Raw genomic sequence first — 922746 nt, forward strand, 5'->3', positions numbered from 1 at the left:
CTTTGAATATCTTCAATTAACTGAATCACTGACAGAAATATTATCTTTCGGCATAGCTTTTTCATTAGTCACATTCTTGCATGTCGTGGTGGGTGAACTTGCACCTAAAACAGTTGCCATACAAAAAGCCGAAACAGTCACACTCCTTTTTGCAGGTCCGATCATCCTTTTCTATAAAGTGATGTTTCCTTTTATTTGGCTGCTGAATGGGGCAGCCAGAGTATTTGTAGGATTATTCGGGATCAAACAGGCCTCTGAACATGAATTGGCTCATTCAGAGGAAGAACTCAGAATCCTGTTATCCGAAAGTTATGAAAGCGGTGAAATCAATAAATCAGAACTTAAGTATGTGAATAATATATTTGAGTTTGATGAACGGATCGCTAGGGAAATCATGGTCCCCCGGACAGAAATGGTGACTATTTCAAGGGATGCGACATTCGAAGATATCAAGGGCGTTATATCGTCTGAGCATTACACACGTTACCCTGTCGTGGAGGATGGAGATAAAGACAATGTTCATGGGTTTATCAACGTGAAAGAGTTTTTAACCGCTAAAATGGTAAAGGGCACAGAAGATGAGAATATAGAACCATACATCATTCCGATCATACGGGTAATTGATTCCATTCCCATTCATGATCTTCTCGTGAAAATGCAGAAGGAACGTGTCCATATCGCGCTGCTGCTGGATGAATATGGGGGGACATCGGGGTTAGTGACTGTAGAAGATATTATTGAAGAAATAGTAGGTGAAATCAGGGATGAGTTTGATGAAGACGAAATGCCGGAAGTACAGAAACTGGGTGAGAATCATTACATCATTGACGCTAAACTGCTTCTTCACGAAGTGAACAATCTGCTTGAAACCAACATCATTCATGACAGCATCGACACCATCGGGGGATGGTATCTCGAGGAATGCATGAATCAACAAAACAAGGAAATCAAAACGGATAATGGTTTTTTATTTACAGTACATCAGGGTGACGGACATCATATTCATTATCTTGATGTAAAGAAATTAAATTGAACGGCAAAAAAAGCAAAAAGGCATGATGGTTTCAAGCCTTTTTGCTTTTATAGGTTATTTTATATGTTGGTTATATGACAGTATCAGATGGTTTTATCTACGATCATTTCATAATGAGGTGAGTTCATATCTTTCATGAATGTCTGCAATTCCTCTTTTGTCTTCTCATCAAGACCTTTGTAAATAAGGAAGGCCTTCGTCTTTTCAGAAGTAATCATCTTTCTGTAAAGTTTAGAAATTTTTTTACTCCTGTGGGTGTCCATTCAATCCATCCACTCCTTGATAAATGATTAAGATTATTATAATCATTATAAGCTTGTTTTTTCAAGATATTACACTTAGATGTTATAAAATTATAATATTCATGAAAAGTGGGGATGGGGGAGTGAAGGGCTGCTTGCTGCTTCTTATTGTTGAATATTTTTTATGGATCTATATCCTCTTTTTTATCTATGATCAGCATACCGTCTTTATTGATTGCTCCATAAAATACATCTTCTAATTTATGGATTCCCTTATTGTTTAATTGACGCTGCACCCATTCTTCAGTAAGGTTTAGTTTTTTTAGATTTGAAGTCACCAGTTTTCCATCACTGATGACTTCCTTTCCGATAGGAGAAGCTGCGGGACTTTCGGAAGAGAGGTTGAGATCTGATTTTGTGATCTCTTTTTGAGAGTCCATTTTTAAGACAGACAATTCCCCATTCGTTTCAAAGATTGCATAATTCACATCCTCTAGTGAAAAAACCTCTTTCTCCCTCAGCAATGCCATCAATGAATCCACATTAAGCCGTACAGCTTTTAGTTGATTTTCCATGATGTTTCCTTTTTTTATAAGGATTCTTGGTTCTCCATCAAGGAGGGTTCTTGCTTTCTTTGAATGAATATCGATGTAACCGAGCGTTACCGTAATGATGCTCCATCCAAGTAATGCAAGAAGACCGTTTCGAATACTGAGCGAGGGGTTGAACACTAAATTAGCTCCGATGCTTCCGATTGTGATACCAGAGATAAAGTCAAAAAATGTCATGTGGCTGAGTAATTTTCTGCTCATCCATCTTGTCAGTAATAGCAGGGTCATGAAGGATACTAAAAGCCTTATGGCCAACTCCCATACACTCATCCTAAAATGCGCCTCTTTTCCATCATTTTCTATACCTTTTCCAAAACAGGCTTTTTTTATGACATTTGTTGAGAGCTTTAAGTGAATAGGCATGCCTGAATAATTTATGAATGTTAACCACAAATAAATAAAAAGGAGTGTTCATGTGTAAGGTTAAACTCTGAACTATACCACAATTTTACAGCGAATGACAGACTGTTATTTGTTTCCATTGAGGAGTACATTTAAGAAAATATCTGCTAAACAAGGGGCAGTGGCGACCATTAACTATTCTGGAAAGGGATTGGCTGCATATAGACTATTGTCTATGAAATGAAACGTATGCTTTGCGATTGACGCTACTATATTAATTATTTATCAGATTAAGAGGGGATCATATTATGCAGTTTAAGGCAAAAAGAAACTTGATCATTTTGTTCGCTGCTGTGTCGTTCGTTCTTTTTACGACTTCAATTTCAGCCACTTCCTGGGCTTATCCCTTCGTCGTTTGGGATGGCAATAGATATGAAGTATTGGAAGAGTATGTGGAAGAGATCGAAACTGAAATCGGTGAAGTAACAAGTTATTCTGATATGCAGACTCTTCCGGGAAATTTCTCAAATGAATATGTAGAAGGGACCAAATATTTCTCGATTAAAGGTGTTCCAACTGATGAAGCCATTGCTGTGCAGGCAGGACCGCAATACAAAAAAGCAGTCAGAATCGGGGAATATAAGACAGGAATTCCCCATATGGAACAAAATAATATGCTTAAAATAGTGGTTTTATCTGCAGTTGCCGGGTTAGCAATATTGATATTTCTTCGGAGAAAAAGAGTGCATTAATTCACACTGATTTACCGCTCTCTTCATACTAGGATTAACCTTCATTAATAAAGGATGATGTTTATTGAAAAGTGAAAGCTCAAACACGTTGAGTTATCTTATAATTCTAACAACTATAAGGGTAAATATGGTAACATTATTGGGAGCTGCAGACGCAGCTAAAGTGAAAAAAAACGGGGAATCAGATGAAAAGAAAATATGGTAATCACGCGACTTGGAAAAGGATCATAAAAAAAGAGTATGCTCAGACTTACATTGATTCAACCAGCTTCAAAGGACATGTTACCTTGCTGCATATACTAGATGTGGCTGAGCCTCTGATTGTTAGATACCGAGGAAAGGAAATCTGTTTAGCAGATAAAGGATATTTTTGGCTTCAGCACTTTCCTGTGAATGAAAACTTCTCCCTTACAACTGTATTCAACCCACATGGTGATATTGTTCAATGGTATATTGATATCTGCTTTGAAATCGGAATAGACAATGAGGTGCCTTGGATGGACGATTTGTATCTGGATATCGTAAAACTTCCAGAAGGGGAAGTCATCCATCTAGATGAGGACGAGTTGGATGAAGCATTCGCAATCGGTGACATTACAATTGAACAATATACATTAGCTTGGAAGGTGTTTTCTGAGATAAATCGTTTAATAGAAGACGGTACATTCTGTTTATTTGCTTTATCAAGCGAGCATAAACATTCATTACAGCAGAAGTTGAAACCGATCTAGATCATTCAGGTGTGTATGCCGTACAAATCTTCTGTCCTCATAAAGATCCTTTAGGAGGTCGTTCCCATGGCAGATTTCAAGTTCCAGTAAGGGAGGTGTGAAATGGTGAGCTTTTGGACTTGGTTCTTGATATGCATCCCACTAGTCGCAGGAATTGCTGCAGCCAACTCAGGAAAGAAAAATAAAGACCGGACCTGAAGACACGAGGAAATTGTAGATGGGGAAGCGAATGTCACTCATACTGTCTGGAGTGTGGTAAGTGGTTTTCTGATTTTCATGGACTGGTCGAATCATACGGATAAAATGTACAGTTATGACAAGGGGGGAATTGTCTCCCAGACTTGAGGTTCTATCATTTGAAGCAAAGGTGCCAGTATTGCTCCCTTACGTTGTAATTGATAACCATTGCTTAAAATTAAACGAAACGGATCGGAAGTGAGCCCTAAAAACATGAACAGAATCTATCAGCAGCTGAACCGAAGAGAGTCACAAGAGATGCAGCATGTATATAACTATGTAAATAAGGTGAAGAATCAAATCTCAGCATCTGCAAGTTCAGTATACATCATTGAGCGCGGGGAAGTGATCGGGGAATGGTATGAAGGTACAGATCCTTCTTCATTTAGAAAAGTAGATGAAAAGACACGATTTAACGTCTTTTCCGTACGTAAAAGTTACATAGGACTTGCCATAGCGATGCTGCTTCATGAAGGAAAAATCGCAAGTCTGGATGATCTGGTTTCAACCTATTTGGGTGAAAATGACCTATACAATGGGATAACGATACGCCATCTTGTCACCCATACTCACGGGTTGAATGACGATCAAACAGAAATTGCGAAGTCATATCCTGCGGGGACGGTTTGGGATTACAACGGTGCAGGTTTATCATTATTGTATAAAATCATCTTGAAGGTATCCGGGACAACGGTAAATGATATCCTCACAAAGAGTGTGTTCAAGCCTCTTCAATTTACTGAAACCGGATGGGAAACAAAACCAGGCCCACATCTCACGGCAGATGTGAATGAAAGAAATGAACCGAATATACGGCTTGAAGATCACACCGGTTTCGAACGGAATCTTTTCGTCAGTGCCAGAGAGCTTGCTCATTGGGGATACCTTCATTTAAATAAAGGGCGAATCGGCACTGAACAATTTCTCCCCGAAATTCTATTTGAAATGACAACTGAGGTACAGACACCCACACAACTAAAGAATACTCCGCAAAATGGATTCTTTTGGTTCCGGAATGAGAATGGATATGCGAAAAGTGAGTTGGGAGAAGAGCTGCCAGAAGGATCGTATCAAATTCTCGGTGCTTCAGGCTGTACCTGCCTGGTCATTCCAACATTTGATGTTGTCGCTGTGCGGATGTATAACAAAAGAGGAAACCCTCCAGGTTATGACTACCTCAGAGATATCAAAGATTTTGGGAATTTAGTGCATTCTACTTTAGCCAATAGACTTGAGGGACAATTGATATAGGAAACGGGAAACAATTACTGCTGAAAATAGAAAGTGGGAAACCCTCAGATTACTGAAGGCAAACAACTTACTAGAGAGCGATTCCCATTTTACTTAACAGTAAGAAAACTCCGATCCTATATCATTGTCCCAATTAGACAAAGTGAGGGAGATATCATGAAGATTCCTGAACATTTGCTCTCAACAGAGCGATTGAGATTACGAGAAATGAAGGAAACCGATTGGGAAGAGGTTCACGATTACGCATCGTTGGAAGTTGTCTGTCAATATCAGCCCTGGGGTCCGAATTCGGCGGAAGAAACGAAGTCGTTCATCAGGGACGTAGTGATTGATACAGCAAAAGACCCGAGAACCCGCTACTTGTTTGCAATTGTAATGAATGATGATAACCGTCTGATTGGTGCTGCAGAATTCAATATTCATGATTTTCAACATAATAATGGTGAAATTGGCTATATTGTGCATCCGGACCTATGGGGGAAAGGCATTGCGTCCGAAGCGGCTAAATTAATGATTGAAATAGGATTCAAACACTTTCAAATGCATCGGATACAAGCAACCTGTGATCCTGCTAATATCGCATCTTCCAGAGTGCTGGAGAAGATCGGAATGAAAAAAGAAGGGGTTCTTCGTGAAAACCTCTTGATTAAAAGCGGCTGGCGCGATTCTGCCGTATATAGTGTTCTGGAGAATGAATATAATGACCGAATGCCGACAAGGAGTACATAAAATGTCTAATGCTGTACTGCCAAAAGTGAGATTGAGAGACTTAAAGATGGAAGATGCAGGTGACCGGTATCAGTGGTGCCTGGATCCTGAAGTTACCAAGCACTTGAACATGCCGGATACCTATCCCCCTTTTACACGAGATGAAACTTCGGAGTGGATTGGCATGTGCATCAACCGATCAAACGGGTATGAACAGAAAGCCATTCTTACAGAAGAAGGCGTCCATATCGGCTGGATTGACTTAAAGAATATCGACAGAATCAATAAGCATGCAGAGCTTGGTATCGCGATAGGTAATAAAGCTTATTGGGGAAGGGGTTACGGACAAGCTGCCATGTATGAGATGCTGAAGTTCGGTTTTAATGAGCTCGGAATGAATAAAATATGGTTGCGTGTTGAAACGGATAACGAAAAGGCAATCAAGTCCTATAAACGACTTGGCTATGTTGATGAAGGAATATTGCGACAGGATCGATTCAGGAATGGCGGATATGTTGATCGTATCAGGATGAGCATACTTAAGAATGAGTTTTTCAATTAACGCTGCAGCCTAAATATTTTTCTTGGAGGAATGATGATTATACATTACAAGTATCATATTCTTTCTTTTGCACTGATGCTTTGCTGCCTGATATCCATGGCACTGGCTGGTCATTTTGCGGCGCCTGACGAAATGGACCGCTGGACATCCCTGTCCATCATAAGTTTATTAGGTGCCATTTTGTTTTCTATGATCACTATTGTCTTACTGATCATTATTTTAATCGTAAAGATACGGAATAGAGCTTCTCCCCTATAATGAAACAACCTCTCCGTACATAAGCTTTTTAAAAGGGGGGAGCATGATTGTGAAACCCGGGAGGAATAAAAGGAATCAGTTCAAAATACAGCATGAATACAGACAGAAATTAAGGAGTAAGGAAAAATATAAATCGTCATCCAAAGATATCATCATTGTTGCGGTCATCTTATTTGCGTTTATCATTGCTAAATGGATATTTTCATTAAATTGATGCAGTTCAAGTTGAGGATTACAACTTGAACTATTTTTTATTAGTTAAAAAATACAATAAATGGAACTTTTTGAAAGTATGTTCGTATATAGAGTAAATACTTTGAAAAGGGGATGTGTATCATAAGGCGATTATATATCATGTTACTAATTATACTTATTTCCAGTTTGATCAGCTGTTCAAAAACTACTACTCTGGAAGATATCGAAGAGGGGAAAATTCCTTCACAATCCACTACAGAATTTACCCATAACGGGCAGACTTTTTACATCATTCCTCTATTTGAAGAAGTATTGAACTATACAAGTACGGCAAAAGGGGATGCTTCCTTGAACACAAAAGATTTGTACTATGAAGATGTGCTAAAGCCTTTCCAAGAAAAATTGGACAACATGAATAAAGATGCAGGCACCTATTATTTTGATTATTTTTTTCCGACGAAGGAAGTGGAAAAGCTCGAAAAAAACACTGTTGAGCTTCTGGGGAATCAGCAGCTCATCAATGAATCTATCAAAGCTTCACTGATTAAATCCACTGAACACCTTTCAGGAAGTGACAAGGTGATCTTTTTGCTTCCCAGCAATCCTGAGTTAACCGTTGTTCCAGAAAAGATGGAAGGGATATCAGGTGTAACATTTAGTGAAGAAGTTATTTTACTTCAAATTCATCCTTCCTTTACAGAAAATGCCCTGAAGTACACAGCTGCCCACGAATATCATCACGCCATAAACATGGAAATGAATGGGATGAAGATGGAAACACTAATAGGTATGACCCTCAATGAAGGAAAGGCGGATTCATTTGCCAGGATTGTCTATCCTGACTATCGGGCAAAATGGACAGAGCCATTACCCCAGGGCTCGGAGGAGACTGTACTCGCTGAGTTGCATAAGAATCTGGACTCATATGATCTATCGATCTATTATGAGTTCTTTGGGGGAAAGCCTTCAAAAGGGCTGCCGATGTGGTCTAATTACAGGATTGGGTTCAGCATCTTACAAAGTTATCTTCATGCACATCCAGAAACTTCGGTTGAGGAATGGACAATGCTTGAGCCTGAGGACATCCTTCATGGAAGTGAGTATAGACAGTTATTAACCGAATAGAAATATAAACGAAGAGCATTGAATCCCTGGTGGATTCAATGCTCTTCGTTTATTGCCACTCTCTGAAAATTAGATCAGATGATACGGGTTTCCGATCGATTTCCCTCGACCATACTGATAATTGTCCTGCATGATGTACTTCGTGAGTGATGATATGGAGGAGAACCTTTTTATATGGGAGTTTATAAACGGTGCCTTTTCTCGAGGTAATCGTTAACAATTTATCTGTTCGTTCATGCTCAAGGGAAGTCAAAAATTGCTCTGTGTACTTTTTCGTTTCATTCGAAAAAACGATGACCTCTTCAAGAGTTGTGGACTCACTAAAATCTTTCTTTGAAAGAGGTGAACCCTCCATTTGACTGATCCAAATCCGTTCGCAATTAATCATATGGAGCAAGTTATGCAAGATGCTGCCCATCCCGCCGACTCTATCTTTCATTAATTCTTGATCCGGAACGTGCTTGCACCATTCAAACCACTCATCCCTGACTTGCCAATTGTATGAAAATAGATTGATCATATACATGGTTCTCCATTTCTATTATTAATGTTAGAAGGAAATTGAAATCCTTTATTTTCCATATATTATATACTATACTAATCTTACAATAAATCAATATCATACTCAAAATAGGAGGTGTCCTGAATGCTATACGTAGTCAGGCATGGGCAGACGGATCAAAACAAAGAAGGCAGGCTGCAGGGAAGGAACGGATTGCCTTTAAATGAAGAAGGATGCAAGCAAGCGGAGAGTTTAAGAGAGCAATTCAAAGAGATCACATTCGACTATGTGTTTTCTTCTCCGCAGGATAGAGCCATACAGACTGCGAAATTGATAACGGGTATGCAACCAATCATAGATCCGCGGTTGGATGTATTCGATTTAGGGGAAGCTGACGGATTAAGGAAGCATGAAGTCCAGCTGAATGGGATTCTTCCAGACAGAGATGTATATAGGGGAATGGAAGATATCCAAGATTATATCGATAGGGTATTCAGATTTGTCAGTGAGCTGGAACAGGAGTATGGCGAAAAAGAAGTGAATATCTTGTTATCCGGGCACAGATGCACAACAGGCGGTATCGGGGCTTATTTTGAAGGTATACCCGAAGATCAGAATATCTTGAGATTTTCCTCAAACAACGGTGATTACAAGAAATATGAGTTTGCAGGAAAACGCAGTGGAGAGAAATAAGAAAAGACGGTTGATACCGTCTTTTTATACATTATGAATGTTTCTATCTATTTCATGCAGCTCTTCAGACTGCATAAGTGATCTGATGAGGTGATAAATCCCTGGAACGAAGATGCAGCAGCCTATGATTAACAAGATGTGCCTTATCTCCAGTATGGTGACCGAAGCGAATAGGATTCCAAGTGGCATGGTTATACGAAGGAAAAGCAATCGAACAGAGCTTAATTGCGAGAGTCGATCACGAGGTGCGTACTGCTGGAAAATGGCCGCACTTTGAACGTTGAAAAATGGGAACATGATACCGCCGAACAACTCACAGAGCCAAGCCAGGTAAACGGAATCTACCAAATAGAGAAGTGAGAATGATAAACCTCCTCCTATCAATCCTATATACATAAGAACAGATGTACATTGTAATTTCCTTAGTAAAAGGGTGCCAATCGCATATCCGACTGGGAAGGAACCTGCGAAGATGGCATATTCCCAGTGTTGGCCGTTAAGTTCGCTTCTAATAAAAGGTACACTTAAGACCATCGCTGCCCCCACGGCGAATTGAACGAGGGAGGAAAGGAACGTCAACCGCACAAGAACCGGTATATTGAAGAAACTCTTGTATCCTTCTTTCAATTCCGACCACCAAAATTTCCTTGTCCATATTGTCCCCTTCATTTGATGGGGCACCTTGATTCGTGCCAGTGAAAAATAACTCAATAAAAATAAAAAGGAAGAAAATACATAGATAAAATGGATAGGTATGACCAGTAGGAATAAAGAAGTGACCCCCGGTGCAAGAAAGCTCATTATTCGCAGTGTCCCATCCAATAAACCGTTGGCATTTACCAGCTCTTCTTTCTTACACAGCTCAGGAATGATTGAAAAAGAAAGGGTTGCATATATCGGCTGCAGCAAACCGAGCATGCATTGAAGGGTGATAAGACCGATGATTGCCGCTTTATCATTACCGATTGTATATCCTAATAAAGGCAACAGATAGGCGATCGACCTTGCCAACTGCATGTTCTTTAACAACTTCTCTTTTACGACATGGTTCAAGAACGGTGCGCTAACACTTTGTAAAATCAGTGACGGGGTGAAATAGATAAGCCAAAGGGCACCCATCCATTCCTTTGAGCCGGTGATTTCATACAACAACAACCCGTTAATGATCCCTCCGGCAGCGCCTGCGAACTCCGAAATGATTTCCCCGACCCATAATGCTTTGAAGCCTCTGGAATATGCTTTCATGATCTTCTTCCCAGAAATTGATCAAGTTTACTCGTTAATGAATGTATCTGCGATTCATTTGCAGAATATATACCCTTTTCCGTCTTGACGAATTTTGCAGCTTTTAAAAGGGATAGCTGGTGATGGACGGTCGTCTTGGATAGGTTGAATCGGCCGCTAATTTCCTGGAGGGATAGAGGACCTCTCACAAGTTCGTATAGTAATTTCAAGCGGGTCTCGTCTCCAAGCGCTTTATGTCCATTAATCAGATCCTGTCCGGGTACCCCCGGTTCGAACAAGTATTCTTCTTTAATTGGGTAAAAGAAGAGTTTCGTTTCAGAGGAGCGTTGTTCCAATACCCATGGCCTGTAGGAAACATGGGGGATCAACTTGATTGTCCAAATGGACGGCTCTGGCACATAGTATATTCCTTCGGTAATGCGTTCTATTTCTTCGATCGGACTTGTTTCATCCAATGATGCGTGCAGATTTGATTCGTACTTTAAGGCTTTAAGCCATTTGTCCCATTCTTCTTTTTGACTGATCCAGTCGAACCATTCCTGCATTGTACTAACCAAACATTCACGCACTTCCTCCAAGTTACATGTAGAAAGGTTTTGTATATAACCAAATAGAAAGTCATGGTCTTTAAACTGGGCACTATACGTACGAAGAAGTTCAATATTTTGCATGTTGCCGGAAAGGGATTTTCTCATGTCTTCACATTCCCTATTCTTATAAGGCAGAACAGATTCATAAAATTGCTCTGAGGTCAATTGATTCATAGAATTCGAAAAATCTCGAATCGTTTGTGAAGTAAAGCGATTCTGGAGCATAAGCAAGGCGTACCATAGGTTGGTTTCTTCTATTCTGCTCAAATGAGCTTTCAGAACAGAAGGCATCGACTGACTGTCTTTATTCCATTGCTCGTTAAAATCAAATGTATGTCGCAGCTGGGAATGTGTATATGCCGCTATGCCTAAAATGACTTCCCAAACAAGCGACGATTCCACTTTAAGCGAAACTGCTTCTGTGGATTGGGGAGAATAATACTTCATGTTATTCCTCCTTTTGGAATTGATCTTTGAACTTAGGTTATACCAACGCGGCCATAAATTCAATATATTTCGAATATCAAATTCGAATAAGTTTATTTTGAAAATATATCCAAAACAAAAGGGATTCCACTGTTGCTTGAAGAAATCGTTACTGAAGTAAAAGGAGGAAATGAAATGAATGAGAAACTAATCAGAGTGGGAACAACTTATATCCCGGTAAGTGATGTAGAGCGTGCCGCAGGGTGGTATGCGGCAAACCTGGATGCTGTAGTGAATTATAAAGACGAGGAGAAAGCTATACTTAATCTGGCCAATCATAGCCTGTTCCTCGTGAAGGCAAAAGAAGGACAAACGGCGAATTTTCTAGATCATAATGAAGACCTGAGGTTTTCGATGACGTTTGAAGTGGATGGTCTGGAAGCATTGCATTCCCTTCAAAAAGAATTTACTGATAAAGGAATGATTGTTGGAGATATTGAAGACAGGGGACATGCGGGCCGAAACTTTGTCTTCACCGATCCCGATGGTAATAAGTTTGATGTATGGAGCGAGTTGAGTCCGGCTTATAAAGAGATGACGATCAGGGAATAGGTTAGTACAAAGAGATGGACCAATTAACAGGTCCTTTTTTAGCTGCGTTATTTTCAAAGGAAAAAGGTTGAAAAGCCAGCAGCAGAAGAGCTTGGCTTTCAGCCACAGGGTTGTAGATTGGTAATGGAAAATGGGAATAAATGAAATAAGCAAAAGAGAGCGATTACGATGGCCAGTAATCGCTTTTAATTTTTTTCTTAAATGAGATAACTGAAATTGACTGATTAAACACCGAAAGGAAATTTATGTTAATATAAGTTTATAATATTTAAAATCTTTCATCATTCAGTTGAAGTTGGGATGGTCCTGCTCAATAAATGGAATCTATATATAAATGGCTAATGAATTTCCAGCGGAGGTAATGGGATGAAACGTGAAATTGATGATTATTATGAGAAGATGAAGAATGGAAATTCAAAACAGCAAGCAGCATACGAAGCCATTCAAACGTTGAATGTGCTGAATGAATTACACCGATTTCATCCGCTTGTCTGCGGGACGATTCCAATTGGAATCGATATAGCCACTTCTGACCTGGACATTATTATGGAAGTGGAAGATTTCCATCTCTTCGAAAAAGAGCTGCACCGTTTATATAAAGGGAAAGAACATTTCAGGATGAAGCGGAAGGTCATCAAGGGATCTCAGATCGTCAAAGCAAATTTTACGTTTCTTGACTTTGAATTTGAGTTATTTGGCCAGTCACATCCCGTTACAGAACAAAACGCATTTCTACATATGGTGATTGAAGGCGCCGTTTTGGAGAGCAGACCTGAACTGAGGAAAAAGGTCATTGACCTTAAAATGGCAGGAAGTAAAACAGAAGAGGCATTTTGTGAACTTCTGGATATCAGCGGAGATCCCTTTGAGGGATTAATCCGATATGGAATAGAGGAAGGAATCATATAAATAGAAGATTCAGGGGGGAAATAAAATGGAAATGCCTACACATATTGTGGCAGTCGGAGGAATTGTCGAAGACAAGAAAGGAAATATTCTGCTGGTAAAAACGGTTCATAGAGGATGGGAAATTCCTGGTGGACAAGTAGAAGCAGGAGAAAACCTGACCGATGCGTTAATGAGAGAGATAAAAGAAGAGAGTGGAGTCGATGTAGCCGTTTCTCAAATGATAGGAGTTTACTCCAACACCGGAAAGTATATTTGGCATGATGGTGAGACAGAAGTTCCTACCAAGGTGATGTTTGACTTTATTTGTGAATACACAGGCGGGGAGCTTGGAGTATCTGATGAAACGACCGATAGCAGGTGGGTGGAAAAAGACAAGGTTTTGGAATTTGTTGAATCCCCTGCAATTCGTACCCGTTATCAAGCCTTTTTGGATTTCAAAGGAAAGATCAATTATATGGAATATGTGACTAAGCCTTTTTTTGAATTGAAGGTGAAAAGGTCTGTGTAAAGTGATTCTATTATCGCGAAGAAGGATACCTAAATCAAGAGGCAGATATATGTGACAGAGATGCGGTACTTATCTACATTGAGATATGAATGACTGTCATATCATAGAGTTTACAAGATAGTCCATCGATTACAATACGGAAGTGATAACATGATAATCAGAGAAGTACATACAGAAGATGCAGAGAAATTAATAAACTTAATCAAGGAAGTTGAAAGCCACTCAGAATTCATGCTCATGGATCCTGGTGAACGCCTCACTTCCATAGAACAGCAAAGAATGATGATAGAACGAATTCAAACACGGAATAATGGTGTGATTTTGTCTGCAGAGAAAGATGGCAGATTAATAGGTTACATGATGGTGATTCGCGGGTCCGTAAATAGGACAAGGCATTCAGCCTATCTTGTCATCGGTATCTTGAAGCAATTCAGGGGGCAGGGTGTGGGAACTGCACTATTCCAAAAGGTGGAGGAATGGGCACGGAGCTGTGGAATCTCACGGCTGGAATTGACAGCGGTCACCCGAAACACTCCAGGTATAGCACTCTACCAAAAGTGCGGATTTGAAATGGAAGGTACTAAGCGTAATTCACTGATCATCAATGGAGAATTCCATGATGAATACTATATGTCCAAAATGCTTTAAGCAGCTGAATACCCGTCCGTCGAAGCTTTACTGTGGTGAAGGGTACGGGGCGCAGGCGCAGGGAGAGGAATTGTCATGAGCAAAGCAGGGATTTCGAAGGTGGATATTACACCACCTTTAGGGATTGATTTTATCGGATATCACAGACCATATGGTATCCAAAATATTGATGAGAAGATTTATGCGACTGCACTTGTATTTGAGAATGGAGGAAGCAAGGCTGTACTTGTCAGCGTTGATAATATAGGGATGCTGGTCGAAGACACGAACTGCATCCGGCAACGGATAGCAACCGCGTTAAACGTTACCGTAGAACAGGTCATGGTGGTTTTTTCACATACACATTCCGGTCCTGCAACGGCAAGTGATCATGAACGTGTAAGGTCCTATAAAGAAGGGTTAATCGAAAAAGCAGTGCGTGCAGCATTAGATGCCAATGAAGAGATGCATCCAACGACGATTGGCTGGAATGTGACCAACGGCAACATAGGGGTCAACCGAAGAGAAAAGACATCCGGGGGAAAGGTAAAAATGGGAACGAATCCGGAAGGAGCAGTGGACGATCGAATTGGAATTCTTTCTTTAAATCATCCTTATTCAGGCGCATATCAGGCCATCATCGTTTTTTGTACGGCCCACCCGAATGTCCTGATGGCAGACAGTCATCGTCTGTCCGCTGATTATCCGGGACGCAGCAGGGAAATTCTTGAAAAAGAGTTTGGAGGCCATGCCATCATTGTCCAAGGTGCAGCCGGAAACATAAATGCACGCTTTAGAGGGTCCGACGAGGCAGTGGAAAAAATGGCAGATGAGTTGAGCAAACATGTTATTAAAATGGTGAACGACATCAACTACCAACCCATTTTCAATTTAAAAATGAAGTCAATCAATCATACAATGGAGTTGAAACCGATACCTGAAGCCATATTGCCAATGGCTGATCGTGCGGCGGCAGAGTGGGGAGTCAATACTGATAAATGGACAACTTCAATGCTCCAAATGAAACGGGAGGGCATAGAACGATTAACCATTCCTTTAGAGATCCATTCCTTGCAGATTAATGAGGGCTCGTTCACGGGAATTCCGATGGAACCGTTTTCCGAATCTTCGATACGGATCAAAAATCATTTTAAGAACGAACTTATCTTTTTTGGGGGATATACGAATGGTTACCTGGGATATCTGCCGATCAAGGCAGCCTATCCTTATGGCGGCTACGAAGTAGAACTGAACCCTGTCGTTTATGGACCACTCACATCACTTTGGATGCCTCCAGAGGAATCGACAGCAGAGATTGTGGTTGATAAAGTGATTAAGCTGCATGAAGGCAAAAGGAGAATGATCCATGATTGATTTCAGTTGGGTAGGGAGTCAGAAAAACTATGTTGACGAAATTCATGTGAACCCCCTCGATCAAGAGTTGGTGCTCGGTTTATTCGGGGGGAATTCATCAGCGGGACAAAGGAAAAACGAAGATGGATGCCTTGTGTGGTGCTCACCTGGAGAATGGGAGTTTGCCGTCATCCTGGATGGTCATGACTCGGCAGAAAGTGTCGAGCTTGTGTTCGAAACAATCGTAAATAATAAAGAATTTGTTCAAGGTATTATAAATAAACACATTCCGGAATCATTTACAGGGTTACAGGATTTTTTAGTAGGTACGTTCAAGAGTGACAGTTTTAGAGAGAAATCAAGGGAAATACAAGGAGAAACTGCCTGTTTATTTGTACTCAGAAAAGAAAATTATTTATGGTGGCTTTCAATTGGGGACTGTATTCTACATATATTTCATCCCGAAATGTCGGCGCTGGGAGAATTTCAACAAAATCACAGAAGTTTTTATGAATGGGTTGGCAATAACAGTACATTCAATAAGCAGGTTCCAAGTTACAGCACAGGGATCAAAGAATTAAGATCAGGGGAGAATCACATATTTTTGACTACAGATGGGCTGACAGAATGTTCGAATGTACAATATGACAACCCCCTAAACATCCTGGAAGTGTTCAGTGAAGGTTCAGTAGAAGAAGGAGTGCATAAACTCTTACACCAAATCAAGAAGAATCAAGTCAGGGACAGTACGACGATCGTTACCTGGAAGGTCATGAATAATCAGTCTGCCACTATGCCCAGTGACCAAAAATAAATCCAGGGAGATCATGTTTTTTCATCCGTACAGCATTTCCTGATAGTCATTCTTCCTTCTCGTTCAAAAGATGATATTCCAATAACAATAATGGGTGATTGACAATGAATCAAGAATTAATAAGTGAAATTGAAGCTGAAATAGGAAAAATAACAGAAATCCAGTTGATGCCGGAACAAGGCTGTACGTCTAGGGTGCACCGCTTAGATACAACGGAAAATTCATACATAGTCAAAAGCTCCTTCAAGGATAAATACAGAAGCTGGTTAAATTCAGAAGCAAAAGTTCTGAAAGATCATCGATACAAAAAGGCACTTGTCCCCATATATCATGCATTCATCGAGGAAGAGGAGGCAAGTCATTTAATCATGTCTTATGTCGATGGAATTTCCCTCACAACTGCACTGAAACAGGCGGGTTCTCTTTCCGAAAAGAAAAAACTGATCAGAAGTTTTGGAGAGTTCCTAAATCAATTTCATGAAAGTGAAGCGGTTACGTCTGAAACCGGCTCTGATTGGCTTGATAATCAATTGACCATTGCAAGATCATATGTCGAAAGCGGGCAGGCAGAAGGGGATTTGAAGCTGTTAGAAGAGATTATTTCCACTAAACCCCACCCTGTTCAGCAAACCATGATACATGGAGACTGCACAACCGATAATGTGCTTGTGGTGAATGGAAAAGTAGAATTATTCATAGATGTTGCCGGAATGACTATTGGTGATCCACGCTATGATGAAGCATTGGCTATACGTAAATTCATTGGAAAGCATGGTTTCTTGGAAGCTTTCTATCAGGGATACACGAGGTCTCGCATTTCAAAATCAGAATATGAATATTTTGAAGAAGGACTTTATATGTTTTTCTAATATTCGATAGGTGAGGAGGGCTATGGCCACACCAGCAACTTTCCATTTTCCAAGAATCAGTCTTACTATGAAACAATAAAGCTTGTGAGGAATATAAAAATGGACAATTTAAAACGAAAATCTCTCGAAATGGCACAGCTATATAAACAAAATCCAAAGGTGGAATCGGTCCTTTTAGCTGGTTCGGTATCCAGGAACTGGCATGATGAACATTCGGATATTGAATTTCATATTTTTTGGGTCGAACCGCCAAACGATGAAGACCGCCTCGATCCAATACATAAAGTGAATGGATCGATACTTTCTTTTCACCCTTACGAAGAGGAAGAATGGTCGGAAGCCTATCATACCGATGACGGTATTAAGCTTGAAATCAGCAGCTTTCTGACTGCAACAGTCGAGCGCGTGATTAACGAGGTGATCTATAACTTTACAACGGATTACGATAAACAATGCATAGCTGCTTCGGTTTATTATGGGCAGCCACTGTTTGGTGAAGAAAAAATCAATCAATTGAAAAATACTCTTCGTTCATACCCAGAAGAATTATCGAAGGCGATGATCCTGGAAAACCTTCAATTTGGGAACAGGTGGGACAACCGTCAGGCTTTGTTAAACAGAAAGGATTGGCTCATGCTGTATAGTGTCATTTGTGATGTACAGAGAAACATTCTTGGTGTGTTATTCGGTCTCAACCAGATGTTTGTTCATCATCCTTCTTTCAAATGGATGCACCATAGTGTTGCCCTTATGAATGTGAAACCCAAAAAACTGGATGACAGAATGGCAGATGTTCTATATGGGAAGCCAGAGAAGAGTGTTAGGGAATTGACTTTTTTGATTGAGGAAACAATAGCGCTTGTGGAGGAGCGGTACCCTGATTTGATCAGCAGTGAGCAGAAAAGAAAATTAGCATTTTTCAAGTAAAAAGGGGCCTTAACATTGGGTTATTGAAAGAGGGAATCGTCTTGAAAAGAAAATTAATTGCAGCAGGCATCATCACATGCAGCTTCATAACAACAGCAACAATTGCAAATACCATGGCGTTTCATAACGCAAAGAATGCGTGTATACACAATGATAAAACCCCTTCAGCCAAAAAGGATTTTTTGTCATTTAATTGGTCAGTAAGCTGTCGATGACAAATCTGGAATAAATCCTAGCAGCATTTAAAGATTTTCTGATTGATATCCAGTCAAATTAAAATGGATACTTATTATCGTTTGCTCAAGTATGATTAATTAAAGAATCGATGGTTGGTAAAAGACGTCGCAACCGTTCGGCACATATGTTCATATTGGCTTCATTCATTGCAGTGCATAACTATTTATACAACCAACAGCCAGTTAACCTGCTGAACTGAAAAATCGACAACAACTGAGTGTGTTTTTGAAGGTTTTTATCCCCTCCAGAGCGAATATGAAAAGTAAACTAATTATTCAAAGGGGAGTTTTTCTATGAATACCACGTTTGAAAACAAAGAAGAAATTTCTGCATTTATTGTGGCAAACAGGAAAAATTTTCAGGAAAAATTACTATCAGAAGCACTCAATGTCGGCAGTAAAATCAACGATATATTGGAGAAAGGAAATATAGATCTCCTAAAGAACGCTGAAAAAATGGTATTATATGTTGCTGAGGGACATGAAAAGGAACTGGTGGAGTTTGCTAAAGTGGAAGGAGTCGCTTGGGCGGAGCACTCTCTTACTCTTTCATTCAAATTAGAGTGGGTTCAGGCAATAAGGCGAACATTATGGCATTTTCTTTATAAATATGACAAGATGCAGAGATCAGAAATCAACCTGGAACGATTTTATGACCTGGAGAAAAGAATAAACGATAACCTAGACCATTTTCTTAATAATTTCTTCATCAGTTATTCCGATTATAAGGACCAGCAGTTGTTATCACAAAGAAAGCTGGTTGAACATCTGTCGGTGCCTATCATACCGGTCAGTTCTTCGATCGCAGTACTCCCTCTTATTGGAAAGATCGATTCGTATCGAATACAAACCATTGAAGAGAAGATATTAATGAACATCGCTGAGTTAAAGATTCAGACTTTGATTATTGATATGTCCGGTGTAGCTGATATGGAGATTGACGTCATTGTTCAGTTGCAAAGGATATTGGGCGGCATAAACATGATGGGATGTGAAGCGGTCCTATCCGGATTGCGTGTGGATTTGGTCCGGAACATCATTCAATCAGGCGTCAACTTTAAACAGGATGCATTAACAAAGGGAACATTGCAGCAGACGTTAAAGGAATATTTGGTACTGGAGCCAGGAAAATAAACTCCTGAACAAACCAATATTAGAATAATATTATTATGTAAACCTTTGAATGCGACTATATTTTTTTAGTGGAATTTTTGTAAAACACATAAATAGCAAGGGGACAAAAGGATGAGAGAGATCACATTTGAGGATATTTACACAATTGGAGACGTAATTTTTGAAAATGACATGTATCGACATGTTCACTATCCCGAGATGCTCATCCGATATGACAGTAATTTCCTAGAATTCAAGAGGATGCCGTCCGTGGATCAATTTACGTCAGCTGCGAAGTATTTAAGAGAATTTCATCATGATAGAGGACAGAAACATATAAAATTTTATTTTCCTCCAAATATGCAAATCCCAGGCGACCTAAATACTTATTTAAAGGACGAAGGTTTTAGTTTAGGATTTATGGAACTCTATTCCATCGATCCTTGCGAATTCCGAAAGAAAATGAATCTTGAAGAAGTAAATGTAAAGGAAGTTGAAGGTCAAGACTTTGAAAAATTCATTTCTCTGCAATATGATCAGGACCTTGAATATGGTAAAGAATTCGCTGATCAAAAAGTCGAGCTTCAAAAGAGACAATTCAAAGATCCATCAATTGTCCAGCTTCTTGCTTATTTCAAAGGAGAACCTGCAGGTGCTGCAGATGTCATCAGTAAGGGGGACACTGCAGAAATAGATGGATTCTTTGTACTCGAAAGGTTTCAAAGGCGAGGAATCGGTAGTTGTATACAACAATATGTGATGGAACGTTTCCATGACAAAACCATCATACTGGTAGCTGACGGAGAAGATACTCCTCGTGAAATGTACTTGAAGCAAAATTATCAATACTTAGGATTCCAATATCAGGCTCAAAAAGTGTTTGGAGAGTAATAACATTTTTGTGCAATGCTGATCATGGAACTTTCACATACCTTTTCATTAATCCAATCATAAAAATATTACCTCCCGAACATACTAAACATATGTTCGGGAGGTGTAATCGATGGAAAAAAAAGATTTTGAACAAGTCTATGAACAGTATAAGCAGGCAGGTGCCCATCACCTTCGGCAGGAATCTTCACTTACCGCTGATACTGGTGCGGAAAAAATCGTTGCCATTCGTAAAAATGAGGATGATGATATTATCGCATTTAAAACAGAAAGTGGACGTGAACTTGATTACCTGACAGCGCTCGATGAAGCAAAAAGTGGTAAGCTTGCCCATGTCGATGTCTTTCACCGATATGGAAGGGACATCATCCGAAGTGAACCTGATGGGATTGAAGAAAACAACCTAAATAATCTGCCTCATTTTTAGGTGCGTGAAAAGAAGTCTAAACGTAGATCGTTTAGACTTCTTTTCTTTTTGAGATCTGAAAAAAACATTCAAAGATATAGGAAGGTAGATGATAGTGCCACTTAACCTGTATTCCGGAGAATATGTATCTCCAGAATTCGATTGTGATGATCAATTCCTCAAAACGGTAATGAACCCGTCAAGTATATCGTGGCTGATAGTAAAACCTTTCCTCTTATAAAATTCCAGGGCTTTGCTGTTTCCGTTTGATACAAAAATAAAGATATCCTCAATTTCATCAAATTGTTTTAGCCAATCCATCGACATCATAAACAATTTAGAGCCGATTCCATATTCTCTGTAACCTTCTTTGATATAAAACTGAGAAAGACATCCTACATACGGTTTGCTCACAGATGACAAATCAAAAAAAGTGGCAAAATCATTTGAATATGTTTCCTTGGGTGAAATATTGGAATATACGTATCCAATTATTTGATCTCCGTCTTTAACCACTACCGTAAAATTATGTAAAGCTTTTTCAATGGATGGAATCAATCGTGTTTCAAAATTCATTTCATCAAAGAGTTCTGGTCGAACTGAGGCAACGGATTGCTGGAACTTCATCAATTCATTGCAGCTTTGACGGAGACAATCTATTTTGTCTTCAGGCAGGACCTCAAAGGTAAAGTTCACGTTACTCGCACCTTTCTAATAATAGGATGTATAAATTAATAGTAAACGATAATATTTGAAAGAGGAAATTCTTTTTAATAAATGCCAGTCTTCATACTGGGTGAGTGAGATTCAGTGGCTGACTTGATTACTGACATTAGAGTTCGAATCACCATTGCAAGGGGGAAACAATCAACACTTTAAAGGAAATCTGACACAGGTACAAAGGGTGATAAAGTTTTGATCGATTAGAAATGTATTGAAAGTGTGACGAATTTTCTTTATATTAAGTAAATGATGTTTTTACCAGTTGTTGGAGGTGCTTCTTGTGAATGAAATAAAACAGCTATGTGAAACCTTTAGAAACAATTTGTTAATTGAAGAAACAAGGATACATCCTGGCAGAGTCATAACATTACTTAGAATCAAGTCCAGGCTAACTCAAGAAAGATTGGCTTTAAAAGCGGGAGTTTGTACGCAAACCATTAAAAGGTTAGAAAGCGGAAGAGATAAGGTTTCAGAAATAACTTGCTATAAGATTTTTGAAGCTTTAGGCGTGGACGTAAAGGCATTGACAAGAGTATTGGATAATAAATGAAATGGGTGTTACATATGTCCAGGTTTACTTGTGAAAGCCTGCTCACTGAATGAGGTGAGAGTTGATTGAAGAGGGTACAGTGGTTTGACAATAGTAGTTGTCCAGCTATAATAGCAGTTTCATATCAAATAGACTACAGCCCCAGGTACCTTTAGAAAATCTTGGCACTGGTATTCTGTGACATTACTTTACCTAAGGGGATACTATATGTTGAATTTACAAATAAGAAGACCAGAAGCAGATGATATCGATGAATTACATTGTTTTTTCAGGACCGTGATTACTGATACGTTCAAAAAAGAAGGGATTAGCGGTCAGGTTTACGATCTGGAAGAGGAAATCAAAACAAAACAATGTTATTTGGAAAATGATTTCAAAAGCGGCGGGGTAGATCGATTTTTCTTGATTGCCTTAGAGGCAGGCAATATCATAGGAACCATCGAGCATGGACCGGCCAGCCCCTTGATCATTAAATGTACGAACAAAAGATTTCAACATTTATACGAGGTGGGCACCGTATTTGTCCACCCTGCTTACCAAAGAAAAGGGATCGGAAACCGCTTGCTGCAGGAAATGTATTTGACACTTCACAATCATGAAGTAGAGGAATTTTGTCTGGATAGCGGGTACCGTCGTTCTCAAACAATCTGGAGAAAGAAATTTGGTGAACCTGATTATTTTATGAAGGACTATTGGGGAAAAGAACTTCATCATATGATTTGGAGACTGAACATACCATATTTACTTAGGAGATAAAAGCCGCAGTCAAGATAACATCCCTTGCCTATACAGCACTTCTTTATAAGGCCCGTCTCTCGCTTAACTAAAGCGTAATCGAACCTAGGGACGGGCCTTTGAATGAGGGAAGGAAAATTTGGAACGTTATGGTATAATTAATGTGAATTAGTTCACAAACAAACTCCGAACTCAAGGGAAGGAGAGAAATCCATGGTAAAGAAAATCGTCTTAGCAGGAGGCACCGGTTTCGTCGGTCAGTATTTAGAAGAACAATTCAGTAGTTTGGGCTATGAAGTGATGATCATATCACGGAATAATCCCAACATTACATGGGATAACACCAAAGAATTGATACGAGCTCTTGAAGGTTCAGACCTCCTGATCAATCTTGCCGGTAAATCAGTTAATTGTAGATACAATGAAAAGAACAAAAATGAAATCCTACTATCTAGGACAGAAACCACTGAAATTCTGGGTTCTGCAATAAAAGAATGTGTAAACCCTCCACGGCTATGGATCAATTCAAGTACAGCTACGATTTATAGGCACTCTGAAGATAGACCGATGACCGAAGAAGGTGGGGAAATAGGTACAGGTTTCTCTGTGGAAGTTGCGAAAGAGTGGGAACGCTCGTTTTTTTCGTTCGACCTCCCCTTTACAAGACAGGCAGCGCTGCGAATCGCAATCGTGCTTGGCAGCAACGGAGGAGTCTTGACCCCGTACAGAAACTTAGTGAAGTTTGGACTTGGCGGCGTTCAAGGAGATGGCACACAAATGTTCAGCTGGATTCATATCGAAGATTTGTACAAAATGATTCTCTTTATAAAAGAGCGTGAAGACCTTTCAGGTGTTTTCAATTGTTCTTCCCCTTATCCAATCACCAACCGTGAGTTAATGGATGCGCTTAGAAATGAAATGAATAAAAAAGCAGGTCTTCCTGCTCCCAAATGGATGCTTGAAATTGGCGCAATATTCATTCGCACAGAAACTGAATTGATCTTGAAGAGTAGATGGGTACTTCCTGAGAGATTGATAAATGAAGGATTCAATTTTACATATCCGACAATTGGAAAAGCATTGAAGGAGATTCTTTAAAACCATCATGGAGGAATTCATATGATTCGATACTACATCCAAAAAGGAAATCAGGAGGTGCATATTACTGAATGGGGTAACCGGGGGTTGCCTGTCATCGTATGTATTCACGGCCTTGGAAGCACGGGTTTAAGCTTTATTGAAGTTGCCGATGACCTGCAAAGTGATTTCAATCTCTTTGCGATCGATTTACCAGGTCATGGGCGAACGCAGCCATTCCAAAGTAAAGAAGACTATGAATCCCCAACCTTAGCAGAATGGATGAGAGAGACCCTTAATCAATTGGAAATTGGGCAACATTATATCCTCTCTCATTCATGGGGCAGTGCTCTGGCACTGTTCTATCAATCTGCTTTCGCGGATGTCGTAAAGGGGAATATTCTGATTGATGGAGGCTATTATCTGAAAAGGCTTAGACATGAAACGATGGAAGAAGAGGCGAATTACTATGAAAAAGATTTTGAAGAGTATATCTTCGATGATTGGGAAAGCTTCGCTGGCCCTGAAAAACAAAATGTGCAAAGATGGTCCCCGCTATTGGATGCCGCCATTAAAGATTTAGGCAAAGAAGAAAATAACAAAGTGCGCTGGCATGCGACAGGTAATACAGCAAGACAAGTAATAGAAGCATTGCATAAGATTGAAACAGAAGAAATATATGAAAAGTTGCCATCTGACATCCTCATTCTTCGATCAACCCTGCCAGTAAGCTGGAATGGATACAGAAGTAAATGTGCTATGATATTCAAAGAAATGACCGGCGGTACAGTAAAAGAAATCCCTCAAACTTCACACATGCTGCACTGGGACAAGCCTGAGTTGATAGTGGGTGAAGTTAGGAAGCTATGGTTGTCACAATCTTAAAATCCATTGAGGCGGGTAGATGAGAAATTTTATTAAACATTTGACTGGATTGATGATCCTGCTCTTTTCCACCCTGGCAGCTTGGGATGAAGGCAGGTGCATATTCAACGAAATATATGTAAGCAAAAGCCTTTAATTAAATGATTTACATGGAGAAGGAGGAGTCATCGGATGTTTACATCGGGAATTGTCCCCCCATGGTTCTATATAATGGTATTGATCGTATGTATATTGTTTGTTGGAATCGGTTATTGGGTGACGAGAAGTGAGAAAGGGTTGCAGACCGGCGGTGATGGAAAGCTTGCAAGCAGGGCGATCTATTATGAAAATCGGTTTAGGTCATCGGCCAAACCTGCAGAAATCATTGATGTAAAAACAAACTATGTCGGTTATGTAAAACGTAACTTTAATAGCATTTTCCATCAGTTGCGGGCGTTCTTATCGCCTCGCAAAAATATCCGTTTAACGGCTGAAAATGGTGATGGGAAGTTGAAAATCCAATTACAAAACGTGAATGATCACACGAAATTCCTTTTTAGCAGCTGGGAAGCAGAGGTTACTACCAGCGGAATTGCTGAAAGGTTCACGATTGAAAGCAAGTCGGAAAAGAAGTCAAACATAAACCTGTCGTTTACTTATAAAGGTGAAATGATCGACGTTTTTAATAACGTTAAAGAAAGTGAGATAAAGGTCCAAAAAAATGGGGTGGACATTGCCAGAATCAGCTATCAAAGAAAACTACCGCCCCGAAAGGTTTTCATTGACTCTAAAGAAGGGGAGCTGCCGCTTCTTTTATTGGCTTGTATGTTTGAGATTGTAAAATACTATGACTAAAGAACAAGGGAGAGCGGGCTCATCCTTGCATTGCAATGGATTCCCGATGGTTCTTCTTCTGCCATGAAACTCTCCTCCAGAATTGGCAGCAGTGCTGTCCTGGAAAAAGATATCACCAAAGAAAGGGAGTCCCGTAATATTGGGACTCCCTTTCGATTCTATTAATCCTGCAAAGCTTTCATCGCAATATGAAGACTTGAATAGATGGGGATATTTGAAATGTTAATTCCCAAGTTAATCATCGTTTGGGCAATCTCTGGTCTGATTCCGGTTAAAGTGGCACTGATGCCTGAAAGGCCAAGAGCATCAATGACTTTAAAGATTCGATCAGCCACCATTGTATCAATGATAGGAACCCCTGATAAGTCTAAAATGATATGGTCCAGTTCCATTTGTGCACCTTTTACCAAGGCTTTATCCATTAACTCATGGGCACGTTTTGTATCAATATCGCCGACTAAAGGAAGGATCCCGATGGTCTCAGTGACTTTGATGACAGGTACAGACAGTTCCAATGCAACTGATTCTGCTGCATGGATCGTTGAATAATACTTTTTACTGTAAGAAACGCTCAGCCAGTGAACGGCACGGTCGACAACGGAATTAAATTGCGAAATCACATAGTAAAACTCTGAATATGAAAGCTGCTGCTTTTCCGCTTCGTCCCTGATGATTTTTCCTATTTGATCGCGGTAATTTCTAATCTCATCAATTGCAATATCGAGTGGAAGCTCTACGTCTATTAATAAATTGACTGCCTTTTCTCCCCATTTTTTTAAATGTTCATATGAGGTTTCAAGATCGTCCGTGATAGATTGAGCATATATATCAATCAGGTTATGACGCCATTCTTTTAAATCTTTACTGATTTTGTTCGAGTAATTATCTCGATTATCTACAGCCCGTTGTTCTGCCATTTTCTCTTTTAAGCTGAGAATGGCATAGGCAATATCCTTGGTTTTCGTATTTTCCATATTTATAGACAACAATCATTCCTCCTGCCGGCTTTTAAAAATATAGTAACATAAAATGAATATTTCGTCTTTTGCAGGGAATTGAAAATTTCTAAAAATAGGGAGTTGAAATAAATATGCGTCCATTTTTTGGTGCTGTTACATTTAATCTTCATTCCACTTCACTAATAAACTTTCCATAATCCCGTGATACACTGTGCTTGTTTCGTCCCTGAGACCATAGCTGACATTACACGCATCATTCATCCAATTCACTTCGATGGAATCCACTGTTGCATCACGTTTCAAGCCGGCAATTTCAATCATTACATGGTCATTCAGTTCATATCGGGTTTCAAATGACAGGGTATCTCTTTTTATATCAGAAGAGGACAAACAGTCTTCCACATTTATATACTTCTTAATTCCACCATCAATATCATAGGTGATCGAGGATGAATCCTGATATATTCGAAAACAGATCTTTTTTACCAAACCAGCTTTCAATCGACCCCGCTTTTGAGGGTCTCCAAATAGATCGCTATGGCCAATCAGGTTTTCCAAGGGTATGACTTCAATGGTACCGAACATAAAGCGCACCTCCAGGTATTAATTGTCTAATTAATACCTATTAAAAATATTCTATCGATAGACCATTGTCTTTGAAATGATAGATTTTTATAAAAATATACAATAATCTAAAAAATGTGTTGCGAACATCCGTTCTGTGCTTTATGATTAGTATGTATTGGGTGATGGATAAATTGAGTTCATACTCGATTAACAATGGGTGTGGAATTCATTATTGATCACTTTAATGATTCTATTTGGGAGATGATTATGATGACAGTACAAGTTTTTCCTTATTTAGTGATGGATGGAAACGCGCGGGAAGCAATCAATTATTATAAAGAATCCCTGGATGCAGAGGTTCTTTATACACAGACATTTGGTGAAAGTCCGGAAAGCCCAGACTTTCCTCTCCCCGAAGAAGCAAAAGACCGAATCATGCATGCTACGATTAAAATTGGTGAATCTGAACTGATGTTCAGTGATACATTCCCAGGACAGCCACACTCTGCAGGCAGCCAAGTAACACTTTGTATCACAACGAGCAATCCAGAAAGGTCGCAGAAACTATTTGATGGATTGAAGCAAGACGGGGAAGTTACGATGCCGCTGCAGAAAACATTCTTCAGCCCGCTGTACGGTTGCGTCGTAGACAAATTTGGCGTGACATTCCAAATTTATACCGGCGAAGAAAAGTAAATTACTTCAGGTGTTATGTAATTTGTCACCCATACAATCTTCAACCTAACTTAGAACCATACATAACTGCTAAATGAGCCATTCTCCTTTTCAACAGGGGGCTGGCTCTTTGTTGTTTCCGGGATTTCGTCTCCTACCGTATAATTTAGACCAGGATCCACACTCATATGATACAATCAACCTATCCAATACTCGGCAGATTTAGCAAGAAGGAGCGAAACATGAATTTTAAGCTGAATTCCAAGATCATTCTCGATATGTGCGGGTCTGTCTCCTTCAAGAGGGGAGAGGCTTACGCCCGAACGAACAAAGTAAGCATTAGGGAGCATAGTGAAAACCACTGTAAAGCTGTGGTACACGGTGCCGAAGAGTTTGAGGTGCTCATCGAAAAAGACGTTAAAGATGATTTGCAAACTGATTGTTCCTGCCCGAAACTTGCTTCCTATGACCTTGCTTGTCAGCACGTCGCTGCAGTATTAATCGTCGTTCAGCAAACACAGCAGACAGCTAGACGTGATCTGACTGAAGGTTTTTTCACATTGTTCAATCAACATGAAAATCATTCAATAGGGGAAAAACAGCATTTTGAAACGAGGGAAACTGTATATCCCGATTTTACATGTCTACCCGTCCCTATTGGAGATGGGCAGCACCTATTCGGTATTGCGATCCGAATCAATAACCATCCAATAAGGGATATAAGGGAATTTTTACAAACGGTGAAAGAAGGAAGGCCTTACAAGGTTGCTGAACACTTCACTTTTACATTGAAGACACATTGTTTCGCAAAGAAAACAGAAGCTGTTGTGAAAAAATTGATCACCGTACTTCTTGATGAACGAACCTATATTGAGGAAGTGACATGGGATATACAGACACAAAGAGAGACACTGATCCTGCCACCTTCCTCTTGGGAAGCCATTCTTCCTCTACTAGTACATATACCAGGCGTTAATGTGGCGCTAAACGATAAATTGTTTTGCATTATCCAGCGATCACGAAAAGCATTGCCTCTGAAATTTGATTTTGACGGATCAGAGGGAGGCAAATATACATTGCGTATAGCGGGACTATCAGAAATGATTCTGTTAACCCCTTATCATTCCGTCCTGCACCAAGGGAAAGTATTCGAACTTAGTGAGACGGACTCCCGCAGACTTGCAGAATTACAAGCCATGCTTGATGCATCCAAAACAAATGAAATAGCCATTCCAAAAGAGAAAATCAGCTTTTTCCTGGAAAAAGTGGCTCCTCATCTAAAGAAGCTTGGGGAGGTAAAGATATCAAAAACGTTATCTGACCAATTTATGAAATCTCCCTTGGCTGCAAAACTTTACTTAGATCGGGTTAATAATAAGCTGCTTGCAGGACTTGAGTTTCAATATGACCATATCGTCATAAACCCATTGGAGGAGAACGATATTCCAACAGGATCTTTAGTAATCCGGGATGTGGATCAAGAAGAACTAATCCTCTCCCACATGGAAGACAGTTCCTTCGCCAAGACTGAAGGCGGCTATCTTCTTCATAATGAAGAATTGGAATTCGATTTCCTATATTATCAATTGCCCAAGCTCCAAAAAATCGTTAAAGTCTATGCTACGACAGCTGTAAGAAATAGAATCTACCGAGAAAACGCAAAACCGCAAATCAGAGTGAAGGTGAAAAGAGAGAGGACCAACTGGCTTGAATTCAAATTCGATATGGATGGTATCCCGGAAAGGGACATATATGAACTGCTTTCAGCTCTTGAAGAAAAAAGAAAATATTATAGATTGCGGAATGGTGCCTTGATGTCTTTGGAGACAAAGGAAGCCCAGGAAATCCAGCGCTTCCTGCAGAGAGCGGAGGTCAACCCAGCCTCTCTAGCAAAAGGACTCGATCTTCCTATGAATCAATGTCTGGAACTTCTTGATCATGTCGATGGCAGCGAAGGGTTTAAAATTGAACATTCATTCAGGGAGTACCTGGACACCCTTCACAACCCTGGCAGCCCCCAATTCAAGGTTCCTGGCAATCTTGCCTATATCCTAAGAGATTACCAAAAGAAAGGCTTTCAATGGATGAAGACCCTTGCTCACTATGGTTTCGGAGGTATCCTTGCAGATGACATGGGCCTAGGAAAAACCATTCAGAGCATCACCTTTATTCAGTCGATTTTGGATGAAATCAGAAGGGAGAAAGCCCCGGCACTTATTGTATGTCCTTCTTCACTGACATATAACTGGAAGAGTGAATGTGCGAAATTCGCACCGGACATTGAAACAGTAGTGATCGACGGAAATAAATCGAAAAGAGCAAGTCTTCAAAGTGGGAATTTGAACGTTGATGCGGTCATCACGTCATATCCAATCCTCCGAAGGGATATCCATTGGTTTGAAAAACAGAACTTTTCTGCTGTGTTTTACGACGAAGCACAGGCATTCAAAAATCCTGTGACCCAAACGGCTCGTGCAGTCAAAAGAATCCAGGCCGGTAACCGATTCGCACTTACTGGAACACCAGTCGAGAATTCAATTGAAGAATTGTGGTCGATCTATCATGTGATCTTCCCTCAGTTATTCCTTGGGCTGAAGGATTACAGTCAGCTCACCCGTAAAACGATTGCGCGCAGGATCCAGCCTTTCATGCTGAGAAGGATGAAAGAAGATGTGCTTGATGAACTTCCAGGAAAAATCGAAACAAGGGTAACAGTTGAACTGCTTCCCGATCAAAAGAAGCTCTATGCTGCATACCTTGCTAAGCTGCGTCATGACACATTGAAGCACCTGGACAAAGATACACTGCGAAAAAACAAAATTAAAATCCTGGCAGGTATCACAAGGTTGAGGCAATTATGCTGCCATCCTTCACTCTTTGTAGGCGATTATAAAGGGGGCTCCGCCAAAATGGAGCATTTATTGAACATTCTTGAAGAATCCAGTCAGTCTGGCAGGAGGGTCCTGATTTTCTCACAATTCACTGGAATGCTTCAACTGATTGGAAGGGAGCTTGCACATAAAAACACATCGTTCTTTTACCTTGATGGAGAAACGCCTTCAGAAGAGAGGCTGAATATGTGTAATCGATACAATGGAGGGGAGCGGGATATATTTCTTATTTCACTAAAGGCTGGGGGAACAGGGCTAAATCTTCATAGTGCAGATACGGTCATCCTATATGACACGTGGTGGAATCCGGCAGTGGAAGAGCAGGCTGCTGACCGTGCTCATCGTATGGGGCAGGAAAATGAGGTACACGTAATCAAATTGGTCGCCAAGGGGACGATTGAGGAGAAAATAAATGAACTACAAGAGAAAAAGAGAAACTTGATTGAAGAAATCATGGATCCAGCTGAACGAAACGGAACGATGCTCAGTGAAAGAGATATCAAAGAGATATTAATGATCTAAATATGTAAATTATATCATGGTAAAGCAGTTGAAATTAGAAGGATCTGGTTGTTGAGTGCAATGCAAGACTCTTCCGGGCGAAGATTTGAATAAATATCAACAACGATGTTTACTATCGATTCTAATAAATAAAAGCAAAAGATTTCAGGAAAATCTTAATAATCATGGTAAAATAATTTTATATTATCCTGTAAAGGAAGGTACTCAATGTCTATGGTAGTTGAAGAGAAAAATATAACAAGATTAAACCTCGATGGTAAAGAATACATACTGATCGGTACAGCTCACGTCTCAAAAAAGAGTGCAGAGCAAGTTAAGGAAGTTATTGAAAGAGAACAGCCTGATTCAGTATGTGTAGAACTTGATGAACAAAGATACCAATCAATCATGCAAGGTGACAAATGGAAAGAAACGGACATATTCAAAGTGATCAAGGACCGGAAAGCAACTTTCTTATTAATGAACTTGGCGATTTCTTCTTTTCAAAGACGAATGGCGAAGCAGCTTGGCATTCAAGCTGGTCAAGAAATGATCCAAGGAATTGAGTCTGCAAAGGAAACCGGGGCCGAACTAGTCCTGGCTGACCGAAATATCCAAGTGACGTTCTCCCGTATTTGGAGCAATGTAGGGTTTACCGGAAAAGCTAAATTACTTATGCAGATCATTTACAGCATTTTCAGTAATGACAGTATTTCAGAAGAAGAGCTTGAGAATCTGAAATCCAAGGATATGCTTGAAGGGATGCTTAACGAATTCACGGAAACGTTCCCTCGTTTGAAAAAACCATTGATCGATGAACGTGACCAATACCTTTCTCAAAAGATTAAAGAAGCTCCTGGTAAGAAAATTGTCGCTGTTTTGGGAGCTGCCCATGTGCCTGGCATCAAAGAGGAGATCAATAGAGAACATAATCTGGACAAATTAAATGAACGACCACCGAAATCCAAGCTTCCCAAAATCATCGGGTGGGGGATCCCTATTTTCATACTGGCGATCATAGCCTACACGTTCATCTCGAATCCTGATGCAGGGATGCAGCAGTCGATCAGCTGGATATTATGGAATGGAGGATTTTCTGCTCTTGGCGTAGTAATAGGGTTGGGACATCCTTTAGCTATATTGACCGCCTTTGTAGCAGCACCGATTACGTCGCTTAATCCATTGCTGGCAGCCGGCTGGTTTGCAGGTGCAGTCCAGGCGTACTTTAAGCGCCCGAATGTAGCAGATTTTGACCGTTTATCCGAAGATGTGTTGAGTGTAAAAGGATTTTGGTCTAATAAAGTGACTCGAATATTATTAATCGTTGTATTAGCTAACCTGGGCAGTTCCCTCGGAACATTTATAGGTGGAGCAGATGTCATACGATTATTCTTCGAAAACCTATAATATGTTTTTTTAGGTAAGCTGTTTTCAAGACTTGGAGGCAGCTTATTTTTTTGTACTTAACGAAATATTTCGAGGAATTTGTAAATTTACTCACACTGCCTCTACAATGGTTTCTAGTCTAATGATAAACTAGGTGAAATAACAAAAATGGAGGAAGAAAATGCCTGTATATAATAAGTTAGTTCGTGATAAGATCCCAGAAATCATTGAAGCAAATGGGGCGGCACCTAACGTAAGAATCCTCGAGGAAGATGAATATATAATGTACTTAAAAGAAAAATGCAGCGAAGAACTTAATGAATATTTTAATGCTGAGACAAATTCAGAAGCGGTTGAGGAGCTTGCAGATCTCCTTGAAATCATGCACGCATTGGCTGCTCAGCATGGCTCTTCCATTGAGGAAGTCGAACACGTTCGACAGATAAAGGCTGAAAAACGAGGACGATTTCAAGAAAAAATCTTTCTTATGGAAGTGGTGGAAAGAGAGTAGTTATTCAGGTGAGGGTTAAACAGTAGAGGAAATACTTCGTTTATATGGAGGGATATGAAATGTTCATACCATTAACAACAAACAGGCTTCAACTAAGACTTTTCACAAAGTCGGACGCCCCGGATATCCAGAAACTCGCAAGCAATCAAGAGGTAGCGGGGATTATCGGCTTGCCACAACCGTATTTATTAGAGCACGCCGTTAAATGGATCGATATCCAGCCTGCTCTACTAGAAAATGGCACTGAATATCCATTAGCAATAGTCCAGAAAGATTCGGATGAACTTGTTGGCACCATTACTTTACGTGTTGATAAAAAAAATCAGAAAGGTGAACTCGGCTACTGGATAGGGAGACCTTTTTGGGGGATGGGATTTGCCACAGAAGCCGTGAAAAGAATGATGAGTTTTGGAATAGAAGATCTTGGGCTTAATAAAATTTGGGCTTCTGCCATGTCAAAGAATACCGCTTCGATTTCTGTTCTTCAAAAAGCCGGTTTGAGGAGAGAAGGCGTGCTGAAAGAGGATCGGATGTTGTCTGGTAATTTTGAAGATATTGATATATTTGGAATCGTGAAGAAAGACTATGAAAAACATTAAATGGATTGTGAAAACCTGAAGTTTTATTTCTGTCTGAGCTCTTATTTTGTTGATAGCTGCTGAATTGAGCTAAATTATAATATGTGAGGACATTTTAACAGTAGGTATTATTAGTATCGATTGTCAATTTTAAGGAAGTCATACAGTAATTCTTGATTCAAATTATTTTTGCACTTTTTTACTTATCATTATTAACTTTTCCCCCTTTAGTGTTTTTATTCAGTACTGAATCTGAGTCCATGTGTTACTCGTAAGATAAACTTTCCACTAATAAAGTTTATCCTTCAAGAAATAATAGGAGAGTAGCTGTAAATTAAAAGGGGGATAACGAATGAATAATTTTCGTTGGTTAACATCACTTATTAACTATAGAAATATGATGCAATGGACAGGTTTTATGAGAAAAAGGCGTAATAACAGGGGGACATTGCTATGGTCACTCTTGGGGACAGCGTTGATGGCAGCTGTATATGCAATGACTAGAGGAAGACTGTCTGCGTGGACGTTTGAACCATTACAAAACTTGGCAAGTAATATCCAAAATAAGTTCCAGCAGACAAACCAGCCTTATGCTACTGGTCTTACAGAATTTGCGGATGAATTATTACCTCAAGATACTTCAAAATTAAATTTCTCAACAAACTCAACAAATAGTCATGATCAAACGTCACCTGAATTAAAGAGCGACCAGACACTTGGTGAGTAATCACTTTATTAGTACCAAAAGGGGAGATATTCGATCTCCCTTCTTTTATTATCTTTCATGAAATACCCTCGCTTAATCCTGAATATAAATGCTCTACTCCTTTATAGACTGACCTACAATATTCATATGTATTCTCATTTAAGATGTAAATTTCATGATATTAGTCAACAATCCTTAATAAGGGAGGGAGTCCCGGAGCAGAGCTTTCGGCTCATTCGAAGACTTCTCCCGTCATTTGTGACATGAAACGGTTGTAAAATTTCTTATATTCAAAACCGAATGCGATCCGGTGCTTCTTTGCATTATTCTCAAACTCAATATAGGGCCGGATGTCAGTTATGCTTTGACCTTGATTTATACGGTCTTCAGTAGTCACAATGAATACCGGGAGCTCTCTGAAGGTGAACATATCTTCGAATAAAGGTGCCATAAGGGTTATTGCATCATGCACCGGACTTCCCTGTATGTCAGGATTCCGATCTTTGTAGAAAGCATAGTAGTAATCGAGGAGGGGCTTTAATAGCTCTGTTTGTCCTTTGGAGTCGATATAGTCCACCATTTCAGGCGTCACAATGGCATAATCTGTGACATTCAGAGGAATGATCGTTAATTTATCCGCATAGTTCATCACCAGTCTTGCCGCAACCGGGTCTGAATAAAAGTTCGCTTCTGAGACCGCTGTTACATTTCCCGGAACCCAAAATGCCCCGCCCATCACATAAATTTCCTTAACTGTACCCATAAGGTCAGGGTAGAGAATATACATGGTTGCGAGTGAAGTCAACCTTCCGATACTGACAATGGTCAGATCTCCATCATATTGTTCAATGATATTCACTATTTCAAAAAAGTTCTCCGTTGTGCTCCCCAATTTTTCTGGAATGATCGGTCCTAATCCATACTCACCATGTATCTCAGGGTAAAATGTCGGTTCCTTTGCTGTCATCGGTATTTCCGCTCCGCCTATAATTGGAAATCGCTTTTCTTCCGGAACGTATGTCATCAATAAGTAATTCGCTGTCTGGATTGCACGCTCTCTTGGCACATTCCCATAATCAGCGACCACTCCAACAATTTCGATGTCGTCACTTAGGTATGCATAGATTAATGCAACGATGTCATCGATTCCAACATCTGCGAATAGCAGGACCTTCTTTTTCACAAGAATACACCTCTCCAGTTTTCCACATTATATGGGAATTGATCATTGTCCTGTGTCAATATTGCCGGATAGATTCAAGCATAATCTTGCTTGGAAATTTTTTATCATCACTATTGAACTTTACGTTAACGTAAATGATAAAATAGAACTATCAAAATATTCTTGAAACAGGATGATCTTTAATGAACTATACGATTAGTCAACTCGCTGAAGAGTTCGGCGTTACAACACGTACAATACGGTATTATGAAGAACTGGATCTTCTCGAGCCTACACGGACCAGTTCAGGAAGAAGAATCTACACCAAAAGGGATTTGACGAAACTGAAGCTGATTCTCCGCGGAAAACGATTTGGGTTTTCCCTGGATGAAATCAAAGAAATGGTGCTTTTATTCGATCAGGACCGCACAGGGAAAAAACAGTTGGAGCGTACGATCGAGTATGGAAATAAACGAATCGGGGAGGTGAGTGCATTCATTGATGAGCTGGTGGAGATGAAAAAGGAGCTTGTAAACCTTCGTGATGAGTTTCAGGAAAAATTGAATCGAATAGGAGAGAAGTAAATGAATCTATCCAATCTGCTTTCCCGTAACGCTCGAAAATATCCTCTACACCAGGCAATCGTGTCTGAGACGGAAAAAATAAATTATCATGAGCTGAATGAGCTCGTGAACCGCTTTGCCTCCAGTTTAAAAGAAAGAGGACTTACATCAGGTGATAAGGTCGTTCTTTTCATGCCGAATACAAAAGAATTCATTATTAGTTACTTTGCCGTTCTTAGGCTCGGCGGGATTATTGTTCCTGTGAATGCCAAGCTTACAAAAAATGAAGTGGAATACATACTTCATCACAGCGATGCAAAAGCACTTCTTGTACATGAGTGGCTGTTCGATACGGTGAAGGAAATAAATACGGAGTCATTGATTACTGTTAAAACAGGCTCTGATAATGGAGAGTGGCGCTCATTTGAATATATGGTGAATGAAGGTTCTGATGAAGAAATTCACTGTCCATTAAGTGAAGATGATGATGCCACGATCCTCTATACATCTGGTACGACCGGACAGCCCAAGGGTGTGTTGTTTACGTATCGAAGTATTCTGTCTGTCGCAGTGATGATGTGTGTCGAATTCAACATGAAACCAGAAAGCCGAATCTTGCATATGATGCCACTCAGCCATTCAGCCCCTTTGCACTTATTCCTTGCAGCAGGTACGTATGTCGGCTGCACACATGTCGTAACCCCTGTTTTCACTCCTGAGAGTCTCTTGAAAATGGTAGACAAAGAGAAGATAACCCATTTCTTCGGAGCGCCAGTTGCATATTTATTTACAGCGAAAATACCAAACATTGATTCTTACAATCTCACTAGTATGGAGCATTGGGTATACGGTGGAGCACCTTTGTCATCCAAAGAAATTACGTTTATCAAAGAAAAATTAGTCACGGATAAACTGAGTTGTGTTTATGGGCTGACTGAAGCCGGTCCAAGCGGAACACTGCTCCTTCCAAAGGAGCATGATGAAAAATCAGGAAGTATCGGCAGGAGGGGAGCCCTGGGAACAGAAATTAAGATTGTGGATGAAAAAGGTGCTGAAGTGAAAGCCGGAGAAGTTGGAGAAATCCTCCTTTATGGTGAAGGGAATATGAAAGAATACTATAAAGACCCCGAAAAGACACAGGAATCTTTCATAGACGGCTGGCTGAGGACCGGTGACATGGCAAGGCGTGATGATGAAGGATATTTCTGGGTCGTGGATAGAAAAAAAGACATGATTATTTCCGGTGGCGTGAACATTTACCCGAAAGAAATCGAAGAAGCGCTGCTTGCTCACCCTGATATTTCAGAAGTTGCCGTAGTAGGTGTTCCTCATCAAGAATGGGGGGAAACAGTGAAGGCGTATGTTGTTTCTTCGTTAGATAATAGCAGCTTAATTGATGAATGTAAGTCGTTCTTAGAAGGGAATCTGGCAAGTTTTAAAATTCCGAAGCTGTATGAAGGTATCGACGTACTGCCCCGTAATGCTACAGGCAAAATTTTAAAGCAAGTGCTGCGTGAAGAAGGGAGTGAGGTGACATCATGAAGAAGATCGAGAACTTTTATCTTGAGGATCCTCACCTGCAGCAGCTTATGCGCCATTATCTTAAAGATGATTTCTATAAATGGGCTGAGGGAGAACTAACCGAATTTGGAGAAATGTGTGCAGGGGCAATTGATGAACGTGCTGTTCATACAGACCGTGAAGGGCAGCCGCGGTTGATTAAATATAACCGCTTTGGTGAAGAAGTTTCAGAAATTTGGGTGAATGAAGGATATAAGAAAACAGTTGAGGAGACATACAATAAAGGGATTGTCGGCTATATCCACAAAGAGATACCTGAACTTGGATCCAAAGGGAATTATCTATATTCCTATGCACAGGGATATCTATTGTCACAGACCGAGCCTGGATTTTACTGCCCAGTTACGTTAACGATGGCAACGGCCATGCTGCTCGATAAATATGGATCTGACGACGTAAAAGAAACGTTCATGAAGCATGTGCTGTCTACAGGAGAAGTAGAATTATACGAAGGAGCGACATTTCTGACCGAGAGGCAAGGTGGCTCTGATGTAGGGGCTAATGCTGTGCGAGCTGTTGAAAATGGTATGGATTATGAACTCTATGGAGAGAAATATTTTGCCTCCAATTCCGGTATGTGTGGTGTCGCCATGGTACTGGCAAGGATCGACGGGGCTCGAGGAGGAACAAAAGGACTCAGTTTGTTCGCTGTACCTTGGAGAGAAAAGGACGGCAGCTTGAATGGCATCCATGTACGGCGATTGAAGGATAAGCTTGGTGTCCGTGCGGTGCCTTCTGCTGAAATTGAATTTGATGGAGCTAAGGCATATCTAGTGGGTGAACCAAACAAAGGCATTTATTATATGATGGAAGCTTTGAACCTTTCGCGTATCTGCAATGCGATTGCGTCGATCGGTATCATGCGCAGAGCCTATATGGAAGCAAGAAACTATGCATTTTACCGTGAAGCTTTTGGAGAAAAGCTTACGCATTATCCCATGATCAAGGAGAGCCTTGTTCAGCTTGCTGCTAAACAAGAGGTTGAAACGAGTGCAGTATTCAGATTGGTGGAAATGTTTGACCTGGTCTCGAATGATGGAATTCCGACAACAGAAGATGATGCGGCGCACACTCGGCTTCTCATCGCCATATTGAAAAAGGAGAGTGCAGAACAGGCCATTCATTTTTCACATGAAGCCATTGAAATGCATGGGGGCAACGGGTATATCGAAGATTTCGTACTGCCCCGTCTGCTGAGGGATGCACAAGTGCTGACCGTCTGGGAAGGGACTGCGAACATATTGGGGCTGGAAGTGCTTCGCCTCATAAAGAAACACCGGGTACATGAATTGTTCCTCAAGGAAATGAAGAATGAGCTTTCTGGACTTCCTGAAAAGCTGAGTAAGTTAGGCTCAACCGTTCTTGAAGGGGTGACTGTATTGGAAAGCGTCTTGGATCAAGTGGCAAACGCTGATGATGACACCCAGACGTATCATAGTAAGCGTATCGCCGAACTGATGGCAAGGATTTATGAAAGTGTCGTTGCGCTGAGTGATGCAGCATTATTTGGAGGCGAACGCAGGCGAATGATTGCTGAGGTGTTCATTGAGAACGCTTGGAAAAAGAACGAGTGGCTGGATACAGAAATGAGATCACTTCAATATTTTGATGAAATCGTTGGATTAAACGTGAAAGTTTAAAAAGCGAGAAATCCCCAGGCAGTGGATGCCCGGGGATTCTTTTATTTTTCACAGCAGCATGGACAATCACATTCTTTTTTTGTTTGGCATTTACATCGCTTGCACGTACAGCTTTTCTTAATCATCGGGTCACCTCCAGTGCCGAGCTTCTTAGTAACAAGGGTAACCAACATTGGTGTTTTCATACTTCGACCGTATGGGAATGAAATACTCAATTTGTTTTTAACGGCATGTTTTCTTTCTCTACTGGACATATTATTCCCAACTCAACCGAAAGGAGATGCTCATCCATGAAAGAGGATAAACAAAAGAGAGATGTACCGCTAAAGGAAAAAGGCGACATGCAAACCATTGAAAATATTTCGAACAGCGAAAACGTTCAGCCCGAACCACAACCCCAGCCAAAAGATTATGATGAAATCGAATACTGAACCGGTTATCATTAACATACAAACACAAGCCCGTCCCTCAACACTTTAAAGTGATGAGGGACGGGCTTTGAAAAAGGGGGATGCCGGATGGGTCATGTGATGATCAGGCAGGAGGTAATGAATGATTTCAAGGCTATTAAAGATGTGAATGATCTTGCATTCAAGAAGGAAGATGAATCGATACTTATTGAGAAAATCAGAGAAAGTGAGGCGTATATTCCGGAGCTTTCACTTGTTGGATTTACAGATCGAGGATTTTTGGCAGGGCATATTCTATTCAGCAAAATACATATTGAGAATGATGCAGGGGAGATGATACCCTCCATCGCTTTGGCGCCAGTTGCCGTCCACCCGGAATATCAAGGAGAGGGGATTGGTACTTCCTTGATACAGGAAGGAATAGCTCGTGCAAGGAACCTGGGATATACTTCAGTGATCGTGTTAGGACATCCCACTTACTATCCTCGATTTGGCTTTAAACGGGCTAGTGAGTTTTCCATAAAGGCTCCATTTGACATAGGGGATGAATTCTTTATGGCGATGGAATTAGAAAAAAGCGGACTTAAGGGAATCACAGGTACTGTTCGTTATTCTGAGCCTTTCGGAATCTAATGAATAAGATGGACTAATGAGGTTCCTCTTTTGCCGGTACACTAGAGAATCATTTAAAGAAAGATGCACTATGACATCTAATAAATGCATTAACAAAGCTCAGAGCAATCTCTGAGCCTTTCTGTTTTTTATGGCATTCCTTCGTAATCCATTACTAATCTATACAAACCTGTACATCAGGATATCATCCCAATATTCATTTTCGTTTATCTTAAATTCGTTTATTTTACGTCCTTCTTCCACAAAACCCATTTTTTCATACAAGGCAATAGCCCTCGTATTGGTGGAAAATACCCCTAAACTAACCTTTTCAATATCGGAATGCTGCTCTGCCCAACTAATTAATTTTTTTAATAATAATTGTCCAATCCCGATATTTCTGTATTCTTTGTTAATCATCATGGCGGCTGTACCGGTGTGTGACATTCGCATCCTGTTTTGGGACAGGAAAACGATCCATCCAACCACTTTCCCGTTTAATTCTGCGACATACATCGTTTCTCTATCGTGATCTATCAGGGATTGAATCCATTCACGGTGTTGTTTTTCAGTTTTATTGAACTCTTCTGATACAGTGATTAAATAATCACTTTCCTCAACCACATCTTTTTGCAATGTTAAAACTGCTGGTGCATCTTCAATTTGAGCGACTCGGATCGTTACTTTACACCCATTTGGCAGTGACATGAAATCACCTCACATTTAATATCTTGTTACTGATGATTTCCACATTCAATTAGAAAATCCTCTATTCATTAAAAGGATAATTTACAGGGAACTGAATCTTCATAGTGCAGATTGTTGAATTTCTGTCAGTTTTTTTGACTCATATGTTTATTAAACATGCTATGATGTCCCTATGCTTATTAATAAAATAAACGGAGGAAAACATATGAGTACCAAAAATGCATCACCAATGAAATATATAGTCATTATGACTCTATTAATTGCCGTCCTATTAGCAGCGATTGTCATGCTGAATAATAAAGCAAAGCCAAAGGATGAAGCTCTTGAGTCTCATCCATCAACGGAAAATCAGCCGACTATAGGTGAAGAGGATGCACCAGTATCCATTGTTGAGTTCGGGGACTTCAAGTGTCCTGCATGTAAAGCTTGGGGGGAACAGATCTATCCGAAGGTAAAGGGTGAATTTATCGATACGGGCAAAGCGAACTTAACCTATGTAAATGTGTTATTTCATGGAGAAGAGTCGATCCTCGCGGCACAAGCTGCAGAATCAGTATTCAAACATGATCCCGATTCTTATTGGGAGTTCCAGAAGGAATTATATAAAGAACAGCCTGAAGGCGGTAACCATGAGGCTGCGTGGGTGACGGTGGACAAGCTAGTAGAAGTTGCCGAAAAGACCACAGACGTGGATATTGAACAATTGAAAAAGGATGTCGAAGGAGAAGCTGCCAAAGATCAGCTTAACATTGATACGAATCTGGTAGAAAAATTTAGTGTCGAGCAAACACCGACAATCATCATAAACGGCACAAAATTGGAAGATCCGTATGATTATGAAAGAATCAGATCAATCATCGAAGAAGGTCAGAAGTAAATGGTCGGGGAAAAGATTGATAAAACCCAACTTTTTATGTATGCTGCTTGGCTAGTTTCAATCACCGCCACGCTGGGAAGTTTATATTTTAGCGAAGTGAAAGGGTTTATACCGTGTGAGCTATGCTGGTATCAGCGTATTTTCATGTATCCGTTAACTCTGATACTCGGTTTGGCGACTTTTCATAATGACACAGGTTTAAAGAGGATTGTCCTTCCGATGTCCATATTTGGAGGTATCATATCGGTTCTTCACTATTTGGAGCAGAAAGTGCCCGGATTCGGGGGAATCAAGCCATGTGCAAGCGGGGTTCCATGTAATGCAGAATATATCAATTGGTTAGGCTTTATCACGATTCCATTTCTTGCACTGACCGCTTTTACTTTTATCACTATATTTACTTTCCTTTGGAAAAAATCCGAACAATAAAGAAAAGCTGAAGTTTTCATTAACTTCAGCTTTTCTTTATCTTGGCGCCCATAAAATTACGGACACACCTATCATACATATAGCAGCACCAATAAAATCATACAAATCAGGTGTATTTTTATCGACCCACCAACCCCAAAGAATGGCAAGGACGATAAACACTCCACCGTAAGCTGCATACACTCTTCCGAAGGTCGGGAAGTTCTGAAGCGTCGGTATGATACCGTAAAGCACCAGGATCAAACTGCCAATTACCCCATACCATGGCGAGGCATTTTCTCTCAGCCATAGCCAGACGAGATATCCGCCGCCAATTTCCGCCAGCCCTGCGATGATGAATAGAAATATGGCTGACACCATCTTGATCACGTCCTTTCAAACAAGAGAGTGGATTGTTACAAGTATATCAAAGGTGCACGCCAGAACATATTTTGTTTTTTTATTTATATATTTGACAGCTGCACGTACTTTTTTTATCATTAAAATATAATACATGAACACATTGTCATATACTAAAATAGAATAGGAGTGACACTATGGGTAAAAATAATAATGAAGATAAACTAGTCGAGATTAAAAGCGAAGAGCCAGTCACCAATCAGGAAAACTGCGTTGAGATAGATGAAGAAACGCTATTTATCGTCACACAAACGTTCAAAGCGTTGTCTGAACCAACCAGGGTGAAAATACTGCACTTATTAGCCCAAAAAGAACATTCGGTCAATGAAATCGCAGAAAGACTTTCACTCCTTCAAACGACGGTTTCACATCAATTACGTTTCTTGAAGAATCTGCGATTGGTCAAATACAGACGTGAAGGGACGACGCTTTACTATTCAGCTGATGATGATCATGTGATGAACATGCTTCAGCAAACGATGCATCATGCGAGACATCACTAAATTTCACGGGGGAATTTACATGAATGAATACAAACTCCAGGGCCTCACATGCGGTAATTGCGCCAGGGAAATGGAGGAGAGGATCAATCAACTAGAGAACGGAGAGGGATCAAGAATTCTCTATAACAGCAGTAAGCTGGTATTAAGCGATGGAGTTGATATGAGGGATGTTGAAAAAATTCTTTCATCGGACGGAGCGGCAATAATGAAAGAAAATCCTCACGATCATTCTGATCACGCTCATGACCATTCTCATACCAGCAGTGATAATATGAAAATTCTAATCGGATTGTCTGCAATTATATTCTTCTCTGCTATTTATGTAGACACCCAATTGAATAACATCGTACCTGTTATCATGTACCTTACAGCCGCAGCCACAAGTGGTTATCCTACTTTTATCAAGGGTGCGAAAAATCTGCTCAAGCTGAAATTCAATATTGATACATTGATGACTATTGCTTTAATAGGCGCATTTTCAATTGGTGAATGGAAAGAAGGAACACTCGTCGCAATCCTATTTGGTATCAACGAGCTTCTTGAAGGTTTAGGAATGGAAAAAGCAAGAAAGTCTATGGAAGAGCTTCTCAAAGTGGCCCCGAAAGAAGCGGTCCTGATTGAAAACGGACAAGAAAGGGTAGTACCGATCAGTTCCTTGAATGTTGGCGATCTGGTACTGGTGAAATCCGGTCAGAAGATTCCATCAGACGGAATTGTAGCTTCCGGAAGAAGTTCTGTAAACGAATCAGCCATTACCGGAGAGGCGATGCCAGTTGAAAAAGAAGCAGATGAAAAGGTTTTTGGTGGAAGTATTAACAACGAAGGGGTACTTAAAGTAAGGATCACGAAAGAATATAAAGATTCATCCCTGGCAAAAATCCTCCATTTGGTCGAGGAAGCACAGGAAACGAAAACACCGACCGAGCAATTTATTAATCGTTTTGCCAAATACTATACACCCATCATTATGGTGATATCCGCTCTCGTTATGATCATACCCCCTCTATTAGTAAATGGAGAATGGGGATTCTGGTTTTACCAAGGGCTGGCAGTTCTCATTGTAGGCTGTCCTTGTGCTTTGATCCTATCCTCTCCGATTGCAATTGTTTCGGGAATTGCACGGAATGCTAAGAATGGAATCCTTGTCAAAGGCGGGGTATTTCTTGAACAGCTAGGAAAACTCGATACAATCGCATTTGATAAAACAGGAACATTGACGAAAGGCCATCCATACGTAGAGAAAATGGTTGTCTTTGATGAAGAAAACTTTTTCCACGTGGCAGGTTCAATTGAAAAATCTTCATCTCATCCAATAGCAAAAGCAGTGATGGATAAAGTGAACGATCAACCTATTGCTCTTTCTGAACCAGAAGAAATCAACACCATTTCAGGTCAAGGAGTATCTGCCGTCCTTGACGGAAAATCATATAAGGTGGGTAATGAAAAAAGTATTGCCTTCCCATTACCTTCCGAAGTATCAAATAACATCGATGCCTTGAAAAGTGAAGGATATACACTTGTGATTGTGTCGAGTGAAGAAAAAGTTTTAGGTCTGTTTGGCATCACAGATGAAATCAGGGAAGAGAGTAAAGATATCATAGGTGAACTTTACTCAGCCGGAATCAGAAGTGCCGTGATGCTTACAGGAGATCACAATAAAACGGCTGAAAAAGTTGCAAAACAAGTCGGATTGACGAATTACTATGCAGGTCTTTTACCAGATGAAAAGGTGGCAAAAGTGAAGGAACTTACTGCGAGCGGAAAGGTCGCCATGGTTGGTGACGGTATAAACGATGCACCTGCATTGGCAACTGCAGATCTGGGCATTGCCATGGGTAAAGGGACAGACAGCGCAATTGAAACGGCTGATATTGTCTTGATGCAGGATCATCTGGGCAAACTTCCTTCAGCCATTAAGATATCAAAAAGAGTGAATAAAATAATCAAATTGAATATCTCTCTTGCGCTTGGTCTGAAATTGATTGCCTTATTATTGACAATCCCGGGCTTGCTTACACTCTGGATTGCCATTTTGTCTGATATGGGGGCAACTATAGTGGTTACATTAATCAGCTTGACTGTGATGTTGGGGGAGAAGAAGCAAATCACTCCGACAAGTTAGCATGATCTTCACATGATGTTCAAACGTTTCCCTGAAAAATACATGGGGAAAGAGTTACAATAGTAATATTGATTCTAAGGAGGCTGATTGATATTCTTAATCTATTTCTGGGATACGTCATTTTATCCATACCTGCATTACTTGTAGTACTATTTTTCAAGCGTAAATCCAAAAAAGAACTAGAGAACTTAAACGAAAATGAGTATAGCTCAAAATAATGAATAAAAAAGCTCATGGCTGCCATGAGCTTTTTTCATGGTTATTTATCTTATAATGAGAATTCAGTGGCACCATTTCATTTAAAAAGGACTTTCATGTTATTTCTAGAATGTATATTATTGGAATCTTTATTTAGGGGGAGAAAAAATGGACTATGAAATCGTTGAATTGCCTGCATACCGCGCCATAGGATTGAAATGGGAGGGAGCATACACAGAAATCCCTGCTTTGAGAGAACTGATTCAAGAAATGAATGCACGTGCAGGGGAGCTGGAACACGCAGTTAATACAGATATACAATTAGGATTGTCCTATCATTTGCGTCCTGACGGATTCGTTCACTATTCTGTATACGAAGTAGGCGCAAAGCAGCAGATTCCGGATGGGATGAGAGAAATTGTTGTTAAACCTATGACCTATTTTAGAATCCACCATCATAAAGGAGGAGACATCGGTCATACTTATGCAAAGATTTATCAGTGGATGAAAGAAAATGGGGAATATACCCCTCTTTTCGAAAGCGAAGCAGTGTATTATGATGACTTGCCGATTAAACATGAACGATATCCTGATGACCGCGATCTAAATGACCCGCATTTTGATATTTATATTCCGATCAAGAAGAAATAGGGTGCAGGAGGAAAGACTCTGTATTGTAGACACTCTCTTCCTACCGCCGGGAGTTCCTTTTTCGAATGGTCACTGGTTTTTAAATTGTGAAAAGTATTAAAATCTATATTGGAGTTAATGAATTAAAAAATGAACCCATCCGAAGTGGATGGGTTCATTTTTTAAATTATCTGCCACAGTTACATTTCTTACCGTGATGTTCGCGATGTTTATGACAATTACAATGATGATGCTTCATGCATCCGCAGCCGCCATGATGGTGTTCTTTCTTGCACCCGCACTTGTTGTGATCCTTTTTGCATCCACATTTATTCGATTCGTGATGATGGTTGTCTCGTCTGTGGCAATTGCAAGAATGAGAATCGTTGATTTTAAAACACTTTTGTTCAACAGCTTCATCTCTTCTGGAGTCACGACAGTCATCATGGTCATGGTGTGAGCAGTGTATAAACATCAAATTATCCCAGAAATTGCAGCGGTCGTGTCTTCTCCTTCTCTTGCAGCCATGAAAATATGGAAACCACATATTACTTCCCCCTAACTCCGCTTATTTGCCTGAGGTAATACCTCGACTTACTACATTCTATGTACCTTTGTCCAATTGGTATGGACGAGCGCCCGGAATTACGGGAGATTTTTACACTTGATGGGTGTATCTGTCTGATTGAAGAGTATTAAGTGGGAGCTCCATTCGACTATTGATAATAAGGGATGAAATGATATAATTCTATACTTGGATAAGGTATAGGAGATTAATAATGTAAGTTTTAAAGAAAACAATTTTACTGATGGAAGGGTAGGAATGGAATTGAATAGAAGATTGCTAGGCATTAGTGTCATTCTGTTTATGGCTATTGCCTTTATCTCCCTTTTCGCAAAAGGTGAATGGGCTGAAAATGATTCTAAAGCAGTTGTAAAAGTAGAGGAGAAGGAGCTCAGTCAGTATCCAGGTTTAAACCTGGAAACGAAGACCAAAGAGGGAGACCTTTTTACATCTTCAATTTCCACACCGATAACGAAAAGCGATTCACTTAATGACCAAATCAATGCTTGGATTCAGAATCAGCAGGATGAGTTTATGAAAGATGTAAAAAAAAATGAAGCAATTATCAAGAAGGGCAAACGTGCACATTTAAACATAACTATTGATACAGCTAAGGTCAACGATCACATATACAGTTTCACCTTGGAGTCTTATCAATATACAGGTGGAGCAAATGGTAAGTCCGAGGTTCAGCCGTTTACGATCAACTTGGAAACCGAAAAGGTTCTTACTTTACAGCAGGTGGTAAAAGACAACACTGAGAAGAAGATTGCTTCTCTTGCTAAAAAAGAAATAGTGGCAGATAACAACTTGATCATGTATGTTTTTGAAGATATCTTGGATGAAGCATTAAAAGATACCAGAAAATGGAAATGGTCACTGAATCAAGAAGGATTCACTCTCCATTTTGATGAGTATGAGATTGCTGCAGGAGCAGCTGGCCAAGTGAACATCGAAATACCTATTGATAAAATGGCACCCTATCTGAATGAAGAAATCCTGGATGGGTTAAAAGAAAAAACGGCAGATGAACTGCCCGAAGAAGTCACTCCTGATATCGTTGAACTCGATCCGGATAAAAAGGTAGTAGCCTTAACATTCGACGATGGACCGCATCCAAAGGTAACACCTGAAATACTCTCCACTTTGGATAAATTCGATGCTAAAGCAACATTTTTCATGCTCGGGAATCAAGCAGAATATTATCCCTCTGTAGCAAAGGAAGTGGCACAGCAGGGCCATGAAATAGGTAATCATACGACGAGCCATATGGAACTAACCAATCTCCAAAAAGAAGAAATAAAGAAAGAGATCGATACTTCAAATCAACTGATCAAAAGGGCCACAGGTCAAAGCCCGTCAGTGTTCCGTCCCCCGTATGGAGCTTATAATGACGATGTAAAAGAATACATAAAGGAAATCAACACGCCTCTGGTTCTATGGTCTGTTGATTCACTTGACTGGCAGTCACGAGATGCAAATGAGGTCAACAAAAAGGTAAAAGAAGAAATCGTATCAGGCTCAATCATCTTATTACATGATATTCACCCTTCAACAGCCGAGGCGCTGCCTGAACTGCTCGAAAGTTTGGAAAGGGAAGGATACCAATTCATAACAGTCTCACAGCTTCTTTCACTTCAGGGGAAACAAGGGGTAGGACCTCATTATGGGAAAATAAAATAAATGAACGAAAAGACGCATTTCATATAAAAATGCGTCTTTTTGTATGTAATGGGAGTTATTTTGTGACTTTAATAAAAATTTCTTACTGCTAGATAGATTAATGATAGAATGATAATTGGTTACAGATTCCAATACATACTGTTCCTCATAACATCAAAAGTAGCTCTAGGGAATAATTAGAAAGGGGAGAACGCTCAGTGACAGAATGGACTCTCACTTCAGCATTTATGCTGTTAATACTTTTCATTGGCTATAGAATTGAAAAGAATATTAAAAAAAAGCAGCCTTCAACAGAAAAGAAGTCATTGCATCCTATACAAAAAGCGTGCGAAGGAATGATGCTGGCTCTTATGGGGACAGGTGCAGTTTACATTGGTTTTATTAATGAAGATATTATAAGTTCTGAACTATACTTTCTTAGCGCAGCTGTTATATTCTTAAGCATCAGTGCATGGATGGAATGGGGGTTTGACCAAAACAAGAAGGTTCCAATTATTACACTTCTTCAGTTAGGTACTTCACTGGCCATACTCATTACCGTCTGCTTTATTCAAATGGTTGTTTGATATCGACTATAATGGAGACTTGAATTCAATTAGATAAAGAAATATCACAATTAAAGGCTAAGAGTCTTGATTGACACGCAGCCTTTAAATTTAAAGAACTATTTCCTTATAATTAAAGTATACCACACAAAATATGGAAAAATCAGACTATTTATTTATTACTTTCTCCCTTACAATCAAGATGAATGATGGAGGAGGTAATAAGATGATACAAGGGTTTGCAGATTTAAAACGGACAACTGAATATTTTTCAAGACATGATGATATTCCTGCCAGGAAAATACCCTGGTTCATGGTGTCTCCGATCGCATTAGGCACTCATCTTGGAGAGATGACAGAAGCTGATTCGTCCCTTTATAGACATTCTCTATCCTATGCATTAAATCATGGAATCAATTTCATTGATACAGCCCTCAACTATAGGGGGATGAGATCTGAACGAGATATCGGAAGAGTATTGACGGAAATGATTAATGGATCGCGCCTGAAAAGGGAAGAAGTAATTATTTCCACTAAAGCAGGTCTCATCCCTGGAGACATTGATGCAAAACTGGTTCCTGCTGATTATTTGAAAGAAGTTCTTTTACACAATGATATCATTACTGAGAGTGACTTAAATATTGTAGGACATATGAAACATGTCTTGGAACCTGGCTATTACAGGTTTGCAATGAATGAAAGCAGAAAACATTTAAATCTCAATACCATCGATATTTATTACATTCATAATCCCGAAGTTTCAATGAAAGTGCTGGGGCCTCATTCATTTTATGAAAAATTAATCCATCTTTTTGCGTGTCTTGAAGAAGCGGTGAATCAAGGGATGATTCGGTTCTATGGCTTGGCCACCTGGGGTGCCTTTCTCGTCACCCCGGATAATCCATCCTATATTTCATTGGAGAAGTGTATCAGAATTGCTGAAAGAGCAGGAGGCAAAGATCATCATTTCAAATTCATCCAATTTCCATTTAACGAAAATAAAAGAGAAGCGGCCAGATGCAAGAATCAAATGGTGTCAGGAATTCATTTGACCACTTTGGAAGCTGCTGATGAACTGGGTATTCATGCAACGACAAGTGCTCCATTCGATTTAGGTAACTTGATCAATCAGAGGGAGGCATCCGTTTTATTAAATGAAGTGATAGAAACCGAAGGCATTCTATCTACAATGGCCGGAATGAAACATGTAGAGAATGTAATAGCCAATTTGGATTCGATTACAATGTACAGGGAAGAAGTGAAAAATGTAGATCGGTACTTTTAATCCCAACCAAGGATCAGTGATAACCAAATTCACTTTGAAATTCATCATGAGAAGAGCATACAAGAATAAATATCACATACATTGGTCTCATAGACTAACATTATCCAAGGATCACTATAAGGGGGCATTTAATGAAACAATATTTATTCTTGGTGATGTTTATAGCTGTTACTTTAGCCGGATGCGGCAGTAATGAACAACTCAAATTTAATGGGGAAAGTAAACATTGGACCGGAGAATATAAAACGAACATCGTAGGCGGGGATATGGAGGATGGGGAATATACATTCAGGTTTAAAGATGGAAAGGGAAAGGAAGAAATTCAGTTCGACAGTCTTGAAATTATCATTAATGAAGACCAATCAAACACCAAAGTTCGTGATTATAGTGGGTCACCCGTAATAACCGTTTCAAACTCTTGCTCGGGTTGCTCAGTTACTGAAAGAGAAGAACTCATTGAAGTCACCATCAGATGGGACGGAACGAATGAAGAGACATTCGAATTAATGGGAATTCAGTAAATAGTTTTGCAAAAAGCCCTGTTTCCAGGGCTTCTTTTCATCTTACTGAATTACTTTTTCTATTTTTTTAGTTTCCACTCCTCATATAACATTCCATACACCACATGATCCACATAATGATCATACAGCCATTCAGCTTGTCTGATGGTACCCTCTTCTACAAAGCCCAGCCTCTCGGGAATGCTTCTGCTTTTCTTGTTCTCTTTGGCTGCCCTTATATCGACTTTATTTAATTTATGATACTCGAAAGCGTAATCAGTCAAAGCCTTTGCTACTCTTGTCATGATTCCTCTTCCTTGATAGTCCTGATGGAGCCAATATCCGATATAGGCTGTTTTATTTGACCAATTGATTGAGTTATACCCGGCTGTGCCGACCATTTTCCCTTTATAAAGGATGACGGTGTTCATGCTTTTATTTTCAGCGTAGCTCCGCATGCAGCCTTGGATGAATTCCTTTGTATCATCTACTTTATTTGTGAAATCCAACCAGCCCAACCACTCTTTTAAATGGTCTCTTGATGTATCGACTAATTGAAACATCTCTTCGGAATCTTTCAAGTCCACCAATTTTAATGACAATTCTTCATCAATCTTATGTAAAAACATATTCTACACCCCCATAATGTTGTATTGTATAATATTACTATATAAATAGAAAAAATTCACAATTAATATTAAAAAACGATTTACTTATAGCCAATAGAAATCTGAGTGGTGAATATATTAATGTACAAAAGAGGGAATAAGATGCGCATCTATGAATTGAGTGAACGGAAAGATTTATTTGAAAAGGCAGTCAATGCTTTTTGGAAACAGTGGGGAAATGAGGAAAGCTACAATTTTTATAAGGATTGTATGATGCGGTCGTGTGAAACGGAAGAAGAAATACCGAGGTTTTATATCGCGGTAGAAAATGAGGAAATCATAGGAACTTTTGCTATCTTGCGCAATGATATTAATAGCCGGCAGGACCTGACTCCCTGGCTTGCTTGTTTATATGTAGACCCTGCATCCCGCGGCAAGAAGATTGGATCACAGTTTTTGCAGTATGCTTTGGATGAGTCTGCACGAAAAGGCTATAAAAAACTTTATCTTTCCACTGATATTGACGGTTACTATGAAAAATATCATTGGATTCATACAACCGAGGCTGTCGGATTAAGTGGAAGTTCAATAAAAGTATATGAGAAATCAACAATGCGTTGATATGCAAGATTAGCGAATATATTTTGGAGGTTAAATTATGCCAAACATACATTGGGGAGAAATAAAAGATTTAAACGATTTAATACATATTGATAACGTAACGATTGGCAGTGATCAGAGGCGTAAGGAGATTGAAGAAGCGATCAATCATAATCAATGTTTAGTTTGCAGAATAGAGGGGGAGGCAGCCGGCTTTCTTTTATTCAACAGACATTTCTTCAGTCATGCGTTTATATCTTTGGTCATAGTCCATCCTCATCATAGAAGAAATGGAGTGGCGCGTGCACTTCTCTCAGAGTTTGCTGTTAAAATGAATGGGGAAAAGATTTTCTCTTCTACGAATCAGTCAAACGATATCATGCATCACCTTTTTCATACTCTTGGCTTTGAGAAGAGCGGGTTAATTGACAATCTGGATGAAGGCGACCCTGAAATCATTTATGTTAAAAAAGGATAAGGCAGGAACGAATCATGATAAAACGGGTTGAGATTGAAAAGGAAGCGGTCGCAAACGAATAGCAAAGAACTTATGTAATTAGGAGGAATAACAATGGATAGTATCATTTTTGATTTGGACGGGACGTTATGGGACTCTAGGGAAACGGTCTTAAAGGCATGGAATGGGGTCATTCGTAGACACGATAAAGTGAAGAATGAACTAACATCGCAGCAGTTGAAGGAAACGATGGGCCTGCAAATGGATGAAATCGGTAGAAAGCTGTTTCCACAACTTAATGATGAGGAAAGGGAAGCGTTCTTGAGTGCTTGTTCTGAAGTTGAAACCCAACATCTCAGTGAAAAAGGAGGAATCCTCTATAACCGGGTGGAGGAAGTACTGATATCCCTGGCGAAAAAGTACAGGCTCTTTATCGTGAGTAACTGCCAGCACGGATATATTGAAGCTTTTTACGAGTATCATAGATTGGAAAAGCACTTCATTGATTATGAAAATCCAGGGAGAACCGGCCTATCTAAAGGGGAAAACATTAAACTGATCATCGAACGAAATAACTTAAAGCAGCCCGTTTACGTTGGAGATACAGAAGGAGATCAAAAAGCAGCACAGTCTGCAGGTATTCCCTTCGTCTATGCAAGGTATGGATTCGGTGAAGCAAAGGTTTACGATTACTCAGTCGATTCATTCGAGGAATTGATGGAGATATTTTAGGAAAGAAGAGTGAGCTTCGTATATAGTTAACTGGTGCCAAGGTGAATTGATGCATATATAGGAGGGGAATAATGTGATCATCATGATAAACGGTGCGTTTGGTTCCGGTAAAACAACCGTTGCAAACGAACTTTTAAGCAAAATCAATGACAGCATGATCTTCGACCCGGAAATAGTCGGCTATATGATTAGAGAGATTCTGCCTGAAGAAATCAAAAAGAAAGAATCACAGAGTGGTGATTTTCAAAACTATGAACTTTGGAGAGTTCTAACAGTGGAAACTGCCAAAAAACTGAAAGAAAGATATGGGAAGCATTTAATCGTCCCTATGACTCTAAGGGTTCCTGAATATTTCACTTATATTTTCAACGGATTAAAAGATATAGATGAAGAAACTCATCACTTTTGTTTACAGGCAAGCAGAGAAACCATTTTTGACCGACTCCGTACCAGAGGGGAAGAAGAAGGTAACTGGTGTTTCCAGCAGGCCGATAAATGCCTAAAAGCTTTTGAGACATATGATTTTAGTGAGTATATTGAGACAGAGAATGTGGAATTGGATGCTGTAGTTAGAGACATTATGAACAAGTTGACGAGTTCAGGATTGGATGTTGTTAAGTAATTGCAAGAAAACGCCCAAAGTGGGCGTTTTCTCTACTAATCTAGGAAACAACCGTTATCCAATCCTCATCCAGGCTTTCTACTCCTTTATCAAAGGTCAATTTGGTTTTAAAAAGATAACGTACACCCTTTTCATCTGCTTTAAGCGTATCGGGTATTCGATAGACAAAATTAAGCTTATTTGTTTCATCAGGCTGAAGTTCTTCCGATTTCAGAATCGTTGTGGAGTCAATGGTACTCTCTCTGGAATATTTATCTACCATGACTAGATCACAGTCGATCCGCCTCAACTTCTGCTTCACAACCCCTCCTTCCAGAAAGAAATACCCATTAAGCAGCTCACCGGGATGAAAGGCTGTTTTCGGCAGTACCAAATCAATCTTTGCAGATCCTACTCCAAACATGGAAACGTACTTCCTTAGTAACATTCATGCATTCTCCTTCTCTAGTTTAGTATGTTTTCTGTCTAATTTCTCTTCGATTCTTTCCAGTTCTTCTTTGTCACGCATAATTTGCTCTTTATTATTCTGAATTAATTGCTGTAAGTTTTTTTTGATCAACATTTTCGCATCCTTTCAAATGTAAAGCTGGATATACAAAAAGACCTTTACCGGTTTGGTAAAGGCCTTTTTTTGCATATATCAACCTTCACCAGCTGGTAAAGGTCTCGCTAACAACATCGTTGTCAATAAAGCCGAGAGTCGTTGACTCCGTAATGACGACTTTATTGTAAAAGCTACTCCCCTTTAGGAGAATATGAATTTATGGGTTTATCATAATGGATATTATAACTGCTGTCAATTGAAAACTGCTTTGTGCACGTTTTGTCGAGAGAAAAAGGTCAGCATCCTCTTGCATGTAAAAAATTCCATATGTTAAACTGTAATTACACGGTAAAATAAATTTTACGGAGTGAAGAATATTTTCAGGGGGGACCCATTATGAAATCAATGTATATTATCAAAGAATATGATCAGCTGAAAGCCTTGAGTGATCCTTTTCGCATCAAATTGATGATGCGACTTGTAGAAAAACCTTATACAGGCCAGCAGCTTTCTGAGTTATTTGAAATGTCCAGGGCGCGAGTTCATTATCATCTGAAGGAATTAGAAAAGCTCGGATTGATTGAAATTGTCAAGACCGAAGAAAAGAATGGTATTGTACAGAAGTTTTTCCAATCTGTTTCAAGTGGATTTTATCCCGATGCAAGCCTGCTTCCGCATAAAGAAGAAATAAGTGAAACGAAGAGATTGATGATGTACGGTATGCTTGAACGGACGATGAGCCGGATACTTGAGGCTCCAAGTGCAGCTTTTGAGGATGCTGGAGATAAGGATCCCTCGGACTGGAATATATTAGCTTCTTCATTTGAAACATCGAGCTCAGAAGAAAATTTCAAATGGTTCATTAAGAGATATTTTGAACTTGTCGGGGAATTTCAAAAAAGAGCTAAAGAAGAGAAAGATGCAGATCAAAACATCTATTACATGACAGGAATGGGATTCGAGGTAGAAGAATCAACATTTGCAGATCGTGTGATGAATAATAAAGAAAAAGACCGATGATCGTCTTTTTTTGCCACAACAGTAAAATATTTTTTACTGATTAAAAGTGTTTTTTTGGAACGACGGTAAAATAATTTTTACAGAGTAAACTATTCATACAACCAAAGGGAGTGGAAATGATGAAAGAACTACTCAGCAATCGAAATTTTGCATCTTTGTTCTTTGGAAGATTGGTTACGAATATGGGGGACAGCATTTATTATGTTGCAGCAATGTGGCTTGTATATGAACTTGGAGGCAATGCATTTTATACTGGTTTGGCAGGATTCTTGACTCTCTTACCGGGTACTCTTCAATTCCTGATCGGACCGCTCGTCGATCGCTGGCAGATCAAGAGGGTATTGATTTGGACTCAGCTGCTGCAGGGAATGCTTGTATTAATGATACCCTTTGCTCATTATATTGGATTCCTTTCTGTTTTGTTCATTCTTATCATCATGCCGGTAATTTCTGCGTTAAATCAATTTGCATATCCAGGTCAGGCAGCTCTGCTTCCGCAAATCGTCCGTAAAGATCAACTGGTGAAAAGTAATTCATTATTCTCTTTCGCATTTCAGGGTGTCGATTTGGCATTCAATGCTCTTGCAGGTATTCTTCTGACGGTTGTCGGAGCCATCACACTTTATATGATTGATGCCGTTACATTTATTGCCGCAAGCATCTTGTTCAGCTTGATCCATCTCTCTAAGAAAGAAAGAGTTAATGAAAAACAGAGGGTAAAAGAAGCTGTCCTGCAGTATAAGAACGATTTAGCTGAAGGCTTCTCAATCGTTTTCAAATCACATTTAGCCAAATTTCTGCTCGGTTCCATCGTAGCAAACTTTGCCATCGGATCTGTTTATGCCATATTACCTGCCTTTGCAGATGAAAGAGGAGGCTCTGAGCTTTACGGACTATACTTGGCGGCGATTTCTGGCGGAGCCCTGATCGGGGCGTTATGTGCATCCTTGTTTGGTCGCTTTGCAATCGGAAAACTTACAATACTGTTGTTTTTGTTCGGGGGATGCATGTGGCTGGTTTCGGGTATCGTTCCGCACAATGGTGTCAGCATACTGTTATTTGGACTATCATGGATTCCGATTGGCGCCACCAATGTCATATTTGGGGCAGCCATCCAGTCGATGATACCTTCCCAGCTGCTCGGCAGGATATTCTCGGTGACGGCTTCTTTAGGTGCAATGGCAATGCCAATCGGTTCTCTCCTTGGCGGCTATTTTGCAAATCAGTTTGGCCCTGGCATTGTATATCTTTCAAGCGCCGGAGGTATTTTGTTTATCGCCTTTGTGTGGGTTTTCAATACAACGCTAAGATCCCTTCCGCAATCGTCCAGTCTCAAGCCAGAAGAAATGGGGCTTCCATCCGACTCATTTATAGTATCTAATGAAGGAATTTCGTAAAGACTGGTCGAATGTATGATTATAATGAAATAGTAGAGGGGTGGCAGTTTGTACGAATTAAAAACAAAGCAAAATGAAAACAGTGTGATTGAATTTATTGAAAATGTCGATAGTGAGAAAAAAAGGGACGACGCCTACAGACTTTTGGATATCTTCACCGAAGAAACCGGCGAACAAGCTAAAATGTGGGGCCCGAGCATCATTGGGTTTGGCTCTTATCACTACAAGTATAAAACAGGCCATGAAGGCGATTCTTTTCTTGCTGGATTTTCGCCCCGTAAAGCTAAAATAAGCCTTTATTTTGCTCCGGGAGATAAAGAACGGGAAGAGCTCCTGAAGAAATTCGGAAAACACACTTCAGGAAAAGCATGTGTGTACATTAATAAAGTGGACGATATAGAGGAAGATGTATTAAGGGAATTGATACAGGCATCGATTACATTTTTAAAGAGAACCTATCCGGATGGTGTTGAGGGGTCCAATGAATAAGATGGTAAATAGAGTATGAAAATCAATCTACTGATTTTGTGCTCTTTTTTTAAACCTGCATAATGGGAATATATGTTATTCTTCATGGTTAACGAACAATTGCAGAGGATGCGGTGAGGATGAACCAAATTTGGAATAAAATCATCTACAAGGTATGGGCACCAATGTATGATGTTTTTTTTAACAGAGGGGCTTTTTTAGAATCAAGGAAACAGGTGTTTAAGGATGTAAATCTGACTGGGAAGAAAGTTCTGTTTGCCGGTGTCGGCACAGGTGCCGACCTCGAACTTATCGATCATAGAGACGTGGCCATCACAGCCATCGATTACTCACCTGACATGCTTGAAAAGGCACGAAATAAATTCACGCATCCCAACATTGAATTTATTGAAATGGATGCACAACGTATGGGTTTCCAGGACGATAGCTTCGACATTGTCTTCGCAAGCCTTATACTTTCCGTAGTTCCTGACGCAAATCAATGTCTGAAGGAGATGGAAAGAGTCCTGAAGCCGGATGGGGAACTTGTCATATTTGATAAATTTGCAGGTGAAAAAAAACTTTCTCAGAAACTCGTTCGTCCCATCGTGAAAATGTTGGGTACAGACATTGGTCTTGTATTTGAAGACATTCACAGACCTTACAAGGAAACGTTGATCATGAAAGAAGATATAGGGTTGATGATGAATGGAATGTACAGGAAGATTGTGCTGAAAAAGGCGTGAAGATGTGAACAGATCCTATGGTTTTAGCGAACTTATTATTTCAAACTTTTCCCCACTCCTTTTCAACTATAAAATCCCAGAAAGCCATAAAAAGACTGCTGACCATTCAGCAGTCTTTTTATGCCTATCGTGATACCTCTTTAAACGATATCTGTTTCATTTCATCCGTATTGGGATCAAACCTGATGTCGATCAGGACCCCGAATTCCTTATCTTTTCCTTTTAACCAAAGTTTAAATTTTTCCGTGCTGTAACCTGCACTATCTTCACGCCCAATATGGAGGTAATCAATAATCTGAGCATCAGGATAGCGTTCTTTCGTTCTTTGCATGGCAATCTTTCCCCATTTTGCATATGAAGGCACTGTCACTCCAATACTATCAAGATTTCTGGCCATGCTGACAGGGTGCTGTATTCCGTTTGTGATCAGTTGAATAAGGAACAAACACAGGATCATTTTTTTCATTTGTATGTATCCTTCCCATTTTTTTATTATTATCTTTTGTCTAATTTCTTTTTCTATTCAGAGTGACGGTTTTCTGAATCTTAAGCATTTACTCTTTCTTATCTGTGCTACTATTGAGTAAAGGCAGAAGCAAGATTTTATTGTCTGCACAAGAATTTTTAATAGTGAAGGCGGGGGACTGATGTCGACAATACACGTGAATTGGGGAGAGTCAATCGTTAAATTAACCTGGGTGAAAAGCAGTTTTCCTCCAGATGAGAAGCTGATAACAAGTGCGCATGGTTTTTGCTTTCATAAAAAAGAACTTATGCTTGTTCGTCTTGAACATAGGGGATGGGACTTCCCAGGAGGACATGTGGAAGCAGACGAAACTCCTATAGAGACATTTAGCCGTGAAGCGCTGGAAGAAGGGTGTGTCGAAGGAGCTTCCGTATTACTTGGTTACATCATTGTAGATCATACCCAAAATCCTAATTGGAATGAAACTAGCAAGTATCCGAAAATAGGCTTTCAAGCCTTCTATAAAATGGAAATAGAACATCTGCATCGTTTTGAAAAGAGGTACGAATCACTGGAAAGGGTTTTTATAAACCCATCCAATATAGAGAACTATTATGACGAATGGAATCCATTGTATGAAGAAATTTTACATACTGCATTAAAAGACGAATGTCTGAAATGAAGGATGGGGGATCAAATGAATAACATCCGGAAGAAGAAGGTGGCTGTCTGCTGGAGCAGCGGCAAGGACAGCTGCCTTGCACTATATAGGCTCCTGCAAGAAAACAAAGATGTCGTTTGCCTCGTATCGATGATATCAAAGAAAGACGAACGAAACCATGCACATGGAATCAAATTGAAAATCCTCGAATCCCAGTCAGAAGCATTGGGCATACCATTAGTCCTTGTTGATTCTGCCGGTGATTATGAAGAGTCGCTTGTGGCCGCACTGAGAAAGCTCAAAGAGGAACTTGGTATCGACGAGGCAGCATTTGGGAGTTTATATGCAGAAGAAGACAGAAAATGGAATGAACAAGTATCATATAAAGCAGGCGTTGAACCTATATTCCCAACATGGATTCCACCCGAAGAATCACACGTCCTGCTGAAAGAATTTCTGTCACTGGAATTTACAGCAGTTATTTGCCGTGCTTCTGAAGTACACTTTGACTGCACTTGGCCAGGCCGTAAATTGGACTGGGAATTCTATGAAGAAATTCAGCAGAAAAACATTTGTGTAATGGGTGAATATGGCGAGTACCATACATTTGTTGTAGACGGTCCGATTTTCAAGAAGAGAATGCAGCTGACACAAGCAGGAGTTGTGTTGAATTCAGGATTATGGTCATTGGATATTCAAGACTGTCAACTGACCAAAAAATTGCAAGAAAAATAGAAAACGTTTTGACTATAGCTTCTTTTGAATCATTTTCTTCAGCGAAATCGTACATAAGTCGTCAGGAGAATGAAGTAGAGGCAGACAGCAAAGACGAAAAGCGCTCGGATCCGGGCGCTTTTTTATGTCTGGATATTTTCGCATAGGCAGGTGTTCTATTGAAAAATCATACAGATACTTGTTTTTTCAATTATATCGCAAGTGTCACTTATAAGATGTTCATTTGCAGTTGAACACACTTGTTGAAGTTTATGCGTTGACATATGACACCGTGTCATCTATAGTGGTGAAGACTAGAATATGACACAGTGTCACAATGGGAGGATGAAGGTCAGTATGCCTAAGCCGACGTTTTATAATTTAAATGAAGAGAAAAGGCGGATTTTGGTCGAAGCTGCTAAAAAAGAATTCTCTCGCGTCTCCCTTTATGAAGCCTCGATTTCGAATATATTGAAATCAGCAGGAATTCCCAGAGGAAGCTTTTATCAGTATTTTGACGATAAAGAGGATGCGTTTTTCTTTTTGCTAAATGAACATGCTCAGGAAAGACATGAACAATTCTTAATGAATTTAAAGAGGTACGAAGGGGATATCTTTTTGTCAGTTACAGAAATCTTCCACCATACCTTAAAGCGTTCACACACAGAAGGAAAGAACAATTTCATTAAGAATGTCCTTCTGAATATGAACTATAAAATTGAAAAGGCATTTTCTAAGTTTCTAAGTAAAGAAGAATTAAGTAAAAGATATGATGAAGTATATCATCTTGTAGATTGGAAGAGTCTGAATATCTCGAGCGAAAATGAGTTGTATCATGTCTTGCAAATACTGTCGGCAGTCACATTCCACAACTTGGTACACAGTATTTCAAACGAATTGAGTTTCGAGGACGCAGTTTCAAAGTACAAGTTTGAGATTGAGCTGCTTAAAACAGGACTATCTAAGAAATGTTAAGGATATAGAAAGAAGGGAGAACATGAATCCGCATTCAAATGATGCAGCAAAGTCAACCGAAACCTTCAATAAATTTCCGTTATTATTCGTATTACTTTCCGGAGCTTTTGCTGCTATTTTAAATCAGACACTGCTTGCCACAGCACTTCCTCATATTATGGAAGATTTAAATCTTGAAGCAAGTACGGCACAGTGGTTAACATCCATCTTTATGCTGGTGAACGGAGTCATGATTCCGATTACCGCATTCCTGATTGGCCGTTTCACAACCCGTTCATTATTTCTGACAGCACTGGGTTTATTTGCAACTGGTACATTAATATGTGCAGTCGCCCCGAATTTTGGCATTTTGATGGCGGGGCGCATCGTACAGGCATCCGGAGCGGGTATCATCATGCCACTTATGCAGACGATTTTATTTCTAATCTACCCAGTTGAAAAACGGGGAAGTGCAATGGGGATGTTCGGACTGGTTATCTCCTTTGCACCAGCCATCGGGCCTACTCTGTCAGGTTGGCTTGTCGATCAGTTCCCTTGGAGAAGCTTGTTCTATATCATCTTGCCGATTGTCATCATAGATCTCATCGTTGCATATTTCATCCTGATCAATGTTACGAAGCAGACGTTTCCGAAATTGGATATCCTATCAATTATATTATCCTCTATTGGTTTCGGTGGGCTGCTGTACGGTTTCAGTACAGCAGGAAGCACTGGATGGGGAAGTACACAAGTGGTAGTTGCAATGATTGCAGGTTCCATTTCGTTAACGCTTTTCATTTTAAGGCAGTTTAAATTGGAACAGCCTATTCTTGAATTCCGCGTATTCAAAATAAAATTGTTTACGATCACAACGGCTCTCGGAATGCTCGTCTTTATTGCGATGATTGGGGGAGCGACTGTTCTTCCTATTCTGATGCAGAATATGCTTGGTTTTACAGCTTTTGAGTCCGGACTTATGCTCCTGCCCGGTGCACTTATCATGGGCTTCATGAATCCGATCACTGGTCGGATCTTTGATAGGTTCGGTGCTAAATGGCTTGCTGTCACCGGGTTGCTCCTAATCTCGGTCACAACCTTCATGTTTACGAATCTCACACCTGAGACAACCTTCTTGTATCTGACTATCGTCAATGCGGTTAGGATGCTGGGTGTCGCAATGGTGATGATGCCGGTAACCACAGCGGGTCTCAACCAGCTTCCGAATTCCCTGATCCCGCATGGTACAGCTATGAACAATACGATGCGGCAGGTATCCGGAGCTGTGGGAACTGCCTTGCTCGTGACGGTCATGACCACCGCTGCACAACCGGATAGAGGAGTGGAGGGCCTCGTTCATGGGGTCAACGTTTCCTTCCTGGTCGCAGCCATTTCGGCATTGATTGGACTGTTCCTTGCCTTTTTCGTGAAAGATAAGAAACATAAGAGAGTGAAGAGTACGGCTTAGTGGTATGCCAGTTTCTTTCAAATAAGAAACTGGCTTTTTTTATGACGAAATTTCTTCAAACCGACTCCACAAAAAAACCTCGTCATGAGTGACGAGGTTTTCCTGTTTTTATTCACTTTCAGCATCAACATCAGCTGCTACAGCTTTTTTAATGAATAATGAAATGATAAATGCTGCCAGCGCCAGCGCTAACGCGAACCAATAAGCATGATGAACTCCATATGTCATTGCATCATTCATTACGTCCTGAGTAACAGTTCCTGTATGATTATTAATATAACTCTCCCGACTTTGAGTCATTATGCTTACAAACACCGATACCCCCAAAGCCCCTGAAACGGGTTGCAGGGTATTCGAGATGGCTGTTCCATGAGGGTAAAGGTTCTTGGGAAGCTCATTCAAAGCATTTGTTTGGGCAGGCATCATGATTGCCGATATGGATAACATCAACAGCACGTAAACAATGATGAAAAGCCAAATCGGGGTATCCTGGCTGATATTACTGTAGAATAAAATGACACCAGTCAGGACGATCGTACCCGGTATTATCAATTTTCTCGGCCCGTATTTATCAAATAAAGAACCCATCACAGGAGACATCAACCCATTTAGAAGTGCACCGGGTAATAAGAGCAGCCCTGCAACCTTGGCTGAATAGCCCAGCGGTCCCTGTAAATACATTGGCATAACAATTTCAGAAGCAAACATCGCCATAATCACGATGATGAATAGAACCACCCCTCGGGCATAGCTTTTATATTTGAACACCCGTACGTCAAGCAGAGGTTCCTCCAATTTCAACTGCCTTAAAACGAACCAGACTAGGCTGACTGCACTGACTGTAATGATTGTTAGAATTTTAACAGACGTGAACCCTTCACCTGCTTCACCAGCAGAACTAAATCCATACACGATTCCTGCAATACCGATTGAGGAAAGGACGATAGACAAGACATCCACACCAGGACGAGTCACTTCCCCAACATTTTGCAGATACTTCCATGCAAATAGAATTGAAAATAATGAGAAAGGGATGACCGTTATGAATAACCATCTCCAGCCGAGTGTATCAACAATGACTCCTGACAACGTCGGTCCGATGGCTGGAGCAAACATGATCACAAGTCCGAATGTACCCATGATTTTCCCGCGGACTTCCGGCTTATAAATAAGTAATAGGGCATTCATAATCACCGGGATCAACAACCCAGTTCCAACAGCTTGAATCATCCGTCCAGCTAAAAGCATTGGGAAATTCATTGCACATGCAGCGATGGTTGTACCAAATAAGAAGATGGTCATAACTCCGATAAACATCTGTCTAGTCGTAAACCATTGAATCAATAATGCTGATATCGGCATCAATACACCCATTACAAGCATGAAGCCTGTCGCCAGCCACTGAACGGTGGGGGCTTTCACACCAAACACTTCCATTAGTTCAGTCAAGGCAATATTTAGTAATGTTTCATTCAGAATGGCAAAAAAAGCGCCAATCATAAAGGTGATCAGTATCGCTTTTGAATTGATTTTTGATTCCATTTTACTCCTCCGCTTTAGTTAATACTATGACTATAGAATAAACTACCATAAAAGTTGATACGACTGTATTAAAAGAATAAATTTTATGTTATTCAATAAAAGATAAAAGCATCCCCTTGACATCTGAGGATGCTTATCACTTCGTAGGTTCTTTCTCTTCCAACAGTTCTATAATTCGATCAAGCTTTTGGTTCAAGTCATAGGATGCTTTTGATTGAACTTTGGTATTTATTAGTATCCTGCGTATAAAAAGAGTAAATGAAATTACCCCGGTCAAAACAAGGCAGAATATAATCAATTGAAATAATATATCCCCGATATTGAGAGCCACAATGATCCTCCCCAAATGAATAATTTGAAACGACTACCTAATAGTCTATAGGAATAAATGGTAAACTACAATTATGAAATGTATAGTGTCTCAGAGAAAGGGAGGATTGTTACATGCCTGATTCAACCAAACATACATATGATCAATTGGCAAAAACCTATCAACATGACATTGATCATGCAAGTCCTTACAATGCTTATTACGAGCGCCCTGCCATGCTTGCAGAGCTCCCGGAAAATTTCAAAGGAAAACACATTCTGGATGCAGGATGTGCAGCTGGCTGGTACACCGAGTATTTTACCCGGCAAGGAGCACATGTCACAGGCATTGACCTGAGTCCTGAAATGATCAAAGCAGCCAAAGAGAGGGTAGGCGACCGTGCGAATATTTTATGCCATGACCTGCAGATCCCTTTGCCTTTTGAAGACGATTCATTTGATTTGATCATCAGTTCCCTCACACTTCACTACTTTGAAAGTTGGGAAGTTACCTTTAGTGAATTTCACCGTGTATTAAAACCTGGCGGTACTTTCTTATTTTCCATCCACCATCCGTTCATGGACTTTACACGAAACGATCGTGACAATTATTTTAAAACAGAAACCATCACAGAAACATGGAAAAAGCCACATATCACAATAGATGTCACTTTTTACAGGAAACCTCTGGAGCGAATTATGAATGATACCATTCAACATTTTACTCTTGAAAGATTTGTTGAGCCGAAACCTTCTGAAATGATGAAATCCATTAAAGAAAAATCTTATCATTACCTCATGACGAACCCACATTTTTTAATCATAAAAGCTCAGTCTAAAAAGCCTTAAAATTAGAAGGCTTTTTTTCTTGTGAATCATTTCCATCCTCTGACACAAGCAAATCTCTTGAACATTTTCAATGTATGTCTTACAATAATCTCGAATTAATAATATATGTGTTTGAGATAATTTTCAATACTAACAGATATATTACTAAAACAATTAGAAAGAAAGGAAGGTCATACAAAATGACAAAGGTATTGTACATCACAGCTCATCCCCACGATGACACTCAATCATTCAGCATGGCTGCTGGAAAAGCGTTTATTGACAAATATAAAGAATTAAACCCAACACATGAGGTTGTGGGGGTAGATTTATATAAGGAAGACATTCCTCATATCGACGCAGATGTGTTCAGTGGATGGGGGAAGCTGCAGACAGGTAAAGGGTTTGATCAATTATCAGAAAGTGAAAAAGCGAAAGTAGGCAGATTATCTGAGCTTGTGGATCAATTTGTCGACGCTGATAAATACGTATTCGTTACCCCATTCTGGAATTTCTCATTCCCTCCTGTTATGAAAGCCTATATTGATTCCGTATCAGTGGCAGGGAAAACATTCAAGTACACAGACCACGGACCGATTGGTTTGCTTACCGACAAGAAAGCCCTTCACATTCAGGCACGCGGGGGTATTTATTCAGAAGGACCTGCAGCTCAAATGGAAATGGGACACCGTTATCTGGACGTCATGATGCAATTTTACGGAGTGCCTTCATTTGAAGGGTTATTCATTGAAGGACATGCGGCCATGCCGGAAAAAGCACTGGAAATTAAAGAAGACGGAATTGCCCGTGCGAAGGACCTTGCACATACATTTTAATACCAAGAGCCAGCCAAATTGCTGGCTCTTTTTTAATGAATCGATACATAAACTGTCATTTTATAGTAAAATAATTTTGAAAAGTGCAAAATCAATTTTTAATCATAAAGGAGCCAAACACATGACTGAAAAGAACTGGGAAGAAGTTGATCATTATTTTACTAGCAAATTGCATAAAGAAGATGATGTGCTGGAGGCAGCAATGAAAGCAAACGAAGAAGCAGATCTGCCTGCCATAGATGTAGCCCCCAATCAAGGAAAGCTTCTCCATCTGCTGGCAAAGATGAAAGGCGCTAAAAGTATCCTGGAAATCGGAACTCTTGGAGGCTACAGCAGCATATGGATGGCAAGAGCTCTCCCTGAAGAAGGGTCACTTATTACCTTGGAATATAGCGAAAAGCATGCAGAAGTAGCCCGTGAAAATCTTAAACGGGCAGGGGTTGATAAAAAAGTGAAGGTACTCACAGGCGCTGCACTGGATACGCTTCCTTCTTTAAAAGATCATAAATTCGACTTTATCTTCATCGATGCTGATAAAAAGAATAATCCGCATTACATCAAATGGGCCATCGAGCTTTCCAACCCGGGTGCCGTAATCATTACGGATAACGTGGTTCGTGGAGGCAGGATAACGGACGCTGCTAGTGATGACGAAAATATTAAAGGGATACGGGAATTTGTAGATATACTTTCAGAAAACGAACGCATCGATTCCACGGCCATTCAAACAGTGGGAACGAAGGGCTATGACGGATTTGTGATCGGTATAGTGAAGAATTGATCTGCAAATTTCCAAATTATGAATGGTGAAAATATATAAATGGTCATGCAAATTGAATTTTGCGGTTAGACTCCTGCTTCTGTTTTACTTTATTCACTCAACTAAGGGGCAGAATTCTTGTAAACTCCGCCCAGACATGTCATCATTAATCCATACCAAATTTATCGGATAAGGAGATGAGGAGCATGAAAGTAGCAGTAGTAGGTGCAAATGGTCAAATCGGAAAGCATCTAATCGATCTATTACATGATAGCAAGGACTTCACTCCAAGAGCGATTGTCAGAAACGAAGAACAACTCCGCTCATTTCAAAATGAAGGCATTCAATCTTCATTAGTCGATCTAGAAGGTACAGTGGAGGAAATCGCAAACGGGTTGGATGGAACGGATGCGGTTGTATTCACCGCCGGTTCAGGCGGTCATACAGGATCAGACAAGACGCTGCTTGTCGATTTGGACGGCGCTGTAAAAACAATGGAAGCCGCAAAGCAGGCTGGTATCGATCGATTCATCATGGTTAGTGCACTTCAAGCACATAATCGTGAGAATTGGAATCTATCATTAAAACCCTATTATGCTGCAAAGCATTTTGCAGATAAGGAACTGGAACGAAGCGGCTTGAATTATACGATTATCCGTCCTGGAGGCTTGTTGAATGAAACTGGTACCGGGAAAGTTTTTGCTGCCGAAAATTTATCAAGGGGATCCATACCTCGAGAGGATGTAGCAAAAGCAATCTACTCTTCTTTAACAGAAGAGCATACGGTTAACCGAGGGTTCGACCTGATTTCAGGTAACGATCCGATTGAAGAAGCAATCAAAAGAATTTAGTACATGCTTTTTACTAGAAAATGAGTATATGAAAAAAAGGACAAATCACTATTTTCTGTGACTTGTCCTTTTTGATATCCTCCCATTGTTTTCGAATTATCTTTTGATGAACATCTGTGTCCAATAATGACCGTACGATCCACCTTTAACATATCCAACGCCAATTTCAGTGTAAGTCGGGGAAAGGATGTTTTTTCTGTGGCCTTCGCTGTTCATCCATGCTTCAACCACTTCGGGTGGCGTTTTTTGTCCGGCTGCAATGTTTTCGCCTGCAGCCTGATAAGAAATGCCGAAGTCTTTCATCATTTGGAATGGAGACCCGTAAGTCGGGGATGTATGACTGAAATAGTTCTTGTCGATCATATCCTGTGACTTATAACGGGCGACTCTTGATAATTCCCAGTTTTCTTTAAGTGGTGCCAAGCCAGCTTTTGCACGTTCTGCATTCACTAATTTCACCACTTCGTATGTATAGCTCTGGGCTGTTTGATCCCCGCCCGGAATGGAGATGCTTTGTCCAGGATAAATGAGATTAGGGTTATTCAATTGCGGATTCGCACCAATCAGTTCGGATACTCCCACCTGATGCTTCACAGCAATCTTCCACATTGTGTCCCCATATTTTACAGTGTATGTACCTGCAGCAGAGACTTCCGAATCTTTCCCAAAACCAGTGACTAAAGTGACAGACAACATTAGAATAAAGATTAATTTAATAGTTTTCATAATTCTATTGAAATATAATTTTGAAAACGTTTAAACAGGTAGTTGTTACCATGACTTGAGAACCGTATATGTATCAACACCTAGTAATATTTACTAGAAAATGAGTTGCATAATAAAGGAATAATCATCCAAATTTTAGTGGTTTTTGGTATACTAGGCATAGAAATGATTGGAGGGGGAAGAAATAAATGAATGATAGATTATTTGAACGTTACATGCAAGATATTGAAGAACATTTTTCAGGATGGGATTTTTCCTATATAACAGACACTGGCCGTATGAGTAACGGGTTGCTCGGATGGTCATATGGAAGTATCGTGATTCCTTACATACGCAAGTCAAAAGCGATGTTGGATATGGGCACTGGAGGCGGAGAGCTACTGTCAAAGTTTCAGCCGCTTCCCCCCATGACATGTGCAACAGAAGGCTATGCCCCTAATTTCCCTATAGCTAAAAAACGGCTGGAGCCTTTGGGAGTCACAGTAAAAGAAGTCAAAGAAGACAATCTTCTACTCTTTGAGGACGGAACTTTTGACCTCATTATCAATAAGCATGAGGAGTATTTACCAAGTGAAGTGAAGAGAGTTATGTCGTCAGACGGCATATTTATCACACAGCAGGTAGGAGGGAATGACTGTATTGAAATCAACCACGCCTTGGGTGCCCCTGTAAATGGTGAATTCCTTCACTGGAACCTGGAGTATGCTCGTAATGAACTGATACAGGAAGGATTCGACGTCGTTGAATGGATGGAAGAGGAGCCTAATCAGCGTTTTTATGATATCGGCGCGCTTGTTTACTATCTTAAAGCGATTCCTTGGCAAGTGCCGGATTTTACAATTGGCCGATATATAGACAAACTGTACACAATTCACGAAACGATTCAGTCAAAAGGGTTTTTTGAAGTGAAAACGAACAGGTTTTTCTTGAAGGCGAAATTAAATAGATAGTAGATAGTGGAGTTATGAGGAGGGAGTGGAGGGAACATAACTTGTTCCCTCCACATAAATCAATGAGGTTCATAAATTGAAATCGTGTCGATATCTTCTAGCCATACCTTTGCTTGTTTACCATCAGGCTCGGAAATCCAAACATCACGGTTTTCAGAGGTGATTGAGCTGCCTCTGTACCATATTAGCTTTTGGTATGAAGTCAAGAATTTTGGGTTGTAGTCCCCAAACCCGGCTGGGGGACGGGTAATGGCCATTCCTTTATCAGATTGCAGTTTTATCAAATATAGAGACGGGAGAGGGTGTTCTTTGAAGTCATTTGACCATTCCTTCTCTTTAACCCTCGAAGATACGATCGTTCTTTGATCAATCCAGGTAAAATCAAGTTCTGCATACGAATCAGGGGTCAACGATGCCGCTGCTGGAAAGTCTTTTGCTTTGAGTTCTTTATTGGTGAAACCATAAACGATTCGACCGCTGCCTGCGATATAAGCGAGTATGTCATTATTCGGAGCCCATTTTGGTTCGCCAACTCCTAAGATGACTTCGTCCAGTGTAATGAATGTTTTACCATCGGCGGAAATGGCACTTAGCATATTGCTGTCCATCGCAAGCGAAGCAGTTGGTGATACTACAAAGGATATCCATTTTTGACTCGGTGAGTATCTGAAATGCGAAGCGCCTATTGCCATCACTTTGTTTTCTCCATGTCCAACTTCCTTTGGAATGGTAAACAGGGATCTGATATTTTTTGTTTCCGAAAGGTTATCCAAGGGATACGATAATTTCTTGATGTAGATGATCGGGTTTGTCCAGCCATCAGGAAGGAAATAAGCTCGTGATGATAATATAAATCCACTGCCATCCGGAATCCAGGAGTATCCATCCACACCTCCTGAGATATTATAAAAGTGATGAAGGTCAGAAATATTCAAAATATCACGGTGGAGAAAAGATATTTCATGTTTATTTGGAGCCCATGAAGGTGAATAACCGTCATAAAAAATTTTCTTTCTCGCACCTGATGAAAGATTGTACACCCATAGTTCATTTTGTAGACCATGTTCAAATTCTGAAGGGGCTTCTTCCTGATAAAGTATCCACTTTCCATCATGGGACCATTGTGGAGATTCGGTCACTTTTCCAGATGTCGTAATCTGCTGTTCTTTCCCGTCAACTAAAATCCAAAGGTTATGTCCCCTGAGGAATGCAGCCTTCATTTGTAATTCAGCTTTTACTACATCCTTTGGGAAACATGTGAAAGCTAATAGTAATATTAGAATGAATCGAGTCAATTTGATCACCGCCTTACGATTAGCTTGCTCAATAACTTCTATTTTAGGTATTGAGATGTTTCTGACGGATTTTGAACCTGATCAGGATATTATTAAGGAGAAATTGAAATGCAGCTCGAAAAGTATGATGCCTTATTGTTTGATCTCGATGATACATTATTCAATCACACAAATTGTTATAAAAAAGCAGTTAAAGATATATTGAAATCTCATAACTCCCTGAATCACCTTGATGAAGAAGTATTTTTCAGCACTTTTTCAAAAAACAATCAGGAACTATTGAGAGAGTATCAATCTAATAAACTGCCTTTTCAGGAATTCAACCTGAAAAGATTAGGGATGACTCTCAAACAATTTTCTGTAAATTTAAGCAATGAAGAAACAGAAAAAATTAATGAAGGTTATCATGTGAACTATTTAAAAAATATTGTTCCAAACCCTCAAATACAAAAGCTTTTCAGACGTTTGAAAGACACTTTCAAGATGGGGGTCGTGACGAATGGTACCAGCTATAATGCATATAAAAAAATAAACCGCCTCGGATTGAGTGGTTTTTTCAGCGAAGAGCATATCATTGTTTCAGAAGAAATAGGGTACAGCAAGCCCCAGCGCGAAATCTTCCTGCATGTGCTTGACCATTTCACAATAAAGCCTGAAAAATCTCTTTTCATAGGAGACAATTACTATACAGATATGTGTGGCGCAAGTTCCGTTGGCATGGATACATTATGGATAAACCATTTAGGAATGGATCCGCCTTCGGATTTCACCCCAGTGTATATTCTTAAGAACGTTCTTGATTTGGAGGATTACTTACACATCTAATAAACCGCAGCAGGATGTTCAAATCCATGCTGCGGCTTGATCAATTTACTCATTTTTTATTTTTTCGTGAAACTCATTCAGTTTGTTATTCGTATCATCTGCCAGGGTCTTTAGATTAGCGGAGTCAGGTGTTTCTTTTTTTGATTCTTCAATTAAAGGATAGAGGCTTTCCTCAATGTTTTTATAATCTTCCGGGTATTTCTCTTCTATTTCCTTTTCAATTTCGTCCCATTTTTCTTCTATCATCATGCCTTGTTCATTTAATTTCGTTGCATCATCAGCCCCACTCTTCAGTGTAATGGCTAAATCTTCAACAGAACTTATTGTCTTCTCTATACCACTTGAGAGATTTTGATTTTCTTCAACATTCGAAGATTCTTTCTCCTTTTTTCCATCACCAGCTGCCGGCTGGGAATCTTCAGCAGGGGTGACCTCCTTCACTTCTTCTGCATTATCACTTGCGCCGCATCCACCCAGTAACATGCCGCCAATTAGTACAAACGTGAAAAGTGTTATTTTTTTCACTGCAGGGACCTCCTTTGTTGTTTACTCCCAGTTTTCCCATTAAGAGAAATACCAAACGAGGAAGATAGGCTCAAAATCGATAAGCGATAAATTTTAACCATTCCGCTTACAAGTAAGCTAATATAGTTATATCTGGATAAATCTGAGAGGGAGTATATATATGAGTAGCAAAAGGATGGAACCGCTTAAAGCAGCAAAATTGTTCACTGAAGAAAACTTTTCAGGGAGCGCAACCGTCTTATTAGGGGGAAGTGTTGTAAGAGGAGAAGCAACGGACACTTCCGACCTGGATATTGTCGTAATTGATGAAAAAGTAAAAACGGCGTACCGCGAGTCTCTGATCGCTTACGACTGGCCGATTGAGGTATTCGTCCATAATGAAGAGACGTTGATTGAATACTTTAAGAGCGATTGCGAGAGAGGCAGACCATCCCTTCCAAGAATGGTCGCTGAAGGAATCATCATCAAAGATCATGGTTCAGGCAGCGAGTTTAAGGAAACAGCCGAGACCTTTTTGAAAGAAGGACCTCCGGACTGGAATTCTTCAACCATCCGTATGAAACGATACTTCCTAACCGATCTGCTTGATGATTTTGTCGGAAGTAAAAAGCGCGGGGAGACTATTTTTATTGCGGGCAGCCTTGCTGAAGCCTTGCATGAATTTGTATTAAGGACTAACCGAAGATGGGTGGGGTCTTCCAAATGGATTGTGCGTGCCCTGAGCGAATACGACCGTGTGTTTACCGAAAGATTCGTAAACAGCTTTGAGTACTTTTATAAAACAGGTGATAAGCAGCGGGTCATATCACTGGTTGATTCAGTACTGAAGCCTCATGGGGGCAGGCTGTTCGACGGATTTTCAATTGGAAAGGAACTTGATGCGAATGAGGAAAAATAACCGGAATGTGGGGTGAATACCGTGACCACACTATTTGTCCTTTTGGGGTGCATTTTCAGTGTGCTTGCTGTAGGATATTTTGAATAGGAACGTTTGGAGTTTGTGAAACTATATGGTGTTGAATAAGTACATAGAAAGAAACCACTGCTAATGCTGAGGTTTCTTTTTTATTTGACCGAACGTTTTGTAATATAGTTGAAACATTTGTAACAAAACGGGATGAATCAACAGAAAACGCTTCCCTTGTATGCTCTCACGATTCATCGTGGGAGCATTTAACTTTATTGTGTAGGTACCTACGAAAACTAATGTTTCACTCACACAAGTGAAAGCAGGATACCTTCTCGGTTGCGAAAACACTAGGATTAGGATTAAGCTGAACACGTATTTTAACGATATTGTAAAATCGTGGTAACCAACGTATGACGCTGTGCAGGTAAAATTGAATTATACCAGGAAGGGGGATGTTTAATGAAAGAAACGATTCATAATGAAGATGAATTATTTGAAATGCTTGACTCATATCTCAGAAAACCTGACGATTTTTGGACAGAGTTTTACCTTGATCGAGAAAAGAAAATACCATTTTTCAAAAACGTACCTGATGAAAATTTAGTATCTTATCTAAGTAAAGGACATTTGAGTTCGGGCAGAGTATTGGAATTAGGCTGTGGTCCCGGAAGAAATGCCATTTATCTTGCCAAAAGTGGATGGGAGGTGGATGCGGTCGATATTTCGGTGACCTCTCTTCAATGGGCAGAAGAACGTGCTGAAAAAAACGGCGTTTCGATTCATTTTATACATAACAATATTTTCAGCTTAGACGTTGAAGAAGGCGGGTATGACTTTGTTTATGATTCGGGTTGTTTCCACCATATAGCTCCTCACCGCAGATTGAGCTATCTTAAATTGATAAATAAAGCACTGAAGCCTGGAGGTCACTTTGCACTCACAGCTTTTAGAAGGGGCGGTAACTTGGGTGGTGCAGACATTTCTGACTGGGAGGTGTACCAAACAGGCTCCCTTCAAGGCGGACTGGGTTACAACAAGACTCAATTAGAAAGAATCTTTTCGGATTATGAACCAATTGAAATCAGAACAATGAGGGATCAGGACGACTCCGCACAGGAGTTTGGAAGTTCCGGATTGATTGCAGCATTTTTCAGGAAAAAATAGGAACAAAAAAACGTTCAGGTGACTGAACGTTTTTTCTATAAAACTTGTATTTTAAACTTCTAAGCTATAATACGAAAATCATCATGGTCAACTCTGTTAATGCCATCATCAAAGACGAGACGAGTGACGAGCTTATAAGAGATTGATTCACTGCTTGGCGGATATGAGTCCGCTAATCTGCATGAAAAACTGATTTTTTTAAGTTCATTGGCCCTCATGGTGGAGGAACTTAAAATGGTATTGTGATGAAGGACAGAGGATCGGTCACTGTTGTGGTCATACTGCAGCAGTTCCGTTTCAATCCGTTTCAGCTTCTGCTCGATCCTACCTCCAATAATTTCGTATTCGCCTTGGATGACTTCACCAGGACGGTAATCTTTTTTGTTTAAAACCAAATCAATTTTAGTCGATCCGATACCGAATCTGCACATCAGTTTACTAAACATAAAAGCAATTCAACCTCTCAATCATCTAGTTACCAATTCTGCATGGAGAGTTTTGGTTTCAATTTTAATAAGATTGATTCAAATTCAAACCTTATTGTAAGAGAAAGAACCCGTACTGTCCAGCCCCCTTTGTCGACAAATTTTGCGGACCGCGACTAATCGTATTTAACTTCTATTTATCTTAGACAGGGTACTATGCTTAATCTTAATTTCATACAAACCACCTACTGTTTACTTATCCTTACATCTATTTTAATAACAACCAATAATGGTAAAACAAGGTAGAAATGAACGGGGATTTTCGGTACAATGATGGCAGAGATTTATACCATTACAGACTAGGGGAGTTTTATCATTGAAGGGGAAAAAACAGAATAAAAAAAAGAAAAATACACTGCCATTCAGAATGAACATCTTGTTTTTTGCTGTATTCATTTTATTCACTCTGCTGATTTTGAGACTCGGAATCGTACAAATTGTACACGGGAATGATTACCTGAAAGAAGTTCAGCGCACTGAAAATGTCAAAGCAAATAACGGCAGTCCTCCGAGGGGGAAAATTTATGACCGATACCGCAACGTCATTGTCGATAATGTCCCGTTGAATGCAATTACCTACACGAGGACACAATCGACCAAACCGGACGAGATGTTGAAGGTTGCCAGGAAGCTCGCTCAGCTGATCAAGATGGACCCTAAAAAAGTGACTGACCGTGACAGGCAGGATTTCTGGCTGCTCACTCATCCTGACGAAGCAGAAAAACTCGTTTCAAAGGATGAGATTAAGAGATTGGAAGATAACGAAGACCTATCCAAGGATGATGTTAATAAAAAGGTCTATCAAATGCAGCTGGATCGAATTACCGAAGAAAACATCCAATCCTTTAACAAAGATGAGCTCGAAGTACTTGCGATATTCAGGGAATTCAATACTGGCTACGCATTATCTCCTCAAATCGTAAAAAATGAGGGTGTCTCCACAGAAGAGATGGCAAGGGTAAATGAACATTTGGCCAAAATGCCCGGAGTGAATGTCACGACCGACTGGAAGCGACGGTATGTCGGGGATGATACACTTCGTTCGATCCTCGGGAAAGTTTCTTCTTCCAAAGAAGGCCTTCCCAGTGAACTAGTAAACTCTTATACAGCCAAAGGATACGCCTTGAACGACAGGGTGGGAACGAGCTATGTAGAAGCTCAATATGAAGATGTATTAAAAGGACAGAAAGAAGAGATTGAGTACATCACGAAAAAGGGTAGTGTCCTTGAAGAACAGCTCCTGAAAGAGGGGCATAGCGGGAAAGATGTCGTGCTCACAATTGATATGAAATTGCAGAAGGAAGTTGAGAAGATCGTTGAGGAGGAATTAGGGAAGCAGGCTGCGAAATATTGGGAATCACCTTTTCTGGACCGCGCATTTGTCGTGATGATGGATCCCCATACAGGTGAACTCATGTCGATGGTCGGAAAGAAATATGGCGAGAATGCAGATGGTCAAACCGAGATGCAAGACTATGCGTTGGGAACGTTCACATCAGCTTATGAAGCAGGTTCTGCGGTGAAAGGTGCAACGGTATTGACTGGTTATATGACGGGTAAATTAAATATCGGAGAAGTTATGTATGACGCACCAATGTATTTAGCTAAAGAGAAAAAGAGCTCTTGGTTTAATGCTTCGCAAGGAAGTAAGTATTTATCGGACATTCAAGCTCTTGAAATTTCTTCCAATGTTTACATGTTTAAAACCGCACTCAAAATTGGAAATGGATCTACCTCACATCATCAGGAGTTTGTTGATATTGATATTAAAGCATTTGACATAATGAGAAACCATTTCAGTCAATTTGGGTTAGGAGTCAATACGGGTATTGATTTACCGGGTGAAACTTATGGTCTTAAAGGTCCCGAAAAAAAGCCAGGTCTTCTTCTGGATTTCGCAATCGGACAATATGATTTGTATACCCCAATGCAACTAGCTCAGTATGTGTCAGCTATTGCCAATGGTGGCTATCGCATAGAACCGCACATCATGAAAGAAATACGCGAGCCGAATCACGAGAAAAGCAAGATTGGGCCAATTGTGTGGGAGAATAAACCAAAGGTATTAAATATTTTAAATGTTACAGAAAGAGAGATACAGCAGGTACAAGATGGTTTTTATCAAGTAGCACATGGCACCAGAGGTACAGCTCGTGTGCAATTTAGCAATGCCCCCTATAATGCAGCGGCTAAATCAGGAACTGCCGAATCAATTCACAATGGAAAAGACACATATAATACAACATTAATTGGATATGCACCTTTTGATAATCCAGAAATAGCCTATTCAGTCGTTGTTCCATGGTCTCATCAAGACAAAGATCCCGGTGTCAATAAAACAATCGCGAAACGGATCATGGACAAATATTTCGAATTAAAAAAAGAAGCAGAAAAACAAGGGTTGTTAGATACGTCCATTGAAGGTGAAGTTCGTACGATGGATGAAGCTGATGATCAAGAGGTAGAAGAAACAGAATAATGACAAAAAGCGCAGCCATCAGGCAGCGCTTTTTTTATTGATTGTGACTTTCATAGAGCGATATCCCTCTCCAATTTCACATCTTGTGTTTGTGGTAGGCTTACACTCATTACCGCTGCTGCAATCAGGACGATGATGGAGATCACAAACGAAATCATATAACCGCCTGTCCAGTCAAACAGAAGGCCTGGCAGGAAAGATCCCAGTGCTGCCCCCATTTGATGGCTCAAAAAGAGCCAGCCGATCACCACTCCTACAGACAAATTCTGAAAGTATTCAGATGCCAATTTCACTGTGGGAGCAACAGTTGCAAAATCAACTATTCCAAAGGAAATGGCAAACAAGATGAGAAGATGTGACTTTCCTACAATAAATCCGAATAAGGTCATGTTTTGCAATAGCAGAATCAATATAACAATTGTGATAGCCCTCATCCCATAAAGGAACGCAAGCATCTTTTTACAGCTCCATCGATCTGCCAAAAATCCTGAACAAATGGTCCCCATGATATTAAATCCAGCTAATAAACTGACAGCTGCCCCAGTAACGCCTGGAGTGAAGCCGCAATATTGTGCAAAAGGGATTAAATGCGTGTCAATCAATCCACTGGTCGTTATCCCGCATACAAAGAAAGGCAGCAGAAGAAACATAAACGCCTTGCTGCGCATTAATTGAAAGATTGAAAGGGGCGATGCTGAGGAGTGTTTAGCAACAGAGGCAGCTGCATCAGACTCTTTCATTTCACCTCCCAGTGCCGCCATTCCTTTTTCTTCGGGAGATGATCGAATGAACAAATAAATAATAGGGAAGATAATAAGTGTCAGGAAAGACCCGATAAGAAGAACCGTGTGTTTCCAACCAAATGCTTCTATTAAGAATAGTGATAAAGGAACCAGAAGTAATTGCCCTGCTGCAGTACCTGCCGACATCAGCCCTAGAGCAAACCCTCGTTTATGGCTGAACCAATTGGCAACAGCAATTGAACCTGCGACGTTTGATGCCCCGCCGAAACCGACTGATGCGAGGACTCCATAAATGATAACCAGCTCCCAAAGGCTGTTTGCAAAGAAACTTAAAACCGTCGTTACCCCAATGATGAGGATACTAATCGAAAGAACGTTGCGAACACCATATTGATCAACCAGCTTTCCCACGTATGGCTGGGATAGACCAAAAACTGCATAGCTGATGAAAGCAATAAATGAAATCATACCGCGATTTGTTTCAAACTCATTCTCCCATGGATTCATGAACGCCCCGAAAGAAAGCCGGACTCCCTGAGCGGAAAGAAGGGAAATAAATGACAGGAATAATACAATCCATGCATAGTGAATAGGACGTTTCATTTGAACACCTGCTTTACCAAAAATGTTGTATTTCTATTACTATATCAGATAAAGAATGGACTGAAACAAAAACTTACTGAATGTAAGGATGTGATTCATACCCGAAATTAATTGAAAGTTGAAACTTTTCTATCCACTCTTCGTATATACTATAGAGAACGTCGAATTCAGAAAGATTCATTGTATGAAGGAGGGGATACCATGCTATGGTTCATCATTGGAATGGCCATTTTTTTCGGAGTCATTAGCTCACTGTTGAAACGAAGAAGCTCAGCCTTTCAAGACCCCACTGCACATGAACGTCAAATACAAGAAGAAGAAAGAGTCAAAGCGAGCAGCTGGTTTGGCGGCGGTCAATGATAGGGGGGATGCATGAGTGATTTTTCATGCATCTTTTTTTAATGACGGATTGTTCTGTAAAGCTGTCTCTTGTTCTAAATTGCTGTCCCATTCATTTTATATATTCTTTTAAATTGAATTGATCATATTGGATACTATCCCCTTTTCTAAAAAAAGTGTATACTTACTGAGAGGATTTTTTCTCAGCCAAAAGTTCATGAGCAACGGTTTTTTCTGTTTGAACCTTCAAACAGTAGATATAGATAAACATCTTTAGGAGAGTGACGTTTTTTTGGACGATATACCACTGTATTCATTGATTTCATTGGGAGTTTTAATTCTGCTTTCTGCCTTTTTCTCTTCGGCGGAGACAGCTTATTCGAGTGTGAATAAGATCAGATTGAAGAACTTTGAAGGTGACGGGGTAAAAGGAAGCAAAAAAGCTGTATATATAACTGATAACTTTGATAACGCCCTTTCTACCATACTCATCGGAAATAACATCGTTAATATTGCTGCAGCAAGTATATCAGCCAACATTGCAGCTAAACTGGTCGGAGGTAATACTGGACTGGTCATCAGTACATTTGTCATGACCATTGTCATCCTTATTTTCGGCGAAATCCTGCCTAAATCGTTGGCAAAAGAAAATGCAGAAGCCTGGTCATTGACGATATCCGGAGTTCTTTATTTATTGATCAAGCTCCTTACACCGATTAACTATCTATTCCTTAAGTTAAAGGAACTTGTCTCAAGACTGTTTTCTAAAAATGATTCCATGCCTTCTGTTACTGAAGAAGAATTAAAGGCAATGCTCGATATAAGTGAAGAAGAAGGTGTAATCGATAAAGAAGAGAGAGAGTTAATTTATCGCTCAATGGATTTCGATGATATTATTGCATCAGAGGTATTAACCCCTCGAATCGATGTGAAAGCGGTAGAAGTGAATCAATCAATAGATGAAATCAAGGAAATGTTTTTTGAGGAAAGGTTCTCGCGTATCCCTGTTTACGAGGATCATATCGATAACATTATCGGTATCCTCTCAGAGAAAGAGTTCTTCACTCATCTATTAAAGTTCGGTGAAGTCAATATCCGCCAATTGATCAGGGAACCGATGTATGTTTTCGAATCAGCTAAGATTTCTTCATTGCTGACAAAATTACAAAAAGATAAAGTTCATATGGCGATCGTGGTCGATGAATTCGGAGGGACCACGGGACTTATTACGCTAGAGGATATCCTGGAAGAAATAGTCGGGGAAATCTGGGATGAACAGGATGAGAAGATTCATTCCATGACAAAGGTTAATGAAAAATTATATAAATTCGATTCGCAATACCAGCTCGATGATTTTACAGAACTTTTGAATGTCCCTGAGCCCGAAAGCTCCTATCATACACTTGGTGGATGGGTAGTGGAGAGCTTTGAAGATATTCCTTCTGAAGGTGAAAGCTTCGAATATGAACACTTGAAGATCACCGTGGACGAAGTGGATAATCGGAGAGTCAGGACGATTAAAGTAGACGTTTTGGATCATGCTTCTGAAGACGTTTTACAATCATAGATATTCTAAAAGCAACATAAACCTCTTTTGATTGAGGTAAGATAACCGATAAAGATAACAGGCATTCGACTGCCTGTTATTTTTTTGAATTTAAGAAGTAAGGAGATATACATATATGATTCAACACGAAACGAAAGAATATTTGCTTCAAGAGCTCGATGTCGTTGCAAAGTGGGAGAAAGATCAGAAAGGGATGTGGTTCTGGGAGAAAATTGGCAGAGTGCCGTTTATGATTCTAGATCGCATAACACCGAAAGTGGTTCATAAAAAAGTAGGACAGGCCCTCGATGAAATCGGTAGCTATATTCAAAAAGGTGGAAGTTATCTCACAAGCGAAAAAGAAGTATTGAAAAGAGTAAAAAAACATACGGGTAATGAAGAGGTTGGAATCGAATCAATAAAAGAGCTTCCTTTGCCAGTTATGGATGACATTAGTGAAGCGATTGTAGCCTCAAGGAAGAAAGTTGCCATGACACAAGGTGCCACCACAGGCATAGGGGGATTTCTTACGTTAAGTATCGATATTCCGTTTATTTTAGGTATCTCCCTTAAAACCCTGCAGGAAATTGCCCTAAGTTATGGATATGATCCGAACGAGCAGAGTGAGAGGGTATTCATCATTAAATGTCTTCAATTCGTTTCTTCCGATATTGTCGGGAAACAGGCCATCCTTCAGGAATTAACGGATTTTAATAAACCCTCTCCTGACAAAAGAGACCAGACGATTTCCCAGCTTCAGGGCTGGAGGGAGGTCATGGTCAGTTTCCGTGATAATTTCGGATGGAAAAAATTATTTCAAATGATCCCGATTGCAGGGATTCTATTCGGCTCAATGATTAACAAATCCATGATGCATGACATAGGGGAAGCAGGGCGTATGCTATATAGGAAACGGAGAATTCTCGAAAAGCTAGAGAGCAGTGACAACTAACATTGAAAGAGAGGGACGGGCCTTTTGTATACTAGGCCCGTCCCTCTCCGCTTGGATGTGTTACATGTTATTCTTCTGCCTGGTCGTCTTTGTTAAACCACAGAGGATCGTCATTGTCGACTTCCCCATTGTAATTGATGAGAAGTTCTTCCCCAGCTTTTATGTCTTTATAAGCATAAAAATCAAAAGTATGATTATCAAAATTTATCTCATAAATCGTGTTAGGGGTGTACGAGTGGTTGAACAGCATACCATAACCCAATAGCAAAGCTGTATGATTGATTCCATACTCAAATACATAGTCTGCTAAGAATGTTTTTTCAATATGTTCGTGTTCTTCATTCGGGTAAGGAATGACCGGAGCTTCATGTACAAGCTCACCTTTTGAGATATCCCTTTTGGCAAAAACGCCTCTATTTAAGTCTCCTTCACTCAGAGAGGATAGCTTCACTTCAATCATTTTTTCACCTTCTTCATAAAATACTGACCTAGTAAGCTTGGCATTAATCAGTAAAGAAAGCAACTCTTTTTATCTGAAATGGTGAAATCATCATGAGATTCACACAGATTCATCGACTCATGTTCAAGAAATGACGATGGGGGAATTCAGGCCTTTAAAATAATTTCCCGAAAAACTCACCGATATTTCGTGCGCTTCTGACGAACCAATTTGCTTTTTCAACAGATGATGCTGCGTATACAACAACCTTTGTTTCCTGATCTAGTTCGTCTAAGATGTACTCATCTTTTTTATTATTTAATAGAACGAGTTCACCAATCTTTTCGCCTTTTTCAATTGGAGCCTGTAGTTCTCCGTTTTCGTTTAGCTTTCCCTCATCTACATTAAAACTCACGTTTGCATGATCCATTTCTTCTTTCGGCATTCGAACCTTAAGCGGCTTATCAACCGTCAGCTTTACTTTAAATTCTTTCCCGTCTTTTACGGGGAGTGTCTTTTCCTTTACGGCATCATCCAAGTTGAACTGAGCTGTTTGGACTCCATTGAATCCATAATCCAGAAGCTTTCTCGTTTGAATGAATCGCTCTGCACTGCTCGGCTGTCCGTACTGATCTTTTGCATCCAGGATGACACTGATGTATCTTACACCATCACGTTCAGCAGTACCTGTAAATGTGGAGCCCGCAAAAGGGGTCGTCCCTGTTTTGAGGCCGTCAGCCCCTTTATAATAGTAGCTCCGGTCTTTCAGCATCGCATTCGTATTCTTCATCAAATACTCTTCATCAGTACCTTTCCTAAAGTACTTATAGTTGGCACCAGATGTTTCCAGGACTTCAGGATAATCTTTGATTAAATGGTAGGCAAGTGTAGCCATGTCTTCTGCAGAAACCATGTTTTCATCATTCACATCTGTTCCTTCAGGATGCATGCCCAGCATATCGTAGTTGCTCAATCCGCTCGAATTCACGAACTGATAGTTTTCCATGCCAAGATCTTCGGCCTTAACATTCATGAGCTTTACGAATTCACCTTCACTGCCGGCAACCACTTCTGACAGGGCTATGGCCGCACCGTTTCCCGACTTGATGACCATCGCCTCGTATAATTCTTTTACGGTATACGCTTCCCCGGAACGAAGCGGTACATTGCTCAATCCTGGTGCATTTGCCAGTTGATATACTTTATCACTGACTGTATAGGTGTCAGTCCATTTAATTTTTCCTTTATCTATTGCTTCAAGGACAAGATATTCGGTCATCATTTTTGTCATCGAAGCAATCCCCAGCAGTTGATCTTCATTATATTTGTCTACGATTTTTCCCGTATCTGCGTTCACTAAGATTGCAGCATCAGCGTTAACCTTTGTCTTTGAAGCTGCAAATGCTGTATCTCCCATGGATGATAACCCCATGAACGAAATAATTGCTACGGATAGACTTTGTTTAAATCTGACTTTTTTCAAACCAGTACCTCCAAGTGAAATCTTACAACTAAATTATTTTAACATAGAAACATGAAAACGGAGATACGATTCCCCAAGTCATACAATTGTAAAAAAATATTGCCAATTAATAGTAAAATGTTACCATTAGTTTGTAGAGGTAACTGTAAGAAAGCAGGGGGTAGAGGGATCATGTCAAAAAATATTACTATTATGGCTGTAGAAATCTTATTGATTACAGCGGGCATCGTTTTTGTCAGTGCGACTTCAGCACTTTTTGAGAGTCAGACACTTTCGCCGATGTCCTACTTCAAACAAGTCGGAGAAGTGATTTCAGATTTACTTTCACCTGCGGACCTTGTATATATTAATCCGATATCAGATATTGAGAGACGTTTATTTCCCATCCTGCTGCTGGCTTTTTGGAGCAGTGCGCGCATTTTTTTTCTTTCATTCATTCTTGCATTGGTTTCCTCTATCATCTTGTTAATCTTTTATTTTTCATTCGGTAAAATTTTCAAAAGAACCATAAAGCTCATTTCGTTTTTCTTTGGTTCGTTACCAGATATCTTTATTATCGTGCTTACTCAATTGACCATCGTCTGGTTCTTTAAGAAAACCGGTATCCTCCTTATCGACCTAGCTTCAGTCGGGGAGAACCAGGTCATTCTTCTGCCTGCTATAACGTTAAGTGTTCTCCCTGCTTTTTTCTTTTTTAGTAATATGATTCAATTCCTTCGGGAAGAGGAGGGGAAACCGTATGTGGAACTGGCGAGGAGCAAGGGACTTTCCCGCTTCATCATTTTGTTTATCCATATGATGAGAAATGTCCTCATCAGTCTGACCTATCACGGAAAGCAGATTGCATGGATGATGATATCGAATCTATTGATTTTGGAAAATCTTTTTAATGTATTTGGTGTCACCTCTTTCTTATTTACCTACAATACTCCTTCTATATTTGCAATGGCTTCCATCCTTTTGTTTCTTCCTTTATACCTGCTGTTGAAAATCTTACAGCTTGTCATACAACGGAAGACAGGGAAGGAGATGAGTCTATGAGAACAAGAAGATTCTATTGGGCAGGCATTATCATTTTTTCCAGTTTGATACTGGTTTTGATGATTTCAAGCTTGATTTACAACCTGGGACCTGAAAAAGTTATTCCACAAACCATCATTGATTATGATGAAAACGGGAAAATCAGTGGAGGTGCACCATTTCCTCCTTCACTGCAAATTCCTTTTGGAACAGACCGGGAAGGATTTCATATCGGGTATAAACTTCTTGAAGGTGCCGGGGTCACACTGGGGTCAGCCATCCTGATCTCTCTAATAAGTTTTTCACTTGCATTTGGTATAGGGGTAATTGGTGGTTTTACCAAATTGAGAATTAAAGCTGTTTCCCATAAATTTTTTACGTCATTTTATTTTATCCCTCAGTCCATCATCGCATATAACATTCTGTATCCGGTTCTATGGGAACCAGTCCAAGGCTTTACTACAACGCTTCCTGAAAGAATCATCATCGAGATACTGGTGCTGGCTATCATTGTTACCCCAACCACAGCCATTCTCATATCAAACGAAACGGAACAAATTCTTGGTGAAGAATTCATCACTTCTGCGAGAGTCCTTGGCGGAAGTCCATTATTAATTTTTCACAAGCATTTGATCCCTCACTTGAAAATAAGGCTGTTCGTGATTTACCCGAAGGTCGTCATTCAAATTCTGCTCGTCATTGCTCATCTGGGCTTCTTTACCCTGTATTTTGGAGGAACCGATGTATGTTATGAGCCTTTCTGCGATCCACCTAAACCAATCATTCAGGAATGGTCCGGTTTAATGGGGACGAGTTATCAAGAACTGGGACTCTCATGGTGGATATTCATGGGACCGATGATATGCTTTGCAATCACGATTCTATTACTTAATGGTATCACCAAATGCATCGAGGGATTGATGGAAACCGATGATTATAGAGAAAGGAAAACTCCACACAAAGGAGAGCGAAGTGAGAGTTTGGAACATTCATTAAAGCCTGAGCAATTTTATTTCTTGAATAAAAACGGGCATAACAATGAACGGCTATGATAGAAAAAGTGGAAACCAATTTGTTAAATCCTAAAAACGACATGGGGGAAAGTACAAATGATCATGTATCCAGTTTTAAATAAACATGCGAAAATAGGCGTCACGGCTCCATCTTCAGGGGTTCCTTCAAACCTTCACCACATACTGGAAGAATCCGCGAAACGGCTTACAGACAGAGGTTACACTGTAGTATTCGGTGATACAGCCTGGACACAGGAAAAGGTACGGTCAGCGAGTGCAGAATTAAGAGCAGCAGAATTTATGAAGATGATGAATGATGATTGGATAGATATTATCATACCTCCATGGGGAGGTGAGTTATTATTGGAAATTCTTCCGTTCATAGATTTTGAAAAAATGAATGGTAAATGGGTATTAGGATATTCGGATACAAGTTCCCTATTATTCTCAATTACTCTCAACACAGGCATCGCCACTGCTCATGGTACGAACTTCATCGATCTCAGGGGGGAACATTGGGATGATACGACAGCGATGTGGGAGAAAGTATTGTCAACAAAGCAGGGGGAATCCATAACCCAAACATCTTCAGTGAAATTCCAGGAAACATGGGATCATGAGCACCCGTCTCCCTGTGTGTTTCATTTGAATGAACTTACAGAATGGAAGACCTTAGGAACCAAGGAAGTAAAGCTCCATGGCCGATTGCTCGGAGGATGTATAGATATTATCCAGCACCTTATAGGAACACCCTACGGAGATGTACATGCCTACCAGAATAAATACTTAGGCAGCGAACCGATACTATGGTATTTTGAAAACTGCGAGTTAACTACGACCGGACTTCGTCGATCACTGCTTCAAATGAAACTTGCAGGCTGGTTCGACAACTGTTCAGGAATCATGTTTGGCAGAAGTGCTGCAAACTTCCCTGTCAATGGGTATACCCCCGAAGAAGTCTATGGGGATTTATCTGAAGAAGTTGGAGTGCCGGTTATCTTTGATATTGATTGCGGGCATCAGCCCCCGCAGATGACATTCATCAACGGTGCATATGCTGAAGTAGAAGTTGCTGAAGGCAGGAGAATCTTAAAGCAACTCTTTAAATAGAAAAATCCATTTATTGAAAGAAGTAATATGGAGTACCTTCGCACTTACAACATACAAATAACCAAAAAGCGGAAAGTATGTGTGCAAAACTGCGCCTTATACCTAATTCGAAAAAAACGCCCGATTAGAGCGTTTTTTTCTTTATTTACTCAGTATCAATCAACAGGACAAAGATTTATATCCTCTTTCGTTGATCATCCACATTAAGAGTCCCCAGATAAGTCCACCGATTAAAGACAATAGTATGATCAACATATAGTTGTTTCTGATGACCATTGAAAGAATGAAACTGAATGATACGCCAATGATGAGCATTCCGTACCCTGCCGAATAATACCATCTGCCTCTTTCCCTGATTTTCCGCCAACGTTTCCAATAATAGCTTTCAGCCTTTCTACTATTGATAAAATAAAGACATGCATTCAAAAAGAAAATGATACTGATTACCAAATACCTGATAGACTCTGGATCAAGAGTGAACACAATGAAATTGATTATGGCTGTAAAGGAAAATAAGTAAAAGATGAACCTGTTTTGTTTTATTTTTTTCAATGTTAGCCCCCCAGACCCTGGTATTATATCAACATATCGATGATCCTGCCAGCTAATTCCAATTCCATGAAGGAATCTTTACGCTTTTGCTAGAATAGTAGGAGAGTGAAACAATGAATGGAGGTGTTTGGATGAAGACAGAATCGATGATACGCGGGAAAGGAATACATATTGAAACATATGGAGATAAGGAACTGCCGGCACTGCTATATTTGCATAGGGGGCCGGGTGAAAGCTGTTATGATTTTTCATTTCATCAGAGCTCACGCTTAAAGGAGCACTTTTACTTAATCGCTATCGACCAGCGCGGGGTTTGTCGTTCAGAAGCGATTTCCGAAGGCGAGCCATTTGGTTTTCAAGATTTAATAGAAGATTGTGAAGCAATCAGGAATGAATTGGGTATAGAAAAATGGTCGGTGCTTGGACATTCTTTTGGAGGGTTCCTTGCCCTTGCATACGTCCTTCAATATCCCCAGCACATTAATAAAGTGTTATTTGAATGTCCAACCTTTGATTTTACACTTACCTCAAAAGGACTTTTGAGGAAGACAGCGCGATTATTTAATCAATACAATCAACCAGAACTGAAAGAAAGAGCAGAAACTCTATTAACAAAAGAATTAACACCAAAAGATTTCACTGAAATCTATATGAAGCTAAGCGATGAACTGGGGGAAAAGAGGATGGAGATATATACTCACAACTTTGATAACCCCACTGATTATTACACGGCATACTCCGCTGAAGAGTGGGACAGATTCTATGATCGTTCAGAATATCACTACACCCTTCTCCGTAAAGAAGGGATCATTTTCACAAACGTATTGGACAAGATCAAACAAGTAAAAAACCCAATGCTGCTGATGACCGGTGAACATGACCCTGTGACCTGCAGTGAACATATTAAGATATTCACTCAGGACGCCGAAGAGGGTGAAGTATTCCACTTCTCCAGCAGCGGGCATACCCCGCATTATGAAGAAGCAGACCTTTTCGAGAAAGTGGTCTGTGAGTATGCAGGTGCAAGGAATAGTTGATGCATCAAGCCAGGAAAATTCACATCATCGGTTCGGTGGCAAGCGGTAAATCCACGCTCGCAAGAAAGCTTTCCCGGAATTTGAACATTCCTTACTATGAGTTGGATAATATCATGTGGGAGCGGGGAGCGGATGGGGACCGCAGGAGGCCGGAAGAAGAGAGATCTGAAATGGTCCATTCGATTGTCAGGACAGATTCCTGGATTGTTGAGGGCGTCCATCATCAGGGGTGGATGGTTGAAAGTCTTGTCCAGTCAGAGCTCATCATCTTTCTTGATACCCCTAAACGTACTCGTACAATCCGGATTATCAAGAGGTTCATCGAAGAAAAGTCAGGTCTTAAAAAAGGAAACTACAAACAAACATTTTCAATGCTGATGAAGATGTTTCAATGGAATCACCGGTTTGAAAATGAAGATAAAATAAACATACGCCGTCTTCTCGAACCTTATCACAATAAAGTGAAGGTATTGAGGAACTAACTAGCTGAAAAGCGGTTCAAAAGGAGAAGAAAAAAGTGAAAAGAATCGGTAAGAACATATATATAAGACACTACACGCTCAATGATGCAGAGGCCATGCTTTCATTCGAGCTGCAAAACAGAGATTTTTTTAAAGATTTCACACCATTGATGAACGATGATTTTTACACTCTTCAATATCAGGAAGAGCGGGTGGGAAGGACAAATAAGAGGATGGAGAATGATGAGTATTATGCTTTTGGGATATTCCTCACTGAAACAAATGAATTAATCGGCAATCTGTCCCTATCTGACGTGATAAGAGGACCGCTTCAATGCTGCTATGTCGGCTATTCACTTTCACAAAAGCAAAATGGGAAAGGGTATGCAACCGAGGCTGTACAACTCGCTGTAGATTACGCTTTTCAGGAATTAAAGCTTCACAGAGTGGAAGCAGGAGTCATGCTTCATAATATCGCCTCTATGAGGGTATTGGAGAAATCCGGCTTCCATAAAGAAGGGATTTTTATTAAAAACGTCAAAATCAATGGAAAATGGGAGGATCATCAGCATTTTGCCATAGTCAATCCAGAAGATTAATTTTCATAATAAAAAGGACGAAGAATGTTCATCAATCTTCGTCCTCTTTTAGGGAAAGGAATAAATTCCACCTATAGATGTGTCCACCTCCAGAGCAAAGCCATCAAGGTTCTTGCGCTTTTCTTTCATCTATAAAAATAGGACCATATATTCCTCGTCTAAATATTCTCCTTTGTATTTGAGTGCTCTTTTTTCCAAACCAAAGGAAGTAAACCCCATTGAAGTATATAATTTTTTAGCAGAATCGTTTGTCGTTACGACTGTCAGGTTTAATTGTTCAAGTGCTTCCAGCTCCCTGGCTTTACTGATCGCTTTTACCATCAGTCCCCTGGCAATCCCGCTTCCCCTTAGATTTGGGGTTACATACATACCGAATATGGAAGCCTTATGCTTCATTTTTTCAGCTGTCTCAGGTACTAAGACCAACATTCCGACCAGATTACCGTTAACAAAGGCACCATATGTATAATTTTCTCTTTGAGCGAGTCTCGCTGCTGTATGTTCAACTGGATTCTTTCTTGAAATAGTCTCTTCATAACTTGCACCGAATGCCTCCGGGTTTGTTTGAAGTGCTTCCAGCCTTAATCGGAGATAGGCATCAGCATGTGATCTGTCTAAACGCAGTACTTCCATTATTTACTACCCTTCTTTCCACAAAGTGTTATGATAGTAGAAACACATAAGTTTCTGAATGACTATATATTCGATTAAAACTTATAAAATCCTTTAAATACCGAGGAGGGGGTAAAGTGAGCAATCATAAATGTCTTGGCTGCCGGCTTGCCAATAAAGAAGAAATGGTCTATCTGATTTATGAAAATACTCATCTGAGCTGCATCTTGGACCATGATCCATACAATACTGGGCACGTCATGATATTGCCAAAAGAGCACTTTGAAGAAGGTGTGGATTTCAACGAAGAAATGAATGTTTCTGTTATGAAAGCCATCCAGCTTATATCAAAAACCATACAAGCACTCTATAAGCCGGATGGGATCACGATTTGCCAGAATGGCGGGATTTTTAGCGATCTGGCACATTATCATATGCATGTTGTACCTAGATACAAAGGGCAGGATTTTGCTGACTTTTATAAAGAGGAAGAATCAATCGATGAACCGGATGAGGCTTTTGAAATCACAACTGAAAAGATGAAGTCGTATATCGAGAGTCTAGTAGAAAAGGAGTAAAGTGATGACTATACATAACGAGTTTCAACAAAAACTGGATCAATATGCTGAACTTGCAGTCAAGGTCGGTGTTAATGTTCAACAGGGGCAGGATTTATGGGTGGCTGCACCATTAGGTACGGAAGAACTGGTAAGGAAAATTGTGAGACATGCTTATTTAGCCGGTGCGAAAAGCGTGCACGTACAGTGGGAGGATGAAGAAATCATCCGGACCCATTATGAGCTTGCCCCGGATGAAACATTCCAGGAATATCCCATCTGGCTTTCCGATGCTCATGAATGGGTAGTGGACCGGAAAGGGGCATTTCTTCAGGTTGAATCACATGATCCCGACTTATTGAAGGGGATTGATCCAGAACGGATCCAAGATTTTGAAAAAGCGAAAGGGCTGGCACTCGATCGCTTCTTTGAGGCAATTGACAATGATTCAATCAGCTGGTCCATTATCGCGATGCCTTCATATAAGTGGGCTGCCAAAGTATTTCCCCGGCTGGAGAAGGAAGAACAGATGAATGCCCTGTGGGACCGCATTTTCACAGCTGTCCGAATCGGCTGTGAAGACCCTGTGACAGAATGGCGAAGACATATGGATACTTTGACCAGGAAAGCCGAAGAACTTAATAAGATGAATTTAAAGGAACTTCATTATAAAGCTGATGGGACAGACCTTACCATTGAACTGCATGAAGACCATCTTTGGCTGACAGGGGCAAGTAAAACACCGCGTGGAACAGACTTTATTGCAAATATGCCTACAGAAGAGGTTTATACGGTTCCAGTCAGAACAGGAGTGAACGGTACAGTAAAGAGCACAAAGCCTCTTGCATATAACGGGAATGTAATTGAGGAATTCACCCTGACTTTTGAAAAAGGCAAAATTGTTCAGATGGATGCAAGTAAAGGGTTGGATATTTTAGAAAAGCTGATTGAAACGGATGAAGGAGCCTCTTATTTAGGGGAAGTTGCACTGGTACCGCATCAATCACCGATTTCAGATACAGGTATCCTCTTCTTCAATACATTGTTTGATGAAAACGCCTCTAACCATTTAGCAATTGGCTCTGCCTATCCTACATGTATGAAGGATGGGAATATTCTTTCAGATGAAGAAAAGGAAGAGAAGGGCTTGAATGAAAGTATTGTCCATGAAGACTTCATGATCGGTTCTTCCAATATGGACATTGATGGGATTCTTCGGGACAGCAGCAAAGTCCCGATCTTCAGAAATGGCAATTGGGCGTTTTAAATTTTACTGCACAAAAGAAAGAGAACAGCGTGCGGGGCACACTGTTCTCTCTCATTTTATGTGATGGAAAGGAGCTTAAGGATGATTTATGAGATGACAATTCAGGTACGTGTGTCAAATATGAGAGAAGGACAATCATGGTATGAAACGCTATTGAGCAGAGAACCCGACTTTGTTCCGCATGATGGATTTGCAGAGTGGGAATTGCTCCCGGGATGCTGGCTTCAGGTAGCAGAGGGCGAACCAGCTTCCGGAAGTGGACCTATCCGCTTAGGTGTAGCGGACTTGGAAGCAGAAAAAAAACGGGTGATGCAATTGTTGAGTGTAGAAGACTTTACCATTCATTCAAGAAAAGAGGTTCCGGTTAAGTGGGCGACTTTTGAGGATCCTTGGGGGAACGGTATCGGACTTTTCCAATACATGGACCAACAAGAAATCCAGAACCGAATCGTAACGATATTAGGGAGGCATATCCGATGAATAAACACACTCTATCAAAACGATTTAAAACCTTCGCTGAAATGGAATGCCATCAATCCAGCCCGCTCTATGAATATCTTGCCCACAAGATTGCAGCTGATGATGAGCTTCTGGAAATTTGCACATACTGCCGGGATGGTCAGCCTGTTCCGAACTTGTTATTCGGTGGAGTGCATTTCCTCTTAATGAATCATTCATCTCATCCTTTATCAAACTACTATCCCAGCTTGGTGCAAGAGCCCTTACCCATCACAGAATCCTTTCCACACTTTAAAGACTTTTGCCTGCAGAATAAACAACAACTGATTCACATATTGCAAACCAAACTGGTCCAAACCAACGAAGTAAGAAGATGCGCATATCTGTATCCTGCATTTTGCAATATGTTTGAAAGAACACAGAAACCTCTGGCGTTGATTGAAATAGGGACGAGTGCAGGCTTGCAGCTGGCTTGGGACCGATATCAGTACCAATACGATATAAACGAGGAACGATACGGGTGTCCTTCATCGAAATTGTTGATTGCTTCTGAAATTAAAGGAGATAACTATCCTAATCTTCATGCCGCTCCGCCTCCGGTATCATCCAGGACCGGATATGACCTACATATCAACACTGAACACGACCATCAATGGCTGTTAGCCCTGATTTGGCCAGAACACACTGAAAGGAGGACTTTATTCACTTCAGCGGCTGGGATCATAAATGACGTCGATATCGAATTCATTGAAGGAGATGGAATAGAACGCTTCCCTTATAAAACCCAGGAGATATCTGATGAACATACCATATGCATATTTCATACCCATGTAGCCAACCAGATACCCGAACCTTCCAAAAGAGAGCTTCAAGCGAAGATAAGAGAAATTGGAAGAGCCCGAGATATCTTTCATCTTTACAATAATATGTGGGACAGACAGCTTCACCTGGATTGTTTTATTAACGGGAAAGAAGAGTGTCATGTCATCGGGGACACAGATGGACACGGCAAATGGTTTCAATGGAATTTGTCATAAGAAAATTCTTCCACTTACTCTCGTAATATGATAAACTATTGCAAATTTATTTTAAAGGAGAGTGTGGGATGGGTGAAAATGTGAGGTTGGTAAAGCCGTCTCCGGAATATAAAGAAGAATATTTAGATTTTCACAAAGAATGGAAGTCTTCTGGTGAAGATATGATCCCATGGGTTATCAAAAAAGACCCCTCTGATTTTAACGAAATGATTCAATCACTGCTCGATGCAGAAAAAGGTAAAAACCTGCCACAAGGCTGGGTCCCTGATACCACCTTTTGGTTAGTCGAAGAAAATAATCGAGTGCTGGGGGTGGTTAACATCCGTCACAGCCTGACAGAGAATCTGATGAATTCCGGAGGCCATGTCGGATATGGAATCAGGCCTTCAGAAAGGAAAAAAGGATATGCAACAAAGCTGCTTTCACTTTCATTGGAGAAGACAAAGGAACTTGGAATCGACGCAACATTGGTCGTTTGTGATAAATGGAATGAAGCCTCCAAACGGACCATCCTTAACAACGGAGGGATATCCGACAAAGACTTTATAGAAGAAGACGGAAACGTGATCCTTCGATTTTGGATCAAGTCGGATGGATAAGGTGATAAAAAATGATGTTGGCAGGCAGTTTGTAGAATTCATTCCTTTGAAGGAAGCTGATATAAACCTATATCAGCCAATTGCAGGTTCATTTGCCATCGTGCAGAAAGGCAGCGACTACCTATTGTGCTATAACACTTATAGGAACCAATGGGAGCTGCCTGCAGGCAAAAGGGAAGACGGTGAAACATTTGAACAATGCGCTTTGAGAGAGTTGCATGAAGAAACAGGACAGAACTTGGACTTCATGGAGTTCAAAGGATTGATGAAAGTGCTAACCGTTGCAGGTAAACATCAATACAACCCGGTTTTTCACCGGAAAGTGGAAGAAATTCAGCCGTTCATAAGAAATGATGAAACCAGTGACATCATGCTATGGAATAAGGGAATCGAAATACAAGAATTTGATGAAGTAGATCTTTATTTATTGAATCATTACTCGTTTTCATAAACAGTGAACGCCGAAACTCATATCGGCAGTTTTTTTGAGTCTAATCTCAAAAGAGAAAGCAAACACATCCAGTATTCATTGACACGGTCCCACCCAGGAAATAATATGAATATAAATGACATATATTCAGGAATAAACGTGAACAAAGGAGGACATGCATGTTTTCTGAAGAAAGAAGAGAAAAGATATTAGAAAAAGTTGAAAAAATCGGGAGAGTATTAGCCAAAGACCTTGCAGAAGAATACAACGTCTCAATTGATTCCATTCGCAGGGATTTATCTATCATGGAAGAAGAGAGTTTGCTGAAGAGGACGCATGGCGGAGCAATCCCAAATCCGAAAGCGCGGAATAGGCCACAGCCTCCATCAGTCCGATACGGAGAGGGGAATGAGGCGCAGGCGGCGATTGCAAAAGCAGCTGCAACTTATATAAAGGCAGACGAAACCGTTTTTATCGGTGGGTCCTCCATCCATTTTAAGATGCTGACATACATACCCAAAAACATTGCATTCACGGTTGTTACCAATTCAGTGGAAATCGCTTATCATCTTAGGAATTATGCAAATGTTGAAACCTATCTTGTTGGCGGAATAATGAAAGCTTCGGGTAACATCACGGATGGCCTGGCCAATGAATTTGCTAAACAATTCACTGTGGACGTAAATTTTGCGACTGCTGGGGGATTATCCGCGAAGGGGTTGAGTACGGCGACACCTGAAGTAGCAATCTTCCATAACACGATCTTTACCAATTCAAGAAAAAACATCGTGTTGATGGAGAATGATAAAATAGGTTTGAACTTGTTTGCTGGGCTGAATGTACCATTTTCAATGTTGAACCTCGTCATTACGGATGATGGAGCAAGTCAAGATAAAATCGACATGCTCCATTCTCACGGTGTGAAAACAATAATGGCGGAAGAAGAAGAACAATAGGGTTTGATTTTAAATCGCTCCGCGGAACGGTTTATCTTAAGCCAAAAACATCGGACAGGTGTTGGTTTGAGTGGATTTTCCAGCTGCAATGACCGGGGATTGATCCGTTTGATGTGCAATAGAGACGATTAGATTACCCTTTTAGACATAAAGAGAGCCTGCTAAAATAGTACGGTTTTACAAGACAGAGTAGAGATATGATCTTCTTTAAAGATTTATGATCCTGGCACCAGGTTACTGTGCTATAATGACCTTTTATAAAGATCAACCTTATTAACCAACGATCAAGAAGGTGAATTGATGAGCTTCGAAGGACAAAAAATACTTCCTGCAATTCGTTCGATGAAGGATTTTGATAAAATGCTTGAGACGTCGTTTGAATACGGCGTGTTTCTGGATCTTCATGTTGGCATGCTGAAAAGTGTGTTTCAATATGCAAAGCAGCACAATCGTAAGATGTTCCTTCACATCGATCTTATTCATGGGCTATCCAATGATGAATATGGAACGGAATATGTCTGCCAGGAAATCAAACCATACGGTATCATTTCCACGAAAGGGAATGTAATCAAAAAGGCTCGGCAAAAAGGTGTATATGCTACGCAAAGAATGTTCGTGATCGACTCCAGTGCGATGAAACGCAGCATCGAATTGATTCATAAAACCGAGCCTGATTATATTGAAGTGCTTCCCGGCGTTGTACCTAAGATCATATCTGAAATCCGCGATAAGACAGGCAAGCCTATATTTGCAGGCGGACTCATTGAAACAATCGAGGAAGTGGAAGCGGCAATCGAAGCCGGTGCCACCGCCATAACAACATCAGACCGGGCACTATGGAAACATTTTGACAAAAAATGAACCTGTAACCAATCTGATTGACTTAATACAAAATAACTGTTGACAACGGTTTCATTGCATATTAGTATATAAACCAAGTTAATACATTGTGTAGAGAGACAAAGAGACTTACGTGATTCATGCCTTAAAGGGGGCCTGGTTTCGTATGTCTCTTTTTATTTTTGGATTTTTCAGCAATGACTGTTTCCTCATCAGGGAAACAGGATATATACAGTAATAGCACAATATGCTATACCCATTTATGAAAACGGTCTCTTTACAGGAATCCAAATTGAAATGAGGGAATAGACATGACAGCATTTTTGGGAGAAGTGATTGGAACAGCCTTGCTCATTATCTTTGGAGCAGGAGTATGTGCAAACGTAAATTTAAAAAAATCTTTCGCCTATAACTCCGGATGGATGGTCATCACATTCGGCTGGGGATTGGGAGTTGCGATGAGTGTGTATGCTGTTGGCCAATTCAGTGGTGCGCATATTAACCCTGCAGTGACACTCGGGCTGGCTTTCAACGGTGACTTTCCATGGAGCCAGGTACCGCAGTATATTCTCGCACAGATGCTTGGTGCGATCATCGGGGCCATTATTACGTACTTGCATTTCTTACCTCACTGGCACGCGACAAAGGATCCAGGGGTGAAGCTTGGTGTATTTGCCACAGGGCCGGCCATTCCGCATGTATTCTCGAATTTATTGAGTGAAATCATCGGAACTTTTGTGTTAGTGGTAGGATTATTGTCAATCGGGGCGAATTCTTTTACAGATGGATTAAATCCATTTATTGTAGGGTTTTTAATCATCGCAATCGGGATCTCGCTCGGCGGTACGACTGGTTATGCAATCAACCCTGCACGTGATCTCGGGCCGCGCATCGCACATTTTTTGCTGCCAATACCAGGTAAGGGACCTTCCAATTGGGGGTATTCGTGGATACCGGTGTTAGGTCCGGTATTAGGCGGATCTTTCGGTGGCTTATTCTATAAAGCGGTATTCACCGGAAATGTCACGACAAGCTTCTGGGTTGTCCTTGTCATAACATTATCCGTTCTCGGAGCAGCTTACTTAAGCGACAGGAAATTGACACTTTCACAAAAAGTAGAAAAATTATCAACTGAAAACTAAGTTCACGGGAGGAATCAAAATGGGAAAATTCATTTTATCTTTAGACCAGGGTACGACAAGTTCGAGAGCCATTTTATTTAATAAAGAAGGTGAAATCGTTCATACCAGCCAAAAAGAATTTACACAGCACTTTCCGAAACCGGGTTGGGTGGAACATAACGCAAATGAAATCTGGGGTTCCATTTTGTCCGTCATTGCAACCGTTTTATCGGAGTCCAATGTGAAACCGGAGCAAATAGAAGGGATTGGCATAACGAATCAGCGTGAAACGACGGTTGTATGGGATAAAGAAACCGGCACCCCTATCTATAACGCAATCGTTTGGCAGTCCAGACAGACAGCAGGCATTTGTGAAGAGCTAAAGTCACAGGGACATAATGATACCTTCCGTGACAAAACGGGGTTATTGATTGATGCTTACTTCTCAGGGACGAAAGTGAAGTGGATTCTTGACAATGTTGAAGGAGCAAGGGAAAAAGCGGAGAACGGCCAGCTTCTGTTTGGCACGATCGATACATGGCTGATTTGGAAAATGTCCGGCGGGAAGGCACATGTAACCGATTACTCAAATGCTTCAAGAACGCTGATGTATAACATTCACGATTTAAAGTGGGACAGCGAACTTCTTGATATTCTAGGGGTTCCGGAGTCAATGCTCCCTGAGGTACGCCCTTCTTCAGAAGTATATGCAAAAACCATTCCTCATCATTTCTTCGGCCAGGAGATTCCGATAGCGGGTGCAGCAGGCGATCAGCAGGCCGCTCTATTCGGACAAGCCTGTTTTGAAAAAGGCATGGGCAAGAATACGTACGGTACAGGGTGTTTCATGCTCATGAATACAGGCGATAAAGCAGTGAAATCCGAGAATGGATTATTGACTACCCTTGCGTGGGGAATAGACGGTAAAGTGGAGTATGCATTGGAAGGGAGTATCTTTGTAGCCGGATCCGCCATTCAATGGCTGCGAGACGGGCTTCGTATGCTGAAGGATGCCAAAGATAGTCAGAGGTATGCTGAGAAGGTTGAATCCACTGATGGTGTTTATGTAGTGCCTGCGTTTGTCGGCCTTGGCACCCCATATTGGGACAGCGATGTTCGGGGAGCTGTCTTTGGATTGACCCGGGGGACATCGAAAGAACATTTCGTGCGTGCCACGTTGGAATCCCTTGCCTATCAGACGAAAGATGTGTTGACAGCTATGGAAGCAGATTCTGGCATTGCCCTGAAAAAACTCCGTGTCGATGGTGGAGCGGTACAGAATGACTTCCTGATGCAATTCCAGAGTGATATATTGAATGTTCCGGTTGAAAGACCCGTTATTAACGAAACCACTGCTTTGGGCGCTGCTTATCTTGCAGGACTTGCAGTAGGATACTGGAAAGACCGTCAAGAAATTTCTAAACAATGGAAGAAAGATACGGACTTCGAACCGAAAATGTCGGAAGAGAGCCGGGAAGAATTGTATGGTGGCTGGAAAAAAGCCGTTAACGCCGCAATGGCTTTTAAATAAAATTTATTTATGATATACTGATAACAAGTTAATAAATCGGTAAGAGACCCAGAGAGACCAAACTGCATTATGGACCCGCAAATCCATAATGTTAGTTTTGGTCTCTTTTTTTATGGATATACACTTACTAGAACATCATTTAATAAACTGAAGTTTTTAATCTTTACTACTATACAAATTGTGGACTTTTAGGAGGATGTACAATATGACGTTTTCAAGTACAGCAAGACAAGAAATCAAAGATCAATTAGGCTCCCAGAGCTATGACCTCATTGTCATTGGAGGCGGTATAACGGGTGCAGGAATCGCACTTGATGCTTCCAAGCGCGGTATGAAAGTAGCACTGGTAGAGATGCAGGACTTTGCTGCAGGCACATCCAGCCGGTCAACGAAACTCGTTCATGGAGGGTTGAGATATTTAAAGCAATTTGAAGTGAAGATGGTGGCTGAAGTAGGGAAAGAGCGAGAAATTGTATATGAAAACGGTCCGCATGTGACCACTCCCGAATGGATGCTGCTTCCCCTACATAAGGGAGGTACATTCGGGAAATTCAGTACATCGATCGGCTTGAAAGTATATGATTATCTGGCCGGGGTCAAGAAAAGAGAAAGGAGATCCATGCTTTCTGCAGCAGAGACCCTCTCAAAGGAGCCGCTTGTGAAAAAAGATGGTTTAAGAGGCGGAGGTTACTATGTAGAGTACCGTACAGACGATGCCCGTCTTACGATCGAAGTGATGAAAGAAGCGATTGCTCATGGAGCGACCGCTATCAATTACACTAAATCCCAACGTTTCCTCTATGAGAATAAAAAAGCAGTCGGGATAGAAGCGGAAGATCTGATTGACGGAGACACCATTCAAATACGAGGTTCGAAAATCGTCAATGCCGCCGGTCCGTGGGTTGATGAAGTGCGCGGGAAGGATTACAGCACGAACAATAAGGAGCTCCGCCTCACAAAGGGAGTGCATATTGTTATCGACCAAAGTAAATTCCCTCTGCAGCAAGCTGTATATTTCGACACGCCTGACGGCCGCATGGTCTTTGCAATTCCCAGGGACGGAAAAGCTTACGTGGGGACGACAGATACTTTTTATGATAAAAACAAAGCAACACCGCAAATGACAACAGAGGATCGAGATTACATTCTGGATGCCATTCATTATATGTTTCCTGAAGTAACTGTAACAAAAGATGATGTGGAATCAAGCTGGGCTGGAATCCGTCCACTCATTTTTGAAAAAGGAAAGGATCCTTCTGAAATCTCCCGTAAAGATGAAATATGGGAAGGTGAGAGCGGACTCATCACCATTGCCGGAGGAAAATTGACAGGCTACCGCAAAATGGCAGAGACGGTTGTCGATCTTGTATCAACACGATTAAAAGAAGATACGAAGCAGAAATTCCCTTCTTCCACAACCAAGAACATGCCTATTTCCGGCGGTCATGTAGGAGGCTCTAAACAATTACAGGCATTCATCGATCAAAAATCCAAAGAAGCCGTTCAATATGGGCTGACAGAAGACGAAGGACAGAAGCTTGCACGTATGTATGGTTCAAACGTCGATCAATTGTTCAAGCTCGCCCATGCTTACAGCGGTTCATCCGAAGAGCGCATGGTGCCTGTTACTCTATACGCCCAGCTTATCTATGCTGTTCAGGAAGAAATGGCCGCAACGCCGGTTGACTTTTTCATCCGCAGAACAGGAGCAATGTTCTTTGACCGTGAATGGGTAGAGAAGTGGCATGAACCAGCAATAGACATCATGGCTAAACTATTGAACTGGAAAGCAGAACAAAAAGTAGAATATACTTTAGAATTGAAAAAAGAACTGAAAAATGCTGTTGTTCCAGTAGATCAGCAGTAGAAATGATAAATCAGCAGGGGACTCACCCTGCTGATTTTTTTACCGTATTTCCATATAACCCTCTGCACAATTGTGTAAATTTGATATAATTGGAAAACAAGGGAAAAATGGGGGGGATCTCATGAACATCTATCAGACAAAGGATTTTGAAAAAATCGCTGTATTAAATGAGGCTGTTCAAAAAGTGCATGCTGAAGCTTATCCCGAATATTTTAAAGAATATCGATATGAAGAGATAAAAGAATTCTTTGAAGAAATCATTTCGAAGCCTCATCATACCTTCTTCATACTTGAAGATGAAGGGAATACCATCGGATATGCGTGGATAGAAATAAAGCATTACCCCGAGAATCCGTTTAAGAAAGAGTACAAGTCATTACTGGTTCATCAATTAAGTATCGAAGCACATGTTCGGGGAAAAGGCTACGGCACATTCTTCATGAAGGAACTCTTTCGTTTCGCAGCAGATCATCATTTATCTAGAGTCGAACTCGATTATTGGCATAACAATAATATGGCCAGGAGTTTTTATGAAAAGCAGGGATTTACGGTCTTCAGGGAATATGTTTATAAAGAGGTTGATTGATGGGGAATGAAATGAAGAAGTCAAACATTCCCAAGGCTCTGTTGATTGTAATCGTATGCACCGTCATAAGTACTCTTCTTATTCATTTCATTGAAAAACGAGAACTCCTTACTCAAAAAGAGAAGATCGAATCACATTTTGAAGATTTCAAGGAAGATGGTCAATATAAGGCCACCGTTGTTCAAAAAAGAAAGCTCGGGGATCAATATGTTCTCTTATATACGTCTGATAATCAGAACGATGAAATGGGAGTAGCTTTCTATACAAAAACAGATTTCTTCCCCCTCTATGAACTGGTTAGGGATGAAGAAGCAAATCATGGTTTACTAGGTTCTAGCTTTCTGAATAACGAACAATTCATCGTATTCGGTAACGTGAGGGACAGCGGGGCAGATTACTTTCAGTACCGCAATGATATAGACTTCGAGAAAGTTAGTCTGGGGAATGATCCCTATTTTATTCAAGTTGAATCCTACAACGGACAGCTCAGCGTACCATTAATCATTTTTTATAATCATAAAGGCGAGGAGCTGGCCACTGCTCCTGCAAAATAGGGAATTTTTACGTTATGCTTGAAATTATATAAATATATGAATTCGTGCGTAAACCCCCTCACACTTTTGTCCATTTAAGCAGAGAAGCGATAAGAGCTAAATAAAGCATTTGAAAGTTGGGGGATAAATCCGTACACTTAGAAGTGAAATTGACACCATATCCTCGACTTTGACGGCTTCAATGGGATGAAGCCGTCTTTTTTCTATGTATATTTTCCATATTGCTATACTATTATTAGATAACTTGACCAAGGGGGATGAATGGTGGATAGGAAAATTGCAATCGTGACGGGTGCTAATAGCGGGTTTGGATTACTGTCTTCAATTGAACTTGCAAGTCGGGAATTTCATGTTCTTGCAACGATGCGTGATGTAAAGAAGGCAGAAGAATTAAATAAATTGGCAAGATTACGTGGAGTGGATTCTTACATAACAATATTGTCTCTGGATGTGACTTCAGAAGAATCGATTGAATCTTTTAAAGGAACTCTCACCGACCAGTATACTTCAGTCGATCTTCTATTGAACAACGCTGGTTATGCATTTGGAGGCTTTGCGGAAGAGGTGAGCATCGCAGAGTATAGGGAACAATTTGAAACAAATGTATTCGGTGTGATGGCTGTTACTCAAATGGTGCTGCCTTTTATGAGAAAACAGGGAAAAGGGAAAATCATCAATATGAGCAGCATCAGCGGCCGTTTCGGTTTTCCGGGTTTAAGTCCATATGTTTCTTCCAAACATGCACTTGAAGGATACAGTGAGAGTCTGCGGCTGGAACTTAAACCGTTTGGCATTGAGGTTTTTTTAATCGAACCCGGTTCCTATCAAACAAACATCTGGACTTCAGGAAAGAAGGTTGCCTCCGGATCTCTTGAAAAAGAGTCACCCTATTATACTTATATGCAAAAAATAGAATCAGAAATTGAAAAGGGCCAGGATCGGTTAGGGAACCCCGCTGATATAGCGGCTCTTGTTGGTGATATTGCTTCGGGTAAAATAACCACATTCAGAGTCCCTGCCGGCAGGGGTACCCGACTTACTATCCTGTTAAAGGGCATTCTCCCCTGGAAAACATTAGAAAAATTGATACTGAAAAAACTTTTCCATTAATCTTGCCTGAAACGCAGTCTATACTGCGTTTTTTTTGCAGTCAACCAGAACATCATCAGAATTAGGACTCTTGTAAAAATAATTCTAGAGTTTTTTATGGCGGCTCTCCACTATGGAGTATGATTGTATTGAAAAGAAAAAGTCCAAATTTATGTATTTTTAGGTAGGTTGGGACAAAAAACAAAAGGGTAAACGCAGCATAGGTAAGTACAGTGGAGAATTATTCTACCGTGCACTCATATTTAATTATCTGAATAATAGGACTTCATCACGAAAGAAGGAGAAGTTTGTAAAAAAGCAGAAGTACATAATAGCAATCTATACACTCAGTAAAAGTATTGAAAGGAGGAGGTCAAATGAATTGGAAAGGAGCGTCCGCTCTCTGCATTCAAAATGAGCGTTTACTCATGGTTTACCAAGGGAAAAAGAATGAAGAGAAACGCTGGTCTGTTCCTTCAGGAGGGTTAGAACCGAATGAATCCATCCAAGAATGCTGCAAGAGAGAAGTATGGGAAGAAACCGGATACAAAGTAGAAGTAGGAAAGCATGTTTATACAAAATGGGGTTCTGAAGGAGAAATTTCCACAGAAATTCTATACTTTGAAACGACTATCATTGGCGGGGATGCAACAATTCAAGATCCGGATGGATTAATCCATGGGATTGAATGGGTTCCAATTGAAGAATTAAGAAACCTTCCGCTGGCATTTCCCGAAGATATCAGTATAATGGAATCTTATATGAAAGACAGACTCACGATACATAATGCAGAGTGATATGTTCTAAAACTTTCAATATAATTGTAAAATACGACTTAGTGAAGGAGAGGGAAAGAATGGTTAAAAGAACAGGAGAAGTTGTGATGGGAATCATCGGTATTGTATTATCCGCATTGTTCTCCATCATCGGAATTGCAACGAATATGAGCATGGGTGATCCAGCTATCATGGATGAAATGGAGAATATGATGGAAAGTGACCCCGCTATGACACCTCAGGACACATCATTTATCCTTGGTATAGCAGAAACAATGGGATGGTACTTGATTGTCATCGGAATCATCGCATCCATTTTCGGATTGATTGCCGTTCTTACAATCGTTAAAAATAGAAGGCCGATTCTTTCTGGGATTATGTTCATACTTGCTGCTTTGATCATCGGGATTGGTACCATCGGATTCGGATTTATCCCTGGTCTGTTATTCTTAATAGCAGGAATCATGGCATTTGTCCGAAAGCCTAAGCCGAGTGAAACTGCATATTAACCAGTGAAAAAGACAAAAAGCTTAGAGATCATATCTCTAAGCTTTTTCCATAAATAGAAAGACTGTTTCTTCTCTCGGGAGTTTCTCTGTTTTATATGCTTTATAGCCAAGGTTTTTATAAAAAGTTATATTCCTCTGGCTTTTACTCCCTGTAAATAACTCAAAACGAAATCCTTTATATTTTCTTTCAATCGCATTCATCAATTCTTTCCCGTAGCCATTTCCTTGAAAATCAGGATGCACCATTAATTTCATGATATGACATGTACCACTTGATTGTTTCGCACGTACAGACCCTATGATCCTCTCATTCAAAACCAATTTTAGAATATGATTATCCAAGAAAGCCTTTTCCACGTCTTCAATGGTTTGGAGGAGGGGCTCGATCTCATAATTACCATCAATTTCTGCTTCACTCACATACGCCAACTTCTGTATTTCAAGTATTTCAGGTGCGTCTTCAATCGACGCCTCCATAATGATCTTTTTTATCATATTTATCCTCCACTCTAAATACATTATCACTAACATATTCTTGTCATTGGAGAAAAATCCCTCTTATATTAATACCTTGATTTTAATTGGCTTCTATACTATCTTAAAAGTAGAGCATAACTAATAACAAAGAGACACCGGTTGCAGCCGATGTCTCTTGCCACACAGCAACTGCAAGGAAAGCAGTGGCCCAATAGAGAAAGGAAATAACTCTGCCCTTCAAAAGTTTAGGCGCTTAACGAGGGTGGGGTTATTTCTTATTGTCATTCGAAATAACAATGGCAATGATGGAGACGATCAAAGAGCTGAATGTAATCATTAGCGTCAAAGCCTCATACGTTGTCACTATAGGCACCACCTCCTTTAGCCAGGAAGTGGCCACTCCCACCCTACATCCTACTGTGTATTCAAATTATATCATATAAAGCTTCCACTCTTTATAGGCAGGAGGTAGGAAAAGTACCACCCTTTCAAATAAACAGCAGGGTGTATTTTTGTGTCCAGATCAGCTTCGAGCGCCACTATTTCACGAGAAGACAAAAATATGTTAGCATGAATATGCTCATTTAAAACGATTACATATAAACATGAGAGTATCAAGGAGGAACCAAGAATGAAACAGCGATTAGAAACCTTAAAGCAATGGATGAAAGAAGAGAACATCGATGCAGCATTTATCAATTCAACAGAAAATGTATTTTATTTGACAAATTTCCACACAGATCCTCATGAACGGTTGATGGGGCTATTTGTATTCCCCGATGCAGATCCATTTGTGGTCGTTCCAGGAATGGAAGCGCGACAAGTTAAGGACGCAGGATGGCAAAATGAAGTAATTGGTTATTGGGACCATGAGAATCCATGGGATTTTATACAACAAGCAATTAAAGAGCGTGGAGTGGATGGAAATAAAGTTGCGTTTGAAAAAGAGGTCTTAACATACGGACGCAGTGAAGCGTTCCTATCCATCTTCCACAATCCTGAGGTAATAAATGTAGAAGACAAATTAAACGACATGCGCGTTGTCAAAGATGAGAAGGAGATTGAAATCATGCGCCGTGCTGCTGAAATGGCAGATTTCGGAGTTGAAGTAGGAGTCAATGCACTTCAGGAAGGTATCACCGAAATGGAAGTCTTGGCGAAGATTGAATACGAGCTGAAGAAAAAAGGAATCAGGGAAATGTCCTTTTCTACAATGGTATTATTCGGTGAGAAGTCTGGGGATCCTCACGGCAACCCCGGTGATAGAAAGCTAAAAGCAGGAGACTTTGTCCTATTCGATCTCGGAGTGGTCCTTGAAGGATACACATCGGATATCACACGGACATTTGCTTACAAATCAGTTTCTGATAAGCAAAGAGAAATCTACGAGACTGTTCTTAAAGCAGAGCTTGCATCACTTGAAGCAAGCAAGCCTGGAAACCGGGTAGGAGACCTTGACCAAATCGCCCGTGATATCATCACTGAAGCAGGGTACGGAGATCACTTCCCTCACAGGATCGGTCATGGACTCGGAATCAATGTCCATGAATTCCCATCGATGAGCCACTTAAATGACGGTATTCTTAAGGTGGGGATGACATATACAATCGAGCCGGGAATTTATGTTCCTGAAATCGGAGGAGTCAGAATAGAAGATGATGTGCTCATCACAGAAAATGGGTATGAAACGTTAACAAAATTCCCAAAAGAGCTTCAGATTATCGAATAATGCGTGGAGAGCTGATGAAGAATCAGCTCTCCTTTTATATAATGGCATCAGCAGCCTAATTAAGTAAATAAGTTGAAATGAAACCTTTATGTTGCTCGTTACGTATACATTAGTATCAAGAAATGAAAAGGAGAGAACACATGAAAAAAATCATCCTGTTACTGTCATCAATATTGCTTCTTACCGGCTGCGGGTTGTTAGAAGAAGCGAATAACAGCTTAACCTACGTAGAAGAAATGACGGATTATTTAAATGAAGCGGAACAGTTTGCAAATGATTTTCCAACTTTAGTAGAAGAGGCGTCTGCAGATCAGTCAGCCATTCCTAAACTTCAAGACCGCTTGAATGAGATGAAAACAGAAATAGAAGAAATAAATAACCTGACCCCTCCATCTCTTGCAGAGGATCTTCACACAAAAGTGGAGGAGTATAACAATAAAGCACTTCAGGGAATAGAACAAGCTCAGACTCAAATCGATAAAGGTGAAGTTCAATTGAGCGAGCTTCAGGATTTGGAGATTGTGCAAACCTTTAATCAACTGCAGGAAATCAAAGGGAACCTTGAAAACTTAGGTCAATAATAAGTAGTGAAGTGTTACAGATAAGGAATTGACATTCTATACTGTGACACTTCTTTTTTTATATAGGAAATGGTAAAGGCTGACGAACGATCTTTTTCTTCTTTATTAGAACAAGGGTTCGGAAAAACGTGATATAATGTAGAAATAATATAATGGATAGGAGACATTCGATGAAAGTTGTGATAGCCGAAAAACCTGATCAAGGGGCAACTTTGGCCAAACCGTTTCCTCATCGGAAAAAACAAGGATACATAGAGGTTCAGCCGAATGACATTTTTCCAAAAGGGGCTTATATTACTTGGGCGGTCGGCCATCTCTTCGGACTTCAAGCACCTGAAAAGTATGATAGCAAATGGAAGAAATGGACGTTTGAAGACCTGCCGATCATACCGGTTCGTTTTCAGTATGAGCTGTCAAGAGCTAAAGCGAAGCAGTTTACAGTCATAAAGCAGCTGCTTCATAACAAAGATGTAACTGAAATCATTCATGCTGGGGATGCCGGGCGGGAAGGAGAATTGATTATCCGAAACATCGTATCTATGGCCCGTGTGCAAAAACCGATGAAAAGGCTTTGGATATCATCCCTGACAGAAAAAGCGATCGTCAATGGGTTCAGAGCCTTAAAGGAAGAAGGAGAGCTGCGCAACCTTTACTATGAAGCATATTCACGAGCCTGTGCAGACTGGCTGGTGGGAATGAATGCTTCCAGGGCCTATAGTATTTTGCTGAAGAAGCAGGGTATGTCGGATGTTTTTTCGGCAGGGAGGGTTCAAACTCCAACGCTTGCACTGATTGTCAAGCGGGATGAAGAAATTGAAAGATTCAAGAGTGAGCCTTTCTGGGAAGTGAAAGCTGATTTCCAATTTGGAGATCACACGTATGAAGGGACCTGGCAAAAAGACGGGGAAAGCCGTATTCAGAGTGAAGAACTTGCGAGGAAAATCGCTTCCTTCTGTGAAAATAAACGTGCATGCATTGAAGATGTGAAAACGGAAAGAAAAGAGTTCTCACCTCCTATGCTGTTTAATCTCTCTTCCTTGCAGGCAACAATCAACAAGATGTTTAAATTCTCTCCAAAGAAAACACTGGATGTACTCCAAAAGCTTTACCAGAAAGGAATTGTCTCTTATCCCCGTTCGGATTCCCAATACGTGACCAAAGGGGAAGCCGAAACATTCCCGGATATCCTAAATAAATTAAAGGAGTACGATCCCTATAATCAATGGATACCAGTTCCTCATGGAAGCTTGATGAATAATAAGCGTTATGTAAACGATGCGAAAGTATCAGACCACTATGCCATTATCCCTACGGAACAGGTTACAGATCCGTCCTCCCTTTCTTCGGACGAGAAAAAAATATATGATGTCATCATTAAGCGTTTCATTGCTGCACATCATGAAAAAGCCATCATTAATTATACAACCATTACAACCCTGGTGGATGACCGTGCCGAATTTGTATCAAAAGGCAAACAGGTTCTTCAGGATGGTTGGAGAAAGATCATTGTCGAAAACGAAAAAGAAAATGAACCTCTGCTTCCCCCTGTTAATGCGAAAGATCAAGGCAAGGTAAAAAAAGTGAATATCAAGGAAGGAAAGACCCAGCCTCCTAAAAGATATACTGAAGGGCAGCTGATTACCTTGATGAAAACAGCGGGAAAATATATGGATAATGATGAACTCGAGAAAGTCCTTAAGCAAACGGAAGGATTGGGTACCGAAGCGACACGGGCAGGAATCATTACGATGCTTAAAGACCGTCAGTACATAGATATTCAGAAAAACATCGTCTATCCGACCGATAAAGCAAAAGTGCTTATACGCGCCATCGGTAACAACGTATTGGCATCAGCTGAAATGACAGCCAAATGGGAGCAGCGCCTCCAACAGATTGGAAAAGGAAAAGCATCCGCACCTGAGTTCATGGAACAAGTAAAGAAATTGAGTCATTCACTCGTACAGAATGCCTTGCATGAAGCTGATTCGTGGAATTTCCGCGATCTTGATACAGGTTCTATTCAACGGACAACAGGAAAGAAAGGAAAACGTGGGGGTAAAGCCAGCCTTGGAAAATGCTTGAAATGCGGTGATAAAGTCATCGATAAGGGCAAATTTTATGGCTGCGCGAGTTATCAAAAAACGAAATGCAGCTTTACGATATCAAAAACCATCCTTTCAAAAAAAATAACAGCAACCGTTATAAAAAAAGTTTTGAAAGAAGGAAAATCCGATCGAATCGACGGTTTTAAAAAAGGGGACAAGCAGTTTTCAGCTTATCTTGGATGGGACCCCCAACAAAAGAAAATCCAGTTTTTATTTGATGTACAATAATCTTTAACTGAATAAAAAGGTGCTTTCACATTTTTAGCCCGTCTTTTTATTTTTTAAGTCAGTTTCCGTATTAGAATAAGAGTCATGATTCAATTTAATCGAAAACAGCGATACCATTAATGGCATCGCTGTTTTCTTTATGTCATTCATCTTCTATGGACCTAAACACATATTTGGACGTTTAAATATCCCCAAAATGGATAAAACAACTATGTACAGAAAAGAAATAAGCTAATGGAGGGTATACATTGAAAAAAGTATTAATGGTATTAACAAATGCAAGTAAAATCGATGATGAGCATGAGACAGGGCTATGGTTATCAGAGTTTGCAGAACCATACTCCGAATTTAAAAATCAAGGATTCGAAGTCGATGTAGCAAGCCTCCAAGGAGGAAGAATACCTCTTGACCCCAATAGTTTGGATGATGAAAATGTGGAAACATGGAAGGGGATTACGAAAGAACTCGATCAAACATTGGTGCTCTCCCAACTTAATGTGAACGAGTACAGCGGGATCTTCCTGCCGGGCGGGCATGGAACGATGTTCGATCTGCCTGAGAGCCCTGACCTGCAGCAGGCACTTGCACATTTTGCTGAAAATAATAAAGCCATTGGGGCAGTTTGCCATGGACCAGCAGGCTTTGTTGGTACAAAATTAACGAACGGCAAATGGCTTGTGGATGGAATAAGCATGACAGGATTCACTAACGAAGAAGAACAGCAGACAGGATTGGATTCATTAATGCCGTTTTTGTTAGAAACAAAACTGCGTGAGCAAGGAGCCCAATTTGAGAAGGCAGAAGCGTGGAGCGACCATGTCATTACAGACGGTAAATTTGTAACCGGTCAAAATCCGCAATCCAGTCAGTCTACAGCAGAGGCGTTTGTGAAAGTATTATAATACTCGCTTCACCCCGTGGAGTTGAGAATCAAGAAACAGTCCATATTCTTCGAGTGTTAAGGAACAAGAAAATTAGACCCGGAACATTAAATAAGATGATCTCTGTCTTGTGCAGGGGTCATCTTATTTATATTCCAATGATACATATACAGCATGCGTTTATAAGGAATTCAATGAGAATTCATGGTATCATCTCTTTCTGCACCCATATGTTAAAATCATTTCACAACGATCTTTTGAAGGGAGAAAGTCTATGCTTCAAGTAATTATACAGATATTGATACTATGTACTTTTTATGAAGCTGGCAAATGGATTGCTGACTTCTTTCATTTACCGATACCTGGAAGCATCATCGGAATGCTTCTATTGTTTACACTATTGATCTCAGGGATCATAAAAGAAAAGGTATTATTAGAAGGGGCAAACTTTTTTTTGAAATACTTTTCATTTTACTTCCTGCCATTATCCGTGAGCGCGATTGCTCTTGGACCTTATTTGCATCAATACGGCTGGAATCTCGTCCTGATTCTTGTCATTAGTGTTATCGCCGGGTTTGCTTCCGTCACCCTAGGGGTTCAGGGAATTGTTCAAATAAAGGAGAAGAAGCCTAATGATGAATCTCATTAATATGCTGGCAGCAACAGGCATAACGGTCATTTTCTTTATACTTTCAATCAAGATTCATCGTCTCTGGTCAAGTCCGTTGACAATACCCATCTTCTTAAGTTCAACAGCACTTATTCTCACATTATATATACTTGATATCCCATATGAAACATATGCTGACGGCACTGCAGTGATTACTTATTTACTCGGTCCGGCCACCGTGGCGCTTGCGTATCCCTTATATCAATTCAGGAAGCTTATCACGAGGCATTGGCAGCCTATCTTAACGGGTATCATAACAGGAAGCGGAGTCTCCATGGTATTGTCTTATTTTCTCGCCGGACTTTTGGGATTACCTGAAGAAATCAAGAGGTCCTTCCTGGTAAAGACCATCACTACCCCGGTAGCTGTGGATATAGGAAAACTGATAGATGGGAAGGTAGAATTGATACCGGCCGTCGTCATTATAACAGGGGTGATGGGGGCTATGTTCATGCCGTATCTCATTAGAGTGCTGAACCTCTCTCACCCGATTGCAAAAGGACTTCCTTTCGGCGTCATCTCACATGGTATTGGAACCGCTCAGGCTTTTAAAGAAGGAGATCTGGAAGGAGCTATAAGCGGAGCTGCTATGGCGTTAACAGCTTTAATCATGTCATTGATCATTCCGATTGTGTTTCTGTTTGTTTGATTGAGTGCTTTAAGGGAGAAAATAGATGATGAGGCAGGGAAATTCCGACTGCTACCTCCCTCAGTAAAAGGAGCACTAATGTTGAAAAGAGTACTTATGAAGATAAAAAAAGGAATATGGATCGTTCCGGCGGCTTATAGTATTGTCTCCCTGGGTCTTGCTATCCTGACTATTTCACTTGATACCTATTGGATCCACAGAATCGAACCGTTCATACCGACTGTCATGCTTACAAGTATCGACCTTGCCCAGACTGTCCTGAGCGCCATCGCATCATCCTTGTTGACGATGACGACATTTACATTCTCTACTGTAATGATTGTTCTGACAACGTATTCCTCACAGTTTTCGCCAAGAACACTCCAGAATTTTGTGAAGGATAAAACAACAATGAGAGGATTGGGCATATTTCTGGGAGGCTTCATTTATTCCATTATTTCTTTGTTATTCATGAGGCAGAGTCTTGAAGAACATCTCGTTTCGTCCGCTTTTATCGGTGTTCTTTACGCCATTGTCTGTCTTTCATTTTTTGCTTATTTCATTCACCACATCGCCACCTCCATCCAGATAAGCAGACTGATACAACGCTTGGAAGAGGAGGCGTTGAAAGTCATCACATATTACAAAAAAATCCAAAATGAACATAGTGTCCGCCCATATATAGATATAACTGATGAATATGGTGTAACTTCAGAAATCCCTGCAGCGAAATCAGGCTTTATTCAATATGTGGACTTCTCAGAGATGATAAACAGAGCAAGGGAAGAACGGGTCCTTATTGAATTCATGAAAGAAGTCGGTGACTTTGTGAAAGAAGGAGAGACAATTTGCGAGGTTCATGGTGCAAAAGATGCACTTCCTCATTTCAACCCATATATATACATAGGAAGGGAACGAATGGGTGAATATGATTTAGCTTATTCCCTGCAGAAAATAGTAGAAATTGCGTTGAGGGCAGTATCTCCGGGCATCAATGATCCTAATACAGCCAGGGATGCCATCAAATATATCGGGTTGATCCTGAGCGACATACATGGAATCGAAGATGGCATTTTACACATGAAAGATAATGATGGCAGCACAAGAGTGCTTATACATCTTTTTTCTTTCAACAAAATTCTTTATCAAACGTTTTATCAGATTTCTCATTACAGCAAGGAAGATATTTCAGTCATCTTATCAATCATGGATGCACTGATCATGATTTACAAGGCCGTTGATATCGAACGAAAACATATCGTTTATGATTTTCACAAGTACCTGATTCACGGCATGGAAAAAGAAGAAATGCAGGAATGGGATCTTTATTATCTAAATGAAAAAATCGATCAGCTAAAACCTTTGGATTCCCAAGAATAAATTGGAGACAGAGGTGATGGAAATGAAGGAATACTCCATAGGCATTTTTCAATTGACTCTTTAGATTTCAAATTGTTTTTAACTGTTGATGAAACGGCATTGGGGAATAATGGATGACGACTGATGAACAGAACTGTTCAACACAGCTTTTTCTTTAAAAAATCACTTGGTTTCGGTATAGTAAGGGAAGACGAAATTCATAAAGAGAAGGAAGATTGTATGATAGTAAAAACTGATGAAGAATTGCAAGCGTTAAAAGAAATAGGTCGCATCGTCGCACTGATCCGGGACGAGTTGAAGTCTCTAACAAAACCTGGAATAACGACAAAAGAGCTCGATGAAATTGCAGGAAAAATGTTTGCAGAGAACGGAGCAATTTCAGGACCCAAAGGTGAATATGACTTTCCGGGCTTCACTTGTATCAGCGTGAACGAAGAAGTTGCCCATGGAATACCTGGAGAAAGAGTCATTCAAGAGGGAGACCTTGTGAATATAGATGTGTCAGGCTCGAAAGACGGATATTATGCAGATACCGGTATTTCGTTCGTGGTTGGCGAGGGCGATCCGACACTGACAGATTTGTGTGAAGCAGCCCTGAAATCATTCGAAGCAGGCCTCCGGAAAGCAAAAGCAGGTTCAAAGTTGAACGGGATTGGAAAAGCCGTTCACAATGAAGCAAAGAAAAATGGCTATACCGTTATTAAAAATCTGACCGGGCACGGTGTAGGTAAATCACTTCACGAAAAACCTGACCATATCCTGAATTATTTCGATCCATGGGATAACGGGCTTCTGAAAGAAGGCATGGTCATCGCATTTGAACCTTTCATCTCGAGAAGAGCCCAAAATGTCATTGAAAAAGGCGACGGCTGGACATACATCACACCTGACAAAAGCCTCGTAGCACAAATCGAACACACCATTATCATCACAAAAGACGAACCTATTATCTTAACTCAGTAAAACAGTAAGGGACGGACCTTAAATAAGGCCCGTCCCACTTTTTTAGTTAAACGATCTTTGTTTTCCCGCATTCCTGGCACTTACGATAGAATTTCCCATCCAGCACATGGGATTTAAAGACGTTATTCCCGCATTCGCATCTACCGGCATGTACATCTGGTTCGTCTTTATAAAGTACGATTGTCTCTTCTTGATTCTCCACAGTTAAACCTCCCACGCTAATTCACGTATCTATTTAAGTATAATTTGAATTCGATAAGTTGTTAAGAGAAAAATAGATTTCCCAAAGAAGACCATTCTTCCTCTATTTTTAACCTCTATAACCATTTTTATCTAGAAAATATGGTTTTTTATTCCTCTAAATGAAAGACTATACAAGAAAACGCTTAATATTACAGATATGAAATAATTCTGACGCATGTTTATAATTTTGTTGTTATTGTATTGAGATTTTACTATGTTAGTATTTTCCCTGTTAGCAAAAATAAATAGTGCTAGCTACATAAGGAGGAATTTTTCTATGAAACTAAAAAAATCGATTATTTCTGTGGCTGCTTTCACTACTCTAGCAGTTGCTGGTGGTGCTAGCGCTTCAGCACAAGAAATCGAAGTCAAAAAGGGAGATACGCTTTGGGGATTGGCGAAGGAATATGGAACGACTGTAGATCAACTTAAAACATGGAACAACTTGGGTTCAGATCTTATTTTCCCTGACCAGGAACTAAAAGTATCATCTAAAGAATATTATACAGTTAAAAAAGGTGACACACTTTGGGGTATTTCATCGAGCTATGGCATTTCAGTAGACAGCCTGCAAGGATGGAATGCACTGGAAAGCGACCTTATCGTACCTGGACAAGAATTGTTAATTAACCTGGATGATAAACAAGCTTCAACTCCTGTAAATACTTCTGAGCAAGAAGAGGCTGCTCCCGCACCTCAGGAAGAAGCAACACCAGAAGTAGCTCCAGAAGCTGAAGAGCCGGCAGCAGAACCAGCAGAAGCTGCACCTCAAGAGGAACAAGATGGCGTTGTTAAAGAGCTTACTGTTGAAGCTACAGCATATACAGCGGAATGTGAAGGCTGCTCAGGAATCACTGCGACAGGCGTAAATCTTAAAGAAAACCCTGATGCAAAAGTAATTGCAGTTGATCCGGAAGTAATCCCACTGGGATCTAAAGTATATGTAGAAGGGTATGGATATGCTACTGCCGAAGATACTGGCGGTGCAATCACAGGAAACCGAATCGATGTATTCATCCCATCAAAAGATCAAGCGACTGATTGGGGAAGAAAAACAGTAAACGTAAAAGTTCTTGAAACTAAATAATTTTAAATAGATCGCCCCATTGGGAAATTAATCTCAATGGGGTTTTTTATATGTTCAGTTACGGTCTTATCTAAAAGAAATATTCCAATCAATAATAGTTGACTTCCTGAATTGTCATCTCCTTCATGCGAAAGCAGTTCTTGGAACTTATGGAATTAATAATGAGTAAAGAGTTCCAATATTCCTAACTGTTACAGCCATGTCATCTAATTGTTATGTGTTTATAAACGGATTGATAAATGACTGATGCATGTCTATGTTACTATTTCTTTTGTTGGTTTTTATCAAAAACCACAAAAGGAGGAATTTAACAATATGAAAAAAGTATTATTTACCATTTTTTCCTTCACAGTCTTCCTTTCAACCGGACTGGCTTCTGCATCTGCAGAATCTGACGATAACACAGAAAAAGCACTTAAGGATTATCATAATATAGAAAAAGGCGACATCCTTTGGGAGATTGCAAATCGTTATCATATTTCCATTGAAGAAGCCGTTACCCGCCAGGAACTGCTTGAAAAAGGTATTACTGTGAATGGAGAAGAACCTCAAGATGAAGCTGTGAAGACAGCATCTACAGAAAAAGATGATGCTAAGGGAAACAATGATCATGTTGTAAAAGAAATAGATGTAACTGCTACAGCTTATACAGCTTACTGCGAAGGCTGTATTGGAATTACTAAAACGGGTGTCGACTTAATTGCCAATCCCGATGCGAGAGTCATTGCTGTAGACCCTGATGTCATTCCTTTGGGATCAAAAGTTTATATTGAAGGTTACGGTTATGCACGCGCAGAAGACACAGGAGGCGCAATTAAAGGGAATCGTATCGACATTTACATGGAACATGAAAAAGATGCGCTTCAATACGGAGTTCGAGACGTAAAAGTGAAAATAATCGAAGAGTAAGTAAAAAAGTCCCCTCAGATTGAGGGGACTTTTTTTCATTTCGACCGAGACTTAGAGAAAAGTTTGTAAAAGCCCATTTCATTTTTAGTGAAAATTAATGGAATGAAAACGCTCTATTGGCAAACACTAGTCAAAATTAAAGGTTTTCGCTTGCATTTACATCATTATTTTTGCTAGGGTTATGAATGTTGGTTTCAAGGGCGTAAAAGAGGGAATAAGGAAATGGGCCTATTTCTAAATTTTCTTCCCTCGCAAAAATATCTAACAAATCCAAGAAGAAAATAGAAAGGAGATATTTATGAAACGTATTTCAAATGTTTTCTGGATTACAGTTGCACTTGTAGCAGCAGCTGTAGCATATGGAGTTATTGCTCCAAAATCTTTCGAAACTGTGACTTCTAATATGCAGGCGTTCATTACGTCTACATTCGGATGGTATTATCTCATTTTAGTAACCGTAATCGTCATTTTTTGTGTCTTCCTGATCTTCAGCCCAATGGGAACGATCAGATTAGGAAAACCTGATGAAAAGCCTGAGTATACGAAAGGTACATGGTTCGCTATGTTATTCAGCGCAGGTATGGGGATCGGACTTGTTTTCTGGGGAGCCGCAGAGCCGCTATCCCACTTTATGACCCCGCCCCTCGCAGAAGGAGGGACCAATCAAGCAAACAAAGAAGCGATGCGCTATACATTCTTCCACTGGGGGGTTCATGCCTGGGGAATTTATGCAATCGTTGCTTTGGCCCTTGCTTACTTTAAGTTCCGTAAAGATGAACCAGGGTTGATTTCCGCAACGCTCAGACCCATTTTCGGTGACAAGGTAAACGGGCCGTTAGGAACCGTCATTGATGTCCTTGCTGTTTTTGCAACCGTAGTCGGCGTCGCTACGACCCTTGGATTCGGGGCGGCTCAAATCAACGGCGGGCTGTCATATCTATTAGGCATCCCGAACAATTTCACAGTACAGTTCATCATTATTGCTGTCGTTACTGTGCTGTTCATGATCTCTGCTTGGTCCGGATTGAGTAAGGGGATCAAGTACTTATCCAATACAAATATGGTATTGGCAATTGGATTATTCATATTGGTGTTCTTTATCGGCCCAACGTTATTGATCCTGAATATGTTCACGGATACAATCGGAGCATATATCCAGAATATCGCTGCTATGAGTTTCAGGATTGCACCATTGAACGAAGAACATCGCTCATGGATTAATGGATGGACTATCTTCTATTGGGCATGGTGGATTTCCTGGTCTCCGTTCGTCGGTATCTTTATCGCCCGTGTTTCCCGGGGCAGAACGATTCGCGAATTCCTGATAGGAGTATTGCTGCTTCCCGCACTAGTCAGCTTCCTTTGGTTTGCTGCTTTCGGTACTTCTGCAATCGAGGTACAACAAGCTGGAACAGATTTAACTCAATACGCTACAGAAGAATTACTCTTTGCTGTATTCAACAGCTTTGAATGGTCTACTATCCTGTCCGTTGTTGCCATTACACTGATCGGCACGTTCTTTATTACTTCAGCAGATTCGGCAACATTCGTTCTTGGGATGCAAACGACATATGGCTCATTAACACCTCCAAACTATGTAAAATTAACCTGGGGTATAGCTCAATCAACCGTTGCATTGATCCTTTTATACAGCGGGGGATTACAAGCCCTGCAAAATGCGCTCATTGTCGCAGCACTGCCATTCTCAGTCATCATGGCACTCATGATGGTCTCTTTATACAAATCATTAAATCATGAGAAGAAAGAGCTTGGCTTATATATTAAACCTAAACCTAGAAAGACCGCCGAGCCTCACGAAAAAATATAATCAGGTACCTGCGCCCAGACAATGTCTGGGCGTTTTTTATTGAGGTAGAACAAGCAGGCATTCATCGCCCCTATATTTAATGACTAGACATTTTCATCATTTATCTGTGCCGGCGGCTCGTATCAACCCTGATATTACGCTCTTTTTATAGCTGAACAAATGACTTTTGAGTATTTCGATTAACCTATAATTTGTCCACTACATACATTAATATCGTAGTTAGAAAACTGGAGGTGACTGATTATGTATGGATACGGATACCCTGGATACGGATACTGCGGAGGAGGATACGCGGGAGGCTTCGCATTAATCGTAGTTCTATTCATTTTGTTAATTATCGTTGGAGCAGCGTTTGTTAACTAATAAAAAAATAAGAGTCGATGATCCGAAGAGTCAAAAATGTCTCGCTCGGGTCATTTTTTTTACAGAAATAAAGCACTAGTAATGAATAAAAAAAGTACAAGCGTCATGGTTGGAAAACATTCAGTTCAATCATGCCCCAATACAAACCGTGGGAAGGAAATATTCACTATTCAAACCATTCTACGATTGTATTAATCAGGTTCTCATATTAAAATACTAAAGGGAATCATCACTGAGAAAGGGGGCGTGACTGTTTGGCAAAAAGACCGAAAAAGAAAAAAACAACATATAAAAAGAAGCACGCCTCTCCGCTTAAAATACTATTGATCCCTTTTTTTATTCTGATGATTTACTTTGCTGTTAACGATATTCACAATACCAATAAGCTTTCATTGTTTGGGAAAGAAGAGGTGCCGTCTCAATATATACCGATATACAAGGCGGCCGAAGAAAAATATGGGGTGCCATGGAACCTATTGGCGGCTCACCATCGGGTGGAAACTAAATTCTCCACCATGAAATCACTCATTTCCCCTGTTGGAGCGGAAGGACATATGCAGTTTATGCCCTGTACATTTGTTGGCTGGTCACACCCGACATGTGGTGAACTGGGCAAAGGTGATATTCCGGATGATCAGAAAACCGATCCCGACATCATTGAAAAATATGGGGGATACGGAGTGGATGCGAATGGGGATGGCGTAGCAGATCCGTTTCAAATTGAAGACGCCGTATTCAGTGCAGCAAATTATCTAGCGAGTAATGGGGCAGCAAACGGTGAGATTGAACAAGCAGTATTTGCCTACAATCACAGTACCGAGTATGTGGAGGATGTTCTGTATTTCGCTGAAAGATACATTGAGAATCCAGATGAAAGGGAAGGGAAGAAGTGATTCGAAAGTCCCTATCCAATCAAAATATTTTCAAAAAACACCCTATCTTTAAGGGTGTTTTTTGATATAGTAAAAGATAGCATTTTCCTATATAGGTTATATTATACAGACAAAAGAGGGGTTACCGTGTTATTAAAGAAGAGAAAGAGCGTTAGGGTTAACAGGCTAAACGAATCAGAGTGGAGCAATGAAGTAAGTATCACTGTCCCGCTAGAAATGGCAAAACAGCTTGAAATGATACAACTGACAGAAGATGACTTGGCTGTGCTTAAGGCATCCCGCGCGATCGTACAGGAAAATATCGAAGAAATCGTCGACGGTTTCTACTTCCCGATCGAGCATCATCCAGCACTGTCATCGATTGTAAATCAATATAGTTCCATTGATCGTTTAAAAGGGACTCTGGCCGTACATATCATAGAAATGATGAATGGAACGATCGATCAAACATTTATCGAAAAAAGAAGAAAAATAGCTGAGATGCATATTCGTATTGGATTGCCGACAAAGTGGTATATTGCATCATTCCAGAATTTGCAGATGACATTATTTCAAGTGTTGTTCCGTACATATTCTCATGTTGAGGATTACCATAAAGTGATTAAATCCGTCACAAAGATTCTAAACCTTGAACAGCAGCTCGTGCTGGAGGCTTATGAGGATCAGAATGAGAGAATGAGGGAAGAAGCACGCATTCTCAAAGAAAATGTCACAATCAGGGTTCAAGAAGCTACAGATGGACTTGCAGCGATTTCTGAAGAGTCAGCAGCCTCTCTTGAAACGATCATCTCCCGTATGGTAGTAGTAAGTACGCTAAGTTCAGAAGGAACAGCAGCCATTGAAAAAATTGGTGAGTTTTCAGTGGAAGGTAAAGAGAAAATGGGCCAGCAGAAGGATCATATGAGTAAAATTCTTTCCGATTTGGGAGAAATGCTGAAAGAAATCCAACAGCTGCAGCAGATATCCAATCAAATCTTTGATATTGTTTCAATTGTACAAACCATAGCTGAACAAACGAACCTTTTGTCACTAAATGCCAGCATCGAGGCTGCCCGCGCAGGCGAGCACGGAAAGGGATTCGCTGTGGTTGCTGAAGAAGTGCGCAAACTGTCTGACCAGACAAAAAGTTCAGTTACAAATGTATCCAGCCTGATTTCTGGGACAAAGGAACAGGTAGACAAGATTTCCAGATACATTACATCAGTAGAAAAGCTTGCAAAGACTGGAATGAATTCTACAAATGAAGCTCATGTTTTTTTTGATGGAATCGTAGACTCGATCGATCATAGCAAATTAAAGAGTGAAAAAGTCGAAGGAAAAATGAAAGAAATTTCTTTGGCTGTCGAGGAAATTTCACAGGCTATTGCACAATTGGCACAGTCTGCCGACAAATTAAGTGATATGACTACAGAATTATAATGAACGACAAAAGGAGAACCTTGGTATAATCAGGTTCTCTTTTTTTAATCTGGTGAACTTCACAGCCATATAAAAAATTGTTATGATAATTCTTTGTTTGACTTTTAGCACATACAGGTGGTTGAAGAATGAATATTACGAATTTAATAGAAGAGTGGCAGAGTGCTCTGGAAATTGAAATCGCACATATAAGAAAACAAGATTCAACAGGGATTTATATAGAAGAAGGAATATGTTTGAGAACGGATGAATCTGCATACATCTATTGGTTTACTCTTTCATATCCTGCATCCATTGCTGAGGGAAGCACCGTAACACTCAAAACAGGGGGGAAATCGCTGCCCGGGGTTGTGATCAGTTCTGAAGATCGGGAATGTATCATTGAGTTCGATCGGTATATTGGGGACCCGGTTACAGCAGGACAACTCTTACACGAGCCATGGGAGCTCTTGGAGAAACTGATTGAAAGGCTGGAAGAAGCCAAAGAGAGACATGGTAAAGCACGCAGGATCCAAAATCTGATGACTCCTCCCCAAAAAACATCCCATGACCAATCCATTGTAAAAAGCACATTGCACGAAGCTTATTTAAGAAGTAAATATAATCCTATCACCTATCTCTGGGGACCGCCGGGAACAGGCAAAACATACACATTGGCGCGTGTTGCAGCCTATCATTATTCTGAAGGAAAGCGTGTTCTGCTCCTGTCTCATAGTAATGCAGCGGTCGATGTATTAATAGAAGAAATGCACCATTTCCTTTCCAAGCATGACCGCTGGAAATCAGGAGAGGTCATCAGATATGGAATCAACCGAAAGTCGTATCAAGATGGTATTACGGATTTGAGTGCGATCCAGCTATTAGAGCAGCAGGATCCGAAACTTGCTCAGGAAAAGAGTAAAGTAGAGACCTACCGGAGGAAACTGAAGAAAAAACTTTCTAAGTCTTTCTCCACTTACGATTCTGAACGCCTGTCACAGCTGGAAGTACACTACCAGAAACTGAAGGAACAGCTTAAAAGACGGGAAGGGGGACTTGTCAATGATGCTAAGGTGATTGGGACCACATTAAGTAAAGCTGCAATTGATCCTCTTATCTATGAAGAAGAATTTGACCTTGTCATTGTAGATGAAGCAAGTATGGCATATGTCCCGCAAGTGGCATTTGCTGCTGCATTAGCAAAGAAAATCATCGTGTGCGGAGATTTCAAGCAGCTTCCCCCGATTGCAGTAAGCTTTCACCCATCCGTTTCAAGATGGCTGAAGGATGATATCTTCCATTTATCAAACGTGGCTGATTCAGTTGAAAAAGGGAGGGATCATCCGCAATTGTTGCTGCTCCCCGAGCAAAGACGTATGCATCCTAGTATTTCGGCTTTTACAAACCACTTTATCTATCATTCTAAAGTTGGCGATCATCCCTATGCTGCAAAGATGAGAGAAGACATTCTGGAGAAGGAACCCTTTTCCCGACAAGGAAGCATTCTATTGTCCCTGCAGGAAGGATCTGAATGGGGAGAAACCGAACGCGGATCCAGATGGAATGTCCTTTCAAGCTTCATCACCATTATGATGGCGTTAAAAGCACTGGAAGATGGAATTCATTCCATTGGAATCGTCACACCCTACCGGGCACAAGCAAAATGGTACAATCTGCTGCTTCAAGAAATGATCGAGCCCCTCTACCAAAGAGAGAAACCGAGCCTTTACGCGGCTACAGTTCATGGATTTCAAGGGTCAGAAAACGATATGATCATTTTCGATGCTGTCGATGGGGCCGCTCATGAAAAGGCAGGTGCTTTACTCACACGCAAAGGAAGCGAGAGGCTCATCAATGTGGCGGTTACGCGAGCTAGAGGAAAATTCATCCTGGTTGCAGACGACCACTTCTTAAAAAGAAAGACTCATCCGTCACAGCCTATTCATCAATTGATCGATTTTCTATACACAAAAGGATTTGTTAAAACCGGTTCGGATTTTACAGAATCAGAAATAAGTTCAACAAAAAGATTCAAATCATATTCTATTCACGACCAGAAAAGGATAATGAAAGACTTGTATGCATGCGAAAAAGAGATCATCGTCAACGTGATGTCGATAAGCGATATACCTCCTGAAATGTTGAGGGTATTAAAGGAGTTGGAACATAAAGTAACCGTAAAAATATTATGTAAAGACTCGGCTCACAAAACCTTTCCATTTAATACAGCTGACTCGCCGACAAGAATTCCTTTTATCAGCATGGACAAGAAAGTGCTGTGGTTTAATTGTTTCTTGAATGAAGGGAACAAAAGGTTCCCTTATCAAATAAGGATATTTTCGAAAAAGGTTCATCAGCAATTCTTCAAACTGATACAACAAAACGCCCGGAAAGAGTAATCATTCTCTCCAGGCGTTTTGTTGTATTATCTTTATTCGTAAAATATGGTCTATCAAACGTGACAGAGAGCCCAATTGAAACGAGTGCTCACCAATCATAGAACTACTTTATTACATAAAGTGGTTTATCCGTTTCTTCAGCTACTTCTCCAATCAGCCAGGCACTAACATCATGTCCATTTAATTCATTGACATATTTATGTGCCTGATCACTTGGCATACTTACCAATAGACCTCCCGATGTAATTGCATCACACAGGATCAACTGCTCTTCTAATGTAAGTTCAGAGTCATAAGATACCTTATCATGCAGCCAAAGGTGATTTGCTTTCGTTCCCCCTGGGATAACGCCTGCTTCAGCAAGTTCTTTTGTACCGGGTAACTGAGGAATGGACGAGTAGGTTAAATGAAGTGTTGCATGACTTCCTTTCGCCATTTCAAAGGCATGGCCTAATAGTCCAAATCCGGTGATATCGGTGACAGCATTTACTTGATATTGTTTCAAAACATCTGCAGCTTTCTTGTTCAGCATACTCATCGATGCAGTCACTTCAGCTTCTTGCTCTTTCGTCACAGACTGACGTTTGATGCCGGTCGTTATTATGCCTGTACCGATGGGTTTCGTCAACACCAGAACATCGCCCGTTTTGGCGCCTTTGTTAGTCCAATACTCTTTAGGATGGACGACTCCCGTTACACTTAACCCAAACTTAGGCTCCGCATCGTCAATCGAGTGGCCGCCCACAGTGATGGCACCAGCTTCCATTACTTTATTCTGGGCACCTGCGAGGATCTGAGTCAGCACCTCATGGCCCAGCTTCTTAATCGGGAACCCGACTATATTCAATACAGTTCTTGGAGTGCCGCCCATGGCGTATACATCGCTCAAAGCATTGGCTGCTGCAATTTGTCCGAACAAATAGGGGTCATCGACGACAGGAGTAAAGTAATCGACTGTTTGAACAAGAGCGATTTCATCCGTCAACTGATAGATCCCTGCATCGTCGGAGGATTCATTTCCAACTAACAATTCTTTATTCTCTGGTTGGGAAGGCAGATGACGCAAAACTTGCGCCAAGTCGCTTGGACTTATTTTGCATCCTCAGCCGGCTTTAGTAGAAAGAGCCGTTAACCGGATGATCTCTTCTTTACTCATAACTTTCACTCCTTTATGTATAGATACTTATATTGTACAGGAAAGATAAGAGAACGGGCAAAATGTATGAAGCGTCTTCCCGACCCATTTGCAACATCAGCAGGTCTCCACTAGAATGAAATAAAGCACTTGTACAAAAAGGGGGTTTCTGAGATGAACAATCGTAAGATCAAAATTGAATTCTGCTTAAGGTGAAACTACTCACCAAAAGCCGCGAGTTTCGCGGAACAGTTATTTACCCATTTCCGTTACGATATTGATGAAGTATTGCTCATTCCATCATCAGGAGGAGCCTTTGAAATTACGGTAGGCGATACCAAGATCTATTCCAAGCTGGAAACGGGCGTATTCCCGGATGTTAATGACATCATCACCAAGATCGAAGCAATGTAACCACAAGAAAAAGCCTGGGAATCCCAGGCTTTTTTACTTATCAGAGAGAATGGTGATCATCGTCGCAAATACCTTGGACTCGAATACTAAGAGAGGTCTTCTCCGAGCATTCGTGTTTCGGCACTTTTATTTCTATTGTGTGGTGTTCTAAAGAGTAGGTTAATTGCCGCTGACGCAGACAAAAAGGAAATTCAACGTCCCTGCTCCTGGTCTTCAATTCATTTTTCAACCTGATTGTGATAACAAGCCGGTGATCATTCTTTGTCAGAATCAATTCATCCGGACAAATATTTTCAGTTTCAACTTCCACGATGAATGCTTCTGTCGTGTCAAGGAAGTCGATCCGGAATTCTTTTTCATCTAGCCGAACTGTATCGGGATCCAACAACCAATCCTTCATTCTCTCTTCCCAGTTCTCTAAATAAAAATCCTCCTTGCTCTTACCCATTTACACCTGACCCCTAACTTTCTCTTTTACACATTCTATTCGTTCTGCATTAAATGGTGAGGGTGTTATAATGGTGGAAAAGGAATGAAGGAGGGTAATTCATGAAAGAGCAGCTGAGACAAATCCCCCCGATACATGAACTTCAGCATACAGACAGGTTTGAACGATTTACAGCTGATCAGAACCTTTCATTTGAAAAAGGGACGGAACTTGTAAAAGAAAGTGTATCACTCATAAGAAAGAGCATCCGGGAAAACAACTGGGATGGTCCTCAGCCTGGTACCGTCCGTTTCCTCGAAGCAATCTATACACATGCCGAACTCCTTAATAAGAAGAAGTTTTCACTATCTTTACATAAAGTCATTAATGCAAGCGGCACGGTCTTACATACAAATTTAGGCAGGGCAAGACTGGGTCCCGAAACGATTGAGCATATGAGTAATGTGGCAGGTTCTTACACCAACCTTGAATATGAAGTGGAAAAAGGAAATAGAGGTTCACGCCACACACATGCAGAGAAGTTCATATGTGAATTGACTGGTGCAGAAGCTGCGATGGTCGTCAATAACAATGCCGCTGCTGTGTTTCTCATTCTTTCTGCATTGGCTAAAAACAAGGAAGTAATTGTGTCAAGAGGGGAGCTTGTTGAAATTGGAGGTTCTTTCAGGGTCTCTTCCATCATGGAAGAGAGCGGAGCTAAGCTTATGGAAGTCGGCACAACAAATAAAACTCATTTACACGATTTTGAGAGTCATATAGGTGAAGATACGGCGATGATTATGAAAGTGCACCAAAGCAACTTTATTATTAAAGGATTCACGTCTTCAGTTGAATCAGGTGATCTAGTCCATCTGACCCGAAAGTATGATCATGTGGTCTATTATGAAGACTTGGGAAGCGGGGCACTTTATGACTTTACGAAACATGGAATCGGAACAGAACCGCTGGTAAGACACGTGATCGAGAAAGGCGCTGATCTCGTATCCTTCAGTGGAGACAAGTTGTTGGGCGGACCTCAAGCCGGTATTATCGCAGGCAGGAAAGATGTTGTGAATTTACTGAAAAAACATCAGCTCGCCCGTGTTTTGCGTGTTGATAAAATGACACTTGCTGCACTTGAAATGACCTTGCTTCATTATCTGAAAAAAGAAGAACATAAGATTCCTGCCGTTAACGGGATCATCCGGCAGAAAGAAGAGATCATGCAGCAATCAATGGAACTGATGGCGCAACTAAAACAGCGAGATGTTTCATATAATGTTGAGCTGGTTGAAGGAAAAAGCAAAGTAGGAGGGGGTACCATGCCGGAAGTCGAACTCGACACATATCTTATTTCCATTAGGCACAGCCAATTTTCTTCCCATGAATTGCATGAACGTTTGAGAATGCATGAACCTTCTATCATTGCAAGGATTCAACAGGAACGCCTCCTGATCGATTTAAGGACCGTTTCTACCGGTGAACAGGTTGAGATACTTCAAGCACTCGATATAATCAGCAATGGAATAAAGACAGATGATCAGAACTGACCGTGAACATTTGCCCATATAAAGAGGCACATCCCACTCTCTGGGATGTGCCTCTTCTCCATTATTGCTGCCCGTTGACTTCATTGACAATCGACTCAAGGTCCGTTTTGAATTTTTGCAGCTGTTCTTTTTGAGTGTCTGAAGCTACTTCAAGAGCATTTTCTATCTGTTGATATGCTTCGTTCACTTCATTTTTCAGATGTGAAAGTTGGGAACCGTAGCTGCCGCCATCGAGAACCAATTCATTGATACTGTTTTGCACATCCGTAAATCCCTGCTGTGCCGCTTGAAATGCTTGCTGTTTATTTTTATGATAAGGCATTGTCAACCACTCCTTCAAAAGTAAAATAGCCTTTATATTATAGGCATTTCACCGCAGTTCTATACGTATGCATAAACTCTCTCGAACGTATCCATTCTAAATAAGAGGAGGGATGGATGATGAACAAAAATGACAGCAAGGACATGAGAAAAAATGCACCTAAACAATCCGGGCAGCCAGAACCGTTGAGCGGCTCCCACAAAGTGAAAAACCAAAACCATACGCGTCAAAAGCATAACGGCAGCCACGATATGTAAACACAAAAAAACTCTGCAATTGAATTTGCAGAGTTTTTTGTTTATTTTTTACTAAGAAAGGGTAAGTGAGAAGTGAGTCCGACTGTAGATGACTAACCTTCATCATGCCCATAAGCATTCAATCAAAACAATTATTGATTGGTTTTTCGCTTTTTATTGTTCTGTCTCTGAGCTTCCGTCAATGGCTCATTTGAGTACTCTTCATTATAACCTGCACCCTTGCCCTGTGCTTTAGCTGCGTTCATACCGTTGATGACATGATTTGCTTTGCGTTTGGCCAAAAGAAACACCTCCATATAAATAGAATGCCACCATGCCTGTACAGCTATTAGAGGAAAACCCTAACAAGAGGTTATTGTTTTTCCGAAATAATATTTTCAGGGTGCCGACATCATTTGACATGAATAAAAATGCTGTTATGCCAATATTTTGCTAGAAAATGAAAGGTGATTAGATATTCAGATAAGTAAAACTTATCAAAAACAATAACTTTATTGTTATTTACTTATGTAATCGCTTGTATTAAGATTGTTATTGTGAGAAAAGTTCGTTTGTTTAGAACGAAGACTTTTCGACTTAATGTGTATATGTAGTTAGAGGGGGAATTGAAATGGCAAAGAACGATGTATTCAATGCACGATCTTCTTTCGAACTTGAAGGAAAACGTTATCATTATTATCGTTTAAAAGCACTTGAAGAAGCAGGCGTTTCAAACATCAACCGTTTACCTTACAGTGTAAAGGTATTACTTGAATCTGTACTGCGCCAATTTGACGGACGTGTGATCAATAAAGATCACGTTGAAAATTTAGCAAACTGGGGAGCAGCCGGCAAGGATGCTGAAGTTCCATTCAAGCCTTCCCGCGTCATCCTTCAGGATTTCACGGGAGTACCTGCTGTCGTTGATTTGGCTTCACTGCGTAAAGCAATGGCCGACATCGGCGGAGATCCTCAAAAAATCAACCCTGAAATCCCGGTTGACCTAGTAATCGACCACTCTGTACAAGTTGATAAATACGGTACAGCAGACGCATTGAAAGCAAATATGGATCTTGAATTCGAACGTAATGCAGAGCGTTATCAATTCCTGAGCTGGGCTCAAAAAGCATTCGAAAACTACCGTGCCGTTCCACCGGCTACCGGTATCGTTCACCAGGTTAACTTAGAGTATCTGGCAAACGTAGTCCACGCTGTTGAGACAACGGAAGGCGACTTTGAAGCGTTCCCGGACACACTTGTTGGAACTGACTCTCATACAACGATGATCAATGGTATCGGTGTTCTAGGTTGGGGTGTAGGCGGAATTGAAGCAGAAGCAGGGATGCTTGGTCAGCCTTCATACTTCCCGATTCCTGAAGTAATCGGTGTTAAATTCACTGGCGAGCTTCCAAACGGAGCAACGGCTACTGACTTGGCACTTAAAGTAACGCAAGTACTTCGCCAAAAAGGTGTTGTAGGTAAATTCGTTGAATACTTCGGACCAGGTGTTGCCACTCTGCCATTAGCAGACCGTGCAACAATCGCCAACATGGCTCCTGAATATGGAGCAACTTGCGGATTCTTCCCGGTTGACGCAGAATCACTTGACTACCTGCGTCTAACAGGCCGTGATGAGACGCATATCAAGATGGTAGAAGAATATCTGAAGAAAAACGAAATGTTCTTCACACCTGAAAAAGAGGAACCAACTTACACTGACGTAGTGGAAATCGACCTTTCTGCTGTGGAAGCAAACCTTTCCGGACCAAAACGTCCACAGGATTTAATTCCACTTTCAGATATGAAGGAGACTTTCCATAAGTCAATCACTGCAAAAGAAGGCGTTCAAGGTTTTGGACTTGATGCTTCTGAAATCAATAAAACAGCTAAATACACGACTGAAGAAGGTAAAGATGTAACGATGCCTACTGGTGCGATCGGAATCGCTGCGATCACATCTTGTACGAATACATCCAACCCTTATGTAATGCTTGGGGCAGGTCTTGTAGCTAAAAAGGCTGTGGAACTTGGTATGAACGTTCCTGACTTTGTAAAAACATCATTGGCTCCTGGTTCAAAAGTTGTTACAGGCTACTTAAGAGATTCCGGATTGTTGTCATATATGGAACAAATCGGTTTCAACCTGGTTGGATACGGCTGTACAACATGTATCGGTAACTCAGGTCCATTACGTCCTGAAATCGAAAAAGCTGTATCTGAAGCAGATCTTCTTTTAACATCTGTCCTTTCAGGTAACCGTAACTTCGAAGGACGTATCCATCCATTAGTGAAAGCAAACTACCTTGCTTCACCGCCGCTTGTGGTTGCTTATGCGCTCGCAGGCACAGTCGATATCGACCTTCAAAATGATTCGATCGGTAAAGACAAAGACGGCAACGATGTGTTCTTCAAGGATATCTGGCCTTCTCAGGATGAAGTGAAGGATGTCGTGAAAGCTACAGTGACACCTGAACTATTCCGCAGAGAATATGAGCATGTATTCACAGAAAACGAACGCTGGAATGAAATCAAAACAAGCAACGAACCATTGTACAGTTTTGATGAAAACTCAACTTATATCCAAAATCCTTCATTCTTCACGGGCCTTGCGCCGACTCCTGAAGATATCAAAGGATTAAACGGACTTCGTGTTGTTGGGAAATTCGGTGACTCAGTGACAACTGACCACATTTCTCCTGCAGGTGCTATCGGTAAAGATACGCCAGCTGGTAAATACCTGCGCGCGAATGGCGTAGAGCCTCGCGACTTCAACTCTTACGGTTCCCGCCGTGGTAACCACGAAGTCATGATGCGCGGAACGTTTGCAAACATTCGTATCCGTAATCAAATCGCTCCTGGTACAGAAGGCGGATTCACGACTTACTGGCCGGAAGATGAAGTAATGCCGATTTATGATGCTTGCATGAAGTATCAAGAAGACGGTACTGGTCTTGTTGTCCTTGCAGGTAAAGATTACGGTATGGGATCTTCCCGTGACTGGGCTGCCAAAGGTACGAACCTTCTTGGCATCAAGACTGTCATCGCTGAAAGCTATGAGCGAATTCACCGCTCCAACCTTGTCATGATGGGAGTGCTTCCACTTCAATTCAAACAAGGCGAAAGTGCTGAAACTCTTGGCTTGACTGGAAGAGAAACCATTTCTGTCAACATCACAGATGATGTTAAACCTCGTGATATCCTGACTGTCACTGCAGTGGCTGAAGATGGAACGAAAACAGAATTTGATGTTCTTGCCCGCTTCGATTCTGAAGTAGAAGTAGACTACTACCGTCATGGCGGTATCCTGCAAATGGTACTTCGCGGTAAGTTCCAAGCATAATAATGAATAACGAAAGTCCTGAGGATCAATCCTCAGGACTTTTTTTGTTGATAAAACCACAAAATTACTTTAAACGACTAATCTTAGACAAGCTTACATAAGATGTTATAACCAACTAATCAGAAGAGGAGAGACGGACTGTTGAAATCTTTTTTTGGGGTATTGCTTGTCGCTTTGTTGGTATATACATTATATGTTGATAATAAGTCCAGCCCGAATGCTATTTCAAGGGATCAGTTTGAACAAGTATCTGCTAACCAATCATATGACCAGCTCATTGATATCGAAGAAGGGGAAGTGTCGGACAGCTCGGAACCTGCTGACCATTTTCCAGGACCTAATGTGGGTGATAAAGCAATTGATTTCAAGTTATCAGATCTGTCAGGAAAAGCCGTGACACTGTCACAATTTAAAGGAAAAAAAGTGATTATAAACTTTTGGGCGACCTGGTGTCCGCCATGTAAGGAAGAAATGCCTGTCATGGAGGAATTCTACAAAAATAACCGTGAAAACATCGAGGTTCTCGCAATCAATATCGATCCACAATATAACGTGGAAGAATATAAGGAATCGATGGGTCTGACCTTCCCAATACTTCTCGACAAAGACGACAAAATCAACAAAGCCTATGACATCCTTACCGTCCCGACAACCTACGTCATTAATGAACAAGGCATCATCACCCACAAACAAATCGGCGCAATCACAAGCCTCGAAGCATTCAATGCTTTAGTGAAGTGAGGGACGGGCCTCTCTTTATGACCTTTGTTTAAAATATCTGAAATTTGGATATACTATTTATACAAGTCAATAAAGAGGAGGTTTCCTATACATGCGAAGACCTAGAAAGAAATCATTCGCTGATTTGGTGAAAGAGAACAAAAAACAGTTACTCCTTGATCAGGATGCAATGGATGCAATAGAAGAGAGAATTGACGCACGATTCGAAGTCAAGCGTCCGCTTAATAAAGCCGAGTAATCATTTACGAGGCTTTATTTTTATTTGGGAGGTCGTTTCTTTCATCTCCCATCTACATATTTTTTCATCAATTGTACGCTTTATTATACCCTGTTACACTCACCATTTTGAGAACGCAAAGCAAATGCCTCAAAGACCACAGAAAATCCTCCTGCCAATTATTACGCCTAAACTTCCTCACCAAAATGGAAATGATAGTACTAAGGGGGGAAGTACAATGAGCAATCCGAAAAGAAACAATAAACATTTCAATCCAAACCATATTGGTACACAATCCAGAGAAGCTGGTGGGAATAAAGGAAAGCAAATGCAGGATACATCGGGAAAACATGCACAGGTAATCCAGACAAAAGGTGAATAACATCTTTTCGTTTGATGAAAAATAATTGGGGGACCGACCATCTGACAGTTGGTCTTCAACACATCTTTAGGAGGAATGTAGGATGGCATGGAACAGTAAACCGAATCCGGATGATCGCAGTGATAACGTCGAGAAGCTTCAAGGTATGGTACAGCATACGATTGAAAACATGGAGAAGGCAGAAGAGTCCATGGCTTTCACTGATAGTGAAGAGCAGCTTCAGTCGATAAAGGCTAAAAATGAACGCCGCCGCGAGAGTCTTGATGCATTCCGAAGTGAAATCAAAGATGAGGCCGGTCAAAATAATAACAGCTAACTTTCTACAATTTGACTGGCAATCACAGTATAAAAGCCGCGAATATGCATGGTTACATGCATATTCGGGCTTTTTTCTTCCAGGATATCCTAAGCGTATTGATACAATGGAGATTACTTCTGTGATACTATTATTGATGTGCATTAAATAAATATTGAGGTGAATGAAGTGCATATCTCAGAAAATACAGTTCAGGTAAGGTACGCAGAGACTGATCAGATGGGGGTCGTGTATCACGCGAACTATCTCGTTTGGATGGAGCTCGGAAGGACAAAACTCATTGAGGACCTGGGGTTCAACTACGCAGAAATAGAGAAGGTCGGAATTCTGTCTCCAGTCGTAGATTTGAATATCAGCTACAAAACACCGGTACGATATGGCGAAAAAGCCCTTGTAAAAACATGGGTTGAAGATTATGACGGGATCCGCATTACATATGCATATGAAATTTATAATGGAGAAGGCCAGCTAGCGATCAGCGGCCAATCAAAGCATGTATGCGTCAAAAAAGAAAGCTTTCGTCCCATTTCAATACGCAGAATGTTCCCGGATTGGCATGAGGCGTATGAGAAGGCGAAAAGAGATAAGGATTAATACATACTTGTTATTTCTGCAATAGTGTACTTCTTGTCGCTCTAGAATGAAATGGCTATACATTCTGCCACTTTTCGATACTTAATTTGTTTGCAGCAGATAGCGTAACTCTACCGCAAGCTATAAGAAGAGAGGATGACATAATGGCATTTGGGGTCAACCGCAGAGAATTGAATACTTGGAAAGATCGGGTCAGTAGAGGGGAAGTAGCGTTCATTACCCACTTTTGGTTGGACGATCGATTTCCAAATGTACGGTCTGTTACGAAAGCAGGCTGCGCTGATATCGAGAAACTTTCAGAATGGGGGAAAAAGTACGGATTAAAGAGGGAATGGATTCATAAACGTCACGACGGCTTTCCCCACTATGACCTTATGGGCGAAACTCAGCTATATGTTTTGAAAGAGGAAGGACTCGATGACCATATAAAGCGTTTTTTGTAATAAAGGAAAGGCTGAAGCCAGATGAACAAGCACGGCTCCAGCCCTAATTTATTTTTTATACTCGTAAATCGGTTCTTCTCGTTCTTTGTCGTATTCTACAAATAAATCGTGACCGTCAAAGTACCATATATCTCTTTCTTCCACAAAAAATATGCGGTTATCAAGTTCGATTTCATTGCCCGCGTCAATCGGTTCTTCTTTATTCACACCTAAAGAAAAACTGTCGTGCAGAGGACTGGAACCTCCATATCGTACATAAAAACGAACATATTCTCCTTCCTCTACGAGCATTTCGTTTTTGAACCAATTGAGGGCGTCTTTCGAAATATGTATTTTCACGCTGTTTCAGACTCCTTTCTCTACACTCATACTTGCATCCGTCCTGTTTAGACAAACGGGATGCCGTTTTTATATTATAAACATAAAGAACCTGGAACATCTACTAATTCGCACAGGAGTTGATACACATGAAAACACAAGCCTTAATGTATTATATTGGAGCCTTCATTTTTGGAGGAATGGGATTGTTGACGATTCTTCAGCTTGAAAAAGCAAGCTACAGGATGGAAGCAGGAACCTTTATCATAGCTGCTGCCCTCATTTATTATGGAATGGTGACCCTCTATTATAAAAGCAGAAAAACGACGTTTTTAATGGTAAACTTGGTTTTGGCCGTTCTTGCCCTTGGCGGGATATTCTTTAATGGGGTACTATTTGGCAGCCATTAATATTCATATCATAATAAAAAGAGCTGACATCTATAAAAAGGTGTCAGCTCTTTTTGCTCAGTCTACGTCAAAGGGACAGTGTCAGATAAACAGTTCAGCAGCCGCGTTCAGAGTAAATGCCGTCGGATAAGTACTACAATCAACATTGAACACTATTGTGGTACTCCATTCATCATATGGGAAACCATCTCATCTTCTGAATATGAGATAAACCCGTTTTTCTGGGCAAAATCAAGCGGGTAAATTCGATAGTTCTTATAATTATTTTCAGCTACAAATGTAGGATGGAATTCGATTGATGGATAAGTGATGACAGACCCGGCAGGATTTCGCTGTTTTTCAATTTGAACCTCCGCGATACCGCCGATGTCTTTAAAGTCATCTCTTTGGCCAGATAGAAAATTACCAAGTGAATAAATGACGACAGCGTCACGTCCGTCACTTGTTTTATATGTCTGAATCGGCTGCAGGACGTGAGGATGATGACCAAAGATGATATCCGCTCCGCTTTCAGTCAGTGCTTTCGCTAATCTTTGCTGTTCATCCGTCGGGAAACGTTGATACTCATTTCCCCAGTGAAGGCTCATGACCACAAGATCAATATCCATTGTTCTGGCCTTCTTGATCTCGGCCATCATTTTCTGTTCGTCCAGGAGATTGACTAAGTAGTCCTTTCCGTCGGGTACGGGAATTCCATTGGTACCGTACGTATATGAAAGAAGAGCAAACTTGATGCCATTTACATTGAATGTGCGGATTTTTTGCTTGTCCTCTGGACTTTTAAAAGCACCGACATAAGGCATTGAAATCTCTTCATAATAGTCGATTGCACTCAGAAGTCCTTCTTCCCCCTGATCCAGTGAATGATTATTTGCTGTTGTCACTGCATCAACGCCCACATCCTGCAAAGATTTTACGATCTCTTTCGGGCTATTGAAGAGAGGGTAGCTTGATAAACCCATTTCAGTTCCACCCGGTGTGGATTCCTGATTGGCAATCAGAAAGTCAGGCTGGGACAGCAGATCCTTGACCGGAGCAAACATCGGCAAGAAATCATATCGAGAGCCTGATTTTGCATCATTATAGACAGTATTATGAAGAAGGATGTCACCGATGGCAGCAATGCTGGCAGTTGATTTCATTGTCTTTCCTTCTGCTTGCACTTCTCTCGTTGCATGAAGAAGAGAAGTGCTCTTTCCTGGCTGTTTATCTGAATTCCAGCTTTTATACTGGTCCGTAACTATATATCCTATTACCAGCATTAATGGTATCACTAGAATCAAACTTGTTATGTAAAGCTTTCTGTTCATGTTCAAACCCCTTTGTCCTTAATTCATATGTTCCTTTTTATTTTACAGGAAAAATATGAAAAGCGGGAGATGCAATTTTTCTATCATTATCGACGATACCTTATAGAATTAACCGTCCTTTCAATTTAATCGACAATTAAAAAACGGCCTAAAACCGTTCATCCCTCTGCCGTTTTCAGCATGAAATGACTAGTTTTAAGCCGCTTACTTGTTTATAGCCACTTAATTTTAGGCTCAGTTCTATTTTTGATGCGTACAATATTTGCCCGGTGTCTATAGATGACGAAGAAGGCAAGTACACCTACTACGATCATCAAGGGAATATCCCCAGTGAATAAAGTATAAGTAAATGCAATAATGGCAGCAATCATCGATGCTAATGATACGTATTTAGACAGATACAACCCGAGAAAGAAAACTCCAAGTAATATCAGAAACAATAGGGGATCGTATCCTAAAAGGACGCCGCCTGAAGTTGCAACGGCTTTTCCGCCCCTGAAATTTGCGAAAAGAGGGTACATATGACCGATAACAGCAAAAATACCTGCCACCAGCATAAACATCTTTGGTTCTACACTGAAAAACAGAGGTAATAATGTAGCAGCTGTTCCTTTAAGGATGTCCATGATGGTTACGACGAGACCAGCCTTCACACCCAATGTTCTGAATGTGTTCGTACCGCCAAGATTACCGCTCCCATGCTCACGGATATCAATACTGTAAAACTTTTTCCCGATGATTAAACCTGAAGGGATGGAGCCCAGGATATAAGATAAAACAAGAATAAGGGCATAAATCATGATCACTGCTCCTTTAATTATGTAGTGCGTTCTTTATTTTAACATGTTTTTGAGTAAAACGGGAGAAAAACAGGATTTTTTTAGTACCTGTTCATAAAACTAGATAATATATAATAAATTAGGATGATTTCACATGTTTATCCTTTTCTATATGGTAAAATGAATACACTTTATTATTTGGCTTTGTTAAACATTCGATTTCATCATCCAACAGTAGTGTTGAAGTCATTGATTCGCTTTAACAGAGCCAACATTTATTGAAATGAAGGTGAATGTTTCTATGCATTTGTTTTTATCCGCGTTTCAATGGGTGGCGTTCATGGTTGCTGGATCTATTGCCGCTCCCATTGCGATCGCTGATTTATTTCAGTTATCTCCATCAGAGACCGCAGGATTCATACAGCGGACAATATTCGTATTGGGGGCAGCCAGTCTCATCCAAGCACTGATCGGACATAAACTGCCAATCAACGAGGGGCCAGCTGGCCTGTGGTGGGGTGTATTTGCTATTTATGCAGGATTTTCAGGGACACTTTACAGCAGCCATAAAGAAGTACTAACTGTTTTACAAGGCGGAATGATTGTCAGCGGAATCATTTTCTTCTTGCTGAGTGCGACGGGAATGTTAAAGAAATTGACTTCCTTATTTACTCCGACCATCACCTTTATTTACCTGATGCTGTTGATTTTGCAGCTGAGCGGTTCATTTGTAAAAGGAATGTTCGGGCTAAGTGGTGAAGAGGGCACACTCCAGCCTATTGTGTTGCTCGGAAGCGTGTTGACGATTCTTATAGCGCTTTATTTCTCCAGTCATAAAGTAAAGTGGATACAACAGTATTCCATCATCCTCGCCCTGCTTGCAGGATGGCTCATTTTTGCAGGGATGGGACTCGGAGGAAAAGTAACCGTTTCAAGTTCATGGTTCGCTTTCCCTGAAATATTCGTATTCGGTGCACCGTCATTTGATATCGGTGTTGTCATTACGTCAGTGTTCATCACCTTTCTGCTGACGACCAATATGATCGCGTCGATCAGAGTAATGGAGGAAGTGATGAAGTCACAAGGTGAGCCTGTGTATGAACGATATACTTCAAGCGGATTTGCTTCAGGTATCAACCAGCTCTTAGGGGGAGTATTTTCTGCCATTGGTTCTGTTCCAATATCAGGCTCAGCAGGCTTTGTGACTGCTACGAAAATGTACCGTGTTCTTCCATTCATAGCGGGAAGCGCGATGATCATCGTCATCAGCCTGATTCCCAAAGTGATGAATGTATTTGCAAGTTTACCCGCCCCTGTCGGGTACGCCGTGACAACAGTCATTTTTATCAAAATGGTCGGGCTTGCTCTTGGTGAATATCAAAAAGAAACGAACTTCGAGCGCACGCATTTTGTCGCTGGCATTTCTCTCATTGTCGGAGTGGGTGCCATGTTCGTGCCCCCAGCTGCGTTTAAAGATGTACCTGTGGTAGCAGCCTCCATACTTAATAATGGGCTTATACTTGGTACCGTTACGGGCATAGTGGTGGAGCAAACGATCAAGTCAAGAACCGATAAACCCGTGAAAAGCAAGTAAACTATTTGTTTACTTGCTTTTTTTCGTATAGCATAGAATGGAGGAAGATTTTACATGTGTCGGATTACATAAAGTTCGCTGTTTTTTGTATATTTAGAAGAAAACTAAATGAGGTAGATGGCTTTTCGATACGAAAATCGGTCAATCCATTCAATGTCTTCATAATTCTGGATCTACATATATTAGAAAGCAGTGTAATGAAAAGACCGTTCTACATAGACTAGCTTTATGTTTACCTAATTCTTAATGGGGGTATTCTTAATATGTTTAGATTAGAATCAGGCAGGTGGTTAAATGATTGAATTCAAGAATGTAACAAAAGTGTACGAAGACGGGACTGAAGCGATTAAAGGAATCGACTTGATCATTCCCGAAGGTAAGCTCGTCGCATTGATCGGACCAAGCGGATGCGGTAAAACGACCACGATGAAAATGATCAATAAACTGATTGGGCTGACCAGCGGCACGATTACGATTAACGGCAGGGATATTTCTAAAGAGGACAATGTCGAACTGAGAAGGAACATCGGATACGTCATTCAACGTATCGGACTGCTCCCTCATATGACAATAGAAGAGAATATTAGTCTGATACCGAAACTAAAGGGATGGAAAAAAGATAAATACGAAAGCAGAGTCGTTGAATTGATGAACATGGTGGGACTCGAACCTGGTACCTACCGAAAAAAGTACCCCCTCGAACTGAGCGGAGGACAGCAGCAACGGGTAGGTGTCATACGCGCACTTGCTGCGGAACCGCCTATTATTTTGATGGATGAACCATTCAGTGCCCTGGACCCCATCAGCAGGGAGCAGCTCCAGGACGAACTGAAACATATTCAAAATTCCATACATAAGACAATCGTCTTTGTCACACATGATATCGACGAAGCGTTGAAAATTGCAGATGAAATAGCGGTCATGAAGGATGGACGAATCGAACAAATCGCCTCACCCAGGGAATTGATTTCTTCACCGGCCAATGAATTTGTACGTTCATTCATAGGTGAGCACCGTTTAGATGAAGGGAATAGAGAAATGTTAGTTGAGGATATCTTCAATGAAAATCCGAACTTCCTTCATTACGAAGAAGCAGAATATGAAACGATTGCACACGATGCCACACTGTCAGAAGCAGCTGGGCTCTTTGTTTCCAAAGAGCCTCATATGCTGGTCGTCACAAAAGGCGGCAAGCACATAGGAAGTGTATCAAGAAGTGATATCCTAAGGGCTGTCTCTTCAGAAAATAGAAGGGAGGCCCCTTCATTATGATCCAAACCTATTCGCTATCATTTATCAATACGCTCACGAGCCGCTCGGATGATATCATGACAGGGCTGATGGAGCATCTGTATCTTTCCTTCGTCTCGATATTTATCGCAATTGTGATTTCGCTGCCCCTTGGAATCTACATATCCAGAAAAAAGCAGATCGCAGAGTTCTATATCGGGATAACGGCCGTCTTTCAAACGATACCAAGTCTGGCGTTATTCGGTTTCCTCATCCCTCTGCTCGGTACAGGAAGTACAACGGCAATCATCGCGCTGACTGTCTATGCACTGCTTCCCATCCTCAGGAACACATTTACCGGGATTGCGGGAGTGGATGAAGGCGTCATAGAAGCGGGAAAAGGAATGGGAATGACCAATTCACAGCTCTTATTCAAGATTGAACTGCCGCTCGCCCTGCCTTTCATCATGGCAGGTATACGCACTGCCACAGTTTTAACGGTCGGTGTTGCCACCCTTGCGACATTCGTTGGAGCCGGCGGACTGGGAGACCTGATTTACCGTGGTCTTTCAACCTGGAATAATTCACTCGTTCTTGCCGGGGCAATACCGGCTGCACTCTTGGCGTTATTCTTTGATTTTCTGTTAAGACTTCTGGAAAAGGCAACAACACCTAAAGGGTTGAAAGCCCGAAAATAAATCAATTAAAAAGGAGCATACATATGAAAAAGAAACTTACCCCTTTCATTATCCTGCTGGCAGTCTCAATCCTCATTGCAGGCTGCGGCAAAAACGGAGGGAAGGATACGATTACAGTATCCGGGAAAATGTGGACAGAACAATTTATCCTTACTCATATCATGGCTGAGTTACTAAAGGAAAAGACAGACCTTGATGTGAAGATCGAGGAAGGATTAGGGGAGGTCTCGATCCTGACACCGGCCCTTGAAAAAGGAGATATTGATGTATATGTGGAATATACCGGTACCGGACTAGAAGCTGTGCTTAAAGAACAGGCAGCGGAAGGGGCATCAGGAGACGAGATACTTGATCAAGTAAGAAAAGGATATGAAGAAAAATTCAATGTGACATGGCTTAAGCCTCTTGGATTTGAGAATACGTACACTCTTGCGTACACAGAGGATCAGGATTTTGATGCGAAAACATTCTCTGACTTAGTGCCACTTTCAAAGGACCTTAGCTTCGGTGCCCCGCACCAGTTCTATGAACGCGAGGGAGACGGCTACGATGCCTTTTCAAAAGAATACGGCTTCGAGTTTAAAAAGAAAGAGAGTTATGATCCGAACATTATGTATGAGGCAGTGAAAAATGGTGATGTTGATATCATCCCTGCGTTCACTACAGATGGAAGAATCGAACGATATAACCTGAAGTCAACAAAAGATGATAAAGGCTTCTTCCCACCATATGATGCCGCACCGATCATCCGTCAGGAAGTACTGAAAGAGCATCCCGAGGTGGAAGACGCATTAAACGAATTAGCCGGTCAGATATCTGAAAAAGAGATGAGTGAAATGAATGCAAAAGTGGATATCGATAAGAAGGAACCAAAAGAGGTAGCTCGAGAATTTCTCATTTCAAAAGGGTTAATAAAAGAATAATCAACAATAAAGTGAATCCTTTCTACAGGATTCACTTTATCTTTAGAGGAACATTTTCATACAATTTTGAAAAATAAAGGAAATTATGCTATAAAAATAGAATAGGACTTTAGAACGCATGTAATAGATATTCAAAAGGACGGTGTATTCTCATGATCGAAAATCCAACCCGTGAAGAAATGGGACAAATATTAAAAAAATCAAAGCGGATCGCAGTCGTTGGATTAAGTGATAATCCAGATCGTACATCTCATTCTGTGTCTAAGGCAATGCAGAATCAAGGCTATGAAATCATCCCGGTTAACCCAACCATCGATTCCGCTCTTGGGATAAAAGCGGTCTCTTCATTGGAAGAAATCGAGGGATCTGTTGATATTGTCAATGTTTTCAGGCGATCGGAATTCCTTCCCGATATCGCAAGAGAATTTGATAAAATAGATGCCAAGGTATTCTGGGCTCAGCTGGGTGTAATGAATAAAGAGGCTTACTCTTTCCTCAAAGAACGTGGATATACAGTGATTATGGATCGGTGTATCAAGGTTGAACATGCTTTAACCAAATAGTTCTCACTAGGTGCAAGCGGCGTCTACCGCTTGTTTTTTTTCGGATGATTGATTTATACACTTTCGCAGGGGATGATTCAAGCTGAAAAACAGGGGATATTCCCCTTGAAACACCGTATTCACCAGAAAATAAATTTGCGAAAATGAAATAAAGCGCTACAATATAGCATAGTGGTTTACCTAAAATGGCTAAAAACAGGTAAACGAACAAACGTTCTTATGTTATAGTAATGATACAACATAGAAACCCGTATGGAAGTTAAGATACGGGTAGTGAAGTTTGAAAGGGGAATGTTCGTGGCCAACAAGAAACAGTCCATGGCTTATAATGATGATGCAATTCAGGTTTTAGAGGGCTTGGAAGCCGTTCGAAAAAGACCTGGTATGTACATTGGCTCTACTGACTCCAGGGGGCTGCATCATTTAGTATATGAAATTGTAGATAATGCAGTAGATGAAGCACTTGCTGGCTTCGGTAATGAAATCATCGTAACCATACATAAAGATAACAGTATTTCCGTTCAGGATAGAGGACGCGGGATGCCAACAGGTATGCATAAAATGGGGAAACCGACCCCTGAAATCATCCTGACAGTCCTTCATGCCGGCGGTAAATTCGGTCAGGGAGGTTACAAGACAAGCGGCGGTCTCCATGGGGTTGGTGCCTCTGTCGTTAACGCCTTATCCGAATGGCTCATCGTTACGATCGAGAGAGACGGCATTAAGTATGAACAACGCTTTGTAAAAGGCGGCAAACCGGAAACCACTCTCGAAAAGATCGGCAAAACCAAAAAATCCGGTACACTCATACATTTTAAACCCGATCCTGACATTTTCAGTTCAACAACATATAATTACGAAACGTTATGTGAACGTTTAAGGGAATCCGCATTTCTTCTGAAAGGCTTAAAAATTGAAATCATGGACGAACGGCATGATCAAAAAGAAGTGTTTCTTTATGAAAGCGGCATACAGGCATTCGTTCAATACTTAAACGAAGAAAAGGACAGCCTTCACAATGTTGCATTTTTTGAAGGCGCAAGTCACAACATTGAAGTGGAATTCTCGTTTCAGTTTAATGATGGATTTTCTGAAAACATCCTGTCCTTCGTCAACAATGTCCGTACAAAAGACGGCGGTACCCATGAAGCAGGTGCCAAGACTGCCATGACAAGGGTGTTCAATGAGTATGCCCGTAAAGCTGGAATCCTTAAAGACCGTGACAAGAATCTGGAAGGGACGGATATCAGGGAAGGCCTTGCAGCGATTGTATCTGTCCGCATCCCGGAAGAACTACTGCAATTCGAAGGACAGACAAAAGGAAAGCTCGGTACAAGTGAAGCCCGCTCAGCAGTGGATTCCGTCGTTTCAGAGCATCTGCTATATTTCCTGGAAGAAAACCCGGATACTAGCTCTCTCTTGATCAAAAAATCGATCAAAGCGGCTCAAGCGCGTGAAGCTGCACGAAAAGCCCGTGAAGATGCACGGAACGGCAAAAAACGAAAACGTTCTGAAACCGTGCTGTCCGGAAAGCTGACTCCTGCACAATCAAGAAATCCGCAGCGAAATGAACTGTACCTTGTAGAGGGTGATTCTGCGGGAGGTTCTGCAAAGCAAGGACGTGACCGCAAGTTCCAGGCAATCCTGCCGCTTAGAGGTAAAGTCATCAACACGGAAAAGGCTAAATTACAGGATATCTTTAAAAATGAAGAAATCAATACCATCATCCACGCCATCGGAGGCGGAGTCGGACCTGAATTCAATATCCAGGACATCAATTACGACAAAATCGTGATCATGACTGATGCCGACACGGATGGGGCGCATATCCAGGTCCTGCTGCTTACCTTCTTCTACCGGTACATGAAGCCGCTGGTTGAAGCCGGGAAAATCTATATTGCCCTGCCTCCGCTTTATAAAGTGAGCAAAGGCACAGGTAAAAAGGAAAAAATCGAATATGCCTGGACGGATGAAGAGCTTCAAGGTGCCATGAAAAAAATCGGAAAAGGGTATATGATCCAACGATATAAAGGTCTGGGTGAAATGAATGCAGATCAATTATGGGAAACGACCATGGACCCAGAGACCAGAGCACTAATCAGAGTAAGAATCGATGATGCTGCACGTGCTGAACGTCGTGTCACGACGCTGATGGGCGATAAAGTCGAACCACGCCGTAAATGGATCGAAAGCAACGTAGCATTTGGCTTGGAAGAAGACGGCAGTATCTTAGAAAATGAAAACATCACGGTCGCAGAGGAGGGGTAATACATGACAACAGTAGAAAGATATCAAGATTTGCCTCTTGAAGAGGTACTTGGCGACCGATTCGGACGATACAGTAAATATATTATTCAAGAACGTGCATTACCCGATGCGCGTGACGGACTAAAACCCGTTCAGCGACGGATTCTTTATGCCATGTATGTTGACGGTAATACCCAGGAAAAAGGGTTCCGTAAATCAGCTAAGACCGTCGGTAACGTAATCGGTAATTATCACCCTCATGGTGATACTTCCGTATACGATGCCATGGTACGGATGAGTCAAACCTGGAAAGTCCGGAACTACCTTGTAGAAATGCATGGTAATAACGGAAGCATCGATGGCGATCCCCCTGCTGCCATGCGTTATACAGAAGCAAGACTGTCTGCGATCTCAATGGAGTTACTGCGTGATATCGACAAGAGTACGGTAGAGTTCATTCCAAACTTCGATGATACGTCAAGTGAACCTACTGTCCTTCCTTCACGGTTTCCAAACCTGTTAGTGAATGGATCAACGGGAATATCTGCAGGATATGCAACGGATATCCCGCCTCACCATTTAGGTGAAGTGATTGATGCTACAATCATGCGTATGGAAAAACCAGAAAGTACAGTCGATGATTTAATGACTGTCATGAAAGGGCCGGATTTCCCTACCGGAGGAATCATACAAGGGGTTGACGGCATCAAAAAAGCCTATGAAACCGGGAAAGGAAAAGTCGTTGTCCGCGGAAAAGCTGAAGTTGAAAATATCCGCGGAAGCAAGCAGCAAATCGTCATCACAGAGATCCCTTACGAAGTAAACAAGGCGAATCTCGTGAAGAAGATGGATGAATTCAGAGTGGACCGCAAAGTGGAAGGAATCGCAGAGGTTCGCGATGAGACAGACCGCGAAGGACTCCGCATTGTTATCGAACTGAAAAAAGATGCAGATGCAAACGGCGTGCTGAATTACCTATACAAAAATAGCGACCTTCAAATTTCATATAACTTTAATATGGTGGCCATACATAATAGACGTCCTAAGCTCATGGGGCTGCAAGGCTTGCTGGACGCCTATATTGAACACCAAAAAGAAGTGGTTACGAATCGTACCAAGCATGATTTAAAGAAAGCTAGCGACCGTCAGCACATCGTTGAAGGATTAATGAAAGCATTATCTATTCTTGACGAAGTGATCGCTACCATCCGTGCATCGAAAGACAAAAAAGATGCGAAGAACAACCTGATTGATCAGTTTCAATTCACTGAAGCTCAGTCAGAAGCAATCGTCAGCCTTCAATTATACCGTCTGACAAACACAGACATTACTGCCCTGCGTAATGAAGCTGAAGAACTTCAGAAGCTGATTGCGGAGCTAACGGCTATTCTGGAAAGTGAGAATAAGTTATATAGTGTCATCAAGAAAGAATTAAAAGCGATCAAGAAGCAATTTGCAGATGCAAGAAGAACACAAATTGAAGATAAAATTGAAGAAATCAAAATCAACCTTGAAGTATTGATTGCAAGTGAGGACGTTATGGTGACAGTCACCCGTGACGGGTACATTAAACGTACGAGTCTTCGTTCATACGCAGCATCAAATGGTCAGGATCTTGCTATGAAAGAAACGGACAGGCTTCTTGCGCAGTATGAGATGAATACTACGGATGTGCTTCTGGTGTTCACGAATAAAGGCAACTATATTTACTGCCCGGTACATGAACTGCCAGATATTCGCTGGAAAGACCTCGGCCAGCATGTAGGTAACATCGTTCCAATTGATCGAGACGAACAGGTATTAAAGGCGATCCCTATTAAAGAATTCAATGAGGACCACTATCTTCTGTTCGTAACCAGGAATGGTATGACCAAGAAGTCCGAGCTTTCCCAATATAAAGCACAGCGATATTCACGTCCTCTTGTCGCCATCAACTTAAAGGGGGATGATTCTTTAGTTGATGTCCACTTGACGGACGGGACACAAGATCTGTTCCTGGCTACTAATCTTAGCTATGGATTGTGGTTTGCAGAAGAAGATGTGAGTATCGTAGGACCTAGAGCTGCCGGTGTTAAAGGAATCAATCTGAAAGAAGATGACTTTGTCGTTTCAGGAAAGGTCATCTCTGATCCTGTAAAAGAATATATATTCCTCGTCACTCACCGAGGAGCAGTGAAAAAGATGAAGCTGTCAGAATTCGAGAAAACAACCCGGGCCAAACGGGGAGTCATCATGCTTCGCGAGTTGAAATCGAACCCGCATAGAGCAGTTCGGATCGAAGTTGTCAAAGATTCCGATACGGTGGAGATCATCACGGAAAAAGGCAAGACTGAACATGTAAAAGTAACGGACCTGCGGGCAAATGATCGCTATTCCAATGGATCATTCGTCATTGATGAAGCTGAAAGCGGTCCGGTTACAGAAACTTGGGTGAAACAGAACGAAAGTAATGAATAAGACTAAAAACGACTAAGGATTCCTTAGTCGTTTTTATTTACCTTATTTTCCATCGTCTTCAAGATCATGTGGTATTGAACGTCATCCGTTCCATTTAACGAATATCACCTGAAAAATAGAGCGGTTTTTTATTTATATGTATTTGAACGGATATATTTACCGACTTAATGGAAAATTAAAAGGCAGAACAGTATAACAATAAATATTTTTGCATCAGTATGTATTTTACATTGATTGAGTAACATTTATTTGATAGATTAAAAAAGTGTCACTAAGGGTAAACATACATAGGTTCATGCAGTTTACATTTTATTACATCTAGGAGGGGATACATGTATGGAATTATTCAATACCATACTCGGCACGTTAAATGAGTATATGTGGTCGTACATTCTCATTGCTGCTCTAGTAGGACTGGGACTTTATTTCTCACTGCGTTCCAAGTTTGTTCAGTTTCGTTATATTGCAGAAATGGGTCGGTTATTGACGGATAAAACGACTATTTCTGCAGAAGGGAAAAGAGGAATTTCTTCTTTTCAGGCCTTCACAATCAGTACAGCATCCCGTGTGGGTACGGGGAATCTTGCAGGTGTAGCAACAGCCATTGCTGGGGGTGGACCCGGAGCTGTATTCTGGATGTGGCTGATTGCGCTACTCGGAGGGGCTACCAGCTTCATTGAGAGTACACTTGCCCAGATTTATAAAGTAAAAGACGGGAAAGACGGATACCGCGGAGGTCCTGCGTATTATATGGAAAAAGGATTGAATGCCCGTTGGATGGGGATTCTTTTTGCAGTCATCATTACATTCTGTTTTGGACTGGTATTCAATTCCGTGCAATCCAATACCATTTCGCTTGCAATGGAGGGTGCATACTCCGTTGACCGTTTGACGACGGGTATTATTTTAGCGGTACTGACTGCTGTCATTATCTTTGGAGGAATCAAACGGATCGCTCATGTCACGCAGATCCTCGTGCCTGTGATGGCAATCCTTTATATTCTTCTGGCACTGTATATTCTAATCACGAATATCACAATGCTGCCTGATATGTTCGTCATCATTTTTGAAAGTGCATTCGGCTTCAGGGAAGTTGTAAGCGGCGGAGTTGGTGCAGCGATCATGATGGGTATCAAACGAGGGCTGTTCTCAAATGAAGCCGGTATGGGTAGTGCACCGAATGCCGCTGCGACTGCCGGTGTCACACACCCTGTTAAACAAGGTTTGATTCAGACCCTTGGCGTGTTTACTGATACATTGATCATCTGTACGGCGACAGCTTTCATGATCATCCTGTCAGATCAATATACAACTGGTATCGACGGTATACAGCTAACACAAGCAGCATTGAGTTTCCATGTCGGTGATTGGGCAAATACTTTTGTAGCGATTGCCATCTTCTTATTTGCCTTCAGTTCAGTTATCGGTAACTACTATTATGGTGAAACGAATATAGAATTCATCAAGTACAGCCCAGCTGCATTGTTCATCTACCGACTTGCCGTGATCGGTATGGTTATCTTCGGTGCAGTCGTGAAGCTGGATGTGGTATGGGGACTTGCAGACTTATTCATGGGTCTCATGGCCATCATCAACCTCATTGCGATCACATTGCTGACGAAGATTGCCATGGCTGCGTTGAAGGACTATCGTGCACAGAAGAAACAAGGGAAAGACCCGGTATTCTACTCGGATTCCATCAGTGGATTAAAGGGTATTGAATGTTGGGATGAAAGACCGGGTACTAAATCCGAAGAAGTTTGATTTTTTTTAAACCAACTCATACATTGAGTTGGTTTTTTTACATACTTTTTCCTTATTTGGTGATGATAATAGAGAATTATCTTACCGAGGAGAGGACACTATGCGTAAAGAGTTATTGTTTGCTTTTGGTGCATTTTTTATTTTGTCTCTACATGCAATTGCCGGAAACTTTTCGGATGTAACGAAAGAGCAACCCAAGAACAATGAATTGACTGTTAAGTCTTACTCTAAAGATGTTACAGGAGATGGAAAAAAGGATAAAATCGAACTGAAGGCAATCCCATTTTCACCTGATGCCTTATTTTTAAAAGAGGTATGGGCAGAGATTACAACGTCCAAAGGCAGTGAAATCCGTATAGATTACGAAGGCGGTTATGAACCTAAAATAGAATTTGTTGATTTGAATCATGATAAGATAAAGGATATGCTGTATTCTGCTGCAACAGGAGGGAGCGGGGGACTATATCATATGGACCTTCACACACTCGCAGATAACAAATTACTTGATCTGGGATTGCCTGAAGACCTTACTATCCAGGCTCAGTTTCAAGACAACTACAAAGCTGTCATTTCATTCACTGATACGAATCAATCCTATACAGTGGATCTAAAAGACCGTAAAGATGATTACGAGCGCTTGGGAATCTACACAGATGGTAAATTGAATGAGCCTATGGAATTGATGGTCCTCCCGACTGCCTTTTACGAACCTGCAAAGATAAAAGGAAAGCCAGGGAAAGGGTTAAAAGGTTACCAGCAGGTCAGCGGAGCATACAAAGCTGATGGTATCGGCACAACTGTTTCTTACTGGTACTACGATGAGGATAAATGGAATTTGGTTGAAATCCATTGGCAGGAGGACTCCAGGCAGAAGCACAGAAGATAGGCGATTGACATACACTATTATAAGCCCAATTCTGAAGGAGGCTTATAAATGAGTGATTTCAATCCAGAGAAGTTATCTGTTACGTATTTGCCGCCTGCATCAATCTTCAATCCGATTGATAACAGAAAGTACACACTGACTCACTCTGATACAACCGGGGATTTGTACTTAAGTATCGGCTGTCATTATGACTTGAAGAAGATTAATGCACAAATGAGAGATGAAGTGCTCGGGGAATGGCGCCGCGAACACGGTCAATACACACTGTGCGGAAACGTGTATGTGAGCAGAGGAGAATTCGATGAGAAGCTATCGAAGGTCCGATTCATGATTTTCAAGAAGGAACTTCCACTTGCATTGGCAGCCATCGTAAATGGGGATCGGGGCTTTTTCACGTACTATCCGTGGCTTCTCGATGCTCCTGTTTATATCTATTTCGAATCTGTATTTGATGAATTTAGTCAGGTTATTTCCTTTGGCACCCCAAGACAGTACTTAATAAAATGAAAAGAGCATAAAGAGCAAAAAGAGCGCCGGCTCTTTTTGCTCTTTTTTTGAAGGAATGAAACCATTTATTGACCTTTTACGTAGGAAGAGTTAAAAGGAGGGACCTATATGCGTTTTTATTCAAAAAAGGGGAAAGTGCTGTTCCCCATACTGATACTCGTGTTGTTTCTCATGGCTGGTTCATCGCTGGGATCATTCCTGGATTGGGATTTCTTTCAGCGTATACCAGGGGTAGATGAATCCGATCCAATTTCATTATTTGTCACTGTACCTGTCATGGCCATGATCATTTGGTTGATTGCAGCAACTTATTACGAAATAAATGGGGAAGTGCTAAAAGTCGCAGCAGGACCGATTCGATATAAGATCCATATTCATACCATCAGAGCAGTAGAGGCATCCAACAATCCGATATCAAGCCCGGCATTATCATTGGACCGTCTAAAAATCACTTATAATCAAAGAAATACTGTATTCATTTCACCAAAAGAAAAGCAGGAATTTATAAATGAGATCCTGAAAATCAATCCGAATATCAGAGTTGATTTGAAGAAAAAGTAAACGAACACCATTATGTAAACTAGAGTCAATATGGATGAGAACGCTGGAATGATGGAATCCAGCGAAATCAATCATATTGATTTTTTAATTGAAACAATAAAACGCTATAGCTATAATGAAATAAAATAAATGAACATCATCAATTTACATTCGAATGATGAAAAACTTATGGTCTGATGATCAAAATATCATCGGTGAATGAATAGATAGATGCCAAACAATAGATTAAACTAAATTTTTAATTTTGTCTCAATATTAATAGTATACTTCTGATATGAGACTGAATTAATCATTTTTATTTAGGTTCCTAGAATATATATTATGTAAAGTATAAAAATAATATATAATTACATCTCCTCTTTTTACCTAATTAAAAAACAGGCTTTCATTAACTCTTTAAAGCCTGTTTCTCTAAGAATCTTTTATATTTTTCAACCAGATATAGATCTTTATCTTGATATATCCAATTAGCAAATAAAGAAATATTATCAAGACCTGTAATATAAATTCGGTAATACGTTTCAAAATCTTTTAACCTAGGTTTTAGATTATGTGACTTAAATATTTCATACAAAGATATACTAAAATCTCTAGATCCACTCACTATACAAACACAGTTCCGGCTTTTATAAATGCTTCCATCTCCATCAAAATAACCTCTTATGAAGTGGCTTAAGTAAGGTTCTGGTATTGTTGGGAGTTGAATTCTCAATGATTTATTCGGTTGAATTCCATGGAGTATCATAAGATCCTCTTTAAGTATTTTGCTATGAATTCCTAAGGTGTATACTCCTGTATTAGGGTTTTGAACAAATGGGTGATTAGACTGCAATTCTATCTTGATTTTTTCAAGTATCTCTATGCTTTTTTGAGAAAAACTAATTGATGAAAGATCTTTATTAACACATCCATCTGCAGCAAAAAATCCAAGAATATAAGCCATATTATTCGACCATGTCTTAAAATAATGCTCATTCACTTCATATTTACGCTTCCAGCTGCCTTTGGCTCTTCTCTTTACATTGTTTTTAAGCAATACCAGGTTTACATAACGCACCGAAACGTTTGCAATCTCTGCAATATCCACTGTCCTCATGCCTTCTTCGTATAATTTGACCATTTGTTCCGCTTCTAAGGTGCATTTCTTCTTTTCCATAACGAGCACCACCTTATTTATCATTAATTCCATTATACGAACATTTGTTCTGCATCGCAATTTTTAGCACTTTCAGTGAAAATATGAACAATTTAGCATATATTGCTATCATTCTTTTATCAGCTTTTAGTTTATTCATTATGCTATCTGGATATTGAATAATGAACACACACTATAGAAATGAGGTAGTTAAAAATGCGGGAAAATAATAAAGATCAAATAAAAGGAAAGCGTAAGCAAACTGAGGGAGATTTAAAGAAAACCTGGGGCAAACTTACAATGGACGATCAAAAAGTCGGAGAAGGCGAACGCGACAAGGATAAAGGTAAAATTCAAGAAAAGTTCGGCGATGTGAAGGAATCCATTAAGAAAAGTTGGTAGCTGCAGTAAGCTGTTTGGCCATCTAAGCGTGGAATCAACACCTCACAGAATTTTAAAAAGGAGGATTCACCTAATTTAGAAAAAACAGGTGAACCCTCCTTTTGCTTATTTCATATAAAAATGAATAGGGCTTTGAAAGATTTTAGACTTACCCTAAGAAGTCCTCCATCATGTATTCATTCAAATACTCCCCTATCCTTGCCAGCACTTCACTCCCTGCTCCCTTATCCTTCAGTCCATCAATCAAAACAGCAGCATAGATCGTATGTTCTTTATACCGTAAAATCGCACAGTCATGCTCAACACCTGGCAGCTCACCCGTTTTATTTGCTACATAGATATGCTCACGGTTGATCTTTGCCGGGAGCTTTTGACAGAATTGCTGATGATGAAGCATCCAAAGCATCGACTCACGGCTTTTTGTATGAAACATCTCACTCTTATCAATAGCCTTTAAGCAGGTAAGCGCATCGAAAGCAGACATATGATTATCAAACCCTGACTGCATGGCATCAAAATCCATCAGCTTGCGATTCAATCTTGTTTGTTTCAGTCCTAGTCGTTTACACATTTCATTGACCGCAGTCATCCCTATACGCTCAATGATAAGATTGGTTGCCGTGTTATCAGAAACAATGATCATCAACGTGAGCAAATCGTGAATCGTCACCTTCGAATGATGGGACAAGTGGCTGAGAACCCCTGCTCCGCCCACTTTTTCTGCTGGTGGAACGGAAATGATTTCATTGGGATTCAGCTTTCCATTCTGAATCTGACGGAATCCTTCTAGTAAAATCGGAAGTTTGATCAGACTGGCTGCTGAATATTGTATGTCACCATTATTCTTGATGGAGTGTCCCGGAAGCTCTATGGCCAAGCTCAGGCGGCCTTGTCCTTCATCAATCACTCTTTGAATCTTATCCTCCAAAGCTTTAACTTTGACAGCATCCATTATTTCGTCGCAGCCACTTCATCATGATCTTTTCGTATCGATTTATCATACAGATGGCATGCTACAAAGTGATTCTCCTCCACCTCATGCCACTGAGGCACAACAGACGCACAGGCTTCCATTGCAGCAGGGCATCTGGTGCGGAACACACAGCCGCTCGGCGGGTTCATCGCACTTGGTATCTCCCCCTTCAGGATCATCCTTTCACGCGCATCCTCAACATCCGGATCAGGGATGGGGATTGCGGAAAGCAAGGCTTGCGAATAAGGATGAAGGGGTTTTTTATATAATTCATTGCTTTCAGTCAGCTCGACGATGTGTCCGAGGTACATGACGCCGATCCGGTCGCTGATATGCTTTACCATGGAGAGGTCATGAGCAATGAAAAGGAACGTCAGCCCCTTTTCATCCTGAAGCTTCTTCAATAGATTGACGATCTGTGCCTGAACCGATACATCGAGAGCTGATATCGGTTCATCTGCTATGATGAATTCCGGGTCCAGGGCAAGTGCGCGTGCAATCCCGATCCGCTGTCTCTGTCCGCCGCTGAACTCATGCGGATACCGGTTCGCGTGATCACGATTCAGTCCCACATCTTCAAGAAGCTGATAGATCCGCTCGATCCGTTCTTTTTTATCCTTGTATAATCCATGTGCCTCCATTGGTTCCGCGATGATTTCACGTACAGTCGACCGGGGATTCAGTGAAGCATATGGATCTTGGAAAATCATCTGCATCTTGCCGTAAAACGACCGCTTTTCTTTTTCCGTCAAGGTGTGAACGTTTTTCCCGCTATACGACACTTCCCCTTCTGTTGCACCGTATAATCCGATAATCGTCCGGCCGGTAGTGGACTTTCCGCAGCCGGATTCACCTACCAGTCCAAATGTTTCACCTTTAAAGACATCAAATGATACGTTATCCACTGCCTTTAATACTTTGCCTTTTTCAAGGGTGAAATATTTCTTCAGATTATTTACTTCCAAAAGCTTCTCTTTTTTCATGAAGCATCCCCCGTCTCCTGCCAGTAACGTCTTGAAACACAAAGCTCTTTTTCATAATAGGTGCCTTCGAGTGTGATGATTTCAATCGTCTTGCCGGTATTCGGTGAATGGATCATCTTACCGTCTCCATGATAGATGCCTACATGGTGAATGCTCCCTTTTCCTTCTTCATAAGCGAAGAAAAGGAGGTCTCCCGCTTTCAGTTGATCCAGTGGTACATTCATCCCTTCCTTTGCCTGGTCACCAGCATCCCGGGGGATGACATAACCACTGGCTTTACACATCGAATAACTGAAACCTGAGCAATCGAATCCATAACTGCTCATGCCTCCCCACAAGTAAGGGAGGTCAAGGAATGCTTCTCCTGATTTCACAATATCGAATCCATTGCCTTTTCGATCCTTGACGGCTTCAGTTGATATGTATACATCCTCCCGCTTAACATATTTCATTCCCGATGGAGTGCGAACCACCAGCCGCTCCCCGTCTTCTCGTTCAACCGGCAGCGAAGTTAAATAGCTTAACTGAAGTTCTTTATCTCCTTCTTCTGTTAATAAGTCAGCGAATTTGCGTGTGATGATGGCAAAGCTATCTGATGTAGATTGAACAGCCTGTTCACTGAGCTGCACAGAAGGAATCCAGCCCGGGTAGCCCCGCTCATCTTTTGAGGATGCCTGATCAAGGACGATCACATGCGACCATCCCTCTTTTTCTTCAAGGATCAAGACCTCCTGACCGAATAATGCCTGCGACTGAATGCGGTTCTCGTCACAAAGGGCAAGTCTTGTTTCGTATGTTAACGAGTCGAGCCATTTCTTGATATATACAGGATTGGATACAGCGCCAGCATCAAGTGAGCGTGCTGAATCGGGTGATGTCCAAACCGTTGCTACAGGTACATTGACTACGGCTCTTTTATTCATATGTATTCCTCCCATTACGTTAATGTATTTGCACTGATTTGATTCCGAGACCAGGCGAGTCAGGTATGGTGATGGTTCTGCCGTTATATTGAATACCGCCTGTTACGATATCGTCAGAAAGCATCAATGGTGCATCGAAATCAAACCTTGTGATGTTCTTCTTGCTTGCTGCAAAATGGGCTGCAGCCGTTATACCAAGGCGGGTTTCGATCATGCTGCCCACCATGCATTCCACTCCGCAGATCTCTGCAAGAGCGTTTATTTTTTGCGCCTGATAGATTCCGCCTGCCTTCATCAGTTTGATATTGATAAGATCTGCACTTCTTGTTTTCAGGACCTGAAATGCCTGCTGCGGAGAAAACACACTTTCATCAGCCATGATAAGCGTATCGACATTGTCCGTTACTTTTTTCAACCCTTCCAGGTCATGTGCCGGGACGGGCTGCTCAACCAGCTCAATATTCAGGTCCAGGTCTTCCATTATCCGAATGGCACGCACTGCCGCTTTGGCTTCCCACCCTTGGTTTGCATCAAGTCTGATCTTCACCGAATCCCCGATTACCTGGCGGATTGCCTGGATGCGCTTGATGTCTGTCCCGATTTCATCTTTTCCCACTTTTATCTTAAGGACGTCAAAGCCCTGCATGCTGTAAAGTAAGGCGTCTTCCGCCATTTCAGCAGGACTGTTCACACTGACGGTGTAGTCGGTTTCCAACGTGTTCCTGTATCCACCTAAATATTGATAGAGCGGGAGTCTGCTATGCTGGGAGAGGCAATCATAGATGGCCATATCGACAGCGGCTTTGGCGCTGTGATTGCCTACCAAAAGCTTATGGATATCCTGGAATATAGATTCATGGTTTAATAGAGACCTTCCCACCAAAGCTGGTTTATAGACATCGAGGATGACCGATTCGATACTTTTTAGGCTGTCACCCGTAATGACCAAGGTGGGTGGGGCTTCTCCCCAGCCGGTGATCCCGTTATCACAAACCATCCTGACCCCGATTGCTTCAGCGGTATGTACCGTTCGAAGAGCCGTCTTGAATGGGGTATGCAGCGGAACAGATACACGAAATGTCTCAAGGTGTACAATATTCATGATGCGCCAACCTCCTCCTTTATGCCGCTTTCGACAATGAGTGTTTTCTCTATTGTATTCATTCTCCCCACTGTGCCTACCGGGATGGCGAGACAAGGAGAGGAGTGACCGATGAAGAACCCTTTCATTGTTGGTTTATTTGCAGGCTTGATGTGCTCATCGAACAATTGATCCAATGTAAGAGACTCCTTTCTCTTATCGGGTCCGCAGTTTTTAAAATCCCCGATGATGATCCCTGCTGCATCCCCGAATTTCCCTGCCATCTTCAATTGGTTCAGCATGCGGTCAATCTTATAAGGCTCTTCATCAATATCCTCGATGAACAAGATTTTTCCTTTTGTATTCAATTCATAAGCAGTCCCTAATGTACTCACTAAAAGTGTCAGGTTCCCTCCTATTACAGGACCGCTTGCCTTGCCCTCGACCAAAGTCTCAAGAGGAGTCACATTGGCATTGAATTCCACTTGCTTATTCACGAATAGCTGTCGGAAAGACTGTTTGGTTAACTCATGAACATCTTCTAAACCAATATCCGAGCTCAGCATCGGTCCATGAAATGTCACGAGCCCCGTTTTTTGGTGAATGGCTGTATGCAGGAATGTAATATCACTGTATCCCCAAAAGATTTTCGGATTCCCCGCAATCAAATCATAGTCCAAATTAGAGACTAAACGTCCTGTCCCGTATCCGCCGCAAGCGCAAATAATCGCTTTGATTTCGGGATCCGAGAACATAGTATGTATATCTTCAATCCGTTCTTCGTCCTTTCCTGCCAAATAACCATATTTATGATGAACGGATGATCCAACCTTCACAACTAAACCCATTTCTTCCAAAAAAGAAATGGCTTTTCCCAGCGCTTCTTTTCTAGGTGGACTTGCGGGTGCGATAATCCCGACTGTATCACCTTGTTTCAGCTTTGGAGCTTTTATGGTCATCACTCTTCACTCCTTCAGTAGAAAAAGAGGGAGGAGACTCTATGGTAAGAGTCTTCTCCACTCCGTTTTTATCCATCTTATTTTTTATCTGCCCATTTTAATTCCATGTATCCTACAGGATGACGGACAATCCCTGATACATCCTCATTTTGTAAGTAAACGTAGTTATAGAAGTGAATAGGGATGATCGGCATATCTTCCATCAGAATCTTTTCTGCTTTATACATCATTTCAAAGCGCTTTGATTCATCTGCTTCATTTTTGGCCTGTTTGATCAAATTATCGTATTCTTCATTGCTCCAAGCGGTGCGGTTCATGGAATGACCTGTTTGGAAGTTTTCCAGGAAGTTGATCGGATCCCCGTAATCGGCAAGGAAAGAGCTTCGGGATAGTTGGAACTTCAATGCTTTTTGCTCATCCTGGAACACATTCCATTCCATATTCGCCAGTTTTACATCAACATCAAGGTTTTCCTTGAACATTTGCTGAAGTGCTTCAGCGATTTTTTGATGAGTATCACTTGTGCTGTATGTCAATGTAACTTCAGGAAGCTTATCGTACCCTTCTTCTTCCATTCCTTTTTCAAGCATTGCTTTTGCTTCTTCAACATTTGTTTTAACAAGGTCACCGCTTGTTTCGCGGAAATCATTTCCAGATGGATCATTGAATCCGCTTGATACGAATCCGTATGCTGGTTTTTCTTTATTCTTTGTGACAAAGTCGACCATTTGCTGCTGATCGACAGCCATTGCGAATGCTTTACGGATGTTTTTATTCTGGAACGGTTCTTTATCTAGGTTGAAACGGTAGAAATAGGTTCCCGCCTGATCTTCAACGTTCACTTTACCTTCTTCGAACAACTGTTTACTCAAATCTGCAGGTACATCTGCTGTATCAAGTTCCCCTGTTTTATACAATTGATAGTCCGTATTGGAGTCATTGACCATTGCCCAGTTCACTTTATCCAGCTTTACTGAATCCGCGTCCCAGTACTGATCGTTCTTTTCCATCACGAAGTGGCTGTCATGCTCCCACTCCGTCAACTTGAATGGTCCATTCGCAACGAAAGTATCTGCTTCTGCAAACCACTCTGGATTTTCCTTCGCAACTTTTTCGTTGATCGGGAAGAACGCCGGGTTAGAAATGACACTTAAGAAATAAGCTTGCGGGCTTGTCAGCGTCACTTCAAACGTTTTCTCGTCGACTGCCTTGACCATCACCTTATCTGCTGAGCCTTCTCCATTATTGAAGGCTTCTCCCCCCTCAATGAAATAACCGAGGAAGGCAGCTGGTGATCCTGTTTGTGGATCTAATAATCGTTTCCAAGCAAATACAAAATCACCGGCCGTTACATCATCGCCGTTCGACCATTTAGCATTGTCGCGGATATGGAATGTGTATACCTTCCCATCTTCAGTCACATCCCACTTCTCGGCCATGGCACCTTCAGGCTCATGATTTGCGTTTAAGCGTGTCAGACCTTCCATCAAATTGTTTAGCGCTGTCCATGAATATGAATCGAATCCGATTGGCGGATCAAACGATGTCGGTTCTGCACCGTTGTTCAGGTACAACACTTTTTCCCCACTGTCTTTTCCGTCTTTGCTGCCCGTTTCGGTGCCTGCATCCTTAGTTGCTGTACAGGCTGCCAGTACAAATAGAAGTAATCCTGTCAAACATACTGATAAAACCTTTCTCATAAATGTTCCCCCTCTTAGTTTTTTTCTATCATTCTATCAGCGTATGTTATAGCTGATAGTTGAAAGCATCGCTTTTGCGCGTGGATCCTGGAGCCAGCAATTCACGTGGTGATCATCGGATAGTTGCGTCTTAACCGGATAGACCCGGTCGCAGACTTCCATGGCCTTCTCACATCGGGCTGAGAATGGACACCCGGCCGGAGGTGAAAACAAGTCCGGCGGGGATCCCGCTATCGGAGTAAGTTCCGCTCCGTTCAGGTCGAGTCTGGGCACTGATTTCAAGAGCCCCTGAGTATATGGATGCTGAGGTTTATAAAAAATCTCGCGTCTTGTACCTTCTTCAACGATCTTCCCTGCATACATGACCGCAATCCGGTCTGCAACCTGGGCCACCACACCTAAATCATGTGTAATCAGAATGATGGAAACGCCTGTTTTACGCTGAACTTCTTTAAAAAGCTCGAGAATTTGGGCTTGTATCGTTACATCAAGTGCAGTTGTTGGTTCATCGGCTATCAATACATCCGGCTGACAGACAAGGGCTATCGCAATCACGATACGCTGTCTCATCCCTCCGCTGAATTGGTGGGGATACTGTTTCAATCGTTCCTCTGGGTACGGAATGCCTACGAGATTGAGCATTTCAACGGCTTTTTTAGACGCTTCTGTTTTCGAAATGCTCTCATGCTGCAAGATGCCTTCCATGATTTGATCCCCAATCGTAAGAGTAGGGTTCAGGGCTGTCATGGGATCCTGAAAGATCATGGAGATATCTTTTCCGCGTACATTTCTCATTTCTTTTTCTGATAACTCCAGTAAGTCATGACCCTTAAATAAAATAGATCCGTCTGTTATCCTGCCTGGAGGATTCGGAATGAGCCTCATGATGCTCTGTGAGGTGACGCTTTTTCCACAGCCGGATTCACCGACGATTGCGAGTGTCTCCCCCTTGTGCAATTGAATATTCACTCCGCGTACGGCTTTTACCTCGCCTCCGTAGGTCGTGAAGGATACATGAAGATTATGAACGGATAGTACACTGTTATTCATGGATGATTACCTCCTAAGCTTGGGATCGAGAGCATCCTGAAGCCCGTCACCTAGCACGTTAAATGAAAACATCGTCAATGAAATAAATAATGCCGGGAAAAATAAACGCCACCAGTAGCCTGATAGAATCGTCGATAATCCATCATTGGCCATGACGCCCCAGCTAGCGTATGGTGCCTGAATCCCGAGACCAAGAAAGCTTAAGAATGCTTCGGCGAAAATGGCACTTGGTACCGTCAGTGTCATCTGTACGATGATCGGTCCCATCGTATTTGGGAGCAAGTTCTTACGGATGATCCTGGCCGTTTTTGTCCCAAACGTTTTGGATGCCAGGATGAACTCGTAATTCTTGATCTGAAGCACCTGCCCGCGTACAATCCTTGCCATTCCAATCCACCCTGTGACTGTCAATGCTACGATGATGGTTAACAGGCCAGGTCCCATGACGACCATTAATAAAATGACCACAAGCAAGTACGGAAGTCCATATAGAATTTCGACAATGCGCATCATCACGTTATCCGTCTTACCGCCTTTGTATCCGGCAACTCCCCCATATATGATACCGATGACAAAATCAATCAATGCGGCCATGAACCCAACAAACAGAGAGATGCGTGCACCGTACCATGTCCTTGTAAAGACATCCCGGCCTAAATCATCCGTTCCGAACCAATGCTGGCTCGAAGGAGGAAGATTCTGGCTTGCCAATGTTTGTTTGGTCACATCGTGGGGAGAGATAATGGGACCAATGACAGCCATGATGATCAGCAGCGTCAAGAAGACGAAGCCAAGCATCGCGAGTTTATTTTTAAGGAGGCGGATCCATGCATCCTGCCAGTAGGAAAGGCTTGGTCTTACAACAGCTTCAGCTTCTTCCTTGTTTTTCTCTTTTGGAATGAACCACTCGTCTAATGCTTCACTCGGCAGCTTTGAATGTTGATGTTGAGGTGCACCCATTATTTCGCCTCCTTCTTATGCAGCTTAATGCGCGGGTCCAGGAAGCCGTACGCAAGATCAACCAGAAACAGCATGAGAATTAAGAATGCACTATAGAAGACAGTCGTCCCCATGATGACCGGGTAGTCACGCTGGTTGATACTCTCTACGAAATATTTCCCCATCCCTGGGATGGCAAAGATCTGCTCGATGACAAAGGTTCCTGTCAGAATGCCGGCAGCCAGTGTTCCAAGCACGGTCACGACCGGAAGCAGCGCGTTTCGCAGTGCATGTTTGATGACGATTTTGAACGGCGATAACCCTTTGGCTCTCGCAGTTCGGATATAGTCTTGTGTCAGAACCTCCAGCATGCTTGACCGCGTTAAACGTGCGATGATCGCCATCGGTCCCGTTGCTAAAGCAAGTGTCGGAAGGACCATATGCTTCCAGCTTGTCCACGTAGCAACCGGGAGGATGCCCCAGTTGACGGCCACCTGTTGTATCAAAAGTGTGGCCATGACAAAATTCGGAATCGATATTCCAAGCACCGCAAATGTCATAGCCATATAATCAATCATGCGGTTATGACGAAGGGCAGCCAATATGCCGAGTATGATGCCGGAAATGACAGCAATAATCAGAGTGATCATCCCTAATTCGAAGGAAATCGGGAATCCTCTGCCCAATAAATCATTAACGGTTTGAGAAGGCTGTGTAATCGAAGGACCGAAATCCAATGTAACAAGTGATTTTAAATAATTAGCGTATTGAATCAATAATGGTTCATCAAGATGATAATGTGCTTCCAGATTCTTCTGAACCATTTCACTTGTATTTCTTTCCTCGTTGAATGGCGAACCCGGAATGGCATGCATCAGGAAAAAAGTAAGAGTGACAATCAGCCACAATGTGATGACCATGGCCATTAGCCTTTTTAACAAATATGTACCCATCAATTTTCACACTTTCTAACAGAATGTAGTTTTCATCGCCAGTTCGGTCATGACGACCATCGCCCGGTAAGCTTCTAATATATCTTTTGCCTGGAAGCGGACAGTCGTAGTGCCTGGCTCGAGGACAGTTCCGGGCATGATGCTCGCCCATTCTGCCTGTCCATAGTTGGCAAACTCGATCCGGAGCACTGGGTTATCAGGTGGTACGAGCGGCTTTACATTCTTGCGGTTTAAAAGCGCTTCTTCCGTTTTGTCTTTTAATAATGCATGTGCTTTAGCAGGGGTTAAGCTTTTGGCAACAGAGCGGGAGATCGTTTCCTTTACAACAGCGGTCGTCACATTCGGTATTAGACTCTCCGCTTCGAGTGCTGCTTGATCGTCTCCAGCCACAAGCAGTACAGGGACACCGTAATGCCCGGCAACATATGCATTGAATCCCATTTCACCTATGGGTGTTTCATTTATGTACATATGCCTGACACCGAATATCATCGAATGCGACATGACCCCTTTCATGGACGCCCTCGCATGATAGCCAACAAAAAAAGCACCCTGGAACGTCTCATCCAGTCCTTGCACCATTGAGAATGGTTTTACTCCACCGGATATCAACTTCGTTTCAGGGTGCAGCTCTTCAATTAAGAGATTATTCATTTGAGAATGACTGTCATTGACGAGCACATTGCTGCAGCCATTGTTAAAAGCAGCATGGATGACAGCATTGGCTTCCGCTGTCATGATTGCTCTTCCACGTTCATAGTTGTGCCTATTGGAATCTACATGGGTTTGATCAACCAAACCTGTGATTCCCTCCATATCCACTGACATGTAGATATTCATATTCATCACCTCCTTTTATAGGAAATATTATTTAAATTTTCTTAATATTATAGATATTATTTCAGAATATTTCAATAACATTTCAATCAAAAAGGAATATATTCCTATTTTTATATAAAATAGGTAATTTGACTTAATGTATCTCCCGCTTACGATTCAATGTGGGTTATTTTGAACTATAATTTAGTTAAATGTCACTTTAAATTCAGCTGCTGTCCATTGATATCTCTTCTTTTGAATCCTTATCCTTATTCGGGATCCTTTTTTCACATAAAATAGAAGCACCTTCTTTTTTCCTATAATACAAAAACAGCCAAAGCATGATCTTCCATGCTTTGGCTGTTACAATCAATTTTTTTATAAAGCCTTTTGCTCACTTAGTACCATTTGTGACTCTTTTTTTCCTTCGGCATTAAAAAATACATTCAACACGATTGCTGTGAGACTCCCTGCCACAATTCCATTATCAGTCAGAATCCTGATGCCCGATGGCATTTGCGCGAATAATTCTGGTACCGCCGTGACCCCCAGCCCCATCCCGACTGAGCATGCAATGATCAGCAGATTTTCCTGGGAAGAGAAGTCCACGCTGCTGAGCATCTTGATTCCATATGCTATGACCATCCCGAACATGGCAACCATCGCCCCGCCAAGAACAGGTGCAGGAATGATGGTGGTCAAAGCCCCGATTTTCGGCACAAGTCCGAGGATCACAAGGAAGAATCCGGTTAAATAAATGATGTGATTTTTCTTGACTCCCGAAAGCTGGATCAGCCCAACATTCTGTGAATAGGTGGTATAAGGAAATGCATTGAAAATACCGCCAAGAACAATGGCCAATCCTTCAGCGCGGTAGCCTCTTGCCAAATCTTTTTCAGCCACATTTTTTTTACATATATCTGCTAATGCAAAGTACACACCAGTCGATTCGACAAGGCTTACCATCGCTACCAAGGTCATTGTCAGTATGGCTGAGAGCTCAAATGTCGGCATGCCAAAGTAAAAAGGCTGCGCCATGTGGAACCAAGCGGCGTTCCCTACTTCATCGAAATCTACCATCCCCATAAACGATGCAGCGACAGTCCCTATCACCAAACCAGCCAATATCGAAATCGAGCGGATGAATCCGCTGAAAAATTTATAAAGTGCTAATATGATCAACAGTGTACCGAATGCCAAAGACAGATTCGTCAACGAACCGAAATCCGCACTGCCTTGGCCGCCAGCCATATTGTTCATTGCAACGGGAATCAGGGTGATCCCAATGATGGTAACAACCGATCCCGTAACGACAGGTGGAAAGAATCGTACCAACTTGCCAAAGTACTTACTGATAAGAACAACAAACACACCTGAGACGAGAATCGATCCGTATATGGCTGATATGCCGTACTGACCTCCGATTGCAATCATCGGACCTACTGCTGTGAAGGTACAGCCCAACACGACCGGAAGTCCGATACCGAAGAAGCGGTTTTTCCACACTTGAAGAATCGTTGCAATCCCGCACATAAAAATATCAATCGACACAAGATAAGTGAGCTCTTTCCCTGACAGACCCAATGCCCCGCCGACGATTAATGGAACAATGACAGCTCCTGCATACATGGCCAATACATGTTGAATACCTAAGGATACGTTTTTCATGAACGATTCAACTCCGATGCTTGATCTTCTTTAAATGCAATACGGCCAGCTTCCAGTGATTCGATCTCTGCCAATGATTCAACCCGGAATCCTTTCTGACGGAGAATAGCCCCTCCATCCTGAAAGGATTTTTCAATGACAATCCCAATGCCTGCAATATCAGCCCCGGCTTTTTCTACAAGATCGATCAGACCGAAAGCGGCCTGTCCATTTGCTAAGAAGTCATCGATGATGAGGACTTTATCACCTCTCTGAATATATTTTCCTGATATAGAAATTGTATTTTCTTCCCGCTTCGTGAAGGAATACACCTTCGAAGTGATCAACCCTTCTGATTGTGTGAGGGATTGACGTTTCCGCGCAAAAATCAATGGAACTCTAAGCTTAAGTGCAGCCATCAATCCCGGAGCGATACCCGAAGATTCAATGGTCAATACCTTTGTAATGCCTTGCCCTCCGAATCTTCCAGCGAATTCTTCGCCAATTGCATCCATCAATTGAGGATCAACCCCATGATTTATAAACGAATCGACCTTTAAGACAGAATCCGATAATACCATTCCCTCTTCACGAATTTTCTTTTTTAATAATTCCATCTTTCACTGCTCCCTTCAGATGCTTACATTAGTTAATGTCAATAAAAAAACCTAAAGACCATCACACTCATAGACTGAGTGAACAATGATCTTTAGGTATAGTGAAAAATGCAAAGAAAGCCACAAAAATATCCCTGTAATCCATCGCTCACCCATAGTCGGACAATTTACGGTCATCCGGTAGAAACTTGCAGGCCAATCCCCGCGATTATATGAGTGAATGTTTATTTGATTACCGTAAGTATAAAGGGTTAAAAAGTTGTTGTAAAGACAAATCACATACATTTTACCGGTTTTTTAATTTTTTGTTCGTGTTTATGAGTTATTCTTTTGCTTTTATTTGATTGCACATCGATTAGGTCCGATTTCCATTTCACGCTGTTGTTCATCATCAGGGGCAATCTTCCCCATATTTGTTTCCCTGATTTCCTGATAAGCATTCGGCTGAGGGGGCAGATTCTCGCTGACTGCTTTCCTGAACTCCCTTTCATCGCTGATGTTCAAACCATGATTTTGTTTATATAATACTCCCAGCTTCTCTGCAACACTGCCATCTTCATTCATTTCCTTGATCGTCATGAAATGGGCAGGGAGTACGGTTAAGTCATCGGCTAAAGACTTGTACCTCGTATACAATGTTTCACGAAGGTCATCAGCCCAATCTCCGGCTTTACCGGCAAGGTCCGGCCGTCCGATCGACTCAATAAATAAGATATCACCCGTCAGCAAAAAAGAGTCATCAATAATCAGGGATGTACTCCCGATTGTGTGACCCGGCGAATACAAAGGATGAATGGTAATGACCGAACCCCCGATTTTGATGTCTTTCCCTTCTTCCAATGGGTTGAAGCCGAACATCACTTCCCCTGCATCTTTCGGAGGCAGATAATACTCAGCCCCGGAGGACTCTGCGAGCTTTCTTCCTCCAGAAATATGATCGGCATGCAGATGGGTATCGATCAACGCTTTGATTTTCACGCCTTTTTCCTTTGCAAAGTTTTCAAAGACTTCTGTCATCCTGGTTGTATCCACTACAGCCGCTTCACCATCTGATTCTATAAAGTAGGACAGGCAGCCTTTACCGATTCGGACAAATTGGTAGAGCGTGCCTCCATTCTTTAAATCTCCAATCTTAATCGGCTCTAAATGTTCACTCCAAGCCTGCATGCCGCCCTCAATGGAATAAACTTGATCATAGCCGTGTCCGGCAATTTGTTCAGCAGCCTTTTTTGACGAGTTTCCTTTTGAACAAATTACATAAATCGGTTCATCTTTTGGTAAATGATCGACGATAGGGTCAATACCGTCCATCAATTCAGTATAGGGAGTATTAAGAACTTCGATTGATTTCCCTTCAACCTTCCAATCATCAAAATCTCCCTTTTTTCTTACATCAAGTATGAACGCTTTTTCATTTCGCATGACTTTTCGTGCAATTTCTTTTACTGATATGGATTTTACAGTCAAAAGAGCTACCTCCTCAATATTTAAGATTCCGGGTTCATTCAACTTACATCAGCTGAAAATGGAATAAACAAAGGGAATGCATACAAGTAGTAGCATTCCCTTGTTCAACCACAATATTTAATTCATTCCCTTATATCCTATTCTTCAGCTATTACTGGTGTTTGATAAATACCGCCATCCAATTCCCCGGTCACTTTACTTGTAATCACCCCAGAAGTCATGGCCCCGCTGACATTCACTGCAGTTCTTCCCATATCGATCAACGGTTCTACAGATATTAACAGACCGGCAAGCGCGATTGGAAGGTCCATCGCAGATAACACGAGGATAGCGGCAAAAGTCGCTCCTCCACCAACACCTGCTACTCCAAAAGAAGAAATGGCAACGATCAGGATGAGCGTCAAAATAAATGAAGGAGTCAATGGGTTGATCCCCACAGTAGGCGCAATCATGACAGCAAGCATGGCAGGGTATACTCCTGCACATCCATTTTGACCAATCGAAAGCCCGAATGATCCAGAGAAGTTAGCGATTCCTTCCGAAACGCCCAGCTTTTTCGTCTGGGTATGGATATTCAATGGAAGGGTGCCTGCACTGGACCTCGAAGTGAAAGCAAATGTTAAAACAGGAAGTACTTTTTTCACATACGTTACCGGATTTAACCCTGCAACTGTGAGCATGATCAGATGAATGATAAACATGATCAATAACGCAATATATGAAGCAACTACAAATTCACCAAGCTTGGTGATGGCATCGAAGTCACTTAATGCGACCGTCTTTGCCATTATCGCCAATACTCCATATGGGGTAAGTCTCAATACCAGTGTGACGATTCTCATGACTACGGTATAAACGGAATCAACCATCCTTTTGAAAAATGAAGCTGCTTCCGGATCTTTTCTTTGAGCCCCAAGGTAAGCGACCCCTATAAAAGCAGCGAAGATGACGACTGCAATCGTCGAAGTTGCACGCTGTCCGGTAAAGTCTAAGAAAGGATTTGCAGGGAAAAGTTCCAAGATTTTCTGCGGATAGCTCTGCCCTTCCAAGGCCGCTGCACGCTCTTCCAGCTGTGCCCCTCTCGCCGCTTCTGCATCACCTTGTTCAATCTGAATCGCTTCCAGATCAAAAGCTGCGGTCGTCGCGATTCCTACAGCTGCTGCAACGGCAGTCGTTCCAACAAGCAGGCCAAGTATCAACACAGATATTTTGCCCAGATTGTGAGATTGTTTCAGTTTCGTAAAAGCAGAAATGATCGACACAAACACAAGCGGCATGACAATCATTTGAAGAAGTTTGATATACCCGCTTCCGACGATATTATACCACTCGATCGACTGCTGTAGATTTTCATTTCCGGGATCATAAAGCCGCTGCAGAACGAAACCGAATACGATGCCTAGACCTAGAGCAGTGAACACCCTCTTAGAAAACGAAACCTTCCTCTTTTGCAAATAAAATAATACACCAATAAGAACAATAAACATCAGAAGATTCAACAGCACGACCCAAACATTCATCATAAAACCTCCTTTTTCCGGGTTGTAATGACTTGCTGGCCAAAGGCTTAATGTATTTTATGATGCATATGAACAAGATATGATGGTTAAGGCCCGTCCCATTAACGCTTTAATGCATCATCGAAGGACGGACCTTGGTTAATATTCAGCTGAAATACCGATGATAGAGCGATTTTGCTTCCGTAATATCTTTAGTTCCATGGATGAGTGCACGGCCGTCCCGAAATAGGACAATGCGATGTTTCCCTGTTTTACAGGCAATAAGGAATGGATTCTTCTCAACACTTTCCATAAGATATTCCATCTGTTCTGCCATACGATCAAGGTCCACGGCTCCCGGTCGTGCAGGTCGGATCTGTACAGCATCCCTTCCGCATAACACAGCCGATTTAAGCTGGTTTTCATATTGGAGGTATGGGTAGCGGGGATTTTCTCCGCAAGAAGGGCAGTTCGGTTTCTTCAACGCCCGGACATTCACAGAACTGTGTTCATTTCTCCACACATCAAATGATGTAAGGGTTTGACGGACTGCTTTCAAGTCCCCTGCCAATATTTTCAATGCTTCAGCGACTTGGTAAGAGACCACCATTGTTACAGCAGGTGAAATAACCCCTGATGTATCACATGTCATGCTTTGAGAAGGGATGGTTTCCATCATGCAAGTCAGGCAAGGTGTCATCCCTGGAATGAATGTATGGGTGATACCATAGCTGCCTGCACATCCGCCATATATCCACGGGATCTCTTTCTGAATAGATACATCATTGATCATGAGTCTCGTATCGAAATTATCTGTGGCGTCAATGATGAGGTCAACGTCTTTTGTAAGCCTGAGTAAGTCAATTGGACCCACATCCATAATATGGGCTTCGACTTCTACTTCTGAATTGATCTCCTTCAAGTGGTTCATTGCAGCTATAGCTTTAGGGAGCCTATCCCACGCATCCTTCTCAGTGTATAGCTGCTGTCTTTGAAGGTTGCTCCATTCCACGTAGTCACGGTCAGCAATCGTAAGTTTACCGACGCCTGCCCTGACAAGTGCTTCTGCATTTCCTGCGCCAAGTGCCCCCGCACCGACCACAAGCACATGCTTGGTAGAAATGCTTTTCTGTCCACTTTCTCCAATAGGGGCAAATAACTGTTGTCTGGAATACCTTTCATTCATCAGCTGACGATACCCTCCATCGGACTGCTAGCTGAAGCATAAGCCTTCTTGGGGATCCTGCCAGCTTCAAACCCCATTCGTCCTGCTTCAACAGCAAGCTTCATCGCACCCGCCATTTTCACTGGGTCTCCTGCTGCGGATACTGCGGTGTTCAAAAGGACACCATCTGCACCGAGCTCCATAGCAAATGCTGCGTCAGCAGGGGAACCGATGCCTGCATCCACAATCACAGGCACAGTTGACTGCTCGATAATGAATCGTAAATTGACTGGATTCATGATACCCTGCCCAGAACCGATCGGAGAAGCTCCGGGCATGATTGCGTGAGCTCCCGCTTCTTCCAATCTTCTTGCAAGCACGACATCATCAGACGTGTATGGAAGAACCGTAAATCCTTCTTTCACAAGCTCTTCTGTTGCGCTTAACGTTTCAATAGGATCGGGAAGGAGTGTCTTTCCGCACCCGATGACCTCCACCTTGATCATGTCACACAATCCTGAAGCCCTTGCAAGTTTTGCATGCCTTACCGCTTCCTGTGCCGTTTTGGCTCCAGCGGTATTGGGAAGGAGTGAATATTTTTCCAGATCCAGCCGTTCCAATAGGTTTGGCTGATTTTCTTCAAAAATATTCATCCTTCTTACAGTAAACGTCAGAATTTCCGCCTCCGATTCCTCCACCGCTTTTTTCTGTGTATCGAAATCAGGATATTTTCCTGTTCCTAGTAATAACCGTGATTGAAACGCATATTTCCCTATCTTTAACATTTCATCCGCCTCCTACGAAATGAACGAATTCAATAGCATCCAATTCTTTAATAGTGGTTGTGTCATATTTTTCTTTCTCTGTGATATCACCATTCACTTCTACAATGAGGATACGATCACTTAATGAAAAGTGATTGACCAAGTCTGTGATGGTCGACACTGTTTCGGGAATTTGCACAAACTGACCGTTCATTCTTATTTTCACTTTTCAAACATCCTTTCATTCTTACCACCCAATCTGAAGAGGGAGGTTATTTCGTTTCCGTCCATTAAATCAGCCATCAGAATCCCTGTAAGGGGCGAGAGCAGAATTCCATTCCGGTAATGTCCCGAAGCGACTGATAGACCTTCCCAACCTGGCACCCTCCCTATCAGGGGATGAGTACGTTCCGTTTTCGGCCTTACACCGGCCCACGCTTTCTCCCAATGTCCATATGCAAGGTCCGGAAGTAGTTCAATCGCTTTATTCATTAATCTGCTGATTCCTCCCAGCGTAACCGATTCATCAAACGTATAAGGGTGTTCAGTGGCACCAACCAAAAGGTGATTCCCTTGTTTTGGAACAAGATAACATCCTTCTGTGAAAATCGTCCTCTTTATTGGCGGGCTTTCCAGCATGACAGAGAAGCATTCTCCTTTGACAGGATATCCGCTGATATCGACGCCTGCAGTACTCAAAATCGCGCGGCTCCATGCGCCTCCCGCAACAATGACTTCACTCGAATGATATGTTTCATGCTGCGTCCTGACCCCATGGCATTTGCCGCGGTCCTGGAGGAAACCGAGTACGGGTGAGAACTCCTTTATTTCTGCACCCAGCCTAACTGCAGAACTCGACAGTGAAAGGGTAAGCTTTCGAGCAGACACATTACCGTCTTTGCCAGCATAGAGGGCTCCCATATTCCGTATAGATAATCGAGGTTCAAGCCTTGACACTTCTTCTTCAGGAATCCACTCTGCATCTTTACTTACGGCTGACAACATCCGCAAAGCTCTTTGATCCGATTCAGTGAATGCAAGCTTGAGCATCCCATTTTGAATGAATTCAACGTCCATTCCGCTTATTTCATTTAATTCCTGTAAGAGTGCAGGGAACATATCCCGGCTTTTGGTGGCAGCCTTTAGCAGATCTTCATCACCATCGAACTCAGTATGGACACCGAGCATCCCCGCTGCAGCCGAGGAAGCTTTACCACCGATTTTGCCCTTATCGAGAACCAGGACCTTTTTCTTTCTTTTTGTTAACTGATACGCGATCGAACATCCGATCACCCCGGCTCCCACTATGATGACGTCATAATACTTATTCAAATTTTTCACCCCTATCAAGCTGCAATCGATATTCTTTTGCGGAGCCAACGGGGTCACCTGCAAGGAAAATCCCGGATAGGACGGCTATTCCGGCGGCACCTGAAGCGACGATATCCTGCACATTAGCTGGTTTGATGCCGCCGATCGCTATGACGGGGATATTGACGGATTCGACAAGCTCCATGACTGTCAACGTTCCCACTCCAGATTTGCCTGCTTTGGAAGGCGTGTTGAATATGTTTCCGTATAGAAGGTAATCCGCTCCTTCCTCCTGCATAGAGACCCCATCAGCTATCGAGTGGATGGACGCCCCGACTTTCATGGAGGGGAATATCCTCTTAACCTTTGATACTCTTAAACTATGGTGGGAGAGATGGACACCTCCAGCCTCCTCTGCAGCTGCAACATCCACCCTGTCATTGACGATTATCTTTTCTTTAGGAAAGCCTCCCCGGACCAATTTTCTGAGGGCCGTCTCCATTTCCCGTGCTGTCCATCCCTTTTCCCTGATATGGAGAAAATCGATGAATGGTTTGACGGCCAGTGAAATAGAGACCATTTTTTCTATTCCTTGTTGACCAGTTGTAACAGCGTGAAGCTGTCTTCTCATTAAATCTCCTCCTACCCCTGATAACGTACATCCCCAACAGGGAAAATCGGATATGTACCCGATGCATAGTAACTGATCATTACGATGGCAATGATCACGACTAAAAACAATCCGTCGAATGGTGAAAAACCGATTTGATAAAAATATGTCCTCTTCCCGCTGCTTGAGAAACGTTTAGCCTCCATGGCGACAGCAATCCGATGCGCCCTCCTGATGCTTTGTGCAAGGAGTGGGAGAGCGTAAGACCGGAACGAAAAAAACAATCCGGCAGCACCTTTTTGGCGATTCACCATCCGTACTTTCATCGCATTGCGGATGGTCACGAATTCTTCTGCAATGATCGGCAGCAGCCTGAACCCCGCCATGAAGCTGTAAGCGTATTTAGGTTTCAGCTTAAGTTGCTGCATCAATGAATAGAAAAGCATGACCGGACGTGTGGAAAGGGTGAATAATAATCCCAGCAGTCCAAAAACGAACGCCCTGAAACCGATGTGGATGCCCCGATAGAAGCTTTCTTCTGAAATCTGGATAAGTCCCCATTTCACCCAGATGACATCTCCTTTCCCAAATAAAATCATCGATGATGCCGTAGAGGCGAATACAAGGATGAAAGGCAGCAACAGCAGGGATTTGACTTTCACAGTATGACCTGAGTACAACCAGAATAATAGGAAGGAAAAAGCAGTTAAATAAACAAGCATATTCAATCGATGGATCAGCAGAATAACAATAAACAGAATGACCATGATGACGAGTTTGAAGCTCGGATTGATTCGATACAGCCAATTCTCCTTCGGGACGATATCGATCTTCACAGGATCCCCTCCTTCGCTTCATATGGTCTATAACATGGTTCATCCTTCACCAATTCACCTTCGTCGATTGTCCAAATCCTGTTCGAAACGTACCTTGCAATATCCTCATCATGCGTTACCATGAGTATGGTTGAACCTTGAAGCTGCAGCTCTTTCATCATTTCGAGCAATCGAAAAGTATTAGCCGCATCCTGTCCAAACGTAGGTTCATCCAATAAAATGATATCCTGACTGATTAAGATTGATGCGGCAACACTCAGCCGCCTCTTTTGTCCCATGGATAACTGATACGGATGCTGATGACGATGTTCTTCCAGGTTGAACCGTTTCAGAATGTCATTTACTCTTTCCTCCATTCCTTCCCTTCTGCCAATTTTCTGCTTCAGGCTAAAGGCAATTTCGTCAAAAACAGAGTTAGCGACAAATTGAAACTCAGGATTCTGAAAGACGAATGTACAATGTTCGGGAGTTTTCCGTTTGTTTACTTCATGGCCAAAAAGTTCGTATCTTCCAGTCGTTTTGATAAATTGCATCAAACCGTGTAGAAAGGTGGATTTACCTGCCCCATTCCTTCCAAGGACCGAAATCCACTCCCCTTTTTTGACAGATGCGCGGCCGATCGAAATTTTCGGATGCTTATTGAGGTACCCTTTAAAATTCTCAACTTCCAAAGCCGATTCTTTCGAAAACTCATCTGTATCCCGAAAGGGAGTTGAGCTTATATACTCATCCCACGCTCCCGGATACCATACTCCATCTTCCTTGATGACTTCTTTGTATTCTGTTAAAACTTGTTCAGCATGCCCATCTGCAAGGATCTCTCCATGCTGGTTAAAGAGGATGATGCGGTCGACTAAGTCGACAACGTGATCCAACTTATGTTCCACAATCACCACCGTTTTATCTTTGCTGACATGTTTTATCGTTTCCCAGATATCCTTTGTTCCTGCCTCATCCACCAACGCGGTCGGTTCATCTAAAAATAACGTGTCCGGCTCCAGTGCAAGGACTGCAGCGATGGCAAGCCGCTGTTTCATTCCTCCTGACAATTCGGAAATCCTAGTATGAGGATTTGGCAGGTGTAATCCCACTTTCTTTAATAGTCGCTCTATCTTATCCTCCATCTGTTCTCTTGGCACATTCAGATTTTCAAGGACAAAAGCGATTTCCTCATCCACATAAGGCATGCAGAACTGTGCATCGGGATCTTGAAATACATACCCCCAGGAAGCAGGATATGAAATGGAGGATACTTTCATCGGTACCTCATATGAATAAGGGATTAAGCCGGCACATACATTGAGCAACGTTGACTTACCGCAGCCGGATGGACCAAGCAGCAGGACCTTTTCCCCTTTACCGATGGAAAGTGAAAGATCTTTAAATATGAATTTTTTTTCACCAGGAAACTTCAACCTTAGTTTTTCAATCTTCAAAACTATTCACACCTATCTGTCGAGAGCATCGTAATCTTCCTTCGCTGTTGGCCTGACAAGACTTGTTACACCTGTCTGTTCTAAAGCTTTCACAAGATAGAAAGCCCCGATGCCTGCAATCAGTACTGAACCAAGTAATCTTGCTCCCAAAAACAAAAATAGATTCCAAGCAGCAAGGTCTCCGATATAGCCTTTGTACATATCCATCAAGATCGAACCGAATGCAGACATCACGGCAGCAATACTTACGATGGTGAGGCTGTTTAGTTTGTATCTTGTGACGAAGAAAACAGCTTCAGCAAACAGACCTTGAATGATACCGAAAAGCAGTACCTCAAGCCCCCACTCAGACCCCATGAGAAATTCCCCGGACGAAGCGGCGATTTCAGCGAGCAGTGCCACTCCCGGCTTACGGATGATAAGGAAAGCGACCGTCGCAGCCATGAACCACATTCCATAAATGAGCTGATCAGCATGAAGACCGAACGGCTTTATCATGTTGTATAGCGGTCCCCAAATTTTATAAATGACACCAAATCCAATCGAGATGACAACCGTAACGAGAATGTCCGTTAATCTTAACTTTGTCATTTACTTCACCAGCTTTCCTGATTGTAATAGAAGATCATGTTCAAACGGCCACTTCTCCATGGAGTATGCCATTTCCCAGAATTGAAGCTCGTAAATACTGCTGATCATAAACAGCTCTTTCATACGGGATTTTTCTTCACCTGAAGCTCTTTCAGCCAACTCGTCCAGACGGTTGATTTGCTCTTTCACCAGTTCCCCGAACCATTCCCCGCCGTAAGCGGCTATCCACTCCCGATAAATGGGCTCATCAGGTGAACACAGCTTCAGACGCTCACCAACTTCATGGTAAAGCCAATAACACGGCAGGATCGCAGCGAGGATATCACGAAGCCCTCCAAATTGTGCCGCCCTATACATATGGGACGTATACGCATATGCGGTCGGAGCAGGCTTAAATTGTTTCCTTTCTTCTTCTGTGATACCAAGTTGAACGGAAAACGTCTCATGCAGGGACAATTCTGCTTCATTCGTTCCCTGGGCGTGGGCTGCCATTCTTGAGGTGGTATGTAAATCTGGTGCTTTAGCGGCTCCCAATGCCTGAACCCTTGAAAAATGAGATAGATAATAGGCATCCTGCAGCACATAATAGCGGAATTTACCAAGTGGAAGTGTGCCGTCCCCTATCCCTCTTACAAAAGGATGATTAAAGCTTGCTTCCCAAATTTCATTCACATCTTCTCTTAATTCTTTTGAAAATGTCATCATTGACTCTCCTTTTCCACGACGATCCAAGGAAACAAAAAAGCCACTTTCCATTGCGCAAAGAGCGAACAGAAAGTGGCTTGAAAGGCCGTACATCATACAAGTTATATGTAACCTTCAAACACCACTTCCCTACGCTGGTCTCAACCAGATCAGGTTCAAAGGGTCTTAAAGTTACACTTTAATCTCAGCCTTCATGAAAGGCACCCCTAGTGGATCGTCATATGTAATTTTGAATTCGATGTAATCGTAACATGTAATTTTTTCTTGTCAATCTTTATTTTACAGCCATTGATACCCCGGATGGTTAAAAAAACCAGTGAACACGGGGATTTTGATACTTTATTTTTTATAAATATTCAACTGACTCATTTCATATTTTTCAAATTCATGTAGAAAAACCGGTTTATTTAAACCAGCCTTTTTCTTTTGAGTGAGTGATGGCTTCGATTCGATTTTTCACTTCAAGCTTATCGAGAATCGTTGAAATATAGTTTCGCACTGTGCCTGTTTTCAGCTGAAGTTCATCAGCGATTTCTTTTGTGTTTTTTCCGTCTGCCACAAGTTCAAGGACTTCTTTTTCGCGATCTGTCAGAGGGTTTTCTTCACTGTACATATCATCCATCAGTTCAGGTGCATAAATCCTTTTACCTTCCATGACATGTCGGATCGAACTTGCAAGTTCCTCACTCGGGCTGTCTTTTAGCAAGTATCCCTTGACACCGGCTTTAATAGCACGCTGAAAATATCCTGAGCGTGCAAAAGTAGTCAGGATGATGACTTTGCAGCCTTCTCCTTTTAATTCTTCCGCTGCTTCCAGGCCGGTCTTTTCAGGCATTTCGATATCCATCATACAGATATCAGGCTGGAGCCGCCGGACGAGTGATACGGCTTCTTCCCCATTGCTAGCCTTACCCACGACTTCCAAATCATCCTCTAAATTAAGCAAAGAACCCAATGCTCCCAGCATCATCCGCTGATCTTCTGCAATTACAATGCGAATCACTTCATTCCCTCCCTATCTGTTTGATTACTTTAGGAACCCTCATGATCAGTGTGGTCCCTTTATCAGAAATGATGTCGAGCGTACCGTTTACAAAATCAAGCCGCTCTTCCATCCCCCGTAATCCGCTTCCTTTCGATAAATCTTGATCCTTTTGCAAACCAATGCCATTGTCCTTTACCTTTATCGTTAATTCATTATCGAATTCATCGATCGTTATTTCACAAGTATCTGCCTGACTATGCTTTACGACATTTGTGACCGCTTCTTTTAAACACATGCTTAATATATTTTCCAGAAAAAGCGAAGTATGGGGTAAGCTGGATGTTTCTTCAATACTCAATTGAATATCTGCAGCTTTAAGAATCTGCTTGATCCTCACGATTTCGTCTTCCAAACGGATCCCCCTCATTTGGGACACCATCGTACGAACCTCTGTCAATGCGGTTCTGGCTGTTTGCTGCACGTCCTTCAATTCCTCTTGTGCCTGCTCGGGATCTTTGTAGACCAATTTTCTGGCCAAGTCACTTTTTAAGCCTATCAGGGACAGCTTCTGGCCTAAAGTATCATGTAAGTCCCGTGCAATGCGCTGTCTTTCCTCTTGTTTGACAAGCTCCGAAATCCGTTTATTCGCATCCTCGAGCTTTTCTTCGAGCCACCCTTGTTTATTGCGGTTGTAGATATTGAAAGGAAGCAGAATCACACTGATCCAGATGATCAGGATAAACGGTATTTGAGAAAGGAATAAATCTTCCTGTTCTACAAATTTATAATTAATGGAAGCGGTTGTAAGCACCAGGTGGATGATATACAACGTCAAGAACGCAATCCGGTTTTTTATATTTCCGTTATAGTACGCAATATAGAAAGCAAAATAAATAAAATTAAACTGTATGGTCATCGTTATGGAAATCGCGATTAGAAAGGATGTCCATAAATAAACCGGCCACTCCCTTGAAAGGAAGGCAAGCCTTAAAAAGATAAAAAATAATATCGTCAGTGTAATTCCTACAATGATTTCAATCGTTGAAGATGATTGAAAAATAAAGTAGAAAGGTAAAATACTGATGATACTCCATATGTATGGTGAAATTCCTGAGCTTTTTTGAAGTTTAATGAAATTATCCGGGAGCTGCACAATTGATACCTCATTTGTATAAATGTTTGTTGTTATCTTACCATATCCGTATACAAAGTTATGTATAAAAAGCGTATACATCTCCTTTTATGGAATCGTATACGCTTTTTCCTTTATCATTGCTCATCAGTATTTCCTGTTTTGAATCGCGATCTGTTTCAACATGAGTTCGTGGGATTTTTTGATGATATCTGTCAAAACATCACCTTTATAGATTCTGCCAATCTTCGTTTTTTCCTGATAATATTCTACAATTTCATCTAATTGCTGAGCGGTTTCTTTCTCGATTCTCACATTTAATTGAATTCTATCACTGGTACTCATTTGCTGGTAACCCCTCCAAGATCCGTAGTGCTATGATGTGCTAGCATCATTCTATCAACATTATAGCATACTCTATCAGTGTGATATATCCTTTTTCGACAAGGTTTTCTTATCTGAAATTCCTTGCCTGTAAAATCAGTGTGGGCTTTTAATGCCGCTATTGATTTCCGTGCAAGACTTCGCTTTCCGCGGGTAGCCCGTGAGCCTCCTCGGAGCTGTGCTCCTGCGGGGTCTCACATTAGCTACTTTTCCCGCAGGAGTCTTCGTCTTACACTCCAATCAACCGCTGGAACAAACTATACGCATACGTAAGCAAAACAAAAGAATCCGAACTATTTTGAATACAAAATAGTTCGGATTCTCTTCGGTTAAAAAACTATTGTCCCAGCCTCTTCAAAAAGATCAGCTTAGAATAGCTTCATTACAATACTGAAGGATTTGGGCTTCTTCATCCTCTTCCAATTCAAAATCGAGAATCGATTCAGTATTTCTCTCAATAATTTGATACTGTGCAATTCGTGACACGTCACCGTCTTGAACAAAAATCGATTTAATATATAAGCCGTTCTCTGAATGTAGTTCATCGTCTTCAGGCACTTCGATCGAGACCAGTACCTCATAACGGTTCCCGCTTAGAATACCAGTAGGATCTTTAAGTTCTTCCACTGCATGATCAGTTATAATCATTTAAAAGATAACTTCCTTTCACTTTACATATCTTTTAATTATACACCGGTTCAATAAAAATGAAAACCTTCATGTCTCCTGCATATTTTTTAATGGGATTTGACCTCATCCTTCGATATAATGATAGTCGACAGAACCTTTAAGGAGCGACTGAAATGAATAATAAAGAGATTGAGGACAAAATCATATCCAACTATCAAAAAGATGAGAACATGATGATTCTCGTTTTTGCACAGTGGTGCGTAAATAACGATCTTGACCCAGCTGAGATCTATAAAAAAGCCTACCCTGATCAAGGGGATAATCCCGCACTTCAGCAAGGAATCGATTTGACTGTGCCCAAGGAAGAATCCGAAGAAATCCCCGACTCCACACTGCTTGGAGTACTTTCCTTATTCGGTAATTCTGACCTGGCAATTGTCGTGTCAGAAGAAATAAATAACGCAGAAAAAAAGAAAAGATAATCAATAATCAAAAAGCACCTCGAAATGCATACGAGGTGCTTTTTGATTATTTCCCCACTGCTGCTTCCTGATGAAGCTCAAAGAGAAATCCATAAATCATTTCAACTGCAGCCATAAAAGTCATCCCCTCGCTATATGAAGGCAGATCATTTATGGAAACATTCACATCCCACAAACCATCTTCTCCATTAAATAGAAGGCTATACGCATTTTCATCTTGAAGTGTACGTTCAAAAAAGGCTTCGATTTGATTTCTGTATTTTTTTTGCAGTTTCAACCCGAACATCGCATCATAGTTACCAAATACATCGTCCAACTCCAATGAGAGGCCGTCAATCCCGATCTCATCAAACCAATCAGCGTCCATATAAATATATTCGGCCTTGTGAGATTGTAAATATGACAAAGGCTTTTCCAAGAACGAAGCTGATTCATTTTGGATCAGTTCATCAGTTTCTTTATGACATCGCTCGACTGTCAGTTCATTAATATTCAGTCTGTCTTTTAACATAGTACCCCACCTATTCAATTAGAGTGCAAATATGATTTATCCAATTCCAAGTATACAGGACAATGATCGCTCCCCAAAATACTGCAGTGAATGTCTGCTTCTGCGATCCACGAAGACATCCGCTTGGACAAAATAAAATAATCGATTCTCCACCCGATGTTTCTTTCCCGAACCTTACTCATATAAGACCACCAAGTATAGGATTCATCTTTTTCGGGATATAAATACCTGAATGAATCAACAAAGCCTGATTCCAGAAAAAGAGTCATTTTCCCTCTTTCTACATCTGTAAAGCCGGAATTACCTCGATTTGAGCGGTCATTCTTTAAATCTATTTCTTTATGTGCAACATTCAAATCACCGCATAGAATCACCGACTTCTTACGATCGAGTTCAACGAGATATTCCCTTAGCTTATCCTCCCACTCCAGCCTTTCATCCAATCTGGATAAATCCCTTTTTGAATTTGGTGTATAAACATTTACAAGGAAAAAGTCATCAAACTCCAATGTAATGATCCTTCCTTCGGATTCAGATTCTCCCTCTTGAAAACCATAGGAAACAGAGAGGGGCTTTACCTTGGTGAAAACCGCTGTACCTGAGTACCCTTTTCGTTCAGCATAATTCCAAAATTGATCATATCCGTCAAGATCCAATTCAATCTGACCTTCTTGCAGTTTCGTTTCCTGAATACAAAATATATCTGCATTTACCTCTTTAAAGTATTCCAGAAACCCTTTTTTCACACATGCTCTTATTCCATTTACATTCCAAGAAACCAATTTCATTTTAATTTGAAAATCTCCTTTATCTATAAAATCCCTGTAAATATAGTAACATAACAGAAGCGGAAACTATTATTATATTGATATAACTCGTGTAAATCCTGTTATTATATTAGAATAACTTCGATATTTTTCAACAATAAAGGGACCTGGACAAAACTAAAAAACCTCTACATAAAGGCGGTGTATATTCTTAATACCGCTTATGATTTCCGTGCAAGACTTCGCTTTCCGCGGGTAGCCCGTGAGCCTCCTCGTCGCTGCGCTCCTGTGGGGTCTCACATTAGCTACTTTTCCCGCAGGAGTCTTCGTCTTGCACTCCAATCAACGCTGTAGAGAGCTAAAATCTAAATATGGATTGAACAAATTAAATACCCGAACTAATTTGCTTCATAGAATGCAAATTAGTTCGGGTTTAACTTAGACTAATACACTTTTCCTAGCCTCTTATCAGTTATTTATTGGACTTTTTCCAACGATGTACCGGTTCTTTACTCGATTTTCCTGGTTGGGTAACACCTTTATTTTCAGCTTTTTGTGTTTGCTTTATTGATGACCCTTTTTCATCCTTTTGTTTACTTTTCTTTCCCGGACGCTTACTGTAAAACCCATCATTCTTGATACCCTGTTGTTCATCATGTTTTCTTTTCGGGGTTTTGGGTGAAGAAGATGACCCTTTTCTTTTCTTTTTCTTTCTGGAAGACGAGCTCCCATTATCTTTCAGAGATATGGTATTTCCCAAATTTTGTTTTTGGATCCTGGTTTTTAAATCACTCTCGATTTTGTCAAGTATTGGTCTGTCTTCTGAGGTGTAAAGAGTATAGGAGAGACCTTCTGCACCGGCTCTTCCTGTCCTGCCGATTCGGTGAGTGTATGTTTCAGTGTTTTCCGGAATATCGTAATTGAAGACATGCGAAACACCTTCAATATCCAGCCCCCGTGAAGCGACATCGGTTGCAACGAGGAGCGGTAATTCTCCTTTTCTGAAAGCTTCCATCACTTCCTCGCGTTTTTCTTGAGGAACATCCCCATGAAGTTCACCGACATTCATCCCCTTGGACTTAAGAACTTGAAACAACTTGGTAACTCTTCTCTTGGTGCGGCAGAAAATGACCGCTTTATTCGGATTGAATGCTTCTACTAGTTGAAGGATCGTTTCCTGCTTTGCTTTATCCACTGTAAAAATGGCAAATTGATTGATTGATGAAGGAGCAGTGTTTTCCTCGATTTCAATCGTTTTTGCATTTTTCATGTATTTTTGTGCGAGTTTCTTAACAGGTCCAGGCATAGTAGCAGAAAACAGCATCATTTGTCTTGTCGCAGGTGTTGACCTGATGATTTCTTCTACCTTATTCAAAAAACCGATTTGAAGCATTTGATCAGCTTCATCCAAAACAAAAAATTTCACATGCGACAGGTCAAGATTGCCCCGTTTTATGTGATCCAGAATTCTGCCGGGTGTCCCGACGATATACCCTGGGCTTTTCTTTAGTTCTTCCACCTCTTGATCGTGACTCTGTCCGCCGTACATAGCAATGACTCGAGCTTTCTTTTGATTCTTCGTCAACTTTTTTACCACATCCGTTATTTGAATGCTCAGTTCTCTGGTCGGGGTGAGAATGATTCCTTGGATGTGCTTTGACACATTCTCACTTCTTTCGAGAATGGGTAATGCAAATGCATAGGTTTTCCCTGAACCGGTTTGGGCTTTTGCCATGACATCGTTACCTTTTAGTAAAACAGGGATCACTTTTTCCTGAATCGGGGTCGGGGATGATATCCCCATCTTCGACAGCCTAAGTCCCATCTCTTCTGAAATCCCTAAGGATCTAAATTTACTCAAATGCAGTTCCTACTTTCTTTCGCTCGATTGATGTTGTTCGCATATTAATATTGAAGGTTTCACTCCAAAAAAGCAACCAGTAAATAAAAAGACAAAAAAGAAGGCGCCTTTACCGACTCCTTCTCTAAACTATCTTTTGTATTAATAAAATGACTCCTGCCAGGAGCCAAAGCCACATTCCCGGTCATATTGGCGGAATATAACGTTTACGGGCTTTCTTTGAGGAAATATTTCAGGTTCCGTTTCCACAATTCGTTTTCTTACAATTCATAAACTTATCCTTTCTCTAGTTAAAAGTGTACAAATAAATCTGCAGAATTACTCTCATTGAGCACCCATTTGATGGGAACCTGCTCAGCAGGATACGTCAATTCCAATTTGTCATGATGATCAGCATCTACGATATAAAATCGCACTCCGGATTCTGCCGCTATCCCCAGTAATTCTTTAATTGTCGGTGCATGAAAAGATTCTAATGCCTGCGACAGATATTCAATTCCTTTCGACGGCTCTGGAGTATAATGACTATCCAAAATATTGACCCCGTCCCTCGAGAAGGCAAGTATGACATCCGCACCGGACGACGCTGCTCCAACTGCAATATTTAATGGGGGATAAACAGATTCCAACTCATCATGTAATGCGAGTACTACAACTTTTTTATCAGGCATACCGTACCGCTCCCTTCAATAGCTTAATACTGCATCTGCTCTATAGGCAATCTCAAGAAAGGTGACGACTCCTGCCAGTTCTACTCCATCAACTAACTCTAATCCATCTGCCACAAGAACATTCATTTGACATCCGTAAAGCTGGATCCCAGAAGAAAGAGCTTCTTCAAGCAGCAAGTTCATATCCACTCCATGAGACCTTTCAATTTTCTGTGAGTAACGTTTATCGAGTACATACGCCCCATCCAAATCGAAGAAAATCATCACCTCATCGCCATTTTTCTTCCGTTTGAGGCCTTCTTTCATAACATAGGGGGCATTGGAACTTAAAGTGACAAAGTAGACCCATCTCTTCATAAGGATCCCTTCTTCCATCAAGATATAATCAGTACTATTGTTAGTAACAGCCTTTTTAAAAAAGAGCTAGTGGAATAATCCAATAGCTCTCTTCTTCTGTCAGTTTTCATTAGAATGTTAATGTAACATCTGCATCTTTAGCAAATTCCAAGAATGTTACAGCGCCGCCTACTTCAATTCCATCTACAAACGAGTCTTTATCCAATCCCATAACGTCCATTGTCATTTGACAACCAATGAATCGAACACCCATTTCTTTCGCCATTTCCACCAACTCAGGGATACCTGGCACGTTTGCCTTAGAGAATCCTTCTTGAAAATGCTCTTTGCCTTGTGGCATTGGAAGCTGCTGGTGAGCTTCTTTGTGGATCAGATTCAAGCCTTCAAAAGTGAAGAAGACCGCTACCTCTTGATCTGTTGCTGCTGCAGCCGTTGCAATATTATAAACCTTATACGCATCAAATAATCCACCATTACTCGCGATGATTGCTACTTTTTTACTCATATCACATTTCCTCCTATTGCTTAATTAGTGTTATTAATATATAAATCTTTCAGGACCCTAACGTATTTCCCCCAAACAGAACCTAATACACTTAGGGGTATATGTTTATTCAAAAAAATTATTCAATTTCACCATTCCAAGCCATCATTCCGCCTGTCATATTGATTACATTAAATCCTTGACTCTCGAGGAACTGTACTGCTTGTCCGCTTCGGCCGCCTGAACGGCAAACCATGATATATTCCTTCGATTTATCCAGTTCATTCATTCGTGCTTCAATCGATCCCAATGAGATATGCTTTGCTGAAGGAATCTTACCTGCAGCCACTTCATCATCTTCACGGACATCAATTATATTTGGTTCTTCCTTTAATAATAATTCTTGTACTTCTTTTGTTGATAATTCTTTCATCGGTAAATTCCTCCTGTTAACAGTTATTTCGTTGTTCTTAATTTAATCTTATACCTATACGGGTATTTTGTCAACAAACTTTATATAGAAAAAATCACCCGGATGGAGTCCGCGTGATTCTCTCAGTTAATTCGATTCAATAATGCCATTTAACTCATTGAATATTTCTTCTTTTATCCTATCGACTACGCTGAAGTCCATTGCATCTATATAAATGGCCTCTAAATTTTCACGAAGAGCCTTTGCTTCACTCAGATAGGATATAGCCTCTTTCATTTTGTCTTTATATCCTTTAGTGGTCCTGGCGATTTCGTTTTCAAATTTTTCATCCGTTCCCGGAGTGATGCATCGTTCATACATATCGATGATTTCATCACTTTCACGATCCGGGAAATATTCGTGCGGTGCTGTACTGTCAAATATGGCTATACCTTGTTCACGGATGATGACCATATCTAAACTGTTCGGATCGAATCCGCAGTGATAAATTTCTGCATTGAATCCCTTTTCCTTTCCCGCTGCCGCAATCTTCTTCAGCATAGTCGATTTTCCTGAACCTGCACGCCCCTTTATGAAATATCTTTTCTCTACATCCTGAGTTAGATTTTGTATATAATCAACAGCACCGTCCGGGGTAGCAGCTCCCAAAAATCGGTGAACCGCTTTTGCTTCCTTATCTAGAGTAGTATCCTGATAAAAAAGTGAAATCAATTCATCTGTTAATTGATTCGCTTCGTCAAAATTCATATTTGAAATGTATATATCCTCAATGTCATCATGTGCAGCAAGTGATTCAGCAAAGGTTTCATATGCCTTTTGGAATTTCTGCGAAATTTGATCATTCAACTCTAGGATTTCTAATTTATGCTTTGCCAACTCATCTGAATTCCACGCAGCACCTAAATTAACATACTCTTCAATCACTCCCGGTGCTTTAGGCTCAATGATGTGGGGAGCAGTCCCATCGACAATTCCGAGGCCCCATTGAGGCAGTATCACCCCATCGATTGATTGGTTATCTGATGCGCAGTGCAAGTACTCCACTTCAATTTCCTTATCTTCAAACCTTTTTCCAATATCCTTCATCAAAGATGACTTCCCTGTACCAGGTCCACCCTTTAGTATATATAATCGGTTTAAACCTTCGAGTACTGAATCATATAAACTATAAAACCCTTTCGCCGTATTACCTCCTGCATAATAATGCCGTACGATCCCTGACATAAAACCACCCTTTCCATCTCATCTACTAATACTTATGATAAAAAGAATAAATGGGTGAATGACCAAGAAAAGCGCAAGGGCTTCGCTCAGAGGCGGGTGGCATAAGACGAACCGGCCATGAAGGCGCGCTCTTTGCCTTCTTGGTCGGTTTGGCTTATGACATGTGCCTCTAAGCCCTGGAGCTGGACAATAGAAAAGCGGAGGCGGCTTGGTCAGAGGCGACAAGCATAAGACGAGCATACCGGAAAGGCGTTTTTTGCCTTTTTGGTATGCTTGACTTATGACCTCGAGCCTCTAGCCGCCGGAGCTGGACAATAGAAAAGCGGAGGCGGCTCGGTCAGAGGCGACAAGCATAAGACGAGCATACCGGAAAGGCGTTTTTTGCCTTTTTGGTATGCTTGACTTATGACCTCGAGCCTCTAGCCGCCGGAGCTGGACAGTAGAAAAGCGGAAGGGCTTTGAGGCGACAAGCGTAACACGAGCAAGCAATAAAGGGATTTTTTTGACTTGCTTCCGAAAAAAAACAGACAGCAGAATAAGATCTGCTGTCCATCAAAATTAATCATCGCCGTTCAGTAAATCCCCGATTCCACCAAGTATACTTCCTTCTCCAGTGGATTTCCCTCCGCCAGGCGCATTTGCATAAATCCTTTCAGCAAGGCGGCTGAATGGCAGCGATTGAATCCATACCGTGCCGGGACCGCGAACGGTAGCAAAGAACAGCCCTTCTCCACCGAGGAAAGCCGATTTGATTTTGCCTACATACTCGATGTTATAATCCACATCTTTCGTCATGGCAACTAAACAGCCAGTATCAACCCTCAGCAATTCTCCCGGCTGCAGTTCCTTTTTATGTATGGTACCGCCAGCATGCAAAAATGCAAGACCGTCTCCTTCGAGTTTCTGCATGATGAACCCCTCTCCGCCGAAGAATCCAGTCCCTAATTTCTTTTGAAAATCAATGCCTACAGCAACTCCTTTAGCCGCACATAGGAATGCGTCTTTCTGGCAGATGACTTTCCCGCCTAATTCACTTAAATCAACAGGAATGATCTTACCTGGATAGGGAGCTGCAAAAGAAACATGTTTCTTTCCAATTCCCTCATTCGTGAATACAGTCATAAATAGACTTTCTCCTGTTAACAGCCGTTTTCCGGCTCCCACAAGCTTTCCAAGGAATCCGCTTCCCCTTCCCTCTTGTGCCCCGTCTCCAAAGATTGTTTCCATGGAGATGCCATCATCCATCATCATCATGCCCCCCGCTTCTGCGACGGCACTCTCTCCAGGATCAAGTTCTATTTCTACAAATTGCATGTCATCCCCGTGCAATTTAAAATCGATTTCATGTGAGTTCATGGATATTCCTCCCTATAAATAGCTTCAAAATCATTATACTGCATGTATTCGTCAAATGGGGATATTATCCTTCCACAAACGAAAAAATACTCTATTGGAATGATCCAACAGAGTATCAGGCTAGTAAGGGTTGTGCATGTTTTTTCCGTAGAAGATTTCATCCATTTCCATCTTTAGTTTCTTGGTAATCTCCTTTGCTTCTTCCTTATCCAGTTTTTCCTTGGAATATCCAAACAGATAATTATTTAAATCGAAATCTTTTAACTTACATTTTGTATGAAATATATTTTGAGGGTATACATTGACATCGATCATATCGTATTCATCTTTGATTTCTTCCGGTATATAGTTTTGTATGGAATTTATATCATGATCAATGAATAATTTGCGTCCGCTAATATCCCGGGTAAACCCCCGTACCCTGTAATCCATCGTCATGATATCGGTATCAAAGGAATGAATGAGATAATTCAATGCTTTAAGAGGTGAAATCTCACCGCATGTAGACACATCGATATCTGCACGGAAAGTACTGATTCCTTCATGTGGATGATATTCAGGATAAGTGTGAACAGTAATATGACTTTTGTCCAGATGCATCGTGACGGATGACGGCAGCGGACCAGGCGACTCATCGAAATGCTCAGTCGGCACTTCCACAATCGGTCCTTCAGATACCAGGATCGTCACACTGGCTCCTTGAGGGACGTAGTCTTGTTTTGCCACATTTAAGACATGTGCCCCAATAATATCAGAGACATGAGTCAATATTTTTGTCAGCCTTTCAGCGTTATATTGCTCATCAATATACTCTATGTAAGCTTCCCGCTCTTCTCTCGTTTTCGTATAGCAAATATCATACATATTGAAGCTTAAGGATTTTGTCAGATTGTTGAATTCATGAAGCTGAATTCTTTCCTCGTGAGTTAGTTTCATGACTTTATTTCCCCTTTATGTTTATTTCCCAGACTGGAACGGATCTATTTTTTATGTTACCCAGACAAAACTATACTAAAACTGGTAATTTGGATTGAAAAGAATTCAAATTGGGTAAATACATACGAAAAGTTTTCCTTCTGATTTTATCCTGAATTTATTTGGGGTAAAATGAAGGGTAGAATGGAGTGTTAATCATGAAGCGATTACTGATGCTTATCGTTATCATATTTATTGCATACGGAACAAAGCCGGTTTGGGAAGAAAAAGTACAGGCAACCGGTTTAGACTCTATGCTGTCTAAAATAGAAGCAATGAAAAACAACCCAAAAATACAGGACGCCTTTGATCAGTTTTATAATGACGTCAACCTATTATTAATCAAACTTGATGAGTCTTTCAGCGATTTAGAAGCAGAAGACACCCAAGAGAAAAAAGGTATCGATAAACCGGCATTATCCGCTCCGGATAAACAGTTTTTTTCCGTACATAATATTGAACTGGGTGATTCCCGGGCTACCGTAGAAAAAGAGCTCGGTGAACCTAAAAGAACGACACTCAATGAATATGGCTCATACTGGCATACCTATCATGAGGACTACCAAAATTTCTTTATGGTTTCTTATGACAGTGAAGAAAAAGTAAATGGTTTATATACAAATCAAGACTTAATGACATCCTCAGCAGGGATAAAAATTGATAGTCCAAAAAATGATGTACATGAACAGCTTGGTGAACCCCTGGATAAAATCCGAAAAGGTCTGACCGTTTACCAGCTTCAGAACAATGGAGAACATGAAGTGTTCCAAGTCGACGAAAGCTTTGTTACCGTTTTTTATGATAAACACGAAAATGACATGGTGACAGCAGTACAAATAATTGATGACAATCTCGAACAAAACAAGCAAGGATTTTACACAGAACCGAATCCGGAGCTCAAAGAAGGATTTGAACTTCAGTTATTCGATCTTACCAATGCAGCCAGGGTTAACCATGACTTGACTCCTCTCAAATGGGATGACCAGGTCAGGAAGACAGCACGCAAGCATAGTTTGGACATGGCCGATCACAATTACTTCAGTCATACCAACCGCCAGGGTGAATCTCCCTTCGACCGTATGGAAAAAGACCAGGTCGCCTTCAGGACAGCCGGTGAAAACCTGGCATACGGTCAGATGAGCTCCATCTTTGCTCATGAAGGATTAATGAACTCCAAAGGCCACAGAGAAAACATCCTTCAGTCACATTATGACTATCTGGGGGTAGGGGTTGCGTTTAACGGGGATTCACAGCCTTATTACACCGAAAACTTCTTCAGCCGTTAATGGCGAAATAAAAAGCAAGTGGGGATACGGGATCCCACTTGCTTTTTACTTTCAATTATTTTTTTGGGGATCATTCGAAACTTGGCATCCACTGTCATCACACTGCATATCGGACTGTCCCGTCACCGATTGAAGACGCGAAGGACCATTTTCTTCTTCCCACACCTTTTCGAGGGTACTTTCAAAAACCTCTGCAGGCTGAGCACCTGAAATAGCATATTTACGATTGATGACAAAGAACGGAACTCCCTGCACCCCTATCTGCCTGGCCTCGTTTTCATCAAATCGTACTTCCTCTGAAAAATGTGTACCATTTAATACTTCCTTCACTTCCTCAAGGTCCAAACCGATACCTTCAGCCATGGATAGGAGTGTTTCTTTATTTCCGATATGTCTTCCTTCAACAAAATGTGCCTTAAACAGGCTCTCGGTCATCGACACTTCCAATCCTTTAGCTGCTGCATACTTGGCTAATCTATGTGCATCGAACGTATTAGTCGGGATACTGTCTTCAAAATTAAAGTGGATCCCAACCTGCGCACCGTGTTCCTCTACACCCTTGGACATGTTTTTAGCTTGTTCTACGGATGTTCCATATTTTTTGGACAGAAGCTCATACACGTTCATATCCATTTCAACTTCAGCATTGGGATCCAGTTCAAAGCTTTTGAATTCTACCTCAACTTGATGGTTGAATTTATCAAGGGCTGCTTCCAGCCTTCTCTTCCCTACATAACAAAAAGGACATACAAAGTCAGACCAAACCTCTATTTTCATATTCCTCACCTCTATTTCACTACTCTTCGTTCATCCTAGCAAACATTTCCTCTATAATCTTTTAATATGCTCAGGTTAGTTTCTTCCTCGCCTTTTTTCCCTTCTTTTACGGTTCAATGCATGACAGCGGTCACAGATAGGGAAACCAAAGTTTGGAGGAAGTTTCTTCCCACAATGCTTACATTTTTTTGAAAGGCTTTTCACTTCGGTTCTTAAACTTTCATGCACCCCATCGGCGATTTCTTCTCTAGTCCGCTCCCAATAATAGGCCTCGGTCTGCCTTCCTAACCTGTAAAGCAGCAATAAGTGCAGACCCACGGCTTTATAGGAAACTTCTTTCTGTTCAAGGTTTTTATTGTTTATGTCTGGCTCCGGAAGCTCTTCATTGTTGATAATGGCATGCATGGAGTCCAACCACTGCTGAGTCAGCCTGCTTTCTTTCTTGGAAAACGGAAGATGCAAAAATCCGTAAAGATCATTTAGAGAAAGTTTCGCTTCTATTTGGGTTCCCCGGACGAGATCATACAGCTCCTTCTCTTCTGTTAACGAAGCTTTCTCTGTACCGTAAGGACTTTCAAACCGATCCCATAATTCAAAGAAAGTATCCAAATCATGATAATAGCGCTGAAATCGTTCAAAAACATTGCTTGTAGGTGCAATAGCGAATGTTTTTAGTGAGGGGTCTTCCTGGATCAGCAGATTCGCCATTTTTTTAATATCCTTTGTAAAGGCGACTTTTCCACAATCATAAATGCCTTTTCTACCTGCTCTCCCCGCGATTTGCTTGACTTCCTGAGAAGTAAGCAGCCGTCTTCTTGTCCCATCGAATTTATCATTTTCAAGAAATACGATCCTTCTGATCGGAAGATTCAAGCCCATCCCGATTGCATCGGTTGCGACGATCACTTTCGTTTTCCCGTTAATGAACTGCATCATTTGTCTCTTCCTGGTCTCAGGGGGCATACTCCCATAAATCATACTGACTTTGTGGCCGTTATTCTGAAGCCTTGAAGCCGTATCCAGTACTTTTTTCCTCGAAAAACAAACAAGGGCATCTCCCTGCCGTGCATGTTTTAAATTGAATTCCTTCTTTTCAACCTGCAGAGGGATCTCTCTTTCGTAATTGTGGATTTCAACTTGATCTTCTCCGACTAATTCCAAAAGCAGGCTGCGGACGTTTTCACTTCCAATGATATGGACTTCCTTTGCTCTCGCTTTCGTGATTGCCTTATACCAGGAGAATCCTCGATCTTGGTCTGCGAGCATCTGTGCTTCGTCAATCACGACCACTTCATACTCATTTTTCTCATGGAACATTTCAACCGTGCATGCAACATGCTTTGCCTGGTCGACTTCTTTTTCTTCTTCTCCTGTCTTCAGGTTACAGGGCACGCCCTCACTGTTTAACTTATCAAAAACTTCGAGCGCCAATAAACGTAAAGGGGCAAGGTAAATGCCGCTCTCAGCGCCCTTCATTCGATTTAATGCCTTATGTGTCTTCCCTGTATTGGTTTCTCCGATATGGAGGACATATTTGATTCCATTTCTATAGGAAGGGCTGTATTCCTGACCGAATATGTCTTCGAGAATACGCGCCTCTTCTTCCTGTTTACGTTTTAATAAAGCTTGTTCCTCTGCTTCACGTTGCTCTCTTTTAGCAATCGATTCTTTGTATAAAGAAAGGTGGGCATCTAAATCAAATGGCCTATCGGCAAGTTGTACCAAATCAACGACATATTCATCCTGAATCCACTGGAAAAAGAGAGATTTTTCCTTTAGGAGTACAGGCTGTGACCATTTGATCACGCGCTCTTGAGACAGTTCTTCCCCGAAAATATTTTTGTAAGAAGCAAGGATATCAGCAGGGAGGTTCTCACATACAAAAGTTGAAATGATATGCTCCGTATAATAAGAAATAAATCGTTCATAGGGAGAATAATACGTTTCATATTCCCATAGATTCCTTTCCCATTGTTCACTTTTCTTATGGATGGAACCTGTGAATTCTTTTAAGATATCAGAAACCGATGTGAAGACATGGCTGCTGAGAATTCCTTGTTCTTCTAATTTGTCTTCGAGTGCAAAAGGTTCTATTTGTTTGTATTTTGGTTTTGTGTGTAAATCACTTACTAACTTTTTGGCGAATAAATACCTTAGTTCGATATACCAAGAAAGCTCCTGGTCCTCCAGACGCTGTTCAAGGAAGTAGAGGATATCTTTTTGTACACCTTTTCTTTGAGAAGCCGTTATCTTTTCTTCCATTTCTGTGATATAACGTTCCCTCGCCTGTCGATGGCGAGATTTCCATTGTTGTTCGTCAGGCGCATTTATAATCACCCATTCCTTAACATGAAAAGGCTCTTCGTCTCGTATTTCATTTCGAAACATTTTATTCAGAAGCTTTTTATCTACGCCTTCAACCTCGTATCCCTTACTTCTTAGAAATGCTTTTTTATGGCTTCTCAGGACATTGTTCGTCACTTTATTCAGCCAAGTATTCAGCCATATTTGTTGAAAGAACTTGCTTCTTTCAGAGAGATAGTCCTTGAATGGAGGACACTCTTCTTGTGATGCCAGGAAATGTGAAATGTCTTCTTCTATTTTAATTTTAGTTTCCTCAATCGCTTTCTCGCGGATAGAATCAAGGTTTTGCATAATATGACCCCTTTTTAAATCTTACTGCTCATAGTTTATGTACTTTTTAATGTGATCTTTCATTCCCGTCCGTGACAGATCCCGGCCTTCGGTGAGCCAAATTATATCTTAGCATACCCTATGTTTTTCCTGCGAACAACTTTTCGATTATTTAAGATCGCTGTTTTCGAAATTATCGTTCAAGCAGTGCGCTAAATAAAAAACCAACGGATTTTTTCCGCTGGTTCTTATTATCTGCCTTCACGTCGGGCCGAGTATCGTTTTTCAATTTCATGGACGACATTATTTGTTAACTCTATTGTAATGTCAGGAACCGTTTTCTCGACGATGGGAGCCAGCATTTTGGCTATGGAGCTGTATGAGTTTATGGACAGTCTCCCTTTTACAATGGTCTTGGATCCTGAGAAACTTGCCGCTTCAAAAGAGCCGTCACCTGAGAACTTTTCGTTTAGGCCAGTCAAGGTAAAGGTTACTCTGGTTGGCTTAACCCACTCTTTGATGACTACCTTTGCATGGATCTTTCTCTTCATAAAACCTGTATCGATCTTAAATTTCCAATCAGATACTTCATCACTGATAATTTTGTGATCCAAGTATCCGGGTACGAGTGGTGCCCAATGATCAAGAACGCTTACAAAGTCCCATACATCCTCAATCGATGCAGCGACCAGCTTTTCATGAATTCCATTTACCATACGTGTCGCCTCCTTATTTGTACCACACAGCCATTATGCAGTGCTCATTTTATGAGATGCGGACAACAAATATGTAAGGAAACTAAAATTGTTTGATAAGATCAAGAAGCTCCGTAAGTTCCTTTATTTCATAATCAGGTATGACCTCTCCGGGACTCAGGTCTTGACGATTGATCCATACATTTTTTATACCTGCCGTTTTCGCACCCTTGATGTCAGTCATGAGGTTGTCTCCTACCATGACCACTTCTTCTTTATTCAGAGATAGTCTATCAAGGGCATGCATGAACATTTCGGTATCCGGTTTACCCTTTCCAATCGCTCCGGAAATGACGACTTCTTCAAAATAGGGAATCAATTCCTTTGTCATTTGTAATTTCAGGCTTTGCAATTGAGGAGACCCATTGGTTAAGAGAACTAATACATAATCATCCTTTAACGAATTCAATACATGAAAGGTATCTGGATAAACAAAAGGATGATTCTTTCTTTCGGTCCTGAACCGCTCAGCTAATTCCTTCCCAAATTCTTCATCATCAACCCCAAGATTCTGCAAGCCTGCCGTCCAAGCTCTTTCCCGATAAGCAGGTACGATGTCCCTCATTTTAATGAACTGCTCATGATGTTCATCCAGAAAATCACCCCATAATCCTTCGAAAGGATTGATACCGATCATTTGGGTGAATTCATATGTTTCATATGAGGAGTATAATTCCCTTGCATTTTTTCTTACTTCTTTTTCTAGCATGTCAGGATCTACATCCACCATCATGCTGGCATACTTACATGTCTCATCAAATGCACGTTGAATGCTTCTTGAATCCCATAATAGGGTATCGTCTAAATCAAAGAATACAGCTTTCACCATTCTCTTCCCCTCCGCTCTCATTTAACTTATCAATAGATTACTAGCTGCATTCTTTTTAGTAAAGCGGTATATATAAAAATAAGAATAAAAAATCAGTTAATTTTTATGAAAATAGGGAAAATAAATGACAATACATCAAAATATGCAGAGGTGAAGAAGATATGTGGATCGTTTACATCAGTATTGCCCTCGTGATTGCAGCTGTGATCATGCTTGGAATAAGCATTGTGAAAACACTGAAAACCACCCGTCCGAAAATCAATTCAATCAATCATACCGTAAACAACATGCAGACAAATATAAATCAAGTCACTGCTGAAACCGATCAGCTGCAAACCATTCAGGGAGAAATTCAGGAAGACATTCAAATGAAAAAGAGTTCCATTCTGTATACAGTGGATGAGGTAAAGAGAACTCCTGAGGTTGCGAAAGAGTTTGCGAAAAGCATGAGAAGGTAAGGGAGTGAATATCACCCTGATTGATTGAGGGTGATATTCCTGCGAATTAAGTTTACATAATAAAATTATAATAATCTAATTTCTCTACCTTCCCTCCGTCTGCTTTAAAACGCTGTGTTGAACTCTTCATCATTTTTTTCCACTAAACTCTAAAATATTTAAGCCCTCGGTTGCTTCGGGTGCTTCAAAAAATTTAGTAACTTGAATAAACACCGCTTCCGTGTCAAAAACTGCTCTTTCTGGTTGTTCGTTACGCCTTTGTGCAATTTGACGTAAGCATTGCTCGTTACTTAGATTAAGGAAAATTAATTGATGGCTTGCATTGACCTCTGACGCCATTTCCAAAAACCACTTTCGCAGTTTTTGAGTGTTAGCTGGAAAATCCATCACTACGTCTGTACCGACACTTAATATGTTTTGGACATGTTTTTTCACTAACGGCTTGAGCTGCGCTGAGAATTTTAAATAGTCCTCAAATGATGCGATTTGATTGGGATAAAGAAATGAAAGCCATTCATCCTCAGACAACAGTACCGCATGTTTATCTATCGCCAATTGTCTTGATTTAGTTGATTTTCCTGCGCCCATTTTTCCACAGAAAAAGTATAGCGTCCCTGATTGTTTCATATTTTAACCCCCCACGCTTATTTGAGTGGGTGTTGCCCCACCTTGAATAACTATAATTGATTATTTTTTCATGATCTTAATAGCTTTTTTATGAAACAACGGCCAACATAATGGGAATCGTTATAATACTCATCAAGGTAGTCACAAGCGTACTTGCTGATACTAAATCTGGTTCCGTATCGAACTGCAAGGAAAACATCGTTGTATTCGCAGCGGTCGGCATACTTGCCAGAATGATTAGAATTGACGCAAGCATAGGGGAAATTGGAAGAATGGAAACGACGACAAGAGCAATGATCGGCGAGGCCACCATTCGCATGAAAATAATGAATGATAATGCTCCTCTCTCCACCTTTTTCCCTCCCAGGGTGGCTAGCTGCATACCTAGCACTACCATGATCACAGGAATTGTTGCTTGTGAAATTAAATCGATGGTCTGAGTCATAAACACCGGGACTTCCAGTTGCAGCAATTGAACACTTAATCCCATGAAAGCACCGTGAAGAATAGGCATTTTGACGATCTTCATCCATATTTCACTGTTATCCCTCGCTTTATCGCTGCCGCTTACAGCATAATAAAGACCGATCGTATTCATAAGAAACGACTGGATCACCATCATGATGACTGCGTAGCGAAACCCAAGTTCCCCAAACGCAAACAGGATCACAGGTACTCCGTAGTTACCGCTATTCATAAATACCCCTGATAGAATCATGGCAGACTCTTTCGGCTTCGAGTAATTTCTGATTTTAGCCACTATTTTTATAGATAAGATCAGTATTACACAAAGAGCTATACAAAAGAGGAAAATATAAAGATAATCCATATTCAGTTCATTCTCGTAAAAAGTCTTGAATGCGAGAAATGGATACATTAAATAAATGGCCATTTTTGAAATCGAATTGATTTCGAATCCGAGTTTCTTTTGCCCGATATACCCAACGGCAAAAACCAATAATGCAGGCAATACAATCAATATGACGTCCATTTTTTTGTCACCACAATCTGATAAAATGAGATAGGCTTGACTACTAGAGTCAAGCCTAAGTGTATCATATTTACAACAGAGGTATGATTAATCCGGCTAATAATAAGATCAGGGCGCCGCCCAAGCGTGATGATATCTGAGCGAAAGGCATGAGCTCCATCCGTTTTGATGCAGATAATACGGCAACATCTCCTGTTCCTCCCATATTGGCCATACATAACCCAGCCGTGATCGCTGCTTCGATCGGGTAAAAGCCGACCAGCTTACCAAGGATCGCAGCCCCGATGATCGCACCCAGTACCACTCCGAATACGGTTAAAATATATTGAAGAGTCAGTGCTTCAAGAACCGTGTTCAAATCAGTATAAGCAACTCCAATTCCAAACAATAAGGCAAAAGTCCAGTTACTTGCTACAAATTGATACCACTGACTTGCCCCCTCTACAACATTTTGAGGTATGAGATTTGAAATCTTTGCTGCTGCTACAAGAATGATCATGATGGCATATGGATGGAGTGGCAGAACAGTGCCAAGTAACGTCCCGACTGCAAAAAACGTCAAGGCCGCAAGTAATCCGACTCCCATCTTTTCTACATTATACTTTTGCTTTGTTTTTTCATACGTGAACCCTTTCATCAATTGTCCATTCCCGCTTAATGAAGGGACTTTCTTCCCGATCATATCCAGTACGGAGGCTAAAATGATCGCAAATACATTTCCTAATGCAAGAGCAGGTACAAGCATAGAAATATAGTAGCTTGGATCATTTCCCATCATCTCGGAATAGATTTGACTCATAGGGACAGCTCCTGCTCCCATTCCTCCGCCCATGATCGGCATCGTGATCACAAGAATGGCTTCTTGGAGTGTAAATCCGACAAGGGATCCAAGTAATCCGGCGATGATGACGGCTCCAGCTACAGCTCCAAAAATCGGCAGGAAATATCGCAGCCCCACTTTTACAAGAACTTTCGAATTCATTCCTAAGATGCTCCCTGTAATTAAAGCAGCAATATAAAAGTTCAAAAACCCTCCTGATTTCATGAAGTCTGTCATTGAAGTGACCGTTGCTTCAGGAAGTAAACCCGCATATACCATAAATGCAGAACCAAAGATCGCAATGATTGCCCCTCCACCCAAAAACGTTTTCACGATGGGTGTACGGTCACCTGCCCAGCCTAAGAGTTCTCCGAGCACCATCATGACAAGGAGGGTACCGATCATTCCACCTGGAAGATTTCCAGTATACAAACTTATGAGAGTGATTCCTGTAAAGACCAGAAACCAAAGAATCGGCATATTGAAAATTTGAAGCGATTGATCTTTGGTCAATGCAGCTTGTTCTTTTACTTTCTCACCCTTATATGCAAGTGTTGATGTTGCTTGTCCCATTTTATTCATCCCCTTAACCGTGTTTTAAAACCTTAAAACTAACCATTCCCCTTACACAACTTACATGTAACCTTTCTGACAGCTTCCCCTTCTTTTTCTTACACTAGAGAAACCTGGCCCCCTCTCTGTAATCGCTTACAATGTATTTCAATCTTATGAAAACGTTCTATACTTTCAAAGATTATGAAACTATTGATTGCCTTTTGAAATTAAAAAAAGCAGCCGAATGGGCTGCTTAAAGATAGTTCTGAAGGCGGGAGCTGTTTAATTTGTTAAACGTATACTGATAAACCGGCCTTCCAATTCCATAAATTAAGGCTTCATCCACCACCCCGATATCCTTCAGAAACTTAAGGTATTTTCTTATCGATACCCGAGAAATAGTCGTCACCTCTGCAATATCATCTGTTGAAAACGATTCTTCTCCAAAGCTAAGGATTTCTTCGAAAATTGATGATAGCGTACTGCTTGTCAATCCTTTAGGAAGAGGATCTTTGTTATCGGGTTCCAGTACATCTTTCAGCAAAAGTAAGTCAAGTTCGCTCTGATTGATGATTGCTTGATTTTGCAGCACTTGTTTCTTTTGACGATAAGACGTTAAAGCTTTTTTGAATCGTTCGAATTCAAAAGGTTTAATCAAGTAGTCGACAACACCCATCCGAAGAGCGGTTTGTATGTTGTCCACTTCAGATGCCGCCGTGATGAGAATGACATCTGTTTCTTGCTGTTCCTTACGAATTTGCCTCAATAAGTCCATACCGGTTTGTTCCCCAGGCATATACACATCCAATAGAATCAGATCAACTTTTTGATCTCTCATCTTTTCCTTTGCATCTTCAATGGAGTTTGAAATCCCTGCTAAATCAAACCCCTTTATATCCTCTAAATACGTTTGATTGAACTTGGCCACCATCGGGTCATCTTCAACTATCAACACCTTGATCATTCATTTTCCCCTCCGTATACAAAGCTTGTGCAATCATTGTCGTCCCTGATCCTTCCTTCGATTCAACATACAGGTGCCCATCCAGTTTATCCAGGCTCTCTTTCACTAAGAAAAGTCCGTAACCTCTACCTTCTCCTTTTGATGAATATCCTTTGATGAAAATCTCTTCTATCATTTCCTTCGGTATCCCATTCCCGGTGTCTGTTACGATAAGTTCTAACTGGCCTTTCTGGTAGGATAATTCCAAATGTACTTCCTTTACATCTCGATCCGCCATGGCTTCAATGCTATTATCCAACAGGTTCCCGATTACCGTGATCAATTCATGTGTAATCGATGGATCCCCCGGTTCGGGTATAAAGTCGTGACAATCGACAGTCAATAAAACGTTTTTTTCCCTGGCATAGCTCATTTTCCCCATGATAAACCCTGCCAGGGCAGGATCTTTAACCTTTGAAGAGACGGTGTTCACTTCGTCTGCCCTAAATGAAACAAGCTCTTTGATGTAACGCTCCAATCTTGTATACTCTTCCAAGTTCACCAAACCAAGAATCACATGCATTTTATTCATAAATTCATGGGATTGCGCCCGCAGCGCTTCTGCATAAGACTTCACCCCCGTCAGCTGTTCAGCCAATCGATTCACTTCCGTCTTGTCCCTGAACGTAGAAATGGCTCCAACGACTTCATTGTTTACAATTAAAGGAACACGATTTACTAATATAGATACACCATTGATTGTTTGCTCCTCATCCAATTCAGACTTCCCTGTTTCCATGACTCTCTCCAGCCCGGTTTCAGGCATGTAATCTTTGATGGGTAAACCGACTGGATCGCTTCCTAACCCTGCTTTATTGAATATTGTCAGTGCAGACTTATTCACTAATGAAACTGTCGTATCCTTATTTACGGCTACTACGCCTTCATGAACCGATTGTAGCATTGTGTTCCGTTCTTCTAATATTTTGGCAATAGCAATAGGCTCAAGACCAAATAATATCCTCTTTATGTACCTTGCAATAAAAATAGCCCCGATAATTCCGAAGAAGATCCCGATGATTGAACCCACTAAAATATTTCGGTGGCTTTGATTCAGTGCTTCTTCCACTCTATTCAGTGAAATTCCAACAGCTACGGCTCCAACTTGCCGGTCATTTTCATCATATACAGGAGAAAAAGCCCTGACTGATTTCCCCAATGTTCCTTCTGAAATAGACAGACTCTCCTTACCTTGCAGCACGTCTTTCTCATCCCCGCCGACAAAGTGTTTGCCAATCCGCTCTGGATTTGGGTGAGATTTTCGTATCCCATCCATATCCATCACCACTACAAACATAACTTCTGCTGACTTTTGAATATCCAGTGTATATTCTTGTATCCTCTCTTCATGTTTTTGATTTTGTAACCCCTGCTTTACAATCGTCGAATGGGCGACCGTTCTGGAAACGATCTTTGCTTTTTCTTCTATGGAAGATTCGATGTTCTCATTAATCGTCTTTGAAATGAGCAAGTCGGTCAGTACAAGAGATATGAAGACAACGATACAAACGAATAAAATGATAATCGTACTAAGTTTAAGCTGCATCTTTTTCACAAGTTTCACTCCAGAATAGTATGATTATTTATTTTACATGATTCAATGAGGACAGAGAGAGCATTATGAATAAAGTGGGGTATGGAAACCACATTTTCAGAGGATTTTTTAGTATAATCATCCATAAGGTTACCTCTATACTATAGACACAAAGAAGTGGATAGCAATCTATACATTCTGCAGGAGGTTACAAAATATGAAAAAATGGGCTTTTGTTTCTGATTTTGACGGCACGATAACAAAAAAAGATTTTTATCATATCGTCATTGAGAAGTACTTCGAGGATGGGAAAAAGCTTTATAAGAAATGGAAATCCGAAGAAATAAAGGATATAGATTTTTTAGCGGCGGTTTTCAGTTCAATTGATCAAGAGGAAAATATCATCATTGATGACATCAAATCGATCGAGATCGATGAATATGTTCCCTCCTTCATAAAAAAAGTGCAGAAAAACAACGGGGATTTCTTCATTTTAAGCGCAGGGACCGATTATTATATTCATCATCTTCTGGATCATTATGGGATAGAGGGCGTAAAGGTGTTTTCCAATGAAGGGTATTATAAAGATAAAAATGTGCATTTGAACATTGACAGCAGCCATCCTCATTACTCCGAAAGATATGGAATAGACAAAGAAAAAGTGATCACTGATTTGAAGAAAGAATATGAGGCCGTTTACTTCGCCGGAGACAGTGAACCGGATTCTCATCCAGCAAAGGCAGCGGATTTGACTTTTGCCTTTTCACAGCTTCAAGAACTCCTCAAAGAAAAATCAATATCTTATATTAACGTAAATAGTTTTAAAGAGATTGAGGATCACTTACAGAAGAAAGGTCTTTTTGACTAATGGTCATCAAATGGGACGGTGCTTTACGATTACCGATGAAAAGTAGTATACTATATATGCCTCTCCCGAACATTCGCTTGTTGCGGGACACTTAACCACTGTACGGACGGGAGAGGCCTCGAATATTAAATTGTTCATGCTTCAATGATTCCCTGTCGCAGGATATCATTGAAGCATTTTATTTAGAATTTCAAAATGCTCTTGCTTTTGGAGCGAAAACCAACCTTCTTCCAGTTACTTGAAAACAAATTCAATTTAAAGCCCTCTAACACTGAGTGACAATTCCCCTTAATGCTGGTGGTCACTTTCATCATGGTCATGCTGGTGCCCTGATTCTTCTTCGAGTGCTTTCAGTTCTTCTTCAGAGACATTCCCTGCAATGATGTGTTTGATTGGCATGACGTGCATATCGCGTGCTGTGACATGGGTTTGCACGTAATAGATTCCATCTTCTTCAAACGAAGTTTCGACTTGATAGATACCGTCTTTCATATGCTCTGCTTCAATCATTTCACTATCGTCCTTGTTGCTGCCTTTCCATACTTCAAACTTGACTTCATCGGCATCTTCAACTTTTTCTTCTCCTTGGAGTACCTGTACTTTCAAGATTGTTTCCTCACTGAGTGAAACTTTTTCAGGTACCATAATTTCAGCGCTGACCTGTTCAGGTATCGATTCACTAGTGTCAGGCTTAGCCTCATCACTGTTTTCCGTACAGGCCGACAGGTATAAAATGGCAGACACCATCATAAGCAGCATTAATATCTTCTTCATTTCTTTTCCTCCGATCATACTATTTTCTTTCTTCTATTTTTGAGTGTAGGCGGAAATAGATGAGGATCAGAATACCAAGTTACAGTTTGTTTTACCTTGCATTTCTTCCTCATTTTTCCCTTTAAGATTATCATAGTAAAAAGTTGTGAAGAAAGAATGAAGTTTCTATCAATTATTATGGACCTCTTTTTTCTTCCTCCATTTAACTTGTCTTCTCACAAAAACTTCACATTTTTACTGTATAATAAGCAACGATAACAGTAAAAGGATTAATAGGGGGCCATTTTGAGATGAGCACGACCATTATGATTATAGACGATGAAGAGCAAATGAGAAAGTTAGTTCAAACCTTTCTGCAAAATGAGGGATATAATGTAGCAGAGGCAGCGAACGGTATGGATGCCCTTCATAAAATACGCCAGACTCCTCCCGATCTTTTATTGGTAGATGTGATGATGCCATATATGGATGGCTTTTCCTTTGCAGAAGAAATGAAGAAAACGCATGACATCCCACTTATATTCTTGACTGCAAAAGGCGAGGAATGGGATAAGGTACACGGGCTTCGCTTAGGCGGGGATGATTATATCGTGAAACCCTTTCACCCAGGGGAATTGATTGCTAGAATCGAATCGGTTTTACGCAGAGCAAAATCTGCGGCAGTACAAACTGCATCTTTCACGGCTGGGCCCCTTACAATCATCGTGGAAGCTCATTCCGCTTTCCTTCATGGAATACCACTTTCGTTGACGTTAAAGGAATTTGAATTACTACTGCTATTGGTAAAGAACCAAGGAAAGCTATTTACACGGGAACAGCTTCTTAATCTGGTATGGGGTGATCACTATACAGGTAGTGAGCGTACAGTGGATACACATATTAAAACGATACGCCTCAAAATGAAGAATGAGGGTCAGCTGATCCAGACGGTTTGGGGAAAAGGATATAAATTAGAGGTGTCGCATTGAAAATACAAAAACGTTCGTTAAGTCAAAAGGTCTTCCTTCTGATCCTTGGGAGTATTGGAGCGACCATCCTATTTTCATTCTTCTTCCTTCATTTTCTTTATAAAGATCTTTATCTTAAGAGCATTCGGGAATCCGTCATGCACCAGGGAGAAAATACTGCTGCCCATTATCATTATGGTGCTTTGAACGAAGAAATCATCGAGAAGATTCACTGGTTCAATATCGTATCGGAGTATGAGGTCACCGTTGTAAATAGCGTTGAGGAACTGGACGAACATTTCCCTTATGATATAGGGAATAGACCACTGCTGGACCATCAAGATCGAGTCAGGTTAAATGAAGGAAAATCTGTCTTGAAAGAGGGATATGTAGAAAGCTTTGACCGGGATATTGTCAGTGCCGTGTTTCCCCTTCAAGGTGAAAACGGCTTGATTGGACTCGTATTCATCTATGTCCCGCTTGAAGCGATGCAGGAAGTCTTTCAGGCAAGCATGCCGATATTAATCCTTGCAGGGGGGATTTATTTTATCCTTCTGTTTCTTGTGGTCAATCGTATTCGCCACTCTATGTTTAAACCACTGAATGATATGCAGAAGCTTTCGCAGGAAGTGGCAAAAGGAAACTATTCCAACCGCCTTCATCCAGCAGAGTTTGATGAAGTAGGACAGCTGGCTGAAGCGTTCAATATCATGAGCTCATCCCTCGAAGAACAAGAGACACGGAAAAAGGAATTCATATCAAATGTTGTTCATGAGCTCAGGACGCCGCTTACTTATATTAATGGGTATACTGAAGCCCTCAAACAAAACATGTATTCATCTAAAGAAGAAGCCGACAGTTACTTAACTACTATTCAGAGGGAAACAAGCCGTCTGAATCAAATCGTCCATGACTTGATCGATTTGAATCATCTGGAAGAGAACCTGTATGTAATCAACAAAGAGCCAATCGCCGTCGCTCAACTCCTCTATGATACCCTGGATCTCTTCAAAATCCGTCTTTCACAGAACCAGCTCCATACAATTGTAGATATTGAAGAGGATATGATCATACACGGAGACCATAAACGGATGGAACAAGTCTTCTACAATCTTGTTGATAACGCAGTCAAATACTCACCACGAAATGAAACCATCAGGATTGAACTGACCAGGAGAGAAAACCAAATGTATTTCAGGATCAACAATAAAGGAATAATCAATCAGGAAGATCTTCCGCGGCTGGGTGAACGCTTCTTCCGTACCGACAAGGCGCGGAGCCGGTCAACCGGCGGTACGGGCCTGGGTTTGTCCATTGTGAAGCAGATCATCTCCCTTCACAATGGAACAATCACCATTAACAGCGATGTTGAAAAAGGGACAGAGGTTTTTGTGGTGATGAACCTGATGGAGGATACATTTGACTGATGCTTTCAGTAGATTCAAGATGGTCAATCTTAGCAGGAGCCCCGAACCGCAAAACCTGTGAAAGCGGGGCCTCTCTGCAATCAACGGCTCCTCCAAGTAAACGTAAGGAAAAGAGGTTACTCATGAACAGATTATACTTGCCTTTCATCCTGATGCTCGTCATGATGCTGGCCGGATGCGGAATCGAAAAAAATATAGAGTATCAAATGGAGCCCTTCACCTTTACCGACCAGAACGGTGAAGAATTTGGAAGCAATGACCTGAAGGGAAAGGTATGGATAGCTGACTTCATCTTCACAAGCTGCGAGACCGTATGCCCACCGATGACAGCAAGCATGGCTTCACTGCAAAAGGAAATGAAGAAAAAAGGAATTGAAGTAGAGTTCGTTTCATTCAGCAGCGATCCCGAAATCGATACGCCAGAAAAACTAAAATCCTTCAAGGAAAAGTTCGATGGAGATGAAGATAATTGGCATTTATTGACCGGGTATACACAGACTGAAATAGAAACATTCGCCAGAGAAGAATTCCAGACACTCATCCAAAAGCCACAATCATCTAACCAGGTCATCCACTCCACGAGTTTCTATGTCATCGATCAGAATGGCAGCATCATTAACAGCTTCGGTTTTCAAAGAAGCCACTTTGATGAAATCATAAGGCAAATTGAAAAACTGCAGTGATGATGGTCAGAGGTGTTATGCTTGTCCTATTCTAGACATTCGAAGCCTTTACAAGGTGTATACCTATTGACCTTGTGAAGGCAGGCACTCTTTTTATATTTTTCCGATTTTTTTGGGATCTTTACTGATTCCCGGCTGACCCGGTACCCAATTGGCGGGAACTCCTTTTCCTGTCTTTCGGTTGTATTCCAAGCCCTGGATTATCCTTAGAATTTCGTAAACGTTTCGTCCGACTTCTAAAGGATTTACGAACCTAGTAACAATCATGCCATCTGGATCGACTATAATGGTTGCCCTTAAAGCAGCTCCGGCTTTTTCATTGAGAACCCGATAAGCTTTACTGATTTGATGTGTCCGGTCACTTACCAGCGGAAATGTCACTTGTGATGCAGAAGGCGAAACCTCGGTAAACACTTTATGGGAGTAGATACTGTCGGTACTAATGGCAAGTACTTCTGCATGAAGTACTTTCAGTTGTTCATAAATGGCAGCGACCGCTGCCAGCTCCGTCGGTCAGACAAAGGTAAAGTCACTCCCGTAAAAAAATAGGATCACCCATTTTCCAAGGTAGTTTTCCAAACTGACCTCTTTGATCTTCTTCTCTCCATTATCATAGGCTTCTGCTGTAAATAAAGGTGCTTCATCAGTTGTCTGGGCACAAAATGGCAGGGCGCATCCTGCCGGACCATCCTCTCCTCTATTAAATTCCATGTACTCACCTCCATTCCATACAATGTATGACGGCCACAAATTACGCATTGGTACTGTTCCATTCTCACTTTCCACCCAACTATCACTTCAATAGTGTATGCTTGAATTTTTGTCCAGATGAAAGCAAAAAAAGGCGCCCGTCTCTTACTGCGCATTGACACAGTAAGGGACAGGCACCACCATTTTACATTCCATATTCTTTTCTAAAACCATCGTGACTAGGTTTAAACACATCTTCATTTGAGTGTCTGACCACTGAGAAATGATCAACGTTATAATGACCATGAAGTGCCTTATTATGATGAGATATGATCTGTTCGCCTTTCAAAACGGAGGAATCTTTCGTCGAATGACCATCCTCCACCAGGGTCACATCCATTCCATTGACTGTTGCGTACCTGACAGCCGTATCAATGCAATACTCGGTTTGACACCCCGTCACCACGACATGTTTGACTTCCTTCTCTTTTAAGTAGCTGAGCAGCGGTGTCCCATAGAACGAATTAGTCGCAGATTTGTCAAAGGTGACCGCATTCTCAGGAATCACGATTTCGCTATGCACCTGGAAACCGCCCCCCTTTCCTCCGGCAACATCCCTGTCCCGGATGAAAATAAGGCTTGCACCCTCATCTACCGCCTTCCCTATGACGCGATTGATCGTTTCAATCAGCTCTTTCTTTTGAACGACTGGCTGTTCTTTATCGTTTCCTTCAATCAATTCCTGCTGAGCATCGATGACGAGCAATGCCTGGTTCATATGAATCTCCCCTTTTTGTCAGTGCATTTCTTCTATCGGTTTGAGATATGGAGTCATTTCTGGCGTATCACTACCTTTTTAGAGGTCTATGTTAGTAAGATTCGACTTTCCCTGAGGGGAATCCTCCTGGAATCAGACAAACTCCGCTGAACTCACTTACAGTCTAATTATGTTTTCATGCCTTCATGAACGCGATCGTTTCTTCTATTCCCTTTTCATACGGAGTCCCATTTAGTTCACCCAAGAGCATTTCTATTTTTTCACCTGAAAGAATAGTAGGTTCATAATTTATATATTGCATCTCAAGTGCTTCTCGCATTGGTTTCCCCGCGAAAAGCGCGAAGATTGCGAACATCGGTTTTGTGATGAAATAGAGTTGTTTGTCATTCCCAAGCAATTTCTTCAGGAGCTTTTCGACATCATTTCCAGTTATGGGAGCAACTGCTGGAATATTCCAGCTTTGCCCATATGCATCAGGGCTGCATGCAAGCTCCACCATGATCTTTGCCCCATCCTTTGTATAAATGAACTCTCGTAAAACATTCCCCGGACCTACGAATCCAGCCTTCTTCTTTTTAAGAAGTTGATCCAATGTGTGGTGGAAATATGTGTTTGTGGCGTTAGGACCGTAAAAGTCAGGAAAATGACAAATGAACGCCTGAACAGGAGATTGCTTGATCATTTGCTCCATTTTCAAACGCAGCTTGCCTTTTTTCGTATGAGGATCCTTCACTTTATCCTCCGTCAGTCTGTTTCCTCCGCTTTTCCCATAAGAGTAGATGTTATCCACTACCGCCAGTCTGGTATTATTAATTTCCGCTGCCATGATGACGTTTTCCGTCATGTCAATTAATTTACTTTGCCAATCTTGGTACGGCATGTTCATTGCATGGAAAATGATATCACAGCCTTTCCCTGCCTCGATAAGGTGCCCTTTCTCTTCCGCATTGCCGGGCTGGATTGTGACAAGGTCCATTGCTCCAAACAATCCCTTTAATTTCTCTTCGCCTCTTGCAAATGCAACCACTTCTATCCCGCGGTCAACCAATTCATTGACGAGCGCGTACCCCATTCCTCCAGATGCCCCGACTACCATTGCCTTTTTCATCTTAAGCCCCCCTATTATTAACCATTGGTCAAATAATTCAAAAAAAATTCAGCTTATAGATTTCAGGATGAAATTCACGTGGGAATGTGCAAGAACTTCTACTTCTTCATAGGTTTCTTCACTTCGGCAATAATGACTCACAAAACCATGCAGCGAAAGGAAAACCGACCAGGTCTCCCCAATGGTGATTTCTCTCCTACTAAGCTCGATAAGCGACCTTGCGAATTTTTCATACGATTCATTCGGTCCTTTGTTCACATAGCACTTGACTTCTTCATCAGCAAGGAGAAACATTATTTCATACTGACTTTTGTGGCTTAATCCGAATCGGATGAAAGCGAGCAGGACCTCTCTCAATTTGCTTTTAGGATCCAACTCCTGATTCATCACATCATCAAGCCACTGGTCCAAAAGTTTAAAATCCGTTTCGATCATGGCAAAAAATAATTCCGCTTTGTTTTTAAAATGGTAATAAATCGAGCCATGGCTGTATCCAAGTGCAGCTGCGATCTGTCTCATTGATACCTGCTGATATCCTTTTTTTGTGAAAAGCTCACGGGCGGCCTTCATGATCATTCCTTTTGTGAGTTCCTGTTCTACTGATTTTCTGGGTGCCATTTAATACCTCATCCTTTTTATTGACCAGTGTTTAATTAAACTATATTCTGCAGACTACACCTAAGTCAAGAATATTTTTCCAGATAATCAACATTTAGATATGTTCCCATTAAACTTCTAAAAGACATAAAACAGATACAACATTCAAACTGGCGCTACAGTGAACGCCATTCATCAGACGGGGAAGTCAATCATACTCATACAGAACATCAACCTGCTTGGCAGGAATAGACCTTGGCCCCACTGGGGAAGTATATGCTCTATAGCTGCCAAATTACCCTTAAGATCATACTGATCCCATAAGAGAAGGCCCGTCCCGGACTGCTTTAATCAGTACGGGACGGGCCTCATCATTATTTATTCAACGTCAATGTTGCGACACATTCCACATGAACGGTATGCGGGAAAAGGTCCACTGGCTGAACGGCATCAAGTGTATAGCCAAATGGTTCGAGCTCTTTGATATCCGTCGCGAATGTATCAGGGTTGCATGATACATATACGATTCGTTCCGGCTGGGAGCGTCCGATTCTTCTCATCACTTTTCCACCCGCACCAGAACGCGGCGGGTCGAGCATCAATAATTCCGGATGGCCAAAACTTTCGAGTACCTGGTCGATCCCTTTTCGAGCATCCTTCGCTAGGAAATACGTGTTTGTGATCCCATTATCCTCGGCGTTCCGCTTGGCGGACTCGATCGAGCTTTCGACGATTTCAATGCCGGCAAGCTTTCCTACCCTGCTGGCAAACGGAAGGGAGAATGTACCGACTCCGCAGAAGAGGTCGATCATTTTTTCCTTCTTCTTCGGCTCGCTCATTTCGACTGCCAAGTCGACGAGCTTCTGTGCCTGCACCGGGTTCGTCTGGAAGAATGTATCGAACCACAAGCGGAAACGGTATCCATCCATTTCGTCATTGATATAATCACGGCCTGCAAGTAGATGAATTTCCTCAGCCTGTGTACGGTCCGCCCAGTCTGTGTTTTCCATCCATAGCAGACTTTTCACATGAGGGAACTTCTTCTCCACACGGGCTTTCAGATCATCCACTGCAGGTTGCAGTTCGCCTCCAGGACCCTGGGTAGAAAATACTGCGAGCATCAACTCACCAGTTGCAAACGACTGGCGCACCATCAAATGGCGAAGCAGTCCCTCATGGGTATCTTTGTTGTATCCTTCCAACTCGTGGTCCTTTACCCAACCAGCAACTTCCATTGCCGCTTCCACCATTTGTTCGCTTGCGATCAGGCAGGTTTCCAGTGAAATGACTTTGCGGAAATTCCCCTGCTCATGAAGACCCATGGAGCCGTCAGGAGCGAACGTGAATTCCATTTTGTTGCGGTACTGCCAAGGTTCGTCCATTCCGATTGTGTCGCGGACAAGAGCGGGGTCAAAGCCTTCGGCTTCGATCGCCTTCCTCACATGCTTCGTCTTTTCCTTTAGCTGACCTTCATACGTCCAGTGCTGCCACACACAGCCTCCACACCGTTCAAAATGCGGACACGGGGCATCTGTCCGTTCAGGATGAGCCTCCACAATTTCGTCTGGCATCGCTTTCCTTCTTTTTTTCTCAGGATGATCGACCGTCACGCGCACCTTCTCTCCGGGAAGCGTCTGCGGGATCATCAGTCTTAATTTCTTCGGATTTCCAAGTTCATTCTTCCGCCAAACTTCGGCTTGTCCTGAACCTTTCTTATCTAATCCATGTATAGTAACAACCATTTCTTCATTGGTAGTAGGCAATTCGTGGTCCTCCTTGATACATACTGTCTAACTTAATACTTTATAAAATTCAGCGGGTGAATGCAACCCTTTTGTAGCAGTGGGTAAGTTAAATCGAAAGCCCTCTCAAAGTATGGTAACGTGTTAGCGAATCGAAGGTGGGCACTTTTTATCAGGTTCATGTTGTATTGTGATAAAGGTAGTGGAATAATATGGTTATAAAAGTTTTTCAGGGGGAATGTCCTATTAAAATGCCATTACCTGAAGTTGATCAATATTTCTACAGTGTGGAAATCAGTACATTCAGTGTGAGTGAAAACGGAAAAAAAATAGTGTTCAGCACAAATTTGAACGGCCATTACAATTTATGGTCGATGGATCTTCCTCATTTATATCCCTATCAGCTGACTGCGATCAATCAAAATTGCAATCAGATCCATGTCGACAGCGAAAACCAATTTATCGCTGCAACTTTTGAGCATGACGGGGATGAGAATTTTCAACTGCACTACCTGCCTCTTTCAGGCGGCACACCTGTCCCTTTCAACGAAGCAGAATCAAATTCAAGATGTTATCATGCTTGTTTTTCACAGAATCTCGAAATGTACTACTCATCGAATCACGAAAATCCTTTTATGAACATTTATAAAACCGATTTAAAAACGAATGAAACAAGCATTATTCAAAAGGGAGAAAAAGCTCCGATCGTCGTGGCTGCCGTTTCACCTGATGGGACTGGTTACATATTTACCGAAACTTATTCAAATACACATGCAGCAGGGTTCTACTATTCTGGTGGGGACAAACTTCCTTTAGTGCCGGATCCGTCAGTCCCCCACATTATCAGGGACGTCTTGTTTACGGGGGATGGCACCGTTTATTTTCTCACTAACTACGAAGAGGAATTCACTTTTCTCGCCTCTTTCAATCTTTCAACCTACGAATACATACCTGTTTTGAAACTGGAAAACGAAGAAATGAAAGCCATCCAATATCATGGTGGAAGTCTTTTCATTACGACTGAAATAGGGGTAAGGGACCGCCTTCTTCATTACGAAGTCACGTCTGCAAAGCATGAGTCGATGGACCCACCCTGTGACATCATTAAAAAAGTCGACTCAGCGAAAGATGGAACGCTCTTTATCTTAGGCATGTCTGCAGGCCGCGTCGATAATCTCTTCAAAAAGGAAACAGCAAGCGACTGGACACAGCTGACCAATAACAAAGTGCTAGGCATAAGCGAAGAGAACATGATAGCACCCGAAGTCATTCAATATCCCTCCTGCGATGGTTTACAGATAGAAGCCCTGCTTTTCAATCCGGAAAAAGAAAAAAGGAAGGACATCACGATATTCTGGCCTCATGGAGGGCCCCAGAAAGCTGAACGCCTGACTTACAGACCACTATTTCAATACTTGGTTCAGAGCGGCTACACCATCTTTGCTCCGAATTTCAGGGGAAGCACCGGATACGGAACAGCCTTTCAGAAGATGGTTGAACAGGATTGGGGCGGCGGTCCCAGGCTCGATTGCGTGAAGGGAATGGATTGGCTGATTGACAATGGCTATGCGGAGAAAGGAAAGATCGTTTGCATGGGAGGGAGTTATGGCGGATATATGAGCCTGCTTCTAGCAGGCAGACACACTGAATATTTCTGCGGAATCATTGATATTTTCGGAATCTCCAATCTTCTCACTTTCATTGACAATCTCCCTACTACCTGGAGACCACTGATGAATCAGCTGGTTGGAGATCCAGAAAAAGATCGCGAAAAATTAGTAAAGGACTCACCTATTACCTATATCGATCAAATGGATAAGCCCATGTTCATCATACACGGTGAAAATGATCCTCGTGTGAAAACCGAGGAGTCTGAGAGAATCGTAGAAAGTCTAAGTAAAAAGGGGATTTACGTTGAATACCTGTTGTTTGACGATGAGGGGCATGGATTCTCCAAGAAGAAAAATGAAATAGAAGCCTACCAGCGAATCCGGACATTCATAGACAAATTCATGAGTTACTAAAAAATGAGGACGGCCCTTTAGCACGTTAACACGCCGTGGGGCTGTCCTCATTCTTTACATTACCGCTCTCTTCAATTCCGACGATGCCTTTTTAACATCATCTGCAGCAGCGATGGCCGAAATCAGGGAGACGCCGTTTGCGCCTGCCTGGATGACGTCCCTGGCGTTGGCTGCGGTGATGCCGCCGATTCCTACGATCGGGATAGTGATACCGTTTTTCCGGAAGTTATCGATGATCGCAAGTCCACTGACAGCGCGTGCATCGTCTTTGGAAATGGTCGGGTAGATCGGTCCGAGTCCGAGGTAATCGGCTCCGTCGCGGATAGCTTTATTTGCCTCTTCAATGGTATGTGCCGACACACCCAATATTTTGTCTCCGGCTCTTTCACGGACAAAGTTTGCCGCAAGATCTTCCTGTCCGACATGTATGCCGTCAGCATCCAATTCTACCGCCAGACCAACGTCGTCATTGACGATGAACGGAATACCAGCGTCCTTGCAGACTCTGAATAGCTTTTGGGCTAGTCGTGCTTTTTCCCTTCCCTCCAAAGCGCCAGGACCCTTTTCGCGAAATTGAAACAGGGTGATGCCACCTTCAATTGCCTGTTGGAGGACATATTCGGGATCTTTCTTGCAATTCGTGCTTCCCATGATGAAATAAAGCTGGAGGAGTTCCTCGATCTCATTTCTTTGAAACTTCGTCATCTTTTCTCCCCCCGCTTGTTGTATGCCCAATGATTAGTAGGACCGTGACCTTCTCCGATTCCAAGTCCGTCCTCAATGGCAGCGCGGATAAATTCTTTTGCTGTCACGACCGCATCTCTCATCGTTAAACCGTTTGCAAGTTGGGCAGTGATGGCTGCAGAAAATGTGCACCCGGTCCCGTGGGTATGGGGGGTGTCGATTCTCGGGGAAACCAGTTCTTCGAAGCTTTTCCCATCATAGAATAGATCGACCACTTCCCCGTCATCGGCATGCCCGCCTTTGATGACGACGGATTTCGCCCCCATTTCCAGAAGAATTCGTGAAGCTTCCCTTCGATCATCCAATGATGTGATTTTCAAATCCGTCAATACTTCTGCTTCCGGTATATTCGGAGTGATGACGGCTGTCAGGGGGATCAGCTTTTCTTTCATAGCCCTGACTGCTTCATCTTGCAAGAGCTTCGCCCCACCCTTTGCAATCATAACGGGGTCGACGACTACGTTCTTCCATCCATAATGGTGAATGCGCTCGCTGACCGCTTCAATCACTTCACTCGAAAAAAGCATACCCGTCTTAAGGGCGTCTGTCCCTAAATCTTCTCCGATTGCATCAATTTGCTTCACAATACCTTCAATGCTTACAGGATATACACCATGTACACCTAATGTATTTTGTGCCGTCACTGCAGTGATCGCTGACATTCCATACGCGCCAAGTTCCTGGAAAGTCTTGAGGTCAGCCTGGATACCGGCACCGCCGCCGCTGTCCGATCCGGCAATCGTTAGTGCTTTATTTACAGTCATGTTCAAACCCGCCTTTATTTGTTTATGGGATCTATTTTAGCAAATTCTTCGTCGTTTTCACTAATTTTTGAAAGCTGATTAAGCAGCTCGATTTGAAAGCTGCCCGGTCCTTTTTCTGCTGTTGTTGCGGCAGCTTTTTCAGCTGCAATTCCATAGGCGGATACAGCTGTTGTCGCAGCTTTCACCAAATCTTTTTCAATCGCTGCAAAGGACCCGATGATTGATGATAATAGACAGCCGGTACCTGTGACTTTCGTTAATAACGGATGACCGTTCGCCACTTCATTGGTCTTCGTACCGTTGGAGATGACATCCCGTTCACCTGTGATCACAACCGTGCAGTCAAATTGATTTGCCACTTTCTCAGCAAGCTCAAGTGTGCTGCCATTTCCAGAACCGGCATCGACACCTTTGATCGCCCAGTTATCACCTGCAACATTGGCCACTTCGGCTGCATTGCCCCTTATTATTGACACCATTACTTCCTGTAGGATTTTCTTGGACATTTCCGTCCTGAACGCTGTTGCGCCTGCTCCCACCGGGTCGAGCACCACCGGAACACCTTGTTCATTGGCAGCTTTCCCTGCAATGATCATTGCCTCAACCTCATCATGAGACAACGTCCCGATATTCAATACGAGCGCACCCGAGATTCTTGCCATATCCGCCACTTCTTCCCTGGCATAAGCCATCACAGGAGATGCCCCGAGCGATAGCAGCCCATTTGCGGTGAAATTCGTCACCACGACATTTGTAATATTATGTACGAGCGGATTTTTCTCTCTCAATTTAGTCACCAATTCAAACATAAACGACACCCTCCCGAAAGTGTTATCCTATTTCATCACCATTTTACCACTTCATCTCTCTAGAAGCCCGTCCCAGAGTCCGTTAATGCGTATTGCACTTTAGGATGGGTCTGTCCATACGATAGCCAGGCTAGGGGATTTTACAGTATAACGCAACACCCTTGTATACAATGGATATGACGGGAAACATGCACAGAAGTATGTCTTATTCTACTAAAACAAAGGAAAGGGTATGATTCAATCTTTCACATTTAAACCCAGCAGAGAGGCAAAGGAGACAGCCTGCTGAGGAGATACGGTACATCCTCTCAGGTTATCAGCTTCTACGTTGATCTTCTCAAAGAAGCTTGAACTGATATCGATCCCTTTCAGATTGGTAACCGTAAAATCGATGTCGTTCAAATCACATTGATCAAATGAAGTTTTCTCCATGATGCTTTGAAAGAAATTTGCACTGTTTAAAGTAGATTTCTCAAACAGGACCTGTTTTAGCTTCGCCTCTATGAAACTACTGATGTTCAGGATGCAATTCTCAAACGTGACATTTTTCAAGTTTGCTTGTGAAAGGTCGAGCCCAAGCAGTTTGCAGTCCTTGAATGTCACCCTATGAATGATTGCTTCTTCAAAACGACTGTTGGACAGATCACAGTTATCAAAGACCACATCCGTCATATCCGCTTTACGGAAAGACGAATTCAAAAGCCTTACACCCTTGAAATATACGCTTGACAGATTCAGCTTTTCCACGCTTTCCCCTTCTACAAATGCATTCCTGACCTCACAATCGATCAAGAAAGGGTCTTCTTCATAATAAACTTCTTCAAATGCAGCCTTTTTCAAATTTGGTTTTAATTTTGGCTTTTCTAGTTTAAATCGATTCGTCATAGTTCCTCTCTTCCTTTCATGCTATTCCAAGCATCATATAACGTATTGTAGGAAAAGAAAAAATCGAATATAAGACTTTCATTTAGAGTGAGACTCTGCTACTCATTGATACCACGCGGCTTAAGCAGCTAAAAAAAGTCCCGTCCCAGGTTTGGGACAGGACGTAAATAGAATGAAAATAAAAACCACCAGCCCTTTTAATCTTGGTCTTTGGACTGGTGGTTTCTTCTGATCTATGCAATCATGGTGTATTCACCTTATATAAGCATTAACCCTGCTTCACCTTTGGACTGCCTATATCTTTTGTATGCAGTAAATTACTGCGCTTGTTGTTCGTTGCAATAATGTACATAGCTGCAATCGCAATGGCCGCAACGATGAAAGAACCAAGGTTGAAAATTCCCTTTTGAGAGTACCAGACGATTGAATAGCCCAGTGACCCTGCAAACAGTGCATAGTAGGCAAACGGAAGAAGCGTTTTTCGAATGACAGTCCCTTCTTTCCCTACCAATCCTACTACTGCAGATGCAGCAACGACATTATGAACGCAAATCATGTTCCCAGCTGCCCCGCCGACTGCCTGCAAAGCAACGATCCAAGTAGCGTCTACACCGATTTGGGAACCTACATCATATTGGAAAAGGGAAAACATCATGTTACTTACGGTGTTACTTCCTGCAATGAATGCACCAATACCACCAATGAAGGTCGAAAAGATCGGCCAATACTCTCCGGCTAAGGCTGCAACTCCATTAGCTAATTCAATCGGCATTTTTTCAAATCCGGCTGCCCCTCCTCCGGTGTTCAAAAACACTTGAACCATCGGAACAGTAAAGACAAGAGCTGTCGATGCAGCAATCATCGTTTTACCGGACTGTGCCCACGCCCTCTTGTATGCGCTTCCATTCATTCCATGGAGAAAGAATGTAATTAACGACACTGCGATGAAAATGGTGCCCGGTAAATACAAAGGCTGGAAGCTCGAGCTGATATCCGTACCGAAAATGTTTGGAAGCGTTACTTTCCACGCTTGCATCCATTCTAAAAATGGAAGCGATTTTAATCTGGTCAATACTAAAAACAGTCCCACGAGAATGTATGGTGTCCATGCACGGACCATGCTCATGCTTCCGCTTTTATGGGCGATGTCCTTGATTTGAAGCTTACCGCTCCATTCAGGATCCCATTTAGACTTATCCTCAAAATCCCATACTTCTTCTTTGGGAGGCATAAGAAATCCTTTTTTTGCAGCAGTGATCACAATTGCCAGACCGACTAGACCACCGATCATGGATGGGAATTCCGGCCCCAGTACATTTGCAACAATCAGATACGGAATTGTCATCGCAAAGGCTGCGAAAATAGCAAACTTCCATACTTTGATTCCTTCTGAGAACGATTTGTTTTTCCCAAAAAATCTTGTCATTAATGCAACCACAAACAGTGGGATGAGTGTCCCCGTGACCATGTGCAGCAATGCTACCTTTGTCCCGATATCGGTTACAAAGGCCAGTAAATTGGAAGTGATGCCTGCATCAGCCGACAAACCTGTTTGGACCCCAACCAGGATCGGTGTACCAACGGCGCCGAATGATACCGGTGTACTTTGAATGACCATCCCTGCAATAACGGCTGCCATCGCCGGGAAGCCGAGACCAACGAGCAGCGGAACTGCCACTGCGGCAGGTGTTCCAAATCCTGCAGATCCCTCAATGAATGAACCAAACAGCCAAGCAATGATAATGACTTGAATCCTTCTGTCTGCCGAGATGTCAGTAAAGCCCTGACGAATCGTCTTGATGCCTCCGCTCTCCTGCAGCGTGTTCAATAACAGGATTGCTCCAAAGATGATGTACAAGAGAGTCCCCGCGACAACCAGTCCGTTCACAGAGGCAGCCGCCACATTGGCTCCTGGAACTTTCCATACAAATAATGCAAGCCCGACTGCGACTATGTAAGAAATGGGCATTGCTTTACTTGCCGGCCATCTGAGGCCAACTAGGAAAATACCTACTGCCAGAATGGGTAAAAGAGATAAAATTGCCAACATACCAGTACTCATGAAACGTTTCCCCTTTCCGTTTTGTAATACCAAACACCGTTTCTAAAAAACTGCATACTAAGCAACACTGTTATATAACCAATTGACTTGTTGTTATATAACATTACGGAATCCTATATAAAATTATACATACATTCTGGCTTGTTTCAATTACTTTTTAGAAAATTTATAATTTTTAAACAAAAAAGCTCTATTTTGCCTTCAATGGAAAAATAGAGCTTTCTCTCACATCATTTATTTGGTATGAACATGTCCAAGCCTTGCTGAAATCTGCTTTGCAATCTGCGGAATCCTCACTTTCAATTCCTCCATCCGCTCTCCCGACATACGCATTGTTGGACCGGAAATACTGAGTGCCGCAACCACTTTCTCCAGATGATCGAAAATCGGAGCTGCGATACAGGTAATTCCATACTCGTTTTCCTCAAGATCAAGCGCATATCCTTTTTGCTTCACACCGATCAATTCCTTAAGGAAACGATCTTTATCAGTGATCGTTTGATCGGTATGCATCGGCATCCCTTTTCGATCAAGGATTTCGATGACATCATTAGCAGGGAGATGGGCGAGGATCGCTTTCCCTACTGATGTACAGTGCATGGGAGCACGTTTCCCCACTTTTGAGTGCATCCTCAGCACTTCATTTCCTTCAAGTTTCTCGATATAGACCACTTCGCCTTGATCATACACAACGAGATGGATGACTTCATTTGTCTCTTCTTCCAACTCCAGTAAGAAAGGCTTCGCCTCCTCGCGCAGATCAATCGATTCCAGCAGCTTTGAGCTGATTTCAAGGAATTTATACCCTAGCTTATATCGACCTGTCAATTCATCCTGTTCAATGAACCCGTACAGAACGAGAGTCGATAATATCCGGTAAACAGAGCTTTTATTGATATCGATCTGATTTGCGATTTCCGTTACACCCAGGCCTCCCTTCTTCATGCTGATGAGCTGGATGATATCCAGTGCCCGGCTTACGGATTTGACCATATTTTCTCTTTCCACAACTTTCACCTCTGCTGACAAAACATCTTGCTTTCCATTATATCACAAGAAATTCGGGCGATTATTTGACTTCAACCCTCTTCCCGACTGCCGCAAATTTATTCTTCAACGTGCCGATCTCCTTAATTTCACATTCAATCACGTCTCCCGCTCCAACCATCTCAGCACCTGCAGGACTTCCGGTTAAAATGACATCACCCGGCTTCAAGGTCATCACCCTCGTCAGATACGATATCATCTCCCGGATAGGCACGATCATCAATGAAGTCGGACTATTTTGCTTGTCCTTTCCATTCAGTCTCGCTTCAACACTGATGTTAAAGGGATCCAATTCTGTTTCGATCACAGGTCCCAATGGTGTAAACGTATCGAATGACTTCCCAACCGTCCAGTGCCCGGCTTCGTGGAAATATTGTGGAGCGGTGACATCATTTCCGACTGTGTAACCGAATACGTATTCCAGGATATCTTCTTCGGACACATTTTTCGCTTCCTTTCCGATCACGACAGCGAGTTCAGATTCAAATTTTACAGAGTCAATGTTTTCCGGGATGACAATGTTTTCATCCGGTCCGATAACCGAAGAGGTCGGCTTGAAGAAGAACACCGGAATTTCCGGTAAGGCATCAGGCAGATCATCCGGTGTAGATACAAAATTTGCACCTATGCCGATGATTTGATTGGGTTCGAGTGGTGCGAGCAGCTTGACTTCAGCTGCTTCATAGATATTGCCTGTATATTCCCATCCTGAAAAAATGTCCCCCGTGATTTGTTTGATGCTGCTGCCATCGAGTACGCCGGCAGATTCTTCATTCCCAATTTGGAATCTAGCGAATTTCATTGTGTGTTCTCCTTTCAGTATGTCTTTTTTTAAAATACGGTCGTTTTCGTGAAATTCATGCAATTTTTCTTTACCCAGGCAACTTTATCGTCGTTTCTTGGGGCTAGGATCGAATTCGCAAATTCACAAGCGAATGACTCCTTGTAATAGATAAAATCCACATTTGACGGTCACAGTCCATCTAAAAAACAGGGCATTCCCCAAAACGGAATGCCCGATATTAAAATCCTTATTCTTGATTCACTGGATATTTCGCCTTAGCCTCGATCCTTCTACGGTGTAAAATCGGTTCCGTGTAGCCGTTCGGCTGATCGTATCCTTTAAACACAAGATCACATGTCGCTTGGAAGGCAATGGAGTTATCATAGTCTTCAGCCATAGGGCGGTATAAAGGATCGCCTGCGTTCTGTTCATCGACGACTTTCGCCATCCGCTTCAGCGTTTCCATTACCTGCTCTTCTGTACAGATGCCGTGGTGCAGCCAGTTTGCCATATGCTGACTGGAGATACGCAGCGTGGCCCTGTCCTCCATGAGACCTACGTTATTAATATCAGGCACCTTCGAACAGCCCACCCCTTGTTCAACCCAGCGGACAACATAGCCAAGGATCCCTTGTGCATTATTGTCAAGCTCCTGCTGGATTTCTTCAGACGACCAGGCGGGATTCTCCGCTACAGGAATCGTTAAAATATCATCCTGAAGTTCGGCAGCTGTCTCTGCCAGCTGTTCCTGTACAGCAGGTACGAATACTTCATGATAGTGAAGTGCATGAAGTGTTGCTGCAGTCGGTGAAGGCACCCATGCCGTGTTGGCTCCTGCCTGGAGATGGCCAATCTTTTGCTGCATCATATCGGCCATTCTATCAGGCATAGCCCACATGCCTTTCCCGATTTGTGCGCGGCCCTGGAACCCTGCAGAAAGACCGACCTGTACATTTGACTTCTCATAGCCTTGAAGCCAATTTGTAGCTTTCATATCATTTTTGCGGACCATCGGGCCAGCTTCCATGGATGTATGCATTTCATCACCGGTGCGATCTAGGAAGCCGGTGTTGATGAAGACGATCCGCTCCTTCACCTTACTGATGCAGTTCTTAAGATTCAGCGTCGTTCTCCGTTCTTCATCCATGACACCGATCTTTAGCGTATTTCGTTTTAAATCCAGCAAATCCTCCACCCGGTTGAAGAGTTCATTGGCAAAACCTACTTCTTCTGAACCGTGCATTTTCGGTTTCACGATATAGACGGACCCTTTGGAAGTATTTTGATAGCTGCCCGTTCCGCGAAGGGTGTGTTTGGCTATTAAACTCGTAATCACAGTATCTAGTATTCCTTCATGTACTTCGTTTCCTTCTTGATCCAATACTGCACTGTTTGTCATGAGATGGCCGACATTCCGTACAAACATGAGTGAGCGGCCGGATAATGTGAATTCTTTACCATCAGGTGATGTATATGTCCGGTCGGAATTCAATGTCCGTGTCATTGTCTTCCCTGCTTTTTCTAAAACTGCAGCCAGATCTCCCTTCATTAGGCCAAGCCAATTGCGGTACACAAGAATTTTATCCTCAGCATCGACGGCAGCTACCGAATCCTCACAGTCCATGATGGTCGTAACGGCTGATTCCAGCACGATATCCTTAATATTGGCGTCATCCGATGCACCAATCGGATGTTTTTCGTCAAACTGAATTTCAATATGAAGGCGGTTATTCTTCAATAGGACGGATTCCGGATCGGATGCCTCACCCTGATAGCCTCCAAACTTAGATTCTTCTTCCAGTGCTGCCGTTTTTCCGTTCGATAGTGTTACGACTAACCTTCCATTCACGACTTCATATTTCAATGCTTCTTTATGGGAAGCGTCCTTCAAAGGAACCGCTTGGTCCAAGAAATTCCTTCCAAAATCGATGACCTTTTCACCTCGGACTGGATTGTAGGCACCCTTACGGCCGGCACCGCCTTCTTCACTGATCGCGTCAGTTCCATAAAGGGCATCATACAGGCTTCCCCATCGAGCATTGGCAGCGTTTATTGCATACCTTGCATTATTTACAGGAACGACTAGCTGCGGACCAGCCTGAAGAGCCACTTCTTCATCGACGTTTTCAGTTGTCACGCTAAAATCTTCAGCTTCCTGTTCTAAGTAACCGATTTCATTAAGGAACGACTTATATCCATTAAAATCGAACTCTTTATTCTCCTTATGCCAGTTGTTGAGCTTTTCCTGAATCTCATCACGCTTGCCCAGCAGTGCTTTGTTTTTAGGTGTCAGGTCCTGCACCAGTTCACCGAACCCAGACCAGAACGCCTCCCTTTCAAGTCCGGTTCCTGGAAGGACTTCGGAATTGATAAATTCATATAACAGTTGATCTACCTTAAGGGATCCTGCATTTTCATAATGACTCATTATTCGATTCCTCCTAATTTGAGAAACGCCTTGTTTCTTATTACAAAACAACGTTTCGTATTTGTTAACAAAATAATATCATGTTCAAGAATTGCATTCAATTAATTTTCAAATAATTCCGCATTTTATCTAAGGTTTTCTTGAAAGTGATGATCCGTGTTGAGGGATGATTTTCAATGGATGAAAAACTAAGGATTGACTAAACTACAAGATTACCGTTTCCTGCTGAGCTTTCAATTCCTTCTTTATTTCAACACAGCGCCCAGGGCTTGGAAACAGTTTACCCGCGTTCAGCAGATTGTCAGGGTTGAAGACTTCCCTTATATTGCTTTGGGCAATGATCTCCTCATCATTAAATACAAAGCGCATCTCTTCTTTCTTCTCAATACCGACTCCATGCTCACCGGTAATCGTGCCGCCAGCATCTGCACATGCCTTCAAGCATTCGCTTCCTGCTTTCAATGCCTTTTCCGTTTCACCCGGGATCCTAGCGTCAAATAGGACTAGCGGATGCAGGTTTCCATCCCCTGCGTGAAAAATATTGGCAATCCGCAATCCGTATTCGGCACTGATCTCATTGATTCTCTTTAACACTTCAGGCAGCTTGCTCCGCGGTATGACACCGTCCTGGACGAGATAGTCGGGAGAGATCGCCCCCATAGCGCCGAATCCTGTCTTTCGGTTGGCCCACCATCTCCCTCTTTCAAGATCATCCTTAGCCACCTTCACTTCACGTACGTTCCTCGCTTTGCACACCTCTAAAATCTGATTGATCTGGTCATCTATTCCTGCGGATATCCCGTCAACTTCAATCAACAGCAGTGCTTCAATATCTTTTGGGTGTCCTACTGGAAAAGCCGCTTCCTCGACCCCTTCAATCGCGATCCCATCCATCATTTCGAGAGCAGCAGGAACAATCCCCCTTGAGATGATATCAGAAACAGCCTGACTGCCATCTTCAACACGGTCAAAATACGCTAGCACCGTCTGTTTCGCCTCTGGATTTTTCAAGATTCTCACAGTGATTTTCGTGACAATCCCCAAGGTCCCTTCAGATCCAGTCAAAAGCCCCAGTAAGTCATACCCCGGGGCATCAGGAATCCCGTTTTGACCTATTTCAATGATTGCCCCGTTAGGAAGCACCACTTCGAGTCCCAGAATGTGGTTAGTGGTGACACCATATTTTAAACAATGGGCGCCGCCTGCATTCTCCGCTACGTTTCCGCCGATCGTACAACAATATTGACTGGAAGGATCCGGTGCATAATAATAGCCTCTGTCAGAAATTGAGTTTGTCAGTTTAAGATTTACAAAGCCGGGCTCTACGACCGCTCGGCGATTTTCCAGGTCGACACTTAAGAGCCGTTTCATTCGGACAAGGCTGATGATGACCTCCCCGTTGATGGGGATCGCTCCTCCTGATAGACCGGTACCTGCACCTCTGGCCAGGAAAGGGAGCCCATTTTCTGAACAATATTTAACCAGCTTAGACACTTCTTCAGTGTTCTTTGGAAAAACAACGGCTTTCGGCAGATGTTTATGAAGGGTAAACCCGTCGCAGTCATAGGCAATCAGATCCTCTTTGTGATAAAGGATGCTATTCGTGCCGCTTACCAGCCTGGCAAGACCGTTGATATGCGGGTCCTTCGTTTTAAGCTTTTTCATACCCATCATTTCCCCTCCTTTTGCTGATCCTCTTTTTGATATGCCCAGTCAAGCAGCTGTACAGTATGAACGACCTTTTGATTCTTCCCGTACTTCTTCACCCCTATTGCCATTTGAAGCATGCATCCCGGATTCCCCATCGAAATCATTTCGACGTCCTCGGGGACATTCTGCATCTTGCTTTCCAGGACTGCACCAGCCATTTCAGGATTGGTGATATTGTAAATCCCGGCACTGCCGCAGCAGCGATCTGAGTTTGGCATATGGACCATTTCGACACCAGGGATATTCAAAAGGAGATCCCGAGGCTCTTCGCGGACACCTTGACCATGCGCCAAGTGACAGGCATCGTGATACGTAATCCGTGTGTTCATTTCAGCATCAGGGATTTTATAGCCCGTATCATGGAGGTATTTGGAAATGTCGTCGACTTTGTCTGCAAATACTTCAGCTTTCGCTTTCCATTCCGGATCCTCATGGAATAATTCCGGATAGTCCTTCAGCATACATCCGCAGCCAGCCGCGTTTACAATGACCTTTTCACTATCTTCGAAAGCTTCAATGTTTTTCTTGGCGAGCTTCCTTCCCATTTCTCTGTCGCCTGAATGAACATGCAGGGCACCACAGCAAGTCTGATCTTTGGGAATGACGACATCATTGCCGTTTCTAGTCAACACGTTTATTGTCGCGTCATTGATCTCTCCGAACATCACATCCATGACACAGCCGGCTAGGAAAGATACTTCATGTTTCGTTTCACCTTTCGCTTTAATGACAACTTCATTCTTATATTTTTGACGGACGGATTGTTTGATCTCCGGCATGACTGCTTCCATTTCCACCAGATGCTTCGGCATCACATTGATGAGTCCGGTCTTGCGAACCAGCCCCTGTGCACCGCTTTTCTGGTAAAACTTGAGCATTCCGCCTAACGCATTCAATCTGTTGGGATGCGGGAACAATCCTTCGAGAAACGTCTTGCTTACCACCCCTTTCCATCCTTTCAGAGGCATCGCCTGACGGATTTGGCCGCGAGCTTCTTCAATCAATCCGCCCACATCGACATCGGCAGGACATGCAGTCGTACAGGCTCGGCAATCGAGACATGCATAAACGGGGTCCATGAATTGCTCATTCACTTCAAGCTTTCCTTCGGCAACCGACTTGATCAAATGGACCCGACCGCGGGGCGAATGCTGTTCCTGTCCCGTGAGTTCATACGTCGGGCATGATTCCAGGCACATTCCGCAGTGGACACAGTCTGCCCATTTTTTCTCGTCCGGTTTGTCACTCCATAAATAGTTGCTTAAACTCATGTCTGAACAGGGCGGCGTCTTCTTAAGCTCTTTTACACTCACTTAGATCCCTCCTACAAATCGTTTGTGGTTCAATACTGAGTTCGGGTCTATTGTTGCTTTGATACCTTGGAGTAAAAAGAAATATGATGGGTCATCTCCCCATACCTTTATTTGCTGACGCTCTAAATACGGCAGGCTTTTGATAATCACATACCCCCCTCGTTTCATGACCGATGCCCTCAATTCATGAATGGATGAGAGTACATCCTCTCCAGCTCCTGTCATATGCACAAAGCATAACCCATGCCCAAGTGCTCCGTGTGCATCGCTTTTAACTTGATAACAATCTTTGAGCCGTTCCACTTCATATAAAACATGGAGCACATCGAGATTGACCACACCGATTTTCAAAATGGCACTTATTTCTCCTTTTGTATCACAGGCTGAGCCGAGTTTAGAGAAATCATCCCAAAATTGATGGGCTTTACTCTCGTCGTAAATGACCATTTCACTTCCCTCAGGTTTCATTTTACGAACCATTTCCACCTGGTAGCATACAGAGCTTTCCATATCCTCAAAGCTCATCGCGACAGTATAGTGTTTTACACCAGCCAGTTTTTCAGCGAGCGCAGGATTAAGAAGCTCGATTGAAGTCGGTTCGATTGTTGAATCCAGGATTTCTGTGGCAAATGATCGAATCCTCGAAGGTTCACCACCCGGAAAGGACACGAGCACCAGATTTTCACTCTTAGAAATCGGCCGGAGCTTAAGTGTCACTTCAGTTATGACACCAAGCGTCCCCATCGAGCCGATGAATAATTTGTTCATGTCGTAACCGGCCACATTTTTCACTACCTTCCCGCCGGACCGGATGATGGTCCCATCCGGATAGACGACGCGGAGTCCGATGACATTATCCCTTGCAGACCCATAACCCATTCGTTTGGGACCGCTTTCATTCGCTGCAATGATTCCACCGATGGTTGCCTGATCCGGCCAGGATGGGTCAAGTGCAATCTTCTGCCCGTGGTTCGCGAGATACGTTTGAAGCTCCTTGAAAGTCGTGCCCGCTTTTACCGTCATTGTCAGATCACCTGTTGCGTGCTCGACCACACCTTTATAATGTGCTAATGAAAGAACCAAGTCCGCGGATTCAATCAGACCGCCGAATCCCCTCTTTGTACCTCGACCTTCCACAATCACTTTCTTTCCATTCTCGTTCGCATATTTTAATAGTGATGCAATCTCTTCTTCTGACGATGGATACACGATAAGACTTCCGCCATTACCCAAGTGGTCAATTTTCCCGTCTTTAATCCGTTCCTCGGGCACTGCATGTTTTAATTCTGTTAAAAGTTCAGTCAGCATTGAAAACACCTCTCGTTTCGTAATAAGAAACACCGTTCCTGAAATAGGGTTAAAAAAGAAACGACTTATGTATGGATAAGTACGTTATTCATTAATACCTTTTCAACGTAGTCCAAATGATGAGTGATGCTCTCCTTGGCTGTATGTGGATCTCTGGATTGAATCGATTGGAATATCCAATCGTGCTGTTCGTTGATCTGAGTCGAAACCTCTTCCTGGCTTTGGATATGATGATGAACATCAATCATCGCTTTCCTGGTTGCGACTGAAATGAACTCCATCAACTGCACGACAATCTGATTGCCTGTTATACGGGCAATCTTCATATGAAATTCGTAATCGGCTTCCCACTCGTTTCCGGTTTTTTGAGTAAGCAGGGTTTTTAGGATCAGTACGTCTTCTTCATCCCTCTTTTCTGCTGCAATTTCCGCCAGTCCTGGTTCGAGCATTTTTCTTACTTGGAATAGTTCCCTGATGTCATTCGTGTCTGGAAGCATCAAATGAGAAGCAAAGAGGCTCGTAGAATCGAACCCACAAACATACGCGCCTTCCCCCTGTTTTACCTGCACGATGCCCTTCCCCTTTAGGGTCGTCATCGCATCCCGGACCGCCGACCTCCCAACCTCGAACATCTCGCAAAGCTCACGGACGGAAGGAAGCTTCTCACCCGTTTTGAACATCCCCGACTGGATCATCCCTTCAATCTGTTCCTCTACCAATTCGGAAACCTTCTTCGTGGAAATCTTACTTTTCATCACTTTCTCACCACCTTTATATGGATTTCCATCTTAAGTTGTCACATATCTGATAAGTTAGCTATGACTCTATTTAAACACCAATATATTGAAATTTCAATTAGTTTTTTGAATTTGGTTAAAATTCAAAAAATATTGATTCAATGGTCCTGTCTTAATAATCCAATCTAAAACGAAGGCCCGTCCCAGCGTGCATTAATGCATTATTGCACGCTGGGACGGGCCTTCGAAAAAGGAAAAATAATAAGTGTCGGACATGGTTCTTTTTCAACACTTTTACTTGCTCTACTACAATCTCCTGTAACATTTCTATTTATTATTATTTAATAGTAAAAAAGGGCAGTCATAACAATCGTCTCTTATACCTGTGCAGGTAGCGATGACCTTTTCTGCATCGTCGCTCCCCTTTGCTACGGAGATTTCAACATTTACATTCTTTTCAGTTCTGCTACATGTACCCGCCATCCGATATATTTCGCATAAGATAAAGATTCCCCCTTTGCTTTCATTAGACGTATACCCAATACAGAAATACGTAAACAAGAATCCAGATGTAATTGATTTGAACTTTTAAGATTTGTGATTCATTATTAAGGATTATTATCCCTCCAGGTGCGTTATTGAGGCAAATGACGCACTTTTTTTGGGGTTTCCTTCCTTATATTTTTTCTCTCGTTCTTATAATCTATGTTACGATGATGGTACAAGAAGGGGGATGAGTTCATGTCTATGTTCAGTAAAGTGATTGCCAGCATCGGGATCGGTTCTGCCACGGTGGACACAAAACTAAAGAGTGCCTACATCCAGCAAGGAGAAACTCTCGAAGGAATCGTGGAGGTCAAGGGAGGAACCACTGATCAAAGAATAGACTCTATAAATCTCAAATTAATGACGATGTACGGGCATGAAGGAAGCGACCGTTTATCTCAGGGTACTGTGGAAGTGCACAAGTTGAATGAACCTTTTACGATTTCGAAGGGGGATCATAAGATCATTCCTTTCTCATTTCAAGTTCCACTGGATACTCCGATAACGATGGTTGATCCGAAGACTCAGAAGAATGTACCGCCGGTATGGATTGACACGGGCATTGATATCAAGAATGCTGTTGATCCCAGGGACAGGGATTTCGTATCTGTAGATCCGACAACCGTTCACGAAAACATCATTGATGCAATCAAGGTCATTGGCTTTAAATTCAGACAGATGGAGAGTCAGAACACACCTCCATGGATCAAATCGAACCGTCCATTTGTTCAGCAATATGAATTTATCCCATCGTATGGTAAATACAGCCGGAAACTGGACGAACTCGAAGTCTACATCCTGCAGGGCGACCGCGAAACAACGATATATTTTGAGATCGATAAGCGGAGCAAAGGCTCGATGGCTGCGCTGAAAGAAAGGCTCAACCTTGACGAACACAGAGGAAGCGTCACCTTCGACAACCAGCAAATCCTCATCAACAGAAGCCGGATAAGCGACACTTTCGAACAGATCATCGATGACGTTCTTTAAATAGTAACGGCCCGCACCAGGGTGCGTTAGCGTACGCTGGTACGGGCCTCTTACATCGGATATCTCAAAGGGATTAACTATTGGACTCGATCCTCACATATTCAGGAGCTGCCGTCACATAATACACATGTCCCCTGGAGTTCCTGACCTCATACATATACGCCCCTTCCACCTTCAGCTTTCTTATGATAAAAGGGAAACCATACTGGTACTTCAATGCCCCGGCACGGTGGACATCATTGAATGTCGGTTTATTATAAAAATCAAGCCCCTCAACACCTCTGTAAATACTCTCAACCCGTTTCCCTATATTGTTTGAAGCAACATGTGTCACATCTGTTTTTTCGAGTGCTTCAACTGACCCTCCGCTTCCTGCCCCTACATATGGAACCCCAAAGTAATCACATATTCCTCGCGCTTGTTCCATAGCAGTTTCTCGCTGAAAATGATCATTAATCATAAGCAATGCTTCTCTCTCATTATCCATGAACCCATTCTCAATCAGCACAGCTGCCTTTTTGAACTCCCTCGTCACATGAAGGTTCTGTTCAATAATCCCGCGATATACCTGCTTCGTCCCTAATCTTAAATAGTTTGCAATAGATTCAGCAAGCCTCCTATCCTTCACATCGTTAAAGTAAATATGAAGAGAATGTCCTTCAGGATCTCTTTTACCGCCATCGAATTTTCCATCATAAGCATTAAAGTGGTTCGACACCATTGCATCTGCTCCCATGGAATTTGCAAGCTCAGTTCGTGACTTTAAAGGAATATCCTCATCACCCGGCGCCGTCAGCAGCGTTCTGAATCCGCACCTTTCGAGTTCAGATTTCAAGAAGAGTGTTACCTTCTCGTTAAACTCATTCTCACGGATTTCCCTCCCAATTGAGTTAATAAACGGTGTCCGTTTCCCGGCTGTCCGCAGGCCATGTCCATCGTCCAAAGCTATCAAATAATCACTAGCTAATGCCATCTAATTCATCTCCCTTCTATTAGTTAAATAGTTAAAACTATTACATTAGGTCACCTAAACACAATAAAAGAGCTGCGGGCTGCAGCTCTTACACAGATATATAAAATGATTCTTCTTTTCAATCGCCATAATTGCTTATGTACCGCTTAATCTTCTCGAAAGATAACGGCATGACAACCACGCCACGACACTGATAAGAAAAGGAATGAAGGCCAGACCAGGCATGACAAATGTCCAATAGAGTATATAGACACTTACAATAAAAATGAACCAGCTGACGACCAATAGAAAGCTGGATGCAAACTCCAGTACTCCCTTCAAACCTACCCCTCCCTAGCTATTACATGCTTATCACAAGCTCAATAATCTTCTGCTTAAATAATTCCAAATTTCTTTAACGCATACTCTATCCCATCTTCACTGGATTTCTTCGTTACGAAATCTGCAACTTTCTTTAAATGATCATGACCATTTCCCATGGCGATCCCAAGGCCCGCCAGCTCCAGCATGTCGATGTCATTTTCCCCATCCCCAAATGCAATCGACTCTGACTTATCAATATTGAAATGTTCCAAGACCTTTAAGATAGCCAAAGATTTAGATACATCTTCTTTTAAAACATTCAATACAAATGGATGCCATCGCTTAAATGTTAGATCAGGAAATCTGCATATGTATTTGTCGACCGTTTCATCATCAGCAAACAGACACATCAGATACACTTCCTTTTTGAATATTTCCTTCTCTACAATTGGATATTCATTTAGTGACAACGTTTCTCTTAGGGCGTCCAATATTCCACTTCCCCTTACCCCATTCATACTGAAGCTTTCCGTATAGAAGGAAAGGCCGTGGTTTTCCACATGAGAGAATTCAACCACTTCCTGGACAATATCCCTATCCATGGCGACCTTATGAAGCACCTCATCCCCGTGTTTTACGAGCGCTCCATTTGCCGAAATAAATGTATCAATCCCCAATTCCCTTATTTCGCTGCACATGGATAACGGCCTCCCTGTTGCTGCTGCCACGATCATTCCTCTATCTTTCAATAATTTGATGGCATTTTTTGTATTTTGTGAAATACTCCCATCGTCGTGATGTGTAATGGTTCCATCGATATCGAAGAACGCGATTTTATAGTTCACCCTGATCACCTTTTTCTTAAAACAATGTATATTATTTTAATCCTCGACTGCTTTAACAAGCTCCTACGATCAATCATTACATCCATTAAATTTCTATTCTTTTAACAATACCGTACGGAGCTCAGTAATTTCTGTAATCACGTCCAAAGGCTTGTGCGCTGTGGGGGGAGACACATTCTTGTTATTCAACCAAATCGCATCCATTCCCATATTAATGGGACAGACTACATCATGAAGCCAGGAGTCACCTATGAAAAGGGTTTGATTCGGCGGCGTATCAAAATGTGTTAACGCTGCTGTGTATATTTCTGGATCAGGCTTTCTGAATCCCAGTTCTTCTGCTTGAAAGATGGTTTCTTTTTGAAACACATTTGAAAGGTTCATGCTTGAAATTTTCTTGATGGGATCATAGAGTGCATTTGTCACTATCCCAAGTTGGTAATCGTTTTGCAACTCGTTCATAAGAGAAGTTACCTGTTCATTCTCTTTGATGGAACTCATGCCTGTTGTTAAGAAATTTTCGTTAAATTCATCAATCGTGTCCAGGTCAGGATAGATATCAAAACAAGAAAACGCATGTTTCCACCTGGCCCTTCTAAATTCAAATGGTGACATTTCACGGTTTTTAAATTTATTTATTAATGGCACCGAACCCCTTAATTTCTCTTGAAGAAACAAATCTGCGTCGATATCTCTGGTCAGCGGATGTGACTTTATGGTTTTTATGACTCCTTCTTTAAACCATTCACTTCCCAGCAGGGTTCCATCTAAATCGAATAAGAGCAAAGTATGTTTTCTCACTTTTCATTCCTCTTTTCATATAGGAAACGCTATTCAACTCTTCTCTAAACAAGGACCTTTACAGGGCTCCAATTGTTGATGTATGTTGTTTATTTCTTTTTAAAAAACCCCCATTACTTCCTACAATCAGAAGCAATCCACCTAGATGCATCCATTAAATCTTCTGCTATGTAATCCGGTTCGATTCCTTCCCAACTTTCCCTGTAGGAAGTAAGGGAGCATTCTCCCCATCCTGTTTTCACCAATACCTTTTTCATTCCAGCTGCACTTGCCGCCACCATATCGGAACTGCCAGTATCGCCTACTACATAGCAATCTTCAAGATTCAAATAATATTTTTCCTTAGCTTTTACAAGCAGCCCTATTTTCGGTTTTTGACATTTGCAACCATCCTCAGGATGATGAGGACAGTAGAAAATATCATCCAGGAAAGCAGAATGTTGAGCTAATTCTTTTCTCATATTTTCAAATCCTTCTAATAAATCCTCTTCAGAAAAGAACCCTCTACCCATTCGGGTCTGGTTGGTGAAAAGGAAGACCATTACCCCTGACTCATTAAGCACTCTGATGGCAGCTGGTGCAAACGGATACATATTAAATTCAAATGGATGCATTCCTCCACCGGTACCGCCAATGGTTCCATCCCTATCCAGAAAAACAGCTTTCATTCCTTTTTCTCCTTTAAAAATGAATCACAATCCCTGCCTTATCATCGCTCTTCTTAAACCGCGGATAAGCAATGCACTCTGAATCTGTTTCTTCCAACTGGATTAGCTCATCTGCATATTGCTCAATGCCATTTTCCAGGATGCTCATTGCGACATGATGCCAGTATGGCCGCCCCTCAGGAATTATTACTTCCGACGGCGGAAACAATCCATCTGTAAGCAGTATGAGATGCTTCAACCCCGCACGGTTGATTTTTCCGTATTCAACATAATCAATGGCCTCAGGTTCGCCGTTCAGGACCCCGTACCCTTTGTCGGTGTTGCTCAGTTGTCTATTCGCGATTAATATTTCTTTCACGTACGGCATGATATCGTCCTTTTTGTTCATTCCCTCTTGGATGCAACGCTTCCATTTTTCAATCGCTGTATGTTCCAAATGTTCGACTTGCAGCCTCGTTAAGGGCCTGACTTCGCCGGTTTGATAAACGGCCAGGATCATGCAATCGCCTGTCTGTATGTACTCCAGCCCTTTTTCTGACAAACACACTGCTGCAAGTGCTGTTCCCCAGAGCTGTTCTTTTCTGTTAGAATCAATTCGATTTTCTTTCATTTTCTCGTATAAGCATTCATTGATCTTTGATAAACCATATCGTAAATCATGCTCAGTTGACGTAAGAGTTTCCAAATATGTTTTTGCCATATTAGAAGCGATATAGCCGCCGGTAAGGTTGTCCTCCGATTTAAACGGGACCAGGGAAGAGACCCCATCAGCGACGCCGAATAAGGAAATGCGTTCATTGATGATGAGCGAGTCTTCGTTTAATTCACCGTCTCCTTTTTTGGTTACATGATTCAATTTCATATTTTCCCGCCTCTCTAGAAGTTTTAGTTAAGCTCTTCTATGTCCGCTTTTCCGTGCCTTTACATACCCATAATAGGAACATGTCCCATTCTCAGATAAATCCTTCACCTCAAAGCCGCATCTCTCATAAAATGAAAAATTGTTTGCTGAAGTATGAGCAAACCAATCACCGTGAGGGAGTTTTTGAACACATATCTCGACAAGTTTTTGTCCGATCCCTTTACCTCTGTATTTTGAGGATACAATTAAGTCCATGATATTCGCAGCCATGATTTGGTCGGAAATCACCCTGACCATACCGATCATTTCATCTTCATCCCAGACGGTAAATGCCCAGGTTGAGTTTTTGAAAATCAACGTGAATTTTTCTTTCTGCCAGTCCGGTGTGTTCCTTACCCATCCCGCATCTTTAAACAGCTCCTCTACTTGATCGGCAGGAACCCCTTCTGTGCCTTCCCTTATGATGAGACCATTGAAATATTGATACATATGTACTCTCCTATCTCTCACTTTTTCAATTAATTAATGAACGAAATATAAAAGCTTGTTCTTCAATCATTCTTCAAACAGATGAACAAGCAGCCGTTCACGATCTTCTATAAATTGCTTCATGAGTGAATAGTGACCGGTATCTTCAAGCCTTGCTTCTGTCATTCCGGACTCAGTCAGTTCAATGATCTTTGCGTCTGGGTATGCCATAAGGATCGGTGAATGAGTGGAAATGATAAACTGTGATCCTTGATTGACCAGTTCATTTATACGTGCGAGCATCGAAAGCTGGCGCAGCGGCGAGAGGGCTGCTTCGGGTTCATCAAGGATGTAAAGCCCATGCCCCCGGAAGCGTTCGGTGAATGCAGCAAAGAATGATTCACCATGCGACTGTTCATGGAGTGACCTGCCTCCAAAAGAATCAATGATCTTTGCGCCAAATGAAGGCTCACTGTCCATTTCTTCTATATTTGAAGCGACATTATAAAACGTTTCAGCCCGGAAAAAGAAGTTGTCCTTTGCTCGTTCTACCCCCTTTATCAGACGGAGATAATGATGCAGCTCAGAATGTGAATCGTAGCTTGAAAAGTTAAAGTTCAGCGTTCCTCCTTCAGGGTTGAACCCCAATGCAATCGCAATTCCTTCAAGCAAAGTGGACTTTCCCATACCATTTTCACCGATGATGTAGGTGACATTGGGGTGAAAGTACAGCTCATTGAAATTCTTCATAACGGGAAGATTAAACGGAAATTGCTTAAATGAGGGGATTTGATCTCTTTTTAGAGTCATTTTACGGATATACTGTGTATCGTGGGATAGTTTCAACGTTAGATCCTTCCTTTCAAATAGGCTGATGCTGCCCACGTTTATCTGTAATTCGATTGATACGTCCTGAATTCCTCTAAGATTCCTTCCATTATTCTGTGAGGAATTATTCTAGAGTATTGTCCCACGTATACCTTTCATCCAATAATCTGTGGATTCCGCTCAAAAATCTTCGAGTTTCACTATTAATCTTTTAGCTTTACCCATTTATCTTTTAGTCTTAACAATTAATCTTTGAGTTTTGTCCAATAATCTATTATTTTTCCATAAAAACCCAAAATATACAACCCTAAAAAAAGCCCTCCCTATTGGAAGAGCTTTCTGCTTATCTATAAACCTTTCTTCTCATCCACTGCGTTGCTGCCCATTTGTCGCCGGTGACGACTGGTCCTCCGCCGTGCAGGGTGAGTTCGTTCAATTCTTGATCATCATAGAAATATTCAAAGTATACGGCCATGCCTTTTTGCGGTGAAACAGAAAAATTCAGTTTAGGGAAGTAGGTTTCGCCGCCTTCCTCAACGTCATTCAGGTACATGACAAGAGTACTGATTCTCGGATTGTTCACCGGTTTTTGTGAAGCCGATCGAAAAAAGTCAAAGTGTGCTTTGTATTCCTGACCTATTTTGTAATTAAGGATTTGAAGCCCTTCCCCGTGTTCAACCGGGATATTCATGATTTGAGAAAGCCTTTTTTCGATTTTGGCCACTTCTTCGTTTTCAGCCTCTTCAAAAAACATGCTGCTGCTTGTCCTTAGATCATCTACGTGACGTGTGTTACCTATTTTTGAGCGGTTCATCCGGTCTTTGGACATTTGAATAAGTGTGTCACATTCCTCATCACTTAAGACATTACCCAAAACGACGATGCATGGTTCTTCCATTTTAGCTATGATTTGAATCTCTCTATCTTCGGTTTTGATTTTATTCCCGACGTGATGAAAAATACTTTGTTCCTTAACAGTCATTTCATTTGTTTCCTTTATCAACTTTCCTCAACCTCTTCACTTTTTTAATATTCCGAATTCTCCAGGAATACAGGTCATCCGGCAGGCTTTACAATCAAGGATACTGAATGCATCAATCGCATGGATGGCAGCAGCTATATTTCTTTTCGTGCCCTGCTGTAAATCAACATTAAGATGAAATTTTTGATTTAATTTTACACCGCGGACGAGGGAAAGAGAAGCATTTTTTTACCCTTCTTAGGACTTATTTGTGACGATATTCGTACAATGAGTTTTACTAATGTACTCCCACAGGGGAATGGAGAACAGTTTTCAAAAAGAAGAGCATTCACTTGTAGACGTGAACACTCTTTTTCATCAAATTAACAATCTCATTTTCTGAATTCTTCCGTGCAGGAGCATATCAGAATTAGAGTAACGCACCTTTTCAATCCAGTTCAATCTTCACCTTTTCATTTAAATATTTCGTTGTATTATATCCTTCGATCACTAGCTTGGTCGGTATTACTTTATCCCCGGAAGTGTCATTAAAGAGTTCAAAGCTTTGAACGGTATGGAAATAGCGCGGCTGGTCCAGTTCCTCAAACCTGTAAGGCCCTTTGCTGATATCATATTCCTTTCCGTTTTTATCAACAAGGACCCCTTCTGAATTCATCCCCATTGACATCGAAATATTATCATTTTCATTCTGCTTCTCCCCGGTAACGTGGAACTGAAGCGATTCGTATTCCCTGTCTTTCAAATCATGGTTACTGATGACGACTTTGGTAGGGAAACCTACTTCCACCTTGTCGATTGAGATGGTACTTCCCAGGTACTCAAAGGTTTGGGGATATTTCTGGTCAGGATCAAGTTCAATGGTTTTTGGATCTTGGACTGTCAAATGCATGGATCCAAACCGGACATCCAGCTCCTTCACATTTTCACCATATAAAGATTCAAACTGTGTTCGAAGTGTATTCCAATCCATATTTCCAGGTGCCTCCACGTAGTTACTACCATACAAATCGGCTTTCAGTTTCTTATCACCCGCTTGTAAGCTATCAAAGTTGAGCATAGCAATTTGTTTTTCAGGCTGCTCATGTTTAAAGCTATATTGCAGGATAGTCGCTGTGGGAGCAATGATGAGTTTGTCTAATCGAACAGGGATGCCTTCAATTTCTGTTTCTTGATTCAATTCATGTTTAACTGAGGATTGTTTTGTCACCGGAATCTTGAAATTCCAATCTCCATGAGCAAATTCCATTTCCCCTGAAGCCCAAGGACTTAATTCACCAGAATCATCAGGATCCTGAATCAGCTTTTGAAGTCTTGTGATTTTCAATTCAACGGTCGCGTTATCCCCGGTGAGAGGCAGCAAATTCATCTTACCCTGATACACGTTCTTTTCACCATGACTATCCGTTTGGGTGACTGGCGGTGCGTACCTTGGCGAAGCTGCGCGGTCCATGATTTCACCTTCATTCTGTACGAAAACCCCATCATGGACATTCATAGCATATTGATTGTCTTTTTTCGTATCGGTGATTTCATAAAAGACAAGTGTCTGAACATCATCGGCAATCACACCTTTGATTCTGATTATCACGCCTTCACTTTCGGCCTCCAAGTTCAGACGTTCTCCAAGGTCATTCTGAAGAAAGGTTCGTAACTCCTCCTGGTCTTCTGTCCATGTATAGTAGAGGCTGCTGAAGCTTCCAGTGACAAAACCTGTACACAGTAACAAAGCAAACACACCTGCAAACGCAAGCCCAATATGATTACGCTTTTTTTTCTTCTGCTGCCTGCGTTTTTCTTTTTCCATCAGTCGATGTTTCACCTTCTCCATGAAACCCGATGGAACTTGAAAATCTTCAGTGATTCCAGTAAGAGTCAGCATGACATCCTGAAATGCAGCAAGATCCTCTTGGCAGTTCTGGCAATGATAGATATGTACCTCAAATTCAACTTTTTCCGGACGTTCGAGGGTTCTACCTAAATAATCGATATATTTCTTATGGTATTCCCGACAGCCTGCGAAGTGTGAACCGTAACCCAGTTCTTTTCTTAACGACTGGATTCCGGAAAATACCCAGTCCTTCACCGCTTCTACACTAACCTGAAGAATACGGGATGAATCTTCTAAAGAAAATCCCTTTAGGTATGTCAACGCAATTGCTTCTTTTTCTTCCGTTTTTAATTGATCCAGAGCACCGAATACATCCTGCCTCGGTTCAGTTCTCTTTGTATCTGACATATGATCCTCTTTTGAGAGCTCGCGGCAGGACTGTATAAAAACAGAAGAAGTCCATGTTTCAAATGGAGTCTCCTTTATAGAACGCGGCATCCCTTCATGCGCGGCAGTGATGGCACGGAAGAAAAGTTCCTCCATTTGCTGCTGGTTCCTGAGATACGACCAGCCAAGTGTATAAAACGATTGCTGATGCCGCTCAAACCAATCAATGATGGACTCCATGTCCTTTTCTCTGATCCTGCTGATCAGGAAGGGATCTGTTTTTGATGTTGCTCGAATCATCTATGCCTTCCCTCCAAATGACGAAATAGTAAGAAAATACTTTATATAAGACTATGTTACCATATTCATCCATTGGTAGTAATACTAGTTTCTAAATAGAGACTGAACTTTTATGATCTGAGGAGTCCTCCCCCGTTTACCAATGAACTCGAGCTCCTGACGCGCAATTAACCGTTCTTACCCAACTGGAAATGGTAGATATTCGGATCCTGTATTAATGAGTCACCCTCTAATGAATCCCAATAAACTAATTATCCATCATCTTAGTGTCAGACATAGGATTTTTCATTTGAATGCACGTGACGAATCAAGTTAAGATCATTTTTATCGCCATTATTAAACTCTTGGAGAATGCCTTTAGGAACCCATCCTGCCATCCCATCTTTTTTGATCAAATCAAATCCAGTACACTTATCGTCTATCAAGGATACGGTGTCCCCCTTTTTCACGTTGATCTGTGCACAGGAAATGTCCGAATTCGCAGTGAAAAAGCCCTTTTCATCTCTGTGAATATACTCTTTCTTCACGTATAGCATTTCATTGGTCGATCCCTGCCTGCAAAGGGTGAAGTGTTCATATTCCTGCAGTGGTTCAAGCTCATATGAAGGGTATGAGATAGATCCGGTTATGACTGAGTCCGATTGAAACTCTTCTATCACTTCATATGAAGGAAACTTGTCAGTATACGTATACGAAAATACATCTCCATCAGCTCTCCTATCAATGACAAAGGCATTCAGCTGACCCGTATTTTTTATGATGTTCCCGCCATCGATTGCAATGATTTTTTTTGTTTCGTCAATGATGGGATTATAGGAAGGTATGGTCGAAGTATAGTTTACAACCGGCCAGTGACCGACTATTACATATTTGTCTGCTGCATGTGATTGATTAAGGAACGCTCGTAAAGTAATGGCCGTTATCCTGTCAGTGTCTTTCCAATCTTCTTTCTCAGCAAGACCTGCATGTACAAATATATAGTCACCTGTTTCTATCGCAGTCGGTAATTCCGTTAACCACTTCATTTCTTCTGAAAAGTGATGTGTCAAGTGTTCCTTTATCTCCTGGATCGTTGTCCCTTCGTTTATTGAAAATCCAATTTTCCGGAGCCATTCATGAATGATGGAATGCTTTCTCGCAGTCAAATAGTTTAGTAATTTTGGGTTTTCTTCCAATAGATCTTCCACCAACGTATCACAATTGCCTTCTGTGACATATACGTTTGGGTGGCTGGCTGAAAGTTCCATTATGTACCGTACAACTCCATGACTGTTGCTCCCTTTTTCACATAAATCACCATTGATGATCAGGTAGTCTTCTTGCCTGAACTGCACTTTTTCCAATAACTCTTCAAAAAGTTTCAATTCCCCGTGGATATCAGAGATAACTATGACTCTTACAGTGTCAGGTATGATTAAGTGTTTGATTTTGTTCACTTAGGAACACTCCTTTTATCTAACTCCTTTGTCTCTGTTTGATTTTAACATGAATTTCCTGGAAATTTATCAGAATATAAAAAACGGGCGGAAACCTCTAGGTTTCCGCCCGTTTTATGGTGTTCCATTTATTAACCGATATTTCGATACTCCTCTGCCATCTCCACGCTTTTCTGCTGGGTGAATGCGCTGACAGTGACAACGATGATGATGTTGCAGATCAGACCAAGGATGCCGGCATGGATATCAAATGGTGTGGTTTCTGCAACGAGCTGGAAGTAATAGTTGACGAAAGTACCGACGACGAGGCCAGTAATGACGGCCGGTCCGGTCACTTTTTTCGAATAAAGGGCACCGTAGACGCCAGGTGCGAATTGTACGATGGATCCATACGCCCCGAGAAGCAGGGCGATTAGTCCCTGTCCCCCGAATACTGTGATGATATAGGCAAGTCCGCCGACTACGAAGACGCCTGCTCTCATCAGGAATAACGTTGTTTTATCCGGAAGATTCGGTTTCATGTTCTTTATGACCCCGTCCGTGAATTCCAGTGAAGCACTGTGCGTGATGGCATCGGCAGTGGACATGGCAGCCGCCAGAGCTCCTGCACCTACTAGTCCGTATACCCAGCCTGGAAGGCTGAGGACGGTGGTGATCAAATAAGGGAGAATTTCATCCGGTGCCCCGATATCAGCTGGGTTGACAACGTTGACTGCTGAGAAACCAACAAATAATAGCGGAATCAGGAAAAGTGCAAACACCGGATATACCAACACCGTCTTTTTGATTGTACGGGCATTGGAAGCATACGATTTCGAGAATAGATGCGGCCACATCAAAAATCCTATAAGTGACACAAGGATCGTTGTTGTATAAGCTGTCCCTGACATGGTCGATCCTTCATTTCCGATTTCCAGAAGTTGAGGGTTATCCTGGACAAGGTTCGTGAACATCTCCCCTACACTGCCATGCAGCTGCTTGACGATGGCCAATCCTACTACCCAGGAAATGATGATCATCAAAAGTCCCTGAAAGACATCCGACCAGGCAGCTGCACGAAGTCCTCCTGTTGCGACATAGACAACTACAATCCCATACGCCAGCAGGGCGCCAAGCCAAAGCGGGATCCGTCCTTCCGTCATGATATTGAATATGTACGCCATCCCTTTCATTTGAGTGGCCAAGTACTGAATGGAGGCCAGGAGCGCTATGACCCCGATCAGGATTGGCAGCGTCTTCCCGCCGTAACGTTTTTTCATAAAGCCTGCTACCGTGTATATATTGAACTTGCGGCCGATTTTCCCGATTTTTGGACCAATTATATACCACGGGAGAATGGCAAATGCGGTATAAGTTAAAATATAAAGTGCCGGGGCGCCTTTGGAATATGCCCATCCGGGAGCTCCGAGGAATGAAAAGGCACTGAATACTGCCCCTCCCATCAGGAACCACATCACGATAAGTCCTAGTCCCCCTCCTGCAACCGTAAACTCATCAAGTGAATTCTTGTCATGACCTCTTCCCGCCATCACACCCACGATGAGTGCAATCACCAGGTAGCCGATCATCATGATCATTGCAATCTGCCAATCTGCCATCAGTTTACCCCCTCTTCATCTTTGTCTGGATCGATCCGGTAAAGTGCCAGTACGATCAGAAAGGTGATGATGATCCAAAGGATCACCCAGAACACCGAGAATGGCATGCCCATTACAACCGGTGTGGCTCTATTCCCTATAGAAAACAAAGGGAAGATGAGTAGCAGAAACGGAATACCTAGAGAAATACAATATAGTTTAGTAAAAGTGCTTTTGCTCATATGACGCCCTCCTTTTTCGATGCGAATTCGATTTTTCCATCCAAGATGGTCAACTCCACTCTCAACTCTCTCAATCTTTCAGGATCACAAGTTAGAATTGAACCATTCAAGACAACAAGATCTGCAAGCTTTCCTGGTTCTATGCTGCCTTTCATGTGGTCTTCGAAGCTTGCATAAGCCCCGTTCCAAGTATAGGCCCTGATCGCTTCTTGTACGGTGATCCGCTGGCCAGCTCCTACCACATTACCTGATTTACTCTTTCGGGTGACTGCCGTGTAAATACCATGAAGCGGATCCACCGAAGTAATCGGGCTGTCTGAACCGATGGCAAAAGGGATGTTCATGTCTGAAAAGCTCCTTAAGGGGAACATGACGTCCACCCTCTCACCATAATCCTTTATGTATCCATCACCGAATTCATAAATGAAGGCGGGATTGGGGATCGGAATGATATTCAGGTCTTTCATTTGACTGAGAAGATCCTGAGGGGTCATACATGAATGTTCGATACGGTGGCGGTGATTACTGACCGGTTTCTTTTCCAGGGCGGATCTTATGGCTCCGATCATCATATCAACCGCCTCGTCCCCTATGGCATGGGCCGTGATTTGCCAACCAGCTAGATGCGCTTTTCCAAGCGACTCATTCAATTCTTCCTGATTTAAGTAAAGAATCCCCGAATCATCCGGATTGCTCGTATAAGGCTCCCTCGTTTTGGCGGTCGGTCCGCTGCTGCTTCCATCGATGAAGACCTTGGCTGCACCGATTTTCATCCATTCGTCACCGAGGCCTGTCCCAATCCCGCTTTCAAGTCCCTTCTCGACCATTCCCGGAGAATCATGCAGCGATCCGTATAGCGCATAGATTCTTTGTTTTATAAGCTTTGATTCAACAGCTTTTTGAAGGAAGCGGATGTGTCCGGGTCCATACCCTCCTGCATCATGGACACTGGTTATCCCTTTTTCCAAATAATCTTCAGATGCGAGGGAAAGCCCCCTGTACACCTCATCCTCTGAATAGTTGGCAAAAAGAAACATGTTCATATGTGCTGATTCCAACAAAAGACCTGTCGGTTCCCCGGCATCTCTGACATATTTACCGCCGGCCGGGTCAACAGATTTGGAGTCGATCCCCGCAAGTTCCAGCGCTTTGCTGTTCACACATGAAATATGTCCGCATGTACGGACAACGATGATCGGATGCTCGGTTGACACCTGATCGAGGTCCCACCTGGTTAAATGCCTTCTTTCATCGAAATGGTTCTGATTATAGCCCCATCCCCTGATCCATTCACCTTTTGGAGTCGATTTCGCTTTTTCTTTCAGTTTCCCAAGAAGTTCATGAATGTTGGTCGCTTCTTTGGCATTCACCCCGAGCCTGTTTGTACCATAGAGCTCAAGATGTGCGTGTGAATCGATGAATCCGGGCAGGATGCTTCTGCCCTCTAGATTCACGATCTTTGTTTGTTCATTTGCAAGTGCCAGGATTTCTTCATTCGTCCCAACAGAAAGAATTTTATTCCCCCGAAGGGCAACCGCTTCACTTACAGAAAATTCAGAATCGACAGTGACCACTTCTCCATATACAAAGAGCATTGTGGTGCTCACTTCAACACCTCCTATGTTATGACTGGCTGATGCGTACGGCTGTTGCATACAGCAGGTGCACGCCTTTTTCAATGTCTTCCATTTCTGCGAACTCAAGTGGATTGTGGCTGATCCCTTTTTCACAACGGACGAAGATCATCCCATAATCACTTATATAGGACATGATCAACGCATCATGGAAGGGACCGCTCATCAAGGTCGGTGAATCGAAGCCAAGTTTCCCATCTTCCTCTTTCATGATGTCTTTGAGCCAATCCGCACAATACCTCGGTTCACTGCGGGTATCTTCTTTAATCTCATATTTTAAGTTGTGAGTTGCTGCAGTCTCTTCAATGATTTTATAAAGCTTTTCTTCCAGCTTGGTACGTGCTGCAAGATCGATATCACGAAGGTCGACAGTGAACTCCACTTTCTCGGCAATGATGTTCCTTGAGTTCGGAAAGACCTGCATACTGCCGACCGTTCCCACTGTCGTTTCAGTACCTTCCGATTTGACAAGGTCATCGAATTTCCGGATGACTTCAGATGCGCCGACAAGGGCGTCCTGCCTCATCGGCATCGGAACGGATCCAGCGTGTCCTGCAAACCCTTCAAGTGTGACCGTCAGCCAGATTGGGCCCGAAATGCCGGATACGATGCCAACCGGCTTGTTTTTTTTCTCAAGGACTGGCCCTTGTTCGATATGTAACTCCAGGAATGCAGCGATATCCCCTTTTTGATAAACAGGGCTCTGGGAAAGATCTGGCTCGACGCCAAATTCCTTCAGTGCTTCCCTTCTCGTGACTCCCTGTTTGTCCTTTCGTTCGAGTTCTCCTTCTTCAAGCATTCCAGCCAAGCCCCGGACACCAAAGATCCCTTTGTTAAACCGGCTGCCCTCTTCATCGGAGAAGCAGATTACTTCTATGGTTCGCTGGGGCGTAATGCCATTCTCCTTCATACTGTGGACGACTTCGATTGCGCCGAGTGCCCCCGCCGTGCCGTCGAATCTTCCACCATATGGCTGAGAATCGATATGTGAGCCGAGTATTAAGATGGGCTTGTCTGGTTGTGACCCTTCAATTCTTCCAATCAAGTTCCCGAATCCGTCGATTTTTGTGGCCAGGCCGGCTTCTTCCATCCATCCTTTAACGACTTCCACAGCTTGGCGGTCTTCCTTTGAATGAGCCAGACGACAAACGCCTGTTTCACCGATTTTGCCTATTTCAGCAAGTTTTTCGAGATGCTGCTTTAAGCGCTCTCTATTGATTGACATGAATTGAATCCCCCTTCATTCCGTGCTGGACAGTCTGCTTAGTTTTATAAAGCAAGTACCGTCCGACTGATATTTATTGATGGACTTACAGATAAGTTTATGTCGAAAAAGCTTACTATTCATTAGACATTGTGTCTATGAAAGTGTGAGGAACCCTTACACAACGTCAAGAAGAGGGAATATTCGGAAAATAAATTGTACACTCCACACTACTTTCTGTATACCGCTCACCTCCTGCCTACTTGGAATTGCCCGGTGATCCCCCTTTAGTGTTAGGTTCTATACGGAGGGAAAATTGTCCTTCCCCAGCTCCAAAAATGAAGCAATTGACTCAAATACACCACCTGACCGAAAAATGGATGAAAGAACCTCAGAATGATCCCTATCTTATTAATCTCACCAGCAATACCTCTCCTTGGCATTCATAGTAAAAAGCCTTTCACTCTTTTGCTCATAGAGAGTGAAAGGCTTTTACTTATGGTTTCTTCTTATGTTTAAACACTGCCTTAGCTGTGTTCTTTAGTACTTTAGAAGAAGTGTCGACCGTTTTACCGACTACATCATTCCCTGTAGTTGAGACATTTTTGATAACATCGGATGTCGCATCCGCCGCTTTCCCCACAAGTCCGCCCTTTCCTGAAACGGTTTTGACAATATCGTTTGTGCTGTCAACCGCTTTATGGACTAGGTCATTTGCCTGGCTGCTCGCGTTCTTGATGACATTTTCTCTTTTCTTCTGTTCTGAGATTGCAATCCCCTCCTTGTGATGATTCATTAATACTTATGTCGGGCTTGGTGTCATTATTCGTTAAATCATCGTTGTCGAAGTGTGCTTCAGATGAGTATTCAAAACTGAGAAAAGGTAGATTATTTGCTTCTCTCCCCCCATCCCCCGTACACTTAGGTTAGATAGACAAATTGAAAGGAGCGTCGATGATGGCACAATCGATCAAAGGAAAAATCGCATATATTACAGGAGCCGGCAGGGGTATTGGAAGAGCTGCGGCATTGGAGCTTGCACGTGAAGGAGTTCACCTAGGGTTGATAGCGAGGACTGAAAGCGCTTTGGAACAAGTTGCGGAGGAAGCAAGATCGCTAGGTGTGAATGCCAGATTCGCTGCAGCGGATATTTCGGAAATGGAACAAGTGGAGAAAGCCGTTTCTTCGCTTGAAAACGACTTGGGTCCAGCGGATATCCTCATAAACAACGCTGGAATAGGTACATACGGTAAGTTCCTAGAAATAGATCCTGCAGATTGGAAGAGAACGTTCGAGGTGAATGTGTTCGGGACGTATCATGTCACGCGTGCCGTCCTGCCTCAGCTCATAGCGAAAAACCGCGGGGACATCATCAATATTTCATCAAGCAGCGGATTGAAAGGCACTGCGAACAGCACAGCATACAGTGGATCAAAGTTTGCTGTTCAAGGTATGACGGAAGCACTGATGCAGGAAGTCCGAAAGAATAATATCCGTGTGATGACCCTTAACCCTAGCCTGGTCGCAACAGACCTGACCTTTGGGGACAAGCTGGATGAAGCGGACAAGGAGAAATATATGCAGCCTGAGGACCTGGCAGAGCATATGGTGGCTCAGCTGAAGCTGCATCCAAGAATATTCATCAAGCAGTCGCTGCAGTGGGCGACGAATCCGTTTTGAGAACAGAAAGAACGACTCGTTCCTTTTTGGGCGAGTCGTTTTGATTTAGATGAATGGTTGACTTACTTTTCTTCTACTCTATACTCTACCCAGGATATTGGCGCAATCTTATCAAATCACAACTGCTTCAGGTCAGCATCACAGCTCACCAGAGATTGTGAGATTAGTATATCGTCCGCACTTTACCTCAAGATGAAAGAAAGTCCTTCATCCACTGTGTATCTTTGACTTCGGTTTATCGTTTCCAAAAACAATTCTTTTAATCTATCTGCAGACAACAATAACGTCCCCTCGTTGATTTGACTTGGATAGGTTTGAAGGAACTTACTAATGAATTCCTGATCCAGTGTTTCATAGGCTTTGAACTGATGAAGTTTCTTGTTCTCAATCAGGGCTTGGAGTTGAAGGGTATGATCCCTCATCGTCTCGAGCATTTTTAATGCGAAAATAAGATTATGACGTTTCAGTTCTGTTTTGAATTTTCTCATGCTATAAATGAACTCAAAGGCAATGTCATCACTGAAGGCATATTTTTCACGTTCAAAATGTTCATGTGCAGCCTCCATCTTCTCTGAAATCTTTCCTGATTTATCCACAACGACCTTCCATAAGGGTGATTTCACACTTAACAATTCCCTGGAAAGAATCGATACATTGAATTCGAGACCATTTTCCAAGATGGCGATGATGAGGTAAATATGCTCTCTTAACATTAATTCCTTTATGTAGACAGATCCCATTCCGCTGAAATACTCGTGCACGAATGCCTTTGCTTTTTCCACATAGGCAAGTCCGGTAGCAGATACCATTAGATCGATATCCGAAAGTTCATCCTTGTAACCGGAGACGCCAGAACCCAATTGAATGACCCCTTCAATTAGTTCCGAAGATTCAAATTGTTTGATGGTACTAGTAAAATAACTCTCTCTTTCTTTAGGAGTATACATTTTTTTACCCTGCCTTTTTATTTCCACTTTCCAAACAACCCTCCAAGACCTGTACCAAACAGCATAATCAATATTACAGATGTAAATATCAATCGGCTGATTGTGAAAAGATAATCGTTGTTATTTTTTGCGTGTTTCTTTTTCTACTATAAAATCAACTAGTCCTTCCTTGTCACCCAGGAACTTCTTTACTTCCTCTAAGTGATAAAAAGTACTTGTTTCGGAAATATCATTAACTTCCTCACCGGGTGAATGAAGGATGATTTCTTTATTCATGCCGAGTGCGATCCCCAATTCGATATGGCTCCCTTTCCCTGCAGGGAGCAGCACGATGACCACATCCGATTCCATGACAGCCTCTTTTTCTTTCAGACCGATTTCTTTCAATTCTTCAAAAGAAGAAGCACGATTATGTTTAGTCCAGTCATATGTATGGATATGCCCCTCAGCTTTAAGCTGTTCACTGATATAACGAACATTATCGATGTTTTTAAAGCTTGATGCTACATAAAATTTCATGTTTTCATCACTCTCCTGGTTACATAATGCAATATGAATGTTCCAATTATTTCAAAATTTAGTTATTTACTCAAGGTTTTTTTGCTCTGAATAGCAAAAAGAAGAACAGGAGAAACGTCACTGTTCCCCGTCCTTCTTTATCTCGATTCCTTTGTTTTGAGCGGGATCATCGTTGATAATTCCTATTCCGACTATTTCACCGTTTTTTATTTCGGGTTGCACTGATGGATTGGAGGGATACGTTTTGCCGTCGAATAGAAGCTCCCTATACGCTCCTTTAATGCCACCTCCTGAAACATACATGATGATATCTCTCCATCCATTTGTTTCTTTATCGCTTATAAGGATTGGGTTTCTGACCAATGAAAAGCGGGACACCAATTTATACGTGCTGCCTGCCTGTTGAAAAATGGCGGCACTACAGCCTCCAGTACCGCAAACGAGCGGACCGGTGACATACGCGAATATCTCAGGGACTTGATCATTATTCAGATCGACCCGGTTGTAAAAATACCGTATGCTATCCCCTTTTTGTAACTCGAACAATTCTTTCAAAGCTTTTTCTAATTTCAGGTCCCTTTCTGTTTCTGATTGGATATACGTCACCCGAGTGAGATCAGGCTGCTGACCTGTACCTTCAACCGTGTTTGAACGTCCGGCCAATACGACTGTTATAAGGATCAGAATCCCTATACATCTTCGCACCATACACATACCTCCAGAATTTTAATAGTTATTATTCCTGAAATACCACATCGCATACACACTAACGCCTGGTCTTGGTGAACTGCCACTGAATAGACCTCCCCAGACCTCATTAACACATGCACGGAACCTGGGGACTGGCCCTTCAAAAAAATGGACAGTTCTTAAAGATTGCATGTATGGAGACGAGCATGAATATCTATTGATTATACAAATGATTTAGGAGGTTAACTTTATTGATGAGGAAATCTGTATTATTAATCATATTCATGATGATTTTAGGTGCTTGTTCAAATGGGAAAGAAACTGTTTCTGAGTTATGCGGAGATGGCCCGATGATGGTAGTGGAGGGTAAAGAATATTTACGGGTCGATGTTAAGAAAAAGGTAACTCTCGGGGAACAGCTTGGCAAGATCAAGGAGCAAATAGATGAGAGTTATCATCCAGTTGATAATTTTTCTTCGAACACACTGGCGGCAGGATCCACCATCTACAGCGTGAAAGGGCATGACAATTATCTGGTAGCCAAAACAGACGATGAAAAATATGTATTATTTGAATTAATGGATTAATAAGAGCTGAGGGTAAAGACAAACGTCTTACCCGCCAGCTCTTATTTTTTCTCTATATTTCTAACATTTTAATTTCTTTACTATCCGAGATTGTTCGTCAACAATCTTATACGTTAGTTCAGTCTCGGACGGTACTTGGACTTGGAGGCTCTTTATTCCCTGTCGATTGTGAGCCCTTCAACAAACTTCCTTCCCATCAGTTTATCTTTCTTCCGGTTATCTTTGCTTTCGAAGATGATGTCGAAGTCATAGTCTTCCGGGTACAGCTCAGCTGCTGAAATATATAGTGATAATCGTTTTTGGGAGATCTCACATTTTTCTCCTTTAACTTGTACAGTATAGCGGCCCTTGTCATCCGGCCCTCCGTAGATGATGCCTAATTCTCCTGCAGGTGAGATTTTGACATTATCGCCCTTTGAGAAATGCGGAACTGTTGGTTTAGTCGGTTCCTTTTTGCTGTGATCCCTTCTTTGGTGTCTGTTGACGATGATCTGCTTCTCCATCTCCTTTTTTTCATGAAAGTCTTGTTCTTCTGTAAAGTAGGTCTTTGATTCCCGATAAGTGATTCTATGGGCTTTTTCGATGATGGACGGATGCATCCCCAACTTCAGTGCGATGGAAAATGCCTGGCTCTCCCCACCTTTTCCAATGATGAGCTTATAAGTCGGCTGCAGGGTTTCGATATTAAATTCCATGCTTCCGTTCATGAATCCGTCATGTTCTTCTGCAAAATGCTTGATTTCACTATAGTGAGTCGTCGCGAGCAGAGTTGCCCCTTTTTCGTAAAGCTGATCGAGGATGGCGGTCGCAAGCCCCATACCTTCCATCGGATCTGTTCCGGAACCGAGTTCATCCAGGAGCACAAGGGTCCGGTCGTTTGTTTCCTTCAGAATCTCAATGATGTTTTTGACGTGGGAGCTGAAAGTGCTCAAGTTCTGCTCCAGGCTTTGCCCGTCACCTATATCAAGGAGAACCCTTTCAAAAATGCCGATTTCACTCCCTTCATCTGCGGGAATGTGGAGACCGCATTGCGTCATAAGGGTGAGCAATCCGACGGTCTTGATGGTGACGGTCTTCCCTCCTGTGTTCGGACCGGTGATGACCAGTGCATGAAACGTGTCTCCCATCTCGATTGTCAGGGGTACAGCTCCTTTTTCTAATAGAGGGTGAACGGCATTCTTTAAATGGATCCGGTGACTTTCGTTGACCCCTGCGCTCACTCCATCAATCGTGCGGCTGTATTTGGCTTTTGCAAAAAGGACGTCGTAGTGAACCATCGTTTCGATGGCGAGCTTGAGCTCCGGTTCGTATGTTTGTACAAGTCCGGTCAATGTCCATAGGATGTTTTCAATTTCCTGATCCTCCTGCAGTTTATACATGAGAAGCTGATCCTGTTGGACGCTCAGTTCTTCAGGTTCGATGTAGAGGGTGGAACCCGATGCAGATGAATCGAGGACTGCTCCTCTCACTTTTCCTCTGTATTCCTTTTTGATTGGCAGTACATACCGGCCGTTCCGCTGGCTGACGATGGCCTCCTGCAAGAACGATTTGTACTTGGCTGATTTGACGATTGACTGGATTTTATCCTTTAACCTGTCTTCCTGGATGCTTAGCTGTTTTCGGATACGCAGCAAATCTTTGCTTGCGTAATCATCGACGCGTCCGTTCCTGATGCAGCGGTTAATTTCATCGGCCACTTCCGGGATGTCTTGAATGGAATACACATATGCCGACACCCTTGGTGCCAAATATTGTTTGTCAGCCATGTATTTCTTCAGCTTTTTGCATGCGTCGAGGAAAAAATACAGACTGGTCAATTGATCTGGCCTCAACGGGACTCCTTTGTTCAGGTTGGCAACAATTTTTTCTACCCCGTCCATGCCATGAATCGGCACACTAGCGCTTTTTTCAAGGATTTGCACTGCTTCTGTCACCTCATCGAGACGCATCTCGATCTGACGTTTGTTCGTCGATGGTATCATGTTCAATAATTCTTTTTTTCCTTCCTCAGTAAGGGCGAAGTTCGTCAGTTCTTCTTTGACCCGGTGAAATTCTAATGTGTGAAAAGTTTTTTCGTTCAATGTTTTCTCCTCCAATAAATAAAAATAGACCACAACAGAACAATGTCCATTGTGGTCTTCATGACTTGTATACAAGGGTCCCTTTGAGAGGCTGTGAAACATTCACTCGTGACACTTTTTTGTACACAAAAAGAGCTGTGCACAAAAGACACAGCTCTCCTAAAGTAAGGGATGTATAGGCTATGACCATTGTTCTTAACTACATTTTGCAGGCACAGCTAAACAAGCGTATCATCCGCCTTTTTTAGAAAGACGAATGCCGGCAAAATGTCCGTATTCATTTCACGGTTAGTTAAGAACGACACCTAACATAAAACATACTCCCTTTTATATACAAAGATTAAATTTACATCATTATTGTATGCTTCAGATCAGAAAATGTCAACATTTCGAAGTCCGTTCCGGAGCAAGTTAACAAGCTCCAGGTCGGGCTATTAGCTGATTAAAGAAAACTCTTCCCTTTTGTAATGTAGTCTTTCATGATGGATTCTGGGACCAGATTACCGCCCGTTGCCCACACCAGGTGTGTGGCTCCGCTGAGCTGATTGCCAGTAACAGATAGAGTTTTCAAATGTTCACGTATTTGGGGCATTGCCGGTCCGATCATACCCGCTAATGCTGATGGCTCTAATGAAATTGACTCTGATTCATGCAGGAGAGCCAGCATTTTATACAGGTTTTCGTCGCTGACCGTGAATACTCCGTTCAGGAGTTCTTGAACCATTTTCCCGGCAAGGGCTGAAGGCCGGCCGACCGCCAATCCATCTGCCTCTGTCCGGTTGCTTAATCCGATATCCTGGACAGAAATGGCTTCATGCATACCGGAGGAAAGTCCGAGCAGCATACACGGTGAATTCACCGGTTCAGCAAAATAGCAATGAACATGGTCACCGAATACATGTTTCAATCCGTACGTCACTCCACCTGGTCCTCCGCCGACGCCGCATGGCAAATAAGCGATGAGTGGGTGATGTTGGTCGACTTTGATGCCTTCTTGTTCGAACTGCTTTTTGAGCCTCAACGCAGCGACAGCATATCCCATAAACAAATCCTTTGAATTTTCATCGTCTATGAAATAACATGTTTCGTCTGTCATACATTGGTTCCGGCCCTCTTCCACCGCATACGAAAAATCATTTTCGTGCTCTACGACCCTGACCCCTTTTTCTCTGAGAAGGTCTTTTTTCCATTGCTTCGCCTCCTGTGACATATGCACCGTCACGTTGAAACCAAGTGCTGCGCCAATCGTTCCTATGCTCAATGCAAGATTGCCGGTTGAGCCGACAGCGATGGAGAATTGAGAGAAAAAGTCTTTAAACGTGCTGCTTGCTATTTTTGAATAATCGTCTGTCTTTTGAATCAGGTTGTGTTTTAATGCCAGTGTTTCCGCCAGCTTAAGCACTTCATAAATGCCGCCCCGCGCTTTAATGGAGCCTGCAATCGGCAGTTGATTGTCGCATTTCAGCATCAGCCTGCCTGGAATGTTGGTTTGAAAATGATCTTGAAGCATCTCTTGCATACGAGGCAGATATCGAATTGGTGATTCGATGATTCCGTCAGTTTCTCCCGTTTCGGGAAACGCTTTTTTCAAATATGGGGCAAACCGTGAAAGCCTTTGTTCTGCATCAATGATACCGTCAGATTCCCCCGGACTGAAAGGTTTTAACTCACCGTTCGCCCAAAACGTTTCCTTCTTCCCTTGCAAATTGGAAAGCAGCACTGGATTTAATCCATATGTATTCTTCATTCTTGGTTGCCTCCTTTACATGAAACATTTAACATGTTTTTTTATGCAGCTGGTCTGTCCTGCGCTGCAGTATCATGTGATATCGTCGCATCTTAGATTTCCTTCGTCATGAACAAACTGTTTGGATCTTCTCTGTAGCCCGCAAATGGTTCACAGTAGGTGAATCCATAACCTTCATACAATTTCCTTGCAGGTATGAATGCAGCCATTGATCCCGTTTCAAGGCTCAAACGCCGATATCCCCGTTCTTTTGCCACTTCAATGATGTGGAGCAGGATGTTCTTCGACACCCCTTTTCTTAAATGGGCGGGGGACGTTTTCATTGATTTTATTTCTCCGTGCACCGGATCGAGTTCTTTCAGTGCCCCGCAGCCCACAAGTTCATTTCCTTCCCATGCACTCCAAAACGTGATATCAGGCTGTTTCAGTCCATCGAAATTCAGGGCATGCCTGCTTTCAGGGGGAGAATGGATCTCCATATTTTGAAGGTGATCCATGATCAGTTCATACACTTCTTTACCGGTTAGGCTGTCCTGCTTGATTTCCACCGCTGTCTCTCCTTTACGAACATTCTATCGTATTCATGCTCCAAAGCATCACTATAACGTTTTCTACACGGTCACTGCATTTCCCTTTCCAAATGTGGCAAAGTCATCAAGGATAATATTCATTTTCGGTTTTGGCGCAGCTGCTTTTATCATGAATAAATTGAAACCCACAGCATCAAACATACGTATGTAATAGTAAAGATTATAACAAGGGAGGCATAAGCATGGCTATTCTAATCGGCATACAATTGTTTGTCATTGCTCTATTTTCATTACTCGGATGGGCCATCCGCAACAAGAAGATGTACTGTCTGATTTCCGGTTTCGACGCCCGATCCGAAGACGAAAAGGCAGAACTAATCAAAAACGGGTATCCACAGAAGACTGGTTCTTTACTGATCATGACCGCAGCGGGAATGCTCATCCTCCTTCCGCTTGTATTCACTCCCTTCACCTACACGATGGAAGTGCAGTTCGGCTTCATGATGATGTTTCTGATGGGGGGAATGATTTATTTGTCCCGATATGAGGTCCCCCGCAAAAGAAAACGAAGCTATTGGATCAGTTCCCTCCTTATGGTCGGGGTTATTGGGTTGATCGGGGGACTCACTTTTGTTGGCTATCAGAAAAATGAGCTGATTGTATCCGGAGATTCCTTCGAGATTACCGGCATGTACGGTGATAAATGGCAGAAAGAAGACATTGAAGAAATTGAACTGCTGGATGAAATGCCGGAAGTCACGTGGAAAATCAATGGATTTGGTCTTTCAACGAAGGCAAAGGGTGTTTTCAAGGTGAAAGAATACGGAAGAAGCCTTTTGTTCATCAAGAAAGAATCTCCTTATCTCTATATTAAAGTAGGCGATCAGCATGTATTCATTAATGGCGGTTCACCTGAGAAAACGCGGGCATGGTATGAGGAACTTGCAGAATAGTTCTGTAACTACTATCCCAATCAGCCGGTTGCCCAAAATTTTCACCTCTTAAACTTGGACACGTTCTTTATTATCTGAGATAGTTAAATATAGATTCGACTACCAATCAAAGGGGATACCCGGCATGATACCTGTTCTACTATTTCTATGTGTAATTGTCCTGGCAGTTTATTTGCTTCTGAAAGTCCACCCTGTTTTTGGACAAAAGCCGTCACAAAGCAAAGTTCAAGCTTCACCACAATATTCTAACGGATCTTTTAAAAACACCGTCCCTACCTCTATGAGTACGGATTGGAAGACTTCCTTCACGATGATTCGGGATATGTTTAATAAAAATGCAAACCGCAAGCCTAAGAGTGCTTTTCCGGTAACAGAATTCCCGACACTCAGTCACCCGCACCATAAAACGAACATCACGTGGTTCGGCCACTCTGCATCTATGATTGAGATTGATGGAAAACACCTATTCCTTGACCCCATGTTTGGTGAAGCCCCGTCCCCATTCCCATGGATGGGAGGAAAAAGATACAGCCGGACATTGCCCTTCACTATTGAAAAACTTCCAATCATCGATGCCGTTATTTTTTCACATGACCATTATGACCACCTTGATTATGGAACGATTCAAAAACTGAGTGATCGGGTCCGGCAATTCTTCGTTCCGATCGGGGTGGGAAGCCACCTTGAACGCTGGGGTATTTCCACTGACAAGATCATTGAGCTTGACTGGTGGGAGGAAGTTGAATTTCATGGAATTACTTTGGCTGCTGCACCGGCAAGGCATTTTTCCGGAAGAAGCTTACACGACCGGAACAGTACATTGTGGTGTTCGTGGGTGATTAAGGGACAGGATTCGAACATCTTTTTCAGCGGAGACAGCGGGTATGGCCCTCACTTCAAGGAGATCGGGGAACGTTATGGCCCTTTCGATCTCACGCTTATGGAATGTGGACAATATGATCCAAGATGGGCACCGATTCACATGCTTCCCGAGGAAACCGTTCAAGCTCATTTAGATGTAAAAGGAACCCTCTTGCTTCCCATTCATTGGGGGGCATTCACGCTTTCCTTTCATGAATGGACAGATCCGGTCAGGCGTGTAACGAAAGCTGGAGAGAAAGAAGGCATCTCTATCCTTACTCCGATGATCGGGGAGACCGTTGTATTGAATGAACCCCCTTATCCGGAGCGTAGATGGTGGGAGGAATAATCAGTCCTACTACATCCTCAGCACTTGAACATACTGAAAAAACCCCTTATCGGCATTTGATAAGGGGCTTTTTCACATCATTCTTATAAGCTGATGATCCTGCCTCTCCTTGTTGTAAACAAAAACAGGTTAAATCACTTACTTGCCACGGGACACAGAACCTGTCCCCTCATCCTGCCCCGTCAGCGAAAAGAAGGCAGTAGCACCAAGCAGTGAAGTGGAGAACAGGACGGCACCCATCGGTACAGCGGTTGTTTCGTTTATGCCGACAAGCGGCGCGACGAGTGAACCGACGACAAGCGGCAGCATACCCAGCATGGCGCTTGCGCTTCCGGCACGGTGGCCCTGTTTTTCCATAGCCAGTGTAAAGGTGCTTGTCAGAATCATTCCCATTGATGTCATGTAAATGAAGATCGGGATGACCAGTGTTGCTAGCGGCCCTTGGATGATGGTTGCAATCAACAGGACAGAAGTGGCGCTAACCGCAGTGATCACGGCGATCCGGAGCAGGCTTCTCTCTGAAATGAAATCACTGAATCGTCCGATCATGAAACTGCCCGAAATGATCGCCAGCCCGTTGATCCCGAATAAGATGCTGAACATTTGAGGCGATACACCGTAAATCCCCTGGTACACAAACGGAGTACCTGCAACATAGGCGAAGCTTCCGCCGTGTATGAGTCCGATTGTTAGGACATACCCGATAAATGAACGATCCTTCAGCAGGCTTCCCATCGTTCTGAGAGAGGCACCAATCGAACTCGGGATCCTCTTTTCCACCGGAAGTGTTTCCTTCAATTTCAGCGCGATTGTCACCACAATCACGAAACCTACTAAACCAAGAAAATAGAAAATCGTATGCCACGAAGCAAACGGGAGCAAGAGGATAGCCCCTCCTGTAATCGGTGCAACCATCGGCGCGGTGGCATTGATCACCATCAGCAGGGCGAAGAATTTCGTCAGCTCCCTCCCGCTGAACACATCCCGCACAACGGCACGGGAAAGGACGATCCCCGCTGAAGCAGTGAAGCCCTGGATGAAACGTGCAGCAATCAGCACCAAGATATTTGGTGCGAGCGCACAAAGAATTGATGATATTGCAAATAGAAAGATAGAGATTAATAGAGGCTTCCTCCTCCCCTTTGCATCACTGACCGGCCCGATGACAACCTGCCCGATGGCAAGACCTATCAAGCAGGCAGTCAGACTGAGCTGCACCATCGAAGCACTGGCGTTCAAGTCAGCAGCTATCCCAGGAAAACTAGGAAGATACATATCGATATTAAGCGGGCCGAGGATGCCGAGCATCCCGAGTAGAAACGCAAGCCCGATCCGTTCTTTGCCGGTTGGTTGTTGGTTCATGGAATAAAACACCTTTCTAAGCTTCCTATACTTGTAGTAAATCTTTGTTGATTCTAGCAAAGGAAGGAGGTGTTTACAATGGATTTGACTTGGGAAAAAATAGTCGGCCCGCCACTGCAGACTTTATGTCGTTAAAGTATGCAGGGACGGGCCATTGAGAAAGAATATACATCTGCTAATTCATATGAATCGTATCTTCGTTGCCTTCAATAAAAGAAGTCGGTTCACCAAGGCTATATATATGGAGCTCGTGCATCGCCCTTGTACAGGCGGTGTAAAAGAGGCGGCGCAGACTCTCGTCACCGTATTGACGCGAAGATCCATCATGGATGATGACAGCATCAAACTCAATTCCTTTGGCTAAATAGGCCGGGATGACGACCACACCCTGCTCGTACTCGAGTGCCCCCGCTCTCATGATTTTGAGATCTTTCACATCACTCAGCCCTGTATTAGCAGCTTCACTTTCAGCAGCTGACTTGCATATGATTGCGATAGAATGGAACCCCTTATTTTGCAGTTCTTCGACCCTCGCTTTAATGCAGTGATGAAGTTCTTCCTGACTCCCCACTTTTGTCAATGAAGGCTTTTCACCATCGCGTTCAAAAGCTGTGATTTCACGCCCTGCCGGTATCAGTCCCCGAGTAAATTCAATGATCGGCCGCGTGGATCTGTAACTTTGTGTCAAGGAAATCGAGTCGGTTTCATCCTCTCCGTAAAGGCTCATCAACATATTGAAATCCACGTGTTCCGTCGCGTGGGCAAAGATTGCCTGGTTAAAATCTCCGAGCACCGTCATTTTCGCCGAAGGGAACAGCCGCTTAATGAACTCGAATTGAAACGGAGAATAGTCCTGAGCTTCATCAATAATTACATGTTTAATGGATGTATTCATCTGGAACCCCAGGATCAGTTCCTTCAACAACAGATAAGGGGTCGCATCTTCGTAATTCAACTTTCTTTCTAAAAGCATTTCCACCGTCAACCTGCTCATTTCACCCCAATTCTCCGGAATGTCCCCATCCACCAGGGAATTGATGACAGATGGATTGGCAAAGAGTCTGTTGTACATTCCTTTAATATCTATGAATTGGAGGTTTTCGATCTTTTTCCGCAGGCCCCTGAATCTCTTCCTGACAATCATTCTCGTCAGTACGTCTCTTTCCTCGTCATAATTATCAAATGACTCTTCTTTCGTACCTTTTTTTCTATTCAGGTACTTGAACGCCTTCTGATACTCCTCTTTACTAAGCAACTCGATCTTCTCTTCCACCCATGGCTTTGTCCGTTCGCGTCTCTCAGCTGCTTTAAGCTGGTCTTTCAGCCAATCCGTCAGTTTATCGATCCGGTTGTGGAATTTGATTTCTGGCTCATACGAATAAAAGCGTTCGGAGATCTGCTCAGCAGTGACGATCGACTGACCTCTGAATCTGATTCCCTTGAACATCATGCCGGACGTTTCAAGGGTGCGCCTGTAAGATTTGATCAATTCAAAAAAAACATTCGATGCTTTAAAGCGAATGGCCGTCGTCCGCGGATCGTATGCGTCGTCTTCTTTGTTAATCAATACATATTCCAGCTGTTGATACGGATCCTCAACATCGAATTCATCACGAAGCCGGTGGTTCAAATAGTCCTGGAATGTTACCTGCTCCATATTTTCCTCACCGAGTTCAGGCAGCACATTGGACACATAACTGCTGAACATCGCATTCGGAGAGAACAGGATGATTTGATCCGCGTTCAGGTTGCCGCGGTATTTATAAAGCAAATAGGCGATTCTCTGAAGGGCCGCCGAAGTCTTGCCGCTGCCTGCTGCACCATGGACGATGAGCAGCCGGCCGCGGTCATGCCTGATGATCTGGTTCTGCTTCTGCTGGATGGTGGCGACGATACTGTGCATATAGTTGTCTGTCCTTTTTCCAAGTACCTGCTGCAGTATTTCATCTCCGATCGTGAGGCTCGTATCGAACATGGACTCGAGGGTCCCGTCTTTGATCAGGTATTGCCATTTTTTCTCTAATTCACCTTTCACCGTTCCACCCGGTGTCTCAAATGCTGCCGCTCCCGGTGGATAATCATAGTACACACTCGAGATCGGGGCACGCCAATCATACACAAGAAAATGTTCTCCTGATTTTTCTGTCAGCGACCCTATTCCGATATAGACCTTTTCTGAAGCGGGCTCACCTTCTTCATGAAAATCAATGCGCCCGAAATAAGGTTTTTCTTTCATTCGGCGCAGTGAGGAAAGCTTTTTCACCGCCTGCCGGTGTGTACTCTGGCTTACAGTCAACACTTGTGCCTGCTGCCTCAGACTTAGCACTGTCTCAAGAAAATCATCGAACGTATCTGTGTTGACCTTGACCTCATCCCAGAAGTTTTTGCGGATGTCCACGACTTCATCGTGACGGCGTCCGGTTTCATTTTCAAGAAGTTCTATCTGCTCGTGAATGATTTCAATGACACGATTCACACGATCTTGCTCCTGGCGAATTTCGGGGTTCATTTAAGCACTCCTTTTAATCATGAAATTTTAGGGGTTGACATAGCGATTGATTATGAGATATAATTATTATTGAGTAAATATGTTTATCTATATTTGTTACAAAGGGTATCTGTTTTATTTTATTACAATTTCAAACCATTATCAATAGTTAATTTAAACTGCCTGACATAAGGGTATCCCCTTAGTCAGGCAGTTTTTTATGTCGTCTAAAAGCCTAGGTATCACTTGCCTCAACATCCGGCCAATCCTTTTACATGCACATTTTCATAAAAAATGGCCCTTTGTCCGGTGTGATAGTTTGCTAACACATCGAGAAATGGGCCTATCAGTATTTTATAGAAATACATCCGCGAGAGGAATCTATTTTCCGTCCCCTTACACTTTTAAATCACGCTTACTGTAAAACCTAAAAGTAGACACACCCAGAAGGAGAATCAATCCGATAGATATTCCCACAAACAAAGGCTCAAGTCCATTTTCCAGTACATTCTTCGCATCGAAGTATTTAAACGGGGTGAAGTATTTCAACCCTTCGATTTTTTCGCTCAGGTCGATAGCAAAAGACAATATAAACGTTATCAATAGAATGCTGGTCGCTATGACGGATGATTTTCCTGGACGCTTGGTCACTGCAGCGACGGCCGTACCGATGACGATGAATAGGACTTGGAGGATAGCGGTCCCGGCCATGAGGCTTCCGATATCGCCCGTGACACTCCCGCCATCGGCATAGTGTCCGACGATGGCAATCGAAACTCCCCAAGTCACAAGGTTCAAGATCAGTACATTCGTCAATGCCGCCAGCATCTTCACCGACACAATCTTCCTTCGTGTCACCGGCTTTACAAATAAAAATTCCACCGTCTTATCCCTTTCTTCTTTAGAAAGGATCGTGGCACCGAGCATCGCTGCATGAATCGTCGCCATGAGGATGATGTAAAGAAACAGCAGACCATAGTATCCGATTGCCGTCGATAAATCCAAACCGCCTCCGCCCATAAAGGATTGCATGGCTTTTGGCATGCTTTCCATCAAGTCATTCATCGACTGGCCCGAAGAAGTGAAGGCACCAAATTCACTCATCCCTGCGGCAATCAGCGCCGACATACCGATGCACCAGATGATCAGCGATTTACGATGCGCTTTCATTTCTCTCCAATACATATTCATGAATCATCCCTCCTTCTATACCGTATGAATATCCTTTTTCTTATACACGATGAAGCTGACGATAAAGCAAACGAGGATGATCGCCGCACCCACGATCATGAACTCCCATTCATAGGTCTCTTCTCTCATCACATATGCATAATCAATATACTTGAATGGCGAGAAATATCGGCCAGCTTCCTCTAGGCCGGCAACCATGCCCAGTACGAAGAATCCAAATACGACACCAAGCGAAACACTGACGACGGATTTTATTTTAGGAAAAAGAACCGCCAGCACCGTACCCAATGCAAACATGATCAAGCTGATGACGAAGAGGCTCAGCGAGATTAATAGAAAAGCAGTTAAACTAAAATCCTCACTCGCCACCAGATTTGCGATGGCCACTGCTGCTGCCACATAGACGATGTTCGTGATGAGTAAACTCGTTAACGCCGCCAGCAATTTCGAAACCAGCACCTTCGAGCGAGTCACAGGTTTTGTGAAAAGGAAGTCTGCGGTTTTCTCCCGGATTTCCTTTGATGTGATGGAGATCCCTAAGGTCATCGCCTGGATTGCCCCGCAAAGCGCAATATACAGGAATGTATACGAATAGTAACCATTGACGGACCCTATGGTCTCAACCTGCAGCCCCAAAGCCTTTCGTACGCCTTCCGGAAAGCCTTCCAGCGCTTTCTTGAATTCGTCTATCTCCTTTGCAATGGGCGGAAACATCGACATGAACAAAAGTGCGAGTCCGACAAGTGCAAGCGTCCACATAATCGTATTCTTGCGGTATGCCTTCAGTTCATACAGATACATATTCATGGAGGATCACGCCTCCTTCTCGTAATAGTGCATAAAGATTTCTTCCAGATCAGGTTCCTCGATCCACAGATTGGCAATGTCGATTTCAGCGATTTTTTTCATGACTTCATTGATGTCGCCTCTGAATAAGAAGCTGATATGATGGTCGCGGGCTTCAAGATTATTAACACCCGGCATATCAAAGTAAGAAGACTCGATATCATTCTTCACTTCTATTTTGAATCTCTTATGATTGTTTTCCTTGAGTGTACTGATTTTCTCAACCTGGACGATTTCTCCTTCTTTAATGATCGCGACCCGGTCGCACATGCGCTGGACCTCACTCAGGATGTGAGAAGAGAATAAAATCGTCGCTCCTTTTCGGTTTTCTTCCTGCAGCAAATCAAAGAAAGTCTGCTGCATAAGCGGGTCAAGCCCGGAGGTCGGCTCATCCAGAATAATCAACTTTGGTTCGTGAAGGAGCCCCTGGATAATCCCTACCTTCTTTTTGTTCCCGAGGGAGAGGTCATCAATTTTCTTAGTGAGGTCTAGATCAAGCTTTTCTGCAAGTTCCTTGATTCTGCCGCTGCAGTCCTTTTTGTAAAAGCTTGCAGAGTACTTTAGGAGATCCATCACCTTCATGTTGTCATAATAGAACACTTCCGAAGGAAGATAGCCCACATTCTTTGCAATATCTGGAGCATGCTCTACGCAGTCTTTCCCAAAGATCTTCGCGCTTCCTCCTGTGGGTTGGATTAAAGAAAGAAGCGTGCGGATCGTAGTGGACTTTCCGGCTCCATTCGGCCCGATGAATCCGAAGATTTCTCCTTCTTCCACGTTGAAGCTGATATTATTGATGCCCCTTGATGAACCATAAGTTTTTGTCAATCCATTGATTTCAATCACATTCATGTACTGCCGCCTCCCCTTTTATTTATAAAACGACTTTTTGAGCAGCTCAGTATAAGAGTTTATTTCTGCAAGGATTTCTTCTTTATCGATGTCTGCCACCGACATCGTCCTTACCCTTACTTGCTGCTGATTCGCAAAACCTTCGAACGTCCAGTAAATAATCTGGATCGCTTTTTCCACATCAATGCCTTCCCGGAACTTCGTCGCATCGATATTACTGAATAGCTTAATGAAGCTGCTGTCAGTCAATGATGCCTTTATTTTTTCAATTCCGTCTTTGACTTCCGGCGCCTCTTCATGAAATGCTCGATTCAGGAAGTTGATCAAATCGGGATACGTCGAAAACATCTCAAACTTTATGAGAGAAACCTTTCGGATGATCTCAAAAATGTCCCTCTCCTCCAAGTCCAGTCTCTCATAAATCTTTTCGGCGAACATATCTGATAAATATTCATACAGTGACAGATATAACTCTTTCTTGCTTTTAAAATAGTGAAAAAGAATTCCCTTCGAAATACCTGCTTCCTTCACAATTGCGTTGGTCGATGCCCGTTGGTAGCCATTCTCAGCAAATACCTTCGTCGCTGCATTGATGATCCTGGTTTCCTTTTCAGTATCTATATTTAATGATTCGAACAAAATAAAAGGATCCCTCCTTTAGTTGAACAAGTTATTGACCAGTTCGGTCAATTCCATATTACACCTTTTGACCAGTGTGGTCAACACCAAAATCAAAGACCCGTCCGAGAGCGCGTTAACGCATTAACGTACTCTCGGACGGGCCTTCAAATCAAGGAAAATATTGATTAACGATGTTGATCAATCGCATATTGTTTTCAGAGGAAACATGTTCCGATAATCTTGCGCCAGCTATGATTGGAGCCCATTCAAGTACTTCTTCTTCGGATATACCGCTTTTTAGACAGTAGAGACGCATATACAATTCGGCGAGGTCCGATGAAACCTGTGAGTATAAAAGGTAGCTGCGGTAAACGTCTGCACGGATATCACCGCTGCTTGAATCAGTCCAATCTAATATCATGATTCTTCCATCCGAGTGAATCAGGTTATACAGATGAAAATCCCCGTGGCACAATCTATTATCTGACCACATGGACGCTAATTTTTCCAGCAGTGCAACCTTTTTCCGTGGCTCCAAACCCTTTGCAGTTTCAATTTGCCGGGTCAATTTTCCTGACATGGGTTCAAGGCAAGGAGCTGTCATCGAATGGATTTGCAGCTGGATATCGACAGAGAGACTCATAAAATATCCTGCTTTTTCCGAATCGGATAATGCAAGCTCTCCTAACGTTTTACCTTTCACGTATTCCATGACGATCGCCTGTTTGCCGTCTATTTCCGTGACATTCAATATCTCAGGTACAGGAAGCCCATACGAGTGGGCCAACATTTGCTTATTGGCTTCATAGACAGCTTCTCCATCAGGAAAGTGGTCATGAAATACTTTCACCACCCTGTTATCATGAAGATAGATGTTTGCTGTATTTCCTGAAGCGATGTGGTTTACCAAGTTCATTTGTATTCTCCTTTTCTACTTTCTATGATCCTAGTGAATCACCATCAGGATCATGGAAAGTTAGCATATTCCATACGAAGAAATTCATATGTACCTCCATTCGTCTCCTGCATAAACGTTTCTTTTTCTTCGAAGCCAATCTTTCTGTACACCTTGATGGCCCTCAAATTGAAAGTGGCGACGGACAACGTTATTTTAACTGGTGAAAAACGTGATATCACAAAATTCAGTCCCGCTTTAAGGAATTCCAATCCCATGCTTCTCCCGGTAAAATCCGGTCTCATACCAAGTCCGATATCATAGGTTGCATGATCTGTTTTGTAGACACTAAAAAAACCGATTACTTCTTCTCCATTATAAACGGTGAACATCTTGTCTCGCCGTGATTCAGTGTCCAAAAATTCAGCAAGATCTTCTTCATCGGCTTCCATGTCGTAGAATGAGTATTCTCCGTCATAGTGCCAGTTGTATGCAATTTCCTCTGCTTGCTGCTGGGTCATTATTTCAAACCTGTATGTCACGACAACTCCCTCCATCCTTTTACTCATGAAACAACCGAATCCAAAAGCTCCACCCTGACGTCACCATGGTTCCCCGGATCATTATCCTTATCATATATTTCCAGATTCCATCCATGATTCCAACGTGTAAGTCCCTGCCCCGACATCCATCTGTGCAGTTCTTCATAGCTGCTCCTTATTTGATCATTCGGTCCATGATGCAAGATGGAAGCGTAGGATTGAGCAGGGATGGTCAAGGCAACCATTCCTTCAGGGATCTCACCATACTTCCATACCCGAACACCGATCCAGTATCCATCTTCATCCGGAGTCGATTCTTCCACAACAAACGCCCCGATTTGCTGTCCCATGTTCAAGACATACTTAACTTCGTCGACACGTTCTTTAAGTAATTGAGCTGCTTTAGGTATCTCTTGTAGATACATTCCCCCGTCACACAGGACTCGAAAGCCGACGAGCTTCATTTCATGAAGAGTTTTTATCGTTTTTTGATTGAGTGTTTCTTTTGACATCCAGATCATCTCCTTATCCTAACTCATGATTATTCGTGGGATTAGCGTCAAGCACTTTTATCAACAGACATCCCCAAACAAAACGCCATACTAAAGTAATAACAAACCATTTCATGCATAGGTCAATTTGTTTGAATTTTCCGAAACATAATTATATCACACGAAATGGATATTTGTGGTATTTACTTGAATTTAATAGCGCTCCTTAACATAATTTATCCATCAGTTTCTAATGTTACGTAATTTTAAATGGATTAACGCTTTTTCTCTTTTTATGACTACCTATAGAAAATCTATTGCTACCCGCCATTAAAACCGACTAATCAAATTACTTTTATATAAATTAAAAACCTTTTATACTGAAAACAATCCAGAGAAAGGAATGATAGAATGGGTAATCTCAACATGCGCCAACAATATGATGAGTACATTTCAGCATTTAAAAAGAAAGCTTCACCTGAGGTGCAGGATAAGATGAGTCAGGCAATTGCAGAGTTAGAGGATTCAAATGCCGGGCAAGGGCTCACTGCAGGGGAGAAAATCCCATCTTTTACGCTGCCTGATGCAACTGGTAATGAAGTAAGTATCAAAGACATATTAGAAAAAGGACCTGTCATCCTGACTTTCTACCGGGGAGGCTGGTGCCCTTATTGCAATATGGAACTAAGAGCGTATCAAGAATTACTTGATGAGATTCATGCAGCTGGGGCAGAATTAGTGGCAATTAGCCCGCAAACACCTGATGCTTCCCTATCGACCAAAGAGAAAAATGAGCTGGATTATGTGGTACTGAGTGATGAAGGAAATAAAACCGCAGAAGACTTTAATCTTGTGTATAAATTGCCTCCTTATTTGGTTGATATTTATAAAGAAAGAGGGTTAGACCTGGAAAAAGCAAATGACAGTGATGAATGGACGCTTCCAGTTTCAGCAACATACATTGTCAAACAAGACGGCACCATCGCATACGAATATACGAAAGCTGATTATAAAGACCGTGCCGAACCTTCGGACGTGGTAGCAGAGCTTAAAAATCTGTAATATACCTTCACTAAAAAGACTGAATTCGTTGGAATTCAGTCTTTTTTAGCGTCTTCCGCGTCTACTCTATAGGCAATTGAATGTATATATGTTATTAACAACCTGGTAAATTAGAATGAGATGAACCTTTCTATATTTCTTTAAGGCAATGTTCAATGCCCATCTGTATCTCATGAAATCTAGATTCTCCATTTATGTTCATATAAAAGCTTTTCAAAAATGTCTTACTATTGAAAATGAGGAACCAATATTCTTCTTCATCCACTATTTCTTTTCGGGCTTTTAATACAGCCGGAATGTTTTGCACCTGCGTTACGATTTCCTCAACATCCAATCCGTTGTTCAGCATTTCAACGATTGGTGTGATCATCCTCTCTTCTTCTTCATGAATATAGACACTGTCAGAAACAAACATCTTATTCCATAATGGTTGAAGTATTTCCGGATAAAGGGCGTGACTGATTTTCGGATTTTTCACAAGCTCGTCAAAGGCGTCTGCCACATGCGCAATGCTATGTGCCCACCCTTTTCCGGGAACAAAACCTCTTAGATCCTTCTCATTGTTGATATACAGGATCAAATGATCTTTCACCATCTCAACATGCCCTTGTGAGAGGAAGTCATCCTGGTTATCACGGTATAAAATAAGGGCGATCAACAGAGTAGTAAAAGCTCTTGTAAAAACAGAATCCGTTCCCTTTTCACCGATTCCCTTCAGTAATAAGTCATTTAGACATATATTCAAAAGTTCAATTAAAAACTCAGGTTCAAGAAGGTTATTCTCAACGATCAATCGAAAAAAAGAGGTGTAAATCAACTTGTCCCTAAGTTCAGAGTTTGTTGAGCCTACATGAATGATCATTGATTTTACTATTTCATGTTTGTTTTCTTCAGACCAAGCTTTTTCACCTGTTTTGATTTGGGTTAACACGTTAATTAGTTCAATTTCATCGAGAACACTATGATTCAATTTAATACTCATGGAAATCCCCCTCTACCAGGTTTTAGGAACCCACAACCCTTCGACTATGGGAGCAATCCTAAACCCTTCACTTTGCCATTGTTCCATCGATCAATTTTTGATCTATAAATGGTGCTATTGCCATAATTTCACCGATCCCCTTTGATTTTGTATTCCAACATCAAACATTGTCGATGATTACGTAATTGAGGCCATTCCCCTAGCAAGCAGATGATTTACTTGTCAGTGGACTGGCCTCAATAGTTCATAACTTATCTATGCTGATCAATCAAAATTGGATTCCCATCCGGATCTTCAATCATCAGGCTTGCAGGCCCTTCACTCGTTTCATCCGCTTCGGTCAAGAGTTTGATTCCTTTAGCTTTAAGCTCTTTTTGGAGTTCTCTGACATCCGTAAAGGAATCAAGGTTTTCGGCATTTTGATCCCAGCCTGGATTGAAAGTGAGAATGTTCTTTTCAAACATCCCCTGAAATAGACCAATGATATGGTTGTCATTCTTCAAAATAAGCCAGTTCTGTGAAATGTCTCCCCCCAGTGTTTTAAAACCAAGATTTTCATAAAATTCTTTGGACTTATGTATGTCTTTTACACTTAGACTTACCGAGAATGCTCCTAGATTCATACCTTCTCCTCCTATTATTAATAATTCAGATTTATCCTGTAATTCAAGTGTACACGATTACTTGGGAGAAAACACCAAAAATTGAATGATATAACCTCAATTTACAGATAAGCCTTTTCCAACAGCCACAATTTTTTAAATTGAGAGGGTTACTTTCATCCATTTTTCATAGTTATGGGCCAATGCTTCCATGCTCCCCGTGGCTTTCGCCTCTTTTTTGTAATCTATAAACAAGCTGACAAGCCCCGGCATACTATATTGTTGAACAAGTATTTCTTTAACGGGAGGTGAGCTATATGGTTTCTAACCACAGAAAATGTTCTTGCAGTGTTTTTGATATTTTCCTTGGAGTGCTGACGGGATTGATTTGGTTCCTGCTTGCGGCTTTAGAAGTAATTACAGACGCATTTGCATTGATTGGACTAGTCGGAGGCTTTGCGGATTTTGTCGCAATTTTCATTGGAGTAGTGGGATTCTTAGCGATTGTGCTATTCGGATTCTGCCTATTCAGGAAGATTTGGCACTGCTGTTTCGGAAGACGAAGAGGTGGCGGTGGCGGTGGAGACTGCTAATGGCTCATAGTAGCAGTTGATAGCAAAGTGCTAGATTACTTGTAACATTCCCTGTAATCGACCTACCACTTTATTTAGTTCAAGAAAAAATATCAAAATAGGTGCCCGTCCCTCACTGCGTTAATGGAATAAACAGTGAGGGACGGGCACCTGACATTTACTTCAGTTTCATTTCTACATTCTATACATATACAACTTTCCCTGAACAAATATATTTTCTTCACTATTAATTCCATTAATAATAGTAGTAATATTAAGCGAGTATGAAAAAAATGGAAATCCTGGTGGCACCATTAATGGATAATGGTTTAAATAACTATACCGTCATCTTCCAGTTCGAAACAGCCAGCCACATCTCTTTTTCCTTATAATCGGGCATTATCTTCCCAACAAGCCGCCAAAAAGAACGATCGTGGTTTAAGTGAACCATATGGCACATTTCATGAACGACAACGTAGTCAATGACTTCCTGAGGTGCCATGGCCAATCTCCAATTAAAAGTCAGATGTCTTCTTGAGTCACATGTACCCCACGTTGTTTTACTGTCAGAAATACGAACAGATCGCGGTTTTGTTTTAAAACTGCCCTGATGAATGGCAATGCTTTTTTCTACTAAAGCTTTACACTGCTGATGATAGAACCGACTTAGGGCCTGTTTCATTTTTTCATCCTCAAGCTGTCTTACATGGATGTGCAGTGTTCCCCCATCAAACGAAACATGGTCATGGATAATCCCGGGATTATGATGAAGCCTTATAGGGTATGTTTTCCCAAGGTACAAAAACGGTTCCCCATGAGCATAGACCTTCTCCTGGGATCCCGTCATCCTTTCCTTGTTCTCTTTTGTTTTCTGCATAATCAAATCCCATTTACGTTCTAGTAATCCAAGTACAGATTCATCCGGAGTCCCTTTAGGGACATGCACTTCGATCATTCCATAGCTGTCGATATAAATTCCTATGGAGGTACGGTTTTTGTATTTAATTTGAAAACGCAGTGTCTCGCTTGAATATGTGTGGGTCATATCTTTCATCAATTTATCACCTGTATTCTGTCGTTACGTCTTCTGGATATATATCGATGTCCGACCTCATAACGTACGTGCCTTGGCTTAAAGTGTCACATCGACCTTCTTCCAGTTACAATATATATTAAGCCATTAGCTTAACACTATGGAGACAAGTTTTATAGTATTAATATACCCCCCTCTCATCATTTCGACCTTCGGCACTACTCCCGGCAGTTCCGGTTCACAAAAAGATACCCAACCATTCCCAATAATAGGATCTTATGATTCTCCGGAAGCTTGTCTGATATTTCTACCATATCATTATAGATGTCACGAAAAAGATTGGTGTGCTCGTGGGGGAACCTGCCATTGTAGAATCTTGCCCACATATGGCCCTCTGAATCGTGAAGAGTGAAATCACCCGTAAACCCTGAACTTTTCACGTCCAAGAGCGTTTCACCACGAGTGTCTTTCAATTCCCCCACGATGTTTACCATGCTTTTGAACTCCTCTTGTATGTATGACCCTACGCTTTGACCATCTGGACCAAAGATTTCAACACTACTATGCTTGAAACCTTTTCGCCTGCATGAAAACATGACCTTTCCCTCACTTGAGGTAAAAGATAGTTCAATCGTGAAAAATGTTAAAAAAGAAGATTGATAGATAATGAACGGGTATGCCCACCAGGGAATCTTCTTAACACGAAAAGTGCCAATGAAACTTCCATTCTTTTCAAATACAAGCAGCCTAGGCAGCCAGCCGGCATCCCTCTTAATGACAATATGATTCATACCAGCGATGGTTGTATCCGATACTGGAATGTCAGTCCCCTTTAACTTGTTGTACTTGATGCGGCTTGAAAGTGCAACTCCAAGCATCCCCATAGCCGGCAAGAGCAGCGCCATACCTCCAAGCCACTGTTCTGTGGACTCAGGTTTCGTGTAGACAATGAACCCTCCTGCAATCATCAAAATACCAGCGAATGCGAGATAGGAAAGTTTTTCTCTCCGTTTATACATGTTGGCAATCATAATAAATACTCCTTTTTCATTTATTATGCAAAAACTTCTTATACCCACCATCCTGAAGAATGTCTTCTGCGTCCAGTCCATCGTTACATCTCCATGATTATTCAAATAGTCTTGCATGATGAGATGGCCCATCCTGTAATTCGGCCATCTCAGGATGTTCATTTAGGGATTTCCAAGGCAGAAAAAATGAGCATCAAGATGGTGATGATGAGGGCTTGTTTTTCCAACCTTCCAGTATATAGAAATTAGTTAGTAGATATACGGCTTATATTGGGACGTGGTTTCAGTTTTTACATTAATAATTAGAAAAAGCACCTATCCCGTAATGGCAGGTGCCTTTCAATTACACTTCGATGGAGAAGGAATCGATGGTAAATCCGCTTCAAATGCCAGGGTACCATCAAGACCTGGCTTGCGTGACGTGCATGACCGCAACTATTCTGCGGATTAATTAATCCCATGAAAATCACCGCTCAACTTTTTGAAAAACGAAGAAACCTGGGATAAGCAGCTAAGGCAAGGATTCCACCTGCAAGGCCGGCGATGAATAATATCGTGACGTTGAACATGATATCAGCAATGGTTCCATTACGTAGGATGATTTCTTTGTACCCTTCGATTGCCCAATACTGAGGTAAAGCCTTACTGATGGCCTGCATGAAGTCGGGCATCAGTTCGACAGGAAGCCATAATCCCCCAAACATGGCGCCGCCCAGTGCAATGATCTGGGTCACAGCGATTCCCATATTCTCTGTTTTCACAAGGACGGAGAGGGCCATACCCCAGCCGGACACGATAAATGCCAACATGATGGATAAGAGTATGAGGGCAGCAGGGTCTCCTAAAGGAAGATCGTATACAAGAACACCAAAACCGAATAATACAGCAATTTGAATCAATACAATCAACATAAAGGGAATCCACTTGCCGATGAAGTAGTCCTTAATTGGAAGAGGGGTGCTGGCAATCCTGGCGACCATCCCCTTATCCCGATCCTTTACAAATACAACCACCATGCTAATCATGATATAGAATGCGAACATGATCGTGTAACCAGGTATGATTTGAGTCACAACCTCCTTATAACTTGTATTCTCATCCCCTGAAAAAATCGCAACAAAAGCAATCATGAAGACAATGGGTAAGATAAATGTCCAGAACCATAGTCCCTTATCTTGAATATTCTTTTTTAATTCAGTCCGTGCAATGGCCCACATAGGCAATCCTCCATTTCTATGAGTCCCGTAGCTGAGTTCCTGTCAAATTGAAGAAAATATCTTCCAACTTCGGATGATAAAGTTCCAGCCTGCGTGGTTCGATATTATGAAGGCGGAATTCTTCTATTACATTTTGAAGTGCAGCCAATGGAGTTTCACTTTCTAAAAGAAAACCATCCCCTTTTGGCTGGACATGACCGTGAGCGGACAGCAACTCCTGATTTAATTGGTGCCCCGATATAAATAAAGACGGTTTATTATGTTTATGAAGCAGCTCATCCATCGTTCCGCACTCTACCAGTGTCCCTTTGTCAATCAGTCCGATGCTGTCACATAAATGCTCCACTTCTTCCATATAGTGACTCGAATAGATGATCGTGCTGCCATCTGCTTTTAATTGATTGATGATGGAGAAAATGGAATTTCTTGATTGCGGATCGATTCCAACAGTAGGTTCATCCATGACGACAATGGAAGGCTTATGGAGCAAGGCACAACCAATATTAAGCCTCCGCTTCATTCCCCCTGAAAACGTCAATACTTTGTCTTTTCCCCGATCCTTCAAACCGATTTGCTCTAACACTTCTTCCGACCTGCGCTTTAAAACTTTCCCTTTCAAGCCGTATAAACTGCCGAAGTAACCAAGATTTTCTCTTGCAGTGAGCGTTTCTTCGAGGCAAAGATCCTGAGGTATGTAACCAAGCTTCCGTTTCACCTTCAGCCGGTCCCTAACCACTGAATCATCATGGACAATGATATCCCCTTCAAAGCTTTGCAACACACCAGACAGGATTTTCATTAAAGTCGATTTACCGGCTCCATTGGGTCCAACAAGCCCGAAACAGCTTCCTTCATCAATGTTAAAATGAATTCCATCCAGTGCCTGGATCGAACCATACCTCTTACTGACATTGGCAACTTCAATCACAGCACACACCCCTTTCAACAGGTCATCTATAAGTAATATATTTAGATTTATTGGATATACGATTAGATATTGGTAAAAGTTTCATTAAACATTTACGCTAATGTAAAATCTTTATGTTTACATTCTGCAAACAAAATAATCAGGAAACTAAGATTGAATATGGATTTGGAATATGAGTCCACTTTATCTTCTTATTATTTTTTCCATTATATATACCTCTTTTTTCGCTTAAAACACACCAGAAACAGTACATAGAGCTATCCCTTTATACAAAAAAATAATTTATGCTAAAATAATGAATACACTAATCAGACTGATCAGATTGGAGAATAACCATGAAAAAGACTTTAGACCACATAGGCGTTGCTGTCAGAAACATCGAAGACTCCATTCGATTCTACGAAGATATACTCGGCGCCACCCTCATCGACCGTTACAGAAGCGATGCGAAAGGCGTCGAGAGCGAAATTGCGATTATGGACGTGGGGGGTGAAAGGACCGAATTGCTTGCACCTACGAATAATGTGACATCTCCGATCGCCCGCTTCATTAAGCAAAAAGGAAAAGGTGTACATCATATTGCGTATCGGGTGGATAACCTTGATGCAGCTTTGACAGAACTCAAGGAACAAGGGATACGTGTATTAGAGGATAGTCTCCGTATAAACAAACACGGGAGGCGATTGATATATTTGAATCCGGCGGATACAGAAGGGACGATTATTGAATATTGTGATTATCCTTCATAGGAGCTGGTTATGAATCCTCAAAGCAATCCTCCCATACCAACTCTTCCTTGCGGCGAGTATATGAAAAAGAGGGACAGTCATTGTTTAAACTGTCCCTCTTTTTTGTGTCAGTACCCTATTTCTTTTCCATAACCGCAAAATAATTCTCTTCACCATCAGCAAAATTAAATACCCTGCCTGAAGGCATTTCTACGATTTCACCAACTGTAATTTCCTTACTGGATAAGTGGTTAAAGAATGAATCAAGATCTTCTGTAAAGAACATCAATGAAGGTGTTCCAAGATTTAAGCCGGGGCTCATTTTGGCAACAAGCTCCTTATTGTGAAGGATTATGCTTGTTTCAGCTTCCTTGGTTGGGGCTATTTCAATCCATTTCATTCCCTGGCCATTATCTTCCTGCGAAATGACGCTAAATCCCACTTTCTCTGTCCAGAAATCGACTGCCTCTTCCTGGTTGTTTACATACAGCATGATTTGGCCAACTTTATGGATCATATAAATTTCCTCCTCAATGATTTAGTATGATTGACAGCTTTTAGCATTGACACCTTTACTTTCATCACTGAATCATACTGACTTTATTCTAGTCTAGCTTTCTTTAATAGAATTCAATTTACTGCACATATTCTCCTTCAAATTCTTTTTACTTTTGTCGACTAGACAAGACTCACACTCAAGATTTTTCTTTATTTTTCAAAACCTGTTCCACTATCAACTGCATAAACGCACCCGTCTGCTGATCTTCAGCGTTGATTTCTTCCTGAATCCAGTGGAGCTCTCCTTGCAGCAGATTGGCTATTCCCCGCGCATCCCTACAATGGCTGGACGGAGTCATATGTTCATAAATTCCAACTACCAAGGCTTGTATATGTTGTGGCAAATCCCTGTGAATGGTCTTCAAGCCAAGCAGTGCCCGCTCTCTGGCGTACCTTGACAGCAAAATGGTAATAACGTTCCTCATGGAATGCCGGAGCATTTCAGGCGCCCAAGTATGATTTCCTCTCTGCGCTGCTTTTTTATATTGAAACAGGAACCAGGCGGCGTCCAGTACACAATCCTTGAATTCCCCATAAGTAATGGTAAGGTGTTGGGCGGTCTCGAATTTTTTCATCAGATTGTCCGGATCATAGAGTACAGTAAAGAAATCCTTACCTTGTATCGTCTTCTCCGTCACTGTGAACAGGTCGATGTGCAGCCAGTCCTCATAAATGGCTATGATTTGGGGGGCTATGATGAAAATGTCGTCATAAAAATACAGGTCCTTATAAGCTTTGATATGATCCAGTCTGCGCTTAAGGAACTCTTTCTCTTCACTTTCCTCCACCAAACAATATAAATCAATATCAGAATACTGATCATGTTCCTTCCTCCCCATTGATCCCTTCAGGAATATACTCCGGACACTTGGGTCTCCTTTTAAACTGGCAGTCACTTTTTCTACTGCTGAATCCTGCCGCATAATCCATCCCTCCTCATTTTTTAAAAAGTAACAGGAAATCATACTAAATTTCGATATGGTTCAAATAGTGTTGAAGCTTTAGAGTTCATAAGGTGCCTTCCCCCTGTAAATGAATAAAGGCAGCACCTTGTAACTCCTTGTTGTTCAAGGTCAAGTTGAATGTGTTATGTACTTACATGCCATCACAGAACAACGAATAACTAAATTATAGTAGAATAGAAGTAAGGATATTAAACAAAAGCTATCACAAGGGGGAATGTCGGATGTTGTTTACATTTAAACCACTAACTATTGAATACTTAAAAGAAATTGATTCATGGGATTATGAAGGCTTTGTTGAAGAAGTTTTGATGGCTCCGTATTTTGATTCTATAAGTAAAACTGGAAAGTTAATTGGTCCAGGCGGCTGCGAGGGGTTTACAGCATTACTGGGTAAAGAGACTGCTGGCTTATTTGAGTTTAATATTCAGGGAAGCACCATGGAAATAGGATTAGCATTAAAACCTGAATTAATCGGAAAAGGACTGGGAGTAAACTTTGTTAAACAAGGGATTGCATTTGGCATTCAATATTACTGCAATAATATCGAGCGTATACTATTAGTGGTCGATTCGAACAATGATGCAGCGATAAGTGTTTATGAAAAGACAGGCTTTAAAAGGATTGATCAAAAAGACAATGAGATAGAAATGCTTTTAACTTTGGCATGAATGAATAATCCACACGTTCTAAAACGACGGAAGATTGCTTTTGCTTCCTGAACTCAAACGTCGGTTAAAAAGCCCATACTAATGGGCTTTCAAGTTGTATTATTAGAGCATTTTCACTCGATTCTGAGGTTAACAATCTTACCGCAACATTCATTTTTTGATCTTCAACAACTTCAAAAACAGCAGATGTTATTCAAAAAGCTTTTTAAAATGAATTTTCATAAATCCCCTTAATATCCTCAATGGCTCTCTCCAGATTTGAGTAGATCGTAATTTTTGAGAAATCAAGTCCAAGCTGTATTGCTGTCTGAGCAACTTCTGGCCTCACACCGGTAATAATGCTTTTTACCCCGATTAAATCTAAAGAGGATACGAGTAAGAATATTTGATTAGCTACCATTGTATCAACAATGGCAACACCGGAAATATCGATTACCAGGCATTCGACATTTTTATCCTGGCATTGCTCGAGACTTGATTCTATCAATGATTTAGCCCTATAAGTATCGATATTTCCAATCAAAGGCAAGACAGCAATAGATTGAGTCAATTTAATGACAGGTGAGCTCAGTTCCATAATCACTTCTTGTTGAGCGGCAAGAGTGGCGTGGTGATAATCTGTATAAGTCCTTACAAATTCCTCGATCACTGTATCAAATGCAAAGTTGTATTGATTCGACCATTCTAATAATTGAACTGGAGAAATGCTGAACACATCTGTTTGGGTGAATTCATTGATTTTATTCCAATATATTTGTCTGAATAACTTGAATTGCTGGATGATTTCATTTAGTGGAGTGTTCGTTAAAACTCGGTCTTTGGCCACTTCATTAGCCCATTTTTTGATAGATTTATATTTCTTTTCATCGTCAAGGTGTATAAATATTTGGGCGATCGACATGATGAATTTCTTGTTTTGAGCACGAAGCTTCTCTTCAATGGTAATTGGTGCACTTTCTGAATATATACTGCCGATTGAAGCTTTTTTGGATCTAAACCATGTGTTCGTCAGTTCATCGGTGCTGTTCAATATAAATTCATAAAGCGCCTCATTTTTAGTATTCATCCATGAACCCCTCTTTTTATATAGATTTTTTCATATATTTCTATCATAACGTATGTACACCATATTTCGTCGCATAAAATATCAAATTTCTGGAAATTCAATCATTATTTCCTGTAATACATTGATTAGCAAAACCCCTTCAACAACATGAAATACCCCTTTTAAGCATCTTATAATTCACAAAGTCCGTCCCTTTTACTTGTTTGATTTGCTTTTTTACCACCTTATAACCCTTGGATTCAAAAAAAGGCCTTGCCGTAATACTTGCTTCTGTGAACAATTCTGTTAATTCCATCGTTCGGGCAATTTTCTCCACCTTTGATAATAAAGAGGCACCGATTCCATTCCTTTGATGATCTTTATGAACATAAAGCAAATCAATTTCACCCAGGTTATTAATGTTCACGAGCCCTACAATTAGCTCGTCCTTGACTGCCACATAAGCAATACTCTCTTCAAGACGATGCACCCACTTTTTTGTACTGGTGATGCTGTTTGCCCACACATCAACCTGAGTTTTAGAATAGTCACCTAAATTCACGGCAGTTATCGTTTCCTTGAATAGATTCATCGTCATTTCTGCATCTCTTTTATGAAACTTTCTTATTAACATTAACACACTACACCTCACTCTACTAATCTCAGTATGACAAAGGGACAGGATTTCCCCCTGTCCCCCAGCATTGATAGTTACTCAGCAAACCCCATCCATTTTTCCATTTCCGAATCAAGCTCTTCATTCAACTCCTGCATCCTTTTATAAAGCCTATCCAGTTCCTCATGCTCCATCGGATCCCGGACAATGGCTTCATCCAGTTGAGTGATTTCATTTTCAAGGGCTTCAACCTTTGCCAAGACTATTTCCTCTTCCTTCTTAGTATCTTCAAACTTGGTATGCGGCTTCTTCACTAATTCAACAGGTACATTCAGTAACTTCCTGCTTTTTGATTTCTCAATCTCACCGCGATAATCATCGTAATTTCCAGTGTAGCTTTTAAAGCCATAATCCTCAACCGCGACCACTCTCTCACTCATTTTATTTATAAAATAACGATCGTGGGAGATGAAGAAGATGGTTCCTTTGAATTCTTCCAATGCTTCTTCAAGGGCTTCAATTGAATCAATATCCAGATGATTCGTCGGCTCATCAAGTATCAATAAATTGATATCCTGGAATAGCAGCATAGCTAGCCTAAGCCTGATTCGTTCCCCCCCTGACAGTTGCTTCACTTTTTTGAAGACACTTCCTTTGTAGAACATGAATTTTGCCAGGTATTCACGTGTTTTCCCCTCTAAAATGGAGTTATCTTCCCTAAAGGCTTCCAGTACAGTCAGTTCTTCATTTGTAAACACGATTTTTTGAGGCAGATAAGCTGGCATGACATTCGCTCCTAATTCCACCATACCACGATCCGGATGTTCCTCTCCAAGGAGCATCTTCAGGAATGTCGTCTTCCCGCTTCCATTCGAGCCAATCAGCCCCACCCTTTCACCATATTGAATCATCAAATCGGCATTCTTGAAAATCAACTTATCATGAATACGTTTGGACAGACCGACTGCTTTTACCGTTTCATTTCCAGAGCGCCCGGAAGTATTGAAGTCGATTCTCATATTCTTTTTTTGAAAAACCGGTTTATCGATCCTATCCAGTTTGTCGATCTTCTTCTGGATGCTTGCAGCTCTTCTGAAAAACTTATTATTATCTGCTCGAAGTGCCCAGTCCCTTAGATTTTTCACCTGGTTTTCCATATTGCCGATTTTCTTCTGCTGCTCCCTGAAATGGTCATATTGAATTTGCAGGTTTTCTTCTTTTTGAATGACATAGGAGGAATAGTTCCCTTTGTAGGTCTTGGAAACCTTATCCTCTATTTCAATGATTTTTGTAACCACGTTATCTAGAAAATAACGGTCATGGGAAACGGTGAGAACGATGCCCTTGTAGCTTTTCAGGTAGTCTTCGAGCCATTCGATCGACTCCATATCCAGATGGTTGGTCGGTTCATCCAATAGCAGGATGTCAGGTGAATGGATCAGGAGCTTCCCGAGCATAACTGTTGTTTTTTCCCCGCCGCTCAAGTAATCGAAATCCCTGTTTAGAAAACCTTCATCAAACTTCAACCCGGTACATACCCGGCCCAATTTCTCCCCTGTCTCATATCCGCCTTTCACTTCATACATCTGAACAAGGTCGCTGTATTTTGTCAGGGCTTTCTCAAGAGCCGTACCTTCTAGTGTTTTCATCGATTCCTCTAAATCACGCATCTGATTCTCGATGATGTGAACCTCTTCAAAGGCAAGATTCAAGATGTCGATGACCTTCATTCCCTGTGGGAATTGGGGTATCTGTTCAAGGTAAGCAACTGCAGCGTTTTTCGGCAAGTATACAAACCCTTCATCATAGCCGTAGCTGGAGGTCTGTGGGTAACCTGGATAGTAGTGCATGGACTCATTCCCAGAAATCAATTTCAGTATCGTGCTTTTCCCGCTTCCGTTTACACCGACGATCCCCACCTTTTCCCCGCTATACACTTCAAACGTGATATCCTCAAGAATCAGGGTGGCATCCATATATTTTTTTACACCTTTCAACGATAATTCAAGCATATTATTGCCTTCTTTCATCCATATTGTGCGTTACGCTCTATGGACAGCATCAAGAAGAACTTCATACTTATTCAGTTAAACAAAAAAGACCATAAGAAGATGTTTCTTCTTACAGTCTTGTATGCTCATTTTTTATGAACATGGACTGGACGTAAAGACTGAACTCGGCATATTTAAGAAACACGGAGTCCACCTGTATTAAGAGCGCCGTTAACATTATTACGGACGCCAATCCTATTCATGAATTTGTTGAGCAAAAGTAAGTAAGTACCTTCTAAATTGCCTGATTCCATAAAGAACATAACAAATAAACCTATTGAAACTAGGTACTTTAACGTTCTAAATAAAATCCCTATTAATTTAAGATTAAATTAATACTCAGCAATTTGTTGGTTCCATAAACTTACTTTCCCCTTTCATCATTTTCTTGATTATCTCACTTTTTCATTATTTTGTAAATTAATTAATTGGAATATTTTTCTGAATTCTCTATTATTTCCCTGAAATAACTCGGTCAGTAGGCTGGCCTCTCCTGTTGCTATGATCCTGCCGGTTCACACCTGTTCTCTTCCCCGGGAGTCTTCGTTTCACTCACAAATCAACCGATGGAATCTGACAAATTTAACGAGACTCAGACCAGACCATTTACTTTTGCTACCCCCAGAACCCACCAAAATACTTACGCCCATGTTCTGCTTCTTCGGCTGCCATCGCATCTGCCTTTGTCTGATGGACGGTCCCTTTCGGATGTTGAGGCGGGGCATAAATCGAGTAAAGCTTTATTGGCTCATTGCCTGTATTGGTCAAGTTATGCCACGTCCCAGCCGGAATCATGATTGCAAAATCCTCTTTCACGTTCCTCTGAAAGGTCAGATTATTCGGATCATTCCCCATCTGAACGACACCCTGCCCCTGCTCGATACGGAGGAATTGGTCCAGCTCCGGGTGGATTTCAAGACCGATATCTTCTCCCACATTAATACTCATCAATGTAACCTGAAGGTGTTCTCCGGTCCAAATGGCTGAACGAAACGTATTGTTCTGTACCGTGGCCTCATCGATGTTTACAGTAAATGGTTCGGACCCATAGTCCATTCGATTGCCATCTGCAGCCCCCAGATAACTTAATCGGTCTGCGTGTTCCCACCCACTCTTACAGGCATTCAAGAAAGCGTCATAGATTGCATGATGCTCGGTAAGCAAAGTGCCCAGCCGGAAATGTTCATAACTCTCAATTTCCGCTTCATAGCCCCTTTGAAGACCTTCCTGATAACTCTGAAAGGGTATCTGGTCGATGCTATACGCAGGCTGTACTCCAGTCAGCGAGATATAAAGGTTCGTCAAACTGCCCCATTCCATTCTTTCTTCTTCAACAATTGTAACTAGATGGCTTCTATGCTCTTCGTCAGGCGCGGCATCAGCCAGACGGCTGTAAAAATCAACCGCTGCAGCCTTTCCAAGGATTCCACTGAGCAGGACATTTACTACCTGCTGGTGGTCCTCCTGCCCTCTTGACATGAAATCAGTGTAATTCGGGTTCGCGTAAGTATGATATGGATGATACATCTTCACTCATTCCCTTCAGCTTTTTACCACGATATGATATGCTGGGGTGCCTACAAGTGTGTGTATACCCAATGAAGGCCTGTCCCTCGATGCGATGATGTAATGCATCGGGGAACAGGCCTTTGTCACTAGATAACATCTGCTTCTTTCTTATATGATGCAACCGATACAGGAAAGGACAAAATGATAGATGTACCTTTATTTTTCTTGCTCACTACCCTTACAGATCCATTCATTCCATCAACCAATTGAAAGACGGTCATCATTCCAAGCCCGGTTCCGTTCTTTCCTTTCAATGAATAATAAGGCTCGCCGAGGCGCGTTACTTGTTCTTTGGTCATACCGATTCCCGTGTCCTTTATCATAATGACGAGCATGCTGTCATCTTCATAGCTGAAGATTTCCAAGATCCCTCCAGATTCCATTGCCTCGATTCCATTTTTCATCACATTGATGAGCACCTGCTGAAACTTATTTGGATCTCCCTTGATCGAGTGATGATGCAAGAGATCCGATTCCACGGTGATCCCTTTTTTGGTTGCAAGCGGCATGATGATTTCCTGTGAACGTCTGATTTCCCCGGTGACATCAACATCGATTTCCATTTCAGGATGTGGTTTTGCAAAGTTCAGATATTGATTGATGACCTCTGTGGCACGGTCGATTTCACTGACTGCTATTTTTGAAAGCTCTGTATTGGTCGGTGCATCGGCCGGATTTTCATTAATCAATTGCAAAAAGCCTTTGACAGTCGTTAGAGGATTTCTTACCTCATGACTCATGCTTGCAGCGAGGTGGCTTACCACTTGCATTTTTTCATATTTAATCGATTCCAATTGCAGGATATAAATAGTCCGTATCATTTCGCATAAGTAGAAGACAAAGAATGTTGAACCTGTAAGGGTGGCTGAATAAATCAAAAAAGAAGTGTAGTCACTGAAGTTGAAGAACACAGATGGAATCAGGAAACCGAGAATAGAGTAACAAATAGAAAAGCATGTAAACCAATAAACCCTTTTGTCCCAAGTTTTACCGGATAATTTAGGTGTAAGATAAAAAATAGCGACGCTTGATAGGATTGTAATAAAGACAGTGATGATAAAACCAGGTCCCATAAAGGGTAAACGTATGGCAATCATTGTCAACGCCAGCCAGGGAAGTACTCTCCTTCCCCCATAGATCCCCCCCAATAAAAAGGGGATGAATCGCAAATCGTAGATAAATCCATCTTTTAATTGCACGGAGAGAAGCAGGCTGAGAAATATTAAGATCGTACTGATGAAATAAACAGGTAAAGATTTGATTTGAACCTTGTATACTCTTTGTTTGGATAGGTGATAAAAACTTACCAATAAGATGATGATCAGAATGACAAGGAGATTGATCAGTAAACCGTTAAATAAACCAGAATGACCCATCGGCAATGCCTCCGTTATGTAAAGTCTCATTAGTGAATCGAAAAAAAGAATGAATCTACTACTATTATAACGGAGAATCCATAGATTAATAGATAAACTTTCACTCCAATAGCTGCAAGCCCGCTTCGAGACTACTTTAAACGTCAACGTGGTCTGAGACGGGTTATTTTAAGCACATCGGAACGTTTTATGGGATTGTACTCTGGGAATAAGGAGGTTATCAAGATCATATAGGATCATATACTTTTTGCTGGGAGGAACTTCAATGCTTGGAACAACAGGATTTTCTTTGTACCTCATTCTACCATTGGCCATCATATTGATACTAATCGGAGTAACCATATGGTTTTTTAGAAAAAAATCAAAGAAGGATAGGAATTTTTAATGGGTGCTGTCTGCTGCTTATTTTAAAAGAGAAAAAAGTAGAAAAATCAGAACAATAGAAAATAGAAAGTTGGAATTCATTTCCGGCGTGAAAAAGAATGGCATAAAGAATGAAGACTCGTCGACTTGACGAGTCTTCTTCATTTACATTGCTTGATGTCTTGGTTGTAAATTAGACAGGTTCACGAAAAATCTTCATATTATAATCACCCCATATCTCTGTCAGTTCAGCAAAACCGACAACTTTCCAGGGGTTAAAGAAGGTTTGTCCATTTTTGTTAAAGAATAGGTCATTCCCGATGCAAAAGGAGGCGTGTTGGATCTCTCCATCTGAATTTTCCCAAATGACAACGTCACCTTTTTGTATTCCTTGAATCAATGTTTGTGTATAATTTCTGCTCTTTAAACCTTGCTTGAATGTTTCAGGATGCACCCATTCGTTTATGATCCACTCTTGTTGACTTACCGCAAACAATGTTGCAGATAAACAATTACCTCCAGATGAAGTAGGGAAAGTATTTGCTATCTTCTTTAAAAAAGTGGGAGCCTCCAAAGGATAGTGGCACGAATCCCATTTCTCCCATTGCTGTGCAAATTCAACCATAAGATTTTTTCTTATATCATAAGGTATCTCTTTCCACATAGCTTTCTGGAGAATGATAAAATGTTCCCCATCCACTTCAATGATATGTTCTTTTGGAATAGAAGAATCTAAAGCTGAATATGAAATAGGATAAATCAACCCTCTCCCAACTTCTTTTTGAATATGGAATAAGAATTCTTTCTTGTCAGGAGTAAGACTTTTAACCCAATCTGGTGTGACCACAAGAATATAGTCAACTTCAACTGAAATATTCCAATACTGGTAACTATTATTAAGTTGTATTTGTTTATACGTTGCATGATTAAAGAACTCCTGTCTCGGAATGACCAAAGCAGTATCTATGTATTCTTTAAAATGCTCAAATTCTTTTGCAGGCAGAAAAAATAAATCTTTTTCAGGGACAAAAGCGTTTATCCAATAATCAATCGTATCAGGTGTTGGTTGAATGTTTATTTTCATTTTACATGGCACCTCTTTTTCGTGGATGTAGATTTATGTCCCTTTTCTCCGATGCATAATATATTGAGTCTCACTGAACTTAAAGCCATTTTTTTCGTAGAAGGGAATCAATTCCTTTTCGCAAAACAAACTGATCACATCAATATGGGAAAGTTCATCTAATAATGTGGAAACAAGCTTTGTTCCGGTACCGGATTTCTGAAATTCCTTATGTATGACAACATCTTCAATATATGCCCTGAATTCACCATCACTCACCGCTCTTGCAAACCCTATAAGAACACCTTTACTCCAGGCACCAACCGAGTCCCCCTGATCGATCACCTTCTGAATGTCCTGTTTCGATCTTTCTTCCCACCAGCCTGCCTCACGATAGAGTTTCATCAATTCAGAAGCATTAATGGGCCTCTCATCGACACTCATTATCTCAATAGTCAAACTCACCACCACCCTAATCAACTAAACATCGACTGTCATCAATCTAACCGTCCTTATTTTACCATAACCAAAACGATTAACATTAACTAAAAAAAAGGGAATGGACACCCTTCAATTATTGCGGGATGCATGTTTTCAGAGATTTACGTGGCTGGGTTGATCGTTTGCTATAATTTTTCATCAATAGTGTTTTTGGATCAGGACAGGCACTTACCTTATACTTGTCACTCAAAAAAAGAACGACTCTCTTACTTGGCACATACAAGCAAAAGAGTCGTTCCTTACCCACTTTACATTTTTGTTCATTCATTCTACAGATTAAAAAATCCCATTCTCATTAGGGGAACCCTCTGGGATGGGCTGCCCTACATCCCACATTTCAACAATGAGGTCATCCTGAAAGCGAAAGAGATGGACGACAACTGCTCCAATATCCCCGGGATGCTGTCTGACATGAGAATGTACTGCCACGATTTCTCCTTCTTCAACAGCATGTTTGACCTCGAAGATTTTATCAGGGGTCTCCTGAGCATTCTCTTCCATCGCAATCATAATCGATTCTGCATCTCCACGAAAATAGGGGTTATGGTGACAAAAGTCGGAACTTGTATATTTCCTGAAAGCTCCCCTTACGCTACCAGATGCTACCATCTCCAAGAACGAAACTGCTTTCTCTTTCATTGAGAGCGTACTGTTAATCTGTCTTTCACTCATAATAACCATCCTTTCTAATACATGCATGATACTATTAATATTAAAAGAAACCCAGGGAAGATGCGAGTGCAACTTTCATCTAGTATTTAGTACAACCTGTGACTTTTCAGAATTTCCAAGAAGGAAGATTGCCCCTTTTAATATATTGAGTGGAATGACCAATGACTTCACCGATGAGCCGTGCTGATTTCATAAAGTCATTTTTTTTCTGCTCTCTATGTATTTTTCTACTGTTCTTTAGTAGAGTGTTTGTCGTTCAATCCCTCAGTCCCTTTCAGATCCTAAACCCCTTTATTTTCTCCACATTCTCAATTGGTACCCCCGCTTCTATGTAACTTCTGATCAATTTCCAATCGCCACCTTCAGTTTTCTTGAAAGTGTCAAAAAATAAATTCACTGTTTTCATTGGTTTTCCTTGAATGATGATGGATGCAGATAAAGTGACGAGCATTTCATTCTCCCTTAAAGGCAAGGTTGAGATTTCGTTTACATCCCATTGTGCTTCGTTTTCCTTTACAAAGTCAAACCCTTGCTGCCAGCCATTTATTGATTCATCATAACCGAAATCTGCCATTTCTCCTCCGGATATTTCTCTGGCTTTATAATCAGTAGATATGAAATTTTCCAAATCTGTTATAGAAGACCGTTCCCAAGCATCTAAAAAAGCATCGAGAAATTCTCTAAATGTATGCACCTTCATAAAAGCCCTCCTTAATATTCTCTTAAATACTTCGTCCTTCCTAGAAATTCATCTTTTCATCTCGGATAAGGCATAAGTACTCAAACATAATAAAAAGCCAGTCCTCTTCTGAGAACTGGCTAGATGATTGTAAAATTAGAGCCACATTTGCCGTAATGTTAGATAAGAAAGTTTTAAACCACCACTCCTCAAAGTGGGTGTTTGCAGAATACTTCCTGTCGTCCTCTATCGTGGAGGCTTGACATTCCGGCTTCGATATAAAACTCCCTGTTACAGTTTAAAGGTTAAAACTTCGTTATGATTACGTACAACGCAGCTTGTATGTTATATAGTATATGATTTCCGCAGAAATTTCAACCGTAAAGTTTCAATCAAAAATGATTAAGCGTCGAATACTTCAACTTTCTCCATTACGTCGCCGTTTCTCATTGATTTCACGATGTCGATTCCTGAAGTTACTTTTCCGAAAACGGTATGGACACCGTTTAAATGCGGCTGTGGGTCATGTACGATAAAGAATTGGCTTCCACCTGTATCTTTTCCTGCATGAGCCATTGATAGAGAACCTTCTTCATGCTTGTGAGGATTGCCTTCAGTTTCACACTTGATCGTGTAGCCGGGTCCACCCATCCCATTACCGTTAGGGCAGCCTCCTTGACTGACAAATCCAGGGATGACTCTGTGGAATGACAAGCCGTCATAAAATCCTTCTTTTGCTAATTTCTCGAAGTTTTCTACTGTTCCTGGGGCTTCATTAGGGAAAAGGTCAAATTCAATCTTTTCACCTGTTTGAAATAGTATGTATCCTTTTTTCGCCATTATTAACAACTCCTAATCATATATAAAGTCATTCATATTTTATCATTGAAGGTATGTATTGTCACTTCAAACATTAGAGAACTGTCCCAAGACTCCTGTTATTAACCGGGGTCCATATTTTATTGCATTTCCATAAGTAACAAGCAAGAGGTCCATAATATCTGTCATGAATGTGTGAGTCAGCAGAATAGATTGATAATAGGACCATTCAAAAGGAGGATTCCGCGTATGACTGAATTGTTCAACGGAATAACCATACATCCTCAATTGACGATTCTTGTTCCTGTCCTTTGGGTATTGGGTTTTGCATTAAAACGTACTCCACATATTCCTGACTGGTTGATCATTTGGATTCTATTAGTAGTGGGTGTGGCAGCCAGCAGCTGGAGATTGGGATTTGATTTTAACGGCATAGCCAATGGGTTCATTTGTACAGGAGCGGCCATCACTACGCACCAATCCATCAAACAGACGTTTTTTGCACGATTGACTGATGAGGACAAAAGGCAAAAAAATCAAAAATAGTTATACACAAAAAAGCCCGAAATAATACCCTTATTAGTGAAGGCGGGTATTATTTCGTTTTTTTTCTATTCAGCCATTACGTCAATAAATGCTCGCATATAGTCGGGTAAGTCAGGCGGTCTGCGGCTAGAGACAATGTGACCATCTACCACAACAGGCTCATTTACCCAAACGGCACCGGCATTTTCCATATCATCTTTTATTCCTGGAGTACTGGTTACTTTTACTCCATTTAATATTTTGGCAGAAATCAATACCCAGCCGGCATGACAAATTTGGCCGATTGGTTTGGTATGTGAATTCATATCCTTAATCATATGAATGACTTCAGGATATCTCCTCAATTTATCAGGAGACCACCCACCTGGTACTAATATGGCGTCATAGTTTTCCGGATTGACGTCACCAAATGAAAAGTCGGTTACAATAGGGACTCCGTATTTTCCAATATACTCTTCATCAGCCTTTTCACCGACAATATGGACTTCAGCCCCTTCCTCCCTTAATCGAAGGACAGGATACCAAAGTTCAAGGTCTTCAAAATCTCCGCTTACCAGCTGAATGATTTTTTTCCCTTTAAGTTTCATTTTTCATCCCTCCCATATTTTCTATTGTGCTGACTTTAAAGCATCATTGCAACTAATACAACTTAGTTATACGGACTATACTTTTTTATGGCTTTAATGATGATATTGGTCTGGATCAGGGAAACGGCGATGGCTATAACCGTCATCATTGCCCCGCATATGTATATGATCGAAGACAATTGCCTACTTGTTAACTTCCTCATGTAATCACCTTTCTCAATTGAGTGTCATACAGGTATTATGCCAATATTTAGGGAGATTATGAATGATAGAATACTCTGTTTTCTATGACTCTTCCTGGTTTACTATTTATTGGATTCCTAATTATGTTTAAAAGGATTCATGAAGGGAATACAAAAACCAACGTTTTAATAAAAGATTCATTTTCTAGGAGGAGAAAATATGAAAGTAAATAAAACTTTATTAGTCGGGGCTACTGTAACTGCAGGTTCATTAGGATGGCTGTTATCTTCTAAAGAAAATAGAAACCATCTTCATAACATGAAAGAAGGTTTAATGACGAAGATCAAAAAACGCAGGTCAGAAGATCTACCGGTTGATAAGGGCGGTAATCCCGACCCTCAGAACATCGAGGATAACTCGATGGTCAGCGAAGGGGCAATGACTTCAGTCCAATATTATAATGAAAAGAAACAGGATATCGAATAAGCAGGGATTTCTATCCCTGCTTTTTGTTTTACATACGACGTTTACACATTTAATGAATATAGATACACACATACAAATATTGAAATGATCATTGCAACGATCGACATAAAAATGATTACAGCATTGGCGGATGTAAACGTTTGTGTGTTGATATGCTTCCGGGCACGGTAATAATTTATTGTCGAACCGATAATCAGGAATACCCCAATTACTATACTTACTACGCTAATCAGCATAGTGATCTGCCCTTGAAATTCATTTTCCTGTGGTGAAGTGTAATGAAGGCTGGTTGTCAAGAAACCTATCCCGATGATAGCGATGGATGTTCTGATCCATGCCAAATAGGTCCGTTCATTTGCTAAATGCTGCTGTATATACTTAGATTCGTTTGTTTCTTTCAACATGCATCATCTCATTTCCTTAATACTGCAATTACTCCTTACTATATTTACCTTGTTTATCATGGAGAAAACAAAAAGGACTAAAGATTTCAGTCCTTTAAACACATCATTATTGAAGTTTACCCTTCCAAGCTGACATTCCACCATCCATATTCACGACATCAAAGCCTTGATATTCAAGAAATCGAACAGCTTGACTGCTTCTCCCACCGGATTCACAGACGATGAAATATTGCTTTGCCTTATCCAATTCATTCATTCTGAATTCTAAAAGGCCAAGGGGAATATTTAATGCATCAGGGATTTTCCCTGCACTGACCTCTGCCGTTTCTCTTACATCAATAATCGTTAGAACATCACCATTTTCAAGTTTCTTTTGTAATTCTGTCGGTGTAATCCTTTTCATTCTCATTTCCCTTTCTTTTAAACATTTAATTTGACCATGCATTCATTCCGCCTCTGACGTTTGTAACGGATGTAAAACCGGATGAAGTTAAGACCTTCCCGGCTTTGGCACTTCTCATTCCACTCTGGCAGATTACGACTATCTCTTTATCCTTTGACAGCTTATCCATATTCTTTGGAAGTGTGTTAAGCGGTATGTTCCTAAACCCTTTAATATGTCTTCCTTTGAATTCACCGGGAGTACGCACATCAATAAATTGCTTGGAAGTATCTCCTAGATGTTTCTTTAATTCCGAAGTCGAGATCTGATTAATATTTTTTCCAGGCTTCATTTGCCTGACATATAATAGAATCAAGAATACCATGATTAACAATCCGATAAATTCCATATTAACACCTCTTTAGATTAGTATATATTCATTTTATACCCCTGTAGGTATTTAGTCAATGATAATTTCATAACAGATAAAAAAAGCTGATCCAATTCAGAATCAGCTTCAAGTTTCAATCACGGAACCAGTGATCAATAATCAATAGTAATAATAATATCTTTTCCCAAATGTATTAAAGGGGCCTCCTGCAATTTGTCCTCCTAAAAATCCAATTCCTAATCCGATTAATCCAGCACTTAAAGGATTTAATCCATAACCATATCCATTACCATAGCCATATCCAAAGCCTGGCCCTGGTCCCTGTACGGGAGGTGGATAACCAGGAAATCCATATCCATACCCATGCTGTCCGCCGACCGGCCCATACTGTGCATATGCCCCTTGGTATGGTTGGTTTATTGGTGAAAATTCTGGAATTTGATTAACGTTTACTCCATACATATTTCGATTATAGTTCATAGCTGACACTCCTCTTTATCAGCCTATTAAAAAAATGGAATTATGGAAGGGCATTTGACCAGTGCAAAAAGCTTTAAAAGAATGGTCTTTAAAAAAAGAAGCCCTGATTGGGCTTCTTAGAACGTGTTACGAAAATAGACTTTTTATCGACTTAAAGAATTCAGCAATTGCGTCCAATAAACCTGTAAAGAAATCGGATACCTTTTGACCGAATCCCTCATCATTTACAATATCTTTGATGGTGGATTGAATATCCTTTGTCAGATCCTCGAGTTGCTGCTGTACGTTATCGAAGTCGATATCGAGGGATCTGATTTTATCAAAAAGATCAATCAGCAATTGACGATCTTCGGGGCTTAGCTCGATGTTCATATTTTGAAGCTTTTCCTCAACGATTTTCTCCACTTCTTCCTTTGTTGCCGGATCCTGCTCAGCAATTTCCTTTTTAATCTCTGTCAGAAGTTCGCTGACTTTTTCTTTATCAATCCCGGCATCCTTTGCTAATTCAGTTGCAACGTTTAACTCTTCATTGGCAACTTCCATCCGTACGGAGTCAAGTTTTTCCCCGCTTACATCATAAGCTTTATAGATTCCCGTTAAAGCAGAGTGTCCGCTTACCTTTACTGGTGAGGCAACTTCAACATTTGCATTTTCTACCCCAGCCGTCAATAATGCATTGGCATACATGGATTCAGAGACTTCAGTGATGTTATCAGGAGTAACAATTTCTACGTTCAGCCCCTGTCCTTTCTCCTGTCTGGTTATTTTTGCAGATGAATACATTCGGGCATTTCTATTTTCCACTTCGATATATGTAACGAGGTCTTCCCCTGTCACAGTAAATTCTTCCACATCATCATTCTCATCAAGGCCAAGCTGTTCCTGTACAGATTTTTTTTGCTGTTCAGTGAGTGTCTCGCCATACACCACTATTGGAACTCCAAACTTTTCATTGATGCTTTCTTTATCGTTGTTGTTATCTGAAGCTGCTGCCGGATGTCCTAAACCAATTCCCAATAGTATAAGAAGTACAATACTGATTAACTTTTTCATTATTTTTGATTCTCCTTTTTATTGCAGTCAATGTTTTTAGTATTCAAACTTTTATCCATTGTACAAGTCCCTATCTTTCATTGCATCATTCTCTAGTCTTATTTTTCTACATTGTAATAGACGTTTAATAAAGAAATAAGTTTCAAACTTTTTAATATTACGCTTGGTAATATACACCACCTCCGCCCACATACAACACATTATCTGGTAAAGAGAACCCTGAAATCCCGTGCAACTGTTGGAGTGAACACTTGTGCATAATAACAATTCTTCAACATAACTTTTTTTCAATCCTGAAAATCTCATCACTAATAAACACCTACCCCTCGCTGCATCAGTATCTAAACGCAGTGAGGGGCAGGTGTTTAATGAATTTTTTATAGAATATCCAGCCATATCTTGATAGCTGTACCTAAGATTAATACTGCCAGTATTGTTTGTAATAATTTCGTATTCATCTTCTTACCTGCTGTTGCACCTAATGGAGACGCAATTAAGCTTGCTACTACCATAATCAATGCTGGCACATAATCTACCTGACCAGTACTGATCTTCCCGACTGTTGAGCCGATAGAAGAAATAAGGGTAATGGCCAGTGATGATGCAATCGTCATCTTTGTAGGAATTTTAAGAACAACCAGCATAATTGGGACTAATAGAAACGCGCCTGCAGCTCCAACGATCCCTGCTCCAATCCCTACGATTAATGACAATACAGCTGCAAGCCATTTATTGAACTTCACATCCTCAAACTTGATGTCGTCAATTCCTTTTTTCGGGATGAACATCATGATTGCAGCCGTTAAAGCAAGGACACCATACACAAGGTTGATTCCATCTTCACTCATTGCCTTCGAACCATATCCCCCGATGAAGCTTCCAATCAGAATGCTCACACCCATATATGCGATTAGTGTCTTGTTCAAGTAACCGCCTTTACGGTAAGCCCATACCCCGCCTAGTGTGGCAAAGAATACTTGCACCGCACTGATACCGGATACTTCGTGAGCGGTAAATGAAGCGACTCCAAGTAGCGGGGGAATATATAGAAGCATCGGATACTTGATGATGCTTCCTCCGATCCCCACCATTCCGGAAATATATGAGCCGATAAAGCCAATTAAAAAGACTGTAATAATAAATGCCAAATCCACTGTAAAGTTCCTCCTTTACTGTTAAATGGGAACCTTTGTAAAAGGTCCCCATTTATTTCTTCAAGCAAAATTTCAGATTATCGAACTGCACAGCGGTTTGGTCCGATTTCCATTTCACGCTGTTTTTCTTCATCAGGTGTGACTTTCCCCATGTTGGTTTCACGGATTTCCTGATATGCGTTTGGCTGCGGTGGAAGATTTTCAGAAACCAATTTTCTGAACTCATCTTCATCTTCAATATTCAAACCGTGGTTTTTTGCAAATAGTGTACCAAGTTTTTCTCCGACAGTACCGTTTTCATTTAATTCATCGATAATCATGAAGTGAGCGGGTAATACTGTCAGCTCCATGGATAAATTTTTATAACGTTTGTATAGACTTTCTCTCAAGTCTGCAACCCAGTCCTCTGCCTTACCGGCAAGGTCAGGACGTCCGATGCTGTCTACGAACAGGATGTCTCCTGATAATAGATACTTCTCGTCAATGACGAAAGAAGTAGACCCGATTGTGTGTCCAGGTGAATATAAAGCATTGATGTCGATTGTTGAGTTACCGATAACGACTTTATTACCATCCTCAAGAGCTGCATACTCAAACGTAACTTCCTCTGCATCTTTTGGAGGCAGCCAGTAAGCAGCATTTGTCGCTTCAGCGATTTTACGTCCGCCTGAGATGTGATCCGCATGTAAGTGAGTATCAAATACATTCGTAATCTCTGCATTTTTTTCTTTAGCAAAATCGATGAAGATATCCGTCATGCGTGTAGCATCAACGATAGCTGCTTCACCATTTGAAACCACCATATATGAAAGACAGCCTTTACCTAGACGGACGAATTGATAGAGCTCTCCTCCGCCAGTGAGGTCACCGACTTTGACCGGTTCAAGATGTTCACTCCACGCTTTCATTCCGCCTTCTAGATAAGCTACATCTTTCCCTTCATCTGAAAGCATTTCTGCCACCATGATAGAAGAACCTTCTTTCGCACATACAACCAGAATATCCTTATCATTTGGAAGCTTTTCTAAAATCTCTTCGACTCCGTCTAAAAGATCGAAGTAAGGAATGTTCAGATATTCAAACGTATGTCCGTCGATTTTCCAATCTTCAAATGCGTCTGTGTTACGTACATCCAAGATGAACAAATCTTCTTTTTTGATCACTTTTTGTGCTACTTCTTTCGGACTCATTGCTTTCACTGCCATTGTTTCTACCTCCCAATTAATTTTCTTTTATAGTTTCTATCTGTTAATCATTTAAGATCTATTATTCAACGTCAGATTCTACGTCGCCTGACCATTCGCTCATGCCTGGCACTACGTTGATGACATTCGCAAATCCTTTATCTGCTAACATTTGTGCTGCCATATCACTGCGGTTACCGGTGCGGCACACAACATAAATATTCTTATCTTTAGCAAGTCCATCAGCTTTTGCTTCTAATTCCCCCAGTGGAATGGATACCGCTCCGGGAATGTGTTTGAATGCATATTCTGCCTTTTCACGAACATCCAATACGAGCGTATTCTCATCGCCGAGCTTACCAGCTAACTCTTCATTATTGGTAACCGTTTCGTGCTTACGCTCAACACTATCTTCGCCGCTTGATTTACGAACGAAATGCTTCAGAACATCTCCTTCTTCAATCGTACCAAGATAATCATGACCTGAACTCTTCGCCCATGCTTGAAGGTCGGCTTTTGATCCTTTATCTGTCGCCTGAATTTCAATCACGTGCCCGGCTTCAAGGTCTTTCATCGCTTTCTTGGTTTTTACGATCGGCATAGGACATGCTAACCCTTTTGCATCTAATACAACATTCGCTTCAATAGTCATACAACAACCTCCAATTACCTTATAGGGTATATTTTTTCTTAAAAAAATTTAGATGAATAAGTTTACATTACCGTTTTCTGCATCCGCTAGATACGCGGCTACACCCGCATATTCGATCTCATCCATTAACTCATCTTTATGAAGTCCCAATAAATCCATTGTCATTGTACAAGCAACCAGCTTTACATCTTGCTCTTTGGCCATCTCAATCAAGTCAGGCAGTGGCATTGCATTATGCTTCTTCATGACACCTTTGATCATTTTAGGACCCATTCCTGCAAAGTTCATATTTGATAAACCCAATTTATCTGCACCGCGCGGCATCATTTTGCCGAACATCTTTTCCATGAAGCTTTTCTTAACAGGAACCATTTCTTCTTTTCTCAGCGCATTCAGACCCCAAAAAGTATGAAAAATGGTAACCTCGTGATCGTAAGCCGCCGCACCATTAGCGATGATGTAAGCAGCCATTGCTTTATCATAATCTCCGCTAAAGAGAATAATATTTGTTGTTTTTGTCTCTGACATCTGTTTTCCTCCTCATAATACAATTAGGGGTATATTGCCCCTCAAAAAAAATTATCCTTTTTTAATCCAGAATGTGAATACATCGTTTTCTTCTTTAGACTCTACAAGCTCATGTCCAGTTGATTTAGCCCATGCCGTTAAATCGCTTTTGGCACCTTTGTCAGTCGTTTGAACTTCCAGGATCTGTCCTGCTTCAATTTCCTTGATTGCCTTTCTTGTTTTCACAATTGGCATTGGACATGCTAATCCTTTTGCGTCTAGTACTTTATCTGCGTTCATTCATAATTCCTCCTAAATGATTGTTTAAAGTGTTTTAAATACCTATAAGGGTATATTATATGATATAAAAAAAGTTGTCAACACTTTTTCATTATCTGCTTTTCACTAACAAGTTTACTGCTTCTTTTACGATTTCATCTGTATTTTCACCAGATTCTTGTGAATCTCTCACACATTCAACAAGGTTTAAACTTACAATCAAGCCAACCGAACGATCAAGAGCAGTTTTAGCTGCTGAAAGCTGGGAAATTACATCTTTACAATCTTCCCCTTGCTCCATCATCCTTAAGATTCCTCGGAGCTGCCCTTCAACACGTTTGATTCGATTTTTAACTTGAGAATTGTATTCCATTCAAGACACCTCCCAGAAACAAGCTTAATTGTGCTGTTTTCTTGCTACACTCACTATAATATACCCTACTAGGTATAATGTCAACATATTTATAAAAATTTTTTTGTTTTAAACTCCACACAAGATTTCGTTTAGGCAGGCAACATGTGATGGTCTTTATTCAACCATCACATGATTATCTTCCCAACTGTGTCTTTTATTCACTTCATTATACCTTGTCATATACTTCACGCTGTAAATGCTGAACGAATGATTCAAGATGATTTAATGTACACACATCTTCTTCTAATAAAGGTATTTCATACAATCGCTGGTCCGTGAACTTCTTCTTCATCATCTGCAGATAATCTTTCTCCTGTTCTTTTCTTTTTTTGAGAAATGACCCGTCTGCTGAAGGTGGAAGGATTTTGTTTACGATCAAACCTTGAATGTTCAGATGATGCTTCTTCATTAACTCTATGGCTTTTTCCGTTTCCAAGATAGGGAGTCTCTCTGGAATCAAGACGAAGATGAACCCAGTCTCGGCTGAATTTAACATAATGGAGCGAACTCTGGCGAATTTATCTCTTCTCCTCTGTAAAACGTCGAAAATGGGGTCATCCACAGGCTCCCCATCATTCAACAGCTGAGAGTAGTTTTTATTCGTTTTCTTCCTTCTTTCAAGCATGCCGTCCATCCAAACGCCCATCAACTCGGGAAGGGAAAGCAAACGGATAGTATGTCCTGTGGGCGCAGTATCAAAGATGATTTTATCAAATTCTTCTTTTTCTTCCAGGATAACCGACACAATCTTATCAAATAAGGCTGCTTCTTCAGCGCCTGGTGCAGATGCCGCCATATCAATTTGCCTGTGAACTTCCTCAACCATGGAGGACTTAACCATTCCTTTTAAATTATTCTTCACACCTTTGATATACTTATTTGTTTCCAACTCAGGGTTTATTTCAAGGCCCCATAGATTGTCGAATAAAGGGGTTATCTCTTCGCCTATTTTTTTATGAAAGATATCTCCTAAATTGTGAGCGGGATCCGTTGAGATAATTAGTGTTTTCCTCCCTGATTTAGCGAACATCAAAGCTAATGCAGAAGCAGAGGTGGACTTTCCAACCCCTCCTTTCCCTCCTACAAAAAGGATAGACTGGTTTTTTATTTCATTCATTTACTATTTCACACCCTTCCTTTCCATCAGCAGCACCTTATTCCATCAAGCGGGGAGTGCTCCATCCCCATCCGCAAATGCCAATCATGAAATTTCTCAATCATATACGGGTAAAGTTCTAATGTATAATAAAAAACAGGATTAGGCAGACCGAGCATATCCGAATATAACAGCAAGAAAAACAAATCATCCTCGTCTCTTAATTCCCTCGCAATTTCTGTTTTGTGAGGATGTTTAATAATCTCATCATATAGCTTGATGATGTGTTTAAATTTTTCCATCAAAGATGAATCAATCATCCTGCACCTCCTCCTTCAATAAAAGGGGACCCCATTTTTAGCACCTTGCTCAAAAGGGTCCCCTTTATTCAGTACGATCAGGCAGTGAACTGTGTCGGATCCTCTCCCTTTTTAGAAAGAGAGGAGGCTGCTGTAATCAAAATCCACAGCGTGAAGATCAATATGATGCTTCCAAAAATAAACAAAAGCATATTTCCTTCTGCTTCTCCTATTCCGGACCATTCAAAAATCACCTGATTGATCATTGCCCACAGAGTCATGAACATCAGGAACAGCATTGGAATCAATGTTGCCAGATAGTTTCTTCCCTGTCTCTTCAGCCATATTGTAATCAGCAGTAAACTGATGCCGGCCAACAATTGATTCGATGTACCGAATAATGGCCATAGCAGATATCCTCCAGAGCCGAACCCTTTTGGACCCTGCGGCAGAAGTGTAAGGGCCGCACTGGAGACTACGGCTATCGTTGTGGCAACATGTGTTTTCGTAAGCGGCATGACATTATACTCTTCACCTAATTCTGCGATGATGTACCTCATTAACCGTACAGATGAATCAAGAGTGGTTGCCGCAAAGCTCACGATGATGACGGAAACGATCGTAGCAGCAATATCTGCCGGTATTCCTAATCCTGTGGCAAGCTGTCCTGCCCCTTGGATGAATACACCCAGACCTGCACCGCTTGCAGCCGCAAACCCACTGTATGTAGCTTTGAATTCCTCGACACTAGGGAAGAAGGTGATACATGCAATGATTGCTATAAGAGCTAATGCCCCTTCACCAACAGCCCCTAAATACCCTACGAACCTTGCATCAGTCTCTTTATTCAGTTGTTTGGATGAAGTTCCGGAAGAGACCAAACCGTGAAAACCTGAAATCGCTCCGCAAGCAATCGTAATGAACAATAATGGAAACCATGAAACGTCAGCCGACCCATTTGTCATGGGCGCAGTAATTTGAGGATTTGAAAATAATAATCCCAGATAAAGTAATCCAAGTCCGACCACCAATTGATGTGAATTGATGTAATCCCTTGGCTGTAATAATTTCCAGACAGGAAGGGTGGAAGCTATATACACGTAAATCATTAAAATGACAATCCAGACAAAGAATGCCATACTGGTGGAACTTAAACCAAATAGTGATGACGCTCCTTCACCGCCAAAGTATTTAACCAGGTCGATTTGGAGGAATTCCACTCTGCTTGCAACGATTGCAGATAGATACATCACCAGAAGGGCGACAATGGATGGAAGCAGCATGCTTCCGCTTTTTTTATAGACTCTATATCCAATCCATACAGCCAGTGGTATTTGGATGAAGACCGAAAGCACACTTGCCGGAAATGTAATGAATAAGTTCGCAATAACCCACGCAAAAACCGCATTTACCATTAGGACCAGGATGAGGATAATACAAAGAAAGAGTACCTTTGCGCGCTTCCCGATCAGCTTACTGGCCAATGTCCCGACCGATTGACCCTTGTTTCTGACAGACAGGACGAGTGTACCGAAATCATGGACACCTGCAGCGAAGACCGTTCCAAGGATAACCCATAAAAATGCTGGCAGCCATCCCCAATAAACCGCGATGGCCGGGCCGACGATCGGTGCAGCGCCTGCCACAGATGTAAAATGATGTCCCCACAGGACAAATTTATTGGTAGGCACAAAGTCGACTCCATCCTTATATTGATGTGCAGGCGTAACGAAGTTCGGATCTAAACGATAGATTCGTTCCGCAATCAGCTTTGAGTAATACTTGTACCCAAATAAAAATACAATCCCCCCTATTAATGCCAGCCAGATACCTCCCATAAAACTCCTCCTTCAAAGTAAAAAATGCACACATAGCATTCATTTTTATTCAGGAAGTCATTCATGGCGTTTGTAAAATACAGAATTTTTAGAATGTATGCGCTTACTACATTTTACATTGGCTTATCCATCATTTCAACGGATTTTTCCTTTCAGGCGTCGATATTGCAAAAGCTATGTAAATGGTCCCCAATATAAAAGAACCGGAATCCATAAGATTCCGGCTGGGCTTGTCAACTCACTATAATTCTATCTTCATCGGTTGGATCAACCGCCTGGGGAATATCCACTGTCGTCCTTAAAATAGTTTGATTGGTCTCTGTTGTTTTTGGGTGGTTGCTGTCTGTCGGGAATTGAAAGCTGATTGTTTTTTTCTCTCCGGCTTTTATGGTTCCGATATCTTTTAATATGATGGTCTTCAACTCTTTTTCATGATAAGGAAAGTCACTGTCCTCTTTATCCTCTTCGTATTTATGCAAGAGGAGCAATTGGACTTCATTAATCGGCTGATCTGCATTACCTCCTTCTATGATTACATCGCCATTGATGATTTCACCCTGCTTTATGGATGCTTTACTTACGACGGTATCTACTTTTACATGTCCGATGCCGATACTGGATAAAAATTTCTCTAACATATTATGACCACCTTCTTAAAAAATGTATGAAATTCGTTTTTCACTATCCTAAGTCAATATCCTATACATATATTGCTAAATTCTTGTTGAAACTATCAAAGAAACTTAATGGAAAGAAGGGATTTGAATGAAAAAGTTTATTTTCACACTTATCACGGTATGTCTCCTTAGCTTCAGCTTGCATGGATATGCTTCTGCTGAAGGGCAGCAGCTTACTCCTCAGAAAGTCAATCTGACGGACGCTCAAAAACAAGAATTGGACAAATTGCATAAGCAGTTATTCACTACAAAACAAGAGCTGATTAACAAGTATGTAGAGTACGGTGTTTTCACCAAGGAACAAGGTGATATGATGCTTAAAAAAATGGAAGAACGCTATCAAAAACTAAAAGAAAACGGTTATATGATGAGATGGCATCATCATCAGGGAAAAATACCCAATCCCCAGAAGAGCAATTAAGAAAGATGCGGGATTGATATAGAGTGTCTCAAGAATAGTATCTAATTGCCACCATGCCGGGACACACTCTCCGCTTCAATCAGCGCTTAAAACTAAAAATCGTTTAAAATAAAGCCGGGTAGATGCTTAGACTTCTTCCCGGTTTTATTTGAGTTAAAGAGATTTAAGGATCATTGCGGCCTTCTCCACTTCATCCATACTTACATCGTAGTGAGTGGTGAACCTTACAGTATGTGGTCCGAAACCGGCTATCAAGATACCTTTGTCCTTCAAAAGTTCGACAAAGCCTTCCGTGGTCAGGCCGCTTCCTTTAATGTCCGCCACCACGATATTGGTATCAACATCATTCACAACACGGATCCCGTGACTGCTTTGTAAAGCTTCTTTTAGGACGGCTGCTTTTTCATGATCCTCCATCAATCGTTCCCTCATGGTTGTAAGTGCCACCAAGCCGGGAGCAGCGATCATCCCCACTTGCCGTAAACCTCCACCAAGCCTCTTTCTCCACTTCCTTGCCTTCCTTATGAAAGTGTGGTCCCCTGCAATGATCGAACCGACGGGTGCCCCAAGACCTTTGGATAAGCATATTTGAACGGTATCACAATGGCGGGTGAACTCCCTTACATCAATTCTACTTGCAGCTGCAGCATTAAAGAGCCTTGCTCCATCGACATGGACCGGCACGGAGTGATTCCTGGCAACAGAGTATATCGACTCCATATTCTCAGGTGATACGATTGCTCCCCCTGCCCGATTATGTGTATTTTCCACACAGATCAGACCTGTTTCAGGAAAATGTTGATCTTCTACCCTAATCGCCGCTTCTACGATTCCTGCATCCATTTCTCCTTTTACACCCGGTATTGTTCTGGTCTGCACACCTGCCAAAGCTGCAACTGCACCAGATTCATAATAAAAAATATGTGAATTTTCTTCCAAAATGATTTCATTCCCCGGACGGGTATGGGTCAGGACCGCTATTTGATTCCCCTGCGTGCCGCTTGTGACAAATAGTGCCTCCTCCTTCCCCAATATGCGGGCAGCTTCATGCTCTAACCTTGTTACAGTAGGATCCTCACCGTACACATCATCCCCAACTTCAGCTTCAAATGCAGCCTGTCTCATTTCCTGTGTAGGTTTGGTTACTGTATCACTTCGTAAATCGATCATCTTTTACCCTCCTGAACTCTCTTAAGCATTGAACACATTATAACAAAAAATGCTTCAACAATATTAGGATTATATATACATCTTCTGAAATTGAAGATACTACCAATTACCCATAAAAAATATAATTATAGGAATATTCGCAACATTCTATTCTTTTTTATGATACTATTTTAATGGATGGTGTAAAGACACGTGGTTTATACGACTGATCCATGTCTCTTCTATTATAAAAGAGATATGACAATTTCCATCCTTTAAACACCAATAAAGGGTAGAGGAGTAAGAACATGAACATCGGTTCAAAAATCCGCTTCCATAGACAAAAAAGAAATTTGACTCAAGAGGAATTATCAAAAGGGATCATATCCGTCTCTTATCTTTCAAAACTGGAAAACAACCAGGTCACTCCTTCTGATGACATTATTGAGTTATTATGTGAACGTCTTGGAGTATCCTCGCTGCAAAGCGACGGACAGAAACTGAATCAACTGCTTGAAAAATGGAATCACTCCTTATTATGGAAGAATCTCCAGGAGGCAGAGAGCTATCATGAACAAATAAAAAGACAGCTGGAGGACACGGATGATTTGACTCCCCAGCTTTATTATCAAATTCTGTGTGTTCGTTTTCAATTAATTCACTCCAACCTCGATCGTGCACGAAACAATTTAGTACATATCCATGCACATTATAAAGAATTATCAGATACACTGAGGTTTTATTACCACAAGTACAAGGGCAATTATTATTACCTGCTTCAACAATATGAGAAAGCACGTGCTGAACTCAAAGAGGCAGAAACCTACTATGTATTAGGCAGTGTAGTTAATGAAGAAGAACGAGCAGACCTATATTATTTATTCAGCCTGGTGTTAACCCGTTTAAATGTGTACAGGCTGGCGATTTATTATGGAGAAAAATCATTATCCATCTTTCAAGGGGTTTATTTTCAAAAAAGGTGTGCTGAAGTTCACTTGCTGCTGGGGATATGCTACCGGAGAATCAGGTACAGCGAAGAAGCACTCAAACATTATGAATGGGCAAACTTCATCAGCATGTCAATCAATTACAATAGTCTTAACTCCATGGTGGAACAAAACCTGGGATATTTAAAATCCGTAATGAATAAAAGTGAGGAAGCCATCCTGCACTATTTAAGAAGTATTGAACTGAAAGAATCCGATGTGGAAGGAAAGCTTAATTCCATTTTGGCTCTTGTAAAGGAGTACTTTAAGTTAAACCAATTTAATCAGGTACGGTATTGGCTTCCAGAGGGTTTGAAATTATGTTCAAGAGACGTTTTTCCTGATAAATATTATCAACTTACTTATTATCACTACGCCTTGAATGATTTTCCAGACGGGTTTGAACATTTTATGAAAGAACATACTTTACCCTACTTCAAAGAAAATGGCGAACAACTTTTATATGCTGAGTATTCTAAATTCTTTGGTCAATATTACCAGGGAGTAAGAAAATATAAAAATGCAGCATTTCATTTAAAGGAAGCTAACTCCATTTATGAAGAAATGCTGTCCTTATAGGGAGGTGAGATCATGAAAAAGATAAAACAATTAATCATTATGACTAGCTTGACTGCTATGGCACTTGGCGGAGTTGTTGTCATCAATTCCCCAGAGGAGGACTTCCCGCCATACAGTGTTAAACAATAATCATTTAGAAAAGACTGGCACAAATCGGCCAGTCTTTTCTATTTCAATTCTTCCGGCTCCCACCTGGAATTATCATTTTACCCATAAAATAAATGGAAATTTTCTGAATAAAGATATATAGTTAAATTGGATACTAAAGGGGGAATCAAACAATGAATGCGCATTACAAAGAGAATTTAGAAAGATATGCCGACCTTATTGTACAGGTAGGTCTAAACTTGCAAAAAGATCAGGAATTATTAATTTCCGCTCCTATTTCAGCATATGAATTCGTTCGTCAAATCACGGCCAAAGCTTATGAAGCGGGAGCCCTGCACGTCATGGCAGATTTTCATGATGAAGAATTAAAGAAAATACGCCTCGAGAAATCAAGTGAAGAAGGTTTAAAGGTATTTCCACATTGGAAACAAAAAGGATATATTGAGATGGCTGAGAACAACGTTGCATTATTAAACCTTATTGCTCCGAACCCTTCTCTGCTCAAACATGCAGACCCCGGCAGAGTAGCTTTACTGAATAAGGTTGCTGCTGAAGCATCCAAGGAATTCTCAGCTTATATAGGCGGAGGAAAAATTAGCTGGCTGATTGCAGCTTATCCAACCGAAGAATGGGCACAGAGTGTTTTTCCTGGGTTTAATCGGGAAGATGCAGTCGAAAAGCTTTGGGATAACATCTTTTACACAACCCGGACAGATCGAGAACAAACTGTTGAATTATGGGAACAGCATATCAATAACCTGAATGAAAGAGCATCCCTGCTGAATCAGGCCAAGTATAATAAACTTCATTATAAGGGTCCTGGAACAGATTTAACGATTGGGTTCCACCCTCAAACAAAGTGGATAAGCGCTCAATTCACAAATGATAAGGGAACTCCTTTTGTACCTAACCTGCCAACTGAAGAAGTCTTTACAATTCCAGATAAGACAAGCGTAAATGGCGTGGTGAGCTCTACTAAACCACTTAATTATGGGGGAACTCTTATTAAAGACTTCTCACTGACTTTCAAAGATGGAAGAGTAGTGGATTTTTCTGCAAAGGAAGGCTACGAAACGCTCAAAAACCTTTTAGCGGCAGATGAAGGTGCATCTTATTTGGGAGAAGTTGCACTGGTTCCACATGACTCCCCTATTTCCAATACAAACATCATCTTTAATAACACACTGTTTGATGAAAATGCTTCTTGTCACATCGCGCTTGGTAGGGCTCTGTCTGTTTGTGTGGAGAACGGGAAAGAAATGAGTCAAGATGATCTGAACGCCATCGGATTTAACGAGAGCATGATACACGTAGATTTCATGATCGGGTCTAAAGATTTACATATCGACGGAGAAAAAGCAGATGGGTCGATTCAGCCGATCTTCAGGAACGGTGACTGGGTTTAATTGATAACGTCTTGAAAAGGATCTTTTTTAGATCCTTTTCTTATGTAAAGTTTAATTACCAAAAATTACATCAAATATGACAAATGAATTTCATTTTTAACATTTTCAAGACCTTACAAATCGCTTACAATAAGGATATAGGAATTAAAGGAGCGATATCATTTGTCTATCTTCACGAATAAACCTACACTATTTTGGAGCGGCCTTTTGATTGCCTCTCTTTTCATCATAATTGTTTTGTTCAAAACGTCCAATGTTCAATCCAGCGAAAAAGCATTAACCGAGGTCGAACGATATCCAACGGTTTTTGTACATGGATACAAAGGTACATATAATTCGTTTAAAACGATGCTTGATCGCTTTGAACATCATCATGGCTGGGGGAAAAAGACTTTAGAGATTTATGTTTCTAAGAATGGAAGTGTTTCTTATAAAGGAACGATTCCCAAGAACCCCTCTTCTCCACCTCTCGTCCAGGTTATCTTTGAAGACAATCGCGCTGCACTGGATAAGCAGGCAATATGGCTGGAAAATGCAATGAAACTTTTACATCATCGCTTTGAGGTGGAGAATATCAATCTGATCGGCCACTCCATGGGTGGCTTGGCCTCAACCCTGTTCCTTGAGAACGCACATGGGAAAGACTTTCTGCCAAAAACATATAAATTTATTTCCATAGCGACCCCTTTTCTGGGAGTGACGAAGGATTCATATGACCAGATCAATACGGGTGCTGCTGTGATTGATTTAAAGCCTGATTCCAAAGCAATTGAACAATTGTACCATAATCGCCATTTAATCGATCCAGAGATAAAAGTGTTATCCATAGCCGGTTCTGGAGATGATATCGTGAATGTACCTAGCGCCTTGGCAAGTGAGAAAATCTATGATCGAAATGAATATTCATCTAAGATTGTTTATGACCCATCCATTTCCCACAGTGGACTGCATGAGACAACGAAAGTAGACCGTCTTGCAGGTGACTTTTTATGGGGAAAATAATAACTGCCTAATCTTACCCTGAAGCTAAGGGTAAGATTTTTTTATTTGTCCCGCCGGTTATTCTCTATGATTGCTCTTGGGGTTCAATTTTATGGCCTCTGGAAAAACTCATCAATCTTTCCCTCCCCCGGTACAATCAACGGGAATTGAAGTCGATACCTTATATCATCGCCTTTTTATTCCAAGATGGGTTGCGTAATCCCAAAAGAAGTTCTATACTACACAAGACTAACGAACGTAAGGATGAATAGCATGACAACTGAAATCAGCTTGAAAGCTAACCCTAAATACATAAATCAATTTCTAAAAGGTTTTCCCCTATTAAACAAAGAAAATGTCACTTCCCCATTGGACAATCTTGATGAAGGTGACATCATTAGACTTGTGGATTCAAAGAAGAATTTCATTGCAAGGGGATATTACGGGAAACAAAATAAAGGAATCGGATGGCTTGTTAGCTGGAAAGAACATGAACCGATTGACCAGGAATTTTTCAACCGGAAGTTTCAAAACGCAGTCAATCAACGACTTCATTACTTCTATGACGAACAAACGACAGCGTTCCGGGTGTTTAACAGTGAGGGGGACGGTTTCGGAGGAATCACTGTTGATTACTTTGATGGATACTACCTTATCCAATGGTACAGCAAGGGTGCCTACTCATTTAAAGAAGATATCGTCTCCGTGATAAAAAAACTTCCAAATTATAAAGGCCTTTATCAGAAGAAGCGATTTGCCGTTGAAGGTAAATATGTTGATGAAGATGACTTCGTCCATGGTGAACGTCCTTCCTTCCCTTTGCTCGTCAAGGAAAATGGAGTCAACTTTGCTATCTATCTGAATGACGGCGCAATGGTCGGGGTTTTTCTCGATCAACGTGAAGTAAGAAAGCTGATCCGCGATAAATATGCAGATGGAAAGCGGGTTCTTAATACCTTTTCCTATACAGGAGCTTTTTCTGTTTTCGCTGCCCTTGGTGGTGCCTCAGAAACAACAAGTGTGGACCTGGCAAATCGAAGCCTAAGTAAAACGATTGAACAATTCAGCATCAACGGAATAGATTATGAAGCACAAAACATAGTCGTGGAAGATGTATTCAAGTATTTTAAATTTGCTGTGAAGAAAGAACTTACATTTGATATGGTCATCCTCGATCCACCAAGTTTTGCTCGTTCCAAAAAGCACACTTTTTCAGCTTCAAAAGACTATAAGGACCTTTTAAAAGAAGCCATCGCCATCACTGAAAAAAATGGTGTTATTGTTGCATCAACAAATTGCAGCACATTCAATATGAAGAAGTTCAAAGGATTCATAGATACGGCGTTCAATGAAACCAATGGATCTTATCAAATGCTTGAGGAGTTTACACTTCCTGAAGATTTCAAAACAATCAACCAATACAAACAGGGTGATTACCTGAAGGTTGTATTTATCCAAAAACGATGACATCGATTCCTGGAAAGGAAAGTTTCTCTGGAAACTTTCCTATTCTTATTTCCCTCCCCTCCTCCATGTAAATAACCAGCCAAATTGGGTAAACTTGATATCGTAAGTTACTTCTTGTTATAAGTTAAGATTGTTTATTGAATACTTAGTTCGTACGTTTCTCTCTGAAATAATGACAGACTATTCTGTCATTATTTCCTTGGAAACCGCAGGATGCGACAAATCGTACTAATCAATGTAGAAATCAATCGAATGTGGGGTGTTATTGTTGAAAAAAGCCGTATTTTTAGATCGTGACGGTGTCATTAATGAAGTGAAATCAAAACGGGTAAAGTTTGTGAACAAGCCGGAGCAGTTTTATTTCCTGGAAGGTGTGAAGGAAGCGGTCAAATTATTGACTGATGAAGGTTATCAATTATTTGTTGTAACCAATCAAGGCGGAGTTGGTCTTGGATACTTATCACATGAACACTTACAATCCATTCATGATTATATGGTCGGGGAACTTGAAACAGCAGGGGGAAAGATTCATGAAGTTTCATGCTGCACCCACAAACCTCATGAAGGTTGTGCGTGCCGAAAGCCGGAGCCCGGAATGATTCTGGAGCTCTCTGAAAAGTACAATCTCGATCTCTCTTCTTCGTTTATGATTGGTGACAGGGAGCCGGATATAGAAGCCGGACGCAAAGCAGGGTGCAAAACAATATTGATCACCGATGCCACTTCTCCCCTTTATGAAGCTGATTATGCCTTTACATCATTATTTGAAGCCGCTAAGTTTGTGGTAAGCTTTTCAAATTAATATTGCCCCCCTCCCCTGCTCTTTCAGCTGCAGGGGTTTATTCTTTAAAGTTCACTTTGCATCACTTTTTATTTACATGCCGTCCTTCTAGCAGTCGCGATATGGTCGAGTTCGATATCATCATAAGCTCGCACCTTAATCTAATTCTTGCTGAACAAACGTACAATTTGTTAATAAACACCCTTTAATCATCGGCCTGTTTTATCCTTTTCCAAATAGGGAATTCTATGTTAGAGTACTATGGAACTGGTAAAAAAGGGAGGGAATCGTTATGGAACAACATGAACTTTTAAAAATAGTAAAGAACGTCTATCCTTTTGATGTTCTCACAGAAGACCAATTACATTACATACTATCGGGCTCAACATATACTACTTTTAAAAAAGGGGAATTCCTTTTCCATGAAGATGAGACCATAGAAGAGCTTGACATATATTTCCTTGTATCCGGCCTCGCTAAGAATGTCCTTCACCGGACAAACGGAAAACAATATTCTTTAAGATTTTACTACCCGGGTGACTTGATCGGTATCATGATCATGCTCACAAGCGGGGAAATGACTTTTTCGGTACAAGCAATGGAAGATTGTAACGTGTTTCGCATCCAGAAGCAGCGCTTGCTTGATATCATGACAAAAAATAACGATTTTTCAAAAATAATTTTTGAAAGTATCGGAAATCGCATGAAGACCCTCTATGACGAAATCAAATCAAAATCATCAGATAACGAAGAAGAAAATATCTCGCTATTCCGTACCAAAGTACATAATTTGATGGATTTCCCCACTTTTATAGGTGAAGACGATACGATATTGCAAGCAGCACAGCTAATGAAAGAGAGAGATACATACGGGTTGGTCACAGTGGATTCGTACGGGAAAATGAAAGGAATTCTTACCCAGAGAGAGATTCTTTCCTATCTTACAGAGCCGACTGGATCTGAAAAAGTGAAGGACTGGATGAAACGGAATCCTTTCTGGATCAGGGATGAGTCATTCGCGTACGAAGCATTATCTTACTTCAAACACGAAGAAGTTGATTTTGTGCCTATCATCCGGAATGATTCTGTTGTAGGAGTGCTTACAAGTAGTTCGTTCCTGAATATACAGGACTCAAACTACCTCGATTTATCATATCGGATTCAAAAAGCAGTCAGTAAAGAAGAGTTGGTTCAATTGGCTACGGTCAAAAGTGAAACCTTTCAGCAATTCATCGGTGACCTTCTTCTCCAAGACAGCCCGGGATATGATGTATGTGAAGTCATCAGCAATTATAATGACCGCCTGCATCGGAAAATCATCCAATTAACAGAGAAAGAAATGCGGGAAGAAGGATTTGGACGTGCACCCGTCAACTATTGTTTCATTGTTATGGGAAGCCAGGGACGGAGTGAACAGGGATTTCATACCGATCAGGATAATGGAATCATATTGGATGACTACAGTCATTTATCCGATACGAAAAGAGTCGATTTGTATTTCCAATCTTTTACAGAAAAGTTAAATCAAAAGCTTGCGGCATGCGGGTTCCCTGAGTGTACAGGCGGAATCATGGCAAAAGAGCAGAAATGGAAGCGATCCTACACAGATTGGAAAAAAGCAATCGATGAATGGCTGCATGAAATGGATGCACAAGAAGTTCAGGATACTACGATGTTTTATGATTTTCGGCCGATCTATGGTGATTATTCCATCGCTGAAGAAATCCGTATCTATCTCGCTGAAAAATCAAAGCGTTCTCTCAACATGCAGCAGCTTTTACGAAAAGATGCATTGCGCTTCAAACTTCCTGTCGGTCCATTGGGGAGAGTCAATCTAAAGCCAAAGAACCACTTATTCAACATAAAGAAATCAGGCCTGTTGCAAATTGTCAATATGATCAGGATTCACTCTGTCAAATATGGTGTGAAAGAAGTAAATACCATAAAGAGGGTAAATGCATTGAAAAATATGCAGGCTTTCCACCCCAGGGATGCTGAGAATGTAAAGATGGCCATGCATATCCTTTTAAGTCTTCGAACTAAGCAAAACCTGAAAGAATTAAAAGAAGGGAAGCTTTTGAGCAATGACATTGACGTCCGTGAGTTATCCAAGGAAGAGCGGCAAAGATTGAAGGAAGCCATCCAGATTGCCAACCGACTGCAGCAAGTCATGGAAATCAGCTTTAATAGAAATAGGGTGGTTTGATGAATGACATAGGAATTAATGTAGGATATCGGATCCTGAAATATTATCTATGGCAGCAGTTTTTCTTCAGGGCTCAGGTGAACGGGGAAAAAACAAGGCCCTCATATTACAAAGTAGCTCATACCCTCAAAGAATTTGAAGCAGAAAAACCCACTTTTCAAGATAAGCACTTGTATAACTGTACATTTACCATTTTCGACTTGGAGACAACGGGTTTCTTTCCTGAAGTGGGAGATGAAATCATATCGATCGGGGCAGTGAAAGTTACAGAAGGAAAAATTCAGGAAAAAGATACATTTTACAAAGTCATCGATCCCCTTCAAACGGTCTCAAGAAAGACAAAAAAATTCACTGGGCTTAAGAGGAAGGATTTTAAGAATGGTGTTACACTGCCTGTAGGCATCAAGGATTTTTTAGAATTCAGTAAAGGAACGATTTTAGTTGCACACCCTGCAAGCTTCGATATAAATTTCCTCCAGAAGAGATTGCATAAATGGGAGCTTCCCACCTTTCAACCCGAGTATATTGATTCTTTCGCTCTCGCCAATGCACTTTTGGAAAGGAACGACTGCTACTTGGATGCAATGGTTAAAAAGTTTGGAATCACCGAAAGGACAAGGCATCATGCACTGAATGATGCCATCATGACGGCTGAAATATTCGAACACCTGCTCAAGATTTGTTATAAACAAGAGGTGCATACGATTCGAACATTGCATGAATTAATCACTGATAAGTAAAGGCAGCGGCAAGTCAATAACGGAGTTATTTGTAACACAAAAAGGACTTTCAGGGCATTTCCCCTGAAAGTCCTTTTATTTAATCAGCTTATCGGATTTGGCCGGTACCATGCATCATATATTTCACTGTTGTTAATGCAGGTAGTCCCATTGGTCCTCTCGCATGTAATTTCTGAGTTGAAATTCCAATTTCAGCACCGAATCCTAATGCTCCACCGTCCGTAAAGCGTGTTGATGCATTATGATAAAGAGCTGCTGCATCGACAAGCATCATGAATTTCTTCGCAGTTTCTTCATTTTCAGTCACAATGGCTTCAGAATGTTTGGTACCATATTGTTCGATATGATCCACTGCACCATCAAGTGATTCTACAACTTTTACTGCGATATCCAGGCTTAAATATTCGTTAGCCCAGTCTTCTTCACCTGCAAGCTTTGCATCTTTAATTGCTTCCACGACTTTTTGATCACCATGAATGGCAACATTAAATTCAGCAAGCTTAGAAGTAAATGCATCTTTGTGCTCCTTAAACCAGTCTTCATGGATGATGACTGTCTCTGCTGCATTACATACAGCAGGTCGATCGGTTTTAGCATTAATCAGGATGTTCAATGCTTTTTCAACATCTGCATCTTTATCGATATAGATATGACAATTTCCTACACCCGTTTCTAGAACAGGTACCGTTGCATTGTTTACCACTGCATTAATAAGGGCTCCACCGCCGCGTGGGATCAGAACATCGATGTATTCTTTCATTGTAAACAGTTCATTGGTAGCTTCACGATCAGTTGTATTAATGAATTGAACCGCTTCTTTTGGGATATCTGTTTGTTCTAATGCTTCGTGCATGACATCGACGATCGCTTTATTTGAAGTAATCGCATTTGAACCACCTTTTAACACAATGGCATTCCCTGATTTTAACGCTAATCCGGTAGCATCCACTGTTACATTCGGGCGGGCCTCATAAATCATGCCGATTACACCAAGAGGAACAGTTACTTTTTGTACTTGAAGTTTGTTTTCAAGAGTCCAGTCTGAAACGATTTTCCCTGTTGGGTCTTCCAGGTCAGCAACTTGTCTCAGACCATTTGCAAAGTCTTCCACACGTTCTTTTGTCAATGATAGACGATCCATGAACGCTTCTTCAAATCCTTTTTCTCTCCCTCTTTGGAGATCCTTTTCGTTTTCATCCAAGATCGTTTGATAATTTTCGTCCAGGTGATCTGCAAGTTTATGCAGTGCTTTGTTTTTTTGTTCAGTTGTTAATAAACTTAATGTTTTAGAAGCTTTTTTTGCCTTCATCGCTTGTTTTTTCACATCGGTTTTTTCAATTGTTAAAGTCATCAAATGCCTCCTGATTTATTTTGTAATGCCAATTGTATATTGGACATTCTTATTAATAACCATTGGTGATTTCCGTGCAAGTCTTCGCTTTCCGCGGGCGGGTGGGGAGCCTCCTCGGCTTGCGCCTCCGGGGTCTCCACTGTTCCGCATTCACGCAGGAACAATTATTATCCTTGTTTCAATCTTATTAAATCCCTGAATCAAAAAGCTTCTTACACCCCAACCGGAATTGGTACTTCGATGTGGCAGACCAGGTGGTCGATTTCTACTGCAATTTGGTCGTCTTTGATGTCTGATGGATTTTTTAGTTGGCCAGAACGGAAGTTGACCATTCCGAGTCCGATTTCTTCATTGCCACTGTCCAGGATTCTAACGACAGCACCTTTGTCGAATCGACCTTTTACAGTATAAATATCATTGATTGTCAGGCTTTCTTTCTGTTCAAGGATGCGTTCTTTCGCATCTGTATCTATTGTGATTTCACCTTCTGGACCTGAGTTGAATGCAATCCATTGCTTCTTGGAATCCAAATTCACTGCATCCTCTGCAGATTCAAAATACGTCCCTTTCGCAGTGTGCTGCACGGCATCATAAATGATATCGGTGTTTCCGGATTTTCCAAGGAATGCAGGGATGCCGGATGCCATCGTAATTTTAAATGCATCAATTTTAGAGCGCATGCCGCCGGTACCTACTGAACTTCCCGGTTCTCCAGCCATATCTTCAATATCATCGTTGATTTCTGTGACGCTTTCCAACAATTCTGCTTCTGGGTTCTTACGTGGATCTGAATCATATAGTCCGTCAATATCAGACAGAATGATCAATTGATCTGCATCCACTAAAGCAGCTACTTTCGCTGAAAGGGTATCGTTATCTCCGAATTTTAAACGGTCAACTGTTACCGTATCGTTTTCATTTACAATCGGGATAATTCCTCGTTCAAGCAGAACATTAATCGTGTTGCGTGCATTGTTGTAACGGTCTTCATCCGAAAAGTCACTACGAGTAATCAGAATTTGAGAAGCGACGTAACCATGCGATATAAACAGATCAGAGTATGCTTCAATTAATAACCCTTGACCAATTGCAGCTGCGGCTTGCTTCTCGGGCAAAGAGCTAGGACGTGTTAAGCAGCCCAGTTTACGGTACCCTGCAGCGACAGCTCCAGATGATACAAGTAGCACTTCATGACCGTCATCTTTCAGGCGTACAACTTCATCCACTAAACGTTCCAACTTCCTGCGGCTCATCTCTCCATGCAAGCTCGTCAAAGAACTGCTTCCAATCTTGATCACAATACGTTTCTGTTTATTATCTTGGGACATCCAATCACTCCTAGTAAAAAGGTCCGTCCCTCGTCCCTTCTTTTGTGATGAGGGACGGACTTGTATTTCTGTGTTTCACATTCTTAGTTATATGGTAATTATATTTAATAGAGGTTTTTTATACGTGTCATTAGTTCGTCACTAATTGTCGGGACTGTAATTCAGAGCTTATTTCTTTGGATCTTTTTTCTGCTCCTTTTACAGCTTCTGAGATAGCCTTCCCTCCGCCAAACTCTGCTAATGCATCAAGTCCGGCAGCAGTCGTGCCATTAGGGGATGTTACATTTTCTCTTAGTTGTGTTGGTGTTTCTTCACGTTCAAGCATCATTTTAGCTGCACCGAATATTGTCTGGGCACCTATCTTACGCGCAAGCTTGGGGTCTAAACCGGCTTCCGCACCAGTCTTTTCAATATGCTCCATAAGATAATAGAAATATGCTGGTCCGCTTCCGGCAATCCCAGTGAAAATATCCATTTGACTTTCATCAATTACATATACTTCACCTATGCTTGACAGCAATTCTTTGGCATTCTTCATATCTTCTTCTGACGTAAATCTGCCTGCACTTATAGCAGTAGCAGATTCTTTAAGCATACTGGACGTATTCGGCATTACCCTAATAACTGATTGACCTGCAGGGAGCTGTTCCTCCATATGGGAAGTAGTAATTCCTGCAAGAACTGACATGATGACAGTATCTTTATTTACAAGATGATTAATCGAGTCTAAAGCTTTATCTATATCTTTAGGCTTCATTGCAAGAATGAGTATATCGATTTCTTCAAAAGGAAGTTGATCCTTCAATAATGTGCGTACGCCATACTTCTCATTGATATCATGAAGTTTTTCTTTGTTGCTTCGATTAGAAACAATGATTTGATTCTTTGGGATTTTTCCGCTTTGTACCGTTCCAGAGATCATTGCTTCAGCCATATTACCTGCACCAAGAAAAGCGACTGTCTTATTTTTCAACAAACCTATCCACTCCGTTTCATTTATATAATAAGGTTGTTTTTCAGTTTTGTTTGTATGTTTAATATCATGTTTAGTTTTAAATGTTTATTTTGTCCTGTGCTTTGTTCACAACGTTTATAATCGTAACACGCTGGTAAATGATATCAAGGCGATATCCGGAAGTAGTAAGGAATAAGCCGAAAAAGAACGTGGAAGCGTTATCATTCCCTTTTCAGTGATTCAAATGCCTTCTGAGAGCTTTAAATCACTGATAATCCCGTATAATCAGAATTATTGGGTTTGCTTTCTTAGAATAAGCTGCTTTTTCAGGATTGTGTGGAAGGAAAATTGCCGTTTGGCTCGGTATTCTTTTAGTTTTGGCTGATAAACTTTGAGTTTGGCTCGGTAATCTTTTAGTTTTGGCTGAAATCCTTTAAGTCTGGACCGATAATCTTCGAGTTTGGGCCGGTTATCTTTCACTATCGGCCATTAATCTTTCGATTCCGCCGATAATTCCATCACTTGGAAAAACAAGGAAACAACAACAACACACACCCACCCCAATCCCCTCAAAAAAAAATGCACATCAGACGAAATCGTCCGATGTGCACTCTTATAAGTCTACTATTATTGTTCGGTCACCTCATCCGAGCTTTTTCCGTTAAGGAAATCTTTCAGCGCCTGGATGTTTTCTTCAAAATTCAATTCGATGACCGAACCGACTCCCTCGTAGCTTCCAAAGTCATATGAGCCTTCGACTGGGATCGTCAGCTTGTCGATTTCATCGCTATTACTTAAAAGAACATCCTTAACAAGCGAAACCTGATCCAGCTTTGACATGTTTGTTTGGATGTAAGGCTGTATGGAACCAGCTAGTTTAGGCAGCTTGGTGACACCGTCGATGGTGAGGACTTCTCCTTTTAGAGCTGTAATGACTTTTTGCTGTCTCTCAACCCGTCCAAAATCGCCTTCCGCATCGTGACGGAATCTCGCATAGCCTAATAATTCTTTCCCGTTTAATTTTTGTACTCCCGGCTCAAGGGAGACACCTATATTTTCAGACATTGCTTTTTCGACGTCCATCTCGATCCCTTCCGGAGCGAGAATATCAACCGATTGTTCAAAGCCTTTAAAATCGACCATCATGTAATACTGAATATCTATATCAAAGTTATGCTTGATCGTTTTCCGTAATAATTCCGGCCCGCCTAAGTAAAACGCGGTGTTCAACTTATAGTTCTGGTAACCAGGAATTTCTACATATATGTCCCTCATGAATGAAACCAGTTTGGTTTCATTTGTTTTGGGATCTACTTGGGCCAGCATCATGGTATCTGTCCGGGATTTCTCTTCCCCCCTGCTGTCTACGCCCAATAACAATACGTTGATCTTGCCATTTTCGTCTTTAACCCCGTTAAATTTATAGTCTTGCATATTCTGCTCGCCATCAGCCATCTGATATCCATTATAAAATTGAAAAGCTGAATAGCCCAGTAAAGATAAAATGATCAATAATAGCACTGCGATAATTTTTCTGCCACGTTTTTTCCTTCGTTTCTTGCGATCGAGTCTTGAATCCATTATTCCACCTACTTTGCAAAATGAAATGGCAGCAAGCTATTGAGAAATTCTACTCTACTATCCCTCTTAACTCAATACTCAGGTTATGGAGGGATAAACATGAATTTCCAGCATGTTATTATTTATAGTACCATAATTATTACTGGATATCTCATTAATTTAAGCTTTATAAGCAGGTGGCCACTTCCCAATGCCTCTGCCAGATTCCGCAAAGTCTCCGCATACTTCAGGTTCTCCCCTGATCGGCATCTTTAGCAGGAGTCTGCTGTATACGCTCATCTCAACAGCTAGTAACTGGTTAAATATAGTTTTATATTCTGTACCAATGCCATATGTTTTAAAGTCATTGAACGTACTACCCGTTTTTACTGAGGATTTAAACATAAGGATTCACTAAAAAAAGAAGCTGAGTCCGTAAACTCAGCAATCAATGACTTTCCAGCTTTTAAGATGGTTTCCGCATTCTGAGACGGTAAGATTCAATGGCTTTCTTTGTTGTCTCAAATACGCCCTTTCCGATCAGCCTTCCCAAGGGGGTGATGGATCCTGCGAAAGGATAAGATTTCCCTTGATTCGTTGATGCGACAAGGATACTGTCTGTCGGTGTACCTGTAGCGAGGGTACCCGTTCTGGGATCATACACTTCTTGTTCCTGCATCGCCCTTACTTTTGCTTCAGTAGAGGTTACAAGAGCTTCTATGAAGGCTTCATCAGAGAGCTTTCCATTGACAAAAACCCATGTATTGATTGTTCCCGGCCTCATCTCCCCTGGGAACAAATGAGTGGCTGTCACATCTACTGCATTACCCACTCCCGCCGTCACGACCACAAAGATGGAGTGCTCCTCCAAGGTGAACGCAGCATATTCCACATCTTCCAGGTTCACTGCCGTCATCATCCCGACTGTGAAAGATGGATCAAAACCTTTGTCTTTAAGGAAATTCATCATATCCCCACGATAATCGGTGCAGTCATATTGCGGAGTGACGTATCGGTTCACCACGTTTTTGTACCAGCCAAATCCTGAACCAATCACCCCTGATGACATGCACTTCATATGGATGGGTGACTGATAGGTGATCATATCAGAGGAAACAGTCAAGAACTCTTCACACGCTGGTGATGTCCCGGATTCCGCTTTCTCATCAGGCAGGATGACAATTTGCGGTTTAGCCACATAAGGATGCGCCTGCTTATGTACTTCGGTATTATAGACCTCTTGAATATGTTCTTCCTTTAATACTTCTTCAGGGTGATTGACCACTTTGGTCTTACCCTTCTGCAGCAGAAGGAGTCGGTCACAATAAAGGCTTGCAAGGTTTAAATCATGAAATATTGAGACGACTGTCAATTTACTCTCTTTTGTTTGTTTCTTTAATAATTCAAGCAAGCTTTTTTGGAAGGAAAGATCCAGATGGTTAGTCGGTTCATCCAACAGGATGACTTTCGGTTCCTGGGCAAGGGCCTGGGCAAGGAATACCCTTTGCTTTTCTCCCCCTGACAGTTCATCCAGCTTGCGGTGTTGAAGACCCTCTACACCTGTTTGAATCATGGCTTGATGTACGATTTTCTCATCATAGGGTGATATTGTTTTAAATATCCCTTTCTGATGTGGGTACCGCCCAAGCATGACCGTTTCTTTCACCGTGTAAGAAAAGGAGTGTGTGGAGTTCTGCGGCAGTACAGCTATCAATCTTGCCAACTCTTTAGAAGAGTATTCAGCCAGGGACTTCCCTTTCAGATTGACTTTGCCTGCTGTATGGTGAAGGATACCTGAGAGTGCCTTCAAGAGCGTGGTCTTCCCACTGCCGTTTGGTCCTAATATTCCGAAGAACTCACCTGTCTCTACATGAAAATCAATGTTCTCCACAATGGATGCTTCATCATATCCTACAGATAGTTGATGGACATGCAGCATGTTACTCCCCCCTTTTCTTTAGCAGGATATAGGCAAATATCGGTGCACCGATCAATGCTGTGATCACACCGATTGGTAATTCAGATGGACTTATCACCGTACGGGAAATCAAGTCTGCAACGACCAAAAATGCTCCTCCTGAAATGACTGAAAGCGGAAGTACATGCTGATGATCATACCCGATGATCCTTCTGATAAAGTGAGGGATTACCAGCCCTACAAACCCGATCGTACCAGATACTGCCACGGCCGCGCCGGTCAGCGTGCTCCCCGCAATAAGAACCATATATTTCCTCTTCTGCACCGAAATCCCTATATGGCGTGCCTGCTCTTCCCCGAAGCTCATGCCGTTCAATTCCTTGGAATTAAACATCAGGATCAAGGTCCCTGCAGCAAAAAAAGGCAAAACAATAAAAATATAATCCCAGCCCCTCATCGATACGCTTCCAAGGAGCCAGCCGATTATTTGCCTTAACTCCTCTCCCGATAGGGCAATCATAAGAGAAATGACCGAACCAAGGAAGGAGCTGAAAATGATCCCTGTCAGTATGATCGTTTCCACCTTCATCGTGCGGTCGACCTTTCTTGCAAACGTCAACACAAGGAATACAGTAAGCAATGAGCCAATGATGCTGATGACAGGCAATGTGAATAGCCCTAAAAACGGCAGGCTTATATTGAAAAATAAAGTGACAACTGCGCCGACCGATGCTCCTGAGGACATTCCCAGGGTATACGGGTCAGCAAGGGGATTCCTTAATAAACCTTGAAAGGAAGCCCCGGCAATTGCCAAGGAGCTCCCAACCAGTAAAGCTAATAAAACTCGCGGTAAACGAATGGAAAATACAATGTTTGAATGCATGGGATCGACAGTCTCCACTGAGCCGGTCCCAAACATTTCGGCACTGATGATTTTGAGGATATCAATGATGGGAACCTTTACAGTACCTATCGATATCCCAATCAGCAGCGATAGGATGAGAATACTAAATGCCAGCAGATAAATAATCCATATTCTATTCTGTAAATATCTCTGGATAAACAGACTTGGCAATTTCCTCTACTCCTTCTACCAATCTAGGACCAGTACGCGTCACAAGATCAGGGTTTACATCATAAACTTGTTTATTTTTGACTGCATTGATATCCTGCCAGCCTTCCCGGGTCATGACCTGTTCGCTATCACCATATGTGGTAATGATGACATCCGGATTTGCTGCAATGACCTCCTCTTGGTTGACGGCGATCCACCCTTCCTGTTCTTTCAGGGCATTTTCTGCATTGATTAATTCAAGCATTTCATTAATAAATGTATTGCTTCCAGTTGAATAGATGTCCGGTGCAGGAGCTACTTCTACATATACCTTTTTCTGCTGTTCGACTTTTTCAGCTTTTGATTTAAGTTCTTGAAGATCCTCTCTCATCGAAGATACCAGCTTTTCCGCTTCCTTTTGTTTGCCGGTCAGCTTTCCAATATTCTCTATGATCGTGTATACTTCATCTATTTTCTGTGTATCTTGGACGACGAATACGCTGATTCCTGAGTCCCGGAGTTGATTTAATCCCTCTTTCGCGCTTACTGCCGTAGACTCATGTGCCAATACGAGATCTGGATCGAGGCTGATGATTTTTTCAACATTGAATTCAATGCCTCCGATTTTCTCTTTATCAGCAGCTTCCTCGGGATAATTATCGAAATCTGTCACTCCAACGACTTTTTCACCAAGGCCCAGTTCAAATAGTATTTCCGTATTACTTGGAATTAACGTGATGATTCGTTCAGGTTTCGATTCGAGAGTGATTTCATCACCTAAAGCATCCTTCACTTTTATCGATTGATCAACCGATTCTTCTTCAGTACCTTCCCCTGCATTTTGGTTGTCAGGCTGGTTCCCACAAGCAGCTGTAAATAATACTGACAGCATGAAAATAATAAATAGACTACTAAGCTTTTTCATTTTCTCTCTCCCTCTCATTAGATGATTGAATCGCATTCAGAATGATCGGTGCATCTTTTCGCTTATCTTGAAAGATTATGGGAAAGACGTGCATCGATCAGACTCCTTCTTTCTTTTAAAAAATTGAAAAAAGAGCCAAATAAAAAAACATCCCCGAAAAGGCGATGCTGTGTAATATGCATATAGGACCAACAAAGTATGGGGACATGCATGTTACACCTTCCTATCCGCGTAGTACCAGTGTCAAAGATGTCAGGCAGGTCTCCTGGCTTATGGTCATTGCTGGCTGCACCTTCCCGTACATGTGTACAGTGGTTCATTGCAGTTTGCTCCCATTTACAGTGGCGGGACCGCGTTGGAGTTTCACCAACTTCCCTTTTAAGAAGCGCAGGAATATTTGAACATATCCCGCTTCACCCGATCATTCAACTATGTAATTTTCCGTTCACATGAATTATACAGGAGCTTTTATATCCGGTAAATATATTTTTGCACCAAAGTTACAGTTTTTTTGATTGTCAAACCGTCAGAGAAAATGATAAAATTTGTTCAATCTAAAATATCTTTACCACATTACAGCAGCAAATAGCTGCAGGAGGTTTGGTTGGAATGAAGAAAGAAATCGAACGTGCTACCTTTGCCGGAGGCTGTTTCTGGTGCATGGTAAAACCATTTGATGAATTACCCGGAATCATTGATGTCGTGTCTGGTTATTCAGGTGGACACGTTGAAAATCCCACATATAAAGAAATAAAAGAAGGACAAAGCGGACATTATGAAGCCGTTCAAATCACATTTGATCCTTCCGTCTTCCCCTATCGGGATCTATTGGACCTATACTGGCCACAAATCGACCCGACTGATGACGGCGGGCAATTCCATGACCGTGGGGATCAGTATCGCACCGCCATCTTTTATCATAATGAGGAACAAAGATATGCTGCAGAAGAAACCAAACAAAAAATTGCAGACAGCGGGCGATTCGCAAAACCGATCGTGACAAAGATCCTGCCGGCAGCACCTTTTTATCCTGCTGAAGAATATCACCAAAAGTTTTATAAAAAAAAGCCAGAAGAATATAAAGCTGATCGCAAAGTATCCGGCAGGGATGAATTCATCAGTAATCACTGGCAGTCATAGCCTACGCATGAAAGCCCCCCATTTCTCACAAACTAGATGTGAAGAAAGGGGGTTTTTTTGATGAAAAAGCAACAGCATGACAAGGAACAAGTAATCGGATTCGAAGGCCCTGGCAGGGCAGTCAACTTTTTCGATCCCTATCCTGATGAAGACAAAGTGAATTACAAAAATGCTGAGCAAGGTGAAGAAAAAAATGACAGAGAGTAAAGATGTCGAACCCAAGATGAATAGTATGATAACTTTTGTATAAGTTAAGAAGAAGGAACCGGGGAAATCCTCCACCAAGAAAAGCCAACAATCGCTAGATTTTCTCGGTTCTGAATTATTTTCATTACCACTGTATCCTCCACCTAATAGCAACTTCCCCTTTTCACTCCAACTTCTTATATTTCCATAGCTGAGCCTTTTTCAAAAAATAAACCATATTTGGATTCAAATAAAAAAGGAGGCGGAAAATTCCGCTCTCCTGCATACCTTCTATTTTTTCAAATAAGTCCATCCTTCTTCTTGGTAAACCTTGTTTTCTTTCATCAGTTTCCCAATCGCACGTTTAAAGGAAGCCTTGCTCATGTTGAAGCGTTCCTTTATTTCATCCGGCTGGCTCTTGTCCCAGAACGGGATCGCACCGTTACGCTGATGCAGGTAGGAAAGAATCACGTCGGCATCATCATGCATCTTATCTTGTTTCAATGGAAGGAAAGAAACATTTAAATTTCCGTCATCCTTTACATCGATGACCCTTCCTTCTACAAGCTCGCCAAGTCTTGGTTCTTGTTTCCGTTCATTCTCATGTACGAAGCAGCGGTATCCCTGCTCGGATAAAAAGAATGTACCTACTTTAAGAAGGCGGTAAACCCTGCCTTGGACTTTTGCATTCAGCATTTCTTTAGATGCTCTTCTTGATACTTGCTCAATGATATTTTCCGTCGCAAGCTTTCCATATAAACGGTCCTGTTTGTCCCGGTTCAATGACAGGAACAATTGGTCGCCCGGCTCTGGCCACAGGGAAAGAAACCTTGGAAGGTCATCTGCTGAGACAAGGATATCCTTAGGAAGTCCGATATTGACAAACACTCCTAAATCTTCTTTTTTATCCACTACTTCTGCCCATCCGTACACTCCTGCCTGCACCTTTGGAATACGCATGGTAGCCGTCAGCCTGACATCCTTATCATGATAGAGAAAGACTTTGACTGAATCGCCCTCTTGGATTTCATCAGTAATTTCTGAATGATGAAGCAATACCCGATCCTCCTCATCATTTGTTAAAAAGAAGCCGTATGGGACTTCATGGTCGACATATAATTCTTCTACCGTTCCCGGTTTCAATGAAGACATTATCAGATTCCTCCCAATCAAATGGTAATAGCATTTATCCGCTCATTACTCATCTTGTATATTGAACTAATATATCTTTTTTTCTTCTATATGTATAGTGTCTATTTTCTACAGAAAATAGTAAATGTATTTTGACAATAATAACTTCTGATGCAGGAATATTCATTTCCGTTTTCTTCTCAGAGAGACTGCCGCAGTTCCTGTAACCAGTTAGCTTTAACAGACCCTCCCTTCCAGAAAGAACAAAATACTACATACCCAACGTTCCCTATTATAACAGGGACTTATAAAGAATGCAGGAGCCCGTCTTTTAACCAGGGCCCCTGCATCGTGATTAATAACGATTATACGCCCTCACTGCTTCGTCAGTTGGAAGTAAAAACGTGAGCATGCCCAGTAATGGGAGGAAGCTGCATAGAATCATGACAAACCGTATTGAATAAAAATCCGCGAGCCCTCCGAATAAAACTGCACCTACTGCGCCCATACCGAATGCAAGTCCCACTGTCAGACCTGAAACCATTCCGATTTTTTTAGGCAATAGTTCTTGTGCATATACGACAATGACACTGAAGCTCGATGAAATGATGAATCCGATGCAAAAAATAACCGGGAATACGATGGACAACGATAAATAAGGAAGTGCCAATGTTAACGGGGCAGCACCCAGCATCGAAAAAAAGATGATATTCCGTTTACCAAACTTGTCCGCCAATGGACCGCCTAAGAATGTGCCAAGAACCCCCGCAAACATAAATGCAAAAATATAAGCCTGCGCTTTCTTGATGGATAATCCGTAATCTTCTATTAAATAAAATTGATAATAATTCGATAAGCCAGCTCCATACCAGGAGCGGGCAAATACTAAAAACACAACCAACACCATCGCCCACTTAATCTTTCTATGAATAGGTGAAGGTTTCCCATCTGCTTTATTCCGGACACGTTTTGTTTCTTTTGTTTTTATCTGGCTTGAATACCATTTTGATACTTTTAATAATATAAGTATCCCCATGATTGCAGCAATTGAAAACCAAAGTGCCCCCTTTTGTCCGAATGGAACAAAAATGAATGCCGTAATCAAAGGAGCGAGCGACTGTCCCGTGTTCCCCCCCACCTGATAAATCGACTGAGCGAGCCCCCTTCTCTGTCCCGCCGCCATATAAGCGACTCTTGAACCTTCGGGGTGAAAAATGGCTGAACCAAAGCCGATAAACAAAACAGACAGAATGATCCATAAAAAATGACCCGATAGTGCAAATCCAACAAGGCCGATCAAACTCGAAAGCATCCCCAAAGGTAATAAGTAGGGTCGGGATTTCATATCTGCATAATAACCAAACACAGGCTGCAATAATGAAGACGTCATGTTTAATGCAAAAGCAATCCATCCAATTTGAGTATAACTTAACTGGAGAGATCTCTCGATGATTGGAAACATGGCGGGAACCACCGATTGTAACGTATCATTGATGAAATGTCCTGAACTGATGGCAAATAGGATTCCATAAATTGTTGCATTTTGTTTCTTATGTACTCTTTTCATGGCTGCCTGGGCCAAATGATCTCCCCCTTAATTACTTCGGTATGCTAAATAGTATAATGAACTTCATCGCAATTTTGTACCTTTCTCTTCAAACAACGATTAAGAATCATAAAGAAAGCCGCCGAGTCATACTCGACGGCTTTCTTTCAATACCTATTTATTATTCCCGATCCGGGAATACCCGCTGAAGAACATTAACTAATTCGTCTCCAAATCCTTCTATCGGTTCTCCATTTTCTGCCCTGTCAGCATAGCCTCTCATTCGATCAAAAAAGTCCGGATTGGTAGAAACGTAAACATTATCTATCCCAGCATCTACATCTCTGATCTGTTTTGCAACTTTATCTTCAAGTTTCTGACTTACTCCGTCTTCGCCGTTTTCCAATACCGCAGCAACGTATGCGTTTCTTTCAGTGGTCAGAACATACGCTCTTTTCACTTCCTTTAAGTCTGCCACATTATTTGCGGCTTCTTTTGATAATGAATAATTTTCTCTCACCGAATCACGCGTTCCGGTATCGTTAACGTTCATATAATCGCCTGTGCGATCCCGGTCATATCCTACCCTTTCAAGGGCATTATTATCATTCATGCCCTGCTCATTCATGTTATCATTGTTCGTTCCGCATCCAGCTGCTGCCCCTGAAACCATTATTCCAAGGAAAGTAACGATAAGATACTTTTTCATATTGTTTCCTCCTTATGTTTGAATCGTCGATTTTACTATCTCCCATACTGGGAATAACTATTCAAAAAGACTCTTTTGTTTGAAGAAAAAATCATAAGGGGAATTATTCAGTTGAATGTAAAGCTGAGTAATTTCCATACTACTAATATAAGGAGGACGTGAGATGGTTCAGGCAGCGGTTTGGGGGGGAGTTGCAAGTTTATCATTATTTTTGGGTGCCCTGATAGGCATTTTCTTCAAGATACCCAAAAGGGTCACTGCTTATATCATGGCATTCGGAACAGGGCTTATTATCGGTTCCGCTACCTTTGATTTACTTAGCGAAGCCAGTGGCAACGCAAATATTATCCATGTTACCTCCATGTTTTTGTTGGGTGCAGCCATTTTTACCGCATTTGAATTGTGGATATCCCAAAAAGGAGGAAGTCAGCGGAAGCGCTCAAAGAAAAACCCCCATAATCATTCCGGATTAGCCATTTACATAGGCACCCTTATGGATGCCATACCGGAATCCATTATCATCGGGGTGAGCTTTCTAGGAAGTCAATCCATCCAATGGGTCTTTATTGCTGCTATTTTTATTAGTAATTTTCCTGAAGCGTTGTCGAGCAGCATAGGATTAAAACTTGATCAGTACAGCACTAAAAGGATTTTGATTCTTTGGGGCAGTGTTGTGGTGGTATCTTCCCTAAGCTCTCTATTGGGATACACCTTTTTACAAAATGCACCAGAAAGTATCGAATATATCATAGGAGCATTTGGTGCCGGGGGACTGCTAGCCATGGTTTCCTCTACCATGCTGCCAGAAGCTTTTGAAGAAGGAGGGCCGATGGTAGGGTTCATTTCCGCAGCAGGAATTATCCTCTCATTTATCTTCACAAATCTATAATGAAGAAGGACACACCTCGGGTAGATGAGGTGTGTCCTTTTTTATATGATCACTCTTTAATGATTTTCTGTTTATATTGCAGACGCTGCCATTGATAACGTATGAAACATCCGATGCAAAAACCCGCTAGAGCAATTGATGCAGCGAGTAAAACCATCCCGGAGAACACATAAAACCCTATTGTCCAATGAAACAATCCGCTGATCAGAGCAGTTCCAAGGCAAAAGGCTGCGATTACTGCATTGAATCTCTGTTGGCCAGCATCCTCAGGACGGTAGGCATCGGCTTCTTTCCTTAAAAACAATCTACCTATTTTCATAACGGGATTATATTTGAAAAGAGCTCCTGATAAAACCGTAACAAACGGAATCCATAAAAGCCATTGAAGCTGAAACACCCAGGAAAAAATGACAAAAGTTACAATAAACCACTGATTCAGGTCCACAAGAGGTTTCGGTATGGTATGTTGAACACTCACTTTAATTCATACCTTTCTGATTGGAATTTATGTAATTATAGTGTACTCCATTGTATAGGATAAATCAAAATAAAAAACCGAAAATCACTGCCCAATTTTTTCTTCAGTGATTTTCGGTTTCTTCTTATAAATTTCTGAGTATCTGAGCATGACGCTGTTCATCATAAGCAGCCCTGGTGAATCTCCTTTTTGCACGCGGCTCAGTAAGCCGGTTTGCAATCGAAAGATAAAACGGAACCGTTTCTGATTCATCTTTGATGCTTTCTCTGATGCCCTGTCTGTAATTCGTCGGAAGGTCTCTTGGTTTGACCAGGTCAATGCGTGGATACCTGCCGGTCAATTCAAGATAGACTTGAGAAAATGCATTAAAATGCCGAATTTCATCCTGTCTTATTCCAAGTATCGCCTGGCGGGCATTATTATCAGGCGCCAGTTCCGCCAATTGTGTATAGTAGGATATTGCCTTGAATTCATCATTTATCGCTTTTTGGATATCCCTTCTCAATGTCTGATCGATTTGTCTAGGAAATCCACTCTCTTCGTATGGATAGTAATAATACCCCACATTCATTCCTCCTCTATCTAACTCATTACAAACTATGACAAGAGCCCATCCATTGTGACTCATGGAAATAATCGTCACCATGAAGAAATAAAAATCCCCCACACTGTTCACTGTAAGAAAATTCTAAGTTAAACGACTACACACCATCGATGAATTCAGACATGCCTGGATTCTCCTAAACGCTATCTTTTTCACCCATTCACATGTTATAATCTTTTAGATTGAGTAATGGGAGGTAGTATGAATGATTCAAGTATCAGATGTAAGCTTACGTTTCGGTGACCGCAAGTTATTCGAAGACGTGAATATAAAATTTACTCCTGGGAACTGCTACGGTTTAATCGGAGCAAACGGTGCAGGAAAATCAACATTTCTAAAAATACTCTCTGGAGATATTGAAGCACAGACGGGAAATGTTTCGATGTCTCCCGGTGAGCGCCTTGCTGTATTGAAGCAGGATCACTTTGAGTATGAAGAATATGAAGTATTGAAAGTCGTCATTATGGGACATACCCGTTTATACGAAGTGATGCAGGAGAAAGATGCCATTTACATGAAGGAAGATTTCTCTGATGAAGACGGTATGAGAGCAGCTGAATTAGAAGGTGAGTTCGCTGAATTAAATGGATGGGAAGCGGAATCCGAAGCTGCCATTCTATTAAAAGGCCTTGGAATCGGTGAAGATCTTCACGCCAAACAGATGTCCGAGCTTACCGGTGGAGAAAAAGTAAAAGTCCTTCTTGCTCAGGCACTTTTCGGGAAACCGGATGTCCTGCTTTTGGATGAGCCTACCAACCACTTGGATATCCAGGCGATTCAATGGCTGGAAGAGTTCCTGATTAATTTTGAAAATACGGTCATTGTCGTATCCCATGACCGTCATTTCCTCAACAAAGTATGTACACATATCGCCGACCTTGATTTCGGGAAAATCCAAATCTATGTCGGAAACTATGATTTCTGGTACGAGTCCAGCCAGCTGGCACTTAAAATGGCTCAGGATCAGAATAAAAAGAAAGAAGAAAAAATTAAAGAGCTCCAGGCTTTCGTTGCGAGATTCTCTGCCAATGCTTCTAAATCGAAGCAAGCGACTTCCCGTAAAAAACTCTTGGATAAAATCTCTCTCGATGATATCAAACCAAGCTCCCGCCGCTACCCTTATGTTCAGTTCAAGCCCGAACGTGAAATCGGTAACGACGTATTAAGGGTCGAAGGCCTTACGAAAACAATCGACGGGGTGAAAGTTTTAGACAACGTCAGCTTCATCATGAACAAGGAAGATAAAATCGCTCTTGTAGGATCAGATGAAATTGCTAAAACGACTCTGTTCAAAATTCTTTCGGGAGAAATGGAGCCTGACAGCGGTTCTTATAAATGGGGTGTCACAACATCTCAAGCTTATTTCCCTAAAGACAACTCTGAGTACTTTGAAGGTTCCGAACCAACACTGGTCGATTGGCTGCGTCAATATTCCCCGGAGGATGAAAGTGAAACATTCCTGCGCGGATTCTTGGGACGCATGTTATTCTCCGGTGAAGAAGTGCTTAAAAAGCCTAGTGTACTTTCAGGGGGAGAAAAAGTCCGCTGTATGTTATCCAAGATGATGCTGAGCGGCTCAAATGTCCTCTTATTGGATGAGCCTACCAACCACTTGGATCTTGAGTCCATCACTGCATTGAATAATGGATTGATTGCCTTTAAGGGAGCCATGATTTTCGCATCCCATGACCATCAGTTCATTCAAACAATCGCAAACCGCATCATTGAAATTAAGGATGGAGGAATCATTGATAAGCAGACTACTTATGATGAGTTCCTTGAAATGAAAGCATCTCAGAAAGCTTAATAGCGGTTCATGCACGTTATGGTTTGAATGGTTCATTACAGAAAGTAATGTAAATTCCAAACAATAACTAAAGACGCACTGGATTCCATCTTGGAATAACCAGTGCGTTTTTTTGTGATCATTTGGTTGGAATAGCGTCCATCTGGAAAGGGAAGAACTTTTCTTGAAATACCCTATTCATTCTCCATTTTCTGTTTCGCCAGATATCCTTTAATCTGAAAGTAAGTTATCTCTGGGGGCAGCTCTTCTTTAATAGGCTTCAAAGGTTTCTCCCCGACTTTATTGACCGCTGATGCAATCATCGATTCCTCTTCATCAGTAAAGAATATGCTCCAATCATGGAAGCGTCCTTCCTCATAAGAACGGATAATGTGATTTTCTATAGTAGCGGTACTCATATCGCGTGTAGCAGCGATTTGTTTGATACTTTTGTTCTCGGTGAACAATTGTAATGTGACCATATGGGATGGTTCATCCGTTTGTGCCCTGACCTTGCGGGGTGATGATTCACGGGACTCTTTTTGTTCAACCTTACGGGTATATTCTTCGTTACCCTTTAAGAATGAACGGATTTCATTCATGAACATTTCCCCGTAGCGCTTCAGTTTGCTCTCGCCCACTCCGCTTACATTCAGAAATTCAATGTCATTGGATGGCTGTTTCATGCACATATCATGCAAGGTTTTATCAGAGAAGATGACAAAGGGCGGCACCCCTTCTTCATCTGCGATGGACTTGCGCAGTGTACGAAGTGCAAGAAATAATTCATCGTCATTTGATAATCTTGGAGCGGCATTCACCAGTTTCTTTCTGTATACTTTCCGATCACCAAGCAGTACTTCTTTACCTTTAGCCGATACCTTTAGTATAGGATAGCTTCCGCCTTCCACATCGATGATTCCTTCGGCGATCAAATAATCAATGAATAATCCCACTTCCTTCTGTGATTCCCCTTTTAGCAAACCGTATGTTGATAATGTATCAAATCGGAAATCCTTAATTTTCTTCCCCTTTGATCCAGTCAACACACCACTGATTAGGGAAGTTCCGAAACGTTCATTCATGCGCATCATGCACGAAAGGACCATTTGAGCTTTAACGGTTACGTCTTCCGACTCCCTGTCGTCGAGGCAATTACTGCAATGACCGCATTCTTCGTCGATCTCTTCCCCAAAATAAGAAAGAATATAGTTTTGAAGGCAGGACTCTGTATGTACAAAGTCCACCATGTCCCTCAATTTTTGAAGTTCATTTTGATGTAATTCCTGGCTCATCACATTCTGCTCAAGGATATACCGCTGCGTTTGAATGTCCTGTGGTGAAAATAGCAAGATGCATTCACTCTCGACACCATCTCTCCCCGCTCTTCCTGCTTCTTGGTAGTATGCTTCCATGTTTTTGGGAATTTGATAATGAAGTACATAGCGTACATTCGATTTATTGATCCCCATTCCAAATGCGTTAGTAGCGACCATCACCATGATCGAATCATTCAGAAAAGCTTCCTGTTGATCCAGTCTTAAAGAATCAGACAGACCGCCATGATATTTGCCAACAGACATTCCTTTCTTTTCCAAATAGGCATGGACATTTTCTACTTCTTTTCGCGTTGCACAATAAATGATACCCGGCTGCTGTCTGTTCTTCTGAACATATTCGCCAACCCAGCGTTTCCTGTCCTCACCTTTCAAAACATTAAAAAATAAATTATTCCGTTGAAAACCAGTCAATACTTTGTTTTCTGAAGGGATTTGCAAATGGTTGAGGATATCAATTTGAACTTGAGGGGTTGCAGTGGCAGTTAATGCTAAAATAACCGGATTGGAGGAAAGCTGATTTACTGCATGATTTATTCCTAAATAGCTCGGCCTGAAATCGTGTCCCCATTGGGATAAACAATGTGCTTCATCCACAGCGACCAATGGAATGTTCACTGAGTTCAGAAATTTGATGAACTGAGAAGATTCCAGCCGTTCGGGGGCAATGTATAACAGTTTGTATTCTCCAAGCGATATTTCTTCCATTCTTTGTTCCACTTCCCCGGCGCTAAGGGTACTATTAATATACGTTGCCGGTATCCCTTGAAATGTCAATGAATCTACCTGGTCCTTCATGAGTGAGATTAATGGAGAAATGACAAGTGTGATTCCATCAAGCAGCATTGCAGGAACCTGGTAACAGATTGATTTGCCTCCGCCTGTCGGCATGATTCCAGCAGTATTCCGTCCAGATAAGATATTCGAGATAATCTCAGCCTGTCCATTCCTGAATTCCCCGTAACCGAAATATTGCTTTAATACGTCTTGAGCTTCTCTTAACAAATTATGACCTCCCTGCCCTTTTCTACTTTTCATTTTATTCTACTTTCATTCCTGTGCCAATACATAGAAGGATATAAAATTGGAATCATCCCAAACGGCATGTCCTCCTGTTTTAACATTATGTTATATGTAATAAGATAAAGGGTTTAAATGAGTTGTAAAAAAGACTGCACAGTGCCTTCATTCCCTGTGCAGTCTCTTGAAAATCAAAACCACCTGAAGGTATTTTCTTCTTTTTTCGTTTCATTTGCCTCCGATTTTGTAAGTTTCCAAAAGTTGTCCCAGATTGTATGTTCATTCGTTTCGGCCGCTGCCGATACTTCTTTTTCTTTTTTATTTTTGTTAGCCATAGTGCTCCCTCCTTTTTTGCCTGCATACATTACATACTATTCACGAATAAAAAAAGCGTTTAAGAATATACAAACATTTTTTGAGGCAAAGGCGGAGTATTACTGCGAAAAAAAGAATCAATCGTATGATTGATTCTTTTGCGGATCAGGATGATTTCATTGTAGGGTGAGGATTATCTACTACTTGCAGGACTTTCGTTGATTTTTCCATGTCAGCGTTGCAAAGCGGGCATTTAGGGGTTTCTTCACTCTTGAAGTTATCCCTCATCCACCCTTTACATTCATCAGAAGAACAAGCCCATATTTCTGTTTCCTCAGTTTTTATTTCTTCTTCTACTTGATTTCGACGACCAAAAGCCATTGAATGTCCTCCTTTAAGATAAGCAGGATTTCCATGCCAGGCACGAAAAAACTGATTGTGGTGATGTTGCACAGCAGATTTAAAAGCTGGTTATATAATGGAAACTGGATGTAATGTAGGTAAATTTTCTGCGATTAATACCATTATACCATACTTGCTTCCATAATTATATACACAGTCGCCCTGTTGGCCAGAAGCAATCAGATACATATAAAGCTGCCACTATTTTTTCTTCTTCGATCTTGAAGAATCTGCTTTCGTACCACCTGATAATTCTTGATTGGTCGTCCCCTGTCCTTCTACCTGTGGAGACCTTAACATCGCCTTAGATGGATCTTCTTTTTTTCTACTCATCTATCATCACCTCCCCTTTTATCCTTACCATTCCCTGCCTGAATTATGTACGCCACTCTCTGTTGTTCCCTTTTTGAATATGAGTAAGATAAGCAAATCTGGGAAATCTAATCATAAATACCGTCATAGGGTGATGAGAAGTGTTCAGACGTAAAAAAACAACTGCTAATCTAGAAACGAACGCCGCTCATAGCTTCGATATAGAAAATTTCAAACAAGAGATAAAATCGCTTGTTAGCAAAAGTGATGATTTAATCTTTAGGATTCTGAAGCCGCAAAAGCAGAAAATCATCATCATATATTTTGAGGATTTAATTGATGTTATGTCATTAAATGAGGCGATCATCCGTCCTCTTGAAGAAATCAATAGTGAATTGGACGCAGAAACAATTGCAAATAAAATTAACATAGCGAACATTACACGCACCAATCAAATAAGCGAAGTAGTAGAACAGCTTGTGGATGGTTCCGCTTATATTTTCAGAGAAAATGATACATACGGCATACTTGCAGATATCCAGGATAAAGCGACTCGCGGACTCGAGAAGGCGGAAACAGAATCACTAGTGTTCGGTCCCAAAATAGCTTTCACAGAATCGATTTCTAAAAACTTGAATCTGATTCGCTCAAATATCAACGATCCCAAGCTTTGTGTAGAAACGTTAATGATTGGTACACGTGCCAAAAAGAAAGTTCAGATGGTTTACATCAGAGATATAGCGGACGACGAAAACGTTAATACCTTCAGACAGAGAATCATGGATCTTGAGGTTGATAGTATCATCGATTCAACGGTGCTGTCACAGATGATAGAAGACAACTCCATGACCGTCTTCCCTCAATTCATAACAACGGAACTTCCTGATCGTCTCACGATTTCGCTTTTGCATGGAAAGATTGGTCTGCTTGTGGACAGAAGTCCCACAGTGATCATCGGCCCATCTACATTGATGAATTTTTTTGAATCGACTGAAGATATTTATATGAGATGGAATATGGGGACGTTTCTCCGGATTATACGATTCATTGCCATTTTCTTTTCTGTATTATTGACTCCTGCGTATGTGGCCGTGCTCACCTTTCATTATGAAGTGATCCCTTCTGCACTTTTGGTTTCTTTGGGCCAATCACGTTCCAATGTCCCGTTCCCTCCAGTTTTTGAAGCCCTTCTGTTCGAATTTGTCATTGAACTGTTAAGAGAAGCTGGGGCCAGGCTTCCAACGAAAGTCGGCCAGACTATGGGTATCGTTGGCGGTATCGTTATCGGACAGGCTGCTGTGGACGCAGGATTCACCAGTAATATCTTGATTATCATCATCGCTATCAGCGCACTTGGGTCATTCACTGCACCAAGCTATGCGATTGGAGCTGCGGTGCGGATGATTCGATTTCCCATCATTTTAATGGCTGGATTATATGGGGGGGTAGGGATCATGTTCTGTTTTTGTTTCATTCTGATTCATTTATTGAAGGTTACCACACTGGGACGGCCATACTTGTCACCCGTTTACCCTTTTAGATTTTCTGACTGGAAATACAGCCTTTTCCGCGTCCCTTATCAATTCTTATTACAACGCCCGGTAACTAACCGCACAGAAGATTCAACTCGCATTCCCGCTAAAAAGGGGAAGGAGAAAAAAGATGTCGATGAATGAGTTACACTCTTTCCTTCATTATTGACTATGCTGAAAAATCTTTGTGAAACCACAATCTGCAAAAAGGGGGAGAAGAATGAAAGTAAATCTAGAGCCAAAGAAAAATTTAATATTCAACGCTTATTTGGTTGCTTTTATTCTTCATACAGCTCAAATAGGTGTAGGTATAGCAGGAGTTCCAAGGATCGTTTATATGGAATCCAAACAGGATGCATGGATTTCTACCATTGCGTCGGGAATACTTGTTTCCATCGTTCTGTTCATCATGTCAAAATTACTTGCATGTTATTCCAGTGCCGACTTGTACGGCATACAATTTGATCTATTCGGAAAGTGGATCAGTAAACTGTTCAACCTGGTGTACATCATCTATTTTTTGATCGTTACGTATGTGATCATGATGAATTATACAGAGATGGTGCAGGCGTGGATCTTTCCGAAAATGCCTACTTGGCTGCTCGTGGCTTTCTTGGTCTTTTTGGCCAGCTATGCGGTACTTGGCGGTATCAGAGTGGTTGTGGGAGTTACGTTTATTAGCTTATTACTGACTCTCTGGCTGGTGGTTATGATCTACACACCAATCAGGCATTTAGACATCAACCACCTCCAGCCTGTTTTTATGTCGACTTGGAAAGAGCATATGATGGCGATTTATAAGGTCAGCTTTTCAGTGATTGGTTTTGAACTACTATTATTTATTTATCCATACATTAAAGAAAAGAATAAGGCATTGAAGTATGCCTTAATCGGTACATGGTACAGTACGTTTCTATTAACCCTTGTAACAGCGGTAAGTATAGGCTTTTTCTCTCACGAATCTCTATTGAAAACAATCTGGCCTGTTCTCTCCATGTTTAAAATTGTTCGCATTCCCAATCTGGAAAGATTTGAATTCATAGCGGTCTCTTTTTGGATGCTCATCATTCTGCCGAATATTTGCATGTTTTTCTGGGCTGCCACGAGGGGTGTCAAACGCGTTTTTAATTTTCCCCAGAAAAAAGCCATCTATTTCTTTGCCGTTGCACTCTTTGCAGGCAGTTTTCTGGTCGATGATCGATTAACGATGAATAAAGTGACCGACAAAGTGGGTGCCGCCGCCTTTATTTTGTCTTTCATTTATCCCTGTTTCTTATTGATTCTAGTGAAAGTCAAACAGTCATTCATTAAAATGAAAGGAGTAAAAGGATAATGAAACGCTATTTGCTCCTCTTGATTTTGTTGTTACTCATATTCCTCACGGGATGCGTAGAATACAAATATTTAGAGAAATTAGGTTTGATAACGGCTGTAGGATATGACGAAGCGGAAAATAAGGAATTGAAAGGAACAGTTGTACTTTATCAATTCAACCCGGCTATGCAGGATGTGGAAAAAGTACTTACAAGTAAAGCTAATTCTTCTAAGGGCAACCGAATATCCCAAAACTTTGATACAGACCATAAACTTGTTTCCGGACAATTAAGAATAGCCATATACGGCAGGGCATTGGCGAGTAAAGGCATCTCCCATCTCGTTGATACCCTGGAAAGGGATTCGTCTATAGGGAATATGGTTTACTTGGCAGTTTCCGATACGACAGCAGAGGATCTGCTTACTTACCAAATGGTTGAACGCCATTCCAATAAGGGGACCTATTTATATAATCTTGTGAAGCAGAATGTGGAAAGTGAGCTCATGATTGCTCCTACATTGCAGGAATTCATCACAGATTACGGGAGCGTGGGAAAGGATCCCATACTGCCAATCCTATCTACCTCAAATGGCATACTAGGTATCAATGGGTTTGCCATATTTCAAAGGGATAAATTCGTTAAGGAAATTAATAAGGAAGATATGTTTTATATTCGTTCGCTAGTTGAAAACTATCATACTGCCGGAAGCTTTGAAGTCGGTTTGCCCATGGAACGGTTTAAATCACAAATATCCAAAAGTGACATTGAGAGTGAGGAGGAAACGGATGAGGAAAAGAAAGTTTATATTGTATTTGACAGTATAAAGTCAGACCATAAGATTGAGGCTGATAAACAGAATATACCTGCATTTAATATTAAATTAACTATTGATGCACGACTTCATGAAATAACGGAAGAGTTGAAGCTTTCTGATCCGAAAACCCTAAAACTCATTGAAGCGGAAACAAGTAAATATATAGAAAATAAGATCATGAAGAATATCAAGATGCTACAGGAAGTCAATGCTGATCCGATCGGATTTGGAATGGAATATAGGACTCGAAGAAATCATGCATCTCTTACTGACAAGGAGTGGGAGGAAAAGTATAAAGATGCAGAATTCGACGTTAACGTCCAGCTTAATCTCATCAGAACAGGCGTTACGGATTAAATTTCCCCGCTTACGAAAAGGAATGTGGCTGCTGCCACATTCCTTTTTATCGATTCCTTTTATTTAACAAGAGTTGAAGTTCTTCCTTTAGCTTTTCAAGAGTAACATCATTCTCCACAAGATGACCATTTTCAAATAATATGATACCGTGATACATTTGCAGATCATCGTCGCAAGCCTCACAGAATAGTACTTCGCTTTCATCCCAGAATGCAATTGAATTGTACTTCTTTGTCTTCATGTTAGGATATTCCCTGCTTAACCTTTCACTTTCATCCAAATATTTTCTGATTGCTTCTTTTTGATTATCGAACTCCCACTCGGTCACTATATCTCGGGTCCAATTTTCAAAAAACCACCACGGTTCGGCATCACTATGTGTCATGATTACTTTCCAAGTGTTTTCCAATGCTCCACCCTCCTTGCTCTCTCTATCAAATTTTACATAATTACTAGTTAAAATCAAACGGATTTGTTCATACACTCCCCATATAGTAGACAAGTTCCCTCCCTATTACGCATAACAATAAATATAGGAATATGATTATATTTATTAATAAGGAGGAGAAAGCTTGAAATTTTTAGTCCTGAAGAAATCATCCATTATAGCCATCTTCTTTACCATCCTGATCATCAGTATCGGGTCCATCTGGGCTTACAAAACCCAACATTCGTATCCTACCGTTTCATTAGGGGGTTCAACGGATGTACAAACAATTGAACTGGTGACAGGGGAATTCAAGACAAAAGGCGCTGATGGGAAAGAGATTGAAGCATACCGCTGGGATCCAGGGACCATCGTGGTCGAAAAAGATACAAGAGTTCAGCTTCGGATACACGGTGTAAATGGGGAAGCACATCCCTTCTACATTGAAGGAACAGACATAAAAGGTACCGTAAAGAAAGGAGAAGAAACGGTCGTTAATGTTACATTTGACAAAGAAGGCACGTATCGCCTGATATGTGAAACCCATAAAACAATGGAAAATAACGGACCTATGATCGGATATATCATAGTGGACTGATTATCAACAGGCTGCCCCCATCGGGACAGCCTGTTGATTTCTTCTGCTTCAGATTTTTTTAGGAATGGAAAGACTAGAGCTCCCGCCCCCTTCTTCTCAACATCGAAATCCCTGCCATCGCCAGGATGATCATGTAAAGAAAAACAGGGTAAAATGCGGCTGAGTCAGTCCATTCACTTTCTTTGCTCCCATGACTGCTTGAAGCCAGCACATCCTGCTGTTTTTTACCGGATGTATGAACCGCTTGAAGCTTTGTAGAAGCAATTTTCTCATGTTGTTCATTATAAATCGTCAGGATACCACTTTTGTCCACCACTTCATTCACTGTTTCATTGAGGGGCTTTGTATAATGAAAATCTGTTTGAAGTTCAAACGATTCACTGCTTGTCTGAAATTCACTTTCCTTGGATACATAGGTGCGGGTGAACTGATTAAGTCCATAATCCAGCAGTGCTTTCGTGTCTGTATAAATGGCCCGTTTACTCTGTGCATCCATCGTCACTGCTACAACCGATAAGCCATCATTTTCTGCAGACGTGACAAGGGTATGATTGGCTTCCGGTACAAACCCATTCTTACCGCCCGTCACTTCTGGATATGGTAATTCACCCTTGACCATTTTATGATGATTGTAAAGTTTTGTTTTCCACCCTGCAGACGTCCAATTGATCATATCGATATCAAATAACGCTTTGAAATCATCGTTTTTTAATGCATAGCTTGTAATTTCAGCCATATCATAGGCTGTTGTATAATGATCATCATCATAGAGCCCGTGGGGATTTTCAAAGTGGGTATTCTTTACACCCACCTCTTCTCTTAAAAATTCATTTAAGTTTTTCATGAAATCATCCACTGAGCCTTCCGTGTGCTCCGCGATGGCAACCGCGGCATCATTCCCAGAATTGACCATCAATCCCTGCAATAACTGCTGCATCGAAATGGTCTCTCCTGGTAGCAAATAGACGGTAGACCCTTCTGTATTAGAAGCCTGTTGACTGACCGTGACCGTTTCATCTTGCTTACTATGCTCAAGCGCATAAATGGCTGTTGCGATTTTTGTGATGCTGGCAGGATTCATTTTCTTATGGGCATTCTTCGAATAAAGAACACTTCCTGTTGAGGAATCTATTAAAACAGCCGATTTACTGAAAAGGCTATCCGGCTTTTGTGCTGTTTTTTCCTGAGCTGATGCCATGGGTGATGACACCCAGAATAGCACAATGATCATCAGCATGATTGTTTTTTTCATCTGTCCACACACCTGTCTCGTCAATCTGTCCAGCTATGGCGGCTAGAGGCTCGAGACATAAGCCATGTCATCCAAAAAGGCAAAAAACGCCTTTATGGCTGCCCTGTCTTATGCTTGTCGCCTCTGAACGAGCCGCCTCCGCTTTTCTATTTGTCCAGCTATGGCGGCTAGCCCCTCGAGGTCATAAGCTAAATGGTCCATGAAGGCAAATAGCGCCTTCTCGGCCCATTCAACTTATGCTTGTCGGGGCTGAACGAGCCGCCTCCGCTTTTCTATCTGTCCAGCTCCGGCGGCTAGAGGCTCGAGACATAAGCCATGCCATCCAAAAAGGAAAAACGCCTTTATGGCTGCCCTGTCTTATGCTTGTCGCCTCTGAACGAGCCGCCTCCGCTTTTCTATTTGTCCAGCTCCGGCGGCTAGCCCCTCGAGGTCATAAGCTAAATGGTCCATGAAGGCAAAAAGCGCCTTCCCGGCCCATTCATCTTATGCTTGTCGGGGCTGAACAAGCCGCCTCCGCTTTTCTATTTGTCCAGCTCCGGCGGCTAGAGGCTCGAGACATAAGCCATGCCATCCAAAAAGGCAAAAAATGCCTTTATGGCTGCCCTGTCTTATGCTTGTCGCCTCTGAACGAGCCGCCTCCGCTTTTCTATCTACTAAATCATTTTATCAAATAAATTGATTATTTAATCATCACTTCCGGAAATGTTATTAAATTGAAAGAATGTAGTCAATTCCTTACAGTAAGTAAGCCCGATAATATGCATGCCCAGTATATTCCACACCCGTCTTCTGTTAGAATAGAAATAACTTCAATGAAACTTTTTTGAGCATCTCAACGTATAAAAGGAAAGCATTTTTTTAAGGGGTAGATGAAATGAATACGTTTTTACATTTAGTGTTAAGAAGTATACTTGCCATTTCAATTGGTACTGCCAGCTTTGTAGTTTATGTACTGTCATTCGATATTGGATTTCCCCTGACTCTAGTATGCAGTATTGTCACAGGTTTCTTTACCTTCCTGCTTGTTAAAGGAATTCAGAGCAGCATGTGGCTGAATAAAAAAGGAATCACGAGAAAGGAATATCGATATATCAGCAAGAATTTAAAAGAAGCGAAAGAAAAAATCAAACGATTGCAGAAACAGCAATTAAAAGTCCGTTCATTAGGTGCATTCAAACAAATTCTTGAAATAAACCGATTATCAAGAAGAATCTTCCAGTTAGTGAATAAAGAACCTAAACGTTATTACTCAGCTGAACGTTTCTTCTACTATCATCTGGATTCCGTTGTTGAACTGACTGAGAAATATACCTTTCTGGCATCCCAGCCAGGCAAAAGCCAGGAAACTTTTTTATCTCTGCAGCAGACCCGTTCTACTTTGGATGAATTGATTGATTCATTAGAGAAGGATTTAGAAGTGGTATTGGCTGATGATATGGACCATTTGAAACTAGAATTGAATTTTGCCAACCAGCACCTTTCACATAAAAAAGATTTAAAATAGATGATGGAGGTTTTACCATGGAACAACGTCAGGAGCTTAATGAGTTAGATCAACTGCTTTCCAATCCTTTTTCAAATGAAATGAGTACCAACACACCTACCAATACTGCATTAATGGACCGCCTGCCGAAAGAACAGCAGGAAAAGGCAAAACAACTCGCTGATCAGATCGATTATAAAGATTATGAGGCGATTCTAAAATATGGTACTGCTGCGCAAAACCAGTTATCAAGCTTCTCCCATTCGATGCTGGAACATGTCCAAAAAAGGGATATCGGGCCAATCGGGGATGTATTAAGCGACCTTATGAAAAAACTGGAACAGATGAATCCGGAAGAATTGAATTCAAAGCAAAAAGGGATGTTCAAAAAGCTATTCCGTAAAGTCTCTTCTTCCTTACAGGAAGTTCTATCCAAATACCAAAAAATTGGTTCTCAGATTGACCGCATATCCGTTAGACTGGAACACTCTCAGAAAACTTTGTTGGATGACAATAGACTTTTAGAAACTCTTTACGAAAAAAATAAGGATTACTTTCAGGCACTGAATATTTATATTGCTGCAGCGGAACTAAAAAGGGATGAAATCCAGCACACACTTCTTCCTTCTTTGCGTAAAAAAGCTGAAGAATCGGGGGACGAACTTCTTTATCAAGAGGTAAACGATACAATGCAGTTTCTTGACCGGCTGGACAAGCGGATTCACGACCTTAAATTGAGCAGGCAAATGACCATACAATCCGCCCCGCAAATTCGTTTGATCCAAAATACCAATCAGGCACTGGCCGAAAAAATCCAGGCTTCCATCCTTACAGCAATACCACTTTGGAAAAACCAGATTGCGATCGCTCTCACCCTGTTAAATCAGCAGAAAGCGGTAACGGCTCAAAAACAGGTTTCCCGTACCACCAATGACCTTCTATTGAAAAACTCAGAAATGCTGAAAACAAACAGCATCGAGACTGCCCGCGAAAATGAACGGGGTATCATTGATGTCGAAACACTCAAGAAAACTCAGGAAAATTTAATAGCAACCATCGAGGAAACCTTGACCATTCAAGCGGAAGGACGTCAGAAACGTCAGCAGGCTGAACAGGAAATGGCAGTCATGGAACAGGAATTAAAACAAAAATTGATGGAAATGAAAAAGTAAGAGACGCCATTGAGGCGTCTCTTTTACTTTTCTTCATTATTCACGATTGCATCTGTAATCGCATCGTACTGTCTTTCAGCAAGGGTACTTGAAATGATTTCTTCTTTTTCAAGTTTCATAATGGCGTCGTACTCAGCATATAACGCATGCTTCTTTAACGTTAATAGCTGATTTTCCTTTAACTCAGGATGTTTTTCATAAAGATCATTCAACTGTGCCTTAATCATATCAATTCGTTTTTTATACATATCCATTACTTCCTCTGAAACTGTATCGGTAATATAAAGCTTCTGTTTAACGCGATGGATTTCAGAAATGGCCGTTTCATAGCGATGTACCTGGGAAAGCAGTTCTTGAAATTCTTGATGCTCTCCCTCTTTTGCCTTTACACCAAGCAAAGAAATTAAAGGCTTGATCGTTAATCCTTGGACTACCAAGCTGAAGAGTACTACACTGAATCCAAGAATCAATACATCCTCTCTGGCAGGGAAATCCCTTGGGAGACTTAATACAAGGGCAACAGAAAGCGACCCCTTTAGCCCTCCCCAATTCAATATATGCTTCCATTTATGAGGGAAATTACTGATCAACGATAGACTGGTGTAAACGGCAATACTTCTTGCTATCAGCACAATTGGAATGGCTGCAAATATCAACGGCCATTTTTCCATCAGGTCAATCCTTGTTATTTCAAGTCCGACCATTAAAAATACAAGTGAATTCGCAAGTAAAGCTGCTACGTCCCAGAAGCTGTTGATGTTCAGCTTTGTCGTAGGACTCATACCGATTTTACCGCCATAGTTACCGAAAATGAGGGCTGCAATCACCACCGCAATAACCCCGGAGGCATGGACGCTCTCTGCGAGCAGGAACGAACCATAAAATAAAATGATACTAAATATGATTTCTAAAGGGTAATCGTCAAAGTACTTTGTAAGGATGGAAAAAGCATAGCCCAATGATCCTCCAATAATGACACCCAGTGAAACAACGCGAATGAATTCCCACAAGCCGCTTCCAAGACCAGCCCATCCAGCGTCTATGTATGTTAATAAATAGAATGCAGAAATATTGAAAAGGACAACCGCCAGCCCATCATTAAATAAACTCTCACCCTCGATCACTACAGCCAGCCTTTTCTTCACTCCCACGCTTTTGAAAATGGAAAGCACACTCACAGGGTCGGTTGCACTCATTAACGCACCAAACACAAACGCTGCAGGAATAGGAAAGTCAAAGAAATAATAGGCAGAGAACCCGATGATCAAAAAAGAAAGAAATGTTCCTCCGAAAGCAAGGGCCAATACCGGTTCCTTGTTTGCATTCAATTGGGAAAAAGGGAGTTTTAAAGCTGCCTCCCCCAACAGTGCAGGCAGAAATAGCGTAATGATGACAAAATTAAAGACTTCCCCCTCGGTGATGAACTCTTTCAGAGGTTCTAGAATAGGAATGTTCAATAAACCTATTAATGCTCCCACAATGACCAGTGCAATCGGATAAGGCTGCTTGAATTTCTTAGCAATTGCAGTGATTCCTGCAGCAATCATCACTAATATTAAGCCTAGTTCAAAGATATGATGCAAATCTATATCTTCCACGTTACAACCTCCAATTCATACCATCTTTTGCTTATGATTACATTAATATCCCTTCAATAGTATCCTAAACCTTAAACTTTCCAATTCATACAATTATATGAATGAGATTTATCCATATAACAAAGATGAGGCTGGGACAAAACTAAAAAACTACCACATAAAGACGAACAATTTGAGTGTAGGCTCTTAATACCGCTAATGATTTCCGTGCAAGACTTCGCTTTCCGCGGGTAGCCCGTGAGCCTCCTCGTAACCTCCTTAAGGGAGTTTAACTGGCCAGCTGCAGGGCTTAGAGGCACATGTCATAAGCCAAATCGACCAAGAAGGCAAAGAACGCCTACATGGCCAATTCGTCTTATGCCACCCGCCTCTTTCAAAGCCCTTCCGCTTTTCTAATAGGAGTCTTCGTCTTGCACTCCAATCAACCGCTAGAAAGAGCTAAATCTAAATGTTCATTTGATCATATTAAAAACCCGAACTAATTTGTCTTTCCACAAATTAGTTCGGGTTTACTTAGGCTAAAACACTTTTGTCCCAGCCTCTTTTTTCCCTTTTAAATCATATGCTTTTATAAAGAAGTTTACGAAGTAAGGGAAACAACACATCTGGAAGCTCTTCTATATCAGAAACCAAGATACTGTAATTGCCATAAATATTTTGGATCGTATTACGCTGGCCTTCATCGATTGGTCCGTTCGATAAAAACACATTGATGACTTCGATACCTTGTTTTCTTGCATCCAAAACGGCTTCATGTGTATCAACAATTCCATTTTGATCATAATCCAGCGCTGCAGGTTCACCATCTGAAAAGACAAGAAGAAATTTTTGTTTTTCATTTCTTCTTAGGATTCTCTCCGTCATCAAACGGATGGCAAATCCATCCCTGTTATCTTCTTCAGGCTCGAGCTGTAAAATCTCCGCTCCTGAAGAAGGCTTAAGAGAAGCGGTGTAATCCAGCACAGGCTTCAGATAATTAGGCTGACTGGTCTTGGTTGCCTGATTGGTATCCTCCCAAAAACCTACAACTTCATGAGGCACCCGGACGGACTTCAAGGACTCATGAAATAGAGTGATTCCCAATTTTGTTTGATCCATCTTATCGAACATTGAGCCTGAACAATCCACAAGCAGTGAAAAGACAGCATCGATTTCAGTGGATGGATTTTGTTTTTTGTAAAAGAGCCTTGGGTTATCGTCGGTGATAAACCTCAGCAGTTTGTTGTTCAAACGGCCAAAATGCAGGTCTGACCGTGGTTGAATCCTTTTATGCTCGAGCGTTTTCTCAATCATTTTTTGAAGTTTTTTCTGAAAAGGTGAGATTTCTGCTTTATACGTGTGATATAACTGCTGTTCTTCAAAACTCGGAATCGAAGGGGAAAGAAAATAAGGTACGGCATATCGATTATCTTTTCCGTATTTACTTTCTCCCCCTCCTTTCAGTTCTTCATGCTCTTTTTCCGCAGCTTTCACATTCTCATAATGTTCCTTATCCGTTTCCTGAGCGGAGCCTTGGACCATGGCCAGGGCTTGATCTCCATCGTCGCCTTCCCGGACGCCTTCACCCATTAAATCCGATTGCGAACCCTGATCCAAGTCGAATTGTAAAAAGGATTCTCCTTTATCTTCCGTTTCTCTATGCCACGTACGGAATTCTTCATCGATCACTTCTTCATCGCCGGTACTCTCTTCCTCAAGGACATCATGATTAGCCAGTGGATCCTTCCGTTTAAGGTCTTCAAAGGTTTCGGCAGGAAGATCGGCTTGGTCATACGCATCTTCCGGTAAATGGAAATATTCATTGAGCATATCCTTCTTGACGATTTCATCAACCACGTCAACGATTTCCAGGCAGATTCTTACAACAGCGGCAGTTGAATCCGTTTCATAAAAGCGGCTGAGCCGGTTATGAAGGAACGGCATGGCCAAATCGATATCTTCATTGATGGAAGGAGGCTCCTCAAGTGGAGACTGTGCATTCAGTAATAGAAATAACGCATTGAACAGAGAATCTGTAAACACGCTTTTAGTTAAATTGACTTTTAGTTGGGCCTGAAAATATTGGCGGAATACATCCCTTCTTGTTGAAAATGCTTTCTTGGTTCCCGGCCTTTTCACCTTGCAAATTTCTTCCAGACGCAAGTCTTCAACCATAACAAATAATTGTTTAGAGAATTTCGGGATGGAAGTATGTTTGATCTTCTTTATATAGTTTATCACTTCTTCATTGTCGGTTTCAGTGAGGTTTCCGACAGTCCTGAGGTAAATATCACTTTTTAACCCGTTTACCTCGTCCATCCTTTTCCTATGATCCCAAAAATGGCTGACATATACTGTTTGCTGTTTATTATCCAGATAAGAAAAAGGACCATATTTCAAATCCATCTCGCCATTTTTGGACAAGGTCTTCGCCAAATCGGCCATTTCCATGAAGAGAAACGAATCGATGGTTTCATCGTTGAATTGTATAAACCTTTCCATTATCGATCCCTCATTCAAATAAGGTTTCCGAGATATTTTTTATCGCGGCTTTCTCCCGCTCATCTTCCAACTTATCAATAATTCCGCGCTGAATGGCACGTTTTGCAGGTAAGAATACGGCAAGGTCGCAAGCATCCAATAGAGCCCGGATCGATGCAGCTTCCTCTGAAACCTGTCCATTCTTCACCTGAATCAATAAATCAGAGGACAGAGCGACGAACTTGTCAATCAATTTCTCATCATTCAATTGGCTCTGACTTTTAATGACTGAGCACAATACTTCTCCTTCAATATATGGGACGTCGACTACGACGAACCTGTTTTTTAGCGCTTCATTCAATGGGACAGTCCCTACATACCCTTCATTGATAGCCGCGATCACACCAAAGGTCGGTGCAGCTTTGATCACTTCCCCGGTGAACGGGTTCGTGATGCTTCTGCGGTAATCAAGGACACCATTTAGAATCGGCAGGGTCTCGGGCTTCGCCATATTGATTTCATCGATATATAAAAGGTGTCCTTTTTTCATAGCCTGAATAACGGGACCCTCTATGAATTCAATCGAGTTCTTTCCGTTTTTATCGGTGATCGTCTTATACCCGAGCAGAGCTTCTGCATCAAGATCGACGGAACAGTTAATACTGTGCATCGGCTGGGTAAAAATGGACGACAACGTTTCAGATAGTTTTGTTTTACCTGAACCTGTCGGACCTTTTAACAGGACGTTTTTCCCCATTGATAAAGAGATGATGCTATCTTCGATTATATGATGATCACTTGAGGAGTATCCTCCCTCCCCTATGAGATATCCATACTGTGATTCACTGAACAATTCTTTTCTTTGTTTTATCATTTCCAATACCGTTTCCGGTAAAGATGTTTCGTAATTCATCCATGACATCCTTTCCAAATCATCTACTAGACACATCATACATGTAAGAGCGCTTTCACTGCAAAAAAAGGAGCTCACAATATAAAAGCTGATTTCCACTCAAAGTAGAAACCAGCTGTCAATTCACATTATTTTATTTCTTCGAAGTACTCCTTATAGAAGCCTCCCATCTTGCCGCTTTCATCAATAACAAAGTAATAGTCTTCTGATTCATTTTTTACTTCGTATTCTTTACCGACTACAAGAACGTTTTCCACCGTGTATTTTTTTGCATCAGTATGTACACACTTAACTAATTTCACTGCATTATTGTCTGTCCAAGTATGATGTATCATCTAAATCCTCCTAGTACATATGTATGTAATTAGTATATTCTTCCCCAGGCATTTGTTCAACCGCAAACTTCACTGCCTCAAACGAATCTTTCCTTTATTTGAATCGTATATTTAATAAATTACCCTAATCATCCCTGTCATCCTCTCTAAATATATGGTATATTATAGGAGAATTTAATTTGAAGGGCGTTACACAATGAAAAAAGCAATCTTCCAGATTCTCTGTATCTCTCTGCTATTTCTTGCCTATTATATGACTACTCACCGTCCGTCTGAAGAACAGTTTTATACTTGGCTGGAAGAAGAATACCAGATAGATTGTAAAGAGAAAATATCCTGTACAAAAAAAGAAAATGGAAATTCTGTTTATACCCTGATTGAAACAGGTTCAAATGTAAAAAGTGAATATCTGTTATTTAATACTGTGGGTAAAATATTCGAGGACCAGAACGGCGATCGTACCACTATCAAAGCAATCGGAGTATTCGGGAGCTATTACACGATTATTAATGATGAAAGCTCACCACATAGTTAAACCGATTTAACGGCTTCCGTTAAATCGGTTATTTATTTTCGATACCTTATTCTTTTCCTTGTTAAAGGATACTTCCTTCTTAATGCTCGGAGCAGAAAGAAAAGCATTATTGCTGAAAGGATTAAACCAGCTGTCATTCCTGCTTTCAAGCTGAGTTCTTCGACCATTGGTTGAAAACTCCTCGGAAAGTACCTTCCAGCCTGAAAGTAAACCAATGCCCATATGCATGCAGAAGGTGCGGCATACAACATAAATTTCAAAAATGTGATACCTTTCCCCGTCCCGGCAATATAAGGCATCACAAGACGGACACCAGGGATGAAATAGCTGATGGAAATAGCAAATAAACCATATTTATCGATCCAGGTCTCACTTTTCCTGATCAACCCTTGTGTCTTGCTGCTTTTAAAGAAACGAAGCAGCAATCTTGTTCCAAATCGCTTCCCTATTATAAATCCGAATATACCATAGCTTACTAATCCGCTGTACATGAAAAGAAACGAGGTGTATGGGTTAAAATGCCTCCATTCAGTAAGATATCCTGCAAATGCAGCTGCCATTTCATTCGGGACAGGCAAGCCTAAAAATACGATCCAGCTAAAAAGAAACATTGCTATATAGCCATATTGGTCCACTAGATCAAGTAAGATCTCCATATAGCACCCCCGTTTCTGTAAACGCCTCGTTCAAAAAAGCTCGGGACAAGTCCATTTTTCCTGTACCAGACAGAAAAAAGCCTATTCATTCAATAGATATTCCATCCTATTCAGGATGTTCAACTCATTTATTCATAATGATATATATTATGAAGACTTGGGGTTTGTTAGCAGACTTTTCACTTGTTCTTCAACCATTCCCAGATCAATTAGCTGCTGCTGTAATTTCGAATGATACGCCGCACTGACATGGGGCAGGCTTCCTCTTAAAATTTCCCGTGCGTAATGCTCAGGAGGAAGGACTTCATCGAACTTAGTTTTCACAATAAATGTAAGCACATCAGTATACATGTCCCCACCGATTGTGACATCTACAAAAGCTGCCCTGTACCAGCCGGGAGCTACTCCTTCTCTTGTAAACAGATATTCAACCGCTTCCTGGGGTACATCATAAACAACGCCTTCCATCGAGCCCCCATCTTCAATGATATCCCCACGTCCCCCATCATCTACTTTAAATAGATATCTCATCGTATATCCCTTCAACGTTCCTGCTCCCAGGCAATCTTGAAAGTGATGATCTACTTTAGCCAACTTGAATCGTGCATCATCCATACACGAACCATAAGCAAAGTATAAAATACGCTGAGGCTTTTCATTGATGAATTGATGTACTTTCCAATCTCCGGAGGGAATTTTGGTTTGAAACAGTTTTTCCTCTAACCCATAGTACACGAAAGCTTCGATTGTCCCTCTATCTGTTTTTACTTGGCGAAGTTGTCGATTATATAGATTTTCTTCCCTGCCTTCGATATAATCCTCGATCTCATCCAGTTTGGCGAGAAGTTCATCATCTATTTTATATACTTCTCCATATACTGTACCATCACCTTCTTTTAGAGCCGGATAACCTCTGTCGGTATCATAAAGCTCTCCATCTACCCACGCTTGTTCAACCCGCAATTGCGTGTCTTTCAAAAGGGAATGATTTTCTTCATGCCTTCTTAATGTGCCATAAACAAAAACGTTCACACTATCTCTCCTCTTACTAATTGTGATTAGATTTATTCTATCAGAATCATTTTGATTTTTCAGTTAAATGCGCTTGCAGTCATTCAAAATAGTGATTCAAGGAAGATACGCAATAATAAAGCCAATCCACATGAGCATGGATTGGCTTCAAAGTATACGCTTACAAAATACTTCAACCCTTTGGGGAAATTGCTGTTTTAGCTTGTTCTTTCAATCTGAACTTTTGAATTTTACCTGACGCTGTCATCGGATATGAATCAGTGAATTCAATGTATCTTGGAACCTTATGCCGGGAAATCTTTCCTTTGCAGTAGTCTTTGATTTCATCACATGTAGCCGTCTGCCCCTCTTTCAGGATGACCCACGCCATAACTTCTTCGCCAAATGTTTCGTCAGGTATCCCAATCACCTGGACATCGAGTATTTTAGGATGGGAATACAAAAATTCCTCAATTTCACGGGGATAAATATTTTCACCGCCTCTGATGATCATGTCTTTCAATCTTCCAGTAATCCTGCAATAACCATGCTCATCCATTACAGCTAAGTCACCCGTATGCAGCCAATTTTCTTCATCAATGGCAGCTCTCGTAGCCTCATCGTTCTTATAATACCCTTTCATTACATGATATCCCCTTGTGCAAAGCTCCCCCTGGGTCCCGACGGGTACTTCCTGGCCGGTCCCGGGCTCTACAATTTTCACTTCCACATGAGGAAGTCCTCTTCCGACTGTCTCAACTTTCAATTCAATGGGATCGTGAGTGCGGGTTTGTGTAATGACAGGCGAAGATTCCGTCTGACCGTATGCGATGGTGATTTCTTCAGCTCCCATTTTATTCATTACATCCTTCATGACTTCAATCGGGCAGTTACTGCCTGCCATTATTCCTGTCCGAAGACTGCTCAGGTCATATTCAGCGAAGGAAGGAAGATTCAATTCTCCAATGAACATGGTTGGCACCCCATGCAATGCAGTGCATCTTTCATCCTGGACAGTCTGAAGTACTTGTTCAGGACTGAATTCTTGTACCGGTACCATTACAGCACCTACAGATACACAGGCCAGGGTCCCCATCACGCAGCCGAAGCAATGAAAGAATGGTACAGGTATGCATAATCGATCTTCATTTGTAAGTCTCATACACCCTGCAACATTATACGCGTTATTTACAATGTTGGAGTGAGTGAGCATAACTCCTTTTGGAAAACCCGTCGTTCCGGAGGTATATTGCATATTTATGACTTCATCCGGTGAAAGGTCCTTCATTCTGCTGTCTAAACGTTCATCCTCCACTCCATTCCCTAATTCCATGATTTCTTCCCAATTATAGGTCCCTGGATATTTTTTATTTCCCATCACAATGACATTTTTCAGATTCGGCAGCTTTGTACTATGTAACTTACCGGGTTCTGAACTCTTTAGTTCAGGACAGATTTCATAAAGCATATCAATATAAGAGGCTCCACGATATTCTTCCATTAAAATGATGGTTGTACTGTCCGACTGCCTTAATAAATATTCAAGCTCGGCTGTGCGATAATTCGTGTTAACCGTTACTAATACTGCTCCCATCTTCCCTGTTGAAAACTGGCTTAATATCCATTCAGGTGTATTGGATGCCCAGATTGCGATATGATCCCCTTTTTCAATGCCCAGCTTCATGAACCCCTTGGCAGCTTGTCTGCATTTATGATTCAACTCTTCATATGACCATCTCAACCCTCTGTCGGAATAAACCACAGCCTCATTGTCTGGATGTAATCGGGCTTTTTCTTCAAGTAAATCTCCAATGGTAGTTTGTAAAATTTCGGTCAAACGAATGTCCCCCTTTGTTATTAATATCATGAATGTGTAGTTCAAAATGTTGTTCTATGCGTGTATATTATCACAAAAATTGAAATTTTCAAATAAATATAGATGAAAAATAACAGCCACTTCTTGTTTTCCTTAAGAAGAATAACAGATATATTTGCCAAACTATTATATTTAGACAAATTAACCATCGTTCAAACCAATTTCTACAAAAAACCTTAAAATCCTACTTTGGATGGATTTAAACAAAAAACACTTTTCAAAATCATCTTTTCTATGTAAAATATATAGAAAATATAGAAAATTCTATATTTTAAACATTCCTAGGAGGTTGGTCATGAAAATCTTAAGTAATGAACAGTTAGTGGCAGCTTATCGCGATGCTGAGAAACAAGGGAATGATCAGGACTGGATTCAATTATTAAGAAAAGAGATCCGCAATCGCGGATTAAAACCTTTTAGGAAATCATGACAATGGGAATAAAGATAAAATGAATTGATTCATTCTCACCCCCTGAGAATATGTTTGACAGACTCCATCTTAGAGTCTGTCTTTTTCGTTCTCATTACAAGATACTTCGTTTCTGGATGTAGTGATCCTCTATTTGCTGTTTTTGTTTACTATCCAAGAGACCGATTTTATGAAATAGATAAGTATAATAAATGATTTTCTTGGCATGGCGAGGGTTCATGATCGATCATCTCCTTTCGTCCAAAATTTTCCTTCAGGAAAAATGTTTTCGTTTTACTATATTTTATGTAGAGGGTAAAAAAGAGTGAGGGCAAAGAACATGGGAACTATCCCGACTTAATCGGCTGAGCAAAAAAAAAAGCTGATACATTGATCATGTATCAGCCAACACATTCATCTATATTTTCAAACAAAGGAGGCTTATCCCTCTAATAGTAAATCTTCAGGGTTTTCCAGTAAGTTCTTAACCATTGCAAGGAAACCTACCGCTTCTTTTCCATCAATGATTCTATGATCATAAGAAAGAGCGATATACATCATAGGACGGTTTTCCATATTTTCCTTATCAATAGCTACAGGACGAAGTTGGATTGTGTGCATTCCTAAAATACCAACCTGTGGTCCGTTTAGGATAGGTGTAGAAAGTAAAGAACCAAATACCCCGCCGTTTGTGATTGTGAAGGAACCGCCTTGTAAATCTGAGAGAGCAAGCTTGTTATTTCTTGCTTTCGTTGCCAGCTCCATGATTTCCCCTTCGATTTCTGCAAAGTTTTTGCGGTCACAGTCTCTTACGATCGGTACGACAAGACCATCGTCGGTGGATACAGCCACACCTACATCATAATATTTCTTAAGGACGATTTCATCACCGTCAATTTCAGCGTTCACGTAAGGATATTTCTTAAGGGCAGCTACTACAGCTTTCGTAAAGAAGCTCATGAATCCTAATCTCACATCGTGGCTTTCAAAGAATTTATCTTTCTTACGCTTACGTAATTCCATTACGGCTGACATATCAATTTCATTGAAAGTCGTTAACATTGCAGCTGTCTGCTGTACTTCCACCAGGCGTTTTGCAATGGTTTGTCTGCGGCGTGACATCTTTTCCCGTTCGACCGGCTTACCGTCGTCTTTCTTGGCTGGAGCTTTCTTCGCTTCCTGCGCAGGTTTCGAAGGAGCAGATGCAGGTTTGTTTTCATATGCTTCAATATCTTGTTTGCGTACTCGGCCAAGTGGATCGGTAGGAACTTGTGTAAGGTCAATTCCTTTTTCACGAGCAAGTTTGCGTGCAGCAGGTGATGCAATCGGACGATTCTTCTTATCATCTTTTGCAGCAGGTGCTTCTTCTTGAGGAGATTTTTCTTCCGCTTTCTCCTCTTGTTTAGGAGCTTCCTTCTCTTCACCTTTTTGTTCAGATGGTGCAGGAGCTTCCCCGCCTGCCCCTACAATGGCAATGACCTGCCCGACTTCTACAGTATCACCTTCATCTGCTTTCAGTTCTTGAATGGTTCCTGCTTCTTCAGAAATCACTTCTACATTTACTTTATCTGTCTCAAGCTCTACGATATATTCGCCTTTTTCAACGTAATCGCCCGGCTGCTTTAACCATTGAGCAATCGTACCTTCTGTAATTGATTCTGCCAATTCTGGAACTTTGATTTCTGCCACTGTGATGTCCTCCTCTTTCTTATCGAGTTAACGCTTCATTAATGATTCGTGCTTGTTCTTTTTTGTGTACAGTAGGTTCACCTTCTGAAGGACTTGAACGTCTGCGGCGTCCGACATATTGAACTTCAACGCCGTCTGGTGCCAAATCACGCAGTCGTGGTTCAACAAAAGTCCAAGCTCCCATATTTTTAGGTTCTTCTTGAATCCAAACAAGTTCTTTTAGATTTGGATATCTGTCCAGGATGCCTGCTAAATCATTATTAGGGAATGGGTAAATTTCTTCTAAACGAAGAATATGAAGCCAATCTGTTTCATCGATACCCTGAAGTTTCTCTTCCAAGTCAATCGCGATCTTACCGCTTCCAATCACGATTCGCTCTACTGCTTCATGATTTTCACCCAATCCTTTTTGTTCCAGAACGGAGTGGAATTCACCATTAGCGAGCTCTTCTGCTGTAACAGCTGCAAATTGATTTCTTAACAAGCTTTTAGGAGTCATGATAACGAGCGGGCGTACTTCTTCTTTCTGAAGGATTGCCGCTTGACGTCTCAGGATATGGAAATATTGACCTGCAGTCGAACAATTTGCAACTGTCCAGTTATACTCCCCACCTAATTGGAGGAACCTTTCCAGACGTGCACTCGAGTGTTCCGGCCCCTGACCTTCATAACCGTGCGGGAGGAGCATGACAAGTCCTGATTTTTGACCCCATTTAGCCCGCCCTGCAGAAATGAACTGATCGAACATTACCTGTGCCATATTAGAGAAATCACCGAATTGGGCTTCCCAAAGGACCAGTGTTTCAGGTGCGAAAACATTGTATCCATATTCGTATCCGACAACTGCTGTCTCTGTTAATGGACTATTAAGCACTACAAATGATGCATGGCTGTCCTGGATATGATGCAGCGGAATATATTCCTCACCTGACTTTTCATCATGTAGAACCAGATGGCGCTGAGCAAAAGTCCCGCGCTCAGAATCCTGACCTGTTAAACGGATTGGAGTTCCATCTTTTAATATGGATGCAAATGCAAGTGTTTCCGCATGTGCCCAATCAATTTTTCCTTTCCCCTCAAATACTTGACTGCGTCTCTTTAAGATCTTATCAAGCTTCTTGAAAACATTGAAACCTTCCGGCCATTGCAGTAACTCTTCATTTAGTTGCTGCAGCTTATTGAATTCAACAGAAGTATCCAGTTCAGGCAAGCCATTTGCTACGTCTTCAGGAGGAGCAAGCACTGTATCAGGATCTTCATCCTTTGCAGGCACCTTTTCATAAGCAGCCTTCAGTGTTTCTTCAATCTCAGCATCCATCTTTTCGATATCTTCCTTAGTGACAATGCCTTCAGACATCAGCTTTTCAGCATACATGTTTTTGACATTCGGATGGTTTTGAATGATTGAATACATTTGCGGATTCGTCACCATCGGTTCATCCATTTCATTGTGGCCGAATCTGCGATAGCCAATCAGATCGATCACAAAATCTTTTCCGAATGTTTTTCGATACTCATAGGCTAAAACGGCAGCTGCTAAACAAGCTTCCGGATCATCAGCGTTAACGTGTACAATTGGCACTTCGAAGCCTTTTGCTGTATCAGAGGCATACTTCGTTGAACGTGAATCACGGCTTTCTGTTGTGAAACCGATCATATTGTTTGCGATTAAGTGAATCGATCCCCCGGTGTTATAACCTCTTAATCGACTCATATTAAGAGTTTCTGCCACTACTCCCTGCCCAGGGAAAGCAGCGTCCCCATGAATCATAACCGCATAGGAAGTCTCAGATGATTGCACAGGGTATCCATTATCTTCACGGTTCTCCTGAGCCGCACGTGTGTATCCTGCCACGATCGGGCTCACAACCTCCAGGTGGCTTGGGTTGTTTGCCAATGTAACACGGGCACGTGCCGTAGGTAATGCCTTAGGAGAAATCTCCCTGTCCGCTCCAAGATGGTATTTCACATCACCGGTCCAACCGAAGGTGATTCCGATTGATCCCTCAGAAGGAATCAGGTCTTTGCTTGGTGCATGCTGGAATTCAGCAAATATCATTTCATACGGTTTACCGATCACATGCGCAAGAACATTCAATCGACCACGGTGAGCCATCCCGATATTCACCGTTTTAGCCCCGGTTTCAACCGAATAGCGAATCAATTCATCCAATAGCGGTACCATCGTATCCAAGCCCTCTATCGAGAAACGTTTTTGGCCTACAAATGTACGGTGGACATATTTTTCAAACCCGTCGACTTCCGCCAACCGCTTTAACAATGAAACTTTTTGGTCATTTGACAAAGGAGAATAATATGAACCTGATTCAATTTTTTCTCTTAGCCAATTTTTCTCTTCCAACTCATGCACGTGAGCATATTCAAATGCCAGCTTCTGTGTATATACTTCCTTCAAGTGATTTACAGCCTGAAGTCCATCTTTAATATGAGGTGGAGCATCCGGGCATAGAAAATCTACAGGAATGGCCTTCAAATCTTCTTCCGTCAGATCAAATTCTGACAATTCAATCCTTCTTGTATCTTTATCGCGATCATTCAGCGGGTTGATATCTGCTGCTAAATGTCCATATGTACGAATATTATCAGCCAGCTTGACAGCGGCAACCATCTTACTTAATGCTGTAGGCTGAGCAGGTAAAGTAAAAGAAGCATCTGCTTTTTGTGCACTTGCCATCACTGCGGCATCTTCAGCAGTAGGAGGTCCCCATTGCTCAAATAATTCCCTCATTTCCGGATCAACTTCCGATGGATCCTCAAGGAATTGTTCATAAACCTCCATCACGTAGCCAAGATTTGGTCCATAAAAGGAATGCCATGGCTCGCCTTGGTTTGTCGATTGCTTTTTCATTGTGAAAAACCTCCAACTATTTGCCAGTTAGTATAATTTGGGTATCAGGTATTCTTCCATTTCAACAGTCATTAATTGTTATGCAAGAATAGTAATTAACAAAACATAAAAACGCTTACAAGGATATTTTATCACTGTGAAGTAGTAATATAAAGTCTTAATAACAAATTTCTTAAAATTTTGTTTTTTACTCAGATCGCCATCCTTTTAACTTATATTCCCATAATAATTTGTGAAGAACTTCATATGAAAAACGACTATTCTGAAATAACTTTCTATTAAGCGCTTTCTTATTCACCCTCTTATGAATGCCCAATAAGGTAACTTTTTTCATAAACCATCTTACTACTCTTACTAAAAAAAACCAAACACTTTTTATCATTTCCGCTAATTTTTATTGTTTGTAAGAATTCTATATTAGAAGTATCTCAAAAAGCGATGATATACCTTTCATTCCCTTTTTATTGCCCCTTCTAAACACCGGTCTTTATTTCCATAAGAGACGCAGTCAAGTAGGTTATCCGCTTCTGCATTTCGATCAGACCCGTTGATACTATGACTGTCTTTGGGAAGAATGAATTGCAGCGTCCTTAATCAAACTGAATCATTCACGAGGTATCCTATAAAAATGATCCTTCAATACACCTGAACTCTTCGCCCATACTTGCATAGAATATTACATCTTAGGTATCCGGTTTATGATGAGCCGCTGCTGGCGGTTCGCTTAGAGTGTGTTTTTAAGAAAGGTGATGCTTATGTTCCCTTGGAGCCTTTTTCCATTCAGTAAAGATATGAAGGAACAAATGAATCAGATGAATCCAAAAGAAATTGATTCATATGTACAGGATATGATGAAAAAAATGTTTCCCGGCGGATGGAGTAATATGATGAACCCTACTGAGGCAATGAAAGGGCATCAGCCTTTCATACATCCGATGAGTAACGAACCGAATCATCAGGAATCCAAAGCTTCGACGCCTGCGAATTCAATTCCCGTCAATATATTTGAGACATTTGAAGATGTTTATATCCGTCTGAAGATCCCTGATGAAGAGTGGATGAAGCAAATGAAGATCTTTCATACATCAAATCAAGCAATCATTGAGAATATCCCGGAACATGGTGACAGGCAAGTACTAACTCTTCCTTCACTTGTAAAGAGGAAAGGAGCGATTGCACAATTCAGAGATGGCATCCTTGAATTGAAGATTCCTAAAAGCATTGATATTCAATACACAGAAATAGACGTCTCTGAAAAATATTGAGACGTCTACTTTTCTTCAATATGTTCGATGACCTTTTTTAGAGAAACACGGATGATTGTCCCATACGGTTCGTTTCTCTTCGCTTCGATCTTTCCACCATAGTTATCAATTAACTTTGATGCAATTGCCAGACCCAATCCATATCCGCCTTTTTCTCTGCTTCTGGCCTTATCTACCCGATAGAAACGATCAAAGACTTTTTCCAAATCTGCTTCAGGTATCCCTATTCCTTCATCCTTCACATCAATGACAAGATCCTCGTCAAGTTCCGATAACTGAACTTCAATGGTTGTGCGCGGTTCCGAATACTTGACTGCATTGTCCAATAATATAACCAAAACCTGTTCTAAATGTCTCTTCATTATAAATGCATGTATGTTTTGTTTCATTTCATTTTTGATCTGAAACACATAATCTTCATGCAGAAATGCAAAATCACGGATGATTTTTTCCGCTGCTGCCTTGATGTTTACTTTGGAATTTTCAAAATCTGTCATTTCACGGTCCGCTCTGGATAACTCGAGGAGTTCACCGACAAGCCGTTTTACTCTTTCAAGTTCTTTTAAAGATACCTGTAAGGATTCTTCCAATATGGATGGATCTTTCTTCCCCCATCTGTTTAATAACGCCAAGTGCCCCTCCAGAACCTGGATCGGGGTTCTTAATTCGTGGGAGGCATCTTCAACGAACTGTTGCTGCTGCCTGAATGACTTTTCTATCTCACTCATCATTTTATTGAATATTTGAGACAATTCACTGATTTCGTCATGGGCATTCGTATTTTCTACCCTCCTCTGAAATCCCCCTTGTTCGATGGACCGCATAGCCTCTGACAGTGTATTCAATGGGCGAATGAAGTTCCTTGCCATTAAATATCCCAATAATGCACTTAAAATCAATGCCGCTGCACCGGTTATCGTCATCATCCAAAATAAGTTTTTCATGATTTTTTCATAACGATTGAGAGGCTGTATGATTTCTATATACCCAACGAACTGATTCGAAATAATCGGAGAATGACCAATTAATATCTTTCTTCCGTCTGATTCAATCAGTTTGACTGTTCTATCACTAACTGGCTGAAATGGTATATAGAATGCCGGCTCGTTCTCCCCTCTGATTTCCAATGCCTGTTCACCATGACGGTCGAGGATCCTGATGGTCTGATCCTTCTCTGCAATTTGTTTCATGAGATCCCTGCTGTCATAAATATCTTTCAATTCAATGTTTTGGCCTCGCTGTTTAAAGAAAACGGTGATCTCATCCAAAACACGGCTAAAATTATTCTCTTCTTCATCGACCATCCACTTACTGATTGCATGATATTGAAAGAAGCTGAAAAGAAAGAACGCAATAAATATGGCTGATCCTGCTGCCAGAGCCCACTTGAACTTTAAAGATGACGGCGTAAACCACCGCTTCCAATTTTTCATGACCTCATCACATATCCCGTTCCCCGTACTGTTTGTATGATGCTCTCATCATCAGGGGAGTCCAATTTATTACGCAGATAACGGACATATACATCCACAACATTGGTTTCCACTTCCGTATCATATCCCCATACTTTATTCAAAAGGACATCCCGTGTCAGAACTATATTTTTGTTTTCCATAAAAGCGATTAACAGATCATATTCTCTTTTCGTCACGATGATTTCATTATCTTCTTTATATACTTGACGCGATTCTTTATAAACCTTCAAACCTTTGTGGACATAGGTTGTAACATTCGATTGAGGAAGATCGTTTTGAGACCTCCGAAATACCGCTCTCAGTCTCGCGAGAAGCTCTTCAATAGCAAACGGTTTTACAATATAATCATCCGCACCACTGTCCAGACCCGATACTCTGTCCATCACACTGTCCCGCGCTGTGATCATAAGAATGGGCGTTTCCTTGCTCTGCCTGATTCTCCTGCATACTTCAAGACCATTGAGACCCGGGAGCATCAAATCAAGCAGAATAACATCCCATTCATTATTTAATGCCATTTCGAGCCCATCTCTTCCGTCAAACGCAAGACCAGTATCATACCCTTCGTACTTAAGCTCTAATTCGATGAAACGCGATAGATTTTTTTCATCTTCAATTACTAAAACTCTTTTCATGCACTCACCTGCTAAACATACTGAATACTTTATTTCTTTGTGAAAAAGTCATTGAACGCCTGAAAAATTTCAATTCCCTGATAAGTGAACAAAGTTAAAGCTGTGAAACTAAAAAACAGGACCGGTATGAAGCGAATCCACATCATTTGAATACCTCCCTTATTAGCTCTTGTGTTTATCATCCACTCCCAATATTAAATTCTGATGAGAGGATGATAAAATTTCGCTAAAACAAGTTAGGTTAACATAATTTAGTTATTGTATATTGATTTCATCAATTCCAGTAAATCAGGGAGTTCTTTAATTTTATATTGTATCCCCTGCCCATCCCAAGCATCCGTTTTTTTCCACACGCCGGTCATTCCGCATCGAATGGAAGCTTCAACATCATTAATTGGATGATCACCTACATACACTGCATTAGCTGGTTCGACACCAAGGTGACGTAAAGCATGTGTGAAAATGCTGATATCAGGTTTTTTGGCTCCAAAGCTTTCTGAAATCAAAATGATGTCAAAATATGATTCTATCTGTAGTCCCTCGATGGAACTGGTCTGTAAATCTTCCCTTCCATTTGTGATGAGCCCTAAAGAGTATCCTTCCCTTTTCAGTGTCGACAGTACGTGGTGCAGCCCGGGAAAGGGGGTGGCATGCCGAGCAAAATTCGATAAGTAATCTACCACTAGATCTTGTGTACAAAAATGGTTCAAATCAAAATACTCAATCAATTTTTCATACACGACATCTTTCCACACATACCCTCTTTGGTCCCATTCGATAAATTTTGAACAGAACTCTTCTTTATTTACGACATAATCAATAAAAATGCGATCGTATTGGTCCGAAATGAAATTCAATAAAGAATGTTCCCTGTTCAACAGGGTTTCATCTAAGTCAAACAGGATAGCCTTCAATTATTTTCTCCCTTTCAATAAAACGTTTAATTATCTTCATGAAGAGGTAGTTATATCCATATACATGTATTACCCTATATGGAAAGGAGAGATGACAATGACAACGGGGATCATACTATTTATTTCTTTATTGGTCCTAATTGCCGCCGTGGAGGAAATAATCTATTTTTTCCTGCGTACGAGAATAATAGACAATCACCAAACGGAGAAAGAAGGAAAAATAAAATCTCTCTATAAAAAAGTCAAATTAAAGCTTAGTCCTTCCTAGGATCAAGCTTTTTCTTTTGGCAGGCCCATTATGATCAGGATACAAACTTCCACTCTGCAGATAAACAAATCTTCTCCACTATACATATATTTCCTCTTCAATTATCAATGATTCATTTACATTCTATCAAATTTCACAAGAGACGGTTAACTGAAACCCAAGTTAGGCTTTAGCCTTTTTTAGCATGAAAAGTGAATGAACAGCGTCCATATGATAAGATTAGTACAACTTAGATGAAGATACTTGAAAGGAGTCTTACGATGATCATTGATTTAAATTGTGATTTGGGAGAAAGCTTTGGTGCTTATACAATCGGACAAGACGAAGAAATGATGAAGTATGTATCATCTGTCAATATAGCGTGCGGCTTTCATGCAGGTGATCCCCTGGTCATGGCGCAAACCGTTGAACAAGCGCTCAAGCATGATCTGAATATAGGGGCCCATCCGGGATTGCCAGATCTCCAGGGATTTGGACGGAGGAGCATACATATTACACCACGGGAAGCGTATGCACTGGTTCAATATCAAGTCGGTGCACTTCAGGCGATGGTGACGGCACAAAAGGGAAAGCTTACTCATGTAAAGCCTCATGGTGCTTTATACAACATGGCTGCAAAAGACCGGGACCTGGCGCTTGCCATCGCAAAATCTGTATGTGATATAGACGAATCACTTGTATTATTCGGCCTTTCTGGCAGCGAATTGACCAAGGCAGGTACGGAAACGGGACTAAAAGTAGCCCACGAAGTGTTTGCAGACCGGACTTATCAATCTGACGGCTCCCTCACCCCGAGGTCCCTTCATGATGCTGTCCTTCATGACGCTGACAGAGTGGAGGAACAAGTGTTGAGAATGGTAGAGCGGCAGGAAGTGATGACCGTCACAGGTGATGTCATTTCCATTCAGGCTGATACGATTTGTCTCCATGGGGATAATGTTGAGGGCGTCAGACTGGCTAAAAGGTTAAGGGAAAAACTGGTTTAAATCTGAACCAGTTTTTTATGATTCGCGCTGGATAGGAATTTAAAGAAGAGATTTTTCAGGAAGGAGTCATACGAATGAATGTAATGAACCTAGAAACTCATAATCGTGATGAGATGATTGATATCACCGGAAGTGTCCAAGACTTTATCGACCAATCAGAAGTATCTAATGGACTGGCCGTTGTACAATCACTGCATACCACTGCAGGGATTACAGTAAATGAAAATGCCGACCCTGATGTAAAGACGGATTTTCTAAGGCGCCTGGATGAAGTTTATCCTTGGAATCACTCCCTGGACCTCCATGGAGAAGGTAATACAGCGGCACACTTAAAGACAAGTACGGTGGGACATTCCCAAACGATCATTATTAAGGATGGACAATTATTGCTTGGTATGTGGCAAGGGATTTATTTGTGTGAATTTGATGGACCTCGAAATCGTAAGTTTGCTGTTACCATCATGGGTTCGTAAATTCTCTTCAAAAAAAAAGACTCCGATTGGATTCGGAGTCTTTTTGTCTTAAAGGAACCTGTCTTTGTTTTCTTTACTTGGAATCATACACGAATCATTACGGCCGAACCATTTATAGCGATTCGCAGCTATCCACCTGTATAATAAATCCCTGAGCGGCTTTGGAATCATCAAAAATACCCGGCACATTTTCCATGGCCATTTCAATCGGGACGCTATTCTTAAAGCGGCAGTCGATTCCAGATAACCTTTTCCATCCTTGATTAATACTAAACTGTCAACAGAGTCAGGAATATCATATTGCTCACTGAATCGTCTTCCGGCTTCACTTTGCAGGGAAGCAAACTTGAACTCCCGCATTGGATCTCGCTGAATGATAAAACGTACAGAGTTATTACATAAATTACAGACACCGTCGAATAATATGATGCCCATTGTCCCATCACCTCACAGTTATGTATAAAGTTCCGAAAGGTCACTTTTTAAATTCGATTAAATGATCTGTGACATTATAATCATCTACATTCCAGGTTTCCTCTTTGAAGCGGAGATTGGTCAAGCATCCGTTAAACAGCCTGAAGTTATCAAGCTTACTGCCATCTAAATGATACTTTTTTATTATGGCATGGATGACGGCACCATGTGATACCATCAATACTTTTTTATCGGGGAATCGTTTACTGACTTCCTTCAACCCTGCTTCTATCCGTTCTTCAAGTTCCTCGTCAGGTTCCATTCCGGGAAAGACGAAGGCAGGATATCTCTTCTCCCTTATTTCTCTCGTCAACCCTTCGCCTTCACCAAAATACCTTTCTTTGAAATCATTCATTTCAATAATCGGAAGATGAAGGGCTTCATTGATGATGTCTGCGGTTTCTTTCGCTCTCTTCAAAGAAGTGGTGAGGACCACATCCCAGTCCATATCCTTCAGGAACTCTCTGCATTCCTCAGCTTGCTTCCGACCTGTTTCATTAAGCGGGATATCCGTTTGTCCCTGAAGCCTCCCCTTAAGATTCCAGTCGGTTTGACCGTGGCGTACAATGCAAATATGGGTCATTCCAGCCTCTTCCCTTCTTCCATCTATCAGTTTAGATGTTTTTACTGATTTTATCACAAAAGGAGCTTTAATCCATGAGAAATTCCATTCTCTTTTCTATTCTTGATTCTTTTTCTTCACCTTCCAAATAATGTTTTATTTATAAATGAGAGGGAAAATAAAAAGAAAAAGGAGGTTAACGTTGTTATGAGAGCTGAATCAGGAATTGATCATCTTAAAAAGGGATCTGAGATAAAGGAAATATTTGAAGATGCATTACAGAGGAACCTATCAACGGAAGAAAACTTGCTCATCAATCATTGGGTACAGCATTTCAACAAGGAAGAAAGAGCCACTGTCATCAATATGATGAAAGAATTGGTCAATAAACATAAACGCCATGACTAAAAGTTAGTGGCAAATAAAAAGGAAAGTCCCTCATTAACATTGGACTTTCCTTTTTTGTTTCCGCTTCTATCGTTAAAAGATAGCGGATATTTAAACAGTGATTGCTATTAAACATTATAAATCATCGGTTTGTTCCAAAAGTCGATCTATATCGAATCTATAAATTGGCGTGTGAATATCCTCTTGCGCAAGATCTGCGGTATCTTCCAGTATTTCATCAATATTCATACTCAAAATACCTCCCCGGTTGTTTAGATGATCATTCATTCATGAAGACCTGCTATCACACTATTCGTTCATGCCTGATCATTTTTTGGGGGTGTTTTTCTGTTTTTGAAAATTGCTGTTGAAATTTTTTTATTTATGTTCGTTTGTGCTGTATTTTTTTGTATAATCTTGTACCATTTCTCTATGACTCCCTACCATATTGGATGGGAGGTTCCCTAAGGGGTGAAATTCGAGTTTGATGGATTCTGATTGTTCAGCTTTCATTTCACCGTGGTATTCATTTGTGAAGTAGGCGGTGGCAACAACATAAAATTCATCACCGTTTTCGGCCTTTATGTACTGATCTTTTCCTGAATATACATTTAATAAATGGAGTTCCCCTAATTGTAAATTCGTTTCCTCTTTTACTTCTCTACGTGCAGTTTCTTCAGTAGATTCCGCCAACTCCATCAAACCTCCAGGCAGTCCCCATTTACCGCTTGGATATCGCCTCTGCTGCAAAAGTACATTTTTACTGTCATCGAGTATGATGACAACTGCGCCCGGAAGGATGAGTGGCCGGGTCCCCACCAGTTTTCTTATTTCCTCTATGTACCCCATCCAAATACATCCTTTCTGATAACACACATAAAATAACATAACCCAAGAAGCATAAATGCTTCATTGGGTTATCTCAATCAACGTATTTCATTTTCAAATGAATCTGTGCTGTTCGTCTTATAACTCGGTTCCAGTCTTTCGATGGCTTGAATCAGCTTGCGGTCACTCTCTGTTTTATGTTTCATAAAACTCATCGCTTTAAAGATGAACACAATTGACAATACTGTAATAAATAAAGCGATCCCGATATACAGAATGCTAAAAAGGCCAAAGAATACACCAATCCCTTCCATTGCCATACCTTGTTCCATAACCCTTCACCTCCATATTTACATTATATAGAAAAATCATCCATTTTCACATCTAAATGGAATTAAATCAGAAAATTGCGCCCCTGCTTACATTGCTAAAAAATGACATACCTCAAATGGATTACCGTCCAAATCCTTGAATTCAAAATACGTAACCCCGTCGTCAGTTCGTATGTCCCCTGCCTTCACTTTCCGATCGAGCAGCTTTAATCTTGTTTCTTCTAACGCATCGGAAAACAAGATGGTCTTTGTTGATGAAGAACGGACTTCCCCCTCTTGAATGGTGATGGAGGCTTCTCCGGATCCTACCTTAAACACAATATAGTACCCGGTATGAAACAATTCCTCGAGTTCAAGCACCGTCTTATACCACAAACGGGCACGTTCTAAATCAGTGACTGAAATATGTATTGTATCTATTTTAGAAAACAAATGACAACACTCCTTCTAACAATAAGTTTAGTCCTTTAACAATGAAAGGTGCCCGACGAACTCTTTTGCTTCCCACTTATCCATTGGCGGCAATGCTATTACCGTCAGTGAATCTTTTTGAATCTCGGTTAATCCACTATCCCGGATACTGAAGAATCCGTTTCTTTCAAGTTTCTCAAGATCAACTTGTTTTCCTTTCAGAATGATTTTTTTCATGCCGGTTTGCAGCCATTCAACAAATTCAGATTGTCTTTCTTTAAATGAAGTATTGGTCGAAGCCATTTCAATGGTGCTTAGGGTTGCTGCGTGTGCCACTTGTGCAGCTGTCTTACCTTTTGACATGTTCAATTCACGATTTACGACGAAATATTGGACAAGGTCTCTATTTGTCACTATCCTATTCCCCTTTCACACTCTCATAATCCTAAAAAAAGTATAAATCCATACTAGCGTTTTTCCTGGGATATTGGAAATGTAAAGAAAAAGAAAGATTACTTTCTTCTGATTTTCACTATTTTATCATTATTGACTGTAACATTTACCTCCTCACCAATTCGGTAATCTGCATACCTTTCACAATCAATCCTGTAAATGGCAGTCTTATGGTTGATGTTGAATTTAATAGCACAACCTGAACCTTCTCTTTTGATTTCTTCACCCGACATGATCCCTGTAAGAAATCCAGGCGTTTGACGGGGATAATACTTTTCTTCAACCGTCATCCACCTCTCATCCTTTGATGCAATGAACCCTTTGTAAATTAGCAGTAAGACTAAACAAACCAGCGTAAGACATAATACCGCAATTTTCACTTTTGCTTTCTTCATGTGTTCCCGGCCTCTCTGTTTGAAATCAACAGAGCCATTATATGAATTGTCAAACTAAATAATGACAATCATTTTTCGGTTGCATTTAACGAAAAAAGAAGTTAGAATTTAACTAACGAACGGTAGTTAGTTTAGATTCGGAGGCGTTCATGCTATGAAACAGAATAACAAAAATAGAATCAAACAAGCAGCTTTACATTTGTTTGGTGAAAAAGGTTATGAAGACACTTCCCTTCACGAAATCGCAAGCTTGGTTGGCATTAAAAAACCATCAATTTACAATCATTTTGACAATAAAGAAGATATATTTTCTGCTGTATTGGAAGATTTGCTCATCACTGAAACAACAGCTTATCAACACCTTCAGCAGCAAATGAAAAAAGGGTGTCCAAAAGCCAATTTAAGACTATTATTCGATTTGTATTGCAGCCGCTTGATGACTACTGAAGAAGCATTACTATGGAAACGGGTAACCTTTTTTCCTCCTCTTCAATTTAAGGATATGATCGAGGAAAAGTTCTTTCAGTTTGAAGAGGCGATAACTTCCATATTATCTGGCATTTACGAGGATGCTGTTGATATGGCTGCCTTGAGAGAAGTCGACAAGAATGACTTTGTTGCTTCATTCTTATGTCTGGTTGATGGAATATTCCTGGAGCACCATTACTACAGTGAAGATATCTTCCAACAACGGATGAATGCTGTTTGGAGAGTATATACTTTAGGGATTTTTGAAGATAAAGGAGAATGATGTATGGGTTGGGTTTATGTCATTATAGGTGGACTGATTGAAATTGGCTGGGCAACCGGTCTATCATTATCAAAAGGGTTTACAAAACCTCTGCACAGTATCATTACTGCATGTTTAATCGTAATCAGCTTTTATTTCTTTTCAAATTCGATGAGGCTGCTGCCAATCGGCACTGCATATGCTGTGTTTACAGGGATAGGTGCGGCTGGGACAGCCATGGTCGGGATGACCTTTCTTCATGAGGGAGTCAGCATCCTGAAGGTTGGATTCATCACCCTTCTTCTCATCGGGGTGATCGGACTAAAAATGAGTGACAATGAAAAAAAAGATCAAAGGAGGACTGAAGAATGGCCTGGGTAATATTGATTGCTGCCGGTTTATCCGAAGTCGTCATGGTGACGTTCATGAAACTTTCAGATGGATTTAAAAAAGTGGCTCCTTCTATCATCAGTTTTTCTGCAGGCGCATTGAGCTTTTATTTACTTTCACTTTCCCTTTTGGATATTCCTGTATCAACAGGATATGGAATATGGACAGGTATCGGTTCTGCAGGGGCGGTTCTGATCGGAATGTTGTTTTTCAAAGAGGAAAAACATCCCTCGAGAATATTTTTTATCGGTCTGATTATCATCAGCATTATTGGTCTTAAGACTGTATCATAAAAAGTGTCCAGTTTCCGCTGGACACTTTAATTAATGATTCCATGACCGACAATCTCAGTTTCAATCTTCGGGGTGATTGTGATCTCTGGGTAGTCTTCTTCCCAATTGATCTTTTCCCATGTTTTCGGATGAAATGCGATCAGCTCTCTTCCGATTCCAAATAAATCTGAGTTGGCTGTTTGGATTGTTTCCATCAGCTTCTTGGAACGTTTTAATAAATCTTTTTCAATTTTTTGATTGATTTTCTCAATGTTTTTTTTATCGGTTAGTTTATCTGCAGGATATTCGCTGATTGTGATGCCGGCTTTCAGACTGATCTCTACCTTGATGTTATGCGGGGAATCAGAGACTATTTTCATTTTGGATTTTGGATTTACGATATTATAGGCAATGTAATCATCCAGCGGTGTTTTATTATTAGTATCCACTTTTGTAACGAATCTTGCTTTTTTCGCTTTATTGTCAGAAAGAATAAGGAATAAAGATGATTGGGATACGCTTAACTCCCCTGTCATGGAATGTTTGTGGAAAAGAGCATTACCCTCTATCTCTACCTCACCATCTTCCATTGATAATAACGGAATCATAAAGTCTTTTCCTTCATCGAACATCACCGTACATATCGTTTGAAGATTGTGTATATCTACTTCTGTCCCCTCTTCTGAACTTTTGATTTGTTCAGCGAGATATTCAGAAATCAGCGTGTTTTTCTGACCAAGCGTAGAGAGAATGTCCGCGGCTCTTCCCTCAGCGACAGCGATTTTGGATGAAATGGAGCTGGTTGGATCTCTGTAAAACACATCTAAAAACTGATAAATATCTTTTTGGGCAAGATCTTCCCCAAGGATGAAAACCCTGTTCTTCGATGGCTCGAAACTTCCATTAATCTTACGGTCCATTTTCAGTCTTGTTTCCCGAAGGGTTTTACCTGTATCCTGTATTTCTACATTGGTAGGGGTTTGTCCCTGAAAATCCCGTATGATGGCCGTAGTCAAGATCTTATCGCCATCTTCTAAATCAAATGCTGAAGAATAAACAAGCCTCGAATCTTTTAACAATCTTTGATCCCAGCAGCCAGTCAATAAAAGATGAATTAAAACTAATGTCACAACTGCTTTATGCTTTTTCTTCAAGCTTTTCACTCTCCTTTTTCTTGGAGATAAATGACATAATCAGTAAGAGAATCGGGATTGCCAGCACAAAAATATACGATAAGGTGAGCACCCAGTTATTAATAACATCCATTTCTTCAGTCTTTCCCGGTATGAGTGCAATAAAATATGCAAACATCCCCCAAAACACAGCACAATAACCTCTTTTAAGCTTCTTGAATTTTTTAAATAAATGGCTGCAGCTTTCAGTACAAAGAAACAGATAACTGGTCAAGGATGTAATGACGTTCACGACCCAAAACGATGAAAACAACAAGTCGACCCTTTCAATCACTTGCAAGTACAGGGATTTCACATAATATAAAACAGGCTGGGGAACGATTTTTAACTCTTCCGGGCTGAAAGTGACTATACTGGCGATTGTTAAAAAAGCATATACCAGCGTCACTGATAGATTTGCAGTGGTGACAGCTTTCAGTATCGCCCGTTCACCATTGTGGTTGAAGTAAGGGTACAAAATTAATAAGAGTTCAAAACCAAGCATTGAAAAATACGCTTCCTTAGCTCCTTTCAAAATGGTCATTCCTCCTGATGCTCCTATGGGGAACAGGTATCGCCAATCAACTGGATAGATGAACAGCACGATGATTGAAACGACCATTAACAAAATGATGAGGACAGTCACTACAACATAGACGTTGCTGATTGCCATTACCTTTTCTTTTCCTAAATAAAGTGCAGGAAGGACCAACATGAGCATTAAGACCCATTTAGGAGTATGAATCAGTGACCAGGTTTTAATGATGGAAGTCGAATACATCAGTATGATACAAGTCACAAGCACGCCATAAATGAGGTAACCTATACTAATGAGAGTCCCTGCGAATTTACCCAGTAACAGTTTAGAATATTCAAAAATGGATTTTGAGGGAAACCTGCGCCCCAATAGCCACAATAATGTTATGATGAGCTGTACTCCTGCTCCTGCAGCCAATACAGATATCCAAGCATCCCCTTTGGAGACAGAGAACACGTTAAATGGGAGTCCCAGGACCCCTACGCCGATTTGTGTTTGAATAATGAAAATGGTCAATTGAAGTGATGTAAGATCAATCTGCTTTTTCATCTTGTTTCCATCCTCTTGAGGTTGATGATGTCCTCCATTTGTATCGGGCATTCAAGTCGCCCGGTCTCGTCTTTATGAGCCAAATTGGCAACCTGATGAGCGTATCTTTTAATCTGCTGATATCCAAAGGAGCGATAGGATACAAGTAGTAATGTCCAAGTGACTTCAATTTCGAAATATGAATGAAGATCATCATCAGTCCGATCACGATGCCGAAAAATCCAAAGAGAGCTGCCATCAGCATTAGCGGAAACCCTAATATTCTAAGAGATGTGCTCAGTTCATTTGAAGGGATGACAAAGGACGAAATGGCTGTGATTGCAACCACAATGACCATGGTGTTAGAAACTAGATTCGCTTCCACTACGGCAGTTCCGATGACAAGACCTCCGACTACACCGATGGTCTGAGCGATCGGATTAGGCAGTCTGATCGATGCTTCCCTAAGCAACTCAAGTGTCAGCTGCATGATCATCGCTTCAATGAGGGGAGGAAATGGAACATATTCAAGTGAACTTTTAATGGTAAAAATGATTTCGATCGGAATGACTTCATAATTAAAAGAAATGACCGCAATATAGACAGCCGGCAGACATAGCGCTATGATGAAGCTGAATAACCTGACTAGTCGAAAGAAGGAACTGATAAACGCACGGTTATTATAATCTTCCGTTGTTTGTAAAAAGCTGAAAAATGTAACCGGAAAAATCATGACCGTCGGACTGCCCTCCATGACCAATGCCACTCTGCCTTCCATTAAATTTGCAGCGACGCGGTCAGGCCGTTCCGTGTTTAAAAATTGAGGGAACGGAGAAAAAGAATCATCTTCTAAATACTCCTCGAAATAACCCGGAGATTGGATCGAATCTGCTTCAATATAGCTAATACGATTCTCAATGGTTGATAGTAAATCGGGATCCGTAAGCTCTGATACATAAACTAACGCGTATTTCGTTTTAGTCGTTTCACCGACAGTCGCGTATTTTACCGTCACTCGGGGATTTGATATCCGCTCTCTAATGTAGTGAATATTTTTCGTGATACTTTCTTGGAACCCTTGGTGTGATCCCCTGATAACCTTTTCATTGAGAGGTTCATTCAGATTTTCATCAACTTTGGGCATGCACACCAGGTACATGTCTTCCGATTCTTCGGTCAATATCAGACAATGCCCGTCCACCATTGCGCTTAACACTTCATCCATGCTTTGTGTTTCGATAATTGCATTTGCGCTTATTACATTTTTCAGCTCTCCGCTGCTATTTTCATTGATGGGTTTGATGACGTAGGTTTGCAGATTTTTATTATCAATGACGGAATCTACGAACAAGATGCACAATGACTTTCCATTGAAACTTAGTTCTCTTATTTTGAAATCCTGTGTATCATAAAGTCCCTGTTTAATTTCTATAATTTTCTCTTCAAGTCTGTTCGAATGCACCTCTTCTGTAATCAGCTGTTTTATTTTTCTTTTATTCTTTCGTTCAAATCCACTCATCACAACACCTTCAATTAGCTTGTTTCTTGTTAGGTTCTCCATGTCAATCTTAGTTATGCACACTAGCCGGATACATACTTAATCAACGTAATCCCTTCACATTCCAAATAAGTTCAAGTATATAGAGGAATACATCATTGAATTCTTCCATATCACAAGGAGTTTCACTGAAGTGTATATTCACTTGTTCCTCGATCGTTATGAGTTCCAGATTGATCTGTTCTATCAATGATTTGAACCGTCTGTGATCAATTCTACCCGTCCCTTGCATTTTTACATTCAGTAATGTTTCAATATCTTCTTTAACGGCTTTATTGAGGTGTAATGTTTTCAACATGATAAAGATGTCGTTTGGGGGGACTGTCTGGTAGCTAATCAACCAAAGGCTCGAAAGAAACGGTCTGATCACATTCAAATAGCTTTTTACAGTGTTCACAGTGTCCCCTGTCACATGAATACTATTTTTCTTTGCCATCCTCACATAGTGATTAAGTACTCTATACGGTGAAAATCCCTTAGTGGTCAGATTCCTGATTTTCCCCACTGCATGATGCTCTACATAAACGTTTTCTTTAGTTAACCACTCCAGTATAGAGGGGTTTGATTTATGAAGGAGTGACAACGCTTTCTTTAAATCCCAGCCCACAAACTCCATTCGATGAAAGATCTTATTTTCTATGACATCTTTTTTATTCAGAAGAGAAAGATAATGACGCAGGGGATGTACATAGATAAACCTGATGTCATAGTCGCTGCTGTCGGATTCATATCCCCAGGCTCTGCTCCCTCCCTCCACGGCATAAAGGATTTTCACATCGTGCTGTTCTTCAATTTTCAGCAGTTCGCTTAATACCCTGTCCATGATTGTGTTTCGTTCCTTTCCTTGAAAAGATATTAGTAGTAGTTTATCCCACCATTTTGTTATACTTAATGGAAACATTCTAAATCCAGCAAATGGAATGTGCAGATTACTTACATAATTTCACATACGTACTTTTCAGATCCTTCATATTAAACAGATTCAGAGGTGAAACGATTGAACAGGAAGAAATTTTACACATGGAGTCTGCAAGTCCTCATCATCTTGACGATCATTTATGTAGGAACGAAGATTTCCTTTTTATTTCAACCTATAGGCGTCCTTTTTTCAACATTGTTTTTCCCGATTATCATTTCGGGCTTTCTTTATTTCTTATTGAACCCCCTCGTCAATTTGCTTGAGAAGGCAAGGCTTCCAAGGACATTAGCCATCATTGTCCTGTATGCTTTAATCATCGGCCTCCTGGCATTGATTATCGGGAATATCGCCCCGATCATTTCAAGGCAGGTGACGGGTTTAATCAATGAATTGCCCGAGTATGTAAAACAGACCCGTGATTTTATCGAATATCTTTCCCAAACGGAACAATTTAAATGGATGATGAATCAGGATTATGTATCGATTAAAGATATCGAGAAACAGCTCGCTGATTTCGCCAATACCCTTCCTGACAATATCACTGCAGGGATTAAAGGCTTTTTCAGTATCCTTACCAGCATTGCCATAACGATTGTGACTGTTCCTTTCTTATTATTTTTCATGTTCAAGGATGGCCATAAACTTCCAAAGGCCATTTCCAAGTTTTTACCTCCTTCTTATCGTGAAGAAGGGTTAAAGACGTTAAAGGATACCAACGAAACACTTGCTGCCTATATTCAAGGTCAATTACTTGTCGCTTTATTTGTAGGAACGCTTACTTTTATCGGTTATTTGATCATCGGACTTCCTTTTGCACTTGTCATGGCTTTGATCGGTGCCGTTACGAATATCATTCCTTATATCGGACCATTCCTGGGTGCTGCTCCTGCAGTAATTGTCGCTCTGTTTGATTCACCGACTAAAGCGATTCTTGTCATTGTAGTCATCACAATCGCACAGCAAATCGAAGGAAACGTCCTTTCTCCTCTCATACTTGGAAAGAGACTGGATACACACCCAGCTACAATCATCATTCTATTGCTTGTCGCAGGGAACTTAGCAGGAATATTGGGAATGATTCTTGCGATTCCTACCTATGCTGTGGCGAAAACGATTGTTTTGAATTTGATTAAGTTTATTAAGCTCCGACGTTCCGGCTTCGATGAATTGAGACGGGAATAGAAAAAAGTTACAACCATTTGGTTGTAACTTTTTTTCAGCTTCCGAGATACCTAATGGTAATTTTCTTCTCTATGATGTTTCCTGTATGCTGTACAGAAAATGCGTTGGCATTTGGACGAGAACTGACTGCATTGATCAATTCCTTCCCATGGAAATGAAGCGCGGCACCATCATCCACACCATAGCCGCCTTTAAGCCTGCCTGCTTCTATCAAACTCTGATATGCCGGTCTGCGTTCAATCTCCCCGTCATAATGAGGACTGTGACTTCCTTCTAGGAATCCCAGTCCCTCAATGACTTCGAGCCCCTCACCATAAGAATCTGTCACTCCTTCTTCAAACCAGCAAATCGATCCAGCGCTTAATCCTGAAAGGATCGTACCGTTATTCCATGCTTTTTCCAATATTTGATCCACTCCCCATTCCCTCCAGAGCGCAAGCATGCTTTTCGTATTTCCACCGCCTACATAAATGATGTCCTTCTCTAGGATGTAGCTTTCAAGATCTCTTGTCGGAAGCTTGAACAGAGATAAATGCGACGGCTTGCAGGAAAGAGTGGAAAACGCTTTGTAGAAACGTTCTATATAGCCTTCTGCATCCCCGCTTGCTGTTGGCAGGAAACAAATCTCCGGGGATTTTTTATCCGACTGGTCGAGAATATATTGATCGAGCAGGAGATTATCAGGCTCCATCGAGAAGCCTCCCCCTCCCATTACGATGATTTGTTTCATCAATCATCACTACCTTTCAAAATTTATTATAAGGATTATTTTACCATAAAAAAAGCCCCCGGGGTTTGTAACCCGGGGACTATCAGGAATTTTCCCATTATGTTTTTTTCGAGTCTTTGAGATCCTTCTGGAATGAAATGACCATACCGTAGGTCATCACCAAGAGAACCACTCCCAGTGGTAGAGCAGTTATGATTGTCGCAGCCTGCAGTCCACTGTAACCTCCGGACCCCATCAGGATGGCAGCAATCGCAGCCAGGATGATTCCCCAGCTGAACTTTACAAAGAATGGGGGATTGAGATTTCCATTCGAAGTCTGCATACCAAGTACAAAGGTGGCTGAATCTGCAGACGTAACAAAGAATGTAATGATAAGAAATAGCGAAATGACGGATAAAACACCGCTGAGCGGCATCAGATCGTAGACATAGAATAAAGCCGTTTCGAGACTTTGCCCGGCTACATCCATTCCTTTCACGACATCAAAATACAGGCCGGTCCCTCCGAAGACACCGAACCACAAAGCACAAACGACCGTCGGCACGATGATGACGGCAACGATGAATTCCCTGACTGTCCGTCCCCTTGATACCCTTGCTATGAAGGTTCCTACAAATGGGGTCCAGGAAATCCACCATGCCCAATAGAAGATGGTCCAATCCTTCACCCATTGATTATCTTCCTTGATGAACGGGGAGAATCTCAACCCCATGCTTGGAAGTTTCTGAACATAGCTTCCGAACGTTGTCAGGAATAATTCAAGTGTGAATTGTGCAGGTCCCAATAATAAGAAACCAAAGAACAGAATGACAGCAAGAACCATATTGGCATTACTCAGATACTTGATCCCTTTTGAAAGACCTGTTGCTGCAGATGTGATGAACAGAACAGTGGCGATGCCGATGATGATCAGCTGTACGCTGAAGCTGATCGGTATATCAAGAAGGTAATTCAGGCCGCTGTTGATTTGCTGAGCTCCGATCCCAAGCGAAATCGCAACCCCGAATATCGTGGCGAAAACAGCAATGATATCGACGGTATAACCAATCGGTCCATTGATTCTTTTACCGATGACAGGGTAAAGTGTCGCACTCATGAGACCGGGCATGTCCTTCCTGAACTTATAGTAAGCTAGTGCCAATGCGACGACGGCGTAAATGGCCCAGGCATGGAAGCCCCAGTGAAGATATGTATAACGAAGGCCGATTTGAGCGGATTCGATCGTATTCCCTTCTCCGAATGGCGGTTTCGCATAATGTGAGACAGGCTCTGATACACCATAGAATAAGAGTCCGATTCCCATTCCTGCACTGAATAACATGGCAAACCATGTCGGTGTTGAATACTCAGGTTTATCATCGTCCTTGCCGAGCTTGATCTTCCCGTATTTACTGAACGCGAAGAATATTGCAACCACAAAAAAGAACGTGGCGGAGAACTGATAAAACCATCCGAATTTATCGAGGAGGATCCCTTGGATATTGGACATGACAGAAATCAAGTTATCCGGGAATATCACACCCCAAAGTACGAATATGATACCAATCGTGATGGATATCCAAAACATAGGTGTAAACTTCTTCAAAAACACTTCCCCTTTCTTACTTCTTTCTCTTTTCGTCAGGTTTAACATACTATCACAAACTTAGTAATACCCCAACCCCTTCTCTATTAAACCTTTGTCTTAGTAGCATCTGACTATTCAGGTTTATGGGCAGATTGTATCAACTTTTATATTTGAATCGAAAATCTCTCCACCCCCTCTCCTTCTTATTGTACGCTTAATAAAAAGGCATCGTTGACTGCCTTGGCTGTTACTATTCCTCTTCCCTTTCATAGGACAAGGGACAATCATTTATATGAATAGTACGTTCAGCGGCGATCGATATAAAAGGAGGTTTATTGGATGTCAAACCGTCGATTTTATCAAGTACGGGTACTATTCTTCATTACGTTGCTGCTGACAGGCTGCAGTGATTTTAATGGGAACGGGTCCGATATGGTTTCACAAACTACCGAAGATGATATTCCCGGAGAGCAATTGTCCGTAAGTGAAGCCTTAGACAAACAAGATGGAACCAACGAGACGGTCACCGGCTATGTCGTCGGTCAGCCCATCTCGGAAACGAAGATCATGACGAATGATTTTCCGAGTGATTATGCAATGGGAATTGCCGACTCAGCAAATGAGACAGATGTCAATAATATTCTTTACGTACAAGTACCTTCCGGATTCCGGCATACTTTCGGTCTTAAGAGCAACCCCTCCCTTTTCGGAAAGAAACTCTCAATATCAGGGACATTGACCAACTATTTTTCACATCCTGGGCTGAAAGCTCCAGACGATTTTACATTAACCAGAGAACACGATCCCATCGAGGTACCTGATCAACCCTTTCCCCCTGAACTAGAAGAATATTACCGTCAAGCAGATGGAAAAACGGGACAGGATTTAAGACGCACGCTTCATGACATCATTGATGACCACCATGAACTTACTTACAGAGCGGTTTGGGAAGCTTTAAAAATCACAGATGAGGACCCGGAGGACCCTTCTCGAGTCATCCTTTTCTATACAGGGCGTTCCCAGTCAAAAACGCAAAATGGCGGAAATGTGGATGACTGGAACCGCGAACATGTATGGGCCAAGTCGCACGGAGATTTTGGCACATCTCAGGGACCCGGGACTGACCTTCATCACCTTCGACCAACGGATGTAACGGTCAATTCTTCCAGAAGCAATCTGGATTTTGATAATGGCGGCGCCCCACACCCTGAAGCTCCAGAGACTTTCTATGACAAAGATTCCTGGGAACCCAGGGATTCTGTCAAGGGTGATGTGGCCCGCATGCTCTTCTACATGGATGTACGCTATGAAGGAGACAGCGGTGAACTGGACCTTGAGCTGAACAATGAAGTTGAAAACAACACAAAACCCCTTCATGGGAAATTGGAGGTATTATTGGAGTGGCATAAAGAAGATCCTGTGGATGCTTTTGAATTAAGGAGAAATCAAATCATTTTCGAACGTTATCAAGGGAATAGAAATCCTTTTGTAGATCATCCGGAGTGGGCGGATGAGATATGGTGACAGTCTCCGAAATATAAGGAGAAAATGTAAAGCCGATGGTAGATAGTCTCCATCATTTGTGGATTCATTCAACTCACAACCCGCTTCTTTCAACGATTAATTGAATAGAAAAAAATTAAATGAATGGTATATTTTCCTCTCATCCGGGCATCTTAATGTAGGACGGAGGTGATAACCATGACAAACAACAAACAAAAGCCACAACAACAAAAAAATGAAGCAGAATTCGCTCAAGAGCAAAACGCTGCTCAGAAAGCTCGTAAAGCTGCTCAACAGCAACAAAACCAAAACAATAAGTAATAGACATATAATTCAAACGCTGTATACTTAATGAAGAAAGAGACCGGATAAGACCGGTCTCTTTCTTTATATGTCAAAGACTATTTTATACTGTCATTTTGCTTCACCTTTTTAGTAAATGGTTTATAAGTTATCAGCACGGCCATTGCAGCTGCTATGACATTGATCAATGTACTTATCATTGGATGACCGGCAAATCCACCATCTTTGTATAGATAAGTAAGGATCAATCCTGTAATGATGCTCAATATGATGCTTGTACCTACAAAAACCCCTGCAAAGATAAAAAATTTTTTAAAATAGCTCCACAATATCCATCACCCCAATGGTAAGAATGTAAAGAACAGGGAAAGTTATATATAATATAATTATGTAAACTTGAGGATGGTATATCAAAAAAACAGAGTACGTAAAATCGCACTCTGTCTGAAGTTATACTATTTAATTACTTTTGAACGTTAGCTGCTTGTGGTCCACGAGCACCTTCAACGATTTCAAATGTAACGTCTTGTCCTTCTTCTAGTGATTTGTAACCTTCACCTTGGATAGCAGAGAAGTGAACAAAAACATCGTCTTGACCTTCAACTTCGATGAAACCGAAACCTTTTTCTGCGTTGAACCATTTAACTTTACCTTGTAGCATAAAACAAGTACCTCCTAGTGCAGTCGCACATAAAAATATTAATATTCTTGCGTCGATTAAGCTTCAAGACGAATGTTCTTCTATCATGTAAATTAACCGAACAAAAATAATTATTTATACTATAACAGACTGTTCTTTAAAACTCAAGAAAAGGAAAAAAAATAGGTCAAACTACTGTGTTTAATCTATTTTTTCCATTTCTTTTTCTTTAGAATAGATTTTTTTGATCATGCGTATCTGACCGCGATGATTAATTTCGTCTTCAAAGACATGAAACCATTTGAAAAAGTTATTTCCTTTTTTTCCATACCACCAATCGGTTTCCTCATATAGCCATTCTTCAGGCAATTCCCTGAAATGGTCTATCGTTTTTCTTCTGGTCGCGTCCAATCTGTCGAGATACTCACCGACTTCCTTTCCTCTGATCACTTCCGCTGCTTGCCCCAGGCTAAGTGCAGGTTCTAGGCTATCCGCATATCGGTCTATCTCCTCATCACTTAAATCAGAAAAAGTCAGTGCCTGATAAATCTTTTCCACTGCATCAAAATGAGCCAAAAGCATCCCGATCGAGTTCGCTTCGTCGTGAGCCCTGTAGTCCAATTCTTGCATTGAAAGATTTTCAACTTCCTGTATCGTCGTTAACCTCGCGTAATCCATCATCGACACGAGAAGTGCAAAGTCTTTTTGCAAACCGTATTTTTCCTTAATCAAAAACATTGAATCTTGATCCATTGTAATGCCCCCTTTATATACTCTTCTATACTAATTAGATAAAAGTTATCCATTTCCTTCCTCCATTTAGATCCTGCTTATCATTCGGAAAATTCAGAATATATACATGCATAATTAAATTAAATAGTAGAAAATAGTAAGTTTACCATAGTAGAATTTTTTGAGCGTAACTGTTCATCCATGGGTCTCATCATATGTTAAGATGATAGGAAGTACGAATGGAGGATTGAATAGATGGCTTTTACAAAAATACCAAAAGAACAAAAAGATGAAATGATGCAGAGCATCCAAACCTTTTATTATGAACAAACCGGCGACGAAATTGGAGACCTGGGAGCGGAAAATTGGTTTGATTTCTTCTTGAGGGAAATCGGTCCATTTCTTTATAATAAAGGTGTCGAGGACTCTAAGAGGGTCCTGATGGATAAAATGCTCCTCATGGAAGATGATTTATATGCATTAAAAAGACCTCTGCACCGTAGATAACAAATAAAAAGCAGAGCCTAGAATGGCTCTACTTTTCTTCCACCTTATGTAATACCTGATCATCTATCCTGCCTTTTTTGTTAACGACTTCGAGGGTAACAGCTTTCTCTTCCTTGTCTTTAATCACTTGGATCAACTCGTCAATTTTTTCCGGCTGTTTAATTTTGAGAGTCGTTTGAACTTCAAATTCTTCAGATTTCTTTAAATCCCCATCACTCTTCAATTCTTTATCGGTATATACTAAATCTGTCCCGACTGCATTTCTAATCGTGCTGCCTTGAAGGAAGAAACGGGCTTGGAAAGATGTGTCGGGCTCCAATGTCCGATCTGAAAGAACCCCTTGAAATGTTATGGTATGATCGACTTTGTTAATAATCACTTTTCCACCGGTGATCATCTCGGCTGCATTTCGATTACAGCCTGACAATAAAATGATGAATAAAAGTGCGATGATTGTTGATTTTACCTTCAATTGTATATCCTCCTGCTATGTTTGTCTGTAAGATGTGTTTGAATTTTTTCACTACTGATGCAACCTTTTTCCTTTGCTTCTAAACCTTTCTTCATGATCTTCCTTGGCTATTTCTGGTTTCCTTTGCTCATCCGTTTACTCCGTCAAATTCATCTCCATATATTTTATCACAGGATGAAAGCTCTTACTTCATTTATTGGACTAAAATCACAGTACAACTATATGATAAGGTTTATTAGTGGAAATTTATGCGTTGGGGGTAAATTAAGGGGGAATTAATTTGCAGCATCTATCCAGCATGAAAAGAGAGAATTTTAGCAGGGGTACTCACTTAATGTCGTGCAATACAATAAAATCCTCTCTGTGTATGTTGTTTGCTTACCGTACAAGAAAATGATACTATTTCACCGCCTTCTTGCCGGGATGAATGGTTTTGTTGCAGACTGCTTTCAAAATAAACATCTTTTCTTGTACACTCAGCATTCTCCATGATTTTGCACGAATGATCATTTCTTCCCCTCCTGATCTGATTTCTTTCATTTGTATGTTGTTTACCTCTATTTAAACAAGTACAAACCAAACAAATACCGACAGTAAGGCAAATAAAAATACTTTCTCCGACAAATTTCATTGCAGAAGAAAGTGAAAATAACAAGAATGTGTCTTTTCCATTTGCATTTTGTAGAAAGTAAATTAATTATTTTTGTTTGAAACGATCTCAATGAAATGATGAAGGATTCTGGCAGTCAATCCCCAAATCACTTTGTCTTCATAATAATAAAAATGTTCTTTCATATTCCTTGGCTGAAAGTCATAGTTTTCTCCACCTGGTATGTTCTTATATGGAAAATTCTCTTCAGGTTCCACCGAAAATTTAATATCATATAACTCCGGTTCCTTTTTTTGAAGTACCTTCAATGGGGATGTGAACACTTCTTCCACTTCATCCCCGTTCGGTTTCAGGTCCTTTATCCCTGTATTGATTTTCCCTGCAAACGGGTAGATGATCGTACCAAAAGGAGAGACCAGGTAATCCAAGGGGTGAATATCACTGATCAGTTTTTGAGGGATGCCCAATTCTTCAGAGGTTTCCCTTATGGCTGCTGACTTTGCATCCCTATCAGTCCTATCGATTCTCCCACCCGGAAAACAAATTTCACCCGGCTGTCTCCGCAAATTATACGATCTTACCTCAAACAAGATATGTGTTGCATTATCAACTTCTATTAAAGGCACTAGAATGGCATATTCGCTAAATTTTTCACTGCCCAGGATCTTCGGGGTACGTCCCTTTATTGTTTGAATGATGTCATCTCCGTTCATTTCTACACCCCCATTCAACTATTTCTTTATTATAATATGAACAAGCATGTGGACAAAATGATAAGGTTCATGTTTATTCAGCAAAAAAACGGCAATGAGATGACTGCCGTTTTCGCATTTTAATGTATTGTGCCATCATCTCTTTCCCATCCCTGGACACCATCGTCTTCAATGATTCCAAGTGTAACGTCCGTTAGATCAGGGTCAGCAATCAACTTTTCCTGGATTGCGAATTTAATGTCGTCCGCCTGTGATAAAGGAAGGCCTTTTTTAAGCTCGAGATATGCTTCGACATGATAGTATCTCCCTTCCTGGATAATTCGCATTTTAAATATATCCATGACCATTTCGTGTTCGAGTATCATATCGGCAACCTTGTCTTCGACCTCTTTTGGGGCAGCCACTCCTATAAGTCCAACCATATTATCGTATCCCACTCTGAAGGCAACACCGACCATCAGAAACCCAATGATGATTGTCACGATTCCATCCAGCAGCTGAAACGCTGTGAAGTATGAAACGAGGACCGCAATAAGAGCGAGTACAGCACCACTTACTGCTACGACATCCTCATAGAAGACGAGCCTCGTGGGAGGGGAAGCTTTCTTCACGTTTTTGATTGCACCTTGGATGATTCCCATGCCCTTCCTGATATCCCTGGCTTCCTCCCCTATTTCCTTCATCACCTTCACTAAGATTGCTCCATCTATAATGATATTCAGCAGTAAAATTGATAGATTGAGCAGAATTCCCCTTACCTCAGCCGGATGATTTATCAGGTGAATACCTTCTTTGATTGTCTCATATGCCATGATGGATACAACAATCACTGCAATCATACAAAATAGATTGATGACACGGCCGAAACCTGTCGGAAACTTTTCAGTGGGTTCTTTCTCGGACAGAACACTTCCTACGAACACAAATCCCTGATTTACAGAGTCTGCCAGTGAATGCATAGCAGATGCAAACATCGCACCGCTTCCGCTGACCATATAAGCAGCTCCTTTAGCAACTGCAAGTACAGTATTTCCTATCATCGCATACAACGAAGATTTATTCCCTTTCTTTACCAATTCCCATAATGATTGCTTACTCAAAACATTCACCCCCGTACTTTCTTTTTGCCATTATCGTATAAGAAGTTCTATATTGTTCTTGTTGTCTGATAAGGACTTCAATAAAATTTAGTATCTCTCAAAAGGATAAGTTTCATTAGTGAATTGACGAACCATTATCGCTTTCTTATACTGAAAAAATATAAGGATTCTCTGAGAGAAAATCATCCGCAAAGAAATGGAGTACAAAAATGGATTTTACGATTCAACACCTTTCTTTTTATTTAATACAAGTAGATGGAAAAGGCGAAGATGCAGATAAACATTATAAACACTTTCAAACCCTTTCTTCCGATCAATATGAGGAAAGTCACCTGAAGACATTTCTAGATGGAGAATTGACTAAAATAGTCAAGAGGAAGGTCGATCGTCACGCCAAGTCGGAATCAGCCCCTACGAAAATTGGACGATTTATCGTAGAACCGGGTCATGAATTAACGTCAAATCCTAATTACAATTTATTTCATAAAACGAGATTTGCTGAAGATAAAGAGACATTCAGGGAAGCTTGTGACCAAATTGTTCAAATGTATATTGAAACGAGTGCGATTCGCGGCGGAGCTTTAGTAGTTGCTACTGCGAAATTGACAAAATTCTTCGATGATCCGTTTGTCTTCATTATGAAATGCGACTTCGAACCAAAGGTGGCTAGGATTACAGATGCATCCACCCTGATACACAATGTCGAAATGGCCATCACCACCAAGAATATGAAATCGATTCAATATCCTTATATGCCGGAAGAAGGAATGATGGATTCAGCCGAACTGAAAATCCATCAAGCATCCCATGCACGCTACTTTGAAGACTTCCTTAAATGGGTTGAATATGAGAAATCGATGCCCGAGATCGTGAAGTCCCAGGTGTACGGGATGGTAAAGGAACATATCGAAGAAACATATGTGGAAGAAAGCGACGAACGGGTAGAGTTCGAACAGGCAATGGAGGAATGGGCGATCAGCCCCAAGCGCGAGCTGCAGGAACGGTTCTCCACTGAGGAGGTTGTAGAGGCTGCTTCTCACATTGTCGAGCATTCTCCAGAAGTGGAATTGAAAGTCAAGCTCGATCACGTTTCGGTAAAAGCTCTTCTCTCCGACTTTGGTGACAGCATTCATTTAGCAAAAGTGAACGGAAAATATATCCTTATGATCGAGAGTGAATCCGTGATGTTCGAAAAAGGGTTTTCACCTTTGGAATTTTTAAAACCTGACGATCTTCATGACGTGATCCAGCGTATAGAAACAAAAGAATAGAGTAAGAATGTCACGGATCTTTCCGTGACTTTTTTGATGGTCAGTTGTCTGTGTTAATGGAGTTTTTCAAGAAACAGTTGTTTTAAAGATGGATATCAAATAAAATTAGTAAGAAAATTCTATCTTTTACAGGAGAGTTACCATGTTAAATAAGAACCAGCTTAACGAAATCAAGTCCCTCCAGGATATTTGTGAAAACCATGATGAGATAAAGTTGAAATTGAATTGGGATATGCTTGTTCATAGAGGGTCTCTAAAAGATGATTATTTTTATTATGATGAGGATCAATTGGCCGGATATCTGGCTCTTTACGGTTTCGGTAATCAATATGAATTGTGCGGGATGGTCCATCCCCTGAACAGGAAACGGGGAATCTTTTATCAAATATTCAGCGAAGCGCTGGAGTCATTGAAAAACAGGGATGCGAGTTCCCTTCTCATCAATGTCCCCGGTACTTCTCAATCTGGCAAAAAATTCGCTTCTTCTGTTGGGGCAGCATATGACTTCACAGAGCATGAAATGAAATGGGATCCGAATAGTCATCTATCCTTGCCTGAGAATATCGTTATCAGAAAAATGAGGGAAGAGGATATTCCCTTTTGCATCAAATTAGACATTGAATGTTTCGGTACAAGCCACTCTGATGCTGAATCCAGGATGAAGCAGATTAGTAAGGAAACCGGACAAAGAAGTTTGATGATCGAAGTTGGCGGAAAAGCTGTCGGGAAAATCCGGGTACAGCGCATGCAGGGACAGAGCTTCATCTATGGATTTGCGGTTGACCCTTCTTTTCAAGGTAAGGGAATCGGACAAAAGGCACTCTCGCTTACTGTCAGAGAGGAATCCAAATGGACAAAGGATATATTCCTTGATGTTGCAGCGACGAACAGCAATGCATTGAAACTCTATGAAAAAAGTGGTTTTAAAACGATATACAGCCAGGATTATTATCGGTACAATATTTAACTTTAATCAGGTGGTAAAAAGGGGATGCTGACCATTTACCACCCTTTTTCAAGAGTAAAACTTATGCTGGATGGACCACTTGGATTCGTCTTCAATGGTAAGCACACCATGAGAATACATCGGCTGCCTGCGCTTATCCGTCGGTGAACCCGGGTTGAATAATACTACACCTTGGTGGTACCGTAAATAAGGAATATGAGAATGACCGAAGACGATTAGATCAACCGGATCGGCATTAAATGCTTCCTCTGCTCTTTTTTCAGTTGTCTTGCCGCTGCCGTCTCCATGAACGATCCCTATCTTCATTCCATTCAATACTAATTTTGTTTTCTTAGGGAGAATTTCCTTTAATTCCTCATCATCGACATTTCCTGCCACACCGGTCATTTCCCCGAATTCCATCAATCGGTTATAAGTGTCTACAGTCTGAAAATCACCGGCATGAATAATATATTCACTTACTTTTAAATCACTAATAAGTTCGTCCGGAAATCCCTTTCCCTTCTTTGGCAAATGTGTGTCTGAAAGTATCGTTATTTTCATCTTCTTCTCCTTTCGATATAAAATCAAAACGATTAGGATTACCTGATGTTTCAAAATGGCTGGCTGGTGGAAAGATGGAATTATCAAGAATAAATGAGGGGATCACATGCTATTTTCACTACAAAAACAATTCAAGCGCCCGAAGGGGATCATGGGATGGATCGTCGGAAAGGTAATGGAAATCGACAATAGAAGAATCAATAAATGGTCCATCCAGCGACTTCCTATCAAAAAAGGGGATCACATCCTTGAAGTAGGCTTCGGACCTGGTTATTGCATTAATAAAATCATTCAGAAATACCCTGGTACCTCGGTAGATGGAGTCGACATCTCTTCTACGATGAAGGAGGCTGCCCATCAAAAAAACAAGGCTGCCATCGAAGAAGGCAGAGTCCGTTTATTTGTCCATGACATCTCACAATTTCACTCAAAAGACGAGAAGTATGACCATATCTTCTCTGTGAATAATTACCCACTTTGGAATGACTCTAAAAGTGCACTGTACCATATACATCGCATGCTCAAACCTGGCGGATCCCTTGTTATCACTGTACAACCCAGGGGAGATGAAGAAAAAGACAGCAGAGCACACAGGTACGCGCAACAAATTACGGACGAATTGACCTGTGCAGGATTTAAAAACATTCAGATATCCTATAAAAAAGTACGTCCTGCATTGACTGTTTCTGTAAAGTGCACTAAATGATAGTTAACCTCCAACGAACCAAGTGGGAGTTTTTTTTCCTGTATTTTCAATCAAATGTTCCATCCATTATCCTGTGCAAATCATCAACAGATTACCGTTCAAATCCCGAAAATTAAAATAGGAAAAGTCGGGGAAAGTGACAATTTCTGATTCTACAACGACACCTCTTGAAAGGAAGTCTTCCCTTACTCGATCTATTTCCGTTGTATGAATATTACAAATGGGCACGGTGGATGCTGAAGGGATATATGACTCTTCTTTTTCTAAAGTCAGGGATGTCTCCCCCATTGAAAACGTATAAACAGGCAGACCATCTATTTCACGATATTGCTCTTGATCTACTTCAAGTCCCAATATCTGCCGGTACCAATCTACAGATTTCCTCAAGTCAGCAACAGGAATAAATACAGTATTGATTTTATTTACTATCATTATCAAAGCCTCCTTGTTTTTCCAAAAGTATACTCCTTAAACTGGATGTTCAATTTAACACTAACTGAATTTTCCAAATGAAACAACAAAAAGAGGCTGGGACTAAACTAAAAAACCACCACATAAAGACGAATAATCTTCAGAGGAGTCTCTTAATACCGCTAATGATTTCCGTGCAAGACTACGCTTTCCGCGGGTAGCCCGTGAGCCTCCTCGTCAAGTGGTGGAACTGTCCAGCTGCAGGGATTAGAAGCACATGTCATAAGCCAAACCGACCAAGAAGGCAAAGAATGCCTTCATGGACGATTCGTCTTATGCCACACGCTTCTGGGCAAAGCCCCTCCGCTTTTCCGATAGGAGTCTTCGTCTTGCACTCCAATCAACCGCTGGAAAGTTCTAAATCTAAATCCATTTGATCAAATTAAAAACCCGAACTAATTTGTCGATTATAACGCAAATTAGTTCGGGTTTTACTTAGACTAAAACACTATTGTCCAGTCTCTTATTGTTTACTTTCCTAATAAATATGTTTTGTAGCCGCCGCTTAAATTACTTGCTTTAAAACCATTGTTGGTTAATATTTTTACAGCGAGATATCCTCTCAATCCTACCTGGCAATTGACATGAATGTGCTGCTGTTCAGGAAGTTCACTTAATCGATCTCTCAGCTCTCCCAAAGGAATGTTAATAGAACCCGTTATGAATCCAAGCTCTCTTTCATCAGGTTCCCTTACGTCTACAAGCACTCCTCCCTTTCTAATAATCTCATCGATTTCATGATGATGCACAATTCTTAAATCCCCATCCACTACGTTACCTGCAACATATCCAGCCATGTTAACAGGATCTTTTGCAGATGAATAAGGAGGAGCATACGCTAATTCGAGATCTGCAAGATCCCACACGGTCAGCTTCCCTTTTATGGCAGTTGCAATGACATCAATTCGTTTCTCTACCCCTTTATACCCTACGGCCTGTGCACCGAATATTTCACCTGTTTCAGGTTGGAAGATCAATTTCAAAGAAAGCTGGCTGCCGCCGGGATAGTAGGTTGCGTTGGAGTTTGGGTGAATGTGTACGGCTTCATACTTTACTCTCAGTCGTTTTAATAGTTTTTCATTGTTACCTGTTGCTGCCACGGTCAATCCAAACACCTTTGCAACTGAGGTACCCAAACTTCCTTTATAAACAGCATTTCTTCCATTAATATGATCTGCAGCTAGTCGTCCCTGGCGATTCGCCGGCCATGCAAGAGGAATCATTGCCGCGGTGCCCTGTACAAAATCCCTTACTTCTATCGCGTCACCTATAGCGTAGATGTTTGGATCATCCGTTTGAAGATTTTGGTTTACAAGGATACCTCCACGCTCACCCAATGCTAATCCTGCTTTTTCTGCAAGCTCATTTTCAGGCCGCACACCTATTGATAATATGGTAAGATCACTCATTAATTCCCTGCCGCTCTGAAGGACGATTGTGTGCCCTCCATTTTTAAATGCTTTAACTCCATCGTTCAGAAATAATTCAACACCTTCATTATGCAGTTCCCGATGTACAATAGATGCCATTTCATAATCGATTGGTGCCATTACCTGATTCCCTAATTCAACAACAGATACGTTTACACCGCGATGATGTAAATTCTCTGCCATTTCAAGGCCGATAAAACCTCCGCCAATAATCACTGCTTCTTTCGGTTTCTTCTCGTCCACCCATGCTTTTATTCGGTCTGTATCCGGTACATTTCTGAGAGTAAATACATTCTCAGCATCAGAAAGTCCTTCCAACGGCGGTATGATGGGACGTGCCCCGGGTGATAGAATCAGAGTATCGTAGCTTTCCTCATAAACCTCACCCGTTTCCACTTTTTTAATCGACACGGTTCTACGTTCGCGATTAATCTCAACGACCTCACTATAGTTTCGAATATCAAGATTGAATTTCTTGGACATCCCTTCCACCGTCTGAACCAATAAGGCTTCTCTATTCGTAATGACGTCCCCGATATAATAAGGGAGACCACAATTGGCAAATGAGATGTATTCTCCTTTTTCCAGCAATACAATTTCATCTTTTTCACTTAGTCGGCGCAGCCTTGCTGCCGCTGTAGCTCCGCCGGCAACCCCGCCTACGATCACGATTTTTTTCTTCATTTGAACTTCCCCTTCTTCCAGACAAGAGTTTGTTAGATAATTCACAAAGTGTGGCATTTGATTTTCTTTACACTTTTATTATATGTACCAGTTGTTGAAAAATCAATATACCCCCGCATGTATATTTTGTGACAAAAATCCCTCTCGAATCAATTATCTTTTCAAGATAGGGATACTCTTCCGGAGAGCGGTAATGTTCAAAGGTTCGCTGGATCTAAGCTTTGTGATGCAAGCGAGTTGCTATTGTCAACTGCCCAAGTCAGTAAAAAACAGCCGTCCCATAAGGACCGGCTGTTAAGCTTTTTTATTCTTCAGTGTTGCTTTCTTCAGTATTTGACTCTTCTTCCGTATTAGATTCTTCTTCCATCTGTTCTTCTGTTCCTGTGTCTTCTTCTGTGTCACCGCTGCATCCTGCTGCAAATCCGATTACTGATACCGACGTCAAAAGCATTAATAACCATTTCTTCATTGATTTCATGTAAAGACCTCCTAATAAGATGCATTTGTAATACACCTCTATCATATCGATTTTTCGTCGATAGAGAAGGCTTTTTACCATTAATTAACTTATCTTTAAAATGTCTTTACATTTAACCAAGAAACACCATTAATCACCGCTGCCCGATTCCGTGCAAGAGCTGGAATCTCCTTAAATTCCATAAGTACCTTTAATATATCCTTAACAAATTAACTTGCAAAATTTTAAGTCAATCATTTACTTTGGAGCGAATTAACCTTTACGGCATCGATTAACTCTTTTATTTCGCTGAGCCTGTTCTCCTGAAGGAGGTCGATGATGCGGCTGCCTACTACGACCCCGTCACAATTCTCTGTCATCTCTTTAACTTGATCCGGGGTGGAAATACCAAAGCCGGCTAGGACAGGTACTTTACTATATTCTTTTAGTGTTTGAAGATGATCACCGATCTTTTCATTAACAGCATTTCTCGCCCCTGTCGTACCGTTTATGGTCACGGCATACAAAAATCCTTCCGTCAGGTTTGCAAGTTCACTGATCCTTTCACGGGAACTGGTCAAGGTGGCTAGCTGGATGATTGCAATCCCATGTTTCTCGGCAGGCGTCGAGACCAGATCAAGGTGCTCGACTGGCAGGTCCGGGATAATCAGCCCGTCCACCCCTGCTTCTTCACATCGAGTGAAAAATCGGTCGATGCCGTATTTAAAAACCGGGTTGATGTAGGTCATGAACACTAATGGTACGCCGATTTCTTCTCTTCTCTGGACTAACTCATCTAATACCTGCTGCAAATTGACCCCTTTTTCGAGAGCTCTTTTTCCTGCATTTTGGATAGTAGGGCCATCAGCGACCGGATCTGAAAACGGTATGCCGACTTCGATGGCCGTCGCCCCGGCTTCCTCGAGTTGTTTCAATGTGTCTATAAAACTCTCGATCCCTCTATCTCCTGCCATGATATAGGGGATGAACAGTTTATTTCCTTTATCCAATTCATATTGAAACGCCTGTTCCATGAAAACCTTACCCATTCTCATTACCTCCCAACAATTCCTTCACTTGTTCCACGTCTTTATCCCCTCTGCCTGACAGACAAATGACGACCGATTCAGCAGGATTCAAATCTTTTGCTAATTTCAACGCATATGCAACAGCATGTGAGCTTTCCAATGCGGGGATGATCCCTTCTGTTTGAGACAGCTGCTTGAACGCATCCAATGCTTCTTTGTCAGAGATTGACGTATATTGGACTCTATTAATATCCTTCAAATAGCTGTGTTCAGGACCGACCCCGGGATAATCCAGGCCGGCAGATACGGAATGGGCTTCCTGAATCTGGCCGTCATCATCCTGGAGAAGATACATCAAGCTTCCGTGCAGGATCCCCGGCGTTCCTTTGGTAAGTGTTGCCGCATGTTTATCTGAATCAAGGCCGGAACCGGCTGCTTCCACCCCATATAATTCAACATCTTTATCTTCGAGGAACGGGTGGAACATCCCAATTGCGTTGCTTCCTCCCCCTACGCAAGCCACAATCGCCTGCGGGAGGGAGTTTTCTTTTTCAAAAAATTGTTTCTTTGTTTCTTTCCCTATCACACTTTGAAAATCCCGAACCATTTTAGGGAAAGGATGAGGTCCAAGAACGGAACCGATAATATAGTGAGTATCCTCCACATTTGTCACCCAGTAACGCAGGGCTTCGTTTACTGCATCTTTCAACGTCGCGCTTCCTGCCGTAACGCTAATCACCTTTGCCCCAAGCAGTTCCATGCGGAAGACATTCAATTTCTGCCTTCTTATATCTTCTTCGCCCATAAAGATGACACAATCAAGGTTCAGCAATGCACAAACAGTTGCAGTTGCCACCCCATGCTGACCCGCCCCTGTCTCGGCTACAATCTTCCGCTTGCCCATCCGTTCGGCAAGTAAAGCCTGACCGATTGTATTATTGATCTTGTGGGCTCCGGTATGGTTTAGATCTTCCCTTTTCAGATACAGTTTTGCCCCGCCTACTTTTTTCGTTAAATTCTCTGCAAAGTAAAGAGGATTCTCCCTCCCGACATATTCCTTAAGGTAATACCTCAGCTTCTGCTGGAATTCGTCGTCCTGTGAAGCTTCATCATAAGCAGCTTCAAGTTCCTTCACTGCTTTCATCAACGTTTCGGGAACAAATTTCCCTCCAAACTTTCCAAATAACCCCTTTTGGTCCGGCTGTGCATAAATCATTGTCATTCCCCGCTTTCACTATCTGTTTTTATGGCTTTTACTTCATTAATGAATTCCAATATCTTTTCTTTATCTTTGACGCCGCCGCTTTCCACTCCGCTTGAAACGTCAACCATGTAAGGTCTAACTATGCTGATTGCCTCCCTTACGTTATCCTTCTTCAAGCCTCCTGCGAGTATCAATTTATGATTACTGGATTGATAGTCTCTAAGATACTCCCAGTCGAAAGAAATCCCATTGCCTCCCCTGTACGGTCCTTTTCCGCTGTCAACAAGTACGAATTCACCACTATAATCCGGCAGGATATTTAAATCACTCTCTTTCGTAACCGCGACTGCCTTGATATAAGGAACTTCAAGGTTACTGCAAAATGCCGGACTTTCATCTCCATGCAGTTGAACATAGTCGAGATTCACCTTTTGTACAATGGATTCCATTTCCTCCTTAGATGCATTCACAAAAACACCGATTTTAAGAATACCTTCGGGAATTGAATCAGAGATGGCAGCCGCCTTTTCCACTGAAATTCTTCGTCTGCTGTCGGCAAAGATGAAGCCCACTGCATCTGCACCTGCGTCCACTGCCCACCGAGCCGCTTCCAAATCCTGTATGCCGCATACCTTTACTTTTGTCATATCACTCCACCCCTTAAAACTTGCAGGGTTGATATGGTTTTTCCACTCTCTTCACTTCTCATCAGGGTTTCTCCGACCAATACTCCATGAGCCCCTGCTTTTGCCGCTCTTTCACAATCAGATTCATTTTTTATCCCGCTTTCACTGATCAAGACGATTTTATGATCTTTGATCATAGCTGCCAGCTTTTCCGTTACATCTAAACTGACTTCAAACGTTTTTAAATTGCGATTATTGATGCCGATAATGCTCGCACCCATCTCCAAAGCAATTCTCATCTCTTCTTCATTGTGGACCTCAACCAATACTTCAAGCCCAAGGCTTTCTGCATAATCGAACAAAGATTTAAGCGCTGATGTGTCAAGTGCTGCCACGATCAGAAGGATGATGTTGGCTCCTGCATCATGCGCCCTGTCGATCTGTATGGGATCTATAATGAAATCCTTGCACAGGATCGGGAGGGCAACATTCTTCCTCACCTCTGCCAGGTCACCCATCGTTCCTTTAAAGAAAGGGGTGTCCGTCAAAACAGAAATAGCAGCTGCACCTGCACGTTCATATTCCTTTGCTTGCTCCACTGGATCCACCTCCACTCTGATATCGCCCTTGGAAGGGGAAGCCCGTTTTATTTCAGCAATCACCTGCAGTCTGTCTGTATTAACCAGAGAATCATATAAGCCTTCCGTTTGCTTCAATGACTGATTATATTTTTTGAAGCCATCTTCTTTTAGTTCTTTTATTTCTTGTGTTTTCTTATCTATAATTTCTTGAAGAATGGTAGGCATTTAAATCACCTGCTTTCTTTTTTGCCCACTGAACGCAATAAGCGATTGAAGGATTTCTTTCGCTTTTCCTGTAATAATGCTTTCCCGTGCAGCCTTGATTCCCTCTGCTATCGTAGATACACTGCCATGCGCGTATAAAGCAATTCCTGCATTAAATAATACTGTGTCAAGGTACGGTCCTTCTTCCCCTTCTAAGACCGCTTGAAGAATCATTGCGTTTTGGGGAGCTTCCCCTCCTTTGATCATTGAATTGGGATAATGGGGAAGTCCGACATCCTCCCCTTTCAATGTAAATGGCGTTATTCTGCCGTTTTCCAACAGCACGAGATGATTTTCTCCAGCAAGCGATGCTTCATCCATGTAATCCGCCCCGTTTAAGACAATCGCCCTTTTTCTACCTAATTGGTCCAATACCTTGGCCATCGTCTCAAGCTTATCTCTCCTGTATACCCCGACCAGCTGAGTTTCAAGCTCCACCGGATTTGTTAAAGGGCCGATCAGATTAAAGATTGTAGGAATCTTCATTTCCTTTCTTACTTTCATGACTCTTTTAAGCCCGGAATGGACATGCGGGGCGTATAGGAACGCGATATTACATTCCGTCAGAAGTGTGTTGATTTCACTGGCATGGAAGTCCAGGGATACTCCAAGATGCTCCAGGACGTCGGCACTGCCTGTTTTACTTGAAATGCTCCTGTTCCCATGCTTTGCAACCTTCACTCCCGCACCGGCCAAAACAAATGCACTCGTCGTACTGATATTAAAACTGTTTGAACCGTCTCCGCCTGTACCGCAGTTATCCAATACCCCATTCATCTTGTTTCTTATCGGCAAAGCCTTTTCTCTGAGCACCTCAACAAGTCCTGTAATTTCATCCACCGATTCACCTTTCATTTTCAAGAGTGTCAGGAAACATGCTATTTGACTATCTGTCGTTTCTTCGCTGAATAATTCATGTGCAGCTTTTCTCATCTCGTCTCTCTCTAAGGAATGTCCGTTAGATAGCTTTTTTAGAAACTGTTTCACGGTTATTCTCCTTTCTCATCTCATCAATAAAGTTTTTTAGCATTTTCCTTCCGGTGTCAGTCCCTATCGATTCAGGGTGAAATTGAACACCATAAACGGGGTAGCGCAAATGCTTGATGGCCATGATCTCTTTATCATCCATCGATACAGCGTTTATTTCGAACGTTGGCGGAAGGGAATCTTTTTCAATGACCAGCGAATGATATCTCATCACACCGAGCGGCTGACTTAAATACTGGAATAGTCCATGACCGTTATGTCGGATCAGCGAAGTTTTGCCATGCATGATATGGTCTGCAATGACAATGTTTGCACCGAAAGCCGCTCCTATTGCCTGATGGCCGAGGCACACTCCCAAAATCGGCACGCTAGTATGAAGATTCTGTATAATATCGATACAGATACCCGCATTTTCAGGTGTACCGGGTCCAGGTGACAGGATGATCCCGGATGGTTTCAGTTCCTGAATGTCTTCAAGTGTGATTTGATCATTTCTTTTTATCAGAACTTCCTCGCCAAGTTCCTGAACATATTGATACAGGTTATACGTGAAGGAATCATAATTGTCGATAAGCAGTATCATCTTCCCACCTCCAATAAAGATTTAGCTTTATTCATCGTTTCTTCATATTCACTTTTGGGATCAGAGTCATAAACAATACCGGCCCCAGCCTGAACATAAGCGGTATGATCCTTCAGTACCAGCGTCCTGATGGCCAAGGCGAAATCAAGGTTACCGTTCACCCCTAAATAACCGATGGCCCCGGAGTATACACCCCTTTTCTTCACCTCAAGCTCATTGATGATCTGCATGGCCCTGATTTTAGGAGCGCCGCTTACAGTCCCGGCAGGCAGGCAGCTTACCAGTGCTTCCAGAGGCGTAATTTCTTTCCTTAGAACTCCTTTTACTTCGGATACAAGATGCATCACATATTTATAACGCTCGACCAGCATATATTTAGACAATGTGATTGACCCGGTTTCACATACCTTTCCTAAATCATTTCTCCCCAGATCTACCAGCATCCTATGCTCAGCTACTTCTTTCTCGTCTGAAGCCAATTCATTTTCCAAAAGGTGGTCTTCTTCCTCACTACCTCCTCTTTTTCTCGTTCCAGCTATCGGATTGGTTGTAATACTCCTGCCTTGAACCTTTACGAGGCTTTCAGGCGATGCACCCAGCACGATATAATCCTCGAAATCTATGAAAAACATATAAGGAGACGGGTTGGATTGCCGTAGTCTTCTGTAGAAGCTGAACGAATCTTCAGTAAATGAAGCTTGCATCCGTTGAGAAAGGACGACCTGAAAAATATCACCGCTCCTTATATATTTTTTCGCTGCATCCACTTTTTCGATGAACTCCTGTTCTGATAGCTGTGATTGGAACTGCAGGCCTTTCAGTTGGATCTTATTGACATCAAGGTAAACGTTCGTAATCTGGCTTTCGACTTCATTCATCTTTTCTTCAAGCTTGCCCCTTTCTGCATCCAGGACAACGATGAACATTTTCTGTTCAGCATGATCGAACACTATCACTTTTTCGTAAAACATTAAATGAATGTCCGGCATATTCAATTCATCCTCCGGTATGGGTCCGATATCTTCATACTGTCTGATGGAGTCGTACCCCAGATACCCGATGCCTCCACCGGCAAATGGCAAGTCAAGTTCCTGTTGATCCACATGGGGTATGAGGTCTTGGATAATGTCGATGGGAAGGCCTTGCCGTTCTTCCTCTTCACCTGTCTTGTGATTGATGATCTGCACTTTATCTTCACGTGCCTTACATTCCAGATAAGGATCACTTCCAACAAAGGAATATCTCCCTGACTGTTCATGCTTCAAAGAACTTTCAAGCAAAAACTTTTTCGCCCCCTTCAAGGATTGATAAAGGGATATTGGCGTGTATACATCACCATTCAATTCTTTCATAGCATAATGGACTGCTTCCTGCTGCTTCACTTTCCATTCCTCCAATCAAAATAAAAAAGTCCCCTATAAACACAGATGTAATGTGTCTATAGAGGACGATGCTGACCGCGGTGCCACCTCAGGTTGGAGTAATTTACTTACTCCCTCTTCGTTTCGAATACAGGGGAAAACCCGATATTCTATCCATATAACGGTGGAAATCCGTATGACCCTACTTCACTGTTCAAGTCATCTCTCATAAGTCCATTCGACTCAAGCTATCCTGTCAAGGTCTCACCATTCCTTGACTCTCTGTAAAGCTTCACTCAAGCTTACTACTCTTATTCGACGATTTTATATATTATTTTGCAAATAAAAAAGGGCATCTCATTCCTTATAAAAAAGGACGAGATACCCGTGGTGCCACCTTTGTTGACTGCCTGAACAGTCCACTCTTCCGCATCGAAGCCCAAAGGCTTGAATGCGTGTCTTTTATAACGATAAGACATTCGCCAAAGCCTACTCTCCAAGGGATTTCGGTTTGGAGGCTCGGAAGTCCATTCCCCAAAGCATTCACACTAGTTCACACCGGCCACTAGCTCTCTTAAGTGTTTGCAAAAGGTACTCCTCTTCGTCAAAGCCGTTCGCTCATTGAATTATTGTTTTCTATACTAATCCGTTTTACTTTAGATGTCAACACGAAATGTGAAATTTTTAATTTCACTTAATATTCACCATCAGGGAATCACCAATCGGCTTATATCCGACCTCCATATAGATCTTGTTGGATGTAGGATTCTCCAGATCTGTGTACAACGTACAAAATTCAAACTCCTTCAGTAATAACCTGCTCAATCCAGCTACAACAGCAGAAGCATATCCTTTTTTTCTATACAGGTCCGGGGTATAGACGAAATTCACGGTGATGCCGTGGTCCGTCCATCTTCCTCCTCTGGCCATCGATACAGGTTCCCCGTCGACTTCCCAAAAAAATAGATATTTTTCATTCAATATCATATCTTCTGCCCTCTCCAGAGCCTCATTTTGGGTTAACGGATGCACTCCGGTATCTTCAATGAATCCTAGTATCCATTTCGTCAGCAAGTGGATATTCTCCTTCTTAGGAGTCACCAATCGACCTTGGGGAATATCAATTTCATTAACATGTTTCAACATGTATATTCGCTGATTCATCCCGATTTCATACTTGCAGCCTTTCAGGTCGCACCAGACTTCCGTCAGTTTTTGCGCAGAAGCCTTCTCTGAAACGAATCCCGGCACGGCAATTCCTTCCTCACTTAAAAGTGTATTCAGCTCCATTGCAATGGTGCGGTAATCTTTCTCATCGATATCAAGAACAACCACTAAATGATGCGGCGGTGTCATGATGAATGCACCTTTCACCTGAGAAGAATCACCTTCCACACTTATAAGGAGGGGGTCTTTATACCTGTTTCCAGTCTTGATCGTGTTCAGCAGCCCCAGCGGTAAATTATTTTCTGCTTCCTTCTTAAGAAGAAAAGGATACACTCGGCTGTAAAAGCTATCGATATCTTCATATTTTGTCAGCTTCCAACTCATTTTCCTCACCCCTCCTTAAGAGTTCTATCTTCTTCTATCATTTCCCTCTAAAAGAAGGGAGATTCCATTAGCACACTAAAGGAATCTCCCTCCAAAATTAGTTTTGTAACTCTTGTTTGGTCATCAGTGAAACCGTTATATACATGAAAAAGGATATGAGTATCGGGAATACGACGGTGTGCATATCCAAATAATTCGGCAGGAAACTGTGAAATAAAATATATGAAATCAATCCTGACAGCATGGAAGCCATAGCTCCATGGGCATTTCCTGTCTTCCAGTATAAACCGAGTACAATCGGCCAGATAAACACTGCTTCCAAGCCGCCGAAAGAGAATAAATTGAGCCAGATGATCAGCTCTGGCGGGCTTAATGCCATCAGGAAGACGGCAATCCCTGTAATGGATGTCACAAGGAAGCTCATCTTTTTGACCTTCTTTTCACCTGCTTCTTTATTCACAAAATTCATATAAAGATCTTTCACGATGGCAGAAGAAACAATCAATAACAATGAATCGACAGTCGACATGATGGCAGCCATCGGGGCAGCCAGGACGATGCCAGCGAGCCATGGAGGCAGCACTTCCAAAGCCAGCAGAGGCATGACCTTATCTGCAACCTCCACCCCGGGCATCACCGCACGTGCCAGGACCCCGATTAAATGCATCCCTAACATAATGGAGCCGACTACAATCGTCCCGATGATCAGTGCTTTATGTAAGGAGCGCGAGTTTTTATAACTCATGGCCCTTACAGCTACTTGCGGGAGTCCTATCACCCCAACACCCACGAGAATCCAAAAGGACGAAATATATCTGGCACTCAGCTCCCCATTTGCACCATTCGGGCTTAATAGGTTGGGATTTTCCGCTTTTAGATCCATCATGATATTTTCCATGCCGCCGCCGGCAATAATCGTCGCAATCAATAAAATGATTGTGCCCCCAAGCATCACGACTCCCTGGATGGCGTCGGTGACAGCCACCGCCCTGAATCCGCCAACGATGACATATACCAGCACTGAAACTGCAAACAGAAATAAAGCACTCTTATAAGAGAGGCCTGTTAAGGATTCTATTAATCTAGCTCCACCTACCCACTGCGCAATCATCGCTGAGAACAGGAAAATGATGATGCTTAGGGCGGAAAGAATCGTTATGTAATGATTTCGATAACGTCCCTGCAAATAATCGACCAACGTAACGGCATTATACTTCCGCGACATGATGGCAAACTTTTTCCCAAGAACGAGAAGGACGAAATACCCGGTTACAACTTGAGACATTGCAAGGAGTACCCAGGATAAGCCATATGAATAAGCTGCGCCTGGACCGCCGATGAAGCTGCTTGCACTTCCATATGTAGCAATCATGGTCATGGCGAGGATGAAACCTCCAAGCTGCCTGCTCCCCAGGAAGTAATCCTGTACGAATGACTCAGCTTGTCCTACCTTCCTTGATGAATAGACACCAATAATAAAAATGATGATTAAAAATATAATCATAGGAATCAAAGCCATATTATTCACGATATTCACCCTCATCTCCATCGAAAGGAATATCTGTAAGCATATACCTTACAACCAACACCACTAAAACAACCATCAGCAGAAAACCTGCAATACAGCTGTAAAAGAACCACGCCGGCATTCCCATGATCCAGTCATAATCTGTAACTTCGCCCCCGCCAAGTCCAAAAGCAAAGCCATACCACCAAATAAAGTTAATCACTACAAGGCCGATTCCGATTAAAGCTTCGCGATGAGCGATATGAAACCGTTTATCTTCTTTTTCATTCACTCTCTTTTCACTCCTTTATCATTCCGATGTGCACATTCTTTTACAATTTACGACAGGCGGCAGTGAATTGCAATAACTTCCCTATTTTCTCACAAAAAAAAAAGACAATCCCGGAGTTCAGCACTCCGGGATTGTCTCTACGATTTATTAAAGGGGGGTAATCATGAACCATTCTCCAATATAAAAAGAAAGAGGGGGAAACTCTTGTGTTTTCATTGAGAATGATTTTCAATATCATTGTAATTCTTCTATCCAGCTTTGTCAACAAGAAAAATAATTTTTTTAAATTTGATTGATTTCATTGCTCATGAGCGTTGAAATTTCTTTATTCCTCCTTTTTACGGCAAGCATTTTAAAGAATAGATAATTCAGAGAAAAGACAATAACTGCAGCCAGTTCTAAATTGATGATATAAACGATCCCATCTCCGAACCATAGTAATGGAGTATTTCCTTCAGGCGGCCCGGACAAAAAGAAATAGTTAGACCCGCTCAATTTGTTCAGGATGAATATGGGAACGGCTAAGCTGTTGACCAAACCAAGACCATAAAGTATGGATTTCTTATTGATTGTATAACGATCGAAATAAAATAAATACAGAACCATCAAGGGTATTGCCATGTGATGAAGAAAATATTTGATATATCGATAATGCGGGAAAGCATACGGATTGTCGGGGGTGATGAGTGCCAGAATGGGGGGAATGAACCCTATATATAGAAAGAGATAAAAAAATCTGCTGTCCCGTTTGAAATAGAGATAGATGCCGATAAATGTACTGATGCTGCAGAGATGAAGAGGGAGAGTTGATTGAAATGACCAGAGTCCATTGGTCACCGACCATATCTGATAACTGATTTCTGAAATAATTAACGTGCAAACCAAAATGGTGCCGATCCATTTGATATCCATCCGATTTTGGCACCACCTTACGAGTGCGGCAGCCACTAGAAAAAACAATAATAATGTCAACAGATGCGTCATTGAAAATAACTGAAAGTCCATCATCTTTTCTGGTGAAAGCATGTCATTCACTCCTTGCCTGCATTTTGGTATTTTGTAAGAACCTTTTGCAGATTTGAGTTTTGATCATAGTCCCTGAATAAGTTTTTTTTCAGAAGGAAATATTTGGTGTCAACGCATTGAAATTGTGGTAAAATTCTAAATTGAAATAAAAATACAGATATAGAAAGATTGAGGGGGATTTTGGTGAAAGAAAAACTGAAATCATTCGGTGTGCCTTTAATGGTTATGCTGCTGCTATTGGGTGCACTATTTTTCCACCAGCTACTGGAGGTCAAGAAACAGCCGCAGCCTGACTGGAGTCGTTCGATACCGTTAGGCTTCACTTCTGAAGAACGCCCGCAGGCATTCTTCAATCAGGACAGTCTTTTCCTGACAGATAACGGGAAGGTACATCAACTGCGATTCGATAATCAATTGAATCTCACTGAAGACACTGTCATAAATACAAAAATCACTAGGGGATATCCTTTCTGGTCAAACGGTTCCGTATTCATCCAAATGAAATCGGGCCAATTGACAGCAACTGAAAACAATAAGGATACAATCATTTCAGGAGAAGCAACTGGACTGAGTACAGAGAAAGGCCGGATTTATTATTGGGAGAAAAATGAATTATTTTCATTGAATCCTGATGATTTGTCTCACAAAAAAATACATGCTTTCTCAAAGGATATAATGGAGGTCTATCAAGGGGATAATGGCAGTGCGATCGTACAAGAACGGCAAAATGATGCTTCCGCCCTTCTACATTATATGGATGAAAATGAGAAAATAGTAGGCAATCCTTTTGCTTCAGTCAACATTTCAACCAGTCATCATATAGATGGCCTTACCTATGGAGTTCATGACAACAAGCTGACAATCCTATACAATGAAGAGCTTAGAGCACAGGGTGCTTTAAGCTACAAGATTGTGAAAATGGAATCCCCTTTAGGGGAAGTCGGGAAAAGAACATTAAAACCTGAAAACCTTAAGTTTCTGAATGTGGATTCCGGGGAAATTATTCAAGGCCCACGTTCTGCCAAATTAGTGAATATTGATGACAAGAATGCCATCACATTTACTGCGGAAGGACATAAAGCAAGTGACCGTAACTCCGTCAGTGTATACTTGGCTCCTTTGGAGAATGGCACACAGCTGGAGGCAGAAACGATAGGGACGACCAAACATTATTCATATTTACCACTGCAGTTAAAGGAGAACAGCATTGCCTGGCTGGATTATGACGGCGATACGTATGAATTGTTTGCGGCATCCCAAGATCCCAGAGTTATTTCTTCTAGTGTGGAACTTAGTAAACGAAGCATAAAAGAAGCCGTATATAACAGTATTTTAATGATATTCAGCAGTGTCATAACGGTCCTTACATCCTTCTACTGGGTGCTGCCATCGCTGTTTCTTTTGATCCTGCTATATATGTTCAGACCAAATACCTTTGAAAAAGATGGCATTATCTGGGTTGAATACGTTTCAATCCTCATATTCCTGATCATGCCCCTTACCTTCATGAATAAAGCATTGAATGGATATTTTTACTTTGCTGCCCCCGATTACCTGGCTTTTACAGGGAGCGGATATGTAGGAATCGTGGTCATCTCTCTCCTGACTGCGCTGATATGGAAGATCGGACGCAATCCTGATTGGGGAACGTTTGGAGGAGTCTTTTATTTCATGGGCGTGTATATACTCCTATACGTCTCTTCCTTTGGTCCATATATCTTTAACCTGTTTTAGAAACCCTGTAAACTCAGCTTACTTAAAGGAATAAAGACCTGAAACGGGATTCCCCCGTTTCAGGTCTTTTCATTCATTGATATATTTCCAATCACTTCGTTTGTAGAAATATATATACACTGCGATGCAAAGAGTAAGCCAGCCTCCACCAGCTGTAAATCCCCCGACAATATCACTCGGATAATGAACGCCCAAATATACCCTGCTGATCCCGATGAATAAAATCAGTACAGACAGGCCAAGTACGCTCAGCCACTTAAAAACAGCCTTGTCCAATGCACGAAACAACATAAATGCAACAGCACCGTAAAAGATGAACGATCCCATCGAGTGTCCGCTGGGAAAACTGTAGCCACCCTGCTCGATGAGGGCTTCTATATCCGGCCTTTCCCGTTTGAATATCCATTTTAAGAGCCAATTAAAACCGGCTCCAAGGCTGACAGTCAACATCACAAATAAAGCGAGGGGAAATTTTTTCATGAATAATAATACGATAACAATCCCAACCGTACATATACTCAGCCATTTCACTCCACCCAAAAATGTAACGGAAGTCATCAATGTTGTCAGCTTTGGCGAGATAAAAGCATGCACAACATTGAAAACTCCATTGTCAAATCCCGCAATTTCATTCTCTTTCCACTCATCCAGGATTGAAACAAATCCCCATGTAAATATGCCAAAACAAGTTAACGATATGATGAAGAATACCGCCTTTTTTAATTTTCTTTCCTCCAACTTATGTCTCCTTCCCTTTTTGTTTCATTTATTGAGCTTTTTTCTTTGTTGTTGTTTTCTTTTTAGCCGGCTTTTTCTTTTCTGTTTTCTTCTTTTCCGGCTTGGTGGAATCGATTGACGCTTGGAGTGCCGCCATCAAGTCTGTAACGTTCTCTTTTGGAGCTCTTTCTTTTGCGGTCACCACCTTCTCCCCTGTCTGTTTCGATTCAATCAGTTTACTGAGCCGTTCACGATATTCGTCATGATAATTTTCCGGCTGGAATTCCGAGGTCAATTGTTCAATAAGCATCGTGGCCGTTTCCAATTCCTTTTCTGAAATATCATCGCTCTCTGGTACATTGGGGACATCTTTTGAAGCCCGTACTTCGTCTGGATAGTGAATGGTTTCCATCACTAACGTATTTTCATAAACTCTTACCACCGACAAATGTTCTTTTGATCGCATCGTGATTTTTGCGATTCCAACTTTCCCGGAAGTCAATAATGCTTTACGCAATAGAGTATAGGCTTTCTTTCCGCCATCATTTGGTGAAAGAAAATAGCTCCTGTCATAGAAGATCGGGTCAATTTCATCGATTTTAATAAAGTCTAAAATTTCAACCGTCTTTTCTGCATTTGCCTCTTTTATTTCGTTCAATTCCTCTTCTTCCAATACAACGAATTTCCCTTTCGTCACTTCGTAACCTTTTACAATGTCATTGTGCTCAATTTCTTTATCACACACAGGGCAGACCTTTTCATATTTGATCGGTGTATGGCATTCTTTGTGCAGGGAACGAAGCTTAATGTCACGATCTTCAGTAGCTGAATGAAGTTTGATCGGAATGTTTACCAATCCGAAGCTTATTGAACCTTTCCATATGGTATGCATTACAAATACCCTCCTTTTTGTAAACTAAATCCTCTTACCCTTATTTTTCAAATCATTATGGCGCTTCATTCCCATAAACATTTGGAAATAATCATGAAAGTTTCAGGCCACACTATACCAAAAAGGTTCAGGGTGATACGAATGAAACCGATGCTGCCCACTCTAACAGGGGAAGCTCCTCTTGAAGGAAAATGGAACTACGAAGTAAAATATGATGGTTTCAGAGGTATTTTAAAAATCAGTACTTCTAAAGAAATTTCATTGACAAGCAGAAACAACAAAGATTTATTAGGGCATTTTCCTGAGATTGAAGTATATATAAACGAATTGCTGAAGGACACTTCCATTCCCCTCCCCCTTGTTCTGGATGGGGAAGTTGTCATTCTCCGATCCCCATTCAGCAGTGAATTCTTCGAACTACAGATAAGGGGAAGGATGAAAAATAAACAAAAAATACATGTATCGTCTTCTGAAAGGCCCGTAAAATTTTTAGCTTTCGACATTCTGGAAAGCGGAAATGAGTTATGGAGCAGCCAATCATATATCAAGCGTAAAAAGGAATTGGAGAGGGTGTGCTCTACTCTCGGGATACCATTGAAACCTGACCCGGCCGCTCCCGCTGTCATTCAAATGATCCCCTTTTATACCGATTGGATAGAGGTGTGGAGAGGGGTGACAAGTGAAGAAGGGGAAGGAGTCGTCGCCAAACTTTCAGGCAGCAAGTGGGAAGCCGGGAAACGAAGTAACTCGTGGCTTAAGATCAAGAATTGGAAAATATGCCTGTGCTTTATCACTTCCGTTGATGATACGAATGATTATTTTCACATCGGGGTCCTTGAAGGGGAAAGTATAATCAAGGTCGGTCTATTTCATTTTGGGATTTCTGCAGATGAAAAAAGAACATTAAAGGACATCATCAAAAAAAATCACTCCCGAAAAGAAGGCAGTCATTATTTTATTGAACCGGCAATATGCGTAGAGGTACAATACTTGAATTGGTATGAAGGACAATTAAGGGAGCCGCATTTTCACCGATTTATGTTTTCTTCCCGTCCAGAAGAATGTACACTTGAACAATTCCTGCTGGATGAAGCCAGTCTACCTCAAAGCGTGCAAATCACTCATCCTGACAAACCTCTTTGGGAAGCACCCCGCCTTACAAAATTGGATTATATCCGGTACCTTCGGAGAATCTCAGCTGCCATGCTTCCATTTCTTAGAAATCGGCCACTGACCTGTATCCGGTACCCCCATGGTCAGTTTGGAGACTCCTTTTATCAGAAGAACGTGCCCGATTATGCCCCGCAATTTGTTGAAACGTATGCACAGGACGGGATTGATTATATTATTTGCAATGAATTGGAGTGTCTCATGTGGCTGGGAAACCAATTGGCATTGGAGTTTCATATACCTTTTCAGAAGACCGGTCAACAGGACGTGAATGAAATCGTGTTTGACCTGGATCCACCAAGCCGGGAACAATTCCCCTTGGCGGTGAAGGCAGCCATCATCATGAAAGGCTTATTTGAAGGTGTGAATTTAAAGAGCTTCATAAAAACGTCAGGAAATAAAGGGCTTCAAATCTACATTCCGCTTCCGCCGGGATACTCATGGAAAGACACAGGCATGTTCACTGAATTCATTGCTCATTACCTAGTATCCAATTATCCAGATGATTTCACGATAGAGCGGATGAAAAAGAATAGAAATGGGCGCCTTTATGTAGATTACATTCAGCACGGGGAAGGAAAAACGATCATTGCCCCCTATTCTTTAAGAGGGAATGATAAAGCTCTCGTGGCCGCCCCCCTGTGGTGGAATGAAGTGAACGAAGGATTAAACCCGGAACAGTTTACGATGGAAGAAGTATTAAAACGCTTTACAAGGCATGGTTGTCCTTTCAGTCATTTTGAGCGGGTAAAGGAGCATCAGCCTTTTGATGAAGTAATCAACTTTCTTAAAAAAAGCAGAAAATAAGCCTGGACGGAGGCGCCCAGGCTCATTCATTTATGCATTTGTAAATACTTTACTGTCCACAACTTCTTTGGCATGCTTCTGAAGGAGCCCGTATGCACCTTCTTCGTTGAGATCCGTTTGTGATATCACTTCGAATTCCTCAGGATGTGTCAAAGATAAATCCAGTTCAGCTTCGAACATATAGGTAGCATTTCCGATCAATTCCATAAAGTACTCACCGGTTTCTTTACGGTTCACGACCACCCTTACCTTTCCTCCATTGTTATAGACCTCGATTTCGTCACCGTACCCATTCTGACCAAGCAGACATGTGACCAGACTTGATGCTGACATCGCAGTACCGCACGCATTCGTAAACCCTACACCTCTTTCAAATGTACGGACATAGATAGAACCTTTTTCCAAAGGATGCACAAAACTTACATTCACCCCGTCCGGGAAGAGATTATTCGGTCCATTTACCGTTTCTGAAATGATCTTTTGTTCATTGGATACAATGGTATCGGCATTCACGATACTGATTAAATGGGGATTTGGAACCGCTAATACCGTAAACTGCAAACGATCCGATATTTCCGGGATCTTTTGGTCCACCACTTGAGAATGATTCATATTCATCGGTACTTTATCAAGATCAAAATACACCGGGGAAATTTCCACGTTATAAGTCGGCAGATCATCATAGATGGCAGGAGCTGAAGAAACTCTCAAATCAGCTTTCATCGTTTCAACCATGATCTCCTCTTTATCAACTAATTCACATACATACCGGCCTACACATCTGAGACCATTACCACACATGGAAGCTTCAGAACCATCTGCGTTAAAAACCCTCATTACGGCATCGCAGTGCTTGCTATCCAAAACGAATAGAATACCATCCGCCCCTAGACCTTTTTTCCTGTCGCATAATGAAATGGCAAGGTTTTGTCTTGCTTCTTCTGTAAAAGAATAATCATTGGATATTTCGTCGATCAATAAAAAGTCATTTCCCGAACCGTGACATTTAATGAGATTTAGTTTCATCATGAAGCCCTCCGTTACTTACAATCTGTCAGACTATTTATTTATTATATGGGTTTGTTGACACCAATGATAATTTCATCAGAGTCTGCTTAGGAATCATTAAGATTCTTTTTATCATAAGATTGCCATAAACGATTCCATTTGGCAATGCGCATTCACTCAATATCAGTTTACTATATTGTAAACCCGATATGTTCTGATACGCATGTTTTTACTGAAAATACTTCCGAAAACAGTTACACTTTATACTATACTATTTTAGTTTTTATAATGAGTGAGGTGGGATCCATGGATGAAATAGACTTCAGGTTTCAAGTGCGGGAAGTAAGCGAAGCGGAGGATGAAAACAATTCACGTGATGTACTTGTCTTTTGCAGGATATTAAACCAAAATAAAGACCTTCTGCAAGAAGGCCTGTTCAGAGTTCGATTTAATTCGATCGGTATTTATCCATTTCCTGCAGATATCGCTAAACAAGTTTCCTCAAGGAAAGTCCAGCGGCTCTTGCTGATGGAATTGAAACGTTACATCAAACCACAAAGAAAATTCTTAAAGCCTGGTTCTTATAAACCTGTATGGTGACCCCTTCAATGGGTCAGCTCCTGTGTGAGAAGCTCTTCCGCCCATTGACAGGCTTGTTGATAACTTTCTGAAATATCCTGCTCCGTCAGATTTAACGTGTTCATTTTTTTATCAAGATCCGTCCAGTCAGCCTTTTCGATTGAAATGACCAATTCCAGCATATCCGTCAACTCATTAGATTTTCCGATCAATGCATCGCAAATGTCATCATTCAAAGGTAAATCATCGAGTATCTTCATCATTGGAACCGATAGGATTGTATCCATCAAGGAAAACATACCTGCCAGAAAATAGCTCGATGTATTAACGGCTCCTTTTACTTTCTTCGCTGCAAGTTCGCACATTTTTGCCCTTGTGAGACATAGTGTGATCACTTCATTTTCCAGTTTTTTTCTGTGTGCCACCTGTTCCCTTACCGCCAGCACATAAATCCACCTTTTGATTTCCATTAATCCTAGTAATACGATCGCTTGACGGATAGAATGGATTTTATGCTTTGGCCGGTATGCAGGTGAATTGATAAGCTTTAAAAGTTTATAAGAAAGTGAGAGGTCCTGCTCAATCAATCCACTGATTACATCGATACTTGGCTCTGACATCTCAAGACTTTGAATGATAGAATAGTAGGAATGAAAATAAACCGGTACATCATGCGACGCGATAATCTTCGGTTTGCTGAAAAAATAACCTTGGAAATAGTGGTATCCCTTCTGTCTTGCCTCCTGATACTGAAGCTCTGTTTCGACTTTTTCAGCGATCATCTTATAGCCCAATAAATTAGATAAAACTTCTATATTCCTTCTCATTTCCTCCGTCGTGGACTGGAAATCAACCTTGACAAAATCTGCAGCCCTCATAAGCTCTTTACAGAAAGGATTCGAATCATTAAAGATGAAATCATCCAATGCAATCTTATACCCCAGCTTCTTGAGTTCCAGGCATATGTCCACCACGCTCCTGCTCGGCTCTACCGATTCCAGAATTTCAACCACAATCTCCCTCGGATTAAAATAAGTGGGAACCCTTAATTTCAGAAGATTTTCAGTAAAATTAATGAAACAAGGTTTACCAGAGGATAGTGAATCGATCCCTATATTCAAGAAACTGTTAATGATGACATCTGCTGTCGCTGTGTCTCCATCGATATCGGGAAACATATTCAGTTGATTTTGCCTATATAGAAGCTCGTAGGCTGCCTTTTCCTCATTACTATCAAAAATCGGCTGCCTTGCGACAAATACTTCCATCGTTTCCACCCCTGCCTTCAACCTGTATGCAACCAATATATGTATAAAAAGTGGTCCATTCGATTTATTTTTTCTTAATAATACCAAGAAATATGCGGAAAGTCTACAGAATATGTATATTAATGCATGATTTGGGAGCATCTTGTCACCTTGCAGGCAGGCTGATAAAACAGACACCTGAAATAAAGCATTCCAAATAAAAAAAAGAGACGACAATCGTGTCGCCTCCTTTTACAGACTAAAAAATCAATGTATCGAATGAACAAAGAAGTTCATTAAAAATAATCCGGCAATAATGTAAAGCGGAATGGATACTTCCCTTGCTTTACCGGTAGCCATTTTCAAGATCGGATACATGATGAACCCGATTGCTATACCGTCTGCAATGCTATAAGTAAACGGAATCATCGCAATGATAAAGATGGCCGGAAATGCCTCCGTCAGATCCCTAAGATCCATATGACGGATATTTTGTATCATCAATCCTCCAATGATGATGAGGATCGGAGCGATCGCATGATCCGGAATCCACTTTAAATAAGGAATGAATAAAACAGATCCAAGGAATAGAACCCCGGTCGTAAGCGAGGTCAGACCTGTCCTTCCCCCTGCTGTCATAGCTGCTGCGCTTTCAACCGTCGAAACAGTCGGGCTTGTTCCAAAGAATCCCGATGTGAACGCGGAAAATGCATTTGCTTGAAAGGCTTTTGGATACTTGTGAGGCTGTTCTATCATATCGACATGTCCATGTATCAGGCCGATGTTCTCAAATACCAGCACCATCGTTACGGAAAATACTGCGATCCAAAACGGAATTTTCAAAATGGCATCAAAAGACATTTGTCCAAAAACCTGCCCGTATTCACTCCAATGAAATGTACTTCCTGAAATGGAAGGCTCAATACCAAAGATGAACCCTAACAATGTTCCAAAAGCGATACTCCACAAAAATTGACCTTTTACGTTGCGAATAAAAAGAAAAATCGTAACCAGGAAGGTCAGCACCGTAGCCAGAACCTTCAATTCCCCAAAGTCACCGATCGTAATGAGCGCTGAGTCCCCTCGTTGGATCAGACCGCCTTTTTCAAGACCGATGAACATTAAAAACATTCCGAGACCGACTGTGATCGCCTCTTTCAATGTCTTCGGGATGGCCTCCGATAATACTTTCGAAAGCTTCGTAAATGCAATAATCATGAACAGTATCCCTGAAACAACTACAACAGCCAAGGCTTCCTGCCACGTTAAGCCTGAAGACTTCACCAGAGTGAATGTAAACATCGCATTGATGCCCATTCCCGGAACCAGAAGAATTGGTGCATTAGCCCAAAAGGCCATGACCAAACATCCAACAAAAGAAGCCAGTATGGTTGCCATAACCGCTCCTTCAAATGGAATTCCAGCTTCAGAAAGAATGAGTGCATTTACTGCGATAATATACACAATCGTAAAATAACCAATCGCTCCGGCCATTATCTCCTGCTTGAACGAGGTACCATGATCCTTTAACTGAAAAATACCTTTACGTTCCTTCATATAATCTTCCTATAAAACTGCCCTCTCCCTACCCGCTCAATCCCATAAGGGTGAGCCACAAGATATTATTGTAGCAAAAAGGCGGGGGTTTGCCAATAAAAATTATCGGATGTTTGGTTCGGTTGATTATTGTAGGGATCTTCCTAGAATAATTCTATTTAAGCAACTCCCCAAAAGCACCACGAGCTACGATCAATTGCTTAATTACAATGTATTCCATGCTGCGACAAATCCCCCAATCAGAATTCCCAATCAAAAATGCCCAATCCACACTCACTGATGAATAAAGCCGGCCCCAACACGGAACCGGCTCTATAATCTCATTAGCTTTTATATTTTCACTTATCGATTTCACGGACAAGATTCGCCATTTCAATAGCTGAAACGGCAGCTTCCCAACCTTTGTTTCCTGCTTTCGTACCTGCACGCTCGATTGCCTGCTCGATCGTATCAGTTGTCAGGACACCGAAGATGACCGGGATGTCTTCCTGCAATGCAAGACCTGCCACTCCTTTAGCTACTTCGCCGCTTACATATTCAAAGTGTGCAGTGGCCCCGCGGATGACCGTTCCAAGAGTGATGACGGCATCATATTTTCCTGAACGTGCAAGTTTTTTCGCAATCATCGGGATTTCAAATGCTCCCGGCACCCAAGTAACGGAGATGTCACCTTCATCGACACCATGTCTTTTTAGAGCATCCTCTGCTCCTCCAAGCAGCTTGGATGTGATGAATTCATTAAAACGTGATACGACGATCGCCACTTTCAGTCCTGTTCCAACTAAATTACCTTCATAGATTGTTTTCATTTTTCATTCCTCCGAAAGATTGTTTTTTTTAGATGTTTGCAACTGTTACTAGAACTTCAATAGATGACCCAGCTTTGAATGCTTCGTTCTTAAATAATTCTCGTTTTCCAGCTTTGTCGGTACTTGAATGGGCACCCTTCCGACGATCTCCAAACCATATCCATTGATACCTGCAATTTTTCGTGGATTATTGGTTAGCAGCCTGATCCGCTGGATATTCAGATCCCTCAAAATTTGAGCGCCTATACCGTATTCGCGCAAATCCGCTCCGAATCCAAGTTTATGATTTGCCTCGACTGTATCAAGTCCTTCTTCTTGAAGCTTGTAAGCTTTCAATTTATTGATTAGGCCGATGCCTCTACCCTCTTGCCTCATGTATAACAATACCCCTTGTCCCGCTTCTTCTATCTGTGCAAGGGCAGTGGCAAGCTGAGGACCGCAGTCGCAGCGGTTCGAACCGAAGACATCCCCGGTAAGGCATTCTGAATGCACCCTGACCAGAACTTCCTCATCTTCTTTCCACTCCCCCTTGACCAGGGCGATGTGTTCTTTGCCGGTAAGGTTTTCCGTGTATGCAACTGCCTTGAATTGACCGAACTCAGTTGGTAATTCTATTTCAACTTCCCTCGTAACAAGTTTTTCTTTTTTCCGGCGGTAGCGAATCAAATCTTCGATGGTGATGATCTTCAAATCCCATTTCTCTGCCATCTTCATTAATTCAGGAACTCTTGCCATCGTGCCATCTTCGTTCATGATTTCACAGATGACACCTGCTGGTTTTGACCCGGCGATGGCCGCGAGATCGATCGCCGCTTCTGTATGTCCTGCCCGCTTCAACACACCGCCTTTTTTGGCGACGAGGGGAAATACGTGTCCTGGACGTTTGAAATCCTCGGGTTGCGAGGTAGGATTCAAAAGCTCCTGAATGGTTGCTGACCTTTCAAACGCACTGATCCCAGTGGTCGAAGAACGATGATCGATACTGATGGTAAACGCAGTTCCGTGGGGATCTGTGTTTTCATCCGTCATCGGTGAAAGTTTCAATTTCATTGAAAGATCTTCGGAAATCGGCGCACATATCAGCCCTCTTCCTTCTTTTGCCATGAAATTTATCACTTCCGGTGTGGCTTTATCGGCAAGAGCAATGAAATCTCCTTCATTTTCCCGATTTTCATCATCTACTACGATGACGACCTTCCCGTTTTTCAGATCCTCTATTGCTTCTTCAATTGTATGAAACACTTTCCATTCCTCCTCCATTAGTCAGCAAATCCATGTTGATTCAAAAAATCATAGCTGATCTTGCTTGCACTGCCTTGCTTTTGCTGGGTCTGTTCATAGAAACGGTGGAAATACTTGGCCATGACGTCACATTCCACATTGACGATGTCACCTGTCTTCTTTTGGCCCAGTATCGTATCTCCCCTCGTTTGTGGAATGAGTGAAACAGTGATGGAATCATCGCTTAATCCAAATACCGTTAAAGAGGTGCCATCAATCGCAACGGACCCTTTCATGATAAAATAAGGAGAAAGTTCTGATGGAATTGAAATTTCAACATAAACAGCATTTTCGACTTGCTGGAGCCTCTTGATCGTCCCTGTAGCATCGACATGACCATTTACAAAGTGGCCGCCAAATCGGCCGCCGGCTGCCATCGCTCTTTCCAGGTTGACATGTGAACCTGCCGATAAGTTCCTAAGGGTTGTCGCTTCAAATGTTTCCGGCATCACATCGACTTGAAATTGATTTTCTGTAAAGGACGTTACCGTCAAACATACTCCGTTCACACTTATGCTGTCTCCGATATGGACATCTTTTAGAATTCGTTTCGCAGCAATGGTAAGTATCATTGATGCAGCTGATTTTTTTATTTGGTCTATTTTACCGATTTCCTCTATGATTCCCGTAAACAATTCATCAACCTTCTTTCATTCTGGATTGTTTTTTTGGGACAGCCACTATTTTGATATCTTCTCCAATAGAATCAACAGAAACAATGTTCATATCCATGCCTTCTGTAATGGAAGATATACCTCTTCCTCCAAAGCTGGTGAAAGCATCCTTTCCGCCTATTAGCTTAGGAGCCATGTACATGATGAGTTCCTGAAAAGCATTTTCTTCAAGAAAGGAACCATGCACTGCTGAGCCGCCTTCTACATAAACCGATTGGATCGATCTTGTCCCTAATTCCTTCAAAACTTGATGAAGGTCGATGCGGCTTAACGGCAGGGAAATGATTTCACAACCTGCTTCCATGAAAGGAATTTTGTCCTCTTCTTTTACTGATTCACTTGTAATAATAATGGTTTTACTTTCGTTATCTTTCACAATGTTTGATTCTAAAGGTGTTCTTAAATCATTATCTAAAATAATTCGAATGGGGTTTTTTCCACCTTGGGGCAAACGGGTGGTAAGGTGCGGGTTGTCGCGGATGATGGTATTGACTCCAACTAATATCGCGTCATGCCGGTGACGATCATAGTGGACATCGAGTCTTGATTGTTCGGAAGTGATCCATTTACTGTCTCCTGAAGAAGCAGCAGTTTTACCATCCAGTGTAACGGCGGTTTTCAACGTCACATATGGTGTCTTGTGTTTAATAAAATGAAAGAAGTGTTTATTGAGTTCCAATGCTTCAGCCTGACACTCTCCAACATGCACTTGTATTCCGGCGTCACGCAGCTGTTCTATCCCTTTGCCGGATACCAATGGATTTGGATCTGTACTTGCAATGAATACCCTTTTAATTCCACTTGAGATAATAAGCTGTGAACACGGAGGTGTTTTCCCATAGTGAGAACAGGGTTCCAGAGTAACATAAATGTCTGCTTCCTTCGCTTTCTCGCCTGCTGCTTTGATTGCGTGAACCTCAGCGTGTCCTTCTCCGGCTTTTAAATGTGCACCTAATCCTACAATGGCTCCATCGTTTACAACAACAGCACCCACTGCCGGGTTTGGTGATGTTTGACCCTGCGTGGCTTTGGCCATACTCAGTGCAAGTTCCATATAATCCGTGTGCTTCAACAGTCCCCCTCCTCTCTATATAAATAAAACCCCAAGCAAGATGACTTGGGGAGATTGGCATGACAAATAAACGTATTTAATGAAACTATTCAGAAAACTCCATATGTCTTTTGGATATCTGTTCTTTAGTCATAAAATACTGCCGTTCCTTCTCCCATCCAGACTTTAACTGTCGGCTTTGGAGTTTCACCAAATCCACCGTCTGACCTTGATCAGCCGGGTCACGGACTGAGAGCATCATGCTCATCACCGCCGGTAGGGAATTTCACCCTGCCCCGAAGGAAACCTATTCGATTATTATTATTCTATCATAGTTTTTGTCATAATTTCACGCAAGATACTCATTCATTTAAAAATTTGAACCGTTTGAACCAAACAGACCCATTAATAGGACGAATTTTTTCAAAACATGTTCGTCTACGCAGAGTCCCATCCCGCTGCACCATTTTATTTAACAAAAAAAGAATGCCCCTTCAAGAAGCATTCCACGTTCTTCATATAACTTTCCTGCACGACTCTGCGCACCGAAAACACGCTTCTGCACAATCCTGGCAATGCCTATGGTCGTGTGAATCACACTCTTTGCCACATGCATCACAAATGTCTGCGCACAGGGAAAGGATCCCCGGTACAAACTTGCTGCTCCTTTGTATGGCATTGATGGCATAAGAGCAAATATCTGCGCATTCCCGATCAAGCTCTATGCACTCCATCATACGCTGTTCTTCTTTCAATGAAGCATGATAGCAGATGTTGCATGCCTCCAAACATTTTTGCAAAGCATTCAGGCATTCCTTATACGTTGCGTTCATCTCCTCACCTCCCACACCCTCTTATGTTTCCCTAACCACTAAAAAGGATGACTAGGATGTAAGAAAATAATCAGAATCGACAAGCCATAAAAAAATGAGCAGCCAGTCATCCGCCTCCGAATAAGCTTCAAAAAAAGTGATATGGCTGTGATGGCTATCGAACAGCTTTTGAAAGCTTTGCGGGAGAAAGCCTTTTTGCAGAGAAAGCCGATTGACCCCCTTATAATTCAACACCCAACGCTTATTACCCTTATAAAGAAGGATTGTATCCCCATTTTCTTCGCTTCTCCATTCAATGGCAGTTGTGCTGTGATATTTCAGTTTATATTCTAATTTTGTCTCTTCATGTGCAATGACAATCCTTCTGCTCCACTTACATAATGTGAGCGGCATTTTGTCTTTTCGATGAAATACAAAATGCTTGGGATTGTTGATCAAGGAAGTCCTTTGAAGTGAATAGCTGGACCAGCCATTTGTTTTCAAGTAAAAAAAGCCTTCCTTTGTCTTAACACCTATCAATGAATGACTCGAGACAGGAATGTTTTCATAATATAAGCGAGTTGCCTTCCTGATTTCTTTTTTGATGCTTTGGCTCAGATAGAGATTGGTTAAAGCAGGTATAAACAATAGAAGCGGGAAGTAAAACAGTGTTTCCACAACAAGCAGCATCCCGACTCCCATCAGGAAATACATGATACCGTGATAAAGCAATGTATGTTGTTCGTTTCTATAGATATGATATAGGTTCATGAAATGCTCGTCCTTTCCACGAATCATTATCATATCTATGTTTGGAAGATAAAAAAAAGACCCTTAAAGGCGGGAAGTTTTAAAGGAATTACTTATAATTGTCATTTGTAGTATTGTCTATTCTCTCTAAAGAATAGTATTATCAATTTTATTTAACCTGTTAATACCGCTGTTGATTTCCGTGGAAGACTTCGCTTTCCGCGGGCGAGCGGGGAGCCTCCTCGTCGCTGCGCTCCTGCGGGGTCTCCCCAGCTTCGCTTTTCCCGCAGGAGTCTACGCCTTCCACTCCAACCAACAGCTAGATCCAGTTATCGATAACAAACGAAATGTAACTGAGCCCTTCTGAAAGCCACCTAATAAAAAATGAATCTTACTATGATAATGCATAGAACCTCCCTCTTTCACTCGTTACCATATGTTCCCAACCCTACAAGTGGAGAGACCATTTATTTTTATTCTCTACCTTTTTACTGCTTCAGTAATAGCAGAACATTATCGTTAGTCCCAATCAATTACTTATGAAGAATCAAATCGGCCCATTCCATGATTTGGTTATGTTTCCTTTTTGCATCCTCGTACCCCTGCTCATACAAGTCATCGAGCTTATCAGGGTTCTTTTCAATCCTGCTGACCTTTAAAGGCCGCCTGGGCTGGATGATGAGGACTCTTCCTTCTTTTTCTCTTTCCTCCAGCTCTTTCACCGTCTGATTGTACACCAGATATCGGTTCATTAAGGTTTTGTGCAGCTCAGGATAGTGAGGATATTTTCTTTTGATAAAGAAGGAAAAACGGGATGGCTTCTTGAAATATCCCCTATTCCTTGTTAGAACTACTATATTCCTCAGATGCCCGTCTTTTTCCGCTCTATCAATCGGTATCGGATCGCTGATTCCTCCATCAAGAAGATGGTTCGATCCATATTCCACGACCGGTGCAAAGAATGGAAGTGAGCTTGACGCCCTAATGATCGTTAACATATCCTCTCCGTAATCTTTCCTGGAAAAGTAACGTGGCTTCCCGCTGTGACAATCGGTTGTACCGACGACAAACTCGGTTTCGCTCGTTTGAAAGGCTTTATAATCGTACGGTACCAGCTTATTTGGGATTTCGTCGAATACATAATCCATCCCGAATAATTCACCTGTCTTCCAATAATTCTGCCAGCTTAAGTATTTTGGGTCTCGTATGAAATCTATATTCACCTTTTTATTTCTTCCTGATTGTTTCGAGATATAGGAAGCTGCATTGCATGCCCCGGCGGAAACCCCGATCACATACGGAAAGTGTATATCATTTTCTAAAAAGTACTCAAGGACTCCAGCGGTATATATTCCCCTCATACCACCGCCTTCCAGAACAAGCCCTGTACGTTCAATCATCATGAATACTGCCTCCTTGTAGCAACATTGATTTTACTTCTTCCGGATAAAGTGCCTTATCATATAGCTCATTCAGATCAATCCAGCGGGGGATGTAGGTCCCTTCACCGGACCGATATTCTTCTCCTGTCCCCCGGCCGACTTTACCGCTATATTTTCCTGCAATAAAATACTTTTGTGAACCATTTTGCTCAAACTCGAGTGCCAAGGTAAGTTCCCCCACTTCGATGCCAAGCTCCTCCTGCGCCTCCCTTTTGGCAGCTTCTTCAAATGATTCGCCTTCTTCCAATCCGCCTCCGGGAATGACATAATACTGTCTCCCGCCTTTTTTCCTTTTGATGACTGCTATCTTATTGTTTTCTAAAATAAGGATCCCAGCTCGATTTCGCATCCAGGCATTCTCCTTTTTGTTTCCATAGTCAATCTTCTTGCCCATCATACATTCATCTTTTAAGTAAACATTCTTATCTCTTTGAATAATTCGATATCCCTCCCCATAAACCCTGTCAGTTTTTGTAATGACAACATACACAAAAAAAGCTGATGTTCATACCAATCAGCTTTTTCTGTTATTAAGTGAGTTCTTTTTTCTTGAATAGATAAGGTGTAATGACCAGCATAAACAGGCATATCATTATAGTCAGCACCATGGTGAACGTAAGGTTGCTGCTCCACCCCTGTCCGCTTAAAACTTCAGTGATATATGATGAAAGCTGAGAGGGAGACCACTTTAACCGATCCGGCAATGCACCGGATATAAAGCTAAGGACGACCGATACGGTGATTGTTGAAAAAGCGGCGATCCCGGATGCTTTAACGAGCGAGCTGAAAAAAAGCAGCAGCGTCATAATGAATGTGAGCCACATGCCATAGATGGCCAGTGACTGAAAGAAGGCGGGAGGAGCTATGTTTTCAAATAATAAATTGATATAATACCAGCTTGAAAGCATGCCAAGAATATATGAAGTCCATATAAGAAGGAGGGAAGCTGCCCATTTTGAATAGATATAGGCATTATACGATACCGGTTTGACCAGTACCATCGATGCGGTCCCGCTTTTCCTCTCCCCTGAAATAATTCCCATGAAGCCAAGGACGATGACGAGAACTCCTAACATATTGAATTGGCTGATCGTAGACATAAGCACTTCTTCTGACGAAGGAGGAGGTATATCGATCACCGCACCCTCTGGTAAATCACCTAAAGAATTCAGGATATCAGGCAGATAATACGCTGTAAGAGGTTCGGTTAATCCAAACAAAATAAAGACAATCGGCATCCAGACCCACTTGAAATTACGCGCGGATTCCAACAGTTCTTTTTTCATTAACACCCATGCTATATTCATTTATCTCATCACCTTCATAAAAAGATCCTCTAAACTTTGGTCACTGCTTTCCAGTTTCGCAACCGGCCAGTCCCCCTCTGATATGAGGGTGAATAACCTGCTTCTATCCCTATTCAACTTCTCTACTTCAATGGTCATTGACTCTTTCTCAACCTTTAACTGCCTTACCCATGATAATTCTTCCAGCACTTCTCTATAGGGTCCCAAATCACCTTCGATGTGTATCTTCAATGAAGGACTGTGATGCCTGGCCTTGATGTCAGTCAATGGACCTTGTTCGATCAGTTCTCCGTTATAGAGAAAAAGGACATCATCACAGACTTGTTCTGCATCATTCAATATATGAGTAGAAAAAAGAATCGTCGTATGTTCTTTCAATTTATTCAGGAGATTAAGTACCTCTCTGCGCCCGAAAGGATCAAGTGCCGAAACAGGTTCATCCAGGATGATGAGCTTTGGCTGATGGATCAAAGCCTGTGCTATCCCCAGCCTCTGCTTCATTCCGCCTGAGTATTGATTGATCCTCCTGTTTTGGCCTTCCGATAAGTTGACAAGCTTGATCAATTCTTCACTGCGATGTCTTGCTTCTTTCCTTGTTAATCCGGTTATCTCACCTGAAAAGATTAAATATTCCATCCCGGACATCCATTCAAAGTACGAAGGGTATTGAGGGAGATATCCAATCATTGCACGAATATCCCCTGCATGATCAGGTGTACTGATCATGCCGTTTGTCGGGGTGATCAAACCCGCAAGCATGTTCAATGTGGTCGTTTTTCCGGCTCCATTCGGACCGATCAAAGCTGTGCACTTCCCTCGTTCCAAGTGAAATGTAATGTCTTTGACTGCGTGCTTTTCTTTATATTTCTTTTCCAGGGAAGCAACTTCCAAGACATTCATCCATTTTGTCTCCTTCCGAAGATAAAGTATATGATCGGGCCGATTACGTTGATGAATAATACGACCAGCAGCCACACCCATTTTGGCCCATTTGTATGTTTAATCCTTATCAGGTCGATGACTGCAATCAACATCAGAATCAATTGGATAAGGATCAATGGAGCAATCAGTCCCCAATTTATCGATTGTAACACTTCTTGTAATTCCTGCATGTATGGTTCCTCCTTTGATTTTGTATAGATAAGACGCAGAGGTGGAAGAAACGTTCAAATTTTTTTAGTTTATATACCGCAGTTGATGTCTGTGCAACTGCTGGAACGGGTAAAAACAACTTAAATATTCATTCATCACAAAAAAACCTGCAGGTCGCAGGTTTTTTTATCTTTCATATAGTTTATACATACTGATAATTTCTTGTTTGACTGTCTCGAGTAATGATGCTGGTGAGATTACTTCCGCCTTAGATCCAAAATTGAGGATCCAGTTGACCAATCCTCCGCTGATCCTTGCTTTGGTTGTTAATATGAAATGATTCTCGTCATACTTTCGGATATCTGCTTCCTTGCCAAACTTGTCGATGATGACATTGATCAATTGATTATGGAACTTTATTTTGATCCATTCTTCATCGCCTGCGAACATATGGAAGGTGGACTGAACGTATTTAGAGACATCAAACGGTTCATATGGGAAGGATTCTTCCAGAGTGTTTACATTGCGCAGCCGATCCACCCGGTAATGGCGAATCTCACCTGCCTCGTAATAGTAGGCAATCAAATAGTAGAAATCATTTGCCCACGTCAGAGCGTAAGGTTTCACTTTATAAAGACTGCCACCATGGCTGAGGTTGAAATGTTTATCAATGTCATAGCGTCCGTATTGAAACGTTATAATCCGACGTTCAGAAATGGCCTGATGAAGGTCATGAATCGCTAATCTGATAAAGGGGCTTTCACTTTTTATGGATGAATCGACCTGAATTTCATTCTGAAGTTTTTTACCTTGATGGTTGCTCGTCAGCTTTCTGATTTTTCCGATCAACTGACGCGTTTCCTGTTTAGTGATGAATTTAGCAGATACCACTGCGTCGACCAGCATACGGAGTTCATACAATTCAAACAGACGATACTGGTGGCTGTAATACTTGGGAAGACCGTCCTTTTCCTGATTGATTGTCACGTCAAATGAATGATTGATGAGATGATTGATATCATCCTTCAATGAATTTTTATTCAATTTTACGTCTGGTCCGTAAATCTGTTTAAAACGAAGTATGATATCATCCAAACTCAGTTCATGATCTTCATCTGTTTCTTGAGTGAAGATGGTCATTAATCTAAGAAGCCTTTCTTTATTATCAATCCTCGTCATTTTATTTTCCCCTCTTCCTCATCATGTGCCTCTATCAATTTATGTATTTGAGAAGTTATTTTTATATAAACTATCAAGTTTGAGATGTAATTGTCAACAGAATTCCAAATAAATGAGTAAGAGCTCATGGTTTTGATGAAAACCATGAGCTCTTTGTGCGGCTTACTTAAAAAAATGGATGACTGTCGGGATTCTGTATCTCTCCCCTTCGTATGCTTTGATAGCGGCCAGGATCGTAAAGATCAAAGCCAGAAGGCCTACTATAGGTGCTAAGACCATCCCTATCAGTACGATGACCAGGATGGAACTGACGATTCCATAAATGGTATATGAGATCAAAAAGTTAAAATATTCTTTCCCATGATGATCCACAAATTCTGATTCATCTTTTTTCCATAGCCAGATGATGATCGGTCCTATAAAAACGGTAAAAAAGCTTAATACATAAATAAGTGCAGCCATTAATCTTTCATCTTTTGTCGGCATCTTCTCTCCCCCCCTTCATGATACTTTTTTTAAACACCTCTCCTATTATTACGTTCTTCAGCGGCCAAAGTTTCATCTACCCTCAAATTTAATTTCAATCAGTGAACTTCCTCATGAAATGCAGCAAGGTTGAATATATGTTAAGTGAGGAGGTTTGTCCGACGTATTTCATATGAAAGGTTCGATGCAAAATGGATAAATTTGAAGCTTTTATTCTAGGAATCATTCAGGGGTTGACCGAGTTCCTCCCCATTTCAAGCACGGGTCACTTATTTCTGGGGAGGTTCGCCTTTGGACTTCAGGAAGCAGGTTTATTTCTTGATACCATGCTGCATATCGGGACACTGGTTGCCGTTCTCGTCTTTTACCAAAAAGAACTTCTCCACATGATCAAGAATCCCTTTAGCAAGCTATCAATGATTCTTCTGGTTGGTACAATCCCTGCAGTGATCATAGGTGTATTGTTTGAGGATTATTTTGACGCGATATCAAAAAGCGGTTCAACGATAGGATGGGAGTTTTTGGCTACCGGTTTAATTATGTTCATGGCGGATGGAGTGAAAAATGGACATAAGAAACTCGATGATATTAATTATTCAGATGCCCTTGTCATAGGAAGCTTTCAGGCAGCTGCCATATTCCCTGCTCTTTCAAGGTCTGGCCTGACCATTGCAGCAGGGCTGTTCAGAAAACTTGACAGAGAGACAGCCGCTTATTTCTCTTTTCTTCTCTCTACACCTGCCATTATTGGGGGAATAGTCTTTCAAGGAAAAGAAATGATCAGCGGCCACGTTGAAGCAATTTCCTTTTCCAGCATGGCAGTCGGTACGGTAACAGCTGCTGTCTTTGGATACGTGGCGATTGTCTCGATGGTGAATTTCCTAAAGAAACACTCGTTGAAACTATTTTCTTATTATGTTTGGGCTCTGGGGATTTTAATCCTTATCCTGCAATATTCAGGCGCAATGTAGGAGGATACAAATGAATCACGAATGGTTAGTCTCAATACTGACTGTACTGACGGATTTGGGGTATATAGGTATAGCCCTGGCACTGATGATCGAGATCATTCCAAGCGAGCTGGTGTTAAGCTATGCGGGTTTCATGGTCAGCTCGGGGAAACTCTCCTTTATCGGTGCTTTTCTTGGAGGAGTAATTGGCGGCACCGCCGCTCAACTTTTTCTATATTGGCTTGGATATTATGGAGGGCGGCCTTTTTTCAAGAAATATGGAAAGTACTTATTCATTTCAGAAAAACATATTGAATCAGCCGAATCTTGGTTTGACAGGTACGGTACGATCGTCGTTTTCACAGCAAGATTCATTCCAGTCGTACGCCATGCCATCAGTATTCCAGCGGGAATCAGCAGAATGTCCTTTACTGCGTTCACACTTTATACGTTTGCAGCTATGCTGCCATGGACACTGTTATTCATGGTCATCGGGATGGAGCTCGGAACTCATTGGGAACATATTGAGGTCATCGGGGTAAGGTACATAAAGCCTCTAAGCATGATTGCGATTGCTGCAACCTGTATGTATCTTTTGATCTCTTATTTACGTAACAAAAAGAGAACGTGACTTCTTTTTTTACAGAAAAATGATTAAAATAAGAATAAGAAACTAACGAGTAAAATGAAAGGATTACCTATGAATTCGATACTTTTAACAAATGCAGCTATCTATCCAGTCACTTCCTCCCCCATCCCAAATGGTTCCATCTTCATTTCGGATGGGAAAATCAAACAAATTTATAACCATAAAGTTGAAGCCCCGGCTAACATCAGGGTGATTGATTGCCAAGGTAAGTATCTATTCCCCGGCTTCATCGATGCTCACACCCACTTGGGATTATATGATGAAGGAACGGGCTGGGCCGGGAATGATGCAAACGAAACGATTGAACCGATGACCCCTCATATCCGTGCATTCGACGGGGTTTATCCTCTTGATCCCGGTTTTACTGATTCGCTTAAATATGGGGTGACTGCAGTGAATGTAATGCCGGGAAGTGCGAATGTGATCGGCGGGACCACATCTGTCATCAAGACCCATGGCTCCTCCATCCGCTCAATGATGATCAAGGAAACATCCGGGTTGAAATTGGCATTGGGAGAAAACCCCAAACGCATTCACAGCAATGGAAATAATGACTCGATTACAAGGATGGGAATCATGGGCATGCTGCGCGAAGCATTTTTCTCAGCCAAGTATTGTGACCAGCCTGAAGAATTAAGGGTAGCTCCGTTGGTTTCCGCTTTGAAAAGGGAGATTCCGGTAAGGATTCACGCTCACCGTGCAGATGATATCCTTTCAGCCATCCGATTTGCAGAAGAGTTCAACCTGGATTTGCGAATCGAGCATTGTACAGAAGGGCATCTTATTGCCAATGAATTTTATGGGAAGAAATTAAAGGTATCCGTCGGCCCGACGTTTACTCGCCGTTCAAAAGTAGAGCTGAAAAACAAAAGCTGGATCACCTATCAAAAATTGACAGAAGCAGGCGTGGAAGTGTCGATTACCACCGATCACCCATACACTCCGATTCAGTATCTGAATATGTGTGCTGCAATTGCCGTCCGTGAAGGTCTTGAAGAGCAGAAGGCATTGGAAGGAATTACGATTCTGCCAGCCAGAAACCTTGGAGTGGAGGATCGAATCGGCTCTCTCGAAGCAGGGAAAGATGCGGACTTGGTCTTATGGAGCCACCATCCATTCCACTTTATGGCCAAGCCTTCCATAACGTTTGTAAATGGAGAGATCGCCTATCAGAATTTGTAGAAATTTGGTATAAAATTTTAGCGAAATTAATCTTTTTCCCTATTCCCTTTTTATAAAAATTCATATATGATACAGAAGGATATATATTTCCGATTACATTGTTCTTACACGCGATCTATTTATAATAGAGCGATTGTAATGGAGGGAAGGCAAAAGGTGCGCCACCAGTTTCTTGACTGGTCTTAGTGGGTTCGATTCCCACCCCGAAATTTTTTAGTTAACTTTTAAAAATTTCGAGGGTGGATTCGTACGCATGAAGACTGCCCTCAAGGAGGGTCTACTATGATCAAGAAACGTGATTTACATGAGTGTCATACTCTTTATGACCTGATGGTGCACCCGGATGTCTTCCCTTTTGTGCGTCAAAAAGCAAACTCGTATGATGAGTTTCTTTTCCTAACAAAACAAACGATCGAAGCAGAAGAAAGAGGAGAGCTGATCTCCCGTACCATCATTGATGAATGGGGCAACGCCATAGGTACCATCAATTTATTCGATATCCAGGAAAATGCAGGCTTTCTAGGCACCTGGATCGGTAAACCTTTTCATGGCAAGGGATATAACAAGCCAGCTAAAGATGCATTTTTCCATGAACTTTTTTATGAACTTGGCATGGAAACCATTTTCATGAGGATTCGTAAAATCAACACGCGTTCTCTGAAAGCAGCACAGAAATTGCCATACGTCGTATGTGCCAATGAAACAAGAAAAGCGATTTATGAACAGTTAAATGCTGTAGAGGAAGTATATGATCTTTATGAAATTCCGAAGGATTTATACACGCTTTATCTGTATCAGACAGTCGAGGAACAGGAAGAGCAGGCAATGGAAGCTTAAAACGGCTCTATATAAGATAAGCCCATCAATCGATTGCCATTTTCGGCAGTCGATTTATTATCGTTCTTACAACGTCGAAAATCAAGAAAGCCGGCTAATATGGTCCATTACAACCATAGAAGCCGGCATTTCATTATTTCTTTTTGTTCAGTTTTTCAAAGTATAAATTTCTTACAACAAAGGTTTTGTAGTTTTCAAGCTTTCGTTTCTCTACCGGATGATAATTGATCCCCAATTTTTTCAGTTCTTTAATATACCATCCTTTAGAATATTGATAACTCATCCCATCCTCTCCCCTACACCGGTTTTTACACTATATGCGGGAAAGGGGATATTCAGTTATTATTTTGACATGGTTGCAAGCTCTTGATACATATCCTGTATCGTATATGCCTTTTGACCGTTTTTCATGTTTGAAAGGATCGTCTCACCGCTTCCTTTCAGTTCATTCACCTTATTCATAAAGCTTTCTTTCGTTAATTCTTCTTCTTCCAGTTTCATCGCGTACCCATGCTTTACAAAAGAGTCTGCATTCAAAATTTGATCCCCCCTGCTGGCTTCCCTTGATAGAGGGATGAGCAGCATAGGTTTCTTCAATGCCAAAAATTCAAAAATGGAATTTGACCCTGCACGTGAAATGACATAATTGGTCATGGCAAGAAAATGCGGGAGGTCCGCTTTAATAAATTCATATTGCTTATATCCTTTTTGAGTCAATGTACCATCTATATTTCCTTTACCGCAAATATGGATGATTTGAAACTGGGTTAACAAATCATCAAGGTTCCCTCTTACGGCTTCGTTGATCTTCCTTGCCCCGAGACTGCCCCCCATGATCATAAGGACGGGCTTATCTTCATAAAATCCTGACAGCCTCTTTCCTTCTGCAGCATCACCATTGAATAATTCCTCACGTATGATGGCACCGGCACATAGAGATTTCTCCTCAGGAAGTGCTTTTACTGTTTCGGGGAAGGTCGTGAATATTTTTGTAGCGAACGGCACTGCCAATTTGTTGGCCAGTCCCGGTGTGACATCCGATTCATGGATCGCAACAGGCACTTTTGCCATTTTTGCAGCCATCACGACAGGCACAGATACAAACCCGCCTTTAGAAAATATGATATCTGGTTTTGTTTTGCGGATAACGGAAAAAGCATCCATTACTCCTTTCATCACCCTGAACGGATCGGTAAAATTCTTCCAGGAGAAATAACGTCTCAGCTTACCGCTTGATATACTTTCATAAGGGATGTGAGGGAATTGATCCGTTATGATTTCTTTTTCAATTCCATCTTCGGATCCTATGTAGGTCACTCTCCAGCCTTCTTTTTCAAAATGAGGGATTAATGCTGTGTTCACTGTAACGTGTCCGGCCGAACCGCCGCCTGTAAATAATATATGCTTGTTCATGTATATGTACTCCTATCTCGTCATTGTCTGTATCATTTTAAACTATCATTATACACTTTATCAAAAATGCGCCCAGGATAGAACAATGAATTGTTCTTTCCTTTATTCCCGCAAGAAATAGTAATCACACTGGAAATTTTTCGTTACTTACTTTCGAATTATTATGGTACAGTATGATAGTGTATTTAATGATACTTAGGGCATTATTTTAATTAAATTTGAAACAAACGTAAATAAGGAGTCAGACCTATGAAACAGACATATAACTTGAAAGGAAAGCTGGGGCAGCTTTCCTTGATTTTAATCCCTATCCTGGTTACTCAACTTGGCATGTTTGCCATGAATTTCTTCGATACGATCATGTCGGGTCAATTCTCCCCGACCGACTTGGCCGGCGTCGCAATTGGATCTTCGCTTTGGGTACCGGTCTTTACCGGTTTGAGCGGGATCCTGCTTGCCGTGACCCCGATTGTCGCCCAATTGATCGGTGGCGGAAAAAGGAAGGAAGTTCCCCATACCGTTTTTCAGGGAGTCTATGCGGCCATTTTTCTTTCATTCATCGTCATTTTTATCGGGATGATTGTAATCGATCCCATCCTTAACGGCATGAACCTTGAAGAAAATGTACATCGGGTGGCAAAAGAGTATTTAATTGCACTATCAATCGGGATGATTCCTTTGTTTATCTATAATGTATTGCGATCATTCATCGATGCTCTGGGTTTAACAAGAGTGACCATGTTCATCACCTTATTGTCCCTCCCGATAAATGTATTCTTAAATTATATATTGATTTTTGGGAAACTCGGCATTCCTGCAATGGGCGGTGTCGGGGCAGGCTACGCTTCTGCCATTACGTATTGGGTCATTACCATCATTGCGTTTTGGGTGATCCACACGAAAAGTCCTTTTTTGGAGTTCTTCATTTTTAGATCTCTGCAAAAGCCCAACATCAGTAAATGGAAAGAAATCTTTAGAATCGGCGTTCCCATCGGTTTATCCATCTTTTTTGAAGTGAGCATCTTTTCTGCCGTTACATTGTTGATGAGTGAATATAAAACTGCAGTCATCGCCGCTCATCAGGCAGCACTCAATTTTGCGTCATTTTTGTACATGATCCCTTTAAGCATCTCAATGGCACTAACGATTGTCGTAGGATTTGAAGTGGGTGCAAAACGGCTCAAGGATGCTAAAATATACAGTTGGATGGGTGTCAGCATCGCTCTAATACTCGCTGTATGTTATGGTGTGATTTTATACGTCTTCCGCACTGAAATTTCGTATTTATATACGGATGATCCTTATGTTCTTGAACTGATTGGACATTTCCTGTTATATGCTGTATTTTTTCAGCTTTCCGATGCGATACAGGCACCAGTACAGGGAGCTCTACGCGGGTATAAAGATGTGAATATCACCTTTATCATGGCGTTGATTTCCTATTGGGTAATCGGTCTCCCACTGGGATATTTATTGGCCAATTACACAAATTTCGGTCCCTATGGTTATTGGCTCGGCCTTACTTCCGGCTTGACCGCGGGTGCTTTGACCCTTACAGGCAGATTGCTTCTTATCCAAAATAAATTCAGAAGAGTCTATATGAAAGAAATGAAAGCATAACAAAAGAGATTCGCTCAGGCTAGAGCGAATCTCTTTTCGTTTCAATTATGAAAAATTTTCCCCAGGACATCTTTGCCCCCGGTAACCGGGATGACCGTTCCTGTAATAAAATCGGACTCTTCCCTGCATAGGAATTCTATGACCCTTGCCAAATCTTCTCCGGTACCGGGGCGTCCGACAGGAGTGGAAGGATCCTTCTTTTTTATAGCATGTTCAATTTCATCTTCTTTCCATTCACCCACGATATCACCGGGACAAACCATGTTAGCCGTGATTCCATTCCCCGCTTCCTCGATCGAAATTGTTTTTGTGAACGAAGCAAGCCCTGCCTTTGCTGCGGCAAAAGCAGAACGGTATATCCAGCCCGGGGAGGTTTCAACCCGGTCATAGCCAAAAGTGATGATCCTGCCCCAATTCCTTTCCCGCATTTTAGGAATTAATAATCGGGTTAAATAAAATACGCTGCTCAGATTTCCATTTACTATGTAATTCCATTCTTCTGGTGAATATTCATCAAATGTTTTTCTTTCTTTGACATAAGGTCCAGCATTATGGATCAAGATATCAATTCCATCAGATTCTTTGTTTATCTTTTCTGCCATTCTTTCACAGTCAGCGGGAATTGACACATCCCCTTTGATGGCATAGACTTCATTCCGGTATCTTTCGCGTAATTGCTTGACGAAGTCATTTACATGGGTTTCATCATTTCTGAAGTTAATGAATACTTTATATCCGTTCTTTGAAAATTCTATCGCTGTGCGGCTTCCAATTCCTTTAGCACCGCCAGTTATCAGAACTGATTTGTCTTTGTTCACCAAAATCCACTCCACAAAATCTCTTTATATTACCATACTAAGAATCATTTCAATGAAATGCAAATATTAGCTGTCCACATCTCTGATTTAGCGAAAAAATTCAAATGAAAAAGCAGCCCCTTTTAGGAGCTGCTCAAAATCAATCATATCTTATTTAGAAATGAATTGCTGTGTCCAATAGTGGCCATCTTCAACATATCCTACACCGATGTGAGTGTAATTTGAGCTTAAGATGTTTTTACGGTGACCGTCACTGTTCATCCAAGCTTGTACTACTTCTTCTGGAGTAGGCTGACCCATCGCAATATTTTCACCTGCTGAAGAATATTCTACGCCGAATTGCTTCATCATATCAAATGGAGAGCCGTATGTCGGGCTGTCATGAGAGAAGTAATTATTTTCTTGCATGTCTTTTGATTTTGCTTTTGCAACTTTACTTAACTCTGCATCCACTTTAAGAGCAGGCAATCCTTGTTTTGCACGCTCTTGGTTTGTTAGTTCCACAACTTTTTGCTCATACTGGCTTAACTCACCAGTTTCAGCTGCAGGCTGTGCTTGTTGTTCCTGAGCCTTCGGCTGTGCTTGTTGTTCCTGAGGTTGTACAGGAGCAGGCGCTTCTGCTTCAGGTGCCTTTTGTTCAGGTGCAGGTGCTTCTGATTTTGGTGCCTGCTGTTCAGGTGCAGGTGCTTCTGATTTTGGTGCTTCTGCTTTTGGCGCTTCCTGTGGTTGTGGCGCTTGGCCTTTCAAGCAATCTTGGATGTTGAGATTCTGACCATTTACATTATATTTTGATAGAATGTCTTGAATATATTTATTTAAATCTTCTTGATTACCATTTAATTGAAGAGTTTGTACCTTTGTTTTTACTTGCTCTGGACTTGCAGCGTCAGCACTTCCTGCTGCTAATGGAGATGCTAATAATGTTAATGCTGTTGCTGCTGATAACATTTTTTTCTTATTCATAAAGATGAATTCCTCCTTGGTGAATGTGTTGTTTTCTTGCTGCACATTCATCATAACACCCTTTTTTTGTTACATTTACGGGAGGAAATGGTAACTGGATTTAAATTGTCCATTTTTGAAAGTCAATTTCTCTAGCAAGCTGGCAATCTAAGATAAATAAAGGATTTGCATCATTTACTTTCATTTCCGTCAAATGAATATTTTGACTCACGGCACTAAAATTTACCGTGAAAAGAATATTGACACACAAAAAAATTAGGTCTTTTTGTAACGGATATTACAAATCAGCGTCAAAAATCAGGGTATTTTATCCCATTAAAAAACTTTCTTTGCATGGTTCATCTCTTTTTACACTCATATAACCCACTACTTCAAATCCTAAACCTTTTAATTGTCTCACTCCGACATTGCACTCGACGGAAGAATGTCCAATCACGACAATTGGTCCATCAGGGATTTCATGATAATAACGCTTTAAATATCCACAAGGGATTGCCAGGGCTTGATCGCAGTTTGATTTATATGAATCCTGATAATCACGGACATCTATGACGATGTGAGAACCATCCACTTCCTTCTCACTCATCCTTTTTACACGAACAGGTGCATAGCGATAGTACACCATATAGGAAAGTACACTAAAAGAAATAAGCATAATAAAAAGCATACTGTATCATCCTTTTCAATAATCTAAGTTGTATTATATACCTTATCGGGTATAAAGAAAAGGAAAAAGTCTTGAACTAAAAATAATCTGAATTCAATGTGTTGTATTAATTCCCGGCTACTTCAGTTGTTGAAGCAGCTCTACATGTAATCGGATCAATTCAACTTTGGTATCAGAAGATAAATCGGACTGGATGATCCGCTTTGAGGCTGATACATATTTATCGTGAATTGGCTTTCTTGCGCGCGGATGACTGTTTTCGTCAAGCAGCTCCCGCTTAATGGTTTCCATTAGGATCTCTTCGGCAGAACTATTCTCTGAAAGCAATATTCTATTTTTCCATATTGTTCGATATTCTTCAAGCAGAAATTGATATGTATTTGTACTCACCATTATCCTCCTTCACATATTTATTATTCAGCTGAGCATACTAGAAAAAAACAAGGAAAGGTGATTGTTATGACTACACCCTATCGCTGTCCGAATTGCAGGACGAACCGAACAAGATTTAATATCATTCAACAAGTACCACAAAGTGTGAAATTGGATCCTCAATCAGGACAAGTTGTCCAGCAGTATGATGAAGGGAATCTTGATCCTTTTCACCTCGCCTATAATGGTCCAGGGCTGAAAGTGCAATGTGCTGCATGCGGACTTGTAGAAGATGAAATGACATTCAAGAAATTTGGTGAAAGTAATTTGTAAGGCAAAAGGGTTAACCATTTCAGGTTAGCCCCTTTTTTCATCTCAGGAGTGATCCGGAATCACAAGCTTAAAATCACATCGATTAACTTGCGCGAGAAATACACGATTCCAGTCGCCAGACCCCATCCAAACATTATGCCTGTTGTCAGACGCAAAAAATTATTACTCAACCGCCATCTCTTCATTTGAGTATATCCATCAATGATCATCGGGATCATCAAAAGTCCCCCGCCTGCCAAGATGAAAACAGAAATTAAACAAAACCAGTTAACAATGATGCCTATCACCATTCCTGCCACTATGCCCATACAGCGGAAACATAATGGGAACTGATAATTCCCTGCAACAAATGAGCGCTCGGGCATCCGATGACATGGCATGAAAGACAGGCTAATGAATAGTTTCATAGAATCCTCCTACGGAGTGCAGTCAGGTCCGCAATCAAATGAATCACAATCCAGGGATTTCTTACCCACACCGGAAGAAGGCAGACAATCAGGCATGTAGATCCCGCAATCCCAGCAGTCATTTGTTGATTTCCTTCCTTTTTGTCTTTGATAACGGTATACCGTCAAAGCAAATAATACGATGCTGATGATAAGCAGTGATAGAAAGATACTCAATTGAAATGTAGTCTCATAAATGAATAAACCGTATAATCCGGCCAGAAACAAAATCAGTTCTAAACTAAAGAGCAGAAATACCATACTCACACCCCGCGTCCTTATAAATAATCGATTTCTTCAAGTGATCGTATAATATTTGTTTTATGTAGCCCTTCTCCGATTATGACAAAGTTAGTCTTATATTTCATATCAGCCTGCATGAAAAGCGGCATTCCATAAGAATATTGAAACATCGTCGGATATTTTTTGCCTTTGAGCGGGATGTAGCCTTTCATTCTGTAAATCGTGTCAGCCTGTTGTTTCACCCATTCTTCGAAGACTTCACCATCAACCTCACCTTTAAACGTATATACCACTGCCTGAAGAGCAAGGTGCTGCCCTATCGAAGCTTTATCATATTCATTTATATCTATTCTCGTTGTTGATGATGAAAGAATATCAGTCATCGGTACTTTTGCGTAATTCGTTAAAAAAACTTTCGCATTCGCGTTTAATTGCTGTAATTCATAAATGAACATCCCCTGCTCCATTTCAGTCAGCAGATCTACCTTATTCGCTATGATAAATTGAGCATGCCGGATCTGTTCCCTCATCAGATGCAATACTGACGGACTGAATTGCGATCGGCTCTTCCACTGCTTACCATCCACTACCGTGATGATTCCCTTGAATTCGAATTTATCTGCAAACAATGGTGAAAGGATCGAATCCACTACTTCTACCGGATGCGCCGCCCCTGTTGTTTCAATAATGAGTACATCAAATTGTTCAGTGACTAACAGCCCTTGTAATTGCGCTTCCAGCTTTTCTGATATGGTACAACATATACATCCGTCCAACAGTTCCCTCATTGCTGTGTCTTCTTCCACTGCATCACTGTCGATCGAAACGCTGCCAAGTTCATTCATCAAAACAGCCGGCTTTTTATTTTCCATTTTTAATGCGTGAAGTACTTCTTTTAATAATGTTGTTTTTCCACTTCCAAGAAAACCGGATAATATAAAGACATCTTTTTTCATCTGTTGTTCCTTACCTCTCTTTACTTCAATCTACATTTCTTCATTCTATATAAAACCTTAACTAAATACAATGACATACCAATCCTTCATTGATTGTTCTAAGGGCTGCCAGGGAAGTTATATAATAGAAGAAAGCCGGTTTCTACTGGATGATATGAAATGGACCTGATGAACATAATGGCTGGTTCCGAAAACACTAACCACTATTAGAAGGGCGGGATTTTCTTTGTTCTATGAAAAAATTGTACCGTTAAAGCTGCGGGATTTTTTAAAGAATCCTTCCCACGAAACGTTAAAAGATCTATTACTTCATAATACAGGAGAAACTGACTATGTCGATTTCAAATCAGATTGGATCGAAGTCTCCAAGCTTGCTAAGCATGTTTTGGCCATTTCCAATTCAGGAGGAGGCTGTATCATTATCGGGGTGATGCAATATGATGATGGATCCATTGAGTTGAAAGGATTATCTGAAGAAGAGTTTCTGGATAAAGCTGATGTAGATAATAAACTTCAGCATATGCTTCCTAAATATTTGCGATATCGGACAGAGGATTTTATCTTCACCGAGAACATCCATCCCCTTTTGAGCATGAAACGATTTCAAGTGCTGATCATCGATTATGATCCCAGATATGTTCCCTATACTTCTATTGTGACAAGAGGAGAGCTTCGATATGGGGCCATCTATGTCCGCCAAGGGACCAAGACCATCGAAGCAACCAATGAAAAACTGGTAGATGTGATTCTGAGGAAAGTACAATCAGGAGGATCAGACAGTGACGAACGAACTCTACAGGAACACCTGGAGCACCTGAAAATACTTCAATATGAGTATGATCATTCTGATGACGATAAATATAAGAAATATTTATATCAATTGATCATTAGGAAAATGAAGCGCATTGAACACTTTCTGGATATAGACAAATCGGAATTTTTCCCTTCATAAAGAAGTTGGCAGACTTATTCATATTAACGAATGAACTCATTCAATGCATTAAGGTTTACATGCTCATCCATCTCCAACACTTCTCCTGCCCCAGGTTTTGATACGTTTTGGTAACTTCCTTCAACAGGTATACGGATGGTTTCTACATTATCAATCGGATGAAACATGAATGATAGCCCGTGTTTCATTACCTGGTCAATCCGAAACGTTGTTTCAACGTTTTCAAAGCCTTCACGAATCAATTCAACAGCAGTTGAGATGCCATTTCCAGATTTTATCTGATTCATGATATTTTTTTCAGCGAGGGCAATGATTTCCTGCTGGCGCTCCACCCTTCCGAAATCACTCGATATGTCACCTCTATATCGGACATATTGCAAGATTTCTTCTCCCTTAAGCAATTGCTTGCCGGGATCTTTAACCCACTTCCAATGGTTGATCATTCCTTCATTAATCGTAACCTGAACACCTTCAGGGAAGATGATACCCATCATATTTACGAAGTCTTGGAAATTCAGGTTGACGGTGTGGTGTATCTCAAGATTAAAATTTTGCTGCAGCGTCTTTTTCACTAAATCGTTCCCGCCCCAGGCATAGGCATGGTTTATTTTGCTTTTCCCATAACCGGGAATGTCGACATATGTGTCCCTCATGATGGAAATAAGTTTGATCGTCGTATGATTGGGAACATACTGAGCAATCATTAACACATCTGCTCTCTCAGCTTCATTCTTTCTCTGATCTGAACCAACTAAGAGTACATTGATGGACTTACCTTTGTCATTATCACTTAATGGAAAGATGGAGTCCGTTCTTTCTTGATTGATATCTGTACTCTTCACACCTGTTTCTTCTTGCATTTGTGTTATTTCAGGCGGTGCGGAGGAATCATTCATCACTACATATATTATGAATGTAAAGGCCAATACAAGCGTAATTGCTGACCATTTTTTAAACATCGACTATCACCTCTGACTTTACTATCATTGTTGGTCATATGCATTTCTTCTATACAAGTAAGTAAGAGGAAATGAAAAAGACCTCAGGGAACATCCCCGAGGTCTTTACAAAAGTGTATTATTTTAATACCTCAACGGCTTTTTTGAATTGAGGATCGTTATCTTTCAGTTTCTGACGGAGCTGATCCATCAATTTCACCGTTGTCTCGCCTTTTAGTACACCTGTAGCTTCTAGCTTATTGTTTTCCTGGAATTGCTGTACAGCTTTTTTCGTATCTTCATCGAAATAGCCGTCCACGTTTCCTGGATTCAGTTCCAAGGCATCCAACATTTGTTCCGCAGCTTTCACATTGTCGGACATATCACTTTCTTTTAACTCTTTATCTGGATTGATGAAGGGAAGCTGAGCGTAGTCAGGCATTTTCACTTCATGATCCGGCGTGATCCCTTTTTCATGAATCCAATTTCCATTTGGCGTCAGCCATTTGGCTGTAGTAAATTTCATATTCGAACCGTCATCAAAATCTTCTGCGGTTTGAACGGTCCCTTTCCCAAAGGTTTTCGTCCCGACCAGAGGAATATTATTGGATTCACTTACTGCAGCAGCTAAAATTTCTGAAGCACTTGCACTGCCTTCATCAACCAGGATCGCTGTCGGTACATTTACTTTCTGGCCGCCTTCAGAAACAAATTTCTCTACTTTTCCATTATGGTCTTCAACTTGGAAGAGCACCTCTCCCTCAGGTACAAAAAGGTTGGAAATCTTGATTGCCTGATCCAATAACCCTCCCGGATTTTGCCTCAGATCCAGCACGAGCTTTTTCATGCCCTTATCCTGCATCTCATTTAAAGCCTTGACCAATTCTTTATACGTGTTTTCAGAGAAGCTTGTAATCTGGATCTCAGCGACTCCATTGTCCTTCATTTCAGCATAGACGGTTTCAATCGGAATCTCATCTCTTGTAATGGTGACTTCCATCGACTTTTCTTGACCTGGGCGCTGAATCGTCAAGGTTACCTTCGTTCCTTTTTCACCGCGGATCAAAAGGACTGCGTCCGTAACCGACATACCCTGGATACTTTCCCCATCCACTTTCAGGATTTTATCGTTTGGCTGCAAACCTGCTTTTTCAGCAGGAGAGCCTTTGATAGGGGAAACAATCGAGATATATCCATCTTTTTCTTGTATCTCTGCACCGATTCCTTCAAATGAGGAAGAAATGCTTTCCTGGAATTTTTTAGCTTCATCCTGATTCATATAATCGGAGTAAGGATCACCCACGCTTTCAAGCATGCCGTTGATCGCTCCATTGACCAGTGTTTCGTTATCCAGATCTTTATAATATTTCTCATTTAACTTATCGTAAGCTTCATAAAGCTTATTAAACTCCGATCGTTCTGTGACACCTACATTTACTGCCTTTTCATCCCCGAATGCCAATGCGAAGGTCGTAATTCCAGCGGTAGCAAATACTAGAAAAAAGAGAAGCATCACAAATTTGAATTTTTTTATTTTCAGATAACTTGATTGATTTTCTTCCTGAGTGACTGACTGTTCTGTTGATTTATCCTGTTCCAAGGCTTCCACCACTTTCATTGCTATGTATCTGAAGAATTATCGTTAAGAATATCATGAATCTCCACTACGGACAATCCGATAACTTCTTTATTCTATCAGCTTTTATCACTTAGCGAAAGGAATATCCATCACTATCCTTATGATGCGTCAAAATCGTCGTAAAAAAACCTACAGTACTTATGGCGAATAACGAATATAAAAATGATTCCAGTCCTATAATGGACCAGCCAATCAGCAAAACGATGCTGTCAATCACGAAAATCAACTTGCCGGCATTAAAACCGAAGCTTTTACTGATCAGCTGGGCAAGCAAATCTGTACCTCCTGTCGCTGAATCGCTTCTTAACATCAGTCCAATCCCCACCCCTACCAAAGTGCCGCCAACGAGAGCGCTGAACAAGGGAGGAAGAACATAGAAATCATGCCACTGATAAAAAAAGTCGATCATAAAAGAGGACAGCCATAGCCCGTGTATACTGTTATAAAAAAGGGTTCGATCTTTAAAATAGGCAATCACATATAATGGTATGCTCAACAGGATGATTGTAAGCCCGGGCATGAACCCGAACCAATAATGAAAGATCAACCCGATACCAATCATGCCGCCATCGAGAAAATGATACGGCACAAAATACAGATTGATCCCAATACCTATCAGAATGCTTCCTATCACCAGAATAAAGAATCCCTTGAACATCAATATTCCCCCAATAAATAAAACATTTGGACAGACTCTTTTATTATTGTTTATGAGGGAAGGTGACAAAAAAGTATTACTATTTTACCCGGAGGACTCAGGAAACTTCATCTTTCTGACCTTTATGACCATCAGAGTCAATAGCGGCATTCCGATACCGAATATTAATTTATACGACAATGATATTTTGATAAATTCAGTAAAGTATGCGCTGCTCGGATATACGATATTGCCTAAATACCATAAAATAATCCCCATCGGCAGAGCAACAAGGTTTACGTTTTTCACTGAAAATAAAGAGCATATTCCGGCACAGCTCACATAGTAGGTAATAAGCAATTTAACAAACAGGCTGATGATCCATATTGCAGCTATGAGCACCTCGAATCTCTGGAGAAAATCTGCAATATTGATTTGCTTTGCTAATAAAAATGTAGGGTACGCATACATGGAAGCTACCTGGACTCCCAGAACACCAATGACCCAAATCGTCAAAACAACTAATAATCCCCCGCCTATCATAGAACCTCTGATCATCATCTTAGTCACATTGACTTCAGTATTCACATGAGGAATGAGGATGAGAAATGCAATAAACTCCAAAAAGGGCAATGAAAGGAACGGCAGTGAATAGTGAAGAATGTTCTTGATCCCGGACTCCCCAATTGGCTCAAAATGGGACAGCTCTATATCCGGGAGCAGTAACAAAGCAAATAGTACAAAAAGTAAGATAAATGTAGGAAATACGATTTCTGCTAATCTTGATATGACTTCCAGCCCCTGTTTCACTCCGTAAACGATTGGCAAAAGAAACAGCAGATGAATATATTCTTTCGGGGTTTCGATCATGATTGATTGTGTAACGAAATCGCCCATATTGCTAAGGACTTGTGCACTGAGGAAAAAGAAGAATAGGAAGTATAGGATATTCACAAACTTACCCAGCCATTTCGTAAATATTTGTTCATTTGCCTCATAAATGGTTTTGTTAACAATCACTTTTGACAACTTTATGTAAAGCAGCACGATCAAGATGCCAAACATCAAGCCGATGATCCCTGAAATCCAGCCATCATTCTTGGCCTGAATTAACGCAGGCGGAATCAACAATATGGAACTGCCGCACGTAAACAGGATGACGAGGATCTGGAGCTGTCCAGATGATATGAATTGTTTCTCAGTTTGCATTTCCTTCAACCCCTTTACTTGCAATCGCATCCTTTTTATTCTTCAACTTGATAATTATAAGAGTGCATAAAGGAATGACCAGCCCGAATAGAAGGGAATATGAAAGGATTACCTCAGTGACAAACATTGAAAAAAAGGCTGTATTGGGATAGATGTAAACTGAAAAATACAACACACTCACCCCCACTGGATAAAGGAGTATCTTTTTATTTTTGAGAGCGAATACTTCACTCAACCCAATGACTGTAGCATAAAAGCAGATTGCCACCTTAAAAAACAAACTGATGATCCACACCGCTGCAGCTACCACTTCCACCCTCTGTAAAAAGTCAGCAATGTTTATCTTCTTTGCCAGTACATAAGTCGGGAATTGTACCAGTGAAGAAAAAGAATACCCCATTACGATAAGGGTCAGAAAGGTGATGAATACCAGGATGAATCCTCCCAATAAACCGCCTATAAAAAAGGCTCTTCCGACTTCCTTTCTTTCATTTACATGTGGGGCGATCATCATAAGGATGAACAATTCCAAATACGGTACAGTCAATATGGAAAATGAACCACTCAAAACAGGTTTTACCCCTTCCCCTAGTACAGGCTCTATATTTCTAAATTCCCCTTCCGGAATCAAGAAAAGGATTAAAAACACCAATAATATCAGAAAGGTAGGATAAATCACTTGCGCAGACCTTCCGATCACCTCAAGACCTTTTGAGACCCCGTAAAGGATCGGCACCAGAAATAATAAATGAATATACATCTTTGGTGTTTCGATCATGATCTGTGTGGTCATAAAATCTCCCATATTACTAACCACTTCACATGTTAGAAAGAAGATGAAAAAAGAATAGAAGAGAGAAACCGTCTTTCCGATGATCTTTCCATATGATTTTTCGAAGATCGAGAACAACGTGTCATCAGGACAAACTTTCATCATGCTCATGTATAGCAGCATGATACCCGCCCCAATGGCCATCCCGACGAGACCTGATATCCACCCGTCATGCTTACTCGCCTGGATCAAAGCCGGAGGGACTAACAGAATGGAACTGCCAATGGAAAAGAAAAGGACTAATAGTCTGAATTGTTTTGATGATATCTTTTCTATCGTGCTGCGATCCATATTATCTCTCCTAGTCCTATTTAAACAAACTGTTAATCCATTGTGTCATCGGTTTGAACAGGAAGATGACAGCATTCAATGGATTCGGGATTTCAAACTTGAAAGCATCGGCAGCAAAGAGGGCAATACCGAATGCGAGAATCCCGGAATAGACAATTAACTCTTTACGGCTTTTCTTTAATTCCCGGAAATCAACCAAGAACATCAATATCGATATAACGAGGATTATAAGTAAATTGACCATAATCAGCCCCCATTTTCACTAAGTGACTTCCCGAGTGAACCTGTGTTTCTAACTTTTGCAGATACCTTTATTTCATATTGGATTTCAGGAAACAAATCTGCCCATCTCTCTTTATTTTCCCGCCAGTAAGCTGGTTCTTTTCGATGAACGACACTGCCGAAACCAAGAGTATCTGATTTAAATTCCTCTTGTGAGACGGTGATAGTATCTTTGATTTCCGACTTTATCTTCTTGGCTAAATCTTTCTCAATCTCTTCTAAAATCTTTAAATCCGAGGGATCAAGTTTGCACTCCACATCCACAAGATTCCCCTCTGCTTCTACATCAATCTTGATTTTCGGTTGACCGTTGATCAATTTGGCCGTCATATTGGCATTTGTTCTGATAATTTCCACAGTAAGGTTTCCTTCTTTGTTCATGGGGCATGACAAAAGTTCTGATGTACTTTTCATCCTGCCCTGTGAATAGTTGTACCCTTTACTTTGGTTCTCGTTGAACCATCCCATGATTCTGCTTTCTTTAAAAACTGCCAGATTATCAAGCTTCAGGTACGTTTTGGGATCTGATGTTTCTGTATTTGGGACCTGTGAGCCTTCCTCTGCATCCCCCAGCACACTGACTCCTGAAATGACTAGTTCCTTTCCCTTGGTTTTGAGATCTTCCAAAATCTCATCGAATTCATAAACGGTAGTGGTTCCGAGATTCTCGTTTGAGGCAGCAAGCATGGATTTCAGTGCCAGCGCAGGAATCGGTTCAAGATAGGTGAGCGTAGTCATGACCTCTTTTGCACTGTTTTCTTTTGAAATCAGCACGTTGAAATCTGTTCTAAAATCATGGTCTCTTATTAAAGGATCTAAAAACTTCGATATGTCCTCTTTCACAACCCCTTCCTGCAGGACCAAGAGCTGAACATGTGCAAAATACGTTTTTCTCGGTGTTGCCTTGGTCAACTTTCTCCATGCTGAAAATAATGTCTTCCCTTCCGATGAAATCGTACGGACCGTTGAACCGACAGCACCCTTTTTAGTGGCTTCTGAAGAAACGGTAGGGTTGATCAACTGCACGGTGAACCGATAGCCATCATCCGTTTTATCCAATCCAATCGCTAAGGCGATGACCAATTCACTAAGCTCTCGTCTATTCCAGCAACCGGTCACTAGATTCAGGACCAATAATAAGATTATGGAAACTTTGAGTATCTTCATCATTTCACCTCTCTGGTCCTCTTACTCATCAGGAGATTTTTTTATTGTTTGCTGTCTTGTCAGATTTGTCTGATTGATCAGCCTTGGCCTTGTCTTCAGCCATTTTAACGGCAAATGGAAGATGGAATCCCTTTGATCTGACTGATTATATGGGGCAATCGGAGACATATACGGGATTCCGAATGACCGCAGACTGCAAAGATGTATGACCATAATGAACAATCCTACCGTGACACCGAATAAACCAAACGTTGCAGCGAGCGTCATAAATACAAATCTCAGTCCACGCACTGCAATGGCAAGATTGTACGCAGGAAAGACGAAAGTTGAAATGGCGGTTATGGCAACAACAATGACCATTGCAGGAGTGACAAAACCCGCTTCCACCGCTGCCTGTCCAATAACCAAAGCCCCCACGATCGATATCGCCTGTCCTACCGCTTTAGGCATCCGGATACCAGCTTCTCTAAGGATTTCAAATGTTACTTCCATGATCAATGCTTCCACGAAGGCTGGAAAAGGGACTCCTTCCCTTTGTGCCGCCAGTGTGATCATCAAGGGTGTAGGAATCAATTCCTGGTGAAACGTTTTAATCGCAATGAATAAAGAAGGGCTCAATAAAGCAAAAAAGAAAGCCACATAACGAAGTAATCTTATGATCCCAAAATCAGAGCGCTGGTAGTAATCCTCTGCTGATTGGAAGAATTGCGGAAAAACAACTGGAACCAACAACACAAAAGGGGTCCCGTCCACTAATATCGCCACTCTCCCTTCCAGTAGACCGGCAGCTATCACATCAGGCCGTTCAGAATTAAAAATTGTAGGAAAAGGAGACAGTGTACTGTCTTGTATGAGTTCTTCGATGTATGCGCTTTCCAATATCCCATCAATATCAATTTCACTTAATCTTCTTCTTACTTCGCCTATAATATCTTCACTTGCGATTCCTTTGACATACATAATACTGACGTCAGTCTGAGTGAACCTTCCGATCAGATTGCATTCAACTCTTACATCAACGCTCTTAATCTTTCTTCTGATAAGACTCGTATTCGTCCTGATATCTTCAGTGAAGCCTTCCTGCGGTCCCCGAACAACACTTTGCGTCTTCGGTTCGGTTACATCTCTTTTATTAGGATCTTTGGTTTTTGCTATGACAGCACGTTTATACCCATCAACAAGAATGGCGGAGTCTCCTGAGAGAATCGCAGAAAACAATTCACTGAATTGTTCACAATAACCTATATCTCCTATCGTCATGATGGAGTCACCCAATATTGAGATGAAGTCACTGTGATGCTCTTCTTCTATATACTTTTCAGACCATTCCATCACCGACTTAATGACACTGTCCTGGATTTGCTGTGCCCCTGATAACCCATCAATATAAATAACGACCATTTTAAGTCGAGGATGGGGCTGGATGTTCCTTATGATGATATCTCCACTCTCTCCCAGTTTACTCTTTAGATAAGTTACATTTTTATCCAGAACTCGATCTATGGATTGAAATTCCTCATCACTCATATAATCATCGACTGCAATCGGTTCTTCCCTTTTATACTTAGGATTTTTTTTCTTTTTTGGTATGATCTTTATCGGAGACATGCATGTATCCCCCCTTTAACCTGGTCTTTAGATTAATGTCTGCAGTTTGCTTCCAAATATTCACTCCAATCCTCTAATTAACATAATAAAGTTATTACAAACAAATAAAGGCAGGATGCTTAGTTATGCATCCTGCCTACTGTCATTAGATTTTTTTCACATTCTGGAAATATTCTTCCAAGGTCCAGTCATTTTCATGTATGACCTTGGCTGCTTGGGGTCCAACGTATCTGAAATGCCATGGCTCATATTGGTACTTGGTTATATCCACTTTATCCTCAGGATAACGCAGGATGAAACCGTACTTATAAGCATTTTCAGCTAGCCATTTACCTTCTTTCGTTTGACCGAATTCAATATTCACTTGGAATTCATTACTTTTACTTGAAATATCGATTGCAAGTCCCGACTGATGCTCACTTTGCCCAGGCGGTGCAACAGCCATAACGGCTTTTTCTTTACCAAACTGCTCGATTTCACGATTCAACAGCATTTCTTGATATTCATATGAACGATAACCTGAAATAGCTGTAAGGAAGATTTGCTGTGATTCCGCCTCTGCAAACATCTGCTCCAACGCCTTTGCGGCTTCTTCACGGATATATGCTTTTTCAAGTTCCTGGTTCCCAAATACGAAAGGAACTTTTGGACGTACTAGATCTTTCGGTTTATACTCACCCAGCGCAAATTCTTTATTCACAAGCGCAAGGATATTGGCAGGATTCTGGATGACCTGCTTGCCGTTCACTTCCTTCACATGATTGAAGAATTGTGATTCCAATTGCAATTCAGGAGGAACAGTTTCTTCTGCTGGTATTTGTTCATTTGTATCTTCCTCTTGTGGTTCCGCAGGTGATTCCGTTACCCCTTGATTGGTGTCTTCTTCCTTTTCTTGTGTTTCTTCCGTCTGTTTTTTACCCAATAAGTTCTCTGACCATTCTTGTGCTTGCTGACACCCTGATAACATAACAAGGGAGCCGGCAATAACCAGGATGACCTTTTTCATACTTTCACCTAGTTTCTCTGTAATGTTCCATCCTCAATATTAACATGAATTCTTTATTATGTAATCAGTATAATCTACTGTAAGACGGACTCAAGCCATAATAAAACTGCTTACTATTCAGTAAGCAGTTTTACGTAAGCGTTATCTTTTTAAATTATTCCTTGATTGCTGCTTCCAGAGCCACTTCAATCATCTCGTTGAATGTAGTTTGGCGCTCTTCGGCTGAAGTCTCTTCACCTGTTAGAATATGGTCGCTTACAGTCAATACAGAAAGTGCGTTCCGTCCATATTTTGAAGCTAATGTGTAAAGGGCCGAAGTTTCCATTTCAATGGCAAGGATCCCGTATTGCGCCCATTTTTCATGTTCAGCATTATCGTTGTAGAACATATCCGCTGTAAAGACATTTCCGACTTTAAGGCTCAGACCTTTTTCGACACCACTGTCATAAGCACGCTTCAATAAATCAAAATTAGCTGTAGGGGCATAATCGATCCCATTGAAAGTCAAACGGTTCATTTGCGAATCAGTGGATGAAGTCATTGCCAGGATAACGTCGCGTACCTTGACATCCTTTTGGATTGCACCGCAAGTTCCCACACGGATCAAGTTCTGGACATTGTAGCTTTGCATCAATTCGTTAATGTAGATTGAAATGGATGGTACCCCCATGCCCGTCCCCTGTACACTGATTCTTTTTCCTTTATACGTTCCCGTATATCCAAACATATTACGCACTTCGTTATAACATACAGGGTTCTCCAAAAATGTTTCTGCTATATATTTTGCGCGTAACGGATCTCCAGGGAGTAACACCGTTTCTGCAATTTCATTTTCTTTTGCATTAATATGTACGCTCATCTTACAATTCCTCCTATCTTAGACTGCCTGAAGTACTATTGTAATCCTTTTTAAAAGCATATGCAACGATACGTAAGTTCACGGATAGTAACTCATGAACTGGTAAGACTATAAACAGAAGGAGGTATGTATGGTCATGACAAAAGAAAAAATGAGTAAAAAACTTCAGCAGGCTGTCCAGCATGCGAATGAAACAAACCCTTCTACCCGCTCTAGGACTCAACCTAACTCTTCAAGGACCGAAAGACTAAAATCTTAAATGATGAGGAGGAGACATTTTGGGTAAAAAGCATAGAAACAGAATAAATTCGCCTAAGAAAAATAATCATATACCTAAAGAAGCAATCGAGGCAGAACACAATGCCCATGCTAAAGAAGATTCAACTGTAAATAGGAAAAACGGTCCCGGCCACCACATCTGATCATAACAAAAGGAAAGATTCCCTGTTCTTCATGGAGTCTTTCCTTTCTTTAGTATTTAGTCTTTAGTGAATGAGGATTCTATTTACCCTTTTCCATCCATTCGGCTGTAATCGGTAGTAAAAATGACCTCTTCTGCCTTCATCAATAAAAATGATATCACGGGTGGCGATATACCGGCCATTGTAGTCATCCGGCATCAGATCGGGAACATTAAAAATCCTGAATGTTTCATAAAGGGCCTCTTCATGATTATTCGCTTCTATTGTGATTCGATATACCTCCTGGTACCCTTTTTCTTGTCCGTATTTTGGAGTTTGAAAGACGGTAATGTCATAACTGGACCTCAGCATCCTTGGTCGTTTGATTTTTTCAAGTAAAAGCATGAGCACCCCTCCGATTAAGTTGTACTCATAGTATTAAACAAAGGGTTTGTCGAATCCTTCAGCAAAAAATAGGAACCTTTGTCGAAATCGTTTAAACGAACTTCTCGATGGTTTCCTTCAACCTTGAAGGCAGCTGTGGAAGATCGGATGAACGGATTGTCATTTCCACCATGGACTCATCCATTTCAAGTGCTTCCGCAAGAAATCCACCCAGCCCCCTCGCTCTCCGATCCACTTCAATCAGAACTTCCGCCTGTTCCTCGGATTGATTAATGAACATCAATTCGATTTCATCCAGTGATCGTTGGTATTGTCCATTCACAGGGACGAATTCAAACTCCTGTATGAATGGATAGCGCCCTCTGAAACGACGGGGAGCCTGTTCACACTCGACTTTTCGGATTCTGAATCCCAAATCTTGAACTGATTGAAGAACGGCATTGATTAAATGATTGGGGAGAATTTCAATATAATCTTTGTCTTTTGGATCTACCGCGTTTTTAATATCCAGACCGGTAGCGACCCACACCCTTGTATTACCGTACGTAATCGGTGTTTCATAAGGAATGGTGAATGAAAAAGGGAACTCTTTCTTTTCATTTTCACCGATTGTGAATGGTTCTGAAATTTGTACTTTTTGAATGGGTGCATAATCAGTATACTTCTTGTCGTCTGACTCACGAATATAAGTAGTGTAAAGAGTCAAGTATATCGAATCGATCGTTTGGGATGTACTTCCACCAGTGATTTCCACAACACCCTTGGCTGTTTCTCCTGCTTGAAAGCTTGATTTTTCCAATTTTGTATCGACTGTTGCAGCGCCAATTCCAATCGACGCAAACACTTTGTTAAAAAATGACATGTGATTCCCTCCGGTTTCATCTGTTATTTCGAATACCTTAATTTCAGTAATTCATCACGCACTTCTTCCGCATTTTCAAATGGAGTGTCATTCCTGAGCAGCCTTTTAATCAGGACACTGGTTTCCAGACTGATCTCCAATTCTTCCTCCCAGCTTTTTTCATTTCGTTCAACGGGCTCATAAGAAGAATAAAGCAGGAACAACAGAAAATGTCCCAATGCATATAAATCGCTTCTTGCAGTCTTTTCCCTCATATAATCTTTATGATTCAGGGGTTCTCTTTCAGACTCCATCACAATCTTACAAGCAAGCCCGAAATCGATGATATTTATTTCCCCGTTATCCCACAATATATTCGGGATTCGCAGATCCCTGTGCACATACCCATTATGATGGATATCGATGATCAAATTCACTAATTTGATACCTATTTCTAAAGATTCTTCTTCTGAATAGGTTTTTCCTTCTGCAAAAATTAAATCTTCAAACGTTTTGCCCCCCATTTTTCCCATAATGAAATAAGGAGTCTTTTGGTGAAATCCAATATGGAATACTTCTGGAAAATGGGGATGATGCAGTTCTTTCAAGACCGCTGTTTCGTTATCGACATATCCTCTGTAGTCGGAAAACAATTTCTTATAGGGCCGGACTCTTTTCAGTACGGCTTCCTTTCCTGTTTTAATATGCCGAACCGAGTAAGCAGTGCCATAGCTTCCCTTCCCTATACAATCAATGATTTGATGTTGATGGACAATCACGCCCTTCTTCCATTCTATTTCAAAGTTGTCAATGAACCTTCGAAACATGGATTGTATCATCACGAAAGCCTAGCTGCTGAAAAAGCTTGAAAAGAAACTTTTGCTCTTATATTTTTTCTTATAATAGTGATGACCATAATGTTTATTCTTTTTGTGCTTCCCCCACGAATTACTCGAGCTGTAGTAACGGGGTTTTGAATGAGAACCTAACAGACTCTTCAATATTTTCTTTAGCATACCTGCTACCTCCATATTCAACTTTCTATATCAGCACTGACTATATATACGGTTTGATGGCTCCCATGGTTTCAAAAATTTGATGAAAGCAAAAAAGGTCCGTCCCTCAGCATATTGCATTGCGCTGAGGGACGGACCTTTGATTTGATTTATACGTCCTCTTCCCATTCCTCGTCGATGATGCACTTGGCAATCAGATACTCGAAGGTTATGTCTGCAAGTTCTTCCAGTTCATCTTCAGAAGGTACATAGCCTCTTTGCACAAGTTCTTTCATGAAGAATTCGGCAATTTCTTCCGTGTCGATAAAGACTTCTATCTCCCGCATTTGATCGCCCCCTTTGATTCTCAATTTATGATACCGGCAGCTTAGTTATGCCAGCAGAAAAAAAGTTTTCATAAGAGATTTAGGACAAGCATACACTTTATCATTAAGATTAGAGGAGAGATTATATGTTGACGTTTATTAAAAAAGGCCAATCCACTTTAAAAGACTTAGAAAACGGTGAAGGGAAAATTGCAGCCTTCATGCATTGGATCCTTCGTACAATATTGATTTCTTTCTTACTGATAAGTGTTCCGCTATTTTTATATATTATGTGGATCATTCCTTCTCTTTAACGGCTGAATGTGAATTCGCATGATTTTTTAATTGTTCAAGTACATGCTCCATCTTCTTTTTATATATGTTATCGTGAAAGAAAAGATAAAGAGCTTTATAGTCATTATAGTAATCGAGCAGCTGGTCTACCCAGCTTATCTTATGTGAGGGTGACTTAAGGAGTTTTGTCTTTGCATCCTTTTTTTGCGGAAACACAAATCCGTATTTCTTAATAAACGCCTCTGCCTGCTCTTCATCGGCTACGAGAGTGATTTCATCTTCATCTGCCTCCAGCCATTCCCCGTCTGTGACCCTCATCAGCTCATATATTACATCTTCCCATGCATCGTCCTTATAACGCCAGATTTCCGTTCTGAATCCGACTACTTTAAATAAGTCCTCTTCGTAACCTTTGACAATGACAAGATCCCCAAATAGGAATTTATATTCAATATCGATTTGTTCTTGTTCGAAAATATATCCGTCATACGATTCAAGCAGTTCAAGTGCCTTCTCTTTAAATAATCCTTCACTTTCGTTTACTTCATATAGGAATTCGCCATCGAGCTTTTTGATATTTGTAATTTTACCAACTGTCCCGTAGATGGTAACGACCACTGTTTCCCCTACCCTGAATCTAGGCTCTTTTCGATTCTTCATTCTCCCCTCACCCTTAATCGCCTTTTTTATATAATATGCAAAAATCGCTATAACGGGATACAAGAATTCGGTTTCTCCGCTCTACAATGAAATCTATACTCATACCCAGCTCTGGCTGAAGATGTTTACTCCATTTAACATACCGATTATTATATAAAAAGACTGACTTCAGTTGAAAGCTTCACATCAGTCAGTCTTTATTCATTATCCTTTTTCTTCTATTAAATATTGATCCCAGGCCCGATCGAAGATGGACATACTGTCTAAATAAGAGCCATTCATCTCGAGGTATGAACTGATTTCATCATAAACCTTGGATTGTTTCGGGAAGCTGTGATCATCATAAGCTGCGTTTGCAAACTTCGTTAAATCATCTTTTGCTGCAGGCTGCCTATATTTCATTAAATAATGATAAAATGACTTTCTCATCCAAACACCTATCCTTTTTGAACATTTCTTTTCTAAAGGATAGCGGATGATGGAGCATCCGTAAAGGATACCGATTATCAAAAACGAAAATAATTTTTCTTCAATAACCTTGGAATCTTCATGAGTTCTTCGTACGTAACTGTATTTGAAAGCCTTTTTGTATCAATCAACATTAATTGATCCTCTATTTCATTGATGACATGCTCCTCCTGATATTCCATTCCGCATGTTCTGCACTTGATACCCGGGACATCAGCTATTGTAATGGCCCTCGTCCCATCAGGCAGCTCCCAATACACATTTCCTTTTGCCGCTGTGGCGTCATATTCACTGCACCATTCACATCTGTGCTTATTTTCCATCGATCGATTCTTCCTTTTTACCATCATTCATCTTTGCAAGCATTGCTTTATGTTTCTTCTCTTTCAGCTGGTCCCGTTTGTCCCTGAAGTCCTTCAGTGAATTATGGGCTGGATCTTCTTCGTATTTCTTTCTCCGTTCCAATCTTTTTAATCCACTAGGTGTTAAAGAAGCGTGTGTATCATTCATCAGTCCCGCTATACCGATGGTTGTATCTTTGATTTCTTCATCATGATAGATTTCTTTAAAATAATCATCAGCTTTGCCAGGTACATATCCTTGAGGTTCAGGGTACGTCGAAATCACCCCTTCAAAGTTACGGACAACCACTTTTGATGCACTTTGTGAGATAAGGTAATTCGGCTGAAGCGAGATTTTCCCTCCTCCGCCTGGTGCATCCAACACGAATGTCGGCACTGCATATCCTGAAGTATGCCCTCTTAATCCTTCCATGATTTCGAGCCCTTTCGCTACAGGCGCCCTGAAATGACCGATCCCTTCCGATAAGTCACATTGATAAATATAGTATGGCCGCACCCGAATCTTGACAAGATCATGCATCAGCTTCTTCATAATCGGGGTGCTGTCGTTGATCCCGGCTAAGATGACGGCCTGGTTGCCTACCGGTACCCCTGCATCAGCAAGCATTTCACATGCCTTTTTGGATTCTTTAGTGATTTCGATCGACGTATTGAAATGTGTATTCAGCCATACAGGGTGATACTTCTTAAGGATGCTGCAGAGGTTTTCTGTGATTCGCTGCGGAAACACCACGGGAGCCCTGGTACCGATCCGGATGATTTCCACATGTGGAATGTCCCTGAGATTCTTTAAGATGTATTCCAGTATCTGATCATTGATCAATAACCCGTCTCCCCCGGACAATAGAACATCCCTTACAGCCGGCGTCTCACGAATATATTGAATTGCTGCATCCAGCTGTTTTTTCGGTACGCCCATGCCTATTTGGCCGGAGAATCGTCTTCTTGTACAATAACGGCAGTACATGGAACATTGGTTGGTGACCAGAAACAGCACTCGATCAGGGTATCTGTGTGTCAAGCCCGGTACAGGGGAGTCCTCATCCTCATGTAACGGATCTTCTAAGTCGTATTTTGTTTTGTTAATTTCTTTCCCGATCGGTACCGATTGCATTCTGATTGGACACCTTGGATCATCTTCATTCATTAACCATGCATAATAAGGCGTAATATTTAAAGGGATTGTCTTTGTTGAAATCCTGACCCCTTCTTCCTCTTCCGGAGTAAGGTTCACCACTTTTTTCAAGTCTTCGAGTGTCCTTATCGTATTGGTCAGCTGCCATAGCCAGTTATTCCATTGTTCATCAGTGACATCTTTCCAAAGCTCTATGTCTTTCCAGTGTCTCTTTGGTTTATACAGATTCATCCTCAAATCATCCACCATCCCTCTTAAAGTTTCACCCTAAGATCCATATGATGATCGGCACTTTCCGTCAGACTATGATTCGTCTCTTGTTTCTGTTCATTGCCACAGATCCTTTTCCCATATATTCATATCTTCCATTTTGTCGTAGATATAACAATTGTTGGCTAGCCTTCCCCTATACCGATATCCCAGTTGATGAAAGGCTGCATTCATCCCATAAGAGAGGGCTCTTGCTATCGTGTAGGCACAATAGATTTCCCGAGACCGTAATTCATCTTCCAGTTTGGCAATCAGATTCTTCATGAAACCGCCTTTCCTATAGTGAGGGAGGGTGGCGCAGTCAGTAATTTCAGCATTCTTATATTGAGAATCCACTTCTGCAGATGCTGCACTGATCACCTGATCGTCTTCCCTGATGCATACAAAGATTGTCCCTTTATTCATTGCATCCCTTATATATTCTGGATCGTGCAAAGGTACCGGATAAAGCTGGAATACCTTTTGGTATAAATGGGCTAATTCTTCTGCATGGCCGGCCTCCGCCAACTGGATGGATTGTTCTGCGATCTTTTCATGGGGCTGCCTTCTCAGCTTTTGAACGGAAGAAAGAATGGCATCCTCATCACACCAATAGCTGCTTGCACGCCGTTCATCCTTCATGAATTTTGACATGAAATGGGCGGTGTCCCCGTTAAAGTAATGGGTGACCTCACCTTCGTGAACATATCCCATTTCTAATAGAATTTTAAATTGATATTCCCTTGCTTTAATGATCAGTTTTTCACACTGATCAAAACCACTTTCAGTTTCTAAGTGTGTTAATAGGGATGGTAGATTTCCGCGAACATCATCCACCCGAATCCTCTTGTTTACCCCATCCCTGTAAACGGATGCAGAGAATGTTGATTGTTTGATCGTTTCATACTTCTGCATATCAAACACCCTTTTTTATCAGCATATGACTTGGAATAGGAGGTTATGAAACAAACATCCCAAAAAAGAACAACCAATCTTTGACCATGGCTGTTCCAGCATACCCGGGCTGACTACCCTGATATTCGGTAAATGGGTATCGCATTATGCTTCGCTGTTACACCAATCTATAATGAATAAAGCAAGTATTTCTGCAGTTTGAAATACTCTTTCCAATTCGATGAATTCATTCGCGTCATGAGCAGCTTCCGTTGTACCCGGACCAAATACGACGACAGGGATTCCTCCACCTTGAGAAAGAATTCCACCATCTGTCCCCCATGGGGAAGCTTCGATTACGGGTGCAGAAGTCATCACCTTTTCAAAGCAGTTCTTTAGATGATTCATAATAGGATGATCAGGGGATAAGTCACTCGGCTGCCATCTGCCGCCAAACCACTCTATTTCTACCGGATGATCTTGAAGCCAAGGGTCATCTCCCCCGAGCCTGGCAAGGCATTGTTCAACTTCGTGTTCAACCCGTTCCATCGACTCCCATGGCGCAACCCCCACTCTTCCTTCGATCACGGCTAAATCCGGTACAGAAGATGGCCATTTTCCACTTTCGATCTTCCCTATATTGATCGGTAAGGGTATCGGCACGTTTTCATATAGAGGATCATTTACTCTACTGTTCCTCTCTTGCTCCAGTTTCTTCAGTGCTGAAATGACGGTGAAGCCTTTTTCAATCGCGTTGATTCCTTCATATCTGGTACCACCATGGGCCGCTTTCCCTTTCACAGCAAGCCTGAACCACATAGAGCCTTGCTGTTTCGGGAAAATCTTCATATTTGTCGGCTCGGGTATGATGGCCCCGTCCGCTTTATATCCTCGAAGCAATGCTGAAAGAGTGCCGGTGCCGCCGCTCTCTTCTTCTATTACACTCTGAAAAATGAGGTCCCCCTTCAAAGGGATCTGTAAGTCCCGTATCACTTCTATTGCTAATAAAAGTGCTGCCGTTCCTCCTTTCATATCTGTTGAGCCGCGTCCATATAATTTCCCCTCGGATACAATCCCGCTGTAGGGGTCATCTCTCCAATCCGCCGCGTCGCCTTCGGGAACGACATCGATGTGACCATTTAAGATCAGGCTCTTCCCGCCCCCTTTTCCCTTCAATAAAGCTGCCACGTTAGGGTTTCCTTTAAAGTCATAACGGTCACAGCGATAAAAAGGATGCTTTTTCAATTCGTGCGTCTGAACTTCCCATATATCAAGTTTCAATCCCAATTCCCTGCATTTCTCGATAATGATCGCCTGTGCCTTGTTTTCATTTCCCCTTGTACTGTCTTCTTGAACCAGTTTTTGCAGAAGTTCCACTGTACTTTTCTTTTTTTCATTTACTATATTTTTTATGAGACGATGGACATCTTTCAACCCTGATCCCTCTCCTCTCCATCCCTAATAGGAATAAATCATGTGGGGGCTTATGATAAAATCTGCTTCCGTCGAATCTTTTATTTGCCTTAAAGTGTACGGCTGGAATATTTCTATCAATGTCAATCGTCCATGTTCGATGGTGAACACTCCACGATCTGTGATGATCATGGAGACACATTGTTTTGCCGTTAAGGGCAGCGTACACTCTTTGACTAATTTACTATGATGATACTTATCCAAGTGGGTCATTAAGACGATTACTTTTTTCGCTTTGGAAGCAAGCTCCGTGGCTCCTCCCATACCAGGGACTTTTTTGCCGGGGATGATCCAATTTGCCAGGTCTCCCTTTTCACTTACTTGCAAGGAACCAAGTATGGTTAAATCGATTTTCCCCCTTCGGATCATCGCGAACGCTGCGGCGCTGTCTGTATAACACCCCCCTGTAATCAACGAGACAGGGAACCCGCCTGCATTGCACAGATTTCCATCTTCCAGACCCCTGGAAGGAGCTGCCCCTATACCTACAATTCCATTTTCAGAATGAAAAATGACCCCATACCCTGTAGGGAGATGGTTGGGTACAAGTGAAGGGATGCCTATTCCAAGATTGACGATCATCCCTTCCTTTACTTCCTGGGCAGCTCGCTTTGCCAGTCTATTCTTTATTCCCATATCCATTTCCAGTCGACTCCTTTAGAAGGTACAATATGATCAACGAATACCCCTGAGGTCACCACCTCTTCAGGATCCAGATCTCCGGCCTCCACGATTTCTTCAGCCTCCACAATGGTGATATCAGAAGCCATTGCCACCAAAGGATTTGTATTTCTGGCACTTTTGTCATAGACAAGGTTCCCGAAAGGATCAGCTTTCTTGGCAAAAACGATTCCTATTTGAGAAGTCAATGCAGACTCAAACATATATGTTTTCCCTTCGATTTCGATTATTTTCTTCCCCTTATTCAAGTAAGGGTCATCTATACCTATCTCGGTAATGATTCCTTTCAGCCCCACACCGCCGGCCCTGATCCTTTCCGCAAGAATTCCCTGTGGAGAAAATTCCACTTCAAGCTTTCCTTCACTCATTAAGCTGCCTGCAACCGGATTCGATCCGATATGAGAGGCTATCACTTTTTTCACCCTGTTATCAGCAACCAGCTGTCCAATCCCTATGTGGGGGAAACCGGTATCGTTGCCGATGATCGTCAGATCTTTTATCCCCCAATCCAGGATGCTCTTAATGATAGTCGGGGGTGAACCTACTCCTCCAAATCCGCCAAACATCAACGTCATATTATGATTGAAAAGGGGCTTGATTTTCTCATAACTGCATGTTTTTTGCAGGTTTCCGCACATGTTAAACCTCCTTCCCATTCTTTTCGGCCGTTTGAAAGGTGGAACGTAACCTTTTATATACTTCCTCAAGCTCCCTTTTTGAACTGTTCAATGGCGGTGCGATAATGATTGCTGAACCTCTTCTGCCGTCAATGCCCGCAGCCGCCGGATATAGAAGGATACCGTTTTCAACACCCGCTGCGACGATGGAAGAAGTAAATGCACTGCCCATTTCTTTGCTTGTGGATTCAAATTCAATACCCAGCAATAAGCCCCTGCCTCTTATCTCTCCCACAAAGGAAAATTCATTTTTCAACTTGCCCAATAGGTTTTTTAAGTACGTACTTTTACTCTCTACACCTTCAATGATCTTTTCCGACTCGATAAGCCTCAGGACTGACAGCGCTGCTGCGGAAGAAAGAGGATTGCCGCTGAAAGTGTGCCCGCTCATTATCACTCTTGTCCCATTTAAAATGGGATCCATCACGTAATCGGATATCAGCGTCGCCGCTATCGGGGCATATCCGGCACTCAGCCCTTTACCCACTGCCACAATATCAGCTTCCACCCCCCATTGTTCAAGAGCTAAAAACGTTCCTGTTCGTCCACAGCCGGTCATGACTTCATCAGAAATGAACAGAATATCATTACGTTTGCAGATTTCCTTGACTCGTCGATAATATTCTTTCGGAGGAGTGATTGCACCCCCTGCCGCTCCAATGATCGGCTCTGAAATGAACCCCGCTATATTCTCTGCACCGATACGCGTTATCATGATCTCAAGCTGCTCTGCACAAGCCAGGTCACAGGAAGGATAAGTCTTCCCAAACGGACATTTCGAGCAATATGGAGGTTCGATTGCCGGCCAATCCCCAATGTTTGAATCGAAACGCTCCCGGCGTACAGGATGACCGGATGCTGATAAAGCTCCAAACGTTATCCCATGATAACTGAGCCATCTTGACATGATTCTTCTTTTGGAGGGCCTTCCTTTTTCCTGCCAATGCTGCAGAGCAATTTTTATCGCTGTTTCCACTGCTTCCGATCCGCTGTTCACAAAGAAGCTCCATGGATACCCTGTTCTCTCATGAAGATACTCGGCAAGATCCTCGGCCGGCTGATTGCTGAATTGCGATCGGTAGACAAAAGCGACTTTGTTTCCCTGATCAACAATCGATTGAATGATTTCCTCCATGCCATGTCCCAAATTTGCAGTGACAGCCCCGGAACATGCGTCAACATATTCCCTCCCAGCCGTATCATACAGATAAACACCCTTCCCATAGTCAATCATCGGGTAGTGGTCACCAATCAAAGGTTTAATTAGATGTGAATGAGGCATATTCTCCCTCCTGAAGACTCAATGTCAAGTCCCTATTCATTTGTCCCTGGATTCACAAATGAAGGTTCCTTACTTACATTCATATGTTTGGAAACAGGAATCTTTCTTTTCAATTCAAAAAATCCGGTAAAACGAATCGCCGCATTCACCCTAGGAATTTACGGGACCAAAGTCCCGATAAACATAATGAGAATGCAGTCAAGATTCGTTCACCAATGTTTGTCTTCACGTAATAAAGTGACATTTTTTTCTTCTATCCAAAACGGTTGACCACCCATAAACATTGTTAAAACAATACTATTCTCGATGGATGATTTTGTCGGATGTTAAAAATACGAATAAAAACAAACAATATTATTATTTTGTTCGTTTTTATTAAAATTTGATAAAATTCTTAAAAATTCGACATAAAGTCTCCAAATAGACTAGATTATTCATTACAATATGGGTAAAATAATGGTAAGTTCATCCTTTGATGCTACTTTTTTCACGTCCAGGAGGGGGATGCAGTGATAAAGAAAAAATTAACATCGCCAATTAAATTGCCAAAAGGAAAGAAAAAGAAAACCAGCGGGGAAAAGAAAAAGAATGGTCGGGGATTATTTACATATTTTCGTACAATCCGTGGAAAAGTCGTTCTTTCATTCGGTTTACTGACCGTTGTACTATTAATTCTTGCCTCTACTTCATACTACAATATGATGAAGCTAGAAAGTGAAATCAAAACATTAATAGAATACGATATGAAGGTAGATACAAAGGTAAAGGACTTATCTAAAGTTTTAAATGACATTGAAATCGGTGAACAGGGATTTGTCATTACAGGCGCAACAGGGTTTTTAGCCCCATACGGAAATGGCAAAAATCAGGTTGAAAATCACTTTAAAGATTTAGAGAACCTGTTGAAAGATGACCCGGAACAGCTTGATAAGCTGAGTAAAATCACCAAGCAGTATGAATACTGGATCCAGTTTGTTGACAGGGTCATTGAGACGAGGAAAGATGACGGTCTTGAAAAAGCAGCTGCTTTAGTGGAATCTGGGACAGGTAAGAAATACCTGGATGGAATCCGTTCCTACGTAGATATGATTGTAGTCGATCAGGAGAAAGATCTTAACAAGAGGATAGATTCTTTGAATCAACAAGTCACATTATCTAAGATTGCGACTATCAGTCTATCAGCATTCGCTGTATTGTTAGCTGTATTCTTTGGTTTTGTTCTCTCTAAGAACATTAAAACCAATGTAAAGAAGATCAGCCGCTCAATCTTGGAAATCGCTAATGCAGGCGGTGACCTGACGAAACGGATCAATGTTAAATCGAAGGATGAATTGGCTGGACTCGCTTCAGATACAAACCAGCTCATCGAAGGTATATCCGTATTGGTCAGACAGGTTTCAGAAATGGCGGAAAATGTTTCTGCGAGTTCTCAGCAGCTGCTCGCTTCTGCAGAAGAAACGTCAAGGACCATCACCTCCATCGCGGAGACTTCAAGTGAAATCGCAGCCGGCACTGATCAGACAACAATGAAGATGTCAACTTCATTTGAAAAAATGAACAGTCTGGAAGAAGCCGCCCGTTTTATGTTCGACCAGGCTGAATTAGTGAAACAGACGGCTCATGATATGAGGCAGGTAGCTGAAAAAGGCGGCAAATCTGTTCACGCATCTTCCACTAAAATGATGAATATAGAAGAGACAATGGCCAATACAAGCCAAACAGTCGAAGCTTTAGGAAAACGTTCATCACAAATCACCACGATTATCGGCACGATTACTGAAATTGCAGAACAAACGAACCTCCTCGCGCTGAATGCCGCCATCGAGGCCGCTCGTGCAGGTGAACACGGCCGCGGTTTTGCCGTTGTCGCAGATGAAGTGAGAAAGCTTGCCGAACAATCACAACGAGCTGCAAAAGGTGTTACAGAAATCGTGCACAGTATTCAGGAAGAAGTCAATGAAATCATTAAACAAAACTCCGATGGTGTGAAAGAGGTCATTGCAGGGGTCGAGATCACCAATGAAACAAACGCTTCCCTTGAAGATATCTTAAGTCAAACGAATAAAACGACTGTCGTCGTAAATGAAATGGTGGACCATATTCAATCGACACTCAACCTCAGCAAGGAAGTAGCCAATTCATTCGCACAGGTAAACGAAATTGCAGCTGCAACTGCAGCGAACACAGAATCCACTGCAGCAGCATCCGAACAAGGATCCGCTGCCATGCAGGAAGTCACTGCAAGTGCTTCAGAATTGTCCCAGCAAGCTGAGAAGTTAAAGGAACTTATATCAAGTTTTAAGATATAAACTCCTATAAATAAAAAAAGGTGCCGAAGCAATCAGCTTCGGCACCTTTTTACCATACATTTTATTTACAGAAACATACAGCCCCGATGATGATCAACAAAATAAACAAGACGACAATCAATGCAAAGCTATTGTAAGCTCCAGCAACAGGATAACCATATCCCGGATAGCATTGAGTTTGGGTTGGTTCAACAGCACCTTTATACATTCAAATCTCTCCTCATTTTTTATTTACACTTCAATGTATGTCAAAAGCCCGGCCACTGTTTGTGTATTTGCCTATTTTGCCCAGAAAAGAATTCTTTTCACCATACAGGCTTTTTACTATACTTAGGATACGTATCTTGAAATTGTTCATGAAGAGGAGAAATGAAAGATGAAATGGTTTATAAAGGCGTTATTAAATGGCATATTGACAATTGTTCCGATTGCTTTGGTCATATATGTTCTGTATAAAATGTTTGTCTTCCTGGATGGTCTGCTGGGAAATGTAATGAAACCCTATTTGAATGAAAACTATGTTCCAGGTGTCGGACTACTCGCCACCATCGCCCTTTTGACCCTGCTGGGCTGGTTATCAACTAAATTCATTACAGGTGCCATCATCAGCCTCGTAGACAAGGTGCTTAATAAGATTCCATTTGTAAAGACCATCTATTCAGTCATCAAAGATACCATCCATTCATTCATTGGTGATAAGAAGTCATTTTCAAAAGTTGCCTTGGTGAAAATGCCGGGAACCAATATGAAGTGTCTTGGTTTTATAACAACTGAGCACCTCGGGGATCTGCATAATGATCTTGCCGGACATATTGCTGTTTACATCCCTCAAACCTTTCAGGTAGCAGGAATCACTTTCCTGATCCCTAAAGAAGATATCGAAATCCTCGATATAAAACCTGAAGAAGCGATGAAATTCATCTTATCTGGAGGAATGGCATCCAAAAAGGAAAATTAACGTAAAAAGGTGTGCCCATGCCGAATAAATCCGCATGGGCACACCTTTTGCTTGTTGTTTACTTTGCTGAAATCTCCAATAGATCATCTTGACCTGCCGATACCGATACAGCATCTTTTTTAACCAATTCACCCATATCATCCCCATTTGTCAAAATGATAGGAGTGATGGTACTTTTGGCTTTTTCTTTAACTAGATCGAGATCGAACGTAATAAGGGCATCCCCTTTATTTACTTTGCTGCCTTCTGAAACATGTGCATCAAATCCCTCTCCATTCATGGAAACTGTCTCAAGACCGATATGAATCAGGATCTCAGCGCCGTTCTTGGCTTTGATTCCCACAGCATGCTTTGTAGGGAAAAGCTGCATGATCTCACCATCGACCGGCGATACCACTTTCCCTTCAGTCGGATCGATCGCGATGCCGTCTCCCATCATCTTTTGAGAAAATACCGGGTCGGGAACTTCCTCCAATGATTTGACTGATCCTGTCAGCGGTGCAGCTGCAAGTACTGTTTTAGGAGCTTCTTCTTTTTTACCGAATAGTTTTTTCAGCATAAACTCTTCACCTTCCTATATGAAATATATACACATATGTACAACTGAATAAACATGCGGTTTTATTTTAGCACATATGTGAAAGTTCTCACAACATTAACATTATGTTAGAATATTTTTTTGTACGCACCGTATCCTTCTTCCTCCAGCTTGTCATATGGGATAAACCGAAGTGCTGCTGAGTTGATGCAGTAACGAAGTCTTGTCGGTCCAGGTCCATCGTCGAACACATGCCCTAAGTGTGAATCACCCTGTCTGCTCCTCACTTCAGTCCGGACCATGAAATGGCTGCGGTCTTGCTTTTCTTCTATTTCTCCTTCATCTATCGGTTTTGTGAAGCTCGGCCAGCCGCACCCTGCATCGTACTTGTCCTTCGAGCTGAACAATGGTTTACCTGAAACCACATCAACATATATCCCGTCATTGAATTCATTCCAATACTCATTTCTGAATGGAGGCTCCGTCCCGTTATTCTGTGTCACCTCATATTGGATAGGCGATAATTTTCCTTTTAATTCTTCTTTATTCTTCATTCGTTTCCCCCCAATTTCTTTCTATGAAGGCAGCCCTGCCTGAACCGCGGCTATAGCGGTCATAGTGTACAGGATTCTTCTTGTAATAATCCTGATGATATTCCTCAGCAGGATAAAATTCTTTCGCTGGCAGGATCTCTGTGACGACAGGTTTTTGAAATTTACCTGATTTTTCAAGCTTCAGTTTGGATTCTTCTGCCTGAATTCGCTGCTCTTCATTATGATAGAAGATGGCTGTCTTGTAAGAATGCCCCCTGTCAAAAAACTGGCCGCCTGGATCCGTTGGATCAATTTGCTGCCAATACACTTCCAGTAATGTTTCGTAAGGAAACACTTCAGGGTCGAATACAATCTGAACCGCCTCGTAATGCCCGGTCGTTTCCGAACATACTTCCCGATATGTGGGGTCAACAGTGCTGCCTCCTGTATATCCGGAAGTGACACTGTCAATACCGGGTTGCTCATCAAAGGGTTTCACCATGCACCAAAAGCACCCTCCCGCAAATGTGGCTTTTTGATACCTTTGTTCATCCGACATCCTCATCAACCTTTCGTAGTGATAGTTAGACTTTTCCCTTTGTAAGAGATTTTAACTCATAAAGGAACAAAATAAAAAGAATGTGTTTTGAAAGTGAAGGCTTTCTTATATAGTGCCAACTTAGGTTGATTGGAGCGGAAGTCTGCACCTTTACTTCAAGAAAAAAAGACTGATCCTGTCATTCTAAGGATCAATCTTTACATATCATTTCAGTTTACGCTGCTTTCCGATATTCTTCCATTTCTTCCGTTCCAAAGATTCCAGTCTTTTATTCCCTCTTCTTTCTGTATACGCAATTTCCCTCTGGAGCTTCTGGTATTGACTTAATCGGTTACGGTCCAATTCACCGGTAAGGATCGCTTCATTTATTCTGCATCCAGGTTCTCCTTCATGGGAACAATCATTGAATCTGCATGACCTAGCGAACTCTTCAATATCATTGAATTGAGTTGATAACCCTTCATTTCCCTGCCAAAGTTGGATTTCCCTCATCCCTGGTGTATCAATGATGGACGCCCCATTTTCCAATAGAAATAATTCTCTATGGGTCGTCGTATGTCTTCCCTTATCATCGGTTTCCCTGATTTCGTTCGTTTTTTGGACAATTGCATCGATTAGGAGGTTTGTCAAGGTCGACTTTCCAACACCTGAAGAACCGGCTAAAGCGACTGTTTTTCCCATTTCTAAAAATGGATTCAATTCTTCGATTCCTTCTTTCGTGATGGAACTGATCGTGAGAACTTTCACACCATACAGTTTACTTTCTACCTCTTTTCTTTTTTCATCAGAGTTCGGGCATGTGTCAGCTTTCGTCAGAACAACGACGGGATTTGCTCCACTCTCCCAGCAAAGTAATAAATAACGTTCGATTCGTCCTATATTTAATTCATCATTCAGTGAGGAAAGAATGAATATCGTATCAATATTGGCAGCGATAATCTGTTCCTCGGCTTCCTGTCCCGCTTTCTTTCTTGAAAATTTACTGGTCCTTGGCAATACTTTCTCAATGATGCTTCCTTCTTCATTGATCTGTACCCAGTCCCCTACAGCTGGGAGGTCCTCCCGGCTTACCGTTTCAAAGCGCAGTCTGCCTGATATTTTACAGAGTAATTCTACGGAATGTGTCATGACCCTATAGGAGCCCTTTTGCTCGGTCACGACCCTTCCAAGCTTTTTAACTTCGTTGTTTCCTTCGATCAAAGATTCCAACTTGCTAGTAAACAGTTGTGTTCTGATTGTATTCAATGTAAATCCTCCCTAAAATAAAAAAAATCCATTTGCGCCCTGCACGCCAACGGATTTATCTTTAGGGTAAAAGAACACCTCTAAAATGATTTCCCGAATAAAGCGGACCTTTGACATGCAGAGACTATTTTTGGTTTATGCAGCTCATTGTTTACCTTTTTCATCAGTCTTCTCATATCACATCACCCGCTTTCATATTAGTTAACCATATTATCTCTTAAACATTTCAATGAATCAAGAAAAATTTTCTAATTTTCAAAAGAATACATAAAAATGGGTACTTTCACCATTTCATCTCTCACGCATATTCTATTGTGGTGAGTAAGATTAAAGGGGAGAACGTTATGAGCAATCAACAGGATTATTTAAATAAAGCGGCTTTATATGACTTGTTGGCTGGATATTATAAATACAGTAATCCTTCCATGCATATCCATTATTATAAAAAGCACCTGAAGTATATGAACTTTGCCCTCAAGGCTCAACAGCGGGAGATGAATCTCTCAAGCCAGCCTTCCTATGTCCGGGTACTCCATGCAGTACCTGACGCCCCAAGCGTAGATGTTTATATTAATGCAAATCGGGTACTTAGGGACGTTGCATTTAAAGATATCAGTGATTACCTGACGCTTCCGGCAGGTAAATACCATATTGATATTTATCCGGCAGGAACCGGCGTCAACACCTTGATCAGTAAAAAGGTGAAGATTGAACCAGGAAAGGTATACACGCTTGCTGCAGTCGGCACCTCAAACAAATTGCAGCTGCTTCCATTCATCGATGACCCTTCCGTACCAAGCGGGGAAACAAAGATAAAGTTCATCCACCTATCACCTGACGCTCCGGCAGTAGATATAGGAGTTAAAGGAGGAGACACCGTATTTGCTGATATTTCATTCAAAAAAGCATCCGAATATTTGAATCTGACACCTATGACGGTTAACCTTGAAGCCAGAATTGCCGGAACAAAAGATAAGGTACTGGATATTCCCAACGTCAAATTGAACGCCAATCAAACCTATACCATCGTTGCGCTTGGATTGGCTGAGGGTGAACCGGAACTTGAAGCATTGCTATTAAAAGGATGAAAAAAAGGATGACCGAATCGGTCATCCTTCATTATTGTCAGGCTTACGGCCGCTAGAGGCACGAGACTTTTCTTATTGAGCCTGATCGACAGGAACTAATAGTCGGAACATAATATTATCTTCCTCTAAATCAAATTCCTTCGCCCTGACTTTAATATCACTTTTCAGTTTCATATCCTGCAGTGAGACATAAATCAATTCATCATTCGGCTGTATCTTCACCCATTCAGGAAAATTATATGAATCCCTGATGACTTTCAACACGTAGGATACCGGCAGGTTAAGTGAGCCGACTGATATCGATTTCTGCTTAAGCAGGATATCCCCATTATCTAAAGCTTTCGGTTCAAAAGCAAGTTCGAAATTGATGTCGGACGTGAATACAGGGACAGACCCGTGTAATTCCACATCATCTTTTAACTGTACATCATATTCAACTGGGCCCTTGAGTCCCTCTTCTTCGATATAATGCTCGATGATCAAGTTTAGGTCGTGTTTATTTGAGCGTACGTCAAATCCCACTTCCCTATTATTATTTGCTTTATTCTCAGGCAGTGCATCATCCTCGGCAGGAGCAAAAACCATTAATAGAATAATCACAATTCCTGCAATCAATGCTCCTGATAAGGCAAAAAACGCTGCCTTCCACTTATTCTTCATGACGGCTTCTCCTCTTCTAACTAATAAATAATGTTAATCGGTCAGTCTTGCAATTGTTTCCCCTTGTGAAAGACTCATAAACATACGGTCTGCGATTAATTTATAGCCTTCATCGTTTGGGTGGAAATAATCTTCGTATAACAGGGTATCTCCACTGTCGATGAATAAATCATCGATCTTAATAAACATCGTTTTATCATAGCCGCTTAATACTTGCTCACTTGCACTGTTCCAATTAAGGATGATTTGATTCACTTCTTCAATTTCTGAAAACCATGTATTGAAAGGGTTATATAGTCCGACAAGTACAATCCCTGCATCAGGATTATAGCTTTTGATCGTCTTCAAGATCTCATTAAGCCTTTCTTGATATAAACTTTTTTCATCCTGGAAAACTTCTAAACTCAAGTGAGACAGGTTTTCCCTGAAAATCTTCATCACATCGTTTCCGCCGATCGTGATCATAACCATATCAGCTTCTTCAACAGACTTTTTCACTTTGGCTTCTTTCAATCGTTTAAGCAGCTGATCAGTGCGATTACCCCGAACTCCATAGTTATGGAATTGGGCATTATTGATCCCATCCATTGACTCAAGCTGATTCTCCAGGTAAGGAACATAGCCCCCGCTTTTCGTACTATCACCGACACCTTGAGTGAGGGAATCCCCGATTGATACGATTTTTAAGTTTTTCGGTATGAAATGTTCATTTGGATCATCTTTATCCCACAAGGATACTTCCCTTGTTACATGTTCTGCTGCTTCTTCCAATGAACAGCCAGATAAGAGAAGAACAAAAGCAAGCATGAAGTATGCTAATTTATTCATCCGCTTCACCTCGCTTACATTATAATGTTATTATATCACGACAGTATATACGTAAAACCTTTGTTAAGAATACATAAACTAAATGTAAAATGCAGTTATTATACTTTTTACATTCTTAGGCAGCCAGCTGCCCCTCTACTTACTTTAGTATATGTAAATAAATGAAAATTTGAATCATATTAAGAAGAATCCGGTTTCAGCAAAATAATACGTTCAAAAACGGCGAAGGGCAAGCCCCCGCCGTTTTCCTTTAATCTGTATAGTACATGAATCCAATGGCACCGATTCCGGTATGGGTGCTGATGATCGGTGTGGTCTGTAATATTTCATAATCCTCATAACCGGTCTTTTCTTTAATCTTATTCTTGAGATTTTGAGCGAGCTTCATTCCGTCAATCTCAACAAGCCCGACACCACGAATCGTCTTTCCTTTAACATCCTCAACGAATTGTGACGATAAATATTTAACCACCTGGGAATGGCTCCGCACCTTTGCTACAGGGGTATACTCCCCTCCTGCCAAAGAAGCAATCGGCTTGATGTTGAGCAGGGAGCCAATCATCGCCCTCCCCTTGCCGATCCTTCCTCCTTTCACCAGGTTTTCAAGTGTATCCACGACTACGAATAAGTTCGTATTCTTACGGATATTCTCAATGGAATGCAAGATATCCTCAAGTGATTTTTCCTTCTTTGCAAGCTTTGCTGCTTCAATCACCTGAAAAGCCAGAGCTCTTGAAATGAATCTTGAGTCTACAACCGTTACCTGGGAGGAAGACATTTCTGCTGCTGATTGTGCGGATCGTACGGTTCCGCTCATATTACCGGTCATGTGAATCGAAAGAATGGTCGATCCGTCTTTCCCCAACTCATCATACAATTCAAGGAAAGTACCTACAGGAGGCTGTGAACTTTTCGGTAATTCCTCTGAAGCTTTCATTTTCTCCAAAAAACTTGAAGGGGTGAGATCGATCCTATCTAAATATGTTTCCCCATCGATCGTAACGGATAGAGGAACAACATGTATGTCCAAGTCACTTATTTCCTTCTCTGTTAAATCTACTGTCGAATCTGTCACTATTTTAATTTTATTCATGTTTGCCACATCCTTCTACCATATCCCTTGTATTATAACGTTAAAGAGCCCGGATTAAAATAGATTTTCATAATTGATTCCGTCAATCATCCAGTACATGCACACACAATTTCCACAAAGAAAAAAGGACTTTCTAAAGTATGTGCTTTCTTTAGAAAGTCCTTGCTGAATGATTAAGCATTTTTTTTGAATTCTTCAGAGTGATAAATTTGTTCATAATCGGACCATTTCATTGTTTTCTTTAGGTACTCTCTAAAACTGTATACTGATTTACAAGTATGTTCTTTAAAGATTTTTGAAATGAAAGCATGCAGTTTCAGGTTTACCCTAAAATAGAGCGGGCTGTCTTCCTTTAACACAGGGACTTCTAAGATTTTGACTTTCCTTCCATTCTTCGACTTGAACTCAATGGTTTTTGTCAGCAAAGTATCAATCCTCATTTATACCCGTTTATATCCTTATTATACCTCAATTCCAGCGCGTAAAATGTCTAATCTTGCAAAAAAGAATTTATTTTTTCACTTTGGTCTGTTTACACAATTGGCAGCTTTCCACGTGCGGTCAATTATGCTCTAAAATTGCTTTGCAGGCAGATCATTGTCTTTCATTTTGGTCCTAAGCCGGATTGATACATTCTTCTACGTCATTTTTAGGTGAATTCACCAGTCTGGAGACCTCGTAGCTCTTCATATCTTCGTGAGGAAATGGGACCAGTAGCTTCGACGCCTCATCAAATGAATATTTGTCTATGTTAAGCCATCTTTCAATCGATTCATTATCCTTCAGCATGACAGGCATCCTGTTATGGACAGGGTTTACAAGTTCGTTTGCTTCTGTCGTGAGGATCGTGGAAGTCACCTGCCCATCGCTGCTTCTGTCCCAAAGAGCAGCGAAAACAAATGGGCTTTCACTTTTAAGTTGAAAGCGGACGGGGACTTTCCCATCCTCCTCTTTCTTCCATTCATAAAATCCATCTGAGAAAATGACCATCCTTTTCTTATGGACCAATGAACGAAAGCTGGGTTTTTCTAACAATGTCTCACTTCGTGCATTGATCAACGGTTTCCATTTATCCGCTTTTGCCCAGCCAGGAACGAGGCCCCACAGTGTTTCCCCGGCTTTTCTTTTCCCTTTATTTGAAATAAGTGATAGCACTCTTTGGGAAGGGGCAATATTATATCTTGGATAGGCTTCCTCGATGAATTCATCTATTAAAAATTGACTGACTAGTTCTTCAAGGGGGGTAGTAAGAGAAAATCTACCGCACATAAGATCACCTCTGTATCATTTTACTTTTTGTTAACATCGGTTAAAACGCGCTGAATACTTTTTTGAATCAACCATCAGATTTAATGAAGCATCTTATATAAGGTGCAAGAATAAAGTGTTTACACGAACAAGAATCCACTTGCATAATGGTTGCAGAATTTGGTAAAGAGGATTAAGATGAATACACACTACATTTAAGGTTAATCGAAAGGGTGCTTCTCCTTGACATATGATTTTGATTATTCGAATTGGAAAGAAGAAATTGCAAATGCCATTACTCATGGCATCGGGTTTATATTAAGCATACCGGCTTTGGTCATGCTGATCATCTTCTCCGTTGACAAGGGGTCGCCCTGGCATATCGTCAGCTTTTCCATATTTGGCGCATCGATGATCCTTCTCTATTTATTTTCAACATTGCTTCATAGCTTTAAACCATCCAAGGCCAAGAATCTATTCGCCATCCTTGATCATTCAGCAATCTATATTCTGATTGCAGGTACTTATACCCCTTTTATGCTTGTAAGTGTCAGGGGTGCACTTGGCTGGACCCTTTTCGGGATTGTATGGGGGCTCGCTGTCGTCGGGATTGTATTTAAATGTTATTTCGTTCAGCGGTTTCAGGTGGTATCGACTCTTTTCTACCTTGTCATGGGCTGGCTTGTCATCATTGCGGTCAAACCTCTTTATTTCAGTCTTACAGGTGCAGGATTCTCTCTTTTATTAGCCGGAGGTATCATGTATTCAATCGGAGCCGTCTTTTATGTATGGAACAAGCTTCCCTACAATCATGCAATTTGGCATTTATTTGTTTTGGCTGGGAGCGGCTGTATGTATTTCTGCGTATTGTTATATGTGTAATGCCAAAAAAGGTACCGTTTATCGACGGTACCTTTTTAATTTGAAACCCATTAACTATTTCTGTTTTCGGTCATATGTCAAGAAGTAATAATCGTATGGATTTTTATCATCCTTAGGACCCTTTTCCCTGCTTGTCAAATTCCATTCTTCAAGATCTATCGGTGGGAAATACGTGTCTCCCTCGAATTCTTCCTCAATCAGCGTAATATAAAGACGATCGGCGAATGGAAATGCTTGCTTAAAAATTTCAGCGCCACCGATGACAAACATTTCTTTCTCCGACCCACCATCAATTTCAGATATTTCATCTACTGAATGGATGATCGTACATTCGTTTGCTTTATACTGCTCATCTCTTGTGACTACAATATTTTCTCTTCCCGGCAGGGGTTTCCCGATTGAATCGAATGTTTTTCGACCCATCACAATTGGTCTCCCCATGGTGACCCTTTTAAAGAACGCTAAGTCAGCCGGCAGGTGCCAAGGAAGTTCATTATTTTTTCCTATCGCTGAATTAGAGTCCATTGCTACGATGAATGAAATCATACCTTACTGTTCTCCCCTTTCAAACATTGTCTGGAGTTGTTCCCGGCAAACATCCGTCATTAAACAGCGACAGGTGCCTTTATGGATGGATGAGGATCGTATCCTTCCAACTCTATATCATCCATTTCAAAATCAAAAACCGATTCAACTTCTCCATTCAATCTCAATTCAGGAAATTCTCTTGGTTCACGATCAAGCTGAGTATTGATTTGTTCGATATGATTGATATAAATATGCGCATCCCCTATGGTATGGATAAAATCCCCTGCTTCAAGACCGCATTCGTGCGCGATTAAGTGAGTCAACAGCGCATAGCTTGCTATATTGAATGGAATCCCAAGGAAGATATCCCCACTGCGCTGGTATAGCTGACAGCTTAGCTTTCCATCCGCAACATAAAATTGAAACAATGTATGACATGGCGGCAAGCCCATCATAGGAACGAATTCAGGTGACCAGCTCGATAAAATCAATCTCCTTGAATCAGGGGTTGCTTTTATCTGTTCAATCAAGTCTTTTAACTGATCGATCGCTCCGCCGGAAGTGGTTTCCCATGCTCTCCATTGTTTTCCGTAAACCGGTCCCAAATCGCCATATTTTGCTGAGAATTCATCATCGTTCAGGATACGCTCTTTAAAGAGTGCCATCTCCTTTTGATACTGCTCATTGAATTCTTCATCCTGCTGGCTTCTGAGTCCGAAATCTTTCATGTCAGGTCCTGAGTATTCTCCGCTTTCCACCCAGTTCTTAAATGCCCATTCATTCCAGATGTTGTTGTTGTGCTGAAGTAAATATCGAATATTGGTATCACCTTTAATGAACCACAATAATTCACTTGCCACAAGCCTGAAAGGCACCCTCTTTGTCGTCAGCAGCGGAAAGCCTTTCGTTAAGTCAAATCTCATTTGATAGCCGAAGACCGAAAGAGTGCCTGTACCTGTTCGATCCTCTTTTTTGAAGCCGTTGTCCAGAACATGACGGCACATATCCAGATAAGCATATTCTCCGTGTTTCATCGTTATCGCTCCTTCGCTGAAATAAGATTCTGCATTATGTATCTCCTTTATTTTAAGGCAATCCATCAACTTTAGCCAGTCGAAAAAGGGCAAAAAAATACAGCAGAAGTGTCGGTCTCCTGCTTGAACAAATGAAAGATCACTACTTCAGTCCAATGACTTAAAGTATTGATAAGTAGATGGAGCTTTTCTTTTTAATAGATTCCTTGAGTCCGAACTGTAGTAATACAAGGCAAAGGTTTCTGCAAAATATTCTTCCTGGTAATCTATGAAGTATGATTGATCAGGGAATAATAGGGATGCTTCTTTTTTCCAAACCTGCATGAATGCCATTTCCGAATAAGGACCATTTATAACATACCTGTCCATACTATGGGCAAGTTCATGTAATTCCAGGTTAACGGAATCATGCCCCATTCCCCTTTCACTATGTCCGATCTTCACCAGCACCAGCTTGGAGCCCCCGATACCCGGTACATCATCCCAGGTTGTATTTTTATTCGTGTATCCTCTGGGGGTAACACCTTTCAAGTGACTTGTAGAAGAAAAATCAGTCAGATTATTTTCGAATAGACGTATCTTTATTTCTTGATTTTCGACCGCACTAAGTAAATGGGTTGGAATATGATCAAGTCTTCGGATGATGCCTTTTGCTTCACTCTGGTCATAGTCTGTCTCCGGGAGCAGGATGATATTTTCCAACTGTTCATCTGAATGTAATTGCATACTTGATTTAATGGAAGAATGTTTTAAAAGAATACCGCTGTAGCTTGCCTGTGTCTGCTTCCAAATGATGATAGAAGCAGTGATGATGACGAGGAATATAACTGCACGTTTCATATAAAAGAACCTCCATAAACGAAAAGTGCCCTAGTAACTATTATTCTACCATAATATCATTTTGCTTTTTAGGATAGATTCCTTCCAATTCAGGTTCTCCTAAGGGCGTCGGACCTACAAAAAAAAGCAAGCACAAAGAAAGTTGTGCTTGCTTTATGTATGATAGGTTTATGAGACGCTCATCCATTGAGGGGGAGTGTTTTTATCCCAGTAGATGCTTCCAAGGTCATGATGGGTCTGGAAATCATCATGGACTGTATGGTAATGGAAGTTGAAATAATATCCATCTTTAGGTGGATGATCTTTTCTTACATGAAACCGGATGACATCTTCTCCCGTTCTCTTATCATAGATATGAAAGATTTTCTCTGTTCTTGCATAGTGAGGGACCTCTGAAATGACAAGGCAGGATAGATCTTCTTCATACTGTAAAGATGTCTGTTCGATTGCATGTTCCATCTTTGGCAGGATCACGCTTCTGAATTCGTCTTCGATCGCAGGTTTTATCTTGGTACCAAATTTCTCGTATGAATTTTTTTCAGCCTGCTCCATCATTTGTTCCAGAAAATCTTCTCTTGATAAGACCGTTTCTTCCTGAAGGACTTCCTCTTCTGCGCTTTCAACAGAAGAAGGTTTTCCGTTGCTTTTGGCAAGTGCATGTCCTTCCTCATTCAAAAATGCTTGTGAAGGGGAAACTAGTCCGAATGTAAGGATCGATATAAGAACAAAAAACGACTTTTTGAGCCAGATTGCCATAAATAACGTCCTTTCCTATGTATTGCTTCTATTATTATACTATTTACTACGAACAAAAAGTGAAAAAGGTTTCATTTTTTTGTAGGATATAAAAATATTTATGTGGTAGTATATTAATGAGGATATTTCGTAAGGAGGATAACGAAAATGGATACTGGAATCATGATTAATATCGGTTACTTACTTCTATTAGGTTATTTTGTAGTACTAGGTTTCACTGACTAATGTTAAAAAAGCAGACAGGCATTGTTTATTGCCTGTCTTTTTTGTTAGCTGTTATAAAATTATTAACACAGACGGATCCATTTCGCTGCAGGCATAAGATTCCCCGGGGAGGAAGTCGAGTCTCCTCGGCGTTCCGCCTGCGGGATAGAAAAGCGGAGGCGGTTCGCTCAGCCCCGACAAGCATAAGCTAAATGGGCCGGGAAGACGTTTCTGCCTTCGTGGACCATTTAGCTTATGACCTCGAGGGGCTAACCGCCGGAGCTGGAATGGTCTCGACTTTTCCTCTATTTCCCGTCGGAGTCAAATGCCTTCCGCTCCATTCCACTCTGTAGTATTAACGAAAACAACCATCCGTAATAAGCTTTTTTAAAATACCATCTTATAAAACCGTTTCAGCATAAAAAGTGATAACCTTCTTTTCATAGATTAATCACTCCAAAATGAAATTTGGCTGATGGTCTTTTTATCACTTCAAACCCGTGTTCCTCAAATAGGGATGATTGGTAGTGATTTTTCATGACGATCTTCTGTTTCGCCACCCGTTTGGCTTCTTCTATCACTTCTTTTGTCAGTGGCGTATAGGAAGCCCAGATTCTGATTGGATTTATGCCGGTTGAATCAGTCAGTCCTTCTTCAAACATTGGGTCGAAATAGACTACATCCATTGATTTATCGGCACATTCCTTTAATCCATCTTCAAAGCTGCCCTGGCATACTTTCACTCTATTCATTGCTTCGTTTAACTCTGCGAGGGGTGACTTCCAATTCTTCAAGCCTTTTGCAACGATAGAGGCAATATACTTATTTGCCTCCATTCCTTTAACAGTTCCTTCAGGGCCGACTATGTAGCTTGCGATAATGCTATCTGAAGAAAGGCCAAGCGTACAATCAAGGAAACTCATCCCTTCTTTCAGCCCTGCTGCTTCCACCATGGGATCCGTTTCCCCGCGCATTAATCTTTTAATGCGAAACGAGGCTGAATTTGGATGAAAGAAAAAAGGTTCCTGCCCTTTTATCTTATGAAGCTCCATGCGCTCTTTTCCGACCATGACGCAATCTTGACCTGCTTTTTCCATATGATAAATAAGTGATTTTTTCCCTCGTTCAATATAGGGAATGTCCAGTTCGGAAGCAATCCTTAATGCCTCTTTGATGACATTCTCGTTCGCTCTCCCGCATGTCGTTACAAACACATTCGTTAACTCCCTTGTTTGTTTATTCTAACCATCATACCATAAAAATGGGGAACCCCTTTTGAGTTCCCCGTTTTTCCCATCAACAATGCTCATTGAATGCAGTAGTCAAGTTTGAAATGATGTCTGATATGTCATGATCCTCTATTTCTTCTCTTGGAATGAAATGAACCACTTTATTTCCCTTTAATAGTGCCATTGAAGGTGATGAAGGCTCATACCCTTCAAAGTACTCTCTCATTTTCGCTGTGGCTTCCTTATCCTGACCTGCAAATACAGTCACAAGCTGATCGGGTGTCTTATCATTATTCATGGTGGATTGAGTGGCAGCCGGTCGTGCGAGACCCGCAGCACAGCCGCAGACAGAATTCACGACTACAAGGGTCGTACCTTCTGCACTTCCCACAAACTCTTCCACTTCCTCTGCCGTGGTCAATTCCTTAAAACCTGCTTGAGCAAGTTCCTGTCTCATTGGTTTCACCAATTGTCTCATATACTCTTCATAAGCCATTGACATCATACATTCCCCCTATAGAATATAGTATATTTCAAGTTCAGGTTAATCCTGCAAACGCGCTTCTGTCATTTGTTTCCAAACAGATCCTTTTGCCTCTTCTCCGCCTTCGATGCGTTCGATGGCCATTTTCACTTGTAATTTGACCTCAAATTCCGGGTCGTTTTCTGCAGCTTTCAAACCTGGAAGTGCCGTTTCATCGCCTTCTTCGTATAGGAACATGGCAGCGCGCCATCTCACCAATTTACTCTTATCTTCCAGTGCTTTCACCATTTGCGGCATTGCCTTCTTGAATCCGAGATCGGATAAACAATCACCGGCTGTACGGCGTACAGATGCCGATTTATCATCAAGTCCTCTATATAACAGGGGCAATACCCGCTCGTCTTCGATCATGCCGAGATATACCACGGCCAGACGGCGGATCGACACTTTTTCATCCTGGAGCGCTTGTTCAAGAAGCGGCAGATCATTCAAAGTCGGGTCATCCATTGCTTCAAGCTTCTGATACCTGGACTGCCAATCTGGTGCACGTAAATCATCCAATGTGATTTTTTGCTTATCCCGACGGACAGGCTGTGCTTGAGTACGGTTTTCAGATGCTTGTTGAGTCAAGCTTTCGAGCCTTGAATCAGGATAGGAGGCGGTTAATTCTTCCACAACATCCTTCCCTATATCATCCAGGTCACCGTATCTCACTCCATGGTCTTTCCACTTACGGAGAAGTACGACATTGTCCCCGTCCTGCTGGGCACCTGCCAATGCTTTCATAAACGGATCAGGTAATGAGAAACGCTTCTCTTCTTCCCCATCTGTCACCTTCACCTGCATCGGAATCCCTTTGAACATCTGCACCGCGACATTCACTTCACCGAAATGCTCTTCCATACGGGAATCAGTCGATTCTTGCTCCGTCTCTTCCCCGAATGCTTTCCTGACCTGAGGAAGGAGCTCCTGCCAATCAAACTTCGCATTCCGTTCGACAGCAAGAAAGTCTGCAACATGATAAACTCCTTTGATTCCTTCTATGTGAAGAATGTCTTTGATGATGGAAGGAGCACCGTCTGTCTGATCTTTTTTATAGTTATTACTTTTCCCAGCTTCAAGTTCCCTATCTAGGAGAACCTTCATCGTATTCGGGCTGGGGGTAGGTTCGATCGATACAATTTTCACAGTTAATCCCCTTTCTGCCAGCACTTGTTTTTTTCATCTTAACACAGTTTTTATCCTGTAAAAAAACAAAGCGGCTTAATCTGCAAATTCTGAGAGATAGCTCCATCTTTCAATCAAGTGTTCGAGTTGTTCATTTAGTTGCTGACTTTCATTCATTAATTCCTGCGCACGTTCGAAATTGCTGCCGACACGTTGGAGTTCTTCCTGGACATTTTCCAGTTTCTCTTCAAGGTCAGAGATCTTGCCTTCAATTTCCTCCCATTCACGCTTCTCCATATAGGATAACCTTTTCTTCTCTTTTTCAGGTTGTGGTGAGGGCTGTTTTGATACTGTATCCTGTTTCTTCTCTACTGCCTGTTTTTTCGTTTCTAATTCAACTTCCTCCAAGTACTCTGTATACTCTCCGAAATAGGTTCCGATATCGCCTTCCCCGTTAAAAACGAGTAATTGATGAGCCGTCTTGTCCAAGAAATACCTGTCATGTGAAACGGTCACCACGACTCCTGAAAAGTCGTTAATATAATCTTCAAGGACTGTAAGTGTTTCAGTATCCAAGTCATTGGTTGGTTCATCAAGCAGGAGTACATTCGGTTTTCCCATTAATAATTTCAGTAGGAACAGCCTCCTCTTCTCTCCTCCCGATAGCTTGCGAATAAGTATGCCATGGGTACTCATAGGGAAAAGGAAACGCTCCAGCATGGATGTGACAGATATCCGTTCTCCTTTATCCGTCGTGATGAATTCTCCCGCTTCCCTGAGATATTCGATCATCCGCATATTTTCATTCAGTTCTTCATGCCCTTGGGTGTAGTAGGCGACCTTGACGGTTTGACCGGTGATCAGTTCCCCTGAATCCAGGTCATCCTTCCCCGACAGCAGATTAAGAAAGGTAGACTTTCCGCTTCCATTTTTCCCTACGATCCCTATGCGGTCACCCGGCTTGATTAGATAATCGAAACTTTTCAGAATCACCTTGTCATCAAAGTATTTTGAAGCATTTTTCAATTCGAATACCTGTTTCCCCAGACGATTTCCTCCGATTGCGATATCCACTTGTGAATGAATGTGGCCTGAAGTCATATTCTCTTCCAGGTTTTCAAATCGCTGAATTCTTGCTTTCTGCTTGGTGGTCCGGGCTTTTGCTCCCCGTCTCATCCATTGAAGTTCACGTCGATAAAGGTTTTGCTGTTTCTCGGAAATCAGACGTTCTGTTCCCTCTCTTGTCGCTTTCGCTTCAATAAAAGATGCATAATTTCCCTTATATGAAAACAGCCTGCCTCCATCCAATTCAAACGTGCGGTTCGTCACACTATCCAGGAAATACCGGTCATGTGTCACCAGCAATACAGCACCGTTATATTTAGCCAAATAATCTTCCAGCCACTTAATGGATTGATAATCCAGATGGTTGGTAGGTTCATCCAGAATGAGAAGGTCAGGCGTTTCGATGAGCACACCGGCAAGTGCCACTCTTTTCTTTTGACCACCAGATAACTCATTCATTTTTTTAGAGAAATCATATATACCCAATTTTGTGAGGATTGCTTTAGCATTGGCATTCGCTTCCCATGCATGAAGAATATCCATCTGTTTCTGCGCCTCAAATAATCTCTCCTGCACAGTCACGATTTCAGGATTTTTTTCCAATTCAAGCAAAGCTGTTTCATATTCACGCATTGCTTTAATAATCTTAGCCTCTCCTCGAAAAACTTGGCCGATAACAGTCAAATCACCGCTGACCTCAGGCTCCTGTGGTAAATAAGTAATATGATAATCTCCCGGGGTGATGATTTCTCCATTATCAACCTCTTCGATCCCCGCAATTAACTTTAAGAGACTAGATTTCCCCGTGCCGTTCACACCGATCAGGCCGACTCTCTCTTTTTCAATAATGGAAAACGAAATATTGTTGAATAACGTCTTCTCACCATATGATTTTGACAAATTCTCAGCTGTTAACATTCTCATTCTTGACCATTCCATTCTTTGTTAAATTGCTTCAGGAATTCAAGCATGTATTCATGCCGCTCTTCCGCAAGAATTTTACCCGTATGCGTGCACATCAGGTTTTTCAATTTTAATAATTTCTCATAAAAATGATGGATGCTCGAACTTTTTCCATTCCTATACTCAATGAGACTCATTTCAAACCTTACATCTATATCAGGGTCAAATATCGCCCTGCCCTTCTTGCCGCCATATGCGAACGTTCTGGCGATTCCGATTGCGCCTAGTGCGTCCAGTCTGTCTGCGTCCCTTACAATCATTGCTTTAATCGAGGATAAAGACTCTTCGTTACCGCCTTTATAAGAAATTGAAAAGATGATGTCATACAATTCATTTTTCTCATCTTCAGCCAAAGAAAGTGGGGCTATCAGCTCTTCCAGCTTTCTTTTCCCTTCTTCCGCAGAAGCAGTAAGTTTTTCGTCTGGAACATCATGCAATAAAGCAGCTAACTCAATGATATATGTATCTGTTACATTTTCTTTCTCTGCAATCAATAGAGCATTATTTCTGACTCTTTCAAGGTGATACCAGTCATGTCCTGTTGACTCATCTTTAAATTCTTTTTTCAGCACATTTATTAATTCTTCTATTTCGCCTCGGTCCACTTCATCATCACCTTCCTTCCCCATTGTATCAAAAAACGGAGCAAAATGATTAAAGAGGTGACATATAAGATTCACACTTATACGTCACCTCTCTATACTTATGCTTCCCCGTTTTCTTCAGACCAGCTGATCCCAATGGTGTTGGCACCTGCATGAACATCGATGACCGCTCCAAGAGGATATGCCCCGAACTCGATTCCCGGATGGCTTTTCTCTAATTCTTTCATCCATCCTACCGCTTCATCATGATTCAACCCATGTAAAATGGAGACTTTTTTTATTTTCTTTGTCTGTAAGGCATCACCCAGCAGGTTACTCATTTTACTCAAGCCCTTAGTTATACTTCTTACTTTGTCCTTCACTTCTAATTTTCCGTCCACTATCGAAAGGATTGGCTTGATATTTAATACACTTCCAAGAAAAAAAGATAAGCCGTTCATTCTTCCGCTCTTATGGAGCTGTTCCAGACTTCCCACCATGACAAATACTTCCCTGGTTTTGATCTTTTCCTCTATTGATTTCGTAATCTCTTCAATAGACTTCCCTTTTCCATGCAGGGTTTGACCATATTCGATAAGCTCCGTCAGTGGATATGTGAGCGTCTTGGAATCAATACAAGTGATGGATGGAAATGAATCATTGAGCATTTCCGCCGCCTGATAAGCAGAAGACATGGTGCCGCTGAAGTGAGAGGAAACATGGATTGAAAAAATATGATCATAACGACCTGCGAGCTCTTCATATAATTCCTTGAACGTACCGATGGAAGGCTGTGACGTTTTCACTTCCACTTTTTCCTCTTTCAACTTTTCAAACAGATCTTGCGGGGATAAATCTATCCCATCCCTGTATTCCTTTTCCCCGAATAATATATTCATTGGCACCACAAACACATCATTTTCCTTACAAGCTGACAGATCCTCGATATATGCAGTACTATCAGTTACCCATGCTATTCTCATCGATAACGCCCCCTTATTGATATATCTATTTCACTGGACACCTTTAGTCCAATTGCTCCAATGTTTCCATTGAAAAAGAAACCATCTGAAGAATATCATCCACCATCTCTTCGGTTATGACTCTGTTAAACTTTAGTACACCCTGTACCTTTGGCGGGTGTAGAGAGGAGTGCACATTGATCCACTCCCAGCTTTTATCCGGTCCCCATGTCGTTTCCAACTCTTCCTGATGCTCATAAATTTTTTCATTACCGTTGTATATCAATTGAATGACTGCCCCCGCCTGGTTCTTTTCCGCCAAACCATTTCTTTCCGCTAAAAAATGCCCCATATCCGCTCTTAATTCAAGTGAGATGGAACTTGACCGATGAGGCAGGGAATAATGGATCACGTAAGCCCGTTCATAATGGGCAAAGTCAAATAAATCCTTTCGGTCGAGAATGGAAATGTCTCCTGAGAGGTCTAAGTCGTACACGGCACCTTCAACAACTACCTTTAAATTATCAAAGGCTGTAGGGTCAAACATCCTGTTCTCCTCCTTCCCTTCATTTTAAGTTCGATATCTCAGAATAAACCAGTGGCTTTCCCGTTTGCATCAATATCCATATTGAGCGCAGCCGGATGTTTAGGCAGCCCCGGCATCGTCATGACTTCCCCTGTCAATGCCACTATGAATCCTGCACCAATTTTGGGCTTCAGCTCCCTAATCGTAATGGTGAAGTCATTCGGCCTTCCCAGCCTTGCGGGATCATCTGATAAGGAATATTGTGTTTTCGCCATGCATACAGGAAGGGGGCCCCATCCGTTATTTTCAAATTCATCCAGCTGCTTTTTTGCTTTCACTGAATAATCCACTCCACTGGCACCGTATACCTTTCCTGCAATACATTCAATCTTCGTCTGAAGTGAATCAGACAAATCATATAGCGGGGAGAATTCCTTACTATCATCTTCAATGACTGATAGTACCTTTTGTGCCAGATCCAATCCGCCTCTGCCGCCTTGTGCCCATACGTCAGTCAATGAGACCGGGACCCCTTCCTCTTCACACCAGGCATTCAGAAAGTCTATCTCTCTGTCGGTATCTGAAACAAAGCGGTTGATCGCCACCACATAGGACACGTTAAATGCATCAAGTGTTTCCATATGTTTTTTCAAATTGGCAAGTCCGAGTTTCAGGGCTTTCATACTTTCGATCTTCAGATTTTCTTTACTTTGTCCTCCGTGCATTTTCAATGCACGTATCGTTGCTACAAGAACGACTGCATCAGGTGCAATGCCTGCTGCCCGTGACTTGATATTGAGAAATTTCTCCGCACCGAGATCTGCCCCGAATCCTGATTCCGTCACAACATAATCAGAAAGTTTCAATGCGGTTTTCGTCGCGACGATACTGTTGCACCCGTGAGCAATATTTGCAAACGGACCGCCATGAATCAGTGCAGGGGTATGTTCGATTGTTTGCACCAGATTAGGTTTCAGTGCATCCTTCAGCAATAAAGTCAATGCTCCTTCCACCTTCAAGTCTTTAACCGTGACCGGCTGTCTTTTATTGTTATACGCCACTACAATCTGGCCAAGTCTTTTTTTCAATTCCTCAAGATCATTGGACAAACAAAGGATGGCCATGATTTCAGAGGCCACTGTGATATCAAATCCATCTTCTCTCGGTACACCTTGGACGGGACCGCCAAGGCCAATGACGATGTTCCTTAATGCCCTGTCATTCATATCAATGGTACGTTTCCAAACGATTCTTCTCGGATCGATCTGTAACTCATTGCCTTGATGCACATGGTTATCAATCATTGCGGCAAGGGCATTATTGGCCGTTGTGATGCTGTGGATGTCCCCGGTGAAGTGAAGATTTATCTCGTCCATTGGAAGGACTTGCGAATAACCGCCCCCGGTTGCTCCACCTTTCATTCCCATGACAGGTCCTAAGGAAGGTTCCCTCATGGCAATCATCGCATTTTTATTCATCTGGTTCAGTGCATCTCCAAGTCCAACCGTAACAGTTGATTTCCCTTCACCAGCCGGAGTGGGGTTAATGGAGGTAACCAATATCAATTTTCCATCACTAAGTTTATTCAGGTTATGTATCGCTTCATATGATATTTTCCCTTTATATTTTCCGTACAGCTCAATGTCCTCTTCTGTCAGGCCGATTTTTCGGGCAATCTCAGAAATTGGCAGGAGAGGAGACTCCTGTGCGATTTCAATATCAGTTTTCAATTTCTTAGTTGTCAATGTCATCGTATCCACCTTTTTAAAATTGATTGGCACTTACACCGCTGTTAGTTCCCTTGCAACGACTACAGCCGTAAAAATAAACAGTGTTCTTTTAAATAGTATATACTTAAAAAAATCATCCATCATTCATTAAGGAAGTTTAAACATAAAAAGGGTCATGAAAGTCAGCGCTTGCTTTAATTCATTTGAAAGTGACCCTGTCAAACTTTCCTTAACCCCTTTTTTATAAACCCACTCTTCATCAATCTTATTCCAGCCTTTTTCTTCTGCCAGCCTTTCCAATTCCCATGGCATCATCGTGTTGCATATGGCGTTTTCCCCATGGAGACGTGGATAGGAATTATCCCTGGGATGTGCTGTCGGACCAAGAAGCCCAATGCAGATATATCCTTCTTTATCTGTGACCCGTTCAAGTTCATTTAATGCCTGTAATGGAGATTCTGTCCATTCAATTGAATTGATGGCCATCACTGCTTCAAACTCATTTTCTTTAAAAGGAAGGCGGGCAAGGTCTCCTTGAACAAATTTCAGATGTTCCCTTTCAAGCTGATTTGCTATTGCGACCATGTTTTCAGAGAAGTCCATACCTGTCACTTTATATCCGTTCTGATGAAGCAGATAGGAGCCATAACCGTCTCCACATCCCAGGTCTCCTATTTCTTTCCCTTTATCAACCGTTCTCTGGAAAAATGGGACAATGGATTTCCTGCTGCCGGTTGACCACATTTCCGCACTTCTTGAATGCCAATTATCTGCATTTATTTCCCAGCGTGATTTAGCATTTTCATGCCACTCAGATTTACTCATCATTGCACCTCGGTATATTTATTCTCTTACTCTATTTCTTATTATAAGGGAAAAATCCTTCTTTTTTCCCTATTTAATAATTTCTAAAACAGAATCCATTTCCTTATGAACCTTGGCACATTTGACCATACTACTAATGGAAATCATTGAAGAAGGGGTTTAAAAAAATGGAAGAAATCACGAAAGTTCAGCGTAATTATCATGGAGATATCATCAGTTTTCAAACATCAGGCGGAAGAATCATTTCGTACCGAAAAGCCGTGCTGGAGGCTTCGGAAGGACTACTTAACGGTGTTGATCTTCGGGAAAATGAATGGGGGGAATATGAGATCTACTCTTCCAATGCATCCGGACAAGGTTTCGACGATTATCCGACTATATTCTAAGCTGTACCGATCGTTTTATAGAAAATAAAAAGGGCTGCACGCCAGGCAGCCCTTTTTATCATTTGAAATAAATATAAATTTTCACTTTTGGAATTGTCCAGCTTCGGCGGCTAGAGGCTCGAGACATAAGCCATGCCATCCAAAAAGGCAAAGAGTGCCTTTATGGCTGCCCTGTCTTATGCTTGTCGCCTCTTAACGAGCTGCCTCCGCTTTTCTATCTGTCCAGCTACAGGGCTTAGAGGCACATGTCATAAGTCAAACCGGCCAAGAGGGCAAAGAACGCCTTCGTGACCGATCCACCTTATGCCACCCGCCTCTTTCAAAGCCCCTCCGCTTTTCTTATTCACTTCTGCTTTGAACATCCCTTAGATCTTCAAGCCTCTTTTCTTCCTCTTCAAAAAACTGTACCAGGTCTCCGATCCTGTCAATGGAATCCCAGCTCAAGTGATGTTCAATACCTTCTACATCTTCATATATATGTTCTTCCTTTACACCGATCACCCGAAGGAACTGCTCAAGGAGCTCATGTCTGTAAACTAAGCGTTTCCCTATTTTATTCCCCTTTGGAGTCAGTACGAGCCCACGATATTTTTCATATACCAGGTAGTCATCTTTATCTAACTTCTGCACCATTTTTGTCACTGAGGAGGGATGTACGGTTAAAGCTTCAGCTATATCAGATACTCTCGCATACCCTTTATTCTCAATTAACAAATAGATCTGTTCTAAATAGTCTTCCATGCTTGGTGTAGGCATTCTGCACCCTCCAAATTCCCATAAATATCAATAAAAGTTTACTATAAGAACAGGATGAATACAACCCGGATACTTTATATCACTCTTCAGACAACCTTCTTTGATTGAGGAATTTAGATACTAAGCCGTACTTTGGTGAAAGCATCCATACAATCAGGAATACTATACCGGCAGCGACTGCCATCGCACCAGAAATGGAAACGTCGAATATCTTTGCTCCATAATATCCCGCAATACTGTCAAAGATTCCAATAGCTCCGCTTAAGAAAAGCATCACCACATATCTGTCTGTCAACAGATAAGCAGTAGCACCCGGGGCAATCAACATGGCAACCACCAGAATCGCTCCCACACTGTCAAATGCAGAAACCGTCGTCACCGAGACCAATCCCATCAGGATATAATGGATGGCTAAGACGGGGATGCCAATGGCTGCGGCCATATTGGGATCGAATGAAGTTAACTTAAATTCCTTGAATAAAAGCAAAATGACTGCAACATCAATAATCAGGATGGACCCAAGCATGACAACAGACTTTGGTATTGCCCCCAGGAATGGTATTGATATGGTGTTCCATGGAACAAATGCAATCTCACCCATCAATGCATGCTCGACGTCCAAATGAACATTTTTAGCAAATAGGGATATGAGGATAACACCGAGGGCGAACAGGGAAGTAAATACTACACCGATTGCAGCATCTTCCTGGATACCGCTCGAATTCAATAGCTGTACGATAAAAGTCGTCAATAGTCCAGCCGCAGCTGCCCCGATCAGCATATTGAAACCATTCATACTTTGACTGACGATGAATGCCATTACCAGTCCAAGAAGTACGGTATGACTAATTGCATCAGCCAGCATCGACATCTTTCTAAGTATTAAAAAACAGCCGATGACCCCGCATGATAGTCCTACCAAGCTGCCTGTCAGAAGAATCCAAAGTTCATAGCTCATACCCCTGCCCCCCTCTCTCAGCACGGACTTTTATGTTCAGAAAAGGATTTTGACTGTAAATTTCCGACATTTTCAATTGCAGCTTCCTTAATTGATCCTTTGATAAAGTTTCTTCTTCCTGCTCTTCGATCCAGTTGATGTCAAGTGATCCAAGTTCACTGGGATACATTTCTTTCAATTCAACAATTTCATCCACAAACCTGAATTGTTCAGCTTTCATAGAACCTGAATCCGTAATGGAAATTTCGCCATCCGCTTTAGATATATAAGCGTTTTTCACAAGGTGATTCATGACACGCGCAAATCGATATTTTGATATATTCGTCTCCTGGAAAAGGGAGTCTTCGCTGATCGTTTCTCTTCTCAGAGCATAAACTTTCTTCAAAACGAAACGAATGGCCAAGCGATCATCGTTCCTTGTTCTTCTCAGGATAATTGAAATCAACCCTCTTTTAGGTGAAAACAGCAAGGAAAAGATGAAAATGACAGTTGCTGTCAATACGATGAATGGACCTGTCGATAGACCTTTGCCCAATGTACTGATCAATGTCCCTGCTGCACCTGATAATCCGCCGACTATTCCTGAAATAATGACCATCGTACGCAGTGAATCAGTCCAGTATCTGGCTGATATTGCCGGTGTAATCAGCATGGCTGCCATTAAGATGACCCCTACTGCCTGTATACCGATCACTACGGTAATCACTAAAAGGGAGACGAATAAAAAATTCAGTAAGCCCACAGGGAGGCCGATCCCCCTTGCAAATTGAGGGTCGAATGTACTAACTTTGAATTCCTTAAATAACAGTGTTGTGATGACTATTAACGCAGCTGCTGTCAGGCCCATCAATTGTACATCTCTTCCAACGAGGGAAGCTGCCTGACCGAATATGAAATCATCCAAGCCGCTCTGGTTTCCTGTAGGCATCTGGGCCACCTTTGTTAACAATACGATTCCCAATCCGAAAAAAACCGACAGAACCAAACAGATCGCAGTGTCTTCTTTGATTCTCGTTGTATTTGTAATCAATTGTATCGTATAAGCTGCCAGCAATCCGGTTGCGGCAGCACCAATCAGTAATACGAAGAAATTCTTTTCACCAATGAACATAAAAGCAAAGCAAATACCAGGAAGCGCGGCATGGGCAACGGCATCCCCTATTAAACTTTGTTTTCTTAAAAGCGCAAAACTTCCTAATACCCCGCTTGCAATCCCCAGCAATAATGTACTGAGTAATACCCATTGTGTGTTTCCATCAGTTAAAAGAGATTGCCACAAATGATTCATTCTACTCACCTCTCTTATGGTTGAATCAGCATTTTATCCTTTTCCAGGAAGGATAATTTCCCACCGTATGTCAGTTGTAAGTTATCTACATTGAACACATCCGCAGTTGGTCCGTATGCAATTGTCTTTCTATTAAGCAGAAGCGTCCAGTCAAAATATTCCGTAACTGTCTGAAGGTCATGATGAACGACCAGTACAGTCTTTCCCTGTTCCTTCAATTCGTTCAATAACGAGATGATGGCTTTTTCAGTTGCCGCATCCACCCCTACAAATGGTTCATCCATAAAATAAACCTCTGCTTCCTGGGCTAGTGCGCGTGCAAGGAATACTCTTTGCTGCTGGCCTCCTGAAAGCTGGCTGATCTGTCTTGAGGCAAATTGAGTCATCCCTACCTTTTCCAAACACTCCATAGCGTAGGCAACATCCTTCTTGGATGGTCTTTTAAACCAGCCTAAGTGACCATATCTGCCCATCAACACAACATCAAGGGCATTTGTGGGGAAATCCCAGTCAACTGATCCCCTCTGCGGGACATACCCAACCGTCTTACTCTTAGGAGAATAAGGTTTATCAAATATTTTGATATCTCCGGATGACCGGGGAATCAATCCCAGAATAGCTTTAATCAAGGTCGATTTTCCTGCGCCATTTGGACCGACAATCCCGATCAGTTTCCCTTTCGGAACAGAAAATTCTACATCCACCAGCACTGGTTTTCTATGATAAGCAACGGTCAAACCTTTAATTTCCACTGAATTCATGAATGATCCTCCTTACATTACTTTAATGCGTCAACAATCGTATCGACATTATGACGGTACATTCCGATATACGTACCTTCCTCTGTTCCTTCTTTCCCCATGGCATCAGAGAATAATTCTCCGCCGATACTCACTTCATGCCCTTTATCTTTTGCTCCTGCTATAACGGCGTTGATCGATTTCTCTGAGATGCTTGATTCGACGAATACAGCTTTGATATTCCTGTCCACAAGTGTATTGACAAGCGATTGTACATCTGCAAGACCATATTCTGCATCCGTACTTAAACCTTGCAGTCCCATGACTTGAAGATCATATTTTGCACCAAAATAATTGAACGCATCGTGAGCTGTAACTAAAACTCTTTGCTCTTCCGGGATGGTAGACATCTCTTTTTCAGCATATGATTTCAGCTCATCCAATTCCGCAAAGTACTTTTCGGTATTTTTAATATAGTCCTCTTTGTTTTCCGGATCTTTCTCAATTAAACCGTCACGTACTTGCTCCAATGCTATTTTCCATAGGTCAATATCAAACCATACATGCGGATCCATTGCTGTATTGTCTGCTGCATCTTTTCTCAGCTTATCCTTAGGGATGCTGTCTGCTATCGCGTATGTGGGTTTTTCTTCATTCATTTTTTCGAAAATTTCAAGCATTTTCCCTTCCAGATGGAGACCGCTGTAGAAAATGATATCTGCTTCTTGAAGCTTCCCTATATCTGATTGTTTAGCTTTATATAAGTGAGGGTCTACACCAGGACCCATTAAACTGTGAACTTCTACGTGATCTCCTCCGATATTTTTTACTGCGTCTCCGATTTGTCCGATTGTAGTTGTAACCACTATTTTATCGTTCGATGGTTTACCTGCTGTCGTTCCGCATCCAGAAAGGATCAGCCCTCCCATTAAAATAATGATCATCCCGATAAGTACCATTAATCTTTTGTTCATGTTTAATCTCCTCTCTCACTTTTATCTCGAATATTCTTTCCGCTACCTCTAACCTATTCAGAAAGTTTATATATGTTCACCTTTTTTTACACAAGCAATTTATTTTTAATCAAGTTATAAATCTTCGCTCGCGCAATAAAAGTTTCCTTAGTGCAAATTTTATTTCCTTATTCAATTTCTGTCAATGAAAATGAAGAAATTATTTAAAATAGTTTACTACTTCTTATACCTTTGAAGCATTTCACTTTATCCCATTGAGGATCTCTACGCGTCCCTGTGCCCACCGCTAGCTTCTGCTATTTCTTTGCATTGAACCTTGTTTCCTCGTTCTACAAAAAACACTCCAATTTTTCCTGGATGAATTTTTTAAAAATTTCCGCAAAATACATTTCACGGATGTTGACTCTAAAATCCTCATATTGTATAGTAAAGACATCATTGAAATAGGGAGATTTTTAGTGCTTAAGCAGTGAAAGTCAACATTTCATGATAAATATTTTCCAGAAGCACCCTTGTGCTTGATTTATTTAGGAGGATTAGAAGAATATGCAAAATGGTAAAGTAAAATGGTTCAACAACGAAAAAGGATTCGGCTTTATTGAAGTAGAAGGCGGAGACGATGTATTCGTACATTTCTCAGCAATTCAAGGCGAAGGTTTCAAATCTTTAGAAGAAGGTCAAGAAGTTTCTTTCGAAATTGTTGAAGGTAACCGCGGACCTCAAGCTGCTAACGTAGTTAAATTATAATAAAACCCATATATGAATAAAAAAGCGGACGATTTTTAAATCGTCCGCTTTTTTCATTTCTCCGCTATGTTCTTACAATTTACTTTAATTTATCTCCGTAAGACTTGATTTGTTCCCCGACTGTACATTCTTCGATGCAAAAACGATGGGCCCGTGCTTTACTGAATTCCTTGCGAAAATATGCTTTAAGCAAGCAGTCGCTGCAATAGGTGTCGATTAGTTCATCCACTTTATCAACTACTTGTCTGCGGTCCATTCCATCACTCCTAAACTTCTTCCATCTTTCGTGTAGTTTGTATTTATAGAATATATTATACGGGCTGAATTTATTCTATCCTTTTATGACTGTGCACTTCTTTACCCGATAGAGCCTGATTAGCAAGCTTATCAGCTTCCTTGTTATCATTTCGGCTCAAAACATCCACTGTCACATTTAATTTCAGTCTGTCGATTAGAACTTCTATCCGATCCAGCCACCTGTTTAACCCTTCATCAAAGCAGGGCCATTCCCCTTCAAGCTGCTTCAGTACAACTTGCGAATCACCTTTGATTGTACAAGGGGCATGTTTCACTCCAATCTCTTCAAGCAGAAGAATGGCATTATGCAATGCGGCATACTCGGCTTCATTATTATTTTCAAGTTCTTCTAGTTTTTCATTTTTACGTATTCTGAAACGCTCATCACCCTTTTCATAATAAACGACGATCCCGATACCAGAAAGAGCATGCTCCTTGTCAAAACCGCCATCAAAGTAAACAACGATATTTTCAGGTTCCTTATCTAACTCCTTATCCAACTTGATAAATTCCTTCCGCGTCCAGGAATTCTCCATTTCATCAATGATTTCAAGGTCGATGACTCTTCCCGTCTTCATTAAATCATCAACATGGATCATTGTTTCCTTCCTTGAAAACCATGTGGATTCGAACCAGATATCGCTGCTGGTTTTACTTGCATATTTGAACTTAAGCTTCATCTTCAAAGTGACCACTCTCTTTCATCTGGAGTCGTTATTGTTCAACATTTCTTTTATTTGTATAATGGAGATTATTGTTCGTAAATAGGAGGATTCCCATGTTTAATATTTGGTTTGGTCTCTTGTTCGTCCTCATCACATTTTCACTTTTACTCATCATGTATAGAATGTTTGGACGAACAGGACTATTCGTTTGGATTGGCGTATCAACCATCCTTGCCAATCTGCAAGTGGTCAAAACCATTGAGATATTCGGTTTGACAGCTACTTTGGGAAATGCGATGTACGGATCGGCTTTCCTGGTCACAGACATTTTAAATGAGCGTTACGGAAAAAAAGAAGCACAAAAAGCGGTTTGGTTGGGCTTCTTCACTTTGATCATTATGACTATTATTATGCAGCTGGCTCTGTTATTTCAACCCCATCAGGAAGATATTGCTCAAGAAGCATTATCCATCATTTTCGGTTTGATTCCGAGAATAGCGCTGGGAAGTCTGGCCGCATACTTGATCAGTCAATTTACAGATGTTTATATTTTCTCATTTTTAAAGAAAAGGTTCCCGTCAGACGGGCAGTTTTGGATACGTAACAATGGAAGTACCATGATCAGTCAGCTCATTGATACACTTGTATTTACCAGTATTGCTTTCTTGGGTACATTTCCTTTTGATATTTGGTTAGAAATTTTCATTACAACTTATTTATTGAAGTGGCTGATTTCTTTATTGGACACACCTTTTGGGTATTTAGCTAAACGATTCCCTAAAGAAAAAAATTAAATCATTCATAAGGAGAGGTGGCACAGATGTTTGAAGTAAATATAGATGGGGCCAGCGCAGGTAATCCAGGTCCAAGCGGGGCTGGGATCGTCCTAAAACAAAACGGGGAGCTGAAACATTTTTCGTTACCCCTGGGTGATATGGATAATCATCTGGCTGAGTTCACTGCCTGTAAGAAAGCGTTGGAAATCTGCATCGAAAATAACGCACAAACGGTATGGATCCGGAGTGACTCACAAGCTCTCGTACAAGCCGTGGAAAAAGAGTTTGTAAAGAGTCCGTCCTATAAGCCTGTGTTACAGGAAATATTGGAGCTCTCAGGGAAGATTCCCCTGTTTTTCATAAAATGGGTGCCAAGTAAAGAAAACAAAGTGGCCGATGAACTGGCAAGGAAAGCCATTCATTTAAATTAATGATGTTGTGATTAAAAGACGCTTCATACAAAAAGGAGGCCTGAACGGCACTCCTTTTTGATTTGGCTCTGATAAACACCGTTCGCTGGTCCATTGTACGTACATGCTGTACAACATACGAAAAGCAACCATGTACGGGTAAGCAGCCATATATTATGCAAGACCCTGATGGACCATCCAACGCAACGCTTCTTTCCTAGAGGTGATTTTCTGGGAATGAAGACGTTCTAATATAGACATATAAAAGCTTGAGTCAAACTGCTTTTGAGCTTTCAATGTGATCTCAATAGCACTATTGACCAGCTCATCAGATGCATCGGTATATTTTTTTCCGAAATAAATAAAACCAATTGCATCTTCCTGAAATTTAAATCCCCGGTTTTCCAAATCAATGAGAAAATCTTCCGTTGTTTTTTTCACTTTTCTCCTCACCCTAAACATACAGCGTTGTCTTATTTCATCTTACAAAAAATCTTTTTCTTTGCCTATCTTTTTTTGAAATTATGAATCCTAAAGCCCCCATTATCAGACCTAACAGTGCTCCCCCTACTACCTCTTGGGGCTGATGTCCAAGCATTTCTTTCAGGCGTTTAGGTTTTCTCTCTTCAAATTCCACCGATTCTTTCTCGTGTGCTTTTCTGACAAGCTCGTCCAAACTATTTACTTTAAGAGTCAACTCGCCAGTCTGCCTCCTTATCCCCTGAGCATCATACATGACAATCAATCCGAAGACAAAGGATAGAGCAAAATCAATCGTTTTGACACCTTTTTTCAATGCGATAAAAGTGGTTAAAGAAGCAACTCCGGCACTGTGAGAGCTGGGCATGCCACCTGTCTGAAAAAACAGTTCAGGTTTCCATTCCCTCTTCTTTATATAATGAATAGGAATTTTGAAGCCTTGAGCAAGTACTATACTTAATAAGGCTGTCAGCACACCTTTATTCACGCCTTTACACCTCCCTTATCATTAGTCTGTCCTAAAATTCCTTTTTGAATGGGATATTTTACGTCACAACACGCAAAATAATGATGTATGTATCTTGTATTAGGGAGGCGTTACAATGAGCAAAAATAATAATAAAAATAAAGGAAAAACAGCCGGCAGTGTCAATCCGCAAGGCAATGCAGGGGATACAGAATTTGCTGGAGAACCCAAGAGCAAGTTAGAAAATGCAGCTAAAAAGCTTAATACGAAATAGCTCTCCCCCATTGAAATAAAGAGTCAGGTAAAAAAACCTGACTCTTTGTTTATTTAACTTGATGCAATTAATGAATCGGCGCTTAACAGGAATCTTCTCAGCACTTTTAATTCAAGTTCTTCGATATACGATATCGAAGAATCAGTTACATGACTCCAACCTGCGTTTTCAATTGAAAGGGGAAGCGGGACCTCACAATGGATCTCTGCTAATTTCCTTGAAACGTGCAGCATCTCCAAATCTGATTCAATTTTCTTTCGCTGAGAAGGGGTCAATTTATTCAGGTTGTCCAAGATACCAGGAATATCATTGTATTCCTGTATCAGCTTTACAGCCGTTTTCTCCCCTATTCCCTTCACACCTGGATAACCATCGCTGGAATCACCCATTAACGCTTTTACATCAATAAACTGCTTCGGAGTGATTCCCCGTTCTTCAATAAACAGGTCTCTCGTGTATGTCTGATAATTTCCAAACCCTTTTTTCAACAGCATGATTTCAATGTTATCATCAAGAAGCTGAAGTAAATCCTGATCTCCGCTAAGGACCGTCACCTTGCGTTCCTTATGATGTGCTTTTGCAAGAGTACCGATACAGTCATCCGCTTCAAATCCGGATACTCCTACGTTTACCAAATTGAAACCCTCAGCCACTTCCTTGGCCAGATCAAATTGTGGTATAAGCTCAACCGGAGGAGCATTACGATTGGATTTATAATCCGTATATACCTCGTTACGGAACGTTTGGCTCCCCATGTCCCAGCAAACGAGGATATGGGACGGTTTGACGTAATCGACCGCCATTAAGAGGTGCTTCATGAAACCTTGTACCCCATTAGTCGGCAGCCCTTTGGAATTCATCATAAACTGGCCTGTTACTGCTGTAGCAAAAAACGACCGGAATAATAGCGCCATCCCATCTATTAGTAAAATATGTTCACCTTTTTTCATTTCATCCACTCCTGACTGTAACAAATTCATCCGACATTACATACTCTTGTTATTTTTACAATCCTTTAAAAGTATAACATATTTTTGTTTTCTTCCCATTTGTAAAGAAAACAAGCCTGTAAAACTACAGGCATGTCCCGTCATCACTTCTTGTCCACTTTATGATGTTCATACGATACCCAGTCGCTGTAGCTGCCTGCATACAGTTTTACATCCTTGAACCCAGCTTCCAATAGGGCAATGATGTTAGGGGTTGCAGTTACTCCTGAACCGCAGTAAACTACAATCGGACTATTCTTGTCAAAGCTTGTAAACCGTTGATATTGCCGTTCTGAATCCAGGAAGAACCCTTTATCCAGCCCCTCTGTCCAAGGAGAATTGACCGCTTTCGGGATATGTCCGGGAATCCGGTCAATCGGCTCCTCCAACCCCAGATAGCGTTCTTTACTGCGGGAATCGATTAAAACCACATTACTCTTCCCTTCGGATATGCGTTCTACCTCTTCTAACGACGCAAGCATGACTTCTCTGAATGATGGGGTATAACTCTTTTCACCATAATCAGGAATAGTGACTTGAGTTTCGTATCCCTTTTCCTTCCATGCTTTAAAACCTCCGTTCAAGACGAATACTTCTTTATGCCCCAAATATTGAAACAGCCACCAGCACCTGCTTGCAAAGGCACCTTCCCCCTGGTCATATGCAACGATGATGGATTCATTATCGATACCGGCATTTTCTATTTTCCTGAGGAAGTTCTTCATATTTGGGAGGGGGTGCCGTCCCCCATGTTCTTTTACATGTCCGGATAAATCCTTCTCAAGATCGAAATACACCGCCCCTGGGATATGTTCTTTCAAATAAGCCGCCTTACCGGCTGACGAATCCCCCAATGAAAAGCTGCAGTCAATCACTCTTACATTTCGATCGTGCAGATGATTGTGTAACCAATCGACGCATTTAACAAAACGCATTAAGATATCCCCCTTTTCTTCATCAAGTCCTTAATAGCTTCCTTCGGTTCCCAGCAGGAAAATCGATACGAAGTCTTTGTCTCATAGCCCAGGCGGGAACAAAAATAGGTTGTCTTCGAACCCTTCAGCGGTTTACTGGCTCGTATGTGGATGCAGGTGGCACAACAGTAAAACGGATTATCAGTCAACTTGATCCCCCTTACTTATATGACTCTTCTAGCCAATTAAGTTCATTACGCAGCTTTTCAATATCGTGTATGCTACTTAACGCTTCGATATTTGAATCGATTTGCTCAAAGACTTGTGATTTGGCATCTCTTTTCAATTTCGTGAATTTCATTCTCATACCCTCTTGACTCCAAGTTTTCAATCGTTGTTTTTCATTTCTCAAATATTCATCTGCTGGACCATGAAGTTTCCTCTCGAGCTCTTCCTGAATTTCTTTTTTCCCGCCCTTCTCAAGGAACTGTCTGGCGTTCTTGAAAGTGGAAAAAGCTTCTTTAAATGTTTCCAGTTCGATATGCTTAAATGCCTGTTCAAACTCGATGGACTCTCCATTTTCCAGTTCGGTTGAAGAGAGAATGATTTCATTGTCCTTTTCCCCAATGATCGATTCGAATTCAGCCCACTGGGCATCAAGCTGATTTCCTATAAATTGCTGTATCCTTAAAGAGGTGGCTCTCAGTTCCTGCGATAAATCAAAACCGACACTGGTGATATATTCTTTCAATCCGTTTTGTAAAGCCTTGCTATGGTTCGATTCATTCATGAACAAACCAGAATGGAAAGCTTCTTTATAAAAATCGGAGATCCTGAAAAACACTCTCTGTTTCAAGTAATAAATCAATTCATCCAATTCCTGTTCTATTTCAGATTCCATCGCATCCGCTGTCATCCCATCCAATATTGCATCCAGTTCAACTTTTATACGCTCAAGCTCAGTGATCCTCCGCTGTTTGCTCGATTGGTCACTCGAAGCGGCATCAATATAATGCTTGAAACGCTTTATTCCTTTTTCCCATTCGCTGATTGCTGAATCCACACTCATACTGACGAGTTCATGCTGTATGAAAGAATTGAATTCTTGTTTAAAGCTTTCCATACCTGCCGAATGATTCTCTTGATTTTCCAGGGCATGCAAAGATGAAACCCCAAATATTCTCGGAAAGCGAATCCCATATTGGATTAACTGATTTTGAACATAACCGATCACTTCGTTTTTTTCTTCTTCATTTTTGGCGAGGTCAATCGCATTCACGATAAAGAACATCTTATCGAGTTCAAATGTATCTTTTACCCTCCCCAACTGAATGAGGAATTCACGGTCTGCCTTTGCAAACGCATGATTATAATATGTCACAAACAAAATGGCATCTGCGTTTTTAATATACTCGAAGGCTACCCCTGTATGCCGGGCATTGATTGAATCAGCCCCTGGGGTATCCACCAATGTTATGCCTTTTCTCGTTACTTCGCAGTCATAATATAAATCGATCGATTCAACAAAGCATGATTTGGTTTCATCTGCAACATACCCTCTATAATCAGCTAAGCTGACAGTGAGTCTGTTTCCTAAATCATTCTTAAATTCACCAAACCCTTTATAAAATGCCCCTAGAAATGAGAGATGGATCTTTTCTTTCGCATCGCCTTTCACTTCATTAAGCAAGCCTGGAATGACCTTTAATGCTTCCTCCACATTCGAAATGCTTTTATCAAAGAAGGACAGGGAATGGGAAAGGTCCTGTAAAAGCTGCCCTTCGCTTTTAATTTGCACATCCGCTGTTTCGTGGTGATGGAGTTCCGTTACAGGCTTAATCCGATTTATTGATGCTGTTGTAGGATTTGGGCTGACCGGCAGCACCTTTTTACCTAAAAGTGCATTGGCAAATGAGGATTTTCCTGCACTGAACGCCCCGAATAATGCAATTGTAAATGTCTGATGAGCAAGCCTTTCCTTCTTGCCTTCCAATATTTCCGCCATCTTACTGAATCCTTGGAGGTTTTTGAACACATGGGTCATCCGCTCGAGCCTGTCAATTGCACCTTCTACGCTAACCTGCGATTTCATTTCGTCCCTCTCCTGCACCGGTCTTATATCCTCTTCAACCGATGCACCAGAGTCAGGCGAAGACATGTCGTCATACACCTCGGATGCCTCAATGTACTGATGATCCTTCTCTTCCCATTTGTTTACCCACCCCTGGATCTTGTGTTCTTGCTTATACGAACCTGATACATGACCCAGCTTCTCCAACTGCTGCAGCTTTTCCTCCTCCAGCAACTCCCATTTGTGCACATAAACTGTTTTTTGGCGAAGATTCTGCAGGCTGTCCTGAAGTTGTTTCTGTTTGCTTTCAGAATCATTCTTGAAATGGTTTAAGCTGCTTTCCATAAGTTCATTTGTTTTCCTTCTGGCAATTTTCTTTAAATCTTCTGAAAGGTTATCGCAATACTGGAGAACGTAATCCCCTGTAACCTTGGCACCTGGCTTTATCAAGCCTGTCAAATAATCCTCATCCACTTTCAGTGATAAATGTTCCCAACCATCCAGGAGAGTCGCAGAAGATGCATGATGTTTCTTTAACAAGGATTTTCCGAGTGTCTTCAAATGCCAATCCAGCTGTGTTTCGATTCTATTGTTCACTTCTTGTTTGAAGATTTTAGCTCTTCGATCTCTTTCTTCTTCAGTTTTTTGCTTTGAAAACAGGAATCCCACTTTAAAATCAGACTGCTGGCTCTCTAAAAATTCCTTTGCCAAATCTCTAGTCTCAAAAGGCATTAAATATGCATTCTTAAGGATTTTACTCCTTTCATCCTCAAAATCCTGCCTTGCCTCGCTGATGTCGTTCTCGGATAGTTCGTCCAGAATTTTTTTTTCTTCGAAAAGCAGACTGTCCTTATTTCTCCACTCTTCGTCAGTCAGATGGACTCTTGCTTCTTCGATGACATTCATTTGCTGTTCTTCATACCAGCTCTTGTGTTCATGCACCAGCTGTGACATGGCAGACCGGGCGGAAGCTTCCATTAATACGTCCTTCTCTATCACTTGCTTCTGTATGAATTCTCGAAGGTTTTCTGCTTGATTATCTTCATGCTCCAAATCCTTTAGACTTGTATAGAAGATCCCGTCAGGTACTACTCCCCAGGAAGCAAAGGAATCCCTGACACCTACTTTGAAACTCTGAAGGGATAATTCCTCTTCCTGGTGCTTATCGATTTGATTCACTACAAGGTACAACTTCACTCCATGACGTTTCAATTCTTTGGTGAATTGAAAGTTCACCTGCGATTGGACATGGTTATAATCCATCACATAAAAAACCGCATCCGCTAAATGGATGGCTGATTCCGTTGATAGCCTGTGGGCGTCATCCGTACTATCAACCCCAGGGGTGTCCAGTACAGAAACCCCTTCCGGCAAGGAAGTTCCTTTCTTAGCGATTTCAACGGAGTACACATCTTCCCCGTTCCTGCAAAATTCCTGGATCGTGGAGTACTCAAACGGTGCCTTGAAATACACCTGTCTTCCTTTATGGTAATGGATTTTTGCATAGTCCTCCGTGGCCCCATGCACTTTCACCAGGTTCGCACTGGTTGGTATCGGGCTTGAGGGAAGAATTTCTTCACCCATCAGGTAATTGATCATTGTGGATTTTCCAGCAGAGAAATGCCCGCAAAATGCCAATATAAACTCTTTCCCGTAGATTTTCTCCGCCAGCCTTTCAACTTTTCGGGAACGTTCTTCGTCCCCTTTGCTTTGAAATATATCATCGTATCCTGCCAGCTGGTGAAGGATTGTATGTAAATGGGTACTTTGTTGATCAATGCGGCTCATGTCTAAGATCCTTTCTGTTTCAAAAGATGATAACGCTTTTATTTTATCGTATTTAAAGGGATTTCTCTATGGTTTGATAATTATCTTAGTAAATCGTCACTTTATCATATTCAGTTTTTCAGAATTTGAGAGTAGCTAAATTACCGCTATTGATTTCCGCGCAAGACTTCGCTTTCCATGTGGAGTAGAGCCACTTGGACATGATACAGGACAATAAAAAAAGTCTCCTTCAGTTGAAAGAGACTATCTTGTAGATTCTGTAGGTATTAGATTGGATGGAACAAAAGACCGGGGACTAGTTTGATTGGACGCTTTTTTCAGGACCGGCTGTCGATCCTTCATCACATTCGACAAAACGTACTTCATGATAAAGCCATATGTAACCACTGTCAGCAAAATTAGAAACCAGACCATTTCATTCCCCACCTTTTACTATATTAGGACGTGCAATTGAGAATAATTTTCATGTTCAATTACATCTTATCAAAAACGATAATCATTTTCAATAAGTTATTTCATTTTTCTTTCTTGAATGCACCGATCCATCCCGGTGTCGCTAAATGGACACGTTCATAGTCTGTTTCACTTCTCAATGCCCGTTCTTCCACCGGTATCCTGGTTAATAGAATCAGTTGGTTGAGCACCGAAAAAATGACCAGAGTCCAATACGCATTAAATAATAATGGGATAATGGCTAACTCAAGTGTGACAATCAGGTAATTAGGGTGCCTGAAATGTTTATAAGGCCCTGTGGCCACTACTTCAGTATTTGGAAGGACGATGATTTTTGTGTTCCAGTACTTTCCAAGGGAGGATATAACCCAAATCCTCCCTGCCTGTGTGAGAAGAAATCCAGCAAGCAGGTACTTCCAAAGAGGATGAATGCCAGAATGCAAAAGCCCCCCCTCTATTAATAGCGAAATAAAAAAGGCAAAGTGAATCATGACCATGGCACGGTAATGATCTTGACCGAACTCCTTTGCTCCCCTGTCTTTCATCCACTTTTCGTTTTTCCGTGCAATCACTAATTCAACCAAGCGCTGCACGACCAGTATAGTAAAGAACAGAATAAAGAATATCATCATTCCCACCTCATCAATACTAATTCTGAACTAAATCCGGGACCTAACGCAGTCCCCAATCCTATATCACCTATTTGGCACTCACCTTGCAGAAATTCTTTTAGTACATAAAATATAGTCACCGATGACATATTCCCGAATTCCTTCAGCACCCTCATGGAATGTCCAGTCATGTTGTCGTCGAATCCCAAGGCCTCTTGATAAGCTTCAATCACTTTCTTCCCGCCGGGATGTGCCACAAAATGTTTAATCTCTTCCATTCCTATTCCTTCTGAATGGATAAATTCTTCCACATTGGGCCTCAGCCAATTTTTCACAAGAGTTGGAATATCTTTTGAAAAAACAACGTACAGACCATCATTCTTGATATTCCAGCCCATTACATCAAGAGAGTCCTTTAATGTCGTGGATTGTGTAGCAAATATTGAGGGGAGCGGGCTGCTTTTTTCTTTAATCGATACGCTATCATCTCCACATACAAGGGTACATGCCACCCCATCAGCAAATAATGATGTACCGACTAAATTACTCTTGGAACGGTCACCGTGCTGAAACGTCAAAGAACATAACTCGATTGACAGGATTAAGACGTTCGATTGTGGAAACGCCAGGCAGTACTCATACGCGCGGGATAACCCTGCTGCCCCTCCCGCACATCCCAAACCCCATATTGGAATACGCTTTATATGGGAAGGGAATGGCAAGACATTCATTATCCTTGCTTCAATGCTGGGAGTTGATAAGCCGGTGGTACAGATAGTGAATATGGCATCTATCTCTTCATACTGAACATGATTATTCTTCAAACATTTTTCGATTGCCCTGCTTCCCATTTCTACAGCATGATGAATGAACAGGTCGTTTTTTTCCTGAAAAGAATGCGAAGTGGAAAACCATTCAAGATCATTAACAAAATATCTGCTGTCAATTTCTCCATTTTCAAAAATGGGGATCAGTCTCTCGATATCCTTAAAGCTTTCCGAAAACAGATTTCGTGCAAATGATGCTGCTTCGGATTGAGTGATTTTAAAAGGCGGGATTTCTGTTTCAACGGCTAGAATTTTAGGCATTTTAACCATTCTCCTTATCAAATTTCCATGTAAGGATAGCTTTACCATAATGTGAAAGAACATGTATGGAAATCATCTGGAACGTGTACAGTTTCTCATTCCTCTTAACCCCCGGTTTGAAAGTTTTCCATTATATCCAAGATACCGAGTCTTTTATCCTGGTAAATATGGTATAATTATTTTTGACAAATTTCCGGAGGTTTCGACATGACCTTAACCAGCAGTATCACGGACTTAATGAATAACTTTATCACTGCCCTTAAAGGGGTGATCCCGCTTGAAGTAGCCGTTTATGATCCAATTTCCTTAAAGGAGCCATATAATCAGCATAATATGGGCGTTTTAATCGGAATGACCGGAGATATCCGGGGGAGATTTCTCATTGACGGAGATGAGGAAAGTTTTCAAGCTCTTGCAGCTTCTATGTTTGGAATGCCTTTAGCAGGTGAAATGCTTGAGTCTTTTGCGGGGGAATTGGGGAATATGATCGTTGGGAACCTCGCAACCTCTATCGCACATAGCGGGAATGATGTAGATATTACTACACCGACAGTCATCGTGGGGGAATCAAAACTTTTCGGCTTTCGTCACGCCATTCAGCTTCCTGTAAAAGTCGAGAACACCGGGGAGTTTCTCATCCTCTTAATGATCGAAGATTGACCTGTAGAAAAAGCGGACGATGATTTGTCCGCTTTTTCTACAATTACATCAAATTAAAAACCTTGTATCGTCATGCCTCCATCGACAAACAGCGTCTGCCCGGTTACATAGTTACCCGCATCCGATGATAAGAACACTGCCGGACCCACCAATTCCTGCAGTTCACCAATCCTTTTTAACGGGGTGACTGCCAATATGTCGTCTACATACTCCTGATTCTTGAGAAGCTCTTTAGTCAAAGGGGTTTTAAAATACCATGGCCCTATACTGTTTACGTTTATATTGTACCTGCCCCATTCGAACGCTAATACTTTTGTCATCTGGATCATCGCGGCTTTAGTGGCTGCATAAACAACCCCTGTCCGGAGAGCCACATGGCCGGCAACAGAAGCTATATTGATGATTTTCCCGTTCCCATGCTCTTTCATATGATTTCCGATTTCCTGACTCATCATGAACGCAGATTTCAAATTGGTATCCATGATTGTTTTCCACTCTTCCTCTGTCACTTCAAATGCATTAGATCTGATATTCATTCCTGCGTTATTAATCAGGATATCGATGGTCAAATCCCGTTCTTCTATGTATTGTACAGCCTCATGAATTTCCTTTTTGGATGTTACATCCGTAGGCAGAATATAAGCATGCCGTCCCATTTCATGTATGCAGGCAGCCGTTTCTTCCAGGTCCGATTTCGTCCGCGATAACAGGACCACATCCGCTCCCGCTTCTGCCAGTCCAATACTTAATGCTCGTCCTATCCCACGTCCTGCCCCGGTGATGACAGCCGTTTTATTTTCCAACGAAAATGAAGGTAAATACATTCCACACACTCTCCTGTCATTGATTGAATCTTCTATATTTTATCATAGTTGCTTCTTATGGCTGAGCATTCTATTCTTTTTTGTGCGGTTGGGACTGCACTTGTATATGAATCTTCATTTCTGCCACCTCACCGCAATACAAACATTTTATTTTCTCATTATATAGTTGACAGCACTTTTCACAATAAAATTTCTCCACAATTCCTGCCTCCTGACAATCTTCTTCATACAGTTTATGTATCAATTATTTTTATCGGAACAGGAGAATGATCCTCTTTTAGGGAGAATTGTGTGATGAACTTCACATTTATTTCACAATTTCCCTTATTAGGTGTGACATTTATCACAGATGGACGACTATTTTTGGAATTATGATTAAGTTAATCCAGAATATCACCTAAAAGGTGAAAGGAGTGAGTATGATGGCAAATCCAGAACTGAACAGAAAGACTCAAACGAAGGTAGAAGATTCGTCCTCCCTGAAAGGGACATTTACATCCGTATTACTGCTGGGAGGATTCCTGGTCCTTTCGTGGATTGGAGTATTTTTGCTATTCATTAATCGTTTTTAAGGAAGAAGGAGTGATTGAACATGCACATGCATCGTTATGAAAAATGGTGGTTGACTCTAGGAACCGGCTCTCTTATTATCTTTTTAATCATTTTGGGAATCAGTGCTTTTCATCAAGGTCATCAGCCCCCAAGCGCCAAGGCATATATTAACCCTGAACAAGTGGATGCCATTGCACCTTTCGATCAGCCAGGACTAAATAAAGTGGAAGGCAAGGAATGGGATTACGAACTTGTACTTGTGGCTTCTACATTCTTTTATGATCCAGGTGTAGTCGAAGTGCCTAAGGGATCGACATTGAAAATAATCGCTACAACCAAAGATGTAATTCATGGCTTTGAAGTAGCCGGTACGAACATCAACATGATGCTCGAGCCAGGATACATCAGTGAATATACCACTACATTGGATCAGACAGGAGAATTTTTAGTGGTTTGCAATGAATACTGTGGAGTTGGTCATCATACGATGAAATCCATGATTAAGGTGGTGGACTAAAATGTCTGAACGTTTTATCAAAATCGACCGTAGAGACGGTAAGCTCGCAATGGCACATATCTATGTAGGATTCATCGCTTTGGCCCTCGGAGGACTGGCAGGTTTATTACAAGTACTGGTCCGTTCTGGAAGTTTCACTTTACCTGCAGGAATCGGGTATTATCAAGTACTTACCGTTCATGGGGTATTACTTGGCCTTGTATTGACCACATTCTTTATTTTAGGTTTTCAACATGCTGCCATTTCAAGAACCTCAGGCACTTATTCTGGTACTTCTCGTCTATTAGGCTGGCTCGGCTTCTGGGTAATGCTGCTTGGGACAGCTATGGCAGCTGTGATGATTCTCTTGAACGAAGCGACCGTACTTTATACTTTTTATGCGCCGCTTAAAGCTCATTGGATCTTTTATCTAGGATTGACCTTCGTGGTAGTCGGCAGCTGGCTAGGCGGAGCAGCTATGATCATGAAATATGTACAGTGGCGAAAACAGAACCCTGGAGAATCCAGTCCACTACTGACATTCATGGCTATTATCAATATGGTTCTGTGGATCATTGCGACTTTAGGTGTTGCAGGAACCGTTTTATTCCAGCTCCTTCCTTGGTCACTCGGGCTGGTCGAAAGAGTAGACGTTCTTATCAGCAGGACTTTATTCTGGTATTTCGGCCATCCGCTTGTTTACTTCTGGTTATTGCCTGCCTATATGGCATGGTATGTCATCATACCTAAGATCATCGGTGGTAAGATTTTCTCGGATTCACTTGCAAGATTATCATTTGTATTGTTTCTCTTATTCTCTATCCCTGTCGGCTTCCATCATCAGCTTGTGGAACCGGGTATTGATGCATTTTGGAAGTTTTTACAGGTCGTTCTCACATTTATGGTTGTTATACCTTCTTTAATGACTGCTTTTTCGCTATTTGCCACCTTTGAAATGTATGGACGTTCCAAAGGCGGTACAGGGTTGTTTGGCTGGTTCAGGAAACTTCCTTGGGGCGATGCCCGATTTACCGTCCCATTCATTGGAATGGCTGCATTCATCCCGGCAGGGGCCGGCGGATTGATCAATGCTTCGAACCAGATGAACCAGGTCGTCCACAATACCATCTGGGTCACTGGTCACTTCCACTTGACACTCGCCACTTCAGTGGTGTTGACGTTCTTTGGGATTTCCTATTGGCTTGTTCCTCACTTGACTGGAAGGGTCTTGACGAAAGCAATGAACAAAATGGCTATTGTGCAGGCCGTCGTATGGGCAGTTGGAATGGGTATCATGTCCGGGGCTATGCATGCTGCAGGTTTATTGGGTGCACCAAGACGTTCTTCCTTCTCTACTTACGGGGATGCGGTGCAGGCGCTTGACTGGATTCCTTATCAGGTTGCACAGGCAATCGGAGGGACGATCCTCTTTATCGGGATCATTCTCGTCTTATATATCTTCATTAATTTGGCTTTCTTCGCACCAAAAGGAGAAGAGGAATTCCCGATTGGTGAAGTAGCGGAAGGTGCAGAAAAAACACCGATGGTTCTTGAAAATTGGAAAATTTGGCTTACAGTCCTTGCCGCCCTCATCCTAGTAGCCTATACAGTACCGTTCATGGATATGTTCCAGAATGGTCCACCTCCTTCAAAAGGCTTCAGGGTCTGGTAAGAGGCTTAAAATCGACAAGAAAGACCGCTTCCAGTCCAGAAGCGGTCTTTCACTTTTATGTTACAAGGAATATACTTTCGTATACTTTTCAATCAAATACTCTGCCAGATGAGAAGCATTCAATCCTTCCCCGGTCACCTCTTGAAGGATTTCCAGAGGTTTTTTCATTTTACCCCATTTGTGAACATGGTCAGTCATCCATTCTTTTATAAGGGTAAGTTCGCCCTTTTCGAGAAGATCATCAAAGTCAGGAATGTCTTTTTCCATCGCCTTTTTGAATTGGGCAGCATACATATATCCCAAGGCATATGAAGGGAAATATCCGAAGCTTCCGCCTGCCCAATGAACATCCTGAAGTACACCTTCACCATTATGAGAAGGTTTGATCCCCAAGTATTCTTCATATTTCTGATCCCAGATTAGAGGCAGATCTTTTACTTCGATTTCATCATTGAATAAACCTTTTTCAATTTCATAGCGAATGATGATATGTAACGCATAGGTTAGTTCATCAGCTTCAATCCTGATCAAAGACGGCTTTGATTCATTGATCGCTTTGTAAAATTGATCAACATCCACTGAGTCGAACTGCCCATCAGCGTGTTGTTTTAGCAGGTCGTAATTTTGTTTCCAAAACGAATAATTTCTCCCTACAAAGTTTTCATAAAATAAAGACTGTGATTCGTGAATCCCCATTGACGTTCCTGAACATAATGGCGTTCCAACGAGATTTTTCGAGATGTTCTGTTCATAAAGGGCATGTCCACCCTCATGGATCGTCCCGAAAACAGCCGTTCTCCAATCACTTTCATCGTACTTTGTTGTTACCCGTACATCCCCCGGATTCAGCCCTATTGCAAATGGATGAACCGTTTCGTCCAGTCTTCCCGAGTTGAAATCATATCCCATTTGCTCCAGGATTTTTAAACTGAATTCCTTTTGTTTATCCTTTGAGAAATGCTCAAATAAAAAATCAGTGTGCGGTTTGTTTTCAGATGCTGAAATCTTATGAACGAGCGGTACGATCTTGTCCCTCAATTCACCGAAAACACTGTCCAGAACTTCTACTGTGACACCCGGTTCATACATATCAAGGAGAGTATCATATTTATTTTTTTCATAACCCCAATAATCGATGAATCGCTTCGTATAGGTTACGAGTTGTTCAAGATAAGGCTGAAACATTTTGAAATCTGCTTTTGACTTTGCCTCTTCCCAGACATTTTCTGCTTTGGATTGCAAAACAACGTATTCCCTGTATTCCGAAGCCGGGATTTTTTTATTTCGGTCATATTCCTTTTGGCATTCTTCAAGCAATTTCTGCGTCAATTCATCAAGCTGATCTTTCTCCTGCGAAAGTTTTGCAAGATATGCTGCCATCTCATTGGAAGTGGACATTGCAAATAATTCTGATGAAAGCATTCCGATCACTTCCGAGCGCTGTTCCACTCCATTTTTTGGAGCACCTGTCCTTAGATCCCAGAACATCAATCCAAGTGCTTCATTATATGCAGTCATTTTTTTCACATAATCGAGAAAGCTGTTTTTCATTTCTACTAATTCTTCTCTCATCTTTAAGCCCCCTTAGTAAACATCTCTTCTATTTTATCATATTTTTCTGACAAATACTTCTATAATAGATTTACGTTTGGCTTCAATAAGAAACAAATAAAAAAAGCCGCCTATTCAGACGGCTCATTTCAGCTTCAGACCTTCATTGTTTCCACTTGGACAGGAAGAATTGTTTTTATAAGCTCACTGTGTGCAGACTCTCGTCCATTCAATAGAATATGAACCTGCCCATGATCTTCGCTTGTCCGTATCAACCGTCCGATACCTTGTCTCATGCGTAGCAGCATGTAAGGAACATCGACTTCCTCCGATGGGTTTTCTGCATGCTTTCGTTTTGCATCGAATACAGGGTCTTTAGGAGGGAACGGCAGGGATACAATGACTACTTGCGTCAGGGATTCCCCCGGTACATCAAGGCCCTCCCATAAATGATATGAACATAATACTGAAGAGTGTTCATTCTGGAACTCCTCTACTGTATGACTGATTTCTTTATCCCCTTCAAAGATGACCTTCCATTCTTGACTGGAATCCTTTTGATAAAAGTCCCTGAACGCATTCATTTCTTCCTTTGTAGAAAATAATAGAAGAGACTTCCCTTTATTCTGTTTTAAATGTTCCCATGCATATTGGAACTTCTCTTCATCCCGGGCAAGATTCTCAGCTACAAATACTTTCATCATCTCATCGTAATCGTACGGGGATTCCACTGAGAATTTTTCGCACTTTTCAATTCCAAGTGACTGCGAGATGTATGAGAAATCACCATTATATGATAAAGTGGCAGATGAGAAAATGAACGGAATATTTTGGGAGAATACTTTCGTTCTAAGTATTTCCTCTACAAGTCTCGGCATAACGACGAAAGTATGCTCGTCCTCTGTTGCCTCTAGCCAGTAAATGCCTTTTTCATCTTCGAGGAATAACTTTAACGAATACTGAATCTGTTCCAAATATTCCTCGACTACCTTCAGTAAGTAGTCATCCATTACATACATTTCCGATTCAAACACCAGTTCATTCAAAAGGTTTTCAATGCTTTCAGCCAAAAGCCTTCCCTGTTCCAAAACCGCAGCGGAACGAGTGATATACTGTCGTACAGTCCCGATTTCCGATCTTGCTTCTTTACTTAATAACTCAAACCATTTTTCATTCGCCAGCATGATATCTTCAATCTGATAAAGTGTCGTTTCCCTCATGTCGGATGCGGATAGTCTTTCAAGCAGACCTTCCAATGTTTCCATTCTCATGCGGTAGGTCATCGCTTTTTGAGAGGCAAACTCCAATAAATGCCCTTCGTCAAAAACGACCGAACTTGCTTCCGGTAACAGCGGCAGCTGTCCTTCCCTTTTCCGGGAGTCTTTCGTCCAGATATGTTCCATATAAAAGTCATGTGAACAAACGATCAGGTCAGCAGAGTTCCGATAATGTTCTCTATGAAGAGTCTGTCCGCAGCGGTGACGGTAAACGCAAGACATGCAATCCTGCAAAGAATCCCAGCCGATTTCAGTCCACTCCTCATCCGGCAAATGAGCATAGTCCTTACGATCGCCATAGTGGCTGAATCTGTTCATTGAATTTGTTTCATGAACGAACGCGGGGAGCCCTTCCCATATTTCATGAAAGCTTTCGTTCATCGGCAGTTTTTCCTCAAGCTTTTTAATACATAGATATTGTTCTCTTGATTTGGCTAATCTGACGTCTATATCAAGTTCAAGTGCCTGCTCAAGCTTTTGGATGTCACCGTCTTTTTTTACAAGTTGTTCGATCAGTGTTTCATCTGCACACGCGATGATGGCAGGCTTTCCGGTATATCGAGCATAAGATAACGCATATAAAAGATAAACAAGCGTCTTACCTGTACCGACGCCAGCTTCTGCAAACATCACTTGTTTTTGTTTGTAAGCCTGATTTAATTGAAACGCCATGAATACTTGCTCATCCCTGAGATCGAACCCTTTTTCAGGTAAAATATCGTAAAATACATCCCCAACCCAATCTGAGAGTGCTTCGTAAAAGGATTGATCTTTCGATAAATTGAAAGGTAATTTTCTTTTCATATTGACCTCCTGCATCCCGCTATACTGTTAATCTACTAATTTCATTCGGCTGCCGGAAGAGAATTGCTCTATTTAGAATCCATATATCCGGACAAAAAAAAGAAACACTCCATACAGAGGGGATATTGCCATTTGTATGGAGTGTCCCTGGTATCAATCGTATATTCTATTTTGTCTGAGCAGTTCATATTGAAATGCTTTGTTTAGATTGACCTTTGCATTCATCAAGCTTTCATGTATGGTATCAGTGCCATCTTCATCCATGGAAATGGATGATAAGGAACCTTCCAATGCCTGATAAATTTTTTGATAATCCGTTAGAGAATGTTCCATCCTCTTTTCACTCCCCTGAAAATGATAGCACTATTATACGCAGGGAGAGGTGAAAATATTCTATTCTTCGGCTAAATTCTTGGTGTTATCATTCACCCTTATCTTTTCTCGGAGGACGGGGTCCCCAATACTGATAATAATCAGTCCGGATGAAACCGTTAAAGAGCTTGCGCTTCTTCGTGGCAGGTTTTCCATAGAACTGTTCGAAATCTTCATGGGAAGTCAGCATATAAACAGACCAAGTATCCAATTTCTGGAATGCCTGTCCCATTTCTTTGTACATCTTTTCTACCTCTGGTCGTTCCCCCAGCCTTTCCCCATAAGGAGGATTACCGACGACCACTCCGTACTCAAGGTCCGTTGTAAAATCTTTCACTTGCATCTGTTTGAATTTCACAAGATCTCCCAGTCCAGCCTCGAGAGCATTTTCTTTAGAAACATTAACCATCCTGTGGTCTATATCAGTCCCGATTATTTCAAGAGGCTGGTCATAATTGGCCAGATCTTCAGCTTCCATACGTGCTTTATCCCAAATATCATCAGAAAAAAAGGACCAGTTTTCTGAAAGAAATTCCCTATTGAAACCAGGAGCGATGTTCTGTCCAATCAGTGCTGCTTCAATGGGGATCGTACCCGAACCGCAGAAAGGATCAAGAAAAGGCCGGTCAGGATTCCAGGTAGTCAATTTAATAAGTGCTGCAGCAAGCGTTTCTTTAAGGGGAGCCTCCCCTTGTCCGATTCTGTATCCTCTTTTGTGAAGGCCCTGCCCGCTTGTATCCAATGTGATGCTGGCTGTGTCTTTATGGATGGCAACTTCAATTTTATACAGTGGACCTGTTTCATCCAGCCAGGAGGTCCGCTTATACGCTTTCCTTAATTTTTCAACTATGGCTTTCTTCACGATCGCCTGACAATCAGGAACACTGTAAAGCTTTGATTTGACAGACTTTCCTTGCACAGGGAATTCTGCATCTTCCGGCAGGTAATTTTCCCATGGAAGTTTTTTTGTATTTTCAAACAGTTCATCAAAGGAATAAGCCTTGAATTCCCCTACCAGGATCTTGATACGGTCAGCCGTACGAAGCCACATATTCGCTCTTGCAATGGCCGTTTCGTCACCTTTGAACATGACCTTTCCATTTTCTACTTGGCATTCATATCCCAAGTCCTTCACTTCTCTTGCTACGATTGCCTCCAGGCCCATGGCTGCAGTGGCAATTAATGTATATGTACCCATCTATTACACCTCGTCCGTCTCTATACTTACTATTATTATAATCAATTTTATGTAAATAATAGGCCGCTTTTCTAATGAGAGATATTTTCGACATTTAAAAAGAGCCATATGAAATAACAAAAAAATAAAAAGGACTGATACCAAAGGTAATGTATTACCTGAATGTATCAGTCACTTGGGTTTGTAGTCAAAAATGATTGTCTTCTCCAGAAATAGCGCTCTGTAAGCCATGTTTTGTTCCTTTGTACTGCAAGCGACTTATCATCTCGTACTCAGGTGGTAATCATCTATCTACAAAGGATATACCTTTGTCCCTTCCTTCGTTCGTTTCCTCCGAAAGGGTTCCCCTACCAAATTTGGGTTTCTCGCTCGTGGGGTTTACCTCGTTCCACTCCTGTCATTTCTAACAGGACTTCGTCACTGTGGCACTTTCAAGGTAGTCATGCCATATCCATAAGGACTTAGGCATTTTCCCTGCCGTCAACTCATATTTGAGCTGCCCTAGCTTATGAATTGGCTAGGCACGAACACTACGGGCATCTCAGCACCGTGCGAGCATGGACTTTCCTCTACAGCTGTAAGCTGCAGCGATTACCCAAACGCTATTAAGGATCAGCAATTACTAATTATAAATGAATATCTTGTTTATTTCAACTGGAAATTCATGTCGTTTCAGTCTTGAAAAAATCAATCGTAAAGCTTATTCCCAAACACATGTTTTTCAAGATTCGATAATCGTTTGAGAATATCAAAGTTGGTTGTGCCTGAGGCCTGAGGCTGTGCGGCGGGTCGCTTGCTTGCACCTTCGACCTGTTTCTTCAAGCGCAGGTTTTCCTGTTGAAGTTCTTCTATTTCCTGATGAAACGTTTCATAATCTTTAATAATCAGATCAAGGAACTTATCTACATCTTCAGGCTTATAGCCTCTCATTCCACTCTTGAATTCTTTTTCCAGAATATCTTTGGCTGTTAATTTCACTTTTTCTGAAATCATTGTATTCACCTCTATGTTAATCTTTTTCATTTTTTCAAATTACCTTCGTTTTGTCAAATAATTTTAAAGGGAGTATGAAACGTATAATGTATATTCTCGTGTAAAGCAGGTTTATCGGTTACTCATTCCTCCACTGTTCCTCTTCCACAACCCATTGCAGATCATTAAATGAAATAGCCCTGATTTCAAAGTGAGGATTGCTCTCCTGATACCTTCTTGCTTCCTGATAAAAATATTTAGGGGAGCCTTCCTTTTCTTCGTCGTATAACACAATCAGATATTGACTTTTATTTAGGAATAAAAGATTTCGGTTTCTAAATTGCTGTGGACTCTTATATGGATCCTTCGACACGGAGTCTACAAAATCTGCCTGAGAAAGAATCATTTCATAGTACTCTTTATTATTTTCGTTCCAATTTTCTTCCTGGTTAAGGAATGGGGTCAGTACTGCGAGCTTTAGTTCTGGATATTCTTCCTGTAGTTCGAAAACCACTTCGGCTCCCCATAACTCTACACCTAGCTGGCCACTGATCGTCACCCACTCCAGATCCTCTTCCAGCAAGGAGAGCAGCTCTTTTTTCAATGCCTGTTTTATGTAGTAAATGGCTTTATCGTCTTGCTTAAAAATTCCGAGCTCAAAGGATTTATAACCTGTTAAGCATGCAACCTTGCTCAAAAAGCAAAACTCCTTTTCAAAGGTTCATGATAAGTAAGCTAAGGACATATTTAGTTTGCCCTATTCTTTACACTCTATTGTAGCACATTTTGACCAAACGTTCTTTTCAATATTATGATCTGCTGCGTACATGTTTAATATGAGTAAAATAAGTGGAATACACGAGAGCTGAAAAGCATCTTAAACACTTGAATAAATAAGGAGGGTGACTCCAAGTGATCCTCCACCGCATCCGGCCTTATTTCCTCTCTTACCCATGAAAAAAGCCTTCTTGAAGAATCTTGAAGTCACCCTGTATTCCTTTATTAAGCTATATCCATACTAATTAGTAAAGTCCAAAAGGCGGACGGGGACGCGGTCCAAATCCTGGGCCTCCCGGGCCACCAGGGCCAAATCCTGGGCCTCCTGGTCCGCCAGGGCCAGGTCCTGGTCCACCGGGTCCGCCAGGGCCGCCGCCGCAGTTAAACTGCTGATTCGTCACACTGTCAACTGCTGATTGTGTTTGAGGGAAATAGTGCTTATGCTGATATTGGATATTGTTTACTGTAGTTGTATGCTGTGGGTGAATATGCGGCACCTCATAGGTAGTGAACGTCTGGTTTACACAATTTTTTGCAGGGTGCATAACTGCTGGAAGCACTTTACTGGGTCTTGGTCTACAAAACATAGTCATGTTCTCCTTTCATCATGTAATTGATACATTAATAGCCTATGAAAAGGTCAGAGAACATGTACTAATGAAAATACCTATTTTTATTAATGGAGATTAGGATTGATTTTTGTAAAAGGTCAATCCAACTTTTCCATTACATGAAGCTATATAAAGTCTCAGAATAATTCGAAAAGAAAAACGCCGTTAAACCAATGACGACAAAGAATAAAATTAAGATCGCACGGTTCATTTTCATCATCCTATCTAAATATAAATAATTTCCACACAATTATTCATTTTACAACTACTTGTGAAAATTCTCAATATATAAATAAGGAGATTGGACCATAAATTTACGATATTTTACTAGATTCAAGAAAGTGCTTCAAATCAAGTTAATTTCTTCCTGTCGATCTTTGAACTCACTCGATTCATCCGATTATAAAGCTGTTCCAGCCGTTTCGCCTTCTTCCCGCCGCTGGAACCGATATTATGAAGAAGCTCCTCGAGTTCCAGGCATTTTTCCAATGCTTTATCATAATCCTTACGTTTATGTTCATAGATTTTCGCCAATTCTTCCAATACGATCACTTTAATCTCGATGGGACAATCGTCGTCGATCCCTTCCCATAGAGCGGACGCCTTATCGAATTCCTTATCTTTTTTATACCTTAAAGCAAGATGATGGACCGATGCATGATGCTGCCCGCCTCTCTCATTCACTATATGTTCAAAGCGTTCTTTCGCCATTTTCTCATTACCTGTGTATTCTAGCCATCTGCCTGCTTCGAATGTCTCCTGCTCAGTGGAGGATTTTGAAACCTCAAGAAGCTGAAATGTCAGGTGAGTATATAAAGTGATCAATGAAAGAATATCAAGCTCGTTATGCTCCATCACCTTTAGGATGCCCTCCGGATCCCTTCTCTCTATGAAATCAAAATAAATCATCGGTGCTAGATACCCGGGCACATCATCCACTCTTTCAAAATCAAGGACTTTCTTTTCAACGTTAATCAATTTCACTGAGTCCATATTATGTTTAAAAAGTCTTCTCGATCCATGGTATAAATCAAAATGCCCAAAAGACGGAAGTTTGGGAACATGTTCCTTTATAAGGGTGTGCCTGGTTTTGACCTGCGGCCAGTCAAATGCTTTACCGTTATACGTGACAAGCGTATTATAATCAACCGTCTTCAAAAAACTGTGATAAAGCGGGATTTCACTTCCCGGTTGCGGTAGAAAATGCTGTGTGATCACCACTTCATCTCCTTCAACCCTTCCATGCCCAAGCAAAAAAATCGTATTGCCCACTCCGCCTCCAAGTCCCGTAGTTTCCGTGTCAAAGAAAAACAGGTCCTCGGGGGACAGTCCTTTAGAAGACAATGGATGAGTTCCGTTAAAATTCTGCCAGGCGGCAACTGATTTCAAGAGATCTTGAAATTGATAGTTGCCATGCTTATGGTGAAGTGGGTATCTCTTTTCCCTTACCAGGCAATAATCATCATCGACAAAGTAAGTGGTAGTCCCATGTTCTTTCCACGTTTCTTTGTGAGGGAGATCAGTATTCGCCATATCAATCATTTTTACCGTTTCCTTATCAACCTCTGCATCTTCCCTTACGATGTGCTTTTTCATTCTGTTCAGTTTGTTTTTAAGAGACACTTTCTCCCCCCTTTCTCCCATCATGGAATAAAGCAAGCAGCTTTAATGTATCAGCTTTTGCCGTTTTCATGGAATGTTCGGTTCCGATACACGATGGACAACCAGTTTGACAAGGACAGCTTTCAATCAATCTTCCGGCTTCAGAAAGAACCTTCTCGATTTGCTCATATACTTTTTCACTTAATCCGATTCCGCCTGGATATCTGTCATAAATGAAAATGGTCGGTTTATCATTATGGGCCGCTTTCACCTGAGGCACGACAAAAATATCACTCGGGTCGCACATAACATAAAGCGGAATGATGGACTTTAAACTTTGGGCAGCTCCTATCAAGCCTTCTTCCAAACGTTCTTGAGTGAAAGAAGAACTGTCACTTAGAGAGATCCAGCTGGAGTTGGTATGGAGTTCTTCCTCGGGAAGGTGAATCGGGCCTGAACCGATGTTTTCATGTGTATCGAACTTGATTTTTTTAAAGATCGTAGCCATTGCCTGGACTGTGACATCACCATAGGCAATATCACAAGAATCAGTGCTTCGTTCCTTGTCCGTTTCCAGGACACGAAGCTGAACGGCTAAATTGGCATCTGTAAAATAATCAACATCCACCTCTCTAACAAAAGCTTTCTTTTCTTCCCAATCCAGCTTCTCCACCTGAAATTGAATTCCCTGATGTAAGTATATGGCTTCATCATGCAGCAGGGTCATGGCAGAAAACCGATCCATCTCCCCGATCACTTTTACTGCCGCAATATCGGTTTGATCGATAATAATTACATTTTCCTGGGAAGCGGATCGAAGGCTGATATTGTGGGCAGGGAACACATCATTCATCCAGTACCATTTTTCCCCATTCTTATGCAGGAGTTTTTCTTCTGCCAAAAATTCAAGAATATCCTCCACATCATGGGAACCGAATTGTTCCCCATCTTTGAAAGGAAGTTCATATGCAGCACATTTAAGGTGATCAATCAGGATGATTAAGTTATCAGGATTGATCCTTGCTGTTTCAGGTGTTTGATCAAAGAAATAGTCAGGGTGATCGATGATGAACTGATCCAGCGGACTGGAACTTGCCACCATGATCACTAGTGATTCACCATGCCTCCTGCCTGCTCTACCTGCCTGCTGCCAGGCACTTGCAATGGTCCCAGGATAGCCAGTCATGATACATACCTGCAGCTGGCCGATATCCACACCCAATTCGAGTGCATTGGTACTGACCACTCCATAAATCTCTCCTGAACGTAACCCTTTCTCAATTTCCCGCCTCTGGGTAGGGAGGTAACCGCCCCTGTATCCGCGGATCGATTTAGCTCCCAATTGGCTTTTGACTAATTCTTGTAAATAGGTCAGGATGATTTCCACTCTAACCCGGCTCCGGGCGAACACAATGGTCTGGATTTTATTCTTTAACAGCTCCCCTGCAATCCTCCTCACTTCCAGAGTTGCGCTTCTTCTTATGTTTAAAGGTTTATTGACGATCGGGGGATTGTAGAAAACAAAATGCTTCTTTGCGCTCGGAGCCCCGTTATTATCAATCAGCTCCATCTCCGAACCTGTAAGGTGTTCCGATAATTCTTTTGGGTTGGCAATGGTTGCCGAAGTACAAATGAATACAGGTGACGCTCCATAAAACTCGCAGATCCTTTTGAGCCTTCTTATGACATTGCTCACGTGTGAACCGAATACCCCCCTATAAATATGTAGTTCATCGATGATCACATATTTTAGGTTTTCAAATAAGGAAACCCATTTTGTATGATGCGGAAGGATAGCAGAGTGAAGCATATCCGGATTTGTGATCACGATATGTCCGGCTTTCCTGACCTTCTGCCTGATATTAGCGGATGTATCCCCGTCGTATGTATAACTATTGATGAACGCACCAGCTTCAGAGATGATTTCATTCAGCTCGCTTTTCTGGTCCTGGGCAAGAGCTTTTGTCGGAAAGATATATAGTGCCCTGGCATTGGGATCTTCCATGATCGTTTGTAAAACGGGCAGGTTATAACACAAGGTTTTACCTGAAGCAGTAGGTGTCACTGCCGTGAAGCTCTTCCCTTTCATCGCCAGTTGAAATGCTTCATGCTGATGGCTGTATAGCTTTTCTATTCCCCTTACTTTTAAAGCGTTCTTTATCCGTTCATCAATCCCTTCCGGAATATCTGTGAACGTTGCTGGTTTTTCATCTATTGTATGCCAATGTATGATTTGTTTATTGAATTGTTCGTCTTTCTTGAATTGCTCGATTAAGTCCTGAAGGTTATTCTTTCTGAACATCATCTTCACCTCTAGATTCTATTTTATCGAATCTATGTTCGAATGTAAAAATAAAAAAACCGGCGTGATTTCGCCGGAAAATCATTTTCATTCGTTATTAATCACCGCAGTTGATTTCCGTGCAAGACTTCGCTTTCCGCGGGTAGCCCGTGAGCCTCCTCGTCAAGCCTGCGGGGTCTCACATAAGCTACTTTCCCCGCAGGAGTCTTGCACTCCAATCAACTGCTGGAACGGATTAAACATACTTTTTATTTGGAGTTAATAAATTCTTTCAGAATATAAGCAAGCATTTCAGGTTCTTCTAATAAACCCATGTGGCCCGAATCTGTCAGGACTTTAGTGTGCGTATGGGATGATTCTGCCTGGAAGACTTTTTGTTTTGGGATGATTTGGTCATGTTCGCCCGCTACAAGCAGAACGGGGATATTGCTGTTCTTAATTACGTTGGAACGATCTATTCTGTTCCTCATTGCCTTCAGTGTTTCAATGGCTCCGACCGGGCTGGTTTCATATCCAATATCTTTGGTGAGCTGAATCTTATCTGTCAGGTCATTCATCTTGTCGGGGTTGAACAGCTTTGGCGCCAGTTCATTTACAAATGTGCTAAGACCATTTTCTTTGATTACTTCGATCGCCTTCAAGCGATTTTCCTTTGCTTCATCATTGTCAGCGAGAGCAGTGGAATGAATGAGTCCGTATCCTTTTAAAGTTTCCCCAAATAAATCCGCAACGGCAAGAGTCACATATCCACCTAATGAATGACCGAATAGATAAACATTATCCAACTGTTTCTGATCCATAAAATAGTGAATATCCTTTGCCATATCCTCTATACCGAATGCTGAATCATTTATCCCGGATTGGCCGTGACCTCTAAGGTCGATTGTGATGACACGGGAGGAATCAAGTAAAGGAACTACCTCTTTCCAATAGGCAGAGCTCCCGCAAAAACCATGAAGAAGAATGACCGTCTCTTTCCCTTCACCGCGATCTTGAAAAGCTAAATCAAAATCTCCAACATGCTGCTTTTCCATAACCATTTCCCCCTTAGTGGATTTTGCTTATATGTTTCCTCCCTGGCAAGATTTTAAACAACCGAGATAGGCACACTTGCCTTTAGAGTTCATACATTAATATGAAAAGATCCGTCCCGAAAGGAGATTCCATCCATGAATAGTCATTTTTCAAATGATTCATCTAAGAAAAAAGGGTTTGGTGACCTGATGCAGTCAATGAATGAATTCTTTCATGAAAAGCCGATGAGGGGAATGCTGCAGAGTATAGATGATTTCTTTTCATCTGCTTCCAACCCTTTCAATTCCTTCCCAGTCGATTTCAACGAACATGAGGATTATTACCTGATAACCGCTGAGCTTCCCGGTGTAAAAAAGGAACAAATCAATCTGGAGGTATTCCCTAACTTTGTCACGATTTCAGTCTCTAATATGGAACTCTATTCCGAGGAAAATGAAAAGAATCAAGTAATCAAAAGAAAACAATCCATGAACAGGAGCAGCCGGACCATCCCATTTCCAACCGTGGTAAATGAAAAAGATGTGAAAGCTTCATATAAAGACGGCTTATTACAAATTAAAGTTGAGAAACAAACAGGCAGAAAGATAAGCATTGATTGATGCGGCACCTTCCGATATCGATTACACGCGTCACTCCCATGAAAAAGAGCAGCTAAATTTCAGCTGCTCTTTTCATACGCTTAAAACTTGAACATTCCTCCGAGGCCCTTCACAAGTGAAGACACTTGATTCACTGTACCCATCATCTGACCTGCTGTATTCATCACTTTATTGAAGTCAAATGAACCATCCTGGGACTTGAAAGAGTTCATGATCGTGCCCATTCCAGAATTTGATTTTTTTGCCATGAATGATGCTTTCGGATAAGGATTCGCATAGTTCTGCTGCTGCATCGCCTTCATTTGATAAGGGTTATATTCTTCATGTTGAAGAGGATTTTCAAAATATGGATTCGTATAACCCACTTGGGTCATTTGTCCGTTTGGTCGCACGGGTTCGGGAGAATAATGGAAGGGCGGTGAATAATACTGACCTTCTCCCTGCATTTGATAATTGCCCATTTGAACCAATTGATGAGTGGACGGATTGGGATATGGATAAGGATAATAATTCTGATAGCGGTGACGATAACGATGTGAATTCATACTAACCCCCCTTACATTAATACGGTTACTACACAGTATGAGAGAATGCCCCTTATGGTGAAAGAACCCAGCATTTTCTTTCGACAAACCCTCAAAAAATGTCGGAAGTTACATTATTCTAACAACTTAAAGAAAAGGCTTTCTATGTTAGGATAATGATAGAAGGTTGCCTGCCTTAAAATGAATGTATTGGGAGGAATTAGTATGAACTTTAGTGAATTGTTAAAAAAGTACGAGAATCAGAAGCAGTACAAGACAGCCGATGGCCTGGAGCTTCTTACGTTGACAAAGAAACTATACATTTCAAATGAAATTTCTCTGCAAGACTACAAAGAGCTAGTAAGGCAAATCAGTCTAAGCTGTGATCGTGCAGTTCCCACCCTGTAACAAATGAATACATGCAAAAGGGCTCCCCGAGGGAAGCCCTTTATTTAGCTTTTTAGTTCATCAAGAGTGGTATTCAGCACATAGCGAACAGATTGATGATGACTGATAAAGCGGTTATAACTGGATTCAGGAAAGAAACAGTGCACGGAAAGCATTTCAATATTGTCGTATGTATTCATGACCTGCGGTAAGTGAAGGTGTTTTGGACGATCTTTTTTGATCCACTCGAGTGAGAGCTCCTTCCAGTTATCATTGAATTCTTTTACTTTATCTGCAAACGGTTTTACTTCAATATAGAAGTCACCTTTTTCTCCTGTTTCCCGCCTTTTTTTATATTCGTTCATCATCTCATCGACTGATGCTAACAACTCTCGAGTCACATTTATTAACTGTTCCATTTTCAACCTCCAGCCAACGTAAGACAAAAATAAAAAGTAGCAAAAATGCTACTTATAATAGTAAGTTTATGACGTCTTATATGATAATTCAAGCTTTTGGGCAAGAAATACATGTTCTCTTCTATTGATGAATGTTTCTGCCCTGCTTTCCACTGCAGCTAGTTTCCCCTCTAGTTCTTCAATTTTTTCAGCCAGTTTCGATTCCTCAACCTTTTCCTCCATTGAAATCCGATCATACACACTTTGCTCAAGCTGATTTAAACTTTCTTCAATTTCTGCTAATTTCAACATAATATCTTGTTTTGGAAGCATGCTTCTTCCCCCCGGCTTTTTTGGATTTATATAAGGTATTCTTCTTTAAATATCCTTTCCCTTCCCCACTGACAAAACTAGAAGCGTTTCGTCAAAGAAAGTGAATTTAGGACAACCGCCCTATTATTTTTCGACAGTTGAATAAAACAGATCAAAGCTCAAATAATAGTAGCGGAGGTGTTCATATGAAATCACAAAATAATAAAAACTCAAAACAACCGACTGATACCAACAAGCACCAGACGAAAGCATCAAAAGGCAATCCGAAACTGGAAGGCGAAAACAGACCATCTACGTAATACAAAAGCGGAGGCGGCTCGTTCAGGCCCGACAAGCATAAGATGAATTGGCTGGGAAGGCGTTTTTTTGACTTCCTGGTCAATTTAGCTTATGACCTCGAGGGCCTAGCCGCCGGAGCTGGATGATACAAAAGCGGAGGGGCTTTGATCAGAGGCGACTAGCATAAGACGAATCGACCGGAAAGGCGTTCTTTGCCTTTTTGGTCGGTTTGACTTATGTCTCGAGCCTCTTAGCCCCGGAGCTGGATGATACAAAAGCGGAGGCGGCTCGTTCAGGCCCGACAAGCAAAAGATGAAGATAAGAACTGCAGGCAGTTACCATGTGCCTGCAGTTCTTTTTTATCTCATAATAAGTGACTTCAACCTAGCCACCCTCATTAATTGTCTTTGTTTATGAAAGAACCATTTTTTCATACAGGGCTCATCAGGAATGTGGGGTTTGCGATACCATGCCTTCTTCACCCGGGTGACAGATGACCAATCTTCCTCGTTGTTCCAATGGTGTTCGATTTTTCCGTAGACCTTCTTGAGTGACGGTGTATTCGTCCTAATGAGAGCAGGATCGCAAAAGCGTTCATAATCCTCCCTTGATCCTGTAGGGTTCACCTTCAAAGCAAATTCATAAAAAAAGCGATAGTAATCGTCATGAAATAAAATTTGATAAAGGATATTCCCTAATTTGATGCGTTCATCCAACTTCCTGAAATCGTGAACACTTGCTCCGATGAGCTTCCCATCCTTGGAAGGAAACACAACGGAACAAAAATGAAGGTGATCTTCTATAAAAAATAAACCTGAACGGAATACTTTCTTTTTATAAATAGGATGTTCAATCACAGGTTTCTGAATCAAGTTCTGCTCATTAATAATTTGAGATTGTACCAATCTGCTTTCATTTCTGTGATCCCAAAAACGATTCCATTCTTCCTGCATAAAAGCAGACACACGAAAATCCTCTAACAAGTGAAACATTTTCTGCTTATATAACGTCGAATAGTGATAGATAAGCAGTTGAGGAAAAGCATCTTGAAATATGGACCAATTCGCTCTTTCATAAGTCATAAAGAGATTCTTTCTTGTCTCGGGGGTCAACAGGCTCTTAAATGTTTCCCCTTCTAAATCAGTCATGTTCCAGCCTGCGTTCCTCGAAACCATCGATGCAAGAAACGACCATTCGATCTCAGGATGAAGAAGGTAAAAACTTTGATAAGCGATAGTTCTTGTAATATTATCTTGATTGTGATGACTCACGATACGGTGAATGAAATCAATCCATTCATGTCTACGTTTAAATTCTGTAATAAAGGGTAAAAAGCGATAGGTATTAGTGAATTCATCCATTTAATCCTCTTCTCCTTTAGTCATATCTTAAGGAATTTGTAATGAATTATTCACACAAAATGGAGTGGTTTCTGTTATGATATAGTTTAGTCTGCGAGGTGCATTCCCATGAAATTCCATTATCCTAATGGAAAACGGTATACTGAAACGAAATCATCTTCTAATAAACCGAAAGTCAAACAAGTCTCCTACAGCAACCGGGGGATGACGTTAGAGGAGGATATCAATGAAACCAACCAATATTACCTGGTTCACAAAACAGCCGTTATCCATAAAAAACCCACTCCAGTCCAAATCGTGGATGTCCATTATCCGACCCGGAGTGCAGCTGTAATCAAGGAGGCTTACTTCAAGCAGCCCTCCACCACTGACTATAACGGTGTATATAAAAGCCGGTATATAGATTTTGAAGCGAAGGAAACAAAAAACAAAACGTCCTTCCCCCTTCAGAATTTCCACGAGCATCAAATCACCCATATGGAAAGTGTCCATATGCAAGATGGCATCACGTTCGTATTACTGAGGTTTTCACTTACGGAAGAAGTATTCTTACTACCTTTCCAAGCATTGAAAATATTTTGGGAACGGATGATTAACGGGGGCAGAAAGTCGATAAAGAAAGAAGAAATTGAGGAAAAGGGCTATAAAATCCCCTTGGGACTCCATCCCCGGGTCGATTACTTAAAAATAGTCCATCAGTTATATTTTTAGTTAGACTAAAATGAGATAATCTATAGTTTATCTCATAAAGAGTAGTATAAATTAAAACTTAGACAATACTAAAAAGACAGAAGATTGAAAGCGAGGAAACAAAATGGCTGGTCAATATAAGTCAAGGGAAGAAAAACGTCTAGCCCAGCAGAAGTCTAATACAAAGAAAACGAAAAAAGGCTCTATGGTGAAACGTGTTATCATTTCTTTATTTATTATAGGAATTATTGGTATGTTAGCTGGTGCAGGATTGTTTGCTTACTACGCATCCAGTGCTCCGAAGCTTGATGAAAAGTTATTGAAAGACCCGGTGGCGTCAGAGATTTATGATATGAATGGCGAGTTGATTACTACTGTCGGGAAGGAAAATAGGGAATATGCTAACTTTGATGAGATTCCTCAAACAATGCAGGACGCAGTCTTGGCGACAGAGGATAATCGTTTTTATAAGCATAACGGGATCGACCTGATTCGCCTTGGCGGTGCTGTCATTGCCAATATTACCGGCGGATTCGGATCGGAAGGTGCCTCTACCATTACCCAGCAGGTAATCAAAGGGTCATTCCTCAGCCCTGATAAGACGCTGAAAAGAAAAGCACAGGAAGCATGGCTTGCTCTAAAACTTGAGCAGGAATATACAAAAGAAGAGATTTTTGAGATGTATTTCAATAAAGTATATATGTCAGCAGGGATACACGGTATGGCCACTGCAGCAGACTATTATTATGGTAAGGAAATTGAAGACATTAAGCTTCATGAAGCAGCCGTGATTGCTGGTCTGCCTCAAAGCCCAAACAATTATAATCCTTTTAAACATCCAGAAAGTGCAGAGAAGAGACGAAATATCGTTCTTTCCCTAATGGCACAGCATGGAAAAATCAGTGAAAAAGAAAAAGAAGAGGCACAAAAGATCCCGATCACCGAAGGGTTGGTTTCCGAAGAAGAACTGGAAGCAGAAAATGGTAATAAGTATCCTGCATATGTGGATGCAGTGATTGATGAAGTCGAAAAAATGGGTGACTATAACCTGTTCTCGGATGGTTTGAAGATCTATACGACCCTCGATACCAATGCACAGAAGCGTGTTGAACAAATCCTGGCCGGCGAAGCGACAAGCTTCTCTTACCCTGACCAGGAAGGCGGAATCATGCAGGCGGGTATCACTCTCATGGATACTCAAACCGGTGAGATCCGTGCTATAGGCGGAGGCAGAAATACCGAAGAAGAAGTACAGCGCGGTTTCAACTATGCGATTGATACGAAACGCCAGCCAGGTTCTACAATCAAGCCCCTGCTTGACTACGGTCCTGCTGTCGAGTATCTGAAATGGTCTACCTATCATATTCTGAAAGATGAACCTTATAAATATTCAAATGGAACTGAAATCAACAACTATGACCTGAAACACAAAGGCGATATCACGATGAGAGAGGCCCTTTGGGATTCACGCAACGTGACCGCCCTGAAAGCATTCCAGGAAGTAGGTCCGGAAAAAGCTGAGGAATTCGTGAACAGGCTTGGTCTTGACTTTGACAATTATTACGAATCCTCCTCCATTGGAGCGGTTTCCCCGGGAATGAACTCGGTTCAAATGGCTGGTGCCTATGCCCCGTTTGGGAATGAAGGTATTTACAATAAGCCGCACACAGTTAAAAAAGTTGTCCTTCGTGATGGAGAGACTGAAATCAAGCACGATGACAAACCGGAACCGGCTATGAAGGAATACACAGCCTATATGATTTCAGATATGCTGAAGAGCGTTATCGATCATCCAAGAGGAACAGGTGCTTATGCGAAGGTGCCAGGTCTACCTATGGCTGGGAAATCAGGAACAACCAACTATGACCAAGAAACAAGGGAAGCAAATGGCATCCCTAAATCGCACGCTCCTGATTCATGGTTTGTCGGTTATACCACAAATTATACAGCTGCTGTATGGACAGGATACGATAAACAAAACAAATACTCATTAAGCCCATCAGATCGTCACATTGCACAATTTATCGTAAAAGACTTGATGAGCTATGTTCATGAGGGTGTCGACACGGCAGACTTCAAGAAGCCAGGAAGCGTAGTTGAAGTTCAGGTTGAAGAAGGAAGCAATCCGGCAAAACTGCCGAGTGACTACACCCCTGATGATCAGATCCTGACTGAACTGTTTGTTAAAGGCACAGAACCTACCAAGGTTTCCAAAGAGTTCGATAAACTTGATGCACCTAAAGGCTTGAAAGGTAAATTCAATAAAAAAGATAAAACGATTACCCTATCTTGGGATTATGACAAAAAGAAAAAAGATGATGTAACATTTGAAGTTTCTGTATTGATAAACGGTGCAGATAAACAAGTTCTCACAACCACGGATAAAACCGGTTTGAACGTAGAGAACATTCAATCCACAGGCACATTCACCTTTGAAGTTGTCGCCATAAAAGATGATCAGCGAAGTGACCCTGCTACTGTGAACGTCGATGTAAAAGGCGGAAACGATGAAGAAGATGAAGAAGACAATGAGCAGGAAAATGATCAAGGTCAAGGAAATGGCAACGGACAGGGTAACGGACAAGGTAACGGGAATGATCAAGAGGAAGATGATGGCAGTACCGGCGGTGAAGACGGAGATAATCCTCCTTCTGATGGCGACGGAACCGGAACAGGTGATGGTACCGGTGATGGCACAGGAGACGGTACTGGTACGGGCGATGGTACCGGAGATGGTACCGGAGATGGCACTGGTGAAGGCGGCTCCGGTAGCGGTGGCTCTGGTTCAAGCAGTGATTCATCCTTCCCGGGCTTGTTCAATCAATAAGAATAACAATGAAGGCAGCACGGGTTTCCCGGCTGCCTTATTTTTCGTTATTTATCGTCTTATTGATGGCCATATCTTTTGCAATCTGTTTATGCTGCTCCTGAAATAATTCCTTCAGCTGTACAAATGAATGATATAGTTTGGGGTTCTGTCTGATGAATGACAGCCTCTCTTCTGCATTTACCGGTTTAATTGAGAAATTTTCCAGGTGGTACTGCCAATCTCTTAAAACCACAGGAACCGAATTACTCCAAAACAGAAGCATGTAAAATAAAGCAATTCCTTTTTTCAAATGAAGGTGCACAGATTTATCACGGGATCTAAAGCATTCAATAAGGATCCCCTCTTCTTCATTCCATGCGGCTATAACATCTTTCACCATTTTTCTACGATGATTCCAAGGCGGATGCACCACCTCTTCACCACTGTAAAATAACATTTCATAGGCAAAGAAATGACCTTCATCCAAATATCGTTCAAGGCAGACAACCACGTCATTTTCAGTGTAAAAATAATGATCTGCCAGCTGCTGGGGAACTTTCAGACGAGAAGAATTCATATCTTTTCCTTCTTCTTCATTCTTTTTTGGCCTTCCCTGCATAAATCCAGAAGAGGACAAACATCACATTGCGGGGACTGGGCTTTACAATGGTACCTTCCGAAAAAAATCAACCGATGGTGCGTTTCAGACCATTCATCCCTCGGAATTTTTCTCATTAATGTTTTTTCAACTTCAAGGACACTGTCTTTCCATCTGCATATTCCCAGGCGTTTACTTACCCTCTCCACATGCGTATCCACAGCCAGGGCAGGTTCTCCAAACGCTACAGACACTACAACATTTGCCGTCTTTCTCCCTACTCCAGGAAGTTTCACCAGTTCTGAATGCTCCTCAGGCACCTCTCCCCCATGTTCCTCCAGAAGAATCTCACACAGTTTCTGGATATTTTTTGCTTTATTGCGATACAGGCCGATCGAACGGATGTCCTGCTGCAGTTGTTCCAAAGTGACATCCAGATAATCCTGCGGTGTTTTATATTTTTCAAAAAGGCCCTTCGTCACTTTATTCACTAACGCATCTGTACACTGAGCAGAAAGCAATACTGCTATCACTAACTCAAACGGGTTTTCATGGCGCAATTCACAATGTGCATCTGGAAACATCTTTTTCATTTCATCTAAACAGATCTGGATTTGTTTTTTATTAAGCACGTTCATCTTCTCCTCACTCTTATTACCTGTTCGTATGTAGTATACACTATAAAAGGGACCGGCCCTAAAATGGGGCGCAGTCCCTTTACACTTTGATTATTGTTCCAGCCAATTATAGAAGGGAACCGACTTTCTCTTGGGCATGGAAGGGTCGTTCTGAGCCGGTGATTTTTGATGAGTCCTGAACTTTTGACTTTGGTTGCGGGCATCCTCTATCGTTTTCACACCGTTCTTCTTCCATTCAAATAAAATCCGGTCGATATACCTGAAATTCAGTTTTCCGGAAATAACAGCCTCTCGGAGCGCAGCTTTGATAATCGTGGTATTATGTTCATCCTGATCCAGCCACATAGCAAGCGTCTCACACTCTAGCGGTGAAAGGGGGCGGCCGAATTCCTGCTCGAAAATAGAATAGATGTCGGCTTCTTCTTCCATGGATTTCTGCATTTGTTTCATTTTAGAAGCTTGAATGACAAAATCAGCAAGCTTTTCCCATAAGGGAGCAAGTGAGTATTTTTCGAATAGGATACCATCTGGTGACAATCCTTCTTCAATCGTTAAGAAATGGTGCTGCATCAGCTTTCTTAAGATGGATGAACAGTATTCCGAAGATATACTCATATGTTCAGAAAGTTCCTCCGGGGTTGGGAAATAGTTCCCTTTTTCTATCTGTCCATAGATATGGAGCAGAAGGACAAATTCAGATTCATTTAATCCCATTGTATGATAATTGTTCAATAATAATTGCGGAATATTCAGGGTCCCTTCTTCGATCCAGGACACCATCAATTGTTTATAATCCATATACGGCACACCTCACCTTTAAGTATAACATGCTTATTATCTATGTCGATATGGATGTGTTCAGAAGAATTATTTAACACTTTTTTGCAGTCAAAATCCATTGAATACCGCTGTTGATTTCCGTGGAAGACTTCGCTTTCCGCGGGCGGCCGGTGAGCCTCCTCGTCGCTCTGCTCCTGCGGGGTCTCACCTGTCTCGCTTTTCCCGCAGGAGTCTTCGCCTTCCACTCCAATCAACAGCTAGAACCAGCCTAATCTTTATAATAAATCTATCACACATTTTGTATTTCTAAATACCCTTCAGTCTGAACTTTAAAAGTGTTGATATGTGAAAAGGCTGACTTTGTCTTGCATTTCTGCAATAAAGTCAGCCTTTAATTAACACCTTATGGGTATAGACGATTTAGTAGACGCGGGAACGGGATTGTTTCTCTTACGTGTTCGACTCCGCTGATCCATGCTACTGTTCTTTCAAGTCCAAGACCAAAGCCTGAATGAGGAACAGAACCGTATTCTCTAAGTTCCAGATACCACTTGTAAGCATCAGTTGCCAATTCATGTTCTTCGATACGCTTTTTCATAAGTTCTGCATCGTGGATACGCTCGGAGCCACCGATGATTTCTCCGTAGCCTTCAGGAGCGATAAGATCGGCACAAAGCACTACGTCATCGCGATCCGGATCAGGCTGCATATAGAATGGCTTCAATGATGTCGGGTAATGGGTGATGAATACAGGTTTATCGTATGTTTCAGCTATTGCTGTCTCATGCGGAGCCCCGAAGTCATCTCCCCATTCAATATCTTCGAATCCTTTTTCGTGCAATAACTTAATCGCATCATCATACGTGATTCTTGGGAATGGCGCTTTAATTTGCTCCAGTTTGGAAGTATCCCTTCCTAAGCGATCCAACTCGAGCTTACAGTTTTCCAGAACCGATTGGACGATGAATGATACGTATTGTTCCTGCACTTCCAGATTGTCCTTGAAATCATAAAAAGCCATTTCAGGTTCGATCATCCAGAACTCGATCAAGTGACGGCGCGTTTTGGATTTTTCTGCCCTGAATGTCGGTCCGAACGAAAATACTTTACCAAGTGCCATCGCAGCTGCTTCCATATATAATTGTCCGCTTTGAGAAAGATAGGCATCTTCGTCAAAGTACTTCGTAGCGAACAATTCTGTCGTTCCTTCAGGTGCACTGCCAGTAAGAATCGGCGGATCGACTTTAACGAATCCTTCTTGATTAAAGAACTCATACGTAGCACGTATGAGTTCATTACGGATCTTCATGACTGCATGCTGCTTACGGGAACGCAGCCATAAATGGCGGTGGTCCATAAGGAATTCAGTTCCATGCTCTTTAGGGGTGATAGGATAATCAACTGCCTCATGGATGACTTCCACTGATTTCACTTGCAGTTCATAACCAAAAGGTGAACGTGAATCTTCTGAGACGACACCTGTCACATATAAAGACGTTTCCTGAGTCAGCGATTTTGCTTGTTGAAAAATCTCTTCTTCGACTTCACTTTTTACCACAACTCCCTGGATGAACCCTGTCCCATCACGGAGTTGAAGGAATGCAATTTTACCACTTGAACGTTTATTGGCAAGCCAGGCACCGATCGTAACCTCTTCTCCAACAAACTTGTTTACTTGAGAAATTGTTGTTTTCACGATTTTTTTCCCTCCAAAAAAACTAACACGCTATATGTATCGTACTATATTATACATTTCGAGTCGCTTTGCCGCAATAGAAAGGACAAATTGGACCCATTCCCTAAGGAAAGAGCAGACCGTCCGATACGATCTGCCCGCCATACTATTATTGACTATTCTTTACTACGAACTCATGTATTCTTTCAATTGCCTGTTCCATTGAATCAAGACTTGTCGCATAAGACAAGCGGATATTATCTTCAGAGCCGAATCCAGATCCGGGAATCACGGCAACTTTTGCTTCTTCTAATAATGCTTGCACAAATATGTCAACATTTTCAAAACCCGTCAAGCGGGCCGCTTCTTTGACATTCGGGAACAGGTAAAATGCACCCTGAGGCTTGATGCAATCGAAACCTGGGATATTGTTTAATTTATCAAAGACAATATTTAAGCGATCCTCGAATGATTTCCTCATATCTTCTACAGGCTGTTGATCCCCCATGTAAGCAGCTACAGCACCGTACTGGGATGTGGTTGTAGGATTTGATGTTGAATGGCTTGCAAGGTTCGTCATGGCTTTAATAATCGTTTCATTCCCTGCAGCATATCCGATTCTCCACCCGGTCATCGAATGGGATTTTGATACTCCATTAATGATGATCGTCTGCTCCTTCAGCTCTTCAGAAAGTTCTGCAATGGAAGTGTGACTGTTCCCATCATAAACAAGCTTTTCATAGATTTCATCAGAAACGATCAGGATATTCTTTTCCAAACATACTTGGCCGATTGCCTTCAGCTCTTCAGAAGAATAGATCATGCCCGTCGGATTGCTTGGCGAGTTGATGATGACAGCTTTTGTTTTATCTGTAATGGATTCAGACAATTGTTCAGGTGTGATTTTATATGAATTCTCCTGTCTGCCTTCGACGATTACAGGTGTACCGCCGGCAAGCTTTACCTGTTCCGGATAGCTTACCCAGTATGGTGTCGGAATGATCACTTCATCCCCTTCGTTCAAAAGCACTTGAAATAAGGTGTAAAGAGCATGTTTCGCCCCGCTGGTCACGATGATTTCTGAAGGTTTGTACGTAAGGTTCTGGTCTTGCTTGAATTTGTTGATGACAGCTTCTTTCAGCTGGGCAGTACCGCCTGAAGGAGTATATTTAGTTTGACCTTCAATCAAGGATTCATATGCTGCCTGGATAATATGCTGCGGTGTATTAAAATCCGGCTCTCCCGCTCCCAATCCGATCACATCGATACCCTGTGCTTTCATTTCCTTTGCCTTTGCTGTAATTGCCAACGTAGTAGAAGGTGTTAATGCACTCACTCTTTTAGCTAAAGATAAATTCATCAATATGTTCCTCCCGATAACTTATAGGTTTTCAATTTTTTTCCACCATTCCCCGTTGGAGAAAAGTAGATAAAAATAATTTAAATTTTTCTGTTTATCCAAATAGGTGATTTCCCATACAGGCCCTACTGATTCGTGCCCCAATCTCACTGATAAGATTTCCTCGGGCTGCTTTTCATCATTTAGTTTATTAATTGCCTGCTCTTTCGAAATACCATCTGCCCATTTCTTGACGATTATTTCTTCTTTTTTTTCTGGCACAAATGCTACCACTTTTTCGTTTTGATCATCCATGCCTGTGATGACTGTATAAGACTTGGCTCCGTGATAGATGCTAACCTTCTCTATTTTATTAATAGATGTCTCATCAAGCACACGTTTAGATGCCTGATCAAATTCTGCTTCCACAGGACTTCTTGCGCTTTTGTAAAGAAGAACGGAAGCTGTACCAGTCACAATGACAGCAGCCACTAAAATAATTGTAATCCACTTTTTCATAACGAACCTCTTTATGTACGATATATGGTCATAATCGCCTGACTTTGATCCTCGGGATCCAGGGCTAAACCAAACATGTAATCATCTTTTTTTAATGTTCTATTTAATGCATCCACTATCTTATATAAATCATCTGTATAAGAAATTCGAACCGTTGAAAGAATTTCAATTTTACTCTCCAAAGCAGCTTCCTCCTCTGACTTATGACTATTATCCATATTGATGTTGTTTTTTTATTCTGCAATAATGACCGATGTACACATTATAACAACATTCCCCACGGATATGGTAGACAGAAACGCAAAAAATTTATCAGTGTTCCTCAATTGGACTGGGCCGATGAAATGGCACATTCTGATTAATAATCCCCCAAAAGTGAATATGCCTTTAAAGAAGGCCGACAATAGCGTCAGCCATTTTCCAATTGATTATTAAATGCACCGTCATCTTGCTCGAATGTAAGCACTTCATAATTACTTCGATTAAATTTTATCGTTATCAGTCCATGCTGCCCTGTTAAGTATAGGTCGATCCACGCTTCATTTATCGCTTCAAGCAAGTCACCGTTCAATAACTTTTCTTTCGAGCGGTAGAGCAGCGCTGTCTGTGGATCGATATGCTTGATTAGAGGATCTGAAATACACTCTGTCCTTGAATGGAGGGGGATCTTTACGATGTTTACATTTTTTAAAGGCTTCGTCAGGAAAACACTTTCTGCGTGTTTTGACTGAGAGCTCAGCCAAAGAAAGCGGTGCTGAAAAAACGTAAGCGAGAAATCCAAGCCCTCCTGTTTTTCATTTCCTTCATGAATCACTTCCAGTGCCAGTTCAGAAGACAACGGATAAACGTCTCCTTCCTTTAAACTCTGCACTACTGCAACTTTACTTTCTACAAGCATGCCTGAAAATGAACCACCGGCTATGAGTTCCTTTATTGAATATTTCTTCATTAGTTCATATAAGGTATCAGTATAAATTTCTGCTTCCTCAGTGAAGATAATTGCTTTAATTTCTTTGATATTTATTTGATTTAAATAATAATTAAGCTCTTTTATTTGAGAAAGCGGCCCTGTGTTGATCAGAAAATTCTCACCTGAAGGCAGATGAAGAACTGCCACCTCTCCGCTCTTTAGAGGCAGAAAGCTGATGGCGTATTCATTTTGTTCTAAATTCAGGTCCAATTCAGGAACCTTTACCCCGTAACTGACTGGTATAACCAAAATAAACAGCAGCAAAGCACATAGTACCACTCTCATATTCCATGCCTCCAGTTTTCATCTACCATTATCTTGTCTTAATGAATGAAAATTAACCAGAACTGCTGAAGGGTTAAGATGGTTGGGATAATAAAGGTTTACTAAGTCTAGATTAAACAGCCTCCATTCCTCTTGTGCTTTTCTTTAAGGGGGTTTGGCAAACAGGGGCCACTCATGTCCAAACGCTTGAAGGCCGACAAAAAAAAGACGATCCGGCATGTATGTTTTCACTTGCATTGCCTGGTTCGTCTCATAAATTTCTTACAGCCAATCTTCTATCCACTCAATCAAATCATAGAGGTCTCCTTCTTTTACTTTCATGGACGGGATTGATTGTATAAAAGCGTTCCCGTAACGGGTTGTTTTAATTCTCCGGTCGTATACGATCACAATTCCTCGGTCACTGCTTCTTCTTATCAACCTTCCTACACCCTGTTTGAAACGGATTATCGCTTCTGGCAATGAATGACTTGAAAATGGATTCTTCCCCTGTGTTTTAAGAGCTTCAGATTTTGCCTGGGTCACCGGTTCATCTGGCGGGGAAAAAGGCAGTCGTATTAATGCCAGACACGAAAGATCTTCCCCGGGAATGTCCACACCTTCCCAAAAACTGCTCGTCCCAAATAGGATGGCCTTATCAAAACGTTGAAAGTTCTTAGTCAACCTGGTCCTGCTCCCTGAAGTGATTCCTTGCGCCATCAGAACAAAATCATCAAGCAATCCGCTTTCCTTCATCAAATCATAGGTTTTTCGCAGCATATCATAAGATGTGAACAAAATAAGCATTCTGCCTTTAGTCGCCTGAGCCACTCCGATTAAATGGGAACTGATTGATTCTATATACTCCTCATTTGATACATGCTGAATCTCAGGTACATCATTAGGGATGAACAGCGTCGCTGACTCTGCATAATCAAAAGGAGAAGAAAGCTGCAGCTGTTTCATTCCGTCAGCAGCTAACCCGATTTCGTTTAAAAAATAGTTGAAAGAATCACTGACTGTCAGGGTCGCCGATGTAAGGACAACGCTTTTTTTCTTTGAGAAAAGCTCTTGGTTCAGATTTTGTGCGACAGCGACCGGCTGTGCCTGAATGACAAGGCTATTGGGCAATGAGCGGGTATCACCATCAAGCCAGAGGACAGAATCGGTCATCTCCCTGAGAAATACTGTCCGGAACTCCTCCCATAATTCATTCCATTCAACTAGAAAGCTGTAGAATTCTTCTACAAGCGCTTTTTCACCGTCTTTAAGCTTCAGCTTTTTCGTTTTAATCGTATCAAGAATCCCTTGAAATTCCTTTTCAATCATTTTCATTCCTGAAATGACTCTCTCCATCGCCATCTGAACAGGCAGCCAGCTTCTGCTATTTTTCATTTCTTCCGATATCCTCAGCTGTATTTTCTGGGCACCCGTCCTTTTTTTTGCGTGTTTAAAAAATACATTGGAAAGGACAGACATCGCTTCTTCAAGGTCGATATAAAATTGATGGATAAGTGTATCCAGTTCAAACGAATGGATAGTACCTTCAATAGCATACGTATTCATGAGCGCATAAAGGCGGTTGTACAGCTGTTTTTGATCAAGAGTCCCAAGTTGGGAAGTCGTGAACTTGATTGACAGGTAGTCCAGTACGATTCCCAAGTGCTGCCTTGCGGATTTCTCCAGATGATGTGCTTCATCAATGACTAAATAGTCAAAGGAAGGGATTAAACTTCCCTTATTGATGATGTCTGAAAGAAGCATCGAATGGTTGGTTATGATGATGTCGGCAGATTGAGCACGTTTTCTTGCATGTAGATAGAAATCCTTTGACACCCACGGATCTTTGCTGTGAGGAAGGTGCCATCCATCATGCCTCAGCCGGTTCCAGAATAACTGGCCGCCTGATGTAAGGTTAAGTTCATCCACATCTCCCGTTTTTGTTCTTGTCAGCCATACTAAGATTTGCATTTTCGTCAGAATCACGTCATATTGGGCATCCTCTTCACGCAAGGACTGCTCAAACTTAAATAAATTTATGTAGTGGTTTTTTCCTTTTAACAACACTGTCTGAAATGAGAAAGGACAGATCATTTCAAGCAGTTTGATTTCCTTTTGCAATAATTGTTCCTGCAGCTGCGTAGTAAAGGTGCTGATCACGACCCTTTCATTGTGCTGCTTGGCGAATTGCAGCGATGGCCATAAATATCCAAGTGATTTACCGACACCTGTACCGGCTTCTATCACAAGATGCCTGCCCTCCAGGAATGATTCCCGGACTTCATCCATCATTTGAATTTGTGCATCTCTTTTTTCATATGAAGGAATATGCATTTCAAGTTTTTTGGAGATATCGGGGTCGATATCGATATCATCCACCATGAGCATGCCGGTGTCATGATCCTCTCTCTTACGGAGTGCAATCCCTCTGTAAACCTCAAGTTCAAGCGACAAATCTTCCACATGCCTTTGCTTTTGAGTGACGATTTCATCCAATAATAATGATAAGTCACTCTTGAGGTGTCCTGAGAGTGATTGAAGCTTCTCCAGGGTGACCAGCGGAAGTTTCACAAGTGTATTGATAAAATGGAGCAGCAGCTCTGCCGTTACATAGGCATCACTATCGGCCTGGTGCGGTCTTACATGACTTAATGACAGTGAATTTGAAAGCTCGCTGAGTTTAAAGCTGTCTGCAGAAGGCATCGCAATTTTGGCTAATTCAACTGTATCAAAAGCAGGACCGTTAAAGGTGTTATAGCCTGCTTCTTCCAGTTCAGCCTGTAAAAAAGACAGATCGAACGTCACATTGTGAGCTACAAACACACCGTTTTCCAATAGTTCAAGTATCTTAGGAGCAATCTCATGGAATTCAGGAGCATCCGCGACCATCTCATCATTTATGCCGGTCAGCTCTTCGATAAACGGCGGGATGGCTTTGCCAGGGGCAACGAAAGATGTGAATTGATCGACAATCTCTCCGTTTTCGATGATGACTGCAGAAATCTGTATGATTTTTTCTCCTTTTCTAGGAGAATTCCCTGTTGTTTCCAAGTCCACAACAATTAATTTGAATGGTAACATTTTTTCTCACTGCCTTTATATAAATCCTTCAATGAATCTTATATACAATATGATTTCTAAATTAGTGTACCATAATTCGAATGAAAAGCAGAGACGATAAGCAGAAGATAAATAAGCAGATGTTAACCAGAAGCACAAAAAAAGAACGATCCCAAAAGAATCGTCCTTTTCTAATAGTCCATTAGTAGATCGTCGCTTCAGGCTCGGTTCCAAGCATTTCCACGATTTGATTATGTTCATTCATGATAGCCACTTTCGGTACATGGCTTCCCACCTTGTCTTCTGCCACCAGTTTATACGAGATGATGATGACTACATCCCCTTTTTGAACGAGTCTTGCTGCCGCCCCGTTAAGACAAATGACGCCGCTCCCTCTTTCACCAGGTATGATGTAAGTCTCCAGTCTTGCTCCGTTATTGTTATTAACAATCTGTACTTTTTCGTTTGCCATCATATCCACCCGGTCCAGGATATCCTGGTCGATTGTAATACTGCCTACATAATCAAGGTTTGCCTCCGTGACACGGGCTCTGTGAATTTTACCATTCATCATTGTCCTAAACATGCTGATTCTCCTCTTCATTCAATGAAATGATCATATTATCGATTAATCTAGCTTTTTGGTATTGAACGGCAAGAGCTATGATGATCTCACCTTTTAAGTCGTCTATGGGGGTCAGCTCTGGAAAAGAGTATACCTCCACGTACTCAACCTGTCCTGAAGTCCTGCTATGAATGAAATCTGTGACTTCTGAAATGATTGAATCCCCGCTCGTCTCTCCGGATTCAATCTTATTTTTCACTTTTTCAAGACTCTCATATAGCACAGGTGCTTCGCTTCTTTCTTTTTCGGATAAGTAGACATTCCGTGAACTTTTTGCCAGTCCGTCTTCTTCCCTGACAGTAGGCACCCTTACAATTTCCACAGGAAAGAAATAATCCTGAACTAGTCCCTCTACCACCGCTATCTGCTGAGCATCCTTCAGTCCGAAATATGCTCTATCCGGCTGCACCAAATGAAAGAGCTTAGTTAATACGGTGACAACACCGTCAAAGTGCCCTTCCCGTTTCTTCCCGCACAGCACATTTACCCGTTCCGTCACATTCATCTTGATTGATGTCGTTCCGGGATACATTTCTTCTGCAACCGGGATGAATAAGATGTCAACCCCTGCATTTTCTGCAAGTATAGAATCACGCTCAATGTCTCTAGGATAACGTTCGAAATCCTCATTCGGTCCGAATTGCAAAGGATTTACAAAGATGCTCATGACAACGATATCATTCTGTTTTCTCGCTTCTTTTACTAGAGTAAGATGGCCTTCATGCAGGAATCCCATTGTCGGGACAAAACCGATTGAGCAGCCTGATTGTTTATGATGATGAATCGCTTCACGGAGTGCTTTCAGTTCCGTTATGACTTTCATTCTTTACTTCCTCCATAAAGCATTTTCAATTCTTCTTCACGCATAGTAAAGGAGTGCTTATCTTCAGGAAAGGACCCTCTCTTTACTTCTTCTATATAGTTCACGATGCTCGCTGTGACGGTGTCGGAAATATTACTGTATTGTTTTACAAACTTCGGCACCCTGCCGACTCCGTAAGTGATGATGTCATGGAAGACAAGCACCTGACCGTCCGTTTCACTGCCGGCTCCGATTCCGATGACAGGAATGTTCACAGCTTCAGAAACCTCTTTAGCCAATTGTTTAGGTACACATTCGAGTACGATTGAAAAAGCTCCTGCCTTTTCGCATTTTATTGCATCCTCCAGGAGTGCCTGCGCGGAATGTGCCGTCTTGCCCTGTACTTTGTAACCTCCCAGTACCCCTACAGATTGAGGAGTCAATCCTAAATGAGCCATCACCGGTATACCAGCGCTAGTCATCGATTGGATACGATCGATCACAATACCGGCCCCTTCTACCTTTACCGCATTTGCTCCGCTTTCCTGCATGATCCTTGCTGCCGTTTTCAAGGTTTCATCCATTGAAAGATGATACGTCATAAATGGCATGTCAGTTACGATAAACGTATCCGGTGCGCCTCTTTTGGCTGCTTTCGTATGGTGAATCATATCCTCAACCGTCACAGGAACAGTCGAATCGTAACCGAGAACCACCATCCCCAGTGAATCACCGACCAATAGCAAATCGATTCCAGCTTCCTGAGCTAACTTCGCGCTTGGATAATCATACGCCGTCAGCATCGTTATCTTTTTAGATTCTTTTTTCATATTAAAAAAATCAGTCGTCTGTTTCATGTTTTCCTCCTTCTTTGCAGTCAGAGGTGACGAAACAATGAAAGCACTTACAATATGATAAAAGGCTGTTTTCTAGACGATTGCTGTTTTTCGTAGAATGTCCAGGAATGTATAGTGTGAAAGACAAATCTATCCGAACAAGCATTTACGAAAGAACATACTCTATTCTCTAATGTGAAAACCAGCAAAGTATGTGAAAAGAGCCTAATAAAAAAACCTTCTGAAAATTGACAGAAGGATCCCAAGTGTCTAAATATGATTGTTTCGACCCTCTGTCCCAGTCCATTTGGATCAAGGCAGATTATTCAATATTCGTGTTTCATGTTTTGCTGCTATGGGGGTGCAGTTCATACGATACTGCCCACTCAAAATTATAACACAAAAAAACGAGATGGAATAAAGATTTAACTTTACTTCACATCTCGTTCATCACCATTATATATTCACTTCTATATCTGCGGAATAGATTTGATGCACAATACCCTCATGATCTTCAATTTTCAGTACTCCATCAGCTGTAATTCCCAATGCTGTACCTTCAATTGTTCCGTTGATCGTACGTGCCCTGATTCTCTTTCCGATGGAGACAGCATAGCTTTCCCAGAGCAGTTTGATAGGTGTGAACCCTTCATTCATATAAAGGGAATAAAGTGATTCCATTCTTTCTAATACAGTCTGGACCACTTTTGCTCTTGAAAGCTGCGTTCCCTGTTCAATCGCCAGCGAAGTAGCTATGGACCGGATTTCATCCGGAAAATGATCGTTCGTATGATTCACATTCATTCCGATTCCGATGATGATGGAATTGATTTTATCTGATTCCGCCTGTAATTCAGTCAGAATCCCGGTTACTTTCTTTCCATCTATCAGAATATCATTCGGCCATTTGATTTGAGGCTGAAGCTCTGTGACTTCCTCGATTGCCTGGACCACCGCCACTGCAGTGATCAATGTGAATTGTGGTGCTTTTTGCGGCGGCAGATGTGGTTTCAATATAAGACTCATCCAAATCCCGCTTCCTGATGAAGAATGCCATTCACGCATCAGCCTCCCTCTTCCAGCAGTCTGTTCGTCAGCAATGACAAGGGTGCCTTCAACGGCTCCATTTCCTGCTAAATCGTGGGCAATTTTTTGAGTGCTCGGTACAGATTCTTCATAGTGTATGACTTGTCCCAATGTTGCAGTCTGTAATCCCAGGCGTATCTTATTTTCGGTGACGCTGTCAGGTGTATCGATGATTCGATAGCCTTTTTTCCTTACTGCCTCCAGTCTGAAGCCTTCTTTCCTCAGTTCCTCTATGTGCTTCCAAATCGCTGTCCGGGAACAGCCTGCAATATCAGCGAGAGCCTGACCTGATAAAAATTCTCCATTTGATTCTGAAAATGCCTGAATCAATTTCTTTCTGATTGTCTGCATGTTTCAAGCCACCTCCTTATCGTTTCAAGATCATTCCTTATTTCCCCATATAAAACGGCCTTTTCGATCCTCTCAAGAGTTTCTTTCACCCAAGGTCCGCCCTTCTGACCTTTCCATTCCATCAGGTCCTTGCCTGTTACCATCAATTCCTTTCGGTCCTTAATGGGAAGAGCATGATAATCATCGGTCAGTCCTTCAATTGCCCCAGATGAAATCGAATGAATGCAGTTATACACTTTTTCCACGTTGTACGCTCGGTCAATGCCTGAATGGAAAAGCAGTTCCTTCGTCCATCCTTCGTCTGTGCGTTTAGAGAGAATCTGTTTCTCTTTCGTCCGCTCCTTTATCACCTTTGAAGGCAGTTTCCACGATTTTAAGAATTCTGCAGGACTGCCATCTATGTATGAAGATAACAGCAGCCATATTTGGTCGGTATTTAAACTCTTTAATAAAGGAAGACCTGATATTTCCTGGATCACTTCTTTCTGCCCGGAAAGCCCCGGGAGCTGTTCAAATAAGGAGGAGGTCAAAAGAAGCTGTAAAGCTTTCGCCCGGTGATCCCCACCTATCATTTTCTCGAATTCCATCGTTTTTCGTTCAACTGCAATATGGGACAGGAGTCTTGAGTATAAATTCAGTGCCTTCATGGTGAGGGGTTCAACCTCAAATCCAAGCTGGCTGACAAACCTGACCCCCCTCAGCATCCTGAGTGCATCTTCAGAAAAACGATCAGCCGGTTTTCCAACTGTTCTGATGACCTTTCTTCTGATATCTTCCTGCCCATTGAATGGATCATAGACTCTGCCATCTGCGTCCATTGCCAGGCTGTTCATCGTGAAATCCCGCCTCTTGAGATCTCCTTCCAAAGAACGGATGAACTCCACTGTATCCGGGCGCCTGTAATCGCCGTAGTCCGATTCAGTCCTGAAGGTGGTAATTTCATATTCACCTGACTGCTCGATGACTAATACGGTCCCATGCTCGATACCGATATCGGCTGTGCGGGGGAAAATGTCCTTGATTTCATCAGGAAAAGCAGACGTCGCTATATCCACATCATTTATGGGCCTTCCGAGAAGAAAATCCCTCACCGAACCTCCCACGAAATATGCTTCAAACCCGGCTTGTTCTATTTTTTTTAATAGCGGAATCGCTTCCTGGAAGATCGCTGGCAACATGATTAACACCCTCTTCTATCATAAAACGTAATGACTCACTTACATTAATTCTTTATATATGACTTCATACTGCTCGAGAATTTTTTTGGAATGAAATTTCGTTCTGGCTGTTTCGAGCGCATTTGCGGAAAGGCTGCTGTGAAGCCTCTCATCCCGTAGCAATTGAATTGCTTTGGATGCTACTGATTCCACATCACCCACCTTGCAGATATACCCGTTGAAACCGTCTTTGATCACTTCGGGTATCCCGCCGATATCCGTTCCGATAGCCGGGACTCCGCATGCCATGGCTTCAAGGGCAACCAATCCGAAACTTTCTTTCTCTGACAGAAGTAATTTCAGGTCGCTTATCGAGTAAAGTTCTTCGAGATTATCCTGCTTTCCAAGAAACAAGACACGATCCTTCAGGCCTAATTCTTTCACTTGCCTGCAGATGACGGTCATTTCAGGGCCGTCACCAACAAGGAGAAGTTTTGCCGGAATTTCTTTTTGGATCTTATTGAAAGAAGAAATAACATCTTTCACTCGTTTTACTCCCCGGAAATTCGAGACATGGATGACAACTTTTTCATCTTCGTGAATGCCGTATTCTTTTCGTAAGTGACTCGAATCAATATGACGGTACACCCGTTCGTCGATAAAATTGTATACCGTTTTTATCTCCTTATCAGGGCGGATCAACTCATGAGTCTGTTCGGCAAGTGCATTAGACACTGCCGTTACGACATCAGATTTTTCAATACCAAACCTGATTGCCCCTGTCAGGGACGGATCATAGCCAAGTACGGTTATGTCCGTCCCATGAAGCGTGGTCACAATCTTCACATCTCTATCTGCCATCTGCTTGCCTAAAATCGCGCATACCGCATGTGGGATTGCATAATGCACGTGCAGGATGTCCAGGTTTTCCCGCAAGATGATTTCTGACATTTTATTAGCGAGAGCGATATCATATGGAGGATATTGAAATACTGAATATTGATTGACTTCCACTTGATGAAAATAAATATTATGATACATTTTGTTTATCCTGAAAGGGATACTGGATGTAATGAAGTGAATTTCATGCCCTTTTTCAGCCAGCAGCTTTCCAAGCTCCGTGGCCACTACTCCAGACCCTCCAACTGTAGGATAGCACGTTATTCCAATTCTTAATTTCATTTGTTATTCTCCTAACAAGTCTTGATGCAGAATGAGCGTGTTATAGGAGAAGAACCCTTCAGCATAACGTACACCTGCGTCTTTTCCCATCATTCTTTCCCTTGCTTCAACTGCTTCTATGTAATCATCGGTCAGAGGTGTCGAAACACCGTCTTTCCCTTTTTGAAACTGGCTCTCATAAGCACGCAAGCTTTGCAGTTTCGCTTCCATATGGTCTTCAATATTTACGACAAAATGGGGCCTGTGAAAACCGTTTATTATATAAAAATAAAGATTTGCCGGTTTATGGACGGATGATGAGGGGTTGAATTTTCTTATACCCGAAGAAAAATAAGCCTCTCTAACCAACCGTGATGCATTTCCGTGATCTGGGTGCCGATCTTGTTCAAATGGCGCAAATACTGCTTTAGGCTTGAATTTCCTGATAACATCCACCACTTTTGTAATGTTTTCACCTGTGAGGTAAACCCCTCGGTCCGGGATATCAAGTGTCACTCTCTCCATTACCCCCAGATAACCGGCCGCCTTCCGAGCTTCTCGTTTCCTTATTGGAACAGAGCCGTTTGACGAAAGCTCTGCTTCCGTCAGGTCGCATATGACAATCTTTTTTCCCTCTTTTGCATATTTAGCCAGCGTTCCACCCATACCGATTTCCACATCATCGGCATGTGCACCAAAGGCAAGGATATCTATTTGTTCTTCTGCCACGTTATTCCTTCCTTTCTTTTTTGACGCCTCTCCATTCTATATCCCCTCTTTCCAGGCCTTTCACCAATACTTCCGCTGTTCCCATGTTCGTCGCTAAAGGGACGGAATATACGTCACATAATCTTATGAGAGCTGATACATCTGGCTCGTGAGGCTGTGCTGTTAACGGGTCCCTGAAAAAAAGGACAAGATCCATTTTGTCATTTGCTATATAAGCCCCGATTTCCTGATCTCCCCCTAATGGACCGGAACGGAAACGATGTACTGATAATCCGGCTTCTTCAGTAATTCTCTTTCCGGTTGTACCAGTGGCAAATAGAGAGTGTTTCTCGATGATCGGTTTATATGCCAAAACGAATCGGATTAAGTCATCCTTTTTTTTATCATGAGCAATCAAAGCGATATTCATTTGCTTCACCCTCTAATCCAATATATTTTCCAATCCATACACTAACGTATCCAGAGTCATGACAGTCTCCACTGATACCTTCACTCCAGACATGAAGCTTGCTCTGTTATATGAATCATGACGCACAGTCAGGGTCTGTCCTTCCGCACCGAACATGACCTGTTGATGAGCTATCAAACCGGGTAGTCTGACACTGTGGATATGCATTCCGTCGATATTGGCTCCCCGTGCCCCTGAAATCGATTCCTTTTCATCAGGATGCCCTTGAGTTTTAGCTTCCCTTACTTGTTTGATCATTTCAGCTGTTTTTACTGCAGTCCCCGAAGGCGCATCGAGCTTTTGGTCATGATGCAGTTCAATGATTTCTATATCATCAAAGTATTTTGCAGCCATCTGGGAAAACTTCATCATCAATACTGCCCCTATGGCAAAGTTGGGAGCGATGATGCAGCCGAGATTCCTGGATTCGGCAAGCTCTTTAAGTTCATTCAGTTCCTCCGTCGTAAAGCCCGTGGTGCCGACAACCGGTCTTACACCGTATTCAAGCGCTGTTTTCGTATGGGTATAGCCGACTTCAGGTGTGGTTAAATCGATCAGTACATGCGGTGTTTCTGCATTGAAGCATTGTGCTATTTCTTTATAGACCGGTACATCAAGATTTGCCTCCCCTTTATGGTCAATGACACTTATCAATGTAAAATGTGGAGTATTTTGAACCAGTTCTACTGCTTCTCTTCCCATTCTTCCCCTTGGTCCTGCAATCGTCACCTTAATTTGTTCCATGTCCCTCACCTCTTTCTTCTTTTCTTGTCCATCGATCTTTATCGCGTGTGTTAAATTTATGCATAACCCGATTATGAGCTTCCTCTAGGCTGATATCCAATGAATTGGCTAAACAGATGAGTACAAATAAGACATCACCAAGTTCTTCTTCAACCGTTTTCTCTTTTTCTGTATGTTTTTTGGGCTTTTCACCATAATAATGGTTAATTTCACGTGCCAGTTCTCCCATCTCTTCCGTTAACCTGGCCATCATTGCGAGAGGGCTGAAATAGCCTTCTTTGAATTGACTTATGTATTGATCAACTTCAGATTGCAGTTGATTCATTGATTTTTCATTGGTCATATTGAAAGACACACTCCTTCATCATCTTTTATCATGTTAGCTAAATCTTATCACATTTACAAATATTACGTTTAAAGGATTGCCACTTTAAACCTCTTCTTATATAATGTCTCTGTCAACGAGACACCACGAACGAAGGAGGGACTTCATAATGCTTGAATTACGTTTAAAAAATATCTTTTTTATACTTTTGGGCTCAGCTATTTTCGCTTTCGGCCTAGTTCACTTCAATATGCAGAATGAACTTGCCGAAGGCGGTTTTACAGGTATTACTTTGATTCTATATTTCCTATTTAATATCGATCCTTCCTATTCCAACCTTGCGCTCAATATACCTCTGTTTTTTATTGGATGGAAGCTTCTTGGAAAGAAAGCTTTTTATTACACGGTTATCGGGACTGTTAGTTTATCTGTATTCCTATGGATTTTTCAACGCTATCAAATGGAAGTACACCTTGAAGATGACCTATTTCTTGTAGCACTATTTGCAGGGGTGTTCATCGGAATTGGTTTAGGGATCATTTTCAGATATGGAGGCACGACTGGCGGGGTCGATATTATAGCCAGATTGGTGCATAAGTACATAGGCTGGAGCATGGGGAAAACCATGTTTATGTTCGATGCTGTGGTCATCATCGCATCACTCATCACATATCTTGAATACCGGGAAGCAATGTACACACTGGTAGCAGTATTTGTCGCTGCAAAAGTCATAGATTTCATGCAGGAAGGCGCATATTCGGCACGGGGGGCAATGATCATCTCAGATCATCATGAAGAAATCGCTGCAGTGATAAACCAAAAGATGGACCGGGGTGTTACCGTATTAAGAGGTCATGGATCCTTTACGAAGCAAAACCGGGAAGTACTTTATTGTGTGGTTGGCAAAAATGAAATTGTTCGCTTGAAAAATATCATTACTTCAGTGGACCCACATGCCTTTGTGTCTGTAACAATCGTCCATGATGTGCTGGGCGAAGGATTCACTTTGGATGCTGACAAAAACCCCCTTCATGATTAGTCCGTTGTATTTTAACGGCAGAGTGATGAAAAAACCTCAACAGCTAATCCAGCCGTTGAGGTTTTTTGAAGAGACCGATAATAAAAGCCGGGCATTCAGCCCGGCTTTCTTTAATTTGGTAATCAATCTTCACCCTGCATGCCTGTATAGATAAGTACTAACCTTAACAGTTCGATGACCGCTACAGCTGCTGCTGCCACGTATGTCATCGCTGCTGCGTTTAATACTTTTTTTGCATGACGCTCTTCTTCATTGCGGATAAGTCCTAGGGAAACGATTTGATTCATCGCACGTGACGATGCATTGAATTCAACAGGAAGCGTGATCAATTGGAAGACCACACCTGCCGCCATCAGGATTATACCCAGGAGGAACATCCCTGTCATTTGTGTGAACATACCGATCAGCAAGAAAATCCAAGACATATTCGAACCGATATTTGCAACCGGCACCAAAGCATGTCGGAAACGAAGGAAAGCATAGCTTTCTGCGTCTTGAATGGCATGACCTACTTCATGGGCTGCCACTGCTGCCCCTGCAACCGAATGACCATGATAATTATCCGGAGATAATGCCACTGTTTTTGAAATGGGATTATAGTGGTCACTAAGGAATCCTCTTCCCTCCACTACCTTCACATCAAACAGACCATTTTCATCCAATATCTTTCTCGCCATTTCCCTGCCGGTCATACCCGATGTTGTAGCTACTCTCGAGTATTTTTTAAACGTACTTTTTACACGCATTTGCGCCCAGATCGGAATAAGGGCAATGAGCAAAAAGTAAAGTATAAAACTCATCATTGTAACAAAAACCTCCAGCTTTTCAGATACTTAAATTTTATATCGCTATAAAGATTCTGTCAATTTTTTTGCCGCTCCGAGCTGCGTTCTTCTCCCTGCCCTTTATATTTTCTCCAACCTACATAAGATAATGTAGAAACAATGATGCTCCCGGTTGATATGATCACCCACCAAAGTGATGGATCCGCTTCATCTTCCTTTTTATTTTCAAAAAGATGTTCAAGATCTGTTTGAAGGGTTGATAATTCTGCCATTGCATCTGTACTTTCCAGGACTTGATGACGATAGTGGTCCAGATAGGTTATCCTTGCATCCAGAGCCTGTGCCTGGTCTACAGGTATATCAAGTTTGATGCTGGGCTGGATGATATTATATTTAGCCAAAAACATATTCAGCTCTGTATGATACCGTTCGCTGTTTCCACTTTCTGCTGCCGTTTTAACCCCTTTAAAAGCTTCCATGAGGGGGTCTTCCATTTCAACCCAGAGTGGCTGATAATGACTTGATAATGCATCCATAACCAACCGGAACCTTGTGACAGCATTCACCTTTTGTTCAATGCCGGCACCTGCCTGGTTAATGGTTTCTAATGCCAAATTATGTGATATCGTCAGGATTCTTAACTCGTCCATCGAAAACGATTGGTGCATGCTTTGTTCAGTAAACTCTTCGGAAAAATAATTCAATAAATGCTTTGCTTCTTCGTATTTTCCTACTTTGGTCATCTGGAGTGCCTGATCGGCAATATCATCAAGTTCATTAACTGGAGACGGAGCGTGATCTGCTAGAGTGAATTGCGGCACTGAAAATAAAAAGAATAGAATAAACACTGCTTTCAAGAATTTCATACTTGTCCCCCCTAAAACTACTAATAAAGTGTATGAAAGGGTGGACAAGAGTAGACCAAAAAAACCTACTAAAAGTTGGGGTGCAATGTGGAACGCGGCGTTTTTTGGGTGAAGTAGTAAGCTAGTGCAATCGATGCAATGCTCAACCAGAAAGTGAAATAGCCTATGTTCTGTATGTATAGAAACAGTTTGGAATAAACAGGGAACTGCATGTAAACATAGTCAATCATATCATTATGCAGGGTCCATAGAGCTCCGACAGCCAAGTGCCATAACTTTACCCGATAAAACGATGAATACAAAATGCCCTGTACTGCCATGGCTCCATGGGAAGCCATCAGCATATATCCCTCCCAAGGCAGTTCTCCGCTTACCCACAGTGTAAGCAGGTTCATGACGACAGCCCAGACGCCGTACTTAAATAATGTGATGAGTGCAAGCACTTCAAGGAGCGGCCAATTTCTTCTCAACAAGAATGCGACAAGCACAAAACAAAAAAAGAGACTCGCAGTTGGGCTGTCGGGTACGAAAATCAGAAATTGCTCAGGAGTATTCCTCAATTGAGGTATATACCAAACATACCCATAAATTGTCCCTACTAGATTTATAATGAGCAGCATCCATAGAAATGTTTTATTCGTCAATATGGAGAAAAGCCAAGAAATCATCTTTCTTGCCCCTTTCTTTCAATGGGTTTCAGTGTAGAAAAAAAGAGCCAACAAAAGCTGGCTCTTTTTTAAATTATTCTGCTTTTAAGCCTGAGATGAATTCAGCCAATTTATCAAGCTCTTCATCCGTGCCTTTGAATAAACCTGCCGGCATGCCAGGAGGCTTACCATTTTTAGCGATATCTTTAATTTCATCCGGGCTTAATCCTGTACCAACTAGAGAAGGTGCAGCAGCTCCGCCTGTCATGTTTTCACCGTGACATGTAATACAGCTGTTTTTCTCATCAGCATAGATTTTGTAGCCCTCAGCTTCTTTGTCTATTTCCGCTTCCGCGACGATCTTCCCTTGTTCTTTCGCTGCTTCCCAATCGTGGTGGGCAACAGATTCCCAAGTTAAGAAGTACGTAGCTGCAAGAGCCAGAAGCATGAATCCTGTTGCAAATGGACGTTTTGTCGGACGGCGTTCAGGTCCTCTGTCGATGAATGGTGCAAGAAGCAGCGCACCAAAAGCAATTCCTGGAATGATGAATGCTCCGATAACGTTATAAGGTCCAGATGCATAAGTGTATTTAAGTAATTGGTATAAGAATAAGAAATACCAGTCTGGTAATGGAATATATCCGGTATCTGTCGGATCGGCTACACGCTCCAGCGGTGACGGGTGAGCGATCGTTAAACATAGATAACCGATTAGGAAAACAGCTCCAACCAGCCATTCTTTTAATAAGAAGTTCGGCCAGAAAGCTTCTGTTTTTCCAGGGAACTCCGAATAGTCTTTAGGAATATTCGGTTTTCTGTCTGCAGGCACACGAGAATCCCCTACAAACTTCATCCCTTTTCCTCGATGCATAGTGTCCCCCTCCTTCTAATTTAGGTTTATAAATTTTGATCGTATCTTATAGCGGTCCTGAAATACCTTGCTTACGGATCATCAGGAAGTGAGCTCCCATTAATCCAAGTAAAGCTGCAGGCAGGAAGAATACGTGGATAGCGAAGAAACGTGTAAGTGTTTGCGCACCGACAATTGTCGAATCCCCTGCTAATAAGATCTTCACTTGCTCACCAATGAATGGTGTAGCTGCTGCGATTTCAATTCCAACCTTCGTCGCAAATAGCGCTTTCATATCCCACGGCAAAAGGTAACCGGTGAATCCAAGCCCTAACATAACGAAGAAAATAAGTACTCCTACAACCCAGTTCAATTCACGAGGTTTTTTGTATGCACCTTGGAAAAATACACGTAGTGTATGTAAGAACATCATTACGATAACCAAACTTGCTCCCCAGTGATGCATTCCGCGGACAATTTGTCCGAATGCTACTTCATTTTGCAGATAATACACAGATTCCCAAGCGTTTTTAATATCAGGTACATAGTACATAGTCAGGAACATACCTGATAATATCTGAATCACGGTAACGAAGAAAGTCAAGCCGCCGAAACAGTAAACAAAAGCAGAAAAATGATGCGCCGGGTTTACGTGCTCAGGTACTTCGTGGTCCGCAATATCTCGCCACATAGGCGTAATGTCCAAACGCTCGTCAACCCAATCATAGATTTTGTTCAGCACAGATTACGCCCCCTTACTTAACATATTTATTTGGTTCAGGTTGTCCAAGGTATAAAATACCGTCTTTCTCTTTTGTCGGATATGTATCCAACGGTGCTGTCGGTGGTGTACCAGGTACATTTTTACCGCTTTTCTCATACAGACCACCATGACAAGGGCAATAGAACATATTCGGGTTGTTCTTGTCTCCGGCCCAGTTGACTGTACATCCAAGATGTTTACATACTGGTGAAAGAGCAATGATTTTACCTTCCTTGTTCTTATAGACCCATGCAGTTTGAGTTACTTCTGATGTGTACCACGCATCTTTTTGTTCATAAGAATAGTCGACACGAACAGGCTCATTTGTTATTTCTGACACTTTTTGCTTCGTCGCTATAAAGTCTCCTGCTGCTGAAGTTTTCAACACGGGATCGACAGCGAATCGAACCATCGGCATTAGCATTCCCGCAGCCATGAAACCGCCTACACCCGTAAGTGTATAGTTAAGGAATTGACGTCTAGATACACGTTGCTTGCTCATCCTTTTCCCCCCTCTATCGCGTAAGGTAAGTCCATCGGACATATTTCGCACAAATATAAAACTAGGACATAACTATGATATATTAAAGTCATTACAAGGTCAATAACTCAATAAACTAAAAGATGGATACAATGTGAAGTTTTTATGAATTTTTTTGCCAATTTTGTACAATGACATTCAGGAGCTGTTTCACCTGATCTTCCATGATCGAATGCTTATACTGTTCGTCCAAATGTTCTAGTGGAATGGACGGAACCCATATCAATTGGTCATTCAGAGTCTGTTCTGATTTTTTCCAGCCACTATCCGATGTAAGAAAGAAAACATGCTTCACTCCGCTCTCTTTCAAGCTTGTCTCCCAATCCTGTAACTCCCCTGTCTTACCTTCGGTGGTCCCCATCAGATAAGTGAATGGAGGCGTCATGATCATCCGTCCCTTGAACTGTCTTTCCAAATGGAAGGTCAACAATGTAATAAATTCAGTCTGGGCAGCGGAAGCCTTGATTTCATTTGAAAAATCAATTGGGATAAGGGGGATCACAGCTGTATCTATGTATTCTTTCTCAGTTTCAAACACTTCAATATCTTTAACATTCCAATTCATCTTATTCCCTCACTTTTTCTATTCTTTAGCACCTCCCATCATATCATTTAATACAACCCCATTAAAAGAAAATTCACTTATTCTGTAGTATGTACAATATTTTGGAAGGTATGACTGACAAGAAAAAAGAATGAAGGAAATCCCTCATTCTTTTCTTTCGAGTTTATTCAATTCTTTCGTTAATCTATTGAAGGATTCTTTATCACCTTCATCCAGAGCACGATCAATTGCATCTAATAGACGATTCTTTTGAAATGAGTGCAGACTTTCTTTTAAGAACTGTTCTGCCACGATACGGTCCTTTTCATTTATCAACAGGTACTTCGGCATGAACGGGTTTTCCTCTAACACTGCCGCGAATTGATAGCTTGAATTGGCTTTGCTGAAGTTTAGTTGAATATAAATATCTTCATCTTTGTTTAAACGAATATCATGAAATGATTTTTCAGCATCTGTTGTCATGATATTCTCTTTGTAAAAACGGAATGGAACATCTTCGACACAATGGGTCGACATGACTAAGCCCCTCGGACAATATTGGGATTCCTCCACAAAATGGACTTTCTTCATCAACTGATCATGACTCATCAAATAATTCAATATCCAGACACATTCTCTTCTTTTCAATTGATAGCGATTTAAAAACCAGCGAATAAATTCTTTCTTCTCGTTGACAGAAACAGGGGTGGTCATAGGTTTCCCTCCTCTGCGAAATCCAATTTAATTAATATACGGAGTCTCATGCTTAATTTCCATCATCCATTTGCAGCATTTACCGGCCTGTTGTCACGCTCATAGTTGTCAGTCCTGTAAACGTTCAATCAAATCCTGCCATTCGTCATTTGAAGGATCCATATCTAGGAGTTGTTTATATACTTCTATCGCATCTCCTCTAAGTCCTTCTTCAACCAGGAATTGACCGAACTCTGTCAGGAACTCTTCGTGATTCTTAAAATAAGTATATGCAGCACGGTATTGTTTTAATGCATGATTATATTGTTCAAGCCCTTCGTATGCTTTTGCAAGATCCCAGGTCAGCTGCGGTTCCTCTTCTCCTTCTGCCGTCAGCATTTGAGCGATTTCCAGGACATCTTCAAATCGATCCTGTGTAAAGAACAGCTTGTTAATAAGGAGCGCCGCTTCTACATAACCGGGGTCGAGCGCCAAAGCATCCCTGAGGAATTTCTCAGCTTCTTCATCCAGACCGAGCTTCAATGAGATCTTCCCTCCGAACAAGCTCAATTCCTTGTTATATTCATCCTGCTTAATCCCTTCATGGATGACGTTAAGGCTTTCTTCCAGTTCTTCCTCATGCTCATAAGCCTTGGCAAGCAATAAATACACGGAATGATAATCGGGGTCGAGTTCTTTTACCGAACTAAACTTCTCGATCGCCGTTTCATAATATCCCGCCTGATAAGCTGTAAATGCATAACCGAACAGCGTATTGATTTCCAGGTGCTCGTCAAGCGCCTTTTCATAATGGGTCAAAGCCTCTTCAAAAGATCCTCCGACGCTATAGGCTTCAGCCAGCCTCTGATGAATATACGTACCGCCGATTTCAGTGGTGCCGTGCTCTATTAAATAACTGTAGTATCTGATCGCTTCCAAAAATCTGCCCGTTTCAGAGTAAAGCTCCCCTAAACCGAAATGAATGACAGGTTCATCCGGCAGCAGGTCCTTTGCCTGCAGGAGTTTTTGCTCACTGACTTCGAACAGACCCTGCATTTGATATAAGTCTGCCATTAACAACAGGGCACGGGGATAGGAAACGTCATCTTCATCTATATGGGAAAGCTGCTCGATAGCATCTTCCTCCATATCCATTTCCACGAGCACCTCCGCCAGTTCGATGATCAGTTCACCCTCCCCTGGATAATACAGCAGTAAATTTTCATATAACTGCTTGGCTTCCTCCAGAAACCCCAGATGGTGCAGCTCTTCCGCCAGGCTGAATTTTTCTTCATGACTGCCAAACTTCAATGTTTCATTAAAATGTTTTTTTGCTTCTTCTAAATGACCTTCTTCCAAAGAAGTCAACATTTTTTCACCATGTGACATAATTAATTCCTTTCTATACTACATAGTTTTTCTATCTTACTATTCAACTGCTCCCTTTATCTGGGCACATCAGGTAAAAAAGCCCGGAGTCTGTATGCAGAGCTCTTTTCCTGCACCAGGATAAAAGTAGCCTTGATCATTTAAATAGTGATACTTCCCTCTATTCATTGTACATTTTAGTACATGACTTTCATAATGAAATGAATTTCCGGCCGATGACGGCTGTTCATCGGATTTCATATAGAGGTTATAACTTAATTCTCCACCTGAGAGAAAATTTCCTCTATGTGGATACATGCCAATTTTTTTCAATTGTTCTAATGGCAATGGGACTTTTTGCTGGATTTCTTCTGAAAAATGGGGAATGTTCTCGTATTTCATCGTTTTTTGCCAAATCTTAAGATGCTTTATTTTTTCCTTTTTGTCCAGGTTTGTCGTAAAAAAGGGGACAAAAGTAATGCGATAATCATTCAATAAACCTTTTATCCAGCCCCACTTAACAGATGTAAATGCCTTAATGTCATCCAGTAAAAGCCATATGACCGGCACTTTATTCCGCTTACACAGGCGTATGACATTGACGGTTATCAAATGTGCCGGAGAAATGAGTCCTATCGTGTAATCGAGGGGGCTGCTCAGGAGAGATGTTCTTCGCGCCTCCAACTTTTCCATAAATTCGAATTCGTAGGCTATCCTAAAGGAAGTAAGAATGGTGGTACACCCTTTTGCAATAAAGTGTTCCAAAAAATAGGCCTTGAATGAGGAGAAATCATGATTGACTGGGAGGGCAGTGTCACACATGACATGTGACGGTGTCATGATGAAAGGCGAGACATTTAATCTAATGTGATTGTAATATGAAAAACGTTCCCGAATCGCTGCTATTCGATTATCTTCCACCAGCAAAGATATCTGGCCGATTCTGTCGTGACTGGCATAGTCAGCATTTTCTATGATATATTTACTCATCTCTTCACCTTCCTTTATAGACAAGCTATGAAGAAAAGTAACGGGAAATGACTTAAACATAATTTTACGGAAGAAGAGCTTGTCTTCTTCCGTAAGTAACAGAAACTATTCCACTAATTTCCCAAGGTCTTCAAAGAAATTCGGATAAGAAATTTTAATGGCATCCGCATTTTCTAAGTATACGGGCGACTCAGTGATTAAGGACGCGACAGCAAGGGTCATTCCAATCCGGTGGTCACCCCAGGAATGAACCTCTGCTCCTTGTAATGATTTCTTCCCTTTGATAATCATTCCGTCGTCTGTCGCTTCTATGTCTGCACCCAGCTTCTTCAGCTCCTGCACGACAGCATCGATTCTATTTGTTTCTTTTACTTTCAATTCTTCTGCATCTTTTATGATGGTGGTACCTTCAGCTTGCGTCGCCAGTAATGCAATGACCGGTATTTCATCGATAAGAGCGGGAATCAAGTCCCCTCCTATCTCGGTCCCTTGGAGTTCGGACGTTTCAACCATAATATCCCCGATTCTCTCTCCAGAACCTGGCCTTTCTGTAACTTCCATTCTCGCACCCATCTTTTTCATCACCTCGACGATACCGGTCCTTGTCTCATTTAGTCCTACGTTCTTCAACGTAATGCTGCTATTTGGAACAATCGCCGCCGCCGTCATGAAGAATGCGGCACTTGAAATATCACCCGGCACATACACTTTTGCCCCTCTGAGGACTTGTCCGCCACGAACTTTGATGGTATCTTCCACCCTCTCGACTTCTCCTCCAAATTCAACGATCATCTTTTCTGTATGGTCCCTTGTTCTCTGGGGTTCGACGACTTCCGTCACTCCGTCTGCCTGGAGCCCCGCTAACAGGATAGCGGATTTTACCTGTGCGCTGGCAACAGGCAGTTTATATCTGATCGCTTTTAAGTTCCCTCCACGAATGGACAACGGAGTGAAATTAGCTTCGTCACGCCCATCGATGGCTGTTCCAAAAAGTTTCAAAGGATCCGTCACTCTTTTCATGGGACGTTTCGCAATGGATTCATCACCAAGCATGACTGAATGAAACGGTCTTCCCGACAATAAACCCATCATCAGTCTGGTGGTGGTACCTGAATTTCCTGTATCCAGTACTTCAGATGGTTCAGATAAAGAATCCCACCCATTTCCTTCCACCGTCACTTCATCAGCATTTATATCAATTTTCACTCCTAATTTACGAAAACAGGAAATGGTGCTTAAGCAATCTTCTCCCATCAGGAAGTTACGGATCGTCGTTTTCCCTTCTGCTACAGAACCGAACATGACTGCGCGATGAGAAATGGACTTATCTCCTGGAACTTGAAGTTCGCCATTCAAGCCATGTTCTGGCTTTGATAATTTTAATTGGTTCTCCATTGTTCTCCTCCTTGTTCTAGGATTTCTTGTACAACTACAGATCATTCTTCTGAATAAAGCTGGGGGAATCGTGCATTTTTTCGAAAGGGATGAAATCCCCCCTTGCCGGCACCCTATATGGGCAATGATTTTTAAACAGCCCCTAGTCTAAGAACAGCTCATAATTCGTTTTTTCCTTAAGACATGCAGCAGCTTGTTCACGGTCTTCCATCGTTTGAAAGCTTATGACCAAAACCCCATACAGGTCTTCCCGCGTTTCTAAAATACGGATATTGGTCAAACTGATCCGTTCTTCCGCTAAATATGCTGTCACTTCAGAGATGACACCAGGATAGTCAGGAACATCAATATATAAATCATAAAAGGCTGGAATGGCTCCTTTTGAAAGGACAGGAAGCTCATCCCGAAATACCTTGGCTTCATTGAAGTAACTGTAAATCCTTTCTGAATCATCTTCACTGATCATGTCCATGACTTCTTCCATTTCCATTTTCCACTTTTCCATAATGTCCAACAATACTTTTTTATTCTGCAGTGTAATATCTTTCCACATCACAGGGTTGGAAGATGCAATTCTCGTTATGTCACGGAACCCTCCGGCTGCAAGTCTTCTTAAATAAGGATGTTCAAGTGATGACCCTTTTGCCTGATGGACAAGTGAGGCTGCGATGACATGGGGAAAGTGGCTTATCATTCCCGTTAACTCGTCATGTTCTTTTGGGGGGACGATCAAAAACTTCGCGCGCGTTCCTTTCAGCCATTCCTTGAGTGTTTCAATTTCAGAATCCCCACCGGCACCTGAGGGGGTGAGCATATAAAAGGCATTTTCAAATAAGATCTTCTTCGCCGCAGTCACTCCGCTCTTATGAGATCCCGCCATCGGATGACCGCCGATAAACCTGACACCCTTTTCCTTTAACTGCAGGGACGCTCTCATTATTTGCTCTTTGGTGCTGCCAGTATCCGTAATGATGACATTTGATTTCAAATCTGTATTATGTAATTTTTCCAGTATTATTTCTGTTTGGGTAACCGGGGTCGAAATAATGATGAGATCAGCCTCTTTCGCTCCCAGCTCCATTTCCGGGGATAATTCATCGATCACGCCCAGTGTTTTTGCGAGCCGTAACTCTTGATCATTCACATCATGCCCGATTATGGTTGCATCAGGATGCTCCTCTTTTATACAAAGAGCGAGTGAACCGCCAATAAGTCCCATCCCGATAATCAATACTTTCCCTTCCATTCGATTTCTCTCCCTTGATTGCGACATCACTTAGACTTCTTGTATAAAGAAACTGTCCATATCTTGTGGTTTTTTATGTAAAGCTGATTCCTTTTACGATACCTTACACTTAACAATCAACTTATGGATTCAGCCTTTGAAAAAAAGCCGGAAAGGTTCATCAATTCTGTGATACACCATCCGGCTGTTTACCATTCAATTTTCAAATCAAACATCAATAGTGTTTGGCAAGCGCAAGAAACTCTTTCATTAAGGTGATTAATTCTTCGTTTTGTTGTGGCGATCCAACCGTTATCCTGACTGATTGAGGGTATCCCAGCGCTTCACCGGATCGAACGATGAATCCCTTACTCATCAGGAATTGGAATACCTCGTCACCACTGACACCAAAATCAATCAGGATAAAGTTCGCTTGGGATTTCATGTATTTTAGCCCGCTGCTTTCACAAAACGCATAAAACTGCTTAAGCCCTTCCCGGTTCTGCTCTCTGCACTCTTCAATGAATGTCTGATCACCCATCGCTGCAGCTGCGGCCCCCTGACCCAAAGCATTATTATTGAAGGGTTCCCTAATCGGTTCCAATTTACTGATCACGTCAACACTTCCAACTCCATAACCAACTCTGAATCCTGCTAATCCATAAGCTTTTGAAAAGGTCCTTGTTACCAATAGTTGCGGATACGCTCGAAGCAATTCTATTGAATCATAATAATCTTCCGCCGTAACATATTCATAATAGGCTTCATCCAATACGACAAGCACATGTTCAGGAACGCGGTCAAGAAAGTGCAGCAGTTCATCTTTACGGATGTATTCCCCTGTAGGGTTATTCGGGGAGCACAGCCAGACAACAGCAGTGGTATCATCTATGCTGTCAATCATTTTGGCAAGCTGATGCCTTCCTTCGTCGTCGAGAGGGACCTCCCTTACTTCTGCTCCCTCGACAATTGCGTTATGTTTGTATTGAGGAAAAGTAGGCACGGCCATCACTGTGCTCTTCGAACGGTCGAGCAAGGCTCTTGAAATCATTTGAATCACTTCATCAGAGCCATTCCCAAAGAGCAGCTGCTGCGGCTCCACGTTTAAATGGCCGGCTACCTTCATCCGCAACTGTTTCGCATAGCCGTCTGGATAGATAGCATGAGAAAGAGCTGCAGAAGAGATGAATGTCTGTACGTTTGGTGAACATCCAAAAGGATTTTCATTCGAAGCAAGCTTCACTACCTTTTCAAGGTTAAATTGTTCTTTTACATCTTCCATCGTCTTTCCGGGTTGATATGCTTTTAGATTGTGTAACTGTGTTTTCCATTGCATATACAAAACTTCCTTTCAATCCGTGTTTCAGCAGACTATTTTAGATATACTTATTCCTCATTAAGCAAATCCGGTCTTAATGAGACTGCATTTTTCAAATAAACATGCTGGATATCTTTTTGAGATGTAGATGTATTATAGTGGATCATCACCCTAATACAGCGTTCCAGTCCTCCTGGGACATCCAGTTCCTGCATACACATCACCGGTACGAACTTCCAGTCTTTAAACTCCCTCATTGCTTTGGCAGGGAATGTTTCCTTTATATCCGGAGTAGCCGAAATGAAGACGGATGCCACTCTATCCGGATCAATGTGATTATGTATAATCATCTGGTTCAGCAGTTCATGAGTCGCAAGGAGGATTTCTTTTGCTCCTTCTTTTTCAACGGTAGTCGCTCCCCGGATTCCTCTCATCATCTTATCTCACTCTCCCTCTTTCTATTGTGTGTCTGTAGACACTTCTTTTGTAACGGACTTCGATTTACGCCGATAACCCGTGGGCCTCTTTTGGACGTTCATACCTCGCTGGTCTTCCAAGTCCAGCTCGGGGCAACAGCCATCGTCACATGGGAATGTTAGAGATGTCCAGTCCTTTTGTGGATTTCACGGATAAATTGGTCAGCGCCGGCGAGTCCTTCTTCAGGCACCTTCATCAGTACGGGATCACCAATATTGTTTAACAGGACGAATACCGGCATGCGGTCTTTTGATTTTTTGTCGCTTTTCATCTTTTTCAGAAGTTGATCGAATGTAATATGGGACGGGATAGACAAATCGTAACCCAGTGATATCACCCAATCGATAAACTCTTCCAGGTTGAACGAGAGACCGCAATACTTTTGACTAAGGTAAAGAGCATATATCATTCCGATCATGACCGATTCACCATGAGTCCTGTTCCCATACCCGCTGGCACTTTCAACGGCATGTCCATACGTATGGCCGAAATTCAGGAACGCCCGGATTCCCTCTTCTTTCTCGTCTTTTGATACAATATTCCCTTTGACTTTGATCCCTTTGAGTAATGAGTCCAGGACAAAGTCATCTTGAAGCCCATTTACAGATGTGAAATTTGATTTAAGTTCATTCAGGAATGAAGCATCTGATAAGAAAGCGTGTTTGATCACTTCCGCATAACCTGAAAGAATTTCTTCAGCAGGAAGGCTGTTAAAATAGTTCAAGTCGAAAAAGACGCCCTCTGGTTGATAAAATTGACCCACCATATTTTTCCCCATTGGATGGTTGATCGCCACTTTCCCTCCAACAGCACTGTCATGCGCCAGTATGGTGGTCGGTACCCCGATGAAAGGGATCCCCCTCATGAACGTTGATGCAACAAATCCAGCAAGATCCCCGATTGCACCGCCGCCAAAAGCAATTACAAGAGCCTTTCGGTCAACATGGTTACTCAGACCATGTGTAATCGCCTCTTGATATACATCAAAGCTCTTTGCTTGTTCTCCTGAAGGGGCCTTATAGATTGTTACAGGTAAAGACCGCTTGAGTTCATCTGCAAAATGTTTCCCATGAATAGAAAAAACTTCTTCATCTGCTATGACCCAGACAGTAGAAACCTTAGGAAACTGAGAAGAAATAAAATGGATGATTTCTTCTGTCATTCCTTTTCCAAGCAGTACTTCGTATGACTTCGAGGGAGTTTTCACTCTGATTCTTTCCATTTAATATTCCTTCGTTTCTTTTCGCAGTGTTTCAACATCCCTTTGAAGCTTTTCAAACTGATCACTGTGAAACTGTTCTGTTATCGCTGCTGCAAGTTCCCATGCCACTACCGCTTCAGCGACTACACTTGCCGCTGGGACGGCACAGCTGTCAGAACGTTCTATACTTGCTTTAAATGGCTCTTTAGTATCGATATCCACACTTTGCAGCGGTTTATAAAGTGTCGGGATAGGCTTCATTACACCCTTGACATGGATAGGCATCCCGGTTGTCATCCCGCCTTCAAAACCTCCGAGTCTATTCGTTTTTCTGTAGTAGCCTTTTTCCTCACTCCACAGAATTTCATCGTGAACTTCACTTCCGGGTTTTCTGGCCATCTCAAATCCCAGCCCGAATTCTACACCTTTAAATGCATTGATGCTCATGATTGCACGAGCCAGTTTGGCATCCAGCTTTCGGTCATAATGCACATAACTGCCGACCCCTTCGGGCATGCCCTCCACGATGACTTCTACGACTCCTCCAATCGAGTCGCCGTTTTTCTTTGCTTCGTCTATTAAATTCATCATTTTGTTTGCCGCTTCACTGTCCAGGCAGCGGACAGGAGATTCTTCTGTTCTATCTTTTAAATCATTTATTGAATCGTATTTTACATCTTCAGCTTTAATTCCACCGATTTCAAGGACATGTCCGACAACTTCTATGCCAAGCAGGTTTAATAATTTCTTGGCTACAGACCCTGCAGCTACCCGCACAGTCGTCTCTCTTGCTGAAGATCTTTCAAGGACATTCCTAAGGTCGCGGTGGCCATACTTCATACCGCCAACCAAATCGGCATGACCAGGTCTCGGACGTGAAATCTTTCTTTTTACTTCTTCTTCTTCTCCAGGCGATATTGGCTCTATGCCCATCACTTTCGTCCAGTGTGTCCAATCTTTATTCTCGACTACCAGTCCCAGAGGGGAACCAAGAGTATATCCGTGCCTTACACCTCCGACTATTGAAACGCGGTCTTTCTCTATCTGCATTCTTCGTCCGCGTCCATAGCCTTTCTGTCTTCTAGCCAAATCTTCGTTGATGTCTTCTGCTTCTAACGGCATTCCAGCCGGCAAGCCTTCGATGATCGTCGTCAATTGCGGACCATGAGACTCTCCTGATGTTAAATACCTCATAACACTTTCCCCCTTCAACTCGTTAAAGAATTATGTACCAATATAACATAAGTTTTATATTCATTCCTAGTACTATGTTTAAAAAATTTTGAAGATTGCACTTGCACTGCCAACCTCAAATTCTCACTAATCTTCTTTAATTTTGAACGTATCAACAAATGGACAGCATCGCCATAAAAAGAAAAACGATGTAATAAAGTGCTTCGCGGAAAGATACTGCGAGCCTCTATTTCACCGTTTATTGCATTACATTTTTTTATAAAAGAATGTATCCTCAGGTTGGAAGCCGTATTGGGCAGGATTGAAGATCTGCTCAGTACTTCCGACGAAAAATACCCCACCTGCCTTGAGTGAAGCATTGAACTTTTTATACAATAGATCCTTCGCTTCTTCAGTAAAATAAATCAATACGTTCCTGCACACGATCAAATCAAAGTCGTAGTCGAAAGCGTCGGCCAACAGGTTTTGCTGTTTGAACGTCACTGCATTTCTAATTCCCTCATCAACCCTATAAAGAGAACCTTCCTCAGTGAAGAACTTACGCCTGATTTCCGGTGGGACTTCAGCCAGGGAGCGTTCTGGATAAACTGCATGCTTTGCCCGCTGCAGTGCATTCCCATCCAAATCTGTCGCCAGGATTTTTAAATTGGTCATTGGAATGTATTTCGAAAGCATCATGGCCAACGTATAAGGTTCTTCTCCTGTTGAACAGGCTGCACTCCATACTTTTAATGAATGTTTGTCTTGCAGGAGCCTTGGCAGGATTCTGGTCTCCAGGACCTCCCACCTTTTATGATTCCGGTAGAATTCAGAAACATTAATAGTCATCCGGTCCAAGAATTCCGCCATTTGCTCATCATCAGAGCTGATTAGCTTATAGTATTCTTTAAAGCTTGAGTACCCCTTTTTTTCATACAGGGCCGTTAATCTTCTTTTCATTTGCGCTTCTTTATAAAAGGATAAATCAATTCCAGTCTTTCTTTTTATTCCTTTAATAAAATCACTATAATCATTTACCATTCCAAGTCACTCTCTCTGCATTTATACTGATTTAATTATGTATATAAGATATATCGAACAGAGGTGGAAATTATTAATAATAAATGTCAAAATGGCAAAAGCGAATGTTATACTGAATGGCGTTTTTCGCTTCTATTTCTGAGGAGATCATCAAAACTTAAAAAAGACAAGTCAACAATGACTTGTCTTCTCATATTTTCTATTCGGAATGTGGATTAGTAGATCCACTCATTCATTAGCTTTGAATATTCTACAAGCTCTTCTTCTTTAAAGAATAAGCCGATTTCCCTTACAGCGCTTTCTGGAGAATCCGAACCGTGGATGATATTCTTTCCAACTGTCAGACCAAAGTCACCGCGAATTGTTCCTGTAGCAGCATCCTTAGGGTTTGTAGCACCCATCATTCCACGAGCTGTAGAAATGACATCTTCACCTTGCCATACCATAGCAAAAACAGGACCAGAAGTAATGAAGTCGACAAGTTCACCAAAGAAAGGTCTTTCTTTATGCTCACCATAGTGCTCCTCTGCAAGTTCTGTAGAGATGCTCATAAGCTTAGCTCCGACTAATTGGAAGCCCTTTTTCTCGAAACGTGACACGATATCACCGATTAACCCTCTTTGTACGCCGTCTGGCTTTACCATTAAAAACGTTTTTTCCATCTTCCCCACTCCTAATTATGTATGTATAGTCTGTCCGAGGACGTCCCACGAAAAATATTAACACTGTTTAGGGATTTTGGCAACGTTTCCATTTTAAATTTTCTTAATATTTTCTTTTGCCGATAAAGTTCGCAATATTCTTCAAGGTCTTCTTGGCCCTGTTCTGGGGTAAAAACTCTAAATCTCTTAATGCTCTGTCAAGATACATCCTGCTGACGCGATGAGAGCGTTCGATTGCATCCGAGGAAAGGATCGATGAAATCACCGTTTTCATTTCTTCTGCGGTAGTGTTTTCGGAAACACGTTCGATTTCAGCTTTAAGATCAGGGTTTTCCATCGCATATAAAATCGGGAGCGTGATGTTCCCCTGCCATAAATCACTTCCTGCAGGCTTCCCTAGCTCTTCCTCGCTTGCTGTAAGATCTAATATGTCATCAGTAATTTGAAAGCTCATCCCGACGTTGTATCCAAAGCGGAACAATCTTCTATGTACTTCCTCCGGTGCTCCTGATGCAATTGCTCCCAATTGACAACTGACAGCTATCAAAAGTGCAGTCTTTCGTTTAATCCTTAATAAATAATCCCTCAGATTTTGATCGTAACGGTACTTATCTTTAATTTGAGCAATTTCACCCTTACAAAGTTCCACAATGGTATGGGAAAGGATTTGATGAGCTTCAGGATTCTTGATATTCGTCATATATTCCAGTCCGCGCGCAAAGATATAATCACCGGTATACATGGCAATCCTGTTATCCCACTGCGCCTTTATCGTCGGTCTCCCTCTTCTAAGTTCAGCATCATCAATCACATCATCATGGACGAGGGAGGCCATATGAATCAGTTCCAAGGCAACTGCGGCGTTTTTCACCTTGTCAATATCGTAATCCCCGAATTTTGCTGAAAGCAATACAAAAACGGGACGGATTCGTTTTCCACCCGCTTGCAAAAGATGAAGGGATGCTTGATTCAAGAGTCGTGAATCCGATTCGATTGCTGATTCAAGTTCCAATTCAATTTGGTCTATGTCTGTTTTTAAAAAGGAATAAATCCTGTTTAGCTTCATAGTTAATCCACCCAGTTTACTGATTTACGTATCTATTTCTTATATCCGACATGCATAGCAGCCACTCCGCCGCTATAAGGTTTAAAATGTACATTTTCGAAACCAGCCTCTTTAAACAAGTCAGCCAACTCCTTCATTCCCGGGAAGTCCCTCGCGGATTCCTGCAGCCAGGAATATTCCGAAAAACTTTTCGCAAAGATCCTTCCAAACACAGGCATGATAAATCTAAAATACATATAATAAAGCTGCCTGAAACCAAACATGGTGGGCTGCGATGTTTCAAGGCAGACAGCCATTCCGCCAGGTTTCAATACACGGTTCATTTCCTTCAATACTTGTAAGTAGTCCGGAACATTCCTCAATCCAAATCCAATCGTGACATAATCGAACGTATTGTCTTCAAAAGGCAGCTCCATAGCATTACCGTGAATAAGCTCAATATTGTTTAAATGCGATTCTTTTACTTTCTCTACCCCAATTGACAGCATATTCTGACTGAAGTCCAACCCGAATACTTTTCCTTTTTCCTTCACTTCTTCACCGAGTGCAAGGGTCCAATCTGCCGTTCCGCAGCAAACATCCAAGGCGTCGGATCCTTCTTTCACACTCATATACTTCATCGTTTCTTTCCGCCATTTTTTATGCTGCTGGAAACTGATTACTGAGTTCATTTTGTCATAGTTTGAGTAGATCTTTTCAAAAACGCCATGAACTTTTTGTTCTTTCGATTGTTGCATAACGATTACCCTTCTTCCGCATATAGTTTCGTAGTAGCAAGAGGCTCAGTGAATGGAAGTAATTCAATAAGTATCTCTCTGACCCCGGAGGGTACAAGATCTTTGGTGTCCAACCGAACTGCCATGTCTTTATGAATCTGATCCATTGTTTGATCAATGACGGATAACAGGTGATCGTCTTCCGGCTGCCCATTTGAGTGTTTCAAAACAGACACAAGAGCATTGGTGAAGATGGTATCCTGAGAATTCATGAGTGCAAGGCGTTCTTGTGAGAGTCTATTGTATAAAAAGGCGTCTGAAAGAAGAGGAACCCAGTCTTTCACATGAAAAAATTCATAGAAATGTGCAAAGATTGACGTTTCGATGATCCTTACATTTTCCATTAATTCTTCGATTGATCTGCACTCTTCTTCTTTGTACATCGATATCTTACATTCATTAATTTTCTTGATTGCGTTCGATAATGTTTCGATCAGAGCTACATCCTCTGTATCTGCAAGCGTTTTATAATAGAGACTGCTAAAATATACTCCTGCAAGCACAGTTAACTGTCTTTCTTTCAGAGAATCCTGTTCAGAAACCGTTACCTTTTCGTGGGTCTCAAGGGCAACATGTAAAAACATAGCAGTAGAAATCCACTTCATTTCCTGTTGTGTGAGCATCCGCTTTCCATTCACGAAAGGAAGAAGCAGATAGCTGATGCGATTACGATCAATATACGGCTGATCGATATACTTCTTAAGATAAGAGTGGTACAGCTGCTCTTCTATGTATTGATGAATGATATCCGCTTGATGAGTGTAATCAGTGAATTTCATACCCTATTTCCCCATTTCTACTATGTTTCACACGATAAATTTCAGCAAAGAATATTATACCATAAAACTTTCATTAATAGGGAATCATCGACTATCCCCTGCACTCTTCGATGTACTAGTGGATTAGATCTTCAGCACATGTAAGTGGTCCGGATAATGGTCGACTCCCATATAACAAAGGGGACGACTAAGAATGATGGTTCTTGGTTCGTCCCGCGTGTCGGATCCTATTTTTTGTTTTCACTTTCCATCTCACCATAACTGGTCAGAATCGTAGCCTTCCCTCTCACCTTGATGGCAGAAGTATGATCGGTGAATTGGGCAATCATCACTTCACCTTTATCCAGTTTTTCCGAATGATGAAAGCGGGTATCGGTACCTCGAGTAAGACCAATTACGTTAACACCGTCTTCTGCAGCCTTAATGACTACATAATCATTTGAATTCATTAGACCAACTCCTGTACTTTTACTTCTTTATAAATGAAAGCACTTCGTTCCGCGCTTGTGAATCCTCTTTGAATGTCCCGCGTACCGCAGTCGTCACTGTACTTGAGCCAGGTTTCTTTACCCCTCTCATTGTCATGCACATATGTTCTGCCTCCACAACTACCATCACACCATACGGTTCAAGTGTTTCCATAATGGATTCAGCTACCGTTGAAGTGATTCGCTCCTGAAGCTGCGGTCTTCTCGCAACAGATTCTACGGCTCTTGCCAGCTTGCTAAGGCCGGTCACTCTTCCATTCCGGGGTATATATGCGACATGTGCCTTACCATAGAATGGGACGAGGTGATGCTCACACATTGAATAAAAAGGAATATCTTTGACAAGGACCAGTTCTTCGTGTTCTTCACTGAAAATGGTTTCAAAATATTCTTTAGGATCATGATCTATTCCAGAAAACACTTCTGCATACATCTTTGCCACGCGTTTAGGTGTATCCAAAAGTCCTTCTCTATTAGGATTTTCTCCTATTGCTTCAAGTATTAAACGCACTGCTTCTTCTATTTGGCTGTGATTGACTTCTGCCATAATGTTGTCCTCCTACTATCACTTAAAGAAATAAACTAACATTGTTAATATTAGCATAAGCCAATAAAGTCATCAAAGCCTAGTGTTTTAGAAGTTAATAAAATTCAGAAATCCATTTGAGTTTTAAAACATAATCTTAATGATTATGTCCATACTAGTCAAAACTGCCTTTTACACAAAAAGAAAAAAAGACCGCATAAAATGCGGTCTTTTCCTAACGCTCAAAGTATGTAATTATTTTACAGCTTCTTTAAGCGCTTTACCTGGTTTGAAAGCAGGTACTTTGCTAGCTGAGATTTCGATCTCTTCACCTGTTTGTGGGTTGCGACCTTTACGGGCTGCACGCTCACGTACTTCGAAGTTACCGAATCCGATTAATTGTACTTTATCACCGTTTGCTAGTGATTCTTGAATTGTATCGAAAACAGCGTCAACCGCTTTAGTAGCGTCCTTCTTAGATAGCTCAGCAGCTTCTGCAACAGCATTGATTAGTTCTGTCTTGTTCATGCCATTCACCTCCTCCCAAGGAAATGTCTCAGTCATGATTCATTTACTTTAATATCATTAGTAAACAACTTTAGCGGATTCTATACATAAAGTATAGAAAAATCGCTTGAAAACGTTGCTGAATCAATATTCAACAACAATTCTGTTAAAAGATTATCACAATAGAATGGGCTTAGCAAGAATAAATCAAGAAATAATGGGAATCTTTTCTTATTTGATACATAAATGTAATAGAATCTCCTCTTTTTCCCTTTATATTGCTATTTCTTCAAGTGTTTCTTCCTGATGTAAGCGTTTCATCATCCCCATTGCTCTTAAACAGTTCCCATTCTTTCAAGTGGTTAAACATTGTCACTAAAAATTGAATTAAGAATTTTTTATAGATGGAGGCTAGTACCAGGACCGTTCCTTTCCGCTGCAGGCACAAGATTCCCCGGGGAGGAAGTCGAGCCTCCTCGGCGTTCTGCCTGCGGGATAGAAAAGCGGAGGCGGTTCGCACAGCCCCGACAAGCATAAGATGAATGGGCCGGGAAGGCGCTCTTGGCCTTCTTGGCCCATTTAGCTTATGACCTCGAGGGGCTAACCGCCGGAGCTAGACAAGTCTCGACTTTTACTCTATTTCCCGTCGGAGTCAAATGCCTTCCGCTACAATCCACTCCGTGGTGTCAATTTTGTTACCACTAATCAATCGAGTTCCAACATCACAAGTTACCTTCCATCTTAAATCCCCTATTGTATTTAAAAACTATCCATACAAAAAAAAGACCCTCCTAAGAGAGTCCAAAAAAGTTTATAGGATAATAGCGATCAATCCGCCGGAGCCTTCATTGATGATTCGTTCAAGTGTGTCTTTTAATTTATATCTTGCATTTTCAGGCATTAAGGACAGTTTGGCCGAGATGCCTTCTCTTACAATGGAGCTCAAGCTTCTTCCAAAGATATCCGAATTCCAAATCGACAGCGGATCATCTTCGAAATCCTGCATCAGATAGCGTACCAGTTCTTCGCTTTGCTTTTCCGTACCGATGATCGGTTCGAACTTGGATTGTACATCCACCTTGATCATATGGATCGAAGGAGCGACTGCTTTCAGGCTAACCCCGAATCTGGATCCCTGACGGATGATTTCCGGCTCATCCAGGCTCATGTCATTAAGTGACGGTGCCGCGATCCCGTATCCTGTCTGTTTCACCATTCGGAGTGCGTCTGAAATCTGGTCATATTCTGCTTTTGCATGAGCAAAATCCTGCATAAGTTCAAGCAAGTGATCCTTGCCCCGTATTTCCACACCTACGATTTCTTTTAACACTTCATCATAAAGTTCATCCGGGGCATATAAATCGATTTCTGCAATCCCCTGCCCCATATCGATACCTGCGAGACCCGCTCTTTCAATATGCTCAAACTCACTGAAGTAGTGAACGACGCGGTCTACGTCCCGTAGCCTCTTGATATCCTTGACAGTTTCTTTAACAGCTTCCTGATAATTCTGGCGCAGCCAATGTTCTTCTTTTAATACCATGACCCAGCTTGGTAAATTCACATTCACTTCAAGTACCGGGAATTCGAATAATGCTTCACGCAGTACATTCAGCACATCTGAATCCCTCATACTTTCCACACTCATTGCAAGAACCGGGATATCATATTTCTCCTGAAGCTTCACTCTCAGTTCTTCGGTTTCTGTGGCATGTGGCCTCGCGGAGTTGATGACCATGATAAATGGTTTCCCAACTTCCTTTAACTCCTCGATGACTCTTTCTTCTGCTTCAATATAGTCACTTCTTCCAATTTCCCCGATCGATCCATCCGTCGTGACCACCACACCGATCGTGGAATGCTCCTGAATCACTTTCCTGGTGCCGATTTCAGCTGCCTCATGAAATGGAATCGGCTCTTCATACCAAGGGGTATTGATCATCCTAGGACCATTCTCATCCTCATATCCCTTCGCACCAGGTACTGTGTAGCCGACGCAGTCTACTAATCTCACATTCACATCCAACCCCTCGTCCACATGCACCGATATTGCCTGGTTAGGGACGAATTTAGGTTCTGTTGTCATGATCGTTTTTCCTGCAGCACTTTGCGGCAGTTCATCCTGTGCTCTGGCCCGTTCTGACTCACTTGCAATATTAGGAAGGACAACAAGCTCCATAAACTTCTTGATGAAGGTTGATTTACCTGTTCTTACTGCTCCCACCACACCTAAATAAATATCTCCGCCAGTTCTTTCAGCAATGTCTTTGAATAGATCGACTCTTTCCAAGAGATTCCCTCCCATCTTATATTCCAGGGATGTTTCATCCGTGTATTCTGCCTCACATTTTATATTTATGATGTTGTCCTAATGACTTATGACTATTAATATGATTTTTTTACCTCCTTATGACTATAAATTGAATTTATTATGTCGCAGCAATTATGTTCAATTGAATTTGATGAAAGCTCCCTATAAAGGATGACATAAAATAATAACCCTTCTCCTACAATATATTTTGCAAGAAAAGGGTTATGCCTATTTTGTCATAAAGACGGGTTCTTTCTTTTCGTCAATCGTATAAGGAAGGGAATATGCTGGAACAAACACCGAGTCCTCAGTCAGTAACGAACGAATGTCTTCCCCTTGTTCAATGGTTTGACCGGTAGATTGGAGCTTTTCATACAGATCCATCGAATAGTCTACAAAGATCTCTCCGCTGCCGTTTATCACAAGTGGAAGCTTTTTGTTGGAATAGGGGCTGTCCACATAAACTTCTCCATCCAATCCTATCTTCTCATAGTTTAATTTGTATACATTGTGAGCTACCTGTTCTTTAAAAGGAGGGTAGCCTTGAGCTTTGATCCTTATTTTGATTTCCCTTATTTTTTCAGCCATCCGGAGATCAAATATCTTCACGGTCGGATTATCCTCTACATCCATTAAGACATACTGAAAAATCCCGCCGTTTTCGAATGCATTTCCTGGTATCTCAGATAAATACTGAGGTGCTATCTTTCTGAAGTCGACCGGATATTTTTGATAAATCGGTGTATCTTTATCCCTTGTCTTGATCGGAAGCAGACCGTTATTATCATTTTGGTATTGTTCTACCGCTTCTTGGACAGCTTTCACCTGGTTGTCATAAGGAATTTGATTCTGACTGAGATTCTCCTCAGGATAAAGACATCCGGATAGTATGGTCATAGTCAATATAAGGAGTATTCCGGTTAAAGAAACACGTTTCAATCTGCAAAACTTCCTTTCGCTTCTTAATAAGTCGGACCGCTGAAGACGATATAAATCATCATGAGGCCGCCTGCGATCATCAGTATGTATGCCATAAAAGCAGTAATAAAACGAATGAACTTTTGTTTGATTTTATAGCGGCTGAAATAAATCATCAGTATTGCAAGAAACATAAAACCCATCGATGCAAACGATATCCACATTTTCATCATAGAAGTCATGGTTCATCCCTCCTGTTATCGAATGTATTATATCACATGTCAAATCCAAATCGACTCTTGTTCAATAAAATGTAAGAAAGAGTTGTGCGAACGCATAAAAGAAGAGCGACCCAAGAATCCCGGACCTTCAAATGATCGATCGGGATTCTTAAGTTGCTCTGATGACTGAAAGAGACCTACCCATCCATAGGCAAAGCTGTATATATTCATCACAGTGTATGCACAGGCGGAGCCTTTCGCATCCTCTAATGCCTATAATTGTATGATTTTTATGGAACTAGGATCGTTCGCCTAATATATTCACTAAATCTTCCATTTCATTTGTCTTTCCCCGGGACATCAAATGATCCACTGCTTCTTTAGCATCCACATCATTGAATAAAACGTCGTAGAGTGCATTTGTGATCGGCATCTTCACTTCATATTTCCCGGCAAGCTGATGACCTGCTTTCGTTGTCCGGACACCTTCTACCACCATACCCATATTATCAAGTACTTCTTGGAGTTTATGCCCTTTTCCAAGCATATTCCCCGCTCTCCAATTTCTTGAATGGACACTTGTACAAGTGACAATCAGGTCCCCGATGCCTGTCAAGCCGGAAAATGTCAACGGGTTAGCACCCATTTTGGTGCCTAAACGGGCAATTTCAGCAAGCCCCCTCGTAATGAGAGCTGCCTTTGCGTTATCCCCATACCCCAAACCGTCAGTGATGCCGGCAGCAAGAGCGATGATGTTCTTCAATGCGCCTCCAATTTCAACACCAAGCATATCGGGATTCGTGTAAACCCTGAAATTCTGGTTCATAAAAAGATCCTGTACCTCTTCTGCGTACTTCATATCTTTAGATGATACCGTTACGGTCGTCGGGTGCCTCAAACTTACTTCCTCCGCATGACTTGGTCCAGACAGGACGACGACAGAGCGAAGATTCTCGGGATTCATTTCATCCTCGATGATTTCTGAAATCCTCAGCAGGCTGTCGGGTTCAATTCCCTTACTTACATGCACAACCGTCAATGGAGTGCTCTGCACCTCTTGAATCTGGCCCAGCACCTGCCTGATCGCTTTGGTTGGAACCGCTAAAATAATTGTCTCAACCTCTTCAAGTGATTGCTTCATATCAGAAAAACCGATGATGCCTTCAGGAAGCTTTACATCCTTTAAATACTTTTGATTGGTATGATGTTCATTGATTTCCTGTATTTGATCACTTTTATGTCCCCACAGCCTGACTTCGAGACCGTTGTCTGCCAATACCATGGCAAGAGCCGTCCCCCAGCTTCCTGCACCGATGACCGTCACTTTTTTAGAGTTTTTCATTTGATACACCTACCTTATTATTTTCTGGCACGAGCGATAATACGAATAGGAGTCCCTTCAAATCCAAATGCATCACGGATTCTATTTTCCAAGAATCGTTCATATGAAAAATGCATTAATTCAGGGTCATTCACAAAAATAACAAAAGTCGGAGGCTTCACAGCTACCTGAGTTGCATAGTAGATCCGGAGTCTCTTTCCGTTATCTGTAGGAGTTGGATTCATTGCTACAGCATCCATCACTACTTCATTCAGGACACTGGATTGAACACGCAATGCATGGTTTTCACTCGCCATATTGATGACAGGGAGCAGCGTATGGATTCTCTTCTTCGTTTTGGCCGACAGGAATATGATCGGTGCATAGTCAAGGAATTGAAAATGATCACGAATATTCTGTTCCCATTTATTCATGGTTTTCTCATCTTTTTCAACAGCATCCCACTTATTGACGACGATAACGACTGCACGTCCTGCATCATGTGCATACCCTGCAATCTTCTTGTCCTGTTCGATGATTCCCTCTTCACCGTCGATTACAACCAACACAACGTCGGAACGTTCAATGGCTCTAAGAGCTCTTAGCACACTGTATTTTTCAGTTGTTTCATACACTTTACCTTTCTTTCTCATTCCGGCCGTATCAATGATGACATATTCTTGTCCATCATATGTGTATGAAGAATCAATCGCATCACGGGTTGTGCCGGCCACATTACTGACAATGACGCGATCTTCCCCCAGCAATGCATTCACCAGGGATGATTTACCCACATTCGGGCGTCCGATCAATGAAAACTTAATGACCTCTTCACCGTATTGTTCATCATCTCTGTTTTTAAAATGCTTAGCAGCTTCATCGAGCAAATCCCCGAGGCCAAGTCCGTGTGAGCCTGAAATCGGAAACGGCTCGCCGAATCCAAGTGAGTAGAAATCATATACCATTTCTCTCATCTCAGGGTTATCGATTTTATTTACCCCTAGCACTACAGGTTTGTTGGATCGATAAAGAATTTTGGCTACGATTTCATCAGCAGCGGTAACCCCCTCACGTCCATTCGTAAGGAAAATAATGACATCGGCTTCATCGATCGCAATTTCCGCCTGTTGTCTGATTTGATCAAGGAACGGTTCATTTCCTAATTCAATTCCACCCGTATCAATTATATTGAACTCATGAGTCAGCCACTCTGCTGAGCTGTATATACGATCTCTTGTAACTCCGGGAACATCTTCAACAATCGATATTCTTTCTCCGACAATCCTATTAAAAATCGTGGACTTACCAACATTGGGACGCCCTACGATTGCAACAACTGGTTTAGACACTTTTTTCACCCTTTCTTGAAGAAGCTTATGGTTCAGTATTTTCCGTTAAGCCTTTTCATTTCCACTGTTTCAACTACTTACTCATCAATAATAAAGACTGGCCCATAAGCTGCATTTTCCCTTATGGGTCAGTCCCCCTAACTTTAGTATTTTATCAGTAAAAGAATGAACTGGCAATCAATGTTTCACTATGATGAACAGCCCGGGATCCAATTCGTGTGCAATCCCGTCTAAGATTGCTTCCAGGTTCGCACAGATTTTCTGCAACTCTTCTTCTGTTTTGCAATGAAACACCGCTGTTCCGCTGGGTACTCTTTCAGGTGAAGTAGTGACAGCCGCTAAAATGAATTTTTGGATAGTCGTACTCAATCTGCTTTACTCCCCTTTTGAATGGCTTTTGATTCAGATGGCATCCTTATAGCATTTTCCAATGTAGGCACCTGACCGAGAATCGCGATGGCTTTCTCCACGTCTTTTCGTTGAGGCAGTACAAACACCGCCACCCTTCCATCATCCAGGTCTCTTTTTGCAAGGGGAGTAAGAGCAGGGGTACCGGAATCTTTAAATATCCCTAAAGAAGTAGACACATCATGCAGTATGGCCTGCCTTTGGCCGAGATTCGCAATCGTTGACCTGGCATCGAATGATTTAGGTGATAGGACAAATCCCATTCCATAGTTTAATATCTCTTCCTGCCTTACTTTCAGGCCGATGTTCATGATATAAATATTATCCACATAAAGTCCGGCATCCTTAAAATGAGGCTGGACAAACTCGATATCAACAATATCTTTGAGCTTGCCTCCTGCCATCAATTTATGAGCTGCGATCATGCATATGATACTGACTCCCACTGCAGCATAAAAGTTAAAAACGATATAAGCCAAAGTAGCGATTAATGATGTGAAAATCACCAGATAGTTTCTGCTTTCAAATGCCACTGCAATCCCCTCAATATAGGTCGCCCCCCGTGGTACAAGCTCAAAGGCGTCAAGTTCTGCCAGTGTGTTCCTTTCCATATTTCTCACATCACGGAATTGTGAAGCAGCCACTGTCAAAAAGGTGATGGCCGTGAAATTCTCTTCCAATAATGCAGGGATGGCAATCGTGCCTAGTCCAGCCGCAATAAAGCCCAGTGCAATATGTATGATTTTTCCATGTAAATACGTCGGGTATTGCCTATAGTCTGTCCGGAGCATATAGATTCTCGTTAATGTGCCTACAACCACCCCGAAAATAACGGGATTCACATACTCATTCATAAATTTTTGATTTCCCCTTTATTAGGTGATAGTTTGCTGCTCATCAATGCATTAAGGGCATGTATGACCTTCCAGGTGATGGTGATTAACGCCATGCATGCTGTCATATCCAGAAACAGATGGTCCCCTACCGATTCACCAAACCCGATTTTATTCAACGTGACGGTCAATAACACTTCACCAGCCATAGTACCTGCAAGCACTGAAAGGAACATAACGTTTATCTTCTTGATCGAGCTGTAGAATATAAAGCCAAGGCTCATGGATAAAAGCGCTGCGATCACTTGAGGTTCGATGATCATGAGTACAGGATCATAAATGGCAATCATCCCGACTCCTGCATAAGACATCGCGATCGTTAAAATACAAATTAACATATATAGTTTTTGTCTCAGACCGAAGAGACGGATATAAATAAACGTTAGAACTACTAAGAAAATATATGCCGCATACACCTCATACGAAAAAAGGGTGACATGATATGGAAATAAACAAATCATGCACAGCAAAATAAAGGAATACGTAAAGCGATTCCTGTCATTCCTTCTCATCATGAATGTTGTATAGATCCATAAACCCCATGCTACCCATAGAAAAAAGATACCTTCCATGACCCCATTCCCTCCTATTATCTACATTATGGAAAATCTTTATGTAATTCATTCATGCATGTTTCAATTTATTCTTGAAAAGATAAGAAAAGGAGGTGTTTGATATGGGAAGAGATCGTCAAGAAAAGAAACTAAAACAAAGTGGACGTGTTGAATCTGATCGTGATCAGGAACTCCAGAACAAGGGTGCAACCGGTATGGAAAGCCCTGAAGAGTCCAGAAGAAGACAGAAGTAGGTTACAACCAGGAATTACAGATCATTTGACTGAAGATGCTCCATGTACCGGGAGGGCGATTCTATTGGGATCGTCTTCTTTACGGTTCATTTGGCATTGTTATTTATGACGCTCACCTATTTAATTGATACTATTAAAAAAGACGGATTCCAATTGGAATCCGTCTTCTGCATTATTTACTCTTTTGTCTATTACTGAAACTGTCGGGTTCCAATCCACGAACCTTCATCCAATGATACACTTCGCCTGATAAAACCATAGAAACTTCATGCAAATCTTCAATCTTTTTACACCCTAATGCACACATCAGATATCTCATATCAGTATGAATCGCATTTACCTCATCAATCGTTACGTCCAGACCATTATCCACAATACTTCTCAATATAGCCCCCGCCATGCCTACGGAGGATGCCCCTAAACTTAAGGCTTTAACGATTTCAAGGCTGTTCCGGATCCCTCCAGATGCCATTATAGGAAGATCACCGACTGAGCAGGCTTCGACAATGGAGACTGCAGTCGGAATTCCCCAGTCATCAAAATAATCCAGCATCCTTTGTCTGCGCTGGTTTTCTATCTTAGAGAAATTCGTTCCACCGTATCCGCCTATATCTATTGCAGCGATAGGCGTTTTAGAAAGTGCAAGTGCTGTTTCTCTACTGATACCAAAACCAGTCTCCTTCACAATGACGGGGACTGATAAGCGATCCGCGATTGTATTGATTCGATCGAGTGCACCTTTGAAGTCCCGGTCTCCTTCCGGCATGGTCAATTCCTGAATGACATTCAGATGAATCTGCAGTGCATCTGCATGAATCATTTCCACTGCATCCATTGCCTGTTGGACAGTAGCTTCACTTCCCAGATTGGCAAAAATGATGCCATCAGGGTTGTTCTTTCTGACAATTTCATATGTCTTACGTTCATCAGGGCTCTTTAGAGCGGACATCTGAGACCCTACAGCCAGTGCAATTCCAGTTTCCCGTGCCAATACAGATAAGTCACCATTGATTTTCCAGGTATAATCTCCGCCCCCGCCCGTCATTGCATTCACAAAAATTGGCGAACTTAATAAAAGTTCGCCAATTCGGGACTGAAGCCCGGTATCATCTAGTGCTGAATCTGGAAGACTTTGATGTACAAACTTCACATCTTCAAAGCCGGCCTTTTCCTGTTGCCCTGTTGAAAGGGCGAAATTAATATGATCCCGTTTTCGTTGAGCTCTTGTCACAGTCCATCACCATTTTTATTTAAGATCTTTTAATTTATCTCCAATCATTTCACCTAATTGGAATCCTGTATTTTCTTCCGGCATTTCATAATCTGTCACTTCTTCTTCCTTCTCTTCCAATGCTTTAATGCTTAAAGAAAGACGTTGTTCAGATTCATTTACATCCAATACTTTTACTTTAACCGATTGGTCTTCTTTTAATACTTCATGCGGTGTACCGATATGCTTGTGTGAAATTTGAGAGATGTGTACCAATCCCTCGACTCCAGGGAAAACCTCTACAAATGCTCCATATGATACCAATCGTTTAACGACTCCATCTAACACGCTTCCTTTAGGGGCTTTGTCAGAAATGTCGCTCCAAGGTCCAGGCAGTGTCTCTTTGATTGATAATGAAATTCTTTCGTTATCGCGGTCGACACTCAATACCTTGACTTGGACTTTCTGTCCTTCGGACACCACGTCGGAAGGCTTTTCGACATGCTCATGGGACAGTTGAGAAATATGGACCAGCCCATCTACTCCGCCAATGTCGACGAATGCACCAAAATCAGTGATCCGTTGAACAGTACCTTCAAGAACGGCACCTGATTCGATATCAGTCAAAAGCTGTTTCTTCTGTTGTTGTTTTTCAGCTTCCACAACAGCGCGGTGAGAAAGGATCAAACGGTTCTTCTCCTGATCCAGCTCAACAATCTTAAATGTAAGCACCTTATCCTTGTAGTCAGAGAAATCTTCGACATAATAATCTTCAACCAGTGATGCAGGTACAAACCCTCTCACTCCAAGATCCACTACAAGACCGCCTTTTACCACGTCTTTCACTTCCGCTTCAAAAACGTCTCCATTCTCGAAACGGCTCTTCATTTCTTCCCATGCTTTCTCGGCATCGACTTTACGCTTTGAAAGAACAAGCAGTTCTTCTTCCACTTTTGTCACGATTAACTCCAGTACATCCCCTTCATTCACTACGTCGGAAGCTTTTTCGATGTGAAGGCTTGAGAGTTCACTAATTGGAATGATGCCATCCACTTTACTATCTTGAACATCAACTAGGACTTGTTTCTCTTCGACCTTAGTGACGGTTCCTTTAACTTTTTCACCAATCTCGAGATTTTTCACTTCAATTCCATTCATGTCTTCCATTATGTACTCCTCCTTAATCCATGACTGCAAAAATTTTATTTTGTGAATTTTTACACAATTTAAATAAATTATTCTTTCTACTAACTTCTAATAAATAGAACTATTTGTCAAGCAAGAAAGTCCTGTCCATCATTATATCATTTCGTAAGTCTGACAATATGCTCCATGATGATTTCGGTCGTTTTCTCTGCATTGAGTTTCTGTTCTTTTATTTCTTCCATCGGAACAGGCGGCCCATATACCACTTTTAACTTCTTGAATGGCTTATATGGCCCAATGATGGCGCACGGCACAACTTTTGCTTCAGATCTCAAAGCAAAGAATCCGGCACCTGCAAGGCCCTTGCCGATCTGCCCTGTTTTACTCCTAGTACCCTCAGGAAACAATCCTAAAACATTTCCTTCATTCAACACTTTCAACCCTTTTCGCAAAGCTTCACGATCGCTCATGCCCCTCTTTACAGGAAAGGCATGAAGCCCAGGCAGGATCTTCCCTAAAATCGGCACCTTGAACAATTCATCTTTCGCCATGAAAGAAACTGGCCTTGGGGCTGTGATCCCCACAACGGGAGGATCCAGGTTGTCAATATGGTTGGCACACAGAAGCACTCCGCCCTCTTTTGGAAAATGCTCCAATCCGGAAACCTCAATGCGGTAAAGCGGAGAAAGAATCGACTTTACTAATCCTTTCGCAAATGAATATAGATTCACGTTACCCTTTCCTTTCCACTAGAGACATAATGCGGTCAACGACTTCTGAAATGGATAAGGATGTCGTATCGATTTCAATGGCATCTTCTGCTTTTTTCAAAGGAGCGACTTCCCGTTCAGAATCAATTTTATCCCTAAGTGCGATTTCTTCTTTTAATTTTTCGAGATCCGAAGGGAACCCTTTTGACATATTTTCTTCATGTCTTCTCTGAGCTCGTTCTTCAACACTTGCCAATAAGAAAACCTTGACTTCGGCATCCGGGATGACATGTGTGCCAATATCCCTTCCATCCATCACCACGCCGCCTTCACTGGCCAGTTTTTGCTGTCTTTTCACCATTTCCTCTCTGACAAGCGAATGGACCGCTACATGTGACACTGAATTTGTCACTTCGGACTGACGGATTTCATCTGTTACATTCTCCCCGTCGAGGAGAACCAGCTGACCTTTTTCTGAAGGTTCCAACTCGATTTTTGTCGTTTCCAACAGTTTTGTCAATTTTGTTTGATCATGCAAATCCACTTCCGACTTCAATGCTTTAAAAGTCAGAGAACGGTACATGGCTCCTGTATCAATATAAAGATAGGATAACTTTCCTGCTACAATCTTGGCGACGGTACTCTTCCCCGCTGCCGCAGGTCCGTCAATGGCAATCCTTAATTTCATCAAAACATCCACCTACTTAAATTCCTTATAATTTCTTCCCTATTCTATCATAAAAACGAACAAACATAATAAGAACTTTCTCTTTGAAGCGCTTACATATCTATTAACCAACAAAAAAAACAGCAGGCTTGATTCACCTGCTTCGATTTCCTGATATGGTTTCCACTATTTCACTATATTCCATCTTTTCCACTCCTTCATAAAATATGATCTTATGAAGTTCCGGCAGTATATTAAGTTCATGAAAAACAAACTGAACAGCCAGCAGTAAAATAAAATGAATCATGACGAGCTTTAATAATATCCGCTCCACAGCTTTCATTGGCTTCACTCTTTCCAATTAATTGAAGAGGCTCTTTTCCATATGTTTACCGGCAAGAAGCTGACGGCACATGGGTACTCCGATCTCCAATCTGTGTCCGGTCGAAAAGCAGCGATCTTTTGGAGAAAAGCCATCAAGAAAGAGTATGTGCATATGGTGGAATTTTATTCAAGCAGTCCTTTTTTTCTTAATTCCAATTGTCTTTCGAAGCAATAGCGCATGATAAGCTGACGCTGTGTTTCTGTTAAGTTGAGGAATTGGATACTTGCGATTTTTTTCTTATTCCTTTCCCACACCCGAATGATACTCCCTGATAATTCCAGGTAGTTACATTCCCCTGTTTGCATGGTCAGGACGATAATCATAGCGATGCGTGCGCCCCGTTTGATATTCATCCCATCATTTAATAATACAGCACACCCTCCGGCGCTGATATCCTCTGTAATAGTGGGATGATACTGATTGTCGGAATAAAGAGAGATATCCGCATTAGCATCGACACGAACAAACTGTCTTCTTTGGATTTTAACCAGCTCTTCCTCCCCGGGGTAGTGAATATGGATCATGGGGATTTTTGCGATTTTTCTGCTTAGTACTTCCGTCTCAAACATAAGCACTGTTTGTTCATTATGAATGAAACTTGCTTTAAGCTGGGTGCCGTTTATCAAAAAAACGGTTTTGCCTGTTTTCGTATGTATTGGATAATCTATATAAATCCCGTTATTTCCTGCTTCCACTACCCTGCAGCGGTATATTTCTGGTGTATCGTTATGAATAGGTTCCAGTTGCAGTGTTATTCCGGCTTTGATCATTGCACATTACTCTCACTTTCCCGCTTCAGTTGCTTATTTACCTTTATTATGTCACGTAAAATACTTCCTTTCCATACTTTTTTTGTTAATAATCCTAACAAGGATACAGTCGTTGAAGGAACCGTATTCTTAATAACCGGGCAGGTGTCAAAGCCATGCCCGACAATCAACAGCCAGATCTACTTAACATTCAAGGAGTTACCTGCATCATGGGGGTAAAAAAAAGACGATATCTTTTTCCAAGATATCGTCCTGTCATATTCTATACGACTTCTTCATAAATCGGTTCTGCATTTTTGAGTTTTTCCACTTTTTCTTCTTCACCTGTATTGGCATTGATGAAAATTCTATAAGTGTCATTGCCCAGCATACCTAAGAATTCATAACATAACACTTCTTCATTCAAGTCATTTACGATTATAGCTTGTCTTTCTTCCATAACTTTCAAATTAGGGTTTGTCTCACTTTTCGCATCTTCCAGAGACATACTCGGTTTTGCCACTTCACGGTCATGATTATTTCTTAAATACTCCTCTGCAGCGAAACCTACGATTTGACCATTATCGAGCGCGACTTTAACTTTGATTGAATCCGGGTAAATCCGCACACCATCAAGGACCGTCACATAGGTGAATATACCTATGTTGTCGTATTGGACACTTTCAAACAACTCCAACTTCTCGAACTTATTGTCTTTCAGGAATTTTGTTGCTTGATCAGCAGCTTTGTTCAGGCTGATTTTACTTTCTTTTACTTCACGATTATTGATATACCAAATAGGATATCCGCCTTTTTGAGTGAGATCCATACTTGCTTCTGTCTTACCGTTCCCGATTGAAACACTATAGAATTTAAAGTTGGATCCCTTGCCGCTCTCCGCCACTTTTGCATCCTTCGATTTATCAATTCCAGAATATTTTCTTAAAATCGCGACAGCATCTTCTTTAGAGATCTGTTCGCCCTTTAGTTTTTTGAAGTTTTCATCTCTTTTTTGACTATTTACAAAGGTCGTCGTTCCGAAACTCGCTTCATCATAGCCTGTCACATTTTTCTCCACGGTCTTAAATCCATCGATGATGGTATTGTCGGCTTTTTCTTTACCAGAAGCAAGAGCCATCTCAACATCCATCCAGCGGAGATTATTCTTGATGACCAGATGCTGGACCCGCCTTAATTCTTCCTGGATATCCGCACTTTGCTTATAAAGATTTTCCAGTGAAGTGTATTCTTTATCCGTAAGAGGCTTGTCGTCCAAGTCCCTTACCGCTACACGATAACTGAAATCTCCAATTTTACTCAAGAATTCCTCGGTTTTATTGAATGGCAGCAATGTTAACGGTAATTGCCCTACATCACTGTGTGCCTGGGAAGTCAGACGCCAAACATCCGCAAGTGCCGGTGATAATGACTTCTTTGAATTCATTGCAAGGGTGGTGCCTATCTTATCGTGAAGAAGATCCACTTGATAAGTCAACTCATGAAATGCACGCTGATAATTATTTTCTGCGTTGATCAGGATTGCATTTTTCTCCTGATGTTCCTGATACCCCCAAAAGGCCGTTCCTGCGACTCCGATGACGAGTACAGCTATTAATATACTACGTACCAATATCCTTCACCTCGTTAATTACAGAATATATGTTTCCCAATCTGTTTAATCTGCGGCCTTGACCAAATCCAATCACTTGTTGCAGTGACAGGGTTGAAATAATACAGTGCATTGGAAGATGGATCCCATCCGTTTATTGCATCCAATACCGCTTCTCGAGCCTTTTCATTCGGAGTTAAGTAAATCTGCCCATCCGCAACCGCCGTAAATGCACCCGGCTCAAAGATGACTCCTGCAGCAGTATTCGGAAATGACGCACTGTCGATGCGATTTAAAATGACCGCGGCCACAGCCACCTGTCCCTCGTATGGTTCACCCCTTGCTTCACCGTAAACGGCATTTGCCATGATTTGTATATCATTTTGCGAGAATCCATTTGGAGTGTTGGCAGCTGTAGGTTTGGAAGGTGTCTTCTTCGGTGGCTGTGCTTGCTTACCGCCGCCTCCGCCGCCTGCTCCTTTCTGTTTGCTTAAATCAGTACCGCCATAATGGCTGAATTTTTTTCCTTTTTGAATCTGTTCTTTTACAAATTGCTTATTATACTTAGAAGCACTCACTAATTTTTCTTTTGTCTTTGGACCTGCTAACCCATCGATTGGCAGGCCGAACTCATATTGGAAATTTCTTAATGCCCAATAGGTTCCCCAGCCGAAAACCCCATCGATTTTCCCATTATAGTAACCAATATACTGAAGCCTTGATTGAAGTTCGATGACATCTTCACCTGTAGCTCCATGCTGAATGACTTGATTTGTAAAAGCGTCCGCTTTCTCTCCTTCAGATGAAATCATCATAAGAGAACAAACAAGCACCATGACAACAGATGTACATATCCATTTGATGCGACTATTCATCATGCTTTACCCTCCATATCTTCAATTAACATTAACCCTAGTTTTTGTAGAGCTACCCATTTTATACAAGTTGAAAAATAAAAATTGGTAAACATATAAAACAATCCCGATTGAAAGCATCCAGCTAAATGCCTTCAGCAGAAGAGCTACGAGTTTGATAAGACAATGTAATGTTTCAGAAAAAGGCATGTAAACAACCTTCGTTATAATGGGATGAGGGCCAATCAAGTCTTTTACAAAGGGGAGGCAATTATGGAGGATTATTTAGCAAAATCATTGGATGAATGGAAAGATGATATTTCAGAGGTATTGGATCAAATCAATACTGATTATGACGAAGTAAAGAAGGAATTGAAAGTTTATTCTTATAAGTACGGGATCACAAAGCAGGTCATCCAGTCTACCGTGAATGAAGAAATCATTGAGAATATCCGTGAAATGTATCATAAGCCGTTTGAGGAAAAGTATAGTGAATTAAAAGAGTACATAAGAGAGCTTGATGAAAAGAGGAAAGTGTTTCAGATGTTTGTAAACAAAATTGATGAAGTTAAACGGAAAGAAGCTCCAAAAACGGATCTTGCAGCTGCTTATAAATAAGAAAAGCGGAGGCGATTTCCCAGAGGCGACAAGCATTAGATGAATGGTCCAAGAATGCGCTTTTGCCGTTTTGGACCTTTTATCTAATGACCACGAGCCTCTAGCTGGGGGAGCTGGACAAAAGTGTTCTTGTCTATGCAAAAACCGAACTGATTTGCCTCCACGAATGCAAATCAGTTCGGTTTTTTTAATTTATACGTATATTAATCTGGATTATAGCTCTTTCCAGCGGTTGATTGGAGTGCAAGACGAAGACTCCTGCGGGAAGAGTAGCTTATGTGAGACTTGTCCAGCTACAGGGCTTAGAGGCACATGTCATAAGCCAAACCGACCAAGAAGGCAAAGAACGCCTTCCTGGCCGATTCGTCTTAAGCCACCCGCCTCTGAACAAAGCCCTTCCGCTTTTCTTCCCGCAGGCGAAGCCGAGGAGGCTCACGGGCTACCCGCGGAAAGCGAAGTCTTGCACGGAAATCATTAGCGGTATTAAAATCCCACACTGAAATTATGAGTATTTATGTGGTGGCTTATTCGTTTTGCCACAACCTCATTAACTTTAAAGGATCTCTTTCTTCAACTCTGCATGAGAATACTTATTAGCTGTCAACCGGTGGGCATGTTTGACTTTTTTTAATCCCAGCCACCATAGAAATAACATGAACGGGACCATGTAATAGATCCAATTTTTTTCAGACAAAAAAATATAATTATATGTTCCATGCAATGTTAATGGAACCATTATTGATATCAGAAGCCATTTGCGGCGCTGATCGCGTATAGAAAACTTTGCTTTACCGAGATAATATCCCATCATGACACCGAATAATGCATGACTCGACACAGGCATCAACGCTCTGCCAAATGCATATTCCACTCCGTTTGCCAACAGGAATAAAATATTTTCAACCGTGGCAAATCCCAATGAGACACTCGCACCGTATATAATACCATCATATGGATCATTGAAATGATAATGTTGAAAAATGGCAACCATAAGGATGAACCATTTAAAAAATTCTTCCAGCAACCCTGAAGAAATATATGCATTCAACCAGTTAGAAGTGACGATCCCTTCTACTTTTAATACATATTGAAGAAACATTATCGGAAACGTAATCAAGACACCATATATGAAAGTTTTAAAGACTAACGCAATTGGTTCCGCTTCATACTCATCCCGTAAATAAAAATAACTCAGTAACGCTAACCCTGGTGCTATACCCGCTGATAAAACCACCAGCATATAAAAGTCCTCTTTTCTTTCAGTTTTCTTAATCGTATCATGATAAAGTAGGAATGAAAATAAGAAAATCCCAGGAGGAATGTGCTATGAAAAAAAATATAGTAGTCATACATACCGGAGGAACCATTTCAATGATGGAGGACAAGGATACGGGATCTGTAGTGCCCGGTAGAGAAAATCCTCTGTCGGTTCAAACATCGATGGTATCCAATTTAGCGAATGTAGAGGTTATCGAAGCATTTCACCTCCCTTCTCCCCATATCACTATTGAACATATGCATGAGATAAAACGTTTAATCGAGGAAGAATATAAAAAGCGTTCATTCGACGGGGTTGTGATCACTCATGGAACGGATACACTTGAGGAAACGGCATATTTTCTTGATTTAACGGTTTCCCTTCCCATTTCAATGGTCGTGACCGGCGCAATGAGGTCCAGCAATGAGATCGGTGCGGATGGACTTTATAATCTGATATCTTCAGTTCGTGTGGCAGCAGAACCTCAATCAAAAAATAAAGGTGTCCTGGTTGTATTAAATGATGAGATCCATTCAGCGAAAAATGTGACAAAGACACATACAAGCAACGTATCTACTTTTCAAAGTCCACAATATGGACCAATCGGAATTGTGACGAAAAGAGGAATATTATACCATCATCAACCAACTTCTTCGGAAAGCTACAAAGTTTGTGACATCACAAAAAATGTCACTCTTATAAAAGCTTATGCAGGCATGGATTCAAATCTTTTGATTGCCATAAAGGACCTTAAATATGATGGGGTTGTAATCGAAGCGCTTGGACAAGGTAATCTTCCCCCGGAAGCCGTACCAGGCGTATGTGAGCTCTTGGAACATAACATCCCCGTCGTCCTCGTTTCCAGATGTTTTAATGGCATTGCCCAGGATGTCTACGGTTATGCAGGCGGTGGAAAACAATTGAAAGAAAAAGGAGTCATTTTCTCCAATGGATTGAATGGCCAAAAGGCACGGATCAAACTAATGGTTGCATTATCACAATCCAACGACTTTAAGGAATTGGAACGTATCTTCAGAAACTAAAGACATAATAAAAGAGCCCGCAAGTGCGGGCTCTTTCTTACTTTTGTTTTTCTTTAATAGATTTTGCAATCAATCCGCCATGATGCCGTCCGTTTTCAATGAATATTTCATTCGCATTATTACCTGCAGCAATCACACCTGCCACATATACACCTTCTACATTCGTCTCCATCGTATCAGGATCGAATGCAGGTCTGCCGCTCTCCTTGTCAATACTTATCCCCATTTTGGTAAGAAAACTATGATCAGGATGGTATCCCGTCATGGCAAAAACAAAATCATTCTTTATTTCTTTCATTTCACCTTCAACAGCATAAAGAACTGCATCATCCTTTATTTCTTCCAGATGTGCATTAAACTCCATCTTTATTTCACCATTACGCACAAGGGCATCGAAATTAGGAAGGATCCATGGTTTAACGCTTTTGGAATATTCGCTGCCGCGATAAAGGACAGTTACTCTTGCACCCGCTTTATTTAACTCCAACGCCGCGTCCACTGCTGAATTTTTCCCGCCGATTACTATCACATCCGTATCGAAGAAAGGATGGGCTTCTTTAAAATAATGGAAGACTTTCTCTTTGTCTTCGCCAGGGATGCCCATGAAATTCGGATTATCATAATAACCTGTCGCAATGATGACGTGCTCTGCCCGATAGGTTTCTTTGGACGTGCTTATGATAAACGAATCTTCCTTCTTCTCGACTTTATTCACCTTTTCGAAGCGATTGATTCTCACATCTTTTCGCTTAGCCACTTCACGATAATAAACAAGGGCTTGGTTCCGCCGGGGTTTGTGTTCTTCAATAACGAACGGAACATCGCCGATCTCCAGCTTTTCACTCGAAGAAAAGAAGGTTTGATGCGTAGGATAATTGTAAATCGCGTTGACGATATTTCCTTTTTCAATGATTAAAGGATCGATCCCCTGTTTTTTAAGGTGAATCGCCGCTGATAACCCACAAGGGCCCCCGCCGACGATGATGCATTCTTCATTTCTCAACTTCAGGCACTCCTTCGTATTGCTTTATATCTCTAAAAGATACTATTCGTTTAATTTCTAATGAAACATTCTCCTTTGATTATTATGGAGTAATTTTTTTCATAGGTCAAAGCAACAGTTCTATTCCTGCCAAGAAGGAATAGAAACTTCATAAGAAACCGACACATCATAAAACATAAAAAAGGACGGGAAGCCCCATCCTTTTTGTATTGAAAGATATTAATATTTACCTTAAATCCACCCTCTGAAACGGGAGGCTTCTGCCATTTTCCTTACACCGACCATGTAGGCGGCAAGTCTCATGTCCACCCGTCTTGATTGAGAGGTCTCGTATACGTTGTTAAATGAATTAACTAAAATCTTCTCGAGTTTTTCTTCCACTTCTTCTTCCGTCCAATAATACCCCTGGTTGTTTTGGACCCATTCAAAGTAGGAGACTGTGACTCCACCTGAAGATGCGAGAACATCAGGTACGAGTAAAATATCTCTTTCAGTCAGGATCTTCGTTGCATCCAATGTCGTAGGACCGTTAGCTGCTTCTACTACGATGCTGGCTCTGATGTTGTGCGCGTTATGTTCAGTGATTTGATTCTCGATCGCCGCAGGGACGAGTATATCACAATCAAGTTCCAGTAGTTCCTGGTTCGTGATTGTATTATTAAATAATTTTGTCACCGTTCCGAAGCTGTCTCTCCGGTCTAACAGATAGTCGATATCCAATCCTTCTTCATCATGAAGCCCGCCATATGCATCTGAGATACCAATGATCTTGGCACCTGCATCATGCATGAATTTCGCCAGGAAACTGCCTGCATTACCGAAACCTTGAACAACGACACGGGCTCCTTCAAGTTTTATTCCTTTTTTCTTGGCTGCTTCACGGATGCATATCGTCACACCTTTTGCCGTAGCCGTTTCCCTGCCGTGAGATCCCCCCAATACCAGGGGTTTCCCGGTAATGAATCCTGGTGAATTGTATTCATCGATCCGGCTGTATTCATCCATCATCCAAGCCATGATCTGTGAATTAGTAAAAACATCGGGTGCCGGTATGTCTTTGGATGGCCCGACAATTTGGCTGATTGCTCTTACATATCCCCTGCTCAGCCTCTCCAGCTCCCTGAAAGACATGTCGCGGGGATCACAAATGATACCGCCTTTTCCACCGCCATATGGAAGGTCGACAATTCCGCATTTCAAGCTCATCCAAATCGAAAGGGCTTTCACTTCCTTCTCCGTGACGTTCGGATGAAAACGGATGCCGCCTTTCGTAGGGCCCACGGCGTCATTATGCTGAGCTCGATAGCCAGTGAACACCTTCACTTTTCCGTCGTCCATCCTTACAGGTATTTTAACTGTCAGCATCCTTACAGGTTCTTTCAATAGTTCATATACTTCTTCTGGATATCCTAATTTATCTAATGCGAGATGAATAACCGTTTGTGTGGATTTCAATACATCGTTCTTTTCAGATGCTTGGTGATTTTCTTTCTCCTTCTCGGCTACCATGTATGTAAACCTCCCAGTATGATTCACTGTTCAGCGGACCCCAGTCCGCTTTCATGACATAGTATACACGTTTGATTTCCTCTTGCAAAGATAGAAAATCAAAAATCGATAACTTTTTTGAAAACGCTGTCATTTTTTCGGAAAGGCAGTCCTTCTTTTTATTCATTCCCTGATTCACCCTTTTAAAACAGTGAAAAAAGGAATGGCACTTTGCTATGTTGTATTTTGGTTAATGAACCTCGATCGTTCCTTTTCGCTTCAATCCTACAGAGTATCAGATCGCTATTCCGACTCTAAAATGGACAAAATAAAAACACCTTTAGGTATACATATCCTAAAAGTGATGAACGGACGTCTATGACGGAAAATACTTTGTCATTTTTTCCATCGTATGTTTGAGAATGATGGTTTGCCCATATTCCTTTAACATGTATTTGGTTTGATTGGATAAAGTACCATATTCAAGGACTACTGACTCTATCATGAAATGCTGGCTTCGGGGGATGTTCTCAAAAAGGAGGTAATATCTAGCTTCATAATGAAAAAAGCTAATCTCAAGGGTACCTGACTCGAACTTTTCTGTATGTCTCAGCCGGTTCAGGACATCAATGATTTCGTCCAGGTCATGAAAATGGAACAAGAGGTCTTTTTCCATGATGGGATGGAACAATTCGAGGTTTCCTTCAACATCAGAATAGTCCTCATCATCCAATTCCAGAGTAAGGATCATACAAATTTCTTCATCATCGAAAGATTCAATTTCTACAGTAATTTCCATTTGTGCTTCAATGCCGAATTTTCCTTGTACTTCATCCAGCATGTCTTCAAACAAATCATGCCACATCAATGAGTCTTTCCATTGGTCTTGCTCAAACAAGCCTTTTTGCTCAAGCTCCTCTACACTTATGGAAAATTTAATTTTATTATCGGAAATTCGCTCAAGTCTCATTTTCGTGCCCCCCAAGAGTGTGACGACTTACCACCATACTATGTAGGGGGCACAAAACAGTGCATAAAACCTCTATAATTTACTTTTTAACCATTCTTCCCATTCATCTTTTGTCTGACCTACAATATGTTCCCTGTAAGTTTCTTTCAAATCCGAAGGTAAATGGTCGATTGCAAATCCTCCCATTCCGATCTCCAATTCTTGATGGTCTTCTTTAAGAGAAGAAATGTGCGATAATAAACGGCTGACATTCTCCTTCATCGTACATGAGAAGAAGAGGAACTTAGGGTCCACTTCGTTTAAGACAACTTCGATATCATCTTCCTTGATGCTTGATCCCAGGTATATGACTTCAAATCCTTTTCTCCGTACATACAACGTAAAGATAAGCAGCCCCAATTCATGCCATTCCCCCGGACCGCACACAGCCACTACTTTTGGCAGGATCCCGTTGTGGGGAAAAGAATGCATGATGCTTCCGATCCGGGAACGTAATATCGAACTCGCAAAGTGTTCGTGCGCAGTGGTGATCTTGCCATTTTCCCACAGGTCGCCGATTTGCACGAGCAAACTTCCTAGTATTTCGATCACCACTTTGTCGATTGTATAAATGGAAAATGATTTATCGATGAGTTCATGCGCTTTGAATTCGTCAAACCCCAGCAGTGCTTTCAACAGCTCTTCAGAAATATTCTGAGTCCGATCCTGATGAACGGTTTCATTGATTTCATTTTCTTCCATTTCCTGTTTGTCCAATAATGCCACAGCCTGGCTTATGGTAAAACCTTGCTTCACTTTGGCAACCAGCCACTTTAAGATATGCAGATGCTTCTCTGTATATAGTCTATGCCCGGAATCGTTCCTTACCGGGGCAATGATATTGTACCTTCTTTCCCAGGCCCTCAATGTTCCTGGTTGTATTCCCAGTATATTGGATACTGCCTTAATATTATATTTTCCGTTCGTATTTCGATCGTTCATAGAAATCCCCCATGGTATTCGTTTGCAAAGCTCATTTGGCAGAATTTGCTGATGATTACACATAGCTTTCGTATATGCTTAAGTCCTAAAGAAGCACGTTTGCGCATTCTTTCATGCTTCTTCATCAACCTCTCCCAAAGACGCCTTAACATATGTACTTTTAGATTATAGTAGAGATTCCTGACAGTGTAAAATTTGTATAGGCAATGAATAGGTTTTGTTCATTCGGCATCTCTTTTAATCGTGAGCAGATGTGTTTCGGCCGGTGCCCCCAGTCTAAGCGGCAAAGCTGTAGTTCCATACCCATTGCTGACTAATAAAGTCGTTTGCGAAAGTTCTTCTATTCTCCCTTTCTTGTAGAGACCCCATCCAAGTATGCGGATCTGACCTCCATGCGTATGCCCGCTTAACATCAGATCGATTCCATCTTCTTTACCCACCTGTTTTACCAGGCGGGGATCATGACTCAATAAGATATTGAAACAAGACGGATCCGCCTTTGAGAGAGCCTGAGGTAACTCAGCTCTTTGAGTGCTTGCATCATCCACACCAATCAGATTGACGACTCCTCCGCGCAACTGAAGACTGACCGAGTCGTTTACAATTTCCCGGACTCCTTTTTTCTTTAACAGTCTTCTGAGTTCATCGGTATTCACTTCATAATCATTATTTCCCCAAATAAAATAAACAGACCCGATGGCTGCCAATTTATCCAAGTTCTCTTCCACCCTTGACAACGGCACCGCTTTTTCGGTCAGGTCGCCTCCTATGACAACGATATCCGCTTTTTTCCGCACATGTTCCATCATGTCCGCAGAGAGCTTTCGCTTATGTATGTCGGAGATGAAAAAAATGGTCAGAGTCACGTCTTCAGGGAATCGAGGAAATGTAAATAAATGAGTCCTCACCTCATTCCGATGGGCTTCATAAAACATAAAAAGGAGAAGAGCCCCTCCTCCCACAACTAAAACACTTATAATTTCAAGCATGATGGCCTCCTTGCCGACGCAAATCTAAAGAAATAATACCATAAAAGACCGCTAAAAAGGAAAAAAACAAGGTCTCCCACATCCCAAATAACGTCAGTCCATAAATCATGCATACATGAACAGGAACAATCATCAGTTCCTTATGTAAACTCCCTTTGAATAAACGGATCAAATAATAAAATTCTACCTTCATTAAATTACCTTGTACGATCAGTCCAACAATAAAGACGATTGATGCTGCTAAAAATTCAATTGGATGCAAAACAAGTTCAACAATCACATCCGAAGTATGATGTGATTCAATATCGGGAAACCACTTGATGAATAAATAACCCAAAACAAATGAACCAATCAATCTAACAGCGAAATGCATCAAAAAAATCCCTCCCATAAATCTTATGAGAGGGATTTTATTTCATACAGTTAATTTTTTTGGATGGATCACTCTTCTTCCTGAATATGTAGGATCCTAAATCCTGATTTCTCCAATTTATTAATAAACTTATCGATATTATCTTTCTTTTCAATCTTAAGTACGATCCGCCTTAGCAGTTTATCCGTCGCGTCAAAAGTGACGAGAGAAATGACGGATTCAGAATACTGCTGGATGATATCTCCAAGGCGGGCAATTCTGCCTTCTGTTTCTACAGATGTAAAAGCAATCCTTACGCCTTTCCGATCCATTCCGAAAGCGCTCTTGAATTGATCAAGTACATCGTAGCGTGTAATCAACCCAAGAAATCTTTTTTCTTCATCTATAACAGATAAAATCGGAAAGTCTTGCAGTTCCACTAAAGTATCTTCGAATACATTGCTTTCAATCAGGAAATTATCCTGGTGAATGGCAATGTCAATCGCTTTTGTTTCTTTGAGGAACGTTTCTCTTTCCATTCCGGAGAGGAAGAAACTCTCATAAATATTGTAACGGGTGACGACCCCTGCATACTTATCATTCGATAATACAGGAAGTCCATCGATCTTATGATGCTCCATTACTTCCAACGTTTTCTCAATCGAGTCATTTTCATTGACTACATAGCATTTGTGTTTTGGAATCATTGCATTTTTTACGAACAATTGAACCACCTCTTTGTTAATATCCTATGATTTATTTATTCAACATTTTAAAGTGATATCCCTTCTTTCATGCGGTTATTAATTTTTCTAACATGTTCTCATTTGTTCATTCATATCTTGTTACGAAGGAATTTCTAAACAGGAGGGATATTCGTGCATGAATTTTATAGAAGCTGGCACCCTTATGTGAGCCCTTTTGATCCTTGTAAACCTATAACAACAAAGGTTTACTCTACTCCTCCTAACCTCTTCTTGGGGTTTCAGCCGCCAAACCTGGAACAATTTCCACCAAAAGAGGCATTGAGAAAGGGGACATTATGGAAAGTGTTTTATGATCCCTACTACAGTCCCTATGAAAAAATGAAGGGAGAATAACAACATGAAGCAACTTCCTGCACATTATTACGAGATAATGGAGGAGTTACAGGCAGTCGACTTTGTCATACTTGAACTTACGTTATATCTGGATACACACCCTGATGATCACGATGCGATTTCTCAATACAATATGTATGTGAAAACGAGAAAACAAATCAAAAAGAAATTCGAAAAAGAGTTTGGTCCCCTCACCCATTTCGGCTACAGTTATTCCAATTATCCTTGGGACTGGAAAGATGCACCTTGGCCATGGCAGGTGTAAGACTCAAAAAGGGAGGAATCCATTCATATGTGGGCATATGAAAAGAAACTTCAATACCCTGTAAGAGTGAGTACATGCAACCCGACTCTTGCAAAATACCTAGTGGAGCAATACGGCGGCGCTGATGGAGAATTGGCGGCAGCCCTGCGTTATTTGAATCAACGGTATACAATTCCAGACAAGGTGATCGGGCTGCTTACAGATATAGGAACCGAAGAATTTGCTCATTTGGAAATGATTGCGACCATGATCTATAAATTGACAAAAGACGCCACTCCTGAAATGATGAAGGCAGCAGGATTGGATACACATTATGCGAACCATGACAGTGCATTATTCTACCATAATGCATCCGGTGTACCTTGGACGGCATCCTATATCGCCTCAAAAGGAGATCCGATTGCTGATATCTATGAAGATATTGCAGCTGAAGAGAAGGCCAGGGCAACCTATCAGTGGATCATCAATTTGAGTGATGACCCTGATTTAAATGACGGACTCAGATATCTGCGGGAACGTGAAATTGTGCACTCTCAACGTTTTAGAGAAGCTGCAGAAATCCTCAAAGATGAACAAGGCAAAAAGAGATTTTTCTAAAAGAAGGTCTAGGCGTTTGGTGAATCCATCTTCCGAACGCTTTTTTATTTGCATGGGCGAAAGTGCCGCCTGCACTTTCGGTTCATCCAGCTCCGGCGGCAAGCCCCTCCAAGGTTATATTACTTACTTCCATGGTAGAGATTGATGTCGAATTGACTTTTCATCTTATCGAATACCTGGTGACGTCTCTTCCAAGCTTCATCTTTCCAAAGGTCTTTGCTTCTGTCTATGATTTCCTTGCGGAGATCCTGATACTCTTTCTCTTTTTTCTCTTTCTGTTGATAAAGGACTTTCACCGCACCGAAAAGCCCTGCAAGAAACACTGATATCAATAAATGAATCGAGTCAGATACATAGACAGAAAACATCGTACCGAACGAATATGAGTATGGCTCCAAAATGGCCTTTGTTACATAATAAAGGAAGCAAAACGCTGTAAACATGGCTGTCCATAAAATATATAAGTGCAGCTTTTTTGCACGATCGAACTTTTGTTTTCTATCGACCAGGTTATTCAGCATTTGTTTTGTTGCCGGATCGGTCCACTCTTCGAATTCTCGGATAAATTCATGCATACTCTTTCCCTCCCCTCATTTCATTCTATGAACTTGTCCATTTGCATAGAATCTTCCCAACCGAAAAAATAAGCTTCCACGATATCCATGCATAAAAAAACCCCACCATAATGGTGAGGCACTCACGACTCCGAAAGTGGTATCTTTAACACTTGTCCGGCTTGGATTTCATTATTTGGGAGATTATTTGCATTTTTGATGACCTCGATTCCATTTTGTGAATGATAGTATTTCATTGCAATGCGAAAAATCGTTTCACTTGGCTGCACGGTATGATAAATGATCTCCGGGTTTGATTCTTGGGCTGCTTCCTCGTTACCTTCGGTCGTGGATTCAACTTTCTCAGGTTCTTCCACCTCAGCAGCTTTTGCAGCAGGGAGATCTTTTTCCCCCTTCATACTCTTTGCATCTTTGTCAGACTGTGACTTTTCATCCGTAACTGTTTTTTCTTCTTCGTCAGGCAGTTCAGCGTCTGTCTTATCCTCCGAAATAACTGTATCTTCTTCTTCATCCCCGTTCTGTTCATATCGAACTTCTTCTACTTCATTATTTCCTTCTGACAGCACAACCAATGGTTCATTGCGGTTATCAAAATATGAATAAATGCTAAATACGGTCAATGGCATTAATATAAAGAATAATAGCAATAGACTGATGAGTGGATATTTCAGCTTAACTTTGTTTTTTTTCTTTTTTTCACGATGGAGTTCACTTCTGGGCGGCAGAGGTTCCCTTTTTCTTGGAACAGGTTCCTCTTGGACTCTTTCAATCTTCTTTTTTAATTTATCTGCTTGATCACGAAATGGGTCTTTATTCATGAGACATCCCTTCTTTTCTTACTTGACTTAAAGCGCATGTACATCCCTAATAAAAAGTCAATTATAAAGTGCATCATTATAGTAACCAACAAATTTCCGGTCACTTCATAAATCATGCCGATCAAAAAACTCAACACAACAATATTCGTTATGAGGAACCAATGTGCCCAATATCTAAAATGAATAACAGCAAAAATGATACTGGAAAGAATAAGTCCAAGATGATATTGTATCACACCCCGGAATAAAATCTCTTCACTGACGGCAATAACAATCGCGAGCAGCGCGATCTCACCGATACTTCTGTCTGAAAAAATCCGCTCATTCACTCCGCCGTCATCGTAATATCCAGAAGGAAGGAATTTCATCAGTACAATATCCAATATGACGACAATCAACCCAACAGTAAGGCCGATTGTCAAAATGGAAGATGCCCACCGGAACTGACTTCCAAAAGTGGACCAATCTTCAAATAAGAATATACCTAATATAAAGGAAATCGTTAATAGTACTATTTGAGTAAAAAACAAATGAAAGGTTAATTGTTTTTTTGTGAGCTGTTTAATTATTTCGCCTTGCTTCTTCATTCACACCACTTATCCCATTAAAATTTTTTCCAACCTCTGTTCCCAGCCCAGCTCCTGTATATCGTTCACTTCTTCATAAACCTTCTCCCAGTGAAAATCCGAAATCTTAAATCCGCAGATGTCACAGCAATCAGTGGGTTGCTCTGTCATGGTTTCTTCAAAATAACGAAGGATGGATTCCCTCCTGCAGGAATCTCCCTGGAGCCACATCACCATTGATAAGAGTTTTTCTTTTTTATAGTTGAGCCTTTCATCCCGCAAATGCTTTATTTTCTGGATCAGACGAGCCCCGTCATCACCTTGTCCTTCATGTACATAGTGCAACAAAAATCTGTATTGAATATCCGACAGCTCCAAAGAAGAAGTCAATTCATCTTCAGAAGATGAACGATGAACTGTGACAAACCGTTCAATTTGATCATCAAATGGAAGCTCCCCTTCCATTAACTGCAATGGCAGAGAAAGATCCTGTTCGGTATATAATACAATCGCTGCACTGTTGTTACCGTCCCTTCCAGCTCTTCCGATTTCCTGTAAGTAGGCCTCCAGACTTGATGAAAAATGAAAATGAATGACAAAACGTATATTCTCTTTGTTTACACCCATTCCAAATGCGGATGTTGCACAAATCACACGCAACTTATTTGTCAAAAACTGCTGCTGTATGAGGATCCGCTCCTCCTGCTCCATGCCCCCATGATAGTGAGTGACTTTTTCAATGCCTTGTTCCCTAAGAACGGCGGCCATTTCTTCTGCAAGCCTCCTGCTGGAAAAATAAATGACTCCCGCTCCCTTTAAGGAAGCAGCATACTCAATAAGCTTCTTTACTTTTTCATGATGGGAACTGACCTTTTCAACATTCAGAGCAATATTTTTGCGGTCTACAGAATAAACGACCTCGACAGCATCTTCAAGCTGCAGCACTTTTTTAATATCTTCCCTTACTTCTTCCGTCGCAGTTGCGGTCAATGCTAGGGTCGTGGGATTTCCCAGTCCCTTTTTTATTTCACCCAGTTTTAAATAGTGGGGACGGAAGTCCGGCCCCCATTGGGAGATACAGTGCGCTTCGTCGATGACAAATAAAGATACCTTCAATGTCTGAAGAGTCTCAAGGATGTCCGGATTACCCAGCATTTCTGGAGATATGAAAATGAACTTGTACCTATGTATTCTTTCAAGGGCACGCTTCTTTTCAGGGAAGGGTAAAAAAGAATTAATGGCAATGACGTTTTTTTCGCCCTTCACCTTCATTTGCTCCACTTGATCCTGCATCAGGGAGAGCAACGGAGACACGATGACGACCTGTCCTTCGAGTAAATACCCCGGCATTTGAAAACATAATGATTTGCCGGTTCCGGTAGGAAGCATGGCGAGTGTGTCCCGACCGCTCAGAACAGATTGAATCACTTCTGTTTGTCCTTGTCTAAATGAAGAATATCCAAACCTCTTATTAAGTTCTTGAAGGAGATTCATTTCTTTCACCAGCCTTTGCAATCGCGATCCTGATTTGAAAATAAGTTAAATGGGGGAGTCTTTCCTTTATCGGTTTTAGTCTTTTCGTACCGAGTTCCTCCATTACGGAAGCTGCCTTTTGAAGTTCACCGGACGCAATGAATTTCTCTGTATCGAAATGTTCCTGCGTTAAGATGATTTCAATAAAATGATCCTCTATTGTATTTGCTTTAAGCTTTCTGATTCGTGAAATTTCCTCTATCGAATGACCCTGGTTATATAAATCGAATGTTTTTGAAGTCGAAAGAGTCAAGTTCCTCCGCTGTTGACTAACAGTACTTAACGAAAATAAAAGGGAGTATCCCTGTTTCTGCTCATCAACTTTCGCCAATACCCCATGAAGTAAATTAAGAAATCTAAAACGATATTCCTCTCCATGGAGATCCAGTTTCTCAGCAGTTTGAATCTCAGTCAAACCGTAATCCTGGAAACCTGTTAAGCGTAATACAAGCAGAGATGGATCTTCTTTTGCCTCTATATCACGTAATACACTATGAAGTTCCCTGAATAAGGTAAGCGCGAGCCGATCCCTGTCTGAGACACCCCTTAAGAATTTCTTTATCCATTCCTGGACACTTCTGCTGCGTTGAACAGGAAAATACGACGTTTCTTTATGATTCGTATTTGATACTACTTGTACAAGTAAATTCAACCTTCTCCAAAATAATAACCCCCTATCACCATATACCAATCCATTCATATGATGGGGGAAAAACATTGATGATTGGTGCTGTTGTAAAGCTTCTTCCCCTTTCTCCGTAAGCCGTGCCTTGGACTCTTCATTTAATTCGATGAATCGTCCCTCTGCTAATTCGTTGATCTTCTCATTGAAATATTCACGTGACAGATTGGGCAGTGAGAGAAAAAAAGGATGTAATTGGAATAAATGGGCGTCTTGTATGGATTGAGACGATTTTTTGCCTTTTAGAATATGATAAACAGAGTAGATGGATCGTTCACCATTCAACTGCCTTAAACAATATACTATAACAAAGTTTAAATACGTCATTGGATTGCCCCTCTGTTTTTGCAGGTTATTGTCAAATATTGTACCATGAAAATCATCTCTTTCGATGTTTTGTTTTAAACAGTTAGGATAAATATAATAAATAAAGGACCTAACTATTGAAATGTTCTACGTTCCTCTATAAAATATAAATTAGGTTATTTTTCTAATTAATTTTATGTATAATGAATGATTGATTATATAGAATTTTTTTCAGGAGGTTTTTTCGTTGCCAAAATATACAATCGTTGACAAAGATACATGTATTGCATGTGGAGCTTGTGGAGCTGCAGCTCCGGATATTTATGACTATGATGATGAAGGTATCGCGTTTGTTACCCTTGATGATAACCAGGGTACTGTCGAAGTGCCGGATGTACTTGAAGATGACATGGTCGATGCATTCGAAGGTTGTCCGACAGACTCAATTAAAGTTGCAGACGAACCATTTGATGGAGACGCACTAAAATTCGAATAGTCCATATATGAAGCGATCGATTCCGGTCGCTTTTTTTATTTCGATTTTTCTGCATTAAAAAAAGCTCCGTCAGAAAGAGCTGACGGAGCTTTTTTGATAAATTCAGCCTCAAGCTGCTCTCTTAACAGTAACCTGTTTGGTGAGCCAGCCCTGAAGACGAATGAATAATAGTAAGAAGACAATGGTAACCAGCGCACCTTTCAGAATGTTAAAAGGCACGATACCCGTAAGGATAATTCCTGCAGGAAGTTCAAAGTTCATGAAATACTTGTAAGCAGGAAGCAGGACAAAATAATTTAATATCCCCAGCGCTATGCTCATTACGATCGTTCCTGTAACCAATCCGGCTAATAACCCCTTCTTGGTTTGAAAACGGGAATATACGTAATAAGTCGGCAAAATCAGGAATACTCCTGCTGCAAAATTTGCAAAGTGTCCAATTGGGACACCAGTATCGCTGCCTGTCATCACATAGTCGATGATATTTTTAAACAATTCAACAAGTATGCCGGCAAGCGGTCCTAAAGTAATGGCGGCAATCAGCGCTGGTACATCACTGAAGTCAACCATCAGGAATTTAGGAAATGGTGGTATTGGGAAGTTAAAAAGCATTAATACATACGAAATGGCACTTAACATACCAATTGTTACGAACGTACGAGTAGTCATTTTTTTCATTACACTTCTCTCCCTTTGGAGATTCATCTCACTTAGAAGATCGTTCAGCCACGGCAGCACTAAAAAACTCCCAGATCATACTTGCATCCCGGAGTTTGAAAAGGCGTACCCAAATAAACGTTCAGCTTCCCATTTTCTAAACGTTTTGGCTAAAACCTTCATCTTCTCCCATCCAGACTTTACTGTCGGCTTTGGAATCACACCAAATCCTGCCCCTAAAGGCTCGCGGGCTTAGAAACATCGTTGTTTCATCACCGCCGGTAGGGAATTTCACCCTGCCCCGAAGACGAATCTTATTTTTTTATACAATATCATTATACATAAAACGACGTCAATGTAAAAGGAAAACATTTTGAATTCGAGGTAATCAACTTCCCCTCTTCACTCTCAGTCTTTGAAGCGGATAGATGGTATCTTTAGTATCCAGGCCGTTCAGTGTCCGCAACTCAGTCAGATTCAAGCTGTTTTTCTCTGCTATCGAATATAGCGTATCACCAGGTTTTACAATGTACTCTTCTTCTTTTCCCCCTTGTGGAATGACTAAGCGCTGCCCTGCCTCTATATGTGACGAGCGAGTATCATTAGAAGCTTTGACTTCTTCGACAGTCAAGCCATATTGCTTTGAAATGCCCCATAATGTTTCATTCTTTTTTACAGTATGTATTACGTGCGTTTCTGTTACAAGGTTACTCTTTTGATCATGGCGTTGTTCAGGAACCCCATTCATGTGTCCCGATGCTTCAATCGTTTGATAAGGATCCTGTTCTTTGGCAAAAACCAGTTGTCCGATTTCCCCTTGTCCAAAAAGTTCGAACGGATCAATTGCATTTATTTTATTCAGGGTCCACCCCCCTCTGTGTACTTCAAAATGCAAATGGGCCCCAGTTGACCTGCCTGTACTTCCGACACTTCCGATTTGCTGACCCTGTGACACACGCTGTTCTTCAGACACTCCCCTCTCATTGAGATGGGCATACACTGTTTCATACCCATTCTTATGAGAAATAAATACAACATGGCCATAGCTCTCGGAATAATACGATTTACTGACTATTCCTTCTGCAGCCGCATAGACAGGGGAACCGATATTTCCCCCGATGTCCATTCCTTTATGAGTACCCGAACGAGTTCCATACAGATCAGTAATCACCCCTTCGACTGGAAAAATCCATCCACCATCCGTTTCATTGGCCATTGCTTTCACTTCCTTACCGGTAAGGAACATGATACTTACACATAGTGCCAATAAAAAAACAATCAAAAACCTTCTTAGGTAATCTAAAAGCATGCTTGTCCTCCTTAAGGTATTTACGTACTTCATTGGTTCTGCCAGCACTGATGCCGAAAATGACTTTACTTGAAACTGTATGTACAACTTTCCAAAAATATGAAATGCAAAAAATTCCCTTCTGGTAGTTTGCGTAAAATGGTGAAAAATATACGAAGAATTATAGATATCCGATAAAATCATCTGAAAACTCGCACCATTACTGATGCAGAAGATGCCACCTCTAGAAATCAAGCTGAAAAATCACCTGGAGTCCCATATATTTACCAAACGGACTAAAAAGTCCATCAACAAAAAAACGACCGAAATAGAATCAACATTCCATCTCGGTCATCCATGATCTATTGCTCCAACTTTTTTTTGTTCGGACTTAAAGGCGTCGCAAGCGGCTCTGTAAAGGTGAAACCGTTCCATTGTTCCTGTTCGATGTTTTGGAACTGAACTTTTTCATAGCCTGAACTCTTGGCGGTAAGCAGTATCCCCTCAATGAATTCCTGTGCATGATGAAAATTCATTGAGTTTAAATCTACTGTCTTATTGAATCTGACAGTGACCACATTTTCAGCTTCTGTCACATCCATTGAAATACTTTCTGGTATCACGCTTTTAAAGAACTCTGAAGGAGTTTCTTTCATTGCTTCTATCGATTGCTTTACATTTTTACTGGAGATGGAACCCGGAACCAGGTAGCTGCCGTGTCCGCCAGGTGAATAACTATAAAATGCATGGTGTAAGTCCTGATTCAGCGGGATGGAGGATAATGGTCCATAATGACTGAATTCCGGTGTACTACCATCTTTATATTGAAGGTTGATTTCCTTCACATCTTTCTCTTCAAATGAATATAGGAGTGATTGATAAAAATTGGACTCGATTGCACTGCTTCCACTGTAAGGATGGTTCTCTTCAAGGATCAACACTACGCTTTTTTTGTCTTCACTGAGTGTTAAATCCCCCTTGATAGGAAAATAATCCTGAAACCCCCACTCGGTTTCCGGCAGCCGGCCGGAAATGGTTTCATAGTGCTCCACCCAATCTTTCTGGCTTTGATCGACTGCTGCAACGACCGAAACCGGTACTGGTATCGCATCACCAGAAACAAGCCCATATGAATAAAAGTCTTTCTCAGCCACATCTTCCTTAAATACTGAAAGTCTTTCATGCTGCGGTTCTTTTTCTGGAGCTAAGAGTGTCTCTGTTTCTTTGTCATGTTCTTCTGCCATTTTGAGTTGACTTTCTCCATTGGAGTCCTGCGCCAAACCGGAGTCTGATTCGGTAGAGGGTGAGTCCTTTGCCGTTTTTGCTTCACCACCTGAAGAATCAGTGGAAAAAGCACCTTCCATCGCGCTGTCTTCGCCTGAAAGCTGTGACATCAGTGCAGGTGACAAGAGAACTACAATAAAAAGAGCAGCAAGTGTCACAAGAGCCGGTACGTACCGCCGCAGACTGTTCCACGGCTTTTTCCCCATTTTCATTTTGGAGTATATATGAGATGGATGGCGGTCATCTTTTATTTTTGGCATCTGTTTGATCATCTCTTCGATATCACGATCGTTCCATTCTGATTTTCTCAATCTCCTTCTCCTCCTTTCTCAGGCGCTGACTCATCTCTATTTTCAGCCATTTTAATGCTCTATGCTGTGTTGTCTTCACTTTACTTTCTGACCACTCCAATATTTCAGCCGTTTCTTTGATGGACAACTCTTGAAGGTAGCGCATGATGATGACGAGACGATAGTCTGTCGAACTGTGCTTCAAGCATTGATATAATACTTGTATTTCTTCATTGGCGACAACGATTTCTTCAGGAGGTGCATCATCTGAAGGCAGATCATTGCGGTTCCAATCGAATTTTTCCAATATCCGATTTTTCCAATTTTTTTGTTTTCTGAAATGATCGATCGCCACATTTTTAGCAATGGAAAAAAGCCATGTTTTTTCAGAACTTTTCCCTTCAAAATGCTGATATGACTTAAGGACCCGGATATACACTTCCTGAACCATGTCTTCCGCCTGCTGCCGGTTTTGCACCATGTATATCAAGAAGTTAAAGACATCCTGGTGATATTTAGAATATAATTCGTCAAAAACGGAGTTCATTTTACCCCTCCCCGTCAACTAATTAGTCGATTATTTTTTTAAAAAGTTACACATCGAAACATTTTTTTCAACCGATTTCAAAACCGGACAATAATCGAAAAAAGCCAACAGTATTCCCTGCCCTCAGAGGTGTCTACTGCTGACTTTTTAATGAAAATTGTTCCCCATGTAACAAGATTTATCGTCACATTTCTTCATTTTCCTTATTTGCCGGGGATTTTCATCGATTTATGACCGAAAAGGAAGAAAGAATGTGAATGTTGTCCCTTGGTCAAGTTTGCTATGAACCTGTATATGGCCATTATGACCTTCCACTATGTTCTTAGCAATTGCCAAGCCAAGTCCTGTCCCTGATTTCCCCCGCGTCCGTGCTTTATCTGCCTTATAAAAACGTTCAAATACGAAAGGAAGATCTTCTTCAGGAATTCCCGAGCCAGTATCTTTTACATGAAACAAAAATCCACCCTTCCCTTCCGTTAATGAAACCGTAACGGTTCCTTCTTCAGGAGTGTGCCTTACTGCATTATCGATCAGGTTTGTCAATACTTGCTCGATCCTGTCTGGATCCATTGTCATTTCCTTTTTCAAATCGACATTGCTTTCAAAGTAAATCGAAACCCGGTTATCCCTTGCAAGTCCGAGAAATTTATTCGTCACTCTCTCCGTAAACGACATGATCGGGACAGAGTCCTTGTTTAACGTGATATGGCCTGCTTCCATTCTTGCAAGATCCAAAAGGTCATTCACTAGACGTCCCATTCTAAGGGATTCATCATAAATGATACGTGCGATTTCTTTCTTTTCTTCTTCAGATTCTGCGATGTCATCCACAATTGCTTCACTGTAGCCTTGCAGCATGGATATCGGTGTGCGAAGTTCATGGGATACATTTGCAATGAAGTCCTTGCGCAGTTTATCCAATCTTCTCTCTTCGGTCATATCGCGGACGACCATAACTGCGCCCCTGATTGTATTATTATTGTATAGGGGACTTACAATCACAACATAAGACCTTCCTTGAAGAGTGATTTCTCCTGTCTGCTCAGTCTCGGTGACGACTACATTTTGGAGGAGCTCTTTGACCGAAGTCGGAATCGGCTCATCACCCATGTCGCTCTGTTCGTAATACCATTGCTGCAGGAACCGGTCTGCCGGGGGATTTGTTATCAGAATCGTTCCATCCCGGTTAAACGTGATGACTCCATCTGCCATACTGCTTAAAATGCTCGAAAGCTGTTCTTTCTCCTGACTTAGGGCATTGATATGAAATTTGAGCTGTCTTCCCATTTGATTGAATCCAGTAGCTAATTCCCCTATTTCATCCTTTGTCAGGATGGGTACCTTCGTATCGAATTTTCCCTTTGCCACTTCAAAAGCTGCTTCCCTCATTTTTCTCAGAGGTGCCGTTATACGCGTGGAAAGGAAAAAGGCAAAGATGGTAGTCAGGATGATAGCGATCCCGGCTGCAAGAAGGATGAGCTTAGTTGTTTGCCGTGTTGTATCTTTAATAACCCCAAGTGACTGATATAAATACACAGCCCCGTCCCGGTCATCAATATGCAGCGGCGTTCCGACCACTATGATATTCTCATATCTGTTATCTGAAGAATCGGAGGATAATTCAAATTCTTTTTTTACCTTTTTTTCTTCAGAGACCCTTTTCAAATCTTCATCTTTTAAAATCAGGGAATGAATATCACCATGATTCCCTTTTGAATCATGAGAATATACAGATTTATCATCATCGAGCACAATCAGGATATTGACCGGTTCATCAATGATTTCCTTTCCCAGTTCCATCCCCAGTTCCAGATCTTTATGATTTTCGACGATTCTGGCTACTTTTTCTGCTGTATTCGTTAATTCTTTCTCGACTTCATCCACATGATAGTTCTGGAAAAACTCGAGCAGCAGGATCGTTAATATAAAGAGGACAAATGAGACCAGCAATAAAATGGTGACCCACAGTTTTCCTACTACACTTCGCCAAAGCCTCATTCATTTGTAACCTCGAATTTATATCCCACTCCCCAAACGGTGACAATCATTTTAGCTGCCATCTCAGATACTTTGTTCAGCTTTTCTCTCAATCGCTTCACATGTGTATCAACGGTTCTTAAGTCTCCAAAGAACTCATAGTGCCATACTTCTTTAAGAAGATGCTCCCGGTCAAACACCTTATCAGGGGATTTTGACAGGAAATACAGCAGTTCATATTCTTTAGGGGTCAGGTTGACATCCACCCCGTCTGCAGTTACGCGATGTGCATCATTATCGATTGTCAGATGAGGATACACGATGAGATCTTTCGCTTTTGCCTCTGTTTGTATGTAATTCGTTTTGGAAGACCGTCGTAACAATGCTTTTACTCTGAGGACCACTTCCCTTGGTGAAAATGGTTTAACGATATAATCGTCGGTCCCTACTTCGAAGCCCTGTACTCTGTTCACTTCTTCCCCTTTTGCCGTCAGCATGATGACAGGGGTAGACTTTGTTTCACGAAGATGCTTGCACACCTCGATCCCATCCATTCCAGGCATCATGATATCAAGTAAAATACAATCATAATCATTTTCAAGGGCTTTTCCTAAAGCATCTTCACCGTTTTCAGCTTCATCAATGATATAATTTTCTCTTTCTAAATACATCTTCAGCAATCTTCTAATGCGGTCTTCATCATCTACAACCAATATGCGAATGATTTCCTCCATGAATAGGTCCTCCTTTTAGGTAATTCCATCATTATCCTTATTGTAATTCAAAAAAGAGACTGACTCAAAGAGAATTTGATTCCCGTTTCGTCAGCCTCTCAGTCCTGTCCCGATTATGCGTATGAATGCAATCCAGCGATGATCAGGTTTACAGCCACTAAGTTAAACATGATGATAGCGAAACCGATAACTGCCAGCCAGGCTGACTTTTCCCCATGCCATCCTTTTGAAAGACGGAGATGCAGGAATGCGGCGTAGAACAAGAAGGTGATAAGCGCCCACACTTCTTTGGGATCCCAGCCCCAGAACCTTGTCCAGGCGATTTGAGCCCAAATCATGGCAAAGATCAATCCGCCCAAAGTGAAAACGGGGAACCCGATCAGTACAGAACGGTAACCGATTTCGTCCATTAAGTCGAGGTTAACACTCTTAACAGCAGGCTGTATCTTAGCAGCTATGCGCTTCCGGAATACGAGGCGCAATAACAGATAAATCACGGTTCCTGAAATAAATGACCATATGACCGTGTTCAATTTTTTCGCATTGATCAATGCCGGCATTTCCGCCCATGGTTCCATTGCATTTTCTGTTACTAATTCGCCCTCATTCGGGCCCACGATTGCAGGAAGAGTATATTCTGAAACTACTTCCTGGCCTTGTTGATTCACATAGTTAAAGGTTGCTTCATAATTCGATAACGTAAATCCTGTAGAAGCCACGATAAATCCAAGTACTACTATGATTCCATACATGACAGTCTCAAGCCAGAATGACTGTCTGCTTCCTTTTGTATGATCAACCGATTTCAATAAATAGATCAATCCAGCCACAAAGCTGATTGCAAGAATTGATTCCCCTGCAGCGACAGTGGTGACATGTATCTTTAACCAGTCACTTTGAAGAGCCGGAATCAGCGGGCTGATATCTTTAGGGAACATACTTGCATAAGCGATGATCAATAAGGCAATCGGCAAAGCCACTACACCAAGAATCGTCTTCTTATAAATGAAATAAATAATAATGAACGACCCTACCAGTGTCATTCCGAAAAATGTAGTATATTCAAACAGGTTGCTGACCGGAGCATGTCCAGCTACTGCCCATCTAAGGAAGAAGAAGCCGAGTTGAGCCGCAAATCCTATAATGGTAATGACAATCCCGATAAGGCCCCATTTGCTCTGATTTGTTTCTGTCGTATTCTTTTGACGGATGCTCCCGCCAAGAAATAATGTCGCAACTAAATACATAATAAAGGCGATATAAAGTAGATTACTACTCCATTCGGCCATTGAGGTCGCTGTCATCCTTGTTCCTCCTTACTCTCCTTTTCTTGCTGGTCCTCCGGCATTCCAATATCCGTTCCTTCCAGTATTGCTTTCAGCTCATTTTTCAAACCAAACCAGCCTTTGTTAGTATGTCCGGCCACTATTAAACTTCCATCCCCGCTTCTTCTGAACCAGAATCTGCGATGATGCCAGTAAGCGCCTTGTACAACTCCTATCATAAATATAGCTCCACCAAGAGCAATAATCCACAGGGTCAGATCCTTGTGAACGGTCAACGCCGATACATCTCGGGTTTCAACACCTGCAAATGAGACTTTGAACTCATTCTCACCGAGGGGTTCAAGGTTTTTTCTGATTCCTACGAAACTGATTTCACCTTCAGGTTTGTCTGGTGAAAATAGTTTAAACAGGAAGGCTGGGTTATCAGGAACCGGTTTATTAGAGATAGGCTCACCATTTTCATCAAAGCCTGTGAAGTTGGGATAATAGCCCATCAGCTCGATACGATACCCATTTCCAAAATCATATTTGTCCTTTGGATCAAATAAATCGACGGTAAATTCACCGAAGGTCTTACCGCTTTCTTTGTTATCGAATGTAAATGACATCGTCTTGAATTCATCCAACTTGTAGCTTGTCTGGTAAACCGCGAAGCTTTCAAATTTAAGAGGATGGTTTACTTTGATCGAGTCCTCTTTTTCTAATTTCAATTCTGCTTTTTCACCGGGAAGGGTCTTACCGGACTCTTTATAAAGCACAACATCCGATTGATAATTCTTCGCAATGGTGCCTACACGTTCAATCGTTTGCTGAAAAACCTCTTTATCTTTATTATCGTAGTTTTCTAGCGTGAATTCTTTGTTTTCAATATAGTACTCATCATTCGTGCCCGGAACTGCTTTCTTCTCTCCTTCACGGATCCAAATCGTTTCATCTATATACATTCCCGGTACAAAACGCAGCATTCCCCCAATCAAGAAGATGATCAGCCCTACGTGATTGACATATGGACCCCATCTGGAAAAACGATTTTTCTCAGCAAGGATGTCCCCATTTTCTTCACGGACCTTATACTTCTTTTCAGAAAGCTTCTTCTTGACTACCTCAAGGTTACCGTCTATGTCTGCTATCTCTGTCATTCCGTATATCCGCTGACGCTTCAAGAAGCTCTCATGGCGTGAAACACGCTGGGTCTTGAGGGCCCGGTGTAAAGGGATGACCCGATCCAGGCTGCAGATAACCAATGATACTCCGATGGAAGCTATTAATAAGAGATACCACCAGGAACTGTATAAATCGTGGAATCCGAGTGTGTAATAAAGTTTCCCAAAAAATCCGTAAACCTCTTCATAGTATTGATCAGGCGGCAGTACAGAAGGGATATATTGTTTTTGTGGAAGAATCGTCCCGACCGCAGAAGCGATCAATGTAATGACGATCAGCCAAACGCCCACTTTCACTGATGAAAAGAAATTCCACACTTTATCGATGATGGATTTATTATACGTCTGGGAGCGTCTGGCACTTCCCTCATAGCGCATATCATGCAGCTTTTCTTCTTTTGCTTGGGATGTCAGGGCACGTCCACATGATTCACAGAGAACAGTTCCTATAGGATTGACGTGTCCGCATTCACATTTTATTTCCTTCATAAAATAAAACTCCTTATGTTAAGTTCGAACTCTGTTGCACTATGGCTTGATGCTCTCCATATATTTTTTGACGTCTTCTTCTGTCATGGTGCCGGTAAGAACCTTTTCAACTTTCCCATCCGGATTGATAAGGAAGGTTGTAGGAAGCGGATCCACTCCATAGGCATTCAACACTTCACCATTTTTGTCGATGACAATCGGGAATTCAAGGTTATGCTTGGAAGCAAAACGATTAACCAGGAATTCTGACTCGCTCACATTGACAGCAAGCACCTGTACGCCTTGGTCTTTAAACTTTTTGTATTGGTTATTCATATACGGCATTTCTTCTTCACAAGGCTTACACCACGTACCCCAGAAATTAAGGAAGACGCCCTGTCCTTCGTATTCAGATAGTTTATGCTTCTTACCTTCCATATCTGTCAATACAAAATCAGGTGCAGGATCTCCCGCTTTTATTTGCCCTCTTTCGTCTTTGGTAAAGTTTGCATACAGGGTATACACGACTGCAGAGGTTAACAGAATGAGTATGATGCTTCTTATAAGCAGTCTGCGTTTCTTTTTGTTCACTTGACGATCCCTCCACCAATGTAATCGTTCTCACAATTGGAAATGATACTCTCAACAACAGGAAAGGGCCTGATTATATGATCAGTCCCTACAAATTTTGTCAGTTATCATTAATGCTATGTAGGGAATTCACCCTAACGACTAGGAAAATTCCCTTCTCATTATAACATTTATCATTTTTATGACAGCGCCAATATATGAATGATGTGTGACACTTTCGCGTCTTTTATCGTATGCTTCCCGTTTCCGCAAGAGTTCTGAGCTGTTTGACCTCATGAGGTGTCAACTCTCTGCCTTCACCTGCATTCAATCCGTGAAGTGTAAGGAAAGCAAACCTTTCCCGCTTCAGCTTCTGTACAGGAAATCCGATCGCCTCGAACATTCTGCGGACTTGACGGTTCCTTCCTTCGTGGATGGTGATTTCGGCAATCGACTTGCCTTGTTTCTTATCGATACTAAGCACTTTTACCTTTGCCGGTGCCGTCATTCCATCCTCCAGTTTGATCCCTTTTTCTAGTTCCCTGATTTTAAACTTTGGAGGGATTCCTTTTAGTCTGGCTACATAGGTTTTTTCAATCTGATTGCTTGGATGCATGAGCAGATTAGCAAACTCTCCATCATTTGTAAGCAGCAATAATCCCGATGTGTCGTAATCAAGACGTCCGACAGGATAAATTCTTTCTTCTATTTCAGGGAAGAAATCCGTTACAACCTGACGATTTTTATCATCTGTCACTGCTGAAATGACGCCTCTTGGCTTGTATAGCATGTAGTATACTTTGTTTTCCCTTTCGATTTGCACTCCGTTCACTTCAACTTTATCTGAAGACGAAACCTTTGTCCCAAGTTCTTTCACGACATTCCCATTCACTTTTACTCTGCCTTCTATGATTAACTGCTCGGCTTTACGTCTTGATGCCACGCCGCTGTGAGCAATTACTTTTTGTAAACGTTCCACGGTATTTCACCTCATCTGTTTTTCAAATACTTTTGTCTTCATGAATTATTACATAATCGGGACAAAATAGAAAGGCAAAAAGAAAAAACAGCACGGGTGGCTGTTTTTTCTTTTTTTTCACTTATATAGATATGCCTTATAAATTCATAAAAATTGTTGTCGGTTCGAACACCGCTGTTGGTTTCCGTGCAAGACTTCGCTTTCCGCGTGCGGCCGGTGAGCCTCCTCGTCGCTACGCTTCTGTGGGCTAGAAAAGCGGAGGCGGCTCGTTCAGCCCCGACAAGCATAAGATGAATGGGCCGGGAAGGCGTTCTTTGCCTTCTTGGACCATTTAGCTTATGACCTCGAGGGGCTAGCCGCCGGAGCTGGACCAGTCTCACCTGTCTCGCTTTTCCCGCAGGAGTCTTCGTCTTGCACTCCAACCAACAGCTGGAAACCATTAGAACAAAGATCCACACTAATGTCTTTTCAATTCATTTTCGCTTTATTCAATTTGTATTCTAATGGTCGTGAACTATTTTGCTTTTCCGCACGAAAAACTTACTGATTATCAAGCAAACATGATTGTGACGATGAAGATGGCAGCTGCTATGCCGACGAGGTCTGCAAGCAGTCCGACTTTCAGTGCATCTCCCATTTTCTTGATTCCGACTGCACCGAAGTAAACGGTCAGGACATAAAGCGTTGTATCGGTACTTCCCTGCAGGGTGGAAGCAAGTCTTCCTATGAAGGAATCAGGGCCATACGCTGCAACAATATCGCTCATCATCCCAAGAGCTGCTGTACCTGAGATCGGCCTGATGATGGCGAGCGGGACGATCTCAGGCGGGATCCCTAATGCAAGCAGCGCAGGTCGTAAAAGGTCAACAAAGAATTCCAATGCACCTGATTCCCTGAACACCGTGATAGCAACCAGCATCCCTATCAAAAAGGGAATGATGGAGACAGCTATCTTTATCCCTTCTTTTCCACCTTCCACAAACACTTCATAAGTCGGGACCTTCTTAAGAGTCCCATAGATTAGTATAAACCCTATCATGATCGGTATGAGCCACAGCGATATAGTTGAGATCCATTGCATCTATTTCACCTCGCGACGAGTACGTCTGTAATGAAAATATCGGTCTATTAAAATAGCACCTATGGTGGATAACATCGTTGCGATCAATGTCGGTCCTACAATTTCCGTCGGAGAAGCTGAATCATATTTCATCCTTATGGCTATGACCGTGGTCGGAATGATCGTCAGGCTTGATGTATTGATTGCTAAGAACGTAATCATGGATCTGCTTGCCGAATCCCTGCCTCCATTTAACTTCTTCAACTGTTCCATTGCCTTTATCCCCAGAGGAGTTGCTGCATTTCCGAGCCCGAACATGTTTGCGATCATATTTGAAAGGATATATCCCATGGCAGGATGATCATCCGGCACTTCAGGGAATAAACGTTTTACAAATGGCCTGAACAGTTTGGCCAGCTTATCCAGAAGGCCAGCTTCCTGTGCAATCCTCATGATACCCAGCCAGAATACCAGTACGCTGATCAAGCCGATACAAAGTGTCACAGCTTCATTGGCGGATTTAAAAATCGCTTCATTGATTTCTTCCATTCTTCCATTGATGATGGCAAATATAAGCCCGATTATGGTCATCCCTACCCAGATCAAATTAACCATTTCGACTTACTCCCAGGAAGGTTTCCATCGAATACGCCCAAAACTTCCACCAGCTTTTTTCTTTTTCAGGCTCCTCTTCTCCCTTAAAGTAAACAGGCAATGAATCTGCCTCTTTATCTTCCAAATAAATGACGGCCTTACCGACAACTTCCGGGACATTTTTATTCTTCTTCCACTCTTGATTTGGCTTTAACATTTTGTATTCGATTCTTACCGACTCTTCTTCACTATTTTGCAATGTCATGATCACATCCCGTTTCACATACACATGTCCTTCATAAAACTCATCATCAAATTTGTCGATGAATCCTTTTTCCAGAACGGTTTTGTAATCGTAACGCTTAAATCCATATTCAAACATGCGGATGTGGTCATTCCAATCGTCCGGTGCGTTCAACGTTACTGCAATCAAGTTCTCTCCGTCCTTGGAAGCGGTTGAAACGAGCGTTCTTTTGGCCAGTTTCGTATACCCTGTTTTACCGCCTGTACTATGTTTATAAAGCTCGGTGACCAGCCTGTTTTTATTTTTCCATTTTCGATCCCATTGTTCTTCAGGGTTGGGTGCGGTATGGACTTTGGTACCCGAAACCTTTTTGTAAATATCGTTTTCCATAGCATATTTGGTTAATAATGCCATGTCATAGGCAGTGGAAAAATGATCTTCATGGTCATCCAATCCATGCGGATTTGAGAAATGTGAATTCTCCATCCCAATTTCAGCAGCTTTTTGATTCATCAAATGCACAAACCCATCAAGGCTTCCACCCACCGACTCTGCGATGGCAACGGCAGAATCGTTTCCGGATCTGAGCATCAAACCATATACCAAATCCTCAAGCTTTATCTTTTCTCCTGCTTTTAAATAGAGAGATGATCCTTCTGTTCCCGATGCGTTTGAGGAAACAGTCACTTCTTCATCCATCTTACCGGACTCTATGGCAATGATCGCTGTCATGATTTTCGTGATACTGGCAATTCTGCTTTTACTGTGAGCATCCTTCTCGAACAATACCCTTCCTGTTTCCCCATCCATCAGAATCGCCCTTTGTGCACTTACTGAAGGTTCTGCCTGGACTTCCTTCGAAACGAAGACAAACAATAAAGCGAATACAAGCATATAATATATGTAAAATTTCATATTCTTCCTGCGCACACTCATCTACCCCTTTAATCGAACTTTGAAGTGTTTGTACAAGTTTATGCAGGACAAGCGCTAATATGAATGAAACATGAACTTCCTTTGACCTGGAATACCCTTCAAAAAAATGCAATAAAAAAACACGGCGGTCCGGGGACCTATCCGTGCAATTATTCTTTATTATTCACCTGAATCAATAGTTTCCTGAAATTTTTCAAAAAACAAGTCAGCTTCATCTTGGGCAAAATCTTCGACGATGTTTTCCGGAAGCGGAGGGAGCTCATCAAGATTATTCATGCCGAAGTAGTCCAGAAATTCTTTTGTTGTGCCGAACAGGTACGCACGACCTGTCCCTTCCGCTCTGCCGACTTCCTTCACAAGACCTTTTGAGGTAAGGGTATGAATTGGACGTTCTGTTTTGACTCCCCTTATTTGTTCAATTTCCACTCTCGTAATCGGCTGTTTATAAGCAATGATCGCAAGTGTTTCGAGTGCAGCTTGTGATAATGAGCTGACACTCGGTGATTCCACCAGTTTCTTTAAATAATCGGCATGACATTTCTTCGTTACGAGCTGGAACGTGCCTGCAAGCTCAGTCATGTAAATACCGCGATCATCATTTTCATCATAGTCTTTCTTTAAGTCCTGAAGGGTGTCGTTTGCTTCATCTTCACTCAGGTCAAGAACTGCGCAGACTTGTTTCAAAGAAAGTCCTTCATCCCCCGCTGCAAAGAGTAGACTTTCCAATATTCCCTTCCAATTAATGTTGTCCAACAAGTCCTACCTCCTCACATGACTCTACAAATATTTCCTTGAAATTATGTTCCTGATCTACGACAATCTGTTTTCTCTTCATCAATTCCAATACAGCAAGGAAAGTTACGACCAAATGCTCTTTGTCATCGGAAGGGAAAAGAGCGGTAAACGGCGTTCTTTTCTTTACTTTTCGCAAACTGCTTATAATTTCATCCATACGTTTCTCTATGGATATTTCCTGTTTTGTTATCCTAGTCTGAACCGGTCTTTGGATCTTCTTACGTCTTAATAGTTTATGAAAAGCACCCAGCATGTCATATAATGATACTTGAACTTCAGAGTTCTTCAGGTCTGCTTCATCGGTAAATTCCGTCAGGTCACTCGGCGGCTTCGTAAATACCTGCCCTCTTTCTTCCTCACGGGCTTTAAGCTCATTTGCCGCTTCTTTAAATTTCCTGTATTCTACCAGTCTCTCGACCAATTCGTCCCGCGGATCCTCTTCTTCAAATTCTATGTCTTCATCCTCGATGCCATCATCGTGCTTTGGGAGCAGCATCTTACTCTTGATGGCAAGGAGAGTAGCTGCCATGACTAAATATTCACTCGCCACATCCAGCTGTAGATTTTTCATCGTATGTACATATAATAAATACTGCTCCGTGATCTGAGCCATAGGTATGTCATAAATATCTACTTCTAAAGAATTGATAAGATGCAAAAGAAGATCGAGTGGACCTTCAAACGCATCGATCTTTACATTGTATTCCACTATATCACCAGTTTCTATTCCATTCATTCCTTTGAGCTACTTCTATAAGTATAGTAGATTAGACTCTAATCTCCAATAGTAATTTTTTGAATCGCAGGAGAGAGTTTTGGTACACTTTAAAAAGTTGTTTATTTAAACATTCACTTTAACCAAGCTTTTTTTAGAATAGAGGTCAATATGATAAACTAGCTGAAAGGGAGTGGTATCATGACATATCCTCAAGCATATATTCAATATCTTGTGTATTTCCATGGAAATCGCGATTATTTTGAATGTCACGAGGTATTGGAGGAATACTGGAAGGAAGTCGATCCGGGAAATCGTTCTTCTCATTGGGTTGGCCTCATCCAAATAGCGGTCGGTATGTATCACTACAGAAGAAACAATGTACACGGTGCAAAAAGAATGCTTGTAAAAGCTCTAAAAAATCTGGAAGAAAATAAAGAAGTCATTAACCGACTTGGGTTAGAATCCCCCACCTTGACTCAAACCATTGAAAAGACGATTCAGGATATCGATGAACACTTACCATATAACAGTCTTGACCTTCCAATAAAAGACCCTGCCCTCTTAAAAGAGGCAGAAAAACTATGCGGGAAAGAAGGTTATAAGTGGTGCATGCCAAGTGACCTGTCAAATCAGGAGCTTATCCATCGGCATTCAATGAGGGACCGGAGCCCGGTGATCACCGAAAGGCTGAATGCGCTCAAGAAAAAGAGACTGACTTAGCAGGATGACGCTGCCAGTCAGTCTCTTTATCATTTTAAACGATATTCTCTTCATCGCATCTTTCGAAAAAAGATGCCGTTTCCGAATTCGGTTTAACCGTTAACTCCGAATACATTTCTTTCAACTGTTTTACCATTGCTTTTCCGATACCTTCATGACGGTGTGACGGGTTAACCGATATATGTTGAACCTCTAAAGTGCTGTCTGTTTTATACACTCCGATTAATCCTACGATATCCTCTTCTTTCCATAAGAAAAGCTGCCAATTGTCTTCCGTTTCATATTGCTTCATTGTTTGTTGAAGCTTTTTCAGATCTTTTTCATTTGGCATGAAAGATAATAGACCCATTGCAATCTTTTCGAATGCCTTTTTATACCGAATTAACATAATTACCCCTCGTTACGTTTTTGCACCTATAATGGCTTTTATGACCATTATAGACAAAAACAATAATTTTTAAATCAATTAGAGATTGATTTCCGATCAAGAATTAAATCACGTCAATAAGATGAATGTTAACTTATCTTACTAAAATTAGTTTGTTTATTCAACCTAATTATTCTAGTTCCCCGCAAGTACAAACCAATAAAGCAGTCCGCCCAGGAGACCGAGGATCAATAAAATAAAAAACAGCAGTCCATTATTCAGTTTCATGCTAACGTTCACCTTCACTATGTAGATATTTATTCCATGTTCATTGTATATAAAATCAATCAATAATGGAAGTCCTGTCCCTCCTGCAATTATCACTCTTCTGTTCATAACAAATAAAATAAGCAGTTCGAAAGCCATCACATGGTTTTCGAACTGCTTTATATTATGTCAGTGATTGATCCAGTGTGATCAGGTCCTCATAGGTTTCACGGCGGACAACAAGTTTTGACTTTCCATTCTCCACGAATACGACAGGAGGACGCGGAATGCGGTTATAGTTGTTTGCCATCGAGTATCCGTATGCACCTGTGCAGAACACAGCCAGTACATCTCCTGCTTCCGCCTTCGGAAGAGGCAAATTCCATATGAGCATGTCACCGGACTCACAGCATTTCCCCGCTATCGACACGGTCTCCTGAGGAGCATCGTCTGCCTTATTGGCTATGACCGCCTCATACTTGGCTTTGTACAAAGCCGGCCGGATGTTGTCACTCATTCCTCCATCAACAGCAAGGTATTTTCGGATATTGGGTACCTCTTTGCTTGATCCGACCGTATACAAACTGGTCCCCGCATCACCTACCAGCGATCGTCCAGGTTCAATCCAGATTTCAGGTATGCCCAGACCGAATTTGGATACCTCATCTTTGACTGCATGAATCATTTCCTTCACATACTGTGAAGGAGGAATCGGGTCATCCTCTTGTGTATACCGAATGCCAAATCCCCCTCCAAGGTTAATGACTTTTGGAATGAAGCCGTATGACGACTTCCACTCTGCAATCTTCTCGATTATTTTCTTTGCAGCCAGGATGAAACCTGTCGTTTCAAAAATTTGTGATCCGATGTGACAATGCAGACCCAATAACTCTATGTATTCTGAATTCAGCGACTGCTTCATCGCTTCTTCAGCTTGACCATTCTGCAGGTCAAATCCAAATTTCGAATCTTCCTGACCGGTCAGGATATAGTCATGTGTATGTGCCTCGATGCCCGGTGTCACCCTCAATAACACGTTTGTCTGCTGTTTCATTTCATTTGTGATATCAGATATAAGCATAAGTTCATGAAAATTATCGACAACAATACAGCCAACTTTACTTTCCACGGCCATCTCGAGTTCCTCGCGCGATTTATTATTCCCGTTAAAATGAATTCTTTCTGACGGGAATTTAGCCTTTAGAGCCGTAAACAACTCTCCGCCCGATACTACATCCAACGACAATCCTTCTTCTTTCATTAATTGGAAAATCGCAATGCTTGAAAATGCTTTACTGGCGTATGCTACTTCCGCTTTCACACCCAGCTGCTGAAACGTTTCTTTAAATCCTCTCGCTCTTTCTCTTATTAAGGCAGTATCATAGACATAAAGGGGGGTCCCGTACTGTTTAACAAGATCGATCGTACTGACCCCTCCGATCATTAAATGTCCATCACGATTGATATCTGCTGATCCATGAAGATGCATGAAACGCTCATTCCCCTCTTTGATCCATTACTGATTGGCTGTTTTCTTACCGCTAGCTGCTTTTCGTCCATAATCCAGAGTCTGACCTAGGAGTGTCCACGTCCCTTTTCAAACTCAAGCTTATTGCAGATAAGGACATACAAGCGAAAATACACAAGTCCCAGTATCTTCTTGTGTGTAAAGCAACAAAGAATGTGAAAAGAGCCTGCTGATTAAAAGTAATTTAACACAGATCTAGAGGTGTTGCAATATTCTTACGATTTAGCCGGCTGCTTATATTTATTGCGCGGCTGTACGATACTTGGACGAATCTTGGCACCAGGCATCGAACGTCTGATAAGAATCTGGACGAACGCTTTCGGACTGAACGGGATCAATGGCCATAAGTAAGGTGTATTAAGCGATTTGATATTTGTGACAAATAGGATGTAGAGCGTACAGCCGATGACAAGCCCGGGAATATGGAAGAATGCCACAGCCACAAGAAGAAGAAGCCTTGCCATTTTATTGGCGACGCTCAATTCATAGCTCGGTGTAGCAAATGTTCCGATTGAAGCCACCGCTACATAAAGTATTACCTCAGGCTGAAACAATCCGACATCGATGGCGATTTGTCCGATTAATACCGCTGCAATCAGACCCATGGCGGTAGAGAGAGGTGTAGGAGTATGAATGGCGGCTATCCTGAACATTTCCACCCCTATGTCCGCAATGAATAATTGAGCGATGATCGGGATATTCGTCTGTTCGTTCGGTCCGATGAATTCCAGCCCCTTTGGCAGCAATGTCGGGTCAAGAACGAATAAATACCACAGCGGAAGCAGGAACAATGAAGCAAGCAACCCCAAGAACCTGGTCCATTTCACAAAAGTCCCGACTGCTGGAGACTGTCTGTATTCTTCCGCATGCTGAAGGTGATGAAAGAAAGTAGTCGGTGTAATAATGACACTTGGGGAAGTATCAACGAAAATGAGGACATGGCCTTCCAGTAAGTGAGTGGCTGCCACATCTGCCCTTTCGGTATAGCGTACAAGAGGGTAAGGGTTATACCCCTGCTTCACCAGGAACTCTTCAACCGTTTTATCGGCCATGGTCAATCCATCAATCTTAATGCTTTTTAATTCTTTTTTGATTACTTCTATCAAGCTGGGGTTGGCCACATCATCTATATAAGCAATCGATATATCTGTTTTCGAACGTTCCCCGATACGGAAAATTTCGAATCTCAACCTCGGATCTCTGATTCTGCGTCTCGTTAAAGCCGTGTTTATGATAATATTTTCTACATATCCGTCACGGGATCCGCGAACAACTTTTTCCGTATCCGGTTCCATTGGCTGACGGCCTGGATAACTTCTTACATCAACAATCAGAGCCTCGGAATACCCTTCAACCACGACAGCGATCAACCCTGATAATACTTCATCAACCGCTTCCTCAATTGTTTTAACCGGTTCAACCGACTGATGAACCAACCGGTTATGAACGATATCGAATAAATGGGTGGACAGACGTTCATTATCATTTATGGCCACAAGCTCTTCCACAAGTTCAATGATATACCCTGCATCTGTCAAACCATTGATATAGTAAAATTGAACATTTTTCTTTAGGATTTTTAATTTTCTGACGCCAAGGTCGAAGCTTTTATTCAGACCCACGTTCTTTTGCATATATTCCTCTAAAACAGCCGGGTCCTTTGGAATGGGTGTCTTTTTAATTTCAGGCATGATAACCGCTCCTTTCAAAGATGATTTCCACCGCTTTTTTTGTAATGGGAGCTCCTTGTGAGTAGTCGTCTCTTTTCGCCATCTTTCCTATATCACCTATTCCAACAATGACAGGAACGTCTAATTCATCCAGGCAATAAACGGTGTCCCCATTCATTCTCCCTATTTCAAGTTCGGGTACACCAAATTTGTCTACACCGTAGGGAGTCAATTCTCCAAACTTATCAATACAGACATCCACTCTTGTCCACTCCGCTTGACGAGTTTTGCTCGCCACTGCGATGATTCCGAGAACGTCGATGTCCGAGTGATTCGCGACATATTTTAATGCCGTTTCCCCTGCACCTTCGCCAATATAACCACTATCATCAAACATGACAAAGACAGGATCATTTTTAGCTCTTTTTATGAGCTTCACAATTTCAGGACCACGAAGGACGGAAGGATTCCCTTTGGAACTTGAGATACAGCGTCCTCCATAATCCTTTGCTACCCTCTCAATTGCTCTTTTCGCATATTCATCTCCATCTGTAATCAGAACCACTTTTCTTTTTTCACCCATAGAAAAACCCCTGCCTCAAACTTCTTTATTTACGGCTGCTTTCTGAAAGATTGCTGCTTTTCGTAAGTTCACTGCGAAGTTTGTATTAATGTTGTGCACGTGCTCAATACGAACGATCGAGGGTACGATTGAACATACCCAAGTCGGTAATTTCTTCTGTGAAAAACAACAAAGTATGCGAAAAGAGCCTCATTGATGAACCAAGTACAGCCAATGAAAAAGGGAGCCGAATATCTTACCGAATACAATGGCCATGATCAATACGACAATTTGTCCCTCAATTCCAATCCGCTTCGCAAGGATGGGAAAGACATTCAGGACTTCGGTTAATGCTGCTGCCAATAGCCCGATAAAAACCCCGCTGGCGAGCCCCATCGGTATCAGTACGATAGGATTCATATGCATCGTGTAATTGTTTAAACTGATAAATCCCCCGGTCAGCGCCCCCGTGATTACCGCAATTTCATAATAGTGAATCATTTTCATCGTTTTAGTCAATTGTGTCAGCCTAGGTATGATCCCTAATACGGTTAGAAAGGCTACAAAGCCAGACCCTACTGCCAATCCGCCTGCAAAACCAATAAATAATGTCAGAATCACGCTAATTGTCATCTAATTTCTTCATACTTTCTTTGTTTTCATGCATAATCACATATTGGTCCAGATCCTGCTGGTAATTGAACATTTCTACTTCTAACGGACTCGGTTCTTCGTTCAATCTCTTGCGGAAGATATGGTTAAAGAAAAGGATCATTCCCAGACCAAGACCAAAGGAATATGGGATTTGAAACAGTAACGGATGCGGATCTTCTTCACCGGTTATGAAATGATAAAGTGTTTGATGAACCTGTCTCATGCTTACATCTTCGTGAAAATTCATGATGGCCATTGCAGCACCAATAAACAAAAGCATCCACACACCTATGAATAGCGGAAGGGAGACCTTCTTCTTTTCATAGATGACTTCAATGATGCTTTGTGCAGGACCAATCGTTTGGATGTCCAAATGAAGATGGTTCACTGAGATTCTCTTGATCACAGTCATGACATCAATGACGATAATGTTTTTATCAGAAGGTTCAACTTTGTGAATATGAATGCGCTTTAAGTCTTCAAGCACATCTTCAGGGGCGATGATCTGCGCCAATTGACCGAGATTTACCATACTATCTGATTTGACTTGAACACGATGCCTCAGCCTAATGTACACAATTCCTTCCATGCTGTTCACTTCCTGAAAACGTGATTTTCCCCTTGTACCAATAGTATGGATTAACGGAAATAATTTATGTAAGTTGTGAAGGCGACATATACTCTCAATACTTCTTTCGCTGCGCTCCTGTTTTCACAAAAAAAATAACCTTATCCCTTTTTGTCCCAAAATTTTTGAGAAAAAAGGATAAGGCAGCTAGTTTATTCGGTATACATATGTTCCTTCATTGTCTGTAATATCTTCTTTTCAAGCCTCGATACCTGAACCTGTGAAATACCGAGACGGTCAGCAACTTCAGATTGAGTCTGATCTTTGTAATATCTTAAATAGACGATCAAACGCTCTCGTTCATCCAATTCACGAATGGCTTCTTTTAACGCAATCTTATCGAACCATTTATGGTTGGTATTGTCGGCAATCTGATCCAATAATGTAATCGGGTCCCCATCATTTTCATAAACGGTCTCATGAATCGATGACGGTGCCCGGCTGGCTTCCTGAGCCATGATGACTTCCTCGATTGAATATTCCAGATGCTCGGCAAGTTCACTGACAGTCGGCACCCTCCCGAACTTCTTCGAAAGCTCATCCTTTGCTTTACGAATCTTATTCCCCATTTCTTTCAGGGAACGGCTTACCTTTACGGTGCCATCATCTCTGATGAATCGCTGGATCTCACCAATGATCATCGGAACAGCATAGGTCGAGAATTTCACATCGTAACTCAAGTCAAATTTATCCACTGATTTCAGCAGCCCGATACAGCCTATTTGAAAAAGATCATCCGGTTCATACCCTCTGTTAAGAAAACGCTGAACGACGGACCATACCAGTCTCATATTCTTCTGCACAATGGTATCCCTGGCAGCCTGGTCGCCTGTCTGGCTTTTCTTTATGAGTTCCTTTACTTCATGATCCTTCAAGAAAGGCTGGGATTTTTCATTTTTCACTTCGACATCCATAGGCACGACTCCTTAATTGCATAGCGCTTTACTGTTGGTCAAGTGCTTCTTCAGTCTAACTGTGGTGCCTGTACCCGGGTGTGATGACACTTCTACCTCGTCCATGAAGTTTTCCATAATGGTAAAGCCCATGCCTGAACGTTCAAGTTCCGGTTTGGACGTATATAAAGGCTGTCTGGCTTCTTCCACATCTCCAATGCCGATCCCTTCATCCCGAATCGTCATGTCGATGAATCCATCCTCTTCCATTACTACTGAAATATACACAATCCCATTTGGATTGTTTTCATAGCCATGAATGATCGCATTCGTGACGGCTTCAGAAACAACTGTTTTGATTTCCGTCAATTCATCCATCGTAGGATCTAACTGAGCGATAAAAGACGCGACAGTCACTCGGGCAAATGATTCATTTTGACTCAGGGAACTAAATTGAATGTTCATCTCGTTTCTCATATTCAGGCGACCCCCAATCTTTGTAATGCATTTTCCTCAGATGGTTCAAGACGGATGATCTTAAACAATCCGGACATTTCAAATAATCGGTTGACTGCAGGGGAAATCGCGCAAACCACCATTTCTCCATGCTTTTGTTTGATCTGTTTGTATCGCCCTAATATGACTCCCAGCCCCGAGCTGTCCATGAAGCCGAGTTCTTCCAAGTTCAGAATGATATGTTTGATATTCTCACTCTCGATAATCTTTGAAGATTCTTCCCTTAATTCTTCTGCCGTATGATGATCCAACTCTCCACTCAGACGGATGCACAACACATCTTTTTTCACTTCAAGGTTAATAGCAAGACTCACTATCAGAAAGCCTCCTTCTCTGTCGTATAGTGAGTCATTTCGCTATTATGATGCCGATATCCTTCTCTGTGACAAAACTAGAAGAAATTCGCCAGAATCTGTGTTTTTTTTCGTATCAGTTACCAACTTTTGTGAACATTCCGAATGAACGTTTGTATAACTGCCACCAGCTCGCTTCATTTACATCCTGTTTTGCAACAAGCTCGCTTTCAAGAACTTTCTTCCCTTTATTCTTGATCACCAGGGTCCCTACTTTATCGCCCTTTTTAATTGGAGCTTTTAAGTCTTTGGAAAGTGTTATTTTCTGTTCCACCTTATCAAGTTTTTCACCTTTCTTGGCAAGAATGGAGATTGGTTCGTCCGTAACCGCCTGAACTTTGCTTTCTTGTCCTTTGGATACTTTCACCTGGGAGAGCTGTTCCCCTTTTTTGAACATTGGTTTCGTCTGATATTGATTGAAGGCATAATCAAGCATCTTCGTCACTTCACTGTTCCGTTCTTTCGGAGTCGAAGCCCCGAATACGACTGCAATGACTCTCATATTTCCTTTTTTAGCGGTCGCTGTTAAACAATATTTCGCTTCGTTCGTGAAACCTGTTTTTAACCCGTCCACTCCATCATAAAAACGGACCAGCTTATTCGTATTGACCAGCCAGAATTTATTTTCTGTGTCTTCACGAAGGTAAGATTCATATGTGCCGGTAAATTTGGTGATTTCATTGTATTTCAGCAGTTCCTTTGCCATCATGCTCATATCATGTGCTGAGCTGTAATGATCTTTAGCAGGCAGCCCGGTCGGATTTTGGAACTGTGTATCCTTCAATCCTATTTCTTTCACTTTTTTGTTCATCTTCTCCACAAAAGCCTCTTCACTGCCCGCAATATGTTCAGCCATCGCAACAGATGCATCGTTTGCAGAACCAATTGCAATACCTGTCAGCATCTCTTTGACTGTCATTGATTCGCCTGCCTCGAGGAAAATCTGTGACCCGCCCATGGAGGCTGCGTATTCGCTGGTCCTTACTTCATCATCCCACTTGATTTGTCCTTTCTCCAGGGCTTCCATGATCAGAAGCATCGTCATGATCTTTGTCATCGATGCAGGTGCCAATTTTTCATGACTATTCTTATCATATAGAACCGTACCTGTATCACGTTCAATCAATATAGCTGACTTTGCTGCCTGAGCCAGTTCAGTCTTATTCTCCTGGGCGGAACCAATCGAAGGGAATAGGGAAACTATAAGAAAAAATGCTGCCATTATACACAAAACACGTTTCATTAAACTGTCCTCCAATCAAAATCTCTCATTTATTCAATACTTATAGAACCATTTTTTCCATCGGAACCATTTTTATACAAATAATTTTCAAAATAATAAGGGTCACGCATAGACTCTTTAAGAGAAACAAGCGAAATAAAACAAAACAGAAAACAGGCTCCGTTTAGGGAACCTGTTTATGTTTTAATCAAAATATCTGCAATATCACTTATTATGCTCATTTTAGATGGATTTGGATTCAAACCCACCAGGCAGGCCAAACCAACACACCTTGAATGCTGAATTCATAGTTAAATGGGCTTACTAAATCCCTTTTTAGAAGTACCTTTCCATATTGTATAGAAGGAATCTTTCAGTTTAGGAAAGTAATCTTCGAGTTGAGGCCGATAATCTTTTACTTTTGACCATTAATCTTTCCATTTTACTCTTTTATCTTTCGATTCCGCCGATAATTCCATCACATGGTAAAATAAGGGATATACCGATTTGCATTGGTCTTTAGCATACCATGATTCCCTGGAACGGAAAAAAAGCCCCTGCAAAAGGACGAATCCTCTCACAAAGGCTTTTACAATTTGTGATTAATTTGTGATTTCGGTGTGGACCAGGGTAGGAGCATCCACTTTTTTCGAAGAGACCTTGATGCTTTCATATAACTTATTCTTTACGTCTTCAATGTCTTCCTCGTTACTGTAGATGGTCACAAGGGAATCCCCGGCTTTTACTTCGTCCCCGATTTTCTTCCTTAATTCAAGACCTACTGCCAGGTCGATTACAGAATCCTTGGTAGCTCTTCCGGCTCCAAGCCACATTGCTGCAGTACCAACAGAATCGGCGATGATTTCTGATACATAGCCATCTTCTTTGGCCCCGAGTTCCACTTTGTATTGAGCTTGCGGAAGCTTGGATGGATCATCGACGACTGAAGCATCCCCTCCCTGTGATTCAAGGAATACTTTGAAGTTTTCCAGTGCAGATCCGTCTTCTATTGCTTTTTGCAGGACTTCTCTTGCTTCTGAAAGTGATGACGCTTTTTCTGCAAGATAAACCATATGACTTCCAAGTGTCAGGCATAATTCTGTTAAGTCTTCCGGACCTTCGCCTTTAAGGGTATCAATCGCTTCTTTCACTTCTAAAGCATTCCCGATCGCAAACCCAAGCGGCTGGCTCATGTCGGAAATGACTGCCATTGTTTTTCTTCCCACATTATTCCCGATGTTCACCATCGCTTTGGCAAGATTTTCAGAGTCCTCGAGAGTCTTCATGAATGCCCCTGCACCCGTCTTGACATCAAGGACAATCGCGTCAGCTCCTGCAGCGATTTTCTTACTCATGATGGAGCTTGCAATCAGCGGGATGCTATCAACGGTTGCTGTCACGTCCCGTAATGAATAAAGCTTTTTATCCGCAGGCGTCAAATTTCCGCTTTGTCCGATAACGGCCAGCTTATTTTTGTTCACCAAACGAATGAACTCATCATTTTCAATCTCTACATGAAATCCTTCAACTGCTTCTAGCTTGTCAATGGTTCCACCGGTATGACCGAGTCCTCTTCCGCTCATTTTAGCGACCGGTACACCTACAGCTGCCACTAATGGTCCAAGTACAAGAGTGGTCGTATCCCCGACTCCGCCTGTTGAATGCTTATCGACCTTTATACCTTCAATTGCCGATAAATCGATCTGATCGCCTGACTCAACCATCGCCATCGTTAAATCAGCCCGTTCCCTTTCACTCATATCCTTGAAGAAAATTGCCATCGTCAAGGCACTTAGCTGATAATCCGGAATTGATCCGTCTGTATATCCATCTATGATAAATTTGATTTCTTCCGTTGTCAGTTCTTTACCATCACGTTTCTTTTCTATTAGATCTACCATTCTCATTTCAGTTCACCTGCTTCAATAAATTTTAATCCGTTTCCGTCATTCCGATCTCAGTCAATTGTAAGTTAAATCGACTTAACAATTTCCTTTACGTAAGATAGGAAGTTTGCACGGACCATTTCGGTTGTTTCTATGACTTCATCATGTGATAGGGGCTGATCAAGTATTCCGGCTGCCATATTTGAAATGCAGGAAATACCCAATACTTTAATACCCGCATGACGTGCAACAATCACTTCAGGTACTGTGGACATCCCTACTGCGTCTCCCCCCAATGTACGGGCAAGTCTGACTTCTGCCGGCGTCTCATATACAGGACCTGTATTCCCTACATAAACCCCTTCTTGGATCTTCAAGGAAAGTCCATCCGCAATTTCCCGTGCCTTTTGACGAAGTTCTTTATCATACGCCTGGGACATATCCGGGAATCTCGCGCCAAGACGGGAATCGTTCGGTCCGATCAGAGGGTTTCCTCCCATATTATTGATATGATCAGAAATCAACATCAGATCTCCGGCTTCGAAATTTTCGTTCACTCCGCCTGCTGCATTGGTCACGATAAGAATTTCCACGCCGAGTTCTTTCATGACGCGTACAGGGAATGTCACTTTATCGAATCCGTATCCTTCGTAGTAATGGAAACGTCCCTGCATGGCAACGACTTCCTGACCGGATAATTGTCCGAACACAAGCTGTCCTGCATGACCTGCCACTGTGGAAACAGGGAAGTCCGGTATCTCTTTATAAGGAATTTTTACGGCATTTTGGATTTCATCCGCCAGGACACCCAATCCCGATCCCAATATCAGACCGATCCGAGGGTTACCTGTGTATTGATTTTTCAAATGATTAGCAGCATTTTGTATCGTTTCATAATTCATGTTCATTGACTCCTTTTTATTAGTCTAAACAGAAAGAGGAGATGAGACGGAGAACCCAGATTTTCCATTCATCTCTACTTCTGATTTCATTTTTATTTCAATTGTGATAGGAAGCTTTTTCCGAATTTCGGCATGTTGACATTGAAGTTATCCGCTACCGTCGCGCCGATATCTGCGAAGGTTTCTCTTACTGGAAGTTCATTTCCTTTACTGAAACGCTTTGAGTATGCAAGAAGCGGTACATATTCCCTCGTATGATCTGTTCCCGGGGCTGTCGGATCATTTCCATGATCAGCAGTGATAAGGAGAAGATCATCTTCTGTCATTTTTTCAAATACCTCCGGAAGACGCGCATCAAATTCTTCCAGCGCTTTTCCATAACCTTCTGGATCCCGGCGGTGACCGTATAAAGCATCGAAATCGACCAGATTCAGGAAGCTGAGCCCCGTAAACGACTCATCGAACGTTTTAATGAGTACATCCATCCCGTCCATATTATGTCTCGTACGAATGGCTTTCGTTACGCCTTCACCATTAAAAATGTCTGAGATTTTACCGAGCGCAATGACATCGAACCCGGAATCCTTCAGCTCATTCATGACAGTACGGTTAAATGGCTTTAACGCATAGTCATGGCGGTTGGATGTCCGCTTAAAGCTTCCCGGCTCTCCGACAAATGGTCGGGCAATGACACGACCGACTAGATATTCTTCGTCCATTGTAATTTCACGTGCGATTTCACAAATTTTATACTGTTCTTCGATAGGGATGATGTCTTCATGTGCTGCAATTTGCAGAACAGGATCCGCAGATGTGTAAACAATCAAAGCCCCTGTTTCCATATGTTCTTTCCCAAGTTCTTCAATAATGGCTGTGCCGCTTGCAGGTTTGTTTCCGATCACCGTTCTGCCTGTCTCTGCCTCAAGCTTTTGAATCAATTTCTCAGGAAATCCATCGGGATACGTTTTGAATGGAGTATCGATATGAAGACCCATGATCTCCCAGTGGCCGGTCATCGTATCTTTCCCTACAGATGATTCCTGCATCTTGGTGAAATAAGCGAGAGGAGATTCAGCTTTATCGACTCCTTTCACTTCCTTGATATTTGAAAGGCCCAATTTTGCCATATTCGGCATGTTCAACCCATTCATATGTTCAGCGATATGTCCCAGAGTATCCGTTCCTTTATCATTGAACAGTTCAGCATCAGGAGCTTCCCCGATTCCAACTGAATCCATTACAATCAAGTGCACTCGCTTATATGTATAGCTACTCATTTAATATCCTCCTATTATAGCTGCTTTATTTGTACAATACGTTTAATCTTTATCAGCAAACGTTTTAGGCCACATGGAAAAAAGCGGTTACATTTTGTGTCCCTAAGCGTATCTTACCCCTAACTTTAACGTATCAATCGAATGTGCATCACGTCAGAAGTCTGACATCTATATTCTACTTTTCCCTATTCAAAAAAACAAGAGAGAACCCCTTAAAGTTTGGATAATTTCTTTAAGAAGTCTCTCTTTCATTATGCCCTGGGGTGAAACTTTGAATAAACATCTTTCAACCGGGTTTTGGTCACATGAGTATAAATTTGAGTCGTTGATATATCAGCATGGCCAAGCATTTCCTGGACGGCCCTCAAATCTGCACCATTTTCCAGTAAATGTGTGGCAAAAGAATGCCTTAATGTATGAGGAGTCAAATCTTTTTCGATATTTGCTTTTTTAGCAAGCGTCTTCAGGTTCTTCCAGAATCCTTGCCTTGTTAAGCCTTTACCATGGTGATTTAAGAACAGGTGGTCATCATTATGCTTTTTGGACCTCAATTTCAGCCTGGCATCTTCCAAATATTTTTCCAGTACAGTCATGGCAGTCTTGCCGATGGGGATGATTCTTTCCTTATTCCCCTTACCGATACAGCGAACAAACCCCATTGTCAGATGGACATCCTCCATTTTAAGTGAAATGAGCTCGCTCACACGGATGCCTGTTGCGTACAGTATTTCCAGCATCGCCTTGTCCCTCATCCCCAAAGGTGTAGATTCCACCGGTGCCTCAAGTAGCGCTTCCACTTCTTCTATGCTTAATATCCTTGGCAGATTTCTCTCTGTCTTTGGTGTTTCAATATGCACTGTCGGATCTTGATCTGTAGTCTTTTCCCTGAGGAGAAACTGATGAAATGATCGAATCGAAGCCACATGTCTGGCAATCGTTTTCGAGGATTTCCCCTGATCCTTCAGGTGTCCCAGGAACTGGACGATATTTACCCTGGTGACATCATTGAGTGACGAAATCTCTTCAACTTTGGTTAAGTACAGCCCATAGTTCCTTAAGTCACGCTGATAGGATTCAATGGTGTTCTTCGCAAGTCCTTTCTCAACAATCAAAAAATGCATATAGTCTTTAATCTCGTCTTCCAAATTGCATTACTCCCCGTTCATATAAAAAAATAATAATCGATCGTACCAATGGCTTTCTTCATCTGCAACGGAAGAAAACACTTTAACCGCGGCTCCCTCCGGCTCATCGTATTTGTGATACCCTTCGTACTCTTCGCTTATCCATATGATTCCATAATAAAATAATATCGTCGATCCAGTAAATAAAATAAAAACCTTAATGGTCTGCCAGACCACTCCAAGACCTTTTTTCATAAGGTTGTCCTCCATATAAATGATATTTCCACAGTCCATCCATCTCTATAATACAAGCTATGACGATTTTGGACTGTTTTATACCAAGCAGGACAGAATTTTTCATCTTTTTGGCCCGTTACACAGCGTGTTAAGACCACAATAAGCTTTGACAGAACGTGCATATACCAATCAGGCAGCATGATAAAGTGTCTGCCTGAGCAAGATTGATTAAAAAAAGCCCTTAAAGATATGTATAAGATCGTTTCTAATCGAAACAATAACCAGCTTCTTCAGGGCTTTTCCATTTACTATTCAGATTCTTCCTCTTTTTCCTGACATCTTGAACAGATGCCGTGAAAGGTTAATCGATGGTCTTTAATTTTGAATTTCCAATCTCTCTCAACAATCTTTTCAACGTCTTCAAGCAAATCATCCTGTATTTCATCCACCGCTCCGCATTCAATACATACCAAATGATGATGAAAGTGGGCAGCTCCTTCTTGACGCAGGTCATATCGTGATACCCCATCGCCAAAATTGATTTTATCCACGATTTTCAGTTCAGAAAGCAACTCTAGTGTACGATAAACAGTCGCAAGTCCAATTTCCGGAGATTTTTCCTTAACGAGGAGGTATACATCTTCGGCACTCAGGTGATCTTCTTCATGCTCTAACAGCACACGTACAGTAGCTTCACGCTGTGGAGTCAACTTATAACTAGCGGAATGAAGCTGCTTTTTGATTCGTTCGATACGACTTTCCATAGTCCTTCCCTCCCTCGTCAATGTCTATATTATTATATCAAAAAGGGAGGAATAAGCAAAATAAAATTATTATAATGAAGAAAATGAAATCATTATTATATAATAATGATTATTTAATTCTCGAAATGACAGCTTCCATTAAATTAGGAGAAAGATATGCTTCTATGCTGGCCGCGACCGTCACGATTCCCACTGCAATGACAAAGAAAATGACATACCTGGACAGAAAGGGGATGATTTGAAATTGCATGGATGCACTGTTACGTACAAATATTTTACGAATCAAGGTCAGGGAAAAGCTCGCACTGATTACTCCGATGAAGATGAAAGCCGGAATGATAATGATGTTTTGAGGAAGTACGCTGACAAAAGAAAGCAGAAATCCGCTCCATCCCATTTGATTCACAAGAAACCCTACAGAAAATCCGACCACGACCCCCTTCATGAAAAGCAGCACAAAGATCAGGGGCAGGCCAATGATTGATATTCCCAATATCCAAATCAGTCCCAGATATTTTACATTATGAAGGAAGCTTTGTCTGAACAGTTCTTCTGCCGAGGTAATTCTTCCCCCTTCAATCTCACTAAAAAACTTACTCAAATAAAAATATAAATCTTCTTTCTGAGCAAAAGACAGCGAGTTCACCACGATCGCCCCAAAGATGATTCCCATCAAAAACAATGTAATGATAAATAAATAAATCGAGGAATGTGCTTGTACATGTTGAACGAGTGGATTTGAATTTGATATTTTTTTGCGCATCACGACGCTCCCCCTAGAATATCGATTAGTAGAATATATGCAGGATGGGACAAGGATATGCGGCCGGATATCTTTTAACTAACTGACTTTTCATACTCTGGCACGTAATCGACTATACTAAACCAATCTAAAAAAAGAGACGCCTCTTTAAAGTTAAAAAGAGGCGTCTCTTGAGTGTTCATTTATAAAATTTCTGGAGTTGGAGATACTGAACGGCATAGGCTGTTTTGGCATCATAGATCCTTTTCTCTTTAATCAGCCCTAAAGCTTCTTCCATCGTCACCTCTATTAGATCAACAAACTCGTCTTCATCAAGTTCTCTTGCTTCTTCTATACGAGTAATATCTTTTGCTATGTATAGATGCACAAGTTCGTCTGCAAACCCTGGGGAAGTGTAGAAGGAAATAAGGTGCTCAAGCGTTTCACAACCGTACCCGGTTTCTTCTTCCAGCTCCCTGGCAGCCGTTATGATCGGTTCTTCGCCAGGTTCAAGCTTACCGGCAGGAATCTCAACGATTGATTTTTCCAATGCCTTCCGATACTGCTCCACCATCACGATCTTGCCTTCCGGTGTCAAAGCGATGACCGCAACGGCCCCTGGATGTTTGATCAATTCTCTTTTGGACGTCTTTCCGTTCGGAAGCTGCACTTCATCAACTTGCAGATCAATGATTTTTCCTTGATAAATCGTTTCACTATTGAGCGTCTTCTCTTCGAATTTTTTCACTATTCAACTCTCCTTGTTCTCACAATCAATTTACCTTCATACATTTTACCATATTTCATAGAAAGGATGAGGTGACCGCTTTTGCAGGTAATCGTAGAGAAAAACCGAGTCGTACTTGCCGGAAAGGTTTGGGAAGTCAGGGCAAAGCTGAAGGAATACAGCAAGAAATATGATACCGTCAAGGAGTGGACAGAAACATCCATCAAGGGATAGGTGATGTTTGCCGATCCCACCCCAATTATAAAAAGCGTATCTTTTGTTTAACCGTCCCTGCTTTCGTTAAAATAATAGATAGTGAATCTGCGAATCGAAAGGACGGTTATAATGGAAAAAAGACAAATTGGCAGCTCTGACCTGTATGTTTCAAAAATGGGCCTTGGCTGTATGTCACTTGGCACCGATGAGAAGAAAGCGAAAGAAATCGTTCATACTGCTCTCGAAAACGGCATCAATTATTTTGATACAGCTGATTTATATGATTTCGGCAGGAATGAAGAAATCGTCGGCAATGCACTGAAGGAATTCAGGGACGATGTGATTATCGCCACGAAAGTCGGAAATCGATGGAAAGATGTCAAAGAAGGGTGGCGATGGGACCCGTCCAAGGAATATATTAAGTCTGCTGTAAAGGATAGCCTTACCAGACTGAAAGTGGAATATATCGACTTATATCAATTGCACGGCGGAACCATTGAAGACAATTTCGAAGACAGTATCGCAGCTTTTGAAGAATTGAAGGAAGAAGGCTACATCCGTCATTACGGGATCTCCTCGATACGCCCGAATGTCATAAAAAAAGTAGTGCTTGATTCATCCATACAAAGCGTAATGATGCAGTACAGCCTGCTTGACCGCCGTCCCGAGGAATGTATGGAACTTCTGGATGAGCATGAAGTGAGCATCATTGCACGCGGCCCCCTTGCAAAAGGGCTTCTTAGTGAAAAAATGCTTTCGAAGGCTTCTGAGAAAATAAAAGAGAATGGATACTTGGATTATACATTTGCAGAGCTTGAAGAAGTCCTGCACTCGATTCATGATAAAGCAGCGGATCATCGAAGCATGAACGAGCTTGCCCTCCAGTTTGACCTTGCCCATCATTCGGTCGCTTCGGTCATCCCTGGAGCAAGTTCGCCCCGCCAGCTGCAGGAAAATATCGAAGCCGTTAACCGCCCTCCTCTTTCTGCAAAAGAGCTGGACGTGTTGACTCAATTGACGAAGCTTTCGCGATATGAACAGCACCGTGACTAATTAATGTTATTTATCATAGAACCGGCTGCAGGATACATCCCCTGCAGCTGGTTTTATTTCTTATAGTTCTCCCAGTTCATATCACTTTCATTCAATAATTCTTCAAAGGATTTATTCTTCTCCCTTTGTTTTCTTTCCTCCGCTTTTCGCTGACGCTCTTCTTCTTTTTTTACTTCTTCCACTTGTTCAAGCTCTTTCTTCTTGTTTTTGAGCTGTTCGAACAGATCGGCATTTATAGAGTTCTTTAACGTCAATTCTGCTTCTTGTTTCTTTTTCTTGGACATCTCGCAATCCCCCTGTCTTTTTTTATAGTTATAAAACTTTTTTCAGGATTCGTCAAAGAGCGAGCTCACGTTTTTTGACCAAAACAACAAAAAACATGCTTAAAGATACTCCTCCCCGCATGGTTATATTTCAGGCTACATTGTATGGTTTTATTTATAATTAGCTCTGTTAAACACCGCTGTTGATTTCCGTGCAAGACTTCGCTTTCTGCGGGTAGCCCGTGAGCCTCCTGATATGAACGAAACCGTCAAGATACTCACCCCGTCCTGATTTTGGTTTGGTTTTTAGGCAACCCTAAATAGAGAAGTTTACTTTGACTCTCAATTTATTTGATTCCATACATCACCGCTATTGATTTCCGTGCAAAACTTCTCTTTCCGCGGGCGGTTGGTGAGCCTCCTCGGTCTGAGGATGATCATCTGTCCAGCTGCAGGGCTTAGAGGCACATGTCATAAGCCAAACCGGCCAAGAAGGCAAAGAACGCCTTCGTGACCGATTCGTCTTATGCCACACGCCTCTGAGCAAACCCCTTCCGCTTTTCTTATAGGAGTCTTCGTTTTGCACTACAATCAACCGCTGGAATCGGTTTTGAATTACCCGCACTCCAATCAACAGCTGGAACGTTAAATAATCTAAACAACTAAAAAATCTGAACTTAATATTCTTTAAGAGCAAGTTCACTTATAAAAATATAGCATGATGTTATAAAAAAACCATCCGGGAGGTATTGCTTTCCCGGATGGTTGGTTTGTTGATTAGTATGCTTCGAGTTTCACGTCTTCTGCCACTTCCAGCTCCGCTGCTGTGGAAGATAGGATATCTTCGACTGTAAATCCATTCGCAACTTCGCGCAGAAGCAGGCCGTTTTCTGTTACATCCATCACGGCACGGTCGGTGATGATGCGGTCGACTACTCCCTGACCTGTAAGAGGAAGTGTGCACTCTTTAAGTATTTTGCTTTCACCGGCTTTGTTCACATGTTCCATGATGACGATGATCCGTCTGGCACCATGGACCAGGTCCATCGCTCCGCCCATACCTTTGATCATCTTTCCAGGGATCATCCAGTTGGCAAGATCACCGTTTTCGGCTACTTCCATTCCGCCCAGGATGGCGATATTGATATGGCCTCCCCTGATCATCCCAAAGGATTCCGCACTGTTAAAGTAGGAGGAACCAGGGATGGCTGTAACCGTTTCTTTCCCTGCATTGATCAAATCGGCATCCAATTCTTCCTCTGTCGGATAAGGACCGATTCCGAGCAGCCCATTCTCCGACTGAAGCACAACCTGTTTATTCTCTGTGATATAGTTGGCGACAAGGGTCGGCATTCCAATTCCTAAATTCACATAAAAACCATCTTGAATTTCTTTCTCCGCTCTTCTGGCAATCTTCTCACGCAATTTTGCACGATCCATCCTTTTCCACTCTCCCTTCTAGGCTTTGACTGTTCTTCTTTCAATACGTTTCTCCTGCTCTGCCTGAACCAATCGTTGAACATAGATGCTTGGAGTGTGTACTTCATTCGGATTGATGTCTCCAATTTCTACTATTTCTTCCGCTTCAGCAATGGTTACCTTCCCAGCAGCAGCAATCATCGGATTGAAGTTCTGCGCCGTTTTGTTGTATACCAAGTTACCCATTTTATCTGCTTTCCATGCTCTCACTAGCGAGAAATCAGCTGTATATGCTTCTTCCAATAGATATTCTTTTCCGTTAAATGTACGCGTTTCTTTTCCTTCCGCAACCGGTGTCCCAACTCCTGCCGGTGTATAGAATGCCGGAATACCGGCACCTCCTGCACGAATTTTTTCCGCCAGTGTTCCCTGAGGAACCAATTCCACTTGGAGTTCTCCAGAGAGCACCTGTCTTTCGAACTCTTTGTTTTCACCTACGTAAGAGCCGATCATTTTATCAATCTGCTTATTTTTCAGTAATAATCCGAGTCCCCAGTCATCCACTCCACAGTTGTTAGAGATGACAGTCAGGTTTTTGACGCCTTTTTCCACCAGGGCAAGAATCAATTTCTCCGGGATTCCGCAAAGGCCGAAGCCGCCTACCATAAGAGTGGCTCCATCTTGTATATCTGCCACCGCTTCACTGTATGAAGTATAAACTTGTTTCATTGTATTCCCTCCTCAGTTCTTATTCAGCCTGCCTTTTTATTGATGCAGCTCCACGACTGTCGCTACACCTTGGCCTCCTCCGATGCATAAAGTAGCTAACCCGTGCTGTACCTGCCTTTTCTTCATTTCATGGATGAGTGTCACCAGGATTCTTGTACCACTTGCTCCAATCGGATGCCCCAAAGCAATGGCTCCCCCATTTACATTGAGAGCATCACGTTTGAATTGAAGCTCTTTATCTACAGCCAGGGATTGTGCAGCGAACGCTTCATTGGCTTCGATCAGCTGCATGTCCTCGATTGTCAGCTTTGTTTTCTCCAGCACTTTCTTGACGGCCGCTACCGGACCAATCCCCATTACACTAGGGTCGACACCGGCATTTGCATTTCCTTTAATCGTTACGAGAGGAGTAATGCCAAGCTCTTCTGCTTTTTTCTTGGACATGACCACAACAGCAGCCGCTCCGTCGTTAATTCCGGAAGCATTGCCGGCTGTCACGCTGCCATCCTTCTTGAATGCGGCACGGAGTCCGGATAATTTCTCTGCAGTTGAGCCCTTGCGGGGAAATTCATCCTGACTGAACTCAACCGGATCACCTTTACGCTTTGGAATATGTACAGGGACAATCTCATCTGTGAATCTGCCTGACTCGATTGCAGCACTTGCTTTCTCCTGGCTCCAGGCTGCAAACTCATCCTGTTCTTCACGTGATAAGGAATAGCGGTCACACAGGTTTTCAGCTGTCACTCCCATATGATAATCATTGAAAGCACACCATAAGCCATCGGAAATCATACTGTCCACTACCTTTTGATCTCCCATTTTGAATCCATTCCTTGCGCCTTTTAATAGGTATGGAGCCTGGCTCATGTTTTCCATTCCGCCGGCAACGATGATATCAGCATCACCTGCAAGAATAGCCTGAGTGGCCAAGTGTACCGTTTTCAATCCTGAACCACATACTTTATTAATTGTCATCGCAGGTACACTTTCCGGTAATCCTGCTTTTATGGATGCCTGCCTTGCAGGGTTTTGACCTAATCCTGCCTGCAGGACATTCCCCATGATGACTTCATCGACATCTTCTTTTTTCAGTCCGGCCTTTTCCAGGGCATCTTTAATCACGATCGCTCCCAGCTCAGGTGCTGAAATATCCTTCAATGAGCCATTAAAGCTCCCAATCGCTGTACGTACAGCGCTAACGATTACAACTTCATTCGACATTTCTCTTCCTCCCATTCCATTCTGACTGATTTGCATGAATTTCCACCCTTTAGAGAATAGGCAAAAATATCTCCACTTTAACCTTTTCTATGTAACCGCTTTATTTTCCTTTCTCTTTCATAAAAAATTTAGTTGATTTTGTTGTCGAAATTTTCCTACAATAAAACCAAGGGGGCGGGAAATGATGAAATTACCTGAACAGATCACAATTATTGAAGTGGGCCCGCGTGATGGCCTGCAAAATGAAACGAATTTTGTACCGACCGATACGAAGAAAGAATTTATATTACGCTTGAAGGAATCCGGCATCAGGGAAATGGAACTGACTTCCTTTGTGTCTCCTAAGTGGGTGCCTCAGATGCAGGATGCCGGGGATATCGTTGACTCCTGCTTGACGATCGACTCGCGTGACTTCGTTCTTGCACCGAACAAAAAGGGGCTGGAGCGTGTGTACGAAACCGGGTGCAAGGCTGTAGCTGTATTTGTAGGGGTAAGCAGTACGTTCAACCAAAAGAATATCAATAAAACAACAGAAGATGCTCTTTCAGACCTCCAACCTCTCATTTCTCAGTTGAAAGAACGGGGATATTTTGTGAGAGCGTGTATCTCGACAGCTTTTTATTGTCCTTATGAAGGAAAAATAGAGCCGGAAGATACTCTTGCCCTTTGTAAAAGGTTTGTCGGGATGGGTGTGGATGAATTAAGTGTTGCGGATACAGTGGGGCGTGCGAACCCTCTTGAAGCGTATACACTGTTTACTTTATTAAAAAATGAGATGGCGGATACACTCCTGACGGCTCATTTCCATGACACGAGGAAGCTTGCCCTCGCTAATATCCTCGCTTCCATGCAGGCTGGAGTGGACCGGTTCGATACATCCGCCGGCGGACTGGGAGGATGCCCTTTCGCTCCAGGAGCCACAGGAAATGTCGCGACGGAAGACGTTGTCTATATGGCTGAACAAATGGGAGTGGCGACCGGGATCGATTTAGAAAAGCTTGCCCAAGCGATCGATGTCGTGAAACCACACATCAGCAGGCCGATCGACAGCGGCTATTACAGGCTTTATGAATTGAATCAATAATGGCTGAATATCACCCCATCCCCTCGAGCATTCTAATACTATCCGAATGCTAAGAGGAGATGAAAACATGAGTCAAAAACGCGAAAAAGGATATAGTCAAAAAGGGAAGCCAAACAGCGATACAACGGCGAATACTCTATCTCAGGAAGAGCTTGATAAAGCGATTCACCCGACTAAACGCCAAAATGCCAAATCTTGATTCATCCAGAGAAGTGCCCCGTTTTTGGGCGCTTCTTTTTTTCTTATTTTCCAACGCTCCCACAGCTTTTAAATTCCACTTCTTTCCTCTTGATGATAAAATAAAAGCACCGATTAAATACAATGAGGTGAAATGTATGAAGAAAAGATCTCTCTTTTTAGGAGGGTTCCTCTCCGCTCTCGGAATTGGCGGATTAGGATATTTCATTACGAATACTTTCCTGTACCTTCCCAAGAAAGATGATGAACTCGTTCGATCCAGGGAAATCAATGCCCTCCGCCTTATCCAGGAGGAATATGACACACTACCGAAAGAAGAGGTGACCATCCCTTCCCCTTATGGATATCATCTCAACGCTGTTTTCGCGACCCCCCACCCTCATAAGAAGTACATGATTTTTGCGCATGGCGTCACTGAAAACAAGCTTAATTCCATCAAATACATGAATCTTTTCATTAAGAAAGGATTCAATGCCATCATTTATGACCACCGCCGTCACGGAGCTTCCGGAGGCAAAACGACCAGCTACGGATATTATGAAAAATTTGATCTGAAAGCAGTCGTCGATGAATTAATCCGCCGGGAGGGTGAGGATGTCTTTTTTGGCATACACGGGGAGTCAATGGGAGCGGCCACCATGCTGCTTTATGGAGGTTGCGTCGAGGATCGCGCCGACTTTTATATCGCGGATTGTCCGTATTCCGATTTTGGCGAACAGCTTGCCTACCGGATGAGTGTCGAACTAAAAATGCCTGTAAGGTTCCTGCTGCCGCTGGTGAATCGCACTTTAAAATGGCGTGAGGGCTATTCGTTAAAAGAACTCTCCCCTATTTCTGTCATCCAAAACATTCAGAAGCCTGTCTTATTCATCCACAGCATGGAGGATGATTACATCCTGCCGAAAATGACAGAAGATTTATTTCATAAGAAGCAGGGGGACAAAATGCTGCATCTGGATTTCCGAGGGACCCACGCCCAATCATACAATGAGGACCCAGAAAAGTATGACTCTGTCATTCAACAATTTCTGGATGAAGTCGTCGCCGCCCGAACGGAGGGAGCGTGATGATCCCGGATTACTTTCAAGAAAAGATGAAAGCGATGTATGGAGAGTCGGGTACGGCCTGGGTCGAACAGGCGGAACAAACCCTTTCTGCACTTAAGGAAAAACGCAACCTGACATTCGGTGATCCTTTTTCTCTAAGCTATAATTTTGTTGTTCCAGCCGTTCTTGATGACGGTACTTCCGCAGTTGTAAAGATGGGATATCCCAATAAAGAGTTTTTAAATGAGTTCCATGCACTCCGCAAGTTCACCGGTGATGCCATGGTGAACGTAATCGATTTGGATGAGGAAGCAGGCTGGATTCTCCTGTCGCATATACAGCCCGGTCATGCTTTACATTTTTTATGCGATGAAAAAGCCCGTCTGGAGATCTTTGCCTCGGTTGCCCGGCAGTTATGGCATAAGCCTCCCTCTTCTCATTCATTCCCTGATGTTGAAGCTTGGTCAGAGGGAATACGGCGTTATAGATCCCGTTTTAATGACGGGACGGGTCCCTTGCCGGAAAAAATGATCTCAAAAGCAGAATCGCTGTTCCTTCAGCTTCTTAGTTCTTCAAAGGAACATTATTTACTTCACGGTGATTTGCATCACGAAAACATCTTGTATTCGGATTCTTCGGGCTGGACCGCCATCGATCCCAAGGGTCTGATCGGGGAACGGGAATACGATTGCATTCAGTACACGTTAAATCACTGGAAGGACCACGAAGATCCTCTTGAACTGTTAAGGTTCAGGGCTTCGACGTTATCTTCCCTGCTCTCGCTTTCCTATGAAAGGCTCATTGCGTACGGGTTTTGTCATTCTGTCCTGTCTGCATGCTGGTGTACTGAAGACGGCGGTGATTGCTGGGAAAACGGGATGGCCATTGCGGAGATGTATGAAAAGCTCATAGAAGAAACGAAAGCTGACTCTTGTTAAAGAGCCAGCTTTTTCTTTATTCTTCCGGAAACAGAATGAAGTTCATTCTGCCATTGATGATTTGTCCCGGGCTTTTTAATTGAAAGGTATTGCTGCTCGTTGAGAAATCGATTTTCAATTCTTCATCAAGAAATACCGTTTTCGACTTCTCTACTAAAATAGGGAAACGATTGGTTTCGATTGTCACGTCATCGACTTCATCCGGTTTTGTCACATACCATAAGGTCGGGATGCCGCTTACTACACATCCACACCCATCTATGTCATATTTCAGCTTCAAATGGCCTTCCTGCCCTGCTATTTTATCATTGATCTTTGCTATTGCTGCATCTGTAAATTGAATCTTCATGTGACTTCCTCCTCCCTTCCCATCCTATCATATTTTTTCTGATCCCTTTATTATATTGCATTTTTTCATTTTTCACTTTACTATCAATATGGGGAAACTTTTGTATTTTATAGAAAGGGTGGTTTTTCATGGCAAAAGCTCAAATCAAAGTCAATGACAATGGATCTTTCCGTGTCAGCGGGGATGTGGAATTGATTGACGCGGACGGAAACGTATTTCCGACTAAACAAGTCTTCTCACTATGCCGCTGCGGTTTATCCACTAAAATGCCGTTCTGTGACGCTTCTCATAAGGGGAAATTCGAATCTTGTGTCCGTGCGGAGAAAGTACTGGATGAAGAATAATCATGAATGCGGAGAGACTTCATTACAAAGTCTCTCTTTTTTATTGGTATCAGTGCCTGCTCACTCTTCAAAAAAGCGGATATCCGTGATGCCCGTTAAAGGAATATAGTGAACCTTCTCATCCCGGTCCACCACATGCAGCTTCCCTTCCAATGAATCAGCATGGTGAATGGCCCCGATAAGCTGCTCATGCCGATGATTCACATAATGCGTGATCGATACGGCTTTCCCAAACTCCATCGCTTCCGCCACTACTTCGTTCAATACTTCTAATTCTTGTTCATCAAGCTCTTTTCTTTTTTCATACGTATCTTCCTTCGCCCAATCCCGTAATAATTTCACATGCTCCGGCAGCATCATGGACGTCCATTTGATTCTTCCGCGGTCACGAATCACACTTATTCACCTCCCGCATCATGATTTATGCCCTCCGACAAGCCGCGCACGATGTCTCGCCGTTCCCGCTTCTGTATAGGATACCGCCCTGAGCAGGGAAGCCGATCCATACTTGCGGCGAATCTTATCCACCACATACCCCAATTCACGCTTTTCCCAGCGTTTGGGATCAAATAAGGAAATCTGCATCGTTTCATCCTCCGTGATATTTGAAAGGGCTATGGATATTTTCCGGACCGTCTTTCCATTATAATTCTCTTCGAAAAGCTGAAGACAGACTCTGTACAAATCCATCGTGATATTGGTCGGCTCCTCCACTGTCCTCGAGCGGTGAAATCCGCCTCCGAATTCTTCCTGACTGTACCCGATCCCGAAGCTGATGGTCCTTCCAGCCTTCTTATGCGTCCTCGCCCTTCTTGCCACTTCTTCGCACATCTCCAGAATGACGGACTTGATTTCTTTCCTTTCCTTGTAATCCCTGAGGAGAATCTGGCTTTTTCCGAAACTGATCTGACCTTCCATGATCGGCGCACCGATTTCCGATAAATCCACACCCCAGGCATGATGATACAGCTGATTGCCCATAACCCCGAACTTCGCTTCGAGCTTCTCCAGCTCATACTGCGCCAGCTGTCCGACCGAGAAGATCCCCATCCGGTTGAGCGTCTTTTCAAGACGGCGGCCGATTCCCCACATTTCACTGAGAGGGGACAGGGGCCATAACTTTTCCTGCACGTCTTCATACCCCCACTCGGCAATTCCTTCCTTCTTCGCTTCAAGGTCTAAACAAAGTTTGGACAGGAGCATATTGGGTCCGATCCCAATCGCACACGGAAGCTGAAATTCCCTTTCCATATCATCTTTTATTTTACGGGCGATGGTCATGGCGTCCCCCCACAGATGCGTGGCCCCGTCAATCTTGATGAAGCTTTCATCGACACTGTACGTGTGAATGGCGTCTTTTGGAACGTAACGGTGAAACAAGCGGGTAATTTCAGTGGAAATGCGCACGTAGGTAGCCATTTTCGGCTCTACAAGTTGAATGCGGGGATCCTTTGGAATTTCGAACATCCGCGACCCGGTTTTGATCCCGAAGTCTTTCTTTAACTTTGGGGACGCAGCCAATACAATGCTCCCCTGCCGATCCCGGTCCCCGACCACCGCTAAATGACACTGGAGCGGATCGAGCCCGAGCATGACAGCCGAACAGCTGGCATAAAAGCTCTTCATATCGATGCATAAAATCTTGTGGTGCGGCAGCCCGCTGTAATCGACAGTCATCCTTCTCACTCCTTCCCATCGTTTCTTTAGAACGTTTGTTCCCTTTTATTATATCTATGATTTTATACGAATATACGTTCGCTTTCAACTTAAATTATTGGGAATGGAGTTAAAATATTGGGAGACGGAAAAGCGGAAGGGCTTTGCTCAGAGGCGGGTGGCATAAGACGAATTGGCCATGAAGGCCGGTCTTTGCCTTCTTGGACAATTTGGCTTATGACATGTGCCTCTAAGCCCTGCAGCTGGACACTAGAAAAGCGGAGGCGGCTCGTTCAGAGGCGACAGCATAAGGCAGGACAGCCATAAAGGCGCTCTTTGCCTTTTTGGATGGCATGACTTATGTCTCGAGCCTCTAGCCGCCGGAGCTGGACACTAGAAAAGCGGAGGCGGCTGGTTTTGGGACGACAGACGATAAAAGTGAACGACGGGACAAAATAAGAATCATTCTAAGTAGCGCAATTATCGGGAAAGCGGCGCAATTAATTGAAAAGAAGCGCAATTATCCCTGAACTGGCGCAATTAATAAAAATCCGGAGCAATACTTCAAATTAGTAGCGCAATTATCATCATTATCCGCGTCCCAAGAGGAATATAGAGATGGGCATCGCCTTAAAGCAGCCTTTTTTCACATGAAAATTCCATTTTCAGCTGTAACGATCCCGTTTTCCTCTAATAAAAGGATGAAACCTTCCTCCTCATCTTCTGCTGGGGCCCTCCCCTTCAAATTCGTTCCTGCCTGCAAAAAAAGCCCGCCCCATTACAGAGCAGACTCTTCCACCTCATTACCCTTTCCCGGCCTGGAACCCCGGATACTTCGTCATCCCGCCATCTGCAATCAAGGTCGTTCCGGTAACATAGCTTGCCTGCTCTGATGCAAGAAATGCTGCACAGGAAGCGATTTGTTCAGGTTCGCCGATGTAGCCGAGCGGTATGAGTTTTTCGACCCCTTTTTTCTTCTCCGGGTCAGAGAATTTTTCTGCGTTGATGGGCGTATCGATGGCGCCGGGGGCAATGTTGTTGACCCGGATGCCGTCAGGGGCAAACTCCAAAGCCAGGCTTTCCATCAACAGTTTCACTCCGCCTTTGCTGGCAGCATAATGAACGAAATGCGGCCAGGGGATGATTTCGTGGACAGATGAAATGTTGATGATCGAGCCCTTGATGCCATTCTTCAGCATGTACTCCGCCGCTTCCCGGCAGCCAAGGAAGGTACCTGTCAGGTTCGTATTCAAGACTTTGTTCCAATCTTCAAGGGACAATCGCTCAGATGGCACTTCATTTTCGATTCCTGCATTATTCACATAAATATCGAGACGGCCATACGTTTCGTGAGCAAACTTGACAAAGCCTTCCACATCCTCTTCTTTTGTCACATCACCCTGGATGATGGAAGCAGTGCCGCCGCTTTGTTCGATATCTCAATAGTTCCCGGGGATTTTCATCTTCATTGAAATAGTTGATGACCACCTTGCACTTTTCCCCGGCAAACCTTTTGGCAATCGCCTTTCCGATTCCGGTTGCAGCGCCTGTGATAATGACCACTTTTCCTTCCAAATCTGAATACATGGGATTCCCTCCTTTATTTTTTCAGCACTATAAAGCTTGTCATGAACGAAAGTGTTGATGGGCTGCCCGCCCTATTTTTTTGTAAAGCCCAAGAGCACACCGCCGGTAATGATGAGAATACATCCTGCAATGACAAGCATTATTTGTTTTTTTGATTTCTTTTCGCCTAAGAAGAAGAGCCCTCCGATCGTCGAAATGACAATTCCCGTTTGTGAGAGGGAGAAGCTCGTGGCCACTCCGATCCTTGGCAGGGCAAGTAATAACCCTAGATTTCCGGCTGCCCACATAAGACCTGTCAAGATGTTCCGGATTGTGTATTTAGTGAATGGCTTATGTCGGATCGTGATGGCGACCGCCCCGATGAACATCCCGATGGCCTGCGGCAAAATGGCTTCCCAGCCGTCGATCTTGAACCAGCGGACAATGACGACATATGCTATGTATCCAAGACTTGAAATTACCAATGTGAGAAGCCCTTTTTTCAACTGTTGATTGTCTTTGTCCTCGGATTTTTGTGTGTAGGAAGTCAAGATTACACCAACGATGAGGGCTATGACGGCTCCGCTTCCAAGCAGTATGGTTTCAGTGGTGGTCCACTCTTTAAACACCAGGACACCGAATAGAGTCGTTCCGATTAATTGCATACCGGTGGAAATGGGGACGGTTTTGCTGACACCTATAAACTTGACACTTGCGAGCTGATTGACTTGTCCTACCGCCCAAAACACCCCTGAAATGAAGCCGACGCTCCAAACAAGCATTGATAACTCGGGTGATTTAAAGATGAAAACCCCAATGGCGAACAAAAGGGATCCGATGGTGATCCCGACCGTCTGACTGTAAGCATTCCCCCCGAGCTTGACACTTACAAATACAAGGCTTCCCCATGCCACTGCAGGAATCAGGGCTAACAAAATTCCCGTCATATATTCACTTCCCTTTTCACATAGATGATATTAGTTTCCCACTGAAGAAGAAAAGTAGGCATAATTTTTGTAAGATCAACATTTTCCTTGTTCAATGATGCATACCCGCATTTTGTTATATCTAATCGCTAAACCTTTCTGTTGAAGGTTTTTTTCTTTTTATGGAGAATAATGTAAGAATGAAAAGGAGAGGAATGCAAATGGATAATTGGAAGCAAACCGCCATCACCTCCCTCTTATTTCCCGCAAGCATCACAACCGCTCTTTTAAGAAGAAATGAAAAACAGCCACCTCCAGGTAAATTAGTACATACAGAAAGGGGCACATTCCATGTAATTGAGAAAGGAAAAGGTCCTGTCACCGTCTTGATGGATGCCGGTTTATCAGGACAGTCCCTGCACTGGCACAGGGTGCAGGAAATACTCGGCTCCTGTACCCATACCATTTCTTTCGACCGTAAAGGATATGGCTGGAGCAGCAGAAGGGAATACGGTGACGGGTTGAGCACAGTGAGAGATATGGAAGCCATTCTTGCCGCATTAGGCATATCTTCCCCGCTGGTGCTTGCAGGTCATTCTTATGGGGGTCTGAATGTACGCTTATTTGCAAGCGAAAATAGGGAAAGAGTGAAAGGGATCGTTTTCGTTGATGCTGTTGTTGAGGAGAGATATCTGACAGATGGATTCGATTCGAAGAGAAAGAAGGAGTGGAGGAATAGCCTTCGGATGATGAAGTTCGGTCATTACACTGCTTATACGGGTTTACCGCGTCTATTGAAGATGAAGGTCGGCGGAAGGTATATGTTCCCCGAGCTTGAGAAGTATCATTCCTTCGTCGGTTACAGCCCAAAGGCATATGAAGCGGTTTTCAAAGAATTGAGGGACAGCGGCATTACCGCTCAGCAGGTGACGAACAGCCGCCCCCTGGATCGGTCGCTTCCCCTGACAGTCATTCAATCTGGAAATCAATCCCCCGAATGGACTGGCTATCAGGAAGGTTTAAAGGCGCTATCAGACGATGTGAGGGAGATAAAGACGACTCATGGACACAATGTTCATATGGAAAACCCCGAACTCGTCGCAGAAGCCATCCTGAAACATCTTTCATTCACATAATTGTGACACATACCAAAAAAGAGCGGATCGATGATGAACGCTCTTTCATTCATTGGCAGATGTAGAAATGGGTACGATGACACGTTTGTCGTCAATACTGACAAGCACGTGAACATCTCGATTCAGTGATAAATCCTTAAAGCGCAGGGAATACATGCCTGTTGGATTTTTCTCCATCGACTGCATGACAACTTGGGAAAAACGGGGATCATTCACGACAAGCTCCACCGCTTTCCCTTGTTTCTTACTTTGTTCATCAGTCAGCAAAATGAATTGATTTGCAGCTGCACTCGCTGGAAAGGATTCACCCGCGACACCGTCAAATTTCACCTTTACTTTCTGACCGATTTTTAAATCTTCACTATGTAACGATTTCTTTTTATCAGATTTGAATTCTGTTTGATCATCATAGGAAAACCATACGTCATTGATCAGCACTTTACTATTCTTGAGATCTATTTCAGTCGCAAAGCCTATGAAATTTTCATCGTGCTGAGGCTTGTTGACTCCTGTCGAAGTACATCCGGTTATAAGAAAAAAGGCACACAGCATACCTAAGATGAATTGTTTATTCATAGACTCCCCCCTTAAAAGATTAGACGTACTAAAGTACTATATGGTTTCACTATTTTTTGAAAAAAAGTTTATTTCCTACTTTTTCGACAAAAGATGGAAATAACTGATACACGACACTGCCTGCATTCATCCAGCGCGGCAGGTTGATTTCCCTTTTGTTTGTAAATAGTGCATCCACCACTTTGTCCGCAACAAAATGGGGCTTCAACATCCATTTCTCCACATTCTTCACATAGGTACCCGATTCATCGGCAATCGAAAAAAAGTCGGTGGCGATCGGTCCGGGATTGACGGCTGTCACCTGCACCCCGTATCTTGCTGCTTCCATCCGCAGACTGTTGGTGTACCCGAGGACGGCATGTTTGGATGCTGAATAAGCGCTTGATTTAGGGGATGCAAATTTACCTGCCTGCGAAGCAATGTTGATGATATGACCGAACCCCTGTTCACGCATATGGGGAAGGACCTCCCCTGTACATGCCATCAGACCCAGGACATTCACTTCGAACATTCCTTTCACTTCTGGAAAAGGAGCTTCATGCGCTTCTTTGAAAACGCCGTACCCCGCATTATTGATTAAGCCATGCACTTCTCCGAAATCATTCAGGATCCTTTGAAAAACGCCTGGTATCTCTTCGTATCTGGAGACATCCAGCGGATAAATTTCCACTTTCGTTTGAAATTTACTTTCCACAGTTTGTTTCAGCTTCTCCAACAAATGAAGACGCCGCGCGATCAAGGCCAGGTTCCCTCCATTTTCTGCTATTTTTAAAGCCATTTGTTCACCGATTCCGCCTGAAGCACCTGTAATGACAATATTCTTTCCTTTAATTCTATGATTCAACTCTTTCACCTCGATTACGCATGGTAGTAGTAAGCATTATCTTTTATTTCTTTCCGGATCGCCCCAAGAGATTCAAGGTAATCCAATTGGCCGATTGTTTCTGACAGAGTAAGCCCGAGCTCCTTTTTATAAACGGTAGGAAATAAGAGCTTACAGATATCGAATACCGTTTGATGCTTACCCCGGATCATCCCGAGGACTGCCTTTGCCCTTTCTTCCTGTTTAGCCAGTCTCTTCGGAATCAAGTCATGGACATTTTCAACTTCTTCCCCGTGCCCGGTATAAGCATATGATATGGGAATGTCCATTAGCTTTTTCAACGAATCATTGTATTGCAGGAGCGGCTTTGTCCGCTCACTCTCCCCCTCAAAAGGGGGTTCGATGATTGGATTCGGAGATATATGGGCTAAAATATGGTCGCCAGCGATCATCACTCCGTCACTTTCCCGGTAGAAAGAAAGATGACTTTGAGCGTGTCCCAGGGTTTCGATGATCCTCCATCCGGGCAGCCCGGGTAAGAAGTCTCCTTCTTTTATAGCATCATTCAAGCTTCTGTATCCCATGTATTTCAATGGGCTTTTAAATTTGGGAATCGCTGAAAGATAGGCTTGAGGAAGCCCCGATTCAAGACCCAATTGATAGAAAAAACGGTCATATACCTTATGAAAATAGTCATCTCTGTTGATCCAGTATTGATTATACTTGTGACCGACTATTTTTACATCTTTCGAAAAACGCTGGAGCATTCCAGCGTGATCAGGGTGATGATGGGTAAGGACTACCTGCTCGATATCATCAGCGGAATAGCCTAATGAAGCAAGCCCCGCGGTTAGTTGAGACCAGGCGGTATCCGTAAGCGGACCGGCATCCACCAAGGTCAGCACATCCCCTTTTATCAAATAGACATTGACATCCCCCACCGCGTATGGAGTTGACAATGTGATTTTAGCGATATTATCCACGAAACCAATTGTTGACATTATTTCACCACATTCCAGTGTATTAAATGGGACCGAAAAAATGAATGGTCCTTCATTTTATAGTGTACAGTTAATTCCTTTCTTTGTCATTTTTCTTATCTTGCGAATATACTGAAATAAACACTTGACAGACAAGCTGCTTTTTTAAGATAATCACCTATAATATAAAGTTAAAGCGATGATAAAGAATAGTAACAGATAAATGACGCTAGAGAGCAGTGCTCATAGGCTGGAAAGCACTGTCGTCCTCTCTGTCTGTGAACCTGCCTTTAGAGCGTCTTAAAACAGAACGTTTCCAGCGTTAAATGGAAATCAAGTGTATTCATCCAGTTGATCTGGGTGGATAAAACAAGGTGGTACCACGGAAGATGACCCTTTCGTCCTTTATGGATGAAGGGGTCTTTTATTTTTCAAAAGGAGGGAACGTTAAAATGAAAACATTGTTTGTCGGAGCAGGCTCGATGGCACATGCTTTATTAAGCGGAGCCATCGATGCAAAGGTTTTGGAGAAAGAAGAAGTGTATATTACAAACCGGTCCAACCACCAGCGATTAACAGAAGTCATTGAACATTTTGGTGTAAACGGGGTTAATGGCGGTCCCCCTTCCAATGAAGCATTTGATGTGGTCATCTTAGCCATGAAACCAAAGGATTTCCATGATGCAGGTCCCGTAATAAGGAAATTCCTTAACCCGGGTACACTTGTCATTTCTGTATTGGCAGGCATATCGATCAACCATATCCAGGAAACCCTGGCGTTTGCAGGTGCAATTGCCAGAGCCATGCCGAATACAAGTGCGGCTCTCGGTAAGTCAGCAACAGCCATTACCTATAATGAATGTCTTACAGGACGGCAAAAAGAATGGACATTGACATTTTTTCGTTCCGTCGGCTTATCCGTGGAGGTCCCAGAAGAGCAGATGGACTTGATCACAGCGGTATCGGGCAGCGGTCCAGCTTACATTTATTATGTTGCAGAGCTGCTTGAAAAGGCGGCCGTGGATTTTGGACTGCAGAAGGAGCTTGCAAAAGCATTGATTGCGCAAACCATTGCAGGCGCATCCAAAATGCTCGAAGATTCAGGTCTCGAGGCCGGGACACTTCGTAAAAATGTGACCAGTCCAGGCGGAACGACGGAAGCAGGCATATCCGTACTTGAAGAATACGGCGTCAACGAGGCATTTCTGAAGTGCGTGGATTCTGCCAGGAACCGTTCTCAGGAGATAGGAAAAGAATTAGTAGTAAACCGAATGAAGTAATGAAGCGAAAAGCATATTTCTTTTCACCACTTATTTTAGGTTGATATAATCAAAAAGCACGAGTATTTAGGAACTCGAAATAAATTGCCCGAAAGGAGATAATTTGTTGAAAACAAAATTGTTCGAATCATATACACTTAAGAATGTTGAACTTAAAAACCGTATTGTGATGGCACCCATGTGCATGTACTCCTCTCACAATGAAGATGGAAAGATAGAAAACTGGCACCGGACACATTATGTAAGCAGGGCCGTCGGCGGGGCAGGATTGATCATACAAGAAGCAACTGCAGTCTCGCCTGAGGGCCGGATCTCACCGCATGATCTCGGCATCTGGAGTGACGACCACATTGAAGGGTTAAGCGAGTTAGTGAGCTTGATCAAAGAACAAGGGGCAAAAACAGGCATCCAATTGGCACATGCCGGCAGAAAAGCGGTATTGGAGGGTGACATCATCGCTCCTTCCTCAATCCCTTTTAATGATGACATGAAGACTCCCCTTGAAATGACTTTCTTGGATATTAAAGAAACCATTACGGCGTTCGTGAAAGGGGCAGAAAGAGCAAGGAAAGCTGGATTTGATGTGATTGAGATACACGGTGCCCATGGTTACCTCATCAATGAATTCCTTTCCCCGCTATCGAATAAAAGAACCGATGAGTACGGAGGCTCGGCCGAAAACCGCTACCGCTTCCTACGTGAAGTGATTGACGGGATTAAAAACGTTTGGGACGGTCCGCTTCTTGTGCGTGTTTCAGCAAAAGATTACCACGAAGACGGGTTGGATGTTGACGATTATGTCGTGTTTTCCCAATGGATGAAAGAGCAGGGAATCGACCTTGTGGATGTCAGCTCGGGAGCAGTCGTACCTGCGCGAATACCGGTATATCCTGGTTATCAGGTTAAGCTTGCGGAAACCATAAAGAAGGATGCCGGCATCCCTACAGGAGCAGTGGGTCTCATCACCTCTGGACTTCAAGCGGAAGAGATCATTCAGAATGGGCGTGCCGACTTGATCCTCCTCGGCAGAGAACTGCTCAGGGATCCTTACTGGCCGCGAAGCGCAGCGAAAGAATTGAACGAAGAGATTCAGGCGCCGAAGCAGTATGAGCGAGGATGGTAGAGAGAAAAGCTTAGGTGGCTCGCTCAGAGGCGACAAGCTTCAAAAGAATTAGACCCCCAGAAAACCGAGTGCCGACTGTAAAACAACCGTTTACACTTCCAAATCTATATATACTTAATTACAATTACAAAAAAGCATGCTAGAAGGCAGTTTTGCCCATCTAGCATGCTTCATTATTGAATAGGGGACTCTATATCCACCCCTCAGATCACTCAATGATTAGTCAGGACTCCCAAACCCGTTCCACCCTGCCCTCATCCACCCTTACAAGGTACACATCCGGGTTGGTCAAGGCGAACAGTTCATCGAATCCATATTTCTCGTCAAAGTAACGCAAAAATAAAGTAGTAAGGTTGCCGTGGCTTACAACAACAATGTGATTCTCATCCTTTTTGACTACATCCTCGATAAAAGAAGCGGCACGTGCCATCCCTTGTTCATTGGATTCGCCGCCTGGAAAGGCCAGTGAGAAATCCTCAAAGCTTCTTTGCAATTTTTCCTTCCAGTCCGAAAAGTCTTTTTCACTCAGTATTCTCTCACCAAGCCGGTCATCTTCGTGAATGGATATTCCGGTCCTTTCAGCAAATGGGAGGATGGTTTGCAGGGCTCTTTTAAAAGGGCTGGAATAGATCGCTTCAACCGGGTATTGCTCCAAGAAGGAAGCAAGACGGTGTGCCTGCCCTTCCCCTTCGGCAGTCAGAGCAGCATGAAAAGGCTGGCCTTCAGCTTTCGCATGGCGCACAATGTAAATGGTTTTCATGAACCGGTCTCCTTTCTCCTATTTTTTCAAGGGGATGGTGTGTTCCATAAAATCCGTTGCGATATAGCTGTCAGGAAAAGTCTCTCTTGCTTCTCTTTGCAGCTCCTCCCACGATTCTTTAGCAAACCTTGAAGAGATGTGAGTCAGGAACAGGACATTGACGCCGGCTTTGGAAGCAGTTTCTGCTGCCTGTTTGGTGGTTGAATGGAAGTATTCATATGCCATCTCTTCCTGGTCTTTATTGAACGTAGCTTCGTGAACCAGCACATCAGCGGACCGCGCAAGCTCGAGCGCACCAGCACACGTGCGGGTATCGCCGAGGATTGTGACGACACGGCCCGGGATAGAGGGACCTATGTAATCTTTTCCGTTCACGATGCTCCCATCATCAAGTGCAATTTCTTCTCCCGCCTTTAGTTTTTTATAAATGGGGCCCGGTTTTATCCCTCTTTCCCGAAGGCGTTCCACCTGAAGCTCCCCGGGCTTATCTTTTTCCTCCACTCTGAAGCCGAAGGTCGGGAGTCCATGTTGAAGTTCCCTTGCTTCCACTCTGAAGCTTTCATCCTCGAAGATTACCCCTTCTTCTATTTCCACTACTTCAAGGGGGTATTTCAGGTGAGTTTGGCTGATTGATAAAGAGACTTCGATAAACTGTTTTATGCCCTTTGGACCATAGACGGTAAGCCCAGATTCCCCTCCCTGAAACGATCTGCTTCCCAGCAAACCGGGGAGCCCGTAAATGTGGTCCCCATGAAGATGGGTGATGAAGATTTTCTCGATTCTTCTAGGTTTCAAGCTGGTATGTAAAATCTGATGCTGAGTTGCTTCCCCGCAATCGAAAAGCCACACGGCACCTCTTTCTTCCAATAATTTCAAAGCGATGCTTGTCACATTGCGGAGCTTGGCAGGTACTCCCGCTCCCGTGCCCAAAAATAACAATTCCACGTTTCTTCACTCCTACTGCGGTCGGTGATACATCTATCATAGCATATTTACCTGCAAACCTACTGCAGCGAAGCATTAGAAACAGCATTCATATATAAAAGCACTTCCCTACATTTTTCAATCATGTTATAAGATTAGAGAATTAAGCCAACATAAAGACGATGATCATTCGCCGGATTAAAGCAGTGAAATTGTGAGGAAGTGGCGAAAATGGAAATACCGTTCATGATTTCAACTATTAGTTTATTTCAGAACCGGCCGCCCGCGGAAAACGAAGGCTTGCGCGAGTTTAAAAAGATCCTTCAGAAAAAAGTTTATCAGCATATGATTTGCTAAATGCTCATTAAATCTTTAAAATAAAATAATTGTAATAGATAATAAATAGGAAGAAACATTCTTTTAAAAAAGATCAGCAACAAGATAAAGTGAGGTCATTTACTGTGAAAAATACTAATACACCCTCTTCTCTGATCACTATTTTCGGAGCTACAGGGGATTTAGCAAAAAGAAAACTATATCCATCTCTTTATCATTTATTCCGTAAAGGAAAAATCTCAGAACGCTTTGCCGTCATCGGTGTCGGACGCCGTGACTGGTCAAATGAAGATTTTCAAGAGCATGTCAGAACATCCGTACATAACGCATTAGGTAATGATGAAAACATCGATGAATTCGTTTCCCATTTTTACTATCAGCAAAATGATTTATCTAACAGTGAATCCTATCAGGCACAGAAGCAATTGTCGGAAGAATTGAATGAGCATTATCAACTGGAAGGAAACCGCATTTTCTACTTGGCAATGGCTCCGGAATTCTTCGGAACCATTACGGAACAATTAAAGACCCAAGGATTGACAGATACAGAAGGATTCCAGCGCTTGGTCATCGAGAAGCCATTCGGTCATGATTTGCCATCGGCTGAAAAGCTGAACAGTCAAATTCGTGAATCTTTTACAGAGGATCAAATTTATCGTATCGACCACTATCTCGGAAAAGAAATGGTGCAAAATATCGAAGTGATCCGTTTTGCAAACGCCATGTTCGAACCGTTATGGAATAATCGTTACATTTCAAATATCCAAGTGACTTCTTCGGAAGAATTAGGAGTCGAAGAACGCGGACGCTATTACGAAAAAAGCGGTGCGCTGAGAGACATGGTGCAGAATCACATGCTTCAGATGGTTGCGCTCCTCGCGATGGAGCCGCCGATCAAATTGACGACCGATGAAATCAGAAGTGAAAAAGTCAGGGTTTTGAGAGCTCTTCGTCCATTTGAGTCAGAAGAAGTGAAGGATTACTTTGTACGCGGACAGTATGGACCAGGCACTTCAAAAGGGCAAACGGTCGATGGTTACCGCGAAGCTGAGAATGTGGACGACTATTCGAATACTGAAACATATGTAGCCGGAAAACTGATGATCGATAATTTCCGCTGGGCAGGTGTGCCGTTCTATATCCGTACAGGGAAGCGGATGGGTACCAAATCCACTAAAATCGTCATTCAATTCAAAGATATCCCGATGAATCTTTACTATAATACAGACAAGCCGTTAGCGCCGAACCTTCTCGTTATACACATTCAGCCGGAAGAAGGCATCACCCTTCATCTGAATGTGAAGAAATCCGGCCAAAACATTGAAACGACACCGGTCAAATTGAATTTTGCAAACACCAGTGTCGACGGGATGAATACTCCTGAGGCATATGAAAAGCTTTTGCATGATTGTATGCGCGGAGATGCCACTAATTTCACCCACTGGGATGAAGTGAAACTATCCTGGGCGTTCGTCGATAAAATTTCAGAAGTATGGGAAAAGACACGTGATGAACAGTTCCCTAACTATGAATCAGGTTCGATGGGGCCGAAAGCTGCTGATAACCTGTTAGCAAAAGATGGATACTACTGGTGGCCGATAGCAAACTTAGATGTAGAACAATGTTAGTGAAAGCTTCTGAATAACATTAAAAGCCCCGCTGAAATCAGCGGGGCTTTACTTTATTTTCTTATTTCGTCCACTCAGTATGGAATGTACCTTCTTTATCGACACGTTGATACGTGTGGGCACCAAAGTAGTCACGCTGCGCCTGAATCAGATTGGCAGGAAGTGTTTCGGTACGATAGCTGTCGTAATAAGACAGAGCCGCTGAGAAACCAGGCACTGGTACACCGTTTTGAACGGCAACAGAGATGACCTCGCGAAGCGCGTATTGATAGCTTTCCACGATTTCCTTGAAGTAAGGATCCAATAACAGATTCGAAAGGCCTGATTCGCGATCATAAGCTTCCTTGATCTTTTGAAGGAATTGAGCGCGAATGATGCAGCCACCCCGGAAAATCATGGCGATATCACCGTATTGAAGGTTCCAGTCATATTCGTCGCTCGCTGAACGCATTTGGGCAAACCCTTGTGCATATGAACAGATCTTACTCATATAAAGTGCTTTGCGGATAGATTCAATAAGAGCTCCTTTATCACCTGTAAACGCAGATGTGTCAGGCCCTTTTAACATTTTGCTCGCTTTGACGCGCTCATCTTTGATAGCTGAAATGAAGCGTGCAAATACGGACTCTGTAATGATTGGCAGGGATACACCTAAATCAAGGGCACTCTGGCTTGTCCATTTACCGGTACCTTTTTGACCTGCTTTATCAAGGATGACATCGACCATCGGCTTACCTGTTTCATCATCTTTCTTTGTAAAGATATCAGCTGTGATTTCAATCAGATAGCTGTCGAGCTCTCCTTTATTCCACTCAGCGAAAACTTCGTGAAGCTCTTCCGCACTTAGTCCGAGAACGTTCTTCATAAGGAAATAAGATTCTGCAATCAGCTGCATATCACCATATTCTATTCCGTTATGGACCATTTTTACATAATGACCTGCACCATCCGGTCCAATATAAGTTGTACAAGCATCACCGTTTACTTTTGCAGCGATGTCTCTAAGGATCGGAGCCACAAGCTCATAGGCTTCCTTTTGACCGCCAGGCATGATCGATGGTCCGGTTAATGCCCCTTCTTCTCCACCTGAAACACCTGTACCGATAAAATGAATACCGGATTCACTCAATTCGTGATTACGTCTTCTGGTATCTTCAAAAAATGTATTACCGCCATCGATCAGGATATCTCCTTTCTCAAGGAAAGGTTTCAATTGATCGATTGTAGCGTCCGTTGCTTTACCCGCTTTTACCATGAGAAGGATTTTTCTTGGCTTTTCCAGCGAGTTTACGAACTCTTCAATTGTGTATGTAGGGACAATCTTCTTTCCACTTGATTCATTCACCATTTCGTCCGTTTTTTCACGGGAACGATTGTAAACAGACACAGAATATCCTCTGCTTTCAATATTCCATGCAAGGTTTTTTCCCATTACTGCTAATCCAATAACACCGATTTCTTGCTTAGACATTTAAGTCAACGTCCTTTCTGTGTGAGTATTGCTGTTTATAGAAATCATTTATTATTTCTTAAACACGTTAGACAATCCCTTTCAATCTAACAAGAATACGGAGCCGATGCAAATAATCAGTCTCTGCAACCCCTTACTTGATCGTCTCCATATGTTAGAATGCCCATTAATCCCTTAAAAAGTCCTTATTAAAACTTGTATCCTGCTTTGAATCATAGGAAGGTTTCTTCTCTTTGCCCTTGACTCCCTTAGAGATCGAGTGTTTACCGAATTTTTCCTGCAACTGAGAAAGTACGTTGTATAACGGCTCGTCCTTTGCCGCGCTTTCGTAGGAGAATAGATCAAGCTGTTCTGTCGCATCGTCTTTATCCATTAAATCCTGTACAGTCACTCCAAGGAGCCGAACCGGATCTCCATTCCAGTGTTTAATGAAGAGTTCCTTGGAATAATGAAGGATGTCTTTTTTATGACTGACAGGGTTGTCGGCTTTCCTGCTTCTGGTGATGGTTTTTCTGTATTTATCGCGGATCATGATTTGTACTGTGCTTCCTACAACATCTTTCTGCTGCAGCCTTTGGGAAACTTTGGCGCACAGCCTTTCAATGGCGGCAAGAAGTTCACTTTGATTCGTCGTATCCTTTGGGAGGGTAGTAGAATTCCCGACACTCTTATAATCATAAATTGAATCCGGGTCCACCACTCTTCTGTCAATGCCATTGGCACGTTCTTTTAAACGCAGACCATTGATTCCCAATAAGGATTTAAGCTGAATCTCGTTTGCCTGCGCTAAATCTTTACATGTCTCTACTCCAAGACTGTTCAGCTTTTCAGCCGTTTTCGAACCGACACCATGCATTTCGATTACAGGGAGCGGCCATAGTTTCAAGGGAATATCCCGTTTTCTAAGGACCGTGATCCCCATTGGTTTTTTCATATCAGAAGCGGTTTTCGCTAGAAATTTGTTAGGAGCAATCCCTATCGAACAAGGAAGGTCCAATTGACTTTTGATTTGGTTTTGAATGGAAGAGGCTATTTCGAGCGGGGTTCCTTTTTCATATGAATCTGTAATGTCCATATAGCCTTCATCGATGGAAACCGGCTCGACAAGGTCGGAGTATTGTCTTAGTATATCGAACATGCCTTTCGAAGCTGCGCGATATCGATCAAAATTAGGAGTTTTTATAATCAAGTCAGGGCAAAGTTTCTTGGCTTCCCAAAGAGGCATAGTCGTTTTCACTCCAAAGCTTCTTGCTTCGTAGCTGCATGTGACGATAATGCCTTTTCTCTCTTTGGGATTACCGGCGATTGCCAAAGGCTTTCCTTTGAGACTGGGGTCGAAAGCCATTTCAACCGATGCGTAAAAGCTATTCATATCGACGTGCAGAATGACTCTGCCATTCTTGGGGTAATGTGAATTCATGCTATCGCGTCTTTCATTTCATTAGTTTTGTGATACTTTTTGATTCTGAACATATTCCTTAATTTCTTTAATACCTTCCAGACTGTCCACTAAAACCCCCGGATCAATTTTTGTGATCATACGATTCTCCAGGTTGATGACGCCATTGAAATATTTGGTCTTTGAGTAAGCGAGCAGGCCGACATCTGTAATGGAGCCATCCGCAACTTCAAGGATTTCTTTTGCTTCTTTTACCAAGAGGCCAATTTGAAGTGTTTCAGTATATACTACGATCAGGAATGACCCTTCTTCTTTGTTTAACTGTTGGTTGTATAAGATGGAGGACATATCCATTACCGGGATAAGTTCATTTCTTACTTTAACCAAACCGAGAACGTACGAAGGCAGGTGCGGAATCGGATTGATATTGTCCATTTTTTCAATTGAAACGACATGATCGATCGACAGAGCATACTCTTCCCTGCCCGCATGGAATACGACTACTTTTGTCATCATTGGTGTTGTCCCCTCTCAACTCTTTGTTTATGTTACTTCTAATGTACCATATTTAAACAAGTTTGGAGCGTTTAAGAGTCTTATTTATAAAATAAGAGCCCGTTAACAGTTATAACTGTTAACGGGCTCATTCTCTTATTCAGCCACTTCCTGGATGATGGCTACGACCATTTCAGCAAGTTTATTCAGTTCTTCCACCGGCATTCTTTCATTCTTTGTATGAATCTCTTCATATCCTACTGCTAAGTTAACGGTCGGTACACCGAAGCCTGCGATGACATTTGCGTCACTTCCGCCTCCGCTTGTCAGCAGTTCACTCGGGCGGCCGATTTTCTTGGCAGCACGTTTGGCAACTTCAACCACTTCGTCTCCGTCATTGAATTTGAAACCAGGATACATTACCTGAACTTCAACTTCAGCCTTTCCGCCCATTTCTTCTGCAACTGTTTCAAATGCACTCTTCATTTTTTCTACTTGTTTTTCCATTTTTTCAGGGACTAACGAGCGTGCTTCCGCTAAAATATCAACTTGCTCGCAAACGATATTTGTTGCCTTACCGCCTTCAAAACGTCCGATATTAGCCGTTGTTTCTTCATCGATACGGCCAAGCGGCATTTTAGCGATCGCTTTAGCCGCAATCGTGATGGCAGACACACCTTTTTCGGGAGCGACTCCAGCATGAGCGGTTTTACCGAAGATCGTTGCAAGGATCTTTGCCTGGGTTGGAGCTGCGACGATAATGTTACCGACTTTACCGTCAGAATCCAGGGCAAATCCGTATTTCGCTTTTACAAGAGAAGAATCCAGAGCTTTTGCTCCTACAAGACCTGACTCTTCCCCGACAGTAATGATGAATTGAATATCGCCGTGAGAAACATTCTGTTCTTTCAAGACTGTGATTGCTTCAAGCATCGTTGCAAGCCCGGCTTTATCATCTGCTCCAAGAATTGTCGTTCCGTCAGAATAAACATAACCATCTTCTTTGACCGTTGGTTTGACCCCTTTGGCAGGAACGACCGTGTCCATATGAGAAGTGAAATAAATGGTATCGACGCCTTCCTTGTTCCCTTTCAGGTTACAGATCAGGTTGCCCGCACCATGTCCGGTCACACCCATGGTGTCGTCTTCATATACATCGACACCCAAGTCGGTAAACTTCTTCGTTAATACCTTTGCAATTTCTGCTTCATCTTTCGTTTCAGAATCGATTTGCACCAATTCGAGAAATTCATTCAATAAGCGTTCCTGATTTATCATTAGATAGACCTCCACAATATGTATTCACTGTTCTAGTATATCGTGAATGTGATAACCGGACAAATAAACTTCCTTATAGAGGGATATTTCCGTGTTTTTTCGCAGGCCTGTCTTCTTTTTTGTTTCTCATCATTTCAAGACCCTGGATCAGCTTGATACGGGTTTCGCGCGGATCGATGACGTCATCGACCATTCCGCGGGAGGCAGCAACGTAAGGATTTGCAAATTTCTCGCGGTATTCTTCGATTTTCTGTTCACGAAGCTCTTCAGGGTTTTCGCTTCCCGCAATTTCCCGTGCAAAGATGATATTGGCGGCTCCCTGAGGCCCCATGACGGCAATTTCTGCATTCGGCCATGCAAATACAAGGTCGGCCCCGATCGACTTACTGTTGAGAGCCACATAAGCCCCGCCGTATGCCTTCCTCAAAATGACGGTCATCTTTGGAACCGTAGCTTCTGAATAGGCATAAAGGATTTTAGCACCGTGGCGGATAATCCCTCCATGTTCCTGCTTGATCCCCGGGAAGAAGCCTGTAACGTCCTCGAATGTAATGAGGGGGATATTGAAAGAATCACAGAAACGGATGAATCTGGACGCTTTATCGGAAGAATCGATATCCAATCCCCCTGCCATGAACTTCGGCTGATTACATACGAGTCCTACCACTTCACCTTTAATGCGGGCAAGACCGACAACGATATTCTTTGCAAATTCCTTTTGAACCTCCATGAAGCTGTCCTCGTCCACGATTTCATTGATGACTGTCCGGACGTCATATGGACGGATTGCATCAAAAGGGATGAGATCCGTTAAATCTGCCCGGTAATCATCTTCATCGGATGCTTCAAGGCGTGGAGGCTTTTCCTCATTATTTTGCGGTAAATAACTTAACAGCCTGCGCACTTCCAGCAGCACTTCTTCTTCTGTCTTTCCCCTAAAATGTGCATTCCCGCTGATCGTATTATGGACTTTCGCCCCGCCAAGATCTTCTGAACTGATCTTCTCCCCCGTAACCGTCTCGATCACTTTAGGACCTGTGATGAACATCTGGCTGGTTTCATCGACCATGAATACAAAATCCGTAATCGCAGGAGAATAAACGGCCCCGCCTGCACACGGCCCCATGATGACTGAAATTTGTGGAATCACTCCCGAGTAAATGGAATTACGATAGAAAATATGTCCGTATCCGTCCAGGGAGACAACTCCCTCCTGAATACGGGCGCCCCCAGAATCATTCAACCCGATAAAAGGAGCTCCGTTTTTGACGGCCAAATCCATGACATGGGCTATTTTCTTCGCATGCATTTCCCCGAGTGCGCCTCCAAATACGGTGAAATCCTGGGAAAACAGATAAATGGGCTTTCCGCCTACTTTCCCGTATCCCGTGACTACCCCATCACCTGGTCCATTCACTCCATTCAACCCGAAATCCGAACATCTGTGTTCAATGAACGGGTTCAATTCAACGAAGCTCCCCGGATCCACCAGGATGTCGATTCTTTCCCTTGCTGTCAGCTTCCCTTTCTCATGCTGCTTATCGATTTTTGCGTCCCCGCCTCCAAGCTCTACTTCTCTTCTGCGGTCATACAATTCATTAATCTTTTCATAGATATCCATTATGCTTGATCCTCCTTGATGTTTGATTTATCGCAAAGTTCGTACAGCACGCCATGTGATGATTTCGGGTGCATAAAGGCGACCATCGCACCGCCTGCCCCTTGTTTCGGGGTTTCATTGATCATATTCACACCTTTGTCACGAAGTTCGCTGATTCGTTCTTCGATTCCTTTTACTCCGAAAGCAACGTGATGAATCCCTTCGCCTCTTTTTTCGATGAATTTTGCAACCGGACTTTCTTTATGTAATGGTTCCAGTAATTCAAGTTTTATATTTCCCCCATCAATAAAAGCCACTTTCACTCCTTGGGAAGCAACTTCCTCAAGTCTCAGCAGTTTCAATCCAAGCGTTTGTTCATAAAATGGAAGAACATGTTCAATTGATGATACTGCTATCCCGATGTGGTCCACTCTGTTCATTCTTACCATCCCCTAACTATGTTCTGCTTTCCTCTCTCTAACAATTCGATTCAGGATGTCGAAAATCCTCCTAATTTAACGAATTATTAAAGCGTTTTCTTAAGAGGGACAGGTTGTATTCTCAAGGTATACGCGATAAAATATGCTTATAAATCAATTTTAGGTTCCACTGAAAGAATGGAGAGATTCTATGGGTAATAAAAAGATGCAAAAGATCGTTGTTTATTTAATGCTATTTGCAATGATTGCCTCCACAATAATGGCTGGCCTAACATTTTTACTATAAGCTTGGAGCTAAACAAAAAAAGGATTCGCCCGTCGTCGTAGGGCAAATCCTTTTTTTGTTTGTCATGTTTAAACACCGCAGTTGATTTCCGTGCAAGACTTCGCTTTCCGCGGGTGACCCGTGAGCCGCCTCGGCTTCGCCTCCGGGGTCTCACATTGGCCACTTCTCCCGCAGGAGTCTTCGTCTTGCACTCCAATCAACTGCTGGATACACCTAAATCACATTGATTACCTTATTTCAGTGCACCATATTCCTTCCCTAATTCCTGAAATGATTTTGATGTTTTCACCACTAGGATCTTCGTGCCGATCGGCACCCTGTCATAAAGGTATTCTACATTCTTGTTCAGCAGCCTGATGCATCCGTTGGAAATGTACTTCCCAATGCTCGAAGGCTGATTGGTACCATGTACGCCGTAAATCCTTCCATCCGTTCCTTCCGCATCAAATCCAATCCACCTTGACCCCAGCGGATTCCTGGGGTCGCCGCCGGGGATGTTTTTTTTGCGATAATATGGATTTTTCGCTTTCACCGTTACAGAGAAAAGACCTTCGGGTGTTAAATCGGCGGTTTTCCCGGTTGCTGCTCCATATGTCCCGACAATCTTCCCTTCGTTGATAAATGCCAGCTGGTTTGTTTCTTTATTTACGATAAGAAACGGATCCCCGGGCATGGGATTTCTTCCGAGCGGCCAGATCGGCGAAGCCATCAGCAAAATGGCCAAAAGTATGCGCATTGCACGTATCACACCCTTTACATTCCATCTTAGGTGTAGTGTACTTCTCTTTTGCTTTTCTCATTCTTTTGGATGCCTTTAAAGGAACTTTTTATCAACAGATACTGTTCCATTTCCTGTACGAACTGATAGAGTGCCGCACGCACCTCAAATTCTTCCCGTGTTTTCGGAAGATCCATTTGTTCAAATTCAACTTTTAGATCATATAATTTCTTCAGGTAAAAAAGTGCTGTGTTGCCAGGATGTATATGCTGGCTCAATTCTTCCAGGAATTGAGCTATTTTCTTGCCCTGCTCGACCCTTAACGAGATTGATGCAGCAATAGGGAGGATACGCTGCAGAATCTCGAATTGCTTCTCCCTCATTTTGAAATAAAGATAATACAAGTCTTCGTGACGGAGAAAATGATTTTCCACGTCTTTGAAAGCAAGGGTTTTTGCTTCTTTTAATAAAATTTCCGTTTCGGTGATTTCCTTCCCTCCCCAATCACTTTGATTGGTTTTAAGATGATTGATCAGTTCACAGAAAATGATATAAAAATTCTCTTCGATTTTTTCCTGATATTCCGCCAGCTTATTTTCAACACTTGGCATATATAGGTTCATGACGAGTGCAATACCGATCCCGATCACGATGATCCCCATCTCATTCCTGAAGAGTCCAAGCGTTACATTTCCCGCGGAATACACATGAAGGATGATGACCGAACTTGTGACAATTCCTTCTTTTATACGCAGTGAAACCGTTACAGGGATGAAGACAAGAAGCAAGAGACCGATAACAATCGGGTGATAGGCAATGAATTCAAAGAACGCCGCCGAGAATAACATCCCGATCACACAGGCGATAAAGCGGCTCGACGATGCCTGTACGGATTTTTTCTTTGTGTTTTGGATGCAAAGGATGGTCAAAATCCCCGCTGACACGAAATTATCAAGCTGAAACAATTGGGCGATACTGATCGCCAGGGCAGTCCCGATCCCGGTTTTAAGTGTACGATATCCTATACGGAACATGCTTCTTTCTCCTTACAGTTAAAATGATTCTTTAAGAATACCATATAGAAGCGCTAACAAAAAAGAAGGATTAACGAATTGCTAATCCTTCTTTTTTCTATGGCTCTGCCAGATCATCGCCGACATCTTGATTTACTCATACATCCAAATTCATGTTAACTAATTGCCTATAGTACTTTTTCAAGGAATTCTTTTGCCCTGCCCGTGCTCGGATGAAGAAAGAAAACCTCTGGTTTTCCTTCCTCGACGATTTTACCGTCATCCATGAAGATGACCCTGTCGGCCACTTCCTTTGCAAAGCCCATTTCATGGGTGACAATGATCATGGTCATCCCGGACCCGGCAAGGTCTTTCATGACTGACAATACTTCCTTTACCATTTCGGGATCCAGTGCGGATGTCGGCTCATCAAATAAGATGACTTTCGGTTCCATTGCCAAAGCCCTCGCAATGGCTACGCGCTGTTTCTGACCGCCTGAAAGACGATTGGGATATTCAGCGCTCTTATCCTTCAATCCTACCTTGGTCAGCAGTTCGATTCCCAGCTGTTCCGCCTTATCGCGTTTTACTTTCTTCACTTTGATAGGTGAATAAGTCACATTATCAAGGACCGTCATATGGGGAAACAAATGGAAATGCTGAAAGACCATCCCCACTTCCTGTCTGATCTGCCCTATATTCTTGATCGTTACTTCTTTATCTTGAAATTGGATCGTGCCGCTACTTGGCTGCTCCAAGTAATTCAGGCATCTCAGCAAGGTCGATTTCCCTGAGCCGGAAGGACCGATCACCGCAAGTACTTCACCTTGATGGACAGATATGTCAATCCCTTTTAATACATCCAGGTTTCCAAATGTTTTTGTAATGTGAGTTCCTTTAATCATTTCCTTTCAGCCTCCCTTCCAGTAGTTTCCCAAGTAGTGTCAACACCATGACCATTAGGTAATAGATGAGTCCTGCAAGTAATAGCGGTTCAAAGAAAGAATAAAGATCGCTTCCCACCATGTAAGACCTTCTCATTACGTCCATCGCCCCGATCACCGTGACGATCGCTGACTCCTTTGTCAGCGTGATGAATTCATTCATCAACGCCGGCAATATGTTTTTAATCGCCTGAGGTAATATGATATCCTTCATCGTTTGGCTGTAAGGGATCCCCAAAGCCATGGCAGCTTCCTTCTGGCCCTTATCGACGGCATTGATACCCGCCCGGATGATTTCGGAGATATATGCTGCTGAATTCAATGAAAAAGAAAGAATGGCCGCTGTATACGGCTCGATTTGCGTACCGAACAGCTGGGGTGATCCATAGAAGATGATCATCAGCTGCAGCACAAGCGGCGTCCCCCGGAAAACAGATGTATATGCGTCAGCAAACCACACCAATGGTTTTACCGAGCTGATTTTGAATAACGATAATACTATTCCGAATAAAAATCCTAAAATGCCCGCTGCCCCCACAATCATCAATGTAACCTTCAAACCTTCCAGAATAAAAGGTATGGAAGGCAGCAGCTGTGCAAAATCAAGTTTCATTTTTCTTCCTCCAACACTCTCAATAAATATTGAAAGGCCAACCGCAAGGAAGGTCAGCCTTTCTCTTTATTCTACTTATTCACCGGCGCCGTTGAACCATTTTTCAGCCAACTTATCCAGTTCTCCGCTTTCCTCAAGCTCCTTTAAGGCTGCATTGAATTCTTCTGTAAGTTCACTGTCCTTAGGAAAAGCAATCGCAGATCCCGCTTCTTCTTCATTCACATCCATTGTCGTTCCTTGAAGCTCTTTGTTTTTGTTCAAGTAGCCATCTGCTACTGTATTTTCAATGATAATGACATCGAAACGTCCATTTTGAAGGTCTTGGATCAGTTCAGGAATACGATCCCTCGTTTCAACTTTAAGATCGATTGAAGAGGCCATGCTTTCTGCTTCATCCTGTTGAATCGACCCTAATTGAACCCCCACGGTTTTTCCATCCAGATCCTTTTCAGTGGAAATCCCGCTGTCTTTTTTGGTAATGATCATATTTTTAGCTGTGTAATAGACATCACTGAAATCCACATTTTTCTTACGTTCCGGGGTAGGTGTCATCGCTGAAAGGACGAAATCGACCTGGCCGGTTTTTAACGCAGTGATGAGTCCGCTGAATTCCATGTCCTTGATTTCAATTTCATATCCCAGCTTATCTGCCAGCATATTGGCGAGGTCGATATCATAACCTATGAATTCGTCACTGTTGGCAGTGTCCACATATTCAAACGGTTTATAGTCCGCTGATGTACCCATGACTAATTTCTTTGAATCTCCGGATGCAGTGTCACTTTCCGAGCCACATGCAGCAAGACCGGCGGATAATAGTAGTGCTAAGGATAAAAGTATAAGCTTTTTCATTTGATTATTGCCCTCCTGTTGTGAATAAATATAATATTTGATGTATATTAATTAATATATTTGTAGTTTATCAGGTTTTTATTTTTATGCAATACTTATTATATTTATAAATGGAAGTTTGTATTTTCAGAAAAATAGAAGGAAAAGAACATCTGGCCTGAAGACGTGATTGATTTCCGTGCCACCGCTAGAATGATTTGAACACTAAAGAGCACAATTAATTGAAAAAAACTGACTGGACCACCCGGCAGGACAAATTAAATGGTATGTTGAAGCACCGAATACTGAATTTATCGTTGATGGGGCTGTCTAAATCTCTGAATGGGAGGGCTCTTTGCGAATATGCGAGAGGAATCTTTCCATTTATCTCAATAATCTTCGAATTTGGTCCGATAATCTTTTACTTTTGACCATTATTCTTTCGATTTGCCACTTTAATCTTTCGATTCCGGCGATAATTCCGTCACTTGGTAAAATAAGGAATTACAGAACCATACCCAATAAACCAAAACAAAACAAAAAACCCGAACCAATTTGAATTGGTTCAGGTTTAACGCGAGGCTCGAACAACATTGTCCGGACCGATTCGTATAGATGATTAAACTTCTTCACAATATTCATCGAAATAGGATTGAAGCTTGTTTACAACTGACATCGGATCATGACCTTCAATCTCATGTCTTTCCACCATTGTCATCAGTTTTCCATCTTTTAGTAGAGCGAAAGATGGTGAGGAAGGCGGGTAGCCGGTAAAGTAACTGCGTGCTTTAGCCGTTGCTTCTTTATCCTGGCCAGCAAACACTGTAACCAACTGATCGGGTCTCTTATCATAATGAATGGAATGAGCCGCTGCAGGACGGGCAATGCCCCCGGCGCATCCGCATACTGAGTTGATCATGACAAGTGTAGTTCCAGGCTTGGCGAAAGCTTGGTCTACTTCTTCTTCTGTTGTTAATTGTGAATAGCCAGATGTCTCCATTTCCTGACGGGCCTGGCGGACGATGTCGTTCATAAATAAATTGAAATCCATATCCATTCTTGGACTCTCCTTTTCACTGCTCTATGTTCTTTATCATTCTCCACTGTACACGAAGTTTGATGTACCACCATCATAACAAGTTTGTACCTTTATTTTCAATTGAAAATGATTGTTTTCGTCAACAATTAATTTCTATAAAAAGGTACCTTTATTACCGCTGTAGATTTCCGTGCAAGACTTCGCTTTCCGCGGGCGGACGGTGAGCCTCCTCGTCACTGCGTTCCTGCGGGGTCTCACCAGTCTCGCTTTCCCCGCAGGAGTCTTCGTCTTGCACTCCAATCTACAGCTGGAACGAGTTAATATTCAAAGTTAGATACTAATAAAACCTAAATTCAGATAAAACCTTATTAAGTTTGCTTGTACAAATGAAGCAACTCCTCGATTGCTTTCGAAGTGGTAAGGGCACCGTTCTTCACCTTTTCCTCCATTTGCGGAACGGCGGGCTTTATTCTTTCATCGAGGAAGAAATCTGATAGAATGCGGTCTTTTAACATGGTATAGAACCATTCTTTCTTTTGGAAGGTCCTCCTGTCCTGAAAGCTGCCGATTTCCTTCGTTTTCTCTTCAAATTCCTTTATGACATCCCACAACTCCATCAAGCCGTTTTTCTCAAGGGCGGAGCATGTATATGCCTTGGAACTCCATCCTTTCGTTGCCGGTACGAGAAAGTGGAGGATCTGGTTGAGTTCGCGTCTCGTTTTTTCTGCGAGCGGCTTATTGTCACCGTCCGCTTTATTGACGACCATTGCATCTGCGAGTTCCATGATGCCCTTCTTCATCCCTTGCAGTTCATCTCCTGCCCCGGTGATGGCGAGTAACAGGAAAAAGTCAACCATTTGTCTGACCATGACTTCACTTTGACCGACACCGACGGTTTCAATAATGATGATGTCATAACCGGCTGCTTCGCATAAAAGCAGGGTTTCATTCGTTTTCCGGTGAACACCTCCGAGGGTACCGGCTGTCGGTGACGGCCTGACAAAGGCTTTCGGATTTTTCGACAGCTGCTCCATCCTTGTCTTATCCCCTAAAATGCTGCCCCCGGATAAGGAAGAGCTGGGATCGATTGCAAGGACCGCCACCGAATGGCCCTGATGGCACAGCATTTCTCCAAACGCTTCGATAAACGTGCTTTTCCCGGCGCCCGGGACCCCCGTGATGCCGATCCGCAGGCTGTTCCCTGTATGCGGCATCACTTCCCCAAGAAGCTCCTGTCCCCATTCATAATGATGGGCAGCGTTGCTTTCAATCAAGGTGATGGCTTTTGCCAGGGAGGTGCGATCCCCTTTCAGGATCCCTTGCTTCAACGTACCGATGGAAATCGGATCTTGTTTTTTCTTTACAAATCTCCTCTTTTTTTCCGGGTGATGAGCGTCCATTATTCGGTCACTTCCTCATAACCGAGCACTTCATAAATTTCCTTGATCACTTTCTGTGCGGCGACAGGGATGATCGTGCCAGGACCGAAAACGGCCGACGCTCCGTTATCCAGCAGGAACTCATAGTCCTTCGCAGGGATGACACCGCCTACGACAACAAGGATGTCTTCCCTTCCCAGTTTTCTTAGCTCGGCCACAAGCTGGGGCAGAAGGGTTTTATGCCCGGCTGCGAGTGAACTGAAGCCAATGACGTGGACATCGTTTTCCACCGCCTGCAAAGCCGTTTCCTCCGGCGTTTGAAACAGCGGTCCGATATCAACATCGAATCCAAGATCGGCAAATGCCGTAGAGATCACTTTCGCCCCTCTGTCGTGTCCATCCTGTCCCATCTTGGCTATCAGGATTCGAGGTCTCCTTCCCTCATTCTCCAGGAATTCTTCAGTCATTTCCTGTACGACTGCAATTTCATGTTCATTCGAAAAGTTTGAACTGTACACGCCGCTGATACTCCTGATCGTCGCTTTATGCCTGCCTGATACTTTTTCGACCGCATCAGAGATTTCTCCAAGTGTGGCTCTTGCGCGTGCAGCTTCCACTGCTTTTTCGAGGAGGTTTCCTTCGCCCGTTTCCGCTGCTTTCGTCAAGGCATCCAGGGCCCTTGCAACTTCCTCTTCGTTTCTCTCTTCTTTTAACTTCTGTATTCTCTCAATCTGTTTCTGTCTCACAGCTGTATTATCAATATCAAGTGTTTCGATATCATCCTCTTTTTCCAGACGATACTTATTCACTCCAATGATCGATTCTTTACCTGAATCAATCATTGCCTGCCTTCTTGCTGCTGCTTCCTCGATCCTCATTTTCGGAAGTCCGGTTTCAATCGCTTTCGTCATTCCGCCCAGCTCTTCGATTTCTTCGATATGCTCCCAGGCTTTTTCCATAAGCTGTTCAGTCAGTGATTCGACATAATAGGAACCTGCCCATGGATCAATGACTTTTGTAATACCCGTTTCTTCTTGCAGGTATAATTGTGTATTGCGGGCAATCCGGGCAGAGAAATCTGTCGGAAGGGCAATGGCTTCATCCAATGCGTTGGTGTGAAGTGATTGTGTATGCCCCATTGCAGCCGCATGGGCTTCAAGTAAAGTACGAGTCACGTTATTGAATGGATCTTGCTCTGTCAAGCTCCATCCGGATGTCTGTGAATGGGTTCTGAGCGCCATCGATTTGGGGTTCTTCGGATTGAAGGTTTTCATCATTTTCGCCCAGATCCTTCTTGCAGCCCTCATTTTCGCCACTTCCATGAAGTAGTTCATCCCGACAGCCCAGAAGAAAGACAGACGCGGGGCGAAAGAGTCAATGTCAATTCCAGCTTTCAGTCCGGTCCTGACGTATTCAAGGCCGTCCGCCAGAGTATAGGCAAGCTCTATATCCGCAGGCGCCCCCGCTTCCTGCATATGATAGCCTGAGATACTGATGCTGTTAAACTTCGGCATGTTCTTTGACGTGTATTCAAAGATATCCGCAATGATTTTCATGGATGTTCCTGGCGGATAGATATATGTGTTCCTCACCATGTATTCTTTTAAAATATCATTTTGAATGGTGCCTGACAGTTTTTCCTGAGACACCCCCTGCTCCTCAGCGGTGACAATATAGAATGCCAAGATAGGCAGTACAGCTCCATTCATTGTCATCGATACCGACATCTGATCAAGAGGGATACCGTCAAACAAAATCTTCATATCCAGGATTGAATCAATCGCAACCCCCGCTTTTCCAACATCGCCGACCACCCGTGGATGGTCTGAATCGTACCCTCTGTGGGTCGCTAAATCAAAAGCCACAGACAGGCCCTTCTGTCCCATGCTTAAATTCCTTCTGTAGAATGCGTTACTTTCCTCTGCAGTGGAAAATCCTGCATACTGCCTGACCGTCCATGGCCTGTTCACATACATGGTCGGATATGGTCCTCTTGTGTATGGTGCTAGTCCAGGCAGATCATGACGATGTGGGATGCCTTTTGTGTCTTCCTCCGTGTAGAGGGATTTAATCGTTACGTTCTCATTTGTTTCATAGGTGCTGCCTGGTGCAGAAAGATGTTCCGCCGCCTTCGATGTTGAGTATGGATCCATTCGCTGCCAGTCGGGTTTAATCATTATTATTCTCCTCCTCCCAGATTGAAAGTAAATCATTCAGTTTATGAAGCATATTTTGTTTTTGATGGATGCATCCGTTCAATCCAAGCTGAGTCCAGTCATTCATCGTCTCTGTGTTTAATTTACCTGCGACGTCCACCTTTATCTTTGAATGATAGTTGGCCGCTGTCTGCATGATCAACGGTAACCATGCATCATATTCTTCATCTTTTCCGCAAATGACATAATAAGAATAGTTGGTTTCTTCAATGAACGTCAGGATATCCTCTTTGGTAAAACATCCATGACTAAGACGAGAATGAATGCCGCCGGTGGATAAAAATCCACTCACAAAATCCGCGCGTGCCTTGTGACTCTTCAATTCTCCCAATCCAATGATACCGGCAGCAGGTTTTCTGTCTGACATCACCAATTCTTCAGCTCTTTTTCTCAGTTTCTCAAATGGAAGTGATAGTCTGTTCTGATTCATCATTTCCACACCTGTGATTGAATCTTCCAGATTGGCATAGATGTTGGTACCGATCATGGACTGGGATCGGGTGGATAAATCAGTCACTCTCTCTTCAAGCACTTTATTCACGCTCTCCTGGATTTTTCCCTCTCTCAATAAATCCACGATCCCGCCTTCGCGATCGATGTGCTGGAATTCCTGCCATGCTTTTCTGCCTGCCTCTTCCGTAAGCCACTCCAAATAATAAGAACCACCTGCAGGATCGAACACTTTATTTAAATGAGCTTCTTCTCCCAGAATCAACTGTATATTGCGTGCCACCCTCTCAGACAATGGAGTGGTTTCCCCTTTTATCCGGTCAAAAGGATGGACAACCAAGTAATCGACGCCGCCAAGCACAGCAGAAAACGCCTCTCCGCCAGTTCGAAGCAAGTTCACATGATGATCCAGGCCGGATTTATTAAATTGTGAGGTTTCTGCACTCAAGCTGATGCTATCATCACAAACATCTTTATTGATGCCATAAGAGGAAAGAATGTCCTTCCATAGCTTTTTGAATGCTCTTATCTTGGCCACTTCCATGAAGAAGTGACTTCCGATTGAAAAATGAACATGAATCTTTTTGGCAATCTCTTCTGGGGACCAGCCCTTCTGTTGGAATGTTTCAATATAAAAGACCCCCGTGCTGAGCGCATAGGACAGCTCCTGAATGGCATTTGCCCCCCTATCATGATAAGGGGTCGTATTTATTACGATGGTTTTGATTTCCGGGAAAAGAGACGCAGCTGCAGTAACCGATTCAGCCCAATCATCAATCTCGTATTCCCCTTGTTCAAATCCGGACTCTGTGAGGGGATCAAATCCGATGACCCCCTTCAGCTCTTTTAGGACCTCATCACTTGCTGCCAGAGAGGACATTTGATCGAGTACGGCATCATTGTTTTTCTCGATGTTAAAAAACGGCAGGGCTTCGCCTTCGAACCTTTTGACAAAGGTTTCAAATCCTTCTCCAAACTCCATTCCTTCTATTGAAAATGACAAGCAGTTCTGTCCCCTTGAAACTGCCTGATGAAGGGCTTGTGTCACTTCCCCCCACGTCTTCCCTTTTACTTTCTGAGCGATCCTCCACTCGTTAATGGTAGAAATTTTATTATTTATAGCAGGTATATAAGCATCCACACGGTTGATGGCCGGAAGATCTTCTTCGGTAAATAGAGGTTTAAGGTCGATCCCCTCATACGTTTTCGTATGTAACGTTTCTACACTTCTCCCTTTCAATGCTTTTTCAGCCGCTTCCTGCCATTCTTGCAGACTGGCAGAATTGAATGTTTGGTTTTTCATCTCACTAAGCTTCATAATACCCCTCTTTCACTCCGCATTTTTGTAATCGTTTTCAAATTGATGTTTACTTTCCCCTTTGACTTTCTTTTTCTTCTGATCATTTTTTGATGAAAATTCAAAATTTTTATTCTAATACTATTTTAGTATATAAAAAAACGACGGTATCTTCAATCATCATCAATGAAAGCACCAAAACTAAAAAGAAGAGCTGACCCTGTCAGCTCTTCCCTGATACTATTACTTTTTGGTGTTAAGGAACAACTTCCCTTCTGCTCTCTTCGTCGTTACATTGCCATATTCATCGGCAACTTTCACTTCGATGAGTGCTCCTGATGCTTTCACATTATCAGTTGCTGTATAGTAACCTACATAATGTCCCTCAGAGATTTCCCTCATTGGGAGCTCATTGGCATTTGTAAGTTGTGCCCCTGCATTGGTAAGAGGCATTAAAATGGTAAATACAGCATCAAGGTCAGCTTCACTATCAAACTCGATTTTTACTGATTGACCTTTTTTGAGGTATTTATCTTCTGCAGGAAGGAGATTCTCAATTTCTATATCCCCAAACTTAGCAAATACCGTTACGCTTTGCTCTGTTTCATTACCTGCTTTGTCCCTCGCTACTACGGTGATGACGTTTTCTCCTTCATCAAGCAGCATTCTATGACTGAAGCTTCCTTCTTCCACTTCAGCATCCTGACCATTGACTTTGATCGATTCAAGGTTTTCTTCTGTGAAGTTTCCTTCCACTGTAATCGCTTCACGATTAATCTTCAAATCGTTTTCAGGTGAAGTGATTTCCAGTTCGGGAACTACTTGATCGAGAGTAACTGTGACTGGTTCTGATGCTGGAGTCATACCTTGTTCAGTGGAAGCTTTTGCTGTAAGAGTATTTACTCCGTCGTTTAGTGCAACTTCTGCTGAGAAAGTACCATCTTCCTGGGTTTCAGCAACAGCTGCTTCCTCTCCTCCATTAAACACATGAACAGTCGTGGTAGGAGCTGAAGTACCTTCGACTGTAACAGAATCTTGATTCGTAAATGATTCATTTTCAGGCGAAGTGATGACCGGTGCTGTTACTTCATAGTTTACAGTGGCACGGATCATATAATTCCCTTCATCCTCAGGAGAAGGAGACCATGCACCGCCAACGAGTTGCCAGCTGCGAGCAGCATATTCGCCGTCTTCATCGGTCCCTAGTCCAGGTGCATTAGGGTTTGGTGCTGATTGGATGTAGACCATATAGAAGTCTCCATCGACGATGATTCCTTGTTCACTAAGATCAACATGCGTCCATTCGCCATTTCTCAGGGCAGTTGCATCAAATGGACCTGCAAGTTTCTTACCAGGTGCTCCGTCCGTTCCTGAAGCATCATATACAGCCACTTTGAAGTCTGTTCCGCCCGGCACCGGCCATTCGGTATCCCAGAACCGGAACAGTCCGCCCGTTACCATCGCAGAATCATTTCCGTCTTCCAGAGACATCTTAACGGCCCAGCCATTACCTGCATCATAGAATGCACGTGCGTTTTCTGCCGTTCCGTCATCGTATCCGATTTCTCCAGGATATCCGATGAATGGTTCTAGTGAAACATCCGCTGTAGCAGCTTCCCCGCCTTCAATCGTCACACTCACTTCTTGACTGTAGTAGTAAGGTGCAACGACTTTAAGCGTGTAGTCACCTTCATAGGCTTCGAGTTCATATTCACCGTCTGCATTCGTTTCAACCGGTGTCACGACGGCATCTTCCATCAGGAATACCGTAGCTCCTTCAACAGGTTCACCTGTTACTTGATTTGTAACGATTCCTGAGACAGTTCCACGAGGGATTTCCTCCAGCGTGAAATTGGCTGTAGATATTCCGTCCGCTTCCACTGTTACACTTTGTGTCTGTGATCTGTAGCCGTAAGTTGAAGCTTGTAGCGTGAATTCTCCCGCTGCATGCGTCATTTGATAAGATCCGTCTGCAGGGTTCGTGTAAGCAGAGCGCCCTGTCTCAAGTACAGTCACCTCAGCCTGTAAAGGTAATAATGCCGGTGCAGGTGCAGTACCATCCGCAGCCTCTCCCTTAACAGGTTTCGCCATTTCGATCTTAGCAGGGTTCACACTAGGTTTCTCGGAAACCGATGAAGAGCTGTCACTCTTCGACTCCAATCCCAACTGAGCTTTACCAGCCGGAATAATGGATTCCGCACTCAATTTGACATCATCCAGATACCAGCCTTTTTTGACGACACTTCCATCTGTTGTCACATTGAACGCTACGTAAACACGCTGGCCAGCATAAGCACTTAAGTCAACTTCGCCATCCACCCAGCCGTTTGTCACATTGTTTACGCGAAGAGCCTGTGTCCAGTTCTCTCCATCCGTAGACACAAATACATGACCGTAATCGTAATTTCGTTCTAGTTCATGCCACTGCTTGAACTGCAGGTAGCTGTTTCCTTCCGGCAGATCGATCGGAGGCATTTGCAGGGACATATTTGCTCTATTATCGTAATTTCCATCTAGATTAGTGGCATACACTTTCTCTCCGGAAACTGCGCTCTCAGGACCTGTAGTCGGAACACCCCACTCCCAACTGTTTGCTTCTCCATAGGAAGTCCAGCCTGCCGGGGAAGATTCAAAGTCCTGCTCATATCCTACTGTGATTCCAGGTAATAAAGGAACCGTGTACGTGTCACTTTCAACTTCATTCCCGCCGAAGTCCAACGCACTCCACTTGTAATTTACACTGTCACCGGTTAAATCTTCACCAGGTATGACTGCTTCGTAGGAACCCTCTTTGTAGTCGCCTGATGTTCTTGAAGCCTCAATCGAAACCCATTCTCCATCCGCGTTTTGATAGTTAAGCGAGACATTCGTTACACTGACGTTATCGCTTACATCCGCTTGAAGCGGTAAATTCATTTCTTTAAATGCTTCTGCAGGGGCATTATGTGAAATGGCTGGTGCTTCAGTATCATCTCCTTCTTTCGATACATTACCTTCAATCTTACCGATACCGCTCATGACTGACGATACGGCATCAAATGCGTTAACAAGCCCATGGCCATATCCATTATTCGGAGACTCAGGGAATGTACCATCAGTTAATGGGATTGCCGTCGCCATTAATATTTCTTCAATATCATCAACAGTCAAGTCTGAATTGACCTGTCTTAACAGTGCGGCAACCGCCGATACGTGAGGGCCAGCCATTGATGTGCCATTCCAGCCGCCTTCATAATTACTGCCTGGAACGGATGAACGAATGTTCACACCTGGTGCTGAGATTTCAGGTTTCACCTCATCATAAGGAGACGGCCCTTGTAAAGAAAATCCAGCAAGATTATTACTGCTGTCAGTCGCTCCTGTTGCAAATGACTCAGGATAGTTTGCCGGTGTTGCAACCGAACCTGGTCCCCCAGGATTGAATAAAGTAGTATTTCCTGCCGAGAACTCAGGGAAGATTTCCGCCGCTCTCCATGCAGCAACCATGTCGCGGTACCATTCATCTAAGCCAGGTCCGCCTCCCCAAGAGTTATTGACTACATCCGGAGCCATTTCAGGATGTGGATTCCCTTCTGCATCAGTTGGTGCAAGGATCCATTCTCCTGCGGCAAGTAAATCGACATCTGTTCCACCATTGGCTGTGAATGCTTTAACCGCGATCCACTTCGCTCCCGGGGCTACACCGATCTGGTTATTCCCATCCGGTTCAGAACCTACCATTGTACCCGTTACATGGGTACCATGCCCCTGATCATCATATGGAGTGCCCTGACCTGCTGTTGCATCGAACCAGTTGAATTCATTGTCAGGAGTATCCGGATTCTGTGGATCATACCCTCTGTATTTTTCTTTTAATGCCGGGTGATTCCATTGAACACCGGTATCGATGGAAGCTACAACTGTACCAGCACCGTCTATTCCCATATCCCATACTGCCGGTGCACCGATCTGTTCGATGTTCCACTCAATGGAAGCAGGATTATTGTCCGCTTTTTCAGCCTTCTTTACATCCAGAGTTGCAGCAGAACCTTCTGCTTTAACCGGCTGGATGAGCTGGCGTGTTTCATTCGGTAAAATTTTCGCCACTTCAGGAAAATGAGCGATTTTCTCCATGACTTCCTTCGTACTTGTAACTGCCATACCATTTACTACGTAAAAGTCTTTTACGTTTTTAACGGCACCGCTCTTTTTCTCTTTGTTTAAGTATTTTTTCACTTCTGCTTGAGTTTCAAGTGCAGTGGCACGCAGCTCTGAAACAACCATATTCCGCTTCAGCAGCTTTTTACCGTTTGCTGTAAGCTTTTGTTTCTCGGCTTTTTCAGCCGCTTTTTTCGCTACGCCCTTAGTGTCCACCTGCTCCTTGAACTTCACTAAGTATGTGACGTGCTTATCTTTCTTGAATTGATCTTGCAATGTTGATGTGATCTTCGATTGTGGACTTACTTTTGCAGTATCATTTACTGATGTAGAAGCTTTGCCTTTTGCCAGACTTGGCATTGAAGTACTTGCAGCGTTTGAGTTAAATGGAAACATTAATGGAATGAACATTACTAGGGTCAATAGAATTGAAAACCACTTTCTTTTACTTCTTCCCCTCATTTAATTCCCTCCCGAATTTAAGTGATGTTTCCTTCCAAGATTCCCCCCCTTTAGTTCATTCACCTGGTAAAATGTAGGTGTTACACCAAAGATAACCAAGTGTAATTGTAAAATGTTGTAATTTATTGTCGTTTTAAATCTGAATTTTCAGAAAATGAACGAATAGTCTGATTCCAACATTTTCTATAAAGGATGAAAGTCACACGTATTCCATAATTTCAGGAATAATAGTTGATTTCAGGTAAAAAAAACGGGGGTAAATAGGCAGGGGTCCTGCAGCACAAAAAAATTGTTTTAAAAAAATAAGAAATAGGGGATAGGCTAATTTATTCAAGGAATCCTATTGCAAACAAAGTACTACGTGAAAAAGTAATTTTCATTGAAGATTATTCTTCTGGGAATATTCCGGTACTATATCCCAGGATTTAAAGGAAGTAAGTACTTCGATCAAGGAAATAATATCCATCTGTTAAAAACAGAAAGAGGACTAACCGCTCAGGTTAGTCCTCTTTCGAACCCGGATTACCTCATTTACAAGGTAAAGTCCGATTATTAATATACAGAAGTGTTTTCTTTAGATGTATTCTCCAAAATTTCTTTAATTCTTTGCAGGAATCGGCCGCAAACCAGGCCGTCAAGTACACGGTGATCCAGTGACATACATAGGTTCACCATATCGCGTACGGCAATCATGCCATTATTCATAACGACAGGACGTTTTACGATTGATTCAACTTGAAGGATCGCAGCCTGTGGATAGTTGATAATACCCATCGATTGGACAGAGCCGAAAGACCCGGTATTATTCACTGTAAAGGTTCCACCCTGCATATCTTCTGATTTCAGCTTGCCGCTTCGGACTTTTCCAGCAAGGTCCGTGATTTCGCGGGCAATGCCTTTGATCGTTTTTTCATCTGCATTTTTAATGACAGGAACGAATAGTGCATCATCCGTCGCAACAGCGATCGAGATATTGATGTCTTTCTTCTGGATGATTTTATCCCCTGCCCACATTGAATTGATTTGCGGGAATTCTTTAAGGGCTTGTGATACAGCTTTAACAAAGAAAGCAAAGAATGTCAGGTTAAAGCCTTCGCGCTGTTTGAATTCGGTCTTGAGTGAATTCCTATATTCCACAAGATTTGTAACATCGACTTCCATCATTGTCCAAGCGTGAGGAGCTTCATGCTTGCTTCTTACCATATTGGAAGCGATCGCCTTTCTAATCCCTGTTACCGGGATTTCGATATCTCCAGGCATGACCGGCACATTCGGCGCAGGTGCTGCCTGCTTCTGGGATGCAGCCGGCTGTGCTTGTTCTTTTACTGGTGCAGGCGCTGCTTCCGCTTGTTGTGATGCAGGTGCGTCTGCAGCTTTAGGGATATTGCCAGACTCGATGATCTTTTTAAGATCTTTTCTTGTAATGCGGCCGCCGTTACCGGACCCTTCCACCTGATTCAAGTCGATATCGTGCTCTTGAGAAAGCTTCAATACAGCTGGTGAATATCTAGCTTTATTTCCAGCTTCTTTCTTAGGTGCCTGCGAATTCATCGCAGGTGCCTGTGAAGGTTTCTCACCGGCAGTTTCCTTCTTCTCTTCTTTTGGAGCATCCTCCGAAGGAGCTGAGCCGGCCCCTTCCACTTCGATTGAACAGATGAATTCGCCGACTTCCAATGTATCCCCTTCTTCAGCGATCAATTCTTTGATTGTCCCAGTAAACGAGGATGGAACTTCAGCGTTTACTTTATCTGTCTGAACCTCTGCAATCGGATCATATTTATTTACAGTATCACCTGGCGATACCAGCCATTTACTAATTGTACCTTCTGTAACACTTTCCCCTAACTGCGGCATCTTCATATTTTCTATACCCATGAGGAACCCTCCTAACGTTTTGCATTCAGTGTGTTTGATGGATTAAAATTCTGCCAGCTCACGCATAGCTTTTTCTACTTTGTCCGGGTTGATCATAAAGTATTTTTCCATTGTAGGAGCATATGGCATTGCAGGAACATCAGGTCCGGCAAGACGTTTGATTGGAGCATCGAGTTCGAATAAGCAATTTTCTGCGATGATTGCAGAAACCTCACCCATGATGCTTCCTTCTTTGTTATCTTCCGTCACAAGAAGTACTTTACCTGTCTTAGAAGCTGCTTCGATGATTGCTTCTTTATCTAACGGATAAATTGTTCTTAAATCAAGGATGTGCGATTCAATTCCATCCTGGGCAAGCTTTTCTGCTGCCTGCAGGGCAAAGTGAACGGATAATCCGTATGTGATGACCGTGATGTCCTCACCTTCACGTTTAACGTCCGCTTTCCCGATTGGAAGCGTATAATCGTCTTCAGGTACTTCACCTTTGATCAAGCGGTATGCACGTTTATGTTCGAAGAATAAAACCGGATCTTCGTCACGGATAGCCGCCTTCAATAAACCTTTTACGTCATACGGAGTCGATGGCATCACGATTTTCAAACCTGGCTGATTGGCAAATACAGCTTCGACCGATTGAGAGTGATATAGTGCCCCGTGAACTCCTCCCCCATAAGGTGCACGGATGACCATCGGGCAGCTCCAGTCATTATTTGAGCGGTAACGGATACGTGCAGCTTCAGAAATAATCTGGTTAACAGCCGGCATGATGAAATCGGCAAATTGCATTTCTGCAATCGGTCTCATGCCGTACATCGCAGCACCGATCCCTACCCCTGCGATTGCAGATTCAGCAAGTGGAGTGTCGATGACGCGTTCCTCCCCGAATTGATCATACAGTCCGTGAGTCGCTTTGAATACTCCGCCTTTTTTCCCGACATCTTCTCCAAGCACGAATACTTTCTCGTCTCGTTCCATTTCTTCTCTAATTGCCATTGTTACGGCATCAATGTATGAAATTACTGGCATAATCTATTCCCCCTTACTTCTCTTCTGCGTACACATACTTCATTGCTGATTCAGCTTCAGCATATGGAGCGTTTTCTGCATAGTCTGTTGCTTCGTTCACTTGCTTCATCACACGATCGTTGATTTCTTTTTCAAGCTCATCGTTCATGACGCCCGTTTCTTTCAGATACGCGCCGAATGTAATAATCGGATCGTTCGTCTTCGCTTTTGCCACTTCATCAGGAGAACGATAGCTTCGGTCGTCATCGTCTGAAGAGTGAGGAGTCAAACGGTATGAAACGGTTTCGATCAGCGTAGGACCTTCTCCGCGGCGGCCGCGGTCTGCTGCTTCTTTAACCGCTTTATATACTTCAAGAGGATCATTTCCATCAACCGTATATCCAGGCATACCGTACCCGATTGCTCGGTCCGATACATTTTCACATGCCAATTGTTTTTCAATTGGAACAGAGATAGCGTATTTATTGTTTTCACACATAAAAACAACCGGAAGCTTATGTACACCAGCGAAGTTAGCGCCTTCATGGAAGTCACCCTGGTTGGAAGAACCTTCTCCAAATGTTACGAACGTAACCAGGTCTTTCTTTTCCATCTTACCAGCGAGCGCAATTCCGACAGCGTGAGGAACCTGAGTAGTAACAGGGGAAGAACCGGTCACGATGTTATTTTTCTTTTGGCCGAAGTGACCAGGCATCTGGCGTCCGCCTGAGTTGGGATCCTCTGCCTTGGCGAAACCGGAAAGCATCAATTCCTGTGGAGTCATACCGAACGTAAGGACAACCCCCATGTCACGGTAATAAGGCAGTACATAATCTTTTTCCTTGTCCAGTGCAAAGGCAGCCCCAATTTGTGCAGCCTCTTGACCTTGACATGAAATAACGAAAGGAATTTTACCAGATCGGTTCAATAACCACATACGTTCATCAATTTTCCTTGCAAGTAGCATCGTTTCATACATTTCTAATACTTTTTCATTCGAGAGACCTAATTCTTCATGACGATTCTCTGCCATATTTTTTTACCTCCTGCGGGTTAAAGTCTATATGTGAGGGAGAAGCCTTTCTCCCTCGAATTCAATAATGATTTTATGAATGGATCGCTTTGCCATCCACTGCGAGTGCAGCTTCCCCAATTGCTTCCGATAGAGACGGATGCGGGTGGATGGTATGACCGATTTCCCATGGTGTTGCATCCAGTACACGCGCAAGTCCTGCTTCAGAAATCATATCTGTTACATGAGGACCGATCATGTGGACGCCAAGAATATCGTCGGTTTCCTTATCAGCAATGATCTTTACGAATCCATCAGATTCACCATATACAAGCGCTTTCCCAATGGCTCTGAAGCTGAATTTCCCTATCTTTAGTTCAAAGCCTTTTTCTTTCGCCTCTTGTTCGGTCATTCCTACGCTGGCAATTTCCGGGTTGCTGTATATACACTTTGAAATAAGTGAGTAATCAATTGGATGCGGATTTTCATTTGCCATATGCTCGACCGCTGTAATACCCTCATGAGAAGCGACATGAGCAAGTTGAAGACCTCCTATGACATCACCGATAGCGTAAATATGCGATTCTTTCGTTTGGAAGAAATCATTCACTTCAACAAAGCCCTTTTCCACTTTTATGTCGGTATTTTCCAGGCCAATTCCCTCTACATTTGCCTGTCTGCCAACCGAGACAAGGATCTTTTCAGCAGTGAAGGATTTTTCTTCGCCTTTATGTTCAGCATTGATCGTTACAGTACCGTCCCCTTTTTGAAGGGATTCCGAAAGCACTTTTGCACCTGTCACGATTTTAACGCCTTTTTTCTTCATCAAACGCTGCATTTCTTTTGAAATTTCATGGTCTTCCGTCGGTACGATCTTGTCGGCGTACTCAACCACTGTCACTTCGACGTCAAAGTCCGATAACATGGAAGCCCACTCGATACCGATTACACCTCCGCCGACAATGATGATTGATTTTGGCAGCTGCTCAAGTGAAAGTGCCTCATCCGAAGACAGGACATACTCTCCATCGATATCCAGACCCGGAAGTGAACGGGGCCTTGATCCTGTCGCGACAATGACATTTTTCGGGATCAGCATTTCATTCTCTTCACCGTTGTTCATCTCAACTGAAATCGTACCAGGCATTGGTGAAAAAATAGAAGGGCCAAGGATTCGCCCGATTCCCTCAAATACATCGATCTTGCCTTGTTTCATCAAGTGCTGGACTCCTTTATGAAGCTGTTCGACAATTCCATCCTTGCGGGATTGGACTTTTTCAAAATCCAGTTCCACACCGTTGATCTTTACACCGAAGCTGTCACTGTGCTTAGCAGTGGCATACACCTCAGCACTGCGCAGAAGTGCTTTACTTGGAATGCATCCTCTATGGAGACAAGTTCCTCCTAGCTTCCCTTTTTCAACGATTGCTGTCTTCAAACCTAATTGTGATGCGCGGATAGCGGCAACATAACCGCCGGTGCCCCCGCCCAGAATGACTAAATCATATTCTTGTGCCAATGCTGCATCCTCCTCAATCTTATACTGTTGCTTCTTCTTTAATCGTACCTGGGTAAACTTTATAGCTTTCTTCCTCTTTAAGGACTCTGAGTGCACCTTCAGCCAATGCCTGCAGTTCATTCTCCCCAGGATGTATAATCACATCTGCTATCCAGTTGATGCGTTCTTGAATAGCCTTGACGAATTCTTTACCATATGCGAGTCCGCCTGTCAGGACGATGGCATCGACCTTACCTTTCAGCACCGCACTGGCAGAACCGATTTCCTTGGCAATTTGATATGCCATGGCGTCGTATACTTTCTTCGCTTTTTCATCACCGTTTTCAATCATTTTTTCTACTTTTACAGCATCACTTGTGCCAAGATACCCTACCAATCCACCTTGACCGACCAGCTTCTTCATGATTTCATCACGGTAATAATCACCTGAGAAGCATAGATCGACCAAATCTCCTGCAGGTACTGTACCAGCTCTCTCAGGACTGAAAGGACCGTCTCCATGCAACCCATTGTTCACATCGATCACTTTTCCGTTTTGATGGGTACCGACGGTGATACCTCCGCCCATATGAGTAATGATCAAATTAAGTTCTTCATATTTCTTGTCTAATTGCTTTGCGACTCTTCTTGCTACAGCTTTTTGATTTAATGCATGAAAGATACTTTTTCGTTCGATTAACGAAAATCCGGATATCCTTGCCAAAGGCTGAAGCTCGTCCACTACGACAGGATCGACGATATATGAAGGTATATTCAGTCCGGATGCAATTTCAAAAGCCAATATGCCGCCAAGATTGGAAGCATGTTGACCGGAAAAACCTTCTCTAAGATCCTTAAGCATTTCATCGTTAACTAAATATGTTCCGCCTTCAATCGGTCTTAATAATCCTCCGCGGCCGCAGACCGCACTTAACTTGCTGATATTGATTCCTTCTTCATCCAGCGTTTGAAGGATGGTATTTTTACGGAATTCATATTGATCGATGATATTTGGAAATTCGTTTATCTTTTCCGTTTCATGACGGATCGTTTTTTCAAAAATGGACCGATCTTCATCAAACACACCAATCTTTGTTGATGTCGATCCGGGATTTATGACTAATATTCGATGTTTCGTTTCCTGCACTGCTGTTACCTCCATTTGGGTAGCTGTAATATGTTGTTCTGTATTGAAATTTCCCCCTATGACAGATAACCCCTTGTTCCCATCTATACCTTGTAACCAGGTAAGAAACGCTTCACTTCGAAGAAGTCAAGCGTCCTGTATTTTTTATCAGCGTCTGCTTAAAATATGTTGTCCGTTTTGTAAGAATTGGCTTCTTGAACGACGCATCTTTTCAATTCTTTCTTCTGCCATACGGTCTGCAGCTACATAAGTAGGGATGTTATCACGCTTCGCAATTTCAATTACGCGCTCAACGTTGTTGTATACCTGCTCTACTTTTTTCATAGCTCTTTCGCTGTTATAACCGTAAAGTTCGTCGGCTACATTGATTACGCCACCGGCATTGATTACATAATCCGGAGCATAAACAATGCCCATCTCATGAATAGCATCTCCATGACGGGTTTCTTTTAATTGATTATTTGCAGCCCCGGCAATTACTTTAGCCTTGATTTGTGAAATTGTATCATCATTGATGATCGCCCCTAAAGCACACGGTGCGAAAATGTCACAATCCACACTGTAAATGTCAGATGGATCAACTGCTTTTGCACCAAAGTCGTTTACTGCACGGTCTACAGACTCTTTATGGATATCCGTCACGATAAGGTTTGCACCTTCTTCATGAAGATGTTTACACATGTTGTATGCTACGTTTCCTACACCCTGTACTGCGATCGTCTTACCTTCAAGTGAATCCGTACCGAACGCTTCTTTTGCAGCAGCCTTCATACCGCGGTATACGCCGTATGCTGTTACAGGAGAAGGGTTTCCTGAAGAGCCGAATGCAGGAGAAATACCAGTTACATAATCCGTTTCTTCGTGGATCAGATCCATATCAGCCACAGTAGTACCTACATCCTCCGCTGTAATGTAACGGCCATTCAGTCCTTGGATATAACGTCCGAATGCACGGAACATTTCTTCATTTTTGTCTTTGCGCGGATCACCGATGATAACGGTTTTCCCACCGCCAAGGTTAAGGCCGGCAGCAGCATTCTTGTAAGTCATTCCTCTCGCTAAACGAAGGGCATCTTCGATTGCTGCTTCTTCGGATTCATATGTCCACATGCGGGTACCGCCAAGTGCAGGACCGAGAGTCGTATCATGAATCGCAATGATTGCTTTCAAACCAGATACTTCGTCTTGACAAAATACTAATTGCTCATAATCGTAGTTTTCCATATAGCTAAAGATTTTCATTATAATTTCCTCCCCAGGATCATTTAAGTAATTTTAAAATCAATTTTAATTATTTGAAGCAGAGCATATCGCCAGTGCAAGTGAATATAATTTACTTTCCGCACTGTCCGCTCTGGATGTTAACACAATCGGTGCTTTTGCCCCGGCAATCACAGCTCCTACTTTTGCTTTGGCAAAGTAAATGAGTGATTTGTATAATGCATTTCCGGTTTCAATATTCGGGACGAGTAAAATATCTGCTTGTCCAGCTACTTCACTTTGGATCCCTTTATGTTCAGCTGCATGATGTGAGATCGCATTATCAAGGGCAAGAGGACCATCCACTACGCACCCTTTGATTTGACCTCTTTTATTCATCATCGTAAGAGAGGCGGCATCAACGGTCGCCTGCATGGCAGGATTCACTGCTTCCACTGCAGCAAGCGGCGCCACTTTAGGCATTGAAACACCAATTGAAGATGCGACGCTGACTGCATTTTCAATGATTTGAGTCTTTTGATTCAAATCAGGTGTGATGTTCATGGCTGCATCTGTCACAAACACCAGTTTATTAAAGCCTGACACTTCAAATGCCGCTACATGAGAGAGGACATTACCAGTACGAAGTCCCCATTCTTTATTCAATACAGCTTTTAAAATGACTGCAGTAGGTACGTTCCCTTTCATCAAGGCACCAGCTTCGTTTTCCCTGACAGCTTTCACAGCCAATTCAGCTGCTTTCAGAGGGGAAGCCGCATGTTTGATTTTTACCGCTTCATTCGACTTTAAATGCGGTACATTTTCTTCTATTATGGCTTCGATCTTTTCTTTGTCTCCAAATAAAATAAATTCGGCCATATCCCTGTCTACTGCCATTCCGACAGCCCCAAGCACTTCTTTATCTTCTGCCGCCGCTACAGCTACAACAGAATGTTCTTTTTGGGTTGCTTTTTCCACTAAAGACTGTAGATTCATGAATGTATGTTTCAACCCCTTCAATAAAAATTTGTTCCCACTTTACATACATGCAAGAAGCGTGCCAACTTTTAAAACCTTGAAAACGCTTCATTTCGACATATATTATCGTGCAATTTATTTCACACCGTGCAATTTATTTCATGCTATTTGTTTCAATGTTATATTTTTCAAGCTTATAATACAAATTCCTGACTGAAACATTCAATGTTTTAGCAGTAGCTGTTTTATTACCATTATTCTGCTCTAAAACTTCTTGAATTATCTTTCTTTCATATTTTTCAAGCTGAGAATTCAAATCCATAAGAGCCGGTGCTGGTCCGCGCTTTTTCCCACCTTCTTCTTTATCAACCTTTTCCAGCGGCGGAAGGTGGTGCAAATCGATTAACGTCTCATTATAATTCATAAAAATCATCGCACGTCCAAGAACATTCTCAAGTTCCCTTACATTTCCAGGCCAGTGATATTCCATCAGCCTGTTGACGGCATTTTCAGTAATACCGTCAACATTCCTTCCGTAGTCCTGATTGAGCTTGGTAATCAGACTTTCAGCAATGAGAGGAATGTCCTTCCTACGATTTCTTAGTGGAGGGATTTGAATAGGCATCCTGTTCAGACGGTAATACAGATCCTCCCTGAAGGACCCGTCGGCAATCCCTTTTTCCAGATTGACATTTGTTGCAGCTATCACCCGTACATTAATGCTGATCGACTTCGTGCCCCCGACCCGGACGATTTCATTTTCCTGCAGCACCCTCAATAATTTCGCTTGGGTATTTGCGCTTAGTTCTCCGATTTCATCCAAGAATATGCTTCCTTTATCAGCTTCTTCGAATAACCCTCGTTTACCTCCGCGTTTTGCACCAGAGAATGCACCTTCTTCATATCCAAACAATTCACTTTCGAGCAGACTTTCCGATAACGCCGCACAGTTCACACGCAGAAACTTACTGAATTTACGATCACTTGCATTATGTATGGCGTGTGCAAATAATTCCTTACCCGTTCCCGACTCTCCCCTCAATAAGACAGTTGCCGGGGTTTTCGCTCCAAGTTTCGCTTGTTCGACCGCTATCTGCATTTCTTCAGATTCCCCGATGATATCCTCAAACATATATTTTGCTTCAAGAGTACGGATGATCCTTCTCGCCCTGTCCAGTTCCTGTGTCAGTGACTGGATTTCCGACATGTCATGGATGACACCGACACTCCCTTTCAACTTACCGTTGACTATGATAGGAGCGACATTCACGATGACCTCTTTGCGTTTAGGTCCCACTCTCATCTTCGTTCCACGGATCGCTCTTCTTGTTTGGAGCACTTTCAAGTGAATACTTTCACCTTCAGAAATATCAGCGGTAGCAGGCTTGCCGATAACCTCATCACGGGTCAGCCCCGTAATCCTCGTATAAGCAGGATTGATCATGATTCCCTTTCCTTCTTCGTCAACCACTGAAATGGCATCATCACTTGAATGTATGATAGCTTCAAGCATAGTCTGGATTTCTTTCAAATTTGTTATTTCTTCTGCCAGATTCACGACTTCAGTAATATCCTTGAAGACAGTGAATGCCCCTATGACCTCTTCGTTTTCCGTTATCATCGGAATTCGATTAGAAATGATTTTCAATCCATTTTCCAAAACCACTTCCTGATTGACTTCGGTTCTCCTGGTTTCAAGCGTAGTGGTGAGCTTGCTTTCAGGAATCACTTCGTTAATATGTTTACCGATTACATATTCACTGTTAATCCCTATCATACGTTCAGCACTTTTGTTGAACAGCATGACAATTCCTTTAGAATCTATGCCGACCATGCCATCATCGGTCGAATTAAAAATCAAATCCCTTTTAAACGATTCACTGGTCAATTGATGGATGAGATCTTCTTTTTCTTCAAGCAGTTTAGATATAAGAAACGCTACGCTCCCTGGTATGAGAACAGTGTTTTTCCCTCTCGCTTCTCTCACATCTTCAAATACTTGTTGATCTCCGGTGACTTCAATCACAATATCAACAGAATCCTGCAGGAATTCCCTCCAGTCTCTTCCGTAAGGGATCCCCCACTCTTTTGCCAGACGCAGCCCCATCGCATCCTCATTCAAATCCGTTATGGCAATGACTTTCATCAATGAGACTTCGTGGAGGATCTTCAAAATGGCCGTACCACCTTTACCTCCGCCTATGATTAGAACGTTTTGCAATTTTTTTCACCTCTAAATAGGATATCTGCAATTTATTTCATATCCGATATATATTTTACAACACTGCGTACAGCTTGACAATTTTCTAGATGAAGTTAGAATTTCTAGTAGTGAGAAAAAAAGGGGATATGTCCATAATGGTACGTATTATTGCATTAATCATCATGCTGATTCCCGGTGCATTGGCAGCACTTGGTATCAAATTAATGAGAGATATGCTATTCGGGATCCTGCAGCCTCCCATCCCGTTTTTGGGACTGCAATTTATTATAGGGTTGATATTCTTTTTAGCAGGACTGGGATTCATAGCAGGATTTGTGCTGCATCGAGACAGGAAACGAAACAAAGTGCAGGATCGGTTCAATAAAAAAAGCTAGCGTGAATGTTCACGCTGGCTTTTTTAGAGCTCTGTTCTCATTTTGATCGCCTTTTCAGGGTAATCCGTGACGATGGCCGAGCATCCGATATTGAATAGCCGTGTCAGCTGATGTACTTTATTGACGGTGTATGGCCTGACCGCGATTCCGTTTTTTATCGATTCTGCTATGATTTCATCGGAAGCCACTTTCTGGTTAGGATGGATCGCCTTGGCTCCGAGAGACCTGGCATAGACCCACGGCATGTACAGACCAGTGGAGTACAAGGGTGCAATTTCAATCGAAGGATCAATGCGCCTGCACGCCACTATGGAATAATGATTGAAAGAAGAGATAATAACACGGTTTGAGTAGTTATATCTGTCGATCATTTGAATGACCTTCTCTTCCAGCCCTTGATAATCCATGATGCTGTTTTTCAGTTCTATATTACATATAAGGCTGTTATCATTCATCCAATCGAATACTTCATCCAAGGTAGGGATTTTTTGTTTATGGAAGAATTTCTTTTTAAATGTATAATTGGCATGTAATTTTCTCAGATCCCTTAAATGGTAGTCTTTTATGTATCCTTTACCATTAGTGGTCCTGTCTACAGTTTCATCGTGGATGACCACGATTTCACCGTCCTTGGTCAATTGAACATCAAGTTCAATGCCATCCGCCCCCACTCTCTCTGCTTCTAAAAATGCATCCATTGTATTCTCAGGGTGCGTTCCTGCCGAGCCCCTATGTGCAAATATCAACGTCACGCGCGTCACTTCCCGTTCGTTTTGTCTGTTTTACTTTTTCCTCATAATTATATGTGTAAACATTGGTGCTAAGAAATAAAAAACCCGAATAAATCATGGATTCATCGGGTTCATTACCTATTAAAAATGTAAAATTATTACTTATTCTTTCAAGAAGCTTTGTGCTCAAGTCTCAGCTTATCAGCCACCATGGCAATAAACTCACTATTGGTCGGTTTTGCTTTAGACATGCTTACTGTATAACCGAACAATGAAGAAATTGAATCTATATTTCCCCTGCTCCAAGCTACTTCAATGGCATGTCGGATCGCACGTTCAACACGGGAAGCGGTAGTGTTGTATTTCTTTGCAATATCAGGATACAGAACTTTTGTGATGGAACCAAGCAGTTCGATATCGTTATAAACCATCGAAATGGCTTCTCTCAGGTAAAGGTAACCTTTAATATGTGCAGGAACGCCGATTTCATGGATGATGCTTGTGATGCTTGCATCTAAGTTTCTAGGTTTAGACTCTGTAGTTAATCTGGATGAGGAATGTTTTTTGATGATAGGATTTGATTTTCCGCTGACTTGTCTAATATGACTAACGAGATTTTCCATATCAAAAGGCTTCAGGATAAAATAGGACGCACCAAGGTCTACCGCCTTTTTCGTTACATCTTCCTGCCCGAATGCCGTGAGCATGATGACATTTGGAATCTTCTTCTTTTCACGAATGCGTTCAAGTACAGCGAGGCCGTCCAAATGAGGCATGATAATATCGAGCACTAATACATCCGGATCCACTTCTTCCAATAAGTCCAGGCATTCCTGACCATTATGGGCAATCCCTACCACTTCCATATCATCCTGCGAAGCAATGTAGTCTTCCAGTAACGAAGTTAATTCCCGGTTATCATCCACGACACATACTTTAATTGATTTCACTACAGGTTTCCTCCTCAAATCCATTTTAATTCATGCGTATATTTTCATGTCTATATTTTTATTCTAAATTACTTTTTCGACAATGCAACCAAAAATCCTTTTATTTTTTAAAAAATACCAAAAAATATATTATTTTCTCTCATTTACTTAGTTTTCCTTTATTTTTCGACCTCTTTCGCTAATCACATGAACTTTTGTCGAATAATCTTTATTTTATCAAGATTATGGTGTTCTTACAAATGCAATTGACAGAATAAAAAAAGAACCCTCTCAGCGCCGATTTGCTCTCCGGCACTATACAAGGGTTTGAAACGTTAACTTGCTCTTTCATGATTTTGTTTATAGATATCGATCCCTGCCTCACTCAGCATCCACTCGATATGGACACCATATCCGCTTGTAGGGTCGTTGACAAATACGTGGGTGACTGCACCAATCAGCTTTCCATCTTGAATGATCGGACTGCCGCTCATCCCCTGTACGATCCCTCCTGTTTTCTCTAGTAACTCAGGATCAGTGACTTTGATGACCATCCCTTTTGTAGCAGGGAATTTTTGAGGAATCGTGCTGACAATTTCAACATCGTATTTCTCCACTTTACTTCCATTCACAACCGTGAGAATTTGCGCAGGTCCTTCTTTTACCTGGTGTGACAGCGCAATTCGCATCGGCTTATCCAAGATATTATTTTCCACCGATTGATTGAGCTCCCCAAAGATCCCAAATGGGCTGTTACGTGTAATGTTACCAATCACATTCCTGTCTGCCGAAAAACGAGCAAGCTTTTCTCCAGGCTTGCCGCCGCTTCCTTTCTCAATGGAAGTCACCTCGGAATGAACGATTTCGCCGTCCTCAACAACAATCGGCTTTTTCGTGTCCATATCTGAAATCACATGTCCGAGTGCTCCATATTTTTTGGATTGAGGATCAAAAAATGTCATTGTTCCGATGCCGGCTGCAGAATCCCGAATATACAATCCGAGCTTATACGAGCTTTCCCCTTTTTCTTTCATGGGCAGCAATGACGTTTTGACAATTTCATCTTCACGTTTAATGACGACGTCCATACTCTTGGCATCTTCGCCCGCTTTCTGGACAAATGGTGCTACATCTGCAAGCTGTTCGATTTTCTTGCCATTAATTTCAGTGATCATATCCCCAACCTGGATTCCGGCCTTTTCACCGGGAGATACTTTACCTTCCGCTGTGTTGACCAAATGATGGCCCACTACCAGCACCCCGACAGTGTTTAATTTGACTCCGATTGATTGTCCGCCAGGTATGACTTTGAAATCCTTCAGTACTTCCACATTGACTTTTTTGATGGGAAGTCCGGCTAATTCAAGCACGACTTCATCTTTTCCAACCGCTTTTCCCTGGATGGACAATATCCCTTTTTCTTCCCCGACTTGAACATTCTTATTGGTAAACGAACTCATAGCAGAAACGGATGCAGTCTTGGGGAGAGCAACTTGATCCCCTTGCATTACCCTGATTGAATTCGGTATATTGACTAATTGTTGAACAGGTTCATAAAATCCAAAAAAACAAAGCGAAACAAGGAGAATTCCACCTATACATTTCCTTAACCAGTCTAAATTCACATTATTCACTCTCCTCGTTTCAATTGCACACTCACTTACTTGGCTACAGTTTTAATTTTGCCTTTAAAAGCTACATTTATAACTGGTAATAAAGAAAAAAAGCTACCCAGCATGGATAGCTTTTCATGTCTCTTTTATGGAGCTTGCCAATTGCAGCAGCTCTTTTGCATGTTCTTGTGTCAGATCGGTAATTTCCACACCCGAAATCATCCGGGAAATTTCTTTTACCTTTTCTTCTTCCTCCAGGCGTTTGACAGCGGTACTTGTGCGGCCTTTAGTCAGCTTTTTTGAAATGAATAAATGACTGTCAGCCATAGCAGCCACCTGCGGCAAATGGGAAATGCACATGACCTGTGAATGAGTTGCAACCTGGTAAATCTTTTCCGCAATGGCCTGCGCCACCCTTCCACTGACACCAGTATCCACTTCGTCAAAGATAATAGAAGTAATACCTTGATGTTTGGAAAAGATCGTCTTAAGCGCAAGCATGATCCTTGAAAGTTCTCCTCCTGAAGCAACTTTGGATAGTGGTTTCAACGGTTCACCGGGGTTGGTGGAAATAAAGAACTCCACCTGATCCCATCCATCTTTTTTAAATTTTGAAAAGGAGAATGCTTCTTCTTTTTTTCCGCTAAAACGCACTTCAAATTTCGTTTTATCCATATAGAGCTGTTTTAGCTGTTCATGAATGCTTACAGTTAGTTTTTTCGCCCATTTTTTCCTGGATTGAGTCAGGTTTTTTGCCTCTATGATTAAGTCTTTCTCAAGGGACTGTAATTTATTTTGCAGTTCCGATATATGTGAGTCTTTGTTCAAGATCGTTTCGATTTCTTCTTCAATCTTGGAACCGTATGCAAGTATCTCTTCGACCGATGAGCCGTATTTCCTTTTCAAACCATTGATTTCATTTAACCTGGTTTCAATCAGGTCTAAGCGATCAGGTTCAAATTCAAGTTGATCCAACTCTCCACTGATTTGATGTACAGCATCTTCCAATACATAAAATGCATTCGATACCGCCTCGAGAGTTTTTTGATACTGGGTGTCAAGATCGGCAGCTGTTTCCAGGTGACTCATAGCCAATCCTGTCCAATCCAGGCCCTTTCCTTCCCCCTGGATACTGCTGTATGAGGTTTGAAGCGCTTCATACAGCTTTTCGAAATTCATCAGTTTTCGCTTCTCTTCTAAAAGCTCTTCATCCTCTTTCAGCTTTAAGTCAGCTTCCTGAATTTCTTTCAGTTGAAACGTTATGAGATCCAACCGGTGTGCCATTTCTTGTTCATTTTCATTTAGTCTGGTCAATTGCTTGTGAATTGTACTGTACTCTTTATAAATTTCCCGGTAAGAGATTACATTAGCATGTATTTCTTTGCCTCCGAACTGATCAAGAAGGGATAGATGCAAATGTTCATTCATCAATTCCTGATGCTCATGCTGGCCGTGTATATCAATCAGCGCACCGCCAATTTCCCTCATGATGGCAATTGTGACTAACTTACCATTTACCCTGCAGACACTTTTACCGCTATTCGATATCTCTCTTCTTAGAACAATCATTCCTTCTTCAATCTCAATCCCGAAACTTGAAGCTTTTTCGAAACAAGGATGCGCCGCATCATCGAGGATAAACAAACCTTCTATCTCTGCCTTTTTCTCACCATGACGAACATATTCAGCGGATCCTCTTCCTCCGACCAGCAGGTGGATCGCGTCGATGATGATGGATTTACCTGCACCCGTTTCTCCTGACAGTACAGTCAGCCCTTCTTCGAAAGACAATGCCAAAGAATCGATGATGGCAAAATTTTTAATGGATAATTCTTGTAACAAGAAACATTCACCTCAGTTGATAAGGTACTTAATTTTATTTGTGTCACTGTTTATAATTGTCGTTTAAGGATATCTAACCCTTTTTACTCTTCTGTAAACAAACTTCATTTTTTTAAAGCTGAAAAGCGGGTGAAAAATTGATTCCACCCGTCTCATCTATTATGAATGTGATTGATCCTTAAAATAGGACTGCGATTATAGCATATCCAGAAAACGTTCTGTGATGACTTTCGTTTCGTCTTCTGTTCTGCAAATGATCAGGCATGTGTCGTCCCCGCAAATCGTACCCAGGATTTCTTCCCAGTCCAGGTTATCAATAAGGGCACCGATTGCATTAGCATTACCAGGAAGGGTTTTCATGACAAGCATATGGCCTGCAGTATCAACCTTGACAAATGCATCCGTCAACGTCCTTTTCAATTTTTGCAGAGGATTAAACCGCTGATCGGCTGGGAGGCTGTATTTATATCTTCCATCCATCAATGGCACTTTGACCAAATGCAATTCTTTTATGTCCCTCGAAACCGTTGCCTGGGTTACATTGAACCCTGCGTTCTTAAGGCTGTCAACCAGCTCATCCTGTGTCTCGACATCTCTATTTGTAATGATTTCTCTTATTTTTATATGTCTTTGTCCCTTGTTCATCATAGAACTCACACCTCTTACCTAGAATTAAACCTGTATATTTATACCTCTACGCTTATAGTAGCCTATTTTATGGATAAGTACAACAGAAAAGCGGAGGCGGCTTGTTCAGAGGCGAAAAGCATAAGACAGGGCAGCCATAAAGGCGTTTTTTGCCTTTTTGGATGGCATGGCTTATGTCTCGAGCCTCTAGCCGCCGGAGCTGGACAATGAAAAGCGGAGGCGGCTCGTTCAGCCCCGACAAGCATAAGATGAATGGGCCGGGAAGGCTTTCTTTGCCTTCCTGGACCATTTAGCTTATGACCTCGAGGGGCTAGCCGCCGGAGCTGGACAATGAAAAGCGGAGGGGCTTTGCTCAGAGGCGGGTGGCATAAGCCGAAGCGGACAGGAAGGCGCTTTTTGCCTTCTTGGCCGCTTTGGCTTATGACATGTGCCTCTAAGCCCCGGAGCTGGACACAGAAAAGCGGAGGCGGCTTGTTTAGCTCAGACAAGCATTAGACAATTCAGCCACAAAAACAGACTGCCCCTTTCCAGAGCAGCCTGTACGATTATTGATTATTAGCTTTAAACTGACTATGCGCCTCTTCAATTACCTGTTGAGGAGTGACAGTCAGAAGGGATTTCCCTTCACTTTCGACCCCTGTCCAACGGATGTGGATAAGAAATTCGATGTTGCCGTCTCCGCCGGTAATCGGGGAGTAAGACAAGCCATGAATCGTATACCCTTCATTTACAGCCAAATTCATGATTTTTTCGATTACAGCCTGATGTACTTTTGGATCTCGCACGATTCCTTTTTTGCCGACTTGTTCCTTGCCAGCTTCGAATTGCGGTTTAATCAGTGCGATACAATCCCCACCGGGAATCAGAAGTGTTTTTAGTACAGGCAAAATCAAGGAAAGTGATATAAACGAAACATCAATCGATGCAAATGCGGGCATATCACCAGACAAATCAGCAGGCGTTACGTAACGGAAATTGGTTCTTTCCATTACCACAACTCTCTCATCCTGTCTTAATTTCCAGGCTAACTGGTTGTATCCGACATCGATGGCATAAGACATCTTCGCACCATTTTGAAGGGCGCAGTCCGTAAATCCACCCGTCGAGGAACCGATATCGATCATGACTTTATCTTTTACTTCAATGTCGAACACCTTCAATGCCTTTTCAAGCTTCAGCCCACCCCGGCTTACATAAGGCATCATTTTTCCTTTGATCGTAAGCTCGGCATCTTCACTTACTTTCTCACCGGGTTTATCCAATCTCTCTTCATTTGAATAAACAAGCCCTGCCATGATTGCTCTTTTTGCTTTCTCTCTTGTTTCAATAAGTCCTCTTTCAACCAAGAGTATGTCTAAACGTTGTTTTTTTGCCTTCATAAAATAATTAAGCCCTTTTTTGTTTTTTTGGAGTGATAGTCAGGACTCGGTCCATGACATTCTCTTTTGTCATACCGATCTCGTTCAATAATTCTTTCACGCTTCCATGCTCGATGAAATAATCTGGAATTCCGATTCGTTCGATTACAGCCTTCCGGTAGCCATTTTCCTGGGCATATTCAAGCACTGAACTGCCGAATCCGCCTTGCAGGACAGCCTCTTCAACCGTCAGGACCGGAATGTCTTCATCAAAGATGGATTTCAGCATTCCTTCATCCATCGGTTTAATGAATCTTGCATTGACAACACGTACGGATATCCCCTGCTCCTCAAGTTCATTTGCCGCTTGGAGCGCCATCGGGATCGTTGTGCCAAAAGTAAGGATTGCGACGTCATTCCCTTTCTTTAGTACTTCCCATTTCCCGATCGGAATGGTTTTTAATTCAGAATCCATGGGAACTCCATATCCATTTCCTCTAGGATATCTTAATGCGATCGGGCCATCATCATAGTTCAATGCCGTATTGACCAGATGCTGGCCTTCATTTTCATCTTTCGGCATCATAATGACGATATTAGGAAGGTGTCTCAAGAACGCGATATCGAACACACCTTGGTGGGTTTCTCCATCAGCACCGACCAGCCCGGCACGGTCGATCCCGATGAAAACATTCAGGTTCTGCCTGCAAATATCGTGAACAACCTGATCATATGCTCTTTGCAGGAACGTAGAATATATGGCAAGGAATGGCTTCATATTCTGTGTTGCAAGACCTGCAGCCACGGTCGCAGCATGCTGCTCTGCAATCCCGACATCAAACATGCGGTCTGGAAATTCTTCAGCGAACCCTAAAAGTTTCGATCCAACCGGCATTGCCGGTGTAATTGCGACAACACGTTCGTCTTTTCTGGCAATCTTTCTCACCGTCTCACTGACAAGTCCGCTCCAGGAAGGCGGTGCATTGACCGGCTTAATAATATCACCCGTATCAATTTTATAAGGTCCTGTACCATGCCAGTCTCCTTTTTTGTCAGACTCGGCAGGATGGAATCCCTTTCCTTTTTTCGTAATGACGTGAAGCAGGACAGGTCCTTTCGTCTTCTTGGCATACTGAATATTTTCATCCAGTTCCTCAAAGTCATGACCATCAATCGGACCGAGATAGGTAAATCCAAGTTCTTCGAAGAACATACCCGATACAAACAGGTACTTCAGGCTGTCCTTGACTCTTTCCGCCGTACTTGCAAGTTTTCCGCCGACTGCAGGGATACGTTTAAGGATATACTCAAGTTCATCTTTCACCCAATTATATTTACCGGCAGTGCGAAGCCTCCCAAGCACACTGTGAAGAGCTCCGACATTCGGGGCAATTGACATTTCATTATCATTCAGGACAACGATCATATCTTTCTTTTCATGCCCTATATGGTTCAGTGCTTCCAAAGCCATTCCACCTGTCAATGCACCGTCTCCGATCACAGGAATGATGAATGAATTCTCTTTTTTTACATCACGCGCAATCGCCATTCCCATAGCCGCAGAAAGAGATGTAGAACTATGGCCGGTTTCCCAGACATCATGCTCACTTTCATTTCTTTTCGGGAAACCACATAATCCTTTATACTGTCTTAACGTATCAAACTGGCAGGCACGCCCTGTTAAAATCTTATGTACATAAGATTGATGTCCTACATCCCAGATGATTTTATCGACGGGACTGTTGAAATGTTTATGAAGGGAAACCGTCAATTCCACTACACCCAAGTTTGGACCAATATGACCTCCAGTTTTTGATAAATTCTCAATTAAAAACTGGCGTATCTCTTGACTGAGCTCTTCTAATTGCTCTTTAGTCATCGTTTTCAAAAAAGAAGGCTCCTTTATTGATAGTAAATCCATTGGGTCCACTCACTTTCATGACTATAAATTTTGTTTCTCGGTTTTGCGCTTTTTCTTTTTTTGATCTTTTTTATCTTTGATCAGAACGATATGGAATCGATCTTCTATAAATTGCAAAACAGTACCAACTCTAAATATTATATCCTTTGAATACGTAATCGCAAACGTTTTCCCAATGGCTTTCCCGCCAACGGTCAAAGAGGCGATTATACTTGTCAACGTCACACTTACGATATATTCCTTGATCGATCCGCCTTCAAGCTGAAAGGAAACCGCTAATTGGATGATGACGATCGCGGAGGCAGTACCACTTATGATTCCTGAGATGTCCCCGATGACATCATTACAGAAACTTGCAAAACGATCTGCATTCCTTACGATCTTGATTGAATATTTCGCACCGTATACTTTCTTGGCTGCCATTGCATGAAAAGGGGTTTCATCTGCGGCAGTGGCGGCAATCCCCAGCATATCGAAAAAGATCCCGATACACACGATGATGAGGACTACGAATAACCCCGTACCCCATGGCACACCATTTAATACCATATTGGATGTAACTGAAAAAATAGCCGCTAACACGAATGTGATAACGGCAATACTGACACTCCATTTTATTGAGTTTTTCAATGTATCATTCATTATCGTCTACACACACCGTTTCTACTGTGTAAATATATCGTTCGAATACTATGTAATTGGATGGTCATATATAGAGTAAAAATTGCAGCTTAGGTCCAGTAGGTTTTCCCAATCAGGTACCGGATGTTGCCATACCGGCGGTTTCCCTTTAAACCCGACTTAGCCGCGTCACCACAGGCTAGACTGGATTACCACTTAGTCCGCACTATAATCCCCGATATATGTCCAAAGAACAGTCTAGGAGTTTTCCTCAACAACCCTTAACACAATCCTTAGCCTCTTTTGCAAAAAGGATTTCATATGGACGAAAAAGCACATATCAATGGCCAACTGATGTGTACTTTGTAACCATAATCCCCTCTCTCTTCACTCAAGGCAGGCTACGCTGCTAGTGATCAATTGAATCACAATCGCAGGTTCATACTCTGCACTTATTGCACATGCGTTATGCCAGCGTAAGATACAGAGCCTCCGCGGCTTGCGGGTCAACGCCCACATGCCATTGTGGATCGCCCTCAAGCCTTACTCCCAGATATGACCCAAAGCTGGGCGCCTCAAGCCAAGTCCAGGAACTTCATCGATGTGCCCTTTAGTGGATTTTTAGGCCCACCTTCAGGATTGGTGGGTTGACTAGAATACTGCACCACCCAAATGTTTATGACCATATTATATCATATTTTTTGATTTCCTCAAATAGTAAAGAACCTCAATGGTTGCGGTTGACTATGAGAAGGGCAATTTGCTTGAGCAATGCCGTATCCATACTTAGTCCGGTGAGTGAATCCAATGCTTCATCAAAATGAAACTGCAGTTTATCCTTGGCACCTTTCATGGAAAGGAGTCCAGGATACGTGCTTTTTTGTTTGGATTCATCACTCCCGGTCCGTTTGCCGATCAATTCTTCAGCTCCTTCGATATCGAGGATGTCATCCTGAATTTGAAATGCCAGCCCGATATGATAAGCAAATTTCTCAAGTTTGTTTTGTTCTTCAACTGTGGCCCCGGAGATGATGGCACCCGCCAGCGTACTGAAAATGAGTAATTTCCCTGTCTTATGGACATGGATCGATTCCAATTCTGCAACAGACAGCTTCTTGTTTTCCCCTTCAATATCAGCAACCTGTCCGCCCACCATACCTTCAGGACCTGCACATCTGGCCATTAGGCCCATTAACGTGATTTTTGATTCACCGGGAAGAAGTGTGTCTTCAGCAATGAGCTGAAAACTATGCGTCAGCAGTCCGTCTCCAGCGAGGATTGCCATCGCTTCCCCGAACACCTTATGATTTGTAGGTTTTCCCCTTCTTAAATCATCATCATCCATTGATGGAAGGTCATCATGGATCAGGGAATATGTATGAATCATTTCAAGCGCTGCTGCTGTTTTCATTCCAGATTGCGGGTCTTTCCCGTAGCCATGGATGACAGCCAATAAAAGAATCGGCCGGATTCGTTTTCCGCCAGCTTCCAAAGAGTATATCATGGCATCTTTAATCGTGGAGGGCATGGCTTTTTCCCGAACGAATCCGATCATCGCTTCTTCAATCATCGGTTTATATTTTTGCTGAAAAGTTCCTAGATCAACATGAAGGCTCACCCACTACTCCTCCTCTTTGATATCGAAGGTTTTTTCCCCTTCATCCGTGATCATTTTCGTTAACTGTTTTTCTGCTTTGTTCAAGGTATCGTGACAATACTTAGAAAGTTCCATCCCTTTTTGATAAAATTGCAATGCCTTTTCCAAGGGAACTTCGCCTTCTTCCAATTTTTCAACAATGCCTTCCAGTTGCTCCATGGCCTCTTCAAATGACAGTTCTTCTTTAGCTTTTGCCATTTTCATCCCGCTCCTTTACCGTATCTACTTCACATTGTATGATTCCGTCTTTAACATCTATTTCGAGTTTATCACCTTTGGCAACCTGCCCGGAAGATTTTATCAATTCCCCTTCTGACCCATAAACAAGACTGTAACCCCTGTCCATGATTTTCAAAGGACTCAGCGCATCCAATGTGGAAATGGCCGATTGAAATCGATGTCCTTTTTCTTTCAGGACTGCCCTAAACTGCTTTTTCACTTGTTCCTGTAAAAATTTCACCCGTTCTTCCTGAATCTTCAGGAGCTGGGAAGGATGAACACGCTGGAGCCTGGAATGCAGTCCGTTAAGGGTATCCTTTTGCTGCCTTACATGCAGTGATATATTTTTTTGCAGCTGATCTGTCAGCCTGTCTACGTGTTCGACTTTTTGCTGGTATAGAGTATGAGGGTTCCTCAGCGCGTACGATTTTGACAAACTGTTCAGTCGATTTCGTTCATTTTGAATCTTTGACTTGAATGACTTGATCATCCTTAATTTACGGTTCATGATCCGTTCAAGCAAGTCATCGATATGGGGAACAGCAAGTTCACCCGCACCAGTAGGGGTAGGCGCCCGTAAATCAGCAACAAAATCGGCAATCGTAAAGTCTGTTTCATGCCCGACAGCTGATATGACCGGAATAGTCGAATCGACGATCGCTTTGGCCACTATTTCCTCATTGAATGCCCACAGTTCTTCGATGGAGCCGCCGCCGCGTCCTGCTATCAGCACATCGATCCCTTCGTATTCATTCGCTTTCCTGATGGCTTCAGCAATCGAATCTGCAGCCCGTTCTCCCTGAACAAGTGCAGGAAAGATAAGGATTTCCCCGATTGGGTACCTTCTTTTGATCGTTGTAAGAATATCCCTTATGGCAGCACCTGTGGGGGACGTTACGACTGCGATTCTGGCGGGGAATTTCGGAATCATTCTTTTTCTGCTTTGATCGAAGTAACCTGCTTTTTCAAGTTTTTCCTTTAATTGCTCATATGCGAGATAAAGTTCACCGATTCCGTCCGGCTGCATTTCTTTTACATAGATTTGATATTGTCCGCCTGCTTCATAGACGGAAATGTCTCCCCGAATCAATACATTCATTCCGCTTTCAGGACGAAACTTAAGGTTTTGATTGTTACTCGAGAACATGACTGAGAGTATTCTTGCCCGGTCATCCTTCAACGTGAAGTACATGTGACCGCTTGAATGCTGCTTGAAATTTGAAATTTCCCCTCTCACAAACATATTCGACAAGTGCGGATCCCTATCAAATTTTCGTTTTATGTATTTTGTCAGAGCTTGTACCGTTAAATAACGCGACTGATCCTGTTCCATGCTCACCTGACTCCTTTGACCATGCATTTTCCATTTCTTTTTTGCAGCGAAAAGCGCTTCATCGACAAGGCAACTTCACGCACTTATTTTATCATGCAGGAATACGTAAAGGGACAAGCTGATATGCCGTCCCTTCTGAGTTGTTGTATATAGTGTACTATGTTTTATTGATTTTGGCGATCAACCAGCCACCATCGTGCTGATTTCACCGTGTTATAAAGAAGCATGGTAATGGTCATCGGTCCGACTCCGCCTGGGACAGGTGTAATCTTCCCGGCAACGTCCTTAACAGCATTAAAATCGACGTCTCCGCACAATTGCCCTTCCTCATCACGATTCATTCCTACATCGATGACGATTGCACCTTTTTTGATATCTTCTGCACGTATCAAATTAGCCTTTCCTACAGCCGAAACGAGAATATCCGCTTTTCTCGTATATTCCGAGAGGTCGGTTGTTTTAGAATGACAATAGGTGACGGTTGCATCACGATTAAGAAAAAGGTGACCGGCAGGCTTTCCGACGATATTGCTTCTGCCTAATATCACGACGTGCTTCCCTCTGATGTCGACATTCTCATACTCAAGCATCTTCATGATGCCCAAAGGTGTGCATGAATAAAACGTGTCTTGATTTGTAACCATCTTCCCGATCGAAACGGGATGAAATCCATCCACGTCCTTAGAGGGTGAAATGGTTTCAATGATCGTAATCGGATTAATATGCTGAGGCAAAGGCAATTGGACCAGGATGCCGTGTATATGATCCATCCCATTTAACTCTTCTATTTTACCGACCAGCTCTTCCTGCGTTAATGATTCATCAAACTGATAAAGTTCAGAATGAATCCCCAGCTTACTGCAGGCCTTCCTCTTCATTTTCACATATGTGTGGGAGGCATGATTATCACCGACCAGAATCACAGCCAGCCCAGGAATCACATCATTTGCTTTTAATTCGGAAATGGTTTCTTTCAATTGTTCACGATAATAATTTGCAATGAGCTTGCCATCAATAAGATCAGCAGACATTCAACCAGCCTCCTATCATTGTTAAGGTTGACTTACTTTGGAGAGTACACCATTCACGAACTTGCTCGATTGATCATCACCGAAGGTTTTTGCAATTTCAACGGCTTCATTGATGACAACTTTGTCCGGAACATCTTCAACAAATAGTAACTCAAACGCTCCGATTCTCAAAATATTCCGATCCACTCTAGCCAGGCGGTCAAATGACCACTTTTCTAAATTCTCCCTGATCTTTCCGTCAATCATTTCCTGATTCTTAACAAAACCTAATACAAGGTCTTTTAAAAATGCGTCTACTTCTTCTCCATCAACAACATTTTTCAATGCTTCTTCCGGTTCCACACCGCTCATATCTATTTGAAACAAAGCTTGCAGAGCTTTCTCACGGGCAACTCTTCTCTTCATATCTTCTAATTACTCCTTTTAATCGATTGTCAATTTTTCATACCTTTGATAATAGCACAAACTGGTGGCAATACGCACGTGAATGGAGAAAAAATAATATTCTGAAACTAAAAGCGGAGGCGGTTTGCTCAGGAGCGACAAGCATAAGATGAACTTACCGGAAAGGCGTTTTGTGCCTTTTTGGTAAGTTTAGCTTATGACCTCGAGCTCCTAACCGCCGGAGCTGGATAATAGAAAAGCGGAAGGGCTTTGACTAGAGGCGGGTGGCATAAGACGAATCGGACATGAAGGCGTTCTTTGCCTTCTTGGCCGATTTGGCTTATGACATGTGCCTCTAAGCCCTGCAGCTGGACAATGGAAAAGCGGAGGAGGTTGGCTCAGGAGCGACAAGCATAAGAAGCGGTTGGGAAGAACGCGCTTCTTCCACTTCACATGATGTTTTTTTAGAAAAAGTCCGGGAAAATTACAATCATTGGAAGTCTAGCGGTAAAATGAAGAAAATTCGACATCCAGTTCAATTATGAGGAAAGCGGAACAATTATTTAGATATCGGTGCAATTATTAGGATATCCGTGCAATTATTGTGAAAGCGGAACAATAAAAATTAATATTTTAATAATCCTGAGCCGGAGCATAATCCCGGTTCACAAAAACAGACTACTTTTAAGAGAATTGTATAAAAACCTTTTAAAAACTAATAAAAGAGACAAAATTGAGGGCAATTCCTTCGTATTTCTCTCCAGTGGTAAGCTCCCTCACAAATGTATGTAGTCAGTAATATTTATCAATAAAGAATTTGACCTCCTCCGGTTTTGAACCAATCTCCCTCAACAAAACCCCGCATTTTCGATAAAAAAAGAACGGCCCAAAAGGCCGCTCTCTTCTTAAACTAATTTACATCTCTTCATCAATTTCAGCTTCAAGTGTCTGGTTTTCAAACTGGACACCCACGATATGAACATTGACTTCATCTGCTTCCAAAGCGGTCATGTTCAGTAGGGCTTGACGAATATTATCCTGGATTTTCTGTGCGACGGTCGGTATTGAGACACCGAATTTCATGATGCAGTAGACATCTATGATAATTCCTTCTTCCGCCAACTCGACCTTAACACCTTTACCGTGGTTCTTCTTACCAAGACGCTCGACTACACCTGTAGCAAAGCTTCCGCGCATTTGTGATACGCCTTCAACTTCTGAAGCAGCAATTCCAGCTATCACTTCGATCACTTCAGGTGCGATTTCTATTTTCCCAAGGCCGTCTTTACCGTGAGACATTTGTAAAAGGTTTTGATTTTCCGCCATGTAAGGCACCTCCTGAATTCACACTAGGATTTCATAACATCATATTTTTCTAAGAACTTCGTATTGAATTCTCCACCTACAAAGGTTTCATGTTCTAATAATCTTAAATGGAACGGGATGGTCGTATGCACCCCTTCTACAACAAATTCACTTAGAGCACGTTTCATACGGGAGATCGCCTCTTCACGTGTCGCTCCATAAGTGATGACCTTCGCAATCATACTATCATAGTAAGGAGGGATCATATAACCAGGATATGCAGCAGAATCGACTCTTACGCCAAGTCCGCCCGGAGGAAGATACATTTCAATTCTTCCTGCTGAAGGCATGAAGTTCTTCTCAGGGTTTTCTGCATTGATCCGGCACTCCATCGCCCACCCTGTGAAGGTTACTTCTTCCTGGGTAAGGGACAACTTCTCACCAGAAGCCACTTTGATTTGTTCTTTGATCAAATCAACCCCGGTAACCTGTTCTGTGACAGGATGCTCTACCTGGATCCGGGTATTCATCTCCATGAAATAGAACGATTGATTGTTGTAGTCATAAATAAATTCTACCGTGCCTGCACCTGTATAATCAACCGCTTTGGCTGCTTTTACTGCAGCTTCTCCCATTTGGGCGCGGATTTCTTCGTTCAGTGCAGGGGATGGTGTTTCTTCAATAAGTTTTTGCAGACGGCGCTGAATGGTACAATCACGCTCTCCAAGGTGAATCACGTTACCAAAATTATCAGCCATAACCTGGATTTCAACGTGTCTGAAGTCCTCGATGAACTTTTCAATATACACGCCAGGATTACCGAATGCGGTCATTGCTTCCTGCTGGGTGATGTTGACACCCTTCACAAGCTCTTCCTGCGTCTTTGCAACACGGATCCCTTTACCGCCTCCGCCGGCAGTGGCTTTGATGATGACAGGGTACCCCATTGATTCCGCAAGTTTCACGGCATCGTCTGCGTCTTTTACGATCCCTTTGGAACCGGGTACGATCGGAACGCCCGCTTCACGCATCGTTTCACGTGCGACATCCTTAGTCCCCATTTTTGAAATGGCTTCAGGAGATGGACCGATGAATGTGATGTTACATTCACGGCAAAGCTCTGCGAAGTCCGAGTTCTCTGCAAGGAAACCGTAACCGGGATGGATCCCGTCACAATCCGTCAATTTTGCAACTGAGATAATATTAGTAAAGTTTAAGTAACTGTCCTTTGATGATGTTGGCCCGATACAATAGGCTTCATCAGCAAGCTGGACATGCAGGGCTTCTTTATCCGCTTCAGAATAGACAGCTACACTTTCTATATTCAATTCGCGGCAAGCACGTATAATCCGAACCGCTATTTCTCCTCTATTGGCAATCAATACCTTTTTTATCATAAAGTTTATCGCTCCTTATTCAGGTTTGACTAAGAATAACGGCTGTCCATATTCAACAAGTTGACCGTCTTTGACTAAAATCTCAACAATTTCACCTTTTACTTCCGCTTCAATTTCGTTGAACAGCTTCATCGCTTCGACGATACACACAACTGTGCTGTCATCTACTTTTGAACCTGCCTTCACATATGCATCCGCATCCGGTGAAGAAGATTTATAGAAAGTCCCTACCATTGGAGATGTGATTTTATGTAAGTTTGCATCATCCGCTTTTGCTTCAGCAGGTGTATTTACTTCTGCCGGTGCAGGCGCTGCTTCTGTCTGAACAGGTGCAGGTGCTTGCTGTACCGCTTGTTGAGCCGGCTGCCTTACTTCTTCTGCAGCTTGGACGATTTGTGGTGCTGGAACAGCTCCTGTATTCTTCTTAAGTTCGATTTTTGTTCCTTCAACCTCATATGAAAACTCATCCACGCTTGAATTATCGACAAGCTTTATTATTTCACGAATTTCTTGAATTTTTAACACTTTGGACACCCCTCTTATAGTTTAAAAAATTATGACTAGCTACTAATATCATACGATAATACCTCGTATAAATTCAATATGTGTTTCGAGCTATTCTATGAAGCGCATACATACTCCCCTTTTATTTTATCTCTTTTATTCAAAAAAATAAAATAATTGAAGAAGATTTTTGTCAAAGGGTGCCGACTAAATTCATTATTCAATGGCTCTATTGACCGGGGCTGTTGATTTCCGCCCCGGTCAATCCCCAATGATAATTTATCAAATAAGCACAAAGAAGGACCGGCCTTTATCATAATAACGGCCGGTCCTTCTTTGTTTTAATTAATTTGTCGGCTGAAATTCCACCGCTACAGGCTTCACATTACCCACTTCACTCATAACCAGTCGGATGATTTCATTTGCATTTGCCGTTGTGTGCTCTTTGTCCGTTTTGACCGTGATGCGGATGCTGTCTCCATTCGCTCTTACCAGTGCGTCGTCATAACCGATCGTTTTGATCGTTGTTTCCAGGACAGATTCTGTCATTGCCAATTCACGCAGATTTTCCATTTGCTCGTAGGCTGCACTCTTCTCTTCTGCAGACAATTCAGGATCTCCAACTTTCGCTTCAAGCTCTTCACGGAGCTGTGCTCGCTGGTCTTCCACTTCCATTCTCATCGCTTCAAACATTTCATTTCCGGCTGAATCTGTTACGACTTCCACATCACCATTTGTCATTGTTTCTTTGTTTTCACCTTCTTTTGCCTGTTTGCCGCCTTCATTTTGCTCGGCTGCCATATCTGATACCTGCTGAGTAGGTGAAGTAATGTAGTAAACGGAAAGAACAATCACAAGACTTAACATCGTTAAAAGCCAAACTGTTTGTTTTTTTAATAACATCTATTATTTCCCCCTTAATCTTTAGGTAGAACCGATACCCTGTGAACCGGAACATCCAGAACGCGGGTAACAGCTTCCAAAATCCATTTTTTGATTTGTATGTTATCGGCTCCCTTAGCTACCACAAGGACTCCGCTGACTTTAGGTTTTCTGGTTTCACTGATGACGGGTACTTCTTTTTCACCGTCCTGTATGATGACCACCTGTTCTTCGCTGGATTTTTCTTCTATCGATCTTTTTCCACCTACTTTGTCCTCTTCGGTAGTATGCTGGGACTGAGTTTTCCCATCTTTTTCATACACTTTCTGCTCGGAGGCTTCTACATTGACCACCACGAGGGCGTCGCTGACTCCTACGATTTGATCAAGTGCTTCTTTAAGCTGATTTTCATAATGGTCCTCATAGCTCCGCATTGGAGAATCTTTGCTTTTATTAGTTCCGAATGCAGGTACATCTTCTTTCTCATCTTCCTGCAGATTCTGATTGACCGCTACACTCGGTTCGTTTTTCCATAGATCGCTGATCAGCATGAAGGCGACCCCGAGGAGCAGGACGATCATAAAATACTGAAACTTTTTTCCTTTTTTGTTTTCCGGAGGTGTTTGAGCATTTTCCTTTGACAGCCACTCTTTAATTAGATTTACGGGTCCTTTGCTAAAGTTCATTGTCGCTTCCCGTCCCTCCTTCGGCTATGATTATTTGTTCGGGTGAGAGGTTCCACTCTTCCGCTAATAAGGAGGTCACCAGGGACACATTCTCATCTGTCTTCTGCACTCTTGTCTTATCTCCCGTATCGATCTCCACATTTTGGACGGCTTCGATTGCACCTTCCTCTTCTCCTGAAGAAAGATATACCGTCACTTCTGTGATGCTGTCTGGGATGTTCTCCAAATCGGATGCAGCTATACTGACTTTCTCAATGACTTTTCCGCTTTTATCCATCAACTCCTTTTCAGCTTGCTGTTTCATTTGGACAGCCATCTGTTCTAAAATATATGCACGTTGTGAGGCTTGTATTTCTTTTTTCTTCATTTCTATTAAATTTTCTACAGAATTATTCTGGGAAGTTCCATTTATACGGAATGAATCCATGACGGCATCAACATCAGCGGTCATCAGCTTCAATAAAGGAGTAAGGATGATGGTGATCAATAATAATCCCGTCACGATCTTTACGTACTTTTGCATATTCGAGCTTGGAAGAAGCATGTCAATGACGGTTGCCAACAGCACAAATACGATAATATTGGTGATCCATTCAGTTAGAAATGACATGGTCGTCCCTCCTTCAACGAACCATCATGGTAATATTGCCGGCTGCAATGATGACGGTGATGCTCAAGAAGAACATGAATGATACAATGGCGAGGGCTGCAAATACATAGATGACACTTTTCGCGATCGTATCCAGGCACTCGATGACCGGCCCGCCTCCAAGCGGCTGGAGCAGTGCTGCAGCGAGCTTGTAAATAAAGGCGATCATCAGGATCTTGATGGCGGGGAATGCTGCAATGATAAGCACGATTGCCACTCCAGCAATTCCAACAGTATTCTTTAAGAGCACGGAAGCACTGATGACGGTATCGGTTGCATCGGTGAACATCCTTCCAATGACTGGCACAAAGTTTCCGGTAATGAATTTAGCTGTACGGATCGTGATGCCGTCGGTGACTGCTGCTGTCGCGCCCTGCACGGAGATGACCCCCAGAAAGACGGTCATGAATACTCCTAGGAGTCCGATGCTCCAAGTGCGTAATAGCTGAGCAAGCTGTGTCACTTTATAATGCGGTGACAGGGTGCTGACAATGTTCAGCAGAGCGGAAAGGAATAAGAGCGGCAGGACCACATTCTGAATCAGCAGTCCGCTTGTGTTCATCAAAAACAGGATGACAGGGTGAAAAAATGCGGCAGATACGACTCCTCCTGATGCTGCAATCAATGCAAGGAGTAATGGAATGAGGGCGATGATGAAATTGATCATGGTCGAAATCGCTTCCTGTGTGTAATCGATCGCAACGTGAAAGCTGTTTAAGGCGATGATGATCAGCACCATGAAGATGATTCCATATGCCACCTTACTTACATTTCCGCCTTCAAATGCGTTTTGCAGAGATTGCAGGAACATACTGAAAATCGTAAGTAAAATCAATGTTCCCAAAAGCTTTCCGTTCATAACCAACTCTTGGAACGCAAATTTAAGTACTCCGCTGAACCAGGCTTTTAAAGAAAATTCTTTCTCACCCTTAATAAAGTCCATTAAGCTCCCTTTTTGACTTTCAGGGAGATATCCCCCGTATTGATCCACGATGCTTGTCCAAAAGCTTTTCAGCTCATCGATCCCCAAGCCTTCGAGCTGCTGGTTGATGACCTGCTGCTGTAAACCGGGATCCTCCTGTTCCTTGTTTCCTTCGGCTTGTCCGACAGAACTGCCCATGAAAAAGAAAAATAGTGCTACGACGAGTATTCGATTTAATTGCTGCAAGTATCCCACCTCTTCATCCTCTCTTATCCGGTTGGAATCATATTGATGATTGTTTCAATGATCACTGTCAGGATCGGCACGGCCATAGCCAAAATCAAAATCTTGCCTGCAAGCTCTACCTTTGCAGCAATCGCACCCTGACCTGCATCTTTCGTAATATGAGAAGCGAATTCGGCTATGTAAGCGATGCCGATGATTTTCAGGATCGTTTCAACATAGACAAGATTTACATTCGCGTTGGCCGCAAGCTTCTCCAGCATGTGTATGATGGTATAAATTTGGTCGATCAGAAACAGGAAAATGGAGCAGCCGACAAACACGATGAGTAAAAAAGCAAAGTTGGGCTTTTGTTCTTTTACGATCAGTGCAAGAAACGTGGATACAAGGGCGATACCGACAATTTGGATGATCTCAATCGCTGACTCCCCCTTTACCCTTGGAATAAAAAGACGGATTTGATCTTCTGGAACAAATCATCTACGATGGATGCGACCATAAAGAGAATATAGATAAAGCCGAACAGTGTGACCCATTGTGCGTATTCTTTTTTTCCTACTTGATCTAAGATGGTGTGCAAAAAGGCGACGACTATACCCACCCCTGCAATTTTAAAAATAATATCCACATCGATTCCCATAATTTTTCCCTCCTGATCTCATTGACTCGCACGGGTTACACTAGCACGGCCTTCTGACTACTGTCGTTTCCATCTTTATAGAAGCAGAATGATCAGAAGAAGACCTGATAAAAATCCAAGACTCTTCGTCATCTTTTCATACTTCCTTTGTCTTTCGACCGCTTCCGTCTCTTCTCTTTCCAAGTGTTTTAAAGCCAAGTGTATGTGTTTTTGCTGCGTGACCAAATCATGCTTTCCCAAGTTTTCACCGAACTGCTTCAGAATTTCATATTCCCCCGACTTGAATGCCGTCAGTTTCCATACCTCATCCAGACTGTCCTCCCATGCTTTTTTCACTGAAATCTCCTGTTCGGTCAATTTCTTTGAAAAATTCTCAAAAAACCACGAGACCGGTTTCTGAAGCTGTTTGGATATTTTTCTAGTCGCTTCATGAAGAGGCGTATGACTGTAGGTTATTTCAGCCTCCAGGGATTGAAGTGCCACTTTAAGCAACCGAAGCTGCCGTGGCCTCTCTGTCAGATACTTCGAGACTTCAAAACCTGCCCATGAAGTAGAGAGAAGAATGAAGATTGCACCTAAAATTTTTATCATTTACGTCACACTCACTTTGTTCAATAGAGATTCTCCATGCTCATTCAAAACTTCAGACACTTGTCCAGGTTCTGTTTCTCTATTAAGCTCAATGAATCGTTCAATACTCTGCATCCCGATGATATCCCTGATGACAGGTCTCTTTTTCACTTCTTCCAAAGAAGCCCCGTGAGTTGTCATCATTAATGTAATGCCTGCATTGACCGCTTCTTGTATGGCTTGGCCGTCTTCTGTGCGGCCTATTTCATCTATGATCAGGACATCTGGACTCATGGAACGAATAAGCATCATCATGCCTTCGGCTTTTGGACAAGCATCAAGGACATCGACTCTGGGACCGAATAAAAGCTGCGGAACCCCGTTCACACAGCCTGCAATTTCGGAACGTTCATCTACGATCCCTACTTTATAGGGAGGAATATTTTGTTCACGGTCTCCTGTTGAGATGATTCTCGCCAGATCCCTTAACAGGGTGGTTTTTCCTGTTTGGGGAGAACCGATGATCATCGTGTGCTTCCAGTCGCCTTTATACACGTACGGCAAAAGCGGCCGAGCAATCCCGATTTTTTGCCTGGCAATCCGGATATTGAAGGATGACAGGTGACGGATCCCTTTCACAGTGCCGGACTCTAAAATGACTTTTCCGGCAAGTCCCACCCTATGCCCTCCATCAATCGTGATGTATCCTCTTTTGAGTTCTTCCTCCAATGTATAAAAAGAATGATGGGACAGTTTATTGATAAGCTGTTCAGAGTCTTCCGGTGTAACATTGTATGGCAGAAAGTAAGGTTTCCCCCTTGCCGTGACTTCCAATACCCGGTTTGTACGGACTCTTATTTCTTCAGTTGTATCCAGAACATCTTGTGGAAGGGACAGGATTCTTTCAGATATTGTGCTGGGTAGCAGGGCTAGAACTTCTTGCATGGATGTACCTCCTCCTCTATTTCCACCGGGCTTAAACTGACTGGCAATAACAGCGTACAAGCCCCAGATAATACAATGTATTCTGATGAAAATAGAATATGCCAAGAAATTAGAGGCATGACCCTCAATGCATAAGCGGTAGAGACAATTGAACAACAAAAAGCCTAAACAGAATATTATCTGTTTAGGCTTTGGGTTTATGCTTTGAAATTTTATATTAGCCGCGTGAAACGTATGAGCCGTCAGTCGTATTGATGACGAGTACATCTCCTTCGTTTACGAAGAATGGTACGTTCACGACTAATCCTGTTTCGACTGTTGCAGGCTTAGATCCACCAGAAGCTGTGTCACCTTTGATTCCTGGCTCAGTTTCCGTTACAGTCAGTTCAACTGTATTCGGAAGCTCGACTCCAAGAGTCTCTCCTTCATACATCATGATTTGAACTTCCATGTTTTCTTTCAGGAACTTCAATTCATACTCGATTGAACCTGCCGGTAATTCGATTTGCTCATAGCTTTCGTTATCCATGAATACATGCATATCGCCGTTGGCATAAAGGTACTGCATTCTGCGGTTATCAATCTGTGCTTTCGCTACTTTCTCACCAGCGCGGAAAGTCTTTTCCTGCACAGCACCTGTGCGAAGGTTACGAAGTTTAGAGCGGACGAACGCTGCCCCTTTTCCCGGTTTAACATGCTGGAAGTCCATAACTCTCCAAATCCCATTATCCACTTCGATTGTTAAACCTGTACGAAAATCATTTACTGAAATCATGTTTGTTCCTCCTATTGTCAATTAGACCTCTTACAAGGACTAAAATGGTAGAATGATTAGATCTTTAGTTGAGTGAGTCAATGTTTCATTGGAATCCTCGGTGATGAGTGTATCGTCTTCGATACGTACACCGCCTACCCCAGGAACATACACTCCCGGTTCAACCGTTACAATCATACCAGGCTCAAGTACTACTTCAGAACGTGAAGAAAGACCAGGTCCCTCATGAACTTCAAGACCGATTCCATGTCCTAGAGAATGTCCGAAGCACTCACCATAACCTTTTTCTGTTATGTAATCCCGGGCAATCGCATCTGCTTCTTTCCCTGTCATTCCAGGCTTGATTTTTTCCATAGCGAGCAGCTGTGATTGAAGGACAACATCGTAAATCTCCTTCAGCTTTTCACTTGGCTCTCCTACAGATAAGGTACGAGTCATGTCAGAACAATATCCTTTATAGTATGCACCATAATCCAATGTAACAAAATCACCTTTTTCAATGACTTTATCACTTGCCACTCCATGAGGCAGTGCAGATCGATTTCCAGATGCCACTATGATATCAAAAGATGAAGAAGCGGCTCCCGCTTTCCTCATGAAGAATTCCAATTCATTAGACACTTCCAGTTCTGTAACGCCCGGTTTGATAAAATCTAATATGTGCTTGAATGCTGCATCCGCTATGTCTGCCGCATCCTTAATTATCTTAAGCTCTTCAGGTGTCTTAATCAAGCGTAACTTTTCAATCGTGCCAGCTACAGGGACGAGTTCAGCTTCGAGTACCTTCTGATAGCTCTCAAACGCACTGTATGTCATATAATTTTTTTCAAAACCGAGTTTCTTGATTCCCAATTTCGAGACTTGTTTCGCCACTTCTTCCTGAATGGGACCGGTATGCTGGACAATTTCATAGTCCGCTGCCTGCTCCGCCGCCTGCTCGGTATACCTGAAATCCGTGATGAATAAAGCTTTCTCCTGTGATAATAATACTACACCCGAAGAACCAGTGAAGTTTGTCATATAGCGACGGTTATATGTACTTGTAATCAACATCCCGTCTATACCGCTTTCAGAAAATGTTCTGCGTAATTGTTCAATCTTCATCCCCTTACACTCTCCCTTTTATGTAATTAATGATGGCATCTAAGGCTAATTCATATCCGTAAAGTCCCAATCCGACGATCTGACCGATCGTTTCCGGCGCAATGACTGAATGATGCCTGAAACTTTCACGCTGATGGATATTGGAAATGTGGATTTCTATAACAGGTACTGAAACAGAAGCTACCCCATCCCGTAAAGCGTAAGAGTAATGAGTATACGCACCCGGATTCAGGATGATGCCTGCATACCCTTCATCCTCAGCTTTATGAATATGATCAATCATCTCTCCCTCAACGTTCGATTGAGCGGAAGTCAACTGATAGCCTTTTTGATCTGCTTGTTCCTTCAGTTTCGTTTCTAATTCCTGAAGGGTGGTGTGACCGTAGATTTCAGGTTCACGTTTTCCTAATCTGTTTAAATTCGGGCCGTTTAATAATAATATTTTCCCCATAGATAACCCCTAAAAAAATAGAATGTTCAACATGAACATTCTAACATAAACCTTTTACCTATACCTACTAAATTATCTGATAACAAGGAGGTTAAGGTACTACTTCACCTGTCTTTTCCTTTTGTTCCTGATGTCTCAGCTCATTCTCTTCATACGATATAGAATATCCAATGAAGACTCCGTAGAGGATGTAGATACACACTGTTGTAATCAGAGTATGATAATCGATGGCCGTCAAGGACTTCATACTCGGGAAAAGAGGTTTCAACAGTAAGAATACTGTTAAAAACAATACGATTCCATACCCTGCGCCCACCCAGATCGATTTAAACTTCCGCAGGACCCCGTAATAGACCAGTGCCGCTCCGATGGAAATAATGCCATAGGCTAAAATGGATAAAGCAATCCCTATCCAGCGATCCTTCCAATCTCCAACTGCCCAAGGTTCGAAAATAATATTTGGTTCAATCTTGGTAAAGGAAAAATAATAACTTAGATACGCAATCGCACTCCATAATAAGCCTCCAATAAATCCTGTCACCACCACCATCCCTATGAACGACATTGGTTTTTCACTTTTATTCTGTTCCAGTTCAGGGTTGGATTGGTCGCCTTTCTCTTTTTCCGGTTGATTTTTATGTTCCGACATCTTGAACACCTCCGCTCATAGTATGCCCGATTCAACCAAACACTTGCATATAATTCCTTTTCAACAAATTTTCATTTTTGAACATTTCGATTCAGCAGTCTGGCTCTTTTTGAGAATTTTTAGTAAAATACATTGTAAGGAAGTTTATATTTCTATCACATGTTTATCGAATTTGGTTTCAGTGAATATGTTTATTACAACCTCGGAATCCAAACATCTGAAAAACTACCCAAATCGAAGATTAAAATGAATATAATTTGTCAAAAATAATCATAATAGTAAGGTTTAAAGAACGATTGAATCGTAAGGAGGTGGCTTTGTTGAACGCTCGCAATATTTTGGTATTCACCTTGATTGTATTAGCGATTGTAGGATTAGGATCGTGGCTGGTAGGAAATCCACTCGGACTCCTTCGAAAAATACTTGTCACTGCAGCCGTTATCGGCATCATATACTTTATTTACCGCAGATGGTTCAGCCATAAGCGTGGTGCTGGCAGCAACGAACAAAGAGCGTTTCTTAAAGCAGCCAAACAATCCAAAAAGAGACTAAAGAAAAAATCGACCGCCAAGACACAGAGACCAACCGTTTCTCCGCTGTCAAAGAAGCGGTCCCATCGTAAAAAATCCAGTGCGAACTTAACGGTCATTGAGGGAAAAAAGAATAAAAAAAACAATCGGGCCTCCTTTTAAACGAGTGCCCGATTGTTTTTTTGCAATGATACCCTAATAGGTCCATTGTTTCAGGAAAAGTTCTCCCTGATATTTCCCGAGTTGAATCAACTCTCCCTTTTTTTCTTTAGATAATTCAAATTCAGTCGTCTGTACCCCTTCCGTCGGTATAAAAATGATATTCTTCTCATGCTTTCTTGAAATATAACGAGAATCATGAGCGTCTTTCATTGTTTGGAAAAGGGCACTGTACAACTCGATTGCATTCTTGATCTTATTCTTTGGCCGCTCGAGTGAATTATGACTCAATTTCACTCCGATGACGGGCCTGACTTTCTTTACATTCTCCCTGTCAAACAGCCACATCGGAAAGTTACTGAGTACCCCCCCATCCACGAGTAAACTGGTGCCTTCCAATGAGCGCAGTTTCACAGGTTCAAAAAAGTAAGGAAGACTTGCACTCATCCTGATGGCCCTGGCAACAGGGAAAGTTTGAGGTGAAATACCATACTTTTCTAAATCATCTGGCAAAACAAGAAGCCTCCCATTGGATAAGTCGGAAGCGATGACTCTCAGGGACTTCTCGGGAAGGTCAGCGAAAGTATATATTCCCCTTGCTTTAAGTTTTTGTTCGATCCAATTCTCAAGAGCTATCCCCTTATACAACCCTAATCGATAATAGACTCTGAACCACTTAATAAAGGGAATTGAAAAAACAGCGTTTGTATCCAATACCTTCTTGATGTCCATTTCTTCCATAATATCTTTAAGCTCGCTGCTCGAGTATCCCGCTGCAATAAAAGCTGCAACAATGGCGCCGGCACTTGTACCAGCCACTCTCCTGAAACGAAACCCTCTTTCTTCAATTGCTTGGTAAGCACCTATCAAGGCGAGCCCTTTTACCCCTCCGCCAGAAAATACTCCATCGATGTCCACAGGCTCCACTCCTTCAAAGCTGTTTATACATCTTTAATTTAGAAAGGAACAATTTAGAACAAGAAAAGCGGAAGGGCTTTGCTCAGAGGCGGGTGGCATAAGACGAATCGGCCACGAAGGCGTTCTTTGCCTTCTTGGCCGGTTTGGCTTATGACATGTGCCTCTAAGCCCTGCAGCTGGACACAAGAAAAGCGGATGCGGCTTGCTCAGCCCCGACAAGCATAAGATGAATGGACCAGGAAGGCGTCTTTTGCCTTCTTGGGCCATTTAGCTTATGACCTCGAGGGGCTAGCCGCAGGAGCTGGACAATAAGAAAAGCGGAAGGGCTTTGCTCAGAGGCGGGTGGCTTAAGACGAATCGGACATGAAGGCGTTCTTTGCCTTCTTGGCCGATTTGGCTTATGACATGTGCCTCTAAGCCCTGCAGCTGGACACAAGAAAAGCGGATGCGGCTTGCTCAGCCCCGACAAGCATAAGATGAATGGACCAGGAAGGCGTCTTTTGCCTTCTTGGGCCATTTAGCTTATGACCTCGAGGGGCTAGCCGCAGGAGCTGGACAATAAGAAAAGCGGAAGGGCTTTGCTCAGAGGCGGGTGGCTTAAGACGAATCGGCCATGAAGGCGCTTTTTGCCTTCTTGGACGGTTTGGCTTATGACATGTGCCTCTAAGCCCAGGAGCTGGACAGGTTGAAAAGCGGAGGCGGCTCACCTGAGCAAATGCACAAAAAAAAGAAGAGGAACGAGTCCTCTCCTTTTTCAAAACGGATTTACAATCCACATTTAAGCTGTGCACCACAGTTCGTACATGTATTGCAGCCACCCATGTCCTTAACGGTACCTTTACGGCATACCGGGCAAGTATTCCCGACTTCAGATCCAATGGTCACATCTGTTGAACGTACATCCTGGATGGTATCCAGCAGCACGATCGGTTTTTTCTCAGTTTTTACTTCCTCATGAACGTCTTCTTCATCAAAGCTGTTTTCTTCCGCTTTCAGCGTTAGAACCTGAGAGTCACGGCTTCCATCGACGTAAACGGTACCGCCTTTCGCTCCACCTTTGTACAGTCGCTCATACACTTTTTGTACTTCTTCAACTGTATATCCTCTTGGAGCATTTACCGTTTTTGAGATCGAGCTGTCAATCCAGTTCTGGATGACACACTGAACATCGGCATGAGCTTCCGGTGCGAGGTTCATTGAGGATACGAACCATTCAGGCAGCTCATTTGCATCAGCATCAGGATTACGCTTCAGATAATCTTCCACGATATCCGCTTTCACTTCAATGAATTTACCCAGTCGTCCGCTTCTGTAGTAAGTGAACGAGAAGTATGGCTCAAGTCCTGTAGAGACACCGACCATCGTACCGGTGGATCCCGTAGGGGCAACCGTCAATAAATGAGAGTTGCGGATTCCGTGGGTTAAGATATTTTCCCTCACATCTTCAGGCATTTTTTTCATGAAGCCTGTATTGATGAAGGCTTTTCTGAGTCTTTCCGTTTCTTCTGCCGTTTCACCTGTCAGGAAAGGAAAGCTACCTTTTTCCTTCGACAGTTCAACAGAAGCGCGGTAAGCTGTTGTAGCGATGACCTCGAAGACCTCATCCACCAGTTTGTTACCTTCTTCAGATCCGTATTCTTTTTCACAGTAGATAAGAAGATCCGCAAGACCCATGACGCCCAAACCGACGCGGCGTTCTCCCAGTGCCTGCTTCTTATTTTCCTCCAGGAAGTAAGGTGTGGCATCGATGACATTATCCTGCATGCGGACTCCCACTTCAACCGTTTTCTTCAGCTTGTCAAAGTTCACTGTCTTCGTATCTTTGTCTGCAAATTGAGCCAGGTTGACAGCCGCAAGGTTACACACTGAAAATGGTGCGAGCGGTTGTTCCCCGCATGGGTTGGTTGCCACGACTTTTTGACCGTATGCTTTTGCATTTGTCATGTCATTGGCATTGTCGATAAAGAAAATACCCGGTTCAGCTGAATAAGTGGCACATACATTGATTAGATTCCATAGTTCTTTGGCTTTGATCTTCCTGTATGTCCTTACTTTGTATCCAAGCTTCTCCCATTCTCGTACATCGCCGATATTATGCCATTCGTCGTTATAATATTTCATTTGTTCTGCATCATAGCTTTCGACATCCGGGAAGCGCAGATCGTATACCTCATCCTTCTCGACCGCCTCCATGAAATCACTTGTCAGGCAGACAGAAATATTCGCTCCTGTCAGGAATTCCGGGTTATGTACACTGTAGGTACCACCCGTCCGCAGCTTTTCCTCGGCACTTTTGATGATCTTCTCGTCGAAACCACCGTACCCAGGTATTTGTTTATAGTTGATGATTCCCTGATACATCGCTTCTTCCTGCTCTGTAAGGGGAGTGAATTTCAGTTTATCTTCTGCAGCTTTCCTGATATTCTCATCTTCTGTATTCTCAAGCAGATAGCGCAGGATACGCGGGTTCTGCATTTTAGAAATGATGAATTCGATGATATCAGGGTGCCAGTCGGATAACATGATCATTTGTGCACCGCGTCTTGAACCGCCTTGTTCAACCAGGTGAGTCAGCTTTGCAATATCATCCAGCCATGATACAGATCCAGATGATTTACCGTTGACCCCTTTGGCCAAAGTGTTGCGCGGACGAAGCGTCGATCCGTTCGTTCCGACACCGCCTCCCCTGCTCATGATTTCCATGACCTGCTTACGGTGCTCAGAGATCCCTTCACGTGAATCCTGTACAAATGGCATTACATAACAGTTAAAGTAGGTTACATCAGTCCCCGCACCCGCTCCGTACAATACACGTCCTGCAGGTACGAAATGCAGGTTGACAAGTTCATGATAGAACTTTTCAAACCATTCTTGTTTCTTTTCAGGAGTTTTTTCTACTTCCGCCAAGCCTGTTGCGTTTCGCTTTGCAATTTGTTCGTAGTAGACTTCCAAAGGTTTTTCAATGACATCCAGTGTACGTGTCACAACGCCCGTTTCGATTTCCTGCGGTTTATCGATCGCACTTCTGTATTCCTCTTCGATCCAGACATCCGCTTTTTTGTTTTCCCAGTCAATGGCAGTTATATAGCCAAGGCCCCTGGCCGGGAATTTCGGGTCCTCCTTGATTGTCAATACGACAAAGTCGCCTGCTGATAGAGTGATCTTCTCAGTGTCTTTGAAAGAGTAGCGGTCAATCATTACCAAGCGGGATACACCTTTGTGAGTGGTTTTCATATCCGGGGTGATAGGATGTACTTGGGGGAACAATCCGATATCCTGATTCAATCTTTCTTTGTTTAAATTCATCGTTTTCTTCGACGCAACAGCCATACAGACAACTCCTTCTACCTTAAATAATTCATTTATCATTAATTAGCTTGTTTACCTTTAACAATTAATACGTTATCACAGGCTCAATCCAAAATCAATAAATAAACACAATATATGGTGTATAATATATTTTTCGACACACCATATATTGTGTTGAGGTCAGATTTTTATTTATTTGTCAAACTCCTAATAAGCAGAAAATAATAGAAAACCGGAGAATCTCATAGATAACATTCCTATTTTAAACGGAAATCTATTATTTTAAGAGTTGCTAAACTTTCAACTTCAGAAATAGTTGGTAAAATAGGAAAAAAGCGACACGCATCGCTTTTTTCCTAACAAAATTTTTTAACGTTTAAAATTCCACTCATCTGATTCATATCGGGTTTTTGCCAGGTTTTCTACATATTGTGTTTCTTCCTCTGACAGGACATATGGTTCGAGATGGATATCCAACCCTTCTTCAAAACCTTTCTTAAATGCTTCTTTCGCCATGTCCATCGTAATTCTTTCACGTGAAATCTCATTCATGGCAACAGCTTTATTTTTGAACGCTTTTTGCATACGCTCCTTCACCCGTTCTGAAGGGTACTTAAACAAGCTGAACAGCTTATCTTCATCTAGATCCAGAAGGATGGATCCATGCTGAAGGATGACACCTTTTTGACGTGTCTGTGCACTGCCTGCAACCTTCCTGCCTTCCACTACCAGTTCATACCAGCTCGGCGCATCAAAGCAGACGGCGGATCGTGGATTTTTCAATCCTTCCCTCTCTTCCGCTGTCTTCGGGACAGCAAAGTAGGCTTCTAGTCCAAGACCCTGGAATCCCTTCAGAACTCCTTCTGAAATGACTCTATATGCTTCCGTTACGGTTTTAGGCATTTCTGGATGTTCTTCAGATACAATAACACTGTAGGTGAGCTCCTCATCGTGAAGGACGCCTCTTCCTCCGGTCGGCCTCCTTACAAAGCCCAGGCCGTATTCCTTCACGGCATCCATATTGATTTCCTTTTCGACTTTCTGAAAATATCCAACAGAGAGCGTTGCAGGATCCCATCCATAAAAACGGATCGTCGGAGGAATCTTCCCTTCACTGTGCCAATCTAAGAGCGCCTCATCGAGCGCCATATTATATGAGGGTGAACAATTGCCTGAATCGATGAATCTCCATGTTTCTTTTGACATTTTACATACCTCTTTTATTTATGAACTTCTATCATCACTATGTATTCAATCCGTTACTAGTCTACCAAATCCTTCTCGAAAAACAAAGGAAAACGGATTGGTAAGTCTTTGCTTTAGGTTCCGTCAAAAACTGCTCTTTTTCAAACAAAATAATGAGCCATACGTTTAGTTTGCAGCGGATAATAGTAAAATTGCGATATTTTCCAGAGTCGAAAGCAAGATTGGGGAAGAGCTTTGCTGAAATAGTAAATTTCTTTTGATTCTGTGTTAAATGATGAATATAATAGTAGATAGTGCATTTGAAGAAAGGAGCATGAAAGCAAGATGGATGGTTTATTTATTCTTTTAGTCGTACTTGGCGGGATCATCGCTTATTCGCTATTTACGTACTTCAATCAAAAAAGAGTGGTCAATACATTGACAGAGGAAGAGTTTAAAGCAGGTTACCGTAAAGCTCAGCTGATCGATGTACGCGAATCCAATGAGTTTGATAACGGTCATATTCTTGGTGCCCGCAATATCCCTCTTTCCCAAATGAAAATGAGACAAAAAGAGATCCGCAATGATCAGCCTGTATACTTGTACTGCCAGAGCGGCATGAGAAGTGCACGTGCAGCACAGATGCTTCACCGCAAAGGCTACCGTGATCTTCACCAGCTGCAAGGCGGATTTAAAAAATGGACAGGTAAGATCAAGCATAAAAAATAAAGAAAAGCGGAGGCGGCTCGTTCAGCCCCGACAAGCGTTGGAGGTCCGCCCAATGAAGTCGCTCTTTGACTTCATTGGGCGGACCGAAACGTCTCGAGGGGCTAGCCGCCGGAGCTGGACAATTCCCAGACTAAAAATTTATTCTTAATTTAAAAGAAAAAGGATTGCCGAATTCGGCAATCCTTTTTTTGTTTCATACTCTACTGCACTAAACGCCCGTCCCTCGGCGCGTTAATGTGTTACTGCGCCGCTTCTGGAGTGTATCGCAGGATCGGTTTTCTTGCTGCAAGGGTTTCGTCCATTCTTTTTACTACAGTCGTATGTGGTGCTTCCTGGACGATCTCCGGTGTTTCTTCTGCCTCTTTTGCGATTTGGATCATGGCATCGATGAATGAATCCAATGTTTCTTTAGACTCTGTTTCAGTCGGTTCGATCATCATGCATTCCTCTACGTTCAACGGGAAGTAGATCGTTGGCGGATGGTAACCGAAGTCCAGCAGCCTTTTCGCAATATCGAGTGTACGGACGCCAAGCTTCTTCTGGCGTTTACCGCTGATGACGAATTCATGTTTACAGTGACGGTCATATGGAAGGTCAAAATGAGGAGCCAATCTTCTCATCATATAGTTTGCATTAAGGACAGCATTTTCAGTTACCGCCTTTAACCCGTCAGGCCCCATCGTGCGGATATACGTATATGCACGGACGTTGATGCCAAAGTTACCGTAGTAAGGCTTCACGCGGCCGATGGAATCAGGACGATTGTAGTCAAATTCGTACTGATCGCCGTTTTTAACCAGTACCGGTTTAGGCAGATAACGGATCAGATCTTCTTTCACTCCGACCGGACCGCTTCCTGGTCCTCCACCGCCGTGTGGCCCCGTAAAGGTTTTATGGAGATTTAGATGAACCACATCAAAGCCCATGTCTCCAGGTCTTGCCTTCGATAATACCGCATTCAGGTTCGCACCATCGTAATAAAGTTTGCCGCCTGCTTCATGAATGATGGAAGCCATCTCAAGGATATTTTCCTCGAATAATCCCAGTGTATTCGGATTAGTGAGCATCAGAGCTGCAGTATCTTCACCTACCACGCGCTTCAGATCATCCAGATCCACCAGACCATTTTCATCTGATTTGACAGTCACGGTTTCAAACCCTGCAACCGTAGCACTTGCCGGGTTCGTTCCGTGTGCGGAATCAGGGACGATGACCTTTGTGCGTTTCGTGTCCCCATTCGCTTCATGATAAGCGCGAATCATCATGAGACCCGTCCATTCACCGTGAGCTCCGGCAGCCGGCTGAAGGGTCACTTCGTCCATGCCTGTGATTTCTTTCAGGTGTTCCTGGAGGTCATACATCAATTCAAGGGCTCCCTGGACACCTTCAGGTTCCTGAAGTGGATTGATATGAGCAAAGCCGTTCAGGCGCGCAACATTTTCATTCACCTTAGGATTGTACTTCATTGTACATGATCCAAGTGGGTAGAACCCGGAATCGACTCCATGGTTTCGTTTGGATAATGCTGTATAATGACGCATGATATCAAGCTCCGAGACTTCCGGTAAATGAGGATCCTCTGTACGGATATAATCAGAAGGAATCAATTCGGAAACATCAACTTCCGGGATATCCAGTTCAGGCAGGCTGTAACCAACGCGTCCTTCTTTGGATAATTCAAAGATAAGAGGCTGATCTTGTTTGTTATTCATGACAATCCCCCAATTCTTGTGCAAAAGCATCAATTTCTTCTTTGCTGCGAAGTTCTGTAACGGCAATCAGCATGTGATTCTTCAGACTCTCATCGACAAGTCCCAGATCATATCCGCCGATGATTTCTTTCTCTAAAAGCATTTTGTTGATTTCTCTCACTGGACCATTGACTTTCACTACGAATTCATTAAAAGAAGGGCCCTCAAAAGCAATCTCAAATCCTTTTTCCTTTAGTGTTTGTTTCGCATAGTGAGCTTTTTGGATATTTTGAAGCGCCATCTCTTTTACACCTTGCTTACCGAGGGCGGTCATAGCAACGGATGCTGCAAGAGCGTTCAACGCCTGGTTCGAACAAATATTGGAAGTCGCTTTATCACGGCGTATATGCTGTTCACGCGCCTGAAGGGTTAAAACGAATCCTCTCTTGCCGTCTTCATCGACCGTTTGGCCAACCAGACGGCCAGGTACTTTACGCATCAGTTTCTTACTTACCGCAAAATAACCGCAGTGAGGTCCTCCGAAAGCACTTGGAATTCCGAACGGCTGTGCATCTCCGACTACAATATCAGCTCCCAGTTTCCCTGGAGGAGTCAGTGCACCTAGAGAAAGGGGGTTGGAGGAGACCACAAACATTGCTTTCTCACTGTGTGCAACCTCTTCGATCGCTTTCAACTCTTCCACTCTGCCGAAGAAGTTAGGGTATTGCACGATAACGGCTGCAATTTCACTGCTCATCAATTTCTTCAGTTCTTCTACATCTGTCACTCCATTGTTATGCGGGATTTCCACAACATCGATATATTGACCTTTTGCGTAGGTTCTTAATACATCACGTGATTCAGGATGGACTGTACTTGACACAAGGACTTTCTTTCTGCGAGTCTGTCCTGCGCTTAACATTGCCGCTTCAGCTAATGCCGTCCCCCCGTCGTACATGGAAGAGTTCGCTACATCCATTCCTGTCAGTTCACAGATCATCGTCTGAAATTCAAAGATCGCTTGCAGTTCACCTTGTGATATTTCAGGCTGATACGGTGTATACGCTGTATAGAACTCGGAGCGTGATAAGACATGATCCACGATGATAGGAGCATAGTGATCGTATACGCCTGCTCCCAGAAAGGATGTATGACTTTTCAAATCTGCATTTTTCGCAGCCATTTGAGTCAACTCTTTTACCAGACCGGTTTCTGACTTCGCCGGCTTGATATTGTACTCACCTTTGAAACGAACCTTTTCAGGAATATCTTCAAATAAATCGTCGATGCTATTTACTCCTATGCTGTTTAACATTTCCTGTTGATCTTGCTCTGTCATCGGTAAATAACGATGCTTCATGACCGTCATTCCTCCCTATTATTTTGTTCTCTTATAAAATGGTGTCGGAACTACTTTAGCGTTTAATTTCTTTCCTCTGATCTCCACCTGGACTTCCGTATCCACTGAAGTGAATTCTTTTTTCAAAAGTGCAAGGCCTACATTCTTCTTTAAGGTCGGAGATTGAGTACCCGTAGTCACTTCACCGATTTCTTCTTCGCCGGAAAACACTTTATAACCATGGCGCGGGATTCCCCGGTCAATCATTTCGATGCCGACAATTTTTCTTGAAGCCCCTTCTTCTTTTTGCTTTTTAAGAACCTCTTGCCCGTTAAATGGTGTTTCTTTATTCACTTTGACCGCGAACCCGATCCCTGCCTCGATTGGAGAGATATTTTTAGAAAGCTCCTGTCCATACAAAGCAAGATTCGCTTCGAAGCGAAGTGTATCCCTGGCCCCGAGTCCACAAGGAAGCACCCCGTCCTTTTTCCCTTCTTTCAGGATATCTTTCCATATATCAACGGCATCTTTTGCATCACAGTAAATTTCAAAACCGTCTTCTCCTGTATATCCTGTTCGGGAAACAAGGGCATGCCGGCCGTTAATATTGACCTCGGTCTGGAATTTAAAGAATCCGATATCACGTAAGGAATGTTCGCCTGTCAACCTTTGTAAAACATCTTCAGCAAACGGCCCCTGCAAAGCCAGCTGAGCCATATGTTCGGAAATATTATTGATTTCCACTCCATCTGTCTCATGCTGTTTCAGCCACTGGAAATCTTTATCGATGTTCGCTGCATTGACCACCAATAAATAATCATTGTCTTTTATTTTATAAACCAGAAGATCGTCCACTGTGCCACCATCGTCATAGCACATGGCAGTATATTGTGCACCGCCGTCTTTAATCTTGGACACATCATTTGTCATCATTTTTTGTAAGTATTGGAGAGCCCCTTCGCCCTTGACTTCAATTTCACCCATATGGGAAACATCGAATAGTCCTGCCCGGGTTCTGACAGCTTCGTGCTCTTCTTTGATACTTGAGAATTGAACCGGTAAAGCCCAGCCTCCGAAGTCGATCGTTTTTCCCCCATACTCTTTGTACACTTCATATAGAGGTGTTTGCTTTAAATCTGCCATTAGACTTCCCCCTTATTTTCATCAAGCTTTCCTTCTGCTCGCTTCCTGTCTCCAAATATCTGCGCTTCAACCACTGAGTTCATTGGCTTAGAACATCCGCGCATGAAAAAAAGGACAGAGAAACCCCTTTTTTCAAAAGAAGTTTCTCTGTCCTTTCACCTGAAAGTTTACCGGTAAGACGGCTTTCCCCTTTGGTGGTTTCCACACGGAAACACTCTCCAGAGCTGCGTCCAGCAAGAGTCTTTTTGCCTGAGAGATTCACACTTAAGATGTTTGCTCCTTCGGCGCTGTTAGTTACAGTCTCTCCCCTTGCCATCATTCGCCAATATTCCTTGTAACATTTGGTCATACTAGAAGTATATACAGTTGAAATGTTATTGATGTGAATGTTCGGATTATTGTAGTTTTCAAAACATTAGGTAATCTACTCTCATCCTACCATTAAACATGAGTTCCCGGCAATCATTTTTCTATTAAATAAGGAGATGTTTTTCACATGAATGTTGATGTTCTATTTAATGAGGAGTGGGGAGAAGGTCTTGAAACGTTAATTAGCAATGACGGCCCATGGGGGAATTGGGAGCTGTATAAGCTTGCAGTTGAATGTGAGCAACATCTCGCAATTCCGAACTTTGAAGGGCTTCAGGCACCAAAACATTTGGCAAATGTGACTCCTCTCCCCCATCAGCTCGAAGCTGCCAGACAGGTAGTGGAAACAATGAATGGCAAAGCGATCCTTGCTGATGAAGTCGGATTGGGTAAAACCATCGAAGCCGGGCTGATATTGAAGGAATATATGATACGCGGCCTCGTGAAAAAAGTATTGATACTTGTACCCGCTTCATTGGTCTCACAGTGGTCTTATGAACTGAACAGCAAATTCTTCATCCCAGCGGTGCCACAGCGTAAAAGCTATGTCTGGGATCAATGTGATATTGTCGTTTCATCCATGGACACTGCCAAACGGAGCCCTCACCGTGAAAAAGTGTACGAACAGGACTATGACCTCGTCATCATAGACGAAGCTCACAAACTGAAAAATCATAAAACCAAAAACTATGAATTTGTCCAAAATCTGAAGAAGAAATTTTGTTTATTGCTTACTGCCACTCCGATACAGAACAAAGTCGAAGAAATCTTCCATCTTGTTTCACTGCTAAAACCGGGTCACCTGGGGAATGAATCCGGCTTTACCGACCGCTATAAAAAAGGTGACCGTTCGGTTCATGATGATGAAAGCTTGAACCATCTCATCAATAAAGTCATGATCCGGAACAGAAGGAGCGATACAGGTATAGAGTGGACAAAGCGCCATGTAAAAACGATACTCATTGACTTCAACGAACAGGAACGAGATTTATACAACAGCATCAATTTGTTGAAGGGCAGTTATGATGATTGGGTCTCATCCAGTTCATTTTCCCTTCTCACCCTGCAGCGGGAAGCATGCAGCAGCAGGGAATCAGTCTTTTATACACTTAAAAACATGATTGAGAAAAAAGAAAATCCTTCAGCAGCATTTGAGAATACGATTGGAACACTCATGAAAAAAGTTGAAAATGTGACGACGAATTCCAAGGCACAGAAGGCATTGGAACTAATTCAGAAAATAAATGACAAAGTAATCATTTTCACGGAATACCGGGCGACCCAACTGTATTTGCAATGGTTCTTAAAGCAGCATGGCATTTCTTCCGTTCCGTTTAGGGGCGGATTCAAACGCGGAAAAAAAGATTGGATGCGGCAGCTTTTCCAAAATCATGCCCAAGTGTTGATTGCAACAGAAGCAGGCGGAGAAGGCATCAACCTGCAATTCTGCCACCATGTCATCAACTTCGATCTGCCATGGAACCCGATGAGACTTGAACAGCGGATCGGACGTGTACATCGCCTGGGTCAGACAGAGGATGTACATATCTATAATTTTGCCACCAGAGATACAGTAGAAGAACATATCTTGAAACTGTTATATGAAAAAATAAACCTATTTGAGAGAGTGATCGGTCAGCTGGATGAAATTTTGACAAGGCTTGATTTTTCAGATTTTGAGGAACATGTCGCAGATATTCTTTCCTCATCCAAGACAGAGGGAGAGCTTAAAATAAAAATGGAGAACCTCACCAGCATGATTCAATTTGCTGAAGATTTAAAGGAGGAACAAGCCAATGCAGCAGCACGAAATTCATCGATTTCTTGAACGATATTTTACAGCAAACGGCTGCGAGCTGGTTGCAAACGGGGACGGCTATATGACCGTCCAATTGACGATCGACTTGGATAAAGAGCTGATGAACAGGCCTTTTTACTGGCACTACCTGGAGAAGACGGGAGGAATACCGAACCCGATGACGCTGTCATTAGTGACAGACGGGGAAAAAGCACCTGAAGATTTCAAAGGCGAACTCATTCACTTCGGTTCTCCACGTCTGCACCAAATATTCCGCTCTACCAGAAATTTGGCAGGCTACATCCGGCTATATGAAGATCGAATGAATGTTTACGGACAACAGGTTCCGCTTCATCCATGGCTCGGACTGAATATAAAGGTCTCCCATGTCACAAATTTGAAGAAAGACAACATTCTGAGCATTGGCCTCAATTTAATCAACGGCCATATACAGGAAGACTTTCACGATTTTTTATTATCGAGAAAATTGACGCCTAAAATTCCAGACTTTTCTTTCACATTGACACCCATCATCAAACCTAAGAGCGGGATAAACCGCATCCAAGGTTATTTGATGCAAGGGATCGAAAAAGAATCATTCACATGGGCGGATGAGGCACGAAAAAGATGGGAAGAAGACCTGGAACTGCTAAGTCATTTCTATGGGGACCACGAAGAAAAGCCCGAATCCTATCATCTTGAAAAACAGGCACTGAAGGAACAATATGAACCAAAGATCTCGATTGATATCATCAATGGAGGAATTTTTTACTTACAGCATTCACATTGAGGTCAACATAAGGAAACCGCCCTGCATGAACAGCGGCGGTTTTCTATTTTTTATTCTTTTTGAACAACACCATAAAGGCATATGGCAGGATCCCGAACCATCTGAATAAAAATGGGGGGCGCTCACTTTTCCTCTGATGTTTAAGTGATTTTCGCTCATGAGGAGATTTTTCATAATGTTGTACAAATGTCTGGGTTATGAATTTTACGTAATCATTTACTGACATAAACGCACCACCTTCCGCTTCTATCAGTATATCCACCCCTTTTTGAATTTAACCAAGCTGGAGGTTACGCTCCAATTCACTTATCGTTTCATCAATCGTTTTGAAAGTTGTATCAATTTCAATCTTACTGACACTTCTATAAAGGGACAAACGCCGATTGTATAGTTCAAGCAAGCCGTCCATTGAATTTTTTTGTACAAGGGGCCTTTCGGAGTCTTCCTTCAGTCTTTCCCACAAGACCTCAAAGGAACAGTACAGGTGGAAGACGTCCTCCACGTCTGCTAGCAGATCTCTGTTCTCTTGTCTTTCCACAATTCCTCCCCCTGTTGTAATGACCGCCTCTTTCGTCATCAGCTCCTTCAATACCACTGTTTCAATCGCACGAAAGTGATTTTCACCATCTTCCTTGAATATGTCTTTGATGGCCCGTCCTTCTTTTGCTTCTATGAAATGATCCATATCGATGACCGGAAGCTGCTGAAGCGCCCCAAGCTCTTTACCTATAGTGGTCTTGCCGACTCCCATAAAACCTATCAAAAAAATCGTCATCCGAATTACTTCCAATCTATAATATGTTTTGTGTCCTTATTATACACAACCAAGACTGGCATAAAAACCTTATCAGTAGATTGATAGGTGATTTCCATCACCATATGCTGATCAGACAATTGAGAGGTCTTCGATTCGGTTTGTCCAAAAGATCCATGATGCACGAACGTCCCCACAGTACCGCGATCAATACTGAGCATCACGCCATGCGCAATACTCACTTTTCTCTCATATATTTTCCCCATATTACTTAGATATTGATACTTGCTTAAAAACATACTTGTTGAAGCCACTCCCGCCATCATCATCAACATGAAAAGCATGAGAGAATAAGGCAGCATATACCCGTCATCACCCAGGGGTTTCCGACATATTTTCTTTGTTGAAGTAATAAAACTCACTTTCCACCCTCTCCCCTTTTTGAAAATCGATTTCCACCTTTACCCCTTGAGGCACCTGTGAAAATGTAATGGAATGAATCGATTGCAGCACAACTTCATGTCCTCTATCATTCACTTTTCTGCGGATGGAGTTTTGATATCTTTCATAGGTGATCAGCTCACCGCCTTTCTCAAAAGAGAAGCGCTCGGGTGACACCATGATATTCACACCTCCCCACAGTTCACTTCTCAAACTTTCACTGAACAAATTCCATTCATAATATCGCGGCGGGACGCTCTCCGATTTAATTGTTACGAATGCCTTCATGATCATGGGGAAGCTAAGTGAGATAATCGAGAATACCAATAAGGACATGAGAGCATCCAACAGCGTGAATCCCTCATCATTCCGAAGCACAAACATCATGGTCATCCCCCTCCTTCGTGTAGGAAACACAGGCGTTTTTGCTGTCTATATCCTCCCAGCTGAAGGAATATACAACCCCTTCAAACCTGCGCGAATCAGATTTGAATTCATTCGTGACAATCGCCTGCTCCATCCCTTCCTGAAGAAACTTCAGCGCTTCCACCCTATGCTGCTTGTCCTGCAGGTTCACCATCATACGGATGCAAAAGGGCAGAAAAAAAGCCATTATCACCATAAAGCAGCTAAAAGCGATCAGACTTTCCGCCATTGAAAAGCCATTAGAGTTCCTGTACATAAAATCTTCCTTGTCCGATTTGAAATGATAACTTTATGGTAGAGCTTTCACTATTGAAATAAACCGCACCAAAACGATTCGTGTTACCCCAAGCATTAAACACAATTTCATTCAATGTGTTAAGTTCAGATAGCTCGATACCGGCCGGGAGCTGCCTGGAAACCAGAGTCGTACCGTAATAATCTTTTGCGACATATTTATTTGCATAAGGATAAAAAACTAACGTGAGAGAAGATTGAGAGAAAATACTGTGGCTTTGGATCAGGTAGAGATCTGCCTGGAGCTGTGAGATGAATAGACTTTTTTTAGTCTGCTTTTTAAGTGGTTCTATAGAAAATGCAGCGAATGTTACCAGGATGGAGAATACAAGTAAAACAATCATCATTTCAATGAACGTAAAACCCTTTTGTTCCTGAAGATGCTTTTTAATTCCCTGCAACTCCTTTTACCACCTTCCCTTCTGCATCGATAGTAAGGACGGAGCCATCAGGACACTTTTGATATTCGTCACTTAAATATCCATCAGTGACCAATGCTGCCATACTGACCGTTGCCGTGTTATTGTTATCCATTTTGTATGCTTCGACCTGCCCCTCCACCATGTTCATGAATGCTTCACACCCCTTTGAGTTAATCTTGTTACTTTGGCTGGTGACGTTTGGAATCGTCACAAATAAGAGGACCGAAATGACAAGCAGGACAATCATCATTTCAATCATCGTAAAACCTTTTTCATTTTTTAACATAGTGCTCCTCCTTAATGGTTCTCACTAGATTCCTTGCATCATTTGAAATAAGGGCATCATGATAGAAAAATATATGGCCATGATGAATAGTCCGACAAAGGCAAAAATCGTAGGCTGGATGTACTTCAATAATTGATTTCCTTTCTCTTCGAGTTCCGCAAAGCATATGTCACTGTACAATTTCAGTTCATCGGCAAGCCTCCCGTTTTTTTGGCCATGAGCCACTACATAAGAAAACTCCTGCTGAAGAAAAGTTATTCTCGAAGTGCATGCATGCAGCGGCTGCCCTTCTTTCAATCCTCTCAGTACATTCTTCGAGATGTATTGCATTGCAGGACGGAATGACTGAGTCTCAATGATGGTTAAGGACTCTGTGATGGACAAGCCGTTTTTCAAAAGAAAACTGAGTTCCCTCGCAAAAAAATGAGTATGTCCATGCTTGATGAAGGTAGATAGTATTGGAAATTTTGTCAGGATGACGATATGCTTCACTTGAAATAGTTTTCTTTTAAAGAAAAAAAGGATAGGGGAAGTGACTATCAGGATCATCAAAAACGCGAAAAAATAAGAGGGTAAGCTTTCAATAAACCACACCAGATATTTCATGCCTCTTGACTCATCGTATCCCAGTGAACTATATAAAACTTGAAAGCGGGGAAACAGGATTTTGCGAAGGAGCACCATCAGCATGATTGCCACCAATACCAGAAAGACCGGATATTGAATGACACGGAGAATTCTTTGTTTCTCCTCATTCTTTTTCAAGAGGTAATTGCCTGCCTCGATCAGCGTCTTGCCCATCTGCCCATGATGTTCGGCGAAGTAAATTTGCGCAGACACCTGTTTTGGCATGTTTAACTGCCGGTCAAAGATGAATGAGAGCGACTCTCCTTTGTGAAGTGACTGAGTGATCCTTTCCTTTAATTTCTTTGAACCTTTCCGCTGCGGAACAAGTAAAAAATCAATCGCTTCTGTAAATGTATATCCTTTTTCCAACAGATCCCCTGTCCGTTTAAGGAATTTCCCCTGATCATCCGTTTTCTTCATGAATCCATTTCCGGAACTCATTCTCTGGAACAAATCCCAATGCCACCCCCTTGTTGATCAATGTCCGAAGAGTAGGATACTGATAATATGCCTCATCTCCCTTTGCTTCTTTAATGACTTCCTTAAGTGCGCTGCCGGTTACAATCTCATACACCGAAGCCCTCTTTTGCGTTTTGCAGTCACAGCTGCAGTCCGATTCACAGACTCGACACCTTATCTTCAGCAGCCTTTGAGCCGATACCGCTATCAATGTCTGCTGGATATCATGCCAGTGAATCCCCAATTCCATCAGTCTGTATACAGCGCTCTTTGCGTCTTTTGTGTGCAGAGTGGTTAAGACCAGATGACCCGTGAGAGAAGCACGGATCGCGATCTCAGCAGTTTCCCTGTCTCGTACCTCCCCTACCATGATGATATCGGGGTCATGTCTCAGGATGGCTTTCAATCCGGTAGAATAAGTGATTCCAGCTTTTTCATTCACTTGAATCTGAACCATATCTTCATGATCTTTTTCGATGGGATCTTCCAGTGTGATGACATTTCGGTTGAGGGCGGATGAACAGTGATGGATCAGCGAATATAAGGTAGTGGTTTTCCCGCTGCCGGTGGGTCCAGTAAAAATGATGAGACCGTGGGAATACATGAGAAGGGCTAGAAGTTTTTTCGCTGAAGAAGGGTAAAGTGACATTTTTTCGAGTGGGACATGAAATTTTTTGGGGAGAATCCGAATGACCAGGCTCTCTTTAAGATGATTGGTTGGCAGGGTTGAGATTCTGAGGGATACGGGTGAGTTTCTGATGGTCGTGTTGAAAGCACCGCTTTGAGGTTTGCGTTTTTCTCCAATATCCATTGAGGCCATGAACTTTAGATGAGCGATCAACTTCTCACCCTGTTCAAGAGGAATTGATTGAAACGGAGACAATACACCTGTTTTACGGAATTGGATGAAGTAATCATTGAGTCTTGGGATGAGGTGAATATCGGTTGCATCATTCATTACTGCATCTTTGAGCATAATTTCTGAAAGAGCTTCTACCGATTGATAAATCGTGACTGGCACCACCTTTCTTTTTCTATAATTAAATATATACGACAAAAGTTTACAAATTCCTTTATTTTTTTATGAAATGAGAGGCGACAATGTTTTAGGCGGGCTGTGAGAATTTTCAGTTGGGAGGGAAGTTACCTAATTTATGTGAATGATAGGGGGAGATGAGGCAATGAGTACATTTTCAAGAATAATGACTTCTCATCCAAAAAACTCAACAAAAACTTTCAAAGAATGTATATTATCCATGCGAACTTCTCATACTATCCAATGTAGTAACACCAATGGGCTATAGCCAAGCGGTAAGGCATCGCACTTTGACTGCGACATGCGTTGGTTCGAATCCAGCTAGCCCAGTTAGAAAAGCGGAGGCGGCTTGCTCAGGAGCGACAAGCATAAGATGAACTTACCGGAAAGGCGCACTTTGCCTTTTTGGTAAGTTTAGCTTATGACCGCGAGTCTCTAGTCGCTGGAGCTGGACACTATTAAAAGCGGAAGGGCTTTGCTCAGAGGCGACAAGCATAAGGCGAGGCACCCGGAAAGGCGTTTTTTGCCTTTTTGGGTGCCTTGACTTATGACCTCGAGCCTCTAAGCCCTGGAGCTGGATAAAAGAAAAGCGCAGGCGGCTCGCTTAGAGACGACAAGCATAAGATAGTCAGGCATTCCAAAAGATGCCTGACTTTTCTATTCGCTTCATTCTTTCCTTCGATCAACTGCTCTTTTTAAAGCTGGTCTTCTTGCCAGAGAAGCTTTTCAAGCCATCCGGATTATAACCTACCACCAGCTTTTTACCATCGGTTAGTAAAGGGCGGCGAAGAAGTTTCGGTTCCTGGACAATTAAATCAATCACCTGGGATAGAGGGAGATCGTTCACATCTTTGCCAAGCTTTTTGAAGGTCTGGCTCCTGGTCGCAAGAATTTCATCAAGTCCTTCTGTCGTTAAGGAGAGCAACTGGACCAGTTCCTCATGAGTGGGTGTATCTCTGAAGAGATGACGTTCATCGAAATCGATCGAGTTTGCATTAAGCCACTTTTTTGCTTTTCTACAAGAGGTGCAGCTTGGATAGGTAAAGAACGTTAAGTTTTCCATATTATATCCTCCTTTGATTGTATATAAGCAAGTCACATGATTAATTACATTCATTGTATACTCTTTGTATAACTTTTGTACAGTGTTTTCACTGAGTAAATTGTGAACATTTTATTTCAAAATCTAAAAAACCTGTACGAATCCAGACTGCGCCTGGTATTTCTGTATATACATTACCTATATAATTATAAAAAAGTTATACAAGAGAGATTGTTTATTTGCTTAAATACGTTCACATCAAAGAAATGTGGGTATCATATATCTAAGCACTAATATCTCCCCACTTTGATGAAGGACTGAATTGAATGACGTGTTAAATTCTTTGAGTAGATATCACCTAATCGTCACAAACTATCCTCAAACAGATATTTACTTTTATAGTAATGTTCATTTATAATATTGAATGATGGACTTAGGGTGCAAAGGAGGGTTACATATGGATCGTATGTACAGAGTTCTTGGATTCTGGACTGGAATTTTTGCTGTAATGTTTTATCTTGGCGATATGACAACGACATCATTAATCTTTTTAGGCCAAACAGGATTCTTCATTATGTTAAGCTATTTAAAATTATCCGAACGTATGTATATTTATATTTTCGGTGCCTATCTGACTGTGTTCTTCGCTGGGTTTACTTACTGGACGACCTTTATGATGACTCCGGGTGCAGGAGGACACTAAAAAAAATTCCCTTTAGCTCAAGCTAAAGGGAATTTTTTTAGGCTCTTTCTAAAAGAAGTGCGTTATTAAAATCCATTTAAGAATGGGTTTCCATCCATCTCATCTCCCACTGTAGTTGCCGGCCCGTGTCCAGGCAGGACGATTGTATTCTCAGGAAGGGTGAGTAAGTGATCATGGATACTTGCTAGAAGCTTTTCATGGTTCCCGCCAGGCAAATCACTCCGTCCGATGCTCCCCATAAAAAGTGTATCCCCCGCAAATACTATTCCTTCATTTTGTACATAATAGGAAAGACTTCCTGGTGAGTGGCCAGGTGTTTCAAACAGTTGAAGGGTAAAATCTTCAATGGTGACCGTTTTTTCAGTTGTGAATATTTTTTCGGCAGGACTGCAATGAATACTTCCCATTCCGAACAAACCGGAACCATTCAATCCAGGATCAGAAAGCCATCCAGACTCTTTCTCATGGATATAAACCGGAATTTTATATGTATTCCTTACAGTATCGACTGCGCCGATATGATCAAAATGAGCATGAGTCAATAATATCGCCATTGGCTCAAGATTATTTTCATTCAGCCAATTTACTAGTTTTTCACCTTCTGCTCCAGGATCGATAACCAAACATTTTTTCATATCGTTCCATAGAACATAACAGTTTGTTTGCAGCGGCCCTAAAGGAATTTGTTTCCATTCCATTTTATTTCACTCCTCAATTACTAACAAGATACTGTTATTGTAGCAGAAGCAGGTATGAGATAAAAATAAATAGAAATTGACTCTGCCATAGAAGTGTCAAACTTTAGACCTCGACAAACAGAGGAAAAAAATATAAAATGTTAATGAGTGCATTTATGTACATATGATTATTTGTATTTTTGTAAGCTGTTAGGAAAACGCATTTTTAATGAAAGGGGTCATATAAATGGGTCTTGTAATTATTACAGCTTTGGTTACTCTATTAGCTTTATTCGCAGTAGTAAGCACATTCAAAAACAAAAATGCTCTTGGAATCGTATTTTCATTGGCAACACTCGGTGTTTTTGGCTGGTTTACAATTATGACTGTCCTTCACTCTGGATACCCAGGTGGTCACTAAAAAAATCCATTTACATGTAAAAGCCCTCCATTCGCGAGGGCTTTTTACTTTGCAGAACCACGATAACAAAAAGGGTGAGCAGTTGGTCTGCTCACCCTCTTCTTATTCCATATGTCCTTGAACTGATGCAAGCTTTCCTTCCATTGTTCCTTTTTTATCTCTGCGATCATCTATTCTGATATTTGTGGCCACCCGCTTGATCCCTTTTTGAAAAGGAGCCTCATGGATTTCCTGGATGACCCCTAGCAGTGTCGGGAGTTCTCCTTCGATAATGGTGTTCATAGGAGTGAGTTGAAACCGGATATTCCCTTCATCCTGGTGTTTCTTTAGGATTTTCTGAAGGTCAGCAACATATGAACTTACGCTTGGAGATTCTGTCCCTATTGGAATTACTGTTACATCTACAATTGCCATGTTTCATCTACCCTTCTTTTTTTACTAGCGCTATGATAGCCGAATCTTTCAAATTGATTACTTTTTCAAGCTGATTACCATACAGACAATAGGATCCTTTCGGGGAACACTGTATCGGTTCTACTGGCAAATCGTCAATCAACGTGACCTCACTGCCCTTCATTACATCCCATTTTTTTAATGCGAATGTCCCTGAGTATGTATCAAAGGAACCGGACTCGTTCGCCTGAAACGTAATCAATTCATTCTTGTCTTCTATCATATCATAAAAAGGAATGAACCAATCAGAATAACGGCTCAGCAACTTCATGTGGAATTGTGATACGATTTCCCCATTTTCACTAATGAACTGATAATTGAACTCACCATCCCCACCTTCACTTTCATGAACAGACAGGAGATATTCAGGGAAGCGTTCAAAATGGATGCTGGATGAGTCGATCGTCTCTTTTTTCCCATCCAGTATATTTTTACTTACAAGTGGAGCTGAAACACTGATTTCTTCACTATTCCAGTCCTGATAAAGAATGGAAACATCAGAATCCCATTTCAAGAAAGGCTGTTCCACATCTACCATCTGCAATTGGGAAGTACGTAAGTCGAGTTCAAATACTTCAAAGCTCCAGTCTTCAGCAAAGCTTGTAATAAGGAGTTTATCTGTATTAAATTCATTCCATTCATATGATAATTCATATGAAGGAACTTCATCCTGATAATACACTTTTCCGTTAAGGTCAATGATTGTAATCATGGCCGAATATGTAGCCGGTGCAGAGTGAATCAGAATCTTGTCTTTATCAGGAGATACCACGGAGTGGACGTATGAAGAGGGTGATTGGTATATCTTTTCGCTTCCCCCATCAAAAACATTTGTGACATAAAAGGCAGCTTCCCCTTCTTCTTCTGTCACAGTCAGCACTTCGTCATCTGATAACCAATCCACATTTTCTATAAACTTCTCTGAATGGATACTATTTTCTTTAATCTTTTTCGATGCTTGCTTTTCTTGACTGTTTTCTCCAGGAGGGGGAGTTTCGGTGACCTGAGCTTGACAAGACGCCATAAAAATCAGACTAAAAACAATGATTAGATAGTGTATGCTGTGTTTTTTCAATATACGCTCCCCCTTTCAAAATCCCTCATATCAATTAGTACGTTTTACATGGCAAAATGTTTCAATTATATGATAAAAACATTACAAAAATTCAAAAAATGATGACCTCTTGAATTGACACAACTCATTCAGCAGTGTCAAAGGGTCATCACCTTTCGTTTAAGTAGGTTCATTATGCACATCGTACCTGTTTATAGGTATTCGTTCACTGTAAAGACCTGATGATTAATTGTACTCCTCTTCCCCTTAAAAATCTACTATGTTCTCACTAAAAAAGCAGGAAATAATAACTATTTAATAAGCCGCCCCATTCATTTAGTACCACCTATGAACAGCAACCAGGAAAATCCCCAAAGTATCTCTGTAGATCTCGTCAAATTGGGAGAGAGGAAGTGGATTGATCCCTTTCCCAAGCTCAATCGTAAATGCAGATTTCTGGAACTCTTTTATATACCAGTCTTTATACCCCGCATAGCTGTCAACGTATCTTACAGATTTATAGCCGCTTACCCTTTCGAAGTCTTTGGCAAGTTTTTCTGCTTCAGGAGGCTCCAGTCCTTCGTATCCCCAATAAAATTCTTTTCCCTGGGTGTGTAATGCAAGCAGCCGGTCAAAGACTTCTTCTTTTGCAAGCTCAGCCATTGCAATTGTTTCAGGCTCCGAAAGCGGCTTATATCCTGGGAAATCACGGGGGGCAGGGGACTTCTCTTCTTTCCTTTCCTTTTCGAGCTCCCACTTTGCAGGAAATTGATTATTAAGGTCTACACCCCGGATATTTGCTTTCCATCCGGTATAATCAGAGCTGCCATTATTTATTTCCAGCAGCTGATCTTTCATATTTGATGGCGGCCCTTTTAAGACAAGGTCCACTCCATCAGGATTTACCATAGGGACGATCGACATCGTCACCCCATTGTAAACCGGCATTGTCTGAACCCCCCGTATAGGCTTCACATTGGTCAATGACAGCAGGTATTCGTTAACGAACGTCATCAAGATTGAAGTCGTAATCCATTCATTTGCATGAAAGGATGCATCCATGTGCACCTTTTTGCTTCCATTTCCGATTCTCATTTCAACAACTGGTTTCCCCAATACACTTTCACCAATTGAATTCAGCTTAATAAATGGATAGATTTCTTTTAGCTTTTTAAGGTCTTTTTCTAAAACACCCGAGCTGTAACCCTGTTTCCCATTTACAATGGGGTTGACGACTCTCGATGGCAAATATACGATTGTACCGATATTTAAGGTATTCGGATTGGTGTCTTGGTTCAACAATAAAAGAGCATCCTCATGAATATTCCGCTGTCGTGCGAGATTCCAAAAGGTATCTCCCTGTTTGATTGTATATCTTTCTTTAGTAAAACCCGGGATCTCCACTTCTGCTCCTATTTTTAATGCCCCGGGGTCGAGAGAAGGATTTGAATCAACGATCAACCCGATGGGGATATAGAATATCTGACTGTAATACCAAAAAGTATCTCCTTTTCTGACGCTTATCTTCATTACAAAACCTCCCTGCAATACCATCCTTACTTACTCATATGAAGGACTCTTTATTTCATGACAAAAAAAAGCCTGCGAATGATTCGCAGGTACCTGCGATATGTTTCGCAGGCACCTGTGATTCATATTCACAGGCTTTCGTCTATTGTTGATCTTCGTCCCGGTACTCCGTTGCTTCATAAAAGCGAAGCAGGTCACCGTAAATAATTTTGTCTGAGTACTCCAATTCTTCTGCTGCACGCTCCTGATATGGTTTACAGAAGTTCATTTCTGTTTCTTCTTCCGTATTTTTATCCCAGCATTTTTCTCCGGCATATACATAATCTTTCGATATGAAACGCCCGTCTCGAAGAATCGCAAAATCTTCATGCTGCTCGGAGAAGAGGTCTGCTCCGAATTGAATGTCTTTCTTTGTATCGATGCCCAACAAGTGTAAAATCGTCGGTTTCAGGTCGATTTGACCAGAGACTTTGGAAATCGTCTTACCTTCTTGACCAGGGACATGGATGATGAGCGGCACCCTTTGCAGTTGAGTACTCACGAGAGGAGTTACTTCTTTGCCGAGATATTGCCCCATTGCCGTATCATGGTTCTCAGAGATGCCATAGTGATCTCCATACATGACGATGACAGAGTCTTCGTACAGCCCTGATTCCTTCAAATCAGCAATAAAGTTTTTCAATGATTCATCCATATAACGCACTGTCTGGAAGTAGCGGTTCACAGTGCCGTCTTTAGACGTGTATGGATCCACTAACTTATCTTCTTCGTCCAGAGTGAATGGATAATGGTTCGTCAACGTAATCATTTTCGTACTGAAAGGTTTCGGCATTTCTTTCATATGTTGAATCGATTGTTCGAAGAATGGTATATCCTTCAATCCCCAGTTAACGGAGTTTTCATCTGTTACCTCATAATCAGGCAATGAATAGAAACGCTCATATCCTAAAGAATCATACATGATGTCACGATTCCAGAAGCTTTTATTATTGGCGTGCATCGCAGTTGTATAATACCCATTCGCATTAAGCTTTTCCGTCATTGAGTCAAACTGGTTACCTGAGTGAGTGAAGAAGACTGCCCCGCGGTTAAGCGGGTAAAGGGAGTTATCCAGTAGAAACTCAGAATCTGACGTTTTTCCCTGCTGTGTTTGATGATAGAAGTTATCAAAGTAATAGCTTTCCCCAATAAAGTCATTTAAAAACGGTGTAATTTCCTCTCCATTCACTTTCTCGTTGATGACAAAGTTCTGGAGGGATTCCATTGATACGATGATCAGGTTCTTGTCTTTCCCGATTCCGAACATGTCATCGTCAGGCTTAATGTAGTTTGCCCGGACATAGTTGTCAATACCTGCAAGCTCACTGCCGTCTGCCAATGCTCTTTGAGCAGAAGACTTTGATTGCAAGAATATATCATAGATATGGTAGTTGTATGTTCCGATGTTCTTAACAAGCATCTCACGGTCAAATGTCCGTGTAAGAAGCTGAGGTCTTTCCGATTCTGCCAGGCCAAGGTTAAAGAATACAAGTGCTGTAGCCACTAAGAAATATGCTCTTCTGCTCGCACGGCTGTAATTTTCAAGTGCGAACCGGTTAGGAATGAATTTAATGAGTGCAATCAATACAATTACATCAAGGAAGTAAAACAGATCTTTCCAACCCATGATGGCACTTGCACTGCCTCCTAAATCAGAGAAGTTGCTTGTTTGGAATAAGACAGGGAGTGTCAAGAAATCATCGAAGAATCGATAAAAGACAACATTCCCATAGAGGATGAAGGACAATAAGAAACTCATGATGATGATATAACGGGTTCTCGATTTATCTTTCTTCATCAATAGTCCGATCCCGAATACAAACAATAAGAAACCTAACGGATTCATAAAGAGTATGATTTCCTGAATCGTATTTTCTATTTTTATATCAAAACTAGTTTTATAGACAATGTACGTTTTTATCCAAAGGAGTAATGCTGCTATGATGATTAAAGGAACCTTTGGAATCCTGTTTGTGTTCATTACTGTTACCTCCTTGCTACTTACGCCGGTCCTTCGTATGTAACACTTAATGTAAATTTATCCCTGGTAAAATAAGGGATTTTTAAAATAGAACCATGAGTTATCTTAATACTTTTTTTACAAAACGTCAAACCCAAATTAATACAACTGATGTAAAATGATATTTTACACCTTATTCTCTTACCCATACTATTAGACGTTTAAAACAGTTAAAAGTTTCAATTTGTCCAATTTAATTCAAAATGAACCTTTTGGCCCACAAACCTATTTCAGTAAAATGGGCAGCCTTATCTGCTCACCCTCTACTAAATTCATATCTTTTCCCAAAATAAAAAAAGAGCCCCCTCATGGGAACTCCCTTTACTTCGACAAGAGTCAAATTTTATTTTTCACGAGCCAGGCTGCGCCGATCACACCTGCGTCATTGCCTAGTGTCGCGATGCTCAATCCTGTTGATGTCTTAACTGTAGGGAAAGCAAATTGTTCAAAATAGTTTACAGCCGGCTTCAATAAAATATCTCCTGCTTTAGACACACCTCCGCCGAGCACGATCTTTTCAGGATTCAATACGTTACCCAGATTCGCCAATGCCAGCCCAAGATAAAAAGCCAGCTGGTCGACAACGCTCTTCGCTAATTCATCATCGTTTCTAGCTGCATCAAAGACATCCTTGGCACTGATCATATCATTTTCGTCCCGAAGATCCCTCAATGCCGATTGAGTGGAAGTTGATTCTAATTTTTCATTTGCGAGACGAACGACACCTGTTGCCGATGCCACCGTTTCAAGACAGCCGGTCTTTCCGCAATTGCATTGAAAACCGCCTTGAGGAACGACTGTAATATGGCCGATTTCCCCGCCTGCTCCTCTTACTCCATGCACGATATCTCCGTTGGTGATGACACCTCCGCCTACACCTGTTCCAAGTGTGACGCAGACAAGATCTTTGGCTCCATCTCCTGCACCTTTCCACATCTCACCTAAAGCTGCACAATTTGCATCATTATCGATGACAGCCGGCAAACCTGTTTCTACTTCCAGGAGATCCTTTAATGGAGTGTTTTTATCCCAGCCCAGGTTTACGGCTTCATAAATGATACCCTTTGCCATATCCACAGGGCCCGGTGCCCCCATGCCGATCCCGACCAGTTTGTCTTTTGTCTGATCAAGTTCTTCAAGTTTTCGGTCGATTGCCTTGGCTATATCGACGATGATGTTCTTGCCATTATCGGATTTATCAGTTGGGATTTCCCATTTATGTAACAGTTCACCGTATTTGCTTAAGAATGCAATTTTGGTTGTAGTGCCGCCTAAGTCGACTCCAACCAGCCATTTTTCCGTCATAGTATCACCCTTATTTGTCTTGTTTTTCTTTCTCTATTGCTATTTCCTGCCTTAATAATAACAAAGCCGTCTGGAAATCCCTTGTCTCGATCAACTGGGATTTATACAGCTCTTTCAGCTCGTCTTCCATTAGCTGCAGGTCTGAAAGACGATGTCCAACATAAATAATCGTACCGTAGGATTTGAGATACTGCTGGATATCATAAATCGTTTTCATTCTTACACCTGCTTTCTTTCTTCACACTAAAGTATATGATAAATCCAGGGTGTTCTCAATTCTTTCTTCACACTAATATGATACAATTTTTCGAAAGAATTGCGTCAAAACTATATCGTTGACCGTTCCTTTCCGCTGCAGGCACAAGATTCCCAAGGGAGGAAGTCGAGCCTCCTCGTCGCTGCGCTCCTGCGGGATAGAAAAGCTGTGGCGGCTCGTTCAGCCCCGACAAGCATAAGATGAATGGGCTGTGAAGGCGTTTTTGGCCTTCATGGTCCATTTATCTCATGACCTCGAGGGGCTAGCCGCCACAGCTGGACAAGTCTCGACCTTTCCTCATATCCCGCCGGAGTCAAGTGCCTTCCGCTCCAATCCACTCTATGTTGATGTTTGCAACGTTTCAGCACCAATCAAATAAGGAAACTTTAAAAGAACGAATAATTTTAAGAAGCAAAAAAGACTTCCACTGAAGGTATAATCCCCCTGGAAGTCTTCATTTCAATACTTTCCTAGCGATCCGGATCCTTCGGATGCAGAAAGCGCGGTCTTCTGTTTTTGAGGGGCATCGGCGAACGAAGGAATACGTCCCTGAATGCCCTGAAGTTAAATGGGATGAATGGCCACATATATGGGATGTCAAATGACTTAAGCCTTGATAATGCGATTAACCAAGCCATGACGCCGATCACGAATCCATAAACACCGAACAGGGAAGTCGCCGCCAGCAGAAAGATCCGTACGAGGCGGTTTGCCAGGCTGAGCTCATAGCTAGGTGTGGCAAACGTACCGATTGCTGCAATCGCAAGGTACAGGATCACTTCGTTAATGAACAACCCTACCTCGACAGCCACCTGGCCAATCATCAAGGCAGCCACTAATCCTAACGCTGTGGCGAGTGAGGATGGTGTATGGATGGCGGCCATCCTCAGTATATCAATTCCGATCTCGATCAGTAAGAACTGTAGAAATAACGGAACCTCTCCTGTTTCATTCGGCCCTACATAACTAAGTTGATCCGGAAGCAATTCCGGGTGAATGGCAAATAAATAGTAGAGAGGAAGTAAAAATATCGAACTCCACACTGCGATAAATCTCACAAAACGCAGGTAGGCCCCAACGGAAGGCTTGTTCCGGTATTCCTCGGCATGCTGCAAATGATGCCAGAAGGTTGTAGGCGTGATCAATACACTCGGGGAACCATCGACCATGATGATGACATGCCCTTCATATAAATGAGAAGCAGCGGTATCCGGTCTCTCCGTATACCTTACCATGGGATAGGGATTCCAATGTCTCCCAGATATATACTCTTCCAGTGTTTTTTCCCCCATCGGCAGTCCATCGGTATCGATTTTCGAGATGGCATCCTTGATTTTCTTCACTAACTCGGGATCCGCAATGTCCTCCAGATAAGACACGACAATATCGGTTTTCGACCTTCTCCCTATCTGCATGTATTCCATGCGGAGGGAAGGATCCCGCACCCTTCTTCTCGTAAGTGCCGTGTTGAATACAATCGTCTCTACATAACCGTCCCTCGAACCCCTGACGACTCTTTCGATATCCGGTTCCTGCGGTCCTCTGACCGGGTACGTTCTGGCATCGATGATAATGACCTTGTCAATGCCATCCACCACTAGCGCTGTGGGGCCAGCGAGCACCATATCTATGACTTGGTTCAGATCGTCCACTTGCTCGATTTCGATATAAGGGATGTATGTCTTTAATAGTTTATGCAGGGCATCTTCTTCCAATTGCTCCGGACTCAACCCTGATAACAGCTTCATTAAATAGTGCATGATATCATCTTTAACGAATCCATCCACTAAAAACATTGCCATTTTCCGTTCGGCATATTCTAAATCCAGCTGTATGACGTCAAAACTTTTATCAACAGCTAAAGCTTCTTTAAGATAACGCGTATTTTCTTCTATCCTCGCAGAGACAGGCTTTTTCTCCTTCGTCATTCAGCCTTCACTCCTAATCCGTTAACATGATTTACCATCTTTACCATACTAGACAATGCAAAGACAAATCATACATCGAAACATATTAAACCCTCCAACGACATATGCATTAACAACCGGACAAACCCATTGGAGTGAACGATATGAAACAGAAAGTACTGGATGCTATTCCATTCCTGGTTCTTATGGTGATTCTAGCCATCGGAATCGAGTTCATCTATCAGCCTCGGACTGAGGAGAGCATAATCTTTTTTCCTATCAATGAAACGATTACATATGAGTCTGTTTCCACCCTCCTCACGCTTGTTCCTGAGAAAAAAGATAATGTGTATGAAGTGAAATGGAAGACCTCTTCTAAGCTGGATACGCCAGCCTACCTGCGTCAAGATGTAGGTTTTCTATTCATCAATGGAAGACTGAAGGGAAAAATGAATGAGTGGGAACAAGATACCGACCAGATAGTCCAGGAAGAATCGATCAAAGGAAAAGAGAGCAGCCTTTTACAAGCGTTATCTTTCCATTACTCTGAAATTCATGAAAACGATGATAAGTATACGAGTGCGCAAAAGATGTCAGAAGATAAGCTTTATGTAATAGATTCCAACTTCAGTCCGTTGAATTCTTTCAGAGAGCCGGATACAGATGCAGAAAGAGAATGGAAGACCATCCTTGACCGTGTCTCATCTCAGCAATTGGATTTTTTATGGGAAAAAGGGATTGAATCGCTCGGAATTCCTATTGAAGAATATACCGCCATTCCATTAACGGAATTGCCAAGCATGGAAGAGACGCCGCTGGAAGGGTTTGACAACGAGGAGTGGGAACGTCTTATAGGGAACCTATGGGAGGGTCTATATAAAAATTATTATTTAGGGATAAAAAAGGAAGATGGTACAATTGCCGATTCACTCGACAGCACCATCCCCCTTGTTTTAGTGAAAAAAGATAAAAAAGAAGTTCTTGTCCTTCTGATTGAAAAGAACGGGAGTCCTTCATTACTTAGACAGCGAATCGCGCCTGTTTAAAGGTCTCACTCTAATTCATTGACAAGCTTTTTATATTTATCCTCCTGCCCGTTCAAGTCATAAGCCTTTTTGGCATGTGAGAGAGCCGCATCACGATCGCCTCTGTCAATCAGGAGCAGGGCCAGATTGTAATGTGCTTCATGAAAATCATCTCTTAATTCAAGTGCACTCATCAGATGATCTATGGCAGCTTCTGCTTTTCCAAGCTTGATTTCAGCATAAGATAGGTAAAAATAGGTCTCTGCATTAGGAGAACCTTCTTTGATGACTTCATTCAATAAGTCTTCAGCTTCCGTCCACTCACTGTCTGTGATTTTCTCCTGAGCAACACCATTGACAGTGTTGATATCCCATTCGGAAGGAGCTGCCTGCCGGTCGTTCGCATACAGCATTCCAACAGTCACTACGGTGACCAGTAAAATGAGCAGCTGTCTCAAAGGGCGGAATAACCCCGGAACACTTACAATACCTGCTGCAAGAAAACCACCTGCTAAACCACCGAGATGACCTGCGTTATCAATACCGGGAATGGTAAAACCAAAAGCCAGATTCAGTAAGATGACGGCTATGATGTTGGTGCCCATTGTACGAAAGAAAATCTTCGGGTATAACACACCAAAGTAAAGAAGGGCCCCGAAACATCCAAAGATGGCTCCACTGGCACCGGCGGAAAGGTTCGCCGTGAAAAGATAGCTGGCAAAAGAGCCGGCAATACCTGAAAGCATATAGACGAAAACAAAACGGATGCGTCCGTATATTTTTTCTACCGCGTTGCCCAAATAGTAGAGAGCAAGTGTGTTCATGAGCAGATGCAGCACCCCGATGTGTAAAAAGATCGGGGTTACAAGTCTCCACCATTCACCCTCAATGATCAATGGATTATATTTCGCCCCATATTCGATTAACGTTTGAGGGTTCTGACTTCCCCCATTCATCTCCAATACGGCAAACATGATCAGTTGGACAGCAATGAATAGATAGGTAAAAAACGGTTTCCCCTTCTCAAACAATTGCCTTTCTTTTTGAATCTGTTTCGCAGAGGCACTCACTGCCCTCTTTTTCACCCATTCCACGTTCGCTTCCAGCACCTCTGGAGGAAGGTCCCATTCCCCATCACTGAATAATGGGTCGCTCTTCAACCTTTCACTTCCCATCGATTCTTCTATCAGAATGGAATGTACCATCAATTTATCATTTTCTGACGCACCATGTTCATTGAAAAACTCTTCTCCACCATCTACTGGAGGGTAGGTGCTTATGTATACATTTTTCATCTTTAAACGTCTTTTCCGTCTCTTTCTGCGGATTCTATCTGCATTTTGGACGGTATGTTCAATATCCCTTTCCAGCCATGAACCCCAATCAAGATCCTTCAGGCGCAGCCTGATGACATCCGGCTCTTTCAAGGCAGTAGTCTCAAACCAGATTTCGTCCTGCTCCTGAGAAAGATTCAGTATCCTGTACTGTTTCTCTTCGATAAGAAATAGTGCTACCTTCCAAAAAAGGTAATGATATTTTAGATTCACTACATCAACTACTTTCTTTGATTTTGCAGGTGCATGCCGGTTCTTCAGGCATCTTCATTTAATGCTACTATACCCTTTCCATTTTTATGATGTAAAGCTATATGGCCCATAAGCATCCAATGTGCCAAAAAAAGCTGCACAAGAGGATACACCTCTCATACAGCCTTTTTTCTAGCGGAATGTACTTTGCATGAATTTCGCGCGTAACCCCGGGATGCTCATTGCCCCTTTTACAGCAAAGCGCCGAATGAATATACTCTTGAGGAGCAGATTGAGTATACGATATCGGTTAGGTATCACAAATAAAATCAAACTGCCAAGAACGAGCCATTTGGTCCATCCGTTCATATTTATCCCTCCTGGGAATAGTTTGGTTCATAAGGATGCAGTTTATCCATCGGTTATCGCAGGAATAGGATAACAGCTGCCCCCGCCAGGAGACTCGAAAGAAAGTTGACACTTTCATTATTCATCCACGCAAATCCTTTGCTTCTGACGGCAGGCGAGCCACAGTGAAGAGCGGATTCGGTGGAGGATTTACAAACGTTGCATGTGAATTCCTCCTGCCAATATGCCCCTGCAACTGTATCAAACATATTCCCAAGGAAGCCTGCAGCGCTGATCAGGATGAAATATGACCATTGGAATGAACCTTCAATGACAAAAAACAATAGGGAGATAAATGTGGCACCCGCTAATGCCGCGGCCGTGCCGACCACAGATACTGCACCTGAAGTTCCTTTTTCCACTCTCTTGAAATATCTTATCGATACAGGGTCTTTCCTGCTCAATGGTCCGATCTCAGATGCCCATGTATCTGAGTTAGCAGCAGCGACAGCCGCTGCAAATGAGTATAGCCACCACTCACTGCCCGTGATTTGGAATAAGATGATGAAAAGGGCTGCCGGTCCTCCATTGGCCCATACTTGCTGCCAATCACGCACAGAAGTCTTCGCCAGCCGGCCATCTATCTCTTCTTTTGAAGCAGAAAATAGTTTTGACCATATGCTGGAACTCAGAAAAAAAGATCCTATTAACAAGAGACCCTTCCAATGATAGAAATAGCTGATGATACATCCCATCAGGAAGGCGGACAGGGCTCCGGATAAGCTCAGATTTTTTGTTTTCCATCCTCCATATGAAACAAGCAGAACAATCAAACATACTGCCATCATAGGTTTATCCACACTGAATAAGGGCACTTTCTGTTATGATTTCATCCACAGGTTGATCAAATGATTCAACAGGGAGACTCTTGACCAATTGCTCACTGAATGCCAATGACATTGTTCGCCCTTTATATCCTGAAAGAAAGCGGTCATAATAACCTCCTCCAAAACCGAGACGGTACCCTTTTTCGGTAAAGGCCAGCCCAGGGACAATCACTGTCTGAATGGTTTCGTTATGTACTGTATTGGTAAGGGAAGGAATAGGTTCAAATAGATCATAATAGACTTTTTCAAGAGCGGTAAAAGAACTCAGCTCATAAAAAGTTAATTCTCTGGTAGAAGGCTTGCACTTTGGAACACATACCTTCTTTCCTTCTTCCCAGCCCCTTTTAATGATGTTCCATGTATTTACCTCAGGGGGCTTAGATATCGTGACCGCTATGACATCACTATTCTTCCATCCATGGGATTGAAATAGTCTTTGTTCTATCCCATGACATTTTTGTTCATATTCCAATTGTGAAATCGCCATCAAAGCTGCAAGCTGATCTCTTCTCATTGCTTTTTTATCCATGAAATCCCTCCTTTTCTGTATCTATTATAACAACAGAGGAACCCGCTAATAAGTATTTTTCCGAAAGGGTAATCAAGGGGTTGAGTAAAAAAAAAAGCAGCGGATAAAATCCGGCTGCTTATTTCGTTTCGCGGTGAAGAGTCACACGCTTTAATTTCGGGCAATATTTTTTTAGCTCTAAACGGTCTGGGTTGTTACGCTTGTTCTTTGTAGTAATATAGTTACGCTCACCAGTTTCTGTGCAAGCTAAAGTAATGTTTACACGCATTATTATTTCCCTCCAAACTTCACTATCTTCATCTATTCATACGACTTTTCTATAATATCACTTTTCGTGCTGAAATGCTAGTCCGTTTTTCATTCTATCGGTGAAATTTAATCCTTCCCCCTGCAAAGCGCCTTCCACAGCGAATAGCTTCCCTTGTTTCACTTCAAACGGCTTGAATGTATATTCCAGCATATACACCATCATGTGAAGGCCGTTTGTGATTGGATAGTAATAGAGACTGCCATTTTTCAGCGACCTTTTCCACAGCTGCAAGCCTTTTAAATTCAAAGGGTAAACGGATTTTTTAACATGATCTGCACTGGATACCACATTGGACATGGCCATATCACTTTTACTGTAATTATAGAAAGCATTTTTCGAGAGGGATAGAACGCCTATTGTATCCTCGCAGCAGGAGAGCCATTCCACAAGGAAGAAAACTTTCAACTTTCGGGTTTCCTTCGTACTGTTTTCAAATTCAAACGTCAGCGATTCCCCCCAATTCTCCTTCCCTTCAGACAGATTGACTTTAATCCCATTGAACGGAGTACTCGATTTCCCAAGAGGAATATATGAACCAGAATCCTTCCAGGCGATTCCTTGAATATGAAATTTCTTATTCCGATTATTATTCATCAGCCTCTACACCTTTTGCCATGTTTTTATTTTCTTCCCATAGTATCTGGCAAGCTCCCTCGCCAGATTTCTCCGATCTGCTTTTGAATAGATAATGAATCCTCTATCAGGGTCACTGACTATTTTTGTCCATCCCCCATCACGGTGCTCGATCATGAGTTCTTCCTCTTCCATGGCGGGGACTGATACTGATTCCAGCAGTTTTGCGAGTACGAATGGCTTTTTCACTTTTGGGCAAGCTACCTGCACTCTGGTGATGAAAGGATCAAGAACGGCTGTATCGATCTTTCTTGAAAAACTCGGCGCCTTCTCCGGAGTGAACTGGCCACGCATCAGATCTTCACGTGCTTTTTTGTATTCTTCAGGATTTCCGATATCTCTCCAATAGGCATTTGTTTTGAATACGTATACCGCATCATCGTTTTTAAGAAGGGAAGGAATCAGGTCCTGACTGAAATCAAGGGCACCTTTCCGTGAATATTTCTTAAGAAGGAATGGCTCGACCATATACACCCCTGTATTGACCTCATTCCCTTCCCATGCAGAGGGTTTTTCCACGAAATCGATAAGTCTCCTGCTTTGATCGGTATAACAGACCCCATATTCCCTTGGGTCTGGTACTTCCTTTGACACCAGCGTCATGGCCGCTTTTTTGCTGTGGTGAAAGTTTATTACCTGATCAATGGGAATATTGGTGAAGGCATCTCCGCTAAGGACAAGAAAAGGTTCCTCCAAGAGATGTTTTGCCAAAAAGATTCCTCCTGCGGTCCCGAGCGGCTTTCTCTCCTCCAAATAGGTGATATTTACATGAAATCGCCTTCCGTTTCCGAAATACTCTTTGATCGTATCGCTTTTATAGCAAGTCGTGATGAGGATATCTTTAATGCCGTATGAACGCAGCAGATTAATGCTGTATTCGAGTATGGGCTTATTAAGAATTGGCACCATTGGCTTAGCGACTGAAATCGTATAAGGTCTCAGCCGCTTCCCTTCTCCTCCTGCTAAGATGACTGCCTTCATCACCGTAGTCCTTCTACTTTGGCTTGGAGGAGCACATCCTCATACACATGCATCGTCTGATCGGCGATCCGCTCCCAGCTGAACAAGGATTTTGCCATCCTGAACCCCTTCTCACCCAATCGTTCGGATTTTTCCGGGTCGTTTATCAATGAGAGGAGAAGTGTATACAGATTGAATTCATTGTCAGGTTGAAATACCAGACCGGTATGCTCATGCTTCACAATGCTTTTTAGACCGCCCGTATCCGAAGCTACGACCCCTTTTCTAAAAGCCATTGCCTCCAGGGCAACAATTCCGAATGGTTCATAAAGACTCGGGAAAATGACTGCCAGGCAGTTTTTCAGATAACTGTTTCTCTTCTCGTCAGAAATGAAACCTGTGAAGAACACCATATCGTCGAGATGTTCATTCTGCACAATCTGACGGTAATGCTCCAACATCGGCCCTTTGCCGGCGATGATGAACGAGACTTCGTGTCCTTCGCCTTTCAAAAGGGAAGCCGCACGAATAAGTGTTTCAAATCCTTTTTCATGCACCATCCTCCCGATTGAGAAGAAGTATGGCCTTTTTTCCTCTATGGAATGCTCAGAGGACAGGTGCTCAAGTCTTTCTAATTCAACCCCATTTGGGATTACCTCGATGGGTGCCTCAAAAGTGAACAACGATCTTACTTCTTCCTTCATATGATCACTGCACACAATTAAATGGTCAGAAGCAGAAACCAACATTTGTTCTTCCTGATGAATCTTCTGCTGCAGCTCCGTATAGATCCCCTGATTTCTGCCGTGTTCAGTCGCGTGTATGGTCGTGATCAACGGCAGGGAGTGAAATTCCTTTAATTTGATTGCAGATGTCGACACAATCCAGTCATGTGCATGAATGTGAGTGATTTTCTCCTTTGAAATCAGTTCATGTGCATAGTGGACAAAGGCTTGATTCAGGTCAAACACCCAATTAAAGAAATTCTCCTCATATGGGTGCAATGGATGTACACGGTGGATCGTCACCCCTTCGACTGTTTCATAAGGGAGAGAATCCTTGGACCTCGCAGTGAGGACATGCACCCTTTTCCCCTTCTTGACCAGATTATTTGCTAAATCATATACATGGCGGGAGAGACCTCCCACTATGTTAGGTGGATATTCCCAGCTGAGAATCAGAACGGCATCACGTTTTTCCTCTTGTGAACTGGACCTTTGTTCCCTGAGGCATGTGCCCAAAAGTTCATCCGACGGAAGTGGATTCACTTTATTTCGATGGTAAAAGAAGTGATCATCAGAGTCCCCATCGATGATGAGTGAAGCGATCCGGTTAAAATGAGAAGTATCCAATTCTTTCACGTTCAATCCCTGAAGGGCAGAAATGAATTCCCTCGACAGCTGATGGGATCCAGAACGATTCATTTCCATTCCAGATAGCATTTTCTCCAAAGTTTCTTCCATGTTATGCACTTTTCTCATATTCTTCATCGCTGCGTCCTGTAATATCGGGGTTTGCCCTTCCATTCCTAAATAACCAAATCCAATTCTTGCAAGCGAAGAAGGAGCATGCAGCCAGCCTTCCAAAGATGAAGAATGTCCGCTCAGCACAGGCTTTTCACGGCCATCCAACTTACAGGTCACAAGGGAGATGCCTTGAGTTCTTTCTTTTATCACCTGATCCTGATGATCCTCATCAAAAACCGGTATCAATTTCAACCCTCTTGGACTTCGGAGAATTTCAGCATCTGCCCTCTCTTTTTCGCTGAACTTGCAGGAAAAGGAGGAGATAAAGGAAGCTTCTATACCTTCCTTGATCAAGTAAAGGTCCAGACCTGGCAGATATGCAGCCTGTGGCAGCCAGAAAAAAACCGGGCTTACCCCCAAATATTCCTTGAAAATCTCAATGCTTACTTTCACCTGGAGTTCCATTCCTCGTGATGTCCGGTAATGTGTCAGGGGAATCTCATTTAAGGCAGTCGGAATAAGGACTGTTTTCCCTTCTTCCATCAGGTTTTTATAAGCTTCTGACAGGTTTTTATTCCAATTCATCCACTGTGAATATATGTGGACCCACTTTTCTTTTTCTTCTTCCCTTCTGAGCATCCCCTGCAAAAATGAATCTGCCGCATCGATGAACTCTTCAGTCGAAAAGAAACACAATGCTAATGGCTCCATGATGACAGGAATGGGTTCTCCATCATGACCATTCAGCAGCGTAATCAGTTGTAAATGTTCTTTAAATAGGACTGTGCACCTTTGTTCACATTCTTTTTTATCTTCCATATCCATGATTGGTTCTTGAAATTTGGGTAAAATCATCACAGTTTGCCTGGAACTCATCCTTTATCCTCCTGATTCATCACATAATAAGAGTAGGTGCTGACATGCTCCACCCATTTAGGTTCCTTCATTCTTCCTTGTTCAAATTCTTTTAATTCTCTCAAACTATGGTATTCCGCTTCCCAAGTCGTCCTTGGTGTATGAATGACATTCGAACGCTTGATGGCAATGAATTCACCTGAAGATAAACGTATTCCCAAATCCATGCAATAGCTTCTATTCTCTTTAAGGCCATTAATGAACCAGTCTGATTCTGATACAGGGACGTACGAGTCCATGTAAGAGTGGTGGTTATGTCCATTAAAGGTGATTGAGGTGATATCATATAATCTGAGAACGAAAGGGGATGCACCGTCCAGGCTGAAGTGGGCTTTCATATGATCCAGCCACTTTGGTGTAATCGTCCAATAACAATAAATTCTTGATCCGGTTGAGTATGTAATCGTGAAGTCATGGACAAATGGCTTTGTTTTAAGTTTTACCGATTTTAGGACTGCCTTTTTCTTTACCCTTCCAGTTCGTTTATCCGATTGCTTTAATACAGTTTGTGTTCCCGCTGATTTCACTTCTCCTGTTTCCATCATTTTTTGATACTTCACCCATTGATATTGGACCTTCCCTACAGTCGTATCCAGTTCTTTGGCAATTTTCCTGAATGAAATTCCCTGCTCTCTCATTTTGATTATTTCATTTAGCATAGATAACCCTCCAAGCTTTAAACGAGTAGTATATGAATTCATCTAAATATTATGACAATTATTCTTAAATTAATCGTAACACCCTATTCAAAAACCTACAATAAACGCATTTTGTCGTTTCTTGTTTAAGATGATAAAACCAATGAATTTATGCAGAAAATCTTTCAAATAATTGATTAACACCTCCAAAAACCCACAAATGAAGCGGTTTCATTTATGTTACGACAATTTTTATAAGATAAGCATCAAAACGCTTTGACAAATTAATTGGATATTTTACAAATTATTTCTTTGCTTCTCTAGAGAACGCTTCCTTTCTATGCTATAAATAAGAAAGAACAAACCATCATGAGGTGATAATTTTGGAAATACTGCTATTGGGATTACTGGGCTTTTCCATCCTATTATTCATTCTTTCTTTTTTTCAAAAAGACCGGTACGCGGCAATTGAAAAAGAAGTGGAAGATCTATCGATGACGATCCTTCAGGAGAATTATCAAATGAAGAAAAGGCTGAGAGTACTTGAGGAGGAACTTATGATGGACGGAGAGGCATCGATAAAGCGTACTCCCATGGTTAAGAAACGGGTTCACGAAGTGGTACGTAATCAAGTCATCGCCCTCTATCAACAAGGGATCCCTTTGGAACAAATCGCAAAACAATCAGCCCTTTCCAAATCGGATGTTCAAACCATCATTTCAACCCTATAGAAAGGAGCTATTATGAACAAACAGACAACTAGGGCTTTTTCAGCCGGTATTTTGTTTACCACCGCTATTATTTTCTTATACAGCCTTTATTTTAACAGTAGTTCTTCTTTCCTTTCCGATTCCATCCCTGAAGGCAGCATCATTGTTAATGAATCCGAGATAAAAGCGAAAGATAGAGAAATTTCAGCACTTAAAGAACAGCTGGATACATATAAGGCGGAAAGAGAAGTGCAAAATCCGCCATCCCAAAGTGAAAAGTATCAATTGACGTTAACGATCAAAGCAGGAATGACACCTGCCGACATCGAAGGAAAACTGAAGGAAGCCAACATCATCAGTGAAGATGAGCAGTTTGTCCAATATATTGTAGACAATGGTTATGCCGACACCATTCAAATCGGTGATTTTCTTGTTAACTCGGAGATGACAGTCGAGGAACTCGCAAAACTGATTACGAAATAGTAAACAGAAAACAAGCTGCCCGGAAACCCGGACAGCTTGTTTTTTCTATTCGTTCAAATCATAACGGCGTCCTTTGACTAAATAAAAGACACCTTCGGCAATATTGGTTGTGTGATCTGCTGCTCTTTCTAAATAGCGGCAAATGAATGAAAGCTGTGTAATTTGTGCAGTGAACTCAGGCTTTTCTTTATTTAACGCAAGAAGTTCCTGAATGGTTTCTCCGTATAAATCATCCACCTTATCATCCATTTCTGCGATTTTCTTCGCTTTTACAACATCTTCTTCAACGAAGGACTCCAGTGTCAAACCAATCATTTCTGATGTGATACCATGCATTTCTTTTATATGGTGTATTGGCTTGATCAGTGGCTCACTGCCGATACGGATGGTAGATTTCGCAACATTGACAGCGTAATCCGCAATCCGTTCTAAATCAGAAGCAATTTTAATTGCGACGATGACCCTTCTTAAGTCAGTCGCAACAGGCTGCTGCTTGGCGATTAGAAGAATAGCAAGGTCATTGATCTCTTCTTCGAGATCATCCGCTTTTTGATCACCTTCAATGATGGCAAGTGCTGTATCCACATCTTTTTCTTCAAGTGCCTTGATACTTCTTTCAAGAGATGCCTTTGCGATATTTCCAAGTTCCATAAGCTTTGTTTGAAGTTCTTTTAGATTTGCATCAAAATGACCTCTAACTGACATAGTCATACCCCTTCCTTTTCCCTCTGTTCTTGTTTATTACTGATATCGTTCTACTAACACCGCTGCCCGATTCCGTGCAAGACTTCGCTTTCCGCGGGCGGCCGGTGAGCCTCCTCGTCGCTGCGCTCCTGCGGGGTCTCGCTTTTCCCGCAGGAGTCTTCGTCTTGCACTCCAATCAACAGCTAGAACCGGTAAATCAACTAAACAACAACATTAATTCATCATCCAAATCGGCCGGAAATATAATCTTCCGTACGTCTATCAGATGGAGTGGAGAAAATTTTGTCCGTTTTATCAAATTCTACAACTTCCCCGTTCAAGAAGAAAGCTGTACGATCTGAGATACGCGCTGCCTGCTGCATATTATGAGTAACGATTATGATGCTGTAGTCCGTTTTTAATTCCTGGACCAGTTCTTCGACCTTAAGAGTAGAGATCGGGTCAAGTGCTGATGTCGGCTCATCCATCAGAATGACATCCGGCTCGATCGCAAGACATCTTGCAATGCAGATACGCTGCTGCTGTCCGCCTGATAATCCGTATGCATTCGTGTTCAAGCGGTCCTTCACTTCATCCCAGATAGCAGCTCCGCGCAAGCTTTTTTCCACGATTTCATCAAGAACCTTTTTGTTTTTGATGCCGTGGGTACGTGGACCATACGCGATATTGTCATAAATCGATTTCGGGAATGGATTCGGTTTTTGAAAGACCATTCCTACCTTTGTACGCAGTTCTTCCACACGGTAATTTTTCTCAAAGATATTACGGTCGCGATACATGATATCCCCTGAAGTCTTCACGCTTGGGATCAATTCGATCATTCGATTTAATGTTTTGATATAAGTCGATTTTCCGCATCCTGATGGACCGATGATGGCAGTAACCTCATTTTCCATAATATCCAAGTCGATATTTTTCAAAGCATGGTGTGTTCCATACCATAAATTCAGTTGTTTTGTTTGATAGACCGGTTTTTTCGATCCTGTAGTGACGATGTTTTCATTGATTTCTGTTTTTATCGTTTGCATGTTGAAAGCCTCCTTCATCCAATTAAAACCTTATCATCCTTAAAAATTAGAAGCGATTTTGAAACTTATTGCGTATGAATACTGCAACCGAGTTCATGAATAATAGCAGAAGCAGGAGTATGATGATTCCAGCTGATGCTACATCATGGAAGGCTGCCTGTGGTCTTCTTGTCCAGTCATAAATCTGCATAGGAAGCGCGGTGAACGTATCCATGATCGATGCAGGTGTAAATAACAGGATGGTTGGTACACCCAATACAACCAGCGGAGCCGTTTCTCCGATTGCTCTGGAGAAAGCCAGGATGCTCCCCGTTAAAATACCGGGGATTGCAGCTGGTAAGACAACACGTATAATCGTCTGCCATTTCGTCGCACCCATCGCATAAGAAGCATCACGCAGATCTTTCGGTACTGCCCTGACCGCTTCCTGTGCAGCTACAATGATAACCGGTAAAATCAATAAACTCATCGTCAATCCTGCGGCAAGGACACTCTGGCCCAATGCAAACATACGGGCAAAGATCGTCAATCCAAGCAGACCGAACACAACAGAAGGAACACCTGCCAGGTTTGAAATGTTCACCTTGATAAAGTTATTGACTCTATTCTGCTTTGCGTATTCTTCTAAATAAATAGCGGTTCCTACAGCTAGAATGAACGAAACGACCACCACCACTGCCATTAACCAAAGGGAACCGATCAATGCAGCATATATACCTGCTTTTTCAGGGAATCTTGATCCTACACTCTGTAAGAACTGAAGATCAAGATAGCCAATTCCTTGAGTGAATACCCGATATAGTAATACCGCCAATACCACCAGGCCAAATAAAGTGGCCAGGAAGAATAGTGCACGAAAAATCTGGTTGACAGCTAATCGTGACGTCATTTTTTTCAAAACATTTTCCTGATTGATATGCTTCATACATTAATACTCCTCTCTGAATCGCTTAGAGATGTATTGAGCAAGCAAGTTCATTGCCAGAGTAAATAAGAACAGTGTGAAACCAACAGCATAGATACTGTAGTAAATCGTGGTTCCATAACCGGCATCACCTGTACTTACCTGCACAATATAAGATGTCATCGTCTGAATGGAATCTGTCAGGTTCCAAGATAGACTTGGTGTTGCTCCTGCGGCAACGGTCACGATCATGGTTTCCCCGATTGCACGCGAAATGGCAAGAACAACTGATGCCACAATACCTGAAACAGCAGCAGGAAGCACCACTTTAATAGCTACTTCAAGCTTAGTAGCACCCATCGCAAGTGCCCCTTCCCGGATTGAGTTCGGTACTGACGACATCGCATCTTCAGATAAGGATGCAATCATAGGGATGATCATGACACCTACGACGATCCCCGGGCTCAGAGCATTAAAAATACTTAACTCAGGCATAAAGTTTTTCAAAAAAGGTGTAACGAAGGTCAGCGCAAAGAATCCGTAAACGATTGTCGGGATACCTGCCAGAACCTCCAATATCGGTTTAATGAATCTTCTTGAACGATCTGTTGCATACTCACTCAAATAAATGGCAGATGCAAGCCCTATCGGTACAGCCACCAAAACGGCGATTCCCGTTATTTTCAATGTCCCAGAAATCAATGGGAGAATTCCATAATTCGGGTTTTCAATTGAGAACGGGTACCATTTGGTCCCAGTGATAAAATCAAATAATGAAACTCGTGAAAAGAATGTCATTGTTTCAAAAATCAACGTAAAAACAATTCCGAGTGTAGTTAATACTGAAACCCCTGCTATAGCAAATAATATCCAAGGTATCGCTTTTTCGATTTTCAGATTAAAACCCTTACTACTATTTTGTTCAATCATCTCCGATACAGAGTATGATTTTTTTGAACCTGTAGCCATAATTGCAAACCCCTTTCATCCACATGACAAGATGAGAAGCGATCAACGCTTCTCACCCCTGATCATTTAACTTAGTACCGGTAATTACTTCTTAAGACCTTCTAATTTTTTCAATGCTTCCTTGTACATGTCTTCTTGCAGGCTTACATATCCTACTGCTTCTGCCATTGCACCGGCATTTTCAAGCGTGTACTTCATGTAATCGTAAGCAGCTTCATTGTTTTTCATTGATTCATTTTTTGCATATACGAACAGCGGGCGTGATAGTGGGTAATCTCCACTTTCAACTGATTCATTTGTCGGTTCCACACCATCGATCTTAACGACTTTGAGTTGGTCTTTATTTGCTAAATAATGTGCATATCCAAAGAATCCAATCGCATTTTTGTCACCAGTCACACCTGTAACAAGGACATTATCGTCTTCTGAAAGCTGGATGTTCTGTCTCACCATATCTTTCTCTTCCAGTACTTCTTCATGGAAGAAATCATACGTTCCAGAATCTGTTCCTGGAGAATAGAATTTCACTTCTTCATCCGGCCATTCTGGATTGATGTCAGACCATTTTTTTGTCTTTCCATCTTCTAACCAAAGTTTTCTGAGATCTTCCATCGTCATCTCTTCAACCCAGTCATTTTCTTTATTTACTACGACAGAAAGTCCGTCGTTTGCTACTTTAAATTCTGTAAAATCAATTCCAGCTTCTTCAAGGCTTGTCTTTTCTTCATCTTTGATCGGACGGGAAGCATTCGATAGGTCTGTTTCACCAGCGATGAATTTTTCAAATCCTCCGCCTGAACCAGAAACACCGATTGAAACTTTAACATCCGGTTGAACTCCAGCATATTCTTCGTTGATCGCTTCAGCGATCGGAGCGACAGTGGAAGATCCATCCACTTTTACAGTTCCAGAAAGTTGTTCACCATTACTTTCAGCTCCACCGCCTGCACCACAGGCACCTAATAGAAGTGCTGAACCAACCATTGCTGTCATTGCTAAACGTTTAAAGCTTTTCATTCCTAAATTCCCCCTAAGAAACTTGGTTGTTTTGTCCTACGAGTACTAGATTAATAGATGAGTGTTAATTGGGTTTTAATCGTTTGTAAAGGTTTTGTAAATTCGACATTTTTCTCAGTTAACTGTATACATACTATGCATAAACCTTTATTAACGTTAGTATTTCTTAAGCTAACTGATTTATGCAAAAAAATAAAAATCCCCATGAACAAACAAAAAGCAGATCCCGTTTCGGGATCTGCTTTTTACATCTTTTCACCTAGTTATTCTCTTCGCGGTCTTCTTCCTGTCTTTTTTCTGCTTCATCAGCATTTTCGATTCTTTTATTGACAGAGGTCGGATCGCCAACTTCTTCTGCACGCTCTTTCTTCAGTTCAAAATACTTGTCCATCACACGTTTGGAAATATATTTATTGACATAAGGATCGGCTACACCGCTTGCCTGCACATGTGATGCAGGAACCATTGTTGCATAGGCAACTTCCGGCTGATCGAAAGGTGCATAGCCAATCAGAGTTGTATTATAGCTCAATTTCCCATCAATATATGTTTCGGCTGTACCCGATTTACCTGCCGCATTATACGGTGCGTCCTTGAACTGTGAATAAGCGGTACCTTCCGGATAATGATACACACGGTAAAATCCTTTTTGAACATGTTCAATCTGGGACTGTGTGGCTTCAATCCTGTTCAATACATTCGTCTCTTTCTCAAAAAGAATCGGGCCCAGCCTGTCCTTTTCATTTATCGGCTCCCTGATTTCCTTCATGATATGCGGCTGCACACGGTATCCGTCATTCGCGATGGTGGATACATACTGAGCGAGCTGCATCGTTGAATACGTATCAAATTGCCCGATTGCGAAATCCAGTAGCAGCCCGGGATTAGACAGGTTCCCTTCGATTCCTGTAGCTTCACCAGGCAGATCGATTCCTGTCGAGACACCTAAACCGAATTGAGAGAAATGGTTGCGGAATGTTTTTATTGCATCGGGATTATTTATCATGTTGGCGCGGGGAACATATTCCCTTCCCGCTATTCTCATTGCGATTTTGAACATATAGGAGTTAGATGACTTTTCGAGCGCAAATAAATCCGTCATTGGAATACTGCCATATCGGTTAAACCATGAAGTCTTTGGTGTACCTTGTCTTCCTATGATGATCGGCTCATCCACCAGCACTTCACCAGGTGTCAGTTTGCCGGTCATATAACCTGTCAGGACGGTTGCACCCTTTACGACCGAACCTACCTCATAGGTAGTTGTAAAGGTGCCTAATGCAGCATCACGCATCTCGTATTTTCCTGTTTCGGCGTTTTTCACGTATTGTTTACCTGCCATCGCCAGGATTTCTCCGGTATTTGGATCCATCATGACAACATACGCACGGTCAAGGTCAGGCGACTCACTGCGATTGACCACCTGTTTCATCAGTTCTTCTTCGATGATTTTCTCAACTTCACGCTGCAATTCCATGTCGATTGTCAAAACAACGTCTTTGCCTCTCTGTCCTTCCTGGATCAGAAGTGACTCCAATACACTTCCGCCCTTGGTGACATTTTTTATCTGTTCTTTTTGTCCTTGAAGAACTTCTTCATATTCTAACTCGACATAGCTCTTCCCAACCCGGTCATTACGGTTGTAATCTCTAGCTAAATAGGAATCTACCAAATCCTTCGGGAGACCTTCCCGGGCGGATGAGACATTCCCAAGGATTGTCCGGAGCGTGTCATCGAACATATATGACCGCTTCCAATCGGTTGTGGTATTCACTCCCGGAAGCTCGCTTAAATGTTCGCTGACTACTGCAAACTCCTCGGGTGTCACCCCTTCATTTTTAACGATTTGAGGATTGAGTGCATATCCGGTTGTAAACTCCCGATAGATGGCAATGACCTCAATATCCTTTTCAGTGAGTGACGAAATTTCCTCTTCTGTGATCCGGTCCAGTCTCATTTTATAAACTTTGGAGTTTACCTCTTCTTCGGATAACTCTTCATTACTTTGAAGTTTTTCTATTTCCTCTTCAGAAACCTTCGCTTCAGCTTTTTTCTTATTCTTAATGATCCAATAATCTTTCTTATCCCGTTCCGTCACTTCTTTTGTATCTTTTTCGATATAATCGGCCAGCCTGGAAGCAACGTCAAACATTTCTTCAATCGAAGTATTGTTCGTTCTTGTATAGGTAATGGCGTTTAACGGGATATTATCCACAATCACATTCCCATAGCGATCAAAGATTTTTCCTCGCGGGACACTGGTTTTCACGACCACATCTTCTGTTCTTTCCACTTCTTTTTTATAGCTTTCCCCATTCACAATCTGAACAAGTCCGAGTCTCAAAACCAAAAGAGAAAATAACAAGAACACCGCAAAAAACAGCAAATTCATCCTTACGGGGACATGTGTCTTTTTCTTTTTCTTACTTTTCTTCAATCGTTCCAGTCCTTCCTCTATGTAAAAATATCGTATCGAATTCTGTCCAACCCTTATTTTATAGAAAATCACCAGCTTTTTCTACTCTCACGGAACGGAAATCACATAACAAAGAGAGGAAATAAATCCCTCTCTTTGAACGTATTTACATATTCATGATGCAGGCAGCTCCACTTTTCTTACAAATAAGTAAATGAGGGTGTGTCCTGCTCCTAATAATAAAAGCAAAATCGGGATGCTCTGTTCCTGTTCAAAGTAAGTCACAGACACAATGAATGCTGTCACAGAAACAATTCTTCCAAGATTTAAAAACAATTCCCGCACAACGATATATTCAATTCTCATTTCAGCTGCCTTCCATCCTGTACCGATTACATCATATGTCATTGAGATATAAGGAACCAACAGAATTGGATAAGCAACAGCAATCATGGCAGCATACAGCAATAACTTCATGTAGGTTACATCGACAACGATCAAAAAGATTGCCAGATAGAGGAGCATGCCTCCAAGCAGTATGGCCCGCTTACGGTATTGTTTTTTTATGACCCTTGAGGCGACATAATAGCCGATAAAGGCAATACCTGAATTGATCAACCCGAAGGTACCAATGGCAAATTCACTTCCGGTGCTGATAAATACAAAAACGGAAATGATGAAGATAAACGTCCCTTCACGCAGCCCCTGAAAAAAATGGGCATTGGTGATGAGCCGCCAGTTATTGTTATGTTTTCTTTCCTCGAATATCCTAATAAACAGATAGCGGCCGGAAGCAGGACGTCTCTTCAAGAAAAAGCTTAACAGAACAGCAACAGTGAATAAGGCAAGGGAAATGCCAAAAACGATTGTGTATCCCTTGAAAGAAGTGAATCTCGAAATAATGTAGCCTGCAAGTATTGGACCCAGCATCCCGCCAGCAGACGTCAACGTCCCCAAAAACCCATTAAAAAAATCCCTTGTCTCGGGTTCGGTTATTTCAAATGTAAGGACATTAAATGCCAGCCAATAAAATCCATACCCAATTCCCAGTAGGGCACCAAGAACAACCAAGAAGTTCTCGGCAGATTCACCAAATGATAGGACGGATATGTAAAATACAGCAAGAAAAATGACACCGAATCTCAAGACGATCACACGGTCTACCTTTTTTGCCAGCCTGCCGGCCAGTATAAACGTCAATGGCTGAAAAATGACTACGGTTAAGTTGTAGACCCCAAGGTCGATAAACTCTCCTGACTGTTTCCATAAATAGATATTCACAAATGTATTTGATAAAGCGATACTCAGTGAATATAATCCCCCAATCAGCAATAACAACGAAAGGTCTCTTGTTAAATCAATGTCACCTAAAATCCTTTTAAAGCTGCTCATCATTAAAACTCCCCTTTTACGTACCCCTATCTTTTGAAAAAGGGCGGGAAGTTATGCAGAAAAAAGAGAGGTTCCCAAAAGAACCCCTCTTCAAAAAATGGTATTAAATTATTTTGCAGCAGTATAACGCTTTGCCACTTCATCCCAGTTTACTACATTCCAGAATGCATTGATGTAGTCAGGGCGACGGTTTTGATAATTCAGGTAGTATGCATGCTCCCAAACGTCAAGGCCAAGGATCGGTGTTTTACCTTCCATTAACGGGCTGTCCTGGTTAAGGGTGCTTGTTACTTCCAACTCACCATTGTTCACTACTAACCACGCCCAGCCTGAACCGAAGCGAGTTGCACCTGCATTGGCGAATTCTTCTTTGAACTTGTCGAAGCTGCCGAACTTGGATGTGATCGCGTCAGCTAATTCTCCGCTTGGAGCTCCTCCGCCGTTTGGAGAAAGGATCGTCCAGAATAATGAATGATTAGCGTGACCGCCGCCATTGTTGCGGACAGCTGTACGCGCTCCTTCAGGAACGGCATCCAGGTTGGATACTAAATCTTCGATTGATTTGCTTAGAAGGTCGTCATGTCCTTGAAGCGCATCATTTACTTTTGTAACATATGCGTTATGGTGTTTTGTGTGGTGGATATTCATTGTTTCCTTGTCGATATGAGGCTCCAGAGCGTCATATGCATAAGGTAATTCCGGTAATGTGTAAGCCATAAAAAAATTCCTCCCTATGTAAGTTTCCTGAACTTGAATTCAGGTCGTTTCAGTATAAGATTACCAAATCTCCTATATCTGTTCAAATATTTTGATTGGTTATTCTTACAAAGATAAAATGCCCTTTTTTGTGGGGAATTAACCAATTTAAAATCCGGTTCTGAACGCCGCTGTTGATTTCCGTGCAAGACTTCGCTTTCCGCGGGTAGCCCGTGAGCCTCCTCGGCTTCGCCTGCGGGAAGAAAAGCGGAAGGGCTTTGAAAGAGGCGGGTGGCATAAGACGAATCGGCCATGAAGGCGTTCTTTGCCTTCTTGGTCGGTTTGGCTTATGACATGTGCCTCTAAGCCCTGAAGCTGGACACGTCTCACATAAGCTACTCTTCCCGCAGGAGTCTTCGTCTTGCACTCCAATCAACAGCTGGAATGAACTAAAATCAAATACAACCATTAATCTAAAAAAAGAGATTAAATAACCATAAAAAAGTATATCACCATCACGAGCTGGATTAGTCCTTTAGTAAACACGCTTGAGATGAATCCCACTACTGAGCCGATTCCCACTTTGATGGTTTTCTTGAAAGATGAGCGATGCACGAGCCATTCACCTATGATTGCTCCAAGGAATGGCCCTAAGATGATCCCGAAGACTGGGATGACGAATGGGCCGATCAATAGACCGATGGTACTGCCCCATATTCCAGCTTTGGTGCCGCCGAACCTTTTTACACCAACTAAATTCGCTAAGTAGTCTGCACCGAATAATAAAACAACAAAGAGAATTTGAATGGTCCAGAAAAGCCAATTGAATGGTGAAAAGTCAAAGAAGACACCATAGAGCAAAAAGCTCGCCAATAGAAACAGGACACTCGGTATGATCGGGTAAACAAGTCCGACAAACGCTAAAACCATGAGAACGATGATGATCGTCCAATAAACTACATCCATTATAACTTCTCCCTTCCAAAAAAAGACTGACTCAAGTTACTTGAGTCAGTCTTTACTCTGCTATCTTCTATTATTCTACACCTAACACTGCTTCTGCAATATTTACGGCATGATCACCAATACGTTCTAAATTACTGATGATGTCGACAAATACGATTCCAGCCTGTCCTGAACATTTACCTTCATTGAGGCGAAGGATATGTTGTTTACGAAGCTTTCTTTCCATTTTATCGATTTGGTCTTCTTTTTCTGCCACTTCACGAGCAATATCTGTGTCATTAAGATCAAGTGACTTAAGAGACTTTTCAACCGTTTCAATCGTCAGGCTGAACATGGTTTCAAGATCATGCATGGCATCATCGGTGATTTTCACTTTATTTGACTGTTGATACTCAATCAGTTCAACTATATTTTCAAAGTGGTCTCCAATTCGTTCAATATCACGTACAGTGTCCATCAGGATTGAATGACGTTCTGACTCTGCTTCTGATAAAGAAGATGATGAAAGATCGACCAGATAATTTGTGATCTTCTTATCGAGATTATTGATGGCTCCTTCAATCTGATAAGCAGCATCTGAATTTTTAGAGCTTTTTGTTTTCAGGAATTCATTCGTTTCTTGTAATCCCTTGACAGCAAATTGTCCCATGCGCAGTACTTCTTCTTTCGCCTGCCCTAATGCGATGGAAGGTGATTGCTCAATAAAAACTGGATCCAAGTGCTTGGAGTTTGAATCAACAAATGAATCCTGTCCAGGAATCAACTTCGTAACGATTAATGCCAATACCGCAATAAACGGAAATTGAATAATCGTGTTTGTCACATTGAATGTTCCGTGGGCGAATGCAATCGTCATCGGCTCATTCAAGTTCAATTGAGCTTGAAGGAACAGAACGAATTTTTCAAATAACGGCAATAAGATAAGGAATATCGCCGAACCAAGCAGGTTGAACATAACATGCACAGCGGCTGCTCTTCTCGCTGCTACTGATGCACCAAGTGCAGCTAATACAGCAGTGATCGTTGTTCCGATATTATCACCGAATAAAATCGGCAATGCCGCATTTATATCTACCAGGTTTGAGCTGTATAGCTCTTGCAGGATTCCGATTGTCGCTGAAGAACTTTGTACGATCACAGTAAATAACGTACCGATCACAACCCCTAAAATAGGGTTTGAACTCATACTTACCGTCAGATCATGAAATGCCTCAAGGGAGCGCAGCGGCTTCATCCCGCCACCCATTAATTCCAATCCATAGAATAGTGCTCCAAATCCAAAAATCATCTGACCAAAGTTCTGAAGCTTCTTATTCTTAAAGAAGAAAAGTAAAATAGTACCCACCGCTATAATCGGTAAAGCGTATTCGCCTAAATCAATACCGATTATGAACGCTGTGACAGTAGTACCGATATTGGCACCCATAATAACTCCAATCGCTTGTCTCAGTGTCATGAAACCAGCACTTACCAATCCGACAACAATTACGGTTGTACCACTGCTGGATTGAATCAAGACAGTTACAAAAATACCTGCAAGTACACCCATGAAAGGATTTGTCGTGAACTTATCAAGTATATCCTTCAGGCGTTCCCCTGCAGACTTCTGTAAACCATCCCCCATGTATTTTATCCCAAAGAGGAAGATCCCCAGTCCACCAAAGAACTGAAACAACATCTCTTGCCAATTTAATTCCATTTTTTCAACCCCTACTTAAATTTTCGACATTTAACAACAAAAACCCCATACCATTTTTAATACATTTTAGAGATTTCGTAAATAGTTTTCACCCCAAATTTACAATAGGTTAATAAAAGTGCTCATTTATTACAATTACATTACAGATTATAATGATTATCATTTTATTCTTTCTTGCTAAGACTCTGTTTCACGATTAGTATTAATATGGAATTGATCGAAAGGAGGACCTGTTGATGAACCTGTTTCAACAATTGTATAAAAGTATTTATTCCCCGAAGGATATTGTAACATTCCGGTTTCAAGGGATTGGAAAAACTATACGTTATGTTTTTCTTCTTGCATTGATATCGATTCTCCCGAATGCTGTTCAATTCATTGGGTTCGCCTCCTCTTCTTTATCCACAGTCAAGGAAGCTTTAGTCAATGATCTTCCTTCCTTCTCTATTGAAGATGGCTCTCTTTCTACAGCGGAGGATCGGCCATTGACAGTGAAAAAGGAACATTTACTCATCATTCTTGATAGTACGGGTGAAATTCAAGAAGACGATCTGGATCGTGATAAGAATACAGTGGCTTTCCTAGAAAATAGTCTGGTTGTCATAAATGAGGAAAATATACAGACAAACTCTTACGCTACTTTCAATGACTTGGTCATTACAAAAGCAAAAATAATCGATGTGATCGATTCCATTCTTGCTTTAAAATGGATTTTGCTTCCCGTTGCCCTTCTCGTACTTTACCTTTTCACTTCCGGTTTGATGTTTTTGAAAGTAACCATCTTCGGATTGATCGGTGTGATGTTGGCAAACCTGATGAAGCGAAAATTGAATTACCGCCAAAGCTGGCGTATTACCGCTTATTCCGTCACTCTTTCTACACTGTTTTTTACCCTGATGAAGTTTTTGCAAACCTCTATAGCTGCTGCCCCTTTATTGGACTGGTTTGTCGTGATGGTCATCATGTCCCTCGCCATCAAAGAAATACCGCAGCCACAGAAATGAGCATAAACAACCCCCTTACCTTTTCATGGCAAGGGGGTTTTCTACTAGATATTCATTTGTTGTCCGATTTTCTTTAATTCATTGGAATTACCCAAAAGCTCCTCTCCTATTTTAAAAGTAGCATCTAGTTTTTTTAACTGACTATCAAAAGCGGACATCATCCCTTCCGTACCAGCCAAAGTCTCTTGGGCAACAGAGGAAAAGGCATCAGTGGAATTTTCTACTTTTGGCAAAGAATCTTGCAAAAAGCGTAAATCAACTCTCATACGATCCAACACCTTTGTTACTTCTCCAATATCCTTTTTCACTAAATCAAATGACTCTTTCGTGCTTGTCGCTTCATTTATTTGCTTATGAAACTCTGATGAGAAGTGAGAAAACTGAGATGCAGCCTGTTCGGTTATTGCGTTCATCCTATGTATGGTGTCAGATATATTTCCAGTCGCATTCGCTGATTGTTCCGCTAACTTTTTCACTTCATTGGCTACAACTGCAAAACCCCTGCCTGCTTCTCCTGCTCTCGCTGCCTCAATCGCAGCGTTCAATGCAAGAAGCTTCGTTTGTTCAGCAATCTGATGGATAAGAGAAATAACAGATACTATAGACTTTGAATGATGATGGACATTTCCCATGATCTCCGTCATCGAATTCAACTCTTTTGAAAAGTTCTTCATTCCAAACACCATCTGATCAACATGTCTGTCTCCTTCACCAGCCGAGCGGTTCATATCGGTCGTTTTTGTCAGTACATTGTCCATTTGGGCAAAAACCGACTCAACAGATCCTTTCATTTCATAAAAATGATGCACACTTTCTTCAGAAGTACCCGCTGTCTCAGCGGCTCCTTTATTAACCATCCGGACAACTTCCATCATCCTCGCATTTTCCTTGAGTAATTCCCCTGAAGATAATTGAAGTTTACTTCCTGTGTTATATAAATGCTCTGTCGTCCGATGTATGTTCACGATAAGTCCCTTCATTTTTTCAATCATCAATTGAAAGCTTTTTTGAAGGGACTTAATTTCGGGTACTGAAGTATTGATTGCGATTGTTGCATGAAGATCACCATCACGTATTTTTTTCATTGCCTCCCTTAGTTCAGCAATCGGAGACACCAAACGATTCACGATGATCATAACGATGATACATGCCGTTAGAACACAACATAGAATTGTTATTATTGTATAAACCGCTATCGAATGCAGCCCTTTCATATAATTCTCCTGAGGGATGACTATGACATATTCCCCCTGTAATTCTTGAATGGTGTGATATGCCAGCGTATAAGCTTTACCGTTTATGGTCCTTTGAGCAGTACCCTTTTCCTTCTTTTCAATCTCCTCAATGAGGTCTTTCGGAAACTGAAGCTTCGTATTCTTACTGACTGCGAATGGGGCTGCCTTTTGATCCTGGATCAGAAAATATTGTCCCTTAAGATCGTCCTGAATCAAGGCTGAATCCTGCTTTTTTATGATTTTGTTCAGCTGCTTTTCAAATTGATCTGGTTTTCCTACATATAATAGCATCAAGCTTTGGGCAATATCGTTTATCGACGTAACTTCACGCTCCAAGCGCTGTTCCATTAAATGAATGGCATTTTTTTCCGATTGCACATATGATATCGATCCAATAATGGAGCCTGTAATGACAACAGTAAGCAGCATAATCATGATTAACCGGAGCTTTAAAGATAAAGAAGGAAAATGACTTATCCTGCTGGCTTTATTCATGAAACGTTTTAAGAATAAAAGAGGTGTGTTCGACATTTTTCTACATCCTTCCCAACTATTTCCTAAGATATCTTCTCAAATAAATGTTAAGGAAGTGTAAATGCAGTGTTTGATTTTAGTTAATTCCAGGTCTAAAGACCCTGCTCCTGCGTTTCATGATTAACAGATATAACAGTACGTTACATACTGAAAACATAAAAGTTAGTCCATACATTGCAAGAATATCTTCTTTCCACACAGAATAGGCTATAGGACCCAGCGCCACCCCCAGAAACCTGACGGCACCATACAAACTTACGACGAATCCTCTCTCGCCTTCATCCACGCTGCCCGTAATAAACGTATTAAGGACAGGAAGTATCAATCCCAATCCCCCGAAACAGACAGTCATGCAGAAAAGCAGTGAACCCAAAGAATGAAAGAAGACCAAAGCCCCGAGGGGAACTGTCATCAATCCGATTCCCCACTTGATATAGTACCAGCCCCGTTCTTCATCCATTTTGAGCCTTTTGCTGCTCCAGATAGAAGAAATCGTCATGGCACCGAGAGGGAACATAAAAGAAAATCCCTTAAAAAAACCATCAATATGAAAAGTATTTTCAATATGGTAGGAAAGAAAGAACAGAATGCCGAATAATAAAAATAAACCGATTCCACCAATCATGAAAAGAGGGAGAAGCAATGACCATTTAGAGGCGAAAACAGCAGCCAGATCCCCAACATATTTTCTTACACCAAGTATTCCTTCCTCGTCATGTGCCATGCTGGTGTTTTTCTCTAATCCCGACAGAATCACAAGACAGAGTAATGGAAAAATCCAAAATGCGTTATTCCAGCTTAGAAAAATGGTCAGACCTGCACCAATGATCGGCGCAAGGACCTTACCTATGCCGTTAAACACTTCCAATGCACCTAAAACTTTTGAACGTTCTTCACCGCTGAACAGGTCACCGGCTAAAGCTATTGCAAGCGGCGTGGTCCCGGCGGCTCCCACGCCCTGTAAGCCCCTTCCTCCCATGAAGAGGAATGCAGGGCTCTCCAACCAGGCACTTACTGCACATAGAATACTTCCAACAAAGATGATCCATAAAGAATATTTGATCAAGCGATTACGTCCGAATCGATCTGATAAGAAACCGATAAACGGGATGCAGACTGCAGCAGGAATCGTAAAAGAACTTAAAATCCATCCTGACCATCTTTCATCAATCTGAAGCCCTTTCTCTATACTCGGCAGTATCGGGATCAGCATTGAGTTACCCAATACCATGAGAATCGGAAGCAGCCCAATGATCCCCACCAGCTTTTTGTTCATCATTGCCCTTGTCTCCTTTATCCCAATTTACAGGAGGTTCTATATGAAACGGATGATTATTTTCTTCGGTATTATCATTCTTCTTTACAGCGTCTATTATGATTTAAATAAGGGCACCTTAAACTTGTTGACCAAAAACAATTCCACAGTCGTGACCGCCCAGCCTCAAGACGTACAGAAAGGGAAGATTGAAACGGCCCCCTTACCTGACGCTTCAGATTCCACACAAACCTACATAGAGATGGAGATCAAGCCTGGTGATACCGTACTAAGCCTTGTAGAGGATTCACTGCAAGGAAAGCTTCCTGTATCCATTGAACAGGTGGTCTCAGACTTTGAAGAATTAAACAATACATCACCCGGGAAGATCCAAATAGGCAAAACGTATAAAATTCCTCTCTATACTGACTGACTTCATCACGCTGCCGCACCTAATTCTTGTCAATTGATACAAAACACTGTTACAATAGCTTCGTAATATCTATAATGTATAGTTGAAGAACCTTTCTAAAGGAGCGAATTACACTTGAGTGAAATTATACATCGTTCAAAGACTCGTCCGGTAAAAGTCGGGGATTTAACAATTGGCGGAAACAATGAATTAATTATACAAAGTATGACGACAACCAAGACTCATGACGTCGAAGCGACAGTCAAGGAAATACACCGTCTTGAAGAAGCAGGATGTCAGGTTGTCCGGGTGGCCTGCCCGGATGAAAGGGCAGCCAACGCAATCGCTGACATCAAGAAACAAATCAATATTCCATTAGTCGTGGATATCCACTTCGACTATAAGCTTGCGCTGAAAGCGATCGAAGGCGGAGCAGATAAGATCCGGATCAACCCGGGGAATATCGGACGCCGTGAAAAAGTGGAAGCGGTCGTAAAAGCTGCAAAAGAAAAAGGGATTCCAATCCGAATAGGCGTGAACGCAGGAAGCCTTGAAAGAAAAATCCTTGAAAAATACGGTTATCCAACTGCCGATGGTATGGTTGAAAGTGCCCTTCATCATATCAAGATCCTTGAAGATCTTGATTTTCACGACATCATCGTCTCGATGAAGGCATCTGATGTCAATTTAGCGATCGAAGCATATACGAAAGCTGCGCAGGCTTTTGATTATCCTCTTCACCTGGGAATCACCGAATCAGGAACCCTGTTTGCCGGCACCGTAAAAAGTGCTGCAGGCCTTGGTGCCATCCTTAGCCTTGGCATCGGGAACACCTTGAGAATTTCCCTGAGTGCCGATCCGGTTGAAGAAGTAAAGGTTGCACGCGAACTATTGAAATCGTTCGGCCTGGCTTCCAATGCAGCGACATTGATTTCATGTCCGACTTGCGGTCGAATCGAAATTGATTTGATCTCCATCGCAAATGAAGTCGAAGAATATATCCAAACCATCAAAGCACCAATTAAGGTAGCGGTATTGGGCTGTGCTGTCAACGGACCGGGAGAGGCTCGTGAAGCGGATATCGGCATTGCCGGTGCCCGCGGTGAAGGACTCCTATTCCGCAAAGGTAAAACCGTCCGTAAGGTTCCTGAGGAAACGATGGTCGAAGAATTGAAAAAGGAAATCGATAAAATCGCCCAGGAATACTATGATAAGCAAGAAGCTGAAAAGAAAGAGGCTGAAAAGAAAGAAACGCAAGTATAGGAGAGCTGATGCGCCTTACTTAGCAAAAAAAGCGCTCTTGGTCAGACCGCGGAAGCCGCTCTTTGACTTCTGTGGGCAGACCGGAACGTCTACTGTGGCTATGCGCTGGAACTGTAACCCAAAGCAAAGAGGACTGATCACTCAGTCCTCTTTTTTTTACTTTTTTAAAACGCTCCCCATTTTAAAAAAGTGATTTACTTATTAAAAGAAGGGCAATACAAATAATCCAACGATTATCGATACTGCTCCAATCCCAATTGCCCATGCCCCAAGTGTTTCTGCGCCGCGTCTTCTGGCAACGAACCCGATAACAATACCGGCCGCCCCCATGATGACTGGTAGAATGAATAAGGAAAGGACCGATAGAGCAAGTGCTGAGTACCCCAGTACTCGTCCAGAGGTCGTGCTTTCCTCTTCTGTATCTTCCTCGAAATCGCGGCTTACATTCACTGGCGCAGCGATTTCTGCAGCTGTTTCTTCTTTGAATTCTTGATCTCTATCCAACATTTCCGGATTGTCGTAATATACGTCGATCTCTTCTCGATCTCGATGTCGTTCATCAGCCATACAGCAATCCCTCACTTTCGATGTTTGGGAGCCTTCTTATTGTTTGTATCCGTACATATTTTACTATGCTAATGTTTGTCATTTCTGTTATCATGTTCTTTGTCATTGTCCTGATTTGCACGAATTAAAACCTTATGGGATAAGCTGTAATATGGTACACTTGAAGAAGTTTGTAATGGAGGAGCATGATACCGCATGAAACGCTTTGGAATCGATATAGACGGGACAGTAACGTCTCCTGAGTCATTACTGCCGCATATAAATGATTATTTTAAATTGAACCTGACTTTGAATGATATAACGCAATATGAGCTGACCGAGGTACTGGATATTACCCCTGAAGTCTTCGGCGCATGGTTCAAAGAAGCAGAACCGCTAATTTACAAGCAATCGCCGCTTGCTTCCGGTGCAAAAAGAATCCTTGATGATTGGAAAGAACATCATGAGCTGTTTTTCATCAGTGCACGTCCGTCAGACCTCCTTCAATTGACAAAGGAATGGTTCGACGCCAAGGATCTTATGTATCATCACATCGAATTGATCGGATCTCACAATAAAATTTCAACTGCACAGAAGTATGATGTGGATATCTTTTTTGAAGATAAACATGACAACGCAGTCATGATACATGAAGAATTGGACATCCCTGTTATCTTGTTCAATACTCCTTATAACCAGAAATCCATCCCCCATGGTGTCATCAGGGTGAATGACTGGATAGAGGCAAATCAGTGGGTGCAAAGCTGGCTGCGTGAAGGAAAATAAGATATGCTTTGATCAGCAGATGGCGCATGAATTGACATGCGTCATTTTTTATTACTGTGTTCGACGCTACACGCCGCTTCCTGCTCACTTGCGCTTGCTGCCGTTGAACGAACACAGCATTTTTAACATATCTGCAACTTGGGATATCTCATTTTGGTCAGACGATGACATAAAGAAAGTTCGACAAGTTGCACGTATCTTACGAATTTGGATTGTATTTCGTAAATGTGGATCGTATTTTCAAAAAGTGGTTTATAAAATGTGGATGTGGTTTGTATTTTTCAAAAGTGGATTGAAACATTCATTTTGACCTTACAAATTGCATGATTCCCCTCCATGCTACGTAAAACTGTGCCCTTTTATCGCTGACACACTTAAAAATCGACTCCATAATAATAAAAGAGACCCCTCAGGATCTCTTTCTTCACTTCTATATCATTGACACTGAGGACATTTTCCGTAAATTTCAAATTTATGTCCTGAAATGTCATATCCTGTTTTTTCTATGCTTTCTTTAAGTGCATCCATCGGACATGTATGAATTTCCTTTGTCTTTCCGCAGTCCATACAAATGAAATGATGATGGTGATGGCTGCTTTCACAAGTGAATCGGAAATGCCTCTCCCCTGAAAGCTCAGTCTCTTCAAGAATACCGAGTTCCACGAATAAGCTCAGATTTCTATAGATTGTATCAAAACTCAGTCCAGGGTAGTCATTTTTCATGTGTTCAAGGACATCTTTTGCCGTCAAATATTTATTGGAATCAGAAAACAGTTGAAGTAATTCCTCTCTCTTGCCTGTATGCTTATATCCTTCAGATTTTAAAAGATCCATCGCTTGAGTTACATTCATTTTCTACACCTCTGCTTTTTCAGTATGCCTGGATGATTTGACCTTCTTAACGGCAATGGTGATCAATAATATGAGAATGGCTGTGACCACGATCGTTCCACCGGGAGCAAGGTCCAGGTAGAAGGCACTGACCAATCCGACAATCACGGCTATCTCCCCGAATAATAAAGAAAAGGCAATTGTCTGTTTGAACCCTCTTGCTATCCGGATGCTCGCTGCAACGGGCAGAGTCATCAAGGATGATACGAGCAGGATTCCGACAATCCTCATGGATGCCGCGATGACTAAAGCCACCATCACCATGAAAATAAAATGAATCACTTTAGCCGGGATGCCCGATGCCTTTGCATGATCTTCATCAAAGGAAAGGAGGAATAATTCTTTATACAATAGAAAAATCATCCCGATCACTACGATGCTGATTGCAGCAATCAGATAAAGATCCCCCCTGCTTACAGCACTGACACTGCCAAATAAATAACTGAATAGATCTGTCGTAAAACCGTCAGCAAGCGAAATAAAGATAACACCGATCCCTATACCGCCGGAGAGTATGATGGGAATGGCCAATTCCTGATAGTGTTTGTACAATGTCCTGAGCCTCTCAATGAACAGAGAGCCTGTAACCGAAAAAATCATCCCGAAGTATAAAGGATTGAGCCCTTGGAATGCTGGAACGGTCTTGCTCAAGTATAAACTTGCGGCAATCCCTGATAATGTTACATGACTCAGCGCATCTGCTATCAGTGACAGTCTCCTGACAACGATAAACGCTCCTAGAAGCGGAGCGATGATCCCGATAAGGATTCCTGTAAGAAAAGCATTTTGTAAAAATTCATATTGAAAAATAGCTTGAAGCACACGCTTTTCCTCCAATCAATGATGTTCGTGATTTAAAAAGTGGACATCATGGCCATAAAAGGAAGACATCTCGCCTTCTTTAAGGTTTTCAAACTCTTCCGTTCTTCCATGAAAATGAAGATGTTTATTCAAACAAGCCACATGTGTTACTTTACTTGAAATGGATCCGATATCATGCGTTACCAGCAATAAGGTAATCCCAAGATCCTTGTTCAAATGATCAAGCATATCGTAAAAGTTTTGAACATTTTTGCTGTCTACACCGACAGTCGGTTCATCGAGGATCAATACATCCGGTCTGCTGACAAGGGCACGGGCGATGAATACCCTTTGCTGCTGACCTCCGGACAATTCACCGATATTCCTCCCGGTAAAAGGTGTCATTCCCACTGATTCGATTGCATCCTGTATGTCTTTCCGATACTTGGATGAAATCCTTTTGAACAATCCGGCTTTTTTCGCCAATCCGCTTGCAACCACCTCAAATACAGTCGCGGGAAATCCTGTATTGAAACTATTTGCTTTTTGAGAAACAAATCCGATACGGTCCCACTCTTTGAATTTTTGCTGAGGGGTCCCAAACAGCTCGATTTTGCCCTGCCTCACTTTCAATAAGCCCAGCATGAGTTTCAATAATGTCGATTTCCCTGAACCGTTTGGACCGACAATCCCTAAAAAAGCGCCCTTCGGGATGGAAAGGTTGATATCTTCAAGTACCCGTTCACGGTCATACCTGAAATTTAAATTTTCTATATTAATAATAGGAGCTTGATGTTGTTCCATTGTTTTCAACTCTCTTTTTAAGAATCATTACGATTTAAAACACTTAAGAAAGTATACAATATGGACGATCGATTGTAAACTGAAGTGTTTTTTTGATGGAGAGCAGCTTCACATGGAAAGGCTTCATGCGTATTACATTATTATTTAGCGCATGTTTTTCTGCATCGCACGACTGGTCACCGTCCAGTGTACATTCGATTTTATAAGCTGCCTCCATCAAAAAAAGCTGTCCCTAAGAAAGAACAGCTTTTTTTCGATGAACGTTAATGTATGGCAGATTTAAATCTGGCACCTTTCGTTTCCTGTGTACTCATGATCGTGATAAACGCGTTCGGATCAATATCAGAAACGACCGATTTCAGCTTTGTCACTTCAAGCCTTGTCACAACTACATAAATCACTTCTTTATCATGATCAGTGTAACCGCCGCGGCCTTTTAACATGGTAGTGCCGCGCCCCAATCTGTTTAGAATCGCGTCTGACACTTCCGCATACTCGTCGGAAACGATGATCACTGCCTTCGTTTCATCCATACCTTGAATAACCGTATCGATTGTCTTGAATGCAATATAGTATGTCATTACGGAATACATGGCTTCCTCGATCCCAAACACAAAAGCAGCCCATCCAAAAATAAAGATATTAATGAACATCACAAATTCACCGACGGAAAACGGAAGCTTCTTCGTAAGCAGAATCCCGAGAATTTCAGTTCCATCCAATGAGCCTCCGTGCCGGATGACCAGCCCGACACCAGTGCCGAGAATCAATCCCCCAAAGACGGTTGCGAGGATTTCTTCTTCTATAAAAGGATCGAAATGGTGAAGAAATCCTTCTATGACCGCCAAAGCCACAACGGCAAACAAGGAAGAAACAACAAATGTTTTTCCAATTTGTTTATAGCCTGAATATAAAAATGGCAGATTCAACAGAACCAATAATGTTGAAAAGTTCAGGAGAGGAATGCGGTCCGAAACCAGGTAATCCAATATCAGTGATACACCGATGATGCCTCCATCGATAATATTATTCGGTATAAGGAACAGCTCAATTGAAATTCCAGCAAGTGCTGCCCCGAGGGTTATAAAAACCAGTCGGTAAATAAAATGAAGGGGACTTTCTTTCTTATGTACTCGTTGTGCCATATCATTCTCCCTTTCTCCCCGCAAAAAACTGTCACTTTCTTCTCTGATGTTACATATGTATTTTTTGAGGAGTGATATAGATGAAATTATTACAAAATGTGATTAATCACAAAATCAACAACATTAACCGTGCAGAATTACTTAAGTATGCCAATCAGTACAATATCTCTTTAACCCCCAAACAAGCAGATGCGATTGTCGACAAAGTCAAAGGGAAAAACATCAATATCTTTGATGTCGGGAGCAGGAGCAAATTGGTGAAAGAGCTGGCTAAAGCGATCGGCCCTGCCAAAGCAAAGGAAATCAATCAGCTTTTCATGCAGCTGATCAGATAGATACTTAAAAAAGGAGGCTCTTTCTTTGAAGAGCCTCCCTCACATTACTGACCCTCGATTTTCGTTAATACGTCTTCATCGAATTTTTGACTGCGAAGCATATCAATTTCAAATTTATAAGGAGCCTTCTTGTTCTTTTTATCTTCTCCTACATAAGGCGTTTCAAGGATCTTAGGCACTTCCGACAGCTGTGGATGATGAACGATGTAGTTCAGCGCCTTGAATCCGATATGACCGAATCCGATGTTCTCATGACGGTCTTTCCTTGCACCGGTTGGATTCTTGCTGTCATTTATGTGGAGTACCTTTAGTCTGTCGATTCCGATAATCTTATCGAATTCTTCCAATACCCCATCGAAATCTTCCACGATATTATACCCTGCATCATGGGTGTGACACGTATCAAAACAGATCGAGAGTCTATCATTCAATTCGACTCCTTCGATGATCTGAGCCAGTTCCTCGAAGGATCTGCCGCATTCAGATCCTTTGCCTGCCATTGTTTCCAGGGCGATCTGCGCTGTATGATCTTTTGTCAGCACTTCATTCAGACCTTCAATGATCTTTGCAATTCCCTTATCTGCTCCTGCACCTACATGAGCTCCGGGATGAAGGACAATCTGGTTGGCGCCGAGTGCTTCGGTGCGTTCGATTTCAGACCTAAGGAAATTAACGCCCAATTCAAAGGTCGCCGGATTCGTTGTATTCCCGATATTGATAATATAAGGGGCATGTACAACGATCTCATCGATATTGTTTTCCTTCATGTGCTGCATGCCCGCTTCAATATTCAAATCTTCAATCTTTTTTCTTCTTGTGTTTTGAGGTGCTCCTGTATAGATCATAAATGTATTTGCACCGTAAGATACAGCTTCCTCACTAGAAGCCAGCAGCATCTTTTTACCGCTCATAGATACGTGGGATCCAATCTTGACCATTCTCCTCAACTCCTAAGAAAATCTCTTCTCCATTTTATCGAATGTGTGAAAATGAATCACGTCATAAGGCTTACTTGTTTCTGTTTTTCTTTCTTCTTTCTTTCTTTTTGATTTGATCCATTTTATATTTCATTTTCTTTTTATATCCAGGCTTTACCTTTTTGGGTTTCCGAACAAGCGATTTCGCCTTAACATCAATTTCATCCTGTGTTGTCTTCTGTCGGCTTTTTCGTTTATTCAATGCAGGCAGTTCAATCCATTCACCTTTCTTCAGCTCCATATGGCTGAATGAAATCCCCATCTTTTCCAGTCGATTTAATGCATCTTCATCAGACGGCTCATAAATTGTATAGGCGATTCCCGAATTCCCCGCTCTTGCTGTACGACCCGCTCTATGCACATAGAAATCAAGGTCCTGTGGAAGTTCGTAATTGATGATGTGGCTGACGCCTTCAATATCGATACCTCTCGCCGCCAGATCAGTGGCAACGATATATTGATACTCAAGGTTTCTGATCTGCTTCATCATTTTCTTACGTTCACGCGGGGAGAGATCTCCATGAATCCTGCCTACTTTCAGCCCTTTCTCAAGCAAGGCATCCGCCACTTCGTCCGCATTCGCTTTCGTATTTGTAAAAACGATCCCCAAGTATGGATTAATTTCTACTAATAGATCATGAAGTACATTGACTTTATCGCGGCTCTTCTTCGGTATGATCACATGCTCGATATTTTTAGCTGAGATCCTTTCAGGTTCTACATGGGCAAACTGTGGGTTTTCCATATATTTTTTCATAAAAGGTTTCAGCTTTTCCGGAATCGTTGCAGAGAAAACCAGCATTTGCAGCTTTTCTGGCATTTTAGCAGCAATTTGATCCACATCTTCGATAAAGCCCATATCAAGCATAAGGTCTGCTTCATCCACCACGAGGATGGAAGAAGTATGCACAAACAGAGCTTGTTCCTTTATAAGATCATTGACCCTGCCAGGAGTCCCTACTACGATATGAGGCTGAGTTTTAAGCTTTTCTATCGTTCTTTGTTTATCGGTCCCACCGATGAAGCATCGTGAAGTTATTTCACTGTTTTTAGTGATTTTTAAAATTTCGTGATAAATCTGCTGAGCAAGCTCCCTTGTTGGTGCTGTGATGACAGCTTGGACCTGTCCAGCTGAAGCATCCACCTTTTCGATGATCGGCAGCAAATATGAGTGGGTTTTACCCGTACCCGTCTGCGATTGGCCAATCGCACTTTGCCCCTTCAGGATCAACGGGATCATTTTTTTCTGAATTTCAGTCGGCTCATAGAAACCAAGCTCTTCTACTGCTTGGACAATAAAAGGCTGAAAATCAAAATCTAGAAATAAATTCTTTTTCATTTGTTTCATCTCCTTATTTTTAATATCCTTTTATTTAAACGTAAGTAGTCGGCGTTATATTTAAAGAACATCTAATCATTATAATAAACTTTTCACAAAACATCTAGTTACACTTATAGGGATTTGGTCGATATTGACACAATACCCTTTTTTCCCGAATTGCATACTCTATAAAGACCAAAGATTTATGCAGTGAAAGGAGGCAGGCAGCATGCCGCCTAGAGGACGAATGAGAATGCAGAATCAACATCATGGAAATCCCTTTGAATTGATGCCCCGTCAAGGAGGAAGAAGCCCATTCGGAATGGGGCAGCCCGGTGAAATGAGAAACCCTTTCGGAATGAGACGCCAATCTTCTCCCCCTTTTCAAATGGGACCGCAAATGAACGGTTTCATGGGTCAGCAAGGTCCCGCGCCAATGAATATGCAAGGTATGCAAGACGGTAGGAGAAAAGGACGCGGTGGCGGACTCCTCGCAAAGTTATTAAAGAAAAATGAGAGAGGCAGCCAGCAGGGAGGCATTCTACAGCAATTCAGCAGAACCGAATCAAATGGAGCCGCTGCCGGATTTGAACGTGGACCAAGTGCAGCAGCAGCAGGAGCATCCACTATCGGAAATTTACTTAATCCCGGCAATATCAGTTCCTTTCTTTCCAATACACAGCAGGTCCTGAATGCAGCCCAGCAGTTCGGTCCTATGATTCAGCAATACGGCCCGATGGTAAAGAATCTTCCTGCACTTTGGAAGCTTTACCGAGGTTTTAAGGATCTATCTACAGACGAATCTCAGTCAGGGGAAGGTAAGAAAGAAGAAGCAGAACAAAAAGCTGAACCTGAGAATACAGAAGTAAAGGTATCCAAGAAAAAGAAGAAATCCAAGAAAGAAGCCACTATTGTAGACGAAGCAGAGGTACGGCCACCTAAGAGAAAGTCTTCTCCTGGAAGTTCAAAGCCTAAATTATATATTTAAACCCAATCCCTCTAAGTGTATACTTGCAGGGGTTTTTCTTTCGGTTGTGGCGGAAAACCCTCTATCGAAAAAAATCACCTCTTTTACTAATGCATACAACAAAATCCATAGCTCCTTACCCCTACTCTTTGTCAGATGTCCCATTCTCCTTTATAATAAAGACACAACCTTTCCCATGTAGGAGGATTTTCATAGATGGATATTATCAAGATAACCCCGAGGGGCTATTGTTATGGTGTAGTCGATGCAATGGTCATCGCAAGAAACGCTGCATTAGATAAATCGCTGCCTCGTCCCATTTATATCTTAGGAATGATCGTTCACAACAAGCACGTCACCGATGCGTTTGAAGAAGAAGGCATCATTACGCTGGACGGAAAAAATAGAAAGGAGATCATCGAACAGGTAAATGAAGGTACGGTCATCTTTACTGCACACGGTGTCTCTCCTGAAGTAAAGGAAATCGCACGAAAAAAAGGACTGGTCACACTTGATGCGACTTGTCCCGATGTTACAAAGACACACGACCTCATCCGAGCCAAGGAAGCAGAAGGATACGATGTCATCTACATCGGTAAAAAAGGGCATCCCGAGCCGGAAGGTGCAGTAGGTGTTGCCCCCGATATCGTACATCTTGTCGAAACTGCCGGGGATGTAGAAAAACTGTCCATTGATAATGACAAAATCATCGTGACAAACCAAACGACAATGAGCCAATGGGATGTTCTTGACACCATGGAAAAAGTAAAAGAAATGTTCCCTCACGTCGAACTGCATAAAGAGATCTGCCTTGCGACCCAGGTACGTCAGGAAGCTGTGGCTGAACAGGCCGGCGACGCAGATGTCCTCATCGTAGTCGGAGACCCTAAGAGTAATAATTCAAATCGCCTTGCACAGGTTTCCAAAGATATTGCAGGCACTCCCGCCTACAGGATCTCAGACATCAGCGAGCTGGACATCGAATGGCTTAAATCGGCAAAAGTCGCAGCGGTAACAGCAGGAGCATCTACTCCTACTCCAATCGTTAAAGAAGTCATCAAGTTCCTGCAGGACTTTGACCCTGAAGACGAAACGACTTGGACGAGAGAACATAGTGTTCCTCTGAACAAAATCCTTCCTAAGGTAAAGAAGTCCAAATTAAGTTAAATGAATGTAAATAAGCCCCCTGGCGATTGCCAGGGGGTTTTTGTTCTCTAACTATAGGAAGTCTACATGTAAGTAAATGGATTTGTATCTGCTTTTGAAGCAAATATATTGACGATATATCCTTTTTCCGCGCATTTTCCAGCTAAATATTTTGCCACGCCGTCCTTCATGACTTTTTCGATATGATGACCTGCATCCACAATGTTCAGCCCCATCATCATCGCATCATGTGCAGTGTGATAGTAAATATCCCCGGAAACAAAAGCATCTGCTCCCTGCCTTTTAGCAGCTGAGATAAACTTATTACCGTCCCCTCCAAGTACTGCCACTTTCTTGACGATGGCGTCCCTATCTCCGATCACCCGGATTCCGTCCATGCCGAAGGTCTTCTTCACAGATGCCGCAAATTCTTTTAGTGAAACTTCTTCTTGAAGCTTCCCGATCCGGCCTAACCCCAAAGGTTCCCCTGTGTTCTCAAGAGCATAAATATCATAGGCCACTTCCTCGTATGGATGATGGGTGAACATCGCTTTCAACACTTTTTTCTCAAGCGAAAGAGGATAGATGGTTTCGATTTTGACTTCTGAAACCTCTTCGACCTTCCCTTTCTGACCGATATGGGGATCCGAATTGGCACCAGGTAAAAACCTTCCCTTTCCTTCCGTTGAAAAACTGCAGTGCGAATAATTGCCGATATGGCCTGCCCCTGCCTTGCCTAATGCTTCCCGGAGCTCTTCGCTGTTCTCCTTCGGTACATAAACGATAAGCTTCCTGAGTTGCTCTGAGTAGGTAGGGCGTAATACAGACGTCTCCTGGAGGTTCAATTCTTCAGCCAGAAGATCATTTACCCCTCCTTGAGCCACATCAAGATTAGTATGGGCGGCATACACGGCAATGTCATTCTTGATCAATTTCTCGATCATTCGTCCCTGATAGGTGTCGGTATGAAGTGATTTCAACGGCCTGAATAAAGGCGGATGATGAGCAATGATCAGTTTAACATTATTTTTGATCGCTTCATCGACCACATTTTCCAGGACGTCCAATGTAATCATGACGTTTTCAACTTTTTCATTCAGCTTCCCGATTTGCAAACCAATCGGATCGCCATCTTCAGCCAGGTGTTTAGGTGAAAACTCTTCAAAGAGTTGAATGATTTGGTGGCCGTTTACCGTTTTCATTTGGAAAGAACCTCCTCAACCATTTGAATTTTATTCATTAGTTCCGTTTTTCTCTCATTCAATGAGTCAGTTTGTTCCGCTTTTTCCATATTAGCCAGGATATTTTTCCACTGTGCACTTTCCTGTGTCCATTTCTTTTTGAATGCTTCATTTCTTTTTTGTATCAAGAATGGGCCAAGCAGAAGTTCTTTTTGCTTCTCCTCTTTAGAGTATGCACGATCCGGCTCTCCTCTATCAGCTGTAAGGATCTCATATACCTTTCCGTCTTCTTCAATGATTTCTTCGTTTGTAAGCTCCCAATTGTTTTGAAGAAGCCAGAGACGGATTGATTTCGCACTTACATTGGGCTGAAGGATCAACCTTTTCACTCCTGTAAGCTTCTCTTTCCCATCTTCTAAAATCGATGAGATTAGGGCACCGCCCATTCCAGCAATGGTGATGCAATCCACTTCTCCCGGAGCGATGACTTCAAGTCCATTGCCGAGTCTGACCTCAATCTTATCCTGCAGGCATGCATCTTTAACCTGTTTCTCGGCTGAAAGGTATGGACCCTTCACCACTTCTCCCGCAATGGCTCTTTCCGCGATCCCTTTTCTAACCGCAAAACATGGCAGATAGGCGTGATCGGAACCTATATCTGCAATCTTAGACCCCTCAGGGATATATGAAACGACTGTTTCTAAACGTTTGGATAATTGTTCAATATTCATGTCTTCACCTTTTTAGTTGATTTGATACTTAGTATGTACGTTTTTCATTCTATCTGACTTTGTCCAATAAAAAAAGTCCTTTGCCCTATTAGACAAAGAACCTTTTAAGCGTATACATTATTTAAGTGATTTGATCCATTCTGCCATTGCGTCTAGATTTTCGTCAGCAACAAGACCTGCAGGCATTGCGCCTTTACCATTTTTGATGGTCTCTTTGATCTCATCAACAGACTTGTCTGTACCTTTAAGAGCCGGACCCATGCCGCCTTCATAGTTTCCACCGTGACAAGATAGACAGTTGTCTTTGTAAGTTTGCTCAGGATCAAACTCACCGCTTGAAGCCTGTTCGCCCTCTTCACCTGCTTTTTCCCCGTGTTCCGCTTCTTTCGCTTTTTCATCAGCATTGTTTAGGCCTTCTAAAGACATGAAGAATACAAGGCCGATCCCCATAGCCATGATCAGAATGAATGGAATAATTGGATTACGATTCATGATTTAACCTCCTTTATGTACAACATCCAAAATAGTGCTAGTAAACAACTTATATTTTACTTTAAAAATCGACAAAGGAAAAGTCCTATAGTTTAACTTTTCCATCTTTCTCACAAATTAGACACAATTGATTGTTTTTGTTGTCGACATTTTATAAATTACTTCTTTTAATCACCACTGCCCGATTCCGTGCAGGACTTCGCTTTCCGCGGGCGACCCGTGAGCATCCTGATATGAACGAAATCGTCAAGATACTCACCCCATCCTGATTTGGTTTGGTTTTTAGGCAACCCTAAATAGAGAGGTTTATTTTGACTTCTCAACTTATTTGATTCCATTCATCACCGCTATTGATTTCCGTGCAAAACTTCGCTTTCCGCGGGCGACCCGTGAGGATCCTCGGTCTGAGAAGGCTCATCTGTCCAGCTGCAGGGCTTAGAGGCACATGTCATACATGTCATAAGCCAAACCGGCCAAGAAGGCAAAGAACGCCTTCGTGACCGATTCGTCTTATGCCACACGCCTCTGAGCAAACCCCTTCCGCTTTTCTTATAGGAGTCTCCGTTTTGCACTACAATCAATCGCTAGAGCCCGGTTAATAACAAGTCTGTCTTGTTTTGTACCAAAAATTAAACAAAGAGCTTTCAGGTGCTGTTACGCATCCTGAAGCTCTTCTGTTTGAAAATTAATTATTTACCCCGATGAGACGGGAGATGACCATACGTTGCACCTCAGAAGTTCCTTCACCTATTTCGAGAAGCTTCGCGTCACGCAGGTATCTTTCCACGTGATATTCTTTCATGTAGCCGTATCCTCCATGAATCTGAATTGCTTCATCGGCTACTTCCATGCTGATTTCAGAAGCATACAGCTTACACATGGACGCTTCTTTTGAGAAAGGTCTGCCTTGATCTTTAAGCCATGCAGCTTTGTGGACCATATTCCGTGCAAGTTCGATCTTCATTGCCATATCGGCCAGCTTGAACTGAGTGACCTGGAATTCTGACAGGGTCTTGCCGAACTGTTTTCTTTCCTTGGAGTATTGCAATGCTTTTTCGAAAGCAGCTTGGGCGACGCCAACTGCCATGGCACCGATACCAATACGCCCCCCGTCCAGGGTGACAAGGAATTGTTTAAATCCTTCCCCACGCTTACCCAGGAGGTTTTCTTTTGGTACTTCCACATCTTCAAGCACCAATTCAGTTGTGTTAGAAGAGTGAAGCCCCATTTTTTCGTAGTTATCAATCACAGTGAAACCTTTTGCGTTGGTAGGCGCGATAATTGCACTTATTTCTTTCTTCCCATTCTCTCTGCCGGTGATCGCAGTCAGAGCCAAGTGGTCAGCATAGCTCGCATTCGTGATATAACACTTGTTACCGTTGATTACCCATTTATCGCCTTTATCTTCTGCAGTGGTTTGCGTCCCTCCTGCATCAGACCCTGCATTTGGTTCTGTCAGGCCGAAAGCTCCAAACGATTCCCCTGTACAAATTGGCGTAAGGTATTTTTCCTTTTGTTCATGGGTCCCGAATAGATTGATGGGTGCTCCCCCTAAGGAAATATGCGCAGAATATGTGATTCCTGTAGAAGCGCAGGCTCTACTCAACTCTTCCGTCACAATCGCAAAACTGACTGTATCCGCACCGGCCCCACCATACTCTTCAGGGAACGGCAGCCCCATCATCCCCAGGTCTGAAAGCTTTTTAAAGATTTCTTTAGGGAATTCTTTTGTACGATCCCTTTCCAATGCACCTGGAGCGACTTCCTCCTCGGCAAATTCCCTGATCGTTTTTTTAATCATTGTCTGTTCTTGCGTTAAGTCAAAATTCATCCTTCTCCCCCTTGTATTAACTTGATGAATGATAGCCTGAAAGGTTCAGACTTTTAATCGCGCAAGCCTATCAAGATTTCTATGAATGCGCTCTCATTCCTATTATAAGAGGGAATGGTGAATTTTCTCAACTTTAAAAAACTTTTTAAAATTCAGAAGTTATTGTAATATAGAAATAACAAGTAATAGTCCACCTATTGCGCCAGACAGTGTAAAATAGATCAACTTTCGCTTTATTCCGAGGACAATCCATAAAAGACAATTCAAAAACAATGTTGCATAGGCCATGTGCGGGGAACCATCAGATATCTCTTCCGTAATGCTAATGGATAATAGCAGAATGATGAAAGCCGCTGATATGAGAATAGGTACAGTTGAAACTTTTTTCTTAGAATAGTAAATTCCCCATCCAATTAGTAATACGACAAAACCTGTCAAAATCGCTGTTTGCAAAACGACTGACAATTCAGTAAAATAAATGACAAATAATGAAATGAACATAACGACTCCTGAAAGCAGAATGGTCATGTAATTTAGCTTCTTTCGCCCCTTTTTATGAGAGGGATCAGAATGGTTTTCTTCGCCTTTGGTATATAGTGCCAGTAAATAATCGCAGTACTGATCCGGTAGCATGTTATTCTGCTTCCAAAATTTGATTTCGTTTATAATCACAGCTTGTCTGCCGTGTTTTGATTTCGACATAGTACTCTCACTTTCTGAATATGATCCTTCTGTTTATTTCGGCAGCATATGGGAAAATCCCTTTAAATTTACAGAAAAAAACCTCTACCATTTATATGATAGAGGCTTGATCATCCTATTCCAAGAAATCTTTGAGTCGTTTACTGCGGCTTGGATGACGCAATTTACGAAGTGCTTTCGCTTCAATCTGACGAATACGTTCACGCGTTACACCGAATACTTTTCCAACTTCTTCAAGTGTACGGGTTCTTCCATCATCAAGTCCAAATCGTAAACGGAGTACATTCTCTTCGCGGTCTGTAAGTGTATCAAGAACATCTTCCAATTGTTCTTTTAACAATTCATAAGCAGCATGCTCTGAAGGAGACTGCGCTTCTGCATCTTCAATGAAATCTCCAAGATGTGAGTCGTCTTCTTCACCAATCGGTGTTTCAAGTGACACTGGCTCCTGGGCTATCTTTAAGATTTCCCTTACCTTTTCAGGTGTAAGATCCATCTCTTCCGCAATTTCCTCAGGTGACGGTTCACGACCGAGATCCTGCAGCAATTGTCTTTGAACACGGATCAATTTGTTGATCGTTTCCACCATATGAACCGGAATCCGGATCGTTCTCGCCTGGTCTGCAATTGCACGGGTGATTGCCTGGCGAATCCACCATGTAGCATACGTACTGAATTTGTAGCCTTTGCGGTAATCAAATTTTTCTACAGCTTTAATCAGACCCATGTTTCCTTCTTGGATCAAATCAAGGAAAAGCATTCCCCGGCCAACGTATCTCTTGGCAATGCTGACTACAAGACGAAGGTTCGCTTCTGCAAGGCGGCGTTTGGCTTCTTCATCCCCATCTTCAATTCTTTTTGCAAGATTGATTTCTTCTTCTGCTGAAAGAAGATCGACTCTTCCGATTTCCTTCAGATACATTCTTACGGGGTCATTTATCTTAACTCCGGGAGGAACGCTTAAGTCATTTAAGTTAAACTCTTCTTCTTCTTCTTTTTCCAGCTCACTTGCACCTGGGTCGTCATCCTCTTCATTTTCATTGATGATTTCGACGCCTTGCTCACCTAAATGTTCGTAGAACTCATCCATCTGGTCTGAATCCAATTCAAAACCGGATAGTTTATCGGCGATATCCTCGTAAGTAAGGACGCCTCTCTTCTTTCCTTGGTTTACTAAAAATTCTTTCACCTGATCAACGGATAACTCTGACGCTATTTGTTTGGAACGCGCGGACTTTTCAGCCATGTGTTCCCCTCCTTCCAACTTCCTTGAAAAACTTTATAGAGACTTACGCAGCTGTAAGATTTCCATTGCTATCTGTGCTTCTTTGCGATAATCATTTTGCCTTTGTGCTTCTTTTCTTTCTGATTCTTTTTCTTTTATCTTCAACATCTTTTGATGTTTTAAAACGGATTGTACATAATCCATTAACTCTTGATCTGTGCATTCTTCACTGATGGACATCATTTCAATCTCTGTCACGATCCTGCGAAGCCTTTCATCCGGCAGATATCCTATGAATGAACTGGCGCCGGGAGGCATCCCTTCCTCGTAATAACCGAATAAATAAGTAATGATAGCTTGATGTTCATCAATATTAAGGTGGGTGCCAGCAAGCCAGTCCTGAACCTTATATGCTGTATTTGGATCTTTCAGCATATAGGCAATGAGCCTTCTCTCTGCCGTTTGATATGCAGGCAGCAATTTAGTCTGCACCCTTGGTATGCTCGGTTTCGGCGGGGGTGCCTGTTTAGCAGGTTTTGACTTTCCTTTCACCGCCCCATTCACTTCAGCAAGTTGCTGCTGCAGGGCTTCTAACGAAACATCAAATTCATCTGCAAGGTACCTGATATAGTAGTCCCTTTCAACCGCATTGCTCAACTGGGTGATTTCCTTAAGTATGTCTTCTATATACTGAAGGCGGTCTCCTTCATCATTTAGATTTTTGTTCAGCTTATGATACCTCAGCTTAAATGCCATAAACGTCAAGCTGGCCCCTATTACATCCTGTTGAAATTTCTCTTTGCCATACTTTGAAATGTAGTCATCAGGGTCCAATCGTTCAGGTACCATAGCCACCCGTATGGATAAATGGTGATTAAGGAGCAGATTTCCCGCTCTGAATGCGGCTTCCACACCTGCCGAATCGCCGTCATAGCAGATGACAACGGAATCGGTCAAGCGCTTGATCAATCCAATTTGTCCTTCAGTCAAAGAAGTACCCATCGTCGCAACTCCGTTTTCAACGGATGCCCCGCTGGCTGAAATCACGTCCGCGAACCCTTCAAAAAGGATCACTTGCTGCTTTCTTCTAATGATCGTCCTTGACTCATGATAATTGTAAAGAGTGCGGCTTTTATTGAATATCTTGGTTTCTGGACTATTTAAGTATTTTGGCTCATCTTCAGAGTGAAGGCTTCTTCCTGAAAATGCGACTACTTTCCCTTTCGGATCGGTAATGGGAAACATGATCCTGCCTCTGAAACGATCGAGGAATGACTGATCTTTTTCCCTTCTCACCAATAAACCGGCAGCTTCCATCAAATCAAGGGAGTAACCCCGTTTTTGCAGGAACTTGACAGTGAAATCCCAACTCGGCAAGGACCAGCCGATCTGGAACTTACTGATACTCTCGGTCGTGAATCCCCTGGAAAGTAAGTATTCAAGAGCTTCCTGCCCCTCCTTTGTGTTTAAGAGAAGATGATGGTAAAATTTACTTAATAGCTCATGAGCCTGAAGCATCTGCTTCTCATCTTCCCGGGGAGGCGCATCTTGTTCACTTGCAGCCGTAGAGACAGATATTTCTTCACCGACTTTGCTACCAAGCTTCTGCGCTGCCTCGACAAAAGAGAGACCGTCTACGTCCATTAAGAATGTGAACGCGTTCCCTCCCGCTCCGCAGCCAAAACAATGAAAGATCTGTTTGTCAGGCGATACGGAGAAAGATGGAGTGTTTTCTCCATGAAAAGGACACAGGCCAAAATAATTACGCCCTTGCTTCTTCAACTGTACATAATCACTGACAACATCTACGATATCCGTAGAAGATAATATTTTATTTATTGTTTCTTCAGGGATCCTATCAGACACTATATATCACCTGGTTTTCATTTCCCTCTTAATGCATTCGGTATGAATGATTATTTTCCTGCAATCTTCGACAAAATCTTCTCGAATTGCGATGAAAATTCTTCGCGGTCATCATTCGTAAAAGGCTTTGGCCCTTTACCATAATTCCCTTTCCGTCTTTCCTTCGCTGCCACGTAACGGTAATCGAGCGCCGTCACAATACTCTCTTCTCTGTAGACCTTTCCCCTCGGGGAGAGGGCATAAACTTTTTTCGGCAGTACCAAGCTTGCGAGTCCTATATCCTGTGTAACAAGAATATCATTCGACCGGACATGATTCATGATATACAGGTCTGCCGCTTCTTTCTCACTGTCCACATATACCCATCTTCCCTCATCGGGAGTATTCTTGTGATGGGCATGGGAAGCGACAAAAACCACTTCCAAACCAAAATCCCCTGAAATCCGAATGATTTCCTGTTTGACAGGGCAAGCATCTGCATCTACAAAAACTGTAGATTTTTGTTTGCTATTACTAACTATTCTACATCACTCCGTATTATCCTTCTCTCCACAGGAACTTTTCCTTGGAATTCAGGTAGAATATCGAAAAAAATTCGAGACGAGACTTGACATATCACAATAATTAGTTTATTCCTTAAGAGTTTAGTCTAAACCTATTTTAAATATTTTTATCACAATTTTTTATTATAGTATAATCGGACAGGTTTGACCACTAATTTACCCGAAAGAATTTTATGGATTTTTCCTTTAGACAATGAAAGAACGATCCTATCCCGAAAAAGGGGCAGAATCGTTCTTTATCATGAGTTGTTTGAACGCTGATAGATATTCGTTATGATATTGGCTGTTTCTTCAACTGCCTTATTGGTCACATCGATCACATGGCAGCCCATGCGCTCTGAAATCTTCTCAAAGTATGTCAGCTCTTCTTCTATCCTCTTGATGTTGGCATAACTCGCCTCATCATTCAGCCCCAGTGATTTCAGCCGTTCTCTCCGGATGGTATTCAACTTTTGGGGAGAGATCTTCAATCCGAAACATTTCTTCGGAGAAACTTTGAATAGTTCTTCAGGGGGGTCCACTTCAGGAACAAGCGGGACATTCGCCACTTTGAAACGTTTATGGGCAAGATACTGGGAAAGGGGGGTTTTACTCGTTCTGGAAACCCCTACAAGGACGATGTCTGCTTTAAGGATTCCCCTTGGGTCCCTTCCATCATCATATTTTACCGCAAACTCGATCGCTTCCACTTTTTTGAAGTAGTCATCGTCCAGCTTTCTGACTGTACCAGGTTCAAATAAAGGCTCCTTCTCATAAATGGTCTGATACTTATCCATTAAAGGTCCGATAATATCAAAAGCGTATAATTCTTCCTTATCCGCCTGTTCTTTGATATACGCCCTCATGTCCGGCTTGACCAGCGTGTAGACAATCAGCCCCTGATTTAGTTTTGCCAGCGAAATGACCTCATCGATATTTTCAAAGTCCTCTACATACGGAAAGCGTTTGATGACCGTATTGGAACCATTGAATTGACTAATGGCCGCTTTAGTGACTAATTCAGCTGTCTCTCCCACTGAGTCGGAAACAACATAAATAATCGGTTCTTTCACGATCGTTCACCACCTTCTACTCTTCTTCTGCAAGTGCAACAAATGCTTTTGTAATATTGGTCTTTGTAATTCTTCCGGTAACTTCCATATCCCCGTTCTCGGTTTTCTTCACCACAGGAACAGAATCAATCTGCTTATGAATGAGATCCTTTGCTACACCGATCAACAGATCGTCCTTTTCACATGTTGTGATGTTAGGCATTCTCGTCATTATGATATTCACAGGCAATGTACTGAGTTCTTGCTTTCCGATACTTGCCCTGAGTAGATCCTTTCTGGATAAAACACCAACTAAATATGTATTTGCATCCACGACAAATAAAGTACCTACATCCTCAAGGAACATCGTAACAATGGCATCATACACTGACACATTCTCATTCACCACTACCGGAATGGATTGATAGTCTTTAACATAAATTTTATTCAGGTTTTCTGTCAAGAGCTGAGTGCCTGTTTTACCCGTATAAAAATAGCCGACTCTCGGTCTTGCATCCAAATAACCCGCCATTGTCAAAATAGCGAGATCGGGTCTGAGCGTCGCCCTTGTCAGATTTAATTGATCTGCAATCTGTTCACCTGTGATGGGGCCATTGTCTTTAACGATCTGCAAAATTTGTTCTTGTCTTTTATTTAGTTCGATTGTTACTCACCACCTAACGAACAAACGATTAATGTTATACTTTATAATAAATATTATATACTATTTACGGAAAATGAAAAGAGAATATTGTCATCACATTGTGATAACACTATGCATATTATCAAAGAGTATCTTTTTTTTATCAAAACTTCAAATTTTTTATCTTTCTGACAGCGGGAGTTGTTATTTTCATGTCGGCATGATAAAATATCTTCATCTTACAACCAAATAGAAGCTGAGAAGGATACATAAGTACTTGTGGACAAAGCGACCGGGGATGGTGAAAGCCCGGAATGCAGGGAAACGGCAATCCTGAGCTGATCATTTCGAAAGTGGGTATACAGAAACATCGTATATCAACTAGGGTGGAACCGCGAGTAACAAGCTCGTCCCTAGGCGTTTAGCCTGGAGACGAGCTTTTTTTATTTTCTCAACTGTTTTGGCCGGTAAAGATCAATGTCGATTTATCCTGTTCCGGCTGCAGACTGGTGTGCAAGACGAAAACTCCTCCGGGAGAAAAGTGAACTTATAAAAAGGAGTGACTTTTTATGTCAATGGAACAAGTAGTAAATTTAGCAAAACACCGCGGATTCGTATTCCCGGGCTCCGAAATTTACGGAGGCCTTGCCAACACTTGGGATTACGGTCCATTAGGTGTAGAACTGAAGAACAATATCAAAAAGGCATGGTGGAAAAAATTCGTTCAGGAATCCCCTTACAACGTTGGGCTTGATGCGAGCATCCTGATGAACCCTCAAACATGGGTTGCATCCGGTCACGTAGGAAACTTCAATGATCCGATGATTGACTGTAAGGAATGCAAGACACGTCATCGCGCAGACAAGATCATTGAAAATGCGCTTGAAGACAAGGGTATCGAAATGATCGTGGATGGTCTTTCTTTTGACAAAATGGAAGAAATCATCAAGGAGCACGACATAGCGTGTCCCGATTGCGGAAGTCAGAATTTCACTGAGATCCGTCAATTCGATTTAATGTTCAAGACACATCAAGGTGTTACTGAGTCTTCCACGAATGAAATCTATTTACGTCCGGAAACGGCTCAAGGTATCTTTGTGAACTTCAAAAACGTTCAGCGCTCCATGCGTAAAAAGATGCCATTCGGTATTGCTCAAGTAGGAAAAAGCTTTAGAAATGAAATCACTCCTGGTAACTTCACTTTCAGAACCCGCGAATTTGAACAAATGGAACTGGAATTCTTCTGTAAGCCAGGAGAAGACATGGAGTGGTTCTCATACTGGCGTGAATTCTGCAAAAACTGGCTGCTTAATCTCGGTATGAACGAGGATAACATGCGTCTGCGCGATCACGATAAGGAAGAGCTGTCTCACTACAGTAATGCTACAACGGATATTGAATACAAATTCCCATTTGGCTGGGGAGAGCTTTGGGGCGTTGCGGACAGAACCGACTTCGACCTGAAACGTCATATGGAACACTCTAATGAAGATTTTCATTATATGGATCCTCAGACAAATGAAAAATATGTACCATACTGCATCGAACCATCCCTTGGTGCTGACCGTGTGACCCTCGCATTCTTATGTGATGCATATGAAGAGGAAGAATTAGAGAACGATTCAAGGACGGTACTTCGATTCCATCCGGCACTCGCTCCGTTCAAAGCGGCAGTTCTGCCTTTATCTAAAAAGCTTTCTGATGATGCATTCAAAGTATATGAAGAGTTGTCAAAAGACTTAATGATCGACTTTGACGAAACTGCTTCCATCGGTAAACGCTACCGCCGACAGGATGAAATCGGTACTCCTTTCTGCATCACATTTGATTTTGATTCCGTGGAAGACGGACAGGTAACTGTCCGTGACCGTGACACAATGGATCAGGTCAGAATGCCGATCAGTGAAGTAAAATCCTTCTTGATGGAGAAAATCCAGTTTTAAATAATTTACAAAGAGTCGGAGAGGTTATCCTCTCCGACTCTTTTTTCGTTTTACTTTCCTTTTTGATGAGATGGGATTCTACAAATTCACTTGTATCCCCCATGGTCCAGATACAGTAATACTCTATTTACAATAAAAAAATCCGGCCCCCACATGAGAGCCGGACAAAAAATCACAAAAATGCTTCAATAAACTAGAATAAGTCCTTAAGGTTATCCATTTGATCAAGGAATCTTCTGGATTTCAATGTCAACCCTGAATTTTCGTCGTAATAAGTCCTGATTACCCGCTTGAGCTGAGCTTTTGTTTCGTCTTTTACGGAGATGTTCCCCAGACGATTGATGTCAAAATAATAAAACAGCCTCAATAATTTCACGGTTCCTTGAGATATAGGCAGATGATGAGGATCTTCTTCCACACATCGGTGGCAGATAAATCCGTTTTCTTTGAATGAAAATCCGAATGTCCCCTCTATCTCGCCACAGACTGAACAGCCATTTAAATGGGGATGCAGTCCTAAAACGGGAAGCATCTTCATCTCAAAGATATGCATTAATATTTCCGGATCATAGTCCTCGTTAAGATACTGAAGTACCTTGTACAGCAATTCAAAAAGAAACGGATTAGGCTTGCGGTCTTCCGTGCTCTTATCAAGGAGATCCACGATATATGTAGCATATGCCGTCTTAAATAAATCTTCTCTTACATGCCGTAGTGATTCTGCGATCTCCCCCTGTTGGAGAGTTCCTAAACCACTGCCTTTTATAAACAAAAAATAGCCATATGTAAACAATTGGGAAATAGCGGAAAGACGGCTGTTGGACTTTTTAGCCCCTCGTGCCATCAATCCGATTTTCCCAAATTCCCTGGTGTATATTGTAACTATTTTGTTTGACTCACCATAATGGTTCGTTCTGATCACGATTCCTTCACATTTCTGCAGCATATTGGCCACCTCCCGAATTCACATCACCCGGGTGATGACAACCTATTACGTCAGGGGGAAGTCGACTTCCGATATCTCTTCTTCTAATTGATACGGTTCTTCAACCCTATCTTTTTCAAGCTCCTTAAAAAGTAAATACGTGTCGATGTTACCTGTTTGCGAAAACACTTTCCAAGTTAAGTCTAACATCAAAAACCCACCTTTCTGGATTTAAACTAGCAAGACTTCAAAGCTTTCTTGTGATTAGAGTTAGCATCTTTGTATAAAAGCATGTGAACTAAATATTGTTAATTGATTTCACTTGACATTCTTATAAGGGAAAAATCAATACTCATCATCACTGAAACCGTAGTCGCGCAGATTGGTCGCCCGGTTTCTCCAATCTTTCTGAACTTTCACCCATAATTCGAGATACACTTTGGAACCAAGCAGGTTCTCGATATCCATTCGTGAACGCTTCCCTACTTCTTTCAGCATCGATCCCTGTTTTCCGATGATGATCCCTTTTTGTGAATCACGTTCCACTATGATGGTGGCCATGACATCAATCAGGTTCTTATCATCTTTTCTTTCCATCTTATCAATGACAACCGCTATACTGTGTGGAATTTCTTCTCTTGTCAGATGAAGGACTTTCTCACGAATCAGTTCCGATACGATAAAGCGCTCGGGGTGGTCAGTAATTTGATCGGCAGGATAAAACTGCGGTCCCTCTGGAAGATTCTCCTCAATGAGTTCAAGGAGATGTTCTACATTATTCCCTTCCAGTGCTGAAATCGGAACGGTAGCGGCAAAAGGATAGAGTTCATTGTATTGCTGGATGATCGGCAATAATGCATCAGGATGTATTTGATCAATTTTATTAAGAATGAGAAATACCGGAGTCTTGACTCCCTTCAGCTTCTCAATGATAAATTGATCTCCTTTTCCGAGTCCTTCTTCCACATTTACCATAAAGAGTATGATGTCTACTTCTTTCAATGTGTTTTGGGCGATTTTCATCATAAAATCTCCAAGCTTATGTTTAGGCTTGTGGATCCCTGGAGTATCGATGAAAATCATTTGGGATTGATCGGTTGTCAAGACACCTTGGACCTTGTTTCGGGTCGTTTGCGGTTTGTCACTCATAATGGCAATCTTCTGACCGATTACACGATTCAAGAACGTGGATTTCCCTACATTCGGACGACCGATAATTGAAATGAAGCCAGATTTGAACGCTGTGTTATTTTCTATATTACTCATTTAAGTCCTCCGGTGAGAAAGCCCCTGGTAAAAGCTCGCCGACGGTTAACTCTTCCACATCGCCTTTGAGATTCGTCAATACTACTTTCATGTCCTTAGAACAAAGTTCTGAAATAACCTGCCGGCATGCCCCGCATGGCGGTACGGGTCTTGCCGTATCCGCGACTACTGCAATCATTGAATAATCCTTGTCGCCTTCAGAGTAAGCTTTGAAGAGTGCTGTTCTTTCTGCACAATTACACATGCTGTATGCAGCGTTTTCAATATTGCATCCGTGATAGACTTTTCCATCTTTCGTAAGAAGAGCTGCACCGACCTTGAATTTGCTATAAGGTACATATGCTTTTTCTCGTGCGGCTTTTGCTTCTTTGATCAGTTGTTCTGTATTCATTCGATTTACTCTCCTTTTAACCCTTACATATTTCATTTTACTATAATTTTCATAAAAGAAAATGGGCTGTTATCATTTTGTAATTAAATAGTTAGATAATTCAAACTATTTAATGGTACTTTGCATATTCGTGCTTAACTTATTCTATACAACAATAAGAGCGTTTTCAAATCAAAAAGAGGCTTGCGGGAAGAAAACTTCTTCACACAGCCTCTCTAAAGTCATTTTTTTAATTAAATCTGTTAATCACCGCTGTTGATTTCCGTGGAAGACTTCGCTTTCCGCGGGTGACCTGTGAGCCTCCTCGTCGCTGCGCTCCTGCGGGGTCTCACATTGGTCACTTCTCCCGCAGGAGTCTTCGTCTTCCACTCCAATCAACAGCTAGAAACAGTTAAAACAAAGGTAAGGAAGAACTTACTCTTTCTTCAAATTTGTTAACATTTAAACTGCATACTACTTTATCGGTTCCAGCAAGCAACAACAGCTGTTGAGAAAACTGCTTACTAATTAAATATCTTAGGAATAAAAATGATGCATCCAATGATGAATGAGCCGATTGCAAATAGTAAAACAGCAGCCGAAGCCAAGTCTTTGGACGCTTTTGCGAGCGGATGATATTCGGCAGTCACCAGGTCCACCGCTTTTTCGATAGCTGTGTTCATTGTTTCAAGTGCCAACATTCCAAAGATAAGAAGCAGAAGGATGATCCACTCGAAAACTGAAACGGATAGAATCAGTCCAAGGGCTGCAGCGACGAACGCCGCCGCTGTATGAATTCTGAAGTTCTGCTCCGATAACCACACAAACTTGATTCCCTGCCAGGCATATCCAAAGGATTTCTTTAGACGGTTCAGCCCGAATCTATTCCCTTTTAAGTCCATACTCATCAAGGATATCCTTTTGTCTCTGAAACATTACTTTTTCATCCTGTTCCTCAAGGTGGTCATATCCCAATAAGTGAAGGAATCCATGGAGGGCGAGGAATCCCAATTCCCGCGAAACAGAATGATTGTACTCTTCTGCCTGCTCTTTCGCCCGTTCAACAGAAATGATGATATCCCCCAAAACCCTTGGCATATCAGCGCCGACAATCTCGATTTCGTCTTCCCCCATTTCTTCAAGTGCAAATGAAATGACATCAGTTGGCTGATCTTTATGACGGTACTCCCGATTAATTTCCCTGATACGTTCATTCGTTACGAACGTTACCGAAACTTCACTGCTTTCCTCTACTCCTTCTTTGCTGGCAGCAAAATTCAATATCCCTTGAATCAGTTCTGTTTCTCCTTCTGATAGTTGTTCAGTCTCATCTATAAAGTCGATGGATAGTGTCATAATTCATTCTCCTTTAGCTTTAAGTTCGGGGTATTCAATCCTTGGATGATAGATACCATTTAACGTTTCACATAGGGCTATCTTCACTTTTTCAAGTTCCTTCAACGAAATATCGCACTCATTGAATTGCCCATCATTCAGACGATCTTTCACGATTGCTGCAACAAGATTTTTTATTTCCTCCTGAGTCGGGGAATTCTTTGACCGGACCGCAGCCTCAACACTGTCAGCGATATTGATAATCGCGGTTTCTTTGGTTTGCGGCTTTGGCCCCGGGTATCTGTACTCTTCTTCAGTTACATCTTTCCCTTGTTCTTTCGCCTTATAATAAAAATATTTCAGCAGCGTCGTACCATGATGCTGTTCAGCTATATCGATGATTTCTTTAGGCAGCTTATACTTCCTCAGCATTTCGGCCCCATCCGAGGCATGGTTAATGATGATTGTCTTACTTGTTTCTGGTGACATCCGGTCATGCGGATTTTCGATATTCATCTGGTTTTCTATGAAAAAATGCGGACGCTTAGATTTCCCTACATCATGGTAATAGCAGCCGACCCTGGCCAGCAGTCCATTCGCACCAATGGCTTCACAGGCAGACTCGGCAAGATTCGCCACCATCACGCTATGGTGATAGGTTCCCGGAGCTTCCGTCAGCAATTTCTTTAGTAGCGGCTGATTCGGGCTTGAAAGTTCAACCAGCCTCATAGAAGACAAGATACCGAATCCTGTTTCGAAGAACGGAAGAAATCCGATTGTCAGAATGGAAGAGCCAATTCCCGACACAAGCGCAAATACAAGGTAATAAATATATTCTGTACTTGTATAGGATACATCACTTAACAGTACAAGAAAGGCAATGATCAAGATATTGACAAAAGCCACATAAATACCTGCCCGAAGAACATTGGTACGCTGATTCCGGCTGACAAGCGTCATTATTCCAGCCACACCGCTGAACAAGGTGTAAATCGCAACTTCTATATCAATCGACCCGGAAAACTTTTCATTAAATACGATACTCGCACATGCAGAAATGATAAACACCATCATCATGGCGATCCGCTCATTCAGCAAAATGCGGAGAATCATGCCGGTGAACGCGGCAGGAAACAAGAACGCAATATCATTTATCTCCAACTGCTTCAATAAGCCGGTTATCTTCATGAGTAACAGTGAAATGACAAACACAATGCTCGTTAAGATCAAATAGTTCTGTTTTTGCTCTTCCCTTACTTCAAGTGTATAGAAGAAATAATACAGTGAACTGATGATCACTATGATAAACAGGGCCAATCCAATGATCGGCTTCAAAGAAAAATCTTCTTCTACCATACCAAAATCATTCAGTGTTTCATAGATATTGGGTGTGACCAGTTTACCTTCTTCTACGATGACTTCGCCGTAGACAATTTTAACGGGCTGAACTTCTTCAACTGCCTGTTTCTTCAGCTGTTCCGTTTTTTCCTCATCATAATATTCGGTAGGTTCTATCGCAACATTCCCAAGTGCGACCGCTGCATCAGATAAGTCTCCAGTGAATGTGAAACTCTTTATCCGCTCTTCCAGATTTACTTTTGCTTCTCTTAATTCTTCTTCCTTCACTTTGTTCTGCATGATGACCTGCAGCTGGGTCGTTACGATTGATTCCACTCTTTCCAGGTCAGTTTCAGTCGCAGATAACAGCATTTTCAGGACATTATCGGTCAGTGCCTTCGTTACAATATTATCGTTACTTTCGGGAATACGTTTCTTAAGTTCCTCGAGCTGCTTATTTACATTGGGACTCTGAGGGTTGATCTCTTCCTCTTCTGGAGGGGATTCTTTTATAGATTCAGCTTTCACTTCAAGCACACTGTCGATTAAAGAACTGACAAGCATGACAGCGTTATTTACAGCACCTTCTTTCGTGCTGTACACCTTCCCCACTTCTGCTTTTGCTTCCTCTTTTTTCTTTTCTGTGGCTTCCTCATCCGGGAGCGTTTTAGGCGCCCTGATAGTGGAAGGCGCTTCGCCGTAAAGACTGATATCAAGGGGCTTCGGCTTAACATTACCGTAAAGGATGCCAAATACGATGATCCCCAGCAGAATAAACATTAAGTTAGTGAATAACCGGTAACTCAAAAACATTCTAATTTTATGTAATAATGGGTGTGTTTGCATGAAGTACCCCCTGTAATCTAACGGATCAGGTATGACCGTACTATGTCATTCGTTGTGATGAATCATTCCTCTAATTATGTAAAATCATAACAGTTTTTGTCTTAATTATCTATTCTTATCATATAAAATGATGTTTTCGTATCTATAAAAAGTATTTAAGTCACACAAAAAAGATTGACCGCCTATAAAAGGCATAGTCAATCTTTTAAGCTGTTTTTACTTTTCATTCTTTTCAAAGGCATTTATGATTTTGGCAACAAGCGGATGCCTTACTACGTCTGCCTGTTCAAGATAGATGAAGGAAACACCTTTCACATCCTTCAGAATTCTTTCTGAAGAAATCAATCCCGATTCGACTCCTCTTGGCAGGTCCACTTGAGAACGGTCTCCAGTGATGATCATTTTCGAATCGAAACCGAGCCTCGTCAAGAACATCTTCATTTGGGCACCGGTCGTATTTTGGGCTTCATCCAGAATAACGAAAGCATCATCAAGTGTCCGGCCCCTCATATACGCAAGAGGAGCGATTTCAATCGTACCTCTTTCAATCAGGCGCGCTGTATGCTCTGCGCCGAAGACATCATGCAATGCATCATACAGAGGTCGAAGATACGGGTCCACTTTCTCCTTTAAGTCCCCCGGAAGGAAACCGAGGCTTTCACCAGCTTCAACAGCGGGTCTCGTGAGAATGATTTTCTTAACCTCTCCATTCTTCAATGCATGGACAGCCATCACGACTGCCAGGTACGTCTTTCCGGTACCAGCAGGGCCGATACCGAAGACCATATCGTGCTTTCTGATGGCGTGAAGATATTGTCTTTGACCAAGGGTTTTTACACGGATCGATTTCCCCTTGGCATTTTTCGTTATTTCTTCATTATACAAATCAATGTAATATTCCAATGTTCCGTTTTTGCCCATTTTAATGGCGTGCAGGACATCCCGCTGGCTGATATTGATGCCTTTACGGATGACACTCACTAAACGGTCACAAATTTCAAGGGCCAGCTCTGCACGATCTTCTTTCCCTGAAACTAGCAATTCTTCGCCCCTTGTTACAATTGAAACGTCAAGCTCTTGTTCGATTAATTTAAGGTGAGAATCTGAAACACCAAATAAAGCTACTGCTTCGTTTGGATTTTCCAGTTGTAATTTCATTAAGATATCATCTGACATTCATTAGTCTCCTTGAATAATTGGTTGTCCTTCAGCAATATTTTCTACTACTTTGAAGTGAAGATTCACCTTTACTTTACCATTCTCCACCTTTTCTTGCAAAATTTTTTCACCGATTATTTCGGCATCATCCGGGAGTGTAGAGGCCAAATTTCTTTTGGCAAGCTTTTTTGCCTCCTGGACCGCTTGTTCCTTCGTATACGACCGTTCAACATGTTCCTTTTCTTTCATGCTTTGATCGATATACGCAATCGGCAGCTGCCATTTTAAAAACTTTACCGGCTTTTCCATCTCTTCTGTCACCGATTCCTTATACTCAGGATTCCCAAAACCCCATATCGGGATTCTCAATGAACCAATCTCTATATAATGCTTTCTTTTCTCATTGCCGCTGAAGACGACGAAATCTGTTTTCAAGGGAAGTTCAACCGCTGTCTTATACCAGGTTTCTCCCATTATCTTTGCTTTAGCAGGGACCCCTTTCGGTTTTTTTTCGTTTCCTATCACACCTGAAACGAGTAGTTGTCCCTTTTTCACATAATCATTCACCTTGACCTGGGGATCACCTTCTTCCACAAACATCTCGACGATAATCGCTTTCTTCTTCGCGATTATATGCTGCAGACCTGTTGACTCGACGGGTTCAGGAGCATTCTTTTCAACAACTTGGAAATGAAAGGTTGTCCCTCTCAATTCGACACCGACCCATGTTATGTTGTCCATCCTCGAGGAAAGCTCCCTCTGAATACTTTCAACATCAGGGATCGAGAATTGCAGTTTCCCGGTTGTTACCCCCATCGATGTTAGCTCCTTGCGGATGTTATGTTCGGTTTCAGGGGTTGCCCCCTTGATTTGAATGCCCCATACCATATTCGACAGTAAGATGACGATGATGAAAAAAGATAAGGCGCCCAGGAGGAAACCTGAATTCTTGATCGCACGCTTCAGGAGGAAGGGACCTCCCTGCCCCCTTAGGAATGTTACCTTGCACTCTGATGACCTTACCGCTCTTCTGAAGTTATGTACATCCTCTAAGGCTAAATAAAACGTGATTGTTTCTGTACCGGCTCTCTTTACATTCCAAATGGAGATATTTGAGCGCAGCAATTGATTGATGACTCTCTCAATCAGCCTGCCTTCCATTTTCACGAATACTTTTCCCCTTAAAGAGGTAACCCATTGGTTCTTCAAATTCGTCCCTCCTAATCTTCTAAATAAGTAACTTCTACGATTTTCCCCTGGAGAAGTATTTCTTCCGGCAGAATCATTTTTATGACAAATTGTTCCCCTCTGATCAATAATTGACCTTGTTTAAGCAGAAGCCTTACTTCACGGTCGGTGAACGTCAACAGTCCCCGATGGTTTTCTATATAGATGTGGATTTGTCCAATCATTGTGACGCGCGGAAGGTCCATCATGACATCTTCAGGCAGGTCCATGGTTTGTGTCATCCATTTTCGCATTTGCTGTACCCAATTTTTCGCCATAAAAAAAGAACCCCCTTTCATCTCATATTTATGAAATGAAAAGGGGATTCATCACTGTTATTTTCGATGGTGAGGTTTTTTTGCACGGGGAGGGCCGAAGACCTCCGAGAAAATGAAACCTTTCACGATATCATCTTTGTTTTCAAAGTCAATAGCGTACGGTGAGTCCTTCATTTTTTTTATGGATTCCACCTTATTTCGACGCGTTTGCACCTGTTGTTTGTAATCCTGCTCCTGCTTTCTCAACTGTGCATACTTACTCTCAATATCTTTCTTTTTCTCTTCAAATTGTGTTTGAAGAGTGTAGACAGGCTGCCCCTGTTCAGCAGAAGGGGCAGCAGGCTCATATTCCTGTCTAGTACGGGGCTCTTCCCTGTATGTCTGAACCTCCCTGCCTGTCGAAATCGGCTTTGGCTTTGGACGATTTTCTTCTGAAGACGATTCTTTCACCCGATTGAAAATCGTCGTCAATAACCCGATTATGACGGCAATGATTAAACCTTCCATTGAGAAGTCTCCTTTCTCACCCGGGCAGATTATTCACCTTTTGGATTTTTGCCATCCTTTTTATCGCCCGTTAGTTTTCCGATGGAGTCCCTCATATCAGTATCAGCATCAATGTTCTTGATGTTCATATAATCCATCACACCAATATTTCCTGAACGCAATGCTTCTGCCATCGCTAATGGAACCTCAGCTTCAGCTTCGACTACTTTCGCTCTCATTTCTTCTACTCTTGCTTTCATTTCCTGTTCATTCGCTACAGCCATCGCTCTTCTTTCTTCCGCTTTTGCCTGTGCGATGTTCTTATCCGCTTCGGCCTGTTCGGTCTGAAGTTCTGCACCGATGTTCTTGCCGATATCAACATCCGCGATATCAATCGATAGAATTTCAAACGCTGTCCCTGCATCAAGGCCTTTGGACAGAACCGTCTGAGAAATCATATCAGGATTTTCCAACACTTTTTTATGATTATCAGAAGAACCAATCGTAGAAACGATCCCTTCTCCGACACGTGCAACGATCGTTTCTTCTCCGGCTCCACCGACCAGTCGATCAATGTTGGCACGAACGGTAATACGCGCCTTGGCTTTCACTTCAATACCATCCATCGCCACACCGGCAATGAATGGTGTTTCAATGACCTTTGGATTAACACTCATTTGAACCGCTTCAAGAACGTCACGTCCAGCCAGATCGATGGCTGCACAGCGTTCAAATGTCAATTCGATGTTTGCACGGTGTGCTGCGATCAATGCATTTACAACACGATCGACGTTACCGCCGGCCAAGTAATGACTTTCCAGCTGATTGATGCTTACACTAATCCCTGCTTTATGGGCTTTAATCAGGGGATTTATCACCCTGCTCGGGATAACCCGGCGGAGCCTCATCCCGATTAATGTAAAGATGCTGATTCTCACTCCTGCAGCTATAGCAGAAATCCACAGCATGACAGGTACAAATGTAAATAGTACAGCCAGTAAAATAAAACCTACAACAATGGCAACAATCAATAAAATAGTACTAGGTCCGATTACCATGTAATTACCCTCCTGCAAAAAAATTTAGATTCTTATATATTCGCCTCTTCAGCAGCCATTATGCACTAAAGAGATTGAATCACAGTTTTCACGAAAGATCCCTCACCACAATGCGGGAACCCTCGACTTTTACGACTTTCACTTTTTGATTTACAGCGATATAGCCGCCCTCCGTCACTGCATCAATTCTTTCATCATCGATAATGATGGTACCAGATGGTCTTAACGGAGTTTTGGTTTCCCCAATCTTCCCAATGAGTTCAAGCCTGTTCGCATTCGAAACATAGCCGCTTTCGGTATTGGTTGAATCCTTCAAAATAATCTTATTGAATAGTTTCATCTTTTTACCAAACACCTTTACAAATATGATCATGGCAATCACAGCAATGAATAACGCGATAAGAATGGAAATTCCCATTTGCATAAGGTTGCCTCCTGCCATCATGATACTGCCGAGTACTGCAGCAACTCCGAGCCCTCCGGCTATCCCTCCCGGTAGGAAGAATTCTGCTGCTATCAGTATGATCCCTATCACAAACAGAATGATGGTCTCATATCCGGCCAGCCCTGCCACTAAATGTCCGTAGAAAAATAACAGCAATGACGCAAGCCCAATGGAACCCGCTACACCGAATCCCGGTGAATACAACTCAACCACTAACCCCAGGCTTGCCAAAGATAATAATATCGGAACCACGATGGGATTCGTGATGAACCTTGCCAGTTTTTCAGCAAAGGTTTCCTCCACTACATGAACCGAGGATTCATCGACCCCAAGCTCTTTGTACAATTGGTCCAGATTATTGACGGTACCCTCTGAGTAGCCGACTTGTTGTGCTTCCTTTGCACCAAGCGTCAGCAATTCCCCTTTTTCAATGCCAAGCTCAGGAATCTCAACTGATTCGTCAGCCATGGCGAGTGCATAAAGAGGATCTCTGCCGCTTGATTCAGCAGCACTTTTCATGGCAGACAGCCAGTAGCTCTGTGCTTTTTTATCCGCTGCATTCCCCGCCTGATCGATGACGGCCGCAGAACCTATATGCCCATTCGGGACCATATAGATTTCATCTGCATGAAGGGCGATGAAGGCCCCTGCTGATAATGCATTATTGTTGACGAAAGCAACCGTATCAGCTTCCACTCCATCGAGCAGCTGTCCGATATCCCCAGCAGCGTCCACCAGGCCTCCAGGAGTATCGATATCAAAAATGATGGTTTCCGCCTGATTGTCCTCAGCATCCTCCAATGCTCGCTGAAGGAATGCATGCAGCCCTTTTTCTACTTCTTTTTGAATGGGTACAACATATACTTTTTTATCTTGTTCAGCGAGTCCGGACACCGGAAGCAGAAAACTGAACCCAAGGATCATCATATAAAAGATCAGTATACCTCTTCTCACCTTAACCCCCTCGTTTCAATCATATTCCTTGATAGTTTATGTACGAATGAATCATCTTAATAGTTTCATCTTTTTTTAAAAAAAGGTTCAGATGAATTCCATGCATTGCTCCGCATTCGGAATGCGGCCGGTGAGCCTCCTCATCATGCTTGCACCCCAGCCGTCACATGTATCGTTTTAAGACAACATTCATGGCCACAAAAATTCATCTCCATTCAGCAGTCATGAAAAGCCTTTCATCGAAGCCATAAAAAAACCGAGAAACTGACAGCTTCTCGGTTTTGGTTGTTATGATAGATGTTGAAGAACAAGTTTGTTGACGAGAGCTCCATCTGCTTTCCCTTTAACTTTAGGCATGATAGCCCCCATCACTTTGCCCATCTCAGCTTTTGAAGAAGCACCGACTTCAGCCATCGTTTCTTGAACGATTGCAGAAATCTCTTCTTCAGAAAGCTGTTTCGGCATATATATTTCGACGTAAGTCAGTTCTGCTTGAATTTTTTCAGCAAGATCATCACGACCCGCATTCGTAAATTCATGGAGGGAGTCTTTCCGTTGCTTGACTTCTCTAGAAAGGACAGTCAACTCTTCGTCTTCAGAGAGCTCCTGCTTTCCAAACTTGATGGCTTCATTTTGAAGTGAAGCTTTAAGCATGCGGATAACAGAAAGTTTCTCTTTTTCTTTATTTTTCATCGCTTGTTTCATATCATCATTTAAACGATTGAGAAGACTCATGGTTACACCCTCTCTTAGAACTTACGCTTTCTTGCAGCTTCTGATTTCTTTTTGCGTTTTACGCTTGGCTTTTCATAAAATTCGCGCTTTCTAAACTCTTGTAAAGTTCCTGTTTTAGAAACTGAGCGTTTGAAGCGACGAAGAGCATCTTCAAGCGATTCGTTTTTACGAACAACTGTTTTTGACATCTCTCTTTCCCTCCCTCCGAACACACTACACTTACATGTTCAAGTCAAGAAAATGGATTGTACCATTTTTCCCAAGACGAATATTCGCCCTTTACTTTACCAATAGCTTTGGCTTAGCCCTTGTTACTTTGTCACAAGGGGACAGAAAGTGTATGTCTTTCTTGGATGAATTCTTTAAATAATAAAGAAATCCATGTACTTTGCCATTATAATATATGTCTCCGTATAGGTCAACAATTTATGAATAATTGCTTGTATTATTAGGCATGTCTTCCTCTTTACTCCCATACATTAGTGGTAAGTATGCACCGGAGTGGGAGGGACGCTCATGATTTTGAATCTTTTATTATTCACACTGCTTATCAGTTGCTTTTTATTAGGAATGCTTTGGCTTCGGTCGGGATTGTTTCAGATCGCAAGCATGAAAGTGAAGAAATGGCTTCATTTTTTGACGGACACACCTGCCAAGGGGGCTGCAACAGGGACAGTCGTGACCGCCTTCATACACAGCAGCTCTGCAGTGATGGTGCTGACGGTCGGCCTTGCCTCATCCGGGATCATCCCATTCAGACAAACCATCGGAATCATGCTCGGTTCGAATATCGGGACTACGTTTACACTCGAAATGTTTACGTTAAATATGAATTATCTCATCGCACCTTCCATCATCATCGGATGCGCACTGCTCGCTTTCAAGAAAGATACGATCAGAAGTACTGGTTTGATCTTTACCGGCTTCGGTCTGATTTTTGCCTCTATACAGGGAATTCAGTGGGTAGCGACACCTTTGACCACCCATCCGCTGCTTCATGCTTACATAGAAAAAATGAACAGTCATATACTGATTGCACTGCTCATCGGGTGTATACTGACCGCCCTCATTCAATCAAGTACGGTGGTTACAGGAGTCACAATGGGATTCCTGGCTGCACAGTCTATCGATCTGCATGCTGGCATCGCCATCATGCTCGGGGCAAATATCGGGACATGCATCACCGCATTCATCGCAAGCATAGGCGGAGGAATCCAAGCACGGCTAACCGCTTTCGCCCATATTTGGTTGAATGTCATCGGCGTCCTGGTCTTCATCCCGCTTATTCCTTTATTGGGTACAATCGTTCAGAAGCTTGCAAGCTCCCCTGACATGCAGCTTGCCCACGCAAGTGTGATCTTCAACATACTCTGCTCGCTGGTGGTACTGCCTTTTGCTTATAAATTTGCCCGGTTTATAGAGCGGGTGCATCTGGGGCGATGAGCTGGAGGTGTTTAGAAGGCGTACAGGGTAAAAGCAGATAGATTTTGGCATGGTTCAAGGGATGGTTTCGAATCCTCCTGCAAAAATAGAAAAAGCCGGATGAACAGAATCCATCCGGCTTCGAGTTATTGATTAATAATCAGAATCACTTGTTAAACCTTGTACAATTTTCACACCTGAGCTTGCCCCAAGACGAGTGGCACCTGCGTCGATCATTGCCTGTGCATCTTCTGCAGAACGCACTCCGCCAGAAGCTTTCACACCGATGTCAGGTCCAACTGTCTTTCTCATTAGCGCGATATCTTCCACAGTCGCACCGCCAGTAGAGAATCCAGTTGATGTTTTCACATAATCAGCACCTGCTTCGACTGATAGTTCGCAAGCTTTCACTTTTTCTTCATCAGTCAATAGGCAAGTTTCAATGATCACTTTAGATAATGCCTTGCCTTTTGAAGCTGCAACAACCGCTTCGATGTCACGCTTCACAAGATCATAATCGCCGCTCTTCATGGCACCGATATTGATGACCATGTCCACTTCAGTCGCACCTTTTTCAATGGCATCTTTCGTTTCGAAAGCCTTTGTTTCAGGAGTTGAAGCACCTAAAGGGAAACCAATTACAGTACAAACTTTAACATCCGTACCTTGTAAAAGTTCGCTTGAATAGTTCACCCAAGTAGGATTCACGCATACAGATGCGAATTTAAATTCTTTTGCTTCCTGGCAAATAACCTCAACTTGTTCTTTCGTTGATTCTGGTTTAAGTAAAGTATGATCGATCATACTTGCAATATTTACAGTCATATTATCTCTCCTTTAGCAGTTGTACGTACCTCTTATATCATATCAAATCATAGGATAAAAAACGAGGTTTTCTTTTATTATGTCCAATTATTCTTATGAAATTTATTATTGTTGAAAGTGTTTACATGTTTCAGCTGGAATCATTAAACTTTGAGCTTCTCTTTTAATGAATATTTTCAATGGAATCGTTCCCATCAAAGTTTAAATTGAATAACAAGCCATTTCCTTCTTCGTGCAAACTAACCCCCTTTAGATATCCGCATTTTTAATTTAAGTACAACCCAAAAAGGCTGCATCGTCGATAATCGACCACGCAGCCTTTTTTAAAGTCATTATTTTATACGATAAACTCTCGCTTCGTATGGTTTTAAAGTTAACGTATCCGTTAAAGTATGTGCTCCTGAATCATGATTGGTCAAAAGCAAATGCTCAGATGATACCTTAAATTCCAGTTCGCAGACAGCCTCTTTTGTAGAAAGGTTCGTCACTACTAGCATTTTGTCGTTTTCACCTGTGCGTGTATACGCATAGATTTGCTCGTCTTCAGGAAGAAGCAAATCGTATGTCCCATACGTGAAGACATCTTCACTTTTCTTAAGGGAAATCATCTTCTTGTAGAATGACAGGATTGAATTTCCATCTTGTTCCTGTGCTTTCACATTGATGGTTGTGTAATTCGGATTCACTTTCATCCATGGTGTACCGGTTGTAAAACCGCTGTTTTCTTCGTCTGACCACTGCATCGGTGTACGGCTGTTATCTCGTGAGGAAGCCCAGATGATTTCCATAATGTCTTGATGCTTCACGCCTTCTTCACGTTTTAACCGGTACAGGTTCTTCACCGCGACATCGTCATAGTCTTCGATTGAAGGGAATTGTACATTTGTCATCCCTATTTCCTGACCTTGATAGATGAACGGTGTCCCCTGCATGAGGAAATACATCGCAGCCATTGCAGTGGCACTTTCTTTCCAGTATTCTTTATCATTTCCCCAGGTTGACACTACGCGCGGCTTGTCGTGATTCTCGATGAACAGTGCATTCCATCCATTTCCTTCAAGCCCTTTTTGCCAACGGGTCAGCACTTTCTTCAGTTCGACGATATCCAGATCCGGATTTGTTTCAGCATCCCATAATCCCAGGTGCTCGAATTGGAAGATCATATCCATCTTACCATTTTCTTTGCCTACCCAGAGCTCCGCTTCATCAGCTTTTACTCCATTTGCTTCGCCGACCGTCATGACATCATAATTTGCATACGTGCGATCTTTAAACTCTTGTAAGAAGGTATGAATGCCTTTTTGATTCATGTGCATATCAAACGACGAAACATATTTTTTCTTTTTAGGGTTCGGCATATCTGGAAGACCCCTACGCTTCTTGATATGACTGATTGCATCAATACGGAATCCGTCGATTCCTTTATCGAGCCACCAGTTTACTGTGTCATACAATGCATCTCTTACTTCTTCTTTTTCCCAATTCAGGTCCGGCTGCTTCGTGGAAAACACGTGTAGGAAGTACTGGTCGGTCTTCTCGTCATATTTCCAGGCAGATCCACCAAAAATACTTTCCCAGTTGTTGGGTTCTTTTCCTCCCTTGCCGTCGCGCCAAATATACCAGTCTCGCTTAGGGTTGTCCTTCGAACTTGCTGATTCGATGAACCAGGGATGTTCGTCACTTGTATGATTGAGGACCAGGTCGATGATCAGTTTCATATCACGACGGTGAACCTCTTCCAATAATTGATTGAAATCTTCCATCGTTCCAAAGTCTTCCATGATATCCTGATAATCAGAAATATCATAGCCATTGTCATCGTTAGGGGATTTATACATCGGGCAGATCCAAATGACATCTACGCCCAAATCTTTAATATAATCTAATCGCTGTATGACTCCTTGAAGATCTCCGATTCCATCCCCATTTGAATCCTGAAAACTTCTAGGATAGATTTGATAGCCTACAGCTTCTCTACGCCATGCCTTTTCCATCATAACACCTCATCGAATTATTATATGATACAAACGCTTACATTTTGTTCGTTGTGAACAAACCATTTCAGCTTATCACTCATATGGTATACATTATGCGCAATCGTTTGCACTAAATAGCTAAAAAAAAAGAATACATACTTTAATATGGACATTTCTAGTTTACAACCTAATTTCTTACTTAGCAATAGTTATTTTTTAGTTAGCCGGGTTGTTTGTCATTTTCATTCTAATTTTTTCAAGTATCGGTAACTATACCTCTAATTGTCTTCTGCTTTTTAGATTCATTCTCATCAGATCATGAATTTAGAATTTGGAGCGTAAATCTTAGAAATGGATCATACACGATGATCTCCTCTCAAAAATCCCTCTTCATTCCACTGAAGCAACAAAAATAATAAATTTCTCCTTAAAAATGCTAAAAAACAGAATCCCTCCAAAAGCTCTCGGCTCTTGAAAGAATTCTGTATGAAAAAATTATATCACGGCTTTTTCGCCATTACTTTCATTCTGCTCTTCCAAAACACGGACGAACTGGCCTTCATTCAGCGGATAGCCTGCTTTGGTAATCTTCACTCTTACAAGCTGACCAACCATTTCCTCTGTAGCAGGGAAGACAACTTTCAAGTAATTATCCGTATAACCGACATAGCGGCCATCATCATGTACTTCTTCAGGGATGATTTCAAGCACTTCATCCTCAAATCCTGAAGCGTATTCTTTTGCCAGTTGATTGGATAATTCAATCAGGCGGTGAACACGTTCGTTTTTTACATCTTCATCAATCTGATCGTCCATGCGTGCAGCCGGCGTACCGGTACGTTTGGAATACGGGAATACATGAAGCTCTGAAAACTTATGTTCTTTTATGAAGTTATATGTCTCCATGAACTCTTCTTCGGTTTCACCGGGGAACCCGACGATTACATCCGAAGTGACTGCCAAGCCCGGCAGTGCTTTTTTAAGCTTCTCCAGTCTTTCCGCAAAGAATTCCATCGTGTACTTTCTGCGCATTCTCTTCAGGACAGTATTTGAGCCTGATTGCAGAGGTACGTGAAGGTGACGGACCACGATATTCGATTGATCGATCACTTCAATTACTTCATCTGTTAATTGACTTGCTTCAATGGACGAAATTCGGATCCGCTTTAATCCTTTTACGTTTTGCTCCAGGTCGCGAAGAAGCATAGCAAGGTTATAATCTTTCATGTCTTCTCCATATCCGCCAGTATGAATTCCAGTCAGGACGATTTCCTTGTAGCCTGCATCAACAAGCTGCTGTGCCTGTTTCACCACTTCTTCAGGGTCGCGTGATCTCATCAAACCGCGGGCCCAAGGGATGATACAGAATGTACAGAAATTATTGCAGCCTTCCTGGATCTTCAAGGAAGCACGTGTACGATCCGTAAAAGCAGGTACATCCAGTTCTTCATATACACGGTTCTTCATGATATTTGTTACGCCATTGATAGGTTGGCGCTCTTGTTTGTATTCCTCGATATACGTCAACATCTTGCGGCGATCCTGTGTACCAACCACGACGTCCACGCCAGGGATCGCCATGATTTCACCTGGGGATGTCTGTGCATAACAGCCGGTGACACAGATGACGCCGTCCGGATTTTTTCTTATCGCCCGGCGGATGACCTGTCTGCTTTTCTTGTCTCCCGTATTCGTTACAGTACATGTATTGATGACATAAACATCAGCTATTGAATCATAGTCGACACGTTCATATCCATCTTCTTTAAATAATTGCCAAATGGCTTCGGTTTCATAGTGGTTCACTTTACAACCCAATGTGTGAAACGCTACTGATGGCATTCTTAATCACCTCATTAATTCTAATTGATAGCTTATGGCTGAAAGGACATACAACGGGGCTGTTTCGGTCCGTAATATTCTGGGACCGAGCCCGCACACTAAGAAGCCTTCATTCCTGCAAAGATCTATTTCTTTTTCAGTCAGGCCGCCTTCCGGGCCGAATACAACCAGGATACTCTGTCCATCTTCGGCAGAACTCAACGCTTTAGAGAGGTTTCCTTTTTCTCCTGACCTTGCCTCTTCTTCATAAGCCACAAGTGTATAGTCAAATTGTTTACTCAGTGTCAGTAATTGTTTAAATGAAACAGGCGGGGATACAGCAGGAACAATATTTCTGTGAGACTGTTCTGCTGCTTCCTTCACGATTTTTTCCCAGCGATCAAGTTTCTTTTTCGCTTTTTTCTCATCCCATTTCACGATGGAGCGATCCGCGTTAAAAGGGATAAATTGATCCGCTCCAAGCTCCGTACCCTTTTGGAAGATTAACTCCAATTTATCCCCTTTCGGCAGCCCGCTCGCAATAGCCACCTTGACAGGAAGCTCTTTCGTCTCTGTTTCCCATTCTACTACTCTGACTTCGAGATAGTCACTGGAAATCGTTTCAATACGGGCAACAGCCGAGGAATGATCAGGGAAGACGACAAAGATGCGGTCATCTTCTTTCATCCTCATGACACGTACGATATGATGATAATCTTCGCCTGTAATCACAACCGGCACATCTTCAGTGTATCGATCGTTAATAAAATATCGCTGCATACTGCTTCACTCCAACGTTTATTCCTTGCTATGCGTTTTTTCTAAAAGGGTAAAAGGGCCTACTCTAAAGGCTTTTTTGCTATAATGGCAACCCAGTCTTCCATTACCATTACTTCTTCAATCAAGAATCCTGCTGCTTCCAATGAATCCTTGACCTGCTGTTTCTTAGGCTGAATGATTCCGGATGTGATGAAATATCCGCCCGGCTTCACAAGTTCATACGCGTCCTCTGTAAATCGGAGGATGATTTCAGCTAATATATTCGCCACAATTACATCAGACTGCCCGGTTATGCCATTCAAGAGATTATTTTGATCAACTTTTACACTGTTCTGCACTTTATTCAGCTTCACATTTAATCGGGCTGATCTGACAGCAACCTCGTCCAGATCATATGCTTTTACTTCTGAAGCAGACAGTAGTGCAGCAGCAATCGATAATACGCCTGAACCCGTACCAACATCTATCACAGAGTCTTCCGGCTTCACGATGCGCTCAAGTGCCTGGATGCACATGACAGTAGTCGGATGTGTGCCTGTACCAAAGGCCATTCCCGGATCAAGTTCGATAATCAATTCATCGCTGTGCACAGGGGAATAATCCTCCCATGTCGGCACAATCGTGAATTTATCGGAAATCTTAACCGGGTGGTAGTATTTCTTCCAGGCAGTTGCCCACTCCTCTTCATTCACTTCTGATATTTCCACTTTGTTTTGACCAATATCAATATCATACGTTACGAGATTCGTGATACCCTGCTTGATTTCTTCCACTGTTTCACCAAGAAAACTGTTCACGGGCAAATAGGCTTTCACCAATACACCTTCACTTGGATAATCCTCAGGATTGAGTTGGTAGATCTCCCCAAACATATCCTCTCTTTCTTTAATCAGGTCAAACGGGTCTTCGATGACGACTCCGCTTGCCCCTGATTCATGCAGGATATGTGAGACTGGTTCAATTGCTTCATTTGTAGTAAGGATACTGATTTCTGACCATTTCATTGATCTACCAACTCCGTTCTGAGTTATTCGCCTTTAAAGGCTTTTTTTACTTTGTCAAAAAAGCTTTCGTGCTGTTCATCCGGCACCTGTCCGCTGATATCAGCAAATTCTCTTAAAAGCTGCTTTTGTTTTTCCGTTAATTTTGTAGGTGTGACAACTTTCACTTGTACATGCTGGTCTCCAGTGCCATACCCTCGTACATTAGGCACTCCCTTGCCTTTCAGTCTGAACCTGGTACCTGTCTGTGTTCCAGCCGGCACCTTCAGTTTGACCTTGCCATGCAATGTAGGGACTTCAATTTCATCCCCCAGAGCCGCTTGTGCAAAAGTGACAGGCATTTCACAGTAGATGTCATCACCGTTCCGCTCAAAGAAATCATGTGAACGCACATGGAAGACGACATAGAGGTCTCCTGGAGGACCACCATTCACTCCGGGCTCTCCTTGCCCCGTCACTCGAAGCTGCTGTCCATCATCAATTCCTGCCGGGATTTTCACATTGATTTTTCTGCGTTTCTGAACTTTACCAGCTCCGCCGCATGTAGAACACTTTTCTTTGATCTCTTTACCCGTACCATTACAGTAATGACACACACGTCTATTGACAATGCGGCCGAACGGAGTATTCTGTTCAACATTCAATTGACCCGATCCATTACAATGTGAACATGTGCTGACCTTCGTTCCAGGTTTCGCACCTGAACCGTGGCATGTGTCGCACTCTTCTTCTTTCGGTATTTCGATCTCGGTATCTTTTCCGAACACGGCCTCTTCGAATTTTAGAGACATCGTATACTGAAGATCAGCCCCTTGTCTAGGTGCGTTCGGGTCTCTTCTACGGCCTCCGCCGCCACCGAAGAATGTATTGAAAATATCTTCAAAGCCTCCGAAACCGCCGCCTCCAAAGTCGGAACCGCCGCCGAAGCCCTGGTTTGGATCTGTGTGACCGAAGCGATCATATTGAGCACGCTTTTGTTCATCACTCAACACTTCATATGCTTCAGATAATTCTTTGAATTTTTGGTCTGCATCCGCCTCTTTATTAATATCCGGATGATATTTTTTTGAGAGTTTGCGGTATGCTTTTTTTATTTCATCTTTTGAGGCGCCTTTTCCGACACCCAGAACTTCATAATAGTCCCGTTTACTCATAAAAACACCACTCCCGAATCATTTGCATAAAGGTTATTTTAACATTGAGCTCCATTGATTATCAATAAAAACAATAGAAACGTTATGAAATATACATACTCATAGAAAAAGCCAAAGCCAAGAACCGTCCTGACTTTGACTTTTTGCTTTCGTTACACTTATTTCTTATCGTCGTTTACTTCTTCGTATTCAGCGTCAACAACATCATCGTCTTGCTTCGCTTGACCTTCTTCACCTTGAGCAGCCTGTGCTTCTGCCTGAGCTTGCTCATAAAGCTTCATTGTCAATGCTTGAACGATTTCCTGAAGTGCATCTTTCTTTTCACGGATAAGATCAAGATCATCTTTTTCGATCGCTTCTTTAAGTTCTGCTTTCGCATCTTCCGCTTTTTTCACTTCTGCTTCGTCGACTTTGCCTTCAAGGTCTTTAAGTGTTTTCTCCGTTTGGAATACCAGTTGGTCCGCTTCGTTGCGAAGTTCAACTTCTTCCTTGCGCTGTTTATCAGCTTCTGCGTTTTCTTCCGCTTCTTTCACCATGCGTTCTACTTCATCTTCAGAAAGTCCTGTAGAAGATTTGATGGTAATGTTTTGCTCTTTACCTGTTCCAAGGTCTTTCGCACTTACATTGACGATACCGTTTTTATCAATATCGAATTTAACTTCGATTTGAGGTACTCCGCGTGGTGCAGGCGGGATATCAGATAATTGGAAACGGCCCAGCGTTTTGTTATCTGCTGCCATCGGACGCTCACCTTGAAGTACATGGATATCAACAGCAGTCTGATTGTCAGCGGCAGTTGAGAATACCTGTGATTTAGATGTCGGGATCGTTGTATTTCGCTCAATCAGCTTCGTTGATACACCGCCCATTGTTTCAATACCAAGAGAAAGTGGTGTAACGTCAAGTAATACAACGTCTTTAACGTCTCCAGTAAGAACTCCACCTTGGATTGCAGCACCCATCGCTACAACTTCGTCAGGGTTCACACCTTTAGAAGGTTCTTTACCAGTTTCTTTTCTGATCGCTTCTTGAACTGCCGGGATACGAGTCGAACCACCAACAAGGATGATTTTATCGATTTCGCTTGCAGAAAGACCTGCATCTTTCATAGCTTGGCGAGTTGGTCCCATTGTGCGTTCTACAAGATCAGAAGAAAGTTCTTCAAATTTAGCTCTTGTCAAGTTCACTTCCAAGTGAAGAGGACCTGCTTCACCAGCTGTGATGAAAGGAAGTGAGATTTGTGTTGAAGTAACACCTGAAAGATCTTTCTTCGCTTTCTCTGCAGCGTCTTTAAGGCGTTGAAGAGCCATTTTGTCTTTGGACAGGTCAATGCCGTTTTCTTTCTTGAATTCAGCTACCAGGTGGTCGATGATCACTTGGTCGAAGTCATCTCCACCAAGACGGTTGTCACCGGCAGTTGAGCGTACTTCGAATACACCGTCGCCAAGTTCAAGGATGGATACGTCAAATGTACCGCCACCAAGGTCATAGACAAGGATCGTTTGATCTTCATCCATTTTATCCAAACCGTATGCAAGTGCAGCAGCAGTAGGTTCGTTGATGATACGTTCAACTTCAAGACCGGCAATTTTACCAGCGTCTTTTGTTGCTTGACGTTCAGCATCATTGAAGTAAGCAGGTACTGTGATGACCGCTTTTTCGACTTTTTCGCCAAGATAGTCTTCTGCATATGACTTTAAGTGCTGAAGAATCATTGCTGAGATTTCCTGTGGTGTATATTCTTTACCTTCAGCTTCCACTTTGTGATCTGTTCCCATGTGGCGCTTCACTGAAATGATTGTGTTCGGGTTCGTAATTGCTTGACGTTTCGCAACTTCCCCTACTTGCTTTTCACCATTTTTAAATGCAACGACTGAAGGAGTCGTACGGTTACCTTCCGCATTTGCAATTACTTTTGGTTCTCCGCCCTCAAGAACAGATACACAAGAGTTTGTTGTTCCTAAGTCAATACCGATAATTTTACTCATCGTCATTATACCTCCCTATAAATATGTAATGTCTATTATTGGTTTACTTTTACCATGGATGGACGGATTACTCTGTCCTTAAGCTTGTAACCTTTTTGGAACTCTTCCACGACGATATTGCTGCCGTAGTTTTCATCTTCCGTCTGCATTACAGCCTGATGAAGATGCGGATCAAATTCCTGACCTACAGCTTCAATCGGTTCAACGCCTTCCTTCTTCAATGCTTCGATCAGGCTTCTGTGAACCATTTCCATTCCTTGAAGCAGTGTTTTCGTTTGATCATTATCAACTTCTATATTTAAGGCACGTTCAAAATTATCCAGTGCCGGTAAAAGTTCAGTGATAAGAGATTGAGCACGATATTTTTCCTTCGCTTCGCTTTCTGCATTCATGCGGCGGCGGAAATTATCAAAGTCTGCTCTTAATCGAAGATAACGATTTTCAGATTCATCAAGCTTTTCCTGTAGTTGTGAAAGCTCATCTGATTCTTGTTCCTCAGATTCCTGAGGCTCTTCGGCGAATACTTCCTCAACAACTTCTTCGTTGTCAGCCTTCGCTTGTTCTTCCTGCCCATTCTTTGTTTCTTCAGACATCACGTTCACCTCCTTAAAATACATGAAGCATTTTTCCGTAACAAAGGCGCGGAATCCAGTGGTTCCGGGCCTGTTAATCCTTTATACAATATGTCCACTAATCATTGCTTTGATACAGCTTCGTCAAGACCTGGGACATATCGTTTGAAAAGAAATCAAGTAAACTTACAACCCTCGAATATTCCATTCGGGTCGGTCCGATGATTGCAATGGAACCTAATTGCTCTTTACCTATAGAATAAGTTGCGGTTATGAGACTGCAATTCTCCATAGCAAGATGATTATTTTCTTTCCCGATTTTAATGTTCAATCCGGATGCCGATGGCCGGATGAGATTATAGATGCTCTCTTCCTGCTCGATCATTTCAAGCAGCATCCGCACTTTATGCACGTCATTGAACTCGGGTTGATTCAGCATATTTGTCTTGCCGCCAAAGAACAACTTGTCGGTAACGGTTGAGTTGATGGAGTCCGTAATCGAATGCAGGATAAAATCATAGTTCTGGATGTGTTCTTTTAACAGAATGGCCACTTCTTTAAAGATTTTATCGTTTAATTCGTGTATTGGTACTCCTGTTAAACGGTCGTTCAGGATATGAACGAGTTTTTCAAGTTCGGCAGCATCCATCGTCGGCGGAATATGGAACAATTTATTTTCTACATGTCCATTATCCGTTACGATGATGGCAATGGCAGTATCCTTATTCAGTGGGACAAGCTGGATTTTCTTCAGTTTGTTTTCCTTCAATTCAGGTCCCAATACGATGGTAGTATAGTTCGTCAGCTCAGAAAGGATCTTAGCCGACCTCTGTACGACTTTCTCCAATTCATATATTCTTTCTGAAAAGATAGACCGCAGTGCATGCATATCTTTCTTCTGCAATTTCTGAGGAGAAAGCAAATGATCCACATAATAGCGATATCCTTTTTCAGAAGGGACCCTTCCTGAAGAAGTATGGGTCTTTTCAATGAACCCCAGCTCCTCCAGATCCGCCATTTCATTCCGGATGGTAGCAGAACTGAATGAAATCTCATCCTTTTTTGACAAGCTCCTTGAGCCGACAGGCTGAGCCGATAGGATAAAATCATCAATGATGACTTGAAGAATTAGAAGTTGTCGATCTGTTAACAACATTCATCACCTCTGTTAGCACTCTAATTAGATGAGTGCTAAATCTAATTAATAAATTATCAAATCAGATTGGGGATGTCAATATATTAGATTTTGTTTAATTAGTCTCTTAATTACAGTGTGCTATTCCACATCAGGCAGATTAATTGCCGCAGTTGATTTCCGTGCAAGACTCCGCTTTCCGCGGGTAGCCCGTGAGCCTCCTCGGCTTCGCCTGCGGGAAGAAAAGCGGAGGGGCTTTGCTCAGAGGCGGTTGGCATAAGGCGAATCGGCCACGAAGGCGTTTTTTGCCTTCTTGGCCGATTTGACTTATGACATGTGCCTCTAAGCCCCAGAGCTGGACAGGTCTCACATAAGCTACTCTTCCCGCAGGAGTCTACGTCTTGCACTCCAATCAACCGCTGGAACCGGTTAATAACCATAATGACTTTCAAGTCTTAGTTAAACTTTCTTGATTGATAACTTTCAATTCAAATTCAGCACACCCTAGATTACCCCCAGGAAAGATTGAAAAACTTCATTACCCAGGAAACGTCCCTGCTTTGTTAAAGCGACACGTTCATCGTCAACCAGAAGCAGTTTCCGGTTCTGCATTTCTTCTAGTGATGATTGAAAGACAGATTCGATTGAGCAGCCGAATTTTTCGGAGAAAGCATTTTTACTGACTCCTTCTACTTTTCGGAGGCCGAGGAACATTTCTTCTTCCATCATTTCTTCTCTGGTTACTTTATGTTCCTGGATTGTTGGCAGATCCCCTACTGAGATGGGTTCCATATATTTTTTCAAAGGACCGAAGTTTGAATAGCGTACTCCGTTTATATATCCGTGTGCACCTGCACCTAAACCATAATATTCATTGTTGTCCCAGTAGACCAGATTGTGTTTGCTTTCATAGCCTTCTTTGGCAAAATTACTGATTTCATATTGGTTGATGCCGTATTTCTCCATCGTTTCAATCAATACTTCATACATAGCCGCTTCCTGTTCCTGTGATGGGAGAGATAATTTGCCCTTACGCATCAGGTTATAAAAGACGGTCTTCGGCTCTACGATGAGCGAGTATGCTGAATAGTGAGGGAGCCCAAGTTCAAGAGCCTTTGTAAGTGTGTCCCTGAAGTCTTCTTCGGTCTGCTTGGGAAGGCTGTAAATCAAATCAATGCTGATGTTTGTAAAACCGACTTTCTGAGCCGCTTCCACTGAGGAATACACGTCCTTACTCTTGTGGCTTCTGCCGATTCCCTTCAGCAGTTCATCATTGAACGACTGGACACCGAAGCTTAATCGATTAACTCCATGTTCTTTCAAAACTCTGAGTTTGTCTTCCGTTAAATCCCCCGGGTTCGCCTCAAATGTGAACTCCCCTTGAGAAAACGGCAGATTATCCTTAATTTCCCTGCACAACTTATCCAATTGTTTGGCACTCAGGGCGGTAGGGGTACCGCCGCCAACGAAAATCGTGTCCAAATGATTATTTTTATTTACCCGCTGCTTCATTTCCCGTCCCAGCAATTCAAGATATTCATCTACCGGCTGTCCCTGCATGAATACTTTATTGAAATCGCAATAGTGGCAAATATGTTCACAAAACGGTATATGGATGTAAGCTGATTTCGCCATGTCTTTTCCCTCCTTTTACGGCAATCATAGAGAAAAGGGGGTAAGCAGAACTTGTGAGCCACAAGTCTCTTTCCCCCTTTATCCATAAAAAAATTATTTCTTTTCGGAATCGTCCATCTTCAGGACGGCCATGAATGCTTCCTGCGGAACTTCAACGGAACCGACTGATTTCATTCGCTTTTTACCTTCTTTTTGCTTTTCAAGAAGTTTACGTTTTCGTGAAATGTCACCGCCGTAACACTTAGCCAGTACATTCTTTCGCATGGCCTTAATCGTAGATCTCGCTACAATTTTTTGACCGATTGCTGCTTGAATAGGTACTTCAAAGTGTTGCCTTGGAATGAGGTCCTTCAGTTTTTCAACTATAAGTTTCCCGCGTTCGTATGCAAAATCCCTGTGAACGATGAAGCTCAAAGCATCTACGTTTTCAGAGTTCAATAAAATGTCCATCTTCACAAGCTTAGATTCCTTGTAGCCAATCAGTTCGTAATCAAAAGAGGCATATCCTTTTGTACTTGACTTTAGTTGGTCAAAGAAATCATACACAATCTCAGCCAGCGGGAGTTCATACACAATATTGACCCGGGTATCATCCATATATTGCATGTCAATGAAGTTGCCTCGTTTACCTTGGCAAAGCTCCATTACGGCTCCTACATAATCGTTCGGGACCATTACCGTCGCTTTGACGTAAGGTTCTTCTACAAAATCCACTTTTTGCGGATCAGGCATCATAGATGGATTGTCAACCTTCACTTCTTCCCCATCTGTAAGCTGAACATGATAGATTACGCTTGGTGCAGTCGTGATCAGGTCGATTTTGAATTCACGTTCAATACGCTCCTGGATGATTTCCATATGAAGCAGCCCCAAGAATCCGCAGCGGAATCCAAACCCAAGTGCCTGGGAAGTTTCCGGCTCGTATTGAAGAGCAGAGTCGTTCAATTCAAGTTTTTCCAGTGCTTCTCTAAGGTCGTTATAGCGATTTGAATCGATTGGGTACAGACCGCAATATACCATTGGATTTAAGCGGCGGTATCCAGGCAGCGCTTCTTGTGCAGGGTTTTTAGCAAGGGTGATTGTATCCCCCACACGGGTATCTCCGACATTCTTGATCGCTGCAGTCAAATACCCGACATCACCGACAGTCAGTTCTTGAAGTCCAGTGGCTTTTGGTGTAAATACACCCACTTCCGTTACTTCAAACTCTTTCCCTGTCGCCATCATACGGACCTTGTCTCCGACTTTGACGCTTCCTTCCATCACACGGATATAAGCAACAACCCCTCTATATGCATCATATAGGGAATCAAATATCAAAGCTTTTAACGGGGCATCGGGATCTCCTTGAGGTGCAGGAACCTTTTCAACGACCTGTTCAAGAATTTCTTCGATTCCAATCCCTGCCTTGGCTGAAGCAAGAACTGCTTCCGACGCATCCAGTCCGATTACGTCTTCCACTTCCTGACGCACCCGTTCAGGGTCTGCTGCCGGAAGGTCGATCTTATTGATGACCGGGAGTATTTCCAAGTCATTATCAAGTGCCAGATATACGTTGGCAAGCGTCTGGGCTTCGATTCCCTGAGCGGCATCGACTACGAGTACCGCCCCTTCACAAGCGGCGAGGCTCCGGGATACTTCGTATGTAAAATCGACATGTCCCGGTGTATCGATCAGATGAAAGATATATTCTTCGCCATCTTTCGCTTGATATTTCAACTGTACGGAATTCAATTTAATGGTGATTCCGCGTTCTCTTTCCAAATCCATTGAATCTAGTAATTGCTCTTTCATTTCACGCGCCGTCAACGCTTTTGTTTTCTCCAAAATACGATCGGCAAGCGTCGATTTACCATGATCTATATGGGCAATGATAGAGAAGTTTCTTATTTTCGATTGTCTTTTCAATTTTTCTTCACGGTTCATTCTTCGTTCAACTCCTGTTATATCCACACATGTACACTATGTTGAATTATAGCAGTACAGTATATATTATTCAATCTAAACCGGAAGGCTCGGGCTGGTAAAATGAAATATTAGTGGGGACGGCTGAATGACAGGCATGAGAAAATTCGACAAGTGGCACAATTATCTCGGAATCGGCACATTAAATGGAAAATAGGTACAATTATTCTGGGATCGGCACAATAAATTTCATATTGGAACAATTATCCTGAAACCGGCACAATTAAAATGAATATATCTCATAGATGGAAGTTTTTTTAACTCAAGCAGCTGCAATTTTTTCTTAATCGCCTTACCATCACTTTTTTAATTTATAATTTTGATCTAACTGCTATAGAATCGGCTCTATTTTCGATAATTTTTTTACACTGATACAAAAAAGTAAGGCACACGGAGAACCGCCCTCCATGTTCAAACTTATATGCTTTCATTATTTTTGAAACGAGCTTTTATATAAAGATTCAGAAAAAATTATTGGCTCAACAGGTAGATAAGGTTTTTCAACCTGTTGAGCCATTTAAATTCCATTCTATTCTTTTGTTCTTACACCTTTCAACTCAAATCAATGATGCAATAAACTCCACCAGCTTGCCGGTAATTCCTTCTATCAAATCTGCAAGGGCTTTTCCGATTGAGGAAAACGCATTGAAAGCTTTCATTTCTTCAAGCTTCTCTTTTTTTTCTGTCAGTGTCTGACTTTCGACTTCTTTCCCAAGAAAAGTTGCTTCGACATTCCCTTCTTCGTTCTGCTTCACTCCTACAGGGGAGGTGAATGATTCTTTTTCATGACCCTTCATTTCTACAATTCCCTGGTTGGCATGCTGCATGCCGATCAGAACCCCTATAAAAAGAAAACAGATCAGAACAAAGCATTTAATGATAAATTTACCCATTCGAATTCACCCTTTTTCTACTGTCTTACCGGCTCTGGAGAAAGATGGTGATCCACCTTTTCAGCCTGCCAGTAATAATCAGCGAATATTTCAGCAAAAGCGATAGATGAACGCTGCAGCTCTTCAAATGTGTTATCCACCCCGCCAAATTCGAGAAGCAAGGCATTTCCGGAAAGATCCTGATTGAATTTCCCGTTTGTACCGCTCCCCTTTTTAGATATGACTCCCCTGGATAGCCCCTTGTATTCGGACTCAAGGAGTTTATGAAGCTCTGTAGCAACCTTCAGGTTCTGTTCGTAATTCGGATGCTCTTCTCCGACTACAAAGGCAAGCTTTGCATATGACTTTCCATTTATCTCCGTAGTGGTGACGTTTTTTCTTTGAGAATCCCTGTGGATATCAATCAAATATAGTAAGTCTTTATTGTTTGTCATCGCTGTCTGAACCAATGGCCTTGATTCCTGGTAAGCACTAAAATAATCGAGCCCTTTTTCATTCAGTTTTTGAATCACATCCGTTTTATCTATACTCGTTCCGATCCCCAGCTGTTCCAGGTCCGCCTTAAGCATATCGCCGACTTTTGTGACATTGATCTTGGAGTGCATGGCAGAGTCGGGGTCAGATACTCCATCCAAATAAGGGAGATACGATTCCCTGGTATGGGTAAAGTACAGATGAACCGTCTTCTTATCACCCGTGGTCAGGACAGATTTACCCGCATCGCGGTTCTCATCACCTTTGTTGATTTCCTCTATATTTTTCAACTGCGCTTCATTTTCAGCATCCAGTGCTTCCTGAGGCGGAACTGATTCAATCGGCATATTCGTAAAATCGGTGCCTTCTCCAGCCACCAGTATATTTCCATCAAAGATTGAAAACCCAGGCAGCTCGCTTCCAAGGAAGCTTCTCGGATCGTCAAAGCTTACATTGGTCGCTACACTGAATAGTAGAGATGATATATTCGGAAGTTCTTTTTCTTCCCCGGTTAAGATCGTGTTAAATGACCTGTTTTCCAAGGCAAACAATTTATAAAGCACTTCCCCCTTCACACCGGAAGCCGCTTGGTTTATTGAATCTGATGTAATTCTATATTCGGGCTTCATCGAGGTCAGGATGCCTGTTACGGAAAAGATCGAAAGCATGGCCATCGTTAAAATAATGACCGTTTTAAAAATGGTCGTCATATTTACCGTTACGACATAATTAGTGGCTTTATACGATCTCATTTCCTCACCCTTCCTAAAATCTACTCTAGTACAAGCTATGCAGTTAATAGATAAAGTAGAACTGCATTTAGTAGTCATTATGAGGAAATAAAACAATTAATAAACAATAGGGAAGGAAGTTTTCTAGTAATTTTTATTCGGTGAATGAAAGTGAAGGTAGTTTATACATAAACGCTCTAATAAACACTGCAGTCCGGTTCCTGGCAAGGCTTCGGTGACGATGTGAGGAAGAGAACGGACGATTAGGGGGGATCTGCCGAATGTGCTCCTTCATCCTGGAGGCATAATAGAAAAAAGCTGCAGGAACATTCACCTGCAGCTTTCATTAAAGGCCCATCATCTTGTTTGAAATCCGGTATTGTCTTGATTGACAGACTCATGCAGTGCAGCATTCAGTCCGTTTGCCACTAAGTTGGCCATATCTTCTATGAATACGTCCACCTCTTTTGGCGTAACCATGAGATTGTGGCCGATCGGGGCCAGCACTTCATGAATCAGTTTCCTTTTTTCCTGATCCTCGAGGGTACCCACAATTCCCATGAAGGTTTGACGATGTTTTTCTTCCGGCAGGTCTTCTTCGGTCAGCTTCTTTCTTTCACCGAATGTCAGTCCGGCAGGAGCAAGCGATCGGGATGGACGACTTCCTTCCTTCATCTCTTTCCCAAAATGCTTCAATAAGAAGTCGACAGTGTCGCTGACAATCGTCACAGCATCCAACACAGTAGGTACACCGATGGCGATGACAGGAACACCAAGTGTTTCTTTATCGAGCCCTTTTCTCTTATTTCCCACTCCCGATCCCGGGTGAATGCCGGTATCTGATATCTGGATGGTAGAATTGACACGTTCGATCGACCGGGAAGCAAGGGCATCGATGGCAATGATGAAGTCAGGTTTAGACTTCTCTACTACACCGAAGATGATATCGCTTGTTTCAATACCGGTCAGTCCCATCACCCCTGGCACAAGTGCACTTACAGGACGATACCCTTCCTGGACGGATTCCGGCTGCAGCTCAAACAGGTGCCGGGTGACTAATACATTTTCACATACCTGAGGGCCGAGCGCATCGGGAGTCACATTCCAATTTCCCAGTCCAACAATTAAACAGCTGGCATTTTTCCCGATATTGTTGCTTTCAAGAAACTGACTGAACTCGTTCGCAAAAACAGACTCTACCCGCTGCTGCAGTTCTGAATTTTGCTCCCGTATCCCATGCGCTTCAATCGTCAAATAGTTCCCAGCCTTTTTCCCGATATTTTCTTCACCTTCGGGAGTGATGGTGACAAGGGAAATTTTCACCCCTTCTTCCTCTCTCTCCTTTATGACAACGCCCTTTATCTCAGAAGTTACTTCGCCTTCATCCCGGGAATCTTTTTTTCCGTTCTCGGATATCACCATCTCTCTCGCTTCTACAGCAAGGTCCGTACGAACCGAGTAAACGCTCAAATCTATTTCTTCCTGATTTAATTTCTTTTCGTCCTTCATTTTCGGTCACCCTCCAAACGTTGAATCTTTCATGATTATTTTTTAGGTTTACCTTTTAGCCGGGGCTTCATTCACAAGTTTATTTTATCTCCATAGTATTGCAATCTCACCATTCGTTTGGTAAAATATCATTTGTTCTAATAGATTAGGAATTAAAATCGAGTCACATAGAATCTCGATCCTTTTTTAGGAGGTGACAGGAATGCCAAACATTAAATCTGCTATCAAGCGTGTTAAAACAAGCAACGAGCGCAACGCTCAAAATGCTACTGTAAAATCTTCTATGCGTACTGCTGTGAAGAAAGCAGAAGCTGCAGCTGCTAACGGTGCTGAAAACGTTAAAGAATTAACAAACGATGCGATTCGTCAATTAGACAAAGCAGCTCAAAAAGGTCTTATCCACAAAAATGCTGCAGATCGTCAAAAATCTCGTCTAATGAAAAAAGCAAACTAATTAAGAAAACCACTGGTGCTCCAGTGGTTTTTTTATGTAGCCGGTCAATGTGAATTCGTGTCATTGCCGGCGCTTTCGCTTTTCTCTTGTCCAGCTCAGGCGGCTAGAGGCTCGAGGTCATAAGCTAACCAACCCAAAATGGCAAAAAGCGCCTTTCCGGGTTGTTCATCTTATGCTTGTCGCCTCTGAACGAGCGGCCTCCGCTTTTCTTCTGTCCAGCTCAGGCGGCTGGAGGCTCGAGGTTCTTTACAACCCATGCAGTTTCAACAGGAACATCTCAATCATGAGTTCTTTTTTTACTTTGCCGGTTTTGATTTCGTAATCCCCTTCCGAGAGCAATTCAATGATACTGGCCAGTTGGCTGTCATCGAAATGCTTGGCCTGACCTGCAGCAAGCTTCACTCTGAAAGGATGAACCTTTAAATAGGACGCAATTTTCTGTTGTCCATACCCTCTTCTTGATAACTCTTTCGTTCCATAGATCAACCTGAATTGGCCGGAAAGAATGGAAAGTATCTTCAACGGCTCTTCATTTTGCTTGAGCAAATCATAATAAATGCGAAGAGCCTCATCAATCCTTCTTTGTACAACTTTGTCTACTAATGCAAAGATATTCTGTTCCAGGGAACGGGCGGTTAATTTCTCTACCGCCGCACAATTGATATGGTTCGTATCGCTTGCGTACAGCGACAACTTGTCCAGTTCCTGGGTGAGCATCATTAGATTCGTCCCGGCCAATGTCAGAAGCAGCTCGATTGCATCTTCATCGATTTGGACAGCATTTGCAACCGCCCTTTCTCTCACCCATACTTTTAACTCTTGTTCATTGAGTTTCTTTGCCTCTACCACTTCAGCATCTTTCTTTAGAGCTTTGGTGATTTTTTTCCGTTCATCAAGTTTCTCATAGCGTGCAGTCAGCACAAGGATCGTATACGGAGCGGGGGATTGTATGTATTGTTCAAACCTTTTGATGTTGTGCTCGACTTTTTCCTTTGTCTTTTCAGCTGTCAGGAAAACAGGATTGTCCAGGATGACGACCCGCTTCTCTCCCATAAACGGAAACGTTTCCGCATCTTCAATCGCGACTTCCACAGGAGTCTCTTCTAAATCATATTTCGAAAAGTTAAAATCCATTTCTTCTTCCGTCAAGGCAGCAGAAACAATGCGCTGCTTTGTTTCATTGATTAAAAACGATTCATTTCCATATACTAAATAAATAGCAGCAAACTGAGATCTCTCAATTTTCTTCCAAGTGTCAATAACCAAGTCAGCACTCTCCAATATCTCTTTTATCTACTCTATGTTAAAAAAGCTTTGGGGATTTGACAAGTGGTAAGGGGACGCCCGGGCTAAGAGGGACACCCCCTATATCTATATTAACGTCAGCTGTGAAAGACCTAGGACCCTTTCACGCTGACGGTATTCCTTTGTAGTGATTAGTATCACCCCGGAGAGGGCAACTTATAGGTGACAACTCTTGTCAGTAAAGGAAAATGTACAGTGAAGTATAGATTTTTTAATACTGATGTTCTATACTAGAATAGAAATAGGAGGGGTAGTTGTGAACCAATTTGAAAAAAGCGTACAATCAAAGAGAAATGATGCTGTAGATTCTGGCGTCGGCTTTATTGTTTCTTTTGGATTCTTTGCTACGATGTTTGTTATTGCGACTGTCATTAAGCTGATTGGATCTTAATGAAAAAAAAAGAAGATAAGGGGAAGACCCAAAAAGAATCGGTTTCTTCAATTTCCATATATGGTACTGAACAGAGTAACATAAATTGGGTTGAAGGCCTGACACTTTCTGAGGTCTGCCCCTTTTTTCTTTAGCGCTTAATGTGTGTTGGTACTACATACTATGGGTGTTGGGCAGAAAACGTTCCTTGTTTTCCCAAAAAACGATAAGTCAATGACCCATGATCGGCTGTAGTGTGTATGAGGACTCCATGTTTTTTCAGTCTCCTTATCACTTCCGGATGAGGATGACCGAACCGATTGTCCTTCCCTGCAGAGATAACGGCAATTGCAGGCTGTATTTCATCAAGGAAATCTTCGCTTGTAGAGGTATTACTGCCATGATGACCTACTTTCAATACCTCTGCATCTATCTCGTAAAAATGAACGAATTCCTTTTCTCCCTTCTCTTCCAAATCCCCTGTAAACAACCACTCAAGCCCACCCATTTCAGAGTAAACAACAAGCGAGTCATTATTCCCTTCATATTCGTCATCTAAAGGAGAGAGGATGTGAAATGAATGATGTTTTGACTTCCAGCTGTAAGGAGATCGAACTTGTTTGACTGGAATTCCCTTTTTCTCTGCAAGGGATATGATTGCCATCATCTCCTTTTTTCCCTGACTATTGGGAGTTATCAGGATTTCATTTATTTTTATGTCTTTTATAAGTTCTTCAGCCTCCCCGATATGATCCATATCACCATGAGTGAGAATAAGCTTATCAAGCTCCATAATCCCTTTGCTTTTCAGAAAAGGAAGGAGCACGTCTTCCCCGACAGAAAATGACTTTGTTTTCTTTTCCCATTCTTCTTTCGGAAATTCAATACCTCCTCCTGTATCGATCAAGTACGTGCCTCCATTATACGGTAGATCGATAAGAGTCGAGTCGCCTTGCCCTACGTCAAGGAATACTACCTCACCATAAGGATTGATTTGATTCCACGCCGCATGCATAAGTACGAAGCTGCACAAAATAAATGACGGAAACCTCCAAATTCCGCTCTCCAAGTTTTTCAATACGTACATAATCAATAACACATAGCAAATGATGACCAGACGGGAAGCTTTCCCTAATACAAGTGTATTTAACGGTATTTGGGAGAGTATGGAAGCCAGTGCATCAATTCCTCTGACAATCCATCCATAAGATTGAATCAACAACTGCATATCCCCTGGCAGCAAGAGTCCCTGCAAGAACGCAATCAATGCCATGGGTAGAACGATAAGGGAAAAAAGAGGAACAAATAAGAGATTGGTTAAGAATCCAATAAGTGAAAACTCATAAAAGTGGAAGAGGATGATGGGCAGGGAGGATAATTGTGCTACTACTGTGATTTTAAATAATTGAATCAGGTAGGAGCCACCACATGATAAGATAGATGCGGAAGACAAAACCAGGCAGAAGCTGACGGTGAAGGAGAGCTGAAATCCTATATCGAATACCGAAAAGGGATTCCAAAAAAGGAGGCTCATAAAAACGATTGATATACTGTCCAAAGGACTTACACTGAATGGGGATTTCCGGGAGAGTATCAGTATGATCAACATCGACGAAGCCCTGATCACGGGAGGGGCTCCGCCTGTTATCACCGCGTAAAAAATCAAGAATATGATTGTTATCCACGAAGACGATTCCCGTGTAATGCCAAGCCTGAGAAGGATGAAGGTAAGCATAACGTATATCAGTCCGACATGTAGCCCTGAAATCGCCAATAAATGAACGATGCCCAAGGCACGGTATGAGTCCATCAACTCTTCAGATATCCTCCCGGTCTCTCCGAATACGAGTGCTTGAGTCACTCCGACGGTTTCTGTCGGCAGATTTTCTTCAATAAACTTTAACCCTGCGAATCTCCACTGTACCAAAAAGTATTTCCATTCACGTTTCGATTTGCTGCATCCTTCAAACGAATCCACTTGTAAAATCCAATGGATATCCCGTTCATACAGATATTTTTTATAATTGAACAGATTGGGGTTTGAATTCGGTGATGGTTCCACAAGTTTTCCGGCAACCATGCATGTCAGACCTGGTTTCAGCGCTTCTGCTGTTTTAACCTTTTCTTTTGAAGGAATGCGATATCGAAAGACGATTCTTTCATTATTAAGTTCGCCAATACCGCGTAAGGAGCTTCCATCAATTGAGGGGATGGAGTCGATGGTCAATTGATGAATCGTTGTTTTAGGAGATAAGTTGGAAATCTGATTGCGTTCTTGATTATCGGCTATCATAAACGAGGATATGAATACGATAGAGCAGGCAATCCATTCATTTGAGGAGGATTTCCGAAGCAGCAGCATCGGAAGAAGAGAAAAGAGAAAGAAGGCACCCCAATAGGATTGAAGCGCCAAGAGGATTCCAGAAAGAGTCGATACTGCCATGAATAGCAGAAGATAGGCAGGAAGCTCTTTATTCATCAAATAGTTTTATGTACTGTTTTTCGAATTTGTCAATCAATTCCTGATCCCCGTCTTTATGACGAAGTTCTTCAATGAGCTCCAATACAAAGCGGGATTTTTCTTTATTCTTGGGATCAAGGCTTTTTTCATGAAAAGGTACCTTTTCAACACGTACTTCAGCCTGCTGAAACAATTCGGCTGCATAGGGATGATTTTTATAATCAGCTGCGTAGTAAACCGTTTTAATACCTGCCTGAACGATGGCCTTGCAGCATTGCAGGCATGGAAAATGGGTTACATAGATTTCAGCTCCATCTGTTCCTACTCCGAATTTCGCACATTGGAGAAGGGCATTCATTTCCGCGTGGATGGTTCTGACACAATGATTGTCAATGACATAGCAGCCCTCATCTATACAATGATCCCCGCCTGCTATCGAGCCGTTATAACCACCCGCAATGATTCTTTTATCACGTACGATGGTGGCTCCGACAGTCAATCGGGTGCAGGTGCTCCTAAGTGCAAGCAAATGGCTTTGAGCCATGAAATATTGATGCCATGCAATTCTCTTCATTCTCTTTCTCCCTTCAGCGATGTTTTGTCTTTCTATAAGTGTATAAAGAGTCTTGATGATTCGTCAATTCATTGCACAAAAATATGTTCTTTTAATTTTTCGAAGGTTTTATCACCGATGCCGGAAATGTTTTTGATATCTTCGATTTTAGTGAAAGGACCGTTTTCTTCCCGGTACTGTACGAAAGTGGCGGCTTTTGCAGGTCCGATTCCCGGCAGCGATTCAAACTCTTCCTCAGAAGCTTCATTCAAGTTGATTTTCGACTCATTGGAGCTGTTTTGATTTCCTAGAATGAAGGGTTCTCCTGCACTCACTTCCCCAATTTTCGGGACATAGATCATCATTTCATCCGTTACCTTGATGGCAAGGTTGATGAGGTTGCTGTCTGCTTCCCGAGTGAAGCCCCCTGCCTTGTCGATGACAAATTTCAATCTTTCTCCTTTTTTGACCTCATATAAACCCGGGACCTTCACCTCTCCCTTCACATCTACATACACGCTGTCAGCCTGTTCTTCCACAGCCTGTTTTTCTGCCGCGTCCACGTCGACTGTATTCCGCTCTTCAGTCTCAATACTCATTGCTGTCAGATCCCCTTCTCCACTCTCACTGTCGGAGAATTCAAGAAGGTAGAACACGAATATGATCACAACAAATGCGGCTGCCACAAAAATACTTTTGTATTTTTCGAAGATGGGATGCATGTTTGAAAATCACCTCGATTGGAATATTCACTGCCGGCATTTCATAAGTTGTAGGAGAAAACTATTTCTAATTGGCTATTGCTGAATTGAGATCGTCTCCGGCTGTAGTGCAAGCCCTCGGGATTTGCTGACAACGAAGGTTTGTGGTTCATTCAACAGTGTTCTATAGAAAAAAACGCAAAAGAAGGAGGGCTGCATATGAAAGCAGGAATAATCGGAACTGGTAATATGGGGAAAGTGATCATTGAAGCTTTTATCGAATCAAAAGCGATTTCTCCTTCCAACCTATATATGACAAATAGGACATTAAAGAAAGCGAAGGAAATACAAGAAAAAAACGGCGGTCATGTCATGAATTCAAATGAAGAAGTCATCAAGTCTTCTGACATAGTGTTTATATGTGTGAAACCACATGATGTTTTTCGCGTTATTGAGGAGAATAAAGATTGCTTCACGGGGGACCAATGTGTCGTGTCCATAACGAGTCCGGTCAGTGTAGATCAGCTGGAATCCACCATACCTTGTTCTTGTGCCCGGTTTATTCCAAGTATCACGAACCGTGCGCTTAGCGGGGTTTCACTGCTGACGTTTGGAAGTCGTTGTTCTGAAGAATGGAAACGGAAACTGTCGACACTTGCAAAGCATGTGTCTGCTCCTGTCGTCATAGATGAGAATATCACACGGGTAGCGTCTGACATTGTAAGCTGCGGGCCGGCATTCTTTAGTTATCTTACTCAGAGATTTATCAATGCGGCTGTCGAGGTGACAGAAATAGATACAGAAACGGCAACAGTCCTGGCATCGGAAATGCTGGTCGGTTTGGGGGATTTACTGAAGAAAGACATATACACTTTACCTGCATTGCAAGAGAAAGTCTGCGTGAAAGGCGGTGTGACCGGTAAAGGCATCGCTGTAATGGAAAAGGAATTGGGAGAGGTGTTTGAGAAGCTGTTTCAAGCAACACAGGAGAAATTTGAAGATGATCTCGCGGAAACACGTTCTCAATTTGGAGTCTAAATGGACTCCTTATTTTTATTTCGACACAAATGGATGGATTCCTTCTCCTTTTCGAAAACAGGGCAAAAAAATAAACCAGGGAGGTCACGATGGACATCTCTGGTTTATTTTTTCCTGCATGTGAAGAAGATTCTTTCACTGTCATCTGAAGGCGGCAGTTCTGTAAAGTCTGCCGAAACACCCAGCACCTCAAACCCTTCATGATCAAGCCATTCCGTAAGCTGTAACACAGGATAAGTCCTCTGCTTATGCAGCTCCTCCACTTTTTCATACAGCTCGGTTTCTTCATCCCGTACAAAGAAAGTAAGTTCATGTTCCACACTGTTGGGGGCATCCCCAGGGAAACAATCCCAAATATAAGATACTGCATCATCAGTAAGGGTGAATGTCTGATTCATGAAAATTTGAGACATTTTATATAGGGAATGTACGTCAAACAGGAATAATCCTTCCTGTTTTAGATGTTTGTGTACATGCCCGAATGTGTGAATCACGTCTTCTTCTTTTTCCAAATAGTTGAGTGAATCGCAAAAAATCGTAATCAGATCATACTCTCTCTGCAAATCCAGCTGCGCCATATCCTGTTGAAACAGGGACAGGGAGCTGTTCCTATCAAGAGCTTTTTGCTGAGCGATGACAAGCATATCTTCAGACAAATCGACTCCTGTTACCGAATAACCTTCTTCTGCAAGGCGTATCGACAATTCCCCTGTTCCGCATGCAACATCCACTATGTCTTTACCTTTTACAGCATAAGTCTCCGACTGACGTTTTACGAAATCAAGCCAGCCATCATAATGGACGTCCTGCATTAAATAATCATAAATATAGGCAAACCGCTCATAACTCATTAATGACTCTCGCTTACCTCAACAAACGAGGCATCTCCCCATAAACGCTCAAGGTTGTAATAGCCTCTCTCTTCTTTATGGAAGACGTGCGCAACGATATCCCCAAGATCGACAAGGATCCAACGTGCCTGGTCAAACCCTTCCAGACGTTTAACTGTATAACCACTCTCTTCTGCTTTGTCTTTCAGCTCGCGTGCTATAGCCTGGACTTGTTTATCTGAGTTACCATGACAAATGAGGAAATAGTCCGCAATCATCGAAACACCCTTCATATCAAGTACAACAATATCTTCTGCGCGTTTGTCGTCCGCTGCTTTATAAGCTAATTCCAATAAACGTTGTTCCATCTTTTCATCTCCTCTGTTCAAGTACCAAATTATTATAAAACCGAAATGTATCCGGGTAGATTGCCTGGTTTTTTTTCATCAGGAACATGATGGTGTTCTGCAGTGCCTTTATGATTGCTTTATCAAGGGATTCCTCCGCTAATTCCCTCACTTCCTCCACTCCAGGGAAGTGACGGCCAGGTTCTATATAATCTGCTAAATAAATCACTTTATCCAAGGTGGACATATTTTCACACCCTGAAGTATGAAAGCGTATGGCATTCAACACCTCGGTATCCCGAATATTCGCTTCCCGTTCTACGAGAAGGGCACCTACAGGAGCATGCCAAAGTTCACTGTTATACTCCAATAAATCCTTCGATAAACCTTCTGATTCGATTATCTGTTTCATTTCATTTTTATCCCGGAACTTTGCGTAATCATGAAAGATCGCCGCGGTTTCAGCCTTTTTTTCATCTGCACCATATTGCCGGGCAAGTCGAATCGCCGTTTCCATTACACCGCATGTATGGATGTAGCGGTGTTCTGTCAACTGTTCTTTCACGATTCCCAACGCCTTCTGTCTATCCATACAATTTCTCCTCCTTTATGATTCGATACACCTCATCGGTCACCAAATAACGGATCGATTTGTTATTCTTTACAGAATCACGGATATAGGAGGAGGAAATGGAGAGGTTCGGAACTTCAACATATTCCACCCTGTAAGGAGTTTCATGAGAATAAGAGGGCCTGTTCACTCCAATGAAATGCACCATTCCCATAAGATCGGCAATCCGGTACCACTTAGGGAGATACTCAATCATATCCCCTCCGATAATGAACGAGTAGTCAATATCGGCATCTCTTTCAGTCAAAGCTTTGACTGTGTCGTACGTATATGAAGTGCCTTCCATTTGAAGTTCGATTTTCTCAATATCAAATTTCGGGTTTCCTATAATGGCTCCCTCAAGCATCCTCAGCCGCTGTTCGGCTGTTACAGTCTCATCATTCTCTTTATGAGGAGGAACCAGATTCGGCAGGAACCGTATTTCGTCCAGATTAGCCTTTTCCAGGACCTGCTGTGCAATGACCAGATGGCCAATATGGGGAGGGTTGAATGTACCTCCCAGAAGACCTACTTTTTTCTTCATTTACCTTCCACCCTTATCTTGGCAGAGTGATTTGTTTATTATCTTTGGATTCTTTGTAAAGCACGATGGTGTTGCCGATGACTTGTACAAGTTCTGCACCCGCACCTTCAACCAGTGCATCTGCCACTTCTGATTTATCCCATTCGCAGTTTTGAAGGACGCTTATTTTCATCAATTCTCTTTTTTCTAAAGCTTCCTCAATCTGTTTGATCATGTTTTCGTTGACGCCGCCTTTTCCAACTTGAAAAATCGGCGATAAATGGTGTGCTTCCGAACGTAAATATCTCTTTTGTTTTCCTGTTAACATTATGAACCTCCCAGTTGTTTTAAAACGACATCTTTCATTAAATCCGTATCAGGGGTGACCCCTGTCCATTTTTCAAATGCCAGTGCCCCCTGATAGATAAACATATCGATTCCATTTTGAATGACTGCACCTTTTTGTTCAGCCTGCTTCAAAAAAGAAGTCTGAAGCGGGTTATAAATGATGTCACTGAACACCGCTCCCTCTTTCACCATGCCTACCCGAAGTGGGGATTCCTCAACTTTCGGGAACATGCCGATCGATGTAGTCTGGATGACAACATCATAGTGATGCAAATTCAATTCGGCTTGGGGCAGTTTGTAATAATGGGATTCGATGTCCATAGGACAAGATGCTATCAAGTCAATGGCTTTACCCTCCGAACGGTTGGTAAGATCGATCTTCTTTACGCCCAAAGAAGCGAGGGTATAATAAATCGCCTTTGCAGCACCGCCTGCTCCGATAATTAATACTTCCTTACTTGATAACCCGCCTTTAATATGCTTCTTCAAACCTTCCACATATCCTAATCCATCTGTGTTGTAACCAATCAGCTTCCCTTCACGGTTAACAATCGTATTCACAGCCCCGATCGAGGACGCCAAAGGATCAATTTCATCCAATAAAGGCATGACAGCGGTTTTGTGGGGTACCGTCACATTGATGCCTCTTAACCCGAGTGCCCTGATTCCTTTGATGGCATCCTGCAACCCTTCCGGTGAAACATGGAGCCTCCCGTATGCAGCCTGTATCCTTGCATCCCGGAACGCTGCATTGTGCATCACAGGAGACATGGAGTGGGCAATTGGATCTCCTATTACACCGTATAGATCATCCACTCTACCCCTCCTATATCAAAGATTTTCTTAAGAATACACTTACACCCTTCGGTACATGGGCAGCAACCGCCGCCCCCGGCTCATTCACTGTAATCCAGCCTAACCCGGAGAAAACGATATCCGTCTTCGCTTCTTTCACTTTAAACTCATGCCTTACAAGCTCGGGGAATGTATCCATATCCTCTCTGCGAGGTGGCTGCAGAAGCTCCCCGGCATGGTTCTTATACAGATCGTCGGCTTTCTCCAGTTTCGTCCTATGGATCGTCAATTCATTGGAGAAGTACGCAGTAAATGGCTGGCGTTCCCCCCTTAAAAAGTCGAACCGGGACAATCCGCCAAAGAATAAAGTCTGTTCTGGATTGAGCTGGAACGTTCTCGGCTTGATTTCCTTTTTCGGGGTGATGATCTTCAAATCCTGCTTATCCACGAAATGAGCCATTTGATGATGATTGATGATTCCAGGGGTATCAATGAGGGACTCATTTTCATCCAGCGGAATTTGGATCATGTCCAATGTGGTTCCTGGGAAGTGGGAAGTCGTGATGACATCCTGTTCTCCGGAAACCTGCTTGATGATCCGATTAATGAACGTTGATTTCCCAACATTCGTACAGCCCACCACATATACATCTTTCCCATTACGGTACTTCTCGATTGCCCTGATCGCTTCTTCGACGCCCTGACCCTTAGCTGCACTCACCAACTGAACATCGACAGGCTTCAGCCCTAGTTGGCTGGCTTCATGCTTCATCCAGTGAATCATCTTGGAGTGCTTCACCGATTTAGGTAATAAATCCACTTTATTCCCGATCAACAGTATCGGGTTGGAGCCGACAAAACGATGGAGGCCGGGAAGCCAGCTTCCGTTAAAGTCAAAGATGTCGACTATTTTCACGATCAGCCCTTCAGAATTTCCTATTTCATTCAGGATCTTTAAAAAGTCGTCATCGGTCAACGGAACGTCCTGCACCTCATTATAATGCTTCAACCGGAAACATCTTTGACAAATGATTTCTTCCTTCTGCAATGCGGAGGGCGGAGCATACCCCATGCCTTCTTTGTCTTCTGTCTGAATTCCTACACCACAGCCTACACAAACTACTTCACTCACTTCTTTTCCTCCCACTCAAGCAATCCTTTGCGCTTGAAAAACTTCATGATTCTTCTTTCCACTTTCCGGTTAAACTTTGTAACGAATCCGTCAGACTGAGCTACCGGAACAACTAATATCGTATGAAAACCATTCCTGTTCCCGCCAAGGACGTCTGTCAAAAGCTGATCCCCTATCACAACCGCTTCTTCCTTCTTGACACCCATTTCCTTAATCGCACGTCTGAAAGCACGTCCCATCGGCTTCCGTGCCTGGAATATAAAAGGCACTCCAAGAGGATCAGAGAAAGCCCCAACGCGTTTTTCATTATTATTTGAAACGATCGTCACAAGAATTCCATGCTCCTGCATTTCTTTAAACCATTGGATCAACTTTGGAGTCGCATTTGGCCTGTCCCATTCAACAAGTGTATTATCCAAATCTGTGATGATCGCTTTTATTCCTTTTTCCTTTAAGTACTCCGGACGGATACTGAATATGTCCTGAACCTGTTCATCAGGTAAAAAATGCTTTAACACCGTCTATACACCTCATATTTCTATATCATTTATAACGTACTATAACCTTAATTAAATCAATGATAACCAATTTTACTTGCAGATTCAAAATAAACCATAATATATGGGTATGGTCAATGAATATTACAACTATTCATAAATATTTTTCGACAAATTTCAAGTCCTCTCGCCGCTGTGGATAACCTTATTCACATTATTCCCATAATAAAGTTAGGTAATTTTACCAGTTGTATACAGTTTAATCACAACTTATCCACCGTTAACTGTGGATAACGGAACGCTTGTTCTAAAAAAATATATTTGGTAAAGTTTAATTACTACTTCATAACTTACTAACGATATGTTTGAAAATAAAAATATATGACAATCTGGAGGTGAAATTAATGAGGAAATTATCGGACGAGCTGCTATTGGATTCTTATTACAAAGCGTGCCAATTAAAACTTAACGCAGAGTTTATCCGCCTCATCGAAATGGAAATTCACCGTCGGTCACTATCGCATCGTATAAAAGCTTCCTCTTAAACAGAATAGAGCACGGGCATTGACCTTGGCGACATTCACAAAACAAGAAATGGGACGGAATATCGTATCCGTCCTCTTTTTTTATGCATTGAATTTACCTATCGTTTCCCCCATTTTCACTTCACGAGGAACTGCTTTACCTTCAGAGAACCGAAACCTGTCTTTTTCAAATAGAAGAATGACGGTGGATCCGAAAGTGAAATAAGCCACTTCTTCTCCTTGTTTCCAGGATTCCCGTTCATGTACATATTCAATACTGTTAACGAACATCGCCCCCACCTTGACCACTGACACTTTCCCAAGTGGATGCTGCAGCTCCGTGATTTCTCGATAATTCTTCGAAAGGGCGTCCTTCCCATACAGCAGTCCTAAATCATTCACAGGATAAGAATGTGTCCCCAGTGACCACCTATTCTCAACAATCCCGTCGATAGGACTATGTATACGATGATAGTTCGCCGGACTCAAATAAAAGACCGCAAAATCCCCACCCATATAAGGTGAAGCTTTTTCTCTCGTGCCTAACATATCAAGAACAGAGTAAGGTTTACCCTTCACCATAATCTGGAGTCTGTCAGATATCGTACCTGTTTCGGCAAGCAGACCATCTACGGGGCTTACAGCATCATTTTCTCCGTATTGGACACTTCTTGCGTCCTCTTTCAGCTTTCGAATAAAGAAGTCATGGAGTGTCCGATAATCTTGCGTACTGCCTTGCATGTCGTTTACGTCGATGTTAAATGTCCGGATGAAGCTTGATATGAGCGGACGACTCAAACGGGACTGCACAAACTTTCTCAATATATAAGAAGACCATTTTTTATTTGTCAGTTCAATACTTAATCGATAAATTGATTGTTTCATGATGACCCCTCTCCATTAATAAGAAAAGCGCAAGCGCCTTGTTCACGACGAGCGCTCTTGGTCCACCGGGTGAAGCCGTTCTTCGTCTTCACCCGGCGGACAGAAACGTCTCGAGGGGCTGGGCGCTGGAGCTGGACAATTCTATAATTAAATCTTAAAAAACGAATACCTTTCGCAGTTTAATAAGTATATAATAAATTATCATTATATACTATATTGAAAGGGATTTTTATCTAAAGCATTTTCTTACTGTAACAAGCATAAAGATTTGTAAAATGTATCTGGAAGGGGTGAATGCATTTTGTTACTCTCCAATGTCGTTGACCAGACTGTAAGAAAGCTGAAATCACAAACTGCCAATCTATTGACATTAACCAATTTGTCCCTCGGTGGATTCAGTGTCCTCGCAACGCTGCACAACCAACTGAATTTAAGTCTCCTCCTCATTTTCATCGCTGCGTTAACAGACCGGTTTGATGGAATGGCGGCGAGAAGACTGAATATCGAATCGGAACTTGGAAAGCAGCTGGATTCGATGAGTGACATAATTTCTTTCGGTGTCGCTCCTGCACTGCTGATCTACACAGCCATCTTAAATGAATTTTCTTTTCCTGGAATGTTCTTCACAATCTTCTATATAGGGTGTGGTGCATTTCGATTGGCGCGCTTCAATATCACTGAAAATACAGGATATTTTACAGGGCTGCCTATAACGGCTGCAGGCTGTCTTTTAACTCTTATCTACTTAGCCATTCCGTTTATACCGGGTGAATTGGTATTATTCTTTACTCTTATTCTATCTTTATTGATGATCAGTTCGTTTACACTTAAAAAGATGTAGAAAAAGAAGGACCCGCGATATTTTGCGGGTCCTTCGCTTTTCTTTAGTCTTGTCCAGCTACGGCGGCTAGCCCCTCGAGGTCATAAGTAAATGGTCCAAGAAGGCAAAAAGCGCCTTCCCGGCCCATTCATCTTATGCTTGTCGGGGCTGAACGAGCCGCCTCCGCTTTTCACCTGTCCAGCTACGGCGGCTAGCCCCTCGAGGTCATAAGTAAATGGTCCAAGAAGGCAAAAAGCGCCTTCCCGGCCCATTCATCTTATGCTTGTCGGGGCTGAACGAGCCGCCTCCGCTTTTCTTTTAACAGTTGTTATAGTACCACCAGCCACCGAATAGGAAGAGCAGGATGAGCAGCACAACTGCCAGTGCAAAGTAGAACCCTCCGCCGCCGTAATATACCGGGGGTCCATAATAGGGATAACCAGGATAACCATATGGCATAAGATTACCTCCTTACATACTTACTATGATTACTATATGTGTCCAGCGGGTTATCTGTATGGGCAATTACCCTCTATATTTGGTCATTTGGCCTGTATACTTTTCGGGGACATGCAAGGACTGGCTTCATGATTCATATGCTTCTAGTATAAGTCCTTCATGGAGGTGTAAATATGTCTGGCGTTCTAACTGCACTGGGATATTTCTTCAAAGAATTGATATTTCTCGTCTCATATGTAAAAAACAACGCGTTTCCTCAACCTTTATCAGCAGCAGATGAGAAAAAGTATTTACGCAAGATGGCTGATGGCGATGACCACGCACGAAATCTGCTGATCGAGCATAATTTACGTTTGGTCGCGCATATCGTGAAAAAATTTGAGAATACAGGCGAAGACCCAGAAGATTTAATTTCCATTGGGACCATAGGTTTAATAAAGGCAATCGAAAGCTATTCGGAAGGAAAAGGAACAAAACTCGCTACTTATGCTGCAAGATGTATAGAAAATGAGATACTCATGCATTTAAGAGCTCTTAAAAAGACAAAAAAAGATGTTTCACTCCACGACCCGATCGGGCAGGACAAAGAAGGAAATGAGATCAGCCTGATCGATATTTTGAAATCGGAAACCGATGACGTAATAGATACCATTCAACTGAGTATGGAACTGGAGAAAGTCCGTAAATATATTTGCGTGCTGGATGAACGGGAAAAAGAGGTCATCGTCGGCCGCTTCGGTTTGGACATGAAGGAAGAGAAGACCCAAAGAGAAATAGCAAAAGAGCTGGGAATTTCAAGGAGTTATGTTTCACGGATCGAAAAACGTGCACTTATGAAAATGTTTCATGAATTTTATAGAGAGGAAAAAGAAAAAAGAGGGAAATAACCACTAGAGCACGGAGACAGGAATCCGTGCTCTTTACTGTTTCGTCTGTTGATGAATGGAACCTGTTCTGATATGCACGATTATGCAGCCAGGGGCAGACCCAATTCACGAGATCATTCCTTATTCTTCACTAGCAGCAAGGATTACTTTCTGATTGACAGCAGTTTTCCTCATTGTCATTTTCCACTTCTTTGATTTCTACGCTGCAGCAGTCCTTGGATTCTTTCCCTTTTTCCCCAAAAAGAATTTTCACAAAATTCATTTAACCCAACTCCTTTATTCGTTTTAAATCAAATATTTTTGATTTATTGCTTACATCAAATTTATTTGATTTTACATCATTAGTATATTAGCAGTTTTTTCTAAATGCAACCATTATATCAAAAAAAATTGTCTTAGCATTTTCCGGCTGTCTCCATATAGTATCTTAAATCAAAAAATATTGATTTAATGATTGACACAAGAAAATATTGGATATAAGATGGTTATATCAAATTTAATTGATAAGGAATGGGGTTACATCAATGAAAAAAGAAATACCTTTACAAGACAACTCTAAACTAAAAATATTTGAAACGTATGAAGCAAAATTCAAAGCGATTGCGGATAAAAAAAGACTTCAGATCATGAACATTCTGACAGAAAAAGGTGAAATGTGCGTTTGCGACCTAGCTCCGATTATGGATATGGCACAATCTAAATTATCGTATCATCTTAAAATTCTCCTGGATGCAAATATAATCATCAAAGAGACCAGGGGAACATGGAGTTATTATTCCTTGAATCAAAGCGAAATCAACCACTTATTATCCGAGGAGCTATGCTGTCTATTCAGGCCGACATGCTAATTTTTCGGCTTTCATCCAATTTTTTTGATTGATATATCAAATTATTTTGATGAATAAAAGGAGATGTTAAAGATGTGGGGAGAAACACTGAAAAGCTTTATTGAGATTGCCCTCGAATTAACGGTTTTATTTGTGATCATTTCATTTGCCATCAGTGCATTACAAGGATTCATCCCTTTTGAAAAAGTCGAAAAATTGATATCGGGTAAGAACCGAGCTTGGGGTGCCGCTGCTGCCATCGTATTTGCTTTTATCACTCCTTTTTGCTCCTGTTCAACAATTCCTGTCGTCGTGAACATGTTGAAAAAGAAAATGCCTTTTGGAATCGTTATGATCTTCCTATTCGCTTCTCCTGTATTGGATCCAACCATCCTCACCATAATGGGTGTGGTACTTGGATGGAAAGTAACGATCATTTACACACTGGTCACTACCTTCTTTTCCATCGCTGTCGGATTTATCCTGGAAGCATTGGGATTCGAGAAATACGTCAAAAACGTCATGATGACAGGCTATAGTGAAAAGGAAACGAGATTTTCTTTCAAGGGGGCCATAAAAGAAACACTTGAATTAATGAGAAGTGTTTTTCCATATCTGATGATCGGTGCAGCCATAGGGGCAGTCATTCATGGATTGGTCCCGACTGAATGGATATCAGACTTCTTTGGGAGGGAGCATTGGTGGCTGATCCCGATCGCAGCCATCGTAGGAATCCCATTATATATCCGGCTTTCGAGCATGATCCCGATTTCGCAGATATTAATACTGAAAGGCATGGCCCTTGGGCCGGTCATGGCGATGATGATCAGTTCGGCTGGAGCCAGCCTGCCTGAAGTCGTCCTGCTAAAATCCATCTTTAAAAAAGAGCTGGTATTCATCTTTGTTCTTTCGGTTATCTCAATGTCTACCTTATCCGGTTTCATATTCTATTTTGTATAATGTTTAAAAAAAGGCAGCTGTGATATCACAGCTGCCTTTTCTTTACTTGCTTAGTTGTTTCAAATTTTAATCAAAACGTAGTGCGTTCATTCACCCGTTTGGGCAAAGCGACTGATTCTTTCCCCGATTTCATCGCGGACACGTTGGAAGAATGCCCACTTCTCTTCTTCGGTCCCTTCTGCTTTTGCAGGGTCATCAAATCCCCAGTGTTCTCTTTTTACTTGGGAAGGTGTCACAGGACATTTATCAGCTGCATCTCCGCAAAGTGTAACGACCAGGTCTGCACTATTCAAAATTTCAGGGTCAATGATATCGGATGTTTGATCCGTGATATCGATTTCCGCTTCTTTCATGGCCTTTACTGCATTTGGATTCAAACCGTGTGCTTCGATTCCTGCACTATATACGTTCCATTCGTCACCCAAGTGTTTTTTCGCCCAGCCCTCTGCCATTTGGCTGCGGCATGAATTACCTGTACATAGGAAATAGATGGTTTTCTTTGACATGTTGAATCTCTCCTTCAATGTTTGTTAGATGATCAATAACCAAATATAAAGCCCGACCAGCGTGATGAACAAGGTTGGGATGGTCAGGATGATACCTGTTTTGAAGTACGTGCCCCAGGAGATTTTCACTCCTTTTAACGAAAGGACGTGGAGCCACAATAATGTTGCGAGTGACCCGATTGGTGTAATCTTGGGACCGAGATCCGATCCGATGACATTTGCATAGATAAGAGCTTCGCGGACAACCCCGCTCGTATCTGTATCGGCGATTGCAAGGGCATCGATCATCACCGTAGGCATGTTATTCATGATGGACGAAAGAATCGCCGCTATGAATCCCATTCCGACTGTAGCTGCAAACAGACCTTGATCAGCCGTCCATTGGATGGCGTCAGCCAGCACATTCGTCAAACCAACATTACGCAAGCCATATACGACAACATACATCCCGATGGAAAAGAATACGATTGCCCATGGTGCGCCTTTGATGACAGTTTTCGTATTTACAGCCGCACTCTTTCTTGCCATCGCCAAAAAGAAAATGGCAATAACCCCTGCAATGATCGAAACCGGCAGACCAATGAACTCACTTGCAAAGTAGCCGATCAATAAGATGGCCAGAACCACCCATGAAAGACGGAACATTTTCTGGTCACGGATTGCTTCAACCGGTTTTTTCAGTTGGGAAACATCATAGTTTTTCGGAATGCTTTTACGGAAGAATAGGTACAAAACCAAAATGCTTGCCCCTAAGGAGAAGAAGTTTGGAACAATCATCCGGGATGCAAATTCCACAAACCCGATGCCAAAAAAGTCTGCGGACACGATATTCACCAGATTACTGACGACCAGCGGAAGTGATGTTGTGTCAGCAATGAATCCGCTGGCTATGATGAAAGGAAACACAAGTTTTTCACTGAAGTTCAAGTTACGGACCATCGCCAGCACGATCGGTGTAAGGATGAGGGCAGCCCCATCGTTGGCAAATAGAGCTGCCACCACCGCTCCCAGCAACGAGACGTAAACGAACATCCGCACACCGTTCCCTTTTGCTGCCTTTGCCATATGCAAGGCAGCCCACTCGAAGAATCCAATTTCATCGAGAATGAGTGATATGATAATGATGGCGATGAACGCCAAAGTCGCATTCCAAACAATCGATGTGACGTCCACTACATCATTAAAATCGACAACCCCTGCAATGAGCGCCAGTATCGCTCCGCAGCATGCGGACCAGCCAATCGAAAGCCCTTTTGGCTGCCAGATGACAAGGACAAGGGTGATGAGAAAAATCACTGATGCTAAAATAATCATAATTCCTTTTTACCTCCAATCATTCACAAGAAATACGCAAGCCCTGTTCTTCCAGCTCCTTCAGCTTGAAGTCCTGGTTCGGAAGGTGGTCAAGGAGGGTTTGAATCATCGGAAAGTATTCACTGTCGCGATTCAGAGAATAAATAATCCACTGCCCCCGGCGCTTTTCCCTCACAATTCCCACATCCTTTAATTTTCGGACATGCTGACTGATTGCGGGTTGACTTGTTTTAAAGATCTCAACGAATTCACATACACAACAATCATTCGTATCCAGTATCTTCACCATCGTCAAACGGGTTTTATCCCCTAATAACTTCAAAATCGCAGCAGTCTTATCGATTTCAACAGCCGATGCTTTCATCAAATCCCCTCCTGGCTTTATTTCGAGCATTAACATATTATTCTATGCTTATATAATATTTCACTTATATATAGAACGCAATAGATTTTAAGTTGATTATTTATTCAAAACCTTAGTAAAATTTATAAATACTACAATTGGAAAGTGTGAATGTCTAATGAAAAAATTTAGCATTGATGAAATGAAAAAAGAGGACTGGTTTCAAGTAAGAGACATTTATCGGGATGGAATTTCAACTGGGAATGCAACGTTTCAAGAAATAGCTCCGTCTTGGGAAGAGTGGGATAAGGATCATACCGAGGAAGGACGGATCGTTGCACGTTCAGAAGATTGTATACTGGGTTGGGCTGCATTAAGCCTTGTTTCAAGCAGATGTGTTTATGCAGGAGTCGCTGAGGTAAGTGTCTACGTTTCGAGTCAACATCAAGGTAAAGGCGTGGGCAGCATGCTTCTTCATGCTTTAATAGAAGCTAGTGAACGGAATGGATATTGGACCCTTCAATCGGGTATATTCCCAGAAAACATACCCAGCATCAAACTGCATGAAAAATATGGTTTTCGTACCGTGGGACGACGGGAAAAAATCGGTAAAATGAACGGCAGATGGCGCGACACTCTTTTGCTGGAAAGGAGAAGTAAATCAGCAGGGGTAGATCTAATTTAATTTTCACATACACATCTTTTTTTACTCTGGCATCATTCATTGATTGAATTGGAGAATCACGAGAGTAAAAAAGCGACCCGACCGGATCGCTTTCGCTAAAACCTATTCAACGCTTACCTCAGCAGCTATGATCAAACCAATGACAGACGTTAAGACAAGACCCATTATCATGGAAAACATCTCATTCACTCCTTTTTTGAGTAAGGAATCAACTTTCCTTCTTACTATATAATGTATCACTTTTACCGTGGAATTCCCGGGGCATTCGTGAACAAGTTTTTACTAATAAATGACAGAATTGTGACTGTGTCAATACCCGAATGCAGCGGTCTACTCACAAAAAAAGGATGCCCAGCTTTCTGGGGCATCCTCTAAAATCATCTGTCATTTCTCTTCTTTTTCTTATGAAAGACAGCTGTCCAGACTAAAATATTCAGAAACAATTCTTCCACCCTCTTTCGTGAGTATCTAGGCAGAATCCTTCTCTACCCATAGCGCATTTCGTCTCTTCTCCTGTATATTCATCATTTTTTTCATTCTCCTCTCCTTATTTGCTTGCATTCTCATCGTATTAATAGATGTTTGTTGTAAATTGCTGCTTCGTTTTAGTTTGTTCATATCGCTTCGTCACGTTATAGTTGTGCTCAGCTTCCTCGAATGATTCTTGCTTCTTTTTGAAGGTCACCGTTACGAATAAAAGATTCAATGTCATATCTATCACCCCTTTCAAAGCCTTTTTCAGGCAGTAAAAAACCGCACAGAGATCCTTTCCCCGAGCGGCACAAAAAAGCCGCAGGAAAGCACATTCTCCCCGCGGCTTCATTTAAAATGTCATGTTGAATTTAAATGAAAATCTTCCCACTGGTGGTCGAATGGTTAAAACAATATTCTGTTGTTCCTGAATTCAATACAGCAATGATCATTTTTTTCGACCTCCTTTAGTGTGATTTTTTTCTTACATTGGTTAGTATATCCAATTATCCATAGATTGTAAACACTTTATTTTCGGCAAATTTCGATTTTCTCAATACTTTATCATATTATTCAGGACGATGCCTTCCGAAACGGCAAATCATCTATTTTTGTCAAGAATGGGTCCATCTCTTGTAACCCTATGATGAACCTGATTGGTGTGCACAAAAAAATGAACCCTGAAAATGGGTTCATTTTATAATATCCAGCTCCTGCCCCTAGCCCCTCGAGGTCATAAGCTAAATGGGTCAAGAAGGCAAAAAGCGCCTTCCCGCCCCATTCATCTTATGCTTGTCGGGGCTGAGCAAGGCGCTTCCGCTTTTCTATTCATCTGCAGATTGCAGATCTTTTTTATATTTTATCGCTTTCGTGAAAAAGATCAGTGAAAATGCAAGTAAAACAACCGTCCCTGACATAAGGGTCATCGTCTTGACCGGTGTCACAGTTTCGGAGGGAATCACCACGCCTAAATACATGAAAACACTCAGTGCTAACAACGTGAATCCAAATCGCTTGAAGTCATTGATCTTATGCTGTATATTCTTTTTGTTTAGTGCCTGCTTCATCGTGCAATCACCTACTTTTGAACTAGTAACCTTTCATTCTATGGTAACATACGAAAGCATGCATCCTAGCATGTAATTGATACCAGTTCTTCCAATAGGCAATTAGCGTGATAACGCTCTTTCCAGATCTTCAATAAGATCTTCCGCATCCTCAAGGCCAACCGAGATTCTTACCAGTCCATCCGTGATACCCAATTCGGTGCGTCGTTCCTTCGGAATAGAAGCATGCGTCATTCGTGCAGGAACAGATATCAGGCTCTCAACCGCTCCAAGGCTTTCTGCCAATGTAAAATACTTTGTGTTTGTCAGGAGACGATCTGCGTTTTCTTCGCTCCCCACATCGAATGATACCATGCCGCCAAATCCGGCTGCCTGTTTTTTTGCCACAGTATGATGAGGATGAGTTTCGAGTCCTGGATAATAGACCTTTGAAACTTTCGGATGCTGCGTCAGGTATTCTACAATTTTCTTTGTGTTGTCTTCATGCTCTTCCATTCTGAGACCGAGCGTTTTGATTCCTCTGATCAAGAGCCATGAATCCTGCGGTCCCAATACGCCGCCGGTGGAATTCTGAACAAAGAACAATTCTTCTGCCAGCTCTTCCGAATTGACGACTACGAGTCCTGCGACTACGTCGCTGTGCCCTCCGATGTATTTTGTGGCACTATGAAGCACGATGTCAGCACCAAGACTTAATGGATTCTGCCAATACGGGGTACTGAACGTATTGTCTACAATCGTTAGTAGATTGTGATTCTTGGCAAGTGCTGCCGCTGCTTCAATATCGGTGATTTTCAGTAAAGGATTTGTCGGAGTTTCAATATAAACCGCCTTCGTATTCGGTTTGATCGCTTTTCCGATATTTTCTATATCACTGGAATCCACGAATGTCGACTCGATACCAAGACGGTTTAAAACTTTCGTCATCACTCTGTAAGTACCGCCGTACACATCATCCGTCAGCACGACATGATCCCCGCTGTCAAACATCATCATGACGGCTGTAATGGCTGCCATGCCGGATCCGAACGCAAATCCTTTCTTTCCTCCTTCAAGATCCTTGATGAGTTCTTCAAGTGCATGTCTTGTCGGGTTTCCTGAACGGGAATATTCAAATCCTTTATGTTTCCCTACTTCGTCCTGTTTGTACGTGCTTACTTGGTAGATCGGTGTAGAAACCGCCCCTGTCTGTGGATCAAGTCCAACTCCTCCGTGGATCAACTGTGTTTTCTTTTTCATGATCAGATTCCTCCTTCATAAATTTTCTTACTTAAGTAACGCTCACTTGAGTCAGGAAAGATGGTTAAAATCTTGCTTCCCTGCTCTGCCGTTTCTGCTTCGATAAGGGCAGCATGCAATGCTGCACCCGAAGAACTGCCCACCAGCAGGCCTTCCTGCACTGCCAGTTCTTTCACTCTTCTGAAAGCATCCTCATCGGAAACCGTATGAATTCCATCAAAGTATGAAGCATCCATATAATCCGGCAGGAATTCCATACCGATCCCTTCCGTTTTATGCGGTCCGGACACTCCTCCATTCAATATCGAGCCTTCCGGTTCCACGATGACCGTCTTGATATCCGGATTCATTTCTTTAAGATACCGGGAAGTTCCCATGAATGTACCGCCTGTCCCGGCACCTGCGACAAAGCGATCGATTTGACCATCCATCTGCTTCCAAACCTCTGGACCCAGTGTCCTGTAGTAAGTAGCAGGATTGGCTTCATTTTCGAACTGACCTGGATAATAAGAGTTATCGATTTCTTCAGAAAGCTCCTTCGCTTTTGCAATCGCACCTTTCATCCCAAGTTCAGTGGGCGTATGGATAATTTCAGCCCCCAGTGCTTTCATCAATTCCTGCTTTTCGATGCTGAATTTTTCCGGCACACAAAACATTACTTTATATCCTGAATTCACTGCAGCCAAAGCCAGCCCGATACCTGTATTCCCAGCAGTCGGCTCGATGAAAACTCCTCCCGGTTTGATCTTACCGGTCTCCTCTGCTTCTTTCAGTAGTTCAATGCCCAGCCGGTCCTTGATACTTCCCCCTGGATTGAAGAATTCAAGTTTGGCAAATAGACGGACATCGTTTTTTAATGGAAAATGTGTAAGCTCTATCACTGGAGTATTGCCTATCAGCTCATGCACATTTTTATATACATCCATTGCTCTGTCCCCCTTTTCTAAAACATGGCTCTGTAACTCTGCCCGATTCCGTGCAAAAGCCGGATATACCCTTTTAAAAAAACTGACCTTTGCACCTTCTTCCCTCTCTCTATTCCAAAATGAGTGGTTTTACCACAGCTTTCTGAGAACGGAGAAGGAAGAATGGGGCTAGGGTCAGCTTTCTTTAATACTTTATATAGACTCTACGATGTTCATCACCATTTTAGCAGAGTGCAGGGCCGCTTTTTCCAAGTATTGCTCGAAGGAAACGTCAGATTCCTTTCCTGCGATATCGGATAAAGAGCGAATGATCACGAACGGGACATTGAATTGATGTGCCACCTGTGCAATCGCGGCTGCTTCCATCTCAACAGCCTGTAAGCCTGTAAACTTATCCCGAATCGCTTCAACCCGTGCAGGATCATTCATGAATGAATCTCCAGTTGCAATTAATCCTGAAACGACCTGGGCATCCCCCAGCTCCCTGACACTGTCCACTGCTATTTTCATCAATTTCTCATCTGCTGTAAATGCAGCAGGCAATTGAGGAACCTGGCCGTATTCATAACCAAAAGCAGTCACGTCTACATCATGATGGCGCACTTCTGTGGAAATGACGACATCACCTACATTTAATGAAGGATCGAATCCTCCAGCTGACCCTGTATTGATGATGGCATCCGGCTTAAAGTGCTGCAATAATACGGCTGTAGACATAGCAGCATTTACCTTTCCAATTCCTGAACGAAGAAGAATGACTTCTTTCCCTTTCATCGTTCCGCTTGTATATTCACACCCTGCAATGGTTTCCGTTTGCGGATTTGAAATATTTTCTCTCAGTAATGCTACTTCTTCTTCCATTGCTCCAATGATGGCGATTTTCACGTTAAAAACCTCTTTCTATTGTTTAGTCGCCTCCATAACCCAGACAAAGTTGTTCATCTGCTGAAAATCCACGGTAAAACCCTCTGCAGTCAATAATCTTTGGAGTACCTCGAGAGTCGTATAGTATTCGCGCTTCAAATCTTCTGCAAGATTCAGATAGCCCTTATCTGTAGCTTGATCTATGGCGGCCTGATAATGCTGTTCCGTTTCAAACATCGTATCAGCAAATACTATTTTACCACCTTGTGCAAGCAAGTTTCCATAAATGCCAAAGGCTTTTCCTTTTTCTTCGTCTGTTAAATGGTGAAAAGCATACGTACTGACAATCGTGTCAACGCCGTCACCCAACTTGAATTCGAGAAAATCCCCGTCTAAAAACGAGACTTTATCACCCAGCTTCTGCTGCCCGATGAGTCTCATCTCCGGAGAAGGTTCAAACGGGATGACGTTCAACCCTGCTTCAGACAGCTTGGCTGTCAGATTTCCTGTACCAGGTCCGAATTCCACTACTGTCCCATTGGAACGGGAAACGACCTCACCCAGGATATCTTCATATTTTGCGAAGACATCCTTGTACTCTGCATCTTTCCCTGCGACCGTATCATCATAAGAATCTGCCCAGTCTTCGAACAAATCCAAGAACTCTCTTCCCATCCTAAGCACCTCAGTTTTAAATTAAGTTTATAATTCCTATCAATATACTATGAATTAATTTTAAAACTGTTATTAAAGTATCATATTACTTTTACAAATTCAACAAATAAAAATTGTAAAAATACCGATTGCACACTAAAATGGGAGTGGAACAGTTAGAAATGACGTGATATTTCATACATAGGAGGAAGCAGCATGAATATCTCATTCGATTTAATCCAGGATAAAGTGGAGTTTTTTGAAGCAGATCGATTACAAGCTCTTGAGAAAAAGGTACAAGAGCAAATCGAGCACAATAAAGCGATCATGCTCGGCGTGCATCACGTACAGCATGCGGTCGCCATTGATGAAAATGGAAGAAAACTATATACAGCCGTCGTCCATTTCAAGATGAATAAATAAAAAAAGAAAGCTCCTGGCGCTATTCGCCGGAGCTTTCTCATTTCTTAGTCTTTATCGTTTTCTACCAGTTCCTCAACCTTCGTCGGCTGCCATCCTTGTCCGTCGGTCCATTGCAGATAAACTCGATAGGCAGTTGAACCGCCTTTCTCCGTTACAGTACCAATGGATTTTTGCGGGCCGCCGTTACCTTCGATGTACCACACTGTCATGTTATCCTGAGGGATGCCGGTTGCGTAGGATAGGGCTTTCTCTTTTTCCACCCAGTCGACACTGCCTGGATCATATGAAGACACATGCTCACCTGACTGCTGTGTTCCGACAGGCTCCCAATCAGGGTGCACAATCGTTTTATTCACATTTGGTCCGCCGTTTTCCTCTATCTGGGCATTGCTGTCATCGAGTGCAATAGATTCCTTTTCCTCTGGTGCCTCTTCTTTCTCTTCTTCTTTGTTTTTATCTTTATCTTTCTCTTTATCTTCTTCTGTTTCGATTGATTCCTCATTCATGGAAACTGAGTCGTCATCTTTTTTTTGTTCAGCTTTGTTATCCTTGTCAGCACTGTTTTCAGAGGATTTCTTATCATTGGTTTCAACCTCTGTTGATGCATTTTCTTTATCGGAACCGTTACCGGTCAGAATCGTTGCGCCTACCACTACAATCAGTAGAACAACAACGGCGATCGCTATGTTCAAGACTATATTGGTTTTATTTTTAGAACGTCGGTCTAATCGAGATTTATATTTCGCCATAAGATTCCCTCCTATTATCCTAAACATTTTAACACGATAGAGGAATAAGAATAAAGCGAAACATATACCATTTTCCAAGTGTCAGCTAGAATGGTACGTTCGAAACGGGAGATTTTACTCATTCTGAAGATTATAAACAGCGTCCACACTGTCTTTAAAGATCGGGTAGATCCCCCCTTCATATTCCTGTACATCCATATTGACTGCCACTAAAGCATATTTAGGCTCTTCGAATGGAAAGTAGCCTGCAAACCATTTATTGTACAATTCCTTGCCTTCCCTCTCTTTTCCCGTTTGGGCAGTTCCCGTCTTTCCTGCAATCGTATAAAGGGCGGTGTCCAGGTAAGGGGCGGTTCCTTCAGGAGAGTTAACGACTCCCCTTAAATACTGCTGAAGCTTCATTGCGGTGAAAGGGGAGATTTTATCTCCTTCCATCTTCTTTTTTGGAAAAGAAAACATGCTTGTCCCGTTTTGATATTCAATGGACGTCGCAGCACTGACCATATACTTTTCCCCGCCGCGGGCAATGGTCGCCATCATGTTTGCCAGTCCGAGCGGGGTGACTCTTACTTCCTTCTGACCTATTCCGGTTTGAGAGATAAAGTTGTGATCTTTCCGTTCATCGTCAGATACGAAAATTCTTCCTTCACTCACCTGCAACTGCGAAAAATCTTCATAGTGAAAGACGTTTCCCTTCCAGCTTATGTCGCCTAACAAGCCAAGCTTTTCTGCATATTCCTCCAGGGAATGTGGATCTTTTTCTACCAGTTCATTTGCCAGATCGGCAAATGTTCTGTTACAGCTGACTGCGATACTCGTTTTAATATTAATCGTACCATGTTGTTTGTCAGCTGGTTTACCATAGATATCTTGATCGCAATCGAACATGCGTGATTCATCCACGATTCCCTCATCCATGGCGGCGGCTGCGACAACTGTTTTAAATACAGACCCCGGCGCCAGTGCTTTCAGCATATAGTTTGAGGCTCCTCCACTGAATGGATCACTGTTATTCATCGCTGGGCGAGAAACACTGGCAACGACCTGGCTGTTTTCGATGTCGAGGAGCAGCAAGCCGCCTTTTTCAATCTTGTACTGATCTGCGACCGTTTCCAATGCCTGCTGTATGTCTCTGTCGATGGTCGTTTTGATATTGAGTGGATAAAATGGATTGGCAGGTGCGAGATATTTCACGTCCGCCCCGAATAACGGCCCGCCGATCGCGTCTACATGATAGATCAGCTTTGACTGCTCTTCTGAGATCAGCCATTCATCAAAGATCTCCTGCATACCTGTCACACCTATCTTCTGGTGCACCCCTTTTACTTTATCAGGGTAGCGTTCATGAAATTCTTCTGCGTTTTCCCCGGTTATCCCGATCAATTGGGAAGCAGGGACATGTTCGTTCTTAAATTTTCTAGTAACGGCAAATACCCCTTGTATTTTCAATGCATTGATCTCATTCATCTGTTCTTCCGAAAGCTGAAATGGCTCATTGCCCCCGAATACAATCGGGCCTTTGGCACGTTCAAGCTTGGTTTCAATGATTTCAGGGGTGACATGAATCATACGGGCTACCTCTTCAACCGGCCACTCCATTCTTTTTAAAAAAGGAAATAAGACAAGTACATTTTTCTCCTCGAACGTAAGCGGATTCCCGTCCCGGTCCAAAAACTGTCCCCTGCCTTCATCAATGACGAGCTGCTGTGTACGCTGGGCCACACTTTCCTCAATCAGATTGATTTTATGCTTTGAGAACGATTCCGTCTGGAATAATTGCAGCTGCATTAATCTGGCCGACAACAGCATGAGCACCATAAGCAGCAGGATACCGAGCAGCCTGACCCGTTTTCGTATCATTCCTCTTCACCTCGTCTACATTGTTGACGAGATTCACCCTTTCTAATCCGGCACACGGGCAATAAAAAAAGAAGAAACCCCGTATGGGCTTCTTCCTTTCGTTACATTCAATCAGCTGACTTCTACAATCTTCACATTCATTTCCCCGCCTGGAGTCTGAACCGTTACTTTTGCTCCGACTTTGTGGCCGAGAAGGCTCTTTGCGATTGGTGAATCATTTGAGATCTTCCCTTCAAATGGGTCAGCTTCTGCACTTCCGACGATTGTATATGTTTCTTCGTCTCCATCAGGGAGTTCCACGAACGTTACTTTCTTACCTAATTGAACCGTATCTGAATTCATGTCATCTTCCTGGATGATCTTAGCATTGCGAATCATATTTTCCAATGTAGAGATGCGGCCTTCGACGAATGCCTGCTCGTCTTTTGCTGCATCATACTCGGAGTTCTCAGATAAATCCCCGAAACTTCTGGCGATTTTGATGCGTTCCACTACTTCCTTACGTTTGACCGTTTTAAGATTTTCTAATTCTTTCTCTAATTTTTCTTTACCCTCTAATGTCATCGGGTATACTTTTTCTGTACTCATGACCCTCTTCACTCCTTAACTGTCTTAAAGCTTCCCAAGCTTTTTATGTAGTGCTTCATGATGTGTGAAAATGTAAAGGCAGGGAATGAAGGAAAAGACTTTTCTCCTTCATTCCCCGGTTCCGTTACATTGATGGGAATTTAACCTATATATGTTTATCTATGTTATCGTATTACAAAAATGACTTTTGTTCAAGAATTGTTTGAATTTTTGTTACCATTAGATCGATTGCTACGTGATTATGGCCGCCTTCAGGAATGATCACATCTGCATAACGTTTCGTCGGTTCGATGAATTGGTTATGCATCGGGCGTACCACTGTGATGTATTGATCAATTACAGAGTCAATTGAACGGCCTCTTTCTTTGATATCACGGAGCATCCTTCTGATGATGCGGAGATCTGCATCCGTATCAACGTAAAGCTTGATATCCATTAAGTTGCGCAATCTTTCATCTTCTAATACTAAAATTCCTTCTAAAATGATGACATCCTTTGGTTCTACCAAAATAGTCTCATCCGAACGTGTGTGCATTTTATAATCATACACAGGCTTCTCAACCGGCTGATGATTAAGAAGTTCGTTTAAATGATCAATGAGAAGATCATTGTCGAATGCCAATGGATGATCGTAATTTGTTTTTAACCGCTCCTCAAAAGGGAGATTTGATTGATCTTTATAGTAATAATCCTGTTGCAGCATTAAGATCGAGTGTCCCTGGAATTGCTCGTAGATGGCTTTCGTCACGCTTGTTTTTCCAGATCCGGATCCTCCTGCTACTCCAATAACAACCGGTTTATGTTTCATAATGTTTATATGTTCTCCTTTCGCATCATGTTGTCAGGGTAGACTCTCTGATCAACTTTGAACTTCACGATTTGCAATGGATGGCGCGCCACGTCAAGTTCATTTCCTTTTTCATCCCACATCTGTCCGATCACTTGTGTGAAATTGGATATCTCAGGTCCGAAAAATTCGACTTCCTGGCCAGGCTTGAAATGATTTCGCTGCTGCAATGTCACCATCCCAGTATTCTCATCATAATCAAGTACCAGTCCAACGAATTCAAAGTTCGTGTTCTTTTTATTATGAACACCGAACATTTGCTCCTTAAACCCCGGGACCCCTTCAAAGAATGCAGGAGCCGCCTCCCGGTTGGCGCATTTTTCAAGTTCTTCGAGCCATTCTTTCCTGATTTTGAAATTGTCCGGATCTTTACAGTATTCATCAATCACTTTGCGGTAGACACTTACAACTGTTGCAACATAGTGAATCGATTTCATGCGGCCTTCGATTTTAAGACTGTCGATTCCAAGTTCGATCATTCTTGGAATGGATTCAACGAGCTTCAAGTCTTTCGGACTCATGGCGAAAGGAGCATCATTTTCACTGTATAGAGCCTGCTCATCTCCGTCTTGAAGTTGAAACAAATCATAATCCCAGCGGCATGATTGACAGCAGCCGCCCCGGTTTGAGTCGCGTGCAGTCATATGATTACTCAGTGTACAGCGGCCGGAATATGCTATGCACATTGCCCCATGAATGAAAGTCTCAATTTCGATATCCACTTTTTCCTTCATCTCACGGATTTCTTCACCGCTCGTTTCACGCGCCAATACAACACGGTCAAGGCCTTCTTCTTTCCAAAACTGAACTGCTTTCCAATTGGATAAGCTTTGCTGTGTGCTTAAATGAACCTCTACTTTCGGGGCGACTCGTCTGCAGGTCTCGATAATCAAAGGGTCTGCAACGATGATCCCTGCAATCCCTGCTTCCTGGAGACCCATTAAGTACTCTTCCAGACCATCCATGTTCTCGTTATGGGCATAAATATTTGTGGTTACGTAGATCTTCGCACCATACTTCGCAGCGAACTCTACTCCCTCTTTCATTTCTTCCAATGTAAAATTGCCCGCGTTTGAACGCAGCCCGAATTCCTGTCCGCCTATATAGACTGCATCTGCACCATAGTGCACAGCTATTTTCAATTTTTCAAGGTTACCGGCAGGAGCCAATAACTCAGGTTTCTTCACGATAACACGTTTACCGTCAACAACGTTAGAGATAGGGTCTTTTACAACCATGGTCAACGTAACTCCTCCGTTCTATTCATCTTTCTGGATTGATTCTATCAATAGACCGTTTCTTTAAAGAAGAACCCAGTATCGAGCGGTCGGTTTGCAGGCTGAAGCTGTTTGGCTTCCTCAAACAGCTCATCCTTTACATCTTCGTACTGTTCTTCGTCCTCTACAAACAAATCGATCGCTTTCCGATACAGTTTCGTGACTTCCACAACGTATTCTGAGGATTTCAATACTCCATCGATCTTGAATGAATCGATTCCTGCTTCAATCATTTCCCCTAGCTCATCAATCATGCACATATCATTGGGACTCATGATGTGAGTACCGTTTTCATCTTCGAAAATCGGATATTTATTATGACGTTCTTTGTCATGAAGGAACATATTTTTCTGCTCCTTGCGGTTTTCCACTTCCATCACTTTTCCCTGATATTCAAAGTAATTACCGAGTAAGGAGCGCTTCGATTGGAACATGCATGTCATGCCATGTACCTGAACCTCGACTTCCACTTCTGCGTTTTCCTTGATTTCCACAATGGCATCCATGCTTAGTTCACGGGCAAGGACGGCACGTTTTGCACCTTTTCTGCCCCAGTAATTGCACGTATACCAATTCGTTGCAGTCGTTTCTGTGTTCCAATGCAGTTTCATATCGGGGGCCGCAGATCTTGCAGCCATCAATACAGCAGGATCTCCAAAAACAACCGCATCCGCTTCAGCATCCTTTAAGAAAGAAATGTACTCTTCCAGATCCTCGATTTTATCATTATGGAAAATCGCATTCATCGCGACATATACCTTTTTACCGTAGCCGTGGGCAGTCGTAATGGCCTTCTTTATTTCTTCTTTAGAGAATTCCCCTGCCAGGCGTAATCCGAATTTTTGTTCACCGATGATGAATGCATCTGCTCCGGCTTGCGCTAAAGATTCAATATCTGAGAGGGATGTCGGGGTCACCAACAGCTCGGGCTTCTTCACTTTCGTTCACCTCTTTTTTTACTTATGGCAATTCCATCTCCAACTGGTAAGATGGAGGTTTCATAATCTTCATGACTCATCAGCCAATCATTGTATTTCTGCAGTTTTTTCACCATGTTCCGAATTCTTTTTTGTTCGATTTCCTCTTCTGCGACAAGACCCTTGAATAATACATTGTCTGAATAGACGACGCCGGTTTCTGTAAGCATCGTTGAATAAAGATCAAAGAATTTCTGGTATTGGCCTTTAGCGGCATCGATGAAAATGGCATCATAAGGGCCATGTTTTTCTACTTCTGCCTGAAGTTCAAGCGCGTCACCAAAAAGGGTATGAATCCTGCTCTTATGTTCAGAACGCGTCAAGAACGCCTGTGCCGTCCCGTACCGCTCCTCATCCCGTTCAATGGTCGTAATTTCCGTTCCGGGCAGGGCTTCCGCCATTCTTAGTGCCGAGTATCCGATGGCCGTCCCGATTTCCAGGATACGGACAGGCTGTTGAATGGATAGAATACCTAAAAGGGCCTCGATTCCCACCAGCTCCATAATCGGTACATGATGTTCTTCAGCATACTGTTCCATTTCAGCCAGAAGCGGAGAACGTTTTCTCACGATTGATTCTATATAGTTAATAACCTGCTCGTTCATCATATGTTTTTCACGATCCTCACCTATAAACTGCCTTACGGCGCGGCACAACATGAAAAGAAGAAAGCTGCTAAGAGCTTTCTACTTCAATACACTTATCCGCATAGATAACGCACATTTATAAAAAATAACTTGTACTATTTTAACACAAAGAGAAGAGGAAAGCGAATATTTCTTTCCTCTTCTCCTGCTTCCGAACTTGATTCAAAACCCTTCTCTAAGGATGGATTATTCGGATTTATTTGTAATATATTTGGCTTTCTTTTCATTGTGCTCCTCAAGCGTTTCTGAATAATAAACAGATCCATTGGAGGAAGCCAGGAAATAATAATAATTCGTGGCTTCCGGCTGAAGTGCCGCTTCAATTGATGATAGTCCGGCATTTGCGATTGGACCAGGCGGCAAACCTTTCACTTTATACGTATTATAAGGTGAGTCCACCTCTAAATCCTTGTATACTGTACGGGATTTATGTTCTCCGAGGGCGTACAGGACGGTTGGGTCGGTTTGGAGGGGCATCCCTTCCTCGATTCGATTGTAGAATACACTTGATATCTTGCCTCTGTCTGCTTTTTCAGTTGCTTCTTCTTCAATAAGGGAAGACATCGTCAATAATTGATGTGCTGTGTACTCCCTTTCCGCCATTGAATCTTGGTATTGTGCAAGCACCTCATCGGTTTGTGCGATCATTTTCGTGAGTATTTCTTCTAGAGAAGGTTTCTTTTCATAGAAAGAATAGGTTGCCGGGTACAAATATCCTTCCAGCGGCCTCTTAATATCTTTATTGAATAGTTCGTCTGTTACCAAATTCGGATATTCCTTTTTTAATTGCTCGATCCATTTCTTGTCATTCAGCTTCTTTTCGATTTCATCTTTCTTGTATGGGGACTTATCAGCAATTATCTCTGTGATTTTATCAAGCTGAAGTCCCTCTGGCAGCGTAATTTTGAATTCTGCCTTTCTCATTACCTTGCCTGTCTTCAAACTATTGACAATTTCATTCAGCGTCATGGAAGGTGTCAAATCATATGAACCCGCCTGGAAACCTGATTCATTGTTGAATTTGACATAGTATTTAAACACCGTTGCGTTTTTTACAATACCTTTTTCTTCAAGGATATTACCGATGGAAGTGACTCCGGAACCGATCGGGATTTCCACCTTCACCGGTTTGGTATTATCGGGATTCACAGGATTCAGGGCAGATTTCACATAAAGATATCCACCTACGGCCGTGCCTCCGATAATAATAATAAGCGATAAAAAGATAAGTCCTACGATTTTACGAATGACTTTCGCCTCTTCTTGTCTTTCCAAAAGTTTGTTCATAAGCGTTTCTTTCATTTTATTTTTATCTTCCAACTCATTATTCCCCCTTTCGAGCAAAAAAGCGGGATATCCGTCATGTTGATTCGACATCATCCTCCCTATTATACAATATTTTGCACAAAGTGAAACAGGGACCGGTAAAAAGGAATAAAATTATCCTTTCACCGATCCCTGTTTATAGGTTCCTTATAAAAGAGGAGGTTATTCGCCTTCTTCTTCATCCAGGAACGTATTCAGCATTTCTTCGATCATATCCCACTCTTCTTCTGTTTCAATCGGCTTTAACTCGCCTTCTTCACCTTCGTCACCAGGAACGAATGCAGAAGCATGGATTTCGATTTCTTCTTCATCATTTTCATCTGCTCCAAGCGGATAATACAGAACATATGACTTGTTGAATTTATCTGATTCAAATGTGAACAGAACTTCACATAGCTGTTCATTTCCTTGTTCGTCCACTACTGTAATTTGTTTTTCTCCGTGTTCCATCGAACATTCACCTCATTATTTTTGACTGTCAAGATATCCTTGAAGGATCATCACTGCAGCCATTTTATCAATTACTTTTTTACGTTTCTTTCTGCTGACATCCGCTTCCAGGAGGACTCTTTCCGCAGCCATTGTACTTAAGCGTTCATCCCAGTATTTCACCGGGATGGAAAGCTCGCGCTGTATAAGATCCCCGTAAGCCTTTGAAGCTTCGCCTCGCGGTCCGATTGAATTGTTCATATTTTTTGGAAGCCCGACAATGATTGTTTCGACTTCATATTCCTCGGCCAGTTCCTTCATACGGTCAATACGGAATTCGCCTTCTTCTTCATTGATTCTCACTGTTTCAATCCCTTGTGCTGTCCAGCCAAGGGCGTCGCTGATTGCAACGCCTACAGTTTTAGAGCCAACGTCCAGTCCCATTACTCGCATTCATTATCCCTCTTTATGCTGTCTCAAATACGATTTGACTAATTCTTCGATGATTTCATCACGTTCCAAGCGACGGATGATATTTCTGGCGTCTTGATGTCTTGGAATATAAGCGGGATCCCCAGATAATAAGTACCCAACAATTTGATTGATCGGGTTATACCCTTTTTCCTGGAGCGCATCATGAACTTGAAGCAGCACTTCCTTGACGTCATGTTCAAATGGCTCGTCGGAAAAATCAAATCGCATCGTTTTGTCAAAAGAACTCATTCTTTGCACCTCTCTTCAGGCTTGTCTTTCAAACAAACGAATTGTTAATCGTTACCTACATTGTACACCACTTTAATGCAGAGTTAAACGGATTTAACCCATTCTTCTACAAATTGGAGTGCTTCCTCCAATTTCTCAGGGTTTTTACCGCCGGCTTGGGCCATATCAGGACGACCGCCACCGCCGCCGCCGCAGCGGGTAGCTACTTCTTTAACCAGTTTCCCTGCATGATATCCCTTGTCCACTAAATCCTTCGTCACTCCCGCAATCACGTTCACTTTGCCATCGCCTGCAGTACCCAGGACAATGACAGCAGATCCCAGCTTCTGCTTCAGGTCATCCATCATCGTACGCAATGCATTGCTGTCTCCCGCTCCGACTTTGGCTGAAAGTACGTTAATTCCATCGATGACTTTCACGTGATCGGTTAAACTTCCTGCTTCTATGTTAGACAACTTTGCTGCCAATGATTCATTCTCTCTTTGCAGTTCTTTCATTTCAAGCATCAAACCATCTACTCGGTTTACAATATCCTTCGGATTCGCTTTGAGTTTACTTGCCACTTCTTTAAGGAGTGACACTTGATCGTTCAGCAGTTTATAAGCATTTTCTCCTGAAACTGCTTCAATTCTTCGTGTGCCTGCACCGATGCCGCTCTCTGAAATGATCTTGAACAAACCGATTTCAGATGTATTGGAAACGTGGCAGCCTCCGCAAAGCTCCAGGCTGTAGTCACCGATTGAAACGACACGGACCACTTCCCCGTACTTTTCGCCAAACAATGCCATTGCCCCCATTGCTTTAGCATCTGAGAGGGATTTAAGATCCGTATTTACTGAAATAGCTTTCCACACCTGCTCATTCACGATACTCTCGATTTTCTCCATCTCTTCATCCGTGACCGAACCGAAGTGAGAGAAGTCGAAACGCAGACGGTCCGGTTCCACTAAAGACCCAGCCTGGTTGACATGCTCACCAAGTACATCCTTAAGCGCCTGGTGCAGCAGGTGAGTCGCTGTATGGTTCTTCTCTACTCTCTTCCTTGATTCACGAGATACTTTCGCCACAACTTTTTGATTGGTTTCAAGCGTTCCCTCTTCCACGATTCCTGTGTGAAGATTTTGTCCGTTCGGTGCTTTCTTAACATCGGTTACATAAACTTTAACACCATCGCCTTCAAGATATCCTTTGTCACCGATTTGTCCGCCGCTTTCTGCATAGAAAGGAGTCTGGTCAAGAATGAACTGGAATTCCTGTCCTTTATCCACTTTTGGCTGCCTGTCCTTATCGACGAGAACCTCCACTACAGTCGCATCCGTTTCCAGGTTGTCATAGCCTACAAACTTGCTTTCTACAGTGATGTCACTTAAGATACCGCCTTGCACTTGCATGCTTCCGACATCCTGACGTGCAGCACGCGCTCGTTCACGCTGACCTTCCATTTCTTTTTCAAAGCCTTCGTGATCGACAGAAAGACCTTCTTCTTCAGCGTATTCTTCCGTTAATTCCACCGGGAAACCATATGTGTCATAAAGTCTGAATACATCTTCTCCAGGAATCGTATTGCTTCCGGCTTTCTTTTCTCTTTTTACAATGGAAGAAAGAATCGCAAGTCCTTCATTTAGCGTTTCATGGAAACGTTCTTCTTCGTTTTTCACAACTTTTTGGATGAAGTCGGCCTTTTCTTTTACTTCAGGATAGAAATCAACCATGATTTCAGAAACAACCGGAACCAGTTCATACATGAACGGACGGTTGATCTCGATTTGCTTAGCAAAACGCACGGCACGGCGTAATAATCGTCTTAATACATATCCACGCCCTTCATTTGAAGGGAGTGCCCCGTCACCAATTGCAAACGATACCGTACGGACATGATCTGCTATGACTTTGAAAGCGACATCGGTTTCTTCATGCTCACCATATGTTTTTCCTGATATTTCTTCAACGGCCTTCATGATCGGCATGAACAGATCAGTATCGAAGTTGGTAGGAACTTCCTGAACAACGCAAGCCATTCTTTCAAGTCCCATACCTGTATCGATGTTCTTCTTTGGAAGCGGTGTATACGTCCCATCCGGATTATGGTTGAACTGGGAGAACACAAGATTCCATACTTCAAGATAGCGGTCGTTTTCCCCGCCTGGATATAATTCAGGATCTTTCGGGTCATCACCATATTGGGGTCCGCGGTCGTAGAAGATTTCTGTGTTAGGACCGCTTGGGCCTTCCCCGATATCCCAGTAGTTACCTTCTATCCGGATGATCCGCTCAGCTGGTACGCCTACTTTTTTGTTCCATATTTCAAATGCTTCTTCGTCCTCAGGGTGAATCGTAACCGATAATTTCTCAGGATCGAATCCGATCCATTTATGATCTGTCAGGAATTCCCAAGCCCATTCAATTGATTCCACTTTGAAATAGTCACCGATTGAAAAGTTTCCAAGCATTTCAAAGAACGTATGATGACGGGCCGTCTTCCCTACATTTTCAATATCATTCGTACGGATGGATTTCTGTGCATTGACGATTCTCGGGTTTTGAGGAATGACACGTCCGTCAAAGTATTTCTTTAATGTTGCCACACCGCTGTTGATCCACAGCAATGAAGGGTCTTCATGGGGCACAAGCGATGCACTCGGTTCTACGCTGTGTCCTTTTTCTTTAAAAAAATCTAAAAACATTTGGCGGATTTGTGCGCCGGTTAACTTGTTCATTTGAATTTCCTCCTTTAGTTATGTAGATAAAAAAGCATACAAAAAAGCCCTCATCCCAAAACAGGGACGAGAGCTAACTCGCGGTACCACCCTGGTTGTGAATATGAAAAAACCTATATTCACCCCTCATACACCTTAACGCGGTTCAACGGCAGGGTTTTTCCTGCACTCTGGATTAGCTTTCGGTCATCCTTCATCTGGAACTTCTTTCAGCCGTGGAAGTTCCTCTCTTATGTGCATCCGCACTCAGATGGGCTATAACCTACTTGATCCTTCATCATTTTGATCTTGTAAACTTTATTGTATATGTTGGATTATAGAAATATTCAATCCTTTTGTCAATGTTATCCCATCAGTTTTTTGCATTTAGAAAATGGGTTCTTCCGTGTAAGATGGCCACTTTTACCACTGCAAGGACAGGAACGGCCACAATCATCCCGATGACTCCACCGATTTCTCCCCCGGCAATAAGGGCACCCATGATGAACAGAGGGTGCATATGAAGGCTTTTCCCGACAATCAGGGGAGATAATATGTTTCCTTCCAGAAATTGCAACACCACAACCAATATGACGACATAGAGGATCATATTCAACGATATAGTGCTCGCTACAATCACTGCAGGGACAGCCCCGATGACCGGCCCGAAGTAAGGAATGACATTGGTGACCCCCATGATGACACCAAGTATCAATGGGTACTTCATGTCCAGAAACCAAAGTACACCTCCTGAGAGTCCTCCGATGATTAGGCAGACCAGAAGCTGCCCGCGGATATAGCCTCCGAGCGACTCATCGACATCCTGGGAGAATCTCAGCGCACTTTGCCTCCATCGCCGAGGAGTCAGTTCCCAAAAGAATTTCTTCACTTTGGTAATATCCTTCAATAAATAAAATGATACAAAAGGCACGATGGCAATGATCAACAGGCTGTTCATCAGTTTCAATAGAATGGAAAGTGCCGCAGCAACAAGACCCGTCAGCCAGCCTTCAACCCCTTCAATTCTCTCATCCAATTGTGTCTGGATCCCATCCGGCCAAGTCGATGTTTCACTTTGGATAAAATGAAGCCACTTTTGGTACTGGGAGGTGAACATAGGGGCATTTTCCGATAGATCTCTCAACTGATGAATGATGACGGGGGTTCCTTTGTAAAGACCATACCCCAAGCCTCCGAAAAACAGGATATAAATAAGCATGATGGCAATTCCGCGATGTATGCCGGCTTCATGAAGCTTCTCCACCAAAGGATGAAGCAAATAGGCGATGAAGCCTCCAATCATAAATGGAAGAAGGGAGATGATCAATACCTCCAAAATCGGATGCCAGACCGGCCTGAGCAAAAAGAGAATATATAGGAAAATGGCACAGACCAAAGCTATGGACAGCCTGTACAACCACTTGGCATAATTTCTTGTTTCCACAGCCACCCCTCCTTCTTATTGTATATTGTTAGAAATCGGGGCAGGTTTTTATACAATAAATATAAAAACTGACTCCCCTGTGTGGAGAGTCAGTAAAAGTTAAAACATTTTTTTCATTTGTCTGCGAAGTCTTTTCATTTGTTTTCTATTCATCATATTTGATCGTTGAGAATAAATGGATGCTGCGATTCCCGCTCCAAAACCAACAATCGATGCAAACGTTCTGTTCAAGAAAGACACCTCTTCCTAGATTAATTGGCGGTCTTCCTCATCGAACAGGTCGTCTAAAGAGCTTAACGATCCATCTTCTTCTACCTGATGAGTATGAATGACTCCTTTTGACAAGGAAAGCTCAATAAAGCATCCCCAACAGTAATATTGGTTGATCCCGATTTTCCCTATATCTTTACTCTGGCAGTTTGGACATTTCATGGTAAGGTTCACCTCAATTGCACCAGGGAAACTGGTGATTATTCCCTACCATCCTGCCCAATCAGAGTGAAAAATATACCTGTCCGAGAAGAAACACACCTGAACGGTACGCTCACCGTTCTTATTTAGTGTGAGACATTTTCCTTATTTCATGAGGAGATACTTTTTCCATTGGTGCCATCCTTCGAATTTCTCTCTCCGATAAGCCCGGTATTGAAATGGTCGTATAAGAATTACAAAGCCCGTTTCATTGCGCTGCAGGCACTTGCTTTCCGCGGGGAGGAAGTTGAGCCTCCTCGGCGTCCCGCCTGTGGCAAGAAAAGCGGAGGAGGCTCGCTCAGCCCCGACAAGCATAAGATGAATGGGCCGGGAAGGCGTTTTGTGCCTTTCTGGCACATTTAGCTTATGACCTCGAGGGGCTAGCCGCCGGAGCTGGACAGGTCTCAACTTTTCCTCTATTTCCCGTCGGAGTCAAGTGCCTGCAGCTCCATTCCACTAAAGGTTCTTAATGGATTAGACCAACTACCTCTTACCCTCGAGTGAATTGATTGAATTTCTAATTGGACTTTATAAGGAATGCTACAAAAAGATTAATTTTGGTATGAACCGGTTCCAGCGGTTGATTGGAGTGCAAGACGAAGACTCCTGCGGGAGAAGTGACCAATGTGAGACTTGTCCAGCTACAGGGCTTAGAGGCACATGTCATAAGTCAAATCGACCAAGAAGGCAAAGAACGCCTTCGTGGTCAATTCGCCTTATGCCAACCGCCTCTCTTCAAAGCCCCTCCGCTTTTCTTCCCGCAGGCGAAGCCGAGGAGGCTCACGGGTCATCTGCGGAAAGCGAAGTCTTGCACGGAAATCATTAGCGGTGTTAAAAGAGATATCTTGGGTATGAAGAAGATCGGATAACAAAAAACGGACGAAACCGAAGCTCCACCCGTTTTACATGAATATAAAAATGTGCAGACTCTTATTGATTGACTAAATCTTCAGCAGTGATTTCGTTCGTGTAGTCGATTTCAAATCCGAGGTCTTTGAGCATTTGGTGATCGGCCGTTTCCTGCTGCCCGGCTGTTGTCAGGTAGTCACCGACAAAGATTGAATTTGCAGCATACAGTCCCATAGGCTGCAGACTGCGCAGATTCACTTCACGCCCGCCTGAGATCCTGATTTCCTTTGTAGGGTTGATGAACCTCATGAGGCAAAGTACTTTTAAGCAATATCTTGGATCGAGTTCATCCGTCCCCTCAAGAGGCGTTCCATCGATTGCATGCAGGAAGTTGACAGGTATCGAATCTGCATCAAGCACTTTCAGGCTTCTTGCCATATCCACTACATCCTGATAGCTTTCTTTCATGCCTACTATGATGCCTGAGCATGGGGAAATCCCTTGTTTTTTAGCCATTTCAACCGTATTCACACGATCTTCATATGTATGGGAAGTCGTAATTTGCTCATGATGGTTTTCAGATGTATTGATATTATGATTGTAACGGTCTACGCCTGCTTCTTTCAGTTTTTGTGCCTGATCTTCTTTTAACAGACCCAGGCAGGCACATACCTTCATGTTGTAGTTTTCCTTAATCTCTTTCACTGCAGATACCACTTTATCAACGTCACGGTTTGTAGGACCGCGGCCGCTTGCAACAATACAGTATGTCCCCACGTTCAGATTGTGAGCCTTCTCTGCACCTTTTACGATTGAATCCTTATCCATCATCGCATATTTCTCAATCGGCGCTTTTGATACAATTGATTGCGAGCAGTATCCGCAGTTTTCAGGACAAAGACCTGATTTGGTATTGATGATCATATTCAATTTCACTTTATTGCCATAATAATGTTTCCTGATTTGATAGGCACTGTCCAGGAGCACCAATAGTTCTTCGTCCGGACTTTGTAATATTGATAATGCTTCCTCGTCGCTGATTTCTTTCCCCTCAAGGACTTCTAAAGCAAGACTCTTCCATGATTTATTCATAACATATCCCCCTAAAATGTTATTATGCAGCGCGGTTCATATTTCTGAACGTACTCTTTGAAAGCACTGATTTCTCCAATCTGTGAGCCATGATTCCTGCGCAAACCGCTAAAATAATATCCTTTGGAAGTGGAACAAGCATCCAGGACCATACCAATCCGTAGGTCAAGCCATCTGGAGCTTGGGCCCAAAGCTTGTAGGCTGCATACATCCAATTGGTGCCGACTATATAGTTGACGGCCATACCGATCAATGCAGCAATGACATAACCTTTTATTCCTTTATGTTTTTGAACGATCTTACCAGTTATATACGCAGTGAAAATAAATGAAATGATGAAGCCGAATGTCGGGCTGACAATTGAGGATAAACCTGCCCCGAATCGTGCGAACACCGGTACCCCGACTAAACCGACCAATGCATAGACAGTCATGGATATAGCTCCGATACGACTCCCTAAAATGGCTCCGGCCAAAATGGCGAAAAACGTTTGGAGAGTGATGGGAACTCCTCCGATGACCAGGAATGGTACGAAGGATGTGATGTTAGCACCTACAGCCATGAGTGCCACAAACATAGCAGCCAGTGTCAAATCAATGGTTCTTAGTTTTCTGTTCATTTCTCTCTTCCCCCAAATTGAAAGTTAATTACTATTTAAGAATATCGTTCACCGCCACTTAATGTCAACCGTTTTATAAATAAGGTTAACTTAAAAGATATAAAAAAGGTTAACAAAAAACAGCAAACCGCTTTTTGTTAACCAGGTAAACCAATTATTCAACTTCCATGAAATCATAAGGGGTGGTTCCATCCATCCCTATCATCGGATCTTCTTTCATCAATGTTTCAGCCGTAGTCATGCTCATATCATCGTCGCCATCTCCATCACCATCTCCCGCCTCCATAGTGAGGGAAAGTTTTTCACTCAGAGTGGTTTTACGCATGAAATCGTCTTCCCTTTCCACTCCAAGCTTAAAGGCCTCAATTTCACCACAGAGGATAAGGAATTGTTTACTTCTCGTGATTGCGGTGTATAGAAGGTTCCTGCGCAGCATACGGAAATAACTTTTCACGACCGGCAAAATGACAATCGGAAATTCACTTCCTTGTGATTTATGAATCGAACAGCAATAGGCATGAGTAATCTGGGTTAAGTCCTGTCTGGTGTATGTGACTTCATTGCCTTCATAAGAGACAATGATCATATCCTGTTTTTCAGTGTTTTCTTTCGCATAGAAAATTGAGACGATCTCTCCGATATCTCCATTGAAAACATTATTTTCAGGCTGATTGACTAGCTGCAGTACTTTATCGCCGATGCGGTAATGTACATCCCCGAAGGAAATTTCTTTCCGCGAACCATCATTGCTGTTGAAGATTTCCTGAAGCAATTTATTCAGGTTGTCAATTCCCGCAGATCCCCTGTACATGGGTGCAAGAACCTGTATATCCTTAGGTGTATACCCTTTTTTCTTAGCGTTTTCGACTACCTTCCGGACGACTTCAGCTATTTGATTCGTCTGGCATGGGAAGAAGGAACGGTCTTTCTGCTGCTTTGTCAGATCGGCAGGAACCTTCCCTTTTTTCATATGATGAGCAAGCTCGATGATCGAGGAACCTTCTTCCTGCCGGTAAATATCCGTCAGTCTGACCGTTGGGACGACCCCGGAGCGGAGCATATCCTTTAATACCTGACCCGGCCCCACTGAAGGCAGCTGATCTTCATCCCCTACAAAGATCACTTGAATGTCATCCGGCAGTGCTTTCAACAGCTGATGGGCAAGCCACGTATCGACCATGGATACTTCGTCGACGATGAGGAGCTTTCCTTCTATCGCACGTTCCTCATCACTTTGGAAGCCTTCCTGTCCATTCCAGCCCAATAAGCGATGGATGGTCATCGCAGGAAGACCGGTGGATTCGGTCATACGTTTAGCCGCTCTGCCTGTGGGAGCAGTCAGCAATACGGGGAATGGCTCATCTTTATAGTCTTTTGGGTCCAGAGAACAACCATGCAGATCTGCAAATAGTTCAACTATACCGTTGATGACAGTCGTCTTTCCGGTACCCGGTCCCCCGGTCAGCAGCAGCATGGGAGACATCAGTGCTGTTTCAATGGCTTCTCTCTGAGAAGGGGCATACTGGACCCCAAGCCGGTCCTCCAGCGCGCCTAATGCCAGGAGAAACTCAGATTGAGGAAATTGATCTTCATATTGTTTTTGAGACAATATTTTTTCGATGCTCGTCACAATCCCTTTTTCAGAGAAATATAAAGAAGGGACATACACTTTGGAGCCTTCGCCAATCACCTTGCTTTCTTCCTCAAGCGAAATCAATTGACTGGATATCTCAGTATAGTCTATTTTTTCAGGCTGACTCTTTTCAAGCAGTTCCTTTACCGTCACAATGAGTTCTTCCGCTTCAAGATATACATGGCCCTGCTTCACGCATACTTGTTCAAGCGTATATAGACACCCAGCCTTGATCCTGTCGGGGTGGCTGCCGGTGATCCCGATTTTCGAGCCCAGCTCATCCGCCCTTGTGAATCCAATTCCTTCAATATCTTCGACAAGTTTATAGGGGTTGTTCTGAATGATTTCCAGTGCCTGCTCTTTGTACGCCTGATAGACCTTCATGGAAATTTGCGGTCCGAAACCGAGATCATTCAGTACGATCATCACCCGTTCCAATCCTTGATGCTCAGTCAGCGTATCATAGATGTTTTTGGCTTTATCTGGCGGAAGTTTAGGGACTTCGTCCAACACACCAGGATTCTCAAGGATTTTTGAAATGGCATTTTCACCAATATGCTCTACAATCTTCTCCGCTGTTTTTTTACCGATTCCTTTAAATAAGTCACTGGAAAGATAATGGACGACACCTTGTGTTGTTTGCGGTATTTCTTTTTTGAAATGTTTAGCGTGGAATTGCATACCGAATTTCGGATGTTCTTGGAAACGTCCGTAAAACACATAGGTTTCTTCCTCATAGATGCGGGGGAAGTGACCTGTTATGACCGCTTCCTTTTCCTCATAGGAATGATTGGTTTCATCCACCCGGATCCTGACAACGGTATACAGGTTTTCCTCATTATGAAAGATAGTCACAAGATGCCGGCCCTTAATATATATTTCTTCATCTCCAAACAGCTTCATAGAATCTTGCTGGCTCAAGGCTTGTGATCCCCCTAACTATTCACTCTTTTCGTTCTTCATCTTTTCGATCATTTTGATCCCGTATCCAGCCAGCATGTGATCGGGCTGAATGTCAACTGCTTTATTAAAATACTCCAATGCCTTATCAGCATCATCTTTATAGCCAGCATATGCCACCCCTAGATTATAGTAAGCGTCTGCATGCTCAGGATCCTTTTCGATCACCTTTGAAAGCTGACCGATTGATTCTTCATAGGCTTCCGCCTGCGCAAGACTTAAACCTAATTGAAAACGCGCTTCTATATCGTCTTCATTCAATTCCACACTTCTTTGCAGATAAGGTACGGCAAATTTAGGCTGCTCAAGATTCACAAGGCTTACACCGAGCATGAAGTACACATCGGCATTTTCCATTCCTTTATTGACTGCTTTCTCGAATTGACTCTTCGCTGAATCGTAATCTCCTTCATTAAAGAACAAATTCCCAAGTGAATAGTATGCTGCCGCCGCATTTTCATCGACCGAGATCGCTCTCTCGAAGAATGATTTTGCTTTGTCGCTGTCCCCTACTGACATGAGGACATTCCCGAAGTTGATGTATCCGACCGGGTCTTTCGGATTTTCTTCAATTGCTTCCGTGAATAGCTTGACGGCATCCTCCAGTTTCCCTTCTTGCAATAATTCGATTCCCTTTAAGTTTTTGTCCATTTTCAGCACCTCTATTATGTAATGATTATATAGCTGGTTTCCATATATGATTTGTACTCAGTATAACACAGAGTAATAGAGCTAAATACTCGTAAAGAAAGGACTGAGATGAAGGAATACATTACTCGCTTCTTCACAGTCCTTTTTTATTCCATATGGGCCGGTATCAGCCGACATATGTCAATTTTTTCTCATCTTTGAAAATGGTATCGATTGTCCCGCCGCCGAGGCATTCGTCACCATCATAGAAGACAACTGCTTGTCCCGGAGTCACCGCACGGAGGGGCTCGTCAAAGATCACTTTGACTTCCCCGTTTCCAATAGGGATGACGGTAACCGAATTGTCTGCCTGACGGTAGCGGAATTTAGCCGTGCATTTGAATTCTGATGGCTTTTCACTATTGGATGTCCAGTGCACATCCGTTGCAAGAATCGAATCAGAATACAATGCAGGATTTTCAAATCCTTGGCCGACATACAGCACATTTCGTTCCAGGTCTTTTCCAATGGCGAACCATGGATCTCCTGCACCGCCAATACCGAGACCGTGACGCTGGCCGATCGTATAATACATCAAACCATCATGTTTACCCATGACCTTGCCATCCATCGTTTCCATATTTCCGGGCTGAGCAGGCAGATAATTGCTTAGGAAGTCCTTGAAATTCCTTTCACCGATAAAGCATATTCCGGTGCTGTCCTTTTTGGACGCCGTCGCAAGTCCTGCTTCTTTTGCGATTTCACGCACCTTCTTCTTATCGATTCCCCCGAGAGGAAACATGACTTTCTCAAGCTGTTCCTGTCCTAGCTGATTGAGGAAGTAGGTTTGATCTTTATTGTTGTCGACACCGCGGAGCATTTTATATTCTCCGTCGCGGTATTCAACCTGGGCATAGTGCCCCGTTGCAAGGTAGTCGGCACCAAGCTTCATCGCATGCTCGAGGAATGCTTTGAACTTGATTTCTTTGTTGCACATCACATCTGGATTAGGCGTTCTTCCAGCTTTGTATTCATCAAGGAAATAGGTGAATACCTTATCCCAATATTGTTTCTCAAAATTGACAGCGTAGTATGGGATTCCGATTTGATTACATACCCGAATGACATCGTTGTAATCTTCCGTCGCGGTGCAGACACCATTTTCATCTGTGTCATCCCAGTTTTTCATGAAGATGCCAATCACTTCATAGCCTTGCTCTTTCAGCAGAAGAGCCGCTACAGATGAATCCACTCCACCGGACATTCCGACGACCACCCTTGTATCCTTTGGATCCTTTTTCATTTACGCCACCTCCTTCTTTCTTAGTTCACGGCTCTGTTGCATACAGCCATTGATAACAACGATATGCTTTAACAGAGCCTTATTCTTTCTATCTATTCAAGGCGTTTAAGAGACAAGTCTCTTAACCACTTTGGCAACTTCGTTTGCAGCTTGTACGATCTGTGATTCTGTATTCCCCAGGCCGAAGCTGAACCGGATTGAATTCTTGGTTCTATCAGAGTCTGTTCCGAACATGGCAACCAATACGTGGGAAGGTTCGATCGACCCTGCCGTACAGGCTGATCCGCTTGAAACGGCTATGCCCGACATATCGAGATTCATCAGCATCGATTCAACGTCTGTTCCAGGGAAGCTTAAGTTTAGCACATGGGGTAATCCGTGCTCAAGAGATCCGTTCTCATCGAATCCAACATTTTTTTCCATCAGCGTTTTTCTAAATAAACTCTTGAAGCCATCGTAGATTTCATGCTTCTCCCTGCATGAATCCTGCGCAATCTCGACTGCTTTCCCCAATCCTGCAATGGCCGGAACATTTTCTGTCCCTGCACGCCTCTTCCTCTCCTGCTCACCGCCAAAAGAGCCGGGCTGAAGATTTACGTTCTTATGGCAGTATAGGAAACCGACTCCTTTAGGACCGTTGATTTTATGGCCGGAAACGGAAAGCATATCGACACCAAGTTCGCTCACATCCATATCCAGCAGTCCAAACGCCTGGACAGCATCTGTATGGAAGTATGCATCATGATTTTTCAGGACTTGTCCTATCTCTGCAATTGGTTGAACGGTTCCAACTTCATTGTTCCCATACATAATGGTAACCAATATGGTATCCGGACGCAGTGCATCTTCAAAATCATGCAATGAGACTCTGCCTGTTTCATCTACAGGCAAGTATGTTACTTCAAATCCTTGCCCTTCCAGATGGTTACATGCATGAAGAACAGCATGATGCTCAATTTGAGTTGTGATGATATGTTTCCCTTTAGACTTGTTTGCATGTGCAGTACCGATGATGGCTAAATTATCTGCTTCTGTTCCGCCGCTTGTAAAAATGATGTCATTATAATCCGCCTTCAGACTGTGGGCAATTTTCGTACGGGCCCCATCCACAAGATGACGGGCGGAACGGCCAAAGGAATGAATACTTGATGGGTTCCCGAACGTCTCTTTCATAACAGATGTCATTTCTTCTATTACATCAGCATCCATTGGAGACGTAGCGGCATGGTCCATGTATATTCTGTCCATTTTCAATACACCTCCTAGATATAAAACATATACGCATCGGATTCGCCGTCATCCGAATGACTCGCTAAATCTTCTATCGTTGTATTATCCAATACATCCTTAACCGCATCACGTATACGGATCCACAATTCACGCTTTGCGGGCTCTTCATCTTCGATTCCTTCGACTGGACTGATGGGACCCTCGAGAATACGGATGATATCACCTGCAGTGATTTCAGATGGTTCATGCCCAAGTACATATCCTCCATAAGCCCCGCGGATACTCCTTACAAGCCCGCCGTTGCGAAGCGGAGCAACGAGCTGCTCGAGATAGTGTTCCGAAAGTTCATGCTGCTGAGCGATTGTTTTAAGAGAAGTCGGTCCTTCCCCGTGACGTTTAGCCAATTCAATCATAATCGTCAAGCCATAACGGCCTTTAGTAGATATCTTCATTATTCCTGCACCTCTTACGTTCTTATAGTTAGCTGATAATGGTATTTATTATAAGTGGTCCGTTCCTTTCCGCTGCAGGCACAAGATTCCCCGGGGAGGAAGTCGAGCCTCCTCGGCGTTCCGCCTGTGGGTTAGAAAAGCGGAGGCGGTTCGCACAGCCCCGACAAGCATAAGATGAATGGGCCGGGAAGGCGTTCTTTGCCTTCTTGGACCATTTAGCTTATGACCTCGAGGGGCTAACCGCCGGAGCTGGACAAGTCTCGACTTTTCCTCTATTTCCCGTCGGAGTCAAGTGCCTTCCGCTCCAATCCACTCTGTGTTTCTTATAAAATGTGTAAAATACTTTCTACACATAGGGTAGAATCTTACTTTATCAGTATAGCTCCATTTAAATTTGTTTTTGTATTTAACTGGTTCCAGCTGTTGATTGGAGTGGAAGACGTAGACTCCTGCGGGAAAAGCGAGACTGGTGAGACCCCACAGGAGCTTTAGCGATGAGGAGGCTCACCGCTCGCCCGCGGAAAGCGAAGTCTTCCACGGAAATCAAAAGCGGTATTTAATAGAATTATCCGTATTAACCCTAGTTATTATAGCATATCCGATCATGTACTGTGAAAAGGATCGTTTGATTCGGTTGCGGACGGAATCATTTCCTAATAAACTCACCCTGTGATAAAGTAAAAGTACTCGAGAACACCAGTTTGGAGAGATTTGATATGGCTATTAAACCACTGGCCTTTAAAATGAGGCCGAGAACGATAGATGAGATCATCGGTCAACAGCATTTAGTGGGAGAAGGTAAAATCATCGACCGGATGGTAAAGGCTAAACAGCTTTCTTCCATGATTTTATACGGACCTCCGGGAATCGGTAAAACATCGATTGCAAGCGCCATTGCCGGCAGTACGAAATACAGATTCAAAACACTGAACGCCGTTACGAATAATAAAAAGGATATACAAATCGTCGCAGAAGAAGCCAAAATGTCGGGGAAAGTGATTCTACTGCTCGATGAAGTCCATCGTCTTGATAAAGGCAAGCAGGATTTTCTGCTCCCCTATCTGGAAAATGGGATGATCACCTTAATCGGTGCCACAACGAGCAACCCATATCACGCCATAAACCCGGCGATCAGAAGCAGATGCCAGATTTTCGAACTGAAGCCCCTTACTGTCGATGCAATGAAAACCGCCATCTACAGGGCGATAGAAGATAATGAACGAGGCTTGGGTGACTACTCCCTTGACATATCCGCAGAAGCCGTCCATCATTTTGCGAGCAGCAGTAACGGTGATGTGAGAAGCTCCTTGAATGCTTTGGAGCTGGCAGTCTTGTCGACGTCACCTGATGCGGATGGAACAATCCACATAGATGTGGGCATTGCAGAGGAATGTCTGCAAAAGAAAAGCTTTTCCCATGATAAAGATGGAGATGCCCATTATGACGTATTGAGCGCTTTTCAGAAATCGATACGGGGAAGCGATGTAAATGCCGCACTTCATTATTTAGGAAGATTGGTAGAAGCAGGTGATTTACCTAGTATTGCACGACGATTGCTCGTCATCGCCTATGAAGATATCGGCCTGGCCAATCCGGCAGCAGGATCACGAACTTTGGCCGCAGTTGAAACAGCTGAAAAAATCGGATTCCCTGAAGCCCGGATTCCTTTGGCCAACGCAATCATCGAGCTTTGCCTGTCGCCGAAATCCAATTCGGCCATCCTAGCGATCGACTCGGCACTGTCTGATATCCGAAAAGGAAAAAGCGGGGAAGTTCCCGATCATCTGAAGGATGCCCATTACAAAGGGGCAAGTGAGTTAGGCAGGGGGATAGAGTATAAATACCCTCATGACTACGAATCCGGCTGGGTTCCGCAAACCTATCTGCCCGACCGGCTGAAGAATACACGGTATTACACCCCTAAGACGACCGGAAAATTTGAGCAGGCCATCGCCGGGGTTTATGATAAGATCAATAAACAGATGAAATAGTTGGGATTGAGCCAGGCCTTTATATGGGTCTGGCTTTTTTTATGTATTTCGATTGGTGGTAAATGGATTCGGGTCGGTCATTGGATTGGATTCCTGTTGGTAGTATCTTTCGGTAACTGAAGTTTCTTCGAGGAGTGGTGCGATTATGCTGAAAGCGGTGCGTTTATCTGGAATGCGGTGCAATTAAGCTAATTTCGGTGCAATCATCTGGAATGCGGAGCAATTATCCATAAACCGGTGCAAAAGGAGGTTCAAACAATCAATCAAGCCGTTACCAATAGCTCAAAAGCATCTTTCTTCATCTACTTGCTTCAAAGAAAAATCAAATCCATTTCCAAAATCACCAGAAAATCAGCCAATACCACTGCAAACACATCGATCATGATTAAAATTCCGGCAAAACGACAATTTCTCTCCTGGCCCAGCCCCTTTCAAAAAAGTTCCCCCTCGGGCTACTATCACATACACTGATAAAAAAGTCCGCGGAGGTCATGCCGATGATCATACTGAAAGACGACTCTTCAACCAGCAGTTTAAAAGGGTTGTCTCCTACAGAATCCATGATCCTGAATGCAATTGAAAAAAGCAAAATCCGCTATGAGTATAACAACCTGAAAGAGATTGCGTTTGAATTAAAGGTAAGAGAACGTATTACCATGAACAGCAGATTGCTAAACAGCAGTGCGGCTACATTTGCCACTTTTCCAAATTCTTCGTTCAACCCTTACTACTGGATAAAAACGATGAACGGATACAGGTTACGGGCAGGAAGGCGCCCATCCGCAGCGATAAAGGATGTTTTTGAAAATTCTTACCTGTACAGTTTTGAATGTGTGACAACTGTTGTCCTGATTTACTATAAATCCATCCTCGACACGATACGCCCGGAATACTTTGACCGTTTGTATTCACCGATGCTCATTTGGGGACACAACTTCAACGACGCTATGTATATGGTGACATACGAAGGGATCGATAACATCCCGGGAGACGTGTTTTACTTTTCCAATCCGGATTATGAAGACCCGATCTGGATGGGGGAAAATGCAGTTCTCCTGGAAAAGGACCAATATTTCGGGCATGGAATCGGAATCGTCACGCATGATAAAATGGTCGAGGCGCTGAATACATTACGTAAGATGAATGCAGTCAAATCTGCTTTTCTGTTAAACCAGACTACCAGGCTTGATTTCACTGAACTATATAAGTACTCATAAAAAATGACGGTCTTTATAGAGACCGTCATTTTCTGGTTGAATATGATAAAACGCCATCAGGCAGGCCCGACTCATTGTTGCTAGTAGGACAAACCCTGCCGCTTTTCTAAGCTGCTACATCCCGCTTCCTGAACACGAAGAATGCAAGAAGCTGGAAGATGGCAAAGTAAATGATCAGCATGGTGATTGAGAAGCCCATGGTCATCCCTTCTACAAGCGGCTGGCTGAAACCAGTATACTGCGTCAGGTCCGTGTTGGCAAACAGGCTGTATTTAGCCCAATCAAACTTCAAGGCTAGCAATCCCGTGGCGTTTGCCCCCATGAACAACAGGAATAAAGAAATTCCGATTGCAAGTGAAGAGCTTCTGAAAACAGTCGAAATCATGAAGGCCATCGTGGCCATCATTGTCACATCAATCGATTTCAATAAATAGGTTTTGATCAGGTATCCAACAATATTCTGCTCGACCACTTCACCATCTATATAAGCAAGGTGAACGGATTGGCCTGTTCCTCCGAATAGAATCAAACCTAATAGGAATGAGACAGCGAAAAGAATCCCAAGCAGTGTCGCCCCATAAAGGATGACCGTTATATATTTTGATAGCAAAATCTTTGTCCTTGATATCGGGCGGATCAATAACAGCTTGATCGTCCCCCATGAAAATTCACCTGCAACAATACCAGCTGCCACGATGATCGCAAATAATCCGACGAGCGTCACGGCAAAACCATTTGTTTCTACAAAGGTCCATACCGTTTCTTTTGAGTTTGGTGCTATATTGTTTTCGATTCTGTACTCATTGAGGGCAATATTTTGTTCGATCATGCTTTTACTGAATTTATTCATTCCATCTTGGGATAGAGCTTGTTTATCTCCCTCGATCTGCATGGATAGCTCCTGTTTCCAGTTATCAGACTCTTTCACTTTTGAATCCTCATATTTCTCAAATGCGCCAACTATTCCAATGACCAAGATCAACAGGCCGAGCATGACGTAGGTGCCTACCCGCTTAAATATTTTCATCCACTCGTTCTTTATCAGATTAAGCATGCAAGACCTCTCCCTTCTCATTTGTGATTTCCAGAAAGCGGTCCTCTAATGACTTCGCAACCTGCATAACGCTGAATATTTCCACTTCGTTCTCCACGAATGCTTTAATCAGGAGAGGCACCTGTTCTTTTGTAATGCCTGTTTGCAGCTTGTTATTTTTCACTTCGAATACAAGGGAAGGGTTAAAGGAGTTCATGACCCTCCGAGCCTTTTCCTCATCATTCACTTCAAATTGATAGACGAGCTCCTTCCCGTCCACAAAATCACGCACAGTCTGAACATCGACAAGCTTTCCTTTTTGAATGATCCCGATGCGGTCACACATCATTTCCATCTCAGAAAGCAGGTGACTTGATACGATGACAGCCATTCCTTCTTCTTGTGCCAGTTTTCGTATGTAGGCACGAATTTCACGGATACCCGCTGGATCCAACCCATTGGTCGGCTCATCAAGAATGAGGATTTTCGGTTTATGCAGCAGGCACTGTGCGAGTCCCAACCGCTGTCTCATCCCCAGGGAATACGTCTTGACTTTGTCATGAATCCGATCAGATAAACCGACCAATTCGACTACTTCCTTGATTCTTTCTTCTGTTATCCCTTTTTGCATCCGGGCAAAATGCTGCAGATTTTTGTATCCGGACATGAATTTATAAAGTTCTGGATTCTCGACGATTGCCCCCACAGAAGCAATGGCCTCTTCAAAGTCTCTTTTGATGCTCTTGCCAGAAATAAGAACATCTCCTTCAGTGATACTCATCAATCCCACGATCATTCTGATGGTCGTCGTCTTACCTGCTCCATTCGGTCCAAGAAATCCAAATACTTCTCCCTCAAACACATCGAAAGACAGGTCATCGATTATCCTTTTTCCCTTGATGACTTTTGACACGTTTTGTAATTTCACAATTGTATTCATTCTTCTCCGCTCCCTCCAGCCGTCGTTTTTTTCAACCATTGAAGTACTGATAATCCCTCTTCTTCCCTCAGCCTCTCCACTTCGCAATGACCTTCGATCTTCCCATTATGGATGATATAGGCTTCGTCCAGGATTGCTTCGATTTCATCGATCTCGTGTGTAGCAATGATGACTGTCTGATTTCCAAAATCCACGTACGATATCAGGCTCTTCACAATGGAATCCCTGACCATCGGATCCAAACCAGAAAACGGTTCATCCAAAAGAAGCACCTCTGTATTACGTGAAAGGGTCAGAATAAGTTTCAATCTTCCACGATTTCCCTTGGATAAATGTTTAATTTTTTTATTTTTATCCAGATCCATGAATCCGATCAGATCATATGCCTTATTCAAATCAAAATCTGAGAACTGAGATGCATAGAAGGAAATCATCCCCTCAACGGTGAAAGCTTCGTAGAACATATCCAGTTCTGTCAAATAAGCCACTTTGTCCGCTATTTTTCTGGTTACTTTATGTTCGTTCACTGTCACTGTCCCGCTGCTCGGGATAACCAGGCCTGCAATCATCTTTAATGTCGTTGATTTACCGCTCCCATTCGGACCCAGTAATCCGTATATCTTCCCTTTATCAAACTGAATCGTAGTGTTTTGAAGTGCCGTCCCATGACCGTATTTTTTTGTCACCTCTTGAAACCGGATCACGCCTATTCCCCCTCTCCATACTTTTCAAGGCTTTCGATCATTTGTTTCTGCGATAGACCGAGTTCTTTCATGTTGCGGATGAATTGCTCCACCACTTCCCTTTGGACTTTCTCATTCAGCACAGATAGAATCTCTTGATTTTCCGTTACAAATGTTCCCTGCCCTCTCCTTGTCTCCACGATATCCATCCTTTCTAATTCGCTGTACGTACGTTGAATGGTATTCGGATTTACCCCTGATTGAATCGCCATCTCCCTGACGGAGGGAAGCTTATCTCCCGGATTCAATTCATTTCTGACGATTTCCCGGATGATGCGGTCTGCTATTTGTACGTATATCGGTTTTGATGCTGTATATTCTTCTGTCATTCCTTACACCTCTACTTTACGGTCTAATAACCAGCAGGAAATGATAAATAAAGTAATCATGACAAGTCCTTCAAAAGCAAAGGGAAGGATAGGAAACGGGATGACTTCACTATAAAACCCTGCCTCTGCAGTTCCCTGCCCGGCTGTAAACGCAAAGCCTGCCGGTACATCGATCGTCCAGACTTCAAAAAGGTTCTGAACCCATCCGACACTCATCAAAATTGCTGTACTGCTCTGATAGACAATGATGAATCCCAAGATGAACAGCCATCTCATGTTTTTAATCGCCGGGAATTTCCCTAGTGCGTGGTAAAAAGTCCAAAAAAAGAAGGTCCAAATGGAAAAGTCAAACGCAGCAACAGTGATTCCAAGATTAAAAAGAATTCCTTCTTTAAAGGGCCAATACGAAAAGAAGTTCTCAGCATCCGGCAGTCCCGCAATACTGATGACCCCAAGAATATCAACCAATAAGAAAGACAAGGTTGAGTAAATGAAGGCAATGATCAATTTGGGAGCGATCAGCTTAAAACCGCTTTGTGGACTATGCAGCCACAGCTGTGTCTTACCTTCCACCCTGAGCATGGAGAAAAGGATAACCGGCATGACGGCCAGATGGAAAACCCCGAGCATAATGACAAACACAACCACAACAGTCGGTTCCCCTGTCACTCTGCCGAGTATCAGGCCCAATGCGTAAATAAATAAGATAATGGCAATCCACCCGTAAAACCAAATTTTTGATGTTTTCAAATCCTTCCACAGAAGTCCTTTAAAAGCGTTCATATCCGTCTCTCCCTAAAGTGTTTTAGTGTTCTAGTTAGATAGTACACTAAAACACTCTAGTGAGTCAATCCATTTTACATAAAATGGGTTCATTTATTTTAACTGTTGTGTAAAGCTATAAAAAAGAGTTTATACAGGAAGGGATATCATGAATTCTTCAAAAAAAAGCTGGACAGAATCAGAAGAAAAGCTATTAATGAACACCGTGCACTCATACTTGGACCGGGGACTTCCGAAGAAGGAAGCGTTCAAGGAAGTGGCTGCAAAAATAAACCGTTCAGCTGCCACCTGCTCCCACCGTTATTATGCTATAAGGAAAACACAACCATCAGAGATGAACGACTCCCTAATCACACTGCAGGATTGCATCCAGTTTCTAAACGACACGCAGCAGCCGGAAACGCTAACCCAAGAAAATGAGTCGTTGAAAAAAGAAAAGAGGGAGCTTCTCCAAGTTCAGAAACAGTTAAAGGAAAGATATATAACACTCATGGGGAAACACGAGAAGCTGCAACAATTGTTGTCAATCATCAAAGAAGCCGAAAATTATGAGGAGCCTCCTTCTGCACCGGTCATTCATTAAGCTCCTTCACAAAAAAGAAGACCCGTCTTTTTTCCAGACGGGTCTACCTCTTTTATTTATCTTTCACTCTTTTGATTTCAATATCTTTTAATAATTGATTCATTACATGGCTTGCTGCAATTAACCCTGCCACCGAAGGGACAAAAGCATTCGAAGACGGCGGAAGCTGAGCTTTTCTGATTTTAGCATCTTCTTTTCCTACTTCCTTCCTTACATCTTCGCGGATGACAATCGGACTCTCATCAGAGAATACAACGGTTACTCCTTTTTTGATTCCTTCTTTTTTCAAACGTGTACGGATGACCTTAGCGATCGGATCCGTATGCGTTTTACTGATATCGGCAATCTGGAAGCGGGTTGGATCAGTTTTGTTTGCGGCACCCATACTTGCGATCAAAGGAATATCCCTCTTGAGACATTCTTTCATTAAATGAATCTTATAAGAAATCGTGTCGGATGCATCAATCACATAATCCAATCCGTAACTGAAGAAATCTTCATACGTTTCTTCCGTGTAGAACATCTTCAGTGAAATCACTTCACACTCTGGGTTTATATCTTTAATGCGATCGCGCATCAAATCGGCTTTGGGCTTGCCTACTGTAGAGAGCAGCGCATGGATTTGACGGTTAACATTAGTGATGTCAACATCATCTTTATCCACCAATACAAGACGTCCTACACCTGAACGTGCCAATGCTTCTGCCGCAAAGGAACCCACTCCGCCGATACCGAGCACCGCCACGGTACTGTTCTTCAGCGTATTGAGGCCTTCCTTTCCGATCGCTAATTCATTTCTTGAGAACTGGTGTAGCAATTCAATCAACTCCATTATAAGTATTCGACTAGGTTTATACTGAATTAGAATAAAGGAAAGCAGGGTGAAAATCAACTTGAAATCTTTTCTGCCGGTTGTTTCTAAGAGTCTTTATCTTTAAAACTTAGACCGTTCCTTTCCGCTGCAGGCATTTGCTTTCCGCGGGGAGGAAGTCGAGCCTCCTCGGCGTACCGCCTGCGGGGTCTCGACTTTTCCTCATTTCCCGTCGGAGTCAAATGCCTTCCGCTCCAATCCACTCTGTGTTTTCAAAGAGGTAAGCAACAACCTACATGGATAAAGCTTTTTATATTATTGGTTTCTCACGAACCAAATTCGTAATAACCCGTTTCTAAATTGTCCAACAAAAAAACCAGGCTTTGAACTAGCCTGGTTTTATTCAAATATGATTATTTCAATAAAAGTAAACAAGTCCCAATCGTGCCGTCGCTGCGATTCCTTCGTTTTGAACCCGCTCTCGGCAGGTGGGTGCTTTGCTCTGCCAGTTGTTAGTCCTCATAGAGGCATGAACGCGTAACAGAAACGACAAGCTCCCAAAGTTTTAAGTGTTCGGTCAAAACTATCAGGGTTAACGTCGTACACATCAGGACTTGTTTGTGATTGTTTAAATCATACCATAAGAATTTTGAATTTTCAATGAACTTCCCTTAGGAATTTTTACTCATTCTCAACGTCAAGTGATAGGGATAATTCCTTTAATTGAGCCTGACTGACGCTGCCAGGCGCTTCCGTCAACAAGCAGCTTGCACTTGCTGTTTTAGGGAAAGCAATGGTGTCACGTAAATTCGTACGGCCGGCAAGGAGCATAACCACGCGGTCCAATCCCAGAGCGATACCGCCATGAGGAGGTGTACCGTATTCGAAGGCTTCCAATAGGAATCCGAATTGCTCTTGAGCTTCTTCCTTGGAGAAACCTAATACGTTGAACATCTTCTCCTGGATGTCGCGTTCGTAAATACGAAGCGATCCCCCTCCAAGTTCATAACCGTTCAGCACAAGGTCATATGCTTCAGCACGTACTTCCGCAGGATTGGAATCGAATTTCTCGATATCTTCGCGGACCGGCATCGTGAACGGATGATGTGCTGCGTAATAACGGTTTTCTTCTTCATCGAACTCAAGCAATGGCCAATCCGTTACCCATAGGAAATTAAATTTACTCTCATCAATCAGTTTAAGCTCTTTTCCTAATTTCAAACGTAAAGCACCCAATGCGTCAGCAACGACAGATTTTTTATCAGCTACGAATAGAAGCAAGTCTCCAGCTTCTGCCTCAGCTGCAGCTGATAGTTGAGAGGCATCTTCGTCGGTCACAAATTTTGAAATCGGACCTTTCAAGCCTTCTTCTTCAACTTTCAGCCATGCAAGTCCTTTTGCACCGTAACGAGAAACGAATTCAGTCAATGCATCTATATCTTTTCGTGAATACTTAGATGCAGCTCCTTTCACGTTGATCAGCTTCACCTGTCCTCCGGATGCAATCGCACCAGAGAAGACCTTGAAACCTGAGTCCTTCACGATTTCAGAAACATCGATGAGTTCCATTGCGAAGCGGGTATCAGGCTTATCCGAACCATAGCGGCTCATGGCGTCATCATACGTCATACGCGGAAATGGTGTTTCGATATTCATGCCTTTTGCGTCATTCATAAGCTTTTTCATCATATCTTCGACCAGGGCCAAGATTTCATCCAGCTCCATGAAACTCATTTCCATATCGATCTGAGTGAACTCCGGCTGGCGGTCTGCTCGAAGGTCCTCATCACGGAAACAGCGTACAATTTGATAATAGCGGTCGAATCCGGAAACCATCAGCAATTGTTTGAAGATCTGCGGTGATTGAGGCAGTGCATAGAATTCTCCTGGATGCACACGGCTTGGCACTAGATAATCACGCGCACCTTCTGGAGTGCTTTTTGTCAAGATCGGTGTTTCAATATCCAAGAATCCGTTATCGTTTAAAAATGAACGGAACGATGTCGTGACATTGTGACGCATTTTAAGGGTGTCGGCAATAGAAGAGCGTCGAAGATCGATATAGCGGTATTTCAAACGGACATCTTCCGACACTTCCATTTGGTCATCAATCATGAATGGCGGTGTTTTCGCTTCATTTATGATCTCCACCTTATCAACCTGGATTTCGACTTTACCAGTCTTCAAATTAGGGTTGACTGTTCCTTCTCCTCTTTCGACTACCGTACCGGTAATACTTAACACATATTCATTACGGATTTTCTCTGCAAGAGCAAGGGCTTCTTCTGAGAGATCCGGATTGAAAACAGCCTGCACAATCCCTTCTCTGTCTCTTAGATCGATGAAAATCAATCCACCTAAATCTCTTCTCTTTTGAACCCATCCTTTGATGGTCACTTTTTTACCGATGAATGCTTCTGTTATTTCACCGCAGTAAGCTGTTCTTTTTGTCATTTCGTTCTCCTCCTTGATGAATCATCATCCTGCATCTTCTATTTGGATAATTTCCCTTTTATGGTATCGACGAACTGGTCCAGGCTCACTTCTTCTTGTTCACCTGTTTCCATATCTTTTAGATTTATCTTATTTTCCTTCAACTCATTGTCTCCGATCACGGCAACAAATTTGGCTTGAGAACGATCTGCTGCTTTGAACTGGGCTTTCAGTTTCCGGTCAAGATAATCCTTCTCTGAAGATATCCCTTCTCTTCTCACAGAGTGAAGAAGCTTCACTGCATAATCTTTCGCTTCATCACCGAGTGACACGATAAAGAGGTCTATCCCCTCATCGATCGGAAGTTCGACTCCTTCCGCTTCCAAAGCGGACAACAGTCTTTCTATACTGAATGCAAAGCCGATCCCTGGTGTTTCAGGTCCGCCTACCTCTTCCACAAGGCCATTGTATCGACCGCCTCCGCAAAGCGTCGTGATCGCTCCGAAACCTTCAGCGTTACTCATGATTTCAAAGGCAGTGTGATTATAATAATCCAATCCTCTTACGAGAGTAGGGTCCACTTCGAACTCCACATCCATGTCTTTCAGGTAGCGCTGAACTTTTTCAAAGTATTCCTTTGACTCATCATTTAAATAGTCAAGGATTGACGGGGCTGTTGACATCAACTCGTGATCACGGTCTTTCTTGCAATCAAGTATACGTAAAGGGTTCTTCTCCAGTCTGTTCTGGCAGTCTCCGCAGAATTCGTTGATTCTTGGTTTAAAGTGATTGATAAGAGCCTCTCTGTGGGCATTTCGGCTTCCGGAATCCCCCAGGCTGTTGATGACGAGCTTTAACTGTTTCAAACCTAATTCTTTGTAGATGCCCATTGCCAGGGAAAGCACTTCGGCATCAATGGCAGGATCCTGGCTCCCTAGTGCTTCGACGCCGAATTGAACGAACTGGCGGTAGCGTCCTGCCTGAGGCCGCTCGTAGCGGAACATTGGTCCAGAATAGTATAACTTCACCGGCTGGCTCGGATTCCCGAACATCTTATTACCAACAAAAGACCTTACGACAGATGCCGTTCCTTCAGGGCGGAGTGCAAGGCTTCTTCCTCCCCTGTCTTCGAACATATACATTTCTTTTTGAACGATGTCCGTCGTATCGCCGACACCCCTTGTAAATAGTTCGCTCGATTCGAAAATCGGTGTGCGAATTTCTTTATATTGATAGGCATGACATAGATTCTTCGCTACTTCCTCTACGTACTGCCACTTTTCCACATCTCCAGGCAGAATATCCTGTGTGCCTCTTGGTATTTGAATGGACAAGTTAAATTCCTCCTTCAATGAAAATGAACTAATTTATGTAAATAAAAAAAGCCCTCGATCCCTTGTCATAATAAACAAGGGACGAGAGCTTATATTCCCGTGGTGCCACCCTAATTGAGATCTATATAGACCTCCACTTGAGCCAGTTAACGCCTGGTACGTTCATCTCCTACTAGTATACGTTCAGAGCGAAACCTTCCCGAGTGTTCATTCACTAAGGCACTTTGCAGAATGCTTTCAGCCGCGGCATTTCCTCTCTTATCCAAGTGTTCTCTTAGTTACTATTCTCGATCATCGGTTTTAAATTTTTAAATGTTATTTTATTTCTATAATGATACGTATGGCACCAGTTCATGTCAAGAGGCTTCATGAAATTTTTATTATGATCTTTCCATTTTCTTTTTCAATAACTTGACTTCCCTTAAGGAAAGACCGAATTCAGAAGCGAGTTCAACGTTCATCGCATCTTTCTCCCGCTCTACAAAATGATGAAAATTCACTCCGAATAACTGATTCTCTCCATTGGTACTCATAAAGTTTTTATCACTGGACCTCATGCAGACCATCCTTTCAAACATTCATATCTTCTATCATTTCCAATTACCCAAATTTCTTTCCTCATGGAGGAATTTTAATTTTTTTATCGTATTAAACGGTAATGGGAATTTTCATCGGATGGAATAAAAGTTCCTCCAAAACTTCCGATAAAAAGTAAGTAAGAAAAATCTACAGAAGGTGGTGAAGGCAATCAAACGAATAACAGCAGTCATCCTGGCATTATTATTGATATTCCCTTTTCAATCGTTGACAGTTTCCTACGTTCATGCCGACGAAGGGAAAGTCTCCATCAGTACGGCCACCCTCAATGTCCGTACAGGACCAGGTCTGAGTTATCCTGTCTTGACACAAGTACATAGAAACCAGAAGTTCAGTATTGTCGAGACGAAGAAAGAATGGTACAAAATATCCACAGGCAGCGGTGAGGGCTGGGTGGCTAATTGGCTCGTCACCCGTGAATCTCGGGAGTCTGCAGATGAAAGCGGGCAGCAGGGGACCGTAAGTACGAATGGACTGCGGGTAAGAAAAGGCCCGAGCACGTCCGAGGCGGTCGTCACAGTGCTTAACAAAGGAGACAAGGTCGCCATATCTGAATCGAGCGGCAGCTGGCTGTCCATACAATCCGGGAATGTGAGCGGATGGGTCCATACGGACTACGTAAGCCGGATCGGAGAAACAGGTACAACTGTTTCTTCCCCTAAAAAACAGGAAGCGAAGCAGGGAGTGATTACTGCCGGAACACTAAACGTCAGAAAATCCCCTTCACTGAGCAGCCCCATTGCCGGAGCAGTCCATAGAGGAAACACTGTATCGATAACCGGCAGTGTCACAGGGTGGTATGAAATTCAGTTTGGAAATGCGAAAGGCTGGATCTCTGATAATTATGTCGAATTATCGAGTACTTCGGCTGCAGCGCCTTCCCCTTCCTCCAACTTCACTGGGAAGATTACCGTGAATTCGTTAAATGTAAGAAGTGAAGCTTCATTAAACGGAAACGTGATCGGAAAGGTTACAAAAGGGGAGACCTACCCTATATTGTCAGAACAAAATAATTGGTTTCAAATTAAGCTCTCCAATGGTAAAACTGGTTGGGTTGCCGGTTGGTTTGTACAAAAAACGATAGCCGGAGAACAGAAAAGTCCCACCTCCTCCTCACAATCTGGTGAAAAGGTGACCATCCTTCACAACGGGACAAATATCAGAAGCAGTGCAGATGTTCAGTCCGGGGTCGTCAAACGGGCGAACAGCGGAGAAACCTATTCTGTCACTGACAAAATAGGGGACTGGTACGAAATCCAATTAGGAGACGGGAGTACCGCTTATGTAGCAGGATGGATTGTATCCGTACGTACGAGTAACGGTTCCGAGTCTTCCCCCTCCAAAAAGAAAAGTGGAGGAATAAGTGATAAAGTCATTGTCATCGATCCTGGGCACGGAGGTCATGACAGTGGGACGATCGGTACCAGGGGCACGCTTGAAAAGCTGATTACGATGAAAACAGGACAGCTTCTTGCAGATAAGCTTAAAAGCGCAGGTGCAAAAGTCGTCCTCACAAGGAAGAACGATGAATATGTGTCACTGCCTTCACGTGTATCACTGTCACATTATTACGATTCAGATGCGTTTATCTCGATCCACTTCGACAGTATCTACGACAGCAGTGTCGCAGGCCATACTACTTTTTATAATAAAAGCTATCAAGAGGATTTGGCGTATGACGTGCATGAGAGCCTGGCCAGCCGGCTTCCTTCAAGGGACCGAGGTGTCCGGGTAGGTGATTATCATGTCATCCGCGAAAACAAACAAGCTGCCATCCTGCTCGAATTAGGATTTTTAAGCAATCCAGCAGAAGAAGCCAATATGACTTCTCATTATTATCAAGATTTGGCTGCAACAGCGATCTATCATGGGCTGAATGACTATTTCTCTAATTGACAGATGAAGTCCTAAAGACAATAACGAAAAAGCTGCCCCATTATTCCAGGGGCAGCTTTTTCGTTATATTATTTACTTTCCAGAATCAATGTGACTGGTCCATCGTTTGTCAACTTGACATCCATCATTTCCCCGAACACACCCTTTTCCACTTTTACGCCCTTTTCTTCTAATACCCCATTGAAGTATTCATAAAGAGGGAGAGCATGATCGGGTTTCGCTGCCTCCATAAAATTAGGTCTTCTTCCTTTTCGGCAGTCACCATATAAAGTGAATTGAGAAATTGACAGGATTTCTCCCTTTACATCCAGCAGGGAGTGATTCATCTTTCCGTCCGCATCTTCAAATACTCTCAGATTCACCACTTTATCTGCTATATAGCGGATGTCTTCTTCTGTATCTTCATGGGTGATCCCCACAAGCAGAACAAAACCTGACTGAATCTGCCCTGTTACTTCTCCATCGACAGTCACCGAGGCTTCTTTACTTCTCTGCAGGACGACTTTCATGAAAGAAACCTCCTTAGTTCATAATTCTGCGTACGGCGTATACATCAGATATTTGTTTGATTCTTTCCACAACCCTGTGAAGGTGTGAAATGTTCTGTATCGATATAGACATATTGATGGTCGCCATTTTATTTCGATCCGATCTGCCGCTGACAGCCGTAATATTCGTTTTCGTTTCATTCACTACTTGCAGCACTTCATTCAGCAGGCCTCTGCGATCATAGCCTGAAATCTCAATATCGACATTGTATTCCTTGCGATCCTGACCGTCTCCTTCCCAGGAAACCTGAATAAGACGCTGTTCAACTTCTTCCGTCTGGACATTCGTACAATCTGCCCTGTGTACGGATACACCACGGCCTTTCGTAATAAACCCGACAATTTCATCCCCGGGCACTGGGCTGCAGCATCTCGATAACCTGATCAGAAGGTTGTCAATGCCTTTCACCTGTACGCCTGCATCCTTTTTACGTTTAACAGGCTGGGCATTCAGTTCCTTCATCGTTTCTTCTAACTTATCTTCCTGCTCACGTTTCTTACGGTCTTTTTCTGTCAGGCGATTGGCAATCTGAGCTGCCGTAATGCCATTATAGCCGACAGCTGCATACATATCATCTTCATTCGAGAAATTGAACTTCTCAGATACACGTTGAATGTTTTCAGCGGTCAGGATTTCTTTCAAATCAAAGTCCTGGTTTTTGATCTCTTTTTCAACGAGATCGCGGCCTTTTTCAATATTTTCTTCTCTTCTCTGCTTTTTGAAGAATTGCTTTATTTTATTTTTTGCCTGAGAAGTCTGGGCAAGCTTCAACCAGTCCTGACTCGGTCCATACGAATGTTTGGACGTAAGGATTTCAACGATGTCACCCGTCTTTAATTTATAATCGAGTGTCACCATTTTCCCGTTCACTTTGGCACCGATCGTTTTATTTCCGATTTCAGAGTGGATACGGTAAGAAAAGTCGATCGGAACCGATCCCGACGGTAACTCGAGAACATCCCCTTTAGGAGTGAATACAAACACCATATCAGAAAAAAGGTCGATCTTAAGAGACTCCATGAATTCCTCAGCATTGGCCGATTCATTCTGGAATTCCAATATTTCCCTGAACCACGTAAGTTTCTTTTCGAATGAAACTTTATCATCGATGTTTTTACCTTCTTTATAAGCCCAATGCGCAGCAACCCCGTACTCTGCAATTTCATGCATCTCAAGCGTCCTGATCTGAACCTCCAGCGGATCTCCCTTAGGTCCGATGACAGTAGTATGAAGAGATTGATACATATTCGGCTTGGGCATGGCGATATAATCCTTAAACCTTCCCGGCATAGGTTTCCAGCATGTATGGATGATCCCGAGGACCGCGTAGCAATCTTTGATGCTGTCCACAACGATCCTGACTGCCAGGAGGTCATAGATTTCATTGAACTGCTTATTTTGAAGAGCCATCTTACGGTAGATGCTGTATATATGTTTCGGGCGCCCTGAAATTTCCGCTTCAATTTGAACATCACCAAGGCGGTCCTTCACTTCATTCACCACATCATCCAAATACTCTTCACGTTCTGCACGCTTTTTCTTCATGAGATTGACGATCCGGTAATATTGCTGAGGGTTTAAATACCTCAGTGAAGTATCTTCCAGCTCCCATTTAATTTTTGAAATCCCCAATCTATGGGCAAGGGGAGCGAAGATTTCCAATGTTTCGTTTGCGATTCTTCTTTGTTTCTCCTGAGGTAAATGCTTCAGCGTCCTCATATTATGCAGACGGTCGGCAAGCTTAATCAAGATGACCCTGATATCCTGAGCCATTGCAACAAACATTTTGCGGTGATTTTCAGCCTGCTGTTCTTCCTGGGATTTATATTTGATCTTACCAAGCTTTGTAACCCCATCTACGAGCATGGCCACTTCAGCGTTGAATGCCTCTTCGATCTCGGGCAGTGTGATGTCGGTATCCTCCACCACATCATGAAGAAATCCGGCCGCAACGGTGGACGGATCCATTTCCAGGTCTGCCAGGATTCCGGCAACTTGAATGGGGTGAATGATATATGGTTCACCGGATTTCCGGTATTGTTCCTTATGAGCTTCCTTGGCAAAATCGTACGCTTTCTGTACCATTCCCACGTGCTCATCATTCAAATATTCTTTTGTTCTATCTATAACCTGTTCAGGGGTTAGTACTTGATCTTTGGACATGATCAAAATCACCTTTATATTTAAAAATTTTCAGTGCAGTTTCAATTTTAATGATTGTTACTATTATCAAAAAAAATTAAGGTTCTGTAAAGGGTTTAGGGTAAAATTCTCAGATTTCATCTGATTTTGTCGAAAAGAGTCGATTATTATCACTATCAATACCGCTTTTGATTTCCGTGGAAGACTTCGCTTTCCGCGGGCGGTTGGTGAGCCTCGGTAGACTTCAAGGCGTTTAACTGTCTAGCTACAGGGCTTAGAGGCACATGTCATAAGCCAAACCGACCAAGAAGGCAAAGAACGCCTTCGTGGCCGATTCGTCTTATGCCACCCGCCTCTTAGCAAAGCCCTTCCGCTTTTCTGATAGGAGTCTTCGTCTTCCACTCCAATCAAAAGCTGGAATGAATTAATTCATCGGGACTCATTCAATTAGAGATCTTCACAATGGATAAATCAAAACTTTCATCTAATTAGGAAAAATAACAAATTATAATAGGTGTTTTTTTAAAAATGTATTTTACTGTATATAAAAAAGGGCTGACATTTCGCAATGCCAGTCCCTTATGGATTCGTTTATGTGTAGTATTGACGTTGATGTAAGAATGTAAACGATTAGTATTGCATTAGTGTAAGGACGTCATATCCTTCAAGTTTATCACGGCCGTCGAGGTATGTGAGTTCAATGAGGAATGCACATCCTGCCACGATACCGCCAAGTTCTTCTACAAGCTTGATCGTCGCTTCGATCGTACCGCCTGTTGCAAGGAGGTCATCGGTGATCAGTACTCGCTGACCTGGTTTGATTGCATCTTTATGAATCGTCAGTGCGTCTTTGCCATATTCCAGGCCATACTCTTTTTTGATCGTTTCACGAGGCAGTTTACCAGGTTTGCGTACCGGTGCAAAACCAACACCCAATGCGTAAGCTACTGGACATCCGATAATGAAACCTCTTGCTTCCGGTCCCACTACAAGGTCGATTTCTTTTTCTTTTGCGTATTCTACGATTTGGTCTGTAGCATATCTATAAGCATCACCATTGTCCATCAGCGTGGTGATGTCTTTGAATTTGATTCCTTCTTTAGGCCAGTTTTCAACGATTGTAACATATTGTTTTAAGTCCATGCTTCTACTTCCTCCTCAAATGTAACGGACTCTTTTATCCTCTCATCAAACCAAGCCTTTAACTCGTTATAAGAAGAATATAACAGCTCGTTTTCAAGTTCGTATTGCTGCTGTTTCTTCTGATAAGCCGGAGACTCTGATAAGTCTTTCTTGGTTTTAACAGGATTAAGAGAAATAAATCCATTGTCTATTGTAACAAACTTCAATTCAAAAAACACCTGTGACATGAAATCTATTGTTTCTTTCGACCATCCTTTATATTTTGCAAGATCATCCCCATGCTTGTTTAAATCGAACGAACCACGTTTTGTCAGAAAGGCATAATACCATTTGAAATGATCGCGGGTCGGCATCGTACTGAAGAAATGATCTTCATCCTGAAAGAAATGTGCGTAAATGCGGTGCGGCTCCCCTTTTCCAACAATGGCTTTCACCAGCTCCTTAGAAGCGGGCATATCAAGGAACACGATGCTTGCACCGTCTGTCGATACATCAATGAGTGAATCTTCACCTTCTACCAGAATGATATCCTCCCTATCTCTCATATTCAGCTTTTCAAGGGTGGATGAATGAAAACAAAACATCTTTTTGTTTTCTCCGGGAACATGCTTTTCCCATTTTTCGACTTGCCTGATTCCGCGTACGTCAAAGAGCTGCCATTGGTCGATTTTTATATCATGCAGGAAAATCTGGGGCTTTTTTCGATTATTCCATTCATTGATCGATAATTCACCAATGATGGAAGCATCTGAAAATGGAGTGATATGATCAGCTAGTTCACCAAGTCCAAAACCGACTCCATCCAATTTATTGTCCTCATCCCCAAGCACTACCTTAAGGTGATTCTGATTGGATCCAATTTTCTTGTAGTGTTCAATTGAAACATTTTCAATGACCCATTTTGGTTTAGGATTCTCCATTCCGAACGGTGCCAGGAGTCCGAGCTTCTCGATCGATTCAATCGTGATTTCTTCCATTTTCACTGCTGCATCCATCACCGTGACGGGAATGAAATCTTCTTCCGACAATTCATTTTCGGCTATTTCATTGAGTCTTTTCCTGAGCTCATCTACGCGATCGAGCTCCAATGTCATACCTGCAGCCATTGGATGTCCGCCGAAATGTGGCAGGATATCACGGCATTTCGATAGGCTTTTGAATAAATCAAAGCCGACAATGCTTCTGGCGGATCCCTTTGCCATTCCTTTTTCAGAATCAAAGCTCAACACGATGGTAGGGCGATAGAATTTATCTACCAGTCTTGATGCCACAATCCCTACAACCCCTGAATTCCATCCTTCTTTGCCGATCACGAGGACAGAGTTGTCATCCAGAGGAAAGTCATTTTCAACCATTTCTATCGCTTCTTTGGTCATGGTGTTCACAATGGCTTGTCTTTCCTTATTCAGTGAATCGATTTCTTGAGCAAGTGCATTGGCTTCTTCCTGATCTTCCGTTAGCATGAGATCCACTGCAGGATCTGCGTCGCCCAAACGGCCAACCGCATTGATGCGGGGAGCGATCGTGAAACCAATCGACTCCTCCGTCATTTCATGCTGATGGGAATTCGCTACTTTGCATAAAGCTTTAATCCCTTTTCGTTCCGTTACTCGAAGTTTTGCAATCCCGCGCTTTGCAAGTATCCGATTTTCACCGCGTAGGGGCACTAAGTCAGCAATCGTCCCAATCGCAGCAAGATCAAGCAGATGATCCGGAAGTTCACCATATAGTGCATGGGCAAGCTTAAAGGCTACTCCTACACCTGCCAGGTCTTCAAACGGATACTCTGAGCCTTCTATCTTAGGGTGGATGATGGAATGCGCTTCAGGCAGGACAGGACCCGGTTCATGGTGGTCCGTGATAATCAAATCGATTTCCAATTCCTTCGCGACGAGCGCTTCATGTACGGCTGAAATTCCTGTATCAACCGTAATGATCAAGTCGAACCCTTCATCCTTTGCCCACCGGAAAGCATCTTCATTAGGACCGTAACCTTCGCTGAAGCGGTTTGGAATATAGAATTCCACCAGTGCTCCGATATCACGAAGAACAGTCATCATCACCGATGTGCTGCTCACTCCATCGGCATCATAATCCCCGTAAACAAGGATTCTTTCCTGATTTTTTATCGCGTCTTGAATGCGCCCGACCGCTTTTTCCATATCGTTGAATAAAAATGGGTCATGAAACGAGTCGCCTTTATCAAACAAAAAATCCCGAGCTTCTTCTATTTCCTTCAAGCCTCGGTTCAATAATAATTTCGCAACAAGCGATGGTATTTTTAATTCTTTTTCAAGTTCTTCTATCTTTTGCTGGTCAGATTCTGCAATCATCCAGCGAGTTTTAGAATTTAACATACGTTCACTCCTCAGCCTAACTAATTATACAAAAATGAGGAAGGTGTTTCAATCTCTCCAGCTTTGGAAAAGAAAACAAAAACACGGGTGAGACAAAACTTAAAACCATCATATAAGTATAGACTCTTAATGCCGCTAATGATTTCCGTGCAAGACTTCGCTTTCCGCGGGTAGCCCGCGAGCCTCCTCGGCAAGCCTGCGGAAAGAAAAGCGGAAGGGCTTTGTTCAGAGGCGGGTGGCATAAGCCAAATCGGCCTGGAAGGCGCTCTTTGCCTTCTTGGTCGATTTGGCTTATGACATGTGCCTCTACTCACATAAGCTACTCTTCCCGCAGGAGTCTTCGTCTTGCACTCCAATCAACCGCTGGGAAGAGCTAAATCTAATTTTACATATAAAAAAATTAAAAACCCGAACTAATTTGCTTCCTAAAAGGCAAATTAGTTCGGGTTTTACTTAGACTACAACACTTCCGTCCTAGTCTCTTTTGTTACTCACCGGTTTCTCCTATGGAATCCGGTGCCTGTTTTTTTAAGGAAGTCTCTTTCTTTTTATCGGTATGCTTCTTTTCCGCCTGCTCCCTTAGAAGGAGGTTCTCTTTCTCCAGCGCTTTGACTTTCCGCTGGACGACATACAGCCTGAATAGACCTACGGAGCCGATGATGATACCGCCCATCAATACTGAGCCAAGAATGACAAGGATAAGCGGCCACTCAGCCTGACCGAATAAATAATTGACGGTTACCGGATCGACATTGATGACAGCAAAGACCGCTACGATGAGGGCAAAAGATATGCCCAAAAGTAATGTCCATTGAAATTTCATCCTATCTCCCTCCTACAGTAAATCAACCGAATCCTCGGAATCTCTTTCTATTGGATTATATGGGTTGATGTGAACAAATACGTCATTTACATTAGATTCTTCCATCAGTTTCTTTTTTACGGCTTTTCCTACACGATGCCCGGCTTCCACTGTCATATAGGGATCTACACTGATCTTCAGATCGATGATGACATAGTGTCCATGCTCCCTCGCATGTAATTCGTTTATCTCCTTTACGTCGGGCACAGACTCAACAATTTTCCGTAAAGGAATGATATCTTCTTCATGAAGGACATGGTCCAATGTATTATGTATGGATTCCTTGCCCAAATGCCAAGCCATCTTCAGCACGAGCAGTGCAACAAACAATCCTGCTACCGGATCTGCGTAAACCAGCCAGCCAATTTCAAGTTTCCCGCCCAGAATGGACGCTGATATCCCGATGAGTGCAGCGATTGATGAGAACACATCCGAGCGGTGCTCGTAGGCATTAACGATCAAGGCGTCACTCTTTAACCTTTTACCCAAACGATATTTATATTGAAACATCGCTTCTTTAACAATGATGGAAAATATTACGGCATAAATCGCGATCATCCCAGGTGGGGATAATGGATGAAAAAAAGATTCTATAGACGATTTCCCGATTTCGATGCCCACTAAAAATAATAAGACGGCGACAATGATTGCAGCAATCGATTCCGCTTTCCCGTGTCCATAGGGATGGTCCTGGTCCGGAGGCTGTTTTGCTGCACGCAGGCCAATATACACAGCCAGTGACCCTGCTACATCCGAAGCAGAATGGACGGCATCAGCAATAAGCGCACGGCTGTTTCCCGCTGCTCCCGCCCCCCATTTGATAAGGGCCAGAAGTATATTCCCGACGATTCCAATCATAGCAGCGAATTCAGCTTTTTTAAAACGATCTTCTGGATTCATGAAGTAACCTCCTTCCACTACTTTTCTATTGTAACCTAACACCGTAAAAAAACGCGAACCTCAAAATAATCGCCTAAAGAAAAAGATCCAGGGATACCCCTGGATCTTTTGGATCTTTTCTGTTCTTCCTTTTAAACTTGTGGTTCGTCCGACCACTTCTTCTTTTCTTTTACGGTTTTGATCGTACCTTTTTTCTTCAGTTCCTTTTTCTTCATGACCAGCCAGAGCTGTGACGCGATGAATACTGAAGAATAAGTACCTGCAATCAACCCAACCAATAATGCAATCGAGAAGTTCAGAATCGATTCGCTTCCGAAGATCAAGAGAGCAATGACGGCGAACACTACCGTCAGGACAGTGTTCACTGAGCGGCCCATCGTCTGACGCAGACTTTGGTTGACTACATCTTCAATATCCTCATCCGTTTTCAGACGGCGTTTTTTATGAAGGTTTTCCCTGATACGGTCAAAGGTAACGATCGTATCATTAATCGAATAACCGACAATCGTCAGTACAGCGGCGATGAATGTAATATCCACTTCAAGCCTTGTCAAACTGAAGAATGCGATGATAAAGAAAGCATCATGCAAGAGGGCCGCAATGGATGCCAAAGCCATTCTCCACTCAAAGCGGAACGTTACATAAATGATGATTCCGATTGAAGCGATCGCAACGGCAATCATCGCATTTTTGGCCAGTTCTTTACCGATGACAGGCGATACCGTACTGATACTTGGCTCTGCACCGTAAAGGTCATTGAAATGATCCTTTAACTTGGCAATATCACCTTTGCTGAGATCTTCCGTATAGCGTACGACTGCAATATTATCTTTGTCCCCTGATATGACCACATCATCAGAGGAGAGCTTTACATCTTCCAATTCACTCTTGATTTCTTCAGTTGTCAGGCTCTCGTCTGCCAGGATCTGCATTCGCGATCCGCTGACAAAGTCAATTCCAAGGTTCAGCTTGAAAATGAGCAAGATCAGGATACCCGCAGAAATCAAGATTCCTGAAAATGCAAAGAATTTCTTACGCTGCTTCGCAAAATCGAAACGGTCAAATTTGGTAGGCAGGTCGAGTGTATCATAATTCTCGGCCAAATCTTTGATTTCACTCTTCTTGACGCCAAACCAGCCCGGCTTTTTGTTAAAGAATTTACTGTGCACCCACAGTCCAAGTAATAGACGTGATCCCCAGACTGCTGTGATAAAGCTCGTCAGGATACTGACGATCAACATTGTCGCAAATCCCTTTACAGAGCTTGTACCATACATGAAAAGTACAGAAGCAGCAAGGATCGTGGTTACATTTGCATCCAAAATCGTTAAGAAAGAAGATTTATTCCCAGCCTGGAAAGCCGAACGAATCGGTTTACCGACTCTCATCTCTTCTTTTATTCTTTCATACGTGATGATATTTGCATCCACTGCCATACCGACACCGAGAATGACGGCTGCTATACCAGGGAGCGTCAACACCCCGTTCATAAGATCAAAAATCAATAGAACCAGATAAATATACACCGACAGGGTAATTGTGGCGATAAGGCCTGGGAATCGGTAATACGCTATCATGAATAAGAAAATGATCGCGATGCCGATGATTCCTGCAAGCACTGTCTTATCCAGGGCCTGCTGACCGAATTGAGCCCCGACGGAAGTGGAATAGATTTCATCCAGTTTAACAGGAAGTGCACCTGCGTTTAACAAGGATGCAAGATTCTGTGCTTCTTCCACTGTGAAATTACCTTCAATGATGACTTCATCCGAGTTGATCGGCTTGCTTACACCGGGAGCAGATAAGAACTTGGGATCTTGCTTACCCGCTTCTTCTTTATAAGAATCTTTCCCCTCTTCATAATCCAGCCAGATGACCAGCTGATTTTCGGGAGCCATCCCCAGGATATCTTTTGTCAGTTGGTAGAACTTTTCTCGATCCTTCAACTTCAGGGCGACGATCGGATTATTCTGTTCATCAAAGGTTTGTTTCGCCGCACCGGAGACCAGATCGGATCCGTCAAGGCGCACCTTGTCATTTACGTCGCGGAAAGTCAGGTTTGCCTGGGTAGACAGGATTTCCCTCGCTTGGTTCTGGTCCTCTACACCGGCTAACTGAACCCGGATACGATTCCCGTCTTCAATCTGGATATTCGGTTCGCTGACACCGAGGACGTTAATACGCTTGTCCAAAGCATCTGCAGTATTCGATACCGTTTCTTTCGTTATTTTCTGTCCATCTTTAAGTGGCTGAACTTCATATAGTACTTCGAAACCACCCTGCAGGTCCAACCCTAATTTAATGTTGTCCAGGATGTTCTTTGCTGTTCCTCCCATAGTACCTGCAAGTAACAATACAAGTAAAAAGAAGGCGATTATTCGGCCGCGCTTTACCATTATGTATAAATCCTCCTTGCCGTTTTTCACCACATGATAAAAATTATTCGATACTATTCCCGATAAATCCATACTCATTATCTATGAGTTTCAAAAGAGTGTCAATTAAATTTCAGACAATTTACCTTTTCTTTCCTGGACGCAGCAGTTCATTTAATTCTTCTTCATTGATATCCTCGAACCAATTCGGGGAGCGGTAAGCTTCCACCGTTTCAAAGCTCATATATTCCCCGGGCTTGACTGTCAGGACATCACTTACCAATTGAAAGAGCTTGACATCCATTTCAGGCTTCTTCCACTTCTTCTTAGTCAAATAAGCCCAAAGCCGTTCAACATTTGCCTTGCCGTACCCCAATATTTCAAACTCTTCCACTTTACTTGAAAGTGCTGGTTCCAATGAATCATAAAAACGATCGTAAGGATGCTGATTCGCCTTCATTCCTCGTCACCGCCTAGGGCTAACCTATCACAATTAGCCAGAATTATGTACAACTTGTCATGCTTTGTCCACATGTCTGCATATACATTATTGTATACGATTATACCAATTTTGAGAAGGCAGGGAATTTTATGTCAAAGTTTCTTAAAGGGACAATCATCCTGATGGTTGCAGCCTTTATTACAAGGATATTGGGTTTTGTCAATCGCATCGTCGTCGCCAGATTCATCGGTGAAGAAGGCGTAGGGCTGTTCATGATGGCATTCCCGACCTTGATTCTTGTCATCACCATCACGCAGCTTGGCCTCCCTGTAGCCATTTCAAAGAATGTTGCAGAAGCGGAAGCAAAAGGGGATATCCGGAAGGTAAAAAGAATATTGGTTGTTTCCCTTTCCACCACTTTACTCCTATCTGTGATATTCACCCCTGCCCTTATCCTGCTCGCTCCCTATTTAACCGAAACACTGTTCACGGATAACCGTATTTATTATCCACTTGTCGCCATTGCGCCTATCATTCCGATCGTGGCCATCTCTTCCGTGATCAGAGGATATTTCCAGGGCAGGCAAAATATGAAACCATCTGCTATCTCACAAGTCATCGAACAAGTCGTCCGTATCACGTTCATTGCCGTATTGACGAAGACGTTCCTGCCATATGGCATCGAATATGCTGCGGCTGCAGCCATGGCGGCATCCGTACTTGGAGAACTTGCTTCGCTGTTTTATCTGTTTGAGAGCTTTAAATTAAGAAAGAAATTCAAGATTAGAAAGAACTTCTTTAAATCGATGAAAGACGGCAGGCATACCTTCAATGAATTGATGAGTGTTGCCCTTCCTGCTACAGGAAGCAGGATGATCGGGTCGATCGCTTGGTTCTTTGAACCGATCGTGGTCGCTCACAGCCTTGCCATTGCGGGAGTGGCAGCGTCGATGGCTACAAAACAATACGGTTCATTGACAGGATACGCTCTTCCGCTCTTATTTTTGCCATCGTTCGTCACGTTATCCCTGTCCCAGTCATTGGTGCCTGCGATAAGCGAAGCAAATTCGAATAAAAATTTTTCATTGATTGAACACAGACTTCAACAGGCTTTACGATTTTGCCTGATTACCGGCGGTATTTCTGTCGTCATCTTGTATATTTACGCAAAGCCGCTCATGCAGGTCATGTATGGTAGTGAAAGTGGTGCGGCATTTCTCATGATTATGGCCCCTTTCTTCCTGTTCTACTACTATCAGGGTCCTCTGCAAGCGGTACTGCAGGCGTTGAATCTTGCACGTGCCGCCATGGTCAACAGCCTCATCGGGGCAGTCGTGAAGACAGCAGTGATTTTCATCCTTGCCTCCCAGCCGGCATTCGGAATCAATGGAGCCGCTCTCGGAATTGTGACAGGCTTCATGCTCGTCACCCTGCTTCATTTCATGACCATTCTTAAATATATCCCAATGACCATCTATCTAAGGGATTATCTGAAAATCATCCTGGTCATCGCTGCTTCGGGACTGTGGGGTCATTATTCTTTCCTTGCCTTCTTTTCTGGTGAAGGACTGATCTGGAGGCTCCTGTTCGGAGTCATTTCCACTACGATCGTTTACACCGGACTTTCCCTAGCCTTGAAGCTCATTGTGAAAGAGGATCTGGCCCGGATTCCATTCATCCGAAGACTCATTGTTTAACCGAAATTAGCCCCTTTCTGAAGCTGGATATCAGAAAGGGGCTAATTTTATTACTATTCATTTATCAATCAAATCAATATAGAATTGCCCGTTGTGGAAGCTGCAGAAGGAAATTGAGGAGATGTCTTTATATCCCCTTTCCCGGAGTTCTTTCCGAAGCCAGAATGAGGTTTTTCCCATCATCTCCAAATGGTTGTTTTGAACCTGTCCGTCGAGGATCAGCGGGAGTGTCAGCGAGCCGGTGGATTTTTTTTCTTTCTTTAAGACAGACAAGCTTCCTGACGGTTCAAGAACGGCGAACTCCACTTCTGCCAGATTGAACACATCCTTCTCGCGCAATTGGAGCAATAAATCATCATAATTATACCGCTGTTTTTTCATCTCTATTTCATCTATCTTTCCATTATGGATCAGGACGGTCGGCTTTCCATCGACAAACTCCCTGAACGACTTCGACCGTAAAGAAAACCATGCTGATACAAATTGAATGAGCACCATCACACCCATGGGAAGAATGGTATGAATGATCGGATCTCCGGGCTCTTCAATCGCCAATACAGCCATCTCGGCAATCATGATAAAGACAACCAAGTCCAAGATGCTCAGTTCCCCTATCTCCCGTTTTCCCATGATTCTAAAGATGAAGATAATCAATAAATAAAGAAAAAGTGTGCGTATTATTATGACTCCATATTCCTCCACAACTTTTCCTCCTCAAAAAAAACATTTCACCTAGTAGTATGAACGTTCCAGGAAAAATAATCGGAGGAATTTTTACCCACCAAGAAAAGGCCTGAGATATTTAAAATAGACATATACGGTTGATACAGCCAATGAAATCAAGGTGATTGGCACGCCGATCAGCAAATATTGATAAAACTTGATATGTACATGTTCTTTAGATGCAAGCCCTGCTATGACCAGGTTTGATGAAGAACCCAAAAGTGTTCCATTCCCCCCCAGACATGCGCCTAACGCCAATGACCACCAAACTGGATCCATATTGACCATTCCAAATTCACCGAATTCCTGTATGACAGGAATCATGGCAGCCACAAAAGGAATATTATCAACCACGGCTGAAAGAATTCCCGTACCCCAAAGAATGACAAAGGACGTTTTCTGCATATCCCCGTCGGTCGCCCTGATGATTTCACGGGCAATTTCATCAATGAATCCTGCCTCTTCAATCCCTCCTACAAGAAGGAACAAACCGATAAAGAAGAATAATGTCCCCCACTCCACTTCTTTTAAAATGGTATCCGGAGGGTAGACTTTTTCAAGCAGCAGCATCAATAGCACCGCTCCTGCAATGGCCACTGTTGTCACATCAAGATGAAACATAGGGTATAGTGAAAAGCCTGTTAGTACCATCAAAAGGACGGCAATCGATTGAAATAAACCACTGTTCCTTTTCAGATAATCCTTTGCCTCCACGCCTTTGAGAAGAAGTTTACGGTCCTCCTTCACATGAAGTGAATCCCTGTAAACCGCCCCCATGATCAACAGAGTGACAACATATACAATCGCCACCACCGGAAGAAGGTTTTCAATGAATGCGTTAAATGTAAAATGTTTCACTGCCTGGCCGATCATCATATTCGGCGGATCCCCTATCAGTGTCGCGGTCCCCCCTATATTACAGGCGAGGATGGTCATGATCAGATATGGAATCGGGGGTAAATCAAGTAATTTTGTCAGTTTAAATAATATCGGGACAAGCAGCATCGCAATCGTCACATTTGCCAAAAAGGCAGAACCTACCGCAGCGAGCAGCGAGAAGAGAATGAGCAGGGCAATCCCGTTCCCGTTTACAGATTGCGCCAGTCGAATCGCGATGAATTCAAAGAAACCCGTTTTACTGGTGATTGTAACAATGAGCATCATTGAAAACAATAGAGCGATGGTTTTCCAATCAATATAGGTAAAGAGGGCTTTTTCTAAAGGGAATGCCCCGATCAAAAGCATGGCAGCCCCACCTGCCATCGCAGCCAGGACACGGTTCCATTTTTCTGTGATCAACAAAATATAGACAAGAATAAACACGATAAGAACGAGAGTCGGTGACATAATCAAGCTCCTTCTGCCCGAAGTCAAGTTTCATAATAAGTCTATGAGGCTTGACCATGAAAAATTTCTAGTCTTTTTTCAATAGCCTGTGAATATGCTTGTACTAGTAGAAAATTAAATAACAGAGGCAGAAAGGGGAGAACCATCATCGAAGCGAAAAAAATCGGAGGGGCCGTACTCTACGGCACTTTAACCATTTTTCTTATAGCAGTTGTGGCTAGTGTTGTATTTTCATTAATGCTTCGATTTACCGAACTTACTGAGAGTTCAATCTCGTTATTTGTTACGATCATCTCATTCTTGGCATTATTCATCGGTGGATTCATGTCCGGCGGTAAAGGGAAGATGAAAGGCTGGATGCTTGGGGGGGCAACTGGACTTATATACACGGCCATCGTTTTCTTGTTTCAATATTTAGGATACGACAGTCTTTTTTCGATTGAACAGATGGTATATCATGGCTGTTACATCCTGACTGCAATGATGGGCGGTATACTTGGAGTCAATTTGAGCGGCGGCCCTTCAGGGGATTAAATCAGCATTCTTCCCAATATAAAAAAGGCTGCTCCAATGTGCATGGCACATATTGGAGCAGCCTTTTCATTTAGAACCATTATACGCTGACTACTTCTCTGATTGCATTGCGATCATATGTAAGTCGGCTTCCATCTCCGCATAGGATGACAATCTTGCCTTCTTCAATGGCATCAATCGTTCCGTGTAAACCGCCGATCGTAATGATCCTATCACCTTTCGCCAGTTCATTCTGCATTTTCGTGATTGCTTTTTGACGCTTTTGCTGCGGACGAATCAACAAAAAGTAGAATAGGACGAACATAAGGATCAACGGTAAAATCGTACCTAAACCTTCCATTCCTTTCCCCTCCTTTCAATTCCTTTATAGCTTAGAAGTTTTTCGCATCTGGACGGTTGAAGCCGTATTGTTCGAAAAATTCTTCTCTAAAGTCCCCCAGTCGATCTTCTCGAATCGCTTGTCTGACCTGCTCCATTAATTTTAACAGAAAATGAAGATTATGATAAGTCGTAAGGCGTATCCCAAAGGTTTCATCACATTTAATCAGATGACGGATATATGCACGGCTATAGTTCTTACATGTATAGCAATCGCAATTTTCGTCGATCGGACGGAAATCCCTTGCGTATTTCGCATTTTTCACGACCAGGCGCCCTTCACTTGTCATCAGTGTACCATTACGTGCAATGCGAGTCGGAAGCACGCAGTCAAACATATCGATTCCTCTGATGGATCCGTCAATGAGTGAGTCCGGCGACCCTACTCCCATTAAATAACGAGGTTTATCCGTCGGCAAATGAGGGGTCGTGAAATCGAGCACGCGATTCATGACATCTTTAGGTTCACCGACTGAAAGCCCTCCGACAGCGTAGCCCGGAAAGTCCAGTGAAACCAGATCCCGCGCGCTTTGTTTACGGAGTTCTTCATATTCTCCCCCTTGCACAATACCGAACAGCCCCTGATCATGTGGTCTCTGATGAGCTGCAAGACAGCGTTCAGCCCATCTGGAAGTCCTCTCTACAGAACTCTTCATATACTCATATTCTGCTGGATATGGAGGACATTCATCAAACGCCATCATAATATCCGAGCCTAGGGCATTTTGGATTTCCATTGCTTTTTCCGGACTAAGGAACAATTTATCTCCATTTAAATGATGACGGAAATGAACTCCTTCTTCCTCGATTTGACGGAGCTTGCTTAAGCTGAATACCTGGAAACCCCCAGAGTCTGTAAGGATGGCGCGGTCCCAGTTCATAAATTTATGCAGTCCGCCTGCCTCTTTGATAATCTCATGTCCGGGACGGAGCCATAAATGATACGTATTGCTTAGTATGATTCCTGCATCCATTGATTTAAGGTCTTCCGGGGACATCGTTTTCACAGTGGCCAATGTCCCGACCGGCATGAAAACCGGTGTTTCAAAAGAGCCATGCGGTGTATGAACGCGACCGAGTCTCGCCCCGGTTTGTTTACACGTTTTGATCAATTCATATTTTATTGCAGTCAAGGTGGTGATTCTCCTTCCAAATTAGGTAAAGCTTATGATTACTTAATAAACATTGCATCGCCGAAACTAAAGAATCTGTACTTCTCTTTCACAGCCGTTTCATAAGCGTGCAAGACATTCTCTCTTCCGGCTAACGCACTTACAAGCATGATCAAGGTGGATTTCGGGAGATGGAAATTCGTGATCAGCCCGTCAATACCCTTGAATTCGTAACCGGGATAGATAAAGATATTGGTCCAGCCATTCTCTTCGACGAATTCTCCATGCTTCGAAGCAATGGTTTCAAGCGTCCGTGTCGAAGTGGTCCCGACAGTGATGATTCTGCCGCCGCTTTTTTTCACTTCATTCAACAATCGTGCAGTACCTTCTGAAACCTGATAAAACTCGGCATGCATGTCATGTTCTTCGATATTATCCACTGAAACGGGCCTGAACGTTCCAAGCCCTACGTGAAGAGTGATAAAGGCGATATGTATCCCTTTTGCCTTCAATTCTTCCAGCAGACTTTCTGTAAAATGGAGACCTGCCGTCGGTGCCGCCGCAGATCCCCTCTCCCTTGCAAACACAGTCTGATATCTGTCCTGTTCATCAAGGCGCTCCCGGATATAAGGAGGCAGAGGCATTTCTCCGAGCTCATCGAGCACTTCATAGAAAATACCGTCATAATGGAATTCGAGGATTCTACCTCCATGGTCCTTCAATCCGACACATACCGCTTTCAGCTTTCCGTCACCAAAGACGATTTCCGTCCCCACTCTGACACGCTTTGCAGGTTTGACAAGCGTCTCCCACTGGTCACCGTCTTCCTGCTTCAATAAGAGGACTTCGATATTTGCCCCAGTGTCCTGCTTCTGTCCATAAAGCCGCGCCGGCAGGACCCTCGTATCATTCAGAACAAGGCAGTCCCCTTCCTTCAGGAAATCAACAATATTTTTGAAACGATGATGTTCAATCGATCCGTTTTCTTTATCCAATACCATCAATCTGCTTTCAGAACGATTCTCGAGCGGTGTCTGAGCAATCAATTCCTCAGGCAGATGAAAATCAAAATCTTCTACGTTCACTTCATGTCACCCAGCTTTTCAATCTCACATATGAGGTCTATTTAAATCGTCCAATGAAATAAAACACAAGTGAAAGTATAACACTTAACAAAATAGAAGTCATAAGTGGAAAATAAAATGTTGTATTTTCTTTTTTAATCACGATGTCACCAGGGAGTTTCCCTATTTTAATGAATTGCATCAGGAAGCCGATGATTAAAATGATTCCGCCGATTATCATCAATAGCTTCGGAAGACCTGTCACTTGGCCGGCACCTCCAGTTGAAAGTGTTCATACACAAGATGCGTCACGATCCTGCCCCTCGGTGTGCGCTGCAGAAAGCCGATCTGAAGCAGGTAAGGTTCGTACACATCTTCGATTGTATGGGATTCTTCACCAATACTTGCAGCAATTGTATCAAGTCCGACCGGTCCGCCCCTGAAGCGTTCAATGATACCCCTCAAAAGCTTATGATCGATATGATCCAGTCCGAGCTTATCGACTTGAAGCAGTTCGAGTGCTTCCCTTGATAGCTGTGTCGTGATATCACCGTTCCCTTTTACCTGAGCAAAGTCCCTCACTCTGCGAAGCAATCTGTTCGCTATCCGCGGGGTCCCCCTTGAGCGCTTTGCCAGTTCAACTGATGCGGCCGCTTCAATTTTCGTATTCAAAATCGCCGCAGTCCTCTGAACAATTTCATTTAATTGCTCTTCATTATAGTATTCCAAACGGCATAAAACTCCAAACCTGTCCCTGAGCGGTGCTGAAAGAGCCCCCGCCCGAGTAGTGGCTCCAACAAGTGTGAAAGGCGGAAGATCTAAGCGGACAGAACGTGCACTTGGGCCGCTGCCGATCACGATATCAAGGCAGAAGTCTTCCATGGCGGGGTATAATACCTCTTCGATTGCCCGAGGCAGCCTGTGGATCTCATCAATAAATAAAACATCACCCGGCTCCAATGCAGTTAGGACAGCTGCAAGATCCCCGGGCCTTTCAATCGCCGGTCCGGATGTAGTCCTTAAATTCACGCCCATCTCATTGGCTATGACGGCTGCAAGGGTGGTCTTCCCCAGCCCCGGCGGCCCATAGAGAAGAACATGATCCAAGGTTTCCTGACGCATTTTTGCCGCTTCGATAAACACTTCCAGATTGTGTTTCACTTTATCCTGGCCGATATATTGCTTTATCGTCTGCGGCCTCAATGAATACTCAAATGAATCCTCATTGAATTCAGATTCCCCTGATACAATTCTTTCTTCCATCTAGCCTTCCTCCTTTCTTGGTATCTTATTATTTCAGCAGCAGCTGAAGGGCTTTTCGGATGATTTCATCCGCTGATAGGCCTTCACCTTTTAACTTAGGTGTCACTTTCTTGATTTCCCTGTCAGAATAACCAAGGGCCTTGAGGGCTAGGATTCCTTCTTCGAAGGCTTCATCCTTATCTGCAGCACCGGAAGCCGTTCCTTCCTGTTCATTGAACAGATTAGGGAAGTAATCTGGTACGACATCCTGGAGCTTCCCTTTCAGGTCGAGGATCATCTGACGGGCAGTTTTCTTCCCGACGCCTGGAAACTTGGTAAGGAAGCTTTCATTTTCTTCCTCGATAGCGGAGATGACCTGCTGCGGCGCACCCGATGCCAAAATGGCCAGTGCACCCTTTGGCCCGATTCCTGATACATTCAATAATTTCATAAACAATAATTTTTCTTCCAATGCCAGGAACCCATATAATGCAATAAGATCTTCCCGCACATGCTGATATGTAAAAATCTGTATCTCCTGGTTTTGATATTTTGAATAAAGGAACGGATTGGCTGTGTACAACTGGTAGCCGATCCCGTTATTTTCTACTACTACATACTCGGGACCAACCTGACTTACAGTCCCTTTTATATATTCATACATTCAATTCTCTCCTCATTTTAAATACTCATTGTATCACATCTTGATAAATTAGGGCGGATAATCCCGCCACACAGAGAAACATCTGTTCTTATTTTATCAAAAAATGGTCGCTTGTGAATGAAAATGGGAAGAGAAAATTTTATAAAACAGAAAGGCATAAAGATGGTTTCCAAATAATAGATCCATATATACAAAAAACAACCAGAATATTGTTCCATTCTGGTTGTTCTGCTATACGTATAGTAAGTTTGTACCTTTGCCACTGGTCTAACTTTGATTGCTCTTCATTCCGGCACAGAATACTGCTTGAAACTTTCCAAAACCTCTTCGAATTGTTGTTTGGACTTCACCGGGATCCCTTTCATCAATGTTTCATGACTGTTGCTTTCAAGTTTTTCGACATCAATCTGAAAGAAAGACTGTATGATCTCTGCCTGGCCCGGTTTACCATTAAATATGGACAGAACACCATTTTCTGATATGCCGAAATAGCCGTTTGTTTTTAACAAAGGGGAAATATCATCCACTTGTTTCTGGAAAACGACTTCCTCCTCGTTCATATCAATCAGCTGCCAGTCAGCATAGGCCGCCCAGAAATCTTCCATACTCCAGATTGTCTCCTGTACAATTTCTTCACTGATTTCCCCATCCAGGTACACTCTTTCCAATTTCACCGTAACAGTATGTGCTGAAACCACATCAGCCGGATCTTTCCCTGTTTCCGTCTGCTGAACGTTTTCACGATCGGCTGCCTGTTTTTCTTCTGTATAAAAGAATGTGAAATAAAATGCACCCAAGAGCAGCATCACCATAAACACGATTCGAATCTTCATCGTCATCGTGATCACCTCGTACTAGTTTTATGTCCTTCTTCAAAGCTCTTTCTTATAAAGAAAAGAACCTCTTTCGGTAACTAGTGTTGCCAAACACTGCTAAGAATATCCAAAACCGATCATGATCATTTTTTTGTCACGATCTCCAAACAAAAAAAGATCACCAAAAGAGACATACTCTTTTAGTGACCTTTATTTTTAATCATTATTCTTTAGTGCTTTGAACATATTGTCAATATCCAGGTTGATCCCCTCAAAAGGCCCGCCGTCACGCAAGTCATTATCGATATTCCGGACTCGGCTGAACGTTCCTTCATCAGTGACCACCTTTACTGAACGGCCGTTAAGATATGGTTTGACAGCTTTCTTAATCCTAGCTTTTGTTTCTTCTTCTTTGTCTTTACTGTGATCTTGGAGTTCGACCGCTATCAGCACATCAGTACCGTAGGCAACTGCACGGACATCACTTACGTTATCGACTTTCCCGGTAACGTCACCAATTTTTTCGGCAAGGTCACCTTCATAAGCTGTATAGTAAGATCTATTGGCTTTTCTCGTATTATCATCTAAATGTCCATGATAATTTGCATCCCCATGACTGGCACGGCCATCCTGTTCAAGAAAGCTTTTGTCATAATTCGCCAGTGGAGCAGAAGGATTCCTTGGATTTCCATTTTCGTCCTTGACTTGAAGATATTCACGTTTCTTCTGGCGGATATCCTGTCCTTCCCTGCCAATCGGCGAATGGTCATACATTTCCGTCAGTGGACCGTCCCTCTCATCCCTCTCATCTCCACCGTGGCCTTCGTTGGAGTAGAATCCGAGTGGTTCATAGGAATCTGTATACCGGTCCTGAGCTTCTTCTTCACCTGTGTTACAAGCTGCCAGACCCATCGTCATGACGGCTGCCAATGGTACCATGAATAATTTTTTATTCAATGGTGCTTCCTCCTTCAACCCGCTGATTGAGCATATTACATGCTCATCATTAGGTTGTGAAAGAGCGGCAGTCTTCATTCCTTCAAGTAGTTGGAGACTTCTCCTACATTATGGGTGGAGCAAGCGGTTCATTTCTTGATGCACCTCTTGGGAAAATTGCATTCTTTTAGGAAATTGATGGATTGTCAGGTGAATCAGATAGTTCCAGGCCCTCTGTTTATAATTGTAATCTTCCCTTAGGAATCGATTCCACTCCCTGAAAATATCTGTAGGGTATAGTAAACCCAGGTAAAAAACGAGTTGATTAAGATAGGTATGATAAACATTCAGCTGTTTTATTTCATTCAGCGACCAGTCGATATATGGAAGGATGCGATTACAGAATTGCAAATCATCCATTAATGGTGTTGAGTGAGCAATCAAATCGAAATCGATTAAATAAACATTCCCGTTTTTACCTCTTAAGAAATTATGATGTGCTACATCTCCATGTGTAATGCAAGAAGGATTCTCCACCAGGTTCAGTACTTCAAGCTGTTCAACCGCGCGCTTTCCCCATTCTAAGTAAGTATAGAGATAATAAGGCTGGATAAATGATTGAAGGAAGGGGATATTATTCTCAAATTGACTCAAACGTTTCTTCCACTTCTTCACCCACTTGTATCTCGGAAGTTCTTCCAGCCACTTACCTTGCATGTTTCCTGTACATGCATGAAATTTTTTCAATACAAATAAAACGTCCATCCTGTCTTGTTCATTTCCATAGCTGATTGGGTCACTCGTTTCCAGCCATATCGTCAATCCGATGGGATGACCTTCAAAGATAAGTATTTCTCTTTGGTGAATGGGGTGAAATCGCAGGACGTGGGGAAAATTCTGCTGTACCAACATTCTTACCAGTGTTTCCTGCATGATGAATCTGCTCTGGCTGGGATATTTTTTTACAAACCACTTCACTCCATTACTGAATAACACCCATTTACCTTCTTTTAATTTTTCCAGGGATGCGGATTGATCTTGCAGTTTGTATTTTAAAAAAGAAAGGAGACGATACGAATAATCGTCTCCTCTCGGATGGATATCAGTCAAGATCATCATCTTGGAAGTTTGGCATGGAGAACGCTCTTGGTCCAAACATTCCTTGACCCATCGGCATACCCTGACCCATCATTCCAGGACCATACCCATATGGAGGCTGCATTCCTTGTGGCATACCACCATATCCTTTAGGTCCTCCGCAGCCGCAGTCATCTTTATCGGCAGCTCCCATCACTCCGGACGGCTGGCCCATCGGCCATTGTGCTCCCATCACTCCAGACGGCTGACCCATCGGCGACTGCGCTCCCATCACTCCGGACGGCTGACCCATCGGTGACTGTGCACCCATCACTCCGGACGGCTGACCCATCGGCCATTGTGCTCCCATCACTCCGGACGGCTGACCCATTGGTGACTGTGCACCCATCACTCCGGACGGCTGACCCATCGGTGACTGTGCACCCATCACTCCGGACGGCTGACCCATCGGTGACTGTGCTCCCATCACTCCGGATGGCTGACCCATCGGCCATTGTCCTGAAGACGGTGACTCATCCATCGCTCCTTGAACCTGCCCAGGCCACATCGGCTGACCATGCATGCCTCCAGGGAACCCCGATCCCGGCATTACAGGAGATACCGGATAGCAATTATCATACGGCATCCATTGTCCAGGAGCTGCTTGTGAAGGCATTTGAACGGATGGATATCCATCATCATCCTCATCTGATGCTCCCATTACTCCGGATGGCTGACCCATTGGCGATTGTGCTCCCATCACTCCGGACGGCTGACCCATTGGCCATTGTGCTCCCATTACTCCGGACGGCTGACCCATCGGCGACTGTGCTCCCATCACTCCGGACGGCTGACCCATCGGCGACTGTGCTCCCATCACTCCGGACGGCTGACCCATTGGCCATTGTGCTCCCATTACTCCGGACGGCTGACCCATCGGCGACTGTGCTCCCATCACTCCGGACGGCTGACCCATTGGTGACTGTGCTCCCATCACTCCGGACGGCTGACCCATTGGTGACTGTGCTCCCATCACTCCGGACGGCTGACCCATTGGCCACTGTGCTCCCATCACTCCGGACGGCTGACCCATCGGCGACTGTGCTCCCATTACTCCGGATGGCTGACCCATCGGACTTTGATGCGGCATAAATGGCATCATTGAAGATTCATCATCATAGCCCATACCATGCATCATTGGCATTTGCTGCATTCCTGGCATCATCGAAGCACCTTGGACCTGACCTCCAGGCCCCATTGGCGGCATTCCATACCCCGGCTGCATTCCGCCGTGAGGTCCACCAAAACCGGATCCCGGCATTACAGGTGATACTGGTACGCAATTATACGGGTTGAAATACATAGGCTGATTGTACCCTCCTTGTGGTTGCGTTGATTGTGCAGGTTGAGCAGGCATTTGTAAGCTTTCTTCTTCATCTTGAATACCTTTTACATTGTTCTGCTTAGGCTTCTCAGCTTTGGGTGATTTTTTATCTTTCGCTTGTGGAAGAACATTGGAAGGTTTAGGCGGCATTTTCGGCTGAGCTTTCGCTTTTGGTTGAGCTTTAGGCTGTGGTTTAGGCTGCTGGACCGGTTTTTGCATCGGCTTCTGCATAGGCTGCTGAACTTGCATATTTGCCATGTTCATCATGTAGTAGTTATTGATATCAATTTCCGGTATGACCGGCTTCGGCATCTTCGGCGTAAACGGTTTTTGTGCTTCCTTCGGCTTTTCTGCAACAGGCTGTGTGATTGGTTTCTGTTCTTTAAAAGGATGCTCGGCTTTAGGCATCTCTTTCATCGGCATTTCTTTCTTTGGAGCTTCTTTGGAGCCGAACTTTATCTGTGTTTCTTTTTTAACGGTTCCCCCAGTCGCAGGAACTTTGATTTTCATACCCGGCATAATCATATCAGGGTTCGATAACTGGGCATTCATCTGCTTTAACTCTTCGAAATTGACACCATATTTCTTGGCGATTTTCCAAAGAGTGTCCCCTTTTTGAACAATATGGATTTTCACTCTTTTTCCCTCCTCAGGCATAAGTCTATATATCCTATGACAAGATAGGCAAATTGCTAATCATCTACATAAAAACTTATGAATGGGCGGAAAAAAATATACCTGTCACCAGTACGGAACACTCTCATCCAAGGGAACTAAACAAAAAAAACAAGCAGAAAATATTTTTTCATCTGCTTGCTTTTATCGCGTTATTCCGGAGTGGACAGCGGTCTTTGTGTGAAAACAGCCGCGTTCACCTCTATGCGCGGGCTAACATTCGGTCTAATGCCAACATCGCGAAATGAGAGATGTCTTTGCCTACTTTGATTGTGTTTTGAGGTTTTTTGTCTATTATATTTTCCAATGACCATAGTAAATGCGGTAAATCGATCCTATTCATTGTAAGGCATGGACACATATATGGGTTGAGGGAAATGATATGCTTGTCGGGATGCTGTCCAATCAGTCTCTTGACCAGATTCATTTCCGTCCCTATCGCCCAGGAAGAACCCTTTGGTGCATTCTCAATTGTTTCTATAATGAATTTCGTACTCCCATTCATGTCTGATTTTTCAACAACTTCCCTCCGGCACTCTGGATGAACGATGATCTTCATTTCAGGGTGTGTGCTGCGTACCTGCTCAATGTTCTTTTCTGTAAAATTCTCATGAACGGAACAGTGCCCTTTCCAAAGGATGACTTTAATATCCTCCGGCTTCCCATCAGTTATCAGTTCATTTCGAATCGGGTCCCAGACGGCCATTTCATTCTTTGCCACACCCAGATCTGCCGCCGTGTTTCTGCCTAGATGCTGATCAGGAAGGAACAATATCCGTTCCTTTTCTCCCAATGCCCATTCCACCATTTTATGGGCGTTGGATGAGGTGACAGTCGCTCCCCCATTCTTTCCGACAAAGCTTTTAATGGCTGCAGTTGAGTTGACATAGGTGAGGGGGATGATGGTATCACCGAATAATCCCTGCAGGCTGGACCATGCTTTTTCCGTTTGAAAGATGTCAGCCATATCTGCCATGGAGCAGCCCGCTCTCATATCTGGTAAAATGACCTGTTGATGTTCTTCTGTTAAGATATCGGCCGTTTCTGCCATGAAATGAACCCCGCAAAACACGATAAAATCTGCTTCCTGGTTTTGGGAAGAGATTTGCGCTAATTGAAGGGAATCCCCAATTGCATCGGCAAATTGTATGACTTCATCCTTCTGATAGTGATGGCCAGGTATGAACAGTTTTTTTCCAAGCACCCTTTTTATTTCCCTTACCCTATTCTCCATTTCTTCTTTGGTAAGGGCCGTGATCGTTTCAGGCAGGACGCCTGTTTCAGCTGTCAGTTCTTCTAGTAACCCCATTATAAAACCCCCTCCTGTCTAAATACTCTTGCACTAATATCTAAAGACTTTACTGAATGGGTCAGGTATCCGAGTGAAATGTACCCGACCCCTGTATGTGCGTACTCGTTCAGATTCTCTTCCGTAATCCCACCTGAAGCCTCGGTGACGACCTTAGGCGGGACGTGGCGGATCCACTCCTTGATTTGCTTAGGACTGCAGTTATCGAACATGATGATGTCTGCACCGCTGTCGACAGCCTCTATCAAACCCTCTTCACTTTCGATTTCCACTTCAATTTTCACTGTATGGCCGCACTGCTGTTTCGCTTTTTTTACTGCAGCAGAAATCGACCCAGCAAATGAAATGTGGTTATCCTTCAACATAATTGCGTCATACAGACCATTTCGGTGATTGTAGCCTCCACCTGTCCGCACGGCGTATTTCTCAAGCATCCGGAGTCCCGGCGTCGTTTTTCTTGTATCACAGACCCTCGCTCCGCTGCCCTCCACTTTTTGGACGGCCCGGTGTGTTGATGTCGCTATACCGCTCATTCGCTGAATAAGATTCAACACAACCCTTTCTCCCTGCAGAAGAGCCCTCATACTCCCGGTCACCCTGGCGAATTGCTGTCCTTCTTTAACGGAATCGCCATCTTCCACATACACCTCGGCCACAGTTTCATTACTCAATAATGAGAAAGTCGTTTCGATCACACTTTTCCCGCAGAAGATCCCATTTTCTTTTGCGATCAAAAAGAATGTCCCCTTATCGCTTTCTGCAAATACACTTTCTGATGAAAGGTCACCGTCGCCGAGGTCTTCTTTTAAAAATTCTTCAAGCATAGATTTCAATTTGATGTTGTTCATCACGTACCACCCTCAGTTGATGATTATCATTTATTAAAAGTATCGATTTCTTGAACCATTCTGAATTGTTTTCTCCCGGATAATCCGATCGGATATGCCCTCCTCTGCTTTCCGTCCTCAAGAGGGCAGACTGTGTGATCAACATGCTGACCACCCACATTAAGTATGTTTGGATTTCATTTTCAGACAATCGATCGAGGCCGGTATGGAATGATAAGGATTGAGCATTCAACCAGTTCAAATGACGCGTTAAACTTTGTTCATTCCGTATGATCCCTACATCCCTCATCATCCGTTCTTTAAGTTCGGTGGGATCAAACGTAATTTCTCCGATATTTCCTTTTGACTCCTGAACGTTATAAGCACCAGTGAAAGGAGATGTCTTCCTTTTAAATGTGACCAGATGATTTGCGAGTCTTTCTCCAAATACCAGGCCTTCGAGCAGAGAGTTCGATGCGAGCCGGTTTGCTCCATGCATCCCTGTACAGGCAACCTCGCCGATTGCATATAAACCATGGATGGTGGTTTTTCCTTCTTCATCTGTCAAGACTCCCCCCATTGTGAAGTGACATCCCGGAGTAACCGGAATTTTCCCTTGGGATAATGAAATATGATGGTTTTCACACAGTTTGGTGATCGATGGAAATTTCGTTTCAAAATCCTTTACCGGAGTGATATCAAGATAGACCGCTTTCCCTTCGATACGCTCACGATTGATTTTCTCAGCCACGATATGACGCGGGGCAAGCTCCAGCAGCGGATGCACCCCTTCCATGATCCGTTCTCCTGAACCATTGATCAGGAGTGCCCCTTCTCCTCTTACTGCTTCTGAAACGAGTCCGCCGGAAGTGCTCCCCAAAGACAGGAGAGTGGGGTGAAATTGAATGAATTCCATATCGGACAGCGCAGCCCCCGCTAGAAATGCCAGTGCCATACCGTCGCCCGTAACCGTCGGTGCATTGCTGCTCAATGAATAAATCGAGCCTGCGCCACCGGTGGAAAGCACCACATGAGGTGCAGAGTAGCGATGGATGGAGCCGTCACCTTTCATCGTTTTGACTCCGCAGCAATGACCCCGTTCATTTTTTATGAGTTCGTAAACCAATTCCTTTTCAACGAACCTGACTTTTTCAGTAAGTGCATCCAATAAATATTCGATGATATATTTCCCTGTCTGATCACCGCCGCTGTGAAGGATGCGGGCCATACTGTGTGCTCCTTCCATTCCGAGTGCAAGATCCCCATTGGATTTCCTGTCAAAAGGAGCCCCGTCATTAATCAAGTATTCTATTATTCTTTTTCCATCCCTGATAACGTTCTTCACAGCTTCTTCTGACTGATGGTTGCAGCCTGCTGTCATCGTATCCTTTGCATGCAGTTCTACTTTATCGAATTTGCCGATTGGGGCCGCAACCCCGCCCTGGGCAAGATACGAGTTGCTGTCTTTCACTTTATTCTTTGTGATAATTATCACATTCAAATGCTCCTGAAGCTGACGGGCAAGCTGTAATGCAGCGATACCGCTTCCCACTATGATTACATCGGTATTCGTCATGTATAAATCCTCCTGATTATTTACAGGTGTCTTGACACATATATTTACACATTATTAAACTAATGACAAGAGTTTTTTTATAGATGGCAGTTTTTGATAGGTTCTGCTTTCCGCCCAACTTAGCATGCGTTCGTATGCTGGATTCTACTTCACGTTTTAAACAGGCTGCGGATTGCGCCATCCAAGGGACCTTGATAAAAGAAACTTATAGATTGCTCACTTTTGATTTTTTAAAGGGGAATGAAAGATGCTTTATTTTGATTATGCGTCAACGACACCGGTCGATCCGGAGAGTTTACAGATTTATAAGAACGTCAGTGAAGACTATTGGGGAAACCCCAGCAGTCTTCATGACACGGGGGGAAAAGCCCATCTTCTTCTCGAAAATTGTCGGAAGAGGCTTGGTGGTGTCCTCGGTGTTCCACCTGAGGGAATTTCTTTTACTTCCGGTGGAACAGAAGGAAATCATGTGGCCCTTCTCTCACTCGCATTCAGTTATCAAAAGAAGGGGAAACATATCATCATCAGCGAGGCTGAACATTCATCCATCCACAGTGCGGCTGCTTTTTTGGAAAAGGCGGGGTTCAAGATAACAAAGATCCCTTATACACCAGAAGGACTTATAAACCTGGACTCTTTGGAAAGGGCGATTACAAAACAAACGACGGTCGTCTCCGTCTGTCATGTAAATGGCGAAATCGGCTCCATCCAGCCTCTTCAGGAGATTAAGAAACTTCTGCAAGGGAAAGATATATTATTTCACAGTGATATGGTGCAATCATTTGGCAAGCTCGACATTACAGAAGCCGCTTCGATTGTGGACAGCTTAACGATCTCTTCTCATAAAATCTATGGACCAAAAGGGGCCGGTGCGGTCTATTTTCATCCACAATCGGATATCCAGCCTTTCATGCCCTTCCAGACGCATGAACATGGATTCAGGGGAGGAACCGTCAACCTTCCAGGAATTGCAGGCTTTGTATCGGCGGCTTTGAAAGTCAAACCTCTTGAGGAACATCATCATTATAAAGTGCTGCGAGACCACTTTTTCGAAAAGCTGCACAGCTCAATAGGTGAATATTACACAGCTTATGGCGGCCCAGCCGACCACCAGCTTCCTCATGTAATCGGAATGAGAATCAACGGAGTGGAAGGTCAATGGCTCATGCTTGAGTGCAACCGGAAAGGCATCCATATCTCAACGGGAAGTGCCTGTCAGACAGGGAAGCATTCCATACCTAAGACCCTTGAGGCCATGGGGATAGGAGAAAGAGAAGGAAAAGAGTTCATCCGGATTTCGCTTGGACGGGAAACCTCTCACGGGCATATCGAAGAACTAGCAGAGGCTCTTTCCCAAATTCATCAGGAAGCATACATTTCTTAACTTGAAGAAGCTGGTATGGTATGATTTCCTATATAAAAAAATACGGAGGAGATAGCAGTGGCAGGGAAAAAGATACTTGGAGATGAGAGACGGCAAGTCATACTCGATCATCTCATAACCAAACAAGCCCCGATTACAGGAGGCGACCTTGCAAAGCTTGCCAATGTAAGCCGGCAGGTAATCGTCAGTGATATTACCCTACTGAAGGCTAAAGGAGAACCGATCATCGCTACGAGTCAAGGATATCTCTATATGCCAAGCTCAAATCGTGATTCGATGGTGGAACGGATCGTTGCCTGTCAGCATTCTCCCGACAGAGCAGAAGAAGAACTGTTGTTACTTGTCGATCACGGCGTCACAGTGAAGGACGTTAAAATCGAACATGGCGTCTACGGTGACCTGACAGCTTCGATCATGGTCTCCAATCGAAAAGAAGTGGAACAATTTTTAACGAAAATCGAAAGAACCCAAGCCGCCTACTTATCCGAATTAACGGACGGTGTGCATTTACATACGCTGATGGCCCACAATGAGGAAGCATTGGTGAATGCAGAAAATGCACTTAAGGAAGCTGGTTTTTTGATGAAGTCTTATAGTTGAAATGAGTACCCGGTCCTGATATCAGGGCCGGGTGTTTTTATTTATGCCTCCAGCAAGTAAGATGAATACGTCCCGACCATCTTCACTTCGCATCCAAGTGCCTCCATTTCGCTTATTGCTCCTGGAAGAAGTACCTCGTCCATTCCATGAGCAACGTCTATCAGGAAGAAATAGTCACCCAGTCCGGTTTTTAATGGCCTTGATTCGATCTTGCTCAGGTTAAGCTGCCTCCAGGCAAACGTGGAGAGAACCTGATGGAGAGCTCCGGAACGATCCTTCGGAAGGGTCACCATGAGCGTCGTTTTGTCTGAAGATTTTTTTTGGTCGATCCTGAGAGCATCACTCTGTTTATGCAGCACGATAAAACGTGTGTGATTATAAGCAAAGTCATGGATGTTCTCATGGATAATCGTCAATCCGTACTCTTTGGCGGCTAATTCATTCCCTATTGCCGCCAGCTTTTCCTGCGGGTGCTCACTCACGTATTTGGCTGCTGCCGCGGTTGAGGTCGTCTGCTCCAGAGAAGTGCCTCGATAGTGGTGATGAAGAAATTTATGGCACTGAGCCAAGGCATGGGAATGCGAGAGGATCTTCTCTACCTTATTATCACCGCCGCTATGCCCCGGGTGCACCATAAGATGCTGCTGTATCGGTGAAGTAAGCTCAGCAACGATGGATAAGTCCGCTTCATGAAATAAATAATCAACCGTAATATGTACAGATCCCTCCAGTGCGTTTTCCAGGGGGACCACTGCATAGTCAGCATCTTCTTCAATGACTGCTTCGATGCAATCTGGTATCGTCACACAAGGTACTTGATGTTCTTCTGGAAAAGCCTTCTTCACGGCCAGGTCCGTGAACGAAGCCTGAGGTCCTAGATAAGCAATTTTCAATGGGTCTCTTCCTCTCGACAAATTTATTGAACATTCTAACATGGGAAAGATGGTTTTGTATATACATCTTTTTTTAAAAGTTAGGAAACGACCTTTATAAATCCGGGGGATGCGTCCAAAAAAAAAAGAAGCGTCAGGCACCTGAGCCTAACACTTCTACTTTCTCGACGAATTCCAGCCTTCTCAAACGAGCCAGCAGTTCTTCCAAGCCGACTGTCAGATCGGTTACATTCAGGGAAAGCGTTACATTCGCTCTCCCCTGCAGTGGAATCGTCTGGTGAATGGTTAATATATTACATCCGTGCTTCGCCGTTTCACTGAGAAGATGTGACAGCGTTCCTGAGCGATCTTCCAGATGAAAGAATAACGTGATGATCCTTTCCTTTACGATCGTATGAAAAGGGAAGACCGTGTCACGGTATTTATAAAATGCACTCCGGCTTAAATCTACTCGATTTACGGCATCCCATACGGAGTCAGCCTTTCCTCTTTCGATCAGTTCCTTGGCATCAAGCGTTTTTTTCATTGCTTCCGGCAGGACATCTTCACGGACTAAATAAAATTTACCGTCCTGAAATTTTTTTCCCAATGATTACTCCTCCAATATGACCAGGCTTAATCAACGAATTCAAATTCATATTTCAATAAGCGGATCGTATCGCCATTTTCAGCACCGCGCTCGCGGAGTGCATCATCCACACCGTAAGAACGAAGCTGTCTTGCGAAACGTCTGACAGAATCTTCACGTGAGAAATCAGTCATCTTGAATAAGCGCTCGATCTTTGCTCCGCTGACAACAAACGTTCCATCAGGATCACGGGTGATCACAAAGTCACGCTGATCTTCTTCGTGTCTGTAAACCACACGATGTATACCTGTATCCTCGACTTCTTCTGTAATCGGGAACTCTTCAGTTGTCTCCAATTTATCCGCAACCGCGAACAACAGCTCTTTCAAGCCTTGCTGCGTAAATGCGGATATCGGGAAAACCGGATAATCATCTTGGAGCTTCTCTTTGAAGATCTTCAGATTTTCTTCCGCTTCAGGCATATCCATTTTGTTCGCCACGATGATTTGCGGGCGTTCTGTGAGGCGCAGATTATACTGCTTCAACTCTTCGTTGATCGTCAGATAATCTTCGTATGGGTCGCGCCCCTCCATGCCGCTCATATCGATCACATGCACGATGACACGCGTTCTTTCGATATGGCGAAGGAATTGATGGCCAAGACCCACTCCTTCATGGGCCCCTTCGATCAATCCAGGAAGGTCTGCCATGACAAAGCTTCTGCCATCAGCCGTTTCGACCATTCCGAGGTTCGGGACGATCGTCGTGAAGTGATACGAAGCAATCTTCGGTTTTGCAGCAGATACGACGGATAATAGCGTGGATTTCCCGACACTAGGGAATCCGACAAGTCCGACATCGGCAAGCAGTTTCAATTCCATGACGATATAGCGCTCCTGCCCCGGTTCACCTTTTTCAGAAAGCTCAGGTGCAGGGTTTGCAGGTGTGGCAAATCGTGAATTGCCCCGGCCGCCGCGGCCGCCTTTTGTTATGACTGCGCGCTGTCCATGCTGCGTCAAATCAGCAATCGTTTCGCCGGTATCATCATCTTTGACGACCGTACCCGGCGGCACCTTCACAACCATATCTTCTGCATTTCTTCCATGCTGGTTCTTACTCATGCCATGTTCTCCTCGCGGCGCCTTGAAGTGACGCTGATAACGGAAATCCATCAGCGTTCTTAGTCCTTCATCCACTTCAAAAATGACATCCGCCCCGTGGCCGCCATCTCCGCCTGCTGGGCCGCCTTTAGGTACATATTTCTCACGACGGAAAGCAACCATTCCGTTACCGCCGTCTCCGCCTTTTGTATAGATCTTGACCTGATCGACAAACATACTTTCACTCCTAACTTATCCATCACGTTGATATCATTATGTACATTCAATGCTATTCAACAGAAAGATGAATCACAAACGCTTCTTTTTGAAGCAGTTCTATTTCTATATTTTGTCCGTTTTTTTGCTTATTCTTAATCCATTCTTCCAAAACATTCGTTTCTTTTAGTATACCTGTGAAATCAAATATAAAACGGGGATGTTCCTCAGAAAGGTTGATGATTAATGAGAGTTGATTTTCTGCGTTGGCTCCTGCATTGGCTTCAAGAAGTTCCATTAGCTCCTTGCAAACGAGAACGAGCTTTTGATCATCCAGCTTATGAGTATAGCCGGTCTGTCCCACTTCGAACTCCAATTTCACCAGATGCGTCGACCAGTTATATGTTAAAATCCATTCAGCCAATAATGGAAGTTTTAAATTCGATAGTTTAGATTCATTCTGTGCTGTCAGAACCATGGTGTCTATGACTTGCTTCGCACGCTCGACCCGATTCAATTCAAGATTCCCCTTGATCAACTGCAGATCGTTCATCCAATCATGACGAGCATGTCTCAGTGCGTCCAGAATACCCCAATTTTCGCTCATATACAAACTCCTATACTTATTAGTGCTACTAGTTAGTATAACAAAGATGGGTATCCGCGTATATTGTTAATGAAAAAAGTGTCGAAGGACAGGAAATTTGGCCGGATGGCTGGTTGAATGATTTGAGCCGGCTTGTACTGTTGGAATTGATCATAAATCATGTAAAGTTGATAATAAATGACTGGGAGTTGAAAATATTTTGGGCAAAGTTGAAAATAAACCTCTCTTTCGGTGAAAAATGACCGGCCATATGATTATGAGGGCCTCTTCGAAGTAGTTTCTTGTTGTCCTGAAACGTTTATTATCAAAAACAGTCTGTTTATTATCAAAATTTCCTTTTTATTATCAAAAACAGTGTATTTATTATCAAAAATCCACTTTTATTATCAAAACCGCATGGCCTCAACATTTCTCCCGGATCCAGCACCTGCCGTCTAAAACGGTCCTTCACAAAAAATAAAACTCTAACCGAAAGTCGGTTAGAGTTTTCGTTAAAGATATGCGATTAAGCTTCATTCGCAACAGGGTATACGCTCACTTTTTTCTTGTCACGACCCATGCGTTCGAAACGAACAACACCGTCTGTTTTAGCAAAAAGTGTATCGTCACCACCACGGCCAACGTTCAAACCTGGGTAGATCTTTGTACCGCGTTGACGGTAAAGGATAGATCCGCCTGTAACCATTTGACCGTCTGCACGCTTAGCACCAAGACGCTTAGCAATAGAGTCACGACCGTTTTTAGTCGAACCTACTCCTTTTTTAGACGCGAAAAACTGAAGGTCTAATCTTAACATCTGTTCCACCTCCTACTTTTTGAAGGTTATTTTAATGAAATCACGATAGTCTCTTTCAATTGTTTGCAGGCTGATCACCATACTGCTGAGCAGCAGCTGGACCTTCATATCTGTTTCGTCAGGTAAGCCGTCAGGAATGACGCAGCTTAAGTATCCCCCATCGGCTGATTGCTCAATGATGGGTTCTACACCGGTCAATGACATGATGGCATTGACACTTCCGAATGAAACAGCAGAGGCACCGGCACAAACGATATCTTGCCCATGTTCGGCAAAATCTGCATGACCGTCCATCGAGAAAGAACGAATTCTTTCACCGGACTTCTCAACGTAAACGTTAATCATTCAATCACGCCTTACGCGTTGATTTTGTCAATTACAACTTTTGTGTAAGGTTGACGGTGACCTTGCTTACGACGGTAGTTCTTCTTAGGCTTGTACTTGAATACTACAAGCTTTTTCGCGCGGCCTTGTTTTTCAACTTTCGCTGTTACAGTAGCTCCATCCACTAATGGACTTCCTACTTTCACATCGTCACCACCAACAAAAAGAACCTTGTCGAATGTTACCGTATCACCTTCACCTGCGTTTAGCTTTTCGATGTAGATTTCTTGACCAGCTTCTACACGGATTTGCTTACCACCTGTTTCGATAATTGCGTACATAATCGCACCTCCTTAATAAACTCAGACTCGCCAATCACAGGTGCTGGATTTCTCCACACTTTAAGACCTGTTCTGAGCGGTTGTAGCACGGGTGCTACAATCAATAACATTAGAATCCTATCACAATTCGAGAGGGGGTGTCAATATAAATCATGAAATTCATACGATCTTTCCGATTTGATAATGCGGATGTGAATGATTGATGACATGAAGATCAAGTTTCATCTTCAATGCTTCCTCCAACCTTTTCAGATGGTGCCTTTCGCTGCCGGCAAACACATCGAGCACATCCTTCGTTCCCTCTATCACAATTTCCGCAGTGTCTGTGCCCTGATATTCCCAGAGCTCCCTCTCCAGTTGAAACGCTTTGCTTTCGGGACTGACGATCCGGCCCGTTCCGCTGCATACAGGACATGGGACGGTTAAATATTCATTTAGGGACGGCCTTGCCCTTTTTCTTGTCAGTTCCAGGACACCAAGTGAGGTAAAGCCCAAAACGGTCGTGCGCTGTGAATCTTCCTGAAGGGCCTCGCTGAAAGCCCTCAGTACTTCCTCTCGGTGGGTTTCTTTTTTCATATCAATGAAATCAATCAGGATGATGCCGCTGATATTCCTGAGGGTCAATTGCTTAGCCATTTCCACAGCAGCCAGTTTGTTCGTCTTCAAAACGGTTTGTGCAAGATCATCCTTACCTGTGAACTTGCCCGAATTGACATCTACCACAGTAAGCGCTTCTGTCGATTCGATAAGCAGAAACGCACCATTATCAAGCCAGACCACTTTTTTCAATGCGTTTTTCCAAACAGACGAGACCCCGAAATGCTGAAAGATATTTTCCCTGCCTTGATAAAGCTCCATTACCCATTTGCCGCTGTAATGAGCCTCGATCCAGCCTTTTAGATGTTCATAGCACTCAAAGTCATCTACCGCAATAGATCCGCCTTCACCTGTTTTCAATTGTTCAAAAAGGTCCTTATAAAACGCATCCTCTCTAAATAAAAGGGCAGGAGCTTTGCTTCGCCGGCTCAATCCTTCGAGAGCCTGGTATCGGCTTCGCAATGTGTCTAGTTCTTCAATCAATGTTTCACTCCCGGCTCCGGAAGCCTTCGTACGGAAAACGGCCCCTTCCGCTTCCGTTTTCCATTCTTTCCCGGTACGCTTCAAATCTCGCCTTTCCGCTTCATCGATTTTCTTGGAAACGGCGATATAATGTCCCTCAGGCATATAAACAAGATGCTCTCCCTTGAGTTCAATGACTGCAGACAATTTCGGCCCTTTTGTCCCCGCCGCATCCTTCGTCACCTGCACCAGGATTTTTTGCCCTTCATGCACACACTTAGAGATTGGTATGGCTGCATCCCCCCTGTGATAGGCTGCGACGTTTTGGGGGAAATCTTTTTCGTGAAGGTAGCCGTTTTTATTCTGTCCGATATCCACGAATGCTGCTCCAAGGCCTTTTTGTACCTTGACCACTTTCCCAAAGTAAATATTGCCTGTCAGCGTCTCTTCCTGCGGCTGATACGTGAACAGCCCGGCGACCTTCTGATCTTTGCGCAGAACCCAGCGTTTTTCCCTGCCTTTTCCGTGCACAATGATTTCTTCCAACGGAGGATCCCTCTTTTCTATGTAAAACACGTCATTTTTTCGCCAATAAAAAAGAAAAGGAATGACTCGACGTCAAACCTTTGTGTAATTTCTACTATTCACTTTAAACAGTCTGCGATCATTCGTCAATAAAGGTAGAGAAGATCCTTCGTTTTGGCGTTTGTCATTTTTTCAGCAAAGAATGCATGGAGGAGTTCAGATTCATCAAGCTTTCCGACTTCAGTGCCCCCATCAAGCACGACGAGAGGATGCTTCACACCACGGTGGAATCGTTCAACTACCGTCAGAATCGTGTCTTCACCTTCGATCGGCAAGGGTCTCAAGTCAGCGAATTGATGACTGTTCCCATAATAACGTTCTAAAAGGAACTTCATGAAATTATACCTTCTCTGCTTCCAGTCCATCCATAATGAAAAATACAGGAACGATAGCACGATCCAAATATTCAAATGAAACGGTGCAATGACGAGGATGGATAAGTGAAACAGGATCAGGAGTGAAAAGGAACTGATCAGCGTCATTTCATATGCCTTCAAATAATTGAATTTGAGCGACAGCAGTAACGAAATCAGTTTTCCGCCGTCAAGCGGCCAGATCGGCAGCAGATTGAACAGCAGCACCATAAGATTCAATTGAAGGAACAGCGTGAATAAGTCTCCGCTGATGAAACTTCCTTTCATCAATAGCCAACCTGCTCCCACAAGCCAGACATGCTGCAGCGGCCCTGATGCAATCACCCAGAACTCCTCGCGAAGGGAACGGTTGCCGTGTTCATCCATTTCAGCGACTCCCCCAAAGGGAAGGAGGGCGATTCTTTTCACTCTCCACGAATAATAATGAGCAGTCACCCCATGGCCTAATTCGTGGATGGTGATGATCAGAAGCAGCATGATCAGCTCAAGAAAATGAGCCGTCGCTATGCCGATGGCCATGACAAGCCAGAGCAATGGGTGAATATAAAGCTTCTTTACTGCCGAAGTAAAATTAGTCAAATGATATCACCTGTATCGGGTCGATGAATTCATCACCCATTTTAATGGCAAAATAAAATTCCCCTGAGACATCGCTTTCCCCGCTCGTTGAAACTTTTCCGACTGCAGACCCTTTATCGACATACTCATATTGATTCACTTCAATCGATTCGAGATGGCCGTACCAGGATTCGGACTTATCTTCGTGCTGGATGACGACTGTATTCCCAAGCTTATCCTTCTTTCCGGCAAAAATGATCAGTCCTCCTTTCATTGCGGCAACATCTTCGCCAAAACCGGTTTCAAGCATGATACCCTGGCCATTCGCTTTGAAATTTTCAACAACTTTCCCTGAAGCCGGCCTTGCATATTCTTCCGTGTTGACAACGGAAGAAGAGTCTTTATCTTCAGTGCCTCCGGGCAGCAATGCCAACGGCTTCCCGAATTGGTCCTCATACCAGGACGAAATGGCGGCAAACTGAAATTCCGTCTCCATTGTACGATTGACCACCGATTTTGCTTCGTCAAAAACAGGTGAAGGACTTTTGAACATGATCGCTGTGATCAATACCATGATGCCTGCACCTAAAATCTTCATCATGAACGTTTCTTTTTTAAATAACGGATGAAACCCTTCCGGAGGAGGCCCGCCTTCATAGCTCGAATACCGTTCTGCCCCATATCGTTCTTCATCACTCGGCAGAAAGTAAGAACCGTTTGTATAGCCGCGCTGATTGGTCATTTTATTTGTTTTCTTTCTTTTTGCAATCCGCTTTCTTATTTCATCCGCTCGATTCCCCATGAACACCATTCCTTTTTATAAGGTATTGTCCGGCTCCGCGCCAAACGAGCCTGTTCTATTCACATGCTACAATGTATGACTTGTCCGAAGGGAATATTCATGAAAGAAAACAAAAATGCGTGGAATGGGGGATGGGGTGAAGCGGTCAAAACAGACCATTTGTGCCTGGCTCAAAACAGACTATTTGTGCCTGGCTCAAAACAGACTATTTGTGCCTGGCACATATCAGGCTATTTGTGCCAGGCACGAAGGCATGCCGCATCGCACCAAATTAAAAACCCGACAATGTCCGGATGACCATTGTCGGGTTTTGAGATTCTATTTACCTATCAAGCTTTGACGCCGAATAGTTTTTTGATTTTCGAGAACACGCCCGGTTTCGTATCTTCCAGCGATTGAAGAGGAACGGATTCCCCGAGGATGCGTCTCGCTATATTCCGATACGCAATCGAAGCTTTGCTTGTTGAATCAAGGGCGATCGGTTCTCCTTTATTGGAGGACTTGATGACATTGTCATCGTCGGCGACAATTCCGATCAGGTCGATTGACAGATGAGCCGTGATTTCATCTACATCCAGCGCTTCGCCACTTTTCATCATATGGCTGCGGATACGGTTGATAATCAGCTTAGGCGGTTCGATATCCTCTTTTTCAAGCAGTCCGATGATCCGGTCTGCATCGCGGACAGCGGAGATTTCGGGAGTCGTTACCACGATGGCACGGTCTGCACCCGCTACCGCGTTTTTATAGCCCTGTTCGATTCCTGCCGGGCAGTCGATGATGATGTAATCATAATCCTGTTTTAAATCCAGGACCAGTTTTTTCATCTGTTCAGGATTCACCGCTGACTTATCGCTTGTCTGTGCGGCAGGCAGAAGGAATAATTTGTCTTCAAACCGCTTATCCTTCACGAGCGCCTGATGAATTTTGCAGCGGCCTTCCACAACATCGACTAAGTCGTAAATGATTCTATTTTCGAGTCCCATGACAACATCGAGGTTTCTGAGACCGATATCCGTATCAATCAGACAAACTTTTTTACCTTGTAGAGCTAATGCTGTACCAACATTGGCAGAAGTGGTCGTCTTACCCACTCCACCTTTACCTGAAGTAACAACTATGGCTTCACCCACATTAGCTTCCTCCTTTAAAACTTGTAATATTTGGTCTAAGATGCTTTAGTACCTGCAGGCGGTCGACGACGATCTGACCGTTCTCATCTATGTACGCACATTCCATATCGTGCTGTTCTTCGTCCAGCGGCCGATCGGGTGCACGATTTAAACAGTCTGCGATACGCAGCTGCGAGGGCAGCATTTTCGAAGCGACGATGACCGCGTCTTCCTTCCCGGTACAGCCTGCATGGGCAATTCCTTTTAAAGCACCCAATATGTAGATATTCCCTCCTGCAAGAATCTTTCCACCGGGATTCACATCACCTACAACCAGCATGTCCCCCGGTGTTTCAATCACTTGCCCTGAGCGAATGACACCCGTTAAGGTTTCTATATTTCTTTCGTTCATTAATTTTTCTGCTTCATTTTTTGTGACGACATTACTCAACACTTCATTTACTACCAGATTGCGTTTTTGCCTGACTATCTCCTTCAGCTCTTCCACTTGATCATCTGTCAGATAGCGGTTCCCCGTTTGGATATTCACTGTGAGTAAAGGGGTACCCTCGGTTTCACGGTAATGTGCCGACAGCTTTTCGTCCAACTCTTTCTTCAGTTCATCGAACGAACACTGATCATTGAGATGAAGGGTCAGTCCTTCTTTCGTACCTTTGATCATTACATTTGGTTTCTTTTTCATGGCGCAATTTTTCACCTCAGTCGTCTATAAATTCGACATAAGCATGGATATATCCTTTTTTTATAGGACAAATTTCGCGAATTTCAAGCACAAATTTGAATTCTCTTTTTCTTTCAAAATCCTTCTATCAATCTTCAAGAAGCTGCTTCTGTTTTCGCTGCAGAAAAATCTTGAATGGATAGGCAAAAATGATATAAAAAATGAGGTTCAGGACCAATGTCGGCCATAGGCGCAAGTCGGCAAATTGAATAAGCGTCATGTCTGTGCGCTGTATGATGACATTGATTTGATAGACAAGGAACTCCAGCACAGATACATTCACGATCACAATGAGTGCGAACACGAACAAGTTATTATGCAGGATCTTCATCATAGCGTGCGCAAGAAAAACGACAAAGGGAAAGAACACTAAATAAATCCCATTGATTTCCGTATAAAAGATATCAAAGAGGAACCCAAAGATAAATCCGTATAATAAGGCGGTTTTATATTGAAAGAAACCACAAATGAAAAGAATGAAGATGATCAGGAAATGAGGCACCAGGATGCGCTGGTCGGCCCATTCCAAATTGGGAAAAAGGATGACAAAAAGACTTTCACTGTAAAAGATAAGGAGAGTCACTAAAGGAAGGATGAGCCTGTTGATCATTGCTCTTCCTCCTCGGTATCCTCTTCAGCTTGTGGCTCTGAAACGCCATTCATTTCACGGTCGATCACCATCACATGCTCTAAATGATAGAAGTCGGCTGCCGGTTTGACATATGCTGTCTGTGTAAGGCCGTATTGATCCGGTTTTACTTCTTTCACCTCACCGACCACCAATCCTTTAGGAAATACGCCGCCAAGTCCCGATGTGATGACTTTGGATCCTTCTTCAACTTTCAGGTCATTTGGTATCCGTTTGACCAATATTTCTTTTTTATCACTGTCATAGCCTTCGATCCAGCCATTGATATCCTGTTTTCCTTGAATGACAGTCGAGATGCGGTTCTTCGTGTTATTCGTGGAGATGAGCTCGATCGTTGATGAAAACTCGTTCACACTTTTGACTTTTCCGATCAATCCGGCCGAAGAAATGACGGCCATATCGGATTTAATTCCGTTGACCTCACCTTTGTCGATTGTAATCAGCTCCTGCCATCTGTCAGGGTTTCTGGCAATGACCGTAGCCTGGATCGTATCGTAGCTTCTTAAATCTTCTTTTTTCTCTAAAACTGCTCTCAGTTCTTCATTATCCTGTTTAAGGTCCCTGACCTGCGTTTCAAGCTTGACGAGCTCGTCGAGGCGGGATTTCAGTTTTTCATTTTCTGTGTATGTATTTTGAAGATCTTTCACATTTTCAATTACTCCGCCTGTATAGTTGACAGGCTTTGAAATCAATGATTGTCCGAATCCTACCATATCTTTCACAAACTGCTCCGGCCAGCTGATGCTTTCTCTTTCCCGTAAAGAAAATCCGATCAATGCTACGAGAACGATAATGCTGACAAGCAGGATGATCAATCGTTTGTTCAGGAAGAATTGTGGCATGCTGTACACCTCAACCTTTATTAATTCTTGGTCTATTAAACACCTTAACAACTGTAAGCTTTAACAGAGCCTAATTCTATTAAATACTATATCAAAATCTTTTCGATATTGATATCATTCCAAATTATTTACTTTTTCGACATTCATGAAGCGAAAAAAGATGGGGACGCCTTTATGTACTTTGGTGAAGTACTTTAAGGAACAGTCCCCACTTCATTTAAACTGATTATTTACCGCGGTTTTTGAATAAGTGAATATGATCAAGTGCTTTACCGGTACCGATTGCCACACAGTCAAGCGGCTCTTCTGCGATAAGGACAGGCATTTTCGTTTCATCACTGATCACCTTGTCCATATTGCGAAGAAGTGCACCTCCGCCGGTAAGCACAATCCCCCGATCCATGATATCCGCTGCAAGTTCAGGAGGCGTTTTCTCCAGGGTGCTCTTAACGGCATCGACAATGGCATAAACCGTATCATGGAGGGCAGAAGCAATTTCAGCAGCCGTTACTTCAATCGTTTTCGGAAGTCCTGTCAAAAGGTCACGCCCGCGGATTTCCATTGGATCAATCCCTTCCGGATCTCCCGCTGAACCGACTTCCATCTTGATTGTTTCAGCAGTGCGGTCACCGATCATGAGATTGTATGTTTTTCGGATATAGTTGATGATGCTGTCATCCATTTCATCACCGGCTACACGGATAGACTGGCTTGTGACGATCCCGCCAAGTGAAATGATTGCCACTTCTGTCGTACCGCCCCCGATATCCACTACCATGCTTCCCGTCGGTTCCCAGACTGGGAGGTTGGCTCCGATCGCAGCGGCAAAAGGCTCTTCGATCGTATATGCATCCCTTGCACCTGCTTGTCTAGTCGCGTCAATGACAGCACGTTCTTCTACACCTGTGATTCCAGATGGTACACATACCATTACATAAGGTTTTCTTGAAAAAGCATTTTTATTTTTGGTTGCCTGCCTTATGTAGTATTTCATCATAGTAGCAGTCGTTTCGTAGTCTGCAATGACCCCGTCCTTCATCGGGCGGAGCGCCACTACGTTCCCCGGTGTTCTTCCGATCATATTTTTCGCATCGTTTCCGACAGCGACGATCTGTTTATTGTCAGTTTGAAGTGCAACGACGGAAGGCTCGCGTACAACGATGCCCTTTCCTTTTACGTACACCAACGTGTTAGCTGTGCCTAAATCAATTCCTAAATCTTTCGTTCCAAACATTAATGGTATCTCCCTTTCTGATACAAATTGGCTGGTTTATATTTGGCTAAAGAGAGTTGTCCAGACTCTTCATCCTCGAATTTTTTACAATAGTTGATACTTCATGACATAACGAAAAGACTCATTCTTTAGAGAACGACTCTTTTTTCAATGAGCTACGCTTAATGAATCAGCATATTGTGAGTAAAAATCATAAGCATAATTATATCGTAACCATTAAAAAAATCCTAGTGTCATAAATACCCTTTTTCTTTTAAACTAATAAATTTTTTCTCTCCAATGATCAGATGATCAAGTATATCTATACCAATGATCCGCCCGCATTCTACCAATCTCTTTGTAACCTCGATATCTTCCCTGCTCGGGGTGGGATCTCCGGACGGGTGATTGTGGATGCAGATGATCGATGCAGCCGACCTGCGGAAGGCTTCTTTGAACACTTCACGCGGATGGACGATTGAAGCATTCAGACTGCCGATGAATATGGTCTGTTTGTGGAGAACTTGATTTTTGGTGTTGAGGTAAAGACAAACGAAGTGTTCCTGTGCTAAAAAACGCATGTCATTCATGACATAATTAGCACCATCTTCAGGGGAACGGATGCTGTAGCGGTCATCGAAGGCAAGGTTGCCGATCCGGCGGCCCAGTTCGACTGCAGCCATGATCTGAACGGCCTTGGCGAGACCGATGCCTTTCGTTTTCGTAATTTCTTCAAGGGATGCATCCTTTAAAAGATTCAATCCGTCAAAACTAGTCAGGAGACGGTTTGAAAGCTGAAGGACAGATTCGGATCTTGTCCCTGTCCGGAGCAGGATCGCCAATAATTCCTGATTGGAAAGACTGGCTGCCCCGCTTTGGATGAGCCGTTCCCTCGGCCGTTCATCCTGGGGATAATCACGAATCATCAGCTTGCTTTGTTTTTCCACTGTTTTTTCCATAGGTCCTCCTTTGTCAGTTAAAGGAGCCGTACTTATTGAAGATGACCCATTTCCCGAAGAGCCCTGTATACCTTAGAAATCGGCAAGCCGACGACAGAGAAATAATCGCCTTTTATTTCCTTTACGAGCTTGGCACCGAGTCCTTGTATACCATACGCCCCAGCTTTGTCAAAGGGTTCTTCAGAAGCGATGTATTCATCGATCTCTCGAGATGTTAACTCCCAGAACGTAACATCCGTTTTTTCGTAAAATAGAGTTTGTTCATCACCAAAAAGAATTGCGACACCCGTATACACCGAGTGTGTTTTACCAGATAACATGACAAGCATTTCCCTGGCTTCTTCCTCTGATTGAGGTTTTCCAAGGATGGCGTCCCCCTGCGCTACCACAGTGTCCGATCCCAATACATATGAATCGGGATGCAATGCTGATATTTCTTTTGCTTTTCTGAGTGCGAGTTCCATGACTACTTCATGGGGTTTTAAATGTGGTTCAACCGTTTCATCGACATTGCTGCTTATGGTGGTGAAAGAAAGTTGAAGCTGCTGAAGAAGATCTTTTCGGCGAGGAGATTGTGAAGCTAGAATGAGGTTGGACATACCATACCAGTCCTTTCGGCGTATTGATTGGGAGATACAGAATTATCGTACCAAATCCTGCCTCCTGAAACAAGCAGAAGGCGACAAGCAATTCAATACTTGTCGCCCCATCAATTATTTCCTAGAAAATAGTCGTAATTCAGTGCTTATTGTAGACGGCTGTATGCTTCAAGATATCCCAGCAATTCTCCCTGGACCTTCGATGCATCTTCAGAGGATTTTATTGAAAGTGTCTGCATGGCTGCATTCTCGATCGATTCTTTCATTTGCGCAATCGAATTCTGTCCGACTTTAAGTCCCTCAATTTCTTTTAAGCTGGATTCAATGGACCCCGCTGCAGACTCATTCGCCTTTCCATTCACCACTCCGTTACTGCTCTCTTCAGCAAGGATGGCATAGAGACCATTTGCCTTTTCCAGAAACGTCTTCTCTTCACTGCTTACCTTGATTTCTTTGGCATTCAGCTGGAAGTCCTTGGCGTATACTTCCACACCGTTCTCTTTTATGTTTTCCCCAAGAAGTTTAGCTGTCTCGACATGAGCCGATACCCCGAGCAGCAAAAACCATTGTCCGTCCTTTTCGATGGATGCGCTATTTATTCCTTTGGAGGTCAGTGAGTCCTTCATTGCGGCCATCGACTCTTCGGATGAAAAGACCCCTCCCTGCAGAACCGGGGTCGAAAATTCCTTCAGCTCAAGAGGACCAGCCGCTTCACTTCCCCCCGCCACGCCAGCGGCAGTATCATCCTGCAAGGTAGCAGCAGGCACTGCTCCCCCGTCTGTATTTGTGATGACCTTCAACGTTCCGAATCCAAGCACGGCACCGACAACCACCGCCCCGATAATGGACATGATAAGATTGACCGAATCATGAAAAGGATTTTTGAATGATTTCCGATTCTTCTTTTTCTTGCCGCCCACATAATTGATTTTTTTGTATTCCTTTGGAGGCTGAGGGGTTTCGTCCGGCAGATTCCAATCAAAGCCCTGATCCTCTAGCTTCTCTTCGCCTGCCGCTGTTTCCGCTTTCCCCAGCTTCCAGTCGTGTACACGGTAGTCCTCTTCATATTCCGTACTCTCACCATTTATTTTGATGGAGATTTGTTTTTTGCCGTTAGGTTTGTCCACCATCGCCACCCTCCTTCATCTATTTTTTTCCATGCTATCACATCCCATAAAAAAAAGAACAAGACTTTTGTCGTCTTGTCCCAAGAGGTTTTCGTCAAATTTTTTAATAGAAAGAACTTCTATATTCCGCTGTTGATTTCCGTGCAAGACTTCGCTTTCCGCGGGTGACCCGTGAGCCTCCTCGGCTTCGCCTGCGGGGTCTCACATTGGCCACTTCTCCCGCAGGAGTCTTCGTCTTGCACTCCAATCAACAGCTGGAGCCGATCTGAAATCCACAAAACTTAAACCTAACCCTCATAAAAAGATTTTTAAGAAGATAAAAAGCCGGACTAATCATTATCTCCTTCGTTAGGAAATTGAGGGAACGGATTTTTTTTGAGGGATGGTGATGGGCTTTCTATGACGGGAATTCCGTCTTTAAGATCATCGAGTTCCGGGATGTAGAAGGCAGATGCGATTATCTCAAAGGTGATGGTGTCTTCGCTGTATCCTTCCATACTTTCTTTCAGTTCTTCTTCCCCTTGGAAGTACAGCCCGTTGATTTCGACGATTCTTTCAAGAGATTCTATTTCATCGAGGAATTTTTCCATTTCGAAATAGGTCGGGGATTCTACCATCATTGTCATCTGAAGCCTTTTTAATAGAGAAGGAAGCTCGGTTTCACCGGCCGGAGCGGAGTCTGTTCCTTCACTTTCCTCAGTTGCAAGGGCTCCGTCCGTTTTCTCGAATTGAATAGATTGAATGGTGATTCCAGAAAGCAGTTCTGCTTTTTCCAAGTCCAATATCATTCGCTCCGTTAATGGTTCGACAGGGACTTTCTTTTGCAGCGAGCCGGAATCCGGCGTCTCATTTTGCTCGATACTGTTCACTTTAGCCTCGACCGCTTCCTGCAATTTCACCTGAATCCCCAGTTCTTCTTTTTTAAACTGCAGTCTTTCATCTGCAGGCTGTAAAATCAGATAGTATATCCCCGTTAAGCTGACCAGGCCGATCACGATCAGGCTGGTCAATAACGACCATTGTTTTTTTGTGAAATCGACTTTCATTCTTCTTCCCCCTCTTCAGAAAGAAGTGCTGAGAGCTTGTCTGAATCTAGGTGAAGGGCATACATGGCCAAATATCTTGGGAGGATATCTTCTTCGTCTGACTCCCCGACTTCTTCAGTCGTGATTTCAAGTATCTCGCCTTCCTTGATCCAATCCACATTTTTCAAACGGGAAAGGTAGAATGCAGCTTCCCTTGAAGAATCGAACTGGACGGCTACGTTGATGATTGTCCGGTCGCTATACTCAAGTTCCCGGATGAACCCTCTCTCCGGTAAAAGGGAAATCAGCTCATTCAGCAGCGGAACGGTCTTTACGGGATAGTCCACCATGTCCTGAACCGCTTTGTTCAGCGCTCCGATACTGTTGGACGCTTCCGCACCAAGGACTTTAGTCTGCTGGACCTCGATGATTTTCTTTGTCGTATCGATCTCTGCATCTGTCCTCTCTGTTTCAGTGAGGGTGTTCTGCCATGACAACAGCATCAAAGCAGCGAGCAGAATGATGAATAATATTGTACCCGTTACGCTGTATGTAAAAGCATTCCGTTTCTTTTCTTTATGTGGCAATAGATTGATATCAATAAGTTTCACTGAGCTGCACCTCTTTTAACGCAAGACCTAATGCTATGGCGTATCCCGATGGCACCAATTCATCATGGTGAGTCGGGACATTTTTCAACTGAAGTAATTCCACAGGGATCGAAACCCTCTCCTGCAGCTGTTCTTTTAGAAGCTGCAAACGTGGATGACCTCCGCTGACAACAGCCTTTCCGACGGATTGTTCGCCTTTATTCAATGAGTAGCGGTAAAAGTTCATCACTTTTTCAATTTCATTGAGCGCATCCTGAAGCATGTTCACTGGCAAACCACCCTCTGGCACACGGTCTTCCATTTCTGCTTCCAGTACGATCGGCCTTGTGAAGATGGGTTCATGCTTGTGAAAGATCGAGACCGTCAAAAGCAGTTCATCCATATGAAGCAGCA

At 42.1% G+C, this 922746-nt stretch carries 963 protein-coding genes, 1 tRNA gene, 3 other RNA genes, 3 pseudogenes, 7 riboswitches and 6 other annotated features (2 of these 983 running past the window's edge); of the genes and pseudogenes, 272 read left to right on the forward strand and 698 right to left on the reverse strand.

Annotated features, from left to right (window positions below; genetic code table 11):
* On the forward strand, positions 1-1033 hold the 3' portion of the coding sequence (locus ACUXV2_RS09045; RefSeq protein WP_446247032.1) for a hemolysin family protein. Its footprint begins 263 nt before the window's first position; only the last 1033 of its 1296 coding nucleotides appear in the window; its start codon lies beyond the left edge, outside the window; its stop codon occupies positions 1031-1033.
* An 83-nt stretch (positions 1034-1116) separates the two neighbouring features.
* On the opposite strand, the gene ACUXV2_RS09050 is transcribed toward ACUXV2_RS09045, so the two are convergent.
* Both ACUXV2_RS09050 and ACUXV2_RS09055 read right to left on the reverse strand, forming a co-directional pair.
* Positions 1117-1296 (reverse strand): hypothetical protein, encoded by a 180-nt coding sequence (locus ACUXV2_RS09050; protein WP_446246680.1) that lies wholly within the window; start codon positions 1294-1296, stop codon positions 1117-1119.
* Positions 1297-1457: 161 nt separating this feature from the next.
* Entirely contained in the window at positions 1458-2156 is a 699-nt protein-coding gene (locus ACUXV2_RS09055; RefSeq protein ID WP_446246681.1) for a YetF domain-containing protein, read from the reverse strand.
* A gap of 380 nt (positions 2157-2536) precedes the next feature.
* Here ACUXV2_RS09055 and ACUXV2_RS09060 point away from each other — a divergent pair, with 380 nt between their 5' ends.
* From ACUXV2_RS09060 to ACUXV2_RS09095, 8 genes are all read left to right on the forward strand, one after another.
* Complete coding sequence (locus tag ACUXV2_RS09060; RefSeq protein ID WP_446246682.1) at positions 2537-2980, forward strand: hypothetical protein; 444 nt, start codon at positions 2537-2539, stop codon at positions 2978-2980.
* A 185-nt stretch (positions 2981-3165) separates the two neighbouring features.
* Positions 3166-3711: a DUF402 domain-containing protein gene (locus ACUXV2_RS09065; protein WP_446246683.1), complete on the forward strand. Its 546-nt coding sequence runs from the start codon at positions 3166-3168 to the stop codon at positions 3709-3711.
* A gap of 450 nt (positions 3712-4161) precedes the next feature.
* Positions 4162-5199 carry a serine hydrolase domain-containing protein gene (locus tag ACUXV2_RS09070; protein ID WP_446246684.1) on the forward strand — a complete coding sequence of 346 codons (1038 nt, stop codon included), beginning with the start codon at positions 4162-4164 and terminating at the stop codon, positions 5197-5199.
* Between the two features lie 156 nt (positions 5200-5355).
* Entirely contained in the window at positions 5356-5928 is a 573-nt protein-coding gene (locus ACUXV2_RS09075) for a GNAT family N-acetyltransferase (RefSeq protein WP_446246685.1), read from the forward strand.
* Position 5929: 1 nt separating this feature from the next.
* Complete coding sequence (locus ACUXV2_RS09080; RefSeq protein WP_446246686.1) at positions 5930-6469, forward strand: GNAT family N-acetyltransferase; 540 nt, start codon at positions 5930-5932, stop codon at positions 6467-6469.
* Between the two features lie 33 nt (positions 6470-6502).
* Positions 6503-6727, forward strand: coding sequence for a hypothetical protein (locus ACUXV2_RS09085; protein ID WP_446246687.1), 225 nt, complete (start codon positions 6503-6505; stop codon positions 6725-6727).
* A 43-nt stretch (positions 6728-6770) separates the two neighbouring features.
* Entirely contained in the window at positions 6771-6941 is a 171-nt protein-coding gene (locus ACUXV2_RS09090; protein WP_446246688.1) for a hypothetical protein, read from the forward strand.
* A 140-nt stretch (positions 6942-7081) separates the two neighbouring features.
* Entirely contained in the window at positions 7082-8047 is a 966-nt protein-coding gene (locus ACUXV2_RS09095; RefSeq protein ID WP_446246689.1) for a DUF2268 domain-containing protein, read from the forward strand.
* A gap of 49 nt (positions 8048-8096) precedes the next feature.
* Here ACUXV2_RS09095 and ACUXV2_RS09100 read toward each other — a convergent pair whose 3' ends face one another.
* Positions 8097-8567 carry a DinB family protein gene (locus tag ACUXV2_RS09100; protein ID WP_446246690.1) on the reverse strand — a complete coding sequence of 157 codons (471 nt, stop codon included), beginning with the start codon at positions 8565-8567 and terminating at the stop codon, positions 8097-8099.
* A gap of 126 nt (positions 8568-8693) precedes the next feature.
* On the opposite strand from ACUXV2_RS09100, the gene ACUXV2_RS09105 reads away from it, so the two are divergent.
* A complete protein-coding gene (locus tag ACUXV2_RS09105; protein ID WP_446246691.1) occupies positions 8694-9242 on the forward strand; it encodes a histidine phosphatase family protein in 549 nt (182 codons plus the stop codon).
* A 24-nt stretch (positions 9243-9266) separates the two neighbouring features.
* Here the strand turns inward: ACUXV2_RS09105 and ACUXV2_RS09110 are convergent, their stop codons facing one another.
* On the reverse strand, positions 9267-10487 hold the full coding sequence (locus tag ACUXV2_RS09110) for an MFS transporter (protein WP_446246692.1): 1221 nt from the start codon (positions 10485-10487) through the stop codon (positions 9267-9269).
* Positions 10484-11524 carry an ArsR/SmtB family transcription factor gene (locus ACUXV2_RS09115; protein ID WP_446246693.1) on the reverse strand — a complete coding sequence of 347 codons (1041 nt, stop codon included), beginning with the start codon at positions 11522-11524 and terminating at the stop codon, positions 10484-10486. Before ACUXV2_RS09115 ends, ACUXV2_RS09110 begins: the two co-directional genes overlap by 4 nt.
* A 174-nt stretch (positions 11525-11698) precedes the next feature.
* On the opposite strand from ACUXV2_RS09115, the gene ACUXV2_RS09120 reads away from it, so the two are divergent.
* From ACUXV2_RS09120 to ACUXV2_RS09170, 11 genes are all read left to right on the forward strand, one after another.
* A complete protein-coding gene (locus ACUXV2_RS09120) occupies positions 11699-12115 on the forward strand; it encodes a VOC family protein (RefSeq protein ID WP_446246694.1) in 417 nt (138 codons plus the stop codon).
* 366 nt (positions 12116-12481) lie between these two features.
* The gene (locus ACUXV2_RS09125; RefSeq protein WP_446246695.1) at positions 12482-13024 is read left to right on the forward strand and encodes a DUF4269 domain-containing protein; all 543 of its coding nucleotides are present in this window, start codon (positions 12482-12484) and stop codon (positions 13022-13024) included.
* 25 nt (positions 13025-13049) lie between these two features.
* Positions 13050-13532, forward strand: a complete 483-nt coding sequence (locus ACUXV2_RS09130) for an NUDIX hydrolase (RefSeq protein ID WP_446246696.1) — start codon at positions 13050-13052, stop codon at positions 13530-13532.
* 150 nt (positions 13533-13682) lie between these two features.
* Positions 13683-14180: an N-acetyltransferase family protein gene (locus ACUXV2_RS09135; RefSeq protein ID WP_446246697.1), complete on the forward strand. Its 498-nt coding sequence runs from the start codon at positions 13683-13685 to the stop codon at positions 14178-14180.
* Between the two features lie 75 nt (positions 14181-14255).
* Positions 14256-15533 (forward strand): neutral/alkaline non-lysosomal ceramidase N-terminal domain-containing protein, encoded by a 1278-nt coding sequence (locus tag ACUXV2_RS09140; protein ID WP_446246698.1) that lies wholly within the window; start codon positions 14256-14258, stop codon positions 15531-15533.
* A complete protein-coding gene (locus tag ACUXV2_RS09145; RefSeq protein WP_446246699.1) occupies positions 15526-16326 on the forward strand; it encodes a protein phosphatase 2C domain-containing protein in 801 nt (266 codons plus the stop codon). Before ACUXV2_RS09140 ends, ACUXV2_RS09145 begins: the two co-directional genes overlap by 8 nt.
* A gap of 104 nt (positions 16327-16430) precedes the next feature.
* Positions 16431-17195: a phosphotransferase gene (locus ACUXV2_RS09150; protein WP_446246700.1), complete on the forward strand. Its 765-nt coding sequence runs from the start codon at positions 16431-16433 to the stop codon at positions 17193-17195.
* Between the two features lie 99 nt (positions 17196-17294).
* A complete protein-coding gene (locus ACUXV2_RS09155; RefSeq protein WP_446246701.1) occupies positions 17295-18122 on the forward strand; it encodes a DUF4037 domain-containing protein in 828 nt (275 codons plus the stop codon).
* Positions 18123-18652: 530 nt separating this feature from the next.
* Positions 18653-19492: an STAS domain-containing protein gene (locus tag ACUXV2_RS09160; RefSeq protein WP_446246702.1), complete on the forward strand. Its 840-nt coding sequence runs from the start codon at positions 18653-18655 to the stop codon at positions 19490-19492.
* A gap of 111 nt (positions 19493-19603) precedes the next feature.
* Positions 19604-20362, forward strand: a complete 759-nt coding sequence (locus tag ACUXV2_RS09165) for a GNAT family N-acetyltransferase (RefSeq protein ID WP_446246703.1) — start codon at positions 19604-19606, stop codon at positions 20360-20362.
* Positions 20363-20474: 112 nt separating this feature from the next.
* Positions 20475-20789 carry a DUF3892 domain-containing protein gene (locus ACUXV2_RS09170; RefSeq protein ID WP_446246704.1) on the forward strand — a complete coding sequence of 105 codons (315 nt, stop codon included), beginning with the start codon at positions 20475-20477 and terminating at the stop codon, positions 20787-20789.
* Positions 20790-20939: 150 nt separating this feature from the next.
* On the opposite strand, the gene ACUXV2_RS09175 is transcribed toward ACUXV2_RS09170, so the two are convergent.
* Complete coding sequence (locus ACUXV2_RS09175; RefSeq protein ID WP_446246705.1) at positions 20940-21464, reverse strand: GNAT family N-acetyltransferase; 525 nt, start codon at positions 21462-21464, stop codon at positions 20940-20942.
* 307 nt (positions 21465-21771) lie between these two features.
* On the opposite strand from ACUXV2_RS09175, the gene ACUXV2_RS09180 reads away from it, so the two are divergent.
* The 5 genes from ACUXV2_RS09180 to ACUXV2_RS09200 all read left to right on the forward strand — a co-directional run bounded on the left by ACUXV2_RS09180 (position 21772) and on the right by ACUXV2_RS09200 (position 25572).
* Complete coding sequence (locus tag ACUXV2_RS09180) at positions 21772-22041, forward strand: helix-turn-helix transcriptional regulator (RefSeq protein WP_446246706.1); 270 nt, start codon at positions 21772-21774, stop codon at positions 22039-22041.
* 207 nt (positions 22042-22248) lie between these two features.
* Complete coding sequence (locus ACUXV2_RS09185; RefSeq protein WP_446246707.1) at positions 22249-22797, forward strand: N-acetyltransferase family protein; 549 nt, start codon at positions 22249-22251, stop codon at positions 22795-22797.
* Positions 22798-22989: 192 nt separating this feature from the next.
* Entirely contained in the window at positions 22990-23874 is an 885-nt protein-coding gene (locus ACUXV2_RS09190; protein WP_446246708.1) for a TIGR01777 family oxidoreductase, read from the forward strand.
* A gap of 21 nt (positions 23875-23895) precedes the next feature.
* Positions 23896-24738, forward strand: a complete 843-nt coding sequence (locus ACUXV2_RS09195; protein ID WP_446246709.1) for an alpha/beta fold hydrolase — start codon at positions 23896-23898, stop codon at positions 24736-24738.
* Between the two features lie 171 nt (positions 24739-24909).
* Positions 24910-25572 (forward strand): tubby C-terminal domain-like protein, encoded by a 663-nt coding sequence (locus tag ACUXV2_RS09200; protein WP_446246710.1) that lies wholly within the window; start codon positions 24910-24912, stop codon positions 25570-25572.
* Between the two features lie 161 nt (positions 25573-25733).
* On the opposite strand, the gene ACUXV2_RS09205 is transcribed toward ACUXV2_RS09200, so the two are convergent.
* Positions 25734-26558, reverse strand: coding sequence for an STAS domain-containing protein (locus tag ACUXV2_RS09205; protein WP_446246711.1), 825 nt, complete (start codon positions 26556-26558; stop codon positions 25734-25736).
* A 132-nt stretch (positions 26559-26690) separates the two neighbouring features.
* Positions 26691-27116, reverse strand: coding sequence for a hypothetical protein (locus ACUXV2_RS09210; RefSeq protein ID WP_446246712.1), 426 nt, complete (start codon positions 27114-27116; stop codon positions 26691-26693).
* Between the two features lie 252 nt (positions 27117-27368).
* Between ACUXV2_RS09210 and ACUXV2_RS09215 the strand changes: the two genes are divergently transcribed.
* From ACUXV2_RS09215 to ACUXV2_RS09240, 6 genes are all read left to right on the forward strand, one after another.
* On the forward strand, positions 27369-27794 hold the full coding sequence (locus tag ACUXV2_RS09215; protein WP_446246713.1) for a VOC family protein: 426 nt from the start codon (positions 27369-27371) through the stop codon (positions 27792-27794).
* 221 nt (positions 27795-28015) lie between these two features.
* Positions 28016-31186 carry a DEAD/DEAH box helicase gene (locus ACUXV2_RS09220; protein WP_446246714.1) on the forward strand — a complete coding sequence of 1057 codons (3171 nt, stop codon included), beginning with the start codon at positions 28016-28018 and terminating at the stop codon, positions 31184-31186.
* A 213-nt stretch (positions 31187-31399) separates the two neighbouring features.
* Positions 31400-32572, forward strand: coding sequence for a TraB/GumN family protein (locus ACUXV2_RS09225; protein ID WP_446247033.1), 1173 nt, complete (start codon positions 31400-31402; stop codon positions 32570-32572).
* A gap of 160 nt (positions 32573-32732) precedes the next feature.
* Complete coding sequence (locus tag ACUXV2_RS09230; RefSeq protein ID WP_446246715.1) at positions 32733-33062, forward strand: nucleoside triphosphate pyrophosphohydrolase; 330 nt, start codon at positions 32733-32735, stop codon at positions 33060-33062.
* A gap of 59 nt (positions 33063-33121) precedes the next feature.
* A complete protein-coding gene (locus tag ACUXV2_RS09235) occupies positions 33122-33661 on the forward strand; it encodes a GNAT family N-acetyltransferase (RefSeq protein ID WP_446246716.1) in 540 nt (179 codons plus the stop codon).
* A gap of 331 nt (positions 33662-33992) precedes the next feature.
* Positions 33993-34367: a hypothetical protein gene (locus tag ACUXV2_RS09240; protein WP_446246717.1), complete on the forward strand. Its 375-nt coding sequence runs from the start codon at positions 33993-33995 to the stop codon at positions 34365-34367.
* Between the two features lie 211 nt (positions 34368-34578).
* Here the strand turns inward: ACUXV2_RS09240 and ACUXV2_RS09245 are convergent, their stop codons facing one another.
* On the reverse strand, positions 34579-35529 hold the full coding sequence (locus ACUXV2_RS09245; RefSeq protein ID WP_446246718.1) for a nucleoside hydrolase: 951 nt from the start codon (positions 35527-35529) through the stop codon (positions 34579-34581).
* A 182-nt stretch (positions 35530-35711) separates the two neighbouring features.
* Here ACUXV2_RS09245 and ACUXV2_RS09250 point away from each other — a divergent pair, with 182 nt between their 5' ends.
* The 5 genes from ACUXV2_RS09250 (at position 35712) to ACUXV2_RS09270 (ending at position 40335) form a co-directional block, all read left to right on the forward strand.
* Positions 35712-36092 (forward strand): MerR family transcriptional regulator, encoded by a 381-nt coding sequence (locus tag ACUXV2_RS09250; RefSeq protein WP_446246719.1) that lies wholly within the window; start codon positions 35712-35714, stop codon positions 36090-36092.
* Positions 36093-37613: a class I adenylate-forming enzyme family protein gene (locus ACUXV2_RS09255; protein ID WP_446246720.1), complete on the forward strand. Its 1521-nt coding sequence runs from the start codon at positions 36093-36095 to the stop codon at positions 37611-37613.
* The gene (locus tag ACUXV2_RS09260; RefSeq protein WP_446246721.1) at positions 37610-39292 is read left to right on the forward strand and encodes an acyl-CoA dehydrogenase family protein; all 1683 of its coding nucleotides are present in this window, start codon (positions 37610-37612) and stop codon (positions 39290-39292) included. Before ACUXV2_RS09255 ends, ACUXV2_RS09260 begins: the two co-directional genes overlap by 4 nt.
* Positions 39293-39582: 290 nt before the next feature.
* A complete protein-coding gene (locus ACUXV2_RS09265; RefSeq protein WP_446246722.1) occupies positions 39583-39723 on the forward strand; it encodes a hypothetical protein in 141 nt (46 codons plus the stop codon).
* Between the two features lie 87 nt (positions 39724-39810).
* A complete protein-coding gene (locus ACUXV2_RS09270) occupies positions 39811-40335 on the forward strand; it encodes a GNAT family N-acetyltransferase (RefSeq protein WP_446246723.1) in 525 nt (174 codons plus the stop codon).
* A 159-nt stretch (positions 40336-40494) separates the two neighbouring features.
* On the opposite strand, the gene ACUXV2_RS09275 is transcribed toward ACUXV2_RS09270, so the two are convergent.
* On the reverse strand, positions 40495-41022 hold the full coding sequence (locus tag ACUXV2_RS09275) for an N-acetyltransferase family protein (RefSeq protein WP_446246724.1): 528 nt from the start codon (positions 41020-41022) through the stop codon (positions 40495-40497).
* A 205-nt stretch (positions 41023-41227) separates the two neighbouring features.
* Here ACUXV2_RS09275 and ACUXV2_RS09280 point away from each other — a divergent pair, with 205 nt between their 5' ends.
* On the forward strand, positions 41228-41899 hold the full coding sequence (locus ACUXV2_RS09280) for a thioredoxin domain-containing protein (RefSeq protein ID WP_446246725.1): 672 nt from the start codon (positions 41228-41230) through the stop codon (positions 41897-41899).
* The gene (locus tag ACUXV2_RS09285) at positions 41900-42328 is read left to right on the forward strand and encodes a disulfide oxidoreductase (RefSeq protein ID WP_446246726.1); all 429 of its coding nucleotides are present in this window, start codon (positions 41900-41902) and stop codon (positions 42326-42328) included.
* Between the two features lie 36 nt (positions 42329-42364).
* On the opposite strand, the gene ACUXV2_RS09290 is transcribed toward ACUXV2_RS09285, so the two are convergent.
* Positions 42365-42688, reverse strand: a complete 324-nt coding sequence (locus tag ACUXV2_RS09290; RefSeq protein WP_446246727.1) for a YnfA family protein — start codon at positions 42686-42688, stop codon at positions 42365-42367.
* 176 nt (positions 42689-42864) lie between these two features.
* Between ACUXV2_RS09290 and ACUXV2_RS09295 the strand changes: the two genes are divergently transcribed.
* The 8 genes from ACUXV2_RS09295 (at position 42865) to ACUXV2_RS09330 (ending at position 50779) form a co-directional block, all read left to right on the forward strand.
* Complete coding sequence (locus ACUXV2_RS09295) at positions 42865-43230, forward strand: ArsR/SmtB family transcription factor (protein ID WP_446246728.1); 366 nt, start codon at positions 42865-42867, stop codon at positions 43228-43230.
* Positions 43231-43249: 19 nt separating this feature from the next.
* On the forward strand, positions 43250-45352 hold the full coding sequence (locus tag ACUXV2_RS09300) for a heavy metal translocating P-type ATPase (RefSeq protein ID WP_446246729.1): 2103 nt from the start codon (positions 43250-43252) through the stop codon (positions 45350-45352).
* A 366-nt stretch (positions 45353-45718) separates the two neighbouring features.
* The gene (locus ACUXV2_RS09305) at positions 45719-46201 is read left to right on the forward strand and encodes a GyrI-like domain-containing protein (RefSeq protein ID WP_446246730.1); all 483 of its coding nucleotides are present in this window, start codon (positions 45719-45721) and stop codon (positions 46199-46201) included.
* Positions 46202-46406: 205 nt separating this feature from the next.
* Entirely contained in the window at positions 46407-46640 is a 234-nt protein-coding gene (locus ACUXV2_RS09310) for a hypothetical protein (protein WP_446246731.1), read from the forward strand.
* Positions 46641-47003: 363 nt separating this feature from the next.
* Positions 47004-48428 (forward strand): polysaccharide deacetylase family protein, encoded by a 1425-nt coding sequence (locus ACUXV2_RS09315; protein ID WP_446246732.1) that lies wholly within the window; start codon positions 47004-47006, stop codon positions 48426-48428.
* Between the two features lie 197 nt (positions 48429-48625).
* Positions 48626-48994 carry a DUF4181 domain-containing protein gene (locus ACUXV2_RS09320; protein WP_446246733.1) on the forward strand — a complete coding sequence of 123 codons (369 nt, stop codon included), beginning with the start codon at positions 48626-48628 and terminating at the stop codon, positions 48992-48994.
* Between the two features lie 205 nt (positions 48995-49199).
* Positions 49200-50258: an aldo/keto reductase gene (locus ACUXV2_RS09325; RefSeq protein ID WP_446246734.1), complete on the forward strand. Its 1059-nt coding sequence runs from the start codon at positions 49200-49202 to the stop codon at positions 50256-50258.
* 131 nt (positions 50259-50389) lie between these two features.
* Positions 50390-50779, forward strand: a complete 390-nt coding sequence (locus ACUXV2_RS09330; protein ID WP_446246735.1) for a hypothetical protein — start codon at positions 50390-50392, stop codon at positions 50777-50779.
* 59 nt (positions 50780-50838) lie between these two features.
* Here ACUXV2_RS09330 and ACUXV2_RS09335 read toward each other — a convergent pair whose 3' ends face one another.
* On the reverse strand, positions 50839-51387 hold the full coding sequence (locus ACUXV2_RS09335) for a GNAT family N-acetyltransferase (RefSeq protein WP_446246736.1): 549 nt from the start codon (positions 51385-51387) through the stop codon (positions 50839-50841).
* Between the two features lie 141 nt (positions 51388-51528).
* Here ACUXV2_RS09335 and ACUXV2_RS09340 point away from each other — a divergent pair, with 141 nt between their 5' ends.
* The 4 genes from ACUXV2_RS09340 to ACUXV2_RS09355 all read left to right on the forward strand — a co-directional run bounded on the left by ACUXV2_RS09340 (position 51529) and on the right by ACUXV2_RS09355 (position 53777).
* On the forward strand, positions 51529-51987 hold the full coding sequence (locus ACUXV2_RS09340; protein WP_446246737.1) for a GNAT family N-acetyltransferase: 459 nt from the start codon (positions 51529-51531) through the stop codon (positions 51985-51987).
* 37 nt (positions 51988-52024) lie between these two features.
* Positions 52025-52444, forward strand: a complete 420-nt coding sequence (locus ACUXV2_RS09345; RefSeq protein ID WP_446246738.1) for a GNAT family N-acetyltransferase — start codon at positions 52025-52027, stop codon at positions 52442-52444.
* Between the two features lie 93 nt (positions 52445-52537).
* Positions 52538-53155 (forward strand): HAD family hydrolase, encoded by a 618-nt coding sequence (locus tag ACUXV2_RS09350; RefSeq protein ID WP_446246739.1) that lies wholly within the window; start codon positions 52538-52540, stop codon positions 53153-53155.
* An 82-nt stretch (positions 53156-53237) separates the two neighbouring features.
* The gene (locus ACUXV2_RS09355) at positions 53238-53777 is read left to right on the forward strand and encodes an AAA family ATPase (RefSeq protein ID WP_446247034.1); all 540 of its coding nucleotides are present in this window, start codon (positions 53238-53240) and stop codon (positions 53775-53777) included.
* Between the two features lie 40 nt (positions 53778-53817).
* Here ACUXV2_RS09355 and ACUXV2_RS09360 read toward each other — a convergent pair whose 3' ends face one another.
* Positions 53818-54204 carry a sporulation protein gene (locus ACUXV2_RS09360; protein WP_446246740.1) on the reverse strand — a complete coding sequence of 129 codons (387 nt, stop codon included), beginning with the start codon at positions 54202-54204 and terminating at the stop codon, positions 53818-53820.
* Entirely contained in the window at positions 54205-54339 is a 135-nt protein-coding gene (locus tag ACUXV2_RS09365; protein WP_446246741.1) for an FbpB family small basic protein, read from the reverse strand.
* A 378-nt stretch (positions 54340-54717) separates the two neighbouring features.
* On the opposite strand from ACUXV2_RS09365, the gene ACUXV2_RS09370 reads away from it, so the two are divergent.
* From ACUXV2_RS09370 to ACUXV2_RS09385, 4 genes are all read left to right on the forward strand, one after another.
* On the forward strand, positions 54718-55341 hold the full coding sequence (locus ACUXV2_RS09370; protein ID WP_446246742.1) for an ArsR/SmtB family transcription factor: 624 nt from the start codon (positions 54718-54720) through the stop codon (positions 55339-55341).
* Between the two features lie 119 nt (positions 55342-55460).
* Positions 55461-56738, forward strand: a complete 1278-nt coding sequence (locus tag ACUXV2_RS09375) for an MFS transporter (RefSeq protein WP_446246743.1) — start codon at positions 55461-55463, stop codon at positions 56736-56738.
* A gap of 48 nt (positions 56739-56786) precedes the next feature.
* The gene (locus ACUXV2_RS09380) at positions 56787-57227 is read left to right on the forward strand and encodes a DUF1801 domain-containing protein (RefSeq protein WP_446246744.1); all 441 of its coding nucleotides are present in this window, start codon (positions 56787-56789) and stop codon (positions 57225-57227) included.
* Between the two features lie 119 nt (positions 57228-57346).
* The gene (locus ACUXV2_RS09385) at positions 57347-57952 is read left to right on the forward strand and encodes a class I SAM-dependent methyltransferase (RefSeq protein ID WP_446246745.1); all 606 of its coding nucleotides are present in this window, start codon (positions 57347-57349) and stop codon (positions 57950-57952) included.
* Positions 57953-58076: 124 nt separating this feature from the next.
* Here the strand turns inward: ACUXV2_RS09385 and ACUXV2_RS09390 are convergent, their stop codons facing one another.
* Positions 58077-58418, reverse strand: coding sequence for a YqzG/YhdC family protein (locus ACUXV2_RS09390; RefSeq protein ID WP_446246746.1), 342 nt, complete (start codon positions 58416-58418; stop codon positions 58077-58079).
* Positions 58419-58599: 181 nt separating this feature from the next.
* Between ACUXV2_RS09390 and ACUXV2_RS09395 the strand changes: the two genes are divergently transcribed.
* The 4 genes from ACUXV2_RS09395 to ACUXV2_RS09410 all read left to right on the forward strand — a co-directional run bounded on the left by ACUXV2_RS09395 (position 58600) and on the right by ACUXV2_RS09410 (position 62212).
* The gene (locus ACUXV2_RS09395; RefSeq protein WP_446246747.1) at positions 58600-59100 is read left to right on the forward strand and encodes an NUDIX hydrolase; all 501 of its coding nucleotides are present in this window, start codon (positions 58600-58602) and stop codon (positions 59098-59100) included.
* Between the two features lie 15 nt (positions 59101-59115).
* Entirely contained in the window at positions 59116-59814 is a 699-nt protein-coding gene (locus ACUXV2_RS09400) for a Dph6-related ATP pyrophosphatase (RefSeq protein WP_446246748.1), read from the forward strand.
* 336 nt (positions 59815-60150) lie between these two features.
* Positions 60151-60768, forward strand: a complete 618-nt coding sequence (locus tag ACUXV2_RS09405; protein ID WP_446246749.1) for a TetR/AcrR family transcriptional regulator — start codon at positions 60151-60153, stop codon at positions 60766-60768.
* 22 nt (positions 60769-60790) lie between these two features.
* A complete protein-coding gene (locus ACUXV2_RS09410) occupies positions 60791-62212 on the forward strand; it encodes an MDR family MFS transporter (RefSeq protein WP_446246750.1) in 1422 nt (473 codons plus the stop codon).
* Positions 62213-62320: 108 nt separating this feature from the next.
* Here the strand turns inward: ACUXV2_RS09410 and ACUXV2_RS09415 are convergent, their stop codons facing one another.
* Both ACUXV2_RS09415 and ACUXV2_RS09420 read right to left on the reverse strand, forming a co-directional pair.
* Positions 62321-63754, reverse strand: coding sequence for an MDR family MFS transporter (locus ACUXV2_RS09415; protein WP_446246751.1), 1434 nt, complete (start codon positions 63752-63754; stop codon positions 62321-62323).
* A gap of 136 nt (positions 63755-63890) precedes the next feature.
* Complete coding sequence (locus ACUXV2_RS09420; RefSeq protein WP_446247035.1) at positions 63891-64073, reverse strand: DUF4083 domain-containing protein; 183 nt, start codon at positions 64071-64073, stop codon at positions 63891-63893.
* 125 nt (positions 64074-64198) lie between these two features.
* Between ACUXV2_RS09420 and ACUXV2_RS09425 the strand changes: the two genes are divergently transcribed.
* The 4 genes from ACUXV2_RS09425 to ACUXV2_RS09440 all read left to right on the forward strand — a co-directional run bounded on the left by ACUXV2_RS09425 (position 64199) and on the right by ACUXV2_RS09440 (position 67338).
* Entirely contained in the window at positions 64199-64912 is a 714-nt protein-coding gene (locus ACUXV2_RS09425) for a class I SAM-dependent methyltransferase (RefSeq protein ID WP_446246752.1), read from the forward strand.
* Positions 64913-65091: 179 nt separating this feature from the next.
* The gene (locus tag ACUXV2_RS09430; protein ID WP_446246753.1) at positions 65092-65727 is read left to right on the forward strand and encodes an FMN-dependent NADH-azoreductase; all 636 of its coding nucleotides are present in this window, start codon (positions 65092-65094) and stop codon (positions 65725-65727) included.
* A 121-nt stretch (positions 65728-65848) separates the two neighbouring features.
* Positions 65849-66508, forward strand: coding sequence for an O-methyltransferase (locus tag ACUXV2_RS09435; protein ID WP_446246754.1), 660 nt, complete (start codon positions 65849-65851; stop codon positions 66506-66508).
* Between the two features lie 185 nt (positions 66509-66693).
* A complete protein-coding gene (locus tag ACUXV2_RS09440) occupies positions 66694-67338 on the forward strand; it encodes an SDR family oxidoreductase (RefSeq protein WP_446246755.1) in 645 nt (214 codons plus the stop codon).
* A 96-nt stretch (positions 67339-67434) separates the two neighbouring features.
* Here the strand turns inward: ACUXV2_RS09440 and safA (ACUXV2_RS09445) are convergent, their stop codons facing one another.
* On the reverse strand, positions 67435-68064 hold the full coding sequence (gene safA, locus ACUXV2_RS09445) for a SafA/ExsA family spore coat assembly protein (RefSeq protein WP_446246756.1): 630 nt from the start codon (positions 68062-68064) through the stop codon (positions 67435-67437).
* A 188-nt stretch (positions 68065-68252) separates the two neighbouring features.
* On the opposite strand from safA (ACUXV2_RS09445), the gene ACUXV2_RS09450 reads away from it, so the two are divergent.
* Positions 68253-69014, forward strand: coding sequence for a class I SAM-dependent methyltransferase (locus ACUXV2_RS09450; RefSeq protein ID WP_446246757.1), 762 nt, complete (start codon positions 68253-68255; stop codon positions 69012-69014).
* A gap of 59 nt (positions 69015-69073) precedes the next feature.
* Here ACUXV2_RS09450 and ACUXV2_RS09455 read toward each other — a convergent pair whose 3' ends face one another.
* Positions 69074-70234: a TolB family protein gene (locus ACUXV2_RS09455; RefSeq protein WP_446246758.1), complete on the reverse strand. Its 1161-nt coding sequence runs from the start codon at positions 70232-70234 to the stop codon at positions 69074-69076.
* Between the two features lie 183 nt (positions 70235-70417).
* On the opposite strand from ACUXV2_RS09455, the gene ACUXV2_RS09460 reads away from it, so the two are divergent.
* The gene (locus tag ACUXV2_RS09460) at positions 70418-71134 is read left to right on the forward strand and encodes an HAD family hydrolase (RefSeq protein ID WP_446246759.1); all 717 of its coding nucleotides are present in this window, start codon (positions 70418-70420) and stop codon (positions 71132-71134) included.
* Between the two features lie 45 nt (positions 71135-71179).
* Here ACUXV2_RS09460 and ACUXV2_RS09465 read toward each other — a convergent pair whose 3' ends face one another.
* Positions 71180-71659, reverse strand: coding sequence for a hypothetical protein (locus ACUXV2_RS09465; protein ID WP_446246760.1), 480 nt, complete (start codon positions 71657-71659; stop codon positions 71180-71182).
* Positions 71660-71819: 160 nt separating this feature from the next.
* On the opposite strand from ACUXV2_RS09465, the gene ACUXV2_RS09470 reads away from it, so the two are divergent.
* Positions 71820-72557, forward strand: coding sequence for a nucleotidyltransferase domain-containing protein (locus tag ACUXV2_RS09470; RefSeq protein ID WP_446246761.1), 738 nt, complete (start codon positions 71820-71822; stop codon positions 72555-72557).
* A 471-nt stretch (positions 72558-73028) separates the two neighbouring features.
* The gene (locus ACUXV2_RS09475; protein WP_446246762.1) at positions 73029-73733 is read left to right on the forward strand and encodes a class I SAM-dependent methyltransferase; all 705 of its coding nucleotides are present in this window, start codon (positions 73029-73031) and stop codon (positions 73731-73733) included.
* 59 nt (positions 73734-73792) lie between these two features.
* Here the strand turns inward: ACUXV2_RS09475 and ACUXV2_RS09480 are convergent, their stop codons facing one another.
* Positions 73793-74179 carry a sporulation protein gene (locus tag ACUXV2_RS09480; RefSeq protein WP_446246763.1) on the reverse strand — a complete coding sequence of 129 codons (387 nt, stop codon included), beginning with the start codon at positions 74177-74179 and terminating at the stop codon, positions 73793-73795.
* A gap of 406 nt (positions 74180-74585) precedes the next feature.
* On the opposite strand from ACUXV2_RS09480, the gene ACUXV2_RS09485 reads away from it, so the two are divergent.
* Complete coding sequence (locus ACUXV2_RS09485) at positions 74586-76697, forward strand: peptidoglycan D,D-transpeptidase FtsI family protein (RefSeq protein ID WP_446247036.1); 2112 nt, start codon at positions 74586-74588, stop codon at positions 76695-76697.
* 50 nt (positions 76698-76747) lie between these two features.
* Here ACUXV2_RS09485 and ACUXV2_RS09490 read toward each other — a convergent pair whose 3' ends face one another.
* Positions 76748-78043 carry an MFS transporter gene (locus ACUXV2_RS09490; RefSeq protein ID WP_446246764.1) on the reverse strand — a complete coding sequence of 432 codons (1296 nt, stop codon included), beginning with the start codon at positions 78041-78043 and terminating at the stop codon, positions 76748-76750.
* A gap of 201 nt (positions 78044-78244) precedes the next feature.
* On the opposite strand from ACUXV2_RS09490, the gene ACUXV2_RS09495 reads away from it, so the two are divergent.
* From ACUXV2_RS09495 to ACUXV2_RS09505, 3 genes are all read left to right on the forward strand, one after another.
* Entirely contained in the window at positions 78245-78403 is a 159-nt protein-coding gene (locus tag ACUXV2_RS09495; RefSeq protein WP_446246765.1) for a hypothetical protein, read from the forward strand.
* Between the two features lie 271 nt (positions 78404-78674).
* The gene (locus ACUXV2_RS09500) at positions 78675-79949 is read left to right on the forward strand and encodes a hemolysin family protein (protein WP_446246766.1); all 1275 of its coding nucleotides are present in this window, start codon (positions 78675-78677) and stop codon (positions 79947-79949) included.
* Between the two features lie 115 nt (positions 79950-80064).
* A complete protein-coding gene (locus tag ACUXV2_RS09505; protein WP_446246767.1) occupies positions 80065-80880 on the forward strand; it encodes an EcsC family protein in 816 nt (271 codons plus the stop codon).
* A gap of 67 nt (positions 80881-80947) precedes the next feature.
* Here ACUXV2_RS09505 and ACUXV2_RS09510 read toward each other — a convergent pair whose 3' ends face one another.
* Positions 80948-81340 (reverse strand): SET domain-containing protein, encoded by a 393-nt coding sequence (locus ACUXV2_RS09510; protein ID WP_446246768.1) that lies wholly within the window; start codon positions 81338-81340, stop codon positions 80948-80950.
* A 154-nt stretch (positions 81341-81494) separates the two neighbouring features.
* On the reverse strand, positions 81495-82802 hold the full coding sequence (locus tag ACUXV2_RS09515) for a D-alanyl-D-alanine carboxypeptidase family protein (RefSeq protein WP_446246769.1): 1308 nt from the start codon (positions 82800-82802) through the stop codon (positions 81495-81497).
* A gap of 171 nt (positions 82803-82973) precedes the next feature.
* Between ACUXV2_RS09515 and ACUXV2_RS09520 the strand changes: the two genes are divergently transcribed.
* The 3 genes from ACUXV2_RS09520 to ACUXV2_RS09530 are packed head-to-tail and all read left to right on the forward strand — an operon-like array spanning position 82974 to position 85945.
* Complete coding sequence (locus ACUXV2_RS09520) at positions 82974-83843, forward strand: ABC transporter permease subunit (RefSeq protein ID WP_446246770.1); 870 nt, start codon at positions 82974-82976, stop codon at positions 83841-83843.
* A complete protein-coding gene (locus tag ACUXV2_RS09525; RefSeq protein ID WP_446246771.1) occupies positions 83840-84874 on the forward strand; it encodes a hypothetical protein in 1035 nt (344 codons plus the stop codon). The genes ACUXV2_RS09520 and ACUXV2_RS09525 overlap by 4 nt, the downstream gene beginning before the upstream one ends.
* Positions 84875-84931: 57 nt before the next feature.
* On the forward strand, positions 84932-85945 hold the full coding sequence (locus ACUXV2_RS09530; RefSeq protein ID WP_446246772.1) for a S66 family peptidase: 1014 nt from the start codon (positions 84932-84934) through the stop codon (positions 85943-85945).
* 159 nt (positions 85946-86104) lie between these two features.
* Here ACUXV2_RS09530 and ACUXV2_RS09535 read toward each other — a convergent pair whose 3' ends face one another.
* Positions 86105-86497: a hypothetical protein gene (locus ACUXV2_RS09535; RefSeq protein ID WP_446246773.1), complete on the reverse strand. Its 393-nt coding sequence runs from the start codon at positions 86495-86497 to the stop codon at positions 86105-86107.
* Positions 86498-86610: 113 nt separating this feature from the next.
* Between ACUXV2_RS09535 and ACUXV2_RS09540 the strand changes: the two genes are divergently transcribed.
* Genes ACUXV2_RS09540 through ACUXV2_RS09550 form a run of 3 tightly spaced genes read left to right on the forward strand, consistent with a single transcriptional unit; the run spans position 86611 to position 88594 of the window.
* Entirely contained in the window at positions 86611-87534 is a 924-nt protein-coding gene (locus ACUXV2_RS09540; RefSeq protein ID WP_446246774.1) for an alpha/beta hydrolase, read from the forward strand.
* On the forward strand, positions 87534-88016 hold the full coding sequence (locus ACUXV2_RS09545; protein ID WP_446247037.1) for a DNA topology modulation protein FlaR: 483 nt from the start codon (positions 87534-87536) through the stop codon (positions 88014-88016). Before ACUXV2_RS09540 ends, ACUXV2_RS09545 begins: the two co-directional genes overlap by 1 nt.
* A 35-nt stretch (positions 88017-88051) precedes the next feature.
* Positions 88052-88594 carry a GNAT family N-acetyltransferase gene (locus ACUXV2_RS09550; protein ID WP_446246775.1) on the forward strand — a complete coding sequence of 181 codons (543 nt, stop codon included), beginning with the start codon at positions 88052-88054 and terminating at the stop codon, positions 88592-88594.
* A gap of 129 nt (positions 88595-88723) precedes the next feature.
* On the opposite strand, the gene ACUXV2_RS09555 is transcribed toward ACUXV2_RS09550, so the two are convergent.
* Positions 88724-89227: an N-acetyltransferase family protein gene (locus tag ACUXV2_RS09555; protein WP_446246776.1), complete on the reverse strand. Its 504-nt coding sequence runs from the start codon at positions 89225-89227 to the stop codon at positions 88724-88726.
* A 116-nt stretch (positions 89228-89343) separates the two neighbouring features.
* Between ACUXV2_RS09555 and ACUXV2_RS09560 the strand changes: the two genes are divergently transcribed.
* The 16 genes from ACUXV2_RS09560 (at position 89344) to ACUXV2_RS09635 (ending at position 103384) form a co-directional block, all read left to right on the forward strand.
* On the forward strand, positions 89344-89784 hold the full coding sequence (locus ACUXV2_RS09560; RefSeq protein WP_446246777.1) for an HIT family protein: 441 nt from the start codon (positions 89344-89346) through the stop codon (positions 89782-89784).
* Positions 89785-89788: 4 nt separating this feature from the next.
* Positions 89789-91030: an aminopeptidase gene (locus tag ACUXV2_RS09565; RefSeq protein ID WP_446246778.1), complete on the forward strand. Its 1242-nt coding sequence runs from the start codon at positions 89789-89791 to the stop codon at positions 91028-91030.
* An 81-nt stretch (positions 91031-91111) separates the two neighbouring features.
* Complete coding sequence (locus ACUXV2_RS09570; RefSeq protein ID WP_446246779.1) at positions 91112-91510, forward strand: VOC family protein; 399 nt, start codon at positions 91112-91114, stop codon at positions 91508-91510.
* Positions 91507-92526 carry a DUF2332 domain-containing protein gene (locus ACUXV2_RS09575; protein ID WP_446246780.1) on the forward strand — a complete coding sequence of 340 codons (1020 nt, stop codon included), beginning with the start codon at positions 91507-91509 and terminating at the stop codon, positions 92524-92526. The genes ACUXV2_RS09570 and ACUXV2_RS09575 overlap by 4 nt, the downstream gene beginning before the upstream one ends.
* 68 nt (positions 92527-92594) lie before the next feature.
* Positions 92595-93125 carry a GNAT family N-acetyltransferase gene (locus tag ACUXV2_RS09580; protein WP_446246781.1) on the forward strand — a complete coding sequence of 177 codons (531 nt, stop codon included), beginning with the start codon at positions 92595-92597 and terminating at the stop codon, positions 93123-93125.
* Positions 93118-93576: an NUDIX hydrolase gene (locus ACUXV2_RS09585; RefSeq protein ID WP_446246782.1), complete on the forward strand. Its 459-nt coding sequence runs from the start codon at positions 93118-93120 to the stop codon at positions 93574-93576. The genes ACUXV2_RS09580 and ACUXV2_RS09585 overlap by 8 nt, the downstream gene beginning before the upstream one ends.
* Positions 93577-93734: 158 nt before the next feature.
* The gene (locus ACUXV2_RS09590) at positions 93735-94511 is read left to right on the forward strand and encodes a DeoR/GlpR family DNA-binding transcription regulator (RefSeq protein WP_446246783.1); all 777 of its coding nucleotides are present in this window, start codon (positions 93735-93737) and stop codon (positions 94509-94511) included.
* A 300-nt stretch (positions 94512-94811) separates the two neighbouring features.
* Positions 94812-95372 carry a glycerol-3-phosphate responsive antiterminator gene (locus ACUXV2_RS09595; protein WP_446246784.1) on the forward strand — a complete coding sequence of 187 codons (561 nt, stop codon included), beginning with the start codon at positions 94812-94814 and terminating at the stop codon, positions 95370-95372.
* Between the two features lie 290 nt (positions 95373-95662).
* Entirely contained in the window at positions 95663-96493 is an 831-nt protein-coding gene (locus ACUXV2_RS09600) for an MIP/aquaporin family protein (protein ID WP_446246785.1), read from the forward strand.
* A gap of 19 nt (positions 96494-96512) precedes the next feature.
* Positions 96513-98003, forward strand: coding sequence for a glycerol kinase GlpK (gene glpK / locus ACUXV2_RS09605; protein ID WP_446246786.1), 1491 nt, complete (start codon positions 96513-96515; stop codon positions 98001-98003).
* 196 nt (positions 98004-98199) lie between these two features.
* Positions 98200-99870 carry a glycerol-3-phosphate dehydrogenase/oxidase gene (locus ACUXV2_RS09610; protein ID WP_446246787.1) on the forward strand — a complete coding sequence of 557 codons (1671 nt, stop codon included), beginning with the start codon at positions 98200-98202 and terminating at the stop codon, positions 99868-99870.
* A gap of 121 nt (positions 99871-99991) precedes the next feature.
* The gene (locus tag ACUXV2_RS09615; RefSeq protein WP_446246788.1) at positions 99992-100456 is read left to right on the forward strand and encodes a GNAT family N-acetyltransferase; all 465 of its coding nucleotides are present in this window, start codon (positions 99992-99994) and stop codon (positions 100454-100456) included.
* Positions 100456-101010 carry a hypothetical protein gene (locus tag ACUXV2_RS09620; protein WP_446246789.1) on the forward strand — a complete coding sequence of 185 codons (555 nt, stop codon included), beginning with the start codon at positions 100456-100458 and terminating at the stop codon, positions 101008-101010. Before ACUXV2_RS09615 ends, ACUXV2_RS09620 begins: the two co-directional genes overlap by 1 nt.
* A gap of 264 nt (positions 101011-101274) precedes the next feature.
* Positions 101275-102120 (forward strand): SDR family oxidoreductase, encoded by an 846-nt coding sequence (locus tag ACUXV2_RS09625; RefSeq protein ID WP_446246790.1) that lies wholly within the window; start codon positions 101275-101277, stop codon positions 102118-102120.
* 356 nt (positions 102121-102476) lie between these two features.
* The gene (locus ACUXV2_RS09630; RefSeq protein ID WP_446246791.1) at positions 102477-102896 is read left to right on the forward strand and encodes an NUDIX domain-containing protein; all 420 of its coding nucleotides are present in this window, start codon (positions 102477-102479) and stop codon (positions 102894-102896) included.
* Positions 102897-102955: 59 nt separating this feature from the next.
* Positions 102956-103384 (forward strand): DUF4064 domain-containing protein, encoded by a 429-nt coding sequence (locus tag ACUXV2_RS09635; protein WP_446246792.1) that lies wholly within the window; start codon positions 102956-102958, stop codon positions 103382-103384.
* A 36-nt stretch (positions 103385-103420) separates the two neighbouring features.
* Here the strand turns inward: ACUXV2_RS09635 and ACUXV2_RS09640 are convergent, their stop codons facing one another.
* Both ACUXV2_RS09640 and ACUXV2_RS09645 read right to left on the reverse strand, forming a co-directional pair.
* Positions 103421-103879, reverse strand: a complete 459-nt coding sequence (locus tag ACUXV2_RS09640) for a GNAT family N-acetyltransferase (protein WP_446246793.1) — start codon at positions 103877-103879, stop codon at positions 103421-103423.
* A gap of 250 nt (positions 103880-104129) precedes the next feature.
* Positions 104130-104225 carry a putative holin-like toxin gene (locus tag ACUXV2_RS09645; RefSeq protein ID WP_224874344.1) on the reverse strand — a complete coding sequence of 32 codons (96 nt, stop codon included), beginning with the start codon at positions 104223-104225 and terminating at the stop codon, positions 104130-104132.
* 267 nt (positions 104226-104492) lie between these two features.
* Between ACUXV2_RS09645 and ACUXV2_RS09650 the strand changes: the two genes are divergently transcribed.
* The 8 genes from ACUXV2_RS09650 (at position 104493) to map (ending at position 113026) form a co-directional block, all read left to right on the forward strand.
* Positions 104493-105590, forward strand: a complete 1098-nt coding sequence (locus ACUXV2_RS09650; RefSeq protein ID WP_446246794.1) for a M24 family metallopeptidase — start codon at positions 104493-104495, stop codon at positions 105588-105590.
* Between the two features lie 140 nt (positions 105591-105730).
* Positions 105731-106171 carry a DUF6376 family protein gene (locus ACUXV2_RS09655; RefSeq protein WP_446246795.1) on the forward strand — a complete coding sequence of 147 codons (441 nt, stop codon included), beginning with the start codon at positions 105731-105733 and terminating at the stop codon, positions 106169-106171.
* Positions 106172-106341: 170 nt separating this feature from the next.
* Positions 106342-108504: a DNA topoisomerase III gene (locus ACUXV2_RS09660; RefSeq protein ID WP_446246796.1), complete on the forward strand. Its 2163-nt coding sequence runs from the start codon at positions 106342-106344 to the stop codon at positions 108502-108504.
* A gap of 248 nt (positions 108505-108752) precedes the next feature.
* Entirely contained in the window at positions 108753-109406 is a 654-nt protein-coding gene (locus ACUXV2_RS09665; RefSeq protein ID WP_446246797.1) for a type 1 glutamine amidotransferase domain-containing protein, read from the forward strand.
* Between the two features lie 253 nt (positions 109407-109659).
* Positions 109660-110034, forward strand: coding sequence for a CidA/LrgA family protein (locus ACUXV2_RS09670; protein ID WP_446246798.1), 375 nt, complete (start codon positions 109660-109662; stop codon positions 110032-110034).
* Complete coding sequence (locus ACUXV2_RS09675) at positions 110018-110704, forward strand: LrgB family protein (RefSeq protein WP_446246799.1); 687 nt, start codon at positions 110018-110020, stop codon at positions 110702-110704. The genes ACUXV2_RS09670 and ACUXV2_RS09675 overlap by 17 nt, the downstream gene beginning before the upstream one ends.
* 81 nt (positions 110705-110785) lie before the next feature.
* Complete coding sequence (locus tag ACUXV2_RS09680; RefSeq protein WP_446246800.1) at positions 110786-112063, forward strand: DUF2254 domain-containing protein; 1278 nt, start codon at positions 110786-110788, stop codon at positions 112061-112063.
* Positions 112064-112282: 219 nt separating this feature from the next.
* The gene (gene map / locus ACUXV2_RS09685) at positions 112283-113026 is read left to right on the forward strand and encodes a type I methionyl aminopeptidase (protein ID WP_446247038.1); all 744 of its coding nucleotides are present in this window, start codon (positions 112283-112285) and stop codon (positions 113024-113026) included.
* 46 nt (positions 113027-113072) lie between these two features.
* Here the strand turns inward: map and ACUXV2_RS09690 are convergent, their stop codons facing one another.
* Positions 113073-113228 carry a hypothetical protein gene (locus ACUXV2_RS09690; RefSeq protein WP_446246801.1) on the reverse strand — a complete coding sequence of 52 codons (156 nt, stop codon included), beginning with the start codon at positions 113226-113228 and terminating at the stop codon, positions 113073-113075.
* Positions 113229-113546: 318 nt separating this feature from the next.
* Between ACUXV2_RS09690 and ACUXV2_RS09695 the strand changes: the two genes are divergently transcribed.
* From ACUXV2_RS09695 to ACUXV2_RS09725, 7 genes and pseudogenes are all read left to right on the forward strand, one after another.
* Positions 113547-114356 (forward strand): LysM peptidoglycan-binding domain-containing protein, encoded by an 810-nt coding sequence (locus ACUXV2_RS09695; RefSeq protein WP_446246802.1) that lies wholly within the window; start codon positions 113547-113549, stop codon positions 114354-114356.
* Between the two features lie 315 nt (positions 114357-114671).
* Positions 114672-115265: a 3D domain-containing protein gene (locus tag ACUXV2_RS09700; protein ID WP_446246803.1), complete on the forward strand. Its 594-nt coding sequence runs from the start codon at positions 114672-114674 to the stop codon at positions 115263-115265.
* A gap of 298 nt (positions 115266-115563) precedes the next feature.
* Positions 115564-117093 carry a glycine betaine uptake BCCT transporter gene (locus ACUXV2_RS09705; RefSeq protein ID WP_446246804.1) on the forward strand — a complete coding sequence of 510 codons (1530 nt, stop codon included), beginning with the start codon at positions 115564-115566 and terminating at the stop codon, positions 117091-117093.
* A gap of 282 nt (positions 117094-117375) precedes the next feature.
* Positions 117376-117456 (forward strand): annotated as a pseudogene (locus ACUXV2_RS09710) (YjcZ family sporulation protein); the annotation flags it as partial.
* 254 nt (positions 117457-117710) lie between these two features.
* Positions 117711-118349: a lytic transglycosylase domain-containing protein gene (locus tag ACUXV2_RS09715; RefSeq protein ID WP_446246805.1), complete on the forward strand. Its 639-nt coding sequence runs from the start codon at positions 117711-117713 to the stop codon at positions 118347-118349.
* Between the two features lie 126 nt (positions 118350-118475).
* Positions 118476-119768 carry a protoglobin domain-containing protein gene (locus tag ACUXV2_RS09720; RefSeq protein ID WP_446246806.1) on the forward strand — a complete coding sequence of 431 codons (1293 nt, stop codon included), beginning with the start codon at positions 118476-118478 and terminating at the stop codon, positions 119766-119768.
* Between the two features lie 128 nt (positions 119769-119896).
* Entirely contained in the window at positions 119897-122146 is a 2250-nt protein-coding gene (locus tag ACUXV2_RS09725) for an AAA domain-containing protein (RefSeq protein WP_446246807.1), read from the forward strand.
* 103 nt (positions 122147-122249) lie between these two features.
* On the opposite strand, the gene selD is transcribed toward ACUXV2_RS09725, so the two are convergent.
* Positions 122250-123302, reverse strand: a complete 1053-nt coding sequence (selD, locus tag ACUXV2_RS09730) for a selenide, water dikinase SelD (RefSeq protein WP_446246808.1) — start codon at positions 123300-123302, stop codon at positions 122250-122252.
* 207 nt (positions 123303-123509) lie between these two features.
* On the opposite strand from selD, the pseudogene ACUXV2_RS09735 reads away from it, so the two are divergent.
* Positions 123510-123695 (forward strand): annotated as a pseudogene (locus ACUXV2_RS09735) (Rdx family protein); the annotation flags it as partial.
* Positions 123696-123735: 40 nt separating this feature from the next.
* On the opposite strand, the gene ACUXV2_RS09740 reads toward ACUXV2_RS09735, so the two are convergent.
* Positions 123736-124143 (reverse strand): Hsp20/alpha crystallin family protein, encoded by a 408-nt coding sequence (locus ACUXV2_RS09740; RefSeq protein ID WP_446246809.1) that lies wholly within the window; start codon positions 124141-124143, stop codon positions 123736-123738.
* Positions 124144-124244: 101 nt separating this feature from the next.
* Between ACUXV2_RS09740 and selA the strand changes: the two genes are divergently transcribed.
* Complete coding sequence (gene selA / locus ACUXV2_RS09745; protein WP_446246810.1) at positions 124245-125672, forward strand: L-seryl-tRNA(Sec) selenium transferase; 1428 nt, start codon at positions 124245-124247, stop codon at positions 125670-125672.
* A 61-nt stretch (positions 125673-125733) separates the two neighbouring features.
* On the opposite strand, the gene ACUXV2_RS09750 is transcribed toward selA, so the two are convergent.
* Complete coding sequence (locus ACUXV2_RS09750; RefSeq protein ID WP_446246811.1) at positions 125734-125994, reverse strand: hypothetical protein; 261 nt, start codon at positions 125992-125994, stop codon at positions 125734-125736.
* Between the two features lie 116 nt (positions 125995-126110).
* Between ACUXV2_RS09750 and ACUXV2_RS09755 the strand changes: the two genes are divergently transcribed.
* The gene (locus ACUXV2_RS09755; RefSeq protein ID WP_446246812.1) at positions 126111-126251 is read left to right on the forward strand and encodes a small acid-soluble spore protein P; all 141 of its coding nucleotides are present in this window, start codon (positions 126111-126113) and stop codon (positions 126249-126251) included.
* 131 nt (positions 126252-126382) lie between these two features.
* On the opposite strand, the gene sspO is transcribed toward ACUXV2_RS09755, so the two are convergent.
* Positions 126383-126532 carry a small acid-soluble spore protein O gene (sspO, locus tag ACUXV2_RS09760; RefSeq protein WP_341982247.1) on the reverse strand — a complete coding sequence of 50 codons (150 nt, stop codon included), beginning with the start codon at positions 126530-126532 and terminating at the stop codon, positions 126383-126385.
* Positions 126533-126861: 329 nt separating this feature from the next.
* On the opposite strand from sspO, the gene acnA reads away from it, so the two are divergent.
* The 7 genes from acnA to ACUXV2_RS09795 all read left to right on the forward strand — a co-directional run bounded on the left by acnA (position 126862) and on the right by ACUXV2_RS09795 (position 132263).
* On the forward strand, positions 126862-129570 hold the full coding sequence (acnA, locus tag ACUXV2_RS09765; RefSeq protein WP_446246813.1) for an aconitate hydratase AcnA: 2709 nt from the start codon (positions 126862-126864) through the stop codon (positions 129568-129570).
* Positions 129571-129711: 141 nt separating this feature from the next.
* The gene (locus tag ACUXV2_RS09770; RefSeq protein WP_446246814.1) at positions 129712-130311 is read left to right on the forward strand and encodes a redoxin domain-containing protein; all 600 of its coding nucleotides are present in this window, start codon (positions 129712-129714) and stop codon (positions 130309-130311) included.
* A 91-nt stretch (positions 130312-130402) separates the two neighbouring features.
* Complete coding sequence (locus ACUXV2_RS09775; protein ID WP_446246815.1) at positions 130403-130549, forward strand: FbpB family small basic protein; 147 nt, start codon at positions 130403-130405, stop codon at positions 130547-130549.
* A 217-nt stretch (positions 130550-130766) separates the two neighbouring features.
* Positions 130767-130910: an acid-soluble spore protein N gene (locus tag ACUXV2_RS09780; RefSeq protein ID WP_175989349.1), complete on the forward strand. Its 144-nt coding sequence runs from the start codon at positions 130767-130769 to the stop codon at positions 130908-130910.
* Positions 130911-130992: 82 nt separating this feature from the next.
* Complete coding sequence (gene tlp, locus ACUXV2_RS09785) at positions 130993-131226, forward strand: small acid-soluble spore protein Tlp (RefSeq protein WP_446246816.1); 234 nt, start codon at positions 130993-130995, stop codon at positions 131224-131226.
* Positions 131227-131394: 168 nt separating this feature from the next.
* Positions 131395-131820 carry an acyl-CoA thioesterase gene (locus tag ACUXV2_RS09790; protein ID WP_446246817.1) on the forward strand — a complete coding sequence of 142 codons (426 nt, stop codon included), beginning with the start codon at positions 131395-131397 and terminating at the stop codon, positions 131818-131820.
* Between the two features lie 143 nt (positions 131821-131963).
* On the forward strand, positions 131964-132263 hold the full coding sequence (locus ACUXV2_RS09795; RefSeq protein ID WP_446246818.1) for a hypothetical protein: 300 nt from the start codon (positions 131964-131966) through the stop codon (positions 132261-132263).
* Between the two features lie 48 nt (positions 132264-132311).
* On the opposite strand, the gene ACUXV2_RS09800 is transcribed toward ACUXV2_RS09795, so the two are convergent.
* Complete coding sequence (locus tag ACUXV2_RS09800; RefSeq protein WP_446246819.1) at positions 132312-132602, reverse strand: HesB/YadR/YfhF family protein; 291 nt, start codon at positions 132600-132602, stop codon at positions 132312-132314.
* Between the two features lie 128 nt (positions 132603-132730).
* Between ACUXV2_RS09800 and ACUXV2_RS09805 the strand changes: the two genes are divergently transcribed.
* A complete protein-coding gene (locus tag ACUXV2_RS09805; RefSeq protein ID WP_446246820.1) occupies positions 132731-132991 on the forward strand; it encodes a hypothetical protein in 261 nt (86 codons plus the stop codon).
* Between the two features lie 152 nt (positions 132992-133143).
* Here ACUXV2_RS09805 and ACUXV2_RS09810 read toward each other — a convergent pair whose 3' ends face one another.
* Both ACUXV2_RS09810 and plsY read right to left on the reverse strand, forming a co-directional pair.
* Positions 133144-134301, reverse strand: coding sequence for a CapA family protein (locus tag ACUXV2_RS09810; protein ID WP_446246821.1), 1158 nt, complete (start codon positions 134299-134301; stop codon positions 133144-133146).
* Between the two features lie 212 nt (positions 134302-134513).
* Positions 134514-135101, reverse strand: coding sequence for a glycerol-3-phosphate 1-O-acyltransferase PlsY (gene plsY / locus ACUXV2_RS09815; RefSeq protein WP_446246822.1), 588 nt, complete (start codon positions 135099-135101; stop codon positions 134514-134516).
* 280 nt (positions 135102-135381) lie between these two features.
* On the opposite strand from plsY, the gene ACUXV2_RS09820 reads away from it, so the two are divergent.
* From ACUXV2_RS09820 to ACUXV2_RS09870, 11 genes are all read left to right on the forward strand, one after another.
* On the forward strand, positions 135382-136674 hold the full coding sequence (locus ACUXV2_RS09820; protein WP_446246823.1) for a purine/pyrimidine permease: 1293 nt from the start codon (positions 135382-135384) through the stop codon (positions 136672-136674).
* A 294-nt stretch (positions 136675-136968) separates the two neighbouring features.
* Entirely contained in the window at positions 136969-137946 is a 978-nt protein-coding gene (locus ACUXV2_RS09825; protein WP_446246824.1) for an ABC transporter ATP-binding protein, read from the forward strand.
* The gene (locus ACUXV2_RS09830) at positions 137943-138602 is read left to right on the forward strand and encodes an ABC transporter permease (protein ID WP_446246825.1); all 660 of its coding nucleotides are present in this window, start codon (positions 137943-137945) and stop codon (positions 138600-138602) included. The genes ACUXV2_RS09825 and ACUXV2_RS09830 overlap by 4 nt, the downstream gene beginning before the upstream one ends.
* A 23-nt stretch (positions 138603-138625) precedes the next feature.
* Positions 138626-139525 carry a glycine betaine ABC transporter substrate-binding protein gene (locus ACUXV2_RS09835; protein ID WP_446246826.1) on the forward strand — a complete coding sequence of 300 codons (900 nt, stop codon included), beginning with the start codon at positions 138626-138628 and terminating at the stop codon, positions 139523-139525.
* A 152-nt stretch (positions 139526-139677) separates the two neighbouring features.
* The gene (locus ACUXV2_RS09840) at positions 139678-140088 is read left to right on the forward strand and encodes a CoA-binding protein (RefSeq protein ID WP_446246827.1); all 411 of its coding nucleotides are present in this window, start codon (positions 139678-139680) and stop codon (positions 140086-140088) included.
* 297 nt (positions 140089-140385) lie between these two features.
* Positions 140386-142356: a DNA topoisomerase IV subunit B gene (parE, locus tag ACUXV2_RS09845; RefSeq protein ID WP_446246828.1), complete on the forward strand. Its 1971-nt coding sequence runs from the start codon at positions 140386-140388 to the stop codon at positions 142354-142356.
* 3 nt (positions 142357-142359) lie between these two features.
* Positions 142360-144792: a DNA topoisomerase IV subunit A gene (gene parC, locus ACUXV2_RS09850; protein ID WP_446246829.1), complete on the forward strand. Its 2433-nt coding sequence runs from the start codon at positions 142360-142362 to the stop codon at positions 144790-144792.
* A gap of 336 nt (positions 144793-145128) precedes the next feature.
* A complete protein-coding gene (locus tag ACUXV2_RS09855) occupies positions 145129-146556 on the forward strand; it encodes an alanine/glycine:cation symporter family protein (RefSeq protein WP_446246830.1) in 1428 nt (475 codons plus the stop codon).
* A 100-nt stretch (positions 146557-146656) separates the two neighbouring features.
* Positions 146657-147442 (forward strand): hypothetical protein, encoded by a 786-nt coding sequence (locus ACUXV2_RS09860; protein ID WP_446246831.1) that lies wholly within the window; start codon positions 146657-146659, stop codon positions 147440-147442.
* A gap of 48 nt (positions 147443-147490) precedes the next feature.
* Positions 147491-147949, forward strand: a complete 459-nt coding sequence (locus tag ACUXV2_RS09865; protein WP_446246832.1) for a staygreen family protein — start codon at positions 147491-147493, stop codon at positions 147947-147949.
* Between the two features lie 108 nt (positions 147950-148057).
* Entirely contained in the window at positions 148058-148510 is a 453-nt protein-coding gene (locus ACUXV2_RS09870) for a PH domain-containing protein (protein WP_446246833.1), read from the forward strand.
* 388 nt (positions 148511-148898) lie between these two features.
* Here ACUXV2_RS09870 and ACUXV2_RS09875 read toward each other — a convergent pair whose 3' ends face one another.
* Complete coding sequence (locus tag ACUXV2_RS09875) at positions 148899-149666, reverse strand: LAGLIDADG family homing endonuclease (protein ID WP_446246834.1); 768 nt, start codon at positions 149664-149666, stop codon at positions 148899-148901.
* Between the two features lie 195 nt (positions 149667-149861).
* Here ACUXV2_RS09875 and ACUXV2_RS09880 point away from each other — a divergent pair, with 195 nt between their 5' ends.
* Complete coding sequence (locus tag ACUXV2_RS09880) at positions 149862-150047, forward strand: CsbD family protein (RefSeq protein WP_446246835.1); 186 nt, start codon at positions 149862-149864, stop codon at positions 150045-150047.
* 148 nt (positions 150048-150195) lie between these two features.
* Here ACUXV2_RS09880 and ACUXV2_RS09885 read toward each other — a convergent pair whose 3' ends face one another.
* The 27 genes from ACUXV2_RS09885 to ACUXV2_RS10015 form a co-directional block, all read right to left on the reverse strand.
* Positions 150196-150999, reverse strand: a complete 804-nt coding sequence (locus tag ACUXV2_RS09885; RefSeq protein WP_446246836.1) for a serine hydrolase — start codon at positions 150997-150999, stop codon at positions 150196-150198.
* Positions 150999-152003, reverse strand: a complete 1005-nt coding sequence (locus tag ACUXV2_RS09890) for an ABC transporter ATP-binding protein (protein WP_446246837.1) — start codon at positions 152001-152003, stop codon at positions 150999-151001. Before ACUXV2_RS09890 ends, ACUXV2_RS09885 begins: the two co-directional genes overlap by 1 nt.
* The gene (locus tag ACUXV2_RS09895; RefSeq protein ID WP_446246838.1) at positions 152000-152926 is read right to left on the reverse strand and encodes a C40 family peptidase; all 927 of its coding nucleotides are present in this window, start codon (positions 152924-152926) and stop codon (positions 152000-152002) included. The genes ACUXV2_RS09890 and ACUXV2_RS09895 overlap by 4 nt, the downstream gene beginning before the upstream one ends.
* A gap of 19 nt (positions 152927-152945) precedes the next feature.
* Positions 152946-154028 carry a dipeptide epimerase gene (locus tag ACUXV2_RS09900; protein WP_446246839.1) on the reverse strand — a complete coding sequence of 361 codons (1083 nt, stop codon included), beginning with the start codon at positions 154026-154028 and terminating at the stop codon, positions 152946-152948.
* Positions 154025-154966, reverse strand: a complete 942-nt coding sequence (locus tag ACUXV2_RS09905) for a S66 peptidase family protein (RefSeq protein WP_446246840.1) — start codon at positions 154964-154966, stop codon at positions 154025-154027. The genes ACUXV2_RS09900 and ACUXV2_RS09905 overlap by 4 nt, the downstream gene beginning before the upstream one ends.
* 77 nt (positions 154967-155043) lie before the next feature.
* A complete protein-coding gene (locus tag ACUXV2_RS09910; protein WP_446246841.1) occupies positions 155044-156666 on the reverse strand; it encodes an ABC transporter substrate-binding protein in 1623 nt (540 codons plus the stop codon).
* A 36-nt stretch (positions 156667-156702) separates the two neighbouring features.
* Entirely contained in the window at positions 156703-157716 is a 1014-nt protein-coding gene (locus tag ACUXV2_RS09915; protein ID WP_446246842.1) for an ABC transporter ATP-binding protein, read from the reverse strand.
* Positions 157717-157722: 6 nt separating this feature from the next.
* Positions 157723-158676: an ABC transporter permease gene (locus ACUXV2_RS09920; RefSeq protein ID WP_446246843.1), complete on the reverse strand. Its 954-nt coding sequence runs from the start codon at positions 158674-158676 to the stop codon at positions 157723-157725.
* Positions 158676-159608 carry an ABC transporter permease gene (locus ACUXV2_RS09925; protein ID WP_446246844.1) on the reverse strand — a complete coding sequence of 311 codons (933 nt, stop codon included), beginning with the start codon at positions 159606-159608 and terminating at the stop codon, positions 158676-158678. Before ACUXV2_RS09925 ends, ACUXV2_RS09920 begins: the two co-directional genes overlap by 1 nt.
* A gap of 15 nt (positions 159609-159623) precedes the next feature.
* Complete coding sequence (locus ACUXV2_RS09930; RefSeq protein WP_446246845.1) at positions 159624-160448, reverse strand: M55 family metallopeptidase; 825 nt, start codon at positions 160446-160448, stop codon at positions 159624-159626.
* A 357-nt stretch (positions 160449-160805) separates the two neighbouring features.
* Complete coding sequence (locus tag ACUXV2_RS09935) at positions 160806-162095, reverse strand: nucleobase:cation symporter-2 family protein (RefSeq protein WP_446246846.1); 1290 nt, start codon at positions 162093-162095, stop codon at positions 160806-160808.
* Positions 162092-162691 (reverse strand): xanthine phosphoribosyltransferase, encoded by a 600-nt coding sequence (locus ACUXV2_RS09940; RefSeq protein ID WP_446246847.1) that lies wholly within the window; start codon positions 162689-162691, stop codon positions 162092-162094. Before ACUXV2_RS09940 ends, ACUXV2_RS09935 begins: the two co-directional genes overlap by 4 nt.
* Before the next feature lie 135 nt (positions 162692-162826).
* Positions 162827-162927, reverse strand: a riboswitch (purine riboswitch).
* A gap of 100 nt (positions 162928-163027) precedes the next feature.
* Positions 163028-164113, reverse strand: coding sequence for an MBL fold metallo-hydrolase (locus ACUXV2_RS09945; protein WP_446247039.1), 1086 nt, complete (start codon positions 164111-164113; stop codon positions 163028-163030).
* 182 nt (positions 164114-164295) lie between these two features.
* A complete protein-coding gene (locus ACUXV2_RS09950) occupies positions 164296-165678 on the reverse strand; it encodes an L-cystine transporter (protein ID WP_446246848.1) in 1383 nt (460 codons plus the stop codon).
* Positions 165679-165823: 145 nt separating this feature from the next.
* On the reverse strand, positions 165824-166843 hold the full coding sequence (locus ACUXV2_RS09955) for a MoeB/ThiF family adenylyltransferase (RefSeq protein ID WP_446246849.1): 1020 nt from the start codon (positions 166841-166843) through the stop codon (positions 165824-165826).
* On the reverse strand, positions 166843-167607 hold the full coding sequence (locus ACUXV2_RS09960) for a thiazole synthase (protein WP_446246850.1): 765 nt from the start codon (positions 167605-167607) through the stop codon (positions 166843-166845). The genes ACUXV2_RS09955 and ACUXV2_RS09960 overlap by 1 nt, the downstream gene beginning before the upstream one ends.
* Position 167608: 1 nt before the next feature.
* Positions 167609-167812, reverse strand: coding sequence for a sulfur carrier protein ThiS (gene thiS, locus ACUXV2_RS09965; RefSeq protein WP_446246851.1), 204 nt, complete (start codon positions 167810-167812; stop codon positions 167609-167611).
* Positions 167809-168918 (reverse strand): glycine oxidase ThiO, encoded by a 1110-nt coding sequence (gene thiO / locus ACUXV2_RS09970; protein ID WP_446246852.1) that lies wholly within the window; start codon positions 168916-168918, stop codon positions 167809-167811. The genes thiS and thiO overlap by 4 nt, the downstream gene beginning before the upstream one ends.
* Positions 168911-169528, reverse strand: a complete 618-nt coding sequence (locus ACUXV2_RS09975; protein ID WP_446246853.1) for a thiamine phosphate synthase — start codon at positions 169526-169528, stop codon at positions 168911-168913. Before ACUXV2_RS09975 ends, thiO begins: the two co-directional genes overlap by 8 nt.
* Positions 169529-169539: 11 nt before the next feature.
* Entirely contained in the window at positions 169540-170343 is an 804-nt protein-coding gene (locus ACUXV2_RS09980; protein ID WP_446246854.1) for an energy-coupling factor transporter transmembrane component T family protein, read from the reverse strand.
* The gene (locus ACUXV2_RS09985) at positions 170340-171779 is read right to left on the reverse strand and encodes an ABC transporter ATP-binding protein (RefSeq protein ID WP_446246855.1); all 1440 of its coding nucleotides are present in this window, start codon (positions 171777-171779) and stop codon (positions 170340-170342) included. The genes ACUXV2_RS09980 and ACUXV2_RS09985 overlap by 4 nt, the downstream gene beginning before the upstream one ends.
* A 12-nt stretch (positions 171780-171791) precedes the next feature.
* Positions 171792-172370 (reverse strand): ECF transporter S component, encoded by a 579-nt coding sequence (locus ACUXV2_RS09990; RefSeq protein ID WP_446246856.1) that lies wholly within the window; start codon positions 172368-172370, stop codon positions 171792-171794.
* Positions 172371-173072, reverse strand: a complete 702-nt coding sequence (gene tenA / locus ACUXV2_RS09995) for a thiaminase II (RefSeq protein WP_446246857.1) — start codon at positions 173070-173072, stop codon at positions 172371-172373.
* Between the two features lie 112 nt (positions 173073-173184).
* Positions 173185-173293: riboswitch (TPP riboswitch) on the reverse strand.
* Between the two features lie 185 nt (positions 173294-173478).
* On the reverse strand, positions 173479-174078 hold the full coding sequence (locus ACUXV2_RS10000) for a response regulator (RefSeq protein ID WP_446246858.1): 600 nt from the start codon (positions 174076-174078) through the stop codon (positions 173479-173481).
* Between the two features lies 1 nt (position 174079).
* The gene (locus ACUXV2_RS10005; RefSeq protein ID WP_446246859.1) at positions 174080-175213 is read right to left on the reverse strand and encodes a sensor histidine kinase; all 1134 of its coding nucleotides are present in this window, start codon (positions 175211-175213) and stop codon (positions 174080-174082) included.
* Positions 175214-175339: 126 nt separating this feature from the next.
* Positions 175340-175537, reverse strand: coding sequence for a hypothetical protein (locus ACUXV2_RS10010; RefSeq protein WP_446246860.1), 198 nt, complete (start codon positions 175535-175537; stop codon positions 175340-175342).
* A 402-nt stretch (positions 175538-175939) separates the two neighbouring features.
* Complete coding sequence (locus tag ACUXV2_RS10015; protein ID WP_446246861.1) at positions 175940-176224, reverse strand: DUF6509 family protein; 285 nt, start codon at positions 176222-176224, stop codon at positions 175940-175942.
* Positions 176225-176379: 155 nt separating this feature from the next.
* On the opposite strand from ACUXV2_RS10015, the gene ACUXV2_RS10020 reads away from it, so the two are divergent.
* Complete coding sequence (locus tag ACUXV2_RS10020) at positions 176380-176688, forward strand: hypothetical protein (protein ID WP_446246862.1); 309 nt, start codon at positions 176380-176382, stop codon at positions 176686-176688.
* Between the two features lie 46 nt (positions 176689-176734).
* Here ACUXV2_RS10020 and ACUXV2_RS10025 read toward each other — a convergent pair whose 3' ends face one another.
* The 10 genes from ACUXV2_RS10025 to speD form a co-directional block, all read right to left on the reverse strand.
* Positions 176735-177199, reverse strand: a complete 465-nt coding sequence (locus ACUXV2_RS10025) for a branched-chain amino acid aminotransferase (protein ID WP_446246863.1) — start codon at positions 177197-177199, stop codon at positions 176735-176737.
* Between the two features lie 14 nt (positions 177200-177213).
* A complete protein-coding gene (locus ACUXV2_RS10030) occupies positions 177214-177987 on the reverse strand; it encodes an exodeoxyribonuclease III (protein ID WP_446246864.1) in 774 nt (257 codons plus the stop codon).
* Between the two features lie 451 nt (positions 177988-178438).
* Complete coding sequence (locus ACUXV2_RS10035; protein ID WP_446246865.1) at positions 178439-179827, reverse strand: DEAD/DEAH box helicase; 1389 nt, start codon at positions 179825-179827, stop codon at positions 178439-178441.
* 290 nt (positions 179828-180117) lie between these two features.
* Positions 180118-180498 carry a peroxiredoxin family protein gene (locus ACUXV2_RS10040; protein ID WP_446246866.1) on the reverse strand — a complete coding sequence of 127 codons (381 nt, stop codon included), beginning with the start codon at positions 180496-180498 and terminating at the stop codon, positions 180118-180120.
* Between the two features lie 15 nt (positions 180499-180513).
* Positions 180514-180855 (reverse strand): DsrE/DsrF/DrsH-like family protein, encoded by a 342-nt coding sequence (locus tag ACUXV2_RS10045; protein ID WP_446246867.1) that lies wholly within the window; start codon positions 180853-180855, stop codon positions 180514-180516.
* Between the two features lie 109 nt (positions 180856-180964).
* A complete protein-coding gene (locus tag ACUXV2_RS10050; RefSeq protein ID WP_446246868.1) occupies positions 180965-181360 on the reverse strand; it encodes a DsrE/DsrF/DrsH-like family protein in 396 nt (131 codons plus the stop codon).
* 118 nt (positions 181361-181478) lie between these two features.
* Entirely contained in the window at positions 181479-181772 is a 294-nt protein-coding gene (locus ACUXV2_RS10055) for a rhodanese-like domain-containing protein (RefSeq protein WP_446246869.1), read from the reverse strand.
* Positions 181773-181898: 126 nt separating this feature from the next.
* Positions 181899-182996 carry a PRK06851 family protein gene (locus ACUXV2_RS10060; RefSeq protein WP_446246870.1) on the reverse strand — a complete coding sequence of 366 codons (1098 nt, stop codon included), beginning with the start codon at positions 182994-182996 and terminating at the stop codon, positions 181899-181901.
* Between the two features lie 558 nt (positions 182997-183554).
* Positions 183555-184352 (reverse strand): TIGR00266 family protein, encoded by a 798-nt coding sequence (locus tag ACUXV2_RS10065; RefSeq protein ID WP_446246871.1) that lies wholly within the window; start codon positions 184350-184352, stop codon positions 183555-183557.
* Between the two features lie 120 nt (positions 184353-184472).
* Complete coding sequence (gene speD / locus ACUXV2_RS10070; RefSeq protein WP_446246872.1) at positions 184473-185288, reverse strand: adenosylmethionine decarboxylase; 816 nt, start codon at positions 185286-185288, stop codon at positions 184473-184475.
* 197 nt (positions 185289-185485) lie between these two features.
* On the opposite strand from speD, the gene ACUXV2_RS10075 reads away from it, so the two are divergent.
* Entirely contained in the window at positions 185486-186613 is a 1128-nt protein-coding gene (locus ACUXV2_RS10075; RefSeq protein WP_446246873.1) for a CAP domain-containing protein, read from the forward strand.
* A 51-nt stretch (positions 186614-186664) separates the two neighbouring features.
* Here the strand turns inward: ACUXV2_RS10075 and ACUXV2_RS10080 are convergent, their stop codons facing one another.
* The 4 genes from ACUXV2_RS10080 to ACUXV2_RS10095 all read right to left on the reverse strand — a co-directional run bounded on the left by ACUXV2_RS10080 (position 186665) and on the right by ACUXV2_RS10095 (position 191608).
* Entirely contained in the window at positions 186665-187390 is a 726-nt protein-coding gene (locus ACUXV2_RS10080) for a DsbA family oxidoreductase (RefSeq protein WP_446246874.1), read from the reverse strand.
* A gap of 75 nt (positions 187391-187465) precedes the next feature.
* Positions 187466-190045: a helicase-related protein gene (locus tag ACUXV2_RS10085; protein ID WP_446246875.1), complete on the reverse strand. Its 2580-nt coding sequence runs from the start codon at positions 190043-190045 to the stop codon at positions 187466-187468.
* 230 nt (positions 190046-190275) lie between these two features.
* Positions 190276-190740 carry a CoxG family protein gene (locus tag ACUXV2_RS10090; RefSeq protein ID WP_446246876.1) on the reverse strand — a complete coding sequence of 155 codons (465 nt, stop codon included), beginning with the start codon at positions 190738-190740 and terminating at the stop codon, positions 190276-190278.
* Between the two features lie 82 nt (positions 190741-190822).
* Positions 190823-191608, reverse strand: a complete 786-nt coding sequence (locus ACUXV2_RS10095; protein WP_446246877.1) for an HAD family hydrolase — start codon at positions 191606-191608, stop codon at positions 190823-190825.
* A gap of 161 nt (positions 191609-191769) precedes the next feature.
* Between ACUXV2_RS10095 and ACUXV2_RS10100 the strand changes: the two genes are divergently transcribed.
* Entirely contained in the window at positions 191770-192066 is a 297-nt protein-coding gene (locus ACUXV2_RS10100) for a DUF948 domain-containing protein (protein ID WP_446246878.1), read from the forward strand.
* Between the two features lie 129 nt (positions 192067-192195).
* Here ACUXV2_RS10100 and ACUXV2_RS10105 read toward each other — a convergent pair whose 3' ends face one another.
* From ACUXV2_RS10105 to dcuS, 5 genes are all read right to left on the reverse strand, one after another.
* Positions 192196-192693 (reverse strand): AAA family ATPase, encoded by a 498-nt coding sequence (locus ACUXV2_RS10105; RefSeq protein ID WP_446246879.1) that lies wholly within the window; start codon positions 192691-192693, stop codon positions 192196-192198.
* An 88-nt stretch (positions 192694-192781) separates the two neighbouring features.
* Entirely contained in the window at positions 192782-193684 is a 903-nt protein-coding gene (locus tag ACUXV2_RS10110) for an AEC family transporter (protein ID WP_446246880.1), read from the reverse strand.
* A 70-nt stretch (positions 193685-193754) separates the two neighbouring features.
* Positions 193755-195077 (reverse strand): 2-hydroxycarboxylate transporter family protein, encoded by a 1323-nt coding sequence (locus tag ACUXV2_RS10115; RefSeq protein ID WP_446246881.1) that lies wholly within the window; start codon positions 195075-195077, stop codon positions 193755-193757.
* A 235-nt stretch (positions 195078-195312) separates the two neighbouring features.
* The gene (locus ACUXV2_RS10120; RefSeq protein ID WP_446246882.1) at positions 195313-196023 is read right to left on the reverse strand and encodes a response regulator; all 711 of its coding nucleotides are present in this window, start codon (positions 196021-196023) and stop codon (positions 195313-195315) included.
* Entirely contained in the window at positions 196001-197608 is a 1608-nt protein-coding gene (gene dcuS, locus ACUXV2_RS10125) for a DcuS/MalK family sensor histidine kinase (protein ID WP_446247040.1), read from the reverse strand. The genes ACUXV2_RS10120 and dcuS overlap by 23 nt, the downstream gene beginning before the upstream one ends.
* A 205-nt stretch (positions 197609-197813) precedes the next feature.
* On the opposite strand from dcuS, the gene ACUXV2_RS10130 reads away from it, so the two are divergent.
* Positions 197814-198464, forward strand: a complete 651-nt coding sequence (locus ACUXV2_RS10130; RefSeq protein WP_446246883.1) for an MtnX-like HAD-IB family phosphatase — start codon at positions 197814-197816, stop codon at positions 198462-198464.
* Positions 198465-198752: 288 nt separating this feature from the next.
* Here the strand turns inward: ACUXV2_RS10130 and ACUXV2_RS10135 are convergent, their stop codons facing one another.
* Complete coding sequence (locus tag ACUXV2_RS10135; protein WP_446246884.1) at positions 198753-199238, reverse strand: FixH family protein; 486 nt, start codon at positions 199236-199238, stop codon at positions 198753-198755.
* Positions 199239-199528: 290 nt separating this feature from the next.
* On the opposite strand from ACUXV2_RS10135, the gene ACUXV2_RS10140 reads away from it, so the two are divergent.
* The 3 genes from ACUXV2_RS10140 (at position 199529) to ACUXV2_RS10150 (ending at position 202295) form a co-directional block, all read left to right on the forward strand.
* A complete protein-coding gene (locus tag ACUXV2_RS10140; RefSeq protein WP_446246885.1) occupies positions 199529-200206 on the forward strand; it encodes a response regulator transcription factor in 678 nt (225 codons plus the stop codon).
* Positions 200203-201612: a sensor histidine kinase gene (locus ACUXV2_RS10145; protein WP_446246886.1), complete on the forward strand. Its 1410-nt coding sequence runs from the start codon at positions 200203-200205 to the stop codon at positions 201610-201612. Before ACUXV2_RS10140 ends, ACUXV2_RS10145 begins: the two co-directional genes overlap by 4 nt.
* A gap of 122 nt (positions 201613-201734) precedes the next feature.
* Complete coding sequence (locus ACUXV2_RS10150) at positions 201735-202295, forward strand: SCO family protein (RefSeq protein WP_446246887.1); 561 nt, start codon at positions 201735-201737, stop codon at positions 202293-202295.
* 93 nt (positions 202296-202388) lie between these two features.
* Here the strand turns inward: ACUXV2_RS10150 and ACUXV2_RS10155 are convergent, their stop codons facing one another.
* The 5 genes from ACUXV2_RS10155 to rlmD form a co-directional block, all read right to left on the reverse strand.
* The gene (locus tag ACUXV2_RS10155) at positions 202389-203006 is read right to left on the reverse strand and encodes a redoxin domain-containing protein (protein WP_446246888.1); all 618 of its coding nucleotides are present in this window, start codon (positions 203004-203006) and stop codon (positions 202389-202391) included.
* Between the two features lie 184 nt (positions 203007-203190).
* Positions 203191-203763, reverse strand: coding sequence for a cysteine hydrolase family protein (locus ACUXV2_RS10160; RefSeq protein ID WP_446246889.1), 573 nt, complete (start codon positions 203761-203763; stop codon positions 203191-203193).
* 175 nt (positions 203764-203938) lie between these two features.
* Entirely contained in the window at positions 203939-204871 is a 933-nt protein-coding gene (locus tag ACUXV2_RS10165) for an NAD(P)H-binding protein (protein ID WP_446246890.1), read from the reverse strand.
* A 48-nt stretch (positions 204872-204919) separates the two neighbouring features.
* Positions 204920-205489: a TetR/AcrR family transcriptional regulator gene (locus tag ACUXV2_RS10170; RefSeq protein WP_446246891.1), complete on the reverse strand. Its 570-nt coding sequence runs from the start codon at positions 205487-205489 to the stop codon at positions 204920-204922.
* A 353-nt stretch (positions 205490-205842) separates the two neighbouring features.
* The gene (rlmD, locus tag ACUXV2_RS10175; protein WP_446247041.1) at positions 205843-207210 is read right to left on the reverse strand and encodes a 23S rRNA (uracil(1939)-C(5))-methyltransferase RlmD; all 1368 of its coding nucleotides are present in this window, start codon (positions 207208-207210) and stop codon (positions 205843-205845) included.
* Positions 207211-207461: 251 nt separating this feature from the next.
* On the opposite strand from rlmD, the gene ACUXV2_RS10180 reads away from it, so the two are divergent.
* Positions 207462-209234 (forward strand): S9 family peptidase, encoded by a 1773-nt coding sequence (locus ACUXV2_RS10180; RefSeq protein ID WP_446246892.1) that lies wholly within the window; start codon positions 207462-207464, stop codon positions 209232-209234.
* A 54-nt stretch (positions 209235-209288) separates the two neighbouring features.
* Here the strand turns inward: ACUXV2_RS10180 and thiE are convergent, their stop codons facing one another.
* The 12 genes from thiE to ACUXV2_RS10240 all read right to left on the reverse strand — a co-directional run bounded on the left by thiE (position 209289) and on the right by ACUXV2_RS10240 (position 223843).
* Positions 209289-209939: a thiamine phosphate synthase gene (thiE, locus tag ACUXV2_RS10185; RefSeq protein ID WP_446246893.1), complete on the reverse strand. Its 651-nt coding sequence runs from the start codon at positions 209937-209939 to the stop codon at positions 209289-209291.
* Positions 209936-210742 carry a bifunctional hydroxymethylpyrimidine kinase/phosphomethylpyrimidine kinase gene (thiD, locus tag ACUXV2_RS10190; RefSeq protein WP_446246894.1) on the reverse strand — a complete coding sequence of 269 codons (807 nt, stop codon included), beginning with the start codon at positions 210740-210742 and terminating at the stop codon, positions 209936-209938. The genes thiE and thiD overlap by 4 nt, the downstream gene beginning before the upstream one ends.
* Positions 210743-210756: 14 nt before the next feature.
* Positions 210757-211551: a hydroxyethylthiazole kinase gene (gene thiM / locus ACUXV2_RS10195; protein ID WP_446246895.1), complete on the reverse strand. Its 795-nt coding sequence runs from the start codon at positions 211549-211551 to the stop codon at positions 210757-210759.
* Between the two features lie 237 nt (positions 211552-211788).
* Positions 211789-212436: a pentapeptide repeat-containing protein gene (locus tag ACUXV2_RS10200; protein WP_446246896.1), complete on the reverse strand. Its 648-nt coding sequence runs from the start codon at positions 212434-212436 to the stop codon at positions 211789-211791.
* Positions 212437-212704: 268 nt separating this feature from the next.
* On the reverse strand, positions 212705-214498 hold the full coding sequence (locus ACUXV2_RS10205) for an L-lactate permease (protein ID WP_446246897.1): 1794 nt from the start codon (positions 214496-214498) through the stop codon (positions 212705-212707).
* 234 nt (positions 214499-214732) lie between these two features.
* Entirely contained in the window at positions 214733-215506 is a 774-nt protein-coding gene (locus ACUXV2_RS10210; protein ID WP_446246898.1) for an IclR family transcriptional regulator, read from the reverse strand.
* A gap of 61 nt (positions 215507-215567) precedes the next feature.
* Complete coding sequence (locus ACUXV2_RS10215; protein ID WP_446246899.1) at positions 215568-216347, reverse strand: fumarylacetoacetate hydrolase family protein; 780 nt, start codon at positions 216345-216347, stop codon at positions 215568-215570.
* A 229-nt stretch (positions 216348-216576) separates the two neighbouring features.
* Positions 216577-218757: a malate synthase G gene (locus ACUXV2_RS10220; RefSeq protein WP_446246900.1), complete on the reverse strand. Its 2181-nt coding sequence runs from the start codon at positions 218755-218757 to the stop codon at positions 216577-216579.
* A gap of 204 nt (positions 218758-218961) precedes the next feature.
* Positions 218962-220428 carry an FAD-linked oxidase C-terminal domain-containing protein gene (locus tag ACUXV2_RS10225; protein WP_446246901.1) on the reverse strand — a complete coding sequence of 489 codons (1467 nt, stop codon included), beginning with the start codon at positions 220426-220428 and terminating at the stop codon, positions 218962-218964.
* Complete coding sequence (locus ACUXV2_RS10230; RefSeq protein WP_446247042.1) at positions 220428-221738, reverse strand: (Fe-S)-binding protein; 1311 nt, start codon at positions 221736-221738, stop codon at positions 220428-220430. Before ACUXV2_RS10230 ends, ACUXV2_RS10225 begins: the two co-directional genes overlap by 1 nt.
* A gap of 42 nt (positions 221739-221780) precedes the next feature.
* Positions 221781-223088 (reverse strand): FAD-binding oxidoreductase, encoded by a 1308-nt coding sequence (locus ACUXV2_RS10235; RefSeq protein ID WP_446246902.1) that lies wholly within the window; start codon positions 223086-223088, stop codon positions 221781-221783.
* 65 nt (positions 223089-223153) lie between these two features.
* Entirely contained in the window at positions 223154-223843 is a 690-nt protein-coding gene (locus tag ACUXV2_RS10240; RefSeq protein ID WP_446246903.1) for a FadR/GntR family transcriptional regulator, read from the reverse strand.
* Between the two features lie 723 nt (positions 223844-224566).
* Here ACUXV2_RS10240 and ACUXV2_RS10245 point away from each other — a divergent pair.
* Positions 224567-225361, forward strand: coding sequence for a sporulation protein (locus ACUXV2_RS10245; RefSeq protein WP_446246904.1), 795 nt, complete (start codon positions 224567-224569; stop codon positions 225359-225361).
* 73 nt (positions 225362-225434) lie between these two features.
* On the opposite strand, the gene ACUXV2_RS10250 is transcribed toward ACUXV2_RS10245, so the two are convergent.
* The 16 genes from ACUXV2_RS10250 to ACUXV2_RS10325 form a co-directional block, all read right to left on the reverse strand.
* A complete protein-coding gene (locus tag ACUXV2_RS10250) occupies positions 225435-226334 on the reverse strand; it encodes an N-acetylmuramoyl-L-alanine amidase family protein (RefSeq protein ID WP_446246905.1) in 900 nt (299 codons plus the stop codon).
* A gap of 135 nt (positions 226335-226469) precedes the next feature.
* Positions 226470-226655 (reverse strand): hypothetical protein, encoded by a 186-nt coding sequence (locus tag ACUXV2_RS10255; protein WP_446246906.1) that lies wholly within the window; start codon positions 226653-226655, stop codon positions 226470-226472.
* Positions 226656-226708: 53 nt separating this feature from the next.
* A complete protein-coding gene (locus tag ACUXV2_RS10260) occupies positions 226709-227482 on the reverse strand; it encodes a Cof-type HAD-IIB family hydrolase (protein WP_446246907.1) in 774 nt (257 codons plus the stop codon).
* A gap of 93 nt (positions 227483-227575) precedes the next feature.
* A complete protein-coding gene (locus ACUXV2_RS10265) occupies positions 227576-228283 on the reverse strand; it encodes an HAD family hydrolase (protein ID WP_446246908.1) in 708 nt (235 codons plus the stop codon).
* A 113-nt stretch (positions 228284-228396) separates the two neighbouring features.
* Positions 228397-228951 (reverse strand): D-glycero-alpha-D-manno-heptose-1,7-bisphosphate 7-phosphatase, encoded by a 555-nt coding sequence (locus tag ACUXV2_RS10270; protein WP_446246909.1) that lies wholly within the window; start codon positions 228949-228951, stop codon positions 228397-228399.
* Between the two features lie 13 nt (positions 228952-228964).
* The gene (locus tag ACUXV2_RS10275; RefSeq protein ID WP_446246910.1) at positions 228965-229813 is read right to left on the reverse strand and encodes a protein phosphatase 2C domain-containing protein; all 849 of its coding nucleotides are present in this window, start codon (positions 229811-229813) and stop codon (positions 228965-228967) included.
* A gap of 27 nt (positions 229814-229840) precedes the next feature.
* Positions 229841-230302, reverse strand: coding sequence for a GNAT family N-acetyltransferase (locus ACUXV2_RS10280; protein ID WP_446246911.1), 462 nt, complete (start codon positions 230300-230302; stop codon positions 229841-229843).
* A gap of 66 nt (positions 230303-230368) precedes the next feature.
* Positions 230369-231127: an AAA family ATPase gene (locus ACUXV2_RS10285; protein WP_446246912.1), complete on the reverse strand. Its 759-nt coding sequence runs from the start codon at positions 231125-231127 to the stop codon at positions 230369-230371.
* Positions 231128-231452: 325 nt separating this feature from the next.
* Positions 231453-232091 carry a 2OG-Fe(II) oxygenase gene (locus ACUXV2_RS10290; RefSeq protein ID WP_446247043.1) on the reverse strand — a complete coding sequence of 213 codons (639 nt, stop codon included), beginning with the start codon at positions 232089-232091 and terminating at the stop codon, positions 231453-231455.
* Positions 232092-232518: 427 nt separating this feature from the next.
* A complete protein-coding gene (locus ACUXV2_RS10295; RefSeq protein ID WP_446246913.1) occupies positions 232519-234606 on the reverse strand; it encodes a DUF4179 domain-containing protein in 2088 nt (695 codons plus the stop codon).
* A gap of 269 nt (positions 234607-234875) precedes the next feature.
* Positions 234876-236042, reverse strand: a complete 1167-nt coding sequence (locus ACUXV2_RS10300) for a metallophosphoesterase (RefSeq protein WP_446246914.1) — start codon at positions 236040-236042, stop codon at positions 234876-234878.
* 131 nt (positions 236043-236173) lie between these two features.
* Positions 236174-237640 carry a sodium:solute symporter family protein gene (locus tag ACUXV2_RS10305; RefSeq protein WP_446246915.1) on the reverse strand — a complete coding sequence of 489 codons (1467 nt, stop codon included), beginning with the start codon at positions 237638-237640 and terminating at the stop codon, positions 236174-236176.
* Complete coding sequence (locus ACUXV2_RS10310) at positions 237640-237861, reverse strand: DUF3311 domain-containing protein (RefSeq protein WP_446246916.1); 222 nt, start codon at positions 237859-237861, stop codon at positions 237640-237642. The genes ACUXV2_RS10305 and ACUXV2_RS10310 overlap by 1 nt, the downstream gene beginning before the upstream one ends.
* The gene (locus ACUXV2_RS10315; RefSeq protein ID WP_446246917.1) at positions 237858-239468 is read right to left on the reverse strand and encodes an amidohydrolase; all 1611 of its coding nucleotides are present in this window, start codon (positions 239466-239468) and stop codon (positions 237858-237860) included. Before ACUXV2_RS10315 ends, ACUXV2_RS10310 begins: the two co-directional genes overlap by 4 nt.
* A 16-nt stretch (positions 239469-239484) precedes the next feature.
* Positions 239485-240720, reverse strand: coding sequence for a hydantoinase/carbamoylase family amidase (locus ACUXV2_RS10320; protein ID WP_446246918.1), 1236 nt, complete (start codon positions 240718-240720; stop codon positions 239485-239487).
* Positions 240721-241195: 475 nt separating this feature from the next.
* Entirely contained in the window at positions 241196-241495 is a 300-nt protein-coding gene (locus ACUXV2_RS10325) for a hypothetical protein (RefSeq protein ID WP_446246919.1), read from the reverse strand.
* 161 nt (positions 241496-241656) lie between these two features.
* Between ACUXV2_RS10325 and ACUXV2_RS10330 the strand changes: the two genes are divergently transcribed.
* A complete protein-coding gene (locus ACUXV2_RS10330) occupies positions 241657-242379 on the forward strand; it encodes a 3-ketoacyl-ACP reductase (protein WP_446246920.1) in 723 nt (240 codons plus the stop codon).
* Positions 242380-242561: 182 nt separating this feature from the next.
* Here the strand turns inward: ACUXV2_RS10330 and ACUXV2_RS10335 are convergent, their stop codons facing one another.
* The 3 genes from ACUXV2_RS10335 to ACUXV2_RS10345 form a co-directional block, all read right to left on the reverse strand.
* On the reverse strand, positions 242562-243326 hold the full coding sequence (locus ACUXV2_RS10335; protein ID WP_446246921.1) for a hypothetical protein: 765 nt from the start codon (positions 243324-243326) through the stop codon (positions 242562-242564).
* A gap of 120 nt (positions 243327-243446) precedes the next feature.
* Positions 243447-243845, reverse strand: coding sequence for a group-specific protein (locus ACUXV2_RS10340; RefSeq protein ID WP_446246922.1), 399 nt, complete (start codon positions 243843-243845; stop codon positions 243447-243449).
* 117 nt (positions 243846-243962) lie between these two features.
* Positions 243963-244553: a hypothetical protein gene (locus ACUXV2_RS10345; RefSeq protein WP_446246923.1), complete on the reverse strand. Its 591-nt coding sequence runs from the start codon at positions 244551-244553 to the stop codon at positions 243963-243965.
* Positions 244554-244786: 233 nt separating this feature from the next.
* On the opposite strand from ACUXV2_RS10345, the gene ACUXV2_RS10350 reads away from it, so the two are divergent.
* Positions 244787-245122, forward strand: coding sequence for a hypothetical protein (locus ACUXV2_RS10350; protein WP_446246924.1), 336 nt, complete (start codon positions 244787-244789; stop codon positions 245120-245122).
* 152 nt (positions 245123-245274) lie between these two features.
* On the opposite strand, the gene ACUXV2_RS10355 is transcribed toward ACUXV2_RS10350, so the two are convergent.
* From ACUXV2_RS10355 to ACUXV2_RS10365, 3 genes are all read right to left on the reverse strand, one after another.
* Positions 245275-247203, reverse strand: coding sequence for an endonuclease MutS2 (locus ACUXV2_RS10355; protein ID WP_446246925.1), 1929 nt, complete (start codon positions 247201-247203; stop codon positions 245275-245277).
* 442 nt (positions 247204-247645) lie between these two features.
* Positions 247646-248950, reverse strand: a complete 1305-nt coding sequence (locus ACUXV2_RS10360) for a D-serine ammonia-lyase (RefSeq protein ID WP_446246926.1) — start codon at positions 248948-248950, stop codon at positions 247646-247648.
* A 92-nt stretch (positions 248951-249042) separates the two neighbouring features.
* Positions 249043-249498 (reverse strand): GNAT family N-acetyltransferase, encoded by a 456-nt coding sequence (locus tag ACUXV2_RS10365; RefSeq protein WP_446246927.1) that lies wholly within the window; start codon positions 249496-249498, stop codon positions 249043-249045.
* A 224-nt stretch (positions 249499-249722) separates the two neighbouring features.
* On the opposite strand from ACUXV2_RS10365, the gene ACUXV2_RS10370 reads away from it, so the two are divergent.
* Both ACUXV2_RS10370 and ACUXV2_RS10375 read left to right on the forward strand, forming a co-directional pair.
* Entirely contained in the window at positions 249723-250433 is a 711-nt protein-coding gene (locus tag ACUXV2_RS10370) for a DUF3784 domain-containing protein (protein ID WP_446246928.1), read from the forward strand.
* A 124-nt stretch (positions 250434-250557) separates the two neighbouring features.
* Positions 250558-251643, forward strand: a complete 1086-nt coding sequence (locus ACUXV2_RS10375) for an MBL fold metallo-hydrolase (protein WP_446246929.1) — start codon at positions 250558-250560, stop codon at positions 251641-251643.
* A gap of 138 nt (positions 251644-251781) precedes the next feature.
* Here the strand turns inward: ACUXV2_RS10375 and ACUXV2_RS10380 are convergent, their stop codons facing one another.
* The 9 genes from ACUXV2_RS10380 to ACUXV2_RS10420 all read right to left on the reverse strand — a co-directional run bounded on the left by ACUXV2_RS10380 (position 251782) and on the right by ACUXV2_RS10420 (position 260952).
* Positions 251782-253005, reverse strand: a complete 1224-nt coding sequence (locus tag ACUXV2_RS10380; protein WP_446246930.1) for a Bcr/CflA family efflux MFS transporter — start codon at positions 253003-253005, stop codon at positions 251782-251784.
* Positions 253006-253180: 175 nt separating this feature from the next.
* A complete protein-coding gene (helD, locus tag ACUXV2_RS10385; RefSeq protein WP_446246931.1) occupies positions 253181-255514 on the reverse strand; it encodes an RNA polymerase recycling motor HelD in 2334 nt (777 codons plus the stop codon).
* Positions 255515-255889: 375 nt separating this feature from the next.
* A complete protein-coding gene (locus ACUXV2_RS10390; RefSeq protein WP_446246932.1) occupies positions 255890-256684 on the reverse strand; it encodes an ABC transporter permease subunit in 795 nt (264 codons plus the stop codon).
* 15 nt (positions 256685-256699) lie between these two features.
* Positions 256700-257491 carry an ABC transporter permease subunit gene (locus tag ACUXV2_RS10395; protein ID WP_446246933.1) on the reverse strand — a complete coding sequence of 264 codons (792 nt, stop codon included), beginning with the start codon at positions 257489-257491 and terminating at the stop codon, positions 256700-256702.
* A gap of 6 nt (positions 257492-257497) precedes the next feature.
* The gene (locus ACUXV2_RS10400; protein ID WP_446246934.1) at positions 257498-258382 is read right to left on the reverse strand and encodes an ATP-binding cassette domain-containing protein; all 885 of its coding nucleotides are present in this window, start codon (positions 258380-258382) and stop codon (positions 257498-257500) included.
* An 18-nt stretch (positions 258383-258400) separates the two neighbouring features.
* Positions 258401-259021, reverse strand: a complete 621-nt coding sequence (locus tag ACUXV2_RS10405; RefSeq protein WP_446246935.1) for a TetR/AcrR family transcriptional regulator — start codon at positions 259019-259021, stop codon at positions 258401-258403.
* A gap of 151 nt (positions 259022-259172) precedes the next feature.
* Complete coding sequence (locus tag ACUXV2_RS10410; RefSeq protein ID WP_446246936.1) at positions 259173-259919, reverse strand: phosphotransferase family protein; 747 nt, start codon at positions 259917-259919, stop codon at positions 259173-259175.
* A 50-nt stretch (positions 259920-259969) separates the two neighbouring features.
* Positions 259970-260440: a GNAT family N-acetyltransferase gene (locus ACUXV2_RS10415; protein ID WP_446246937.1), complete on the reverse strand. Its 471-nt coding sequence runs from the start codon at positions 260438-260440 to the stop codon at positions 259970-259972.
* A 23-nt stretch (positions 260441-260463) separates the two neighbouring features.
* Positions 260464-260952: a GyrI-like domain-containing protein gene (locus ACUXV2_RS10420; RefSeq protein ID WP_446246938.1), complete on the reverse strand. Its 489-nt coding sequence runs from the start codon at positions 260950-260952 to the stop codon at positions 260464-260466.
* Positions 260953-261342: 390 nt separating this feature from the next.
* Between ACUXV2_RS10420 and ACUXV2_RS10425 the strand changes: the two genes are divergently transcribed.
* Complete coding sequence (locus ACUXV2_RS10425; protein ID WP_446246939.1) at positions 261343-261993, forward strand: peroxiredoxin-like family protein; 651 nt, start codon at positions 261343-261345, stop codon at positions 261991-261993.
* A 130-nt stretch (positions 261994-262123) separates the two neighbouring features.
* Here ACUXV2_RS10425 and ACUXV2_RS10430 read toward each other — a convergent pair whose 3' ends face one another.
* Positions 262124-262975 (reverse strand): DUF2785 domain-containing protein, encoded by an 852-nt coding sequence (locus ACUXV2_RS10430; RefSeq protein ID WP_446246940.1) that lies wholly within the window; start codon positions 262973-262975, stop codon positions 262124-262126.
* 251 nt (positions 262976-263226) lie between these two features.
* Positions 263227-263598, reverse strand: a complete 372-nt coding sequence (locus ACUXV2_RS10435) for a VOC family protein (protein ID WP_446246941.1) — start codon at positions 263596-263598, stop codon at positions 263227-263229.
* A 296-nt stretch (positions 263599-263894) separates the two neighbouring features.
* On the opposite strand from ACUXV2_RS10435, the gene ACUXV2_RS10440 reads away from it, so the two are divergent.
* Positions 263895-264170, forward strand: coding sequence for an ABC transporter (locus tag ACUXV2_RS10440; protein ID WP_446246942.1), 276 nt, complete (start codon positions 263895-263897; stop codon positions 264168-264170).
* Between the two features lie 316 nt (positions 264171-264486).
* Here the strand turns inward: ACUXV2_RS10440 and ACUXV2_RS10445 are convergent, their stop codons facing one another.
* The 4 genes from ACUXV2_RS10445 to ACUXV2_RS10460 all read right to left on the reverse strand — a co-directional run bounded on the left by ACUXV2_RS10445 (position 264487) and on the right by ACUXV2_RS10460 (position 268358).
* Complete coding sequence (locus ACUXV2_RS10445; RefSeq protein WP_446247044.1) at positions 264487-265194, reverse strand: M48 family metallopeptidase; 708 nt, start codon at positions 265192-265194, stop codon at positions 264487-264489.
* A 206-nt stretch (positions 265195-265400) separates the two neighbouring features.
* Positions 265401-266375: a hypothetical protein gene (locus tag ACUXV2_RS10450; RefSeq protein WP_446246943.1), complete on the reverse strand. Its 975-nt coding sequence runs from the start codon at positions 266373-266375 to the stop codon at positions 265401-265403.
* A gap of 311 nt (positions 266376-266686) precedes the next feature.
* The gene (locus ACUXV2_RS10455) at positions 266687-267430 is read right to left on the reverse strand and encodes an ABC transporter permease (protein WP_446246944.1); all 744 of its coding nucleotides are present in this window, start codon (positions 267428-267430) and stop codon (positions 266687-266689) included.
* Between the two features lie 16 nt (positions 267431-267446).
* Positions 267447-268358 (reverse strand): ABC transporter ATP-binding protein, encoded by a 912-nt coding sequence (locus tag ACUXV2_RS10460; protein ID WP_446246945.1) that lies wholly within the window; start codon positions 268356-268358, stop codon positions 267447-267449.
* A gap of 335 nt (positions 268359-268693) precedes the next feature.
* Between ACUXV2_RS10460 and mce (ACUXV2_RS10465) the strand changes: the two genes are divergently transcribed.
* A complete protein-coding gene (gene mce, locus ACUXV2_RS10465) occupies positions 268694-269107 on the forward strand; it encodes a methylmalonyl-CoA epimerase (protein WP_446246946.1) in 414 nt (137 codons plus the stop codon).
* Between the two features lie 115 nt (positions 269108-269222).
* On the opposite strand, the gene ACUXV2_RS10470 is transcribed toward mce (ACUXV2_RS10465), so the two are convergent.
* Together ACUXV2_RS10470 and ACUXV2_RS10475 are read right to left on the reverse strand one after the other, a co-directional pair.
* Positions 269223-269603 carry a VOC family protein gene (locus ACUXV2_RS10470; protein ID WP_446246947.1) on the reverse strand — a complete coding sequence of 127 codons (381 nt, stop codon included), beginning with the start codon at positions 269601-269603 and terminating at the stop codon, positions 269223-269225.
* 178 nt (positions 269604-269781) lie between these two features.
* Complete coding sequence (locus ACUXV2_RS10475; RefSeq protein ID WP_446246948.1) at positions 269782-270567, reverse strand: aminoglycoside 6-adenylyltransferase; 786 nt, start codon at positions 270565-270567, stop codon at positions 269782-269784.
* Positions 270568-270830: 263 nt separating this feature from the next.
* Between ACUXV2_RS10475 and ACUXV2_RS10480 the strand changes: the two genes are divergently transcribed.
* Entirely contained in the window at positions 270831-271277 is a 447-nt protein-coding gene (locus ACUXV2_RS10480; protein ID WP_446246949.1) for a GNAT family N-acetyltransferase, read from the forward strand.
* Between the two features lie 205 nt (positions 271278-271482).
* On the opposite strand, the gene ACUXV2_RS10485 is transcribed toward ACUXV2_RS10480, so the two are convergent.
* The 11 genes from ACUXV2_RS10485 to ACUXV2_RS10535 form a co-directional block, all read right to left on the reverse strand.
* Positions 271483-272343, reverse strand: a complete 861-nt coding sequence (locus tag ACUXV2_RS10485) for an STAS domain-containing protein (protein WP_446246950.1) — start codon at positions 272341-272343, stop codon at positions 271483-271485.
* Between the two features lie 139 nt (positions 272344-272482).
* The gene (locus tag ACUXV2_RS10490) at positions 272483-272956 is read right to left on the reverse strand and encodes a GNAT family N-acetyltransferase (protein WP_446246951.1); all 474 of its coding nucleotides are present in this window, start codon (positions 272954-272956) and stop codon (positions 272483-272485) included.
* A 77-nt stretch (positions 272957-273033) separates the two neighbouring features.
* A complete protein-coding gene (abc-f, locus tag ACUXV2_RS10495; RefSeq protein WP_446246952.1) occupies positions 273034-274950 on the reverse strand; it encodes a ribosomal protection-like ABC-F family protein in 1917 nt (638 codons plus the stop codon).
* A 654-nt stretch (positions 274951-275604) separates the two neighbouring features.
* Positions 275605-276516, reverse strand: a complete 912-nt coding sequence (locus ACUXV2_RS10500) for a cupin domain-containing protein (protein WP_446247045.1) — start codon at positions 276514-276516, stop codon at positions 275605-275607.
* A 128-nt stretch (positions 276517-276644) separates the two neighbouring features.
* Positions 276645-277934 carry an ATP-binding protein gene (locus ACUXV2_RS10505; RefSeq protein WP_446246953.1) on the reverse strand — a complete coding sequence of 430 codons (1290 nt, stop codon included), beginning with the start codon at positions 277932-277934 and terminating at the stop codon, positions 276645-276647.
* Between the two features lie 556 nt (positions 277935-278490).
* Positions 278491-279381 carry a hypothetical protein gene (locus ACUXV2_RS10510; protein ID WP_446246954.1) on the reverse strand — a complete coding sequence of 297 codons (891 nt, stop codon included), beginning with the start codon at positions 279379-279381 and terminating at the stop codon, positions 278491-278493.
* Between the two features lie 33 nt (positions 279382-279414).
* Complete coding sequence (locus ACUXV2_RS10515) at positions 279415-279819, reverse strand: GNAT family N-acetyltransferase (protein WP_446246955.1); 405 nt, start codon at positions 279817-279819, stop codon at positions 279415-279417.
* 318 nt (positions 279820-280137) lie between these two features.
* Positions 280138-280533, reverse strand: coding sequence for a nuclear transport factor 2 family protein (locus ACUXV2_RS10520; RefSeq protein ID WP_446246956.1), 396 nt, complete (start codon positions 280531-280533; stop codon positions 280138-280140).
* Between the two features lie 274 nt (positions 280534-280807).
* Entirely contained in the window at positions 280808-281233 is a 426-nt protein-coding gene (locus ACUXV2_RS10525; RefSeq protein WP_446246957.1) for a flavoprotein, read from the reverse strand.
* Between the two features lie 134 nt (positions 281234-281367).
* Positions 281368-281555: non-coding RNA, 6S RNA (gene ssrS, locus ACUXV2_RS10530), on the reverse strand.
* Between the two features lie 59 nt (positions 281556-281614).
* On the reverse strand, positions 281615-282052 hold the full coding sequence (locus tag ACUXV2_RS10535; RefSeq protein ID WP_446246958.1) for a peptidylprolyl isomerase: 438 nt from the start codon (positions 282050-282052) through the stop codon (positions 281615-281617).
* 228 nt (positions 282053-282280) lie between these two features.
* Here ACUXV2_RS10535 and ACUXV2_RS10540 point away from each other — a divergent pair, with 228 nt between their 5' ends.
* Positions 282281-282577, forward strand: coding sequence for a phage holin family protein (locus ACUXV2_RS10540; protein ID WP_446246959.1), 297 nt, complete (start codon positions 282281-282283; stop codon positions 282575-282577).
* Between the two features lie 65 nt (positions 282578-282642).
* On the opposite strand, the gene ACUXV2_RS10545 is transcribed toward ACUXV2_RS10540, so the two are convergent.
* Positions 282643-283164 carry a type 1 glutamine amidotransferase domain-containing protein gene (locus ACUXV2_RS10545; protein ID WP_446246960.1) on the reverse strand — a complete coding sequence of 174 codons (522 nt, stop codon included), beginning with the start codon at positions 283162-283164 and terminating at the stop codon, positions 282643-282645.
* A 402-nt stretch (positions 283165-283566) separates the two neighbouring features.
* Here ACUXV2_RS10545 and ACUXV2_RS10550 point away from each other — a divergent pair, with 402 nt between their 5' ends.
* Positions 283567-283833: a hypothetical protein gene (locus tag ACUXV2_RS10550; protein ID WP_446246961.1), complete on the forward strand. Its 267-nt coding sequence runs from the start codon at positions 283567-283569 to the stop codon at positions 283831-283833.
* A gap of 41 nt (positions 283834-283874) precedes the next feature.
* Here ACUXV2_RS10550 and ACUXV2_RS10555 read toward each other — a convergent pair whose 3' ends face one another.
* The 15 genes from ACUXV2_RS10555 to ACUXV2_RS10625 form a co-directional block, all read right to left on the reverse strand.
* The gene (locus ACUXV2_RS10555; protein ID WP_446246962.1) at positions 283875-284237 is read right to left on the reverse strand and encodes a YidH family protein; all 363 of its coding nucleotides are present in this window, start codon (positions 284235-284237) and stop codon (positions 283875-283877) included.
* Positions 284238-284343: 106 nt separating this feature from the next.
* Positions 284344-284640 carry a rhodanese-like domain-containing protein gene (locus tag ACUXV2_RS10560; protein ID WP_446246963.1) on the reverse strand — a complete coding sequence of 99 codons (297 nt, stop codon included), beginning with the start codon at positions 284638-284640 and terminating at the stop codon, positions 284344-284346.
* A 25-nt stretch (positions 284641-284665) separates the two neighbouring features.
* Positions 284666-285028: a rhodanese-like domain-containing protein gene (locus tag ACUXV2_RS10565; protein ID WP_446246964.1), complete on the reverse strand. Its 363-nt coding sequence runs from the start codon at positions 285026-285028 to the stop codon at positions 284666-284668.
* A gap of 141 nt (positions 285029-285169) precedes the next feature.
* A complete protein-coding gene (locus ACUXV2_RS10570) occupies positions 285170-285490 on the reverse strand; it encodes a hypothetical protein (protein ID WP_446246965.1) in 321 nt (106 codons plus the stop codon).
* A gap of 126 nt (positions 285491-285616) precedes the next feature.
* Positions 285617-286543 (reverse strand): DUF1002 domain-containing protein, encoded by a 927-nt coding sequence (locus ACUXV2_RS10575; RefSeq protein ID WP_446246966.1) that lies wholly within the window; start codon positions 286541-286543, stop codon positions 285617-285619.
* Between the two features lie 377 nt (positions 286544-286920).
* Positions 286921-287697 (reverse strand): sulfite exporter TauE/SafE family protein, encoded by a 777-nt coding sequence (locus tag ACUXV2_RS10580; RefSeq protein ID WP_446246967.1) that lies wholly within the window; start codon positions 287695-287697, stop codon positions 286921-286923.
* Between the two features lie 77 nt (positions 287698-287774).
* The gene (locus tag ACUXV2_RS10585; RefSeq protein WP_446246968.1) at positions 287775-288902 is read right to left on the reverse strand and encodes an MBL fold metallo-hydrolase; all 1128 of its coding nucleotides are present in this window, start codon (positions 288900-288902) and stop codon (positions 287775-287777) included.
* Positions 288903-288963: 61 nt separating this feature from the next.
* The gene (locus ACUXV2_RS10590) at positions 288964-289533 is read right to left on the reverse strand and encodes a sulfurtransferase TusA family protein (protein ID WP_446246969.1); all 570 of its coding nucleotides are present in this window, start codon (positions 289531-289533) and stop codon (positions 288964-288966) included.
* A 48-nt stretch (positions 289534-289581) separates the two neighbouring features.
* Positions 289582-290061 (reverse strand): DsrE/DsrF/DrsH-like family protein, encoded by a 480-nt coding sequence (locus ACUXV2_RS10595; RefSeq protein ID WP_071618847.1) that lies wholly within the window; start codon positions 290059-290061, stop codon positions 289582-289584.
* Between the two features lie 51 nt (positions 290062-290112).
* Positions 290113-290340: a sulfurtransferase TusA family protein gene (locus ACUXV2_RS10600; RefSeq protein ID WP_446243185.1), complete on the reverse strand. Its 228-nt coding sequence runs from the start codon at positions 290338-290340 to the stop codon at positions 290113-290115.
* Between the two features lie 91 nt (positions 290341-290431).
* Positions 290432-290692, reverse strand: a complete 261-nt coding sequence (locus tag ACUXV2_RS10605; protein ID WP_032088134.1) for a metal-sensitive transcriptional regulator — start codon at positions 290690-290692, stop codon at positions 290432-290434.
* A 208-nt stretch (positions 290693-290900) separates the two neighbouring features.
* Positions 290901-291851: an ArsA family ATPase gene (locus ACUXV2_RS10610; RefSeq protein ID WP_446243186.1), complete on the reverse strand. Its 951-nt coding sequence runs from the start codon at positions 291849-291851 to the stop codon at positions 290901-290903.
* Positions 291852-291877: 26 nt separating this feature from the next.
* On the reverse strand, positions 291878-292132 hold the full coding sequence (locus ACUXV2_RS10615; protein ID WP_446247046.1) for a cory-CC-star protein: 255 nt from the start codon (positions 292130-292132) through the stop codon (positions 291878-291880).
* A gap of 95 nt (positions 292133-292227) precedes the next feature.
* Entirely contained in the window at positions 292228-293967 is a 1740-nt protein-coding gene (locus ACUXV2_RS10620) for a carbon starvation CstA family protein (RefSeq protein WP_446243187.1), read from the reverse strand.
* Between the two features lie 233 nt (positions 293968-294200).
* Positions 294201-294605, reverse strand: coding sequence for a sporulation protein (locus ACUXV2_RS10625; protein WP_446243188.1), 405 nt, complete (start codon positions 294603-294605; stop codon positions 294201-294203).
* 127 nt (positions 294606-294732) lie between these two features.
* Here ACUXV2_RS10625 and ACUXV2_RS10630 point away from each other — a divergent pair, with 127 nt between their 5' ends.
* On the forward strand, positions 294733-295065 hold the full coding sequence (locus ACUXV2_RS10630) for a YckD family protein (RefSeq protein ID WP_446243189.1): 333 nt from the start codon (positions 294733-294735) through the stop codon (positions 295063-295065).
* A gap of 153 nt (positions 295066-295218) precedes the next feature.
* Here the strand turns inward: ACUXV2_RS10630 and ACUXV2_RS10635 are convergent, their stop codons facing one another.
* Positions 295219-296235, reverse strand: a complete 1017-nt coding sequence (locus tag ACUXV2_RS10635; RefSeq protein WP_446243190.1) for a threonine aldolase family protein — start codon at positions 296233-296235, stop codon at positions 295219-295221.
* Positions 296236-296522: 287 nt separating this feature from the next.
* Between ACUXV2_RS10635 and ACUXV2_RS10640 the strand changes: the two genes are divergently transcribed.
* The 7 genes from ACUXV2_RS10640 to ACUXV2_RS10670 all read left to right on the forward strand — a co-directional run bounded on the left by ACUXV2_RS10640 (position 296523) and on the right by ACUXV2_RS10670 (position 305468).
* Complete coding sequence (locus tag ACUXV2_RS10640; protein WP_446243191.1) at positions 296523-297779, forward strand: helix-turn-helix domain-containing protein; 1257 nt, start codon at positions 296523-296525, stop codon at positions 297777-297779.
* Positions 297780-298060: 281 nt separating this feature from the next.
* Positions 298061-299293 (forward strand): aminopeptidase, encoded by a 1233-nt coding sequence (locus tag ACUXV2_RS10645; protein ID WP_446243192.1) that lies wholly within the window; start codon positions 298061-298063, stop codon positions 299291-299293.
* A gap of 162 nt (positions 299294-299455) precedes the next feature.
* A complete protein-coding gene (locus ACUXV2_RS10650; protein WP_446243193.1) occupies positions 299456-300295 on the forward strand; it encodes an alpha/beta hydrolase in 840 nt (279 codons plus the stop codon).
* Positions 300296-300547: 252 nt separating this feature from the next.
* Positions 300548-301741, forward strand: coding sequence for a class I SAM-dependent rRNA methyltransferase (locus ACUXV2_RS10655; protein WP_446243194.1), 1194 nt, complete (start codon positions 300548-300550; stop codon positions 301739-301741).
* Between the two features lie 268 nt (positions 301742-302009).
* The gene (locus tag ACUXV2_RS10660; RefSeq protein ID WP_446243195.1) at positions 302010-302543 is read left to right on the forward strand and encodes a D-glycero-alpha-D-manno-heptose-1,7-bisphosphate 7-phosphatase; all 534 of its coding nucleotides are present in this window, start codon (positions 302010-302012) and stop codon (positions 302541-302543) included.
* 271 nt (positions 302544-302814) lie between these two features.
* Positions 302815-304728: a DUF294 nucleotidyltransferase-like domain-containing protein gene (locus tag ACUXV2_RS10665; RefSeq protein ID WP_446243196.1), complete on the forward strand. Its 1914-nt coding sequence runs from the start codon at positions 302815-302817 to the stop codon at positions 304726-304728.
* The gene (locus ACUXV2_RS10670) at positions 304728-305468 is read left to right on the forward strand and encodes a 3'-5' exonuclease (RefSeq protein ID WP_446243197.1); all 741 of its coding nucleotides are present in this window, start codon (positions 304728-304730) and stop codon (positions 305466-305468) included. The genes ACUXV2_RS10665 and ACUXV2_RS10670 overlap by 1 nt, the downstream gene beginning before the upstream one ends.
* An 88-nt stretch (positions 305469-305556) precedes the next feature.
* On the opposite strand, the gene ACUXV2_RS10675 is transcribed toward ACUXV2_RS10670, so the two are convergent.
* From ACUXV2_RS10675 to ACUXV2_RS10705, 7 genes are all read right to left on the reverse strand, one after another.
* Positions 305557-306819, reverse strand: a complete 1263-nt coding sequence (locus ACUXV2_RS10675) for a glutamate-5-semialdehyde dehydrogenase (protein WP_446243198.1) — start codon at positions 306817-306819, stop codon at positions 305557-305559.
* Between the two features lie 212 nt (positions 306820-307031).
* Positions 307032-308147, reverse strand: coding sequence for a glutamate 5-kinase (proB, locus tag ACUXV2_RS10680; protein WP_446243199.1), 1116 nt, complete (start codon positions 308145-308147; stop codon positions 307032-307034).
* Between the two features lie 130 nt (positions 308148-308277).
* Positions 308278-309123, reverse strand: a complete 846-nt coding sequence (gene proC / locus ACUXV2_RS10685) for a pyrroline-5-carboxylate reductase (protein WP_446243200.1) — start codon at positions 309121-309123, stop codon at positions 308278-308280.
* 606 nt (positions 309124-309729) lie between these two features.
* Positions 309730-310683 (reverse strand): LCP family protein, encoded by a 954-nt coding sequence (locus ACUXV2_RS10690; protein ID WP_446243201.1) that lies wholly within the window; start codon positions 310681-310683, stop codon positions 309730-309732.
* 445 nt (positions 310684-311128) lie between these two features.
* The gene (locus ACUXV2_RS10695; RefSeq protein WP_446243202.1) at positions 311129-312601 is read right to left on the reverse strand and encodes a heme ABC transporter ATP-binding protein; all 1473 of its coding nucleotides are present in this window, start codon (positions 312599-312601) and stop codon (positions 311129-311131) included.
* Position 312602: 1 nt separating this feature from the next.
* Positions 312603-313655, reverse strand: coding sequence for a FecCD family ABC transporter permease (locus tag ACUXV2_RS10700; RefSeq protein ID WP_446243203.1), 1053 nt, complete (start codon positions 313653-313655; stop codon positions 312603-312605).
* Positions 313618-314559: an ABC transporter substrate-binding protein gene (locus ACUXV2_RS10705; protein WP_446243204.1), complete on the reverse strand. Its 942-nt coding sequence runs from the start codon at positions 314557-314559 to the stop codon at positions 313618-313620. Before ACUXV2_RS10705 ends, ACUXV2_RS10700 begins: the two co-directional genes overlap by 38 nt.
* 238 nt (positions 314560-314797) lie before the next feature.
* A riboswitch (cobalamin riboswitch) is annotated at positions 314798-314995 on the reverse strand.
* Between the two features lie 185 nt (positions 314996-315180).
* On the opposite strand from ACUXV2_RS10705, the gene msrA (ACUXV2_RS10710) reads away from it, so the two are divergent.
* Complete coding sequence (gene msrA / locus ACUXV2_RS10710) at positions 315181-315699, forward strand: peptide-methionine (S)-S-oxide reductase MsrA (protein WP_446247047.1); 519 nt, start codon at positions 315181-315183, stop codon at positions 315697-315699.
* A gap of 60 nt (positions 315700-315759) precedes the next feature.
* A complete protein-coding gene (locus ACUXV2_RS10715) occupies positions 315760-315906 on the forward strand; it encodes a hypothetical protein (RefSeq protein WP_446243205.1) in 147 nt (48 codons plus the stop codon).
* 270 nt (positions 315907-316176) lie between these two features.
* Here the strand turns inward: ACUXV2_RS10715 and ACUXV2_RS10720 are convergent, their stop codons facing one another.
* From ACUXV2_RS10720 to ACUXV2_RS10730, 3 genes are all read right to left on the reverse strand, one after another.
* Complete coding sequence (locus ACUXV2_RS10720; protein ID WP_446247048.1) at positions 316177-317028, reverse strand: CvfB family protein; 852 nt, start codon at positions 317026-317028, stop codon at positions 316177-316179.
* 343 nt (positions 317029-317371) lie between these two features.
* Entirely contained in the window at positions 317372-318583 is a 1212-nt protein-coding gene (locus ACUXV2_RS10725; RefSeq protein ID WP_446247049.1) for an MFS transporter, read from the reverse strand.
* A gap of 160 nt (positions 318584-318743) precedes the next feature.
* A complete protein-coding gene (locus ACUXV2_RS10730; RefSeq protein WP_446243206.1) occupies positions 318744-319271 on the reverse strand; it encodes a YhcN/YlaJ family sporulation lipoprotein in 528 nt (175 codons plus the stop codon).
* Between the two features lie 163 nt (positions 319272-319434).
* Between ACUXV2_RS10730 and ACUXV2_RS10735 the strand changes: the two genes are divergently transcribed.
* Positions 319435-320160: a ZIP family metal transporter gene (locus ACUXV2_RS10735; protein WP_446243207.1), complete on the forward strand. Its 726-nt coding sequence runs from the start codon at positions 319435-319437 to the stop codon at positions 320158-320160.
* Positions 320161-320209: 49 nt separating this feature from the next.
* On the opposite strand, the gene ACUXV2_RS10740 is transcribed toward ACUXV2_RS10735, so the two are convergent.
* Both ACUXV2_RS10740 and ACUXV2_RS10745 read right to left on the reverse strand, forming a co-directional pair.
* Complete coding sequence (locus ACUXV2_RS10740; protein ID WP_446243208.1) at positions 320210-320638, reverse strand: DUF4395 domain-containing protein; 429 nt, start codon at positions 320636-320638, stop codon at positions 320210-320212.
* A 124-nt stretch (positions 320639-320762) separates the two neighbouring features.
* Positions 320763-321203 carry a ferritin family protein gene (locus ACUXV2_RS10745; RefSeq protein ID WP_446243209.1) on the reverse strand — a complete coding sequence of 147 codons (441 nt, stop codon included), beginning with the start codon at positions 321201-321203 and terminating at the stop codon, positions 320763-320765.
* Between the two features lie 244 nt (positions 321204-321447).
* Between ACUXV2_RS10745 and ACUXV2_RS10750 the strand changes: the two genes are divergently transcribed.
* Positions 321448-323049 (forward strand): ABC-F family ATP-binding cassette domain-containing protein, encoded by a 1602-nt coding sequence (locus ACUXV2_RS10750; protein ID WP_446243210.1) that lies wholly within the window; start codon positions 321448-321450, stop codon positions 323047-323049.
* 173 nt (positions 323050-323222) lie between these two features.
* On the opposite strand, the gene recQ is transcribed toward ACUXV2_RS10750, so the two are convergent.
* From recQ to ACUXV2_RS10770, 4 genes are all read right to left on the reverse strand, one after another.
* Positions 323223-325370: a DNA helicase RecQ gene (recQ, locus tag ACUXV2_RS10755; RefSeq protein WP_446243211.1), complete on the reverse strand. Its 2148-nt coding sequence runs from the start codon at positions 325368-325370 to the stop codon at positions 323223-323225.
* Between the two features lie 206 nt (positions 325371-325576).
* Positions 325577-325720, reverse strand: a complete 144-nt coding sequence (locus ACUXV2_RS10760) for a hypothetical protein (RefSeq protein WP_446243212.1) — start codon at positions 325718-325720, stop codon at positions 325577-325579.
* A gap of 145 nt (positions 325721-325865) precedes the next feature.
* Entirely contained in the window at positions 325866-326081 is a 216-nt protein-coding gene (locus ACUXV2_RS10765; protein ID WP_446243213.1) for a cold-inducible protein YdjO-related protein, read from the reverse strand.
* A gap of 222 nt (positions 326082-326303) precedes the next feature.
* Positions 326304-326435, reverse strand: coding sequence for a YuzL family protein (locus ACUXV2_RS10770; RefSeq protein ID WP_446243214.1), 132 nt, complete (start codon positions 326433-326435; stop codon positions 326304-326306).
* Between the two features lie 140 nt (positions 326436-326575).
* Here ACUXV2_RS10770 and ACUXV2_RS10775 point away from each other — a divergent pair, with 140 nt between their 5' ends.
* The 3 genes from ACUXV2_RS10775 (at position 326576) to ACUXV2_RS10785 (ending at position 330433) form a co-directional block, all read left to right on the forward strand.
* On the forward strand, positions 326576-328090 hold the full coding sequence (locus ACUXV2_RS10775) for a spore germination protein (protein ID WP_446243215.1): 1515 nt from the start codon (positions 326576-326578) through the stop codon (positions 328088-328090).
* 76 nt (positions 328091-328166) lie between these two features.
* Positions 328167-329279 carry a GerAB/ArcD/ProY family transporter gene (locus tag ACUXV2_RS10780; protein ID WP_446243216.1) on the forward strand — a complete coding sequence of 371 codons (1113 nt, stop codon included), beginning with the start codon at positions 328167-328169 and terminating at the stop codon, positions 329277-329279.
* A complete protein-coding gene (locus ACUXV2_RS10785) occupies positions 329279-330433 on the forward strand; it encodes a Ger(x)C family spore germination protein (RefSeq protein WP_446243217.1) in 1155 nt (384 codons plus the stop codon). The genes ACUXV2_RS10780 and ACUXV2_RS10785 overlap by 1 nt, the downstream gene beginning before the upstream one ends.
* Before the next feature lie 46 nt (positions 330434-330479).
* Here ACUXV2_RS10785 and ACUXV2_RS10790 read toward each other — a convergent pair whose 3' ends face one another.
* Positions 330480-330842, reverse strand: a complete 363-nt coding sequence (locus ACUXV2_RS10790) for a DUF1033 family protein (RefSeq protein ID WP_446243218.1) — start codon at positions 330840-330842, stop codon at positions 330480-330482.
* 163 nt (positions 330843-331005) lie between these two features.
* Here ACUXV2_RS10790 and ACUXV2_RS10795 point away from each other — a divergent pair, with 163 nt between their 5' ends.
* Entirely contained in the window at positions 331006-331458 is a 453-nt protein-coding gene (locus ACUXV2_RS10795) for a cupredoxin domain-containing protein (RefSeq protein WP_446243219.1), read from the forward strand.
* A gap of 73 nt (positions 331459-331531) precedes the next feature.
* Here ACUXV2_RS10795 and ACUXV2_RS10800 read toward each other — a convergent pair whose 3' ends face one another.
* Positions 331532-332710, reverse strand: coding sequence for a D-alanyl-D-alanine carboxypeptidase family protein (locus ACUXV2_RS10800; protein ID WP_446243220.1), 1179 nt, complete (start codon positions 332708-332710; stop codon positions 331532-331534).
* A gap of 874 nt (positions 332711-333584) precedes the next feature.
* On the opposite strand from ACUXV2_RS10800, the gene ACUXV2_RS10805 reads away from it, so the two are divergent.
* Together ACUXV2_RS10805 and ACUXV2_RS10810 are read left to right on the forward strand one after the other, a co-directional pair.
* Positions 333585-334214 (forward strand): 5-bromo-4-chloroindolyl phosphate hydrolysis family protein, encoded by a 630-nt coding sequence (locus tag ACUXV2_RS10805; protein ID WP_446243221.1) that lies wholly within the window; start codon positions 333585-333587, stop codon positions 334212-334214.
* A gap of 17 nt (positions 334215-334231) precedes the next feature.
* On the forward strand, positions 334232-335365 hold the full coding sequence (locus ACUXV2_RS10810; RefSeq protein WP_446243222.1) for a toxic anion resistance protein: 1134 nt from the start codon (positions 334232-334234) through the stop codon (positions 335363-335365).
* A 23-nt stretch (positions 335366-335388) separates the two neighbouring features.
* On the opposite strand, the gene ACUXV2_RS10815 is transcribed toward ACUXV2_RS10810, so the two are convergent.
* From ACUXV2_RS10815 to ACUXV2_RS10830, 4 genes are all read right to left on the reverse strand, one after another.
* The gene (locus ACUXV2_RS10815) at positions 335389-336963 is read right to left on the reverse strand and encodes a cation:proton antiporter (protein ID WP_446243223.1); all 1575 of its coding nucleotides are present in this window, start codon (positions 336961-336963) and stop codon (positions 335389-335391) included.
* Positions 336964-337521: 558 nt separating this feature from the next.
* On the reverse strand, positions 337522-339444 hold the full coding sequence (locus tag ACUXV2_RS10820) for a vWA domain-containing protein (protein WP_446243224.1): 1923 nt from the start codon (positions 339442-339444) through the stop codon (positions 337522-337524).
* A 10-nt stretch (positions 339445-339454) separates the two neighbouring features.
* On the reverse strand, positions 339455-340336 hold the full coding sequence (locus ACUXV2_RS10825; protein ID WP_446243225.1) for an ATP-binding protein: 882 nt from the start codon (positions 340334-340336) through the stop codon (positions 339455-339457).
* A 128-nt stretch (positions 340337-340464) separates the two neighbouring features.
* Complete coding sequence (locus ACUXV2_RS10830; protein ID WP_446243226.1) at positions 340465-340671, reverse strand: DUF6501 family protein; 207 nt, start codon at positions 340669-340671, stop codon at positions 340465-340467.
* A 196-nt stretch (positions 340672-340867) separates the two neighbouring features.
* On the opposite strand from ACUXV2_RS10830, the gene ACUXV2_RS10835 reads away from it, so the two are divergent.
* Positions 340868-341206 carry a hypothetical protein gene (locus ACUXV2_RS10835; protein WP_446243227.1) on the forward strand — a complete coding sequence of 113 codons (339 nt, stop codon included), beginning with the start codon at positions 340868-340870 and terminating at the stop codon, positions 341204-341206.
* A 32-nt stretch (positions 341207-341238) separates the two neighbouring features.
* Here ACUXV2_RS10835 and ACUXV2_RS10840 read toward each other — a convergent pair whose 3' ends face one another.
* The 3 genes from ACUXV2_RS10840 to ACUXV2_RS10850 form a co-directional block, all read right to left on the reverse strand.
* A complete protein-coding gene (locus tag ACUXV2_RS10840; protein ID WP_446243228.1) occupies positions 341239-341862 on the reverse strand; it encodes a DedA family protein in 624 nt (207 codons plus the stop codon).
* 147 nt (positions 341863-342009) lie between these two features.
* Positions 342010-342894, reverse strand: a complete 885-nt coding sequence (locus ACUXV2_RS10845; RefSeq protein ID WP_446243229.1) for a gamma-glutamylcyclotransferase — start codon at positions 342892-342894, stop codon at positions 342010-342012.
* Positions 342895-343066: 172 nt separating this feature from the next.
* Positions 343067-344701: an AMP-binding protein gene (locus ACUXV2_RS10850; RefSeq protein WP_446247050.1), complete on the reverse strand. Its 1635-nt coding sequence runs from the start codon at positions 344699-344701 to the stop codon at positions 343067-343069.
* A gap of 343 nt (positions 344702-345044) precedes the next feature.
* On the opposite strand from ACUXV2_RS10850, the gene sda (ACUXV2_RS10855) reads away from it, so the two are divergent.
* Complete coding sequence (gene sda / locus ACUXV2_RS10855; protein ID WP_172251557.1) at positions 345045-345179, forward strand: sporulation histidine kinase inhibitor Sda; 135 nt, start codon at positions 345045-345047, stop codon at positions 345177-345179.
* A 94-nt stretch (positions 345180-345273) separates the two neighbouring features.
* Here sda (ACUXV2_RS10855) and ACUXV2_RS10860 read toward each other — a convergent pair whose 3' ends face one another.
* The 3 genes from ACUXV2_RS10860 to ACUXV2_RS10870 all read right to left on the reverse strand — a co-directional run bounded on the left by ACUXV2_RS10860 (position 345274) and on the right by ACUXV2_RS10870 (position 349716).
* Positions 345274-345399 (reverse strand): hypothetical protein, encoded by a 126-nt coding sequence (locus ACUXV2_RS10860; RefSeq protein ID WP_446243230.1) that lies wholly within the window; start codon positions 345397-345399, stop codon positions 345274-345276.
* A gap of 200 nt (positions 345400-345599) precedes the next feature.
* On the reverse strand, positions 345600-346847 hold the full coding sequence (gene odhB, locus ACUXV2_RS10865) for a 2-oxoglutarate dehydrogenase complex dihydrolipoyllysine-residue succinyltransferase (protein WP_446243231.1): 1248 nt from the start codon (positions 346845-346847) through the stop codon (positions 345600-345602).
* A 19-nt stretch (positions 346848-346866) separates the two neighbouring features.
* Positions 346867-349716, reverse strand: a complete 2850-nt coding sequence (locus ACUXV2_RS10870) for a 2-oxoglutarate dehydrogenase E1 component (protein WP_446243232.1) — start codon at positions 349714-349716, stop codon at positions 346867-346869.
* Positions 349717-350471: 755 nt separating this feature from the next.
* Here ACUXV2_RS10870 and ACUXV2_RS10875 point away from each other — a divergent pair.
* On the forward strand, positions 350472-350981 hold the full coding sequence (locus ACUXV2_RS10875) for an Hsp20/alpha crystallin family protein (RefSeq protein WP_446243233.1): 510 nt from the start codon (positions 350472-350474) through the stop codon (positions 350979-350981).
* Positions 350982-350986: 5 nt separating this feature from the next.
* On the opposite strand, the gene ACUXV2_RS10880 is transcribed toward ACUXV2_RS10875, so the two are convergent.
* From ACUXV2_RS10880 to ACUXV2_RS10890, 3 genes are all read right to left on the reverse strand, one after another.
* Complete coding sequence (locus ACUXV2_RS10880; protein ID WP_446243234.1) at positions 350987-352414, reverse strand: HAMP domain-containing sensor histidine kinase; 1428 nt, start codon at positions 352412-352414, stop codon at positions 350987-350989.
* Positions 352411-353091: a response regulator transcription factor gene (locus ACUXV2_RS10885; protein WP_446243235.1), complete on the reverse strand. Its 681-nt coding sequence runs from the start codon at positions 353089-353091 to the stop codon at positions 352411-352413. The genes ACUXV2_RS10880 and ACUXV2_RS10885 overlap by 4 nt, the downstream gene beginning before the upstream one ends.
* Before the next feature lie 251 nt (positions 353092-353342).
* Positions 353343-354005: an HAD family hydrolase gene (locus ACUXV2_RS10890; RefSeq protein WP_446243236.1), complete on the reverse strand. Its 663-nt coding sequence runs from the start codon at positions 354003-354005 to the stop codon at positions 353343-353345.
* A 528-nt stretch (positions 354006-354533) separates the two neighbouring features.
* On the opposite strand from ACUXV2_RS10890, the gene ACUXV2_RS10895 reads away from it, so the two are divergent.
* Both ACUXV2_RS10895 and ACUXV2_RS10900 read left to right on the forward strand, forming a co-directional pair.
* Positions 354534-355259 carry a LamB/YcsF family protein gene (locus ACUXV2_RS10895; RefSeq protein ID WP_446243237.1) on the forward strand — a complete coding sequence of 242 codons (726 nt, stop codon included), beginning with the start codon at positions 354534-354536 and terminating at the stop codon, positions 355257-355259.
* A gap of 74 nt (positions 355260-355333) precedes the next feature.
* Positions 355334-355732, forward strand: coding sequence for a secondary thiamine-phosphate synthase enzyme YjbQ (locus tag ACUXV2_RS10900; protein WP_446243238.1), 399 nt, complete (start codon positions 355334-355336; stop codon positions 355730-355732).
* Between the two features lie 48 nt (positions 355733-355780).
* Here ACUXV2_RS10900 and ACUXV2_RS10905 read toward each other — a convergent pair whose 3' ends face one another.
* Entirely contained in the window at positions 355781-356167 is a 387-nt protein-coding gene (locus tag ACUXV2_RS10905) for a thiol-disulfide oxidoreductase DCC family protein (protein WP_446243239.1), read from the reverse strand.
* Between the two features lie 40 nt (positions 356168-356207).
* The gene (locus ACUXV2_RS10910) at positions 356208-356789 is read right to left on the reverse strand and encodes a histidine phosphatase family protein (protein WP_446243240.1); all 582 of its coding nucleotides are present in this window, start codon (positions 356787-356789) and stop codon (positions 356208-356210) included.
* A 186-nt stretch (positions 356790-356975) separates the two neighbouring features.
* On the opposite strand from ACUXV2_RS10910, the gene ACUXV2_RS10915 reads away from it, so the two are divergent.
* Complete coding sequence (locus tag ACUXV2_RS10915) at positions 356976-357176, forward strand: hypothetical protein (RefSeq protein ID WP_446243241.1); 201 nt, start codon at positions 356976-356978, stop codon at positions 357174-357176.
* A 357-nt stretch (positions 357177-357533) separates the two neighbouring features.
* Here the strand turns inward: ACUXV2_RS10915 and ACUXV2_RS10920 are convergent, their stop codons facing one another.
* The 5 genes from ACUXV2_RS10920 to ACUXV2_RS10940 form a co-directional block, all read right to left on the reverse strand.
* Positions 357534-358004, reverse strand: a complete 471-nt coding sequence (locus ACUXV2_RS10920; protein ID WP_446243242.1) for an NUDIX hydrolase — start codon at positions 358002-358004, stop codon at positions 357534-357536.
* Between the two features lie 77 nt (positions 358005-358081).
* Positions 358082-358315, reverse strand: coding sequence for a hypothetical protein (locus ACUXV2_RS10925; protein WP_446243243.1), 234 nt, complete (start codon positions 358313-358315; stop codon positions 358082-358084).
* Positions 358316-358402: 87 nt separating this feature from the next.
* Positions 358403-358747, reverse strand: coding sequence for a VOC family protein (locus ACUXV2_RS10930; protein ID WP_446243244.1), 345 nt, complete (start codon positions 358745-358747; stop codon positions 358403-358405).
* A gap of 27 nt (positions 358748-358774) precedes the next feature.
* Positions 358775-359140 (reverse strand): aminoacyl-tRNA hydrolase, encoded by a 366-nt coding sequence (locus tag ACUXV2_RS10935; RefSeq protein WP_446243245.1) that lies wholly within the window; start codon positions 359138-359140, stop codon positions 358775-358777.
* A gap of 98 nt (positions 359141-359238) precedes the next feature.
* Positions 359239-359574: a hypothetical protein gene (locus ACUXV2_RS10940; protein WP_446243246.1), complete on the reverse strand. Its 336-nt coding sequence runs from the start codon at positions 359572-359574 to the stop codon at positions 359239-359241.
* A 154-nt stretch (positions 359575-359728) separates the two neighbouring features.
* On the opposite strand from ACUXV2_RS10940, the gene ACUXV2_RS10945 reads away from it, so the two are divergent.
* From ACUXV2_RS10945 to ACUXV2_RS10955, 3 genes are read left to right on the forward strand one after another with little or no spacing between them, the layout of a single operon-like run.
* Complete coding sequence (locus tag ACUXV2_RS10945) at positions 359729-360325, forward strand: TetR/AcrR family transcriptional regulator (protein WP_446243247.1); 597 nt, start codon at positions 359729-359731, stop codon at positions 360323-360325.
* Between the two features lie 3 nt (positions 360326-360328).
* Positions 360329-360685, forward strand: a complete 357-nt coding sequence (locus ACUXV2_RS10950) for a DMT family transporter (RefSeq protein ID WP_446243248.1) — start codon at positions 360329-360331, stop codon at positions 360683-360685.
* Positions 360673-360987, forward strand: a complete 315-nt coding sequence (locus ACUXV2_RS10955) for a DMT family transporter (protein ID WP_446243249.1) — start codon at positions 360673-360675, stop codon at positions 360985-360987. The genes ACUXV2_RS10950 and ACUXV2_RS10955 overlap by 13 nt, the downstream gene beginning before the upstream one ends.
* Positions 360988-361013: 26 nt before the next feature.
* On the opposite strand, the gene ACUXV2_RS10960 is transcribed toward ACUXV2_RS10955, so the two are convergent.
* The 4 genes from ACUXV2_RS10960 to ACUXV2_RS10975 form a co-directional block, all read right to left on the reverse strand.
* On the reverse strand, positions 361014-362120 hold the full coding sequence (locus ACUXV2_RS10960) for a Ger(x)C family spore germination protein (RefSeq protein WP_446243250.1): 1107 nt from the start codon (positions 362118-362120) through the stop codon (positions 361014-361016).
* Positions 362104-363225, reverse strand: coding sequence for a GerAB/ArcD/ProY family transporter (locus ACUXV2_RS10965; RefSeq protein WP_446243251.1), 1122 nt, complete (start codon positions 363223-363225; stop codon positions 362104-362106). Before ACUXV2_RS10965 ends, ACUXV2_RS10960 begins: the two co-directional genes overlap by 17 nt.
* Entirely contained in the window at positions 363209-364723 is a 1515-nt protein-coding gene (locus tag ACUXV2_RS10970; RefSeq protein WP_446243252.1) for a spore germination protein, read from the reverse strand. The genes ACUXV2_RS10965 and ACUXV2_RS10970 overlap by 17 nt, the downstream gene beginning before the upstream one ends.
* 82 nt (positions 364724-364805) lie before the next feature.
* Entirely contained in the window at positions 364806-365585 is a 780-nt protein-coding gene (locus ACUXV2_RS10975) for a nucleotidyltransferase domain-containing protein (protein ID WP_446243253.1), read from the reverse strand.
* A gap of 174 nt (positions 365586-365759) precedes the next feature.
* On the opposite strand from ACUXV2_RS10975, the gene ACUXV2_RS10980 reads away from it, so the two are divergent.
* The gene (locus ACUXV2_RS10980; protein ID WP_446243254.1) at positions 365760-366863 is read left to right on the forward strand and encodes an AI-2E family transporter; all 1104 of its coding nucleotides are present in this window, start codon (positions 365760-365762) and stop codon (positions 366861-366863) included.
* A 34-nt stretch (positions 366864-366897) separates the two neighbouring features.
* On the opposite strand, the gene ACUXV2_RS10985 is transcribed toward ACUXV2_RS10980, so the two are convergent.
* Positions 366898-367593, reverse strand: a complete 696-nt coding sequence (locus ACUXV2_RS10985) for a Type 1 glutamine amidotransferase-like domain-containing protein (RefSeq protein WP_446243255.1) — start codon at positions 367591-367593, stop codon at positions 366898-366900.
* A gap of 97 nt (positions 367594-367690) precedes the next feature.
* Positions 367691-369178 (reverse strand): glycine betaine uptake BCCT transporter, encoded by a 1488-nt coding sequence (locus ACUXV2_RS10990; protein ID WP_446243256.1) that lies wholly within the window; start codon positions 369176-369178, stop codon positions 367691-367693.
* 414 nt (positions 369179-369592) lie between these two features.
* Here ACUXV2_RS10990 and ACUXV2_RS10995 point away from each other — a divergent pair, with 414 nt between their 5' ends.
* Both ACUXV2_RS10995 and ACUXV2_RS11000 read left to right on the forward strand, forming a co-directional pair.
* The gene (locus ACUXV2_RS10995; protein WP_446247051.1) at positions 369593-370684 is read left to right on the forward strand and encodes an endonuclease; all 1092 of its coding nucleotides are present in this window, start codon (positions 369593-369595) and stop codon (positions 370682-370684) included.
* Between the two features lie 177 nt (positions 370685-370861).
* Entirely contained in the window at positions 370862-370984 is a 123-nt protein-coding gene (locus ACUXV2_RS11000) for a hypothetical protein (RefSeq protein ID WP_446243257.1), read from the forward strand.
* An 80-nt stretch (positions 370985-371064) separates the two neighbouring features.
* Here ACUXV2_RS11000 and ACUXV2_RS11005 read toward each other — a convergent pair whose 3' ends face one another.
* The 3 genes from ACUXV2_RS11005 to ACUXV2_RS11015 all read right to left on the reverse strand — a co-directional run bounded on the left by ACUXV2_RS11005 (position 371065) and on the right by ACUXV2_RS11015 (position 372359).
* A complete protein-coding gene (locus ACUXV2_RS11005; protein WP_446243258.1) occupies positions 371065-371295 on the reverse strand; it encodes a hypothetical protein in 231 nt (76 codons plus the stop codon).
* 134 nt (positions 371296-371429) lie between these two features.
* Positions 371430-371627, reverse strand: a complete 198-nt coding sequence (cspD, locus tag ACUXV2_RS11010; RefSeq protein WP_032088076.1) for a cold-shock protein CspD — start codon at positions 371625-371627, stop codon at positions 371430-371432.
* A gap of 180 nt (positions 371628-371807) precedes the next feature.
* A complete protein-coding gene (locus tag ACUXV2_RS11015) occupies positions 371808-372359 on the reverse strand; it encodes a DinB family protein (protein WP_446243259.1) in 552 nt (183 codons plus the stop codon).
* Positions 372360-372593: 234 nt separating this feature from the next.
* On the opposite strand from ACUXV2_RS11015, the gene ACUXV2_RS11020 reads away from it, so the two are divergent.
* On the forward strand, positions 372594-372845 hold the full coding sequence (locus tag ACUXV2_RS11020; protein WP_446243260.1) for a DUF2164 domain-containing protein: 252 nt from the start codon (positions 372594-372596) through the stop codon (positions 372843-372845).
* A gap of 28 nt (positions 372846-372873) precedes the next feature.
* Here the strand turns inward: ACUXV2_RS11020 and ACUXV2_RS11025 are convergent, their stop codons facing one another.
* The 3 genes from ACUXV2_RS11025 to ACUXV2_RS11035 all read right to left on the reverse strand — a co-directional run bounded on the left by ACUXV2_RS11025 (position 372874) and on the right by ACUXV2_RS11035 (position 375749).
* Positions 372874-373317, reverse strand: coding sequence for a hypothetical protein (locus tag ACUXV2_RS11025; RefSeq protein WP_446243261.1), 444 nt, complete (start codon positions 373315-373317; stop codon positions 372874-372876).
* Positions 373318-374010: 693 nt separating this feature from the next.
* Positions 374011-374640: an NUDIX hydrolase gene (locus ACUXV2_RS11030; RefSeq protein WP_446243262.1), complete on the reverse strand. Its 630-nt coding sequence runs from the start codon at positions 374638-374640 to the stop codon at positions 374011-374013.
* 119 nt (positions 374641-374759) lie between these two features.
* Positions 374760-375749, reverse strand: coding sequence for a cation diffusion facilitator family transporter (locus ACUXV2_RS11035; protein WP_446243263.1), 990 nt, complete (start codon positions 375747-375749; stop codon positions 374760-374762).
* A 200-nt stretch (positions 375750-375949) separates the two neighbouring features.
* Here ACUXV2_RS11035 and ACUXV2_RS11040 point away from each other — a divergent pair, with 200 nt between their 5' ends.
* Positions 375950-377011 (forward strand): DUF3900 domain-containing protein, encoded by a 1062-nt coding sequence (locus ACUXV2_RS11040; protein ID WP_446243264.1) that lies wholly within the window; start codon positions 375950-375952, stop codon positions 377009-377011.
* Between the two features lie 142 nt (positions 377012-377153).
* Positions 377154-377978, forward strand: coding sequence for a GNAT family N-acetyltransferase (locus ACUXV2_RS11045; RefSeq protein WP_446243265.1), 825 nt, complete (start codon positions 377154-377156; stop codon positions 377976-377978).
* A gap of 48 nt (positions 377979-378026) precedes the next feature.
* Here the strand turns inward: ACUXV2_RS11045 and ACUXV2_RS11050 are convergent, their stop codons facing one another.
* Positions 378027-378521: a metallophosphoesterase family protein gene (locus ACUXV2_RS11050; RefSeq protein WP_446243266.1), complete on the reverse strand. Its 495-nt coding sequence runs from the start codon at positions 378519-378521 to the stop codon at positions 378027-378029.
* A gap of 106 nt (positions 378522-378627) precedes the next feature.
* On the opposite strand from ACUXV2_RS11050, the gene ACUXV2_RS11055 reads away from it, so the two are divergent.
* Positions 378628-379227: a class I SAM-dependent DNA methyltransferase gene (locus ACUXV2_RS11055; RefSeq protein ID WP_446243267.1), complete on the forward strand. Its 600-nt coding sequence runs from the start codon at positions 378628-378630 to the stop codon at positions 379225-379227.
* A 66-nt stretch (positions 379228-379293) separates the two neighbouring features.
* Here the strand turns inward: ACUXV2_RS11055 and ACUXV2_RS11060 are convergent, their stop codons facing one another.
* From ACUXV2_RS11060 to ACUXV2_RS11125, 14 genes are all read right to left on the reverse strand, one after another.
* Entirely contained in the window at positions 379294-379659 is a 366-nt protein-coding gene (locus tag ACUXV2_RS11060) for a VOC family protein (RefSeq protein ID WP_446243268.1), read from the reverse strand.
* 509 nt (positions 379660-380168) lie between these two features.
* Positions 380169-381812: a CoA-disulfide reductase gene (locus ACUXV2_RS11065; RefSeq protein ID WP_446243269.1), complete on the reverse strand. Its 1644-nt coding sequence runs from the start codon at positions 381810-381812 to the stop codon at positions 380169-380171.
* Between the two features lie 304 nt (positions 381813-382116).
* Positions 382117-382290, reverse strand: coding sequence for a hypothetical protein (locus ACUXV2_RS11070; RefSeq protein WP_446243270.1), 174 nt, complete (start codon positions 382288-382290; stop codon positions 382117-382119).
* Between the two features lie 233 nt (positions 382291-382523).
* Positions 382524-383318, reverse strand: a complete 795-nt coding sequence (trpA, locus tag ACUXV2_RS11075) for a tryptophan synthase subunit alpha (protein WP_446243271.1) — start codon at positions 383316-383318, stop codon at positions 382524-382526.
* On the reverse strand, positions 383311-384513 hold the full coding sequence (trpB, locus tag ACUXV2_RS11080) for a tryptophan synthase subunit beta (protein WP_446243272.1): 1203 nt from the start codon (positions 384511-384513) through the stop codon (positions 383311-383313). The genes trpA and trpB overlap by 8 nt, the downstream gene beginning before the upstream one ends.
* Positions 384514-384515: 2 nt before the next feature.
* Entirely contained in the window at positions 384516-385148 is a 633-nt protein-coding gene (locus ACUXV2_RS11085) for a phosphoribosylanthranilate isomerase (RefSeq protein ID WP_446243273.1), read from the reverse strand.
* Complete coding sequence (gene trpC / locus ACUXV2_RS11090; RefSeq protein WP_446243274.1) at positions 385145-385933, reverse strand: indole-3-glycerol phosphate synthase TrpC; 789 nt, start codon at positions 385931-385933, stop codon at positions 385145-385147. The genes ACUXV2_RS11085 and trpC overlap by 4 nt, the downstream gene beginning before the upstream one ends.
* Positions 385934-386959, reverse strand: coding sequence for an anthranilate phosphoribosyltransferase (gene trpD / locus ACUXV2_RS11095; RefSeq protein WP_446243275.1), 1026 nt, complete (start codon positions 386957-386959; stop codon positions 385934-385936). It lies immediately after the preceding gene.
* Positions 386931-387542: an anthranilate synthase component II gene (locus ACUXV2_RS11100; RefSeq protein ID WP_446243276.1), complete on the reverse strand. Its 612-nt coding sequence runs from the start codon at positions 387540-387542 to the stop codon at positions 386931-386933. The genes trpD and ACUXV2_RS11100 overlap by 29 nt, the downstream gene beginning before the upstream one ends.
* A complete protein-coding gene (gene trpE / locus ACUXV2_RS11105) occupies positions 387539-388894 on the reverse strand; it encodes an anthranilate synthase component I (protein WP_446247052.1) in 1356 nt (451 codons plus the stop codon). The genes ACUXV2_RS11100 and trpE overlap by 4 nt, the downstream gene beginning before the upstream one ends.
* Before the next feature lie 88 nt (positions 388895-388982).
* Positions 388983-389231: a binding site (T-box leader), on the reverse strand.
* Positions 389232-389272: 41 nt separating this feature from the next.
* Positions 389273-389520, reverse strand: a binding site (T-box leader).
* A 73-nt stretch (positions 389521-389593) separates the two neighbouring features.
* Positions 389594-390454, reverse strand: a complete 861-nt coding sequence (locus ACUXV2_RS11110; protein WP_446243277.1) for a GNAT family N-acetyltransferase — start codon at positions 390452-390454, stop codon at positions 389594-389596.
* Between the two features lie 97 nt (positions 390455-390551).
* The gene (gene panF, locus ACUXV2_RS11115) at positions 390552-391982 is read right to left on the reverse strand and encodes a sodium/pantothenate symporter (protein ID WP_446247053.1); all 1431 of its coding nucleotides are present in this window, start codon (positions 391980-391982) and stop codon (positions 390552-390554) included.
* Positions 391975-392253, reverse strand: coding sequence for a YhdT family protein (locus tag ACUXV2_RS11120; protein ID WP_446243278.1), 279 nt, complete (start codon positions 392251-392253; stop codon positions 391975-391977). The genes panF and ACUXV2_RS11120 overlap by 8 nt, the downstream gene beginning before the upstream one ends.
* Before the next feature lie 282 nt (positions 392254-392535).
* On the reverse strand, positions 392536-393279 hold the full coding sequence (locus ACUXV2_RS11125) for a YwaF family protein (protein ID WP_446243279.1): 744 nt from the start codon (positions 393277-393279) through the stop codon (positions 392536-392538).
* 183 nt (positions 393280-393462) lie between these two features.
* Here ACUXV2_RS11125 and ACUXV2_RS11130 point away from each other — a divergent pair, with 183 nt between their 5' ends.
* Positions 393463-395013, forward strand: a complete 1551-nt coding sequence (locus ACUXV2_RS11130; RefSeq protein ID WP_446243280.1) for a hypothetical protein — start codon at positions 393463-393465, stop codon at positions 395011-395013.
* A gap of 69 nt (positions 395014-395082) precedes the next feature.
* On the opposite strand, the gene ACUXV2_RS11135 is transcribed toward ACUXV2_RS11130, so the two are convergent.
* Both ACUXV2_RS11135 and ku read right to left on the reverse strand, forming a co-directional pair.
* The gene (locus tag ACUXV2_RS11135) at positions 395083-395751 is read right to left on the reverse strand and encodes a phosphatase PAP2 family protein (protein ID WP_446243281.1); all 669 of its coding nucleotides are present in this window, start codon (positions 395749-395751) and stop codon (positions 395083-395085) included.
* Between the two features lie 28 nt (positions 395752-395779).
* Positions 395780-396622 carry a non-homologous end joining protein Ku gene (gene ku, locus ACUXV2_RS11140; RefSeq protein WP_446243282.1) on the reverse strand — a complete coding sequence of 281 codons (843 nt, stop codon included), beginning with the start codon at positions 396620-396622 and terminating at the stop codon, positions 395780-395782.
* 141 nt (positions 396623-396763) lie between these two features.
* Between ku and ACUXV2_RS11145 the strand changes: the two genes are divergently transcribed.
* The gene (locus tag ACUXV2_RS11145) at positions 396764-398599 is read left to right on the forward strand and encodes a DNA ligase D (RefSeq protein WP_446243283.1); all 1836 of its coding nucleotides are present in this window, start codon (positions 396764-396766) and stop codon (positions 398597-398599) included.
* Between the two features lie 30 nt (positions 398600-398629).
* Here ACUXV2_RS11145 and dapF read toward each other — a convergent pair whose 3' ends face one another.
* Entirely contained in the window at positions 398630-399625 is a 996-nt protein-coding gene (dapF, locus tag ACUXV2_RS11150) for a diaminopimelate epimerase (protein ID WP_446247054.1), read from the reverse strand.
* Positions 399626-399913: 288 nt separating this feature from the next.
* On the opposite strand from dapF, the gene ACUXV2_RS11155 reads away from it, so the two are divergent.
* Complete coding sequence (locus ACUXV2_RS11155) at positions 399914-400207, forward strand: hypothetical protein (RefSeq protein WP_446243284.1); 294 nt, start codon at positions 399914-399916, stop codon at positions 400205-400207.
* 5 nt (positions 400208-400212) lie between these two features.
* On the opposite strand, the gene ACUXV2_RS11160 is transcribed toward ACUXV2_RS11155, so the two are convergent.
* From ACUXV2_RS11160 to ACUXV2_RS11225, 14 genes are all read right to left on the reverse strand, one after another.
* Positions 400213-401454 (reverse strand): EAL and HDOD domain-containing protein, encoded by a 1242-nt coding sequence (locus ACUXV2_RS11160; RefSeq protein ID WP_446243285.1) that lies wholly within the window; start codon positions 401452-401454, stop codon positions 400213-400215.
* Between the two features lie 246 nt (positions 401455-401700).
* Positions 401701-402990, reverse strand: coding sequence for an NCS2 family permease (locus ACUXV2_RS11165; RefSeq protein ID WP_446243286.1), 1290 nt, complete (start codon positions 402988-402990; stop codon positions 401701-401703).
* 338 nt (positions 402991-403328) lie between these two features.
* A complete protein-coding gene (ribH, locus tag ACUXV2_RS11170) occupies positions 403329-403799 on the reverse strand; it encodes a 6,7-dimethyl-8-ribityllumazine synthase (protein ID WP_446243287.1) in 471 nt (156 codons plus the stop codon).
* Positions 403800-403847: 48 nt separating this feature from the next.
* Positions 403848-405041: a bifunctional 3,4-dihydroxy-2-butanone-4-phosphate synthase/GTP cyclohydrolase II gene (locus ACUXV2_RS11175; RefSeq protein WP_446243288.1), complete on the reverse strand. Its 1194-nt coding sequence runs from the start codon at positions 405039-405041 to the stop codon at positions 403848-403850.
* Between the two features lie 17 nt (positions 405042-405058).
* A complete protein-coding gene (gene ribE / locus ACUXV2_RS11180; protein WP_446243289.1) occupies positions 405059-405715 on the reverse strand; it encodes a riboflavin synthase in 657 nt (218 codons plus the stop codon).
* A gap of 4 nt (positions 405716-405719) precedes the next feature.
* Positions 405720-406826: a bifunctional diaminohydroxyphosphoribosylaminopyrimidine deaminase/5-amino-6-(5-phosphoribosylamino)uracil reductase RibD gene (gene ribD, locus ACUXV2_RS11185; protein ID WP_446243290.1), complete on the reverse strand. Its 1107-nt coding sequence runs from the start codon at positions 406824-406826 to the stop codon at positions 405720-405722.
* A gap of 142 nt (positions 406827-406968) precedes the next feature.
* Positions 406969-407113, reverse strand: a riboswitch (FMN riboswitch).
* Between the two features lie 576 nt (positions 407114-407689).
* The gene (locus ACUXV2_RS11190) at positions 407690-408388 is read right to left on the reverse strand and encodes a hypothetical protein (protein ID WP_446243291.1); all 699 of its coding nucleotides are present in this window, start codon (positions 408386-408388) and stop codon (positions 407690-407692) included.
* 512 nt (positions 408389-408900) lie between these two features.
* Positions 408901-409767 (reverse strand): patatin-like phospholipase family protein, encoded by an 867-nt coding sequence (locus tag ACUXV2_RS11195; RefSeq protein WP_446247055.1) that lies wholly within the window; start codon positions 409765-409767, stop codon positions 408901-408903.
* Positions 409760-410158, reverse strand: a complete 399-nt coding sequence (locus ACUXV2_RS11200) for an NUDIX hydrolase (protein ID WP_446243292.1) — start codon at positions 410156-410158, stop codon at positions 409760-409762. Before ACUXV2_RS11200 ends, ACUXV2_RS11195 begins: the two co-directional genes overlap by 8 nt.
* A gap of 181 nt (positions 410159-410339) precedes the next feature.
* Positions 410340-411116, reverse strand: a complete 777-nt coding sequence (locus tag ACUXV2_RS11205) for an ABC transporter permease (protein ID WP_446243293.1) — start codon at positions 411114-411116, stop codon at positions 410340-410342.
* Positions 411117-412016, reverse strand: coding sequence for an ATP-binding cassette domain-containing protein (locus tag ACUXV2_RS11210; protein ID WP_446243294.1), 900 nt, complete (start codon positions 412014-412016; stop codon positions 411117-411119).
* On the reverse strand, positions 412013-412228 hold the full coding sequence (locus ACUXV2_RS11215; RefSeq protein ID WP_446243295.1) for a PLD nuclease N-terminal domain-containing protein: 216 nt from the start codon (positions 412226-412228) through the stop codon (positions 412013-412015). Before ACUXV2_RS11215 ends, ACUXV2_RS11210 begins: the two co-directional genes overlap by 4 nt.
* 166 nt (positions 412229-412394) lie before the next feature.
* Entirely contained in the window at positions 412395-413387 is a 993-nt protein-coding gene (locus tag ACUXV2_RS11220) for a helix-turn-helix transcriptional regulator (RefSeq protein ID WP_446243296.1), read from the reverse strand.
* A 162-nt stretch (positions 413388-413549) separates the two neighbouring features.
* Positions 413550-413873, reverse strand: coding sequence for a DUF4870 domain-containing protein (locus tag ACUXV2_RS11225; RefSeq protein WP_446243297.1), 324 nt, complete (start codon positions 413871-413873; stop codon positions 413550-413552).
* A 191-nt stretch (positions 413874-414064) separates the two neighbouring features.
* On the opposite strand from ACUXV2_RS11225, the gene ACUXV2_RS11230 reads away from it, so the two are divergent.
* From ACUXV2_RS11230 to ACUXV2_RS11245, 4 genes are all read left to right on the forward strand, one after another.
* Entirely contained in the window at positions 414065-414844 is a 780-nt protein-coding gene (locus tag ACUXV2_RS11230; protein WP_446243298.1) for an undecaprenyl-diphosphate phosphatase, read from the forward strand.
* A 10-nt stretch (positions 414845-414854) separates the two neighbouring features.
* Complete coding sequence (locus tag ACUXV2_RS11235) at positions 414855-415454, forward strand: DedA family protein (RefSeq protein WP_446243299.1); 600 nt, start codon at positions 414855-414857, stop codon at positions 415452-415454.
* 69 nt (positions 415455-415523) lie between these two features.
* Positions 415524-416654, forward strand: coding sequence for an amidohydrolase (locus ACUXV2_RS11240; protein WP_446243300.1), 1131 nt, complete (start codon positions 415524-415526; stop codon positions 416652-416654).
* Positions 416655-416936: 282 nt separating this feature from the next.
* On the forward strand, positions 416937-417491 hold the full coding sequence (locus ACUXV2_RS11245; RefSeq protein ID WP_446243301.1) for a GNAT family N-acetyltransferase: 555 nt from the start codon (positions 416937-416939) through the stop codon (positions 417489-417491).
* Between the two features lie 133 nt (positions 417492-417624).
* Here the strand turns inward: ACUXV2_RS11245 and ACUXV2_RS11250 are convergent, their stop codons facing one another.
* Complete coding sequence (locus tag ACUXV2_RS11250; RefSeq protein WP_446243302.1) at positions 417625-417774, reverse strand: DUF2639 domain-containing protein; 150 nt, start codon at positions 417772-417774, stop codon at positions 417625-417627.
* 59 nt (positions 417775-417833) lie between these two features.
* Positions 417834-418904 carry an undecaprenyldiphospho-muramoylpentapeptide beta-N-acetylglucosaminyltransferase gene (locus tag ACUXV2_RS11255; RefSeq protein ID WP_446243303.1) on the reverse strand — a complete coding sequence of 357 codons (1071 nt, stop codon included), beginning with the start codon at positions 418902-418904 and terminating at the stop codon, positions 417834-417836.
* Positions 418905-419153: 249 nt separating this feature from the next.
* Here ACUXV2_RS11255 and ACUXV2_RS11260 point away from each other — a divergent pair, with 249 nt between their 5' ends.
* The gene (locus ACUXV2_RS11260; RefSeq protein WP_446243304.1) at positions 419154-420524 is read left to right on the forward strand and encodes an MATE family efflux transporter; all 1371 of its coding nucleotides are present in this window, start codon (positions 419154-419156) and stop codon (positions 420522-420524) included.
* 41 nt (positions 420525-420565) lie between these two features.
* On the opposite strand, the gene ACUXV2_RS11265 is transcribed toward ACUXV2_RS11260, so the two are convergent.
* The 4 genes from ACUXV2_RS11265 to ACUXV2_RS11280 form a co-directional block, all read right to left on the reverse strand.
* Entirely contained in the window at positions 420566-421342 is a 777-nt protein-coding gene (locus ACUXV2_RS11265; RefSeq protein WP_446243305.1) for an SDR family oxidoreductase, read from the reverse strand.
* Positions 421343-421492: 150 nt separating this feature from the next.
* Positions 421493-422305 carry a CAP domain-containing protein gene (locus ACUXV2_RS11270; RefSeq protein WP_446243306.1) on the reverse strand — a complete coding sequence of 271 codons (813 nt, stop codon included), beginning with the start codon at positions 422303-422305 and terminating at the stop codon, positions 421493-421495.
* Positions 422306-422612: 307 nt separating this feature from the next.
* Complete coding sequence (locus ACUXV2_RS11275; protein WP_446243307.1) at positions 422613-422972, reverse strand: hypothetical protein; 360 nt, start codon at positions 422970-422972, stop codon at positions 422613-422615.
* Between the two features lie 117 nt (positions 422973-423089).
* Positions 423090-423362 (reverse strand): hypothetical protein, encoded by a 273-nt coding sequence (locus ACUXV2_RS11280; protein WP_446243308.1) that lies wholly within the window; start codon positions 423360-423362, stop codon positions 423090-423092.
* Between the two features lie 69 nt (positions 423363-423431).
* Here ACUXV2_RS11280 and ACUXV2_RS11285 point away from each other — a divergent pair, with 69 nt between their 5' ends.
* Positions 423432-423677, forward strand: coding sequence for a DNA alkylation repair protein (locus ACUXV2_RS11285; RefSeq protein ID WP_446243309.1), 246 nt, complete (start codon positions 423432-423434; stop codon positions 423675-423677).
* Between the two features lie 59 nt (positions 423678-423736).
* Here ACUXV2_RS11285 and ACUXV2_RS11290 read toward each other — a convergent pair whose 3' ends face one another.
* The 3 genes from ACUXV2_RS11290 to ACUXV2_RS11300 are packed head-to-tail and all read right to left on the reverse strand — an operon-like array spanning position 423737 to position 425322.
* Positions 423737-424084 carry a DUF2085 domain-containing protein gene (locus ACUXV2_RS11290; protein ID WP_446243310.1) on the reverse strand — a complete coding sequence of 116 codons (348 nt, stop codon included), beginning with the start codon at positions 424082-424084 and terminating at the stop codon, positions 423737-423739.
* A 9-nt stretch (positions 424085-424093) separates the two neighbouring features.
* The gene (locus ACUXV2_RS11295; protein WP_446243311.1) at positions 424094-424390 is read right to left on the reverse strand and encodes a hypothetical protein; all 297 of its coding nucleotides are present in this window, start codon (positions 424388-424390) and stop codon (positions 424094-424096) included.
* An 11-nt stretch (positions 424391-424401) separates the two neighbouring features.
* Positions 424402-425322: a CobW family GTP-binding protein gene (locus ACUXV2_RS11300; protein ID WP_446243312.1), complete on the reverse strand. Its 921-nt coding sequence runs from the start codon at positions 425320-425322 to the stop codon at positions 424402-424404.
* 226 nt (positions 425323-425548) lie between these two features.
* Between ACUXV2_RS11300 and ACUXV2_RS11305 the strand changes: the two genes are divergently transcribed.
* Entirely contained in the window at positions 425549-426274 is a 726-nt protein-coding gene (locus ACUXV2_RS11305; protein WP_446243313.1) for an AlbA family DNA-binding domain-containing protein, read from the forward strand.
* A 23-nt stretch (positions 426275-426297) separates the two neighbouring features.
* On the opposite strand, the gene ACUXV2_RS11310 is transcribed toward ACUXV2_RS11305, so the two are convergent.
* The 10 genes from ACUXV2_RS11310 to deoD form a co-directional block, all read right to left on the reverse strand.
* On the reverse strand, positions 426298-427233 hold the full coding sequence (locus ACUXV2_RS11310; protein ID WP_446243314.1) for an LCP family protein: 936 nt from the start codon (positions 427231-427233) through the stop codon (positions 426298-426300).
* 118 nt (positions 427234-427351) lie between these two features.
* Positions 427352-428812 carry a lmo1851 family serine protease gene (locus ACUXV2_RS11315; protein ID WP_446243315.1) on the reverse strand — a complete coding sequence of 487 codons (1461 nt, stop codon included), beginning with the start codon at positions 428810-428812 and terminating at the stop codon, positions 427352-427354.
* A 109-nt stretch (positions 428813-428921) separates the two neighbouring features.
* On the reverse strand, positions 428922-429509 hold the full coding sequence (locus ACUXV2_RS11320; RefSeq protein WP_446243316.1) for a YitT family protein: 588 nt from the start codon (positions 429507-429509) through the stop codon (positions 428922-428924).
* 84 nt (positions 429510-429593) lie between these two features.
* The gene (locus ACUXV2_RS11325; protein WP_446243317.1) at positions 429594-430697 is read right to left on the reverse strand and encodes a GerAB/ArcD/ProY family transporter; all 1104 of its coding nucleotides are present in this window, start codon (positions 430695-430697) and stop codon (positions 429594-429596) included.
* Positions 430687-431820, reverse strand: a complete 1134-nt coding sequence (locus ACUXV2_RS11330) for a GerAB/ArcD/ProY family transporter (protein WP_446243318.1) — start codon at positions 431818-431820, stop codon at positions 430687-430689. The genes ACUXV2_RS11325 and ACUXV2_RS11330 overlap by 11 nt, the downstream gene beginning before the upstream one ends.
* 16 nt (positions 431821-431836) lie before the next feature.
* A complete protein-coding gene (locus ACUXV2_RS11335; protein WP_446243319.1) occupies positions 431837-432064 on the reverse strand; it encodes a hypothetical protein in 228 nt (75 codons plus the stop codon).
* A 2-nt stretch (positions 432065-432066) separates the two neighbouring features.
* Positions 432067-433269: a Ger(x)C family spore germination protein gene (locus ACUXV2_RS11340; protein WP_446243320.1), complete on the reverse strand. Its 1203-nt coding sequence runs from the start codon at positions 433267-433269 to the stop codon at positions 432067-432069.
* Between the two features lie 21 nt (positions 433270-433290).
* On the reverse strand, positions 433291-434877 hold the full coding sequence (locus tag ACUXV2_RS11345) for a spore germination protein (RefSeq protein ID WP_446243321.1): 1587 nt from the start codon (positions 434875-434877) through the stop codon (positions 433291-433293).
* Between the two features lie 145 nt (positions 434878-435022).
* Positions 435023-435883 carry a M15 family metallopeptidase gene (locus ACUXV2_RS11350; RefSeq protein WP_446243322.1) on the reverse strand — a complete coding sequence of 287 codons (861 nt, stop codon included), beginning with the start codon at positions 435881-435883 and terminating at the stop codon, positions 435023-435025.
* Positions 435884-436037: 154 nt separating this feature from the next.
* Positions 436038-436742 (reverse strand): purine-nucleoside phosphorylase, encoded by a 705-nt coding sequence (gene deoD, locus ACUXV2_RS11355; protein ID WP_175991311.1) that lies wholly within the window; start codon positions 436740-436742, stop codon positions 436038-436040.
* Between the two features lie 278 nt (positions 436743-437020).
* Here deoD and ACUXV2_RS11360 point away from each other — a divergent pair, with 278 nt between their 5' ends.
* Positions 437021-437164, forward strand: coding sequence for a hypothetical protein (locus tag ACUXV2_RS11360; RefSeq protein WP_446243323.1), 144 nt, complete (start codon positions 437021-437023; stop codon positions 437162-437164).
* Positions 437165-437227: 63 nt separating this feature from the next.
* On the opposite strand, the gene ACUXV2_RS11365 is transcribed toward ACUXV2_RS11360, so the two are convergent.
* From ACUXV2_RS11365 to ACUXV2_RS11380, 4 genes are all read right to left on the reverse strand, one after another.
* Positions 437228-437548, reverse strand: a complete 321-nt coding sequence (locus ACUXV2_RS11365; protein WP_446243324.1) for a YodL domain-containing protein — start codon at positions 437546-437548, stop codon at positions 437228-437230.
* Between the two features lie 91 nt (positions 437549-437639).
* Positions 437640-438410: a sporulation protein gene (locus tag ACUXV2_RS11370; RefSeq protein WP_446243325.1), complete on the reverse strand. Its 771-nt coding sequence runs from the start codon at positions 438408-438410 to the stop codon at positions 437640-437642.
* Positions 438411-438433: 23 nt separating this feature from the next.
* The gene (locus tag ACUXV2_RS11375) at positions 438434-439168 is read right to left on the reverse strand and encodes a serine/threonine protein kinase (RefSeq protein WP_446243326.1); all 735 of its coding nucleotides are present in this window, start codon (positions 439166-439168) and stop codon (positions 438434-438436) included.
* Positions 439169-439554: 386 nt separating this feature from the next.
* Entirely contained in the window at positions 439555-439731 is a 177-nt protein-coding gene (locus tag ACUXV2_RS11380; RefSeq protein WP_175991306.1) for a YozD family protein, read from the reverse strand.
* Positions 439732-439856: 125 nt separating this feature from the next.
* Here ACUXV2_RS11380 and ACUXV2_RS11385 point away from each other — a divergent pair, with 125 nt between their 5' ends.
* Entirely contained in the window at positions 439857-440024 is a 168-nt protein-coding gene (locus ACUXV2_RS11385; RefSeq protein ID WP_446243327.1) for a hypothetical protein, read from the forward strand.
* Here the strand turns inward: ACUXV2_RS11385 and ACUXV2_RS11390 are convergent.
* From ACUXV2_RS11390 to ACUXV2_RS11430, 9 genes are all read right to left on the reverse strand, one after another.
* Complete coding sequence (locus ACUXV2_RS11390; protein WP_446243328.1) at positions 440008-440664, reverse strand: hypothetical protein; 657 nt, start codon at positions 440662-440664, stop codon at positions 440008-440010. The two genes, ACUXV2_RS11385 and ACUXV2_RS11390, sit on opposite strands and share 17 nt — an antisense overlap.
* Before the next feature lie 204 nt (positions 440665-440868).
* Positions 440869-441093 carry a YozE family protein gene (locus tag ACUXV2_RS11395; protein ID WP_446243329.1) on the reverse strand — a complete coding sequence of 75 codons (225 nt, stop codon included), beginning with the start codon at positions 441091-441093 and terminating at the stop codon, positions 440869-440871.
* A 77-nt stretch (positions 441094-441170) separates the two neighbouring features.
* Entirely contained in the window at positions 441171-441455 is a 285-nt protein-coding gene (locus ACUXV2_RS11400) for a YokU family protein (protein ID WP_446243330.1), read from the reverse strand.
* A complete protein-coding gene (gene kamA / locus ACUXV2_RS11405) occupies positions 441445-442860 on the reverse strand; it encodes a lysine 2,3-aminomutase (RefSeq protein WP_446243331.1) in 1416 nt (471 codons plus the stop codon). Before kamA ends, ACUXV2_RS11400 begins: the two co-directional genes overlap by 11 nt.
* Before the next feature lie 96 nt (positions 442861-442956).
* Positions 442957-443793 carry a putative beta-lysine N-acetyltransferase gene (gene ablB, locus ACUXV2_RS11410; RefSeq protein ID WP_446243332.1) on the reverse strand — a complete coding sequence of 279 codons (837 nt, stop codon included), beginning with the start codon at positions 443791-443793 and terminating at the stop codon, positions 442957-442959.
* A gap of 144 nt (positions 443794-443937) precedes the next feature.
* Positions 443938-445206, reverse strand: coding sequence for a peptidase (locus tag ACUXV2_RS11415; protein ID WP_446243333.1), 1269 nt, complete (start codon positions 445204-445206; stop codon positions 443938-443940).
* 24 nt (positions 445207-445230) lie between these two features.
* Positions 445231-445893, reverse strand: a complete 663-nt coding sequence (locus ACUXV2_RS11420; protein WP_446247056.1) for a 3-oxoacid CoA-transferase subunit B — start codon at positions 445891-445893, stop codon at positions 445231-445233.
* Positions 445872-446564, reverse strand: a complete 693-nt coding sequence (locus ACUXV2_RS11425; protein ID WP_446243334.1) for a 3-oxoacid CoA-transferase subunit A — start codon at positions 446562-446564, stop codon at positions 445872-445874. The genes ACUXV2_RS11420 and ACUXV2_RS11425 overlap by 22 nt, the downstream gene beginning before the upstream one ends.
* Position 446565: 1 nt before the next feature.
* The gene (locus ACUXV2_RS11430) at positions 446566-447885 is read right to left on the reverse strand and encodes an aspartate aminotransferase family protein (protein WP_446243335.1); all 1320 of its coding nucleotides are present in this window, start codon (positions 447883-447885) and stop codon (positions 446566-446568) included.
* Between the two features lie 509 nt (positions 447886-448394).
* Here ACUXV2_RS11430 and ACUXV2_RS11435 point away from each other — a divergent pair.
* Complete coding sequence (locus ACUXV2_RS11435) at positions 448395-450194, forward strand: methyl-accepting chemotaxis protein (protein ID WP_446243336.1); 1800 nt, start codon at positions 448395-448397, stop codon at positions 450192-450194.
* A 61-nt stretch (positions 450195-450255) separates the two neighbouring features.
* Here ACUXV2_RS11435 and ACUXV2_RS11440 read toward each other — a convergent pair whose 3' ends face one another.
* Positions 450256-450402 carry a YjcZ family sporulation protein gene (locus tag ACUXV2_RS11440; protein ID WP_446243337.1) on the reverse strand — a complete coding sequence of 49 codons (147 nt, stop codon included), beginning with the start codon at positions 450400-450402 and terminating at the stop codon, positions 450256-450258.
* Positions 450403-450570: 168 nt separating this feature from the next.
* Here ACUXV2_RS11440 and ACUXV2_RS11445 point away from each other — a divergent pair, with 168 nt between their 5' ends.
* Positions 450571-451152 (forward strand): DUF502 domain-containing protein, encoded by a 582-nt coding sequence (locus tag ACUXV2_RS11445; RefSeq protein ID WP_446243338.1) that lies wholly within the window; start codon positions 450571-450573, stop codon positions 451150-451152.
* 58 nt (positions 451153-451210) lie between these two features.
* Here the strand turns inward: ACUXV2_RS11445 and ACUXV2_RS11450 are convergent, their stop codons facing one another.
* From ACUXV2_RS11450 to rsgA, 4 genes are all read right to left on the reverse strand, one after another.
* Positions 451211-451711: a PTS sugar transporter subunit IIA gene (locus tag ACUXV2_RS11450; protein WP_446243339.1), complete on the reverse strand. Its 501-nt coding sequence runs from the start codon at positions 451709-451711 to the stop codon at positions 451211-451213.
* A gap of 107 nt (positions 451712-451818) precedes the next feature.
* Entirely contained in the window at positions 451819-452244 is a 426-nt protein-coding gene (msrB, locus tag ACUXV2_RS11455) for a peptide-methionine (R)-S-oxide reductase MsrB (RefSeq protein ID WP_446243340.1), read from the reverse strand.
* Positions 452234-452725: a peptide-methionine (S)-S-oxide reductase MsrA gene (gene msrA / locus ACUXV2_RS11460; protein ID WP_446243341.1), complete on the reverse strand. Its 492-nt coding sequence runs from the start codon at positions 452723-452725 to the stop codon at positions 452234-452236. Before msrA (ACUXV2_RS11460) ends, msrB begins: the two co-directional genes overlap by 11 nt.
* A gap of 261 nt (positions 452726-452986) precedes the next feature.
* Complete coding sequence (rsgA, locus tag ACUXV2_RS11465) at positions 452987-454027, reverse strand: ribosome small subunit-dependent GTPase A (protein ID WP_446243342.1); 1041 nt, start codon at positions 454025-454027, stop codon at positions 452987-452989.
* 344 nt (positions 454028-454371) lie between these two features.
* Between rsgA and ACUXV2_RS11470 the strand changes: the two genes are divergently transcribed.
* On the forward strand, positions 454372-455115 hold the full coding sequence (locus tag ACUXV2_RS11470; protein WP_446243343.1) for a DUF4397 domain-containing protein: 744 nt from the start codon (positions 454372-454374) through the stop codon (positions 455113-455115).
* A 72-nt stretch (positions 455116-455187) separates the two neighbouring features.
* Here ACUXV2_RS11470 and ACUXV2_RS11475 read toward each other — a convergent pair whose 3' ends face one another.
* The 5 genes from ACUXV2_RS11475 to ACUXV2_RS11495 form a co-directional block, all read right to left on the reverse strand.
* A complete protein-coding gene (locus tag ACUXV2_RS11475; protein ID WP_446243344.1) occupies positions 455188-455775 on the reverse strand; it encodes a YpmS family protein in 588 nt (195 codons plus the stop codon).
* A 33-nt stretch (positions 455776-455808) separates the two neighbouring features.
* Positions 455809-456603: an SGNH/GDSL hydrolase family protein gene (locus ACUXV2_RS11480; RefSeq protein ID WP_446243345.1), complete on the reverse strand. Its 795-nt coding sequence runs from the start codon at positions 456601-456603 to the stop codon at positions 455809-455811.
* A gap of 250 nt (positions 456604-456853) precedes the next feature.
* Positions 456854-457696 carry a DegV family protein gene (locus tag ACUXV2_RS11485; protein ID WP_446243346.1) on the reverse strand — a complete coding sequence of 281 codons (843 nt, stop codon included), beginning with the start codon at positions 457694-457696 and terminating at the stop codon, positions 456854-456856.
* Between the two features lie 173 nt (positions 457697-457869).
* A complete protein-coding gene (locus ACUXV2_RS11490; RefSeq protein ID WP_446243347.1) occupies positions 457870-458136 on the reverse strand; it encodes a DUF2535 family protein in 267 nt (88 codons plus the stop codon).
* A 175-nt stretch (positions 458137-458311) separates the two neighbouring features.
* Positions 458312-458965 (reverse strand): SOS response-associated peptidase, encoded by a 654-nt coding sequence (locus tag ACUXV2_RS11495; RefSeq protein WP_446243348.1) that lies wholly within the window; start codon positions 458963-458965, stop codon positions 458312-458314.
* Positions 458966-459187: 222 nt separating this feature from the next.
* Here ACUXV2_RS11495 and trhA point away from each other — a divergent pair, with 222 nt between their 5' ends.
* The gene (trhA, locus tag ACUXV2_RS11500) at positions 459188-459826 is read left to right on the forward strand and encodes a PAQR family membrane homeostasis protein TrhA (protein WP_446243349.1); all 639 of its coding nucleotides are present in this window, start codon (positions 459188-459190) and stop codon (positions 459824-459826) included.
* Between the two features lie 54 nt (positions 459827-459880).
* Here the strand turns inward: trhA and ACUXV2_RS11505 are convergent, their stop codons facing one another.
* From ACUXV2_RS11505 to ACUXV2_RS11565, 13 genes are all read right to left on the reverse strand, one after another.
* Complete coding sequence (locus ACUXV2_RS11505; RefSeq protein WP_446243350.1) at positions 459881-460372, reverse strand: dihydrofolate reductase; 492 nt, start codon at positions 460370-460372, stop codon at positions 459881-459883.
* A gap of 59 nt (positions 460373-460431) precedes the next feature.
* Positions 460432-461388 carry a thymidylate synthase gene (locus ACUXV2_RS11510; RefSeq protein WP_446243351.1) on the reverse strand — a complete coding sequence of 319 codons (957 nt, stop codon included), beginning with the start codon at positions 461386-461388 and terminating at the stop codon, positions 460432-460434.
* A 147-nt stretch (positions 461389-461535) separates the two neighbouring features.
* Positions 461536-462228 carry an anthrax toxin lethal factor-related metalloendopeptidase gene (locus ACUXV2_RS11515; protein ID WP_446243352.1) on the reverse strand — a complete coding sequence of 231 codons (693 nt, stop codon included), beginning with the start codon at positions 462226-462228 and terminating at the stop codon, positions 461536-461538.
* Between the two features lie 168 nt (positions 462229-462396).
* Positions 462397-462984 carry a YpjP family protein gene (locus ACUXV2_RS11520; RefSeq protein ID WP_446243353.1) on the reverse strand — a complete coding sequence of 196 codons (588 nt, stop codon included), beginning with the start codon at positions 462982-462984 and terminating at the stop codon, positions 462397-462399.
* A gap of 644 nt (positions 462985-463628) precedes the next feature.
* Entirely contained in the window at positions 463629-464402 is a 774-nt protein-coding gene (locus ACUXV2_RS11525; protein ID WP_446243354.1) for a class I SAM-dependent methyltransferase, read from the reverse strand.
* An 82-nt stretch (positions 464403-464484) separates the two neighbouring features.
* Positions 464485-464919, reverse strand: coding sequence for a BrxA/BrxB family bacilliredoxin (locus tag ACUXV2_RS11530; RefSeq protein WP_446243355.1), 435 nt, complete (start codon positions 464917-464919; stop codon positions 464485-464487).
* A gap of 42 nt (positions 464920-464961) precedes the next feature.
* Complete coding sequence (locus ACUXV2_RS11535; protein ID WP_446243356.1) at positions 464962-466089, reverse strand: conserved virulence factor C family protein; 1128 nt, start codon at positions 466087-466089, stop codon at positions 464962-464964.
* 75 nt (positions 466090-466164) lie between these two features.
* Positions 466165-468057, reverse strand: coding sequence for an ABC-F family ATP-binding cassette domain-containing protein (locus ACUXV2_RS11540; RefSeq protein ID WP_446243357.1), 1893 nt, complete (start codon positions 468055-468057; stop codon positions 466165-466167).
* Entirely contained in the window at positions 468054-468776 is a 723-nt protein-coding gene (locus tag ACUXV2_RS11545) for an HD domain-containing protein (protein ID WP_446243358.1), read from the reverse strand. The genes ACUXV2_RS11540 and ACUXV2_RS11545 overlap by 4 nt, the downstream gene beginning before the upstream one ends.
* 23 nt (positions 468777-468799) lie before the next feature.
* Positions 468800-469663: a DegV family protein gene (locus ACUXV2_RS11550; RefSeq protein WP_446243359.1), complete on the reverse strand. Its 864-nt coding sequence runs from the start codon at positions 469661-469663 to the stop codon at positions 468800-468802.
* Positions 469664-469706: 43 nt separating this feature from the next.
* The gene (locus ACUXV2_RS11555; RefSeq protein WP_446243360.1) at positions 469707-470189 is read right to left on the reverse strand and encodes a hypothetical protein; all 483 of its coding nucleotides are present in this window, start codon (positions 470187-470189) and stop codon (positions 469707-469709) included.
* Positions 470190-470227: 38 nt separating this feature from the next.
* Complete coding sequence (locus tag ACUXV2_RS11560) at positions 470228-471919, reverse strand: formate--tetrahydrofolate ligase (protein ID WP_446243361.1); 1692 nt, start codon at positions 471917-471919, stop codon at positions 470228-470230.
* Between the two features lie 126 nt (positions 471920-472045).
* Positions 472046-472723, reverse strand: a complete 678-nt coding sequence (locus ACUXV2_RS11565) for a class I SAM-dependent methyltransferase (protein ID WP_446243362.1) — start codon at positions 472721-472723, stop codon at positions 472046-472048.
* Between the two features lie 167 nt (positions 472724-472890).
* Here ACUXV2_RS11565 and ACUXV2_RS11570 point away from each other — a divergent pair, with 167 nt between their 5' ends.
* Positions 472891-473109, forward strand: coding sequence for a DUF3892 domain-containing protein (locus ACUXV2_RS11570; protein ID WP_446243363.1), 219 nt, complete (start codon positions 472891-472893; stop codon positions 473107-473109).
* A 339-nt stretch (positions 473110-473448) separates the two neighbouring features.
* Here ACUXV2_RS11570 and mntR read toward each other — a convergent pair whose 3' ends face one another.
* From mntR to ACUXV2_RS11595, 5 genes are all read right to left on the reverse strand, one after another.
* Positions 473449-473865: a transcriptional regulator MntR gene (gene mntR, locus ACUXV2_RS11575; RefSeq protein ID WP_446243364.1), complete on the reverse strand. Its 417-nt coding sequence runs from the start codon at positions 473863-473865 to the stop codon at positions 473449-473451.
* A gap of 79 nt (positions 473866-473944) precedes the next feature.
* A complete protein-coding gene (locus ACUXV2_RS11580) occupies positions 473945-474823 on the reverse strand; it encodes a metal ABC transporter permease (protein ID WP_446243365.1) in 879 nt (292 codons plus the stop codon).
* On the reverse strand, positions 474813-476111 hold the full coding sequence (locus ACUXV2_RS11585) for a metal ABC transporter permease (RefSeq protein WP_446243366.1): 1299 nt from the start codon (positions 476109-476111) through the stop codon (positions 474813-474815). The genes ACUXV2_RS11580 and ACUXV2_RS11585 overlap by 11 nt, the downstream gene beginning before the upstream one ends.
* 14 nt (positions 476112-476125) lie before the next feature.
* The gene (locus tag ACUXV2_RS11590) at positions 476126-476872 is read right to left on the reverse strand and encodes a metal ABC transporter ATP-binding protein (protein ID WP_446243367.1); all 747 of its coding nucleotides are present in this window, start codon (positions 476870-476872) and stop codon (positions 476126-476128) included.
* Between the two features lie 17 nt (positions 476873-476889).
* Positions 476890-477825, reverse strand: coding sequence for a metal ABC transporter solute-binding protein, Zn/Mn family (locus ACUXV2_RS11595; RefSeq protein WP_446243368.1), 936 nt, complete (start codon positions 477823-477825; stop codon positions 476890-476892).
* 546 nt (positions 477826-478371) lie between these two features.
* Between ACUXV2_RS11595 and cspD (ACUXV2_RS11600) the strand changes: the two genes are divergently transcribed.
* Complete coding sequence (gene cspD, locus ACUXV2_RS11600) at positions 478372-478572, forward strand: cold-shock protein CspD (protein ID WP_007084796.1); 201 nt, start codon at positions 478372-478374, stop codon at positions 478570-478572.
* Positions 478573-478651: 79 nt separating this feature from the next.
* Here the strand turns inward: cspD (ACUXV2_RS11600) and ACUXV2_RS11605 are convergent, their stop codons facing one another.
* On the reverse strand, positions 478652-478828 hold the full coding sequence (locus tag ACUXV2_RS11605; protein ID WP_446243369.1) for a zinc-finger domain-containing protein: 177 nt from the start codon (positions 478826-478828) through the stop codon (positions 478652-478654).
* A gap of 70 nt (positions 478829-478898) precedes the next feature.
* Positions 478899-479549 carry a reverse transcriptase-like protein gene (locus ACUXV2_RS11610; protein WP_446247057.1) on the reverse strand — a complete coding sequence of 217 codons (651 nt, stop codon included), beginning with the start codon at positions 479547-479549 and terminating at the stop codon, positions 478899-478901.
* Between the two features lie 98 nt (positions 479550-479647).
* Between ACUXV2_RS11610 and ACUXV2_RS11615 the strand changes: the two genes are divergently transcribed.
* The gene (locus tag ACUXV2_RS11615; RefSeq protein ID WP_446243370.1) at positions 479648-480328 is read left to right on the forward strand and encodes a queuosine precursor transporter; all 681 of its coding nucleotides are present in this window, start codon (positions 479648-479650) and stop codon (positions 480326-480328) included.
* 26 nt (positions 480329-480354) lie between these two features.
* A complete protein-coding gene (locus tag ACUXV2_RS11620; protein WP_446243371.1) occupies positions 480355-480741 on the forward strand; it encodes a reverse transcriptase-like protein in 387 nt (128 codons plus the stop codon).
* A 153-nt stretch (positions 480742-480894) separates the two neighbouring features.
* Here ACUXV2_RS11620 and ACUXV2_RS11625 read toward each other — a convergent pair whose 3' ends face one another.
* Together ACUXV2_RS11625 and ACUXV2_RS11630 are read right to left on the reverse strand one after the other, a co-directional pair.
* The gene (locus tag ACUXV2_RS11625) at positions 480895-481182 is read right to left on the reverse strand and encodes a DUF6123 family protein (RefSeq protein ID WP_446243372.1); all 288 of its coding nucleotides are present in this window, start codon (positions 481180-481182) and stop codon (positions 480895-480897) included.
* A 16-nt stretch (positions 481183-481198) separates the two neighbouring features.
* On the reverse strand, positions 481199-481687 hold the full coding sequence (locus ACUXV2_RS11630; RefSeq protein ID WP_446243373.1) for a divergent PAP2 family protein: 489 nt from the start codon (positions 481685-481687) through the stop codon (positions 481199-481201).
* Positions 481688-481802: 115 nt separating this feature from the next.
* Between ACUXV2_RS11630 and sspL the strand changes: the two genes are divergently transcribed.
* Complete coding sequence (gene sspL, locus ACUXV2_RS11635; protein WP_446243374.1) at positions 481803-481940, forward strand: small, acid-soluble spore protein L; 138 nt, start codon at positions 481803-481805, stop codon at positions 481938-481940.
* A 53-nt stretch (positions 481941-481993) separates the two neighbouring features.
* Here the strand turns inward: sspL and ACUXV2_RS11640 are convergent, their stop codons facing one another.
* From ACUXV2_RS11640 to ACUXV2_RS11660, 5 genes are all read right to left on the reverse strand, one after another.
* On the reverse strand, positions 481994-482890 hold the full coding sequence (locus ACUXV2_RS11640) for a 5'-3' exonuclease (protein ID WP_446243375.1): 897 nt from the start codon (positions 482888-482890) through the stop codon (positions 481994-481996).
* Positions 482891-483033: 143 nt separating this feature from the next.
* Positions 483034-483864, reverse strand: coding sequence for a sulfurtransferase (locus tag ACUXV2_RS11645; RefSeq protein ID WP_446243376.1), 831 nt, complete (start codon positions 483862-483864; stop codon positions 483034-483036).
* A 199-nt stretch (positions 483865-484063) separates the two neighbouring features.
* A complete protein-coding gene (locus ACUXV2_RS11650; RefSeq protein WP_446243377.1) occupies positions 484064-487702 on the reverse strand; it encodes a dynamin family protein in 3639 nt (1212 codons plus the stop codon).
* A gap of 515 nt (positions 487703-488217) precedes the next feature.
* Positions 488218-488781, reverse strand: coding sequence for an isoprenylcysteine carboxyl methyltransferase family protein (locus tag ACUXV2_RS11655; RefSeq protein ID WP_446247058.1), 564 nt, complete (start codon positions 488779-488781; stop codon positions 488218-488220).
* Positions 488782-488783: 2 nt separating this feature from the next.
* Positions 488784-489854 (reverse strand): type III polyketide synthase, encoded by a 1071-nt coding sequence (locus ACUXV2_RS11660; RefSeq protein ID WP_446243378.1) that lies wholly within the window; start codon positions 489852-489854, stop codon positions 488784-488786.
* A gap of 207 nt (positions 489855-490061) precedes the next feature.
* Between ACUXV2_RS11660 and ACUXV2_RS11665 the strand changes: the two genes are divergently transcribed.
* The gene (locus ACUXV2_RS11665; protein ID WP_446243379.1) at positions 490062-490514 is read left to right on the forward strand and encodes a chemotaxis protein CheX; all 453 of its coding nucleotides are present in this window, start codon (positions 490062-490064) and stop codon (positions 490512-490514) included.
* Between the two features lie 53 nt (positions 490515-490567).
* Here ACUXV2_RS11665 and ACUXV2_RS11670 read toward each other — a convergent pair whose 3' ends face one another.
* Complete coding sequence (locus tag ACUXV2_RS11670) at positions 490568-491338, reverse strand: SDR family NAD(P)-dependent oxidoreductase (RefSeq protein WP_446243380.1); 771 nt, start codon at positions 491336-491338, stop codon at positions 490568-490570.
* Positions 491339-491760: 422 nt separating this feature from the next.
* Here ACUXV2_RS11670 and ACUXV2_RS11675 point away from each other — a divergent pair, with 422 nt between their 5' ends.
* Genes ACUXV2_RS11675 through ACUXV2_RS11685 form a run of 3 tightly spaced genes read left to right on the forward strand, consistent with a single transcriptional unit; the run spans position 491761 to position 494058 of the window.
* On the forward strand, positions 491761-491910 hold the full coding sequence (locus tag ACUXV2_RS11675) for a cytochrome c oxidase subunit 2A (protein ID WP_446243381.1): 150 nt from the start codon (positions 491761-491763) through the stop codon (positions 491908-491910).
* A gap of 20 nt (positions 491911-491930) precedes the next feature.
* Positions 491931-492407, forward strand: a complete 477-nt coding sequence (locus ACUXV2_RS11680) for a cytochrome B5 (RefSeq protein ID WP_446243382.1) — start codon at positions 491931-491933, stop codon at positions 492405-492407.
* A 1-nt stretch (position 492408) separates the two neighbouring features.
* Positions 492409-494058 (forward strand): b(o/a)3-type cytochrome-c oxidase subunit 1, encoded by a 1650-nt coding sequence (locus tag ACUXV2_RS11685; RefSeq protein WP_446243383.1) that lies wholly within the window; start codon positions 492409-492411, stop codon positions 494056-494058.
* 60 nt (positions 494059-494118) lie between these two features.
* Here ACUXV2_RS11685 and ACUXV2_RS11690 read toward each other — a convergent pair whose 3' ends face one another.
* From ACUXV2_RS11690 to ACUXV2_RS11740, 11 genes are all read right to left on the reverse strand, one after another.
* On the reverse strand, positions 494119-495630 hold the full coding sequence (locus ACUXV2_RS11690; RefSeq protein ID WP_446243384.1) for a carboxypeptidase M32: 1512 nt from the start codon (positions 495628-495630) through the stop codon (positions 494119-494121).
* A 134-nt stretch (positions 495631-495764) separates the two neighbouring features.
* Positions 495765-497690, reverse strand: a complete 1926-nt coding sequence (locus tag ACUXV2_RS11695; RefSeq protein ID WP_446243385.1) for an ATP-dependent DNA helicase — start codon at positions 497688-497690, stop codon at positions 495765-495767.
* A gap of 153 nt (positions 497691-497843) precedes the next feature.
* Positions 497844-498023 carry a hypothetical protein gene (locus tag ACUXV2_RS11700; protein ID WP_446243386.1) on the reverse strand — a complete coding sequence of 60 codons (180 nt, stop codon included), beginning with the start codon at positions 498021-498023 and terminating at the stop codon, positions 497844-497846.
* Positions 498024-498111: 88 nt separating this feature from the next.
* Positions 498112-499260 (reverse strand): THUMP domain-containing class I SAM-dependent RNA methyltransferase, encoded by a 1149-nt coding sequence (locus tag ACUXV2_RS11705; protein WP_446243387.1) that lies wholly within the window; start codon positions 499258-499260, stop codon positions 498112-498114.
* 218 nt (positions 499261-499478) lie between these two features.
* Positions 499479-499863: RNase P RNA component class B (rnpB, locus tag ACUXV2_RS11710), an RNA gene on the reverse strand.
* Positions 499864-499947: 84 nt separating this feature from the next.
* Positions 499948-500253: a cell division regulator GpsB gene (gpsB, locus tag ACUXV2_RS11715; protein ID WP_446247059.1), complete on the reverse strand. Its 306-nt coding sequence runs from the start codon at positions 500251-500253 to the stop codon at positions 499948-499950.
* Positions 500254-500371: 118 nt separating this feature from the next.
* A complete protein-coding gene (locus tag ACUXV2_RS11720; protein ID WP_446243388.1) occupies positions 500372-500929 on the reverse strand; it encodes an SLOG family protein in 558 nt (185 codons plus the stop codon).
* 325 nt (positions 500930-501254) lie between these two features.
* Positions 501255-501596 (reverse strand): CotD family spore coat protein, encoded by a 342-nt coding sequence (locus ACUXV2_RS11725; RefSeq protein ID WP_446243389.1) that lies wholly within the window; start codon positions 501594-501596, stop codon positions 501255-501257.
* 375 nt (positions 501597-501971) lie between these two features.
* Entirely contained in the window at positions 501972-503243 is a 1272-nt protein-coding gene (locus ACUXV2_RS11730) for a ribonuclease H-like domain-containing protein (protein ID WP_446243390.1), read from the reverse strand.
* Positions 503233-505524 (reverse strand): DEAD/DEAH box helicase, encoded by a 2292-nt coding sequence (locus ACUXV2_RS11735; protein WP_446243391.1) that lies wholly within the window; start codon positions 505522-505524, stop codon positions 503233-503235. The genes ACUXV2_RS11730 and ACUXV2_RS11735 overlap by 11 nt, the downstream gene beginning before the upstream one ends.
* 248 nt (positions 505525-505772) lie before the next feature.
* Entirely contained in the window at positions 505773-506558 is a 786-nt protein-coding gene (locus ACUXV2_RS11740; protein WP_446243392.1) for an alpha/beta fold hydrolase, read from the reverse strand.
* 135 nt (positions 506559-506693) lie between these two features.
* On the opposite strand from ACUXV2_RS11740, the gene ACUXV2_RS11745 reads away from it, so the two are divergent.
* Positions 506694-507158: an Hsp20/alpha crystallin family protein gene (locus ACUXV2_RS11745; protein WP_446243393.1), complete on the forward strand. Its 465-nt coding sequence runs from the start codon at positions 506694-506696 to the stop codon at positions 507156-507158.
* A gap of 80 nt (positions 507159-507238) precedes the next feature.
* Here ACUXV2_RS11745 and ACUXV2_RS11750 read toward each other — a convergent pair whose 3' ends face one another.
* Positions 507239-507703 (reverse strand): YppG family protein, encoded by a 465-nt coding sequence (locus ACUXV2_RS11750; RefSeq protein ID WP_446243394.1) that lies wholly within the window; start codon positions 507701-507703, stop codon positions 507239-507241.
* A gap of 204 nt (positions 507704-507907) precedes the next feature.
* Between ACUXV2_RS11750 and yppF the strand changes: the two genes are divergently transcribed.
* The gene (gene yppF / locus ACUXV2_RS11755; RefSeq protein WP_446243395.1) at positions 507908-508090 is read left to right on the forward strand and encodes a YppF family protein; all 183 of its coding nucleotides are present in this window, start codon (positions 507908-507910) and stop codon (positions 508088-508090) included.
* A gap of 44 nt (positions 508091-508134) precedes the next feature.
* Here the strand turns inward: yppF and ACUXV2_RS11760 are convergent, their stop codons facing one another.
* The 3 genes from ACUXV2_RS11760 to ACUXV2_RS11770 all read right to left on the reverse strand — a co-directional run bounded on the left by ACUXV2_RS11760 (position 508135) and on the right by ACUXV2_RS11770 (position 510440).
* Positions 508135-508488: a YppE family protein gene (locus ACUXV2_RS11760; RefSeq protein WP_446243396.1), complete on the reverse strand. Its 354-nt coding sequence runs from the start codon at positions 508486-508488 to the stop codon at positions 508135-508137.
* Between the two features lie 66 nt (positions 508489-508554).
* Positions 508555-508800: a hypothetical protein gene (locus ACUXV2_RS11765; RefSeq protein WP_446243397.1), complete on the reverse strand. Its 246-nt coding sequence runs from the start codon at positions 508798-508800 to the stop codon at positions 508555-508557.
* Positions 508801-509438: 638 nt separating this feature from the next.
* Entirely contained in the window at positions 509439-510440 is a 1002-nt protein-coding gene (locus tag ACUXV2_RS11770) for a DUF2515 family protein (RefSeq protein WP_446243398.1), read from the reverse strand.
* A 108-nt stretch (positions 510441-510548) separates the two neighbouring features.
* Between ACUXV2_RS11770 and recU the strand changes: the two genes are divergently transcribed.
* Together recU and ACUXV2_RS11780 are read left to right on the forward strand one after the other, a co-directional pair.
* Positions 510549-511151: a Holliday junction resolvase RecU gene (recU, locus tag ACUXV2_RS11775; RefSeq protein WP_446243399.1), complete on the forward strand. Its 603-nt coding sequence runs from the start codon at positions 510549-510551 to the stop codon at positions 511149-511151.
* 103 nt (positions 511152-511254) lie between these two features.
* The gene (locus ACUXV2_RS11780) at positions 511255-513957 is read left to right on the forward strand and encodes a transglycosylase domain-containing protein (RefSeq protein ID WP_446243400.1); all 2703 of its coding nucleotides are present in this window, start codon (positions 511255-511257) and stop codon (positions 513955-513957) included.
* Positions 513958-513994: 37 nt separating this feature from the next.
* Here ACUXV2_RS11780 and ACUXV2_RS11785 read toward each other — a convergent pair whose 3' ends face one another.
* The 19 genes from ACUXV2_RS11785 to ACUXV2_RS11875 form a co-directional block, all read right to left on the reverse strand.
* A complete protein-coding gene (locus tag ACUXV2_RS11785) occupies positions 513995-514516 on the reverse strand; it encodes a YpoC family protein (RefSeq protein ID WP_446243401.1) in 522 nt (173 codons plus the stop codon).
* Entirely contained in the window at positions 514513-515169 is a 657-nt protein-coding gene (gene nth / locus ACUXV2_RS11790; RefSeq protein WP_446243402.1) for an endonuclease III, read from the reverse strand. Before nth ends, ACUXV2_RS11785 begins: the two co-directional genes overlap by 4 nt.
* 96 nt (positions 515170-515265) lie before the next feature.
* The gene (locus ACUXV2_RS11795; RefSeq protein ID WP_446243403.1) at positions 515266-515973 is read right to left on the reverse strand and encodes a DnaD domain-containing protein; all 708 of its coding nucleotides are present in this window, start codon (positions 515971-515973) and stop codon (positions 515266-515268) included.
* 385 nt (positions 515974-516358) lie between these two features.
* On the reverse strand, positions 516359-517651 hold the full coding sequence (gene asnS, locus ACUXV2_RS11800) for an asparagine--tRNA ligase (RefSeq protein WP_446243404.1): 1293 nt from the start codon (positions 517649-517651) through the stop codon (positions 516359-516361).
* Between the two features lie 148 nt (positions 517652-517799).
* Positions 517800-518990 carry a pyridoxal phosphate-dependent aminotransferase gene (locus ACUXV2_RS11805; RefSeq protein WP_446243405.1) on the reverse strand — a complete coding sequence of 397 codons (1191 nt, stop codon included), beginning with the start codon at positions 518988-518990 and terminating at the stop codon, positions 517800-517802.
* Positions 518991-519011: 21 nt separating this feature from the next.
* Positions 519012-519488, reverse strand: coding sequence for a cell wall elongation regulator TseB-like domain-containing protein (locus ACUXV2_RS11810; RefSeq protein WP_446243406.1), 477 nt, complete (start codon positions 519486-519488; stop codon positions 519012-519014).
* Between the two features lie 11 nt (positions 519489-519499).
* Positions 519500-519670: a YpmA family protein gene (locus ACUXV2_RS11815; RefSeq protein ID WP_446243407.1), complete on the reverse strand. Its 171-nt coding sequence runs from the start codon at positions 519668-519670 to the stop codon at positions 519500-519502.
* 227 nt (positions 519671-519897) lie between these two features.
* Entirely contained in the window at positions 519898-520743 is an 846-nt protein-coding gene (locus tag ACUXV2_RS11820) for a hypothetical protein (RefSeq protein WP_446243408.1), read from the reverse strand.
* 261 nt (positions 520744-521004) lie between these two features.
* Positions 521005-523803, reverse strand: coding sequence for an ATP-dependent DNA helicase DinG (gene dinG / locus ACUXV2_RS11825; RefSeq protein ID WP_446243409.1), 2799 nt, complete (start codon positions 523801-523803; stop codon positions 521005-521007).
* A gap of 181 nt (positions 523804-523984) precedes the next feature.
* A complete protein-coding gene (gene panD / locus ACUXV2_RS11830) occupies positions 523985-524368 on the reverse strand; it encodes an aspartate 1-decarboxylase (protein WP_446243410.1) in 384 nt (127 codons plus the stop codon).
* Complete coding sequence (gene panC / locus ACUXV2_RS11835; RefSeq protein WP_446243411.1) at positions 524361-525230, reverse strand: pantoate--beta-alanine ligase; 870 nt, start codon at positions 525228-525230, stop codon at positions 524361-524363. Before panC ends, panD begins: the two co-directional genes overlap by 8 nt.
* A complete protein-coding gene (gene panB / locus ACUXV2_RS11840) occupies positions 525227-526066 on the reverse strand; it encodes a 3-methyl-2-oxobutanoate hydroxymethyltransferase (RefSeq protein WP_446243412.1) in 840 nt (279 codons plus the stop codon). The genes panC and panB overlap by 4 nt, the downstream gene beginning before the upstream one ends.
* A gap of 435 nt (positions 526067-526501) precedes the next feature.
* A complete protein-coding gene (locus ACUXV2_RS11845) occupies positions 526502-527482 on the reverse strand; it encodes a biotin--[acetyl-CoA-carboxylase] ligase (RefSeq protein ID WP_446243413.1) in 981 nt (326 codons plus the stop codon).
* Positions 527458-528660, reverse strand: a complete 1203-nt coding sequence (locus ACUXV2_RS11850) for a CCA tRNA nucleotidyltransferase (RefSeq protein ID WP_446243414.1) — start codon at positions 528658-528660, stop codon at positions 527458-527460. Before ACUXV2_RS11850 ends, ACUXV2_RS11845 begins: the two co-directional genes overlap by 25 nt.
* 39 nt (positions 528661-528699) lie before the next feature.
* Positions 528700-529821 (reverse strand): N-acetyl-alpha-D-glucosaminyl L-malate synthase BshA, encoded by a 1122-nt coding sequence (gene bshA / locus ACUXV2_RS11855; RefSeq protein ID WP_446243415.1) that lies wholly within the window; start codon positions 529819-529821, stop codon positions 528700-528702.
* Between the two features lie 3 nt (positions 529822-529824).
* On the reverse strand, positions 529825-530529 hold the full coding sequence (gene bshB1, locus ACUXV2_RS11860; RefSeq protein ID WP_446243416.1) for a bacillithiol biosynthesis deacetylase BshB1: 705 nt from the start codon (positions 530527-530529) through the stop codon (positions 529825-529827).
* A 1-nt stretch (position 530530) separates the two neighbouring features.
* Complete coding sequence (gene mgsA, locus ACUXV2_RS11865; RefSeq protein WP_446243417.1) at positions 530531-530938, reverse strand: methylglyoxal synthase; 408 nt, start codon at positions 530936-530938, stop codon at positions 530531-530533.
* 12 nt (positions 530939-530950) lie between these two features.
* Positions 530951-531721, reverse strand: a complete 771-nt coding sequence (gene dapB, locus ACUXV2_RS11870) for a 4-hydroxy-tetrahydrodipicolinate reductase (RefSeq protein ID WP_446243418.1) — start codon at positions 531719-531721, stop codon at positions 530951-530953.
* Complete coding sequence (locus ACUXV2_RS11875) at positions 531708-532064, reverse strand: nucleotide pyrophosphohydrolase (protein ID WP_446243419.1); 357 nt, start codon at positions 532062-532064, stop codon at positions 531708-531710. Before ACUXV2_RS11875 ends, dapB begins: the two co-directional genes overlap by 14 nt.
* A gap of 151 nt (positions 532065-532215) precedes the next feature.
* Between ACUXV2_RS11875 and ACUXV2_RS11880 the strand changes: the two genes are divergently transcribed.
* Complete coding sequence (locus ACUXV2_RS11880) at positions 532216-533085, forward strand: YitT family protein (protein WP_446243420.1); 870 nt, start codon at positions 532216-532218, stop codon at positions 533083-533085.
* A 122-nt stretch (positions 533086-533207) separates the two neighbouring features.
* Here the strand turns inward: ACUXV2_RS11880 and ACUXV2_RS11885 are convergent, their stop codons facing one another.
* The 32 genes from ACUXV2_RS11885 to ACUXV2_RS12040 all read right to left on the reverse strand — a co-directional run bounded on the left by ACUXV2_RS11885 (position 533208) and on the right by ACUXV2_RS12040 (position 561759).
* Positions 533208-533885, reverse strand: a complete 678-nt coding sequence (locus ACUXV2_RS11885) for a zinc metallopeptidase (protein ID WP_446247060.1) — start codon at positions 533883-533885, stop codon at positions 533208-533210.
* A 62-nt stretch (positions 533886-533947) separates the two neighbouring features.
* Complete coding sequence (gene ypjB, locus ACUXV2_RS11890) at positions 533948-534736, reverse strand: sporulation protein YpjB (RefSeq protein ID WP_446243421.1); 789 nt, start codon at positions 534734-534736, stop codon at positions 533948-533950.
* Between the two features lie 68 nt (positions 534737-534804).
* Positions 534805-535404 carry a DUF1405 domain-containing protein gene (locus ACUXV2_RS11895; protein WP_446243422.1) on the reverse strand — a complete coding sequence of 200 codons (600 nt, stop codon included), beginning with the start codon at positions 535402-535404 and terminating at the stop codon, positions 534805-534807.
* A gap of 73 nt (positions 535405-535477) precedes the next feature.
* The gene (locus ACUXV2_RS11900) at positions 535478-536254 is read right to left on the reverse strand and encodes a c-type cytochrome (RefSeq protein ID WP_446243423.1); all 777 of its coding nucleotides are present in this window, start codon (positions 536252-536254) and stop codon (positions 535478-535480) included.
* A 46-nt stretch (positions 536255-536300) separates the two neighbouring features.
* Positions 536301-536975, reverse strand: a complete 675-nt coding sequence (gene qcrB / locus ACUXV2_RS11905; protein WP_446243424.1) for a menaquinol-cytochrome c reductase cytochrome b subunit — start codon at positions 536973-536975, stop codon at positions 536301-536303.
* A gap of 13 nt (positions 536976-536988) precedes the next feature.
* Entirely contained in the window at positions 536989-537498 is a 510-nt protein-coding gene (locus ACUXV2_RS11910; RefSeq protein ID WP_446243425.1) for a QcrA and Rieske domain-containing protein, read from the reverse strand.
* A gap of 142 nt (positions 537499-537640) precedes the next feature.
* Entirely contained in the window at positions 537641-538102 is a 462-nt protein-coding gene (locus tag ACUXV2_RS11915; RefSeq protein ID WP_446243426.1) for a YpiF family protein, read from the reverse strand.
* Between the two features lie 144 nt (positions 538103-538246).
* A complete protein-coding gene (locus ACUXV2_RS11920; RefSeq protein ID WP_446243427.1) occupies positions 538247-538795 on the reverse strand; it encodes a ReoY family proteolytic degradation factor in 549 nt (182 codons plus the stop codon).
* 108 nt (positions 538796-538903) lie between these two features.
* A complete protein-coding gene (locus ACUXV2_RS11925) occupies positions 538904-540163 on the reverse strand; it encodes a tetratricopeptide repeat protein (RefSeq protein ID WP_446243428.1) in 1260 nt (419 codons plus the stop codon).
* 69 nt (positions 540164-540232) lie between these two features.
* Complete coding sequence (locus ACUXV2_RS11930; RefSeq protein WP_446243429.1) at positions 540233-541132, reverse strand: hypothetical protein; 900 nt, start codon at positions 541130-541132, stop codon at positions 540233-540235.
* 105 nt (positions 541133-541237) lie between these two features.
* Complete coding sequence (gene aroA, locus ACUXV2_RS11935) at positions 541238-542527, reverse strand: 3-phosphoshikimate 1-carboxyvinyltransferase (protein WP_446243430.1); 1290 nt, start codon at positions 542525-542527, stop codon at positions 541238-541240.
* 142 nt (positions 542528-542669) lie between these two features.
* On the reverse strand, positions 542670-543773 hold the full coding sequence (locus ACUXV2_RS11940) for a prephenate dehydrogenase (protein ID WP_446243431.1): 1104 nt from the start codon (positions 543771-543773) through the stop codon (positions 542670-542672).
* 214 nt (positions 543774-543987) lie between these two features.
* Complete coding sequence (hisC, locus tag ACUXV2_RS11945; RefSeq protein ID WP_446243432.1) at positions 543988-545088, reverse strand: histidinol-phosphate transaminase; 1101 nt, start codon at positions 545086-545088, stop codon at positions 543988-543990.
* Between the two features lie 50 nt (positions 545089-545138).
* Positions 545139-545507 carry a chorismate mutase gene (gene aroH, locus ACUXV2_RS11950; RefSeq protein WP_446243433.1) on the reverse strand — a complete coding sequence of 123 codons (369 nt, stop codon included), beginning with the start codon at positions 545505-545507 and terminating at the stop codon, positions 545139-545141.
* A gap of 158 nt (positions 545508-545665) precedes the next feature.
* Positions 545666-546769, reverse strand: a complete 1104-nt coding sequence (gene aroB / locus ACUXV2_RS11955) for a 3-dehydroquinate synthase (RefSeq protein WP_446243434.1) — start codon at positions 546767-546769, stop codon at positions 545666-545668.
* Positions 546770-547942, reverse strand: coding sequence for a chorismate synthase (gene aroC, locus ACUXV2_RS11960; protein WP_446243435.1), 1173 nt, complete (start codon positions 547940-547942; stop codon positions 546770-546772). It lies immediately after the preceding gene.
* A gap of 246 nt (positions 547943-548188) precedes the next feature.
* Positions 548189-548962, reverse strand: a complete 774-nt coding sequence (locus ACUXV2_RS11965; RefSeq protein ID WP_446243436.1) for a CheR family methyltransferase — start codon at positions 548960-548962, stop codon at positions 548189-548191.
* Between the two features lie 215 nt (positions 548963-549177).
* Positions 549178-549624 (reverse strand): nucleoside-diphosphate kinase, encoded by a 447-nt coding sequence (gene ndk / locus ACUXV2_RS11970; protein ID WP_446243437.1) that lies wholly within the window; start codon positions 549622-549624, stop codon positions 549178-549180.
* A gap of 103 nt (positions 549625-549727) precedes the next feature.
* Positions 549728-550690 carry a heptaprenyl diphosphate synthase component II gene (hepT, locus tag ACUXV2_RS11975; RefSeq protein WP_446243438.1) on the reverse strand — a complete coding sequence of 321 codons (963 nt, stop codon included), beginning with the start codon at positions 550688-550690 and terminating at the stop codon, positions 549728-549730.
* A 32-nt stretch (positions 550691-550722) separates the two neighbouring features.
* Positions 550723-551427, reverse strand: coding sequence for a demethylmenaquinone methyltransferase (locus ACUXV2_RS11980; RefSeq protein ID WP_446243439.1), 705 nt, complete (start codon positions 551425-551427; stop codon positions 550723-550725).
* A gap of 5 nt (positions 551428-551432) precedes the next feature.
* Entirely contained in the window at positions 551433-552245 is an 813-nt protein-coding gene (locus ACUXV2_RS11985) for a heptaprenyl diphosphate synthase component 1 (protein WP_446243440.1), read from the reverse strand.
* A 227-nt stretch (positions 552246-552472) separates the two neighbouring features.
* Positions 552473-552694 (reverse strand): trp RNA-binding attenuation protein MtrB, encoded by a 222-nt coding sequence (mtrB, locus tag ACUXV2_RS11990; protein WP_446243441.1) that lies wholly within the window; start codon positions 552692-552694, stop codon positions 552473-552475.
* 19 nt (positions 552695-552713) lie between these two features.
* Positions 552714-553280, reverse strand: a complete 567-nt coding sequence (folE, locus tag ACUXV2_RS11995; protein WP_446243442.1) for a GTP cyclohydrolase I FolE — start codon at positions 553278-553280, stop codon at positions 552714-552716.
* Between the two features lie 234 nt (positions 553281-553514).
* Entirely contained in the window at positions 553515-553787 is a 273-nt protein-coding gene (locus tag ACUXV2_RS12000) for an HU family DNA-binding protein (protein ID WP_032087878.1), read from the reverse strand.
* A 790-nt stretch (positions 553788-554577) separates the two neighbouring features.
* Positions 554578-556056 carry a stage IV sporulation protein A gene (gene spoIVA / locus ACUXV2_RS12005; RefSeq protein WP_446243443.1) on the reverse strand — a complete coding sequence of 493 codons (1479 nt, stop codon included), beginning with the start codon at positions 556054-556056 and terminating at the stop codon, positions 554578-554580.
* A gap of 249 nt (positions 556057-556305) precedes the next feature.
* Positions 556306-557016 carry a hypothetical protein gene (locus ACUXV2_RS12010; RefSeq protein ID WP_446243444.1) on the reverse strand — a complete coding sequence of 237 codons (711 nt, stop codon included), beginning with the start codon at positions 557014-557016 and terminating at the stop codon, positions 556306-556308.
* 23 nt (positions 557017-557039) lie between these two features.
* Entirely contained in the window at positions 557040-557237 is a 198-nt protein-coding gene (locus tag ACUXV2_RS12015) for a DUF2768 domain-containing protein (protein WP_175991197.1), read from the reverse strand.
* A 277-nt stretch (positions 557238-557514) separates the two neighbouring features.
* Positions 557515-558558, reverse strand: coding sequence for an NAD(P)H-dependent glycerol-3-phosphate dehydrogenase (locus ACUXV2_RS12020; RefSeq protein ID WP_446243445.1), 1044 nt, complete (start codon positions 558556-558558; stop codon positions 557515-557517).
* Positions 558559-558575: 17 nt separating this feature from the next.
* Complete coding sequence (der, locus tag ACUXV2_RS12025) at positions 558576-559886, reverse strand: ribosome biogenesis GTPase Der (protein WP_446243446.1); 1311 nt, start codon at positions 559884-559886, stop codon at positions 558576-558578.
* Positions 559887-560063: 177 nt separating this feature from the next.
* Complete coding sequence (locus tag ACUXV2_RS12030; protein WP_175991194.1) at positions 560064-560255, reverse strand: capping complex subunit for YIEGIA; 192 nt, start codon at positions 560253-560255, stop codon at positions 560064-560066.
* Positions 560252-561148, reverse strand: coding sequence for a YIEGIA family protein (locus ACUXV2_RS12035; protein ID WP_446243447.1), 897 nt, complete (start codon positions 561146-561148; stop codon positions 560252-560254). The genes ACUXV2_RS12030 and ACUXV2_RS12035 overlap by 4 nt, the downstream gene beginning before the upstream one ends.
* A complete protein-coding gene (locus ACUXV2_RS12040) occupies positions 561145-561759 on the reverse strand; it encodes a YphA family membrane protein (protein ID WP_446243448.1) in 615 nt (204 codons plus the stop codon). The genes ACUXV2_RS12035 and ACUXV2_RS12040 overlap by 4 nt, the downstream gene beginning before the upstream one ends.
* A 104-nt stretch (positions 561760-561863) precedes the next feature.
* Between ACUXV2_RS12040 and ACUXV2_RS12045 the strand changes: the two genes are divergently transcribed.
* Positions 561864-561995, forward strand: a complete 132-nt coding sequence (locus ACUXV2_RS12045) for a YpzI family protein (protein WP_446243449.1) — start codon at positions 561864-561866, stop codon at positions 561993-561995.
* 172 nt (positions 561996-562167) lie between these two features.
* Here the strand turns inward: ACUXV2_RS12045 and fni are convergent, their stop codons facing one another.
* The 8 genes from fni to sleB form a co-directional block, all read right to left on the reverse strand.
* Positions 562168-563226: a type 2 isopentenyl-diphosphate Delta-isomerase gene (fni, locus tag ACUXV2_RS12050; RefSeq protein WP_446243450.1), complete on the reverse strand. Its 1059-nt coding sequence runs from the start codon at positions 563224-563226 to the stop codon at positions 562168-562170.
* Positions 563227-563241: 15 nt separating this feature from the next.
* Positions 563242-564375: a 30S ribosomal protein S1 gene (rpsA, locus tag ACUXV2_RS12055; RefSeq protein WP_446247061.1), complete on the reverse strand. Its 1134-nt coding sequence runs from the start codon at positions 564373-564375 to the stop codon at positions 563242-563244.
* Between the two features lie 134 nt (positions 564376-564509).
* Positions 564510-565082 (reverse strand): lysophospholipid acyltransferase family protein, encoded by a 573-nt coding sequence (locus ACUXV2_RS12060; RefSeq protein WP_446243451.1) that lies wholly within the window; start codon positions 565080-565082, stop codon positions 564510-564512.
* 1 nt (position 565083) lies between these two features.
* Positions 565084-565749 carry a (d)CMP kinase gene (gene cmk, locus ACUXV2_RS12065; protein WP_446243452.1) on the reverse strand — a complete coding sequence of 222 codons (666 nt, stop codon included), beginning with the start codon at positions 565747-565749 and terminating at the stop codon, positions 565084-565086.
* 133 nt (positions 565750-565882) lie between these two features.
* Positions 565883-566071, reverse strand: coding sequence for a YpfB family protein (locus ACUXV2_RS12070; RefSeq protein WP_446243453.1), 189 nt, complete (start codon positions 566069-566071; stop codon positions 565883-565885).
* 164 nt (positions 566072-566235) lie between these two features.
* Positions 566236-566883, reverse strand: a complete 648-nt coding sequence (locus ACUXV2_RS12075; RefSeq protein ID WP_446243454.1) for a flagellar brake protein — start codon at positions 566881-566883, stop codon at positions 566236-566238.
* A gap of 262 nt (positions 566884-567145) precedes the next feature.
* Positions 567146-568492, reverse strand: a complete 1347-nt coding sequence (gene ypeB, locus ACUXV2_RS12080) for a germination protein YpeB (protein ID WP_446243455.1) — start codon at positions 568490-568492, stop codon at positions 567146-567148.
* Positions 568493-568506: 14 nt separating this feature from the next.
* Positions 568507-569307: a spore cortex-lytic enzyme gene (sleB, locus tag ACUXV2_RS12085; RefSeq protein WP_446247062.1), complete on the reverse strand. Its 801-nt coding sequence runs from the start codon at positions 569305-569307 to the stop codon at positions 568507-568509.
* A 291-nt stretch (positions 569308-569598) separates the two neighbouring features.
* On the opposite strand from sleB, the gene ACUXV2_RS12090 reads away from it, so the two are divergent.
* A complete protein-coding gene (locus ACUXV2_RS12090; RefSeq protein ID WP_446243456.1) occupies positions 569599-569943 on the forward strand; it encodes a hypothetical protein in 345 nt (114 codons plus the stop codon).
* Positions 569944-570496: 553 nt separating this feature from the next.
* Here the strand turns inward: ACUXV2_RS12090 and prsW are convergent.
* Positions 570497-571183, reverse strand: coding sequence for a glutamic-type intramembrane protease PrsW (gene prsW / locus ACUXV2_RS12095; RefSeq protein WP_446243457.1), 687 nt, complete (start codon positions 571181-571183; stop codon positions 570497-570499).
* A gap of 86 nt (positions 571184-571269) precedes the next feature.
* Here prsW and ACUXV2_RS12100 point away from each other — a divergent pair, with 86 nt between their 5' ends.
* Positions 571270-572244: an asparaginase gene (locus ACUXV2_RS12100; RefSeq protein ID WP_446243458.1), complete on the forward strand. Its 975-nt coding sequence runs from the start codon at positions 571270-571272 to the stop codon at positions 572242-572244.
* A gap of 37 nt (positions 572245-572281) precedes the next feature.
* On the opposite strand, the gene ACUXV2_RS12105 is transcribed toward ACUXV2_RS12100, so the two are convergent.
* From ACUXV2_RS12105 to ACUXV2_RS12140, 8 genes are all read right to left on the reverse strand, one after another.
* Positions 572282-573247 (reverse strand): YpdA family putative bacillithiol disulfide reductase, encoded by a 966-nt coding sequence (locus tag ACUXV2_RS12105; RefSeq protein WP_446243459.1) that lies wholly within the window; start codon positions 573245-573247, stop codon positions 572282-572284.
* Between the two features lie 231 nt (positions 573248-573478).
* Complete coding sequence (locus ACUXV2_RS12110) at positions 573479-574756, reverse strand: Glu/Leu/Phe/Val family dehydrogenase (protein ID WP_446243460.1); 1278 nt, start codon at positions 574754-574756, stop codon at positions 573479-573481.
* Positions 574716-574922 (reverse strand): hypothetical protein, encoded by a 207-nt coding sequence (locus ACUXV2_RS12115; RefSeq protein ID WP_446243461.1) that lies wholly within the window; start codon positions 574920-574922, stop codon positions 574716-574718. The genes ACUXV2_RS12110 and ACUXV2_RS12115 overlap by 41 nt, the downstream gene beginning before the upstream one ends.
* Before the next feature lie 189 nt (positions 574923-575111).
* Entirely contained in the window at positions 575112-575705 is a 594-nt protein-coding gene (locus tag ACUXV2_RS12120) for an adaptor protein MecA (protein WP_446243462.1), read from the reverse strand.
* Between the two features lie 72 nt (positions 575706-575777).
* Positions 575778-576686, reverse strand: coding sequence for a MerR family transcriptional regulator (locus ACUXV2_RS12125; protein ID WP_446243463.1), 909 nt, complete (start codon positions 576684-576686; stop codon positions 575778-575780).
* Between the two features lie 221 nt (positions 576687-576907).
* Positions 576908-577675 (reverse strand): metallophosphoesterase, encoded by a 768-nt coding sequence (locus ACUXV2_RS12130; RefSeq protein WP_446243464.1) that lies wholly within the window; start codon positions 577673-577675, stop codon positions 576908-576910.
* A complete protein-coding gene (locus ACUXV2_RS12135) occupies positions 577668-578051 on the reverse strand; it encodes a hypothetical protein (protein ID WP_446243465.1) in 384 nt (127 codons plus the stop codon). The genes ACUXV2_RS12130 and ACUXV2_RS12135 overlap by 8 nt, the downstream gene beginning before the upstream one ends.
* A gap of 65 nt (positions 578052-578116) precedes the next feature.
* Positions 578117-578752 (reverse strand): CBS domain-containing protein, encoded by a 636-nt coding sequence (locus tag ACUXV2_RS12140; RefSeq protein WP_446243466.1) that lies wholly within the window; start codon positions 578750-578752, stop codon positions 578117-578119.
* Positions 578753-578905: 153 nt separating this feature from the next.
* Here ACUXV2_RS12140 and ACUXV2_RS12145 point away from each other — a divergent pair, with 153 nt between their 5' ends.
* The 3 genes from ACUXV2_RS12145 to ACUXV2_RS12155 are packed head-to-tail and all read left to right on the forward strand — an operon-like array spanning position 578906 to position 579989.
* Positions 578906-579127, forward strand: a complete 222-nt coding sequence (locus tag ACUXV2_RS12145; RefSeq protein ID WP_446243467.1) for a spore coat associated protein CotJA — start codon at positions 578906-578908, stop codon at positions 579125-579127.
* Between the two features lie 4 nt (positions 579128-579131).
* The gene (locus tag ACUXV2_RS12150; protein ID WP_446243468.1) at positions 579132-579392 is read left to right on the forward strand and encodes a spore coat protein CotJB; all 261 of its coding nucleotides are present in this window, start codon (positions 579132-579134) and stop codon (positions 579390-579392) included.
* Positions 579393-579419: 27 nt separating this feature from the next.
* The gene (locus ACUXV2_RS12155) at positions 579420-579989 is read left to right on the forward strand and encodes a manganese catalase family protein (RefSeq protein ID WP_446243469.1); all 570 of its coding nucleotides are present in this window, start codon (positions 579420-579422) and stop codon (positions 579987-579989) included.
* A gap of 119 nt (positions 579990-580108) precedes the next feature.
* Here the strand turns inward: ACUXV2_RS12155 and ACUXV2_RS12160 are convergent, their stop codons facing one another.
* The 5 genes from ACUXV2_RS12160 to ACUXV2_RS12180 all read right to left on the reverse strand — a co-directional run bounded on the left by ACUXV2_RS12160 (position 580109) and on the right by ACUXV2_RS12180 (position 584490).
* Positions 580109-580564: a YpbF family protein gene (locus ACUXV2_RS12160; RefSeq protein ID WP_446243470.1), complete on the reverse strand. Its 456-nt coding sequence runs from the start codon at positions 580562-580564 to the stop codon at positions 580109-580111.
* A gap of 122 nt (positions 580565-580686) precedes the next feature.
* Positions 580687-581382, reverse strand: coding sequence for a LysM peptidoglycan-binding domain-containing protein (locus tag ACUXV2_RS12165; protein WP_446243471.1), 696 nt, complete (start codon positions 581380-581382; stop codon positions 580687-580689).
* Positions 581379-581969, reverse strand: coding sequence for a CPBP family intramembrane glutamic endopeptidase (locus ACUXV2_RS12170; RefSeq protein ID WP_446243472.1), 591 nt, complete (start codon positions 581967-581969; stop codon positions 581379-581381). The genes ACUXV2_RS12165 and ACUXV2_RS12170 overlap by 4 nt, the downstream gene beginning before the upstream one ends.
* Before the next feature lie 9 nt (positions 581970-581978).
* Entirely contained in the window at positions 581979-583442 is a 1464-nt protein-coding gene (locus ACUXV2_RS12175; protein WP_446243473.1) for a RecQ family ATP-dependent DNA helicase, read from the reverse strand.
* Positions 583420-584490 (reverse strand): helix-turn-helix domain-containing protein, encoded by a 1071-nt coding sequence (locus tag ACUXV2_RS12180; protein WP_446243474.1) that lies wholly within the window; start codon positions 584488-584490, stop codon positions 583420-583422. The genes ACUXV2_RS12175 and ACUXV2_RS12180 overlap by 23 nt, the downstream gene beginning before the upstream one ends.
* A gap of 226 nt (positions 584491-584716) precedes the next feature.
* Here ACUXV2_RS12180 and ACUXV2_RS12185 point away from each other — a divergent pair, with 226 nt between their 5' ends.
* Complete coding sequence (locus ACUXV2_RS12185) at positions 584717-584965, forward strand: ferredoxin (RefSeq protein ID WP_048005917.1); 249 nt, start codon at positions 584717-584719, stop codon at positions 584963-584965.
* A gap of 108 nt (positions 584966-585073) precedes the next feature.
* Here ACUXV2_RS12185 and ACUXV2_RS12190 read toward each other — a convergent pair whose 3' ends face one another.
* The 15 genes from ACUXV2_RS12190 to ACUXV2_RS12260 form a co-directional block, all read right to left on the reverse strand.
* Positions 585074-585643 carry an ECF transporter S component gene (locus ACUXV2_RS12190; RefSeq protein ID WP_446243475.1) on the reverse strand — a complete coding sequence of 190 codons (570 nt, stop codon included), beginning with the start codon at positions 585641-585643 and terminating at the stop codon, positions 585074-585076.
* A gap of 156 nt (positions 585644-585799) precedes the next feature.
* Positions 585800-585935, reverse strand: a riboswitch (FMN riboswitch).
* 75 nt (positions 585936-586010) lie between these two features.
* Positions 586011-586931: a peptidoglycan DD-metalloendopeptidase family protein gene (locus tag ACUXV2_RS12195; RefSeq protein ID WP_446243476.1), complete on the reverse strand. Its 921-nt coding sequence runs from the start codon at positions 586929-586931 to the stop codon at positions 586011-586013.
* Positions 586932-587272: 341 nt separating this feature from the next.
* Positions 587273-588505 (reverse strand): hypothetical protein, encoded by a 1233-nt coding sequence (locus ACUXV2_RS12200; protein ID WP_446243477.1) that lies wholly within the window; start codon positions 588503-588505, stop codon positions 587273-587275.
* A complete protein-coding gene (sigX, locus tag ACUXV2_RS12205) occupies positions 588477-589031 on the reverse strand; it encodes an RNA polymerase sigma factor SigX (protein ID WP_446243478.1) in 555 nt (184 codons plus the stop codon). Before sigX ends, ACUXV2_RS12200 begins: the two co-directional genes overlap by 29 nt.
* 228 nt (positions 589032-589259) lie before the next feature.
* Positions 589260-591029 carry an ATP-binding protein gene (locus ACUXV2_RS12210; RefSeq protein WP_446243479.1) on the reverse strand — a complete coding sequence of 590 codons (1770 nt, stop codon included), beginning with the start codon at positions 591027-591029 and terminating at the stop codon, positions 589260-589262.
* Positions 591026-591742 (reverse strand): response regulator transcription factor, encoded by a 717-nt coding sequence (locus ACUXV2_RS12215; RefSeq protein WP_446243480.1) that lies wholly within the window; start codon positions 591740-591742, stop codon positions 591026-591028. The genes ACUXV2_RS12210 and ACUXV2_RS12215 overlap by 4 nt, the downstream gene beginning before the upstream one ends.
* Positions 591743-591855: 113 nt before the next feature.
* Positions 591856-593031, reverse strand: a complete 1176-nt coding sequence (gene ccsB / locus ACUXV2_RS12220; protein WP_446247063.1) for a c-type cytochrome biogenesis protein CcsB — start codon at positions 593029-593031, stop codon at positions 591856-591858.
* A gap of 11 nt (positions 593032-593042) precedes the next feature.
* Positions 593043-594680 carry a cytochrome c biogenesis protein ResB gene (gene resB, locus ACUXV2_RS12225; protein WP_446243481.1) on the reverse strand — a complete coding sequence of 546 codons (1638 nt, stop codon included), beginning with the start codon at positions 594678-594680 and terminating at the stop codon, positions 593043-593045.
* A 39-nt stretch (positions 594681-594719) separates the two neighbouring features.
* On the reverse strand, positions 594720-595250 hold the full coding sequence (gene resA / locus ACUXV2_RS12230; RefSeq protein ID WP_446243482.1) for a thiol-disulfide oxidoreductase ResA: 531 nt from the start codon (positions 595248-595250) through the stop codon (positions 594720-594722).
* Between the two features lie 226 nt (positions 595251-595476).
* Positions 595477-596208, reverse strand: coding sequence for a pseudouridine synthase (locus ACUXV2_RS12235; RefSeq protein WP_446243483.1), 732 nt, complete (start codon positions 596206-596208; stop codon positions 595477-595479).
* A 550-nt stretch (positions 596209-596758) separates the two neighbouring features.
* Positions 596759-597289, reverse strand: coding sequence for a spore maturation protein (locus tag ACUXV2_RS12240; protein ID WP_446243484.1), 531 nt, complete (start codon positions 597287-597289; stop codon positions 596759-596761).
* Entirely contained in the window at positions 597290-597883 is a 594-nt protein-coding gene (locus tag ACUXV2_RS12245; RefSeq protein ID WP_446243485.1) for a nucleoside recognition domain-containing protein, read from the reverse strand. It lies immediately after the preceding gene.
* Positions 597876-599021: a D-alanyl-D-alanine carboxypeptidase gene (locus ACUXV2_RS12250; protein ID WP_446243486.1), complete on the reverse strand. Its 1146-nt coding sequence runs from the start codon at positions 599019-599021 to the stop codon at positions 597876-597878. The genes ACUXV2_RS12245 and ACUXV2_RS12250 overlap by 8 nt, the downstream gene beginning before the upstream one ends.
* Before the next feature lie 180 nt (positions 599022-599201).
* Positions 599202-599795 carry an SMC-Scp complex subunit ScpB gene (gene scpB / locus ACUXV2_RS12255; protein ID WP_446243487.1) on the reverse strand — a complete coding sequence of 198 codons (594 nt, stop codon included), beginning with the start codon at positions 599793-599795 and terminating at the stop codon, positions 599202-599204.
* Entirely contained in the window at positions 599782-600573 is a 792-nt protein-coding gene (locus ACUXV2_RS12260; RefSeq protein ID WP_446243488.1) for a segregation/condensation protein A, read from the reverse strand. The genes scpB and ACUXV2_RS12260 overlap by 14 nt, the downstream gene beginning before the upstream one ends.
* A gap of 180 nt (positions 600574-600753) precedes the next feature.
* Here ACUXV2_RS12260 and ACUXV2_RS12265 point away from each other — a divergent pair, with 180 nt between their 5' ends.
* Positions 600754-601275, forward strand: coding sequence for a DUF309 domain-containing protein (locus ACUXV2_RS12265; RefSeq protein WP_446243489.1), 522 nt, complete (start codon positions 600754-600756; stop codon positions 601273-601275).
* Positions 601276-601309: 34 nt separating this feature from the next.
* Here ACUXV2_RS12265 and ACUXV2_RS12270 read toward each other — a convergent pair whose 3' ends face one another.
* The 18 genes from ACUXV2_RS12270 to ACUXV2_RS12355 form a co-directional block, all read right to left on the reverse strand.
* A complete protein-coding gene (locus ACUXV2_RS12270) occupies positions 601310-601663 on the reverse strand; it encodes a GNAT family N-acetyltransferase (protein WP_446243490.1) in 354 nt (117 codons plus the stop codon).
* Between the two features lie 430 nt (positions 601664-602093).
* Positions 602094-603398, reverse strand: coding sequence for a diaminopimelate decarboxylase (gene lysA / locus ACUXV2_RS12275; protein WP_446243491.1), 1305 nt, complete (start codon positions 603396-603398; stop codon positions 602094-602096).
* 254 nt (positions 603399-603652) lie between these two features.
* A complete protein-coding gene (locus tag ACUXV2_RS12280; protein WP_446243492.1) occupies positions 603653-605128 on the reverse strand; it encodes a spore germination protein in 1476 nt (491 codons plus the stop codon).
* The gene (locus ACUXV2_RS12285; protein ID WP_446243493.1) at positions 605121-605690 is read right to left on the reverse strand and encodes a stage V sporulation protein AE; all 570 of its coding nucleotides are present in this window, start codon (positions 605688-605690) and stop codon (positions 605121-605123) included. Before ACUXV2_RS12285 ends, ACUXV2_RS12280 begins: the two co-directional genes overlap by 8 nt.
* A gap of 189 nt (positions 605691-605879) precedes the next feature.
* Complete coding sequence (locus ACUXV2_RS12290) at positions 605880-606302, reverse strand: stage V sporulation protein AB (RefSeq protein WP_446243494.1); 423 nt, start codon at positions 606300-606302, stop codon at positions 605880-605882.
* Entirely contained in the window at positions 606292-606912 is a 621-nt protein-coding gene (locus ACUXV2_RS12295) for a stage V sporulation protein AA (protein ID WP_446243495.1), read from the reverse strand. Before ACUXV2_RS12295 ends, ACUXV2_RS12290 begins: the two co-directional genes overlap by 11 nt.
* 191 nt (positions 606913-607103) lie before the next feature.
* Complete coding sequence (sigF, locus tag ACUXV2_RS12300; RefSeq protein WP_446243496.1) at positions 607104-607865, reverse strand: RNA polymerase sporulation sigma factor SigF; 762 nt, start codon at positions 607863-607865, stop codon at positions 607104-607106.
* A 12-nt stretch (positions 607866-607877) separates the two neighbouring features.
* Entirely contained in the window at positions 607878-608321 is a 444-nt protein-coding gene (gene spoIIAB, locus ACUXV2_RS12305; RefSeq protein WP_341982659.1) for an anti-sigma F factor, read from the reverse strand.
* Between the two features lie 2 nt (positions 608322-608323).
* Positions 608324-608674, reverse strand: a complete 351-nt coding sequence (gene spoIIAA, locus ACUXV2_RS12310; RefSeq protein WP_446243497.1) for an anti-sigma F factor antagonist — start codon at positions 608672-608674, stop codon at positions 608324-608326.
* A 115-nt stretch (positions 608675-608789) separates the two neighbouring features.
* Positions 608790-609956 carry a D-alanyl-D-alanine carboxypeptidase family protein gene (locus ACUXV2_RS12315; RefSeq protein ID WP_446243498.1) on the reverse strand — a complete coding sequence of 389 codons (1167 nt, stop codon included), beginning with the start codon at positions 609954-609956 and terminating at the stop codon, positions 608790-608792.
* A gap of 581 nt (positions 609957-610537) precedes the next feature.
* Positions 610538-611842 carry a pyrimidine-nucleoside phosphorylase gene (locus tag ACUXV2_RS12320; protein WP_446243499.1) on the reverse strand — a complete coding sequence of 435 codons (1305 nt, stop codon included), beginning with the start codon at positions 611840-611842 and terminating at the stop codon, positions 610538-610540.
* A gap of 65 nt (positions 611843-611907) precedes the next feature.
* Positions 611908-612723, reverse strand: coding sequence for a purine-nucleoside phosphorylase (locus ACUXV2_RS12325; protein ID WP_446243500.1), 816 nt, complete (start codon positions 612721-612723; stop codon positions 611908-611910).
* 92 nt (positions 612724-612815) lie between these two features.
* Complete coding sequence (gene deoB / locus ACUXV2_RS12330) at positions 612816-614000, reverse strand: phosphopentomutase (RefSeq protein ID WP_446243501.1); 1185 nt, start codon at positions 613998-614000, stop codon at positions 612816-612818.
* A gap of 251 nt (positions 614001-614251) precedes the next feature.
* On the reverse strand, positions 614252-615145 hold the full coding sequence (xerD, locus tag ACUXV2_RS12335; RefSeq protein WP_446243502.1) for a site-specific tyrosine recombinase XerD: 894 nt from the start codon (positions 615143-615145) through the stop codon (positions 614252-614254).
* A 6-nt stretch (positions 615146-615151) separates the two neighbouring features.
* On the reverse strand, positions 615152-615379 hold the full coding sequence (locus tag ACUXV2_RS12340; protein ID WP_175991142.1) for a YqzK family protein: 228 nt from the start codon (positions 615377-615379) through the stop codon (positions 615152-615154).
* A gap of 290 nt (positions 615380-615669) precedes the next feature.
* Positions 615670-616125, reverse strand: a complete 456-nt coding sequence (gene fur, locus ACUXV2_RS12345; RefSeq protein ID WP_446243503.1) for a ferric iron uptake transcriptional regulator — start codon at positions 616123-616125, stop codon at positions 615670-615672.
* A gap of 109 nt (positions 616126-616234) precedes the next feature.
* Positions 616235-616888: a stage II sporulation protein M gene (gene spoIIM, locus ACUXV2_RS12350; RefSeq protein ID WP_446247064.1), complete on the reverse strand. Its 654-nt coding sequence runs from the start codon at positions 616886-616888 to the stop codon at positions 616235-616237.
* Positions 616889-617066: 178 nt separating this feature from the next.
* The gene (locus ACUXV2_RS12355; RefSeq protein ID WP_446243504.1) at positions 617067-617615 is read right to left on the reverse strand and encodes an NUDIX domain-containing protein; all 549 of its coding nucleotides are present in this window, start codon (positions 617613-617615) and stop codon (positions 617067-617069) included.
* An 81-nt stretch (positions 617616-617696) separates the two neighbouring features.
* Between ACUXV2_RS12355 and mciZ the strand changes: the two genes are divergently transcribed.
* Positions 617697-617828 (forward strand): Z-ring formation inhibitor MciZ, encoded by a 132-nt coding sequence (mciZ, locus tag ACUXV2_RS12360; protein WP_446243505.1) that lies wholly within the window; start codon positions 617697-617699, stop codon positions 617826-617828.
* A 111-nt stretch (positions 617829-617939) separates the two neighbouring features.
* Positions 617940-618863, forward strand: a complete 924-nt coding sequence (locus ACUXV2_RS12365) for an aldo/keto reductase (RefSeq protein ID WP_446243506.1) — start codon at positions 617940-617942, stop codon at positions 618861-618863.
* Between the two features lie 53 nt (positions 618864-618916).
* Here ACUXV2_RS12365 and ACUXV2_RS12370 read toward each other — a convergent pair whose 3' ends face one another.
* The 4 genes from ACUXV2_RS12370 to ACUXV2_RS12385 form a co-directional block, all read right to left on the reverse strand.
* Positions 618917-619147 (reverse strand): YqkE family protein, encoded by a 231-nt coding sequence (locus tag ACUXV2_RS12370; RefSeq protein ID WP_446243507.1) that lies wholly within the window; start codon positions 619145-619147, stop codon positions 618917-618919.
* Positions 619148-619903: 756 nt separating this feature from the next.
* Positions 619904-620566, reverse strand: a complete 663-nt coding sequence (locus ACUXV2_RS12375; RefSeq protein ID WP_446243508.1) for a CoA transferase subunit B — start codon at positions 620564-620566, stop codon at positions 619904-619906.
* 18 nt (positions 620567-620584) lie between these two features.
* A complete protein-coding gene (locus ACUXV2_RS12380) occupies positions 620585-621274 on the reverse strand; it encodes a CoA transferase subunit A (RefSeq protein WP_224875412.1) in 690 nt (229 codons plus the stop codon).
* 36 nt (positions 621275-621310) lie between these two features.
* Entirely contained in the window at positions 621311-622498 is a 1188-nt protein-coding gene (locus ACUXV2_RS12385) for an acetyl-CoA C-acetyltransferase (RefSeq protein WP_446243509.1), read from the reverse strand.
* A 184-nt stretch (positions 622499-622682) separates the two neighbouring features.
* Here ACUXV2_RS12385 and ACUXV2_RS12390 point away from each other — a divergent pair, with 184 nt between their 5' ends.
* The 4 genes from ACUXV2_RS12390 (at position 622683) to ACUXV2_RS12405 (ending at position 625764) form a co-directional block, all read left to right on the forward strand.
* The gene (locus ACUXV2_RS12390; protein ID WP_446247065.1) at positions 622683-623582 is read left to right on the forward strand and encodes a hydroxymethylglutaryl-CoA lyase; all 900 of its coding nucleotides are present in this window, start codon (positions 622683-622685) and stop codon (positions 623580-623582) included.
* A gap of 67 nt (positions 623583-623649) precedes the next feature.
* A complete protein-coding gene (locus ACUXV2_RS12395; protein ID WP_446243510.1) occupies positions 623650-623781 on the forward strand; it encodes a hypothetical protein in 132 nt (43 codons plus the stop codon).
* Positions 623782-623917: 136 nt separating this feature from the next.
* Positions 623918-624847: an alpha/beta hydrolase gene (locus tag ACUXV2_RS12400; protein WP_446243511.1), complete on the forward strand. Its 930-nt coding sequence runs from the start codon at positions 623918-623920 to the stop codon at positions 624845-624847.
* Positions 624847-625764 (forward strand): aminoglycoside phosphotransferase family protein, encoded by a 918-nt coding sequence (locus tag ACUXV2_RS12405; protein ID WP_446243512.1) that lies wholly within the window; start codon positions 624847-624849, stop codon positions 625762-625764. Before ACUXV2_RS12400 ends, ACUXV2_RS12405 begins: the two co-directional genes overlap by 1 nt.
* A gap of 16 nt (positions 625765-625780) precedes the next feature.
* On the opposite strand, the gene ACUXV2_RS12410 is transcribed toward ACUXV2_RS12405, so the two are convergent.
* Positions 625781-626113, reverse strand: coding sequence for an iron-sulfur cluster biosynthesis family protein (locus ACUXV2_RS12410; RefSeq protein ID WP_446243513.1), 333 nt, complete (start codon positions 626111-626113; stop codon positions 625781-625783).
* A gap of 128 nt (positions 626114-626241) precedes the next feature.
* On the opposite strand from ACUXV2_RS12410, the gene ACUXV2_RS12415 reads away from it, so the two are divergent.
* Entirely contained in the window at positions 626242-626457 is a 216-nt protein-coding gene (locus ACUXV2_RS12415) for a CDGSH iron-sulfur domain-containing protein (RefSeq protein WP_446243514.1), read from the forward strand.
* Positions 626458-626517: 60 nt separating this feature from the next.
* Here the strand turns inward: ACUXV2_RS12415 and ACUXV2_RS12420 are convergent, their stop codons facing one another.
* From ACUXV2_RS12420 to ACUXV2_RS12435, 4 genes and pseudogenes are all read right to left on the reverse strand, one after another.
* Positions 626518-626853, reverse strand: a complete 336-nt coding sequence (locus tag ACUXV2_RS12420) for a YolD-like family protein (RefSeq protein ID WP_446243515.1) — start codon at positions 626851-626853, stop codon at positions 626518-626520.
* An 18-nt stretch (positions 626854-626871) separates the two neighbouring features.
* Positions 626872-628134, reverse strand: coding sequence for a Y-family DNA polymerase (locus tag ACUXV2_RS12425; protein ID WP_446243516.1), 1263 nt, complete (start codon positions 628132-628134; stop codon positions 626872-626874).
* A 782-nt stretch (positions 628135-628916) separates the two neighbouring features.
* Positions 628917-629700: pseudogene (locus tag ACUXV2_RS12430) on the reverse strand (glucose-1-dehydrogenase).
* Positions 629701-629771: 71 nt separating this feature from the next.
* On the reverse strand, positions 629772-630626 hold the full coding sequence (locus tag ACUXV2_RS12435; RefSeq protein WP_446243517.1) for a GRP family sugar transporter: 855 nt from the start codon (positions 630624-630626) through the stop codon (positions 629772-629774).
* Positions 630627-630826: 200 nt separating this feature from the next.
* On the opposite strand from ACUXV2_RS12435, the gene ACUXV2_RS12440 reads away from it, so the two are divergent.
* Positions 630827-631741, forward strand: a complete 915-nt coding sequence (locus ACUXV2_RS12440; protein ID WP_446243518.1) for an alpha/beta fold hydrolase — start codon at positions 630827-630829, stop codon at positions 631739-631741.
* 45 nt (positions 631742-631786) lie between these two features.
* Here ACUXV2_RS12440 and ACUXV2_RS12445 read toward each other — a convergent pair whose 3' ends face one another.
* From ACUXV2_RS12445 to ACUXV2_RS12455, 3 genes are read right to left on the reverse strand one after another with little or no spacing between them, the layout of a single operon-like run.
* On the reverse strand, positions 631787-632317 hold the full coding sequence (locus ACUXV2_RS12445) for a DUF3221 domain-containing protein (RefSeq protein ID WP_446243519.1): 531 nt from the start codon (positions 632315-632317) through the stop codon (positions 631787-631789).
* Positions 632318-632366: 49 nt separating this feature from the next.
* Complete coding sequence (locus ACUXV2_RS12450) at positions 632367-633161, reverse strand: SDR family NAD(P)-dependent oxidoreductase (RefSeq protein WP_446243520.1); 795 nt, start codon at positions 633159-633161, stop codon at positions 632367-632369.
* Between the two features lie 14 nt (positions 633162-633175).
* Positions 633176-634141: an MBL fold metallo-hydrolase gene (locus tag ACUXV2_RS12455; protein WP_446243521.1), complete on the reverse strand. Its 966-nt coding sequence runs from the start codon at positions 634139-634141 to the stop codon at positions 633176-633178.
* 169 nt (positions 634142-634310) lie between these two features.
* Positions 634311-634529: a binding site (T-box leader), on the forward strand.
* A gap of 43 nt (positions 634530-634572) precedes the next feature.
* Between ACUXV2_RS12455 and proC (ACUXV2_RS12460) the strand changes: the two genes are divergently transcribed.
* On the forward strand, positions 634573-635400 hold the full coding sequence (proC, locus tag ACUXV2_RS12460) for a pyrroline-5-carboxylate reductase (RefSeq protein WP_446243522.1): 828 nt from the start codon (positions 634573-634575) through the stop codon (positions 635398-635400).
* Between the two features lie 106 nt (positions 635401-635506).
* Entirely contained in the window at positions 635507-636523 is a 1017-nt protein-coding gene (namA, locus tag ACUXV2_RS12465; protein ID WP_446243523.1) for an NADPH dehydrogenase NamA, read from the forward strand.
* Positions 636524-636746: 223 nt separating this feature from the next.
* Here namA and ACUXV2_RS12470 read toward each other — a convergent pair whose 3' ends face one another.
* Together ACUXV2_RS12470 and rnz are read right to left on the reverse strand one after the other, a co-directional pair.
* Positions 636747-637283: a histidine phosphatase family protein gene (locus tag ACUXV2_RS12470; protein WP_446243524.1), complete on the reverse strand. Its 537-nt coding sequence runs from the start codon at positions 637281-637283 to the stop codon at positions 636747-636749.
* A gap of 18 nt (positions 637284-637301) precedes the next feature.
* The gene (rnz, locus tag ACUXV2_RS12475; protein ID WP_446243525.1) at positions 637302-638228 is read right to left on the reverse strand and encodes a ribonuclease Z; all 927 of its coding nucleotides are present in this window, start codon (positions 638226-638228) and stop codon (positions 637302-637304) included.
* 440 nt (positions 638229-638668) lie between these two features.
* Between rnz and zwf the strand changes: the two genes are divergently transcribed.
* Positions 638669-640171: a glucose-6-phosphate dehydrogenase gene (gene zwf / locus ACUXV2_RS12480; protein ID WP_446243526.1), complete on the forward strand. Its 1503-nt coding sequence runs from the start codon at positions 638669-638671 to the stop codon at positions 640169-640171.
* A 61-nt stretch (positions 640172-640232) separates the two neighbouring features.
* On the opposite strand, the gene gndA is transcribed toward zwf, so the two are convergent.
* From gndA to mce (ACUXV2_RS12510), 6 genes are all read right to left on the reverse strand, one after another.
* Positions 640233-641642, reverse strand: a complete 1410-nt coding sequence (gene gndA, locus ACUXV2_RS12485) for an NADP-dependent phosphogluconate dehydrogenase (RefSeq protein WP_446243527.1) — start codon at positions 641640-641642, stop codon at positions 640233-640235.
* Positions 641643-641808: 166 nt separating this feature from the next.
* Positions 641809-643062 carry a DNA polymerase IV gene (locus ACUXV2_RS12490; RefSeq protein ID WP_446243528.1) on the reverse strand — a complete coding sequence of 418 codons (1254 nt, stop codon included), beginning with the start codon at positions 643060-643062 and terminating at the stop codon, positions 641809-641811.
* A gap of 21 nt (positions 643063-643083) precedes the next feature.
* Complete coding sequence (locus ACUXV2_RS12495; protein ID WP_446243529.1) at positions 643084-643557, reverse strand: chemotaxis protein CheW; 474 nt, start codon at positions 643555-643557, stop codon at positions 643084-643086.
* Positions 643558-643692: 135 nt separating this feature from the next.
* Positions 643693-644814 (reverse strand): M20/M25/M40 family metallo-hydrolase, encoded by a 1122-nt coding sequence (locus ACUXV2_RS12500; RefSeq protein WP_446243530.1) that lies wholly within the window; start codon positions 644812-644814, stop codon positions 643693-643695.
* A 73-nt stretch (positions 644815-644887) separates the two neighbouring features.
* Positions 644888-646435 carry an acyl-CoA carboxylase subunit beta gene (locus tag ACUXV2_RS12505; protein ID WP_446243531.1) on the reverse strand — a complete coding sequence of 516 codons (1548 nt, stop codon included), beginning with the start codon at positions 646433-646435 and terminating at the stop codon, positions 644888-644890.
* Positions 646435-646854, reverse strand: a complete 420-nt coding sequence (mce, locus tag ACUXV2_RS12510; protein WP_446243532.1) for a methylmalonyl-CoA epimerase — start codon at positions 646852-646854, stop codon at positions 646435-646437. The genes ACUXV2_RS12505 and mce (ACUXV2_RS12510) overlap by 1 nt, the downstream gene beginning before the upstream one ends.
* A gap of 190 nt (positions 646855-647044) precedes the next feature.
* Here mce (ACUXV2_RS12510) and prli42 point away from each other — a divergent pair, with 190 nt between their 5' ends.
* Entirely contained in the window at positions 647045-647140 is a 96-nt protein-coding gene (prli42, locus tag ACUXV2_RS12515; protein WP_172250231.1) for a stressosome-associated protein Prli42, read from the forward strand.
* A gap of 232 nt (positions 647141-647372) precedes the next feature.
* Here prli42 and ACUXV2_RS12520 read toward each other — a convergent pair whose 3' ends face one another.
* The 18 genes from ACUXV2_RS12520 to ACUXV2_RS12605 all read right to left on the reverse strand — a co-directional run bounded on the left by ACUXV2_RS12520 (position 647373) and on the right by ACUXV2_RS12605 (position 673175).
* Complete coding sequence (locus ACUXV2_RS12520; RefSeq protein WP_446243533.1) at positions 647373-647876, reverse strand: L,D-transpeptidase; 504 nt, start codon at positions 647874-647876, stop codon at positions 647373-647375.
* Positions 647877-647905: 29 nt separating this feature from the next.
* Entirely contained in the window at positions 647906-648892 is a 987-nt protein-coding gene (locus ACUXV2_RS12525; RefSeq protein ID WP_446243534.1) for an aromatic acid exporter family protein, read from the reverse strand.
* Positions 648893-649059: 167 nt separating this feature from the next.
* Positions 649060-649776, reverse strand: coding sequence for an amino acid ABC transporter ATP-binding protein (locus ACUXV2_RS12530; protein WP_446243535.1), 717 nt, complete (start codon positions 649774-649776; stop codon positions 649060-649062).
* A complete protein-coding gene (locus ACUXV2_RS12535) occupies positions 649769-650428 on the reverse strand; it encodes an amino acid ABC transporter permease (protein WP_446243536.1) in 660 nt (219 codons plus the stop codon). Before ACUXV2_RS12535 ends, ACUXV2_RS12530 begins: the two co-directional genes overlap by 8 nt.
* 75 nt (positions 650429-650503) lie before the next feature.
* Positions 650504-651280 (reverse strand): transporter substrate-binding domain-containing protein, encoded by a 777-nt coding sequence (locus ACUXV2_RS12540; protein WP_446243537.1) that lies wholly within the window; start codon positions 651278-651280, stop codon positions 650504-650506.
* A 598-nt stretch (positions 651281-651878) separates the two neighbouring features.
* A complete protein-coding gene (locus tag ACUXV2_RS12545) occupies positions 651879-652316 on the reverse strand; it encodes a BrxA/BrxB family bacilliredoxin (RefSeq protein WP_446243538.1) in 438 nt (145 codons plus the stop codon).
* A gap of 350 nt (positions 652317-652666) precedes the next feature.
* A complete protein-coding gene (meaB, locus tag ACUXV2_RS12550; RefSeq protein WP_446243539.1) occupies positions 652667-653698 on the reverse strand; it encodes a methylmalonyl Co-A mutase-associated GTPase MeaB in 1032 nt (343 codons plus the stop codon).
* The gene (gene scpA, locus ACUXV2_RS12555; protein WP_446247066.1) at positions 653698-655830 is read right to left on the reverse strand and encodes a methylmalonyl-CoA mutase; all 2133 of its coding nucleotides are present in this window, start codon (positions 655828-655830) and stop codon (positions 653698-653700) included. The genes meaB and scpA overlap by 1 nt, the downstream gene beginning before the upstream one ends.
* A gap of 16 nt (positions 655831-655846) precedes the next feature.
* Positions 655847-657661 (reverse strand): methylmalonyl-CoA mutase family protein, encoded by a 1815-nt coding sequence (locus ACUXV2_RS12560; RefSeq protein WP_446243540.1) that lies wholly within the window; start codon positions 657659-657661, stop codon positions 655847-655849.
* Positions 657662-657883: 222 nt separating this feature from the next.
* On the reverse strand, positions 657884-662239 hold the full coding sequence (locus tag ACUXV2_RS12565; RefSeq protein ID WP_446243541.1) for a S8 family serine peptidase: 4356 nt from the start codon (positions 662237-662239) through the stop codon (positions 657884-657886).
* Positions 662240-662791: 552 nt separating this feature from the next.
* Entirely contained in the window at positions 662792-664114 is a 1323-nt protein-coding gene (locus ACUXV2_RS12570) for a dihydrolipoamide acetyltransferase family protein (RefSeq protein WP_446243542.1), read from the reverse strand.
* Between the two features lie 42 nt (positions 664115-664156).
* Complete coding sequence (locus ACUXV2_RS12575; RefSeq protein WP_446243543.1) at positions 664157-665140, reverse strand: alpha-ketoacid dehydrogenase subunit beta; 984 nt, start codon at positions 665138-665140, stop codon at positions 664157-664159.
* Positions 665141-665153: 13 nt separating this feature from the next.
* On the reverse strand, positions 665154-666152 hold the full coding sequence (locus ACUXV2_RS12580; RefSeq protein WP_446243544.1) for a thiamine pyrophosphate-dependent dehydrogenase E1 component subunit alpha: 999 nt from the start codon (positions 666150-666152) through the stop codon (positions 665154-665156).
* A gap of 73 nt (positions 666153-666225) precedes the next feature.
* The gene (lpdA, locus tag ACUXV2_RS12585; RefSeq protein WP_446243545.1) at positions 666226-667650 is read right to left on the reverse strand and encodes a dihydrolipoyl dehydrogenase; all 1425 of its coding nucleotides are present in this window, start codon (positions 667648-667650) and stop codon (positions 666226-666228) included.
* A 19-nt stretch (positions 667651-667669) separates the two neighbouring features.
* On the reverse strand, positions 667670-668776 hold the full coding sequence (gene buk, locus ACUXV2_RS12590) for a butyrate kinase (RefSeq protein WP_446243546.1): 1107 nt from the start codon (positions 668774-668776) through the stop codon (positions 667670-667672).
* Between the two features lie 147 nt (positions 668777-668923).
* The gene (bcd, locus tag ACUXV2_RS12595) at positions 668924-670018 is read right to left on the reverse strand and encodes a branched-chain amino acid dehydrogenase (RefSeq protein WP_446243547.1); all 1095 of its coding nucleotides are present in this window, start codon (positions 670016-670018) and stop codon (positions 668924-668926) included.
* Between the two features lie 45 nt (positions 670019-670063).
* A complete protein-coding gene (gene yqiS, locus ACUXV2_RS12600; RefSeq protein WP_446243548.1) occupies positions 670064-670972 on the reverse strand; it encodes a phosphate butyryltransferase in 909 nt (302 codons plus the stop codon).
* A 136-nt stretch (positions 670973-671108) separates the two neighbouring features.
* The gene (locus ACUXV2_RS12605) at positions 671109-673175 is read right to left on the reverse strand and encodes a sigma 54-interacting transcriptional regulator (RefSeq protein ID WP_446243549.1); all 2067 of its coding nucleotides are present in this window, start codon (positions 673173-673175) and stop codon (positions 671109-671111) included.
* 137 nt (positions 673176-673312) lie between these two features.
* Between ACUXV2_RS12605 and ACUXV2_RS12610 the strand changes: the two genes are divergently transcribed.
* Positions 673313-673552: a DUF2627 domain-containing protein gene (locus ACUXV2_RS12610; RefSeq protein ID WP_172253065.1), complete on the forward strand. Its 240-nt coding sequence runs from the start codon at positions 673313-673315 to the stop codon at positions 673550-673552.
* Positions 673553-673575: 23 nt separating this feature from the next.
* Here ACUXV2_RS12610 and ACUXV2_RS12615 read toward each other — a convergent pair whose 3' ends face one another.
* The 28 genes from ACUXV2_RS12615 to ACUXV2_RS12750 all read right to left on the reverse strand — a co-directional run bounded on the left by ACUXV2_RS12615 (position 673576) and on the right by ACUXV2_RS12750 (position 699561).
* Positions 673576-674304 carry a glycerophosphodiester phosphodiesterase gene (locus ACUXV2_RS12615; RefSeq protein ID WP_446243550.1) on the reverse strand — a complete coding sequence of 243 codons (729 nt, stop codon included), beginning with the start codon at positions 674302-674304 and terminating at the stop codon, positions 673576-673578.
* A gap of 149 nt (positions 674305-674453) precedes the next feature.
* Positions 674454-675233, reverse strand: coding sequence for a sporulation transcription factor Spo0A (gene spo0A, locus ACUXV2_RS12620; protein ID WP_446243551.1), 780 nt, complete (start codon positions 675231-675233; stop codon positions 674454-674456).
* 314 nt (positions 675234-675547) lie between these two features.
* Positions 675548-676837 carry a SpoIVB peptidase gene (gene spoIVB, locus ACUXV2_RS12625; RefSeq protein ID WP_446243552.1) on the reverse strand — a complete coding sequence of 430 codons (1290 nt, stop codon included), beginning with the start codon at positions 676835-676837 and terminating at the stop codon, positions 675548-675550.
* Positions 676838-676960: 123 nt separating this feature from the next.
* Entirely contained in the window at positions 676961-678667 is a 1707-nt protein-coding gene (gene recN / locus ACUXV2_RS12630) for a DNA repair protein RecN (RefSeq protein ID WP_446243553.1), read from the reverse strand.
* 195 nt (positions 678668-678862) lie between these two features.
* The gene (ahrC, locus tag ACUXV2_RS12635) at positions 678863-679312 is read right to left on the reverse strand and encodes a transcriptional regulator AhrC/ArgR (RefSeq protein ID WP_446247067.1); all 450 of its coding nucleotides are present in this window, start codon (positions 679310-679312) and stop codon (positions 678863-678865) included.
* 548 nt (positions 679313-679860) lie between these two features.
* Entirely contained in the window at positions 679861-680694 is an 834-nt protein-coding gene (locus ACUXV2_RS12640; protein ID WP_446243554.1) for a TlyA family RNA methyltransferase, read from the reverse strand.
* Positions 680695-680701: 7 nt separating this feature from the next.
* Complete coding sequence (gene dxs / locus ACUXV2_RS12645) at positions 680702-682594, reverse strand: 1-deoxy-D-xylulose-5-phosphate synthase (protein ID WP_446243555.1); 1893 nt, start codon at positions 682592-682594, stop codon at positions 680702-680704.
* A gap of 21 nt (positions 682595-682615) precedes the next feature.
* Positions 682616-683236: a hypothetical protein gene (locus ACUXV2_RS12650; RefSeq protein WP_446243556.1), complete on the reverse strand. Its 621-nt coding sequence runs from the start codon at positions 683234-683236 to the stop codon at positions 682616-682618.
* A gap of 706 nt (positions 683237-683942) precedes the next feature.
* A complete protein-coding gene (locus ACUXV2_RS12655) occupies positions 683943-684833 on the reverse strand; it encodes a polyprenyl synthetase family protein (RefSeq protein WP_446243557.1) in 891 nt (296 codons plus the stop codon).
* Between the two features lie 3 nt (positions 684834-684836).
* Positions 684837-685070 (reverse strand): exodeoxyribonuclease VII small subunit, encoded by a 234-nt coding sequence (gene xseB, locus ACUXV2_RS12660; RefSeq protein ID WP_446243558.1) that lies wholly within the window; start codon positions 685068-685070, stop codon positions 684837-684839.
* Positions 685057-686424: an exodeoxyribonuclease VII large subunit gene (xseA, locus tag ACUXV2_RS12665; RefSeq protein ID WP_446243559.1), complete on the reverse strand. Its 1368-nt coding sequence runs from the start codon at positions 686422-686424 to the stop codon at positions 685057-685059. The genes xseB and xseA overlap by 14 nt, the downstream gene beginning before the upstream one ends.
* Before the next feature lie 164 nt (positions 686425-686588).
* The gene (gene folD / locus ACUXV2_RS12670; RefSeq protein WP_446243560.1) at positions 686589-687455 is read right to left on the reverse strand and encodes a bifunctional methylenetetrahydrofolate dehydrogenase/methenyltetrahydrofolate cyclohydrolase FolD; all 867 of its coding nucleotides are present in this window, start codon (positions 687453-687455) and stop codon (positions 686589-686591) included.
* Positions 687456-687476: 21 nt separating this feature from the next.
* Positions 687477-687860 (reverse strand): transcription antitermination factor NusB, encoded by a 384-nt coding sequence (nusB, locus tag ACUXV2_RS12675; RefSeq protein ID WP_446243561.1) that lies wholly within the window; start codon positions 687858-687860, stop codon positions 687477-687479.
* Positions 687861-688754: 894 nt separating this feature from the next.
* Entirely contained in the window at positions 688755-689165 is a 411-nt protein-coding gene (locus tag ACUXV2_RS12680) for an Asp23/Gls24 family envelope stress response protein (RefSeq protein WP_446243562.1), read from the reverse strand.
* A 23-nt stretch (positions 689166-689188) separates the two neighbouring features.
* Positions 689189-690541: an acetyl-CoA carboxylase biotin carboxylase subunit gene (gene accC, locus ACUXV2_RS12685; RefSeq protein ID WP_446243563.1), complete on the reverse strand. Its 1353-nt coding sequence runs from the start codon at positions 690539-690541 to the stop codon at positions 689189-689191.
* Between the two features lie 15 nt (positions 690542-690556).
* Positions 690557-691066 (reverse strand): acetyl-CoA carboxylase biotin carboxyl carrier protein, encoded by a 510-nt coding sequence (accB, locus tag ACUXV2_RS12690; protein ID WP_446243564.1) that lies wholly within the window; start codon positions 691064-691066, stop codon positions 690557-690559.
* Positions 691067-691390: 324 nt separating this feature from the next.
* Positions 691391-691948, reverse strand: a complete 558-nt coding sequence (locus ACUXV2_RS12695; RefSeq protein WP_446243565.1) for a SpoIIIAH-like family protein — start codon at positions 691946-691948, stop codon at positions 691391-691393.
* A 14-nt stretch (positions 691949-691962) separates the two neighbouring features.
* A complete protein-coding gene (gene spoIIIAG / locus ACUXV2_RS12700) occupies positions 691963-692613 on the reverse strand; it encodes a stage III sporulation protein AG (protein WP_446243566.1) in 651 nt (216 codons plus the stop codon).
* The gene (spoIIIAF, locus tag ACUXV2_RS12705) at positions 692603-693223 is read right to left on the reverse strand and encodes a stage III sporulation protein AF (protein WP_446243567.1); all 621 of its coding nucleotides are present in this window, start codon (positions 693221-693223) and stop codon (positions 692603-692605) included. The genes spoIIIAG and spoIIIAF overlap by 11 nt, the downstream gene beginning before the upstream one ends.
* Before the next feature lie 13 nt (positions 693224-693236).
* On the reverse strand, positions 693237-694430 hold the full coding sequence (gene spoIIIAE / locus ACUXV2_RS12710) for a stage III sporulation protein AE (RefSeq protein ID WP_446243568.1): 1194 nt from the start codon (positions 694428-694430) through the stop codon (positions 693237-693239).
* 23 nt (positions 694431-694453) lie between these two features.
* The gene (spoIIIAD, locus tag ACUXV2_RS12715) at positions 694454-694846 is read right to left on the reverse strand and encodes a stage III sporulation protein AD (protein ID WP_098151200.1); all 393 of its coding nucleotides are present in this window, start codon (positions 694844-694846) and stop codon (positions 694454-694456) included.
* Between the two features lie 14 nt (positions 694847-694860).
* A complete protein-coding gene (gene spoIIIAC, locus ACUXV2_RS12720) occupies positions 694861-695067 on the reverse strand; it encodes a stage III sporulation protein AC (protein ID WP_006838772.1) in 207 nt (68 codons plus the stop codon).
* A gap of 75 nt (positions 695068-695142) precedes the next feature.
* Positions 695143-695658 carry a stage III sporulation protein SpoIIIAB gene (gene spoIIIAB / locus ACUXV2_RS12725; RefSeq protein ID WP_175991076.1) on the reverse strand — a complete coding sequence of 172 codons (516 nt, stop codon included), beginning with the start codon at positions 695656-695658 and terminating at the stop codon, positions 695143-695145.
* Positions 695659-696582 (reverse strand): stage III sporulation protein AA, encoded by a 924-nt coding sequence (spoIIIAA, locus tag ACUXV2_RS12730; RefSeq protein ID WP_446243569.1) that lies wholly within the window; start codon positions 696580-696582, stop codon positions 695659-695661.
* A 217-nt stretch (positions 696583-696799) separates the two neighbouring features.
* Entirely contained in the window at positions 696800-697357 is a 558-nt protein-coding gene (efp, locus tag ACUXV2_RS12735) for an elongation factor P (protein ID WP_446243570.1), read from the reverse strand.
* Between the two features lie 39 nt (positions 697358-697396).
* Positions 697397-698461 carry a M24 family metallopeptidase gene (locus tag ACUXV2_RS12740; protein ID WP_446243571.1) on the reverse strand — a complete coding sequence of 355 codons (1065 nt, stop codon included), beginning with the start codon at positions 698459-698461 and terminating at the stop codon, positions 697397-697399.
* A 4-nt stretch (positions 698462-698465) separates the two neighbouring features.
* Positions 698466-698912, reverse strand: coding sequence for a type II 3-dehydroquinate dehydratase (gene aroQ, locus ACUXV2_RS12745; RefSeq protein WP_446243572.1), 447 nt, complete (start codon positions 698910-698912; stop codon positions 698466-698468).
* A gap of 91 nt (positions 698913-699003) precedes the next feature.
* Positions 699004-699561 carry a YqhR family membrane protein gene (locus ACUXV2_RS12750; protein ID WP_446243573.1) on the reverse strand — a complete coding sequence of 186 codons (558 nt, stop codon included), beginning with the start codon at positions 699559-699561 and terminating at the stop codon, positions 699004-699006.
* A 311-nt stretch (positions 699562-699872) separates the two neighbouring features.
* On the opposite strand from ACUXV2_RS12750, the gene ACUXV2_RS12755 reads away from it, so the two are divergent.
* On the forward strand, positions 699873-700253 hold the full coding sequence (locus ACUXV2_RS12755) for an SA1362 family protein (protein ID WP_446247068.1): 381 nt from the start codon (positions 699873-699875) through the stop codon (positions 700251-700253).
* A gap of 33 nt (positions 700254-700286) precedes the next feature.
* Here the strand turns inward: ACUXV2_RS12755 and ACUXV2_RS12760 are convergent, their stop codons facing one another.
* The 3 genes from ACUXV2_RS12760 to ACUXV2_RS12770 form a co-directional block, all read right to left on the reverse strand.
* The gene (locus ACUXV2_RS12760) at positions 700287-701168 is read right to left on the reverse strand and encodes a patatin-like phospholipase family protein (protein ID WP_446243574.1); all 882 of its coding nucleotides are present in this window, start codon (positions 701166-701168) and stop codon (positions 700287-700289) included.
* A gap of 765 nt (positions 701169-701933) precedes the next feature.
* On the reverse strand, positions 701934-704498 hold the full coding sequence (locus ACUXV2_RS12765; protein ID WP_446243575.1) for a vitamin B12-dependent ribonucleotide reductase: 2565 nt from the start codon (positions 704496-704498) through the stop codon (positions 701934-701936).
* 348 nt (positions 704499-704846) lie between these two features.
* Positions 704847-705683: a lipoate--protein ligase family protein gene (locus ACUXV2_RS12770; protein ID WP_446243576.1), complete on the reverse strand. Its 837-nt coding sequence runs from the start codon at positions 705681-705683 to the stop codon at positions 704847-704849.
* 324 nt (positions 705684-706007) lie between these two features.
* On the opposite strand from ACUXV2_RS12770, the gene ACUXV2_RS12775 reads away from it, so the two are divergent.
* Positions 706008-706391, forward strand: coding sequence for a rhodanese-like domain-containing protein (locus ACUXV2_RS12775; RefSeq protein WP_446243577.1), 384 nt, complete (start codon positions 706008-706010; stop codon positions 706389-706391).
* 239 nt (positions 706392-706630) lie between these two features.
* On the opposite strand, the gene gcvPB is transcribed toward ACUXV2_RS12775, so the two are convergent.
* Genes gcvPB through gcvT form a run of 3 tightly spaced genes read right to left on the reverse strand, consistent with a single transcriptional unit; the run spans position 706631 to position 710564 of the window.
* On the reverse strand, positions 706631-708103 hold the full coding sequence (gcvPB, locus tag ACUXV2_RS12780; RefSeq protein ID WP_446243578.1) for an aminomethyl-transferring glycine dehydrogenase subunit GcvPB: 1473 nt from the start codon (positions 708101-708103) through the stop codon (positions 706631-706633).
* The gene (gene gcvPA, locus ACUXV2_RS12785) at positions 708096-709442 is read right to left on the reverse strand and encodes an aminomethyl-transferring glycine dehydrogenase subunit GcvPA (protein WP_446243579.1); all 1347 of its coding nucleotides are present in this window, start codon (positions 709440-709442) and stop codon (positions 708096-708098) included. The genes gcvPB and gcvPA overlap by 8 nt, the downstream gene beginning before the upstream one ends.
* Positions 709443-709460: 18 nt before the next feature.
* Positions 709461-710564, reverse strand: a complete 1104-nt coding sequence (gene gcvT, locus ACUXV2_RS12790; protein ID WP_446243580.1) for a glycine cleavage system aminomethyltransferase GcvT — start codon at positions 710562-710564, stop codon at positions 709461-709463.
* A gap of 145 nt (positions 710565-710709) precedes the next feature.
* Positions 710710-710788, reverse strand: a riboswitch (glycine riboswitch).
* Positions 710789-710791: 3 nt separating this feature from the next.
* Positions 710792-710883, reverse strand: a riboswitch (glycine riboswitch).
* A 177-nt stretch (positions 710884-711060) separates the two neighbouring features.
* On the opposite strand from gcvT, the gene ACUXV2_RS12795 reads away from it, so the two are divergent.
* Complete coding sequence (locus ACUXV2_RS12795) at positions 711061-712761, forward strand: DEAD/DEAH box helicase (protein WP_446243581.1); 1701 nt, start codon at positions 711061-711063, stop codon at positions 712759-712761.
* On the forward strand, positions 712730-713521 hold the full coding sequence (locus ACUXV2_RS12800) for a YqhG family protein (protein WP_446243582.1): 792 nt from the start codon (positions 712730-712732) through the stop codon (positions 713519-713521). The genes ACUXV2_RS12795 and ACUXV2_RS12800 overlap by 32 nt, the downstream gene beginning before the upstream one ends.
* Positions 713522-713564: 43 nt before the next feature.
* Here ACUXV2_RS12800 and ACUXV2_RS12805 read toward each other — a convergent pair whose 3' ends face one another.
* The 9 genes from ACUXV2_RS12805 to comGA are packed head-to-tail and all read right to left on the reverse strand — an operon-like array spanning position 713565 to position 718206.
* A complete protein-coding gene (locus ACUXV2_RS12805) occupies positions 713565-713747 on the reverse strand; it encodes a YqzE family protein (RefSeq protein ID WP_446243583.1) in 183 nt (60 codons plus the stop codon).
* Between the two features lie 48 nt (positions 713748-713795).
* A complete protein-coding gene (locus ACUXV2_RS12810) occupies positions 713796-714296 on the reverse strand; it encodes a shikimate kinase (protein ID WP_446243584.1) in 501 nt (166 codons plus the stop codon).
* A 5-nt stretch (positions 714297-714301) separates the two neighbouring features.
* Entirely contained in the window at positions 714302-714637 is a 336-nt protein-coding gene (locus tag ACUXV2_RS12815) for a hypothetical protein (protein WP_446243585.1), read from the reverse strand.
* Between the two features lie 10 nt (positions 714638-714647).
* A complete protein-coding gene (gene comGF / locus ACUXV2_RS12820; protein ID WP_446243586.1) occupies positions 714648-715103 on the reverse strand; it encodes a competence type IV pilus minor pilin ComGF in 456 nt (151 codons plus the stop codon).
* Entirely contained in the window at positions 715081-715398 is a 318-nt protein-coding gene (locus tag ACUXV2_RS12825; protein ID WP_446243587.1) for a hypothetical protein, read from the reverse strand. Before ACUXV2_RS12825 ends, comGF begins: the two co-directional genes overlap by 23 nt.
* A complete protein-coding gene (gene comGD / locus ACUXV2_RS12830) occupies positions 715382-715837 on the reverse strand; it encodes a competence type IV pilus minor pilin ComGD (RefSeq protein WP_446243588.1) in 456 nt (151 codons plus the stop codon). The genes ACUXV2_RS12825 and comGD overlap by 17 nt, the downstream gene beginning before the upstream one ends.
* On the reverse strand, positions 715824-716144 hold the full coding sequence (comGC, locus tag ACUXV2_RS12835; protein ID WP_446243589.1) for a competence type IV pilus major pilin ComGC: 321 nt from the start codon (positions 716142-716144) through the stop codon (positions 715824-715826). The genes comGD and comGC overlap by 14 nt, the downstream gene beginning before the upstream one ends.
* A 24-nt stretch (positions 716145-716168) precedes the next feature.
* Positions 716169-717224, reverse strand: a complete 1056-nt coding sequence (comGB, locus tag ACUXV2_RS12840) for a competence type IV pilus assembly protein ComGB (RefSeq protein ID WP_446243590.1) — start codon at positions 717222-717224, stop codon at positions 716169-716171.
* On the reverse strand, positions 717175-718206 hold the full coding sequence (comGA, locus tag ACUXV2_RS12845; protein WP_446247069.1) for a competence type IV pilus ATPase ComGA: 1032 nt from the start codon (positions 718204-718206) through the stop codon (positions 717175-717177). Before comGA ends, comGB begins: the two co-directional genes overlap by 50 nt.
* A gap of 318 nt (positions 718207-718524) precedes the next feature.
* Between comGA and ACUXV2_RS12850 the strand changes: the two genes are divergently transcribed.
* Positions 718525-718596 (forward strand) — tRNA-Gln (locus tag ACUXV2_RS12850).
* Positions 718597-718948: 352 nt separating this feature from the next.
* Here the strand turns inward: ACUXV2_RS12850 and ACUXV2_RS12855 are convergent.
* Positions 718949-719329 carry a Spx/MgsR family RNA polymerase-binding regulatory protein gene (locus tag ACUXV2_RS12855; RefSeq protein WP_446243591.1) on the reverse strand — a complete coding sequence of 127 codons (381 nt, stop codon included), beginning with the start codon at positions 719327-719329 and terminating at the stop codon, positions 718949-718951.
* A gap of 436 nt (positions 719330-719765) precedes the next feature.
* Between ACUXV2_RS12855 and ACUXV2_RS12860 the strand changes: the two genes are divergently transcribed.
* Positions 719766-720011, forward strand: a complete 246-nt coding sequence (locus ACUXV2_RS12860) for a DUF2626 domain-containing protein (RefSeq protein WP_032087678.1) — start codon at positions 719766-719768, stop codon at positions 720009-720011.
* Positions 720012-720076: 65 nt separating this feature from the next.
* Here the strand turns inward: ACUXV2_RS12860 and ACUXV2_RS12865 are convergent, their stop codons facing one another.
* A complete protein-coding gene (locus ACUXV2_RS12865) occupies positions 720077-720709 on the reverse strand; it encodes an MBL fold metallo-hydrolase (protein WP_446243592.1) in 633 nt (210 codons plus the stop codon).
* Positions 720710-720935: 226 nt separating this feature from the next.
* Between ACUXV2_RS12865 and ACUXV2_RS12870 the strand changes: the two genes are divergently transcribed.
* Positions 720936-721109, forward strand: a complete 174-nt coding sequence (locus ACUXV2_RS12870; RefSeq protein ID WP_172253483.1) for a DUF2759 domain-containing protein — start codon at positions 720936-720938, stop codon at positions 721107-721109.
* Between the two features lie 102 nt (positions 721110-721211).
* Here ACUXV2_RS12870 and ACUXV2_RS12875 read toward each other — a convergent pair whose 3' ends face one another.
* The 7 genes from ACUXV2_RS12875 to ACUXV2_RS12905 all read right to left on the reverse strand — a co-directional run bounded on the left by ACUXV2_RS12875 (position 721212) and on the right by ACUXV2_RS12905 (position 729694).
* Complete coding sequence (locus tag ACUXV2_RS12875; protein WP_446243593.1) at positions 721212-721523, reverse strand: MTH1187 family thiamine-binding protein; 312 nt, start codon at positions 721521-721523, stop codon at positions 721212-721214.
* Between the two features lie 7 nt (positions 721524-721530).
* Entirely contained in the window at positions 721531-722637 is a 1107-nt protein-coding gene (locus tag ACUXV2_RS12880) for a YqgU-like beta propeller domain-containing protein (protein ID WP_446243594.1), read from the reverse strand.
* Positions 722638-722952: 315 nt separating this feature from the next.
* Positions 722953-724146 (reverse strand): M14 family metallopeptidase, encoded by a 1194-nt coding sequence (locus ACUXV2_RS12885; RefSeq protein ID WP_446243595.1) that lies wholly within the window; start codon positions 724144-724146, stop codon positions 722953-722955.
* Between the two features lie 142 nt (positions 724147-724288).
* Positions 724289-726166, reverse strand: a complete 1878-nt coding sequence (locus tag ACUXV2_RS12890; protein WP_446243596.1) for an LTA synthase family protein — start codon at positions 726164-726166, stop codon at positions 724289-724291.
* Between the two features lie 375 nt (positions 726167-726541).
* Positions 726542-727510 carry an ROK family glucokinase gene (locus ACUXV2_RS12895; RefSeq protein WP_446243597.1) on the reverse strand — a complete coding sequence of 323 codons (969 nt, stop codon included), beginning with the start codon at positions 727508-727510 and terminating at the stop codon, positions 726542-726544.
* 10 nt (positions 727511-727520) lie between these two features.
* Positions 727521-727727 (reverse strand): YqgQ family protein, encoded by a 207-nt coding sequence (locus ACUXV2_RS12900; protein ID WP_446243598.1) that lies wholly within the window; start codon positions 727725-727727, stop codon positions 727521-727523.
* 509 nt (positions 727728-728236) lie between these two features.
* Positions 728237-729694 carry a spore germination protein gene (locus ACUXV2_RS12905; protein WP_446243599.1) on the reverse strand — a complete coding sequence of 486 codons (1458 nt, stop codon included), beginning with the start codon at positions 729692-729694 and terminating at the stop codon, positions 728237-728239.
* 143 nt (positions 729695-729837) lie between these two features.
* On the opposite strand from ACUXV2_RS12905, the gene ACUXV2_RS12910 reads away from it, so the two are divergent.
* Positions 729838-730719 (forward strand): hypothetical protein, encoded by an 882-nt coding sequence (locus ACUXV2_RS12910; protein WP_446243600.1) that lies wholly within the window; start codon positions 729838-729840, stop codon positions 730717-730719.
* A gap of 5 nt (positions 730720-730724) precedes the next feature.
* Here ACUXV2_RS12910 and ACUXV2_RS12915 read toward each other — a convergent pair whose 3' ends face one another.
* The 9 genes from ACUXV2_RS12915 to ACUXV2_RS12955 all read right to left on the reverse strand — a co-directional run bounded on the left by ACUXV2_RS12915 (position 730725) and on the right by ACUXV2_RS12955 (position 738931).
* The gene (locus ACUXV2_RS12915) at positions 730725-732245 is read right to left on the reverse strand and encodes a rhomboid family intramembrane serine protease (protein ID WP_446243601.1); all 1521 of its coding nucleotides are present in this window, start codon (positions 732243-732245) and stop codon (positions 730725-730727) included.
* A gap of 171 nt (positions 732246-732416) precedes the next feature.
* Positions 732417-732593 (reverse strand): hypothetical protein, encoded by a 177-nt coding sequence (locus tag ACUXV2_RS12920; RefSeq protein ID WP_446243602.1) that lies wholly within the window; start codon positions 732591-732593, stop codon positions 732417-732419.
* A 53-nt stretch (positions 732594-732646) separates the two neighbouring features.
* Positions 732647-733420 carry a DUF92 domain-containing protein gene (locus ACUXV2_RS12925; protein ID WP_446243603.1) on the reverse strand — a complete coding sequence of 258 codons (774 nt, stop codon included), beginning with the start codon at positions 733418-733420 and terminating at the stop codon, positions 732647-732649.
* Between the two features lie 4 nt (positions 733421-733424).
* Positions 733425-733988, reverse strand: coding sequence for a 5-formyltetrahydrofolate cyclo-ligase (locus ACUXV2_RS12930; protein WP_446243604.1), 564 nt, complete (start codon positions 733986-733988; stop codon positions 733425-733427).
* A gap of 118 nt (positions 733989-734106) precedes the next feature.
* Positions 734107-734256: a 50S ribosomal protein L33 gene (gene rpmG / locus ACUXV2_RS12935; RefSeq protein WP_064091498.1), complete on the reverse strand. Its 150-nt coding sequence runs from the start codon at positions 734254-734256 to the stop codon at positions 734107-734109.
* A 57-nt stretch (positions 734257-734313) separates the two neighbouring features.
* Complete coding sequence (locus tag ACUXV2_RS12940; protein ID WP_446243605.1) at positions 734314-734892, reverse strand: hypothetical protein; 579 nt, start codon at positions 734890-734892, stop codon at positions 734314-734316.
* 6 nt (positions 734893-734898) lie between these two features.
* Positions 734899-735912, reverse strand: coding sequence for a nucleotidyltransferase family protein (locus tag ACUXV2_RS12945; RefSeq protein ID WP_446243606.1), 1014 nt, complete (start codon positions 735910-735912; stop codon positions 734899-734901).
* Positions 735912-738233, reverse strand: coding sequence for a glycosyltransferase (locus ACUXV2_RS12950; protein WP_446243607.1), 2322 nt, complete (start codon positions 738231-738233; stop codon positions 735912-735914). The genes ACUXV2_RS12945 and ACUXV2_RS12950 overlap by 1 nt, the downstream gene beginning before the upstream one ends.
* Positions 738230-738931, reverse strand: a complete 702-nt coding sequence (locus ACUXV2_RS12955) for a DUF4912 domain-containing protein (protein ID WP_446243608.1) — start codon at positions 738929-738931, stop codon at positions 738230-738232. Before ACUXV2_RS12955 ends, ACUXV2_RS12950 begins: the two co-directional genes overlap by 4 nt.
* 362 nt (positions 738932-739293) lie before the next feature.
* On the opposite strand from ACUXV2_RS12955, the gene ACUXV2_RS12960 reads away from it, so the two are divergent.
* Positions 739294-739641, forward strand: coding sequence for a helix-turn-helix domain-containing protein (locus ACUXV2_RS12960; RefSeq protein WP_446243609.1), 348 nt, complete (start codon positions 739294-739296; stop codon positions 739639-739641).
* A 12-nt stretch (positions 739642-739653) separates the two neighbouring features.
* Positions 739654-740103, forward strand: coding sequence for a hypothetical protein (locus ACUXV2_RS12965; protein WP_446243610.1), 450 nt, complete (start codon positions 739654-739656; stop codon positions 740101-740103).
* Between the two features lie 45 nt (positions 740104-740148).
* On the opposite strand, the gene phoU is transcribed toward ACUXV2_RS12965, so the two are convergent.
* From phoU to ACUXV2_RS13015, 10 genes are all read right to left on the reverse strand, one after another.
* Positions 740149-740808 (reverse strand): phosphate signaling complex protein PhoU, encoded by a 660-nt coding sequence (gene phoU, locus ACUXV2_RS12970; protein ID WP_446243611.1) that lies wholly within the window; start codon positions 740806-740808, stop codon positions 740149-740151.
* Positions 740809-741029: 221 nt separating this feature from the next.
* Positions 741030-741836 carry a phosphate ABC transporter ATP-binding protein PstB gene (gene pstB / locus ACUXV2_RS12975; RefSeq protein WP_446243612.1) on the reverse strand — a complete coding sequence of 269 codons (807 nt, stop codon included), beginning with the start codon at positions 741834-741836 and terminating at the stop codon, positions 741030-741032.
* A 46-nt stretch (positions 741837-741882) separates the two neighbouring features.
* On the reverse strand, positions 741883-742761 hold the full coding sequence (gene pstA, locus ACUXV2_RS12980) for a phosphate ABC transporter permease PstA (RefSeq protein ID WP_446243613.1): 879 nt from the start codon (positions 742759-742761) through the stop codon (positions 741883-741885).
* Between the two features lie 3 nt (positions 742762-742764).
* Positions 742765-743670, reverse strand: coding sequence for a phosphate ABC transporter permease subunit PstC (pstC, locus tag ACUXV2_RS12985; protein WP_446247070.1), 906 nt, complete (start codon positions 743668-743670; stop codon positions 742765-742767).
* 123 nt (positions 743671-743793) lie between these two features.
* Entirely contained in the window at positions 743794-744726 is a 933-nt protein-coding gene (locus ACUXV2_RS12990) for a PstS family phosphate ABC transporter substrate-binding protein (RefSeq protein ID WP_446243614.1), read from the reverse strand.
* A gap of 259 nt (positions 744727-744985) precedes the next feature.
* Positions 744986-747184, reverse strand: coding sequence for a peptidoglycan D,D-transpeptidase FtsI family protein (locus tag ACUXV2_RS12995; protein ID WP_446247071.1), 2199 nt, complete (start codon positions 747182-747184; stop codon positions 744986-744988).
* Positions 747185-747316: 132 nt separating this feature from the next.
* A complete protein-coding gene (locus ACUXV2_RS13000; protein ID WP_446243615.1) occupies positions 747317-748534 on the reverse strand; it encodes an MFS transporter in 1218 nt (405 codons plus the stop codon).
* Positions 748535-748642: 108 nt separating this feature from the next.
* Positions 748643-749251, reverse strand: a complete 609-nt coding sequence (locus ACUXV2_RS13005; RefSeq protein ID WP_446243616.1) for a superoxide dismutase — start codon at positions 749249-749251, stop codon at positions 748643-748645.
* Between the two features lie 465 nt (positions 749252-749716).
* Positions 749717-750196 carry a DUF456 domain-containing protein gene (locus tag ACUXV2_RS13010; protein WP_446243617.1) on the reverse strand — a complete coding sequence of 160 codons (480 nt, stop codon included), beginning with the start codon at positions 750194-750196 and terminating at the stop codon, positions 749717-749719.
* A 70-nt stretch (positions 750197-750266) separates the two neighbouring features.
* Positions 750267-751895 carry a Na/Pi cotransporter family protein gene (locus tag ACUXV2_RS13015; protein WP_446243618.1) on the reverse strand — a complete coding sequence of 543 codons (1629 nt, stop codon included), beginning with the start codon at positions 751893-751895 and terminating at the stop codon, positions 750267-750269.
* A 236-nt stretch (positions 751896-752131) separates the two neighbouring features.
* On the opposite strand from ACUXV2_RS13015, the gene ACUXV2_RS13020 reads away from it, so the two are divergent.
* Positions 752132-752899, forward strand: a complete 768-nt coding sequence (locus ACUXV2_RS13020) for a DUF1189 domain-containing protein (RefSeq protein WP_446243619.1) — start codon at positions 752132-752134, stop codon at positions 752897-752899.
* Between the two features lie 44 nt (positions 752900-752943).
* Here ACUXV2_RS13020 and ACUXV2_RS13025 read toward each other — a convergent pair whose 3' ends face one another.
* Both ACUXV2_RS13025 and ACUXV2_RS13030 read right to left on the reverse strand, forming a co-directional pair.
* Positions 752944-754665 (reverse strand): methyl-accepting chemotaxis protein, encoded by a 1722-nt coding sequence (locus tag ACUXV2_RS13025; RefSeq protein ID WP_446243620.1) that lies wholly within the window; start codon positions 754663-754665, stop codon positions 752944-752946.
* A gap of 79 nt (positions 754666-754744) precedes the next feature.
* Positions 754745-755947 (reverse strand): MFS transporter, encoded by a 1203-nt coding sequence (locus tag ACUXV2_RS13030; RefSeq protein ID WP_446243621.1) that lies wholly within the window; start codon positions 755945-755947, stop codon positions 754745-754747.
* 40 nt (positions 755948-755987) lie between these two features.
* Here ACUXV2_RS13030 and ACUXV2_RS13035 point away from each other — a divergent pair, with 40 nt between their 5' ends.
* The gene (locus tag ACUXV2_RS13035) at positions 755988-756356 is read left to right on the forward strand and encodes a hypothetical protein (RefSeq protein WP_446243622.1); all 369 of its coding nucleotides are present in this window, start codon (positions 755988-755990) and stop codon (positions 756354-756356) included.
* A gap of 123 nt (positions 756357-756479) precedes the next feature.
* A complete protein-coding gene (gene ispG, locus ACUXV2_RS13040; RefSeq protein WP_446247072.1) occupies positions 756480-757598 on the forward strand; it encodes a flavodoxin-dependent (E)-4-hydroxy-3-methylbut-2-enyl-diphosphate synthase in 1119 nt (372 codons plus the stop codon).
* A gap of 201 nt (positions 757599-757799) precedes the next feature.
* On the opposite strand, the gene ACUXV2_RS13045 is transcribed toward ispG, so the two are convergent.
* Complete coding sequence (locus ACUXV2_RS13045; RefSeq protein ID WP_446243623.1) at positions 757800-758165, reverse strand: DUF4190 domain-containing protein; 366 nt, start codon at positions 758163-758165, stop codon at positions 757800-757802.
* 195 nt (positions 758166-758360) lie between these two features.
* Between ACUXV2_RS13045 and ACUXV2_RS13050 the strand changes: the two genes are divergently transcribed.
* The gene (locus tag ACUXV2_RS13050; protein WP_446243624.1) at positions 758361-758930 is read left to right on the forward strand and encodes a hypothetical protein; all 570 of its coding nucleotides are present in this window, start codon (positions 758361-758363) and stop codon (positions 758928-758930) included.
* 435 nt (positions 758931-759365) lie between these two features.
* Here ACUXV2_RS13050 and ACUXV2_RS13055 read toward each other — a convergent pair whose 3' ends face one another.
* The 4 genes from ACUXV2_RS13055 to ACUXV2_RS13070 form a co-directional block, all read right to left on the reverse strand.
* Positions 759366-759782 carry a Fur family transcriptional regulator gene (locus tag ACUXV2_RS13055; protein ID WP_446243625.1) on the reverse strand — a complete coding sequence of 139 codons (417 nt, stop codon included), beginning with the start codon at positions 759780-759782 and terminating at the stop codon, positions 759366-759368.
* Between the two features lie 3 nt (positions 759783-759785).
* Positions 759786-760643 carry a metal ABC transporter permease gene (locus ACUXV2_RS13060; protein ID WP_446243626.1) on the reverse strand — a complete coding sequence of 286 codons (858 nt, stop codon included), beginning with the start codon at positions 760641-760643 and terminating at the stop codon, positions 759786-759788.
* Between the two features lie 15 nt (positions 760644-760658).
* Positions 760659-761426 carry a metal ABC transporter ATP-binding protein gene (locus tag ACUXV2_RS13065; protein ID WP_446243627.1) on the reverse strand — a complete coding sequence of 256 codons (768 nt, stop codon included), beginning with the start codon at positions 761424-761426 and terminating at the stop codon, positions 760659-760661.
* Positions 761427-761689: 263 nt separating this feature from the next.
* The gene (locus ACUXV2_RS13070) at positions 761690-762571 is read right to left on the reverse strand and encodes a YitT family protein (protein WP_446243628.1); all 882 of its coding nucleotides are present in this window, start codon (positions 762569-762571) and stop codon (positions 761690-761692) included.
* Between the two features lie 80 nt (positions 762572-762651).
* Between ACUXV2_RS13070 and ACUXV2_RS13075 the strand changes: the two genes are divergently transcribed.
* Entirely contained in the window at positions 762652-762906 is a 255-nt protein-coding gene (locus ACUXV2_RS13075; protein WP_446243629.1) for a DUF2624 domain-containing protein, read from the forward strand.
* Between the two features lie 44 nt (positions 762907-762950).
* On the opposite strand, the gene ACUXV2_RS13080 is transcribed toward ACUXV2_RS13075, so the two are convergent.
* Both ACUXV2_RS13080 and ACUXV2_RS13085 read right to left on the reverse strand, forming a co-directional pair.
* Positions 762951-763844 carry a deoxyribonuclease IV gene (locus ACUXV2_RS13080; protein ID WP_446243630.1) on the reverse strand — a complete coding sequence of 298 codons (894 nt, stop codon included), beginning with the start codon at positions 763842-763844 and terminating at the stop codon, positions 762951-762953.
* 70 nt (positions 763845-763914) lie between these two features.
* On the reverse strand, positions 763915-765222 hold the full coding sequence (locus tag ACUXV2_RS13085) for a DEAD/DEAH box helicase (RefSeq protein WP_446243631.1): 1308 nt from the start codon (positions 765220-765222) through the stop codon (positions 763915-763917).
* Between the two features lie 211 nt (positions 765223-765433).
* Between ACUXV2_RS13085 and vrrA the strand changes: the two genes are divergently transcribed.
* The gene (gene vrrA / locus ACUXV2_RS13090) at positions 765434-766192 is read left to right on the forward strand and encodes a VrrA/YqfQ family protein (RefSeq protein WP_446243632.1); all 759 of its coding nucleotides are present in this window, start codon (positions 765434-765436) and stop codon (positions 766190-766192) included.
* Between the two features lie 195 nt (positions 766193-766387).
* A complete protein-coding gene (locus tag ACUXV2_RS13095; protein ID WP_446243633.1) occupies positions 766388-767338 on the forward strand; it encodes a 4-hydroxy-3-methylbut-2-enyl diphosphate reductase in 951 nt (316 codons plus the stop codon).
* Positions 767339-767400: 62 nt separating this feature from the next.
* Here ACUXV2_RS13095 and ACUXV2_RS13100 read toward each other — a convergent pair whose 3' ends face one another.
* From ACUXV2_RS13100 to ACUXV2_RS13145, 10 genes are all read right to left on the reverse strand, one after another.
* Positions 767401-768519 (reverse strand): Nif3-like dinuclear metal center hexameric protein, encoded by a 1119-nt coding sequence (locus ACUXV2_RS13100; protein ID WP_446243634.1) that lies wholly within the window; start codon positions 768517-768519, stop codon positions 767401-767403.
* On the reverse strand, positions 768516-769229 hold the full coding sequence (locus tag ACUXV2_RS13105) for a tRNA (adenine(22)-N(1))-methyltransferase (protein ID WP_446243635.1): 714 nt from the start codon (positions 769227-769229) through the stop codon (positions 768516-768518). The genes ACUXV2_RS13100 and ACUXV2_RS13105 overlap by 4 nt, the downstream gene beginning before the upstream one ends.
* A gap of 117 nt (positions 769230-769346) precedes the next feature.
* Positions 769347-769721 carry a cytochrome c550 gene (cccA, locus tag ACUXV2_RS13110; RefSeq protein ID WP_446243636.1) on the reverse strand — a complete coding sequence of 125 codons (375 nt, stop codon included), beginning with the start codon at positions 769719-769721 and terminating at the stop codon, positions 769347-769349.
* Positions 769722-770406: 685 nt separating this feature from the next.
* Positions 770407-771552, reverse strand: coding sequence for an acyl-CoA dehydrogenase (locus ACUXV2_RS13115; RefSeq protein WP_446243637.1), 1146 nt, complete (start codon positions 771550-771552; stop codon positions 770407-770409).
* A 159-nt stretch (positions 771553-771711) separates the two neighbouring features.
* Positions 771712-772254, reverse strand: a complete 543-nt coding sequence (locus ACUXV2_RS13120; protein WP_446243638.1) for a hypothetical protein — start codon at positions 772252-772254, stop codon at positions 771712-771714.
* A 115-nt stretch (positions 772255-772369) separates the two neighbouring features.
* Complete coding sequence (gene rpoD, locus ACUXV2_RS13125) at positions 772370-773500, reverse strand: RNA polymerase sigma factor RpoD (protein ID WP_446243639.1); 1131 nt, start codon at positions 773498-773500, stop codon at positions 772370-772372.
* A 33-nt stretch (positions 773501-773533) separates the two neighbouring features.
* The gene (gene dnaG, locus ACUXV2_RS13130; RefSeq protein WP_446243640.1) at positions 773534-775345 is read right to left on the reverse strand and encodes a DNA primase; all 1812 of its coding nucleotides are present in this window, start codon (positions 775343-775345) and stop codon (positions 773534-773536) included.
* A gap of 50 nt (positions 775346-775395) precedes the next feature.
* Positions 775396-775866, reverse strand: a complete 471-nt coding sequence (locus ACUXV2_RS13135; RefSeq protein WP_446247073.1) for a YaiI/YqxD family protein — start codon at positions 775864-775866, stop codon at positions 775396-775398.
* Between the two features lie 281 nt (positions 775867-776147).
* Positions 776148-776963, reverse strand: coding sequence for a pyruvate, water dikinase regulatory protein (locus tag ACUXV2_RS13140; protein WP_446247074.1), 816 nt, complete (start codon positions 776961-776963; stop codon positions 776148-776150).
* 13 nt (positions 776964-776976) lie between these two features.
* Positions 776977-777603 carry a helix-turn-helix transcriptional regulator gene (locus ACUXV2_RS13145; RefSeq protein WP_446247075.1) on the reverse strand — a complete coding sequence of 209 codons (627 nt, stop codon included), beginning with the start codon at positions 777601-777603 and terminating at the stop codon, positions 776977-776979.
* Positions 777604-778151: 548 nt separating this feature from the next.
* Between ACUXV2_RS13145 and ACUXV2_RS13150 the strand changes: the two genes are divergently transcribed.
* Complete coding sequence (locus ACUXV2_RS13150; RefSeq protein WP_446243641.1) at positions 778152-779525, forward strand: glycine--tRNA ligase; 1374 nt, start codon at positions 778152-778154, stop codon at positions 779523-779525.
* 193 nt (positions 779526-779718) lie between these two features.
* Here ACUXV2_RS13150 and recO read toward each other — a convergent pair whose 3' ends face one another.
* The 15 genes from recO to rpsU all read right to left on the reverse strand — a co-directional run bounded on the left by recO (position 779719) and on the right by rpsU (position 792134).
* Positions 779719-780471 (reverse strand): DNA repair protein RecO, encoded by a 753-nt coding sequence (recO, locus tag ACUXV2_RS13155; protein ID WP_446243642.1) that lies wholly within the window; start codon positions 780469-780471, stop codon positions 779719-779721.
* A gap of 45 nt (positions 780472-780516) precedes the next feature.
* Positions 780517-780660, reverse strand: a complete 144-nt coding sequence (locus ACUXV2_RS13160; protein WP_175991002.1) for a YqzL family protein — start codon at positions 780658-780660, stop codon at positions 780517-780519.
* Positions 780661-780795: 135 nt separating this feature from the next.
* Entirely contained in the window at positions 780796-781716 is a 921-nt protein-coding gene (era, locus tag ACUXV2_RS13165; protein WP_446243643.1) for a GTPase Era, read from the reverse strand.
* A complete protein-coding gene (locus ACUXV2_RS13170) occupies positions 781709-782143 on the reverse strand; it encodes a cytidine deaminase (RefSeq protein ID WP_446243644.1) in 435 nt (144 codons plus the stop codon). Before ACUXV2_RS13170 ends, era begins: the two co-directional genes overlap by 8 nt.
* Before the next feature lie 467 nt (positions 782144-782610).
* Positions 782611-782994, reverse strand: coding sequence for a diacylglycerol kinase family protein (locus ACUXV2_RS13175; protein WP_446243645.1), 384 nt, complete (start codon positions 782992-782994; stop codon positions 782611-782613).
* Positions 782969-783442, reverse strand: a complete 474-nt coding sequence (gene ybeY / locus ACUXV2_RS13180; protein WP_446243646.1) for an rRNA maturation RNase YbeY — start codon at positions 783440-783442, stop codon at positions 782969-782971. Before ybeY ends, ACUXV2_RS13175 begins: the two co-directional genes overlap by 26 nt.
* Before the next feature lie 3 nt (positions 783443-783445).
* Positions 783446-785605: an HD family phosphohydrolase gene (locus ACUXV2_RS13185; RefSeq protein WP_446243647.1), complete on the reverse strand. Its 2160-nt coding sequence runs from the start codon at positions 785603-785605 to the stop codon at positions 783446-783448.
* Positions 785606-785821: 216 nt separating this feature from the next.
* The gene (locus ACUXV2_RS13190; protein ID WP_446243648.1) at positions 785822-786781 is read right to left on the reverse strand and encodes a PhoH family protein; all 960 of its coding nucleotides are present in this window, start codon (positions 786779-786781) and stop codon (positions 785822-785824) included.
* Between the two features lie 3 nt (positions 786782-786784).
* Positions 786785-787972 carry a sporulation protein YqfD gene (yqfD, locus tag ACUXV2_RS13195; protein WP_446243649.1) on the reverse strand — a complete coding sequence of 396 codons (1188 nt, stop codon included), beginning with the start codon at positions 787970-787972 and terminating at the stop codon, positions 786785-786787.
* Between the two features lie 11 nt (positions 787973-787983).
* Positions 787984-788268, reverse strand: a complete 285-nt coding sequence (gene yqfC / locus ACUXV2_RS13200) for a sporulation protein YqfC (protein ID WP_446243650.1) — start codon at positions 788266-788268, stop codon at positions 787984-787986.
* 57 nt (positions 788269-788325) lie between these two features.
* The gene (locus tag ACUXV2_RS13205; RefSeq protein ID WP_446243651.1) at positions 788326-788775 is read right to left on the reverse strand and encodes a hypothetical protein; all 450 of its coding nucleotides are present in this window, start codon (positions 788773-788775) and stop codon (positions 788326-788328) included.
* A 29-nt stretch (positions 788776-788804) separates the two neighbouring features.
* Entirely contained in the window at positions 788805-789812 is a 1008-nt protein-coding gene (floA, locus tag ACUXV2_RS13210) for a flotillin-like protein FloA (RefSeq protein WP_446243652.1), read from the reverse strand.
* Positions 789813-789900: 88 nt separating this feature from the next.
* Positions 789901-791211 carry an NfeD family protein gene (locus ACUXV2_RS13215; protein ID WP_446243653.1) on the reverse strand — a complete coding sequence of 437 codons (1311 nt, stop codon included), beginning with the start codon at positions 791209-791211 and terminating at the stop codon, positions 789901-789903.
* A gap of 288 nt (positions 791212-791499) precedes the next feature.
* Positions 791500-791946: a GatB/YqeY domain-containing protein gene (locus ACUXV2_RS13220; protein ID WP_446243654.1), complete on the reverse strand. Its 447-nt coding sequence runs from the start codon at positions 791944-791946 to the stop codon at positions 791500-791502.
* A 14-nt stretch (positions 791947-791960) separates the two neighbouring features.
* On the reverse strand, positions 791961-792134 hold the full coding sequence (gene rpsU, locus ACUXV2_RS13225; protein WP_032087602.1) for a 30S ribosomal protein S21: 174 nt from the start codon (positions 792132-792134) through the stop codon (positions 791961-791963).
* 328 nt (positions 792135-792462) lie between these two features.
* Between rpsU and ACUXV2_RS13230 the strand changes: the two genes are divergently transcribed.
* A complete protein-coding gene (locus ACUXV2_RS13230; RefSeq protein ID WP_446243655.1) occupies positions 792463-793389 on the forward strand; it encodes a Na/Pi symporter in 927 nt (308 codons plus the stop codon).
* Positions 793390-793521: 132 nt separating this feature from the next.
* On the opposite strand, the gene deoC is transcribed toward ACUXV2_RS13230, so the two are convergent.
* The 14 genes from deoC to gpr all read right to left on the reverse strand — a co-directional run bounded on the left by deoC (position 793522) and on the right by gpr (position 811827).
* Positions 793522-794193, reverse strand: a complete 672-nt coding sequence (gene deoC, locus ACUXV2_RS13235) for a deoxyribose-phosphate aldolase (protein WP_446243656.1) — start codon at positions 794191-794193, stop codon at positions 793522-793524.
* 332 nt (positions 794194-794525) lie between these two features.
* A complete protein-coding gene (locus tag ACUXV2_RS13240) occupies positions 794526-796187 on the reverse strand; it encodes a glycoside hydrolase family 13 protein (RefSeq protein WP_446243657.1) in 1662 nt (553 codons plus the stop codon).
* A 477-nt stretch (positions 796188-796664) separates the two neighbouring features.
* Positions 796665-798011, reverse strand: coding sequence for a tRNA (N(6)-L-threonylcarbamoyladenosine(37)-C(2))-methylthiotransferase MtaB (gene mtaB / locus ACUXV2_RS13245; RefSeq protein ID WP_446243658.1), 1347 nt, complete (start codon positions 798009-798011; stop codon positions 796665-796667).
* A 6-nt stretch (positions 798012-798017) separates the two neighbouring features.
* Positions 798018-798770, reverse strand: coding sequence for a 16S rRNA (uracil(1498)-N(3))-methyltransferase (locus tag ACUXV2_RS13250; protein ID WP_446243659.1), 753 nt, complete (start codon positions 798768-798770; stop codon positions 798018-798020).
* Positions 798771-798829: 59 nt separating this feature from the next.
* On the reverse strand, positions 798830-799774 hold the full coding sequence (gene prmA, locus ACUXV2_RS13255) for a 50S ribosomal protein L11 methyltransferase (protein ID WP_446243660.1): 945 nt from the start codon (positions 799772-799774) through the stop codon (positions 798830-798832).
* Positions 799775-799797: 23 nt separating this feature from the next.
* Positions 799798-800925 (reverse strand): molecular chaperone DnaJ, encoded by a 1128-nt coding sequence (gene dnaJ, locus ACUXV2_RS13260; protein ID WP_446243661.1) that lies wholly within the window; start codon positions 800923-800925, stop codon positions 799798-799800.
* Between the two features lie 158 nt (positions 800926-801083).
* Positions 801084-802913: a molecular chaperone DnaK gene (gene dnaK / locus ACUXV2_RS13265; protein WP_446243662.1), complete on the reverse strand. Its 1830-nt coding sequence runs from the start codon at positions 802911-802913 to the stop codon at positions 801084-801086.
* A gap of 35 nt (positions 802914-802948) precedes the next feature.
* Complete coding sequence (grpE, locus tag ACUXV2_RS13270; RefSeq protein ID WP_446243663.1) at positions 802949-803506, reverse strand: nucleotide exchange factor GrpE; 558 nt, start codon at positions 803504-803506, stop codon at positions 802949-802951.
* Positions 803507-803603: 97 nt separating this feature from the next.
* Complete coding sequence (gene hrcA, locus ACUXV2_RS13275; protein ID WP_446243664.1) at positions 803604-804638, reverse strand: heat-inducible transcriptional repressor HrcA; 1035 nt, start codon at positions 804636-804638, stop codon at positions 803604-803606.
* Positions 804639-805124: 486 nt separating this feature from the next.
* Positions 805125-806255, reverse strand: coding sequence for a radical SAM family heme chaperone HemW (gene hemW / locus ACUXV2_RS13280; protein WP_446243665.1), 1131 nt, complete (start codon positions 806253-806255; stop codon positions 805125-805127).
* A gap of 93 nt (positions 806256-806348) precedes the next feature.
* Complete coding sequence (lepA, locus tag ACUXV2_RS13285) at positions 806349-808181, reverse strand: translation elongation factor 4 (RefSeq protein ID WP_446243666.1); 1833 nt, start codon at positions 808179-808181, stop codon at positions 806349-806351.
* A 596-nt stretch (positions 808182-808777) separates the two neighbouring features.
* On the reverse strand, positions 808778-809113 hold the full coding sequence (locus ACUXV2_RS13290) for a DUF3679 domain-containing protein (protein ID WP_446243667.1): 336 nt from the start codon (positions 809111-809113) through the stop codon (positions 808778-808780).
* 17 nt (positions 809114-809130) lie between these two features.
* Complete coding sequence (gene spoIIP / locus ACUXV2_RS13295) at positions 809131-810339, reverse strand: stage II sporulation protein P (protein WP_446243668.1); 1209 nt, start codon at positions 810337-810339, stop codon at positions 809131-809133.
* 336 nt (positions 810340-810675) lie between these two features.
* Entirely contained in the window at positions 810676-811827 is a 1152-nt protein-coding gene (gpr, locus tag ACUXV2_RS13300) for a GPR endopeptidase (RefSeq protein ID WP_446243669.1), read from the reverse strand.
* A 202-nt stretch (positions 811828-812029) separates the two neighbouring features.
* Here gpr and rpsT point away from each other — a divergent pair, with 202 nt between their 5' ends.
* Entirely contained in the window at positions 812030-812281 is a 252-nt protein-coding gene (gene rpsT / locus ACUXV2_RS13305) for a 30S ribosomal protein S20 (RefSeq protein WP_446243670.1), read from the forward strand.
* A 246-nt stretch (positions 812282-812527) separates the two neighbouring features.
* Here the strand turns inward: rpsT and holA are convergent, their stop codons facing one another.
* Positions 812528-813547, reverse strand: a complete 1020-nt coding sequence (gene holA / locus ACUXV2_RS13310; protein WP_446243671.1) for a DNA polymerase III subunit delta — start codon at positions 813545-813547, stop codon at positions 812528-812530.
* A gap of 295 nt (positions 813548-813842) precedes the next feature.
* Between holA and ACUXV2_RS13315 the strand changes: the two genes are divergently transcribed.
* Complete coding sequence (locus ACUXV2_RS13315; protein ID WP_446243672.1) at positions 813843-813977, forward strand: YqzM family protein; 135 nt, start codon at positions 813843-813845, stop codon at positions 813975-813977.
* 160 nt (positions 813978-814137) lie between these two features.
* Here ACUXV2_RS13315 and ACUXV2_RS13320 read toward each other — a convergent pair whose 3' ends face one another.
* The 3 genes from ACUXV2_RS13320 to ACUXV2_RS13330 form a co-directional block, all read right to left on the reverse strand.
* Complete coding sequence (locus ACUXV2_RS13320; RefSeq protein ID WP_446243673.1) at positions 814138-816435, reverse strand: DNA internalization-related competence protein ComEC/Rec2; 2298 nt, start codon at positions 816433-816435, stop codon at positions 814138-814140.
* Complete coding sequence (locus ACUXV2_RS13325; protein WP_446243674.1) at positions 816428-816991, reverse strand: ComE operon protein 2; 564 nt, start codon at positions 816989-816991, stop codon at positions 816428-816430. The genes ACUXV2_RS13320 and ACUXV2_RS13325 overlap by 8 nt, the downstream gene beginning before the upstream one ends.
* Before the next feature lie 68 nt (positions 816992-817059).
* Positions 817060-817692 (reverse strand): helix-hairpin-helix domain-containing protein, encoded by a 633-nt coding sequence (locus tag ACUXV2_RS13330; RefSeq protein ID WP_446243675.1) that lies wholly within the window; start codon positions 817690-817692, stop codon positions 817060-817062.
* 198 nt (positions 817693-817890) lie between these two features.
* Between ACUXV2_RS13330 and comER the strand changes: the two genes are divergently transcribed.
* Complete coding sequence (gene comER, locus ACUXV2_RS13335) at positions 817891-818709, forward strand: late competence protein ComER (RefSeq protein WP_446243676.1); 819 nt, start codon at positions 817891-817893, stop codon at positions 818707-818709.
* Positions 818710-818813: 104 nt separating this feature from the next.
* Here the strand turns inward: comER and ACUXV2_RS13340 are convergent, their stop codons facing one another.
* The 8 genes from ACUXV2_RS13340 to ACUXV2_RS13375 are packed head-to-tail and all read right to left on the reverse strand — an operon-like array spanning position 818814 to position 823812.
* Complete coding sequence (locus ACUXV2_RS13340) at positions 818814-819560, reverse strand: class I SAM-dependent DNA methyltransferase (RefSeq protein ID WP_446243677.1); 747 nt, start codon at positions 819558-819560, stop codon at positions 818814-818816.
* Complete coding sequence (rsfS, locus tag ACUXV2_RS13345) at positions 819560-819907, reverse strand: ribosome silencing factor (protein WP_446243678.1); 348 nt, start codon at positions 819905-819907, stop codon at positions 819560-819562. The genes ACUXV2_RS13340 and rsfS overlap by 1 nt, the downstream gene beginning before the upstream one ends.
* Before the next feature lie 4 nt (positions 819908-819911).
* Positions 819912-820478 (reverse strand): bis(5'-nucleosyl)-tetraphosphatase (symmetrical) YqeK, encoded by a 567-nt coding sequence (yqeK, locus tag ACUXV2_RS13350; protein WP_446243679.1) that lies wholly within the window; start codon positions 820476-820478, stop codon positions 819912-819914.
* Complete coding sequence (locus tag ACUXV2_RS13355; RefSeq protein WP_446243680.1) at positions 820471-821040, reverse strand: nicotinate-nucleotide adenylyltransferase; 570 nt, start codon at positions 821038-821040, stop codon at positions 820471-820473. Before ACUXV2_RS13355 ends, yqeK begins: the two co-directional genes overlap by 8 nt.
* Before the next feature lie 13 nt (positions 821041-821053).
* The gene (gene yhbY / locus ACUXV2_RS13360; RefSeq protein ID WP_446243681.1) at positions 821054-821347 is read right to left on the reverse strand and encodes a ribosome assembly RNA-binding protein YhbY; all 294 of its coding nucleotides are present in this window, start codon (positions 821345-821347) and stop codon (positions 821054-821056) included.
* Positions 821347-822183 (reverse strand): shikimate dehydrogenase, encoded by an 837-nt coding sequence (gene aroE, locus ACUXV2_RS13365; protein ID WP_446243682.1) that lies wholly within the window; start codon positions 822181-822183, stop codon positions 821347-821349. Before aroE ends, yhbY begins: the two co-directional genes overlap by 1 nt.
* Positions 822184-822193: 10 nt before the next feature.
* Positions 822194-823294 carry a ribosome biogenesis GTPase YqeH gene (yqeH, locus tag ACUXV2_RS13370; RefSeq protein WP_446243683.1) on the reverse strand — a complete coding sequence of 367 codons (1101 nt, stop codon included), beginning with the start codon at positions 823292-823294 and terminating at the stop codon, positions 822194-822196.
* Entirely contained in the window at positions 823291-823812 is a 522-nt protein-coding gene (locus ACUXV2_RS13375; protein WP_446243684.1) for a YqeG family HAD IIIA-type phosphatase, read from the reverse strand. Before ACUXV2_RS13375 ends, yqeH begins: the two co-directional genes overlap by 4 nt.
* Positions 823813-824195: 383 nt before the next feature.
* On the opposite strand from ACUXV2_RS13375, the gene sda (ACUXV2_RS13380) reads away from it, so the two are divergent.
* Positions 824196-824336 carry a sporulation histidine kinase inhibitor Sda gene (sda, locus tag ACUXV2_RS13380; RefSeq protein WP_446243685.1) on the forward strand — a complete coding sequence of 47 codons (141 nt, stop codon included), beginning with the start codon at positions 824196-824198 and terminating at the stop codon, positions 824334-824336.
* 81 nt (positions 824337-824417) lie between these two features.
* Here sda (ACUXV2_RS13380) and ACUXV2_RS13385 read toward each other — a convergent pair whose 3' ends face one another.
* Positions 824418-825200 (reverse strand): phosphatidylserine decarboxylase, encoded by a 783-nt coding sequence (locus ACUXV2_RS13385; RefSeq protein WP_446243686.1) that lies wholly within the window; start codon positions 825198-825200, stop codon positions 824418-824420.
* Between the two features lie 301 nt (positions 825201-825501).
* Here ACUXV2_RS13385 and pssA point away from each other — a divergent pair, with 301 nt between their 5' ends.
* Positions 825502-826041, forward strand: coding sequence for a CDP-diacylglycerol--serine O-phosphatidyltransferase (pssA, locus tag ACUXV2_RS13390; RefSeq protein ID WP_446243687.1), 540 nt, complete (start codon positions 825502-825504; stop codon positions 826039-826041).
* Between the two features lie 297 nt (positions 826042-826338).
* Here the strand turns inward: pssA and ACUXV2_RS13395 are convergent, their stop codons facing one another.
* Complete coding sequence (locus ACUXV2_RS13395; RefSeq protein WP_341985669.1) at positions 826339-826479, reverse strand: hypothetical protein; 141 nt, start codon at positions 826477-826479, stop codon at positions 826339-826341.
* A 173-nt stretch (positions 826480-826652) separates the two neighbouring features.
* On the opposite strand from ACUXV2_RS13395, the gene sigK reads away from it, so the two are divergent.
* Positions 826653-827366 carry an RNA polymerase sporulation sigma factor SigK gene (gene sigK, locus ACUXV2_RS13400; RefSeq protein WP_446243688.1) on the forward strand — a complete coding sequence of 238 codons (714 nt, stop codon included), beginning with the start codon at positions 826653-826655 and terminating at the stop codon, positions 827364-827366.
* Positions 827367-827496: 130 nt separating this feature from the next.
* Here sigK and ACUXV2_RS13405 read toward each other — a convergent pair whose 3' ends face one another.
* A complete protein-coding gene (locus tag ACUXV2_RS13405; protein ID WP_446243689.1) occupies positions 827497-827628 on the reverse strand; it encodes a hypothetical protein in 132 nt (43 codons plus the stop codon).
* A gap of 262 nt (positions 827629-827890) precedes the next feature.
* On the opposite strand from ACUXV2_RS13405, the gene ACUXV2_RS13410 reads away from it, so the two are divergent.
* Positions 827891-828214: an ArsR/SmtB family transcription factor gene (locus tag ACUXV2_RS13410; RefSeq protein WP_446243690.1), complete on the forward strand. Its 324-nt coding sequence runs from the start codon at positions 827891-827893 to the stop codon at positions 828212-828214.
* Between the two features lie 72 nt (positions 828215-828286).
* The gene (locus ACUXV2_RS13415; protein WP_446243691.1) at positions 828287-829153 is read left to right on the forward strand and encodes a permease; all 867 of its coding nucleotides are present in this window, start codon (positions 828287-828289) and stop codon (positions 829151-829153) included.
* Positions 829154-829239: 86 nt separating this feature from the next.
* On the opposite strand, the gene arsC is transcribed toward ACUXV2_RS13415, so the two are convergent.
* The 3 genes from arsC to ACUXV2_RS13430 are packed head-to-tail and all read right to left on the reverse strand — an operon-like array spanning position 829240 to position 831337.
* Positions 829240-829659, reverse strand: a complete 420-nt coding sequence (gene arsC / locus ACUXV2_RS13420) for an arsenate reductase (thioredoxin) (protein ID WP_446243692.1) — start codon at positions 829657-829659, stop codon at positions 829240-829242.
* Between the two features lie 24 nt (positions 829660-829683).
* A complete protein-coding gene (locus ACUXV2_RS13425) occupies positions 829684-830973 on the reverse strand; it encodes an arsenic transporter (RefSeq protein WP_446243693.1) in 1290 nt (429 codons plus the stop codon).
* A 19-nt stretch (positions 830974-830992) separates the two neighbouring features.
* On the reverse strand, positions 830993-831337 hold the full coding sequence (locus ACUXV2_RS13430; RefSeq protein ID WP_446243694.1) for an ArsR/SmtB family transcription factor: 345 nt from the start codon (positions 831335-831337) through the stop codon (positions 830993-830995).
* 157 nt (positions 831338-831494) lie between these two features.
* On the opposite strand from ACUXV2_RS13430, the gene ACUXV2_RS13435 reads away from it, so the two are divergent.
* A complete protein-coding gene (locus tag ACUXV2_RS13435; protein WP_446243695.1) occupies positions 831495-832001 on the forward strand; it encodes an N-acetyltransferase family protein in 507 nt (168 codons plus the stop codon).
* A 571-nt stretch (positions 832002-832572) separates the two neighbouring features.
* Here ACUXV2_RS13435 and ACUXV2_RS13440 read toward each other — a convergent pair.
* The 6 genes from ACUXV2_RS13440 to ACUXV2_RS13465 all read right to left on the reverse strand — a co-directional run bounded on the left by ACUXV2_RS13440 (position 832573) and on the right by ACUXV2_RS13465 (position 837243).
* Positions 832573-832713, reverse strand: a complete 141-nt coding sequence (locus ACUXV2_RS13440; protein ID WP_446243696.1) for a YrzI family small protein — start codon at positions 832711-832713, stop codon at positions 832573-832575.
* Positions 832714-833296: 583 nt separating this feature from the next.
* A complete protein-coding gene (locus ACUXV2_RS13445; RefSeq protein ID WP_446243697.1) occupies positions 833297-833539 on the reverse strand; it encodes a YrhC family protein in 243 nt (80 codons plus the stop codon).
* A 102-nt stretch (positions 833540-833641) separates the two neighbouring features.
* Positions 833642-834778, reverse strand: a complete 1137-nt coding sequence (locus ACUXV2_RS13450) for a bifunctional cystathionine gamma-lyase/homocysteine desulfhydrase (RefSeq protein ID WP_446243698.1) — start codon at positions 834776-834778, stop codon at positions 833642-833644.
* Between the two features lie 2 nt (positions 834779-834780).
* Positions 834781-835704 (reverse strand): PLP-dependent cysteine synthase family protein, encoded by a 924-nt coding sequence (locus ACUXV2_RS13455; protein ID WP_446243699.1) that lies wholly within the window; start codon positions 835702-835704, stop codon positions 834781-834783.
* Positions 835705-835896: 192 nt separating this feature from the next.
* On the reverse strand, positions 835897-836589 hold the full coding sequence (gene mtnN, locus ACUXV2_RS13460) for a 5'-methylthioadenosine/S-adenosylhomocysteine nucleosidase (RefSeq protein ID WP_446243700.1): 693 nt from the start codon (positions 836587-836589) through the stop codon (positions 835897-835899).
* Positions 836590-836604: 15 nt separating this feature from the next.
* Positions 836605-837243, reverse strand: coding sequence for a class I SAM-dependent methyltransferase (locus ACUXV2_RS13465; RefSeq protein ID WP_446243701.1), 639 nt, complete (start codon positions 837241-837243; stop codon positions 836605-836607).
* A gap of 195 nt (positions 837244-837438) precedes the next feature.
* On the opposite strand from ACUXV2_RS13465, the gene ACUXV2_RS13470 reads away from it, so the two are divergent.
* Entirely contained in the window at positions 837439-837645 is a 207-nt protein-coding gene (locus tag ACUXV2_RS13470) for a DUF2536 family protein (protein ID WP_446243702.1), read from the forward strand.
* 44 nt (positions 837646-837689) lie between these two features.
* Here ACUXV2_RS13470 and ACUXV2_RS13475 read toward each other — a convergent pair whose 3' ends face one another.
* The 22 genes from ACUXV2_RS13475 to cymR form a co-directional block, all read right to left on the reverse strand.
* Entirely contained in the window at positions 837690-838394 is a 705-nt protein-coding gene (locus ACUXV2_RS13475; protein ID WP_446243703.1) for a YrrS family protein, read from the reverse strand.
* 114 nt (positions 838395-838508) lie between these two features.
* On the reverse strand, positions 838509-840254 hold the full coding sequence (locus tag ACUXV2_RS13480; protein ID WP_446243704.1) for a peptidoglycan D,D-transpeptidase FtsI family protein: 1746 nt from the start codon (positions 840252-840254) through the stop codon (positions 838509-838511).
* Between the two features lie 111 nt (positions 840255-840365).
* Positions 840366-840842, reverse strand: coding sequence for a transcription elongation factor GreA (gene greA, locus ACUXV2_RS13485; RefSeq protein WP_446243705.1), 477 nt, complete (start codon positions 840840-840842; stop codon positions 840366-840368).
* A gap of 172 nt (positions 840843-841014) precedes the next feature.
* On the reverse strand, positions 841015-841650 hold the full coding sequence (gene udk / locus ACUXV2_RS13490) for a uridine kinase (RefSeq protein WP_446243706.1): 636 nt from the start codon (positions 841648-841650) through the stop codon (positions 841015-841017).
* A gap of 5 nt (positions 841651-841655) precedes the next feature.
* Positions 841656-842927 carry a peptidase U32 family protein gene (locus tag ACUXV2_RS13495; protein WP_446247076.1) on the reverse strand — a complete coding sequence of 424 codons (1272 nt, stop codon included), beginning with the start codon at positions 842925-842927 and terminating at the stop codon, positions 841656-841658.
* A gap of 47 nt (positions 842928-842974) precedes the next feature.
* A complete protein-coding gene (locus ACUXV2_RS13500; RefSeq protein ID WP_446243707.1) occupies positions 842975-843904 on the reverse strand; it encodes a peptidase U32 family protein in 930 nt (309 codons plus the stop codon).
* Complete coding sequence (locus ACUXV2_RS13505) at positions 843901-844551, reverse strand: O-methyltransferase (RefSeq protein WP_446243708.1); 651 nt, start codon at positions 844549-844551, stop codon at positions 843901-843903. Before ACUXV2_RS13505 ends, ACUXV2_RS13500 begins: the two co-directional genes overlap by 4 nt.
* A 225-nt stretch (positions 844552-844776) precedes the next feature.
* On the reverse strand, positions 844777-845967 hold the full coding sequence (gene mltG, locus ACUXV2_RS13510; protein WP_446243709.1) for an endolytic transglycosylase MltG: 1191 nt from the start codon (positions 845965-845967) through the stop codon (positions 844777-844779).
* Positions 845968-846078: 111 nt separating this feature from the next.
* Complete coding sequence (locus tag ACUXV2_RS13515; protein WP_032087548.1) at positions 846079-846366, reverse strand: DUF1292 domain-containing protein; 288 nt, start codon at positions 846364-846366, stop codon at positions 846079-846081.
* Positions 846367-846381: 15 nt separating this feature from the next.
* Positions 846382-846798, reverse strand: coding sequence for a Holliday junction resolvase RuvX (gene ruvX / locus ACUXV2_RS13520; protein WP_446243710.1), 417 nt, complete (start codon positions 846796-846798; stop codon positions 846382-846384).
* A 3-nt stretch (positions 846799-846801) separates the two neighbouring features.
* Positions 846802-847068, reverse strand: coding sequence for an IreB family regulatory phosphoprotein (locus ACUXV2_RS13525; RefSeq protein WP_032087546.1), 267 nt, complete (start codon positions 847066-847068; stop codon positions 846802-846804).
* An 83-nt stretch (positions 847069-847151) separates the two neighbouring features.
* Positions 847152-849785 carry an alanine--tRNA ligase gene (gene alaS, locus ACUXV2_RS13530; RefSeq protein ID WP_446243711.1) on the reverse strand — a complete coding sequence of 878 codons (2634 nt, stop codon included), beginning with the start codon at positions 849783-849785 and terminating at the stop codon, positions 847152-847154.
* Positions 849786-849844: 59 nt separating this feature from the next.
* Positions 849845-850072: a binding site (T-box leader), on the reverse strand.
* A 65-nt stretch (positions 850073-850137) separates the two neighbouring features.
* A complete protein-coding gene (locus ACUXV2_RS13535) occupies positions 850138-851208 on the reverse strand; it encodes an AI-2E family transporter (RefSeq protein ID WP_446243712.1) in 1071 nt (356 codons plus the stop codon).
* Positions 851209-851307: 99 nt separating this feature from the next.
* Positions 851308-851439, reverse strand: coding sequence for a YrzQ family protein (locus ACUXV2_RS13540; RefSeq protein ID WP_446243713.1), 132 nt, complete (start codon positions 851437-851439; stop codon positions 851308-851310).
* 15 nt (positions 851440-851454) lie between these two features.
* Positions 851455-851640, reverse strand: a complete 186-nt coding sequence (locus ACUXV2_RS13545; protein WP_071619022.1) for a hypothetical protein — start codon at positions 851638-851640, stop codon at positions 851455-851457.
* A 969-nt stretch (positions 851641-852609) separates the two neighbouring features.
* On the reverse strand, positions 852610-853620 hold the full coding sequence (bioB, locus tag ACUXV2_RS13550; RefSeq protein WP_446243714.1) for a biotin synthase BioB: 1011 nt from the start codon (positions 853618-853620) through the stop codon (positions 852610-852612).
* 22 nt (positions 853621-853642) lie between these two features.
* Entirely contained in the window at positions 853643-854239 is a 597-nt protein-coding gene (locus ACUXV2_RS13555; protein WP_446243715.1) for a biotin transporter BioY, read from the reverse strand.
* A 154-nt stretch (positions 854240-854393) separates the two neighbouring features.
* The gene (gene recD2, locus ACUXV2_RS13560; protein ID WP_446243716.1) at positions 854394-856793 is read right to left on the reverse strand and encodes an SF1B family DNA helicase RecD2; all 2400 of its coding nucleotides are present in this window, start codon (positions 856791-856793) and stop codon (positions 854394-854396) included.
* A gap of 18 nt (positions 856794-856811) precedes the next feature.
* Entirely contained in the window at positions 856812-857483 is a 672-nt protein-coding gene (locus ACUXV2_RS13565) for a tetratricopeptide repeat protein (RefSeq protein WP_446243717.1), read from the reverse strand.
* 166 nt (positions 857484-857649) lie between these two features.
* Positions 857650-858765, reverse strand: a complete 1116-nt coding sequence (gene mnmA, locus ACUXV2_RS13570) for a tRNA 2-thiouridine(34) synthase MnmA (RefSeq protein ID WP_446243718.1) — start codon at positions 858763-858765, stop codon at positions 857650-857652.
* A 105-nt stretch (positions 858766-858870) separates the two neighbouring features.
* Complete coding sequence (locus ACUXV2_RS13575; protein ID WP_446243719.1) at positions 858871-860013, reverse strand: cysteine desulfurase family protein; 1143 nt, start codon at positions 860011-860013, stop codon at positions 858871-858873.
* Between the two features lie 14 nt (positions 860014-860027).
* Positions 860028-860447 carry a cysteine metabolism transcriptional regulator CymR gene (gene cymR, locus ACUXV2_RS13580; RefSeq protein ID WP_175990924.1) on the reverse strand — a complete coding sequence of 140 codons (420 nt, stop codon included), beginning with the start codon at positions 860445-860447 and terminating at the stop codon, positions 860028-860030.
* Between the two features lie 716 nt (positions 860448-861163).
* Here cymR and ACUXV2_RS13585 point away from each other — a divergent pair.
* Positions 861164-862438, forward strand: a complete 1275-nt coding sequence (locus ACUXV2_RS13585) for a replication-associated recombination protein A (RefSeq protein WP_446243720.1) — start codon at positions 861164-861166, stop codon at positions 862436-862438.
* A gap of 497 nt (positions 862439-862935) precedes the next feature.
* Positions 862936-863655, forward strand: coding sequence for a protein-glutamine gamma-glutamyltransferase (locus ACUXV2_RS13590; protein ID WP_446243721.1), 720 nt, complete (start codon positions 862936-862938; stop codon positions 863653-863655).
* Positions 863656-863761: 106 nt separating this feature from the next.
* On the opposite strand, the gene ACUXV2_RS13595 is transcribed toward ACUXV2_RS13590, so the two are convergent.
* The 5 genes from ACUXV2_RS13595 to ACUXV2_RS13615 are packed head-to-tail and all read right to left on the reverse strand — an operon-like array spanning position 863762 to position 867483.
* Positions 863762-864709, reverse strand: a complete 948-nt coding sequence (locus tag ACUXV2_RS13595; RefSeq protein WP_446243722.1) for an ABC transporter permease — start codon at positions 864707-864709, stop codon at positions 863762-863764.
* A complete protein-coding gene (locus tag ACUXV2_RS13600; protein WP_446243723.1) occupies positions 864702-865628 on the reverse strand; it encodes an ABC transporter ATP-binding protein in 927 nt (308 codons plus the stop codon). Before ACUXV2_RS13600 ends, ACUXV2_RS13595 begins: the two co-directional genes overlap by 8 nt.
* Entirely contained in the window at positions 865625-866332 is a 708-nt protein-coding gene (locus ACUXV2_RS13605) for an ABC transporter ATP-binding protein (protein WP_446243724.1), read from the reverse strand. Before ACUXV2_RS13605 ends, ACUXV2_RS13600 begins: the two co-directional genes overlap by 4 nt.
* Positions 866333-866334: 2 nt before the next feature.
* On the reverse strand, positions 866335-866700 hold the full coding sequence (locus ACUXV2_RS13610) for a GntR family transcriptional regulator (protein ID WP_446243725.1): 366 nt from the start codon (positions 866698-866700) through the stop codon (positions 866335-866337).
* A gap of 3 nt (positions 866701-866703) precedes the next feature.
* A complete protein-coding gene (locus ACUXV2_RS13615; RefSeq protein WP_446243726.1) occupies positions 866704-867483 on the reverse strand; it encodes a hypothetical protein in 780 nt (259 codons plus the stop codon).
* Between the two features lie 148 nt (positions 867484-867631).
* Between ACUXV2_RS13615 and ACUXV2_RS13620 the strand changes: the two genes are divergently transcribed.
* Complete coding sequence (locus ACUXV2_RS13620) at positions 867632-868066, forward strand: hypothetical protein (protein ID WP_446243727.1); 435 nt, start codon at positions 867632-867634, stop codon at positions 868064-868066.
* 52 nt (positions 868067-868118) lie between these two features.
* Here ACUXV2_RS13620 and ACUXV2_RS13625 read toward each other — a convergent pair whose 3' ends face one another.
* The 5 genes from ACUXV2_RS13625 to ACUXV2_RS13645 form a co-directional block, all read right to left on the reverse strand.
* Positions 868119-868883 carry a tRNA threonylcarbamoyladenosine dehydratase gene (locus tag ACUXV2_RS13625; RefSeq protein WP_446243728.1) on the reverse strand — a complete coding sequence of 255 codons (765 nt, stop codon included), beginning with the start codon at positions 868881-868883 and terminating at the stop codon, positions 868119-868121.
* Positions 868884-869308: 425 nt separating this feature from the next.
* Positions 869309-869494, reverse strand: a non-coding RNA gene (gene ssrS / locus ACUXV2_RS13630) — 6S RNA.
* Positions 869495-869558: 64 nt separating this feature from the next.
* Entirely contained in the window at positions 869559-871331 is a 1773-nt protein-coding gene (gene aspS / locus ACUXV2_RS13635) for an aspartate--tRNA ligase (protein WP_446243729.1), read from the reverse strand.
* A gap of 38 nt (positions 871332-871369) precedes the next feature.
* Positions 871370-872644 (reverse strand): histidine--tRNA ligase, encoded by a 1275-nt coding sequence (gene hisS, locus ACUXV2_RS13640; protein ID WP_446243730.1) that lies wholly within the window; start codon positions 872642-872644, stop codon positions 871370-871372.
* Positions 872645-872718: 74 nt separating this feature from the next.
* Positions 872719-872948 (reverse strand) — a binding site (T-box leader).
* 76 nt (positions 872949-873024) lie between these two features.
* Positions 873025-873222, reverse strand: coding sequence for an RNA polymerase subunit sigma-70 (locus tag ACUXV2_RS13645; protein ID WP_446243731.1), 198 nt, complete (start codon positions 873220-873222; stop codon positions 873025-873027).
* A 160-nt stretch (positions 873223-873382) separates the two neighbouring features.
* Between ACUXV2_RS13645 and ACUXV2_RS13650 the strand changes: the two genes are divergently transcribed.
* On the forward strand, positions 873383-875137 hold the full coding sequence (locus ACUXV2_RS13650; RefSeq protein ID WP_446243732.1) for an SH3 domain-containing protein: 1755 nt from the start codon (positions 873383-873385) through the stop codon (positions 875135-875137).
* 68 nt (positions 875138-875205) lie between these two features.
* Here ACUXV2_RS13650 and dtd read toward each other — a convergent pair whose 3' ends face one another.
* The 8 genes from dtd to ACUXV2_RS13690 all read right to left on the reverse strand — a co-directional run bounded on the left by dtd (position 875206) and on the right by ACUXV2_RS13690 (position 885925).
* Entirely contained in the window at positions 875206-875646 is a 441-nt protein-coding gene (gene dtd / locus ACUXV2_RS13655) for a D-aminoacyl-tRNA deacylase (RefSeq protein WP_446243733.1), read from the reverse strand.
* A gap of 13 nt (positions 875647-875659) precedes the next feature.
* Positions 875660-877849, reverse strand: coding sequence for a RelA/SpoT family protein (locus ACUXV2_RS13660; RefSeq protein WP_446243734.1), 2190 nt, complete (start codon positions 877847-877849; stop codon positions 875660-875662).
* Between the two features lie 609 nt (positions 877850-878458).
* Positions 878459-878971 (reverse strand): adenine phosphoribosyltransferase, encoded by a 513-nt coding sequence (locus ACUXV2_RS13665; RefSeq protein WP_446243735.1) that lies wholly within the window; start codon positions 878969-878971, stop codon positions 878459-878461.
* Positions 878962-881328 carry a single-stranded-DNA-specific exonuclease RecJ gene (gene recJ / locus ACUXV2_RS13670; RefSeq protein ID WP_446243736.1) on the reverse strand — a complete coding sequence of 789 codons (2367 nt, stop codon included), beginning with the start codon at positions 881326-881328 and terminating at the stop codon, positions 878962-878964. The genes ACUXV2_RS13665 and recJ overlap by 10 nt, the downstream gene beginning before the upstream one ends.
* 487 nt (positions 881329-881815) lie before the next feature.
* Entirely contained in the window at positions 881816-882151 is a 336-nt protein-coding gene (locus ACUXV2_RS13675) for a LapA family protein (RefSeq protein WP_446243737.1), read from the reverse strand.
* 12 nt (positions 882152-882163) lie between these two features.
* Positions 882164-883090: a cation diffusion facilitator family transporter gene (locus ACUXV2_RS13680; RefSeq protein WP_446243738.1), complete on the reverse strand. Its 927-nt coding sequence runs from the start codon at positions 883088-883090 to the stop codon at positions 882164-882166.
* A gap of 131 nt (positions 883091-883221) precedes the next feature.
* Positions 883222-885486 (reverse strand): protein translocase subunit SecDF, encoded by a 2265-nt coding sequence (secDF, locus tag ACUXV2_RS13685; protein ID WP_446243739.1) that lies wholly within the window; start codon positions 885484-885486, stop codon positions 883222-883224.
* Positions 885487-885607: 121 nt separating this feature from the next.
* Positions 885608-885925, reverse strand: coding sequence for a post-transcriptional regulator (locus ACUXV2_RS13690; protein WP_446243740.1), 318 nt, complete (start codon positions 885923-885925; stop codon positions 885608-885610).
* A 131-nt stretch (positions 885926-886056) separates the two neighbouring features.
* Here ACUXV2_RS13690 and spoVB point away from each other — a divergent pair, with 131 nt between their 5' ends.
* A complete protein-coding gene (gene spoVB / locus ACUXV2_RS13695) occupies positions 886057-887604 on the forward strand; it encodes a stage V sporulation protein B (RefSeq protein WP_446243741.1) in 1548 nt (515 codons plus the stop codon).
* A gap of 57 nt (positions 887605-887661) precedes the next feature.
* Here the strand turns inward: spoVB and ACUXV2_RS13700 are convergent, their stop codons facing one another.
* Together ACUXV2_RS13700 and ACUXV2_RS13705 are read right to left on the reverse strand one after the other, a co-directional pair.
* Positions 887662-888306, reverse strand: coding sequence for a DUF421 domain-containing protein (locus tag ACUXV2_RS13700; RefSeq protein ID WP_446243742.1), 645 nt, complete (start codon positions 888304-888306; stop codon positions 887662-887664).
* 72 nt (positions 888307-888378) lie between these two features.
* A complete protein-coding gene (locus ACUXV2_RS13705) occupies positions 888379-889674 on the reverse strand; it encodes an ArsB/NhaD family transporter (protein WP_446243743.1) in 1296 nt (431 codons plus the stop codon).
* A gap of 147 nt (positions 889675-889821) precedes the next feature.
* Between ACUXV2_RS13705 and ACUXV2_RS13710 the strand changes: the two genes are divergently transcribed.
* Positions 889822-890208, forward strand: coding sequence for a TIGR04086 family membrane protein (locus ACUXV2_RS13710; RefSeq protein WP_446247077.1), 387 nt, complete (start codon positions 889822-889824; stop codon positions 890206-890208).
* 79 nt (positions 890209-890287) lie between these two features.
* On the opposite strand, the gene yajC is transcribed toward ACUXV2_RS13710, so the two are convergent.
* The 13 genes from yajC to nadB form a co-directional block, all read right to left on the reverse strand.
* Positions 890288-890548: a preprotein translocase subunit YajC gene (yajC, locus tag ACUXV2_RS13715; RefSeq protein ID WP_446243744.1), complete on the reverse strand. Its 261-nt coding sequence runs from the start codon at positions 890546-890548 to the stop codon at positions 890288-890290.
* 31 nt (positions 890549-890579) lie between these two features.
* On the reverse strand, positions 890580-891719 hold the full coding sequence (tgt, locus tag ACUXV2_RS13720; RefSeq protein ID WP_446243745.1) for a tRNA guanosine(34) transglycosylase Tgt: 1140 nt from the start codon (positions 891717-891719) through the stop codon (positions 890580-890582).
* 38 nt (positions 891720-891757) lie between these two features.
* Positions 891758-892783 (reverse strand): tRNA preQ1(34) S-adenosylmethionine ribosyltransferase-isomerase QueA, encoded by a 1026-nt coding sequence (queA, locus tag ACUXV2_RS13725; protein WP_446243746.1) that lies wholly within the window; start codon positions 892781-892783, stop codon positions 891758-891760.
* Between the two features lie 37 nt (positions 892784-892820).
* Positions 892821-893027, reverse strand: a complete 207-nt coding sequence (locus ACUXV2_RS13730) for a DUF2905 domain-containing protein (protein WP_446243747.1) — start codon at positions 893025-893027, stop codon at positions 892821-892823.
* Positions 893024-894025: a Holliday junction branch migration DNA helicase RuvB gene (gene ruvB, locus ACUXV2_RS13735; protein ID WP_446243748.1), complete on the reverse strand. Its 1002-nt coding sequence runs from the start codon at positions 894023-894025 to the stop codon at positions 893024-893026. The genes ACUXV2_RS13730 and ruvB overlap by 4 nt, the downstream gene beginning before the upstream one ends.
* Before the next feature lie 28 nt (positions 894026-894053).
* Entirely contained in the window at positions 894054-894668 is a 615-nt protein-coding gene (ruvA, locus tag ACUXV2_RS13740) for a Holliday junction branch migration protein RuvA (RefSeq protein WP_446243749.1), read from the reverse strand.
* 284 nt (positions 894669-894952) lie between these two features.
* A complete protein-coding gene (locus ACUXV2_RS13745; RefSeq protein ID WP_446243750.1) occupies positions 894953-895507 on the reverse strand; it encodes a BofC C-terminal domain-containing protein in 555 nt (184 codons plus the stop codon).
* Positions 895508-895699: 192 nt separating this feature from the next.
* The gene (locus tag ACUXV2_RS13750) at positions 895700-896440 is read right to left on the reverse strand and encodes a YhcN/YlaJ family sporulation lipoprotein (RefSeq protein WP_446243751.1); all 741 of its coding nucleotides are present in this window, start codon (positions 896438-896440) and stop codon (positions 895700-895702) included.
* A gap of 108 nt (positions 896441-896548) precedes the next feature.
* On the reverse strand, positions 896549-897529 hold the full coding sequence (locus tag ACUXV2_RS13755) for a phosphotransferase (RefSeq protein WP_446243752.1): 981 nt from the start codon (positions 897527-897529) through the stop codon (positions 896549-896551).
* Complete coding sequence (safA, locus tag ACUXV2_RS13760; protein WP_446243753.1) at positions 897522-899516, reverse strand: SafA/ExsA family spore coat assembly protein; 1995 nt, start codon at positions 899514-899516, stop codon at positions 897522-897524. Before safA (ACUXV2_RS13760) ends, ACUXV2_RS13755 begins: the two co-directional genes overlap by 8 nt.
* Before the next feature lie 241 nt (positions 899517-899757).
* Positions 899758-900864 carry a quinolinate synthase NadA gene (gene nadA, locus ACUXV2_RS13765; protein WP_446243754.1) on the reverse strand — a complete coding sequence of 369 codons (1107 nt, stop codon included), beginning with the start codon at positions 900862-900864 and terminating at the stop codon, positions 899758-899760.
* Positions 900864-901712, reverse strand: a complete 849-nt coding sequence (nadC, locus tag ACUXV2_RS13770) for a carboxylating nicotinate-nucleotide diphosphorylase (protein ID WP_446243755.1) — start codon at positions 901710-901712, stop codon at positions 900864-900866. The genes nadA and nadC overlap by 1 nt, the downstream gene beginning before the upstream one ends.
* Positions 901681-903267 (reverse strand): L-aspartate oxidase, encoded by a 1587-nt coding sequence (nadB, locus tag ACUXV2_RS13775; protein ID WP_446243756.1) that lies wholly within the window; start codon positions 903265-903267, stop codon positions 901681-901683. The genes nadC and nadB overlap by 32 nt, the downstream gene beginning before the upstream one ends.
* A gap of 247 nt (positions 903268-903514) precedes the next feature.
* Here nadB and ACUXV2_RS13780 point away from each other — a divergent pair, with 247 nt between their 5' ends.
* Together ACUXV2_RS13780 and ACUXV2_RS13785 are read left to right on the forward strand one after the other, a co-directional pair.
* The gene (locus ACUXV2_RS13780; protein ID WP_446243757.1) at positions 903515-904651 is read left to right on the forward strand and encodes an IscS subfamily cysteine desulfurase; all 1137 of its coding nucleotides are present in this window, start codon (positions 903515-903517) and stop codon (positions 904649-904651) included.
* A gap of 57 nt (positions 904652-904708) precedes the next feature.
* A complete protein-coding gene (locus tag ACUXV2_RS13785; protein ID WP_446243758.1) occupies positions 904709-905251 on the forward strand; it encodes a 3H domain-containing protein in 543 nt (180 codons plus the stop codon).
* A gap of 41 nt (positions 905252-905292) precedes the next feature.
* On the opposite strand, the gene pheA is transcribed toward ACUXV2_RS13785, so the two are convergent.
* From pheA to pilM, 21 genes are all read right to left on the reverse strand, one after another.
* Complete coding sequence (gene pheA / locus ACUXV2_RS13790) at positions 905293-906144, reverse strand: prephenate dehydratase (protein WP_446243759.1); 852 nt, start codon at positions 906142-906144, stop codon at positions 905293-905295.
* Positions 906145-906277: 133 nt separating this feature from the next.
* A complete protein-coding gene (locus tag ACUXV2_RS13795; RefSeq protein WP_446243760.1) occupies positions 906278-906733 on the reverse strand; it encodes an ACT domain-containing protein in 456 nt (151 codons plus the stop codon).
* Between the two features lie 26 nt (positions 906734-906759).
* Positions 906760-908049, reverse strand: coding sequence for a GTPase ObgE (obgE, locus tag ACUXV2_RS13800; protein ID WP_446243761.1), 1290 nt, complete (start codon positions 908047-908049; stop codon positions 906760-906762).
* A 52-nt stretch (positions 908050-908101) separates the two neighbouring features.
* Positions 908102-908635: a Spo0B C-terminal domain-containing protein gene (locus ACUXV2_RS13805; RefSeq protein WP_446243762.1), complete on the reverse strand. Its 534-nt coding sequence runs from the start codon at positions 908633-908635 to the stop codon at positions 908102-908104.
* 505 nt (positions 908636-909140) lie between these two features.
* Positions 909141-909431: a 50S ribosomal protein L27 gene (gene rpmA / locus ACUXV2_RS13810; RefSeq protein WP_032087495.1), complete on the reverse strand. Its 291-nt coding sequence runs from the start codon at positions 909429-909431 to the stop codon at positions 909141-909143.
* A 12-nt stretch (positions 909432-909443) separates the two neighbouring features.
* On the reverse strand, positions 909444-909776 hold the full coding sequence (locus tag ACUXV2_RS13815; RefSeq protein ID WP_446243763.1) for a ribosomal-processing cysteine protease Prp: 333 nt from the start codon (positions 909774-909776) through the stop codon (positions 909444-909446).
* 11 nt (positions 909777-909787) lie between these two features.
* Entirely contained in the window at positions 909788-910096 is a 309-nt protein-coding gene (gene rplU, locus ACUXV2_RS13820; protein ID WP_446243764.1) for a 50S ribosomal protein L21, read from the reverse strand.
* A gap of 13 nt (positions 910097-910109) precedes the next feature.
* Positions 910110-910188: a sequence feature (ribosomal protein L21 leader region), on the reverse strand.
* A gap of 67 nt (positions 910189-910255) precedes the next feature.
* Positions 910256-911701, reverse strand: coding sequence for an Rne/Rng family ribonuclease (locus tag ACUXV2_RS13825; protein WP_446243765.1), 1446 nt, complete (start codon positions 911699-911701; stop codon positions 910256-910258).
* A 125-nt stretch (positions 911702-911826) separates the two neighbouring features.
* The gene (locus ACUXV2_RS13830) at positions 911827-912693 is read right to left on the reverse strand and encodes a M50 family metallopeptidase (protein WP_446243766.1); all 867 of its coding nucleotides are present in this window, start codon (positions 912691-912693) and stop codon (positions 911827-911829) included.
* Positions 912686-913474, reverse strand: coding sequence for a peptidoglycan DD-metalloendopeptidase family protein (locus ACUXV2_RS13835; RefSeq protein ID WP_446243767.1), 789 nt, complete (start codon positions 913472-913474; stop codon positions 912686-912688). The genes ACUXV2_RS13830 and ACUXV2_RS13835 overlap by 8 nt, the downstream gene beginning before the upstream one ends.
* Before the next feature lie 329 nt (positions 913475-913803).
* The gene (gene minD / locus ACUXV2_RS13840) at positions 913804-914607 is read right to left on the reverse strand and encodes a septum site-determining protein MinD (RefSeq protein ID WP_446243768.1); all 804 of its coding nucleotides are present in this window, start codon (positions 914605-914607) and stop codon (positions 913804-913806) included.
* A gap of 1 nt (position 914608) precedes the next feature.
* Positions 914609-915289 carry a septum site-determining protein MinC gene (minC, locus tag ACUXV2_RS13845; protein WP_446243769.1) on the reverse strand — a complete coding sequence of 227 codons (681 nt, stop codon included), beginning with the start codon at positions 915287-915289 and terminating at the stop codon, positions 914609-914611.
* Between the two features lie 127 nt (positions 915290-915416).
* Complete coding sequence (mreD, locus tag ACUXV2_RS13850; protein ID WP_446243770.1) at positions 915417-915938, reverse strand: rod shape-determining protein MreD; 522 nt, start codon at positions 915936-915938, stop codon at positions 915417-915419.
* A complete protein-coding gene (mreC, locus tag ACUXV2_RS13855) occupies positions 915935-916819 on the reverse strand; it encodes a rod shape-determining protein MreC (protein ID WP_446243771.1) in 885 nt (294 codons plus the stop codon). Before mreC ends, mreD begins: the two co-directional genes overlap by 4 nt.
* Before the next feature lie 226 nt (positions 916820-917045).
* Positions 917046-918053 (reverse strand): rod shape-determining protein, encoded by a 1008-nt coding sequence (locus ACUXV2_RS13860; RefSeq protein WP_446243772.1) that lies wholly within the window; start codon positions 918051-918053, stop codon positions 917046-917048.
* A 233-nt stretch (positions 918054-918286) separates the two neighbouring features.
* Positions 918287-918991 carry a RadC family protein gene (gene radC, locus ACUXV2_RS13865; protein ID WP_446243773.1) on the reverse strand — a complete coding sequence of 235 codons (705 nt, stop codon included), beginning with the start codon at positions 918989-918991 and terminating at the stop codon, positions 918287-918289.
* Between the two features lie 32 nt (positions 918992-919023).
* Positions 919024-919590, reverse strand: a complete 567-nt coding sequence (locus ACUXV2_RS13870) for a Maf family protein (protein WP_446243774.1) — start codon at positions 919588-919590, stop codon at positions 919024-919026.
* Between the two features lie 146 nt (positions 919591-919736).
* Positions 919737-920720, reverse strand: a complete 984-nt coding sequence (locus ACUXV2_RS13875) for a hypothetical protein (protein WP_446243775.1) — start codon at positions 920718-920720, stop codon at positions 919737-919739.
* Between the two features lie 326 nt (positions 920721-921046).
* On the reverse strand, positions 921047-921763 hold the full coding sequence (locus ACUXV2_RS13880; RefSeq protein WP_446243776.1) for a hypothetical protein: 717 nt from the start codon (positions 921761-921763) through the stop codon (positions 921047-921049).
* Positions 921760-922353 carry a hypothetical protein gene (locus tag ACUXV2_RS13885; RefSeq protein ID WP_446243777.1) on the reverse strand — a complete coding sequence of 198 codons (594 nt, stop codon included), beginning with the start codon at positions 922351-922353 and terminating at the stop codon, positions 921760-921762. Before ACUXV2_RS13885 ends, ACUXV2_RS13880 begins: the two co-directional genes overlap by 4 nt.
* A protein-coding gene (gene pilM / locus ACUXV2_RS13890; RefSeq protein ID WP_446243778.1) for a type IV pilus biogenesis protein PilM crosses the window boundary here: on the reverse strand, positions 922340-922746 show its 3' portion. Its footprint extends 565 nt past the window's final position; only the last 407 of its 972 coding nucleotides appear in the window; its start codon lies beyond the right edge, outside the window; it ends in the stop codon at positions 922340-922342. Before pilM ends, ACUXV2_RS13885 begins: the two co-directional genes overlap by 14 nt.

The sequence above is a fragment of the Rossellomorea sp. NS-SX7 genome (genome assembly GCF_052828565.1).

What these genes read in the sequence shown, in the direction of transcription:
- panB (WP_446243412.1), bottom strand. Translation starts at nt 526,066, where the DNA reads ATGAAACAGACGACTGATTTTTTTAATATGAAAAAAGAATCTAAAAAG.
- ribH (WP_446243287.1), bottom strand. Translation starts at nt 403,799, where the DNA reads ATGAAAACAATCTATGAAGGTAATTTAGTTGGAACAGGACTGAAAGTG.
- ACUXV2_RS09660 (WP_446246796.1), top strand. Translation starts at nt 106,342, where the DNA reads ATGAAAGTTGTGATAGCCGAAAAACCTGATCAAGGGGCAACTTTGGCC.
- dxs (WP_446243555.1), bottom strand. Translation starts at nt 682,594, where the DNA reads ATGGATTTACTATCAATAAAGGAGCCTTCTTTTTTGAAAACGATGACT.
- prmA (WP_446243660.1), bottom strand. Translation starts at nt 799,774, where the DNA reads ATGAAATGGTCAGAAATCAGTATCCTTACTACAAATGAAGCAATTGAA.
- ACUXV2_RS11685 (WP_446243383.1), top strand. Translation starts at nt 492,409, where the DNA reads ATGTCTGAACGTTTTATCAAAATCGACCGTAGAGACGGTAAGCTCGCA.
- ACUXV2_RS09200 (WP_446246710.1), top strand. Translation starts at nt 24,910, where the DNA reads ATGTTTACATCGGGAATTGTCCCCCCATGGTTCTATATAATGGTATTG.
- ACUXV2_RS11750 (WP_446243394.1), bottom strand. Translation starts at nt 507,703, where the DNA reads ATGAATTCACATCGTTATCGTCACCGCTATCAGAATTATTATCCTTAT.
- ACUXV2_RS13170 (WP_446243644.1), bottom strand. Translation starts at nt 782,143, where the DNA reads ATGAAATATGTAAGGGTTAAAAGGAGAGTAAATCGAATGAATACAGAA.
- ACUXV2_RS09085 (WP_446246687.1), top strand. Translation starts at nt 6,503, where the DNA reads ATGATTATACATTACAAGTATCATATTCTTTCTTTTGCACTGATGCTT.
- ACUXV2_RS09235 (WP_446246716.1), top strand. Translation starts at nt 33,122, where the DNA reads ATGTTCATACCATTAACAACAAACAGGCTTCAACTAAGACTTTTCACA.
- ACUXV2_RS09490 (WP_446246764.1), bottom strand. Translation starts at nt 78,043, where the DNA reads ATGAAACGTCCTATTCACTATGCATGGATTGTATTATTCCTGTCATTT.
- ACUXV2_RS10200 (WP_446246896.1), bottom strand. Translation starts at nt 212,436, where the DNA reads ATGACGAATCGATTTAAACTAGAAAAGCCAAAATTAAAACCAAATTTG.
- ACUXV2_RS10940 (WP_446243246.1), bottom strand. Translation starts at nt 359,574, where the DNA reads ATGAAGAAAGCAAAAGTGAAAATTGCGGTATTATGTCTTACGCTGGTT.
- ACUXV2_RS09880 (WP_446246835.1), top strand. Translation starts at nt 149,862, where the DNA reads ATGCGGGAAAATAATAAAGATCAAATAAAAGGAAAGCGTAAGCAAACT.
- spoIIIAB (WP_175991076.1), bottom strand. Translation starts at nt 695,658, where the DNA reads ATGATAAAAATTTTAGGTGCAATCTTCATTCTTCTCTCTACTTCATGG.
- ACUXV2_RS10805 (WP_446243221.1), top strand. Translation starts at nt 333,585, where the DNA reads ATGAATACGTTTTTACATTTAGTGTTAAGAAGTATACTTGCCATTTCA.
- ACUXV2_RS09400 (WP_446246748.1), top strand. Translation starts at nt 59,116, where the DNA reads ATGAATAACATCCGGAAGAAGAAGGTGGCTGTCTGCTGGAGCAGCGGC.
- dinG (WP_446243409.1), bottom strand. Translation starts at nt 523,803, where the DNA reads ATGTTACCATTCAAATTAATTGTTGTGGACTTGGAAACAACAGGGAAT.
- ACUXV2_RS09670 (WP_446246798.1), top strand. Translation starts at nt 109,660, where the DNA reads ATGCTTCAAGTAATTATACAGATATTGATACTATGTACTTTTTATGAA.
- ACUXV2_RS12950 (WP_446243607.1), bottom strand. Translation starts at nt 738,233, where the DNA reads ATGAGTTCCAGGCAAACTGTGATGATTTTACCCAAATTTCAAGAACCA.
- ACUXV2_RS10470 (WP_446246947.1), bottom strand. Translation starts at nt 269,603, where the DNA reads ATGATCCATAAAGTTGGCCAAATCATGCTGTATGTAAACAACCAGGAA.
- ACUXV2_RS11570 (WP_446243363.1), top strand. Translation starts at nt 472,891, where the DNA reads ATGGAAGAAATCACGAAAGTTCAGCGTAATTATCATGGAGATATCATC.
- ACUXV2_RS10480 (WP_446246949.1), top strand. Translation starts at nt 270,831, where the DNA reads ATGTTGTTTACATTTAAACCACTAACTATTGAATACTTAAAAGAAATT.
- ACUXV2_RS11640 (WP_446243375.1), bottom strand. Translation starts at nt 482,890, where the DNA reads ATGAAAAAAGGTGAACATATTTTACTAATAGATGGGATGGCGCTATTA.
- trpE (WP_446247052.1), bottom strand. Translation starts at nt 388,894, where the DNA reads ATGAAAGAATTGAATGGTGATGTATACACGCCAATATCCCTTTATCAA.
- ACUXV2_RS10545 (WP_446246960.1), bottom strand. Translation starts at nt 283,164, where the DNA reads ATGAAACTTAAAGGGAAAAAAATCATTCAGCTGGTAAGCGGAGATTTT.
- ACUXV2_RS12250 (WP_446243486.1), bottom strand. Translation starts at nt 599,021, where the DNA reads ATGAAATTTTACATATATTATATGCTTGTATTCGCTTTATTGTTTGTC.
- ACUXV2_RS11920 (WP_446243427.1), bottom strand. Translation starts at nt 538,795, where the DNA reads ATGACCACCCCTGTTTCTGTCAACGAGAAGAAAGAATTTATTCGCTGG.
- ACUXV2_RS09835 (WP_446246826.1), top strand. Translation starts at nt 138,626, where the DNA reads ATGAAAAAGAAACTTACCCCTTTCATTATCCTGCTGGCAGTCTCAATC.
- ACUXV2_RS10630 (WP_446243189.1), top strand. Translation starts at nt 294,733, where the DNA reads ATGAAAAAGTTTATTTTCACACTTATCACGGTATGTCTCCTTAGCTTC.
- dapB (WP_446243418.1), bottom strand. Translation starts at nt 531,721, where the DNA reads ATGGAACAAATTAAGGTGACGATTGCAGGACCAAGGGGAAGAATGGGA.
- ACUXV2_RS13385 (WP_446243686.1), bottom strand. Translation starts at nt 825,200, where the DNA reads ATGAAACAATCAATTTATCGATTAAGTATTGAACTGACAAATAAAAAA.
- ACUXV2_RS09345 (WP_446246738.1), top strand. Translation starts at nt 52,025, where the DNA reads ATGCCAAACATACATTGGGGAGAAATAAAAGATTTAAACGATTTAATA.
- ACUXV2_RS09425 (WP_446246752.1), top strand. Translation starts at nt 64,199, where the DNA reads ATGCCTGATTCAACCAAACATACATATGATCAATTGGCAAAAACCTAT.
- kamA (WP_446243331.1), bottom strand. Translation starts at nt 442,860, where the DNA reads ATGAATCTGTATAAACCAAAGAGACACTGGAAAGACATAGAGCTTTGG.
- ACUXV2_RS09430 (WP_446246753.1), top strand. Translation starts at nt 65,092, where the DNA reads ATGACAAAGGTATTGTACATCACAGCTCATCCCCACGATGACACTCAA.
- ACUXV2_RS12530 (WP_446243535.1), bottom strand. Translation starts at nt 649,776, where the DNA reads ATGATTAAAGGAACTCACATTACAAAAACATTTGGAAACCTGGATGTA.
- ACUXV2_RS09910 (WP_446246841.1), bottom strand. Translation starts at nt 156,666, where the DNA reads ATGAGAAAGGTTTTATCAGTATGTTTGACAGGATTACTTCTATTTGTA.
- pstA (WP_446243613.1), bottom strand. Translation starts at nt 742,761, where the DNA reads ATGAAGCATATCAATCAGGAAAATGTTTTGAAAAAAATGACGTCACGA.
- ACUXV2_RS11875 (WP_446243419.1), bottom strand. Translation starts at nt 532,064, where the DNA reads ATGACCAATGAAAAATCAATGAATCAACTGCAATCTGAAGTTGATCAA.
- ACUXV2_RS09610 (WP_446246787.1), top strand. Translation starts at nt 98,200, where the DNA reads ATGTACAATATGACGTTTTCAAGTACAGCAAGACAAGAAATCAAAGAT.
- ACUXV2_RS10975 (WP_446243253.1), bottom strand. Translation starts at nt 365,585, where the DNA reads ATGGACAGGGTATTAAGCGAACTGCTGAAAATTGAAGAACAGCACGAT.
- ACUXV2_RS13745 (WP_446243750.1), bottom strand. Translation starts at nt 895,507, where the DNA reads ATGACGATGAAGATTCGAATCGTGTTTATGGTGATGCTGCTCTTGGGT.
- ACUXV2_RS11520 (WP_446243353.1), bottom strand. Translation starts at nt 462,984, where the DNA reads ATGGCAATCTGGCTCAAAAAGTCGTTTTTTGTTCTTATATCGATCCTT.
- ACUXV2_RS09390 (WP_446246746.1), bottom strand. Translation starts at nt 58,418, where the DNA reads ATGAAAAAAATGATCCTGTGTTTGTTCCTTATTCAACTGATCACAAAC.
- bioB (WP_446243714.1), bottom strand. Translation starts at nt 853,620, where the DNA reads ATGAATAAATCATGGAAGAGTCTTGCTTTAGAAGTCCTTGAGGGGAAA.
- ACUXV2_RS11530 (WP_446243355.1), bottom strand. Translation starts at nt 464,919, where the DNA reads ATGTCAATGGCTTATGAAGAGTATATGAGACAATTGGTGAAACCAATG.
- ACUXV2_RS10635 (WP_446243190.1), bottom strand. Translation starts at nt 296,235, where the DNA reads ATGATCGATTTACGAAGTGATACAGTAACCAAACCTACACAGGAAATG.
- ACUXV2_RS13070 (WP_446243628.1), bottom strand. Translation starts at nt 762,571, where the DNA reads ATGGCACAACGAGTACATAAGAAAGAAAGTCCCCTTCATTTTATTTAC.
- ruvB (WP_446243748.1), bottom strand. Translation starts at nt 894,025, where the DNA reads ATGGAAGAAAGAATTGTATCAGGGGAATCTGAATTCAATGAGGATTCA.
- ACUXV2_RS12155 (WP_446243469.1), top strand. Translation starts at nt 579,420, where the DNA reads ATGTGGGCATATGAAAAGAAACTTCAATACCCTGTAAGAGTGAGTACA.
- aroA (WP_446243430.1), bottom strand. Translation starts at nt 542,527, where the DNA reads ATGGAGAACCAATTAAAATTATCAAAGCCAGAACATGGCTTGAATGGC.
- ACUXV2_RS09410 (WP_446246750.1), top strand. Translation starts at nt 60,791, where the DNA reads ATGAATCCGCATTCAAATGATGCAGCAAAGTCAACCGAAACCTTCAAT.
- ACUXV2_RS10095 (WP_446246877.1), bottom strand. Translation starts at nt 191,608, where the DNA reads ATGGTGAAAGCTGTATTCTTTGATTTAGACGATACCCTATTATGGGAT.
- trpA (WP_446243271.1), bottom strand. Translation starts at nt 383,318, where the DNA reads ATGGGTAAGGTTTTCATGGAACAGGCGTTTCAATATGAATTGGATAAA.
- cccA (WP_446243636.1), bottom strand. Translation starts at nt 769,721, where the DNA reads ATGAATCGTAATCCAATTATTCCATTCATTCTGATCATGGCTATGGGG.
- ACUXV2_RS10895 (WP_446243237.1), top strand. Translation starts at nt 354,534, where the DNA reads ATGATCATTGATTTAAATTGTGATTTGGGAGAAAGCTTTGGTGCTTAT.
- ACUXV2_RS11805 (WP_446243405.1), bottom strand. Translation starts at nt 518,990, where the DNA reads ATGAATTTATCTTTAGCTAAAAGAGTGAGTGCATTAACACCTTCTACT.
- ACUXV2_RS11050 (WP_446243266.1), bottom strand. Translation starts at nt 378,521, where the DNA reads ATGAAAATAACGATACTTTCAGACACACATTTGCCAAAGAAGGGAAAG.
- ACUXV2_RS11510 (WP_446243351.1), bottom strand. Translation starts at nt 461,388, where the DNA reads ATGAAACACGGAGAATATGCTTATCTGGATATGTGCCGTCATGTTCTG.
- ACUXV2_RS09350 (WP_446246739.1), top strand. Translation starts at nt 52,538, where the DNA reads ATGGATAGTATCATTTTTGATTTGGACGGGACGTTATGGGACTCTAGG.
- ACUXV2_RS09330 (WP_446246735.1), top strand. Translation starts at nt 50,390, where the DNA reads ATGAAACAATATTTATTCTTGGTGATGTTTATAGCTGTTACTTTAGCC.
- ACUXV2_RS12260 (WP_446243488.1), bottom strand. Translation starts at nt 600,573, where the DNA reads ATGAATGGAATAGAAACTGGTGATATAGTGGAATACAATGTAAAGATC.
- ACUXV2_RS11670 (WP_446243380.1), bottom strand. Translation starts at nt 491,338, where the DNA reads ATGTATTTACCTTCATTTTCGTTGGAAAATAAAACGGCTGTCATCACC.
- ACUXV2_RS13435 (WP_446243695.1), top strand. Translation starts at nt 831,495, where the DNA reads ATGAAAAAATTTAGCATTGATGAAATGAAAAAAGAGGACTGGTTTCAA.
- ACUXV2_RS11785 (WP_446243401.1), bottom strand. Translation starts at nt 514,516, where the DNA reads ATGAATTCTTCTCGTCTGAAAGTTCCCCAGCAGCTGGCAGATCATTAT.
- ACUXV2_RS12195 (WP_446243476.1), bottom strand. Translation starts at nt 586,931, where the DNA reads ATGCTTTTAGATTACCTAAGAAGGTTTTTGATTGTTTTTTTATTGGCA.
- ACUXV2_RS11700 (WP_446243386.1), bottom strand. Translation starts at nt 498,023, where the DNA reads ATGGAACATTCTCTAACGGATTATCAAAAAATTTATCAGGCATTGGAA.
- ACUXV2_RS10885 (WP_446243235.1), bottom strand. Translation starts at nt 353,091, where the DNA reads ATGAAAAGAGTTTTAGTAATTGAAGATGAAAAAAATCTATCGCGTTTC.
- folD (WP_446243560.1), bottom strand. Translation starts at nt 687,455, where the DNA reads ATGTCTGCTGATCTTATTGATGGCAAGCTCATTGCAAATTATTATCGT.
- ACUXV2_RS11350 (WP_446243322.1), bottom strand. Translation starts at nt 435,883, where the DNA reads ATGAAAAAGGTCATCCTGGTTATTGCCGGCTCCCTTGTTATGTTATCA.
- ACUXV2_RS11425 (WP_446243334.1), bottom strand. Translation starts at nt 446,564, where the DNA reads ATGTGCGGAAACCTGCAAAAAACATGCAGTTATGAGAAAATCAAGCCC.
- ACUXV2_RS12115 (WP_446243461.1), bottom strand. Translation starts at nt 574,922, where the DNA reads ATGAATAAAAAGAAGGACTGCCTTTCCGAAAAAATGACAGCGTTTTCA.
- ACUXV2_RS09240 (WP_446246717.1), top strand. Translation starts at nt 33,993, where the DNA reads ATGAATAATTTTCGTTGGTTAACATCACTTATTAACTATAGAAATATG.
- ACUXV2_RS10500 (WP_446247045.1), bottom strand. Translation starts at nt 276,516, where the DNA reads ATGTATCATCCATATCATACTTACGCGAACCCGAATTACACTGATTTC.
- ACUXV2_RS12370 (WP_446243507.1), bottom strand. Translation starts at nt 619,147, where the DNA reads ATGTCCAAGAAAAAGAAACAAGAAGCAGAATTGACGTTAAAGAACTCT.
- ACUXV2_RS11055 (WP_446243267.1), top strand. Translation starts at nt 378,628, where the DNA reads ATGCTATTTTCACTACAAAAACAATTCAAGCGCCCGAAGGGGATCATG.
- ACUXV2_RS12395 (WP_446243510.1), top strand. Translation starts at nt 623,650, where the DNA reads ATGAGTCAAAAACGCGAAAAAGGATATAGTCAAAAAGGGAAGCCAAAC.
- ACUXV2_RS12495 (WP_446243529.1), bottom strand. Translation starts at nt 643,557, where the DNA reads ATGATGACAAAAGTAGTCGTATTCCATGCGGGCAGGGAAGAGTATGCT.
- ACUXV2_RS09870 (WP_446246833.1), top strand. Translation starts at nt 148,058, where the DNA reads ATGCGTTTTTATTCAAAAAAGGGGAAAGTGCTGTTCCCCATACTGATA.
- ACUXV2_RS09315 (WP_446246732.1), top strand. Translation starts at nt 47,004, where the DNA reads ATGGAATTGAATAGAAGATTGCTAGGCATTAGTGTCATTCTGTTTATG.
- ACUXV2_RS09905 (WP_446246840.1), bottom strand. Translation starts at nt 154,966, where the DNA reads ATGACCATAAAAGCTCCAAAGCTGAAACAAGGTGATACAGTCGGGATT.
- ACUXV2_RS11450 (WP_446243339.1), bottom strand. Translation starts at nt 451,711, where the DNA reads ATGCTGAAAAAACTATTCGGTAAAAAAGAAGAAGCTCCTAAAACAGTA.
- ACUXV2_RS12470 (WP_446243524.1), bottom strand. Translation starts at nt 637,283, where the DNA reads ATGAAAACCATTTACATTGTGCGCCATGCGAAAGCTGAAGGCCAGCCT.
- ACUXV2_RS10880 (WP_446243234.1), bottom strand. Translation starts at nt 352,414, where the DNA reads ATGAAAAATTGGAAGCGGTGGTTTACGCCGTCATCTTTAAAGTTCAAG.
- ACUXV2_RS09510 (WP_446246768.1), bottom strand. Translation starts at nt 81,340, where the DNA reads ATGATTGAAGTGAAGCTATCCTCTCTGAGTGAAGGAGACTTAAATAGA.
- ACUXV2_RS13620 (WP_446243727.1), top strand. Translation starts at nt 867,632, where the DNA reads ATGAATTCTTCAAAAAAAAGCTGGACAGAATCAGAAGAAAAGCTATTA.
- ACUXV2_RS12535 (WP_446243536.1), bottom strand. Translation starts at nt 650,428, where the DNA reads ATGAAACTTGATTTTGCACAGCTGCTGCCTTCCATACCTTTTATTCTG.
- ACUXV2_RS13100 (WP_446243634.1), bottom strand. Translation starts at nt 768,519, where the DNA reads ATGAAAACGGTAAACGGCCACCAAATCATTCAACTCTTTGAAGAGTTT.
- aroQ (WP_446243572.1), bottom strand. Translation starts at nt 698,912, where the DNA reads ATGGGGAAAATATTATTATTAAACGGCCCGAATTTAAACAGATTAGGA.
- grpE (WP_446243663.1), bottom strand. Translation starts at nt 803,506, where the DNA reads ATGTCTGAAGAAACAAAGAATGGGCAGGAAGAACAAGCGAAGGCTGAC.
- ACUXV2_RS12400 (WP_446243511.1), top strand. Translation starts at nt 623,918, where the DNA reads ATGAAGAAAAGATCTCTCTTTTTAGGAGGGTTCCTCTCCGCTCTCGGA.
- ablB (WP_446243332.1), bottom strand. Translation starts at nt 443,793, where the DNA reads ATGCAGAAGTATGAAACGATCAAACAATCAACATTCTCTGCATCCGTT.
- ACUXV2_RS12325 (WP_446243500.1), bottom strand. Translation starts at nt 612,723, where the DNA reads ATGAATTATGAAACGATACAAAATGCTGCTAATCATTTGAAAAATCAA.
- safA (WP_446246756.1), bottom strand. Translation starts at nt 68,064, where the DNA reads ATGAAAACTATTAAATTAATCTTTATTCTAATGTTGTCTGTCACTTTA.
- ACUXV2_RS09940 (WP_446246847.1), bottom strand. Translation starts at nt 162,691, where the DNA reads ATGGAATTATTAAAAAAGAAAATTCGTGAAGAGGGAATGGTATTATCG.
- ACUXV2_RS10040 (WP_446246866.1), bottom strand. Translation starts at nt 180,498, where the DNA reads ATGCCTGATAAAAAAGTTGTAGTACTCGCATTACATGATGAGTTGGAA.
- ACUXV2_RS10725 (WP_446247049.1), bottom strand. Translation starts at nt 318,583, where the DNA reads ATGAAAAGAGTACATAAGAAACAAAATGCAACAATTTATGGAATCCTA.
- ACUXV2_RS09310 (WP_446246731.1), top strand. Translation starts at nt 46,407, where the DNA reads ATGTTTATGACAATTACAATGATGATGCTTCATGCATCCGCAGCCGCC.
- ACUXV2_RS13065 (WP_446243627.1), bottom strand. Translation starts at nt 761,426, where the DNA reads ATGGAACAACATCAAGCTCCTATTATTAATATAGAAAATTTAAATTTC.
- ku (WP_446243282.1), bottom strand. Translation starts at nt 396,622, where the DNA reads ATGCATACCATATGGAAAGGTTCAATAAGCTTCGGATTGGTAAACATT.
- ACUXV2_RS12540 (WP_446243537.1), bottom strand. Translation starts at nt 651,280, where the DNA reads ATGAAAAAGCTTATACTTTTATCCTTAGCACTACTATTATCCGCCGGT.
- fur (WP_446243503.1), bottom strand. Translation starts at nt 616,125, where the DNA reads ATGGAAAGTCGTATCGAACGAATCAAAAAGCAGCTTCATTCCGCTAGT.
- ACUXV2_RS10010 (WP_446246860.1), bottom strand. Translation starts at nt 175,537, where the DNA reads ATGAGTACCAGTGATAGAATTCAATTAAATGTGAGAATCGAGAAAGAA.
- ACUXV2_RS13465 (WP_446243701.1), bottom strand. Translation starts at nt 837,243, where the DNA reads ATGGGAAGAGAGTTCTTGGATTTGTTCGAAGACTGGGCAGATTCTTAT.
- ACUXV2_RS12825 (WP_446243587.1), bottom strand. Translation starts at nt 715,398, where the DNA reads ATGTACAGGAACTCTAATGGCTTTTCAATGGCGGAAAGTCTGATCGCT.
- ACUXV2_RS13240 (WP_446243657.1), bottom strand. Translation starts at nt 796,187, where the DNA reads ATGGAAAAGGCATGGCGTAGAGAAGCTGTAGGCTATCAAATCTATCCT.
- ACUXV2_RS10080 (WP_446246874.1), bottom strand. Translation starts at nt 187,390, where the DNA reads ATGAAAATAGAGGTTTGGTCTGACTTTGTATGTCCTTTTTGTTATGTA.
- ACUXV2_RS11085 (WP_446243273.1), bottom strand. Translation starts at nt 385,148, where the DNA reads ATGACAAAAGTAAAGGTATGCGGCATACAGGATTTGGAAGCGGCTCGG.
- folE (WP_446243442.1), bottom strand. Translation starts at nt 553,280, where the DNA reads ATGGCAGAAGTCAATCACAGCCAAATAGAAGAAGCAGTGCGTTTAATA.
- aroH (WP_446243433.1), bottom strand. Translation starts at nt 545,507, where the DNA reads ATGATGAGAGGAATCCGGGGAGCGACTACCGTTGAAAAAGAAGGAGCA.
- ACUXV2_RS10525 (WP_446246957.1), bottom strand. Translation starts at nt 281,233, where the DNA reads ATGAAGGTGCATACATTTAGAGAATTTCTCGATGCTTTTTTAGATGCT.
- ACUXV2_RS09520 (WP_446246770.1), top strand. Translation starts at nt 82,974, where the DNA reads ATGTCAAAAAATATTACTATTATGGCTGTAGAAATCTTATTGATTACA.
- radC (WP_446243773.1), bottom strand. Translation starts at nt 918,991, where the DNA reads ATGGAAAAAACAGTGGAAAAACAAAGCAAGCTGATGATTCGTGATTAT.
- ACUXV2_RS10875 (WP_446243233.1), top strand. Translation starts at nt 350,472, where the DNA reads ATGTTCCCTTGGAGCCTTTTTCCATTCAGTAAAGATATGAAGGAACAA.
- ruvA (WP_446243749.1), bottom strand. Translation starts at nt 894,668, where the DNA reads ATGTATGAATATATAAAAGGGACTGTAAGTCAGGTTGGTCCCGAGTAT.
- ACUXV2_RS13205 (WP_446243651.1), bottom strand. Translation starts at nt 788,775, where the DNA reads ATGGAAGGTTTAATCATTGCCGTCATAATCGGGTTATTGACGACGATT.
- ACUXV2_RS11320 (WP_446243316.1), bottom strand. Translation starts at nt 429,509, where the DNA reads ATGTTCAAGGGATTCTTTATTCTGGTGATAGGAAGCATTCTGATAGGT.
- spoIIIAF (WP_446243567.1), bottom strand. Translation starts at nt 693,223, where the DNA reads ATGTCATTTCTAACTGAATGGATCACCAATATTATCGTATTTGTGCTG.
- ACUXV2_RS12885 (WP_446243595.1), bottom strand. Translation starts at nt 724,146, where the DNA reads ATGAAGATAAGCGTCAGAAAAGGAGATACTTTTTGGTATTACAGTCAG.
- ACUXV2_RS09360 (WP_446246740.1), bottom strand. Translation starts at nt 54,204, where the DNA reads ATGTTACTAAGGAAGTACGTTTCCATGTTTGGAGTAGGATCTGCAAAG.
- ACUXV2_RS10615 (WP_446247046.1), bottom strand. Translation starts at nt 292,132, where the DNA reads ATGGAAAAATTTAAACACATCATCAAGCTATATGATGAGATTATTAAA.
- ACUXV2_RS12100 (WP_446243458.1), top strand. Translation starts at nt 571,270, where the DNA reads ATGAAAAAAAATATAGTAGTCATACATACCGGAGGAACCATTTCAATG.
- ACUXV2_RS09150 (WP_446246700.1), top strand. Translation starts at nt 16,431, where the DNA reads ATGAATCAAGAATTAATAAGTGAAATTGAAGCTGAAATAGGAAAAATA.
- ACUXV2_RS11845 (WP_446243413.1), bottom strand. Translation starts at nt 527,482, where the DNA reads ATGCAGACAATCAGAAAGAAATTGATTCAGGCATTTTCAGAATCAAAT.
- ACUXV2_RS10860 (WP_446243230.1), bottom strand. Translation starts at nt 345,399, where the DNA reads ATGAACCCTCGCCATGCCAAGAAAATCATTTATTATACTTATCTATTT.
- nadC (WP_446243755.1), bottom strand. Translation starts at nt 901,712, where the DNA reads ATGAACAACATCAAATTGAAATCTATGCTTGAAGAATTTTTAAAAGAA.
- ybeY (WP_446243646.1), bottom strand. Translation starts at nt 783,442, where the DNA reads ATGACACTATCCATCGACTTTATAGATGAGACTGAACAACTATCAGAA.
- mreC (WP_446243771.1), bottom strand. Translation starts at nt 916,819, where the DNA reads ATGCCACAATTCTTCCTGAACAAACGATTGATCATCCTGCTTGTCAGC.
- ACUXV2_RS10985 (WP_446243255.1), bottom strand. Translation starts at nt 367,593, where the DNA reads ATGAAACAAATCATCGTAATGGGAGGGGGAGGCTTCTCGATGGAGCCT.
- ACUXV2_RS09505 (WP_446246767.1), top strand. Translation starts at nt 80,065, where the DNA reads ATGATTCAACACGAAACGAAAGAATATTTGCTTCAAGAGCTCGATGTC.
- floA (WP_446243652.1), bottom strand. Translation starts at nt 789,812, where the DNA reads ATGGTAATCGGACCTAGTACTATTTTATTGATTGTTGCCATTGTTGTA.
- bcd (WP_446243547.1), bottom strand. Translation starts at nt 670,018, where the DNA reads ATGAAAATCTTTAGCTATATGGAAAACTACGATTATGAGCAATTAGTA.
- ACUXV2_RS12425 (WP_446243516.1), bottom strand. Translation starts at nt 628,134, where the DNA reads ATGACTGTCGATTACAGCGGGCTGCCGCACCACAAGATTTTATGCATC.
- ACUXV2_RS09590 (WP_446246783.1), top strand. Translation starts at nt 93,735, where the DNA reads ATGTTTTCTGAAGAAAGAAGAGAAAAGATATTAGAAAAAGTTGAAAAA.
- trpB (WP_446243272.1), bottom strand. Translation starts at nt 384,513, where the DNA reads ATGATTTATGCACAGCCGGACCAAAAGGGGTTATTTGGAAAGTTTGGA.
- ACUXV2_RS09725 (WP_446246807.1), top strand. Translation starts at nt 119,897, where the DNA reads ATGAATATTACGAATTTAATAGAAGAGTGGCAGAGTGCTCTGGAAATT.
- ACUXV2_RS11200 (WP_446243292.1), bottom strand. Translation starts at nt 410,158, where the DNA reads ATGCGAAATCGAGCTGGGATCCTTATTTTAGAAAACAATAAGATAGCA.
- rplU (WP_446243764.1), bottom strand. Translation starts at nt 910,096, where the DNA reads ATGTACGCAATTATCGAAACAGGTGGTAAGCAAATCCGTGTAGAAGCT.
- ACUXV2_RS13875 (WP_446243775.1), bottom strand. Translation starts at nt 920,720, where the DNA reads ATGGTGGACAAACCTAACGGCAAAAAACAAATCTCCATCAAAATAAAT.
- ACUXV2_RS13430 (WP_446243694.1), bottom strand. Translation starts at nt 831,337, where the DNA reads ATGAAAGCATCGGCTGTTGAAATCGATAAGACTGCTGCGATTTTGAAG.
- deoB (WP_446243501.1), bottom strand. Translation starts at nt 614,000, where the DNA reads ATGAGTAGCTATACATATAAGCGAGTGCACTTGATTGTAATGGATTCA.
- mnmA (WP_446243718.1), bottom strand. Translation starts at nt 858,765, where the DNA reads ATGAAAAAGGATCCAAAGGATACAAGGGTGGTCGTCGGAATGTCCGGT.
- sigF (WP_446243496.1), bottom strand. Translation starts at nt 607,865, where the DNA reads ATGGATGTCGAAGTGAAAAATGAAAAATCCCAGCCTTTCTTGAAGGAT.
- ACUXV2_RS09105 (WP_446246691.1), top strand. Translation starts at nt 8,694, where the DNA reads ATGCTATACGTAGTCAGGCATGGGCAGACGGATCAAAACAAAGAAGGC.
- ACUXV2_RS12695 (WP_446243565.1), bottom strand. Translation starts at nt 691,948, where the DNA reads ATGTTATTAAAAAAACAAACAGTTTGGCTTTTAACGATGTTAAGTCTT.
- ACUXV2_RS10215 (WP_446246899.1), bottom strand. Translation starts at nt 216,347, where the DNA reads ATGAAATTCGCTAGATTCCAAATTGGGAATGAAGAATCTGCCGGCGTA.
- ACUXV2_RS09295 (WP_446246728.1), top strand. Translation starts at nt 42,865, where the DNA reads ATGGGTAAAAATAATAATGAAGATAAACTAGTCGAGATTAAAAGCGAA.
- ACUXV2_RS09395 (WP_446246747.1), top strand. Translation starts at nt 58,600, where the DNA reads ATGTCGACAATACACGTGAATTGGGGAGAGTCAATCGTTAAATTAACC.
- ACUXV2_RS09210 (WP_446246712.1), bottom strand. Translation starts at nt 27,116, where the DNA reads ATGTTCGGTACCATTGAAGTCATACCCTTGGAAAACCTGATTGGCCAT.
- ACUXV2_RS11925 (WP_446243428.1), bottom strand. Translation starts at nt 540,163, where the DNA reads ATGTCACATGGTGAAAAAATGTTGACTTCTTTGGAAGAAGGTCATTTA.
- recO (WP_446243642.1), bottom strand. Translation starts at nt 780,471, where the DNA reads ATGCTGCAGAAATGTGAAGGAATCGTGATCAGAACGAACCATTATGGT.
- sigX (WP_446243478.1), bottom strand. Translation starts at nt 589,031, where the DNA reads ATGAACTCCGTTTTTGACGAATTATATTCTAAATATCACCAGGATGTC.
- ACUXV2_RS10945 (WP_446243247.1), top strand. Translation starts at nt 359,729, where the DNA reads ATGAAACAGAATAACAAAAATAGAATCAAACAAGCAGCTTTACATTTG.
- ACUXV2_RS12410 (WP_446243513.1), bottom strand. Translation starts at nt 626,113, where the DNA reads ATGAAGATTCAATTTACAGATGCAGCAATAGCAAAGATCAATGATAAA.
- ACUXV2_RS09140 (WP_446246698.1), top strand. Translation starts at nt 14,256, where the DNA reads ATGAGCAAAGCAGGGATTTCGAAGGTGGATATTACACCACCTTTAGGG.
- ACUXV2_RS10120 (WP_446246882.1), bottom strand. Translation starts at nt 196,023, where the DNA reads ATGATCAAGGTGTTGATAGTTGAAGATGACCCGATGGTGGCCAAGTTC.
- ACUXV2_RS11595 (WP_446243368.1), bottom strand. Translation starts at nt 477,825, where the DNA reads ATGAACAAAAGATTAATGGTACTTATCGGGATGATCATTATTTTAATG.
- ACUXV2_RS09095 (WP_446246689.1), top strand. Translation starts at nt 7,082, where the DNA reads ATGTTACTAATTATACTTATTTCCAGTTTGATCAGCTGTTCAAAAACT.
- ACUXV2_RS10490 (WP_446246951.1), bottom strand. Translation starts at nt 272,956, where the DNA reads ATGTTAATAAGAAAGTTTCATAAAAGAGATGCAGAAATGACGATGAAT.
- ACUXV2_RS13395 (WP_341985669.1), bottom strand. Translation starts at nt 826,479, where the DNA reads ATGCCATATGGTTATCCTGGTTATCCCTATTATGGACCCCCGGTATAT.
- ACUXV2_RS09160 (WP_446246702.1), top strand. Translation starts at nt 18,653, where the DNA reads ATGAATACCACGTTTGAAAACAAAGAAGAAATTTCTGCATTTATTGTG.
- ACUXV2_RS10275 (WP_446246910.1), bottom strand. Translation starts at nt 229,813, where the DNA reads ATGAAATTGAATCATGTAACCAAAAAAGGAGACGGTGAATTAAACGAA.
- ACUXV2_RS12965 (WP_446243610.1), top strand. Translation starts at nt 739,654, where the DNA reads ATGAACAAACAGACAACTAGGGCTTTTTCAGCCGGTATTTTGTTTACC.
- ypjB (WP_446243421.1), bottom strand. Translation starts at nt 534,736, where the DNA reads ATGAAATTCTTGAAAGCAGTGTTTATTCTATTCTTTTTATTTTCAGTG.
- ACUXV2_RS10085 (WP_446246875.1), bottom strand. Translation starts at nt 190,045, where the DNA reads ATGCAAAACCTTGATTCTATCCGCGAGAAAGCGATTGAGGAAACTAAA.
- ACUXV2_RS09755 (WP_446246812.1), top strand. Translation starts at nt 126,111, where the DNA reads ATGATGAACAAAAATGACAGCAAGGACATGAGAAAAAATGCACCTAAA.
- ACUXV2_RS11645 (WP_446243376.1), bottom strand. Translation starts at nt 483,864, where the DNA reads ATGCGTTTTGTTAAATGCGTCGATTGGTTACACAATCATCTGCACGAT.
- ACUXV2_RS11110 (WP_446243277.1), bottom strand. Translation starts at nt 390,454, where the DNA reads ATGAGTTGGAAGCTGACAAAATATGAAGATATCGATAGCTTTTACAGC.
- ACUXV2_RS12315 (WP_446243498.1), bottom strand. Translation starts at nt 609,956, where the DNA reads ATGAAACGTGTTTTGTGTATAATGGCAGCATTTTTTCTTATAGTTTCC.
- ndk (WP_446243437.1), bottom strand. Translation starts at nt 549,624, where the DNA reads ATGGAAAAAACGTTTTTAATGGTAAAGCCAGACGGCGTACAAAGAGGG.
- msrB (WP_446243340.1), bottom strand. Translation starts at nt 452,244, where the DNA reads ATGAAGAATAAAGAAGAATTAAAAGGAAAATTATCGCCTATCCAATAT.
- ACUXV2_RS12815 (WP_446243585.1), bottom strand. Translation starts at nt 714,637, where the DNA reads ATGCTGCCTTATTCTCTCATGCTTTTCATGTTGATGATGATGGCGGGA.
- minC (WP_446243769.1), bottom strand. Translation starts at nt 915,289, where the DNA reads ATGAAAAAGAAACCAAATGTAATGATCAAAGGTACGAAAGAAGGACTG.
- gcvPB (WP_446243578.1), bottom strand. Translation starts at nt 708,103, where the DNA reads ATGAATAACAAACAAGATCAGCCTCTTATCTTTGAATTATCCAAAGAA.
- ACUXV2_RS09440 (WP_446246755.1), top strand. Translation starts at nt 66,694, where the DNA reads ATGAAAGTAGCAGTAGTAGGTGCAAATGGTCAAATCGGAAAGCATCTA.
- ACUXV2_RS10150 (WP_446246887.1), top strand. Translation starts at nt 201,735, where the DNA reads ATGAACAGATTATACTTGCCTTTCATCCTGATGCTCGTCATGATGCTG.
- ACUXV2_RS10520 (WP_446246956.1), bottom strand. Translation starts at nt 280,533, where the DNA reads ATGAGTGAAAGACAGATTAACAGTACGCTCTCAATGAAAGAGAAAGCA.
- ACUXV2_RS11735 (WP_446243391.1), bottom strand. Translation starts at nt 505,524, where the DNA reads ATGTTCAGAAAGAATAACCTTCAGGACTTAATCGAGCAATTCAAGAAA.
- ACUXV2_RS11680 (WP_446243382.1), top strand. Translation starts at nt 491,931, where the DNA reads ATGCACATGCATCGTTATGAAAAATGGTGGTTGACTCTAGGAACCGGC.
- mtrB (WP_446243441.1), bottom strand. Translation starts at nt 552,694, where the DNA reads ATGAATTCAAATGATTATGTAGTCATTAAGGCTGCAGAAGACGGTGTT.
- ACUXV2_RS10590 (WP_446246969.1), bottom strand. Translation starts at nt 289,533, where the DNA reads ATGACTATTGAAGCGAATGTTGTATTAGATGCAAAAGGGTTAGCATGT.
- ACUXV2_RS10050 (WP_446246868.1), bottom strand. Translation starts at nt 181,360, where the DNA reads ATGAGTAAAAAAGTAGCAATCATCGCGAGTAATGGTGGATTATTTGAT.
- ACUXV2_RS10065 (WP_446246871.1), bottom strand. Translation starts at nt 184,352, where the DNA reads ATGAACTCACATGAAATCGATTTTAAATTGCACGGGGATGACATGCAA.
- ACUXV2_RS10800 (WP_446243220.1), bottom strand. Translation starts at nt 332,710, where the DNA reads ATGAAAAAAACAATCATGCTGATGATCATTGTGCTATTCTGGGTGTCA.
- rlmD (WP_446247041.1), bottom strand. Translation starts at nt 207,210, where the DNA reads ATGGTTGTTACTATACATGGATTAGATAAGAAAGGTTCAGGACAAGCC.
- mce (WP_446246946.1), top strand. Translation starts at nt 268,694, where the DNA reads ATGAAAAAGACTTTAGACCACATAGGCGTTGCTGTCAGAAACATCGAA.
- ACUXV2_RS10905 (WP_446243239.1), bottom strand. Translation starts at nt 356,167, where the DNA reads ATGGGCATCATATTATTCGACGGTGTCTGTAATTTATGTAATAACTCT.
- ACUXV2_RS13190 (WP_446243648.1), bottom strand. Translation starts at nt 786,781, where the DNA reads ATGTCAGATGATATCTTAATGAAATTACAACTGGAAAATCCAAACGAA.
- ACUXV2_RS11565 (WP_446243362.1), bottom strand. Translation starts at nt 472,723, where the DNA reads ATGAGTAAATCTGAGTGGCATGAAAATGCTAAATCACGCTGGGAAATA.
- ACUXV2_RS09740 (WP_446246809.1), bottom strand. Translation starts at nt 124,143, where the DNA reads ATGGGTAAGAGCAAGGAGGATTTTTATTTAGAGAACTGGGAAGAGAGA.
- ACUXV2_RS11590 (WP_446243367.1), bottom strand. Translation starts at nt 476,872, where the DNA reads ATGAATTCAGTGGAAATTAAAGGTTTGACCGTTGCTTATCATAGAAAA.
- ACUXV2_RS11675 (WP_446243381.1), top strand. Translation starts at nt 491,761, where the DNA reads ATGGCAAATCCAGAACTGAACAGAAAGACTCAAACGAAGGTAGAAGAT.
- ACUXV2_RS13545 (WP_071619022.1), bottom strand. Translation starts at nt 851,640, where the DNA reads ATGAAATGTCCAAACTGCCAGAGTAAAGATATAGGGAAAATCGGGATC.
- ACUXV2_RS13590 (WP_446243721.1), top strand. Translation starts at nt 862,936, where the DNA reads ATGATCATACTGAAAGACGACTCTTCAACCAGCAGTTTAAAAGGGTTG.
- ACUXV2_RS12490 (WP_446243528.1), bottom strand. Translation starts at nt 643,062, where the DNA reads ATGAATTCACATTACCCCAAGAATGGCAGAGTCATTCTGCACGTCGAT.
- ACUXV2_RS11260 (WP_446243304.1), top strand. Translation starts at nt 419,154, where the DNA reads ATGAAACAGACATATAACTTGAAAGGAAAGCTGGGGCAGCTTTCCTTG.
- ACUXV2_RS13675 (WP_446243737.1), bottom strand. Translation starts at nt 882,151, where the DNA reads ATGAAATTTCAATGGACATTACTTTTGGGCATATCTTTTGCCCTCATC.
- ACUXV2_RS13475 (WP_446243703.1), bottom strand. Translation starts at nt 838,394, where the DNA reads ATGGCGAAATATAAATCTCGATTAGACCGACGTTCTAAAAATAAAACC.
- trpC (WP_446243274.1), bottom strand. Translation starts at nt 385,933, where the DNA reads ATGCCTACCATTCTTCAAGAAATTATAGATAAGAAAACACAAGAAATA.
- ACUXV2_RS13440 (WP_446243696.1), bottom strand. Translation starts at nt 832,713, where the DNA reads ATGACATTGAATCTTTTATTCGTAACGGTGACCTTCAAAAAGAAGCAA.
- ACUXV2_RS09340 (WP_446246737.1), top strand. Translation starts at nt 51,529, where the DNA reads ATGCGCATCTATGAATTGAGTGAACGGAAAGATTTATTTGAAAAGGCA.
- ACUXV2_RS11215 (WP_446243295.1), bottom strand. Translation starts at nt 412,228, where the DNA reads ATGCAGGAATTACAAGAAGTGTTACAATCGATAAATTGGGGACTGATT.
- ACUXV2_RS09080 (WP_446246686.1), top strand. Translation starts at nt 5,930, where the DNA reads ATGTCTAATGCTGTACTGCCAAAAGTGAGATTGAGAGACTTAAAGATG.
- ACUXV2_RS10910 (WP_446243240.1), bottom strand. Translation starts at nt 356,789, where the DNA reads ATGACCCATATTTGCATTGTACGCCACGGTCAAACCGACTGGAATCTT.
- ACUXV2_RS13320 (WP_446243673.1), bottom strand. Translation starts at nt 816,435, where the DNA reads ATGAATAAAGAGCTTCCTGCCTATCTTCTGCTATTCATGGCAGTATCG.
- ACUXV2_RS13410 (WP_446243690.1), top strand. Translation starts at nt 827,891, where the DNA reads ATGAAAAAAGAAATACCTTTACAAGACAACTCTAAACTAAAAATATTT.
- ACUXV2_RS11340 (WP_446243320.1), bottom strand. Translation starts at nt 433,269, where the DNA reads ATGAAGATACTCAAAGTTTCCATAATCTTATTATTGGTCCTGAATCTA.
- ACUXV2_RS11665 (WP_446243379.1), top strand. Translation starts at nt 490,062, where the DNA reads ATGACCTTAACCAGCAGTATCACGGACTTAATGAATAACTTTATCACT.
- ACUXV2_RS11015 (WP_446243259.1), bottom strand. Translation starts at nt 372,359, where the DNA reads ATGGATCAAGATTCAATGTTTTTGATTAAGGAAAAATACGGTTTGCAA.
- ACUXV2_RS09620 (WP_446246789.1), top strand. Translation starts at nt 100,456, where the DNA reads ATGGGGAATGAAATGAAGAAGTCAAACATTCCCAAGGCTCTGTTGATT.
- ACUXV2_RS09555 (WP_446246776.1), bottom strand. Translation starts at nt 89,227, where the DNA reads ATGGAAGTACTGCGTTTAGACAGATCACATGCTGATGCCTATCTCCGA.
- ACUXV2_RS12110 (WP_446243460.1), bottom strand. Translation starts at nt 574,756, where the DNA reads ATGGTAGCCGAGAAGGAGAAAGAAAATCACCAAGCATCTGAAAAGAAC.
- phoU (WP_446243611.1), bottom strand. Translation starts at nt 740,808, where the DNA reads ATGTCAGTTAGAGGTCATTTTGATGCAAATCTAAAAGAACTTCAAACA.
- hepT (WP_446243438.1), bottom strand. Translation starts at nt 550,690, where the DNA reads ATGAAGCTAAACAGGATTTATTCCTTTTTAAAAACAGACATAGACCAA.
- ACUXV2_RS12405 (WP_446243512.1), top strand. Translation starts at nt 624,847, where the DNA reads ATGATCCCGGATTACTTTCAAGAAAAGATGAAAGCGATGTATGGAGAG.
- ACUXV2_RS09885 (WP_446246836.1), bottom strand. Translation starts at nt 150,999, where the DNA reads ATGGATGCTGTCAAAGTTAAAGCTTTGGAGGATAAGATTCAAAGAGTG.
- ACUXV2_RS09450 (WP_446246757.1), top strand. Translation starts at nt 68,253, where the DNA reads ATGAATGATAGATTATTTGAACGTTACATGCAAGATATTGAAGAACAT.
- ACUXV2_RS12445 (WP_446243519.1), bottom strand. Translation starts at nt 632,317, where the DNA reads ATGAATAAACAATTCATCTTAGGTATGCTGTGTGCCTTTTTTCTTATA.
- ACUXV2_RS10345 (WP_446246923.1), bottom strand. Translation starts at nt 244,553, where the DNA reads ATGGTGCGAAGATGTATAGGGATTCTGATCCTTATAACAGTCGTATTG.
- tlp (WP_446246816.1), top strand. Translation starts at nt 130,993, where the DNA reads ATGGCATGGAACAGTAAACCGAATCCGGATGATCGCAGTGATAACGTC.
- ACUXV2_RS10810 (WP_446243222.1), top strand. Translation starts at nt 334,232, where the DNA reads ATGGAACAACGTCAGGAGCTTAATGAGTTAGATCAACTGCTTTCCAAT.
- ACUXV2_RS11770 (WP_446243398.1), bottom strand. Translation starts at nt 510,440, where the DNA reads ATGGATGAATTCACTAATACCTATCGCTTTTTACCCTTTATTACAGAA.
- ACUXV2_RS11345 (WP_446243321.1), bottom strand. Translation starts at nt 434,877, where the DNA reads ATGTCTCCGATAAAGATCATACCAAAAAAGAAAAAAAATCCTAAGTAT.
- ACUXV2_RS12990 (WP_446243614.1), bottom strand. Translation starts at nt 744,726, where the DNA reads ATGAAAAGCTTTAAACGTTTAGCAATGACAGCAATGGTTGGTTCAGCA.
- ACUXV2_RS09570 (WP_446246779.1), top strand. Translation starts at nt 91,112, where the DNA reads ATGATTTATGAGATGACAATTCAGGTACGTGTGTCAAATATGAGAGAA.
- ACUXV2_RS12265 (WP_446243489.1), top strand. Translation starts at nt 600,754, where the DNA reads ATGACATATCCTCAAGCATATATTCAATATCTTGTGTATTTCCATGGA.
- ACUXV2_RS10600 (WP_446243185.1), bottom strand. Translation starts at nt 290,340, where the DNA reads ATGAACGCAGATAAAGTACTAGACGCAAAAGGATTAGCATGTCCAATG.
- selA (WP_446246810.1), top strand. Translation starts at nt 124,245, where the DNA reads ATGAAAGAGCAGCTGAGACAAATCCCCCCGATACATGAACTTCAGCAT.
- ACUXV2_RS11245 (WP_446243301.1), top strand. Translation starts at nt 416,937, where the DNA reads ATGATCAAGAAACGTGATTTACATGAGTGTCATACTCTTTATGACCTG.
- ACUXV2_RS13355 (WP_446243680.1), bottom strand. Translation starts at nt 821,040, where the DNA reads ATGAAGAAAAAAGTAGGTCTTCTGGGAGGTACATTCAACCCTCCCCAT.
- ACUXV2_RS11230 (WP_446243298.1), top strand. Translation starts at nt 414,065, where the DNA reads ATGGATAAATTTGAAGCTTTTATTCTAGGAATCATTCAGGGGTTGACC.
- ACUXV2_RS10055 (WP_446246869.1), bottom strand. Translation starts at nt 181,772, where the DNA reads ATGAAAGAATTATCAACAAAAGAAGTACAAGAATTATTATTAAAGGAA.
- ACUXV2_RS13120 (WP_446243638.1), bottom strand. Translation starts at nt 772,254, where the DNA reads ATGTCGAAATCAAAACACGGCAGACAAGCTGTGATTATAAACGAAATC.
- ACUXV2_RS10395 (WP_446246933.1), bottom strand. Translation starts at nt 257,491, where the DNA reads ATGAATATGTATCTGTATGAACTGAAGGCATACCGCAAGAATACGATT.
- ACUXV2_RS09990 (WP_446246856.1), bottom strand. Translation starts at nt 172,370, where the DNA reads ATGACAAAGTTAAGATTAACGGACATTCTCGTTACGGTTGTCATCTCG.
- ACUXV2_RS11220 (WP_446243296.1), bottom strand. Translation starts at nt 413,387, where the DNA reads ATGACGAGGATTGATAATAAAGAAAGGCTTCTTAGATTAATGACCATC.
- prsW (WP_446243457.1), bottom strand. Translation starts at nt 571,183, where the DNA reads ATGCTGGTGGTTTTATCAGCGGGTATAGCACCAGGGTTAGCGTTACTG.
- ACUXV2_RS10400 (WP_446246934.1), bottom strand. Translation starts at nt 258,382, where the DNA reads ATGAATGTGATTGAAATCAATGGATTGACAAAAACTTATGGTTCATCA.
- ACUXV2_RS12920 (WP_446243602.1), bottom strand. Translation starts at nt 732,593, where the DNA reads ATGAACGGATGGACCAAATGGCTCGTTCTTGGCAGTTTGATTTTATTT.
- ACUXV2_RS09370 (WP_446246742.1), top strand. Translation starts at nt 54,718, where the DNA reads ATGAAATCAATGTATATTATCAAAGAATATGATCAGCTGAAAGCCTTG.
- mreD (WP_446243770.1), bottom strand. Translation starts at nt 915,938, where the DNA reads ATGATCAACAGGCTCATCCTTCCTTTAGTGACTCTCCTTATCTTTTAC.
- ACUXV2_RS10675 (WP_446243198.1), bottom strand. Translation starts at nt 306,819, where the DNA reads ATGACTTTAACAATTGAAAAAACCGATGTGAAAAAACAAGCGATGAAG.
- ACUXV2_RS10100 (WP_446246878.1), top strand. Translation starts at nt 191,770, where the DNA reads ATGTGGATCGTTTACATCAGTATTGCCCTCGTGATTGCAGCTGTGATC.
- obgE (WP_446243761.1), bottom strand. Translation starts at nt 908,049, where the DNA reads ATGTTTGTCGATCAGGTCAAGATCTATACAAAAGGCGGAGACGGCGGT.
- ACUXV2_RS11190 (WP_446243291.1), bottom strand. Translation starts at nt 408,388, where the DNA reads ATGAACCTATATCATATCTATAGAAACGAACAACATACATTGCTTTAT.
- ACUXV2_RS12765 (WP_446243575.1), bottom strand. Translation starts at nt 704,498, where the DNA reads ATGGCTGTTGCGTCGAAGAAAACGATGAATTTAAACAAAGAAAGATTG.
- ACUXV2_RS12890 (WP_446243596.1), bottom strand. Translation starts at nt 726,166, where the DNA reads ATGAACACAAACAGGATTCCAAAGGTTCCTTTAATCATCATAGCAGCA.
- ACUXV2_RS12240 (WP_446243484.1), bottom strand. Translation starts at nt 597,289, where the DNA reads ATGCAATGGATCTCAACTATATCGCTGTGGCTCATACCGATCATGATA.
- ACUXV2_RS09485 (WP_446247036.1), top strand. Translation starts at nt 74,586, where the DNA reads ATGAACATCTTGTTTTTTGCTGTATTCATTTTATTCACTCTGCTGATT.
- ACUXV2_RS11540 (WP_446243357.1), bottom strand. Translation starts at nt 468,057, where the DNA reads ATGAGAATGTTAACAGCTGAGAATTTGTCAAAATCATATGGTGAGAAG.
- ACUXV2_RS13005 (WP_446243616.1), bottom strand. Translation starts at nt 749,251, where the DNA reads ATGGCTTACACATTACCGGAATTACCTTATGCATATGACGCTCTGGAG.
- ACUXV2_RS10250 (WP_446246905.1), bottom strand. Translation starts at nt 226,334, where the DNA reads ATGGCATTAGCTAGTGATTATTTGATAGCTTTGGACGATGGACATGGC.
- ACUXV2_RS11880 (WP_446243420.1), top strand. Translation starts at nt 532,216, where the DNA reads ATGCTTGAATTACGTTTAAAAAATATCTTTTTTATACTTTTGGGCTCA.
- ACUXV2_RS10955 (WP_446243249.1), top strand. Translation starts at nt 360,673, where the DNA reads ATGGCCTGGGTAATATTGATTGCTGCCGGTTTATCCGAAGTCGTCATG.
- ACUXV2_RS09470 (WP_446246761.1), top strand. Translation starts at nt 71,820, where the DNA reads ATGAGTAGCAAAAGGATGGAACCGCTTAAAGCAGCAAAATTGTTCACT.
- ACUXV2_RS09925 (WP_446246844.1), bottom strand. Translation starts at nt 159,608, where the DNA reads ATGGGTACATATTTGTTAAAAAGGCTAATGGCCATGGTCATCACATTG.
- ACUXV2_RS10665 (WP_446243196.1), top strand. Translation starts at nt 302,815, where the DNA reads ATGGAACAACATGAACTTTTAAAAATAGTAAAGAACGTCTATCCTTTT.
- ACUXV2_RS10830 (WP_446243226.1), bottom strand. Translation starts at nt 340,671, where the DNA reads ATGATACATCATACTTGGACAGACAATAATGCAGTGAAATTAGTTAAG.
- glpK (WP_446246786.1), top strand. Translation starts at nt 96,513, where the DNA reads ATGGGAAAATTCATTTTATCTTTAGACCAGGGTACGACAAGTTCGAGA.
- ACUXV2_RS12750 (WP_446243573.1), bottom strand. Translation starts at nt 699,561, where the DNA reads ATGTCGGAACATAAAAATCAACCGGAAAAAGAGAAAGGCGACCAATCC.
- ACUXV2_RS12900 (WP_446243598.1), bottom strand. Translation starts at nt 727,727, where the DNA reads ATGAAAACGATTTATGATATCCAGCAGTATCTCAAATCCTACGGTACG.
- thiE (WP_446246893.1), bottom strand. Translation starts at nt 209,939, where the DNA reads ATGACGAAGTTTCAAAGAAATGAGATCGAGGAACTCCTCCAGCTTTAT.
- ACUXV2_RS10450 (WP_446246943.1), bottom strand. Translation starts at nt 266,375, where the DNA reads ATGAACATCCTGAGATGGCCGAATTACAGGATGGGCCATCTCATCATG.
- ACUXV2_RS12870 (WP_172253483.1), top strand. Translation starts at nt 720,936, where the DNA reads ATGGGTCTTGTAATTATTACAGCTTTGGTTACTCTATTAGCTTTATTC.
- ACUXV2_RS11195 (WP_446247055.1), bottom strand. Translation starts at nt 409,767, where the DNA reads ATGATTGAACGTACAGGGCTTGTTCTGGAAGGCGGTGGTATGAGGGGA.
- ACUXV2_RS12865 (WP_446243592.1), bottom strand. Translation starts at nt 720,709, where the DNA reads ATGGAATGGAAACAAATTCCTTTAGGGCCGCTGCAAACAAACTGTTAT.
- ACUXV2_RS09280 (WP_446246725.1), top strand. Translation starts at nt 41,228, where the DNA reads ATGAGTACCAAAAATGCATCACCAATGAAATATATAGTCATTATGACT.
- rsfS (WP_446243678.1), bottom strand. Translation starts at nt 819,907, where the DNA reads ATGGAACAACGTTTATTGGAATTAGCTTATAAAGCAGCGGACGACAAA.
- ACUXV2_RS10840 (WP_446243228.1), bottom strand. Translation starts at nt 341,862, where the DNA reads ATGGAGATCTTACTTGATCTAGTGGACCAATATGGCTATATAGCAATG.
- ACUXV2_RS09275 (WP_446246724.1), bottom strand. Translation starts at nt 41,022, where the DNA reads ATGTCACTGCCAAATGGGTGTAAAGTAACGATCCGAGTCGCTCAAATT.
- ACUXV2_RS11400 (WP_446243330.1), bottom strand. Translation starts at nt 441,455, where the DNA reads ATGGAAAATAAGCACAGATGTGAATGGTGCAGTGAATATGACGCCACA.
- ACUXV2_RS13105 (WP_446243635.1), bottom strand. Translation starts at nt 769,229, where the DNA reads ATGAATATTGAACAATTATCCAAACGTTTAGAAACAGTCGTTTCATAT.
- ACUXV2_RS09115 (WP_446246693.1), bottom strand. Translation starts at nt 11,524, where the DNA reads ATGAAGTATTATTCTCCCCAATCCACAGAAGCAGTTTCGCTTAAAGTG.
- ACUXV2_RS10995 (WP_446247051.1), top strand. Translation starts at nt 369,593, where the DNA reads ATGGTTTCACAAACTACCGAAGATGATATTCCCGGAGAGCAATTGTCC.
- ACUXV2_RS09805 (WP_446246820.1), top strand. Translation starts at nt 132,731, where the DNA reads ATGAAAACACAAGCCTTAATGTATTATATTGGAGCCTTCATTTTTGGA.
- ACUXV2_RS12015 (WP_175991197.1), bottom strand. Translation starts at nt 557,237, where the DNA reads ATGACTTCTATGATGAAAATGTGGATATCGTTTGCATCGATGGGTTTT.
- accC (WP_446243563.1), bottom strand. Translation starts at nt 690,541, where the DNA reads ATGATAAAAAAGGTATTGATTGCCAATAGAGGAGAAATAGCGGTTCGG.
- ACUXV2_RS10205 (WP_446246897.1), bottom strand. Translation starts at nt 214,498, where the DNA reads ATGAGTACTGGTATGTTGGCAATTTTATCTCTTTTACCCATTCTGGCA.
- ACUXV2_RS10340 (WP_446246922.1), bottom strand. Translation starts at nt 243,845, where the DNA reads ATGAAATTTTATGTAGCATCAAGCTTTAAAAACATCGATAATGTTCGT.
- ACUXV2_RS12795 (WP_446243581.1), top strand. Translation starts at nt 711,061, where the DNA reads ATGAATGTTGATGTTCTATTTAATGAGGAGTGGGGAGAAGGTCTTGAA.
- ACUXV2_RS09675 (WP_446246799.1), top strand. Translation starts at nt 110,018, where the DNA reads ATGATGAATCTCATTAATATGCTGGCAGCAACAGGCATAACGGTCATT.
- ACUXV2_RS09530 (WP_446246772.1), top strand. Translation starts at nt 84,932, where the DNA reads ATGATCATGTATCCAGTTTTAAATAAACATGCGAAAATAGGCGTCACG.
- ahrC (WP_446247067.1), bottom strand. Translation starts at nt 679,312, where the DNA reads ATGAACAAGGGACAAAGACATATAAAAATAAGAGAAATCATTACAAAT.
- ACUXV2_RS09335 (WP_446246736.1), bottom strand. Translation starts at nt 51,387, where the DNA reads ATGTTTTTACATAAGATTGATGAAGAATTGTCATTAAAATTGGTGGAC.
- ACUXV2_RS12925 (WP_446243603.1), bottom strand. Translation starts at nt 733,420, where the DNA reads ATGATGGCAGTATGTTTGATTGTTCTGCTTGTTTCATATGGAGGATGG.
- ACUXV2_RS12570 (WP_446243542.1), bottom strand. Translation starts at nt 664,114, where the DNA reads ATGGGTATAGAAAATATGAAGATGCCGCAGTTAGGGGAAAGTGTTACA.
- ACUXV2_RS09935 (WP_446246846.1), bottom strand. Translation starts at nt 162,095, where the DNA reads ATGAAAAACGTATCCTTAGGTATTCAACATGTATTGGCCATGTATGCA.
- ACUXV2_RS09540 (WP_446246774.1), top strand. Translation starts at nt 86,611, where the DNA reads ATGAATGGAGGTGTTTGGATGAAGACAGAATCGATGATACGCGGGAAA.
- yajC (WP_446243744.1), bottom strand. Translation starts at nt 890,548, where the DNA reads ATGGAAGGTTTAGGTACGATTTTACCGTTGATCCTTATGTTCGTCCTA.
- ACUXV2_RS09595 (WP_446246784.1), top strand. Translation starts at nt 94,812, where the DNA reads ATGAGCTTCGAAGGACAAAAAATACTTCCTGCAATTCGTTCGATGAAG.
- ACUXV2_RS12440 (WP_446243518.1), top strand. Translation starts at nt 630,827, where the DNA reads ATGGATAATTGGAAGCAAACCGCCATCACCTCCCTCTTATTTCCCGCA.
- dnaK (WP_446243662.1), bottom strand. Translation starts at nt 802,913, where the DNA reads ATGAGTAAAATTATCGGTATTGACTTAGGAACAACAAACTCTTGTGTA.
- ACUXV2_RS11980 (WP_446243439.1), bottom strand. Translation starts at nt 551,427, where the DNA reads ATGCAACAATCGAAAGAACAAAAAGTTCATGGCGTTTTTGAAAAGATC.
- ACUXV2_RS13450 (WP_446243698.1), bottom strand. Translation starts at nt 834,778, where the DNA reads ATGAAAAAGAAAACACAGTTGATCCACGGAGGAGTTGGACTTGATCCA.
- ACUXV2_RS13175 (WP_446243645.1), bottom strand. Translation starts at nt 782,994, where the DNA reads ATGAGTATGGACTTAAAAGGGAATAGATTCGGGCTGAACCGTCTAAAG.
- lysA (WP_446243491.1), bottom strand. Translation starts at nt 603,398, where the DNA reads ATGCATCTTCATGGATCAGCAGATATCAATCGTGATGGACATTTAATG.
- ACUXV2_RS13030 (WP_446243621.1), bottom strand. Translation starts at nt 755,947, where the DNA reads ATGATGAACAAAAAGCTGGTGGGGATCATTGGGCTGCTTCCGATTCTC.
- ACUXV2_RS11765 (WP_446243397.1), bottom strand. Translation starts at nt 508,800, where the DNA reads ATGCTTCCAAAACAAGATATTATGTTGAAATTAGCAGAAATTGAAGAA.
- ACUXV2_RS11030 (WP_446243262.1), bottom strand. Translation starts at nt 374,640, where the DNA reads ATGAACGGAGATGACATCATTCAAACAATAAAGGGACGTACCCCGAAG.
- ACUXV2_RS10620 (WP_446243187.1), bottom strand. Translation starts at nt 293,967, where the DNA reads ATGGGAGGTATCTGGCTGGCATTAATAGGGGGGATTGTATTTTTATTT.
- ACUXV2_RS10595 (WP_071618847.1), bottom strand. Translation starts at nt 290,061, where the DNA reads ATGTCAGAGACAAAAACAACAAATATTATTCTCTTTAGCGGAGATTAT.
- ACUXV2_RS10430 (WP_446246940.1), bottom strand. Translation starts at nt 262,975, where the DNA reads ATGAGTATTAAATTGAATCATAGTGTTCTCGATGAAATTGAACTAATT.
- ACUXV2_RS13000 (WP_446243615.1), bottom strand. Translation starts at nt 748,534, where the DNA reads ATGAGCAGCTTTAAAAGGATTTTAGGTGACATTGATTTAACAAGAGAC.
- ACUXV2_RS13645 (WP_446243731.1), bottom strand. Translation starts at nt 873,222, where the DNA reads ATGTTTGAAAGGATGGTCTGCATGAGGTCCAGTGATAAAAACTTTATG.
- ACUXV2_RS11275 (WP_446243307.1), bottom strand. Translation starts at nt 422,972, where the DNA reads ATGCTTTTTATTATGCTTATTTCTTTTAGTGTACTTTCCTATATGGTG.
- ACUXV2_RS09220 (WP_446246714.1), top strand. Translation starts at nt 28,016, where the DNA reads ATGAATTTTAAGCTGAATTCCAAGATCATTCTCGATATGTGCGGGTCT.
- rpsU (WP_032087602.1), bottom strand. Translation starts at nt 792,134, where the DNA reads ATGTCAAAAACAGTTGTTCGTAAAAACGAATCGCTTGAAGATGCTCTT.
- ACUXV2_RS11810 (WP_446243406.1), bottom strand. Translation starts at nt 519,488, where the DNA reads ATGAAAAAGTGGATTACAATTATTTTAGTGGCTGCTGTCATTGTGACT.
- ACUXV2_RS13020 (WP_446243619.1), top strand. Translation starts at nt 752,132, where the DNA reads ATGAACCTGTTTCAACAATTGTATAAAAGTATTTATTCCCCGAAGGAT.
- ACUXV2_RS09050 (WP_446246680.1), bottom strand. Translation starts at nt 1,296, where the DNA reads ATGGACACCCACAGGAGTAAAAAAATTTCTAAACTTTACAGAAAGATG.
- ACUXV2_RS11820 (WP_446243408.1), bottom strand. Translation starts at nt 520,743, where the DNA reads ATGAGAGTGGTACTATGTGCTTTGCTGCTGTTTATTTTGGTTATACCA.
- ACUXV2_RS09575 (WP_446246780.1), top strand. Translation starts at nt 91,507, where the DNA reads ATGAATAAACACACTCTATCAAAACGATTTAAAACCTTCGCTGAAATG.
- ACUXV2_RS11505 (WP_446243350.1), bottom strand. Translation starts at nt 460,372, where the DNA reads ATGATTTCATTCATCGTAGCAATGGACTCTAATTCAGCGATAGGAAAA.
- cspD (WP_032088076.1), bottom strand. Translation starts at nt 371,627, where the DNA reads ATGCTACAAGGTAAAGTTAAATGGTTCAACGCAGAAAAAGGTTTCGGT.
- ACUXV2_RS11100 (WP_446243276.1), bottom strand. Translation starts at nt 387,542, where the DNA reads ATGATACTGCTTATCGACAATTATGATTCCTTCACGTATAACCTGTAT.
- ACUXV2_RS13330 (WP_446243675.1), bottom strand. Translation starts at nt 817,692, where the DNA reads ATGCATCCCATCTTCGAAAAATACAAAAGTATTTTTGTGGCAGCCGCA.
- ACUXV2_RS10695 (WP_446243202.1), bottom strand. Translation starts at nt 312,601, where the DNA reads ATGCTGCATGTCCATCAACTATCTGTAGGATATGATGAAGCATCCATT.
- ACUXV2_RS11205 (WP_446243293.1), bottom strand. Translation starts at nt 411,116, where the DNA reads ATGAATATAGCATGGGTGTTAATGAAAAAAGAACTGTTGGAATCCGCG.
- ACUXV2_RS10320 (WP_446246918.1), bottom strand. Translation starts at nt 240,720, where the DNA reads ATGTCAATCAATAGAGAGCGCTTAAAGCAGCATCTCGAAAAACTTGCT.
- ACUXV2_RS09750 (WP_446246811.1), bottom strand. Translation starts at nt 125,994, where the DNA reads ATGCCTTATCATAAAAATAAACAGCAAGCATTTCAAGCGGCACAGCAG.
- ACUXV2_RS12320 (WP_446243499.1), bottom strand. Translation starts at nt 611,842, where the DNA reads ATGAGAATGGTAGATCTAATAGAAAAGAAACGTGATGGTAAAGAACTG.
- ACUXV2_RS11165 (WP_446243286.1), bottom strand. Translation starts at nt 402,990, where the DNA reads ATGAAGGAACGTAAAGGTATTTTTCAGTTAAAGGATCATGGTACCTCG.
- ACUXV2_RS10135 (WP_446246884.1), bottom strand. Translation starts at nt 199,238, where the DNA reads ATGAAGAAGATATTAATGCTGCTTATGATGGTGTCTGCCATTTTATAC.
- ACUXV2_RS12295 (WP_446243495.1), bottom strand. Translation starts at nt 606,912, where the DNA reads ATGGAAGGAATTGTGTACATTAGGCTGAGGCATCGTGTTCAAGTCAAA.
- ACUXV2_RS09495 (WP_446246765.1), top strand. Translation starts at nt 78,245, where the DNA reads ATGCTATGGTTCATCATTGGAATGGCCATTTTTTTCGGAGTCATTAGC.
- ACUXV2_RS09480 (WP_446246763.1), bottom strand. Translation starts at nt 74,179, where the DNA reads ATGTTTAGTAAACTGATGTGCAGATTCGGTATCGGATCGACTAAAATT.
- ACUXV2_RS12435 (WP_446243517.1), bottom strand. Translation starts at nt 630,626, where the DNA reads ATGACGGGAATTTTGTTAGCCCTGATTCCTGCAGTGGCATGGGGAAGC.
- greA (WP_446243705.1), bottom strand. Translation starts at nt 840,842, where the DNA reads ATGAGTACAGAAAAAGTATACCCGATGACATTAGAGGGTAAAGAAAAA.
- ACUXV2_RS11485 (WP_446243346.1), bottom strand. Translation starts at nt 457,696, where the DNA reads ATGAATAAAATTAAAATAGTGACAGATTCGACAGTAGATTTAACAGAG.
- ACUXV2_RS10690 (WP_446243201.1), bottom strand. Translation starts at nt 310,683, where the DNA reads ATGGATTCAAGACTCGATCGCAAGAAACGAAGGAAAAAACGTGGCAGA.
- ACUXV2_RS11290 (WP_446243310.1), bottom strand. Translation starts at nt 424,084, where the DNA reads ATGAAACTATTCATTAGCCTGTCTTTCATGCCATGTCATCGGATGCCC.
- ACUXV2_RS13445 (WP_446243697.1), bottom strand. Translation starts at nt 833,539, where the DNA reads ATGAAGCAGGCACTAAACAAAAAGAATATACAGCATAAGATCAATGAC.
- ACUXV2_RS10360 (WP_446246926.1), bottom strand. Translation starts at nt 248,950, where the DNA reads ATGAAGAATACATATGGATTAAATCCAGTGCTGCTTTCCAATTTGCAA.
- ACUXV2_RS10550 (WP_446246961.1), top strand. Translation starts at nt 283,567, where the DNA reads ATGAAAGTAAATAAAACTTTATTAGTCGGGGCTACTGTAACTGCAGGT.
- ACUXV2_RS10655 (WP_446243194.1), top strand. Translation starts at nt 300,548, where the DNA reads ATGACAACTGAAATCAGCTTGAAAGCTAACCCTAAATACATAAATCAA.
- ACUXV2_RS11225 (WP_446243297.1), bottom strand. Translation starts at nt 413,873, where the DNA reads ATGCCGACAAAAGATGAAAGATTAATGGCTGCACTTATTTATGTATTA.
- ACUXV2_RS09250 (WP_446246719.1), top strand. Translation starts at nt 35,712, where the DNA reads ATGAACTATACGATTAGTCAACTCGCTGAAGAGTTCGGCGTTACAACA.
- ACUXV2_RS09775 (WP_446246815.1), top strand. Translation starts at nt 130,403, where the DNA reads ATGCGAAGACCTAGAAAGAAATCATTCGCTGATTTGGTGAAAGAGAAC.
- ACUXV2_RS11580 (WP_446243365.1), bottom strand. Translation starts at nt 474,823, where the DNA reads ATGAGCTATGAACTTTGGATTCTTCTGACAGGCAGCTTGGTAGGACTA.
- ACUXV2_RS13660 (WP_446243734.1), bottom strand. Translation starts at nt 877,849, where the DNA reads ATGTCCAAAGATCAAGTACTAACCCCTGAACAGGTTATAGATAGAACA.
- alaS (WP_446243711.1), bottom strand. Translation starts at nt 849,785, where the DNA reads ATGAACAAGTTAACCGGCGCACAAATCCGCCAAATGTTTTTAGATTTT.
- ACUXV2_RS10160 (WP_446246889.1), bottom strand. Translation starts at nt 203,763, where the DNA reads ATGAACCAGGCATTGCTCGTCATCGATGCTCAGCAGGAATTGATTGAA.
- ACUXV2_RS12810 (WP_446243584.1), bottom strand. Translation starts at nt 714,296, where the DNA reads ATGACGATTTTTTTGATAGGTTTTATGGGAGTCGGCAAGACCACTATA.
- ACUXV2_RS10900 (WP_446243238.1), top strand. Translation starts at nt 355,334, where the DNA reads ATGAATGTAATGAACCTAGAAACTCATAATCGTGATGAGATGATTGAT.
- prli42 (WP_172250231.1), top strand. Translation starts at nt 647,045, where the DNA reads ATGGGTAATAAAAAGATGCAAAAGATCGTTGTTTATTTAATGCTATTT.
- ACUXV2_RS10025 (WP_446246863.1), bottom strand. Translation starts at nt 177,199, where the DNA reads ATGTTAAAAGACAGACTGAATATTAATGAACTGACAGTCGAGCGATGT.
- ACUXV2_RS10950 (WP_446243248.1), top strand. Translation starts at nt 360,329, where the DNA reads ATGGGTTGGGTTTATGTCATTATAGGTGGACTGATTGAAATTGGCTGG.
- ACUXV2_RS10325 (WP_446246919.1), bottom strand. Translation starts at nt 241,495, where the DNA reads ATGAATCATCACAAGGAGGGGATTGCAATCTCAGAACAGAAGAAAAGA.
- hisC (WP_446243432.1), bottom strand. Translation starts at nt 545,088, where the DNA reads ATGCAATGGAAAACACAGTTACACAATCTAAAAGCATATCAACCCGGA.
- ACUXV2_RS10510 (WP_446246954.1), bottom strand. Translation starts at nt 279,381, where the DNA reads ATGAAAATAAACATTCAACCAACACCTGATACGATTGATTATTGGATA.
- ACUXV2_RS11365 (WP_446243324.1), bottom strand. Translation starts at nt 437,548, where the DNA reads ATGCTTTTACTTGAAAAAATCAAACGACCAAGGATGCTGAGGTCCAGT.
- speD (WP_446246872.1), bottom strand. Translation starts at nt 185,288, where the DNA reads ATGAAACTAACTCACGAGGAAAGAATTCAGCTTCATGAATTCAACAAT.
- deoD (WP_175991311.1), bottom strand. Translation starts at nt 436,742, where the DNA reads ATGAGCGTACATATTAATGCAAAAGAAAATGAAATTGCAGAAACGGTG.
- ACUXV2_RS09565 (WP_446246778.1), top strand. Translation starts at nt 89,789, where the DNA reads ATGACTATACATAACGAGTTTCAACAAAAACTGGATCAATATGCTGAA.
- ACUXV2_RS10605 (WP_032088134.1), bottom strand. Translation starts at nt 290,692, where the DNA reads ATGGAATACAATTCTCAAGTTAAAAATCGAATCAAACGTGTTGAAGGG.
- ACUXV2_RS12120 (WP_446243462.1), bottom strand. Translation starts at nt 575,705, where the DNA reads ATGAGACTTGAGCGAATTTCCGATAATAAAATTAAATTTTCCATAAGT.
- ACUXV2_RS09120 (WP_446246694.1), top strand. Translation starts at nt 11,699, where the DNA reads ATGAATGAGAAACTAATCAGAGTGGGAACAACTTATATCCCGGTAAGT.
- ACUXV2_RS11560 (WP_446243361.1), bottom strand. Translation starts at nt 471,919, where the DNA reads ATGACATTGACAACTAAGAAATTGAAAACTGATATTGAAATCGCACAG.
- yqeK (WP_446243679.1), bottom strand. Translation starts at nt 820,478, where the DNA reads ATGGATAGACAGAAGGCGTTGGGAATCGTGAAAGAACAGTTGACAGAA.
- ACUXV2_RS10925 (WP_446243243.1), bottom strand. Translation starts at nt 358,315, where the DNA reads ATGGAACAAGGTATGGCAATGGAAGGGATTGGTGTATTCTTTGGCCTT.
- ACUXV2_RS10015 (WP_446246861.1), bottom strand. Translation starts at nt 176,224, where the DNA reads ATGATTATAACTGATCATGCAGTGGAAGAACTTAAAGATCCTACTGGT.
- ACUXV2_RS11210 (WP_446243294.1), bottom strand. Translation starts at nt 412,016, where the DNA reads ATGAATGTCTTGGAAGTTGCTTCCCTGGAAAAGAAATATAAAGAAAAG.
- ACUXV2_RS12150 (WP_446243468.1), top strand. Translation starts at nt 579,132, where the DNA reads ATGAAGCAACTTCCTGCACATTATTACGAGATAATGGAGGAGTTACAG.
- ACUXV2_RS11910 (WP_446243425.1), bottom strand. Translation starts at nt 537,498, where the DNA reads ATGAGCAAGCAACGTGTATCTAGACGTCAATTCCTTAACTATACACTT.
- ACUXV2_RS12415 (WP_446243514.1), top strand. Translation starts at nt 626,242, where the DNA reads ATGGCAAAAGCTCAAATCAAAGTCAATGACAATGGATCTTTCCGTGTC.
- ACUXV2_RS09260 (WP_446246721.1), top strand. Translation starts at nt 37,610, where the DNA reads ATGAAGAAGATCGAGAACTTTTATCTTGAGGATCCTCACCTGCAGCAG.
- ACUXV2_RS09375 (WP_446246743.1), top strand. Translation starts at nt 55,461, where the DNA reads ATGAAAGAACTACTCAGCAATCGAAATTTTGCATCTTTGTTCTTTGGA.
- ACUXV2_RS10170 (WP_446246891.1), bottom strand. Translation starts at nt 205,489, where the DNA reads ATGGCACCCAGAAAATCAGTAGAACAGGAACTCACAAAAGGAATGATC.
- ACUXV2_RS12270 (WP_446243490.1), bottom strand. Translation starts at nt 601,663, where the DNA reads ATGTTAATTCGGTATAAAAAGGCATTCGAAAAGATTGCAATGGGTCTA.
- ACUXV2_RS13415 (WP_446243691.1), top strand. Translation starts at nt 828,287, where the DNA reads ATGTGGGGAGAAACACTGAAAAGCTTTATTGAGATTGCCCTCGAATTA.
- ACUXV2_RS12610 (WP_172253065.1), top strand. Translation starts at nt 673,313, where the DNA reads ATGGTACGTATTATTGCATTAATCATCATGCTGATTCCCGGTGCATTG.
- ACUXV2_RS11145 (WP_446243283.1), top strand. Translation starts at nt 396,764, where the DNA reads ATGAAACCGATGCTGCCCACTCTAACAGGGGAAGCTCCTCTTGAAGGA.
- ACUXV2_RS11490 (WP_446243347.1), bottom strand. Translation starts at nt 458,136, where the DNA reads ATGAGGATTGATACTTTGCTGACAAAAACCATTGAGTTCAAGTCGAAG.
- ACUXV2_RS09155 (WP_446246701.1), top strand. Translation starts at nt 17,295, where the DNA reads ATGGACAATTTAAAACGAAAATCTCTCGAAATGGCACAGCTATATAAA.
- ACUXV2_RS12945 (WP_446243606.1), bottom strand. Translation starts at nt 735,912, where the DNA reads ATGAAGGCAGTCATCTTAGCAGGAGGAGAAGGGAAGCGGCTGAGACCT.
- ACUXV2_RS10295 (WP_446246913.1), bottom strand. Translation starts at nt 234,606, where the DNA reads ATGATTCGAGCAACATCAAAAACAGATCCCTTCCTGATCAGCAGGATC.
- thiD (WP_446246894.1), bottom strand. Translation starts at nt 210,742, where the DNA reads ATGACTGTAAATAAAGCACTAACGATTGCCGGATCGGACAGCGGCGGC.
- comGF (WP_446243586.1), bottom strand. Translation starts at nt 715,103, where the DNA reads ATGATGTTTGTGCTTCGGAATGATGAGGGATTCACGCTGTTGGATGCT.
- ACUXV2_RS13230 (WP_446243655.1), top strand. Translation starts at nt 792,463, where the DNA reads ATGATTTTGAATCTTTTATTATTCACACTGCTTATCAGTTGCTTTTTA.
- ACUXV2_RS10370 (WP_446246928.1), top strand. Translation starts at nt 249,723, where the DNA reads ATGGCTATTCTAATCGGCATACAATTGTTTGTCATTGCTCTATTTTCA.
- ACUXV2_RS13015 (WP_446243618.1), bottom strand. Translation starts at nt 751,895, where the DNA reads ATGGAATTAAATTGGCAAGAGATGTTGTTTCAGTTCTTTGGTGGACTG.
- ACUXV2_RS13805 (WP_446243762.1), bottom strand. Translation starts at nt 908,635, where the DNA reads ATGAGCGAAAATTGGGGTATTCTGGACGCACTGAGACATGCTCGTCAT.
- ACUXV2_RS09130 (WP_446246696.1), top strand. Translation starts at nt 13,050, where the DNA reads ATGGAAATGCCTACACATATTGTGGCAGTCGGAGGAATTGTCGAAGAC.
- sda (WP_446243685.1), top strand. Translation starts at nt 824,196, where the DNA reads ATGAGGAAATTATCGGACGAGCTGCTATTGGATTCTTATTACAAAGCG.
- rpmA (WP_032087495.1), bottom strand. Translation starts at nt 909,431, where the DNA reads ATGTTAAGATTAGACCTTCAGTTTTTCGCGTCTAAAAAAGGAGTAGGT.
- ACUXV2_RS12075 (WP_446243454.1), bottom strand. Translation starts at nt 566,883, where the DNA reads ATGATCAAAGCCGGAATAACACTGCAACTGGAACCTATTCATAACGAT.
- ruvX (WP_446243710.1), bottom strand. Translation starts at nt 846,798, where the DNA reads ATGCGAGTAATGGGACTGGACGTTGGCTCTAAAACTGTAGGCGTTGCA.
- ACUXV2_RS10280 (WP_446246911.1), bottom strand. Translation starts at nt 230,302, where the DNA reads ATGTATCAATATTTCAATGGTCTCATCATAAGGGAAGGCACAGAAGGG.
- ACUXV2_RS12190 (WP_446243475.1), bottom strand. Translation starts at nt 585,643, where the DNA reads ATGAAAAAAATGACTACTCGTACGTTCGTAACAATTGGTATGTTAAGT.
- vrrA (WP_446243632.1), top strand. Translation starts at nt 765,434, where the DNA reads ATGCCGCCTAGAGGACGAATGAGAATGCAGAATCAACATCATGGAAAT.
- ACUXV2_RS09165 (WP_446246703.1), top strand. Translation starts at nt 19,604, where the DNA reads ATGAGAGAGATCACATTTGAGGATATTTACACAATTGGAGACGTAATT.
- ACUXV2_RS12040 (WP_446243448.1), bottom strand. Translation starts at nt 561,759, where the DNA reads ATGGAAGGTATCTTTTTTCTATGGGTAGCATGGGGTTTATGGATCTAT.
- ACUXV2_RS12245 (WP_446243485.1), bottom strand. Translation starts at nt 597,883, where the DNA reads ATGGTTAATTTGATCTGGGTAGGGATGACCATAATCGGGCTTATATTT.
- ACUXV2_RS11495 (WP_446243348.1), bottom strand. Translation starts at nt 458,965, where the DNA reads ATGTGCGGTAGATTTTCTCTTACTACCCCCCTTGAAGAACTAGTCAGT.
- ACUXV2_RS12170 (WP_446243472.1), bottom strand. Translation starts at nt 581,969, where the DNA reads ATGAAGAAGCAAGGCGAAATAATTAAACAGCTCACAAAAAAACAATTA.
- ACUXV2_RS10625 (WP_446243188.1), bottom strand. Translation starts at nt 294,605, where the DNA reads ATGTTAGAGAAATTTTTATCCAGTATCGGCATCGGACATGTAAAAGTA.
- ACUXV2_RS13870 (WP_446243774.1), bottom strand. Translation starts at nt 919,590, where the DNA reads ATGTCCAACCTCATTCTAGCTTCACAATCTCCTCGCCGAAAAGATCTT.
- ACUXV2_RS09195 (WP_446246709.1), top strand. Translation starts at nt 23,896, where the DNA reads ATGATTCGATACTACATCCAAAAAGGAAATCAGGAGGTGCATATTACT.
- ACUXV2_RS09955 (WP_446246849.1), bottom strand. Translation starts at nt 166,843, where the DNA reads ATGAATGAAAGGTATTCCAGACAACAGTTATTTGCCCCTATTGGAGAA.
- ACUXV2_RS12380 (WP_224875412.1), bottom strand. Translation starts at nt 621,274, where the DNA reads ATGAAACAAGTTTATACTTCATACAGTGAAGCGGTGGCAGATATACAA.
- ACUXV2_RS11885 (WP_446247060.1), bottom strand. Translation starts at nt 533,885, where the DNA reads ATGAGTTTTATACTTTACTTTTTGCTCATTGCCCTTATTCCGATCTGG.
- ACUXV2_RS09705 (WP_446246804.1), top strand. Translation starts at nt 115,564, where the DNA reads ATGAAACGTATTTCAAATGTTTTCTGGATTACAGTTGCACTTGTAGCA.
- ACUXV2_RS11850 (WP_446243414.1), bottom strand. Translation starts at nt 528,660, where the DNA reads ATGTTGCCAGCGATCTTCCAGGAAGCGATTCCGCTATTAAAAAAAATA.
- ACUXV2_RS10585 (WP_446246968.1), bottom strand. Translation starts at nt 288,902, where the DNA reads ATGGCAGTGAAAGCAATGAGTCCGAAAGAAGTAGCACAAAAAGTGATC.
- ACUXV2_RS13405 (WP_446243689.1), bottom strand. Translation starts at nt 827,628, where the DNA reads ATGAATTTTGTGAAAATTCTTTTTGGGGAAAAAGGGAAAGAATCCAAG.
- ACUXV2_RS11475 (WP_446243344.1), bottom strand. Translation starts at nt 455,775, where the DNA reads ATGAAGAATAAGTGGAAGGCAGCGTTTTTTGCCTTATCAGGAGCATTG.
- ACUXV2_RS10540 (WP_446246959.1), top strand. Translation starts at nt 282,281, where the DNA reads ATGACTGAATTGTTCAACGGAATAACCATACATCCTCAATTGACGATT.
- ACUXV2_RS13220 (WP_446243654.1), bottom strand. Translation starts at nt 791,946, where the DNA reads ATGAGTCTTCTCAATCGTTTAAATGATGATATGAAACAAGCGATGAAA.
- ACUXV2_RS13505 (WP_446243708.1), bottom strand. Translation starts at nt 844,551, where the DNA reads ATGATGAACGAGCAGGTTATTAACTATATAGAATCAATCGTGAGAAAA.
- ACUXV2_RS11740 (WP_446243392.1), bottom strand. Translation starts at nt 506,558, where the DNA reads ATGGAAAAGCAGCATGTTGGAGATTTTGATTTAGCTTTTCAAGATCGC.
- ACUXV2_RS10715 (WP_446243205.1), top strand. Translation starts at nt 315,760, where the DNA reads ATGAAAAAGCAACAGCATGACAAGGAACAAGTAATCGGATTCGAAGGC.
- ACUXV2_RS09865 (WP_446246832.1), top strand. Translation starts at nt 147,491, where the DNA reads ATGAGTGATTTCAATCCAGAGAAGTTATCTGTTACGTATTTGCCGCCT.
- ACUXV2_RS12560 (WP_446243540.1), bottom strand. Translation starts at nt 657,661, where the DNA reads ATGAAGCTTAGTGAGATGAAAAACCAAACATTCAATTCTGCCAGTCTG.
- ACUXV2_RS13815 (WP_446243763.1), bottom strand. Translation starts at nt 909,776, where the DNA reads ATGATTAACGTTTACGTTGAGAAGTCCGGTGAAAGAATTCGTTCTTTC.
- ACUXV2_RS09225 (WP_446247033.1), top strand. Translation starts at nt 31,400, where the DNA reads ATGGTAGTTGAAGAGAAAAATATAACAAGATTAAACCTCGATGGTAAA.
- ACUXV2_RS10060 (WP_446246870.1), bottom strand. Translation starts at nt 182,996, where the DNA reads ATGTCAGGGATCGTACGGCATTATTATGCAGGAGGTAATACGGCGAAA.
- ACUXV2_RS13595 (WP_446243722.1), bottom strand. Translation starts at nt 864,709, where the DNA reads ATGCTTAATCTGATAAAGAACGAGTGGATGAAAATATTTAAGCGGGTA.
- ACUXV2_RS10180 (WP_446246892.1), top strand. Translation starts at nt 207,462, where the DNA reads ATGCCATTACCTGAAGTTGATCAATATTTCTACAGTGTGGAAATCAGT.
- ACUXV2_RS12390 (WP_446247065.1), top strand. Translation starts at nt 622,683, where the DNA reads ATGAAATTACCTGAACAGATCACAATTATTGAAGTGGGCCCGCGTGAT.
- ACUXV2_RS11235 (WP_446243299.1), top strand. Translation starts at nt 414,855, where the DNA reads ATGAATCACGAATGGTTAGTCTCAATACTGACTGTACTGACGGATTTG.
- ACUXV2_RS10915 (WP_446243241.1), top strand. Translation starts at nt 356,976, where the DNA reads ATGAGAGCTGAATCAGGAATTGATCATCTTAAAAAGGGATCTGAGATA.
- ACUXV2_RS11795 (WP_446243403.1), bottom strand. Translation starts at nt 515,973, where the DNA reads ATGGATTATAAACAATTGATGGTGTCCTGGATCGAAGAAGGGACCCTG.
- ACUXV2_RS09075 (WP_446246685.1), top strand. Translation starts at nt 5,356, where the DNA reads ATGAAGATTCCTGAACATTTGCTCTCAACAGAGCGATTGAGATTACGA.
- ACUXV2_RS11380 (WP_175991306.1), bottom strand. Translation starts at nt 439,731, where the DNA reads ATGCGGGAGATAGAAGTCTTTATCGACACGGAAGAAATTGCCGAATTC.
- ACUXV2_RS11515 (WP_446243352.1), bottom strand. Translation starts at nt 462,228, where the DNA reads ATGAAACGTGCAGTTATATTCCTCGTCATCATCACTGCTTCTATCATC.
- udk (WP_446243706.1), bottom strand. Translation starts at nt 841,650, where the DNA reads ATGAAACATAAACCGGTTGTTATTGGAGTAGCAGGAGGATCCGGATCT.
- ACUXV2_RS11550 (WP_446243359.1), bottom strand. Translation starts at nt 469,663, where the DNA reads ATGAGAATAGCATGGGTAACTGATAGTACTGCATATATCGAGGATCTG.
- yppF (WP_446243395.1), top strand. Translation starts at nt 507,908, where the DNA reads ATGAACTTTAGTGAATTGTTAAAAAAGTACGAGAATCAGAAGCAGTAC.
- comGC (WP_446243589.1), bottom strand. Translation starts at nt 716,144, where the DNA reads ATGTTAAAAAATGAAAAAGGTTTTACGATGATTGAAATGATGATTGTC.
- ACUXV2_RS13705 (WP_446243743.1), bottom strand. Translation starts at nt 889,674, where the DNA reads ATGTCACCGACTCTCGTTCTTATCGTGTTTATTCTTGTCTATATTTTG.
- ACUXV2_RS09890 (WP_446246837.1), bottom strand. Translation starts at nt 152,003, where the DNA reads ATGAAAAAAGAGAAGCTTTTGGAAGTAAATAATCTGAAGAAATATTTC.
- ACUXV2_RS09185 (WP_446246707.1), top strand. Translation starts at nt 22,249, where the DNA reads ATGTTGAATTTACAAATAAGAAGACCAGAAGCAGATGATATCGATGAA.
- ACUXV2_RS09385 (WP_446246745.1), top strand. Translation starts at nt 57,347, where the DNA reads ATGAACCAAATTTGGAATAAAATCATCTACAAGGTATGGGCACCAATG.
- sspL (WP_446243374.1), top strand. Translation starts at nt 481,803, where the DNA reads ATGAGCAAAAATAATAATAAAAATAAAGGAAAAACAGCCGGCAGTGTC.
- ACUXV2_RS10020 (WP_446246862.1), top strand. Translation starts at nt 176,380, where the DNA reads ATGAATAATAAAGAGATTGAGGACAAAATCATATCCAACTATCAAAAA.
- ACUXV2_RS12090 (WP_446243456.1), top strand. Translation starts at nt 569,599, where the DNA reads ATGGAGGATTATTTAGCAAAATCATTGGATGAATGGAAAGATGATATT.
- dcuS (WP_446247040.1), bottom strand. Translation starts at nt 197,608, where the DNA reads ATGCAGCTTAAACTTAGTACGATTATCATTTTATTCGTTTGTATCGTT.
- ACUXV2_RS11900 (WP_446243423.1), bottom strand. Translation starts at nt 536,254, where the DNA reads ATGCATCGAGGAAAAGGGATGAAGTTTGTAGGGGATTCTCGTGTGCCT.
- ACUXV2_RS11040 (WP_446243264.1), top strand. Translation starts at nt 375,950, where the DNA reads ATGGATTTTACGATTCAACACCTTTCTTTTTATTTAATACAAGTAGAT.
- ACUXV2_RS09265 (WP_446246722.1), top strand. Translation starts at nt 39,583, where the DNA reads ATGAAAGAGGATAAACAAAAGAGAGATGTACCGCTAAAGGAAAAAGGC.
- ACUXV2_RS09920 (WP_446246843.1), bottom strand. Translation starts at nt 158,676, where the DNA reads ATGGGTGCACCTCAACATCAACATTCAAAGCTGCCGAGTGAAGCATTA.
- ACUXV2_RS10330 (WP_446246920.1), top strand. Translation starts at nt 241,657, where the DNA reads ATGGCACAATCGATCAAAGGAAAAATCGCATATATTACAGGAGCCGGC.
- ACUXV2_RS13665 (WP_446243735.1), bottom strand. Translation starts at nt 878,971, where the DNA reads ATGGACTTAAAACAATATGTTACAATCGTTGAAAACTGGCCTAAAGAA.
- mce (WP_446243532.1), bottom strand. Translation starts at nt 646,854, where the DNA reads ATGAACAGAGTGGACCACATCGGGATAGCAGTATCATCAATTGAACAT.
- spoIIIAG (WP_446243566.1), bottom strand. Translation starts at nt 692,613, where the DNA reads ATGAACTTTAGCAAAGGACCCGTAAATCTAATTAAAGAGTGGCTGTCA.
- aroC (WP_446243435.1), bottom strand. Translation starts at nt 547,942, where the DNA reads ATGAGGTATTTAACATCAGGAGAGTCTCATGGTCCGCAATTGACGACG.
- ACUXV2_RS12565 (WP_446243541.1), bottom strand. Translation starts at nt 662,239, where the DNA reads ATGAGGGGAAGAAGTAAAAGAAAGTGGTTTTCAATTCTATTGACCCTA.
- ACUXV2_RS12340 (WP_175991142.1), bottom strand. Translation starts at nt 615,379, where the DNA reads ATGAAAAAAGGTCTTGGAGTGGTCTGGCAGACCATTAAGGTTTTTATT.
- ACUXV2_RS11000 (WP_446243257.1), top strand. Translation starts at nt 370,862, where the DNA reads ATGACAAACAACAAACAAAAGCCACAACAACAAAAAAATGAAGCAGAA.
- ACUXV2_RS09255 (WP_446246720.1), top strand. Translation starts at nt 36,093, where the DNA reads ATGAATCTATCCAATCTGCTTTCCCGTAACGCTCGAAAATATCCTCTA.
- ACUXV2_RS13555 (WP_446243715.1), bottom strand. Translation starts at nt 854,239, where the DNA reads ATGAACAGAAAACTAAGAACCATTGATTTGACACTGGCTGCTATGTTT.
- ACUXV2_RS11610 (WP_446247057.1), bottom strand. Translation starts at nt 479,549, where the DNA reads ATGAAGCTTAAGTTCAAATATGCAAGTAAAACCAGCAGCGATATCTGG.
- ACUXV2_RS13480 (WP_446243704.1), bottom strand. Translation starts at nt 840,254, where the DNA reads ATGATACGAAAACGGGTCAGGCTGCTCGGTATCCTGCTGCTTATGGTG.
- ACUXV2_RS11780 (WP_446243400.1), top strand. Translation starts at nt 511,255, where the DNA reads ATGGCTGGTCAATATAAGTCAAGGGAAGAAAAACGTCTAGCCCAGCAG.
- ACUXV2_RS10420 (WP_446246938.1), bottom strand. Translation starts at nt 260,952, where the DNA reads ATGTCAAAAGAAACACTCAATCAAAAAACGATAAAAACTCTTCATGAA.
- ACUXV2_RS13495 (WP_446247076.1), bottom strand. Translation starts at nt 842,927, where the DNA reads ATGGTTGTAAAAGACCCTATCTCTAACGTTGTTGACGGTAAACGTGTT.
- yqiS (WP_446243548.1), bottom strand. Translation starts at nt 670,972, where the DNA reads ATGAATCTACAGTCTTTAGTGGAAAAAGCAACCCAAAAAGAACATTCT.
- ACUXV2_RS10130 (WP_446246883.1), top strand. Translation starts at nt 197,814, where the DNA reads ATGAAAAAATGGGCTTTTGTTTCTGATTTTGACGGCACGATAACAAAA.
- ACUXV2_RS10090 (WP_446246876.1), bottom strand. Translation starts at nt 190,740, where the DNA reads ATGGTAAATGGAATTCATGAAAAGCTGGTCGCTGCATCGATTGAGGAT.
- ACUXV2_RS12575 (WP_446243543.1), bottom strand. Translation starts at nt 665,140, where the DNA reads ATGCCAGTAATTTCATACATTGATGCCGTAACAATGGCAATTAGAGAA.
- ACUXV2_RS13835 (WP_446243767.1), bottom strand. Translation starts at nt 913,474, where the DNA reads ATGGGGAATCGAGCGGATGAAATAAGAAAGCGGATTGCAAAAAGAAAG.
- sigK (WP_446243688.1), top strand. Translation starts at nt 826,653, where the DNA reads ATGTCTGGCGTTCTAACTGCACTGGGATATTTCTTCAAAGAATTGATA.
- ACUXV2_RS09820 (WP_446246823.1), top strand. Translation starts at nt 135,382, where the DNA reads ATGCATTTGTTTTTATCCGCGTTTCAATGGGTGGCGTTCATGGTTGCT.
- ACUXV2_RS10105 (WP_446246879.1), bottom strand. Translation starts at nt 192,693, where the DNA reads ATGAAACAATCAGGGACGCTATACTTTTTCTGTGGAAAAATGGGCGCA.
- ACUXV2_RS12580 (WP_446243544.1), bottom strand. Translation starts at nt 666,152, where the DNA reads ATGGCAGAGAATCGTCATGAAGAATTAGGTCTCTCGAATGAAAAAGTA.
- dnaJ (WP_446243661.1), bottom strand. Translation starts at nt 800,925, where the DNA reads ATGAGTAAACGGGACTATTATGAAGTTCTGGGTGTCGGAAAAGGCGCC.
- ACUXV2_RS13050 (WP_446243624.1), top strand. Translation starts at nt 758,361, where the DNA reads ATGAAACGCTTTGGAATCGATATAGACGGGACAGTAACGTCTCCTGAG.
- ACUXV2_RS09145 (WP_446246699.1), top strand. Translation starts at nt 15,526, where the DNA reads ATGATTGATTTCAGTTGGGTAGGGAGTCAGAAAAACTATGTTGACGAA.
- meaB (WP_446243539.1), bottom strand. Translation starts at nt 653,698, where the DNA reads ATGGACGCTCATCACCCGGAAAAAAAGAGGAGATTTGTAAAGAAAAAA.
- ACUXV2_RS09170 (WP_446246704.1), top strand. Translation starts at nt 20,475, where the DNA reads ATGGAAAAAAAAGATTTTGAACAAGTCTATGAACAGTATAAGCAGGCA.
- ACUXV2_RS13610 (WP_446243725.1), bottom strand. Translation starts at nt 866,700, where the DNA reads ATGACAGAAGAATATACAGCATCAAAACCGATATACGTACAAATAGCA.
- map (WP_446247038.1), top strand. Translation starts at nt 112,283, where the DNA reads ATGATAGTAAAAACTGATGAAGAATTGCAAGCGTTAAAAGAAATAGGT.
- ACUXV2_RS10305 (WP_446246915.1), bottom strand. Translation starts at nt 237,640, where the DNA reads ATGGCAGATTGGCAGATTGCAATGATCATGATGATCGGCTACCTGGTG.
- ACUXV2_RS11470 (WP_446243343.1), top strand. Translation starts at nt 454,372, where the DNA reads ATGAGCAATCAACAGGATTATTTAAATAAAGCGGCTTTATATGACTTG.
- ACUXV2_RS13045 (WP_446243623.1), bottom strand. Translation starts at nt 758,165, where the DNA reads ATGGCTGATGAACGACATCGAGATCGAGAAGAGATCGACGTATATTAC.
- ccsB (WP_446247063.1), bottom strand. Translation starts at nt 593,031, where the DNA reads ATGGCCGAATGGAGTAGTAATCTACTTTATATCGCCTTTATTATGTAT.
- ACUXV2_RS09100 (WP_446246690.1), bottom strand. Translation starts at nt 8,567, where the DNA reads ATGATCAATCTATTTTCATACAATTGGCAAGTCAGGGATGAGTGGTTT.
- ACUXV2_RS11300 (WP_446243312.1), bottom strand. Translation starts at nt 425,322, where the DNA reads ATGAAAAAAGATGTCTTTATATTATCCGGTTTTCTTGGAAGTGGAAAA.
- ACUXV2_RS09055 (WP_446246681.1), bottom strand. Translation starts at nt 2,156, where the DNA reads ATGAGTGTATGGGAGTTGGCCATAAGGCTTTTAGTATCCTTCATGACC.
- ACUXV2_RS09300 (WP_446246729.1), top strand. Translation starts at nt 43,250, where the DNA reads ATGAATGAATACAAACTCCAGGGCCTCACATGCGGTAATTGCGCCAGG.
- ACUXV2_RS10425 (WP_446246939.1), top strand. Translation starts at nt 261,343, where the DNA reads ATGGGTAATCTCAACATGCGCCAACAATATGATGAGTACATTTCAGCA.
- ACUXV2_RS11065 (WP_446243269.1), bottom strand. Translation starts at nt 381,812, where the DNA reads ATGAAGAAAAAAATCGTGATCGTAGGCGGGGTTGCCGGCGGAGCTACA.
- gndA (WP_446243527.1), bottom strand. Translation starts at nt 641,642, where the DNA reads ATGTCTAAGCAAGAAATCGGTGTTATTGGATTAGCAGTAATGGGAAAA.
- ACUXV2_RS12175 (WP_446243473.1), bottom strand. Translation starts at nt 583,442, where the DNA reads ATGAATCTCCTTCAAGAACTTAATAAGAGGTTTGGATATTCTTCATTT.
- ACUXV2_RS09795 (WP_446246818.1), top strand. Translation starts at nt 131,964, where the DNA reads ATGGCATTTGGGGTCAACCGCAGAGAATTGAATACTTGGAAAGATCGG.
- ACUXV2_RS10290 (WP_446247043.1), bottom strand. Translation starts at nt 232,091, where the DNA reads ATGACTGTTAAGGAACAAAGTATTTTTCATCACGTCGGGAATAAAATC.
- ACUXV2_RS13115 (WP_446243637.1), bottom strand. Translation starts at nt 771,552, where the DNA reads ATGAATTTTGACTTAACGCAAGAACAGACAATGATTAAAAAAACGATC.
- ACUXV2_RS10575 (WP_446246966.1), bottom strand. Translation starts at nt 286,543, where the DNA reads ATGAAAAAGTTAATCAGTATTGTACTTCTTATACTATTGGGAATTGGT.
- ACUXV2_RS09110 (WP_446246692.1), bottom strand. Translation starts at nt 10,487, where the DNA reads ATGAAAGCATATTCCAGAGGCTTCAAAGCATTATGGGTCGGGGAAATC.
- ACUXV2_RS12385 (WP_446243509.1), bottom strand. Translation starts at nt 622,498, where the DNA reads ATGTCGAATGAAGTTGTAATCGTTAGCGCTGTACGTACAGCGATTGGG.
- spoIIIAA (WP_446243569.1), bottom strand. Translation starts at nt 696,582, where the DNA reads ATGCAAGAAGTTCTAGCCCTGCTACCCAGCACAATATCTGAAAGAATC.
- ACUXV2_RS10770 (WP_446243214.1), bottom strand. Translation starts at nt 326,435, where the DNA reads ATGAGTAGAAAAAAAGAAGATCCATCTAAGGCGATGTTAAGGTCTCCA.
- ACUXV2_RS12805 (WP_446243583.1), bottom strand. Translation starts at nt 713,747, where the DNA reads ATGTCAGTAAATGATTACGTAAAATTCATAACCCAGACATTTGTACAA.
- rpmG (WP_064091498.1), bottom strand. Translation starts at nt 734,256, where the DNA reads ATGCGTGTAAACATTACTTTAGCTTGCACAGAAACTGGTGAGCGTAAC.
- ACUXV2_RS12855 (WP_446243591.1), bottom strand. Translation starts at nt 719,329, where the DNA reads ATGGAAAACTTAACGTTCTTTACCTATCCAAGCTGCACCTCTTGTAGA.
- ACUXV2_RS09900 (WP_446246839.1), bottom strand. Translation starts at nt 154,028, where the DNA reads ATGAATATTGTACACCTTGAGACATTTCGTGTATCTGTTCCGCTGCAT.
- ACUXV2_RS13055 (WP_446243625.1), bottom strand. Translation starts at nt 759,782, where the DNA reads ATGAATGTAACTCAAGCGATGGATCTTTTAAAATCTGAAGGATATAAG.
- ACUXV2_RS09365 (WP_446246741.1), bottom strand. Translation starts at nt 54,339, where the DNA reads ATGTTGATCAAAAAAAACTTACAGCAATTAATTCAGAATAATAAAGAG.
- arsC (WP_446243692.1), bottom strand. Translation starts at nt 829,659, where the DNA reads ATGTCAAAGAAAACCATCTATTTCCTATGTACAGGTAATTCATGCCGC.
- cymR (WP_175990924.1), bottom strand. Translation starts at nt 860,447, where the DNA reads ATGAAGATATCTACTAAAGGCCGTTATGGCTTGACGATTATGATTGAA.
- ACUXV2_RS09950 (WP_446246848.1), bottom strand. Translation starts at nt 165,678, where the DNA reads ATGAATGTTTGGGTCGTGCTGTTGAATCTTCTGATGTTTATTGTTCTT.
- ACUXV2_RS11335 (WP_446243319.1), bottom strand. Translation starts at nt 432,064, where the DNA reads ATGGTCAATTTACTTATAATCCTCGTTATATCGATATTGATGTTCTTG.
- ACUXV2_RS12210 (WP_446243479.1), bottom strand. Translation starts at nt 591,029, where the DNA reads ATGAGGCTTTGGCGAAGTGTAGTAGGAAAACTGTGGGTCACCATTTTA.
- ACUXV2_RS13585 (WP_446243720.1), top strand. Translation starts at nt 861,164, where the DNA reads ATGGCTATTAAACCACTGGCCTTTAAAATGAGGCCGAGAACGATAGAT.
- ACUXV2_RS10645 (WP_446243192.1), top strand. Translation starts at nt 298,061, where the DNA reads ATGAATGCGCATTACAAAGAGAATTTAGAAAGATATGCCGACCTTATT.
- ACUXV2_RS10535 (WP_446246958.1), bottom strand. Translation starts at nt 282,052, where the DNA reads ATGGCGAAAAAAGGATACATACTATTTCAAACAGGTGAAAAGATTGAA.
- gcvPA (WP_446243579.1), bottom strand. Translation starts at nt 709,442, where the DNA reads ATGAAGCATCGTTATTTACCGATGACAGAGCAAGATCAACAGGAAATG.
- ACUXV2_RS13160 (WP_175991002.1), bottom strand. Translation starts at nt 780,660, where the DNA reads ATGTTAGACTTAACTTGGAAAGTGTTTTCGCAAACAGGTAACATCGAC.
- ACUXV2_RS12130 (WP_446243464.1), bottom strand. Translation starts at nt 577,675, where the DNA reads ATGCTTGAAATTATAAGTGTTTTAGTTGTGGGAGGAGGGGCTCTTCTC.
- acnA (WP_446246813.1), top strand. Translation starts at nt 126,862, where the DNA reads ATGGCAAAGAACGATGTATTCAATGCACGATCTTCTTTCGAACTTGAA.
- ACUXV2_RS12000 (WP_032087878.1), bottom strand. Translation starts at nt 553,787, where the DNA reads ATGAACAAGACAGAACTAATCAATGCTGTTGCAGAAGCTGCTGAGCTA.
- ACUXV2_RS11370 (WP_446243325.1), bottom strand. Translation starts at nt 438,410, where the DNA reads ATGTCATTTTTTAACAAAGTGTTTGCGTCGATTGGAATTGGCGCTGCA.
- spoIIAB (WP_341982659.1), bottom strand. Translation starts at nt 608,321, where the DNA reads ATGAGAAACGAGATGAACATTCAATTTAGTTCCCTGAGTCAAAATGAA.
- ACUXV2_RS10380 (WP_446246930.1), bottom strand. Translation starts at nt 253,005, where the DNA reads ATGAACCAACAACCAACCGGCAAAGAACGGATCGGGCTTGCGTTTCTA.
- ACUXV2_RS10780 (WP_446243216.1), top strand. Translation starts at nt 328,167, where the DNA reads ATGAAAGTAAATCTAGAGCCAAAGAAAAATTTAATATTCAACGCTTAT.
- ACUXV2_RS10115 (WP_446246881.1), bottom strand. Translation starts at nt 195,077, where the DNA reads ATGGGACAAGCAACATCAACACTTGCATATAAGGGTGAGAAAGTAAAA.
- ACUXV2_RS09915 (WP_446246842.1), bottom strand. Translation starts at nt 157,716, where the DNA reads ATGAATAACAGTGTACTATCCGTTCATAATCTTCATGTATCCTTCACG.
- ACUXV2_RS11020 (WP_446243260.1), top strand. Translation starts at nt 372,594, where the DNA reads ATGGCTTTTACAAAAATACCAAAAGAACAAAAAGATGAAATGATGCAG.
- ACUXV2_RS09415 (WP_446246751.1), bottom strand. Translation starts at nt 63,754, where the DNA reads ATGGAATCAAAAATCAATTCAAAAGCGATACTGATCACCTTTATGATT.
- ACUXV2_RS12455 (WP_446243521.1), bottom strand. Translation starts at nt 634,141, where the DNA reads ATGTCAACAATTGGTTTCGTGGATAATATCGCTAAAATCACATTGTCA.
- cmk (WP_446243452.1), bottom strand. Translation starts at nt 565,749, where the DNA reads ATGAAATTAAGGATTGCCATTGACGGACCTGCGGCAGCGGGGAAGAGT.
- recU (WP_446243399.1), top strand. Translation starts at nt 510,549, where the DNA reads ATGAAATTCCATTATCCTAATGGAAAACGGTATACTGAAACGAAATCA.
- ACUXV2_RS12770 (WP_446243576.1), bottom strand. Translation starts at nt 705,683, where the DNA reads ATGTCAAAAGAAACATGGAGATTCATCGATTCAGGCAATTGTTCACCC.
- ACUXV2_RS09860 (WP_446246831.1), top strand. Translation starts at nt 146,657, where the DNA reads ATGCGTAAAGAGTTATTGTTTGCTTTTGGTGCATTTTTTATTTTGTCT.
- ACUXV2_RS13290 (WP_446243667.1), bottom strand. Translation starts at nt 809,113, where the DNA reads ATGGGTAAATTTATCATTAAATGCTTTGTTCTGATCTGTTTTCTTTTT.
- ACUXV2_RS10270 (WP_446246909.1), bottom strand. Translation starts at nt 228,951, where the DNA reads ATGAAAGCTGTTTTTCTGGATAGGGATGGAACCATTGGCGGTACCGGT.
- ACUXV2_RS10225 (WP_446246901.1), bottom strand. Translation starts at nt 220,428, where the DNA reads ATGGGTATGAAAAAGCTTAAAACGAAGGACCCGCATATCAACGGTCTT.
- ACUXV2_RS12940 (WP_446243605.1), bottom strand. Translation starts at nt 734,892, where the DNA reads ATGAATAATAATCGGAATAAGAAATTTCATATTCAAGGAATCGCCTGG.
- ACUXV2_RS09460 (WP_446246759.1), top strand. Translation starts at nt 70,418, where the DNA reads ATGCAGCTCGAAAAGTATGATGCCTTATTGTTTGATCTCGATGATACA.
- ACUXV2_RS10965 (WP_446243251.1), bottom strand. Translation starts at nt 363,225, where the DNA reads ATGAAAAAGCAGATTGATCTTACATCACTTCAATTGACCATTTTCATT.
- mgsA (WP_446243417.1), bottom strand. Translation starts at nt 530,938, where the DNA reads ATGAATATCGCTTTGATTGCTCATGATAAAAAAAAGGATGACTTAATC.
- ACUXV2_RS13150 (WP_446243641.1), top strand. Translation starts at nt 778,152, where the DNA reads ATGTCAATGGAACAAGTAGTAAATTTAGCAAAACACCGCGGATTCGTA.
- ACUXV2_RS12910 (WP_446243600.1), top strand. Translation starts at nt 729,838, where the DNA reads ATGAAACAGAAAGTACTGGATGCTATTCCATTCCTGGTTCTTATGGTG.
- gpsB (WP_446247059.1), bottom strand. Translation starts at nt 500,253, where the DNA reads ATGATTTCAGAAAAAGTGAAATTAACAGCCAAAGATATTCTGGAAAAA.
- ACUXV2_RS13690 (WP_446243740.1), bottom strand. Translation starts at nt 885,925, where the DNA reads ATGAAGGCGAATCAGCATCCTTACGATCGTTTTTATGATTCATTGGAA.
- ACUXV2_RS13575 (WP_446243719.1), bottom strand. Translation starts at nt 860,013, where the DNA reads ATGGACAGAATATACATGGACCATGCCGCTACGTCTCCAATGGATGCT.
- ACUXV2_RS11915 (WP_446243426.1), bottom strand. Translation starts at nt 538,102, where the DNA reads ATGAATTGGAATGTTAAAGATATTGAAGTGTTTGAAACTGAGAAAGAA.
- lepA (WP_446243666.1), bottom strand. Translation starts at nt 808,181, where the DNA reads ATGAACCGTGAAGAAAAATTGAAAAGACAATCGAAAATAAGAAACTTC.
- ACUXV2_RS09455 (WP_446246758.1), bottom strand. Translation starts at nt 70,234, where the DNA reads ATGAAGGCTGCATTCCTCAGGGGACATAACCTTTGGATTTTAGTTGAC.
- ACUXV2_RS10440 (WP_446246942.1), top strand. Translation starts at nt 263,895, where the DNA reads ATGGTTTCTAACCACAGAAAATGTTCTTGCAGTGTTTTTGATATTTTC.
- ACUXV2_RS11985 (WP_446243440.1), bottom strand. Translation starts at nt 552,245, where the DNA reads ATGAAATTCACTGATTACACTCATCAAGCGGATATCATTCATCAATAC.
- ACUXV2_RS09695 (WP_446246802.1), top strand. Translation starts at nt 113,547, where the DNA reads ATGAAACTAAAAAAATCGATTATTTCTGTGGCTGCTTTCACTACTCTA.
- ACUXV2_RS10445 (WP_446247044.1), bottom strand. Translation starts at nt 265,194, where the DNA reads ATGACCCACACATATTCAAGCGAGACACTGCGTTTTCAAATTAAATAC.
- ACUXV2_RS12520 (WP_446243533.1), bottom strand. Translation starts at nt 647,876, where the DNA reads ATGCGCATACTTTTGGCCATTTTGCTGATGGCTTCGCCGATCTGGCCG.
- ACUXV2_RS09355 (WP_446247034.1), top strand. Translation starts at nt 53,238, where the DNA reads ATGATAAACGGTGCGTTTGGTTCCGGTAAAACAACCGTTGCAAACGAA.
- ACUXV2_RS09600 (WP_446246785.1), top strand. Translation starts at nt 95,663, where the DNA reads ATGACAGCATTTTTGGGAGAAGTGATTGGAACAGCCTTGCTCATTATC.
- ACUXV2_RS11940 (WP_446243431.1), bottom strand. Translation starts at nt 543,773, where the DNA reads ATGGAAGGGAAAGTATTGATTATCGGGATGGGACTTATTGGCGGTTCA.
- ACUXV2_RS11255 (WP_446243303.1), bottom strand. Translation starts at nt 418,904, where the DNA reads ATGAACAAGCATATATTATTTACAGGCGGCGGTTCGGCCGGACACGTT.
- ACUXV2_RS11650 (WP_446243377.1), bottom strand. Translation starts at nt 487,702, where the DNA reads ATGAGCCGCATTGATCAACAAAGTACCCATTTACATACAATCCTTCAC.
- ACUXV2_RS09065 (WP_446246683.1), top strand. Translation starts at nt 3,166, where the DNA reads ATGAAAAGAAAATATGGTAATCACGCGACTTGGAAAAGGATCATAAAA.
- ACUXV2_RS13615 (WP_446243726.1), bottom strand. Translation starts at nt 867,483, where the DNA reads ATGAACGCTTTTAAAGGACTTCTGTGGAAGGATTTGAAAACATCAAAA.
- ACUXV2_RS12680 (WP_446243562.1), bottom strand. Translation starts at nt 689,165, where the DNA reads ATGGCGGAAAATCAAAACCTTTTACAAATGTCTCACGGTAAAGACGGC.
- ACUXV2_RS13250 (WP_446243659.1), bottom strand. Translation starts at nt 798,770, where the DNA reads ATGCAGCGATATTTTATTAACGATCGATACACTGAAGATGTGCCGGTT.
- ACUXV2_RS09190 (WP_446246708.1), top strand. Translation starts at nt 22,990, where the DNA reads ATGGTAAAGAAAATCGTCTTAGCAGGAGGCACCGGTTTCGTCGGTCAG.
- ACUXV2_RS11930 (WP_446243429.1), bottom strand. Translation starts at nt 541,132, where the DNA reads ATGAGTAAATATATCATAGAAAATGCTGACTATGCCAGTCACGACAGA.
- ACUXV2_RS12215 (WP_446243480.1), bottom strand. Translation starts at nt 591,742, where the DNA reads ATGGAGGAAATCATTCGCATATTGGTTGTAGATGATGAAGACCGCATT.
- ACUXV2_RS09825 (WP_446246824.1), top strand. Translation starts at nt 136,969, where the DNA reads ATGATTGAATTCAAGAATGTAACAAAAGTGTACGAAGACGGGACTGAA.
- ACUXV2_RS11725 (WP_446243389.1), bottom strand. Translation starts at nt 501,596, where the DNA reads ATGTTTTGTAGACCAAGACCCAGTAAAGTGCTTCCAGCAGTTATGCAC.
- ACUXV2_RS09960 (WP_446246850.1), bottom strand. Translation starts at nt 167,607, where the DNA reads ATGTTAAAGATAGGGAAATATGCGTTTCAATCACGGTTATTACTAGGA.
- nadA (WP_446243754.1), bottom strand. Translation starts at nt 900,864, where the DNA reads ATGGGGTTACTAGAAGAACTGACAGCTGAAACAGGCGTCCTGCCTGAA.
- mtaB (WP_446243658.1), bottom strand. Translation starts at nt 798,011, where the DNA reads ATGCCATCAGTAGCGTTTCACACATTGGGTTGTAAAGTGAACCACTAT.
- msrA (WP_446243341.1), bottom strand. Translation starts at nt 452,725, where the DNA reads ATGGTGAAACCCTTTGATGAGCAACCCGGTATTGACAGTGTCACTTCC.
- ACUXV2_RS11285 (WP_446243309.1), top strand. Translation starts at nt 423,432, where the DNA reads ATGACTACACCCTATCGCTGTCCGAATTGCAGGACGAACCGAACAAGA.
- comER (WP_446243676.1), top strand. Translation starts at nt 817,891, where the DNA reads ATGAAAGCAGGAATAATCGGAACTGGTAATATGGGGAAAGTGATCATT.
- ACUXV2_RS09325 (WP_446246734.1), top strand. Translation starts at nt 49,200, where the DNA reads ATGATACAAGGGTTTGCAGATTTAAAACGGACAACTGAATATTTTTCA.
- ACUXV2_RS12045 (WP_446243449.1), top strand. Translation starts at nt 561,864, where the DNA reads ATGGGAAGAGATCGTCAAGAAAAGAAACTAAAACAAAGTGGACGTGTT.
- ACUXV2_RS11310 (WP_446243314.1), bottom strand. Translation starts at nt 427,233, where the DNA reads ATGTTTAAAAAATGGTCAGCAATTACGCTTGTATTGGCCTTTACATTC.
- ACUXV2_RS11705 (WP_446243387.1), bottom strand. Translation starts at nt 499,260, where the DNA reads ATGGGTACATATACATTAATTGCCACTGCAGCCATGGGCCTGGAGGCA.
- ACUXV2_RS10410 (WP_446246936.1), bottom strand. Translation starts at nt 259,919, where the DNA reads ATGAACTTGGTAAACCACATCGCTTCAGGAAATACAGCAAACATCTAT.
- ACUXV2_RS13425 (WP_446243693.1), bottom strand. Translation starts at nt 830,973, where the DNA reads ATGATTATTTTAGCATCAGTGATTTTTCTCATCACCCTTGTCCTTGTC.
- ACUXV2_RS09650 (WP_446246794.1), top strand. Translation starts at nt 104,493, where the DNA reads ATGAAACAGCGATTAGAAACCTTAAAGCAATGGATGAAAGAAGAGAAC.
- ACUXV2_RS09810 (WP_446246821.1), bottom strand. Translation starts at nt 134,301, where the DNA reads ATGAACAGAAAGCTTTACATAACAAGTTTGATTCTAGTGATACCATTA.
- ACUXV2_RS13025 (WP_446243620.1), bottom strand. Translation starts at nt 754,665, where the DNA reads ATGTCGAACACACCTCTTTTATTCTTAAAACGTTTCATGAATAAAGCC.
- ACUXV2_RS12125 (WP_446243463.1), bottom strand. Translation starts at nt 576,686, where the DNA reads ATGAACGATCGAAATACGAACGGAAAATATAATATTAAGGCAGTATCC.
- ACUXV2_RS09070 (WP_446246684.1), top strand. Translation starts at nt 4,162, where the DNA reads ATGAACAGAATCTATCAGCAGCTGAACCGAAGAGAGTCACAAGAGATG.
- aspS (WP_446243729.1), bottom strand. Translation starts at nt 871,331, where the DNA reads ATGACAAAAAGAACAGCTTACTGCGGTGAAATAACAGAAGCATTCATC.
- ACUXV2_RS12375 (WP_446243508.1), bottom strand. Translation starts at nt 620,566, where the DNA reads ATGGATCGTGCAAAATTGCGTGAGAAGATTGCCAGAAGAGCGGAGAAA.
- ACUXV2_RS10375 (WP_446246929.1), top strand. Translation starts at nt 250,558, where the DNA reads ATGATACCTGTTCTACTATTTCTATGTGTAATTGTCCTGGCAGTTTAT.
- ACUXV2_RS12800 (WP_446243582.1), top strand. Translation starts at nt 712,730, where the DNA reads ATGCAGCAGCACGAAATTCATCGATTTCTTGAACGATATTTTACAGCA.
- helD (WP_446246931.1), bottom strand. Translation starts at nt 255,514, where the DNA reads ATGAACCCCGAAATTCGCCAGGAGCAAGATCGTGTGAATCGTGTCATT.
- ACUXV2_RS11125 (WP_446243279.1), bottom strand. Translation starts at nt 393,279, where the DNA reads ATGCTTTCACCAGAAAAGATGATGGACTTTCAGTTATTTTCAATGACG.
- ACUXV2_RS13680 (WP_446243738.1), bottom strand. Translation starts at nt 883,090, where the DNA reads ATGAATCCAGAAGATCGTTTTAAAAAAGCTGAATTCGCTGCTATGATT.
- ACUXV2_RS11695 (WP_446243385.1), bottom strand. Translation starts at nt 497,690, where the DNA reads ATGAAAAGAAAATTACCTTTCAATTTATCGAAAGATCAATCCTTTTAC.
- secDF (WP_446243739.1), bottom strand. Translation starts at nt 885,486, where the DNA reads ATGGTAAAGCGCGGCCGAATAATCGCCTTCTTTTTACTTGTATTGTTA.
- deoC (WP_446243656.1), bottom strand. Translation starts at nt 794,193, where the DNA reads ATGACTGTAAATATTGCAAGTATGATCGATCATACTTTACTTAAACCA.
- ACUXV2_RS10760 (WP_446243212.1), bottom strand. Translation starts at nt 325,720, where the DNA reads ATGGCTAACAAAAATAAAAAAGAAAAAGAAGTATCGGCAGCGGCCGAA.
- ACUXV2_RS12650 (WP_446243556.1), bottom strand. Translation starts at nt 683,236, where the DNA reads ATGAATGATACATTGAAAAACTCAATAAAATGGAGTGTCAGTATTGCC.
- ACUXV2_RS10735 (WP_446243207.1), top strand. Translation starts at nt 319,435, where the DNA reads ATGGTTCAGGCAGCGGTTTGGGGGGGAGTTGCAAGTTTATCATTATTT.
- efp (WP_446243570.1), bottom strand. Translation starts at nt 697,357, where the DNA reads ATGATTTCAGTAAATGATTTTCGTACAGGTTTAACAATCGAAGTGGAT.
- ACUXV2_RS10240 (WP_446246903.1), bottom strand. Translation starts at nt 223,843, where the DNA reads ATGAAAAGTAAGATTTCCACGAAGAAGGTTTCCGAATTGGTAGAGGAA.
- ACUXV2_RS09060 (WP_446246682.1), top strand. Translation starts at nt 2,537, where the DNA reads ATGCAGTTTAAGGCAAAAAGAAACTTGATCATTTTGTTCGCTGCTGTG.
- ACUXV2_RS11895 (WP_446243422.1), bottom strand. Translation starts at nt 535,404, where the DNA reads ATGATTTCTTGGCTTTTCTCCATATTGACGAATAAAACATTTCTATGG.
- ACUXV2_RS09635 (WP_446246792.1), top strand. Translation starts at nt 102,956, where the DNA reads ATGGTTAAAAGAACAGGAGAAGTTGTGATGGGAATCATCGGTATTGTA.
- ACUXV2_RS11625 (WP_446243372.1), bottom strand. Translation starts at nt 481,182, where the DNA reads ATGTTTAGGGTGAGGAGAAAAGTGAAAAAAACAACGGAAGATTTTCTC.
- ACUXV2_RS13860 (WP_446243772.1), bottom strand. Translation starts at nt 918,053, where the DNA reads ATGTTTGGAACGAAAGATTTAGGAATTGATTTAGGCACAGCTAACACG.
- ACUXV2_RS09780 (WP_175989349.1), top strand. Translation starts at nt 130,767, where the DNA reads ATGAGCAATCCGAAAAGAAACAATAAACATTTCAATCCAAACCATATT.
- ACUXV2_RS11965 (WP_446243436.1), bottom strand. Translation starts at nt 548,962, where the DNA reads ATGGTAAATGATTATAGTGATTTTATTAAAGGAATAAAAAGAAAGACT.
- ACUXV2_RS11390 (WP_446243328.1), bottom strand. Translation starts at nt 440,664, where the DNA reads ATGAAGAATCGAAAAGAGCCTAGATTCAGGGTAGGGGAAACAGTGGTC.
- ACUXV2_RS12930 (WP_446243604.1), bottom strand. Translation starts at nt 733,988, where the DNA reads ATGGATAAAAAAGCAATGAGAAGAGATCAGCTTGCAGCTTTGATGGCG.
- ACUXV2_RS11070 (WP_446243270.1), bottom strand. Translation starts at nt 382,290, where the DNA reads ATGAAATCAATGAAGAAATGGTTATTAATGCTTTTGACGTCGGTATCA.
- ACUXV2_RS09285 (WP_446246726.1), top strand. Translation starts at nt 41,900, where the DNA reads ATGGTCGGGGAAAAGATTGATAAAACCCAACTTTTTATGTATGCTGCT.
- cspD (WP_007084796.1), top strand. Translation starts at nt 478,372, where the DNA reads ATGCAAAATGGTAAAGTAAAATGGTTCAACAACGAAAAAGGATTCGGC.
- xseA (WP_446243559.1), bottom strand. Translation starts at nt 686,424, where the DNA reads ATGGAACAGGATCAGTCGCGTTATTTAACGGTACAAGCTCTGACAAAA.
- ACUXV2_RS12875 (WP_446243593.1), bottom strand. Translation starts at nt 721,523, where the DNA reads ATGGCAATTGTAGATGTAACAGTAATTCCAATAGGGACAGAATCTCCA.
- ACUXV2_RS10765 (WP_446243213.1), bottom strand. Translation starts at nt 326,081, where the DNA reads ATGGCTTTTGGTCGTCGAAATCAAGTAGAAGAAGAAATAAAAACTGAG.
- ACUXV2_RS09830 (WP_446246825.1), top strand. Translation starts at nt 137,943, where the DNA reads ATGATCCAAACCTATTCGCTATCATTTATCAATACGCTCACGAGCCGC.
- ACUXV2_RS12035 (WP_446243447.1), bottom strand. Translation starts at nt 561,148, where the DNA reads ATGAATGAGTATGTGAATCCCGTTATTTTCGGGGTGGTTGTAGGCACA.
- ACUXV2_RS13010 (WP_446243617.1), bottom strand. Translation starts at nt 750,196, where the DNA reads ATGGATGTAGTTTATTGGACGATCATCATCGTTCTCATGGTTTTAGCG.
- yqfC (WP_446243650.1), bottom strand. Translation starts at nt 788,268, where the DNA reads ATGGCGAAAAATTGGGTACAGCAAATGCGAAAATGGATGACACAAACC.
- ACUXV2_RS11605 (WP_446243369.1), bottom strand. Translation starts at nt 478,828, where the DNA reads ATGGACCGCAGACAAGTAGTTGATAAAGTGGATGAACTAATCGACACC.
- ACUXV2_RS12640 (WP_446243554.1), bottom strand. Translation starts at nt 680,694, where the DNA reads ATGAAGGCAAAAAAACAACGTTTAGACATACTCTTGGTTGAAAGAGGA.
- ACUXV2_RS10640 (WP_446243191.1), top strand. Translation starts at nt 296,523, where the DNA reads ATGAACATCGGTTCAAAAATCCGCTTCCATAGACAAAAAAGAAATTTG.
- sda (WP_172251557.1), top strand. Translation starts at nt 345,045, where the DNA reads ATGAAAATCTTAAGTAATGAACAGTTAGTGGCAGCTTATCGCGATGCT.
- ACUXV2_RS12505 (WP_446243531.1), bottom strand. Translation starts at nt 646,435, where the DNA reads ATGGATATCTATGAAAAGATTAATGAATTGTATGACCGCAGAAGAGAA.
- ACUXV2_RS11445 (WP_446243338.1), top strand. Translation starts at nt 450,571, where the DNA reads ATGAAATGGTTTATAAAGGCGTTATTAAATGGCATATTGACAATTGTT.
- gcvT (WP_446243580.1), bottom strand. Translation starts at nt 710,564, where the DNA reads ATGGCAGATTTAAAGCAAACACCTCTATATGAAGTGTACAAAGAGTAT.
- ACUXV2_RS11385 (WP_446243327.1), top strand. Translation starts at nt 439,857, where the DNA reads ATGTTGACGTTTATTAAAAAAGGCCAATCCACTTTAAAAGACTTAGAA.
- aroB (WP_446243434.1), bottom strand. Translation starts at nt 546,769, where the DNA reads ATGGAAAGAATCAGAGTGAAAACTCCCTCGAAGTCATACGAAGTACTG.
- ACUXV2_RS11330 (WP_446243318.1), bottom strand. Translation starts at nt 431,820, where the DNA reads ATGGATCGCAGCACGATAGAAAAGATATCATCAAAACAATTCAGACTA.
- ACUXV2_RS12290 (WP_446243494.1), bottom strand. Translation starts at nt 606,302, where the DNA reads ATGACAATTAGCGTGATTCTGACATTATTTATTGGTTTTGCAGGCGGA.
- ACUXV2_RS09270 (WP_446246723.1), top strand. Translation starts at nt 39,811, where the DNA reads ATGGGTCATGTGATGATCAGGCAGGAGGTAATGAATGATTTCAAGGCT.
- hemW (WP_446243665.1), bottom strand. Translation starts at nt 806,255, where the DNA reads ATGGCGAAATCAGCTTACATCCATATACCGTTTTGTGAACATATTTGC.
- ACUXV2_RS13470 (WP_446243702.1), top strand. Translation starts at nt 837,439, where the DNA reads ATGAATATCTCATTCGATTTAATCCAGGATAAAGTGGAGTTTTTTGAA.
- scpA (WP_446247066.1), bottom strand. Translation starts at nt 655,830, where the DNA reads ATGGATCCATACTCAACATCGAAGGCGGCGGAACATCTTTCTGCACCA.
- ACUXV2_RS11555 (WP_446243360.1), bottom strand. Translation starts at nt 470,189, where the DNA reads ATGTTTGACCCTACAGCCTTTGATAATTTAAAGGTAGTTGTTGAAGGT.
- ACUXV2_RS10560 (WP_446246963.1), bottom strand. Translation starts at nt 284,640, where the DNA reads ATGAAAAGGATTACACCGACAGAATTACAAAAGAAACTTGAAAATGGT.
- ACUXV2_RS10230 (WP_446247042.1), bottom strand. Translation starts at nt 221,738, where the DNA reads ATGAGTTTAAGCAACTATTTATGGAGTGACAAACCGGACGAGAAAAAA.
- ACUXV2_RS10610 (WP_446243186.1), bottom strand. Translation starts at nt 291,851, where the DNA reads ATGAATGAAATAAAAAACCAGTCTATCCTTTTTGTAGGAGGGAAAGGA.
- mltG (WP_446243709.1), bottom strand. Translation starts at nt 845,967, where the DNA reads ATGTCGAATCAACATGACGGATATCCCGCTTTTTTGCTCGAAAGGGGG.
- dtd (WP_446243733.1), bottom strand. Translation starts at nt 875,646, where the DNA reads ATGAAAGTCGTCCTGCAGAGAAGTAAAGAAGCCTCGGTGACTGTCGAT.
- ACUXV2_RS10835 (WP_446243227.1), top strand. Translation starts at nt 340,868, where the DNA reads ATGAAAAAAGCAATCTTCCAGATTCTCTGTATCTCTCTGCTATTTCTT.
- ACUXV2_RS13340 (WP_446243677.1), bottom strand. Translation starts at nt 819,560, where the DNA reads ATGAGTTATGAGCGGTTTGCCTATATTTATGATTATTTAATGCAGGAC.
- ACUXV2_RS10110 (WP_446246880.1), bottom strand. Translation starts at nt 193,684, where the DNA reads ATGGACGTCATATTGATTGTATTGCCTGCATTATTGGTTTTTGCCGTT.
- ACUXV2_RS12895 (WP_446243597.1), bottom strand. Translation starts at nt 727,510, where the DNA reads ATGACGGAAAAATGGCTGGTTGGAGTCGACTTAGGCGGCACTACAACC.
- ACUXV2_RS11250 (WP_446243302.1), bottom strand. Translation starts at nt 417,774, where the DNA reads ATGAGTTATCAATATTCTAAAGGATGGTATATTAAAGAACTGAAAAAA.
- ACUXV2_RS11660 (WP_446243378.1), bottom strand. Translation starts at nt 489,854, where the DNA reads ATGCCTAAAATTCTAGCCGTTGAAACAGAAATCCCGCCTTTTAAAATC.
- ACUXV2_RS11440 (WP_446243337.1), bottom strand. Translation starts at nt 450,402, where the DNA reads ATGTATAAAGGTGCTGTTGAACCAACCCAAACTCAATGCTATCCGGGA.
- ACUXV2_RS13080 (WP_446243630.1), bottom strand. Translation starts at nt 763,844, where the DNA reads ATGGTCAAGATTGGATCCCACGTATCTATGAGCGGTAAAAAGATGCTG.
- ACUXV2_RS10165 (WP_446246890.1), bottom strand. Translation starts at nt 204,871, where the DNA reads ATGAAAAAGGCAATGGTAGTCGGGGCATCTGGAGGAATGGGGTACGCG.
- ACUXV2_RS09580 (WP_446246781.1), top strand. Translation starts at nt 92,595, where the DNA reads ATGGGTGAAAATGTGAGGTTGGTAAAGCCGTCTCCGGAATATAAAGAA.
- ACUXV2_RS11155 (WP_446243284.1), top strand. Translation starts at nt 399,914, where the DNA reads ATGGATGAAATAGACTTCAGGTTTCAAGTGCGGGAAGTAAGCGAAGCG.
- ACUXV2_RS12955 (WP_446243608.1), bottom strand. Translation starts at nt 738,931, where the DNA reads ATGCTAAATGAAATAATCAAAATGAGAGAGCAGGGAATTTCATTCAGG.
- spoVB (WP_446243741.1), top strand. Translation starts at nt 886,057, where the DNA reads ATGTCAAAGTTTCTTAAAGGGACAATCATCCTGATGGTTGCAGCCTTT.
- ACUXV2_RS13075 (WP_446243629.1), top strand. Translation starts at nt 762,652, where the DNA reads ATGAAATTATTACAAAATGTGATTAATCACAAAATCAACAACATTAAC.
- ACUXV2_RS12165 (WP_446243471.1), bottom strand. Translation starts at nt 581,382, where the DNA reads ATGAATAAAGACCCATTTCGTGATCAAGCAGATAAATTAAAAAAGAAG.
- ACUXV2_RS11620 (WP_446243371.1), top strand. Translation starts at nt 480,355, where the DNA reads ATGTTTGAAGTAAATATAGATGGGGCCAGCGCAGGTAATCCAGGTCCA.
- ACUXV2_RS12020 (WP_446243445.1), bottom strand. Translation starts at nt 558,558, where the DNA reads ATGAAAAACTCTAAAAAAGTGACGGTCATCGGTGCAGGAAGCTGGGGG.
- ACUXV2_RS10565 (WP_446246964.1), bottom strand. Translation starts at nt 285,028, where the DNA reads ATGGAATTTATCGGATTGTTAATCATGGTATTCTTGATTCTATTATAT.
- ACUXV2_RS13455 (WP_446243699.1), bottom strand. Translation starts at nt 835,704, where the DNA reads ATGGATGTATATAAAAATGTGCATGAGCTGATAGGCAATACTCCAGTG.
- ACUXV2_RS11270 (WP_446243306.1), bottom strand. Translation starts at nt 422,305, where the DNA reads ATGAATAAGAAAAAAATGTTATCAGCAGCAACAGCATTAACATTATTA.
- ACUXV2_RS09975 (WP_446246853.1), bottom strand. Translation starts at nt 169,528, where the DNA reads ATGAGAAGACAGCTTCACGCTGTTACAACTGGTCAACAAGGAATAGAA.
- ACUXV2_RS09855 (WP_446246830.1), top strand. Translation starts at nt 145,129, where the DNA reads ATGGAATTATTCAATACCATACTCGGCACGTTAAATGAGTATATGTGG.
- ACUXV2_RS12070 (WP_446243453.1), bottom strand. Translation starts at nt 566,071, where the DNA reads ATGAAAGCTGTGGAGCGGATATTATTAAAGCTCGTCATGATTCATTTT.
- abc-f (WP_446246952.1), bottom strand. Translation starts at nt 274,950, where the DNA reads ATGCTTGAATTATCGTTGAAAGGTGTAAAAAAATATATGGATGCCACC.
- tenA (WP_446246857.1), bottom strand. Translation starts at nt 173,072, where the DNA reads ATGACATTTTCAAAAGAATTAAGAGAAGATGTGAATGAAATTTGGGAA.
- ACUXV2_RS13565 (WP_446243717.1), bottom strand. Translation starts at nt 857,483, where the DNA reads ATGGACAAAAACTTAAAGGGAATCGAATTATTGCAAGAAGGGAAACTG.
- parC (WP_446246829.1), top strand. Translation starts at nt 142,360, where the DNA reads ATGACAACAGTAGAAAGATATCAAGATTTGCCTCTTGAAGAGGTACTT.
- ACUXV2_RS09630 (WP_446246791.1), top strand. Translation starts at nt 102,477, where the DNA reads ATGAATTGGAAAGGAGCGTCCGCTCTCTGCATTCAAAATGAGCGTTTA.
- ACUXV2_RS10030 (WP_446246864.1), bottom strand. Translation starts at nt 177,987, where the DNA reads ATGAAATTGGTTTCTTGGAATGTAAATGGAATAAGAGCATGTGTGAAA.
- era (WP_446243643.1), bottom strand. Translation starts at nt 781,716, where the DNA reads ATGAGTAATATAGAAAATAACACAGCGTTCAAATCTGGCTTCATTTCA.
- ACUXV2_RS11060 (WP_446243268.1), bottom strand. Translation starts at nt 379,659, where the DNA reads ATGATAGTAAATAAAATCAATACTGTATTTATTCCTGTTGCTGACTTG.
- ACUXV2_RS10045 (WP_446246867.1), bottom strand. Translation starts at nt 180,855, where the DNA reads ATGAAGAGATGGGTCTACTTTGTCACTTTAAGTTCCAATGCCCCCTAT.
- ACUXV2_RS10785 (WP_446243217.1), top strand. Translation starts at nt 329,279, where the DNA reads ATGAAACGCTATTTGCTCCTCTTGATTTTGTTGTTACTCATATTCCTC.
- ACUXV2_RS12860 (WP_032087678.1), top strand. Translation starts at nt 719,766, where the DNA reads ATGGATCGTATGTACAGAGTTCTTGGATTCTGGACTGGAATTTTTGCT.
- pstC (WP_446247070.1), bottom strand. Translation starts at nt 743,670, where the DNA reads ATGATTGAACAAAATAGTAGTAAGGGTTTTAATCTGAAAATCGAAAAA.
- nusB (WP_446243561.1), bottom strand. Translation starts at nt 687,860, where the DNA reads ATGAAGAGAAGAGTTGCCCGTGAGAAAGCTCTGCAAGCTTTGTTTCAA.
- ACUXV2_RS09525 (WP_446246771.1), top strand. Translation starts at nt 83,840, where the DNA reads ATGAGAACAAGAAGATTCTATTGGGCAGGCATTATCATTTTTTCCAGT.
- panC (WP_446243411.1), bottom strand. Translation starts at nt 525,230, where the DNA reads ATGAAAGTCATAACGGAACTGAAAGCACTCCGTGAAGCGATTCATCAT.
- ACUXV2_RS09545 (WP_446247037.1), top strand. Translation starts at nt 87,534, where the DNA reads ATGCATCAAGCCAGGAAAATTCACATCATCGGTTCGGTGGCAAGCGGT.
- ACUXV2_RS10220 (WP_446246900.1), bottom strand. Translation starts at nt 218,757, where the DNA reads ATGAGTCATTATGAAAATGCAGGATCCCTTAAGGTAGATCAACTGTTA.
- ACUXV2_RS13035 (WP_446243622.1), top strand. Translation starts at nt 755,988, where the DNA reads ATGAAACGGATGATTATTTTCTTCGGTATTATCATTCTTCTTTACAGC.
- ACUXV2_RS13185 (WP_446243647.1), bottom strand. Translation starts at nt 785,605, where the DNA reads ATGCAAACACACCCATTATTACATAAAATTAGAATGTTTTTGAGTTAC.
- ACUXV2_RS09290 (WP_446246727.1), bottom strand. Translation starts at nt 42,688, where the DNA reads ATGGTGTCAGCCATATTTCTATTCATCATCGCAGGGCTGGCGGAAATT.
- ACUXV2_RS13325 (WP_446243674.1), bottom strand. Translation starts at nt 816,991, where the DNA reads ATGAAGAGAATTGCATGGCATCAATATTTCATGGCTCAAAGCCATTTG.
- ACUXV2_RS12500 (WP_446243530.1), bottom strand. Translation starts at nt 644,814, where the DNA reads ATGATAAATCAGGAACGCTTATTGAATGAATTTCTCGAATTGGTGCAA.
- ACUXV2_RS09405 (WP_446246749.1), top strand. Translation starts at nt 60,151, where the DNA reads ATGCCTAAGCCGACGTTTTATAATTTAAATGAAGAGAAAAGGCGGATT.
- ACUXV2_RS11325 (WP_446243317.1), bottom strand. Translation starts at nt 430,697, where the DNA reads ATGCAAACTGAGAAACAATTCATATCATCTGGACAGCTCCAGATCCTC.
- ACUXV2_RS13600 (WP_446243723.1), bottom strand. Translation starts at nt 865,628, where the DNA reads ATGAATACAATTGTGAAATTACAAAACGTGTCAAAAGTCATCAAGGGA.
- ACUXV2_RS10825 (WP_446243225.1), bottom strand. Translation starts at nt 340,336, where the DNA reads ATGAATTACGAAACATCTTTACCGGAAACGGTATTGGAAATGATAAAA.
- panD (WP_446243410.1), bottom strand. Translation starts at nt 524,368, where the DNA reads ATGTTTAGGACAATGATGAATGGTAAAATTCACAGAGCCCGTGTCACG.
- ACUXV2_RS13085 (WP_446243631.1), bottom strand. Translation starts at nt 765,222, where the DNA reads ATGAAAAAGAATTTATTTCTAGATTTTGATTTTCAGCCTTTTATTGTC.
- ACUXV2_RS10390 (WP_446246932.1), bottom strand. Translation starts at nt 256,684, where the DNA reads ATGAATATGTATTGGAGAGAAATGAAAGCGCATCGTAAATCGCTGATC.
- ACUXV2_RS13095 (WP_446243633.1), top strand. Translation starts at nt 766,388, where the DNA reads ATGGATATTATCAAGATAACCCCGAGGGGCTATTGTTATGGTGTAGTC.
- rpsT (WP_446243670.1), top strand. Translation starts at nt 812,030, where the DNA reads ATGCCAAACATTAAATCTGCTATCAAGCGTGTTAAAACAAGCAACGAG.
- ACUXV2_RS10730 (WP_446243206.1), bottom strand. Translation starts at nt 319,271, where the DNA reads ATGAAAAAGTATCTTATCGTTACTTTCCTTGGAATAATGGTTTCAGGG.
- ACUXV2_RS12160 (WP_446243470.1), bottom strand. Translation starts at nt 580,564, where the DNA reads ATGCATGAATTTATCCGAGAATTCGAAGAGTGGACCGATCCGGCAACA.
- ACUXV2_RS11395 (WP_446243329.1), bottom strand. Translation starts at nt 441,093, where the DNA reads ATGAGAAAGTCATTTTATCATTATTTAATGAAATATAGGCAGCCTGCA.
- ACUXV2_RS10870 (WP_446243232.1), bottom strand. Translation starts at nt 349,716, where the DNA reads ATGAAAAAGCAATCGACAAACCAAGGCGAGCCATGGCATTCCTTTTAT.
- xseB (WP_446243558.1), bottom strand. Translation starts at nt 685,070, where the DNA reads ATGGCAAAAGCTAAAGAAGAACTGTCATTTGAAGAGGCCATGGAGCAA.
- ACUXV2_RS09135 (WP_446246697.1), top strand. Translation starts at nt 13,683, where the DNA reads ATGATAATCAGAGAAGTACATACAGAAGATGCAGAGAAATTAATAAAC.
- ACUXV2_RS10310 (WP_446246916.1), bottom strand. Translation starts at nt 237,861, where the DNA reads ATGAGCAAAAGCACTTTTACTAAACTATATTGTATTTCTCTAGGTATT.
- ACUXV2_RS12525 (WP_446243534.1), bottom strand. Translation starts at nt 648,892, where the DNA reads ATGTTCCGTATAGGATATCGTACACTTAAAACCGGGATCGGGACTGCC.
- ACUXV2_RS11160 (WP_446243285.1), bottom strand. Translation starts at nt 401,454, where the DNA reads ATGGAAGTATTTGTCGCAAGGCAGCCGATTTTTGATAGTAATGAGGAA.
- ACUXV2_RS12545 (WP_446243538.1), bottom strand. Translation starts at nt 652,316, where the DNA reads ATGGATATGGATTTCAATTTATTTATGAACGACATCGTCCGCCAGGCC.
- ACUXV2_RS10475 (WP_446246948.1), bottom strand. Translation starts at nt 270,567, where the DNA reads ATGCGGCAGGATTCAGCAGTAGAAAAAGTGACTGCCAGTTTAAAAGGA.
- ACUXV2_RS09475 (WP_446246762.1), top strand. Translation starts at nt 73,029, where the DNA reads ATGAAAGAAACGATTCATAATGAAGATGAATTATTTGAAATGCTTGAC.
- sleB (WP_446247062.1), bottom strand. Translation starts at nt 569,307, where the DNA reads ATGGTGCTTGTTTGTTCTCTTATGATGATTTCATCTGAAGGAGAGAAA.
- spoIIIAC (WP_006838772.1), bottom strand. Translation starts at nt 695,067, where the DNA reads ATGGGAATCGATGTGGATATTATTTTTAAAATTGCAGGGGTGGGTATA.
- ACUXV2_RS09895 (WP_446246838.1), bottom strand. Translation starts at nt 152,926, where the DNA reads ATGAATAAAAGAGCCGTAGTCAATGTACCTGTAGCAACGGTTTGGACA.
- ACUXV2_RS10235 (WP_446246902.1), bottom strand. Translation starts at nt 223,088, where the DNA reads ATGCTGACTGAACTTTTAACAGAATTAAAACATGCAGTGCCCGAGGAA.
- ACUXV2_RS10750 (WP_446243210.1), top strand. Translation starts at nt 321,448, where the DNA reads ATGATTCAAGTATCAGATGTAAGCTTACGTTTCGGTGACCGCAAGTTA.
- ACUXV2_RS12280 (WP_446243492.1), bottom strand. Translation starts at nt 605,128, where the DNA reads ATGCCTGAAATTAAAAAGACACCCATTCCAAAGGACCCGGCTGTTTTA.
- rpoD (WP_446243639.1), bottom strand. Translation starts at nt 773,500, where the DNA reads ATGGCTGAAAAGTCCGCGCGTTCCAAACAAATAGCGTCAGAGTTATCC.
- ACUXV2_RS11480 (WP_446243345.1), bottom strand. Translation starts at nt 456,603, where the DNA reads ATGAATAAATTAGCATACTTCATGCTTGCTTTTGTTCTTCTCTTATCT.
- ACUXV2_RS10245 (WP_446246904.1), top strand. Translation starts at nt 224,567, where the DNA reads ATGTCTATGTTCAGTAAAGTGATTGCCAGCATCGGGATCGGTTCTGCC.
- ACUXV2_RS09640 (WP_446246793.1), bottom strand. Translation starts at nt 103,879, where the DNA reads ATGATAAAAAAGATCATTATGGAGGCGTCGATTGAAGACGCACCTGAA.
- ACUXV2_RS11240 (WP_446243300.1), top strand. Translation starts at nt 415,524, where the DNA reads ATGAATTCGATACTTTTAACAAATGCAGCTATCTATCCAGTCACTTCC.
- ACUXV2_RS10970 (WP_446243252.1), bottom strand. Translation starts at nt 364,723, where the DNA reads ATGAGTGGATTTGAACGAAAGAATAAAAGAAAAATAAAACAGCTGATT.
- ACUXV2_RS10555 (WP_446246962.1), bottom strand. Translation starts at nt 284,237, where the DNA reads ATGTTGAAAGAAACAAACGAATCTAAGTATATACAGCAGCATTTAGCA.
- ACUXV2_RS10455 (WP_446246944.1), bottom strand. Translation starts at nt 267,430, where the DNA reads ATGTGGGCCATTGCACGGACTGAATTAAAAAAGAATATTCAAGATAAG.
- ACUXV2_RS09305 (WP_446246730.1), top strand. Translation starts at nt 45,719, where the DNA reads ATGGACTATGAAATCGTTGAATTGCCTGCATACCGCGCCATAGGATTG.
- ACUXV2_RS10335 (WP_446246921.1), bottom strand. Translation starts at nt 243,326, where the DNA reads ATGTATACTCCTAAAGAAAGAGAGAGTTATTTTACTAGTACCATCAAA.
- nadB (WP_446243756.1), bottom strand. Translation starts at nt 903,267, where the DNA reads ATGACGAATACCGATGTAATCATAGTGGGAAGCGGTATCGCTGCATTA.
- ACUXV2_RS10140 (WP_446246885.1), top strand. Translation starts at nt 199,529, where the DNA reads ATGAGCACGACCATTATGATTATAGACGATGAAGAGCAAATGAGAAAG.
- ACUXV2_RS12365 (WP_446243506.1), top strand. Translation starts at nt 617,940, where the DNA reads ATGGAAAAAAGACAAATTGGCAGCTCTGACCTGTATGTTTCAAAAATG.
- ACUXV2_RS11745 (WP_446243393.1), top strand. Translation starts at nt 506,694, where the DNA reads ATGAATAGTCATTTTTCAAATGATTCATCTAAGAAAAAAGGGTTTGGT.
- resB (WP_446243481.1), bottom strand. Translation starts at nt 594,680, where the DNA reads ATGAAGGAAATAAAATGTGAATGCGGACACGTCAATCCTATAGGAACT.
- ACUXV2_RS12905 (WP_446243599.1), bottom strand. Translation starts at nt 729,694, where the DNA reads ATGACGAAGGAGAAAAAGCCTGTCTCTGCGAGGATAGAAGAAAATACG.
- ACUXV2_RS10505 (WP_446246953.1), bottom strand. Translation starts at nt 277,934, where the DNA reads ATGGGTCATTCTGGTTTATTTAACGGTTTACTGATCAATCTCCTTGTC.
- yhbY (WP_446243681.1), bottom strand. Translation starts at nt 821,347, where the DNA reads ATGTTAACAGGAAAACAAAAGAGATATTTACGTTCGGAAGCACACCAT.
- comGA (WP_446247069.1), bottom strand. Translation starts at nt 718,206, where the DNA reads ATGCTCAAAGATGCAGTAATGAATGATGCAACCGATATTCACCTCATC.
- mntR (WP_446243364.1), bottom strand. Translation starts at nt 473,865, where the DNA reads ATGCCTACACCAAGCATGGAAGACTATTTAGAACAGATCTATTTGTTA.
- ACUXV2_RS13880 (WP_446243776.1), bottom strand. Translation starts at nt 921,763, where the DNA reads ATGAAAGTCGATTTCACAAAAAAACAATGGTCGTTATTGACCAGCCTG.
- ACUXV2_RS11615 (WP_446243370.1), top strand. Translation starts at nt 479,648, where the DNA reads ATGTTTAATATTTGGTTTGGTCTCTTGTTCGTCCTCATCACATTTTCA.
- bshA (WP_446243415.1), bottom strand. Translation starts at nt 529,821, where the DNA reads ATGAAATTAAGAATTGGAATAACGTGCTATCCTACAGTTGGAGGGTCT.
- ACUXV2_RS10820 (WP_446243224.1), bottom strand. Translation starts at nt 339,444, where the DNA reads ATGGAAAGGTTTATACAATTCAACGATGAAACCATCGATTCGTTTCTC.
- ACUXV2_RS12285 (WP_446243493.1), bottom strand. Translation starts at nt 605,690, where the DNA reads ATGGGTGAAAAAAGAAAAGTGGTTCTGATTACAGATGGAGATGAATAT.
- gpr (WP_446243669.1), bottom strand. Translation starts at nt 811,827, where the DNA reads ATGAAGGACGAAAAGAAATTAAATCAGGAAGAAATAGATTTGAGCGTT.
- ACUXV2_RS09700 (WP_446246803.1), top strand. Translation starts at nt 114,672, where the DNA reads ATGAAAAAAGTATTATTTACCATTTTTTCCTTCACAGTCTTCCTTTCA.
- dapF (WP_446247054.1), bottom strand. Translation starts at nt 399,625, where the DNA reads ATGAAACTAAATCTCATTAAATGTCACGGTTCGGGAAATGACTTTTTA.
- ACUXV2_RS09655 (WP_446246795.1), top strand. Translation starts at nt 105,731, where the DNA reads ATGAAAAAAATCATCCTGTTACTGTCATCAATATTGCTTCTTACCGGC.
- ACUXV2_RS11690 (WP_446243384.1), bottom strand. Translation starts at nt 495,630, where the DNA reads ATGAGAGAAGAATTAGTAGAAATGAAAAACAGCTTTCTCGATTATGTG.
- ACUXV2_RS09840 (WP_446246827.1), top strand. Translation starts at nt 139,678, where the DNA reads ATGATCGAAAATCCAACCCGTGAAGAAATGGGACAAATATTAAAAAAA.
- ACUXV2_RS11430 (WP_446243335.1), bottom strand. Translation starts at nt 447,885, where the DNA reads ATGCCTCATTCACATCTAATTAAACCTTTGATTGGTGACCACTACCCG.
- ACUXV2_RS09090 (WP_446246688.1), top strand. Translation starts at nt 6,771, where the DNA reads ATGATTGTGAAACCCGGGAGGAATAAAAGGAATCAGTTCAAAATACAG.
- ACUXV2_RS09125 (WP_446246695.1), top strand. Translation starts at nt 12,482, where the DNA reads ATGAAACGTGAAATTGATGATTATTATGAGAAGATGAAGAATGGAAAT.
- ACUXV2_RS09930 (WP_446246845.1), bottom strand. Translation starts at nt 160,448, where the DNA reads ATGAATATCTACATGTCAGTGGATATGGAGGGAATCACAGGTTTGGTT.
- ACUXV2_RS09945 (WP_446247039.1), bottom strand. Translation starts at nt 164,113, where the DNA reads ATGCGAAATGAAAAAGCGTTCATACTTGATGTAAGAAAAAAGGGAGAT.
- ACUXV2_RS13515 (WP_032087548.1), bottom strand. Translation starts at nt 846,366, where the DNA reads ATGGAACACGGAGAAAAACAAATTACAGTAGTGGACGAACAAGGAAAT.
- ACUXV2_RS11045 (WP_446243265.1), top strand. Translation starts at nt 377,154, where the DNA reads ATGTTAAATAAGAACCAGCTTAACGAAATCAAGTCCCTCCAGGATATT.
- ACUXV2_RS12775 (WP_446243577.1), top strand. Translation starts at nt 706,008, where the DNA reads ATGGATGGTTTATTTATTCTTTTAGTCGTACTTGGCGGGATCATCGCT.
- ACUXV2_RS12740 (WP_446243571.1), bottom strand. Translation starts at nt 698,461, where the DNA reads ATGAAGATTGAACAATTACGCAGAACATTTTCTGAAAGCGGTATAGAC.
- ACUXV2_RS10670 (WP_446243197.1), top strand. Translation starts at nt 304,728, where the DNA reads ATGAATGACATAGGAATTAATGTAGGATATCGGATCCTGAAATATTAT.
- pstB (WP_446243612.1), bottom strand. Translation starts at nt 741,836, where the DNA reads ATGCAAACGATAAAAACAGAAATCAATGAAAACATCGTCACTACAGGA.
- ACUXV2_RS09615 (WP_446246788.1), top strand. Translation starts at nt 99,992, where the DNA reads ATGAACATCTATCAGACAAAGGATTTTGAAAAAATCGCTGTATTAAAT.
- ACUXV2_RS10075 (WP_446246873.1), top strand. Translation starts at nt 185,486, where the DNA reads ATGAAGCGATTACTGATGCTTATCGTTATCATATTTATTGCATACGGA.
- ACUXV2_RS09585 (WP_446246782.1), top strand. Translation starts at nt 93,118, where the DNA reads ATGGATAAGGTGATAAAAAATGATGTTGGCAGGCAGTTTGTAGAATTC.
- ACUXV2_RS13780 (WP_446243757.1), top strand. Translation starts at nt 903,515, where the DNA reads ATGCTTTATTTTGATTATGCGTCAACGACACCGGTCGATCCGGAGAGT.
- ACUXV2_RS10485 (WP_446246950.1), bottom strand. Translation starts at nt 272,343, where the DNA reads ATGAATACTAAAAATGAGGCGCTTTATGAATTTATATTGAACAGCACC.
- spoIIP (WP_446243668.1), bottom strand. Translation starts at nt 810,339, where the DNA reads ATGAGATCGTATAAAGCCACTAATTATGTCGTAACGGTAAATATGACG.
- ACUXV2_RS09875 (WP_446246834.1), bottom strand. Translation starts at nt 149,666, where the DNA reads ATGGAAAAGAAGAAATGCACCTTAGAAGCGGAACAAATGGTCAAATTA.
- ACUXV2_RS12180 (WP_446243474.1), bottom strand. Translation starts at nt 584,490, where the DNA reads ATGACGTATTTAAACTTTGTTATAGTATATTGTTTAAGGCAGTTGAAT.
- ACUXV2_RS10570 (WP_446246965.1), bottom strand. Translation starts at nt 285,490, where the DNA reads ATGAACTATAATCGAAATATGTATGGAGTAAACGTTAATCAAATTCCA.
- ACUXV2_RS11585 (WP_446243366.1), bottom strand. Translation starts at nt 476,111, where the DNA reads ATGAATCATTTGTGGCAATCTCTTTTAACTGATGGAAACACACAATGG.
- proB (WP_446243199.1), bottom strand. Translation starts at nt 308,147, where the DNA reads ATGTCCCAAGATAATAAACAGAAACGTATTGTGATCAAGATTGGAAGC.
- ACUXV2_RS11760 (WP_446243396.1), bottom strand. Translation starts at nt 508,488, where the DNA reads ATGGAACAGTTAATAAATGTGACTCGAGAGTTGTTAGCATCAGTCGAT.
- ACUXV2_RS09435 (WP_446246754.1), top strand. Translation starts at nt 65,849, where the DNA reads ATGACTGAAAAGAACTGGGAAGAAGTTGATCATTATTTTACTAGCAAA.
- thiM (WP_446246895.1), bottom strand. Translation starts at nt 211,551, where the DNA reads ATGTTTGAATTGGTGACTAAATTGAGAGAGAAAAATCCGCTCGTACAT.
- ACUXV2_RS09215 (WP_446246713.1), top strand. Translation starts at nt 27,369, where the DNA reads ATGACAGTACAAGTTTTTCCTTATTTAGTGATGGATGGAAACGCGCGG.
- plsY (WP_446246822.1), bottom strand. Translation starts at nt 135,101, where the DNA reads ATGATTTATGCCCTTATTCTTGTTTTATCTTATATCCTGGGCTCCATC.
- ACUXV2_RS13525 (WP_032087546.1), bottom strand. Translation starts at nt 847,068, where the DNA reads ATGAGTTCTTTTGACAAAACGATGCGATTTGATTTTTCCGACGAGCCA.
- ACUXV2_RS09230 (WP_446246715.1), top strand. Translation starts at nt 32,733, where the DNA reads ATGCCTGTATATAATAAGTTAGTTCGTGATAAGATCCCAGAAATCATT.
- ACUXV2_RS10435 (WP_446246941.1), bottom strand. Translation starts at nt 263,598, where the DNA reads ATGAATCTAGGAGCATTCTCGGTAAGTCTAAGTGTAAAAGACATACAT.
- proC (WP_446243522.1), top strand. Translation starts at nt 634,573, where the DNA reads ATGAAAACATTGTTTGTCGGAGCAGGCTCGATGGCACATGCTTTATTA.
- recJ (WP_446243736.1), bottom strand. Translation starts at nt 881,328, where the DNA reads ATGTTAAATTCTAAAACTCGCTGGATGATTGCAGAATCTGACCAGCAA.
- ACUXV2_RS10705 (WP_446243204.1), bottom strand. Translation starts at nt 314,559, where the DNA reads ATGAAAAAGCTTAGTAGTCTATTTATTATTTTCATGCTGTCAGTATTA.
- spoIIM (WP_446247064.1), bottom strand. Translation starts at nt 616,888, where the DNA reads ATGCGCAAAAAAATATCAAATTCAAATCCACTCGTTCAACATGTACAA.
- ACUXV2_RS10920 (WP_446243242.1), bottom strand. Translation starts at nt 358,004, where the DNA reads ATGGGGTACATAGAGGAAATAAGAAAACTGGTGGGGACCCGGCCACTC.